Raw genomic sequence first — 922,746 nt, 5'->3', positions numbered from 1 at the left:
CCTTCGGCCAGCCGTAGTGCCCGGCCTTGGCGAAGAGGTTCATGATGTGGGCCGGGGTCAGCTTGATGCAGCCCAGTGAGTAGTAGTCCCGGACGCCGTCCCAGCGGTAGGGGTTGTCCCGGCCGGGCTTGTGGGCACCCTGTGTGCCGTTGACGTTCATCTCGCTGTGCACGAACAGCTCGGTGCGCTTGGTCCTGCCGTTCTTGCAGACCTTGTCCTGGACGTGGATCGCATAGCCGTTGATGCCCCGGGACCCGCCGTTGTGGCGCTTGGTGTGGTCCAGCACCCGGTAGCTGCCGTTGGGCAGCCAGCCCTGCATGCTCGCGCACTCGTTCTTGGCGTTGCGGCCGCCGTTGCCGGAGCCCGCGCGGTACTTGGCGAGCACCTTGTCCTTGGCGTTCGGGATGCTCTTCATCAGGTAGAGCCGCGAGTTGCTCGGGTTGCTCTGGTTCTTGTTGAAGTAGAGGTACGTATCGCCCGCGGCGGCCGGCCGGGCGGACGGTCCGGACGCCGGGTGGGCGGCGAGCGCGGGGGCGGCTTCGGTGGCGGCGAGGCCGCCGGTGAGCGCCAGTGCGGCGGCGAGCGGAACGATCCGGTGACGGATTCCCATCGGAGTATCTCCCGTTGTGTGGTGGCTCGTTGGTGTGCGGTGCGGTGCCGGCCGGGCAGGACAAGACCCTGCTGGGGCCGCGGCTGTCCGGCAAGGGGAATCGGCCGGCCCGGACAGACGGGGGACGTCCGGGCAGGTCGGACGGGGCGCGGCGGCGTTGTCCGGAGGGGCGAAGGGCGCTGTCCGGGGTGACGTGCACGGTGTTGTGGCCACGGCCCGGCGGCGGTTCAATGGCCCGCATGAGAAGCACGGGGGGATCCGGCGGCTTATGTCCGGCCGCGGCCGGTGACGCGGTCGCACTCGTCGAGCTGATGCAACAGCTCAAGGAACAGTCAGGATTGACGTACCGTCAGCTCGAACAGCGGGCGGCGGAACGGGGTGAGGTGCTCGCCCGCAGCACCCTCGCCGACGTCCTGCGCAGACGGACCCTGCCGCGGGCCGAACTCCTCGCCGTCTTCCTCCGGGCCTGCGGCTGCGCGGAGGACGAGGTCGGCGCGTGGCTCGCGGCGCGGCAGGGCATCGAGGAGCGGGCGGCGGCCGGTGCCGGGGAGCCGTCGGGTGCCGGGGAGCCGCCGGACGCCGGCGCGCGGCCGGATGGCGGGGAGTCGGCCGGTGGCGCTGCCGTACCGGACGCCGCGCGCCGGAGCCCGTACCGCAGCCGGCGGGTGCTGCTGAGCGGCGCCGCCGCGCTGGTGGCGCTGCTGCTCGCCGTCGGCATACCGCTGATGACCGGGGACGCCGCCGCCCCGCCCGAGGCCGCGGCGAAGGCGTCGCTGCCCACGGGCGAGGTCCGCATCCGCCCGCTGAGGACCCCGGGCCTGTGCCTGACGGACGGGCGGGTGCTGCGGGAGCGCCGGTACCGCACGGTCGCCATGCAGCGGCCCTGTGCGGAGGCCGTGCCGCCGCAGACGCATCTGACGGCGGCCGGGGCGGGGCGCCACCGCATCCAGTGGACCCATCGTGACCACGGCAAGGGCTGTCTGGTCCTGCTGCGCGAGTCCGGTCTGGAGGGGCTGCTGGAGCCGTGGGACGACTGCAGGGCGGGCGGTCCTGCCCAGCTGTTCCGGGTGGAACCGGCCGGTGGGCGGACGGGCGCCGGCGGGACGGCGTACCGGCTGCGGCTGAGCGGAGAGGGCGCCGAGCGGTGCGTCACCCTCGGCGGCGACGAGCCCGGCGCCACCGCCCTCGCCCGGCCCTGCACGGGGAAGGACGACCAGAAATTCCTGATCGGCCCGGGGTGAGGCGGCCCGGGCCCGCAGGCGTCAGGCGCCGGCCGCCTCGGCCGCGCCTCCGCTCCGCGGCGGCAACGGGGGCCGCCGCAGGTCCGGCACGTCCGACAGATCCGGAGGCATCGCCGCCGGATGCCGCTCCAGCAGCTCCAGCGCCGTACGGATCGCCACGCCCAGCTGGGGATGCCGGCCCTCGGCCCAGTGCAGCGGGGAGCGCAGCGCCTCGATGTCGACCTCGACGCCGTGGTTCTCCACGCCCCAGCCGTAGAGCCGGAACCACGCGGCGTTCATCGGGACGGTGATCGCGGTGCCGTCGGCGAGCCGGTGCCGCCCGGTCATCCCGACCACCCCGCCCCAGGTGCGCATGCCGACCACCGGGCCGAGGCCCTGGAGCTTGAAGGCCGCGGTGATCATGTCGCCGTCGGACGAGGTCATCTCGTCGGCGACCGCCACGACCGGGCCGCGCGGCGCGTTGCTGGTGTACGAGACGGGCTCGGCGTCACGGGTCAGGTCCCAGCCCATGATGGTGCGGGTCAGCTTCTCGATCACCAGCTCGGAGATGTTGCCGCCCGCGTTGCCCCGTACGTCCACGATCAGGGCGGGCCGGGAGACCTCCATCCGCAGATCGCGGTTGAACTGCGCCCAGCCGGAGCCGCCCATGTCGGGGATGTGCAGATAGCCGCACCGGCCGCTGCTCAACTCCCGTACCACCGCCCGGCGTTTGGCCACCCAGTCCTGGTAACGCAGCGGCCGTTCGTCGATCAGAGGGACCACCGCGACCCGGCGGGCCGGGCCCTCGTCCTCCGGCGGGGAGAAGGTGAGCTCCACGGTGGTGCCGCCGGCCGCGGCCAGCAGCGGATACGGGCCGGCCACCGGGTCCACCGGGCGGCCGTCGACATGGGTGAGCGCCGCGCCCTCGCGGATGCCCGTACCGGCCAGCGGGGAGCGGGCCTTGGAGTCCGAGGACTCACCGGGCAGGATCCGCGTGACCACCCAACGGCCGTCCCGGCAGACGAGGTTGGCGCCGAGAAGGCCCATGGCGCGCTGGTAGTGCGGCGGCCCCTCGTTGCGCCGGGCGCCGGAGACATAGGCGTGCGAGGTGCCCAGTTCGCCCATCACCTCGCGCAGCAGATCGGCGAACTCGTCGGGGGAGGCGACCCGGTCGAGCAGCGGCCGGTACTGCGCCAGCACCGCGTCCCAGTCGATGCCGCACATCCGCGGCTCCCAGAAGTACGCCCGGGTGATCCGGCCCGCCTCCTCGAACGCCTGGTGCCACTCCGCCACCGGATCGACATCGTGCAGGATGCGCCGCAGGTCCAGGAAGACCGTGGAGTCGCTGTCCGGCTGTTCGGTCGCCGGGACCGCGCGCAGCTCGCCCTCGTCGTTGACGACCAGCCGGGAGCCGTCGCCGCTGAGCGCGAACCCGTCCAGGGAGCTGGTGAGTTCGGTGCGCCGCGCCTTGGTCAGATCGAAGTGTTCGAGGGTGGGACGGCCCGAGGTCTCGGCCGGGTTGGCGAAGGTCTCGCCGAGCGCACCGGAGATCGGCCAGCGCAGCCAGACCAGCCCGCCGCCGCTGACCGGCTCCAGGGAGGAGTACTTGGACGCCGCCACCGGGAACGGGGTGACCCGGTTCTCCAGCCCCTCGACCTCGACCAGCAGCGGCCCCTCACCGGCCGGCGGGGGAACCTCGTCCGGGTCCAGGCCGCCCGCCGCGGGCCGGCCCTCCGGGGACAGCGCGAAGGGGGAGGGGGTCGCCGACGACAGCGGGACGAGATAGGGCCGGCAGCCCAGCGGGAACGACAGATCGCCGGTGTGCACGTCGTAGACCGGGTCGAAGCCGCGCCAGGACAGGAACGCCAGATAGCGGCCGTCGCGGGTGAACACCGGCTGCTCGTCCTCGAACCGGCCGTTGGTGACGTCCACGATGTGCCGATCGGCCAGCCGGGCCATCTTGATCTGCCGCAGCGACCGTCCGATGCCGGGGTGCGACCAGGTCAGCCAGCGGGAGTCGGGGGAGAACGCCAGGTCGCGGACCGGGCCGTTGGTGGAGCGGATCAGCTCGGTGACACCGCCGGAGGCGGTCTCCTCGTCGCTCGCCCCCTCCTCCGGCCGGGCCACGTCCACCAGCAGCAGCCGGCCGTCGTTCGCGGCCACCGCCAGCCGTTCGCCGTCCGGGGCGGCGGTCATCTCGTGGACCCGGCCCAGCTCACCGGCGGCCAGCCGGCGCGGCTCGCCCGGCGTGCTGGCCCGCGGCAGATTGGTGATCTCGATCGCGTCCGCGCCCTCGGCGTCGGTGACATAGGCGATCCGCCCGCTGGCGCCCAGCATTTCGGGGAGCCGGACCCGTACGCCCGGGACGTCATGGATCGTCCGGGCCGGGCCGTCGCGGTGGGTGAGCCAGTACAGGCTGCCGCGTACGCCGACCGCGCTGGCCCGCCCGGTCGTGTCCACCGCGAGCGCGGTGACGTGCGAGGCGGCCGGGACCTGGTAGCTGCGCCGGCCGGCCCGCGGACCGCCCAGGCGCACCGCCAGCTTGCGCGGGACCGCGTCCGGGGCGAGGTCGTCGATCAGCCAGAGTTCACCGGCGCACTGGTAGATGATCCGCTCGCCGTCGGTCGAGGCGTGCCGGGCGTAGAAGTCGCCGTGGTCGGAGTGGCGGCGCAGATCGGTGCTGTCGGGCAGACAGGAGTAGACATTGGCGATGCCCTCGTGGTCGGAGAGGAACGCGATCCGGCCGTCGACGAACATCACCGAGTCGAGGTGCCCGCGCAGGTCCGGCAGCAGCCGGGTGCCGTGCAGCCACATCCGGCCCATCGCACCGCCCCGGTAGCGCTTCCAGGAGGCGGGCTCGTGCGGCGGTTTGCCGCTCAGCAGCAGGGTGCGGTGCTCCCCTGCGATGTCCGCGACCGCGATGTCGGAGACCGGCCCCCAGGGCAGCTGGCCGCCGGGGCTGCCGTCGGTGGGCAGGCTGTAGGCCCACGAGTAGTACGAGAACGGCTGGCCGTGCGAGGAGACCGCCAGGATGTGCGAGTGGCCCTCGTGGTCGGGGGGCGTCCAGCCGCAGACCCGGGCGTCGGTGCTGCCCCAGTACGTCAGCCGGCGGGCCGGGCCGCCCTCGACCGGTGCGAGATGGACCTCGGGGTCGAGGCTGCGCCAGGTGGTGAAGGCGATCTGCTGCCCGTCGGGGGAGAAGCGGGGGTGGCCGACGCGGGTGCGGTCCACGGTCAGCCGCCAGGCGCGGCCGGGTTCCTCGCCGTCCGGGGCGATCGGGGCGATCCACAGGTCGTCCTCGGCGGCGAAGCAGAGCAGACCGCCGTGCAGATGCGGAAAGCGCAGATATGAGCCGCCGGGCGGGTCCGGCCGGGCCGGCATCCGGCGCAGCCGCCCACGAGGCTTGGCGGGGTTCGGCTCCGGGCGCGGCCCGACGGCCTCGGGTGCATCGCTCACGCACCCATCGTTTCGGGACGAGCAAGCGGCGGCAACTCGGTCGGGTGACGCAGGCCACTGTCGCGTGGCCCGGCGGCGCTGATTTCCCCTCATTCGCACGCATGTGCCACCACGGGTGGGTGCCCAGATGGGACCCCCTTCCGGGAGCGCCGTGGCCGTTTCGCATCATGGGCGCTCTTGCAACGTATTTGCAGGAGGCACCACCATTGGTGGGTTGCAGAGCCTGAGCGGAGAAGCCGAGATGCACGTACCCGATGGATTCATCAATGCGCCGGTGTCCGCGGCGACCGGAGTGGTCGCCGCGGTCGCGGTGGCGGTCAGCCTGCGCGGCGCCCGGCGTGAGCTGGCGGGTGCGGGGCCGGTAGGTGCGGCGGCCGCCGAGCGGACGGCGCCGCTGGCCGGGCTGGTCGCGGCGTTCATCTTCGCCGTGCAGATGCTGAACTTCCCGGTCGCGGCGGGCACCAGCGGGCATCTGCTGGGCGGTGCGCTGGCCGCGATACTCGTCGGCCCGTACACCGGGGTGCTGTGCGTCTCGGTCGTGCTGCTGATGCAGGGCGTGCTGTTCGCCGACGGCGGGCTGACCGCGCTGGGCGTGAACATCACCGATATGGCGATCGTGACGACCGTGGTCGCCTACGCCCTGTTCCGCGGGCTGGTGAAGGTGCTGCCGCGCAAGCGCCGCTCGATCACCGTGGCCTCGTTCGCCGCCGCGCTGCTCTCGGTGCCGGCGGCCGCGGTCGCCTTCACCGCCCTGTACGCGGTCGGCGGGACCGCGGACGTGCCGATCGGCAAGGTCTTCACCGCCATGGTGGGCGTGCATCTGCTGATCGGGATCGGCGAGGCGGCGATCACCGCCCTGACGGTCGGTGCCGTGATCGCGGTGCGCCCCGACCTCGTGTACGGCGCGCGCGGGCTGACCAAGCCGCTGGAGCTGCGGACCTCGCCGCTCGCCGCCCCGGCCGACGAGCCCGCCCCGGAGGCCGCCCCGGCACCCGTGCCCGCCGCCCCGGCCCCCGCGCGCCGCTCCGTCCGCCGCGTCTGGCTGGCCGGACTCGCCGCCGCCCTGGTGTGCGCGGGCGGCCTCAGCTACTACGCCTCCGCCAACCCCGACGGCCTGGAGAAGGTCGCCCACGACCACGGCATCGACGCCAAGACCGAGGACCACGCCGCCAAGGACTCCCCGCTCGCCGACTACGGCGTCAAGGACATCACCGACCCCCGGCTGTCCGGCGGCCTCGCCGGTGTCATCGGCGTCGGCGCGACGCTGGCCGTGGGCACGGGCGTCTTCGTCGTGGTGCGGCGCCGCCGGAGCGCCGCCACCGCGGAGCGGCCGGACGAGGGCGCCGGACGCCCGTCGGAGAGCGTCTGAGATGGGCGCGGGACACGCGCACAAGCTCTACCGGCACGGGCACTCGCCCGTGCACGCGCTGCCGGCGCACTGCAAGATCGCGGCGGTCTTCTGCTTCGTCCTCGTCGTCGTCTCCACCCCACGCGAGGCCGTCTGGGCGTTCGGGCTGTACGCGCTGCTGATCGCGGCCACCGCCGCGGCCGCGCGGATCCCGGCCGGGTTCCTGCTCAAGCGGCTGCTGATCGAGGTGCCGTTCGTCGCCTTCGCCGTGCTGATGCCGTTCGTCGCCGAGGGGCCGCGGGTCGCCGTCCTCGGGATGAGCCTGAGCGAGTCCGGGCTGTGGGGCGCCTGGAACATCCTCGCCAAGGGCACGCTCGGCGTCGCCGCGTCCGTCCTGCTCGCGTCCACCACCGAGCTGCGCGAACTCCTGCTGGGCCTGCAGCGGCTCCGGATGCCGCCGCTGCTCGTCCAGATCGCGTCCTTCATGATCCGCTACGGCGATGTGATCACCGACGAGATGCGGCGGATGCGGATCGCCCGGCTCTCCCGCGGCTTCGAGGCGCGGGGCATCCGCCACTGGGGCGTGCTCGCCAAGTCCGCCGGGGCGCTGTTCATCCGCTCCTACGAGCGCGGTGAGCGCGTCCACCTCGCGATGGTCAGCCGCGGCTACACCGGCACCATGCCCGTGGTCGACGGCAGCGCCGCCACCCGCACACAATGGACCCGCGCGGCCGCCCTCCCGCTCGCCGCGCTCGCCGTCTGCCTCCTGGGATGGACCCTTTGAGCACCGCCACGCCCGCCCCCTCCCTCGCCGTCTCCGGGCTCGCCTACGCCTACCCCGACGGCCACCAGGCGCTCTTCGGTGTCGACCTGACCGTCGGCCGGGGCGAGCGGGTCGCCCTGCTCGGGCCCAACGGCGCCGGCAAGACCACCCTCGTACTGCACCTCAACGGCATCCTCGAAGCGGGCGCCGGCACCGTCGCGGTCGCCGGGCTCCCGGTCGCCAGGGAGCACCTCGCCGAGATCCGCCGCCGCGTCGGCATCGTCTTCCAGGACCCCGACGACCAGCTGTTCATGCCCACCGTCCGGGAGGACGTCGCCTTCGGGCCGGCCTCCGCGGGGCTGCGCGGCGCCGCACTGGACGAGCGGGTCACCGAGGCGCTCACCCGGGTCGGCATGGAGGAATTCGCGGACCGTCCGCCGCACCACCTCTCGTTCGGGCAGCGCCGCCGGGTCGCCGTCGCCACGGTGCTGGCGATGCGGCCGGAGATCCTGGTCCTCGACGAACCGTCCTCCAACCTCGACCCCGCCTCCCGCCGCGAACTCGCCGACATCCTGCGGTCGTTGGACGTCACCGTCCTGATGGTCACCCACGATCTGCCGTACGCGCTGGAGCTGTGCCCGCGGTCCGTCGTGCTCTCCGGCGGTGTGCTGGTCGCCGACGGGACCACCCAGCAGCTGCTGTGCGACGAGGAACTGATGCGCACCCACCGGCTGGAGCTGCCCTTCGGCTTCGACCCGCGGTCGGTCGACGTCCCGCTGTGACCCACCGCTGACACCCTCCCGGGCCCCCGGCCGCAGTGTGCGCATGTGACGAACGCCACGGGCCGCGGTCCTGGTCATCAGCACCGATCCGCACGTTGCACCATGGATGGGGTCACGACAGCGGCGGATGAATGGGAAGCGGGAATCAGTGGTGGACGTCCAGGGCACGGTCGAGGACGGCTTCGAGCCGGTCCGGGACGCCTTCGTGGCCAACTTCGCGCGGCGCGGTGAGCGGGGCGCGGCGGTCGCCGTCTACCGGCACGGACGCAAGGTCGTGGACCTGTGGGGCGGCACGAGGGACGGAGACGCCGGCAGGCACGCGGCGGACGCGGCGCCCTGGGAGGCCGGCACCGCCCAGGTGATCCGCTCCGCGACCAAGGGCATCGCCGCCGTCGTCCCCCTGCTGCTGCACCAGCGCGGGCAGCTCGACCTCGATGCGCCGGTCGGCACGTACTGGCCCGAGTTCAAGGCCGCCGGCAAGGAACGCGTACTCGTCCGCCATCTGCTCTCGCACCGCGCCGGACTCCCCGTCCTGGACACCCCGCTCACCCCCGACCAGGCCATCGACGGGGTCAGCGGCCCCGCCGCCCTCGCCGCCCAGGCACCCGCCTGGGAACCCGGCACGGACCACGGCTACCACGCGCAGACCTACAGCTGGCTGCTCGGCGAGCTGGTGCTGAGGGCCACCGGCCGCACCATCGGCAGCTGGGTCGCCGACGAGATAGCCGGGCCGCTCGGCCTCGACCTGTGGATCGGCCTCCCCGCGGAGGCGCAGTCCCGGGTCGGGCGGCTCGCCGCCGTCGAGCCCCCGGCGCCGCCCGCCGCGTCGGGGCTCCGGGTCCGACCGAAGCAGTCCGTGGCCGACGCGTACGCCGATCCCGGCTCGCTCACCAGCCGCGCCTTCGCCGCGATCTCGCCCGCCCCCGACGAGAACGCACCGGAGTACCGGGCCGCCGAGCTGCCCGCCTCGGCGGGCGTCGCCACCGCCCGTTCGCTGGCCCGCTGCTACGCCGCGCTCATCGGGCCCGTGGACGGCCGCGCCCGGCTCTTCGCGCCCGCGACGCTCACCCTCGCCCGGACCGAGGAGTCCGCGGGGCTCGACCGCACCCTCCTGGTCGCTACGCGGTTCGGCCTGGGCTTCATGCTCCATGGGCCGTCCTCCCCGCTCCTCGCGCCCGGCGCGTTCGGCCACCCCGGGCGCGGGGGCGCGCTCGCCTGCGCCGATCCGGAGAGCGGGCTGGCATTCGGGTATGTCACCAATGGGATGCAGCGGAATGTTACGGCGGATGCGCGTGCGCAAGCGCTGTTGCGGGCGGTTTCCCACGTTGCCGGGTGACCCGTCGTGTCTCTTCTGTGGGGTTGAGCCCCGCCTTCGGCGGGAGCGGGGGAGGTTTGTGGGCTGACCCCGCCTTTTGTGGGTGGTGGGTGCCGGGTGCGGGGCCTCCGGGGTGGTGTTGTGGACTGCTTCGCTTTACGTCCTCAACACCACCCCGGAGGCCCCGCACCCTTCCGTTTGTGGACGGGGCCGGCCCGGTGGGGGGTGGTGAATGGTTGGGTTTCCGTGGTGAGTTGGGTGCGGGGGACTGTTACGTCGGCATCATCCGGCCATGGAAAGGCCGTCATGCGGGGGCGTGAGGGTGTGCGGCATGAATGGTTCGGGATTCTTCTCCCGGCCCGGGGACGGGTCGGTCGAGAGTGCGAAAGTCCGGGTGCGTTTGTCGCGTAGAGGTGTGGGCCTCACGGCTTCGGCGGGGGTGGTGGCGCTGGCCGGGTCGCTGCTCGTGCCGTCGAGTGCGGGGGCGAGTCCGGGGGCCGGTAAGGCCCCGGTGCGGTCGATCCAGTGGTCCGCCTGCCCCAAGGCCGAGCCGCCCTTTCCCGCTCCGAGCAAGCGGACCCGGTGCGGGACGCTGGAGGTGCCGGTCGACTGGGCGAAGCCGGACGGGCCGACGATGAAGATCGCGGTGGCCCGCCAGAAGGCCACCGACCCGAAGAAGCGCCTCGGGGTCCTGCTCTCGAACCCGGGCGGGCCGGGCAGCACCGGCCTGGACGACGCCTACTTCGCCGACAACCCGGTCGAGGGCTACCGGGACAGCATCAGGAGCCGCTTCGACATCATCGGCTTCGACCCGCGCGGTATCGGCCGCAGCGGACAGCTCCGGTGCGACGACAAGCTCGCCGCGAAGATTCCCCACCGCCCGAAGAGCGCGGCCGAGTTCCAGCGGATGCGCACGCTCAACCAGCGGCTCGCCGAGAGCTGCCGGGCGGGCAGCGGCGCGGTCGTCGACCACATGGACAGTGTCAGCGTCGCCCGCGACATGGACGCGATCCGCGCCGCCCTCGGTGAGAAGAAGATCAACTTCCTGGGGCACTCGTACGGCACGCTCATCGGCCGCCAATACGCCCGCCTCTTCCCGCAGAAGCTCCGGGCGCTGGCCCTCGACAGCGCGATGGACCCGTCCCGGCCGGACGCCGAGCGCTTTCTCAGGGACGGTTCCCGCGCCGTCGACGACGCGGTGCGGCAGCTCGCGGACTGGTGCGCGAAGGACAAGTCCTGCGCCCTGAAGGGCCGGGACGTGCCGGCCCTCGTCCGGGGGCTCTTCGCGCGCGCCGACGCGGACCGGCTGTTCGAACCGGGGCGGCACGGCCCCACGCGGAAGAAGGTCACCGCCGACCAGCTGACCGACTTCCTCACCTCCTACCTGATGAAGTGGAACCCGCAGACCACCGCTGAGCAGCTGAATGCCCTGAACAGCGGCCGGGGCGAGGTCTCCTGGACCGCCGGCTCCGCGAACATCGCCTGGCGCAGCGTGATGTGCCGGGACTACGACTTCCGGCTCCGCGGCTGGGACCAGTACCGCGAGCTGCGGCAGCGGGCCCGGTCCGACGCGCCGATCGCCCGCTACAACTCCCAGGCCCTGGACATGATCCTCGGCTGCCAGGGCTGGCCGGCCGCGCCCGAGCCGGAGCCGGCCCGGGCCAAGGGCCCGCTGCCGCCGGTCCTTGTCGTGAACGCCGGGCACGACCTGGCGACCCCGCTGGCGGGTGCCCGGCGCATGGCGCGGGAGTTCCCGCAGGGGCGGCTCGCCGTCCTCGACGCGGTGGACCACTGGCTCTACCGCAAGTGCCAGTCGCCGCTCCCGGCACGGGCCGTCGACACCTATCTCCGTACGCTGAAGACGCCGCCCGACGGCACGGTCTACCCGCGTCGTTGACGGGACCACGGGCTGCGGCGTCTGTTGTTGCCGGGTGTGGCGCCGCCACACCCGGCAACAACGGCCCGTGGCCGCGGTCCGGTGCATCGTGAGGGAGCCTGATGAAGATAGTGATACCCGGCGGGACAGGTCAGGTGGGCGGAATCCTGAACCGTGCCCTGACCGCCGCGGGCCACGAGGTCGTGGTCCTGACCAGACGCCCGGTCCGTGCGCGGGAAGTGGCCTGGGACGGTGTGACGCCCGGCCCCTGGGTGGCGGCGGTCGACGGCAGTGACGTCGTGATCAACCTGGCCGGACGCAGCGTCAGTTGCCGCTACACCCCGGCCAACCTCCAGGAGATGATGCGCTCGCGGGTGGACTCCGCCCGGGTCGTGGGCGAAGCGATCGCGGCGGCCGCCCGGCCGCCCCGTGTCTGGCTGCAGATGAGCACCGCCACCATTTACACCCACCGCTTCGACGCGCCCCACGACGAGGCGTCCGGTGAGATCGGCGGCTCGGAGCCCGGCGTCCCGGACTACTGGGCGTTCAGCGTCGAGATCGCCAAGGAGTGGGAGCGGGCCCAGGAGCAGGCCGCCACCCCGGACACCCGCAAGGTCGCGCTGCGTTCGGCCATGGTGATGAGCCCGGATCGCGGCGGGGTGTTCGATGTGCTGCTGCGGCTGGCGCGGCTGGGGCTCGGCGGACCGGTCGCGGGCGGCGCCCAGTATGTGTCCTGGATCCATGACCGTGACTTCGTCCGCGCGGTCGAGTTCCTGGTGGACCGGAGCGACCTTGCCGGGCCGGTGAACCTCGCCGCGCCCGGTCCGCTGCCGCAGCGGGACTTCATGCGCGCGCTGAGGGCCGCCTGGGGCGTCCCGGTGGGGCTGCCGGCCACGAAGTGGATGGCCGAGCTGGGCGCGTTCGCGCTGCGTTCCGACACCGAACTCCTGCTCAAGAGCCGCCGGGTGGTGCCCGGCCGGCTGCTCGAAGCGGGTTTCGCCTTCGAGAACGAGGCATGGCCGAAGGCCGCGGAGGACCTGGTGCGGCGCGTCCGTGGCGCACGGGCCGCAGGCTGAGCCGTCCGCGCGGCGTGCCTCAGCCGGTGTGCAGCATCAGGCCGATCCCGATGACCATCAGGCCCGCCGCGGCGATCCGGGGGGCGCCGAAGCGCTCCTTGAAGAAGACGGCGCCGATGGCGGCGCCCACGATGATCGAGGACTCGCGCAGCGCGGCGATCGGCGCGAGGGGGGCGCGGGTCTGGGCCCACAGGACCAGGCCGTAGGCGAAGACGGAGAGCACCCCGCCGGCCAGCCCGCGCAGCGCGAAGGGGCGGAGTTCGGTGAGGAGTCGGCGGCGGCGGGTGGCGAGCGCGTAGGCGGGGATCGCGATGCCTTCGAGGAGCATCAGCCAGGCGATATAGCCGAGGGAGCTGCCGGAGGCGCGTACGCCCAGGCCGTCGACGGTCGTGTACGAGGCGATGGCGAGGCCGGTGGCGAGGGCGGCGAGGAGGGCCGGCCAGTGCGGCTTGGTGCCGGAACCGCGGATGCCCCAGAGGGCGACGCCCACCAGCCCGGCGGAGGCCAGGGCGACACCGGCCAGTGCCCAGCCGTCGGGGATCTCGTGGACGAAGACGGCGGCCAGGACGGTGACGACCAGGGGCGCGGTGCCGCGGGCGATGGGGTACATCTGCCCGAAGTCGCCCAGGCGGAACGACTGCATCAGCAGGGCCTGGTAGACGATGTGGAGTACGGCGGAGGCCAGGAGGAACGGCCAGGCGCCGGCGGCGGGGAGCGGGGTGACGGCGGCCAGGGCGAGGCCGCAGACCGCACCGCCGCCACCGACCAGGGTGAAGGCCAGGAGCTGGTCACGGATGCCGTGGGCGATGGCGTTCCAGCTGGCGTGGGTGACGGCGGCCATCAGGACCGCGGCGACGACGAGCGGGGTCACGAGGTGCGCTCGCGCGCGTCCGGTATGCCGCCGGGGGTGGTGCGTACGCCCGCCGGGAGCGCCGCGGCGCAGCGGGGGTGGGCCGGGGGGCCGGTGGTTTCCGGGCGGGTGCCGGACGCGGAATCGCTCATGGCCCGCACGCTAGCGAAAGCTGTACGGGCCATGCGAGTCACTTCCGGTCGCTGAGACGGGGCGCCGCGTGGGCGCCCCGCGCGCGTCAGCCGGCGGTGAGGAGGGCGCGGACCACCGGGCCCGCGTTGGAGCCGCCGTGGCCGCTGGCCGGGACGACGGCCGCCGCGGCGAGGTCGTCGCGGTAGGCGGTGAACCAGGCGTTGGGCTTCTTCTGGCCGTCGACCTCGGCGGAACCGGTCTTGGCGCCGACGTCACCGCTGACCCCGGACATCGCCTCGGCGGCCGTACCGGACGTCGCGGTCAGCTTCATCAGCGACCGCAGACCGCTGAGGGTGGACGGCTTCATCGTGCGGGGGGCCTTGGCGAGCGTCCGGTGGTCCAGCGACGGGGAGACGATGTACGGCTGGTGGAAGGAGCCGGCCCGGACCGTCGCGGAGAGCGTGGCGACATTGAGCGGGTTCATCCGCACCCCGCCCTGGCCGATCAGCGAGGCCGCCATCTGGGCGTCGCTCTGCACCGGCACCGCGCCGTCGAAGGTGGGGATGCCGGTCTGCCAGTTCAGGCCGATGCCGAAGACGTCCCGGGCCTCCTTGGTCAGATCGTCGTCGCTGAGGTCCTTGGCCTGCGAGATGAAGGCGTTGTTGCAGGAAGCGGCGAAGCTCTGCGCGAAGGTGCCGTTCTTGATCTCGCTCTTGTTGAGGTTCTGGAACTTCCAGCCGCCGACCGTCACGTACTTGGGGCACGGGTGGGACTTGCCCGGCGAGGTCATGCCCTTGTCCATCAGCATCGCCGCGGTCACGACCTTCATCGTCGAGCCGGGCGCGAGCGACCCCTGGGTGGCCAGGTTGAAGCCCTTCTCCGGGGAGTTGGCGAGCGCCAGGATCTCGCCGGTGCTGGGCTTGACCGCCGCCACGGAGGCGGACTTCTTGCCCTTGACCGCCCGCTCGGCCGCCGACTGCATTCCGGCGTCCAGGGTGGTCTTGAGCGTGCCCGGCGTCCCCTTGGAGAGCACCTTCAGGGTCTTGTCGGGCAGCTGGTCGGCGGGCTTGGCGCTCTTGGCGCGGTGGATGAACAGCTCCACGCCCGGCTTGCCGTCGGTCTTGTCGCCGTACTTGTCGCGCAGGCTGTCCAGCACCCCGGCCAGCGCCGGATGCGCCTCGGGGGTCAGCGCGGCGCCCTTGCGGTCGACGGCCTTGATCGGCGGCGCCTCGGCCTCGCCCGTACGCAGCTGATCGCCCTTGGCCAGGCCCGGGTGCATCATCGTCGGCTGCCAGGCGATCTGCGGCTTTCCGGTGGCCTTGTCGCGCTCCACGGTCGCGGAGGTGCGGTAGGAGTAGGCGGACTTGGCGCCCTTGTAGTCGATCTGCGCGGCGACGGTGTACGGCACCTTGCCACCCGTCGGCGCGCCCGGCGTGAGCGTCACCTTCGAGAACCGCGCCTGCTTGGCGAGGCCCTCCAGGGCGCTCTTGCACTTCGCCGGGTCGTCCGTCAGCCCGGCCGCCTTTGCCGCGTCACCGGACTGCCACGCGGTCAGGAACTCCCGCGACGTCGTCTGCACTTCCTTGGCCGACAACGGGCCGGTTGCCACCTTGGTCCCGTTCTCGCCCGACTTGGCATCCGCCGACCTGACCTCCTGCGGCGACTCGTCCGAGCCGCCGAACAGCGTGAAGCCGCCCACGACTCCCGCCACCAGGGCCACCGATCCGCCGATCAGCCCGTACTTCACCTCACGGCGCATGCCACCGATTCCCTCCCAGAGCGTCGTCCCTGAATACGCACACAAGAACGTGCCTCGCACTCTAAGGGACACGGGAGGGCCCTGAGTCTCGATACGGGCACGGTCCGGTGACGCGCTGTTGTACAGCTGTTACGGAACTGTCGAATGGCCGTCGCTCACACCCAGGTGTCGAACCACATCCGGTGGTGCCAGGCCGACTTGGGGATCGGCATCCCCGTATAGAGGGGGTAGAAGTAGATGAAATTCCATGCGATCAGGAGAACCAGGACACCGGCGCCGACCGCGCCGATCGTGCGGCGGCGCTCCGTCGAGCCCGGCGGCCCGATGATCGCGCCGATCATCATCGCCAGCGCCAGACACAGGAACGGGACGAACACCACCGCGTAGAAGAGGAAGATGGTCCGCTCCTGGTAGAGGAACCACGGCAGATAGCCGGCCGCGACGGCGCACAGGATCGCCCCGGCCCGCCAGTCCCGCTGGAACAGCCAGCGGTAGAGGACATAGAGGAGGGCGAAGCAGGCCGCCCACCACAGCAGGGGGGTGCCCAGCGCCAGCACCTCGCGGGCGCAGCCCTCGGCCACCGTGCAGCCGTCCTGGCCGGCCTTGGGGTCCTCGTAGAAGTACGAGACCGGACGGCCCAGCACCAGCCAGCTCCACGGGTTGGACTGGTAGGTGTGCGGGGTCGTCAGTCCGGTGTGGAAGGAGTAGACCTCGGTCTGGTAGTGCCACAGGCTGCGCAGCCAGTCCGGCACCCAGACCCAGGCCCCCGTACGGCCCTCCGGTGTGGTCGCCCAGTCGCGGTAGTAGCCTCCCTTGGTGGCGATCCAGCCCGACCACGACGCGAGATAGGTGGCGACGGCGACGACGACGGTGGCGCCGAAGGCGGGCAGGACGTCGCGGCGCAGGGCCGAGCGGAAGGGGCGCCGGGCGCCGGCCGTACGGCGTGCCGCGACATCCCACAGCACCGCCATCAGGGCGAAGGCCGCGAGGTAGTAGAGGCCGTTCCACTTCGTCGCCGCGGACAGGCCCAGGCACAGCCCCGCCGCGATCCGCCAGGGGCGCCACCCGAGCCGCAGCCGGTCGCCGACGCTCTCGTCCGGGCGGGCCAAGCCGTCCGGGCCGACCGGCAGCGCCGCCGCCAGCCGGGCCCTGGTGCGGTCCCGGTCCACCAGCAGACAGCCGAACGCGGCCACCACCCAGAACATCACGATCAGATCGAGCAGCGCGGTCCGGCTCATCACGAAGTGCAGACCGTCCACCGCGAGCAGGGTGCCCGCCAGGCAGCCCAGCGCCGTCGAGCGCAGCAGCCGGCGGCCGATACGGCAGATCAGCAGCACCGAGAGGGTGCCGAGCAGCGCCACCATGAACCGCCAGCCGAAGGGGTTCATCCCGAACACGCCCTCGCCGAGCGCGATCAGCCACTTGCCCATCGGCGGGTGGACGACATACGAGTGCTCCGGCGAGAGCAGCAGCTCCGGCGGATGCCCGACCAGCGCGTCATTGGCGTTCTTGGCCCAGGTGCCCTCATAGCCGTACTGCAGCAGCGACCAGGCGTCCTTGGGGTAGTACGTCTCGTCGAATATCACCTTCCGCGGGCTGCCCAGGTTCCAGAACCGCAGCACCCCGGCGAACAGCGCCACCAGCAGCGGACCGGCCCAGGCCGACCAGCGCGTCAGCCGGGCCGCGGCCTCCGGGCCCGCGCCGAACACGGCCCACAGACGACCGCTCGGCTCGGGGAAGGCGGGCACCAGCCGCGTGCGGACATCGGTCTGCGGGCGGACGGGAAGCCCGAAGCGGCGCAGTCGCCGCTGCCACACGGGGGGCGCTCCGGGCGGCTCCGGGGCGTGCTGCGCGGCGGCGTCGGTCGCGGTGGTGTCACTCGTCACCCGGCCCATCGTAGGGAAGCCGCCTGTGGACCGGCGTGGAGCACACCGGGGGACACCGACCGGCCGGGGCACGGCGGCGCCCTGGGAGGATGGGAAGGTGACTGGAACGCTGGTACTTGCAGGGACGCCCATCGGAGAGATCGCGGACGCGCCGCCGCGGCTCGCCACCGAGCTGGCCGCCGCCGATGTGATCGCCGCCGAGGACACCCGGCGGCTGCGCCGGCTGACCCAGGCGCTGGAGGTCCAGCCGTCCGGGCGGATCGTGTCGTACTTCGAGGGCAACGAAGCGGCCCGGACGCCCGAGCTGGCCGAGGCGCTGGCCGGCGGGGCGCGGGTGCTGCTGGTCACCGACGCGGGGATGCCCTCGGTCTCCGACCCCGGCTACCGGCTGGTCGCCGCGGCCGTCGAACGCGACATCAAGGTCACCGCCGTACCGGGCCCCAGCGCGGTGCTCACCGCCCTGGCCGTCTCCGGGCTGCCGGTGGACCGCTTCTGCTTCGAGGGGTTCCTGCCCCGCAAGGGCGGCGAGCGGCGCACCCGGCTGCGCGAGGTCGAAGGCGAGCGGCGCACCCTCGTCTACTTCGAGGCGCCGCACCGGCTGGACGACACCCTCGCCGCGATGGCCGAGATCTTCGGCGCCGACCGGCGCGCCGCGGTCTGCCGGGAGCTGACCAAGACCTACGAGGAGGTCAAGCGCGGGCGGCTGGAGGACCTCGTGCCCTGGGCGGCCGAGGGCGTACGCGGTGAGATCACCATCGTCGTCGAGGGCGCCCCGGACACCGGGCCGCAGGACCTGGGCGCCGAGGAGCTGGTGCGCCGGGTGCGGGTCCGCGAGGAGGCCGGGGAGCGCCGCAAGGAAGCCATCGCCGCGGTCGCCGCGGACGCCGGGCTGCCCAAGCGCGAGGTCTTCGACGCGGTGGTCGCGGCGAAGAACGCAGAGAAAACCGACCCATCAGAAGGTAAATGACTGGCCTGAAAAGTAAAGCGCAGACCGGGATGGCGGGGAGTTTTCCCTGCCCCCGGCCAAATCTGGGCCAATACGGTCGGCGATCAGCTGCTTTGTGACCGGGAAAGGCGTCCACTGGTCGTGGGACGAACGGTTCCCGGACACCTTGTCCAGCGGACAAGAGGAGCGCAGCACATGAACGATTTCGCGAAGCCCACCGGCGTTTCCACGACCACCACCAGCGGAGATCACCCCGCCCCCCGGCCCGACGCCGCCGCGCACGAGGCGTACTCCTTCGCCTGTATGCGGTGCGGCTACGGCTGGGAACAGGCCTACGAGATAGTCCACCAGGTCGACGGCAAGGGGGAGCCGCATGTCGTCTACTACGCCGACGGTGTGCGCGTCCCGTCGCCGCTGACCTGCCCCACCTGCCTGAACTGCGGCGCCGACGTCGTCCGCATCATGCGCTCCGGGCAGGTCTCGATGGTCTCCGCCGCGATGGCGAGCATGCACCAGCGCCGGCCCGGCAGCGAGAAGCCCGGCGGCGAGAAGAAGAAGGAAACCCCAGCGGCGGACCCGGACCCGGACCCCGCCGCCGGCACCGCCGGGGACAAGGACGCCGGACGCCACCACTGGCACCTCTCCGACCTGCTGCACCCCTTCCAGCACCACCGCAGGTGAGCTCCGCGCCGCGCCCCTCGTAGGATCGCGGCCATGGCACCGCAGGACAAGAACACCCCGCCGCCGCTGCCCGAACCCCTTCGGGTGGCGGTCGCGGATTCGCACACCCACCTGGACATGCAGGAGAGCACCGTCGAGGAGGCGCTCACCAAGGCCGCCTCCGTCGGGGTCACCACCGTGGTCCAGGTGGGCTGCGACCTGGCCGGTTCGCGGTGGGCCGCCGAGACCGCCGCGGCCCACGACAGCGTGCACGCCACCGTTGCCCTGCACCCCAACGAGGCGCCCCGCATCGTCCTGGGCGACCCCGACGGCTGGTCCCGGCAGGGAGCCCGGGAGCCCGGCGGTGACAGTGCCCTGGACGCCGCACTCGCCGAGATCGACAAGCTGGCCGCCCTCCCGCAGGTCCGCGGCGTCGGCGAGACCGGCCTGGACTACTTCCGTACCGGCCCCGACGGCATGGCCGCCCAGGAGGCGTCCTTCCGGGCGCACATCGAGATCGCCAAGCGGCACGGCAAGGCCCTGGTCATCCACGACCGCGAGGCGCACGACGATGTGCTGCGGATCCTGCGCGAGGAGGGCGCACCCGACCGGGTCGTCTTCCACTGCTACTCCGGCGACGCCGAGATGGCCAAGATCTGCGCCGCGGCGGGCTACTTCATGTCCTTCGCCGGCAATGTCACCTTCAAGAACGCCCAGCCGCTGCGCGACGCACTCTCCGTCGCCCCGCCCGAACTGGTCCTCGTCGAGACCGACGCCCCCTTCCTCACGCCCGCCCCGTACCGCGGACGGGCCAACGCCCCGTACCTCATTCCGGTCACGCTGCGGGCGATGGCCGAGGTCACGGCGATGACGGAGGACGCACTGGCCACCGCCATCGCGGCGAACACGGCGCGGGCCTTCGGTTACTGACGGTTCGCGACCGACTCCCACCGGCCGCCGAAGGACCCGTACGCCCCACCGCGACGCCCTCCCGCATCCCCCGATCCGGTCACTTTCCGTATCGACCCGACTTGGGAGAGTGACGCCGACTCCGCTACATTCCCGCAGTCAACCGCAGCCGGGGCATGTGGAGCGCGCCGTGAGTCATTCGCAGAGCAGCCACCGCGCCGCGCGCGGCCGTCGCAGACGCCGTGCCGAACACCCCGACGCGCTGCGCCTGCTGCTGCCCCGGGCCCTGGTCGTGGCCTTCCTCGCGGGCGGCACCACCGCCTTCATCGCGCACGACAAGGCGGTCCGGCTCACCGTCGACGGCGCCCCGCGCACCCTGCACACCTTCGCTGCCGACGTCGACGATCTGCTGGCCCACGAGCGCCTCGACATCGGCGCCCACGACATCGTCGCCCCCGCCCCCGGCACCGCCCTCCGCAGCGGCGACGAGGTCGTCGTCCGGCACGGCCGCCCGGTCGTGCTGACCATCGACGGGCAGCGCCGCACGGTGTGGACCACCGCGGACACCGTCGCCGGCGCACTCGACCAGCTCGGTGTCCGCGCCGACGGCGCCTACCTGTCGGCCTCCCGCTCCCGGCGCATCGCCCAGCGGGGCATGGAGCTGGCGGTCCGTACCGAACGCTCGGTGGTGATCGTCGCCGACGGCCGCGAACACCGGGTCCGCACCAACGCGGCCACCGTCCGCGAGGCCCTCGCGGAGGCCGGCCTCGCCCTGCGCGGCCAGGACACCACCTCGGCGCCGCCGGAGAGCTTCCCGTACGACGGCCAGACCATCTCGGTGCTGCGGATCACCGGCTCCAAGGAGGTCCGCGAGAAACCCATCCCCTTCCGTACGGTCCACCGGACCGACCCCCGCCTGGCCCGCGGCACCGTGGCGGTCGTCCAGCAGGGGCGGCCCGGTGTGCGACGGATCACCTACAGGGTGCGCACCGTCAACGGCGTCAGGCAGAAACCGAAGCGGCTGCACAGCGAGGTCGTGCGCGCCCCGCGCCCGCAGATCGTGCACCTCGGCATCCGGGACCTGCCCACCTCCGTGCGCGGCGCCGACCACCTCGCCTGGCACGCGCTGGCCCAGTGCGAGGCGGGCGGCCGACCCCACGCCGTCGACTCCTCCGGCACCTACGGCGGGCTCTACCAGTTCGATGTCGCCACCTGGCGGGCCCTCGGCGGCCGCGGCCGGCCACAGGACGCACCCGCCAGCGAGCAGACCTACCGGGCCAAGAAGCTCTACATCAGCCGGGGGGCGAGCCCGTGGCCGGTCTGCGGCCGTAAGCTTCACGGGTGAACGAGCGCAACGAGGCTGTGGCATGAGCAAGAGCACCACCGACGATCCCGGGCCCCTGCTGGGCGCCGCCGACATCCGCGAGCTGGCTGCCGCGCTGGGCGTCCGCCCCACCAAGCAGCGCGGCCAGAACTTCGTCATCGACGCCAACACCGTCCGCCGGATCGTGCGGACCGCCGGTGTCCGGCCCGACGATGTCGTCGTGGAGATCGGCCCCGGCCTCGGCTCGCTGACCCTGGGCCTGCTGGAGGCCGCCGACCGGGTCATCGCCATCGAGATCGACGAGGTGCTGGCCGCGGCGCTGCCGTCCACCGTCGAGGCCCGGCTGCCCGGCCGCGCCGACCGCTTCGCGCTGGTCCACAGCGACGCGATGCACGTCACCGAGCTGCCTGGCCCCGCGCCCACCGCGCTGGTCGCCAACCTCCCCTACAACGTCGCCGTGCCGGTGCTGCTGCACATGCTCGCGACCTTCCCCACCATCGACCGCACCCTGGTCATGGTGCAGTCCGAGGTCGCCGACCGGCTGGCCGCCCGCCCCGGCAACAAGGTCTACGGCGTGCCGTCCGTGAAGGCCAACTGGTACGCCGAGGTCAAGCGGGCCGGCGCCATCGGCCGCAACGTCTTCTGGCCCGCCCCCAACGTCGACTCCGGCCTGGTCTCCCTCGTCCGCCGCGAGAAGCCGATCGAGACCTCGGCGAGCCGCGACGAGGTCTTCGCCGTCGTCGACGCGGCCTTCGCCCAGCGCCGCAAGACACTGCGCGCCGCGCTCTCGGGATGGGCCGGATCGGCCGCCGCCGCGGAGGCCGCCCTGGTCGCCGCGGGCATCTCCCCGCAGGCCCGCGGGGAGGCACTGACCGTGGAGGAGTTCGCGCGGATCGCCGAACACAAGGGACCGGGCGGAGCGCCCGGCATCCGGCAGTCGGGGGGAGCACACACATCAGGGGGAGAGCAGGCATGACCGACACGACCAACACGACCGCCGCCTCGGTCACCGTCCGCGTACCGGCCAAGGTCAACGTCCAGCTGGCCGTGGGCGCCGCCCGCGCGGACGGCTTCCACGACCTGGCGAACGTCTTCCTCGCCGTCGGCCTCCACGACGAGGTCACCGCCACCCCCTCGGACACCCTGCGCATCACCGCCGAGGGCCACGACGTCGACCAGATCCCCCTGGACCGCACGAACCTGGCGGCCCGCGCCGCCGAACTCCTCGCCGCCCGCCACGGCATCGAACCGAAGGTCCACCTCCACATCCGCAAGGACATCCCCGTAGCGGGCGGCATGGCGGGCGGCAGCGCGGACGCCGCCGGCGCCCTCCTGGCCTGCGACACCCTCTGGTCCACCGGGGCTTCGCGGGACGAACTCCTCTCCATCTGCGCCGAGTTGGGAAGCGACGTCCCGTTCAGCCTGGTCGGCGGCGCGGCACTGGGGCGCGGCCGCGGCGAACTGCTGACCCCCCTGCCCGTCGGCGGCACCTTCCACTGGGTCTTCGCGGTCGCCGACGGCGGCCTGTCCACCCCCGCCGTCTACGGCGAGTTCGACCGCCTGACGGCAGGGACGGACGTGCCGGAGCCGGAGGCGGCCCCTGAGTTGCTGACCGCCCTGGAGTCCGGCGACGCCACCGCCCTCGCCTCGGCCCTGTCCAACGACCTCCAGCCCGCGGCGCTTTCCCTGCGCCCGTCACTGACCGCGACCCTGGAGGCGGGCACCGCAGCCGGCGCCCTGGCCGCCCTGGTCTCCGGCTCCGGCCCGACCACCGCCTTCCTCGTCAAGGACGCGGAGGCGGCAGGCGAGGTGGCGTCGGCGCTGATGGCGTCGGGGACGTGCCGCCAGGTGCGGGTGGCGGATTCTCCGGCGGTGGGGGCGAGGGTTCTTTAGGGCGGGGGCGGTTCTCGAAACTGTCGGGGCGGCGATGGCGCTGCGGGGCCAAATCCTCCGGGTACATCGCTCGTAGACTCCGAGACCTGTGCGACGAGTTCGGCCCCCTGAGCCGCGACCACCGCGTGGCTGAGCTGGGGGCGGAGATCGCCACGCTGAGCACGCCGTGACAAGAGGGGATGACATGTCGCAGACCGAGGGTGCACGACTGTTCCGGGAAACCTGGATTGCGGGAGTGCACCAGCACTTCCCCGGGGAGCCGAAGGCCGGCTACGTCACTCCGTGGGCCGACACCCCGCAGTGAGAGCGCGAGGCCGCCGGGTCCGTCTACGAGCAGGTGCGCCACTTCATCGAGATCAGCGACGGGCACACGTCCAGGCTGTCCCGGGAGCAGAAAGGCCGCTTCGTCGCGACCTGCTGGACGGCCCAGATGTTCAAGCACTTCGACGACCCGAAGCCGGGCTACGTCGCGGACTGGCCCGACCTTCCGGCCTGGCAGCAGGAGACCGACGCCGACATCTTCGAGGCGATTGAGAAAGCGCTGAACTGACCACGCAGAAGCGTGCCTTGGTAGCCAGCGGCTGGAAGCGTTCAAGCACCCGGGAGAGTTCAGACGCTCGGGAGGTCGGTGTCCTTGACGGCGGAGATGAAGGACGTCCAAGCGGCGGCCGGGAAGACGATCGCGGGGCCGTGTGGGTCCTTGGAGTCGCGGACGGGGACGATGCCGGGGAGGTCGTCGACGACCTCGACGCAGTTGCCGCCGTCGCCGTTGCTGTACGTGCTCTTGCGCCAGCGGGCGGCCCCGGGGAAGCCCTCGGCGACCTCGAGACAGTTCCCGCCGTCGCCGTTGGTGTAGCTGCTCTTGCGCCAGACGGCGGTTCTCAAGTCAACGTGGCTGTTTGCCATTTCGGTCATCCCCTGCCGCTGCTTCGACCCCCGCAACGGAAGCCTGCCCGCCCCGCGGGGCCACAACGCGGCGGGGCGGCATTCTCGCGGTCTCGCCCCGCGCCCTCGGGTGTTCGGGTGAACTCAGATGCCCGGAAGGTTGGTGTTCTTGACGGCAGAGACGAAGGATGACCAGGCGTTGGCCGGGAAGACGATCGTGGGGCCGTGTGGGTCCTTGGAGTCGCGGACGGGGATGATGCCGGGGAGGTCGTCGACCACCTCGACACAGTCCCCGCCGTCGCCGTTGCTGTAGCTGCTTTTGCGCCAGGCGGCCGTGCTCAAGTCAATGTGGCTGTTTGCCATTTCGATAATCCTCAGCCGCTTTCTCGATCATGGCGAGGGACGCCTTCGGCGGCAGCGCGGCGGCCCTGAGCCAATCGTATGCCTTGCGGTACTTCTGCACGAGGGCCGGATCATCGATCGTGTCACCGCTGTACTGCGATTCCAGGTAGGCCAGTGGCGGAGCATCCGTAAAGGTCATGATCTTGGTCAAGCCCACCACCATGAGGGGATGCGGTCCGCAGTTCCACGGAAGGATCTGTGGAACGATCCGGCGGCTCCGTGCCAGGGCTGAGATGTGGTCTAGCTGGTCGGCCGCAGCGTCCGGCGGAATGATCGGGTGGCGCAGCAGCGACTCGTGCAGGATCGCCCAATACTCTGGAGTCTTCTGGTCGCCCTCGAACAGACAGGCACGGGCCATGGAGGCTTGGACCTTCTCGTCCACCTCTGCGTCGGACGCCAGCGGATGCGCCGCCTGCGCCACTGCTCGTGTGTACGGCTCGGTCCGCAACAAACCAGGAATGACGGTAGGGGACCACTCCTCGATGCTTGCCGCGTACTTCTCCGCCTCCAATACGCGCTCGAAGTACTCGGCATGGCCTGTCCGCCTCGCCTTCCGCACGTCCTCGCAGCGCCGTCGGAAGAAGCCATCGGTCTTCAGCGTCTTGTCCACGTGCTCGGCCAGCTCCGCCGGCATCCGTCGTTCGCCGCGCTCGATCTCGCTGAGGTGGCTGGGGCCGTAGAAGCTTCCCTCAACCAGCTGCTGGAGCGTGAGGCCGGCCAACTCCCGCTGGTAGCGCAGCTCCTTGCCGTAGAAGGTCGGAACTCCCGCCGACCCGTCGATGTCCTTGCGTCGTGCCACGGTTCACCGCCGTACGTGTAGCTGATTCACAGTGATTGCGGACGGGCCCCGGCGGTTCCCACATTTCCACCACGTCACACCGCGCATTCCCCGGACCGCGCCCGGGAGCCCAAACCCCTTTCACGCTACGCCGCGTCACCTCACTCTGTAAGCGGTTCATTGCTATGCGTACAGAAAGGCGGGGTCCATGCCCCTCGATCGCTCCCTCCCCGACGACGTACACGAAAGCGCAGAAGAGCTGCGCACCGCGCTGAAGGACCACGGCATCACGCTGCCGTCGCTCGGCGTCGATCTGCCGGGCTTCGCGGGCGTCTACGGCGTCTCGCTGGTGGCCCTCGGTAACTGCAATGCGGCGACCGCACGCCGCCTCGCCGAGGTCCTCCGCAAGGCGGCCGCCCGTTGAACGGACTGCCGGGCCTCGCCCGAACAACCCTCGGAATGCTGCTGAGTTGGTTACTTCCGGGGCGGGGCGGCCATCGGGCGAGCAGTAGTACCGGTGCCCTCTCGCCCATGGCCTGGTTGCCGGAGGCTCCGGCGCGGCGGCGCCTCGTACGTGTCCGGCGACTGCCGCCCGAACTGCTCCCGCTGTGCGACGAGGATGGTCGCCTCGTCCGGCCGTACGTCTGCCCTGCGGAGGCGGCACGGCATCCCGTGGATCAGGACGCCCGGCGCCGGGAGCTGGAGGAGGCTGTACGGAGGCTCAACTCCTGGTCGTCCGGCGGGGGCGGCCGCCGTTGACACACCACGAGGGGCCGAAGCGTTACGCCGCGCCCCCGCCCCCGGCAGCCTCGGTCAGCACCTCGGCCACCGCCCGCCCCGCCCGTACCGCATGCTCGGCAGTCGTAGGGACGCAGCGGTCCGTCGCCGGGTCGTACGCGGTCATGATCACGCCCGCGTGGTCGGTGTCCGGCTCCTGGAGGGTGAACGTCCGGCCTGCGGCGCGCAGCGCCTCGGCGAGGTCGCGGGAGTACCGGGCCTCCACAACGGGGTCGCGGCTGCCGTGGACGAGGTGAACCGGTACGCCAGGCTCCCGGCCCGCGGCGAGGTCGGTCAGCGGCGCGGCCCCGGTGGTCCGCGCCGGCAGGTCGTAGCGGCCCGCCACACCCACCACGGCCCTCGGCCGCCACCCCTCCGCGATCTCGGGCCGCAGCGCGACGCCGAGCGCGGCCCCAGCTCCCGCCGACCAGCCCGCCAGCACGCACGACTCCCCGTCGCCGCCCAGCCCGCCCGCTTCCTTGCGGGCGAAGGCCAGGGACTCCAGCAGGTGTGCCCGGCCGCCGTCCGCGGCGTCCGAGCGCCAGTCCGGTACGAGCACCAGCAGCCCGTGCGCCGCCGCCGTCCGGGCCAGAGGCTCCAGGACGTCCCGCTCGTCGGGGCCGATGCCGTGCCAGAGCAGTACGGTGGGCGCCGCCCCGGATGCCTCGGCCGGACGGTAGACGTCCAGCTGCTTGCCGCTCGGGCCGTAGACCAGCCCGCGTTCCGTCTGCACTGTCGTGCCCATGTCCGGTGCCATGACGGCACGTTACATCGCGGGCGCGCGGCGCCTCAGGCGCCCGCGATGCCCAGCGACACCACCCAGGACACGACCAGCACACACGGCGCCGCCAGCAGGCAGCCCCAGCCGGCCGCGCTCCTGCTGCCCATGCCTACCACCGCAAGGAGGGCGGCCACGAAGGCGGCGGCGACCGGCAGGCCGCCGACGATCTGCTGGGCGCCCGCAGAGCAGATCATGCGGGTGTCGCCCTCGTTGCAGCTGTCGCTCGCCATCACCAGCAGCGGCGCGAACAGCCCAGTCACCCCGGCGAACGCCAGTATCAGCAGGCCGATGAAGATGCGGCCTACGACGGAACCCCTCACCGACTGTGCCTCGTCGCGCACGGGAAGGGCGGTAGGCGCCTCGTCGTTGATCATGCGGCCCACGCTAGGCCCGCCGTCCGCCCCTGCCATCAGTACGGCTACTCATCTCCCGGTACTCATCTCCCCGCACTTATCCACAGGTATTTGTCTCCCGGCGGACCTCCGCCGCACGCCGACTAGGCTGGGGAGATCGATCGATCTGGAGTGCAGGTCGGAAGCGCAGGTCTGAAGTGCAGGAGTGAGATGGCCGTCAACCTCGTCAATCTGGAAGCCGTCGGCAAGGTCTACGGGACCCGTGCCCTGCTCGACGGTGTCTCGCTCGGCGTCAACGAGGGGGACCGGATCGGCGTCGTCGGGCGCAACGGGGACGGCAAGACCACCCTGATCCGGATCCTCGCCAAGCTGGAGGACGCGGACAACGGCCGGGTCACCCACAACGGCGGGCTGCGCCTCGGCGTCCTCACCCAGCACGACTCCCTCGACCCGGCCGCCACCATCCGGCACGAGGTCATCGGCGATCTCGCCGACCACGAGTGGGCCGGCAACGCCAAGATCCGCGACGTCCTGACCGGCCTCTTCGGCGATCTGCACCTGCCGGGCTTCACCCAGGGCCTGGACACCGTCATCGGCCCGCTGTCCGGTGGTGAGCGCCGCCGTATCGCGCTGGCCAAGCTGCTGATCGCCGAGCAGGACCTGATCGTTCTCGACGAGCCCACCAACCACCTCGACGTCGAGGGCATCTCCTGGCTGGCCGGGCACCTGCGGGCCCGCCGCTCCGCGCTCGTCGTCGTCACCCACGACCGCTGGTTCCTCGACCAGGTCTGTACGCGGATGTGGGACGTCCAGCGCGGCGATGTCCACGAGTACGAGGGCGGCTACAGCGACTACGTCTTCGCCCGGGCCGAGCGGGAGCGGATCGCCGCCACCGAAGAGGCCAAGCGGCAGAACCTGATGCGCAAGGAGCTGGCGTGGCTGCGGCGCGGCGCCCCGGCCCGTACGAGCAAGCCCCGCTTCCGCATCGAGGCCGCCAACGAACTGATCGCGGACGTCCCCCCGCCCCGCGACAACGCCGAACTGATGAAGTTCGCCAGCTCACGCCTCGGCAAGACCGTCTTCGAGCTGGAGGACGTCAGCGTCCAGGCCGGGCCGAAGATCCTCCTCAAGCACCTGACCTGGCAGCTGGGCCCCGGTGACCGGATCGGCCTGGTGGGCGTCAACGGCGCCGGCAAGACCTCGCTGCTGCGGGCGCTGGCCGACGCTACCCGCACCCAGGGCGAGGCACAGCCGGTGGCCGGCCGGATCGTGGTCGGCAAGACCGTCAAGCTGGCCTACCTCTCCCAGGAGGTCGGCGAACTCCCCCCGACGCTGCGGGTGCTGGAGGCCGTCCAGCAGGTCCGCGAGCGGGTCGACCTGGGCAAGGGCCGGGAGATGACCGCCGGCCAGCTCTGCGAGAAGTTCGGCTTCACCAAGGAGAAGCAGTGGACGCCGGTCGGCGACCTCTCCGGCGGTGAACGCCGCCGCCTCCAGATCCTCCGCCTCCTCATGGACGAGCCCAACGTCCTCTTCCTCGACGAGCCCACCAACGACCTCGACATCGAGACCCTGACCCAGCTCGAAGACCTCCTCGACGGCTGGCCCGGCTCCCTCATCGTCATCAGCCACGACCGCTACTTCATCGAGCGCACCACCGACCGCGTCCACGCCCTGCTCGGCGACGCCACGCTGCGGATGCTGCCGCGCGGTCTGGACGAGTACCTGGACCGCCGCCGCCAGGTCATCGAGGCCGCCACCCCGGCCCCGGCCCCGCAGACCTCGGCCCCCAAGAAGGCCGCCGCCGTCAACCGCGCCGCCCAGAAGGAACTCCAGAAGATCGAGCGCCAGCTGGACAAGCTCGGCGACAAGGAGACCAAGCTCCACGCTCAGATCGCCGAAAATGCCACCGACTTCGAAAAGGTCGCCGGCCTCGACGCCCAGCTCCGCGAACTGAGCGCGGAGAAGGATGAGTTGGAGATGCGGTGGTTGGAGTTGGCTGAGGAGGCGTAGGTCCTCTAGGCCCTGGCGGTCCCGTAGGTCCTGCTGTCCGGGGCGGCCGACGCACGGCTCCTGGAGCGACGCCGCCCACCGCGGGAGATCGACCTGGTACCACGGTGACCGGCGGAACTTCAGGGGCTGTGCGTCGCCCGCCTCCGGGCGGGAGGCCTCAGCCCACCGGCTTCCTGACCTCGCTGCGAATCTTGGCCGCCTTGTCCGCGAATTCCTGGAGGTCGACGGACCGCGGATCCTTCGACAGCTCCGAGGCGTCGGTTTCGGCGACATTCGCGCTCGCACTGGAATCGGCCCAGATGCAGAACGGCAGCGTGACCTTCTGCCCCATCTCCGTCCGCACATCCACACCACAGGTGAGCGGATCACCGCCCCCACTGGGCGTGAACTCCTTGTCCGCCACGGCAACTTCCGTCTTACCGTCACGCGTCATGCCGTTGATGCTGTGCTCAATGGCCGTCTCGGGATCGTCGATGACGCCGTAGAGCCCCAGCATCACCAGCGACTTGGTCCCGGACGAGTACTGGCCGCCCGCCGCCTTGATGTTGTGCTCATTGGCCCCGTCGTGCGGCACCGCCTCGCTGGCCTGCTGGGATATGTCCTTGGCGAGCTTGTACTCCCCGCCCGCCAGCGTCTGCGGCACCGTGATCCGGTACTTCGGCCCGCCGTCGGACCCGCCCGACGAACTCCCTCCACCACGGATCCCCGTGGCCGACACCACCGTCCCGATCACCACCATTCCGGCCACGGCGCCGAGAATTCCCCAGACCTTCCCGGCCTTCCGCTTCGGCGGTATGGGGGGCATCCCCGGCCCGCCGCCGTACCCGAACGGGGGCGCCTGCTGCGGCATTCCGTAGGGGCTGGGCTGCCCGTAGGGCGCAGGGCCGGCGGGGTGGGGCTGCTGTCCGTACGGGGCCGGCCCACCGGGGGCGGCCCCCGCCGGATACCCGGCTTGCGGCGGCCCAGGCTGCGGCATTCCTTGAGACGCCCCGTAACCCGGCGTCTGCCCGTAACCACCTGGTGGCTGTTGCGGAGTAGTCATCTACGTCTTTCTCTTTCGAGGCGCGAGCGGAAGCCCGAGAAAGGCTTCTTGATCACGCGAGGTCTCATCCCGATGTCCGGCTCCTCCAACAGCACGTCGAGTACGTCGGACGACTGGTGGTCATCCTGAGCCTTTGCACGGAGAAGGAGTCGGCATCACATCACTGCGATGGCGACGCACCCGGAAATGCAGCGCACGAGTCCACTTTCCACTGCCGATGCGGGCAGAGATTCAGACCGCTCTGGAACCCGCCGTCTAGGTCGGCGAAGACGTTGGGAGTGGGCAGCTGCAGTGGTAGGAGAAGAATTCGGGAACCTACTCTGCCGCCTTGCGCTTGGCTTGCGAATGAATGATAGATGCACTACCTGCAGTGAATTTGACAAATTCGTCGTGGCCCGTGATTGAGACATGAATTGCCCCGTCCGGATGATATTTGAGTACCTCGGTTCTCTTGTTGGCGTAGTTTTGCCACCCGTCGAACTCTAGATTTTTAACACCGAGGAATGTCAAATGGAATTCGACGACATTGTAGACTGTCGGATTCCCATCTTCGCGAGGTGGCGTGAAGGGCTCATCGGCCTCAAGGCACATCGTTAGGCTCTGACCTCGTTCATCCATGTGGAGATAGATCAGATTGCATGAGCTCAATTCAGGGCCGAATTCATAGAACCTCTCAATTCCTCCCGAATCCTCTAGTAGCCTCCTCCAGTTAGATGCTGTCATAGAATGTCCTTTGGTGAAGACTTGGCGTCGAGTCGAAGAGCTTGGCGTCGATCTTCCGTACGTAGTAGTGCCTGCCGGAGTCAGAGCCGTCGTTGGAAGCTTTGAACGCGCCGATGTGGCCGACGAGCGTAAACGGGAGGCAGGTGAATGCGGCCGACAATCCGGGCCCCTCGATCTCTACCGTAGCCGTTCCTTCACTGATGGAGAATGTGATGTCGGCCATGGTCGGCAGGGCCGAATTCCTCATTCGGAAACTACTCACATTGACGAATTCAACTTGACATTGAACGGTGTCACAGTCGAACTCTTTCCATTCTGCGGGAGCGGCATCCGGATATGTTGGCAAATCTATGCGCAATTTAGCCATAGGTCCGAGCCTGCTCAGGTGAATCGACCGAATCTTGACAGTGTCAAGACTCGGTACTCTGCCGTATAGGCTGATGAGCTCCTGTGGGTTCTCTACCGAATCAGCCAAGGTTTGGGTTGTAGTAATAGTGCTTCTCGCATCCTGGCACCTGTCCGTTTCTTTCCTCGCCGTATGGACGGACGTGGACATGTGCCGGTTGATGTCCAGGTGTTCCGGGCTTTTGATGGCCAAACCAATGATCCTGGTAAACGATGATTTCGCCGTCGGCTCGTTCGAACCACTCTTGGCGATAGAATATTGGTCGACCGTTTTCGTCGAGCAGCATACCTCCGCCCTCATATTCTGGCTTGGTTGCCTTGATGTAATCATTACTGTCGAATGGTACCGCATCGTCAGGTATTCCTGCGTCACGTAGGGCGTCGCTCCTGGCCTCTGCTCGGCTCACCTTGCAGTCAAAAAGGCCGAGCGGATCTATCCGCGTATGAGGATTGTGCACATACGTGATCGGGTTTGGGCTTGGTGCTAGCCCGAGCGGATCGGGAGTGAGGTAACGGCCGACAGCAGGGTCGTAGTAGCGATGGTAGTTATAGTGCAGCTGTGTTTCCGGATCGAAATATTGACCCGAAAACCGCAGAGGTGTGAAGGCCGTATCGACGCGGCTCCACGCAGTTCCTCCCCAGAGTGTGCCCCGGGCTTGCCATGCGAGCCCGCCGTCCACTGACGAGAGATTCGTTGGCGTGCCTATCAGGTCTGTGACTATCGCGAAGAATCGCTTGTCAATAATACATTGAGGAGATTGTGAGAGATCTGGCGCTGAGGATTTACGCTCAAGCTGTGTTAGGGGAATCGTGCCCTTGTAGTCCCAGGCGAGGGTGATGAACTTCGAGGCCCCCACCACCTGGGTGGTTTGTTCGGTGAGGGTAGAGCCTTCCCAGGTGAATTCAGTTTGCTCAGCAACCGTTTGGCCGTCGGTAGCGAGGCGTTGTTTGGCACTGCGTCGGCCGAATGGGTCGTAGAGATAACGCCAAGTAGTGCCGTCCGGGGTTATGACGGTGGTGAGGCGGCCCTCGGTGTTCCAGGTGTAGTGCCAGGTGTCGGGTTTGCGGGAGAGGCGGGTTTTTTGGCGGAGAGTAACTCGGCCGAGCTCGTCATGTTCGTAGCGGATGGCGCCGGCTTTGGTGATGTTGGTGCCGGTGTAGGTGCGGTTGCCTCTGGCTGAGGGGTCGGCATGGCGGTCGGGCCAGGTGGCGTGGGTTTGGTTGCCCGCTCCGTCGTAGGCGTAGGTCTCGGTCCAATCGGTGGCGCGGACGGCGGTGACGCGGTCGGCGCGGTCGAGATCGAAGGTGCGGCGGCCGGTGTGGGAGTCGTCGATCGCGGTCAGGTTGCCGTCGGGGCGGTAGGTGTAGGCGCGGTGGAGGACCCGTTGGGCTTCGGCGGCAGCATTTTGTGCTGGGGTGGTCCCGGCGGGGGAGTGGAGACTGCCGGTGGCTGCTGTGGTGAGGGATTGGGAGGTGAGGCGGCCGGTGGGGTCCCAGGTGTGGGTGAGCTGGAGGTGGTCGTCGACAGTCCGGGTGAGTTCTTGGCCAGCTGCGTCATGGTCGAAGGCCAGGACATGGCCGGCGACGTCCATAGCGGTGCGGTTGCCGGCGGCGTCGTAGGCGTAAGTGGTGGTGTGGCCGGTGGGGGTGGTGCGGGAGGTGCGGCGGCCCAGGGCGTCGTAGGTGAACATCATGGTGCGGCCGTTGACGGTTTCGGCGGTGACGCGGCCCAGGATGTCGCGGGTGTAGGTGACGGTGGCGTCCGGGTTGGCCGCTTGTTGCAGGTCGCCGCTGGTGTCGTGGACGTAGGTGGTGACGAGACCGGCGGCATCCTTGTGTGTGATGCGGCCGAAGGTGTCGCGGGTGTAGGTCGTGACCTCGCCCAAGGTGTTGGTGCGGGTTACGAGTTGGCCTGCGGCGTCGTGGGCGTAAGTGAGGACGCGGTCGTCGAAGTCGGTCTCGGATATGAGGCGGCCGGCACCGTCGTAGGCGTAGTTCCAGGTCAGCCCTTGGGGATTGGTGACTTGGATGAGGCGGAGTTCGGTGTCATGAGTGAACTCGTAGCGGACGCCGTCGGGGTCGGTGCGGGCCGTGAGCAGGTCGAAGTGGCTGTATTCGAAGCGGGTGGTCTGGCCGATCGCGTCGGTGTGGGTGAGGCGGTTGCCCTCACCGTCGTAGGTCCATTCCTCGGTGGCGCCGGTCGCGTCGATGCGAGCTGCCAGCTTGCCTTCGACGGTCCAGATCATGTGTGCCGTCTCACCGAGCGGGTCGGTGACCGAGGTGGTGCGGCCGAAGGCATCTCGGCGGTAGTGGGTGGTGGCGCCCAGTGGGTCGGTGACGGTCAGGGGCAGACCGGCCTCGTTGCAGTAGAGGCGGGTGGTGTTGCCGAGGGCGTCGGTGACCGCGGAGACGTGGCCTCGGGCGTCATGGGTATAGGTGGTGGTGGCCCCAGTGGGGTCGGTGGTGGCCGTCCGGTTGCCGTCGGCGTCGTAGGTGTGGGTCCAGGTGGTGCCGTCCGGACCGGTGGTGGTCAGGGGCAGGCCGAGGTCGTTGTAGGTAGTGGTGGAGCGGCTGCCGTCCGGGAGGACGACGCTCACCGGGCGGCCCTCGTCGTCGTAGTCGATGTGGGTGGTGCGGCCCAGGGGGTCGATTGTCGACAGGACGCGGTGCTTGGCGTCGCGGACCGTGCGGGTGGTGGCGCCGGTGGGGTCGGTCTCCGCGACGATCTGGTGGCGTTCGTTGACCTCGTAGCGGGTGACGCCGCCCTGGGAGTTGTGGAGCAGGTTGGTGCGCAGGCCCGTTACGGGATCCGGGTCGCCCCACGTGAACTGGGCGCGGAGGTGGCCCGCAATGCCGCCCTGCGAGGTGCAGCGGTCATCGTCGTCGTAGACGTAGGTGTAGCTGCTGTTGTTGGTGTCCGTCCAGGACGTGATCCGGCCGTGGTCGTCGTAGGTGAAGCGGAGGGGGAGGCCGGAGGAGTTGGTGGTGGTGATGAGGTTGCCGGCGGTGTCGTAGCCGTACGTCATCAGCAGTTGGTCGGAGCCGTCGGGGGCCGCGCCTGCGAGGTGGAGGGCCGTGATGCGGCCCTCTTCGGTGGTGAGCAGGAGGCGGTAGCCGGCGCTGTGGGTGATGGCGGTGGGGGTGCCGTCTTCGGTGTAGTCGAAGGTGTGGTGGTTGCCGCGCCGGTCGGATATCTCGTCGAGGACGGCGAGGTCTTCGGTGTAGGTGGTGAAGTAGCGGCGGATGCCGGTGACCGGGTCGGTGAGGAGGTAGTCGCCGTCCGGGGTGCGCTCCAGGGGGTGGCCGTCGCCCTCGGTGGGGAGGGTGGGCACGCCTACGGCCGGGTGCGGGTAGAGGAGGAAGTTGCCCTCCTCGCCTATGAGGATGACGCCCTCGGCGTCGATCTCCAGCCGCTGGTCGACGGTGCTCATCCACGTCGGGCCGAACCAGCGGCCGGTGCGGTAGGACGACTCGAAGGTGCGGGTGAAGGAGAGCGGGAGGCTGCCGGGGAGGGTGATGTCGGTCTGCGGCAGGATCATCCGGCCGGTGGCCATGTCGATGGGGTCGTTGCCGAAGATCTTGCACCAGGCGGTACGGGCCCGGTCCATGATGGTGCGCTTGCCGCCTTGCTCGACGGCTGTCCGCGCGGCCCCCTTGACCGCGTCCTTCGCCCCCGCCTTCATCACGCCCTTGCCGACGGCGCCGACGCCCTTGGCGCCGATGAGATTGCCGATGACGCCGCCAAGCGCATCCCCGGGGTCGCTGCCCCAGCCTTCGCCGAGCATCCCCTTGGCCAGGCGCCCGGGGTGGGCGGCCGTGCTGGCCAGGCCTAGCGTGATCTTGGAGACGTTGGCCATGTACAGATGGGGGTGGGCGAGGTTGTACGGCTCCAGCGGGTTCACCATGCGGCCCAGGTTGACCGTTTCGACCAGGGCCTTGCCCACACCGCCGACGACGTGCATCAAGTTCATGCCGCCGGCTGCGATGCCGTCAGCGGCGTCGAGAGCCGTCTCAGTGGTGAACTTGGGTGCTTGCGGGGCGTGTTCCAGTGCTTTCTTGAGGGCGTGCTGTGCTTTCTCCGCGGCCTCGTTGCGCTGGGTGCGGGCGTTTTTGAGGATGTCCTGCGCCGCCTCGCGATCCTGGTCAGCGGGGTCGTGGAAGTCGCCGGGCTTGTCGGGCTTGGGTCCCGGGTCGGAGCCCTCGTCCCGTGCGGCGTTATATGCGTCTGCCTTGGCGTTGTACGTGTCGACCGCGTGGCTGTACGCCTTGAACGCCTTCATGGTCTTCTTCTCGGCCGCGCGCCATGCGTCGATGGCCGCCTGAGCCTTCTTCTGCGCCCAGGAGACCGTATCCGCGTAGGAGTCGAGGGCCTTCCACGCCGCCTCACAGGCGTCCGCGGTGCGCATCCACTGTTTGGGGTGTACGTCGAACTTCTCGTGGAAGCTGTCGGCGGCCTTTCCCTTCCACGATCCGGCGTCCAGTTTGCGGATTCCCTGGCCGACGCGTTCGAAGGCGGCGTAGAAGTCCTTCAGGTGCGCGGCGGATTCATTGATCTTCGCGACGTCGCCATGGATCAGCTCCTTGGGGTCGTCGCTCTCACCCAGCTGCCGCTCAGCGACCTGCGCGCCCAGCGCATCGGCGACGTCGTCACCGGCCGAGCGGACGGTCTTGGCCGCGCCGTCCGCACCGACGTAGTCGAGTGCATCGGCGGTCATGTCCGTGGCGGAGTCGACGGCCTCGCCGGCCGCCTCCTTGACGCCATCGACGGCGTTGCCGGCCTTCTCGGCCGCGGAATTGATGAGGTCGCCGAGGCCCATCAGTTATTAACCCCCAGTGGTGCTGTGCAGCAGTGGATGTGCGGTGGTGCGGTGCAACGGCGTGTCAGGACCCGTTGTGGTCGTTGGCCTGCGCCGGGGCGTCACGGTCGTCTTGAAATGGCCGCAGAGCCCAGTTGTGGTCCTTGTCGCCCGCCCACTTGGACGTCGCGAAGTCCTCGCCCGTCTGCTGTGCAGCCTGGTCGACTTCCTGAAAGGCCTTGCGGGATCTGGCGGAGTTGGGGTCCCAGTCCGCGTCGTCGAACTGGGTGATTGCGTTGTCGTCGCGGACTTGCTTCCACGTCCGGTGCTTGAGCTGTTCCTCCGTCATGGTCGGGTCGCCCATCAGCAGCGCATTCGCCCCGACCTTGAGCGTGGTCGAAACATACTGCTCCTGCTCGTGATAAAGCCCGGCCGTCAAATCAAGACGGCGCGCGAATTCGTTGGCTTCATGGATGAGCAGGCGAACGCCCCAGCCCCAGCGTTCACAGAAGTCATCGAATACGGAACTCATGCCGGCGTGCCCGCTCTCCATGCCGGAGAGGGCCAGCTTGTCGAATCCCTGGCCGAGCTGGGCGTTGGTGTCGAAGCCCAGCTCCTTCAGTTCCGCGATCGAGTCGTGGATGCCCTTGGTGACCTGCTTCAGGGCCGTCGGATCGAGTTCGTAACCCTCGGCGGACGTCATGCCGCACCCCCGGCCACGGGTGCACCAGGTCCGCTGTCGGCCTGGCCCGGCTCGATGAGGTCGATCGCCGCTGAGTCCGGCACGATGCCACTGACCGGCGGAAACACCATCCCCTGCTCACTTCCCGCGTCGAGCACCACGCCCGCCGGCCCCTCGATGGCGGGGATGACGACGTCCAGGAGACGCGCGCCGACCGCGCGGGCGTAGGACAGCTCGGTCTCGGGAGCGGCGCCGCGGGACGCCGCGAAGCGAGCCAGTTCCTGTTCGTCGGAGAAGGCGTACAACCAGCGGATACCGGAAAACTCGGCCGACATGAGGGAGTCGTTGATGAGCGGTATCAATACCGGTGTCCGGCGGAACTCACCCACCAGTGCGGCCGGATTCGGATTCCCTGCGTGTGCTGCCGCTACTTCGTCGGCCAATGACATGACGGCCGGCTCCCTCCCCGACTTCAGCTCAACTGTCGAACCCACTTTCGCATACGGCACTGACAATGCAGGCAATGACGCTCCGCCGGAAAACCGGCCACTGGTTTCTTTTGAGTTCAACCAACTTGGGGTGGGGCGGAGTTCGAAGAACGGCAATGGCGGGTGATGCGCTCGATGCGGCGGCCCGGGGCTGCTTGTCATGGGTGGCGCCTCAGGGCGGACCGTCTCAACTCTGCGCGGGAGACGGTGGGTTACGCCGTTACGCCCTCTGCGCCCCGTGCGTCGGCAGAGCCCCGGCAGCGCGAGCCCTCGCCCCCACCCCCTCGAGAGCGCGCCAACCAGCCCCGAATGGCCGGGATTCCAGCATTCCGGGGGGCTTCTTCCCGGTAGGGGGCGCGGTATCGCAGCCGAGCGTGTAGCTTCCCGGGGACAAGCGGCCCGGCCGGGGGCTGCGCCGGGGCCCGCCGGAGCGGGGGAGGTTGCTCGATGGGCGTGCGGCTCATGGTGGTCGACGATCATCGTCTGCTCGCGGAGGCGCTCGCCTCGGCGCTGAAACTGCGCGGGCACCGGGTGCTGGCGGCGGCCGCGCCGAGTGCGGGGGCCGCGGAGCTGGTGGTGAGCCGGGCGCCCGAGGTGTGCCTGCTGGGTACCGCCGCGCCCGCCCGGCCGGGGGCCTTCGACCCGGTCGTACGGATCAAGAAGGAGCGGCCGCAGGTTGCGGTGGTGGTGCTGGGGCCGGTTCCCAGCCCGCGCGGGATCGCCGCCGCTTTCGCCGCCGGGGCTTCCGGTTACGTCCGTAATGACGAGCGGATCGAAGGTGTCGAGCGCGCCATGATGAAGGCGCGGGCGGGGGAGTCGGCGGTGTCGCCGCAGTTGTTGCAGCAGGCCTTCGAGGAGTTGCTGCACCCCGCGGCGCAGCCGGACGACGAGGGGGCGCGGCTGCTGGAGCTGCTCACCCCGCGGGAGGTCGAGGTGCTGATGCGGGTCGCGGACGGTGAGGACACCCGCCTGATTGCGGCGGGGATGGACATCGCGCCGAGTACGGCGCGTACACATGTGCAGCGGGTGCTGATGAAGCTGGAGGTGGGCTCCCGGCTTGAGGCCGCCGCGCTGGCGGCGCGTACGGGGCTGCTGGACCGGGCGGGCGGCCGTGGCGCGCGCGGGGCGGCGGGGCCGGACGAGCCGGTGCCTCCGCCGCGTTAGTCGCGCCCAGTCCTGTGCGGTGGCGGGACCGACCGGATGAGCTGGCGCCGCCCTCGCGTTAGCCGTGCTCAGCCCTGCGCGATGGCGGTACGGGACGAGCCGCCCCCGCGGTAGCCCGGCCCAGCTCAGCCCCGCGCGGCGACAGAACCGGACAAGCCGCCCCCGCCCCGCCCCCGCGACACCCCCCTCAGCCCATCACGCCCCCGCACTCACCCCTCCCCACCCCCACTCCCGTCCGCCAACTCCTCAGCCGTAGGCGGAACCGCCGGTCGTAGCTTCATCCAAACCAGGAAGAACAGGCCGAGGGCGAGCATGCCCAGGCCCGTCCACAGGTTGATGTTGATGTTCTGGGCCTTTTTGAGGTCGGCGTCGGTCGCCATTACGCCGGCGATGGTGACGATCACGCCGTAGACGACGAACAGGCCGCCGATGATGCGCCGTACGTCGAAGAGCCGCGCGGCGGTCGCCGATTCGCGCTCCAGCTCCGCGACCTCGTGCTGGTAGTCACTCATGGTGCGTCAACTCCGCTGGTTCAGGCAGGTTCAGAGGGAGAACGGGATGTAGCAGAGGGCGGCGAGGACGATCGCGCCCCAGCCCAGCAGGGCCGGCTTGCGGTACCAGGCGTCGTCGCCCTCGGCGGGCAGCTCCTCCATGCCGGGGGAGCGGGTGCCGTAGACCAGGCCGGCCAGGGATTCGACGGGCTTGGGCTTGGTGACCATCGTGACGACGAACATCACGAGCGCGCCGACGACGAAGGCGACGATGGAGGAGACGAAGTTCGCGCCCTGGTCGGAGGGGATCGCGATGATGCCCTGCTTGTAGAGCCAGAAGTAGTTGACCATCGCGGCCACGGTGCCGGAGAGCAGCCCCCAGAAGCCGGCCGCGGCGCTGGTCCGCTTCCAGAACATGCCGATGATGAAGACGACGAACAGCGGGACGTTGAAGAACGAGAACAGCGTCTGGAGGTAGTTCATGATGTTGCTGAAGCTGGCGGCGATGAACGCCGTGCCCATGCCGGTCAGCACGCCGACCGCGGTGACCACCCGGCCCGTCTTCAGGTAGTAGGCGTCCTCCCGGCCCTTCTTGAGGTATGCCGCCCAGATGTCGTTGGTGAAGACGGTGTTGAAGGACGAGACGTTGGCGGCCATGCCGGCCATGAAGGCGGCGAGCAGACCGGTCACCGCGATGCCCAGTACGCCGTTGGGCAGCAGGTCCCGCATCAGCACCGGGATCGCGTCGTTGTACTGCAGCCCGTCCTTGGACTTGCCCAGCGTCGGCTCCATGACCAGCGCGATCAGACCGGGGACGACCACCACCAGCGGGATGAAGATCTTGGGGAAGGCGGCGATCAGCGGCGTCCGCTTGGCGGCGGAGAGGTTCTTCGCGGACAGGGCGCGCTGCACCTCGGCGAAGTTGGTGGTCCAGTAGCCGAAGCTCATCACGAAGCCGAGGCCGAGGACGATGGTGAGCCAGTTCGCGCCGAGCGGGTTGCCCTCGCCGATGCCGGTGCCCTTCCAGGCGGTGAGGAAGGCGTCCCCGTGCGAGGACGTGAGCGAGTCGGTCAGTCCGTCCCAGCCCCCGACGCGCTTGAGGCCGACGACGGTCAGCGGTATCAGCGCCGCCAGGATGACGAAGAACTGCAGCACCTCGTTGTAGATCGCCGAGGAGAGACCGCCGATGGTGATGTACGCGAGGACGAAGAAGCCCGCGACGACGATCGCGACCCACTGCGGCCAGCCGAGCAGCGCCTGCAGCACGATCGCCATCGCGTACAGGTTCACGCCCGCGATCAGTACGGACGAGACGGCGAAGATGACCGAACTGAGCAGGTGCGAGGAGGGGCCGAAGCGGTGCAGCAGGAATTCCGGCACCGAGCGGACCTTGGAGCCGTAGTAGAACGGCATCATCACCAGGCCGAGGAAGACCATCGCCGGGATGGCGCCGATCCAGTACCAGTGGACGGTGTAGGCCCCGTACTGCGCGCCATTGGCGGCCATACCGAGGATCTCGGTGGCGCCGAGGTTGGCGGCGACGAACGCGAGACCGGTGACCCAGGCAGGCAGTGACCGCCCGGAGAGGAAGAAGTCCAGGCTCGTCTTCACGCTGCGTTTGGCCGCGAATCCGATGCCGAGGACGACGACGAAGTAGAGGGCCAGGATCGTGTAATCCAGCCCGTTGGTAGGGAGCCGTAGCCCCTCGGCCAGGGTGATCATGGTGGGTACTCGCTTCTTTGCGCGACCGGAACGCACAGAAAGCTACGCCCGGGCCCTCAGAAGCTGAATACTTTTGTTTGGTTGAGTTGTTGATCTGTGATCGGGCCTGTCGATATGTCGTATATGCCCCTGGGGTATCCCGTGCTGTGCCCAGCGTTGACGCCGCTGTTGAGTTGTGCTTCATTGTGTTTGTTTGTGTTTGGTGGGCGTGTGAGGAGCTCCGTGAAGAAGACGACGACCCGGCTGGCTGACGGCCGGGAGCTCATCTACTACGACCTGCGCGACGACGCCGTACGCGACGAGCGGGACCACCGCCCCCTCGACCCCGTCGCCACCGCCTCCGAGATCAGGCACGACCGGCTCCTCGGCGACTCGGTCGCCATCGCCTCACACCGCCAGGCCCGCACCTACCACCCCCCGGCCGACGAATGCCCGCTGTGCCCCTCCCGTGACGGCCGGCTCTCCGAGATCCCCGCCCCCGACTACGACGTCGCCGTCTTCGAGAACCGCTTCCCCTCCCTCGCCGGCGACAGCGGCCGCTGCGAGGTCGTCTGCTTCACCCCCGACCACGACGCCTCCTTCGCCGACCTCAGCGAGGAGCAGGCCGCCCTGGTCCTGGAGGCCTGGACCGACCGCACCGCGGAACTGTCCCAACTCCCCGGTGTGGAGCAGGTCTTCTGCTTCGAGAACCGCGGCGCGGAGATCGGCGTCACCCTCGGCCACCCGCACGGCCAGATCTACGCGTACCCCTTCATCACCCCGCGCACCGAGCGGATGCTCACCTCGCTCGCCGCGCACCGCGAGGCCACCGGCGGCAACCTCTTCGACGACACGGTCGCCGACGAACTGGCCGACGGCCGCCGGATCGTCCTGGAGGGCGAGCACTGGGTGGTCTTCGTCCCGTACGCCGCCCACTGGCCCTACGAGGTGCACCTCTACCCCAAGCGCCGGGTCCCCGACCTGCTCGCCCTCGACGAGGCCGCGCGCACAGAATTCCCACAGATCTATCTGGAAGTCTTGCGGCGCTTCGACCGGATCTTCGTCGGGCGGGACGGTGGGAAAGAGGAGGGGGCGAGCCGGGGGGTCCGTGCGGCCGGCGCCGCGCGCACGCCGTACATCGCCGCCTGGCACCAGGCGCCGCTGCGCGCCGGGCGCCGTGAGGACTTCGCACTCCACCTTGAGCTTTTCACCATCCGCCGAACTTCCGGCAAGCTGAAGTTTCTCGCGGGTTCCGAATCCGGCATGAACGTGTTCATCAATGATGTGCCGCCGGAGGCCGCGGCCGAGCGACTGCGAGAGGTAGCGAGCGAGTGAGCAAGAAGTACCTGGTCACCGGTGGTGCGGGATACGTCGGCAGCGTCGTTGCGGCACATCTGCTGCAGGCCGGCCACGAGGTCACCGTGCTGGACGACCTGTCCACCGGCCACCGCGAGGGCATCCCCGCCGGAGCCCACTTCATCGAGGGCCGCATCCAGGACGCGGCGAAGTGGCTCGACCCCTCCTACGACGCGGTGCTGCACTTCGCCGCCTTCTCCCAGGTCGGCGAGTCCGTCGTGGACCCCGAGAAGTACTGGCGCAACAACGTCGGCGGCACCATGGACCTGCTCGCCGCGATGCGCGACGCCGGTGTCCGCACCCTCGTCTTCTCCTCCACCGCCGCCACCTACGGCGAGCCGGCGTCCACCCCGATCACCGAGTCCGCCGAGACCGCGCCCACCAGCCCGTACGGCGCCAGCAAGCTCGCCGTCGACCACATGATCAGCGGCGAGGCCGCCGCCCACGGCCTGGCCGCCGTCTCACTGCGCTACTTCAATGTCGCCGGCGCCTACGGCAGCTGCGGCGAGCGCCACGACCCCGAGTCGCACCTGATCCCGCTCGTCCTCCAGGTCGCCCAGGGCAAGCGCGCGGCGATCTCCGTCTACGGCGAGGACTACCCCACCCCCGACGGCACCTGCGTCCGCGACTACATCCACGTCGCCGACCTCGCCGAGGCCCACCTCCTCGCCCTCGACGCCGCCACCGCCGGTGAGCATCTGATCTGCAACCTCGGCAACGGCAACGGCTTCTCCGTCCGCGAGGTCATCGAGACCGTACGCAAGGTCACCGGGCACCCCGTCCCGGAGGTGGCCGCCCCGCGCCGCGGCGGCGACCCCGCCGTGCTGGTGGCCTCCGCCCAGACCGCCGTCGACCGCCTCGGCTGGCGGCCCGCCCGCGCCGACCTCGCCGGCATCGTCGCCGACGCCTGGGAGTTCGCGCAGCACCTCGAACGGACGAAGGAGTCCTGATGACCGCACACGGAACCGCGGCCCCGGCCACCGGGCGCGTCCGGCACACCGCCGGGCAGTTCGCCGCGGTGTACGGCGCCGCCCCCACGGGCACCTGGGCGGCGCCCGGCCGGGTCAACCTGATCGGTGAACACACCGATTACAACGACGGTTTCGTGATGCCGCTCGCCCTGCCGCACACCACCCTCGCCGCCGCCTCGGCCCGCACCGACGGGGTGCTGCGGCTGCACTCCGGCGGCGCCGACGGCGGCATCGTCGCACTGCGCCTCGACGAGCTGCGGCCATGGCCCGAGACGGCCTCAGAGTCGCTGGAGACGAGCCGGGGCGGCGCCCAACGCAGCGGCGGATGGGCCGCCTACCCCGCCGGCGTCGTCTGGGCGATGCGGGAGGCCGGCCTGCCCGTCGGCGGCGCGGATCTGCACTTCGAGAGCACGGTGCCCACCGGCGCCGGACTCTCCTCCTCCGCCGCCCTGGAGGTCGTCACCGCGCTCGCCCTCAACGACCTGTACGCGCTCGGCCAGGAGCCGCAGCGGCTGGCGCAGCTCGCCCAGCGGGCCGAGAACGCCTTCGTCGGGGTGCCCTGCGGGATCATGGACCAGACCGCAGCGGCCTGCTGCACCGAGGGCCACGCCCTGTTCCTGGACACCCGCGACCTCACCCGGCGCCAGGTCCCGTTCGACCTGGCGGGGGAGGGGCTGCGGCTCCTCGTGGTCGACACCCGGGTGAAGCACGAGCTGGGGGACGGCGCATACGCGGAGCGGCGCGCCGGCTGCGAGCGTGGCGCGCGGGCGCTCGGGGTGCCTGCCCTGCGCGACGTGCCCTACGCGCAACTGCCCGAGGCGCTGTCAGGGCTGGCCGGAGACCCCGTCGTCCAGGCCCTCGTCCGGCACATCGTCACCGAGAACCACCGCGTCGAAGAGGTCATCACCCACCTCGACGCGGGCCGCACCCGCGCCATTGGCCCGCTGCTCACGGCCGGCCACGCCTCGCTCCGCGACGACTTCAAGATCTCCTGTCCCGAGCTCGACCTCGCCGTCGACTCCGCGCTGGCGGCGGGCGCCCTCGGGGCCCGGATGACCGGCGGCGGTTTCGGCGGCTCGGCGATCGTGCTCGTCGAGGAGGCGGACGCCACGGCCGTGAGCGCGGCGGTCACCGAGGCGTTCGCGGCGGCCGGCCATGCCGCCCCGCGGATCTTCGAGGCGGTCGCGAGCGCGGGGGCGCACCGCGTCGAGTAGGGCGCGCCGGACGGCGTGAAGCCACCGGACAGGCGCCGAACAGCCCGGCGGGGGAAGCAGTTTCGCCAATCACCTTCCCTCGCCGCACCCCGTCCGTACGCTGGGAGCCTGCACCGGTGGGGGCCGGTGCCGATCAGGGGGCGAGACCGTTCGGGTACGGCGCCCGGGGTGGGGTAGCAATGTTGGCACGGCGGCGGCCGTGCGGCTGAGGCGATCTTCAACTCGGGCGCCGTGCCCGCTATGGTCCGTTCACCGAGACAGGGGGTCTCTGTGCAACGCATCCGGGTTCTGGTGGTCGACGACCACCGCATCTTCGCCGAATCCCTGGCGGCCGCGCTCGCCGCGGAACAGGACGTGGACGTCGCGGCCGCGGGCAGCGCCCCCGCTGCCCTGCGCAATCTGGACCGGGCGGCCACCGACGGCCACCGCTTCGACGTGCTGCTCGCCGACGCCGACCTCGCCGCGCCGCTGCTCGCGGTGCCCGCACAGGGAGCCGCCCGCGACACCGTGCCGCGCGCCGTGCCGCGGGACGGCATCGCGCTGGTCTCCGGCCTGCGCACCAGCCATCCGTATCTGCGCACCGTCGTCCTCGCCGACCGCGACGATCCGCGCCGCGCGGCCGCCGCCCTGCAGGCCGGTGCCTCCGGCTGGGTCGCCAAGGACTGCTCGCTCTCCCGGCTGCTCGCCGTCATCCGCGGTGTGCTCCGCGACGAGACGCATCTGCCGCCCGCGCTGCTGACCGGTGTGCTGCGGGAGCTGACGGCCGCCCGCAAGCACCGTTCGGAGAGTGAGCGGCTGGTGGAGTCGCTGACCCCGCGCGAGCGTGAGGTGCTGCGGTGCATGGTGGCGGGCCTGGGCCGCAAGGCGGTCGCCGAGCGGCTGTTCCTCTCGCCGCACACGGTCCGTACCCATATGCAGAACGTGCTCGGCAAGCTCGGGGTGCACTCCACCCTCGCGGCGGTGGCACTGGCCCGCCGGGCCGGCGTCGGCCCGGTCGAGCTGGAGGCGGCGGCCGCGGCGGCCTCGGTGCCGGTGCCGTGAGCGGCCCGGTTCCGTGAGCGGCCCGGGGCTCGTGGGACGGCTGGGGGCCTGAGCCCGCCACGGGCTCCTGGCGCCGGTCCGGCGGATCGGGGCAGGACCCCGGCAGGCCCTCCGGCTCCGCCACAGCACGGCCACGCCCCCGGCGCGCTCTACGGCTCCGTCAGCACGGCCCCGCACCCGCCACGCCCTATGGCCTCGTCAGCACCGCCACGCCCCGTGCCCCCAGCGTGATCCGGTCGACGGCCCCGGCCCCGGCCCCGGCCGTGCCGCGCGCCGCGAGCGCATCCCGCAGCGGCGCCGGCAGCCCGACCTCGGCCGCCTCCGCCCCGTGGTTGAGGAGGAAGAGGTAGCGTCCGCCGGCGCCCTCGCGGACGGTGGCCTGGACGCCCGCGGGCAGCCCCGGCAGTACGGGCTCCACACCGGCCGCCGCGCGGACCTCGTCCAGCAGCGCCCGCATCAGCGCCGGTTCGAGCCGGGTGGCGACGTACCAGACCGTGCCCCGCCCGTAGGAGTGCCGGGTCACCGCGGGCCGGCCGGCCAGCTCCCCGTCCGTGAAGTGGGCGAGCGCCTCGGCCCCTTCGAGGTCCAGGGCCTCCGACCACAGGTCCGCCTGCCCCGCGTAATCTCCGTCGACAGCCACCGACCGGCCCGCCTCCAGCGGCCAGAACTCCGCCACCCGCAGCCCCAGCAGCGCCCGCAGCGGCGCCGGGTAGCCGCCGGGGTGCACCCGGTCGTGCGCGTCGACGATCCCGGAGAAGAACGACACCAGCAGCTGCCCGCCGTCGCGTACATAGGCGGCCAGCCGCTCGGCATCCCGCGTGGTGAGCAGATACAGGTTGGGCGCCACGACCAGCCGGTAGCCGGACAGGTCGCGCTGCGGCGGCAGCACATCGCAGGCCACACCCGCCTCGAACAGCGGCCGGTAGTGATCCAGCGCGATACGGGAGTGGTCCAGCGCGGTCGACGGCTTGGAGTCCAGCTCGAGCGCCCACCAGCTGTGCCAGTCCGCGAGCAGCGCCACCCCGGCCCGCGACCGGGTCCCCTCGATGCCCGGCACTGACGCCAACTCCCGCCCCAGCATCGACACTTCACGGAAGACGCGGGTGTCGGTCCCGCCGTGCGGCAGCATCGCCGAGTGGAACTTCTCCGCGCCGCCCAGCGACTGCCGCCACTGGAAGAACAACACCGCGTCCGCGCCCTGGGCGACGGCCTGCCAGCTCCACAGCCGCATCGCACCGGGCGGCTTGGGACCGTTGCGGGGCCGCCAGTTGACCGCGCCCGGCGCCTGTTCCAGCAGCATCCAGGGCTGCCCGGAGCGCGCCGAGCGCATCAGGTCGAAGACATATCCGGCCCGGACGTGATCGTCGGGCACATGCGGATCCTGGTAGAAGTCCAGCGCCATCGCGTCCATATGGGACGACCAGGCGAAGGCATCGACCGGCTTGTGCTGCGGCATCAGATTGGTGGTGGCCGGAATTCCCGGGGTGACACGTTCCAGCACCGCCTTTTCGGCCAAGTAGCAGGCGCGCAGTGCCTCGTCACCGAAGCGCAGATAGTCCAGCTGCTGTGCGGGGTTGGGGAAGGTGGGCGCGGTGCGGGGCGGCAGCACCTCGTCGAAGTCGCCGTACGCCTGTGACCAGAAGGCCGTCGACCAGGCGGCGTTGAGCGCGTCGACGCTCCCGTACCGCTCGCGCAGCCAGCGCCGGAAGTCGTCGGCCGACACCTCGCAGTAGCAGTGGCGGGTGTGGCAGCCGTATTCGTTGCCGATGTGCCACATGGCGAGCGCGGGGTGGCCGGCGTAGCGGGTGGCGAGCTGTTCGACGAGGCGTACGGCGTGGGCGCGGTAGACGGGGCTGGAGGGGCAGTAGTGCTGCCGGGCGCCGGGCCAGCGCCGCCGGCCGTCGGCGTCCTCGGGCAGGATCTCGGGGTGCGCGCGGGAGAGCCACGGTGGTGGTGAGGCGGTCATCGTCGCCAGACAGACGGCGATACCGGCGCCCGCCAGCCCGTCCATGACCCGGTCGAACCAGCCGAAGTCCCAGGCCCCGGGCCGGGGTTCGACCTTGGCCCAGGAGAAGATCCCGGCGGTGACCAGGGTGACACGGGCCGCCTTCATCAGCTTCAGATCCTCGGCCCACACCTCCTCGGGCCACTGCTCGGGGTTGTAGTCGCCGCCGAAATGGATGCCCATGGATCCCCCTACGGATCGAGGCCCGGGCGGGGCGCCGCGGCCCCGCCGTCAGCAGAACCGGCTCACGAGGAGTTCTTGTACACGCTCCAGCCGCCGTCGACGACGAGGCTCGCCCCGGTGACGAAGGATGCCTCGGGGGAGAGCAGAAAGGCGATGGCCGCGGCGATCTCCTCGGGCCGCCCCAGCCGCCGCGCCGCCGTCTCCGCGGCGCTGGCCTGCCGTTCCTCCTCGCCGATCCCGTCCCATGCAGCCGTCAGCACGGGGCCCGGCAGCACGCTGTTGACCCGCACCTCCGGCCCGTATTCGACGGCCAGTTGACGGCCCAGACCGGTCAGTCCGGCCTTCGCCGCGGCGTAGGCAGGCCGTCCCGGCAGCCCGACCAGGGCATGCACGGACGAGGTCAGCACCACCGCGCCGCCGCGCGCCCGCAGATCCGCCAGGGCGGCGCGTACGCCCAGGAACGAACCGGTGAGATTGACCGCGAGCTGCCGGTCCCAGTCCGCCAGCGGGGTGCGGTCGGCGGCCGCCACAGACGGCACAAAGGCGTTGCTGACCAGCCCGTCCACCGGGCCGTAGCGCTGCCGCGCCGCCTCGACGGCCCGCCGCCAGTCGTCCTCGCCCGCCACATCGCAGTGCTCGTACGAGGCCCGGCCGCCGGCCGCCCGGATGCGCCGCGCGGTGTGTTCGCCGCGCGCGTCGTCGATGTCCAGCAGCACCCCGGCGCCCTCGGCCGCCAGCCGGTCGGCGGTGGCCGCCCCGATCCCGGCGGCGGCCCCGGTCACCAGGACCGTACGGCCCTCGAACCGCCTGCCGTACGGGCCGTTCGCCGGATGCGGTGCGCGCTGCTGGCTCATGGCGCGATCCAAGCCCACGGGGCGAGCGGCGGGCAAGGGGACAGGGACGGCGAGGGGCGCACGCGAATTCAGGGGGCGCGCGCCACCTTCTTGCGCGCCGCCAAATGCGGTGCGCCAACCGGTCGCACGCCGGTGCAGAACTGCCTTCGCGACGCGCCTGGGCTTCCCTGGGCGGCTATCCGGGAGTGTTGTCGAACGGCCCGGTCAACTGCCGCAGCAGTCCGGCCAGTTCACTGCGCTGCTGTCGGGACAGCTCGGCGAGAATGGCACGCTCCTGGTAGAGCAGTCCGGCCAGCGACCGGTCGGCCTTGTCGCGGCCCTCCGCGGTCAGTCTGACCAGCACTCCGCGCCGGTCGCTGGGGTCGGGCAGCCGCTCGACGAGGTTCTTCTTGGCCAGCCGGTCGATGCGGTTGGTCATCGTCCCCGAGGTGACCAGTGTCTGCGTCAGCAGCGCCCCGGGGGAGAGCTGGTACGGCGCCCCGGCGCGCCGCAGCGCGGTGAGCACATCGAACTCCCACGGCTCCAGGCCCACCTCGGAAAAGGCGATACGGCGGGCCCGGTCAAGGTGTCTGGCCAGCCTGGAGACGCGGCTGAGGACCTCAAGCGGCTCCACGTCGAGGTCCGGGCGCTCGCGGCGCCATGCTGCGACCAGTCGGTCGACCTCGTCCTCCATGACGATCAGTGTAGAGGGTCTGTCGACATGAAGTCTCTTGACGTCGAGATATATTTCGCTGGACTATGGGCATCGTCGGCGGGGGCTCGGTTTCCAGCCGAGACGGCCCGAACCAGACCGTGCCAGCCTTGTGTCAGCCCTGCATCGGCAAAGGGGTTTCGAACATGCACGACGCACCAACCTGGGATCCGCAGCAATATCTCCGCCACTCCGGGCACCGTACCCGTCCGTTCCACGACCTGCTCAACCGGATACCCGACCTGCCCCGGCAGGACCGCACCGCCCGCATCGCCGACCTCGGCTGCGGCCCCGGCAACGTCACCGCCCAGCTCACCACCCGCTGGCCGGACGCGCACATCACCGGATTCGACAACTCCCCGGACATGCTCAAAGAGGCCGAGACCTACGCCGGCCCCACCCCGGGCGGCGGCCACCTCGACTTCGCCCCCGCCGACGCCGCCGACTGGACGCCCGAGGAGACCTACGACCTGATCGTCTCCAACGCGGCCCTGCAGTGGGTCCCCAACCACCCGGACTCCTTCGCCCGCTGGATCGAGGCCCTCGCCCCCGGCGGCACCTTCGCCTTCCAGGTCCCCGGCAACTTCACCTCACCCAGCCACGCCCTCCTCGGCGAGCTGTGCGACGCCCCTCAGTGGCGCGAGCGGCTCAACACCCACGGCCGCCGCTTCATCCACATCCTCGAACCGGCCGCCTACCTGGAGCGCCTCACCGACCTCGGCTGCGCCGCCGACGTCTGGGAAACCACCTACGTCCAGCTCCTGGAGGGCGACGACCCGGTCCTCGACTGGGTCAAGGGCACCGCCCTGCGCCCCGTCCTCACCGCCTTGGAGAACGACCCGGCCGCCCGCGAAGCCTTCCTCGCCGAATACCGCGAAGCCCTCCGCAAGGCCTACCCCACGGGCCGCCACGGCACGGTCTTCCCCTTCCGCCGCATCTTCGCCGTCGCCCAGAAGCCCACGGCACACTGACGCCCCCCGCCCACCGCCGGCCGCCACCCCCGCGGCCGCGCCCCGACTCTCCCCCTCCGAGGTGACCCGCGCCGTGATCACCGGCCTCGACCACATCCAGCTCGCCGCGCGCGGCGACTACCGGTCCGAGGCCGGCACGGGCCGGCTCCAGCTGGGCGTCCAGGGGATTTGCGGGCCTTTGAGCTACGGGATTTCGAGCTACGGGATGGGGTCGCGTTTGCCGAGGGTGTGCGGGAAGAACTTCGCGCATTCCTCCGTGTCGGGACCGAACAGCGTCCCCCACGAGCCGTCGGAGAAACCGAGCTGCACATCGTGGTCATGGGCGCCGGTCAGCCGCGTCCAGGACAGGCAGTCCCGACGGAAACTCGGACCCAGTTCGATCGCCTCGTCCAGTTTCCCGTTCCAGCGGTTGTACTGCGCGTACACGAAGTGGAAGTTTCTCTCGGTGAGCGCGACCGCGACCACGACGCCCACCTTGGCCCGCGGCTGAGCTGCCGCCAGCCACTGGCCGGCCAGACTGTCCCAGCCGCCGAAGAACGTCTTCTTCCTCTTCTGCGCCTTGGCCCTCTTGGCGGGATCGGTCACCTTGTCGAACTGACTGGGCGACGAAAAGTCGGCGGTCAGGAAACGGAAGACGAATTCCCCGAACTTTCCCAGGAAATCCCCGGAACTGGACCGGCCGTCGGCCAGCACCCGGGGCCGTCGCTTGTCCGGCACGTCGCAGCCACCCGTACCGGTGGCATAGGGCGAGCGCGACGTGGTGAACCCGCCCAGATAGACCTCGCCTGCGGGCAGTACCGCGGGGATTTTCTGCTCCAGATCGGCCCGCAATGTTCTCAGCTCCTCTTAGCCGAACAGGGAATCATCCGCGGCAGCGGCACGGGTACACGGTGCGGTCACCTCAGCGGTGAATGTGCCGGCTTCGCCGTCCACAGACGCGCTGAACGCATAACCCGCCGATTGCTCAGGCGCCTCGTCCCCGGCGCATACGCGGACGCGATTCCCGGCGCTTTCCGTCTCCGCCTGCCATCCTCGCGAGGTGAACGAGGCGACGGCCCTCGGCAGTGCGTGCGGGAGATCGTCCCCCACCACGCTGCTGATGTACCAGCCGTGCCGTGCCGAGCAGGCGGACCGCAGGCCCTTGGCCCAGCATGTCTCGCACGTGATGGATTCGACCTGTTGCCCTCCGTGTACCTGACCGCGCAGTGCGGCGGCGTCCATCAGGCGGCTGGAGTACCAGAACAGGGCCTGTGCCACTGCCGGGTCCGGGTCAGGCAGGGGCGGCGGCGACTGAGGCAGCGCCATGGGACCGTCGGCGGAGCTGTGTTCGCCCGCCGGCATATCGGTTTGCCGCCCCGTCACCTCGATCGTGTTGACGATATTGAAGAACAACTCGGAATACAGGTTCCAGTCGTCCAAGCACGGGGTGCTGAGCTCGAACAGCCCGACTTCGCCATGATCAGGCACCGGAAAGAAGACCGAGATTTTCCCCAGGGTCAGCGTCTCGGGCCGGCCGGAGTCGGTGATCTCGCCGGGCAGTCTCCGGACCTCCGGAGCGAGCCGGACGGCCGCCTCGCCGGCGGCCAGGGTGATCACTTCGACCTCGCTGTCCGGGGATCCCGTGGCGAGGTGGTCAGCCAGGTCCTGGGCCGTCATCGTTTTTACCTGCGGCATGTCGTCGACGAACGTTGCGGTGACTGTTGCCGTGCTCCGCTGCCCTTCGACGTTCAGCAAACAGAAACCGGCGTAACTCATCCCCGCCTCCACCATCTCGGAGACCAGGGGGATGTTCATCATCACGAACCTGAGCCAGAGCTCGTCGTCGCCCTCCGGGTACACCTCCGCCGCAAGGTCAGCGAGGTCTTCCACGAGGGCCTCGGGATCGGCGGTCAGGGGGTATTCGAAGAAGGCGGGAGGGACCCGAAAGGTGACGGGCGGGTCCTCATCAGCTCCGCGGGCCACTTCGGCGACTGCTTCCGTCATGTTCCCTATGCCCCCGCCGCCTGCAGGAACGCCTTGCCGATCGGCTTGTCATCGGGCCAGTTCGCCTCGAGGCGATGGCCGAGGCCAATGCCCTTGACGCCCATCTGAGTGCCGCGGGCACCCCAGTGCGCGACGTCCACCCCCATGCCTTCCGCCTTGGGGAACACCTTCTGGATGCCCTTGTGCATGACACCGTCCGCCATGCCTCGGGCCATGTTCTCCGACGTCTTCAGGCTCTGGGCATTCTTGAACGTGTTGGCGATCTTGCCACCCTGAGCGGCGATTTTCTCGCCCTTTGCCAGAGCCCCGGCGGCTTTGAGTCCCTTCACGGCGCCGATTCCCGGGAGCACTCCCAGTCCTGCGCCGACCCAGTCCATGACACCCACTTTGCCGCCCCGCGACGCCTTGATCCCGTATCCGGCAAGAGCGAGCGCGCTGGCACCGATGGCCAGGCCGCCCAGAATCGCCCCGACCGGTGGGATGGCCATCGTTGCGAGGGAGGCGATGGACAACACCGCACTGATGTTGGACAGCAGATCGGCGTGCTCGGCCAGCCAGTCCTTGAACGCTCGCCAGCCGGCCTTGAGCCCGTCCATCGCCTTGCTCCACCAGTGGAGGTCCGGCGGGTGGTTCTCCGAGGCCTTCAGGATCGCGCGTTCGGCCTCGCCGGCCCGGTCCTTCCACTGCGCGTAGATCCGCTCGGCCTCGCGGATGAGGTCCTCGAGTTTGTCCTTGGAGTGGTCGGCCTTCTCCTTGGCCGCGTCCATCTCGTTGTCCATCCGCTTGGCAGCCGCCGGCTCCATCGGCTGCCCGAAGTACGGCGCGTACTTTTGGTACACGTCGTTGTAGTGATCGAGGTCCGACTCCGCCTGCTTACGGGCCGACGCCGCCTCCGCCTCGATCTTCCCGGCCTTTTCCTGGAATCCCTGCAGATGGCCGTGCCAGCCGCGCAGCGCCTTGGCGCAGTCGTGCATGGACTCGCTGCCCTGCTTGAGGTACTTGGGGAGTTCGCCGAGCTTCTTGGCGAAGTTCCGGGCCGCCTCGCCCTCCCAGGCGCCGTCACTCTTGCCGACCGCCTTGAGCAGATGGTCCAGCTCATCCAGCTCGTCGCCCACGGACTTCACGTCCGAGGAGAGTGCCTGGATGGCGTGGAGATCCCCCTTGGCCGGATTGAATCCGACCCCGGGCCAGGCCGAGTCGTCGTCGATGAACATGCTGCGCCAGGACATGCGTTTCCCCCTGTTGTCAGTCGCTTCTCGGGCCGAGCCGGTGATTACTTCTTGCCGAGCATCTTGGCGTTTTCCTCTTCGCCCGCTTTATAGGCGTCCAGAGTCATCTTGAGCTTCTCGTGAATATCCTTCGCGGCATCCGCGATGCGCTTGATGCCGTCGCCCCACTGGCCCTGGAATTCATCACAGGCATCATCGAGGCCGTCGGTTCCCAGCGTCTTCGGGCCCACCTTGTTCAGGCGCTGCTGGGCGTCCCGCATACGATCGTCGGCGTTTGCGAGTTTATTGAGCATCCCCTGTACGCGCTCGACGTCGATTTTGAAGTCTGCCGCCATGGCGTGATTCCCCCGTCGCTCGGCGATTTCTTGGATGCGGCGATCCCGAATCGACGCATCCGCTCACCGTATCGTGATCACCTGGCGGGGTGAAAACGCGGAGGTAAAAGGTGGGTAATGTGAAGTGAGGGTGTGGGGCAAAGATGGATTAAAGAAAGGGGAAAGCGGGTGTGGGGTGTGCCGGAAATGTCGCCAAACGATCGAACATTCGCATGATGTCTGTACGGAGGTGCTCCGCGGAAAAGGGAGCGGCGTCCGGCCCGTTGCTACGCGCCGTACAGTGCGGCCTGCGCATAGATGAGGTTCGCATCCAGTAGTCCGGTATCCGCGCGGTATCGGCCGGACTTGAAGTCGAGGGCGGGCTTCCGCGGCCCGTCGCCGGCTCGCGTGCGCCAGTGGGCGCGGCGGGGCTTGCCCCAAAGCCACCAGCTCGAATGCGTATCGCCGTTGAGCAGATTCAGCAACGCAAGAAGGGCCCAGAAGGGCGAGAATGCCCAATATGCGATCCAGCCGCGGATATTCCCCTTATAGGCGGTCATGCTGCGCTGCCCGCCCGCGTCCTCTATGCGCCACGCCTGACGCATTCCTCGGGGGGAACGTTCGTGGGTCACCTGACCGATGAATCGGCCGTATCCGTCATGCACTGCATAGACGGTCTGCTGGGCAGCGGCGCCGGCCTGAGGGGCGATGGTGCACAGGGTGTGTGCGGGCTCTGCAGCGGTCGTAAGCGTGAAGGCCGGCTGTTGCTCGGAACTGGTGATGTGGTGATGAACCCGGGCCAGCGCCGGGCCGGGGGCAATCTTCCCGGTCCGTCCCGGGTGCAGGATCCCCCATGCCTCACACCCCGGCAACGCGGAGAACTCCTTCGCAGCGTCGTTCCGTGTGATGCCGAACGTGACCTCGGACATTTCTCGCTCCGTAATTCCTGCTTCGATTCGGTGCTCTATCGGCGCTACGCGCCGTACAGCACGGCCTGCGCATGGATGAGGTTCATGTCCAGCTGCCCGCTGCCCGCCCGGTAGCGGCCGGTGTTGAAATCGAGGGCAGCCTTCCTGGGGCCGCCGCCGGCCCGCATGCGCCAGCGGGCGCGGTGGGGCTTGCTCCACAGTGAACCGCCGGGACGCACATCGCCATTGAGGAGGAAGATCAGGGCCATGATGGCCCAGAACGGCGAGATCGCCCAATAGGCGATCCAGCCGCGGATAGTCCCCTTATAGGCGACCGCGCTGTACTGCTTGGCCGCGTCCTCGATGCGCCACGCCTGGCGGATTCCCAGTGGGGAACGCTCGTGGATGATCCGGCCGATGAAGCGGCCGGATCCGTCATGCACCGTATATGCGGTATGCGACTCGGCGGCGCCGGCCTGAGGGACGACGGTGCACAGGGCATGGGTCGGCTCTGCGGCCGTGAGGGCGAAGGCCGGCTCGTGGTCGTCACTACCGCCGAGGCGATGAATGCGGGCCAGTGGTGATTCGGCGGCGATCCGCCCATTTCCCGTTTGCAGGGCTCCCCATGCCTCGTGCTCGGGCAGTGCGGTGAATTGCTGAGCAAACTCTTCCCGGGAAAGGCAGAACGTTATCTCGGTCATTCGGTTTTACTGCTCCTGGTCCGGCTCGCCTCGTTCCGCAAAGGTCTCCACCCTCGCGTACCCGGATGACCGTCTCGTGGCTCCTGGTGAGGCGCGGTGATGGCGGCGGCCGACCAGTGTGTCAGACGATGATCAACAGGCGGATCGCCATGTGAGGCACTGCCGTTGAGGCATCACCGGGGAGTCGTCATCGCTGAGGCGTTGCCGTCGGGATGCCATGGCAGACGCCCGGCACTCGACCCGCAGGCGCCTGCCCCGCCGGCCCGCCGCCCCGAGGAGCCCCGCCCCTCCCGCACCCTCAATTCTTCCGATGCCCTATCAACCGAGGCTTCGCCTCCAAGTTGCCCAGGCCGTGCCAGGCGAGATTGACCAGGTGGGCCGCGACCTCGGCCTTTTTCGGCTTGCGGGTGTCGACCCACCACTGGCCGGTCAGGGCGACCATGCCGACCAGGGCCTGAGCGTAGAGCGGGGCGAGTTTCGGATCGAAGCCGCGGGCCTTGAATTCCAGGCCCAGGATGTCCTCGACCTGGGTGGCGATATCGCTGATGAGAGAGGCGAAGGTGCCCGTCGACTGGGCCACGGGGGAATCGCGGACCAGGATGCGGAAACCGTCGGTGAAGGTCTCGATGTAGTCGAGCAGCGCGAAAGCCGCCTGTTCGAGGAGTTCGCGGGGATGGCCGGCGGTCAGCGCGCCCGTCACCATGTCCAGCAGCTGCCGCATCTCGCGGTCCACGACGACCGCGTACAGGCCCTCCTTGCCGCCGAAGTGCTCGTAGACCACCGGCTTGGACACCCCGGCCTTCGCCGCGATCTCCTCCACCGACGTGCCCTCGTAGCCCCGCTCGGCAAAGAGCGTGCGACCGATGTCCAGCAGCTGCTCCCGGCGCTCCGCACCGGTCATCCGGACCCTGCGGGCCCGCCGCGTCCCCGCGGAGGAAGACTTGCTTTTGCTGCCGCTGGTACTGCTGTCGTCGATCGCCACCCGTCAATCATGCCTTCCCGGCTACCGCCGGGAGGCACCCCCGGCGGCCTTCTCCGCGCGTCGGGCATCGAGACGGGACGCATCCGGCCACCGGACGTCATACGCCCAGCCCGCCTTCTCGAACCAGCGGATCAAGCGGGCGCTGGAGTCCAGCTGCCCCTTCATCACCCCGTGCCGCGCACAGGTCGGGTCCGCGTGGTGCAGGTTGTGCCAGGACTCACCGCACGAGAGGACGGCCAGCCACCAGACGTTCCCCGAACGGTCCCGGGACTTGAAGGGGCGCTTGCCGACCGCGTGGCAGATGGAGTTGATCGACCACGTCACGTGATGCAGCAGCGCGACACGGACCAGGGAACCCCAGAAGAACGCGCTCAGCGCACCCTGCCAGGACCAGGTAACCAGGCCGCCCACCAGCGGCGGGATCAGCAGCGACACCGCCGTCCACAGCACGAACTGGCGGGAGATCGTACGGATCGCACTGTCCTTGATCAGGTCCGGTGCGTACTTCTGCTGCGGCGTCTGCTCCTCGTCGAACATCCAGCCGATGTGCGCCCACCACAGGCCCTTCATCAGGGCGGGCACCGTCTCGCCGAAGCGCCACGGAGAGTGCGGGTCGCCCTCGGCGTCGGAGAACTTGTGGTGCTTGCGGTGGTCGGCCACCCAGCGCACCAGCGGCCCCTCCACGGCCAGCGACCCCATGATCGCGAGCGCGATCCGCAGCGGCCGCTTCGCCTTGAAGGCGCCATGCGTGAAGTAGCGGTGGAAGCCGATCGTGATGCCGTGGCAGCCGATGTAGTACATCGCCACCATCAGCCCCAGATCGAGCCAGCTCACCCCCCAGCCCCAGGCCAGTGGCACCGCGGCCACCAGGGCCACGAACGGGACGGTGATGAACAGCAGGAGCGTGATCTGTTCGAGCGACCTGCGCTGCTCGCCGCCCAGCGTCGCGGACGGGGTACCGGCGGACGGACCGACGGCGGAATCGGCAGGAATCGGTGGATCTTCTACGGCTTCAGGACCAGCGGTCATGGTGTCCCTCGTCGGGGGCTCGGGGGCACGGCTACGGCTACGGGACCGTAACCTACGGTCTCGTAAGTATGGCAGTGCCGCCGCCACGGGCAAGGCCGTGACAGGCGCCACACCCTCCCACCTGTGACGCAGTGCCCACACAGCGGACGGTGTGATCTGCCGAAGCTGGGCAGACCTATCCTGGGGACGTCGGACAGCGCGGTCCGCAACCCGCCCGCATCAGACCTGCCCACCCCGTCGCCCGTCCCGACCCCTCCCACGGGTCGCGGTGCGACGTCCCTGATCGCTGCAAGGAGCCGCACCTGTGAGCAGTGCCGACAACACTCCGGCCGAGATCGTGTCCATCGAAGGCCCCGAAGCCGGCCCGAGCGACAACGTCGCCCTGCGTGCCGACATCCGCCGCCTCGGTGATCTCCTCGGCGAGACCCTCGTCCGACAAGAGGGACAGGAACTGCTCGACCTGGTCGAGCGGGTACGCGCCCTGACCCGGTCCGACGGCGAAGCCGCGGCCCGGCTCCTGGGCGACACCGACCTGGCCACCGCCGCCAAGCTGGTGCGCGCCTTCTCCACGTACTTCCACCTCGCGAACGTCACCGAGCAGGTCCACCGCGGCCGGGAGCTGGGCGCCAGGCGCGCCGCCGAGGGCAGCATCCTCGCCCGCACCGCCGACATGCTCAAGGACGCCGACCCCGAGCACCTCCGCGAGACCGCCCGCAACCTCGGCGTACGCCCCGTCTTCACCGCGCACCCCACCGAGGCCGCCCGGCGCTCCGTCCTCACCAAGCTCCGCAAGGTCGCCGAACTGCTCGACAGCCCCGACGGCGAGCGCCGCCGCGCCGACCTGCGCCTGGCCGAGAACATCGACCTCATCTGGCAGACGGACGAGCTGCGCGTCGCCCGCCCCGAGCCCACCGACGAGGCCCGCAACGCCATCTACTACCTCGACGAGCTGGGCCGGGGCGCGGTCGGCGACGTCCTCGAAGACCTCGCCGCCGAGCTGGAGCGGGCCGGCACCGAGCTGCCCGCCGGCACCCGCCCGCTCACCTTCGGCACCTGGATCGGCGGCGACCGCGACGGCAACCCCAACGTCACCCCCCAGGTCACCTGGGACGTCCTGCTTCTCCAGCACGAGCACGGCATCACCGACGCCCTGGAGCACGTCGACGAGCTGCGCGGCGCGCTGTCCAACTCCATCCGCAACTGCGGCGCCACCGACGAGCTGCTGGCCTCCCTCCAGCGCGACCTCGACCTCCTCCCCGAGATCAGCCCCCGCTACAAGCGGCTGAACAGCGAGGAGCCCTACCGCCTCAAGGCGACCTGCATCCGGCAGAAGCTCGTCAACACCCGCGAACGCCTCGCCGGCGATACCCCCCACGTCCCCGGCCGTGACTACCTCGGCACCGTGGAGCTCCTCGACGACCTCGCCCTGATCCAGACCTCGCTGCGCGCACACCGCGGCGGACTGGTCGCCGACGGCCGCCTGGAGCGCACCCTGCGCACCATCGCCGCCTTCGGCCTGCAGCTCGCCACCATGGACGTCCGCGAGCACGCCGACGCGCACCACCACGCCCTCGGCCAGCTCTTCGACCGCCTCGGCGAAGAATCCTGGCGCTACGTGGACATGCCGCGCGACTACCGCCGCAAGCTCCTCGCCAAGGAACTGCGCTCCCGCCGCCCGCTGGCCCCCACCCCGGCACCGCTCGACGAGGCCGGCGCCAAGACGCTCGGTGTCTTCCGCACCATCCTCAAGGCCAAGGACACCTTCGGCCCCGAGGTCGTCGAGTCCTACATCATCTCGATGTGCCAGGGCTCCGACGACGTCTTCGCCGCCACCGTCCTCGCCCGCGAAGCCGGCCTGATCGACCTGCACGCCGGCTGGGCCAAGATCGGCATCGTCCCGCTCCTGGAGACCACCGACGAGCTGAAGATCGCCGACCAGCTGCTCGACGAGATGCTCGCCGACCCCTCCTACCGGCGCCTGGTCGCCCTGCGCGGCGACGTCCAGGAGGTCATGCTCGGCTACTCCGACTCCTCCAAGTTCGGCGGCATCACCACCTCCCAGTGGGAGATCCACCGCGCCCAGCGCCTGCTGCGCGACGTCGCCCACCGGCACGGCGTACGGCTGCGCCTCTTCCACGGCCGCGGCGGCACCGTCGGCCGCGGCGGCGGCCCCTCCCACGACGCGATCCTCGCCCAGCCCTACGGAACCCTCGAAGGCGAGATCAAGGTCACCGAACAGGGCGAGGTCATCTCCGACAAGTACCTCGTCCCGTCCCTGGCGCGGGAAAACCTGGAACTGACGGTCGCCGCCACCCTCCAGGCCTCCGCCCTGCACACCGCCCCCCGGCAGTCCGACGAGGCCCTGGCCCGCTGGGACGCCGCCATGGAAACCGTCTCCGACGCCGCCCACGGCGCCTACCGCCGCCTCGTCGAAGACCCGGACCTGCCCGCGTACTTCTTCGCCTCCACCCCCGTCGACCAGCTCGCCGAACTCCACCTCGGCTCGCGGCCCTCCCGCCGCCCCGACTCCGGCGCCGGACTCGACGGACTGCGCGCCATCCCGTGGGTCTTCGGCTGGACCCAGTCCCGCCAGATCGTCCCCGGCTGGTTCGGCGTCGGCACCGGCCTCAAGGCCGCCCGCGAAGCCGGACTCGACAGCGTCCTGGACGAAATGCACGAGTACTGGCACTTCTTCCGCAACTTCCTGTCCAACGTCACCATGACGCTGGCCAAGACCGACCTGCGGATCGCCCAGCACTACGTCGACACCCTCGTCCCCGACAAGCTCAAGCACGTCTTCGACGTCATCAAGGCCGAGCACGAACTCACCGTCGCCGAGGTCCTGCGCGTCACCGGGGAGAAGGAACTCCTCGACTCCAACGACGTCCTCAAGCAGACCTTCCACATCCGCGACGCCTACCTGGACCCGATCTCCTACCTCCAGGTCTCGCTGCTGGACCGCCAGCGCAGCGCCGCCGAACGCGGCGAGGAGCCCGACCCGGTCCTCGCCCGTGCGCTCCTGCTCACCGTCAACGGCGTCGCCGCCGGACTGCGCAACACCGGCTGACCCACCCCCGCACCACACCACGGCGGCGGCCCGCCCTCCCACCAAGGAGGACGGGCCGCCGCCGTCTTCAGCTCTACAGCGCCGTGAACGCCGCGCCCAACAACACCGCCCCCAACAACCCCATCACCCACGCCGTACGACGCAGCCGCATCCCCCCGGCCACCACCAGCGCCGCCAGCAACAACGACCCCGCGAACGGCACCCACGCATGCAGAATCCCGGCCGCCCCGGTCCGCACCGCATGCGTCGTCCCCGGCTTGACCGTCACCTCGACCCGCGCACCCTTGTCCGGCGCCGCCGCCTCCGCAATCGACACCTTCGCCAGCCGCCGGCCCTCACCCGCCGACGGAACATACGGGCCCGTGCACCGCTCACCCGCACACGCCGACACCGTCATCATCCCGCGCTCCCGCGCCTTGACGAGCATCGCGTACTGCGCCGTGTGCCACGACGTCCACACCCCCGCCACCAGCAGGAGCAACGCCAGCAGACCCATCAACCCGGTCCTGGCGACAAGGAGCGCCCCATAGGCGCTCTCACCGGCACGCCGGAAACGACTACGTCTGACCGGACGGGTACGCGTACTGCTTCTGGGCATGGCGGCGATCCTTGGCCATCCACCCACACCCGTCAACCTCGGACAACGGTTCGTCAGAGACTGACCCCCACTGTCCCATTCACGAGTTGTACGTGGTCTGCGCCCGTTCCAGACCATCGACAATCAGCGTCTCCACCGCATCCGCCGCACGGTCCACGAAATAATCCAGCTCGCGCCGCTCCGCCGCCGAAAAATCCTTCAGCACAAAATCCGCCACCTGCATACGGCCCGGCGGACGCCCGATCCCGAACCGCACCCGGTGATACTCCGCCCCCAACGACTTCGTGATCGACTTCAAACCGTTGTGACCGTTGTCACCGCCGCCCAGCTTCAGCCGCAGCGCACCGTAATCAATATCCAGCTCATCGTGAATCGCCACGATGTTGCCCACCGGCACCTTGTAGAAATCCCGCAACGCCGTCGTCGGACCACCCGACAGATTCATGAACGACAACGGCTTCGCCACCACCACACGGCGACCCGACGGGCCCGGCGCACCACAACGCCCCTCCACCACCTGCGCCCGCGCCTTGTGCGCCTTGAAACGGCCCCCCATCCGTTCCGCCAGCAAATCCGCCACCATGAAACCCACATTGTGGCGATTACGCGCATACTCCGGGCCCGGATTACCCAGCCCCACCACCAGCCACGGATCAGCGTCCGCCATCTCAGTCACTCCCACATCCGCCGGCCACACCCGCCGGCCCCGACCGCAACTGCCCATGAAACAGCCCAACCGCCACCCCACGCCCAAAGGCGCGCGGCAGCGGCTGGACAAAGCGCTGAGAACCCGCCTCAGCGAAAAAGACTCAGGCCTCGGCGCCCTCAGCGCCCTCACCCTCGGCGGCCTCCTCGGCCGGCGCCTCCGCCTGCGCCGCGACGACCTGCAGCACCACGGCGTCGTCCTCAACGGCCAGCGACACACCGGCCGGCAGCGCGATGTCCTTGGCCTGCACCGAGTGACCGGCGTCCAGACCCGCGATGGAGACGGTGACCGACTCCGGGATGTGGGTGGCCTCGGCCTCGACCGGCAGGGTGTTCAGCGAGTACTCGAGCAGGTTGCCGCCCGGGGCCAGCTCGCCCTCGGTGTGGATCGGCAGCTCGACGTTGACCTTCTCGCCCTTCTTCACGGCCAGGAAGTCCGCGTGCACCAGGAAGCCACGGATCGCCTCACGCTGCACGGCCTTGGGGATGACCAGCTCGTTCTTGCCGTCGAACTCCAGACGCAGCAGGGCGTTCGGCGTCTTCAGGGCCATCATCAGCGCGTGGTTGTTGATCGCGACGTGCTGCGGCTCGGCACCGTGACCGTAAATGACCGCGGGAACCAGGTCGGCGCGGCGGGCGCGACGGGCGGCACCCTTACCGAAGTCGGTACGAACCTGGGCGGTGAGCTTGACCTCGGCCATGACTGCACTCCTCGTATCTCAGAAACATCTGGTGGGCGTCACCCGGCCCACGACAGACCTGCTACGAAGAGCGCGTCGATAACGGACAACCACCAAAAAAGGCGGCCTCCCTCGCCGAGCAACTCCACGAGTCTACCCGGCCGGAAGGCCGCCCCAAAGTCGATCAGCGCCGGACTACCTCACAGGCCCGCCCGACGCCCCGCACTCACTGCTCCTCGAAGAGGCTCGTCACCGAACCGTCCTCGAACACCTCACGCAGCGCACGGGCAATCGTCGGCGCCATCGACAGCACCGTGATCTTGTCCAGCTCCAGTTCCGAAGGCGTCGGCAGCGTATTCGTGAACACGAACTCGCTCACCTTCGAATTCTTCAGCCGGTCCGCCGCCGGACCCGACAGCACACCGTGCGTCGCCGTCACGATCACATCCGACGCACCATTCGCGAACAGCGCATCCGCCGCCGCACAAATCGTGCCGCCCGTGTCGATCATGTCGTCGACCAGGACACACACCCGGTCCTTCACATCACCGACGACCTCGTGCACCGTGACCTGATTCGCCACGTCCTTGTCACGCCGCTTGTGCACAATCGCCAGCGGCGCACCCAGACGGTCACACCAGCGGTCCGCCACCCGCACCCGGCCCGCGTCCGGCGAAACCACCGTCAGCTTCTCCCGGTCCACCTTCGCGCCCACATAGTCCGCAAGAACCGGCAGCGCAAAAAGATGATCCACCGGGCCGTCGAAGAAGCCCATGATCTGGTCGGTGTGCAGATCAACCGTCACCACACGGTCCGCACCCGCCGTCTTCATCAAATCCGCGATCAGCCGTGCCGAAATCGGCTCACGGCCACGGTGCTTCTTGTCCTGACGCGCATAACCGTAGAACGGCACGACCACGGTGATGCTCCGGGCCGAGGCCCGCTTCAGCGCATCAATCATGATCAGCTGTTCCATGATCCACTTATTGATCGGAGCCGTGTGGCTCTGAATCAAAAAGCAATCCGCGCCACGCGCCGACTCCTGATAGCGGACATAGATCTCACCGTTGGCGAAGTCGAAAGCCTTCGTCGGGACCAGGCCCACACCCAGCTGATGCGCGACCTCCTCCGCCAGCTCGGGGTGGGCGCGGCCGGAGAAGAGCATCAGCTTCTTCTCGCCGGTCGTCTTGATCCCGGTCACAGCAAATCTCCTCGAATCACAGTTTGCGTGCGTTCATCACGGTACGCCCCGCACGGCGCACCCCTTGCACGATCACCGCTCGCCCTCGGACTCCTGGCGAGCAGCCGAAGCCGCCTGCGCGGCGGCGCTTCCAGGCCGCTTACGCGCGACCCAACCCTCGATATTCCGCTGCTGGCCACGCGCGACCGCCAGCGAACCCGGGGGCACATCCTTGGTGATAACAGAGCCGGCCGCCGTATAAGCGCCGTCCCCGACCGTGACAGGAGCCACAAACATGTTGTCCGACCCCGTCTTGCAATGCGAACCGACCGTGGTGTGGTGCTTCGCCTCACCGTCGTAGTTCACAAAGACACTCGCCGCGCCGATATTGGTGAACTCACCAATCGTCGCATCCCCCACATACGAAAGATGCGGCACCTTCGTGCCCTCACCGATCGACGCGTTCTTCATCTCCACGTACGTACCGGCCTTCGACTTCGGACCAAGATCGGTCCCCGGACGCAGATACGCGTACGGACCGACATTCGCCCCCTCACCAATACGCGCACCCTCGGCCACCGTGAACGACGCCACCGCGCCCGCACCCACCGACGTATCCGACAACCGCGAATGCGGACCCACCTCGGCACCCGTCGCGATATGCGTCGCACCCAGAAGCTCCGTACCCGGGTGAACCGTCGCGTCCGGCTCGAACGTCACCGACACATCCACCCACGTCGACGCCGGATCCACCACCGTCACACCGGCCAGCATCGCCCGCTCCAGCAGCCGGTCGTTCAGCAGCCGCCGCGCCTGCGCCAGCTGCACCCGGTTGTTGATCCCCAGAATCTCCCGGTGATCACCGGCCACCGCCGCACCGACCCGGTGCCCGGCCTCCCGCACGATCCCCAGCACATCGGTCAGGTACTCCTCGCCCTGACTGTTGTCCGTCCGCACCTTGCCGAGCGCATCGACCAGCAGCCGCCCGTCAAAAGCGAACACCCCGGAATTGATCTCCCGGATCGCCCGCTGCGCCACACTCGCGTCCTTGTGCTCGACGATCGCGGTCACCGCGCCCGAGCTCTCGTCGCGCACGATACGCCCGTAACCCGTCGCGTCCGGGACCTCGGCCGACAGCACCGTGACGGCATTGCCGTCCGCGGCGTGCGTGTCACCCAGCAGCCGCAGCGTCTCGCCGGTCAGCAGCGGGGTGTCACCACAGACGACGATCACCGTGCCGTCGACGGCCACACCGCTCTGGCTCAGCTCCTCCAGAGCAGTACGGACCGCGTGACCGGTGCCGTTCTGCTCGTGCTGCACCGCGGTGCGCACGGCGGGGTCGACCGCGGAGAGATGCGCCTGCACCTGCTCGCGGGCGTGGCCGACGACCACGACGAGATGCTCGGGGTCCAGCTCACGGGAGGCGGCGACGACATGGCCGACGAGGGAGCGGCCGCAGAGGGTGTGCAGGACCTTTGGGGTGGCCGACTTCATGCGGGTGCCCTCACCCGCTGCGAGAACGACGACGGCTGCCGGGCGGTTGGCGCTCACGGGGATGCCCTTCGGCTTCTTGGCTACTTCGGGTGGTGGTCATCCGAAGGATACCGGTGCGTATTGCAGCCGAAACGCGGGCGGGTCCTGACGTCGTGGTCAGGACCCGGAAAATCGCCTGTTGTGCGTGTGCTCCCCTGCCAGGACTCGAACCCGGACATAAGGCACCAAAAGCCTCAGTGCTGCCAATTACACCACAGGGGATAGTAAGGCGGCCCAAACCGGACATCTCGTCAGTCTGGCCGCTTGGCACCCAACACTATGCCGTACCACCAGCCTTCGATGCGACGGTATAGCTCTGCACTTTGTAGCACCCGGACCACCAGGCAGCCGCGGTAGCCCTCCCCGACGTTTTTGCGCGTGGTCTTGGGGTTGTGCTTCTTGATCGTGGTCTTCTGGAGCGCGGCGACGTCCACGCCGACGAGTTCGGCCCAGTAGCGCTCGGCCGCCTCCACGTCGGCAGTCATGTGGATCATGACCCGGTAGGCAATCCGGCACGGCTCCACGCCGAGCAGGCGCAGCCAGGCCAGGAAGACCTCGATGACGCCGGGGTCGCTGTTGACGAACTGGACGTGTTCTCGCCGCTTGTACGGCTTGTCCTTGGCGCCCTCGGCCCAGTAGAGGGCGGCTCCGGCGAAGAGGAGCTCCCGGTCCGACAGATCACCGACCTCCTGGGTTGCTGCGCTCTTCGTTTCCCGGCGTTCCCTGTCCCGTACCGCCAGCTCGTGCTCCCACCGTTTTTCGCGGGCGATCCGGGCCTGCTCTGCCGGGGTGCGGAGCGGCTTCGGCTTCGGCAGATCCCGCACCCAAAGTGAGATCGAGCTCTTGGAGCAGCCCAGCTCGACCTGGATCCGGTCGTAGGTGAGGCCCTGTTTGCGGAGCTCGCGGGCTCGTGCGCGGAGGTCGTCCTTGGAGTTGGGGCGGCGGGTCCAGTCGGGGGCGGGGACGCCTTCGAGGAGGCGGTTGAGGATGTCGTTGTTGTGGACGTGGAGGCGGTCGCGGATCTGGCGGCGGCTGAGGCCGGCCCGGCGCAGGGCGACGGCCTGGGGGCGTAAGGACTCGTAGTCGGGGTGTTCCCGATGGGGGTTCGGCATGGGAACAGGGTGGCGCGTGCAGGCGTGTGACAGGGTCGAAAATGTGGGCGATTCAATAGTTCGGGTGAAAACCGGCGGTAAGGGCTGGTAATGGGCCAGGACAGGGGCCGGTAATGGGTCGGGGGAACGGGGGCGGGCGCCCGTAGGCTGGACGGTATGACCGCGACGGGGGCAAGTGAAGGTGTGGGCGCGCGGGGTGCGCCGGTGAGCGGGCCGTGGTGGTGGGCCCGCCGGCGGAGTGCCGTGCTGGATGTGTTTCTGGCGGCGGCTTCCACGGTGGAGTGTGCGTTCGAGGGGGCGCGGTTCGCCGAGGGGGCGCAGCTGCCCGAGCTGCTCGGGATACTGCTCGGCCTGCTGGCGGGGCCGGTGCTGTTGTTGCGCCGCCGCTGGCCGGTGGTGGTGGTGCTGGTCTCGATAGCGGTGATCCCGGCGGAGATGGGCGGGCTGCTGAGCACGGTGGGGCTGTACACGCTCGCCGCGTCGGAGGTGCCGCGCCGGATCACGGCGTTGCTGGCGGGGATGACGGTGACGGGGACGTTGGTGACGACGTTCCTCAGCCTGCGGCAGGACGTGGCGGCGCAGGAGGACTTCCAGCCGCCGATGTGGCTGATCCCGGCGATGTCGCTCGCGCTGGGGCTGGTGCTGACGGCGCCGCCGGTGTTGTGGGGGCTGTATGTGGGTGCCCGTCGGCGGCTCGTGGAGAGTCTGCGGGAGCGGGCGGACGGTCTGGAGCGCGAGCTGTCGTTGCTGGCGGACCGGGCCGAGGAGCGGGCGGAGTGGGCCCGTAATGAGGAGCGGACGCGGATCGCGCGGGAGATGCACGATGTGGTCGCGCACCGGGTGAGTCTGATGGTGGTGCATGCGGCGGCGCTGCAGGCGGTGGCGCTGAAGGACCCGGAGAAGGCGTCGAAGAACGCGGGTCTGGTCGGCGACATGGGGCGGCAGGCGCTGACGGAGCTGCGGGAGATGCTGGGGGTGTTGCGTACGGCCGACGGGGCGGCGGTGCGGGGTGCCGCGGTGTCGGATGCGCCGGAGCGGCTGGCGGCGGTGGCTTCCCGGGCGGGTGCGACGGTGCAGGCGCGGTCCCCGGAGCCGTCCATGGCCGGGGCCGCGGCGGAGTCCTCGGAGGACGGCGGTCCGACGGGCGGGGCTTCGGCGCCGGCGCCGGCCGCCGTGGATACGGACGCCGAGGGGCCGCATCTGGCGGAGCTGGCGGATCTGGTGGGTCAGTCCCGGGCGGCCGGGATGGTCGTCGAGCTGACCGTGGACGGGGTGGCCGAGGGGGAGCCGGCTGCTTCTGACGGGCGGCAGTATGCGCCGCGGGTGGAGCGGACCGTCTATCGCGTGGTGCAGGAGGCGCTCACGAATGTGCACAAGCATGCGCCCGGGGCACGCGCGCGGGTGCGGCTGGCGCACCGCGACGGTGAGCTGGCGGTCCAGGTGGAGAACGGCCCCAGCGAGGGCGGCGCGGCCGACGCGGGCCTGCCGAGCGGCGGCAACGGCCTGGTAGGCATGCGGGAGCGGGTAAACGCTCTGGGCGGCGTCTTCGTATCGGGCCCGACGGACTCCGGCGGCTTCCGCGTATCGGCAGTGCTACCCGCCTCCATCACGACGGCCGCCTGATCGCGCTCCGTCACCGGCGCCGTACCGGGCCTGGCCGCACAACGACGCGGCCGAGCCACTGGTCTTTAAAAACCCTCACCCCCACCGGACGGGGGTCGCCATTCCGGACGGGAGGGGGCGGGCCTCCGGGGCCTGTGTTGTGGACGTAAAGCGAAGCAGTCCACAACACAGGCCCCGGAGGCCCGAACCCGGCACCACCACAGACAACAAGCGGCCCCCGCCCAAACACCCCCACCCCGCCGAAGGCGGAAAGAAACCACAGAAGAACTACGGCGCCTCAGTCAACAACGTGCGCCGCCACCCCCAGCCGCACAGGCCGCCTCCCCAACACCAACACCCCCAACGCACTGTCGATGTCCGGCCCCAGATACCAGTCACCGGTGTGATCGAGGCTGTAGACGCGGCCCTCGGTGTCGATGGCGAGGGCCGCCTGGCTGTAGGTGTCGCCGTCGCGGGTGGTGAGTTCTTCGCGGCCGAGGGGGGCCACATCGGTTTCCAGGGCGCGGCCGAGGTCGCCGAGGGTGCGGGCGAGGTGGAGGCCGTGCAGGGGGTCGATGGCGAAGGGGGCGGGGGCGATGTGGCGCCCGGGGCCGGGCCCGGTGATGTGCAGTCCGCCGAATTCGGCCCAGGCTTCGACGGCGGCGGGGAAGACGGTGTGGCGGTGGCCGGCGGGGGAGGTGTGGGCGCGGAGGGTGTCGGCCCAGTGTTCCGCCTGTTCTATGTCCCAGCGGCCGGGCTGCCAGCCGGCTTCGTGGAGGGCGACGTCGACGGCGGCGGGGAAGCGGGTCGAGTCGGTCCGGTCGTGGGCCGGGGTGCGGGGTCCGGGGGTGGTGGGCGGCATGGTGGCGGTCAGCTTCCTGTGGGCGCGGTGCCGCTGATGGGCATGACGCCGAAGTGGGCGAGGAGGGCGTCGCAGGAGCGGCAGGGCGGGGCGTAGCTGCCGTGCTGGGGGTCGCCGTCCTCGCGGATGTGGCGTGCGGTGATTTTGGAGTGTTTGAGGGAGCGGCGGGCTTCGCCGTTGGTGAGGGGTTTGCGGGAGGCGCGTTTGCCGCGGTTGCCCTCGACGGCGGTGAGGTGCCGGGAGAGGAGGACCGCTTCGGGGCAGCGTCCGGTGAAGCGTTCGCGTTGTGCGGTGGCGAGGGTGTCGAGGAAGTCCTGGACGAGGGGGTGCAGGGCGGGGGGCTGTTCGGCCTTGCTCGCGGTGCAGGTGAGGGTTTGTCCGCGTACGGACAAGGCAGCGCCGATGGTGGGGAGGATGCCGTCGCGGCGGTGGTGGAGGGCGGGGGCGCGTTCGGCGTCCGCGGGGCCGCTCCAGCCGATGCGGGGGTCGCCTGCGGCTGCGTTGTGGTGGCGTGCAGTGGTGCTCATGGTGGTGCTTTCCCTCCCCGAATCCCCGTGTAGCTGGGGGTCCCCCCGCCGTAGGCGGGAGAGGTCAGCCTGCCAAATGTGCTGGGTGTTGCGGTAGTCGGGCGGGCTGTCGATGATCTCACGGCGGGCTGACGGGGCGTCGGTCGCGGGGCAACGGGGCTGGTGGGCGGGGTGGTGCGCGGGGGGCTCGGGGGTGGTGGGGCGGTGGGTGACGTCGGTGTGTCGCGGGGCTGACGAGCGGGGGCGGGGGAGGGGGGACGGCGTAGCGGTACGGCTTAGGCTGTGCTCCAAAGCCAGCTTCAGCCAGGGGGCAAGCGCGATGACGACAGGTCGGCAAGGGCTGGGGGCACACCCCGGCCCCCGGGCGGCGGGACATGCCGCGCCACCGAATTCGGCCTATGCCGGGCAGGTCGTGCATTTTCCGGATCCGGTCCGTGCGGCACGGTACCCCGCCGGTGTGCGGATGGACGAACGGGGTTTCCCGGAGTTCTCGCCGTATGCGCGCGCGGCGGCGGAGATCGCCGAGCCGCCGGAGGGTTTCGGCGTCGACGAACTGCGGCTGACGGACTATGTGTCGGCGAACGCGGCCCTGCACGCGCAGGGGCACGAGCTGTGGATAGATGTGCCGGCCGTGGCGACACCGCACGGCTGGACCTGGCATCACGTGGCCGGTACCCGGCGGATGGAGCTGGTTCCGGTGGAGGTGAAGGCGCTGTTGCGGCATCACGGCGGGCTGGCGACGGCCGCCGTGGCGCACGACAAGCGCGGTACCCGGCCGTTGCAGGAGACGCGGCCGGCGCACTTCGGGCTGCCGCACCGTGATCTGTCGGTGGGCGAGGAGCAGTTGGCGCAGGCCGAGGAGGCGCTGGGCTATCGGCTGCCGGGCGCGTACCGGTCGTTCCTGAAGGCGGCGGGCGGCTGTGCGCCGGTGGGGGCGGCGCTGGACGCGGAGTTGGGGCTGCTGGTCGACCAGCCGTTCTTCACGGTGCGCGATGACGCGGCGGTCAATGATCTGCTCTATGTGAACAAGTGTCTGCGGGATCACTTCACCAAGGACTATCTGGGCGTGGCGTTCGTGCAGGGCGGTGTGGTCGCGGTGAAGGTGCGCGGCGAGGCGCTCGGTTCGGTGTGGTTCTGCCCGTACGACGATGCGCGGGACCAGGACGGGTGGACGGTGCAGGAGCGGGTCGAGCGGCTGTTGTTGCCGTGCGGCGCGGATTTCGATGACTTCCTGCAGCGGCTGGCGGGCAATCCGCCGGAGCTGGAGACGGTGGCGGATCTGATGGTCGACGGTGGTTTCGCGTACGCGGTCGCGGTGGGGGGTTGAGTGCGGTGGTGACGTTCGCGCAGGCGCAGGAGCGCGCGGAGCGGTGGGTGAACGGCGAGGTGCCGTCGGCGCTCCATCGTGAGGTGCGGGTGCGGGAGTTCGATCTGGGCTTCGTGGCCTGGGCGGAGGACCGCGAGGGCGGTCCGGCGACGGATGGCGGCCGGGCCCGGCTGGTGATCGCGCGGGACAGCGGGGAGACGACGCTGTGGCCGGGGCTGCCGGTGGGTGAGGTGATCCGGCGTTACGAGGAGGAGTACGGCGCTGCCGCGGACGGTGGGTACGGCGTTGCCGAGGCGCCGCCGCAGCGGATCGACCTGGAGGCCACCTCGTTTCTGCTGACGCCGCCGGAGTGGCTGCAGGAGGCGGCGGACGCGAGGGGCGTGGCCGAGCGGCGGGGCGCGGAGGAGGCGCCGGCGGCTGCCGCGCCGTCCGTTCCCGCTCCTGCTCCCGCGCCTGCCCCTGCGCCCGCGGCCGCGTCGTCGGCGTCGGATGCCTGGGCCGAGGTGAGCGTCAACGGTACGGACGGCGGGGCCGCGCAGAGCGGTGCGCAGGCGGCGGAGACGGGTGCGGGCGCCGGTCCCGCCGGTGTGCCGACGCCGTGGGCCGAGGCGGACACGACCGCCGGAGGCGGCGAGGACCGTTCGGTGGGGTTGCCCGCGACGGTGTTCGCGCCGCCGCTGGCCGGTTTCGACGAGGAGGAGGACGCTCCGTCGGCGCCGCGGGCCCGGCCGGAGGCCAAGACCGAACTGCTGCAGGGCGGCAGTCAGTTGCCGCGTACGCAGGTCGCGCCCGCGCTGGATTCGCCGGACGGGGCCCGGCCCGGCGGCGGTGCGCTGCCGCCGCCGATGCCGTCCGCTCCGCCGGCCGCCGGGGGGCTGCCGGATCTGCCGCCGCCGTCGGGTCCGCCGGTCACCGATGTGCCGCCCCCGCCGGGTGCCGGTACGCCCGCCGCGGCCGGGCCGGGGCTGCCGCCTCCCGCCGCGCCGCCCGCGGGCGGCGGAGTACATGCCGCGGCGACGATGCTGGCCGACGGCTCGTCGCTGCCCGGTAACGCCGCCGCGGGCCCGCCCCCGCCGCCCGCCGCGCCCGGTCCCCCCGGTGCGGGCCGGGACGGTGCGCAGCAGGACCCGGCGCAGGCCGCGGAGGCCGGTACGGGCGGGGACGGGGTGCGCCCGCCCGGTGGGCCCGCGGCGTCCGGCCCCGGTGCTCCCGGTGCGCCGGCCGGTGGCTATGTGCCGACGCAGCTGGTCTCGCAGCTGGACGCGGCGGAGCTGGATCTGAGCGCGGTGGACGGACCGGGCGGGCCGGAGGCGTCGGGTGGGTCCGACGGGTCCGGTGCTTCCGGTTCCGGCGGGGCGGGTGCCCCGGCGGCCGGTGGTCCCGGTCCCGGCGGGGTGCATGCCGCCGCGACGATGCTCGCCGACGGCGCGTCCGTGCAGGCAGCCGGCCTCGGGGGTGCGGGCGGGCCGGGCGGTGCCGCCGGTGGCCCCGGGGTGCCGCCGCCGCCCGCGCCGCCCGGTGTGCCGGGCGCGCCCAAGCCTCCCGGCCCGCCCGGTAAGCCCGGGGTTCCCGCGGACGGCCGGAGCTCCGGCGGCCAGGGCGGTCCGCCCCCGCCGCCGCCCGCCCCGCCCGCCGCGGGCGGCACCGGTGGCGGCGGGGTGCATGCCGCGGCCACGATGCTGGCGGGCGGCGCGGCGCTGCCCGGCGGTGCGGGTGGTCCCGGCGGCGCCGGTGGGCCGGGTGCTCCCGGTGTGCCGCCGTCGGCCGGTCCCACGCCCCCGCACGCGGCGCCGCCCGGACCTCCGCAGGGGCCGCCCGGTGCGCCGGGCCCCGGCGGTAGCGGTGCGTACGGCTATCCGCAGGCGCCCAGTGGTCAGCCGACGGTCGGTCCGGGCTACATGGCCGTGCTGAGCTATCGCGCGCCGGACGGGTCCGAGCAGAAGATCGTGCGGCGTTCGGCGCCCGGCACACCGCATCCGGAGTGGCAGCTGCTGCACGAGCTGCGCCAGATGAACGTGCCGCCGCAGCAGGTGCTGGAGCTGCACACCGAGCTGGAGTGCTGTGATCTGCCGGGTGGCTACTGCGCCCGGATGATCCGGGACAACTGGCCGCAGGTGCGGATCAGCCACACCGCCGCGTACGGCAGGGACCATGCCTCGCGCCAGCAGGGCGTACGGCATCTCGTCGAGCATCAGGGCGAGTTGCACCAGGTCGCGGACGGTCCGGCGCGGCCGGCGCCGGTGCGGGTGCCGTTGCCGCATCCGTCGCAGGTGCAGCCGGTGCCGCCGGTGCCCCCGCAGGTGATCGGGCAGGAGCTGGAGCAGGCGTTCGGCCCGCAGGCCCTCTTCCGTTTCGACCAGCGGGCGGTCTCCCGGCAGGGGGTGCCCGATGTGGTGGCGCAGATGCTGGTGTGGGCCGGGCTGCCGGTCGACTTCGGGCCGTTCTTCTGGGCGCAGGCGCAGCCGCACCGTCCGGTGCCGACGCTGGCGGAGCTGGCGGCGGAGCGGATGGTGCAGCCGGCCGCGGATGCCGGGTCGTATCTGGTGATGGGCAATGACTTCGGCCGTCAGCTGTGTGTGCAGTACGGGACCGCGCACATCGTGGCGGTGCCGATGGAGGCCGGTCCTGGCGGGCAGCCGGCGACGCCGCAGTTCGTGAACTCGGGGCTGCCGGAGTTCACGCGCTGTCTGGCGATGCTGGGGCGGATGTGGCGGCTGCGGTACGGGCTGACGCCCGAGCAGGCGGGCCGGTGGACCGTCGACTTCCAGGCGCAGCTGGTCGCGCTGGATCCGCCCGCGCTGGGGTCGCCGGAGACCTGGTGGTCGGTGCTGCTGGAACAGATGTGGGACGGGCTGCTGTAGCGGCGCGTCAATGGGCCGGCGGCAGACGCCGCCGCCGGGCACGGTCAGGGCGCTCGACCTGCGGGATGGGTCGGGCGCCCTGACCATGCGTATATGGGCCGTCCGATATCCCCGCTGTCACAGGCGTCGTCGACGACGCCGTACCGGACGGCGCGCCCGCGCTGGTGGCACCGTGGGCGGAGGACGGGCGGGCCGCCGCTTCGGCCGCGGCCGCGCCGGAGCCGTTGGGCGTGGTTCACCTGGACCCTGGTGACGCTGCTGGTGCTGGTCGCCCTGGTGTGTGCGGGCGGGGCCTGGCTGTATGTGTCGTCGGGGCGGCAGTTGCAGCATGTCGATGCGCTGGGCGAGTACGCCGGGCGGCCGGCCGCGGGAAAGGGCACCAACTGGCTGCTGGTCGGCACGGACAGCCGTACCGCGCTGACCCCGCAGCAGCGCGAGGAGCTGCATGTCGGCAACAACGAGGTGCAGAACACCGACACGATCATGGTGTTGCACTCCGGTGAGCACGGTCCCACGCTGGTCAGCCTGCCGCGCGACAGCTACGTCCCGATACCCGGCCATGGCAGCCGGAAGATCAACGAGGCGTATGCGGACGGCGGTCCGAAGCTGCTCACCCGAACGGTGGAGCAGGCGACCGGGCTGCGGATCGACCGCTATGCCGAGGTGAACTTCCTGGGGTTCGTGCAGGTGGTGGACGCGCTGGACGGGGTGCGGCTGTGTCTGGACGCCCCGCTGAAGGACGAGAAGTCGGGCGCGGACTTCCCGGCCGGCTGCCGGCGGATGAGCGGCGCCGAGGCGCTGGCGTTCGTACGGGCCCGGTATGCCGACCCAGAGGGTGACCTCGGACGGGTGAAGCGCCAGCGGCAGTTGCTCGGTGCGGTGGCGGACGAAATGGCCGCCCCGTCGGTGCTTCTCGATCCGGACCGGCTGACGCGGGTGAGGGACGCCTCGCTGGCGGCGCTGCTCGTGGACGAGGGCGCTGATCTGGCACGGCTGCTGGATATGGGCTGGTCGATGAAGCAGATCGCCGGGGGCGGCGGGACGGCGACGACGGTTCCGGTGCACCGGCCCGGGGTGATGGTCAGTGGCGTCGGGTCGGTGCTGCCGTGGGACGAGAACGGGGCGAGGGAGTTGTTCGAGGCGCTGCGCCACGATGACCGGATTCCGACTTCTGGCACCAAATGACGCATCCTGGTGGGGTGGATGGGGTGAAGTGCCGCGAGGGCGCGATGTCGCACCGATCTCCAGGGAAGGCGCGTAACGGCACAGTGCTGCACACAACCATGCGAAATGGCGCGGAAGGCTGCGGGTCGCACGACTGCTGCGCGCGGCGGAGAGGGGCTTGAGGGATGAGTGCATCGGTTTCGCCTCACGGGTTCGAGACCGTACGAGGGCGTGGCTACCGGCCGGAGGATGTCGACCGCCGGGTCGAGGGACTCTCGGTCGACCGCGACTCCTGCTGGGAGCGCGCCGCGCGGCTCACGGTCCTGTCCAACGAGATGGAGGCCGAACTCACGGAACTGCGGGCCCATGTGGCGCAGTTGCCACCGCAGACGTATGCCTCGCTCGGCCGTGAGGCCCGGCTGATCCTGACGACCGCGGAGTCCGAGGCGGCGCGGCTGCGGACCGAGGCGCAGCAGGCGGACGAGCAGATCCGGGAGGAGGCCGCGGTCCATGCGGACGAGGTCCGGGAGGCGGCCGACAAGGACGCGTACGCCCGGCGCGGCGAGGCGGAGACGCGGGCCCGGCGCACGGGGGAGGCGGCGCGGGGCGAGGCCGCGGAGCTGGTGACCGTGGCGACCGAGGAGGCCGGGAAGCTGCGGGAGGAGGCGGCCGAAGAGCTGGCGGAGGTGCAGCGGCGCACCGCGCAGCTGCTGCGCGACCAGGAGAAGCGGCAGGCCGAGGAGTGGGACGCGGCCGGCCGGCAATTCGCGCAGATGGAGGCGGAGATGGACCAGCTCGTCGCGGAGCTGGACGCCCGGGGGAAGGCCGCCCGCGCCGACGGCGAGCGGCTGTACGCGGAGGCCGAGGAGGCCGCCCGGCACCGTCAGGAGGACGCCGAGGACCGTGGCGCCGGGCTGCTGTCCCAGGCGCGGGCCGAGGTGGAGCGCATCGAGCGCACCACGGAGCGGATCCTGCGGGAGCACGACGCGGAGCGCGAAGAGGTCCGCACCCATATGACCCATGTACGCAACAGCCTGGCCGCGCTCACCGGGAAGGCACCGGCACCGGACGTGGACGACGGGACGGAGCCGCGGGGCGGCGGGCGGGACGCCGGCACCGCCCCGGACGCCGGTCCCGATGAGGAAGACACCCTGGAGACGCAGTTGCCGCGCGCGGGCGGCGGCGCGGGCGCCTGACCGTACGGCCGCCCCGCCGTCGCCCCGGGGCCGGTCTCCCGGTCAGGTCCCGCCCGGCTCGCCCTCGTTCGTGCCCGTGCCCGTGCCCCCGGTGTCCGTGTGCATCGGGAAGCGCCGCGGTGCCAGCAGCAGGGCGAGCAGTGCGAGCCCGGCGGCCGCGGCGGCGCCGAGGTAGACGTGGTCGACCGTGGTGTCGACGGCGCGGCGGAGGTAGTCGGTGGCCTGCGCGGTGAGGTCGCCGGGGTGTTCCAGCGCGCGCGAGACCGCGTCGAGGTCGTCGGGCAGGCCGGGGCGGATGCCCGAAGGGGCGTGGGCGAGGCGGTCGTTGAGGGTGGCGTTGGCGAGGGCGCCGAAGAGCGCGGCGCCGAGGGACTGGCCGACCTGGCGGCAGAAGAGTATGGACGCGGTGGCGGTGCCGCGCTCGGTGTAGCCGACGGAGGACTGGACGCCGATGATCAGCGGGAGCTGGAAGAGGCCGAGGGTCGCGCCGAGCGCCAGCATGATCAGCGCGGGCTGCCAGGCCGCGCCGGGGTAGGGCAGCAGCGGGAAGGCGAGCAGGACCAGTCCGGCCGCGCCGATGCCGAGCATCGCGCAGGTGCGGATGCCCAGGCGGTTGTAGACGTGGCTGCTGAGGGCGGCCGAGACCGGCCAGCTCAGGGTCATCACGGACAGCACGAAACCGGCGGCGGTCGGGCTCAGGCCCAGCACCGACTGTGCGTAGGTGGGCAGGAACACCGTCGGGGCGACCATCAGCAGGCCCAGGGCGCCCAGGGCGAGGTTGACGGCGGAGATGGTGCGGCGGCGCCAGACCCAGCCGGGGATGATCGGCTCCGCGGCCCGGCGCTCGATGAGGACGGTCAGCGCCGCGCACGCCGCGCTCCCGGCGAACAGCAGCAGCGACGGGGTGGAGAGCCAGGCCCAGGCCACCCCGCCCTGCACCAGGGCGGTCAGCAGCAGCCCGCCGCAGGCGAAGATCGCCAGCGCGCCGGGCCAGTCCACCCGGGGGCCGGCGCCGGGGGCCGTCCGGCTCCGCTCCGCCTCGGAGAAGTGCCGCACGATCAGCCAGAGCGCGACCGCGCCCACCGGCACATTGACCAGGAAGATCCATCGCCAGTCGGCATAGGCCGCGAGCAGTCCGCCCAGCGCGGGCCCGGCGACCGCCGAGGTGGCCCAGACGCTGGAGAGCCTGGCCTGGATCTTGGGGCGTTCCTTCATCGGGTAGAGGTCGGCGGCGATGGTCTGGACGGTGCCCTGGAGGGCGCCGCCGCCCAGGCCCTGCACCACGCGGAAGGCGATCAGCGAGGCCATGTTCCAGGCCCCGGCGCAGGCCAGCGAGCCGACGAGGAAGAGCACGATGCCGGTGATCAGGACGGTCTTGCGGCCGAAGGTGTCGGAGAGCTTGCCGTAGACCGGCAGGGTGACGGTGACGGCCAGCAGATAGCCGGAGAACAGCCAGGAGAAGACCGCGAAGCCGCCGAGGTCGCCGACGATCTGGGGGATGGCGGTGGCCAGGATCGTCGAGTCGAGTGCGGCCAGTGCCATCCCGAGCATCAGGGCGGCGACGACGGGACGGCGTGGCGGGCCCGCGGGCGGCGGGCCCGGCGCCCGCAGAGTGCCGCTGTCTCCGGTACGTCGTGTGCTTCCGCTCACCGTTCCCCCTCCGGATGTCCTTGTAGGGTGCACCCTTCCATGGGGGCCGCGGGGTGCGGAACCACGGCTCCCGTGGTGTCCCGATGCGCCGTACGGGGGCGCGGGCGTTCCGGGCTCCGGGCCCGGCCTGTCAGTGGGCGGGCGTACGCTTGGCAACCCCGGCCCGTGAGACGTGTCGGGCTGCTGCGTTGTTCGCCTCGCTGGGACGGAACCTTCTCATGAGCCTGACTGGTCTGCTCGACGTCGTCGTACGGGACCCGGCGCTCGCCGAAGCGGTGCAGGCCGCGGCCGACGGCCACCGCCCGCAGGTGGATCTGGTGGGGCCGCCGGCCGCCCGCCCCTTCGCGATCGCCGCGCTCGCCCGGCAGGCCGGGCGTCCGGTGCTCGCGGTGACCGCCACCGGCCGGGAGGCCGAGGACCTCGCCGCCGCGCTGCGCAGCCTGATGCCGGCCGGCGAGGACAACTCCGTCGTGGAGTTCCCGGCCTGGGAGACGCTGCCGCACGAGCGGCTCTCGCCGCGCTCGGACACCGTCGGCCGCCGCCTCGCCGTGCTGCGCCGGCTCGCCCACCCGCGCCAGGACGACCCCACCGCCGGCCCCGTCTCCGTCGTCGTCGCCCCCATCCGTTCGGTGCTCCAGCCGCAGGTCAAGGGCCTGGGCGACCTGGAGCCGGTCAGTCTGCGCACGGGCGAGACCGCCGACCTCGAAGAGATCGTCGACGGTCTGGCGGCGGCCGCGTACGCGCGGGTGGAGCTGGTCGAGAAGCGCGGCGAGTTCGCGGTCCGCGGCGGGATCCTGGACGTCTTCCCGCCGACCGAGGAGCACCCCCTCCGCGTCGAGTTCTGGGGCGACGACGTCGAGGAGATCCGCTACTTCAAGGTCGCCGACCAGCGGTCCCTGGAGGTCGCCGAGCACGGTCTGTGGGCGCCGCCGTGCCGGGAGCTGCTGCTGACCGACCAGGTGCGGGAGCGGGCAGCGGCGCTCGCCGAGCAGCACCCCGAGCTGGGCGAACTCCTCGGCAAGATCGCCGAGGGGATCGCGGTCGAGGGCATGGAGTCGCTCGCTCCGGTCCTGGTGGACGACATGGAGCTGCTGCTGGACGTGCTGCCGAAGGGCTCGATGGCCGTGGTGTGCGACCCGGAGCGGGTGCGCACCCGGGCCGCCGATCTGGTGGCGACCAGCCAGGAGTTCCTCCAGGCGTCCTGGGCGGCCAGCGCGGGCGGGGGAGCGGCCCCGATCGATGTGGGCGCGGCCTCCCTGTGGGGCATCGCGGACGTCCGGGACCGGGCGCGCGAGCTGGGGATGATGTGGTGGTCGGTCAGTCCCTTCGCGGCCGACGAGGACCTGGAGACCGACGGCGACACCCTCAAGCTGGGCATGCACGCCCCCGACACCTACCGGGGGGACACCCAGCGGGCGCTGGCCGACACCAAGCAGTGGCTCGCGGACGGCTGGCGCACGGTGTTCCTCACCGAGGCGCACGGCCCGGCGGCCCGCACGGTCGAGGTCCTCGGCGGCGAGGGCATCCCCGCCCGCCTGGACGCCGACCTCGCCGAGATCTCCCCGTCCCTCGTCCATGTCTCCTGCGGCTCCCTCGACAACGGCTTCCTCGACCCGTCGCTGCGGCTCGCCGTCCTCACCGAGACCGACCTCTCCGGCCAGAAGGCGGCCGGCAAGGACGGTGCCCGGATGCCGGCCCGCCGCCGCAAGACCATCGACCCGCTCACCCTGGAAGTGGGCGACTTCATCGTCCACGAGCAGCACGGTGTGGGCCGCTACATCGAGATGGTGCAGCGCACGGTCCAGGGCGCCACCCGCGAATACCTCCTCGTCGAATACGCGCCGGCCAAGCGCGGCCAGCCCGGCGACCGCCTCTACATCCCCACCGACCAGCTGGAGCAGGTCACCAAGTACGTCGGTGGCGAGGCCCCGACGCTGCACCGCCTGGGCGGCGCCGACTGGACCAAGACCAAGGCGCGCGCCAAGAAGGCCGTCAAGGAGATCGCCGCCGACCTGATCAAGCTCTACTCCGCGCGGATGGCGGCGCCCGGCCACACCTTCGGCCCGGACACCCCCTGGCAGCGCGAGCTGGAGGACGCCTTCCCGTACGCGGAGACGCCCGACCAGCTCACCACCATCGCCGAGGTCAAGGAGGACATGGAGAAGTCGGTCCCCATGGACCGTCTGATCTGCGGCGATGTCGGCTACGGCAAGACCGAGATCGCGGTCCGCGCCGCCTTCAAGGCCGTCCAGGACGGCAAGCAGGTCGCCGTCCTGGTCCCGACCACCCTGCTCGTCCAGCAGCACCACGGCACCTTCACCGAGCGCTACGGCCAGTTCCCGGTCAACGTCAAGGCGCTGTCCCGCTTCCAGACCGACGCCGAGGCCAAGGGCGTCCTCGAAGGGCTGCGGGAGGGCTCCGTCGACCTCGTCATCGGCACCCACCGCCTCTTCTCCTCCGAGACCAAGTTCAAGGACCTGGGCCTGGTCATCGTCGACGAGGAGCAGCGGTTCGGCGTCGAGCACAAGGAGCAGCTGAAGAAGCTCCGCGCCAACGTCGACGTCCTGACCATGTCCGCCACCCCCATTCCCCGCACCCTGGAGATGGCGGTCACGGGCATCCGCGAGATGTCGACGATCACCACGCCCCCCGAGGAGCGCCACCCGGTCCTCACCTTCGTCGGCCCCTACGAGCAGAAGCAGATCGGCGCCGCCATCCGCCGTGAACTGCTGCGCGAGGGCCAGGTCTTCTACATCCACAACCGGGTCGAGTCCATCGACAAGGCCGCCGCCCGGCTCCGCGAGATCGTCCCCGAGGCCCGGATCCAGACCGCCCACGGCCAGATGGGCGAGTCGCAGCTGGAGCAGGTCGTCGTCGACTTCTGGGAGAAGAAGTTCGACGTCCTGGTCTCCACCACCATCGTCGAGTCCGGCATCGACATCTCCAACGCCAACACCCTGATCGTCGAGCGCGGCGACAACTTCGGCCTCTCCCAGCTCCACCAGCTGCGCGGCCGGGTGGGCCGCGGCCGGGAACGCGGCTACGCCTACTTCCTCTATCCGCCGGAGAAGCCGCTCACCGAGACCGCCCACGAGCGGCTGGCGACCATCGCCCAGCACACCGAGATGGGCGCGGGCATGTACGTCGCCATGAAGGACCTGGAGATCCGCGGCGCGGGCAACCTCCTCGGCGGCGAACAGTCCGGCCATATCGCCGGCGTCGGCTTCGACCTCTACGTCCGTATGGTCGGCGAGGCGGTCGCCGACTACCGCGCCTCCCTCGAAGGCGGCGTCGAGGAGGAGCCCCCGCTCGAAGTCAAGATCGAACTCCCGGTGGACGCGCACGTCCCGCACGACTACGCGCCCGGCGAGCGGCTGCGCCTCCAGGCCTACCGCGCCATCGCCTCCGCCTCCTCGGAGGAGGACATCGCGGCCGTCCGCGAGGAACTCACCGACCGCTACGGCAAGCTGCCCGAGCCCGTCGAGAACCTGCTCCTGGTCGCCGGTCTGCGCATGCTTGCCCGCGCGTGCGGCGTCGCCGACATCACGCTCCAGGGCGCCAACATCCGCTTCGGCCCCGTGGAGTTGCGCGAGTCCCAGGAGCTGCGCCTCAAGCGGCTCTACCCCCGTACGGTCCTCAAGCCGGCCACCCAGCAAATTCTTGTACCGCGGCCGACGACGGCAAAGATCGGCGGCAAGCCGGTGGTTGGGCGCGAGCTGCTCGCGTGGACAGGAGAGTTCCTCTCCACCGTTTTGGGCTCTTAGCCCCGCTTCCCACGTTGTCGGGTGGCGCCGCCGTGCCTCTTCTGTTTTCGCCTGTCGGCGGGGGTGGGGGTGTTTGGGCGGGGGTCGCTTGTTGTTGGTGGTAGAGGGAGGTGGGTTTTCTGGGGCGGGTTTCCGACTGCTTCGCTTACGTCCGGAAACCCGCCCGCCCCCTCCCGTCCGGATGGCGGCCTCGTCCGGTGGGGGGGGGTAGGAGCGAAGAGCCAGTAGCTCGGCCGCGCCACGATGCGGCCGAGCTACTGGTCTTTGTTTTCTTCACCACCGGGGTGGGGTCCCCACCGCGTACGGGAGGTGGTAAGGCGTGTTGTCGGCAGCGAAGCAGTCCGACAACACACCCCGGAGCCCCCGCCACCGGCACCCACCACACACCAGGGGCCCCACCCCATACACACCTCCCCGCCGACAGGCGGGACAGGCACGGCGGGGCCACCCGACAACGTGCGGCTACTTGGAAGACGTTCGGTGGAACACCAGAAGGTCGGCCGTGGCCCCGAGCACGACGTACGTGGACTTGGGGTGGCGGCCCGCCGCGTCCGCCAGGACTTGTCGCGGGGTGCGGTCAGCACGTAGCTGCAGGGCGATGTAGTCGGGCGACAGCCCACCCGTATCGCCGGTCCAGAAGACCTGCGTGCGGTGGATGAGGCGGCTCAGCGGCCGGACATCGGACTCGACGGTCGCGCCGTCGGGTATGCGGTCGAGCAGCTTCTCGTCGGCGGTGACGTTCGGCGGGGTGCGGTAGGTGTCGGCCTCGGTGAGGCGGGCCAGCGGGAGCGTGGTCGTCAGCGCGAGGGCCGCGGCCAGGACGGCGGCCGGCAGATGGTGGGCGTAGGAGCGGAGCCAGGGGCGGGCCGATACCCGTATGCGCGGCAGGGCGTCGATCAGTGCGAGGAAGACGACGGGCATCAGGACGGCGTTGTAGTGCCAGTCGATGCCCCAGTAGTGGGGCTCGTGGGAGAGGAAGCGCCATCCCAGGGTGGGCAGCGCGACCAGGAGAAGAGGGGAGCGCAGGGCGAGCAGGCCGGTGGTGGGGAGCAGGACCCACAGGGTGGTGCGGAGGGCGGTGTCGAGGGGGATGGCGGCCCCGCCGCCGTCGGCGCCGAACTTGGTCCAGTAGTCGTAGGAGCCGGAGCCGTTGAAGCCGGGTATGAGCACGCCGAGGGTGACGGCGGTGGCGGTGATGCCGAAGGCGACCAGGCCGATGGCCAGGGGGCTGGCCCGCCGGGTGCGTATCAGGGCGAGCGCGCCGATGGTGGCCGCGGTCACCCCGAGGTCTTCCTTGACCAGCACCAGGGGCGCGGCCCAGCACACCGCCGCGGTCCACCGTCCGCGCAGCACCGCTTCCAGCGCGAAGGCGATCAGCGGCAGGGCGAAGGCGATCTCGTGGAAGTCGAAGTCGACGGCCTTCTGCACGCCCCAGGACAGGCCGTAGGCGAAGCCGAGGGCCAGGCCCGGGACGCGGCCCAGGTAGCGGGCGGCGGCGCGGGCGACCGGCAGCACGGACAGTGCGAACAGCGCGGCCTGCGCGGTCAGCAGGGTCAGGGGGGAGGGGAACACCCGGTAGAAGGGGGCGAGCACGACCAGTACGGGGCTGAAGTGGTCGCCGAGGATGTTGGTGCCGGGGCCCTTGAGGTCGACTATCGGGGCCTGGAAGTGGGCGTAGCCCCGTACGGCCTGTTCGAAGATGCCCAGGTCCCACGAGGAGATGGACATGGTGCGGAACCGGCAGACGGTCAGCAGCGTGAACGCGACGAAGAAGAACCCGGCGGTCCAGTACGGGTCGAGGTGCGGGGCGCGCAGGGGCGCGGTCCGGGTGCGCAGTCGGTGGACGGTGCGCCGCAGCCGGCCGGTCCTGGCCGGTGGTGCGTCGGTGGTCGCGGTTGCGGGGGCGGCCGGTTCGGCGGCCCGGGGCGGCGGCACACTGCCGCTGTCCGCTCCCAGAATCCGTCCGGGGGCGCCCCCAGCCGTTGTTGCGGCCGTGTCCATGCGGATCCTCACTCTCCCCTGCCCGAAAAGATACTCGAATCGGCTGACCGGACCGTCCGGCGGGCGCTGAGCTGCGATGTGCCGGGTTGGCAGTGGGTCAGACGCGGGCGTGGGCCGGTCCGTTCCCGGAGCGGACGGCGGCCGGCCCGGCACCGCGGGGTCGCGGGGCCGGGCCGGGGGCCGGAGCGGGGGGGGAGGGGAGCCGGTGGCTCAGAGGGCCAGCTTCCAGCTGGAGGCGTCGAGCAGCAGGTCCGGAGTGACCTCGACGTCGAGCTGCTTGGCGCTCGGCGGCGCGTCGAAGACCATCTCGACGCTGGCGGTCTCGCCGGGGCCGATCTCGTTGCCGTAGTCGTGGTGCAGGATGCCGTGCTTGTCGTCGTCGACCTCCTCGGCCTCCTTGCCGTTGACCCGGGCCTTGGTCTGGACGAGGGGCTTGTCGAACGGCTTGCTGCCGGTGTTCTTGATCGTGACGGTGAGCTTGTAGGCCTTGTTGCCGTTGGTGTGGCCGCTGACGACGGTGCTCGGGTCGACGGTGTACGGGGACGTCTTCGAGACGGTGACCTGGACGCCGTTGTTGTACTTCGCCGTGTCACCGGGGCCGAGGTCCTTGGCGCTCTGGCCCGAGCCGTTCTTCGGCTGGCCGGAGCTCTGCTCCACCTGCTTGTTCACCTCGTCGACGGCCTTGTTGACCGCCAGCACGGTGACGATGATGCCGACGATCGCCAGGACGATCGCGAGGGCGCCCAGGATCGTGCCGGTCACCGCCACGCCCTTGTTCGTGGCCTGGCCCTTCTTGGCGCGGCTGAGGCCCACCAGCCCGAAGATCAGGGCGAGGACGCCGAGCGGTCCGGCGAGCCAGAACAGGATCATCGGGATGCCGCTGAGCGCGCCGATGATGCCGAGGATCAGGGCGGCGATGCCGAGCCCGTTGCGGGCCGCCTGGGGAGCCGGAGCGCCGGCGGGTCCCTGTGGTGCGGGCTGGTAGTGCATCTGCTGAGACATGCGAAGGGGCCCCTTCCGGGCGCTCGAATCAAGTGCTGCCGAAGCGATGGGTCAATAACAGCAGAGCGTGTGAACCGAGTCAACATGAATGAATGAAATTGAGTAGTTCACGCTGTGAAGGGGCAGGTGTATGGCTGCTGGGTATGCTTGCCGACACAGCGTCGGGGGCCACGGATGGGAGTCAGCCAGGTGCCGGACAACGCATCACCGGACAACGCGACGGTCGGCACGGCCGAGGTGACCGCCGCCGGGATCGCCCGGCTCGCCGGTGTCGGCCGGGCCGCGGTCAGCAACTGGCGGCGCCGGCACGCGGACTTCCCCAAACCGGTCGGCGGCACCGAGACCAGTCCCGCCTTCGCCCTCCACGACATCGAGCAATGGCTGCGCGACCAGGGCAAACTCGCCGAGGTCCCGCTCCGTGAACGGGTCTGGCAGCAGCTCGTCGGGCATCCGGCCGGCACCGCGGCCGCGCTGCGCCAGGCCGGCGCCGTGCTGCTGCTGGTCCATGAGCGGCCCGCGGTCTGGCAGCAGCTGCGCACCGCCGCCGACGACACCGAACTCACCGGCGTGCTCCCCGCGATGCTCGACGCCGTCCTCGCCGCCCGGCTCGGCCCGGAGCACCCCGTCCGCGGACTGACCCGCGAGGCGCTCGCCCCGTCCGCCGCGCTGGTGCGGGCCGCCGGTGATCTCGCGGCCGCGGACGGCGCCGCGGAGGCGTACGCCTTCCTGCTCGGCCGTCATCTGGACGCCAACCCCCGGCAGTACACCCTCACCCCGCCGGGACCGGCCGCCCTGATGGCCGAACTAGCCGCGTCGGCAGGCCCGTTGCGTACCGTCCTCGACCCGGCCTGCGGCGCCGGCGGCCTGCTGACCGCCGCCCAGGAGCGCGCCGGGCAGGAGACCGGTGAGGGGACGGACAGTGACGGGGCGGACGGTGACGGGGCGGACGGGGCGGAGGACGCCGTATCGCAGGCAGACGCACCCGATGCCCCCGAAGGGCCCGTCACCCTGCACGGCCAGGAGGCCGACCCCGACCTCGCCGCGCTGACCGCGCTCCGCCTCGCCCTGCGCACCCCCGGTGTCCGGGTCCGCGCCGCCGACACCCTGCGCGCCGATGCCTTCCCGGACCTCGCCGCCGACGCCGTCCTGGTGCACCCGCCGTTCAACGAACGCAACTGGGGCCATGACGAACTCGCCTACGACCCCCGGTGGGAGTACGGCTTCCCGGCCCGCACCGAATCCGAACTGGCCTGGGTCCAGCACGCGCTGGCCCGGCTCCGGCCGGGCGGCACGGCCGTCCTGCTCATGCCGCCCGCCGCCGCCTCCCGCCGCTCCGGCCGCCGGATCCGCGCCGACCTGCTGCGCCGCGGCGCACTGCGCGCCGTCATCGCGCTGCCCGCCGGTGCCGCCCCGCCCAACGGCGTCCCGCTGCATCTGTGGGTGCTGCGCAAGCCCGGCGGCGGCCGGCCGCCCGTCCCCCAGCTCCTCGTCGTCGACACCGCCGACCTCGCCACCGGCACCCCCGCCGGCCGTGACAAGCCCGACTGGCAGAGCGTCCACGACACCGCCGTCGAGGCCTGGCAGACCTTCGACCGCGAGGGCGGCATCGAGGAACGGCCCGGTGTGCGCCGGTCGCTGGCCGCCATCGACCTCCTCGACGACGATGTCGACCTCGCCCCGGCCCGGCACCTCCCGCCGCCCGCGGCGGCCGGCGGCCCCGCCGAACTCGCCCGGGTCCGCGACCGGCTGACCGCCACCCTCGCCCGGACGACGGAGCTCACCCCGCGGCCCGCGGCAGGCGACACCGTCCCCGAACCCGCCGCCGCCCGCTGGCCGCTGACCACCGTCGGCGAACTCGCCCGCTCCGGCGCCCTGGTGCTGCGCGCGGGCGGCGCCGGCACCGCGTCGTCCGAGCTCGGGGACGTGCCCGCGGTGCTCACCGACCACGATGTGATCGGCGGCGGCGCCCCGTCCGGCGCCCTCCCCGAAGCGCCCGCTTCCGGGCCCGCCGAGGAGCCGGTCCTGGTCCACGAGGGCGATGTCGTCGTCCCGGTCCTCGGCGGCGGCGCCATCGCCCGGGTCGTCGACGAGGCCACCGCCGGGGCCGCCCTCGGCCGCAACCTCACCCTGCTGCGGCCCGACCCGGCCGCCCTCGACCCGTGGTTCCTCGCGGGCTTCCTGCGGGGCACCGCCAACACCCGGCAGGCCAGCAGCTATGCCTCCACCGCCACCCGGCTCGACGTCCGCCGGCTGCAACTGCCCCGCCTGGCGCTCGCCGAGCAGCGCCGCTACGGGCAGCGGTTCCGCGATCTGGCCGCCTTCGAAGAGGCGTTGCGGCTGGCGTCCCGGCTCGGCGAGCAGCTCGTCCAGGGCCTGCACGACGGGCTGACGGACGGTTCGGTGGCGCCGGACTGACCCGGCGGACCCCCGGCGGGCCCCCGGCGGAGGGGCGGCCGGGCGGTGCCGCCCCGGGACCGGCAGATCGGATCGTCCAATCCGTACAACCCCGCACGCGCGGTCGGCGTCGTATATACGCTCGCAGGCAGGTGCTCAATATTCCCGCGCGCCCGCGCGCGAGGCCGCCGTGGCAGCACGGCCCCACCGGCCATGAACCGATCCGTCAGGAGCAGTAATGCACGGCCCCGTCCCGGCCCTCCCGCCGCACCGTCCCCCGGCGCGGTCGACGGTCATCCTGCTGCGGGTGGTCTTCGTGGCCGTCGCGGTGCTCAGCCTGGGCTTTCTGGCCTGGGCCGCGCTGCTGCGGGCCGCGCTCGTCCAGCGCAAGCCGCTGGGATGGTGGCTCTTCGGCGCCGATCTGGTCCTGCTCACCGGCACCATCGTGTGGTCGGGGGGCTACCCCGAGACGGACTGGCACACGGACGTCGCGGTCGCCGTGATCCTGCTGCAGATGGCCGGCGCCGTGGCCTACTACCTCGTGGCCGACCTGCGGGCGGCGCGGACGGCCGGGCAGCCGTACGGCCCGCCCGCCGGGCAGTTGCCGGGATACGGCTCCGCCTACGCCGCCGTCCCGACGGGATACCCGGCCGCCGGGCCGCCGCCGCACCCCTACGGCCCGGCCCGGCCCCCGGTCCCGCACCACGCCCAGGAGACCCAGCCGTACGGGGCACCGGGCGGCGCCGCCCCCGTCAACCCGTACGCCATGACCGAGACCCGGCTGCCGCCGCCCGGAGGACCGGGCGCACCACCCCGCCCCTCACCGCCGCCCGCCGGCCCGTACGCTCCGCCCCCGGACCGGCCCCAGCCCCCGCAGCGCATCGACCGGGTGCGGGCCGAGCTCGATGAGCTCAGCGACTACCTCCGCAAGGAGGAGGGCCGGTGAACGGCCGGGTCATCGGGGAGCGTTACGAACTCTCCGCGCTGCTCGGCCAGGGCGGGATGGGCCAGGTCTGGATCGGCTACGACCGCCGCCTGGACCGCCGGGTCGGCGTCAAACTGCTGCGCCCCGACCGGGTGGCCGGCACCCCGGACGGCGAGGAGATGCGCCGCCGCTTCGTCCGCGAATGCCGGGTCACCGCACAGGTCGACCACCCCGGGCTGGTCACCGTCCATGACGCCGGCAGCGACGACGAGGACCTCTACCTGGTCATGCAGTACGTCGAGGGCGCCGACCTCTCCGACCACCTCGCCGAGCACGACCCCTACCCCTGGCCCTGGGCGGTCTCCGTCGCGGCCCAGCTCTGCGCCGTCTTGGCCTCCGTCCACGCCGTCCCGATCGTCCACCGTGACCTCAAGCCCCGCAATGTCATGATCCGGCCGGACGGCTCCGTGGTCATCCTCGACCTGGGCATCGCCTCCGCCCTGGACACCGACACCACCCGCCTCACCCACACCGGCTCCCCCATCGGCAGCCCCGCCTACATGGCGCCCGAACAGGCCATGGGCGGCGCGGTAGGCCCGCACACCGACCTCTACGCCCTCGGGGTCCTCCTCCACGAACTCCTCAGCGGCGAGGTCCCGTTCGCCGGCTCGACGGCCCTGGGCGTGCTCCACCGCCACCTCCACGAGGAGCCGGTCCCGGTACGCACTCTGCGCCCCGACGTCCCCGAGGCCCTCGAAGCCCTCGTCCTCCGCCTCCTGCGCAAGGACCCCCAGGCCCGTCCCGCCGACGCCCAGGAGGTCTACCAGTCCCTGGCCCCCCTCCTCCCCACAGCCACCATCGGCCCCCAGGCCGCCCAGTCCCCACCCACCCCTCTCGCCCCCATGGACCCCACCCGTCCCTTCCGCCAGCCACACGCCCCCTGGCCGGCACGCTCCTCCGGGACACTGGCCCCCACACCCACCGCCCTCTCCACACCCCAGGTACCGGAGCCCCTGGTCCCCGCCGGGGCGGCCGCTGCCTACCCAGGGACGGGCCCCGCCGCGTCCTCCGCCCCTGCCGGCGCCGCCTCCGCCTCCCGCCCGGCCGCCGACCCCCGCACCTCCGCCGCCCCCGCCGCGGCCCGCACCTCCCGCCCCGGCGCCTGGACCTCCGCCTCCGACCCCCGCACCTCCTCCGCCTCCCCTTCTCCTTCGCCTTCCCCTTCCGCCTCCGGACCGGACGTCGCGGCCGCCGTAGACGAGGTCAAGAGCCTGCTCGACCAGGGCCGGATCACCCACGCCGTGGACATCCTCGGCGGCATCCTGCCCGCCGCCGCCGAACGGCACGGCGCCCACTCCCCGGTCGTCCGCACCCTGCGCAAGCAGTACGCCGCCACCCTCATGGACGACGGCCAGTACCGCCGCGCCCTGCCCGAACTCCGGCTGCTGGCCGAGGAGTTCGCCAAGGAATCCGGCGCCGGCGCCACCCGCCAGGCCCTCCAGTTCCACTACGAGGCCGCCCAGTGCCTCGAACAACTCGGCGAGGTCGCCCAGGCCCTGGAGGAGTACCGCGCCCTCCTCCCCTACTTCGAGCACTACGCCGACGACCCCGTACGCCCCCTCGAAATCCGCCGCTCCATAGGCCACTTGCTCCTCGCCCAGGGCGAACGCGGCGCCGCCCAGGAAGCCCTCACCCGCCTCCTCTACGACGCGGAACGCCTGCACGGCCCCCACCACCCGTTCCCGGAGGAGCTGCGGCGGACGTTGTATTGGCTGGGGAGGGTGCAGGGGTGAATCGGGGGCGGGCGATGCCCCCGGGCAGCGGCGGGGTGGCCTCCGGGCCGGCGGCATCCAGGCCTCGTGGCGATCAAGCGGCTGTCGCGGCGGAACCGTCCTTACCCGAGATCGTTGGCCGAAGCAGTGGCCTGGGCCACGCCGACTCCATAGCATCGATCAATCAAGGTCGAGACTCCGTCGCACGATCTGCCGGGAGGCCAAGTGTTCCGCCGAAGGACAGCGCTCTCCGTATCCGCCACCGCCGCCCTGCTGGCCGCGACCCCGTTGCTCGCCGCGTGCGGCAGTGACGCCCACCCCGGTGCCGCGGCCATCGTGGACGGGAAGCGGATCACCGTTTCGCAGCTGCAGGCGAAGGTGAAGGACGTACGCGCCGCCCAGGCCAAGTCCCCGCAGGGCGGTCAGCTCATCATGAACACCGGGCGGCTGAGCCTGGCCACCCTCAACGGCATGATCTTCGACGAGGTGCTGGAGCGCGGTGCGCAGGACGCCGGGGTGACGGTCAGCCGCGGCGACATCCAGAAGTGGCGGGCCCGGGCCGAGAAGCAGGCCGGCGGCGGCGAGCGGCTGAAGGCGATGTGGCTCCAGCAGGGCGTCGCCCCCGACGAGATCGACGCCATGGTCCGCAATCAGCTGCTGCTCGACGGTGTCGCCGAGCATCTGCACGCGGACCGCCGGGCGCCGGAGGGCCAGCAGAAGCTCGCCCGTGCGCTGGCCAAGACCTCCCGGTCCATGGGGATCGACGTCAATCCGCGGTTCGGCAAGTGGGACGACCAGCAGGTCATCCTCGGGGAGACCAAGGATCCGTGGATCACGGGGGAGCCCGCGAAGCAGCAGGCCTGACAGCGGCGCACCGGGCCGGGAGCCGGTAAGCGGCGGCCGGCGGCGGTGGCTGTACGGGGCGGTCCGCCCGGCGGCGGGCGGCGTCCCCCGCCCGGAGGCGGGCCGCGCCGCCCGTGCGGTCCGGGGGAGCGCCGACCGGCGCCGGGCGGTGTCGGTGCGGTGCGTTACGTTCGAGGCGTGAACGCTGACGCCTCCGCCGCCGAAACCGGCGCCGAAGCCCGCCCCGAGGGCACCGGCACCGGACGCCTGGTCCTGCTCACCACCAGCCACCGGGTCGCCCCCGGGCTCCTGTCCTGGCCCGCATGGCAGATCCTGCGCGCGGCCGACCGCGTGCTGAGCGCCGATCCGGACCACCCGCAGCTGCCCTATCTGCGGGAGGCCGGCATCGAGGTGGAGACGGCCGCCCCCACCGCCCGCGAACTGGTCGACTACTGCGTCCCCCAGGACCGTACGGCCGTCGTGCTGACCTCGGCGGACGGTGAGAGCGCGCTGACCGACGGCCTGGCCCGGCTGGCCGGCTCCGGCCGCGAGACCATGCCGGACCTGGAGCTGCTGCCCGGCTCCTACGACCTCCCCGGTGCCCGGCTGCTCGACCTCGTCCAGGTCATGGACCAGATCCGCGCCGAGTGCCCCTGGAGCAGCATCCGTACGCACCGCGACCTCGCCAAGTACGGCATCGAGGAGGCGTATGAGCTGGTGGAGGCCATTGAGGAGGGGGATCGCGCGGAGCTGAGGGAGGAGCTCGGCGATGTGCTTCTCCAGGTGGTCTTCCACGCCCGGATCGCTCAGGACGATCCGGACGAGCCGTTCTCCATCGACGACGTGGCGGGCACGATCGTGGAGAAGCTGCTCCACCGCCACCCCCATGTCTTCGGGGAGGCGGACGCGGCCACTCCGGAAGAGGTCAGGGCCCAGTGGCTGCGGACGAAGGCGGAGGAGAAGCAGCGGGAGTCGGTGACCGAGGGCGTGCCGCTGGCGCAGCCGGGGCTGGCGCTCGCGGCGAAGCTGGCGTCGCGGGTGCGGTCGGCCGGACTGGACGTGGCCCCGCCCACGGGCGACGGGATCGGCTATGAGCTGCTGGCGATGGCCATACGGGCCGAGGCGGAGGGCGTCGACCCGGAGGCCGCGCTGCGGGCGGCGGCGCGGGCCTACCGGGACGCGGTGCTGGCGGTGGAGGGCGGCGCCGGCCAGGACACGTCCGATGGGTCTGCGTGACGTCTGAGAGTCCTGACCGTTCCGGCCGGCCGTGGGGCGGGGCCGCCGGTGGCCATGACCTTGGGCGGGCGGATGCCGCTGGTTCCGGCAAGCAGCTCCGTGATTCCCAACCAGTCGTCCGCGCCCGGTCTTTCGGATTCTCCTTGGCGTCCTTCCGCTGCCCACACCCGTGTTAGCCGGACGTTAGTGCTGCGACAGTGGCTCAGACCAGAGTGGGTGACGTACCGAGGAAAGCACGTCACCGACTGTCCTGGGGGGACCCGAAATGAGCTCCAGCACCACTGTCCGCACCGCTCGCCGCCGCACCCTGCGCATGGCCGCCCTGGCCCTGACCGCAGCCGCCGGCCTGACGCTGACCGCCTGCTCCGGGTCGGACGCCGCCGGCACGAAGCCCGCGGGCCACTCGGACACGGGTGCTGCCGTCGAGTCCAGCGGCGCGGGTTCCTCCGCGGGGGCGCAGGGCTCCGCTGCCCCGGCGAGCCCCGGTGCCAAGGCCGACGCCAAGTCCGGCGCGGCGGGCAAGCAGTCGGGCGGCGCGCACGCCACCAATGGTGGCAAGGCGGCATCCCCGGCCCGCACCCAGCGCCTGGCGGACGGCGTCAGCACGGCCGAGATCTCCAAGGTCGGCGACCAGCACTACCGCGCCAAGATCGTCGCCCGCGGTTCGGTCCTGGCCACGCTGGAGGCGAAGGGGCAGGACGCCGGGCTCGACGCCAATGACATGTTCCTCGTGCTCACGTCGGACGGCCAGGTCCGTTCCTGGACGGGCGGCGGACACCAGGGGCCGGGCACCTTCAAGATCGCGGGCGGCTGGACGGTCAAGGTCTCGAAGGTCGGCGAACTCCACTACCGCGCGGAGTTCCTCAGCCCGAGCGGGGACGCGGATGACACGGTGGAAGCGAACCAGCACGACATCGGGTTCGTCGCCAACGGCGTGAACGTCGTGCTCAGCGCCGGCGGTGTGATCAGCGCCCACAGCTGAACGCACGCCTTACTGTGGCGACAGCTGAACGCCCCGACTCACCGCGGCGGGGGGGCCCCCCGGCCCGGGGGCCCCCCCCCCGCGGCCGGCGTGGGCAGCAGCCACCGCCCGTCAGGACGTGAACGACGGCGCCGGAGCCTCGGCGGCGGCCGCCTGCCCCGGCCCCGTCCGGCCCCCGCCGGAGGCGCGCCGCCGCATGCGGTCCGCCACCCACAGGGCCACTACGACCAGAGCCAGACCCGCTCCCAGCACGCACACCCCGCCCCAGCCCGCCGCGCCCCAGACCGCCGAGGTGAGCGCCGAGCCCACAGCGCCGCCCACGAAGTAGCTGGTCATGTACGCGGAGTTGAGGCGGTTACGGGCCTCGGGGCGGACCGCGTAGACCAGGTTCTGGTTGCTGACGTGCACCGCCTGCGCGGCCAGGTCCAGGACGATCACTCCGGCGAGCAGCGCGGCCAGGGACCAGCTGCCGCCCGATCCGCCGAGGGCCAGCAGGCCCCAGGAACCCAGGAGCAGGAACGCGGCCGCGCCGGTGACCCGGTGTGCCAGGCCGCGGTCCGCCAGCCGTCCGCCCACCGAGGCGGCCAGTGAACCGGCCGCGCCCACCAGCCCCAGCAGCCCGATGGCCGACTCCTGCCAGCCGTAGGACGGTCCGGACATCAGGAACGCCAGCGCCGTCCACAGCACGCTGAAGCCCGCGAAGGTCAGCGCGCCCAGCGCACCCCGCCACCGCAGCACCGGCTCCTGGCCGAACAGCGCCAGCGTGGAGCGCAGCAGCGCCGGATAGCGCAGCCCGGCCGTGGTGCGCAGGGCCGGCAGCCGGAGCCGCAGCAGCACCGCCATCAGCAGCATCAGCGCCGCGTTGACCCAGTACACGGTGCGCCAGCCGCCCAGCTCGGCGAGGAGCCCGGCGGCCGTACGGGCCAGCAGGATGCCGAGCAGCAGCCCGGTCATGACGGTGCCGACGGTCCGGCCGCGCTGGGCGGGTGCCGCGAGGGTCGCCGCGTAGGGCACCACGACCTGGGCGGCGACCGAGGTGAGGCCGGTCAGGGCGGTGCCGGTGAGCAGGAGGGCGGCGTGGGGCGCGCTCGCCGTGACGGTGAGGAAGACCGCGGTCGCCGCGGTCAGGGTGACGGCCAGCCGGCGCCGCTCCAGCAGATCGCCGAGCGGGACGAGCAGCAGCAGGCCGAGTCCGTAGCCGACCTGGGCCACGGTGACGACCAGTGCGGCGGTGGACGCGGAAAGGTGCAGATCGCGGCCGATGAGGTCCAGCAGGGGCTGGGCGAAGTAGTTGCCGGCGACGGAGAGTCCGGCGGCGACCGACATCAGCAGCAGGGTGCCGCGGCCCAGGCCCGGCCGCGTCCCCGGTGCCTCCCCGGCGGGCGGCTCCGGTATGTGCTCGGTCTCCATGACCTGACCTCCCCTGTACGCCCACGGCCACCGTGGCGGCGGGCACGTCCCAGCCTGGGGTCCGCAGATCAATGAGTCCAACACATCGTTTTCATCGCATCCATCGTGAATCGTGATCAATGCTGGCTAGGGTGCGGGATATGGAGCTTCAGCAGATGCGGTATGTGGTCGCGGTGGCCGAGGCCGGTGGGTTCACCCGGGCCGCCGAGCGCTGCCATGTGGTGCAGTCCGCGCTCAGCCATCAGATCGCCCGGCTGGAGAAGGAGCTCGGTGCCCGGCTCTTCGACCGGACCAGCCGCAGTGTCCGGCTGACCGCCGCCGGCGAGGCCTTCGTCCCGGTCGCCCGGCAGGCGCTGGAGGCTGCCGAGCGGGCCCGCGCCGAGGTGGCGGCGGCGACCGGGGAGGTGCGCGGCCGGCTCGCGGTCGGCGCGATCTCCACCGTCGCGGCCGTGGATCTCGCCCGGGAGCTGGGGGCCTTCCGTACGCGGTGCCCGCAGGTGCGGATCAGTCTGCAGACCGCGATGAGCGACCAGCTCCTCGAACAGGTGCGGCAGGGCGTGCTGGACGTGGCGTTCGTCGGGCTGGTGCCCGCTGCGCGCACCGTCGGCGTACGGGAGAAGGAGCTGGCGCGCGGTGAGCTGGTCGCCGTCGTGCCGCCGGGGCATCCGCTGGCGGGGCGGGAGTGGACCACGCTGTCGCGGATCGCGCGGGAGACGTTTGTCGACTTCACGGCGGGGTCCGCGGCCCGCCGGCAGCGCGAGGACGCGTTCCGTGCGGCGGGGCTGACCTCGGAGGTGGCGTACGAGGTGACCACGGTCGAGTTCCTGGCGAAGCTGGTCCGGGCGGGACTGGGCGTCGGCATGGTGCCGGAGGCCATCGCCTCCGAGCTGGCCGGGCTGGACATCGTGCGGGTGCGGCCGGCGCCCGAGCGGACCGAGCGGGTGGTGTGGAGCGGTCTCGGCCCGTCGCCGGCGGCCGTGGCGTTCCTGAGCGGCCTGGGGGTGGATCCGAATGACAGGCCCTAAGGGCCCTGCCCGGTGCGCGGGCGCGCCGTTGTGCGCCCAGCGGTTACGGTCGGAAGGTGCACGACAAGCCCCACACCACCGCCGCCGACGCCCCCGCGGGCTGCCCCGCCGCCGGGCCCGCCCCCGCGCTGTTCACCTGGGAGTTCGCCTCCGACCCGTACCCCGCGTACGCCTGGCTGCGCGAGCATGCGCCGGTGCACCGGACCGAGCTGCCCAGCGGTGTCGAGGCCTGGCTGGTGACGCGGTACACGGAGGCGCGGCAGGCGCTCGCCGACGCCCGGCTGTCCAAGAACCCGGTCCACCACAGCGAGGCCGCGCACGGCAAGGGCAAGGTCGGCATCCCGGGCGAGCGCAGCGCCAACCTCATGACGCATCTGCTCAACATCGACCCCCCGGACCACACCCGGCTGCGCCGCCTGGTCTCGAAGGCGTTCACCCCGCGCCGGGTCGCCGCCTTCGCCCCGCGGGTCCAGGAGCTGACCGACCACCTCATCGACCAGTTCGCGGCGAAGGGCGAGGCCGACCTCATCCATGAGTTCGCCTTTCCGCTCCCGATCTACGCGATCTGCGATCTGCTGGGCGTACCGCGCGAGGACCAGGACGACTTCCGGGACTGGGCGGGCATGATGATCCGGCACGGCGGAGGGCCGCGCGGCGGCGTCGCCCGCTCCGTGAAGAAGATGCGCGGCTATCTCGCCGAGCTGATCCACCGCAAGCGCGAGTCCCTGGGCGAGACCGCCGAGGCGGACGAGGATCTGATCTCCGCCCTGATCAGGGCCTCCGATCACGGTGAGCACCTGACCGAGAACGAGGCCGCCGCGATGGCCTTCATCCTGCTCTTCGCGGGCTTCGAGACCACCGTCAACCTCATCGGCAACGGCACCTATGCGCTGCTGCGCCACCCCGCCCAGCGTGAGCTGCTGCAGAAGTCGATCGCGGCGGGCGACACCGACCTGCTCACCACCGGCATCGAGGAACTGCTCCGTTACGACGGACCCGTGGAGCTGGCGACCTGGCGGTTCGCGACCCAGGAGCTGACGCTCGGCGGGCAGCGGATCGCCGAGGGGGACCCGGTCCTGGTGGTGCTGGCCGCCGCCGACCGCGACCCGGAGCGCTTCGAGGAGCCGGATGTGCTCGATCTGACCCGGCGTGACAATCAGCATCTGGGATACGGGCACGGCATCCACTACTGCCTGGGTGCGCCGCTCGCCCGCCTCGAAGGGCAGAGCGCGCTGGCGACCCTGCTGACCCGGCTCCCCGACATCCGTCTTGCCGCGGAACCTGACGATTTGCGCTGGCGTGGCGGGCTCATCATGCGCGGACTGCGTTCACTTCCGGTGGAGTTCACTCCGGAGCGGCCCTGACCAGCGGTAAAGCGCAATGTGACACAGAGTCAACTGCGTGACCTTTACGTGATCCGCACTACACCGACTTGTGACTACTCCTGACCCCGGCTACCTTTCGACCCGACGATCGACAGGCTTCACTCGATCGGTCGAAGCGGTGATGTGGGGGACCGGTGTAACGGTGCCGCTCGCGTGCGTCGGCCGGCCGGAAGCCCCGTCGAGCAGCTCGAAGAGCTCGTCGAAAAACTCAACCGCCGCGCGAAAGGCATCCGCATGCGTTCCGGGAACGGCCGACATCGTCGACCCCGTCAGGCACCGGCCATCTTTGTCACGGCGGGAGTGACCGGCGCAGGCCTCGCCCTGCCGCTGTTCGCCGCGAGCGGTGCACAGGCCGCCGACACCTCGACCTGGGACAAGGTCGCCCAGTGCGAGAGCGGCGGCGTGTGGAGCGCGGCGTCGGGCAACGGCTACTACGGCGGCCTGCAGCTCACCCAGGAGATGTGGGACAACTACGGCGGCTCGTCCTATGCGTCGCGCCCCGACCTCGCCAGCCGCTCCCAGCAGATCGCGGTCGCCGAGTCGATCCTCGACGACCGCGGGCCGGACGCCTGGCCGAGCTGTGCGGTGAACGCCGGGCTGACCGACGACGGCCGGGCACCGGAGGTCGACCCGGGCAGCACCAGCACCCCGGCGCCCGACCCCTCGGACTCCGAGGGCTCCCTCGACCCCTGGGACACCCCCGGTTCGTCCGACTCCCACGACCGTGCGGACTCCGACGGCAGGAACGACGGGCCGAGCGACGAGCCCAGCGACGAGTCGAGCGGTCTGCCGTCCGACGTGACGCCCTCGCCCGACGCCTCGAAGTCCGACGGGCCCGGCGACTCGTCCGCGAGCCCGGAGCCGTCCGACCCGGCGACGCCCGGCGACAGGGGCGACGACCGGGGCGGCGACCGGGACGAGGGCCCGTCGCAGTCCGCCGACCCGTCCGACGAGCCCTCCGCGGACCCGTCCGACGGTGGCAGCCGCACGGACAGCAGCGGCACCCCGCGCGAGGTGCCCGGCAAGGGCAAGCACCGCGGTGAGGCGGGCGACGGGGACGCCGGTGACGGTGACGACGACGGCCGGTCCGCCGGCGGACGGCACGCCTCGCGCGGCGATGACGCGCACCGCACGGGCCCGGCGGCCGACGGCGACTACACGGTGCGCCCGGGTGACAGCCTGTCAGCCATCGCCACGGCCCACCGGCTGCCCGGCGGATGGGCCGAGCTCTACGACCGCAACGAGGGCGTCATCGGCTCCGACGCGGACCTGATCCAGCCCGGTCAGCAGCTCGATCTCGGGCGGAACGCAGGGTAGTTCGGCACCCTTCGCCCTCTTTTGGGAAAGTGAGACAAGGGTCTCGTTGACTGTGGTGGGGTCCGGGCTGCTCAACCCCGGCATACCGGGCCTCACCTGCGAATATGTAACCAACCCGTGATCAAAAACGGTCAACTTGGTTCAGATGGTGGGGTTTGAACCCCAAGGGGATTACTGCTTAACGTCAGGACCGCTCGCCAAAGCGGGCCCTTCGATCACACGCCGAATCCTGCCGGTGGTCGAAGGCACTTGACGCGCAAGCGCCGAAGGCAGGAGCGGGGGACCCAGGATTTGTGCCGGCCCCGCCCGTGAAAACGGGTCAACCGGCTTGGGGTGAAGCCACGTGCGTCCTGCGCACACGGCCGGGCGACTCATCAGTCCGAACCCGACAGCTCACCTCGTAGGCGTCGGTGAGGAAACGAACGAACCATGCTGATCTTCAAGGGCAAGCACCGTCGTCCCTCCAAGGCCGTCCGCGTCGCCACCCTCGCCGGTGTCGCCGGTGCCGCCGTGGCCGTGCCGCTGATGGGCGCCACCTCCGCCTCCGCCGCCTCCGTCGCCACCTGGGACAAGGTCGCCCAGTGCGAGTCCGGCGGCAACTGGTCGATCAACACCGGTAACGGCTACTACGGTGGCCTGCAGTTCTCCAACTCCAGCTGGGCCGCCGCCGGTGGCACCCAGTACGCGCCGCGCGCCGACCTGGCCACCAAGTCCCAGCAGATCGCCGCCGCCGAGAAGCTCCTCGCCATCCAGGGCCCGGGTGCCTGGTCCTGCGCCGGTGCGGGCAACCTGACCTCCGGTGGCCCGGCCGCCGACGTCGACACCTCCGCGCAGACCAAGTCCGCGCCGAAGCAGGAGTCCGCCAAGCCCGAGGCCAAGAAGGCCCCGTCCGCCTCCGAGGACCGTGCCTCGCGGTCCGCCGAGCGCAAGTCCACGGGCGACGGCAACTACACCGTCAAGGCGGGCGACACCCTCGCCAAGATCGCCAAGGCCCACGGCACCGACTGGAAGTCCGTCTACAAGGCGAACAAGTCGGTCATCGGCGGCAACCCGAACCTGATCATCCCCGGTCAGCAGCTCACCGTCTGAGCCGCTTTCTCACCGGGGCACCGGCGGGCTCGAGCGGCGGGCCCCCTTCCTCCGTGAGACCGCCCCGCCACGGCGCGCCCTTCCCCCCCGGCGCGTCGTGGCGGGGCTTCTCGCATCCCGGGCCACGGGCCCGAGGCGCCCCGGCCGGCGGCAGGCCGCTGACCGGCGCTGTTCAGCAACTTTTCCCGTTCAGTGAACAATGTGCCCAAACGTCCCGTGAACTGGGCCTTTGGGCCTGTTTTCGTCCCACGGAGCGGGCCAAGGGCAGGCGGACGCGCCCGGGGCCGTTAGGCTCATGCGCAGAACGCCAGACACCCACGAAGGAGACAACGTGCCGTCGATCGACGTCGTCGTAGCCCGCGAAATTCTCGACTCGCGAGGTAATCCCACGGTCGAGGTCGAGGTCGGCCTCGACGACGGCAGCACCGGCCGTGCCGCCGTCCCGTCCGGCGCCTCCACCGGCGCCTTCGAGGCCATCGAGCTCCGCGACGGCGACCCGAACCGCTACCTGGGCAAGGGTGTGGAGAAGGCCGTCCTGGCCGTCATCGAGCAGATCGGCCCGGAGCTCGTCGGCTACGACGCGACCGAGCAGCGGCTGATCGACCAGGCCATGTTCGACCTGGACGCCACCGACAACAAGGGCTCGCTCGGCGCCAACGCCATCCTCGGCGTCTCCCTCGCCGTGGCGCACGCCGCCTCCGAGGCCAGCGACCTCCCGCTGTTCCGCTACCTCGGCGGCCCGAACGCGCACGTGCTGCCCGTCCCGATGATGAACATCCTGAACGGCGGCTCGCACGCCGACTCCAACGTGGACATCCAGGAGTTCATGATCGCCCCGATCGGCGCGGAGTCCTTCTCCGAGGCGCTGCGCTGGGGCGCCGAGGTCTACCACACCCTCAAGAAGGTCCTGAAGGAGCGCGGCCTGTCCACCGGTCTCGGTGACGAGGGTGGCTTCGCCCCGAACCTGGGTTCCAACCGTGAGGCCCTCGACCTCATCCTGGAGGCCATCAAGCAGGCCGGTTACGCCCCCGGCCAGGACATCGCGCTCGCGCTGGACGTCGCCGCCTCCGAGTTCTACAAGGACGGCAAGTACCAGTTCGAGGGCAAGGACCGCTCGGCCGCCGAGATGACCGAGTACTACGAGGAGCTCGTGGCGGCCTACCCGCTCGTCTCCATCGAGGACCCGCTGTTCGAGGACGACTGGGCCGGCTGGAAGGTCATCACCGACAAGCTCGGCGCCAAGGTCCAGCTCGTCGGCGACGACCTGTTCGTCACCAACCCCGAGCGCCTCGCCCGCGGCATCGAGGAGGGCTCCGCCAACGCGCTGCTGGTGAAGGTCAACCAGATCGGCTCGCTGACCGAGACCCTGGACGCCGTCGAGCTGGCCCAGCGCAACGGCTTCAAGTGCATGATGTCGCACCGCTCCGGTGAGACCGAGGACGTCACCATCGCCGACCTCGCCGTCGCCACCAACTGCGGCCAGATCAAGACCGGCGCCCCGGCCCGCTCCGAGCGCGTCGCCAAGTACAACCAGCTGCTGCGCATCGAGGAGATCCTCGACGACGCCGCGGTCTACGCCGGCCGCTCCGCCTTCCCGCGCTTCCGCCACAGCAGCTGACGAAGGCGGCCCGCTGCCGGGCCGGACAAGGCAGCAGGGGCTGAACGGGCGAGGCAATCGCCCGGCACCCCGTACGTCCCCGGCGACGGTCCCGTACCGTTGCCGGGGACGTACCTGCTTGAAGCAGTCAGGCGTCCGTCAGTGAAGGGGAGACGACGTGCCCGCGGACCGGTTCTCGACCGCGACCCGACTCAAGGCGCTCGGCGAGCAGGCCGCCGCCCGCGTCTACCGCGCCCGCCCGCCCCGCCGCAACCGCCTCACCGGCCGTGCCGCACTGCTGGCCCTGGTGATGTGCTCCCTGGTCGTCGCCCTCGCGTATCCCATAAGGCAGTACGTCTCCCAGCGCTCGGACATCGCCGACCAGCGCCGCAAGGCCCAGGAGGCCGGTGCCGCCCTGGACCGGCTGCGCGAGCAGAAGGCCCGCTGGCAGGACCCGGCGTTCGTACGCCAGCAGGCCCGCCGGCATCTGCACTACGTCATGCCGGGCGAGGCCGGGTACATCGTCCCGGACGGCTCCGGCACCGGCTCCGCGCCCAAGGGGGCGCAAGCGGCGCAGCGTCCCTGGTACGAGAATCTGTGGGACGCCGTCGACGCGGCCGACAAGCGGTAGCGCCGGCCCGTACCGCCGGCGGACGCCGACCCGTACTGTCGACAGCGTGCGGCCCGCCGCACCGCCCCTCCACACCACTCACCTCACCGAAAGCGCACATGGACACCCCCCCGCCCCAGACCGAGCCCACCGAGCCCACCGCCGCGGACATCGCCGCCTTCAAGGAGCAGCTCGGCCGCCCGCCCCGCGGGCTGCGCGCCATCGCGCACCGCTGCCCCTGCGGGCAGCCGGACGTCGTCGAGACGGCGCCGCGCCTGGAGGACGGCACGCCCTTCCCCACGCTCTACTACCTCACCTGCCCGCGCGCGGCCTCCGCGATCGGCACGCTGGAGGCCAACGGCGTGATGAAGGAGATGAGCGAACGGCTCGCGGCCGACCCCGAGCTGGCCGCCGCCTACCGGGCGGCCCACGAGGACTACATCCGGCGGCGGGACGCCATCGAGGTGCTGCAGGGCTTCCCGAGCGCGGGCGGTATGCCCGACCGGGTCAAGTGCCTGCATGTCCTCGTCGGCCATTCGCTGGCGGCCGGGCCGGGCGTCAATCCGCTCGGTGACGAGGCCCTCGCGATGCTGCCGGAGTGGTGGAAGAAGGGGCCGTGCGTGACCCCGTGCCAGGACGCCGCCCAGGGCCCGGACGCTCCCGGGACCCAGGACGCTCCCGAAGGAGACGCCAAGTGAAGCGGGTCGCCGCCATCGACTGCGGTACGAACTCCATCCGGCTGCTGGTCGCGGACGCCGACCCGGCGACGGGTGAGCTGAAGGACCTCGACCGCCGGATGCAGATCGTCCGGCTGGGCCAGGGCGTGGACCGCACCGGGCGGCTGGCGCCCGAGGCGCTGGAGCGCACCTTCGCGGCCTGCCGGGAGTACGCCGCGGTGATCAAGGGCCTGGGCGCCGAGCAGGTCCGTTTCGTCGCCACCTCCGCCTCCCGGGACGCGGAGAACCGCGATGACTTCGTCCGCGGCGTGGTGGACATCCTCGGGGTGGAGCCCGAGGTGATCACCGGCGACCAGGAGGCCGAGTTCTCCTTCAACGGCGCCACCAAGGAGCTCACCGGCCGCGCCGATCTGGAGCGGCCGTTCCTGGTGGTGGACATCGGCGGCGGCTCGACCGAATTCGTCCTCGGAGACGCCCACCCGTCGCCCACCGCCACCCTCCCTGGAGACGCTACGCGTCGTACCTCTTATCGCGCCGCCCGCTCGGTCGATGTCGGCTGCGTACGGATGACCGAGCGGCATCTGGTGCACGAGGGCGAGATCAGCGACCCGCCGTCCCCGGGCCAGATCGCCGCCATAAAGGCCGATGTGGCCGCGGCGCTGGACCGCGCCGAGGAGACCGTCCCGCTGCGCGAGGCGGCCACTCTCGTGGGCCTGGCCGGCTCGGTGACCACGGTCGCCGCGATCGCGCTGGACCTGAACCAGTACGACTCCGAGGCCATTCACCACTCCCGGATCCCCCTGGCGAAGGTCCGCGAGATCACCGACCGTCTGGTGTCCTCCACCCACGCCGAGCGCGCGGCCATCCCCGTCATGCACCCGGGCCGGGTCGATGTGATCGCCGCGGGCGCGCTCGTGCTGCTGTCGATCATGGAGCGGGTGGGCGCCGGGGAGGTCGTCGTCAGCGAGCACGACATCCTCGACGGCATCGCCTGGAGCCTCGCGGGCTGAGGTGGCAAGCGGTGCGGCAGGGGCCGGCAACGGCCTCTGCCGACCGGCTTTTTGAGCGGGCGGGATGCCCGTCCGAGCGGCTTTCAGGGGGCTTCGGCGGGCCTCGGGGACGGGTCCGCGAAGAAAGTTCGTGAAATCCTTCACATGAAAAAGCCTCGCGTTGGACGAACAATCTGATCGTCCGACCCTCATTCGAAGGTCCTAGGACCTCTCCACCCGGAGAATGCGCGGTTGCCGACGCGGCGGTGGTGCGCTCACGGAAGCGGTGGTTCAGCCGCTCGAAGGGCGACAATCCCTGATCAACGGGGGTCTCCAACGCCTTGCGCCACACGGTGGTTCCGGATTGGACTATGGCGTCGGTCACGAAGCCGGCGGAGTGTAGCAGATGCCCCCCGAGTGCTTGTGAAGGGGCTCACGAGCGACCCCCCATGTGGGGGTGGATACTCGATTGCATGAGCACCACGGAGCGTCCCAGGATCCTCGTTGTAGGCGGTGGGTACGTAGGCCTGTACGCGGCACGCCGCATCCTCAAGCAGATGCGGTACGGCGAGGCGACCGTCACGGTCGTCGACCCGCGCTCGTACATGACGTACCAGCCCTTCCTTCCCGAAGCTGCAGCCGGCAGCATCTCCCCCCGCCACGTCGTGGTTCCGCTACGACGCGTGCTCCCCAAGGCGGAGGTTCTCACCGGCCGGGTCACCACCATCGATCAGGACCGCAAGGTCGCCACGATCGCCCCGCTGGTCGGCGAGGCGTACGAGCTGCCCTTCGACTACCTGGTCATCGCGATGGGCGCGGTCTCCCGTACCTTCCCGATTCCCGGCCTGGCCGAGAACGGCATCGGCATGAAGGGCGTGGAAGAGGCCATCGGCCTGCGCAACCACGTGCTGGAGCAGCTGGACAAGGCCGACTCCACGACTGACGAGGACGTCCGCCGCAAGGCGCTCACCTTCGTCTTCGTCGGCGGTGGCTTCGCGGGTGCGGAGACCATCGGTGAGGTCGAGGACATGGCCCGCGACGCCGCGAAGTACTACAACAACGTGAAGCGCGAGGACATGCGCTTCCTGCTGGTCGACGTCGCCGACAAGATCCTCCCCGAGGTCGGCCCGAAGCTCGGTGCCTACGGCAAGGAGCACCTCGAGGGCCGCGGTGTCGAGGTCTACCTCAAGACCGGCATGGACTCCTGCGTCGACGGCCACGTGAAGCTCAACAACGGCCTCGAGGTCGACTCCAACACCATCGTGTGGACCGCGGGCGTCAAGCCGAACCCGGCGCTGGCCCGCTTCGGTCTGCCGCTCGGCCCGCGCGGCCATGTCGACACCGGCGCCACCCTGCAGGTGCAGGGCACCGACTACATCTGGGCCGCCGGCGACAACGCCCAGGTCCCGGACATGGTCGGCCGCAAGAACGGCAACGAGAACGCCTGGTGCCCGCCGAACGCGCAGCACGCGCTGCGGCAGGCCAAGGTCCTCGGCGACAACGTGCTCTCCGGTATGCGGGGCTTCCCGCAGAAGGAGTACAGCCACGCCAACAAGGGTGCGGTCGCCGGTCTGGGCCTGCACAAGGGCGTCGCGATGATCGTCATGGGCAAGATGAAGATCAAGCTCAAGGGCCGTCTCGCCTGGTACATGCACCGCGCGTACCACGGCATGGCGATGCCGACGTTCAACCGCAAGATCCGGGTCTTCGCCGACTGGACGCTGGCGATGTTCCTCAAGCGCGAGGTCGTCTCGCTCGGCGCCATGGAGAACCCCCGCGAGGAGTTCTACGAGGCCGCCAAGCCGGCGCCGGCCCCGCCGACCGCCGCCGAGGCCGGGGACAAGACCAAGGCCAAGGCTTCCTGAATTCCCGGTCGGCTACTCCGACCAGCCCGAAGGGCGTCCGCCATCCGTGGGGCGGGCGCCCTTTGGCGTGTCCGCTCTGGCGAAAACCGGGCGGTGTGCGGTTCTCTTACGTGTGAACGGGACTAACTGGGCGCCCCATTGGCGTTTACGTGGTGGGTGAAGCTTCTTTGCCCGACTCGTCAACACGGAGGTGTGCGACATGGCCGACGCCGCTGGACGGCTCACCAAGCTCGCCGAGGAGGTGCTGGGAGCACCGCTTCCGGTGCGCATCCGCGCCTGGGACCGCAGCGAGTCCGGCCCGCCGGGGGCACCCACACTCGTCATCCGCCATCGCCGGGCGCTGCGCCGGCTGCTGTTCAAGCCGGGCGAACTCGGCCTGGCCCGCGCCTGGGTCGCCGGCGACCTCGACATCGAGGGCGATCTCTACGAAGCGCTCGACCAGCTCGCGGGGCTGATCTGGGAGCGCGACGACGCCCCCAAGCCGCAGCGCGCCGCCGTGCTCCGCGCCCTGGCCCGCCCGGAGATCCGCGCCGCCGCCCGGGAACTGCTGAGTCTGGCCGGCGCCCCGGTCCCGCCGACCCCGCCCGCGGAAGAGGTCAGACGCCGCCGCGGTCCGCTGCACACCCTGCGCCGCGACAAGGAAGCCATCAGCCACCACTACGACGTCGGCAACGACTTCTACGCCCTGGTGCTCGGCCCGTCCATGGTCTACTCCTGCGCCTACTGGGAGAGCCCCGAGGCCACCCTGGAGGACGCCCAGCGCGACAAGCTCGACCTGATCTGCCGCAAGCTCGGCCTCCAGGAGGGCCGGCGGCTGCTCGACGTGGGCTGCGGCTGGGGCTCGATGGTGCTGCACGCCGCCCGCGAGTACGGCGTACGGGCGGTCGGCATCACCCTCTCCGAGGAGCAGGCCACCTTCGCCCGCAAGCGCATCGCCGAGGCCGGGCTCGCCGACCGGATCGAGATCCGGGTGCAGGACTACCGCGAGATCAAGGACGAGCCGTTCGACGCGATCTCCTCGATCGGGATGGCCGAGCATGTCGGCCGGACGCAGTACGCGGAGTACGCCGACGCCCTCTACTCCCTCCTGAAGCCCGGCGGGCGGCTGCTCAACCACCAGATCGCCCGGCGGCCGCTCGCGGACGAGGAGGCGTACCACGTCGATGAGTTCATCGACCGGTATGTCTTCCCGGACGGTGAGCTGGCGCCGATCGGCCGGACCGTCGGCCAGCTGGAGGACGCCGGGTTCGAGGTGCGGGACGTGGAGGCGATCCGGGAGCACTACGCGCTGACGCTGCGGAGCTGGGTCACCAATCTGGAGCGCCACTGGGACGAGGCGGCGCGCCTGACCTCCGCGGGCCGGGCCCGGGTGTGGCGGCTCTACATGGCCGCGTCGGCGCTGTCCTTCGAGCGCAACCGGATAGGAGTCAACCAGGTGCTGGCGGTCCGGACACCGGAGGGCGGGGCATCCGGGGTGTCGCTGCGGGAGCGGACCTGGACCGGCTGACACGGCGGTGCGCCGGACCCGTCCGGGCCCGGCGCACCCACCGCGTGCTACTCCGCCTTGATGGCGGTCAGCATGTTCAGCCGCGCCGCCCGGCGGGCCGGCCACAGGGCCGCCAGTACGCCGATCAGCGCCGCCGCCGCGAAGAAGAGGCCGAGCCGTCCCCAGGGCAGCACCAGCGCGTACGTCGGCATGTCGCTGCTGATCAACGGACCGGCCGCCCAGCCGAAGAAGACGCCCAGGCCGATGCCGAGCACCCCGCCGAAGAGCGAGATCACCAGGGACTCCAGCCGCACCATCCGCTTGATACCGGGGCGGTCCAGTCCGATGGCGCGCAGCATGCCGATCTCCTGCGAGCGTTCGAAGACCGACATCGCCAGGGTGTTGATGACGCCGAGCACCGCGACGATCACGGCCATGGCGAGCAGTGCGTACAGCATGTTCAGCATCAGGGAGACCATGCCGGCGATCGCTTCGGTGACCTCCTGCTTGTCGGCGACGGAGAGCGCCGGGTTCTTGCCGAGCGCCGTGATCAGCGCGTCCTTGGTGGCATCGGTGGCGCCGTCCTTGGTCTTCACCAGCACCCGTGAATCGTCGGCCGTCTTCTCATGCGGGGCCAGTGTGGCGTTGTCCAGGATGACGCCGTTGATGAGGTCGTTGCCCTCGTAGACACCCGAGACGGTGAGCGTGCTCTTCTTGCCGTCCGCGAAGGTCACCGGGAAGCGGGAGCCGGGGTGCAGCCCCTTCTCCTCGGCGGTTTTGCTGTCCACGACCACCTGGTTTCCCTGGATCGTGCCCAGTGAGCCCTGGGTGAAGTCGAGCCGGGCGACCTTGTCGAAGTCCTTGCCGGTGACGCCGGTCAGCATCGTGTGGTCCGCGAAGGACTGGCGCAGCGGGCTGACGGCGGTGACCTCGTCCAGGGTGCGGAGCTTCTTCGCCACGTCGGGGGAGAGCGGCACGGGGCCGGCCATGGAGACCACGTAGTCGGACTTGAGCGAGGCGACGGCCTGCTTCTCGATGGCGGTCTGCACACTGGTCGCGACCACCGTCAGGCCGGTGATCAGGGTCAGTCCGACCATCAGCGCGGAGGCGGTGGCCGCCGTACGGCGCGGATTGCGGACCGAGTTCTGCCGGGCGAGGGTGCCGGCGACCCCGAAGATCCGCAGGACGGGCGCTGCCAGTGCGATCAGCGGGCGGGACAGCAGCGGCGTCAGGACGAACACGCCGATCATCAGCAGCGTCGCACCGCCTGCCAGTACCAGGTTGACGTTCTTGCCGGCGGATCCGCCGGTGCCGTAGAGCACCACGGCGACACCGGCGCCGGCGAAGAGCGCACCGATGGTGTTGCGCAGCACCAGCGATTTGGTGGTGGCGGTGGCATGCACGCTGTTCATCGCGGCGATCGGCGGGATCTTCGAGGCGCGCCGGCCCGGCAGCCAGGCGGCCAGGACGGTGACGAGGGTGCCGACAAGCAGCGAGGTCAGCACGGCCGACATGGGCACCACCAGGGGGCCTTCGGGAACGTTGCCGCTCATGCTGCCCATCAGGGCGCGCAGCCCGGCGCCGACGCCGATGCCGGCGGCAAAGCCGACGACGGAGGCGATCGCGCCGACGACGAATGCCTCGGTCAGCACCGAGCGGGTGACCTGGCGGCGGCTGGCGCCGACCGCGCGCAGCAGCGCCAGTTCCCTGGTGCGCTGGGCGACCAGCATGGTGAAGGTGTTGGCGATCAGGAAGATGCCGACGAAGAGCGCGATACCGGCGAAGACCAGCAGGTAGGTCTGCATGTCGCTGGCCCGCTTGGCGTTCATCTTGCCGAGGTCGTCGGCGAGTTGCTTGCCGGTGGTGGCCTCGACGCTGCCCTTGGGCAGCGCGGACTCGACCGCGGACTTCAGGGCGGTCTGGGAGGTGCCCGGGTCGGCCTTGATCCGGATCTGCTGGAACCCGCCGGGGGCACCCAGCAGCTTCTGGGCGGTCGGGGTGTCGAACAGGGCGAGGCTGCCGCCGGCCGCGACCCCACCGTCGTCGGTGGTGAAGATGCCGGTCAGCTTCTGCTCGTGGACCGGTCCGTTGGCGGACAGCCGTACGGTGTCGCCGACTTTGTAGCCGGCCTTGTCCGCTGTGCTGGCGTCCAGTGCGAACTCGTGCGGGCCGTGCGGGGCCGCGCCGTCGCGCATCGGGTAGCGGGCGTCCTTGCCGTCGGCGCCGGGGAAGTAGTTGCCGCCGTTGCTGGAGTTGGGGTTGCCGATCAGCGCGCCGTTCTTGTCGGCGATGCCGGTGAAGCCGGAGATGAGGCCGGTGGCGGAGGCCGCGCCGGGTACCCGGGCGGACTTGTCGAGCAGCTTCTGGTCGATGACGGGCGCCCCGGAGCCGTTGCCGGACGGCGCGTGGAGAGCCACGTCGACGTCACGGAGGTCCTGGCGGGACTGGGCCTGGGATGCCTGGGAGACGGTCTCGGTGAAGACCAGGGTGCCGGAGACGAAGGCCACGCCGAGCATCACGGCGAGGACGGTCATCAGCAGCCGGGCCTTGTGCGCAAGCACGTTGCGCAAGGCGGTTTTGAACATGAGGGGTCCTGGGGGAGAGGTCAGGTCGTACGGGGCGGCTGCTGTTGATCAGCTCGTGCGGGCCTTGGCGTCGAAGCCCTTCATGCGCTCCAGCACCGTGTCGGCGGTCGGGCCGGCCATGTCGTCGACGATCCGGCCGTCGGCGAGGAAGACCACGCGGTCCGCGTAGGAGGCGGCGACCGGGTCGTGGGTCACCATCACCACGGTCTGGCCCAGTTCGCGCACGGAGTTGCGCAGAAAGCCGAGGACCTCGGCGCCGGAGCGCGAGTCCAGGTTGCCGGTGGGCTCGTCGGCGAAGATGATCTCGGGCCGGGAGGCGAGCGCGCGGGCGACCGCGACGCGCTGCTGCTGGCCGCCGGAGAGCTGGCTGGGGCGGTGCTTGAGGCGGTCGGCCAGGCCCACGGTCTTCACCACGCGGTCCAGCCAGGCGCGGTCGGGCTTACGGCCCGCGATGTCCATGGGCAGGGTGATGTTCTCCAGGGCGGTCAGGGTCGGCAGCAGGTTGAACGCCTGGAAGATGAAACCGATCTTGTCGCGCCGGAGTTGGGTGAGCTTCTTGTCCTTCAGCCCGGTCAGCTCGATGTCGCCGATCCGGGCGGAGCCGCCGGAGATCGAGTCCAGTCCGGCCATGCAGTGCATCAGCGTCGACTTGCCGGATCCCGAGGGGCCCATGATCGCGGTGAACTGGGCCTGCCGGAACTCGACGGAGACCGCGTCCAGGGCGACCACCTGGGTCTCGCCCTGTCCGTAGACCTTGGTGAGGTCCGTGGCGCGGGCGGCCGCCGCGGTGGTGCGGGTGGCGGTGGCGACGCCGGAGTGGTTGGTGGTCACGGGAGGGTGCTCCTGTCGTACGAGGGCCATCAGTTCCGCCGCGACCCCGGGGATGCGGGCGGCGAACGGAAGGCGGACCTCTCCATCGTGGGTCAGGGCACGGGGCGAGGACGTCAACCCCTGTGACCGTCCTGGACCACCCCTGGGGCGTAGCGGGGGCGTGTGTGTCATCCCTGCGGAGGAGACGGCTCCAGATCCTGTTGCCGCGTCGGCGGCGGCCGGAAGGGCGGCCCGGCGGGGGTGAGGGTCACGCTGACGAGGCGTCGAGTTTCCGTCAATTCGGGCATGAAAATGCGCCGGGGGGCTTCCCGGCGAAGGAGGGCTTCAGGCATGTGCCGAAGGCCTGTACCGGGCGCTGATGCTCACTCAGTTGCCAATAAAATAAGACAACCTCGGGAAGAGCGGCCGATCTGCGTCGTGCGCTGCGGGCTACGCTCGTGCTGCCCTCTTTGAGGTGGCATGGGGGATCCCAGGCCCGGATGGTGGAATGCAGACACGGCGAGCTTAAACCTCGCTGGCCTACGGGCCGTGCCGGTTCAAGTCCGGCTCCGGGCACTCCGCACACAGCGGAGCTTAACTGAATTTTCAACGAGAAGGGCCGCCGGGAAAGCCGGCGGCCCTTCTCGCATTGTGAGTTGCCGGCTCAGCGCTCCACGAGCGCGAACAAGCTCTCCCAGCGGCCGACAATCTCCTCCGTGGAGAACCGCTGGATGTTCTCCCGGGCCGCTTCGCCCATCGTGTCCCGGAGCTCCTTGTCGGACATCAGGGCGTCGAGATGCCGGGCGAATTCGGTGATATTGCCCGGCGGGGCGAGGAATCCGTCCACGCCGTCGGTGATGATCTCGTGGACGCCCGGCGCCACATCGAACGCCACACACGGCACAGCGGTCGCCATCGCCTCCATGGGCGCCAGCGGGAAGCCCTCACCGCGCGAACTGAGCGCGAATACCGCGCTCTCCCGCAGCGCGCCGGGCACATCAGAGGTCCGGCCCATCCACGCGACCGTGGCGGTGATGCCCAGCTCAGCGGCCTGCTTGCGCAGCGCCTCCTCTTCCTCGCCGGAGCCGTAGACCCGCAGCGTCCAGTCGGGGTGCCGCGGGGAGACCTTGGCCCAGGCCTCCAACAGCAGGTCCACGCCCTTCTCTTCGTGCAGCCGGCCGATGCTGGCCACGTAGGAGCGGGAGCGGTCCGAGGGCACCTCGGGGAAGAAGGGCAGCGGGTTCGGCATGAAGCCGACGTTGTCCATCCGCTGCCGGATCCAGCGGTCCGCGTCCTCCCGGGTGAGCGTCAGCATCCGGTCGACGTCCCGGTAAAACCGCTTGACCCGGGCGAACCGGGAGGACTTGCGGCAGGTGTCGAAGGATTCATGGCTCATACCGATCACCGTCAGACCCGCGGTGTCGGCCAGCGCGACCCACTCCATGGCCCATACCTGAGTGACGATCACCACACCGCCCGGCTTCGCCGCCCGGAACAGTGCGCTCAACTTGGCCGCCTGCTCGCGCATCCCGGCCTCCCGGGCCGCCCGGCGGCGCTGCTCGACGAGGTTGAGCTTGTCCTTGAGGCCGCGCACGGGGGCGATGGACGGCGGGTGTTCGGCGTACAGCGTGGTGGTCCCGAACGGCGCGTCGGGGGCCAGCTCCTGGACCCGCCCCTCGGGAGGCGGCACCACGCCGACGAGGTGCACCCGGTGGCCCCGCTCGCTGAACAGCCGCGCCATCTGGTGCGACCAACTGGTGATGCCACCCAGCTCGTTGACGCTGTTGGACACGAAGAAGATGTCCCGCGGCTCGGCTGCGTTCGACTTGGTCATCAACGGCTCCACTGCGCAAAAAACTGATCGACGATGCTCCGGGCGGCGTCGCCCCGGTCGTATTCGCCGAACTTGGCGACGAATTCCTTGCGGCGCTGTGCGTATTCCAGCGTCTGCGACTCGAACGACTTGATCGTCTCGTGGAAATCGTCCTCGTTACGGACCACCGGGCCCGGTGCATGCTCCAGCAGATCGAAGTAGGTGCCGCGGCCCTCGTGCACATACGCGTCGTAGTCGTAGGTGAAGAACACCAGCGGACGGTCGAGCAGCGCATAGTCGAACATCACTGACGAATAGTCGGTGATCAGCCCGTCGGCCAGCTCCAGCAGGGGCGTCACATCGTGGCGCGCCGATACGTCGATGACCCGGCCCTGCACGGTCGGTGGCAGCACCACATGATTGAGGTAGTGCGAACGCACCAGGAGGACATAGCGGTCGCCGAACTGATCGGCGAAACGCTCCACGTCGAAGGGCAATTCGAAGCGCCCGTGCCGGCCGCCCGCCTTGCGGAACGTCGGTGCGTAAAGCAGCACGGTCCGGTCCTCGGGAATGCCCAACTCCGCGGCAAGCGGCCCGCGTTCACGCACTCCGCGCTCGGCCTCCCGCTGCCGGGCGCGCACCAGCGCGTCATTGCGCGGGTAGCCCACCCGCAGCAGCGTCTTCTCCTGGAGCCGGAAAGCCTTGGCCAGAGTGCGCACATCGTGCTCGGAGCGGACCAGGAAACGGTCGAAGCGGTCCAGCGAACGCTGCTGTTCCGCCTGCTGCTGCCGGGTCTGCGCCTTCAGCGCCGGCTGGTCGAAGCCCATGTTCTTCAGCGCCGAGCCGTGCCAGGTCTGGAGGTAGGTGGTCTCCGGGCGCTTGGTGAGCTTGAGCGGGTAGCTCTGGTTGTCCACCCAGAACTCCGCCTGCGCCAGCGCCTTGAGGTAGGGCAGCGACCAGCGCCGTACGAGGGTGACGTCCTTCGGGAAGTCCTTCGGGGACCCGGAGTACGACCAGATCGCCTCGAAGTCCAGGCCCTGCCGGCGCATCTCCTCGTAGAGGGCGCGGGGACTGTCGCTGTACTGCTTGCCCAGGTGGCTTTCGAAGACCACCGTGCGCTTCTTGACCGGCAGCCGGCAGAACACCTCGTGGTAGGCGCGGAGTTTGTTGTCGCCGGAGGTGACCTTCTTGCGCAGCGCCTTCGCCTTGCGGTAGCCGGTCTTGGCCAGCGTCCCCGGCTTGCCGCGCACTCCGCGGGTGATCAGCTCCTGTACGCGCTCGGCGCTGTGGCCCTCGCTGACCAGGCGGAACGCCAGATGGCCCTTGGCCGAGACATGCGGTTCGAGATGGTCGGCGACCATCCGCGTCAGCCGCGGGCGCACCGGCAGCGGCTCGGACAGGCCGGTGTCGGCGACGGTGAGCCGGGTCGTGGTGCGCACCCCGTCCACATCCAGGCGCAGCCGTACGTCCCAGATGGTGTCGACGATGCCCAGCGGGCGCAGCTTCGCGGTGAGGTCCGCGGCGGCCTCCCAGTGGAGGGTGTCGCCGTCGTGGCGCAGCTCGTGCACCGGGAAGCGGAAGGACTGCAGACTGCGCCGGCGGGCACTGAACTCCAGCTCGCCCTTGAGGCGGGCGCCGGGCGGGACGACGCCGAGCGGATTGGTGATGCGGCCGGCCAGCGAGACCGTCCTGCCGGACGAGCGGAAGCCGGTGAGCTGATTGCGCAGGAACAGCTGGTTGACCGGCTTCTCGTGGTAGCCGATGTCGGTCACGTCCAGCAGCTCGCGCCCGAACGGATCGTCGAAATGGCCGTCGCACCAGTAGATCCGGCCGTCGTGCTCGGCGAGCGGTGAGGAGACCTTGTCGCGGTTGATGAGGGTGTCGACCGCCGGGATCAGGTTGTCCCAGTCACCCTGCTGGAGCAGGTAGGCGCAGATGGCCTGTATCGGCTGGACCCGGTCGTACGCCTCGGGGGCGATGCTTTCGAGATATTCCCGGGAGAGTTCGGAGAACTCCTGGCGATAGGAATCGTCGCGGAACGGCAGGTCCCGCAGATGCAGCACCAGATCGTGCTTGAGGAATTTCACGTCCTTGGCGAGCTTCAGCTCGTCCAGCCCGCGCTCCGCCAGCAATGCGTCGATGCGGCGGTGGATCTCCAGCCGGTGCGTATAGTTGGTCATTTCGTGGCGCCGGTTCGTCACCGACTTCACGGCGGCCCGTTCATATACGTGCCAGAAATAGACCTGATTGGGGATCAGGGTGATGCGCTCCGCCGCGAGATAGGCATCGGCGATAAACATCAGGTCCTCGTAGAACATCCCCTTGGGGAATCGGAGATTGTTCTCGATGAGGAAATCGCGGCGATAGCACTTGTTGGTGGACAGGGTGTCCCAGACGAACAGGTCCGGCAATTCCGTGACGGATTCCAGAGTGCGGGTCGTGGAATACAGCCAGGAGTACCACTCGTCGCGCTTCTGGTTGCGGGTGTCCTTGTGCAGCCGGACGCACAGACCGGAAACGATATCCGATCCGGATTCCTCGGCGGCTTCCAGCATATTGCGGCACGCATTGATTTCCAGGACGTCATCGCTGTCCAGGAACATGACGTAGCGGCCCTCGGTGTGCTGGATGCCGACGTTCCGCGGCTCGCCTCCCGCACCGCTGTTCTCCGGCAGCTGGAAGGCTCTGACCCGCCCGGGGTGGTCGGCCGCGAGCCGCTGCGCCACTTCGAAAGAACGGTCGGTGCTGCAGTCGTCGACGATCACCACCTCGACGTCCCGGAGCGTTTGATCCAGCACGGACTGGACCGCGGTCGGCAACCGGTCGGCGTCGTTGTAGACGATGACGACTACTGAGACGTCAGGCACAGGCACCTCAACCCTCTTTCGCTGCTGTTTCCCGCCAGAATAGCCCTATCTGTACCCTCGGATTACAACCGATCGCGCCCATAGCGCTACGGACGGTGAGCCACGGGAGCATCGAGATGGGGCACTCCGGGGTTCGGATCTTGACCATGCGTCAGCCCTGCAGATCCACCCACCAGGGCAAGCTCCGGCCGGCAGGGAAGACGGACCCTCCCGCGAATCGGTTGCCTGCCGCGTCCGGTGACGTCCGTTGCGATCAGACATTTATCGGATTCCGTCCGGGCGGCAGCGGGAAGGAGCCCCGGGCGGAGCAGAAGGAAAATCCCGGTTCGAGTACGACGGCACCGCCCGTCGACCACGGACGACGACAACGGACGATGACAAGAGGGCGGCAAGAAGGCGGCAAGACGGTGCCAAGAGATCGAATACCCAAAATGCCCGGGACCGGGCGGCGGGACGGTGTGGCAACGGAAGGGCGGGTCGGCGGCGCAACGCGGTCCCGTCCCCGCTCCGGGCACGTCTCCGGCGTCCCGTACGTCCTCCTCATGGCGGATGTGCCGTCCCGGGTTCAGGGAAAGATCCTGCTCAAGAACTAGCGACGCGCCTTTGCCAAGCCATTACGCTTGCCGTCAAGGCCGCGCAGGGCGGCCATGGAGGAGTGAGATGAGGAGCAGCAACCCGGTCTTCTCACGACGGGGGTTCAGCCGCGACACCGGCTACGCGGGCTTCAACGCGCCGCCGCAGGCCGGGGGCCCCGCCGCGAACCCGTACGCCGGAGCGAACCCTTACGCGCAGGGCGGCAACCCCTACGCGCAGGACGCGACCAACCCGTACGCCCAGGGCCAGCAGGACGTCACCCAGGCACCGCCGCAGTACACGCCGCAGACCCGCCCGATGACGATGGACGATGTCGTCGCGCGTACGGGCATGACGCTGGGCACGGTCATCGCGGGTGCCACCGTCGGCTGGCTGTTCCTGACCCAGAGCCTCGGCTTCGCCATCGGGGCCGGTCTGGTCGCGATGGTGCTGGCGCTGGTCCAGTCCTTCAAGCGGAAGCCGTCGCCCGCGCTGATCCTGGCGTACGCGGCGCTCGAGGGCCTCTTCCTCGGCGCGCTGAGCGGCTTCATCAACGACCTGCCGAAGATGAACGGCGCCCCCATGCAGGCGGTGCTGGGCACGATGGCGGTGTTCGTCGCCATGCTGGTCGCCTACAAGACGCGGATCGTGCGGGTCACCGCCCGCTTCACCCGCTTCGTGATGATCGCGGCAATGGGCTTCGTCCTGCTGTCACTGGTCAATGTGCTGTTCATGGTGTTCGGCGGCGGTGAGGGCCTCGGCTTCCGCAGCGGCGGTCTGGGCATCGTCTTCGGCATCGTCGGCGTGGTCCTCGGCGCGCTCTTCCTGGCGCTGGACTTCAAGCAGGTCGAGGACGGCATCGCCTACGGCGCTCCGCGTGAGGAGTCCTGGCTGGCGGCGTTCGGTCTGACGCTGACCCTGGTGTGGATCTACATGGAGATGCTGCGGCTGATCTCGATCCTCCGGGGCGACTGACCCCCCCGGTGCCGGGCGCCTCGTGTGCCGGGCACCACCGTCGAAGGGCCCGCGGGCGAACTGCCCGCGGGCCCTTCGGCGTGAGTGGTGTCGGATGAGGTGAGTGTTCCGATCCGGACCGGCTGCCGAGCCCGGCGCCGTGGATCAGAACTTGCGCGCGGCGCGCCTGAGGTCGTATTCGTGGACGATGGCCTTGGCGTGGCCGTAGGCGAGGTTGTGCTCGCCGCGGAGCCAGCTGACTTTCTCATCGAAACGGAAGAGGGCGGGGCCCTCGTCAACGGCGCGCAGCCAGTCGGAGATTTCCCGGCCGGTGCACTGCGGGATACGGGAGAGCATGTTCCGGTGGGTCTCTTCGGAGAAGAGCTGAGACATCGGCGCCTCCGGACGCGGTCGATGCTGGTTCTTCAGCCCACCGTGCCTGAGCGTTCGGGCGTTGGCAACCACCCGGGAGTGGCGCATAGGCTCACGGCGTGCTTGACGTGACCCCCTTGCAGACCGCCGTGGACGCCCTCGCCGACCGCCTCCGCGCGCTGCCCCAGAGTCGGCTCGACCGCGGCGTAGCGGCCGAAGGGCTCGCACTGGCGCGGCAGTTGGCGACCCGGGCGCAGCTGATCGAGCGGCCGGGAGAGCCCCCGTACGAGCTGCCGGACGCCGGGACGTTCGCGGTCGGCGACCAGCTGGCGGTGGCCGGCCATGACCTTGTCGAGGCGCTGCGGGCCGCGGCGGCGCGGATGGCCGACGGGACGGCGGACTCTGACGCGAAAGTGGCCCCCGCCGACGAACTGGCGGAGGCCGTACGAGGCGTTCGGGCGGTGGCGGACCGCTGCTGAAGGGTGCCGGGCCCGCCGCGCCGCGGTCAGAGTGAGGCGATGACGCGGTCCGCGAGGATGTAGACGCTCTCCTCGCGGGTCTCGCCCCAGGAGAAGGTCAGCGCGTACGCCCCGGAGATACCGGAGCCGCCCAGCAGGACGGGGGTGCGCCCCGCGTGCAGTGCGCCGGCCACGCGCTCCGCGGTCTCGCGCTGCCCGGGGGTCAGGCAGAGCGTGGTGCCGTCGGCGAAGACATAGACGTCCAGGGTGCCCAGCGGGCCGGGGCGGACGTCCGCGAGCGGGGTGGCGTCCTGCGCCAGTTCCTCCAGACGCGCCACGGTGCGCTCATGATCACTGATCGCCGGGGACGGGGAGAAGTCCGGGTGCGAGGGGTGGCGCCGGCGCGCGGCGGCCAGCTCGGCGGACTCGGTCTCCTCGACCGGCTCCAACTCCGGCGCGTCCAGGGCTTCCAGCGCCTCCATGGACTCCAGGGACTCCATCGCCTCCAGTGCGTCCGGGCCCAGCAGCGGCTCCAGGCCGCCCAGATCCGCCTGGCGGGGCAGGAACGGCTGGGTGTCGAGCCGGTCGGACTCCGGGCGCTCGGACAGCTCGCGCTGGTCCAGCAGGCCCTCGTCACCGAGGCCGACGAGTCCGCCGAGCAGGGACGGGGCGTCGGCGGCATCCCGGGCCTCCTGCGCGGCCCAGAAGGCGCGGGCCTCGGCCAGTTCGCGCTCCCGCTCCTCGGCCAGGGCGTCCGCGACGGCGGCGCGTATGTCCGCCAGCGGGGTCTCGGCGGCCGGGACGGTGCGGGCGGCCGGGATGGCCGCGGTGGCCGGGTGCGCCGCCGTGGCGTCGGCCGGGGTGTCCTGACGGGCGGCGAGGAGCTCGGCGTGCAGCTCGGCGATCTGGTGGCGCAGGCCGCGGGCGGTGCGCAGGGCGGCGGCGCCCAGCGCCACGGCGGTGGCCGCGGCCGTCAGCAGGAAGAGGGTGGTGACGCTCATGCCGAATCCTCGCTTCGCTCGGCCCCGCATGCGCGAGGCGCGCCCCCCTCAATGGTTCGCTCGCAGAGCTCGCTCACGCCGAATCCTCGCTTCGCTCGGCCCCGCATGCGCGAGGCGCGCCCCCTTCAATGGTTCGCTCGCTGCGCTCGCTCACGCCGAAACCTCTCTCCGTTCGGTCCCGCATGCGCGAGACGCGCACCTCTCGATTCGATCGGGGCACTCGCTCATGCGTCCTCCCCACGTCGCTCGGCGGCCCTGGTCCCACGGGCCGCGCATCGGTACACGGACTGTCCCCGGCCCGGTCGGACGGGGACCCCCTTGACGCGCTCGCTCGGGATCACGCCTGGTAGCGGCTCGGTCACCGGCGTACTCCCGTTAGCAGATTGTTCTCCGACTTCCTACATCAGGCTGCCGGTGGTCGGCGACCGCACCTCGTGCCGTATGTCCCGAAATGGAGAGGAGTCAGGGGCTCGTGAGTACGGCTGCCCCCGTGCTGACCTGCAAGAACACTGCTCCCCCAGGGCGTTGGTCACAATCCTGGGGGAGATTGGGTCGCGATCTCGTTACCGAGTGGCGCAGGTCACGCCGTGTCGCCGCCCGTGTTCATTCGAGCGCGAAGGGTGTGCGCGGGGCGGAAGTTGGTCCGTTTTGCCGCGCACACCCGTGGGGTGGGGCCGGGAGGCCGGCCCTCACTCCCCGTTGCGGGTCAGCTCAGCCGCTCGATGACCATCGCCATGCCCTGGCCGCCGCCCACGCACATCGTCTCCAGGCCGAACTGCTTGTCGTGCCACTGAAGGGAGTTGATCAGGGTGGTGGTGATACGGGCACCGGTCATGCCGAAGGGGTGGCCAACGGCGATCGCGCCGCCGTTGACGTTCAGCCGGTCCAGGTCGATGCCCAAGTCCCGGTAGGAGGGGATCACCTGGGCGGCGAACGCCTCGTTGATCTCGACCAGGTCGATGTCGGAGACCGAGAGGCCGGCGCGGCGCAGGGCCTGCTTGCTGGCCTCGACCGGGCCGTAGCCCATGATCTCGGGGGAGAGGCCGGAGACGCCGGTGGAGACGATCCGGGCCAGCGGGGTCAGGCCCAGCTCGCGCGCCTTGGTGTCGGACATGATGACCAGCGCCGCGGCACCGTCGTTCAGCGGGCAGCAGTTGCCGGCGGTCACCAGGCCGTCGGGGCGGAAGACCGGCTTGAGGCCGGAGACGCCCTCGACGGTGACCCCGGCGCGCGGGCCGTCGTCCTTGGAGACGACCGTGCCGTCGGGCAGCGTGACCGGGGTGATCTCCCGCTCCCAGAAACCGTCGTTGATCGCCTTCTCGGCGAGGTTCTGGGACCGGACGCCGAACTCGTCCATGTCCTGGCGGGTGACGCCCTTGAGGCGGGCGAGGTTCTCCGCGGTCTGGCCCATGGCGATGTAGGCGTCCGGGATCAGGCCGTCCTCGCGCGGGTCGTGCCAGTCGGCGCCCTCCTGCTCGGCGCGCGCCGCGGTGCGGGCCTCGGCGTCGGCGAAGAGCGGGTTGTGGGTGTCCGGCAGGCCGTCGGAGGAGCCCTTGACGCTGCGCGAGACCGTCTCGACACCGGCCGAGATGAAGACATCGCCCTCACCGGCCTTGATGGCGTGCAGCGCCATGCGGGTCGTCTGGAGCGAGGAGGAACAGTAACGGGTGATGGTGCACCCCGGGAGGTGGTCCATCCCCATCTGGACGGCCACGATGCGGCCGAGGTTGTGGCCCTGCTCGCCGCCGGGGAGGCCGCAGCCGAGCATCAGGTCGTCGATGTCGGTGGGGTCCAGCTCGGGGACCTTGGCGAGCGCGGTTTCGATGATCTTCGCGGTCAGGTCGTCCGGCCGCAGATCCTTCAGCGAGCCCTTGAAGGCGCGGCCGATCGGGGAGCGGGCGGCTGAGACGATCACGGCTTCGGGCATCACACGGCTCCAGGTGCGCGGGAAAAGGGCGGACTGTGAGGGAAGTTACCTGCACGTACTGCTGAGGTCACGGGGTGCGTGCTGTGATGCGGGCCTCTTTTCTAAGCGGGCGCTTATGGGAACGGGGCGGGGCCGCCGGGTATTCCCGTAGGGCCCCGCCCGTTCCCGTGCGCGTCGCTCACCGCCGGGCCGCCGCCCGGTCCCTCACGGGGTGACGGACGAGGGATCCGTCGTCTCCGCCGCCGGCAGCTGACGGCGCCTGCGGTGCTTGAGCAGCGCCCAGGGGGCCCGGGAGGCGGTGACCTCCGTGCCGCCCTCGGAAGCCGCCTCGGCGGCCGCCTGCTCGACCGGCAGGATGCCCTCGCCCCGGGCGGGCTCCGGACGCTCCTCCTCCGGCCACAGGCCGAGCGAGGCGCACAGCGTCGGCAGCACGGCCATCGCGGCGGTGGCGTAGCCCTCGGCCGAGGGGTGGTAGTTGTCCGGCCCGAACAGCTCCCGTGGACGCGCCTCGAACTCGGGGCCGAGCAGATCGCCGAGGGAGACCGTACGGCCGCCGCTCTCGATCACGCCGATGGTCTGGGCGGCGGCCAGCTGCCGGGAGAGCCGCCGGGCCACCCAGCGCAGCGGCTGGTAGACCGGCTCGACGCTGCCCAGATCAGGGCAGGTGCCGACGACCACCTCGCAGCCTGCCGCGCGCAGTCTGCGCACCGCCTCGGAGAGATGGCGTACGGACTGCGCGGGCGGCATCCGGTGGGTGACGTCGTTGGCGCCGATCATGATGACGCAGACGTCCGGGACCTCGGTGCCCGCCGCCAGCATCAGCTCCACCTGGCGCTCCAGGTCGTCGGACTGCGCACCGGGCAGCGCCACGTTGCGGAAGTCGACGGGCAGCTCGGAGAGCGCGGCGAGGCCGGAGGCGAGCAGGGCGCCCGGTGTCTGGGAGGCGCGGTGCACCCCCTGGCCCGCGGCGGTGGAGTCGCCGAGGAAGCCCAGGCGCAGGGGCGGGCGGTCGGTGCGGTGGCCGAAGGCGGCGCCGTAGCGGCCGTCGGCGCACGGTGGGATGTCGCTGGAGCCGCCGACCGTACGGCGGGCCAGTCGGACCTCGGTCAGCAGCACCCCGACGGTGGCGACGCCGAGCAGCCCGACCCCGCCGCCGCCGAACGCGGCGGCGGTGGCGATCCGCCGGGCCACTCTCGCCCTGGACATCGTCATCGGCATGGGCCGGGCACCTCCCCGTGCAGCGCGGGCGCGCCACGGCCCCGCGGGCCGGACGCGCGCTTGAATCGGCAAGAACTCCTACAACAGGGTGTTGCCCGTTCCTGCACGGAACGCAACGCACCCCTCCTCTAACGGACCCGGGCAATAGGCTGGCCGCACGGGCGCAGGAGAGCGTGCCCCCGACCGCGGAGACCACCGTGCAGTTTTACGATTCGATGATTGAGCTAGTCGGCAACACCCCGCTCGTGCGGCTCAACAACGTCACTCGAGGTATCCAGGCCACCGTCCTGGCGAAGATCGAGTACTTCAACCCGGGCGGGTCGGTCAAGGACCGGATCGCCGTGCGGATGATCGAGGCCGCCGAGCAGTCGGGTGAGCTTCAGCCGGGCGGCACGATTGTCGAGCCCACCTCCGGCAACACCGGTGTGGGCCTGGCGATCGTCGCCCAGAAAAAGGGTTACAAGTGCATCTTCGTCTGCCCGGACAAGGTGTCCACGGACAAGATCAATGTGCTGCGGGCCTACGGTGCCGAGGTGGTGGTCTGCCCGACCGCCGTGGACCCCGAGCACCCGGACTCGTACTACAACGTCTCGGACCGGCTGGTGCGTGAGACGCCCGGTGCCTGGAAGCCCGACCAGTACAGCAACCCGAACAATCCGCGCTCCCACTACGAGACGACCGGTCCCGAGCTGTGGGCGCAGACGGACGGGCGGATCACCCACTTCGTGGCGGGTGTCGGCACCGGCGGCACGATCAGCGGCACCGGCCGCTATTTGAAGGACGCCAGCGACGGCAAGGTCAAGGTCATCGGCGCCGACCCGGAGGGCTCCGTCTACAGCGGCGGCTCCGGGCGCCCGTACCTGATCGAGGGCGTCGGTGAGGACTTCTGGCCGACGGCGTACGACCGTACGGTCGCGGACGAGATCGTGGCGGTCTCGGACAAGGACGCCTTCCAGATGACCCGGCGGCTGGCCAAGGAGGAGGGCCTGCTGGTCGGCGGCTCCTGCGGGATGGCCGTGGTGGGTGCGCTGGAGGTCGCCGCGAAGCTCGGCCCGGACGATGTGGTGGTCGTGCTGCTGCCGGACAGCGGCCGCGGCTATCTGTCCAAGATCTTCAACGATGAGTGGATGGCCGACTACGGCTTCCTGGAGGAGGGCGGCGCCGCCGCCCGGGTCGGCGAGGTGCTGCAGCACAAGGAGGGCGCGCTGCCCTCGCTGGTGCACATGCACCCGGAGGAGACCGTCGGCGAGGCGATCGAGGTGCTGCGCGAGTATGGCGTCTCGCAGATGCCGATCGTCAAGCCGGGCGCCGGGCACCCCGATGTGATGGCCGCCGAGGTCGTCGGCTCGGTCGTCGAGCGCGAGCTGCTGGACGCGCTGTTCACCCAGCGCGCCTCGCTGACCGACCCGCTGGAGAAGCACATGTGCCCGCCGCTGCCGCAGGTCGGCTCGGGCGAGCCGGTCGCCGATCTGATGGCGGTTCTGGAGACGGCGGACGCCGCGATCGTCCTCGTCGAGGGCAAGCCGAAGGGCGTGGTGAGCCGGCAGGACCTGCTGGCCTATCTGGCGCGCGAGGCCGGCAAGTAGCAGTGGTGCCCGGCGGCCGTCCCCCGTGGCGGCCGCCGGGTGTCGCGGCCCCGGCCCGTTCCCGTCACGGCGTCAAGTGGCCGTCAGGAAACGGGCGGTCGCCGCAAGGTGTACGTATGCGTCATGTGCCGGCAGCACGGGCTTAACACGCGTCGGGCACATTGGTCGTACGGCGACAAGGACCTCCGGAGCGGCTCCCGGACCTCCACCGTCGCCGCCCGGATGCGACGACCGGCCCTGACCCGGGCGCGCGTCCCTTGCGGGGACCGCCGTCGTCCCGCCCCCGGCTCCGGCCGGGGTGCGGCGGTCCCCGCAACATCTCCCCGCACCCTCCCCGCACCGCTCCCGATGGAGTCTCAGTCCGCCGCGCCGTCGCGGCGGTCCGTACGCGGGCGCAGCGGATTCCACCGGACCGTGCCGTGCGCGGCGTTGACGCCGACGATCCCGGCCCAAGTCACGAGCAGGCCCGGCAGCCCGGTGTGGACCGCCGCGACCGTGGACAGCGGGATGGCCAGCAGCAGCGAGAGGGCGGCGACCCCGAACCGTTCCCAGAACTCCCTGCCGTGGCCCGTGCGGCGGGGCGGCAGGGTGCCGCGCGCCACCTGGATCTGCTGCTCGGCGAGTTGCCGCCGCACCCGCCGGTCGACGTTGGCGTCCAGCTTCTCCAGGAAGGACTCCAGGAGCTCCGACTCGTACTCCGGCCCCAGCTCCTTGCGCGTCTGGAGGGTCGCGTCGAGTTCTTTGCGCAGATCGGGGTCGTGTGTCGCCATGCTGCAAGAGATTACGGACGGCGGGCGGGCCGCGCGCTGGGGCTAACCCCCCAATTGGGCGGGGGAGCGCTCCCCGTCGGGCGTGCCGGGCCCGGCCGTGCGGGCGGTGTCGTTTCGGGCGGCGAACCAGTACAGGACGGCCGGTACGGCGAGTCCGACGAGCCAGGAGATGTCGGCGCCGCCGAGCGGTGCCACCAGCGGGCCGGTGTAGAAGTGCGTGACCAGGAACGGGAGCTGGGCGAGCACACCGAGGACATAGACCGTCAGCGCCCGGACGTTCCAGGCGCCGTAGCGGCCGGCCGGGTCGCTGAGCGCCGGGATGTCGTAACGCTCCTTGGAGATCAGGTAGTAGTCGACGAGGTTGATCGCCGACCAGGGCGTGAAGAAGGTCAGCAGGAAGAGCAGGAAGTCCTTGAAGGACGTCAGGAACGAGTCCTTGCCCAGGAGGGCGACGGCGGTGCCGGCCACCATGATCCCGGCGATGTAGGCCGAGCGGCCGCGGGGCGACAGGGTGCGTTGCCCCCGGAAGCCGCTGACGCTGGTGACCAGCGACATGAAGCCGCCGTAGGTGTTGAGGATGTTGATGGTGAGCTTGCCGAGGGCGATGGCGAAGTAGAGGAACGAGGCGATCAGTCCGGCGCCGCCCAGGCCGACGATGTAGCTGACCTCGTGGCCCACGAACGCGGCCGGCGCCGCGGCGGCCGCCAGCGCGCCGAACGTCATCGACCACTGCGAGCCGAGCACCGAGCCGGACAGCGTCCACCAGAACGTGGCGCGCGCCGAGGTGTGCCGCGGGAGGTAGCGCGAGTAGTCGGCGACGTACGGGCCGAACGCCAGCTGCCAGGAGGCCGACAGCGAGACGGCGAGCAGGAAGACCGGCAGTGCGAAGTGGTGGTCGGCGAGGAGGGCGCCCAGGTCGGCGCGCTGCACCAGCCGGATGCCGAGGTAGACGAAGGCCAGCGCGCAGACCAGGCCGGCGATCTTGCCGAGGGTGTGGATGAGGCGGTAGCCGACGGCCGCGGCGACGGCGGTGACCGCGGCGAAGAGCACGATCCCCGGCGTTTCGCCGAGGTGGGTCAGCTCGCCGACCGCCTGCCCGGCCAGCACGCTGCCGCTGGCGAAGAACCCGATGTACATCACGATGACCAGCGCCAGCGGGACCACCGCACCGCGCACCCCGAACTGGGCCCGGGAGGTGATCATCTGCGGCAGTCCGAGCCGCGGCCCCTGCGCGGAGTGCAGTGCCATCACCGCCCCGCCCAGGAGGTTGCCGAGCAGCAGCCCGATCAGCGACCAGAAGGCGTTCGCCCCGAAGACGACGGCCAGGGCGCCGGTGATGACGGCGGTGATCTGGAGGTTGGCGCCCAGCCAGAGGGTGAACTGGCTGACCGCGCTGCCGTGCCGTTCGTCGTCGGGGACGACGTCGATCGAGCGCTGTTCGACCACACCTGCCATGAGTCCGCCTCGGGTCGCGCCTGTATGGATTCATGCAGGATCGATGGCGGTGAATGGAAGGTCAATAGGTGGGATCGATTACCGCGGTTAATTACTGGTAACGGCCGGCTCAGGCGGCCGTCGTCGCGTCCATCGGCCGCAGCTCGTCCGCGTACGAGACCGAGACCCGCCGCATCAGCCCGTCCTCGGTGATGTCGTACTGGCCCAGGCGCCACAGCGGCGGCGAGTAGGCGTGCACCGACACCGCGTCGTCGGTCGCGCCGGTGAGCCGGTGGATGTGGTCCGGCCCGAAGCAGAACGAGGAGCCCGCGCCGACCGCGGTGGCCAGGTGCTCGCCGCCGATCCGGGGATTGGACTCGGTCAGGACGCCCTGGACGACGCGCACCGCCCCCGAGGAGAGGTCGTGGTCGTGCCAGCCGGTGTCGTTCTGCCGGGTCCAGCACAGCAGCCAGACGTCGACGAACTCGTCGCGGTACAGCGAGGCGTAGTGCCGCTCGGTGTCGGAGAACGCGACCTGCTCGCGCCACAGGTCAGGGCGCGCGGCGAGCTGGTCGACCAGGGCCTGCAGCTCACGCTTGCCGAGGTTGCGCTCGGGCAGTGCGGTGAACGGCTGCTCGCCGTCGGGGACCTCACGGGCGGTGTCGGCCTGGGAGGCGGTGTCCGTCATGGGCGGGCTCCTTTCGTCGGGCCCAGCAGGCGGGCCGGGTTGGCATGGCGCAGGGCGTGGACGGCGGCGTCCGCGCCGAGGTCGGGGAGGACGGGGGCGGCATACGGGCGGTCGCTGCCGCTGACGACCACATCGATGCCGACGGCCCGTACGAGGGCGTCCACCGCACGGGTTCCGTAGGAGGACGTCTCGTAGAAGGCACGGCAGTCCACCCGGCCGCGGTCCCGGCCGCCGCCGCGGGCGACCAGCCGCTCACCGTGCAGCGGCGCCAGGCCGGCCAGCGCCGCGAAGCAGACCCGCAGGTCCGGGTGGCACGGCCGGCCGAAGGCGCGGAAGGCGAACCAGGAGGCGTGCAGCTGCTGGACGTACGGGACCAGGGCCGGCCACCAGGCGGGCGCGGCGGATTCGGCGGCCGGGGCCGCGCCGGGGTGGACGAACAGCGGTTTGCCCTGCTCGGCGGCGACCTCCAGCAGCGGTGCGCAGCGGGCCCAGCCCGCGGCGTCGAGCAGGGCGGTGGCCGGGAGCTGGAGGCCCACGCAGCCGCGCGCCAGCTCGCGCCGCAGCGCCGCGGTGTCCGGCTCGGGGGCGGAGAGGCAGGCCGAGGCCCAGACGCCGAAGGGTGCGGGCAGGTCCAGCGCGCCGTCATGGAACGCGGTGAGCAGGGGGCCGGCCTCCGCGGGCGGCAGATGTTCGATGCCGAGCGGGCTGGAGAGCGACACCAGGGCGAGGTCCAGGCCGTCGGCGCGGGCGAGCCGGGCGCGGGCCGCGATGTCGTGGTCGGCGGGGTCGACGGCGTACGGCGGCTCACCGGGCAGGTGCAGCGTCCAGCCGTCGAGCCGGGGCGGCGCGGTGCGGGACCGCAGCAGGGCGAGGAACTCGGGCGGCCAGAGGTGCTGGTGGACGTCGGTGGGCACGGGCCTCCCTCCGGGGCGGCGCGGTCGGACGGACGGGGTACACGGGAGGTTCCGCCGTCCTGAAACGCTTCACTTAACCGATTAACTGATACGTTTAAGTGAAACGGTTAACAGCAGCCGCTGTCAAGGCCGCAGCCGATTCGCCGGGCCGTGGTCGCCCCCGGGACGTCGCATCGTGGAGTCGTATCGCGGCCGGGTGCGGCGCCCTCCTTGGGTAGGCTTCCGGACATGGCCAGGCCCAATAAGCGCACCACCCTCCGCGAGGTGGCCGAGGCCACCGGACTCTCCACCGCCGCCGTCTCCTACGCGCTGCGCGGCAAGCATGTCTCCAAGGAGACCGAGGAGCGGGTGCGCAAGGCGGCCGCCGAGCTCGGCTACGAGGCCGACCCGATCGCCCGGGCGCTCGCCAGCGGCCGTACGAGCACGGTCGGGGTGCTCGCCGGCGACTTGCAGGACCTGTGGCAGCAGCAGCTGATGGCGGCCATAGGGCGCGAGCTGCTGGCCGGTGACCGCTATGCGCTGATCCTCGACGCGGGCGGCGACCCGGAACGCGAACTGACCCTCGCCAAACAGCTCCGTGACCAGCGGGTGGACGGCCTGCTGGTGTCGCCCGTCGATCCGTCGGCCGAGGGCTGGTCGAAGATCGCCGACGCCGTGCCGGTGGTCTCCATCGGCGATGCGCTGAGCCGGGCCCGTACGGCGGGCGAGGTGCTCTTCGACAACCGGGCGGGCATCGACGCCGTCCTCGACTACCTGCGCGGGCTGGGCCACCGCCGGGTCACCGTGCTGACCCCCACCGGCCCCTCCACCCCCGACCGCCCCGCCGACGTCTATGTCCGCGAGGCCGCCGACCGTCTCGGGATCGAGGTCGAAGTCCTGCCCTGCCCCCAGGAGTTGGACGCGGCGACCGCGATGGCCCGCCGGGTCCTGGCCAACAGCCCGGACGGCCGCCGGCCGGCCGGTGCGCTCGCCCCGCCCACCGCCGTCTTCTGCTTCTCCGACTCCATCGCCTACGGCGTCTACGCGGCCGCCGCCGAGGCCTCCCTCACCGTCGGCCGCGACCTCTCCGTCGTCGGCTTCGACGACCACCCCGTCTCCCGGGTCCTCACCCCGCCCCTGACCACCGTCGACTGGGGCCTGACCGAGATCGCCAAGGAAGCCGCCCGCCTCGCGGTCGCCGCCATCGAGGGCCGCCGGGTCCGCCGCAAACGCATCCTGTGCGCCCCGCGCCTTTCGGAGCGCGGGTCGGCGGTGGAGCTCCGGCGGGAGTGACGCCGCGGGGCGAGTCCCGGAAGGCCGCCGCGCCCGCTCTCCGGCTGCACGGCGCAGGGCCGGGGAGCAGACTGGTGCCGGGCGCTCCGGTACGGTCGGGCGTGTGTACCGGTCGGCCGACGGGCGGATGGGCAGGTCCTCGATGAAACGGTCCTCGATGAGCGAAGCCACGGCGCAAAGCAGAGCCGCGACGGCGGACGGTGCCGGGCCGGGCGCGTCGCAAGGGGAGCCGGCGGACCGGCTGGAGGAGCACCGTACGGAGCTGACCGGCTACTGCTACCGGATGCTGGGATCGGCGTTCGAGGCCGAGGACGCCGTGCAGGAGACCATGGTGCGGGCCTGGCGCAGCTACGACCGGTTCGAGGGCCGCTCCTCGCTGCGGTCCTGGCTCTACCGGATCGCCACGAACGTCTGCCTGGATCTGCTCAAGGGCAGCCAGCGCCGGGCCCGGCCGATGGATCTCGCCTCCCCGTCCAGCGTGGACAGCCCGATCGGCACGGGGCTGCCCGAAACGACCTGGATCGGGCCCGTGCCGGACCAGCGGGTGCTGGCGTCGGCGGGGGACCCGGCGGAGACCGCCGTCGCCCGGGAGTCGGTCCGGCTCGCCTTCATTTCCGCGCTGCAGCGGCTGGCGCCCCGGCAGCGGGCGGTGCTGATCCTGCGGGAGGTGCTCAGCTGGTCGGCGAGCGAGGTCGCCGAACTGCTGGGCAGCTCGGTCGCCTCGGTCAACAGCGCGCTGCAGCGGGCCCGTGCCACCCTCGCCGCGTCCGGTGACACCACCGCCGACGCCTCGCCACAGCCCCTGGACGACGCCCAGCAGGCGCTGCTCCGGCGCTATGTCGACGCCTTCGAACGGTTCGACATGGACGCGCTCACGGCCGTGCTGCACGAGGACTCCACGCTGTCCATGCCGCCGTACGCGCTGTGGCTGCGCGGCCGCGCAGACATCCTGAAGTGGCTGCTGGGACCGGGCTGCGGCTGCGAGGGGTCGCATCTGGTGCCGGTCAGGGCGAACGGCCGGGCGGCGTTCGGGCAGTACCGCGCGGACGGCACGCCCTGGGCGATCCAGGTCATCGAGGCGGCGGACGGCCGGGTCACCGCACTGCAGTGCTTCCTGGACACCGAGCGGCTGTTCCCGCTCTTCGGACTGCCGCTCCGCTACGACGGCACCGGGGTCAGCCCAGCTTCTGCTTCTTGAGCCAGGCCTCGGCCACCCGGTCCGGGTCGCGCTTCTCCTTGTCGACGAGGCGGTTGAGCTCGGTGAGCTGTGGGGTGGTGAGGGTGTTGCCGAGGCGGGCGAGGGCCTTGCGGACCTTGGAGTCGGCCTTGCGGGAGGCGATCAGCGGGACGATGTGCTGGGCGGGGATCAGGTTCTTGGGGTCGCCGAGCAGGACCCAGCCGTTCTCCGCGGTGTCGACATCGGTGGTGAAGACATTGGCGATATCGATGTCGCCCTTCTTCAGCGCGCCCTTGACCAGCGGACCGGAGGAGTCCAGCGCCTTGAACTCCTTGAACTCCACGCCGTACTGCTCCTTGAGGCCGACGACGCCGACGACCCGCTTCTTCATCTCGGCGGCGGCGCCGAACACCAGCTTGCCGTTGACCTTGCGCAGATCGGCGAGCGTCTTGAGCCCGTAGCGGTCGGCGGTCTCCCGGGTCACCGCGAAGCTGTCGCGGTCCTCGGCGGCGGCGTACGGGAGGACTTCCAGGCCGTTCGGCAACACCGTGGCCAGCGCGTTCTGCATCGCCCCCGCCTCGGTCTCGGTGGCCTTCTTGTCGAGGTAGAGCAGCAGACTGCCCTGGTACTCGGGGAGCAGATCGATATCGCCGGAGCGCAGTGCGGGGACCACGATCTCGCGGGAGCCGAGGTTGGGCTTGACGGTGGTCTTGACCCCGGCGGCGTTCAGCACGCCCGCGTAGAGGTAGCCGAGTATCTGGTTCTCGGTGAAGTTGGCGGTGCCGATGGTCAGTCCGCCGCTGCTGCTGCCGCTGTCGCCCCCGACGCCGTCCCCCTTGAGGGAGGTGATGCCGGAGGAACAGGCGGCCAGCAGCGGGGCCGAGGCGCCGGCGAGGAGCGTGGTCAGGACGGTACGACGGTTCATGGGCGGGACTCCTCGGGACGTACGGAGGGGGCGGGGGCGGCGGACGCTCAGCGGGCGGTGGCCGGACGGCCGCGGAACAGCAGCCGCGTCAGACCGCCCAGCGCCAGGTCGGCGACGACGGCGAGCACGGCGACCAGGGCCGCACCGCCGAGGACCTGCACCAGGTCGCGCTGCGCCAGGCCGTCGAAGACATAGCGGCCCAGCCCGCCGAAGCTGACGTAGGCGGCGATGGTGGCGGTGGCGACGACCTGCACGGTCGCCAGCCGTACGCCCGTCATGATCAGCGGGAGCGCGAGCGGGAGTTCGACCTGCCAGAGGACCTGGCGGCCGCGCAGCCCCACGCCCTTGGCGGCGTCCTTGACCTCGGGGTCGACGGCGGCCATGCCCGCGTACGTATTGGTGATGATCACGGGCACGGCGAGCGCGACCAGGGACACATACACCGGCCAGACGCTCAGCCCGCCCGCCAGGAACACGAGGGTGACCAGGCCGACGGTGGGCAGCGCCCGGCCGAAGGAGGAGAGGTTGACGGCGAGGAAGGCGCCGCGGCCGGTGTGCCCGATGAGCAGGCCGACCGGCAGCGCGATCACGGCCGCGGCGAGGGTGGCGAGCACCGAGTACTCCAGGTGCTCCAGGATGCGGGCGGCGATGCCCTCGGGGCCGGACCACTGGGCCGGACTGGTCAGCCAGGAGGCGAGGTTCTTCAGGAGTTCGAGCATCGGCGCGTCACGCTGCCTTCCGCCACAGAGAGGTGCGCTGCCGGGAGGTGCCGCGCCGCCAGGGGGTGCACAGCCACTGGACGGTCACCAGCAGCGCGTCGGCGACCAGGGCGAGCAGCAGGGTCAGGGCCACCCCGGCGATGACCGGGGTCGGGTAGTTGCGCTGGAAGCCGTCGGTGAAGAGCTGGCCGAGGCCGCCGTAGCCGATGTAACTGGCCACGCTGACCAGGGAGATCGACATGACGGTGGCGACCCGTACGCCCGCCATGATCACCGGGAGGGCGAGCGGCAGCTCGACGGTGAGCAGAGTGCGCAGCGGCCCGGTCCCCATCGCCGTCGACGCCTCACGGACCTTGACCGGGACCGCGTCCAGCCCCTCGACGGTGTTCCGTACGAGCACGACCAGGGTGTACGCGGTCAGACCGACGATCGCGGTGGTGCGGGTCAGCCCGGTGACCGGCAGCAGCAGGACGAAGAAGGCCAGGGAGGGGATGGTGTAGAGGATGTTGGACGCACCCAGGACGAAGCCGCGCAGCGGCCGTACACGGTGCGCGAGGACCGCCAGCGGCAGCGCGATCAGCAGGCCGAGGAGGACCGCGGGGACGGCGGTGGCGAGATGGTCCGCGGTGAGCTCGGCCATCTCGTCGGCGTGGTCGGGGAACCAGCCCCACTCGATGGTCATGCGGAGGGCTCCGGGGCGGAGGCAGTCTTGAGGGACGCGGCGTCGTCGGCGTCCTTGCCGTTCTTGCCGTCCTCGGCGTCCTCGGCGACGGGCGGCTCGGGGGCGGGCTCCGGGGCGGGCTCCGTGGTGGCTGCCGCCCGGCCCGCCTCCGCGTGGCTGCGGCCTGCCCGGTCGTGGATGGCGTCGCGGGAGGTGAGGCCGGTCAGCACACCGTCGGCGGTGACCCGGGCGACCGCGGCGGCCGGGGAGGAGACGGCCTCGTTGAGTGCGGAGAGGAGCGAGTCGGTGTCGCGCAGCGGGCGGACGGCCTCCAGGGGCGCCTCGCCGGCCGTGCCGCCGGCGGGCAGCGCGTCGGTGTCCAGCCAGCCCAGCGGTTCGCCGCGCGGGGAGGTCACCAGGCGCCAGCGGTCGCCGTCGCGGGATATCGCGCCGACCGGCTCGTCCGCGCGTATCTCCCGGCCGGGCGCGTAGGGGACATCCGCGAGGGTGGTGAGCGAGAGCAGCTTCAGCCCGCGCTCGGCGCCCAGGAAGTCGGCGACGAAGTCATCGGCCGGACGGGCCAGCAGCTCGGCGGGCGGCGCGCACTGGACGAGCCGGCCGCCGGTGCGGAAGACCGCGATCCGGTCGCCCAGCCGGACCGCCTCGTCGATGTCGTGGGTGACGAAGACGACCGTCTTGCGCAGCTCCTCCTGGAGCCGCAGCAGTTCGTTCTGCAGCTGGGTGCGGACGACCGGGTCGACCGCGCCGAACGGCTCGTCCATCAGCAGGACCGGCGGATCGGCAGCGAGCGCACGGGCGACGCCGACGCGCTGCTGCTGGCCGCCGGAGAGCTGGTGCGGATAGCGCTTGCCGGCGTCGGCGGGCAGGCCGACCAGCTCCAGCAGCTCGGCGGCGCGGGCGCGGGCCTTGCGCCGGCCCCAGCCCAGCAGCAGCGGGACCGTCGCGATGTTGTCCAGGATCGTACGGTGAGGGAAGAGACCGGACTGCTGGATGACATAGCCGATGCCGCGGCGCAGCTCGGCGGCGTCCGCCTCCAGAATGTCGCGGCCGCCGACGCTGATCGTGCCGGAGGTCGGCTCGACCATGCGGTTGACCATCCGCAGGGTGGTCGTCTTCCCGCATCCCGACGAGCCGACGAGGACGGTGACCCCGCCCTCAGGGAGATCCAGGGACAGGTCGTCCACGGCGGTGGTGCCATTCGGGTATCGCTTGCTGACTGCGTCGAACTTGATCATCCGCTGCCCCTTGCCCGGCCTGCATAGTGTCATGCAGAGTCTTAGGCGCGTGAATAGAAGTCAATAGGCGGAAGGGAATCGCCTGTTACCCCGCCTGTTACTTCGGCTCACCGTACGGAACGAGGTGTCGGACTTCCGTCCACAAAGCGCGTTATAAGAGGGAGTTGAGCCCCTTGGTTTCTCACATGCTGGACAACGGCCGACGAGCCGGCCGGCCCATCACACTCGACGGCAGCGCTTTGCACCCCACCGATATCGCCGCCCTCGCCGAGCGCACCGCGTACCCCGCGGCGCCCGACCCCAAGGCCTTCGCCCGCGCCGAGGAATCCTGGGAAACCGCCCGCCGCCTCGCCGCCACCGGCCGGGTCTACGGGCGCAGTACCGGCGTCGGCGCCAACCGCACGGAGGACGTCGGGGCCGCCGACGCCGACCACGGGCTGCGGCTGCTGCGCAGCCACGCCGGCGCGATCGGCGACCCGCTGCCCGCCCGCGAGGTCCGGGCCATGCTCGCCGTACGCGCCAACCAGCTGCTGGCCGGCGGCGCGGGCCTGAACCCCGCCGTCATCACCTCCCTCCTCGACGCCCTGGACGTCGGCGCCCACCCCGTCGTCAACGAACACGGCGCCGTCGGCACCGGCGACCTGGCCGCGCTCGCCCAGACCGGTCTCGCGCTGGCCGGTGAACACCCCTGGCACTGCGCGCCCGGCGGCCGGGCCCCCGCCCCCATCGCCCTCGACAACAATGACGCCCTCGCCCTGATCAGCAGCAACGCCCTCACCCTCGGCCAGTCCGCGCTCGCCCTCGACGAACTGCGCCGGCTGCTGGCCGCCTCGCTCCCGGTCGCCGCGCTCTCCCTCCTCGCGGTCGGCGGCTCCTGGGAACCCTTCGCCGAGCCGGTCCTGCTCGCCCGCCCGCACCCCGGCTCCGCGGCCGCCGCCACCCGGCTGCGCACCCTCTCCGGCATCCCGCCCCGCCCCACCCCGCCGCTCGGCCGCATCCAGGACCCGTACGGTTTCCGCTGCATCCCGCAGATACACGGCCCCGCGCTGGACGCCGCCGACACCCTGGACGGGGTGCTGACCATCGAGGTGAACGCCGCCGCCGAGAACCCGCTGATCAGCATCGAGGACCAGGCCGCCTACCACCACGGCAACTTCTACGCCGCACATGCCGCGCTCGCCCTGGACACCTTCCGGCTGGCCGTCCTGCAGACCGCCCGGCTGTCCACCGCCCGTCTCGCCGCGCTCTCCGAGCCCGACTTCACCCGGCTGCGGCCGTTCCTGGGCGACGCGGCGCCCGCCAGCTCCGGCGTGATGATCCTCGAATACGCGGCCGGCGCGGCGCTCGGCGAGATGCGCGCGGTCTCCCACCCGGCCTCGCTCGGCCACGCCGTCCTCTCCCGCGGCGTCGAGGAACAGGCCAGCTTCGCCTCCCTCGGCGCCCGCCAGACCCTGCGCGCCTGTACCTACTACCGCCAGATCCTCGCCTGCGAACTGGTCGCCGCCGTACGGGCCCTGCGCATGCGCTCCCTGGAACCCGACCCCGGCCTCCCCCTCGCCACCGCCTTCACCCTCGCCGCCGACGCCCTCGACCCGCGAATGGAGGACCGCCCGCTGACCGATGACGTGGCGGTGGCCTCGGGGTTGCTGGATGGGATGGCGGGGTTGTGAGGGGTATTGGGGGCGGGGCGGGCGGGCTGGCGGGTGCGCTCTCGTACGGCAGCCGGGTGGCCCGGTGACAGGGGCGGGCGCCGGTGGCCGGGGTGATGCCGTACGGCCGGATCGCGTGCGTACCCGGGACCGGAGCGGGCCAGGAATTCCGTACAGTCGGTCGACACAGGACAAGGCCCCCGACCGGGCCGGGAAGAAGAGGCGATGAGCGGGGACGGGGACAACGGCGGCGGCATCGGCAGTGGCATCGGCGGCGCGGCCGGCGACGGGCCGCGGGACAGGGCCGGTATGACGCAGGGCGCGCGGGCCACCGGGGGGCCGGACACCGGGACGGACACCGGGGCGCGTGCCGGGGCGGGCTCCGGCGTGGACGCCGGTGCGGACACCGGCACCGCCGCCCGGCTGCAGAAGCTCTTCGAGGGCCACCGGCTGACGCCCACCCAGCGCCGGATCGCCCACTGCATGGTGCGCCGGGCCGCCGACGCGCCCTTCCTCTCCAGCGTCGAACTGGCCGAACTCGCCGGTGTCAGCCAGCCGTCCGTCACCCGCTTCGCCGTAGCCCTCGGCTTCGACGGCTACCCGGCGCTCCGCCGCCATCTGCGCGAGGTCGCCCCCACGGAGAAGCCCGGCGACACCGGCTCCTACAACGAGTACCAGCAGGCCGTGCAGGCGGAGATCGACAACCTCCGCCATCTCGCCGCCGCCCTCGCCGACCCTTCGCCGGTCATCGAGGCCGGCCGCCTCTTCGCCGCCTCCCGCCCGCTCCCCGTCCTCGGCCTGCGCGCGGCCACCGCCCAGGCCGCCGGCTTCAGCTACTTCGCCCGCAAGGTCCACCCCGACGTCCGTCTGCTGGATGAGGGCGGCACCATGCTCACCGACCGCATCGACGCCGCCGTACGCGCCGGGGCGAGCGCCCTCCTGTGCTTCGCCCTGCCGCGCCACCCCCGCGAGGTCGTCGACGCGCTGGAGTACGCCCGCACGGCCGGTCTGACCGTCGTCACCGTCGCCGACAGCGCCTTCGCCCCCGTCGCCCACCACACCGACCTGCTCCTCCCGGCCGCCGTCGGCACAGGCCTGGCCTTCGACACGGCCTGTGCCCCCATGCTCCTGGGCCGCGTCCTCCTGGAAGCGATGTGCGACGCCCTCCCGGACGCCCAGGCCCGCCTGGAGGAATTCGACGCGCGGGCGGCGGCGCGGGGGCTGTTCGTGGAGTGAGCGGGCGGGGCGGGCCTCACCCGTTCCGGTGGCGCCCCCGCGGGTCACGGCGCTCTCCCGGCCCCCCGGACCACCGCCGCCACCCGGCGGCCGACGTTCGCTCCCCTCCCCGCTCCCCTCCCCGCTCCCCTCCCCGCGCCCTCTCCGCACCGTCTCAGGGAATCCTCATCCGGGCTGGTTACGATCCGCCGCCTGCACAGGTGTGCCGGACAGGTAGGGCGTAGCGGTCTCGGGGCGAGGAGGTCTGTCGTGGGGCGTGGGGCGTATGCGCTGGCGCGGGTGGCGGTGGTGGTGCGGGCACCGGCCGGCTGGCTGTGGTGGCCGGGGCTGCTGGCCGCGGGGATCGGGGCGCTGGTGCCGGGGCTGACCGGGCGGACAGCCGGGGTGGCGGCCGGGGCGGCGCTGTTCGTGGGCGCGGCGCTCGTGGTGTTCACGGTGCGGCGCGGACGGTACGCGGCGCTGGCGCGCGGTGCGTCGCGCGCCGGGAAGGCCGTCATCCTGCAGGACCGGTCCGTCACCCTCCGGACCTGGCGGCGGGCGCACCGCTGGTGGCTGCTGCTCGCCTTCCTGGCGGCGGTCGCCTCGTCGGGTGTAGCGCCCGCGGCCGGTGGGCTGCTGATGGCCGGTGCCGCGCTCGGGCTGTGGGGCAAGGCGTGGTGGCTGGGCCGCTGGGAGCGGGAGCACGAGGCGCTGCTGTGGCTGCGTACGGAGTCCGCCCGGCGAGGCGGCGCGGCGGGCAAGGAGGTCCGCGGCTATGTGCTGACCGGAACGGCTGCCGGGGACGCGCGGCCTGGTGGGGCACGGGCCGGGGACGCGCGGTCAGGTGGTGCGCGCGCAGGGACGCGGGCCGGGGGGCCGCGGGCCGGCCGCTGAGGAGCGGCGGGCGGGGGTCCGGCCGGCGCGGGCCCCGCCGGTGTGGTGCGGGTGGGGCTCGGCCGTGGGAGGTGTGGCGCCGGGCGGGCTCGGTGGTGGACGGATCGGCTACGGCCGGCCGAGGTCGTTGAGCGCTGCCGCGTGTGCCGCGCCGCTCTCCGCGGTGAGGTCCTCCAGGGTCTGCGGGGTGCGGATGGTCGCGAAGCGGACGGTGCCGTCCGAGTCCGGCGCATAGCCGTAAACCCCGGGGCGGGGGAGGGAGTTGTAGGCGAAGTGGGTGGAGAAGTAGTACGCGCCGGTGTCCAGGAGGGCGGCGTGATCGCCGGCGTCCAGGAGGGGGAGCGGACGGTTCTCGGCGACCAGGTCACCCGCGAAGCAGCACGGCCCCGCGACGTCCTGGGCGACCGGAGCGCCCGTCTTGGGGCGGCCTTCGGCGTCGTAGGCGGCGACCCGGATCGGCCAGGCCTCGGGGACGAAGACCGTACGGGTCGCGACCTGGGCGCCGGCGTGGGTGACCGCGATCGGCCGGCCGCCGGCCGACTTCGCGTACTCGACGCGGGCCAGGACCGTGCCGTGCTTGGCCAGCAGTGAGCGGCCGAACTCGGTGACGAGGCCGTAGCGTCCGGACAGCAGACCGGGGACGGCCGAGTGGAGCAGCGCGGCGTACTCGCGGTAGGTCGGGGTGTGGGCGTCCGAGGAGAAGTTCACCGGCAGGCCGCCGCCGATGTCGAGGGTGTCGATCTGACGCCGGCCGGCCTGCTCGTTGATCTCCTCGGCCAGCAGGAACAGGGCCCGTACGCCCGCGACCATCAGCTCCAGCGGCATGCCCTGGGAGCCGACGTGGGCGTGCAGCCGGGTCAGCCACGGGCGGGCGAGGAAGGCGCGTACGACCCACTCGCGAGCGCCCTCGTCACGCAGCGCGACACCGAACTTGGAGGTGTCGGTGGCGGTGCTCATCGCCCCGATGGTGCCGCCGCCGATCTGCGGATTGACCCGCAGGCCGATGGGGGCGCTGCTCGGCGCGGAGGCCATCAGCGCGTCGATCCGCGCCAGTTCCTCGGGGTTGTCGGCGTTGACGGCGATCCCGAGGGCCAGCGCCTCACGCAGCTCGGCGAGGGTCTTCGCGGGGGAGTCCAGGACGGTCCGTGCGACCGGCACCTTGGCGGCACGGGCCAGTGCCAGCTCGCCTGGACTGGCCACCTCGCAGCCGAGCCCTTCCTGCGCGAGCAGCCGCAGTACGGGGACGAGCGAGGCGGCCTTCACCGCGAAGGCGTGCAGGACCGGGGTGCCGGGAGCGGTGAACTCCTCGAAGGCGGCGCGGAGTTCACCTGCCGAACGCCGGATCCCGGCAATGTCCAGCAGCCCGGCCACGGGCTCGCCGGGACCCACCAGCCCCTGCGCAACGGCTGCCTCTACGGCTCGGTCTCGATCCGTGAACGTCATAGGACAACTCCATCATTGGCCGGGGGTGTGACGCCAACGGGTACGGGGGGCGGGGGAGGGGCGGAGGGGAAGGTGCTGGTCAGAGCGCGTCTGAGGCTGAGGCCTGTGACGGGCCTGCTCTGGATTTGGGCCGGCGCCGGCTTCGGGGCCGTTCTGGCGTCGGTCCCGCTGGCCTGGGGCCGTTTTGGCGTCGGTCCCGCTGATCTGGGGCCGTTACCGCGTCCGGCCCGCTGACCTGGGCCCGCCCTGGCCCCGGTCCTCCGGCCGTCCGCGCTCCGGGGCCGGTTCTGCTTTCGGCGCCGAGAGGCGCCGGTCATGCGTCTGTGTCTGCGGCTGCGTCGTGGCTGGTCGCGCAGTTCCCCGCGCCCCTGACGGGGCGCACCGAACCGCACCGGACCTCATTCAGCGAGACCGCTCAGCCCTCCGGACACCTGGTCTCCGGGCCCTCAGATCCCGGCCTTCAGATCCCGGCCTTCAGATCCCGGGCCGCAGATCCCGGGCCGCAGATCCCGGCCCTCAGATCCCGAGCCGAGACCCCCGCCTCCGGCACTGGGCTTCCGGACGTCGACCCCTTCGCCTCCGGCCGGACCCGTCCCGGACCCCGCTTCCGCCCCGGGCCCCGCTCCCGTCCCGGACCCCGCTCCCGCCCCGGGCCGGCCTGGCGCTGCTGGGCTCGTCTGCCCCCCCGTGCAGACGAGCCCATGCCACTAAGGCCGCCCGTCGCCCTGACCGCCGCCCGCCCGGCCGCAGCAGGCGACCCGCCCCCTCGGGCCAGCCCGCCCGGACCGGTCCAGCTCGCCTGTCCTCGGCCGGCCGCCTGCCTGGCCCAGGCAAGCTCGCCCGGGCCCGCGCATCGCCCAGGCAGGCCGCCCGGCCCAGTCCAGCCGCTCCCCCCAGCCCGGGCTCCCCCCAGCCCAGGCAACCGGCCTCTTCCTCTTCCTCAGGCCGACCGGTTCCTCTTCCTCAGGCCGACCGGCCTCCGCTCAGTCCTGCCTTGCGGTGGCGTTCGGTGAGGCGGGAGCCGGACTCGCGGCGGGCGGCGCGGCGGAGGAGGGGGACGGCGAGGAGGAAGCCGAGGATGGCCCAGGCGGTGAGTATCAGGGCCACTGTCGGCAGCTCCCAGGAGCCGGCCGGTTCCGCGGCGCGGGCGGCGTCCGGGAGGAGGGCCGAGCGCAGGCCCTGCGCCATCCACTTGAGCGGGAAGACGGAGGCGATCTTCTGGACCACCGCGGGCAGCGAGGCGAGCGGGAACATCGCCCCCGAGGTGATCAGCAGCGCCATGACGGGCAGCATGATCAGCGCAAGTGCCTCACGCGGGTTCGGTAGCACGGCGCCGATGGCCGCTCCCAGCGGTACGACGGCGAGCAGTCCCAGCGCACTGACCCACAGCAGCGTCAGCCAGCCAGCCGGCCCGTGCGGCAGCGGCCCGTCGACCAGCAGCGCGGCCGTTCCCAAGAGCAGGACCAGCGTGCCCAACGCCATCGCGACCACCAGCAGCGACTTGGCGACGAGATAGGCCGGTATGCCGCCGGGGGTGGCGCGCAGCCGCAGAAGCGCGCCCTCCTCGCGCTCGGTCACCAGGATCTGCGGGAGATTGACCAGCCCGATCTGGAACAGCAGATAGGCGGCGAAGCCCGAGAGCGTCAGATGGGCCATCGGGACCTGGGTGCCGGGCACCTTGTCGTTGAGGTAGCCGGCGAGCAGCAGCGCCACGACGACATTGACCAGATGGCCGCTCAACTCCTTGGGATTGCGCAGGAGATGACGCAGCTCGATTCCGCCGCGCAGGACTCCGGCGCGCCAGTAGCGGCGGCGGGGGTGCGGTGCGGCGGTCTCCCGTGTCGCCGCACCGGTGGTGCCCGTCGTGTGCGTCGTGTCCGTGGTGACGGCCCCCTCGGCCGTGTCCGTCGCCGCTGTCGCTGTGGTCACGCCGGTCACTTCGGTCCCCCTCATGCGGCTCGCTTCTCCCCGTCCGAGGACCCGGCCTCGTTCGCGTCCGTGGTCCCGGCGTCGGCGCCGTCCCCGGTGTCCCGGTGGACCATGTGCAGATAGGTGTCCTCCAGCGTCGGCCGCCGGACCTCCAGGTCGGCGACCGGTCCCCCCGTCTCCTGGTGGAGCCCCCAGACCAGCTGGGACGGGTCCTCGGTGCGTTCGCGCCGGGGTGTACCGTCGGGTGCCGTCCAGCGGACCTCGGCCTGGGCGGCGGCCCTCCGGGCCAGCTCCGACGGGGTGCCGTGGGCCCGGATCCGGCCGTTGACCAGCATCGCTATGCGGTCGGCCAGCCGCTCGGCCTCGGCCAGGTCGTGGGTCGTGAGCAGGATCGTGACGCCCTCGTCGCGGGCGAGCCGTTCGACCAGGTCGTGGAAGTCGCGCCGGGCCTCGGGGTCGAAGCCGGTGGTCGGCTCGTCCAGGAAGAGGAGTTCGGGGCGGCCGACGATGGCGAGTGCGACGTCCAGACGGCGGCGCTGGCCACCGGACAGCCGGTCGACCTGCTGGCCGGCCTGCTCGGTGAGGCCCACCAGGGCGAGGAGTTCGGCCGGGTCGCGCGGTCGCGGGTAGTAGGTGGCGAAGTGCGTCAGCAGCTCGGCGACCCGCCAGCGGCGGTGGTCGCGCCAGGACTGCAGGACCAGGCCGATCCGTGCGCGCCAGGCGTCGCCGCCGCGCGCCGGGTCCGTGCCCAGGACGACGGCCTCGCCCGCGGAGCGCTGCCGGAATCCCTCCAGGATCTCGACGGTGGTGGTCTTCCCGGCGCCGTTGGGGCCGAGCAGCGCGAAGATCTCGCCGCGGTGGATGTCCAGGTCGATGCCGTGCAGGACGTGTGCGCTGCCGTATGACATCCGCAAGTCGCGTACCCGGATGACGGGTTGGCGGGGTGTGGGAGAGGCCGTGGGGGCCGGAGCTGTAGTGGCCGGGTCTGCGGGCTGGTGGTCGGTCGTCGTCATCGGCCCGCCTTCGCGTGGTGTTGCCGCTGCTGGGTGTCTGATGCCGTCTCTGCGGCGGCCTCCGGCGCGGATGCGGGTGCCGCGGCGGGTCCCGCGCCCTCGACGATGGCCCGGAGCGCGGCCACATGCCCCTCGAAGGCGGTCCGGCCGCGGTCCGTCAGCCGTACCTTGGTGCGGCGTTTGCGGCCGCCGCCCTCCTTGCGGATCTCCAGATACTCGGCCTCTTCCAAGGTGTGCAGCTGCTTGGAGAGCGCGGAGTCGCTGAGCGAGAGGCTGTCGCGGATGAAGGGGAAGTCGGCCCATTCCGTGGCGGCGAGCAGCGCCACCACGGACAGCCGGGTGGAGGGGTGGATCAGTTCGTCGAAGCCGCTCGGGGTGCTCATCGGGCCGTCCTTCCGTCGGTGGCTCTTCCGCCCCGGTCGCGGAGCGTGCTGATCGCCCAGCGGTTCGCCGGGCCGACGAAGAGCACGAAGGTGCCCGCCGAGACGGTGGCCTGGATCAGGCTGCCGAACGGCAGCGCCAGCCAGTCGACCAGACGGCCGGAGAGCACGATGGCCACGAGGGTCACCGCGGCGCCCCCGATGAAGGTCGCGAACGACCGCCAGCTGTGGCGCGAGCGGTGCAGCCGCATGCGCGTCCGGCGGTTGTGGACCACACCCAGCGTGCCCAGCACGGTGACGTAGGCGGTCAGTGACAGCCAGAAGGCCCACCTGGGCAGATCCAGGCCGGAGACGGCGAGGAACGTCCACATGAGGGCGGCGGTGGTGTACGTCGCCCCTGCGTCGTCATGGGCGGTTCTCTCGATCTCGTCGTAGACCCGCTCCTGCGGGACCCGGATGCGCTGCAGATCCTGCCAGGCCTGTTCGGCATCGACAGTCGTGGTCATGGTCATCGCCTCCCCAAGGCGGTCGAGCTGTTCCCCGTTGACTTGCCCACTTGGAAAGTTAGCGCAGACTTTCCCAGTGGGCAAGTCAAAAATCCCGGCCGGATTGGCCGGTTCGTGCGGTGCGTCGTGCGTGGCTCACCGCGCCCTGTTGACTAGCGCTATTCATCAACCCCAATATGTGAATAGCTCAATCCATTCGACGTCAGGGAGGCACGGCCCATGTCGGGACCGCGACCCGTGCGGGCACCGCGCGGAACGGAGCTGAGTGCTCGGGGATGGCAGCAGGAAGCCGCGCTGCGCATGCTGCAGAACAACCTCGATCCGGAGGTGGCCGAACATCCGGACCAGCTCGTCGTCTACGGCGGTACGGGCAAGGCCGCACGTGACTGGCGCTCCTTCGACGCGATGGTGCGCACGCTCACCACGCTCAAGCAGGACGAGACGATGCTCGTCCAGTCCGGCCGGCCGGTCGGCGTGATGCAGACGCACGAATGGGCACCGCGGGTGCTCATCGCCAACTCCAACCTCGTCGGCGACTGGGCCAACTGGGAGGAGTTCCGCCGTCTGGAGGCCCTCGGCCTGACCATGTACGGGCAGATGACCGCCGGTTCGTGGATCTACATCGGCACCCAGGGCATCCTCCAGGGCACCTACGAGACCTTCGCGGCCGTCGCGGCGAAGAAGTTCCACGGCACGCTCGCCGGGACCATCACGCTCACCGCCGGCCTCGGCGGCATGGGCGGCGCCCAGCCGCTCGCCGTCACCATGAACGACGGCGTCGCCATCTGCATCGACGTCGACCCTCGGGCCATCGAGCGCCGGATCGAGCACCGCTACCTCGATGTGAAGGCCGACAGCCTCCAGCACGCGCTCCAGCTCGCCGTCGAGGCCCGTGACCAGCGCAAGCCGCTCTCCATCGGTCTGCTCGGCAACGCCGCCGAGCTGCTGCCCCAGATGCTCGCCGAGGGCGCGCCGATCGACATCGTCACCGACCAGACCAGCGCCCACGACCCGCTGGCCTACCTGCCCGTCGGTATCGACTTCGACGACATGGCCGCCTACGCCGCCGAGAAGCCCGCCGACTTCACCCAGCGGGCCCGTGAGTCGATGGCCCGGCACGTCGAGGCCATGGTCGGCTTCATGGACGCCGGCGCCGAGGTCTTCGACTACGGCAACTCGATCCGCGGCGAGGCCCAACTCGCCGGATACGAGCGGGCCTTCGCCTTCCCCGGCTTCGTCCCCGCCTATATCCGGCCACTGTTCGCCGAGGGCAAGGGCCCGTTCCGCTGGGCCGCGCTGTCCGGCGACGCCCGGGACATCGCCGCGACCGACAAGGCGATCCTGGACCTCTTCCCCGAGAACGAGTCGCTGGCCCGCTGGATCAAGCTGGCCGGTGAGCGGGTCCACTTCCAGGGCCTGCCCGCCCGCATCTGCTGGCTCGGCTACGGCGAGCGCGACAAGGCCGGTGAGCGCTTCAACGAGATGGTCGCCGACGGCACCCTGCGCGCCCCGCTGGCCATCGGCCGGGACCACCTCGACTGCGGCTCTGTCGCCTCGCCCTACCGCGAGACCGAGGCCATGAAGGACGGCTCGGACGCGATCGCCGACTGGCCGCTGCTCAACGCCATGGTCAATGTCGCCTCCGGCGCCTCCTGGGTCTCGCTGCACCACGGCGGCGGCGTCGGCATGGGCCGCTCGATTCACGCCGGACAGGTCACCGTCGCCGACGGCACCCCGCTGGCCGGCGAGAAGATCCGCCGGGTGCTCACCAACGACCCCGGCATGGGCGTCATCCGGCATGTCGACGCGGGCTACGAGCGCGCCGACGAGGTGGCCGCCGAGCGCGGTGTCCGCATCCCGATGCGCGAGGGCGAAGGCGGGGACGCGTGACCGCCTCGTTCCACGAGATGTGGGAGGAGTTGCGGCCGCTCGGCCGCGACTCCTCCTCCGGGGGCTACCGCCGCTACGCCTGGACCGGCGCCGACACCGACTGCCGTGCGTGGTTCCGGGCCCAGGCCGAGGCCCGTGGACTCACCTACGAACTGGACCGCAACGGCAACCAGTGGGCCTGGCTCGGCGCCACCGGCTACCAGGATGTGGCCCCCGGCGACGCCGTCGTCACCGGCTCCCACCTGGACTCCGTACCGGACGGCGGCGCCTTCGACGGCCCGCTGGGTGTGGTCTCCTCCTTCGCCGCGCTGGACGAACTCCGCCGGAGGGGAGCGGAGTTCGACAAGCCGCTGGCGATCGTCAACTTCGGCGACGAGGAAGGCGCCCGCTTCGGCCTGGCCTGCGTCGGCTCCCGGCTCGCCGCCGGGGCGCTGACCACCGAGGCCGCGCACCGGCTGCGCGACGGCGACGGCATCACCCTCCCGCAGGCCATGGAACGCGCCGGATACGACCCCGAGGCCATCGGCCCGGACCCCGAACGGCTCGCCCGGATCGGCGCGTTCGTCGAACTCCACGTCGAGCAGGGCCGCGCCCTGGACCTGTCCGGCGACCCGGTCGGCATCGCCTCCGCCATCTGGCCGCACGGCCGCTGGCGGTTCGACTTCCACGGCGAGGCCAACCACGCCGGCACCACCCGGCTCGACGACCGCCGGGACCCGATGCTCAGCTACGCGGCGACCGTGCTCGCCGCCCGCGAGCAGGCCCGGCTGGCCGGGGCCCTGGCCACCTTCGGGAAGATCAGCGTGGAGCCGAACGGCGTCAACGCCATTCCCTCGCTGGTCCGCGGCTGGCTGGACTCCCGCGCCGCCGACCAGGACACCCTCGACACCGTGATCACCGGGATCGAGCGGGCCGCCGCCGAGCGCGCCGCCCGCGACGGGGTGGACCTGACCGTCGTCCGCGAATCCTTCACCCCCGTCGTGGAGTTCCAGCACGCCCTGCGGGACGAGCTGAGCGCGATCCTCGGCAAGACAGGGGAGCGGGCCGTGCCCGTCCTGGGCACCGGAGCCGGGCACGACGCCGGTATTTTGTCCGGAACCGTCCCCACCGCGATGCTGTTCGTCCGCAACCCCACCGGCGTCTCGCACTCACCCGCCGAAGCGGCGGACGAGGACGACTGCGTCGCCGGGGTCACCGCACTCGCCGACGTACTGGAGGGGCTGGCGTGCCGCTGACGCCGCAGGCAACACCGACGACGTACTGGCTCGAACACGCCTGGCTCGGCACCCATGTCGAGCCGGGCGTGGCCGTGGACACCGCGGACGGGCGGATCACCGCCGTCCGTACCGGGGCGGACACCCCGCCGCCCGGCGCCACCGCGCTGCGCGGCCTGACCCTCCCCGGCCTCGCCAACGCCCACTCGCACGCCTTCCACCGCGCCCTGCGCGCCACCGTCCAGGTCGGCACCGGCACCTTCTGGACCTGGCGCGAGATCATGTACAGCGTCGCCGGCCGGCTGACCCCCGACACCTATTACGCCCTCGCCCGCGCCGCCTACGCCGAGATGGCGCTGGCCGGCATCACCTGTGTCGGCGAATTCCACTACCTGCACCACGCGCCCGGCGGCACCCGCTACAGCGACCCCAACGCCATGGGCGAGGCGCTGCTCTCCGCCGCCGCCGAGGCCGGTATCCGCATCACCCTCCTCGACACGGCCTATCTCTCGGCCGGCTTCGGCGCCCCGCCCAACCACCACCAGCTGCGCTTCTCCGACGGCACCGCCGACCGCTGGGCCGAGCGCGCCGACGCCCTCAAGGAGCGCGCGCACGCCCGCATCGGCGCCGCCATCCACTCCGTACGCGCCGTCCCCGCCGACCAGCTCGGCGCCGTCGCGGACTGGGCCCGCGCACGGCAGGCCCCCCTGCACGTCCACCTCTCGGAGCAGACCGCCGAGAACGACGCCTGCCGGGACGCCCACGGCGTCACCCCCACGCGACTGTTGGCCGACCGCGGAGTGCTGGGCCCGCGCACCACCGCCGTGCACGCCACCCACCTCACCGATGAGGACATCACGCTCCTCGGCGACTCCCACACGGGCGTGTGCATGTGCCCCACCACCGAACGCGACCTCGCCGACGGCATCGGCCCGGCCGCTCAGCTCCAGGGCCGCGGCAGCCCGCTCTCCCTCGGCAGCGACAGCCACGCCGTCATCGACCTGCTCGAAGAGGCCCGCGCCATGGAGCTCGACGAACGGCTGCGCACCCGCACCCGCGGGCACTGGACGGCCGCCGCCCTGCTGCGCGCCGCGTCCGCCGACGGACACGCCGCCCTGGGCTGGGACGACGCCGGAACCCTCGAAGCCGGGGCGCTCGCCGACCTCACCACGATCGCACTGGACTCCGTACGCACCGCCGGACCACTGCCCCGGCTGGCCGCCGAAACGGCCGTATTCGCCGCCTCCGCGGCGGACGTACGACACACCATCGTCGGCGGCCGGCAGATCGTCCGGGACGGTGTGCACACTCTTGTCCCCGACGTACCCACCGCCCTCGCCGCATCCATCGCCGCGGTACGCGGCTGAAGGAGAACACCCCCGCGATGACGACGACCTCAGCGCCGACCACCGCCATCACCCACATCGCCCAGCTCGTCACCAACGACCCCTCCCTCGGCGAAGGCCCCCTCGGCCTGATCCAGGACGCGGCGGTCGTCATCGACGGCGACCGCATCGCCTGGGTCGGTCCCTCCAGCAAAGCACCCGCCACCGACAACGCCGTCGACGCCGGCGGCCGCGCCGCCATCCCCGGCTTCGTCGACTCCCACTCCCACCTGGTCTTCGCCGGTGACCGTACCGCGGAGTTCAACGCCCGGATGTCCGGCCGCCCTTACTCCGCCGGCGGCATCCGCACCACCGTCGCCGCCACCCGCGCCGCCACCGACGAGGCCCTGCACGCCAACATCGCCCGCTACCTCGCCGAGGCGCTCCGCCAGGGCACCACCACCCAGGAGACCAAGTCCGGCTACGGGCTGACCGTCGAGGACGAGGCCCGCGCGCTGCGCATCGCCGCCGAGCACACCGACGAGGTCACCTTCCTCGGCGCGCACATCGTCTCGCCCGACTACGCCGACGACCCGGCCGGCTACGTCGACCTCGTCACCGGCCCGATGCTGGACGCCTGCGCCCCGCACGCCCGTTGGGTCGACGTCTTCTGCGAGAAGGGCGCCTTCGACGGCGACCAGGCCCGCGCCGTCCTCACCGCGGGCAAGGCCAAGGGCCTGGTGCCCCGGGTGCACGCCAACCAGCTCGGCCACGGCCCCGGCGTCCAGCTCGCCGTCGAACTCGGCGCCGCCTCCGCCGACCACTGCACCCACCTCAGCCCGGCCGACATCGACGCCCTCGCACAGTCCGACACCGTCGCCACCCTGCTCCCGGGCGCCGAGTTCTCCACCCGCGCCCGGTGGCCCGACGCCCGTCCGCTGCTCGACGCCGGCGCCACCGTCGCCCTGTCCACGGACTGCAACCCCGGCTCGTCCTTCACGAGTTCGATGCCGTTCTGCATCGCGCTGGCCGTCCGCGACATGGGAATGACGCCCGACGAGGCCGTGTGGGCAGCCACCGCGGGCGGCGCCCGCGCACTGCGCCGCACGGACGTCGGCCGGATCACCCCCGGCGCCCGCGCCGACCTCGCCCTCCTGGACGCGCCCTCGCACGTCCACCTCGCCTACCGGCCGGGCGTCCCGCTCGTCTCCGCGGTGTGGCACAAGGGCGTTCTCGTCTGACGACGGTCACCGGGCGGTCCGCGCGCCCCGGTTGCCGGACCCTGCTGCGAGCATGGGGTCATGAGCAACGGGGTGAGGGGGCCGTCCGACGCCGTGACGGACGATCCTGCGCGGTGGGCGGCCGTCGACCGGCCGGCGGTGCGCGCGCACTTCGATGCCACGGCCGGGGCGCACAGCGTCTGGCGTGAGGTGTTCGAGCAGGCCGAGGCGATCTTCGGGGGCGCGGAGGTGCCGCCTGCCGAGTTCGCGTCCTGGCTGCATTTCGCGGCGACGGTGCTGGGACACGACGCGTACGCCGCGCGGATCGCGGCCGCCGAGCCGGGCATGCCGTGGCGGACGGTGTGGGCATGGTGGCGGCCGGCGGGACGGTGCGTGGCGCAGCCCGAGCGGCTGACCGAGTACGAGGCGGCGTTCTACGAGTGCGGCGGCCGGACGCTGCTGCACGTCGAGACCGCGGACGACTCCGGGCTCCTGCTGGATCTGGAGACCGGCATACGGGTCCCGGCGCCGTCCGCCGCAGACGTCAGTCCTTCGGCGCCGCCCCGCCGTTGTGGGGGCGACGGCGAGGCTCTCGGCGACTTCCGGCTGTCCGCACCCGAGGCCTGGGCCTACGCCGACCCGCTCCCCGCCCCGGACGGCAGGACATGGCATCTGGTCCAGCACGATGCCCATGGGCTCGCGCTCCTGGAAACGGACCCGGTGGTGCTGCGTGACTGGCCGCGCGGCGGGATCGACCACACCTCGGCCGAGGAGGGCATGCCGGGGCGGGTGCCGTTTCTCCCGCCGTCCGCGGAGCCGCTGACCGCCTCGCGGGTCGACGCGGCCTTCGCGCCGGCCCCGGTGGTCCGGTTCCCCGAGGAGGCGCTGCCCGCCGGTCTCCGCGATTCCGCCGCCCGCGCCTTTCTGCGCGAGGTCGGTCTGCCGAGGCAATGGCGCTCCTACAAGGCCGACTTCGTGCTGCGCCCGGACGACGAGCCGGCCGAGGTGGACGAGAGCGCGGTGGCCGGGGTGCGGCTGCCGGACGGGACGGTGGCGGCGGATCTGTTGGCCTCGGCCGCTCCGTCCACGGTGCGCTGTATCTGCACCGCCATGACGGGACGGTGCACATCGCCGCGTCGTCGGCGGAGCTCGGCGAACCGGGCCCGGTCTTGGTGGAGTTGGCGCCCGGCCTGGAGGTCTTCACCGTTGTCTGGAGGCCGTGCGCCGGTATCTGAGCGCCGTGTCGGCCCCCTATCCGGGGGAGCCGGACATGACCGAGGTGTTCGCCGCGGAGATGGACGCGCTCGCGCCGGGACTGCTCGACCCGGAGACTCCCCGGGGGGTGCTGTGGAGCCACTTCACCTGGGCCCTCACCGAGTGGGACGGTGACCTCTTCTGGCTGCCGTAGCGGGGCCCGGCAAAACGGCCCGGCCACAGCGGAGGAGGGCCCGTCCCGAGCGATCCCGGGGCAGGCCCTCCTCCGCGCGGGCGGCTGCCGGCCGTGGCCGGCAGGGACCGCGGGGTCCTCACTCCTCGATCATGAGCCCCTTGCGGAGCCGCACGAGGGTGCGGGAGAGCAGACGGGAGACATGCATCTGGGAGATGCCCAGCTCCTCGCCGATCTCGGACTGCGTCATATTGGCGACGAAGCGCAGCGAGAGGATCTTGCGGTCACGCGGCGGGAGTTCGGCGATCAGCGGCTTGAGGGACTCCACGTACTCGATGCCTTCGAGACCGTGGTCCTCGTAGCCGATGCGGTCCGCCAGCGCGCCTTCGCTGTCGTCCTCCTCGGGCTGGGCGTCCAGCGAGCTCGCGGTGTACGCGTTGCTCGCGGCCATCCCCTCGACGACCTCGTCACGGCTGATGTCGAGCCGCGCGGCGAGTTCGTGCACCGTGGGGGCGCGGTCCAGCTTCTGCGCGAGTTCGTCGCCCGCCTTGGCGAGGTCCAGACGCAGTTCCTGCAGACGCCTCGGGACCCGCACCGACCAGCTGGTGTCACGGAAGAAGCGCTTGATCTCGCCGACGATGGTCGGCATGGCGAACGTCGGGAACTCCACGCCACGGCTGAGTTCGAAGCGGTCGATCGCCTTGATCAGGCCGATCGTGCCGACCTGGACGATGTCCTCCATGGGCTCACTGCGCGAGCGGAACCGGGAGGCCGCGAACTTCACCAGAGCGAGATTGAGCTCGACCAGGGTGTTGCGGACGTACGCGAATTCGTGCGTGCCTTCCTCGAGCGTTTCGAGCCGCTCGAAGAGGGTCTTGGACAGAGCCCTCGCGTCCACCGGGCCCACCTCGTCGAACGGCGGGATCTCGGGCAGATCGTCGACCTCAGTCATCTCTGCCAGATCTGATTCGACAGGCAGTGACTGGGCAGGGATCTGTCCGGTCGGGTCGGACGGGGGTGTCGACGATGCGGACTGCCGGGTGTCGTCGGTGCGCAGTTCGTCGAGCCGGGGTGACATGGTCTCCTCCATCGTTCTCGGCATATGGCTGCCGATGCCTCTACGTGAAGCTGCGGTGTGCGGCGCCTCCAAAGCCGGCCGTTTCGGATGTGTGCTTCTACGCCTACCTGGCTTTGCCTGAAGATGGCAAGTGCGTGTTGTCCATATATTGGGCAATATGCGGATTGTTCAGCTACCGACAGACGACAGGAAGGCGTAGGGTTCGACCAGCGCAGTCGTAAGCAAACAGTCGTCTAGACAGCAAGAGGGGTGCGCGCGCATGGACCGCGGGACGGTCGGCAGTGCAAGCCGGGGCCGGCTTCACGTCGAGATCCGCCATCACGGCGCCAGCGCGGTGGTGACGGTCTCCGGTGAGCTGGATCACCACACGGCGGATCTGTTGCGTGAGTCACTGGAAGGCTGTGTGGACGACGGCTATGCACGCCTGGTGGTGGACTGCTCACCCCTTGAGTTCATGGACTCCACCGGTCTCAATGTTCTGCTCGGCGCGCGCCTGAAGGCGGAGGCCGAGGGGGGCGGGGTGCACTTGGCGGGGATGCAGCCGGTGGTTGCCCGGGTCTTCGAGATCACGGGCGCCGAGGCGGTCTTCACCGTGCATGACTCTCTCGACGCGGCCCTGGCCGACTGACGTGACAGCGGTGTCCGGAACGTTGCATTCCGGGCACGTAGTACGTGTCACAACTTCCGTACCCAAGAAGTGGGTGTTCTCACGGTCCGGTCGGGCAGGAGACATCTGAATCCGTTGAATCAGTCAGTATCTGTTTTCCGTGAACAGGCGAATCGGTGAGGTGAAGCGCTGATGAGCACCACCCGGCCGTACCCGCCGGGCGATCTCGGCCCGGAGTCGGGCGGCGCCGGTGCTTCCGCCGCCGCCCCGGCTGCCGCCATCCCGGCCGGCCAGATCCGCCGGCTGCGCCTGGCGGGCACCCGAGGGGCCGTGGCCCGTGGCCGTGACTTCGCCCGGCAGGCCCTGCACGACTGGGGCTGGCTGCCGGCGGCCGGCGCGGACCAGCGGGCCGCGGCGGAGGATGTGCTGCTCGTCGTCTCGGAGCTGGTCACCAACGCCTGTCTGCACGCCGAGGGGCCGGAGGAGCTGCGACTGCGCTGTACCGGCAAAGTGCTGCGCCTGGAGGTCAGCGACCTCGGTACGGGCTCACCGGCGCCGCGCAGCCCGCACCGTCCGGGGCGCCCCGGCGGTCACGGCATGTTCATCGTGCAGCGGCTGTGCCTGGACTGGGGCGTGGTGCGCAACGCCGACGGCACGGGCAAGACCGTATGGGCGGAGCTCGCCGCTCCGTCCTGAGAAGGCGGCTTCGTCGGAGAAGAGTTGAGCGCGGGCCGGTGGGCCCGCGCTTCGTCGTTTCCGGAATCTGCCCTTCGGCGCATCCGGAACCCCGTGCTCCCGGCCGGAATTCCGCGCCGCCCCGGGCCCGGAGCGATCGGGGCTGTGCTGTGCCTTCCCTCGGCAAGGTCCCCGGCGTACCTTGACGGCCAATCTGATGTGCCGTCAGAACATCCGGCGGTGCGCTCCCGGGAGAAGGGGAACCGAGGTGGCCCGCTTCTACGAACAGCACGGCAGGCGCCCGAGCCGGGCGGCCGGCCTCGCCGTGGCCGTGGCGATGGCGGCGGGGTCCGCGGTGATGCTCACCGCGCCGGCCGCCCATGCCGAGGTCATCGACGTCAACTACCAGTGCAAAACGCCGATCGGCAACAAGGGCGCGGTCTCGCCCATCGACATCAAGAGCACCCCCAGCGGCGGCGCGTACAAGCTCGTCATGTCCTTCCAGAAGGGGGTCTCCTCCAGCCCCGTCGAGCTGGGCAAGGGCGCCATGAAGCCGAGCGCGCTGATCCAGCTGGGCGGCGCGGAGAGCGGTACGGTGCCGGTCGCCGGGCCGCCCAACGACCAGGCGATTCCGGCCAACACCCCCATCAAGATCAGTGACTTGAGCGGCACCTACACGCCCAAGGGCAGCGGCAAGGTCACCTTCACGGCCTCCACCCTCACGATCAAGGCGCTGGGCACCACCACCACCTGCACACCCAGCAACCATCCGAAGCCCTCGCTGTCCCTGGACGTGAAGGGTTCCGGCGGCGCCTCGGGAAGCACCGGAGGTTCCGCCACGGGTGGCGCCTCCGCCGGCGGGCAGCTGCCGCAGACCGGGCCCGCGGACTCCGTCGTCGCGCTGGGCACCCTCGGCGGCACGGTGCTGCTGGCCGGTGCGGCCGGTGCACTCTGGCTGACCCGCCGTCACCAGCGGGTGTGACCCGCCGCGCGGGAGGCCAGGACCCGCGCGGTGCCCCGCCGTTCCCCGTACGTCCCGCTTCCCCGGCCGGCACGGGGAGGCGCCCCCTCGCACCAGGAGCCGCCGATGCCGTTCCGTCCCCGCACAGCGGTCAGCGGTGCGATCCTCGCGACCGCCGCCGTGCTGCTGTGCCCCGCCGCGGCCGCGGCCCGGCCGGCCGCCGCACCGGCGCCGCCGGGCTGGTCCGCCGCGCCCGCGCCCGGTGACGGCGCCACACCGAGCGCCCAGGACCGCCCCTACTTCTACCTGGAGGGCGCGCCGGGCACCGTCATGAACGACCGGCTGTCCCTGCGCAACCCCACCGGCCGGGCCGTCACGGTCCGGCTGCGCGGCTCCGGCGCATGGATCGCGTTCGCCGCCAAGGCGGTCACGGTCCCGCCGCGTACCCGGGCGGCCGTCCCGTTCACGGTGACCGTGCCGCGCGACGCTGCCCCCGGCGACCACCCCGCCACGCTCGTCGCGACCACGGCGGGCTCGGGGCGCGGCGCGGGCGGGCGGGACACCGTACCGGTGCATCTGCGGGTGTCCGGGCCGGTGTTGGCCGCGCTGACCGTAGAGAACGTGTCGGTGCGCGGCCGGGGCGAGGCGGCGGTCATCCGGTACACGCTGGTCAACCGCGGCAACACGGTGCTGACCCCGCGGCTCGCGGTGCGCGCCGACGGGCTCTTCGGCCCGGTGCTGCGGCGGGGCGTCCGCACCCTGCCGGGCCGGCTGTCCCCCGGTCAGAGCGCCGAGCTGACGGAGCCCTGGGCCGATCCGCCCGGCCTGGACGCGGTGGAGGTGCGGCTCACGGTGACCGCGGACGGCGGTGCGCACGGGTCCGCCACCGCCTCGTACACCGCGCTGCCCTGGGGCGTCGTCGCCGGGCCGGCGTTCCTCCTGGCGGCCGGCGCGGGCGGCCTGGTGATCGTCCGTCGGCGACGCCGTGCCCAGGGGCCGGGCGGCCTACGGGGCGGCGGGCCCGTGGGGAGCGCGGACGGCGGCAAGCGGCCGTCCGGGAGACAAGCGGCGGACCCGGCAGTGGAATTGGCGAGTACCGGATCAGGAGCGCGATCGTGAACGGCGAGACGGGTACGGGCAGGTCGACGGCCGGCGGCACGGCCCGTGCGCTCCGGGCGGCGCGCACCGGGGAGCATGCCGTAGCACGGAGGCGACGGCGGGCCGCGGCCGTGCTCGTGCTGTGCCTGGCCCTGGCGCCCGCCCTGCTGCCGTCCGCGGCCGCGCAGGCCGCCCCGGATATCACCGCCGCCTCCGCCCCGTACGCCACCGCCGCCGACGCCACCCCCACCGTCCGGCTCTCCGCCAAGGAAGCGGGCAAGGGCGGCACCGTGACCGTGACCGGCCGCGGCTGGCGGCCCAAGGCGCTGCTCACGCTGCTGATCTGCGGACAGAACATGATCGGCGGCACCAACTCCTGCGCCAACGGGGACGGGCGGGCCGTCACCACCGATACGCACGGCACGTTCCGCCGGAAGCTCCCGGTCGCCGAGCCGCCCAAGCCCTGCCCCTGTGTGGTGCATGTGGCGACCGTGACCGGTGCGGCGGCCGACGCGGAGGCGGCGTTCAAGGTGGCGGGCCACCCGGTGGCGCCGCTGCCCAAGGAGCGCCCCGGCGGCCGGCTGGCGGTCCTCGCCCAGCCGCGGCTGACGGGCAGCAGCGGCCTGCTGACCTGGTTCGGCGCCCCGGCACAGCGCGAGTTGCGGGTCACGGTCGGCAATCTCGGCTCGGCGCCGGCCAAGGACCCGGTCTTCCAGGTCGGCACCTCCCACGGGGTCTTCGCGCCCGAGTGGGCGGAGCAGCAGTGGCGGGGGACCGTCCCCGCCGGGAAGAAGGCCGAGGTCAGACTGCCGGTCGAGCTGCCGGCCGGCGCGCACGGGGACTATCTGGTCTCCCTCAAATACGGCGGCAAGGTCCTGGTCGAGCAGCCCTGGGGGGTCGGCAGGCCATGGGGCGTGACGCTCTTCTGGGTGCTGCTCTGCATCGTGGTCCCGACGGCGGTCTTCCGTATCGGGATGGCCCTCGTGGACCGGGTCCGCCCGCATGGGCCGGGCCGGGGGCGCTCCGAGGGACGGACGCACCCGCCCGCACGTGGCCACGCCGCCGGCCGGCGGCGTGGCGCGGCCGGCACCGGACAACGCATCAGGAACCGAACCCCGCGTGCGCGCGACACGGCCGGCCCCGGTACGCCGGGCGACGGTGCCGCGCTGCCGTGGTTCACCCCGGACACCGCACCGTCCACCACCACATCAACCGAACGACCGACGTCGAAAGGTTCTGCGTGATGAGGCAACGGAGGAGAGCCGCGGTGGCCTCGATGGCCGCGCTGATGCTCGCGGGCGCGGGCATCATGACCGCGGCCGGGACCGCCCAGGCAGCTGAGGTGTCGTACAAGACGGAGTGTCTGCCGCCGCCGATATCCGGGCTGCCGCCGATCCAGGGCACCACCAAGGTGGCGGTCAGCGCGCCGGGGACGGCGAAGGTCGGCGAGGAGATCGAGGTGGTCTGGAAGACCATCGAGGGCGCCTCCAAGAACCCCGACATCCTCGACCTGGGGGAGAACACCGTCCAGCCGACCGGCACGATCAAGGTCGCCGGGGCACAGACCGGCGATCTCGCGATGCAGGGGCCGCGGGAGAATCCGCCGATCCCCAAGGGCGGCGCGATGAAGCTGTCCGACATGAAGGGCAAGCTCAAGCTGACGAAGCCGGGGGAGGTCACCCTGACGCCCGGCTTCTACAACATCAACGTCAACCGGCCGATCTCGACGGACACCAAGTGTTCGCCCAAGGAGACGGTGCAGCCCGGGGTCACCATCAAGGTGACCGACGGCGGAGGCGGTTCCGGCGGCACGACGGGCGGGTCCACGACGGGCACTACGGGCGGGACCACGACGGGCGGCACCACGACCGGGACGACCGGTGGCACCACCGGCGGCTCCGCCGGTACGGCCTCCGGTGGCGGCACCGACGGCGGTACGACCTCCGGCTCCTCGGGCGGTACGGCCTCCGGCGGAACCGGCGGCTCCGGCGGTGACCCCGACGGCACCGCGTACAAGGGCAAGGAGGTCAACGTCCCCTACGCCTGCAAGACGCCGATCGGGGACAAGAAGGCGACCTCGCCGGTCCAGATCAACGCCGTGAAGAAGGGCGGCAGTTACGACCTGACGGTGAAGTTCCGCAAGTCCGTCATGGACAGCCCGGCGGACATCCCCAAGGACTCGGTCAAGCCGTCGATGGACGTCAAGGTCGGCGGTGCGGACAAGGGGTCGGTGAAGGTCGAGGGGCCGACCAACGCCGGGCCCATCAAGTCGGGCCAGCCGATCGAGATCCCCGACCTGAAGGGCACCTACAAGCCGGGTGCCACCGGCAAGGCCACGCTGACCCCGGGCGTGCTCACCGTCAACGCCCTCGGGACGACCACCACCTGCACCCCGGAGAAGGACCCCGGGGTCTCGCTCGCCCTGGACACCTCGGCGCAGCAGGGCGGTACGTCCGGTGGTGCGACGGGCGGTGACTCCGGCGGCGCTGCGGCCTCCGGCGGCAGCGCGGCGGGACCGGCCAGTGTCTCGGGCGGCAGCAGCGGCGGCCTCGCCGAGACCGGGGCGGGCGACCACGGCGCGCTGACCGCGCTCGGCCTCGTCGCCGGCACCGTCATCCTGCTGGGCGGCGCGGTGTTCACGTTCCTGCCGCGGCGCCGGGCGCGGGTCCGCTGACGCGGCAGGCCCGCGGGACGCACGAAGGGGGCGTCGCACCGGCGGTGCGACGCCCCCTTCCGTGATCCGGGGCCGGCAGGCGTCAGTTGACGCCGCCCATCAGCTCCTTGATCCGCTTGCGGGACATCCAGATGCCGAGGCCGGCGACGACCGCGAAGGCGGCCTCGACGGCGACCGCGCTCCCGGTGTTCAGGTCGACGTTCAGCTGCGGCGACGTCAGCAGGCCTGACACGGAGTCACCCGCGGTGACCGCGAGGAACCAGACACCCATCATCTGGGAGTTGTACTTGGCGGGCGCCATCTTCGTGGTGACCGACAGGCCGACCGGGGAGAGGCACAGCTCACTGACCGTCTGGATGAAGTAGATCGCCACCAGCCACATCGGGCTGACCTTGCCGCCGTTGGCGGCGGTGTCGATCAGCGGGATGAGGAAGACCGCGAACGAGATGCCGATCAGCGCGAGGCTGGACGCGAACTTGACGGCGGTGCTGGGCTCCTTGTCCCGCTTGTTCAGCCACAGCCAGGCCGAGGCGACCACCGGGGCGAGCGCCATGACGAAGATCGGGTTCAGCGACTGGTACCAGGACGTCGGGAAGTCGAAGCCCAGCAGGTTGTTCGTCGTGGAGTGCTCGCCGAAGATCGACAGGGTCGAGCCGTTCTGGTCGTAGATCATCCAGAAGACGGCGGCGACCACGAAGAACCAGATGTAGCCCGAGAGCTTGGACTGCTCCAGCTCCGTGAGCTCCTTGTCGCGCTTCATGCGGACCAGGACCGCGATCGGGATGACCAGACCGGCGATGGTGATCGGCATCAGCGCCCAGTCGGCGAAGTTACCCGTCACACCGAGCAGGGTGTAGAACACGGCCGCGACGATCAGCCAGATCAGGCCCTTGCGCAGCGCGGACGACTTCTCCTGCGGCGTCGCCGGCTGGGCGACGACGCTGCTCTCCGGGCTCAGATGGCGGGTGCCGAGCATGAACTGGGCGAGGCCGAGCGCCATGCCGACGGCGGCGAGCGTGAAGCCGAGGTGCCAGTTGACGCTCTCGCCGACGGTGCCGATGCTCAGCGGGGCCAGGAAGGCACCGATGTTGATGCCGATGTAGAAGAGCGTGAAGCCACCGTCACGGCGCGGGTCCTCCGGGCCGTTGTAGAGGTGGCCGACCATCGTGGAGATGTTCGCCTTCAGCAGGCCGGAGCCGAGCGCGACCAGTACGAGACCGGCGAAGAAGCTCGCCGCGGTGGGCAGGGCGAGCGTGATGTGGCCCGCGATGACGACGGAGGCGCCGATGGCGACCGTCTTGCGCGGTCCCCAGAAACGGTCCGCCACCCAGCCGCCCGGCATGGCGAGCAGATAGACCATCGCCATGTACACGGAGTAGATCGCCGTGGCCGTGGTGGCCTGCATGTGCATGCCGCCGGGCGCGATCAGGTACAGCGGGAGAAGTGCTTTCATGCCGTAGAAGCTGTAGCGCTCCCACATCTCGGTCATGAAGAGAGTGGCCAGGCCACGCGGGTGGCCGAAGAAGGTCTTGCCGCCGTCCGCAGGGTTCCCCTGCTGGGCCGCGTCCTTCGTCAGGCTGGACGCCATGGATGCTTCCTTGCTGCTACGGGACGCGTTCACAGGCCGATACGCGCCCGGGTGGGGGTGACCGGCTCCGGCGTATTCCCGCCCACCCCCACGTCCGGGAGGTCCGGTACCCACGAGGGGCCCGCAAGGACGGTCGTACCCCCGGATTCCGCGCCCCGTCGTGCAAGCGCGCCGGTCCCGGTCGGCAGGTCGATCACTGTGCATCCGGGCCGTTGGTACCGGCCCGGCACACAACGAGGGACCGATGACGTCAGTTGAGCGTCAAAGGCCCCGAAGGCTGTGCGATGTACGTCGAACCACCATACGGCTGGTTCCGCCGCCGATGAGCTGCGTGAGACAACGCTCACACCGTAACGGGGAACCATACGCGCCCCTTGGGGGATCGCGCGCCCTCGCGCGCGCCCGAGGCTTGTGCAGCTCAGGGCGGTGTCGGTGCAGGAACGGTCCGTCGTCGGCCATCCGCGCTGGTCCGCCCCTCGGCGCCGATACATCGGACTACCATCGGGCCATGACCCGTGTACTGCTCGCCGAGGATGACGCGTCCATCTCGGAGCCGCTCGCCCGCGCACTGCGCCGCGAGGGTTACGACGTCGAGGTGCGCGAGGACGGCCCGACCGCGCTCGACGCCGGTCTCCAGGGGAACATCGACCTCGTCGTCCTGGACCTGGGGCTGCCCGGGATGGACGGCCTGGAGGTCGCCCGCCGACTGCGCAACGAAGGCCACTCCTTCCCCATCCTGGTGCTGACCGCCCGCGCCGACGAGGTGGACACCGTGGTGGGCCTGGACGCCGGCGCCGACGACTATGTCACCAAGCCCTTCCGGCTCGCCGAACTCCTCGCCCGCGTACGGGCCCTGCTGCGCCGCGGCTCCACCGCCGAGCCCCAGCAGCCGCCGGCCACCCACGGCGTACGGATCGACGTCGAGTCGCACCGCGCCTGGATGGGGGAGGAGGAACTCCAGCTCACGGCGAAGGAGTTCGACCTGCTGCGGGTCCTGGTGCGCGACGCCGGCCGGGTCGTCACCCGCGACCAGCTGATGCGCGAGGTCTGGGACACCACCTGGTGGTCCTCCACCAAGACGCTCGACATGCACATCTCCTGGCTGCGCAAGAAGCTCGGCGACGACGCCGCCAACCCCCGCTACATCGCCACCGTCCGCGGTGTCGGCTTCCGATTCGAAAAAAGCTGAAAGAGCCAGGAGCCTGTGCGCCGCCGCCTGATCAACTCCACGCTCGCCGTGGTGCTCGTCGTGATCGCCGTCTTCGGCGTCTCGCTCGTCATCGTCGAGACCCGCACCATCCAGGCCGGTGCGCAGGAGAGCGTGGTGTCCGAGGCGGTCCGGCTCGTCGGGATAGTGGAGAGCCGGCTGGGCAGCGGCGAGAAGATCACCCCGGACATCCTCTCCGAGCAGATCACCGCCAAGAGGTACGCGCGGATCACGGTGCCCGGCAAGGAGCCGATCGAGATCGGGAAGCGGCCCTCGGGCGATGTCATCGAGTCCAAGGTGCGCGGTGACCGCGGCGAGTCCGTCACGGTCCAGGAATCCCGCTCCATGGTCAGTGCGGAGATCGGCCGGACGCTGCTGGTCATCCTGGCCGTGGCGCTGCTGGCGATCATCGCGGCCGTGATCCTGGCCGTCCGCCAGGGCCGTCGGCTGACCGCGCCGCTCACCGATCTCGCGGAGACCGCCGAGCGGCTGGGCTCCGGTGACCCCCGCCCGCGCCACCGCCGCTACGGCGTGCAGGAGCTGGACCGGGTCGCCGATGTGCTGGACGCCAGCGCGGAGCGGATCGCGCGGATGCTGACCGCCGAGCGGCGGCTCGCCGCGGACGCCTCCCACCAGCTGCGGACACCGCTGACCGCGCTGTCCATGCGGCTGGAGGAGATCACCGTCACCGACGATCCGGACACCGTGAAGGAAGAGGCCACCATCGCGCTGGCGCAGGTGGAGCGGCTGACGGATGTCGTCCAGCGGCTGCTGACCAACTCACGGGACCCGCGCAGCGGCTCCGCGGTCGCCTTCGACCTGGACGAGGTGGTCAAGCAGCAGATCGAGGAGTGGCGGCCGGCCTACCGCAGCGCGGGACGGGCGATCGTGCGCTCCGGCAAGAAGAAACTGCGGGCCGTCGGTACCCCCGGCGCCGTCGCCCAGGTGCTGGCCACCCTGATCGAGAACTCCCTGATGCACGGCGACGGGACGGTCGCGCTGCGCACCCGGGTCACCGGCAATCAGGTGGTCGTCGAGGTCACCGACGCCGGGCCCGGGGTGTCGGCGGACCTCGGCTCGCGGGTCTTCGAGCGGACCGTGTCCGGCCGTAATTCCACCGGCCTCGGGCTGGCCGTCGCCCGGGATCTGGCGGAGGCGGACGGCGGACGGCTGGAGCTGCTCCAGCAGCATCCACCGGTCTTCGCGCTGTTCCTGGCCCGGGAGGCGGAGCCCGCCGAGGAGTGAGCGGCGCCCCGGGCTACTTCCGGGAGGCGCTGCGCGGGCGGCGGGAGCCGTCCGCGAGGAAGGACTCGGCCGTCTCTATGGCCTCCCGCGCGGGCAGCGTGCGGAAGACCCAGGTGCGGTAGGACCAGAAGCGGAAGAGCGTGGCGACGCCGATGCCGAAGAACTTGAAGACGTTGCTCTGCAGCGGGCTGTCCCAGTGGAAGCCGTAGGTCGCGACGTAGAGCAGGCCGTTCTCGATCACCAGGCCGAGCGCGCTGAACAGCAGGAAGAGCGTCAGCTCCTTGGTGCGGCCCCGCTTGTCGCGGTCGCGGTAGGTGAAGTAGCGGTAGCCGAGGTAGTTGGTGCCGGTCGCCACGACCGTCGCGATGATGCTTGCCCGGACGACGGGCACCTCGGTCAGCTGCCGTACGAGGTTGAACACCGCGAAGTTGACCACGACGCCCGCGCCGCCGACCGCGCCGAACTTCACCACTTCACGAGTGAGCGCCTCCAGCCGGGACCGCAGTGCGCTCCGTTCACTCATGGTGGTCGTTCAGCTCCCCGTTGTGGGCGGTGTCCGCGGGCCGTCAACCCTGGTCCGCTCCCTCATGCTAACCACGCCCCGATGGGGGCGCTTGCCACGTGGCGAGGCCGCGCGCAAGCCCTGGCGGCCGTACGGGTCAGCGGACCGTGACGCGGAAGTTGAGGCTCCGGGAGCCCGCTTCGTCGGCCGCGCCGGGGCCGCAGCGCCGGCAGCGCAGCAGCCGTAAGTCCGTACGGCCCGGTCGGACGGCCTCGAAGGAGAGGTGGCGGGCGGACCCGGCCGGCGGGCCGCCGGTGGTCACGCGCCCGCCGGCCGCCTTGAGGACCGCCGGGTCGGGGCGGGGTTCGGCGATGATCCAGTGATAGCCGCCGGCGGGGCTGTCGGGGACCCGCACGCTGAAGCGGTCACCGGGGGAGACCGCGATCTCGGTGTCGTCCGCGTCATAGACCTCCGGCGCGGACAACTGGCTGAAAATCGAGTGCAGGGCGATCAGCAGCGTGGTGATCGCGACGACGATCACCAGCGTCCTGAGGCCCCTCGATATGCCGCTGTTCTCCATCCGGCCTCCCCTTTTGCCGGGCCCGCTCCGGGCACCGGTCCCGCACCCCGGCCCGTGCGCACGGGCCGGTGTCGATCTTCTGTCGATGATCTTCGAACGTGCGAACTCGGAGGATCATCCAAGCCGGTATCGGGGCAGCGAAGCCGTGCGGATACCCTGGGGGGCGTGACGTTCCCGGTAGTCGGCATGGTCGGCGGCGGTCAGCTCGCCCGTATGACCCACGAGGCGGGTATCCCCCTCGGCATCAAATTCAAGCTCCTCAGCGACACTCCGCAGGATTCCGCGGCTCAGGTGGTCGGTGATGTCGTCATCGGCGACTACCGCGACCTGGACACGCTGCGCGCCTTCGCCCGTGGCTGTGACGTGATCACCTTCGATCATGAGCACGTTCCCACCGAGCATTTGCGGGCACTGGAGGCCGACGGCATCCCCGTACGGCCCGGTCCCGACGCGCTGGTGCACGCCCAGGACAAGGGGGTGATGCGGGCGAAGCTGGACGCGATCGGCGTGCCCTGCCCACGGCACCGCATCGTCTCCGACCCCGAGGACGTGGAGCGCTTCGCGGCCGAGGGGGACGGCTTTCCCGTGATCCTTAAGACGGTCCGCGGCGGCTATGACGGCAAGGGGGTCTGGGTCGTGCGATCCTCCAAGGAGGCCGCCGAGCCGTTCCGTGCCGGGGTGCCCGTCCTTGCGGAGGAAAAGGTCGATTTCACCCGCGAGCTGGCGGCCAACATCGTCCGCTCCCCGCACGGCCAGGCCGTCGCCTACCCGGTCGTGGAGTCCATCCAGGTCGACGGCGTCTGCGACACCGTGATCGCTCCGGCGCCCGGCCTCGACTCCGAGCTGGCCGGCCAGGCCCAGGAGCTGGCGCTGCGCATCGCCCAGGAGCTGGGGGTCGTCGGTCATCTGGCCGTCGAGCTCTTCGAGACCTCTGACGGCCGGATCCTCGTCAACGAGCTCGCCATGCGCCCTCACAATTCCGGCCACTGGACCCAGGACGGCGCGATCACCTCGCAGTTCGCCAACCACGTCCGTGCCGTGCTCGACCTCCCGCTCGGCGACCCGCGCCCGCGCGCCCGCTGGACGGTGATGGCCAACGTCCTCGGCGGCGACTACCCCGACATGTATTACGCGTACCTCCATTGCATGGCGCGGGACCCGCAGTTGAAGATCCATATGTACGGCAAGGACGTGAAGCCCGGCCGTAAGGTCGGACACGTCAACACCTACGGCGACGACCTGGCCGACGTGCGCGAGCGCGCCGCTCATGCCGCCGGTTATCTGCGAGGAACGATCACCGAATGACGTCCAGCCTGTCGTCCGAACTCCGCCCCTCCGACGCGTCCCCCGTGGTCGGCATCGTCATGGGCTCCGACTCCGACTGGCCCGTCATGGAGGCCGCCGCCCAGGCCCTCGCCGAGTTCGAGATCCCCTACGAGGTCGATGTCGTCTCGGCGCACCGCATGCCGCGCGAGATGATCGCGTACGGCGAGGAGGCGGCGGAGCGCGGTCTGAAGGCGATCATCGCGGGCGCCGGGGGCGCGGCCCACCTCCCCGGGATGCTCGCCTCGGTCACCCCGCTGCCGGTCATCGGCGTCCCCGTCCCGCTGAAGTACCTGGACGGCATGGACTCCCTGCTGTCCATCGTGCAGATGCCGGCCGGTGTGCCGGTCGCCACCGTCTCCGTCGGCGGCGCCCGCAACGCCGGGCTGCTGGCCGCCCGCATCCTCGCCACCCAGGACCCTGAACTCCTCGCCCGGATGCGGGAGTTCCAGCAGGAGCTGAACGACCAGGCCACCGAGAAGGGCAAGCGACTGCGCAACAAGGTCGCCACCCCGAACGGCTTCGGCTTCGGCGGCGCCAAGTGAGCTCCTCCCAGGGGGCGGCGCAGGACCTGCTCGCCCGCTGGCCCGTCGTCGACGGTCACAACGACCTGCCCTGGGCGCTGCGTGAGCAGGTCCGCTACGACCTCGACCGGCGCGATATCGCCGCCGACCAGTCCGCGCACCTGCACACCGACCTGCCGCGGCTGCGGGCCGGTGGCGTCGGCGCCCAGTTCTGGTCGGTGTATGTGCGCGCCGACTACGCGGGCGACAAGGCCGTCAGCGCCACCCTCGAACAGATCGACGTGGTCCGGGAGCTGGTCGCCCGCTACCCCGGCGAGCTGCGTCTGGCACTCACCGCCGACGACATGGAGGCGGCTCGCGCGCAGGGCCGGATCGCGTCCCTGATGGGCGCCGAGGGCGGCCACTCCATCAACAACTCGCTGGCCACCCTGCGCGCGCTGCACCAGCTGGGCGTGCGCTACATGACGCTCACCCACAACGACACCATCGACTGGGCGGACTCCGCGACCGACGAGCCGCGCCACAACGGCCTGTCGGCCTTCGGCGAGGAGGTCGTCCGTGAGATGAACCGCTGCGGGATGCTGGTCGACCTCTCCCATGTCTCGGCCGACACCATGCGGGACGCGCTGCGTGTCAGCACCGCGCCGGTGATCTTCTCGCACTCCTCCGCCCGTGCCGTCTGCGACCATCCGCGCAACATCCCCGACGATGTGCTGGAGCGGCTGTCCGCCAACGGCGGGGTCGCGATGGCCACCTTCGTGCCGAAGTTCGTGCTGCCGGCCGCCGTCGCGTGGACACAGCGCGCCGACGAGAACATGCGCGCGCACGGGCTGCACCACCTCGACACGACCGAGGCGGGCATGACGGTCCAGCGGGCCTTCGAGGCGGCCAACCCGCGGCCGAAGGCCACCGCGGCCACGGTCGCCGACCACCTCGACCACATGCGCGAGGTCGCCGGCGTCGACCACATCGGTATCGGCGGTGACTTCGACGGCACCGCCTTCACGCCCGACGGCCTGGCCGATGTCGCGGGCTACCCGAATCTGATCGCCGAACTCCTGGACCGCAAGTGGTCCGAGGGCGACTTGGCGAAGCTGACGTGGCGCAATGCGGTGCGGGTTTTGCGGGCGGCGGAGGATGTGGCTCGCGCCGAGCGAGCGGTACGTGGGCCGTCCCACGTGACGCTTGGGTGACCTCTTCCCGCGTTTTCGGCTTTCCCGCCGTGGTTGTTGCTCGCCGTTGCGCCTGCGGCGGGCTGGGTGGGTGTCGGGTGCGGTGACGGGCCTCCGGGGCCTGGTGTGTGGACTGCTTCGCTTTACGTCCACACACCAGGCCCCTCCGGCCCGTCCCCTCCCGTTGGGGGAGTAGTGGCGGTGGGTGGGGGCGGGCGTCCGTAGGCGGTTCACTGCGCTCGACGAGCCGCACCGGACCACTGGCGTGACCCCCACCAGCGTTTTTCCCACCCCTCCACGGGAGGGGACGGGCCGGAGCGGGTGGGTGTCCGGACGTAAAGCGAAGCAGTCCGGACACCCACCCGCGGAGGTCCGTCACCGCACCCCGACAGCCCCGCGCAGCGGACCCGGCCCGCCGCCAGGCGCAACGGCGAGCAACAACCACGGCGGGACAGCCAAAAACGTGGGGCTACTTAAGGCAAGCGTTTACTTGAGGCACAGGCAAAACGGGTGCCCCGCCGGATCCAGGTACACCCGCCAGTCGCGAAGCTTCTCGTCGCTCTGGACGAGCTTCGCCCCGAGGGCGAGCACCTTGCGTTCCGCCTCGTCGATGTCCGCGCGCGCCACGTCGAAGTCGAGATGCATTTGCTGCGGTACGTCCTGGCCCGGCCACTGCGGCGGGCGGTAGTCCGCTACCTGCTGGAAGGCGAGGATGCGGCCGGTCGGGCCGGCGACCTCGATCCAGTCTTCGTCGCCTCCCGTCACCTGCCAGTCGAGCATCTCGGCGTAGAAGTTGGCGAGCGCCCGGTGGTCGGGACAGTCCAGTGCGATGACGCCGAACTTGATCGCGCTCATGGCGTTACCTCCTCATTGCTCCAACCGGTAACTTCGTTACTGCATGATGCCAGGTATCGGTAACATCGCAAGAGTGGCATCCCGAACGGCTCCGGATTCCCTGCGGCTGGTGCAGGACCTGGTGAACACCCTCGATATCGAGACCGGCGAGGACGCGCTGACCGACGACGGCGGCCTCGGCGCCTTTCTGCGTGACCACGAGGTGCCCGCCGGACGGGGCGGGGTGACGGCGCCCGGGGAGCAGCGGGAGGCGCTCGGGGAGCTGCGGGAGCTGCGTGAGGCGCTCCGGGAGGTGTGTCTGGCGCACACCGCCGGTGCCGCCGTGCCCGAGCCGGCCGCCCGGACGCTGGAGCGGCTGTTCGCCGCGGCCCCGCTCGTCCTGGACGTACGGCCCGACGGTGGCGCCGCACTGCGCCCGGCCGCCGGGCTCGGTGGTGTCGCGTACCTCACTGCCCTGGTCGCCGCGGGCATCGCGGCCGCGGTCGCCGACCGCACCTGGAGCCGGCTCAAGGCCTGTGAGGCCCATGACTGCCGCTGGGTCTTCTACGACAAGAGCCCGGCCGGCCGCAGCCGCTGGTGCACCATGGCGGTCTGCGGCAGCCGGGCGAAGATGCGGACCTACCGCGCCCGACGCGCGGAGTCCGAGTAGAGGGCAGGCAATTACGCCTGGGGGCGGCCCAGGGCGCGGTACGTCCAGCCGGCCTTGCGCCACAGCGCCGGGTCCAGGGCGTTGCGGCCGTCCAGGATGCGGCGCTCGGCGACGACCTCGCCCAGGGCCGCCGGGTCCAGCTCACGGAACTCGCGCCACTCCGTCAGATGCAGCACCACATCCGCGCCGCGCACCGCCTCCAGCGCGGTGTCCGCGTACGCCAGCGTCGGGAAGAGCCGCCGGGCGTTCTCCATGCCCTTCGGGTCGTACACCGTGACCTGGCCGCCCTGGAGGTGGATCTGGCCGGCGACATTGAGCGCGGGGGAGTCGCGGACATCGTCCGAGTCCGGCTTGAAGGTCGCGCCCAGGACGGCGACCCGCTTGCCGAGGAAGCCGCCGCCGACCGCGTCCCGGGTCAGCTCGACCATGTGGCCGCGGCGTCGCATGTTGATCGAGTCGATCTCGCGGAGGAAGGTCAGGGCCTGGTCGGCGCCCAGTTCACCGGCGCGTGCCATGAAGGCCCGCAGGTCCTTGGGGAGGCAGCCGCCGCCGAAGCCGATACCGGCCCGGAGGAACTTCTTGCCGATCCGGTCGTCGTGCCCGATGGCCTCGGCCAGCTTCACCACATCGCCGTCGGCCGCCTCGCAGACCTCCGCCATCGCGTTGATGAAGGAGATCTTGGTCGCCAGGAAGGAGTTGGCGGAGGTCTTCACCAGCTCGGACGTCGGGTAGTCCATGACGATGAACGGCGAGCCCTCGGCGATCGGGGTGGCATACACCTCACGCAGCAGCTCCTCGGCCCGCGCGCCGGCCACTCCGGCGACGATCCGGTCGGGGTGCAGGGTGTCCTTGACGGCGAAGCCCTCGCGCAGGAACTCCGGGTTCCAGGCCAGCTCGGCGGCCTCACCGGCGGGGGCGGCCGCGGCCAGCCGCCGGGCGAGCCGGGCCGCGCTGCCCACCGGCACCGTCGACTTGCCGACCACCAGCGTGGGCCGGGTCAGATGCGGCGCCAGCGCGTCGAAGGCGCTCTCCACGTAACTCATGTCGCACGCGTACTCACCGTGCTTCTGCGGGGTGTTCACGCAGACGAAGTGCACATCGCCGAAGGCGCCGGCCTCCTCGTAGGAGGTGGTGAAGCGCAGCCGGCCGGTCGCCCCCTCGATCCCGGCGACATGGCGGCGCAGCAGGTCCTCCAGACCGGGCTCGTACATCGGGACCTCGCCCCGCTGCAGCATCTCGATCTTCTCGGGGACCACGTCGAGCCCCAGCACCTCGAAGCCCAGCTCGGCCATGGCCGCGGCGTGGGTGGCGCCGAGGTAGCCGGTGCCGATCACGGTGATCTTGAGGGGCATGGACGCTCCAAACAGGCGGGTGCGGCGCGAAGCGCGGCGTTGAGGGGCGGTGGTCGGGTGACGGGTGGGCTGAGGAAAACGGCGCTGACCGAGCATAGTCGGGCAGGGAACGGCCCACTCCGGCCCCGCGGGCGGTGCTTGTGTAACTGTCGGCAACCTCACGTATCCGCAGCCGGGATCGGCGCCTAGAATCCGGAGACGTATCGGGTTACTTAACGGTAGTTAGCACTGGCATTCAGCTCACAGGGGAGTGAGAAACCTTGGCGGGAACCGCTGATTTCGATCTGTACCGGCCGTCCGAGGAGCACGACATGCTCCGAGAGTCGGTGCGCTCGCTCGCCGAGGCGAAGATCGCGCCGTTCGCCGCCGCGGTGGACGAGGAGGCCCGCTTCCCGCAGGAGGCGCTCGACGCGCTGGTCGCCAACGACCTGCACGCCGTCCACGTACCGGAGGCCTACGGCGGTGCCGGCGCCGACGCGCTGGCGACCGTCATCGTCATCGAGGAGGTCGCCCGCGTCTGTGCGTCGTCCTCCCTCATCCCGGCCGTCAACAAGCTCGGCTCGCTGCCGGTGATCCTGTCCGGCTCCGAGGAGCTGAAGGCGAAGTACCTGGGCCCGCTGGCCAAGGGCGACGCGATGTTCTCGTACTGCCTGAGCGAGCCGGACGCCGGTTCGGACGCGGCCGGTATGAAGACCAAGGCCGTCCGCGACGGCGACCACTACATCCTCAACGGTGTCAAGCGCTGGATCACCAACGCCGGCGTCAGCGAGTACTACACGGTGATGGCCGTCACCGACCCCGAGAAGCGCTCCAAGGGCATCTCGGCGTTCGTCGTCGAGAAGGGCGACGAGGGCGTCTCCTTCGGCGCCCCGGAGAAGAAGCTCGGCATCAAGGGCTCCCCGACCCGCGAGGTCTACCTCGACAACGTCCGGATCCCCGCCGACCGCATGATCGGCGCGGAGGGCACCGGCTTCGCCACCGCCATGAAGACCCTGGACCACACCCGCATCACCATCGCGGCCCAGGCGCTCGGCATCGCCCAGGGCGCCCTGGACTACGCCAAGGGCTATGTCCAGGAGCGCAAGCAGTTCGGCAAGCCGATCGGTGACTTCCAGGGCGTGCAGTTCATGCTCGCCGACATGGCCATGAAGGTGGAGGCGGCCCGTCAGCTCACCTACGCCGCGGCCGCCCGCTCCGAGCGGATATCGGCCGGCGGCAAGGGCGAGGACCTGACCTTCTTCGGCGCCGCGGCCAAGTGCTACGCCTCCGACGCTGCCATGGAGATCACCACGGACGCCGTCCAGCTGCTCGGCGGCTACGGCTACACCCGTGACTACCCGGTCGAGCGGATGATGCGGGACGCCAAGATCACCCAGATCTACGAGGGCACCAACCAGGTGCAGCGGATCGTGATGGCGCGCAACCTGCCGCAGTAAGCCCGTAAGAACGGCTAAGGGCCCCGGACCGCAGCGGCGGTCCGGGGCCCTTTCGTGTCTGCGGTCAGTTGCTGCTGACCGTGACCTTCTCGTCGTTGTTGAGCTGCTGCACCAGCTGCGCGAGCTTGGTCTTGTCCCAGACCAGGTTGCCGCCGTTGCTGCCGGAGACCGGCATGTTCATGGACTTGCCCTCACCGCCGGTGACGCCCTTCATCGCGAAGAACATCTCGCCCAGGCTCCACAGGCTCATGTCCTTGTCGACGACGAGCGTGTCCAGGCCGGCGCTCATCGTCGGGTAGAGCTTGAAGGGGTTGAGGACCGTGGCGGGGGTGGCGGTCTGGCTCGCCAGCGTCGCCAGGAACTTCTGCTGGTTCTTCGTACGGTCCAGGTCCTGCTGGGCGAAGGCGTGCCGGGTGCGGACGTAGGCGAGCGCCTGCTGGCCGTTGAGGGTCTGCTTGCCGGCCGGGAAGTCGGCGCCGGAGTCCCTGTCCTTGATCGCCTTGGGGAGGTCCATCTCGACCCCGCCGATGGCGTCCACGATGTTGGCGAAGCCGGCGAAGCCGATCTCGACGTAGTGGTCGATGTGCAGCTTGGTGTTGTACTCGACGGTGCGCACCAGCAGCTCGGGGCCGTCCTCGGCGTAGGCCGCGTTGAGCTTGGTGTGCCGCCCCGTCCCCTGGTACTTCTTGCCGGAGTCCGAGCCGACGAACGTGGGTATCTCCACGTCCGAGTCGCGCGGCAGGGATATCAGCGTCGGGCCGTTGCTGCCGTCGTGCAGGATCATCATCGAGTCGGTGCGCTTGCCCTCGGCGGAGCCGGTGTGCAGCTTGCGCTTCTGCGCGGCGGTCATGCCCTCGCGGCTGTCCGAGCCGACGATCAGGTAGTTCGTGCCGTCGCCGGTCTCCGGGCGGTCGATGACCTTGCTCAGGTCGACCTTGCGGCGGAGCTTGCCGTCGGCCCAGAAGTACGTGGCGACCGAGGTGACCGCCAGTACCGCGACCAGGGTGATGACCGTCCACTTGATGCGCTTGCCCCAGCGGGGGCGCGGCCGGCCGGCACGGCCGTCGCCGTAGCCGTCGTCGTAACCGCCACCGCCGCCGCGGCCACCGCCGTAGACCTGGCCGGTGTTGTACCCGTCGTATGCGTCGTCGTAGCCCTGGGACTGCTGCGGAGGTACGGCCGCGCCCCCGCGCGGGGACATCGACGGCGGCAGCGGAGGCTCACTCCGCTGATAGCCGGGGCCTGCGTCGCGCCGCACCTGGCGCATGGCACGCGCACCCTCCGGCTCGGCACTGCCGCTGCCGTGTCCGTACCGGTTGCCGCTCTGGTCGCCGGACCACCCATTGGGCCACTCATTCATACGGGGAAGTGTGCACGCCGCAGAGGGGGTCTCCATAGGGCGGGTGCCGGATCGGGCCAGTGCTGTTGCAGAGCTGATGCAAAGCTACGGCGGCCTTCCGTGGCATACCGCAAAGGGACATGACCATTCCGACCTGCACGAATGGAAGCAACCATTCCGGATGGTTTCCGGCGGAGACGGTGAGACCTGGGTCACGGACCTGCGGAAACGGCGAGACCAGTCTCACGATCGGTGTGGAGTGGTGCCGTACGGGCGCCGCTTAGGCTGGCTGCATGACCGAACTCGTCACCGACAACCCCGAGGACGAGGTGGTGGGCAAGCCCACTTCCGTGTCCCGCATCACGCTCAGCCACATCATGACGGCCGGCGACACGAACCTCCTGGGAACGGTGCACGGCGGCGTGATCATGAAGCTCGTCGACGACGCGGCGGGCGCGGTGGCCGGGCGCCACTCCGGTGGACCGGCCGTGACCGCCTCCATGGACGAGATGGCCTTCCTCGAACCTGTCCGGATCGGCGACCTCGTCCATGTGCGCGCCCAGGTCAACTGGACCGGGCGCTCCTCGATGGAGGTCGGCGTACGGGTCCTCGCCGAGCGCTGGAACGAATCCAGCCCCGCCCAGCAGGTCGGCTCCGCCTACCTCGTCTTCGCCGCAGTCGACGAGCAGGGCAAGCCGCGCCGGGTGCCGCCGGTGCTCCCCGAGACCGAGCGTGACCAGCGCCGCTATCAGGAGGCGCAGATCCGCCGGACGCACCGCCTCGCCCGGCGGCGCGCGATCATGGAGCTGCGCGAACGGCGCGCCGCGGAAGGCCTCGACGACGCATAACGGCGACCCCGTGCTGCGCGGCCAGCGCCAGCCCCGTGCCGATGACGGTGCCGGCCGCCGCGCAGATCACATCGTCGATATCGGCGATCCGCCCGGCCCTCATCAGCAGCTGCGCCGTCTCGATGACCAGGCACAGCCCCACGCCCAGCAGGAAGGTCGCGGCGGCCGGCGCGCGCGGCACCGCGAACCGCAGCAGCAGCGGTGCGGGCACGAACAGCGCGGCATTGGCGATCTGCCGCCGCACCAGCATCTCCAGCTCCCCGGGCTCCAACTGGGCGCCCAGGTCGAACAGCCCCTCACCGGGCCGCCACCACACCGTCGCGTCCCCGGAGCCGACCGGCTGGCTGGGCGCGAGCGTCGCCAGCAGGAGCAGCAGCAGCCAGCCGGCCAGCAGCAGCCGGGCCGTGGTGCGCGGTGTGCCGCTGTCGGGCACGAGCGCCGTCCACAGGGCGAGCGCGACCGCCGCCGCCAGCGCCAAGAACAGGAAGAGCGTCACCGTGGTGGGGGTGATGCCCAGCACAACCTGCCACACAGTACGCCCCTTTCAGGACATCTCGAACATCACGAACATTCCGGATGTCTCGGACATCAACTGCAGCTCCATTTGGTGACGTAGAACGTCTCCCCGCGCTCCATGACACCCCGGATGCACTCATCCGCGAGCATCTCCACCCGGCCGCTCAGCCCGACGGCGCCGCCCTGGGTCCGCCGGGTGCCGAACCAGCCGGGGAAGGCGGTGATCCGGTCGTTCTTGCGCTGGTAACCGAGCCGCACGATGATCTCGTCGGGGCCGGCCGCCGACCCGTGCCGCCGGTAGGTCGCGGTGTACATCCCGTCGGCCCCCACCGGCCCCCGCAGACACAGCTGGCCGCGCACCAGCTCCCCGCAGCCGGTCGGTGCGGGAGGCGCCGGCGGCGCCGCGGCGGCAGTGGCCGCGACCAGGCCCAGCGCGGCGAGGGCCACCGTGACCCGGCGCGCCCGGCAGCGGGCGTCCGGCCGGCGCACGGGCGGCCCGGGCAGGGTGCGGCGGGGCGCGGGGACACTCATGGGCACACTGCCTCGTCCCCGGTGATCGCCGCGATCCGGCCCGGCTTCTGCGGCGGCTCCTCGGCCCGTACCCGCTGCACCGCCGTCCGGCCCTGGCCGACCGTCACCTGCAGCACCGGACCCCGCCCGGCCACCGGCCGCAGCTCGGCGCCGGGCAGCGCGGCGGCCAGCGAGCGGGCCGAGCGGTCCCAGCGCGGGTCGTAGACGATCACCGTCCGGGGCACCTTGCCGAGGGCGGAGTCGCCGGGGACGCCGGTCGTGGCGAAGCCGGTGGCGCGCAGTTCCCGGGCCACCGTGGCGGCCGACCCGGTCCGGTCGCTGCCGTTGTCGACGTGCACCTGGACCTGGCCCGGCGGGATGTCCACCACCCTGGCCCGCGGCTCCTTCCGGTCCCGGGGCACCGTGATCGGCTGGTCCTCGCGGATCGCCCGGAAGAGCTTCGGCGCCTGCACCGGATCCCAGCGCACGGTCGAGCCGACGCCCGGCACCGGCTGGGCCACATCACCCAGCGGCACGGACGTGAACTCCGAGGACGACGGGGTGAACCCGCGCATCGCCTGCCCGAGGTCGACCAGGTCGTTGGCCCCGAAGCCCGAATCGGCCCGTACGGACCGGAGCATCGTGTCGGCGACGTCCCTGAAGCGGATGGGGTTCATCAGCACTCCGGAGGAGGTGATCTTGTGGATGAGAGCGGCCAGAAAGCGCTGCTGGCGCTGCATCCGGCCGAGATCGGCGGAGCCGTCGAGATGCCGCGAGCGCACGTACTGCAGCGCCTGGCCGCCGTTGAGCCGCGATTTGCCGACCGGCAGATCCAGCCCCGTGAAGCTGTCGCGCAGCGGCCGTACGGTGCAGATCTCCACCCCGCCGACCGCGTCCACGCTGCGCATGAAGCTGGTGAAGTCGACCTCCAGGTAGTGGTCGATATGCACCCCCGTCATGTGCTCGACGGTCCGCACGGTGAGGCTGGGGCCGCCCTCGGCGTAGGCCGCGTTCAGCTTGATGGCGTGCTGGGCGCGCTGCCGGCCCGTGACGGCGTCCGTGTGCGCGGGGACCTCGGCGTAGGAGTCGCGGGGCAGGCTGATCACGCTGGCGCGGTCCCGGTCGGCGGAGAGGTGGACCAGCATGAGGGTGTCGGTGCAGTGACAGGGCGCACCGCCCAGGTGGTACTTCTGCTTCTCCGCCGCGGTGAGCCGGTCGCGCCCGTCCGTGCCGACGACCAGGAAGTTCAGGCCGTCGCCGCCCCCGGGCCGGTTGCTCATGCCCTTGAAGGCGTCCACCCGGCCGATGCCGCTCTCCACGCCGGTGACCACGGCGTGCCCGACGCCGCTCACGGCCAGCACCAGCACCGACACGACCGCGCCGATCCGCAGCCCCCAGCGCGGGCCCGACGGGCGCCGGCGCGCACAGGGCCGGGCGGCCCGGCGCCGGGCCGGACGGGGGGAGCGGAACGGCGCGGTCACGGGGGACACCTCCGCGGCTGGGCGGGCGGGAGCGGGGCCCGGCGGGGAGCGGGCGGAACGGCAAGCGCGGACACATGCTGATCAATCAGACGAGGACACCGTAGGTCCATATGATCAGTGGCAAAGCACCACACGCCGGGCATCCGGCGCCGGGCCACCCGGCTGCGTCCGAGGGTGTCCACCATTCGCGGTAACGTGAGGCGCGATTCTGCAGTCTCCCGGCGGGCGCTGCCGTCGCTGGCGGCTCCGCCGCGGGCCGTACCCCTGAGGAAACATGCCGCAGCAGCAGCCCCCGGCCGTCTCCGTGATCATGCCGGTGCTCAATGAGGAACGTCACCTGCGCAATTCGGTCCGGCACATCCTGGAGCAGGAGTACGCCGGTGAGATGGAGGTGGTGATCGCCCTCGGCCCGTCCACGGACCGTACGGACGAGATCGCCGCCGAGCTCGTCGCCGAGGACGCCCGGGTGCACACCGTGCCCAACCCCACCGGCCGCACCCCTGCCGCGCTGAACGCCGCGATCAAGGCGTCCCGGCACCCGGTCGTGGTGCGCGTCGACGGCCACGGCATGCTCTCGCAGAATTACATCGCCACCGCCGTGCGCCTCTTGGAGGAGACCGGCGCGGCGAACGTCGGCGGCATCATGCACGCCGAGGGCGAGAACGCCTGGGAGGACGCGGTCGCCGCCGCCATGACCTCCAAGATCGGTGTGGGCAATGCCGCCTTCCACACGGGCGGGCAGGCCGGTCCCGCCGAGACCGTCTATCTCGGGGTGTTCCGGCGCGAGGCGCTGGAGCAGCAGGGCGGCTACAACGAGGAGTTCATCCGCGCCCAGGACTGGGAGCTGAACTTCCGGATCCGTGAGGCCGGCGGGCAGGTCTGGTTCTCGCCCGAGCTGAAGGTGCAGTACCGCCCGCGGCCGAGCATCAAGGCGCTGGCCAAGCAGTACAAGGACTACGGCAAGTGGCGCCATGTCGTGGCCCGCTACCACGCCGGTTCGATCAATCTGCGCTATCTCGCGCCGCCGACCGCGGTGTGCGCCATCGCGGCGGGCCTGGTGGTCGGTGCGGCCGTCACCCCCTGGGGCCTGGTCGTCCCGGCCGGCTACCTCGCGGCCATCACCGCGGGCTCGGTGCCGGCCGGCAAGGGGCTGTCGCTGAAGGCCCGACTCCAGATCCCGGTCGCCCTGGCAACCATGCACATGGCCTGGGGCACGGGCTTCCTGACCAGCCCCCGCGCGCTCGCCAGGAAGGTCATCGCCAGCCGCCGCCCGGCGGTCATGGCCCCGGCGGCGGACGCGGAGTAGACGGCCCTCCTATACCCGCCCACCCCCCGAAGGGGGGTGGGCGGCGGGGGAAAAACCTAGGGCAGCGGAAGAAGCTAGGGCAGCAGGGAAACCGAGGCCGTCAGGGAACCCCAGGCCGGCGGGGAACCCCAGGCCGACAGGGAACCCCAGGCCGGCAGGGCAACCCTAGAAGGTGTAATCCGGATTCACCTTCATGCAGGCCTTGGTGTCCTCACCGTTGAGCGCGTCCGCGCTGTCCGGGGCCTTGCCCGCGCCCTTCTCGTCGCCCGGCTTCTTCGGGTACGCCGAGCCGGTGCGCCAGTCGTTGCCGACCACCAGCCGCATCCCGGTGGCCGAACTCGACTCCCGTACCGCTTCCTTGGGCAGGCCGAGCGCCTTCGCCAGCGCCAGGGCGTCGCCCCTCTGGCCCTTGTCCCGGTAGGTGATCGTGGTGTCGGCCTGTGTGGTGAGCGCGGAGTCGGTGCCGGCCGCGGTGTAGCCCAGGCCGGACAGCTGCTGCTGGATGACCGACGCGCGGCCGGAAACCGGGCCGTTGACCGTGCTGTTGGTGCCGTTCTGCACCACAACTTTCAGCTGGTCCTTGGGCGTTGACGGCTTGGGGGCCGGCGTGGCCTTCTTCTTCTTGTCCTTGCCGTCCAGCGCGGTGTCGTTGCGCAGCAGCGCGAAGGTCTCCTCCGCGTCGCCGGGCTTGGGCATGACGTACGACTCGTCGGCGCTGTACTGCCAGGGCATGGTGACCATCGTGATGCGCTTGGTCGGCACCCGGCTGAGATCGCCGCCCAGGACGTAGAGCTTCTTGACGGTGTCCAGGCCGTCGTCGACGGTCAGCGCGTTGGTCGCGGCCTCCGCCAGATCGCGCAGCTCCCCGGGGTTGGTGAGCTTGGCGTCCTTCTTCAGCTGACGGACCATCGAGTTCATGTACATGTGCTGGGCCTTGGCCCGGCCGATGTCGGTGTTGTCCTCGAAGCCGTAGCGGGTGCGCAGCCACTGCAGGGCCTGGACGCCCTTGACGGAGTGGGTGCCCTTGGTGAGCTTCAGCCCGCTGCCGTGGCCCTTGCGGTCGTGCGAGTAGACGTTGTTGTCGACACAGACCGGGACGCCGCCGATGGCGTCCGCCATGTCCACCACACCGGCGAAGTCGACCATCATGAAGTGGTCGATGTAGATGCCGGTCAGCTCCTGCCAGGTGGCGAGCGTACAGCCCGGACCGCCGTGCTGGAGCGACTGGTTGATGGCCCCCGAGGTCTGCGGATAGACCTTGCGGGTCTTCGGGTCGGTGCACTCGGGGATGGTCACCCGGGTGTCCCGCGGGATGGAGATCACCGACATGTTGCTGCGGTCCGCCGAGACGTGCAGCAGCATCTGCACATCGGCGAGCGGCTTGCGGTCCGCGTCCTGCCGGGCGCCGCCGAGCTCGATGTTCTTGGCGCTGTTCCGGCCGTCGGAGCCCAGCAGCAGGATGTTCAGCGGGCTCTGCCCGAAGGCGTTGGGGTCCGGCTTCTGCAGACCGCCCCCGCCCAGGGACCTCGGCGCCTTGCGGAGGTTGGCATTGAGGTGCTCGTAATACCAGTACCCGGCACCCGCGCCGCCCACTATCAGGACGGCGAGGGTGAGGGCGGTCCAGCGCAGCACCTTGCGGCCCTTGCGGGGCGGCCGCCCCCCTTTGCGGTGCCCGCCGCCCTCGGCGGGCACGTTCCCGTCCCCGTCCGCGGAGGCCGCGGCGCCGCCTTCGGGAGGCGTCCAGCCGGGCGCGTCCGGAGGCAGCCCCTTGTCCTCGTAGACGCCGTCGTCCCGGACCGGCTCCTCAGCTTCCGGCCGGCGTCTCCGACGCGACCGGTCACCCCGCACACTGCTCTGCCCCATTCGGCCCTCTCCCCGTTGTCAGTCCGGTGGTGCGCTCGGCGCCTCGGCGGGGCGGCCGGATCCCGCTCAATTCACTTTGCGCAGATGTTCTTGTCATCTGCATTGACGTTCTGCACCCCGTCCGGGGTTTCGGTCGGCGCCTCGATCGGTGAACCCGGTGCCTTGAAGTCCTTGCCGAGGACGAGCTTCATCGGCTCGCGGTCGCCCGCGTTCTGCGAGGACTTCTTCAGCGCGCTCTTGGGCAGGCCCATCCAGTCGGCGAGCGCGGCGGCCTGGTCGGCCTGGTTGGGTCCGTATTCGAGGCGGGTGGCGGCCAGCTTCGACGGCGCGTTGCCGGCGTTGGTGGAGAGCTTGGCGCCCTTGCTGTTCTGCAGCCAGTCCACGGTCTCCTGGGCCGAGCCGATCGGCCCGCCGCCGTTGGAGACATCGACCCGTACGCGCTCGGGCGGCGCCTTCTTGACCGGCGCGGACTTCTTGCCCTTGCCCTTCTTGCCCTTGGCCAGGGTGTGGTCCGCCCGCACCATCGCGAACAGCGGATCCGCCTTCGCCTTGTCGAGGATGACGGTCGCCGGGTCGTCGGGGTTGTCCAGCACCGGCACGGTGGCGAAGGTGACCTTGTCGATGTCGACCTTCTTGAGGTCGGTGCCGAAGTCCAGCAGCTTGCTCGCGGTGCCGATACCGGTGTCGACGGTGAGCGCCTTGGTCGCCGCCTGGCTGACGTCGTAGAGCTTGCCGGGGCTGCTGAAGGCGCTGGACTTCAGCTTGCGGATCAGCGAGCTGAGGAACTGCTGCTGCAGCTCGATACGGCTCAGGTCACTGCCGAAGCCGACGGTGTGCCGGGTACGGACGAACGCCAGCGCCTGCTCGCCCTTGACGACGTGCCGGCCGGCCTTCAACTTCAGGTGCGACTTGGGGTCGTTGATGTCCTTGGCCGCGCACACCTCGACACCGTCCACCGCGTTGGACAGCTCCTTGACCGCGTTGAAGTCGGCCATCATGAAGTGGTTGATCTTCAGCCCGGTCATCTTCTCGACGGTGCGCCAGGTGCAGCCGGGGTCCCGGCCCTCCTGGCCCAGGCTCGTGTTGAAGCGCACCCCCTGCTCACCGGGGATGTTCTTCGTCGAGCCGTCCTTCTGCTTCGTCGGGCAGCTGGGGACGTCGGCGATCATGTCGCGCGGGATGCTCATCGCCGTCGCGTTCGTCCGGTCCTTGGAGATGTGCATCAGGATCGTGGTGTCCGCGTGCCCCACGCTGCCGGCGTCGCCATAGCCCCCGTTGCCCTTGCCGGAGCGGGAGTCGGTCCCGATGATCAGCAGGTTCACCGGGCCGTCGGACACGGCGTCGTTCTCCACGCCGACATCGACCTTGGAGATGTTGCCGTCCAGCTGCTGGTAGATGAAGTACCCGGCGCCGCAGCCGGCGACGAGCACGAAGCCCACCACACCGGCGGTCCAGTGCAGCGCCCGCTTCTTCCCCGACTTCTTCGGCTTGCGCTTACGGCGGCTCGCCGGGCCCGCCTCCGCCGCCGTCGCGGTCGCCGTGCGGTTGGCGGCCGCACGGCGCGCCGCCCGCCCGCCGGCGGGGCGCTCGTCGTCCCCGTCCGCAGTGCCCTCGCCCTGCCGGCCGCGCTGGGTCGGCAGCGGACGGGTGTCGGTGTCGCCGACACCGGCGTCCCGCTTCCGGGCGGCGCGTCTGCCGGCCGCATTGCGGTCGGAGGGCCGAGCGGCGGCTTGACCGGCAGGGTCAAGCCGCAGTTCGTAGTTGCCGGTGTCCGGATCGAACACCCACTGATCGGCGGGATCGACATTGTTGTCGCCCGCCCGCCCACGGCCTTGCGCGTCCACGGTGCCTTGAGTCCTCCGTCGGTGCCACGCGGCGCCATCCCCTCAAGGCGCTCGGTCGGTCGATCGTGCATTGGTAGGTCATCGGTCAGCTTGGTCGTGCGACCGGATCGCTCACACTATCCGCCCAGTTCAGCGCCCCGCGACGCTCGTGACAAATTCCACTTACCTACAACTGGGCAATCCGCCCAATCCATTCGAGTCGTCGGCTTGTTTTGCGGCATCTTTATTCGCAGATCCCGTGTTCCGCCGTCGTCCCGGGAAAGGTCGGGCCCGAACTCGGCGAGGGCGCGGGCGGTTCGCCCGGCCGGTCGTCCGAAGATCCGTTTCCGGTGCGGACCCGTTCCTCCCCGTCGTCGCGCGGGGGCGTCACGGTCACCGGAAGATCCCTGTGCAGCTGCCCGAAGAGCCGTGCGGCGTCCGGCTGCACCAGCTCATCGCGATTGGGGTCCAAGCGGTACTCCCGTCGCGGCACGGTCATGAACTGGATCCGGTCGGTGGGAATGCGGCGGGCGCTGCGCACCAATTCGTACAGGCCCTTCAGGGAAGCCAGCGCGGTGTCCGTGGTCAGTGAACTCGTCGCGGCATCCAGCACCGGATACAGCCGGGTCGGATTGAGCAGGACACCATTGCTCTGCACTTTCTTCACGAGTGCGCCAAGAAATCGCTGTTGCCTCTCCATGCGCTGGGTATCGCTGCCGTTTCCCAGACTCTTTCGTGCCCGTACGTAACCGAGCGCTTCCTCACCGTGCAGGGTCTGCCGGCCGGCGGGCAGCGCGAGATGCGCCTCGGGATCGTGCACCGGCCGGGGCAGACAGACCTCGACGCCGTCCACCGCGTCCACCATCTTCGTGAAGCCGACGAAGTCGATGATCAAGTAGTGGTCGACGCGGATCCCCGTCATCTTCTCGACCGTCCGGATCGTGCAGGCCGGGCCGCCCGCCGCGAACGCCCCGTTGAACTGGGCCGCCCGCGGTGCGGTCTCCGTGCCGTCCGGACGCTTGCAGTGCGGCACCTCGACCATCAGATCGCGCGGGATGCTCACCGCGGTGGCGCTCTTCCGGTCCGCCGCGAGGTGCAGCAGCATCGTGGTGTCCGAGCGCTGGCCGCGGCTGTGGCCGTATCTGCCGTTGCCGCCGTTACGGCTGTCGGAGCCGATCAGCAGCACGTTCGCGGCGTTCGGCGGGCCCGCCGGCGGCCGCTCGGACTCCCACTTCCGCAGCTCCCGCTCGGTGGCGCTGTCGGTGCGGATATTGCTGTTGAGCTTGGCGTACACCGCCCAGCCGGTACCGGCCCCGGCCAGCACGACACCGGTGATCCCGACGGCGGCCAAGCGACGCAGGTGCCGGCGGTGCGGGGGAGTGCCCCCCGGCCCCGGGCCGCCCGCTCCCGGCCCCCCGGCCGGGCGCGCGGCCCAGCCGGCGAACCTGCTGGGCTCGGGGCTCTCGGTCACCTGTGCGTCCATCCCTCACGGAGTCGGCGTCGCGCCCGCGCGCAGGGCCCGGACGGAACAAGAGACGGACAAAACCCGCGCATGGTTGTACGTACTCAAGATCCTGGACCGAAAAGGACGTACCGGCCCGCCCTGGGGGCGTCCGGTCCGCCGGACGGGGGAGCGCCGTTTCTCAGTGCGGCAGCGGCGCCCGGAACGTGATCTTCTCGCTGTGCTCGCGGTCGGCCGCGGCCTCGGCGCCCAGCCGGTCCAGGTGGCGGCACAGCACCACGGAGCCGCCGGTCACCAGCGGTGCGTACAGCCCGTACGACAGGCCCTGCCAGGTGTCGTACCCCAGCCCCGACAGCACCCGGGGGGCCTCCGGCAGCCCGGCCCCGCCCGCGTCGGCCAGCGCACGGGCCACGATGCCCGCCCCGGTCAGCTCCTCGCCGCCGACGACCAGCGCCGCGGCACCCGGGTCCACCGGTGCGAACGGCGCGAACCGGTCACCCTGGCCCGGCACCTCGACGGCATAGTCCGCGAAGCCCGCCGGCGGCTGCGGGAAGCGGCCGCCCAGCGGGCGCAGCGCCAGCGCCACCCGCTCCCCGGAGCAGGCGAGCCCCGCGTCGAGCCGGTCGGGCCCGGCGACGACGAGATCGGCGGCGGCCGGATCGCCGTCCACCTCCGCCACCACGCCCACGGACGCGCAGGCCAGCAGCCAGACGGCGGTCTGCCAGTGCGCGGGCAGCAGCAGCGCGAGCCGGTCGCCGGGTTCGGCGGCCAGATCGCCCTGGAGGTAGTTGGCGGTCTTGGCCACCCAATTGGCGAAGGTCGCGACGGACAGTTCCACGCGTTCGCCGGTGGCGTCGTCGTAGAAGGTCACCAGCGGGCGGGCCGGGTCCGCGGCGAGCGCGGAACTCAGCAGGTCGGCGGGGGTGCGATCGGTGGCGTTCATCGCGGCCAGGGTACGCGCGGCGGCGGCTGACGGCGGGTCGGGCCCGGCGGGCCCGCGCCACCGGATCGGCCGATGCCCCGTCAGACCACCGTTGGCGCGTTCGCTCCGCCCATGTCCAGGATTTTGTCCATGCGCCCCTTCCTCGCGATCTGTCTCGGCGCCGTGTGCACCGCCGCCCTCGCCCTGCCCCTCGACCCGACGGCCGGTGCGAGCGCCGCCCCCGCCGCCGCGCCGCGGCCCGCACCCTCCGGTGAGCTGCCCGGCAGCACCCAGTCCCTGCCGGTGGCGGCGCTCGGCGCACCCGCCCCGCACTCCGACGCCCGTGACGCCACCCCGGAGCCCGCCCCCCAGTCACTCGGCCTGCCGGCCCGCACCGTACGGCCGTTCTCCCTCCTCGGGGTCGTCTGGGACGACGCCGCCGCCGAGCTGGGCGGCCGGGTCCAGGTCCGCACCCGCGCCACCGGCAGCGGCGACTGGTCCGGCTGGCAGGACGTCCAGGTTCACAACGACGACGCGCCCGACCTCGGTTCCGCCGAGCGGCGCGACAGCGAGGTACGCGGCAGCACCGCGCCGCTGTGGGTCGGCGACTCCGACGCCGTCCAACTGCGCATCACCCCCGAATCCCGCCACCGCGCACGGGCCGCCCTCCCGGGCGGACTCCGGCTGGAACTCGTCGACCCCGGCAGGGCACCACGGGCCGTCCGCCGCGCACACGCCGACCCCCCGGCCCCGCTCACCCCCGAGGCCACCGAGGCCTCCGCCGCCAACGCCGGGCTCGCCCCGCTCGGCGCCACCGAGATCCCGGCCCTCGACCAGGCCGCCTCCAAGGCCGACCTCCCCGCCGAGGACGGGGCGCCGCCCGCCCACTCCTACGTCGGACCGCGCCCGCGGATCGTCACCCGGGCCGGCTGGGGCGCCGACGAGAAGCTGCGCGAGAAGGCCTTCACCTATACCCGTACCGTCCGCGCCGCCTTCGTCCACCACAGCGGCTCGGGCAACAACTACGACTGCGCCGAGGCCCCTTCGCTGATCCGCGCCATGTACCGCTTCCACGTCAAGAGCAACCACTGGCGGGACATCGGCTACAACTTCCTCATCGACAAGTGCGGAACGGTCTACGAGGGCCGCGCGGGCGGCGTCGCCAAGGCCGTCATGGGCGCCCACACCCTCGGGTTCAACTCCGACAGCACCGGAATCGCCGTCCTCGGCACCTTCACCGATGACGAGCCGCCGCAGCCCGCCGTCGACGCCATCGCCCGTCTGACGGCGTGGAAGCTGGGCCTCTACAGCGTCGATCCGCGCGCCACCACCCAGCTGCTGTCCGGCGGCGGAAACCGCTTCCCCAAGGGCACCAAGGTCCCGCTGCACGTCATTTCCGGCCACCGGGACGGCTTCACCACCGACTGCCCCGGCGTCCACCTCTACGACAAGCTCGCCGGCACCCGCACCGCCGCGGCCGCCCTGCAGGGCCGCTGATCCGCTGCCGGCCGGGCACGACGGCACCTCCCGGGTGTGCGTGGGTCCGTCACGGTGCAGGCTGCAGGGTGCAGGAACCACTCAACCGTTCCTGCCGCCGGCACGTCTTAGCCGCCACGACGTCCGCCCCCCCAGGGCCCGCGCTCCTCCCGTGGCCGGAACGGCACGGGGGGCGCCCCACCACCGAGGGCGCCCGGGGCCCCGTCTGCCTACACTGGTCGGCCGATCGGCCGACCCCAGCAGGAAGCAGAGACGACAAGGTGACTGAAGCGATCCTCCTGGTCGGCGGCAAGGGCACCCGGCTGCGCCCGCTGACGGTGCACACGCCCAAGCCCATGGTCCCGGCGGCGGGTGTGCCGTTCCTCACCCACCAGCTGGCCCGCGCCCGGGCCGCCGGCGTCGAGCACATCGTTCTCGCCACCTCGTACCTCGCCGAGGTCTTCGAGCCGTATTTCGGCGACGGATCGGCGCTCGGCCTGCACCTGGAGTACGTCACCGAGGAGGAGCCGCTGGGCACCGGCGGCGCCATCCGCAATGTCGCCTCGCGGCTGCACTCCGCGCCCGACGACCCGGTACTGATCTTCAACGGTGACATCCTCACCGGCCTGGACATCGCCGCCCTCGTCGGCACCCACCGCACCTCCGGCGCCGATGTCTCCCTGCACCTGACCCGGGTCGAGGACCCGCGCGCCTTCGGCCTGGTGCCCACGGACGACACCGGCCGGGTCACCGCCTTCCTGGAGAAGCCGCAGACCCCCGAGGAGATCGTCACCGACCAGATCAACGCCGGTGCCTATGTCTTCAACCGGTCGGTCATCGACACCATCCCCGCCGGCCGCCCGGTCTCCGTCGAACGCGAGACCTTCCCCGGCCTGCTCGCCGACGGCGCCCACCTCCAGGGCATGGTCGACTCCACCTACTGGCTCGACCTCGGCACCCCGCAGGCCTTCGTCCGCGGCTCCGCCGACCTGGTCCTCGGCCGCGCCCCGTCCCCGGCGGTGCCCGGCCGCTGCGGGGACCGCCTGGTCCTGGAGACCGCCGAGGTCGCCGCCGACGCCAAGCTCACCGGCGGCACCGTCGTCGGCGCGCGCACCGTGATCGGCGCCGGCGCCGAGATCGACGGCAGCGCCGTCCTCGAAGGCGCGGTCATCGAGCCGGGCGCCCGGATCCGTGACGCGCTGATCGGCGCCGGGGCGCACATCGGGGCCCGTACGGTCCTGGACGGTGCGGTCATCGGCGACGGCGCGCGGATCGGCGCCGACAACGAGCTGCGCGGCGGCATCCGCATCTGGTGCGACGCCGACATCCCCGCCGGCTCGGTGCGCTTCTCGTCCGACCAGTAGCGGACAGCGCCCCGCCGCTCCTTTGGTGCCCCGCTCCTGTGATGCCCCGCTCCTTTGGCGCCCGCTCCCGTGGCGCACCGGCGGAGCGGCGCACTTCATAGGAGCGGCGCACCACGGGAATGCCGCCCTGCAGCACCACGTTGTGGCCCCGAGGGGGCGCTCGCCACCCCTACGGGATGTGTTCGCCCACCCCCTACGGCCCACCCCGCTGCCTCCCCCCATCCACGGCCCGCCCCGCTGTCACCCCCATCGCCTAACCTGGCCGCATGCCCGCCCGCACCTGGGAGCCGCCCGGCCCGTTCGACCTGCACCGCACGCTGGGTGTGCTGCAGCGCGGCCCCGGCGACCCCGCGTTCGCGGTGCGTGACGGCGAACTGTGGCGCGCGTGCCGTACGCCCGAGGGACCCGGCACGCTCCGTATCGCGGCCCGTCCGGCCGCCGGCCAGGTCGAGGCCGAGGCCTGGGGGCCGGGTGCCGACTGGCTGCTGGAGCGCCTGCCCGAGCTGCTGGGGGAGTCCGACGACCCGGCGCAGCTGACCGCCCGGCACCGCATCGTCCATGAGGCCTGCCGCCGCCACCCCGGCGTCCGGCTCGCGCGCACCGGCCTGGTGCTGGAGTCGCTGATCCCCTCGATCCTGGAGCAGAAGGTCACCAGCGACGAGGCCTACCGCGCCTGGCGGCTGCTGCTGCAGCGGCACGGCGAGCCCGCCCCAGGACCCTGGGCGCGGATGCGGGTGATGCCGGAGCCGCGCGGCTGGGCGCTGATCCCCTCCTGGGAGTGGCACCGCGCGGGCGTCGACGCCAAGCGCTCCTCCGCGATCCTGCGCGCCGTGCGGGCCGCCCGCCGGATGGAGGAGGCCGCGCGGATGGACCTCGCGGACGCCACCCGGCGCCTCATGGCACTGCCCGGCATCGGCCCCTGGACCGCCGCGGAGACGCTGCAGCGCACCCTCGGCGCCCCGGACGCGATCACGGTCGGCGATCTGCATCTGCCGAAGATCATCGGCTATGCCCTCACCGGCCGCCGCGGCACCACGGACGAGGAGATGCTCGAACTCCTCGCGCCCTACGAGGGCCAGCGGCACCGCGCCGCCCGGCTGATCCTGCTGTCCGGCCGCGTCCCGCCGCGCCGCGCCCCACGCTTCCCCGTAGGGGGCATAGCCCGGCTGTGACCGGCGCGGGCGCGGGCCCGGCGCACCACGACGGAGTCGTCGTCCCGGTCAGCGCACCACGACGAAGTCCTCGGCGTTCCGTGCCGGGCGCGCGGCCGGTGCCGCCGCCGGACGTCCGAGGGCCACCGCCCCCATCGGCTCCCAGTCCTCCGGCAGCCCCAGTACGTCCCGGACCACGTCCCGGCAGAACATCGTCGACGACACCCAGGCGGAGCCGAGGCCTTCGCCCGCCAGCGCGACCAGGAAGTTCTGGATCCCCGCGCCGTGGGCCACGAGGAACATCTCGCGCTCCGCCGTGCTGCGCCGCGCGTCGGGGTAGGGGTGCGAGCCGTCCGTCACCATGCACGGCACCGCCAGATACGGCGCGGCACGCAGCACATCGCCGCGCCGTATCCGCTTGGCGATGGACTCCTCCGACTTCCCGTCTCGGCGCAGATCCGCGACCCAGGCGTCCCGCATCGCGTCCAGGAGCCGCACCCGCGCCTGAGGCGACTCCAGGAGCACGAACCGCCACGGCGTGGTGTGGTGCGGCGCCGGGGCCGTGACCGCCGCCGCCACCGCGCGCCGGACCGCCCCGGGATCGACCGGTTCGCCGGTGAAGGCGCGGACCGTACGCCGTGCCGTGACCGCTTCCCGTACGGCCTCCGAGGTGCCCAGCCGGAACATGTCGTCCTCGGGGCTGCGCACCATGGCGCGCGCCCCGTCCGCCTCGCCGGTCTCCCCGACGACATGGGCAAGACCCCGTACCACCGCGACCGGCAGCCCGTCGGCCTTGCCCTTCACCAGGTCGCCCGCGGCGGCCAGTTCATCGGCGGTGGCCACCACCGTCGCGCTGAGCGGATTGCCGTACGCGTCCGTGCCGCCGCGCAGATCGTCCAGCACCCGCACCCCGGCCGCGCCGATGGCGACATCGGTGAGCCCGTTGCGCCACGGCCGGCCGAAGGTGTCGCTGATGACGACGCCGACGTCGACGCCGAGCGCGGTACGCAGGCCCGCGCGCAGGGCACGCGCCGAGGCGTCCGGATCCTCCGGCAGCAACAGCACGGTCCCCGCAGGGGTGTTGGAGGCGTCGACACCGGCCGCGGCCATCACCAGCCCCTGCCGGTTCTGCACGATCCGCAGGGTGCCGCGGCGCGCCACCACCCGCACGGTTTCCTGGTCGATCGCCGCCTCGCGGTCGGCGGCCTCGACCACCCGGCCCTCGGCCTTGCTGACGATCTTCGAGGTCACCAACAGCACGTCACCGTCGGCGAGTTGGGGCATCCCCTCGGCGGTCGCGGCCGCCGCGATCAGCTTGACGAGGTCGTCGCCGGGCTGCACCTCGGGCATTCCGGGTAGCGCCCACACCCGGTAAGCGGGCACCTCGGAGGCGTCCTTCACGCCCGGACCTCCGCGGCCAGCTCCAGCGCCTCACGGACCATCGCGGTCGTGGCGTCCAGATCCGTCATCATCAGCGGTACGGCCCGGCAGCGGATACCGGCCGCCTCGACCTCGTCGACCGCACCGGCGTCGACGGAGTCGACCAGCCAGCCGTCCAGCAGTCCGGACCCGTAGTGGCGGGCGACGGCCGCGGCGGTCGCCTCCACCCCCACGGCCGCCAGCACCTTGTCGGCCATTCCGCGGACGGGGGCGTCGCCGACGATCGGCGAGAGTCCGATCACCGGCACCCCGGCGTCCGCGATGGCCTCCCGGATGCCGGGCACCGCCAGGATCGTCCCGATACTGACCACCGGATTGGACGGCGGGAACAGCACCACGTCCGCCGCCGCGATGGCCTCCAGCACGCCCGGCGCGGGCTTGGCCTGGTCGGCGCCGACCGGCACCACGGCATGTGCGGGCACCGAGGCGCGCAGCCGCACCCAGTACTCCTGGAAGTGGACCGCCTTGCGCTCGCCCTCTTCGTCGACGGCCACATGGGTCTCGACCCGGTCGTCGGACATCGGCAGCAGCCGCACTCCGGGCTTCCAGCGCGCGCACAGCGCTTCGGTGACGGCGCTGAGCGGATATCCGGCGCTCAGCATCTGGGTCCGCACGATGTGGGTGGCGAAGTCCCGGTCACCGAGCCCGAACCACTCGGGGCCGACGCCGTAGGCGGCCAACTCGTCCTTCACCCGGAAGGTTTCGTCGGCGCGGCCCCAGCCCTGCTCCTCGTTGATGCCACCGCCGAGCGTGTACATCACGGTGTCGAGGTCGGGGCACACCTTGAGCCCGAACAGATGGATGTCGTCGCCGGTGTTCCCGATGACGGTGATGTCCGCGTCCGGAGCCGCTGCCTTCAGTCCCCGCAGAAAGCGGGCGCCGCCGATACCGCCGGCCAGAACCACGATTCGCATAGAGACAGTGTGTCAGCCGAAGGCTGAGTCGATGAGGGGCGGTGGCCGGGCGACGGGTGGGCAGTGTGTCAGCCGAAGGCTGAGTCGATGAGGGGCGGTGGCCGGGCGACGGGTGGGAATGTCAGGGCGGACGGGACGGTGTCAGGGGGCCGGTATCCCGGGAGGGGTGGTGACGGCCCCGGAGTCCGTGGCCTGGCTGGGGTGCATCGGCATATTGGTCAGTCCGGGGAAGTACACGTGCAGGCTGACGGCCGGCGTCAGGGCGTCGTTGACGACTTCGTGGACGTAGCCGGGGGCGAACACCCGCTGGGCGCCGGCCGTGAGGGTGCGCGGCCCGTCCTCGGCGTGTTCGGTCAACTCCCCTTCCAGGACGGTCAGCACACCGGAGGACGCCCCGTGGTCGTGCCGGCCGCTGCCCTGCCCCGGCACCCAGCTCAGCAGCCACACCTCGTAACCCGGGCCCGTGCGCAGCCGGTGGTACCAGCGGGTGGTGGCGTCGTAGCGGACCAGTGGGGCCCAGGCGGCGCGGTCGGCGGCGATCGAGCGGGCCAGCCCCGCGAAGCCGGCGACGGTGGCCGGGTGTGCGGGAACGGGCGGCAGCAGGTGGGGGATGGCGAGCGGGTCGCCGGCGATCTGGACGTCGCTGTTCATGGGGTTTCGGTTCCTCGGCGGAAGTGCTGGGGTGACGCGAACTGGCTGCGGCGCGGTGCGGGCTCTCCCTGTAGGGGGCGCGGCGCGGCGACGCGGAGCAGGGGCGCTGCGGGGTGGTGCGAGCGAAAAGGCTGGAGCTCAGTGGCTTCAACAGCTGGAACAGCGACAGCGGGACTGCGCAGCGCAGAGCGACCCGTAGGCACGGGTCAGTCGGAGCGCGGGAGTCGCTGGCATGGGGTCAAGGAGACCGGGTTCGCGACGCGATGTCAACTTGATGTCGGGTTTGCCGTAAATCTTTCACCTCATCCGGTTACTCCGCCCGGCGAAAGGTTTGTGCAGCTACGGACACGGAGACATCGACCGGCAACCGCGCTTTCAAACGCCGTTGCGGACCCGTGATCGGTCTGTGATCTCCCCCGCTTCGGCGCGTGGGGTGCAACGTGAACGCCGCCTGGTCGCGTCTTGGTGAGTGAAGAGGACGTGCCGAGTGGCACGCCCGGGAAAGTGTCCTGGTTTTTACTGATTTGAACACTTTCCGCATCCGCTTGGTTCCGCCGAGTGAATAAGAGGCTCAATAGCAGATCTCGGCTTGACTGGCCCGGATCACCACACTTGTAATTTCACTCGTGTCGTTCAGCCGAAATCGATCACGGCTTGATCACGGGGACGTAAAGACAGACGAGGGGCGCACATGACCGAGCTGTTCCAGGAATTGCTGGTCGAGGAGGCGGACGAGGAGCTCGGCTGGCAGGAGCGCGCACTGTGCGCCCAGACCGACCCCGAGTCCTTCTTCCCGGAGAAGGGTGGCTCCACCCGCGAGGCCAAGAAGGTCTGTCTCGCCTGCGAAGTCCGGTCCGAATGCCTTGAGTACGCGCTCGCCAACGACGAGCGCTTCGGTATTTGGGGCGGTCTGTCCGAGCGCGAGCGCCGCCGGCTCAAGAAGGCCGCCGTCTGACGATGACAGCGCAGCCGGCCGGACCGACGGCGCGCGGCCTCGTGGACCACGCCGCCGCACCCCCTCAACTCCCCATATCCCCCTATAGCGAACTCTCCGCCTCCAGCGACCTGCTCGCCGGAGGCGGACTGCTGTGTACGGACCCGGTCGGGGCACCGACGCGAACCATTAGTGTGGGGCACCGTCCGAGATGCGCCGCCGCCCCACGGGATGCGCGCGTCGCCTCGTAGTCCGTCGCAGTGTCTTCCGGGGGCGGTGGCCCAGCGCGACTTCGCCGCGGGCCTTCGAACTCCCGGGTCCGGAGGGCCCGTACCTCGATGTCCGTGCACAGCCAGTCGGCGGCCCAGGCCGCCTCACATGCAGCCGCCACCCCAGAGTTCCCGCGGCACGTCGTCACCGCCGTGATCGTCTCCCATGACGGTGCCCGCTGGCTGCCCGACGCGCTCACCGGCCTGCTCGGCCAGGAGCGCCCGGTGCAGAACGTCATCGGCGCCGACACCGGCAGCGCGGACAACTCCGCCCAGCTGCTCGCCGAGGCCATCGGGGACCAGCGGGTGCTGCACCTCGCCCGCCGCTCCGGATTCGGCACCGCCGTCGACGAAGCCGTCCGCACGGCCCCCGTGCTCACCCCCGACGATCTGCCGTATCTGCGCCGGCCCAGCGGCTGGGACCCGGTCACCCGCACCTGGCGCGACGAGGCCTACGAGATGCCGGAGTTGCCGCACGGCGATCCGGTCCAGTGGCTGTGGCTGCTGCACGACGACTGCGCGCCCGAGCCGGACGCGCTCGCCGAGCTGCTGCGGGTCGCCGACGCCAGCCCCTCCACCGTCATCGTCGGCGCCAAGCTGCGCAGCTGGTACGACCGCCGGCAGCTGCTCGAAGCCGGGGTCAGCATCGCCCGCAGCGGCCGCCGTTGGACCGGCCTGGACCGCCGCGAACAGGACCAGGGCCAGCACGACCAGGTCCGTCCGGTGCTGTCCGTCTCCACCGCCGGCATGCTCATCCGCCGTGACGTCTACGAGGAGTTGGGCGGCTTCGACCGCCGGCTGCCCCTGATGCGCGACGACGTCGACCTGTGCTGGCGCGCCCAGGCCGCCGGGCACCAGGTCCTGATCGCGCCGGAAGCCATCCTGCGGCACGCCGAGGCCTCCGCCCGCGAACGCCGCCCCATCGACTGCGTCGGCCGCTCGGTCGCCAACCCGCACCGCGTCGACAAGGCCGGCGCCGTCTACACCCTGCTCACCAACACCCGCGGCGCGACCCTTCCGTACGTCCTGCTGCGGCTGCTGATCGGCACCTTCCTGCGGGTGCTCGCCTACCTCGTCGGCAAGGTCCCGGGCCAGGCGCTGGACGAACTCGCCGGACTCTTCGGCACGCTGCTGCGGCCCGGCAAGATCCTCGCCGCGCGGAAACGGAGAGGCCGGCCCGCGGTCGACGCGAGCGAGCTGCGGCCGCTCTTCCCGCCCCCCGGCGCCACCGTCCGGGCCACCGTCGAGCAGGTCGCCGGCAACCTCGCCGGGCGGGCCGCACCGGATGTGGCCTCGGCCGGCCGGCACGGCGCGGTCGAGTCCGGGCCCGGCGGCGACGACGCCGAATTCCTGGAGATCGAGCAGTTCGCCCGGCTCAAGCGGATCGCCCGCAAACCGGCCCCGGTGCTCTTCCTCCTCCTGCTGCTGGTCTCACTGGTCGCCTGCCGCGGACTGCTCGGCTCCGGCGCGCTGACCGGCGGTGCGATGCTGCCCGCGCCCGGCAGCGTGTCCGACCTGTGGTCGGCCTACCTCGACAGCTGGCATGCGGTCGGCGTCGGCGGCAGCGCCTCCGCGCCGCCCTACCTGGCGATCGTCGCCCTGGTGTCGAGCATCTTCTTCGGCAGCACCGGCTTCGCCGTCACCCTGCTGCTGGTCTGCTCCGTCCCGCTGGCCGGACTCACCGCCTACTTCGCCTCCCGCCCGCTGGTCGCCTCCCGGCTGCTGCGCGCCTGGGGGAGCATCGCGTACGCCTTCCTGCCCGCGGCCGCCGGCGCACTGGCGGGCGGCCGGCTGGGCACCGCGGTGCTCGCCGTCCTGCTGCCCCTGATGGCACGGGCCGCGATCGCCGCCGCCGGACTGCGGCTGCCGGCCGGCACCCGGCCCAGCTGGCGCGCCACCTGGGCGTACACCCTGCTGATCACCTTCACCATGGCCTTCACCCCGGTCGTCTGGCCGATCGCGGTGCTGCTCGGCATCGGTCTGCTGGTGCTGCGCTTCCTGGATGGCAGCCGCGACCAGATGCTCGCCTACGGGCTGCGCTTCCTGGTCGTGGCCGTGGTGCCGTTCGTGGTGCTCGCGCCCTGGTCGCTGACGTTGCTGAGCCGGCCCTCCGCCTTCTTCCAGGAGGCCGGGCTCGACTACGGCGCCGGTTCCGCCTCCGTGCTCGACCTCATCGGGCTCAGCCCCGGCGGGCCCAAGGCCGCCGGCGGGGTGCTGCTCTTCGGCATCGTGCTGGCCGCGCTCGGCGCGACGCTGCGCGACGAGCGGCAGCGCGCGATCCGCACCGCGTGGGTGGTGGCGCTGGCCGGGCTGCTGCTCGCCGCGCTGGGCAACGGCTCCGGCTGGACCGGGCCCGCGATGCTGGTCTACGGCCTGGCGCTGCTGTGTGCCGCGGCGATCGGCGCCGAGGGCATCCGCACCCGGATGGCCACCCTCGGCTTCGGCTGGAAGCAGCCGGTCGCCGTGCTGATCGCGCTGGCGTCCGTGCTCGCCCCGCTCTACGCCGCGGCCAGCTGGATGATCACCGGCGCGGCCGGTCCGCTGGAGCGGCGCAACCCGGAGCAGGTCCCGGCGTTCGTCGCCGAGGAGTCCGGCACCGCCGACCGGGCCCGCACCCTGGTCCTCGACGGCTCGCCCGGCCATGTCGACTACACCCTCGTCCGCGGCTCCGGCGCCCGGCTCGGTGACGCCGACCTGGCCGCCTCGGCGGGCGAGGACAAGCGGCTCGCCGGCATCGTCGCCCACCTCGTGGCCGGCTCCGGCGCCGACCAGACCAACCAGCTCGGCGGCTATGCGGTCCGCTACGTCCTGGTCAGGGACGGGGCACCGCGCGAAATGGGCCGGGTGCTGGACGCGACCCCGGGCCTGACCCGGCTCAGCCAGGACGACGGCAGCGCCCTGTGGCGCGTCGACCGGCGGGTCTCGCGGGTCTCGATCGTCCCGGGCGAGGCCAAGGACGGCACCAGCGCGGGCGAGGCCGCCGCACCCGTCGCCGTCCCGTCCGGCCCCGTCGAGGCGCACACCAAGGTGACCGGCGGCGACTCCGGCCGGGTGCTGCGCCTCGCGGACGCCGCCGACGAGGGCTGGCAGGCCACCCTCAACGGCACCCCGCTCAAGCCGGTGACCGTCGACGGCTGGGCCCAGGGCTTCGCGCTCCCCGCGGAGGGCGGCACGCTCGACCTCACCCATGAGAACCCCCTCGGCCACACCCTCTGGCTGTGGGCGCAGGGCCTGCTCGCGGTCACCCTGGTGGTGCTGGCGCTGCCGGGCCGCCGCCGGGAGATCGACGACGACCTGCCGGAGGACGCGGCCGCCGCGCAGGCCGCCGCGGTGTCCGGCGACGGCCGCCGGGCGCGCCGCCTGCGGGCCCAGGCCGAGGCGGCCGGAGCCCCCGAGGGCGCCGGGTCCGGTATCCCCGCGGCGCGAGGGGGCGAGCAGCCGGCCGACCCGGCAGCCGACCCGATGTCCGCACCGGCACCCGCCCCGGACGCGGTCCAGGGGGGCGCCCCCACCGCTCCGGGCGACCCGTATGCCGCGGTGCCGCAACAGCCGTCCTACGAGGAGTGGCAGGCCGCCCAGCAGGCCGCCCCGGACGGGACCGTGCCGCCGGGCCACCCCGCCGGACAGCAGCCCTACGCACCCGCCGACCCGTACCAGGCGGGCCAGTACGGCCAGCCGTACCCGCCGGCCGATCCCTACCAGGCCACCGACCCGTACGCGGATCCCTACCAGGCGGGCGCCTACGACCCGTACGGCTACGGGCAGCAGCAGTACGGCGACGGCGGGCCGCAGCACCAGCAGCCCTACGACGACGGCACCGAGTACCCGGGGTACTCCGGCTCCTATCCCGAGCCGCGCCGTGACGGGAGCGACCAGCAGTGAAGCGCACCATGATGTCCCTGATCGGCGTGGCCGTCGCGCTGGCCGCGGTCACCGGCGTCGCCGCCGTGGCCGCCCCGGACACCGGCGACCCGGACGCCCCCCGCGGCAGCAGCCGGCTGCCCGTCCAGCGCTCCGCGCTGCTCTGCCCGGCCCCGACCTCCTCCGAGGTCGGCGAGACCGCCTACACCGCCTTCGCCCCCAAGGGCGCCGCGGCCGGCGCGGACGGCAAGAAGGGCACCGCCGAGCTGCGGCCCGCCGGGACCGTGCGGGACGCCGGCGGCGGTGCCGGCGGCAAGGGCAAGAAGGGCAAGGACAAGGGCGCTGCGGACTCCGCCGCCGGGCAGACCGTCGCCCCCCGCGACACCAAGCCCGTCGTGCCCCTCCAGGAGGCCGGCAAGCCGGTCACCGCGACCACCGACAGCCCCGACGCCCCCGCCCTCGTGGGCGCCGCCGACGGCACGCTCGCGCCCGGCTGGACCGTGCAGCAGACCACCTCCGTCGCCGCCGGTGCGGGCCGCGGCCTTCTCGGGCTGAGCTGCACCACCCCCGACACCACGTTCTGGTTCCCCGGTGTCAGCACCGCCACGGACCGCCAGGACTATGTCCACCTCACCAACCCCGACGCGACCCCGGCCGTCGTCGATCTCGAACTCCGCGGCAAGGACGGGTCGTTGGCGGGTTCGGTGGGCGAGGACATCTCCGTACCGCCGCACGCCACGGTCCCGGTGCTGCTCTCCACCCTGACCAGCAGCCCGACCACCAACGCCTCGCTGCATGTCGTCGCGCGCGAGGGCCGGGTCGGCGCCGCCGTCCAGGCGAGCGACAGCAAGCTCGGCAGCGACTGGCTGCCGCCCGCGGCCGATCCGTCGTCGAGCGTGGTGCTGCCCGGCATCCCGAAGGACGCCACCTCGGTGCGGCTGGTCGCCCTCGCCCCCGGTGAGTCCGACGCCGATCTGAAGGTCCAACTGGCCACCCCGACCGGGCTGATCACGCCCGCCGGGCTGGAGACCCTGCACCTCAAGAGCGGGATGACCACCGCCGTGGATCTCAAGGACCTCACCAAGGGCGAGGCCGGCTCGCTGGTGCTCACGCCCTCCGACAAGGACTCCAAGGCCCCGGTCACGGCCGCGCTGCGGGTCACCCGCGGCAAGGGCGCCAAGCAGGAGATGGCGTTCATCCCCGCGACCCGGCCGGTCGAGAAGCGCGCCACCGCCGCCGACAACCGCGACCGGGGCAGCACCCTCTCGCTGGTCGCGCCCGAGAAGGGCAAGGACGCCAAGGTGAAGGTCACCGCGTCGGCCGGCAGCGGCGGCGGCACCCCGGTCACCAAGACGTACACGGTCAAGGGCGGCACCAGCCTCGACGCCGAGCCGCCCCGCCCGTCGGGCCTGAAGGGGACCTACGCCCTGACGGTGGAGCCGGAGCCCGGCAGTGGTCCCGTCTACGCGGCCCGTATGCTCGCCCGCCCCCAGGGAGGGCTGCCCGCGTTCACCGTCCAGCCGCTGCCCGACGACCGCGGCTCGGTCCTCGTCCCGACCGCGGGGCAGGATCTGTCGGTCCTCACGAACTGACCGCGGACCCGCGCACGGACCCGCGCGGCGGCCTCACTCCTGGCCGTAGCGCGGGTCCACCGACTCCGGGGCCAGCCCCAGGAGTTCGGCGACCTGCTCGACGACCACCTCGTGGACCAGCATCGCCCGCTCGTCGCGGCCCTTGGTACGGATCTCCACCGGCCGCCGGTAGATCACGATCCGGTCGCGATATCCCCCCGCGGCCGGCAGCATCCGCCCCAGCGGCACGGTCTCCGCGTCCTCGGTCGCGTCCGGCCCGTCGTCCGGGCCAAAACCGGGCACCTCCAGAACCAGGAAGTCGACCTGGGAGAGCTGCGGCCAGCGCCGCTCCAGCCGGTCCCGGGAGTCATACACGAGATCCACGAAAGCCTCGGCGCGGGTCACCGACAGCGGCACCTGCGGCGGCGCGATCGGGCCGCGCATGCCGCGGCCGTGGCGGTCGCGGCGGCGGAGCCGCGGCTCCGGCGGTCGGGGAGGTACAGGCCTGTCCATCAGCATCGAGCGTAGCCGTCAGGGACCCCCGGACACCGGGGAGCGCGACAAGACGTGGCATGTCGCCGGCTGACCGTACCTGTCCGCGTTGTGTTCGTTTGCATCCCTGTATGAGATCGCAGATCGACGCCGGAATGGCAGGAAATGCATCGAGTCGTGACGGGATTCCGCGCCGCACGCGGTCCGTCCCGGCCCGGCCGGTCCAGGTCAGGTCGAGCGGGTGCAGGTCAGACGCATCGGACGAAGCGGGACGACACGGTTGGGTGAGCCGGGGGAGAGTCGTCGCGGCCCGCTCAAGAGTGCGGTACCGTCCAACGTCGTGAGCCCTGTACGTCGCTGTTCGCGCACTGCGTGCGGCCGCCCCGCCGTCGCAACGCTGACGTACGTCTATGCGGATTCGACCGCCGTGCTCGGACCGCTCGCCACCTACGCCGAACCGCACTGCTACGACCTGTGCGCCGAGCACTCCGAGCGGCTGACCGCGCCCCGCGGCTGGGAGGTCGTCCGCCTCGCCCTCGACTCCGGCCCGCCCCGCCCCAGCGGCGACGACCTCGAAGCCCTGGCGAACGCCGTACGCGAGGCGGCCCGCCCCCAGGAACGCGCCGCCGGCGGCACGCACGCCCCCGGCGACCGCGACACCCACCCCATGGAGGTCGCCCGCCGCGGCCATCTCCGGGTACTGCGCTCACCCGATTCCTGAACGGCGCGGGCCGACTCCCGGCCGCCCGTCACCGCACCCGCCCGCCGTATCGGAGCCACGGTGCCCCCGCGCGGGGATACCCGGCCACCGCACAGGGCCGCCCGGTAGGTTGGGAGTTACATAGAGACTCTCCAGGAGGGCTGGCTGTGACTGATCTGTCGCAGATCGTGAAGGCGTATGACGTACGCGGCGTGGTCCCCACCCAGTGGGACGAACCCCTGGCCGAGTTGTTCGGGGCGGCCTTCGCCGAGGTCACCGCCGCGGACGCGATCGTGATCGGACACGACATGCGGCCCTCCTCGCCCGGCCTGTCCGGCGCCTTCGCGCGCGGCGCGGCGGCCCGCGGCGCGGACGTCACGGAGATCGGTCTCTGCTCGACCGACGAGCTGTACTTCGCCAGCGGCTCCCTGGGCCTGCCCGGCGCCATGTTCACCGCCTCGCACAACCCGGCCCAGTACAACGGCATCAAGATGTGCCGGGCCGGCGCCGCCCCGGTCGGCCAGGACACCGGCCTCGCCGACATCCGCGCGCTGGTCGAGCGGTGGTCGGACGAGGGCGCCCCCGAACCGGTCGCCGAACCCGGCACCGTCACGCGGCGCGACGTCCTGGGCGACTACGCCGCCCACCTGCGCGGCCTGGTGGACCTCAGCGGCATCCGCCCGCTGAAGGTCGTGGTGGACGCGGGCAACGGCATGGGCGGCCACACCGTCCCGACCGTCTTCGAGGGACTGCCGCTCGAACTGGACGCGATGTACTTCGAGTTGGACGGCTCGTTCCCGAACCACGAGGCCAACCCGCTGGATCCCAAGAACATCGTCGACCTCCAGGCACGGGTACGCGAGACCGGCGCGGACCTCGGCCTCGCCTTCGACGGCGACGCCGACCGCTGCTTCGTCGTCGACGAGAACGGCGACCCGGTCTCCCCGTCCGCGATCACCGCACTGGTCGCCGCCCGCGAACTGGCCAAGCACCCCGGCGGCACCGTCATCCACAACCTGATCACCTCCTGGTCGGTGCCGGAGGTCGTCAGGGAGAACGGCGGCAACCCCGTCCGCACCCGCGTCGGGCACTCCTTCATCAAGGAGGAGATGGCCACCACCGGCGCCATCTTCGGCGGCGAGCACTCCGCGCACTACTACTTCCGCGACTTCTGGAACGCCGACACCGGCATGCTCGCCGCGATGCACGTCCTGGCGGCCCTCGGCGGCCAGCAGGGCCCGCTCTCCCAGCTGGTCGCGCAGTACGACCGGTACGCGGCCTCCGGCGAGATCAACAGCACCGTCGACGACCAGACCGGCCGGCTCGCCGCGATCAAGGCCGCCTACGAGAGCCGCGACGGCGTCACCCTCGACGAGCTGGACGGACTGACCGTCACCGCCGACAACTGGTGGTTCAACGTCCGCGCCTCCAACACCGAGCCGCTGCTCCGGCTCAACGTCGAGGCCCGCGACACCGCCACCGCCGACCGGGTCCGCGACGAGGCCCTGGCGATCATCCGCGGCTGAGTCCCGGCACCCCGCCGCGCCAGCACCGTGCGGGAAACCGGAGCACGTCGCCGGGGGGCGGGCGGCAGCGGCATCCCTGCCGCCCGCACCCCCGTGCACCACCCCGAAACCCCGCCGAGCAAGCCCCCGCACCCCGTCCGGCGGTACGCTGGCCAAGCCGCAACCGCCCCGAAGGAGCAGCCTCCATGCCGGTCGAAGCCAGCTTGATCCAGATCCTTGCCTGCCCGGCGTGCCATGCCCCGCTCCAGGACCGGACCGGAGACTCCTCGGGTCCCGCTTCCGACCCCGAGCTGCTCTGCACCTCCGGCGACTGCGGCCTCGCCTACCCCGTCCGGGACGGCATCCCCGTACTCCTCGTCGACGAGGCTCGCCGCCCCGCCTGACCGGGCTCCGCCGGGTCCGCCCGGCACCGCCTGGCACACCCCCGCCCGTCCCGGCGATTCGGAGGCCGCGCCCACCATGCTCGACGAGTCACTCCTCGACACCCCTGACGCGCTGGCCGGAGCCGACCGCTTCGGCCTGCTGCGCGGCGTCGCCGAATCCGGCGCCCGGGTCCGTACCGCGGCCCGCAGCGCCGCCGAGTCCGGCATCCCCGAGCTGACCCCCGACGGGCGGCCGCGCGCCGTACTCGTCGCCGGCCCCGGCCCCGCCGCGGCCGGAGTGGCCGACCTCCTCAGGGCGCTCGGCGGCGGCAGCTGCCCCGTCACCCACCTCCAGCCCACCGGCGTCGCCCCGCTGCCCGGCGCCCTGCGCTGGGCACTTCCCGGCTGGGCCGGCCCCCTGGACCTGCTGCTGCTCCCCGGCCCGGACGCCGCCGACCCCGGCCTCGCCGAGCTGGTCGAGCAGGCCTCCCGCCGCGGCTGCGCCGTCGTCGCCGTCACCCCGGCCGGCGGCCCGCTCGCCGACGCCGTCACCCAGGCCCGCGGCCTCGCCGTCCCGCTGGCGACCACCCCCTACGACGCCGAATTCGACGTCGAGGGCGCCCCGCCCGCCGCCCCCGGCACCCTCTGGTCGGTGCTCATCCCGCTGCTGTCGCTCGCCGACCGGATCGGCCTGCTCAGCGCCCCGCCGGAGGCCCTGGGCAAGCTCGCCGACCGCCTCGACCAGCTCGCCGAACGCTGCGGCCCGGCCATCCCGACGTACACCAACCCCGGCAAGACACTGGCCGCCGACCTCGCCGACGCGCTCCCGCTGATCTGGACCGAAGGCACCATCGCCGGCGCCGTCGGCCGGCACTTCGCCACCGAGCTGGCCGGGCTGGCCGGCCGCCCCGCGCTCGCCGCCGAGCTGCCCGAGGCGCTCGCCACCCACCGCACCCTGCTGGCCGGCGCCCTGGCCGCCGGCGCCGACCCGGACGACTTCTTCCGCGACCGGGTCGAGCAGCCCGCCGCGCTGCACGCCAGGGTCGTGCTGCTGCGCGAGGAGGAGCCGGGCCCGCTGTCCGCCACCCGCGCCGCCCAGGCGCTCGCCGAGGAGCGCGACACCGCCCTCAGCGAGCTGGAAGCCGACACCGGCAGCGATCTGGAGAAGGCCGCTGAGCTACTCGCCATCGTGGATTTCGCCGCCGTTTACCTGGCGCTCGCCGGGACCGAGTGATCTTTGACGGCCGGCCCGCACCCGCAGGCCCGTAGCAGCACCCCGCAGCACGTACCACTGTCAGGAAGCAGCCGCCCCATGGACCGCCTCGCCAATACCGTGCGCCCCTACGCGTGGGGCTCGACCACCGCCCTCCCGGAGCTCCTGGGCACCACGCCCACCGGCGAACCCCAGGCCGAGATGTGGATGGGCGCCCACCCCGGCGCCCCCTCCCGCATCGACCGCGGCGCCGGCCCCGTCTCCCTGGCCGAGGTGATCGACGCCGCCCCCGAGGCCGAACTGGGCGCCGATGCCGTACGCGCCTTCGGCCCCCGGCTGCCCTTCCTGCTCAAGCTGCTCGCGGCCGGCTCGCCGCTCTCCCTCCAGGTCCACCCCGACCGGGCGCAGGCCGAGGAGGGCTTCGCCGACGAGGAGCGGCGCGGCGTCCCGATCGACGCCGGCCACCGCAACTACAAGGACGCCAACCACAAGCCCGAGCTGATCGTCGCGCTCACCCCCTTCGACGGTCTGTGCGGCTTCCGGCACCCGGACCGGGCCGCAGACCTCCTGGAGGGCCTGGGCGTCGACGACCTCAAGCCCTACGTCGACATCCTGCGCGCCACCCCCGAGGAGGACGCGCTGCGCGAGGTGCTCACCGCCGTACTGAGCGCCGAACACCACGCGATCGCCGGGACCGTCGAGCGCACCGCCGTCGCCGCCGACCAGCTGGCGGCCAAGGGCGGACCGCACGCCGACGCCTACGCCGCCTACGCGGTCCTCGCCCACCACTACCCGGGCGACCCCGGCGTCCTCGCCGCCATGCTGCTCAACCACGTCCGGCTCCAGCCCGGCGAGGCGCTGTTCCTCGGCGCCGGCATCCCGCACGCCTACCTCAGCGGGCTCGGTGTCGAGCTGATGGCCAACTCCGACAATGTGCTGCGCTGCGGTCTGACCCCCAAGCACGTGGACGTACCGGAGCTGCTGAAGGTGGTCCGCTTCGAGGCCGGTGACGCGGGCGTGCTGCGCCCCGAGGACGTCGACGGCGAGGAGGTCTACGAGACCCCCATCGACGAGTTCCGGCTCTCCCGCTTCGCGCTCGCCCCCGGCGCCGCCCCGCACCCGCTCGCCTCCCGTACGCCGCAGATCCTGCTGTGCACGGCGGGCACCGTCCAGCTGCGGGACGCCGATGACGAGTCCGAGGCCGGGCTGACCCTGGCCCCCGGTGAGTCCGTGTTCGTCCCGGCCGGCGAACGGATCGCCCTCTCCGGAGACGGCACGCTGTTCCGCGCGACAGTCGTGGCATAGCCCCCGGCGCTGCACGTCCGGCGGCACGCACGGAACCCGGGAGGCCCGCGTCGGCGGCGCAGGCGGAGCCCGGGAGACCTGCGTCGGCGGCGCAGGCGGAACCCGGGAGGCCCGCGTCGGCGGCCGGAAAACCGTCCGCCAGGTGGCCTCCTGGCGCCGGCCCGGGACCGGGCTGCAACAATGACCGCCGCACAGCATTAAAGGGGCGGTAAAGCCCGGACGACGGAAGGGATATGCGGCACCTATGAGCGCATCAGGCGGGACAAAGGCGATCGTTGCGGCGCTGGGCGCCAACCTGGCGATTGCCGCAGCGAAGTTCGTGGCCTTCGCCTTCAGCGGCTCGTCCTCGATGCTGGCGGAAGGCGTGCACTCCATCGCGGACTCCGGCAACCAGGGCCTGCTGCTCCTCGGCGGCAAGAAGGCCAAGCGCGCGGCCACCGCCGAGCACCCCTTCGGCTACGGCCGCGAGCGCTACATCTACGGCTTCCTGGTCTCCATCGTCCTGTTCACCATTGGCGGCGTCTTCGCCCTCTACGAGGGCTACGAGAAGATCCACGACCCGCACGAGCTGGACAACTGGTACTGGCCGGTCGGCGTCCTGGTCTTCGCGATCATCGCCGAGAGCTTCTCCTTCCGTACGGCCATCAAGGAGTCCAACGAGCTGCGCGGCAAGCAGACCTGGGCCCAGTTCGTCCGCCGCGCCAAGGCCCCCGAGCTGCCGGTCGTGCTGCTGGAGGACTTCGGCGCACTGGTCGGACTGGTCCTCGCGCTGGGCGGCGTCGGCCTGACCATCGCCACCGGCGACGGCATCTGGGACGGCATCGGCACCATGTGCATCGGCGCGCTGCTGGTGCTGATCGCCCTGGTCCTGGCCGCGGAGACCAAGTCGCTGCTGCTGGGCGAGGCGGCCGGTCCCGAGCAGATCGCCAAGATCCGCGCCGCGGTCGTCGACGGTCAGGTCGTCACCCGCGTCATCCACATGCGCACGCTCCACCTCGGCCCCGACGAGCTGCTGGTCGCCGCCAAGATCGCGGTCCAGCACGACGGCACCGCCACCGAGATCGCGGACGCCATCAACGCCGCCGAGGCCCGCATCCGCGAGGCCGTACCGATCGCCCGCGTCATCTACCTGGAGCCGGACATCTACGACGAGAAGGCGGCCGCCGCCGGCACCGACCCGTCGAAGACACCGGGCGGGGAGTGAACCGGGGCGACTGACGGGGGCGGCAGACGCGGGCGGCTGACGGGCTGAGCCCCGCAGGCCCCCGGCCCCAGAACGCGGCAAGGCCCCCGCACTCCTCAGGAGCGCGGGGGCCTTGCCACGTACGACGCCAATCCTCTTGGCCCACCCCAGCCCGTCGATCACACTGCGAGCCACGGGGATGCTGCCCCGGTCACGGGACTGCCGCCCCGGCCGTGGCAATACCGCCCGGGCTGCGGGAATGCAGCCCGGCTGCGGGAAGACGGCCCCGCCGTGGGAGTCCTCCCTGGCCGTGGGGGTGAGCCTCCGGCCGTGGGAGTCCGGCTCCGGCCGTGGGGGTCGTCCCTGGCCGTGGGGGTCCGCCTCCGGCCGTGGGGGTCGTCCCCGGCCGTGGGGGTCCGCCTCCGGCCGTGGGGGTCGTCCCCGGCCGTGGGGGTCCGCCTCCGGCCGTGGGGGTCGTCCCCGGCCGTGGGGGTCCGCCTCCGGCCATGGGAGCCCGTCCCCGGCCGTGGGAGCCCTCCCCAGCCACGGGAGTCGTCCCCGGCCGTGGGGGTCCGCCTCCGGCCATGGGAGCCCGTCCCCGGCCGTGGGAGCCCTCCCCAGCCACGGGAGTCGTCCCCGGCCGTGGGGGTCCGCCTCCGGCCATGGAAGCCCGCCCCAGCCATGCGAATCCTCCCTGGCCACGGGAGTCGGCCCCCGGCCATCGGAGTCCGTCCCTGGCCATGGGAATACCTCCCCGGCCCCACCACGTTGTGGCTCCGCAGGGGGCCCGCGCCTCCCCTACGGGATGCGTTCGCCCCCGCCCTACTGGATCTCCCCGAGAACGCGCAGAACCGCCGCCTCGTCCTCCGCGCCCTGCAACCGCGCCCGGAAGTCCGCGTCCATCAGCTTCCGCGACAGCAGCGCCAGGATCCGCAGATGCTCATCACCGGCCGCCGCCTCCGGCACCGAGATCAGGAAGACCAGCCTGGCGCGTGTGCCGTCGAGCGAACCCCAGTCGATACCGTCCGCCGACCGTGCGAAGCCGACGACCGGAGCCGTCACCGCGTCCGTCTTGGCGTGCGGAATGGCGATCTCCTCACCGAGCCCGGTCGTGCCCTGCGCTTCACGGGCCAGCGCCACCCGGACCAGCTCGTCGACGTCCGCCACCTTGCCGGTGCCGGCCACCAGCTCGGCCATCTCGCGGATCGCCGCCTCCTTCTCGTCGGCGACGAGCTGCGTCTTGATGGTGCGCTCGGTGAGGTAGCCGGAGAGCACCTCGACGTCGGGAACGTCATCGCGTTCGGTGCCGTCGCTGCTGACATCGTTGCCACCGGTGACCGCGGTGTCAGCGGCCGAGCCATCCGCCTCATGAGCCGAAGCGGAGGCGTGCGCGGGAACGGAACCCGCCCCTGACGTAACGGAACCGGCCACTGCCGGAACGGAACCCTCCGCCGACGTAACGGAACCCGCCGCCGGAGGAACGGACACCGCCTCCGCGGCCGTACGGGACGCCACGCCGCCACCACCAACGGCTCCCGCGCCCACGCCCACGCCGACCCCAGCCACCATCGGCTCCGCACCAGCGGCAGCCGGCGAGCCCCCGGCGGCGACATCAGCACCCGCATCAGCCCCCACATCGGCACCAGCAGCCGCCGGCACCCCGCCGCCCTTCCGCCGCTCCGCCACATCCACCAGCATCACCGTCGTCAGCGCCGTGACCACCGAGCCGGCCACTACGGCGAGGAAGAACGCCGGCACCCCGCCGACCGCGCCCAGCACCGCCACGATCGGCCCGCCGTGCGGCACCGCGTCCGTCACCCCGGTCATCCCCGCGAGGGCGCCGGCCACCGCGCCACCGAGCATGTTCGCCGGTATGACCTGCGCGGGCCGTGCCGCGGCGAACGGAATCGCGCCCTCCGAGATCCCGAAGAGCCCCATGAACAGCGCCGCCATGCCCGTCTCCCGCTCCTGCTCGGAGTACAGGCGGCGACGGACCAGCGTGGCCAGCCCCTGGCCGAGCGGCATCACCGGGATCGCCGCGGCACACATGCCCATCAGGGTCTGGTTGCCGGACGCGATCAGTCCCGCACCGAACAGGAACGCGGTCTTGTTGACCGGACCGCCCATATCGAACGCGATCATGAGACCGAGGAGGGCGCCGAGCAGAATCGCGCTGGACCCGGTCATCCCGCCGAGCCAGCCGGTGAGATGGGTGAACACCCAGGAGATGGGCCGGCCGATCACGTAGATGAAGAACAGCCCGAGCGCCGTCGTCGCCACGATCGGGATCACGATGATCGGCATGATCGGCCGGGCGAACTTGGGAACTTCGACCTTCTTGATCCACTGCACCAGATACCCGGCCAGGAAACCGGTGATGATCGCACCGATGAAGCCCGCACCGGCCTTGGAGTCGTACAGCGAGCCGGTGTTGGCGATCCAGCCGCCGATCATGCCCGGCACCAGCGCGGGCCGGTCGCCGATCGCATACGCGATATAGCCGGACAGGATCGGCACCATCAGCGTGAAGCCGATGACGCCGATGTCATTGACGTGCTTCCAGAACGAACCGTCGGGAATCACCAGGCCGCCGTCGGCCTGCGGATGCCCGCCCAGCGCCAGCGAGATCGCGATCAGCAGCCCGCCGACCACCACGAACGGAATCATGTAGCTGACGCCGTTCATCAGCGCCTTGTACCCGACGCTGCGCTCCTTGCCGCCCCCGGCACCCCCGGAAGCCGGAGCCGCGCCGGCCCCCGTACCGGCCCCGGCCCCTGCATTGGCACCTTCCGCGCCCCCGTACACCGGCGCGCTCCGCACCCGCTCTATCAGCTGCTCGGGGTGGCGAATGCCCTCGGCTACCCCGACCGCCAGGACCCTCTTGCCGACGAACCGACTGCGGTCGACGTCCTTGTCCGCGGCGATGATGACGGCGTCCGCGTCCCTGACATCGTTGTCAGACAGTAGATTCTCAGCCCCGATGGAGCCCTGCGTCTCCACCTTGATCTCGTGCCCGAGGGACCGGGCCGCCTGGGCCAGCTTCTCCGCGGCCATGTACGTGTGGGCGATACCGGTCGGGCAGGCGGTCACTGCGAGCAGCTTCAGCCCTTGCCCGCTCGTCCCCGCGCCCTTGAGGGGCTCAGCTGGACTGGTGGTCACGTGGCTCTCCTTATGAACGTGCGCGCGGTCGTGCAAGTGTTCCGCGCTCCAGGCATCCTGCATGACGGCACAGCGCCCGCAAACCCCTCCGACGCCACGGCCCGCGGCAGCCGGGACGCCGGTCGTCGGCGCACCCGGACCCGGGAATCACGGGCCGTACCCGAGCCCCTGCTTGGCCGGGACCACACCGGACCGGACCCTCCGGGCTGGGGTTCACTGGGCCGATCGGTGTAGATTCGTGACCAGTGCCAGACGTCGCTGCTGATGGCGGTCGGGCGGCCCGCACCGCGGACCGGCCGAGGGAGAGAGGGCCTCCGACGGACTGCGCTGTGGCCAGGGGGAGAGGTGCGTCCGCTTCCGCGTACGCTCGAACTCCCCCAGTGGTAGCTGGGGGGACCCCAGCCCGCGCCGCAGACTGCCCGCCCATCCACCTCGACGCTCGAGGAGCAGCCCGCATGACGACAGCAGCCACCGGCCAGGACTTCAAGGTCGCCGACCTGTCCCTCGCCGCTTTCGGCCGCAAGGAGATCACCCTCGCCGAGCATGAGATGCCCGGTCTGATGGCGATCCGCAAGGAGTACGCCGCCGCCCAGCCGCTGGCCGGTGCCCGCATCACCGGTTCTCTGCACATGACCGTGCAGACCGCGGTCCTGATCGAGACCCTGGCCGCTCTGGGCGCCGAGGTCCGCTGGGCGTCCTGCAACATCTTCTCCACGCAGGACCACGCCGCCGCGGCCATCGCGGTGGGCCCGAACGGCACGCCCGACGCGCCGCAGGGCATCCCGGTCTTCGCCTGGAAGGGCGAGTCCCTGGAGGAGTACTGGTGGTGCACGGAGCAGGCGCTGACCTGGCCCAACTCGCCCACCGGCGGCCCGAACATGATCCTCGACGACGGTGGCGACGCCACCCTCCTGGTCCACAAGGGCGTCGAGTACGAGAAGGCCGGCAAGGTCCCCGCGATCGAGACCGCGGAGAGCGATGAGCACCGCGCGGTCCTGGAGCTCCTGACCCGCACGCTGGCGGAGTCCCCGCAGAAGTGGACGAACCTGTCCTCCGAGATCCGCGGTGTGACCGAGGAGACCACCACCGGCGTGCACCGTCTCTACGAGATGCACCGCGACGGTGACCTGCTCTTCCCGGCGATCAACGTGAACGACGCCGTCACCAAGTCGAAGTTCGACAACAAGTACGGCTGCCGCCACTCCCTGATCGACGGCATCAACCGCGCCACCGACGTCCTCATCGGCGGCAAGACCGCCGTGGTCTGCGGCTACGGCGACGTCGGCAAGGGCTGTGCGGAGTCGCTGCGCGGCCAGGGCGCCCGGGTCATCATCACCGAGATCGACCCGATCTGCGCGCTGCAGGCGGCGATGGACGGCTACCAGGTCACCACCCTGGAAGAGGTCGTCGAGACCGCCGACATCTTCGTCACCACGACGGGCAACAAGGACATCATCATGGCGTCGCACATGGCGCGGATGAAGCACCAGGCGATCGTCGGCAACATCGGTCACTTCGACAACGAGATCGACATGGCCGGTCTCGCGAAGATCGATGGCATCGTCAAGGACGAGGTCAAGCCGCAGGTGCACACCTGGACCCACCCGGACGGCAAGGTCCTGATCGTGCTGTCCGAGGGCCGCCTGCTCAACCTGGGCAACGCCACCGGTCACCCCTCCTTCGTGATGTCCAACTCGTTCGCGGACCAGACGCTGGCCCAGATCGAGCTGTTCACCAAGCCCGAGGAGTACCCGACCGACGTCTACGTGCTGCCCAAGCACCTCGACGAGAAGGTCGCCCGGCTCCACCTCGACGCGCTCGGCGTCAAGCTCACCGAGCTGCGTCCCGAGCAGGCCGCCTACATCGGCGTCCAGGTCGAGGGCCCGTACAAGCCCGACCACTACCGCTACTGATCCAGCGGCGATCACCGGCCGGTCAGCCCGCCTGACCAGCTGGTGCGCGCCCACAGCAGCCGGTGACACCAGGCCCTCGCCCTCCATGGCGGGGGCCTGGCCCATAAGGTCCCCATACAGACCCGCCCTCCCCGACTCACCGGCCCGTCGCCGGCCGAAGGACTGCACCTCATGCCCCGCGGCCACTACTCCCTCCACGACCCGCACGATCACACCCCCCTGGGTGAAGAGCACTTCCACTGCGCCACCGGCCCCTCCGGCTGGCGCTATGTCTCCCAGATCGTCAACCCCTCCGGCGACCACATCGGCTCCGTCGACCTCACCCTCGACGAACTCGGCCGCCCCATCCGCCTCGAACTGCACGCCTCCGCCTGGCAGGTCCGCGGCGCCGCCCTGGAAGGCGTGACCTGGGTACGCACCGACCCGACCGGTGAACACGCCACCGAAGGCAACGTCCCGGCCCACGCCTTCACCGGCGCGTCCCCCGCGTTCCTCATCGCCACCGCCCGCTTGCTGCGCCCCGCCCTCGGCGCCGGCGCCGTCCGCACCCGCCTCGTCGCCTTCACACCCCCCGTCCTCGCCCCCCGCACGCTCGACCAGTCCTGGGCCCTGCTGAAAAGCACACCACACGCCACTGACAACGCCCCGCTCATCGCGGACGAATACCAGGTCAACGACCTGGAAACCGGCGAACAGCACACCGTCCACATCGCGGGCGACGTGGTCCTCTCCGCCCCCGGCATCGAACTCGAATCCCTCGAATCCCCACCGTCGACCTTCCCCTGACCCACCCGCTCCGCCGGTCTCACCTCGCACTCGCAGCGCCGAGACCGCCCACCCTCTTGGCGGCTGGCCCCGACTCACGGCACGCAGCGGCGAATACCGGGGGATCCCGCCGCCCCCGGCCGCCCATCACGACACCCGGCAGCCGGCTGCGGGCACGACCCGGCCACCTCGAGCCCGTACGTACGCAACCGCCGCCCAGCGCCTGAACCGGATCAGCTCACCGGCCTCCACCGGGCGCCAGTCCGGACGTGCCGCACTCCTGGAACCCGCAGGCGTCGGCACCGCCTCACACCCGACGCATCGCCCCGCTGCCGGGCCCCCAACTGCCGCCTGTCAGATGCGGCCACGGCCAGCGCGGCTGCCGAATACAGACACGCTCAACCCGGCGGCCTACTCTCGCTGCAATTACTGCCACAGGCTTCCGCGGAGGTCCCACGACGGCCACACCACCCGGTGGGGCGCCCGCTCCCGTCCCGCCTCGCCGCATCCAGCTGCACTGACGCCTGCGCGCTGCGCCCTCACCGCACGCCACGGGGGCCAGGACACCGTCCTCCCCGCCGACCTCATCGCCCCCCGAGGCCAGGACACCGTCCCCTTCGCGCTCACCGCCAACACGGGGCGAAGTCGGATGGACCCGCCGCCCCGAGCCCAGCACACCCCGCCCTGTCCCGCCCGTCACCGGCCTCCTCACACCGGCGGCGCAAACCCCGTACGCGGCGGCCGCCCTCCTCCGCCGCCCCCCTGATCACCCGCACGCTCCCGCACCGGCGTCCCCGTAGGCGCGGCACCGTCACCACGCATCACCCCGTCACTGGCCACAGCCTCAGGAGCCCCCGCTACCACTCCACCCCCAGGCAAAGCCCACGCCCCGCCCGCCACCGACGCCACATCCCCGTCCCCACCCCCGGACGGCACGGCTTCCCCCGCCCTCTCCATGGGCCCGACCGACGACCACGACTCACCGGCCCGAGCCTCGCCACCCCCAGCACCAGGCCACCCACCGGGAGCACCCTCTCCCCACCCCACAGACGCCGCCCCGGCAACCGCCGCCGACGGCCCGGCGGCCCCCGACGCCCCGAACGCCCGCTGCGACTCCCGCGCCTGCCGTTCCCCGGCCACCGCCGCCAGATACGCGGCCGGATGCACCCCCGCGGGCCCCGGAACCCCGGTGAACCCCCGCAAGTCCTCCGCCAGCCGCCCCGCCATCGCCCCGCCGACCTGTGGATCCAGCTGTCCCATCCGCGCCAGGTACTGCCGCACCGTCAGCCACCACGCATCAGGTACCCGCGAAAGGTCCAGCGCCCCGACCTCCGCAACCAACCACGGAGGCGGTGCCGGCAGCGCCGTCCCGGTCTCCGCCACGGGCATCCGCTCCCGTATGACCAGCGTTCCGGCGAACACATCACCCACCCGACGCCCTCGCGCCGACACCAACGACGCGATGGCCGCCACCACCCCCATCGTCATCACGATCTCGATGGCGCCCATCGCCCCGCGCACCAACGCATGCCGGAAACGGATCGGTCCGCCGTCCTCCCGTACGACCCGCAGTCCGCAGATCACCTTTCCCAGCGACCGGCCCTGGCTCAGCGTCTCGACGACGATCGGGATCCCGACCTGCACCAGCACGAACGACGCCACCGACACGGCCGCCACCGCCGCACTGTCCATCGACGAGGTCGCGCTCACCAGCATCAGCGAGATGCCGATGTAGATCACCCAGGCCACGGCCACATCGACCGCCACCGCCAGCCCCCGGCTCGGCAGCCTGGCCGGCCGCAGCCCGAGCACCACCGCTTCACCCGTGACGAGTTCCTTCACGCCGCGCCCCACTCCCTCTCGATCCCCGAAGTCCCGCCCACCCCACGCGGGACACGGCCAGTCTGCCAAGCTGACCCGGCACTCACCCACGGCGCTGCGAGGAGCGACACCCTATGGACCTCGATGTCTTCGTCACGGCCCACGGCGCCGCATGGGACCGCCTCGAAACACTGCTGCGCCGCAAACGCCACCTCACAGGAGCCGAGGCCGACGAACTGGTCGCCCTCTACCAACGCACCACCACCCACCTCTCCCTCCTCCTCTCCAGCGCCCCCGACCCCGCGCTGACCAGCCGCCTCACGTCCCTCGTGGCCCGCGCCCGCAGTACGGTCACCGGTGCCCGCAAGGCCTCCTGGCGCGACACCGCCCGCTTCTTCACCACGGCCTTCCCGGCAGCCGTCTACCGTCTGCGCCACTGGTGGATCCCCACCGCGATCCTCTCCACCGCGGTCGCCGCCCTCATCGGCTGGTGGATAGCCGCACACCCCGAGGTTCAGGCAGCCATCGGCGCTCCCGAGGACCTCCGCGACATGACCCGCCCCGGTGGCCAGTACGAGACCTACTACTCCAGCCACCCCGCCGCCTCCTTCGCCGCCCAGGTATGGACGAACAACGCCCAGGCCGTCGCCCTGTGTCTCGTCCTCGGCGCCTTCGCCGGCCTCCCCGTTCTGTGGATCCTCTTCCAGAACATGCTCAACCTGGGCGTCGGCATCGGCCTGATGTCCTCGGCGGGCCGCCTCGACACCTTCCTCGGCCTGATCCTTCCGCACGGCCTCCTCGAACTGACCGCCGTCTTCGTCGCCGCCGGCATCGGCCTCCGCCTGGGCTGGACCCTCATCGACCCAGGCCCGCGCACCCGCCGTACGGCCCTAGCCGAGGAAGGCCGCTCCGCCCTCGGAGTCGCCATCGGACTCGCCGCCGTCCTCTTCATATCCGGCGCCCTAGAAGGCTTCGTCACCCCTTCAGACCTCCCCACCTGGGCCCGCATCGGCATCGGCATAGCCGCCGAACTGGCCTTCCTCCTGTACGTCCACGTCCTGGGCGGCCGCGCCGTACGCGCCGGAGCCACCGGCGACGTCGACCTCTCCGACCGCGAAGCCGCGCTGCCGACCGCCGCGTGATGTGCATCGAGCCCTGCTGACCTGCTAATCTCCTCTTCTCCCCAGAAACCCGTTGACACGGGCGGCAGGGGGAGGTAGATTCGAACGGTTGCAGCGAACTGGACAAGTTCATCCGCAACGGTTAGTCTCTTCTCCGCTTCGGCCGGAATTTTCATTCGGCGAGGCGCAACCGACCACTTACCGGAAGCCCCGGCCGAATCAATTCGGCGGAATCTCTTCTGATAAAGTCGGAAAAGCCAAAAGGCAAACCCCTCCGACGGGGATTCGGAAACGAATTCGGACCGGCAACGGACCGAAACGGATCTGATAGAGTCGGAAAGGCCGAAAAGCGAAAGCGAAGCGGCCGACCCCGCTCCAACAGGGGGCCAGAGACGGAAACGGCTCTGGTACGGTTGGAAACGCGAAGAAGCCGAAAGGCGGAAACGCACCGGCGAAAATCGGGCCCGCAAGGATCTGATAGAGTCGGAAACGCAAGACCGAAGGGAAGCGCCCGGAGAGCCTGATGAAACAGGCACAAAGGAAGCGTCCGTTCCTTGAGAACTCAACAGCGTGCCAAAAGTCAACGCCAGATATGTTGATACCCCGTCCACCGGAAACACTCCGGAGGATGAGGTTCCTTTGAAAGCCCACCACGGCCCATGCGGTCGGGGTGGCACACACAGCGAGGACGCTGTGAACGAGAGGGCTTATTCCGCCCACTCGTTCCGCTCTCGTGTGTGTTGACCCGATTACGGGTAAACATTCACGGAGAGTTTGATCCTGGCTCAGGACGAACGCTGGCGGCGTGCTTAACACATGCAAGTCGAACGATGAACCTCCTTCGGGAGGGGATTAGTGGCGAACGGGTGAGTAACACGTGGGCAATCTGCCCTTCACTCTGGGACAAGCCCTGGAAACGGGGTCTAATACCGGATACGACTACCGACCGCATGGTCTGGTGGTGGAAAGCTCCGGCGGTGAAGGATGAGCCCGCGGCCTATCAGCTTGTTGGTGGGGTGATGGCCTACCAAGGCGACGACGGGTAGCCGGCCTGAGAGGGCGACCGGCCACACTGGGACTGAGACACGGCCCAGACTCCTACGGGAGGCAGCAGTGGGGAATATTGCACAATGGGCGAAAGCCTGATGCAGCGACGCCGCGTGAGGGATGACGGCCTTCGGGTTGTAAACCTCTTTCAGCAGGGAAGAAGCGAAAGTGACGGTACCTGCAGAAGAAGCGCCGGCTAACTACGTGCCAGCAGCCGCGGTAATACGTAGGGCGCAAGCGTTGTCCGGAATTATTGGGCGTAAAGAGCTCGTAGGCGGCTTGTCACGTCGGATGTGAAAGCCCGGGGCTTAACCCCGGGTCTGCATTCGATACGGGCAGGCTAGAGTTCGGTAGGGGAGATCGGAATTCCTGGTGTAGCGGTGAAATGCGCAGATATCAGGAGGAACACCGGTGGCGAAGGCGGATCTCTGGGCCGATACTGACGCTGAGGAGCGAAAGCGTGGGGAGCGAACAGGATTAGATACCCTGGTAGTCCACGCCGTAAACGTTGGGAACTAGGTGTGGGCGACATTCCACGTCGTCCGTGCCGCAGCTAACGCATTAAGTTCCCCGCCTGGGGAGTACGGCCGCAAGGCTAAAACTCAAAGGAATTGACGGGGGCCCGCACAAGCAGCGGAGCATGTGGCTTAATTCGACGCAACGCGAAGAACCTTACCAAGGCTTGACATACACCGGAAAACCCTGGAGACAGGGTCCCCCTTGTGGTCGGTGTACAGGTGGTGCATGGCTGTCGTCAGCTCGTGTCGTGAGATGTTGGGTTAAGTCCCGCAACGAGCGCAACCCTTGTTCTGTGTTGCCAGCATGCCCTTCGGGGTGATGGGGACTCACAGGAGACTGCCGGGGTCAACTCGGAGGAAGGTGGGGACGACGTCAAGTCATCATGCCCCTTATGTCTTGGGCTGCACACGTGCTACAATGGCCGGTACAATGAGCTGCGATACCGCGAGGTGGAGCGAATCTCAAAAAGCCGGTCTCAGTTCGGATTGGGGTCTGCAACTCGACCCCATGAAGTCGGAGTTGCTAGTAATCGCAGATCAGCATTGCTGCGGTGAATACGTTCCCGGGCCTTGTACACACCGCCCGTCACGTCACGAAAGTCGGTAACACCCGAAGCCGGTGGCCCAACCCCTTGTGGGAGGGAATCGTCGAAGGTGGGACTGGCGATTGGGACGAAGTCGTAACAAGGTAGCCGTACCGGAAGGTGCGGCTGGATCACCTCCTTTCTAAGGAGCATCTAGATCTCGCAAGAGATCCAGAGCCACTACGTCGGCAAATGTTCGACGGTGGTTAGCTCATGGGTGGAACGTTGACTATTCGGCGCACTTGATTGGTTGTCACTAGTACTGCTTCGGCGTGGAACGTGGGGATTGATGGAGTGGGCCGGGCGCGCTGTTGGGTATCTGAGGGTACGGACTGTGAGTCTGGACCTTCGCGATGCCGGCCCCAGTGAACTCAGCCTTCGGGTTGGGGTGGTGGGTGGCTGGTCGTTGCTTGAGAACTGCACAGTGGACGCGAGCATCTGTGGCCAAGTTTTTAAGGGCGCACGGTGGATGCCTTGGCACCAGGAACCGATGAAGGACGTGGGAGGCCACGATAGGCCCCGGGGAGCTGTCAACCGAGCTTTGATCCGGGGGTGTCCGAATGGGGAAACCCGGCAGTCGTCATGGGCTGTCACCCGCTGCTGAACACATAGGCAGTGTGGAGGGAACGCGGGGAAGTGAAACATCTCAGTACCCGCAGGAAGAGAAAACAACCGTGATTCCGGGAGTAGTGGCGAGCGAAACCGGATGAGGCCAAACCAGTCACGTGTGATACCCGGCAGGGGTTGCGTGGTTGGGGTTGTGGGAGTTCTCTTTTGCAGTCTGCCGGCTGTGAGGCAAGTCAGAAACCGTTGGTGTAGGCGAAGGACATGCGAAAGGTCCGGCGTAGAGGGTAAGACCCCCGTAGCTGAAACATCAACGGCTTGCTTGAGAACCACCCAAGTAGCACGGGGCCCGAGAAATCCCGTGTGAATCTGGCGGGACCACCCGTTAAGCCTAAATATTCCCTGGTGACCGATAGCGGATAGTACCGTGAGGGAATGGTGAAAAGTACCGCGGGAGCGGAGTGAAATAGTACCTGAAACCGTGTGCCTACAAGCCGTGGGAGCGTCGCGCAGAGACTTGTCTCTGCGTCGTGACTGCGTGCCTTTTGAAGAATGAGCCTGCGAGTTTGCGGTATGTTGCGAGGTTAACCCGTGTGGGGAAGCCGTAGCGAAAGCGAGTCCGAATAGGGCGTTGAGTAGCGTGCCCAAGACCCGAAGCGGAGTGATCTAGCCATGGGCAGGTTGAAGCGGAGGTAAGACTTCGTGGAGGACCGAACCCACCAGGGTTGAAAACCTGGGGGATGACCTGTGGTTAGGGGTGAAAGGCCAATCAAACTCCGTGATAGCTGGTTCTCCCCGAAATGCATTTAGGTGCAGCGTCGTGTGTTTCTTGCCGGAGGTAGAGCACTGGATAGGCGATGGGCCCTACCGGGTTACTGACCTTAGCCAAACTCCGAATGCCGGTAAGTGAGAGCGCGGCAGTGAGACTGTGGGGGATAAGCTCCATGGTCGAGAGGGAAACAGCCCAGAGCATCGACTAAGGCCCCTAAGCGTGTGCTAAGTGGGAAAGGATGTGGAGTCGCAGAGACAACCAGGAGGTTGGCTTAGAAGCAGCCATCCTTGAAAGAGTGCGTAATAGCTCACTGGTCAAGTGATTCCGCGCCGACAATGTAGCGGGGCTCAAGCACACCGCCGAAGTCGTGTCATTGCAGTAATACTCTAACGGAGGCTGTGATGGGTAGGGGAGCGTCGTGTGCCGGGTGAAGCAGCCGTGGAAACGAGTTGTGGACGGTTCACGAGTGAGAATGCAGGCATGAGTAGCGATACACACGTGGGAAACGTGTGCGCCGATTGACTAAGGGTTCCTGGGTCAAGCTGATCTGCCCAGGGTAAGTCGGGACCTAAGGCGAGGCCGACAGGCGTAGTCGATGGACAACCGGTTGATATTCCGGTACCCGCTTTGAAACGCCCAATATCGAATCCATTAATGCTAAGGCCGTGAAGCCGGCCTGGAGTCTTCGGACAAAGGGACGTGGTGGAGCCGCCGATCCAAGGTGGTAGTAGGTAAGCGATGGGGTGACGCAGGAAGGTAGTCCAGCCCGGGCGGTGGTTGTCCCGGGGTAAGGGTGTAGCCCGTCATCTAGGCAAATCCGGATGACTTGAGGGTGAGACCTGATGCCGAGCCGATTGTGGTGAAGTGGATGATCCTATGCTGTCGAGAAAAGCCTCTAGCGAGTTTCATGGCGGCCCGTACCCTAAACCGACTCAGGTGGTCAGGTAGAGAATACCGAGGCGTTCGGGTGAACTATGGTTAAGGAACTCGGCAAAATGCCCCCGTAACTTCGGGAGAAGGGGGGCCATTGCTGGTGATGAGTCTTGCACTCTGAGCTGGTGGTGGCCGCAGAGACCAGCGAGAAGCGACTGTTTACTAAAAACACAGGTCCGTGCGAAGCCGTAAGGCGATGTATACGGACTGACGCCTGCCCGGTGCTGGAACGTTAAGGGGACCGGTTAGTCAACTTTCGGGTTGGCGAAGCTGAGAACTTAAGCGCCAGTAAACGGCGGTGGTAACTATAACCATCCTAAGGTAGCGAAATTCCTTGTCGGGTAAGTTCCGACCTGCACGAATGGCGTAACGACTTCTCGACTGTCTCAACCATAGGCCCGGTGAAATTGCATTACGAGTAAAGATGCTCGTTTCGCGCAGCAGGACGGAAAGACCCCGGGACCTTTACTATAGCTTGATATTGGTGTTCGGTTCGGCTTGTGTAGGATAGGTGGGAGACTTTGAAGCGGCCACGCCAGTGGTTGTGGAGTCATTGTTGAAATACCACTCTGGTCGTGCTGGATGTCTAACCTGGGTCCGTGATCCGGATCAGGGACAGTGTCTGGTGGGTAGTTTAACTGGGGCGGTTGCCTCCTAAAGAGTAACGGAGGCGCCCAAAGGTTCCCTCAGCCTGGTTGGCAATCAGGTGTTGAGTGTAAGTGCACAAGGGAGCTTGACTGTGAGACTGACGGGTCGAGCAGGTACGAAAGTAGGGACTAGTGATCCGGCGGTGGCTTGTGGAAGCGCCGTCGCTCAACGGATAAAAGGTACCCCGGGGATAACAGGCTGATCTTCCCCAAGAGTCCATATCGACGGGATGGTTTGGCACCTCGATGTCGGCTCGTCGCATCCTGGGGCTGGAGTCGGTCCCAAGGGTTGGGCTGTTCGCCCATTAAAGCGGTACGCGAGCTGGGTTTAGAACGTCGTGAGACAGTTCGGTCCCTATCCGCTGTGCGCGTAGGAGTCTTGAGAAGGGCTGTCCCTAGTACGAGAGGACCGGGACGGACGAACCTCTGGTGTGCCAGTTGTCCTGCCAAGGGCATGGCTGGTTGGCTACGTTCGGAAAGGATAACCGCTGAAAGCATCTAAGCGGGAAGCCTGCTTCGAGATGAGGACTCCCACCCCCTTTGAGGGGTTAAGGCTCCCAGTAGACGACTGGGTTGATAGGCCAGATATGGAAGCCCGGTAACGGGTGGAGTTGACTGGTACTAATAGGCCGAGGGCTTGTCCTCAGTTGCTCGCGTCCACTGTGTAGGTTCTGAAGTAACGACCTGTGATTGTGCCGGGTTGGTTAACTTCATAGTGTTTCGGTGGTCATTGCGTTAGGGAAACGCCCGGTTACATTCCGAACCCGGAAGCTAAGCCTTTCAGCGCCGATGGTACTGCAGGGGGGACCCTGTGGGAGAGTAGGACGCCGCCGAACAAATTTTGATAATGCCTCGTTCTCCGAGTTTCGACTCGGGGAACGAGGCATTTTTGCGTTGTGGGAGGAATGGGGAAGCCCTCCGGTCGAAGGGCCGGCACCGAGGCGGAGGTGCCTTGTGGGTTGCTTGTGGGTTGGGCTGACCTGGCTTGGTACGTGGAAGAGTGCCGGGCGAGCCTAGCGGGAGCCTTTACCGGTGGCCTTGCTTTCCCTCACGGGTGTGCTTGCCAGCGTCTGCACGGGGCTTTGAGGTGTTGGAGGCCCCATTAGCGTCGTCTCCCCAGCCGTGTGAGGACCTCCCTTGTATGCCACGTGTCCGCGGAGGTGTCTGCAGGCGCTGGCTGGGTGAGGGGTGAGGACGCAGGCGGTTTTACAGGCGACCAGCGGACTTGAGGGTGAGGTAGGCGTCGGCCAGGTCGGGGGCCAGGCGGGCAGGGGTGGAGTCGATGACGGTGATGCCGTGGTGGCGGAGGCGGTCTGCGGTGCGGCGGCGGGCGGCGCGGGTCTGTTCCGCGGCGGCGGCTGCGTAGACGGCCTGGGGCGTGTGGCGGCCGGCGGCCATTTCCTCGATGCGGGGGTCGGCCACGGCCGCGACGATGAGCTCGTTGCGTTGGGTGAGGCCAGGGAGGACGGGCAGGAGGGCTTCCTCCACGGGGGCCGCGTCCAGGCCGGTGAAGAGGACGATCAGGGACCGGCGCGGGGTGCGGCGGTGGATGGTGGCGGCCAGGCCGCGGGCGTCCGCTTCGACCAATTGGGATTCGAGGGGGGTCAGGGCTTCGGTCAGAGCTGGGAGGAGATCGCGGGCTGTGCGGCCTTGGACTGAGGCTCGTACGCGGCGGTCGTAGGCGAGCAGATCCACACGGTCACCGGCGCGGGCGGCAAGGGCGCCGAGCAGCAGGGCGGCGTCCATGGAGGCGTCGAGGCGGGGGATGTCGCCGACACGGCCGGCCGAGGTACGGCCGGTCTCCAGGACGAGCAGGATGCGGCGGTCGCGTTCTGGGCGCCAGGTGCGGACTGCGAGGTTCTGCCGGCGGGCGGTGGCGCGCCAGTCGATGGAGCGGGTGTCGTCACCGGGGGTGTAGTCGCGGAGGCTGTCGAACTCCGTGCCCTCGCCGCGGGTCAGGATGCTGGTGCGGCCGTCGAGTTCGCGGAGCCGGGCGAGCTTGGCGGGCAGGTGTTTGCGGCTGGTGAAGGGCGGAAGGACGCGTAGCGTCCATGGGACGTGATGGCTTCCTTGCCGGGCTGCCAGGCCGAGCGGGCCGTAGGAGCGCACGGTGACGCGGACCGCGTGGTGGTCACCGCGGCGGGTGGGGTGGAGCGTGGTGGTGAGGCGGCGGCGTTCGGCGGCCGGGACGCGCACGGTGTGGCGGGATGCGGGGATGTCCGAACCGGGCTGGAAGGTGCTCGGAGGCCAGGCGTCACGGATCTGGGCGCGCAGGGTGCGGCGGCTCGGATTGGTGAGGGTGAGGTGCGTGTGGGCTTCGCCTGTTAGTCGAACGGTTGTATCACCGGTTCGGGTGAAATGGAGCTTTCGCACTGGCGCGGCGAGTGCGAGGTCGCACAAAATTGCTATCAGCAGGGCGAGTTGAACGGCGAGGATGCCGAGCCAGCTGGGCAGCACGAAGCCGACGAAGACGGCTCCGGATGCGGAGATGAGGGCGGTGCGTCCGGTGAGGGCCACGGTGTCGTCTCAGCGGGGGACGGGGAGATGAGCGAGTACGGCGTTGATCACGGAGTCTGCGGTGACTCCCTCCATCTCCGCTTCGGGGCGGAGCTGGACACGATGTCGGAGCGTAGGAAGAGCAAGGGCCTTGACGTCGTCGGGGGTGACATAGTCGCGGCCGGTGAGCCAGGCCCAGGCTCGTGACGTGGAGAGCAGAGCGGTGGCGCCTCGGGGGGAGACGCCGAGAGAGAGCGAGGGGGATTCGCGGGTGGCACGGCAGATATCGACGATATAGCCGGTGACTTCGGGGGAGACGGCGGTCTTGGCGACCGCGGCTCGCGCAGCGTCGAGGTCAGCGGTGGAGGCGACAGGGCGCAGCCCTGCGGCACTGAGGTCGTGGGGGCTGAAGCCGGCCGCGTGCCGGGTGAGGATGTCTATCTCATCGTGGCGGGCGGGGAGCGGCACCGTCAGCTTCAGCAGGAACCGGTCGAGCTGGGCCTCGGGGAGCGGGTAAGTGCCCTCGTACTCCACGGGGTTCTGTGTGGCGGCTACCAGGAACGGCTCGGGGAGGGGACGAGCTGTGCCGTCGACGGTCACCTGACGCTCTTCCATCGCTTCGAGCAGCGACGCCTGGGTTTTGGGTGGCGTGCGGTTGATCTCGTCGGCGAGCAGGAGGTTGGTGAAGACGGGGCCCGGCTGGAAGGAGAACTCGGCGCTGCGGGCGTCGTAGACCAGCGAGCCGGTGACATCGCTCGGCATCAGGTCAGGGGTGAACTGGACGCGCTTGGTGTCGAGTTCGAGAGCGGCCGACAGGGCGCGAACGAGCAGGGTTTTGGCGACGCCGGGGGCGCCTTCGAGGAGCACATGACCGCGACAGAGCAGTGCGACGACCAAGCCGGTGACGGCGGGGTCCTGGCCTACAACGGCCTTGGCTATCTCGGTGCGCAGGTCCTCCAGGGAGGCTCGGGCGCTGTCAGCGGTCGGGGTGCTCACGGGGGGCGTGCCTCTCTTGGGAAACGATCGAGGATTCGAGTTCGTCGAGTTGGTCGGCCAGGTGGACCAAGGCCTTGTCGTCCGCGGGGGCCGGGCCGAAGAGCAGGACACGGAGGCCTGCATCGACGCCGGGGGCGGTGGTCAAGTGGGCGTGAAGGGCCGGGAGAAGGATGTCGGGGGTGTGGGCGTGGGCCGGGGATACGCCGATGAGGGGGGCGAGTCGTGTGCGGGTCGCGGAGCGCAGCACGGAGGAAGCACGGTCGCGGGCGTTGGCCTGCTCGTACAGGCGGGCGTGCCCCTCGGTGGTTTCGGCGGCCGGGACGGTGACAGGGAGCTTTTCCGGCACCAGTGGGCCGAGGCGACGGGCGCGCCACAGGGCCGCGAGGGCGGCGGCAAAGGTGAGTTGGAGCAGGGCCCAGTACCAGCCGGAAGGGACGAGATCGAGGAAGCCGCGCTGGTCGTCCTGAGCGGAGGACGGGTCGCTCATGGAGGGGAGGTACCAGACCAGATGCTTGTGCGTACCGAGGAGTTGAAGGGCCAGCGAGGCGTTGCCGTGCTCGGCGAGGTGGTGGTTGTAGAGGAAATCGGGGGAGCCGAGGAGCACGGTGTCGCGGCCGGTGCGGGGGGCCGGCAGGCGCAGCAGGGTGGGACGGTCGCCGCTGAGGTAGCAACGATCGGTTCCGCTGGCGGAAGTTGTGTAACTGAGGCCGCCCAGGAGGGCGTTCCCGGCGCGTCGGGCCTCCGGAAGGGAACAGGCGGGCCTGCGGGCCGAGATGTCGGCCGGGGAATCCGTCCCGACGCCGGGGGCGAAGGTTTCGAGGGCCGAGGAGTCGGGGGCAAGGAGGACAGTGCGGCCGGGAGTGTGGGCGGTCGCGGTGTGCAGGCCCGTCAGCTGATCTTGCGTCAGCATCTCGGGGTTGGTGACGAGGAGTGTGGTGTGCGGCCCGGCCGCGGCGGCGGCTTCCTCGGAGGTGGTCACGACCTGGGTGGAGACGTCGTGAGAGGCCAGGAGTTGGGCGATGGCCCGGCTTCCGGTCCGGTCGTAGGACCGGGGGTCGAGCCGCCCGTGCTGTTCGCCGGACTGCAGAGCCGCGATCGCCACACCGCTGATGACGAGCAGGAGGAGCGCGAGCAGCGGTCCGCGGGACCGGTTCCACAGGCTGCGAACGGTGGGAGGGAGTGCGGAGGTGTCCGGGGCGGCCGTGGTCATCCGCGGCTCCTGGTCGGGGTCGTGGCCAGGTCGGGCTTGGCGTGTTGCAGGTCGGTGTCGAGGCCGGTCACGAGGGTGTACGCCTGTTCCGTGCCGGGGCGGCCGCCGTATGTGACGTCGTCGAAGGTGCGTGCCGCGGTACGCAGCCGGTCGGCGTACGCGGGGAGTGCCCAACCCGCTTCGGTGGCCGCCTCATCGGCGGTGCGGCCGGGGCCAGGGGTGAGCAGTGTCCGTTCCTCGAGGGCGAGGACGACCGCGCGCATGCGGTCTTGGATCGCCTGGTTCCAGCGGCCCTCTACGGCGTGCCGGTCGGCGGCGGCGCGGTGTTCGGCGGCGGTGCGGGGGGTGTCGGAGAAGAGCGCACCGCTCGTGGTCGGAGTGCGGCGCACCGCGCCGAGCCGCAGCCGGAGTGCGACCACGAGCAGCAGGACGAATGCGGCGATGGCGAGAAGCCCGATCCAGCCACCCGGTGTGGCGCCCGCGGCCGCGTGGAAGAGGTCGTTGACGCGTTCCCAGAGCCAATCGAGGGCACGCTGGATCGGGTTGGGGTCGTGCTGGTGGTACCGAGGGTCGGACAGTTCGCGCTCGGCCGCCTCTTGGGCGGGGACGCGTGGAGTCCGCACCGGTATGTCGTCGTCGGGGCGCGCGATGAGTCGTATGAGCGCGGCCCCGTTCCCCCCTGTGGTCACCGCATCAGCTTCCCGGTGTGGCGTTGCCGGGGTGCTGCCCGGGGCCGTCGGCGGGGGTGGACTTGGCCGGGGCTTCCGGGGCGGCCGTGGGCGCGGCGCCTGGGTCGGTGGCGTCGGCGTTGGTGCCGCCCGTCTTGGGGCCGTCTGCCTCGGTGTTGTCCGTGGCGTGGCTGTCGGCCGGCGTCCCGTCTGCAGGCGTGCCGGCAGCGGCCGGTGCGGCCGCTGTTGTTGGGGCGTGGCCCTGGACCGGGCCCGTGGCTGCGGGAGCGGAGGGCGCCGAGTGCGCGGTGGGGGCGTCGGCGCCGTAGCCGGGGAGGCCTGCGGCGCGGGCGAGTTCGAGGTCGAGTGCCTCGCGGCGGATGCGCTGGTCCATGTACAGGAGCGCGGTGACGCTGGCGCTGATCGGGAAGGTGATGGTGGAGCTGATGACGGCTCCGACGCCCAGCACGATCAGGAACGACCAGCCGGTGGAGCTGCTGGTGCCGTTCGCCCAGTCCATGAGGTTCTCGCCACCGATGAGGAAGGCGACGAGGGTGGCAGGGATCTGGATGATGAACTCGACGATGCCGATCAGGAGGTAGGTGAGGAGCTGTGCGCCCAGCACTCGCCACCAGGCGCCCCGTACGAGCTTCGCGGAGCGGCGCATCGCGGCGATGACGCCCTGCTTCTCCAGCATCAGCGCGGGGGAGGCGAGGCTGTAGCGGACCCACAGCCAGATGGTCACGACGGTGGTGGCCATCCCGCCGAACAGGGTGAGGAGCAGTCCGGCCTTCGGCATGCCCGTGGCGACGAGGATGATGCCGGGCCCCACACCGACCGCGACGATGGCCGTGATGAGCAGGGGGAGCAGTACCAGCAGGCCGAGCAGGCGCGGGAGCTGGGGACGCGCATCGCGCCAGGCTTCCCCGGCTGTCACCGAGCGGCCCAGGACGGCCCGGCTCACGACCATGGTGAGCAGCCCCGTGGCGATGATGGTGGCGAGCAGCCCGATCACGGAGGTGATGCCGGTGGCGGCGAGCGAATTGCCCACCTCACGCATGGTCTCGCGGAGCGGCGGGATGTTTTCGCTCGACAGCGAGGGGGCGCGGTCGGCGCCCTGGAACCACAGACCGGTGACTACGGTGATGGCGGTCTGCGAGATCACCGCGACGATCAGCGAGATGCCGAGGACGGTGCGCCAATGGGCGCGCATGGTGGTGACCGCGCCGTCGAGTATCTCGCCGACGGCGAGGGGGCGCAGCGGGATGACGCCGGGCTTGGCGGCCTGTGGCGTCGGGGCCCAGGCGCCGCCCCAGGGGGGCTGATTGCCGGGGCCCGGAGCACCGCCCCAGCCGGGTCCGCCGTAGCCGGGCGATGTGGCACGGGTGCGGTCGCCGGCCGTGCTCTGGTCAGGCCCGCCATGCGGGCCGCGGCTCTGACCGGGGATACCGGCGGGGGCCGACCACTGGCCGGCGGGTGGCTGTTCCTTGGACCAGTTCGGTGGGGACGACTGCCCGGCGGGGCCGGTCTGGTCTGCCTGGGTGGGCTGCTCCTGGGTGCCGCGGGCCGGCTCGTCGGAGGGAGTGGATCCGGGCGAGGCCCAGCCCGGAGAGTTGTTCATCGTCGCTCCTTCTTGCTGCCCGTCCGCCGGGGCGGCGGGGGTCCGGGGTCCGCGGTGGCAGTCATCGTGTCATGGCCACCGGCGTTGTGTACCGGTGCCCGGAGGACGAGGGGACCTTCTGTTCGAGGGCCGGTCGGCGGCAGACTGAAGGAATGGGCGATCAGTACGAGGTATCTGAGGTGGGCGCCGGGGCGCTCACGATTCCGTCGTTGCGCTGGGAGGAGCCGCCCGAGGGGCCCGTATTGGTCCTCCTTGATCAGACGCGGCTGCCCGCGGAGGAGGTCGAGCTGGTCTGCACGGACGTTCCGGCGCTGGTGCAGGCGATCCGGACACTGGCCGTGCGCGGGGCGCCGCTGCTGGGCATCGCGGGCGCGTACGGCGTCGCGCTGGCCGCGGCACGCGGCTTTGACGTGGAGGAGGCGGTGGAGGCGCTGGCACAGGCCCGGCCGACCGCGGTCAATCTGGGGTACGGGGTACAGCGGGCGGCTGTCGCGTACCGCGCGGCGTTCGGCGAGGACGGTGCTCAGGCCGCCGCCGCTGCGGCGCTGGCCGAGGCGCGGGCCGTGCACGCCGAGGACATCGAGGCCAGTGCCCGGATGGCGGAGCACGGGCTGGCGCTGCTGGGCGAGCTGCTGCCGGGTGGCGGTCACCGGATACTCACGCACTGCAATACGGGTGCCCTGGTGTCCGGGGGCGAGGGCACCGCCCTGGCGGTGGCGCTGGCGGCGCACCGGGCCGGTGAGCTGCGCCGGCTGTGGGTGGACGAGACGCGGCCGCTGTTGCAGGGGGCGCGACTGACCGCCTACGAGGCGGCGCGGGCGGGTATGGCGTACACGGTGCTCTCGGACGGGGCGGCGGGATCGCTGTTCGCCGGGGGCGAGGTGGATGCGGTGCTGATCGGCGCTGACCGGATCGCGGCGGACGGGTCGGTGGCCAACAAGGTCGGCAGCTATCCGCTGGCGGTGCTGGCGCGCTACCACCACGTTCCGTTCGTGGTGGTGGCACCGACCAGCACGGTGGATCTGGAGACCGAGGAGGGGGCGGATATCGAAGTGGAGCAGCGTCCGGGCCAGGAAGTGACGGAGTTCTCGTTGCCGTTTGCGCAGGGGCCCGGGGCGGAGGCCGGCACCGGCATACCAGTGGCGCCGCTGGGCGCACAGGCCTACAACCCGGCCTTCGACGTCACTCCGCCGGAGCTGGTGACGGCGATCGTCACGGAGGCCGGAGTGGTGTCTCCGGTGACCCGGGACGGGCTGGCAGAGGTGTGTTCCACGTCACGATGGAGTAAGTCACGATCAGGTAATGGGATGATGGCCGAATGAAGGGACGCGTCCTGGTCGTCGACGACGACACCGCACTGGCAGAGATGCTCGGCATCGTGCTGCGTGGCGAAGGTTTTGAACCGTCGTTCGTGTCGGACGGTGACAAGGCCCTTGCCGCCTTCCGCGAGACGAAGCCCGATCTTGTGCTGCTCGACCTGATGCTGCCCGGACGGGACGGCATCGAGGTCTGCCGGCTGATCCGGGCCGAGTCCGGGGTGCCGATCGTCATGCTGACCGCCAAGAGCGACACGGTGGATGTGGTGGTCGGGCTCGAGTCGGGCGCGGACGACTACATCGTCAAGCCGTTCAAGCCCAAGGAGCTGGTGGCACGGATCCGGGCGCGGCTGCGGCGTTCGGAGGAGCCCACGCCCGAGCAGCTGGCGATCGGTGACCTGGTCATCGATGTGGCGGGCCACTCGGTGAAGCGGGACGGGCAGTCGATCGCGCTGACCCCGCTGGAGTTCGATCTGCTGGTGGCGCTGGCGCGCAAGCCGTGGCAGGTGTTCACGCGTGAGGTGCTGCTCGAGCAGGTCTGGGGCTATCGGCACGCCGCCGACACCCGGCTGGTCAATGTCCATGTGCAGCGGCTGCGCTCCAAGGTCGAGAGGGACCCTGAGCGGCCGGAGATCGTGGTGACCGTGCGCGGGGTCGGCTACAAGGCCGGGCCCAGCTGAGATGATCCGGGACGGTTCGGCCCCGGAGGGAAAGCGGGGGCGCACCGTCGGCCCGGCGGGTGATATGTCCTTTTCGGGCAGGTTGTCTGCTTGGTTGCTGCGTGGCGGGCAGCTGCTGCCCGACGGCGCGGTGAGCGGACCGGTCCACCCCCTACTGCGGCTCTTCAGCCGCTGGGTGCGGCGGCCGCTGCTGCCCGCCCTGCGGCTGTGGCGGCGCAATATCCAGCTGCGCGTGGTGGCGACCACGCTGCTGATGTCGCTCGCCGTGGTGCTGCTGCTCGGTGTCGTGGTCGTCGGGCAGGTCCGTAACGGCCTGCTCACGGCCAAGGCCCAGGCCGCGCAGAGTCAGGCCGTGGGCGGCTTCAGCGTCGCTCAGAAGATGGCTGACGGCGCCGACGACACCCGGCCCGATGAAGGCGCCCGCACAGGAAACCGCGGCACCCAGGACTCCGCGACCTGGCTGACCGGCCTGGTGGAACAGCTCGCCAGTGGTGGCCAGGGCGTCTTCTCCGTCGTGGCGCTCAGTTCCGACTCGGACGAACCGTTCGGCGACTCCAGTCCCGGCACCCGCGGGCCGCGCGCCTCGGGCGATGTCGATCCCGAGCGGAGCGTGCCCGCCGATCTGCGGCGGAAGCTGGACACCAAATCCGGGACGTTCCGCCAGTACACCCAGATCAAGCGCATCGGGTCGGACGACGGCGTGTCGGCGCTCATCATCGGCAAGCGTCTCAACGATGCAAACAGCAACCAGTACCAGCTCTACTACCTCTTCCCGTTCACCCAGGAAGAGGAGTCGCTCAAGCTGGTGACGGGGACCCTCGCGACCGCGGGGGTGTTCGTCGTGATCCTGCTCGGCGCGATCGCCTGGCTGGTGGTCCGGCAGGTCGTCACGCCCGTACGGATGGCCGCGGGGATCTCCGAGCGGCTGGCCGCCGGCCTGCTCCAGGAGCGGATGAAGGTCACCGGCGAGGACGACATCGCCCGGCTCGGTGAGTCCTTCAACAAGATGGCGCAGAACCTCCAGGTCAAGATCCAGCAGCTGGAGGAGCTGTCCCGGATGCAGCGCCGCTTCGTCTCCGACGTCTCGCACGAGCTGCGTACGCCGCTGACGACCGTACGGATGGCTGCCGATGTCATCCATGACGCGCGGGACGAGTTCGATCCCGCCACCGCGCGCTCCGCCGAGCTGCTGCGCGGCCAGCTCGACCGCTTCGAATCACTGCTCGCTGAGCTGCTGGAGATCAGCCGGTTCGACGCCGGCGCCGCCGCGCTGGAGGCCGAGCCGGTCGACCTGCGCGACGTGGTGCACCGCGTCATCGAGGGGGCCGAGCCGCTCGCCGACCGCAAGGGCACCCGGATCGTGGTGCGCGGCGCCGAGCAGCCCGTCATCGCCGAGGCCGACCCCCGCCGGGTGGAGCGGGTGCTGCGCAATCTCGTCGTCAACGCCGTCGAGCACGGTGAGGGCCGCGATGTCGTGGTGCGGCTGGCATCCGCGGGCGGCCGCAGCGGCGGCGCGGTGGCCGTCGCGGTGCGTGACTACGGCGTCGGCCTCAAGCCCGGCGAGGCCACCCGGGTCTTCAACCGTTTCTGGCGCGCGGACCCGGCCCGGGCCCGTACGACCGGCGGTACCGGACTCGGCCTGTCCATCGCCGTCGAGGACGCCCGGCTGCACGGCGGCTGGCTGCAGGCCTGGGGCGAGCCGGGCGGCGGCTCGCAGTTCCGGCTGACGCTGCCGCGTACGGCCGGTGAGACCCTGCGTGGGTCCCCGATACCCCTGGAGCCGGAGGACTCGCGGCGCCACCGCGGACTGGACGAGACGGGACAGCCGCGTACCGGATCGGGCCACAAGGCGTCCACGATCCCGGTGCAGACGCGCGCCGCACAGGCGGGCGACTCGGCCTCCCCCGTACCGGAGCCGAAGGTGGCCCGTCCGGAGGCCGATCCGACGGCGCTGCCCGGCAGCGGCGCCCGTGTGGTGCCGCAGAGTGGGGGCGCACGGAGCGAAGCGGCGGCGCGCGGCGAAAGCGCGCGCATCGACGAGCCGGTCCACGAGGGCGGGGCCGAGCAGGAAGCCGGACAGGGCGTGGAGCGGGAAGGCGGGCTGCGTGGACACTGAGCGCGGAGGCGAGCACGGGGAGAGGGCCGGGTCCCGTCCCCGCGCCCGCAGGGGAGCCGGGCCGGCGCGGAAGTTTCTGCTGCTCGGTTGTGCGGCGGCGCTGCTGGCGGGCTGCGCGTCGATGCCGGACGGCGGGGAGGTCACCTCGGTCGACCAGTCGCCGCGCTCCGAAGGCGAGTCGCAGGTGCGGGTCTACGGCGTACCGCCGCAGGACGGTGCGCAGCCCATCAACATCGTGCGCAGCTTCCTCGACGCGACGACCAGCGACGAGGCGGATTTCCGTACGGCCACCCAGTATCTGGCCAAGTCGGCGAAGCGGACCTGGCGGCCGTTCCAGGCCACCAATGTGCTCCAGGAGCGCCCGAAGGCCGAGCCGAAGCTGCAGCCCAACCGTGAGGACGCCAACGCCCTCACGGTCACGCTCTCCGGCAGCCAGGTGGCAACGGTGGACGACAGTCACGCCTACACCCCGGAGGAGAAGCCGTACCACCGGACGATCCACCTCATCAAGGAGGGGGGACAGTGGCGTATCGACCGGCTGCCCAACGGGCTGGTGCTCGGGCTGTCCGACTTCCAGCGCATCTACCGCTCGGTCAACAAGTACTACTTCGCGTCCTACAACTCGGAGTCGCAGGAGCCCAAGGCGAACCGGAACGCGCTCGTCGCGGACCCGGTCTATCTGCGGCAGCGGATAAAGCCGATCACCGCCAGTGTGGAGGCGTTGCTGTCCGGGCCCACCGACTGGCTTAACCAGGTGACGACTTCGGCGTTCCCGTCCGGCACCCGGCTCGCCGCGAGTGATCTGGCGCTGGACGACTCCAACGCGCTGCACGTCAGGCTCAGCAAGCAGGCGGTGAGTACGGACACCGCGCAGTGCAAGCGGATGGCGGCTCAGCTCTTCTTCACCGTCCAGGACATGACACGGGCTTCGAAGGTCAGCGAGGTCGAGCTCCAGGACGACAGCGACAACTCGCTGTGTGCGCTGTCCCAGGAGCAGGCCGAGCGCGACTTCGCCCCGTCCCCGGGCACCGGGCGCGCCGCCGATGAGTACTTCATCGACGCCGACCACAAGGTCGTCGCCATGTCGGACTCCGCGACCGAACCGACGCCGGTCCGCGGGCCGTTCGGAACGGGCCATACCCCGCTGCGTTCGATCGCCATCTCGCGCGGGGAGGACACCGCGGCCGGGGTGTCGGGCGACGGCCGGTCGCTGTATGTGGCCGCCATGGAGGACGACATCAAACGTGGCGAGCCGCTGCTGACCAGCAACGGCCCGGCCAAGGGTGCCGACAGCGGGCTGACCGCGCCGAGCTGGGACGGCCTGGGCGATCTGTGGATCGCGGACCGCGATGCGCACAGCTCGCGGCTGCTGCGGATGCGCGAGGGCAAGGGCGACCCCGAAGAGGTGTCGGTGCCCGGCCTCAACGGGCGGCGGATCAAGGCGATCAAGGTCGCCGCGGACGGGATCCGGATCGCGATCCTGGTGGAGGACAAGGGGCGTACGACGCTCCAGCTCGGCCGGGTCGAGCGGGGCGGAAGTTCGGCGCACCCGGTGCTGTCGGTGCAGGAACTGCGGCCGATCGCCCCGCAGTTGGAGGATGTGGTGGCTGCGTCCTGGGCGGGCGGCAGCCGGCTGGTGGTGGTCGGACGGGAGTCCGGCGGTGTGCAGCAGATGCAGTTCATGGAGACCGACGGTTCGGCGTCCAATGCGCAGACGCTGCCCGGCGTCAACGGCGTCAAGGCGGTGGCCGCCTCGGAGGACGAGACCAGGCCGCTGATCGCCGACGCCACGGAGGGCATCGTGCGGCTGCCACTGGACTCGAACTGGAAGACCGTGGCGAAGGACGGGACGGCGCCGGTCTATCCCGGGTGACGGGTGAGAGGTGACGCGGTGGCGGCGCGGGCACCGGCACGAGGCTGACGACGCCCGCCGCCCCGTCCGGGGCCGGGGAGGCGGCGGGCCCCGCCGCCTGCCGCGATGTCCCGTGCGGCTGATCCGTCTGTCCGCGGCCGCGGTTATCCACAGGGGTGGTGGCCGGGCGGGAACGGCGGGACAGTGGAGTCATGCAGGGGGTGTGGCGCGAACTGGCCGGTCTTGTGCTGCCGGTCGACTGTGCGGGGTGTGGTCGGCCGCGTACGGAGCTGTGTGCCGGATGCCGTCGGGTGCTCGCGCGGGACGGGCGCGGGGCGCGGCGGGTGCGGCCGTGGCCGGAACCTGGGGGGCTGCCCCGGGTGTGGGCGGGGGCGCCGTATGCCGACGAGGTGCGGGCGGTGCTGCTGGCCCACAAGGAGCGGGGTGCCCTGCGGCTGGCCGGGCCGCTGGGGGCGGTGCTGGCCGGGGCCGTGCGGGGGCTGCGGGCCGGCGGCGGGCCGCTGCTGCTGGTGCCCGTGCCGTCGGCACGAAGATCGGTGGCGGGGCGCGGGCATGATCCGGTGCGCAGGATCGCGCTGGCGGCGGCCGGGGAGCTGCGGCGGACGGGGACGGGTGCCCGGGTGCTCACGGTGCTGCGGCAGCGGCGTGTGGTGGCCGACCAGGCGGGGCTGAGCGCCCGGCAGCGGCTGGCGAACGTCACCGGTGCACTGGAGGTGCGGGCCGGGGCCGGGAGGCTGCTGACGGGCCGGGCAGCGGTACTGGTGGACGATCTGGTGACGACGGGAGCCACACTGGCCGAGGCGGCCCGGGCGGTCACGGCGGCCGGCGGGCGGGTGGCCGGAGCCGCGGTGGTGGCGGCGCCTAGCAGTGCTTTCGAGAGCGACGGCGCACGAATAGAGGCATTACCACGTGGCAAGTAGTTGAGGAGGAAAAGTCACCCAAATGGAGCCGACGGCTCCGAGGGGGTGCCGACATCCGTCCGGGAGAGCTATGTTCGGTTGTGAGGACTTGGCGGGTGTTTTGCCTCGAATGTCGCGATGCGTGCGATCAGGGGTGTTTGCAGCGACCCTGAAAACGGGGGAGTGGAGAGCTGGTCGTCGGGGGAGGAGGAGGTGAAAGTCGCCAAGTCCGAGGCTTCGGCAACCACCGGAGCCTGGTGCAAGAAGGAATTGCTCCGCTTGATGAGCGGAGCGATCCGGGAACGGAGTTCTGCGTGGACATCGTCGTCAAGGGCCGCAAGACCGAGGTGCCCGAGCGGTTCCGCAAGCACGTGGCCGAGAAGCTGAAGCTGGACAAAGTCCAGAAGCTCGACGCCAAGGTGATCAGCCTGGACGTCGAGGTGTCCAAGGAGCCCAACCCGCGGCAGGCCGACCGTTCCGACCGAGTGGAGATCACCCTCCGCTCCCGTGGCCCGGTGGTCCGGGCCGAGGCGGCCGCAGCCGACCCGTACGCCGCGCTGGATCTGGCAACCGCCAAGCTCGAGGCGCGTCTGCGGAAGCAGCACGACAAGCGCTACTCGCGTCGCGGCAACGGCCGCATTCCGGCGAGTGAAGTCGCTGTCACCGTGCCCGACGCCGCAAGCCTGAACACCAACGGCGAACTCGCCGCCGAGGCCGAGCAGAAGGTGCCGACCACCAGGATGGGGTCGATCGACGTCCAGGGTGAGGGACCCCTGATCGTCCGCGAGAAGACCCACTCGGCCGCGCCGATGCTGCTCGACCAGGCGCTCAACGAGATGGAGTTGGTGGGACACGACTTCTATCTCTTCGTCGACGCCGACACCAAGCTTCCGAGTGTCGTCTACCGGCGGCACGCATACGACTACGGAGTCATCCACTTGAACCCCGACTTGTTCGGGGAGGAGGAGCCCGGCGGCGCAGGCGGCGCGCTGGGCGGCTGAACCCCACCCGCTCGGTGCCCCCGGCGTACGCCGGGGGCACCATCGTGCCCGGAGAGAGCAGGAGTTGAAGCCGTATAGTGTTTGTGCCGGCCAGGGAGTATGTGGACACGAATCGGCGACGAGCCGGGGAGACGGTCGTATGACATTGATCGGGCCGGCAGCAGAGGGCTGTTGTCAACCAGCCTTATATCCAAGCTCTGGCCTCTCGGCCGAGTAGTTGACGGGGAGGATCCATGGGGGACAGTTTCGGGCCCGTGCACGACGACGCGGATGATGACCACAGCGGTGCCGGGAGTGATGACGGGGCCGGCCGGGCCGTAAGCGTGCCGCGCAAGGAGCCGATCCGGGTCCTGGTCGTGGATGATCACGCGCTCTTCCGGCGGGGCCTGGAGATCGTTCTGGCCCAGGAGGAGGACATCCAGGTCGTCGGCGAGGCGGGGGACGGCGCGGAGGCGGTCGACAAGGCCGCGGATCTGCTGCCCGACATCGTGCTGATGGACGTACGGATGCCCAAGCGCGGCGGAATCGAGGCGTGTACCTCCATCAAGGAGGTGGCCCCCAGCGCAAAGATCATCATGCTCACGATCAGCGACGAAGAGGCCGATCTCTACGACGCGATCAAGGCCGGCGCCACCGGTTACCTCCTCAAGGAGATCTCCACCGACGAGGTGGCGACCGCGATCCGCGCCGTGGCCGACGGCCAGTCGCAGATCAGCCCGTCGATGGCGTCCAAGCTCCTGACGGAGTTCAAGTCGATGATCCAGCGCACCGACGAGCGCAGGCTGGTGCCCGCGCCCCGGCTCACCGACCGTGAGCTGGAGGTCCTCAAGCTGGTCGCCACGGGCATGAACAACCGCGATATCGCCAAGGAACTCTTCATCTCCGAGAACACGGTGAAGAACCACGTCCGCAACATCCTGGAGAAGCTGCAGCTGCACTCCCGGATGGAGGCGGTGGTGTACGCGATGCGGGAGAAGATCCTCGAGATCCGGTGAGCGGGCCGGCCGGGGTGAGCGATCCGGCGCCGGTGGCCGGCCTTCCGGTGTGCCGGGTGGCCGGGGGCGGTGTGCGCCCCCGGAGCCGTCGGCCAATGGGTTCTAGTCACTCATGTGGGTGAGTTCCGAGCGCAGGGCGTCGGCCAGTTTCCGGTCGTCACAGCGTTCGACGCGTACGGAGTCGCAGCCGACCCAGGTCGCGGCTTCCCGGAGGGCCTGGGCCATGGGGGCCACAGCCTTGGGGCCCTGCATCGAGACCTGGCGGGCGACGAGGGTGGTGCCCTCGCGGGCCGGGTCCACCCGGCCCACCAGGCGGCCGCCCGCCAGCAGAGGCATCGCGAAATAGCCGTGTATCCGCTTGGGGCGCGGGACGTACGCCTCCAGGCGGTGGGTGAATCCGAAGATCCGTTCCGTGCGCGGCCGGTCCCAGATCAGGGAGTCGAAGGGCGAGAGCAGGGTCGTACGGTGCCGGCCGCGGGGCGGGGCGGCCAGTGCGGCGGGGTCGGCCCAGGCGGGCTTTCCCCAGCCCTCGACCTCGACCGGGACCAGCCCGGAGTCCGCGACGACGGCGTCGACCTGCTCGGCCTTGAGGCGGTGGTAGTCCGCCAGGTCGGCACGGGTGGCGACGCCCATGGCGGCCCCGGCCTGGGCGACCAGACGGCGGAGGCACTCGGCGTCGTCCAGGTCGTCATGGAGCAGGGCATCCGGGACGGCGCGCTCGGCGAGGTCGTAGACGCGCTTCCAGGCGCGGCGTTGTGTACAGACCACCTGGCCGGTGTCGAGCAGCCACTCCACCGCGATCTTGGTCTCGGACCAGTCCCACCACTCCCCGCCTTTCCGGCCGCCGCCCAGGTCGGAGGTGGTCAGCGGGCCGTCGGCCGTGAGCCGGTCCAGGACGGCGGCGCAGGAGCGCTCGGAGTCCTCCATGACATGCCAGCGGTGGCCCCTGGCCCGCCAGGCGCGGCGGCGGAAGGCGAAGTGCGGCCACTCCTCGATGGGCAGGATGCAGGCGGCGTGCGACCAGTACTCGAAGCTGTGGGGCCGGGCCGCGGGCGCGCCGGAAGGAGCCGTGGCCCAGTAGGCGGCCTCGACGGCGGGGCGGCCGACGGCGCCGAGACGGGCGTACGGCACCAGCTCATGGGAGCGGGCCAGCACCGAGATCGTGTCGAGCTGCACCGCGCCCAGATGCCGCAGCACGCCGCGCACCCCCGCCCGGCGGTCCGGGGCGCCGAGCAGGCCCTGGGCCCGCAGCGCGATACGCCGGGCATCGTCGCGGGACAGGCCGGTCACGGGTGGTGGGAGAGCTGTTGGCTGCGTCACGGCGGTCATGCGGGAAAGCGTAGGGGCGGGCACTGACAATGCCCCCGGGCCCGTAATCACCGCTGGTGGGAACGGTGGCCGGGTCCAGCCGGACCGGGAGCGGCGGGGGCGCGGCACGTCCGTGCGGCACCGCCTGTGCGGCACCGCCTGTGCGGCACCGCCTGTGCGGCGCGGCCTGTGCGGCACCGCCCGTGCGGCCGGAGCGGCGGGTACTCACCCGGGTACGTGCGGCGGGTACTCACCCCGGGTACGTACGACGGTACTCACCCGGGGTACGGCAGATACGGCGTCGCGTCGGGCGCGGCCGGGCCGTCGGAGCCGGACGGGCCGGGCTCCTCGGGCAGGTCGGACGGGAGCAGGGAGCCGATCCAGATGTCCCGGCGGGTGCCCTCGCGCACCAGCTTGGCGCGCAGGGTGCCCTCCATCCGGAAGCCGAGTTTGCGGGCGACGGCCCGGGAGCCCTCGTTGCCGGCCTCCGCGTGCCACTCCATGCGCTCCACGCCCAGATCGCGGAACGCCCAGCCCAGCACCGCGCGGGCCGCCTCGACGGTGTATCCCCGGCCGCGCTGCTCCTTGGCGGCCCAGTAGCCCAGCTCGGCCTGCCGCTCGGGCGTGTGCAGCCGGGCCAGACTTACCAGACCCATCGCGCCGGCAAGGGCGCCGTCCGCCCGGGTGACGACGGCGAAGTGGTACGCGGTGTCATTGCGCCAGCTCTCGGGAACGGCCGTGCCGACGAACTGCTCCGCGTCCGCTACCCCGTAGGGTGAGGGGACGTTCGTCCAGCGCGGGATATCGGGCTCCTGGCACGCGGCGTGCACCGCGGGCGCGTCGGAGGGTTCGAAAGGACGCAGCACGAGGCGCTCGGTGGTGAGGGTGACGGGCTTCATGACGTGAGTCTGCAAGCTCGCGCACACCACGGCGAAGGGTTTTCGGCGTGATTCCGGTGCCTGCCCGGCACCTTCTCGTGGCGTCGTGCGTTCACGTGAGGAGGGGACAGCGGGGTTCGCTGCGGCGTACCTCCCGGCCCGGCGGCGTCCTCCTTTACGATGGCCGTTGCGGCGGGGCCTGCCCCCTTGGAAAAATGCCGCGCCCGCGCACTCGACCGTGCAGGCCCGACCGGCAAGGAGACCAGCCCAAGTGTCCGTCTTGACGAAGATCATGCGTGCAGGCGAAGGAAAAATCCTGCGCAGACTGCACCGCATCGCGGGCCAGGTCAACTCCATCGAGGAGGATTTCGCGGCCCTCTCCGACGCTGAGCTGCGGGCGCTCACCGACGAGTACAAGCAGCGCTACGCCGACGGTGAGAGCCTCGACGACCTGCTGCCCGAGGCGTTCGCGACCGTCCGTGAGGCCGCCAAGCGCGTGCTCGGCCAGCGGCACTACGACGTCCAGCTGATGGGTGGCGCGGCCCTTCACATGGGCTACGTCGCCGAGATGAAGACCGGTGAGGGCAAGACCCTGGTCGGTACCCTCCCGACGTATCTGAACGCGCTGTCCGGCAAGGGCGTCCATCTGATCACGGTCAACGACTACCTGGCCGAGCGCGACTCCGAGATGATGGGCCGGGTCCACAAGTTCCTGGGCCTGACCGTCGGTTGCATCCTCGCCGACATGACGCCGGCCCAGCGCCGCGAGCAGTACAACTGCGACATCACCTACGGCACGAACAACGAGTTCGGCTTCGACTACCTGCGTGACAACATGGCCTGGTCGCAGGACGAACTCGTCCAGCGGGGCCACAACTTCGCGGTCGTCGACGAGGTCGACTCGATCCTCGTCGACGAGGCCCGTACGCCGCTGATCATCTCCGGCCCGGCGGACTCGGCCACCAAGTGGTACGGCGACTTCGCCAAGTTGGTGCAGCGCCTGAAGCGGGGCGAGGCCGCCAATCCGCAGCGCGGCATCGAGGAGACCGGCGACTACGACGTCGACGAGAAGAAGCGCACCGTCGGCATCCATGAGTCCGGTGTCAGCAAGGTCGAGGACTGGCTGGGCATCGACAACCTGTACGAGTCGGTGAACACCCCGCTCGTCGGTTACCTCAACAACGCGATCAAGGCCAAGGAGCTCTTCAAGAACGACAAGGACTACGTCGTCATCGACGGCGAAGTCATGATCGTTGACGAGCACACCGGCCGTATCCTCGCCGGCCGCCGCTACAACGAGGGCATGCACCAGGCCATCGAGGCGAAGGAAGGGGTGGAGATCAAGGACGAGAACCAGACGCTTGCCACGATCACCCTGCAGAACTTCTTCCGTCTCTACGACAAGCTCTCCGGCATGACCGGTACGGCCATGACCGAGGCCGCCGAGTTCCACCAGATCTACAAGCTCGGTGTCGTCCCGATCCCGACCAACCGCCCGATGGTCCGGGTGGACCAGGCGGACCTGATCTACCGCACCGAGCCCGCGAAGTTCGACGCGGTCGTCGAGGACATCGTCGAGAAGCACGGCAAGGGCCAGCCGATCCTGGTCGGCACGACCTCCGTGGAGAAGTCCGAGTACCTCTCCCAGCAGCTCAACAAGCGCGGTGTGCCGCACGAGGTCCTCAACGCCAAGCAGCACGACCGGGAAGCGCCGATCATCGCCCAGGCCGGCCGCAAGGGCGCCGTCACCGTCGCCACGAACATGGCCGGCCGTGGTACGGACATCAAGCTCGGCGGCAACCCCGACGACCTCGCCGAGGCGGAGCTGCGCCAGCGCGGGCTGGACCCGGTCGAGCACGTCGAGGAGTGGGCGGCCGCGCTGCCCGCCGCTCTGGAGCGCGCCGAGGCCGCGGTCAAGACGGAGTTCGAGGAGGTCAAGGACCTCGGCGGGCTCTACGTCCTGGGCACCGAGCGGCATGAGTCGCGGCGGATCGACAACCAGCTGCGCGGCCGCTCCGGCCGTCAGGGTGACCCCGGCGAGTCGCGGTTCTACCTGTCCCTCGGTGACGACCTGATGCGGCTGTTCAAGGCGCAGATGGTGGAGCGGGTCATGGCGATGGCCAATGTCCCCGACGACGTCCCGATCGAGAACAAGATGGTGACCCGGGCGATCGCCTCCGCCCAGTCGCAGGTCGAGCAGCAGAACTTCGAGACGCGTAAGAACGTCCTGAAGTACGACGAGGTGCTCAACCGCCAGCGCGAGGTCATCTACGGCGAGCGCCGCCGCGTCCTGAAGGGCGAGGATCTGCAGGAGCAGATCAAGCACTTCATGGACGACACCATCGACGCCTACATCCACGCGGAGACCGTCGAGGGCTTCGCCGAGGAGTGGGACCTGGACCGCCTGTGGGGTGCGTTCAAGCAGCTCTACCCGGTCAAGGTGACCATCGAGGAGCTGGAGGACGAGGCCGGCGACCGCGCGGGCATCACCGCCGACTTCATCGCCGAGGCCGTCAAGGACGACATCCACGAGCAGTACGCCGCCCGTGAGGAGCAGCTCAGCTCGGATGTGATGCGTGAGCTGGAGCGCCGGGTCGTGCTGTCCGTCCTGGACCGCAAGTGGCGTGAGCACCTCTACGAGATGGACTACCTCCAGGAGGGCATCGGCCTGCGGGCGATGGCCCAGAAGGACCCGCTGGTCGAGTACCAGCGCGAGGGCTTCGACATGTTCACCGCGATGATGGAGGGCATCAAGGAGGAGTCCGTCGGCTACCTGTTCAACCTGGAGGTCCAGGTCGAGCAGCAGGTCGAGGAGGTCCCGGTGCAGGAAGCGGTGGAGCCGGCCTCGCTGGACAAGGGCGTCGCCGAGGGCGTGCCCGCCGCCGCGGTGCGCCCGGAGATCCACGCCAAGGGCCTGGAGGCGCCGCAGCGTCCGGACCGGCTGCACTTCACCGCCCCCAAGGTGGACGGCGACGGCAGCGTCATCGAGGGCGACTTCATCAGCGACGAGGAGGCCGGGCCGGCCCGTTCCGAGGCGGACGGTCTGACCCGTGCCGAGCGGCGCAAGGCCCAGAAGAGCGCCGGGCGCCGCCGCAAGAAGTGAGGGAACGCTGACGCGGCTCGGGCACGGGATGCCGGAGCCGCGGCGCGGAGGGCGCCCCGGCCGGACAGCGGCCGGGGCGCCCTTGTGTGTGCCGGTCATGAGGCCGGGCACCGGAGGGCCGGGGCCGGACCGATGTCGAGGGCGGCGCACCGCCAGCGGGAGTCGGCGCCCAGCTCCAGCCGGAAGGCCAGGGCTCGCAGCCGTTCCCCCGCCGTGATCCTGGCGAAGGCCTCGATGACGCCGCGGCACGGACGGCACAGCCCGCAGTCGCGCACGGTGGGGGCCGGGCCGCGCCGTCCGGGGCCCGTGACGGGCCGCAGCGGCGCCTGCGGGGCGAGCTCCGCCAGCCGGTCGTAGGCGGCGGGCAGCGCATGCCCCAGCAGGGCGTGTACGGGGCGCTGCCCGCTGAGCGCGAGCACCAGCTGCTGCGCGAACCAGTGATGCGGCCGGCTCTCGTGGGCCCGGCGCCGCGCCTCGACGGTCGGCAAGGGGGCACCGGCCGGGCTGACGGGGGTGCCGGTGCGGATCCTGCGGCTCTCGGCGGCGGCGGCCGCGGCGGGGCGGGCCAGGCGTGGAGCGGTCCGGGCGGTGCCGCGGCCGGGAGAGCCGGGGCCCCGGCCGCCGGAGCCGGGACCACGGTTGCCCGGGCCGCTCCGGCCAGACGACCCGGGGCCGCTGCCGGCCGGGCCGAGCGGGCGGCGGTCGGCGGGGGACCGTCGCGGCCGGGGCATGGCCGGGGCCGCCGGGACCGGGGCGCCGGCGGGGCGGCTGCGCGGGCCGCGGCCCGCCCCGGTGTCGTCGGGTGCCTCGGGTACAGCAGGCGCGGCGGGTCGTGTGGTGCGCCCGGTGGCGGTGGGTGTGGTGGGTGCCGTGCTGTGGTCGGTGCCGGTCATGCTGGTGATCGCCCCCGTGGTGCTGGGCCCGTGAATTACTGGGCGGTAGCTTTTTGTGGTGGGGATCTTCTATCGGCGGGATCGGGACGGCAGCAAGGCGCGAATGGACCGGAACCGGGGGTGCGAAGAGTTCACCCGTCCGTGTCGCGGGCCCGGGACGAGGCCTCGGGAGCGGGGTGGCGGAGCAGGCCCGGGCGGGCGGCGCGGGGGACTCCGGGGCGGCACGATGGGGGACGCCCGCCCGTATGCTGGCGGGACAATCGTCGAGTCGAGTGAATCGAGCGGAAGCGGCTGCCATGCGCGTCTATGTTCCCCTGACCCTTTCCGGTCTCGCAGAGGCGCACAAGAACGGTGAGCTGGGCCCCGGCCCCCTCGGCGCGTACGCCGTCACGCCGGCGCTGCGCGAGTGGTACGTCTCGGACGACATCGAGGAGCTGGAGTACGCGGCACTCGGCCGCGCCGCCCAGGCGTCCCTGCGGCTGCTCGCCGGGCACCCCGAGGCCGCGCGGCGGCGGGTCGTGGTGGCCGTGGACGTGCCCGACGGCGCCGCGGTGGCCGACCCGGACCGCGGGCTGGACCAGTCGGCGCTGGGCGAGGTGCGGGTCGCCGGGCCCGTGCTGCTGTCGAAGGCGGCGGCGGTGCATGTGGACGCCGCGGACGCGGAGGCGGACATCGCGGCGGCCGCGGCGGCGCTCGGCGCGGCGGACCAGGGCGATGACGACGCGCAGTTCACCGTGGACGGCGCGGAGGACCACGATCTGATGTGGTTCGGGGTGCAGGAGATCCCGCAGCTGATCGGCTGAGCGGCGGGGCGCCCGTCCGGCCGCGTTGTCGGTGGGGGCGGGTACTTTTTCTTCATGGGGAAGCGCACGGGCACCGATCTGGGGGACCGCATGGGGAAGCACGCGACACACATCGTCTGGGACTGGAACGGCACGCTGTTCCATGACATCGACGCCGTCATCGGGGCGACGAACTCCGCCTTCGCGGAGATCGGGCTGGAGCCGATCACCCTGGAGACGTACCGGGAGCTGTACTGCGTGCCCGTGCCGCGGTTCTACGAGCGGCTGATGGGGCGGATGCCGACGGAGGCGGAGTGGCTGGTGATGGACGAGGCGTTCCACCGCCACTACAGCACGCACCGTCTGGGCTGTGAGCTCGCCGAGGGTGTGCATGCGCTGCTGGAGGGGTGGCAGTCGGCCGGGCGCAGTCAGTCGATCCTGAGCATGTACGGCCACGACGAGCTGATACCGATCGTGCGCGACTTCGGGATCGAGTCGCGGTTCGTGCGGGTGGACGGCAGGACCGGGCCGTCCGGGGGCACCAAGAGCGCGCACATGGTGCGGCACCTGGCGGCGATGGAGAGCGTGGATCCGGCCCGTACGGTCGTGATCGGTGACGCCGTGGACGATGCGGTGGCGGCGCAGGACGCGGGTGCGTATGCGGTGCTCTACACCGGCGGATCGCACAGCCGCGGGAGCCTGGAGACCGCCGGGGTGCCGGTGGTGGACACGCTCGCCGAGGCGGTCGGGCTGGCGGGAGAGATCACCTTCTAGGCGGATCTGCCCCGGGGCCGTTCCGCGCCTCCTGGGCACGGGTGTCCCACGCGCCGCACCTGCGCCGGTCCGCCGGGCATCCGGCCGCCGTGGCGGCAGGCACACGCCACCCCGGCGTTTCGTTGTCCAGAAGGTCTAAGTTCGGGCCGAGGTTTTGTTCCCCCACGGCCCATGACGGCACCCATGTGGGGAGCGATAGCCTTGCACCGTGATCAGCGCGATAACCCGCGGGGGCATCGAGGCCCCTGCCGTGCGCCCGGGGCACCACCGTGACCGGGCGGTCGCTGGTCTTTGCGGCCACCCATCCATGTCGGCATTGTCAAAGATTGTCGATAACGGCACGGCCTTCTCTCATCGCGGCATAGCGTCGACAGCGACAGGACACCCCGCGTCGCGGCGTTGTGCGGCTTCCATCACGTTCTTCCACAACGTCACGCAACGGCGCGCGACAGGAGCCAGAGGACATGCAGACCAAGCTGGACGAAGCCAAGACCGAGCTGCTCGCCAGGGCCGCCCGGGTCGTTGAAAGCAGCCCGGCCGGGGGCAAGCACCCGGTACGCGGCCTCGACCCGGACACCCTTTCGGGATACCTCCAGCGCTACTACCTGCACACCGCCCCCGAGGACCTCACCGATCGTGACCCGGTCGATGTCGTCGGCGCCGCGCTCTCGCACTACCGCCTCGCGGAAATGCGTCCTCAGGGCACCGCGAACGTACGGGTGCACACCCCGACCGTCGAGGAGAACGGCTGGACCTGCAGCCACTCCGTCGTCGAGGTCGTCACCGACGACATGCCGTTCCTGGTCGACTCGGTCACCAATGAGCTCTCCCGGCAGGGGCGCGGCATCCATGTCGTGATCCACCCGCAGGTGATCGTCCGCCGTGATGTCACCGGCAAGCTCATCGAGGTCTTCGACTCCAACTGCGACGCGCACGGCAAGACCGGCAAGGGCAAGGGCACGAAGCTGCCGCACGACGCGGTGACCGAGTCCTGGATCCATGTCGAGATGGACCGCGAGACCGACCGCGAGGACCTCCATCAGATCACCGCCGATCTGCTGCGGGTACTCTCCGACGTCCGCGAGGCCGTCGAGGACTGGGAGAAGATGCGTGCCGCCGCCGGCCGCATCGCCGACGAGCTGCCCGCCGAGCCGGTCGCCGACGACCTGGGCGACCAGGAGATCGAGGAGGCCCAGGAGCTGCTGCGGTGGCTGTCCGCGGACCACTTCACCTTCCTCGGCTACCGCGAGTACGAGCTGACCACCGCGCCCTGCGAGGGCGGCGCCGACGAGGATGTGCTGACCGCCGTGCCCGGCACCGGCCTGGGCATACTGCGCGCCGACCCGACGCACCGCGAGACCGCCGACGGCCACCCCGTCTCGCCGTCCTTCAACCGGCTGCCCGCCGACGCCCGCGCCAAGGCCCGTGAGCACAAGCTGCTCATCCTGACCAAGGCCAACAGCCGCGCCACCGTCCACCGCCCCTCCTACCTCGACTACGTCGGCGTCAAGAAGTTCGACGCCGAGGGCAATGTCGTCGGTGAGCGGCGCTTCCTGGGCCTGTTCTCCTCGGCCGCGTACACCGAGTCCGTGCGCCGGGTGCCGGTCATCCGCCGCAAGGTCGCCGAGGTCCTCGAAGGCGCGGGCTTCAGCCCCGACAGCCATGACGGGCGCGACCTGCTGCAGATCCTGGAGACGTACCCGCGCGACGAGCTGTTCCAGACGCCGGTCGACGAGCTGCGGTCCATCGCCACCAGCGTCCTCTACCTGCAAGAGCGCCGCCGGCTGCGCCTCTACCTCCGCCAGGACGAGTACGGCCGCTACTACTCCGCGCTGGTCTACCTCCCGCGTGACCGCTACACCACCGGTGTGCGGCTGCGCCTGATCGACATCCTCAAGGAGGAACTGGGCGGCACCAGCGTCGACTTCACCGCCTGGAACACCGAGTCGATCCTCTCCCGGCTGCACTTCGTCATCCGGGTCGAGCCCGGCGCCAGCCTGCCGGAGCTCACCGACGCCGACGCGGACCGCCTCGAAAGCCGGCTGGTCGAGGCCGCCCGCTCCTGGGCCGACGGCTTCTCCGAGGCGCTGAACGCCGAGGTCGGCGAGGAGCGCGCCGCCGAGCTGCTGCGCCGCTACGGCCACGCCTTCCCCGAGGGGTACAAGGCCGACAACAGCCCGCGCAGCGCCGTCGCCGACGTCCAGCACCTCGAGAAGCTCACCGGCGAGCCGGGCCGCGACTTCTCGGTCAGCCTCTACGAGCCGGTCGACGCCGGCCCCGGCGAGCGCCGCTTCAAGATCTACCGCAGGGGCGAGCCGGTCTCGCTGTCCCGGGTGCTGCCCGGCCTGAACCGCCTGGGCGTCGAGGTCGTCGACGAGCGCCCGCACGAGCTGCGCTGCGCCGACTCCACCATCGCCTGGGTCTACGACTTCGGGCTGCGGATGCCCGAACACATCAAGGGCGACGACGCCCGTGAGCGCTTCCAGGACGCGTTCACCGCGGTGTGGACCAGCGCGGCCGAGAGCGACGGCTTCAACACGCTGGTGCTGCGGGCCGGCCTCAACTGGCGCCAGGCGATGGTGCTGCGGGCCTACGCCAAGTACCTGCGGCAGGCCGGTTCGACCTTCAGCCAGACGTACATGGAGGACACCCTCTCCAACAACGTCCACACCACCCGGCTGCTGGTCTCCCTCTTCGAGGCACGGATGTCCCCCGACCGGCAGCGGGCCGGCACGGAGCTGACGGACGGGCTGCTGGAGGAGCTGGACGGCGCGCTCGACCAGGTCGCCTCCCTGGACGAGGACCGGATCCTGCGGTCCTTCCTCACGGTCATCAAGGCCACCCTGCGCACCAACCACTACCAGAAGGACAGCCAGGGCAGGCCGCACAGCTACCTGTCCATCAAGCTGGACCCGCAGGCCATCCCCGACCTGCCGGCGCCCCGCCCGGCGTACGAGATCTGGGTGTACTCGCCCAAGGTCGAGGGCGTCCATCTGCGGTTCGGCAAGGTCGCGCGCGGTGGTCTGCGCTGGTCGGACCGCCGGGAGGACTTCCGTACGGAGATCCTCGGCCTGGTCAAGGCGCAGATGGTCAAGAACACCGTCATCGTGCCCGTCGGCGCCAAGGGCGGCTTCGTCGGCAAGCAGCTGCCGGACCCGTCGCAGGACCGCGACGCCTGGCTGGCCGAGGGCATCGCCTGCTACCGGACCTTCATCTCCGGTCTGCTGGACATCACCGACAACCTGGTCGGCGGAGAGGTCGAGCACCCCAAGGACGTCGTACGGCACGACGAGGACGACACCTACCTCGTCGTCGCCGCCGACAAGGGCACCGCGACCTTCTCCGACATCGCCAACGAGGTGGCCGAGTCGTACGGCTTCTGGCTGGGCGACGCCTTCGCCTCCGGCGGCAGCGCCGGCTACGACCACAAGGGCATGGGCATCACCGCCCGCGGCGCCTGGGAGTCGGTCAAGCGGCACTTCCGTGAGCTGGGCGTGGACACCCAGTCCGAGGACTTCACCGTCGTCGGCGTCGGCGACATGTCCGGTGACGTCTTCGGCAACGGCATGCTGCTCAGCGAGCACATCCGGCTGGTCGCCGCCTTCGACCACCGGCACATCTTCCTCGACCCGAACCCGGACGCGGCGACCTCGTACGCCGAGCGCCGCCGGCTCTTCGAGCTGCCCCGTTCCTCCTGGGCGGACTACAACACCGAGCTGCTCTCGCAGGGCGGCGGCATCCACCCGCGCTCGGCCAAGTCCATCCAGATCAACGCGCAGGTGCGGGCCGCCCTCGGCATCGAGGCCGGGGTGAAGAAGATGACGCCCGCCGATCTGATGCAGGCCATCCTCAAGGCGCCGGTCGACCTGCTGTGGAACGGCGGCATCGGGACGTATGTGAAGTCCTCGGCGGAGTCCAACGCCGATGTGGGCGACAAGTCCAACGACGCCATCCGGGTCAACGGCGAGGACCTGCGGGTCAAGGTCGTCGGCGAGGGCGGCAACCTGGGCCTGACCCAGCTGGGCCGGATCGAGTTCGCCATGGCCGGCGGGAAGATCAACAACGACGCGATCGACAACAGCGCCGGTGTGGACACCTCCGACCACGAGGTGAACATCAAGATCCTGCTCAACTCCGTGGTCGCGGACGGCGATATGACGGTCAAGCAGCGCAACAAGCTGCTGGCCGAGATGACCGACGAGGTCGGCGCGCTGGTGCTGCGCAACAACTACGCGCAGAACACCGCGCTGGCGCTGGCCCTCGCCCAGTCCTCCAGCATGCTCAACGCCCAGCAGCGCTTCATGCGCCGTCTGGTGCGCGACGGTGATCTCGACCGGGCGCTGGAGTTCCTGCCCACCGACCGGCAGATCCGGGAGCGGCTGAACGCCGGGCGCGGGCTGACCCAGCCCGAGACCGCGGTGCTCCTGGCCTACACCAAGATCACGGTCGCCGAGGCGCTGATCCAGACGGGGCTGCCGGACGACCCCTACCTCCAGCGGCTGCTGCACGCCTACTTCCCCTCGGCGCTGCACGACCGTTTCCCCGAGCAGGTCGACGGGCATGCGCTGCGCCGCGAGATCGTCACGACGGTGCTGGTCAACGACACCGTCAACACCGGCGGTACGAGCTTCCTGCACCGCATGCGGGAGGAGACCGGCGCCTCCCTCGAAGAGGTCGTCCGGGCGCACACCGCGGCCCGCGCCATCTTCCGGCTGGGCCAGGTCTGGGACGACGTCGAGGCGCTCGACAATGTCGTCGCGGCCGATGTCCAGACCCGGATCCGGCTCCACTCCCGCCGGCTGGTCGAGCGCGGCACCCGCTGGCTGCTCAACAACCGCCCGCAGCCGCTGGAGCTGTCGGAGACCATCGGCTTCTTCGCGGACCGGGTCTCCCAGGTGTGGTCGGAGCTGCCGAAGCTGCTGCAGGGCGGCGACCTGGAATGGTTCCAGGCGATCCTGGAGGAGCTGACCGACGCGGGCGTGCCCGAGCAGCTGGCCGTCCAGGTGTCCGGCTTCTCCTCGGTCTTCCCGGCGCTGGACATCGTCGCCGTCGCGGACCGGCTGGACAAGGAACCGCTGGATGTCGCCGAGGTCTACTACGACCTGGGCGACCGGCTGCGGATCAACCAGCTCCTCGACCGCATCCTGGAGCTGCCGCGCAACGACCGCTGGCAGTCGATGGCCCGCGCCTCGATCCGCGAGGACCTCTTCGCGGCCCATGCGGCGCTGACCTCCGACGTGCTGTCGGTGGGCAACGGCTCCTCGACTCCGGAGCAGCGGTTCAAGGCCTGGGAGCAGGCCAATGCGGCGATCCTCAGCCGCGCCCGCGCGACGCTGGAGGAGATCCACGGTTCGGAGGGCTTCGATCTGGCGAACCTGTCCGTGGCCATGCGGACGATGCGTACGCTGCTGCGCACGCGTAGCTGACGGAGCCGGGCCGCCGCATGGCCCGGACTCCGGTACGGCAGAGGGGCGCACCCGTCGTGGGTGCGCCCCTCTGTCATGTCCGTCTGCGGCGCAGCTTTGTCGTGTCCGTGTCCGTGTCCGTCCGCGCCCGTGTCCGTCTCCGGCGCAGCGTCAGCGATGCGCCTCGTACGCCTTGATGACGTCGTCCGTCGGGCCGTCCATCAGCAGTTCGCCGTGCTCCAGCCACAGGACGCGGTCGCAGGTGTCGCGGATCGACTTGTTGTTGTGGCTGACGAGGAAGACCGTGCCGGCTTCCTTGCGCAGTTCGCGGATGCGGGCCTCGGAGCGCTTCTGGAAGCTGCGGTCACCGGTGGCCAGCGCCTCGTCGATCATCAGCACATCGTGGTCCTTGGCTGCGGCGATGGAGAACCGCAGCCGGGCCGCCATACCGGAGGAGTAGGTGCGCATCGGCAGCGAGATGAAGTCGCCCTTCTCGTTGATACCGGAGAAGTCGACGATGCCGTCGTAGCGCTCACGGACCTGCTCGCGGCTCATGCCCATCGCCAGACCGCCGAGGATCACGTTCCGCTCGCCGGTCAGATCGTTCATCAGGGCCGCGTTGACGCCCAGCAGCGAGGGCTGGCCGTGCGTGTAGACCTTGCCGCGCTCCGCGGGCAGCAGCCCGGCGACCGCCTTGAGCAGTGTCGACTTGCCCGAGCCGTTGGAGCCGATCAGGCCGATCGACTCGCCCCGGTAGGCGGTGAAGGAGACGCCCTTGACCGCATGCACCTCTCGCACCCCGGAGCTGGGCTTGCGGCGCACGATGCGGTTGAGTGCCGCGGTGGCGGTGCCCTTGCCCGCGCCCGTGCCGTAGACGCGGTAGACGATGTGCAGATCGTCCGCGATCACGGTCGGGATCCGTGCCCCGGTCGCCTGGCTGCCGTTCTGTTCCGTCCTGACCTCAGCCACGTCCGTACCGCTCCTCGGCCTTCCAGAAGTACACAAAGCCCACGACGCCCATCAGCAGCGCCCAGCCCCCGGCGAGCGCCCACACATGGTGCGGCAGCTTTTCGTGCGTGAAGCTGTCGATCAGCGCGAAGCGCATCAGGTCGATGTAGACGGCGGCCGGGTTGGCGTTGAGCAGCCACTCCACGAACGCGGGGACCTGCTTGTCCTTGAGGATCAGGTCGATGCTGAACATCACGCCGGACGCATACATCCACGTCCGCATGATGAACGGCATCAGCTGCGCCAGGTCCGGGGTCTTGGAACCCAGCCGGGCCATCACCATCGCCAGGCCCGTGTTGAACATGAACTGCAGCGTCAGCGCCGGGATGACCAGCAGCCACGACCAGGTCGGCAGCTGCCCGAAGCCCAGCAGGATGAGGACCAGCACACCCATCGAGAAGAGCAGCTGCTGCAGCTGCATCAGGCAGAACGAGATCGGCAGGCAGGCCCGCGGGAAGTGCAGCGCCCGCACCAGGCCCAGGTTGCCCGAGATCGCCCGCGTACCGGCCATCACCGAGCTCTGGGTGAAGGTGAAGATGAAGACGCCGGTCACCAGGAACGGCACGAAGTCGGGGACGCCCTTCTTCGTGCCGATCAGCAGACCGAAGATCAAGTAGTAGACGAGCGCGTTCAGCAGGGGCGTCGCCACCTGCCACACCTGGCCCAGCTTGGCCTGGCTGTACTGCGCCGTCATCTTGGCGCTGGCGAAGGCGGAGATGAAGTGCCGCCGGTGCCACAGCTGCCGGACGTACTCGGGCAGTGAGGGGCGGGCGCCGCTCACCGTGAGGCCATGGCGCTCGGCCAGTGCGCGCAGCTCGGGGTCGCCGGATGCGCCGGGGGCGGACGCCCCGGCGGGCGACGGGGCAGGGGGAGCAAGGGTCTGGGGCATGGGGCCGCTTTCGCTTGCGTACGGGGGAAGCGGAACGGAGCGCAACGACGGGACGGGTCCGTATCGTCGCGACGTTGACACTAAAGGGAGCTCGCGTCGAAACGCAACCGTAGCGTCGTGACGGTAGGCTCACGCCATGGCAAAAGACGGCAGCGGGAGCGAACCCGTGGCGGCGCGCCGGGCCCCGGCAGGCGCCGCCGTACTGCGCGAGGACAAGACCGAGGCGATCCGTGCCGCGGTCTTCGAGGAGCTGGCCGCGGCGGGCTTCGCCCGGATGTCGATCGAGGGCATCGCGCGGCGGGCGGGCGTCGGCAAGACCGCCGTCTACCGGCGGTGGCGCTCCAAGCTGCACCTCGTCCTGGACGTGGTCTCCGCGGTGGCCGTGGCGGGTATGCCGACGCCGGACACCGGGTCGCTGTCCGGCGACGTACGGATGCTGCTGGAGGTCGCGGCCCGTGCGCTGCGGCACCCGATGGCCTCGCAGATCATCCCGGACCTGCTGGCGGAGGCGGCCCGCAGCCCCGAGCTGGCGCAGGCGCTGAAGGCGGCGCTGCACGACAGCCAGGAGAGCGTGGCGGCCGCGGTGGTGGCGCGGGCGGTGGAGCGCGGCGAGCTGCCGCAGGACGTGGATGCCCGCCTGGCGCTGGACCTGCTGACCGGGCCGCTGTACTGGCGGCTGCTGGTCGTCCGCGACGAGCTGCCCAAGGGGTACCTCGACGCGCTGTCGGGCTCGGTGGTGGCGGCGCTCGGGGCGGCACTCGGGCCGGAGTGAGGGCGGTCACCTAGGGCGGGGGCGAACGGATCCCGTAGGGGGTGCGGGAGCCCCCTGCGGGTCCACAACGAGGAGGGGTGGGGCGGGTATTCCCGCGCGAGAAGGCCTTCCGTGCGAGAAGGCCTCCGCGCGAGAAGGCCTTCCGTGCGGGATGGATTCCCGCCACAGGACTGCCCCCGGCCGGGCCCGCGACTGCCTCCGGCCGGGCCTCCGGCCGGATCCCGCCCGGATCCCGGCCGGAGGCAGTCGCGTAAGCGTGAGCGCCGGAACCGTGCGTCAGCCCGCCATCTCGACGTCCGAGGTGCCCGAGGTGCCCGAGGTGCCCGACGTGCCCGAGGGGGGCACGTCGTCATGTGCCGCGGTTCGTGGGGCCGGCAGTTTGAGGAGGCCGGTTGCCGCGGCTGCGGCGCGCGGGGACGGGGCGATGGTGCGCTCGTCCTGCGGCAGCGGCTCCGGGGTGGCCTCCTGGCCGAGGAAGACCCGGCGTACCACGCGCTCGGCGGCGTGCCCGTCGTCCCACGGGCAGAACCGCGCGCGGAACGCGGCGCGCAGCCCGGTGGCCGCCTCGTCGTCCCAGCGGCCGCTGCGGAACGCCTCGATCAGCTCGTCCTCGGTGGTGGCGATCACGCCCGGGGTGTCGCCCGGCAGGCCCGAGAGCAGATCGAAGGTGACACCGCGGGAGCGGACGTAGGTGTCCCAGTCGTCGGCGTAGGTGATGATCGGCCGGTCGAGGTTGGCGTAGTCGAACATGATCGACGAATAGTCGGTGACCAGGGCGTCGGCGGCCAGGCACAGCTCCTCGACGACCGGGTGGCCGGACACGTCGATCAGTGCTCCGCGCTCCTGGAGCTTCTGGAGGCCGGGGTCCCGGTCGTAGAAGTAGTGGGTGCGCACCAGCAGGACGAAGGTGTCGCCCAGTTCGCGGGAGAGCTTCTCCAGGTCGAGCCGCGGGACATAGCCGACCTGGTAGTCGCGCATCGTCGGCGCGTACAGGACGGCCGTCCGGCCGGGGGCGATGCCGAGGCGCTCGCGGATGTCGAGGACGTCCTGGGCGGTGGCCCGGTAGTAGACGTCGTTACGGGGGTAACCGGCGTCCACCGACGCGAAGTCGCAGGGGTAGACGCGCTCCCACTGCTCAGTGGTGTGCCGGTTGGCGGAGAGCGAGAAGTCCCAGCGGTCGGCGCGGGCCAGCAGCTTGCGGAAGCTCATGCCCTTGGCGGCGGCCGGGTAGCGCTTCTGGTCGGTGCCCATCGACTTCAGCGGGGTGCCGTGGTGGGTCTGGAGGTGGATCTGGCCCTCGCGCTTGACCACGTTGTCGGCGAAGTTGACGTTGTTGACGAGGTACTTGGCGCGGGCCACCACCTCCCAGTAGCGCGGGGAGTTCAGCACGACATGGTCGATGCCGGCCGGTACCGAGTCGGCGAGCTGCTTCTTGACGACCCAGACGCCGTGCACGTCCGGAGCCAGCTCCTTGGCCTTCTCGTAGACCGCCAGCGGGTTGCAGGACGGCAGCCGGTTCCAGTACGCGGAGTAGACCGCGAGATTCTCGTCCAGCGGCTGCCGCAGCAGCGCCTGGTAACGCAGGTCCATGGCCTTGCGCTTGGCCTGCCGGACCCGCTTGCCGGCGTGCTTGCGCACCGTGCGCTGCACCTTGCCGGCGACCTTCAGACCGGCCAGCGCCGGGTAGGCGTCCCTGGCGAGCAGCGCGTACTTGCCGCCGGCCACACCGGAGGGGCGGACGAAGCCGGCCGGCAGCCGCAGGCGGTAGTCGCGGGCGGCGCGGTGGAAGAACTCGGCCTGGGCGTGCTGCGGCAGCCGGCCGGGCTTGTCCAGCACGGTCAGATAGTGGTCGACCATCTTGCGGAACATGTGCGGGCGCCAGCGCGACAGTTCGGGGTGCGCGTCGAGGTAGTCGAAGACCCGGGCGTACTGGTCGAAGACGTCGAAGTGCTTGCGGCTGGTGGTGCGCAGGATGTTGCCGCCCTGCCGGCGCTGGCGGTAGTGCAGGCAGACCCGGTCGAGGACCGCGATCCGCTGTGCGGTGATCAGCGTGCAGAACGTCCAGGGCGCGTCCTCGTAGTAGCCCTCCGGGAAGGCGAAACCGTGCTCTTCGACGAAGTCGCGGCGGTAGGCCTTGTTCCAGACGATCTGCAGCAGATCGAGGAGCCGGGGCCGCTCGGCGAGCGGGAAGGAGGGCGCGCCGGACTCGTCGAGCAGCGCGGAGAGGGCATTGCGCCGGGTGGAGCCGTCCCAGTACGTCCGGGCGTAGTCGAAGATCAGGATCTCGGGGGTCCCGGTGGCGGCCAGCCGTTCGGCGAGGGCGCCGAGCGCGCCGGGCACGAGGGTGTCGTCGCTGTCGAGGAAGAGGAGGTAGTCACCGCGGGCCCGCGCCAGGCCGGCGTTGCGGGTGGGGCCCAGTCCGGCGTTCTCCGGGAGGTGCAGGACCCGGACGCGGTCGTCGTGCGCGGCGTACTCGTCGAGGATGGCGCCGCTGCGGTCGGGCGAGCAGTCGTCGATGGCGATGAGCTCGAAGTCGGTGAACTCCTGCGTCAGCACCGAGTCCATGCACTCGCGCAGGAAGCCCTGCACTCTGAACACGGGCACGATGATGCTGAAGCGGGGGCCGGCGTCGACGCCTGTCTCGGACATGCGGTGCTACTCCTCGTGGCGAGCTGAGTACAGAACACAAAAAAGACCCAAAGGGGTCTCTTGTGGTGTCAGCCTTCTGACTACTGTTCACCCGAAAAGGTTGTTGTCCGTAACCTGAAAGTTCTGTGCTGCTCATCACGAATCTCGTTAAGTGGTGATATGTCGGACGGTGGGATGGCTCGGGCTCCGCCGGTGCTGAGGGTGTGTCGGCTCCGTGCCCGCCCCGTGGCTGCCGCTGACGGCTGCTTCAGGCCACCGGCGGGGCCGTGCTCGCGGCGATGGCGGGCACGGGTGAAGGGGGCGGGCAACCTCCAGGGGTCGGACCGCCTCTTGGGGGGTGGCGGGTGTCGGAGCCACCGGCGGCCCTCCGCGATCGGCGAACGTTCACCTCGCGTTATATGTCTTGATGGTCCCCTTCGCCCTGCTGGGACGCCGGGTATTCCGGGGGACTGCCGAAAGAACGGAGGGCACGGTGTCCGTCCCTGACGACCTCGCGGCCGCGGCTCCCACCGGAACGGACGCCCCGGCGCCGACCGTCTCCGTGATCGTGCCGGTGCACAACACCCGGCGCTACCTCGACCGCAGCCTCGGCTCGGTCTTCGCCCAGACACTGGACCGCCGCCACATCGAGGTGATCGCGGTCGACGACGGCTCGACCGACGGCAGCGCCGAGTGGCTGGCAGAACAGGCCCGCCGCCACCCCCAGCTGACGGTGCTGCGCCAGGAGGCCTCCGGCGGGCCGGGCAAGCCGCGCAACGCCGGGCTCGCCCACGCCACCGGCGACTACGTCTTCTTCCTCGACTCCGACGACCGCCTCGACCCCCAGGCGCTGTTCTGGCTCACCCGGACGGCCCAGCGGTACGGCTCGGACATCGTCTACGGCCGGATCGCCGGCGCCGACGGCCGCGCCGCCCCCGTCGACCTGCGCACCACCAGCGCACACGTCTCGGTCTTCGACTCCCCGGTCTACTGGTCCCTGGCCGCCTACAAGCTCTTCCGCCGCTCCTTCCTCACACGCCACCAACTGCGCTTCGTCGAGGGCCGATTGCTGGGCGAGGACCTGCCGTTCGGCAGCACCGCCCTGCTGCGCGCCGACGTCGTCTCCGTCTTCGCCGAACGCACCTGCTACTACCTGCACGGACGCGACGACAACAGCAACGCCAGCCGCCAGGAGACCGACTGGTGCGAGTACCTCGGCTACATCGGCACCGTCCTCGACCCGGTCGCGGCCGCCGTCCCGCCCGGCGCGAACCGCGACAAACTGATGGTCCGGCACTTCCACGGCGAGATACTCATGCCCTTCGGGGCCCCCTACCTCGCCCGCGACCCGGCCGGCCGCACAGCGATGGCGGCCGCCGCCCGCCCCCTCGTGGAGCGCTACCTCACCGACCGGGTACTGGCCGCCCTGCCGCCCCGGCTCCGGCTGCGCGCCCACTGCATACGCGCCGGGCTCGACGACGAACTGACCGCCGTCGTCCGCGCCGACACCGAGAACCGCCCGGACCCGCCGCACCTCGACGACGACGGCCGGGTCTACGCCGGCTACCCGTACTTCCGCGACCCGCGGCGCGCCCTCCCCGACACCTGCTACGACCTCACCGACCGCGTGGTGCTGCGCCAGCGGCTGATCCGGCAGCGCTGGGCGGGCGGCGTACTGCACCTGCGGGGCACCGCCGCCCTCCCCTGGCTCGGCGGCGACACCGTCGAGATCCTGCTGCGCCGCGGCGGTACCACCCACCGGATCCCGGCCCGCGCCGCGGACGGAGCCTGGCGGGCCGCCGTCGACCCCGCGACCGCGGCGGACGGCGCGCCACTGGCCGACGGCGTCTGGGGCCTCAAGATCGCGGTCACCGCGCACGGCCCGGGCGGCGCCACCGGGCCCGCCGTCCGCCGCGAGGCCTGGCTGGTCCCCGAGGACGAGAGGGACGACGAGGACGACACCGGCTTCGCGCCGCGGATCGTCGGCCGCGGCCCGGCCGGCCCCGCCGTCGCCGCGCTCTTCCGCTCCCGCCCGCACGGCCACCTCCACCTCGACCTGGACCGGGACGGAGTACGCCGCCCGCTCGGCGGCGATCTGCGCGGCACGGCCGACTGCACCCGCTCCGGGCGGGCCACCCTCACCGCCCGGCTCACCCTGCCCGGCTGCCCCGTGGACGCCGAACTGCGGCTGATCCTCTACGACGCGACCCGCACGGTGGCACTGCGCACCACCGTCGAACGGGCCGCCGGCGACCGCTACACCGTGCGCTCCCTGCTGCGCAGCGGCCCCCCGGGCACCTGGCGGGTCGCCCTGCGGGTGACCGCCGGCCCGCTCCGCCGCGAGCTGCCGGTCCGGACGGCCGGCCGCGGCGCCGACGGGCGGACACCGCTGACCCTCACCGTGCCGGGCGGCTCCCCGGCGGGCCTGCTGCGCCGGGCGCGCCGCTGACCCCGTCTGTGCGCCCCCGGGCCCCGGCCCCGCCCGGGGGCCCGCGGCGCCCGGCCCGGCGAGCCCCTTTCGGCAATAGCCGAATGCCGTTGCCCGGCCCGCCCCCGCTGAATCAGGCTGACCCACAGTCAGGCACCGGCAGCGGTGCACCCGCGGGAGAGGACCCCGCGGGCCGTATGACAGGGGGAACACACATGTCCGTACTGAAGCGAGTCGGCATGACGGCCATGGCCGTCGCGGCGCTGGTCGTCCCGGCAGGCGTGGTCGTCGGGACCGCCGGACCCGCCGCGGCGAAGGCCGCCACCACTCAGGGATGCCCTTACGGCGCGGTCTGCATCTACCCGCAGAACGCCGGCTGGAACGGCGGCCACCCGTCGCACTTCTACTACAGCTACGGGGCCCACAACCTCAGCAACATGGTCGGGGTGCACCGCATCTACAACAACCAGTCCGGGGGCGCGACCATGCGGACCTGCACCGGTTACAACGGCACGGGCTGCCAGGGCTACCTGCCGGCCAACAACTACATCGACAAGGACATGACGCCGATCAACTCGATCACCCTCCAGCGGTAGCCGCGCGGCACCGCCGAGAGCGCCGGGGCCGGGCCTCCTGACGGGAGGCCCGGCCCCCGCACATCGTGCGGCGGACGGCAAGCGGGCGCACCCTGGTAGCAGCGGCTCCGGAGGTGATTGCCATGTTGCAGACCGCTGTCGGATGGCATGTCGAGCTGGAATTCGAGGAGGACAACCACCGCACTCGCGCCGCCGCCCTCGTACGGCTCCCCGACGGGACCGAGGTGCGGTCCCACGGATACGCCAGCCGCCACCCCGTCGACTCCAACCAGCCGAGGGTCGGCGAAGAGGTGGCGGGAGCCAGAGCGCTCAACGAACTGGCGATGAAGTTGCTGACCAAGGCACACGACGAGATCGACGAGGCGTCCGGCCGGACATCGCACCCGCTGACCTGACCGGCGCCCCCGCTCCCCACAACCGGCCCCGGCGGCCGCGGAGTAGGGTCGGCGCCCATGACCGAACCGGACTTCCTGCGGACCACCCGGACGTTCTACGACGCCGTGGCCGACGACTACGCCGAGCACTTCCGCGACGCCCTCGCCGCGAGGCCGTTGGACCGGGCGGTACTCGCCGGGTTCGCCGAACTCGTACGGGACGCGGACGCCGGCCCGGTGGCCGACCTCGGATGCGGGCCCGGCAAAGTGACGGCCCACCTGGCCGGCCTGGGGCTGCCCGTCTTCGGCGTCGATCTGTCCCCGCAGATGGTGGCGCTGGCCCGGCGGACGCACCCGGAAGTCCGCTACGAGGTCGGGGCGATGACGGACCTGGACCTGCCGGACGGGGCCCTCGGCGGCATCGTGGCCTATTACTCGATCATCCACACCCCGCAGGAGCGGCTGCCGGAGCTGTTCACCGAGTTCCACCGGCTGCTGGCCCCGGGCGGCCACGCGCTGGTCGCCTTCCAGGTCGGGGACGAGCCCCTGCACGTGGCGGAGCCGTTCGGGCACCCCGTGTCGCTCGACTTCCGGCGGCGCCGGCCGGACCGCGTCGCCGGCCTGCTGGCCGGGGCCGGCCTGGAGGTGCGCACCCGGCTGCTCCACGAGCCGGACGAGGGGCTGGGGGAGTCGACCCGGCAGGCCTGCCTCATCGCCCGCAAACCCGCCGGGACCGCCGACCGTCACGTCTGACGGCACCCGTACCGCGTACGGCCGCCGGGCACCGCTGAACACGGTGCCCGGCGGCCGTAGGCGCGAGGTGCGGCCCGAGGTCAGCCCTGCGGGTGGTGGTGCTGCCAGCCCGCCCAGGCCGAGGTGATCATGTCGCGGACGTCGTGGCGGGCCTTCCAGCCCAGCTCGTCGGTGATCCGGTCGGCGGCCGCGACCACCCGGGCCGGGTCGCCCGCCCGGCGCGGGGTGACCTCGGCGGTGACGCCCTGATGCCCGGTGATCCCGGTGATCAGATCGATCATCTCGCGCACCGACACCCCCTCACCGCGCCCGATGTTCAGCGTCAGATCGCGCACCGGACCCGGCCCGGCGAGCTTGCGGGCGGCCGCCACATGGGCCTCGGCGAGGTCGGCGACATGGATGTAGTCGCGGATGCAGGTGCCGTCCGGGGTGTCGTAGTCATCACCGAAGATGCGCGGTGCGGCGCCCGCCGTGAGCCGCTCGAAGACCATCGGGACGATGTTGAAGACACCGGTGTCGGCCAGCTCCGGGGTGGCCGTCCCGGCGACGTTGAAGTAGCGCAGACAGGCGGTGCTGATGCCGTGCGCCCGGCCGGCCGCACGGACCATCCACTCGCCGACGAGCTTGGTCTCGCCGTACGGGTTGATCGGGGTGCAGGGGGTGTCCTCGGTGACCAGATCCACGTCCGGCATGCCGTAGACCGCGGCCGACGAGGAGAACACCAGCCGGCCGACCCCGCCCGCCGCCATCGCCTCCAGCAGCGTCTGGAGACCGTGCACATTCTCCCGGTAGTACAGCAGCGGCATCTCGACGGACTCGCCGACCTGCTTCTTCGCCGCCAGGTGGATGACATCGGTGATGCCGTGCTCGGCGAAGGTGGTGTCGAGCAGCGCGCGGTTCAGCGTGGAGCCGACGACCAGCGGGACGTCCTCGGGGACCCGGGCGGCCACGCCCGTCGTCAGGTCGTCGAGCACGACGACCGTCTCGCCCGCCTGGCGCAGCGCCCGTACGACATGGGCACCGATGTAGCCGGCACCACCCGTGATCAAGTAAGACATGGCGTCAATCCTAGGCTCGGGGACGAAGAGTGCTGAGGAGTGGTCCGTGGGCGTCAGCGGCGCAGCCGCCGGGCACCGATCCGCCATACGCTGCGCAGCCCCGACGCGACCCGCAGTGACAGGGCCCCGCCGGTCGTCGCATACGGCTGCACCAGCAGCAGCAGATGCCGGCGGCTGGGCAGCACCCGGCGGCGCAGCCCCGGCCCGATGGCCCGCAGCGCGGCCCGGAAACCGGCCCCGTCCGCGCAGCTGACCTGCGCCATCAGATCCCAGGGCTCGGGGTCGGCACGGTGTGGGCCGCCCCGTTCGACCAGCGCCCCGAGATCCAGCACGACCTCGGCGGTCCAGCAGGCCTCCGAACCGCCGGCGGCCGGGGCCGGGGTCAGGGCGGCGGTGTGCACCGGGCCGCGCCGGTCGTCCCGGCGCCGCCGCAGCTCGATATCGATGCTCTCCGGCCCGGCCGCGGCCAGCCGCCCGTACAGGTCGTGCACCCGCAGCCGCAGCACACCGGGACTGCTGAGGGCCGGTTCCGCGTCTATGGTCACCGGCAGCCGGTGCATCGGCTTGGTGCCGATCGCGTCCAGCTCCACCTCGGGCAGGTCCTGGGACCACACCGCGCGGCCCCCGGCCTCCGCGTACGGCGGCAGCAGCCGGCCGGGCCGGGCCGCCAGCTGGGTCAGCCGCCCCAGGTCCCGCGGCGCCGGCGAGGCCAGCACCACCCGGGCCAGCCAGCGGGCCGGGGCCCGGGCCGCCCGCAGATCCGCCTCGTCGAAACCGGCCAGATAGTCACGGGTCAGCCGCCACCACTCGCCGCGGTAGTCGGCACCGCGGGTGTGCAGCTCACGGACGTACATCCGCAGATCGTGATCGAGGAACTTGGTGCTCGCGGCATGCGCCAGCGCCTTGTGCCCGGCCTCCTGGAAGATCTGCACGCTGGCCCGGTGCGCCGCGATCCGCGCCTGCCAGTTGGCGACGTCCTTGCGGTCCAGCGAGATCGACTGCCGGGCGGCCGAGCGGCGCACATGCCAGACGTAGACGTGGTCGGGAATGGTGGCGACCCGCGGGGCGGCGGCCAGCACCCGCGCGGTGAAGACGAAGTCCTCATAGGTGAAGCGGCCCTCGGGGAAGGTGATGGCGTGCTTGTCGAGGAACGCCCGCTCGTAGAGCTTGTTGACGCACAGGGTGTCCCGGACCAGCTGGGGGCTGGCATCGGGGGAGTCGTGGACCGCCGGCTCGCGGTAGAGGCCCGGCTGCCAGGGGACATCGCGGTGCGCGGGCAGCTCACGGCGGACACAGGCGCCGGCCACGACCGGGGCGTCATGCTCCAGAGCGGCGGCCAGCAGCGCCCGGGCCGCACCCGGGGGCAGCACATCGTCGCTGTCGAGGAACATCACGAACCGCCCGGTGGCGGCGCGCAGCCCTTCATTGCGCGGAGTGCCGCAGCCACCGCTGTTCGTGTCGCGGTGGATGACCCGCAGCCGCGGTTCGTCGTGGGCGAGGGCGTCCAGGGCGGCGCCGGTGCCGTCGGTGGAGGCGTCATTCACCGCGATCACTTCGGTGACCGTTTCGCCGGGGGCCCCCTGCGCGAGCGCCGAGCGCACCGCGTCGCCGACGTGGCCGGCGTCGTTGAAGGCGATCACGACGATGCTGACCTGCGCGGATGGCGTGATGGTGGGCCCCGGCAGTGGCTCAAGGGCTTCTTTCACAGTCACTGAAATCTACATTTCGTGTCGACAGCATCTCTTGGCGCGAGCGGGAATTCCGAACCCATTTCCGATGATTCAGAGGGTGAAATCCGTCGCGCGGTTGCACCCGCCGCTCCGCTTTTCCGCCCTCTTGCCGTCTTCGTGCCGGGCGGGAGCCGGGCTTGGGGTGTGCCGGGCCCGTGAGGACACCTGCACATGCTGTAACGACGCGAACGCCGCAGGATGCCGATCCGCACACCATCATCTTGCGGCGGACCGGCTCCGGTCACCGCTCCATCAGATCCGCGACCCGTCCCGCCGCGCCGCCGTCGTCCCGGTGGCAGAACGTCTCCCGGAAATCCGCGTACGCCTCCGCCCCCGCCGCGGCGATCGCCGTCAAGTCCCCCAGCGCGTCGACCAGTTCACCGGTCGAGCTGAGCAGCGGCCCCGGCACCCGGGCCTCGAAGTCGAGGGTGAAGCCCCGCAGGGTGTCGCGGTAGTGCGGCAGATCGGGGGTCAGAAAGAGCATCGGGCGGCCCGTGTTGGCGAAGTCGGCGGCCAGCGACGAGTAGTCGGTGACCAGCACATCCGCCGCCAGCAGCAGCTCCGTCGCGTCCGGGTGGGCGGACACATCGAGCGCGAACGGCGCATGGTGGGCCGGCAGCCGGTCGGCCACCATCGGATGGCCGCGGACCAGCAGCACATGATCCTCGGCCAGCTCCCGCCGCGCCAGCTCCAGATCGAGCGGCAGATGCAGCCGGTGGTGGCCCGCGTCGTAGGCCAGATCGTCGCGCGGTGTCGGCGCGTACAGCACGACCTTCCTGCCCGGCTCGATCCCCAGGCGCTCCCGTACCGCCGCCGCCGTCAGCTCACGGTCGGGGGCGAACAGGGCGTCGGTGCGCGGCAGTCCCGTCTCCAGCAGCTGCCCCGAGTAGCCCAGCGCGGAGCGCAGCACCGGTGTGCTGTGCGCATTGGGCGACAGCAGCACGCTCCACTGCCGGCTGACCCGCGGCCGCGGCGCCAGATGCGCCAGGCCCGCGCACAGCGTGCCGGCCAGATCGGCGCCGATCCGCTTGAGCGGGGTGCCGTGCCAGGTCTGGATGATCCGCTGGCCGCCGCGGCGGGTGAACCACCGGGGCAGATGCGTGTTGGTGACCACCCAGCGGCTGTGCGCCAGCGCGCCGTGCCACTCGGCGCTGCCCACCAGCACCGCCCGGGCCGTCTCCGGCACCGCGGTCTGCGCGTCGCGCACCGCCCACAGATGCTCCACCTCCATGCCGCGGCGGACCAGCTCCTCGTGCACCGCGCGCGGGGAATCCCCGTACGCGCGGCCGCCGAAGCTGCTGTAGAGCACGGTGTCGCGCAGCGGCCGGGAACGGTGCAGCGAGTAGTGCTGTTCGCGCAGCATCCGGCGGCGGTAGGGGCCGCGGTCGGTGGCGGGCAGCGCGGGCCCCGCCACCACCAGCGCCTCGTCCTGCCGGTGCCGGTCGAGGGCGAGCGGCTTGCCGCGGACCGTACGGGAGGCCGGCAGCCCGTCGAGCACGGACGGCGCACAGCGGACCGGGGCGTCCAACGGGGAGCCCACCGCGCCCCGTTCCCGCAGATGCAGCGTCCAGCGGCCCTCACGCAGCGGCAGCGTCCCGGCCAGCGAGGGCAGCGCGCCCAGCGGCAGTGTGCCGTGGAACCGGCCCTCGTCGTGCGTGGTGGGGAAGGCCAGCTCGGCGGCGTGCGCCCCGTGCTTGAGGACCAGTTCGGTGGCGTGCGGGGCGGCGGCCGGCAGCCCGCCCGACAGGAGCAGCGTGCCGTCCGTGCGCCACAACAGCCGGTCCAGATACGGCTGCGGGATGCGGTCGTCCAGCACGAGATGCCCCGCCGGAGTGGCGGCCACGACCAGCTCACGGCCGTGCGGCAGCGGATACGGGACCGGCGTCAGCCCGGGGGCGCAGGCGACCGGGTCGGTGCCGCCGCCGGGCAGTACCAGTTCCGCCGCCCAGCTCACGGTGTGCGCGGGCGGGATGGCCCGCGGCGCGCCGTCCCGGGTGGGGCGCGCCGCGGCGAGCGCGTCGAGCCGGATGCGGAAGGTGTGCGTCGACGACGGGGCGCCGTACGCGCCCCCGGACACCTCGCCCGCCTCCCCGGGGCCCGCCTCCCCGGGGCCCGCCTCCCCGGGCTCCGGCTCCTCGGGCGGCGCCGTCTCCACCGGGAACGACACCACCGTGCCGGTCCCCTGGTGGGTCAGCCGCAGCGCGGCGGGCGGCGGACCGGGCACGGTGACGGTCAGGTCCAGATCACCGGCGGCCGCGGCACGGTGGCCGGCCAGCCGCCGGGTGCGGCGGTGCACCGACAGCCGCAGCCGCCCGCCCGCGTACCAGGGCGTGATCCGCACCCCGTCGTCCGCGCCGCCGCCGGCCACGTCGTGGGCGCGCGGCGCGGCGCCCGAGCCGGTGTCCGGTGCCTGCAGCGCCCCGGACCCCACCACGCCCGCCGACGCCAGCAGCACCCCGACGGTCCAGTCGCCCTCCTCCCAGTGCCCGCCCCTGCGCAGCCGGGCCGGATCGAGCCGCATCTCGAAGCCCGACCAGTCGTAACAGTGCAGCTCCTGACCGGACTCGGCGGTCGCCTCCGGCATCGCCACCGCGCGCAGCGGCAGCAGGATGCGCCGCCGCCCGCACGACAGCACCGCCGTCCTGAGGTAGCGGTGCCGGGCCGCGGCGTCCAGATTGCGGAGATAGGCGTAGCCGCGCAGCACCAGCACCCCGTCCCGCCACACCGCTTCCCTCACCCGGGCCACGACGGGGAAGTCCGCACGGTCCAGCCGGGTCACGCCCGGCGGCAGCTCCAGCGGCGGCGTCAGCGGCAGCACCGCCCGCTTGCGCAGTGGCGGCCCGGCGACGGTGAACCCGGCCGGATTGCGGGCCTCGTGGGTCAGCAGCGCCAGCAGATCCGCCAGCCGCCCGGCGCGGATCAGATACCAGCGCATCCGCAGCTCCACGGGGAGCGTGGGGAACAGCCGCGGATCCACCCCGGACAGGAAGTCGCGGGCACAGTCCAGGAACGCCGTCCGGCACTCCGGCGCCGCCCCCGGCAGCGACTCGACCAGGTCGAGCAGCCCCTCGGTGAGCTGCGCGCGGTCGTAGTCGCGCCGGTGGCCGCTCAGCCGGTCGCGGGCCGGATCGGCGAGGAAGCGCCGGATACCGGCCACCGCCGCGAACCGGTCCCGTACGCCCCGGGCATCCAGCCGCCGGTGCCGGTCCGGCCCCTCCGGCAGCCGCCGGTAACAGACGTGCTCGTGCAGCACATCGACCGCCTCGGCGAGGAAGAACGCGGGCAGCGTCACCGCCGCGTCATGGCACCACTCGCCCTCCGGGAAGGCGAAGCCGTGCCGGTCCCAGAAGCTCCGGCGGAACACCTTGTTCCGGGCCACATGGTCGGACAGCAGCGTGAGGTCGTCGCCGACGCGGGTGCGCAGCACGGTCTCACGGCCGGCCGGATGGTGGGCGGACTGGCTGCGGCCGGCCGCCCCGAGCCGGTAGACGTTGCCGGTCGCGAGGTCCGACCCGGACCGGTCCAGCAGCCCGACGAGATCCTCGTACGCACGCGGCAGCAGCACATCCTCGCCCGCGTCGAGGAACGCGAGGTAGTCGGTGTGCGGATAGGCATGCCGGGCCCCGGTGTTGCGGACCGCGCCACAGCCGGGGGCCGGACCGTCCCCGGAGTGGTGGACGGTCCGGAACCGCGGATCGCGGGCGGCGAAACGCCGGGCGAGGGCGGCGGGGGCGGACTCCGCGGCGCCGGCGTCATCGCGCCCCGCCGCGGGTGGGCCGTCCACCAGCACCACATCCAGCTCGGTCAGCGTCTGGGCCGCGACCGACTCCAGGCACTCCTCCACATTCCGCTCGGACCCCTCGATGCGATGGACCGGGACGACGACGGTGAGCCGTGGCTTCATACGCGGACCAAGCCTTTCCGGACTGGCGATGCACAAGACCGGTCCGTTCAACTCGCCCACGGCGGCACGGTCACCGGATCTGCGCTGAAAGGGTGAGGCGCATCGTCGACAGTGCGTGGTCAGCTCATTACGCTCGGTGTACGAAATCGGCGCGCCGTAGCGCCGGGCCGCGTCCGATGCCGTAGACCCGTTGCACAGCTTTACGGCGCCCCGCGCGCCGTGTTTCCCCCAGGGAAGGTGACCGCGTCCCGATGCCCGGCCGAACCGACAGCTCCGCCGCCACCGACAGCCCCGACGCCGGACCGCCCGGCAGCGACGTCCGGACCGCCCGGCCCGCGCCCGCCGCGGGCACCGCCCCGTCCGCCTCCACCGCGCGGCTGCCGGCCGAGCGGCGGCGCGGCGGCCCGGCGCGGCTGCTGCCCGCCCGGTCCCCGTTCCGCAGTCAGCTGCGGCGGATCGGCACCGGGCGGGTGCTGGAGATCGGCTGCGGCACCGGCGACACCCTCGCCGACTGCGCGCCCGGCAGCGTCGGGGTCGACCACGACCCGCAGTCCGTGGCGCACTGCCGGCAGCGCGGACTGACCGCCTACACGGCCGACACCTTCCTTGCGAGCCCGCACGCCCGTCCTGGCGCCTTCGACGCGCTGCTGACCGCGCACGTCCTGGAACACCTGGACGACGAGCAGGTTGAGGGCCTGCTGCGGGCGTACGTTCCGTACGTACGGCCCGGCGGTGGCGTCCTGCTGATCACCGCGCAGGAGGCCGGACACCGGGCCGGCCCCGCCCCGGTGCGCTTCACCGACTTCCCGCTGCTGCGCGCCTTCGCCGAATCAGCCGGGCTGACGGTACGGCGGACGTACTCCCATCCGCTGCCGCGCCCGGCCGGGATGCTGCTGCGCTCCAATGTGTTCGTCCTGGTGGGGCAGGTGCCGCGGTAGACCCGCCGGGGCCCGGGGCCGGTGCCCGGACCCTGCCCGGGGCCGGTGCCCGGACCCTGCCCGGATCCGGTGCTCGGGACCCGGTGCCCGAGGCCGCGGCGGACCCCGGCCGCCCGGCCCCGCGCGGTGCGGTCAGCGGGTACGGGCGCGCCGACGGGCGTTCACGACCGCCCGGGTGACCACCGGCGGCAGCACGTCCAGGGCGACCCGGCGCAGGGTGCTGCGGGCCGGGAGCGGCGCGCGCGGGCCCGGACGGGCCGCGGAGGCCTTCGGCGCCCGGGCCGAAGGCCGCGACAGGGAACGGCCGCCCCCGGACGTGTACCGGGACACCGGATGGGCGGGCTCCTTGGCGCCCTTGGCGCTCAGCCGGACCAGCGGGGCGTCGTTGACGTACTGCACCTCGTGCCAGATGTCGCCACGGGCCTTGATCCAGTCCACCAGCGCCTGCTGGAGCGGCTCCGGATCGCCCCAGGTCCCGTAGAACTTGGTGCCGGTGATGCAGATGGGGCGCAGCCCCTCGTTCGCGACGGCCTGCCAGGTCGCGGCGGCCACCCCCGGGCAGTGCTCGGCGCGGTAGTCGTCCATCACCACGACACCGTGGGAGGTGAGCAGCTCGCGCACCGCGAGGATGTCGCCGTGCACATGCTCGTACAGATGCGAGGCGTCGATATGGGCGAAACGCACCGAGCCCTCCTCGACGTGGTCGGTGACGATCGAGCTGAGACCCTGCACGATGGTCGGCAACTCCTCGTGGAACGCAAGGTAGTTCGCCTCGAACGCGCGGCGCGTCAGGGTCGCATAGGACTTCTTCATCTCCTGGGAGTTGGAGGAGTCCTCGGCGGGGGAGTCGAAGAGATCGCAGACCGTGAAGCGCTCGCCGGCCCGCCGCCGCGCACCGAGGAAGATGGCGCTCTTGCCCATGTACGCACCCAGTTCGAGCAGATCACCCGGCTCCGAACGCTCCTGCTGGCGCTTCAGGAACCAGTCGAAGAGCAGCTGGTCCGCGGTGAAGAACCAGCCCTTGACCTCGGAAAGCCGGGTGGGGCGCGGGAGTTGTTCGGCACTCTGGTCTGCGATGGGGGCAGTCATGTGCGGTCCGTCTCCAGACGGTCGGGAACGTAAGGGCGTATGACGACACGTGCGTGGGGGGAGGAAGGTGCGGTATGTACCGGCGCTGTCTGCCGTGGATATGCGGGGAATACGGGGAATGCAGAGAACCCGGGGAATCCATGGACTCCGTGGACGCACGGACCCCATCGACTCCGTAAGGATTTCTGCTGTCTGCTGTCTGCTGTTGTGCATCTCTGCAGTTATGGGCGCCCGCCCGGTGCCACGACCGCTGCGCAGGGGCGGCCCGGCAGGGGCCAGGGCGCCACGCCTCGCTCCACGAGACATGCGGGCGCCGCTCAGGCGGTCCCCATGGCGGTCCCCATGAAGGAGCCCTGTCGGACCCTGCGCGGCACGGCACCGACGGCATCGTAGGCGGAGGAAAGTGAACGGGAGATGGCGCGCAGCCCGGCGGCAGCGGGCCCCCGCGCGCAGATCACTTCACCGCACCGGCCATCACGCCCGAGACGAACTGGCGCTGGAAGGCGAAGAAGACGATCAACGGCACCACCATCGACAGAAAGGCGCCGGGCGCCAGCACATCGATGTTGTTGCCGAACTGCCGCACCTCCTGCTGCAGGGCGACCGTGACCGGCGGATTGCCGCTGTCCGCGAAGATCAGCGCGATCAGCATGTCGTTCCACACCCACAGGAACTGGAAGATCCCCAGCGAGGCGATCGCCGGACCGCCCAGCGGCAGCACGACCCGGGTGAACAGCCGCAGCTCACCCGCCCCGTCCAGCCGGGCTGCCTCCAGCAGCTCGCGCGGGATCTCGGCGAAGAAGTTCCGCAGCAGGAACACCGCGAACGGCAGCCCGAAGGCCGTATGGAACAGGACCACCCCGGCCGTCGTCTCGAACAGCCCCACCGCCCCGAACAGCTTGGCCACCGGGATCAGCGCCACCTGTACGGGCACCACCAGCAGCCCCACCACGGCCAGGAACCACCCGTCCCGGCCGGGGAAGTCCATCCAGGCGAACGCATAGCCGGCCAGCGAGCCGATGACGACGACCAGCACCGTCGCCGGCACCGTGATCGCCGCCGTGGTCAGCAGCGAGCCCATCACCTTGTCGTTGGACAGCAGCTGGCTGTAGTTGTCCCAGGTGATCTGGGCCGGCTCACTGAAGACCTGCCACCAGCCGGACTCGGCGATCTGCTGCGGACCGCGCAGCGAGGACAGCAGCAGCCCCACCGACGGCATCAGCCAGAACAGCGCGACGAGGACGAGGAAGACCCGCACCGCGCCGCCGCCGGTCCGCGCCGCGATCCGCGCGGCCGGCGACCGCCGGGCCCGTACGCCGCCGGCGGCACCGGGGCGCCCGGCCGGTGCGACACCCTCCACGGTCGTCATCGGCGACGCTCCTTCCGTAGACGCCGGAGATTGACGTACATCACCGGCAGCACGAGCAGCAGCAGGAAGACGGCGATCGCGCTGCCCAGGCCCTCGTCGACATCCGTGCCGAACGACGACTGGAAGAGCTGGAGCGCCAGCACATTCGCGGACCGGATGCTGGAGCCCGGCGCGATGATGTAGACCAGATCGAAGATCTTCAGCACATTGATCATGAGGGTGACCAGCACGACCACCAGCACCGGCGCCAGCAGCGGCACCGTGATCCGGCGGAAGACCTGCCACTCGCCCGCACCGTCCACCCGCGCGGCCTCCAGCAGCTCCCGGGGCACGGCCGCCAGACCCGCCGCGATCAGCACCATCGCGAAACCCGCCCACATCCAGACGTACGAGCCGATGATGGCCGGGGTGACCAGCGCCGGGCCGAGCCAGTCGACCCCGCGATAGGCCTCCGCGAAGTTCCCCGCGGGCAGCCGCAGCCGGGCACCCTCGGCCTTGCCGGCGGGCAGCGCAAAGGTGCCGTCGGCCGCCGTCGTGGCCGAGGCGACCACCCTGCCGCCCCGGACCGCCTCGACGCGCAGACCGGCCAGCGCCTTCTCACTGCCGTCGACAGCATTGGGCCGGCCGCCGCCGCCCCGGGTGAAGTCCAGCCACGCGGTGCCGGTGATCCTGCCCGGCTGCGGCCGGGCGGCTGCGGCCGACCGCGCCCCGCGCAGATCGCCCGGCTGGACGGCGACCAGCGGCAGCAGCACGGGCGACCCCGACCGGACCGCCGACCCGGTGGTGAAGGCGCCACCCCCCGACGGCTTCAGATCGGCACGCGGCCGCGGCTTGGCGCCGGGGAACGGCGCCGGGTCGGCGAAGGTGTCGTGGACGCCGACCCACACCGCGTTGGCGACCCCGCGCTCCGGCGCCTGGTCGTAGACCAGCCGGAAGATGATCCCGGCCGCCAGCATCGAGATCGCCATCGGCATGAACACGATCAGCTTGAAGGCGGTGCCCCAGCGGATCCGCTCGGTCAGCACCGCGAAGATCAGCCCCAGCGCGGTCGAGACCGTCGGCGCCACCACCACCCAGACGACGTTGTTCCGCAGCGCCGTGCGGATGCCCTCGTCCGAGAACATCGCGCCGTAGTTGTCCAGCCCCACGAAACCGTCACCGGACGCGTCGAACAGACTGCGGTGGACGGAGAACACGATCGGATAGACGACCAGCGCACCGAGCAGCAGCAGCGCCGGCAGCAGAAACACCGCGGCGAGCCACGGACGGGCACCCAGAACACGCCCACGGCCCGCACCGCGCCCTCCGGCCCTCCTGCGGCCCGCGCCGCTGCCTCCGGTCCTCCCGCGGTCCGGGCCGCTGTATCCGGTCCTCCTGCGGTCCGGGCCGCTGCCTCCTGCCCTCCCGAGGCCCGCGCCTCCGCCTCCGCCCCTCCTGCGGCCCCGCTCGCCCGCCCTGCTGACCTCTTCGTCGCTCATGGTGACGGTCCCCCGGTCCCGGTCGAGGCGGTCGGCGTCAGTGCCCGAACGACGCGGCGGCGTCCTTCTCCAACTGCGCCTGCGTACCCGCGATGTCCTTGGGGTTCTTCAGGAAGTCCTGCAGGTCCTTCCACTCGCCCTGGCCCGGCTTGCCGCCGAACGAGGCGGGCGCCTGGTCGGACATGTCGAAGCGGAAGTCGTCGCCCGCCGCGACCAGCGCCTTGGCGATCTCGCGCATCACCGCATCGGCGTACGCCGCCTGGTCGAGCTCCTTGTTGGGCGAGATGAACCCGCCCGCCTGCGCCCAGATCTTGGCGGCGTCCGTCGACGCCAGGAACGCCAGCAGCGCCTGCGCGGCCTTGGTGTCCTTGAGGGCCACCGCCACATCGCCGCCGGTCACCACCGGGGACTTCGCGCCCACCGCCGGGAACGGGAACACCTTGGCGTCCGTACCGACCTTGGCCTTGGTCTGGGTGATGTTGGCGGCGGCGAAGTCGGCCGAGGAGACCATCGCGGCCTTGGGGGCGTCACCGCCGCTGAAGGTCTGGGTCACCGACGTCGGGAAGTCCGTCTGCAGCGCACCGGAGTTGCCGCCCGCCAGCAGATCCTTACGGCCGAAGAGCTGCCCGAGCGTGGTCAGCGCCCGCTTGACCGTCGGGTCGGTCCACTTGATCTTGTGCTGCGCCAGCTGGTCGTACTTCTCCGGGCCCGCCTGCGAGAGATAGATGTTCTCGAACCAGTCCGTCAGCGTCCAGCCGTCCGAACCCCCCACCGAGACCGGCTCCACGCCCGACTCGGCGATGACCTCCGCCGCCTTGACGAAGTCCGGCCAGGTCTTCGGCTCATGGGCACCCGCGTTGTCGAACGCCTGGGCGTTGTACCAGACCAACGACTTGTTACTGGCCTTGAAGTACACGCCGTACGGGGTGCCCTTGTGAGCGCCGAGATCCCGCCAGCCCTTCGCATAGTTCTTGGCGAGCTGCGCCTTGGCGCTCGCACCCAGCGGCTTGAGCCACCCCTTCCGGGCGAACTCATTCAGCACACCGACCTGTTGGAGCATCGCAATGTCCGGCGGACCGCCACCGGCGACCTTGGACCCGATGAAGCCCGCCATGTCGTCACCACTGGGCACGAAGTCGACCGTGGCGCCGGTGCGCTTCTCGAACTCGTCCAGCACCTTGCCGAAGTTCTCCCGCTCGGGCCCCGTCCACACCGCGGTGACCTGCAACTTCTGGCCCTTGAGCGAGGGCAGCTGCACCGTGGGGGCGGTACTGCCGCCCTTGCCACCGCCGCTCCCCTCCTCCTTCGTGCCACCGCCGCTGCCGCCCCCGCAGGCGGCCAGCGCCAGCCCGAGTACCGCGGTCGCCGCCACCACGGTCGTGGCGCGTCCAGCCGTCCGGTCGAGTCGTCTGCGCATCCCCGTAACCCCTTATCGCTGCGCCTGCCATACCGGGTGCAAAGAAATCCACCTCACGCCCTACCGCGACGTCCCTGCCGTGCAGTTCGTGTGTGCCGTGCCGTTCGTGCGGTGCGGAGGTGCGGTGGTGCGGTGCGGTGGTGCTGAGCGGTCCGAGCGGTGGTGCCGAGCGGTGGTGCGGGTGCGGTGGTGCCGAGCGGTGGCGCGGTGGTGCCGCGCGCTGGGCTGCGCGCGCCGCGCCCTGCTTCCGCGCCGAGCGGCGCCGTCGCAGCGCACTGCCGCAGCGTCGCGCGGCGCGGGTGCGTCCCGTGGTGCGCGTGCGTCGCGCGGCGCGGATGCGCCACACGGTGCGGGTACTACGTCGCGCTGCAGCCGCGTCGCGCGCTGTGCTGCATCGCGCGGTGCGGGACCGGTGCGGCCGTCGTGCGCGGTGTTCCGGTGCGGGTGCGGGTGCGGTGCGTCTGTCGTGTCCGGTGCGTCTGTCGTGTCGGTGTGAGGTATCCGGTGCGCTGCGTCCTGCAGCGCGGTGTGCGACAGTCCTACGCCCTGGCCACGGGGTCCGCAATACCGCCTTCCGCGTCAACCGGCCTTTCGTGACAGGGCTGTTATGGGCGACATGACGTGACGGGGCTGGGTACCGGTGGCGTGACGGAGCTGGTCACGGGTGGGCGCCCGCGCTTCACAGCAGCGGCGGGGCGGCCGACGCCCCCGAGGACTGTGCGGCCCGTTGCAGTGCGCTGGCGAGCAGGGCCAGGTCCGTCGGGCCGTTGCCCAGCTCGCGCAGCGGGCGCCGGGCCGGCGGGTCGCCCATCCGCTGCCACTCCAGCGGGACGACCGTCGGCCGGAGGGTGGACGTCCGGGGTATCCGGCCCGTGACGCGGCCGGCCTGGAACGGTGTCGAGGAGCCGTCCGCCGCGCGGTGGAGTCGTCCGCGGCCTGTGGGTACCGGCTCGGACGGATCGGTGGTGGCGCCCAACTGGACGCGCAGACCGGCCCGTTCGCTGGTCGCGGTCTCCGCCGTACGGTCCGGATGGCCGGTCGCGGCTATCAGGTGCACCCCGAGCTCCGCCCCGTCCCGGGCCACTGCCTCCAGGGCGCGCACCACGGACCCGGCGGCCGGGCGGCCCGTGCTGCCCAGCGCCGGCGCCACGAGTGCGTCGAAGTCGTCGACCAGGACGAACAGTCGCGGCATGGGCGCCGCGGGCTGCTGTGCGGTGTCCTCGGCGGGGGCTCCGCTGCGGGTGCGGAGGCGTAGGGTGCCGGTCGTTGACGGGTCTGCCGGGGTGGCGCCTCCTTCCTCCTTGTTCCGGCAACGATTACGGAGAGTAATTGGTTCCTGCTCTCCGTCACCGCCCTCGGTCGAGCGTCGTGGTGCGGCGATCCGCGGTGCCGGCAGATGCTTGCTGCGCCACTCGGCGAACGGGGTGCCGGCGAGTATCTCCGCCCGGCGCTTCAGCTCCGAGGACAGCGCCTGGGCGAACTCCCGCATCCGGACCGGGTCCGAGGCGGCGAGATACGTCGTGACATGCGGCAGGTCGGTGCACACCCGCAGTCCCTCGCCTCGCTCGCTGCCGCCGCCGTCGACCAGCACCAGCGACAGCAGGTCCGGGCGGTCGGCGGCGGCGAGCGAGGCGGCCAGTGAACGCAGCAGCTCGGTCTTGCCGGTGGCCGCGGCGCCCTCCAGGAGGAGATGCGAGCCGTCGGCGGCGAGGTCGGCGCACAGCGGGCCGTGCGGTCCGGCGCCGAGGACCGCGGCGGCGCCGGGCCGGTCGGTGTCCAGGGCGGCGGCCCAACGGGCCATCAGGGACGCCGGGGTGGCGCGGGCCAGCCCCAACTCGTCCAGCAGCCGCGCCGTATCGGGCAGCGGGACGGCCGCCCGCATCGCCGCGCCACCGCCGGCCGTGGCCGTCGGGTCGGTCTCGCGCAGCGGCGCCAGTGCCCGGGCGAACCGCTCGGCCCAGGCGCCGGAGACCGCGTCCACCGTCGCGACCGTGCCGTTGGGGCCCGAGCCCGGCTGGACGACGCGCAGCGCCGTGGCGACATCGCCGCTGAGCACCGCGACCGCCCCGCACTCCCCGAAGGCGGGCGAGGCCTTCCGGGCCGCTTCGTAGGTCGCGGCCAGCGGGAAGGCGGGGGAGGCGGCCGGGGTCTCGGCCAGGCACAGCAGATGGATACCGGCCGCCGGACCGGCCGCGGCCAGCCGGGCGGTGGTCTCGCGCAGCGCGGAGGTGCCGGGGTCGCCGTCCACGATCACGAGGGTGTACGGGCCCTGGTGGCGGGCCGCGGCGGCGGCGATCTCCGCGCGCTCGGCCTCGGCCCAGCCGGGGCCCAGCGGGCCGTCGTCGAGCCGGCGTACCAGCTCGGTCGCCCGCGCCTGGGCCTGATCCGTGTCGTAGGCGAGCAGCAGCCGGCAGTCCTGGCCGCGGTCCGGGCGGACCTGCGGCAGCCAGCCGAGCCAGGACCAGTCCGCCACCCGCTCCTCGGCCGGGCGCGCCCGGTCCGTGCTGATCAGCACGAGGTCGAGGGTGGCGGGGGAGTGCAGGGCGGCGAGCTGGGCGAGGGCGCAGCGGGCCAGCCCGGTCAGCCGCGCCCGCGGCCCGGCGAGGCCGAGGGAGCCCGCCCGGCGCAGTTCGACGGTGACCGGCACCGCGGCGCGGCCGCCGCTGCGGGCGGCGGTCCCCAGCCGGACGGTCAGCGCGTCGGGGTGCTCCGGGCCGCGCTCCCAGAGCCGCGGCCCCGGGCCCAGCGCGGTGAGCAGGATCGCGGCGGCATCCGGCCATCGTTCCTCGGCGGCGGGCCCGGAGGGCCCTTCCGCGCTCCGGGCGCCGCCGGGGGCGTTCGCGCGGGCCGCCGCGGGGTCACCGGCCGGTGCGTACTCGGCCGCGAAGGCCTCGTCCGGCCGCTCCACGGCGGGCCGGCCGCCCGCCAGCCGCCGCGCCCAGGCCCCGATACCGCCCCGCCGCCCGCCCTTACGGGGCACCTCGTCGGCCGGGGCCAGCGCCTGCTGCCCGCCGTGTGTCCGCTGCTGTGCGGCGTCCGCGAAGCCGCCGGCCGGTTCCCGGACGCCGGGCCCCCAGCCGGCCGACGGGGTGCCGTCGTCGGTGGTGCGGTCGTAGACATGGCCGGTGGAGGCGTCCGGGAAGGGCGTACCGGCGGCGCGCGGCGAGCCGGGGCCGGGGGCCGGTGCGCCGGAGGCCGTTGCTCCGTATCCGGTCGGGGTGCCGCGCAGGGGGGTGTCCCGCCGTCCGGGCGCGGCCGGGGCCTGCGCGGGCGGGGGAGCCGTCATGGGAGCGGACGCGCCGCCGGCCACCTGGGCGTACGCACCGGCTCCGGCATAGGCCCCGGCGGTGGCGACGGTGGCCCCGTGCGGGCCCGCCGCCCCGTCTGTCCGGTACTCCTCGGCCCGTCCCGCCGCGGCGCTGTCCGCGGTGCCCGGGGTGATCCGCAGATGCCCCTCGCCGTCCGGTGCGGTCGCCAGGGCGGGGTCCGGGGCGCCGGGCGCGGACTGCAGGCGCAGGGCGGACTCGCCGATACGGAGAAGGGTGCCGGGCCGCAGGGGTGCGGGCCGTTCGTCGAGGTCGGTGCCGTCCACGGCGGTGCCGTTCGTGGAGTGCAGGTCGGCGACGGACACCGAGCCGTCCGGTTCGACCGTCACGGCGCAGTGCAGCCGTGAGACATCGGGGTCGTCGAGGGGGACGTCCGCGTCGGCGGAGCGGCCGATGCGGATCTGTCCGCCGTGCAGCAGATGCACCCCGCCGGCATCGGGCCCGGAGATGATGCGGAGCCGCGCGGAGCCGTGCGGCAGACCGTGGGCCGGAGCGGGTCCCGGGCTCTGGAGGGAGAGCACCGCGCCGTCGATCAGCGGGGGCTCGCCGATCGCCGCGCGCTGTGGATCGAGCCGCTCGGACCCGGCATACAGGACGACGGGGCCGCTGCCGCCGCCCGCACCGCCGACATCCGCACCCGAGCCCGCCACGGAGGCGGCGAGCGAGCCGGCCACCGCCGCCAGCGCGGTCCCGGCAGGGGCCGTCACCAGCACATCGCAGGCCCGTGTGGTGTGGCCGCTGCGCGGCCCGAGGACGGTCAGCCGGATCTGCATCGCCGTCAACGGTCCCTTCTGCCGGGATCCGGCAGGGGGCCCGCTCGCTCCCCCCACCACACCCGAGCACGTCGGCACGTACAAGTCCCAAGTGCACGTCGCGACAAGGACCGTGCGCCCCACCGCATCGTGCTGGGTGCATCCTCGCACCTGCCACTGACAACGCGCCCGCCGACCGCCGTTCAGTGATCTTGATTGGTCTTCTAAGGGCGAAAAAGTGCCTGCTTGCGCGCCGTGCCCGGCCGGATTTCGACCGCCGTGGTCAGCTCGGAAGGTCTCCGGACCGGACCGCGCGGGCCCCGTCCGCACCGTCCGGGCTCCGGCAGGCAACCATCCGCCCCGAACCCGCGTCTTTTCCACAAGCCCGCACTGGGCCGCCGGACCGAAAAGATTGTGCGACGGCACTACAGTGGGTCGGACGGTCCGCGCGGAGTTGATCAGCTGACCAGCGGGCCGGGCAAGAGATCCACCACGACCAGGGAGCGCATGACGTGCGGCCGGTAGGCAGCAAGTACCTGCTCGAGGAGCCGCTGGGACGCGGTGCCACGGGCACCGTCTGGCGTGCCCGCCAGCGGGAGACGGCGGGCGCCGAGGCCGCCGTGGCCGGAGAGCCCGGTGAGACGGTCGCGATCAAGGTCCTCAAGGAGGAGCTGGCGCACGACGCGGACGTGGTGATGCGGTTCCTGCGGGAGCGCTCCGTCCTGTTGCGGCTCACCCACCCGAACATCGTCCGTACCCGCGACCTCGTCGTCGAGGGCGATCTGCTCGCCCTGGTCATGGACCTGGTCGACGGCCCCGACCTGCACCGCTATCTGCGCGACAGCGGCCCCTTCAGCCCGGTGGCCGCCGCGCTGCTCACGGCGCAGATCGCCGACGCGCTGGCCGCCAGCCATGCCGACGGTGTGGTCCACCGCGACCTCAAGCCCGCCAACGTCCTGCTCGCGGGGGCGGACGGCAGCAGCGAGATGCACCCGATGCTGACCGACTTCGGCATCGCCCGGCTGGCCGACTCCCCGGGCCTGACCCGCACCCACGAGTTCGTCGGCACTCCCGCCTATGTGGCGCCGGAGTCCGCCGAGGGCCGTCCGCAGACCTCCGCCGTGGACATCTACGGCGCCGGCATCCTGCTGTACGAGCTGGTCACAGGCCGTCCGCCGTTCGCCGGGTCGACCGCCCTGGAGGTGCTGCACCGGCACCTCAGCGAGGAGCCGCAGCGCCCCAGCACGCTGCCCGAGCCGCTGTGGACGGTCATAGAGCGCTGTCTGCGCAAGCGGCCCGAGGAGCGGCCCGGCGCCGAGAGCCTCGCCCGTGCGCTGCGCACCGTCGCGGCCGGGATCGGGGTGCACGCCCGTCCCGCCGAGGCCGAGGCCGCGCTCGGTGTCGCCGCGCTGCTCGCCCCCGACCCAGCGCCCGCCACGGTTCCCGGTACGGGTGCCGACGGCGGCCAGGCCGCCGGAGGCGACGCCGACCCCACCCAGGTGCTTCCGTCGGGCGCCGGTTCGTACGACCCGGGCGCGGCGACCAGCGTGCTGCCCTCCACGGGCGGACCGGGCGGCCCGAACGGCCCCGCCGGGCAGGGCGATCCGACGCGGGCCATGCCGCCGATGCCCATGGGCGCACCGGCCGGAGGCCCGCAGGGGCCCGACGGTCCGCACCCGTGGGAGTCCCAGATGCGGGCCGCCCGCGACCGCAACGAGCAGACCCAGGTGCAGTACCTGGACCCCAGCGAGGACCCGCTGCGCCGCCGTCCGCAGCGCCAGGCCCCCCAGCAGCCGCCGCAGCGCCCGCAGCAGCAGTACCGCCAGCAGCCCGCTCCGGTGCCGTACGCCCAGCAGCAGCCGCCGCAACAGCAGCGGCAGCCGCAGGCGCCCCAGCGGCGCCAGGAGCCGCCGCCGCAGCGCTACGAGCCGCAGCGGCCGCCCGCCCCGGAGCCCCGGCCCCGGCGCGAGCCCCGTCAGCGCAGCGCCAACCCGATGAAGATCCCCGGCCTGGGCTGCCTCAAGGGCTGTCTGTTCACGCTGATACTCCTGTTCGTGGCCGCCTGGCTGATCTGGGAGCTGACCCCGCTCCAGGAGTGGATCGGCACGACGAGGGGCTTCTTCGCGCAGATCGGGGAGGTTTACCACAGCGTGGAGAGCTTCGTGCGGGGCCTCAGCAGGTGACGTCGGCCGTCCGCGCGCTCCGTGCAGCCGCGGGCGGCCCCCCCGGGCCTGTCCGGCCGTCATCCGCCGGACGGGCCCTAAGACCCACTCAGTGGATTTGTCGACTTCCGGCGGAGAATTTCGCTCACAGAAGTGAAGGTTGCCACCGTCCGGGGCATTGAACCCCCTGGCACCCGCGTAGCTTTGACGCCAACCTCAGCCCCCGCAGGACGCTCGGGGGCCCGACACGTCGGAGCAGTCTTGGCACGGAAGATCGGCAGCCGGTACACCGCCCACCAGATCCTGGGACGCGGCAGTGCCGGCACGGTATGGCTGGGCGAGGGTCCCGAAGGGGCCGTGGCCATCAAGCTGTTGCGTGAGGAGCTCGCGTCCGACCAGGAGCTCGTCGGCCGCTTCGTACAGGAGCGGGCGGCCCTGCTGGGTCTGGACCATCCCCATGTCGTCGGCGTCCGCGATCTCGTCGTCGACGGCAATGACCTGGCGCTGGTCATGGAGCTCGTACGGGGCACCGACCTGCGTACCCGTCTGGAGCGGGAGCGCCGGCTGGCCCCGGAGGCCGCGGTCGCGATCGCCGCCGATGTGGCCGACGGGCTCGCCGCCGCGCACGCCGCCCGGATCGTGCACCGCGACGTCAAGCCCGAGAACGTCCTGCTGGACATGCAGGGCCCGCTCGGCCCCGGTGGCGCGCACCCCGCGCTGCTCACCGACTTCGGTATCGCCCGGCTCGTCGACTCCCCGCGCCGCACCAGGGCGACCAAGGTCATCGGCACCCCCGACTACCTCGCCCCGGAGATCATCGAGGGGCTGCCGCCGCGCGCCTCCGTGGACGTCTATGCGCTGGCGACCGTCCTGTACGAGCTGCTCGCCGGCTTCACGCCCTTCGGGGGCGGACACCCCGGGGCGGTGCTGCGCCGCCATGTGACGGAGAGCGTGGCGCCGCTGCCCGGTATCCCCGACGAGCTGTGGCAGCTGCTGCTGCAGTGCCTGGCCAAGGCGCCGGCCTCCCGGCTGCGCGCCCCGGAGCTCGCCGCCCGGCTGCGGGAGCTGCTGCCCGGCCTGGCGGGCATCCCGCCGCTGGACATCGACGAGCCGGACGACGAGGACCCGGAGGGCGAGCAGGAGGGCGCCGCCGGCTCCCGCGAGGAGGCGTTCTACCCGTCGGCGGCGCCGGCCGAGGCCACTCCGCCGCGCGGCGCGGTCCCGCTGGTCCAGGGCGCGGTCCCCGACTCCAACCGGGAGACGCACACCAGCATGCGCGTCCCGGGCCCGGACGAGCTGGCGGGCGGCGCCCACGGCACCGCCCGGGCCCCGCGCGCCGCCGGTGAGCGCCGGGCGGGCTCGGCCCGGCACCGTGCGTCCCCGGAGGCGGTGCGCCGCCGCCGCATCAAGCTGGGGGCGGCCGCCGCCGCGGCGCTCGTGGCGGCCGGCCTGGGCGGCTGGCTGGCCTCGGGCGACGACGAGCAGGGCGACGCCACACCGGGCGTCCATCAGTCGGAACCGGACACGCCGTGACGCTCCCCGGGCGCGCGCTGGCCGCGCGCCGGGCCCGGCGATGACCGGCGCGGTGACCGGTGTACGGGCCGCCGTGGACCGGTCGCGCACGGCTCCCGGCGGGTCCGGCCTGCCGGGGCCGGGTCACGCTGACGGTGGCAGCCGTTAGGCTGGGTGCGTGGCAGTCGTCGATGTATCCGAAGAGCTGAAGTCCCTCTCCTCGACCATGGGGTCGATCGAGGCCGTCCTGGACCTCGACAAGATGAGGGCCGATGTCGCCGTGCTCGAGGAGCAGGCCGCGGCGCCGTCCCTGTGGGACGACCCGGAGAACGCACAGAAGATCACCAGTCGGCTGTCCTACCTCCAGGGCCAGCTGCGCAAGGCCGAGGACCTGCGTGGCCGGGTCGACGACCTCGAGGTGCTCTTCGAGCTCGCCGAGGCCGAGGACGACGAGGACGCCAGGGCGGAGGCCGAGGACGAGCTGTCCGCCGTCCGCAAGGCGGTCGACGAGCTGGAGGTCCGCACCCTCCTGTCCGGCGAGTACGACTCCCGTGAGGCGGTCGTCAACATCCGCGCCGAGGCCGGTGGCGTCGACGCCGCCGACTTCGCCGAGAAGCTGCAGCGCATGTATCTGCGCTGGGCCGAGCGGCACGGCTACAAGACCGAGCTCTACGAGACCTCGTACGCGGAAGAGGCCGGCATCAAGTCGACCACCTTCGCCGTGCAGGTGCCGTACGCCTACGGCACCCTCTCCGTCGAGCAGGGCACGCACCGCCTGGTGCGCATCTCGCCGTTCGACAACCAGGGCCGCCGCCAGACCTCGTTCGCGGGTGTCGAGGTGCTGCCCGTCGTCGAGCAGACCGACCACATCGAGATCGACGAGTCCGAGCTGCGGGTGGACGTCTACCGTTCGTCCGGCCCCGGCGGCCAGGGCGTCAACACCACCGACTCCGCGGTCCGGCTGACGCACATCCCCACCGGCATCGTGGTCTCCTGCCAGAACGAGCGCTCGCAGATCCAGAACAAGGCGACCGCGATGAACGTCCTCCAGGCCAAGCTCCTTGAGCGCCGCCGCCAGGAGGAGCAGGCCAAGATGGACGCGCTCAAGGGCGACGGCGGCAATTCCTGGGGCAACCAGATGCGTTCGTACGTCCTGCACCCGTACCAGATGGTCAAGGACCTGCGGACCGAGTTCGAGGTCGGCAACCCGACCGGTGTTCTGGACGGCGACATCGACGGCTTCCTGGAGGCCGGAATCCGCTGGCGCAAGCAGCAGGAGAAGTAACGGGCCGGTCCCGTCCGAAGGTGAAACAACTGCCTCCCTCGCGGAGGCAGTTGTTTTTGCTGTGGGGGTTTGGTCACAGTCGTATGTCCATGTACCGCGCAACTCTTGGTAATTCGGGCATCCAGCCTTTAATCGACCTTGACGATAGTGGCGGAACTGGGAAGGCTGAGCGCGGCATGCGTATGTCTGGGGCGCGTGCAGTAACGGGGAATTGAGCGGCCTGGCCGCTGTGCGGAGCTGAGGCTCGCGTACCCCGGCACCGGCTCGTCGCCCCGCACAGCGGTGCTCCCATGACGAGTTCAGCTACTGGGGGTAGCAGTACATGACGAAGAAGACGCGGCTGCGCGTAGCGCGCATTGCGGCCGGTGCGGTGATTGCGGCCGGTGCGTCGCTCACCGCCGCCGGCGCTGCTTCCGCGGCCAGCCCGGGTGAGACCCCGGGCCAGGACGGCGGGATCATCGGCGGCATCATCGGCGGGATCATCGGCGGCGGCGACTCCGGTGGCACCGGCGGTGACGAGACCACCGGTGGTACCGGCGGCGACGACAGCACCGGTGGCGAGATCGGCGGTGAGGACACCGGCGGCATCGGTGGCGAGGAGATCGGCGGTAACGAGACCACTGGTGGCAATGAGACCACCGGCGGTAACGAGACCACTGGTGGTAACGAGACCACTGGTGGCAATGAGACCACCGGCGGTAACGAGACCACTGGTGGTAACGAGACCACTGGTGGCAATGAGACCACTGGTGGTAACGAGACCACTGGTGGCAATGAGACCACTGGTGGTAACGAGACCACCGGCGGTAACGAGACCACTGGTGGCAACGAGACCACCGGCGGTAACGAGACCTCCGGCAGTGGCAGCTCCATCGGCGACACCGACGGCACCGGCCCCGACAACGAGGGCTCCAAGCCGATCGAGCAGCCCGGCAAGGGCAAGGAGCAGATCGCTGACACCCCCGGCCAGGCCAAGCAGCAGGCCAAGGGCGGCGAGCTGGCGGAGACCGGTTCCTCCGGTACCACCTTCCTGCTCATCGGTGCGGCGACGATGATCGCGGGCGGTGTGGGCTTCCGTATGCTGCCCCGCCTGATCAACAAGAACGGCGGCGGCGCCGCGGCGGCCTGACGCCGACGTGCCACAGCTGGAGGGGCCCGGGACGCGACTGCGTTCCGGGCCCCTCGGCGTCCGCGCTCCCGCGACCGCCGAGGAAGCCTCGTACCAGGGTCAGACGGCCTGGTGGAGGAGCAGACCCAGCGCGATCAGCAGGATCATCAGCGCCACCAGCATGGCGGGGCTGAGCTGGGCGAAGATACCGCCCGCTTGCTGCTGAAGCCGTTCTCTGCTTGCCCGGCACACGGGGCAGCGGCCCTCGTTCACAGGGGCCGCGCAGTTGGCGCACACCAGTCGGTCGTACGTCATGCGACCTCCTTCTCCACTGCACCAACGCACCGGAAGGCGCATTGGTTCCCTCCTCCACTGTGCCAGCTCCTCGCCGGAACGGCGCGCCCCGCGAGATTGTGCGCCTTTTGTCCCGTAGGTGCCGTGAATAAACGCACCAACCGCCTACGGCGACTGCGCCGTCCTGCGAGGTTCGCGTATGGTCACGCACACCGACGGGAGCCGCAACTCGGCAACCCGTGCCCCTATCCAGGTCGACCGTGGTGCATCAGTGATCCGATTCGACAACGTCTCCAAGACCTACCCGAAGCAGAACCGCCCTGCACTCAGGGATGTCTCCCTCGAGATCGAGCGCGGCGAGTTCGTCTTCCTGGTGGGCTCCTCGGGCTCCGGCAAGTCCACCTTCCTGCGGCTGCTGCTGCGCGAGGAGCGGGCGAGCCATGGCCACGTGCACGTTCTGGGCAAGGACCTCGGCAAGCTCTCCAACTGGAAGGTTCCGCAGATGCGGCGCCAGGTGGGGACGGTCTTCCAGGACTTCCGGCTGCTCCCCAACAAGACCGTGGGGGAGAACGTCGCCTTCGCCCTGGAGGTCATCGGCAAGCCGCGGGGCCAGATCCGCAAGACGGTTCCCGAGGTCCTCGAACTCGTCGGCCTCGGCGGCAAAGAGGACCGTATGCCGGGTGAACTCTCCGGTGGTGAGCAGCAGCGCGTCGCCATCGCGCGGGCGTTCGTCAACCGCCCGATGCTGCTCATCGCGGACGAGCCCACCGGCAACCTCGACCCGCAGACCTCGGTCGGCATCATGAAGCTGCTGGACCGGATCAACCGGACCGGTACGACGGTGGTCATGGCCACCCACGACCAGCAGATCGTCGACCAGATGCGCAAGCGGGTCATGGAACTAGAGAAGGGCCGGCTCGTACGCGACCAGTCGCGCGGCGTGTACGGCTACCAGCACTAAGCGTGTACGGCCCCCAGTACTGAAAGGACGCCATGCGCGCCCAGTTCGTCCTGTCGGAGATCGGCGTCGGTCTCCGCCGAAACCTCACGATGACATTCGCCGTCATCGTCTCCGTAGCCCTTTCGCTCGGCCTGTTCGGCGCCTCGCTGCTAATGCGCGACCAGGTCAGCACCATGAAGGGCTACTGGTACGACAAGGTCAACGTCTCCATCTTCTTCTGCAACAAGAACGACGCCGAAAGCGGTGCCAACTGCGCCAAGGGCGCGGCCACCCAGCAGCAGAAGAACGACATCAAGGCGGAGCTGGACCGGCTGCCGATCGTGCAGAAGGTGACGTACGAGTCCAGCGACCAGGCCTACAAGCACTACAAGGAGCAGTTCGGTGACACGCCCGTCGCCGGGCTGGTGACTCCCGACCAGCTTCCGGAGTCCTACCGCGTCAAGCTCAAGGACCCCACGAAGTTCACGGTCATCAAGTCGGCGTTCTCCGAGCGGCCCGGCGTCATGGAGGTACAGGACCAACGGGACACCGTTGAGCCGCTGTTCAACCTCCTCAACGGCATGAACATCGCCGCGCTGGTCGTGATGGGGCTGATGCTGGTCGTTGCGCTGATGCTGATCGTCAACACCGTGCGGGTGTCGGCGTTCAGCAGGCGGCGGGAGACCGGGATCATGCGGCTGGTGGGAGCGTCCAGCTTCTACATCCAGATGCCGTTCATCCTCGAAGCCGCCATCGCGGGCCTGCTCGGCGCCGCCTTCGCCTGTGTGCTGATCGTCGGCGGCAAGTACATCCTCGTCAACAACTGGCTGGCGGAGCGGATCCAGGTGATCAACTTCATCGGCTGGGACTCGGTGGTCGCGGTCCTCCCGCTGGTCCTCCTGATCGGGCTGCTGATGCCCGCGCTCGCCGCGTTCTTCGCGTTGCGCAAGTACCTCAAGGTGTGAGCTTTGCCAAGGGGCGCCGTACGGTCAACTTGCCGTACGGCGCCCTTTTGTCCCCTAGACTCACCGGCATGTCGGGCCCGTGTTCGTACGACCGGCCCCGCCGCATTCGCCGCGGGGCGGCCCTGACGTTGTTCCTCGCGAGCGTGCTCGCCACCGGCGTGGTGACCGGCACCTGGAGCGATGAGGCGGAGGGTGCCGCGGGGCGCACCGCCCCGGAGCACAGATCCTCCGGAGCGCACACCCGCGCGTCCCTCGCGGACCGCGCCGCCGTCGAGCGGGCCGCTTCCGAGGCCGTCGAGGACGGCAAGTCCGGTGCGCAGGCCGCCGCCGAGGTCGTCAGCCGCAGCGGCGACCGCTGGTCGACGATCTACACACCGGGCGAGTACGAGGATTTCCAGGAGCAGTTGGGCGGCGGCTATGTCGGCGTCGGGCTCTGGGTGCGGCAAGCGGCCGGCGGCCGGATCGTGGTGTCCCGGGTCCAGCCCGGCGGCCCCGCCGAACGAGCCGGTATCGCGGTGGGCGACCGGCTGCGCGCCGTAGACGGCCGCACCACCCGGGGCGCCCCGGTCACCGATGTCGTCGCCCGGCTGCGCGGTAACGCCCCCGACGGCTCCCGTGGCCCCGCCGCCGCGGCCGGCACTCCCGTGACCCTGGATCTCCAGCGCGGCGACCGCCGCTGGACCGAGACCCTGCACCGCGCCCGGGTGAAGGCCCGGAACGTCGTCGTCGACCGGCCGGCCGGTGACCGCGGCCCGACCCGCGTCAAGATCACCGCGTTCACCAAGGGCACCGGCGACGCGGTCCGCCGCGCGGTGCGCCAGGCCTCCCCCGACGAGGGCATGCTGCTCGACCTGCGGGGCAACACCGGCGGTCTGGTCACCGAGGCCGTCGCCACCGCCTCCGCCTTCCTGGACGGCGGCCTGGTCGCGACGTACGACGTCCGCGGCAGTCAGCGCGCCCTGTATGCCGAGCGCGGCGGGAATACGCATGTCCCGCTGGTCGTCCTTGTCGACGGGGGCACGATGAGCGCCGCCGAGCTGCTGGCCGGTGCGCTCCAGGACCGTGGCCGGGCGGTGGTGGTGGGCTCCCCGACCTTCGGCAAGGGCGCGGTGCAGATGCCCAGCGAGCTGCCGGACGGCTCGGTCGCCGAGCTGACCGTCGGCCACTACCGCACCCCCTCCGGCCGGACCGTCGACGACACCGGCCTCACCCCCGACCTGGTGGTGGGCAACGGTGCCGAGAAACGGGCCCGCACGGTATTGAGTGGCCTCGGGGGCGGGTCTTAGTGCGAAAATGGCCGCACTATGGCTAAGGACAAGGGCAAGGACAAGGATCCCGGGCGCAAGCTCGTGGCGCAGCACAAGAAGGCGCGGCACGACTACCACATTCTGGACACCTATGAGTGTGGTCTGGTGCTGTCCGGCACCGAGGTGAAGTCGCTGCGGCAGGGCCGGGCGTCGCTGGTGGACGGTTTCGTCCAGATCGACAACAACGAGGCCTGGCTGCACAACGTACATATTCCGGAATACGCCCAGGGCACCTGGACGAATCACAGCGCGCGGCGCAAGCGGAAGCTGCTGATGCACCGGGCCGAGATCGACAAGCTGGAGTCCAAGAGCCAGGAGTCGGGCCACACGATCGTGCCGCTGGCCCTCTATTTCAAGGACGGCCGGGCCAAGGTCGAGATCGCGCTGGCCAAGGGCAAGAAGGAGTACGACAAGCGGCAGACGCTCCGCGAGCAGCAGGACCGCCGTGAGACGGACCGGGCGATCTCGGCGGCCCGGCGCCGGCAGCGGGCCTGATCAGGCCCGACGGAGCCCGGTCCGGCCGGGCTCCCGGGAATACGCTGGCAACCGCGGGCGTTGTTCCCGTACGATGGCTCCACACCCCACGAGGGGCGTAGGTACCACCTTGATAAATCAACATGGGGATGATCGGTTTCGACAGCGGATGTCGAAGCAGGGGAAGCGAGTCGAGGAAGCGGCAATGATCTCGTTAACCATATGTCGCAACCAATAATCGCCAACACCAAGCGCGATTCCTTCGCCCTCGCTGCCTAAGTAGCGACTTGCGAAGTGTCAGCCCGGGGCTGTTCCCGACCCGGATCCTGGCATCAGCTAGGGAACTAAACTTCTAGACCCGGTCACGGGGTTTAGAAGGAAATCAAACAGTGACTGGGCCCGTCGGAGACTTGTTCGCGTGATCTCCGGGGCCGAGAAAATCGCAGCGAACTGCACTCGGAGAAGCCCTGATTCCGCACCGTTGGACGCGGGTTCGATTCCCGCCATCTCCACGACACGGAGAGCTGGGGGCAAGGCCCCCCAGACCCCGTCATCCCATGTAAGGCCCAGGCCCCGCATGTCCGAGAGGACAGCGGGGCCTGAGTCGTTTTGCGGGGCGGGGAGGGGCGAGGAAGGGCAGCGGGGCGCTGGTTCAGGGGTTTGACGAGCCCGTCGCGCGAGGTGTGGCATTGCTCGGCGCAGCGGCGGCAAAGGGGGAGCGATGGGGGCCTTCGGGTGAAGATCAGTGAGGTCGGGGACGCGCTCTGGGCCGGGGTGAAGGGCTGGCTTTCCGGCCCGGACCGGCAGGCGGTGGCCCGTGCGGCCAAGGAGCGGGCGGCGGCCGTGCTGCCGCCGGGGGAGCGGGTCGTCGCCAGTCATCCGGTCGAGGCGGGGGAACGGCTTCCCGAGCCGCCCCGGCGGTTCCGGCAGGAGGCGTTCTCGGCACAGCGCACCGCTGGTGACCGGCTCATTGACGGTATGGGGCGGGCCGAGGAGGGACTGCACCGCCTCAATCCGGTCAATGCCGTGGTGGACGGGTGGGGTGACCGCCGCGACGCCCCTCAGCTGTCGGGCGGCTGGGAGAGTCTGGCCGGGCAGCTGGCGGCCGCGCTGCGGCCGCGCTGTTCGTTCCGGTATGTGGCGGTGCTGCTGGTGACCGAGCACCATCTCCATGTGGTGCGGGTGCGGCTGGCCGGCAACCGGCGGGAGCCGATGGCCGGTGCGGAGGCGGTGGAGTACGCGTGGCGGGTGGAGCGGCGGCAGGTCGCCTGGGTGCGGAACCGTACCGATGTGCGGCACGGCACGCATGAGGTCGGCTTCGTGGACGGTTCCTGGGTGACCTTCGCCTTCACGGTCGGGGGGTACGGCCCCGTCGTGGAGACCTTCCCACGGCGGTTGCGGTACACGGACCCCCTCAGCTGACCGGCGCCGCCGGGTGTCGGCGGGAGGTGAGCAGGGTGACGGTCAGTGCGAGGGCGGCGGCCGCGACGGGTACGCCGTAGGCCGCGCCTCCCGGGGCCAGGTGGTCGACGGCCCAGCCGCCGCTCGCCGAACCGGCCGCGATACCGCCTAGCAGCGCGGTCACGGCGAGCGTCATGCCCTCGTTCAGTTGGCCGGGCGGCGTCCGCGACTGGACGAGGCCCATGCCGGTGACCATGGTCGGTGCGGTCGCCATACCGGCCAGGAGCAGGGCGGCGGCCAGCGTCACCGGGCTCCCCGTCCCGGCCGCGAGCAGCGGGAGCAGCATCAGGGCCGCCATCGCCGCGGTGCAGCCGAGGAAGCGGCGGCCGGGATGGCCCGACGGCCGCAGCAGGCCGTAGAGCAGTCCCGCCGCGCAGGAGCCCGCCGCCTGGAGGGCCAGCATGCCGCCTCCGGCGGAGCGGATGCCCTGGGCGTCGGCGTGGGCGAGGGTGACCACCTCCAGCGAGCCGAAGATCGCGCCGGTGCAGAGGAAGGTGAGGAGGAGGGGCGGGAGGCCGGGGAGGCGCAGCGGGGAGCGGGCAGGGGGACGGTCCGGGGTGCGGGCGGCGATAGGGGGTTCGGTGCGGCGCTGGGCCGCGAAGAGCAGTACCCCGGTCAGCAGCAGCGTCGCGCCCACCGCCGTACCCGCCTCCGGGAAGAGGGCGGTGCACAGCAGCGTGGCGAGCACCGGTCCGAGCATGAAGCACAGCTCGTCCGCGGCCTGTTCGAAGGAGTTGGCGGTGTGCCGGGCGGCCGGATCGTCGCGGAACAGGTGCGCCCAGCGGGCGCGGGACATCCCGCCGGTGTTCGGGGTGGTCGCGGTGGCGGCGTACGAGGCGAAGAGCGTCCAGGAGGGTGCGTGGTAGTGGACGCAGAGCAGGAGTGAGAGCGAGCCGAGGGTGGCGAGCGCGGTGGCGGGGACGGCGGTACGGGCCTGGCCGTAGCGGTCGACCAGCCGGGCGGTCCAGGGCCCGGCCAGCGCCGTTGCCGCCAGCCCGGTCGCGGTGACCGCCCCGGCCAGCGCATAGGAGCCGCGCGAGCCGGCGATCATCAGGACCGCGCTGATGCTGAGCATCCCCATGGGCAGCCGGGCCAGCAGATTGGCGGCCGTGAAGGCGCGGGTGCCCGGGACGGCGAAGATCCGCCGGTAGGGCGCGAACGGGCGGAAGCGTGCGCGGCGGCGGCGCGGGGCCGGGCGTACGGGAGGGGCAGTGACCGGCCGGGCGGCGAGGAAGAGGATCATGGCTTCTACGGTCGTGGCCGGGCCCCTCGCCCGTCCAACACCTGCTCGGCGCCCATTTACGCGGCTGGGTTGTCAATGGGGCGAGGGCTGCCGTCGCGCGGTTGCTGCCAGGATGGCCCGATGCCGTACGACATCGATCCGCGACTGCTGCGGGCGTTCACCGCCGTCGCCGAGGAGCTGCACTTCACCCGGGCCGCCGCCCGGCTGTACGTCGCCCAGCAGGCGCTGAGCCGCGATATCCGGCGGCTGGAGCGGGAGTTGGGCGCCACGCTGTTCGTACGGAGCACCCGCCGGGTCGCGCTGACGGCGGACGGGGAGCGGCTGCTGCCGTACGCACAGCGGGTGTTGGCCGCGCAGGACGAGCTGGCCGCCGCCTTCCGGGCCGCGCCGGAGCGGCCGCTGCTGGTCGATGTGAGCGTCCCGATCGGCACCGCCCACGCGGTGCTGGAGGCGGCCCGGGACCGGGTGCCGGACAGCTGTGAGCTGGTCGCCCGCTTCCACAGCGGGCTGACCGGTGCGGCGGCCGAGATGGCGGCCGGACGGCTCGATGTCTCCTTCGGCCGCATCGCGGCGCTGCCGCCCGACGTACGCGCCGGTCTCGACCATCAGCCGGTCCGTCTGGAGCCGATGGCGGTCCTGCTGCGCGACGATCATCCGCTGGCCGCACGGCCCGCCGTCCCGCTCGCGGACCTGGCCGGCGAGACGCTCTACGCGGCCGCCGGCAATCCGCAGACCGTGGAGTGGACGGACCTGGCCGAGCGGCTCTTCGCGGGCCGCGGGATCGCGACGGCCGAGCCGTTCCCGGAGATCGAGGGCTCGCAGGAGTTCATACGGGTGGTGCGCAAGCGGGGGTGGTCCGTATTGGCCAGCGTGGAGTTCATGGACGTACCGGGGATGGTGCTGCGGCCGCTCGTCGACCCCGTACCGCTCTCGCCGGTGTCCCTGGTGTGGCGGCGCGGACTGCGGCATCCGGGGCTGGACGCCTTGCGGGCCGCCGCACGGGAACGGGCCGATCGGCACGACTGGCTGGCGCCGCCCGGGAGCGCATGGTGGCTCCCGGAGGCGGATGCGCGGGCGATGGGCGTGCACGGGTGACGGCCCGGTGCCGCGCGACGCACGCAGAAAGTAGCCCCGCACAGGCAACCACGGGCGCGTGAAAACCTTTCCTTAACGGCAGGGAATCTTATGTGGAACGAACAGGGAGAGCTGTGCAACGGCGTGCACTTCTCGCGGCCGCGGCGGCCGCGCTGACCTTGACCGTCACGGCGTGCCTGGCCCTGACCGGCTGCGGCTCCCCGCGGATGGCGGCGCTGCACGCCAGCTGCACGACCAAGGGTCTGGGGTGGAAGCTCACCGTCCTGAAGAAGAAGCCGCGCACGCAGCACCGCGAAGCCCGGCTGTCCGTCGTCAACAAGGGTTCGGACCCGTGTGTGTTCCGCGGCTTCCCGACCGTTGCGGTGCATCTCGGCAAGGGGCCCCAGTCCGATGCCCAAGGGCATGGCCGGGCCCTGCCGATAGACCTGCGGCGCGGCGCCACGGTCACCGCCGGCCTGCGCTACCGGGACTGCCCCAAGGACGCGCTGTTGAGCGAACCCATAGCCGTCACCAACGACATCGCCGTGGTGTCCGCGCCGCGCGACTCCACGGACGGGCACGCGGTCGTGGCCCGGGACGAGAAGGGCAAGCGCCTGCAGATGAACATCTGCGCGGACACGATCTGGATGGGCCCGCCGCGGGAAGCCGCCGAGTAGCCCCGCTTACGGCGCCGTTGGGGCGGCGGCGCCGCTACGTGCGGCGAACGAGGTGAACGCGGCCCAGGCACGCGGCGAGACGTCGAGGTGCGGGCCCTGGGGGTCCTTGGAGTCCCGGACGTGGACGGTGGCGGGGTGGGCGGCCACCTCGACGCAGGCACCGCCCTCGTCGCCGCTGTGGCTGGACTTGTGCCAGTCGTAGGCGACTTCGAGGCAGTTGCCGCCTTCGTCGCTGCTGTAGCTGGACTTGTGCCAGACGTAAGCCACTTCGAGGCAAGCGCCGCCCTCGCTGCCGCTGTAGCTCGACTTGAACCATGTCAGGTGGGTCATCGCTCTCCTAGCAGCCGCTCCAGCAGACCCACGGTCTCTTCGGCGTTGAGGGCCTGCATTCGCAGCATTCCATACTTCTGAGCGAGGATGCTGACCTCATCCGGGTCCGAAATCAGCTCACTGCTGCGCTGCGCCTCGGTGTAGGCCAGGTGCTGATGATCTGCGGTTTCCAGCACCACGAACTGACCGTCGAGACCGGCGTGGTGCTCGCGGCTCAGCGGCAGGACCTGAATGGAGACGCCATTGAGGTCCGCGCAGCTCCGCAGGTGGGAAAGCTGGGCCCGCATGACCTCCCGGCCCCCGAGATTGCCGGCCACGATGGCCTCCGAGATGACGAAGCTCGCGATGAGGGGCTTGTCCCTGTGGAGGATCTGCTGGCGCTCCAGCCGCCCCGCGACCCGCCGCTCCACTGTCTCCTCGTCGAGGAGCGGGATCTTGCTGCGGAAGGTGGCACGGGCGTAGTCCTCGGTCTGGAGCAGGCCGGGGAGTACCCCGTACTCGAACCAGGAGAGCGCGAGGGCCTGCTGCTCATAGGCGATGAAGTCCTCCGCCCAGATCGGATATTTGTCCTTCGGTGGCAGCTTCCCCACCCCCGTCGCCAACGCACCGCCCGTACGCAGGAGTTGGTCGAACTCGGACGCCAGATGCGGCATCAGGGCCCGCCTGCCCTGTTCGATGGAGGCGATGGTCTCCTCGGAGGCGGTGGTGCGTTCCCCGAGGGCGCGTTGGGTGAGTCCGGCGTTGATGCGGAACATCGCCAGTTGGGCGCCGATGACTTCCATGGCTGCGGAGTGCCGGTTCCTGGGCTTCTTTCGCGGCTGCATGGCCTTCCACTCCCCGTAGTTGGGCGTCGGTGACCGTGTGTGCGCCCGTACTCACCAGGAGTACGGGTCGCCTGGCGCGGCAGCATAGTTACGCAACGCGACCGTCGCCGCGGAAGTGTGCAGATCGCACCCGCACGGGCGTCCGGGCCGCCTCACCACCCGTCGCCACACCCCGTGAGTGCAAGGTTTCGTCCGTGTCACCGGGCGGCACGGTATGGAAACCCGCCATCCCTAGCGTCAGTGAGCAGGACCTGAACCCTGGGAGGCGCGATGACGGCCGCGGCAGCAGAGACCCGTAGCGAGAGCCCTGACGAGACCCCCGCCGGCAGTCGTGGCGAGGGCCGGCCGAGGAGGGGCGGCCGGTGGATCGAGCACTGGGACCCGGAGGACGAGGGCTTCTGGCGGGAGTCGGGGGAGCGGGTCGCGCGGCGGAACCTGGTGTTCTCCGTGCTCTCCGAGCACATCGGGTTCTCCATCTGGAGCCTGTGGTCGGTGATGGTGCTGTTCATGGGGCCCGAGTACGGGATCGATCCGGCCAGCAAGTTCTTCCTGGTGGCGATGCCGACGGTGGTGGGCGCGGTGCTGCGGGTGCCGTACACCTTCGCGGTGGCGCGGTTCGGCGGGCGCAACTGGACGGTGATCAGCGCCGCGATGCTGCTGGTGCCGACCGCGGCGGCGGCGGTGGTGATGGAGCCGGGCACCTCGTACACGACGTTCATGCTGGTCGCGGCGCTGGCGGGGGTCGGCGGCGGGAACTTCGCCTCGTCGATGACCAACATCAACTCCTTCTATCCGCTGCGGAAGAAGGGGTGGGCGCTGGGGATGAACGCCGGTGGCGGGAACATCGGGGTGCCGGTGATCCAGCTGCTGGGGCTGCTGGTGATCGGGACCGCGGGGGCCGCGCATCCGCGGATCGTGCTGGCCGTCTATGTGCCGCTGATCGTGGTCGCGGCGGTGTGTGCGGCGCTGTTCATGGACAACCTCGCGCCGGTGACGAACGACACCGGGGCGGCCCTCGACGCCGCTCGGGAGCCGCACACCTGGGTGATGTCGCTGCTGTACATCGGCACCTTCGGGTCGTTCATCGGCTACAGCTTCGCCTTCGGGCTGGTGCTGCAGAACCAGTTCGCGCGCACGCCCCTCCAGGCGGCGTCGCTGACCTTCATCGGGCCGCTGCTGGGGTCGCTGATCCGGCCGGTCGGGGGGCGGCTGGCGGACCGGTTCGGGGGTGCCCGGATCACCCTGGGCAACTTCGGGGCGATGGGGCTGGCCACCGGGGTCGTCATCTATGCCTCGGCGGAGCGGTCGCTGCCGGTGTTCCTCGTCGGGTTCATCGCGCTGTTCGTGCTGACGGGGCTGGGCAACGGCTCCACGTACAAGATGATCCCGGGGATCTTCCAGGCCCAGGCGCTGCGGCGGGGGCTGGCGGGGGAGGAGGCCGCGGCCTACGGGCGGCGGCTGTCCGGGGCGGCGATGGGGCTGATCGGGGCGGTGGGCGCGCTCGGCGGGCTGGCCATCAACCTCGCCTTTCGCCAGTCGTTCCTGGTGGCGGGGTCGGGCACGCCGGCCTTCGTGTCGTTCCTCGGCTGCTACGTGGTGTGCGGCGCGGTGACCTGGACCGTATACCTGCGCCCGGCGGCCCGTGCGCGGCGTACGGCGGAGGCGGCGGAGGCCGAGCCGGCGGACGAGGGGCGGCGCCCGGTGTACGCGGAGGTGTGAGCGGGACGGCGCAGGCGGCGGCCGCTTCCGGGCCGCCGTAGCCGCCCCCCGCACCCGGCCGGTCGTACGGGGCGGCGTGCGGAGCGTCGTAACCACGGGGAAATATGGGAGGACCGGGGTTGTCACGTGCCGTTGGCACGCTGGCGACTTGGCACTCCGTGCCGCCCGAGCCGCGGCGGTACGGAAGCACAGGGCACCACACCACTCTGGGCGGAGCGGGACGACCATGCACGAACAACAGCAGGAGCACAGCGAGCAGGAGCGGACGGCATCCGAGCGGGGACCGGACACGGGGCCGGACCCGAAGCCGGACCCGAGGCCGGCCGTCCGGCCGCTGGAGGGGTTCACCGTCGGGGTGACCGCGGCCCGGCGGGCGGAGGAGCTGGGCGCGCTGCTGGAACGGCGCGGCGCCCAGGTGCTGCATGCCCCCGCCCTGCGCATCGTTCCGCTGCCGGACGACACCGAGCTGCTCGCGGTGACCCGGGACCTGATCGAGCACGCCCCGGACATTGTCGTGGCCACCACCGCGATCGGCTTCCGCGGCTGGATCGAGGCCGCGGAGGGCTGGGGCCTGGGCGAGGCGCTGCTGGACCGGCTGACCGGGGTGGAGCTGCTGGCGCGCGGGCCCAAGGTGCGGGGTGCCATCCGGGCCGCCGGGCTGACCGAGAAGTGGTCACCGGCCTCCGAGTCGATGGCCGAGGTGCTGGACCGGCTGCTGGCGGAGGGCGTCGCCGGGCGGCGGGTGGCCCTCCAGCTGCACGGGGAGCCGCTGCCGGGGTTCGTCGAGGCGCTGCGGGCCGACGGTGCGGAGGTCGTCGGCGTCCCGGTGTACCGCTGGATGCCGCCGGAGGACATCGGTCCGGTCGACCGGCTGCTGGACGCGGTGACCGGGCGCGGGCTGGACGCGGTGACCTTCACCAGCGCGCCGGCCGCGGCGTCGCTGCTGCGCCGGGCCGGGGAGCGCGGTATCCGCGAGGAGGTGCTGGCGGCGTTGCGGCAGGACGTGCTGCCGGTGTGCGTGGGGCCGGTGACCGCGCTGCCGCTGCAGGCGGAGGACGTGCCCACGCTCCAGCCGGAGCGCTTCCGGCTCGGGCCGCTGGTGCAGCTGCTGTGCCGTGAACTGCCGGGCCGGGTGGAGATGTTGCCGGTGGCCGGGCGGCGGCTGGAGATCCGTGGGCACGCCGTCGTGCTGGACGGGGCGCTGCGGCCGGTGCCGCCGGCCGGGATGGCGCTGCTGCGCGCCCTGGCCCGCCGTCCCGGCTGGGTGGTCTCCCGTGCGGATCTGCTGCGCGCCCTGCCCGGCGCGGGCCGGGACGAGCATGCGGTGGAGACCGCGATGGCCCGGCTGCGGGTGGCGCTGGGCGCACCCAAGCTGATCCAGACGGTCGTCAAGCGCGGCTACCGGCTGTCGTTGGACCCGCATGCGGACACGGACAAGTACGGCGGGGAATAGCGGGGCCGGGGCGGGCCGGGGCGGGGCGGGGCGGGGCCGGGCCCGTTTACCGGGGTCCCCAAGACGCGCCCTACTGCGGGTTGTTGACGCGGATCTTCGACTGGCCGTGCTTGCGCGTCTCCCAGTCGTCCATGAAGCGCGCCTCCAGGCCGTGCTTGCGGGCCAGCTGGAGCAGGGTCTCGGTCCGGTAGTAGAAGTCCTCGCGCAGCACCTGGTGTTCGGCGCCCTCGGTGCGGTCGAAGGTGAAGTCGAAGAAGCCGCCGGGGGCCAGGATCCGGCCGACATGGGCGAGGCACTCGTCGATGACGTCGAGCGGTGAGTGCGAGAAGACGCTGTGCGCGTGGACGACATCGAAGTGGGCGGACGGCAGGAAGTCCAGCTTCAGGTCCTGCGTGATCGTCAAGTGCGGCAGTTTGTCCTGGAGTTCGTAGGTGGTCAGGGTCTGCTTCGCGGAGATCAGGATGTCCGGTGAGATGTCGATGCCGTAGTAGTTGCCGGTGTCCAGGTAGGCGATGAAGCGCCAGCCGGCGCGCAGATTGCCGCAGCCGATGTCCAGCATCCGGTGGCTGGGCTTCAGACCGTGGTCGGCCAGGTAGTCGAACTGCATCTCGCCCAGTGCCAGCCAGCGCTCATGGCTGCGGCTGCCGACCGCGGCCTCCGGATTGCGGCCGGTGTCGGAGGCCATCACCGCCCGGTAGTAGGCCACATGGCCGGGGTGCTTGAGGCGCAGCCAGGTGTCGCGGGCGGTGCGCCTGACGTACGGAGTGATCCGGTCCGGGTGGCGGAGCGCGTAGCCGATCTTGTGGGTGAGGCTGGCGCGGTTCGTGAGCAAAGACTTGCGCGACATGGAGACCTTCGTCCTGGAGGGGCTGAGGCGCTCGGGGGCTGTCCGGCGGACCGGGACACGCTCCAAGCATGCGGCGGACCGGTGCGGAAGGCCCGTGGAGCGCCGCGCGCCGGACTATACATCAGATGTATACGCGCAGCGTCTACTCGCAGTGTTTGCGTGGCCTGGGAGTGCGTGTCCCCATGGTGTGGGTGCGCGGAGTGGCCGCCTCCGGAGGGTTCCGGCCGGACCGCGGGCCGGGCACTCTGGGAGCACACACGTTTGGTCCCTAAGGAGTGACAGGCACATGTCGGCGCCTTGTGAGCTGCGGTTCGACTGCGGGCGGATCTGCCTGGACCTGGCGGCCACCGCGGACGGCGCCGCCGCCGAACGCCTCGCCGGCCCGGACCAGTTGCGGGCCTGGCTGACCGGCGCGGGCCTGGTGCCGCACGGCACCCCGCTGGACGGCGTCGACGGGCGCTGGGTCGGCCGCTTCCGCGGGCTGCGGGAGCTGCTGCTCCGGGTCGTGCACGACGAGCTGCGGGGCGGGGCGGCCGAGGCCGATCTGGCCCTGCTCAACTCCGCGGCCGCCGCCGGGCAGCCGCCCGCCGTCCGCGCCGTACGGGCCCCGGACGGCACCCTGGCCCGGGCCCTCCCCGGCCCGCCCGAATGCGCCGGACTGCTGGCCGCGGTCGCCCGGGACGCGATCGGGCTGCTGACCGACGCGGCGGCGCGCGCCCAGCTGCGGCAGTGCGAGGGCGAGAGCTGCACCCTGGTCTACCTGGACACCTCGCGGGGCCGCCGCCGTCGTTGGTGCTCCAGCGAAGTGTGCGGCAACCGGGAGCGGGTGGCGCGGCACCGGAGGCGGACGACGGTGCGCCGGGAGCAGTCCGGCGGCCCCGTCGCGGACCCCGTCACCAGGGCGGAAAACTTTTCCGCCGGACGCTGAACGCCCCGTCCGTCCCGTCCGTACTCCTCACCGCAAGTCCGATTCATGGCAGGGTCCCCGTCGATCTTGGGCGATCTGGGCTATCGACCCGGGAGTTGGAGTGCGTAAGGATGCCGTCGTGGCAGACAGGACGACACCTGAAGAGGAGCTCATGCGAGCCCTCTACGACGATCATGCGGGCCCGCTTCTCGCCTTCGTCCTGCGATTGGTGGCGGGCGACCGGCATCGCGCGGAGGACGTGGTGCAGGAGACGCTGGTGCGCGCCTGGCGCAACGCCGACCAGTTGCAACGGGCGACCGGCTCGATCCGGCCCTGGCTGGTTACGGTTGCCCGGCGGATCGTGATCGACGGGCACCGCAGCCGAAAGGCCCGGCCCCAAGAGGTCGACGCGACCCCGCTGGAGACCATGCCCGCCGCCGATGTGATCGACCGGGCGCTGCGCCTGATGACGATCTCCGAGGCGCTGAGCGACCTGAGCCAGGCCCACCGAGAGGCCCTCGTCGAGACGTACTTCAAGGAACGTACGGTCAGCGAGGCAGCGGAGGTGCTGCGCGTGCCGGCCGGAACCGTGCGGTCCCGGGTGTTCTACGCGCTGCGCTCCCTGAAGCTCTCACTCGAGGAACGAGGAGTGACGGAGTGATCCCGCCCACGCAGCCGGACCGGCACAGCGACGTCGGCGCCTATGCGCTGGGCGTCCTGGACGCCGCCGACACGGAACGGTTCGAGGCGCATCTCGTCGGCTGTGACCGGTGTGCGGCCGAACTCGAGGAGCTGATGGCGCTGACGCCGGTGCTCGCCGAGTTCAAACAGTCCGCGCCCACCCCGCAGACGATCACGGCCGTCCCCGGGCCCCGGGTGCTGGACGGACTGCTCGACGAGGTCCACGCCACCCGCCGCGGCCGCGGCCGGCGCCGGCTGTTCCTGGTCGCCGCGGCCGTCGTGCTGATCGTCGGCGGGCCGCTCGCCACCTTCTCCCTCAAGGGGGAGGGGGGCGAGGCGCCGACGCCGCCGCTGGCGAACGCCGTCCGGGCCCAGTACGCCGCGGGCGAGAAGGTGACCTCCACCGACCCGGACACCAAGGTCTCGGCGGGCGTCTCCATGGCCGCCCGGCCCTGGGGCACCCAGGTCGTCCTCGAACTCGCCAACGTCAAGGGGCCGCTGAGCTGCGACCTGGTCGCCGTCGGCAAGGACGGCAAGCGGCAGACCGTCACCACCTGGGCGGTCCCCAAGGGCGGCTACGGCATCCCGGGCAGCGCCGCGAAGTGGAACCGCGAGCCCCTCTACGCGACGGGCGGAGCGGCCCTCAACCGCGGCGACATCGACCACTTCGAGATCAACACGCTGGACGGCAAGCGGCTGGCCACGGTGAAGGCCTGAGCATCCGGGGTGCCAGGACCGGCGCCCCGGCCCCACACGGTGCGGGCGCCGGTCAAGGACCGCCATGCCTTTCCGACCGGCACAACCCCGACCGGGCACACCCGACGTAGCGCCCAGAATCGACATCCGTCCAAACTCGCCCGTCTTTGTCCCTTTCACCAGGTGCGCGCGGTGCCTGGTTCGCGTACGGTTGACGGCTGCCCTACGCACAGCAGAAGGGGGCCTGGGTGGCCGCGCACAACGCCACGCACGCACCGGATCACGCTTCGGATTCCGTACGCGACCGCGAGATCGAGGCCGAGCAGACGCATCTGGACCGTGTCTACCGGCGCCTTGAGGAGAAGATCCACGAGGCAGAGTTCCTGATGGACGACGCCGCCAAGCGCGGCCAGGTCGGCACGCCCGGCGCACTCGCCGAGCGTGACGCCCAGGTCTTCCAGGCCGGCGTCCATCTCCACCGCCTGAATTCCGAGTACGAGGACTTCCTCTTCGGCCGGATCGACCTGCTCCTCGGCAAGGACGGCAAGAAGGGCCCGGACGGCGCCTTCACCTCCGTCGAACCCGCCGACGGCGCGATCGAGGACGGCCGCGCCACGATCGCCGAGACGCTGCACATCGGGCGTCTCGGCGTCCTCGACGCGGACTACTCCCCGCTGGTCATCGACTGGCGGGCGCCGGCCGCCGCCCCCTTCTACCGGGCCACCCCGGTCGCCCCCGGCCGGGTCGTCCGCCGGCGGGTGATCCGCTCCAAGGGCCGTAAGGTCCTCGGCGTCGAGGACGATCTGATGCGTCCGGAGGTCACCGCGACGCTGGACGGCGAGGAGCTGCCGGCGATCGGTGACGGCGCGCTGATGGCCGCGCTGGGCCGGGCCCGCAGCCACACCATGCGGGACATCGTCGCCTCCATCCAGGCCGAGCAGGACAAGGTGATCCGGGCGCCCGCCGCCTCCGTCACCGAGGTCGAGGGCGGGCCCGGCACGGGCAAGACCGCGGTCGCCCTGCACCGCGCCGCCTACCTCCTCTACCAGGACCGCCGCCGCTACGCGGGCGGCATCCTGATCGTCTCCCCGACCCCGCTGCTGGTCGCGTACACCGAAGGCGTGCTGCCGTCGTTGGGCGAGGAGGGCCAGGTCGCCATCCGGGCACTCGGCTCGCTCGTGGACGGCGCCGAGGCGACCGCCTACGACCCGCCGGCGGTGTCCCGTATCAAGGGCTCGTCGCGGATGCAGAAGCTGCTGCGCAAGGCGGCCCGCGGCGCGCTGGAGCTGGCCGCGCCGGGCGCACCGCACACCGGCCGGGAGGCCGCCACGGCCGCGGCGAACGGGTCGAACGGGGGAGGGGCCCCCGACGGGGACGCCCAGCTGTCCCTGGAGGACCTCTTCGAGGCGTCCGGGGACGACAGCGAACGGGACGCGGCCGCCAACGGGAGCCGCAGGAGACGCCACAGAGCCCCGCGTCCCGCCCAGCCCGCCGCGGGCCCGCCCGCCCATCTGCGGGTCGTCGCGTTCGGCGGCCGGATCGAGCTGGACGCCGACGAGCTGCGTGCCATCCGGCAGTCCGCGCTCGGCGGCACCGCACCGGTCAACCTGCTGCGCCCGCGGGCCCGCCGGCTGATCCTGGACGCCCTGTGGACCAAGTCGGGCGCCGCGCGCCGCTACACCGACCCCGAACTCGCCGCCGAGGCCCGCGAGGGCTTCGACGAGGACATCACCACCGAGCCCGACTTCCAGGAGTTCCTGGACGCCTGGTGGCCCGAGCTGACCCCGCGCGGGGTGCTGGCCGCCATGGCCGACGAGCGTCTGCTCGGCCGCTGGGCACGCCGTCTCCTCAACCCGCGCGAGGTACGCCAACTGGCCCGCTCGCTGCAGCGGCTGGACCGCGGCGGCCACGGCCCGCTGTCGGTGCACGATGTCGCGCTGCTGGACGAGCTCCAGATGGTCCTGGGTGCCCCGATGCGTCCGCCCCGCCCGCGCGAGGCCGATCCGCTGGACCACCTGACCGGCCTGGAGGAGCTGACCACCCACGCGGACCGCATGGGCGGCGGCCGCAGCCGGCGCGAACGGCTGGAGGAGGAGCGCACCGACTACGCCCATGTCATCGTCGACGAGGCGCAGGACCTGACGCCCATGCAGTGGCGGATGGTCGGCCGCCGCGGCCGGCACGCGACCTGGACGGTCGTCGGCGACCCCGCGCAGTCCTCCTGGTCCGACCCGGACGAGGCCGCCGTCGCCCGCGACGAGGCGCTCGGCACCCGCCCGCGCCGCCGCTTCACCCTCACCGTGAACTACCGCAACCCCGCGGAGATCGCCGAACTGGCCGCCCGGGTGCTGGCGCTGGCGATGCCCGGTATGGCGTCCCCGAAGGCGGTCCGCTCCACGGGTTTGGAGCCCCGCTTCGCGCTCGTCGCGGACGGGAACGGGACCGGGAACGGGACCGGGAACGGGCGGGCCCGGTCCGGCGACGACACGGCGCTGGCGCAGGCCACGGTGGCCGAGGCGGAGCGGCTGCTGGGCGAGGTGGACGGCACGGTCGGCGTCGTGGTGGCCATGAACCGCCGTGCGCAGGCCCGCCGTTGGCTGGCACAGCTCGGCGACCGGGTGGTGGCGCTGGGCTCACTGGAGGCCAAGGGGCTGGAGTACGACGCGACGCTGGTGGTCTCACCGGCCGAGATCGCCGACGAGTCCCCGGCCGGCCTGCGGGTCCTGTACGTGGCGCTGACCCGGGCCACCCAGCAGCTGACCGTGCTCTCGGCCGAACGGGACGAGCCGGACGCGGCCGGAGTGCCCGACCTGCTGCGGGACTGAACCGTCCCGCAGGCCGTGCCGACACCCGGACGGCGGCCCGCGCCGGGCGTGCGCGCCGCCGTCCGAGGGGTCTTGAAATCGGCCCCCCGGGACGGGATTCGCTTCCGGGGATGGTTTGTTAGCCTGGGTGACGGCACCGGCTCGATCCAAGCCCCCGGGCCCAACCATCGTCGCTACGAGCGACCACTTGCCGCGAGGCGAGCATGGCGGGTCGGTGCCGCTGAACGCAGGAGAGGCCCACGTCACCCGGTGACGTGGGCCTCTTTGCTGTTGGTCTTTTACTGTGGCCGCAATATCTCGTATGGTGGAAGTCGTTTTCCGAAGTAGCCGCCGCCCGCGAACAAAACGTTCTCAATGCCGGGCGGCTACCGCGTACTCCGCGGTAGGTGCGACGATCGGACGGCAAATTCAGCCACACGGTGAAAGCAGAGGAAGTCGGCCATGGCAACGGCGCCCAGCGTCTCCTACTCGATGACGGTCCGGCTGGAGGTGCCCGCGAGCGGAACCGCGGTCTCCCAGCTCACCACGGCCGTCGAGTCCCACGGAGGCTCGGTGACCGGCCTCGACGTCACTGCGTCCGGACACGAAAAGCTCCGCATCGACGTCACCATCGCGGCGACCTCCACGGCCCACGCCGACGAGATCGTCCAGCAGCTGCGCACCATCGAGGGCGTCTCGCTCGGCAAGGTCTCCGACCGTACGTTCCTGATGCACCTCGGCGGCAAGATCGAGATGTCGTCGAAGCACCCCATCCGCAACCGTGACGACCTGTCGATGATCTACACCCCGGGCGTCGCCCGTGTGTGCCAGGCCATCGCCGACAACCCCGAGGACGCCCGCCGGCTGACCATCAAACGCAACAGCGTCGCGGTCGTCACCGACGGCTCCGCCGTCCTCGGCCTCGGCAACATCGGTCCCAAGGCCGCGCTGCCCGTCATGGAGGGCAAGGCGGCCCTCTTCAAGCGCTTCGCCGGCATCGACGCCTGGCCGCTGTGCCTGGACACCCAGGACACCGACGCGATCGTGGAGATCGTCAAGGCCATCGCCCCCGGCTTCGCCGGCATCAACCTGGAGGACATCTCCGCCCCCCGCTGCTTCGAGATCGAGGCACGGCTGCGCGAGGCCCTGGACATCCCGGTCTTCCACGACGACCAGCACGGCACCGCCATCGTGGTGCTCGCCGCGCTCACCAACGCGCTGCGTGTCGTCGGCAAGAAGATCGACGACGTCCGGGTCGTGATGTCCGGCGCCGGCGCGGCCGGCACCGCCATCCTCAAGCTGCTGATCGCCGCCGGTGTCCGGCACGCCGTCGTCGCCGACATCCACGGTGTGGTGCACGCCGGCCGCACCGACCTGGTCGACGCCGACCCGGACTCGCCGCTGCGCTGGATCGCCGACAACACCAACCCCGAGGGCGTCACCGGCACCCTCAAGGAGGCCGTGGTCGGCGCGGACGTCTTCATCGGCGTCTCCGCCCCCAACGTCCTGGACGGCGACGATGTCGCGAGGATGGCCGAAGGCGCGATCGTGTTCGCACTCGCCAACCCCGACCCGGAGGTCGACCCGGCCCTCGCCCGGCAGACCGCCGCCGTCGTGGCCACCGGCCGCTCCGACTTCCCGAACCAGATCAACAACGTCCTGGTCTTCCCCGGAGTCTTCCGAGGGCTCCTGGACGCCCACTCCCGTACGGTGAACACCGAGATGATGCTGGCCGCGGCCGGAGCCCTCGCGGACGTCGTCCTGGAGGACGAGGTCAACCCGAACTACATCATCCCCAGCGTCTTCAACGAGAAGGTCGCGGGCGCGGTGGCCGGTGCCGTCCGGGAGGCCGCGAAGAGCGGCGACCCGGCTGTGACAGCCACCACGGCGGTCTGAGTACGGCGCGTCGCTGGACACGCCGTCGTTGGGGCCCCCATAGGGTGGCGGGCAGCAAGCGACCGCCGCCCTGTGGGGCCGGCCCGGAGCGGGAATAATACGGAGCGTCACCACTAACGAGGCAGTGGCGCTTTTCGTGTGACCCTCCTGGGTGCCGGATTGGCTTTACCGCCGCAGGTGGGGGCAGGATGCGTAATCGGGCGCGAGGGTCTGGCACCAGACCCGGGTCCGGGGACTGTCCGAGGACCCTGGCAGCATCGGCTTCGATCTCACGCCTCATTGGCAAGAAGAACACGGGAGTACAAACATGAACCGCAGTGAGCTGGTGGCCGCTCTGGCCGATCGCGCCGAGGTGACCCGCAAGGACGCCGACGCCGTTCTGGCCGCCCTCGCCGAGGTGACCGGCGAGGTCGTCGCCAAGGGCGACGAGAAGGTCACCATCCCCGGCTTCCTGACCTTCGAGCGCACCCACCGTGCCGCTCGCACCGCGCGCAACCCGCAGACCGGCGACCCGATCCAGATCCCGGCCGGCTACAGCGTGAAGGTCTCCGCGGGCTCCAAGCTCAAGGAAGCCGCCAAGGGTAAGTAACACCCTCAGCACGGCATGACAGGGCGGCCATCCCTTCCAGGGGTGGCCGCCTTTTTGCGTTCGGAGGGGGAGCGCGGGAGCCGTGCGGCCCGGGCCTGAGCCCCCGTTGGCCTTCCGGTGCCCGTGAGGCGGCCTGTGCCCGCCCGGGATCAGCGGCCCGGGTGAACGGGGGGTCCGCCGGGTCCACGTCCGCCAAAGGGGCCGTCACGGCCGTCCTGCGCGGCGCACAGGGCGTGGTCGGCCAGGTCGGTGACGCCCCGGATCTGGCGCACGGCCGTGTCGTTGTCCCCGGGGCGGCTGTGCGTGGAGACGGTGAGGGTGGTCCGCCCGTCCGGGGTCACGGCGGGCCACATCACGTAGCCGAACCCGGTGCCGGCGTGCCCCCAGTACCCGCCGGTGTCCGCCGCCGTACTGATCATCGATCCGTCGGCGACCTCCCGCTCCCAGGAGCGGCCCGTGACCGCCTTGATGACCATGCCGGCGAGCAGGTAGTTGGTGTTGGAGTACTCCCAGCGTGTACCGGGAGGGGAAGCGGGCGGGTGCCGCAGGGCCAGGGCGACGCGCTGCCCGGGGGTGTAGGTGGTCCAGCGGTGGTGGCGGTATCCCGCCGCGCCCGGCTCCGGGACGACGTCCTTGAGGTAGTCGGGCAGTCCGCTGGTGTGCCGGAGGAGCTGCCGCAGGGTGATCCGGCGGCCGTCGTTGGACGGTGCGTAACCCGTGGGGTGTTTCCAGTCTGGCCGACAAGCCGGTGACGCCGGCGTCCCGCAGTGCGTCGGCGTCCTGTTGGAGACGGGAGGGCCGTACGGCGGCCGACGCTGCGGTGCCCGCGGGGAGAAGCGTGGTGAGGAGCGCGACGGAAAGGGCGGCCGCTGTCCGGCGTGCCCTCCGGAGTGGGGTGATCGACATGCGGCAACCGGAGCGGGCAGGTGCGGAGACCATCCGGCCTGCCCTCGGCTTCGCCGTCGGGTTCTCCACCGGCCCGTGCCCGTACGCCTGTTGACGGCACGCGGCCCCGGCGGCCCGGGGGAGCCGGCGCGGTCATGGCCGGCTCCGGGGCCGTCGGCCCCGGAGCCTGAAAGCCGCCCTGTCCGCGCTCAGTTGGGCAGTGCGCCGTTCGGCAGCTCGACATCGGCGCCGAGTTCCACGAGCTTCTCCATGAAGTTCTCGTAGCCGCGGTTGATCAGGTCGATGCCGTGCACCCGGGAGGTGCCCTGCGCCGCCAGTGCCGCGATCAGGTACGAGAAGCCGCCGCGCAGGTCGGGGATGACCAGGTCGGAGCCCTGCAGCTTGGTGGGCCCGGAGACGACCGCGGAGTGCAGGAAGTTGCGCTGGCCGAAGCGGCAGGCGGAACCGCCCAGGCACTCGCGGTAGAGCTGGATGTGCGCGCCCATCTGGTTGAGCGCGGAGGTGAAGCCCAGCCGGGACTCGTAGACCGTCTCGTGCACGATCGACAGGCCCGACGCCTGGGTCAGCGCGACGACCAGCGGCTGCTGCCAGTCCGTCTGGAAGCCGGGGTGGACGTCGGTCTCCAGGGCGATGGCGTTGAGCAGGCCGCCCGGGTGCCAGAAGCGGATGCCCTCGTCCTCGATCTCGAAGGCGCCGCCGACCTTGCGGAAGGTGTTGAGGAAGGTCATCATCGACCGCTGCTGCGCGCCGCGGACGTAGATGTTGCCCTCGGTGGCCAGCGCCGCGGACGCCCAGGAGGCCGCCTCCAGGCGGTCCGGGAGGGCGCGGTGGGTGTAGCCGTCGAGTTTGTCGACACCGGTGATCCGGATCGTCCGGTCGGTGTCCATGGAGATGATCGCGCCCATCTTCTGCAGCACGCAGATGAGGTCCTCGATCTCCGGTTCCACGGCGGCGTTCGACAGCTCGGTGACGCCCTCGGCCAGGACGGCCGTCAGCAGCACCTGCTCGGTCGAGCCGACCGACGGGTAGGGCAGCCGGATCTTGGTGCCGCGCAGCCGCTGCGGGGCTTCCAGGTACTGCCCGTCGGCGCGCTTCTCGATCGTCGCGCCGAACTGGCGCAGCACGTCGAAGTGGAAGTCCACGGGCCGGCCGCCGATGTCGCAGCCGCCCAGACCGGGGATGAAGGCGTGGCCGAGGCGGTGCAGCAGCGGGCCGCAGAACAGGATCGGGATCCGGGAGGAGCCCGCGTGGGCGTCGATGTCCGCGACGTTGGCGCTCTCCACGTGGGACGGGTCGAGGACCAGCTCGCCCGGCTCGTCGCCCGGGCGCACCGTGACGCCGTGCAGCTGCAGCAGCCCGCGCACCACGCGTACGTCGCGGATATCGGGCACGTTGCGCAGTCGGCTGGGGCCGCTCCCGAGGAGGGCGGCGACCATGGCCTTGGGCACAAGGTTCTTCGCGCCGCGAACCCGGATCTCGCCCTCGAGCGGGGTGCCGCCGTGGACAAGCAGTACGTCGTCAGTAGAGACGGTCATGGATCTCGCGTTCCTGGAGACGGGCAGGGGCCAAGCCAAAATGGTAAGGGCGGCGGAGGGTGTACCCGTAGGCCCGTGCGTGCTTTGACCATGTAATGGCTTTGTCACAACACGCTCCGCTACGATCAGTCTTTGCTCTGTAATCGCCCTTTGGGGGAATTGCCGGGGAATGTCCCCAATGGGCTGTCCGGCGCCGAGGGTGTGCGCCGGTGCTGCCGCCGTACGCCCTGCCCTGCTCTCGCACGGGTCCGGGCGTTGACTCCCCGCTCCGGGCAGAAGTGCGGGATCATGTGGCCATGACCGAGGTGTCCTCGCTCACAGGCCGGCTTCTTGTCGCGACCCCCGCGCTCGCCGATCCGAACTTCGACCGCGCGGTGGTGCTGCTCCTCGACCACGACGAGGAGGGCTCCCTCGGCGTGGTCCTGAACCGTCCCACCCCCGTCGGCGTCGCGGACATCCTCGCGCCCTGGGCCTCGCTGGCCGGTGAGCCGGGAGTGGTCTTCCAGGGCGGACCGGTGTCGCTGGATTCGGCGCTCGGGGTGGCCGTGGTGCCGGGCGGGCTGTCCGGTGAGGGCGGGGTCCCGTCGGTGGACAGCGGCGCCCGGCCCCAGGACGACGGCGCGGAGATGGCCGGTGTGCCGGCCGCGGACCGGGCGGACGTGCAGTCGGGTGACGAGCCGCTGGGCTGGCGCAGGGTGCACGGAGCGATCGGTCTGGTCGATCTGGAGGCCCCTCCGGAGCTGCTCGCGGCGGTGCTGGGCAGTCTGCGGATCTTCGCCGGGTACGCGGGCTGGGGGCCGGGCCAGCTGGAGGACGAACTGGTCGAGGGTGCCTGGTACGTGGTCGAGTCCGAACCCGGCGATGTCTCCTCGCCCGACCCGGAGCAGCTGTGGCGCGCGGTACTGCGCCGCCAGCGCAACGAGCTGGCGATGGTGGCCACCTATCCGGATGATCCGTCGCTGAACTGAATCCGGGTGGCGCTGTGCGGCGCGGCCGGTGCGGGGGCCTGGGTCACGGGCCGGATTTTGTTGACGACTTGATTATTGTGACGGCTTCGTCATGGGGAAATGTCAGTGCCCGTCGCTATGGTGCGGGATGACAGGGGACGGTGCGCGGCCGCGTCGGCGGGGCCGTGCTGGACAAACGGGGAGAGGCCATGCACAGGCCGAGCGTGCCCGAGGATCTGGACCACCCGGAGCGCCTGTGGGCGCGCGCCGCGACGCTGGCGGTAGTGGCGGCCGCCGTGGACGACGGGGACGAATTCTCCTGGAGCGACCAGGGATTGCAGTGCTGGAACGTCGGCGGCAGCTACTGGTGGCGGCTGAAGATGTTCGAGGACGGCCGGGCCCTGCTGTGCGGCCAGGACTCCGACGGCAGTCACACGCACAGCGGAGGCCGGCAGATCGACTTCCTGGACGGCGGCCCCGAGTGGCTGCCCTGGGAAGAGCTGCGGGAGGACGCCGCCGGCAATCTCTTCGGCTTCGTCTACTGGTGGCAGGACGGCGCCTGGGCCCGCGCGCCGTACCCCGAGAAGATGCCGGACGACGGCCTGGAGACGGCCATGAGCTGGGTCGCGCCCGGTGACGACGCGATCCGGGAGATCGCCGAGGACCTGGCGGCCCGCACGGAGACCGAGGTCGACGCCATGACGGCGGTGCGCGCCTTCCTCGCCGCCGCCGAGGCCCGCACGGTCGGCGCACAGGACATCGCCACCCTGCTCGACACGGTCTGCGGCCAGGACACCTGGTACGAGGTCCGGCCGGACGCCGCCCTGGCCTTCGCCACCGAGCTGGGGCTGACGGCCGGGGACCGGGGCGGGATGGCGGTGGCCTCCTGATGGCGGTCGCCTCCTGGTGACGGTGGCTTCCTGGTGACGGTGGCTTCCCGGCGGCGCCGGGGTGTGGCCGGTCACCGGCCACCGGGTGCGTCCGCGGCGCTGCCCGGCGCTCGGGGCGGGGCTGGCGCCGTACGCGCTGCCCTGGGCGCCCGCCGGGGTGGCGGCGGCGGGTCTGGCGCTCCACCTGGCGGTGGACCGAGGCTCCCGGGTTGCGGCGCGCGTGAGTACCCTTGGCTGTTATGAGCACTCTTGAGCCCGAGCGCGGGGCAGGTACGGGGACCCTCGTAGAGCCGACACCACAGGTGTCGCACGGCGACGGCGACCACGAGCGCTTCGCCCACTATGTCCAGAAAGACAAGATCATGGCGAGCGCGCTCGACGGCACCCCCGTCGTGGCGCTGTGCGGCAAGGTCTGGGTCCCGGGTCGTGACCCGAAGAAGTACCCGGTCTGCCCCATGTGCAAGGAGATCTTCGAGTCCATGGGCGCCGGTGGCGACAAGGACAAGGGCGGCAAGGACGGCGGCAAGAAGTAACCGCCGGCAGGACCGTCCCGCCCGGCCGGTCCTGCCCGTCCGTCAGCGCACGGCCGCACGCGCTCTGTCGCACGAGCGCAGCCGCACAAGTACAGCCGCACCGGCACAGCCGTATGAGCCCAGCGCAGCCGCATGAGCTCAGCAGAGCCGAAGAGCCGCAGGACACAGCCGTCGTCCTGCGGTGACGGCACCCCGCCTCGGGTACGGGCCCGGATCCTTCGTGGACCGGGCCCGTCTCCGTGCCTGCCTGCGTTCCCGTCCGGGGCGCTCCGCCTCCCGCACCGGCGCCACCCGCGCACTCCACCCGGCAACGGCGCGGGCGGTCTTCCGCACGCCGGACGGGACGAACGGCGCGGGAACGTGGCAGCATCGCCGTGACGACCACCCCCGTGCCGGTCGTCGCTTCCGCGCACCCGCATCCGTATCTGCGCGCTCGTAACTGCGTAGGCGTATCTGCGTACTCGTACAGGCCGGACGGTCCTGGGCCGTCCGCCGCGGTGAAGGACGGACGGCATGCCCGAGACGGACCCCACCCCCACGGCACCGGGCGGCGGCCTGGTCCCGGCGCCGCTGAGCATCGACGGGCCCTACCGCAGCGCCGTCCGCCTGGGCGAGGACACCGTGTTGGCGGCCGAACCCGGCACCGAGGACACCGCGCGCTGGCTGCGCGCCACCCTGGGCGCGGCCTTCGGCCTGCCGCTGCCGCCCGGCTCCGGCAAGGCGACGGACGCCCTCGCCCTGGCCCTCGACCCTTCCCTGCCCCTGGAGGGCTACCGGCTGGCGGCCGACGCCCGTTGGGGCGTACGGATCACCGGCGGCGGCCCGGCCGGAGTCTTCTGGGGAGCGCAGACGCTGCGGCAGCTGCTCGGCCCGCAGGCCTTCCGCCGGGCGCCGCTCGCACCGGAGCGCGCGGCCGTCCTGCCGCAGCAGACCATCGACGACGGCCCCCGCTTCGCCTGGCGCGGCATGCTGCTCGACGTCGCCCGGCACTTCCTGCCCAAGGACGGAGTGCTGCGCTACCTCGATCTGCTCGCCGCCCACAAGCTCAACGTCCTGCACCTCCACCTCACCGACGACCAGGGCTGGCGGATCGAGATCAGGCGCTACCCGAAGCTGACCGAGGTCGGCGCCTGGCGGGAGCGCACCAAACTCGGCCACCGGGCCTCCCCGTTGTGGGACGAGCGCCCGCACGGCGGCTACTACACCCAGGACGACATCCGCGAGATCGTCTCCTACGCCGCCCAGCGGCATATCACCGTCGTGCCCGAGATCGACATCCCCGGACACTCGCAGGCCGCCATCGCCGCGTACCCCGAACTCGGCAACACCGACGTCATCGACACCACCTCCCTGAAGGTCTGGGACACCTGGGGCGTCAACCCCAACGTACTGGCGCCCACTGACAACACCCTGCGGTTCTACGAGCACGTCCTGGAGGAGGTCCTCGGCCTCTTCCCCTCGACGTTCGTGCACATCGGCGGCGACGAGTGCCCCAAGGACCAGTGGCGGGCCTCCGCCACCGCCCAGGCGCGGATCGCCGAACTGTCGCCGGCCGGCGAGGACGAACTGCAGAGCTGGTTCATCCGGCACTTCGACCGCTGGCTCGCCGACCGCGGCCGCCGGCTGATCGGCTGGGACGAAATCCTGGAGGGCGGACTGGCCGAGGGAGCCGCCGTCTCCTCCTGGCGCGGCTACGCGGGCGGTATCGCAGCCGCGAAATCCGGCCATGACGTCGTCATGTGCCCCGAACAGCAGGTGTATTTGGACCACCGTCAAGACCCCTCCCCGGACGAGCCGGTGCCGATCGGCTTCGTACGGACCCTGGAGGACGTCTACCGCTTCGAGCCGGTACCACCGGAGCTCACGGCCGATCAGGCCGCGCATGTCCTGGGCGCCCAGGCCAACGTCTGGACCGAGGCCATGGACAGTCAGCAGCGCCTCGACTACCAGGTCTTTCCGCGGCTGGCCGCCTTCGCCGAGGTCGCCTGGTCACGGCTGCCCGCCCCGGCCGACCGCGACTACCAGGACTTCACCCGGCGCATGGCTGCCCACTACACCCGCCTCGACGCCCTCGGCGTCGATTACCGCCCGCCCGGCGGCCCCCTCCCTTGGCAGAAACGCCCCGGGGTGCTCGGACGCCCGATCGACGGGGCGCCCCCAAACGTGTGAGCCCTGGTGCAAGGAGGGCGCTCGTACGGCCGGTCCCTGGGACGGTGGTGCGGTACGGCGGTTCCTCCCCCGTACCGCCGTACCGACCGCCGGCGCAACGACGGTCTGCGCCCCGCCGGACGCCCTCCGCCGACGCACCGCACCGCAGTTCCGCACCGCGGCGGCGGACGAAACCGGACCAGCAGCCTGTTCGGGGACGGATCGTTCCTTCGTGGACCCTCGCGCCGAGGGTCCGGGAAGATGTGCCAGAGTTGCCACGTCCGGGCTGCGAGCACGTACCGTACGGCGGAGCGGAACTGCCGGGACACCGGGGAAGGGGCAGCTGGCTTGACCACGCACGCACCGCACGCGTCGCACACGGTGACGTTGCCGGCCTCGCTCGACGAGGCGGTGGCGGCGCTGACGGCCATGCCTGCCGCCGTGCCCGTCGCGGGCGGCACCGATCTCATGGCGGCGGTCAACGCCGGACTCCTCAGACCCGCGGCCCTGGTGGGCCTCGGCCGCATCAGCGAGATCCGCGGCTGGCAGTACCTGGACGGCCATGCGCTGCTCGGTGCCGGCCTCACCCTCGCCCGTATGGGACGCCCCGACTTCGCCGCCCTGATCCCCGGACTGGCCGCCGCCGCCCGCGCGGCCGGTCCGCCGCAGGTCCGCAACGCCGGCACCCTCGGCGGCAACATCGTGACCTCCGCCCCCACGGGCGACACCCTCCCGGTGCTCGCCGCCCTGGAAGCCACGGTGATCATCGCCGGCCCCGGGGGCAGCCGCCGCGAGATCCCGGTCAGCCACCTCCTGGCCGGCCGGGAGATGCTGAGCCCCGGCGAACTCGTCGGCTTCGTACGGGTGCCGCTGCTGCACGCCCCGCAGACTTTCCTGAAGGCGACCGGCCGCACCGGCCCCGGCCGTGCCACCGCCTCGGTGGCGCTCGTCCTGGACCCGGCCAGGCGCGGTGTGCGCTGCGCGGTGGGCGCGGTCGCCGCCATGCCGCTGCGCCCCCTGGAGGCCGAGGAGTGGGTGGCCTCGCTCATCGACTGGGACGGCGAACGCGGCCTGGTGCCCGAGGCGCTGACGGCCTTCGGTGACTATGTCGCGGCCGCCTGCATCCCGGACCCGGCACCGCCCGAGGACGGTTCGGAACCGGCCACCCTGCCGCCGGCCGCACTGCACCTGCGCCGTACGGTGGCAGCGTTGGCCCGCCGCGCACTTGGGAGGGCGCTCTCATGAGCGACGCAGACAACCGCCATCCGTACCAGCCGCACCCCGACCAGGGCTGGCAGCCGCTGCCCCAGGGCGGCGAGTACGAGTCGGAGGCGACGGCCTTCGTGCAGCTCCCGGAGGGCTTCACCACCGGGGTCTACGGCGGTGGATCCCCCCGGTACAACACCCCGGGCCCCGAACCTCTCGCCGCACCCGGCCACGGCTACACCCCGCCGGCCTCCTTCAGTTCGCACACCGCCCCGCAGGTCGCGGACGCGGGCACCGACCCGTCGTCCACCGGCCAGTGGACGATGCCCTTCGCGGACCCCTCGGCCGGTTACGCGGACCCGACCGCCGGATACCCGGCCCATACGGAGCACGCTCCCCACCACGACCCCTCCGCGGGCTACCAGGGTGGCGCGCCCGAGGCGGCCCAGCCGTGGGGCGGCGACACCGTGGAGTGGCCCGTGGCGGGCAGCCCCGAGGCGGGTGGCACCGGAGCCTGGTCGGTCCCCGCGGCGGCGGACGACGGCCTGGAGGAATCCGGCGAGTACCTGGTCGGCGACGACGGCCTGACGGGTCATACGGGACTTACGGGCGGCCACCCGGGCCTCCCCGGCCATTCGGGTCATCCGGGGCATCCAGGGCATGGTGTCGCCGCGGGCTACCACGGCGGCGGATACCCGGGCTCCGGCGCGTACGGCGACGCCGGGAGCGCGGCGGACACCGGCGAGGCCGCCGGGACCGGGCACTGGAACTTCACCGCCGGGCTGAGCGCCACGAGCGCGCCGGAGACGCACCACGCGGAGCCGCAGGAGACCGGGCACGGCGGAGCGGTCCACGACCCCTTCGGCGGCCCTGCGGGCGACCCGTACGCGCACGAGCGCGGTCTGCCGGGCCACGGCACCCAGCCGGGCGGCGAACGGCCCGGAGACGGCGGTCCGTCGGCCGGCGACCCGTATGCCACGGGCGTGGGCGGCCGGAACGCCGCGGCGGGCGACGCGACCGGGCACTGGTCGCTGCCGGCCGATGCGCTCGCCCAGTGGCCGCCGGTCGCGGAGACGGCGCAGCCGTCGCACGACGGGGCGCAGCACCAGCGGGAGGCGCAGCGCCAGCGGGAGGCGGCGCACCAGCAAGAGGCGGCGCACCAGCAGGAGGCGGCGGACCGTCCCGACCGGGCGGCGGATGCGCCCGGCGCGAGCGGCTGGTCGATCCCGGTGGCCGAGGGCGAACAGCAGGAGCACTCCGGCGAGTTCGCGCTCGCCGACGCGGCCGGGCACCTGACGCCCGCCCCGCCCACCGCGCCGGAGGCCGACGGAGCGACGGACGCTCCTATGGAGACCGCGGAGAGCACGGAGACGGCGGGGACCGCGGAGCTCGGTGCGCACACGGAGTCCCGCGAGTCCGGCGAGCCCGTGGGCCTCACCGGCCCTGCCGACCCCGTGGCCACCACGGACGAGGGCACCGCGCCGCACGACACTGCCGACGCCGCCGGTTCCCCCGGCGACGCCGAGCACACCGGTGCCGGGGACCCGGCCGCTGCCGAGGAACGCACGGGGGCCGGGGAACGCACCGGGACCGGGGAGCCCACGGGCGCCGACGCGGGTACCGGGGAGTCCACCGGCCTCGTCGACGGGCTCGCCGCCGCACACCCCTCCGACCTGGCGGCCGATCCCGGCTTCGACGACCACGACGAACACCCCGCCGCCTCCTACGTCCTGCGGGTGAACGGCATCGACCGGCCGGTCACCGACGCCTGGATCGGCGAGTCACTGCTCTACGTGCTGCGCGAGCGCCTCGGTCTGGCCGGCGCCAAGGACGGCTGCTCGCAGGGCGAGTGCGGGGCCTGTTCCGTCCAGGTGGACGGCCGGCTGGTGGCGTCCTGCCTGGTGCCCGCCGCCACCACGGCGGGCAGCGAGGTCCGTACCGTCGAGGGGCTCGCGGAGAACGGTGTGCCCTCCGACGTGCAGTGCGCGCTCGCCGCGTCCGGTGCCGTGCAGTGCGGCTTCTGCGTACCGGGGATGGCGATGACCGTCCATGACCTCCTGGAGGGCAACCACGCCCCCAGCGAGCTGGAGACCCGCAAGGCGCTGTGCGGCAACCTGTGCCGCTGCTCCGGCTACCGGGGTGTGCTGGACGCCGTCGACGAGGTCGTCAAGGCCCGTGCGGAGGCCGCCGAGGCCGCCTACGCGCCCGCGGACGAACCCGACGGGGCGGCGCCCGCGGACACCGCCCGTATTCCCCACCAGGCGGGCCCCGCCGACGAAACGGGCCACGCCCCGCACGACCAGGATCCGCACCCGGGAGGCTCCGCATGAACGAGCGCAGCATGGGGGTCCCCCCGGCCGGAGGCTGGGCGAGAACGATGAAGAGGTGCGCGCTGAGCGAATGCGAGGCCGAGCGAAGCGAGGTTGCGGCATGAGCGGTACGTCCGACGGCGCAGGTGCCGTTACCGCGACCCCCGCGGCGGGCGTCCAGATCCCCGAGGAGCCGCCGCCGCACGGCCTGGGCGTCTCGCTGCCGCCCGCCGACGCGCCGGCGAAGACCGAGGGCACCTTCCCGTACGCCGCCGACCTGTGGGCCGAAGGGTTGCTGTGGGCCGCGGTGCTGCGCTCGCCGCATCCGCGCGCGCGGATCCTGTCCATCGACACCAAGCACGCGGTGGAGATGCCGGGTGTACGCGTCGTCGTCACGCACGAGGACGTGCCCGGTGACGCGGGGCACGGCCGGGGCACCGCCGACCGCCCGGTGTTCGCCAAGGACGAGGTCCGCCACCACGGTGAGCCGATCGCCGCGGTGGCCGCCGAGCACCCCGACACGGCACGGCTGGCCGCCGCCGCCATCGCCGTCGAGTACGAGGTCCTGGACGCGGTCACCGACCCCCAACTGGCCTTCGAGGCCGAGCCGCTGCACCCGGACGGCAACCTCATCCGGCACATCCCGCTCCGCTTCGGCGACGCCGAGGCCATGGGCGAGGTGATGGTCGAGGGGCTCTACCGGATCGGCCGGCAGGACCCGGCGCCCATCGGGGCCGAGGCCGGGCTCGCGGTGCCGCGCCCCGACGGCGGCGTGGAGATCTACACCGCCTCCACGGACCCGCACACCGACCGCGATCTGGCCGCCGCCTCCTTCGGCCTCGAACCGGAGCAGGTCAAGGTCGTGGTGACCGGTGTCCCCGGCGCCACCGCCGACCGCGAGGACCCCGGCATCCAGCTCTCGCTCGGCCTGCTGGCGCTGCGTACGGGCTGCCCCGTCAAGCTCGCCGCCACCCGGGAGGAGTCCTTCCTCTCGCACGCCCACCGCCACCCCACGCTGCTGCGCTACCGCCACCACGCGGACGCCGACGGCAAGCTGGTCAAGGTGGAGGCACAGATCCTCATGGACGCCGGCGCCTACGCCGACACCTCGGCCGATGCGCTCGCCGCCGCCGTCTCCTTCTCCTGCGGCCCGTACGTCGTCCCGCACGCCGTTGTGGACGGCTGGGCGGTGCGCACCAACAACCCGCCGTCCGGCCATGTGCGCGGCGAGGGCGCGATGCAGGTCTGTGCCGCCTATGAGGGCCAGATGGACAAGCTGGCCGCCCGGCTGGGCCTGGAGCCCGACGAGATCCGGCTGCGCAACGTCATGGCCACCGGCGATCTGCTCCCCACGGGACAGACCGTGACCTGCCCCGCCCCGGTCGCCGAACTCCTGCACGCCGTCAAGGAAGCGCCGCTTCCCGAGCTGCCCAAGGATGCGCCCGAAGCGGAGTGGCTGCTGCCGGGCGGGCCCGAAGGGGCGGGCGAGCCGGGCGCGGTACGCCGCGGCGTCGGCTATGGCCTGGGCATGGTGCACATGCTGGGCGCGGAGGGCGCCGACGAGGTCTCCACCGCGACCGTCAAGGTCAGCGGCTCGGTCGCCACCGTCATCTGCGCCGCCGTCGAGACCGGCTCCGGGTTCTCCACGCTGGCGCGGCAGATCGTGCAGGAGACGCTCGGCATCGAGGAAGTGCATGTCGCGGGCGTCGACACCGACCAGCCGCCGGCCGGACCGGCCTGCCACGGGCGGCACACCTGGGTCTCCGGCGGCGCCGTCGAGCGGGCCGCCAAGATGGTCCGTACCCAGCTGCTGCAGCCGCTGGCCCACAAGTTCGGGATGTCCACCGAGCTGCTGCAGATCAACGACGGCAAGATCACCTCTTACGACGGAGTGCTCAGCACCACCGTTTCCGAGGCGCTGGACGGCAAGGAACTCTGGGCCACCGCCCAGTGCCGGCCGCATCCGACGGAGCCGCTGGACGAGGGCGGACAGGGCGATGCGTTCGTGGGGCTCGCCTTCTGCGCGATCCGCTGTGTCGCCGATGTCGACATCGAGCTCGGCACCATCCGGGTCGTGGAGATGACCGTCGCCCAGGACGTGGGCCGGGTGCTCAACCCCCGCCAGCTGCGGGCCCGTATCGAGGCCGGGGTCACCCAGGGCATGGGCGCCGCCCTGATGGAGAACCTGCGCACCACCCGCGGCCAGGTCCGCCATCCGGACCTGACGGGCTATGCGCTGCCGACCGCCCTGGACGCTCCGGAGATCCGCATCGTCAAGCTCGTCGAGGAGCGCGATGTGGTCGCCCCCTTCGGCGCCAAGCCCGCCAGCGCGGTCCCGGTCGTCACGGCACCGGCCGCCGTGGCCTCCGCGGTCCGCGCCGCCACCGGCCGCCCCATCGGCCGCCTCCCGATCCGCCCGCAGGCGGCGGTGGCGCAGGTGGTGCAGCAGTAGGGCTCACGGGGCTGGGGTGACCGGGGGGCTGCGCGCCTTTTGGGGGTTGCCGGTTGGTCGCGTGCCTTTGGGGGGCGGCAGTTGGCTGTCGGCTGCGGTCCTTCTGGGGTTGGTTGTCGGCTGGGTGGCTCCTTGGGGGGACTGTCGACCGCGTGCCTTTGGGACTTGGCCGTCGGCTGCGTCCCCGTGGGACTTGGTCGCCGGTAGCCCGCCTCTTGGGTTGCTTCGCTGCCTACCTGCTGCTCTGGGTTCTTCGCTGCCTGCCCCTTGGGTTTTTCCCCGCCGCCCACCCGCTGCGTTTGGTTTTTCCCCGCCGCCCACCCCCCTTCGGGGGGTGGGCGGGTGTATGTGGGTCGGTTTGCGGTGAGTGGCGTGTGCGCGGGGGCGTGGCGTGGGGCGGGACGGGGCGGCGTGGGGCGGCATCGTGCCCTGGTTCGGAGGGGCAGCGGCTCGGCGGGGGCGGTGTCGGCGCAGCGGTTCGGCGTTGCGCGTGGCTGGGTCGCCGGTCGGTGTGAGTGAGCGGCTGCGCATCGGTTCAGGGCCGGGGGGGGGTGCCTCGTGCGCGTGTGCCTCGTGCGTGTTGCTTCGGGGAGCGGTCGATGACCTGCGCTTTCACTGTCCGTCACGGCGTTTGTCAGTGGTGTCACTTAGAGTGATTTCCGGTGGGTGAGATGGGGGTGCGTGAGGGGAGGAAAACGGTCTGGTGGGGTCAAAGTGCTTGCAAGGGACGGGAATTGGAGGATCCTGGGGCGGCCGGAGTGAGCGCCGGCCGGTCGTGGGGATCGCGGGGATCACAGGGATTCGCGAGGTCGAGGGGGAGCGGGGATGCCGCAGGAATGGGCGGGGGAGTCCGGGCGGGACCGGGCTGTGGAGCGGTACGTCCAGGAGTTGTTGGTGCGCAGGCCGGGCAGCCGGCCCGAGTTGCCTGCCACCTTGTTGCTGGGGCCGCGTGGCAGCGGTAAGACGACGGTGCTGCGCCATCTGGCGGACTGGGCCCGGCGGGCCCCGGTGGCCCGCCTCGATCTGGCGGCGCTGGGCCAGGAGGGCCGTAAACCGATCGATGTGCTGGCCGCGTTGGTCTTCCAGCTCAACGAGTCGAAGCGGGATTTCGCCCGGCTGAGCTTCCCGGCGTTCGGGCTGCTGACCATCGCGGTCGCGGCGCGGATGGACGCGGCCGACCGGGACGCCGCCGTACGGCAGATGGAAGAGGCGCTGGTCGGGCCGCCGGGCAGCCGCTCGGAGGTGATCAACCAGCTGGCCGCGTACGCCGCGACGGTTCTGGGCGCCCCCACCGCGGTGACCGCCGCGCTGCCGCTGCTGCCGGAGTGGCGGCGCCACTGGGTGCGGCTGCGGGTGCGCTGGCGGCTGGCGCGTATCCGGCGCCGCAGCCGTGGCGGCGGTTCCGTCGACGGCTTTCTGATCGACCTCAACCAGCGCTACGGCGACCGCGAGGCGGCCGAGCGGCAGCGGGCCGAGGCGGTGCTCTTCGACGCCTTCCTGGACGATCTGGGGCGGGCGTACGGCTCGCGTGGCGGTGACAAGCGGCGTACGACGCAGTGCCTGGTGCTGCTGGACAACGTCGACAGTCCGCTGGGCAACGACTTCCTCAAAGCGCTGCTGGACGCCCGGCGGAAGGCCGGGGCGCCCGATCCGCTGCTGGTGCTCGCCACCGCGGGGAGCTATCCGGCGGCGCTGGAGGGGTTTGCGTTCGGCGGGCCGCGGCGGCCCGGTGTGCTGCCCGGCCGGTGGCCCGCGCAGGAGGAGAGGTTCGTTCCGGAGCAGGTCGTGAAGGGGCTCGTGGTGGGCCGGCTGCGCGATCTGGTCCGTCATGAGGTCGAGCAGCAGGCAAAGGAGGCGCTGCGGTCGGCCGGCCCCCGGGTGCCGGTGCCGGCTGCCGACAACGGGGTGCAATGGCTGGGCTGGGTGGTGTACGAGCTCACCCGGGGGCATCCGGCAGGCACCGCACAGCTGTTGGAGGCCCTGCTGGAGTGCCCGGCGGACGAGGGCTGGGAGGCGCGGCTGCGGCAGGTCCTGCAGCCCTCCTCGGACCTCGTCGACGCCCTGCTGGAGCGGCTGCTGCCGATGGACGCCAGCGGCGAGCTGATGCAGGCGCTGGCCCGCGGCTCGGCCGCCGTCGACCTGGCGCAGGCGCAGGCGGGCCGGGTGCTGTGGGACGAGTCGAGCGCCCGCGTCCAGGAGGAGTTCAACGACTTCTGTACGGACGTGCTGCGCACCATGCATCTCGACGGGGGCGACGAGGAGTCCGACGGCCGGACGGAAACCCCCCACCCCTTGCTGCGTCTGCTGTTGCTGCGCCGGCTCGCCGCGGTCCCCGAGCCCGACACCGCGGCAGGCGGAGCGGCCGGGAGCGTTGACGGGGCGGCCGGTATCCGGGGGCGGCGGGCGGTGCATGCCGCGCTGCGGGACCGGGCGGCCGCCGCGGGGGAGGAGGCCACCGCGGCCTATCACGCGCTGGCGGGCGGCGATCTCGCCGCGGCGGCCGCCTATCTGGACGACGCGTTCGACCGGGTCACCCCGGAGGAGTGGTGTGCGGAGCTGTGCCGGCTGCGGCGCGCGCCGCTAGCCGAGGCCGGGCCGGCCCTCGATCAGCCGCTGTGGGAGCGCTACGAGCGGCTGGTGGAGCACCTGGGCGAGGGCGCCGTGGAGCAGCGGCTGCGGACCATCACCCGGCTCCTCGCGGCGGTCTGGATCGGCCCCGAGCCGCCGGACGACCCCCGTACGGACCGGGTCGGCGATCCGTACCGCGATCCGCTCGGCGACCCCGGGGCCGAGCTGTACGGCGAGATCCAGGCCCGCTTCCACACCCTCGCGGTGCATGCCGACAGCGTGCCCTGGACCTCGGCGCTGCTGCGGAAGGCGAAGCAGTACGGAAAGGAGCCGTGGCTGTGAGCACCCGTCTCTTCGAACCGCCCCGGCCCCCGCGGCGCTGGGGGCTGTGGATCATCTCGGTGCTGGTGGCGGCGGCGGTCGTGGTCGCCGCCGTGGTGCAGATCGTCGAGACGAACGGACGCTGCGGGGAGGGCGTCCGCGAGGTGGCCGACGGTGAGTGCGTGGGCGTCACGGACGGCGCGTACGCCTTCGGGAACATGAAGTCGCTGAGCGACAGGATCCGCGCCGAGAACGACGAGGTCGTCAAGTCCGGGGAACGGTCGGTCGCCATCGCCTATCTCGAGGCCATGGCGGGCGGCTCTGCGGACCGTGGGCCGGAGGCCACCCGGCAGGCCATCAGCGGCGCCTACCTCGCCCAGCGCGCCCTGAACGCCGAGCGCTCGACGCTCCCCAAGATCCGCCTGCTGCTCGCCAACACCGGCCGTGGCGACCGCCATTGGCGCCAGGTCGTCGACCAGCTCATCGCGATGAAGGACAAGGAACGGCTGGTCGCGGTGGCGGGCTTCGGGCAGAGCAACGACCGTACGATGCGCGCCGTGCAGCGGCTGCGCGCCGCCGGGCTGCCGATGGTCGGTGCGACCGTGGCGGCGGACGGGCTGAGTTCCCGTACGGCCGGGTTCTACCGGGTCTCCTTCCCCAACCGCGACCAGACCGCGGCCGCCGCGGGCTACCTCAAGGAGCAGCAGCGCAAGCACCCCGGCTACCGCGTGCAGGTGATCAGGGACGGCAACGAGAAGGACAACTACAACACCTCGCTCTACGAGGACTTCTCACGGGCGGCGCGGCGCGCGGGCCTCGACGTGGACGACGAAATCATCCCGTTCCGCTCCGGGGAGGACGAGGCGGCGACCGCGGGCAATGCGCTGTCCCTCGTCGCCGACAAGGTCTGCGGTGACCCGAAGCCGCCGGACGCGGTGTATTTCGCGGGCCGGGGCCGGGAGCTGCGCCGGTTCATCGAGGCGGCCGGGGAAGGCGGCCGGCACTGCCGTACGACGGTGCTCTCCGGCTCCAGTGCGCTGGGCATCTACTTCGACACCGGGGGCGACCGACACCGTGCCGAGCTCGCCACCCTCGCCGAGCGCTGGAAGGACAGCCAACTGACCGTCTACTACACCGCCTTCACCCACCCCGCGATATCCAAGGAGGTCTACGACGGCGCCGGGAACGGCCCGTTCGCCGACTTCGAGCGCGCCTACCGCACAGCGGTCGGCGGCCCCACCACCGACCTCGCCAGCGGCCAGGCGATGCTCGGCCATGACGCCACGTACACCATAGGGAAGGCGGCCCGGAACGCCGTCGGCGTCTACGGCACCCGCCAGGTCACCGCCCGTATGGTCCTGGCCATGCTGGAGCAGACCAACGGTAGGTCCCGGGTCCGTGGCATCAGTGGCTACATAGCCTTCGACCCGGACACCGGCGAGCCGGTGGACCGTCCGCTGGCGCTGGTGGAGCTGCGCCGCCCGACGGACACCGGCGAGGCCGGAGACATCTACCGCTTCGTGACCGGGCTGTCCGCCGGCCGCTAGGGGCGGGGCGCGGCGGCACGGCCGGTGGGGAGCCGGAAGGCGTGGAAGCAGGAGAGGGGGCCCGGGGGCCCGGGGCCACGACTGCGCGCTCAGCCGGCGGCGGCGCCGAACCACTGGGGCAGACGGCCGAGCAGATCCTGCTGATCTTCACCGGCCCACGCCACGTGACCGTCCGGCCGCAGCAGCACCGCGGGCACGTCCAGTTCCTCGCTGACGTCCACGACATGGTCGACCCGGTCCTCCCAGCCCGCCACCGAGAGCCGGCCGGTCTGGTCGAGTAGCAGTCCGCGGCCGCCGTGCATCAGCTCGTAGAGGCGGCCCCGCTTCAACTCCACGTCCCGCATCCGCCGGCCGAGCAGTTCGTGGCCCTCGCCGAAGTCGTAGCGGACCCCGATCGCGGTGATCATCCCGGTCACATACCGGTTCACCTCCTCGAAGTCCATCAGCTTCGAGAACAGCTCCCGCAGCGCGGTCGCACCCGGATCGGCCCCCAGCAGCGTGATCTGCGCGCGGGTGTTGTCCAGTACGGCGGCGCCCACCGGGTGCCGTTCGGCGTGGTAGCTGTCCAGCAGGCCCTCCGGTGCCCAGCCGCTGACCGCGGCGGCCAGCTTCCAGCCGAGGTTGAACGCGTCCTGCACACCGAGGTTGAGCCCCTGCCCGCCGGTCGGCGGGTGGATGTGCGCCGCGTCGCCGGCCAGCAGCACCCGGCCGACCCGGTAGCGCTCGGCCTGCCGGGTGGCGTCGCCGAACCGGGACAGCCAGCGTGGCGAGTGCACGCCGAAGTCGGTGCCGGCGAACGCCCGCAGCTGCTGCTTGAACTCGTCGAGGGTCGGCGCGGTCGCACGGTCCTCGGCCACCCCGTCGGCGGGCACGACCACGCGGCACACCCCGTCCTCGGCGGGGCCGACGCCGAACCGCAGGTGCGTCTTGCGGACCTCCTCGACAACAGCGGCAATCGTCGACGGATCCTCGGTCACCTCCATTTCACCCAGCAGCGTCTCGACCTTGGCGGGCTCACCGGGAAAACCGACGCCGACCAGCTTGCGCACCGCACTGCGGCCGCCGTCGCACCCGACGAGATAGCGCGAGCGCAGCCGTGCCCCGTCCGCCAGCTCGACGGTCACCCCCTCCTCGTCCTGGCTCAGCCCGACCACTTCGCAGCCGCGCCGGATCTCGGTACCGAGTTCGAGCGCGCGCTCGTTGAGCAGCCGCTCGGTGAGCGGCTGCGGGGTGGCGACGCCGAACGGGTGCGCCGTGTCCAACTGATCCGGCCACGGCTTCATGATGCCGCCGAAGAGACCGCCGACCTGGAACTTCTCACTGACCGCGAGGAACCGGTCCAGCAGGCCGCGCTGGTCCATCATCTCGACGCTGCGCGCGTGCAGGCCCTGCCCACGGGACTGCGCGGTCGGCTCCGCAAGCTTCTCCAGCACGACCGCCTGCACACCCTGCAGCCGCAGCTCGCTCGCCAGCATCAACCCGGTCGGTCCACCACCGACAACGATCACATCGATCATCACAACGCCCATTTCCGCAGAATTCTTGGTCAGGCCGAGGATTCTGCGGCACGACCCGGGCCTTGCCGCAAGCCCCCCGGTGCGCTATAAGTTGAGAGTGGCAAGGAGTGGTTGACCTCCTTGCCTTTGTCTTTTGCCGGCCACATTTGTCGGCCACGTTTGTCGGCCGCCATGGAAAAAGGGCGACATCCCTGGAGGGATGCCGCCCTTTCGTTTCCTCGGAAAGAGAGGCCGTGGCGGGATTCGAACCCGCGTAACTCGCTTTGCAGGCGAGCCCCTGAACCACTCGGGCACACGGCCGGGTTGTTGCTGTTGTCCCGACTGTAGGCCGCGGGGCACCCCGCCCGGCAAGGGTGCGGGGCGGGGCGCCATGAGGCTGCAACGCGGGGAAATGCAAGGTAATGCGGGGAAACCGCGCAGCAACCGCGCAGCAACACGGGGTTCATGAAGCGCGGCCCGGTCATGGAGGGTGTCGATGGTCCGGCTCCCCGCCGAGCCGTCCTCACACCGCGTGCAGGAATTCCTCCACCACCGGTCCGAACAGCGACGGTTCGTCCACCCAGGGATAGTGGCCCACGCCGTGCAGGGGGTGCACCCGTGCGTCCGGGAATGATGCGGCCACCCATTCGCCCGCCCGCATTCCGGTCACCGCGTCCCGGTCCCCGGTCACCACCAGGACCGGGCAGGTCACCTCGTGCAGCCCGGCGAGCAGGGCCGCGCGCAGCTGCTCGTCCACGCCCTGCCAGAACCCGGCCCGCGGCACCGGCCCCAACTGCGCGCCCTCCGTGGCGGCATGGGCCCGTTGCGGCTCGTCCCACCGCCCGTAGGCGAGCGGTGCCGCGGCGAACAGCAGCTCCCGCACCTCGCTCAGATCGGCCGCCTCGGCCAGCTGCCGCAGCGCCGCCGAGGCCTGCGGCCACCACTCCTCGTGGCGGCGCGACTCGAAGATCTCCTGTGCGTCGTCGGGGAGTTCGCCCTGCAGCCGGGAGCCGGGGCAGACCAGCACCAGCCGGGTCAGCCGCTGCGGATACCCCACCGCGTACGCCTGCGCGACCGCGGCTCCCGCGTCGTGCGCCAGCAGCGCGAACCGCTCCAGGCCCAGATGCGCGCGGAGCGCCTCCAGATCCTCCGCGAGCTGCGGGAAGGCATAGCGGGACGGGTCGGCGGCGGCAGGGGAGGCGCCGGTGCCGCGGCTGTCGGGAAGGATCAGCTGCCGGTGTGCGGACAGGCCGCCGAGGTCGCCCAGATATGCGGCGTCCCGCCCGGGCCCGCCGGCCAGGCACACCAGGGGCGGCAGGGCCGAGTCGTCCGGCCCGAGCACGCGGTAGTGGAGCTCGGCATCGTCGTACGTACGGAAGTGCGGCATACGGACAGCTTGCCCGACATGTGGCGGCAAGGGCCGGGCGGAGGCGGTCCGGGCGGGCCGGCGGCGTAGGACCGACGACCGACCCGATCCCCGCCCTCCGCCAGGGGCACTGCCGCCGTACGGCCCTTACGCTGGCCCGATGACCGCTGACCGCCCCCACGACCTCGGCACCGGCACCGGCACCGGCCGCGACCTCGGCATCGGCACCGACGAGGGCGCCGACACCGCACCCGGCGCGGAGACCGCCGCCACCCCCGGCCACCCCGCCCGGTCCGCGGACGGCCACTCCGCCCGGTCCGCGGACGGCAGTGGCGGCGGGCCGGACGGCGGCATCCTCGGCCGGGCCCATCGCGCGCTCACCCTCGGCATCATCTCCGTCGTCTCGCTCGTCGCCTTCGAGGCGAGCGCCGTGAACACCGCGATGCCGGTCGCCGCCCGCGCCCTGGACGGCATCGGGCTGTACGCCTTCGGCTTCTCCGCGTTCTTCACGGCGAGTCTGTTCGCGATGGCGCTCGCGGGGGAGTGGAGCGACCGGCGCGGCCCGCTCGGGCCGCTGTTCACCGGGATCGCCGCGTTCGGGGCGGGGCTGCTGGTCGCGGGCCTCGCGCGCAGCATGGGCATGTTCATCGTGGGCCGCGGGGTGCAGGGCATCGGCGGCGGGCTGGTGGTGGTCTCGCTCTACGTGGTCGTCGGCCGCGCCTATCCCGAGCGGCTGCGCCCGTCGATCATGGCGTCGTTCTCCGCGGCCTGGGTGGTGCCGGTGATCGTCGGCCCGCTGGTCGCCGGGACCGTCACCGAACACCTCGGCTGGCGCTGGGTCTTCCTCGCCATCCCCGTCCTGATACTGCTGCCGCTCGTCGTGATGTTGCCCGCGCTGCGCACCCTGCCGCGGACCCGGCCGGGCGCGCGGGGCGGTGCGCGGCAGGTGCTGGGCAGCCGGCGCTGTCTGCTCGCGCTGGCCGTCGCCGTGGGCGCCTGCCTCCTCCAGTACGCGGGCCAGCATCCGTCCTGGCTCGCGCTGCTGCCCGCGGCCGCCGGACTGGCCCTGCTGGTGCCGGGCATTGTGCGGCTGCTGCCCCGCGGTACGTTCCGGGCGGCGCGCGGCCTGCCGTCCGTGGTGCTGATGCGCGGACTGGCCGCCGGGGCGATGGTCGCCGCCGAGAGCTTCATTCCGCTGATGCTGGTCACCCAGCGCGGACTGTCCGCCACCCTCGCCGGGCTCTCCCTCACCGGCGGCGGGCTGACCTGGGCGCTCGGTTCCTATGTGCAGAGCCGGCCGCGCCTGGAGCCGTACCGGGAGCGGCTGATGGGCCTGGGCATGGTGCTCCTGGCGGTGGCCATCGCGATGGTGCCGCTGGCCCTGATCGACGGGGTGCCGGCCGCGATCGTCGCGGTGGCCTGGACGATCGGCGGCTTCGGCATGGGCCTGAACATCTCCAGCGGTGGCGTACTGCTGCTGAAGCTGTCCCGCCCCGAGGAGGCCGGCAGCAACTCCGCGTCCCTGCAGATGTCGGACGCGCTGGGCAATGTGACGTTCGTCGGGGTCGGCGGTGTGCTCTTCGTCGCCTTCGGCGGCGCTTCGATCGCGTCCCACGGCCCCGCGGCCGCCGCGACCGGCGCGGCGAGTCATCCGGCGGCGTTCGTGGCCGTGTTCGCGACGATGGCGCTCGTCGCGCTGCTGGGCGGGGCCGTGGCGAGGCGTCTCAGTTAGCTCCCCGCGTTTTCGGCTGTCCCGCCGTGGGTGTTGCTCGCCGTTGCGGGTCCGCTGCGCGGGGCTTGGGTGCGGGTGATTCTTGCGGGTGCCTCGCCGTTGCGCCTGCGGCGGGCGGGGTCCGCTGCGCGGGGCTGTGGGTGCGGTGCCGGGCCTCCGGGGCCGGTGTGTGGGACTGCTTCGCTTTACGTCCCACACACCGGCCCCTCCGGCCCGTCCCCTCCCGGGGGAGGAGTGAGTACAGGTGAGTGGGGGCGGGCGTTCGGGTGCGGAGATGGTCCGGGTTCCGTTCGCGGGCGGGCTACGTGTGTCGGACAAGGCGCACCGGACCACCGGCAACCACCCCCACCAAGGTTTCTTCCCTCCCCCCAACGGGAGGGGACGGGCCGGAGCGGGTGGGTGTCCGGACGTAAAGCGAAGCAGTCCGGACACCCACCCGCGGAGGTCCGTCACCGCACCCCGACAGCCCCGCGCAGCGGACCGGCCCGCCGCCAGGCGCAACGGCGGGGAACCCGAAAGCATCACCCGAGCCCACGCCCCGCGCAGCGGACCCGCAACGGCGAGCAACCCCCACGGCGGGACGGCCGACAACGTGGGCCGAAGGCAAAGCGCAGCGGAACGCAGCGGTAGGGTGGCGCGGTTGCCGATCCCCGAGTCCAGCCGACGGAGACCGTGACTACCACCACCAGCGCCACCAATAACCATCACCTGTCCCCGGCCTTCCCGGGACGGGCCCCTTGGGGTACCGCGAACAAGCTGCGTGCCTGGCAGCAGGCGGCCATGGACCGCTACATCCAGACCCAGCCGAGAGACTTCCTCGCCGTCGCGACGCCGGGCGCCGGCAAGACGACCTTCGCGCTCACGCTCGCGTCGTGGCTGCTGCACCACCATGTCGTGCAGCAGGTGACGGTCGTCGCACCGACCGAGCATCTGAAGAAGCAGTGGGCGGAGGCGGCGGCCCGGATAGGTATCAAGCTCGACCCGGAGTACAGCGCGGGGCCGCTGGGCCGCGAGTACCACGGTGTGGCGATCACCTATGCCGGTGTGGGCGTCCGGCCGATGCTGCACCGCAACCGGATCGAGCAGCGCAAGACGCTGGTGATCCTCGACGAGATCCACCACGCCGGTGACTCGAAGTCGTGGGGCGAGGCGTGTCTGGAGGCGTTCGAGCCCGCCACCCGGCGGCTGGCGCTGACGGGTACGCCCTTCCGGTCCGACACCAACCCGATTCCGTTCGTGACGTACGAGGAGGGGAACGACGGCATCCGGCGTTCCTCCGCCGACTACACCTACGGCTACGGGAACGCGCTGGGCGACGGCGTCGTCCGGCCGGTCATCTTCCTCTCCTACAGCGGCAATATGCGCTGGCGGACGAAGGCGGGCGACGAGATCGCGGCCCGGCTCGGCGAGCCGATGACCAAGGACGCGGTCTCGCAGGCCTGGCGTACCGCGCTGGATCCGCGCGGCGAGTGGATGCCGAATGTGCTGCGCGCCGCCGACCAGCGGCTGAGCGAGGTCCGTAAGTCGATCCCGGACGCCGGCGCGCTGGTGATCGCTTCCGACCAGGAGCAGGCGCGGGCGTACGCCAAGCTGATCCGGGAGATCACCGGGGAGGGCGCCACCCTCGTGCTGTCCGACGACTCCGGGGCCTCCCAGCGGATCGATGACTTCTCGTACTCCCAGGACCGCTGGATGGTCGCGGTCCGGATGGTGTCCGAGGGGGTGGACGTGCCGCGGCTGGCGGTCGGGGTGTACGCCACCACGATCTCGACGCCGCTGTTCTTCGCCCAGGCCGTGGGGCGCTTCGTGCGTTCCCGTAAGCGCGGCGAGACCGCCTCCGTCTTCCTGCCCACCGTCCCGATGCTGCTCGGCTTCGCCAACGAGATGGAGGTCGAGCGCGACCACGTCCTCGACAAGCCGAAGAAGGACGGGGAGGAGGACCCGTACGCCGAATCCGAGAAGGAGATGGAGGAGGCGAACAAGGAGCAGGACGAGGACACCGGCGAGCAGGAGCAGTTCTCGTTCGAGGCGCTGGAGTCGGAGGCGGTCTTCGACCGGGTGCTCTACGACGGTGCCGAGTTCGGTATGCAGGCGCACGCGGGCAGCGAGGAGGAGCAGGACTACCTCGGCATCCCCGGGCTGCTGGAGCCCGACCAGGTGCAGATGCTGCTGCAGAAGCGGCAGGCCCGGCAGATCGCGCACAGCAAGAAGCGGCCGGACGCGGAGGCGGATCTGCTGGAGCTGCCGGCCGAGCGGCGTCCCGTGGTCACGCACAAGGAGCTGCTGGAGCTCAGGAAGCAGCTGAACACGCTGGTGGGGGCGTATGTCCATCAGAGCGGGAAGCCGCACGGTGTGATCCACACCGAGCTGCGGCGGGTGTGCGGCGGGCCGCCGAGCGCGGAGGCCACCGCCGGGCAGCTGGGTGAGCGGATCAAGAAGGTACGGGAGTGGGCGACGCGGATGCGGTGAGCCCGTCCGGGGCCTGTGGGGCGGTGTGCCGTGGGACGGTGCGCCGCCCTCGTTCTTACCCGCCCCGGCCGGGACCCTCCGCCTCGTCCGGGAGACCCTCCGCCTCGCCCGTGATCCGTCCGTCCCGTAACACCCGGATAACGCCGTAGCCCTCCTTGAAACACCACACGGAGCACAACAGGCCGCTCTGGGTGGACCTACTGGGATATTTCGGGCACGGGAGACCGGATTCTGGACGGACTCTTCCGCTGACCGAACCGGCTCGCTACTGTCCCGGTCACGCACACGCCCCGTGGCAGCGCCGCCGCGGAGCGCAGCCGGTGCCATGCGGCCGGCGGCCTCTAGCGCGCGCTGCTCCGGGACCCGCAGCGCGTCGCGCCCGATGCCGCCACTCACCCAGGAGGGGCGTCGTGACCGCAGAGACCTCCCAGACACTCGACCGAGGGCTGCGCGTCCTCAAACTTCTCGCCGACACCGATCACGGGCTGACCGTCACCGAGCTGTCCAACAAGCTCGGCGTCAACCGCACGGTCGTCTACCGCCTCCTGGCCACGCTGGAGCAGCACGCCCTGGTGCGCCGCGACATCGGCGGCCGGGCCCGGGTCGGCCTGGGCGTCCTGCGCCTGGGCCGTCAGGTGCATCCGCTGGTCAGGGAGGCCGCCCTGCCCGCGCTGCGGTCGCTCGCCGAGGACGTGGGGGCCACCGCGCATCTCACCCTCGTCGACGGCACGGAGGCGCTGGCGGTCGCCGTGGTGGAGCCGACCTGGACCGACTACCACGTGGCCTACCGGGCCGGTTTCCGTCATCCGCTGGACCGGGGAGCCGCCGGGCGGGCGATCCTCAAGGCCCGGCAGGGCCGGACCCAGGACGCCGGACTCGCCCTGACGCACGGGGAGTTGGAGGCCGGTGCGAGTGGTGCGGCGGCCCCGCTGCTCGGGGTGAGCGGCATCGAGGGGAGCGTGGGCGTGGTGATGCTCACCGACACCGTCTCCGAGCGGGTCGGACCGCGGGTGGTCGACGCGGCCCGGGAGGTGTCCGAGGCGCTGCGCTGAGGCCCTGGAGGCTGCCGAGGCCGTGGGGTGTGAAGGGGCGGTGGCCGTGTCGTGAGGCGGCGGCGCCTTGAGGCCCTGGTGAGGCGGGGGTCAATTAGGGTGGCGGGGTGTCTGCACGCACCCGCGCCCTGGCGGTCTGCACCGCCCTCGTTCTCGCCCTTCTCGTCATCGCGGTCTTCGCCCCGCTGCCGTATTCGCTCGCCTATCCGGGCATGACGGCGAATGTCCTCGGTGACGACAAGGGCAAGCCGGTGATCACCATCACCGGCGCCGAGACCCGGAAGACGAGCGGGCAGCTGCGCATGACGTCGATCGTGGCCACCGGCCCGGAGGCCGACGTCCATCTGCCGGACCTCGTCAAGGGCTGGTTCCGTACGGACGAGGCCGTGATGCCGCGGGAGGCGGTCTACCCGGTGGGCGAGAACACCGAGGAGATCGCCGAGCACAATGCGCAGCAGATGCGGAAGTCCCAGGACACGGCCACCAGCGCCGCGCTCGGGCAGCTCGGCAGGTCCACCAAGGACATCGAGGTCAAGCTGAGCCTCGCGGACGTCGGCGGGCCGAGCGCCGGGCTGATGTTCGCCCTGGGCATCGTCGACAAGCTGGACGGCGACGGCGCGGGCCATGATCTGACCGGCGGGCGCACCATCGCCGGCACCGGGACCATCACGGCCGGCGGCAAGGTCGGCGCGGTGGGCGGCGTCCCGCTGAAGACGCAGGCCGCGCGGCGGGACGGGGCCACGGTCTTCCTGGTCCCGCGCAAGGAGTGCGCGGACGCGCGGGCGGAGCTGCCGAAGGGGATGCGGCTGATCCCGGTCAGCACGCTCGACGGCGCGGTGGACGCCCTGAAGGCGTTGCGGACCGGGGACAAGGTCCCCAGCTGCTGAGGCGGCGGGCCCCCGGACCAGCGAGCCCCGGCCCGAGCGGATCCCGGCCCGGTGCACCCTGGCCAGGCGGAGCCCGGCCCGGCGCCCGGTGGCGGCCCCGGCCCCTCACGCCTCCTTGATGAATCCCTCCTGGATCAGCCAGTTCTTGGCGACCTCGTGCGGGTCCTCGCCGTCCACGTCGACCTTGCGGTTCAGCTCCTGGGCAACGGTGTTGTTGAGGGCCTTGGTGACCGGGGCCAGCACCTCGGCGATCGTCGGGTACTTCTTCAGGGCCTTGGCGTTGATCTCGGGAGCGACGTTGTAGTTGGGGAAGAAGTGCTTGTCATCGGCCAGGACGTGCAGATGCATCGCCTTGATCCGGCCGTCGGTGGTGAAGACCTCGCCGAACGCACAGGTGCCCTTCTCCGTCTCGGTGTAGACGACGCCGCCGGTCATCTTGCGGACATTGGCGGACGGCACCTTCATGCCGTACGCCCGCGCCATGCCCGGCAGACCGTCGTTGCGGGTGGCGAACTCGTTCTCCACGCACATCGTCACGGCGCCCGGCTTCCTGCGGGACAGCGCCGCGACGTCCGAGAGGTCGCGCACCGCCAGCTTCTTGAAGTTCGCGGAGTTCAGCGCCAGCGCGTAGGTGTTGTTCAGCGTCGAGGCCGGCAGCCAGACGATGCCGTTCTTCGCGTCCTCGTCGCGGACCGCCTTCCACTGCTCGTGGGGGTCGACGATCGGCTTGGTGTGGCCGAGGTAGGTGATCCAGCCGGTGCCGGTGTACTCGTACGCGGCGTCCGCCGTGCCGGACTTGACGGCCTCCCGCGCGCCGATCGACCCCTGGATGCTGGTCTTGTCGATGACCTTGGCGCCGGCCGCCTCGAAGACGATGCCCATCATCTGGCCGAGGACGATCTGCTCGGTGAACTCCTTCGAGGTCACGGTGAGCTGCGCCCCGGAGAGCGGGCGGCCCGGATAGCCCGCCTTCGGGCCCGGCCGCACGTTGTCGGTCATCGCACTGCCGCTGACCAGGCCACACCCGCCGAGGGTGAGGGCGGCGAGCAGGGCGACGGCGAGGTGGGCGGCCCGGGCGCGTCCGAAGCGGTGGTGCCCGGTCGGGTGCTGGTGCCCGCTCATGCCGTCGCCTCCAGGCCGCGCGGGCGGAGCAGTAGTTCGGCCAGCGAGGCCAGCCACTCCACCAGCAGGGCGAGCGCCACGGTCAGCACGGAACCGAGGATCAGTACGGGCATCCGCTGGGTGACGATCCCCGCCGAGATCAGGTCGCCGAGACCGCCGCCACCGCCGAAGGTCGCCAGCGTCGCGGTGCCGACGTTCAGCACCAGCGCGGTACGGACACCGGCCAGGATCAGCGGTACGGCCAGCGGCAGCTCGACCTTGGTCAGCACGCCCATCGGGGACATGCCGATGCCACGGGCCGCCTCGGTCAGCGTCGGATCGATACCGCGCAGTCCGGCGATGGTGTTGGCGAGCACCGGCAGCACGGCGTAGATGACCATGCCGACGATCGCCGACCGGGCGCCGATGCCCAGCCAGATCACCAGCAGGATCAGCAGACCCAGGGCCGGCACCGCCTGCCCGAGGTTGGCGAAGGCCATCGCGAGCGGGGTGGCCCGGCGCAGCTTGGACCGGGTCAGTGCGATGCCCAGCGGGATCGCGATGATCAGTACGAAGAAGGTGGAGATCGCGGTGAGCTGGATGTGCTGCCGCAGCGCGATCCACACCTTGCCGTTGTCCACCGCCTGGTGGGCGATGGAGTCCAGCCGGGCGCCGCGGAACCACAGCCAGGTGGCGAGCAGCGCGGCCACCAGGAAGACCGGCATGAAGGTCCACTTCTGCCAGCTGATCCGGCGCGCGGCGGACGGCGCGGGCGCGACGGGCGCCTCACCGGCCGCCTGTTCGCGCTGCGCCATCTCGACCTCGTCCTTGAAGGCCAGCGCCTCGTGATCGCTCGGGTGCCGCCCGTCCCGGCGCGGGCTGCCGTTGCCGTCGCGGGGGCTCATACCGCCCCTCCCGGACCGCCCTCGGTGCCGCCCGCGCCGGCCAGGCCCTCCTGCTCCATCTGGGTCTGGCGGGCGCGCCGCTCCTGGAGCTGGTGCTGATGCTCGATCGCTTCGAGGCGGTCCGCCTCCAGCAGCTCATGGACGTTGTTCATCAGCGTCTCCATGTCGACCACGCCGATGTACTCGCCGCGCCGGCCGGTGACCGCGACCCGGCCCGCGCTGTCGGTGAGCACCGCCTCCAGCGCGTCGCGCAGCGTCGCGTCCCGGGACACGGTGTGCTGCACCAGGGTCCCGGCCCGTGCCAGTGATTCCCTGGCCAGGGCCAGATCGCCGCGGCGCAGCCATTTGTACGGGCGGCGGTTGCGGTCCAGCAGCAGCAGTTCGTTGTGGGAGCCGGAGCGCAGCCGGTCGAAGATGGACTCCAGGGGGTCGTCGAGGCCGGCGGTGGGGAAGTCGACCACGCCCACGTCCCGTACGCGGGTCAGATTCAGCCGCTTGAGTGCCGCCCCGGCGCCCACGAAACCGGAGACGAAATCGTCCGTCGGGTTGGTGAGGATGGCTTCGGGGGTGTCGAACTGGGCGATGTGCGAGTGCTCGCGGAGCACCGCGATGCGGTCGCCGAGCTTGATGGCCTCGTCGAAGTCGTGGGTGACGAAGCAGATGGTCTTGTGGAGCTCGTGCTGGAGCCGGATCAGCTCGTCCTGGAGGTGGTCGCGGGTGATCGGGTCGACGGCGCCGAACGGCTCGTCCATCAGCAGGACGGGCGGGTCGGCGGCGAGGGCGCGGGCCACCCCGACGCGCTGCTGCTGGCCGCCGGAGAGCTGGCGCGGATAGCGGCCGTGGAATTCGCGCGGGTCCAGTCCGACCAGGTCGAGCATCTCCTCGACCCGGCCCGTCACCTTGCTCTTGGACCAGCCGATCATCTTCGGGACCAGGGCGATGTTCTGGGCGACCGTCATGTGCGGGAAGAGGCCGGACGCCTGGATGGCGTAGCCCACCTTGCGGCGCAGCTTGACGGGATCCATGTCGGTGACGTCCTCGTCGCCGATCCGGATCCGCCCGTGGGTCGGCTCGATCAGCCGGTTGATCATCTTCAGACAGGTGGACTTGCCGCAGCCCGAGGGGCCCACGAAGATCACGATCTCGCCGGCCTTGACCTCCAGGTTGACGTTGTCCACCGCGGGGCTGGGGTTCCCCGGATAGATCTTCGTCAGGTTCTCCAGATGGATCCTGGCCCCGGAGGCCGGTTCGGTCTCTGTCGTCTCAGGCACGGATCCCCCTGGAGATGGTCAGCCGTCCGATCAGGACGTATGCGGCGTCGAAGAGAAGAGCGAGGATGGCGATCCCGAGGGTGCCGGAGAGCACCTGGTTGAGGGAGTTGGCGCTGCCCAGCGAGGCGATCCCGCGGAAGATCTCGTTGCCCAGGCCGGGTCCGGAGGCGAAGGCGGCGATGGCGGCGATGCCCATCAGCATCTGGGTGGCGACCCGGATGCCGGTGAGGATGGGCGGCCAGGCCAGCGGCAGTTCGACGCGGACGAGCTGGGCGGTGCGCGACATCCCGATGCCCCGGGCCGCGTCGATCAGATCCGGGTCCACCCCGCGCAGCCCGACGATGGCGTTGCGGACCACCGGCAGCAGCCCGTACAGGGTCAGGGCGATCACCGTCGGGGGGACGCCGAGGCCGACGATCGGGATCAGCAGACCGATCAGGGCCAGGGAGGGGATGGTCAGGATGGTGGCGGTGGAGGTGGTGGCGAGATTGCCCGCCCACACGCTGCGATAGGTCACCACGGCGATGAGGACCCCCAGCAAGGTGGCGAGCACCATGCACTGGAAGACCGCGCTGGCGTGCTGATACGTATCCGTCAGCAGCTGGGCGTGCCGGGTGCCGACGTACTCCCAGAAGCTCACTCGGTCTCCTCGGTTCAGTCTCCCGATGCCTGTTTCACCAGCGGGATGATCCGCAACGGAACCGGATTTTCCATCACGATTGCCGTTGAGGCCCGCACAATCCCATCAAAGCCCACAACCCGGTCGATCACCCGCTGCAGATCGGCGTTGGAACGGGCGACAAGCCTGCAGAGCATGTCCCCATGTCCCGTCGTTGTATGCAGCTCCAACACCTCGGGAACGGTCGTCAAGTGAGCACGTACGTCATTCCCTTGGCCTTGTTTGATCTCAAGCGTCGCGAATGCGGTCACGGGGTAGCCGAGCGCCGCGGGGTCCACGTCCGGCCCGAAGCCCCGGATCACTCCATTCGACTGAAGCCGGTCGAGCCGGGCCTGGACCGTGCCGCGCGCCACCCCCAGCCGCCGGGACGCCTCCAGGACGCCGATCCGCGGCTCCTCGGCGAGCAGCTCCAGCAGCGCCCCGTCCAAATGATCGATCGCCATCGGTCGCCCCTTCCTTTTCGATGGTCATCATGTACAGATAGCCCGGCGATGCCGCCCTTTTGCTAGTCATAATGCCCAGAGGATTCGCGAACTATTGCGCACCTTGTGGATCGGAGAGACTCTGCGGCCATGGCAGACACCACGATGCACACTCAGCCCACCACCCCCAGCTCGGCCCGGCAGGCGGACCCCTTCCCGGTCAAGGGGATGGACGCGGTCGTCTTCGCCGTCGGGAACGCCAAGCAGGCCGCGCACTACTACTCGACCGCCTTCGGCATGAAGCGCGTCGCCTACTCCGGTCCGGAGAACGGCAGCCGTGAGACCGCGAGTTATGTGCTCGAATCCGGCGGCGCCCGGTTCGTGTTCACCTCCGTCATCAAGCCCACCACCGACTGGGGCCACTTCCTCGCCGAGCATGTCGCCGCACACGGCGACGGCGTCATCGACCTCGCCATCGAGGTCCCGGACGCCCGCGCCGCCTACGAGCACGCCGTCGCCCAGGGCGCCACCGGCCTCGTCGAGCCCCACGACCTCAAGGACGAGCACGGCACCGTCGTCCTCGCGGCCATCGCCACCTACGGCAAGACCCGGCACACCCTCGTCGAGCGCTCCGGCTACGACGGCCCCTACCTGCCCGGCTTCACCGCCGTCGAGCCGCTGGTGGAGACCGGACCGCGGCGTTTCCAGGCCATCGACCACTGCGTCGGCAACGTCGAACTCGGCAAGATGAACGAGTGGGTGGCCTTCTACAACAAGGTCATGGGCTTCACCAACATGAAGGAGTTCGTGGGCGACGACATCGCCACCGAATACAGCGCGCTGATGTCGAAGGTCGTCGCCGACGGCACCCTCAAGGTCAAGTTCCCGATCAACGAGCCCGCGATCGCGAAGAAGAAGTCGCAGATCGACGAGTACCTGGAGTTCTTCGGCGGCCCCGGCGTCCAGCACATCGCGCTGGCCACCAATGACATCGTCGCCAGCGTCCGGGCGATGCGCGCCTCCGGTGTGGAGTTCCTGGACACCCCCGACTCCTACTACGACACCCTCGGCGAGTGGGCCGGCGAGACCCGGGTGCCCGTGGAGACGCTCCGCGAGCTGAAGATCCTGGTCGACCGCGACGAGGACGGCTATCTGCTGCAGATCTTCACCAAGCCGGTCCAGGACCGGCCGACCGTGTTCTTCGAGATGATCGAGCGGCACGGCTCCATGGGCTTCGGCAAGGGCAACTTCAAGGCCCTCTTCGAGGCCATCGAGCGGGAGCAGGAGCGCCGCGGCAATCTCTGAGCCTCAGGGGCCGCCACGGGCCGTACACGATCTTCCGTGTACGGCCCACGGATGCGAGGCTGAGGGTATGGACCTCATCGCACGGCTGCGCGCCGGACTCCCGGGGGAAGCGATCCTCACCGACCCCGACGTCACCGGCTCCTACGCCAATGACATGGCGAGCTTCTGCGAGGCCGGGACGCCCGCCGTGGTCGTGCTGCCGCGCACCGTCGAGCAGGTCCAGCACATCATGCGGACGGCCACCGAGCTGCGGGTCCCGGTCGTCCCGCAGGGGGCGCGTACGGGGCTGTCGGGCGCCGCCAACGCCTCCGACGGCTGCATCGTGCTCTCGCTGGTCAAGATGGACCGGATCATCGAGATCAACCCCGTCGACCGGATCGCGGTGGTCGAACCCGGTGTCATCAACGCCGTGCTGTCCCGCGCGGTGAACGAGCACGGGCTCTACTACCCGCCGGACCCCTCCAGTTGGGAGGAGTGCTCCATCGGCGGGAACATCGGCACCGCCTCCGGCGGCCTGTGCTGCGTCAAATACGGCGTCACCGCCGAGTACGTCCTCGGCCTGGACGTCGTTCTCGCCGACGGGCGGCTGCTGACCTGCGGCCGGCGCACCGCCAAGGGCGTCGCGGGCTATGACCTCACCCGGCTGTTCGTCGGCTCCGAGGGAAGCCTGGGCATCGTCGTCCGCGCGGTGCTCGCGCTGAAGCCGGAGCCGCCCGGGCAGCTCGCGCTGGCAGCGGAGTTCCCCTCCACCGCCGCCGCCTGCGAGGCGGTCTGCGAGATCATGGCCCGCGGCCACGCCCCCTCGCTGCTGGAGCTGATGGACCGTACGAGCATCCGCGCGGTCAACGACATGGCCCAGATGGGCCTCCCGGACAGCACCGAGGCGCTGCTGCTGGCCGCCTTCGACACCCCCGAGCCGGCCGCCGACCTCGCCGCCGTCGGCGCGCTGTGCACCGCGGCGGGCGCCACCGAGGTCGTGCCCGCCGAGACCGCCGCCGAGTCCGATCTGCTGCTGCAGGCCCGCCGGCTGACCCTGACCGCGCTGGAACGGGTCAAATCCGCCACGATGATCGACGATGTGTGCGTACCGCGCTCCCGCCTCGCCGAGATGCTCGACGGCACGGCCGCCATCGCCGAGAAGTACGACCTCACCATCGGCGTCTGCGCCCACGCCGGGGACGGCAACACCCACCCCACGGTCTGCTTCGACGCCGCCGACCCGGACGAGTCCCGCCGGGCCCGGGAGTCCTTCGACGACATCATGGCGCTCGGCCTGCAGCTGGGCGGCACCATCACCGGTGAGCACGGCGTCGGGGTCCTGAAGAAGGAGTGGCTGGCACGCGAACTGGGGCCGGTGGGTGTGGAATTGCAGCGCGGTATCAAGGAGGTCTTCGACCCGCTGGGCATCCTCAACCCCGGAAAGCTTTTCTGAGCCACGGGCCCTGGAAATACCCTGGCCGTGCGGCGGCGCATTTTACTGCTGGCCGCGCGCACCCGCAGAGAGCGCGCATTCCCGCCGCATCCCTGGCGTGGCGAGCCCGGCCCCTTCTGCCTATCCTGAACAAGAATATCTGCGCCCGCCGGTCCTTCCCTGAGCAATTCGACCGCAGCGGCCACACAAGGATTCCGCCGCTTGAGGCCGCGTCGTTCCCCGCGCACACGATGTTCGTCGTGAGGGAGACCCGTTCCCATGGACCTCAACACCGTCACCGAAGTCGTCCGGCGGCCGTCCGACCGGCCAGGCGCGGACTGGCGCGCGGGGGATGCCTGGCTCGCCGGCGGCACCTGGCTGTTCTCCGTGGAACAGCCGGACCTGCGCCGCCTGGTCGACCTGACGGCGTTGGGGTGGGAGTCCCTCGTCCCGGGCGACGCGGGCCTCGGCATCGGCGCGACCTGCACCATCCGCGACCTGTACGCCTGTGCGCTGCCGGACGAGTGGAGCGCGGGCGGCATCGTCGCGACGAGCTGCGAGGCCTTCCTGTCCTCGTTCAAGGTCTGGAACTCGGCGACCGTCGGCGGCAATATCTGTATGTCCTTGCCGGCCGGCCCCATGATCACGCTGACGGTCGCGCTGGAGGCACAGTACGAGCTGTGGGCTCCCGACGGGTCCGCGCGCACCGTCGATGCCCTCGCCTTCGTCACCGGCAACAATGAGAATGTGCTCGCCCCCGGGGAAATCCTGCGGCGCATCGACATTCCGGCGCACGCCCTGAAGAAACGCACCGCGCACCGCCGCTTCTCCCTGACCCACCTCGGCCGTTCGACGGTATTCCTCATCGGTACGCAAACGCCGGGCACGAACGACCTGCTGCTCACCCTCACCGCCGGCACCACACGGCCGGTGCGCATCGCCTTCGACTCCATGCCCGACGCCCGGACCCTGCAGCAGAGCATCGACGTCATTCCCTCCGATGTCTGGTTCGACGATCCCAATGGGACCCCCGACCACCGCCGCCACCTCACACGGCATTTCGCCGAAGAGATACGTCATGAACTCATGGCTGGGGGACCGGTATGACCTACCTCGTGAACGGCAGGAGCTTCGACGAAGAACCGGAGCCCGGCCAGTGTCTGCGCACCTTCCTCAGGGCACTCGGCCATTACGGCGTCAAAAAGGGCTGTGACGCGGGCGATTGCGGCGCCTGCACGGTGTGGCTGGACGGCGAGCCCGTCCACAGCTGCATCACCCCCGCCTTCCGCGCGGACGGCCGTGAGGTGACGACGATCGAAGGAATCGGATCACCCGGCCATCTGCATCCGGTGCAGCGGCAGTTCCGCGACGCCCCGGGATTCCAGTGCGGTTTCTGCACCGCAGGGATGATCATGACGTCGGCGACCTTCACCGAGGCCCAGAAAGCGGACCTGCCACGGGCGTTGAAGGGCAACCTCTGCCGCTGCACCGGCTATCGAGGAATCGAGGATGCCGTGAAAGGCGTCGCCGGCGTGGCGGAGGCCGCGCCGGGAAAGGCCGTCGGGACGAGCGTCAATGCGCCGGCCGCCGAGGATGTCGTCACCGGGCGCGCGGAATTCACGATGGACACCCATATCGACGGCATGCTGCACCTGAAGGTGCTGCACTCACCCCACGCACACGCCCGGATCGTCTCGATCGACAAGACCGACGCACTCGCGGTCCCCGGCGTACACCGGGTCTACACCTGGGAAGACGTGCCGCGCCGGCGCTTCACCACCGCGATCCACACCGACCATCTGGTGGATCCGGACGACACCCACATCCTCGACCGCACGGTCCGCTTCGCCGGGCAGCGCGTGGTCGCGGTCCTGGCCGACTCGGTCCGGGCGGCGGAAGAGGGCTGCCGGCGGGTCGCCGTGGAATACGAGGTGCTGCCGGCGGTATTCGACCCCGAAGAGGCCATGGCCGACGGGGCGCCACAACTGCACGAGGCGGTCGATCCGTTCGTCCTGGACCCCGTCCACAACACCCTGGTCGAGATCCATTCACAGATCGGCGATATCGACGCGGGATTCGCCGAGGCGGACGTGATTCATGAGGGCACGTACTTCTCCCCGCGCGTGCAGCACGCGCATCTGGAGACCCATGGCTCGATCGCCTGGATGGAGAACGGCCGGCTGAACGTCCGCACCAGTTCACAGTCGCCGTCGATCGCGAAGGTCAAACTGGCCCATCTGTTCGCGCTGCGCCCGGACCGGCTCCGGGTGTTCTGCGCACGCGTGGGCGGCGGATTCGGCGGCAAACAGGAAGTGATCTCGGAGGATCTGGCCGCGCTCGCCACCCTGGACACCGGGCGCCCGGTCTCCTTCGAATACACCCGGGAGGAGGAGTTCACCACCGCCTCGCCACGGCATCCGATGACCTTGACGGTCAAGCTCGGCGCGAAGGCGGACGGCACGCTCACGGCGTTCCAGGTCCGCAATGTGTCGAACACCGGCGCCTACGGCAATCACGCCGGCGAAACGCTGTACGCGGGCGGCGCCGCCGTCATGATCTACCGCTGCCCCCACAAGAAGTACGACGCGTTCTCCGTCTACACCAACACCGTGCCGAGCGGGGCACTGCGCGGTTACGGAATGACGCAGCCGGCGTTCGCCGTGGAATCGGCGATGGACGAACTCGCCCGCGCGCTGCACATGGATCCGCTCGCACTGCGACGGCGCAATATCGTGCGGCCCGGCGATCCGCTTCTCGCCCTGCACGAGGGCCCCGACGACGTGGTGTTCACCGAGGACGGACTCGGGAAATGCCTCGACCTGGTGGGCGAGGCCATGGCCCGTACCGCCGGGGAGCCGTCCCCCGGCCCCGGGTGGCTGGTCGGGTCCGGTGTCGCGAGTTCCCTGCACGAGACCGCGCCGCCGACCGAGCACCTCTCCGAGGCCTGGGTCACGCTGGGCGACGACCTCATGTACGAACTGGCCGTCGGCACCGTCGAATTCGGCGAGGGCACGTCGACCGCGCATGTCCAGATCGCCGCCAACCAGCTGGGCACGACGCCGACGCGGATTCGCCTGGTGCAGTCCGACACCGACCGCACGGGATTCGACACCGGAGCATTTGCCAGTGCGGGGCTCTTCGTGGCGGGCAACGCCGTCCTGCGGGCGGCCAACGCCGTGCGCGACCGCATTCTGGAAAGTGCCGCCGCGTACACAGGGACCCATGTCGTGATGTGCTCGATGGACGACGACGGGGTCCTCTGCGGTGACCGGCGGGTCTCGCTGGCCGAACTCGTCGCGGCGGCCCGCGCGCGCGGAATCCGCTTCACCGCCGCCCGCAAGGCCTATGGCTCGCCCCGCAGCGTCACCTCCAATGCGCAGGGCTTCCGTATCGCCGTTCACCGGGTGACGGGGGAGATCCGCATCCTTTACAGCGTCCAGGCGACCGACGCGGCCGTCATCATCAACCCCGCGCAGGTCCGCGGACAGGTGGAAGGCGGTGTCGCCCAGGGAATCGGCTTCGCCCTGACCGAGAATCACCAGGTCGACGCGGACGGTGTCATGGTCAACCCGAATTTCCGCAATTACCGCATCCCCGCCTACGCCGACATCCCCCGCACCGAGGTGCTCCTGGTGGACTCGGCGGATTCCGTCGGGCCCCTGCGGTCGAAGGGGATAGCGGAATGCTGTATCAACCCGGTGGCCCCCGCGTTGGCGAACGCGCTCCACGACGCCACGGGCGTCCGCTACCGGGCACTGCCCCTGACCCCGGAACGCATTTACCGACAACTGAGCGAAAGCGCGGCAGTGACGACGGGGCTGAGCACATGACCACCGAAAAGCCCCAGGGCACCGAGGCGACCGTCATCATCGGCCAGAAGATCCGGCACGGACTGGAGCCGGAATTCCACGCATGGCAGGAGGAGCTCAATGCCGCGGCCGCCGGCTACGCCGGATTCCTCGGCGCCGAGATCTCCCCGCCGACACCCCTCCAGCCCGACTGGGTGGTCGTCTACCGGTTCGACTCGATAGCCCACCTGCAGGCGTGGATCAACAGCGCCACCCGGCAGCGCTTTCTCGACAGCGGCAGCAAATATCTGGACGGCCCCGCGACCCAGCAGGTGGTCAGCGGCGGCACCCAGCAACCGGACCCGCTGGTGACCGTGGTGGTCACCCACCGCGTCCACCCGGACCACGTCGACGCCTTTCTCGCCTGGCAGCGCCATATGACCGAGCAGGAGAGCACCTTCGAAGGATTTCGCGGAACGGAGCTCTTCCGCCCCGTCGAAGGACTCCAGGACGAATGGACCACGCTGTACCGGTTCGACAGCGCCGAGCACCTCGACGCCTGGCTGACCTCGGCCGAACGGAAGGAAGTCCTCGCCGAGGGCGAGAAGTTCCACGACTTCCGCATGCGCACCATCGACAACTCGTTCGGCAGCTGGTTCGCCTTCGAGGAGAACGGCAAGGAAGCGCCGCCGCCCTCGGAGACCAAGACCTCCGTCGCGGTCTGGGTCGGCCTCTACCCGACCGTGGTGCTGCTGACGCTCGCCCTGTCACCGCTGCACCTGCCGCTCTGGCTCGGACTGCTCATCGGCAACCTGCTGTCGAGCTTCATCATGAGCTTCCTGACCATGCCCTTCTACGTGAACCCACTGCTCAGGCGGTGGCTGCGGCCCCGCCCGGAGGCACCGCCGGCACGGACGAACCTCGTCGGACTCGGCCTCGTCACCGCGGTGATGGTGTTCTGGGCGGTGGTCTTCTTCCTCGTCACCACCCAGATCTGGCATCTGCCCTGACCAAACGCCCCTCCCGGCCCGTGACCCGGATGTACACGGCAGGGGAAGGACGGTTGACTGCCCCCATGACGATCCACGATCCGCACAGACCCGGCGAGGGAATGGTCACCTTCCGGGTGACCGGCCAGGGCGTCGACGACATCACCTACGCCGTCCAGGCGCTGGGGGACTCCGGCAGTGAAGAGCAGGTGACCCGGCCGGAGTTGCCGTGGTTCGTGGTGACCGACGCGCGCGGGGTGGGCGCCATGCCGATGCTCACCCTCACCCTCGACGGGCCGGACGCCTACGCCGAGTGCGAGATCCTGACGGACGGAGCGCCGGCCGTCCGCGGCACCGTGCACGGCCCGGCCGCGACTGCCGTGTTCATGGCACGCGCGGCCGCCTCATAGGGTGATCGCCATGGACTCCGTACTGCCCGTCGTCATCGCTCTTCTCGTGCTGGCCGCCATCATGCTGGTCTCGGCCACCGACCGCCGCTCCAGGTCGCTGGAGCGCCGGCTCCGGCAGCTGGAGGGCAAGGTGGACCTGCTGCTGGCGCACGCCGGCATCCAAGAGCCGCAGGACGCCCGAATGGCCGAGATCGACCAGCTGCTGACGCAGGGCAAGAAGATCCAGGCGATCAAGGTGCACCGCGAGGCGACGGGCTCCGGACTCGCCGAGGCCAAGGAAGCGGTCGAACGCCGGATGCGCTGACCGCGCGTTGGGCCGAGGATGGCCAGAAGGACCCGCCCCGCGGGCCACCTCATGCCCACGCAGGAAGCGAGAGCCGATGGCAGCGACCGAAGCCACCAAAGCCGCTGATGAGGCGTATGACGTCATTGTGCTGGGAGCGGGGCCGACCGGTGAGAACCTCGCCGACCGGGCGCATGCCGCCGGGCTGAGCGCCGTGGTCGTGGAGAGCGAACTGGTCGGCGGCGAATGCTCCTACTGGGCGTGCATGCCCAGCAAGGCCCTGCTTCGCCCGGTCACCGCCCGCTCCGAGGCCCGCCGGGTGCCCGGCCTCAAGGACGCCGCGGACGTGGCTCTGGATGCGCCCGCCGTACTCGCCCATCGGGACGCCTTCACCTCCTACTGGAAGGACGACGGGCAGGTCCGCTGGCTGGACTCGCTCGGCATCGACCTGGTGCGCGGCCAGGGGCGCCTCGCCGGGCCCCGCAGAGTGGTCGTCGACGGCGGCCGGGTGCTCACCGCACGGCATGCGGTCGCGGTCTGCACCGGCAGCCGCGCGGTGCTGCCCGGCGTCCCCGGGCTCGCCGAGGCCAGGCCCTGGACCAGCCGTGACGCGACCAGCGCCAAGAGCGTGCCGGGCCGGCTGGTGGTGGTCGGCGGCGGTGTGGTCGGCGTCGAGATGGCCACCGCCTGGCGGGCCCTGGGCGCGTCCGTGACGCTGCTGGTCCGCGGCGACGGGCTGCTGCCCCGGATGGAGCCGTTCGCCGGCCACCTCGTCGCGGAGTCGCTCGCCGAGGCGGGCGTCTTCCTGCGGACCGGCGTCGAGGTGCGTGAGGTACGCCGGGAGGCCCCCGGCGGCCCGGTCACCGTCCTGCTGGACTCCGGCGACGAGATCGTCGCCGATGAGCTCCTGATCGCCACCGGCCGGGCCCCACGCACCGAGGACATCGGCCTGGACACGGTCGGCCTGGCGCCCGGCTCCTGGCTGGACGTCGACGACAGCTGCCGGGTGACGGGGGTGACCGGCGGCTGGCTCTACGGCGTCGGCGACGTCAACCACCGCGCGCTCCTCACCCACCAGGGCAAGTACCAGGCCAGGATCGCCGGTGCCGCCATCGCCGCACGCGCCCGGGGCGTCCCGATCCTGGAGTCCGACCGCTGGGGCGCGCACGCCGCCACCGCGGACACCCTCGCCGTCCCGCAGGTCGTCTTCAGCGACCCGGAAGCCGCCTCGGTGGGCCTGACCGCCGCCGCGGCCGAGAAGGCCGGATACCGCACCCGGGTGGTCGACCAGGACCTGGCGTCCGTGGCCGGGGCGTCCCTGTACGCGGACGGCTACCGCGGCCGGGCCCGGATGGTCGTCGACCTGGACCGTGAGGTGCTGCTCGGCGCCACCTTCGTCGGTGCCGGCGTCGGCGAGCTGCTGCACTCCGCGACGGTCGCGGTGGCCGGTGAGGTCCCCATCGAGCGGCTGTGGCACGCGGTGCCCTCCTACCCCACGATCAGCGAGGTGTGGCTGCGGCTGCTGGAGGCGTACCGGGGCTGAGGCGGCGCCGTGCCGTACGGCGTCGGGCACCGGCCGCCTCGTCACGCCCCGTCCCCCGGAGGCCCGGCCCGTCACCCTTACGCCCCTGGCTCCGGGGACTCGTCCGCGGGCCAGGGGCCGCCCGGCCGCAGCTCGTCCCCGGACGCCATCGCGAACAGGTCGCTCAGCCCTTTGTCGAGGCCCAGATGCCTCTGCTCCGACCCCGGCGGGACCACCCGCAGGGTGCGCTCCAGCCACCCCGAGACCGCCGCGGCCGGCGCCTCCAACAGGGCCCGCCCGTCCGGCGAGTCCAGCGCTATGCAGACCAGGCTGCGGCCGTCCAGCTTCGTCGGCCACACCCGCACATCGCCGTCGCCGCACGGCCGGAACACGCCCTCGACGAGCAGTTCGCGGGCGAACGTCCAGCTGACGGGGGAGTCCGAACCGATGTGAAAGGTGACATGGACGGCGTACGGGTCATCCGTCCGGTACCTCAGCCGGGCCGGCACCGGAATGCTGCGCTCCGGCGACAGGACCAGGCCCAGCTCCAGCTCTCGTTCCACCACGGTGTGCATGGCGTCCGCCTCTCTTCGCTTCCTGCGGGCCCCCGATACCGGGCCCGCACGGAGAGAGAGCGGCCAACCGCCGAACCCTTACACGACTTCGTACAACTTTTTTCCCGCGCCTCTTCCAGGTGGTCGTCGGCGGGCACGGCCACCGCGGGAACCCGGGGTCTGATAGATGTGGACGCCGCGTTGCGGCAGACTGCACCCCACACCCACCAGGCCGAGTACAGATACGGGACTACGGATATGAGCGCTCCCACCTCAGGATCCGCCGGCGGCAGCCCCACGCCAGGCTTCTACCCGGACCCGTCCATCCCCGGCTACATCCGGTACTGGAACGGTGCCGCGTGGGTGCCGGGCACCAGCCGGCCGGCCCCCGCCGAGGGCGAGGCGATGCCCGCCCCACCGCCCGGTGCGGCCCCGTCGCCCGCCCCCGCCGTCGAGGAGACCGGCCCGGTCTTCTTCGACGAGGAGGAGGCGGCCGGCGGCTCCGCGGTGCCCGCCGTACGCCAGAGCGGTGAGGTCGCCGACCGGCCCGTGAGCTGGGACGACCCGGCCCGGCTGCACGGCAACAGCCCCGAGTCGGCCGCCGCCTGGCAGGCCGATGCCTCCCGGCAGAGCGGATTCGGCGGCGAGCCCGACCGCCGGATCTCCTGGGGTTCGCCGGACCAGGCCCCCGCCGGTACTCCGTCGGGCGCCGCCTCCTGGGGCGCGGTGCCGCCGCAGCGTGAGGAGCGGGGCGCCGACGCCGGAGCGGGTGAGGTGCCCGGCACCTCCTCGTCCGCCTCGCGGGGACCGGGCGTCCCCTCCGACGGGACGGTCGCCATCCGCGCCGTGAACCCGGCCGCCCGCCGCGGCGGGAACTCCGGCGACCAGGGCACCACCGCGATCCGCGCGGTCCGGCCCGGCGGCGGCAAGCCCGCCAAGGGCCCCGAGACGATGGCGATCCGCGTCGCGGGCGGCGGCCGTACCCCGTCCGAGGCGCCCGAGGACGGCTCCCCGCAGTCGCTGCCGGCCGGCGGCGACCGGCAGCACAGCCGCCCCGCCCCGCAGAGCCAGGCCCCGCAGCAGGCCCCGGCTCCGCAGCAGGCTCCGGCCCCGCAGACCGCGGCCCCGCAGACCCCGGCGCCCCAGAGCCCGGCCCCGCAGCGTCCCGCCCCGCAGGCCCCGGTGCAGCAGCAGCCCGCCCCGCAGACGTCCGCCCCCGCGGCCGGTCTGCCGCCGCAGGGCGGTGCCGCACCGGCCCGGCCCGGTCCGCAGGGCGCCGACGCCGACGGGGTCATCCCCTGGAAGCCGCCGGCCGCCGCCGACCCCTTCTCGGCGCTGGCGCAGGCCGCGCAGGGCCATCCGGCCGGCCTCGGCCGCAGGTTGGCGGCCCGGCTGATCGACACCCTGGTGCTGGGCGCGCTCACCGCCGCGGTCGCCGTCCCCATGTGGGGCACGGTCACCGACCACCTCGACGCCAAGGTGGAGGCCGCCAAGCAGTCCGGCCGCCAGGTGACGGTCTATCTGATCGACGGCACGACCACCCCGGTCTTCGCCACCATCCTGGCCGTCCTGCTGATCGGCGGGGCGCTCTACGAGGCGCTGCCGACCCTCAAGTGGGGCCGCACCCTGGGCAAGAAGCTGTGCGGCGTACGGGTCCTGGACATCGAGAGCCACGACACCCCGGCCCTCGGCGCCGCGCTCAAGCGCTGGTTCCTCTACAGCGTGCTCGGCATCCTCGTCGTCGGTGTGCTCAACGTCGTCTGGTGCCTGTTCGACCGGCCGTGGCGCCAGTGCTGGCACGACAAGCTGGCACGGACCTTCGTCGCGGCCGGCTGACCGCCGCCGGGCCGCCGCCGCGGCCGCATCCGTTCCCCCGAACGGACCTCGCCGGATGCGGCGGGCCGCGACAAGGGGTCGACTCGGGCCATGAGTACCGACCAGCCCCGGCCCGGCCCCGGTGAGCCGCCGGAGAACGACCCGTTCCTGAAGAAGCCGCAGGAGCCCCCGGGAGGCGGCGCTCCCCGCAACAGCTCTCCCCGGGAGAACGGCTCGCCCCGTAACCACGCTCCGCACGGTGGCGGTACGGGGGGCAGCGGTACGGGTGGCGGTGAAGGCGGTGCACCACCCCCGGGGGGACCGCCGCCCGGGGGCACCCCGCCCCCCGCAGGGGGCCCGTACGGCGGTGGCCCCTACGGCGGCGGCCCGTATGCCGGCGATCCCTACGGCGGGCAGTACGGAGTGGCCGATCCGCTGGCCGGGATGCCGCCGCTGGCGAACCGCGGCCGCAGGCTCGTGGCGCGCATCATCGACGCGGTGATCATCGGGGTGCCGGTCTGGCTGATCATGACCGCGATCGTCGGCGGGGTGGACTTCTTCACCACCGACGGCGAGATGGCCGGCCGGCAGTCGACGGTCTCGGGCGTCACCCTTCTGGTGTACCTGGTCTACGAGGGGCTGATGCTCAGCAGCCGCGGCCAGACCGTCGGCAAGATGGCGATGAAGATCCGGGTGGCGATGCTCGCGGACGGTTCGGTCCCGCACGGCCAGCCCGGCTGGGTCCGGGCCGCGGTCTATTCGCTCCCGGAGATCATCCCGTGCTGCGGTTTCATCTTCTGGCTGATCAACGTCCTGTGGTGTACCTGGGACAAGCCGTATCAGCAGTGTCTGCACGACAAGGCGGCGAAGACCGTGGTGGTGTCCACGGAGACGGAGCCGCCTGCCGGCTCAGCGTGAGTGTTCGCCGATCCGGGCCTCACCCGCGCCCGCGGTGACGCCGCCCCAGGCGGTGCGCCGCGGCGCGCCCGCGGGCCCAGGGCGCCCGGACGGCGTCGGAACGGCCTGCAACGGGGCGGGCGCGGCGGGCGACCCGTTCCGTACGACATGCCGGCGGACCACCCGTGACACCCCGGGCATCGGCACCGTCATGGCGACCAGCAGCCCGAGCCCGAGCCCGGCGATGGCGATGACCGCGACCCCGATCCCGGTCTGCGTCTGCGACAGCAGCAGCATCGCGAGGGTGGAGAAGAAGACGGTGGCCGAACCGTAGGCGAGCTGTGCGGCGGTCGGACGAGGCATGGCGGAATCCGTCCTCGGAGGGTCGGCAGGGGGGTCGGTCAGGGCGCGCCGGAAAAGGAGCCTACGGTCGTCATTGCCCGAGCGGAACGCCGAGTAAGCGTGACCTAACCCACGGCTCGGGGCACAGGGGGCGCACAACGCCGCCGCGGCTGTGCCGGCGGCGGGACGTCATGGCTGCTGGGGGCGGGGGCGCATGCCCAGCAGGCATATACACCCGGCCCCTGCCCGGTGATCCGGCGTCCGGCGCGATGCCGTCGCCCGATGTCCGATAGCCGCAACTCGCGGACCGAGTAACGTACTTCGCTGACGTGCCCAAGTCAAGATCTGTCTTTTTCATCGTACTTCCGGTCGAATGCCCTCGAACAGTGACCGGTTCGATGGGGAGGACAGCGCCAAGTGAGAGACAGCAGAAGGGTGTTCAGATCGGCCGCCCTGGCCACGGCAATTGCCGCGATCGGGGCGGCCGCTTTGTCTACGGGGGTGGCGACGGCCGACGCGCAGGGGCCGTCGCCGGTCGCCAAGCGTCAGGACCCGGCTCCCGAGCGGGCCGTGGACCACGACCTCAAGGGCCCGTTCAGCGAACGGCAGGCCGCCGAGCGCAAGGAAGCGCTGCAGCAGGTCATCGCCGGCGACGCCAAGGCGACCGAGCGCAACGGCTCCCAGGTCGTCAAGCTCGGCAAGAGCAAGTACGTCGAGCTGGCCCGGCAGAAGACCGACCGGATCTTCACCGTCCTCGTGGACTTCGGCGACAAGGTCGACGACACCACGATGTTCGACCCGGACGGCGACGGCCCCAAGCCCCCGGTGAAGAAGTACGGCGGCGACCCCGGCCCGGCGCACAACCAGATAGCCAAGCCGGACCGTGCGAAGGACAACAGCACGGCCTGGCAGAAGGACTACAACCAGAAGCACTTCCAGGACCTCTACTTCTCGCACGACAAGAAGAAGCAGTCGCTGGCCAAGTACTACGAGAAGCAGTCCTCGGGCCGCTACTCCGTCGAGGGCGAGGTCTCCGACTGGGTCAAGGTCGACTACAACGAGGCCCGTTACGGCTCCAACTACTGCGGCCAGACCAACTGCGCCAGCGCCTGGGACCTGATCCGCGACGGCGTCAACCAGTGGGCCAAGAACCAGAAGGCGGCCGGCCGCACCGACGCGCAGATCAAGACGGACCTCGCCAAGTACGACCGGTGGGACCGCTACGACCACGACGGCGACGGCAACTTCAACGAGCCCGACGGCTACATCGACCACTTCCAGATCGTGCACGCCGGTGAGGACGAGTCCGCGGGCGGCGGGGTCCAGAAGACCAACGCCATCTGGGCGCACCGCTGGTACGCGTACGGCACCGACGCCGGCAAGACCGGTCCCGGTGCGAACAAGGCGGGCGGCGCCCAGATCGGCGACACCGGGATCTGGGTCGGCGACTACACCATGCAGCCGGAGAACGGCGGACTCGGCGTCTTCGCCCACGAGTACGGTCACGACCTGGGCCTGCCGGACGAGTACGACACCAGCGGCACCGGTGAGTCCTCCGTGGACTTCTGGTCGCTGATGTCGGGCGGCTCCTGGCTCGGCACCGGCAAGGACTCCATCGGCGACCTGCCCGGCGACATGAGCGCCTGGGACAAGCTGCAGCTGGGCTGGCTCAACTACGGCAAGGCGAAGGCCGCGAAGAAGTCCACCCACAAGCTGGGCGTCGCCGAGTACAACACCAAGAACAAGCAGGCGGTGGTCGTCGAGCTGCCGGCCAAGGCGGTCAAGACCGACATCGTCCAGCCCGCGGAAGGCTCCAAGCAGTGGTGGAGCGGTATGGGCGACAACCTCAAGAACACCCTGTCCCGGCCGGTGGACCTCACCGGTAAGGCCAAGGCGTCGCTGACGCTCAAGGGCTGGTGGGACATCGAGAAGGACTACGACTACCTCTACGCCGAGGTCTCCACCGACGGCGGCAGCGACTGGACGGCCCTGGACGGCACCGCGGGCGGCAAGGCCATCCCGCGCGACGGCAGCGACAAGCCCGCCCTGACCGGCACCGTGGGCGCCTACCAGGACCTCGTCTACCCGCTGGACGCCTACGCGGGCAAGAAGATCGACCTGCGCTTCCGCTACCAGACCGACGGCGGCGCGGCCCAGAAGGGCTTCGCGGCCGACACCGTCAGCGTCGTCGCCGACGGCAAGCCGCTGTTCAGCGACAACGCCGAGGGCGGCGACAACGGCTGGACCGGCAAGGGCTTCTCGCGCATCGGCGCGTCCTTCACCAAGGACTACCCGCAGTACTACATCGCCGAGAACCGCCAGTACGTGTCGTACGACAAGACCCTCAAGGTCGGCCCGTACAACTTCGGCTGGACCACCGCGAAGCCGGGCTGGGTGGAGCACTTCCCGTACCAGAACGGTGTGCTGATCTGGCTGTGGGACACCTCGCAGGCGGACAACAACGTCGGTCTGCACCCGGGCCACGGGCAGATCCTCCCGGTCGACGCGCACCCCAAGGCCGAGCGCTGGGCGGACGGCAAGCTGATGCGCAACCGCTTCCAGTCCTACGACTCGACCTTCACCCGCTTCCGGACCGACGCCCTCACGCTGCACCGTGACGGCAAGCCGGTGAAGATCACCTCGAAGAAGGGCGTGACGCTCTTCGACGACCACCGCGGCGTCTACTACGACAAGGCGAACCCGACCGGCGGTGTGATCGTTCCTGACACCCACACCCAGATCAAGATCACCAAGGAGGCCCGTGACGGCTCCACGGTGACGCTGAAGGTCGGCTCTGCCGGTAAGTAAAACGTAAAACCGCAGGTCAGATGCTGTTCGGCCGTCGCCCCCTAGCGGGCGACGGCCGATTAGCGTTTAGATGCGTTCTACAGTTCCTTGTTGACGCGAAGTCTCACGGGGGAGATATGACGATGTCCGGTGGTGGATTCATCAGGCTTCCAGGCGGAAGCGTGGTGGTCGCCCTCTCACTGCCCAGGCCGCCGCACGGCGCGCGGTCGGGCCTGTACGACTGCGGTTGCCGGGTGCGGGTCCTGGTCCATGCCGTCAACCGCCAGCGCGCCCTGACCAGGCTGCGCAACCTCGGTCTGCGGTCCGTCTACCTGCGCGGCAATACCGAGCCGCCCACACCCGACGAGGTCACGGCCGTGCTGCACCATCCTGACGGCCTGGTCTGGCGCGAGGCCCCGGAGGACGACACCGAGTCGTGGCATCCGATACGGGCGCTGCTGCGGCCCCAGCCGGCCCGCCCGGCGGCGGCCGAGCCGGCCGGAGGGAACGAACGTCCGGCCGCCTGACGGGCCCGTCAGGCGTCGATGAGGACCGGCTTGCCGGTCAGCTCGGCGCCCGCCGCGCGCAGCTCCTCCAGCGCCCGCTCGGTGCTGTGCGCGGCCACCCCGGCGGTCAGGTCCAGCAGGACATGGGTACGCAGCCCGGCGCCGAGCGCGTCCAGGGCGGTGGCGCGGACACAGTGGTCGGTGGCGATACCGACCACATCGACCTCGCTGACGGAGTGGGCGCGCAGCCAGTCCGCGAGCGGGGTGCCGTTCTCGTCCACGCCCTCGAAACCGCTGTACGCGGAGGTGTGGGCGCCCTTGTCGAAGACCGCGTCGACGGCGCCGGAGGCGAGCGCCGGGGCGAAATTGGGGTGGAACCCGCTGCCCTCCGTGCCGGCCACACAGTGCACCGGCCAGGAGCGCTCGTAATCCGGGGTGGTGGAGAAGTGATCGCCGGGGTCGATGTGGTAGTCCCGGGAGGCCACGACATAGCGGTAGCAGCTGCCGGCCGCCTGGCCCACCAGATCGGTGATGGCCGCCGCGACATCCGCACCTCCCGCCACCGCGAGGCTGCCGCCCTCGCAGAAGTCGTTCTGCACATCAACGACGATCAATGCCCGGTGCATGGTGCGTGCCTTCCGGCTGGGAATCGGGGAGGGGCGCGAGTGGTGGTGTGACCGAGGGTAGCCACTGGAGGGGGATTGCGGGAGTGGTGCGGAGCCCGGCGGGACGGCGGATACCGGGCGCGGCGTACGGCGGCCGCCGCCCGGCACCGGGCGCCCCCTCAGCGGCGCCCGGTCACACGTACTCGGTGGGCAGCACGGGCTCACCGCGGGAGAGCTGGGTCGCCGACAGCGGCAGCGTGGCGCGGGCCGCGATGTGCCGGTCGCGGGCGGCGTCCAGCGGTTCGCGGGCCACCACCTTGCCGGCGCTCACCAGCGGCACCAGCAGCTGCCGGTCGGCCAGCTCGGCGGGGACCGGGCCGGTGCCGATGACCTCGGCCTCGGCGACACCCTCCGCGTCCACCCGGCGCGCGGCCCACTTGCGGCCGCCGATCGAGGTCTTGGCACCCATCGACTTCTTCGCGACCGGCCGCAGTGGCGCGCCGGGCTCCTCGCTGTCGGCGCGGGCGACCAGCTTGTAGACCATCGAGCAGGTCGGGTGCCCGCTGCCGGTCACCAGCTGGGTGCCGACGCCGTACGCGTCCACCGGGGCGGCGGCCAGCGAGGCGATGGCGTACTCGTCCAGATCGCTGGTGACCACGATCCTGGTCCGCCCGGCGCCCAGCTCGTCCAGCTGCTGGCGCACCCGGTGGGCGATCAGCAGCAGATCGCCGGAGTCGATCCGTACGGCACCGAGCCCCGGGCCGGCCACCTCCACGGCGGTGCGCACCGCCTCGGTGACGTCGAAGGTGTCCACGAGCAGGGTGGTGCCGCTGCCGAGGGTGTCGACCTGGGCGGTGAAGGCGTCCCGCTCGGTGTCGTGCAGCAGCGTGAAGGCGTGGGCGCTGGTGCCGACCGTGGGGATGTTGTAGCGGAAGCCGGCGGCCAGGTCGGAGGTGGTGTGGAAGCCGCCGACGTACGCGGCGCGGGACGCGGCCACCGCCGCCAGCTCATGGGTGCGGCGGGCGCCCATCTCCATCAGCGGGCGGTCGCCGGCCGCCACCGACATCCGGGAGGCCGCGGCGGCCACCGCGGAGTCGTGGTTGAGGATCGAGAGGATCACCGTCTCCAGGAGGACCGCCTCGGCGAAGGTGCCCTCGACCCGCATCACGGGGGAGCCGGGGAAGTAGACCTCGCCCTCCGGGTAGCCCCAGATGTCGCCGCGGAAGCGGTAGTCGGCCAGCCACTCCAGGGTCGGCTCGTCGAGGATGCCGCGCTCGCGCAGGAAGCCGAGGATGGTCTCGTCGAAGCGGAAGTTCTCCACCGCGTCCAGGACCCGGCCGGTGCCGCCGACCACGCCGTAGCGGCGGCCCTCGGGGAGACGGCGGGTGAAGACCTCGAAGACCGAGCGCCGGTCCGCGGTGCCGGACCGCAACGCGGCCTGCAGCATGGTGAGTTCGTACTGGTCGGTGAAGAGCGCAGTCGACGGCACGGCCACCGGCAGCCCCAGGTCTGCTGTGTTCATGGGGGAGATGCTACCCCCATTACTCGTCACTCTGACGATAGTGCTCCGGTAGCGACAAAAGGCCGCCCGCGAGCGCGGTGTGCGGCTCGCCGACGCGGCCCGCGCGAGGGGCATTTGTGCGTCGTCCGCCCCCGGGTGGCAGCATGGGGCCTGTGAGCGCCCACCCGTCACCCACGACCACGCTCCGGCCGCATCGCTGCACGCTCAGTGTCCCGGTCGAGATCGAACGTCCCGAGTCGAGCGAGGCTCCCTTCGAGGTCCCCGAACCCGACGTCCCGTGGGTCACGATCGTCCACAATGACCCCGTCAATCTCATGAGCTACGTCTCGTACGTCTTCCAGTCGTACTTCGGCTACTCCAAGGACAAGGCGCACCAGTTGATGCTCGACGTCCATCACAAGGGCCGCGCGGTGGTCTCCAGCGGCAGCCGCGAGGAAATGGAGCGCGACGTGCAGGCGATGCACGGCTACGGCCTGTGGGCGACCCTTCAGCAGGACCGCCGATGAGCGGGCACTTCGAGCCGCTGCCCGACGGCGGCGCCGCCGTTTTGCTCGACGAGGTCGAGATCTCCATCCTGCGCAGCCTCGCGGTCCAGCTGATGGAGCTGATCGGTCCGGGCGAGGAGGCCGGGGAGAGCGAGAGCGACGATCTGCTCGCATCGGTCTTCAACGACGGGCCCAGCGAGCCGCCCGCCGACCCGGTCCTGGCCCGTTTCTTCCCCGACGCCTACGGCGGGCCCGACCTCGTCCCCGATGACGACGTCCGCGCCGCCTCCGCCGAATTCCGCCGCTACACCGAGAACGATCTGCGCTCCCGCAAGCGTGAGGACGCCCTCGCGCTGATCCGCGCGCTGGACACCCTGGCGCCCGAGGGCGGCAGCGCGGAGCTGCGGCTGAAGCCCGACGAGTGTCGGCAGTGGCTGGGGGCGCTCAATGACCTCAGGCTGGCCATCGGTACGCGGCTTGAAGTCACCGACGAGGAGGACGGCGGCGAGCTGCTGCGGCTGCCGGACAGCGATCCCCGCAAGCCGATGGTGATGGCATACCTCTGGCTCGGCGGGCTTCAGGAGACTCTCGTCGAGTCACTGATGGGCTGAAATCCGGGCGTACCGCCCCTGGAATTCGCCGAGTGTTCGCTCAGCGGATGCTCAAATCCGGATAACGATCGCATCACTGCGGTGGTGCGGCTTGCCGTTGTTCGCGCAACTTGTCCTGTTTTCCTTGTGGTTCGGTTCACGCCATCTCTAGTCGATCTTCAGTGGCGCGTGTTAAATGTTCACGACCTGCCGTGAGCGACGCCACCCCTGTCGCTGCGGGAGCGCTTGAGCCGGCCGACCGTCGGCGTGCAGGAACTCCATCCGGGGGGATCGGGACCCGATCCGGACAGACCGGGTCGGAATGGAGAAAGGCGCACCACTCATGACCTCTGTGCAGGTCGACAAGCAGCACGACGGCAGCGAGGCACCTGGACAAGCCCCGGAAGAGGGCTACCAGCGGGGGCTGGGAAACCGTCAGATCCAGATGATCGCCATTGGCGGCGCCATCGGTACCGGCCTCTTTCTCGGGGCCGGCAAGGCGATCTCGATGGCCGGGCCGAGCATCATCCTCGCCTACGCCATCGTCGGGCTGGTCATCTTCTTCATCATGCGGGCCCTGGGCGAACTGCTCATGTACCGGCCCGTCTCCGGCTCCTTCTCGGAGTACGGACGCGAATTCCTCGGCCCGTTCATCGGCTTTGTGACCGGCTGGACGTACTGGCTGTTCTGGGTCGTCACCGGCATCACCGAAGTGACCGCCGCCGCCACGTATGTGCAGCACTGGAACAAGGGCATCCCGCAATGGGCCTCGGCACTCGTCTTCACGTGTGCGCTCTTCGGTATCAACCTGATCTCCGTGAAGATCTTCGGTGAGCTGGAATTCTGGTTCTCGATGGTCAAGGTCACCGCGATCATCGGCATGATCCTGATCGGCCTCGGCGTGATCACCCTCGGCTTCTCCGACGCCGGTGACACCGCCTCCTTCAGCCTCCTGTGGTCCGACGGCGGGTTCTTCCCCAAGGGCATCGGCGGCACGCTGATGACGCTGCAGATCGTGATGTTCGCCTTCCTCGCCGTCGAACTCGTCGGCGTCACCGCGGGCGAGGCGACCGACCCCAAGAAGGTCCTGCCCAAGGCGATCAACACCGTGCCGTGGCGGATCGGCCTCTTCTACATCGGTGCGCTGATCATCATCCTGTCCGTCGTCAGCTGGACGGCGTTCGAGCCGGGCGTCAGCCCCTTCGTCGCCGCCTTCCAGCAGATCGGCCTGCCGGCCGGTGCCGGCATCGTCAACTTCGTCGTGCTGACCGCCGCGCTCTCCTCGGCGAACTCGGGCATGTACTCCACCGGCCGGATGCTGCGTGACCTCGCGCTCAACGGCCAGGGACCGAAGTTCTTCACCAAGCTCAGCAAGAACGGCCTGCCCACCTGGGGCACCGGCGTCTCGGTCGCGATGATGCTGTTCGGCGTCTACATCAACTACAAGTGGCCCGGTGAGGCGTTCAACTACGTCGTCTCCTTCGCCACCATCTCCGGTATGTGGGCGTGGATCGTCATCCTGGCCTCGCAGCTGCGCTACCGCGCCAAGGCGAACCGCGGTGAGCTGCCGCAGTCCGATTTCAAGGCCCCCGGCAGCCCCTTCACCTCGGTCTTCGCGCTGGCCTTCATCGGCATGGTGATCGTGATGATGGGTGTCGACAAGGACGCCCGGGCCGCGCTCTACGCGGCGCCCGTGTGGGCGCTCGTCCTGGCCGTCGGCTACCTCTGCATCAAGCGGCGGGACGCGGCGGCCCTGGCGGCCGGCGGGGCACCGAAGGAAGCCGCCGCCAAGGACACCAAGAGCTGAGGCAGCACCCCGGACGGTCGGCGGAGCCGCCCGACTGTCCAGCATGCGGGCCCGTAAGTACCACTCTTCGGTACGTACGGGCCCGCTGGCTATTCTTGGCGCCATGCTGACCCTCACCAAGGCCCTCTTCGACCAGATCGTCGAGCACTCCCGCCAGGACCACCCCGACGAGGCCTGTGGCGTGGTCGCGGGCCCGGCAGGCAGCGGCCGCCCCGAGCGGTTCATCCCGATGCTGAACGCCGCCCGCTCGCCCACCTTCTATGAATTCGACTCCTCCGACCTGCTCAAGCTCTACCGCGAGATGGACGACCGGGACGAGGAGCCGGTGATCATCTATCACTCGCACACCGCCACCGAGGCCTACCCCTCGCGCACCGACATCTCCTACGCGAACGAGCCCGATGCCCACTATGTCCTGGTATCCACCGCCGACACCGACGACGCCGGGCCCTTCCAGTTCCGCTCGTTCAGGATCGTGAACGGCGAGGTCACGGAGGAAGAAGTCGAGGTCGTGGCGGCGTACTCCTGAGCGCGTCCCACCTGGTGTACACCGATCGTCCGCATCATGGGACGAGGTTCCAATACCCGGACCGGGAATCGATACGATGACCGCATGGTTGACCACGACGTGAGCGAGAAGAGGCCGGGCATGCTGCTGCTCGCTCCGCTCGTCACGCGTCGCTCCGCATCCGCCCTGCTGGGCGCGTTCGGCTGCGGAGCCGCACGGCTGCACGTGGATCTGTGCCGCCTTTCCAGCGCCATCTGTCCGCGCTGCGCCGGCGCCTGACCGGCCCCTTCGGGCGCGCGGCGCGCGCCACCCGCACTTCTCGCGTCACCCGACGCCCTCCCGGCCTGCCGACCGCAGTGCACCGGGACGCACAGCATCCGCCACCGCACTCCGACAGGAGCACTCCCATGGCCATCGAGGTCCGAATCCCGACCATCCTGCGCACCTACACCGACGGCCAGAAGGCCGTCGAGGGCAGCGGAGAGACCCTCGCCGACCTCTTCACCGACCTGGACAGCCGGCACACCGGCATCCGCGAGCGCCTTGTCGAGGGCGAGCAGCTGCGCCGCTTTGTGAACGTCTACCTCAACGACGAGGACGTCCGCTTCCTGGAGGGCATCTCCACCAAGCTCGCCGACGGCGACAACGTGACGATCCTCCCGGCCGTGGCCGGCGGCATGCGCTGATGCGTTACGACTCCCCGCTGGCGGCGGTCGGGAACACCCCTCTCGTCCGCCTCCCGCGCCTCTCACCCTCTGACGACGTCCGTATCTGGGCGAAGCTGGAGGACCGCAACCCCACGGGCTCGGTCAAGGACCGTCCCGCGCTGCACATGATCGAACAGGCCGAGAAGGACGGCCGGCTCACCCCCGGCTGCACCATCCTCGAACCGACCAGCGGCAACACCGGCATCTCGCTCGCCATGGCGGCCAAGCTCAAGGGCTACCGCATCGTGTGCGTCATGCCGGAGAACACCTCGTCCGAGCGGCGCGAGCTGCTCGCCATGTGGGGTGCCGAGATCATCTCCTCGCCCGCGGCCGGCGGCTCCAACACCGCCGTCCGGGTGGCCAAGGAGCTGTCCGCCGAGCACCCCGACTGGGTGATGCTCTACCAGTACGGCAACCCCGACAACGCCGGTGCGCACTACGCCACCACCGGCCCCGAGATCCTCGCCGACCTCCCCTCCGTCACCCACTTCGTGGCCGGTCTGGGCACCACCGGCACGCTCATGGGCGTCGGCCGCTATCTGCGCGAGCAGGTCCCGGGCATCCAGATCGTCGCCGCCGAACCGCGCTACGACGACGTCGTCTACGGTCTGCGCAACCTCGACGAGGGCTTCATCCCCGAGCTCTACGACGAGTCCGTGCTCACCACCCGCTTCTCGGTCGGCTCCGAGGACGCGGTCCGCCGCACCCGCGAACTCCTCGCCGAGGAAGGCATCTTCGCGGGCATCTCCACCGGCGCGGCGCTGCACGCCGCGATCGGTGTCGCCAAGAAGGCGGTCAAGGCGGGCCAGAGCGCCGACATCGTCTTCGTCGTCGCCGACGGCGGCTGGAAGTACCTCTCCACCGGCGTCTACACCGCCGAGTCGACCGAGGCGGCCATCGCCACGCTGCAGGGCCAGCTCTGGGCCTAGGGCAGTGCCCCCGGCGCCGAAGGCCGGGGGCACTCCGCGGACGGCGGGGGACAGGCGCCATTCCGCGGCGGTAGCGGTCCTGCGTACGGGCGTACGGGGCGACAGCCCAGACTGGTGATTCCGCCCACAGCTCGCCCCGCTGGAGGAGCCACAGGACCTTTTGCGGCTTACGCTCGTGGGCACCGCACAGACCGCCAAGGACCCGGCAACACCCCGGCAGGGCCCCGCCGGGAATCCCCGCATGGAAAAGCCGGCCGCCGCCCCCGCCCACGGAGGTTCACGCCCGTATGAAGCTCACTGTCGTCGGATGCTCGGGGTCGTTCCCTTCCATGGAATCGGCCTGCTCGAGCTACCTCCTGGAGGCCGACGGCTTCAGGCTGCTCCTCGACATGGGCAACGGCGCCCTGGGCGAGCTGCAGCGCCACTCCGGCCTCTATGACCTGGATGCCGTACTCCTGTCGCATCTGCATGCGGACCACTGCATCGATCTGTGCGGCTATTTCGTCGTCCGCTATTACCGCCCGGACGGCGGGCGTTGTGCGCCGATGCCGGTCTATGGGCCGGCCGGCACCGAGCGGCGGCTGACCGTCGCCCACGCCGATGTGCCGCACGACGGCGCGATGAGCGAGGTCTTCGAATTCCGCACCCTGACCCCCGGCACCTTCACCATCGGGCCGTTCACGATCCGTACGGAACGCGTCAGCCACCCGGTGGAGGCCTTCGGCTTCCGTATCGAGCACGGCGGCCGGACCCTGACGTACTCCGGGGACACCGGACCCTGCGAGCCGCTGGAGTCGCTCGCCGAGGGCGCCGACTTCTTCCTGTGCGAGGCGTCCTTCACGTACGGCAAGGAAGACATCCCGGATCTGCACCTCAACGGCCGGGAGGCCGGCGAGAGCGCCCGGCGGGCCGGCGTGGGGCGGCTGGTGCTGACCCACATCCCGCCGTGGACCGACGCCGACATCAGCATCCGCGACGCACAGAAGGTCTATGACGGCCCGGTCGAGGCCGCCAAGGCGGGCGCGGTCTACGAGATCTGAGGCCGGGCGGCGCGCCCGGGCGCAACGGCGAAGGGCCCCGGAACCGTGGTGCGGTTCCGGGGCCCTTGTGCGTGCCGTGGCCGGCGCGGCTACGCCTTCGTCAGGTCCTCGACCTCTTCCTCGGGCTCCCGGCCCGGGGTGGTGAGGTTGAACTTGGTGATCGCGAAGCGGAACAGCGCGTAGTAGACGACCGCGAAGACCAGGCCGATCGGGATGATCATCCAGGGCTTGGTGGCCAGGCTCCAGTTCAGCGCGTAGTCGATGAAGCCGGCGGAGAAGGTGAAGCCGTCGTGCACGCCGAGCGCCCAGGTGAGGGCCATCGAGAGGGCGGTCAGCACCGCGTGGATCGCGTAGAGCACCGGCGCGATGAACATGAACGAGAACTCGATCGGCTCGGTGATACCGCAGACGAAGGAGGTCAGCGCGAGCGAGATCATCATGCCCAGGACGGCCTTGCGGCGCTCGGGGCGGGCGGTGTGCGCGATGGCGAGGGCGGCGGCCGGCAGGCCGAACATCATGATCGGGAAGAAGCCGGACATGAACTGGCCGGCGGACGGGTCACCCGCGAAGAAGCGGCCGATGTCGCCGTGCGCGACCTTGCCCGCGGCGTCGGTGAAGTCACCGAGCTGGAACCACGAGACGGTGTTGACGAACTGGTGCATGCCGATTGGCAGCAGCGCGCGGTTGATCAGGCCGAAGAGACCGGCGCCGCCGGCACCCAGGCCGGTCATCCACTCGCCGAAGGCGGAGATCCCGTCGCCGATGGGCTCCCAGATCAGCAGGAAGAGCACGCCGACGGCGGTGCCCACGAAGGCCATGATGATCGGGACCAGCCGGCGGCCGTTGAAGAAGCCCAGCCAGTCCACCAGCTTCTTGCGGTGGTAGCGCTGCCACAGGACCGCGGAGAGCAGGCCCATGATGATGCCGCCGAGGACGCCGGGGTTGTTGAGGACCGGCTCGACCCACTCGCCCTTCTCGATGTGGCCTTCCGTGACCGGGAACGCCTTGAGGACATTGCTGTAGACCAGGAAGCCGACCAGCGCGGCGAGCGCCGTCGAGCCATCGGACTTCTTCGCGAAGCCGATGGCGACGCCTATGCAGAAGAGCAGCGGCAGATTGTCGAAGACCGCGCCACCGGCAGCGGCGAAGACCTTGCTGACGTCGATCCAGCCCAGGCCCTTCTCGCCGAACACGTCCGGCTGGCCGAGGCGGTTGAGGATGCCCGCGGCGGGCAGGACGGCGATCGGCAGCTGGAGGCTGCGGCCGATCTTCTGCAGGCCCTGGAACAGGCCGGAGCCCCGCTTCTTCGCGGGAGCCGCCTTCGTGGCGGTGGCCGAACTCATCGGATTCCTCCTGGTGAGGCGGGCACTCGAAGGGGGGACGGCCCGCGCTTGGTCTACACCTTGGTCTACACCACTAGTGGTTTAGACCATTCTTAGCACGTAGTCCCGACATAAAGGAATCCATTCTTCCAAGTGGTGTGGACCACATGGCGACCGGCCCCTGGTCAGTGGACTCAGGGGCCGGCAAAAGCGTCCCGGAAGGCCGGGCGGCGGCCTGTGCGGCCGCTCCCGGCGGGTGTTCCGGGCCGGGTCCTACTTCACGTTCTCCCGCTCCATCGCGTCCCCCACCTCATCCGGCTCGCGGCCGGGCGTCGACAGATTGAATTTCGTGATCACGAAACGGAAGAGGGCGTAATACACCGCCGCGAAACACAGACCGATGGGAATGATCAGCCAGGGTTTGGTCGCCAGCCCCCAGTTGATGACGTAGTCGATCAGCCCCGCCGAGAAGCTGAAGCTGTCGTGCACCCCCAGCGCCCAGCTCAACGCCATCGACACACCCGTCAGCACCGCATGGATCGCGTACAGCACCGGCGCGACGAACATGAATGAATACTCGATCGGCTCGGTCACACCCGTCACGAACGACGTCAGACCGACCGACAGCATCATGCCCGCGATCTCCTTGCGGCGATGCGGCTTGGCGCAGTGCGCGATCGCCAGCGCCGCCGCCGGCAGCGCGAACATCATGATCGGGAAGAACCCGGTGGTGAACTGCCCCGCATCCGGATCGCCCGCCAGGAACCGGTTGATGTCACCGTGGACGACCGTGCCGTCCGGCTTGGTGAAACTGCCGAACTGGAACCAGACGAAGGTGTTCAGGAACTGGTGCAGGCCGATCACCAGCAGCGCACGGTTGGCGACACCGAAAATCCCCGAGCCCCATTCCCCCAGCCCCGACAGCCATTCACTGAAGCTCGTCAGCGCATCGCCGATCGGCTGCCACACGAACAGACACAGCACCGCGAAGACCAGGCCGACGAAGGCCATGATGATCGGGACCAGCCGGCGGCCGTTGAAGAACCCCAGCCAGTCCACCAGCTTCACCCGGTGAAAGCGCTGCCAGAGCCACGCGGACAGAAATCCCATGACGATGCCGCCGAACACCCCCGGATTCTGGAACTCCGCCTGCGTGACCGTATCCGTCCTGTCCAGGCACACACCGGTCCACAGGCCGGCCTGGGTGTACGTCTGGCCCGCGCCACAACCGGACGGGAACGCGTGCAGCACCGAGAAGTAGACGAGAAAACCGGTCACCGCCGCCAGCGCCGTCGACCCGTCCGACTTCTTGGCCATACCGATCGCCACACCGATACAGAACAGCAGCGGCAGACCGAGCCCCGAATCCAGCAGCGCACCGCCCGCGGCCGCGAACACCTTGCCGACGGCGTCCCAGCCCAGGCCCTTCTCGCCGAACACGTCCGGCTGGCCAAGACGGTTGAGAATCCCCGCGGCGGGCAGGACGGCAATCGGCAACTGCAGACTGCGCCCCATCTTCTGCAGGCCCTGGTAGAGGTGCGCCCCCCAGCTCTTCCTCGGTGCCGCCGCCGCGTTCGCGCTCATTCCCGTCCTCCCGGCGGTCGGCCCGTCGACAACCGCCCTGGTGCTTGCCTCATACTGGTGGTGTAGACCACTCAGGGGTGCGCGCCGCAGCCGTTTTTCCGGCTGTCCGGCGCGCACTCCGGTGATCGCCATCCTTCGTCAGACAGCGGACAAACGCCCACATAGTTGGGCTGAACGTGCGTTACGGTGTGAAAACCGCACGGCGGGACCGCCGGCGGCCGAGACAAGCAGGAGTGGACATGGCCAGCAAGGCTGAGAAGATCGTCGCCGGGCTCGGCGGACTCGACAACATCGAAGAGGTCGAGGGCTGCATCACCCGCCTCCGCACCGAGGTCGTCGACTCCTCCCTCGTCGACGAGGCCGCCCTCAAGGCCGCCGGCGCCCACGGCGTCGTCAAGATGGGCACCGCGATCCAGGTCGTCATCGGCACCGACGCCGACCCCATCGCCGCCGAGATCGAAGACATGATGTGAGCTGACCCCAGGTCACTCCCGAAGGCCCCGCACCGGACGTCCACCGCCCCGGAGTGGGGCCCTCGCCGTTCCCGATAGGGTCTACGCCATGTCTCGCATCGACGGCCGCACCCCCGAACAGCTCCGCCCGGTCACCATCGAACGCGGCTGGAGCAAGCACGCCGAAGGCTCCGTCCTCATCTCCTTCGGCGACACCAAAGTCTTCTGCACCGCCTCCGTCACCGAAGGCGTCCCGCGCTGGCGCAAGGGCACCGGCGAAGGCTGGGTCACCGCCGAATACTCGATGCTGCCCCGCTCCACCAACACCCGCGGCGACCGCGAATCCGTACGCGGCAAGATCGGCGGCCGCACCCACGAGATCAGCCGCCTCATCGGCCGCTCCCTGCGCGCCGTCATCGACTACAAGGCCCTCGGCGAAAACACCATCGTCCTGGACTGCGACGTCCTCCAGGCCGACGGCGGCACCCGCACCGCCGCCATCACCGGCGCCTACGTCGCCCTCGCCGACGCCATCACCTGGGCCCAGGGCAAGAAGCTCATCCGGCACGGCCGCAAGCCCCTCACCGGAACCGTCTCCGCCGTCAGCGTCGGCATCGTCGACGGGACCCCCCTCCTCGACCTCTGCTACGAAGAGGACGTCCGCGCCGAGACCGACATGAACGTCGTCTGCACCGGCGACGGCCGCTTCGTCGAGGTCCAGGGCACCGCCGAGGCCGAACCCTTCGCCCGCGACGAACTCAACGCCCTCCTCGACCTCGCCGTCGCCGGCTGCGCCGAACTCGACGGCGCCCAGCGGGCGGCACTGGCCCGCACGCTCTGAGCACCCGGCGCGGCACACCGGCCCGCGCCCCGGACACCCGGAGCGCACCGCCGCCCACCGCATGAAGCCACCCACCACAGGGGGAGGACCCGCAAACCTCCCCCTGTGACCCTTTTCTCATGGCGCCCCCCGCTCTGGAAAAGCCACCACGGCACCCGCACTGTGGACCCATGTCCACGACCGCTGCCACCGCTGCCACCGCGCCCCGCACCCGCGCCCGCACCGGCGGGCCCGGAGACGACTCCCGGCTCCTGGAGAACATCCTCGGCTGGACCCTCGTCGTCGCCCTCGCCATGCTGCTCACCCAGACCGGCCTCATCTGACGGACCCGGCCTCATCCGACGGACGGGGCGCGGCTCACGGTGGGGTTCGGGGGTGCGGACGGTCGGCGTACTCGCGCAACCAAAACAACCCCGCCCCGCGTTTCTTCCTTTACCCGAACACCCCCAAGGGAAGGAACCCCGCGCCATGGCCCACCGCACGCGCCCGCAGCGTCGCCCCGCCACCACCGCACTCGCCGCGCTCGCCGCCGCCACCCTCGCGATACCGCTGCTCTCCGCCTGCGGAGCGGTCCAGAAGGCCATGGACTGCGCCAACACCGCCTCCTCCGTCGTCAGCGCCGTCGACAAGCTCCAGCAGGCCGCGGACAACGCCGTCAGCGACCCGCAGAAGACCCAGCAGGCCCTCGACGACATCGACGCGAAGCTGCGCAAGCTCAGCAAGGACGCGAGCGACCCGGACCTGTCCAAGGCCATCGACAAGACGAACGACGGCATCAAGGCCGCCCGCAAGGACCTCGACAACAACAAGGCCCCCGACATCCAGCCGATCGTCGACGGGACCGGCGAAATGACCAAGATCTGCACCCCGGGATAGCCGGGATAATCGGGTCCCATGCAGACTCACACCGGCGGACCCTCCGCTCACCCCCGCCGCCTCATCCTCGCCACCCGCAACGCCGGCAAGGTCAGTGAACTCCGCGCCATCCTCGACGCGGCCGACCTCGGCATCGAACTCGTCGGTGCCGATGCCTACCCCCACATCCCCGACGTCAAGGAAACCGGCGTCACCTTCGCCGAGAACGCCCTCCTCAAGGCCCACGCCCTCGCCCAGGCCACCGGCTGCCCCGCCGTCGCCGACGACTCCGGCCTCTGTGTCGACGTCCTCGGCGGCGCGCCCGGCATCTTCTCCGCGCGCTGGGCCGGCACCCACGGCGACGACCGGGCCAACCTGGACCTGCTCCTGGCCCAGCTCGGCGACATCGCCGACGAGCACCGCGGCGCCCACTTCGCCTGCGCCGCCGCCCTCGCCCTGCCCGACGGCACCGAACGCGTCGTCGAGGGCACCCTCAAGGGCACCCTCCGCCACACCCCCTCCGGCACCGGCGGCTTCGGCTACGACCCCATCCTCCAGCCCCTCGGCGACACCCGTACCTGCGCCGAACTGACCCCCACCGAAAAGAACGCCATCAGCCACCGCGGCCAGGCCTTCCGGGCGTTGGCACCGGTGGTGCGGGAGTTGTTGGGCTGACCCGGCCCGTACAGGAGTGGCGAAGGCCCGGCCCCGCGCTTCGGCGGGGCCGGGCCTTCGAATCCGAGGTGTGCGGCCGGAGGGACTCGAACCCTCACGGGTGTTACCCCACTGGCACCTAAAGCCAGCATGACTGCCAATTCCATCACGGCCGCTTGCCACGGCCATGGTACTTGTTGGCCGGACGCAGCGTGAGGTCTACCGCTGGTGTCGGCCGCCCCGGCACCAAGTGTCGGTGACCGCGTGGCAGTTGGGGCAGAGAAACCGCAAATTCTCCTGACGGTCGTCACGCCAGTCACCGTTGATGTGGTCGATCTCCAGAGTTATGGGCTTGCCACACCATGCGGGGCCTGTCCCGCACTCGGCGCATCCCTCCGGCACGCCGACCTGCCGCAGGGCTCGCCGTAGCAGCACGGTTCTTGTCCGGCGCTTCCCGCAGTGCTTCACGAGTATCTGCTCGGGACCCTTGACCGGCGTGGTTCCCGGCCTCCCGCGCATATGTGCCTGTCCCAGGAAGTGACTCGTGTCGATGCCGTGGTCGGATACCCACTGATGGAACAGCGCGCGACCGCGAGAGTTATCGGGCCTCTCCAGATACCGCAGGGCAGCGGCGATGGAAGAAGAGGCGCTGACGGCCTTCTGGAGGTCGTCCCTGCTGGGGCGGCGAAGGTGAGTGGCGCGCCGTGCGACGGGCTTGAAATGCGATACATCGATTCCGAAGTGCTCGAAGCGCCTGAACAGATGCCGCCGCAGCTGATGGTAGGAGCGGCCGCCGCAGAACGCGATGACTTCGTCGATGTTCGTGCAACGCCTTGCGGCCTCGGTCAACAGCGCCCGGGTGTAGCGGATGCCGCCGCTCATGGCGACGCTCCGGTGTCCCGGGGGCAGATGCCCTTGTTGCGCCCCCGGTAGGTGTCCGTGGCCGAGTGGCAATTGGGGCACAGAAACCGCAGATTCTCCCGACAGTTGTTACGCCAGTTTCCGTCGATGTGATCGACCTCCAGCGGCAGCGGGCGATTGCGCCAGACGGGCCCGGTACGGCAGACGGCGCACCGCTCGTCCGCCCCGAGCGCGAGCAGGGCAGCTTTGAGCCGGTGGCTCGGCATTCGCCGACCGGGGTTTTCTTCGTGCACGAGCAGCTCCCCGGGGCTGTACCGCCGACGAGCCGTGGTTTTCCTCCGGCCGACCGGAGAAAAGTGCGAAGTGTCGATCCCCAGGCTCTGGATGCGCCGGCTGATGTGGGTGTGCTGACCGCCTACGGGGTCGAGACCGAGCCGCCGTAATACCTCGCACATGTTCGTCGACAGCGCCACGGCATCCTCGAGGACCTCCTTGGTCCAGCGGGTCCCTTCACGCTCGAAGTGCGAAGTATCTACGCCCATTGACCTCATTCGGTCATGGAGGTACCGCCGCGATGTCCCCTTCGGATCCACCCCGAGTTTGCGTAACGCCTCCGACAGCGTCCGCGACGAGGCGGCCGCCTCCTCCAGCCGCTCACGGGTGTACGGACTGACCGGCATGATTCCCCCTCGTTCCGCGCACCGGGCCCCCGTGCGCTCGTCGAACGGAACAACGATCGAACGCAAGGTCGGTTACGGCATGTGGTGCGCAGAGGCGAGGGGCCCCGGGGACGGATTCCCCGGGGCCCCTCGGTGCCGTGTCGCGCAGGTCAGAAGCGCGGTTCGGGGGATTGGGCCTCGATGAGTTCGACGGCTTCTTCCTTGGTGGCTACGGAGGGTGGGGAGCCTTCGAGGGGCTGTTGGGCGGTTTCCTTCATGCAGGCGACGGCGATGACGCCTACCAGGGCGGCGCCCATTGTGTAGTAGGCGGGGACCATCACGTTCTTGTCGAAGACGTCCATGAGGGCGGTGATCACCAGGGGGGTGGTGCCGCCGAAGAGGGAGACGGCCAGGTTGTAGCCGATGGACAGGGAGCCGTAGCGGACGTTGGTGGGGAAGAGGGCGGGCAGGGCGGCGGACATGGTGCCCAGGAGGCAGACCAGGGAGAGGCCGAGGAGGGCCATGCCGCCGCAGACCGCGGGGACGCTGCCCTGCTTGACGAGGAGGAAGGCCGGGATCGCGAGGACGAAGAAGCCGAGCATGCCGGTCATCAGCAGGGGCTTGCGGCCGTAGCGGTCGCTGAGTTTGCCGACGGTGCTGAGGACGCACATCAGGACGGCCATGGTGCCGAGGAGGATCAGCAGGCCGTGGGACTCCTCGTAGTGGAGGGTGTCCGTCAGGTAGGTCGGCATGTACGACAGCAGCATGTAGTCGGTGATGTTGTACGCGCCGACCAGGGCGATGCAGAGGATGAGGGTGGGCCACTGCTGGGTGAAGATCTCGCCGATCTTCTTCTTGGGGGCGTTCTCGGAGAGGTGGGAGAACTCCGCCTCGGTCTCGACGGCCGAGTTGCCGCCGCCGTGGGTCTGGGCGGCCTCGAACTTCTGGAAGGCGGGGGTCTCGTCGAGCTTGACCCGCAGGTAGAGACCGACCAGGCCGAGCGGTCCGGCGATCAGGAACGGCAGGCGCCAGCCCCAGCTGACCATGGCCTCGTCGCCGAGGGTGGTGTTGAGCAGCAGCACGATGCCGGCGGCGCCGGTGTAGCCGATGAGGGTGCCCATCTCCAGGAAGCTGCCGAAGAAACCGCGCTTCTTGTCGGGGGCGTACTCGGCGATGAAGGTGGAGGCGCCGCCGTACTCACCGCCGGTGGAGAAGCCCTGGACGAGGCGGAAGAGGATGAGCAGGACGGGCGACCAGAAGCCGATGGCGGCGTAGGACGGGATCAGCCCGATGCAGAGGGTGCCCAGCGCCATCATGATCATGGTGAGGGCGAGGACCTTCTTGCGGCCGATGCGGTCGCCGAGGGGGCCGAAGTAGGCGCCGCCGAGGGGCCGTACGAGGAAGGCCACGGCGAAGGTCGCGAAGGACGACAGCAGGCTGGCGGTGTCGCTGCCGCCGGGGAAGAAGACCTTGCCGATGGTGACCGCGAGATAGCTGTAGATCCCGAAGTCGAACCATTCCATGGCGTTGCCGAGCGCGGCGGCTTTCACGGCGCGCTTGACGACGCGTTCGTCGGTGACGGTGATGTCGGTGCGCCGCAGTTTGGGGTTCTTGCGCCGGGCGACGGCACGGAAGAGCACCCGGTGGCGCTTGAGCGCTTCCCGGTCCTGTTCGGGAGCGGGGTCGGCTTCGGTGCTGCCGGTCGGCACGAGGCGGTCCTCTCGGGTCGGTCAGCGCGTGGTGCGCGGTGGGATACGACAGGTGCGCCTGCGCAGCGGAGCGTGGATCCAAACCACTCCGGCCGGATGAATTGAGGTATGTCACGTGCGGCCGGTCCGTCCGGAGTGCCGGGGCGGGGTGGTGACAGGGCCGTGGCGGGGGTGCGCCAGAGGTGCGGCAGGCCTTGTTACAGGACTGGTACACAGCCGAGTGGTCACTGCAGTGTTCAAGCAATCAGCCTGTGTCGCGGGGACGGGAGAGTGTCAGCGCGGGGGGCGGCATTCGTGTTTGCTGTGGGGGTACGGGGCGTCGTCCCCGGGAGGAGAGCGTGATGACGGACCGCGAAGGGGCCCGCTGGGTTCGGGGGCGTACCGCGCTGGCGGCCTTTGTCGTGGTGACGGCGCTGGCGGCCGGCGGGGTGTGGTTCGGGCAGTCGTCGGACCGTGCGTCGGCGGTGGACGCCGCGCCGAAGACCTCGGCGGTGCAGGACGTGAAGGACGACGGCAAGCAGTCCGGGGGGCTGCCGGGGGTCCGGGACTGCGGGCGCGGGAAGCCGGAGACCAAACCGCATGTGATTACGCTGACCTGCGAGGATGCGGAGATGGTGGCGACCGCGATCTCGTGGAAGTACTACGGGGAGCGGGAGGCGCTGGGGGTGGGTGTGGTGCAGGTGGAGAGGACGGATTCCGGCGTGGGCACGGATGCCGGTTTCCCGGCCACCTTCCGCCTCCGTGATCCGGAGCGGATCGGCGGGGCGCTGGCCTTCACCGGTCTTGAGGTGACGTACGAGGGCTCGACGCCGCTCGGTGACACGACGGAGATGTACAACCTCGCGTGATGGGCATTCGAGGCCGGATCGCCCTGGCCATTTCCTGTATGACCGCGCTGGCCGTGGTGGTGCTCGGGTTTGCCGTGCACCACATAGCGGATGCGGAGCGGGAGCGGTCGGCGCGGGCGTATCAGGACGACCGGTTGAGTTCGGCGCTGCAGATCTACGAGCGGGACGGCACGCTCGCGCTGGGGGCGCAGCTGGACGATGCGACCTTGCCGGTGCCGTTGCGGGACGCGGTGTTCCAGAACCAGTCGGGGACGTATGTCAGCGGTGGTGAGGATCCGCGGGTGTGGGCGGCGACCGGGGTCGGGGGCGGCGACGGGAGAGCGCCGACGCGGTCGCTGTCGGTGTCGGCGGCGTATCCGGATGACGATCCGGCGCAGGTGACGCTGGACCGGGCGCTGCTGATCGCGGGGTGCGGCACGGTCACGCTGATGGCGGGGGTGTCGTGGTTCGTGGCGCAGCGGCTGTCGCGGCGGCTGCGGATGAGCGCGGCGGCGGCGCGGCGGATCGCGGCGGGCGCGGCACCGGACGCGGACGCGCTGGCGAGCAACGGCCGTGACGAGGTGGCCGAGTTGGGCCGCAGTGTGCATCACATGGCGACGTCGCTGGCGGCGCGGGTGGAGGCGGAGCGGGAGTTCACCGCGGATGTGGCGCATGAGCTGCGGACGCCGGTGGCCGGGCTGGTGGCGGCGGCGGAGCTGTTGCCGCAGCCGCGGGCGGTGGAGCTGGTGCGCGACCGGGCGCAGGCGATGCGGCGGCTGGTGGAGGATCTGCTGGAGGTGTCGCGGCTGGACGCGGGGGTGGAACGGGCGGATGTGGACGCCTGTGAGCTGCCGTCGCTGGTGCGCGGGATCGTGCAGCGGGCGGCGCGGCAGCGCGGGGTCGACGAGGCCGACGAGGTGTCGGTGACCGTGGAGGGGGAGCCGCGGATCGTGGAGACGGACCGGCGGCGGGTGGAGCGGGTGCTGGTGAATCTGCTGGCGAACGCGGCCAAGCACGGCAAGCCGCCGATCGAGGTGGTGGTGGCCGGTTCGCGGATCGTGGTGCGCGATCACGGTCCGGGCTATCCGGCGGAGTTGTGTGCCGAGGGGCCGCGGCGGTTCCGTACGGCCGCGCCGGAGCGGGGCACCGGGCACGGGCTGGGGCTGACGATCGCGGCCGGCCAGGCGGAGGTGCTGGGTGCGCGGCTGGACTTCGGCGCCGCCGCGGAGGGCGGCGCCGAGGCCGTGCTGGAGCTGCCGGACCGGGCGGTGCCCGACCTCGCGGTTACAGCCCCAGGTCCTTGATGATCTTGGCGACGTGGCCGGTGGCCTTGACGTTGTAGAGGGCGCGCTCGACCTTGCCGTCCTCGTCGAGGATGACGGTGGAGCGGATGACGCCGGTGACGGTCTTGCCGTAGAGCTTCTTCTCGCCGAAGGCGCCGTAGGCCTCCAGGACCGCCTTGTCGGGGTCGCCGAGCAGGGTGACCTTGAGCTCTTCCTTCTCGCGGAACTTGGCGAGCTTCTCCGGCTTGTCGGGGGAGATGCCGATGACGTCGTAGCCGTGGCCGGCGAGGAAGTCGAGGTTGTCGGTGAAGTCGCAGGCCTGCTTGGTGCAGCCGGGGGTCAGGGCGGCCGGGTAGAAGTAGACGATGACCTTGCGGCCCTTGTGGTCGGCGAGCGAGACCTGCTTGCCGTCCGCGTCGGGCAGGGTGAAGGCGGGGGCGGTGTCGCCGGGCTGCAGTCGCGCGCTCATGGCTCTCCTTAGGGTGGATCCGTACGCCCCGACATTAGCCAGCCGGGGTGCCAAGTGGTGCCGGGGGCACCTCGGGTGCGCGAAACGGGGGTGCTGTGGGGCGCGTGGGGGTGTGAGCTGACAGACTGTCCATCACGAATCGGCAGTCAGTGGTGTGGCCGGTTCCGTACGGGGCCCCGTGCCCGGCCCCCGTACGCAGCGGCGCGAGACGACGGAGGCAGCGCGGTGGCGGAAGCCAGGACCCCGGCGCAGATCGAGGCGGACATCATCCGCAGGCGGCAGGAGCTCGCCGTCACGCTCGACGAGATCGGTGTGCGGCTGCACCCGAAGACGATCATGGATGACGCCAAGGCGAGGGCGGCTGCCGTCGTGGACCGTACGGCGGGGCGGGCCTATGTGGCCGCCAATCGCGCGGTGACGGATGTGCGGGCGCAGCTGGTGTCGGAGGACGGGGCGCCGCGGCTGGAGCGGATCGTTCCGGTGGCGCTGATCGGTGTGGCCGTGGTGGGCCTGCTGACGCTGCGCGCCAGGCGGCGCGGCTAGGCGGTCTGCGCCGCCCCGGGCCCGGGGCGGCCCGCGGTGCGTGCCGGGCGGCGCCGGGCAGGTACCGTCATGCCGTGAGCCCGAATAACGCCAAGGACACCCACGACAAGCTGCCGATCCGGATGCTGCACGACCGTGTGCTGGTCCGGACGGACATCCCCGAGGGCGAGCGCCGCTCGACCGGGGGCATCGTCATTCCCGCGACCGCGGCGGTCGGCCGTCGCCTGGCCTGGGCCGAGGTGGTCGCGGTCGGGCAGAACGTGCGGACCGTGGAGGTCGGGGACCGGGTGCTGTACGACCCGGAGGACCGGGCCGAGGTCGAGGTGCGCGGCGTGGCGTATGTGCTGATGCGTGAGCGCGATCTGCATGCGGTGGCCGCGGAGCGGCTGGAGGGCGCGGAGGACTCGACCGGGCTGTACCTGTAGCCCCCGGAACACCGGGCGGTAGCTGTCGCCCACGGAACACCGGGCGGTATCTGTAGCCCCAGGAAGCGGGCGGTGACCGGGGTCACCGCCCGTTCTGCTGCCTTTTGCTAGCCTCGGAGACACCCGACGAGACGCGCCGTACCGGGTCAGGACAAGACGACGCACCCCTGTTGAAGCTCTTTCGCGGAGGTGCCGTCATGGCCTGGATCCTGATCGTGGTCGCCGGTCTGCTGGAGGTCGGCTGGTCGATCGGTATGAAGTACACCGACGGCTTCACCCGGCTGTGGCCCAGTGTGTTCACCGGCGCGGGCATCGTCGCCAGCATGCTGCTGCTCTCGTACGCGGCCCGGACCCTGCCGATCGGTACCGCCTATGGCGTGTGGGTCGGCATCGGGGCGGCCGGTGCGGCGGTGGTCGGCATGATGGTGCTCGGCGAGCCGGCCACGGCGGCCCGGATCTTCTTCATCTGTCTGCTGCTCGTGGCGGTGGTCGGGCTCAAGGCGACGTCGGGGCACTGACGCCCGCCCGGCGGACGCGCGGCGCGCTCCCGTGGGAAAGCACGGGCGCGCGCCGCTATCCGTCCCACCTCCACTGCATCTGCCGCTCCAGCTCGTCGCTCTGCGGCTGCACCGTGGGGAAGTCGTTCGTGGGCGGTGTGGTCGGCCCGGGCTCGGTGGGGAGCGTCGGGGTGGGGGGTTCGACGGTCGGCCGGGTGGGGGCGACGGTGGGCGGGACGGGGTCGGTGGGCGATTCGGTCGAGCCGGGCGTCGGGGTGCCCGAGGCGCCGGGTGACAGCGAATCGCTGCCGGACGGCTCGGGCGAGGACGGTTCGGCTCCCGCTTCCAGTCGCAGGTCGAAGTCGCGGACCGGGCGTCCGTTCAGCGCGGCCGCGGTGTAGTCGGCCCAGATCTGGGCGGGGTAGTCGCCGCCGTTGACCCGCGACAGGCCTCCCGCGCCGTACAGGGGCTCCTGTGCGGCGCTCTCCGGGTTCTGGCCCAGCACGGCGACGACGGTGGCGAGTTCGGGCGTGTAGCCCGCGAACCAGGCAGCCTTGTCCTCCTCGGCGGTGCCGGTCTTGCCGGCCGCGGGCCGCCCGGCGCCCTGGGCCGCGGTGCCGGTGCCGCCGTCGACGACGCCGCGCAGGATGGCCGTGGTGGTGTCGGCGGCGGTCCGCGGGACGGCGGCGGTCTCCTCGCGCTCGGGCAGCTCGATCTCCTCGTCGCTCTTGGTGACCTTGTCGACCAGGGTGTACGGCCGGTGGGTGCCGTGGTCGGCGAGGGTGGCGTAGGCCTGCGCCATGTGCAGGACGCTGGGGGTGGCGGTGCCCAGCGAGACGGCGCCCTGGGAGGAGGCGAGGCTGGGGGTGTCGGCGGGGATGCCCAGGGCGACGGCGGTGGCCTTGACCTTGGCGGGGCCGACGTCGATGCCCATCTGGGCGTAGACGGCGTTGACGGACTTGTCGGTGGCCTCGGTGACGGTGATCGGGCCGTAGGAGCGGTCGTCCTCGTTGGCGGGCGCGAAGCCGGTGGCGCGGCCGTGACTGACCGTCATCCGCTTGTTGGTGCCGTCGTAGACGGTGTTCGGGGTGATCCGGGTGCCGTCCTGGGTGGTGGAGCGGTGCTGTACGGCGGAGGCGAAGACGATCGGCTTGAACGTGGAGCCGACCTGGTAGTCGTTGCGGGTGGCGCCGTTGACGTACTGCTTGGCGTAGTCGATCCCGCCGTAGAGGGCGACGACCCGGCCGCTCGCGGGGTCGATGGAGGCGCCGCCGGCCCGGACGTAGCGGTCGACCTTCCGGGAGTCGTCGAGCCGGTCCATCACCCGGGTGTTGACCGCCTTGACGAAGGCGTTCTGGCGTTTCTTGCTGATGGTGGTGGTGATCCGGTAGCCGCCGCCGCGCAGGGTGTCCTCGTCGAGGATGTGGTGGCCGGTGAGGTAGTTCTTGACCGCTTCGACGAGGTAGCCGCGCTGACCGGAGAGTCCGGGGGAAGGTTTGGCGGGCTTCGTCGTGGGGAACTCCAGCGCGGCCCGCTCGGCGGGGGCGAGCCACTTCTTCGTCACCATGCCGTCCAGGACGTAGTTCCAGCGCGACAGCACCCGCTGCCGGTTCTCGGGGTGCGCGGTGAGGTCGTAGGCGCTGGGGGCGTTGAGGAGGGACGCGAGATAGGCGCCCTGGGCGGTGGTCAGCGCTTCCGCGTCGCGGCCGTAGTAGGTCCGGGCGGCGGCCTGGATGCCGTAGGCGTTGCGGCCGTAGTAGCTGGAGTTGAGGTAGCCCTCCAGGATGTTGTCCTTGCTCACCTCGCGGTCCAGCTTGATGGCGATGAAGAACTCCTTGGCCTTGCGGGTGAGGGTCTGCTCCTGGCCGAGGTAGTAGTTCTTCACGTACTGCTGGGTGATGGTGGAGCCGGACTGCTTGCCCTTGCCGGTCAGGGTGTTCCAGGCGGCCCGGACCATCGCGGCGGGGTCGACCGCGGACTCGGAGTAGAAGTCCCGGTCCTCGGCGGCGAGTACGGCCTGCTGGACGGGCCGGGGGATCTGGCTGAGGGTGACGTTCTGCCGGTTGATCTCGCCGTCGTGGGCCAGCTCGGAGCCGTCGGAGTAGAGGTAGATGTTGCTCTGGGCCTTGGCGGCGCTGTTGGCCGGCGGGATGCCGACGAGCAGATAGCCGGCGATCATCCCGCCGACGACGAGCAGCAGGAACAGCAGCCCGGTGCCCAGCACCGTGCGCCAGGTGGGGATGACACGGCGCCAGCCTGTGCGTTGTCCGCTCATGTCGGTATGGACTCCTCGGCCGCCGCCGAAGGTTGTACTGCGGCGGACGGTGTCGTGTCGGGGGACTGCGCGCGGTACGCCGGAAGAGCAACTGCCGCCCGCTGGGAAACTCTCGCATCATGCGTCCCGGTCAGCGGGGGTGGCGCGCACCGGAGTCCGCCACCTGACCGGCTGAATGGCGCCCACGGCTCACCCGAAGCGGTGATAATTCGATGGTGCCCGCCGTGCCCGCGACTTAGGCTCCGGTGCTTTGCGCGTCCGACGAGAACGGGGCTGGGGGGAGGGCGGCGTGGTGTACGCGGCGGTGGCGGCCGGCAGCTTCCGGCGGTACGCCACCTATCGGATCGCCACCGCGGCGGGGGTGTTCACCAACACCGTCTTCGGCTTCATCGTCGCCTACACGTACATCGCGCTGTGGGACGAGCGGCCGCATCTGGGCGGCTACGACCAGGCGCAGGCGCTGACCTTCGTATGGACCGGGCAGGCGCTGCTGGCCACCGCGGCGCTGATGGGCGGCGGCGGGCTGGACGAGATGCAGGAGCGGATCCGCACCGGCGATATCGCGGTGGACCTCTACCGGCCCGCGGATCTCCAGCTGTGGTGGCTGGCCACGGATCTGGGGCGGGCCGGGCTGCAGCTGATCGGCCGCGGGGTGGCGCCGATGGCGGTGGGCGCCCTGGCCTTCCCGTTGGCGCTGCCCGGCGATGCGCTGACCTGGGGCTGGTTTCTGCTGTCGGTGCTGCTCGGGGTGCTGGTGAGCTTCGCGCTGCGGTATCTCGTCGCGCTGGCGTCCTTCTGGCTCCTCGACGGCTCGGGTCTGGCCATGATCAGTGGGCTGGCCTGCATGTTCTTCACGGGGATGGTGCTGCCGCTGCGGGTCTTCCCCGGCGGTTTCGGGGAGGTCGTCCAGCTGCTGCCGTGGGCGGCCATCCTGCAGGTGCCGGCGGATGTGCTGATGGGCGTCCGGAGCGGCGACGCGCTGGTGCGGGGGCTGCTGTTCCAGGCGGTGTGGGCGGTGGCGCTGCTGGCGCTGGGGCGGCTGGTGCAGTCGGCGGCGACCCGCAAGGTGGTGGTGCACGGTGGCTAGCGGGCAGGCGCCGGAGCGGGCCGGGCGCGGCCGGGCGGCGGCGGTGGCGCAGGGGCTGTCCGCGTACGGGCTGATCGTGCGGATGTGGGTGCGCGCCGCCCTCGCCTATCGGACCTCGTTCGTGATGATGACGATCGGCAGCTTCGCGGCCAACGGTCTGGACTTCGTCGCGATCATGATGATGTTCTCGCAGATCGAGGCCCTCGGCGGCTTCACGTTGCCCGAAGTGGCCTTCCTGTACGGGACGTCCGGCATCGCGCTGGGCCTGGCGGATCTGCTGCTGGGCAGCATCGAGGGGCTGGGCCGGCGGATCAGGGACGGCACCCTCGACACGCTGCTGCTGCGCCCCGTACCGGTCTTCGCGCAGATCGCGGCGGACCGCTTCGCGCTGCGCCGGGTGGGCCGGGTCACCCAGGCGCTGCTGGTGCTCGGCTGGGCGCTGCCCCGTATCGAGGTGGACTGGACGCTGGGCCGGGTGCTGATGGTGCCGCTGATGGCGGTGTGCGGCACGGCCATCTTCGCGGCGGTCTTCACCGCCGGGGCCGCCTTCCAGTTCTGGGCGCAGGACGCGGCCCAGGTGCAGAACTCCTTCACCTACGGCGGCAATGCGCTGCTGCAGTACCCGCCGACGGTGTTCGCCAAGGAGCTGGTGCGCGGGGTCACCTACCTCGTTCCGCTGGCCTTTGTGAACTGGCTGCCCGCGCTGCGGCTGCTGGGCCACCCCGACCCGCTGGGGCTGCCGGGCTGGGTGGACTTCCTGGGGCCGGTGGTGGCGGCGCTGATGTGTACGGGGGCCGGGCTGGCGTGGCGGGTGGGGCTGCGGGGGTACCGCAGCACCGGCAGCTGAGGGCGCGTCATGGCGCGGGCCGCGAACGGGACGACGGAGGAGTGGGTGTGGTGAGCGGTGCCGGCGCTGCGGAGCAGCTGATCGAGGCCGACGGTGTCGAGAAGGTCTTCTCGGTACGGCGCAGGGCGGGCCGGCTGCGGCGGGTGCGGCAGGAGGTCCGGGCCGTCGACGGCATCTCCTTCCGGGTGCCGCGCGGCGAGATGGTCGGCTACATCGGGCCGAACGGCGCCGGGAAGTCCACCACCATCAAGATGCTGACGGGCATCCTCGTCCCCAGCGGCGGCCGGCTGCGGGTCGCCGGCATCGACCCGGCGCGGGAGCGGACCCGGCTCGCCCGCCGGATCGGGGTGGTCTTCGGGCAGCGCACCACGCTGTGGTGGGATCTGCCGCTGAAGGACTCCTACGAGCTGGTGCGGCGGATGTACCGGATCCCGGACTCCGTCTACCGCGCCAACCTGGAGCGCTGTGTCGGACTGCTGGACCTGGGCCCGCTGCTGACCGTGCCCGTGCGGCAGTTGTCGCTGGGACAGCGGATGCGCGGCGATATCGCGGCGGCGCTGCTGCACGACCCCGAGGTGCTGTATCTGGACGAGCCGACCATCGGCCTCGATGTGATCAGCAAGGCGAAGGTGCGCGAATTCCTGCGCGAGGTGAACGCCGAGCGGGGCACCACGGTCCTGCTGACCACCCATGACCTCACCGATATCGAGCAGCTGTGCCGCCGGGTGATGGTCATCGACCACGGTCATCTGGTCTACGACGGCGGGCTCGACGGGCTGCGGGCGGCCGGCGAGGGCGAGCGGACGCTGGTGGTGGACCTGGCGCGGGAACTGCCGCCCATCGAGGGCGTACCGGGCGCCCGTACGGTCCGGGTGGACGGGCCCCGGCAGTGGCTGGCGTTCCCGGCGTCGCAGAGCGCGGCACCGCTGGTCGCGGCGGTCGCAGAGCGCTATCCACTGGTGGACCTGTCGGTGCGGGAGCCGGACATCGAGACCCTGATCGCCGAGCTGTACGCGGGCGGCGGGAAGCGGCGGGATGTCGTGGAGAACGGGGGCATGGCGGGCGACGCGCTCTAATGTGTCCGTATGACTGAAGACCTCCCGGAATTGCGCGCTTCCGACACCGACCGTGAGCGGGTCGCCGAGATCCTGCGGGACGCCCTCGCGGAGGGGCGGCTGGCGATGGAGGAGTTCGACGAGCGGCTCGACGCGACGTACAAGGCCCGCACCTACGGGGAGTTGGAGCCGCTCACCGCCGATCTGCCGGTGGCCGCGGCGGGCGGCCCGGCGCCGCTGTCGCTGCGCAAGGAGAGCGGTGCGCCGACCCGGTGGGCGGAGCGGATCGTCAGCGGCACGCAGGGGTCCGCGGTCGGCCTCTCCTTCATGGGCGGCTTCCAGCGCAAGGGCCGTTGGACGATCGGGCGGCGCTTCACGGCGGCCTGCCTCATGGGCGGCGGCCAGATCGATCTGCGCGAGGCGCAATTCGCCGGACCCGAGGTCGTCATCGACTGCTGGGTGCTCATGGGCGGGGTGAACATCGTGGTGCCGCCGGGCGTCGAGGTCGATGTGCGCGGGCTCGGCATCATGGGCGGCTTCGACGCGCGGGAGGACGGGACACCGGGCGAGCCCGGCGCGCCCCGGGTGGTCGTCAGGGGCCTGGCCCTGATGGGCGGCGTCAGCGTGGAGCGCAAGCTGCCCAGGGCCGAGCGGCGCCGCCTGAAGGAGGAGCGGCGCCGCCTCAAGGACGACGGGCGCAAGGAGCTGGACTAGGGCTTGTCCGCGGGGCGTGTCCGCAGGGTTTGTCCGAACCGGGGCGGCGCGCCTGCTCCGTTGGGGTTACAGCGCGGCGGGAGCCGCCTGCCTGAGGTGGGCGAGGTTCACGGCGTTCGCCATGGCGCGGAAGCCCTCGTCGCTGGGGTGGAGATGGTCGCCGGAGTCGTAGGCGGGGCGCAGCCGCACCGGCGCGGACGGGTCGCGCAGCGCCTTGTCGAAGTCCACGACCTCGTCGTAGACGGTGCCGGAGCGGATGATGCGGTTGACCTGTTCGCGGACCGAGTTCAGCTGGTTGGAGTAACCGCGGTGCCCCCCGAACGGCGTAAGGGTGCTGCCGGTGACGCGCAGCCCGCGGGCGTGCGCCTCCCGGACGATCTCCCGCATTCCCGCGACGATCTTCTCCGGGTCCAGCTGCCGTGGGGACTTGAACAGGTCGTTCAGCCCGATCTCGACGATCACGGCCTTCACACCGGTACGGGACAGCGCGTCGCGCTCCAGGCGGGACAGCACACTGGGCCCGTTGTTCGGCGAGAAGCGGCTGCCGTTGACCAGCAGCCGGTTGCCGCTGATGCCCTGGTTGAGGACGCCGTAGCGGGGCGCGCCGGGCTCGTTGCGCAGCCGCGCCGCGAGGAAGTCCGTCCAGCGGTGGTTGGCACCGGGGGTGGAGGTGATGCCGTCGGTGATCGAGTCGCCGATCGCGACGACCGCGCCGCGGGCCTCGGTGCTCCACACGTCCACACCGGTCAGATACCGCCAGTACGGGCTCTGCTCGGTGTAGGCGGCGCCGGTGGCGTCCTCGGCACGGTCGCCGCGCGCCAGGTAGGAGGTCTGCCGGGCGTACGGGTGGTAGGTGGCGGGGCCCGAGGGGGAGGGCGAGTAGGTGGTGACCAGCAGGTCCGCGTCGCCGGGCACCTTCAGCCGGGTCGGGTCGCTGGTGACCGCGCCGCCCGCCGGGATGGTCACCGCGGGCTTGCCGCCGAACGCCAGCCGCCGCATGGTGCCGGTCGCGGCGGTGGGGTTGCTGGGGGCGGCGGCCAGCGCCAGCGAGGCGTGGCTGACCACCAGCGGCCGGGTGCCGTAGAGGTTGGAGAGCTGGATGCGGACGCCGGAGCCGCCGACGCTGGTGTGCACGACATTGCGTATCGACATGCCCGCGTAGCCGTTCAGGGTGCCGGGCTCGGCCGCCGCGGCGGCCGCCGACCAGGTGCCGACCCACTGTCCGGAGACCGCGGGGGCCGCGGGGTCGCGCGGCTTGTGCGAGGAACTGCCCGGGCCGCCGCTCTCGCCGCCGAAGCCGACGAATATCGCGGTCGAGATCAGCACCACCACTGCCGCCAGACCGGCGAGCAGGGAGTAACCCACACTTTTCTTCATGCGGGAGAGGTCTCCTGGGTAAAGCGGAGCAGCACGCTCCGGGCGGGCAAGGGCAGCGGATGATCAGCGGCACCGTTGCGGTCCGATCGGTCCCTCATGATCCCACGGACCGCGGGGGAGCCGCCCGGCACCCCGCTCGATGCCTCCACGGCATGGACGCGGGGAACTCGTGGTTCGTTCCAGGAGTAGGTCACAGTGGGATGACGGCCGGAACGTGGCCGTCGTGCGGAGCAGGATAGGGCGTACGGACGGCGGGGGCACGGTGGGAGCGGTGGAGCGGATGGAACGCACAGGAGCGGATGCGGCGCCCCGGGCGGAGCGGGTGCCGGCGGCGGGCACGGCGCCCGGCGGCGGTTTCGTCTTCGGCGTCGCCGACGAGGAGCGCCGGCGCGGAGTGCGCCGGATGAAGACGCTGGCCACGGGCCTGCTGCTGGCCGTCGCCGTGGTCTATGTGCTGGCGAAATGGGCCGGATCCGCCGGGGCGGGCGGCTGGACCGGGTTTGTCGCGGCGGCCGCCGAGGCCGGGATGGTCGGTGCGCTGGCCGACTGGTTCGCGGTCACCGCGCTGTTCAAGCGGCCGATGGGGCTGCCCATTCCGCACACCGCGATCATTCCCACCAAAAAGGACCAACTGGGTCAGAGTCTGGGCGATTTCGTCGGGGAGAACTTTCTCTCCGCCGAGGTCGTCCGGCGCCGGCTGCGCTCCGTCGGCATCGGCCGCCGGCTCGGCGGCTGGCTCGCCGAACCCAGGAACGCCGACCGGGTCACCGAGGAGCTGTCCACCGCGCTGCGCGGCGCGCTGACCGTACTGCGCGACTCCGATGTGCAGGCGGTGGTCGGCGAGGCGATCACCCGCCGGGCGGACGCCGTGGAGATCGCGCCCGGTGTCGGCACCATGCTGGAGAAGATCGTCGCGGAGGGCGGCCACCGGCGGGTGGTGGACCTGGTCATCGCCCGCGCCCACGACTGGCTGGTCGAGCACGGAGACTCCGTCATGAGCGCGGTCTCCGGCGGCGCACCGGGGTGGACCCCGCGGTTCGTCGACCGCAAGGTGGGTGACCGGGTCTACAAGGAACTGCTGCGCTTCGTCACCGAGATGCGGGACATGCCCGAGCATCCGGCGCGCGGGGCGATCGACCGCTTCCTGCGGGACTTCGCGGAGGACCTGCAGTCCGACCCGGGGACCCGGGCCAAGGTCGAGCGGCTGAAGTCCGAGGTGCTGGGGCGCGGCGAGGTGCAGGATCTGATCGCCTCGGCCTGGGGCTCGGTCCGCGCGATGATCGTCGCCGCCGCCGAGGACGAGCGCAGCGAACTGCGGCTGCGGGTACGGGCGGCGCTGCTGTCCCTGGGCCGGCGGCTGGCCGGCGAGGAGCGGCTGCAGGACAAGGTGGACAACTGGCTGGAGGGTGCGGCCGTCTATGTGGTGACGACCTATCAGGGCGAGATCACCTCCCTGATCACCGACACCGTCGCCGGCTGGGACGCCGAGCACACCTCGAAGAAGATCGAGGCGCACATCGGCCGGGACCTGCAGTTCATCCGCATCAACGGCACCGTCGTCGGCGCGCTGGCCGGGCTGTGCATCTACACCGTCTCGCAGGCCTTCGGCGGCTGACCGCGTCCGCCGGCCGGACCGTGCGCGCCTCTGGTGACCTGTGCCCGCAGGGCTTACCGTGCCCGCGTGCGGGAGCGGATACCGGTAGTCGTACAGGGGCGGCGCACCCGTCGCTCCCGTGCCGCGCGGGCGCTGTGGACGGCGGCGGAGCTGGCGGTGACGCTCGGCGCCGTCCTGCTGCTGCTCGTCGTCCACCAGCTGTGGTGGACCAACCGTCAGGCGCAGTACGCGGCACGGGACCAGGTGGGCCGGCTGGAGCGGCAGTGGGACGCCCGGCCGCCGGCACCCGGCCCGGCCCCCGCGCCCGGGGACGACGGTCCGGGCGCGCGCACCGCACCGAGCGCCCCGCCGTCCGGCCCGCCCGCCCACCGCACCGGGAACCGGACGACGGCGCCTCCCGAGGACCGGGCGTACGCCGTCCTGCGCATCCCCCGGATCGGGCTCACCGCCCCCATCGCCCAGGGCGTCGGCAAGGCCGCGGTCCTCAACAGGGGCTACGTCGGCCACTATCCGCACAGTGCGCAGCCCGGCCGGGCCGGCAACGCCGCGCTGGCCGGGCACCGCAACACCCACGGTGAGCCGTTCCGCCGTCTCGACCGGCTGCGCCCGGGCGACACCGTCCTCGTCGACACCGCCGAGGCCCGCTACACCTACGCCGTGCGGCGCACCCTGCCGCGGACCACCCCCGGCGACGGCACGGTCCTCGCCGCGGTCCCGTACAGCAGCGTGCACCCCGCCTACCGCTTCACCGCGCCGGGCGCCTATCTGACCCTGACGACCTGTACGCCGGAGTACACCTCCACCTACCGGCTGGTGGTCTGGGCCGTGTTGCGGTCGACACAGTCCAGGTGACCGCGGGCCGGTGTCCCCTAGGCTCTCGGGTCGTGCGAAAGCGAAACCAGACCTCCGGCGGCCCGCCCCCGGGTTCGAGAAGGCGTCCCGCGCTGCTGTGGCTGCTGCTGCCGTATGTGCTGTTCCTGGCGGTGCTGCCGCTGGTGAACCATGTGACCCCGACCGTGCTCGGTCTGCCGTTCCTGTTCTTCTGGATGCTGCTGGCGACGCTGGCCACCCCGCTCGCGGTGTGGCTGGCCCGGCGCGGTGACCGGGCCCGGGGGCGGATATGAACGCCGCGGTCTCGACCGCCGTCTTCGGCGGCTTCATGGTCCTCACCGTCGCCCTCGGTCTGCTCGCGGTGCGGGGGAAGGGCGCGGGCGGGGGGCTCACCGGGTGGTCGGTGGGCGGCCGGAGCATGGGCACGGTCTTCATCTGGGTGCTGATGGCCGGCGAGAGCTATACGAGCTTCAGCTACCTCGGCGCGGCCGGCTGGGGCTACAACTCCGGTGCCCCGGTGCTCTATGTGCTGGCCTACATGTCCTGCGGCTACGCCCTGGGGTACGTCGTCGGGCCGATGCTGTGGGCCTACGCCCGCCGGCACGGCCTGGTCGGGATCACCGACATGATCGCGCACCGCTACCGCGCGCCCTGGCTCGGCGCCGCCGCCGCCCTCCTCGCCACGGTCTGTCTGCTGCCGTACATCCAGCTGCAGATCACCGGCATGGGCGTGGTCGTCTCCACGATTTCCTACGGTGCCATCAGCATCGACTGGGCCTACTTCCTGGCCTTCGCGGTCACCACCGGCTTCGTGGTGATCAGCGGGCTGCGCGGCAGCGCCTGGGTCTCGGTGCTCAAGGACGTCCTCGTCATCGGCACCCTTGGCTTCCTCGCCATCTATGTGCCGCTGCACTACTTCGACGGCTACGGGCCCTTCCTGGAACGGCTCGTCCACGAGAAGCCGCAGTGGCTGACGTTCCCGGGGCACGCCTCGGGCGGACTGGGCCAGGTCTGGTTCGTCACCACCACCCTCGTCAACTCCCTGACCGTGGTGATCTTCCCGACGACCGTGGCCGGCTATCTCGGTGCCCGCAACGCCGAGGCGCTGCGCAGCAACGCCCTCTACCTCCCGTTCTACAACGTGCTGTTGTTCGTGCCGATGCTGCTGGGTATGGCGGCGCTGTTCGTGGTGCCCGGCCTGACCGGCGCGGACTCCAACCTCGCGCTGTTCAAGATGGTGGTGGACTCCCTTCCGGCCTGGGCCGTGGGGCTGGTCGGGGCGGCCGCCGCCCTCTCCTCCATCGTGCCGATGGCCGTGTTCATGCTAGTCATCGGCACGATGTGGGGGAGGAGCGTGCTGGGCGCGATCCCTCGTCTCCACAAGGGGGCGGCCGGGGCGGCTTCCGGGGACGGCGGGGGAGAGGCGACGGGCGGGCGTCAGAAGCTGTGGTCGCAGCTGGTCGTGGTGGTGGCCGGGGCGCTGGCACTGCTGCTGACCTACACCGCCCCCGACACCCTCGTCCGGCTGTCCCTGATTTCGTACGAGGGCATGGCGCAGCTCGTGCCGATGCTGCTGCTGGGGCTGGTGTGGCGGCGGCTGACGCTGCACGCCGCGGTGAGCGGCCTGGTGGCGGGCTTCACGCTGGTCTGTGTCCTGGTGTTCGGGGGACACGACCCGGTGTGGGGGATGAACGCGGGGATCGTCGGGCTCGCCGTGAATGTGGCGGTGGCGCTGGCGGTCACCTGGCTGGGGCCGCGCGCCACGGACGAGAGGCCGGACGCCGAGGTGCTGGCGCTGGACGACGAGTTCCCGCGGGACGGAGTGCCGTCGCAGGACGGGCGGGTCAGCCCTCCGGCGTCGTCGTGATCTTCTTGCCCTGCTTGGAGACCGCGAACCACAGGCCCATCTTGCCCTGGCCGTTGATGTCGCCGGGCTGCTCGTCGCCGGTGAACCAGTAGACCGGCCAGCAGTCGACGGCCAGCTGGCGGGTGCCGTCGGGGCGGGTGACGGTGGAGATGAGCTTGGGGGCGATGCCCTTGAGCTTGGAGCGGTCGGCGGGCTTGGCGGGCTTCCAGGTGTCCAGGCAGGCGTCGTTGCAGCCGAACTTCATCGGCCAGGCGCTGTCCTTGTTGAAGCGGTAGAGGGTGCGGCCCTTGCCGTCGACGAGGATGCCGCCGAGGTCGGGGTGGTTGAACACCGAGACGTCGCTGGGCTCCTGGGCGCCGGCCTTCTTGCCGTCGGGGGCCAGCGCGTTCCACGTGCCGCCGACGCCCTGGCCCTTGGTGTCACCGGCCTTGGTGTCCTTGATGTAGCGGTAGGCGGGCCAGCCGGCGATGGTGAGCTGCTTGACGCCGTCGGCGCGGGTGACCGAGCCCAGCTTGCTCTCGTCGATGCCGGCCGGGGCGGTGGCGCCGTCGGCGGGGACCGGCGGCCAGGTGGTGGCGCAGGACCCGTTGCAGTTGGACTTGGCGGGGTCCGGGGTGTCCTTGTCGAAGCGGTAGAGGGTCATGCCCTTGGAGTCGGCGACGACCGTGCCGAGCTTGGCGTCCTGGTGCAGTGCCAGCTTCCCGGCGCTGGGCGCGGCCTTCGGGGCCTTGCCGCTGCCGCTGGCGCCGCCCGCCTGGCCGCCGTAGCCGTCCGCGCCGACGCCGCCGGAGGAGCCGTAGTCGCTGGTGCCCTGGCCGGCGGGCTGGACGTTGTCGGTGGTGGTGGTGCCGGCGCTCTGGGTGCCGCTGCTGCCGCAGGCCGTGGTCAGCGCCAGGGTGGCGACCGCCGCGGCCGCGAATGCCGCACGACGTCGATTGATCATGATGTCTCCTCTGCCGGTGGGTGGTTCCGTCGCTTGCTGAGGTGGTGACTGTGTTGCTCGTCCGGTCGCCCGTTCAGTTCCCGTCCGGGCGACGGCGGGGTGCCGTCGCCCGGGGAATACGCGCTACGGGGTGCCGGGCGTTCAACGGCGCCGAAGAATTTTCTCCGGGCGCAAAAAGCCTGTACGGCACGTCAGTTGCCGCCCTGCACCCGCATGGCCAGCGCCGGGCAGCGGCGCACCGCGAGCTGGGCGCGGCGCCGCATCCGGGCCGGCAGCGGCATGCTGGCGGACTGCGGATAGCCGTCCGCGCCGAGCTTCACGACGCCGGGCACGACATCGGCGCACAGGCCGTGGCCGCGGCACAGCGTCCAGTCGACCAGCAGCCGTTCCTGCGGCGGCGCGGACACCCGCGCCGGGGCGGGGGCGGGGGCGGTGACCGCCAGCGGCGGGTTCCCCGTGACCGGCAGGGCACCGGTCACCGGGCGGCCGCAGCCGAACCCCTTCGCATGCCGCTCGAACTCCTCGGGGAAGGACCGCAGGGCCGAGGCGACGAAGCGTGAGGTGCCGTCCGGGTGGCTGCAGGCGCCGCGCTTCTCCACGGCCCGCATCCGGGTCTGTACGGCTTCCAGGGCGCTCTCCCCGCCGCCCCGTACGGCGCGGTCGAGCTGGTCGGCGAGCGCGGGCAGGCCCAGCACACAGGGGCCGCACTGGCCGGCCGACTCGGCGGCCATCCACTGGGCGACGCGTACCGTCTCGCCCGCGGGACAGGTGTCGTACGGGATCGGCAGCACCGCCCCGGCGCCGAGCACCGCGTTGTACTCGGCCAGCGACTCCTTCGACAGGTTCGCGGTCAGCGCGTCCGCCGGGGAGATGAAGGTGCCGTGGTAGCCGCCGATCAGCACGCCCTGCCCCTGGTCCATGCCGCACAGCGCCAGGACCCGGGCCAGCGAGACGCCGTAGGGGACCTCCACCACCCGGCTGCCGGCGACCGTCAGCAGCAGCGTGCCGGGCTCGGTGGGCAGGCCCGCGGTGCGGTAGCCGAGCGCCCCGAGGCGGGCCGCCACGGCGAGCTGGGCGTAGGTCTCGGTGTTCGACAGCAGGGTCGGCACACCGTTGAGTCCGCGCTCGCTGGAGCGGATCTTGCGGCCCGAGGGCAGCCCGGGGCCGCCGCCCAGCCCGTTCGTCATGGCGGAGCCCTCGCCGGTGACGAACCGTTCGGTGAGCAGGGTGACCCGTAAAGCCGGCCGGACCGGGCCGCGTTCGTCGATGGCGCGCTGCACGGAGGTCAGGACGTCGGTGCGGGTCACCCCGAGGGCGACCTCCTGCGCGCCGAGCGCGTCGGCGGCCAGCAGCGCGCCGTCGAGCACCAGATGCGGGGCGTGCAGCAGCATCGCGGTGTCCTTGAGGCAACTGGGCTCACCCTCGCTGCCGTTGACGACCACCGCGCCCTTGCCGTCCGCGCGCTTCATCCCGTCGATGACGGCCGTCAGCTTGCGGGCGAAGGGGAAGCCCGCGCCGCCGCGGCCGCGCAGATCGATGTCCTCGGCCAGCGCCACCAGCTCCTGAGGGGTGAGCTGGGGGAGACTGCCGTGCCGGGACAGATGGGCCACCCGGTCCATGCGGGGTATCTCGTCGAGGCCGGCCAGCAGACGCGGCGGTCCGAAGGACGCCAGCGTCGGTACGGGCTCGGCCTCGGCGAGAACCGGCAGCAGTTGGGTGGGGGCGGGGGCGGTCATGGGAGTTCTCCTGTGTTCCTGCGTGCGTCGCGCAGCCGCAGGGCGAGTCGTACGGCCACCGCCGTGAGACAGATGGCATAGCCGGCGACGGCCCAGCCGGCCGCCGCACGGCCGGACTTGAGGCCGTGCACCAGGGCGAGGCCCCAGGCGAGGTAGGCGCACATGTGCAGCGCCCGCCACCAGCGGGCGCCGGTCAGGCCGGTGAAGGCGCCGCGTACCGCGCCGGTCACGGCGACGGCGATGAACGTGTAGGCGGCGAGGGTGCCGAGGCCGATGAGGCCCGGCCGGGCGCCGTCGGTGAACGGCACGGCGGCGGCCGCGGCGCCGGTGTGGCCCTCGGCGATCTTCACCCAGATGTGCAGGCCGAGGAAGCCGAGGCCGGCGACCGCGGTGCCGCGGTGCACGGCCTGGGCGAGCAGCCGGTGGCCGGAGTGCAGCACCATCCGGTCGGTGGCGGCCAGGCCCCACAGCACGGTGACCGACAGCGAGACCAGCGCGAGGACTCCGGCGCCGAAGTCCAGGAAGCGCATGAGGGTGTCCGCCGCACCCGAGTGCAGGGTGACGGCGATGAAGAGCAGCAGGGCCGCGGGAAGCGCCGGACGGAGCACGGCAGTTCCGGCGAAGCCGCCGCCGGGAGCCCGCCGGTCCGGCGGGCCGGGTTCGTGAGGAGGGCGCCGGGGGCGGGGCACGGTGGGCGAGGGCCGGGCGCGGTGTGAAGCGCGGCGGCTCTGCCGGCTCTGCAAACGCGGTGCGGACATCGGACCTCCCGGTGTCAGGGCACGGGTGCGGGATGCGAATTTCTATGAAATCTCCCGGGGGCGGTATTTGCCCGGGGCTTTTGTTCGGGTGACCACCGGTAACACTAAACATTCTGTAACCGGGTGGATACGCAGGGCCGTAATCCGGATGTGCAAAAGCATCTCCGAACGTGTTCAGGCTTTCGTAAGGTTTATCGCGCTGTGACAAATTCCTGCACTGGCATCGCGGTCGCGCGGGGGGACTCCGGATGATGCCGACTCAGGCGCACGGGGGGGCGCCAATCCCCTGTACCAACCGCATCCCCGCCAGGATCGAGGTAGCGATGTGTGATCTCCTGAACCGCATCTGGTCGCGTCCCCGCGGCGAGTGGAACCGGGTAGTGAGAAATGAACTCCCGGATCTCGCCGAGAAGTTGGTCGCGGAGTTGCAACGCGGATTTCCCGCATTGTCCGCACTTCTCGGGGATACTCCCGTAGAAGACGCACATTGGGCGCTTGAACAGGCCTTGCTGACAGTTCTGGGGTACCAAAAAGAGTCGGAAAGTAAACCTCCGGCAGTGCCCTCAGTTGTCACGCCGATGCCGGTGGCCCGGGCCCGACAGGACCTGTTCGACGTGCTCGCCGGCCAACGAGAAGTACCCGAGGAGGGGTTGCACGAGCTGGCCCGCGCCGCGGGCTGGCCGGTGCCCGACACCCTCCAGGCCGTCGTCCTCGCCACCCCCGCCGAGGCACCCCAACTCGCCGCGGCGCTGGGCCATGCCCTCATCGGCAACGTCGAGGGCTACACCTGTCTGTTCGTGCCCGACCCGGCCACCCAGACCCGGGCCCGCCTGGAGGCGGCGCTCAAGGGCCGTCCGGCGGCGGTCGGGCACGTGGTGCCGGCCACCGACACCGCGTCCTCGCTGCGTTGGGCGCGGTATCTGCTCACGCTGGCCCCGAGCCGGGTCGGCCCGGAGTCGCGGCCGGCGTTCGTCGACGACCATCTCTCGGCGCTGCTCCTGCTCCAGGACGAGTCGCTGGCGGACGCCCTGACCTCCCGCTGGCTCGGCCCGCTGGAGGAGCTGACGCCCCGGCAGAGCGAACGGCTCGAAGTCACGCTGCTGGCGTGGCTGGAAGGAGGAGGTGCCCCCGAGGCGGCCAAACTCTTGCATGTGCACCCGCAGACGGTCCGGTACCGCCTGCGCCAGATCGAGAAGCTCTTCGGTCCGGTCCTGCGTGACCCGCGTACCCGCTTCGAGCTGGAGATGGCGCTGCGCAGCCGGCGTCTGATGGCACACGTCCGCAGCTACCGTGCACGGGCCGGCCGCCGCGCCCGCGCCGTCGCGTCCTCCATACGTCCCCTTGGCATGGCCCGTGAGGCCCGCGTCAACGGCCTTTGAAGTACCGACGGATGAACCACCGCGCCCCTTGAGCTGACGGCCGGCCGGTCCGACGGCGTACCACCGGCACCACGACAGCACCTCGGCGCAGCACAGTGGCCCCGCCCCGGGAATCCGGGACGGGGCCACTGCGTTGTCGGGTCCAGGGGGCCCACAGGCCCCTTAGGGGACGTCTCCCCTAGGGGGCCTGCGGCCAAGGGCCCTGAGGCCAGGGACCCTGCGGCCAAGGGCCCTGAGGCCCGTAAGCCTCAGGGCCACCGGTCCGTCAGTTGCATTCCTGGCCGTTGTTGATGCAGTCGACCGCCTCGCGCATCAGGTTCTCCGGCATCACGTTGATGAAGTCACCGTGGTCGGTCACCGGTTTGTGCAGCTGTTCGGGGAAGCTGTCCACCGCGAAGCTGTTGCCCTGCGGGACGTCGTAGGTGATCCGCTGGACGAGCTGCGGGACCGCCTGGAAGCCTTGCGGGCAGTTGCCGTTCTGGTCGGAGAACGCCATGTGGTCGCGGTGGTTGCCGCTGTCGATGTCCCGGCCGTTCCAGCAGTTCTGGAAGGCGAAGGTCCGCACGACCTGCGAGCCCTGCGGGCACAGCGGGTACTTGTCCTTCAGCTGCCGGTCCTCGAAGCCGGTGCAGCTCCAGGAGGCGTTGGCGTTCTTCGTGCCGTTGGTGAACGCCTTGGCGTCGCCGGTGATGATCTTCAGGAAGCGCGGCATCTCCCGGACCTCGCCCGACTGGCTGCCCCGGAAGGTCAGGGTCACCGTCGCCGGGGTCAGCGTCGTGCCGACGTTGGCGTCCTGCGCGGCGCCCGGCTTCTGCTCGGCGTTGCCGTCGAGCTTGCGCAGCACCGGCCAGTAGTGGGTGGACTGGTCGCCGTTGTTGCAGGTGGTGTCGGAGGCGGCGAGCTTGTTGTCGTCGGAGAAGGCGTCGGTGGCCTTGTTGCCGACGTAGTCGTGGGTGTGGTGGGCGCCGTTGCTGACGCCCGGCGTCACGATGACGTTGTCGGAGTTGAAGTGGCCGTCCTCATTGCGGCCGCACTCGGTGGTGAAGGTGCCGGTCGAGGCGTTGCCTCCCTGGGGGGCGGCGAACGGCGGGGCGTCCGCATTCGGCTGGACGTTGTTGATGTCGACGAAGTCGTCGGGGGAGGGGCCGCCGGGCTGGCCCTGCTGCTGCCCGCCGTTCTGTTCCTGGCCCGGGTCCTGGCCCTGCACCTGACCGGCGTCCTGGCCCTGTACCTGACCGGTCTCCTGGCCCTGGGTCTGGTTCTGCGTCTGTCCCTGGTACCAGCCGTCCTGCACGGACTTCGTGGAGTCGTTGCCGCCCTCGCCCGCGCCCTCGTTGACGGGCTTCATGGTGCAGCCGCTCATCTTGAGCAGGTAGCCGGGCCGTTTGGCGTCCTTGGCGATCGCGGTGACCATCATCTTGATGGTCGTCTGCCGCTTCGTCTTCAGCCCGTTGAGGACGCTGTCGCCGCTGCTGCCGCTGCCGCTCGTCATCATCTTGTGGTAGGCGTCGTGCACCTGCTTGTCGAGCGCCGACAGCCCCTTGGAGACCGGGAGCTTGGCGCTGCGGGGTACCTGGCGCAGCCGTTCGCCCACATCGGGGCAGGAGAGCGTGAAGGCGCTCGCGGTGTGCTGGGAATGGCCGGCCGCCGCGTCCGGGGTGTTGTTGCCGGCCAGCGCCGTGGTGGCGTAGGCGGCCAGACCGCCGCCGCCCAGCAGCAGGGCGGTGGCGCCGATCAGCATTCTGTTCGTCAAACGCGAGCGTTTATGGGCCTGTTGCCGTTGCCTCATGAGATCACTTCGCTTCGTCCGATGTGAGGGGTGTCGGTTGGGTGCGGGTGTCGTTTCTTCCGGTTCGCGGGTGGTGGAGGGCGGGGTGCGTCCCCCGCCGTGGGCGAGGGGGTCCGCCGTCGTCCCGGCCGGCGTCCGCGCCGCCGTGGCATGCCAGGGCTCCGTGCCCTAGCTGCTGTGCAGGGTGTTGAAGTCGACGCTTCCGGTCTTCTCCAGCACCGTGATGTGCTGCAGGACGACGTCGTTGGCCCGGTTCGCCAGGGCGCGCACCATGGAGTTCTTGGTCTGGTCGCGGACCATGGCCACCAGGCCGAAAACCTTGCCGTGGGCCCGCCGCAGCAGCTCGGCGAACGTCGGGGCGAACTCGTCGCCCTGGGCGGCGTTCATCTGCGCGAGCCAGCCCTGCTGATCGGCGTTGGGCTGGTTGGGCAGCGAGATGCCCAGGGCCCGGCCGGCCTCGATCGACCGCCGGTCCAGTTCGGTGTGCCCGGCGACGAGGGTGGCGCCAGCGGTGCGGACCGCCGCGGTCTGCCCGCGTTCCTGCGCCTGGCGGCCCGCGGGCAGTTCCCACAGGCCGGCCAGTCTGACCTTCCGTACGAAGTCCCGGTCCATGGCGGTCAGCGGACCGTAGCGGGTGTTCACCGTGCCGCCGCCGTCATCGTCGTAGGTCACGGTGTTCGTCGCCGCCGACGCGGTCTCACCGAAGAGCTGGACGGGCAGCAGCAGTGCCGCGAGCGTGGCCACGAGCGCGGCTACCACCAGTCCGGTGGCGATGGTCCGCCCGGATGTTGCGGAATTGCTGAGGATCGACCGCACACGGCCTCCCGGATCGTCCGTACGTGAATGCCACCGGACGCTAAGTGCCCTGACGGGCCTGCGGTCGTGGGTCCTCACCCCTGGACAAATAAAGGCCGGGCCCGCCGCGGCACTGCTACGGTGCCGCGGGCGGGCCCGGCCGGATACGGGTGACGTGCGCCGGATGCCGTATGCCCGGCCGGGCCCGTCCAGAGGCGGTCCGCCCTGCGCTCTCAGCGCGCGTACAGGCCCGCCGCGGCCCATCTGCGCCGGTCCTGCCGGGTCTCGGGCTCCTCACGCTGTCCCTGGGCGTACAGGGCGTCGATCTCGGCCGCGTACCGCCGTACGATCGCCGCCCGCCGCAGCTTCAGCGACGGCGTCACCAGCCCGGACTCCTGGCTGAACTCGCCCGGCAGCACCCGGAACGCGCGGATGGACTCGGCCCGGGACACCGAGGCGTTCGCCCGCGCCACCGCCCGCCGTACCTCCGCCTGCAGCTGCTCCTCCGGCGTCGGTGCGCCGGAGTCCGTGCCGGGCGCCTCCCGCAGCTTGTGCCAGTGGTCCAGGGCCTCCGGGTCCAGTGTGATCAGCGCCGTCACATACGGCCGGTTGTCGCCGACCACCACACACTGCGAGATCAGCGGATGGGCGCACAGCCGCTGCTCCAGCCCCTGCGGGGCCACGCTCTTGCCGTTGCTGGTGATGATGATGTCCTTCTTGCGGCCGGTGATGACGAGGTAGCCGTCCTCGTCCAGATGCCCCAGGTCGCCGGTCGCCAGCCAGCCGTCGTACAGCCCGCTGCCCGGTGCGTCTTCGTCCTCGTCGAGATAGCCGGCGAACACCACCGCACCGCGCACCCACACCTCGCCGTCCAGCGCCAGGTGCACCGCACTGCCCGGCAGCGGCAGGCCCACCGTCCCGAACCGCACCCGGCCGGGCGGCTGTACGGTGATGGCGCCGCTGGTCTCCGTCAGGCCGTAGCCGTCGTAGACGGTGATACCGGCGCCGGCGAAGAGCAGCCCCAGCTCCCGGAAGAGCGGTGAGCCGCCGGAGACCGCGGTCCGCACCCGGCCGCCGAGCAGCTCCCGGATGCGGGAGTACACCAGCCGGTCGTAGAGCGCGTGCCGGGCCCGCAGGAACGGGTCGGGGCCGCGCCCGGTGCCCTGCGCCTCCGCCGCGAGGGCCTCCGCGTAGCGCACCGCCACCGTCATCGCCGCGTCGAACGTCCGCCGCCGGCCCGCCTCTTCCGCGGCCTGCCGGGCACGGGCGCAGATCTTCTCGAAGACGTACGGCACCGCGAACAGGAACGTCGGACGGAACGAGGCGAGCGCCGGCAGCAGTTCGTCCGAGGTGACATCGGGCTGATGGGCGAGCTTCACCCCGCCGCGCAGACACGCCACCTGCACCATCAGCCCGTAGATGTGCGCGAACGGCAGGAAGGCCAGCAGCGACGGGCGTTCGCCGGGCGCGGCCAGCAGCCCGCCCCAGCCCGCGTAGAGGGTGTCGCACCCCGCGGCGAGATTGGCGTGGGTGATCACACAGCCGCGCGGGCGTCCGGTGGTCCCCGAGGTGTACACGATCGCCGCGACGGTGTCCGGGGTGACCGCGTGCCGCAGCCGGTGCACATCGGCCTCGGTCAGCCGGGTGCCCTCCTCCGTCAGCCGCCGGACGCAGTCCAGGTCCAGCTGCCACAGCCGGCGCAGCCTGGCCCGTTCGTCGCAGGCCTCGGCCACGGTCATGGCCTGCGCCTCGTTCTCCACGACGATCGCGGTGACCTTCGCCCCGGCGAGGATGCAGCGCAGCTGCTCGGCCGAGGCGGTCGGATAGACCGGGACGAGCTGCCCGCCGATCGCCCACAGCGCATAACTGAACAGGGTCCACTCGTAGCGCGTACGGGACATCAGCGCGACCCGGGTGCCGGGCCGTATCCCGTCCGCCAGCAGCCCCCTGGCCAGGGCCATGACCTCGTCGCGGAATTCCGCCGCCGACACCTCCTGCCAGCTGCCCGGTGTCCGGTCGTCGCGGCGGGCGAGCTGAGCGAAATCCGGCTGGTGGGCGGCGGTGTCGAAGACCGAGTCGGCCAGGCCGCCGGTCCGCAGCACAGCCGCCAGGGCCGGAACGCTGATGTCGCGCACAGCACCTCCTAGGTGTTCCCCCTTGATTTCCCCCTGCTCCCCGCCGTCCCCGACGGCAGGGAGGGCGCAAGCTACCGGCCGGTCTCCCGGCTGCCCAGATGTGTGGCTACTCTTGAGCGGAAGACGACAAGTCTTGACGACCGGACAACCTGAGGAGGGCGCTGGATGTACCGCATCGTCGACGCCTGGCGTCTGTACACCTCAGCGCTGTTCTTCGTCCTGGCCGGATTCCTGCTCACGCAGACCGGTCTCACCACGGCCCTGACCGCCGCCGCGACCACCACCGCGCTGATGCTCCTGTGCCGCGCCTTCCTGATCGCGGCCTGCGCCCGGCCCGTGCCACCGGGCCGGATCCGTACGGCCATCCGCGACCGCGAGCGGCGTACGGCCTTCCTGCCACAACGTGATCCCGACGCGGCCGGCCGCCCGCGTCCCCGGGCACCGGGCCGTCCCCTCCCGACGGCCGCGTAGGCGCACGGTCCGGTCCCCGTACCGCTTTCCGCGTCCGCGCGGCTCGTCACGCCGAATCCACATCCCGGCACGACGAGACCCGTGGAGGGCTCACCCATGTCCATGTTCGGCTTCCTCGGCGAGGCGCTGGCGCACGGCGCCCAGGCGATCGCCCCGCTCTTCGGCACCGCGGCCATGGCCGCCGCCATCGTTCTGTTCACCCTGGGGGTCCGCGCCGCGCTGCACCCCCTCGCCCGCGCCGCGGCCCGCGGCGAGAAGGCCCGTACGGCGCTCGCCCCGCAGCTCGCCGAACTCCAGCGCAAGCACAAGGGCAACCCCGAGCGGCTGCAGAAGGCGACGGCCGACCTGTACGCCAAGACCGGCTCCTCGCCGCTCGCCGGCTGTCTGCCGACCCTGCTGCAACTGCCCGTCTTCTTCGTGATGTACCACCTGTTCTCGACCGGGAGCGGGGGCCTGCTGGACCACACGCTGCTGGGTGCGCCGCTCGGCGGGCACTGGACCGGGGCGCTCGCCGACGGCGGGCTCTTCGGGCCGCAGGGGCTGGTCTACCTCGGGCTCTTCGCGCTGATCGCGGCGGTCGCCACCTGGAACTTCCGGCGCGCCCGGGCCACGATGGCCAAGGCCCCGCAGCCGGCCGCGGGCAACGCCGCACTGCCCGGTATGGCCTCGATGGCCAAGGTGATGCCGCTGCTGTCCTTCGGCACGCTGATCACGGTGGCGGTGGTGCCGCTGGCCGCCGGCCTCTACATGGTCACGACGACGACCTGGACGGCGTGCGAGCGGGCGCTGCTGCACCGGGACCGCGCAGCGCGCGGCGCACAGGAGACGGGCATCGAGGGGGCTGTGGCGGCGAAGGGGAAGACCGCCTCGGCCAAGGGGAAGGTGACTCCGGCCCCCAAGGGGAAGGCCGCGCCCGCCGGGGAGCAGACGTCCCCGGCCGGTGCGCCGGCGGCCGCGGCGGCTGACGGGGCGTCGGGTGGGCGCGCACCGCGGCAGGGCCCGGCACAGCAGCGGGCGGGCCGGCGCACGCCGAAGAGCCGCGCGGCCCGGCAGCGGGCGGCCCGCGCCAGGGCCAACTCGCAGGCCAACTCGCAGGGCAGCGCCCACGCCAGGGTGGCGGCGCCGGTCGGCTCCCGGGCCAACTCCCGTACCGAGGCCGACTCCCGGAACGGCTCCCGCCCGGCCGGCGAGGCGGGTTCGCAGTCCGGCGGCGGGGCTCCCGGGCACATCGTTACTACCCCTCAGTAACGGTCCAGTCCGTGAACGGGGTCTTGCGGACTGGACCCCGTTCTTGGAGGATCAGCCAAATCGCTCGATGGCCGTCCCCCATCGGCCGGCCGGGGAGACCCCTTCCCGGCCGACCTTCGACCACGGGAGTTGAACCGATGAAGCTGCTGCGTGTCGGAACGGTGGGGGCCGAACGCCCGGCGCTGCTCGACGGGACCGGGACTCTGCGGGACCTGTCGGGCCTGGTGCCGGACATCGACGGAGCGCTCCTCGCCGACGAGGCGAAACTGGCGCAGCTCCGTACCGCCGCCGCCTCCGGTGAGCTGCCGAGGCTCGATCCGGCCGGGCTGCGCACCGGCCCGCCGGTGGCCCGGATCGGCAAGATCGTGTGCATCGGGCTGAACTACCACGACCACGCCCGGGAGACGGGCGCCGCGACCCCCGCGGAGCCGATCCTCTTCATGAAGGCCCCGGACACGGTCGTCGGCCCCGACGACACCGTGCTGGTCCCGCGGGACAGCGTGAAGACCGACTGGGAGGTGGAGCTGGCCGTCGTCATCGGACGGACCGCCCGCTACCTGGAGAGCGACGCGCAGGCGCTGGCGGCGGTGGCCGGCTACGCGGTGGCGCACGATGTCTCCGAGCGCGCCTTCCAGATCGAGCGTGGCGGCCAGTGGGACAAGGGCAAGAACTGCGAGACGTTCAACCCGCTGGGCCCCTGGCTGGTGACCGCCGACGAGGTGCCCGACCCGCAGAACCTCGGCCTGCGACTGTGGGTCAACGGCGAGCTGAAGCAGGACGGCACCACCGCCGAGCAGATCTTCCCGGTGGCCGAAGTGGTCCGCTACGTGAGCCGGTTCATGACCCTCTACCCGGGCGACGTCATCAACACCGGCACCCCGGCCGGCGTCGCCATGGGCCACCCGGAGCCCAAGCCGTATCTGCGGTCCGGCGACGTCGTGGAGCTGGAGATCGACGGGCTGGGACGGCAGCGGCAGGAACTCAAGGACGCCTGAGGGGGCGGGGGCCGGGGGCGGGTTCGGGGGCGGTCGTCGGTCCCGGGGGCGTCTCCCCGAGCGGCGTACCGCGTCTCCGCTCCCGTGCCTCCGCTTCCCCGCCTCCGCTTCCCCGCCTCCGTTCCCGCGTCTTCGCTTCCCTGCCTTCGCTTCCCCGTCAGCCCGTTGCCAGGTACCGCTCCAGTGCCTCGACCACCAGCGCATGGTCGTCGGCCTGGGGCAGGCCGGAGACCGCTACCACCCCGACGACGCCCGTGCCGCGCAGCCGGAGGGGGAAGGCGCCGCCGTGGGCGGCGTAGCGGTCCGGGTCCAGGCGGGAGGAGTCCTCGAAGGTGCGGCCCTTGGCGCGGAAGCGGGCGCCGACCAGGTACGAGGACTCGGCGTAGCGTTCGACGACGGCGGATTTGCGGGCGATCCAGGCGTCGTTGTCGGCGGAGGTGCCGGGGAGCGCGCAGTGGAACAGCTGCTGGGCGCCGCGCCGGATGCCGATCGTCACCGCGGCGCCGCGCTCCTGCGCCAGCCCCACCAGCAGCGAGCCCAGCTGCCAGGCGTCGTCGTTGCTGAAGGTGTCGAGGACCAGCCGCTCCTCCTGTGCGGCCAGTTCGCGGATCTCGTCGTCGTCCGCCGGGCGCGGACCGGCCGGGCTCATGCGCGCGCCTCGATCCGGACCGTACGGCCTTCGGCGGCGGAGAGCTTGGCGGCTTCCAGGACGCGCAGTGCGGCCGCGGCCTCGGTGGCGGTGACCGGCGGCCGGCCGCCCTCACGGAGTGCCCGGGCGATCGCGGCGTAATACGCGGGGTAGTCGCCCGGCAGGGTCGGTACGGGCTCGCCGCCGCCGGTCTGCGGGGACGAACCGGCGCCGAGCCGACCCCGGCACGACTCCGGTTCGACGCCCCACTCGACGCCCTCGGTGCCGGGCCGCAGCCCCTCGCGCAGCGCGGCCTCCTGCGGGTCCAGACCGTGCTTCACATAGCCCGCCCGGCTGCCCAGCACCCGGAAGCGCGGGCCGAGCATGGCGGTGGTGGCGCTCACCCACAGATGGGAGCGGACGCCGTTCGCGTGGGTGAGGGCGAGGAAGGTGTCGTCGTCGGCCTCCGCGCCCGGACGCCGGATGTCGGACTCGGCGTAGACCGAGACGACCGGGCCGAACAGGGTCAGCGCCTGGTCGACGAGGTGGCTGCCGAGGTCGTAGAGCAGCCCGCCGATCTCCGCCGGGTCGCCGGACTCGCGCCAGCCGCCCTTGGGCTGCGGGCGCCAGCGCTCGAAGCGGGACTCGAAGCGCTGGATGTCGCCGAGCGCGCCCTCCTCGATCAGCTTGCGGACGGTGCGGAAGTCGTTGTCCCAGCGGCGGTTCTGGAAGACGGAGAGCAGCAGGCCGCGGTCGTCGGCGAGCGCGGCGAGCTTCTCGGCCTCGGCGGCGGTCGCGGCCAGCGGCTTGTCGACGACCACCGGCAGACCGGCCTCCAACGCGGCGGTGGCGAGCGGCACATGGGTCTTGTTGGGCGACGCCAGCACGATCAGATCGAGGTCCGCGGCGTGGTCGAGCACGGCCTGGGGGCTGTCGACCGTGCGGACCTGGGGATGCTCGGCGCGGGCCTGCGCCTGCCGTTCCGGATCGGAGGTCGAGACGATGTCGAGCCGCAGGCCGTCGGTGGCCGCGATCAGGGGGGCGTGGAAGACCGAACCGGCCAGTCCGTAGCCGATGAGGCCGACGCGGAGCGGGCCATCGGGGGCAGCGGTGCCGGTGGGGTCGCTGATCTCGCTCATCTCGCTCATGGCTCCCACTTAAGCAACGCTGTTGCCAAAGTGCAAGCGATGCGGACAATGGGTGGGTGAGCAGCGATGACATCTCCCAGGGCCGGGCCGGGGCGGCGGGTACCGACGGGGCGCCGGGCGCAGGTGGCGGCACTCCGGCCGCCGCCGGGAATCCTGGCGCCAGGGGAAAACCGGGGGCCATGGGGAAACCGGGGGCCACGGGAAGTACTGGCGCCATGGGCGGTACTGGCGCCACGGGAAATCCCGGCGTCAACCTCCCCGCGCTGCGTGGTCACAATGCCGCGCTGGTGCTCGGGCTGCTCCGTGCGGCCGGTGAGCAGGGGGTGAGCCGGCTGGAGCTCGCCGCGCACACCGGGCTGACCCCGCAGGCCGTCAGCAAGATCACCGCACGGCTGCGGACCGAGGGCCTGGCCGCCGAGGCGGGCCGCCGGGCCTCCACGGGCGGCAAGCCCGCCACCGTCCTGCGGCTGGTCCCCGGCGCGCGGCACGCGGTCGGGCTGCACCTGGACCGCGATGAGCTGATCGCCGTACTCGCCGATCTCACCGGCGCCCCGGTGGCCGAACGCCGCGCCCCGCTCGCCTTCGAGGCGGGCGCCGGGCAGGTGCTCGACACCGCCGGACGGGAGGTCGCGGCGCTGCGCGCGGAGGCCGGCGGGCCGCCGGTGCTGGGTGCCGGGGTGGCCTGCCCGGGCCCGCTGGACCACACCGCCGGCGTCCTGCACCGGGTCACCGGCGCGCCCCAGTGGGACGGCTTCCCCCTGCGGGACGCGCTCACCGAACGCCTCGGCCTGCCCGTCGTCCTCGACAAGGACACCAACGCGGCGGCGCTCGGCCTGGCCCAGGGGATGCCGTCCGGCGCCGGCTCGTTCGGGTATCTGCATCTGGGCACCGGCCTGGGCGCCGGACTCGTCCTGGGCGGCAGCCTCTACCGGGGCCCGCGTACCGGCGCCGGGGAGTTCGGGCACCAGACCGTGCAGTGGGACGGGCCGCTGTGCAGCTGCGGACGGCGCGGCTGCATCGAGGCGCTGTGCCTGGCGGCGGTGGCCCGCGGCGATCTCACGGGCGCGGCACAGGTGTTGGGGACCGGCGCCGCCAACCTCGTCGAACTGCTGGACATCGACCGGGTGCTGCTGGGCGGGCGCACCGTACTGGAGAACCCGGACGGGTTCCGTACCGGTGTGGCCGCGGCCCTCCATGCCCAGGCCCGCGCCCGCGGCAGGACCGCGGTCCCGGTGGCGCTCGCCGGGGGCGGCGCACGGGTGGTCGCGGACGGCGCGGCGGAGCTGGTACTCGCGCCGCTGTTCGGGACGCGGCAGCCGGCTCTGGTGGCCTGAGGGGGTGGTGCGGGCCTCCGGAGGGGCGGCCTTCCGGCGCCGCGGCCCGCGGCCCGCGGCCCGCGGGCTGCCGGGGGGCCTGCGGCCGGCGGCCGACGGGATCCTGGTTGGCCCGGCCCGGCCCGCCGCCCCCGGCCCGGCCCGCCGCCCGCCGCTGCCGCCCGGCCGGGCCCGGGATGCGAGGATCACGCCGTGGAGTTCCCGTACGGCCAGGATCCTGGCGCACCCATCCGGTCCGGCGTCCCCGAGCACGGACGCATTCCCAAGTACTACGCGGCCAAGGTCGAAATCGCCGCGCTGCTGGCGGAGTTGGGCGAGGGCGAGGTGCTGCCCACCGAGCGCGAACTGGCGCTGCGCTTCGAGGTCTCCCGTGAGACGCTGCGGCAGGCGCTGCGCGAGCTGATCCTGGAGGGACGGCTGCGCCGGCTGGGGCGCGGCACGGTCGTCGCGGGCCCCAAGCTGGAGCAGCCGCTGTCCCTCGCCAGCTACACCGAGGGCGTACGCGGCCAGGGCCGCAAGCCAGGACGGCACCTCGTCAGCCTGGACCGCTTCCCGTGCCCGCCCGCGCTCGCCGGTGACCTGGGGCTCGAAGTGGGCGACGCCGTATGGCACATGGAGCGGGTGCTGCTCGCCGACGACGAGCGGGTCGGGCTGGAGAGCACCTATGTCGCGGTCGAGCGGGCCCCGGACCTGGCCACCGGCTTCGAACCGGACTCGTCCTTCTACGCCTACCTCCATGAGCGGCTCGGCATCGGCTTCGGCGACGCGGACGAGCGGCTGGAGACCGTACTGGCCACACCGCGCGAGGCGCTGCTGATCGGCACCCCGGGCGCCCTGCCGATGCTGCTGATCCACCGGGTGTCGCGGGACACCGAGGGCCGCCCCCTGGAGCGGGTGCGCTCCCTCTACAGGGGCGACCGGTTCTCCTTCACCACCCACCTGGGGACCGCGGCACCGCGCTGAGGCGGCCCCGGCCGCCGCCCTTCCCGGCACCCTGAACCCACCCCGAAAGGTCACGAGAAGATAACGGGTCTAGGCCAGGTTTGCCGCCCTGTTCACCCCCGCGTCGCCGGACCACCCCCTACGGGCCACCCACCGCCGCGACCGTCTGGGGCATGCGAGTCATAGTCGTCGGAGCCGGTGTGCTGGGAACCATGCACGCCTGGCACGCAGTCGAGCGGGGCCATCAGGTCCTGCACATCGAGCGGGAGGCCGAGGCCCGCGGCGCCTCGGTCCGTAACTTCGGGCAGATCTGGGTCAGCGGCCGGGCGGGCGGCGAGGAGCTGCACACCGCGCTGCGGGCCCGGGAGCTGTGGGAGGGCATCGGGGAGCGCGTCCCCGGCCTCGGCTTCCGGGCCATCGGCTCGCTGACCATCGTCAAGAACGCCGCCGAGCGGGCGGTCGCCGAGGCCGCGGCCCGCCGCCCGGACGCCGCCGCCCGCGGCTACCGGCTGCTGGACGCCGAGGAGGCCCGCACCCTCAACCCCGCCCTGCGCGGCGAGTTCACCGGCGCGCTGTGGTGCGAACGGGACGCCGCCGTCGAACCACGGATCGCCCAACGCGCCCTGAAGGCGGCGCTGCTGGAGTCCGGCCGCTACCGCTACCTCGGAGGCCGGGAGGTCCGCGAGGTCGTCGGCGAGCGCGCCGTACGCGACGATCACGGCGAGGTCCACCACGGTGACGCCGTCCTCCTGTGCACCGGCGCCTGGCTCGGCGGCCTGGTGCGCGAGCTGTTCCCCGAGCTGCCGGTGCGCCGGGTGCGGCTGCAGATGATGCAGACCGACCCGCTCGGCGAGCCGCTGACCACCTCCGTCGCCGACGCCGACAGCTTCCGCTACTACCCGGCCTACCGGAGCGACGCCCTGGACGCGCTCAACGCCGGCCAGGCCCAGGCGCCGACCGCCGCCGCACACAAGATGCAGCTGCTGATGGTCCAGCGCGCCGACGGCGGACTGACCATCGGTGACACCCACGAATACGAGGCGCCCTTCGCCTTCGACACCGTCGAGGAGCCGTACGAGCATCTGACCGGTGTCGTCGAGTCCGTCCTGGGCCGCCCGCTGCCCCGGATCCGCCACCGCTGGGCCGGGGTCTACGCCCAGTGCACCGACACCACCCGTGTCGTGCACCGGCAGCAGGCCCGCGACGGCGTCTGGCTGGTCACCGGGCCCGGCGGCCGCGGGATGACCTGCGCCCCGGCCATCGCCGAAACCACCGCGAACGAACTGGGCTGGTGAGGAAGTTGACACACCCCGACATGACATCCGACCCGCGCGACAGGGACCTGATACCCGACTCCCACCACAGCGACGCGGCACCCGACTCCCAGCACAGCGACGCGGCCCCCGACCCCCGCGACAGCCAACTCATCGTCCTCGACATGGCCGGCACCACCGTCGCCGACGGCGGCCTGGTCGAGCAGGCCTTCGATGTCGCCGCCCGCCACCTGGGCGTCGAACCGGGCAGCGCCGACCACGCCGAGAAGCTCGCCTACGTACGGGCCACCATGGGCGAGTCCAAGATCTCCGTGTTCCGCCACCTCTTCGGCGACGAGGCCGCCGCCCGGCGCGCCAACACCGCCTTCGAGACGGCCTACGGGGAGCTGGTCGACGGCGGCCGGATCGCGCCGGTCCCCGGTGCCCGCGAGGCGATCGAGGCGCTGCAGGCCGCCGGACGCACCGTCGTGCTCAGCACCGGCTTCGCCCGGGTCACCCAGGACGCCCTTCTCGACGCGCTCGGCTGGCAGGACCTGGTCCCGCTCACCCTCTGCCCGGCCGACGCCGGCGGCCGCGGCCGCCCGTACCCCGACATGGTCCTCACCGCGCTGCTGCGCACCGGGGCCACCGACTCCGTCCGGCGGATCGCGGTGGCCGGCGACACCTCGTACGACATGCTCTCCGGGCGGCGGGCCGGCGCCTCGGTCGTCGCGGGCGTGCTGACCGGCGCGCACGACCGGGCGCAGCTGGAGTCGGCCGGGGCCACCCATGTCCTCGGCTCGGTCGCCGAACTGCCCGCGCTGCTGGGAGTGGTGTGAGATGTCCGCCTCAGCCGCCACGGCACCCGCCCGGACCGCCGGCCGGTCCGCGGCCCCGGCCCCGGCCGCGTCGGGCATCCGCTTCGACCAGGTGTCCGTGGCCTACGGGAAGCACGGCGAGCACACCGTCCTGGACTCCTTCGACCTGACCGTCGAACCGGGCGAGGTGATGGCCCTGCTCGGTCCGTCCGGCTCCGGCAAGACCACCGCGCTGCGGGCGGTCGCCGGATTCGTCCGGCCGGTCTCCGGGCGGGTGCTGATCGGCGGCCGGGACGTGACCGCGCTGCCGCCCCACAAGCGAGGCATCGGCATGGTCGTCCAGCAGTACGCGCTGTTCCCGCACATGAAGGTCGCCGAGAACGTCGCCTTCGGCCTCAAGGCGCAGAAGACACCGCGCGCCGAGATCCCCGGCCGGGTCGCCGAGGCGCTGGAGATGACCGGGATGGCCGCCTACGCCGGCCGGCATCCGCGGGAGCTGTCCGGCGGGCAGCAACAGCGCGTCGCGATCGCGCGGGCGCTCGCCATCCGCCCCGGGGTGCTGCTGCTGGACGAACCGCTGTCCGCGCTCGACGCCCAGCTGCGCTCCGGCATGCTCGCCGAACTCGCCCGGCTGCACCGCGAGCTGCCCGACGTCTCGATCCTCTATGTCACCCACGACCAGATCGAGGCGCTGACCCTCGCCGACCGGATCGCGGTGCTGGACCGGGCCCGGCTGCAGGACTGCGGCACCCCGCAGCAGCTCTACCGGCGCCCGCGCACCGAGTTCACCGCCTCCTTCGTCGGCACCGCCAATCTGCTGCCGGTGACGGTCCGCGGCCACGGCGTCGACTTCGCCGGCCGGCCGCTGACCGTGCCCGTAGGCGACGAGGTGGCCGACGGCGCCACCGCGACCCTCTGCGTGCGCCCGCACCTCATCGGCCTGGGGGAGGGCCCGCAGACCGCCGGCCCCCGGAACACACTGCGCGGCACACTCACGGACGTGCAGTGGCGCGGTGCGACGCACCGTCTGTGCGTGACGGTCGACGGCCACCGCGTCCTGGCCGACGTCCGTGAACTGCGCACGGCACCGGCACCGGGCGACGAGGTGACGCTGCACTTCGCGCCCGAGGACGCGGTCATCGTCCCGGCGGGACTCGCCGAGGGCGGTGCGCCCGATGCCTAGGACGGATACGGCGGCGGCCGCCGCGACGACCGCACCGGCCCGGGCCGCGGCGCCCGCCCGCCCGCGGGCCCGTCCCCGCCGGACCGGGGCCGCCCTCCGGGCCCTGCCCCCCGTCGCCGCCCTCGGCCTGGTCTTCCTCTATCCGCTGGCCCTGGTGGTGTGGCAGTCCTTCACCCCGGAGGACGGCGGCCACTCCACCGCCCCCTACGCCGAGGTCCTCGCCGAGGCGTCCTTCCGCACGGCGCTGACGAACACCGTGCTGATCGCCGTCGGCGCCACCGCCGGCGCGCTGCTCCTCGGACTGGCGCTCTCCCTCGTGATCGCCTTCGTCCCGTTCCCCGGAGGCCGGGCGCTCAGCCGCTTCATCGACCTCTTCCTCGCCTTCCCCTCCTTCCTGATCACCCTCGCCCTGCTGTTCCTCTACGGCACCGTCGGCATGGCCAACGGCCTGTGGACGGATCTGACCGGCGCCGCCCATGGACCGCTGGACTTCCTCCACACCCCCTGGGGCGTCCTGCTGGCCGAGGTCACCTACTTCACCCCGTTCGTGATGCGGCCGCTGCTCGCCGCCTTCTCCCAGCTGGAGACCGGTCAGCTGGAGGCCGCCGCCTCACTGGGCGCCCGGCCGTGGCGGATCGTACGGACGGTGATCCTGCCGGAGGCGCTGCCCTCGCTCGCGGCGGGCGGCGCACTGGTCCTCGTGCTGTGCCTCAACGAGTTCGGCATCGTCCTCTTCACCGGCGCCAAGGACGTCGTCACCCTCCCGGTGCTCGTCTACACCAAGGCCATGCTCGACGGTGACTACACCGGAGCCTGCGTCGTCGCCGTCGTCAACATCGTGCTGTCCGTCGCGCTCTACGCCCTCTACCGGACCGTGATGTCCCGTACGGGCGGCGGCGCCGGGCCGCGCCCAGGAGGTGTGCCCCACCGTGCTGGTGCATAGCAGGCCCGCCCGCCGGGCCCTTCACATCCTCTTCCTCGTCCTCTTCCTGCCCGTCTTCGCGCTGCCGCTGCTGGTGATCGTCGCCGCGTCCTTCGCGAGCAGCTGGAGCGGCACCCTGCCCTCCGGCGCGACCCTGAAGCACTATCAGGACATCGCGCACGGCGAGGCGCTGCACGCCCTGCTCACCAGCGTCCTGACCGCACTGGCCGCGAGCCTCGCCGCGCTCACCGCCGGCACCTGGGCCGCGCTGGCCGCCGAAAAGCTGGGCCGCCGCACCCGCCGCCTCCTCGACGCCCTCTTCCTGCTCCCCGTCGCCGTCCCCTCGGTGGTCGTCGGCCTCTCCCTCCTCGTGGCCTTCTCCCGGCCCCCGTTCCTGCTCAACGGCACCCCGCAGATCGTGATCCTCGCCCACACCGTGCTGGTCACCGCCTTCGCCTACCAGTCCGTGACCGCCGCCCTGACCCGCCTCGACCCGGCCTACGAGCAGAGCGCGGCCGGCCTCGGCGCCCGCCCCGCCTACGTCCTGTGGCGGGTCAAACTGCCCCTGCTGCTGCCGTCCCTCACCGCGGCCGCGGGGCTGTGCTTCGCCCTGTCCATGGGCGAGCTGAGCGCCACGATGATGCTCTATCCCCCCGACTGGCTGCCGCTGCCGGTGCAGGTCTTCGCCGCCACCGACCGCGGCGCCCTCTTCGCCGGCGCCGCCCTGGCGGTGACCCTGATGGCCGCCACCCTGCTCGTCCTCCTCGGCGTCTCCCGTATCCGCACCAAGGCCTCCTACCGCTGAGACCCGCGCCCGCCGCACCCCACCGGACACCCCGACCCTCCCCCCCCCAACACCCACACCCACCTGAGGAGTTACCTCGCCATGCCCCGCTCCCGCCCCCGCCCCTTCCGCAAGCCGCTCGCCGCCTGCTGCGGCGCGCTCACCCTCGGCCTCCCGCTCACCGCCTGCGGCGGCGCCTCCACCGCCGACCCCCACGCCAAGGAGGTCACCGTCTACAGTGCCGACGGCCTCAAGAGCGAGCAGGGCGACGGCTTCTACGACACGGTCTTCAAGGACTTCGAGAAGAAGACCGGCATCAAGGTCAACTACGTCGAGAGCGGCTCCGGCGCCGCCGTCCAGCGACTGGCCCGCGAACGGGCCAACACCAAGGCGGATGTGCTCGTCACCCTCCCGCCGTTCATCCAGCAGGCCGACGGCAAGGGCCTCCTGGACACCTACCGCCCCAAGGGCTCCGACCAGGTCGCCGCCGCGGACAAGTCCCCCTCCGGCAACTGGACCTCCATCGTCAACAACTACTTCTGCTTCATCTACAACAAGAAGGAACTGAAGCGGGCCCCCGCCACCTGGCAGGACCTGCTGGACGCCAAGTTCAAGAACAAGCTCCAGTACTCCACACCGGGCGTCGCCGGTGACGGCACCGCCGTCCTGATCAAGGCCCTGCACGACTTCGGCGGCCAGCGCCCCGCCATGGACTTCCTCAAGAAGCTCCAGGCCAACAACGTCGGCCCGTCCTCCTCCACCGGCCAGCTCGCCCCCAAGACGGACAAGGGCGAACTCCTGGTGGCCAACGGCGATGTCCAGATGAACTACGCCAACATGAAGTCCATGCCCAACCAGGGCATCTTCTTCCCCGCCCCCCGGCCCGGCGCCAGGCCCACCACCTTCGCCCTCCCGTACGCGGCCGGCCTGGTCAAGAACGCCCCCCACAACGCCAACGCCAAGAAGCTCCTCGACCACCTGCTCTCCGCCCCCGTCCAGCGCCAGGTCTCCTCGGTGGGCGGCGGCTTCACCTCCCGCAAGGACATCAAGGCCACCGACCCCCACGCCACCGAACTCGCCAAGATCATGAAGAACGTCGACATCTTCCGCCCGGACTGGAACGACATCGACAAGAACCTGGACGAGCGGGTGGAGGCGTGGCGGGAGGCTACGGGGGGCTGATCACGCCCCCTGCCCGTGCCCACTCGCCTGCTTGGGTGGGCGCGGGCCTCACTCGCCCGTGAACTCGTACTGCAGCTCGTAGAGATGGCCCGCCTTGACCATCACCGTGACCTCGATGGGGAGGTCGCCGTCGCCGCGGACGACACGGAGGGTCCGGAGCACGGGCAGATCACCCGGCAGCCGCAGCGCGGTGAACTGCTCCTGGCTGGGCACCCGCGCCGAGACGCGGTCCACGCTGAGCCGGGGCGGATACCCCAGCTCGGCAAGGAGGGCCGGCGTCCCGCCCTTGATCTTCAGGCGCTTGGCGATGGCCGTGCCACGGGCGATCTCCAGCGGGTAGTAGGAGCTGACCAGTTCGACCGGTTCGTCGTCGATCAGCAGCAGTTGGTGCCGGAGCAGTGCCGTACCGCCCTCCGGGAGGCCGAGCACCGCGGACACATCGGCGGGCGGCGCCGCCTCCGCGACCCGGAGCAGCTTGCTCCGCGCCTGCGATCCGAGTTTCTCCGCCTCGGTGAGCCAGCGGTACCGGTCGCCGCTGTCCGCCGGGGCCATGTAGGCGGCCGGACGCATCGTCCGCTGCCGGTGTTCGCGTACGGTGACGGCTGATCCGGCGCGCCCGACGACCAGGCGCTCCTGCTTGAGCAGCCCCAGCGCCTTCTGCACGGTGGCGTTCGAGGCCGCGAACCGCTCCTTGAGCCGGGCCGTGGACGGCAGCTTGGCGCCCGGTGCGAGGTCACCGTTCATGATCTCGTCACGCAGGTCGGCGGCGATACGCTCGTGCAGCGGGCGGTTGTCGAAGGTGTCGGCGCTGTCACCGGTCACGTCGGTCATCCGATCCTCACGTCGTAGCGCAGCCGCTGGAGCCGCGCGGGCATCACCATTCTGTCCGCCTGGACGGGCCGGTCCCGCGCGTCGAGGGTGAGCCGGAGCAACTGGAGTACCGGCTGGGACGGTTCAGCTTCCAGGGCCGTGGCCTCCTCGTCGCTCGGCAGCCGCGCGGAGACGTCCTCACGGGCCCGCACGCCGACGTGGCCGAGCTCGGCGAGGAGCGTGACCGCCCCGCCGGCGATCTTCGCCGTCCCGGCGAGCCGGGTGCCCCGGGCGATGCCCAGTGGGTAGTAGGTGTCCGTCAACTCGCAGGGCCGCCCGTCGAGATACATGACGCGCCGCCGCACGACGACGAGACCGCCCGGCTCCACCCCCAGCAGCTCCGCGATCTCGCCGGGCGCGGCCACTTCCCCCGCCTGCACGATGCGCTGGCTGCCCCGGCGGCCCCTGGCCGCGGTCTCGGCGCTCCAGGCGTCGCGCTGCCCCGGTTCCCGCGGGGCCAGATACGGCACGGACGTGGTGACCCACTCGGCGCTGTTCACGGCATCCTCCGGCACGGTCGATTGTCCTCCGACCGGACAACTGTGCTGCCTTACGGAACAAGTGACAAGCCTGAGTGCGGTAATCCTGGCTGCTATTCGCGAATAGCGATACCTTCTGGCGAGTCAGCACCCCGAAGTGAGGCGGTGGTCCACCATGTATTTCTCTCACCGGCAACAGGCCCGATTGCTTCCGTGGTCCGACCCTGGGGGCAAGTCCTGCTACCTCATAGGAGACGGGAACGGTCCCGTATCGCGCCTCGCTGACGAGGTGGAAGCGGTGCAGCTCGCGATGGGGGCCGCGTTACTCGGTCACGCGAGGGCCCTGCTCGACGACCGCCGCGTCTCGAACCGTGAGCTGCGCTTTCTGGCCGAACGGCTGGCCGAGGCGCTGCGCGACGTTCTGCGGGTTGCCGAGAGCCGGGGCATCGGCGCTGTCCCGCCGGTGGAAGGCCGGGGCGACGGCCCGGGTCAGGTGCCCGGCGGCTGACTTAGGGTGGGGGCGTCGGCCGTACGCACGGCGCGCGGGTCCGTTCGCGCGGTCCACGGCGCGTGCGGGAGGCGGTCGGCGCCCCTGGTCCTCACGCACGGCAGGAGTCCGGCAGTGGCAGAGCGCAAGCCGATCGAGTCATGGCTCACCGACATGGACGGCGTCCTGATGCACGAGGGCATTCCGGTTCCCGGCGCGGACGCCTTCATCAAGCGGCTGCGCGAATCGGGCAAGCCCTTTCTCGTGCTGACCAACAACTCCATCTACACCCCGCGTGACCTGCACGCCCGGCTGAACCGCATCGGCCTGGACGTGCCGTGGGAGTCGATCTGGACCTCCGCGCTGGCCACCGCCCAGTTCCTGGACGACCAGCGCCCCTGCGGCACCGCCTACTGCATCGGCGAGGCGGGCCTGACCACCGCCCTGCACGACATCGGCTACGTCCTGACCGACCACTCCCCGGATTACGTGGTCCTCGGGGAGACCCGCACCTACAGCTTCGAGGCCCTGACGAAGGCGATCCGGCTGATCAACGACGGGGCCCGGTTCATCGCCACCAACCCCGACGAGACCGGCCCCTCGCCGCAGGGCGCGCTGCCCGCGACCGGCTCGGTGGCCGCACTGATCACCAAGGCGACCGGCGTCGACCCGTACTTCGTCGGCAAGCCCAACCCGCTGATGATGCGGCACGGACTGAACGTCATCGGCGCCCATTCGGAGACCTCGGCGATGATCGGTGACCGGATGGACACCGATGTGCTGGCCGGCCTGGAGGCGGGCATGGAGACCTTCCTCGTGCTGACGGGTCTCACCCGCCCCGAGGAGATCGAACGGCACCCGTTCCGGCCCTCCCGCGTGGTGGACTCGATCGCGGATCTCATTGACCTGGTGTGAGGGGGCTGGGCCCGGTGTGAGCACCGGGCCCATCGTCTCGGCGTCGCTCGTGGGGGAGCCGGTCTGACCGCCGGCGGGCTGTTCCGGCCCGACGGCCCGCCGTTCCGCCGCCCCGCCGCCCCCGACGGCCCGACGGCTGGCCTGCGGGCCGGGTTCGCTGCCCGGTCCGCGGCCCGCTCCGGCCGTGGACGGCCGGTGGCCCGTGGGCCCCACCCGAACGGCGCAGCCTCGGACCGCACCGGATGCGGCCGGGCTCGCGTGGGCGGACCTTCGGAGTTATCGGAGGTTCACCATGCGCTCACGGCAACTTGCTCTCTGTGCCGCGGTCGCGGCGTGCGCGGTGACGACGGCGCCCGCGTACGGCGGGGACGAACGCGCCACCGGGGCCGCAACCGGAACCGCAACGGTCCTGGCCCATCCCGCCCCGGCCACCCCACGCGGCACGGTCACCTTGCGGGGCACCGGCTGCGCCGCCGGGCGGGCCACCGTCCGCTCTGCGGCCTTCCACGACGCGGCGCCGCTCACCCGGGCCGCCGCGGGCATGACCGCAGGCACCGGCCGCATCCGTTCCGGCTCGGTATCCCTCTCACATCCGCGCACCGCCGCCTGCCCGAGCGGCACCGGCCGGACCTCGCTCGCTGCGCGAACGGTGCAGGCCGGAGCGGTGGCCGGAGCGGTGGCCGGTCACGCTGCGCGGACGGTGCAGGCCGATGCGGCAGCGGTCCACCCTTCCCACCTTTCCCACCCTTCGCGGGCCATGCCGGCCGACGCGGCGGCCGTACACCCTGCCCGGTCCCTGCCCCAGCCCGCCAAAGCCACCAAGGCAGCCAAGGCAGCCAAAGCCGCATCGAGCGACGAGCTGAGCAGCACCTCGGCCGTGGGCCTGGTCCTGGCCGGCGGCGCCATCCTGGTCATCGCGGGGCAGCTGCTCCGGCTCCGGCTGAGACTGCGCCGCGAGCGCCGGGGCGACGCCGATGAGCGCTGACGAAGACGGGCGGGCGGGCGCGGTCGGGGTGACTGCCAGACCTGGCGTATCCGGCCCAGGCGGCGGCGACGTACACGGCACGAGCGCCGTACCCGGGGTATCCAGAGGGCCGGGCGCATCCTGCCCGCCCGGCACCCATGGCACCCGCGGCACCCATAAGACGCTCCACACCTTTGCCCTACTCGGCACTCATGTCTCCCCCGCTCCCGATGCGGCTACCAGCCCCGCCCCCGCTCCCAGTAGGGGAACCGGCCCCGCCCGCCACCCCGCCCCCGATACCGCCGCTGACCCCGACCCTGCCCCCCACCGCACCCCTGCCTCTGGCTCTCGCCCTGGCCCCGCCCCCGCCCCCGTCCACCGTCCCGCCCCCGTCCACCGTTCCGGCCCCGCCCACCGCCCCGGGCAGCTGCTCGCCGGTGTGGCCTGGGCGGTGTTGCTGTTGGGGCTGTGGCTGTGGGGCCGCGATCTGATGGATGGGGTCGCCGCGCAGCTCGCCACGACCGGTGATGTCGCCGCCGCCGGGCGCCCGTTGGGCCGACAGGCACCGCCGCATGCGCACGCCCCGGTAACGGCCGCCACAACCGCACGGCCCGTCCGGATCACCATCGATGCGCTCGGTGTACGGGGTGCCGCTATCACCGGACGAGGCCTCGACGGGGACGGCATGCTCACCCCGCCCCCGTACACCTCCCCGGAGCCCGTCGGCTGGTACGCCGAAGGGCCGCAACCGGGCGAGGCGGGCGCGGCGCTGCTCGTGGCCCGTGCCGGCGCCGACCGCGCCCCTGACGCCCAGCCGGCCGTCTTCCACCGTCTGCCCCGCCTCAAGCCGGGGGACAGGGTGGACATCCAGCGCGCCGACGGCAGCACCGCACGCTTCACCGTCGAAGACATCCAGCTCTACGACCGTCACCGCTTCGACCCGCGCAAGGCATACGCCGCCCACGACCGGAGCCGCTCCGAACTCCGCCTGATCACCGACGACGGCAGCCGCGACCGTGACCCCGGACGGCATGGCGGCAACGCCGCAACCGTCACCGTGGTTTCGGCCTACCTGACGTCCTACCAGCAACCCCCGCACGCCGGGGCACACTGAGCCGCCACAGCCACAACCACAGCCGCCCCAACCACCACAGCCACCACAACTGCCACCCGGGCCGGCGCCAACAGCGGCCTGTGGACGATCGGTAGTCAGGCTGTCCACAGGCCGACCCGGGCAAGTCGGGCGTGTGCCACGATGGATGCGGCCGGTGGTCCCCTGCCGACCATGTTCCGTGTTCATGCTCCGAGGGGGGAGTGGATGTACGGCAATCTGCGACGGATGGCCGGGGTCGGTCCGACGGGCGGGTCCCGCGACGGCCGGCGGCGCTCCGCGCATGCCGGTGTGGCATCGGCGAGGGCGGCGGTGGGTGCGCTGGCCCTGTTGCTGGTCGCCGGCTGCTCCTCGTCCGGCGGCGACGGTGACGGCAGCGTGCCGGGCAAACCGGGCCAACGCCCCAAGGCCGTCACCCCGTTCTGGGTCAACCCGGACAGCAAGGCGGCCCGTCAGGTGTCCGCGTACGGCAAGGACGGCAAATCCGGCGACGCCCGTCTGGTCAACAAGATCGCGACGCAGCCGGTCGCCGAATGGATAGGCATCGACGACCCTCAAGGCGAGGCCCGTGGCTTCACCGAGGCGGCCGCCAAGGCCGACCGCGAGGCGCTGCTGGTGCTCTACAACATCCCGCACCGCGACTGCGGCAGCTACTCCAAGGGCGGCGCCGCCGACGGCAACGCGTACCGCTCCTGGCTGGACGGGGTGCTCAAGGGCATCGGCGACCGCGCCACCACCGTGATCCTGGAGCCCGACGCCCTGCCGCACATCGCGGACAAGTGCACCCCGCAGCAGTTCCACGAGGAGCGCTACGCCCTGCTGACGGAGGCGGTCGGCAAGCTCAAGGCGCTGCCGCACACCAAGGTCTATCTGGACGCCGGCAACCCCCACTGGATCAAGGACGCGGGCCGGATGGTCGAACCGCTCAAGCGGGCCGGCATCGACCGAGCCGACGGCTTCGCGCTGAACATCTCCAACTACCAGACCACCGCGGAGAACACGAAGTACGGCAAGAAGCTGTCCGCCATGGTCGGCGGCAAGCCCTTCGTCATCGACACCAGCCGCAACGGCAACGGCCCGGCCCCCGGCGGCGACGACCCGGAAAACTGGTGCAACCCACCCGGCCGCGCCCTGGGCACCCCGCCCACCACCAAGACCGGCGACCCGCAGATAGCCGCCTACCTGTGGATCAAGCGCCCCGGCGAGTCGGACGGCACCTGCAAGGGCGGCCCCAAGGCGGGCGCCTGGTGGCCCAAGTACGCCCTCGGCCTGGCCGACAGCGCGAAGTAGGCCCCGCGTCCTGCCGTGACGGCGACCAACGCCCGGCCGCCGTCACGGCACGACACCACATCCCGCCACCGCGACAAGCCCCACCCCGCCGCAGGGCAGACCCACCTCCCCGGCAACGACGAGGGCCCGGCGGAAGAATTCCACCGGGCCACAACGCGGGCGGGACCTACGTCCCCTGGGGACCGATCTTCACCCACACCGCCTTCGACGGCGTCCCTTCGCCGTCCACCGCATGGAGCATGTACCACCCGGGCGGCACCAGCGAGGGGTCCTTGGGCAGGGTGACCGTCACGCCCTTCCCGTCCTTCGCCACCGTGAAGTCCAGTGCGATGGAGCGCTGTTCGATGTTGGTGACATGGGTGAAGGAGCCGGGTCGCATGAGCCGCATCTTCTTGATGCCGGTGGCGTGCGGGGAGCCGTAGGTCGCGCGGTCGCCGAGCGAGAGCGTCTTCGTCCCCCCGCCCGTCAGCTCCGGGCGCGACTTCCGGTAGAGGTACGGCGGGGTGTAGAGGTCGATCTGCTGCTGGAAGACGCCCGGCTTGGTGTTGTCCTTGTCGGCGAAGAGGGAGTCGGACCCGAAGGTCATCACCCGGCCGTCGGGCAGCAGCAGCGCACCGGAGTGGTAGTTGCGGCCCACCAGCGGATCGGCCACCTGCCGGGCGGTGTTGGCCGCCGGGTCGTACAGCTCCGCCTTGAGGACGTTGGAGTCGCTGCGCCCGCGGTAGTCACCGGAGCCGTTAGTGGTCAGCACGGTGTCGTCCGGCATGATCACGCTGCTGGGGTAGCGGGCCTTCGCATACAGCGGCGGCCCGTCCTTGAAGCGCGGCGACGGCGCGTGCAGATCCACGATCCGGGTCTTGTCCGTGGCCTTCGGGTCCTCGCCGACCCCGCCTCCGCCCAGCACCATGTACCGCTGTTCCTGGGCCGGCGGCAGCAGCACCGACATCGACGTCTCCAGGATGTTCGGGTCGCTCATCCCGGGCACGTACTGGAACTTGTTGGTCTTCAGGTCCCAGATGCCGGGCTTGCGGCCGATGTTGTCCGGGCCGTAGCCGGCGTTGGAGCCGGTGTAGAAGATCCGGCCCTGGTCGGTGAGGAAGAGCGCCGGGTAGGTCGGGAAGAAGCGCCGCTTGGGCAGGTAACGCCACTTCTTCGTCTTCGGGTCGTAGATCTCCTGCTTGCCGGGGACCACCTGCCCGATCTCGTCCAGTCCGGAGACGGAGAGGACCTTGCCGTCCTGCAGGGTGGTGAGCGTCGGGTACCAGCGGGCCTCGTTCATCGGGTCGACGGGTATGTAGCGCTCGGCCACCGGGTCGAACTCGAAGCTGTCCTTGATCCCCTGGAAGTCCTTCTTGTCGAAGGACAGCTTCTGCGCGATGCCGTAGAAGTTACGGGCATCCGCACCGGTCAGACCGTGGATGCGGTAGTTGTCCTGGGTGCCCGTGGAGTGCGACGGACCGTCCTTGAGGGCCTCGACATACACCCGGGCCTCGCTGTGCACGACGGTGACCTTGCCGGTCGCCGGGTCGGTCTTCTTCTTCGCCCGGGGCACCACGACCGGGTCCTTGGAGGCGAAGGTCTTGCCGTTCTTCTTGCCGGTGAAGAGCGTGCCGGCCGGGAACGTCTTCGGGCCGTCCGGATTCTCGTTGTAGAGGATCATGAGGCCGCCGGCCTTCTTCACATCGCCGTTCAGCTTCTCGTAGCGCTGGGTGCCGCCGGCCACCAGGAGCTTGCCGTCCGGGAGCTGGGTGTGCCCGGAGCAGAAGAGGTCCTTGGGGGTGGGGATGTTCTTGAAGGTGTTCTTCTCCGGATCCCACAGGACCGTACGGAACGACTTGGCCTTGAAATTCGCCGCGTTGTTCCCGGAGCCCGCGACCAGCAGCACCTTGCCGGTGTGCAGCAGGGCCGCGTGGATGGTGTTGATGCGGTACTTCTCCGGGACGTCGACGACATCCCAGTGGCCGTTCTCCGCCTTGTACTCGGGCCTGTTGATCTTGTACTGGTGGTACTGCTCGGAGGCGAAGCCGTAGATTGCCGGCCCGTTCATCCCGGCCAGCGCGAGCACCACCGCCGTTGCTATCGCCACTCTGCGGGTGCGACGGCTCGGACGGTACTTCATGTGTGACGTCCCCCAAGGGCGATCTGCATGGTCTGTTCGGTGGTGGCGGCCGGGTTACCGGCCGGGTCACCGGCCCGGTCACCGGCCCGGTCACCGGCCCGGTCACCGGCCCGGTCACCGGCCCGGTCACCGGCCCGGTCACCGGCCCGGTCACCGGCCGGAGCGGCGGCCTCGTCGGCGCCCGTCGCGGGCGGGTCCCCGCCGTCGGCCGGCTCCGGTGGACTCCCGCCGTCGGCCGCACTGCTGCCCGTGGCATCGGAGGTGGCGGCGGCCGCACTCCGCTTCTGCTTCTCGTCGCGTACGGTCAGCCGCCAGGCGACGATCGGTGCGGCGGTGATCAGCATCGCGAGGACGGCCCAGATGACCATCGCCGGATGGCTGTGCCCGAGCACGAACGAGGCGATCAGCGAGCCCCCGAAGACGAGCAGGAAGAACAGATGCACCCGGAAGGTCCCGAAGAGCGTGTCCGGGCTGGACGAGTCGCCCTTCGGCGTGACCACGAACTTGCTCTTGCGGCGCAGCGCCGCATCGAACAGCGACCGGGCGTAGATCGGCGCGGACAGCGCGGACATCACCATGCCGGCGACACCGCCGGAGCCCTCCGGCTCGTGCGGGGAGACATTGTGCCGCCGGTTCCAGATGTACAGGCCGATCTGCAGCGCCGAGGCGTTGCCGTACAGCATCATCCACACCGCCGGGTCGATCTCCACACCCGAGGCGCCCATACCCAGGAACAGCGCACAACTCAGCGCCGCCAGAATCCAGTTCAGCGCCGACATCGGGTAGAAGATCACCATCATGGTGTAGTTGACCAGCCGGCCGAAGGGCAGGGTGAACGGCGCCTTCCAGAACTGCTTGAGGATCGTCTCGTACGTCCCGCGTGACCAGCGCAGCTGCTGGGTGAAGAAGTCCGTCCAGGCCGTGGGCCCCTCACCGACCGCGAGCACATCCGGCGTGTAGACCGAGCGCCACTTCTTCCCGGTCTGCGGATTGCGGTGCCGGTGTATCTCGAACCCGGTCGCCATGTCCTCGGTGATCGAGTCGTACAGCCCGCCGATCTGCTTGAGCGCGCTGATGCGTACGGCGTTGGAGGTGCCGACGAACATCGGCGCGCCGTAGCGGTTGCCGGCCCGCTGGATCAGCGCGTGGAAGAGGAACTGCTGCGACTCGGCGGCCTTGGTGACGAAGGTGTCGTAATTGCCGTACACCTGGGGGCCGATGACGAAGCCCACGTCCGGGTCGCGGAAGAAGCCGAGCATCCGCTCCAGGTAGTTGGGCAGCGGGACATGGTCGGTGTCGACCGAGGCGAAGTAGTCGTAGTCGTCGCCGTGTTCCGCCAGCCAGGCGTTGTAGTTGCCGTGCTTGGTCTTGGCGCGGTGCGGCCCCTTGGGCCGGTTCCACTCCGGGATGCCCTTACGGGTGAAGTGGTGCACGCCCAGACGCCGGCAGACCTCTTTGACCTCGGGGTCGTCACCCTCGTCCAGAAGCCATATGTGCAGCAGCCCGCGGTGGCGTATCTTCACCGCCGCCTCCAGCGTCTTCGTCACCATCTCGAGGGGCTCCTTGCCCGGCACGAAGGAGGTGAGGAAGGCGACGCGGGTGCCGCTCTCGGGTATGACCGGTATGGGGTCGCGGGCGACGAAGGTGGCATGCGCGTTGGACAGCACATTCATGCACCGGAAGAACTCGATCAGCCCGATCGCGACCAGCATGACGGTGTCCAGCACCGGCAGGAACTCGTAGGCGGGGTAGTCGCGTTCGGTCCAGTTGCTTGGCTGCATCAGCCAGATCAGCAGCCCGAACGAGAGCAGCGGCGCGGCACCGAGCAGCAGGGCGGCCCGGATGCGGTGCGGCTCGTCGGCGAGCAGCGAGCGATAGCGGACCTTGTACGGCTTGTCCGGGTCGGGCTGGGTGAGCGGCCCGGCCAGTCTGCTGTAGTGCTCGTAGTCGTAGCGCGGCAGCGGCTTGCGCTGAGCGCGCCGCTGCCGTTGCTGGCGTGGCAGACGCAGGCGCGCGGTGGCGGACGAATCGTACGAGTGCTGCGGTCGGGCACCCTCAGGTGGCGACGTCATGGGTCCATCCCCCCGCACGCAACGGGCTGCGTGCCGTGTGCTGATAGCCCGATTACTCGGTCCCCTCGACCGACTCGGGCTCACTGGTCTCGGCCGTCCGCACTGTCAGACGGTGACGGCCATGTTCCGGTGGTATGAGGAACGCCCCGTAATCCTGCCAAGCAGCGGGTTCCCCGCGTTCACATCACGCCAACCGGGCGTATCTCTTTCTGCCCACTCCTGCGAACCCCGCCGCATTTCGACCGAGTTCCCTGGTCAGAGTGCCGAACGGCCCTGCCGATTGCAAGACGCATCACAAGGTATGAGGTCCGGAAGAGGCAATATCCGGACGCCAAATGGCGCCGTGCGCAGGGCTTTGACCTGGAACGGCAGCTGATTTCCGGCTTGTTGACAGTTAGTGTCGGGATAACTGGAATGGCATACTCCGTGAACGCAGAGTTACCCTTCCCGGCAAAGGGAACGCCCCTCGTTCGCAAAGTCCGTCGGCAACTGGCAATGCAATAAGGAGAGTCGGCGGAATCGGGCGCGCGGGGCGCCACGATTTGCGCTTCGAGGCGCCGCGATCGAACGGGCCGGCCGGAACCTTTGTAGCCGTGCGTGCGATTTGGAGCGGTATCTGAAGGAATTCACCCGCAAAATGGGGGATGGGCAGATCCATGGCGGATTCGGCACGAACCGCCGAGTCCCCGTAAGTGACTGGCGAGTACACCGAATTGGCTGAACGTCAGGCCCAGCGGCCGGGAGCCTGCATCGCCCCCTCGGCAGTGCCGCCGGCCGGGGTGGCACCGTCTCGGTCCCCGACCGGGTCGCCGACGACAACGGGGGCATCCGTCCCCGGCTCTCCGCCCCGCCCCTCATCGCGGCAGGCGGCAGGCGGCAGGCGGCAGGCGGCAGGCGGCGGGCGGCAGGCAACATGCGGCATCAGTGCATCGCGGCATCAGCGCATCGGGGAGTCATGCCGCCATGGAGTCATGCCGCCATGGGGTCATGCCGCCACGGGGGCGCGGCCTCGCGCAAACGTTCCATCCCGCGGCCGTCCGGGCGGGGGATGCTCCTCCCGGGTGACCGCCACCCGCGTGTCCCGGCGGCCCTGACGGCGGCGGGTGATCTTGCGCCCCGCCCGGCCCCGGCCGGACATACGACTGAGGCCCCTCGCATGGCGAGGGGCCTCAGTGTGTCGTGCGCCGCCAGGGACTCGAACCCCGGACCCGCTGATTAAGAGTCAGCTGCTCTAACCAACTGAGCTAGCGGCGCGTGCTGACCTGAAGAACTTTACACGAACTCGGAGGGTGCTCCGTACCCTCGCCCGCACCGCTCACGCCCTCAGGTCATGTGATCCCTGCCACTCACGCCGGCCCCCTCGCCCGTACGCCCATCGCAGGGCAGATTTCGCGCATACGAGACAAAAGCTACCCAGCCTCAGAGGTACCGATCGGCGCCCTGCCCGAAATATCACGGGCGAGCCATTTTCACCCTATACACCCCAATAGTCACCAGTTGCCCCGTCAACATGCGATATCTCCTGCCGGTTGAGAGGCTGAGGCGAGCGCCGAGACGCAAGAACTGAACATTGTCCAGAGGGTGCCGGCCATGGCGTCCGTCACTCCTCTTGCACCAGTTGCAACCCCACCCTCCACAGCAGCGTCTGCCAGGACGCGCGCCCCGGACCGGGTCCCCGGGACTCGCCCCTCCGTCGGAAAGGTTGATCGTCGTGGTGTCGACAGCCAAGCGCACCCTTGAGATGCGGCTCCTCCTCGGGCCGGACGAAGCAGTTCCGGTGGCCGGCCGGTTCAGCTACCGCAGCGACCGTCCGTACGAGGTCGAGGTCGCCTTCATCAGCCGCGGCCAGACGGTCGCCACCTGGCTGTTCGCCCGCGACCTCCTGCTGGCCGGGCTGCATGACGAAGCAGGGGAGGGGGACGTCCGGGTGTGGCCCTTCCGCCGGCCGGGCGAACCGCGCCGCGTCCATATCGAGCTGTCCACCGACGACAGCGTCTGCGAGCTGTCGGTACGCGCGCCGGAGCTGACCGCCTGGCTGGAGCAGACCGCGGCGATCGTGCCGCCCGGCGACGAGGGCGGCTACCTCGACATGGACACACACCTGGCCCGGCTGTTCGCTGGGAAGTGCTGATGGGGGACACGGCGATCATGAAGATGACCATGGCCGAGCCGGTGAACGCGGCCGGGCCGACGAGCGACGGCATACCGTCCGCCGCCCACGCCACCCCCCTGCCGGCCCCGCGCCGCGCCACGGGCTGGGACCGGGCGGAAACGGGCGCGGAGCCGGTCGGCCCGGAGAATAAGGGGCAGTCGGCCGCCGCTCGGCCGGGGCGTGCCGACGGGGAGGCGGACGGTTCCGCCGACGCCGCCACGGTCGCCCCGCACGACCCCTGTGCGCACGGCTTTCTGCCCGAGCGGCCGCCCGTCCGTTCCCTGATCGGAACCTGGACCCGGCTGGACGCCATGGCGCGCGCGGCGGCGATCGCGCCCGACCGGGCGGCCGCCGTCGCACTCGTGGAACGGGCCCACCGCGCCGATGAGTTGGCCGCCCTGCGGCAACGCGTCTCCCGGCTCTCGCTGCGCAACGCGGAGGCCGCCGCCATGCGGATCGCGGTCATCGCGGTGTCCTGTGGCTGGTGCGGGCTCGACCCCCAGGCCCCGGCCGCGCGCGAGGTCGCCGACGAGGCGTTCCTCGACCTCTGGGCGGCGATCGCGCACCGTATCGACCATGACCAGTTCGTCGCGCTGCCCACCCTCGCGCTCCACAACTGGGCCCCGGAACGCAAACCGCGCCGCCATATCCCCATCGACCAGCTGGCCCGCACCGAAGCGCTGGTGCCGATAGTCCGCTGGGCCCCGGAAGGCCAACCGCTCAGCCGGCTGGACCGGTTGATGCTGGCCGCGACCCGCCTGGAGGCGCATGGGATCTGGCTCTTCCGGCTCGCCGAAACCCTCGCGGGACGGTCACCCGACGACTCCTCCACCCCGACGGCGCTGCGCCGTCTGGTCCGGGTCCAGCACGCGCTGCGCGCCCAGCTCCTCGCCGAGGCGGCGGAACTGTCGGCCGCACCGGCCACTCCGCAGCAGCGCGCGGTGCTCGGCGCGCTCGCCGGACAGGGCGCCCTGGAGCCTCCGGTGCTGCAGGCCGCCGACGCGGTACTGGGTATCGGCGCCCGGCGTATGCGGGAGGGCCGGCGCCAGCTGCTGCGGAGGCATCTGCCGGCGCAGCACCGTGCCTGGCTCAGCGCGATGGACCGCCACTGTGCCCCCGTGCGTACCCTCGCCCACCGCGGTGGCCCCGATGCCGCCGTCTATCGCGAGGCCCAGGAGTCCCTGATCGCCCTCCGCCGCACCTATACGGCACTGGTCCAGGCCGCCGCCCGCCCCACGGCGGCTCCGCTCACGAAGGCGGCCTGACCCGCGGCGGCCCCCCCCGTTCGCGCCCCCGCGGCGTGCATTCAGTCGTCCTTGGTGCGGCCCCAGGCGGGCAGCCCTCGGGCCGACATTGGTCCGTACCTTGGTATGGACATGCCCAGCGCCCGCTGATTAGTCTGCCATTTGGTCTAGACCGCACTGCCTCTCCCTCTCGGCTCATGGAACTCCCCCCACGTTCTTCAGGAGCGAAGCATGCGCAAAAAGATCAGTGCTGCCGTGATCGGCCTCGGCGTCCTCGGTGTCTCCCTCCTCTCGACGGGCAGCGCCGCCAGCCACGGCTACAGCGACGCGCCCCCCAGCCGGCAGGCACTCTGCGCCAACGGCACCGTCAAGGACTGCGGCGCGATCCAGTACGAACCGCAGAGCGTGGAGGCCCCCAAGGGCTTCCCGGCCGGTGGCCCGGCGGACGGCAAGATCTGCTCCGGCGGCCATGAGAACTTCGCCGAACTCGACGATCCGCGCGGCGGCGCCTGGCCCGGCACCAAGCTCTCCCCGGGGCAGGGCTACACCTTCACCTGGCGGCTGACGGCACGTCATGCCACCACGGATTTCCAGTACTTCATCACCAAGGACGGCTACGACCCGGGCAAGCCGCTCACCCGCGCCGACCTCGAACCCGCGCCATTCATGACGGTCCCCATGGGCGGTGCGCAGCCGGATGCGACCGTCCAGCACCAGGGCACCGTCCCCACCCAGAAGTCCGGCCGCCACCTCATCCTCGGTGTCTGGAACATCGCCGACACGGGCAATGCGTTCTACGCCTGCTCGGACGTCGACCTCTCCTGACGCCCCCGCCGGCGCCATCGGCCCCCGGCCCCGCCGCGGTCCCGGACACAACGAAGTGGGCGTTCCCGGAGAACCGGGAACGCCCACTCGATACGTGCGCCGCCAGGGACTCGAACCCCGGACCCGCTGATTAAGAGTCAGCTGCTCTAACCAACTGAGCTAGCGGCGCGCGCTGACGAAAGAAATACTACCTGGTCGAGAGGGGTGCTCAGGACCACGGCCGCACAGCGGTGCGGTCCGGCCCCGTCGCCCCGCCCGCGCCCCGGCTCAGATCGCCAGCGAGAGCAGGACCGGGGCGGCCTGACGGTTGAGGGTGTCGGCGGCCTGGCGCAGCCGGTGCGCGTGCTCGAGTGGCATGGACAGGGCGAGGCAGCCGACCGTCGCACCGGCGGTGATCGGGACGGCCGCGCAGACCGTGCCCACGGCGTACTCCTGGAGATCGAGAACGGGGACCGTGGGCGGCTGGCTGTCGAGCTTGTGGAACAGGACCTTCTCGTTGGTGATCGTCCGCGAGGTGAGCCGGGCGGTCTTGTGCCGTGAGAGGTGGTCCTTGCGGCCGTCATGGTCGAGCTGCGCGAGCAGGCACTTGCCGATCGCGCTGGCGTGCGCCGTGCGGTGGAATTCGGCCCACTCGTTGACCTTGGGGGCCAGCGGTCCGTCGGCGTAGTGGAGGATCTTCACCTCGCCGTCGATGTACCGGCTGATGTAGACCGCCGCGCCGACCGAGTCGCGCAACTGGTCGAGGGTGAGCTGGAGCTTGTCGCGCAGGGCCTGGTCGCGGTCGCCGCCCGAGCCCAGGAGCAGGAGCGATTCGCCGATGACATACGCCCCGTCGGTGACCTGCTCGACATAGCCCTCGCGCCGGAGCATCGCCAGCATGTGTCCGAGCTGGACCGGGGGCAGGCCGGTCTCGCGGGCGATCTGCGCATCGGTCACGCCCTCGGCGCGCCTGGAGATCGTTTCGAGCACGCGAAGGGCGTACTGCACCGAATGGAACGGCGCGGTCGGCTCGGGCTTCAGCGCCACGGTGTCCCCCTAGCAGGTTGTTACCGCTTGCGTCGTGACCGTCGTTGGTGGTCACGGCCGGGCTTGCGCGGCCGATCCCGGACAACGGGGCTTCCCTCACGATAGCGGCCAACGGCCCTCGGGGGAGGGGGTCTTGACTGAAAAGAAGCGCGCCCCGGTCATCTGTACTGGGGCGAGAGACCTTGGCATATGCCAAGGTCACAGTGCCGGACCGCCGGCGGCTTTGCGTCGTACGGACCCCGGCCCCCCGGCGTCGAGCCGTATGGACTTCGATGTGGCCTTCGTCTTCTGGCCGTACACGGTCTTCCGGGGTGATGTTCCGTAATTCGTCGGCCATGGCCCCGGTGTGCGGAAATGAGAAAGGGTGGTGTGCCCCCTCGGCGGGGGCCCACCACCCGAACTCACTTCCTGTTGAGTGACGTTCAGAGCACCGCGCTCAGGAATTCCCGGGTGCGCTCGTGCTCCGGCTCCGTGAAGATCTTCTCCGGGGAGCCGGATTCGATGACCCGCCCGGCGTCGAACATCAGGACATCATCGGAGATGTCCCGGGCGAAGTTCATCTCATGGGTGACGCAGAGCATGGTGATGTCCGTGGTGTGCGCGATGTCCCGCAGGACGTCCAGCACCCCGGCCACCAGCTCGGGGTCGAGCGCCGAGGTCACCTCGTCCAGCAGCAGCACCTGCGGGCGCATCGCCAGTGCGCGGGCGATGGCGACCCGCTGCTGCTGGCCGCCGGAGAGCTGGGTCGGGTACTTGTCGAGGTGCTCGGTCAGGCCCACCAGATCGAGGAGTTCGCGGGCCCGCTCCTCGGCGGCGTCCTTTTCCATCCCCAGGACGTGCACCGGCGCCTCGGTGATGTTCCGCAGCACCTTCATGTTGGGGAAGAGGTTGAACTGCTGGAACACCATGCCGATGTTCTTGCGGACCTCGCGGATGTGCTTCTCGCCGGCCGGTACGAGCTTGCCGCCCTTTTCCTCGTGCGTCAGATATTCGCCGCCGACCTTGATGGTGCCCTCGTCGGGCTTCAGCAGCGTCATCAGCAGCCGCAGAATCGTGGTCTTGCCGGAACCGGACGGGCCGATGAGGGTGACGTGCTTGCCCGAGGAGACGGTGAAGTCCAGGGAATCCAGGACGGTGTTGGTCCCGAACCGCTTGGTGACGTGGTCGAACCGGATCAGCTCGGTGCCGTCCACCGCCGGGTTGGCCGTTTCTCCGGCGTGGTCTTTCGGGTGATTGCTGTCAGCGGACAAGACGACGCTCCAGGGCTCGCAGGAGGAGAGAAGTGGGGTAGGAGATGACCACGAAGAGGATGCCGACGACGGTGATCGGCTCCAGGTAGTCGAAGGTGGTGGCGCTGATGCTGTTCGCCTGGAAGAGCATGTCGGCGACGGTGATACCGGCCAGCAGCGGCGTGTCCTTGAACATCGCGATCACGTAGTTGCCGAGCGCGGGCACCACCCGGCGGAACGCCTGCGGCAGGATCACCGCCGTCCAGGTGCGCCGGCGCGGCAGGTTCAGCGCCGTGGCGGCCTCCCACTGGCCGGGCGGCACCCCGTCGATACCGGCGCGGTAGACCTCGGAGGTGTACGTCGAGTAGTGCAGGCCCAGCCCGATGACGCCCGTGGTGAGCGGCGCGAAGGTGAGCCCCCAGCCCGGCAGCACGAAGAACAGGAAGAACAGCTGCACCAGCAGCGGGGTGTTGCGGATGAACTCGACGAAGACGCTGACCGGCCAGGTCACCCAGCGGCTCCGCGAGCGCAGGGCCATCGCCCACACCAGCCCGAGCGCGAAGGACACCAGCGAGCCGTAGAACGTCGCCTGGATGGTGATCCACAGCCCTTTGAGGATCTCGGGCATGATCTCCCCGATGTAGCTCCATGACCAGTTGTTCACGGCTTTCCTCCGGTGGCCAGCGCCTCGGGGCCCTGCTTCTCGACGGGCAGTTTGCGGGAGAACCAGCCCTCACCCTTGGGTACCGCCCGGCCGACCGAGGCCTTGGCGCGGCGCTCCAGCACCCGCATGATCCGGGTCATCACGAACGCGACCGCGAAGTACAGGACGAGGATGATTCCGTAGATCTCGGCGCTCTGGCCCGTCGACAGCCGGGCCAGCTTGGCCTGGAAGGTGAGTTCGCCGATGGACAGCAGCGACGCCAGCGCGGTGCCCTTGAGCAGCTCGATCAGCAGGTTGTTGAACGGCGGCATCATCTCGGGGACAGCCTGCGGCAGGATCACCTTCCGCAGCCGCTGCCCGGGCGTGAAGCTCAGCGCGATGGCCGCCTCACGCTGGGCGGGGGCCACCGCCTGCAGCGCACCGCGGACGACCTCGGAGCCGTACGCGCCGTACGACAGTCCCAGCGCCAGGGTGCCCGCCCAGATGCCGACCAGCTGCCAGCCCAGCAGCGGCAGCGCGAAGAACAGCCAGAACATCAGCACCAGTGCCGAGGTGCCGCGGAAGAACTCCACATAGACACCCGACAGGAAGCGGACGGTCCGGAACCGCGAGGTGCGTGCCAGGCCGATGCCGAAGGCGACAGCGGCAGCCAGAGCGGCGCTGTAGACCATCAGCTGGACGGTGATCCACAGCCCTTCGAAGAAAAGTTCCCACAGCGCGCCGGTCACTTTTTACAGAGCTCCTTCGCCGTGAGGTCGGTCATGAACTCCTTGGTGAAGCCGTACGGCTCGGCGATACGCAGGAGTTCGCCGCTCTTCTTCATCTTCTGCAGCTCGGCGTTGAAGGCGTCCCGCAGCTTGGTCTCACCGAGCCGGAAGCCGTAGCCGCCGCCGTCGCGCTGGGGCTTCCCGTCGACCTCCGGCGTGAACGGCTTGGTCATCTCCACCTTGGGGTGGGCACCGGTCTTCAGCGCCTCGATCATGGTCAGCGCGGTGCCGGCGAAGACGTCGATACGGCCCGCTTCCAGGGCCTCCATCCCGGCGATCTGGTCACCGTAGGTCTGGATGGTGTCCTTCTTGACGCCGTTGCCGACCGCGTAGTCGATCTCGGCATAGCCGATACCGGAACCCATCCGGTATTTCCCCTTGGCGATATCCGCATAGGAATGGATGTTGTCCGGGTTCCCCTTGCGTACGAGGAAGGAGTCCTTGCTCTCGTAGTCCGGGTCGGAGAAAAGGACGGCCGCACACCGGGCCTTGTTGATGAACATTCCCGCGACGATCACGTCGTACTGGAAGGAATGCAGACCGGGCACCAGTGCCTGGAACTCGACCGGCACCGGCTCAAAATTCTTGATTCCCAGCCGCCGGAAGATCGTCTTGGCGACGGCCGGGGCCTCGCCGGTGAGTTCGCCCTTGCTGTTGATGGACGCATAGGGCGGTTCGCTGGCGATTCCCATGCGGACGGTGCCCTTTTTCCGCAGATCTTCGAGCAGATGTCCGCCGCCGGTCGCGCCCGAGACATCGACCCGGGAGCAGCCCGAGGCCGCTCCCACTGCACCCGCTGCGCCGAGCGCCGCTACCCCCGCGAGCAGCGAGCGGCGGCGGATGCCGCTTGCCAATTTTCTCTTGATCATTTTGGTGTTCTCCTGTGGTGGAGCCATGGGCGCGCGGCTACCCGAACGCCTCACACATATGCCAATCGTTTCCAGCCCTTGATGGAAGCGCCGCGGACTTGTTCCGTACGCCGGTATTGCCCACCTACGATCGGGGCATGACCGATCGCTTCATCGAAGTCTCCCTGGACAAGCGCGGCGTGAGCTGCACGGCCAAGTTGCTCGACGACCGCGCGCCGATCACCTGCAATGCCGTATGGGACGCCCTCCCACTCGGCGGCGACGTCTACCACGCCAAGTACGCCCGCAATGAGATCTACGCCCTGCTGGCGCCGTTCGCTCCCGAGGAGCCGCCGCTGGAGAATCCGACGATCACCCCGATCCCCGGCGATCTGTGTTACTTCACCTTCACCGACACCCAACTGGGCACCAAGTCCTACGGCTACGAGACACAGGCGGCGCACCAAGGCCGCGCCACCGTCGTCGATCTTGCGCTGTTCTACGAGCGCAACAATCTACTGATCAACGGTGACGCGGGCTGGGTGCCGGGCATCGTGTGGGGCAGTGTCGTCGACGGTCTGGACCGGATGGCCGATGCCTGTCAGGACCTGTGGCGGGCCGGTGCCCTGGGCGAGAGCCTCAACTTCCGGCGGGCCTAGGGGCTAGGGCCTGAGCGCAGGCGGCGCGGGGATCTCCGCGGTCCCCGCCTCGTAGAGGGCATGCGCGGCGCGCAGCACGAGCGCGTCCGCGTGCCGCGCGCCGACCAGCTGGACGCCGATCGGCAGCCCGTCCGCGTCCACCCCGCAGGGCAGTGTCGCGGCCGGCTGCTGGGTGAGGTTGAAGGGGTAGGTGAACGGCGTCCAGCCCGTCCAGCGGGTGTGACCGGAACCGGCCGGGACCTCGGCGCCCGCCTCGAAGGCGGTGAGCGGCACGGTCGGCGTCACCAGCAGGTCGTAGGCGCTGTGGAAGCGGCCCATGGCCTGACCGAGCGCCATCCGCGTATCGACCGCGGCCAGATAGTCCAGCGCGCTGTAGCGGGCACCCTGCTCGCAGATCTCCCGCAGCCCCGGATCGAGCAGCGCCCGGTCCGCGTCGTCCAGATGCTGCACCACCCGCGCCGCACCGCTGAACCACAGCGTGTGGAAGGCCTCCACCGGGTCGGTGATGCCCGGGTCGATCTCCTCGACGACCGCGCCGAGCCCGGCCAGCGTGTCGACGGCCGCCCTGACCGCCGCCGCGATCTCCGGAGCCACCGGCACGTCCCAGCCGAGCGACGGGCTGAAGGCCACCCGCAGCCCGGAGACCGGACCGGCCAGCGCCTGACGGAACGAGCCGGGGGCCGGGCCGAGCTGGGACCAGTCCCGCCAGTCCGCCCCGCAGATCACCTCCATCATCAGCGCCGCGTCCGCCGCGTCCCGGGTCATCGGCCCGACATGCGCCAGGGTCCCGAAGGGGCTCGCCGGATAGAGCGGCACCCGCCCGTAGGTCGCCTTGAGCGCGAAGATCCCGCAGAACGACCCCGGGATACGCACCGAGCCCCCGCCGTCCGTGCCCAGGCTCAACGGGCCCGCGCCCAGCGCGACCGCGGCCGCGCTGCCGCCGCTGGAGCCGCCCGCGGTGCGCGCCGGGTCGTACGGATTGCCCGTCACCCCGTGCCGCGGACTGTCGGTGACGCCCTTCCAGCCGAACTCCGGAGTGGTGGTCTTGCCGACGAACACCGCGCCGGACTCCCGCAGCCGGGCGACCGACGGGGCGTCCTCCTCCCACGGACCCTCGGCCCGCACCGTGCGCGAACCGCGCAGCGTCGGGACGCCCCGGGTGAGGATCAGATCCTTGACGGTGACCGGCACCCCGTCCACCGGCCCGGCCGGTTCGCCGGCCCGCCAGCGCTCCGCCGACTCCTTGGCGCCGGACAGCGCCTCGTCCGCGTCGATCAGGGTGAAGCAGTTCGTCGCGGCCTGGGCGGCCTCGGCGCGTTCCAGTACCGCCCGGACCGCCTCGACGGGGGAGAACTCGCCGGCCGCGTACCCGGCCGTGAGACGGGTGGCGGAGAGGTCGGCGAGGTGGGTCGGTTCGGTGGTCATGCGTCCTCCGAGCGTCGGCCGCCCCGGGCGGGACGGCGGTGGGGGGAGCGCGGCTGCCGCGCCGGGGCCCGGCAGCCGGCCCCGTCACTGCACCGGCACGTACCCGAGCCGTTTGTCGACGAGGTTGTCCAGCGGCTCGCCCGCCGACCACCGCTCGAAGTTGTCCTGGAACTGCTCGGCGAGGGCGTCCCGCCAGCCCAGGGTGTCGCCGCTCATGTGGGGCGACACGATCAGATGGGGGACGTCCCACAGCGGGCTGTCCGCGGTGAGCGGCTCCTCCTCGAAGACGTCCAGCGCCGCCGCCGCGATCCGCCACTCGCGCAGCGCCGCGACCAGAGCGTCCTCGACCACCAGCGGCCCGCGCCCGACGTTGATGAACCGGGCCCGCGGCGCCATCCTGGCGAACGCGTCCTTGCCGAACAGGCCGCGGGTGGCCTCGGTCAGGGGCGCCGCGCAGATCACCCAATCCGCCTGGGGCAGCAGGCCGTTCAGCGCGTCACTCGCGTGCACGAGGCCGAATTGCGGATCGTCCGGGCGCTCCCGGCGGCCGACCAGATCGACCTTGACACCCAGTGCCAGGAGGGTGCTGCCGATGGCCCGGCCGATCGGTCCGGAGCCCACCACGACGGCCCGGCTGCCGGCCAGCCGCAGGGTCTCGCGATGCTGCCAGCGCCGCTGCCGCTGCAGCTCCCAACTTCCGTAGAAGTCCTTGGCCATGGCGATCACCAGCCCGGCCACATATTCTGCGATCGGCTGCTCGAAGACGCCCCGGGCGTTGGTCACCAGGGTGTCGTCGGCGACCAGCGCCGGGCACAGCAGCTGGTCCACACCCGCGCTGGCGGTGTGCACCCAGCGCGGCCTGGGCCCCTCCACCGGCCAGGCTCTGCGGATCGCGTCGGAGGTGAAGTCCCAGGCCAACAGCACGTCGGCGGTGGGCAGTCGGTCGGCGAGCGAGTCCTCGTCGGTGAAGATCACCCGAGCCCGGCCGGTGAGGCGGTCCAGCTTCGGCGGCGGGTCGGAACCGAGGACGAGGACGGTGCTTTCGGACATAGCCAGAAACCGTTCTGAAACGTGAGCCCCTTTCCATGGAAAGGGGCGCCGACAGATGCCTGAGATGCGAGGATTGACCACGCTAGGAAGTCGTATCTACCGTGTCAACAACGGCTCTGTCCCGACGTCCCGGCTTGATCCGGCTGCACCTCATCCCCGGCCACTGGCCTGGCCTTCCAGCCCTTCGTTTCTTCTAGGGGCCTTCATGGACGTCTCTTTTCTGGGTGGCCCACAGCCGCAGCTCGGCGTGGGTGTCGTCGCTCCCTTCGACTTCGCGCTCGACCGAGAGCTCTGGCGCTGGGTTCCCGACGACGTGTCCCTCCACCTCACCCGCACCCCTTTTGTGCCCGTCGAGGTCAGCCTCGATCTGGCCCGTCTGGTCAGCGAGCACGAAACGCTGGACGCTGCCGTCCAGGCGCTGTGTGCGGTATCACCGCAGGTCATCTCCTATGCCTGCACTTCGGGCAGCTTCGTCGGCGGGGTCGCGGGCGAGCGGGCCATGTGCGCCGCCATGGTCCAGGCGGGGGAGGTTCCCTCCCTCACGACCTCGGGCGCACTGATCGAAGCGCTGCGCGAGATCGGCGCCCGGCGCATCGCCGTGGTCACGCCCTATACGAAATCGGTCACCGACTCCCTGGAGGACTATCTCGGTGAGGCCGGCATCACCGTCACCGGCCGCGCCTACCTCGGGCTGACCCGGCACATCTGGAAGGTGCCGTACCGCGATGTCGTCGACATGGCCCGCGCGGCCGTGGTCGGCGCCACCGATGCCCTCTTCATCAGCTGTACGAACCTGCCGACCTACGACGTCATCCCGCAGCTGGAGGCCGAGCTGCGGATGCCGGTGCTGTCCGCCAATCAGGTCACGATGTGGGCCGCGCTGCGCGCCATCGGCGTCCAGGCGGTGGGCCCGTACCAGGCGCTGCTCGATCCGGTGGCGCGGCGCGGCCCGGCCGCGATGACCGCGACGGCGGAAGGGCCGGAAGAAGGAGTGCCGCGGGTGACCCCCGAGGCGGCCTTCGCCGGACCCCCCGCCCCACCGGAGGGGGAGCCCCTCGACGGCCTTGAACCGCCGCCGTATCCGCCCGATGACACGGGAGGCCTGCCCCCGGTCTGAGGCCGGTCCGAACCCGGCCTCCACCAAGGAGTGCTGCCGGCGTCGTTCCTCTCGCCGGCAGCACTCCTTCCCGGACCCACCGCACCACCCGTGAGCGCACCCGCACCCACGAACGCCCCTGCACCCGCAGCCGTACACGCAAGGGAGACCTGCATGGCATCGGTCGGCTTCCTCTACCCCGGGTACTCCGCGGAGGACGACTACCCCCGGCTCGAAGCGCTCCTGGGCGGCGGGATCCGCCTGCCGCTCGTGCACACCGATATCGGCGAGGACGCCCATCGCGTCGACGCCCTGCTGGAGATGGGCTCCGCCGGGCGGCTGGCGGCCGGCGTCGACGAGCTCAAGGAACGCGGCGCCGAGGCCGTCGTCTGGGCCTGTACGAGCGCCAGCTTCGTCTTCGGCTGGGAGGGCGCCCACGAACAGGTCAGGGAGCTGTCCGCCACCGCCGGCCTGCCCGCCTCCAGTACGTCCTTCGCCTTCGCCCATGCCGTCCAGGCGCTCGGTGCCCGGCGGGTCGCGATCGCCGCCACCTACCCCGACGACGTGGCCGAGCGCTTCCACGCCTTCCTGAAGTCCGCGGGTGCGGAGGTCGTCTCGACCCGCGGCAGCGGCATCATCACCGCCGCCGAGGTCGGCACCTGGGGCAGCGAGGAAGTGCTGGCGCTCGCCCGCGCCGGTGACCATCCGGACGCCGAGGTGGTGCTGCTGCCCGACACCGCGCTGCACACCGCGGAACATCTGCCGGCCCTCGAAGCGGAGCTGCGCAAGCCGGTGCTCACCGCCAATCAGGTGACGGTCTGGGAAGGGCTCCGGCTGCTCGACCGCACGATCAGCTGTCCCGCGCTCGGCACCCTCTTCTCGCGGACCGCGCACGCCTAGGGGGCGTCTGAGGGGCCTCGGCCGAAGGGAGGTCCGGCGGCCCCGCCGACCGCGGTGCCGCGCCGGGGATCTGACCCGGGAATAAGTGGAGATCCTCTCCGGTTGTCCTCCTCGCAGACCACCGACGCGAGGAGGACCCGCACCGTGAGCGGCGAAGACGAGGAGATCCGGGGCAGCGGCGAGACGGCCGGCGACGGGATACGGGGCACGGCCCCGGGCACCGCACCCGTCCCGCTGTCGGTGCTCGACCTGGTGACGGTCGGCGCCGGCAGCACCGCCTCGGCCGCGGTGCGCACGGCCGTCGACATCGCCCGTACGGCCGAACGCCGGGGCTTTCACCGCTACTGGGTCGCCGAGCACCACTCCATGCCCGGCGTCGCCTCGTCCTCGCCCGCGGTGCTGCTCGCCCACCTCGCCGCCCACACCACCCGCATCCGCCTCGGCTCCGGCGGCGTGATGCTGCCCAACCACGCCCCGCTCGTCATCGCCGAGCAGTTCGGCACCCTGGAGGCGATGGCCCCCGGCCGGGTCGACCTGGGCCTGGGCCGCGCGCCGGGCACCGACGGGGCCACCGCCGCCGCGCTGCGCAGGACCGAGAGGCTGCACGAAGGCGCGGACGAATTCCCGCAGCAGCTGGCCGAGTTGACCCGCTTCCTGGACGACTCCTTCCCCGACGGCCACCCGTACGCCAAGATCCATGCCGTCCCCGGCCCGGTCCAGGCGACCTCACCGGGCGGCGTCCAGGACCCGCACCGCCCGCCCCTGTGGCTGCTGGGCTCCTCCGGCTTCAGCGCCCGGCTCGCCGGCTCCCTCGGCCTGCCGTTCGCCTTCGCGCACCACTTCTCCGCGGCCAACACCCTCCCCGCGCTGGACCTCTACCGCGCGTCCTTCCGCCCCTCCGAGGTGCTGTCGGAGCCGTACGCCCTGATCGGGGTCGCGGCGCTGGCCGCCGAGTCGGAGCAGGAGGCCCGCCGTCAGGTCATGACCGGCGCGCTGTCCATGGTCCGGCTGCGCACCGGACGCCCCGGCCTGGTCCCCAGCCCGGAGGAGGCCGAGGCGTACCGCTTCAACGAGTTGGAGCGGGGCTTCGTCGACAGCTGGCTCGGCAATGTCGTCCACGGCACCCCGGACGCCGTCCGCCAGGGCCTGGACGACCTCGCCAAGCGCACCGGCGCCGACGAGCTGATGATCACCGCCAACGCCCATGGCGGCGCGGCCCGGCTGCGCTCGTACGAGCTGATCGCGGATGAGTACGGCCTGCCGGCCTGAGGGCGTCGTGCGGGGTGGTGGCGGCCGGTGCTGATTCCGCCGGACCCTGCCGCGGGGGTGGCGCGCCGTTGTGGCGGGATTCTTTTTCGGTGCGGGCGGAACGTCGTTCCGCCCGCACCGGCGCACTGCATACCTGCGGCCCTCAGGCCCCCGTGTGGCGGCCCGCGTCGAGCAGGGCCGCCACCCGGTCGGGGGCGACGGGGCGGGAGTAGAGCCAGCCCTGGCCGGTGTCGCAGCCGATCCGGCGGAGCCGCTCGGCCTGTTCGGCGCTCTCCACGCACTCGGCGGTGACCGTGAGGCCGAGCCGGTGCGCCAGCGCCACCAGCGCCTCCACGATCATCTCGTCCGCCGGGTTCGGATGCTCCTGCGAGCGGAAGCCGCGGACGAAGGACCCGTCCAGCTTCAGTACGGAGACCGGGAGGCGGCTGAGGTAGGCGAGGTTGGAGTAGCCGGTGCCGAAGTCGTCGATGGCGATCCGTACGCCCATGTCGCTGAGCGCCTGCAGGGCCTGGAGCGGGCGGCCGGCCGAGCCCATCACCGCGGACTCGGTCAGCTCCAGCTGCAACAGCTCCGGCGGCAGCCCGGTCTCGGCGAGAATCCCCGCGACATCCGCCACCAGGTCGGAGTCCCACACCTGACGTACGGCCACATTGACGCTGACGAACAGCGGCTCGCCGGGGTGCGCCAGCTGCCAGGCGCGTGCTTGGTGGCAGGCCCGCTCCAGCACCCAGCGGCCCAGCTCGACGATCGCGCCGTTCTCCTCCGCCAGGGCGATGAACCGATTCGGCGACAGCGTCCCGAACTGCGGATGGCGCCAGCGCACCAGCGCCTCCACGCCCTGTGCCCGGCCGTCCCCCAGCCCGACCAGCGGCTGGTACTCCAGGGTGAATTCGCCGCGGTCCACGGCCGGGCGCAGGGTGCTGGAGAGCGCCTGCCGGGTCATCCGGTGGGCATTGCGCTCCGGGTCGAAGAGCGTCCAGCGGGCCTTGCCGTCCTCCTTGGCCCAGTACAGCGTGGTGTCCGCGGCCTGCATCAGACCGGTCGCGGTGGTGCCGGTGGCGGCCCGCTCCACGACGCCGATGCTCGCCGACACCGACAGCCGCTGCCCGGCCAGGTCGAACGGGCGCTGCAGCGCGTCCAGGACGCACTGGGCCAGTTCGGCGAGCTGGTCGGTGCCGGTGGAGTCCTCCACCAAAAGAGCGAACTCGTCACCGCCGAGCCGGGCGACCAGATGCCCGCCCCGGCCCGCCCCGCGGTCCGCGGCGCTCTCCGCGCAGCGCGTCAGACGCTGTGCCACCGCGCTCAGCAGCCGGTCGCCGACGCGGTGCCCGAGGGTGTCGTTGACGGCCTTGAAGCCGTCCAGGTCGAGGTAGCACAGCCCGATGCGGCCGGTGCCGGACGGTTCGAAGGAGGCGGTCTCCAGGGCGGAGGAGAGCCGCTCGAAGAACAGCGCCCGGTTGGGCAGCCGGGTCACCGGGTCGTGCATCTGCAGATGCCGCAGCCGGGCCAGCAGATCGTGCCGGTCGCTGATGTCCGCGACCGACAGCAGCATCCGCTCCTCGCCGCTGAGCGGCTCCGGCGTCAGCGGCTCGACGGTCACCTCCACCCAGACGGAGTGCCCTTCGGGGTGTTTGAGGCGGCGGGTGCAGCGCAGCCGGTCGCTGCGGCCGCACAGCACCTCGCGGTAGGCGGTCCACACCCGTGGGTCGGCGCCGAGGTCGGTGAGGTCCGCCGCGGTGGCGGCCACCAGCTCGGCCGGGTCGGCGCCGACCAGCTCACCGAAGGCCGGGTTGGCGGCGAGGACCAGGCCGTCGCGGTTGAGGACGGCCATCGCCACCCGCGCCGCGTGGAACGTGGCGCGGTAGTCGCCGAGCGAGGCCGCGGTGTCGTCGCAGCGCCCGCCGGTGGCCGGCCGGGCCTCGGCGGATTCTTTGGTCGTTTCATCACGCTCCGTCACTGAGGGGAGCGTCGCTCCGGGCGTGCGGCCCGGGCTGTCGGGGTGTCCGCTCACTGCTCGCTCCCGCGTGGCGCTGTCTCGTGATGGAGGGGGGATCTCGCGCTGGAAAGTGTGGCGATCATAGAGGCTGGCACGACGGCCGATCCAGCGACGCAGCCGTGATCGTCCGCGCGCATGACGGAACTTCAGCCATTTCTGCCCGGCTCTGTTCGTACGGATTGCCCCGTTGGCCGTTTGTGACTTTCCGTTACGGGACGGCCAAGACGCGCCGGTCACTCGTCCGGGCCTTCAAAACAGGACGAATAGCATTAAATCGCCACAGGGTAGATGAGGTCTCCGAATCCGTCCCTGGAGGTATGTGTGCCGCGCGCCCAGACACCCGACGGGGCGGATCGCCGCAGCCTGCGGCGCGTCGCGGCCGTCGCCACCTCCCTGAGCGCGCTCATCGCGACCTCGATCGTCGCCGGACCCGCCACCGCCTCCGAGGCCGTGCTCCCGTGCGCCCTGGGACGCACCGACGCGCACCACTCCGAGGGCGTCGACAGCTGGAACGGGTCCTATCCGCGCCCGGACCGCACGCTCAACGCCGTCATGATCTTCCTGTCCTTCCCGGACTCCCGGCCCCTCTCGGCGCCTCAGGACCTGTCCCACGACTACTTCCCCGCCACCTCCGGCTTCTTCGACCGCGCCTCGTACGGGAAGTTCCGGCTGCGCCCGCACATCCACCGCCGCTGGGTGCAGATGCCGCGCTCGTCCGTCTCCTACGGAATACAGCGCGACTGGGACGCCGGCCGGCGCTCGTCCTACCTGCGCGACGCGGTCACCGCCGCCGATCCCTCCGTGGACTTCAGCAGGTACGACGTGGTCTATTTCGTCGCCGACCCGGACGCCCCCGGTGTCGATTCGGACGCTACCAAGGTCGTCAACCTCGACCGGCCGCTGCACGCCGACGACCATGATCTGCACCGGTTCGTCACCGTCTTCGAGCAGAGCCCGCCGGACCGCAATGTCCTCGCGCACGAGACCGGGCACGTCTTCGACCTGCCGGACCTCTATCACCGGCCGGAGGACGGCAAGGGCGACTGGGACACCTACGTCGGCGACTGGGACCTCATGGGCAGCCAGTTCGGACTGGCGCCCGACCCTTTCGCCTGGCACAAGTGGAAGCTCGGCTGGATCGCCGACAGCCAGGTCGACTGCCTCGATCTGACCGGACGCGCCCTGCACTCCCTGCGCACCCTGTCCGCCCCCGAGGAACCCCGGGCCCAGCGCCGGCCGCGGCTCCTGGTCGTCCGTACGGGCCCCGACAGCGCGCTCGCCATCGAGGCACGCGGTGCCATGGGCAACGACCGCTCCCTGTGCACCGAGGGCGTTCTGGTCTACCGCGTGCACAGCCGGACGGCCTCCGGGGCGGGCCCCGTGCAGGTGCTCGACGGGCATCCGGCCACCTCCGCCTGCTGGGGCACCTCCGTCTACCCGCCCCTCGCGGACGCTCCGCTGGGCGTGGGGGAGAGCATGGACGACGCCGAGGACGGGGTACGCATCCAGGTCGAGGGCCGGACGGCCGACGGGGACTGGGCGGTGAAGGTGAACCGCGGCTGACCGCGCCGCACCGACCGCACCGCACCGACCGCGGCGTATTGACCGCGTCGTACAGCCGGGAACGACGAAGGCCCCCACCGGAGTGGAGGCCTTCGACCGTCTGTGCGCCGCCAGGGACTCGAACCCCGGACCCGCTGATTAAGAGTCAGCTGCTCTAACCAACTGAGCTAGCGGCGCCTGCTGACGGGGAAAACATTAGCATCCTGGTCGGGGAGGACAAAAATCGGTTTGTCTCAGCCCGCGGTCAGCATGGAAACGGGGTGCTGAGCTGCGGCTTCGTGCACCGGGCCGGCCATCGAGCGGGCCGCGCGGACACAGGCCCAGAGCAGTACGTCGGGGCCGGGCAGCCAGGGGTTGCGGACATCCGGTGCCACCAGCCAGCGGGAGACGGACGGGGCGGCCGGGTCCTCGTCGGCCGGGGCGCCGGCGCCCGCGGTCCGGTCCGCGGCGGGGCTCTGGCGGGGGTGCAGCGGCGGGACGGTCACCGCGTCCCCGCTGCCGTGGCACAGCAGCGGCGGGACGGCCGTGGCCCACTCCTCCCAGACGAGCAGCGCCGGCAGCCGCTGGGCCGTGCCCGGGGCGGCGAACAGCAGGATCCGGCCGCGGTGCGCCGCCACCGGCCCCGAGCCGGGGCCGTCGGACCATAAGCGGTCCACCATCCGCCGCCCGAAGAGCGCCGGGGCGTTGATCACGTCGAAGGCGGTGCCGCAGGGCAGCACGCTGGGCGCGGCCGGCCGGGTGGCCCACACGGTGTGCATCTCGTCCGGATGGGGGCTGGCGGAGGCGAGCCAGTCGGCGCCCGCGAGGGTGACATATGCCGCGGTCGGAAAGGCCAGGGTGCGGGGGGTCTCAGGCAGCCAGTCGCTCATGGGGACAGGTCTACCCAGCCGGCACGCGGGACTTGGCTGATTGGCGGAAAACGGGACGGGGCGGTGGGGGAGCCGGTATCTTTCCCCCCTTGCATATGCCAGCGGCCCATGATCATGGACCATGAGCCGTGGTGGGGCGCGTCGGTGGGCGGGGTTCCTGGGGGCCGGTGGGCGGGGCCGGGGCGGTCAGTCCATGTCGCCCGGCAGGGTGCTGCCGCTCCGCATCAGGCTGCGGCCGAACTCGATCATTTTCTGTGCGTAGTCCTCGGTCCACTCCGCCTGCTCCGCGAGCGTGGCCAGCGGCAGCCGGTCGAACCGGCTGGGGTCGGACAGCTGGGCGGCCGCCAGCGCCTGGAACTCCGTGGCGCGGTCGGCCGCGGCGCGGAAGGCCAGGGTCAGCTCCGTGGCGCGGCCGAGAAGCTCGCGCGGGTCCTCCATCGACTCCAGGCCGAAGAAGTGCTCGGGGTCGGCGACGGCCTCGGGCGGCTCGAAGAGCAGCTGCGCGGGCTTCATCCGCCGTGGTCCGGGCGCCGTACCACGCGGGTCGGGAGCCGGTCGCGGCTCGGACATGTACCTACCTCCAGATCGTGTGCCGCATTCCATTGTCCCGCTGCGCGCAAGTGGGCCCCGGGGGAGAGGCCGTACGCCCTGGCGGGCCGCCGTCGGACAGGCTCCCTAAGGACGCCACGCCACCCGGTGTTCCGCGAGATGGGCGAGGACGGCGTGGTTGGCCTCCCAGCCGTCCGGGAACTTGACCGTGACGCCGAGACGGACCGGCTCGGTCGAGGGGTGCTCGTCCAGCAGATCGGCGACGCCGGCCCGGCAGACCACGATGCAGGCGTGCCGGTGGCGGGAGGCGAGTACACACAGCCGGCCGGTCTCCAGGTGGAAGGCGGTGGCGTCGGGCCGGCCGGACAGCGGATGCAGGACGACCGTGACATCGAACTCGCGGCCCTGGAGACGGTTGGCGGTGTCCACCGCGACGCCGCTCACCCCCAGGTCGGCGAGCGCGGCGCGGACGGCCGCCGCCTGGTCGCGATGGGCGGTGCCGACCGCGATCCGGCCGGCCGTGAGCGGTGCCGGGGCGGGCGCGGCCCCCTCCGGAGCCCCGTGGGCCTCGCTGGTCGTGGCGCCGCCGCGGTCCAGGAGCCGGCGCACGACCTGGGCCACCGCGCGGACCGCCTCCGGGTCCGTGCGCGGGGTGTGGCGGGCGGGGAGTTCCAGCAGGCCCCAGCCGGACTCGGCGGCCTCGTCCAGGACGCGGTCCACGCCCGAGCCGTCGCCCGGCACCCCGAACGCCAGCCGGCGGTCGCCGTGGCCGGTGCCGCTGCGGAACGGGGTGTACGGATAGAACGCGGCGGAGACCAGGGGCGCCGCCGAGGCGGGCAGCCGCCAGGAGACCGGCAGCCGGTGCTGCGGCAGATCGGGGTTGTGCGCCAGGAGGGTGGACACCGCGCTCGACGACGGGTCGTAGGCCAGCCCCGCCCACTGCTCCGCGCCGACCACGCTGAAGGGGTCCAGCTGGCCCGGGTCGCCGACGAACAGCGCCCGCTCGAAGAGCCCGGCGACGCTCAGCAGCGCATCGGAGCGCATCTGATAGGCCTCGTCCACGATGGCGTGCCGCCAGGGCTCGTCGACCTTGGTGTACGCCCATTTCGCTGCCGTCGAGACCACGATGTCCATCCCGGCCAGATCGGCGGCCTTCGCGGACGTACGGACCGCGGGCAGCTCGGCCAGCGCCGGGTCGAAGGCGCCGGGCTCACTGCTGTGCAGCCGCCCGACCGGCAGCTGCGGATCCTTCTCGGCGAGCCGCAGCACGAGATCGTCGACCTGGGCGTTGGTCTGCGCGACCACCATCAACGGGCGCCCGGCGGCGGCGAGTTCGCGGGCCGCCCGCACCACGAGGGTGGACTTTCCGGCGCCGGGCGGGGAGTCCACGACCACGCCGCGCCGGGTGCCGTGCAGCGTGTCCCGCAGGATCGCGTCGGTCGCCGCGGCGGCCGCGGCGGCGGGGTCGAAGGGACCGGCGGTGGTGGGTTCCTGAGTGGCCGTCATACGGGAGTGTGCTCCAGGGCGGTCGAGGGCCGGGCGCGGGTCACAGGAAGTCCTCCGCGGTCACGGGGTCGGGGGCGGGGTGCGGCGCGTCCGCGGCAGCGGACGGCGGGCCGCCGTGGGTCCACGGGGTGTCCTCGGGGTCCGGGAGCTCCGGGCCGCCGCGCGGGGCGTGCTCGAACAGCGTCCAGCACACCGTGTCGTCCGGCTCCGGCACCGAACCGGGCTCCGGCGTCTTCCCGCGCCCCATCCCGCCCGTCAGCCGCACCACCAGAATTCCCGGCTCCTCGGTCACATACGCAACGAATTCGGCGGTCTGGGTCTTGCCGTCCGCCACCGAGCGGTAGAGCTTGCCGCCCTCCGACAGCTGCGGCCGGTCGGCCGTCCGCAGGGTGACCAGCGGGCGCGGCATCGGCCGCCGCCCCTCGGAGAAGGCCATCTCGACGCCGGTGACCGTGCCCTGGAACGCCTCGCCCGCCAGCCGGCGCCCCGCCATCACCAACGGGTCGTCCAGGGCTTCCTGGGCGTCCAGTTGGGCCTGTGCGGTCTCCCGTGCGGACAGCTTCTGCGCGGCGGTGACCGCGTCGTCCTGCTTGGGCTGCGGGGGCTCCCCGGCGCGGATCCGGTCCCGGTGCGCGGTGTACGACCAGCGGTCGCGCTTCCAGCGGTCGGGGACCCGGGCGCCCGCGGGGAGCTCCCGCAGCAGGTCGATGCCGTGCCAGACGGCGTCCCAGGCCGGTCGCAGCTGTCCCTCGACGAGGGTGCGCAGCGCGTCCTCGGCGCCCGGCAGCCCGGCGTCGTAGCGGGCCATCGCGGGGGCGAGCAGCCGGTTGTCGAACGCCGGGTCGGTGGCCGGGCCGGCCGGCGGGCACAGCAACTGGCCGTCCGCGTCCCGCGCCGACTCCGCGCGCTCGGCCGCCTCCCGGCCGGACAGCCCCGGCGGCGGGTCGATCCAGGAGAGCAGCGCGCCCAGGTGCTGGTCCTCCAGCACGCTCTGGCCCGTCGCCCAATGGCGGGTCAGCAGGCCGGTCATGGACAGCAGCAGGCTCGCGCCCGGGACCCGCGCCCGCTCGCCGAAGTGGGTCAGCCAGCGGCCCAGCAGCGGGACGTGCGGCGGCGCGGGATACGGGGTCTCCGGCTCCTGCTCGGCCGTCCGCCGGAAGCGCATGGAGCGGCCCAGCAGCCGGACGAACTCGATGCCGGCGGCGCTCGGCACGATCAACTGCGGTGCGTCCGCGCACAGTTCGACCTGCACCGGGACCTTCTTGCCGGTCTCGGGGTCGGTCTCCTTGCGCTCCTCCCACTCGATGGCGTCCGCGAAGCCGTCCACATAGGGCAGCACCGACTCCGCCAGCTCGGCGAGGAACGCGAACCGCAGATCGCGGTCGCGGGGCTGCGGGACGGCCAGCAGCACCGGCTTCTCGCGGTCCGTGCCGACCAGCGCCCCCAGCGGGGCACCGGCCTCGCCCGCGGTCGTCAACGGGACGAACACCAAAGGGCGTTCGGACAGATGGCGGTGGCGGACCGTGCACCGTGGCCGGGCGCGGCCCGCCGCCACCGCCTCCATCCTGGCCAGCGTCTCGATCAGCGGCATCCCGGCTCCTCCGCTCGCGGTCCCGGCACGGTGGGGCGGGCCAGCGCCTCGGCCCGCAGCGCGGCGGCCCGGCGCAGCGCGACGACGGCCGGGTCGTCCGGCCCGTCGTCGGGGGCCTCGGGGGACTCCGGGCCGTCGGGGACCGCCGCCGCCAGCACCTCCTCGATGGTGTGCAGCCCGCCCAACTCGCCCCGGACGCCGCGCCCGAGCGCCTCCACCGCGCCGTCCTCACGGGACCGCTTACGGCAGTGGAAGGCCAGCTCGCACGCGGCCAGGCACTCGGGGGCGTAGGCCGCGTCGACCGCCTCGACGGCCTCGGCCAGCTCCTCGGGCCGACGGGTCGGGGTCTTCCCGTCGTCCGCCAGCCGGAGGTCGAAGGTGGTCCCGTCGGGGAGCGCGGCGGCGATCTCCTCGACCCGGGTGAGGCGCGCCAGCTGCCGCCGGGTCGTGGCCAGCTGCTTGCGGACGTCGACGGCCGCGGCGGTCGGGAGGTTGGAGAAGTCCTTCGGGCACACCAGCAGCACCCGGTCGCGGACCCGGACCGGGCGGCCGGTGTGCGCGCCGGTATGACCGGCGACCGGCTCCAGGGCCAGCACGTACACCGCCGCCTGCCGCGCGGCGGCGCCCACCTTCGCGGCGTCCGCCGAACCGTCGATCATCGGGAAGGACTTGATCTCGACGACCGTCCAGCTGCCGTCCGGATGCACCACCACCGCGTCCGGCTCCACATAGGCGGGCGAGCCGGCCACCTCGACGACCAGCATCGGATGGTCGAGCAGCGCCCAGCCGCCGGCCGCGGTCGCCTCGCGCAGCGCCAGCGCCGTACGGGCCGCCCGGCCCTCGGGCCCGGCCGCGGACAGATCGGGGGTGGCGACCTCCTCCGGCGCGGGCGGCGGGGTGCCGGGCGCCAGCCGCTCGTGCAGCAGCCGCAGCAGCTCCGTGCCGCCGTCGGCCTTCACCCGGGATTCGAAGGCATTGCCGCGGACGATCGCGAACTGCGACTGGCCGTACGCCGCGGGCGAGCCCAGCGCCTGGGCCAGCGCGCCCTTGTCGATGCCCGCGCCGTCCAGCAGCGCGCGGCGCCGGCAGCCGGGGTTGGCGGCCAGCGCGGCGAGCGCACGGGCGTCGAGGGAGCGGGGGCGGACACCGGGGCCGCGCAGCTCGGTGAGTCTCCCCCGGCGCACGCCGGGAGCAAGATCCCCCGGCGGCGGGCTCGGCGTCGCCGTCGGCCGCCCCGCCGAAGGGGCGGCCGACGCGGGTCGGCTGTCGCGGAAAGCGTTCACCCGCGGAAGTCTCGCATCCGGCACCGACATACGGGGCGACCGCCCGCCGCCGGATGCCCCATACGCCGTGGGCGCGACCGCCCCGGGCGCCGGGTCCCGGGCGGGACCGCCTCCCCGGTCAGGGACAAATCGACCCGATGCGCGATGATGGAAAGCCCGCGGTCAACGCCGCCCGCACCGAGAACGAGCAGCCGAGCGATCGGCGAGAGGTACGACCATGGCACCGCGCATATTCCTGGCCAGGCACGGGCAGACCGAGTGGTCCCTGTCCGGCCGGCACACCGGCCGTACGGACGTCCCGCTGTTGGACGAGGGCCGGCGCGGCGCCAAGCTGCTGGGCGAGCGGCTGCACCGCGCCCCCTGGGAGGGACTGCCGGGTGTCGAGGTCCGCACCAGCCCCCTGGTGCGTGCCAAGGAAACCTGTGAGCTGGCCGGATTCGGCGAGCGGGCGCAGCCGTGGGACGCGCTGATGGAGATCGACTACGGCGCGTACGAGGGCCTGACACCGGCCGAGATCAAGTCCGGGCGGCCGGACTGGCTCATCTGGCGCGACGGGGTGCCGGAGGGGGAGACGCTCGCCGAGGTCACCGCGCGGGCGGACGAGGTCATCGACTGGGCCCGGTCCGCCGACCGCGATGTGCTGGTCTTCGCGCACGGCCACATCCTGCGCGCCCTCGGCGCCCGCTGGCTGGGTCTGGGCATCTCCTTCGGCGCCCGGATCCGGCTGGAGCCGACGTCCCTGTCGGTGCTCGGCTGGGCCTACGGGGAACCGGCGATCGAGCGCTGGAACGACACCGGGCACCTCGGCTGAACGACGGCCGCCCGGCCACCACGGTCCGGCCGGAGGCGCGGGCACCGCAGGCCGCCTGACGGGGCGTCGGCCCGCCGCTCCGCGGGCCGTCAGCCCGCGGAGCCCGGGGCCGGCGTCCCGCCGCCGGATGCGGCCGAGGCCGCGTGCCGCTCCAGGAAGCCGGAGACCGCGCCGCCGCCGTGGTACGCCCGCAGCGTCCGGGCCGTGCCGTCGAGCATCGTCCGGATACGGGCCGAACGGACCTGCTCCAGCAGCGCCAGCACCCGGGCCCCGGCCGCGGCGGCCTCCTCGGGCTCCCCGCTGTCCGCGAGATCGCCCGCGAGCTCCGCGGTGAACAGGGCGATATTGCGGGTGAAGTGGGAATCCTGCAGCGCCACCGCCCGGCGTGCCTGCTCCACCGCGCGGCCCGCGTCACCCAGGGCCGACCAGCACTGCGCCTCCAGGCCCGCCAGTTCGGCCTCGCCGTAGAACGTCATCCACTCCGGGTCGCCGTCCCGCGGCCCGCCCGCGAACAGCCGCTCGGCCCGCGCCAGCGCCTGCTCACAGCCGGCGCGGTCGGCCAGCCCCGCCCAGCCGCCCGCCTCCCGCAGCGCCAGCAGCGACAGCAGCCGCGGCGAGGCCAGATGCTTCGCGGCCTGCTGCGCGGCCTGCGCGGCCCGCACCGCCTCCCGCGGCCGGCCGGCGTCGCGGGCGAGGAAGGCCGTATTGCAGAAGGCGTGCGCCTCCAGGGCGGCATCACCGCAGACCCGGGCGGTGGCCAGGGCTTCCGCGTAGTGCGAGCGGGCATCCTCGAAACGGCCCGAGTCATGCGCCAGCCAGCCCACGGTGATGGCGAGTTCACCCGCCCCGGCGTGCAGCCGGTCGGACACCGAGCGACGCTGGACGCCCGCGTCCAGCAGTTCGTAGGCGGCGCGCAGCGGCTGGGCGGCGCGGCGGTAGATGCCCTCCGCGCCGTGCCGGTCGTCCAGCAGCCGGATATGACGGACGGCCTCCTCGACCGCGGCGGCCTCGGCCGTCCCGGGACGGCCGGAGGTGCGCGGGCCCGGCACATGGGCGGACGCGGCGGCGGCAGCGGCCTCGATGGGATGCAGGGCGGCGAAGCCCAGGGCTGCTGCCGGGCCGCCGGTGATGAACGCGCGACGCAGCACGTCGCTCTCCTCGCAGATCTGGATACGGGTATCGCGGTGGTCGGGGTCGGTTGCCAGGGGCGCGGCGCTGACCGCCGCCGTACGCGCCCCCCGTCCGCGTACCGCCTCGCGCGGCGCGAACCCCATGTCGGGCAGCGTCAGCCCGGGGAACATGTGCCGGAACACCCGCTCGTAGGCGTAGTTCGGACACCGGATCTCCCCGGACTCGACGCGGCCCACATAGCGGGCGTCGCACGAGACCTGTTCGCCGATCTCACGGGCGGACCGTCGGACCGCCGCCGCGAACTCGCCCGGTGACAGCCGGCCGCGCAGCTGTCGGAAGGCGAGGTTCGGGCGGGCGGGTACGGTGCGGGACGACGCTGAACTAGCTGCTGGCGACGCCATGGCGGACCCTCTCCGTGCCCTCTCCGTGCCATCAGGTGGCGTTGCCGCCTCCTGGCGGTGCGGCGGGATGACCGTACCGGCTGTGATGGCTCCGATACGCACAGTTTGGCTACAAATCGGATATCTCGCGCGCGATCTGCCATGAACTGCCATCCTTTGCAGCGTTACGCCGCCGTAGCTGTTGACACGTCCGGCCGTTGAAGTCGGTGTAAAGGGTCGGGTACGTGCAGGAGGAGGGGTTCTCCGTGTGGGAGACCGGCGTGAGCAGGGGCGGCAACGGGTCCGCGGGCCAGGCCGGCGGTGGGCGGGGACCGGCCGTCGCGGCCGGGGGACCGGCCGTACCGGCCCAGGCGTGTGACCTCGTCACGGTGCCGGCCCGGCAGGGCCTGGAAGCCGTCGACATCCTCCGGCTGCGGGACGGGGTCGGCCCCGTCCTCCATGACGGCGCCTGCGACACCCTCGGCTTTCTGGTGCCCGCGGGCACGGCGGACGGCTGGGACGTGCCGGGCAGTGCCTGTACCCAGACCTCCGGGCGGGGGATCGCACTGGGCGCACTGTGCGAGGAAGGGGCCCCGGAGGAGCCGCCGGTGACCGGCACCGGCTGGCTGGTGCCGCCGGAGGGCGCGGGCGCCGCCGCCACCGATCCGGCCGTCCTGCGGGCGGCGCTCGGCGAGGCGGCCCGCACGATCGAGGCCGTCGACCGCTGCCAGTGACACCGGCCGGACCGTACGCGAAAGGGGCCGCCCGGCCGATGCCGGACGGCCCCTTCGGGCGGGTGGCCCCTTATGGTGCCCCCTAGTGGGCGGCCGGTGTGCTGTCCCGCGCCGGGCGGGGGATGGTGGTGGCGCCGCGGCGGTCGCCGAGCCGGCGCTGTACGCCGCGCAGCATCCGCGCCGCGGTGAAGGCCGCGCCGTACACGAAGCGCATCGACGGGCCGAACGACGGCGCGGTCAGCAGCCCCGCGAAGAACAGCCCGGGCCAGGACGATTCGAAGCCGGAGCTCAGCTCGGGCGCCCGGCTGCCGCCCACCGTCCGCAGGGTGGTGCGCACTTGGGGAGCGAGCAGCCGCAGCCGCCCGAGGTCCGGGGTGAAGCCGGTGGCCGCCACCACGTGCTGGGTGTCGAGGGTCTCGGTGCGGCCGTCCGTATGGGTGAGGTGGAGCCGCACCCCGTCATCCTGGGGAGCCGCCGCCCGGACCCGGTGGCCCAGCAGCACCGGCACCGCCGGCTCGAAGCGCTCCCGCAGCCACCAGGCGCCCGCCGGGCCCAGCGCGTTCTCCGCGATGTGCACCCGGGTTCCCGGGGGCAGCCGGCGTACCGCCCCGGGCATCTGCGACCACAGCCAGTTCGGCCAGCCGGTGCCGAGCCCGGAGTGCGGGTCGCGCAGCGCGCGCAGCCGGCCGCGCGCCAGCGGCTGTGGCGGGGCGTTCCAGCGCAGGTGGTCGGCACGGGCCACGAGGCGGGGCCGGGCGCCCTGTTCGGCCAGCAGGGTCGCGGTCTCCAGCGCGGACTGCCCGGAGCCGAGCACGGTGACGTCCTGGCCGGCGAAGCGGCGCAGATCGCGGTGGTCGCTGCTGTGCGAGGCGAGCTCCGGGGGCAGTTCGAGCAGCGGCCACGGGCGGTTGACGAAGGGCATCACCCCGACGGCGAGCGCCACGGTCCGGGCCGGGATCTGCTCGCCGGTGTCCGTCTCGACGTGGAAGCCGTCGCCGTCAGGGCGTACGGAGGTGACGGTGACCTCCTCGACCTGCGGTACCGCCCGTTCGCCGAACCACCTGCCGTACGCGGCGAAGGTGTCGAGGGGCAGCGGGACGCCGTGCTCGGCGGTCAGATCGTGGGCGGCGCAGTAGTCGGCCAGGGTGTGGCCGCCGGCCGGGTCGGAGAGATCGGTGGACCAGGGCTCGGACTTGAGGAGCATGCCGTCGGGCATGTGAGCGCGCCACGAGGCCATCGGCCGGCCCAGGACCCGCAGCCGCAGTCCGGCCGCCGCCGCATGCGCGGCGATCGAGAGTCCGTAGGGGCCGGCGCCCACCACGACGAGGTCGTACATGGAAGTTCCCTGCTCTTTCTTTTGTGCGGTGCGGGTTGGTGCGCGGTGCGGTGCGCGCGATGCGGCTCCGCCCTTCCCTTCGGTGGACCGTGTGGGGGACGGAGGGCGGTCAGGGGCTGTCGGGGAGGGGCCGGGGCGCGCCGTACGGGTCATCTCCCGGAGGGCGTCAGGGGATTGCCGACGCGGCGGGCGTGCGGACGGACGGACGCCGTTCCACAGCACCGGCCCGTCGGCCCGGGCGTCGGGGGCGGCGGCAGGCCCTTGCCGTCCGGCGCCCTTCCGCACCGGAGGCGCCTGCCGGAACCGGCACCGGAACCGGCACGGGCAGCAACCGCGGCAGCGGACGGTACGTCAGCATCAGCGGTGTCGCCGCGACCGGCCGCCCGCCCTCCCGTCGGCGCGCACGCTCCCGTCGGTGCGCGCCTTCCCGTCGTACGCCGACCCGGTCTCATCTCTCACGGCCTCGGCCATGGCGCTGCCTACCTGTTCGGGAGCGGGGACGGGTCGGGCGACCGGGACGGGTCCGGCAGCGACACGCTCGCCGCGGGGAGCACGGCGGCCCGGCCCTGCGGCGGCGGCACGACCGCCGGGGTCCTGCGCCGTGCCGAGGTCACGGCCACGGCCTGCTCGTACACGGACATCAGCGCCTCGGCGCTGCGGCTGATGTCATAGCGCCGCACCACCGGCGGGACCGGCAGCCGGCCCGGGCCCTGACGCCGCAGGTCCCGCAGGGCGGTGCCCAGTTCATGGACGTTGAGGCCGAAGTGGCGGGCGCCGGGGGCCCGGTCGGCGGGCAGTTCGTCGACCGCCGGGCAGCTGCCGTAGAGCACATGCAGCCCGGACGCGAGCGCCTCCAGGACGGCCAGCCCGAACGCCTCGTCCGGGGAGGGCGAGACAAAGACGTCGATGGCGGAGAGCAGGCCGGGGATATCGGGCCCGGCGGCCCCTCGGCCGGCGGCCGCCGTGTCGACCGCGCCGTCGCGCTCGCCCAGCAGATGGATCCGGTCGCCCGAGCCGAACTGCTCCGCCATCCGCCGCAGCATCTCCCGCTCCGGCCCCGCACCCGCCAACAGCAGGTGCACACCGGGCAGCTGGGTCACCGCGCGGACCAGCACATCGAACCGCTTGCCGGGCACCAGCCGTCCGGCGCCACCGACCACGAAGGCATCCAGCGGCAGGCCCAGCCGGGTACGCACCAGCGCCCGCGCCGCCGGGTCGAAGCCGAACCGGTGCGCCTCGATCCCGTTGGGGACCACGTGGATCCGCTGCTCCGGTACGCCCCAGCGGCGCAGCCGGGCGGCGACGGTGTCCGAGACGGCGACCGTGGCCGTCCCCAGCCGTTCGGTGGCCCGGTAGAGGGTGCGGACGCCACGGGTCAGCCGGCGGCCCTCGATGACCGCGTCGCCCAGGGAGTGTTCGGTGGCGACCACGGCCCGTACGCCGGCCAGCCGGGCGGCGACCCGGCCGTAGACGCAGGCCCGGTAGAGGTGGGTGTGCACCAGGTCGTAGCCGCCGTCGCGGATCAGCCCGGCGAGACGGGGGAGCGCGGTCAGGTCGCGGTTGCCGGTCATGCCGAGGTGGCGGACGGGGGTGCCGTCGGCCTCGATGCCCTCGGCGACCGGGCCCGGACCGGTCAGGGTGAGGACCTCGCAGTGCGCGGGGAGCCGGCGCAGCAGCAGCCGCAGCTGCTGTTCGGCGCCGCCCACGTCGAGGTCTGTGATCACATGCAGAACCTTCACCGGATGCCTCCAGAGGTAGCGGCCGGGGTGGTGGTCCGGTCGGGGGGCAGGGCACGGCGCCGCAGCGGGTGCAGGGCGCGGTTACGGGGGTCCGGCGGATCCCAGGCGTGGTCGCCCCCGGGCCTGCCGGGCGGGACGGGCACCGCGGCGGTGCGGCCGGGGCGGCGCAGCGGCGGGGCGCCCGCGCTCATCTGCCCTCCAGCCGCACCACCGAGGCCACGGTGCGCAGCAGGATCAGCAGGTCCTGCCGCAGTGACCAGCTGTCGATGTAGAGGTTGTCGAAGCGGACCCGGTCCTCGACGGAGGTGTCGCCGCGCAGCCCGTGCACCTGCGCCAGGCCGGTCATACCCGCCGGCATCCGGAGCCGGGCGCCGTAGTCGGGGCAGGTCCCGAGGAACCGCTCGACGAAGAAGGGACGTTCCGGGCGCGGCCCGACCAGGCTCATCTCGCCGCGCAGTACGTTCCACAGCTGCGGCAGCTCATCGAGCGAGGTGCGCCGCAGCAGCCGGCCGACCCGGCTCATCCGGCTCTCGTCCGCCAGGCTCCACCGCGTCGCCGCCTCGTGCTCGTCGCACGGCTGCCAGGTGCGGAACTTCAGCAGGGTGAAACTGCGGCCCCCTCGGCCGATGCGTTCCTGCCGGAAGAGCACACCGGGCCCGACGGCGAGCCGCACCGCGAGGGCGCAGCCCAGCAGTACCGGGGCGGTGACCACCAGCCCCGACGCGGCCAGCGTGAGGTCCAGCAGCCGCTTGCTCCCACCGCCGTGCCGCGGCGGGGCGGTGTCCAGGAGCCGGCAGGCGAAGCCCCTCAGGTGGTCGGTGTCCGCATGCGGCGTCCGGCCCTCGCGGGCGGCCGCGGCGCCGGCCAGCCAGACGGCCGAGCCCTGGGCGATGAAGCGGCGCAGCAGTGCGGTGGTGTGCGGATCGCCGTACGGCGGCAGGGTGAACACCACGTCCCGCACGGTGTGCTGGATGACGGCGCGGGTGATGTCCTGCGCGGAGCCGAGCCGCGGCAGCGGCGGTCCGGCGGTGCCCGGGGGCGTGCCGGATCCGGAGGTGCCCGTTGCGTCGGATCCGGCGGGCGGCAGCGACGGCGGGGTGACCACGCCCACCGGACGCATCCCGTACTCGGGGTGGGTGTGCAGGACGGCGGCGAGCTGCCGGGCCGCCGGGCCGGTGCCGACGATCAGCGTGGCGCGGGGCCGGCGGCGGGCGGCGGCTCGGCGGGCCCGGTGGACCGCGGCCCGGCCGCCGCAGCCCAGCGCGGTGTGCACCGCCACCGCACCCACCAGCAGGGCCGGCGGCAGCGCCTGCCCGGGGCGTACGGCGGCGAGCACCGCGGCCGCCGCGCACCAGCAGACGGCGGACCGGCCCAGCAGCGTCGGCAGATCATTCAGCGTGCGCGGGGCGGGGCCGGGACGGTAGAGACCGGCGTGGGAGTGGAGCAGCAGCAGCCCCGCCAGGAGGAGGCCGAGTGCGGTCGGCGCCGTTCCGGTGCCGAGGACGAGCAGCGCGGTGGCCGCGGTGGCCAGAGCGTCGACGGCGAGCAGCGGGGCGACGGTCCGCCGCCGTACACCGCGGCCGGGCCGGGGCGGGGGAAGGGTTTCCCGCCCCGGCCCGCGCGGCGGACGGACCGCGGCCGCCGGGCGGGGGACCGCCGACGGGGGCGGGACCCGGGCGGAGCGGTGCGCGTCCGCGCTCTCCGTCGTCATCGGCTGATCCGCATCGGCTGATCCGCTCTCTGCTCTCCGGAATTCCCGGGGCGCGTCGCTCAGCGCCTGGTATCGGTCTGGACGAAGAGCGCGCCGAGCAGATATCCGGGATTGCGAGTGGTGGTGAAGCGGAAAGTGAGCCGGTCGCCGCCGGACCGCAGCGCGGGCGTGATGTCGAATACGTCGGAATCAAATCCGAGCGTGTTCCGGTAAGCGGGCCACCGCATCGTCGGGCGGCCGAGATCGGTGACCGTCGAATTCATCACATCATTCGCCGGATTGGCGGTGTCCCGCACCGTGTGCGCGCGGTGCTGTCCGGCCCGGACGGTGAGCGTGTCATTTCCGTGGCCCCGGTCGCCGTCGTATGCCACCACGCCCGCGCGGCCGTGTGAATTCGCCGGGATACGCAGTCCGGGCAGTCGCACCGAAAGCTCCCGGCGGTCCGCGCCCAGCGACTGGAAGCCGTCCCACAGCGCGATTCTGCGCAGCGGCTGCTTTTTGTTCTCGTATGCGGCCACCAATGTCCAGCCGCCCCAGACACCGGCCGTGGAATGGCCCGTCGCCATATTGATCTGCGCCACCGTGTAGGCGCCGCCGCCGCTGTTCCGCACCAGTTCGGTGACCTCCGCCGAGGCCTGGAATCCCTCGGTCGCGGAGTGCGGGCGGTGCCCGGTCATGGTGTCGGCGCGCACCTGTCGGTACCGGCCGCCGGGCTCGGCGAGCAGCACCCGGCCGTTGTCCTTGGCGGCCTTCTGCCCGCTGCCCCGCAGGCTGCCGCCCCAGTACAGCCGGGCGTAGCTCACCCGGGAGCCGGCCGGGATCCGCAGGGTGGCGCTGCTGGAGTTGGCGGTACGGGCGTCGGAGTCGACGTCGATGTACGCCATCCGGTAGCGGCCGTTCGCGCCGGCGCCGCCCTGCTGGACCGCCGCACACGGGGTGGCGGTGCGGCCGGCCGCCGTTTTGCAGGTGACGGAGGAGTTGGCGGCGCGCGCGATACCGCCGTGCTGGGTGGCGTGATAGCGCTCGGTGAACGGAATTCGTGCGGATTCCATGGGAGCCGGCGCGGCCACCGCCGAAGACAAGGCGGCCGACAATGCCAAGGACGCCAGCGCGCATACGACGCCGCGCCCGGTGCGGTCCATCGACTTCCGCATGTCTTCCTCTCCGACTTCAATCAGTCAAACAGGAGAGCACTCTGACAGAAATCATGTTGGAAACCGCGGCAGGCACGCCGGACCCCGGTCGGGGGCGGCCATTCGGCGGAATGCCGGACTTCGTACCGCCCGGCCATTACTGCCAGAAGGCCTAACGATTTCCCGGAAGAGGGAATGCCCGCATCCCTGACTCATTCCGCTCGTTGTGACCGGTTGCCCCATTCGCGAACTGAAAGGAGAATGGGATGAAGCGGTTTGTTACGACCGCCGCGATGACTGCGGCCAGCTGTGCCATGGTTCTGGGTGGCGCAGGCATCGCATCTGCAAGCGGGGACCACGGCCGTGGTCACCACGACCATCACGACAGCTACCGTCACGACCACCGCGGTTTGTACAACCACCGCAGTGGCGCCAATGCGGCGGGCTTTGCCGCGGGTTCCCCGGGCATTCTCAGTGGCAACAATGTCCAGGTCCCGATCAACATCCCGATCAACATCTGCGGCAACAGCCTCAACCTTGTCGCGGCGTTGAACCCGGCGTTCGGGAACGCATGCGTCAATAGGTGATCCGCCCGCCGGTCCGGATGGACATCGGGCCGGCACGGGTCATGATGTGCAGTTGGCGGATCACCCGTGACCTCGGTCGTGGGTGGTTCGCCACTCTGCTCCGCACGCCCGGCCCCTTGGCCTCCGGGCGCCGCTATCGCGCTGACCAGCGGATACGGCATCCCGGGCACAGGCCATACTGGAGGGCATGGCGAAGAGCAGACGAGGGCGCGGCGGCCCGGAGCCCGTCACCGAAACGGTGGACGGCGGGCTTGCCGAGCTACGTCCCGACCGGGACCGGCCGCGCGGCTGGACACTGCTGATCGACGGTGCTCCGCAGTCCCATGTGGACCTCGACGACCCCGCATATCTGGAATTCCCCTATCAGCGGCGGCTCGGCCACCTCGCCGATCTGGCCGGACCGGCCGGCAAACCGCTGCGCGTCGTCCACCTCGGCGGCGGCGCCCTGACCCTGGCCCGCTATGTCGCGGCGACCCGGCCGCGGTCCACCCAGCAGGTCGTGGAGATCGACGCGGCGCTGGTCCCTCTCATACGCCGGCAGCTGCCGTTGGACAGCGGCTGGCGGATACGGGTGCGCGGCGGCGACGCCCGCGCCGGTCTGGCGAAGGTCCCGGACGGCTGGGCGGATCTGATCATCGCCGATGTCTTCGCCGGTGCCCGCACGCCCGCGCATCTGACCAGTACCGAATTCGTGGCGGAGGTGCACCGGGCGCTGCGGCCCGGCGGGTTCTACGCGGCGAATCTCGCCGACGGGCCGCCGCTGCGGTTTCTGCGCGCCCAGATCGCCACGGTCCGTACGGTCTTCCCCGAGCTGTGCCTGACCGCCGACCCGGCCGTACTGCGCGGCCGGCGCTTCGGCAACGCCGTGCTGCTGGCCGCCGACGGGGAGCTGCCGGTCGCCGAACTGACCCGGCGGGCGGCGACCGACCCCCAGTCCGGCCGGGTCGAACACGGCCGCGCGCTGCTGGACTTCACCGGCGGCGCGGCCCCGGTCACCGACGCCACCGCCCTCCCCTCACCCGCCCCGCCGGCCGACGCCTTCGACTGACGGGCGGCGCGCGGCCGTTCTACGTCGCGTGGTCGCTGGTCTCCACCGTCGGCGGATGGCCGTTCCAGGTGCAGATCACGGACGTATGGGCGCCGCCGCCGGTGAAGTCGACCCGCAGCCACCCCACCTGCTTCCACACCTGCATCTCCCAGCCCGGGTTCGGGGTCGCCGACACCAGCTCGGCGGACCGGTTGTCCATGTCGATGACCACCCGGCCGCCCGCCGTGGAGTAGCTCTTGACCCGGCCGTCGGAGGCCGGGGCGGAGCCGCCCGGCCGGCCGGTGCCCGGGTACCCCGACCGGGGGGAGCCGGTGTGCGACGGGGTGGGCGGCCGCGAGGGTTCGTGGTCGCCGGGCGCCTTGCTGCGGCCCGCCGAGGGGGACGGCTTGGGGCGGTGCGTGGAGGAGGCCCGCGGTGTGGCGCCGTCGTCCGACTGCCGCCCCGAGGAGGTCACTTGGTCGGTCAGGGGCAGGGCACGCGGCGCGTCGTACGCCGTGCCGGACAGCACGGTGTGCACGCCGAACCACGACAGGGTGACCGCGGCGCCGGTCGCCAGCGTCCAGGCCGCCGCGTGAACCAGTCCTCGTTGCATCCGGGTCATACTGCACCACCGCCCTGTCCCCGTGCAGCCCGTCCGGTACCGCGGACCGCACCCCCCGCTGTCAACCTCGGGCAGGTAACCCCGCCCGAATGGCGTACGGTGCCGCCCATGGCAAGTGTGCTCGTGGTCGAGGACGACCAGTTCGTACGCTCGGCCCTCATCCGGCATCTGACCGAGGCCGCCCACACGGTACGCAGTGTCGGTACCGCCCTGGAAGCGCTCCGCGAGGTGGCACACGTCGGTTTCGACGTCGTCATCCTCGACCTCGGTCTGCCCGATCTGGACGGGGGCGAGGCGCTCAAGATGCTTCGCGGAATCACCGATGTCCCAGTGATCATCGCCACAGCCCGGGACGACGAGGCCGATATCGTCCGGCTGTTGAACGACGGCGCCGACGACTACCTCATCAAGCCGTTCTCCGTCGAGCACCTCTCGGCACGGATGGCGGCCGTACTCCGCCGCTCCCGGTCCGCGGCGGCCGGCGCGGAACCGCCCTCACGAGTGATCCGGGTGGGCGGCCTGTCCATCGACCCGCTGCGCCGGCAGGCCGAACTGGACGGCGTCACACTCGATTTGACCCGCCGGGAGTTCGATCTGCTGGCCTTCCTCGCCGGCCGTCCCGGTGTCGTCGTCCCCCGCAGGGAACTCCTCGCCGAGGTCTGGCAGCAGTCCTACGGCGACGACCAGACCATCGACGTCCATCTGTCCTGGCTGCGCCGCAAACTGGGCGAAACCGCGGCGAAACCACGGTACTTGCACACTCTGCGGGGTGTCGGGGTGAAGCTGGAGCCACCACGGTGAGATGGGCCCTGGTCAAGGTGGCGCTGGCGGTCACCGCCATGGTCGTGGTCGCCTTCGCCGTCCCCCTCGGACTGGTCGTCAAGGAGCTGGCCCGCGACCGCGCCTACGGAAGCGCCGAACGGCAGGCCGCCACCATCGGCCCGGTCCTCGCCATCACCACCGACCGCACACAGCTGGAGCGCGCCGTCGCCAGCGCCGAGACCGGCTCCGGCGGCCGGATCGGCGTCCATGTCCCGGCGAGCGGCAGGAACGGCAGATCCGCCGAGATCGGCACCCGGCGCGCCCCGGAGGCCGACGTGGCGGCGGCCGTCAAGCTGGGCCGGGCCTCCATCTCACCGGTCCCCGGCGGCTCCTCGCTCCTCCAGCCGACCGCGGTCGCCTCCGGTATCGCCGTCGTCGAGGTGTTCGTCCCCGACGCGGCGCTCACCAACGGCGTCACCACCTCCTGGCTGGTGCTGGCCGGTGTCGGTCTCGCGCTGGTCATCGGCTCGGTCGCGGTCGCCGACCGGCTCGGTACCCGCATGGTCCGGCCCGCCGAACGCCTCGCCGGCGCCGCCCATGACCTCGGCAAGGGTGAGCTCGGCGTACGTGTCCCGGAGGACGGCCCCAAGGAACTGCGCCTGGCGGCCAGCGCGTTCAACTCCATGGCCGACCAGGTCGTCCAACTGCTGGCCAACGAACGGGAACTGGCCGCCGACCTCTCGCACCGGCTGCGCACCCCGCTGACCGTGCTCCGGCTCAACACCGCCTCCCTCGGCGACACCCCGGCCGCCGAGCAGACCCGGGCCGCCGTCGAGCAACTGGAGCGCGAGGTCGACCAGATCATCCGTACCGCCCGCGAGCAGAAGGCCCAGACCCAGCAGGCGGCCGCCGCGGTCGGCTGTGACGCCGCCGAGGTGATCCGCGAGCGGATGGCGTTCTGGTCGGCGCTCGCCGAGGACGAGGGCCGCACCGTACGCGTCGCCGGCGCGGACCGCCCCGTACGCATCCCCGTCGCCCGCCCCGAACTCGCCGCCGCCCTGGACGCGATGCTCGGCAACGTCTTCCGGCACACCCCCGAGGGGACCGCCTTCGCGGTCGATGTCCACAACGCGGAAGAGGCGGTGATCGTGCTGGTCTCGGACGCCGGGCCGGGCATCGCCGACCCGGCGGCCGCACTGCGCCGCGGCCACGGCGGCGGTGGGGAAGGCTCCACCGGCCTCGGTCTGGACATCGTGCGCCGGCTGGCCGAGTCCACCGGCGGCGATGTGCGCATCGGCCGCTCGGTGCTCGGCGGCACCGAGGTACGCATCTGGCTGGCGCTGGACGGCCGGCGCGCCCCGCACGGCGGACGACGCGGCCACCGGCTGCGCCGCACGCTCCGTACCCGGTGGCGGCGGGCGGCCCGCACCGGCACCTGAACGGGGCACATGCCGGGGGCTCTTAACCACCCCCTTCCGCTGCCTTAAGGCCGCCATAAGTCCGCCAACTGCCGTGCCATTCCCGGCATTTGTCCGTTTCGCTGCCGCTAGCGTGCGGGACGCACCACGGTGCACCCCACCCCCCTCATGTGACGACAGGCAGGCACGCGATGACTTCCTCGGTACACCGCCGGCGCAAGAGCCGCACCACCAAGCTGATCGTGACCGGCGCGGCCGCCGCGGTCGCCGCCGGCGGCGCCTTCGCCATCGCCGGTTCCGCCATGGCCACCAAGGCCCCGCGGCCCGCGCCCGCCGCCGCGAAGGCGGCGGCCGGCTTCGCCCCGTACGTCGACACCTCGCTCAGCCCCGCCTACGACCTGGCCGACACCGCCAAGAAGACCGGGGTGAAGAACTTCCACCTCGCCTTCGTCACCTCCGGCGGCGGCTGTGTGCCCAAGTGGGGCGGCTCGGGCGAGCTGGGCGACAACCCGGTGGCCCGGCAGATCCCCGCACTGCGCGCGGCCGGCGGCGACGTCCGGGTCTCCTTCGGCGGCGCCAACGGCTCCGAACTCGGCCTGGCCTGCGGCTCCACGGGCGAACTGGCCGCCGCCTACGGCAAGGTCATCGACCGGTTCGAGCTCACCAAGGTCGACTTCGACATCGAGGGCGGCGCACTGCCGGACACCGCCGCCAACACCCGCCGCGCCCAGGCCGTCACTCAGCTCCAGAAGAAGCACCCCGGCCTCGACGTCTCCTTCACCCTGCCGGTCATGCCCGAGGGCCTGACCCAGGACGGGGTGAACCTGGTCGCCGACGCCAAGAAGAACGGCGTCAAGATCTCCGCCGTCAACATCATGGCGATGGACTACGGACCCGCCTACAGCGGCGACATGGGCACCTACGCCACCCAGGCCGCCACCGCCACCCAGGGCCAGCTCAAGAAGGCCCTCGGCCTGAGCGACAAGGCCGCCTGGAAGACCGTGGCCGTGACCCCGATGATCGGCGTCAACGACGTCCAGTCCGAGATCTTCCGCCGTGACGACGCCACCCAGCTGGTGAAGTTCGCCAAGGCCAAGCACCTGGCCTGGCTGTCGATGTGGTCCTCGACCCGCGACAAGGCCTGCCCGGGCGGCACAGGCAACTCCGCGCAGCCGACCTGCAGTTCCATCGAGCAGGGCCCGCTGGACTTCACCAAGGCCTTCGGCGCGTACAAGGGCTGACCCCCACCGGCGGTCCGTCCCCCCCCGGACCGCTCGCCCCCGAGGCGGGGCGCAGCGGGCTTCCCCCAACCGCTGCGCCCCGCCCCTCCTCCGTGCGCGGCACGTCCTCAGCCCGCACCGCCCCGTACGGCCATCCGGAAGGCGATCGGGGTGGTGCCCGTCTGCCGCTGGAAGAACTTGCTGAAGTTGGTGGCGTCGGCGAAGCCCAGCCGGTCCGCGATCCGGGCCGCGGACTGATCGCCGTGCGCCAGCAGCCGCTTGGCCTCCAGCACCACCCGCCGGTCGATGAACTCCTTCGCCCCCACCCCGGCGGCGGCCTCGGTGGCCCGGGAGAGGGTGCGCGGCGCATAGCCCAGCGAGCGGGCGTAGTCGGCGACCCGGCGGCTGCGGGTGAAGCCCCGCTCCACCGCGTCCCGGAAACGCAGATATGTCGCGCTCGCCGCACAGGCCCCGTCGCGCTCCCCGCCCGCCGCACCACCCGGGTGCGCGGCCCGCAGCACCAGCACGGCCAGCAGGTGCCGCAGCACATCGAGGTGGATCTCCAGCGGCAGCCCGCCCAGCGCCCCGAACTCGGTGTGCAGCTGCCGCAGCGCCTCGGCCACGCCCCGCGCCGTCGCGCCCTCGGGATGCCGTACGGGCGGCCCGTACCAGTCCTCGATCCGGGCCGCGGCCGCGGTCGCCGGGTCCAGGAAGCCCGCCTCGAAGAGCACCAGCCGCCCCTCCGCACCCGTCAGATCGCCGAAGTGCTGGACCTGCCCGGGGCGCGACCACAGCAGATCGCCCGGGGCCATGAGGTGCTCCCGGAAGTCGACGCTGTGCACCAGCCGGCCGCGGTCCAGGAGCAGCAGATGGTGGAAGCCGGGGCGGTGCGGGGTGGCCAGTTGGCAGGCGTCCGCCCGCGCCCGCAGCTCCGCGAGCGTCAGCACCTCCACCCCGGCCGGCCGCCCGGCCGGCGCGGAGAACGCCACCTCCCGGATCTCCGGAACGGGCTCCCCGCCCTCCTGTCGCTTTCTGACCATCGCTGGTCCCCTCGCTACCCCGAAACGTCCTGCTCGTGCCCCTAGCGTAAAGACGTCAGCACATCAGCTGACGGAAAACGGAAGTCCCGACCGGGACCACGGAACAGCTGGGAGACCCACCATGTCCACGATCGCTCTCTTCGGGGCCAACGGCACCATCGGAAGCCGCATCCTTAACGAGGCCCTCCGGCGCGGTCACCGGGTCACCGCGGTCGTCCGCGACCCCGCGAAGATCACCACGACCCATGAGCACCTGACCGTGACCACCGGCGACATCCTCGACCCGGCCTCCGTCGCCGCCGCGGCCAAGGGCCGGGACGTCCTGGTGAGCGCGGTCGGCGGCGGCGACGGCCCGGGCCACATCGCCACGATCAAGCCCGCCGCCGAGTCCCTCGTCGCCGGTCTGCGCACCCTCGGCGACGCGGCACCCCGGCTGCTCACCGTCGGCGGCGCCGGTTCGCTGCGCACCCCGGACGGCAAGCAGGTCTGGGACGCGGAGGGCCTCCCCGAATTCCTGCTGCAGATCATGCACGCCCACGGCGACGCGCTGGACTTCTACCGCTCCGTCTCCGATGTGCGCTGGACCAACCTCAGCCCGGCGGCCACCATCGAGCCCGGCGAGCGCACCGGCAGCTACCGCACCGCCACCGACGATCTCGTCACCGACGCCGGGGGCCACAGCCGGATATCCACCGAGGACTACGCCGTCGCCGTCCTCGACGAGATCGAGCGGCCCCGCCACCCCGGCGAGCGCTTCACCGTCGGCTACTGAACCGGCACCCCCTCCGGAAGCCGACTCCCCACATCCGGCCCCCCATATCCGGCTCCCTATATATGGCGGCATATAAGGGGAGCCGGTACGCCGACAAACGCCAAGGCCCCCGACCTGAGGTCGGGGGCCTTGAAGTGGGGTGAGTAACGGGACTTGAACCCGCGACATCCTGGACCACAACCAGGTGCTCTACCAGCTGAGCTATACCCACCATGACCGGTGCTGTGTGGTTCTTTTTCCCCACCGGCTGAGAAAAAGTGTACAGGGTCCGGAGGGGTGCTCGCGCCCAGGTTTCGTGTCCCGGGACCGAGGGCGTGTCGCGCGGGTCACGGGCGGACCCGGGCACCGCGCGACACGCGCCCTCCGGCTCACTACGGTGTGGACTGCTGCTCGGCCGGCAAGACGTGCTTGGCGGCGATGGCCTTCGCGGTGTCCGAGTCGGGGCCGGGCTGCGGCACGAAGACCGCCTCCCGGTAGTAGCGCAGTTCCGCGATGGATTCGCGGATGTCCGCCAGCGCCCGGTGGTTGCCGTTCTTGTCCGGACTGTTGAAGTAGGCCCGCGGGAACCAGCGCCGGGCCAGTTCCTTCACGGACGAGACATCGACGATCCGGTAGTGGAGGTAGCTCTCCAGCGTCGGCATGTCGCGCAGCAGGAAGCCACGGTCGGTGCCGACGGAATTGCCGCACAGCGGCGCCTTCCCCGGCTCCGGCACATGCTGCTTGATGTACGCAAGCACCTGTGCCTCCGCCGCCTCCAGCGTCGTCCCGCTGTCCAGCTCCTCCAGCAGCCCGGAGGCGGTGTGCATCTGGCGCACCACCTCCGGCATGGTGCCGAGCGACTCGGCCGGAGGGCGGATCACCACATCCACCCCGTCGCCCAGCACATTCAGCTCCGAGTCGGTGACCAGTGCGGCCACCTCGATGAGCGCGTCATTCGCCAGCGAGAGTCCGGTCATCTCGCAGTCGATCCACACCATGCGATCGTTCATACATCTCACCCTACGGGGCGCTCCCGCTGTCCGGGCAGCACGGGGCGGCCCGCTCCCCGGCCGACCGGGGATTCCGGCAGGCGGGAGGCGTAGGCGTCCGACTGCGGTTTGCCCGCTTCGGCCGCTTCGGCGGTCGCCAGTCCGTGGCCGGCCAGCGCGGCGGCCGCATACCGGTCCCCGCTGCCCGCCCCCAGCGCCGCCCGCTCGCGCTCCGGCCGCTCGGCACGCTCCGCCCGCTCCGGTCTCAGCGCGGGTTCGGACCCCCCGTTCTGCGGCCGGCGCGCGCGGTAGGCCGCACGGTAGGCCGCGGGCGAGGCGCCCAGCTGCCGTCGGAAGTGGCCGCGCAGGGCGACCGGCGAGCGGAATCCGCAGCGCCCGGCGACCTCGTCCACCGAATAGTCGGAGGTCTCCAGCAGCCGCTGGGCCTGCAGCACCCGCTGGGTGATCAGCCACTGCAGCGGAGCGCTCCCGGTCAGGGAACGGAAGCGCCGGTCGAAGGTGCGCCTGCTCATGTAGGCGCGCGCGGCCAGCGTCTCCACGTCGAACTGCTCGTGGAGATGCTCCAGCGCCCAGGCGACGACCTCGGCGAGCGGGTCGGCGCCGATCTCTTCAGGTAATGACCTGTCCAGGTAGCGCTGGTGCCCCATATCGGACGCGGTGCGGCGGGGCGGCACGACGAGCCGGCGGGCCAGCGCGTTCGCGGCGTCCGCGCCGTGGTCGGTGCGCACGATGTGCAGACACAGGTCGATGCCGGCCGCCGTCCCCGCGGACGTGAGCACATCGCCGTCGTCGACGAAGAGCTCGCGGGGGTCCACATGGACGGACGGATAACGCTTGGCGAGCGTCGGCGCGTACATCCAATGGGTCGTGGCCGGGCGGCCGTCGAGCAGTCCGGCCGCGGCGAGGACGAACGCCCCCGTGCACAACCCGACGATTCTGGCCCCTTCTTCATGCGCGCGGCGCAGCGCGTCGAGCGCGGCGGGCGGCGGGGCCTGGGTGATGGAACGCCAGGCCGGTACGACGACCGTCCCGGCACGGGAGATCGCCTCCAGCCCGTAGGGGGCGGAAAGTTCGAGCCCCCCGGTCGTGCGCAAAGGCGCATCTTCGCCCGCGCACACAAGCAGCCGGTACCGCGGGACGCCTGCGTCCTGGCGGTCGATGCCGAAGACCGAGAGCGGAATGGAGCTCTCGAAAATGGGGCCGCCGCTGAAGAGGAGCACCGCGACTATTTCGCGGCGTCGTCGGGCGGCGAGCTTGCGTGCGGCATCTGGTACGGCAGCGGAGTCCTGGCTCATGGCACTTAAGCCCCCCTCGGTCGTCTCGCCCTCTCGGTCCTGCACAGTTCCCCCGCCATTGCTACCAAGATCGAATCTACTGTGTTCCGTGAGGATGGAGTGCCAAGTTCACCACCCGCTGGTATGTCGATATGGCAACTTGGCGCGAAGCATTCGATCACGAAGCGTTCCACTCGTCGGGCCTACATGGGAAGTACGCGTCTCGGCTCTGCCCGTTCGCAGTAGGGCACAACCATGCCCAGCGGTCCTTTCCTCCCTGCTCACACCAGGGTTGAGGGGTGCCGCGGACAAGGTGTGGACCTCGGCCGGAAGTTGGCTGAAAACGGTCGCGCGCAGACTTGCAGGCGCCCTCAATCGACCGGCGTACGCCCTTCGGAATGCCGGCCGCCCCCGTGCGCCGCCGCCCCCGAACGTCCGCTTCTGTCCCGGTGTCTTCCGACCTCACGCACGCGGACCCGCGCGGCGGTCCGTTCGGAATGCCGCAACAGTGCGCGACAGGCGCAGGTCACAGCCGCCAGACCGGCGGCGGCGCCGGTCGCACCGGCCCAGGAAGCACCGCTGAAGATCAGTACGAGGGGTACCAGGGCACAGCTGAACGCGCCCCAGCGCACCACATCGCTCACTGGGTCGGGTGATCTGTCGGACGGCAACGGCACCGCGCACTCCCCTCGGACGGGCTGTTACTACAACGCCGACGACGATCATGGGTCACCGCGAGGGGTACGTACGGGGGCAGGCCGGGGCATTGCCATCCGCGCCACGCTCCGGCATGCTCCGGGGAACGTTCGAGGCCCCACCCACCTCGCGCGGGCGCCCCGCGTCCGTTGCGGGCTCTGGGCAGCGGGGGAGTGGCGCCGTACTCTTGGGGTATCGGGTTGGGAAGATGATTCCCAGTCGTATCGTTCCTCTTTGAACTATGGCTCCCGCACCTCGGGCGCGCCAGCTCAGTCAACTGCCGGATCAAGTCAATCGCCGTTCCCCGTTCGCCCCTCCGCAAGAGGACGTCCTCGCCGAGACACCAATGGCCGGTCACGAAATCCCCGAACCCGCGGACCGCAAGCAGGTCGCCGATCCCATGGCGGACCTCGAAGCGGCGGAAAAGACGCGCCACTCCTGCGACCCCGCGTTCCGGCACGGCGTCGTGGTCGGCTTCGACGGCTCCATGTCGAGCGAGCGAGCGTTGGCGTATGCAATCGGTATGGCCCGGCGCCTCGGCTCGGGTCTGATCATCGTCCATGTGGCCAACCGGCTGCCGACGACCGTCTGGGCGGGCTGTGAGCCCCCGGTCTTCGTGGATGTGCCGGATCACCGCACCGAAGTGCTCGGCCTGGAGCTGGCCTGTGCGGACCATCTCACCGAGGTGCCCTGGATCCTCGTCGAGCGCGGCGGTGACATCTGCCACGAGCTGGAGGAGGTCGGCCGGGAGTACGAGGCCGACGCGATCGTGGTCGGCTCCACACACGGCATCGTCGGCCGGATCTTCGGCTCGGTGGCCGGCCGGCTGGCCCGCCGGGCGCAGCGCCCGGTCATCGTGATTCCCTGACGCGTCGCCGGCGCGGACCAACTCGCCTTTGCGCCTGAGCCGGCGCCGCTTTCGCGGAGGTGGTTGGGCGCCGTGGGGGGTGCTCAATTGTCGCTTCGGTGGGGTGGATTGGGGTGAGGTGGGGGGAGCGCTCCACCGGGCTCCCCCCTCCCGGTTGCTACTCGACCGTGACGGACTTCGCCAGGTTGCGGGGCTTGTCGATGTCGCGGCCGAGGGCCAACGCCGTGTGGTAGGCGAGCAGTTGGAGCGGGATGCCCATGAGGATCGGGTCCAGCTCGGGCTCGTTCTTCGGGACGACGATGGTGTGGTCGGCCTTCTCCTGCTCCTGGTGCGCGACGGCCAGGATGCGGCCGCTGCGGGCCTTGATCTCCTCCAGCGCGGCGCGGTTCTTCTCCAGCAGGTCATCGTCGGGGACGATCGCGACGGTCGGCATCGCGGGCTCGATGAGGGCCAGCGGGCCGTGCTTGAGCTCCGACGCCGGGTAGGCCTCCGCGTGGATGTAGGAGACCTCCTTGAGCTTCAGGGAGGCCTCGCGGGCCACCGGGTAGCCGCGCACCCGGCCGATGAACATCATCGACTTGGCGTCCGCGTAGGCGGCCGACAGCTTCTTGATGTCCTCCTCGCCCTTGAGGATCTCGTCGATCTGCGCGGGCAGCTTGCGCAGACCCTCGATGATCCGCTTGCCGTCCGCGACGGACAGATCACGGATCCGGCCGAGGTGCAGGGCGAGCAGCGCGAAGGAGACCACCATGTTGGTGAAGCACTTGGTGGAGACCACGCAGACCTCGGGGCCGGCGTGGACGTAGATGCCGCCGTCGGTCTCCCGGGCGATCGCCGAGCCGACCACGTTCACCAGGCCCAGCACCCGTGCGCCCTTGCGCTTGAGCTCCTGGACGGCCGCCAGCACGTCGTAGGTCTCACCGGACTGGGAGACGGCCACGTACAGCGTGTCGGGGTCCACGACCGGGTTGCGGTAGCGGAACTCGGAGGCCGGCTCGGCGTCCGAGGGGATCCGGGCCAGCTCCTCGATCATCTGCGCGCCGATCTGGCCCGCGTGGTACGAGGTGCCGCAGCCCAGGATCTTCACCCGGCGCACCCCGCGCGCCTCGCGGGCGTCGAGGTTCAGGCCGCCGAGGTGCACGGTGGAGAAGCGGTCGTCGATCCGCCCGCGCAGCGCGCGGTCCACCGCGTCCGCCTGCTCGGAGATCTCCTTGTGCATGTAGGTGTCGTGGCCGCCCAAGTCGTAGGACTCGGCCGCGTACTCGACGGTCTCCGGGGCGGACGTGGTGCGCGAGCCCTCGGTGGTGTACGTGCGGTAGTCGTCGGCCTTGAGGGTGGCCATCTCGCCGTCGTCGAGGGTGACGACCTGACGGGTGTGCGAGACCAGCGCGGCGACGTCCGAGGAGACGAACATCTCGTGCTCGCCGATGCCCAGGACGACCGGGGAGCCGTTGCGGGCCACCACGATGCGGTCGGGGAAGTCGGCGTGCAGCACGGCGATGCCGTACGTGCCCTCGATGTGCCGCAGCGCCTCGCGGACCTTCTCCTCCAGCTTCTCGGCCGGGGAGCGGGCGATCAGGTGGGCCAGCACCTCGGTGTCGGTCTCGGAGGCGAAGACGATGCCGTCGGCGGTGAGCTTGGCGCGCACGTCCGCGGCGTTGTCGATGATGCCGTTGTGGACGACCGCGACCTTGCCCTCGGTGTCCTGGTGCGGGTGGGCGTTCTCGTCGGTCGGCGCGCCGTGGGTGGCCCAACGGGTGTGCGCGATGCCGGTGGAGCCCGCGAAGCGCTTGGGCAGCCGGGACTCCAGCTCGCGGACCCGGCCCTTGGCCTTGGCGGTCTTCAGGCCGCCCGTGGCCTTGCCGGTGCCCTTGGCGTGGATGGCGATGCCCGCGGAGTCGTAGCCCCGGTACTCCAGGCGCTGCAGACCCTCAAGGAGCAGCGGGGCGACATCACGCTTGCCGATATATCCAACGATCCCGCACATGCAGTGACCCTCCCAGAAAAGCGTTGTGGCAATGGTTCGTGCTGCCCGGCGTCCCGGGCGCGGCCGTCAGCCGTAGACGAGGCGGCGCAGCTGGCGGGCCGAGAGATCGGGCGGGGCCACGGCGCGGTGCGGCATCTCGTGGCGGATCCGTTCGAAGATCTCCTCGTTGCGCAGTCCCTGGGACTGCAGCTCCCGATGGCGGCGGCGGACGAACTCCTCCGTGGTCTCGTCGAAGTACGCCAGCACGTCCAGCACCACCCGGGCGGCCTCACCGCGCTGTAGCGGTGTGCTGCGCACCAGGTGGTCCACCAGGTCTTCGTGCGGCGCTTCAGCGCGGTGACGGCGTTCGAGCACCCGTTGATACTGCGGGGCGGCGCGAAGATTCGCAAGAAATCTGCCCGCTATCGGGCACATCCCCGATTTGGGGGCCGGAAACTGGTCTGAACCTTGACCGGATTGGAGGCTCACGGTACGCATGGTCACCGTTCGGTCGCTCCATGCCATGCACCATGCCATGCACGAGGTTCGCCGAAGGGACCGTCGATGAGACGACGCAGACTGCTGTTCTCGCTGCTGCTGGTCGCGGCGGCGGGGCTGGGAACCGCCGCCGTACCGCCGCAGGGCGCCGCCGGTGCCGCCCCCCGGGCCGCCACTCCACTGGACCGGGTGATCCCCGCGCCCGCGTCCGTACGCGGCGGCGGGGACGCGTACACCCTCGGTGACCGCACCCGGATCCGGGTGCCCGGCGGCTCCGGTGAGGCCAAGCGGATCGCCGGCTATCTGGCGGGGCTGCTGCGGCCCGCCACCGGGTTCGCCCTCCCCGTGACCACCAAGGACGGCCGGGACGGCATCGTCCTCCGGCTCGGCGGCAGCGGCACCGGGGGGCTGGGCGACGAGGGCTACCGGCTGACCTCCGACGGCCGTGCGGTCACCCTCAGTGCCGCGCGCCCCGCGGGCCTCTTCCACGGCGTCCAGACCCTGCGCCAGCTGCTGCCCGCCGACGTGGAGCGGCAGGACGCCCGGCGCGGGCCCTGGCGGATCGCCGGGGGCACCATCGCCGACTCCCCGCGCTACGGCTACCGCGGCGCGATGCTCGACGTCTCCCGGCACTTCTTCACCGTGGCGCAGGTCAAGCGGTACATCGACCAGCTCGCCATGTACAAGATCAACAAACTGCATCTGCACCTCTCGGACGACCAGGGCTGGCGGATCGCGATCAAGTCCTGGCCGCGGCTGGCGACCTACGGCGGCTCCACCCAGGTCGGCGGCGGCGCCGGCGGCTACTACACCAAGGACGACTACCGTGAGATCGTCCGCTATGCCGCGTCCCGCTATCTGACCGTCGTCCCCGAGATCGACATGCCGGGCCACACCAACGCCGCGCTGGCCTCGTACGCCCCGCTCAACTGCAACGGCCAGGCACCGCCGCTCTACACCGGCACCGAGGTCGGCTTCAGCTCCCTGTGCGTGCCGAAGAAGGAGACGTACGACTTCATCGACGACGTCATCCGTGAGGTCGCGGCCCTGACGCCCGGCCGGTACCTCCACATCGGCGGCGACGAGGCGCACTCCACCAGCCATGCGGACTACGTGACCTTCATGGACAAGGTCCAGCCGGTGGTCGCCAAATACGGCAAGACCGTGGTCGGCTGGCACCAGCTGACCGGGGCGCACCCGGCGAAGGGCGCCGTCGCGCAGTACTGGGGCTACGACAAGACGAGCGCCGCGGAGCGTCAGCAGGTCGCCGACGCCGCCCGGAACGGCACCCGGCTGGTCCTCTCGCCCGCCGACCGCGCCTACCTCGACATGAAGTACGACAAGAACACGCCGCTGGGCCTGTCCTGGGCCGGCTATGTCGACACCAGGCGCTCCTACGACTGGGACCCGGGCAGCTACCTCCAGGGCGCGCCCGCGGACTCCCTCCTCGGCGTCGAGGCGCCCCTGTGGTCCGAGACGCTCTCCACCTCCGCGCACATCGAGTACATGGCCTTCCCGCGGCTGCCCGGCATCGCGGAGCTGGGCTGGTCCCCGGCGAGCACCCACGACTGGGACGACTACAAGGTGCGGCTGGCCGCCCAGGGGCCGCGCTGGGACGCCCTGGGCATGAACTACTACCGCGCACCGGAGGTGCCCTGGCCCGCGCGGTGAGACGGCCGTGCCGGGCGTCGTCGGACGCCCGGCACGGTCTCCCGAGTCCTCAGACCCGCTCGGCGGCGATCAGCAGGTACTGGAAGCTGCCGTTGCGGTACGCGGTCAGGAAGGTGTCCTCGATCCCCGTGACCAGGTGGTCGGCCTCCCGGCGCAACTCCCAGTACGGCAGCGCGGCCTCCGTCAGATCCTCGACGTGCACGGGGACGAGCCGGTTGCGGGCCATGGCGCGGAAGTACTCCGAACGCGGGTGGATGTCGCAGATGTAGTGGGCGTTGATGAGGGACACCTCGCGGGAGGCGCGCCCGTAGGCGTCGTTGTAGCAGCCGGTGATCGTGACGTAGCGCCCGCCGCGCCGCAGCAGCCGCGCATGCTCGGCGAAGAGCAGGTCCAGCTCGACGTACATGGTCGACTCGTTGTTCCAGGACGCCGCGTACGCGCCGGGGGTGAAGCCGGTGTCGAGCATGTTGCGGTGGTGGTAGCGCACCTTGTCGTCGATACCGCGCTTGCGGGCCTGCCCGTTGGCGAAGTCGGCCTGCTTGGCGGAGATCGTGGCCCCGTCGGCGTGGCAGCCGTAGCGCAGATGCGCGACCACGCTGCCGCCGCCGCGGCCGCACCCGGCGTCGAAGACGCGGTCGGTGGGGGAGAGGTCACCGAGGTGGGAGGCGAGGAGTTCGGCCTGGGCGTGCTCCAGCCGGTGGAGTTCGCCGGTGACGCGGTCGCGGCGCCGGCCGGGGTCCGGCTCGTTCAGCACCGACCGGTCGGCCTCCCCGATGCCGTAGTGGTGGTGGTAGAGGTCGTCGATCTTGCCCAGTTCGAGGTTGACCGGGTTTTCCTCGGCGTTCCAGTAGTCCGCGACCCGGGACTGGTACGTGGACTGGGTCGGCACCGGTGTGCGGGTGGTGTCGGCGTGAGTGATGGTCAACGGTGACTCCTTGCTGTGGTGCGCGGATCGGACTACCAGTAGTTGGGCAGCTGGTAGCGGTCGGTGTTGGTGGCGTGCCACTCGTGGTTGCCGGACACCCAGTCGGCCAGGCCGCGGACGTACCGTTCGAGGAGGGGTGAGAGGGCGGACAGCGGAGCCGACTCCGTCTCGAACGCCTCCATGATCTGGTTGTGGATCTCGACGCTCTTCAAGTAGGCGACCTTCAGGCCGCGTTGGTCGTTGGCGGCCACCACCTGGGGCAGGTTCAGATGGTCCGGGTCACTCGCCAGCTCCCTGGTGAAGGAGTACAGGTCGTTGACGATGGTCGTGGCGTTGCAGGCCAGCGCGGTGACCCGCTGGACCTCGGGGCGGGCGTAGAGCGCCTCGGGCAGTTCGTAGCCGTCCACGGCGTCGACGATGGACAGACAGGGGCGGAAATTGTTGAACTGCCGCATGACCAGGTACTCCCAGACCCTCGGCGCATGCCGTGTCTCCGCCCAGGCGGCCTCGGCGAGATAGCCGAGGTGCAGCCGGGCGATGTCCTGGACGAACCGGTCGGTCTGGCTGGGGGTGGCGAGGGCCGCGTAGTCCTTCAGGGCCCAGTGGTAGGAGCGCAGCGGTCCGTCGGCCTGCACACCGTGGCGCCACTCCTCCTCCAGCTCGGGGGTGCCGTGGAGCGGGTCGAGGGCCGACTGGGCCATGATCAGCCGGCCGCCGAGGCCACGGTGGGCGCCGCCCTTGCCCTCGTCCTCCTCGCAGTAGCAGTTGTCGACGATGTTCTCGGCCAGCAGCAGCTTGCCCGCGACGGTGAGGCGTTCGAGGTCGGCCGCGCCGGGATGCTGGAGGACGACGGCCCGGCCGAACTGGAACTGGGTGAAGTCCCCGGTCCACTGCGCGGGGAACAGGTCCAGTTGGCGGGCCCAGGCCTCCAGCCTGCGGTCGATCTCCTCGGCCTTCTCGGGGTCGGCGGGTGCGGCGGGCCGGTACCTCAGCCCGGGGACGGCTCCGCCGGGGGGACGGGTCCGCAGGGTGCGGGCGAGGTTCGGCGGGCCGGGCAGCGAGAACGCGGCGGCGGTGTTCGGGGGCGTGCTCATGGTTCGGGACTCCACCTGATCAGTCGGCGCTCCGGCCGATCTGGACGTTCTCCAGGACTCCGACGGCGTCGGGCACGAGGATGGCCACCGAGTAGTAGGCGGTGACGAGGTAGTTGATGACGGCGGACGGGTCGATGCCCATGAACCGGACGTTCAGGCCCGGCTGGTACTCCTCGGGGATGCCGGTCTGGTGCAGACCGACGACTCCCTGGTCCGCCTCACCGGTGCGCAGCGCGAGGATGCTGCTGGTGTGCGTGTCGCTGACCGGGATCTTGCCGCACGGGAAGATCGGGACGCCGCGCCAGGCGGGCACCTCGTGGCCGTCGACATTCGCCGTGCCCGGCACCAGACCGCGCTTGTTGCACTGCCGGAAGAAGGCGGCGATCGCCTTCGGATGGGCCAGGAACAGCCGTGTCTTGCGGCGCATGGACAACAGCTCGTCCATGTCGTCCGGGGTGGGCGGGCCGGTGTAGGTGCTGATGCGCTGGCCGTAGTCGGCGTTGTGCAGCAGCCCGAACTCCCGGTTGTTGAGCAGCTCCCACTCCTGGCGCTCGCGGATCTCCTCGACGGTGAGCCGGAGTTGCTGCTGGGTCTGGTCCATCGGGTCGTTGTAGAGATCGGCGACCCGGCTGTGGACCCGCAGCACGGTCTGGGTCAGGGAGAGCTCGTACTCGCGCGGGGCGAGGTCGTAGTCGACGAAGCCGCCGGACAGCGTCGGCTCGCCGACGTGCCCCGCCCGCACCGGTACCTCCGCCTCTCCCTTGCGGTTCATGGGGCGCTGCTGCCGCTCCGCGTACGCCGTCAGGTGTGCGGCCAGGGACGGCACCCGGTCGGTGAACTCCCGGACCACGTCCCAGGGCAGCGTCATCAGGACGCCCGCCGTTTCGGCCCGGACCGAGCTCAGCCACCGGGGGTCGGGCCGGCCGATCGCCTCGTCCCCCATCTGGTCGCCGTCCGTGACGACCCCGGTGACCTCCTCCTCGCCGTACTTGCCGACCGTGTAGCGGGCGAACCGGCCGTGGACGACGAGGTACGCCTCGGTGGTGGGCTGACCGGCCTCGAAGAGGACCTGGCCGGCCCGGACCTCCCGGACCCGGAAGCGGCTGGCGAGCTCCTTGAGGACCTCGGTGTCGGAGTAGCCGCGCAGGGCGGGCAGCTCGGTGAGCGTCTGCGGGATCACCCGGATGTCGTCCGCGCCGTTGTGCTCGAACTGGACCCGGCCCCGGCCGACGCGGAGCTGCAGACGCCGGTTGACCCGGTAGGAGCCGCCCTTGACGTCCACCCAGGGCAGCGTCTTCAGCAGCCATCGCGAGGTGATGGCCTGCATCTGGGGCTCGGACTTGGTGGTGGTCGCCAGTTGGCGCGCGGCCTGGGTGCTGAGGCTGGTGCGCGCGCTGTCTGCGGGTGGTGCGAGAGCGGGCTCTTCGGCAGCGGAACCGGTGACGTCCGGTACGGACACATTCCCTCCCGGGACATGAACAGAAGTGAGCAAAACGGCCTGGGGTGACCAAAGTGGCCGTGTTCAGGAGCAAGCCAAACAGGAGGGAGCGCGCGCCGGTACGGCGTGAAAGGGGGCGAACTCGCATCCGCGAGTCATAAACCCCGAAGCGATGCAGACGGATCATGGTGGTGCGCCCGCGCGCCCTCCGGCCGCCGCATGCTCCCGACGCACCGGGGTACAGGCGCGGACGCGCACAGGGGCGCGCGATGTCCGGGACGTCGGCAGCGCGACACCGTCGAAGGCTCCGTCAACGTGCACAGGAAGCGCGCACAGGAAGCGCGCAGAGAAAGCGCGCACAAAAGCGGCGGCCCGGTCACCGAAGCGACCGGACCGCCTTCCTTCACCGCACCGGGCCACGCCCGGGACGACGCCCTAGACGACGCCCTAGACGACGCCCAACTCCCGGGCGATCAGCATCCGCTGGACCTCGCTGGTGCCCTCGCCGATCTCCAGGATCTTGGCGTCCCGCCACATCCGGGCGACCGGGTACTCGTTCATGAAGCCGTAGCCGCCGTGGATCTGGGTGGCCTCGCGGGCGTTGTCCACCGCGATCTCGGACGAGTAGAGCTTGGCGAGCGCGGCCTCCTTCTTGAAGGGCTCGCCGTGCACCAGCCGGGACGCGGCGTCGCGCCAGGCCAGCCGGGAGGTGTGCGCCCGCATCTCCATGTCGGCGAGCTTGAACTGGATCGCCTGGTTGCTGCCGATCGCGCGGCCGAAGGCCTTCCGCTCCTTGGCGTAGCGCACCGACTCGTCCACACAGCCCTGCGCCAGGCCCGTGGCCAGCGCCGCGATGGCGATCCGGCCCTCGTCGAGGATCCGCAGGAACTGGGCGTAGCCGCGGCCCTCCTCGCCCAGGAGGTTGCCGACCGGGACCCGGACGTCGGAGAAGGCCAGCTCGCGGGTGTCGGAGGCGCTCCAGCCGACCTTGGAGTACGGGGCGCCGACCGTGAAGCCCGGGATGCCGGACGGCACGATGATCGAGGAGATCAGCGGGCTGCCGTCGTCCTTGCGGCCGGTGACGGCGGTGACCGTGACCAGACCGGTGATGTCCGTACCGGAGTTGGTGATGAAGCACTTGCTGCCGTTGATCACCCAGTCCCCGCCGTCGCGCACCGCGGTCGTCCGCGTCGCGCCGGCGTCCGAGCCGCCGTCGGGCTCGGTGAGGCCGAAGGCGCCGAGCATCTCACCGCTGCACAGCTTGGGCAGCCACTCGCGCTTCTGCTCCTCCGTTCCGAAGTGGTAGACCGGCATGGCGCCCAGGGAGACGCCCGCCTCCAGGGTGATGGCCACCGAGGAGTCGACCCGGGCCAGCTCCTCCAGGGCGATGCCGAGGGCGAGGTAGTCGCCGCCCATCCCGCCGTACTCCTCGGGGAAGGGCAGCCCGAACAGGCCCATCCGGCCCATTTCCTGCACGATCTCGTACGGGAACGCATGCTGCTCGTAGTACTCGCCGATCTTCGGGGCGACGACGTCGTGCGCGAACGCCTCGACCGTACGCCGGAGTTCTTCCAGCTCGGCGGGCAGACGGTGGTCAAGGGACATGAGGGTTCACTCCTGGTGGGAGAGGGCACGGAGGGTACGCGAGGGGCTCGGCCGGCCCAGGACCCCGGCCATCCACACGCTGGTGGCGGTCAGGCGGTCCAGGTCGACCCCGGTCTCGATGCCGAGGCCGTGCAGCATCCACACGAGGTCTTCGGTGGCGAGGTTGCCGGTGGCGCTCTTGGCGTACGGGCAGCCGCCGAGGCCGCCCGCCGAGGCGTCGATGGTGGTGATGCCGTGCTGCAGCGCGGCGAAGGTGTTGGCGAGGGCCTGCCCGTAGGTGTCGTGGAAGTGCACCCCGATACGGGAGGCGGGGACCTGGGCCTCGCCGAGGGCGGCCAGCAGGGCCTGCACATGGCCGGGGGTGGCCACCCCGATGGTGTCGCCCAGGCTCAGCTCGTCGCAGCCCAGGTCGAGCAGCGCCCGGCAGACCCGGACGGTCTGCGCGACGGGCACCGGGCCCTCCCAGGGGTCGCCGAAGCACATCGAGAGATAGCCGCGGACGTGCACCCCGGCGTCCTTGGCCCGTGCGACGACCGGGGCGAACATCGCCAGCGCCTCGTCGACCGTCCGGTTGAGGTTGGCCTTGGCGAACGACTCGGTGGCGCTGCCGAACACCGCGATCCGGCGGGCGCCCAGGGCGAGCGCCCGGTCCAGCCCGCGCTCGTTGGGGACCAGCACGGGCAGCCGCTGCGGATCGAGATCGTCCAGCAGCGGGAACAGCTGCTCGGCGTCGGCGAGTTGGGGCACCCACTTGGGGTGGACGAAGCTGGTGGCCTCGACGGTTGGCAGGCCCGCGGCGGCGAGGCGGTGGATGAACTCCGCCTTGATCTCCGTGGGCACCACGGTCTGCTCGTTCTGCAGCCCGTCGCGCGCGCCGACCTCATGGATCCGTACGCGGGTGGGCAGCCCGTCCGCGCGGATCTCCATCGGCAGTCCGGCCGCGGTCATGAGGCGCTCTCCTGCCCGCCCTCGGGGCCGCCCGCGGACGCGGCGGACTCCTCGGGGCTCTCGTGCGGGGCGACCACGGCCAGGATCTGGTCCATGGCGACGGTCGAGCCCGCGGTGACATCGAGTTCGGTGACGGTCCCGGCGTGCGGTGCGGAGATGACGTGCTCCATCTTCATCGCCTCCACCACCAGCAGGCCCTGGCCCGCGGCCACCTCGTCGCCGACGGCGACCTTGACGACGGTGACGGTGCCGGGCATCGGGGCTGCGAGGGTGTCCGCACCGTGCGCCCCGGCGGCCCCGCGCAGCGCCGCGGCCACCGGGTCGTGGGTGGTCACCTGCCAGGAGTCGCCGTCCCGCCCGAGCCAGTCGCCGCGGTGGTGGAAGCTGTGCACCACCCCGTCGACGGTGACGCGTACGCGGCCCGGCTCCAGCTGCCCGGCCGGGGAGCCGGGACGTACGTCGTGCGGCACCGGGTCGTGCCCCGGCACCCGCAGCCAGTGGCGTACGGGGGCGGGCTCGCCGCCGAGCCGGAAGCCGTTCGGCGCGGCGAACGGGTCGCGCCAGCCGCCGTCCTCCACCGCCGGCTCCAGGGCGGCCTGCCGCACCGCCGCGGCCGCCGCGTACACCTCGTCCGGCACCGTGCCGTCGACCAGACCGGCCGCCTCCCGCTCCACCAGGCCGGTGTCCAGCTCGCCGGAGACCACGTCCGGGTGGGCCAGCAGCCGCCGCAGGAATCCGGCGTTGGTGGTGACGCCGAGGGTGACCGTCCCGGCCAGCGCGGCCCGGAGACGGCGCAGCGCGCTCGCCCGGTCCGGCCCGTGGGCGATCACCTTGGACAGCATCGGGTCGTAGCGGCTGCCGACCTCCCCGCCCTCGGAGAGCCCGGAGTCCGTGCGCACCCCGCCGCCCTGCGGCTCGTGCAGCGCGAGCACCGTGCCGCCGGTCGGCAGGAAGTCGCGCGCCGGGTCCTCGGCGCAGATCCGCGCCTCGATGGCGTGCCCGGTGAGGGTGATGTCCTCCTGGGCGTACGGGAGATGCTCGCCGGCCGCGACCCGCAGCTGCCACTCGACCAGGTCGATGCCGGTGACCATTTCGGTGACCGGGTGCTCGACCTGGAGGCGGGTGTTCATCTCCATGAAGTAGTAGGAGGACGGGTCCTTGCCCGGGACGATGAACTCGACGGTGCCGGCGCCGCGGTAGCCGCAGGAGCGGGCCGCCTGCACGGCCGCCTCACCCATCGCGGCGCGGGTAGCCTCGTCCAGCAGCACCGAGGGAGCCTCCTCGATGACCTTCTGGTGGCGGCGCTGCAGGGAGCACTCGCGCTCGCCGAGGTGGATGACGTTGCCGTGGCCGTCCGCCAGCACCTGGATCTCGATGTGCCGTGGCCGGTCGATCCAGCGCTCGACGAGCAGGGTGTCGTCGCCGAAGGAGGAGCGGGCCTCGCGGCGGGCGGACGCGATCTCGTCGGCCAGCAGCGCCTCGTCGCGGACCAGCCGCATGCCCTTGCCGCCGCCGCCCGCGGACGGCTTGAGCAGCACCGGGACGCCGATCTCCCGTGCCGCGGCGGCCAGTTGCTCATCGGTCAGCCCGCTGCCCGAGGAGCCGGGCACGACCGGGACGCCGGCCTCCCGCACCGTCTCCTTGGCGCGGATCTTGTCGCCCATCAGCTCGATGGCCTCGGCGGACGGGCCGATGAAGACCAGCCCGGCGTCCGCGCAGGCACGGGCGAAGGCGGCGTTCTCGGCGAGGAAGCCATAGCCCGGGTGGACCGCCTGGGCGCCTGTCCGGGCGGCCGCGTCCAGCAGCCGCTCCACGGACAGATAGCTCTCGGCGGCCGGCGCCGGGCCGATGCGTACGGCGGTGTCGGCCTCGCGGACATGGCGGGCGTCGGCGTCCGCGTCGCTGAAGACGGCGACCGAGCGGATGCCGAGGGCGCGCAGTGTGCGGATCACACGGACCGCGATCTCGCCGCGGTTGGCGATGAGCACGGTGTCGAAGTTGGTGGCCATTCCTGTGGACATCCCTCTCACATCCGGAAGACGCCGTAGCCGGGCGCGGTGCTGTCCTTCTGGGGAAGCGGCGCGTTGGCGCAGGCGGTCAGCGCCAGCCCCAGCACCTGCCGGGTCTCCAGCGGGTCGATCACTCCGTCGTCCCACAGCCGCGCGGTGGCGTAGTAGGCGTTGCCCTGGGTCTCGTACTGCTCGCGGACCGGCGCCTTGAAGGCGGCCTCCTCCTCGGCGCTCCACTCGTCGCCGTGCGCCTCCAGCTGGTCGCGCTTGACGGTCGCGAGGACGGAGGCGGCCTGTTCGCCGCCCATCACCGAGATCTTGGCGTTCGGCCACATCCACAGGAAGCGCGGCGAATAGGCCCGTCCGCACATGGAGTAGTTGCCCGCCCCGTAGGAGCCGCCGATGACGACCGTCAGCTTGGGCACGCGAGTGCAGGCCACCGCCGTCACCATCTTCGCGCCGTGCTTGGCGATCCCGCCGGCCTCGTACGAACGCCCCACCATGAAGCCGGAGATGTTCTGCAGGAACAGCAGCGGGATACCGCGCTGGTCGCACAGCTCGATGAAGTGGGCGCCCTTCTGGGCGGATTCGGAGAACAGGATGCCGTTGTTGGCGACGATGCCGACCGGGTGGCCGTGGATATGGGCGAAGCCGGTGACCAGCGTCGTGCCGTACTCCGCCTTGAACTCCGCGAAGCGCGAGCCGTCCACGAGTCGCGCGATCACCTCCCGGACGTCATAGGGCGTACGGGAGTCCGCGGGCACCGCCCCGTACAGACCGGCCGGGTCGACCTTGGGCTCCTCGACGGTCCGCACGGTCCACGGCAGCGGCTCGCGCTCCCCGAGGGTGCCGACGATGGTGCGCACCAGGCGCAGGGCGTGGGCGTCGTCCTCGGCGAGATGGTCGGTGACCCCGGACGTCTTGGCGTGCACCTCGCCGCCGCCCAGCTCCTCGGCGGTGACCACCTCGCCGGTGGCGGCCTTCACCAGCGGCGGCCCGCCCAGGAAGATCGTGCCCTGGTTGCGGACGATCACGGCCTCGTCGCTCATCGCCGGGACATACGCGCCGCCCGCCGTGCAGGAGCCGAGCACCGCGGCGATCTGCGGAATCCCCGCCCCCGACATCCGCGCCTGGTTGTAGAAGATCCGCCCGAAGTGCTCCCGGTCGGGGAAGACCTCGTCCTGCATCGGCAGGAAGGCGCCGCCGGAGTCGACGAGGTAGAGACAGGGGAGGCGGTTCTCCAGGGCGATCTCCTGCGCCCGCAGATGCTTCTTGACCGTCATCGGGTAGTAGGTGCCGCCCTTGACCGTGGCGTCATTGGCGACGATCACCGTCTCGCGGCCGGAGACCCGGCCGATGCCGGCGATCACCCCGGCGGCCGGTGCGGCCCCGCCGTACATCCCCTCCGCGGCCAGCGGCGCCAGCTCCAGGAACGGCGAGCCGGGGTCCAGCAGGGCGTCCACCCGGTCGCGGGGCAGCAGCTTGCCGCGGGCGGTGTGCCGCGCCCTGGCCTTCTCGCCGCCGCCCAGCCGGGCCGCCGCGAGCTTCTCGCGCAGCTCCGCGGCCAGCTCGCGGTGCGCGGCCTCATTGGCCCGCCAGGAGTCGGACGCCGGATCGGCGGTACTCCCCAGCACCGGTGCCTGCTCCATCAGTACGAGCCCCCTTGCTCGGTCTGCTGTCCCGGGCCGCGGTCCGCGGCTGCCGGGCCATCCGGGTTAATGGGCGTTAACCTCATTGCCTTCAGGTTAACGAGCACTAACCCGGCTGTCTACAATCGACGGCATGAGTAATGCGCAGTCCTCCGCCCCGACCAGCCGCCGCGAGCAGATCCTCAAGGAGGCCGCCCGGCTCTTCGCGGAGCGCGGCTTCCACGGCGTCGGCGTGGACGAGATAGGGGCGGCCGTGGGTATCTCCGGCCCCGGCCTCTACCGGCACTTCGCCGGCAAGGACGCGATGCTCGCCGAGCTGCTGGTCGGGATCAGCGAGCGGCTGCTCGCGGGGGGCCGGATGCGGGTCGCGGAGGGCGGCGGGAGCCCTGAGGCGGTGCTGGACGCGCTGATCGACGGCCATATCGACTTCGCGCTGGACGACCGGCCGCTGATCACCCTGCACGACCGCGAGCTGGACCGGCTGCGGGAGGCCGACCGCAAGCGGGTCCGCCAGCTGCAGCGGCAGTACGTGGAGCTGTGGGTGGAGGTCGTCCGCCGGGTCCACCCGGGCCCCTCCGAGTCACAGGCCCGTGCCGCCGTGCATGCCGTCTTCGGCCTGCTCAACTCCACCCCGCACCTCGGCCGCCCGGGCGCCCTCCCGGGCCGCACGGAGATGGCGGAACTGCTGCACCGGCTGGCGCTGGGCGCGTTCGGCGCGGTGGCGGGCGAGCCGGAGGTCGGGGAGCCGATGGCGGCGTCGGTGCCGGGCGCCTAGGGGCGGGCCCACCGGCTCGCACGGATTTTCGTTGACCTCTGGACAGCCTAGGTAACCGGCCGGTAGCTTTCGCTGAGCAAGCGCTTAGACATGCGCTTGGACCGGCGACCTGGAGGAGGCGACGTAGCAATGCGCCGTACGGTGTTCAACGAGGATCACGAGGCGTTCCGCGAGACGATACGCGCCTTCATCGAGGCCGAGGTCGTGCCCGTGCACGACGAGTGGCTGGCCGCCGGCCAGGCCCCGCGCGACTTCTACTACAAGCTCGGTGACCTGGGCGTCTTCGGTATCCGCGTCCCGGAGGAGTTCGGCGGCGCCGGTATCGACTCGCACAAGTTCGAGGCCGTGATGTACGAGGAGACCGCCCGCGCGGGCGTCACCTTCGGCGGCTCCGGCGTGCACGTCCTGCTCGGACTGCCGTACATCCAGATGCTCGCCACCGACGAGCAGAAGAAGCGCTTCCTGCCGAAGTTCGTCAGCGGCGAGGAGATGTGGGCGCTCGCGATGACCGAGCCCGGCACCGGCTCCGACCTCGCGGGCATGAAGTCCACCGCGAAGCTGTCGGACGACGGCACGCACTACGTCCTCAACGGCGCCAAGACCTTCATCACCGGCGGTGTGCACGCCGACCGCGTCATCGTCTGCGCCCGCACCGCCGCCCCCCGCGAGGACGACCGCCGCTTCGGCATCTCGCTCTTCGCCGTGGACGCCAAGTCCGCCGGCTACTCCGTCGGCCGCAAGCTGGACAAGCTCGGCCTGAAGGTCTCCGACACCGCCGAGCTGGCCTTCGTCGACGTCAAGGTCCCGGTCGAGGACCTGCTGGGCGAGGAGAACAAGGGCTTCTCCTACCTGGGCCTGAACCTCGCCTCCGAGCGCTGGGGCATCGCCTTCGGCGCCTACGCCCAGGCCAAGGCCGCCGTCCGGTTCGCCAAGGAGTACGTGCAGGAGCGCACGATCTTCGGCAAGACGGTCGCCTCCTTCCAGAACACCAAGTTCGAACTGGCCGCCTGCCAGGCCGAGGTGGACGCCGCCGAGGCCGTCGCCGACCGCGCGCTCGAAGCCCTGGACGCCGGCGAGCTGACCCCGGCCGAGGCCGCCTCCGCCAAGCTGTTCTGCACCGAGGTCGCGCACCGCGTGATCGACCGCTGCCTCCAGCTGCATGGCGGCTACGGCTTCATGAACGAGTACCCCATCGCCCGCCTCTACGCCGACAACCGCGTCAACCGCATCTACGGCGGCACCAGCGAGGTCATGAAGTCCATCATCGCCAAGTCCATGGGCCTCTAGGCCGTAAGGGCACCGCGCACGTGAACGACGCACTCCGGTCCCTGCTCGGTCTGCTCGCACTGGAGCGGATCGAGCAGGACATCTTCCGGGGCGAGAGCCGCGCCTCGGTCGTGCCCCGGGTCTTCGGCGGCCAGGTCGCCGCCCAGGCCCTGGTCGCGGCCGGGCGCACGGTCCCCGCCGACCGGCCGCCGCACTCCCTGCACGCGTACTTCCTGCGCCCGGGCGACCCCGGCGCCCCCATCGTCTACACCGTCGACCGCATCCGCGACGGCCGCTCCTTCACCACCCGCCGGGTCGTCGCCGTCCAGCACGGCCAGCCGATCTTCCACCTCTCCGCCTCCTTCCAGGCGGCCGAGGAGGGGCTGGAGCACCAGGAGCCGATGCCGCCGGCACCGGACCCGCTGGAGCTGCCTACCGCCGCCGAGATGCTGCCCCGCCACGCCGAACGGTTCCTCGCCCCCGGCGTCGCCGAGCGTCTCCTGGAGGCCCGCGCCGCGATCGACCTGCGGTACGTGGACGAGCCGCCCTACGTCACCGTCGGCGAGCCCCGCGACCCCCGGTCCCAGGTCTGGTTCCGCACCCAGGGCAAGCTCGACGACGACGGCGAGATCCCCCGCCCCCTGCTGGACATCTGCCTGGTCACCTACGTCTCCGACATGACCCTGCTCGACTCGATCCTGCTCGCGCACGGCCGCGGCGGCTGGGCGGTAGGCGACGTGGTCGGCGCCAGCCTGGACCACGCCATGTGGTTCCACCGCCCCCTGCGCGCCGACGAGTGGCTCCTGTACGACCAGGAATCCCCCACCGCCCAGAGCGGCCGCGGCCTCGGCAAGGGCCGCATCTTCACGGCCGACGGCCAGCTCGCGGTGTCGGTGATCCAGGAGGGCGTCATCCGGGTACCGCGCGATTAGGCGCCGCGCACCCCAGGTCGGCCGGTGGGCCGGACTCCCCGATATTCCGTGGCTCGGGGGGACCGGCCCACCGGCTTTTGCCGTGCTCGTGAGGCCGGTTGCCGGGGCGGGCCGAGGCGTCACTGCCCGGGACGCTGTTTACGGGGTGCTGCTCTCGGGTTTGTCGATGCCGTACAGGGGCCACCCATCACGGGTGCCGCTGTAGGTGAACCTGTTCTTTTGCAAGACCCGGCCGGAGGCGGTGTTGTCGGGGTGGTGCCGAGCACTGATCCGCGTAATCCGGGTGGCGCTGAAGCCATGGCGCAGCATGCCGGCGACGGCTTGAGTGGCGTATCCGCGGCCCCATGAGTCCTCGCGCAGGAGGTAGCTGATGGTGGCGTGTCGCTCGGTGCGGCATCGCAGCCGGACCATCCCGAGCAGGTCGTCGTCGGCTGCGATGCCGAACGCCCACCGGTCATGTGGCTCGGCGCGGGCGCAGGCGAGCGTGTCCGCCACCAGGTCGACGGCCTCGTCGATGCTGAGTGCCCGGCGCTCGATGTACTTCAAAGACGCGCCGCTGTAGATCCGTTGGAGAGCGGGAGCGTCAGCCATGGTGAGTTCCCGTAGCTCGATCACGTGGCCACCGTCGTCAGGGTTTCGGAGAGTTCGGCGGCCGTTGGCCGGTCACTCGCCCTTCCGAGGAGGACCGGACGCAGGATGTCCTGGAACGTCGGCCAGGGGGCTGCGGTGTCGAGTGAGATGCGACGGCTGGCGATGTGGGTGCGGATTTCTGCGGGGGTGAGCTGGGAGGGGTCGATCCCGGCCGCGGCGTAGTCCAGTGGCCAGCGGCCGGTGGAGCAGGTCCACAGCGAGCCGGCGAGGGCGTACACGTCGGCGGCGGCACTTGGGGTGACCGGCTGGATGCCGACATTGATGGACGCGGCCAGTTCCGGCGCTACCAGGTGGGTGATGCCGCCGCGAAAATCGCTGGTCGGTTCCAGACCGTGGCGCCAGGACCAGGAACAGTCGATCAGCCGTACGCCGTGGTCGGTGTGGATGCCATGAGAGGGCTGGAGGTCGGCGTGAACCCAGCCGGAGGAATGGAGCTCTGCCACAGCACGGCACAGGTCCACAGAGGCTGACAGGACGCCCGCTTTCCCGTCCGTGCCACACCGCACAGGCGCGAACGCATGCCAGGTCGAAAGCCCCTTGAACCAGCGGGTCACCAACCACGCAACGCCTTCATCCTCACCGGAGGCCAGCAGGTAGTCGGGCCGGCCCATCGCATCGAGGACCGCTGCCTCCCGCTGAGTGACGGCCGCCCCCTTGCCCTTGCCGGCCTTGACCGCCACCGCCCCATCCGGACCGGTCGCCTTCCACACCGCCGCTCCACGCCGGTCGGAGATCTCCTTCAGCTCGATCGGGGTGCCGCAGACCGCTTCGGTAGTGGCACCGGCCGCTGTGGGGAAAGGAGGGAACTCGCCCATTTCTTCACTGCCTTCCACTCGTACGGGAGACCCTGAAACACATTGCGTCCGTCGTCCACAGCTGTCGACAGCGACTGAGCAAGGTCCGGGGTGTCGGTAAGGAACCGGGGGTCGACAGGGCGGATGGCGCTGCGGGCAGTGAGGAACGAGAACGGCGGGGGCGGAATGCGATGCCCCTGTCGGTCGGTGCCCTCCTCGTCCGTCCAGAACTTGCCGAACATCAGCCCCACCGGCCCGTAGAGGTGCTTCAGTGCCCAGTGCGGCCACGCCATCAGCTCGCGATGGGCTGGGGCGTCGCCTCCCAGAAGCACGATGTTCTCGCACACGAGCGTGCCATGCCGCCGAGTCGTCAACGGCCGTATCCACTCCGCGGCCTGCACGCCTGCGTGGAACACCTCAGCCTCGGCTGCCCCGGTGTCCCCGGCGATCTCGTACACCGTCCAGCCCGTCAGCCCCCGTGCCACCGACGGCATGAGGAAAGGGCAGTGGGAGGCCACCGCACGGACGTAGCCGCTGACGTCCGCCGTCTCAGGTTCGCTGGTTCGGCCCTCGACGAGGCGGAGCGCCCCGGCTCTGGGCCGGAACGCTCCGCCGATGTGCGTGGTGATCACCGGGAGGTGCCCTTTTTCCGCTTCGGAGCGGTTTCGGGGTCTCCCGGTACGGGCGAGCAGTTCCACTCGGCCCACACCTCGCCGGTTGCCCGATAGCGGTCCGCGGCCTCCCGGTCGACCGTGCCGTCTGTGTCTGCGAACCAGATGTCAGGCAGCGGGCCGAACACTTCCTCGTATGCGCAGATCCAGGAAACCCGTCCCGTTCCGTAGCTGCCTACGTGCGCGAAGACCTGCCCCGCGTGCTGACTGCTGAACGCGGCGTACTGGGGAGTGCCAAGTAGCCGGTGCCATTCGGCATCGATGGCGGTGGAGAACATCTCCGGAGCGGTATTGCCTGCCTCGAATTCCCGGGCGCTGATCTCAAAGAACTTTCCCAGCTCTACCCGCTCCGGGGTTTGTGTGGGACTCATGCTGTGCTCCTCTCGATGGGTACGGATGATGCGGTGGGCCGGATGCCCTGCATCGTGGGCGTCGTTGAAACGGGGCGTCGGGGCACCCACCTGGGGACTCCCGACCTCATCGGAAGTCGTCGGCCGCGATCCGCTCGACCCGCGTCCGCTGCACCGTCAACGTGGTCGGGTCCTGCACCGGCCACTCCTTGATCCCTGAACTCCGCAGGTAGGGGACGCCCTTGCGGATGTCGGTCACGACAGCCAGTCGTCCAGGGGCGTACTCGACCTCATCGCCGACCTCCGGCAGCTTCCGGGCATTCATCGTGCGACCTCCGCTCCCGTGGAGACGCCGAGCAGGACGGTGCAGGGCCGGCATGTGTGCCGATCGTCCGGACCGGTGACCTTCTCCCGTGCCAGGCTGTAGTTGCAGTGGCAGCACGGGCACGCCTGGCCCGTGATCTCGTGGACCGTCCATGTCTTCAGGGCGGGAACTGCATCCCACCCCGTGCTCATGACGCGCCTCCGAGACCGAGGTAGGCGGCCCATTCGCCGGAGTCCCAGCCGATGGGGTCGCCGTGTCGGCGGCGGAACGCGCGAGCTTCGGGTGGCAGGCGTTTTGTGCCGGTCGGTACGGAGGGCGCCGACCCGAGGCGCGGGGCGGCATCGGCGCGGGCGTGGTGAGTGGTTGATGCAGTCGGCATCTTGGTCAGTCCTCCAGTTCGCTGCGGACGCGGGCCGACCGCGACGGGAGTGCGGGGCCCGCAGAGCCGTCGCGTCGCCACGGAATCCCGAGCGATGTGCCACGGCCACTCAGGCATCGGAGCGTCGTAGTCGGCTCATGACCAGCTAACGCGGTGCCAAGGCAAGGTGATTAGGGAGATCGGGCGATCTCTTCTCCACAGTCCATAGGGCGATTTGGCCACCTCTTTAGCTGACGATGCGGTGCGCGCGGGGCTACCTTCCGTACATGGCCACCTTGCGGAATGCGGCGCTTGAGGCATGGATGAAAGAGCACGGCTACAGCTCGAATTCGCTGGCTGACGCGGTGAATTCGGCAGTCGGTGACCTCACCGGGAGAGTCGGAGGACTGGATGGCTCATCGGTCCGGGACTGGAAAGCGGGCCGGGTGCGGTGGCCGAAGTCGGCGACGCGGGTTGCGCTGGAGAAAGTCACCGGGCTGCCTGCCGTCGCCTTAGGGTTCGTACCGCGGGGCCGGGCCCCGTCGTCCGCCCCCGCACCACCGCCGGAGGACCCCGTGGAACGCCGTCGCTTCCTCACCGCCGGGACGGCCTTGGCCGCTGTCGCGGCCGCACCTGCGCCCGCCTCCAACCGCCGGGTCGGGACAAGCGACGTCGTCCGACTCCAGCAACGTTTCACCGAGATCATCGCGAGCGACCACCGCCACGGCGGTCGACTCGGCATTGAGCAGAAAGCCGCAGCGCTCGCCGACGAGGCCCTGGCTCTGCAGAATTCCGGGAGCGCCAGTCAGCGAGTGCGTGCCTACGTATACGCATGCGCGGCGGCATTCCGGTCCTCGGCGATGTGGGCCGCAATCGACGGACGGCGTTACGAAGACGCGATGGTCCATATGCGGGAAGCGCAAGCACTCGCCGAATTGGCAGCCGAGCCGGCCATCAAATTCCGTATTTGGTCACACGCCGGGACGCTGTACCGGCACATGGGACGCCCCATGGAAGCAATGGCTGCGAATGATGTGGCCCGAGGTCTCTCCATCACGCGTCACGATCCACTGTTCGCATCCCTCGGTCTTGCCAGACAGGCTGCCGTTCACGGCGTTGCCGGAAATGTCACGGCTGCCCGGCGCAGCTTCGATCAGGCCCAGGATGCGATGGACCGCGCCGATCCGGGCGCCAACCGTCCCGTGTGGATGACCTCGTTCTACGACCAGGCGGAATTGGATTCCCTCGCGCTTACCGGATACCTCGCACTCGGCGACTACGAGACGGCCGAAGCGCATGCGCACCGATGCTTGGCCGCCCTCCGGCCCCACATGCAACGGTCGAAAGCCATCGCCACTACTCGGCTGGCGTGCGCTCAACTCGGCCAGGGGGACGTGGGGCCCGCGGTCGCCACCGCTATGTCGGTCCCCGCCGATGCTGCTGCATATCACCCACGGGTCGCCCGGATGCTCCGCGGCTTCCACAACAAGATCCGCACCATGGCGCCGAACAGTCCGACCACCCGCATGTGGAATCAGTACGCACACACCACCTGGAAGGAATCGGTATGACGCCCAGCGTCGATCTGCGCACGTTCCACTCGCTCAAACCGGCCCGGCAACACCTCCTGGACGTGTACACCGATGTCCGTGCAGACCTCTTGCACCTTCCGAACTATGCGGTCACTGCCTTCGCTGAGCGCCTCGACCGTCATTTCAAGGAACCAGGTTGGGTAGCGGTCCTTGCCTATGAGCAGGACGAGCCCATCGGCTATGCGTACGCCAACACCGTTGATTCCGAGGACCGTTGGTGGAAACGCATCTCACCCGCTCCGTCGGCTGAATACACCGACCGGCACGCCGTAGCCCTCAAAGAAATCGGCGTTCGCATCCCATGGCGCGGCACCGGCATCGCCCGGCGCATCCACGACACCCTCCTTGCCGACCGTAACGAGCCGTACGTCACCCTTATGGTCAACCCGCTCGCCGGAGACGGAAAGGTGCACCGCCTCTACGAGTCCTGGGGATACGAAGACATCGGCCAGAGCCAGCCCTCGGCAGCCTCGCCGGTCCTGACGGCGATGATCAGGTCCGTTCGCTGAGTACGGCGCTACCGAGGCTGCCCACCGCCGCCGACATGCTGCCCCGCCACGCTGAACGGCCCGCGACCCCCGGTCCAGGTCTGGCTCCGCACCCAGGAGGACCCACCGCAAGTGAGCCTCAACCCTCAGCAGGAGCACCGCGCCAGTGACGAGCTGGCGCGGTCCCTCATCGAAGCGGGAGCCCTGACGCCCGATTGGGCGGAGACGTTCAGAGCCGTTCCACGAGCGCTGTTCCTGCCGGACCTCGTCTGGGCGCACGACATGGCGACCGGCCGCAGCGTGTCCGTCTCCCGGAGCGACGACCCCGCAGAGTGGCAGCGGACCGCGTACGTGAACGTCCCGCTCGTCACTCAGTGGGACGACGGACAGCACACGGGTAGCGAGCCAGGGACCGTGCCGACCAGTTCGGCGAGCATGCCGTCAGTCGTGGCTGCGATGCTGCGCGACCTGGACGTGAGCGAGGGCATGCGGGTGCTCGAAGTCGGCACCGGCACGGGGTGGAACGCCGGACTCCTCGCTCACCGGCTGGGGGGCGGGAACGTGGTCAGCGTCGAGATCGACGAGGCGGTCGCCGATCAAGCCCGGGGAGCGTTGCTGCGCGCCGGGCTCCACCCCGAGACGGTCCACGGGGACGGAGGGGGCGGGTGGCCGGACGGGGCGCCGTATGACCGGGTGATGGTCACGGCGGGGGTGCGAGCCGTTTCGCCGCGCTGGTTGGAGCAGTCACGGCCGGGCGGGGTCATCCTTGCCCCCTGGGGCACTCATTACAGCGACCAGGACGCACTTGTCCGGTTGACCGTGCGGGAGGACGGTTCCGCGTCGGGGCCGTTCCTGCGCATGGTCGAGTTCATGAAGCTGCGGGAACAGCGCTTGGACTGGAACCGGTTCAGGGAGCACGTTCCGGATTTCCCGGGCGATGCCGGGGTCTCCCGTACGACGGTCGCTTTGACGGACCTGGGGGAACGCTACGAGCCCGCACGGTTCGTCATGGGGCTGTGTGTGCCCGACTGCGCCCATGTCATCAACAGGTCGGACGGGGGGAGTGCGAAGGCGTGGTTCTTCGATCTGAGGAGCCGGTCGTGGGCCGCCGCCGTGTTCCGCAGTGGCGAACCGGACGCCACGGTCTACCAGTCGGGCCCGCGTCGCCTGTGGGACGAAGTAGAGGCGGCCCACCGATGGTGGGCCGGCCGGGGCGAGCCGGACCACACCCGGTTCGGTCTCACCGTCACCGCGGAAGGGCAGCGGGTGTGGCTGGATGACCCGGCCGACTCCTGGGCCGTGTGACGAAGGAAACCGGCCCCGTCCGCGCGTGGCACGGGGCTCAGCGAACAGTCATGGACCCCACGGGATGTGTTCGCCTCCGCTTGGGGTGCGCCCGTCCCGGCGCACCCAGGGGGTCCGCCGTCATCTGCCGGCCCTGCCGGCCGAGTCCGGCGGTTCGGTCTCGGCCAACACGGTACGGTCGCCGATTCGACGACCACGTGGGCCAAGCGAAGGAAGCACTCGGAAAGTGACGACGCCCACCCACCCTCGAAGCCCACGTGGCGGACTGCGCATCGGCACAGTTTTGGGGGCATGCCTACTGCCCACGATCGAGGCGCCGCTGGCTTTCGTCACACTGGTCCAGCTCATGCCCCGCGGCGACGGCGCCGTCGAGTTCGACGCTGCTCAGGAGTTCGCGCTCCTCAGCAACCTCGGCATGGGCTGGGCCATGCTCTGCCTCGTCCTCACCCTTCCCTTCGTCAGAACGAGAACGCTGCGGCCCTGGTGGTACGCGCCGCCCCTCGCCATGCTCCTGGCGCTGGCCGCGCGGCTGCTCTTCTTCCCGCCCTACGGCAGCTGACCTCATCTGAGCCGTGCCGGTGCGCGCACAGCGGGCGGCCGGACGGCCCTGCGGTGAGCGCGGCGACCACCAGGGCGCGGCCCTCCTCGATCATGGTGCGGTCCCGGCGGCCGCGGTCCTGATCGTCGAACAGCACGAGTTCGCCGTGCGGCCCGGTCCGGGCGAACGGCCCTGTCAGCGCGGCTCGGCGGCTTCGCCAGGGGCGTTGTGGTGCCGCTCGGCCAGGGCGGTGATTCCTGCTGTGGCGGCGGTGGCGAGGTCGGTGACCATGGCGTCGTCGACGGGCAGGTTGAGGAGGTAGAGGGCGGACGCCAGGGAGCCGAGCAGCAGCAGGTGGGCCATTGCGGGGGCGACGGGTCCGGCCAACTCGCCGCGGGCCACGGCCTGTTCGATGATGCCGGCGAAGGCGGCCTGTTCGGCGGCCAGGAAGGTGTCCTGGAACCGGGTGTCCAGTTCGGGGTTTCCGGCGAGTTCGCTGATCAGGGCCGGTGCCAGCTGTCGGGCCGCCGGGGTGGCCATGCGGGCGTGGAACGTGCGGACCAGTGTCAGTAGGTCCCCGTGCAGGGAGCCGGTGTCGGCCGGCGGGGGCAGCTGCTGCTCGTGCACGGTGGCGACGAACGCCATCTCGGCCTTGGAGGCGTAGCGGCGGTAGATCGCCGCCTTGCCCACCCCGGCGCGCGTCGCGACCTGGTCGACGGTCAGGGCCGGGTAGCCGACTTCGTCGATCAGCTCACGGGTGGTCTGCAGGATTTTGTGATCCACACGACTGTCTCGGGGGCGCCCGCCCCGTTGCCTTCTCGCTGTCATGGCTGCATGATACGGAACGCGAGTATCGGAACTGGAGTTTCGGAACTGTGGTTTCGGAGATTGCTGGCTCCCCGCTGGGCACGGACAACCGCGATGAAGTCGCACGGCGTGGCTTCGCGACGAGAACGGAGAACTCAGATGATCAAGTGGGCTGGCTGGATCATCACGTTATGCGGCACCGGACACACGGTCGGCGCCCTGACGCTGGAGAAAGCCGGGCGCTACGCCGGGACTTGGTTCAGCGGCGGACTGTGGAGCGAGGACTTCGCCGACATGAGCCCGGCGGGCAGCGCCTACTGGCTGAGCCTCGCAAGCTTCGGCATACCGCTCATCCTGGTCGGCCTGACGGTGCTGTGGCTGGACCGCCGCGGCATCACCCCGCCGGCATTCATCGGCTGGACGCTGGCGGGCTGGACCGTCGTCGACGCCGTGGTCCTGCCGTTCACGCCCTGGCCGATCTTCGTGGTCGCGTGCGCCCTGCTGCTGATCGGAATCCACCGCGCCAACCGCGCCAACCGCGCCCACCGCGCCCGCCGCGACAGCCCCGCGCCCAAGGCCGGGCTTCCACGAGCGTGAGCAGAGTGACGGACTGAGCAGAGTGACCGACGGAACCGGCCCCGTCCGTGCGCTGCACTCTGTGGCGTGGCGGACGGGGCCCTCCGCACTCTCTGACCCGCCGCCGCTGTGCTCCGTGGAGGCGCCGGGCCGGGAGGCGAGCCGCGGGGGCGTTCGGCCCAGGGCTGCCTCAGGCCAGTCCCGCCGCGTCCAGCAGGTACGCGGTCAGCGGGTCGTAGTGGCGGGGGCTGAGGACGTGGTCGTCCAGGGGGATCGTCACCTGGAGGGTGCCTTCGGCCTCGGCGAGGAAGAGGGCCGGGTCGTTGCAGTCCGCGAAACCCACCGCGTCGATGCCGCGCTGGCCCGCGCAGCCCGCCCAGCCGTGGTCGGCCATCACCAGGTCCGGCAGCGGGCGGCCCGCCTGCTCCAGGCCGTCCAGGATCGCGGCCATCGGCTCGGGGGAGTGGGTGTGCCAGAGCGTCGCACCGCGCTCCAGCATCGCCACGTCGCCGAACTGGAAGACCATGCCGTCGTCCGCGCGCAGCCCGTCCGGGATGACGACGATCTCGCAGCCCGCCGCGCGCAGTGCCTCGGCGGTCGCCCGGTGGACGTCGAGCAGGCCGCCCGGGTGGCCGGTCGCGAACAGCACCCGGTGCTGACCGGCGGCCGCCTTGCGCAGCACCGCGGCCGTCCGGTCCAGCGCGTCGACCGTCAGTTCCGGGTCGATGGTGTCCTGTCCCTGCCGGTGGTGCGGATCGTCGATGACCCCGCAGCGCTCCGCCATCACGGCCAGCACATCCTGCTCGTCCACCCACCGTTCGCCGAACTCCAGGCCGAACCAGTAGTGGCGGTCGCCGTTGGCGAGCCTGCGGTAGTGGGAGAGGTTGTTCTCGCGGGGGGTGGCGACGTCACCGGCGATCCGGGTCCGTACGAGATGATCGACGAGTTCGGCGCGCGAGGGGGCGGTGGCTGCGGAGGCTATCGGCATAGCGCCCATTGTGCCCGTACACCTGTTCCGGGGCGGGGGAGTTCCGCAGCGCGGACACCGGGGTGCGGATGCCGGAGCCGCGGCACCGCGCTGCGGACACCCCGTATTGCCTGGTCACCGCCCTAGCGTGAGCCCTGGCCAAAATGTCGAACGGTCCTGGCCCCGGGTGCGCAAATGTCCATGGGCCCGGCGCCCGGCGCTCCCTAACCTCACCGTCATGACCACCGCAGCCAGCGCATCCAACGGGCCCGTGGGCCCCGTCGACTCCTCCCGCGTCCCGCGCTATGCCGGGCCCGCGACCTTCGCCCGCCTGCCCCGCCTGGACGAGGTCGGCGGCCGGGCCGATGTGGCCGTCGTCGGTGTCCCCTTCGACACCGGCGTCTCCTACCGTCCCGGAGCCCGCTTCGGCGGCAACGCCATCCGTGAGGCGTCCCGGCTGCTGCGTCCGTACAACCCGGCCCAGGACGCGTCCCCGTTCGCGCTCGCGCAGGTCGCCGACGCCGGTGACATCGCCGCGAACCCCTTCAACATCAACGAGGCCGTGGAGACGGTCGAGGCCGCGGCCGACGACCTGCTCGCCGGCGGCGCCCGGATGATGACCCTCGGCGGTGACCACACCATCGCCCTGCCCCTGCTGCGCTCCGTCGCCAAGAAGCACGGCCCGGTCGCGCTGCTGCACTTCGACGCCCACCTGGACACCTGGGACACCTACTTCGGCGCCGAATACACCCACGGCACCCCGTTCCGCCGCGCCGTCGAGGAAGGCATCCTCGACACCTCCGCGCTCTCCCACGTCGGCACCCGCGGCCCCCTCTACGGCAAGAAGGACCTCGACGACGACGAGAAGATGGGCTTCGGCATCGTCACCTCGGCGGATGTCATGCGCCGCGGCGTCGACGAGGTCGCCGACCAGCTCCGCCAGCGCATCGGTGACCGTCCGCTGTACATCTCCATCGACATCGACGTGCTCGACCCGGCCCACGCCCCGGGCACCGGCACCCCGGAGGCGGGCGGGATGACCTCCCGCGAGCTCCTGGAGATCCTGCGCGGGCTCGCGTCCTGCAACCTGGTCTCGGCGGATGTCGTCGAGGTCGCGCCGGCGTACGACCACGCGGAGATCACCGCCGTCGCCGCCTCGCACACCGCGTACGAGCTGACGACGATCATGTCGCGGCAGATCGCGGCCTCCCGCCAGGGGGAGTAGGGGGGCAGGCGTGGCAGGGGCGGCGGCGTCCCGCGCAGGTGGAGCCCGGCGGGACCATTCCCGGACTTCCGTACGGCGCTGCCCCGCTCCCGCCGTGGGGGCCGGTGTCCTGCACGGCACACGGCCCCCCGTTCCGGCTCAGGCCAGCATGCCGCCGTCGACCCGGAGGACCGTGCCGGTGACGTAGGAGGAGCGGTCGCTCAGGAGCCAGGCGGCGGCCTGGGCGATCTCGTCCGGATCGGCGGCGCGGCCCAGCGGGGTCCGGGCGTTGAGCTGCTCGATCGTGCCGGGGGACTCCGCATCCCACGCGTACAGCATCTCGGTGAGCGTGGTGCCGGGCGCGATGGCGTTGACGCGGATCCCCTCCGGGCCGTACGTGGCGGCTGCCGACGCGGTAAGGCTGTTGACCGCCCGCTTCGCCGCGCCGTACGCGGGCAGCGCGGGGTTGGCCATCAGGCTGCCGACGCTGGAGGTGTTGACGAGGGCTCCACGCCGCGCGGTGGCACGGATGGCGGCGATCTCGGCGGTCATGGCCAGCCACGGGCCCTTGAGGTTGACGGCGCAGACATGGTCGAAGTCGGCCTCCGACAGCTCATCCATCGGGCCGGGCGGCTGGCCCGTCGCGCCGTTGTTGAAGGCCACGTCCAGCCGGCCGTACAGCTCCACGGACCGGTTGACGGCGGATCGGACGCCGGCCGGGTCGGTCAGGTCGCACACCACGTAGTCCGCGGTACCGCCGGCCGCCCGGATCTCCTCGGTCACCGCCTTGAGCTGCGACTCCGTGCGGGCCGCGAGGAGTACCCGGGCGCCCTCCCGGGCGAAGAGCCGCGCTGCTGCCGCGCCGATGCCGCGACCGGCACCGGTGATGAAGGCGACCTTGCCGGCGAGCAGGCCCGGGGCCGTGGTGGACATGATCGGTGTCTGGTTCATGGCGACGAGCCTGTTCCCGGCAGCCCGGCGCATCCAGGCACCGACAGTGCCTGGCTGGGCACCTCGGCGCCGCACACACTGGGGAGATGGATCGACGAGAGCTGGCCGGCTTCCTGCGCAGCAGACGCGAGCGCATCACCCCCGCCGACGTGGGGCTGCCCGCCGGGCCGCGCCGCCGCACCCCGGGACTGCGTCGCGAGGAGGTGGCGCAGCTGGCGTTCATCTCGACCGAGTACTACAGCCGCCTGGAACAGGCCCGCGCTCCCCACCCCTCCCGTGAGGTGCTGGCCCAACTCGCCCGCGCACTGCGCCTGTCGGACGCCGAGCGCGACCATCTCCACCACCTCGCCGGCGCCCCGCCCGGACCGCCGCCCGGGCCCTCGCGGGAAATACGGCAGAGCATCGTCGACCTGCTGCGCCGGCTGCCGGAGGCCGCGGCGCTCGTGCTGTCGGCGACGTACGAGGTCATCGCCTGGAACGACCTGGCCGCTGCCCTGATGGAGGATTTCTCCGTCCTGTCGCGCCGGGACCGGAACCTCATCCGACGTGCCTTCCTCGGCCCGTACCGGAACGACCGGCGGCTGTACGGCGTCTCGGACGCGGACGAGTTCGCCCGGACCTCGACCCAGCACCTGCGCGCAGCAGCGGCCCGCTACCCCAACGACCCGGAGGTGACCGGCCTGGTCGCGGAACTCCTGGACGGCAGTGCGGAGTTCGCTCGGCTCTGGGCCGCCCACGACGTGACCGACCGGCCCACCCTCTGCAAGACCTTCGAGCACCCCCTCGTCGGTCCCGTGTCCGTCAACTGCGACGTCCTGGACATCGCCGACCGGGACCAGCGAGTCGTCCTCTACACCGCCGCCCCCGGCTCACCGTCGGAAGAGGCACTGCGGCTGCTGTCCGTCGTCGGCACACAGCGCATGGGCGTGCCCGGCTGATCCGTCCGCGCCGGCGCGAAGGGAGCCCTGGGGCCGGTCCGGACGTCACCGCCCGCCCGTAACTCCCTGCCCGCCCCCGCCCCGTCAGTCATTCTCGAAGATGTACATCCAGGCGTCGGACTGCGAGCCGGCGTCGTCGAGCATCCAGAGTTCTCCGCTGACGTGCTGGCGCAGCGCGTACTGTTCGTCGCTGTTGTCGACCGTCCGGGAGATGCGCAGGCCGGTCAGCCACTGGGCGGTCATGGCGAGGAAGTTCTCCAGGGAGGACGCCACCAGCGCGCCGTCGACCGGGTCGTCCTCGTCGCCCGGGACCCGGAAGACCTCGCCGCCGGTTCCGTCCAGGACCACGTCACCGCCCATCCAGCGGCCGAGGAGGAAGAACGGCCCGTCGCTTTCGGGGTCTTCGGCCGCGTCGTCCGGCCAGGTGTATTCGGTCAGGAAGGCGTCGTCGTCCGGGGCGAGGCGCAGGCCGCTCTCGTCGAACGCGGGGACGCCGATGCCGGTCAGCACCTCGCGGGCGCCGTCCTCCTCCAGGCCGGCCGGCAGTTGGTCCCCCTTGAGGGGGCGGAAGACGTCCTCGCCCACGACGGCGCGCAGGTCCGCCGCTCCGGGGGGCGTGGCGTGCCGCGGGGTGGTCGGGCCCGCCGCCGCGTACGGCCCGGAGAGCGGGGCGCGGCAGGGGGTGCCGGCCGTCTCCTCCCAGCCCTTCGCGGGGGCCAGGGCGAACAGGCCGCCGGGGCCGCCCAGAATCGCCAGTTCGCCCACGGTCAGCACCGGAGCGGAGAGCAGGCTCGGATGTGCCGCGTCGGTGCCCGGGACGGCGGCTTCGAGCGCGTCGAGCGTGGTGATCGTGTCACCGGTGCCCGACCCGTCCGGCCAGGTGAGGGCGGTGTGGGCGTCCTCCGGGACGACGGAGTCCTCCGGCCAGGGGCCGGCCAGCGGTTCGCCGGTTCGCGCGTCCCAGATGCTGACGTCCACCTCAGGTGTGCCGAGCGCGGCCACGGCGGGCCGGCCGTGCCAGCGGACCTCGGCCGTCTCGCCGACCACGCCCGGCGCCAGGAACGAGGCGTGGAAACCGCCCGGCGGACGCCAGCGGGTCCACACCGCCTTCCACGGGAGGCGGATCCCCGAGGCGAGGAGCCCGGCCACGAAGTCCTCGTCGCCCCGGGCGGTCGCCATCAGGTGCAGCCAGGCGGCCCAGGCGGTCTGCGTGGCCGGGACCACTCCGTAGTCCCAGAGGTACGCGGCGTCCGCCGCGGCGCTGTTGCTGCCGATGCCGCCGTAGTGTGCGCAGCGCGCGGCATCGAGCAGGGCCGTCTGCGGCAGATGGGCCACCAGCTCGCCCCGGGCGACCAGTTCGTCGAGGGTCTGCGTGGTCCACTTCTGCTCGTGGTCGGCCTGTGCCGCGTGCATGGCCAGCCCCGCGGCCGCGTACGTGCCGAGCGCTCCGCCCGCCGCCCAGCCGTCGGGGTGGGCGAGCTCCGGGGCGAGCGTCCGCAGCCAGGCCGTCATATGGCGGTTCACCCGGGTGACGGTTTCCGGGGCGGTCTCGCGCCGCAGTGACTCGGCCACCGCCTCGTCGACGAAGCCGACACCGTCCTCGCGCCGCTCCAGCCACCGGTCGTGCTCGGCCAGCACGGTCTGGAGCGCGTCCTCGGTGACCGGGCGGCCGTCGTCCGCGCGCAGGCCCGCCACGAGTGCCGCCCAGGCGCGCGGCGGCACCGTACGGGGCTCGGCGAGCGCCAGGGCCCGCACCTCGTCCGGCCAGGCCGGCGGGGTGGGCGCCGGGTCCGCTCCGGCCGGCTCCAGCCGGAGGCCGGCGTCGCCGGAGCGCAGCAGACCGGGCGCGTCCACCTGCGCGATCACCTGGAGTCCGGTGCGCGCGCACAGCGCCTTCAGGGTTCCGGTCAGCAGCCGCTCCGCCTCGTACGAACGGCGGGTACGGCCCATCCGGTGCACGTGCGTGAGCAGCACCAGCCGCCGTTCCGGGAGGGCACGTACCTCGGAGATCCACCTGAGGCCGCCGTACCGCCGGGACTCCAGCCCCAGCGCCGCCAGCACCTCGCCCAGCAACTCCTCCGCGGTGCGCTCCGTGGCATCGACCAGGACGCTCGACGCGACCTGTGCGCCCACCTCCCGCAGCACCTGCCCGCCGTCGGCCGCGCCCTCGCCGACCAGGCTCAGCCAGCCCCCCGGCGCCAGCGGATCGGAGGTGTCCTGCCACCACCGCAGGAGCCGTCCGGCCGCCGCCCGCGCGGAAATGGTCTCCAGCACCGGGGTGTTACTGCTCATCGCTGCTCTCCTCGACTACGGCTTCGGCAGCATATGCATGCGGGTGGTTGCCCACAGATGGCCCATCTTCCGCAGGTGATTGTCCATCTCCTCGTCCATGATCTGCTCGTTGGGCTGCCGGTGGGCCTTCACCCGTTCATCGATCTTGGAGTCGGACAGCTCCGCCTTGCGCAGGGCCGCCTTCTGGGCGGCCTCCGACTGGCCCTCCATGCTCGCCAGGAGGTCCCTGCGCTCCTGCTGGAGGCGGGCACGTTCCTCGTCACGGGCCGGCTGGCCATCCGGATCGGTCCGGTAGGTCGTGCTGTAGTAGACCGGGAAGGGCGGGCGCTTCTGGATCTCCGTGGTGCAGTGGGCGTGCCCCAGCCCCTCACCGCACGGCTCGCGTTCGGTGTACAGACCGGCGATGTCGTACGTGCCCTGGCCGCTGGCCGTCTGGCTCTTGTTGAGCCGCTCCACCCACTCCAGCAGGTGCCGTTCGGAGTGCCGCGGGGTGTAACCCGAGTTTCCGGCCGGAATGGAGGAGTCGACGACGTAGGTGCTGTTCCCTTCGCTGTCGACGACCTCGATCACGGCGTAGTTCTTGCCCGTGAAGTCGGGCCGGGTGGAACCCGCCTGGCGCAGCAGCTGGTTGACGTGCGCGGTGGTCAGCTCGCGGCCGGCCAGATTGGGGCGGCGCGCGTCGCGGAGATCGGTCAGCGCCTGGTGCTCCGGCGTGCCGGGCTGCCGGTACGTCTCCGGCCACGACCCCGCGGGCTTCGCCTGCTCACGGGAGTGGGCACCGGCGGAGACCTCGTTCTGCTCGATGGGGTCGGGCTTCCCGTCCTTCTTGCGGGGCGGGGCGCCGTGGTACGGGTTCTCGCCGTCGGTGGCCCGCTGAGGGCTCTGGCCCACGCCGTTGTCCTCGTGGAACGCCTGGCTCATCCGGGCGAGCGTAGCCACGACGGCACCCCGCTGGCCGTCGTTCATCTCGGCGAAGTCCTTGCCGAGCACCTCGCGCAGTTCCCGCTCGGTGAAGGCCGTCGGCGGAATGTCGACGGGGTCGTTGCCGTCCTGCTTGTTGTTCGCCCGGGCGGCGTCGGCGGCTGCCTTGCGGTCGGCGGCCCGCTGAAGCAGATCGGCGAGGCTTCCGTCGTTCGCCCAGTGCTGCATGCGGTCATGGACCGGGTCGAGCCCGATGCGGTAAACGGGGTGCGGATGGGGCGCGTCGGGATGGTCCGGGTCGACCCGGATTCCCTGCTGCTCCGAGTCCGGAGGCAGGGAAGCGTGATGGTCCGTGGTCCGCTCGGGCTCGGGCAGGTCGGAGTTGCGCTCTTCCCGGGTGTTCTCCGCCGAATGGGGGTCCGAACCGGTCTGCTGCTCCGGGCTGTCGATGTCCATCGGGGACGGCGAAGGGTGGCCGTCGCCGTGCGCGCCCTCGGGCTCCGGGCCGTCGGTCTCAGTGTCCGTACGCGGATGCTTGGAGTCGCCCTGCTCGATCTCGTCCTCGGCCGGCCGCTTGGTGCCCGACGGGTCGGACGGTGGCTGGGGGGTGTCTTGGCCGGACGGGTTCTCCGGAGGCCGGCGGTCCGCGGCCGGCGGGTTGTCGGTGGTGTGCTGGGTGGTGTGTTGGGCGGGGGGCTGGTGGTCCGGGGTTCCGTTGTGCGGGGTTCCGTTGTCCGGGGTCCGGTGGGAGGGCGGCGGATCGCCCGGGGAGTGGTGATCCGGGCGGCCGGAGGAGGCGTCGGACGTGGTGCCGTCCTCCGCGGTGCCGTCCCTGGGGGTACCGGCGGGGTGTGGGCCGGGGGCGTTCTGTGGGGGATGTTGTGGGTTCTGGGGTTGGGGTTGGCTCTGGGGTTGGCCCTGGTGCTGCCCCTGGCCCTGGCCTTGGTGTTGTCCCTGACCCTGGCCTTGGCCGTGACCCTGGCCCTGCTGCTGGTTGGCCGCGGGGTCGAAGGGCTTGCGGTCGGCGTCCAGGGTCAGGTGCCAGACGCCGTCGGCGTGGGTGTGGATGGGCTGTTGGCTGATCTGGCCGGTCTGGCTGTCGACCCAGACGACCCGGCCGTTGTGGTTCACGGCGTTGAAGACATGGGCGCCGCCGCCGGAGCCGTCGGGGTTCCTGGGCCAAGTGACGAGAACGGCGGCCGCCGAGCCGTGGCCGGACTGACGGAGTTCGTCGGCGATGCGCTGGTAGCTGTCCTGGGCGTTCTGGCCGGAGTGGCGGAAGTTGGTCCCGGCCCAGTTCTGGATGTTGTTGGTGCCGTCGCGCTCACCGCTGACCCGGTCCAGGCCGCCGTGGCCGTCGTTGTCGTAGGTCCGGGGTGCCGAGACCTGCGGGTTGCCGTACCAGGACTCCATGAACGAGCGGGTGCAGTCGGCGCAGTTGTTGGAGCGGCCCGGAACGGTCGGGCCGCCGTCGTTCTGGAGCTGGGACCAGGGCTGGAAGGGGTCCGCGTGACGCTGCGGGCTGCCGTCCGGATCGCGCGGGAAGTTGTTCTCCAGCGCCTGCTGGTCGTGCGGGAACGGTGAATACAGGCCGCTGGGCTGGTGGTTGAGGCTCGCCCGGACGTCGTTGAGGCTCGGCCGCGGGGGGTGGTTGGGCGCTGTCGGCTGCTGCTGTTGGTGCGGAGGCTGTGGCTGGTGGTGTTGGGGTTGTTGGTTCTGGTTTTGATTCTGGGGCTGGTTGTGGGGCTGGGGCGGGGCCTGGTGCTGTGACTGCTGGTTGGGTTGTTGCTGCTGGGTTTGGGGCTGGTTCTGGTGCTGCGGTTGCTGGTGGTTCGTCGGCTGTGACTGTGACTGCGGCTGTGGCTGGTGGCTCTGGAGCGTCGGCTGCTGACGGGGGTCCGGGCGGTTCGGCTGGTTCGTCGGCTGGTGCTCGGGCTGCTGCTGACGCGGATCCGCACGATGGGGCTGCTGCTGTGGCTGCTGTTGCGGACGTTGCTGGTTGGGGTCGTGCGGTTGCTGCTGCGGAGGACGCTGGGCGTCGGGGCGGGGCGTATCCGGGCGCGGCTGGGCCTGGTCGGGACGCTGCTGGCGGGGGTCGGGCTGCCCGTTCTGGGGGGTGCGCGGGTCGTCCGGGCGGGTGGCATCCGGGCGAGGGGCGTCGGGACGTGGCTGGTCCGGGCGGGTGGCGTCGGGGCGCGGTGTGTCCGGCCGGGTGGTGTCCGGGCGCTGGTTTTGGGGGTGTTGCTGGTCTGGGCGTACGGGCTGGGTCTGGTCCGGGCGCGGTGGAGCCTGGTCGGGACGTACCGGCTGAGTCTGGTCCGGGCGTACCGGCTGGGTTTGGTCGGGGCGCGGGCCCTGTTGGTTCGGCTGGTTCGGCTGGTTCGTTTGGGGTGCCGGGTTCTGGCCGTGGGGTGGCTGGCTGCCCTGCGGGTGTTGCTGGTTCTGCCGGTCCTGGTCTGGGCGGGGGCCGTCCAGACGGGGGTTGTACGGGGGCGGCTCGGGGCGGCGTTGCTGGGTGGCGTCGTGGATGGCCTGGGAGCCGTCGGGGCGGCGGTTCGGGCCCGGTGAGGTGGTGGTGGGGCGGGGGCCGTCCAGACGGGGGTTGTACGGGGGCGGCTCGGGGCGGCGCTGTTGGGTGGCGTCGTGGATCGCTTGGGAGCCGTCGGGGCGGCGGTTGGAGGGGGCGGACGCGTTTCCGGTGGACGGTGTGCTGCCGCGCGTCGGGGCGGAGTGGGGCGTGGCCGGGCCGCCTTGCGGGGGCATGGCGGTGGGCGGGCCCGTCATCGGGCCGGGGTTCTGCGGGGTGTTCTGCGGTGACTGCTGCGGGGTGGAGGGCGTAGCGGTGCTGGGGTCCGCCGTGTGCGGGGTCGGCGGCGGTGCCGTCATGGTGCCGGCGGACTGGGTGGTGACGGTGGTGTCCTCGTCGCGCACATGCGGCATGGGGTCGCCGGGCGAGGGATCACGCTGTCCGATGGGCGGGCCGGACGAGGAGTGCTGCACCGGGGCGCCCTGGGACGGCACGCCCACATGCGGGGTGGAGGGACGTCCGCCCGCGCCGGATGCGGAGTTGTCCCCGTTGTTCTGGGAGCCGCTCTGACCGCTGTTGCTGTCGCCCTGGGGGGAGTTGTCGGTATTGGTGGGAGGGTTGCCGGCCACCGGGTCAGGGGAGGGCGAAGCCTGCTGTGGCTGCTGGGACGCGTCCGGGTGGGAAGGCCCGTCGGGGGTGGGGGAGTTGGACGGCCCGGCGGAGGAGTGGTCCGGGGCCGGGGCGGCGTCGGGGGTCGTCGTCCCGGAGTCGGGGGCCGGTGCGCCGTCGGGGTGCACGGACGGGCCCGGGGCCGGTTGTGTGCTGAGGGAGTCGGGGTCCGGGCGGGCCGAGTCCGGGGTGTGGTCGGGCGCCGGCTGGGTGCTGATGGCGTCCGGGCGGGCGGAGTCGGGGGTGTTGTCCGGTGCCGGCTGGGTGCTGACGGCGTCCGGGCGCGCGGCGTCCGGGGTGGTGTCCGGGGTGGGCCGGGTGCTCACGGAGTCCGAGTCCGGGCGGGCGGCGTCCGGGGTGGGGCCGCCGGAGTCGGGGGTGGTGCCCGAGTCAGGGCCGGGGCCGCCGGAGTTGGGGGTGGTGCTGCCCGAGTCCGGGCCGGGCGTGGAGCCCCCGTACGGGTTGTGGTTGTTGCCGCCCGTGTACCCCTCGTCGAACGCGGTGCGCTGGTCCGGAGGCGGCAGGGGCTGGGCCTGGGGCGTGTTGCGGTTGCCGTCCGGGCCGGGAGTGGAGCTGTCGCCCGTGGCGGAGGGGCCGCTGCCGGAGCCGGAGCCGGAGCCGGAGCCGGAGCCGGAGCCGGAGTCCGTGCCCGTACCGGAATCGCCGGCGCGCGGGGCATGCGACGGGCCGCCGGAGCTGTTGCCGCCGCCCGAGCCGTTCCCACTGCCACTCGACTCACCGGACCCGGCCCCCGACCCCGACCCGGAGCCGGTTCCCGACCCGGCCCCCGACCCGCTGTCGGTGCCCGCCCCGCCACCGTCGGCCCCACTCCCCGACCCACTCCCCGACCCACTGCCGGACCCACTGCCGGAACCCGAACCGCTGCCGGAACCGCTCCCGGCCCCCGACCCGCTCCCCGAGCCCGCACCGTCTCCGCCGCCGCTTCCACTCCCGGAGTTGCTCCCGGCCCCGGAGTTGCTTCCGCTCCCGGAGTTGCTCCCGGTCCCGGAGCCACTGGACTCGCTCGTGCCCCCGCCGTCTCCGCCGCTGTCCTCGCTCCCGCCCCGGCCGGCGGCGTGCTCCAGCCCGTCGCGGGCATGGTGGCCCGCCCGGCCGCCCGCGCCGTCGCGCAGGGACTCGGCGAAGGTCTGGCCGGAGTTCTTGAGCGCCTCCACGCCCGCCTCCGCGCCGGTCTTGGCGCTACGGCCGACGTCGAAGCCCTGCTGGGCCCCGAAGTGCATGTTCATGCCCTGCGCGATGGCGTCGGAGACCATCGCCTCCAGCGCGGAGACGGCCGGCTCCTTCACCGTCTCGACGATCGCCTCGACCAGCGCCTCGCGGGCTTCCTTGAGGATGCGGCGCACGATCAGACGGGTGGCCTGGGTGGCGGCGGCGGCGCCGATCTCGGACAGGCCGAGGGTGAAGGGCGCGGCCGCCTGAGCCGCGATGATCTCCGCCGCGAGGATCGCCAACTGGGCGATCACCGCGACTTTCATCCCGATGATGACCACGGAGCCGGAGTCCAGCGCGAACGCGATCAGCTCGGCGGCGCTACGGGCGTCGTCGAGGTAACCGGAGCCGTTGCCGGAGTACTTCTCCCAGGTCTTGCTGAAGCCGTCGATGCTGTCGCCGGAGTTGGCCGACAGCACGTTGCCGGCGGCGGAGACACCTTCGGACTGCAGCTGCTCGACGGCGCTCGCGAACGTCCGCCAGTGGTCGGCGGACTCGTTCATCTTGTCCTCGTCGCCCGTCGGCCAGTCGTAGCCGAGCATCTCAAGGACCCACTCGAGCCAGTCCGGAAGCATGAGCGACATGGCGGCAATCCCCCGTTGAACCGTGAAGCGACGGTGACGATGGTGGAGCTGTCGAGCGGGCTGGGCCTCAGGTGTGCGGCGACTTGAGGGCGATGATCTTCTGGCCCTCCGCCTCGGCGTTGGCGACGTGCTGCTTCATCAGCGACTCGTTGAAGTCCTCGTCGGCCTGGTGGTTGTCGGCCATGGTGTTCAGGGCGCCGCCGATCTCCTGGAGCTTGGCGGCCAGATGCCCCATCGACTCGTACATGCCGTCGCGCAGGCCCTCGTAGACCACGCCGAACTTCTCGCCGATCTCGTCATCACCCCATGGAGGGGTGTCCTTGCCCTCCAGACCGGTGAGCGCGTTCTTCAGCTTCTCCACCGCGGACTGGTAGCGCTGTCCGACGCCGGTGAAATCCCGGCCACCTGACTTCAGTGACGGAATGTCTGCCTGCAGGCCATCTCCTGCCACAGCGTCCCCCGCTCTCCGCTCGTCACCGTGTACCGCAGAACGTTCAACTAAGTTTAGTGGCGTACGCCCTTATAGGCTCAAGAAGTTGACTGTCACAAGGGTGTTACCGAGTCCGGCATATGTCCGCCCCGGATTCCTGCGTGACGGAGCGTCGGGCATGCGGTGCCCGGAAACGCCCCGGCCCCAGCCCCGGCCCCAGCCCCGGCCTCTTCACCCCGCGACTTAGCCACCACGTCACCGCGTCACCGCCTCACCGCGTCAGGACGGCGTGGCGTCCCGGTCGAGCGAGCGGAGGGCGAACCACAGCTCCATCCGGACGTCGGGGTCGTCCAGGTCGGTGTCGAGGAGGCCGGTGATACGGGTGATGCGCTGGCGCACGGTGTTGCGGTGGATGCCGAGGGCGGTCGCGGTGCGGTCCCAACTGCCGTGCAGGGCGAGCCAGTTGTGCAGGGTGACGAGGAGGTGCGGGGAGTCGGTCAGCGGGGCGAGCAGGGCCTGGGCGTGCCGGCGGGCGTCCGTGGGGGCGACGAGGGAAGTGACGCTGTGGGGGCCGGGGGTGCGGTGGCGTACCAGGGCGGTGCGGCCGGCGAGGGCGCGGCGCAGGGCGGAGGCGGCATGCCGGTCGGCGGCCGGCAGCTCGGCGACCGGGGCGGGTTCGCTGACACCGAGCGTCCAGCCGGGGTGTGCGGTGATCTCGCGGTCGGCGGGGATCAGGGCGCGCAGGGCGGGGGTGGCGCCGGGGGTGGTGGTCACCTCGGCGCCGGCCTCGGTGGGAGCCGTCGCCTCGGAGCCGGGGCGACGCGTCCCAGGGGCCTCGGAGCCGGGGTGCGTCCCAGGGGCGGCGGGCGGTTCGGCGGCCGTACCCGGGGCGACCAGGGAGGTGCCCAGAGCGGCAGCCAGGGAGGCCGCCGACTCGGTGGTGTCGCGGCGGCGTTCGGCGTGCACGACGGTCCAGAGGGACGGGCCGAGGAGCGGGGCGACATCGGCCGGGCGGGCTCCGAGGAGCAGCCGGACCAGGGCCGCGGAGTGCTCGGCGGTGGCCGGGCCGTGGGCGGTGGCCGGGCCGGTGATCAGGGAGAGGAGTACGGCGGCGACGCCCGCGATGGCATGCGCGGGCGGGTCGTGCGGGTCCGCGGCGACGACCAGGGCGAGCGCCTGACGGTCGCGGCCGCGGCCCGTCAGGGCGTACGCGGACAGGGAGGTGCCGGGGAGGGTGTCGGTGGCCGAGGACGGGCCGCCGGCGCCGATCACCTGGGCGAGACGGGCGGCCGCGGTCCGTACGGCGGTGGCGGGGCGGGGGCCGGCGGAGCCGTGTTGCGCGCCGTCCGGGGCGAGCAGCGCGGTCCAGCCGTGCACATGGCGGGCGAGGGTGCGCAGCACGGCGGAGGCCGGGTCGGGGCGGGCTGCGGCCGCGGCCAGGGCGCGCTGTGCCTCGCTGAGCCGGGTCAGCTCGCGGTGTCTGGCCTCCGTCACGGCCTGCCATACGGCGCTCTCCACGGCGGTGAACGGGGTGCCCGCCGGGACCTCGACGAGCGGCAGTCCGTGCCGGTCGCAGGCCGCCACCAGGGCGGCGGGCACGGTGTCGTGCACCGGCGCGATCCCGAAGCCGAGGGCAGCGGCACCGGCGGCGACGGTACGGGCGGCGTAGCCGTCCAGATAGGCATCGAGGGCACCCGGCGTGCGTGCCGCGTCCGCCGTGCCCGGTTCCGCCGGACGCGCCCGACCCGCCCCCTCCGTACCCCCCATCACCTCCGCCAGATGCACCCCCGCCGTCAGCAGCATCTCGCCGCCCAGGAGGTAGGGCACCGGGTCGGCCATCTCGGAGGTGTGCACCCAGTGGATGGCGACGCCCTGGCGCGGGCCGGCGATCTGGCGCAGGCCCAGATCCGTACGGGCGAGGAGGTCCGCCAGCGGCACCGGCGGGGTGGACGGCGGAGGCATCGGGTGCGGCATGTGCGGACCATCCACATCGGAGGGTGACGAGTGGAGGAAACGTACACTTCAGCGTCGTCCTGCCGCCTCCTAGGGTCAACCCCCGGGACGCGGCGCTTGGACGGGACCCCCGCTCGCCAAGCGCCCGTCGTCCCCCTGTCACACCCCCACCCCCCATTGCACTTCTCGCTTCTCCCTCTCCCCCTCTCCCCCTCGGCGCAGCTGGAAGGGATGGCCCATGGCTGTCGACTATGCGGTGATCGTGCTCTATTTGGCCGGAATGCTCGTCATGGGCTGGTGGGGGATGCGGCGCGCCAAATCGAAGAGCGAGTTCCTGGTCGCGGGCCGCCGCCTCGGCCCCGCGATGTACTCGGGAACGATGGCGGCGATCGTGCTCGGCGGCGCCTCCACCATCGGCGGCGTGGGGCTCGGCTACCAGTACGGCCTCTCCGGCGCCTGGATGGTCTTCACCATCGGCCTCGGGCTGCTCGCGCTGAGCGTCTTCTTCTCGGCCCGGATCGCCCGGCTGAAGGTCTACACGGTCTCCGAGATGCTCGACCTGCGCTACGGCGGCGCCGCCGGGATCATCTCCGGTGTCGTCATGTGGGCGTACACCCTGATGCTGGCGGTGACCTCGACCATCGCCTACGCGACCATCTTCGATGTGCTCTTCGGCATGGACCGGTCCCTCTCGATCATCCTCGGCGGGGCGATCGTCGTCGCGTACTCGACGCTCGGCGGGATGTGGTCGATCACCCTCACCGACATGGTCCAGTTCGTCGTCAAGACGATCGGTGTGCTGCTGCTCCTGCTGCCCATCGCCGTCATCAAGGCGGGCGGCTTCGCCGAGATGAAGGCCCAACTGCCGGACGACTACTTCGCGCCCCTGGGAATCGGCGGGCAGACGGTCTTCACCTATGTGCTGATCTACTCCTTCGGCATGCTGATCGGGCAGGACATCTGGCAGCGGGTGTTCACCGCGCGCAGCGACAAGGTGGCGCGCCTGGGCGGCACCGCTGCCGGTACCTACTGTCTGGCCTACGCCCTGGCCGGTGCGGTCATCGGCACCGCGGCCAAGGTGCTCTACCCGCATCTGGGCAGCCCGGACGACGCCTTCGCCACGATCGTCAAGGACGCGCTGCCGGTGGGCGTGCGCGGACTGGTGCTGGCGGCGGCGCTGTCCGCGGTGATGTCCACGTCCTCGGGCGCGCTGATCGCCTGCGCCACGGTCGCCAACAACGACATCTGGTCCCGGGTGAAGGGCGTCGCCGCGAAGCGGCGGCGGCCGGCCGAGGGAGGGTCCAGCGACGACGGCACCCCGTCGCGGACGGACGCCGGGGACGGGGCCGAGGCGCATGACGAGGTGCGCGGCAACCGCCTCTTCATCCTCCTCATGGGCCTCGCGGTGATCGTCATCGCGCTCGCGCTCAACAATGTCGTCGAGGCGCTCACCCTCGCCTACAACGTCCTCGTCGGCGGGCTGCTGGTACCCATCCTCGGCGGGCTGCTGTGGAAGCGGGGCACCGCCGCCGGTGCGCTGGCCTCGGTCGCGGTCGGCGGGCTGACCGTCGTCGGGCTGATGGTCTGGCTCGGTGTCCTCGCCAACGAGCCGATCTATTACGGGCTGATCGCCTCGCTCGTGGCCTATGTGGCGGTCAGCCTGGCCACCCCGCCCACGGACGCCGCGGTACTGGCCGCCTGGCGGGCGAGGCTGGCCGGCCACTCGGACGGCGATCCGGACGGCGATCCGGAGGACGAGCCGGAAGGCGATACGGCCGGGGCGGTGGCGCTGGCGCTGCAGCCTCCCTCCACCGCCGGACGGGCCTGACGCCGGCGCACACCGTCCCCGCGCCGTCCCCGCGTCCCGGGGGACTCCTGCCCCGGGGGCCCCTGGCCCGGGCCCCAGCGCCCGGCCACCCCTCCACATCCGCCCGTCCCCCTCCACATCCACCCGGCCACCCTCCACGTCCGCCCGCCCGTCCCCACGTCCGCCCCCGCAAGGAAGGCAGCACGCATCCATGAGCACCACCCACCCCACGGCAACCGAGCACCGGCGCACCGGCGGTGACCTGGTCGTCGAGTCGCTGGCCGCACTCGGCGCGCGCACCGTCTTCGGGCTGCCGGGGCAGCATGCGCTCGGGGTGTTCGACGCGCTGCGCCGCTCCACCCTGCGCTATGTGGGGCTGCGGGTGGAGAACAACGCGGGCTTCGCCGCCGACGCGTACGCCCGGGCCACGCACGGGGTCGCGCCGCTGCTGGTCTCCACCGGGCCCGGTGCGCTGATGACGCTGGCCGCGCTCCAGGAGGCGGCGGCCGGGTCGGCCGCCGTACTGGCCATCGGCAGTCAGGTGCCGCTGGCCGGGATCGGCGGCGGGCGCCACGGCTATCTGCATGAACTCACCGACCAGAGCGCCTCGTTCCGCGGTGTGGTCAAGTCCGTCCACACGGCGCGTACCGCCTCACAGATCCCCTCGGCGGTGGCCGCCGCCTGGGAGTCGGCGCTGAGCGCCCCGCACGGGCCGGTGTGGCTGGAGATCCCGCAGGATGTGCTGCTGGCGGAGGCCGGCATCCCGCCGGTGGGTGAACTGGACGCCACCCCGCGGGAGTTGCTGCCGCGGCCCGAGCTGATCGCGGCGGCGGCGGACCGGCTGACCGGGGCCCGGCGGCCGGTGATCCTGGCAGGCGGCGGAGTCGTCCGGGCCGGGGCGGAGGAGGAGCTGCTGGCGCTCGCCGAGCAGCTGGGGGCACCGGTGGCCACCACCTTCGGCGGCAAGGGCGCCTTCCCGTGGGAGCATCCGCTCTCCCTCCAGTCCTGGCTGGAGGACCGCTACACCACGACCTTCCTGGAGGACGCGGACACGCTGCTGGTCGTCGGCTCGGGGCTGGGCGAACTCTCCTCGAACTACCACACGTTCCGGCCGCTGGGGCAGGTCGTGCAGATCGAGGCGGACCTCGGCAAGCTGGAGTCCAACCATGCCGCGCTGGGCATCCACGCGGACGCCCGGGCGGCGCTGGCCGCGCTGGTCAAGGAGGTCGGGGAGCGCGGGCCCCGTCACACCGGCGCCGCCGAAGAGGCCGAAGAGCACGCGGGGGCCGGGGGTGCCGGAGTGGCCGGGGGTGCCGGAGCGCTCGCCCCCGAGGCCGCCGTGTCCGACCTCCTGGCGCGGGTCCGCGACCGGATCGCGGGGCAGCAGCTCGACCTGGAGCAGCAGGTCCTGGCCTCGGTGCGGGAGGCGCTGCCCGACGGCGCGGTCAGCTGCTGGGACATGACGATCCTCGCCTACTGGGCGTGGTCCGCCTTCGACCCGCGGCGGACCAACGCGCTGCATTCGGCGCAGGGCGCCGGCGGGCTGGGCTACGGCTTCCCGGCGGCGCTGGGCGTGGCCGTCGCCGATCCGGCGCGGCCGGTGCTGGCGGTCTCCGGCGACGGCGGCGCGATGTACTCGATCGCCGAGCTGGCCACCGCCCGGCAGTACGACCTGCCGGTGACCTGGCTGATCGTGGACGACGGCGGCTACGGCATCCTGCGCGAGTACATGACCGACGCGTTCGGCGAGGCCACCGCCACCGAACTCACCCGGCCGGACTTCGTGGCCCTGGCCGAGTCGTTCGGGGTCCCCGCGGTCCGGACGAGCCCGGAGCGGCTCCGTACGGACCTGGCGGCGGCGCTGGCGGCCCCCGGCCCGTCGGCCGTCGTCCTCCCGGCCCGGCTTCGGATGTTCGCGCCCACCCACCTGGACTCCTGAGGGCGGGCCGCCGAACTACACCTCGGACCGGACCGGGTCGCCGCCCGCCCCCACCCGCCCCTGCAACAGCCGCGACAGCGCCGCGTGGACGTCCTCGACCGAGCGGTCCGGCTGGAAGGACTGCCAGTCCAGGGCGGCCACCAGGACCATGCCGAGGAGGGCGGAGGCGGTGAGGGGGATGTCGAGCTCGTCGGAGAGTTCCCCGTTCCGTACGGCGTCCCGGAGGACGTCCTCGACGACGGCCTGGGCCCGGCCGCGCACGGAGGTGAGGGTGGCACGCCAGGTGCGGTTGGTGCGCCAGAGTTCGGCGACGTAGAGCTGGATGAGGGCGGGGGAGCAGGCGATGAAGTCCAGGCCGGCCCGGATCATCGCGTCCAGGGCGTCGACCCGGGTGCCGCCGCGCTCCGCCGTGGCATCGGCGGCCCGGCGCAGGGAGTCGGCGAGCAGATCGATGCCGTCCCGCAGCAGCTCCTCGTAGAGGACGTTCTTGCTCGCGAAGTTGTAGTAGACGGTGCCCTTGGCGACGCCGGCGCGGTCGGCGATCTCGTCGACGGTGGTGGCGGAGAAGCCCTGTTCCGCGATGAGGATGACGGCGGCGTCGAAGATCCGGCGGCGCGTCGAGCTGCGCCGGGGGCCGGGGGCGGTCCCCGGGGCGGTGCCGTCGCCGGCACCGCCCCGTCGGACCGTGGGGACGCTCACAGGCTGAGTTCCGGATGCAGGTCCTTCATCCGGACGACCTGCCGGCTGCGCGCCGCGAGGGCGGTCAGGGCCAGCGCGCCCAGGGTGAAGACGACCAGGACCACACAGCCCTGCTGCACGATGGCGAGGTCACCGCCGGTGATCAGCCGGCGCAGGCCGTCGACCACGTAACTCATCGGCAGGAAGGGGTGGATGGCGGCGAAGAACCCGGGGCTGGTCTGCACCGGGTAGGTGCCGCCCGCCGAGGTCAGCTGGAGCATCAGGACGACCAGGGTCAGCACCCGGCCGGCCGGTCCGAAGAACGCGCCCAGCAGCTGGATGATGGCGGTGAAGCAGGCCGTGGCCAGCAGCAGGAAGCCGACGGTGCCGGCCGTGCGGGCCATCTCCAGGCCGAGTCCCCAGTGGAGCACGGCCATCAGCGCCAGCACCTGCACGACGCCGATGGCGTAGGCCGGCAGCCACGAGCCGAGGGCGATCCGCCAGCCCGGGGCGCCCGCGGCCAGTGCGCGCTTGCCCAGCGGCTGGAGCAGCATGAAGGCGACCATCGCGCCGACCCAGAGGGAGAGCGGGATGAAGTACGGCGCCAGGCCGGTGCCGTAGTTGGGCGCCTTGTGCAGCGACTTGGCGGCCAGCTCGACCGGGTCGGCCATCACCTCGGTGCGGGTGTCCCGGTCCTTCTTGTTGTAGTCGGGGATCTTGGAGACGCCGCTGTGCAGCCCGTCGGCCAGCTGGTTGCTGCCGTCCTTGAGCTTGAACAGGCCGCCGGTGAGCTTGTCGGCACCGTCCTTGGCGACGCCCAGGCCGTCGTGGAGCTTGCCGGCGCCGTCGGCGAGCGTGCCGATGCCGTCGGCGAACAGCCCGGCGCCCTGGGAGACCTTGTGGGCGCCCGCGTTGAGCTGGTTGATCTGGCCGATCGCCTTGTCGGCCCGGTTCGCGATGCCCGGCGCCTCCTCGGCGACCATCGCGGCACCGTTGTGCAGCTCCCGCACCTTGGTGCGCAGCTGCCCGAAGTCCGTGTGGGCGACGGTGTCGTTGACCTTCTCCGCCGTGTCGGCGGCGAGGGCGGTGCCGTCCGCGATCGCCTTCAGCTTGGGGCAGTCGGGGTCGGTGTCGACGAGGCCGTTGCAGCGTTCCCGGTAGAGGTCAGCGGCGTTGTCGGCGTTCTTCCGTGCCTGTTGGGCGGCCCTGGCGGAGTCCCCGGGCAGCTTGCCGAGGTCCTCGTCGAGCTGCTCGGTGAGGTCGGCGACGATCTGTGCCTTGCGGCCGATGTCCTTGCCGTGCTCGCGGAGGTAGGGCAGGTCCTTCCTGGCGATGCCGTGGACCTTGTCGGCGAGCTGCTGGGTACCGTCCGAGACCTTGCGCGCGCCCAGGCTCAGCTGCCTGGCCTTCGTGGCGGCCTCCGCCGCGCCCTTGCTGATCCGGCCCGCGCCCTTGTCCAACTCGCCGAGGCCGTCGGCCAGTTTGCCGGTCTTGTCCTTGGCGGTGCCGAGGCCGTCATCGAGCTTCCCGGCCCCGTCCGCCGCCTCGGCCGTCTTGTCGTGCAGATCGGAGAACGAGATGAAGATCTTGTCGAGCATGGCCCGCGACGAGGTGGCCGAGGTCTTGGCCCGGACCTCGGAGAAGACCGTCTTGGAGATCGAGCCGACGACGTAGTTGTTGGCGTCGTTCGTCCGGACCTGGAGCGCGCCCGTCTGCGGGGTGTCACCCGAGCTGGAGGCGATCCGCTTGCTGAAGTCCTTGGGGACGGTCAGCGAGAGGTAGTACGTGCCGTTCTCGACGCCCTTGGCGGCGTCGGCGGAGCTGACGTCCTCCCAGTGGAACTTCTTGCTGTCCTTGAGGTTCTCGGACAGGTTGTCGCCCGCGTGGATCTCCTTGCCGCCGGTGGTGGCACCCCGGTCCTCGTTGACGAGGGCCACCGGGATCTTGTCCAGACGGCTGTACGGGTCCCAGAAGGAGCACAGGTAAAGGGCTCCGTAGAGCAGGGGGATCAGCGTCAGGGCCACCAGGCCCAGCCGGGGCAGCTTGCCCCTGCCGAACCGCCTGAGCTCAAGCGCGGCCAGTCTTGGCGAACGCATGCGCTGCTTCCTCCTCGGGGGTGTGGGTGTCGTCCTGGACGGGGGTGGGGGTGGGGTCGGCGGCTTCGGAATCCGTCCGCGCGGTGCTGACGGTCAGCGCGTCCGCCGGTGCGCCGTCGCCGGCGGCCACGACGGTGAGGCCCTCGCGCGTGAGGTCCAGCAAGAGCTGCCAGGCCTCGGTGCGTTCGGCGTCGGAGAGCTTGAGGTCCACATCGTCGACGGCCAGCAGCTGCGGGCCGTGCATCAGCCCGAGCGCGACGGAGAGCCGCAGCGCCTCGATCCGCTCCAGATCGCGTACGGCCGTCCGCAGGTCCTTGGGCAGGGTGCCGGGGTCGAGCCGGGCGGCCGCGAGGGCGGCGTCGATCCGGGCCCGGGTGGCCTCCTTGTGGCGCTTGCCCCAGGGGAGCGAGGCGCTCAGGGAGCCCTTGACGCGGTGGCCCAGCAGGGCCTGTTCCTTGAGGTGTTCGCCGACGGTGAGGGCGGGTTCGAGGTCGGCGACGCCCGGTACGTGCGCCAGCGCCGTACGGCTGCGCACCGTCCCCATCCGCTTGGGCAGGGGGAGTCCGGAGACCGTCGCCTCGCCCTCGGTGATCCGCATCCGGCCGGTGAGGGCCAGCAGCAGACAGGTGCGGCCGGAGCCGGAGGGGCCCTGGACCGCGATCAGCGTTCCCGGCTCCGCGGTGATGCCGATCCCTCTGAAGGCCCATCCCCGTGGGCCCTCCACTCCGATTCCGCTGGCGTTGACCGCCGCCCCCTGGCGGGTGGTGTTCACCGACACCCCTCCCCTTTTGATCTGACTGGTCAGTCTAAAAGTGTGCCGTATCGAGGGCCTTGTTGACCAATCGGGGTGCCCCGGCGGCAACGGACCGAAGTCGGCCGCGTCGATCCCGTGACCCGGACGGGGGAATCGCCCTAGGGTGCCGTGCAGGCGGGGGCCTGATGATGTCCATGGTGAGTCCGTGCCGCGGCAAGCGGCGCGGACCGCGTACAGACGACGGAGAACCATGCACCCTTCGGCTCAGCACCCCGTGGACCGGCCGCCGCAGCAAGCGGCCGGTCCGGCCGCGCCACGCTCCCGCAAGCTGGTCGCCCCCCTGCTCGCCACCGCCCTGATAGCGGTCCTCGCCCCCGTATCGGCCTCCGCCGCGGCGCCCACTCCGGCGCCCGAATCGGCCGGCTCCGCCAAGGGGCCCTGTCTGAAGGGCGACGGCGACGACGGCTGGACCGCCACCGCCACCAAGATCGACCCCAAGGACAGCCACCACGCCTACGTCGGCAACGGCTACCTCGGACAGCGGGTACCACCCAACGGCACCGGCTACGCGGCACCCGGCGGTGCGACCGGCTGGCCGCTGAAGACCCCCGAATACGACGGCTCGTTCGTCTCCGGGCTGTACGCCAAGGGGCCCAAGGACCTCAAGGGCCGGCAGGCCATCGCCGCGATCCCCACCTGGACCACCCTCGACGTCGCCACCGGCGGCGCGCACCCCGACACCTTCTCCTCCGCCACCGCGCCCGGCCGGATCTCGCACTACCGCCAGACCCTCTCCCTGCGCTGCGGATTCGTCCGTACGTCGCTGACCTGGACCGCCGCCGACGGCCGGGCCACCGACCTGGTCTACGACGTGCTCGCCGACCGCACCGACGCCCACACCGGCGCCGTACGCCTGCGGATGACGCCCCATTGGAGCGGCTCGGCCACGGTCACCGACGGCCTCGACGGCCGCGGCGCCCGCCGGATGACGGCGTCGTCCGAGGGCGGCTCCGCCACCGGGGGCAAGGAGGCCGGGGGCAAGGACACCGGCCGCACCATGGACGTCGGGTTCCGCACGGACGGGACGAAGACCGAGGGCGCGGTGGCCTCCACCCTGCGCACCGGGCCCGGCGTACGCGCCGAGCAGCCCGGCCCGGCGGCCCGGCAGGACAAGCTGAGCAACCGGCAGCGGGTGTCCTTCCCGGTCCGCAGCGGCCGCTCGTACGAGCTGACCAAGTACGTCGGCGTGGACACCGCGCTCACCTCCCGCTCCCCCCGCGCCGCCGCCGACGCCGCCTCGCGCCGGGCCGCCGAGCGCGGCTGGGACGCCCTGTTCGCCCGGCACAGCGCCGCCTGGCAGCGGCTGTGGCGCAGCGACATCGAGGTCAAGGGCCGCCGCGACCTGCAGTCCTGGGTCCGCTCGGCGCAGTACGGACTGCTGGCCAACACCCGCGCCGGCAACCGCAACAGCATCGGCCCCACCGGCCTGACCAGCGACAACTACGCCGGTGAGATCTTCTGGGACGCCGAGACCTGGATGTACCCGGGCCTGCTCGCCGCCCACCCCGCACTCGCCAAATCGATCGTCGACTACCGCTACAAGACCCGGGCCGGGGCCGCCGCGAATGCCCGGAAGCTCGGCTACGACGGGCTGTTCTACTCCTGGACCAGCGGCAGCAAGGGCGATCTGTGGAACGAGTGCCACAGCTGGGACCCGCCGCACTGCAAGACCCAGAACCACCTGATGGGCGACATCTCCCTAGCCACCTGGCAGTACTACCTCGCCACCAAGGACACCGCCTGGCTCAGGTCCCGCGGCTGGCCCGTCCTCAAGGGCATCGCCGAATTCTGGGCCTCACGGGCCACCCGTAACACCGACGGCAGCTACTCCGTCAAGAACGTCGCCGGGCCCGACGAGTACAGCAACGGCGTCAACGACGCGGTGTTCACCAACGCCGGGGCCGCCACCGCACTGCGGCACGCCGGCCGGGTCGCCGAGATCCTCGGTGAGAAGGCACCGGCCTCCTGGAAGACCATCGCCGACAAGCTGCGCATCCCCTACGACAGCAAGAAGAAGGTCTTCGAGCAGTACGCCGGGTACAAGGGCACGACCATCAAGCAGGCCGACACCGTGCTGCTGATGTACCCGCTGGAATGGCCGATGTCGCAGACACAGGCGGCCCGCACGCTGGACTTCTACGCCGGGCACACCGACCCGGACGGCCCGGCCATGACGGACTCGGTGCACGCCATCGACGCCGCCGGGATCGGTGAGGCCGGCTGCTCCACGTACACCTATCTGGAGCGGTCCATCAAGCCGTTCGTCCGCGGGCCGTTCGACCAGTTCTCCGAGGCGCGCGGCGAGAAGGCCGGGGCCGAGGACCCGCACGCCGGCAAGCCCGCCCAGGACTTCCTCACCGGCAAGGGCGGCTTCCTGCAGACCTTCACCCACGGGCTGACGGGGCTGCGGCTGCGCGAGGACCGGGTCCGTCTCGACCCGATGCTGCCGCCGCAGCTGTCCGAGGGCGTCACCCTGCGCGCTCTGCACTGGCAGGGGCGGACCTACGACATCGCGATCGGCGCGCACCAGACCACCGTGCGGCTGACCGCCGGGGCGCCGATGCGGATCGAGTCGCCGGAGGGCGAGAAGATCGTCAGCCGGGGCGCGCCCGCCGTCCTCAAGACCCGCCGCCCGGATCTGGCGGCGACCTCGAACGCGGCCCGGTGCACCTCGGCCACGGCGACCTCGGAGGAGCCCGGTCTCTACGCCGGCGCCGCCGTGGACGGCAACAGCACCACGGCCTGGGTGCCCAACGCCGCCACCGGCACCCTCACCGTCGACCTCGGCCGGACCACCCGCGTCGGCCAGATCACCCCGCACTGGAACAAGACCCGGCCCAAGTCCTACAACGTCCAGGTCTCCCAGGACGGAAAGCACTGGTCGGGGACGGGATACTCGGGCCGCACCCCGGCCCGGTACGTCCGGGTCACGGTGACCGGTGACCGGACCCCGGCGGCCGACGGGAAGCCCAAGCCGCATCCGGGCATCTCGGAGCTGACCGTGGAGCGGGTGAAGGACGCCCCGACGGGGGAGCGGGGGAAGTAGCCCGCCGCACCCCGCCGCCTGAGCGACGGCCCCGTCCCGGACCACCCGGGGCGGGGCCGTCCGCCGTGCGGGCACGGGGCCGTCCACCGTGCCGTGCCGGGGCCGTACCGCCGTGCGGGGCCGGGGCCGTTCCGTCGCGCCGGGGCGGGATTCGCACAGAAGTTTGTAACGGCGGGATGAAATCCGCCCTGTGCGGTGTTGGTGCCCTCGACAAGTGTCGATGGGCGGGAGGCTCCGGGTGGCGGGGACGGACACGGAACGAGCGGGCTGGGCGCGGCGGCTGACCCGCGACTGCTGGCAGTACCGGAAGGATGTGCTGCTGGCCCTCGGCTCCTCGCTCGCGGGGATGGCCGTGCTGGCCCTGGTCCCGCTCGTACCGAAGCTGATCATCGACGAGGTCATCGTCCGGCACGAGCGTGCCCTGGGCCCCTGGGCAGCTCTGCTGGTCGCGGCCGCGGTCGTGGTCTACGTCCTCACCTACATCCGCCGCTTCTACGGCGGCCGGCTCGCCCTGGACGTCCAGCACGATCTGCGGACCCGGATGTTCGGCGCGATCGCCCGCCTCGACGGCCGGCGGCAGGACGAGCTGAGCACCGGCCAGGTCGTCGGCCGTGCCACCAGCGACCTCCAGCTGATCCAGAGCCTGCTGTTCATGCTCCCGATGATGATCGGGAACGTCCTGCTGTTCGTGATCTCGCTGGTGGTGATGGCGGTGCTGTCGCCGCTGCTCACCGTCGTGGCGCTGGCCGCCGCCCCCGCCCTGTGGTTCATCGCCCAGCGCAGCCGCGCCCGCCTCTTCCCCGCCACCTGGTACGCCCAGGGACAGGCGGCCGCCGTGGCCGGTGTCGTGGACGGCGCGGTCTCCGGGGTGCGGGTGGTCAAGGGCTTCGGGCAGGAGGAGCAGGAGACCGGCAAGCTGCGCGAGGTCAGCCGGCGGCTGTTCGCCGGGCGGCTGCGCACGGTCCGGCTCAACGCCCGCTACACCCCCGCGCTGCAGGCCGTACCCGCGCTCGGCCAGGTCGCGATGCTGGCCCTCGGCGGCTGGATGGCCACCCAGGGGCAGGTCACCCTCGGCACCTTCGTCGCCTTCTCCACCTATCTGGCGCAGCTGGTCGGACCGGTCCGGATGCTGGCGATGATGCTGACCGTCGGCCAGCAGGCACGGGCCGGTGTGGAGCGGGTCTACGAGCTGATCGACACCGAGCCCTCGATCGCCGAGCGGCCGGACGCACACGAGCTGCCCGCCGACGCCCCGGCCACCGTCGAATTCAACCGGGTGACGTTCGGGTACGCACCGCTGCACGAAGGCGCGGACGAGGACGCGGACGAGGACGCGGACGAGGACGCCGGGCCCGCCCGGGAGGCCCCGCCCGCCGTCCGCCCCGTCCTGGAGGACTTCTCGCTGCGCATCGAGGCCGGTGAGACCGTCGCCGTGGTCGGCACGTCCGGCAGCGGCAAGTCCACGGTCTCGCTGCTGCTGCCGCGCTTCTACGACGTCTCCGCCGGCCGGGTCCTGGTCGGCGGCCACGATGTGCGCGAGCTGACCCTGGAGTCGCTGCGGGCCGCCATCGGCCTGGTCCCCGAGAGCAGCTTCCTGTTCTCCGACTCCGTCCGCGACAACATCGCCTACGGCCATCCGGACGCCACCGACGCGCAGGTGCGCGCCGCGGCCCGCGCCGCGCAGGCCGACGGCTTCATCTCCGAGCTTCCCGAGGGCTATGACACCAAGGTCGGCGAGCAGGGGCTGACCCTGTCCGGCGGCCAGCGCCAGCGCGTCGCCCTGGCCCGCGCCATCCTCACCGACCCCCGGCTGCTGGTGCTGGACGATGCGACCTCGGCGGTCGACGCCCGCGTCGAGCACGAGATACACGAGGCGCTGCGCGGCGTCATGGCGGGCCGGACGACCCTGCTCATCGCCCACCGCGCCTCCACCCTGGCGCTCGCCGACCGGGTCGCCGTCCTCGACGGCGGGCGGCTGGTCGACCTCGGCACCCAGGAGGAGCTCGAAGAGCGCTGTCCGCTCTACCGCAGGCTGCTGACCGACCCGGAGGAGCTGGGCGGCGTCGAGCGGGACCCGGCCGGTGCGCTGGCCGGCGCCTTCGACGGCGAGTTCGCCGCCGGCGGGCTGCTGGAACGGGACCCGGCGGCGGACACCGACGGGCCCGACGGGGTACGGGACGACGCGGCGGCCCGGACCGGGGCGGACGGCACGATCACCCCCGAGCTGTGGGTCCGCCGTGAGCAGGAGGCCGAGGCGGGCGGAGCCGGGATGGCGGCCCGCGCGGCCGTCGCGGCCGGGCCCGGCATGGGCGCCGCGATGGCCGGACTGCCCGCGACCCCCGAACTCCTCGCCCAGGTCGCCGCGCTGCCGCCCGCGACCGACAACCCGGACGTCGACGAGGACCAGGCCGTGCGCCCCGAGCGCTCCTACGGCCTGCGCCGGCTGCTGCACGGCTTCGGCGGGCCGCTGGCCTTCGCCCTGGCGCTGGTCGCCGTGGACGCCCTCGCCGGGCTGCTGCTGCCGGTCCTGATCCGGCAGGGCATCGACGAGGGCGTCCGCCGTGGTGCGCTGATCGGTGTCTGGACGGCCGCCGCCATCGCCCTGGTCGTGGTCCTGGCCCAGTGGGCCGCGCAGATCGGCGGCAACCGCATGACCGGACGCATCGGTGAGCGGGTCCTCTACTCCCTCCGCCTCAAGATCTTCGCGCAGCTCCAGCGCCTCGGGCTCGACTACTACGAGCGGGAACTGACCGGCAAGATCATGACCAGGATGACGACGGACGTGGACGCCCTGTCCACGTTCCTGCAGACCGGCCTGGTCACCGCCCTCGTCTCGATGCTGACCTTCTTCGGCATACTCGTCGCGCTGCTGGCCATCGACCTCCAGCTGGCCCTGGTCGTCTTCGCCACCCTCCCGCCGCTGATCGTCGGCACGTACTTCTTCCGCAAGCAGAGCGTGAAGGCCTACGAGCTGGCCCGCGAGCGGATCAGCGTCGTCAACGGCGACCTCCAGGAGAGCGTGTCCGGACTGCGGATCGTCCAGGCGTTCCGGCGCGAGCGGCAGGGCGCGGAGCGGTTCGCCGCCCGCAGCGACGACTACCGCCGGGCCCGGGTCCGCGGCCAGTTCCTGATATCCGTCTACTTCCCCTTCGTCCAGCTGCTGTCGTCCGTGGCGGCGGCGCTGGTGCTGATCGTCGGCGCCGGGCGGGTCGGCTCCGAGACCCTCACCGCCGGTGCGCTGGTCGCCTACCTGCTCTACATCGATCTGTTCTTCGCCCCCGTCCAGCAGCTCTCCCAGGTCTTCGACGGTTACCAGCAGGCGTCCGTCTCCCTCGGCCGCATCCAGGAGCTGCTGCGTGAGCCGACGACCACCCCGGCCGTCGAGCGGCCCCGCGAGGTGCCCGCGCTACGGGGCGACATCACCTTCGACGATGTGCACTTCCACTACGGCGAGGACGAGGACCCGGCGCTGGCCGGTATCGCGCTGACCATCCCGGCCGGCCAGACCGTGGCCTTCGTCGGCGAGACCGGCGCCGGCAAGTCCACCCTGGTCAAGCTGGTCGCGCGGTACTACGACCCGTCCTCGGGCGCCGTCCGGGTCGACGGTGCCGATCTGCGCGAGCTGGACCTGACCGGCTACCGCCGGCGCCTCGGAGTGGTCCCCCAGGAGTCCTACCTCTTCACCGGCACGGTCCGCGACGCCATCGCCTACGGCCGGCCGGACGCCACCGACGCCGAAGTGGAGGCCGCCGCCCGGGCCGTCGGCGCCCACGCGATGATCGCCACCCTCGACGGCGGCTACCTCCACGAGGTCGCCGAGCGCGGCCGCAACCTCTCGGCCGGCCAGCGCCAGCTGCTGGCCCTGGCCCGTGCCGAACTCGTCGATCCGGACGTGCTGTTGCTCGACGAGGCCACCGCGTCCCTGGACCTGGCCACCGAAGCGGTCGTCAACCAGGCCACCGACCGGCTCGTCGGGCGCCGTACGACCCTCGTCGTCGCCCACCGGCTGACCACCGCGGCCCGCGCCGACCGGGTGGTGGTGCTCGACCGCGGCCGGATCGTCGAGGACGGCAGCCATGCCCAGCTCCTCGCCCGCGAGGGCCGCTATGCGGAGCTGTGGCGCACGTTCACGGGCGAGGAGGAGGAACTCGCGGCCTGAGTGCTGAGACCCGAGGCCCCGGGCCCGGTCCACGACCGGTCTGGGGCCATTCTGGACCGTTCCGGGGCTGTTCCGGACCGTTCCGAGACCGGTCCCCGGCCGTTCCGGGACCGGTCCGCGGCCGTTCCAGGAACTTCCGGAGCGGGGGAGACCGATCCTCCGAACGGCGCCAAGGGCTGGTGGCACCCCCGTCGCGCCGATAGGTTCAGCCCGACCTTTGCTATCCCAAGGGGAGGGTGCATGCGCAAGGCCACCAGATGGCTGCTGTCTCTCGCGGTGCTCATAGGCACGGTGGGAGCCGGCAGCGTGCCGGCCGGGGCGGCTACCGCCGCAGGGCCGGAGACCGAGGACATCAAGGACCGGATCCTCGCGATCCCGGGAATGAGCCTCGTCGAGGAGAAGCCGGTCGACGGCTACCGCTACTTCGTTTTGAACTACACCCAGCCGGTTGACCACCGGCACCCCTCGAAGGGGACCTTCCAGCAGCGGCTGACCCTGCTGCACAAGTCGGTGGACCGGCCGACGGTGTTCTTCACCTCCGGGTACAACGTGAACACCACACCGTCCCGCAGCGAGCCCACCAAGATCATCGACGGCAATCAAGTCTCGATGGAATACCGGTACTTCACCCCGTCGCGGCCCACGCCCACCGACTGGAAGAAGCTGGACATCCGGCAGGCCGCCAACGACCAGCACCGTATCTTCCGGGCGCTGAACCGGATCTACGACAAGAACTGGATCGACACCGGCGGCAGCAAGGGCGGGATGACCGCCACGTACTACCGCCGCTTCTTCCCGGACGACATGAACGGCACCGTCGCCTATGTCGCGCCCAACGACGTACGCAACGACTCGGACGCGGCGTACGACCGGTTCTTCCGGACCGTCGGGACCGCGGAGTGCCGCACCGCCCTGACCGCCATCGAGCGCGAGGCGCTGCTGCGCCGCGGGGAGATGGTCAAGCGCTTCCAGGACTGGGCCGACAAGGAGAAGCAGACCTTCACCAAGGTCGGCAACGCCGACCGGGCCTATGAAGTCATGGTCACGGACCTGGTGTTCGGCTTCTGGCAGTACCAGCCGGCCGAGACCGCCTGCGCCGAGGTCCCCGAGCCGACCGTCTCCACGGACGAGCTGTGGAAGTGGATGGACAAGGTCGGCGGCTTCGACAGCTACACCGACCAGGGCATGGAGCCCTACACGCCGTACTACTACCAGGCGGGAACCCAGCTCGGTGAGCCCGGCTACCGCTACCCGCAGCTGGCCGGCCTGCTGAAGTACCCCGGCATCAACAACTCCCGGTCGTTCGTGCCGAAGGACATCCCGATGCGCTTCGACAAGCGCGCGATGCCCGACATCGACCGCTGGGTGCGGCACCGTGCGCACCGGATGATGTTCGTCAACGGCCAGTACGACCCGTGGAGTTCGGAGCACTTCGAGGTCGGCAAGAACGGCGCACGGGACTCCTACGTCTTCACCGTGCCCGGCGGCAACCACGGCTCGAACATCGCGAAGCTGAAGGAGGCCGACCGCACCAAGGCCACCGCCGAGCTTCTCGACTGGGCCGGGGGCCAGGCCCCGGAGGGCAAGCCCACCCCGCTGGCCCCGGACGACAAGAAGCTGGACAAGCAGGAGTTCCGGCGGATGCCGCTGCTGCGGCCCTGAGTCCGCGGGGTGCCGTGGGCCGCAGTGCCCCGCGCCCGCAGTGAGGTGACGGCACGGAACCGGCGCGCTCCCCGAGACCGGGGGAGCGCGCCGGGTCCGTGACCGGGGGGACGCGCCGGGTCCGTCTCCGGCCCCGGCTCAGTACGTCAGCCCGTGGCCGATCTGGTAGAGCGCCCGGGTCGGGGCGTCGGCACGCATTATCGGGACGGGCAGTCTGCCCGCCGGATCCCGCTGACCGGCGATCACCCGGGCCGCCGCCCGCAGCTCCACATCCGTCCACGAGTAGCTCGCCAGCGCCGCCCGGACACCGCCCAACTGGGCGATGTCATAAGGGTTGCGGACCGCCAGCTGCACCACCGGCTTGCCCGTGGCGAGCAGCGCGTCGACCAGCTTCCGCTGGCCCGAGGCCGCAGTCACGTTGTAGGTGGCCACCACCACCGCGTCCCGCTCGCCGAGCGCCGCCACCGCCTCGTCGATCCGCTGCTGGGTCGGCGTCTGGCCCGTGGACAGGGCGGTGGCCGTGAAGCCCAGCTCGGTGAGGGCCCTCGCCAGCACCGTGGTGGGCGGACCGCCGGTCCCGGACGGCGCGGCCACGTCGACGCCCGCCACCAGCACCCTGCGCTCCCGGAGCCGGGACAGCGGCAGGATGCCGGTGTCGTTGCGCAGCAGTGTGGTGGTGCGCTCCGCGATCCGGTCGGCGGCGGCGAGGTGACCGCGGGTGCCGACCGCCCGGTCCACGGCCTGGTGGGTGGTGTACGGGTCCTTGAAGAGCCCGCGCCGCTCCTTGAGCAGCAGGATGCGCATCAGCTTCGTGTCGAGGTCCCGCTCGGTCAGCTCGCCCTCCCTGAGCGCGGTGAGGACGGCACCGTGCGCGACGGAGAGGTCCGGAGGGTTCAGCAGCTGGTCGACACCGGCCTTCAGGGCGAGCACCGGCACCCGGGCGTCGCCGTACTTCACCCGGACGCCCTCCATCCCTAGGGAGTCCGTCACCACCACCCCGTCGTAGCCGAGGCGTTCGCGCAGGATGCCGGTGAGGATGGGGCGGGAGAGGGTGGCCGGGTCCTCGCTCGGGTCGAAGGCGGGCACGACGATATGCGCCGTCATGATCGAATCGATTCCGGCGGCGATCGCGGCCCGGAAGGGCGGCGCGTCCAGCCGCTCCCACTCCTCGGCGCTGTGGTGGATGTACGGCAGCCCGACATGGCTGTCGGTGTCGGTGTCGCCGTGACCGGGGAAGTGCTTGGCGCAGGAGGCGATCCCGGCGCCCTGATAGCCCTTCACCTCGGCGGCGACCATACGGGCCACGGCCTGCGGGTCCGCGCCGAAGGAGCGCACGCCGATGACCGGGTTGGCGGGGTTGACATTGACATCGGCGTCCGGCGCGTAGTCCTGCCGGATGCCCATCGCGAACAGTTCCTCGCCCGCGATCCGGGCCGCCGTACGGGCGTCGTCGCGGGAGCCGCCCGCGCCGAGCGCCATCGCCCCCGGGAAGAGCGTGGCGGGCGCGCCGACGCGGGCCACTATGCCGTGTTCCTGGTCCGTGGAGATCAGCACCGGGACGGGGAGGCGCTGGGCGGCGGCGGCCTTCTGGATGCCGTTGGAGAGGTCGGCGATCTGGTGCGGCTCACGGGTGTTGTGCGCCCAGCCGAAGTAGATGATGCCGCCGACGTGGTACTTGGCGATCAGCTCGGCGGCGTTGGCGACGCCGATCTCCTTCTGGTTCGCGGCGGCATCGGCCGGGTCGGGGTCGGTGGCGGAGTGCCCGTAGACCCGCATGACGAAGAGCTGGCCGACCTTTTCCTCCGGAGTCATACGGGAGATGAGGCGGCGCAGCCGGGCCCGGGTGGCGGCGGACGGGGCGGGGGCGGCGGGCCGGAGTCCGATGGCGGGCGCCGTGCCGTGGGCCGTGCCGTGCGCGGGACCGGCACCCGCGCCCGTGGCAGCGGCGGCCGCGGCGGCCGCGGTGGTCAGGACGGTACGTCGGGAGTGCATCTGCGCTCCTTCCGGAGGGCTTCCTCGGCTCTGTGAAGGAAACTTCCAAGGAGACACGGATAGCCGGAAAACTATTGTCGGTCAATGACTCGATCCGTGGTGGCGCCCAGCTATTGCGCGGCGGCCGGGGATGTGTGATGGGGCGTCGGGCGCTGCCTCGGATGCCGCCTTGGCCGCCGCCTCGGACTCCGCTCCGGGGCCGGGCCGTCGGCCATGTCCGGAGTGGAGTCGGGCCGTCGGCTATGTCCGGAGTCGGGCCGACGGCCGCCCTCCGGGGCCGGGCCGGGCCGACGGCCACGCCCGGAGTCGGGTCGGCGCCACGCCCGGAGTCAGGCCGACGGCCATATCCCGGGTCGGGCCGACGGCGGCCCGCTCAGGAGTCGGCCGGCCCGTCCAGAAGCCGCTGGAGGTGGATGCGGCCCGGGGCCAGCAGGTCGGGGAGCCCGGCCGCCTCCGGATACCAGCGCTTCTCGTACTCCCAGCACAGCCAGCCGCCCGCGCCCTGGTCATAGGTGCCCTCGGGGGCGGGCACGGGGCCGTGGGCGCCCGCGGGGTCCTGGCTCAGGGTGTCCAGGACGGCCGCCAGCGGGACCGCGCCGGCACCGAGCGGGAGCGGTGTACGGTCCTCGGCCGAGGCGACGTCCTTGACCTGGACATAGCCCAGATGCGGGGCGAGCGCGGCATGGGTGTCGGCCGGCTCCTCACCGCCGAGCCAGCTGTGCAGCACATCCCACAGCGCCCCGATCTGACGGTGTCCCACGGGGCCCAGCACACGGGCGGCATCCGCGCCCGTACGGTGCGAGTCATGGGTCTCCAGCAGCACCCGGACGCCCCGTTCGGCCGCGAGCGGCGCCACCGCGGCGAGCCGCCGGGCGGCATCCGCGTCCGCCTCGGCCGCCGGCCGCTCCCCGCCGCCGGGGAAGACCCGCACATACGGCGCCCCCAGATCGGCGGCGAGCCACACCAGCTCGCTCAGCTCCTGTGCCAGCTCCTCCTCGCCCGCCATATCCCGATCAGCGGCGACCTGCGCGTATCCGGCGACGGCCAGGATCTCGACCCCGGCGTCCGCGAACTGCTGGCGCACCGCGGCCCGTTCCCGCATCCCGAGCAGCGGATGCACCGGCTCCTCCGGATGGGCCCGCAGCTCCACGCCCTGATACCCGGTATCGGTGGCCAGCCGCAGGACGTCGGCCACCGGCATCCCGGGCACACCGAGGGTGGAGAACGCGAAGCGCATCGCGGGGGTGGTGCCGTGCGTGTTGCCCGTGCTGACCATGCCTGGGCTCCTCCTCGTCGGTCATGTCATCGTCGTCCGTCCCCTCCACCCTGCCCGCAATGCGCGCGGCATCACAGCACCAGCCGCCAGTCCTGGCCGACCAGGTCCTGCCCGAAGCTGTGGTGCGCCGACTCGGTGACCAGCTCGAACCCGGCCCGCTGATAGATGCTGCGGGCCGCGCCGAGGACGGAGTTGGTCCACAGCACCATCTCGCCGTACCCGGCCTCCCGGGCGAACTCCACACAGGAATCGACGAGTTGACGGCCCACCCCGTGGCCGCGGGCGTCCGGCTCCACCAGCAGCAGCCGCAGCCGGGCGACCCCGGGCCTGCCGTCCCGGACACACATCACCGCGCCCGCTCTGCGCCCGTCCAGCTCCGCTATCCAGGTGCGGTCCCACCGCGGGTCGAAGGCCTCGGCGTACTCCGCGACGATCCGGGCCACCAGCGCCTCATAGCTCAGATCGAAGCCGTACTCGGCGGAGTAGAGCGCGGCGTTGCGCTCCACCATCCAGCCCAGGTCCCCGGGGCGGGCCGTGCGCAGCGTCACCGCGGGCCCCCGGTCCCCGGGCGGCTGCTCCGCGCCCTCGCCGAGCAGGGCGCGGATGGTCCGCATCGAGTCCACCAGCCGGGCCCGGTCCCCGGCCGGGAGCCGCTCCAGCAGCGACCCGGCGGCGTCCTGCGAGCGCTCCTCCAGCAGGCCGGCCGCCTCCCGGCCGCCCTCGGTCAGCGTGATGCGCTGCCGGCGGGGGTCCTGCTCGGACCTGCCGCGGGTGATCAGCTCGCGGTCCTCGAACTTGCCGAGCAGCCTGCTCAGATAGCCGGCGTCCAGCGACAGCGAGGCCCGCAGATCCGCGGCGTCCACCCGCTCGTGGTGGGCGACCTCGTAGAGCACCCGGGCCTCGGTGAGCGTGAACGGGGTGTAGAGATGCCGCCCGTAGTCGAGGGCGCCGATCAGGTTCGTATAGAAGCGGTTGAATCTGCGCAGCTCACGGACGTCGGGCGTGGCGTCGCACGCCGCGCCGGAAGTCGTGTCGGATGCCGTCCCGGTTGTCATCGTCGACCCCTCACCCTTGACTGAGTCAAGGATAAGCGACCGGAGCCGCTCCGCGCAGCAGAATTTTCGCGCCCTGTCGGCGCCCGCCCGCGCGGGCTAGCGTCCTCACGGGAGAACGCCCCCGCATGACGATCCTCATCTGCCGCGAGCGAGAGAGGCCGGGCCGTGACACACACGACCGTACGTATCGCCATGAACGGCGTGACCGGGCGCATGGGACACCGCCAGCACCTGGTCCGCTCCGTCCTCGCCCTGCGCGACCAGGGCGGCCTCGCACTCGCCGACGGGACACGGATCCGGCCGGAGCCCGTCCTCGTCGGCCGCTCCGCGCACAAACTGCGGGCGCTGGCCGAACGCCACGGCGTGGAGCACTGGAGCTGCGACCTCGACGCCGTACTGGGCGACGGCACCATCGGCATCTACTTCGACGCACAGATCACCGCCGCCCGCGAGGAAGCGGTGCGGAAGGCCATCGCCGCCGGAAAGCACCTGTACGTCGAGAAGCCCACCGCGGGCAGTCTCGACGGCGCCCTGGAGCTGGCCCGGCTGGCCCAAGAGGCGGGCGTCAAGAACGGTGTCGTCCAGGACAAGCTCTTCCTGCCCGGCCTCCGCAAGCTCCGTCGCCTCGTCGAGAGCGGCTTCTTCGGCCGCATCCTGTCCGTACGGGGCGAGTTCGGCTACTGGGTCTTCGAAGGTGACCTCCAGCAGGCGCAGCGCCCCTCCTGGAACTACCGCGCCGAGGACGGCGGCGGCATCGCGGCCGATATGTTCCCGCACTGGGAGTACGTCCTGCACGAACTGTTCGGGCCGGTCAGAAGCGTCCAGGCACACCTCACCACCCACATCCCGCGCCGCTGGGACGAGTCGGGCACCCCGTACGACGCCACCGCCGACGACGCCGCCTACGGCATCTTCGAACTGGCCGGCGGCATCGTCGCGCAGATCAACTCCTCCTGGGCGGTCCGGGTGCACCGCGACGAACTCGTGGAGTTCCAGGTGGACGGCACCGAAGGATCGGCCGTCGCCGGGCTGCGCCACTGCCGCATCCAGCACCGCGCCGGCACCCCCCGGCCCGTCTGGAACCCGGACGTCCCGGCGTCCGAGCCGTTCCGCGCGCAGTGGCAGGAGGTCCCCGACAACGCCGCCTTCGACAACGGGTTCAAGGCACAGTGGGAGCTGTTCCTGCGGCATGTCGTACGCGACGAGCCCTGGCGCTGGGACCTGGCGGCGGGCGCCCGCGGCGTCCAGCTCGCCGAACTGGCGCGCCGGTCCTCCGCGGAGGGCCGCCGCCTGGATGTGCCGGAGCCGATCCGGTGAACACCCCGGCGCACGCGTCCCCGTCCGCGCCGGGCCCCGTTTCCCGGTCCGCTCCCGTGCCGCCCCCCTTGCGCTCCCGCACGGTCCTCGCCGCCGCCCATGTGGTCGCCGATCCGCACGCCGACACCACCCCGGACGGTCCGGCCGCCGTCGACTGGGACGCCACCCTCGCCTTCCGGCACCACCTGTGGTCGCACGGCCTGGGCGTGGCCGAGGCGATGGACACCGCGCAGCGCGGTGCGGGCCTGGACTGGGGCGCCGCCGCCGAGCTGATCCGGCGCTCCGCCGCCGAGGCACGGGCGGTCGGCGGGCTGCTCGCCTGCGGCGCCGGAACGGACCAACTCCCCGCACACGGCGCCTCCTTGGCCGACGTCCGGAACGCCTACGAGGAACAGCTCACCGCCGTTGAGGCGGCCGGTGCCCGACCCGTCCTGATGACGTCCCGCCAGCTCGCCGCGGCCGCCACCGGCCCGGACGACTACCGGGAGCTCTACGGCCACCTGCTGCGCCAGACCACCCGGCCGGTGATCCTGCACTGGCTCGGCGAGATGTTCGACCCGGCACTGGCGGGCTACTGGGGCAGCACGGAACCCGACACCGCCACCGGAACGCTCCTCGCCCTCGTAGCCGACCACCCCGCCAAGGTGGACGGCATCAAAATCTCCCTCCTGGACCCCGGCCGGGAGGTACGGCTGCGCCGCCAACTGCCACCGGCCGTACGGTGCTACACCGGCGACGACTTCCACTACCCGGAGCTGATCGCCGGCGACGGGCACGGCTACAGCGATGCCCTGCTGGGCGTCTTCGACCCGCTGGCCCCCTTGGCCGCGGTCGCCGTACGCCGCCTCGACTCCGGGGACACCACCGGCTTCCGGGCCGCCCTGGACCCGACCGTCGCGCTCGCCCGGCACCTCTTCGCGGCACCCACCCGCCACTACAAGACCGGCGTGGTCCTGCTCGCCTGGCTGGCGGGCCACCAGTCGCACTTCACCATGGTCGGCGGCCTCCAGTCGGCCCGTTCGCTGCCGCATCTGCGGCGCGCCCACGAACTGGCCGACGCGCTCGGCCTGTTCCCGGACCCGGAACGCGCCGCCCACCGGATGCGCACCCTGCTCACGGTCTACGGAGCGGACGACGCATGAGCCACAACACCCCCTCGCTCCTCGACCGTCTCAGCCTCAACCAGGAGACCGTCCGCCAGTGGTCGCTGCCCGAACTGGCCGACGGCTGCGCACGCGCGGGCGTACGGGGCGTGGGCCTGTGGCGCGCGCCCGTGCAGCAATTCGGGGTGGCCGCGGCCGCCCGGCTGATCCGGGACGCCGGGCTGCGGGTCACCAGCCTGTGCCGGGGCGGGTTCTTCACCGCCGCGGACCCGGGCGCGCGGGCCGCGGCCCTGGACGACAACCGGGCCGCCCTCGACGAGGCGGCCGCCCTCGGGACCGACACCCTGGTGCTGGTCTCCGGCGGACTGCCGCCCGGCAGCCGGGATCTGCCCGGCGCCCGGGAGCGTGTCGCGGACGCGCTGGGCGAGTTGGCGCCGTACGCCGCGGAGCGGGGCGTACGGCTGGCGCTGGAACCGCTGCACCCGATGTACGCGGCGGACCGGTGTGTGGTCTCGACGCTCGCGCAGGCCCTCGACCTCGCCGAGCGGTTCCCCGCCGACCGGGTCGGGGTGGTCGTGGACACCTACCACCTGTGGTGGGACGACACGGTCGGCGCCCAGATCGGGCGCGCGGGCGGCACCGGCGGCGCCGGTTCACGGCTCGCCGCCTTCCAGCTCGCCGACTGGGTCACCCCGTTGCCCGAAGGCGTCCTGCTGGGACGTGGGCAGCTCGGGGACGGCTCGGTGGATCTGCGCTGGTTCCGGGAGCGGGTCGAGACGGCCGGCTACCGGGGGCCGGTCGAGGTGGAGATCTTCAACCCGGCGCTGTGGGCACGGGACGGCGCCGAGGTACTGGCCGAGATCGTGCGGCGCGTCCGTACCCACGTCGTATGACCGCCGCACGACCTCCGGCTGACCAGGGGACCCGCACCTCGGCCGGCCGGAAAATAACTCCACGGAGGTGTGCAACCGTTGGCCGTCCACAAAGGTCATAGCTGACGTTGGTCCCGAAAAGGGGAGGGATCCGGGGGGATCCGGGACCGGCATGGAGGGGGAATCGAGGGGCCCGACCATCGGACGGGCCCCTCGATGGGAACGCGGCATCCCGGCCCCGGCGCGACGGCGGACCTCACGCGAGGGCAGACCCCCACGCGGTGTCAGACCCCGGCGGTACGGTCGGTGCATGGTCAACGCAGCCGTCGTCGAAGGGGTCCTGGAGCGGATCACCTACGCCAACGAGGAGAACGGCTATACGGTCGCGCGGGTCGACACGGGCCGCGGCTCGGGCGATCTGCTGACCGTCGTCGGCGCGCTGCTCGGGGCGCAGCCGGGGGAGTCGCTGCGCATGGAGGGCCGCTGGGGCTCCCACCCCCAGTACGGCAAGCAGTTCACGGTCGAGAACTACACCACCGTCCTGCCCGCCACCATCCAGGGCATCCGCCGCTATCTGGGCTCCGGACTCATCAAGGGCATCGGCCCGCGGATCGCGGACCGCATCGTCGAGCACTTCGGCACGGACACCCTCGACATCATCGAGCGCGAGCCCGCCCGCCTCGTCGAGGTACCGGGCCTGGGCCCCAAGCGGACGAAGCTGATCGGCGCGGCCTGGGAGGAGCAGAAGGCCATCAAGGAGGTCATGGTCTTCCTCCAGGGCGTCGGGGTGTCCACCTCCATCGCGGTGCGGATCTACAAGAAGTACGGTGACGCCGCCATCTCCGTCACCCGCAACGAGCCCTACCGCCTGGCCGCCGACGTCTGGGGCATCGGCTTCCTGACCGCCGACCGCATCGCGCAGTCCGTGGGCATTCCGCACGACAGCCCGGACCGGGTCAAGGCGGGCCTGCAGTACGCCCTGTCGCAGTCCACCGACCAGGGCCACTGCTTCCTCCCCGAGGAGCAACTGATCGCCGACGCGGTGAAGTTGCTCCAGGTCGACACCGGACTGGTCATCGACTGCCTGGGTGAGCTGGCCGCCGACCCGGAGGGCGTGGTCCGCGAGCAGGTACCCGGCGGCGCGGACGGCGAGCCGCCGGTCACCGCGGTCTATCTGGTGCCGTTCCACCGTGCCGAGATCTCCCTGTCCGGCCGGCTGACCCGGCTGCTGCGGACGGACGAGGACCGGATGCCGGCGTTCCGGGACGTCGACTGGGACAAGGCGCTGGCGTGGCTGGCGCGGCGGACCGGCGCTGAGCTGGCCCCCGAGCAGCAGCAGGCGGTGCGGCTGGCGCTGACGCAGAAGGTCGCGGTGCTCACCGGCGGGCCGGGCTGCGGCAAGTCCTTCACGGTCCGGTCCGTCGTCGAGCTGGCCCGCGCCAAGAAGGCCACGGTGGTGCTGGCGGCGCCCACGGGCCGGGCGGCCAAGCGGCTCTCGGAGCTGACCGGGGCGGAGGCCTCCACGGTCCACCGCCTCCTGGAGCTCAAGCCGGGCGGGGACGCCGCCTATGACGCGGACCGGCCGCTGGACGCCGATCTGGTGGTCGTCGACGAGGCGTCGATGCTGGATCTGCTGCTCGCCAACAAGCTGGTCAAGGCGGTGCCGCCGGGCGCCCATCTGCTGCTGGTCGGGGATGTCGACCAGCTGCCGTCGGTGGGCGCGGGCGAGGTGCTGCGAGATCTGCTCGACGGGTCCGGCCCCGTGCCGGCGGTCCGGCTGACCAGGATCTTCCGCCAGGCCCAGCAGTCCGGGGTGGTCACCAACGCCCACCGCATCAACTCCGGTGTGCCGCCCCTGACGTCCGGAATGATGGACTTCTTCCTGTTCGCCGAGGAGGACGCCGAAGAGGCCGGGCGGCTGACCGTGGATGTCGTGGCCCGCCGCATCCCGGCGAAGTTCGGTCTCGACCCGCGCCGGGACGTCCAGGTGCTCACCCCCATGCACCGCGGTCCGGCCGGCGCGGGAGCCCTGAACGGCCTGCTCCAGCAGGCCGTCACCCCGGCCCGCCCCGATCTGCCCGAGCGCCGCTTCGGCGGCCGGGTCTTCCGTGTCGGCGACAAGGTCACTCAGATCAGGAACAATTATGAAAAGGGCCGTAATGGCGTCTTCAACGGCACGGTCGGCGTGGTCACCGCACTGGACGGCGACGAGCAGCGACTGACCGTGCGCACGGACGAGGACGAGGAGGTTCCCTACGACTTCGACGAACTCGATGAACTCGCCCATGCCTATGCCGTGACGATCCACCGCTCGCAGGGTAGTGAGTATCCAGCGGTGGTGATTCCGGTCACCACCAGTGCCTGGATGATGCTGCAGCGCAATCTGCTGTATACCGCCGTGACCCGGGCAAAGCGTTTGGTGGTGCTGGTCGGCTCCCGGAAAGCCCTGGGACAGGCCGTACGCACGGTATCCGCCGGTCGGCGGTGTACGGCGCTGGATCACCGGCTCGCCGGTGCGATGTGATGTCACCCCTCTTTCCTATTCAGGGCGAAGAGGGGCAGGATGGGCACCCAGACGGCACTGAGTGCCGCAGACAGGCCCTATGGCCGACCCCGAGTGCACATCCAAGGCCCAAATGGGGGAAGGTATAGGCAGTCAGGGCACCTCGAAGAAGAGGCACAACGTCGGTGAGGGATGACGTGAGCGACAACTCTGTAGTACTGCGTTACGGGGACGGCGAATACAGCTACCCGGTCGTCGAGAGCACCGTCGGCGACGAGGGCTTCGATATCTCGAAGCTGCGCGCCCAGACCGGTCTGGTGACCCTGGATTCCGGTTACGGCAACACCGCGGCGTATAAATCCGCGATCACCTATCTCGACGGTGAGAACGGGATTCTTCGTTACCGCGGGTACCCGATCGAGCAGCTTGCAGAGCGCAGCACGTTCGTCGAGACCGCGTACCTCCTCATCAACGGCGAGCTGCCCACCGTCGATGAGCTGGCGAACTTCAAGCAGGACATCACCTACCACACCCTGCTGCACGAGGACGTCAAGCGCTTCTACGACGGCTTCCCCCGGGACGCCCACCCGATGGCGATGCTGTCCTCGGTCGTCAGCGCGCTGTCGACGTTCTACCAGGACAGCCACAACCCGTTCGACGAGCAGCAGCGCCACATCTCCACGATCCGGCTGCTGGCCAAGCTCCCGACGATCGCGGCCTACGCGTTCAAGAAGTCGGTCGGCCACCCGGTCGTCTACCCGAGCAACGACCTCGGGTACGTCGAGAACTTCCTGCGTATGACCTTCTCGGTGCCGGCCGCGGACTACGACCTCGACCCGGTCGTGGTCAGCGCCCTCGACAAGCTGCTGATCCTGCACGCCGACCACGAGCAGAACTGCTCCACCTCCACGGTCCGCCTGGTCGGCTCCTCGCAGGCGAACCTCTTCGCCTCGATCTCGGCCGGTATCAACGCCCTGTGGGGCCCCCTGCACGGCGGCGCCAACCAGTCCGTGCTGGAGATGCTGGAGGGCATCCAGCGCGACGGCGGCGACGTCGACTCCTTCATCCGCAAGGTGAAGAACAAGGAAGACGGCGTGAAGCTCATGGGCTTCGGGCACCGCGTCTACAAGAACTTCGACCCCCGGGCGAAGATCATCAAGGCGGCGGCGCACGATGTCCTCTCCGCGCTCGGCAAGTCCGACGAGCTGCTGGACATCGCCCTGAAGCTGGAGGAGCACGCGCTCTCCGACGACTACTTCGTCGAGCGCAAGCTCTACCCGAACGTCGACTTCTACACCGGTCTGATCTACCGGGCCATGGGCTTCCCGACCGAGATGTTCACCGTGCTCTTCGCGCTCGGCCGGCTGCCCGGCTGGATCGCCCAGTGGCACGAGATGATCAAGGAGCCCGGCTCCCGCATCGGCCGTCCGCGGCAGATCTACACCGGTGTCGTCGAGCGCGACTTCGTGCCGGTCGAGGAGCGCTGACGGCCGCCCTGTCAGGGTGCCCCCGCGGTCTTTAGCAGAAAGCGCCCCGCCTCCGGATCCCCCCACGGGTCCAGAGCGCGGGGCGCTTCCCTTGTCCCGGTTGGATTCCCCCCACGGGATCCGTCCGGGCGTTCCGGGTTGCACCGCGATCTGCCGGGACGCGCACGTTCGGGAGGGCCGCTCAAAGCTCCCCGGGCACGTCGCCCCGGCCACGCGTAGCCGGGCACGATCCCCCAAGATCAGCACGGCTGTTGCAGTGCAAGCCCCGCCGGGGTGCCTGCACTGCCCGGTTAGACTCACGACCCCCCTCAATGGTTACGTTCCGATGAGTGTGATCTGGGTCTCTTGCCATATGGGGGCGAATGCGGTCAAGGGCCTCCATCTGAAGATCGGGGCCCTCCGGTATGGGTGTTGTGTCAGTTGTAAGGGCTGTGTGAAATTTCGCGGCCGCCAGCTGTTGGTGATCACAAAGGCCGACGGAAGCCATCGGGGTCCCGGCCCCCTCGGTGAGGGTGCGGCCCGGTGCGAGGGGGCCGGACGCCGGGATCAGGCCGCCTGCCCCACGAGCTCGTAGCCGGCCTCGTCCACGGCCGCGCGGACGGCTTCCTCGTCCAGCGGGGCCTGGGACGTGACGGTCACCAGGCCAGTGGCCGCCACCGCCTGCACCGCGCTGACCCCGGCGATCTCACCGATCTCGGCCGACACCGCACCCTCGCAGTGGCCGCAGGTCATACCGGTGACCTTGTAGGTGGTGGTCACCGCGCCGACCTGGACGTCGGTGCCGCCGGAGTGGCAGGAGCCTTCCGGGGTGCAGCAGGAGCTGTTCTCAGCCATGGGGGACTCTCCTTGTGGTGCCGATGTGTTCCGTGTGGTGCAAGTGCCGGAGTGTCGCAGCGTGCCACGCGAGGCTCAGGCGACCGCCGGTTCCCCCGACCTTACGCACTGTATACCCCTGGGGGGTATCAATCCAAGCCATGGACACCCACACCGCGTTGCCGTGCGCCCCACCACGCGTCAGCCTTGGGATAACGGGCTCGGGGCGGATCCGAGGAGGCGGCCGGATGGACGTACTCGCCTTCTACGGCCTGCTGGTGCTCACCACGCTGCCGCCACTGGTCCCCAACTCCGCACTGCTCGTCTCCGCCGGTGTGCTCGCCTCCCGGGGAGAGCTGTTCCTCCCGCTGATCCTGCTGACCGTCGCCGGCAGCGCCCTGACCGGAGACCTGCTGATGTACCTGGCCGCGCGGCGGTTCGGCGGACCCGTCCGGGCCTGGATGCGGCGCAAACCCCGCCGCCGGGCACTACTGGAGTGGACCTCGGGCCGGATCCAGCGCTACGGCCTGCCCTTCGTGATCGCCGTACGCTTCCTGCCCAGCGGGCGGATCGCCGGCGCACTGGCCTCCGGCGTGCTCCGCTACCCGCTGCGCAAGTACGTCCTCGGCGCCGGTATCGCCGAAGCCACCTGGGCGACCTACTCCGTCGGCCTCGGCTACCTCGGCAGCGCCACCACCGGCCGCCCGCTCCACGCCGCCGCCATCGGCTTCGGCGTCTCCTGCGCGGTTGCCACGATCGGCGCCGCGATCCAATGGGCCGCCCGCCGCCGCGCCCTGCGCGAACCCTCGGAGGGCGGCGGTGAGGGCGAGAGCGGCGGCCCCCGCAAAGGAGACGGCGAGGATCCCGGCGGTCGCGCCTCCTTTGTGGCGGCGACGTGACCGGGAGGGCGGGCGCCGGCGCCGATGCCCCGCCCCGAGCGCCCTCAGGCGCCCGGAACCGCACCCCCGGCCGACGCCCGGACGTCCGCGACGGCCACCGGCTGACCGGTGCGGCGCGAGCGCTCGCACGCCTCGGCCACATAGAGCGCCTCCAGCGCCTCCGCCGGTGAACAGGGGCTCGGCCTACGGCCTGCCGCGACCTCGGTGAAGACGCCCAGCTCGGTGACGTAGGCGTCGTGGAAGCGCTCCATGAACGTGGCATACGGATCGGCCGCCCGCCGCCACGACAGCTCCGCCTCGGCGGACGGCAGCGGCGCCCGGTCGTCGAGCCCGACGAAGCGGGCGCCCTCGGAGCCGCACACCTCCAGCCGGACGTCATGGCCCGCGCCGTTGTAGCGGGTCGCCGTCACGGTGGCCAGGGTGTCGTCGTCAAAGCGCAGCAGCGCCGCGCAGGTGTCGACATCGTCGCCGTCCGCGAAGAAGGACGCCCCGCGATTGCTGCCCTGCGCATAGACCGAGACCACCTCGCGGCCGGTCAGCCAGCGCAGGATGTCGAAGTCATGGATGCTGCAGTCCCGGAACAGCCCGCCGGAGGTGGGGATGTAGCCGGCCGGCGGCGGGGTCCGGTCGCTGGTGCAGGCGCGCAGTGTGTGCAGCCAACCCAGCGCACCGGAGTGCAGCGCCTCGCGGGCGGCGCGGTAGCCCGCGTCGAAGCGGCGCTGGAAACCGATCTGTACGGGCACGGTGCCGGCCCGTGCCCGCTCCACCACCCCGACCGTGCCGGGCACGTCCAGGGCGACCGGCTTCTCGCAGAACACCGGCACCCCCGCGTCCAGGGCCTGGTGGATCAGCGTGGCGTGGGCGCTGGTCGCGGCGGTGATTACCACACCGTCCAGGCCGTCCGCGTACATCTCCTCGATGCCCGGGGCGGCGTGTACGCCGAGAGTGTCCGCCAGTGCGGCGGCCCGCGCGGGGTCCAGGTCCGCGACCACGAGGCCGGTGACGCCCGGGACGCTCCGGAGGGTGGTGGCGTGGAACGCACCGATGCGCCCGGTGCCGATCAGCCCGATCTTCATGCCTCGGTTCCTTTCGGGGGAGGGGGAGGGGGAGGTGGCGGGGAGGGTCTTGAGGGCGGCAGAGGGGGAGGGGCGCGGACAGGGGGAGGGATGGGGCGGAGGGGGAGCGGGGGGAGGAGAGATGTGTGGACGGGTAGACGGGTGGACGGGCGGTGAATTGGAACGGTCCAAACCTCGCGGGTATCGGCACCCTGCATGTCCTGATGTCCGCATGTCAACCACCCTGCAGGCAGACAAGGTTGCGCATTGACGCCGACCTGCACCGATGGAAGGATTTCCGTTCATGGAACGGTCCAACGAGCGAGCCGACGGGCGGACGGACGGCCGGGCCGACGGACGGAACGGCACACGTACCGGTACGCGTACCGGCACACGTACCAGCACACCGCCGGGCGCGGACCGGCCACCGACGATCCGCGGAGTCGCCGAGCGCGCGGGCGTCTCCAAATCACTGGTCTCGCTGGTGCTGCAGGGCTCCCCGCGGGTCAGCGACAGCAAGCGGCAGGCCGTGCTGGACGCCATTGAGGAGCTCGGCTACCGGCCGAACGCCGCCGCCCGCAGCCTGGTGGCCCGCCGTACGCACACCGTCGGGGTGCTGCTGAACGATATGCGCAACCCCTGGTTCGTCGAGGTGCTCGACGGCCTGAACTCCCTGCTGCAGGCGCACGGTCTGCGGATGCTGATGGCCGACGGGCGGCTGGACCGACGTGCCGGCCAGGACTTCGCCCGCACCTTCCAGGAGCTGCGGGTCGACGGTCTCGTCGTCGTCGGCACCCTCCCGGACACCGACGGCCTCGCCGAGGTCGCCGCACGGCTGCCGACCGTCATCGCGGGCAACCACGAACCCCGGCTGCCGCACACCGACCTCGTCGCCAACGACGACGAGCGCGGCGCCCGGCTCGCCACCGAACACCTCATCGGCCTCGGCCACCGGCGGATCGCCCACATCGCCGGACAGGGCCTGGTAGGCGAACTGCGCCGGCGCGGCTTCGAGGCCGCGATGCGCGCCCACGGCCTGGCCGAGAACGCCGTAGTGGCGAGCGGCGACGGGACCGAGGAAGGTGGCTACCGCGCCGCCGTCCGGCTCCTCACCCCGCCACCCGTCACCTCACGCCCCGGTGACGGGCCTGCGGCCGCCCAACGCCCCACCGCCGTCTTCGCGTTCAACGACATCTCCGGTGTCGGCGCGCTGTCCGCGGCCCAGGAGCTGGGCCTGCGCACGCCCGCCGATCTCTCCCTCGTCGGCTACGACAACACCTACCTCGCCCGCATCCGCCACCTCTGGCTGAACTCGGTGAACAACGCCAGCCACGAGGTCGGCCGGCGCGCGGCGCGCTGCCTCCTGGACCGTATGGAGCGCCCGGACGCCCCGGCCGGACAGCAACTCGTGGCGCCGGAGCTGGAGATCAGGGGGTCGACGGCACCACCCCGGCCCGACTGACCGCGCCGGGGGACGTACCACTCATGGCGCCCGGGAACACTTGGCGGGCGATGCCGCCCGAGCACCCCGGGGCCGGTCCGGTGGCTCTCAGCGCCGGCCGCGTTGGCCCGGTCGCTGCGCCACCCACCTTCTGACCGTATCGGCGAACCAGTACGGTTTTCCGCCCTCCACCAGATCCGGTTCGGGCAGCAACCCGTGCTTCCGGTAGGAGCGCACGGTGTCCGGCTGTACCTGGATGTGCGCGGCGATCTCCTTGTACGACCAGAGCTTGCGGTCGGTCATCTCTGCCACCTCCTGAGCGCCGTACGCAGGGTCGGCCCGGAGAGCCGGCAGGGGGCTGCGTACGGCCTGGTGATCACTCACCCTGTGCCTGGACAACGACACCGAGTAACCATGGGGGAGGGGCTGTTGAACGGCTGTGACGTAAGGCGCGCGTAACGGTGACAGCTGTGACGGGGGGCGGACGGCTGTGACGGGGGCGGGACGGACCGGAGGGGGCGGGGCGGGTCGAGAAGGGGGATGAGCCGGAAGGGGGCGGGCCGGTCTGCGCGGCCACGGTGCCGCGGGCGCACAGACGTGTGGCGGGCCGGTCCCCGGCTGGGGAACCGGCCCGCCACAGGCGTGCCGTAGGCGGCCGGACGTGGATCAGGCGTATCAGGCGTGGTACAGCGCGTACCAGGTCTTCTTGCCGACCTTGCCGTCAGCGGTCAGATGGTGCCGGGACTGGAACTTCTTCACCGCGGCCCGGGTCTTGGGGCCGAAGTACCCCGTCACATCTCCCCAGGGGAGATAGCGGCGGTTCGCCAGCAGGCACTGCACCTGCCGGACACGGTCGCCGCTCTGACCGTAGACGGTGAGGGCGTTGCCGTTGTAGTACGCGCAGGCGGCCCGCGTGTCGGCCCGCCCGCCGGCCGGACTGTCGGCGGACGCCGGGCCGGTGAGCAGACCCGCGGTCAGCAGACCCGCGGTCGCGGTCAGGACGGCCGTGCGCTTGACGGCATGGCTGAGTGCGTTGGTTTTCACGAATTCCACCGTTTCCCCCGTTGGATGTGATTCCACTCACAGTGACGCCGGGAACGCGGTCCGTGGTTCCCGCGATCGGCAACCTGCCGACGCCCCGTCAGGCCGCGGCCGGTGCGGCCCCCGTCGCCTTCCGCAGCTCGTCCTCCAGATCCTCCAGCGCCAGCCCCTTCGTCTCCGGCGCGTACCGCTTGCAGAACACCAGGGACAGGACGCACATCGCGCCGAAGAACCAGAAGGTGGTGCCGGCGCCGACCGCGTCGAGCAGCAGCGGAAAGACCAGCGCGACCCCGAAGTTGACCAGCCACATCACGAACACCGCGGCGCCCATGGCCAGTCCGCGGACCTTCAGCGGGAACATCTCGGCCAGCAGCAGCCACACCCCCGTATTGAGAGTGCCCTGCATGAAGGCCATGTAGAGGACCATCAGGCCCAGCACCAGGGTGCTGACGCCGGGGGAGTGCGGGAGGTGGAAGGAGGCGCCGAGCAGGGCGAGCGAGACGGTCATCCCGGCCAGGCCGGTGAGCAGCATGGGCCGTCGGCCGACCCGGTCGATCAGGGACATCCCCAGCGCGGTGGCGAGCACCGAGATCACACCGATCGCGATGGTGGCGGTGATCGAGGCACCGGTGCCCAGACCGGTCGACGCCAGGATCTTGGGCGCGAAGTACACCACGGCGTTCACACCGGTGATCTGCTGGACGGCCGCCAGACCGATCCCGACCAGCAACAGCCGCCGTATCCACGGCGTGCGCAGCTGCTGCCAGCCGCCTCGCCGGGCATCGGCCTCCAGGCTGCGGGCGTGATCGATCCGGGCCAGCTCGGCGGGGACCTCGTCGGCGGGCAGCGTACGGCGCAGCACCCGGGCCGCCTCGTCCTGCCGCCCCTTGCTGATGTACCAGCGCGGGGTGTCGGGCAGGAAGAACAGCCCGACGAACAGCGCCACGGCCGGCAGCGCCGCCAGGCCCAGCATCCAGCGCCAGGCCGCCCACTGGGCCAGGAAGGCATTGATGAGGTAGGCGAGCAACTGGCCGCTGACGATCATCAGCGAGTTGAAGGAGACCAGCCGGCCGCGGATGTGCGGGGGCGCGACCTCGGAGAGATAGAGCGGGGTGATGACCGAGGCGCTGCCGACGGCGAGGCCGAGGACGAAGCGCGCCACGGTCATGAACGGGACGTCGGGGGCGAGCGCGACGGCCAGCGCACCGCCGATGAACACGGCGCCCGCCCACAGCAGGGAGTTGCGCCGGCCCAGCGCATCGGACATCCGGCCGCCGATCAGCGAGCCGAAGGCCGCGCCGATCAGCAGCGCGCTGGTGATGATGCCCTCGTCCAGGGAGGTGAGGCCGAAGTGGCCCTCCATGAAGGGGAGCGCGCCGGAGATCACTCCGGTGTCGTAGCCGAAGAGGGCGCCGCCGAGGGCGGCAATGGCAGCGATGCCGACGATGAAGCGCCTGGCGTTCCGGTCCCGCGCACCCTCGCGCGGGCCGACGGACGCCATCTGACCGGTCGGAGCCGCCATCAGCAGCTCCGGCCCGCCCACGCCCGGCCGGTCAACCCGGCGTCGGGAGCGGGGCGTTGGTGCGGGGGCAGGTGGCCGTGCGGGCCGGCGTCGGGAGCGACGTACATGGTGCGGGGCCTTTCGGTGGACCAGGTGCGGGCGCAGGCGCGGCGGCGGCCTGGGGGAGCGGGCGGCGCGCTGCGGCGGTACGGGGTGTGTGGGTGGAAGGGGTCAAGGGGGGCGGGGGGTGCGGGCGCGGCGGGTGCCCGGGCGTACGGGCGTACGGGCGTACGGGCGGAGAGGGCCTCTGTGGCTGGGCGGCGCAGCGTGGGGCGGACGGCCGGCGTGGGCCTAGGGGGCAGGGGAACGGAGCCTCGGCGGCTGGGCGGCTCGGCGGCGCTGCGCGGGGCGGGCGCCTCACGACAGGCCGCCGCCGGCGGCGGACCGCCTCCGTGCTGCGCCGCCTCAGCGGTACGGCACGGCGACGGGCCGCCTCACCCGTAGAGCGCGGCGACGGGCCGCCTCACCTGTACGGCACGGTGACGGGCCGCCTCACCCGTACAGCGCGGCGACGGGCCGCCTCACCCGTAGAGCGCGGCGACGGGCCGCCTCACCCGTACAGCGCGGCGACGGGCCGCCTCACCCGTACAGCGCGGGCCGTTGGATCAGCTCGACGGCGGTACGGCGTGCACCGGCGGCGGGGCGCTCAAGCGGCGGGGGCCCGGGGACGGGGGCTCGGCGACGGGGCGCCTCATCCGTACAGCGCGGGCCGCTCGATCAGTTCGACCGCCACCCGCTCGCCGGTCGTCTGGGCGCGCACACCCGCCTCGCAGACGGCGGCCGCGGCATAGCCGTCCCAGCAGCTGGGGCCCTCGATCTCGCCGCGCCGGGTGGCGTTCACCCAGCGCTGCACCTGCCGGTCGTAGGCCTCCTCGAAGCGCTCCACGAAACCGGGGGTGATCGCACCGCCCCAACGGCCCGCGGTGTTGCTGAACACTCCGTGGTCGTCACCGATCCTGGCCGTGCCGCCTTCGCAGACCGCCTCACAGCTGACCTGGTACCCGAAGCCGCAGTTGACGAAGATCTCGGTGTCCACGACCTGGCCGCCCGCGGTCTCGAAGAGGATCAGCTGGGGGTCGCTGAGGCCCTCCGGAGCGTTGCCGGTGGGGGCCGGGCGCAGCGCCCGCACCGCGGTGATCTCCTCCCCCAGCAGCCAGCGCGTCACATCGATCTCATGCACCACCGAGTCGTTGATCATCATCGCGTTGGTGAAGCCGGGCGTGCTGCCGGCGTTGCGGTGCTTGTTGTGCAGCATCAGCGGCCGGCCGTAAGTGCCCTGGTCCAGAAGGGACTTGAGGGCGCGGTAGTCGGCGTCGTAACGGCGCATGAAACCGACCTGGACCCGGCGGTGCCCCAGCGCCTGCTCGGCCTCCAGCACCCGCAGCGCGGAGGCGGCGTCCGGCGTCAGCGGCTTCTCGCACAGCACGGGCAGATCCCGCGCGAAGGCGTCCAGCAGCGTCGCCTCGTGCGCGGGTCCCGGCGAGGCGATCAGTACGGCGTCCACCCCGGGGTCGTCCATGGCGGCGGCCGGGTCGGTGTAGGGGGTGCACCCTTCGATGCCGTCGGCGAGGTGCTTGACCCGCGCCGCGTCGATGTCGACCACGGCCGCCACCCGGGCGCCACTGATCACCTCGTTGATCCGGCGTACGTGGTCGGCGCCCATCCGGCCGGTGCCGATGACCGCCACGCCCAGCGTTTCGTGCGAAGTCATGTCGTCCACAAGTCCTTACGTGCTACGGAGTGTGAGGGATACCCTGAGAACGGAACTGGTTACGCTCCGTAATCGTTGCCGGGGTAAGAGGAGGAGGCGTCGCGCGGCGGGCGCGCACGACGTGCAGGTGTACGGGGAGGGTAGGTGCGAGGCGTAGGCGCGCGAGGCGGATGCACACGCGCCGTAGGTGTACGAGGCGGTCACGCACGAGCTGTAGACGTACGAGGCGGCCGCGTGCAAGGCGCAGGCGTACGGGGTGGGCACGCGCGCGCACGAGGTGCAGGCGTACCCGACGCAGGCGTCCGAGATGTGCGCTACGGCATCCGCGTACGGCATCGCGTACGACATCGCGTGCGAGTCCTACCGCCGCACCCGCAGGAGGTGCGGGCGGCTCATGCCCCGCACGACCGCAGGAAGCGGCGGGTCCGCTCGGCGATGGGGAAGGGCTGGTCGGGCGGGCAGGGGTACATGTCCTGCTCGACGATGGCGAAGAGGTCGACGTTCAGTTCCTGGGCGGCCTCCAGGACGGGCGGCAGTGCCGGTACGCCGAGCGGCGGCTCGCACATCACGCCCTGCTTGACGGCGGGGCCGAACGGCGTGCCCTTGGCGACGACCTCGCCGAGGATGTCCGGGTCGACCTGCTTGAGGTGGAGGTAGCCGATCCGCTCGCCGTAGGTGCGGATCAGCTTGACGCTGTCGCCGCCGCAGTAGGCGTAGTGGCCGGTGTCCAGGCAGAGGTTGACGAGGCCGGAGTCGGTGGCGTCCAGGAACCGCTCGACATGCTCTTCGGTGTCGATGTGGGTGTCCGCGTGCGGGTGGACGACGATGTCCAGCCCGAACTCGTCCCGCACCCGCTTGCCCAGCCGCTCCATGCCGGTGGTCAGATGCTTCCACTGCTCCACGGTCAGCTCGCGCGGTTCGAGTTCCTCGGCGGTCTTGTCGTCGCGCCAGAAGGACGGGATGACGACGAGGTGCCCCGCGCCCATCGCCTGGGTGAGGGTGGCGACCTCGGAGACGTGCGCCCAGGTCTTGTCCCATACGGACGGGCCGTGGTGCAGCGAGGTGAAGATCGTGCCGGCCGAGACCTGCAGGCTGCGGCGGGTGATCTCCTCGCGCAGGACGGCGGGGTCGGTGGGGAGGTAGCCGTACGGGCCGAGTTCGATCCACTCGTACCCCGCCTCGGCGACCTCGTCCAGGAAGCGTTGCCAGGGGACCTGCTGGTCGTCGTCGGGGAACCAGACTCCCCACGAGTCGGGTGCGGAACCGACGCGGATGCGGTCCAGGACGGGCTGGGCGGCATGGGGAACGGGCATGCTGCGGCTCTCCTCTCACCGGTCGGCGGTGACCGGGAGGCGCTGGGGTGGGGTTGTGGGGCACAGCCTCTCTGCCGCCCCGGGGAGTGTCAAGACTTCGTCCTGACATAAGGACTTAAGGACTTTGTCACTCGGGGTGTGTCGGGAGGGTAGGTCGGGCGCCGGGCGCCGGGGGCGCGCGGGCCCTTTCCCTGGGTGCGCGGGCGCCCCTTCCGGAGTCGCGTGGGAGTCGCGTGGGTCCCTTCCGGAGTCGCACGGGCCCTTCGCTCCGGCTTCCCCCGCGCCTTCGCCCCGGCCTCCCTCGTCACCTTCGCCCCGGCCTCCCTCGCGCCAATCCCGGCTCCCCTCGCGTCGATCTCAGCTCCCCTCGCATCGATCCCAGCTCCCTCTCGTCGTGCACTCATTGTTCTCCCTGACGTCAGTATGTAAGGACAAAGTATTGACAGGGTCTGGCTCTCCCCGTTAGACCTTTCCTCGGAGCCGAACCTGCCGAACCCGCCGCGCCGGCCGACCCGAAGGGGCGCACATGACCCAGCCGTACGACCTGATCACCATGGGCCGCATCGGAGTCGACATCTACCCGCTGCAGACCGGTGTGCCGCTGGCCCAGGTCGAGACGTTCGGGAAGTTCCTCGGCGGCTCCGCCACCAATGTCGCGGTGGCCGCCGCCCGGCTCGGCCGCCGCAGCGCGGTCATCAGCCGCACCGGCCGTGACCCGTTCGGCGACTACGTCCACCAGGCGCTGCGCGACTTCGGCGTGGACGACCGCTGGGTGACCTCCGTCGACGCCTACCCGACACCGGTCACGTTCTGCGAGATCTTCCCGCCGGACGACTTCCCGCTCTACTTCTACCGCCGCCCCAAGGCGCCGGACCTGGTCATCCGTCCCGAAGAACTCGACCAGGAGGCCCTCGCGGCCGCCCGGATCTTCTGGATCACCGGCACGGGGCTCTGTGAGGAGCCCAGCCGCAGCGCCACCCTCGCCGCACTGGAGGCCCGCGCCAAGGCGGGTCCCACCGTCTTCGACCTCGACTGGCGGCCGATGTTCTGGGGCGGCGAGGGCGGCGCCTCCGGGGACGGTGGGGCTACCGGCGCCGCGGCGATGGCCACCGCCCGCCCGTATTACGAGGCCGCCCTGCGGCACGCCACCGTCGCGGTCGGCAATGTCGACGAGGCCGAGGTCGCCACCGGACTGCGCGACCCCAAGGCCTGCGCCCACGCGCTGTTGGAGAGGGGCGTTGAGCTTGCCGTCATCAAGCAGGGCCCCAAGGGCGTGCTCGCCGTCCACCGTGACGGCCGTACCGCCGAGGTCCCGCCCACTCCCGTCGAGGTCGTCAACGGCCTGGGCGCCGGCGACGCCTTCGGCGGGGCGCTGTGCCACGGCCTGCTCGCCGGCTGGGAGCTGGAGCCGATGATGCGGTACGCCAACGCCGCGGGCGCCATCGTCGCCTCCCGCCTCGCCTGTTCCTCGGCGATGCCCACGGCCGGCGAGGTCGACGCGTTCCTCGCCGACCGGTGACCCCCAGGCCCGGCCCGTCCGGTGGCCGCACCCCCTCCACCTGTGCACTCAAGAAGGTGAGTTGAGCCTTGACCCCTCGGATCAGTGACCTCGCGACGCTGCGGGCCCGGCACCCCGAAGCCGTCGCGGAGGCCGCCGCCCGCCGCACCCGTCGCCCGCTCCTCGGCGACAGCGGCCGGCTGATGATCGTCGCCGCCGATCACCCGGCCCGTGGCGCGCTGGCCGTCGGTGACCGGCAGCTCGCCATGGCCAACCGCCTCGACCTGCTCGAACGCCTGGTCCTGGCGCTGTCGCGGCCCGGTGTGGACGGGGTGCTCGCCACCGCCGACATCCTGGAGGACCTGCTGCTGATCGGCGCCCTCGAAGGCAAGGTCGTGATGGGCTCCATGAACCGCGGCGGTCTGGCCGGCGCCTCCTTCGAGATGGACGACCGGTTCACCGGCCACCGCCCCGAGGACCTCGCCCGGCTCCGCTTCGACGCCGGCAAACTGCTGCTGCGCATCGACTACCGCGACCCCGGCTCGCTGACCACCCTGGAGGCCACCGCCCGCTCCATCGACGCGATGGCCGAGCGGCGGCTCCCCATCTTCGTCGAGCCGTTCCTCTCCTCCCGGGCGGACGGCACGGTCCGCAACGACCTCAGCGCCGCGGCCGTCACCCGCTCGGTGGCCATCGCCTCCGGACTCGGCGGCACCTCTGCCTACACCTGGCTCAAACTGCCGGTCACCGACGACCCCGACGCCATGGCCCGGGTCTGCGAGACCACCACCCTGCCGACCGTGCTGCTCGGCGGCGACATCGGCAGCACCGTCCAGGACCAGGAAGCCGCCTACGAGAAGTGGCGCAAGGCGCTGCGGCTGCCGACCGTGCAGGGCCTGGTCGTCGGCCGCTCCCTGCTCTACCCGGCCGACGGGGATGTCGCGGCCGCCGTGGACACCGCCGTGGGCCTGCTGTGAACGCCGCGATTTCCGCAGGAGACTCGACTTATGAGCACTGAATTCCATCTGGGGGCCGGGGCCGCGGCAGCGGGCCCGTACGCCCTGGACATCGACCCGAAGCGGGCCGGCTGGGACCACTCCTCGCTGCGCGTCCTGGACCTGCCGCCCGGTGCCCACCACGCCTTCGCCACCGGCGACAGCGAATGGATCGTGCTGCCGCTGTCCGGCGGCTGCACGGTGCTGACCGATGACGGCGAGAGCTTCGAACTGACCGGCCGGGAGAGCGTGTTCAGCGGGGTCACGGACTTCGCCTACGTACCGCGCGACGCCCACGTCCAGATCGCCACCGCGGCCGGCGGCCGCTTCGCGCTCACCGGCGCCCGCTGCGAGAACCGCCTGCCCGCCCGCTACGGGGCCGCGTCCGACGTCCCCGTGGAGCTGCGCGGCACCGGCAACTGCTCCCGCCAGGTCAACAACTTCGGCGCGGCGGACACCTTCGAGTGCGACCGGCTGATCGCGGTGGAGGTGCTCACGCCCGGCGGCAACTGGTCCTCCTACCCGCCGCACAAGCACGACGAGTGCCGCCCCGGCGAGGAGTCCGAACTGGAGGAGATCTACTACTTCGAGATCGCCTCCGCGCGCGGTACGGACGGGGTCGGCTACCAGCGGGTGACCCCCTCGGGGCGCGGCCGCGGCACCGACGTGCTGGCCGAGGTCCGCAGCGGGGACGCCGTCCTCATCCCCGACGGCTGGCACGGCCCGTCCATCGCCGCGCCCGGCCACACCATGTACTACCTGAACGTGATGGCCGGTCCCGGCGCCCGCGAGTGGCTGATCTGCGACCACCCCGACCACGGCTGGATCCGCTCCACCTGGCCCGGCCAGCCGGTCGACCCCCGCCTCCCCCTCTACGAAGCGCCCGCAGGAGACGCCCGATGAACGCTCCGACGACGCGCCGCCTCACGGTCGCGCAGGCCCTGGTCGAGTTCCTCGCCCACCAGTACACCGAGCGGGACGGCCGCCGGCACCGCCTGATCAACGCCTGCTGGGGCATCTTCGGCCACGGCAATGTCGCCGGCCTCGGCCAGGCCCTGCTGGAGTCAGGGGACGCGCTCCCGTACCTCCAGGGCCGCAACGAGCAGGCCATGGTGCATGCCGCCGTCGGCTACGCCCGGCAGTGCGACCGGCTCTCCGCCCAGGCCGTCACCACCTCCATCGGCCCCGGCGCCACCAACCTCGTCACCGGTGCCGCGCTCGCCACCGTCAACCGCCTCCCGGTGCTGCTGCTGCCCGGAGACACCTTCGCCACCCGGACGGCAGACCCCGTCCTGCAGCAGCTGGAGGTCCCGCAGGCGGGCGACGTGTCGGTCAATGACGCGCTGCGCCCGGTCTCCCGCTACTTCGACCGGGTCACCCGGCCCGAAGCGCTGATCCCCGCCGCCCTCCAGGCCATGCGGGTGCTCGCCGACCCCGTCGACACCGGCGCCGTCACCCTCGCGCTGCCGCAGGACGTCCAGGCCGAGGCGTACGACTGGCCGGAGGAGTTCTTCGCCGACCGGGTCTGGCGGGTCACCCGGCCCCTTCCCGACGCCGATGCCCTGGCGGATGCCGTGCGCGCGGTCCGCGGCGCCTGCCGGCCGCTGCTGATCGCGGGCGGCGGTGTGCACCACTCCGAGGCCGAGGACGCGCTGTGCGCCTTCGCCGACGCCACCGGCATCCCGGTCGCCTCCACCCAGGCAGGCAAGGGCTCGCTGCGCCACGACCACCCCGCCGATGTCGGCGGTATCGGCCACACCGGCACCGCCACCGCCGACGCGCTCGCCCGCGAGGCCGACCTGGTCATCGGCGTCGGCACCCGCTACACCGACTTCACCACCGCCTCCGCGACCCTCTTCGCCGAGCCCGGTGTGCGCTTCCTGAACCTCAACATCGCCCCCTTCGACTCCCACAAGCTCGGCGCCGCCTCCCTCGTCGCCGACGCCCGCGCCGGACTCGAAGCGCTCACCAAGGAGCTGTCCGGACACCGCGTCGACGCGGAGTACGAAGCCGCCTACGGGGTGGCGAAGGCGGACTGGGAGCGCCGGGTGGACGCCGCGTTCGGTGCCCGGGACGCCTCCGTACGGCCCTCCCAGACCCAGGTCCTCGGCGCGCTGGACGCCCTGGTCGACGACACCGACATCCTCGTCAACGCGGCCGGGTCCCTCCCCGGTGACCTGCACAAACTCTGGCGTGCCCGGTCCCGCAGGCAGTACCACCTCGAATACGGCTACTCCTGCATGGGCTATGAGATCCCCGCCGCGATCGGTGTGCGGATGGCCGCCCCCGGCCGGCCGGTGTGGGCGCTGGTCGGCGACGGTACGTATCTGATGAACCCCACCGAGATCGTCACCGCGGTCCAGGAGGGCATCCACATCAACATCGTCCTCATCCAGAACCACGGCTACGCCTCGATCGGCGGGCTCTCCCAGGCGACCGGCGGCGAACGGTTCGGCACCGACTACCGCTTCCGCGCCGCGGACGGCACATACACCGGCGCTCCGCTGCCCGTCGATCTCGCGGCCAACGCCGCCTCGCTCGGGATGCACGTCCTGCGGGCGGCCACGGTCGGTGAGCTGCGCGCGGCGCTCGCCGAGGCGCGTGGCGCGAACCGGCCCACATGTGTCTATGTCGAGACCGAAACGGCTGACACTGTGCCGGGCGCGCCGGAGGCTCAGGCCTGGTGGGATGTTCCTGTTGCCGAGACCGCGACACGTCCGGCGGCGGTGGCCGCCCGCGAGGCGTACGACCGGCACACCGCCGGGCGCCGCCGCCACCTGTGACCCCTGCCCGAAGCCGTCAGCCCAGAAAGGCCCCCCGCATGAAGACCATCAGCCACTGGATCGGCGGAAAGCCCGTCGAGGGCGTCTCCGGCAACTTCGGCCCGGTCTACAACCCGGCCACCGGCGCCCAGGACAAGCAGGTCGCCTTCGCCTCGGTCGACGAGGTCGACGCGGCCGTCCGCGCGGCCAAGGAAGCCTTCAAGTCCTGGGGCACCAGCTCCCTGGCCAAGCGCACCTCGGTGCTGTTCAAGTACCGCGAGCTGCTCGACGCGCACCGCGAGGAGATCGCGCGGCTGATCACCGCCGAGCACGGCAAGGTGCACTCCGACGCGCTCGGCGAGGTCGCCCGCGGTCTGGAGATCGTCGAGCTGGCCTGCGGTATCCCCGAGAAGCTCAAGGGTGAGCTGTCCACCCAGGTCTCCACCCGCGTCGATGTGGCGGCGATCCGCCAGTCGCTCGGTGTGGTCGCCGGCATCACGCCGTTCAACTTCCCGGCGATGGTTCCGATGTGGATGTTCCCGCTCGCCATCGCCTGCGGTAACACCTTCGTCCTCAAGCCGAGCGAGAAGGTTCCCAGCGCCGCCTTCAAGCTGGCCGAGCTGGCCGCCGAGGCGGGGCTGCCCGACGGTGTGCTGAACGTCGTCAACGGCGACAAGGTGGCCGTCGACGCCATCCTGGAGCACCCGGACATCGCCGCGGTCTCCTTCGTCGGCTCCACCCCCATCGCCCGCTACATCCACACCACCGGCACCGCCAACGGCAAGCGGGTCCAGGCGCTGGGCGGCGCCAAGAACCACATGCTGGTCCTGCCGGACGCCGACCTCGACCTGGCCGCGGACTCCGCGATCAACGCCGCGTACGGCTCGGCCGGTGAGCGCTGCATGGCGATCTCGGTCGTCGTGGCCGTCGGGGAGACCGCCGACCCGCTGATCGGCAAGATCAAGGAGCGCGCCGACAAGCTGCGGATCGGCCCCGGCGACGACCCGGCCTCCGAGATGGGCCCGCTGATCACCAAGGTCCACCGCGACAAGGTCGCCTCGTACGTCGAGGGCGCCGCGGCCCAGGGCGCCGATGTCGTCATCGACGGCACCGGCTACACCGTCGAGGGCTACGAGGACGGGCACTGGATCGGTGTCTCCCTCCTGGACAACGTCACGCCCGAGATGGACGCCTACCGCGACGAGATCTTCGGCCCGGTGCTGTCCGTGGTCCGCGTCGAGACCTACGACGAGGCCATCGCGCTGATGAACAACTCGCCGTGGGGCAACGGCACCGCGATCTTCACCCGCGACGGCGGCGCGGCCCGCCGCTTCCAGATGGAGGTCGAGGCCGGCATGGTCGGCGTGAACGTGCCGATCCCGGTGCCGGTCGGCTACCACTCCTTCGGTGGCTGGAAGGACTCGCTCTTCGGCGACCACCACATCTACGGCAACGACGGCGTGCACTTCTACACCCGCGGCAAGGTCGTCACCACCCGCTGGCCGGACCCGTCCGACGGCGGCATCAACCTGGGCTTCCCCAGCAACCACTGAGGGCGTCCTGAGGACCCCCGGCCGGACCCCCGCCGGCCGGGGGTCCGGCATGTCCGGGCCGTGGCGGTGCCGGGGCACCGTGCGCAGGAACCGTGAAGAACTGCAGGTCCAGGGGCAGACCGCGGACCGGCGCATTGCTACCGTGCTCCCTCGCCACGCACTGACACAACCGGGGGACGAAATGCACCAATCCATGGCGCTCGCCAAGGGCGCCCGTATCACCGGCGGGGCATTCTGCCTGCTGTTCTTCCTTTTCACCGTCACCTGGCTGGTCGTCGACCTCAGTGAGTTCGGCATCGACGGGGTCTGGGAATCCTGGACCTTCCAGAACTCCGGCGGCCTCAACCAGGTCACCAGCGTGTTCCATTTCGGCCTCGCCCTGGTCCAGCTGGCGGCGGTGTTCGCGGCGTTCGCGGGGCAGCGGGTGGCCGGCGGACTGCTGGCCGTCGCCACCACCCTGACCTTCGCCACCGCGCTGCAGGCCATCATCAGCGTCGGCTTCCACACCAGCGACAACCGCTGGTTCCGGCACGCCGAAACGGACACCGACACCTTCGACAACGTCTTCCTCAGCAGCCTGGGGCTGTTCCTGCTGTCCCTGATCGCGGGCGTCGTGCTGCTCGCCGGGATGCGTTCCTGGCCGCGTCGGACGCCCAGCGACCCGCCGATGCGCCCGGCCAGGACGGCCGGTGTGGTGGCCGGTCTGGTGCTCGGCGCGATGGTGCTGGTCAACCTGGTCTGGCAGGTCTACATGCTGGTGCAGGGCGGCAGCAACGCCTTCACCATCTTCTACCTCGGCAAGGGCTCCCTCGGCGCGCTGCTGGGCCTGTCCTCCGGGTGGTCCGCCCTGGCCTTCCTCGCGCTGACCGTGCCTGCCGCGCTCAACAGCCTGATGCGCGGCGCCGCGGCCCGCGGGCTGGCCATCGGGCTGGCGGTGGTGTCGCTGCCCGGCGCCCTGCTGTCGTTGATCGGGATGGCCATGAACGGCACCCTGTTCGACCTGTCCGGCGCCATGCCGGGCATGAGCATCATCGGCCACCTCCAGCTGGCGCTGGACCTGTTCGGGTCGGTGGTGCTGCTGGCCATGATGGGCCGCGGTGAGCCGGTCGCCCCCGCCTGGTACCCGCCGGCGCAGGCACCGCAGTTCGCCGCCCCCGGCTTCGTCCCGCCGCCCGGCCCGCAGGCCCCGCCGGTCTGGCAGCCGCCCGCCGGACCGGTGCCCCCGGTCAGCGGTCCGCCGATGCCGCCGGCCGGTGCCCCGCCGATGCCGCCCGGCACCCCGCCGCCCCCGCAGGGCGGCTTCGGACCGCCGCAGTACTGACGCGGCGCCGGGGCCGGTGCGCGGAGGGCGGCGCCCGCCCCGCGTGACCGGCTCCGGCCGGCCGCCGCGGAAAACAACTGGGGGCGGCAGCCCACCGGTTGGTACGGTGCAACGGCGCGCGCCCCGAGCGCGACCGCTGCTGGACGAGGGAGGTTGATGAATATGGCCCGCCGGCCGCTTCCTCAGCATGCCCTTGTCCGGGCCGCCGCCTGAGCGGGACGTCTGAGCGCCTGATGTCCTGAGCGCCCGATGTCCTGAGCGCGGCCCGGTCGTCGACAACGACCAGGAGTGACGCGTGTCTTCCTCTTTTTCCTCTTCTTCCCCTCTCTCCCCGGATTCTCCGGATGCGGGCCTTTCGTCGAGCGGTGCGGATCTGCTCACCGCGCGGCTGCTGCTGCGGCCGTGGTCCGACGGTGAGCTCGCCGCCGTGCTCGACGGGACACCGCAGCCGCACTGGGCGGCGGACTTCCCCGCCGACGGTGACCGGGTCATCGCCGGTTTCACCGCCGAGAACCCCGACGCGCGTGGCGTCCACGGCCAGCGGCAGATCCTCGAACGGGACGGCGGCCGGGTGGTCGGTGCCATCGGGCTGTTCTGGCCGCCGAGTGACGGCTCGCTGGAGATCGGCTACGGCATCGTGCCGTCCCGGCGGGGCCGCGGCTACGCCTCCGAGGCCGCCCGCGCCCTGGTGGCGTTCGCCTTCACGGCACCGGGCGTGCACACGGTATGCGCGGACGTGGAGCTGTCGAACCCGGCGTCGGGCCGCGTCCTGGAGAAGGCCGGGCTGGTGCGCTGGAGCAGCGACGACCGGCTCGCACGGTTCCGGCTGACGGCACCGGAACCGGCCGCCGGCTAGTCCGTATCGGCCTGCCTGCCGGGGCCCTGGTGCGGGGCCCCGGCAGGCGAGTCCGGCGAACGACGGGCAGATACGGGCGGGGGCCGTGGGCCGGGAGGTGAGCCGTTGCTTACTGCCGGTTTATGACCCCTTTGTGCAGGATGGACGGTGCCTTGCAACTCTCCTGTGCCTTAAGGCACCTGAGGAAGGATCAGTCGTGCGTACACCTCCTGCCCCGGTATCAGTAGCAGTGCCCGCTTCGTCGGCTCCTCGGGGCTGAGGGTCATGGCACCCGCTTCCCGGGCTCCCGCGCCGGCCGCCCTGCCTCCGATGCCCACCGCGCGCCCCGGCCCGCCGCGCCGCCCGGCGCCCTGGCTGCGGCCGACCATCCGGATACGGCTGACGCTGCTGTACGGCGGTATGTTCCTGATGGCCGGGGTCGTCCTGCTCACGCTCATCTACATCCTGGCGGCCCAGACCCTCAAGGAAGGCACCCCGGAGTTCCGGGTCTTCGGCACCAACGTCAGGGTGGGCAACATCAGTTGTCCCGACCTGCCGTCGGTCGGCACGGTCGCCGAGATCAACTCGGCCATCAGCGACTGCCTCCACAACCAGCGCGAACTCGCGCTGCACACCTTCCTGAACCGCTCCCTGGCGGCGCTGGTGGGTCTGACGGTGGTGGCGTTCGCTTTCGGTTATGCGATGGCGGGGCGGGTGTTGTCGCCGTTGGGGCGGATCACGCGGACGGCGCAGCGGGTGGCGGGTTCGGATCTTCATCGGCGGATCGAGTTGGGGGGTCCGGATGATGAGTTGAAGGAGTTGGCGGACACGTTCGATCAGATGCTGGACCGGTTGGACCGGGCTTTTGAGTCGCAGCGGCGGTTCGTGGCGAATGCGTCGCATGAGCTGCGGACGCCGTTGGCGATCAATCGGACGTTGCTGGAGGTGCAGCTGGCCGATCCGGGGGCGTCGCCGGAGCTGGCGCAGCTGGGCAAGACGCTGCTGGCGACCAATGAGCGCAGTGAGCAGCTGGTGGAGGGGCTGTTGTTGCTGGCGCGCAGTGAGAACAAGGTGGTGGACAAGAAGCCGGTCGATCTGTCGGAGGTCGCGGCGCAGGCGGTGGACCAGACGCGGGAGGAGGCGCACGCCAAGGGGGTGGAGCTGCGGGGGGTGCGTCATCAGGTGCTGGTGCAGGGCAACGGTGTGCTGCTGGAGCGGATCGCGTTGAATCTGGTGCAGAACGCGGTGCGCTACAACGTGCCGGAGGAGGGCTGGGTCGAGGTGGTGACCGAGCCGCAGCCGGGGTGTGCGGTGCTGGTGGTCGCCAATACGGGGCCGGTGGTTCCCGCGTACGAGGTGGAGAATCTCTTCGAGCCCTTCCGGCGGCTGCGGACCGAGCGCACCGGCAGCGACAAGGGCGTCGGTCTGGGCCTGTCCATCGTCCGGTCGGTCGTCCGCGCCCACGACGGCACCATCACCGCCCGGCCCCGGGAGGGCGGCGGAATGGTGATGCGGGTCGTCCTGCCCCAGTAGGCGAGACCCGTCCTCCGCGGCCGCGCACCCCGGACCGGCCGCTTCGGACGGCGGGCCCTGGCCCCCCGGCCCGTACCGCGTCCGTGGTACGGGAGCGCGCACCCTACTCCCCAGGGAGGCTGCCGGGTTCAGCCCGGGGTACCGGCCGCCCTGATCGGCTCCTCCCTAGGATTCACGGTATGGCTCTCCGAGGTATCCGACTGAGCGGCCGGCGCTGGTACGCCGCCGCGGGCGCGCTGGCCGTCCTCATAGGAGGCGGCACCTGGGCGGCCGCCTCCTCGGACGCCGCGCCCGCCGTCCACCGCACGGACCGGCTGATGACGATGCCGGAGAAGCCCGGCAGCAAGAAGGAGGTGCGGATCGACACCTCCTTCTTCACCGCCGGGGGCGACTCCGGCGGGCGGCGGCCCGCGGTCCTGCTCGCCCACGGCTTCGGCGCCAGCAAGAAGGACCTCCGCCCCCAGGCCGAGCGGCTGGCCCGGGACGGATACGCCGTACTGACCTGGTCGGCGCGCGGCTTCGGGAAGTCCACCGGCAGCATCGGGCTGAACGACCCGGACGGTGAGGTCGCCGACGTCCGCCGGCTGATCGACTGGCTGGCCGAGCGGCCCGAGGTGCAGCTCGACAAGGACGGTGACCCCCGGGTGGGGATGGCCGGCGGCTCCTACGGCGGGGCGATCTCGCTGCTGGCGGCCGGCAACGACCGGCGCGTCGACGCGATCGCCCCGCAGATCACCTACTGGAACCTCGCCGACGCCCTCTTCCCCCACGGCGTGTTCAAGAAGCTGTGGGCCGGGATCTTCTTCACCACCGGCTCGGCGGGCGCCCCCACCGGCTCCGCGGGTCCCGCGCCCACCACGTCCGGGGGCTGCGGGCGCTTCGAGCCCGCGCTGTGCCGGATGTACGAGCGGGTCGCCGTCAGCGGCAAGCCGGACGCCGCGGCCCGTGCCCTCCTGGCGGAGCGCAGCCCGTCCGCCGTCGGCGACCGCATCAAGGTGCCGACCCTGATCATGCAGGGCCAGACCGACTCGCTGTTCCCGCTCGACCAGTCCGACGCCCTCTACAAGAAGCTCCGCAAGAACGGTGCGCCGGTCGGCGTCGACTGGATCGCCGGCGGGCACGACGGCGGGGACCGGGAGACCGCCCGCCTGGAGGGGCGGACGAACGCCTGGTTCGACCGCTACCTCAAGGGCGACAAGCACGCCGGGACCGGGCCCGGGTTCCGGATCAGCCGCAGCGGGGGAGTGGACTCCACCAACGGCTCGGTGCGGCTGCGCGGCGCGCACGCGGACCGCTACACCGGACTGGACAACGATCCGCGGCGCATCCGGCTGACCGGCCGCCCCCAGACCTTCAGCAACCCGCCCGGCGCCGGACCGCCGGCGATCTCCGCGGTGCCCGGGGTCGGCGCGCTCGGCAACCTCTCCTCGCTCGGCGCCGGCGGACTGTCCCTGGACTTCGCCGGCCAGTACGCCCGCTTCGAATCGGCGCCGCTGGACACCCCCGTCCATCTCACCGGCAGCCCCACCGCCACCGTCCATGTGCGGTCCGACACCCCGGACGCGGTGTTCTTCGCCAAGGTCTACGACGTCGCCCCGGACGGCCGCCGCCAGGTGCTGCCGTCCCAGCTCGTCACGCCGTACCGGATCAAGGACGCCGACGACGGCCGGACCGTACAGCTCCGGATGCCCGCCGTCGACCATGACTTCGCGGCCGGCCACCGGCTGCGGCTGGTGCTCTCCGCCACCGACCTCGGCTATGCCTCACCCGCCGAACCCGCCACCTACACCGTCTCCCTGAAGGACGGCGCCCTCAGCGTGCCCACCGCGCCCCGGGTGCGCAGCGCCGCCGCCCCGCTGCCCGCCTGGACCTGGGCGCTGCCCGCCGCGGCCGCCGCCGTCGCCGCGCTGCTGCTGCTCACCGCCCGCCGCCGGACCGCGGCGCCCGCGCCCGACCCGGCGCTCGCCGAGGTCCCGCTGCAGATCAGCGACCTGAGCAAGCGGTACGCCAAGTCCACCGACCGGTATGCCGTAAAAGAGTTGTCCTTCCGCGTCGAGAAGGGGCAGGTGCTGGGCCTGCTGGGGCCCAACGGCGCCGGCAAGACCACCACCCTGCGGATGCTGATGGGGCTGATCACACCCGACGAGGGCGAGATCAGGATCTTCGGGCAGGCCGTCCGGCCGGGCGCCCCGGTGCTGTCGCGGGTCGGCGCGTTCGTGGAGGGCCCCGGCTTCCTGCCGCATCTGTCGGGCCGCGCCAACCTCGATCTGTACTGGCAGGCCACCGGCCGGCCCGCCGCCGACGCGCACCTCGACGAGGCACTGGAGATCGCCGGTCTCGGCGACGCCCTGGAACGCGCCGTACGCACCTACTCCCAGGGCATGCGCCAGCGCCTCGCCCTGGCCCAGGCCATGCTCGGCCTGCCGGATCTGCTGATCCTCGACGAGCCGACGAACGGGCTCGACCCGCCGCAGATCCGGGAGATGCGGGACGTGATGATCCGCTACGCCGAAGCCGGACGCACCGTCATCGTCTCCAGCCATCTGCTGTCCGAGGTCGAACAGAGCTGTACACACCTGGTCGTCATGGACCGCGGCCGGCTGGTGCGGGCCGGTCCGGTCGCCGAGATCACCGGCTCCGGCGACACCCTGCTGGTCGGGGTCGCGGAGGAGATCGGCGACGCCGTCGTGGAGAAGGTGGCCGCACTGCCGGGCGTCGCCTCGGCCGTACGCGCCGAGGGCGGCCTGCTCGTACGGCTGGACGGCCTGGGCACGCCCCAACTGCTGGCCGAACTCCTGCGGATGGAGGTCCCGGTGGACCGCGTCGGCCCGCACCGACGCCTGGAGGACGCCTTCCTCACCCTGATCGGAGGGGACCGATGACCGCGACCCCCACGGCGCGGGCGCCGGGCTACCGCCCGCGCCGCACCCTCCCGCTGCGCGTCGAGGCCCGGCGCCAGCTGCGCCGCCGCCGCACGCTGGTGATCGCCGCCATCCTGACGCTGCTGCCGTTCGTGCTGGTGGCGGCGTTCGCGATCGGCGGCGACCCGGACAGCCGCAGCAACGGCCGGATCACCCTGATGGACAGTGCCACCGCGTCCGGCGGCAACTTCGCGGCCACCGCGCTGTTCGTCTCCGCGGGTTTTCTGCTGGTGGTGCCGGTGGCACTGTTCTGCGGAGACACGGTCGCGTCGGAGGCGAGCTGGTCCTCGCTGCGCTATCTGCTCGCCGCGCCGGTCCCGCGGGCCCGGCTGCTGCTGAGCAAGCTCACCGTCGGGCTGGCGTTCAGCGCCGCCGCGATGCTGCTGCTGCCGCTGGTCGCGCTGGGCGTGGGCAGCGCCGCGTACGGCTGGGGCCCGCTGCAACTGCCCACCGGCGGCGCGCTGTCCGCGGGCGAGGCGGTGCCGCGGCTGGCGGTGGTGGTCGGCTATGTCTTCGTCAGCCAGCTGGTCACCGCGGCCCTGGCGTTCTGGCTGTCGACGGTGACCGACGCACCGCTGGGCGCGGTCGGCGGCGCCGTCGGGCTGACCATCGTCGGCAATGTCCTCGACCAGGTCACCGCCCTCGGCACCTGGCGCGATGTGCTGCCGGCGCACTGGCAGTACTCCTGGGTGGACGCCCTGCAGCCCCGGTTGGAGTGGTCCGGGATGATCCAGGGATCGGCGGTCTCGGTGGCGTACGCGCTGGTGCTGTGCGCGCTGGCGTTCCGGGGGTTCGCGCGCAAGGACGTGGTGTCGTGACGGCGGGGCGGTCGTGACGGCGGGGCGCCGGGGCGGGCCGTGCGCCGTGGCACACGCCTGACGGGGCCGGTCCCGTCAGGCGGTCGGCCCCTGCATGTGCGCACTGACCCAGCGCATCGTGCCCTCGCCCAGGCCCCGCACATAGGTCGCCGCGCTGTGGGTGCCGCCCGGCACGATCTGCAGCCGGGTGTGCACCGGGCCGTGCCCGTATTGGGCGCGGAACTTGTGCACCTTCGGCAGCACCGTGTGCTCTTGGGAGCCGTCCTGGAAGGCGAGGTAGACGTCCGGTCCGCCGCGTGCCATCAGCCGGCGGGCCAGCACCTCCGGGTTGTTGTCCCGCTTCGCCCCGGCGTGGCCCTTCCACAGAGGTGAGTCGGGCACGATGTCCGGCCCGTTGGGTATCGCCACCTTGAACGTGTCCGGGTGCTGGAGCACGTTCTTCAGCGCCGCGAACCCGCCCGAGGAGGAGCCCATGATCGCCCAGGCGTCGCGGGTCCTGAGGGTGCGGAAGTTCTGCCGGACGAGGTCGGGCACGTCCTGGCTGAGCCAGGTGCCGATCTTCGGGCGGCCCGGTATGTCACTGCCGTCGTAGTACTGCTTGTCATCGGGGTTGAGCACCGGCATGACGACGATGAACGGCAGACTGCTGCCGTTCTTCGACCACCGGGCGAGGTTCTCCTGCAGTTTGAGACCGGCGCCGATCCAGTAGTTGACGGGGTAGCCGTACGCGCCGGGCAGCGCCTCCATCACGGGGAAGCCCTTGTGCGCGTTCCGCTTCTCGTAGTACTCCGGCGGCGCCCAGACCCAGACCTTCCCGGTGAAGCCCGACTTCGGGCCGTGCAGGGTGGTCACGCCGATCGGGGTGTTCTCACCGGCCCCGCCGACCCGGCTCTCCACGTCGAAGCTGATCGGCTTCGTGGGCCACTGCACCAGCGAGCCCTTCCCCGACGGTCCGGGCCGGAGCGCGGTGTCCGCCTGGTTGCTGCCGAAGCGTATGGGGGAGGAGGCCTGGGAGGCGCCGGTGCCGCAGCCGGCCGTGGTGGCGAGGACGGTCAGGGCGATCAGCGCGATCACCGGGCGGAACAGGGCTCTGTGCACGGGTCTTTCTCCTTGCCGGACATCCGGGACTCGTCCCGGCTGCGGAGCAAGAGGGGAGGGAGGCGGCCCGCGGTTTCCCCGCCGGAGTGTCGGCTTCCTCGCACCGCCCGCCCGGAATCCGGTCATCCCCTTGGTGACCTGGGATGTTGTGCGCGCGGCGGAAGGCGGCTTTACCGGGATTTTCCTGGCGTGAAGGGGGGAACGCGGGCACACGGAGCCCGTTCCGGCCATAACGGAACCCTCGCCTCCGGCCCGTATCCTCTCGCTATGACCTGGTCGCGTGCGCTCAAGGAAGCCGCCCGCTCGGGGCTGACCATCGAGCGGACCAAGCTCACCCCACTGATCGCCATCCGCGGCTCGGTCGGCGTCGCCATCGTCATCGGGCTGTGCCTGTGGCTCGGTGACCCGGCGCTGGCGGTCTCCTCCGCGTTCGGCGCGTTCTCCTCCGGCATCGTCACCTTCCAGCGCAGCATGCGGCCGCGCCCGGTGCTCGCACTCGCCGTCGCCGGGGCGCTGGCCGTCTCCACCTTCCTCGGCTATCTGGCCGCCGCCCATGTCGTCGCCTTCGTCCTGCTCCTGGCCGGCTGGACGTTCCTGGCGGGCATGGCCTGGGCGATCGGCCCGGTCTCCGGGCTGGCCGGCACCCAGACCGTGGCGATCATGCTGGTCACCGTCACCCTGCCGACCTCCGTCCTCGGCGCGGCGGAACACGCCGCACTGATCTTCTTCGGCGGCGTCGTCCAGGCGACCCTCATCGTGGTCTTCCCGGTCCGCCCCTGGGGCGTCCAGCGCGATGCGCTCGCCGACGCCCTGGCCGCCGAGGCCGACTACGCCCGGCGGCTGCGGCACGACCCGGTCGCCCCGTTCGACCCGGCGCCCCTGATGGACGCCCGGCTCGCCTCCGCCGTGACCGCGCGTCAGGCCCGGCGCCGCCCCGTACAGCTGCACGGCCCCCGCGGCCTCGCCGAACGCGTCCGGCCGGTCCTCGCCTCCCTCGCCGACCCGGTCGTCGGCCCCCCGCTGGAAGGGCCCGAACGCGACCGGGCCCGCGACCTGCTGAGCGCCGCCGCCACCGTCCTGGACGCCGTCGCCCACGCCGTACGGCACGCCAGCCCGGTCCGGCTGCCCCCCGAGGCGATGGCCACCCTCGAAGTCCCCGCGACCGGCCCGATGCTCCACGGGGCCGCCCGCCGCTCCGCCTACCGCCTGATCTCCCTGCTCGCCGACGCCGTCGAACTCACCGATGAGCCCGTCGAGGCCACCCGCCCCACCACCGACGCCGAACGCGGCCATCTGCTGCGCCCCAGCGTCCCCAGACTGGTCCCGGGCGCCCTGCGCGCCCTGCACCGCGAGGCCCGCTGGTCCTCGCACATCCTCCGGCACGCCCTCCGCGTCGCCGCGGTCGCCGCCGCCGGCTATCTGCTGGGCACCGCCCTCCCGTTCGGCCACGGCTACTGGGCGCCGCTCGCCTCCGTCATGGTGATGCGCCCCGACTTCGCCCAGACCTACTCCCGCGGCGTCGCCCGCTTCAGCGGCACCCTCGTCGGCGTCGGCATCGCGGGGGCGCTGATGGCCGTGGCGCATCCGAGCATGTATGTCAGCGCCGCACTGGCCGTGGTCTGTGTCGCCCTGATGTATCTGCTGATGCGCACCGGCTTCTCGGTGACCTCGGCGTGTGTGGCCGCCTATGTCGTCTTCCTGCTCGGCATCGCCGGCGCCGGCTGGGAACAGACCGTCCAGGAACGCGTCGTGCTCACCCTCCTCGGCGGACTGCTCGCGATGCTCTCGTACGCGCTGTTCCCCGCCTGGGAGACCCCCAAGCTCCGCGACCGCCTCGCCGCCTGGCTGGCGGCCAACGGGCAGTACGCACTGGCCGTGTTCGACCTCTACGCCACGCCCGCCGAACGCCGCCCCCGGCAGGTCCGCGACGCCCTCCTGGACTCCCGCGCCGCCCGCGCCGCCTGGGAGGAGAGCGAGGCCCGCGCCGAGAAGGAACCCGTACGCCACCGCGGCCTCTCCCTCGCCTCGGCGAAGGCGGCCAGCACCGCCCTCGCCACCATGGGCCGGGTCACGATGATCCTGGAGGTCCACCTCCCCGAACGGGATGCCGCGTCCTCACCGGGCGCCACCGCGTTCGCCTTCGAGCTGCGCGCCTCCCTGGAGGAGGCCACCCTGGCCGTCCGGGAACGGGGCGAACTGAACTGGAGCGAGCTGCGCGCCGTATGGGAGAGGTGGGACGCGGAGGACGCGAACCGCGGTGTCGCCCTGCGCGTCGCGGATCTGCTCCTCGACGCCCTCGACGACCTGGCCGAGGCGCTGTCCAGGGAGCCGGAAACGGACAGCGGGACGGTGCCCGGGACGGAGGAGGACAGCAGCCGGTGAAATGGAGAGGAGCGGTACGGAGGGGAACCATTCCGCGTCCCCAGTAGTCTTAACAATTGCCCGCAAAGATCACCATTGGTAGCCCATGGGGTTGTCTGCAGCGCAATGCCCCAGGCCCACCTCGTCGCGAGAGAGCACACGAACTCCCCATGGCGTCCAGCACTTCGTCCGGTACGTACGACATAGGCATCGACCTCGGCACCGCCAACACCCTGGTGTACGCCCGCGGCAAGGGCGTGGTGCTGAACGAGCCGTCCGTCGTCGCGGTCAACGCCGCCGGTGACGTGATCGCCGTGGGCGTGGAGGCCAAGCGGACCATCGGGCGCACCCCGTCCGGGATCACCGCGATGCGCCCCCTGCGCGAAGGGGTCATCGCCGACTTCGACGCCGCCGAGCAGATGCTCCGCGCCCTGATGAAGAAGGCCCTGCCCAGCCGGCGCTTCTCCCGGCCGCGGGTGGTCATCTGCGTCCCCTCCGGCATCACCGGTGTCGAACGGCGCGCGGTCATCGATTCCGCCCGCGGCGCCGGCGCCCGCGAAGTGCACCTCATCGAAGAGCCGATGGCCGCCGCGATCGGCGCCGGCCTCCCGGTCGACGAGCCGGTCGGCTGCATGGTGGTGGACATCGGCGGCGGCACCACCGAGGTCGCCGTCGTCTCCATGGGCGGCCTGGTCACCGCCCAGTCCGTACGGGTCGCCGGTGACGCCCTGGACGCCGCCGTCAGCGCCTACATCAAGAAGAAGCACTCCCTGGACATCGGCGAACGCACCGCCGAGGACATCAAGATCGCGATCGGTTCGGCGGTCTGGACCCCGGTCGACGTCGACGAGGACGGCGAGCCCGAGCGCCCGTCCACCTACACGGTCCGCGGCCGCGACCACGTCAACGGCCTGCCCCGCATCCAGGAGATCACCGAGGAGGAGATCCGCGAGGCACTGGCCGAGCCGGTCGAGGCGATCGTCCGCGCCGTCCACCGCACCCTCGACGACTGCCCCCCGGAGCTCTCCGGCGACGTCGTCGAGCACGGTATCGCCCTCACCGGCGGCGGCGCCCTGCTCCGCGGCCTCGACCGACGGCTGCGCCAGGAGATGGGCGTCCCGGTCCGGGTCGCCGACGACCCCCTGGACTGTGTGGTCAACGGCACCGCCAAGTGCGTCGACGAATTCGCCAGCCTGCACGGCCTGTTGACGGGCGCGAAGGAACAGCCGAGGCGGACGGTGCGGCTGTAGGGGCCGCGGCCCGGCGGGCCTTTGCCATTCCGGCAAGAAGGGTCGCGCCCGCCGCAGGGGCAGCGCCATGATCGAGGCGGAACGGGCGGGAACGGAATCGGCCGGAACGGAACCGGCCGGAACGCGCCGGACGACGCCGGGCCATGACGACCCGTCGTCCCGCTCCTTCCACCGCCTGCCGCCCGCCGCCCACCGCCCTCATGAGCGCCGCCGTACTCGCCCCAGGAGGAAGCATGCCGCAGTCCGCCAAGACGACGCCCACACCCGCCCCGGCCCCGGGAGACCGGGCCCCGGCAGCGGGCCGGCCCTCCGCCGCGCTGCCGGCGGCGGTCCACCGCACGGTGGAGGCCCCCGCCGGCCGTATCCACCTGGTGGAGCAGGGCACCGGACCGCTCGTCCTGATGGTCCACGGATTTCCCGAGTCCTGGTACTCGTGGCGCCACCAGCTCCCCGCGCTCGCCGCGGCGGGCTACCGGGCGGTCGCCCTCGACGTCCGCGGCTACGGGCGCTCGTCGAAGCCGCGCGAGGTGGCGGCCTACCGGATGCTGGCCCATGTCGCCGACAACGTCGCCGTGGTGCGCGCCCTCGGCGAGGAGACCGCCGTCATCGCGGGCCACGACTGGGGCTCACCCATCGCCGCCAACTCGGCGCTGCTGCGGCCCGATGTCTTCACCGCCGTGGCCCTGCTGAGCGTGCCGTACGCACCCCGCGGCGCGATCCGGCCCACCGAGGCGTTCGCGCAGCTCGGCGGCGACGAGGAGTTCTACATCAACTACTTCCAGGAGCCGGGCCGGGCGGAGGCGGAGATCGAACCCGATGTCCGCAGCTGGCTCGCCGGGTTCTACGCCGGGCTCTCGGGCGATGCCGAGCCCTCGGCCGACCCGGCCGGCGCCGGCCTCTTCTCCGTGCCCCCGGGCGGAAAGCTGTCCGACCGCTTCCCCGCCGGCCCGCCCCCGCACTCCTGGCTCACCGAGGCCGATCTCGACTTCTACGCGGGCGAGTTCGAGCGGACCGGTCTGACCGGCCCGCTCAACCGCTACCGCAATGTCGACCGGGACTGGGAGGACCTCGCCGCCTGGGACGGGGCCAAGCTCGCCCAGCCCGCCCTCTTCATCGGCGGTGAACACGACGCCCCCGCCCAGTGGATGGCCGACGCCATCAAGGCGTTCCCCCACACCCTCCCCGGCCTGTCCGCCGCACACCTCCTCGACGGCTGCGGCCACTGGATCCAGCAGGAACGCCCCGAGGAGGTCAACGGGCTCCTTCTCGACTGGCTGCGCTCACTCCCCGCCACCTCCGTACGGACGGCGTCCTAGGCGACGCCCCGCGCCCGGCTCATATAGGCCGCCAGCCCGTCCAGGATCCGCTCCAGGCCGAACTCCCCGGCCTGGTCACGGGAGGCGCTGTCGGCCTCGGTGGCGGCGACGGCCGCGGCGACCGCGGGAAAGCGGTCGGCGCGGCCGGCGAGCAGTTCGTTCAGCGCCGCGCTCATGACCTGTTCGGGCTCCCTGGCCCGGGTACTGCCCAGCCCCATCGAGGACGCGACCTGGGCGATGGCCCGGATGTGGCCGCTCACCACGACCACGGCGTCGAGCTGCTCGGCGCCGGTCAGGCCGGTGTCCGTGAGCGCGGCGAGGGCGCGTTCGGTCCAGCCGAGTTCGTTGGGGCCCATGACCCGGGGGCCGACGGCCGCGCCCAGTAGCCAGGGGTGCCGGCGGTGGACCGCCGCCAGCGCGTGCGCCCAGGCCCGCAGCGCGACCCGCCACGGCTCGCCGTCGCCCCGGCCTGCGGCGTCCGGCGAGGGTGGGCTCGGCGGTTCCCCCATCGCCCGGTCGATCATCAGCGCGACCAGCTCACTCTTCCCCGGCACATAGCGGTACAAGGACATCTTGGTGAAGTCCAGCTCCGCCGCGACCCGTTGCATGGAGACCGCCCCGAGCCCGCCGGTGTCGGCGAGGCCGATGGCCGTAAGCGTGATCCGCTCCAGGTTCAGCGCCGGCTTGGGGCCCCGGCTGGGCCGCTCGCCTCCGCCCCACAGCAACGCGACGCTGCCCGCCTGATCCCCGAACACACTGCGCTTCTCGTCGTCTCCAGCCATCCCCGCATCCTAAAACTGTGTCCGGGGTACACAGAACAGTGTCCATCGGATACAGTTTCCTGTGTCAGTGCGACCGATCGACGCGGGGGAGCGTGTGATGACGTACGGAACGACAACGGGGCACCCGGGCGCAGGCGGGCCGGGCAGGGCGCGGGGGAAGCGGACGGCGCCACCGCACCCGACAGTTCTGATCTCCGGCGCCAGCGTGGCCGGCCCGGCCCTGGCCTACTGGCTGGCCCGCTACGGCTACCGGACCACCGTGGTCGAGGTGGCCCCCGCCCTGCGCGGCGGCGGCTTCGCGGTCGACTTCCGCGGCGCGGCGCATCGGACGGTCCTGGAGCGCATGGGCGTCCTGGACGACATCGGACGGCACCGCACCGGCCCCGGCACCCCCATGAGCTTCATCGACGGGCAGGGCCGCGACCTCGCCACCCTCCCGCCCGAGTTCGCCGCCGGCGAGGTCGAGATACTCCGCTCGGACCTCTCCCGTCTCCTCCACGCACACAGCCTGACCCCGCCCGACGGCGACGACGCCGTCCCGGGCACCACCCCCGAGTACGTCTTCGGCGACTCCCTCACCTCGCTCACCGAGTCCACCGACGGCGTCCATGCCACCTTCGAACGGGGCGCGCCCCGCACCTTCGACCTCGTGATCGGTGCCGACGGTCTGCACTCCACCGTGCGCCGGCTCGCCTTCGGCCCCGAGGAGCAGTTCGTCAGCCACCTCGGCTACTACTTCGCCGCATGGGACCTGCCCGCAGACGCCGGAGACCTCGGCGCCCGCCCGGTCGGCCACGGCGAACCCGGCCGGCTGGCCACGGTCGGCCGTCTGCCCCGCCGCTCCGGAGAGCCGGGCTACACCGGCGAAACCTTCTGCGTCTTCGCCTCCGAGGAGCAACTCCCCTACGACCGGCGGGACATCTTGTCCCAGAAGAAGGTGATAGCCCACGCCTACGAAGGGGCCGGCTGGCGCACACCGGAACTGATCGACACCCTGTGGGCGGCCGACGACCTCTACTTCGACTCCATCAGCCGCGCCGATGTGCCGACGTGGTCCACGGGCCGCACCGCGCTCCTCGGAGACGCCGCACACGGCGCCACCCTCGGCGGCATGGGCACCGGCGCGGCAATCGTCGGCGCCTATGTCCTCGCCGGCGAACTGGCCCTCGCCCAAGGCGACCACCGCACGGCCTTCGCCCGCTACGAACAGAAGCTGCGCCCCTATGTCACCCGCTGCCAGCAAGGCGGCCGCGCCGCCGGCGAGTTCTTCGCCCCCACCACCCAGCAGGCGATAGACGCCCGCAACACCGCCCTGAACACCCCGTCCACCGTCACCGCCATGCTGAAACAGGGCCACGACATCTCCGCGGCGATCACGTTGGACGACTATCCGGCACTGGTCGCGGAGGGGTAGGGGAAGAGGAGGGGAGGGGGAGGGGGAGGGGGTACCCCTGTGGCGAAGGCCCCCGAAGTCGTAGTGAATCCCCCGCAGTTCACGCTGGGCCGATCGGGTGCTTCGGGGTCAACGTGATTGCCCGGTGTCAACTCTTCTGGGTTACTGGTGGGGCCTGTCGGTGGGCCGTCCATCCCCCTCGGGCTTCGGTAGTCGGCCCGCCCACCAGTCCTCTTCGCTGCAGGGCTGTGAGGGACGGCCAGGAGCGCGACGGCCCCCCGCACCGCCCAGGTGTGAGCCGGCCGCTGTGCGCCCGTCTGCGTCGTCCTCCTGTACGGCCGGCTGCTGTCAGTGCTCGGGCCCGGCGTGTGCGCCATGTCTGCCACGAGCGGGCCGAGCAACGAGCTCACACAGCAGGAGGACCTTCATGACCACACCCACACTTCAATCGGCACTGCCGGCCTTGCCGTTGGCGATCGGGCCGGTGCTGCTCGGCGTGGTGCCGGCCACGGGGCCGACCGCGGGCGGCAACACCGTGCAGCTGGTCGGCCTCGGCCTGGGCGGCGCCACCAGCGTCCTCTTCGGGGGCACGTCGGCGACGATCGTCGGGCAGGACCCGCTGGGGCTGACCGTCACGGTCCTGGCCCCGGCGCACGCCGCGGGCACGGTGCAGGTCACCGTCACCAATGCCGCCGGTACCAGCAACCCGGCGTCGTACACCTATGCCGCGACGGGTGCGCCGGTGGCCGCGGCCATCAGCCCCAACGCGGGGCCGACCGCGGGCGGTACGCCGTTCGCCATCATCGGTTCGAACCTGCAGGGCGGCAGCGTCACCATCGGCGGCAACGCGGCGACCGTGCTGGGTACGGACCCCACCGGAACAGTCCTGTTCGGTGTCACTCCGGCCGGGCCTCCCGCCGGAGGCAATGTCCCGGTGGTGGTGACCACTCCGGGCGGCAGCGCGTCCGTCCCGGGCGGTTACACCTACCTGCCGCTGCCCCCGACGGTCACCGGAACGGTGACGCCGTCCTCCGGTTCCGCGGGAGCCGCCTTCACCATCGTCGGCACCAACCTCTTCGGGGCGAGCGTGCTCTTCGGGGCCACACCCGCCACCGGCGTGACGGTGAATGTGGGCGGCACCACCGTGACCGGCACGGTGCCGCCGGGCACCAGCGGGACGACGGTGCAGGTGACCGTCGTCACCCCGGCCGGCAGCGTCAACGCCGGTTCCTTCACCTACCTGTGAGGGTCCGCACCCCTGGACGACGGTCCGGGTCCCGGCGCCTGAGGTCCACCGGTCGCACCGTCCCCGGCCGGACCTAGCCGGGCAGCCCGGCACCGTCACTCCGTAGGGGGGTGCGGGAAAACGGTTCGGCCCCCGCCCGACGTACGGGCGGGGGCCGAACTCGCCGGTGGCTCCCCATGGCTCTCCGCGGAGAGGCGATGCCCGTCAGGGGGCAGATAGCGCCGGGTGTCCCCCGGGGGCCGCCCGGCGGCACCGCACAGCAGCGGCAGCGGGAGTCCGGCGTCCGCCATCCACGTCAGGCCCGTGTGGCGCAGGTCCTGGCGCCGGAGGTACTCATGACCGAGCTCGTCCACCACGTCGTCCCAGTGGGTCGCGTCCCGCAGCACCGCGGCGGTGAACCGGCTCCGGTGCGGGCCGGTGAACAGCCGGGCCGGCGGAGTGTGCCGCGCCCTCTCCAGCCGCCCGGCGGCCAGCTCCCGCGCGGCGGGGCGCAGCGGCACCACCCGGTGATGCCTGCCTCTGCACGGGCGGTCGTGCAGGCCCTCCGGCTCGGACACGGTGAAGTGCTGGACCTGCCAGGTCCAGGTGCTCGCATCGATGTCCTGGGCCTGCAGGGCGGACACCTCGCTGAAGCGGGTACCGGTCCAGGCGGCGAAGCGGACGATGTCGCCCCACCCCGCGTAGCCGTCGGAGGACCGTTGGACGAGCGCGGCCGCCAGCCGTTCCAGGGCGTCCGCGTCGGGCAGCGCCAGCGACCGCGGAGCGGTGCGTTCGGCCTGTGCGCGCTGGTACTCCTGCTGCCAGCCGGCCACCCGCGCCGGGTTGGCGTCCAGCACCCCGTCCCGGACGGCCTGTTCCAGGACGCGGACGAGGACGGCAAGGCTGTTCTTCACCGTCGACAGGCCGCATTCGTCGGCGATCCAGCAGTGCAGCGCGCGGTTGACGACCCGGCGGGTGACCTTGCGCACGAGGACGTGCCCGATGCTGGGCACGACCCGCAACCGCCACCCGGCCTGGTAGGGGGACATGGTCAGGGTTTCCAGGCCGTGCATCGCTGCCTCCCACCTCCGTTCCCCGTAGGCGGCGAGTGACATCGTGTGTGTGTCGTTCCCGGACGGAATCCGGCACACGGCGTTATCGTTCATTATCGAATCACCCTTGTCTGCTGGGAAGTTATTCGGCCGACGGAGCCGAGGGCGCGATGTGCTCGTGAGCGTGAAACCGAAGTCGAGGAATCGTGACCACATCGTGCCGTGGTCGGTGCGGTGAACTGCCGGCCCGACGGAGAGCGCATTGCAGCGCCGCTGCTGCGGAAGGGGAACGACAGCCGGCCGAGGTCGTCAATAGGCCGGGCTCCACAGCACGGACGGTCCGCGCCGACGGCCCTCCCGCGGATCACTCACCGGTACCGGAGAATTGTGGACGCACCTCCAACTCGCTTATGTGCAACGGAAGATGCGGAAACGGCGTAGGCTTTGCCGATGCCGAAGTGACTTCCATTGTCACCATCAGCGGTGGCCGGCGGCGGTCGGCTATTGACAGCGCGTCGGTTCCCGCTGTGTTCCACATACAAGAATGACAAGCGGCGAGCTTGCTGCTGCACACGGTTCTACATCGCGATCAAGCGGGAGCAGTGAGCAATCAAACGCTTCATCAGTCATGAGTGGAATAAAGGCATCTTCTAAGGCCATTGCGCAAGTTGGTACGGGTTTCCTCTTTTCGCGCTGCTCCGAACGGGTGGCCTTATCGGTTGACTGTTGTAGCCCGCCGAGCCGCATGGATAACTAGTCGCATCCAACCGGTGGGCCGCCCATCCTCTCCGGGGAGCGGCACCTGGCCTACCCGTTGGCCCGGCCCAGCGCCTGGTTGCGGTCAGACCGAGATGCCGTATGGGCGTCCCCGGTAGAGGGTTTTGGATCCGTCAGCCGGTGCCGGCACCTCGGCACCGGCTGATCGGCCCCCACATTCGGATCAGGGGGCTTCATGCGAACCATTTCCACTCTTCGCTGGGTCAACGGCGCAGGTGCCTTGATCCCGGCCCTCACCGCGACCGCACCGGAACCCGACCGGTCCGGCGGTGACCTGAATCTCCCGATTCCGATCCCGATCCCGATGCCGGGTGACGAAGCCGCGCTCGTGACCGCGGCCGGTCCGGCCCCCGCGTCCGGCACCACCACGCCGCCGCCGGCACCGCACCGTACCCACCCGTCCCACGCTCCGTACGGGAACGGCAACGGCAACGCGGACGCCGCGCTCCGGCGCACCACCGCTGCGGATTCCCCGGCGGGACGGTCCCCCCTCCCCGTCCGCGGGGAATCCGCCCGGTATTTCCGCACCGGCGGAACGGCTGGACAGGTGGGAACGGCCGGAGCGGTCCCCGCCCCCGCCCCCGGCGCCGGCCGGCGACCCGTACCGGCCGGAACCCGCTTTCGCGGTATCCGGACCGAATTCCCTTGTGCCGACGGCGATATCACCGAAACCGCTGGTGTGGAGTCCCCCATCTCCCGCTCGTGGAACGGGAATTGCGTTCTGCGCGGCGCGGGCCGCTCCCTCGACAACGGAAGCGCGACGATGACCGCCGCCCGCTTCACCGGCACCCGTCCTGCCGCGTTTATCGCGGCGGAATTCAGTAACAAGGCCTGAGCGGGCCCTCACCCCGCAGCCTGCCCCGGGCGCCGCCGGGACCGTCACGGTCACCGTTTACGCCGCGCCTTCCCCGCCGCCGACGACCTCCACGGCGCCGCCGCTCCATCCCTCATGGCCGGTACGGCAGTTGTCGCCCCGCCGTATCCGGTCCCGCAGTGATCTGCACCCGGGTCCCCCCACCTCACTCCGAAGCCTGCCCCCCACATAACCCACTGCGACAGAACACCGGAGAACAGTATGGCGAAAAGAAGAATGGTGATCCTCGTCGACGGGCCGGAGGGAAATGCCCTGCCGCAGCACCTGCACGACGATGCGGGCGATCCGATAAGGATCCTCCGGGGCAACGGGTACGAACGTTTCGAATTCTACGGCGAGTACGCGGACCTGGGCGGACAACAGGTCCCGGTCTACCGCTGGTGTTACCGCACACGAATCGCCGAGTAGGCGTTGTGCGTCCCGCAGAAGAAAGCGATGTGCAGAGGAGAACGAACATGTTGAACCTCGTGAGGGATGGAGTTCTGTCATGAACCAGCAGTCCGGGAACTCCGGAGAACGAAACAAGAGCCGCGATGTGGTGGTGACGGGTGTCGGATTCTGTCTGCCCGGCCGGACGGAGCCGGTCTTCACTGCCGACGACATGTGGGCCGTGATCTCCAACGGCCAGTCCTGCCTGAAGCGTGACGAGGTCTACTACGGATCGGTCGAGCTCACCCAGGAGATGTTCGACGAACGCCTCCCGGACGTGCCGCCGTTCTTCTCCCGCCACTACACCTCGGCGCACCGCTTCGGCCTGGTGTCGATGGCGGAAGCCACCACCGATGCCGGGCTGACGTTCTACGGCGGTGCCCTGAGCGAGGCCGCGATCCTGGTCGGGCGCGGCGGTGTCGACGCGAACATCGACAGCTATCTCTCGGTGCTGAGCGCGGACCCGGGCAAGACCAGCGCACCGGACGCCATGGAGCTGTTCGTCGCGGCCGAACAAGCCGTGACACCCTCCGACGTCGCCCTGGTCCAGGCGGCGCTGACCCAGTCCAACGGCCCCTGCTACACCGTCTCGTGCGGCTGCGCCTCGTCCGCCGTGCAGATCGGCAACGCCCGGCGGATGATCGCCCAGGGCGAGGTCGATGTCGCGGTGGTGACCGGGGTCGACGTCTTCAACGTCCACCTCATCCAGAACATCCAGCGGCTGCTGAGCGGCGCGCAGCAGACCTACGACGACCTCCGCACCACCGGAATGCCGGAGCTGCTGCCGTCCTTCAGCTCCCTCATGCGGCCCTACGACCGGCGGGCGGACTGCATCAACCACGGTGAGGGCGCCGCCACGGTGATCCTGGAAAGCCGTGAGCACGCCGCCCGGCGCGGTGCGCACATGTACGGCCAGGTGCTGGCCACCGCCATGACCCGGGACGGACTGGCCAACCCCCTCGCGTCCGACGAGACCGGCGCGGAGCTCGTCGCCGCCGTCCGCCGCTGCCTCGGCGACCGGTGGCGGATCGACGAGGTGCCGTATGTCCACGGCGGCAGCGACGGCAACATCGTCGTCACCGCCTTCGAGGCGGCCGCCATCCGGGAGCTGTACGGGCCCGACAGCGATGTGCTGATGACGTCCCAGGAAGGCTGCTTCGGTCACAACGGCGCACCGGCCGGCTGCCTGGGCGTCGCCATGACGCTGATGATGATGGAGCGGGGGCAGGTCTGCCCCACCGCCAACTGCGAGCAGCCGGCCGACGGGCTGCCCTTCGACCCCGTCCCCGGTGTGCGGCCCCGCCCGCTCGACTTCGACTACGCGCTGAGCTTCAACTACCAGGTCGGCGGCGTGAAGAACGCCATCCTCCTCGGCAGTCCGGAAGCCGTGTGACCACGGGCAGATCACCTCCCACATACGGAGACCCGATGAGCAACGACATGCACGGCTCGCCATCCGAGTCACGACCCACCCACGAGACAGAGCCCGTCGCCGTGATCGGCATGGGCTGCCGGCTTCCCGGCGACACCGATTCGCCCGCGGCGCTGTGGCGGCTGCTGGTCGACGCGCGCGACGCCGTCGGCGAGCTGCCCGCGGAGCGCCGGCGTCTGGTTCCCGAGGCCCCCGGTCCGGGGAGCCGGGCACCGACGCCCCGTCAGGGCGGCTATCTACGCGAGGTGACCGGCTTCGACGCGGCCTTCTTCGGGGTCGCGGGCGGGGAGGCCGATGTCCTGGACCCCCAGCACCGCCTGCTGCTGGAGGTCACCTGGGAGGCCCTGGAACACGCCGGCCTCCCGCCGGACCGGATGAACGGCACCCAGACGGGCGTCTTCGCCGGGATCAGCTACAGCGACTACATGGACCAACTGGCCGGTCAGCCACAAGAGTTGGAGGGGTCGATCCTGACCAACGGGCACTGTGTGGCGGCCGGCCGGATCTCGTACCTGCTCGGTCTGCAGGGGCCCTGTGTGGCGCTGGACACCGCCTGCTCCTCCTCCCTGGTGGCCGTGCACATGGCACGCCGCTCACTGGGCGCCGGTGAGTGCGATGTCGCGCTCGCCGGCGGCGTCACCCTGAGCTTCCAGCCGCGCATCACCCGCTCCTTCGCCCGTATGGGCATGCTGTCGGCCGGCGGACGCTGCCGGACCTTCGACGCCGACGCCGACGGGTTCGTGCGCGGTGAAGGCTGCGGCGTCGTGGTGCTCAAGCGCCTGACCGACGCGGTACGGGACGGCGACCGGGTGCTGGCGGTGCTGCGCGGCTCGGCCACGAACCAGGACGGCTCGTCCGAAGGCCTGGCCGCGCCGTCGGTGACCGCCCAGCGGGCCCTGTATCTGGACGCCCTCGGACAGGCCGGTGTCGACCCACGGGACGTGGGCATGGTGGAGACCCACGGCACCGGTACCCCCGTGGGGGACCCGATCGAGTTCGCCAGCCTCGCCGAGGTCTACGGCTACGGGCCGGGGAGGTGCGCCCTGACGTCGGTGAAGACCAACGTGGGGCATCTGGAACCGGCCGCCGGAGTCACCGGGCTGATCAAGAGCGTGCTGTGCCTGCAGCGCGGCACCATCCCGGCGAATCTGCACTTCCGGCGCTGGAACCCGGCCATCACCCCCGGGGGCACCCGCTTCTTCGTCCCCACCGAACTGACCGCATGGCCGCTGCGCACGGCCACACGGCTGGCCGCCGTGTCCTCCTTCGGCTTCTCGGGGACCAACGCCCATGTCGTGCTCGAACAGGCACCGGAACCGCGGCCCGCCCGCAGCCAGGAGCTCGGCCGCCCGACCCGGACGGCCTCCGATGTCTTCCTGGTGTCGGCCGGATCCCCCGACGTCCTGCCGGCCGCGGCCACCCGGCTCGCGGACTGGATGGAGGGCGACGGCGCCAACGTCCCGCTCCGCGACATCGCGCACACCCTGGCCCTGCGGCGCTGCGCGGGCCGCGGACGGATGGGCGTGGTGACCTCCGCGCGCCGCGAACTCATCGGCTCGCTGCGGGCGTTCGCGTCCGGGGAGCGGCACCCGGCGGTGGTGACCGGCGCCGTGGGCGCCGCGGTCGAGCGGCAGCCGGTGTGGGTGTTCTCCGGCCAGGGCTCCCAGTGGCCCGGCATGGGACGCGGACTGCTGAAGACCGAACCGGCCTTCCTCGACGCGCTGACCGAGCTCGACGAGCTCATCAAGGCGCAGAGCGACGTGTCCGTGCTCGATGTGGTGCGCCAGGGCAGACCCGTCCAGGGCTGCGGCACGGTGCAGCCGGTGCTGTTCGCCCTCCAGGTCGCCCTCGCCGCCACCTGGCGCTCGTACGGCGTCGAACCCGCCGCGGTGATCGGCCACTCCATGGGCGAGGTCGCGGCGGCGGTGGTGGCCGGGGCGCTGACCCTGGCCGACGGGGTCCGGGTGATCTGCCGGCGCTCCGGACTGCTGAGCGATATCGCCGGCAGCGGCAGCATGCTCAGCGTCGGCCTGGACGCCGCCACGGTCCGCGAGGAACTCGCCGGCAGCGCCGCCGACACCGTGTCGGTCGCCGTCCTCTCCGCGCCCGACTCCACCGTCGTGGCCGGACGGACCACGGAGGTGAGCCGGCTGGCCGCCGCCTGGGAGGCCCGGAAGATCCCGGTGTTCCCGATCGCGGTGGACGTCGCCTCGCACTGTCCGCTGGTGGACCCGGTGCTGCCGGCGCTGCGTTCGGCGCTGGCCTCTCTCGCTCCGCGGCAGCCCAAGGTGCCGTTCTACTCGACGGTCGTCGACCCCGGGGAGACGCCGTCCTTCGACGCCGACTACTGGTGCGACAACCTGCGCCGCCCGGTGCGGTTCGCCGAGGCGGTGGCCGCCGCGGCCGCCGACCGGCACGTGGTCTACGTCGAGATCTCCCCGCACCCCGTGGTCACCCACTCCGTCGACAGCAGTCTGGCCGGTCTCGTCACCGACCCCGTCGTCCTGCCGACGCTGCGCCGCGACGAGGACGACCAGTCCACGCTGCGGACCCAGCTCGCCGCGCTGCACTGCGCCGGGGTGCCGGTCAACTGGCGGCACCTCTACGCCGAGGGCGCGCTGGTGGACGTGCCCACCGTCACCTTCGACCGCCGCCACCACTGGGCCGACGCCCCGCAGCCCACGGCTCTCGCCGAGGCCCCCCGCGCCCAGCTGCCCGGCCACCACACCGAATTCCCCGGCGAGCCCGTGCGGCACTGCTGGCGCGCCGACGCCGGTACCGACGCACTGCCCTGGCTCGCCGACCACCGGGTGCACGGCAACGCGGTCTTCCCCGGAGCGGCCCACTGCGGTCTGGCCCTCTCGGTGGCCTGCGAGGTCTTCGGCGCGGCACCGCACGAAGTGGAGGTCACCGACGTCCACTTCAAGCAACTGCTGCGGCTGGAGGCGGACACCGAGGTCTCCACCGTCGTCACGATGACCGCACCGGACCGGGCCCAGTGCCAGATCCTCGCCCGCAACGAGAACGGCGACTGGGAGCCGCAGGCGGACGCGGTGCTGCACCGGCTGAGCGTGCGGCCCGAGCTCCGGCCCAGATCCGTCGACGAGATGGCCCTGCGCCACCCGCTGTCCGTCGACCCGGCCGATCTCTACGCCGGTCTGCGCCGGCGCGGCCTGGAACACGGCCCGGCCTTCACCGGTGTCCGCCGGCTGAACGCCGGCCGCCACAACGACAGTTTCTGGGCCGAGGTCGCGGTACCGCGCCAGGCCAGCAGTCCGCCTCCCGGGCTGCCGGTCCACCCCGTCCTCCTCGATGTCTGCGCCCAGCTCGCCGTGGCGCCGCTGATCAACGAGGAGGACCAGGCGCTGGTGCTGCCGGTGGGCATGCAGGCGCTGCGCCTCATCGGTGACCCCGCGACCGCCGTGTACTGCCACGCACACGTCAGCGAGATCACGCCGGAAGCCATCGTGGCGAACGTGCGCCTCCTGGACGACAGCGGCGCCGTGGTGCTCGTCGTCAACGGTCTGCGCTTCGCGCGGCGCGCGGCCGCCCGCGGCACCCCGGCGGTCGACGACTGGCTGCTGGAGATCGGCTGGCGCTCCACGCCCCGCGCGGCCCCGGACGGCGGCCACGCACCGGGCAGCTGGGTCATCGTGGGCGAGGCGGACGGCTCGGCCCAGGCGCTGGCCGCCGCGCTGCGCACCCGCTGCGCCCGCACGGTCGTCTGGGACCGGCCGCTCGACGACGCCTCCCTCGACACCTTCCGCGACGCGCTCACCGGGCGGCTGGCCGCCACCCTCGAAACCCCGCGCGGTGTGGTGCTGGTGTGCGGCCCCGCGGACGGCGGGGAGCCCACCGAGCAGTCCTTGCGGCGCACCCGCAGACTCCTCGGCGCCCTGCAGGCCATCACCGCCACCACGGAAACGCCCCGGCTGTACGTCGTCACGCGCGGGGCCCGCGCCGTGGTGCCGGGCGACGAGGTCGACCTCGGCCAGACCGCGCTGCGCGGACTGCTGCGGGTCGGCGCCCTGGAACACCCCGAGCTCCGGCCGGTGCTGGTGGACGCCGACCCGCACGACGCCGATCCCGAGGAGGTGTCCCTGGAACTGCTGGCGGACGCGGACGACGACGAGGTCGCCCTGCGCGCCGACGGCCGGTACGTCGCCCGCCTGGAGCACGCCGCGCCGAGCGGCGGGCAGGACGAGACGGCCACCGCCTGCACCGTGCGCTACGGGGTGGACGGATTCCGGCTGCGCGCCGGACACCTGGGCGATCTGTCGAGCCTGGAGTACGCCGTCACCGAACGGCGTGCGCCCCGGCCCGGCGAGGTCGAGGTACGGGTCACCGCCGCCGGCCTGAATTTCCGCGATGTGCTCACGGCCATGGGCCTGCTCCCCGGCGAGACGGACGTCCGCTACCGCATCGGCTTCGAATGCGCGGGTGTGGTGAGCGCGGTCGGCGACGGGGTGGAACGCCCGCAGGTCGGCGACGAGGTGATCGCGGTCGATCTGCGGGGCGGCGCGTTCGGGTCGTTCCTGACCGTGCCCGCCGACGCGGTGGCCCCCGTCCCGTTCGGCATCGAACCGGTCGTCGCGGCCGGGCTGCCGATCGCCTTCCTCACCGCCTGGTACGCGCTGCGCTCGGTCGCCCGGCTCACCGCCGGGGAGCGGGTGCTGATCCACTCCGCCACCGGCGGCACCGGTATGGCGGCGATCGCGGTGGCCCGGCTGCTGGGCGCCGAGGTGCTGGCCACGGCCGGCAGCGAGGACAAGCGCCGCTATCTGCGGGGCATGGGCATCCGCCACGTCATGGACTCCCGCACGCTGGAATTCGGCGAACGCACCCGCGAGGCGACCCACGGCGAGGGCGTGGACGTGGTCCTCAACTCGCTGTCCGGAGCGGCCATCCGGACGGGCCTGGAGACCCTGCGCCCGTTCGGCCGCTTCGTGGAGCTGGGGGTCCGCGACATCCTGGCGGACGCCCCGCTGGGCATGCTGCCGCTGCGGCACAACGTCACCCTGAGCACCGTCGACCTGATCGAGCTGCGGCGCAACCGCCCCGACACCTTCGCCACGGTGTGGCGGGAGGTCCTCGAAGCGTTCGAGGAGGGCCGGCTCAAGCCCCTGCACTGCACGGAGTATCCGCTGTCGGAGGCCACCACGGCCTTCCGCACCATGGCGGCCGCCGACCATGTCGGCAAGCTGGTGCTGACCGTGCCCGACAGCGGGGAGGCCCCCGCGGTGCTGCCCGACATGGATCTGCCCGTACAGGAGGGCGGCGCCTATATCGTCACCGGCGGGCTGCGCGGCCTGGGGCTGGCCACGGCGAAATGGCTCGCGGGCCACGGCGCCGGCCATCTCGTGCTCAACGGCCGCTCCGCCCCGTCCCCCGAAGCCGCGCAGACGCTCGCCACGGTGATCGGCAAGACCACCAAGGTGTCGGTGGTCCTCGGCGACATCGCCGAGCCGGACGTCGCCGGCCGGCTGGTGTCCACGGCGGTGGCCGACGGGTTCCGGCTGCACGGTGTGGTGCACTGCGCCATGGTGCTGGACGACGCCGTGATCGCCAACGTCGCCGAGGACCAGCTGGAGCGGGTCTGGATGCCGAAGGTCACCGGCGCGTGGCAGCTCCACCGGGCCACGGAGGGGCATCCGCTGGACTGGTTCGCGGCGTTCTCCTCGATGGCCTCGCTGCTGGGCAACCCCGGCCAGGGCTCCTACGCCGCGGCGAACTCCTGGCTCGACGGGTTCGCGGCCTGGCGCTCCGCACAGGGGATGCCGACACTGGCCGTCAACTGGGGCCCGTGGGGCGAGATCGGGGTCGCCACGGACTTCAGCGCCCGCGGCTACCGCACCATTCCCACGGACCAGGGCCTGGCGGCACTGCAGACGCTGCTGGCGCACCGGCGGGTGCAGACCGGGGTACTCCCCGGCCCGCCGGACACCTGGCTGCCGCCCGCGGGCCGGCATCTCCCCTTCTTCAGCGGGTTGTCCGGCGACGCACCGGCGGAGCAGGCCCCGGCACCGGACGACACCACCGAGGACATGCGGGCCAAGCTCACCGCCCTGCCGGCCGGTCTGGCCCGGAGGGCGGCGCTGGAGGAGCATCTGGCGGGCCATGTCCGCGATGTGCTGCGGCTGGGCAAGAGCTCTCTCGACCCGCAGACCCCGCTGAAATCCCTGGGGTTCGACTCGTTGCTGGCCATGGAGCTACGGGCCCGCATCGACCGCTCCTTCGGCCTCAGCCTCCCGCGGAACTTCGTCTGGGAGCACCCCACGCTCGCCGCCCTCGCCGCCGGTATCGCCGAGCAGCTGGGCCTGGAATTGACGGCACCATAGCCCCTTGGTTCATCGGGGCACACGACGCCCGGCGGGTCGCTCGGACCCGCCGGGCGTCGGCCTGTTCAGGTCCCCGCCGAAGCGGTAGCATTTCTTCCGCATTCTCCCGGAATTAATTTCCGGCACGGTCTCCGCGCATGCTCATCAATGGCATTACCGATAATGCGCAACCGTTTTCTTATGGTGATAGTATTTCGCGTCGGCAATATCCCCGACTGCTCCCATTGCTGCACACTGCGCCTTCCCGGGCGGGCTCTCGCGCTGCTTGAATTAATGCGGGAAAGAGGTCGGAAGCGGTCCGGTGCACACCGGAGGCGCGGCGAACTCCGAAGGCCGCCAGGACAGATCGAGCGATGGCGCTGGCAGTGCTTCATGAGGCGAAAGCGACATCGGAGTCCATGAGGCATGTACGAAAGGGGTAGTCATGTTACCCACCACAATGCATTCGGCCGAAGTCATGGTGACCGCCCGGCATATCGCCGGCTGGCCCGAGGAAAGAAACTCACTGGTCCCCGCCGACTGCTGGGGTTCCGGGCAGCAAGTGGTACTTCGACTGCCCGCGTTGAAGCGGGCCGTACCTGTCTGCCGCAGCCTGGCGCGCTCCTGGCTCGACGGACAACGCATACACGACGAGGACACCCGCTATCTGGTGCTGCTCGTCCTGTCGGAACTGTTCACCAACGCCATCCAGTATTCCGCCGGCACCCGTATCACCTGCCGGATAGGGAGAGCGGAGAACCAGCTGCACATCGAGGTGCACGACCGCGGGGGAACGCCGTCGGTGCCACGGATGCGCCACCCGGGCCAGGAACAGGAGCACGGCCGCGGCCTGGAACTGGTCGCCAAGTCCTCCTCGCAATGGGGCCGCAGGGTCGAGGCGGACAGCGGCTGCACCGTGTGGGCGGCGGTGCCGCTGGCAGCCGGCGTACGGCACGGCGTGGCGCCGTAACGCCTCCACAAGGGCCGGTCCCGGCGTTCAGGCCGGCGGGCCTCGCACGACGGAACACACCGAGCGGCGGGCCGGATCGCCACCGGCGACCGGTACCCCTCTGCCGCTGCACCCCTCGCGGGTGGCTCTCTACCGCCGACGGCCGGCCGGGCTCCGGCTCCGCACCCCCTCCCCGCGGGACGGTACGGGCCCACTGGCCGTCGGTGCCCCCAGGGCCGGCTGCCCCGCCCGCCGGTCCGCCCCACGCCGGGGCGTCACTTGGGCACCCGTACACCGCTCTCCTGCACCAGGGTCTCGAATTCGCGCACCGCCGTCGTGTCGGCGAAGGGCCGCAATTCGTCCCTGAACTGCTGCAAGTACCGTTCCCCGAGCGCCGTCTTCATCCTGCCGAGCAGCGCCACCGCCTGTACGGCGGCCTGGCACCCCTCCTCGACGTCACCGGCCTGCACTAAGACGGTGGCCAGCAACAGCAGATCGATGGCCCGGCGCCGTACCCGGGTCCGCGGATGCCGGGCGAGGGCCTCCTCGGCCCGCCGGGCGGCCGGCCGCGGCTGCTTCAGGTCCCGGTAGCAGTGGGCCAACTCGTCGGCCAGATAGGCGCGGTCGAACTGCGCGATCCACTCGGGACTGTCCCCCGGAACGACATGCGCCATCGCCTCGGTGGCCTTGTCCGCCAGTATTTTGCACATCCGCGCGTCCCCGAGCATGGCGTAACCGCGGGCCTCGGTCGCATAGAACATGGCCTGCGCGGCCAGCGGGGCCCGCCCCCGGGTGCCTTCCTGTGCGGCGCGGGCGAGCTGGACCGCCTCCCGGGAGCAGCCGGCGCCGACGGCGAGATGACTCAGTCCGGCCGCCAGCACATAGCCGCCGTAGCACCGGTCGTCCGCGGCCTGCGCGAGCCGCAGGGCCTGGATGTAGTACCGCTGCGCCAGGCCCGGCTGCCCGATGTCCAGGGCCGTGTACCCGGCGAGCTCCGTCAACCGGGCGGCCGCGGCGAACAGTTGCTGTCCGGTGGCCTCGGCGTAACTCCCGTCCATCAGACCGGACAGCACACTGCTGAGACAGGAGACGATGACCGGCCGGACATATCCGCTGCCGACACGGTGATCGAGTTCGGCCAGCGCCTGGGTCGTCGCCCGCACCAGCTCCACATCGGTCGCCCCCACCCGCGGCCCCAGCCGCCAGCTGCGTGCCACCTGCGGATCCGGGGAACTGATCAGCCAGTCCCTGCTGGGCTCGACCAACGCCGAGGCGGTCATGGCGGAACGCGACAAAAGCCCCCTGGACTCGGCGTCCATATGCCATAGTTCACGGACCTGTTCCAGCGCGTCCTCCACCGTGGCCGCGAAGTGGAGACCGACCCCGCAGGTCACGCTGTTGCCGTTGGCCATACCGATCTCTTCCGTCGAGACCGTGCGGCCGAGTTTGCCGCTCAGTGCCTCGGCGATGATCGCCGGCACCCGGCCGCGTGGCCGCTGACCACTCAGCCACCGGCTCACGGAGGTCTTGTCGTACCGCAGATCCAGACCCTGCGCCTCTCCCAGGACGTTCACCTGGCGGGCCAGCGCGGAGTTGGACAATGAGGCTTCCTGGATGAGCGACCGCAGCCGCTGGTTGGTCTGACGCGCGACGAGTGGTCGGGCGGCCATGGTGCGCCTCCAAGCACATGCCGCCAACGATTCACGTTGGCATATACAGAGAGAACGGGACAGGAAGGTCAATACCCAACAAGCGGGGCTGAATCGCCATGACCAAAGTCAAGTCGTCGCCTGGGCGTTGCGCCCAGTAGCAAAGGGGCATGAGGGGGCTCCAGAAGCCCTTCCCCTGCACCCGCCCGCTCTGCGCGCCCCTGCCGTCCCCTCCGGCGCCCACCGCTCCCCACCGCGCACAACCACCACCACCCGAGCGCGGCCCACGCACCCGGGTGAGCCGTACGCGTACGTATCGGGGTGGGCCGTACGTGTACGCATCGAGGTGAGCCGTACGCGTATGTGTCGGGGTGAGTTGCACATGTACGCATCGAGGTGAGCCGTACGCGTATGTGTCGGGGTGAGTCGTACGTGTACGCGTCGGGGTGAGCCGTACGCATCGGGGTCCGCGCCCCGTGGCGTCACGGGCGTCAACGGGCGTCACGCCACCAGCGGCCGGTCCGTCGGGGCGATGGGGGAGGGAAGTTCGGTGGAGCCGGTGAGAAAGCGGTCCGCGGCCGCCGCGGCAGCCCGGCCTTCCGCGATGGCCCACACCACCAGCGACTGCCCCCGCCCCGCGTCGCCCGCCACGAAGACGCCGTCCACTGCCCCGGTCCCGGCCCCGGCTGCTGCCCCGGCCCCGTCCACCGCCGCGGCCCCGTCCGGCCCCGCCCCGCCCGTCCGCTCGCCCCGCGCGGCCGCGAAACCGGCGTCCCGGGCGAAATTCCCCCGGACGTCCAGCGTGAGCCCGAGCTGCGTCATCAGCCCGGTGCCCCGCTCCGGACCGGAGAAGCCGAGGGCGATCAGCACCAGCTCCGCCGGGAGTACCCGCTCGGTGTCCGGCAGCGGCCTCCTGGCCGTCGGCTCCACCTCCGTCAGATGCAGCGCGCGCACCCGCCCGGCCGCGTCCCCCTCGAACCGGAGGGTGGCGGAGGAGAAGAACCGCGGATCCGTGCCCGCCCGGCCCCGGGCCTCTTCATGGGCGTGGGAGATCCGGTAGACCTTCGGATAGACCGGCCAGGGCTCGGCGTCCGCCCGGGCGTCGCCCGGCTCCGGGTTGATGTCCAGCTGCACCACGGACGCCGCGCCCTGCCGCAGGACGGTGCCCAGACAGTCCGAACCGGTGTCCCCGCCACCGACGATCACCACATGCCTGCCCTCGGCGGTGACCGGCGGCGCGGCGTAGTCACCCTCGGCGACCCGGTTGGCGAGGGTCAGATACTCCATGGCCTGGTGGATGCCGGACAGCTCACGCCCGGGGACGGGGAGCTCCCGCCGTTCCATGGCGCCGACGGCCACCACCATCGCGTCGTGCCGCCTGCGGAGCTCGGTGACATCGGCCGCGCCGCCGACGTCCACCCCCGTGCGGAACTTGGTGCCCTCCGCCCGCATCTGCGCAATACGGCGGTCCAGATGCCGCTTCTCCAGCTTGAACGCGGGGATGCCGTAGCGCAGCAGCCCGCCGATGCGGTCGGCGCGCTCGTAGACGGCGACGGTGTGCCCGATACGGGTCAGCTGCTGCGCCGCCGCCAGCCCCGCGGGCCCGGAGCCGATCACGGCGACGCTCTTCCCGCTGAGCCGCTCCGGCGGATGCGGGACCGTGAACCCCTGCTCCCAGCTCTGGTCGGCGATGGCCTGCTCGACGTTCTTGATCGTCACCGGATCGGCATTGATGGCCAGCACACAGGCGTCCTCGCACGGCGCCGGGCACAGCCGCCCGGTGAACTCGGGAAAGTTGTTCGTCGCATGCAGCCGCTCGGCCGCCGCCCGCCAGTTGCCCCGCGTCGCATACGCATTCCACTCGGGGATGAGGTTCCCCAGCGGACACCCGCTGTGGCAGAACGGTATGCCGCAGTCCATACAGCGCCCCGCCTGCTCAGCCACCAAGGGCAGCAGCGCCTGCCCCGCGTAGACCTCGTCCCAGTCACTCAGCCGCTCCTCGACGGGGCGAGCCGGAACGGGCCGACGGGGGACCTTGAGAAAGCCGCGTGGGTCGGTCATCCACCGCCTCCATCGCTCACTCACGGCGCAATAAGGCGTTCTGCCAGCCTACGCCTGGTTTGTACGGCTTTCATGAGCCGGCGACGTGGGGCGGGGTGGGGCGGCGTTGGCTGGACAGGGTCTAGATCTCGCCACCGGCGACGCCGTTCCGCCCTCCCGTCCGCCCTCCCGGTCGACGGCTTCCGCTTCCACGCGCCCCTCGCGCTGCGTCCCCTCGCCGCCCCCCATGAGCGATCTTCGCCACCCAAATATCCGACAAATTTCGTGTACTGACTGCCACGAAGGATCGGCAATGCGTGGGCGCGTTCCCGACGCGCCGCTCGGACCGCGTATCGATTAGGTCACAGCGGCCGATGATTTGCCCAGCCTGGAGCGCTTTGGGCGATCTGCTCCGTGATCTGCATCACGCTGGCTGAAATTCGCCCGTGGTACATCTTCACGACCGCCTGACGGACGTCACCCATGTCCGCGTAGGGGGCGCTTGAGCCGGCCGATCGCCGGCATGCAACTCCATCAGCATCCGGGGGGATCGAAACCCGATCCGTCGCCAAGCGAGGCGCGGGTCGGCATGGAGCGGAAGGGCGCACCACACATGACCTCAACGCAGGTCGGCACGAACCCCGGCGACGGCAACGAAGCCTCGGGCGCGGCACCGGAAGAGGGCTACGAGCGCGGTCTCGGCAGCCGTCAGGTCCAGATGATCGCCATCGGCGGCGCCATCGGCGTCGGTCTCTTCCTGGGCGCGGGCGCGAACATCGCGAAGGCCGGGCCCAGCCTCATCCTCATGTACGCCCTCGCCGGCGTGATCGTCTTCTTCATCATGCGAGCGCTCGGTGAGCTGCTTCTGTATCGCCCGGTGTCGGGTTCCTTCTCGGAGTACGCCCGCGAGTTCCTCGGCCCCTTCTTCGGGTTCGTAACGGGCTGGACGTACTGGCTCATGTGGGTCGTCACCGGCATGGCCGAGCTGACGGCCGCCGCGATCTACGTGCACTTCTGGTTCCCACAAATCCCTCAATGGGTCACCGCGCTGGTCTTCCTGGTCGTGCTGTTCGTGGCCAACCTGATCTCGGTGAAGATCTTCGGTGAGATCGAGTTCTGGTTCTCGATGGTCAAGGTCACCGCGCTCGTCGGCATGATCGTGATCGGTCTCGGCGTCGTCACCTTCGGCTTCAGCCAGGCGGGAGACGCCGCTGCGGTCTCCAACATCTGGGCCCACGACGGGATCTTCCCCAACGGCATCGGCTCCAGCCTCATGACCCTCCAGGGCGTCATGTTCGCCTACCTCGCCGTCGAGCTGGTCGGTGTCACCGCGGGCGAGTCCGAGGACCCGGAGAAGACCCTGCCGAAGGCCATCAACACGCTGCCGTGGCGCATCATCGTCTTCTACGTCGGTGCGCTCAGCGTGATCCTGATGGTCGTCAAGTGGACGGAGTTCGAGCCCGGCGTCAGCCCGTTCGTGGCCGCCTTCGCGAAGATCGGCATCCCGGCCGGTGCGGCGATCATCAACTTCGTCGTCCTGACCGCCGCGCTGTCGTCCTGCAACTCGGGTATGTACTCCACCGGGCGCATGCTCCGCGACCTCGCCGCCAACTCCGAGGCACCGAAGGTCCTCGGCAAGCTGAGCTCCACCAAGACCCCGGCCCTGGGCATCACCCTCTCCGCCGCCCTCATGGGCATCGGCGTGATCCTCAACTACATCGTCCCGGAGAAGGCGTTCGGCTACGTCACCTCGGTGGCCACCGCGGCCGGCATCTGGACCTGGCTGATGATCCTCATCAGCCACATCCTCTACCGCCGAGCGGTCGTCGCCGGCCGCCTGCCCGCCTCGTCCTTCCCGGCGCCGGGCGGCACGGTCTGCAGCTGGATCGCGGTGGCGTTCCTCCTCCTGGTGACCGTCCTGATCGCGATCGACCCGGACAGCCGCATCTCGCTGTACGTGGGCGCCGGCTGGGCCGTCTGCCTGGCGATCGGCTGGGCCGTCCTCAAGTCCCGCAACCCGCACATCGCGGCGAAGTCGAAGACCCAGGACAAGCAGCTGGAGACCACCGGCCGGCCCCGCGGCTAACCGGAGAGGCCCCAGACAGACGGTCCTCGACTCCACCACACCCCCTGACGGGGCGCCCAGGCACAACCGGCCTGGGCGCCCCGTCGGCATTGCACACGGCGACTTTGAGAGGGAGCCGCTCCAGCCTGGCCGAAGCCACCGAGCGGCACTCGCCAATCCGCCCCCGACCAGCAAAAAGCCCTCCACAAGGGAGGGCTGAACACCGTACGGGCGAAAGCGCCCCGGCAGGACTCGGGCAAGTCTGGTCTCCGCACGGCTGTCACCGGCGTGCTAGCCGCTACGATCTTGGCCAGCGTGATAGTGGCAACCTGGGCATGGGCAGGGCCGTTGTGGCGTGCGCTGGTGCCGATGGCCCGGCCAAGCTGGTCCACCTCACCAAGGCTGTGCTGACCGAAGCGACTCTTGCCTGTGCCAATCTTCGCGAAGCGGATCTCACCAAGGCCAAGCTGATCGATGCGACGCTCACAAGCGTTAACCTGAACCGAGCGACGCTCACCCAGGCTGACCTGGAAGAGGCGACACTTACTAATTCTCTCCTCAACGGCGCCGAATTGGGCGGAGCGGTGCTCGCTGACGCGCGCGGCCTCTCCAAACGACAAATCGAAGCGGCAGTAATCGACTCATACACCGCTCTTCCCCCGTACGTCACCGCAAGCCTGCCACCTCAGGCTGGCCCAGGCCGCTCCGACAACTACGGCTGAGACCCAACCTGTTGTCAGAGGTGGAAGCTGCGAGCCCGTTCAGTGAAATCGCGGAACTTCGCGGCCCGCCGGATGCCGTCCGTGAAGCGCCCCTGGAACTCTGTCAGGGTCGGCTCCGCCAACGGGCTGCAACACCCCGGGGGCGTTGCAACCGCCTTGTGCGCGGGACGGACAGGCGGGGTGTATGTATTGAGAGCCGTTCTCACCGAATTGAAGGAAGTTTGCGCGCTCCCAGGAATGTGCAATGAAAGTAGGGAGGGTCGCTCTCATATCCAACCTCGATGTAAACGTCTTGCACTGTCTCCCGGTTATTCCCGAATGCATCTTGGTGAGTTATTCGCACCTCTCCCTTTATGGACCGAAGTTGGGATTCAAGGTCGAGGTGTACAAATGCCAGGATGCGGGTCAGGCTTGCAGAAGCGCCCGGGAGTTAGATGTGAGGGCGTCGCGGGTATGGTATCGCCCTGGCGCAGCGTGCGACGCTCAAGCCCCACGACGGACGCGGATGGCGGGGGCCCGAGTGTTGCAATAGCCCAGCCCTCCAAACCAGTGCGTAGCTCCGCTATGCACTGCACAGTCTCCGGGCGTCGGCGTGCTTGGGACACCAGCGGTAGTAGCTGTCGTCGAGGTTGCGGCTGGGGACTGCCCGACCGCGCTGGGCCCGCCATCCGCTCCAGTACCGCGTGTTGCAGCGATTGCACAGCGGTGCGCGCACAAACCCATGCGTGTGGCAGTGGTCCCACACGCTGGCCCGCAGGCTCATGCAGCCCGCGCACATGAATTGCGCAGCTGCCGGCCAGCCCCTGCGGCCGGCGCGATCTACGCGGTAGTGCTGGCCGGCTAGTTCGCCGTCATACACCCCAGCGTCCGCATCGCTGCCTCTCGCGCCGTAGACGACCGCGGTGCGAGTGCACTCGCCGAGGTCGGCCACCACGGCGTCCCCGACACGCTCGAACCAGCCTTCAGAATCCTGTCCGTGGTGCGCCCCCAGACACGAACAGTCGCATTCGGCGCCCGTGGCCTCCAAACAGGCCCTTGTGCACCGCGACAATTTCGACATGTCTCGCCAGAGCACAATGAGCCCGTACCTGTCGACCGCCGCGGTCACCAGCTGCACCAGGCAGCTCCGTGGGAGGCTCCATCGGTCACCGTTCAACTGCGGGGAACGGACGCGCACTGTCTCGTGTAGCCAACGACGGTTGCCCTTCTGAGCCGGGATCTTGGCAATGACTTGTCCGTGCAGCGGTAGCCACACCATCGCCACCGGGCCTGTTCTGGGTCCTTTGACTACGCGTCCGTTTACGATGCGAACCTCTAACTGGTCCGTCATGTCCCCACGGTGGCATGCGTACGGCAGTCGCGGAACCCCGCCTCCATGCAGCGGAGCGACCCCGCGGTTCGGCACGCGTATTTCTACATCGCTTCGCAGGGACACGCCCCTGCGGTAGAACGGGGGAGCGTGAAAGGGAGCTGCAACACGTGCCCCGGGGTGTTGCGGCCGTCTTGTATGCGGGCCGGACAGGTGGGACAGCTCCGATCAGCGCTGTCCGGCTGGTTTCCGCAGTTCACAGCTCCAACCGGACAGTCGGACAGCTGGGACACGCCCCGGATCCAGGAAGATCGGCTATGACTGTGCACCTACCCCAGAACGTCATCCTCCCGGCCGGGCCAAGCCAGTTCGATCCCGACGCGCTCACACAGTCGGAGCCATCGAGCGTCAGTCGGCTCGTGCTCCACCCACAGCACTGCTCGCACACGAGCCGCCCTTCCGCGAAGCCTGTCGTGGTAATCGAGAAGCTGTCCAATGCCGGCGCGTAGCTGGCGTGTCTCATTGACCCGCGTTAGAGACTTGACCTCGCAGACAGTGAGATCCTCATCGTGGCGGCGCCACGCAAGGTCAAAGTCCGGGTCGGCGGCGCTGGGTGAGAGGACGGTCAAGCCCTGTGCAGAAGCGGCCGCTGCCAAGTCGTTCTGAAGCCGGCGATGAGTCCTCAGGTTTCTTCCCGTGAGATCCGAGTCTGGAGTGCTGGGCTGCGCGGCAGCCGGCTCGACCGATTCGTCAGCCACTCGATAGCCGCTGCCGACTGGGACGGTAGTCGGCTGAGACTCCGCACCCACAGGAACGAGATGGAAGCGAATGACCTGACGTGTAGCGCCGCCTCCAGTCTCTGGGGCACGGCTATAGCTGTACGACGTCACGGGATCGACAGCGAACTCACCGACGTAGCGGATAGTCCCGCGGGAGCCTTCGAAGAGCCGCAGAGCAAGGCCAGTTCGTACGTGATCGCGAATGGCTGCGTTGCCCACGCTCGTGAAGTCTTGATCGCCCTTCTGGCCATCGCCCGTGTAGTGGAAGGTGCCGTCCTCCGCCCACTCGTCGAAGTACCCATGCTGATGACCGGTGCGGGGGTCGGTGAAGACGAGTACGTTCGAAGACTTCTTGCACTTGCTGATGTCGCCTTGCCGGCTACCGCCGTAGCGATCGTGAAGCTTCTTACGCAGTACGGTGTCGCCAGGCTGCAGGTCCCACTCAGGCTCGCCATCAGCCGAGGATCCCCCGAAGGCGTCACTGAAGGCTTGCCACTGTGCGTCGTTGAGGCGATGGGGATTACCCGCGAAGAGCGTACGTAGCGTTGTGGTTTCAGCGAAACGTGGGTCTGCAGTGAAGTGGCTGCGTGGGACTGGCCGCTCAAGCCACTCATCCATGGCGAGTGGGGCGTACCAACGAGTGCCTGGATCCTCACGCCAGTACTTGTCCGGTGACGATGCCTGTTGCGTGGGGGAGCCCGTCAAGCGGCCACGCCCGATGAGTCCTCCCTTAGGCCCCGTCAGCCACATGACGAAGCGATCTCCTTCGGCCATCTGGTTCCTGTAGCGCACGACGCTCCAAGACTGGAGTTCCTGGCCGTCCCGACGGAACGAGCCCAAGTCGAACACGTCTGCGTTGCAGGCAAGCAGCCAAGCGTTCACGCAAGCCCCCCCGGCTAGTGATCGGTAAGTCCCAGAAAGGGAGGCTACGGCAAGCCTCTGACACTCCCGTGAGCGACAGAGCAGGCCGTTGGCTTCGCGCTCGCTACCGACGCAGGTGCAGGCATGGAGCGTCCCGTGATGCGGCGACTCTTCTGCTTCCGCTGAAGGAGGTGTGGGGACTGTAACACCTCTGATAAAACGTCAACATGCTGCTAGATGAGGCCCAGTTGCTCGCCGATCTCGACCGCCACAGGCGTTCTGTTGACACCGACTACTTTGACCTGTCACTGCGCGAGCTCGTACGCATGGTGGTCGAGGAAGAGATCAAGATCGCACCGGCCTACCAGCGACAGTTCAGGTGGGATGACGAAACTCAGTCAGCATTGATCGAGTCGTTCCTGCTGGGATTGCCCGTTCCTGCGATCTTTGTTGCCACGAATCGTGATGCGACGTGGGACGTGGTCGACGGATTGCAGCGCATCTGTACCATTTTGCGTTTCATGGCAGTCGATGCGCCAGAATCTGATAACTTCCGATTTAGTGTGACTCCCTTGCGGCTAAAGAAGCTAAAGACGCTTGGAAGCTTCGCGGAACTCTCCTATGAGGAGCTCCCGCGCCCTATTCGCATGACCCTTGATAGGCGATTCTTGCGCGTCCAGGTTCTAAGTGATAAATCGGAACCGGAAGTGCGCTATGAGCTTTTCCGTCGCCTAAATGCAGGTGCCGTCGCCCTTACGGCGCAAGAGATCCGCAGCTGCATCTTCCGTGGGCCCTTCCATGAGCTGCTCGAAGAATTGGCGCAAGATGAGGCGTTTAATTCTCTGCTTAAACTGCAGCGGTTGAATCAGAACAATGGAACACCCGAAGAGCTCGTGTTGAAGTTCTTTGCCTACATGGATCGGTCTGCTTCATTCGATGGGAAAGTGGCTGAATTCCTCAACTCCTACATGAAAGATAGATCGCAAGACAGTGACCTAGATTCGGACCGGCAGATTTTTAAACAAGCTACTGGGTATCTCGCGTCTGTGCTTAAGGGTCCATTCCTGCGGCAAGGTGTTTCAATTACTCCGATGAACCAATTCGAAGCCGTGCTTGTCGCTGTCGGCAATTTGTTGCGGAAGGGGAAGAGTTTGCGCACTCCGCCCAATGGGTGGCTCAATGATGAAGTACTTGTTAACTTCAGTACCCGCGGGACCAATACGCGCGCCATGCTGCTGGGAAGGGTGTCGCGCGCAGAAGAGCTTATGTCGTGACGGCTTACGGCGCCGTCGAACGGGTCTTCTCGGAGGCGGTCGAGCGGTTGGCTCGCGAGCGTCGCCGGCTTGAGGTTCTTTCCGCACAAGTGGAGCCGCAGGGCTTCGATCGTGATGGCTTCCTTGCAATGGGGAGAGCGCTCTCCTATGTGGTGATGGGAGGAGTGCTCGAGTGCTTCATGCGAGATCTCCCAAGGGCCCTTGCGACGGATGTTGCTGCCCTAAAGATTCCCCGAAGTAGTTTGCCTCTCGGCCTTGTTGCGGCACTTGAGGCTGCTGCGTTTCGAAGGTGTGGAGATGGAACCATAGGGGCCCTCCTCGCTCGAACGGCAATTCTTCAAGGTGCCGTGCTGCACGCGTCAGACGTGCGACTTGTAGAAGACTTTAGCGAGTCACTAAAGCTGGCTGATGGATCAACGATTGGGCAGAAGAATTTCGAGGTGCTTTGGGCGCTCCTTAATCTCCCTGGTGAATGGAGGAATGCACCTAATGACGTATTCCTCTTGCGGGAGATTAAAGATAAACGAAATGATGTTGCCCATTGGGAAGCGGACCCCGTTGATATTGGGCGTAGTAAACGGCCCTCGTCTCTCATTGAGATGGTCGATCAATTGATTGCTCTTCTTGATCACGTCTTGTTGAATATTTGCTATTGGTTTGAGGAGCGCATACCAGTTAGTTCGTGAGTGCCCCGGTGGTTCAGGGCTCACAGCAGAACAGTCGGACGGCTGCGACACACGAGGGGCCGTTGCGGGAACCGGTTGGCCGAGGTGCCGCTGCGTAACGGCCCATGCGGTCGGCGGCAAGTGGTCAATTGGAGTGTTCGATCTTTTTGCCATGCTCCAGATAGACCGTTCGCCCCTCGGCCCGAGCATCGGCAGCTGCCTGGATCCGTCGAGCGAGTCGAGGGATGGTGAGGTCAGGTATGGCGGAGACAGCATGGAAGCTGTAAGCCCTGAAAACTTCCCAACGGGAGCTTGCGCATCCGCCGCAGTGACCTGGAGAACTGGCTCACCGACTGCGAGGGCAGCGCGTGACAAACCGGTCCGTCAAGGTCCGCTTCTACAAGACGGAGGTCTACAAGGGGGAACGTGGCACGACCTACACCGTGCGCTGGTCGGTGAACGGGAGGCGGCGCAGCGAGGCGTTCAAGACTGCCGCCTCGGCCGATTCCTTCCGCGCCGTCCTCCTCGTCGCCGCCAACAACGGAGAACCGTTCGACCAGGACACCGGTAGGCCGGCGTCGCACGCGGTACCGGCGGCCGAGGTCACCTGGTACGACTTCGACCTGCGCTACGTGGACGTGAAGTGGTCCCGCATCTCGGCCAACAACCGCATCAGCACAGGCAAGGCCCTGGCCAAGGCCACGCTCGCGCTCCTACGAGCCGAACCGACCCAGTACGACCCTGTCGAGGTCCGCAAGGCCCTGCGCGAGTACGCCTTCAACAAGAACCGCCGGGACGAGGCCCCCTCCGAGCTACGAGCCATCCTCGTCTGGATTCGGCGTAACTCGCTGCCGATGAGCGCCTGGGAGGACACCAAGCACGTCGACGCCGTGCTCCACGCCCTCGACACCCGACTCGACGGCACGCCCGCTGCCGCAAGCTCCGCCAAACGCTATCGCCGTGTCCTGAACGTCGTCCTGCGCTATGCCATCCGCCAGAACGTCCTGGCGGAGAACCCGTTGCCCAAGGGGAGGGACGAGAACCCCGCCCCAAAGACCTCCGGCGCAGTCGACAAGCGCTCCCTCCTGAACCCTGGGCAGGTGGCTGCCCTGCTCGTCTGGATTGCTTCCCGCCCGCGCACCGGTCAGCGGCTCACGGCGTTCTTCGCGACGCTCTACTACGCCGGACTCCGCCCTGAGGAGGCGGTCGCACTCCGTGTCGAGGACGGCGTTCTCCCTTCCACCGGTTGGGGTGAACTCCGGGTCCACACCGCAGCGCCCGAGGTCGGCAAGCAGTGAACGGACGACGGCGAGGTCCACGAGACCCGGGATCTGAAGGGGCGGGCGTCAGGGGACACCCGCACCGGGCCCGTGCATCCCGCCCTCGCATCGATCCTCCACACCCTCGTCGTCCAGGACCAGTTGACAGCGGGAGATCTCTTCTTCCCCGGCGAGAAGGGCGGCCTGCTCGCTGGCTCCGTCTACCGGCGAGCCTGGGACAAGGCCCGCATGGCAGTCCTGACGGAGCGCGAGTACAGCTCGCCCGTTGGCAAGCGGGTGTACGACCTCCGCCACACCTGCCTGACGACCTGGCTCAACCACGGCATCCCGCCGGCACAGGTCGCCGAATGGGCAGGCAACAGCGTCCCGGTGCTGCTTTCCACCTACGCGCGCTGCATCACCGGACAGACCGTTGAACTACAGCAGCGCATCGAGGGGCCCCAGAAGCTCCCTGGCGTGCCGCTGGCCCCAGGCCCCGGGGGCTCGCTCTCTCCGCCTCTTCCGAGGGCGCCGGGCCGTGCCCGCTGATTGCGACGGCGACAGGGCACACACGGTAGGGCCCGGCTTCGGCCGGGCTCTCTGCCTACGCCCGTATGCCGAGCCGGTGAGGAGGCAAGGGAGGTAGCCGAGACGTGCTCCGCATCCGATGTCTCGTGGCATGGAGGGCTGCTCTGGCCCCGGAAGGCCGGGCACCCCACGCCACCGGGCACGCCGAAACTTCGGGAAGTTTTCGGGAAGAACAGCCGCCGAAACCCGCCCCGGACCGGTTCCAGCCGGACGGATCCGCCTTCTCTGCCCCCGGCGTCCGACAGCCCGCCGAAGCCACAAAGCACCCTCTGACCAGCAAAAAGACCCTCCCAGTGGAAGGGTCTTGGAGAGCGCCCCCGGCAGGACTCGAACCTGCGGCCAAGTGCTTAGAAGGCACCTGCTCTATCCACTGAGCTACGGGGGCCGGGTGTGGACGTGGATCACGGACCGCGGACAAGGATAGAGGTCCGGGTGCCTCGTCCCGGTTGCTTCACCTCCGTGGCACGTTGTGGAGGTTCGGTGAAGCGGTCCCGATAATCGCAGGCAGGTACGAATCCTGCACCGCTTTTGGCGCCTCGTGCGGCGGGTGTTGTGCACTCGTTATGCCTGCGCCTCACGTGTCGCGAACGTCTCGCGCGTCACTTATCCCGATCTGTGGGGGTTCTTGCGGCGCGCACGAGGGGTTATACGCTTCAAAAACCCAACGAAATTGGGCATTCTGCACATGTGGCGACCTTGGACGTACGACCCCGGCTGATCGACGCACTGTCCGTTCTGCGTAACCGCGTCGACGCCGCACGCTTTCCACTGCCACTCCGGGGCGCTGCCCGCGCCCGGCGCAACCGGGCCGAGCTGCTCGCCCAGCTCGACGACTATGTGATTCCCCGGCTGCGCTCTCCTCAGGCCCCGCTGCTCGCAGTGATCGGCGGATCGACCGGTGCGGGCAAGTCCACGCTGGTCAATTCGCTGGTGGGGCGGCGGGTCTCGGAGGCCGGGGTGCTGCGTCCGACGACGCGTACGCCGGTGCTGGTCTGCCACCCCGACGATCTCCACTGGTTCGCCGGACCGCGCGTCCTGCCGCAGCTCGCCCGCGTGTGGGTGCCTGAGCAGGATGACGGGGGCGAGGGGGAGTATGCGGCGGGTGGTGGCCTGGGCCGGGGGGATTACGGGGTCGGGGTCCATGGTGTGGGCGGGCCGGCGGCCGGCGGTGGGCGCGCGGTGGTCGGCGGGCAGGGCGCCCGCATGGCGCACGGGGCCTGTGCGGAGCGTGGGTCTCACGGGGGACATGAGGGGCATGGGGTGCATGGGGGAGAGCGGGGCCACCGTGAGTCCGATGGGGGGCATGGGCTGGGGGCGTGTCAGGAGGGGCAGGGCGGCGCGCACGGGGTGGTTGGTGCTCATGGGGTGGGAGCGGCTGGGTGCGAGGCGTCTGGGGCTTCTGAGGGGTCCCAGGTGTATCGAGAGCGGGAGCGGGAGGCGGAGGGGGCTGCGGAGGGGTATGGGTGTGGCTCTGCGGTGGGTGGGGGTGGTGCGGCTGGTGATGGTTATGGGGCGTACGGCGGTGTGGGTGGGGGGAGTGGCGTAGGCCTCGGGAGGGACGGGAGTGCGGCCGCGGTGGGGGGCGGGGCCGAGGCGGGGATGCTGACGGTGCGGATCGAGACGGATCCGGCGTTGCCGAGCGGGCTGGCGTTGTTGGACGCACCGGACATTGATTCGCTGGTCGCGCGGAACCGGGAGCTGGCCGCCGAACTGATCTGCGCGGCGGATGTGTGGGTGCTGGTCACCACGGCCGCCCGGTACGCGGATGCGGTGCCCTGGCATCTGCTGCGTACGGCCAAGGAGTACGACGTCACGCTGGTGACCGTGCTGGACCGGGTGCCGCATCAGATCGCCACCGACATCTCCGGGCGGTACGCCGAACTTCTCCAGCGGGCCGGTCTCGGCCATGTCCCCCGGTTCACCATTCCCGAGCTGCCCGAGTCCGCCGGCGGGGGGAGCGGGCTGTTGCCCGCCACGGCCGTCGCGGCGCTGCGCGGCTGGCTGGAGCGGCATGCCCAGGATCCTGTCGCCCGCGCCGCCGCGGCGGAGCGCACGGCAGCCGGGGTGATCGCCTCGTTGCGCAGCCGGCTGCCCGCGCTGGCCGGGGCCGCCGCCGCCCAGCACGCCGCGGCCCTGCGGCTGGCCGGCCGGGTCGAGGAGGCGTACGAGCGGGCCGCGGAGCGGGTACGGCAGGAGGTCGCGGCCGGTGAGGTGCTGTCCGGGGACGCGCGTGCCCACTGGCGTGACCATGGGCTCGACGGCCGGTCGGACGAGCTGCTCGACGCGCTGACCGACGGGCTCACCTCGCTGCTGACCTGCGCCGTGGACGAGGCCGATGAGCGGGCGGCGGATGCCTGGCGGCGGGATCCCGCGGCGGCCGAGGTCTCGCTGACGGCCGCCGCGGGCGCCTCGGGTGCGGGTGGCCGGCTCGGTGTGATCGTCCGGCGCTGGCGGCGCTGTCTGGAGGAGCTGGCCGAGGAGGAGACCCGTGAGGCGCGCGCCGGACAGGCCGGGGAGCGTGCGGGGTCGGTGGAGCCGGAGGAGTCGGCCGCGCTGTTGGCCACCGCTCTGCTCGGCGGCCGTCGCGCCCGTACGGCGGGCGAGAACCTCGCCGACCTGTTGGGCGCCCAGACCGCGCTGCGGCTCTGTGAGCGGGGCGGACGGCTTCTGGCCATCTACCTGGAGCGCGCGCTGGACGGTGAGCGCGAGCGACGGCTGGCACCGCTGGACCAGCTGACCGTGCCACTGGACCAGCAGGCGGAGCTGATCGCCGCGCTGTCCGTAGTGCAGAAGGAGAAGCAGAAGGAGATGGAGAAGCCGGAGGGGATGGAGAAGGAAAGGCCGCGGGAGCAGCGGCAGGCGGAGGAGCGGGCGAGGGCGATGGAGAAGGAGGAGGTGTCGGGGTGAGCAATTCCGAGGTGGCTGGTTCCGGGGAGGGCTCGGGGGGCAACGGGCGGGGGACGGGGGAGGGGGAGGCCGGTGAGGTGGCGGGGGCGGACGTGACGCAGGTTGAGGGTGGTGTGGCGTCGAGGAGGGATGTGGCGTCGGGGAGGGACGTGATGTCGGGGAGGGGCGTGACGTCGGGGGGAGGGAGGGCTCCGGGGGACGGTGGAGCGTTGGTGGAGGGCGGGGTGTCTGGGGGAGGCGGGAGGCCGGGGGAGTCGGTGGTGGCGATGGCGTCTGCCGTGGAGGGGGAGCCTGGGGTGGGTGCCGCGTCTGTGGCGCCCGTGGTGACTGTGACTTCTGGGGAGGATGTGGGGGCGGCGGAGGCTCGGGAGGCTCACGGGGCTGCGGTGTCGGTGGCGGAGGAGGAACCGGGAGCGGCTGGGGGGTCGGCTGTACCAGGGGTGGGCGTGGGCGGGGCGTGGGATGACGGGTTGATTGCGCGGCGGGCGCGGGATGCGGGGGTGCCCAGGCCGACGACGCGGGTGGGGCCGCCTGTTGGGGCGCCTGTTGGGGCGGGCGTTGCGGCAGGGGTTGGCGTGCCGGTCGGGGCCCGGGGCGAGTCAGGTGTGCGGGCGGGAGGTGGGGCCTCGGCGGAGGGGGCTGGTGCCAGGGGAACCCACCCTGCGGAATCCCGGACTGCGGAAGCCCGTGGCGCGGATTTCCGTGGCGCGGAAGGGCGCGGTGCGGATTTCCGTGGCGCGGAAGGGCATGGTGCGGATTTCCGTGGCGCGGAAGGGCATGGTGCGGAAGCCCGTATGGAGAGGGCCCGTAGTGGCGGAGCACGTAGCGCGTCACGTGCCGACTGGCGTATGGAGGCGATGGTGCAGCCGCGTTCGCCTGCCGACGTGGAGAGCGGTGGTGGAGGCGCGTACCGGTGGGCCGCGGACGGGGGGCGGCGGGCCGTGGGGGGCGGGCTACGCGGGCGGTTGGATGCGTTGCGGGAGTTGATCGCGCTGTCCCGGACCCGGCTGGACGGGCGGACGCTGGAGGGCGCGGGCCGGGTACTGGAGACGGCGGACGAGCGGTACCGGCTGTCGGGTGAGCACACCGTCGTCGCCATCGCGGGGGCGACCGGCAGCGGTAAGTCATCGCTGTTCAACGCGCTGGCCGGAGCGAACCGTTCGCAGGTCGGGCCGCGGCGGCCGACGACCGCGGAGCCGGTGGCCTGCGTCTGGCCGGGTAGTCGGCCGGGCGCGGACGGGTTGTTGCACCGGCTGGGCGTGCCCACCCACCGCCGGCACGTCCCGGCGGACGGCAGCTCCGAGCTGCGCGGACTCATCCTGATCGACCTGCCCGACCACGACTCCTCGGCCACCGAGCACCGCGCGCAGGTGGACCGGATGCTGGAGCTCGTGGACGCGGTGATCTGGGTGGTGGACCCGGAGAAGTACGCGGACGCGGTGCTGCACGAGCGGTATTTGCGGCCGTTGGCGGGCTACGCCGAGGTCATGTTCGTCGTCCTCAACCAGGTGGACCGGCTTCCCGGGGACGCCGCCGACCAGGTGGTGGACGATCTGCGCCGGCTGCTGGACGAGGACGGGCTGGCGCTCGGCGAGCACGGGGAGCCCGGGGCGGCGGTGCTCGCGCTCTCCGCCGCGACCGGCAGGGGCGTGGGGGAACTGCGGGAGGCGCTCGGCCAGTTCGTCGCGGAACGGGGTGCGGCGGACCGGCGGCTGGCGGCGGATGTGGATGCGGCGACCGAGCGGTTGCGGTCGGTGTATGTGGCGCAGAGCCGGGTCGGGCTGACCGAACGGTCCCGCGCGGAGTTCGATGACCGTTTGGCGGAGGCGGTGGGGGCGGTGGCCACCGGGCGGGCGGCGGAACGCGATTGGCTGCGGTATGCGGAGCGTGCCTGTGGGTCTCCGTGGTCGCGGATGCGGATGCGGATGCGGATGCGGGGGAGGCGGGGGAGCCGGGGGGCCCTTGGCTTCGGGGTGGGGGGCGACCGATGTGGGGATGACGGGAGCGGGGCTGGCGGGAGTGGGGACGGCGGGGGCTGGGACGACGGGGGCTGGGACGACGGGGGTGGGGGCTTCTCGGGGAGGGCGTACGGGTGCTGGGGCGGCGGACGTCGGGCGGACCGATGTGGGGTGGGGCGGTGCGGCGCGGGGACGTCTAATCGGGCGGGCGGGAGTGGGGCGGAGCCAGGACGGGCGGGGTGCCGCGGGGCAGGCCCGCGCGGGGCTGAGCCGTACCGGGTGGAACGGCGACGGGGCCGAGGAACTGACCGCCGGCGGGCGGACCGGTATCCAGCAGGGCCCGGTGGGGCGGCAGTCTGCGGCCGGGCATCGGCGCGCTGATGGGGCTGCTGCGGCCGGTCCCGGGGACGCGTCGGTGGTGGACGGCCGGGCGGCGGCCCGGCCAGTGGTGGAACATGCCGTCCGCACGGTGGCCGCCGAGGCGGCGCACGGGTTGCCGGCGCCCTGGGCCCACGCGGTGCGGGACGCGGCGGACCGCGGTGCCTACGGTCTGCCCGAGGCACTGGACAAGGTGGCGGCGGAGGCCGAGGAGTCGCTACGGGGCGGGCCGGCCGTGAAGCCGCGGTGGTGGACGGTTGCCGCCTCGCTCCAGGGGATGTTGTCCGTACTCCAAGTCGTCGGTGTCCTGTGGCTGCTGGGTGCGGTCACGGGCGTGGGCGAGGCGACGGCCTGGATCTCCGGGCTGCTGCCCGCGGTGCTCGGGTCGGTGGGCGGGCCGGCGCTGGCGTGGATGTGCCGGGTGGTGGCGCGCGGCCCGGCCCGGCGTTACGGGCAGGACGCCGAGCGGCGGCTGCGGAGTGCGGCGGCGGCGTGCGGGCGGGCGCGGGTGCTGGAGCCGGTCGCCGCCGAGCTGTTGCGCTACCGCGAGGTGCGGGAGCAGTACGCGGTGGCATCGGGCGTGTGACGGCGCAAGGAAGCAATGGGTGGGCGGGGGCGGGAGTTGGTGACCGGCGGGGGCGGTGGGACGGCCGGGCAGCGGGGCGGCGGACGGCCGTGACGTCCGGGAGCGAGCCGTGGCGCCCGGGGAGGGAGAGGAACGCCCGACGGTTGCCGGCAGGCGGCGGGGAGGGAGGACGGTGACCGGCGGGCTGTGAACAGCCCGCCGTGATCCCTCTTCCGGGTGGCCGAGTTGTCCACAGCCGGCCACCTGTCCACACGCCGCCGCGGCGCTCGCCGAACCCGTGCAGCATGAGATCAACGCAGCGCGAGCAGCACGTGACGAGAGCGTCACGCAGCACGTGACCAGAGCGGCAAGTGACGAGAGCGAGCGCAGGACACGGGGGAGGCGTAGCAGGTGAACGACACGATGGTGACGCTGGTGGGAAACGCCGCGACGGCGGTGGAGCACCGGCTGACGGCGGCGGGCGTGACGGTCGCGAGGTTCCGGCTGGCGGCGACGTCCCGGAGGTGGGACAAGGCGCAGGAACGCTGGACCGACGGGGAGACGAGTTTCTATACGGTCCGGTCGTGGCGTGGGCTCGCCGACAATGTGGCGGCGTCCGTGGCAGTGGGCGAACCACTCATCGTCCAGGGACGGTTACGGCTGCGGGAGGGGGAACAGCCACCTGAGAAGGGCGGGCAGCGCTGGTTCTCGGCGGAGGTTGATGCCGTGGCGATCGGCCACGATCTCACGCGCGGCACCGCCGCATTCCGGAGAGTCCTCCGGGCGCTGCGTACGGGAGCGGATGGGCCACCGGCCCCGGCTCAGCAGTCGACGCCGGCTCCGGAACCTTCCCCGGCGCAGCGACCAACCCCGGCGCCGCAATCGGCCCCGGCACCGGACTCGTCAGCACCACCGCAACGGCATCCCTCGCAATCGCCCCCGTCCCCGTCCTCGCCCCTGCCCCCGTCTCCGCAGCCATCGCCACCATCGCGCCCCTCTCCACCATTGCAACAAGATTTATGGGAAGGCGCGTTGCCGGAAGAACGCAGCCGGACGACCGCCAACGCACCGACGGAGGCCGACACATCAGAGGCTGCCGTCAAGGCAAAGACGGCCGCCACGGCACCGCCGGCCTCCAGAGGAAAGCCGGCCGCCAAAGCACCGTCAGCCGCCAGAACACGGAGAGGCGCCAGAGCTCCGGCAGTTCTCAAGGGGCAGACGGCCGAGAAGGCCTCCACGGTCGCCGAAACGCCTACGACCAGCGGGATTGCAGCCGTCGCTGAGTCTCCACGGGGCTCCTCCGGACCACCTTCAGCCGTGACCCATTCGCCCGAGACGTTGACTGTGCCCTGAAAAGTCCAGGCGATTTGTCGATAATGCCAAGTCAGGGTGCCCGTTGTCGGTAACGATTACGAGTCGGATCGCTTATGGGATGCCATTACTGGGGACCCTGGTGCACCTGCTCCTTAAGATCCGACAAGTACTCACGGGGGCTGACGTGTTCGGCTGTTGAGTTCTTTGGGATCTTTCCGGCGAGGCAACCTCTCCCACTCGACCGCCTCGCCCAGAGGGGAATTTCATGCTTTCGATAAAGAGGCGGGGCGCAGCCCGCCTTGCCGCCGCGGTCGTGGCCTCCGGCCTGGTCGCGGCGGGTGCGATAGCCACCGCGGGGCCTGCCGCGGCGGACGAGACGACCCCCTCCCACGGGGGTGCCACCGCCACACTCGGTGGTCTGAAGACCTTCGACCAGGCGGTCGTGCACAACGACGGAGGGGACCAGCGCGTAGGCGCCGGGCTCTTCGAGATGGCGGTCGACAACGGCGGCACGCTCCAGACGTACTGCATCGACATCCACAACCCGACGCAGCAGCAGGCGAAGTACCAGGAAGTGCCCTGGAGCGCCTCGTCGCTGCACAACAACGGGGACGCGGGCAAGATCCGCTGGATTCTGCAGAACTCGTACCCGCAGGTGAACGACCTGGCCGCGCTCGCCGCCAAGGCCGGTGCCGGGAACCTCACCGAGAAGACCGCCGCGGCCGGCACCCAGGTCGCGATCTGGCGCTTCTCCGACCACGCCAAGGTGGACGCGGTCGACCCGGCGGCCGAGAAGCTCGCCGACTACCTCGAGAAGAGCGCGCAGAACGTCGCCGAGCCCAAGGCCTCGCTGACGCTCGACCCGCCGGCCGTCTCCGGCAAGTCCGGCAGCAAGCTCGGCCCGGTCACCGTGCACACCAACGCCGACAGCGTCACGATCTCCCCGGCCGCCGGTGTGCCTGCCGGTGCCAAGGTCGTCGGCAAGGACGGCAAGCCGGTCACCAGCGCGACCGACGGCACCCAGCTGTTCTTCGACGTGCCCGCGGGCGCCGCGGACGGCAGCAGCTCGCTGACCGCGCAGGCCGCCACCAAGGTCCCGGTCGGCCGTGCCTTCACCGGCATCGGTGAGCACGCCAAGAGCCAGACCCAGATCCTGGCCGGCTCCAGCGAGTCCACGGTCTCCGCGGCCGCCACGTTCTCCTGGAAGAAGCAGGGCGCCATCCCGGCGATCACCGCCGAGAAGAACTGCGCCAAGGGTGGCGTGGACGTCACGGCGAGCAACAAGGGCGATGAGGCGTTCCGCTTCCAGCTCTCCGGCAAGGACTACGAGATCGCTCCGGGCAAGTCGCAGACCGTGACCGTTCCGGTGGCCGAGGACCAGCCGTACGACATCACGATCAAGGGTGAGGGCGGCTTCAAGAAGTCGTTCTCCGGCGTCCTGGACTGCAAGACCGCCGGCAGCGGCGGCGGCAAGCCCTCCAGCCAGCCCAGCCCGGCCTCGGTCGGCGGCAGCACCGGTGGGGACACCGGTGGGGACAAGGGCGGCGACCTCGCCGAGACCGGCTCCAGCAACGCCACCCCGATGATCGCGGGCATCGCGGTCGTCCTCGTCGTGGTCGGCGGCGCAGCGGTGTTCTTCCTCCGTAAGAAGAAGGCCGGCACCCCCGCCCAGTGACACCCGGCGGCCGGTGACCCCCGGTGTCCGGCCGTACGTGGCGACCACTCGGTGACCCGAGGGTGACTCGATGACCCGAGGGTGAGTGGGTGGTCGCCGGTGAGGTACCCCAGGGCCCCGGAGCGCAGCAGCGCTCCGGGGCCTTCGGCGTTCCCGGCCTTCAGTGTTCCCGGCCTTCGGTGTTTCCGGTCTTCGGCGTTTCCCGCCTCCGGCGTGGGCGGGCAGACGTGGGACAGCGCGGATGGCAGATATGCAGATAGCAGATGGCAGATATGCGGCGGCCGGCGTCTGATGGCGAACGTACGGCAAAGGCCCGAGCCCGAGTGATCAACGCTGACAGACGGCAATCAAGCGGACACCGAGTCGTGGCAGGTCGGTGCTGAGCAGGGGTGTGCTGACCTACTCGTTTCCGCCTGAGCGCAGGCGTACGGCAAGATGGGGTGTATCTGCCCTCCCACGGTCGCCAGGCACGATGGCCCCGGGGCGGTGCCGCACAGACCCTGATCGATCCAATCTGCCGGACGGTTTCTCTTGGCTGAGTACATCTACACGATGCGCAAGGCGCGCAAGGCGCACGGCGACAAGGTCATCCTCGATGACGTGACGCTGAGCTTCCTGCCGGGCGCAAAGATCGGTGTCGTGGGTCCCAACGGCGCCGGTAAGTCCACGGTGCTCAAGATCATGGCCGGGCTCGAGCAGCCGTCGAACGGTGACGCGTTCATCTCCCCGGGCTACACCGTCGGCATGCTCCTGCAGGAGCCGCCGCTGGACGAGTCGAAGACCGTGCTGCAGAACGTGCAGGACGGCGCTGCCGAGATCATGGGCAAGCTCCACCGCTTCAACGAGGTCGCCGAGCTGATGGCGACCGACTACTCCGACGAGCTCATGGAGGAGATGGGCAAGCTCCAGGAGGACCTCGACCACGCCAACGCGTGGGACCTGGACACTCAGCTGGAGCAGGCCATGGACGCCCTCGGCTGCCCGCCCGGCGACTGGCCCGTCACCAACCTCTCCGGTGGTGAGCGCCGCCGTGTCGCGCTGTGCAAGCTGCTGCTGGAGGCCCCCGACCTGCTGCTCCTCGACGAGCCCACCAACCACCTGGACGCCGAGTCCGTGCAGTGGCTGGAGCAGCACCTGGCGAAGTACCCCGGCACCGTCGTCGCCGTCACCCACGACCGGTACTTCCTCGACCACGTCGCCCAGTGGATCTGCGAGGTCGACCGCGGCCGCCTGCACGGCTACGAGGGCAACTACTCCAAGTACCTGGAGACCAAGCAGACCCGTCTCAAGGTCGAGGGCCAGAAGGACGCCAAGCGTGCGAAGCGTCTGAAGGAAGAGCTGGAGTGGGTCCGCTCCAACGCCAAGGGGCGGCAGGCCAAGTCCAAGTCGCGACTGGCCCGTTACGAGGAAATGGCCGCCGAGGCCGACAAGATGCGGAAGCTGGACTTCGAGGAGATCCAGATCCCGCCGGGCCCGCGTCTGGGCAATGTCGTCGTCGAGGTCGACAAGCTCAACAAGGCCTTCGGCGAGAAGGTCCTGATCGAGGACCTGAGCTTCACCCTGCCGCGCAACGGCATCGTCGGCATCATCGGCCCGAACGGCGCCGGCAAGACCACGCTGTTCAAGATGCTGCAGGGCCTGGAGACCCCGGACTCCGGCGACATCAAGGTCGGCGAGACCGTCAAGATCTCCTACGTCGACCAGAGCCGCGAGAACATCGACCCCAAGAAGACCCTGTGGGCCGTGGTCTCCGACGAGCTGGACTACATCAACGTCGGCCAGGTCGAGATGCCCTCGCGGGCGTATGTCTCCGCGTTCGGCTTCAAGGGCCCGGACCAGCAGAAGCCGGCCGGTGTGCTCTCCGGTGGTGAGCGCAACCGCCTCAACCTGGCGCTCACCCTCAAGCAGGGCGGCAACCTGCTGCTCCTCGACGAGCCGACCAACGACCTCGACGTCGAGACCCTGTCGTCGCTGGAGAACGCGCTCCTGGAATTCCCGGGCTGCGCCGTGGTCGTCTCCCACGACCGCTGGTTCCTCGACCGCGTCGCCACGCACATCCTGGCGTACGAGGGCGACTCCCGGTGGTTCTGGTTCGAGGGCAACTTCGAGTCCTACGAGAAGAACAAGATCGAGCGCCTCGGTGCGGACGCGGCCCGCCCGCACCGCGCCACGTACAAGAAGCTCACCCGGGGCTGACCGGCGTGCGACACCTCTACTCCTGCCCCCTGCGCTGGTCGGACATGGACGCGTTCGGCCATGTCAACAACGCGGTGTTCGTCCGCTACCTCGAAGAGGCGCGGATCGACTTCATGCACCGGCTGGCGCCGGGGGGCGGCAGCCCGTCGTTCACGGGCGGCTCGGTCGTCGCCCGGCACGAGATCGACTATGTGCGGCCGCTGGTCCACCGGCACGCCCCGGTGACCGTCGAGTTGTGGGTGACGAAGATCAGCGCCGCGTCGATGACGGTCGGCTACGAGGTCAAGGACGAGGACACCCTCTACCTGCGGGCCTCGACCGTCGTCGTCCCGTTCGACTTCACCGAGGAGCGTCCCCGCCGCCTCACCGCGGAGGAGAAGGCGATCCTCAAGGAGTATCTGGACGACGCCGCGCACCAGGAGGGATCCGCCGCGGTATGACGGCGCTGCACCTGGCCGATGCGGGGGAGGCGGCGGATCTCGCCGCCTTCCTCGCCCGCCTGATCCACTACGACCGCGCCGCCGCGGTACGGCTCCAGGCCGGCGGCGGGGTGCTCGCCGTCTTCGGCCGCCCGCCGTCCTTCGAGGTACTGGCGATCCGCACCGCCCGGCTCGCCGACGACACCGGCCTGGACCGGACGGTCTCCGCCGGTGAACTCCTCGAAGGCGTGGACGGGGCGGCTGACGTGCTGACCGTGCCCGCCGCCGTCACCGGTCCGCCGTGGACCGGGATGCTGCCGCCGCGCGGCGGCTGGCAGCGGGTGCCGGGGCTGCCCACGCCCGAGGCCCTGGTGCGGGCGGTGGCCGCCGCGGTCACCGAATTCCGCGCCCGTGACGAGGCGTTGCCGCCGCAGCACCGCACCCGCACCGAACGGGACCGCATCGGCCGGGAGATCTGGTCGCGCACCCTCGGCGACACCCATCTCCCGCTGCGCGCCGCCCATGCCGCGCAGTCGCTGGGCTTTCTGCGGCCGGCGCGGACCGGCGCGCTCGCGGGCGGCACCTCTCCCGGCGCCCGGCCCGCGCAGTCCGGCCCTCAGCCGCTGAGTCTGCTGTCCGCGGGCGGCTGGCTGCGGCTGAGCACCCCGTACGGGTCGATCGCCGTACGGACCGGCGGCCCGAGCGGGCTGACCGGGCTGTCGGGCCTCACGGTGACACCGGTCTGACGGGAACGGCCGGCGGGGAGGCAGGCAGTTGCCCGGTGAGGCGGTTGCCGAGGAGTCAGCTGCCCGGTGAGGCGGTTGCCGGTGAGTCAGTTGCCGGTGAGGGCCGCTCGGCGCGCCGATCACCCCGGCGACGGCCCCGCATCGAGGCCGGTCAGCCACCCCCGTCCGAGCTCCCGCGCTCGTCCGCGCCTCCGCGCTCAGCCGCGCCCCTGCGCTCGTCCGTGCCTCCGCGCTCGTCCGTGCCTCCGCGCTCGTCCACGCCCCCGCGCTCACCCGCGCCCCCGCCCTCGTCCGCCCCCTCGCTGACGCCCTCGGCCCCGCCCCCGCCCTCGGCCCCGCCCCCGCCCCGCGCCGCCCCGTCCGCCGTGTGGTCCGGCCACACCCCGATGTGGTCGCTCTCCAGCTCCAGCAGGACGCGGTGTGCCATGCCCAGGCTGCTGGTGTAGTCGGCCGGCAGTTGGAGGCGGCCCGCCCGGTCGAGCATCGCGTACTCGCGTGCCACCAGGGACTCCTGGCCGGTTGCGGCGTCCCGTTCGGTACGCCGCAGCACCTCCGAGGACGTACGGCCGTCGCGGATCGCGACCGTGCGCCGTACCTCGCTCGCCACCGCCTGGTCATGGGTGACGATCACGATGGTGGTGCCGAGCTCCTCGTTGGCGGTGCGGAAGGCCGTGAAGACCTGCTCGGCGGTGTGCGAGTCGAGCTCGCCGGTCGGCTCGTCGGCCAGCAGGACGGACGGGGTGTTGGCCAGCGCCACCGCGATGGCGGTGCGCTGCTGTTCGCCGCCGGAGAGCTGGTGCGGACGCCGGTCCCCGCAGTGGTCGAGCGAGAGCATCGACAGCAGCTCCTCGGCCGCTTTCGCACGGGCCGCCCGCCGCCGGCCGCCCCGCAGCTGCATCGGCAGCATCACGTTCTGCTGGGCCGTCAGATAGGGCAGCAGATTGCGGGCGGTCTGCTGCCAGACGAAGCCGACCACCTCGCGGCGGTAGCCGAGCCGCGCCTTGGCGTCCATCGTCAGCAGATCGCGGCCGGCGACCGTGGCGGCACCCGCGGTCGGCACGTCCAGACCGGCCAGGATGTTCATCAGGGTTGACTTGCCGCTGCCGGACGCCCCGACCAGCGCCATCAACTCGCCCTCCGCGACCAGCAGATCGAGCCCTTGGAGGGCCTGCACCTCCACCCCGTCGGTGGAGAAGACCCGCACCAGGCGGTCGCAGGCGATCAGTGCGTCATGCCCGTAGGCGGGCTGCCCGCGCCGGGAGGCCGCGCGCCGCTCCAGCTCGGCCAGGCTGGTGGCGGCGGGCCGGGGCGCGGAGGCCGGGGCCGCCCCGGGGACGGGTGTGTCCGGTGGTGTGCCGTCGGGCCGTGTGGTCATCGGGTGTCCCCCGCTCTCAACTCGGTGCTCTCGCGTCGCCGTCCGCTCAGCCAGGCCTGGGCCAGGGCGACCGCCAGGGCCAGGGCGACCACGCCCGCCGACGGCAGCAGCAGGGACGCGGGATCGGTGTGCAGTCGTACGACGCTGCCCGGTGCGCCGCCGCCCGAGGTGCCGGGGAGGGCGAGCGTGGTGAGGTCCGTACCGGGGCCCAGCAGCCGGATCGTGGCGGTGCCGGCCAGGGCGCCGCCGAGCGCCGCGAGGACTGCCTGCGGCAGTGCCTCCAGAACCAGCAGCCGCCGCCCCTGGGCCCGGGGCAGCCCCATCGTGCGCAGCCTGGCCAGGAGTTGGGTGCGCTCCGGGGCGGACTGGAGGAGGGACAGGAACAGGGCGAGCAGGGCGAAGCCGGCGCCGGCCGCGACCGCGGCGGTGTAGAGGCGTACCGCGCCCTGCTGGAGGGGCGAGTCGGCGAACTCGGCGCGTACGGCGGAGCGCAGCGCCAGCCGGACGGACAGCGACGCCGGGGCGTGGGCGCGCACGGCGGAGCGCAGCGCCCCGGTGTCCAGGGAGCGGCCGGACAGCAGGAGGGTGGAGGGCCCGGTGGCGGGGTCGCGGTAGGTGTCCGGGTGGCGGCGGGCGACGCTCCCGGCGTCGATGACGACGAAGTCGCCGCCGGGCTGCGCGGGGGTGTCGGCGCGTACGGTCTTCGGGCGGATGACGAGCTGGCCGAACTCCGGCTGCAGGGCCATCGGCGCGTGCCCGAAGCGGGTGAGGAAACGGGGGGACACCAGCGCGGGCAGCGGCCGGTCGCCGCCGGGGTCGGCCAGGTCCCGCGCGGCGAACGCGCCCAGGCCGGTGGCCCGCGCGAGCCGGGAGTACGCCTCGGCGTCGGCGATGACCAGGTAGAGGGGCGGCCCGTTGTCGTCGGCGGCCTGGACGTCGATGCGCAGCGGTACCGCGTCCACGACGCCCGGCACCTTGCCGACCGCCCGCCGCAGCTCCTCGGGGAGCGGTTTGCCGGCCGAGATCCGGGCCTCGGCGCCGACCGCGGTCAGCGCCGCACGGTCCCGTGCCGCGGCGACCCCGGCCAGCACCGAGCCGCCGAAGGACGCCGTGGTCAGCGCCACCACCAGGGCCAGCAGCGGCAGTCCGGCGGTGCCCGGGGCGCGGCCCGCGCGGGCCAGCGACAGAAAACCGGTCAGCCCGGCGGTGCGGGCGGCGGGGCGGGCCGCCAGCCGCAGCGGGAGCGGATAGAGGCGCATCAGGACCAGCGCGGCGATCACGCCGATCAGCACCGGGGCGGCGCTGACCAGGGCGTCCACCCCGCCCGTCGCCGTGCTGCGGCCCCGCAGGGCGAGCACCGCCCCCACCGCCAGTATCAGCACGGTCAGTTCGGCGACCATACGGCGCCGGGAGGGACGGGCGCCCGCCGCGTCGGCGCGCTCCACGGGACGCGGACGACGGTGCGCGACGACCGCCCGCAACGGCAGCGCGAGCGTCCCCAGCAGCCCGGCCCCGGCCGCCGTCAGGAGTGAGGGCAGCACCCCCTCCCCGGGCACCAGCAGCAGCGCCAGACCGGCCCCGGCCGCCGCCGCGGGCAGTGCCACCGCCCCGGTCTCCGCCGCCATCCGCCCGGCCAGCCCGGCCAGTGACGCACCACGGGCCCGCAGCAGGGCGAGTTCGGCATGCCGGCGCGCCGCGGTGAGCCCGGCGGTCATCAGCAGCACCACCCCCGCGACGGTGCCGATGCCGTACGCGGCCACCGCGATGACCGGCGCGACCGCCGTCCGCGTCCGCACGAAAGCGTCCAGCAGTCCGTCCACCGCGCTGTCGGCCAGCGCACCGCCGCCCGCCACCGCACGCAACCGGGCGAGCGCGGCGCCGTGTTCGAGGGAGACCAGCCGGTCCCGCAGCAGCGGGGCGTCCCGGGCGGTCAGCGCGCGGGTGTCGAGCGGGTAGCGCCAGAACTTCTCCGGCTCGCCCCCGGTGGACAGCAGCGCCGGGCCGTCCTGCGGCGACAGCAGCAGCCCGGCACGCCAGAACTGGTGCGGCGGAAGGCCCGGCGTGGTGTCCTGGCGCGCGGCCGCCATCAGGGGGTCCACGGACCAGTACGCGCTGTCCGGGGCGCGTGGGGTGAGCAGCCCGGAGATCCGTACGGTCAGGCCCTCCAGGTGGAGTTCGCTGCCGACGTGCAGGGCGAGGGCGCGTGCGGTGGCGACGGTGACCGCCGCTTCCAGGGTGTGCTTCCCGGGGGGCGCGCCGTGCGGCAGCCGGCCCTCGGCGAGGGTGGCATGGGCGGCGAGCCCGGCGGCCGCGTACAGCGAGAGGCCGGGAGCGACGCCGTCGGGCCGGGGCAGCCAGGCGTCCTGTGCGGACAACGGCTTGGTGGTGCGTACGCCGTGCTGCGACTCGCCCCCGGCGATCCGCAGCGGGGCGCGGAACTGGCCCCGGATCGCCCGGTCCTGGCGGGTCAGCTCTCCCGCGGCACAGGCGGCCGCGGGGTCGCCGCCGGTCATGTCCGTACGCGAGACGGTGATCTCCACCGTCCGCTGGCCGGCCGGCACCGAGCCGAGCGCATGGCGCACTCCCCGCGTCTCGTACGCCTCCACCCCTCGCGGGAACGCCGCCGCGAGAAACGCGGTGACCAGCACCAGCGCGCCCAGGGCCAGTGCCGCCGCGCGCGCCGGACGCGGCCGGCTCCGCCCGTTCCGTGCCGTCACCGGCGCTCACCCCGCCGGACCGTCCCCACGGCATGCCTTGTCATCTCACTGCACTCCTTGGCTGCGCAGGGCCCGCACCGGATCGCCGCGGCGCAGCCCGATGGCCGCGACGACCAGCAGCGGCACCGCCGCGACCGCCGCGAGCAGCGCGGCCACCGGCCCCGGCGGCAGCTCCACCAGCACCGGCGGCACCGGGCGGCCCGCCTGCTCGGTCAGCACGATCAGCGGGACGACCGCCCGGGTCAGCACCGTCCCCAGCGCCGCACCGACACCCAGCGCCAGCGCGATCAGGACGCCCTGCTCGGCGACGATCATCCGGGCCAGCTGCGGGCGCGGCGCCCCCAGGGCCCGCAACACGGCGAATTCCCGGGCCCGTTCGCGGACCGAACCGGCGGCACTGACGGCGAAGCCGACCGCCGCCAGGGCCACCGCGACCGCGGCCGCCGCGGTCAGCGCGGTCTGCGGGCCGAGCCCCAGCGGATCGTCGTGCAGCTGCCCGGCGATCTCGTCCCGGACCAGCACCTGGCCCGGGTCGGTGTCGGGGCGGTCCCGCAGCGCCTCGACGACCTCGGCCGACGCGCCCGGCCGAGGGTGCAGCCACCACTCGGTGGCGGTCAACGGCAGCGCGCCGCGGTCGGACAGCGCCTCGTTGACGGCACCGAGGTCGACCAGCAGTCCGCCCGTGTCCGGCGCGTCCGCCGGACCCGGCAGCGCCCGCACCGCCCGGATGATCCGGGCCTTCAGCGGACTGCCGTTGACCGGCACCTCGACGAGGGAGCCGGTCCGCGATCCGCTGTCGCGCAGATACGCCTCGGTGGCGACGGCGGCGAGCGGCGGACGCGCGGGGTGCGCGGCGGTGATCCGCACCGTGGTCACCGCGGCCCCCCAGTCGTCCAGCCTGGCGCCGGTGTCGTACGTCTGGGACAGCAGCCCGCCGTCGGGGACCTGGGACCGGCCCGCCCTGGGCCCGGACGGCTCGCCCACGGAGCTGCTCTCGTCGGTGATCCGCGCCTTCCAGGCGAGGGCGGCGGGCGCGGCGAGGGACCGGGCCGGGCCGTGGCCGGTGGCGGCCTCCACGGCGGTGACGGTGAGCCGCTGACGGTGCGAGACCGGCGACTGGTCCGTGTCGACGAGCAGACCGGTCAGCCGCAGTGGACCCGCCGGGCGGCCCGCCGGGGCGCCGGCCGCGGCGCCGAGGTCCGCGCTCAGGGTGTGCGGTGCGCCGTCGGCCGCGAGCGGGCCGAGCGGCACGGTGTACGGGATGCCGTGGCGGTCGGTGACGAGGACGGAGAGGCTCGCCGGCACCGGCCCGGTGTCGCGCCCGGCGGCCTGCTGCCCGGGGGACTGCTGCCCGGGGCCGGGCGGCAGCGCCCGCAGCGAGCGCAGCGCGGCGGTCAGCCGTAACCTGTCGCTGCCCGGCGGAAGTTGCACCCCCGCCGGGGCACCGTGGTCCGGCGCCACCGCGCGCAGCACACCGTCCGCCGCCCGGCCCCTCGGGCCGTCCGCGCCGCCGCCCACGAGATCGCCGCGCAGCAGCAGGGCCCCCGCCGACCGCCGGGCGTCCAGCGCGAGCAGCGAGGAGGACCGGCCGTCCGACAGCTCCAGACCGGACTGCCCGACGGGCAGCGCCGCGGCCACCCCCGGCACCGCCGCATACGCACCGCCCTGGCCCAACGGCGGTGTCCGGCCCGCGAGTACGCGCACCGCAGCGCCCGCGCGGAAGTCGGCCTGGTCGTCCTGCGAACGGTCCCAGGACGCGCCCTGGCCGATCGCCAGCATCCCCAGGGCGGTGGCCAGCACCAGCAGCAGCACGGGACCGGCGCCGCGCAGGGGGCGGCGGCTGATCTGCCAGCCGGCCAGCGCCGCCGCCAGCCCCCGGCCGCCGGCCGCGCCCCGCTCGGCGATCCGGGCGGCGAGCGGCAGCAGCCGCAGCGTCAGCACCGTACCGGCGAGCAGCGCCAGCGCCGGGGCGGCCACCAGCACCGGATCGATGCCCAGTTGGCCGGCAAAGTCCCCGGTCAGCACCCCGCTGCCGGTGCCCTCGCCGCCCGCCGTCTGCCGCTGGAGCTGCCAGTAGGCGACCCCGGCGATCACCAGCAGCCCGAGGTCGGCCCCGGTCCTTCCCCAGGTCTTCAGCCCCGTTCGAGGAGAAGAGAGCCCCGTGCCACCGGGCAGCGTCCGCGCCCGCCGTCGCCGCGGGCCGTCCGCTCCGGTCCGCAGCAGTGCGGGCGCGGCCACCGCGAGGGCGCAGCCCAGCGCCACGCCGAGGCCGGTCAGCCAGACCGGCGCGGTCAGCCCGGTGTCCAGCGGCAGCCCGATACGGGCCAGGGCGCCCTGGCCGGCCAGCAGTTGCCTCAGCGGTCCGGCCAGCAGCGGCGCGCCGACCGCGGCCGGGGCCGCCAGCAGCAGCGACTCGGCCAGAGCCAGCCCCGCGATCCGCCGCCGGGACGCGCCGCGGGCCCGCAGCAGCGCCGTCTCGCCGGTCCGCTCGGCGCTCAGCATCCGGGCGACCAGCAGCAGCGCATAGCCCGCCAGCAGGATCAGCTGCAGCGCGACGATCAGGATCGTCGAACGGTTCACCAGCAACGCCCGCTGCAACTGTCCCAGCGCGGCGGGCAGATCGGTGGTGACGGTGGCCCGGCCCGCGAACGCCGGGTCGGCCATCAGCGCCTTGGGCGCCGGACCGGCAGCGGCGGCCAGCTCGGCCAGCCGGTCCGCGGTCAGGGAGCGGAAGTCGGCGGTGGCGAGCCAGCCCACCGAGTCCTGGGCCGGCGACCCGCCGCGGAACGCCGCCGGATCGGTGAGCAGCGGCCCGTACGTGGTGAAGCCGGCGGTGCGCACCCCGCGCCCGCCGAGGTCGTCGAGCTTCCAATACGGGTCGGCGCGGTCCTTGGGCCGGTAGACGCCGGTGACCTCGACCGCCAGACGGGCGGGGCCGGACAGCCGGTTGTCGAGGGTGAACCGGCGGCCGGGCGCGACCCCCAGCCGGGCCGCCGCGGCCTCCGGCAGCGCGACCGGCAGCCGTCCGTGCGCGGCCGGGCCGGGCCAGTGGCCGGCGGTGAGGGTCAGACGGGAGCGGTCCAGGGCCGCGAGGTGGGTGAGATCCGGCTCACCCTTGCGGGTGTCCGGCGCCCGCAGCGTGCGGGGCAGCGCATACGGCCCGGAGCGGACCAGTGTGTGCACCGTGAACGGCAGCCCGTCGAAGGCCCGCCGGGCGCCCCGGGCGACCGCCCGGTCGGCCGCGTCCCGTGCCCCGGGCGGGAGTTGGGCCTTCACCTGTAACGCGGCGGCCGCCGCGGCGCGGGTCCGCAGCGCCTGCCGCAGCCCCGCGTCCCCGACCGCGCCGGAGAAGGCCGCGAGCGTCGTCAGTACGGTCGTGGTGAGCAGCACCGAGAGCAGGGCAGCGGCCAGCAGCAGACGGTGCGCGCGCACCCGCAGAAAGACAAAGCCGGACACGGATCCCCCTTACCGCGTTCAGCACCACACAGATGAACGAATGGTGTCAGACGAGCGGCGCGGGCGGAGGGGGCTGTGGATAACCCTGGCCGGATCATGAGGGCGAAGGCGCGGGGCGGTGTGAGGCGTTCCTCAGTCCGCGGCGTTGACCATCGAGGCGGCGGCGTAGGTGAGGTAGTTCCACAGCTGCGTCTCGTGCTTCTCGGACAGGCCGAGGGAGTCCACCGCGTCCCGCATGTGCCGCAGCCAGGCGTCGTGGGCGGCCCGGTCGACGGTGAACGAGGCGTGCCGCATCCGCAGCCGGGGGTGACCGCGGCCGTCGCTGTACGTGCGGGGGCCGCCCCAGTACTGCATGAGGAAGAGCGCAAGCCGCTCCTCGGCCGGACCCAGGTCCTCCTCCGGGTACATCGGCCGCAGCAGCGGGTCCTCGGCGACTCCCTGGTAGAAGCGGTGCACCAGGCGCCGGAAGGTCTCCTCGCCTCCGACCTGTTCGTAGAAGGTCTGCTCCTCGAGCGTGCCGCGTGGAATCTTGTTCACCCGTCCATGGTGGCAGACGTCCCGGCGGAGGACTTCGGTCGTAGGCCGTGGCCGGAAATGACCCCGGGGCGTGATCAGTTGATCACGCCCCGGGGTCGTGCACGACCGGCGGCTGCTCAGCCGCGGCGGACGGTCAGCGTCGTCCAGGCGCCGACATGCACCCGGTCGCCCTCATGGAGCGGCACCGGCACATATGGCTGGATCGGGTCCTCGGCGAGGTTGATCGTCGTGCCGTTGGTGGAGTTCTGGTCCACCACCGCCCAGCTGCCGTCCTGCTGCTGCACCAGCAGCGCGTGCTGGTGCGAGACGCCCGGGTCCTCCGGCGCACTGCCCAGGTCGATGTCCGGGGACTCGCCGGTGCTGTTGCGGCGGCGGCCGACCGCGATCTGGCCGTTCAGCGGGAGCACCTGCTCGGGGGAGTACGAGGGCAGGTTGAGCCCCGCCGCCTCCGGGCCGCTGCGGCCCATCATCGCCATGAAGTACTCACGGTCCGGCGCGACCGCCACCACCCAGCCGGCGCCGACGACCGGCGGCGGGCCCTGCGGCGGTGCCGCGGGACCCTGGCCGGGTCCGCCGTTCCACTGCTGGTCCGGGCCGGGCTGCTGCTGCGGCGGCATCTGCTGCTGCTCGTACGGGCCGGGCTGCTGCTCGTACGGGGGCTGCTGTTGCTGCTCGAACGGAGGCTGCTGCTCGTACGGTCCCGGCTGCTGCGGCGGGAACGGCGCGGGCGGCTGCTGCTGCTCGTACGGGGCCTGCGGACCGGGGCCGGGCGGCGCGGGCGCCATCGGCGGGGGAGCGGCCTGGGCGCTCGGCGGGTTCAGCGTCCAGTCGTCGCCGCCCTGCTGCGGCGGCGGGCCGCCCTGCGGGCCGGGTCCGGGCATGCCGGGGGGCGGGCCGGGCGGGAATCCGCCGGGTCCGGGCTGGTCGGGGAATCCGCCGGGTCCGGGCTGGTCCGGGAATCCGCCAGGTCCGGGCTGGTCGGGGAACCCGCCAGGGCCGGGGCCGCCGGGGGGCATGCCCTGCTGCTGCGGGGGCTGGGGCTGCTGGGGCTGCGGCGGCGGGAAGCCGTAACCGCCCTGGCCACCCTGCTGAGGACCGCCCTGCGGACCGGGTGCGGGCGGCGGGAAGCCGTATCCGCCCTGGCCGCCCTGCGTGCCGGGACCGGGGGCACCGGGCGGCGGGCCCGGCTGCTGGCCGGGCGGCGGGGCGTAGGACGTCGGGGAGTTGGTGAGGAAGTTGTAGCGGCAGCCCTCACAGAACGGTGCCATCGCCTCACGCGGCGTACCGCACTGCGGGCAGGTCTCGGGCTGTCCGGACGGGCCGGGGCCGCCCTGCGGAGGCTGGGGCTGCTGGGGCTGCGGAGGCGGGAAGCCGTATCCACCCTGGCCGCCCTGGGAGTCAGGGCCGGGCTGCGGCGGCGGGAACCCGTATCCGCCCTGGCCGCCCTGGGTACCGGGGCCGGGCGCGCCGGGGCCGGGCTGCTGCGGAGGCGGGAAGCCATAGCCGCCCTGGCCGCCCTGGGAGTCGGGGCCACCGGGGCCACCGAAGCCGGGACCGGGACCACCGGGGGGCGGACCGGGCTGTCCGGGAGGCGGGCCGGGCTGGCCCTGCGGAGGGCCGGGCTGGCCGGTGGGCTGTCCGGGCGGCGGTGTGTTCAGGAATCCTGCAGGCAAGGAGGGCGGCGGGGGGACAGCGCCCGCCATCCGCTGGCCGCACACCTCGCACCAGTCTTCGGCCACCGACTGGTGGCCGCTCGGGCAGGTCGGCATGTCGGTTCTTCCCCCTCCGTACCGATTTCTTTCGGTCGTGCTGCTCGGTACTGATCGTGGCTATTTCTTCACGCGAACGGTTTTCGTCGAGCGCGTTTCGAGAGTCATCTCGTCCGCCTCGGCGACCTTCGCCTTCAGTCGCACAGTACCGGTCGCCGTATCGACGACGTCCACCACCTTCGCAAGGAGTTTCGCAGTCTCCTCGTTCCCCGAGGCTCCGGCCAGTTGTACCGCGCGGCCCAGTTTCTCCGTGGCACCGTCGATATCACCCGACTTGCGGGCATCGAGCCCCTGTTGAATGGCTTGCGCCAGTTCGGCCTGGCCCGTGTAGTGCGCCACCTGGGGGTTGATCGCGGTGGAAGCGGCCACATCGTCCGTCCACAAGGCCCGTACGAGGCCCTGCGACAGGGGCCGCGGCGGGCTCTGCGCGGGATCGCCGTCCGGGGCGGAGAAGATCAACGAGACCCGGCTGGCCAGCATTTCCTGCCCGATCCCGGCGGCCGGGACCCGCAGGCACAGGTGGTAGTCGCGGGACTCGTCGCCCCAGGACCCGGTCGGATAGTCCGCCGACCGCGGACCGGACTCCCGGCGCCGGCCGGTCAAGTCCTCCACGGTGGGCGCCACTTGCTTGACGAAGACGGTCTCGGCGCCCAGCGGCGTCCACAGCCGCAGGCCGACATCGGCGACCTCCTTGCGCATCGCCGTCTCCATCATGCGCGTGAAGTCGGCGGTCAGACCGGCCGGATCGGCGACGATGTCGGCGGTGCCCAGCAGCGCCGAGGCGATGGCGGTGACCTCCTTGATCTCCCAGTCCGTGCCGACACCGCGGGCATCGCAGGTGAACGACCCGGAGCAGGCGTCCAGGGCGTCCCGCAGCTCGCGCGGGGACTCGTGCTCGTTGCGGCCGTCGGTGAGCAGGATGGCGTGCCGGATGCCGGCCCCGGCGGACGACAGCAGCCGGCCGGTCAGCCGCAGCCAGCTTCCGATGGCGGTGCCGCCCCCTGCGGTCAGCGTGCGCAGCGCCTCCTTGGCCTGCGCACGGGTGGCCGCGCCGGCCGCCGCCAGCCGGCCGTCGCCGGGGTAGACCTCGACGGCCCGGTGGGTACCGGCCACCACCGCGAAGCCGACACCGTCGCGCAGGGTGTCGAGGGCGGCGGCCGTCGCCTCCCGGGCGCCGCGCAGCTTCGCCGGCGGATGGTCCATCGACCCGGAGCAGTCCACCATGATCACCACGCCGGCGTCCGGCTCGCCGGTACCCGCCCTCGGCACCGGCCGGCCCCCGGTCGTGCCGCCGCCGGTCGCGGTGACCGTGACGATGGCGTGGACCTCCCGCCCGCCCTCGGGGAGATAGGGGTTCTGGTACACCTCGGCGGAGAAACGCGGCACCCGGGACTTGGCGAAGTTGGCCATCCGTTCCGCTCCTTGAGACGACGTAACCGGTTGGTCGGTACACGTGGTGCGTCGTACATGGCGCATGGCGCGTGAGGGGGCGTACGGGCGGGGGTGCGCCGTGCCGCGCACCCCCGCTCACGCTCTTCGGTGGTGAGCCCGTCAGGCCGGTGGGGTCTGCCCCGCCGGTGCGGGGAACGGCACCAGTGCCACGGTGACGTTGTCGTGCCCGCCGCCGTCGAGGGCGTGGGTGACCAGGGTGCGGGCGCCGTTCAGCGGCCTGGCGGGGGCGTCGTACGGCAGCACCGCGGCCATCTGCTCCGCGCTCTCGGCGTAGTTCCACAGCCCGTCGGTGCACACCACCACGACCCCGGGCCCGTCCGGCTTGAACGTCGCGGTGTGCGGCTCGACCTCGTACGCGTCCGCGCCGAGCCAGCCCGTGATGGCGTGCGCCCGCTCATCGGCGTTCGCCTCGGCCTCGGACATCAGGTTGTTGGCGACCATCTGTGCGGCCCAGGAGTCGTCCTCGGTGAGCCGGGCGGGCGGCGCCGTACGGTCGTTGGGGATCCAGTAGGCGCGGCTGTCGCCGACCCAGCCGACGGTCAGCAGCCCGCCGCCGACCACCGCACCGACGAAGGTGCAGGCCGGGGCGTTCTGCTGACGGTGCTCGTCATGGACCAGGGACGGGTCGGAGGCGAGGGCGTCGACCGCCGAGGAGGCCGCCAGGATGGCGTCGTGCATGGCCTGCGCGGGGTGGGTACCGCGCGGCAGGGACGCCCGCAGCGCCTCCCCGGCGGCCTCGGACGCCGCCGAGGACGCCTCGTCCGGGCGGGTCGCCGAGGAGACACCGTCGCAGACCACGGCGACCACGGCGGGGGTGCCGTCCGGCAGCGCGGCGGCACGCAGCGCGAAGAAGTCCTCGTTGCGGTGGTGCCGGTGGCCCCGGTCGCTGACCGCCGCGATGCCCCCCACCTCGCATTCCATGTGGTCGCGGGGGCGGGGCCGGGCGTGACCGCAGTGCGCGCAGTAGCCCTCGGCGTCCACGGCCCCGGAGCGGCACGCGGCGCAGACGGCGGTGCCCCGGGCGGGCGTGCCGTCGGTGACGGCGGTGCCGGACGGGCCTTCCGCCGCGGCGGGCGCCGCGGGCTCGGCGGCGGGCACGGAGGGTTCCGGGACGGGCTCCGGGGCGGGCGCCACGGGTTCCGCGTCCGGCGCCACGGTCTCCGAGGCGGGCACACCGGAGGGCGCGCCGGTCCCGGCGGCGGCCGCGGCCCCGGCGGCGGCCGCGTCGGCGACCGCCTCGTATCCGGCGACGCGCGGATCGGCGGGCGGCGGGGTGTCGGCCACCGCCTGGCCGGGCACCGGCGGGGCATGGCCCGGCATCGGCGGCGCACCGGCGTCCCCGTACGGGAGCCGGGCCTGCGGGTCCGGGGGCGGCGGCCCGGCCGGAGCCGTCCGGCCGGCCGGTGCGGGCACCGGCGGCGGACCGGGAGGCATCGGCGGCGGGGGCGGCACGGCGGAAGCGCCGGGCGCGGCCGGGGCGCCGTGCGCCGGCGGTGCGGCAGGCGGCAGGAGATCGGCGCCGCACCGCCCGCAGAAATTGTCCTTCGCGTCGAGCGGTTCATCACAGCCCGGACACCGGGACGGCCCAGTCACACCCATGTCACACCCACGTCCTGGGGCGGAAGCGGTTGGCCCGTTCCACCAGTTCGATCCTTTTCTCACCACGCTGTGCCAGCCGCGCCAGCAGACGGTACGACTGCTCCAGCCCGAAGCGCAGACCGCGCTCGTCCAGCGGGCTTCCGAGCAGCGCCGGCCGCTCGGAAGCGGGCGCTGCGCCGTCCGGCCCGGCACCGTGGCTACCGGAGAGTACCCAGTCCAGGGCGCTGCCCAGTACCTCGGTGGCGAGTTGTTCCCGGCGCTCGGTGTCCAGACCGAAGTCCGCGAGCGCCTCGACCTGTTCGGCGGCCGCCCGCAGATCCGCCAGCAGCGGATCGCGGGGCGGCCGCTCCCGCAGCCGGGCGCGGACCGCCGCGCTCCGCGCCGCGATGTAGTGGATGGACGACTCCGGCACGGACTCCAGCACCTCGACCGCGCCGCCGCGGTCGCCCGTCGCCAGCCGCACCCGGGCCAGCCCGAACGCGGCGCCGACATAGCTGCGGTCGGTCGCCCACACCAGGCGGTAGTACTCCATCGCGTTGTCCCACTGGCCCAGCAGCTCCGCGCAGATGCCCAGCGCCAGCTTCGGCGCCGGTTCACCGGGGAAGGCGTCGTAGACCGCGTCGAAGGCCAGCGCGGCGCTCTCGCGGTCGTCGGCCGTCAGCGACACCAGGCCGCGATGCCACACCACCCGCCAGTCCGCGCCCCACGTGGCGGGTTCGCCGCCGCCGTGCCCCGCGGCGGGCCACGGCCCGGCGGGCTCCGCCGCGATCGCCTCCAGCACCTCCCGGGCCGCCGCGCCGTCCCCTGCCTCCAGACGGGCGCGCAGCTCCCGCAGCCGGAGCTCCAGGGAGTCGGCGGGCGCGGAGCGCAGCGCACCCAGCAACTCCGCGGGCCCGGCGGCCGGCAGCCCGGCCAGCAGCCCGGCGTTGGGGTCACCCGGGTCCACCCGCGGCACCGGCAGCGCGAGGGCGGCGCCCGCGACGTCCAGGGGGCGCAGCAGCGGACCGCCGGACACGCGCTCCGCCGCGCGGGCCGGGACCGCCCCCCGCGCGCCCAGCAGCGAACTGTCGCCGTCCACCGGCGGCATCAACTCCGTGTCGGTCACCCGGAGTTCGGGCCCGAAGAGGGTCGACAGCGCGGGCCGCGGCTCCCCCGACTGGAGTGCCACCACCTCCCGCAGCACCCCCGTCAGCTGCTCGGCCATCTCCTCCGCGGAGGCGAACCGGCGCGCCCGGTCCGGGTCCGTGGCCCGCACCAGCAGCCGGTAGAACGACTCGTAGGTGCGGAACACCTCGATGTTGTCCGGATCGGGCAGCGAGTCCGCGAAGATGTTCGTATAGCCCTGGAAGTCGAAGGTGAGGACGGCGAGGGTGCGCGCGACCGTGTAGAGGTCGGAGGAGACCGACGGGCCCACAGCGGCGATCTCGGGCGCCTGGTAGCCGATCGTGCCGTAGATCGGGCTCACATGGTCGTCCATCCGGCGCACCGCGCCCATGTCGATCAGCTTGAGCTGGTCGTGCTGCTGGATGGCGTTGTCGACCTTGAAATCGCAGTAGAGGTAGCCGCGGCTGTGCAGATGGCCGAGCGCCTCCAGCGCCTCGATGCCGTACGCGCAGGCCTGCTCGACGGGCAGCGGATCGCGCCGGCCCTGCGGGGTGCGCCGGTCGTTGGCGAGGTCCTTGAGGGACTTGCCGCCGACGTACTCCATGACGATGTAGCCGTCGAGGCTGCCCGTCGTCCGGTCGAGATGCTCCACGAAGTTGTAGATCCGCACGATGTTGGCGTGCTCGATCTCGGCGAGGAAGCGCCGCTCGGACACCGCCACCGCCAGCGCCTCCTCGTCGCCGGTGTCCAGCAGCCCCTTGAGCACCACCCACCGGTCGGAGACCGCATGGTCGGTCGCCAGATAGATCCAGCCGAGCCCGCCGTGCGCCAGACACCCCACGACCTCGTACTGGCCGTGCACCATGTCACCGGGCCGCAGCTTGGGAACGAAGCTGTACGGATGGCCGCACTTGGTGCAGAACCCTTCCGTACGGTCCGGCTTTTCACCACGCGCCCGGCCCACCGGTGCCCCGCAGTCCGCACGGCTGCAGAACCGCTTGCGCTCCGGGACCTCCGGATGCTCCAGCACCGCCGTCCGCGGATCGGGCCGCGGCACCTCCGGCACCGCCACCAGCCCCGCGCCCAGCCGCCCGCGCGACGGCCCGGAGGACGCACCGCTGCCCGAGCCGTGCACCGACACCGCCGGCACCCCGCGCGTCCGGACCCCGCCGGAGCCCGCGCGCGAGAGCCGCCCGGACACCGACCGCCGCGACGGCGACGAACGGCCCGACGGCCCGCTGCCGCCGGAACCGGGACCGGACGGCGCGCTGCCGCCCGAACCCGGGGCGGGGGAGGGCACCGTCAGCAGCGCCCCGGCCGCCTCCCGCGCGGCCGTCACGCCCGCCGAAGCCCGGCCCGTCAGGCCCGTGGGCGGCGACGACAGCAGACCGCCCGGCGAGACCACCGGCGCCAGACCGCACAGGTCGCAGTACCGCTCACCGCCGCCGACATCCTCGTAACTGCCCGCACAGTCCCGCCGCTGGCAGCGCTCGTCGGCCTGCTCCGTCACGACTCCCCCCGCCCCTCCGGCGGCGGCTCCAACGCCTCCGCCGCCGCCTGCTGATAACGCCACACCGCCTGCTCGGCCGCCCGCAGATCGCACGGCGCGCTCCACAGCATCCGGCGCGCCAGGTCGTACCGCTCCGTCAGCAGCGGGTCCTCCGCCAGACCGTGGCGCGCGACCTTCGCCCGGTACGCGTCCAGCCTGCCCCGCAGCTCGGCGCGCACCGCGAGCGGCGCGGTCACCGCCGTCAACGATTCGCGGGCCCGGTGGAGTTCGTCCTCCGCCCGCTCCTCCAGACTGTCCAGCAGCGGCGAGAGCCGGTGCCACTGAGCCCGCCTGCGGTAATCGGCCGCCGCCGCCAACTGCTCGTGCAGCGCCGTCGACGGGCCGCTGACCGCCGGCACCTCCGACGCCGCGATCTTCGCCAGCACCTCGCCCCGGGCCTGCCGCGCCTCGGTCAGCGTGCGGTCCGCCCGCGACAGCACGTCCCGCAGCTGCATCAGCCGCCGCTCCGCGTCCTGCCGCACATCCAGCACCGCCGCCACCTCCCGCCGGATCTCCTCCAGCGCACGCGCCGCACGGTCATAGCGCCCGGTGTCCGGCCGGCCCCCGCCCGGCGCCGAACTCCCCGTCGACGACGACACCCAGAACGCCAGCGGATCCGCGATCACCCGCTCCCGCAGCCGCAGCAGCTCCTTTGTGATCCGCTCCAGATCGTCACCCGCCGGATGCTCCCCGGGCCGCACCCCCACCGAATGCGCCAGCGAACGCGTCCGCTGCAACTCGGCCGACAGCAGATCTATCCGGGCCGGCAGCGCCGACCAGACCGCATCGGCTGCCACGATCACATCCAGCGACCGCGCGTACAGCCCGTTCATCCGCTCGACGAGCCCCTCCAGACTGAACCGCTCGCCCAGCCCGGCCGGGCCGCCCTCCGGACCACCGTCCGCCGCGGCCGCACCCGGGACCGTCACCCCCTCGCCGTGCAGCAGCTCCGTCAGCTCCGCCAGATCCTCCGCGGACGGCCAGCGGCGCCGCTCCCGCAGCTCACGCGCCTCCTCCAGCGCGGCCGTGTACGTATCGAACAGCGACCACAGCACCGTGATCGACCGCTCCGCGGCGGCCCAGCGTTCCTTGGTGGTACCGGACAGCTCGGCGCCCTCCAGCAGCCGGCGCCCCGCGTGATCCTGCAACGCGAGCAGGGATGTCTCGATCGCCTCGTACTCGGCACCGAGCCGCTCCAGCGCGCGATCCACCTCCTCCCGGTCCAGCACCGGGGCATCGGGCCTCCCCGGAGAACCGGGGAAGGGTCCAGGGACCCCCATCGATCACCTCTCCAATACGCGTACGATGCACGGCGGTTGCGGCGACCCCGTAGCCGCTGCGGTCTGCTCCTCCCGCTTCCTCCTCCATAGTGACCTCATCCGGCCCTTCCATGGGGCGATCAGCCGCGCACACCGCTCCTTGGGGCGATCAGTCGCTGTACTCCGGCGACGGCGGCCCCGATATGCCCGGCAGGTCGTCCTCCAGCCAGGTGCGGTACGCCCGCATCCAGCGGCTGTCCGCGCCCCCGTCGCCCCGGTAGTCGTCCAGGACCTTGTTGACCCGCCGCACCAGATCCGTGTCGCCCTTGTTCATCGCCACGCCGTACGGCTCGTCCGTGAACGGCTTGCCCTTCAGCTCCACCGCCGGATCCTGCGCCGCCTGCGCCGCGGCCAGCGCATTGTCCGTGACCACCGCATCCGCCTCACCCAGCTGCAGCCGCACCAGACAGTCGAGTTGATTGGGCACCGTCAGCACCTTCGCGCCGTGCCGCCGCGCCGACAGCTCGCTCTCACCCGTCGAACCCGCCGCCGTGCACACCCGCTTGCCGCGCAGCGAATCGTCGAACGCCGTGACCTTCGACGCCTTCGGGGCCAGCACCTGCTGCCCCGCCTGGAAATACGCCGTGGAGAACGCCACCTGTTCCTTCCGCGCACAGTTGATCGTCATCGTCCGCACCACCAGGTCGACCGTGCGCCGCTGCAGCGCCGGAATCCGCTGACTGGTCGGCACCGCCTTGAAGACCACCTTGGGGTGCGGCCCCAGGATGTCCTCGGCGACCGCCCGCGCCAGCTCGATGTCGAAGCCCTCCAGCTCGCCGGTCGCCGGATTGCGGTACCCCCACCGGTAGGTGTTCTGGTCGACGCCGACGACCAACTGGCCCTTCTCCTTGATCCGTGACACCGCCGCACCGTCGTCCGGCGACGGCCGCAGACTCTCCGCGGCGTTCCGCGCCGTGCACTTCGCGACGGCCGGCCGCCCGGCCCCCGGCCCGTACGCCCGGTGCGTCACCGCCGGCGCGGCCGCACCACCACGACCGGGCCCTTCCTCCCCGGCGCCACCGCCCAGCGACGGCACCAGCACCGCCGCAGCCGCCGCCATCACACACATCCCCGCCGCGACCGGCGCCAGGACGGCACGCAGATTCACCAGCCCTCGCGCGCGCATCCTCATGTCCCCCTCACCCGGCTCCCTCACCGGTACTCCGCCAGCCTGCGCCCGATCCCCAGCACCGCGCCCACCGCCGCCAGCCCCGCCAGCACCCCGGCCCCCACCGGCAGCCCGCCCAGCGCCGCACGCCCCCCGTCCGCCGCCGACCGGAACTCCGCCTGCTCATGCACCAGCGCCCGCTGCAGCCCGGAAGCCACCCGGTCGAAGGACTCCCCGGTGGACCCCTTCGCACCGATCACCCCGTCCAGCGCCCGGTCGTAATCCCCCTTGTCGTCCGCCGCCCGCGCCTGCGCATGCCGCGCCTGCCACTGCCGGACCTGCGTCAGCGCATCCCGCACCGGACGCCGCCCCGCCTCGTCGTCCGCCAGCGCCAGCGCCGCCCCCAGCCTGCTCGTCGCCGGCGCCGCACCGCGCTCACCCGCACCCGCCAGATCCGTTATCCCCGAGCGGAAACCGGCCTCGTAGAAATCCTGCTGCCCGTCGGTCAGCACCGCACCCCGCGCCACCAGCGTCAGATTCTCGTTCCCCCGCGCCCGCAGCGCATCGATCCGCGCCTCGTTGAGCACCCGCAGCGACCGCGCCCCGTGCTCATACGACCCGGTCAGCCCCCCTCGCGCCACCGCATGCCCCGCCACCAGCCACATCAGCACCATCACGGACGCGGCCGTCGCGGCCAACAGGCCCCGGTTGAACACCCGGTTGGTCCGCCGGTAGTGCCGCCGCTGCGCCCACCCCAGCGCACCGAGCGCCACCACCCCGGACGCCAGCGCCCACCACGGCCACGCCTTGGCCGTGGAGTAGTCCGCTGCCAGCCGGTCCGTCTCCGCGTCGTACAACGCCCGTGCGGCCGGGAGGAGTTCCGTCCGCATCTGCTCATGCGCATAGCGCAGATACGCACCGCCCAGCGGCAGCCCCTGCCGGTTGTTGGCCCGCGCCGTCTCCACCAGCCCCGTATAGCGCGGCAGCCCGCCGTTGAGCTTCGCGATCTGCGCGCCCGCCCCCTCCGAACCCGCGCTGTTCGCCGACGCCTTGACCAGCAAGGAGGACGCCGTCGCGATATCGGCGGCATACCGGTCACGCGTCGCCCTGCTCTCCTCGCCACCGGCCAGGAAGCCCGCCGCGGCGGTCGTATCGGCATCCGCCAGCGAACGGTAGATGCTCGCCGCGTCCGCCGTCAGCGGCTGGCTGTGCTCCACCACATCGTCCGCGGCCGCCGCCCGGCCCGACACCTGCCAGGCCGTGACCGCACCGAACAGCACGATCAGCAGGGCCAGTACGGCACCGATCACCCGCAGCCGGCCCGGCTCGGTCGTCGCCGCGGCACGCAGCTCGTCCAGCCCCTCGGCCCAGGCCGTCCGGCGCTCCGCGGCAGGCGGCGACACGCTGCTGGTCGACACGGAACCTCCCCCTGGGGCGCTGACGGCGGGACCGGCCCCCGCGCACAGCGCCCGGGAGCGCTCACGAAAGGGACCGGTGCATGGGCAGCAGTATGTCCGCAGCCGCTGACACCCACACCGCGAATGCCCCGATCTTGTTCGGATCGCGACCCACGGACGGGCCCGCCGCACCACTGTGCCCCGCATTACAGTGGGCACAGAGTCATCAGACATCAGGTGATACCGGGCCCCGGATGTCGCGCCGAAGGGGGAGTGATCTCGTGCAGTCGGTCCGCAAGGGCAGGGTGTCGCTCGTGGAGACCGCGACCGACGAGATCCGCGGCCAGATCGTGAACGGCACCTGGCCGGTGGGCAGCCGCATCCCGCCCGAGAGCGCCCTCTCCGAAACCCTCGGGGTCAGCCGCGCCTCGGTCCGCGAAGCCGTCCGCTCCCTGGTGCACTCCGGCCTCCTGGAGCCCCGGCAGGGCGACGGCACGTTCGTGATCTCCGACGACGACAGCGCGGTCGCCCTCCGCCGCCGCCTCGAACGCGCCGAACTCAGCCATGTCACCCAGGTCCGCCAGGGCCTCGACGTGGTCGCCGCCCGCCAGGCCGCCACCCACCGTACGGACGCCCAACTCGCGGGCATCGAAGCCGCACTGGCCCGCCGCAAGGCCGCCCTCGCCGCGCACGACAGCGAGGCCTTCACCGCCGCCGACGCCGAGTTCCACGTCCTGGTCGCCGAGGCGAGCGACAACCCCGTCCTCGCCGACATCTACCGCTCCCTCAGCGCCGCCCTGCGCGAGGAACTCCGCCGCGCCGCCTGCCTGGACACCGCCACCGCGGCCCCCGCCGACCCGCACTCCCGCCTCACCGACGCCATCCGCGCCCAGGACCCCCAGGCCGCCGTGGACGCCGCCGTCCTCCTCCTGGCCGGCCACGTACGGGACCTCGCCCTCCCGCTCGACGACTGACCGGCCCCGCCGACCGCGCGCGCCCCACCTCCCCACGCCCCCCACTTCACTCCCACGCGCCGCTGCCCCACCCACCCACCTCCGACTACGCTGAGTGACGAAGCCGGGCCCTGCCTCACCCGATGAGCACGGGTCCACCGCGCCTGACGAATCGGAGGCAACGCCATGCGCCGGATCAGAAAACTCCTCGGCCCCCTCGCAGCCGCCAGGACGGGCGGCGGTCCCCCCACCTCGGACAACACCCCGTCGGTCAGAGGCTTTCTGACCATCGGCGGCACGACCTATATCGACCCCCACGGCAGCTACCCCCTCGACCACTGCCTGGACGGCTCCGCCACACTCATCGGCAACGACACCGACCACTACATCACCGTCATTACGGAGCGCGACTGTGGTGGCCCGCCTGGACCGGAGGCCCGCCACACCGAAGCACCGGGCGACGCCCCCGGCCGGGACCTCGTCCTGGCCCCGGGCGAGCGCGCGGAGACATGGCGGGGGGACAGCGTGCGGGTGGGGTGAGGTGGGGCGGGGGCGGGGGCGAGCAGGGGCTGGGGAAGAACGGGGTGAGAGGCTTAAGAGGAGGCGGGAGGCACAGAACCCAGCGGCGGAGGCTCAGCCCCCAGCTCCCTCAGCGCCCCCCCCCCCCCCCCAAACCCCCGCACCCGCCCATAAGCCCCCGCCTCCGCTCCTGCCCGGTCCAAGGTGTCGAGGGCCGCGCCCAGTACCGGCGGGGCGGTGACCACATGCGGGACCGCCTTGGGGGCGCGGTCCGCGAGGAGTTGGGTGAGCTGGTCATGGAGGAGGGGGTGCCGGGAGGCAAGGACGCCGCCGCCCAGGATGACGGGGGTGGGTTCGCCGAGGAGGCCGAGGCGCTCCAGGGCGACGCCGGCCAGGAGGGCGATCTCCTCCGCCTGGCGGGTCACGAGGGCGCGGGCGATCCGGTCGCCGGAGGCGGCGACGGCGAAGAGCACCGGGGGCAGTTCATGGCGGCGGTGGCCGGGGATGTCGTGCAGATGGAGTGCCTCGATCAGTTCCCGCATGGTGGTCAGGCCGAAATGGGCGGGCAGCGCGCGGGCCAGCTCGGTCGCCGCGCCGCGGCCGTCCTCGGCGCGGGCCGCGCACCACAGCGCCTCGTCGGCGAGGCATGAACCGCCGCCCCAGTCACCGGAGATCCGGCCGAGGGCCGGGAAGCGCGCGGTGGCACCGTCGCGTCCGAGCCCGGCGCAGTTGATGCCGGCCCCGCACACCACGGCGACGCCCACCGGCTCCCCGTCGTCCGGCAGCCCGGCCCGCAGCAGGGCGAAGGTGTCATTGCGCACGGTCACCGTGCGCGCCCACCCCCGTCCCGCGATCTCGGCGTTCAGCCGCGCCTCCTCGACGGGGAGGTCGGCGTTGGCGAGAAAGGCGGAGAGATGGCCGACGGGGCCGGCCGGCGCTCCGGCCCGCGCCAGGACGGATGCCACCAGCGGCGCCAGGACGTCGACCGCCCGCCCGGCGCCCACCACCGGCGGCCGGAAACCGCCGCCCCGCGCCGTCGCGAGCACGTTGCCGTCCACGGCCACCAGCGCCACATCGGTCTTGCTGTTGCCCGCGTCGACGGCCAGCGCCGTGCAGGTCAGGCCCACGGGAGGTGCTCCCGGTTGTGCGCGATCAGCTCGTCGGTGAGCCGGTCCGCCTGGTCGAGCTGGCCGATGAGGGGGTGGGCGAGGAGGGCGGAGAAGACGGCGTTGCGCCCGTCGGCCCGGCCGGTGGTACGGCCGTGGCGGCCCAGCAGCGCCGCTTCCAGGGCGAGTTGTTCGTAGGCGGTGACATGGGCGATCAGTCCGGCGTAGCGCGGTTCCAGGGGGCGTACGGGGAGGGGCGCGGCGCCCGTCGAGTCCACCGTTGCGGGGACCTCGATCACCGCGTCGTCGGGGAGGAAGGGGAGGGTGCCGTCGTTGCGGGCGTTGACGATCTGGACGTCTCCGGTGTCGCCCAGCAACGACGAGGTCAGCGCCACCGCCGCCTCCGAGTAGAAGGCCCCGCCGCGCCGGGACAGAAGCTCCGGCTTCTCGTCGAGCGCCGGATCGCCGTAGAGGGTGAGCAGCTGCCGCTCCAGGGCGGCGACCTCCGCGGCGCGGGACGGTTTGCCGCGCAACTCCCGTACGACGGCGTCGTGTTGGTAGTAGTAGCGCAGATAGTAGGAGGGGATGGCGCCGAGGTGGTCGAGGAGGGCGCGGGGCATCCGGACCTTGCCGGCGAGGGTCTCGCCGTGTGCCGCCAGCAGCTCCGGGAGCACGTCCTTGCCCGCGACGCGTACGGACCGTTCCCAGGTGAGGTGGTTGAGGCCGATGTGCTCCAGCTCGACCTGCTCGGGGGTGACGCCCAGCAGGGTGGCGAAGGTGCGCTGGAAGCCGATGGCGACATTGCACAGTCCGACGGCCCTGTGGCCGTGGGTGAGCAGGGCCCGGGTGACGATGCCGACGGGGTTGGTGAAGTCGACGATCCAGGCCGCGGGGTTACGGCGGCGTACCCGTTCGGCGATGTCGAGGACGACGGGGACGGTGCGCAGCGCCTTGGCGAGGCCGCCGGCGCCGGTGGTTTCCTGGCCGACGCAGCCGCACTCCAGCGGCCAGGTCTCGTCCTGGTTGCGGGCGGCCTGGCCGCCGATGCGCAGTTGCAGCAGCACGGCGTCGGCGCCGTCGGTACCGGCGTCCAGGTCGCCGGTCCAGGAGATCCGGCCCGGGTGCCCCTGCCGGGCGAAGATGCGCCGCGCCAGTCCGCCCACCAGCTCCAGCCGCTCCGTGTCCGGGTCGACGAGGACGAGTTCCTCCAGCGGCAGCAGATCACGCAGCCGGGCGAAACCGTCGATGAGTTCGGGGGTGTAGGTGGAGCCGCCGCCGACCACGGCGAGCTTGATACGAGGGCGGGGGGTGAGCCCCTGGGGAGACGTCATACAGGATCAGCCCTTCACTCCGGTGAGCGCGACGCCTTCGAAGAAGGCCTTCGGGACGAGCAGCCCGGCGCCGGCCGGGGCCACGGAGAGCCGGACAGGTCTACCCACGAGCGGCATGGCGGACTTCCTTCACGGCAGGGGGAGTTGGGGAAGTGGCGCTGTTCTTCCTTGACGCGGTCGGCGGTCGGCGGTCGGCGGTCGGCGGTCGGTGGCCGCTGGACGGTGGTGATCGGCGCCTCTGGCCGTTGGCGGGGGCGGGTGATGGATGGTGGGTGATCGTCGTCTCGGTGGTGGGGGGCTGGTGGGGCCGGGGCGCCGTGCCCGATGGCGTCCGTCAGCCGGTGGGGAACACCGCGTCGCGCGTAGCGGCGAGCGCCGTCCGCAGTGCGCCGAGGAGGATCGGATTGCCTTCTGTGCGGCTGAGGCGCAGGACGGGGCGGGGGAGCGCGAGCCCGGTGAATTCCTCCTCGACCAGGGCGCGTAGCTCCTCCCCGCCGGCCTGGGCGACCTCGCCGGACAGCACGATCAGCTGGGGGTCGACGACCGCCACCACGGCGGTGAGCCCGGTCGCCAGCCGCCGCGCGACCTCGGCGCGCACCGCGTCGTGCGCCAGCGCCCCGGCGACCGTACGGACGTCGGGTGCCCCGTACTCCCGGGCCAGTTCGATGATGCTCGGCGCGCCGACGAGCCGCTGGAAGCCGCCCCCGGCGTCCGCCCGGGCGGCGCTGCGTTCGCCGCCCCGGGACAGCGGGGCGCCGGGCAGCGGCATATAGCCGATCTCGCCCGCGCCTCCGGTGGCGCCGCGCAGCAGCCGACCGCCCAGCACGAGGGCGGCGCCGACCCCTTCGTCCGCCCAGACCAGGACGAAGTCGTCGACGTCCTGTGCGGCCCCGTCGTGCTGCTCGGCGACCGCCGCCAGATTCACATCGTTCTCCAGGGTGACCGGCATGCCCAGCGCCTCGGCCAGCTCTTCCTCCAGTGCCCGCGAGTGCCAGTCCGGCAGATGGGGCGCGTAGCGCAGCCGCCCGGTCCGCGGGTCCAGCGCGCCCGGTGTGCCGATCACCGCCCCGTGCAGCTGCCCGCGCCCCAGCCCGGCCTTGGCCAGCGCCCCGTCGACGGCCTGCGCGACCAGCTGCGCGGTCCGGTTCGGTGCGTCCTCGGCGACCGCGTCGGTGCCGACCCGTTCCTCGCCGAGCACCTGCCCGGTGATGTCGGCGACCGCGGCGGTGATCCCCTGCTGATCGACGGCGAGCGCGGCGACGTGCGCGGCCGTCGGATTGATCTCGTAGAGCTGGGCGTTGGGCCCCGGCCGTCCGGTCACATTGCCGGTGGTCCGCACCAGGCCCGCGGCCTCCAGCCGGGCCAGCAGCTGTGAGGCGGTGGGCTTCGACAGTCCGGTCAGTTCCCCGATCCGGGTACGGGTCAACGGGCCCTGCGACACCAGCAGATCGAGCGCGGCACGGTCGTTCATGGCCCGCAACACCCGCGGTGTCCCGGGGAGGCGCCGCACCGACTGTCCACCGGCCATGACCGTCACCCCGTTCACCGGCGGCCGGGACGACCGCGAGTCTCTGTGAAAACGTCTCTGTTAGGAAACTTTCCCATCGGTGTCTGGACGGTAGGCCGTGCTCCGGAGCGGCGTCAATGGGCCGAGCGGGGGAGCGGCTCAAGGAAGGGGAAGCCGGGCGCTCCGGCCGGCGAAAGGGGAAGGGAAGAGGGGCGCACCGACACCCGGTCGGTACGCCCCTCCCTTGTTACGGGAGCCCTCAGGCCGCTTCCCTTGTCACGGGAGCCCTCAGGCCGTTGCCACCCGCCTACTTCCCCAGCTTGGACGGCGACGCGATCGGGTTCGTCGCCAGGGACTGGGGGGACAGCGGGTTGTTGAGGGCCGAGGGGGCGGCCATACCGGCGGCGGGGTCGTTGGCCTCCGCCACCTCGTCCTCGGGGAGCGGGCGGGGGGCCAGGTGGACGCCGGCGGCGTCCAGGGCGTGCTTGATGCGCCAGCGCAGTTCGCGCTCCACGCCGAGGGCCTTGCCGGGCATGGTCTTGGCGGAGACGCTGATGGTGACCGTCTCCAGGTGCACCTCGCTCAGGCCGAGGACCTCCACCGGCTCCCACAGCTGCTCGTTCCAGGGCTCGGCCTTGGACATCTCCTGGCCGGCGGTGGTGATGGTGTCGCGGGCCCGCTCCAGGTCCTGGTTGGCGGCGATCACCACGTCGACGGCGGCCGTGGACCAGCCCTGGCTGAGGTTGCCGATCCGCTTGACCTCGCCGTTGCGGATGTACCAGATCGCGCCGTTGGGGCCGCGCAGCTTGGTGACGCGCAGGCCGACCTCGATGACCGTACCGGTGGCGACCCCGGCGTCGATCTCGTCGCCGACGCCGTACTGGTCCTCCAGGATCATGAAGACGCCGGAGAGGAAGTCGGTGACGAGGTTGCGGGCGCCGAAACCGATGGCGACACCGGCCACACCGGCGCTCGCCAGCAGCGGCGCAAGGTTGATCTTCAGGACGGAGAGCACCGTCAGGGCGGCCGTGCCCATGATCACGAAGGAGGCGACGCTGCGCAGCACCGAGCCGATGGCCTCGGAGCGCTGCCGGCGTCTCTCGGCGTTGACGAGCAGTCCGCCCAGCGCGGTGCCCTGGGCGGCGGCCGCGGTGCGGTTCATCCGCTCGATGAGCTTGGTGATGGTGCGGCGGATCACATGCCGCAGCACCACGGCGATCACGAGGATCAGCAAGATCTGCAGGCCGGACGTGAGCCACGTCCCCCAGTTCTCCTGCACCCATCCGGCGGCGTTGGTGGCCTTCTCCGTGGCGTCGTCGAGGGACGCCGGGCCGGATGAGCCGGGTGTGGCGGCGCTCAGGTGCGCGGCAGCGACCGGCGAAGCGGACCAGAACACAGTCGAACCTTCCGTGTGGGACAGCAGACCCGGGCCTCGGTGGGACCCCAGGGACCGGGCAGACCAACCACACTAACGGGGCAATGAGAACGGTCCGCGCTCTTGTTCGAACAGGCAGGTTTTACGCGGGCGGGAAAGAGCGGGATCCGGACAGCGGTGCGCGGGGTGTGGTGGAAAACACCTCCGGCCCGTTACTCGGTCATGGTGGCGCTCCGACCAGGCAGCGGGGGACACTGTGGGGAGATCGTCCCGGCGCGAGCCACGCGCCGCCGGCGTACAAGGAGGCACCCGTGCCGCATGTCCTGGTCCTCAACGCGTCGTACGAGCCGCTCGGCGTCGTACCGCTCCGCCGCGCGCTCATCCTCGTACTCAATGAGAAGGCAGTCAGCCTCGAGGAGTCCGGCGCCCTGATGCACAGCGCGACCCGAGTCATCCCTGCTCCGAGCGTGGTCCGCTTGAAGAGGTTCGTGCGGGTGCCCTTTCGCGGCCCCGTGCCACTGACCCGCCGGGCGCTGTTCGCCCGTGACGGCGGGCGCTGTATGTACTGCGGTGGCGTCGCAACCAGCGTCGACCACGTCATCCCGCGCAGCCGCGGAGGTCAGCACACCTGGGAGAACGTCGTCGCCGCCTGCCGGCGCTGCAATCACGTCAAGGCCGACCGCCATGTCGCCGAGATCGGCTGGCGGCTGCGGCATCAGCCCGCCCCGCCGTCAGGACTGGCGTGGCGGATCATCGGTACGGGCCATCGCGACCCGCGCTGGCTGCCGTATTTGCAGCCGTACGGCGCGGATGACGCCCTGGCCCGGATCGACGCCGTATCGGCGTAGGTCCGGGTTTTTCCGTCCGGGGGCCGTGGGGGGCGCGCTGTGTGCGCGGCTCCCGACGGCCCTCGGACGTCGTTCAGCGCTTGCCTCCGCCGGCCGGCTGGTCCTTGTCTCCCGACCCGTCCTCGCCGCCAGGCTTGCCCTCGCCGCCCGGCCTGTCCTGCCCGCCCGGCTCCGTGACCGCGTAGGCCTCCACCGACCACAGTGAGTAGCCGAAGCGGGTGGCCCGCTTGTCGCCCTGGATGCGGACGAACCGGGCGTCCCTGGCGTCCATCCGGACGGACTCCCGGCCGCCCTTGCCGTCCCGGACCGTGGCCGCCGTACGCCAGGTGCGGCCGTCCGGGGAGACCTGGACGCGGTAGCCGGAGGCGTAGGCGTCCTGCCAGTTCAGGACGAGCCGGCCCAGGCGGGTCGGATGGGCCAGGGCGAACTGCAGCCAGGCACCGTCCTCGGCTGTGGACGACCAGCGGGTTCTGGGATCGCCGTCGGTGGCCGCCGAGGCCGGGAAATCGGGCGTCTCGTCGCCGGAGGAGGTGGCGACGGTGCCGCGTGCCAGGTCCTTGCCGCCGGTGGGCGGGTAGGTCCGCACCGTCAGCGTCTGCTCCGCGCCGCCGAAGTCCACCGGGATCTCGTACGTCCCGGAGCGGGCGTCCTCGGGGACATCGACCGTGATGCGGACCGTGGCGGTGCCGCCCCGTGGTGCGGTGACCTCCTTCGGGGCGTGCACGGTGAAGCCCTTGGGCGCCTTGACCGTCAGCTTCTCGTGGATGTCGCCGGGGCGGCGGGAGTAGATCAGGGCGTCCACCGTCGCACTGCCGCCGTTCTGGGCGTCCGCCTCCTTGCGGGACAGTTCGAGCCCGGCCGGCGGGGTGTCCTCGAACCAGGGGGTCAGCGCCTTCACGGACGGCGCCTTCGTGCCGTTCGCCCAGGTCAGCCGTACCGCGTCGGCGCGCAGCCGCGGGGTGCGCGACTCCGTCCAGCCGGTGACGGAGAGCCGGCCGAGGCGGCGCCAGCCCTCGCCGGGGACATGCGCCTCCAGGGACACGGCGCCCGCGGCGGGGCCCGGCTCGGTCAGGGCGGTGACCGCGGCCAGCCGGCGGGCCCGCTCGAAGGGCACGGTCAGCGACGTCGGGCCGTCGTCCTTCCCGTCGGGCCGGGGGGTCTCGTGGCGGGCGCCGGTCCAGGCGTCGGCCTCGGTCATCGCCCGCTCCAGGAACGGTGCGAGCACCCCCTTGCCGACCGTCGCCGGGCTGCGCCCGATCTCCTTGCGCAGCCGCTGCGCCGTGCGCTGCGCGGACCAGGCGGTGTCGCCGTCGTCGTGGGCCTGCGCCATCAGCGTGTCCACGGCGTGCACACCGGCGCTGCCGTAGCGGGCCAGCTGCTCGGCCCAGGGGCGGACCTCGGCGGCCAGATCCGCATGCAGGTCGTCGGGGGCGCTGCTCATGGTCCGGAACGCGTTCCGCAGCGCCCGGGCCGCCTTGGCGAGGTCCGCGTCCCGGCCGGGCCGGCCGTGGTTGGTCGCCGCCTCGCGGGCCGCCCAGAAGCGGTTGATCAGCACCCGCAGATACTTCGACTCGCTCCGGTCCAGCACCGAGGAGGAGTCGTTGCCGGCCAGCGCCCGCAGCGCGGCACGGGCCCGCGGATCGCCGCCCGCCAGATCGTCGACGGCCGCCTCCCAGGACTCCGCGGGGCGGTAGTTGCGGGGGTTCCACGCGTAGTCGGCGGCCGTGAACAGCGGGATACGGGAGGCGAGCGGCTGCTCCATGGCGTTGGCGAACAGCGCCGAGGAGCCGGTGGCGACGGCCGGCTCACGGCCCCGGTAGGGGCCGAGGAAGATCCGGTCCGGGGCGTAGTCGTTGACCGGGTAGTTGTCCATGGTCACCAGCGGGTGGCCGAACGCCTGGCGGGCGGTGGACAGTTCCCCGCCGGTGATGGTGCGCGGGACCACACCGACACCGGTCCAGGCCACCTCGACCCGGTCGCCGAGCTCATCGGACAGTGCGCTGCGGTACGCCGTCGAGCCGTCCTGGTAGTACTCGGTCGGCATCAGCGACAGCGGCGGGGCCTGCGGATGGCGCTCCGCGAGGTGCGCGGCGAGGGCGTTGGCGACGCGGGCCTGTGCCTTGGCCGCGGCCCGCGGGCCGGCGCCGAAGGTGTCCTGGTCGTCGTCGCAGTGCCATTCGCTGTAGCTGACGTCCTGGAACTGCAGCTGGAAGGACCGCACCCCCAGCGCCCACATCGCGTCCACCTTGCGCCGCAGCGCCCGCAGGTCCTCCTCGGAGGAGAAGCACAGCGCCTGGCCGGGGGCGAGGGCCCAGCCCAGCGTGACGTGGTTGGCGCGGGCCCGCTCGGCCAGCGCCCGGAAGTCGGCGCGCTGCTCGGCCGGGTAGGGGTCGCGCCAGCGGGCCTGCCGGTACGGGTCGTCGCCGGGCGCGTACAGATAGTGGTTCTGCTTGGTGCGCCCCATGAAGTCCAGCTGGGCGAGCCGCTGCGGACGGCTCCACGGCTGCCCGAAGAACCCCTCGGTGGTGCCGCGCACGGCCGTACCGGGCCAGTCCCGCACGGTCACCGAGGCCAGCTGCCGTCCCCCGCCCACCCGTCGCCCGCCACCACCCCGGCCGGAATCGCTGCGCGATGCTTCCCCTTGATCGCGGTCCGTGACCAGCTGCCGCAGCGTCTGCGCGGCGTGGAAGAGGCCGTCCGGGCCGACGCCGTCCAGGGCGACCGTGTCCCGGCCCGCGACCTGGCCCACGGCCAGCCGGTAGCCGCCGGAGGGCAGATCCCCGCGGGCCGGTGCCCGCAGCGCCCGCAGCGCGTCCGCGGCCTGCTCGCCGCCTACCCGGATCACCGGCCCGGCCGCGGGCAGCCGGTCGCCGGGCGCCAGAGTCCGGACGGTGTGCACCCCGGCGTCGCGCAGCAGCCCGCGCAGCACGTCCAGCGCGTACGGATCGGTGTCCGGCGCCGCCACCAGTGCCGCCTCGCCGGAGAGGGGCACGGCGGCGCCGAGCTCCTGCATCGACTGGGGGCGCGGCCAGACGGCGGGCGTTCGCCCCGCCCCGGCCGGCCGGTCCGGCTGCTCGGGCGTGCCGATGGCGGGGTCCGCGGGCGCGGCCTGGGCGCCCGGCGCCCCGCCGAGCAGACCCCCGATGACCGCGGCGGCCAGTGCGGTGGTCCCCGCCACCCGCGCGCGGGCACCCGCGCCGCTTCCCCTGCCGCCCCTACCGATTTTTCCGACGCTCCATACGCCCCGGCCTCGCACGGCTGCTCCTCGTCCCCGTCCATCGCTTACCGGTCTGCACCGGCGCCCCGTTTTCCCCGCCGATGCCCGTTCGGACAGACCTTCGGCCGTGAGCCCACCATTGTGGCGGTGAGGGTGTCAACCAGGCCATGGCGGGGTCCTGGACGGGGGTGTACGGACGGGTACGTACGGTGTTGCAGGAGGGGTGCACGGGGGGCCGCCGGTCCGCAGAACTTTCGTCGCGGGGCCCGCTTTCTGCGCGTTCTCTGCGCCTGTCGGTGTCCGCCGCAGTGAAATCGCCTGCGTGGGGGATAATGAGACGTGGGTCACGTTTCGTGAGCAGATACGTCTGCGAACGTGTCGAGTGGGTAGGGCCCACGTGTCCCACTACCGATGAACGGGAGGCCCTCGTGGCCGCATCCGCTCAACTGCTCCTCGACGCCCTGTCCTCCAAACCGGGAGGTGCGACGATGGAGCCCGACATCTTCGACGGGGTGTCCGACCCCGATTCCGGCCTCGACGGCTCCGGCTCCTACAGCTTCGTCGAGCCGCCCCTGACCAGCGAGCCCCCGCTCGCCGACGCCGCGCCACTGACCAGCGAGGTCCCGATCGCCGCCGAGCTGCCGCTGACCAGCGAGCCGACGGCCGCGGGCATGGGTACGGAGTCCATGGAGGTCTGAGGACCCATGGGCCGCGCGCGGCTCGCCCGGTTGCACGGCGTCGCCACGTCGTACGCACCCTCGCCGGGCAAGAGCGTCCAGACCGCCGACGACACCCTCGTCGCCGTACTCGCCGCACTCGGGGTCGACGCCTCGACCCCGCACGCCGTACGCACCGCCCTGGCCGCGTACGAGGACGGCGCGGGCCGTGCCCTGCTTCCCCGCACCGTCGTCGCCCGCCCTGACCGGCCACCCGACCTCACGGGTCTCCCCGAAGGCACCGTCCTCCGGGTCGAGACCGAAGGCGGGGGGACGGCGGACCTGGGGGCGCCCGATCCGGCGGCGCTCACCCGGCTGCCCCTGGGCATCCATGTGCTGGAGGCCCAAACCCCCGGCGGCCGGACCGCCCGCGCCCCATTGATCGTCGCGCCCGACCGGGTGCCCGCACCGCCCGGCCGCAGCCACGGCTTTCTGGTGCAGCTCTACTCGCTGCTGTCCCGGCGGTCCTGGGGCATGGGCGACCTCGGGGACCTCGCCGATCTCGCGGCCTGGTCCGGGCGCGCCCTGGGCACCGGCTTCGTCCAGCTCAACCCGCTGCATGCGGCCGTCCCCGGCCCGCCCACCGACCCGTCGCCCTACCGGCCCTCCTCGCGCCGCTTCCCCGACCCGGTCCATCTGCGGATCGAACACATCCCGGAGTACGCCGACCTCGCCGGCACCGCGCGCTTACGGGCCGACGAGCTGGCCGCCCGCGCCCATACGCTCCGTTCCGAGGTGCTCGAAGGGGGCGCGCTGATCGACCGGGACGCCGTCTGGGCGCTCAAGCGGGAGGCGCTGGAGCTGCTGTGGGCGGTCCCGCTCAGCCCGGGCCGGCGGGCCGCGTACTGCGACTTCCTCGCCGAGCAGGGCCAGGCGCTGGAGGACCACGCCACCTGGTGCGCGATCGCCGAGCGGCACGGGCCGGACTGGCGCGGCTGGCCCGACGGGCTGCGCGATCCACGGTCCCCGGGCACCGCCCGGCTGCGGCACCGGCTGCTGGACCGGATCGACTTCCACTGCCGGCTGGCCTGGCTCACCGACCAGCAGCTGGCCGCCGCCCAACGGGCCGCGCGGGACGCCGGGATGGCCATCGGGCTGGTGCACGACCTCGCCGTCGGTGTCCATCCCTCCGGCGCCGACACCTGGGCGCAGCAGGACGCCTTCGCCGCCGGGATGTCCATCGGGGCACCACCGGACGCCTTCAACGCCCGCGGCCAGGACTGGGGCCTGCCGCCCTGGCGCCCCGACGCGCTGGCTGCCGCGGGCTACGCCCCCTACCGGGAGCTGCTGCGCGGACTGCTGCGGCACGCCGGTGCGCTGCGGATCGACCATGTGATGGGGCTGTTCCGGCTGTGGTGGGTCCCGGAGGGCCGGCCGCCGACGGAGGGCGCCTACGTCCGCTACGACGGTGAGGCGATGCTCTCCGTGCTGGCCCTGGAGGCGCAGCGGGCCGGTGCCGCGGTGATCGGCGAGGACCTGGGCACGGTCGAGCCGGGCGTCCGCGATGCGCTCGCCGCCCGGGGTGTGCTGGGGACGTCGGTGCTGTGGTTCGAACGGGACTACGGGGGCGGGGAGCGGGATGCGGCGCCGCGGGCCGAGGCGGCGGAAGCGTCGGAAGCGGCGGACGGCCCCGGCGCGGCCAGGGCGCCGGAGGCCGTGCCCGACGGGTCCGGCAGGGGCCCGGCGGGCGAGGACGTCGCGGCCCGGGAAGCCGCCCCCGGGCCCGGCGCCGCCGCCCGCATCCTGGCGCCCGGCGAATGGCGCAGCGGCTGTCTCGCCACCGTCACCACCCACGATCTGCCGACCACCGCGGCCCGGCTGACCGGTGCGGATGTCGCGCTGCGCGAACGGCTCGGGCTGCTCGCCGGCCCGCCGGAGCGGGAGCGGTCCCGGGCGACCTATGAACTCGCCGAGTGGATGGGGGAGTTGGTGCGGCGCGGACTGCTGCCCGAGGGGCAGGGTGACGAGGAGGCGGCGGTCAAGGCCGTGCACCGCTTCCTGCTGCGCACCCCGGCGCGGATGGTCGGCGTCTGGCTGCCCGACGCGGTGGGGGACCGGCGCCCGCAGAACCTCCCCGGGACATGGGATGAATACCCCAACTGGCGCCTGCCGATCGCCGGCCCCGACGGCCGTCCGCACACCCTGGAAGAGCTGGCCGCCTCACCGCGACTGCACGCCCTGATGCGGGAGTTGTCGGACGGTTACCGCTAGGCGCACCCCCGGCACCGCTCGACGCACACCCCCTTCCGGTACCTCGCACCGTCCGGCACCATGCCGTGGACACCATCCAGACATCCGACCATTGGCCCAGCGTGGTCGGCGAGTTGGAGGGAACCATGGCACTTCGCAGCACCCGGCGGACGCTGTGCGCGCTCGCGCTCACCGCGGCCGCCGCGCTCGCCCCCGTCCAGAGCTCCCTGGCCCGGTCGCCGTCGAGCGCCCCCGCCGGCCCCTGCGACCGGCCCGTGCGCCCCGCCTCCCAGATGGCCGTCGAACCCTGTGACACCCCGGCCCGGATCATCGACAAGGCCGCCCGCATCGTTCCCACCAAGGGTCAACTCTCCTGGCAGCAACGGGAGGTCACCGCCTTCACGCACTTCGGGATGAACACCTTCACGGACCGCGAATGGGGCTCCGGCGCCGAGGACGAGAAGCTGTTCAGGCCCTCCCGTATCGACGCCGGCCAGTGGATGCGCGCGTACAAGGCGGCCGGCGCCGAGCAGGTGATGCTGACCGCCAAGCACCACGACGGCTTCGTGCTCTACCCGAGCCGCTACACCCCGCACTCCGTCGCCGCCAGTCCCGGCAGCCCGGATGTCGTGGGCGCGTACGTCAAGGCCGCCCGCCGCGCCGGGCTGAAGGTCGGCATCTACCTCTCGCCCTCCGACGGCGCCGAACTCCCGCACGCCTGGCACGCACGGTGGGTCGCGGAGATCCGCAAGAAGCAGCAGGAGGGCATCCCGCTCAGCCTGCCCGAGCGGGTCGCCCTGGAGGACGGTGACCGGGCGCCCCGCGGCCTGGGCCGCTTCGGCAACGGCAGCGAGGTCACCGAGCGCACCATCCCCACCCTCGTCCCCGGCGACGACCGCGCCGCCGCGGTCCGCAGCGGCGCGCTGCCCGCCTTCCGGGTCCGGGCGGACGACTACGACGCCTACTACCTCAACCAGGTCTACGAACTCTTCACCCGCTACGGCCCGCTCGACGAACTGTGGCTGGACGGCGCGAACCCCTGGTCGGACGCCGGGATCACGCAGAAGTACCACGTCGCCGAGTGGTTCCGGATGATCCACCGGCTCTCCCCGGACACCGTCGTCTTCGCCGGGCCGCAGGGCGCCCGCTGGGTCGGCAACGAGAACGGCATCGCCCGCGAGACGGAGTGGAGCGTCACCCCGTCCGCCGACGATCCCTGGACCGTGATGGCCGGCGGACTGCCGAACGACTCCACCGACCCCGACATCGGCTCCCGCGCCAAGCTCCTCGCGCCCACCACCAAGTACCTCCAGTGGTACCCGGCCGAGGCCGATGTCTCGTTGCGCCCCGGCTGGTTCCACCACCCCGGCGAACGCCCCAAGACGCCGGCGCAGCTGATGGACCTGTACGAGAAGAGCGTGGGCCGCAACGCCTCGCTGCTGCTGAACGTCCCGCCCGCCAGGGACGGCCGGATCGCCGCCGAGGACGTCGCCTCGCTCACCGCCTTCGGGACCGCCGTGCGTGAGACCTACGGCACGGATCTGCGCACGGCCGGGCCCGGGCCCTGGACCTTCGACCGGATCGGGATCGCCGAGGACATCCGGCACGGCCAGCGGGTCGAGCGGTTCACCGTCCGGGCGCGGACCGGCGGCACCTGGACGACGCTCGCGCACGGCACCACCATCGGGCACCGGCGGATTCTCGCGCTCCCACGGCCGGTGACCGCGGACGCCGTACGGGTCGTCGTCGAGGAGTCCCGCGGGCCGGGCCGGGTGGCACCGGTCACGCTGCACCGCAGCCGGGCCGCCGGCGGCTGAGCCCGCGGGGCCGCCGGTTGTGCCACCCCGGGCGCGCGCGGCGCAGAGGCGTCCGATACGTTGACTTCGTGAGCAACAAGGTCAATAAGAATGTCCTGCGCGCCGGAACCATCACCGCCGGCACCGCGCTGATGCTGCTGATGTCGTCCCCCGCGTTTGCGCTCACCCGCGACGATGGTGACGACCCGGGTCCGGGTCTGAGCGTGATCGAGACGCTCGGCCTCTTCGTCGCTTTGCCCATCGTTCTCTTCCTGGTCATCGCCGGGCTGGTCATGGTGGGCGACAAGTCCCCCAAGAAGGCCGGCTCCAAGGCCTGACACCGGGCACCAGTGACGCCTCAAGGGCGCCCATCGGTTACAAGAACCGATGGGCGCCCTTTGTCGTACCCGGATATTTCCGCAGGTGGAAAAGGTGTTGCGAGGCGGCTATCGCGCGATTTTCGGCCGGTTTGCGCGAGGGCTGTGTTTAACCGGCCCTAACCTACGATGACGTAACCTACGCAGCCGTAGGTCAAACCTACGGACCCGTAGGTCATCGTCCCCAGGAGTTCCCCCGTGACCATCGCCCCTGCCCGCCATAACGGAGAGCTCGGCCAGGCCGCCTGGAGCGACGCCCAGCTGCTCTACGCGCTCGAAGAGGTCGTCGAGAAGGAACTCAACCGCCATCTGAAGATCGCCAAGGAGTGGATGCCCCACGAGTACGTACCGTGGAGCGACGGGCGCAACTTCCCCGGACCGCTGGACGGCGAGGCCTGGGAGCCCGAGCAGTCCAAGGTCAGCGACATCGGCCGGATCGCCCTGGTGGTGAACCTCCTCACCGAGGACAACCTCCCCAGCTACCACCACGAGATCGCCACCCTCTTCGGCCGCGACGGCGCCTGGGGCACCTGGGTGCACCGCTGGACCGCCGAGGAGGGCCGCCACGGCATCGTGATGCGCGACTACCTGCTCACCAGCCGGGCCGTCGACCCGGACGAGCTGGAGCGGTTCCGCATGGCCCACATGTCGGAGGGCTTCGAGTCCGACAACTCGCACAGCATGCTGCACTCGGTGGCGTACGTCGCCTTCCAGGAGCTGGCCACCCGCATCTCGCACCGCAACACCGGCCACCACTCCGGTGACCCGGTCTGCGACCGGATGCTGGCCCGGATCGCCACCGACGAGAACCTCCACATGGTCTTCTACCGCAACCTCCTCGGTGCGGCCTTCGAGATGGCGCCCGACCAGACGATGTGCGCGGTGCGCGATGTCGTCACCGGCTTCCGGATGCCCGGCCACGGGATGCCCGGCTTCGAGCGGTCCGCCGCCCGGATGGCCATCGGCGGGATCTACAACCTGCGGATCCACCACGACGATGTGCTGCAGCCGGTGCTGCGCTACCTGAAGGTGCTGGAGATCGGCGGACTGGGTCCGGCCGGGCTGGCGGCGCAGGAGGAGCTGGGCCTGTTCATGGACGGCCTGGACGGCCAGGCGCGGAAGTTCGACGAGCGCCAGGCCGCCATCCTCGCCCGCCGCGAGGCCAACCGCCGGGCCTGACCCGGACGGCTCCCCGCTGCCGTGGTCAGCGGTGACCGCGGCGGCGGGTGCGTACGCTTCGCGCATGGCCGACTGGGACCTCAAGAAGCTGCGCATCCTGCGCACCCTCCACGAGCTGGGCACGGTCACCGCGACCGCCGAGGCGCTGCACATGACGCCCTCGGCGGTCTCCCAGCAGCTGACCGGGCTGGCCAAGGCGCTCGGGGTGACGCTGCTGGAGGCCCACGGCCGGCGGGTGCGGCTGACCGACGCCGCCCAGCTGGTGCTGCGGCACGCCGAGGCGGTCTTCGCCCAGCTGGAGCGCGCCGACGCGGAGCTGCTCGGCTACCTCCAGGGCGAGGCCGGCCAGGTGCGGGTCGGGGCGTTCTCCACCGCCATTCCCGCGCTGGTGGTCCCCGCCGTACAGGAGCTGCGCCGCAGCCACCCGGGGCTGTCGGTCGCCGTACGGGAGGCCGAGGCGGAGGCCGCGTACGAGCTGCTGGCGGAGGGCAGCGTCGATCTGGCGCTGTCGCTGGCCGCGCACGCCCCCACCCCGCGCGACCCCAAGTTCAGCCGGGTCGCGCTGCTCGCCGACCCGCTGGACGTGGCGCTGCCGGCCGGTCATCCGCTGGCCGCCGAACCGGGGCTGCGGCTGGCCGATCTGGCGGGCGAGCCCTGGATCTTCGGCAGCAGCGGACCCTGGTCGCAGATCACCACCGCCGCCTGTGAGAACGCCGGGTTCGTGCCCGAGCAGGCGCATGCCGCCGCCGACTGGAGCGCGATCTGGGCGATGGTCGCGGCGGGGATGGGGGTGGCGCTGGTGCCCCGGATGGCCATGGCGGGCGGCGTCGGCGCGGGCCGCGGCGTGCGGGAGCGCGGCAGTGACGGGGTCGCGCTGCGGGTGCTGCACGCGGACCAGCCGCGCCGTCATGTGATCGCAGCCGCCCGGCGCGGCTCCGAGGGGGCGCCGGGGCTGGCCCGGGTGCTGGCCGCGCTGCGGCAGGCGGCCGCCGCGCAGCCGCCGGGAGAGGAAACCGTTCAGTCCAGCTGAACGTATTCCTCAAAAACTTTCGATGGACCTGTGGGGTGGTCCGCTGCGACCGTGAAGCGGTCCGCACCTCCCCACCATCGAAGGGCAACGATGACCGCCAACCCGGCCGCCGACACCACTGATCCGCACGCCAACGACGCCAACCCGTACGGCGGCGGAGACCCCTACGCCGACTACCGCGGCGGGGACTTCCCCTTCACCTCGCTCGTCGACCTCGCCGACCGCCGCCTCGGTGCCGGTGTGATCGCCGCGAACGACGAGTTCTTCGCCGAGCGCGAGAATCTGCTGAAGCCGGCTCCGGCGGTCTTCGACCCCGAGCACTTCGGCCACAAGGGCAAGATCATGGACGGCTGGGAGACCCGGCGCCGCCGCGGCACCGACGGCGACCACCCCTTCCCCACCGACGACGACCACGACTGGGCGCTGATCCGGCTCGCCGCCCCTGGCGTGATCCGCGGCATCGTCGTCGACACCGCCCACTTCCGCGGCAACTACCCCCAGCAGGTCTCCGTCGAGGCCACCTCGCTGCCCGGCAGCCCCGGCCCCGAGGAGCTGCTCGCCGACGAGGTGAAGTGGGAGGAGCTGGTCCCGCGCACCCCCGTCCGCGGCCACGCCGCCAACGGCTTCGAGGTCACCGTCGAGCGCCGATTCACGCATCTGCGGCTCAAGCAGCACCCCGACGGGGGCATAGCCCGCCTCCGGGTCCACGGCGAGGTCGTGCCGGACCCGGCGTGGCTCGATGTGCTCGGCACCCTCGACCTGGCCTCCGTGCTGCACGGCGGCACCGTCGAGGACGCCTCCGACCGCTTCTACTCCTCGCCCGCCCAGATCATCCGGCCCGATCTCTCCCGCAAGATGGACGACGGCTGGGAGAACCGCCGCCGCCGGGTCAAGGGCACCCACGACTGGGTGCGCTTCCGTCTCGCCGCGCAGGGCGAGATCCGGGCGGTGGAGATCGACACCGCCTACCTCAAGGGCAACTCCGCGGGCTGGGCCGCCCTGTCCGGGTGCAACGGCGACCCGGCCGACGAGGCCTCCTGGTTCGAGATCCTGCCGAAGACGAAGCTCCAGCCCGACACCCCGCACCGCTTCGCCCTGCCGGCGGCCGTCACCGCCACCCACGTACGGCTGGACGTCTTCCCCGACGGCGGCCTCGCCCGGATGCGGCTGCACGGCGACCTCACCGAGGCCGGCCGCGCCGCACTCGGCCGCCGCTTCGACGCGCTGGGCGGCTGAGCCGCACCCCCGTTTTCCGCCGGACCCCGCCGGAGGGGGACGGGGCCCGGCGGCCCCCGGCCCGCCCGGCGGACGGAGCGCACCGGGCGCCCGTCCGCCGGGCGGCACCACCCCGGCAGTGCCGGGAGGCGGACCGGTCAGGCCGCCGCGTCGGCCCGCTGCGCCTTCAGCGCCCGCTCGATCCCCGCCCGCGACTCGGTCATCAGCCGGCGCAGCGCCGGGCTCGGGTCGGCCGAGGCCAGCCAGGCGTCCGTGGTGTCCAGGGTCTCCTGCGAGACCTGCAGCGCCGGGTAGAGACCCACCACGATCTGCTGCGCCATCTCATGGCTGCGGGAGTTCCAGATGTCCTTCACCGCGGCGAAGTACTTCGCGGTGTACGGCGCCAGCAGCTCCCGCTGGTCCGGCTGGACGAAGCCGCCGATGACGGCCTCCTGCAGGGAGTTGGGGAGCTTGTCCGACTCCACGACCGAGGCCCAGGCCTCGGCCTTCGCCTCCGCGGTGGGACGCGCCGCGCGCGCGGTCGCGGCGTGCCGCTCGCCCGCGGAGGTCTTGTCCCGGTCCAGCTCCGCCGCGATGGCCTTCTCGTCCGCCCTGCCGGTGGCCGCCAGCCGCTGCAGCAGCGCCCAGCGCAGCTCGGTGTCCACGGCCAGCCCGGAGATCTCCTCCGTACCGTCCAGCAGGCCCTGCAGCAGGTCCAGTTGCGCGTCCGTACGGGCCGAGGCGGCGAACGCACGGGCCCACGCCAGCTGGTGGTCGCTGCCCGGCTCGGCCGCCCGCAGCTGCTCCAGGGCCGCCGCGGTCCACGTCGCCAGACCCGTCTCGCGCCACTCCGGAGCCGCGTACAGGTCCAGCGCCAGCTTCACCTGGCGGTGCAGCGACTGGACGACGCCGATGTCCGACTCCTTGCCGATGCCCGACAGCACCAGCGACAGATAGTCGCGGGCGGGGAGTTCGGCGTCCCGCGTCATGTCCCAGGCCGACGCCCACGACAGGGCGCGCGGCAGCGACTCGGTGAAGTCGCCGAGGTGTTCGGTGACGGCCTTCAGCGACTCCTCGTCCAGCCGGACCTTGGCGTACGACAGATCGTCGTCGTTGAGGAGGATGACGGCCGGCCGCGCCTTGCCCACCAGCTGGGGCACGGCGGTCAGTTCACCGTCCACGTCCAGCTCGATGCGCTCGGTCCGCACCAGCTTGCCGTCCCGCAGCTCGTAGGCGCCGACCGCGATCCGGTGCGGCCGCAGCACCGGCTCGCCCTTGGCGCCGGCCGGCAGCGCCGGAGCCTCCTGCTTCACCGCGAAGGAGGTGATGACGCCGGCGCCGTCCACCTCGATCTCCGGCCGCAGGATGTTGATCCCGGCGGTCTCCAGCCACTTCTTCGACCAGGTCTTCAGGTCACGGCCGGAGGTCTCCTCCAGCGCGCCGAGCAGATCCGAGAGCCGGGTGTTGCCGTAGGCGTGCGCCTTGAAATAGGCCTGCACGCCCTGGAAGAACTCGTCCATGCCGACATAGGCCACCAGCTGCTTGAGGACGCTGGCGCCCTTGGCGTAGGTGATGCCGTCGAAGTTGACCAGCACATCGTCGAGGTCATTGATCTCGGCCATGATCGGGTGCGTGGACGGCAGCTGGTCCTGCCGGTAGGCCCAGGTCTTCATGGAGTTGGCGAACGTCGTCCACGAGTGCGGCCACTTCGAGCCCGGGGCGTAGGCCTGGCAGGCGATCGAGGTGTAGGTGGCGAACGACTCGTTCAGCCACAGGTCGTTCCACCACTCCATGGTGACCAGGTCGCCGAACCACATGTGCGCCAGCTCGTGCAGGATCGTCTCCGCGCGCACCTCGTACGCCGCGTCCGTCACCTTGGACCGGAAGACGTACTGGTCACGGATGGTCACCGCGCCCGCGTTCTCCATCGCGCCGGCGTTGAACTCCGGCACGAAGAGCTGGTCGTACTTCGCGAACGGGTAGTCGTAGTCGAACTTCTCCTGGAACCACTCGAAGCCCTGCCGGGTGACCGCGAAGATCTCGTCGGCGTCCAGGTGCTCGGCCAGCGACGGCCGGCAGTAGATGCCCAGCGGCACCGTCCGCCCGTCCTTCTCGTACGAGCTGTGCACGCTGTGGTACGGGCCGGCGATCAGCGCGGTGATGTAGGTCGAGATCCGCGGGGTCGGCTCGAAGCGCCAGACGTTGTCGCTCGGCTCCGGCGTCGGCGAATTGGAGATCACCGTCCAGCCCTCCGGGGCCTTCACGGTGAACTGGAAGGTCGCCTTCAGATCCGGCTGCTCGAAGGAAGCGAACACCCGACGGGCGTCCGGCACCTCGAACTGTGTGTACAGATAGGCCTGTTGGTCGACCGGGTCGACGAAACGGTGCAGCCCCTCACCGGTGTTGGTGTAGGCGCAGTCCGCCACGACCGTCAGATCGTTGCGGCCGGCCCGCAGCCCCGTCAGCGCGATCCGCGAGTCCTTGAACACCTCGCCCGGATCCAGCGCCTCGCCGTTGAGCACCACTTCGCGCACGGCCGGCGCCACCAGATCGATGAAGGAGTCCGCGCCCGCCTCGGCGACGTCGAACCGCACCGTCGTCACGGACCGGTACGTGCCTCCTGCGCTCCCGTCCTCGGCCGACCCGGGGGCGCCCCCCTCCTGCGCGGCGGAGAGGTCGAGATCGATCTCATACGCGTCCACGGTCAGCAGGCGCGCCCGCTCCTGCGCCTCGTCGCGGGTCAGATTTGTGCCAGGCACCCGGCCATCTCCTTCGCATGCGTCATCACATCGGACTCTTCGGCCATCCTTCCACGTGGTCCGGCCTCCGCGGGGTGGTGATCGAAGGAGTGGAGAGCACCCGCGCCGGGCCGGCTTCCGGCACTCCGGAGCGCGCGCCGATCACGGCGTCCGATTCCCGCCAGCGCGCGCGGCCCGCGCGCACGAGGCTGGGCCCATGACGACCTACACCGCACTTCCTCTCCCGGCGACCGCCCACAAGGAGCTCTGCGCAACCGACGACGCCGGGCGGCCCGCCGCGCCGTTCACCGCCCGCGAGGACGGGGTGCCGCTGGACGCCGTCGGCAGTCCGCTGCGCTGCTGTCTGCGCGACGTCCGCGCCGGCGAGCGGGTCGCGCTGGTCTCGTACGCGCCGCTGCGCCGCTGGGCGGACGCGACCGGGGCGCAGCCCGGGGCCTACGACGAGCAGGGCCCGGTGTTCGTCCACGCCGAGCCGTGCGGCGGCCCGGACGCCGCGGCCGGCCGCTATCCGGCCGTGCGGGCGGGCGCCCTGCGGGTGCTGCGCCGCTACAACGCCCGGGGCGAGATCGTCGGCGGCCGGCTCCTGGAGGTCCCGGGGGACGCCCCGGCGGCGTTCGACGCGGCCCTCGGGGAGGCGTTCGCGGACCCGGAGGTGGCGCTGGTGCACGTCCGGGCCGTGGAGTACGGCTGCTTCCACTTCGAGGTCCGGCGGCCCTGACCGTGAAAACGGCGGGTGCCCGTACGGAGACTCCGTACGGGCACCCGCCGTTTTGCGCCGGGGGCGGTCAGCCGCGCAGCTCCGCGGCGACCAGCTCCGCGATCTGGACGGCGTTCAGCGCCGCGCCCTTGCGGAGGTTGTCGTTGGAGACGAACAGCGCCAGGCCGTTCTCGGCGGTCTCGTCCTCACGGATGCGGCCCACGAAGGACGCGTCCTGGCCGGCGGCCTGGAGCGGGGTGGGCACGTCGGAGAGGGTGACGCCGGGGGCGCCGGCCAGCAGCTCCTGGGCCCGGGCGGGGCTGAGCGGACGCGCGAAGCGGGCGTTGACCTGCAGCGAGTGACCGGTGAAGACCGGGACGCGGACACAGGTGCCGGACACCTTCAGGTCCGGGATCTCCAGGATCTTGCGGCTCTCGTGGCGGAGCTTCTGCTCCTCGTCGGTCTCGTTCAGCCCGTCGTCGACGATCGAGCCGGCCATCGGCAGCACATTGAAGGCGATCGGGGCGACGTACTTGTCGGGCTCCGGGAACTCCACCGCGCCACCGTCGTGCGTCAGCTTGGTGGCGTCCTGCTCGATGACCTTGCGGACCTGGCCCTCCAGCTCCTCCACACCGGCCAGACCGCTGCCGGAGACCGCCTGGTAGGTGGCGACGACCAGCGAGACCAGACCGGCCTCGTCGTGCAGCGGACGCAGCACCGGCATGGCGGCCATGGTCGTGCAGTTCGGGTTGGCGATGATGCCCTTGGGCCGGTCCGTGATGGCCTGCGGGTTGACCTCGGAGACGACCAGCGGGACCTGGGGGTCACGGCGCCAGGCCGAGGAGTTGTCGATCACGACCGGTCCGGCGTCGGCGACCTTCTCCGCCAGTGCCTTGGACGTGGCGCCGCCGGCCGAGAAGATCACGATGTCCAGCGCCGAGTAGTCGGCGGTGGCCGCGTCCTCGACGGTGATCTCGGTGTCCTGCCACGGAAGGGTGCGTCCGGCGGACCGGGCCGAAGCGAACAGCCGCAGCTGCTCGACCGGGAAGTTCCGCTCGGCGAGGATGCCCCGCACCACGCCGCCGACCTGTCCGGTGGCTCCGACGATTCCGATCCTCATGGGACTCCTTCTTTCTGGCCTGACATGGGTGTCTGCTCGGAACACCTGCTCAGTAGTGCCTCCATCATGTGTGTGATACCCGTCGCGTTGTCCAATCCGTTCCATTCCGTGGAGCGTGGACGGCGCCGGAATCCACCTTTCAAGGATGCGGCACCGGGGGCGGAAGCAGCGCCTCCAGCGCGCGGTCGAGGGCGCACAGCAGCGCGTCCCGGTCGTCGGGCGCGTACAGCAGCCGCAGCGCCAGCCCGTCGGACAGCGCGAGTACGGCATCCGCGAGGGCCAGGCAGTCGGCGGCCGGATCCGGGCCGCGGCCGTGCCCGGCGGACGCCAGCCAGCCGCCGAGGGCCTCCCGGACCCCCTGGTCGACCTGCCGGCGGATCGCGCCGAGCCCGGGATGGTGGGCCGCGCGGGTGGCGAAGGCCAGCTGGGCCGCGGCCTCGGCCCGGCGTTCGGCGTCCACGGGGAGGGTGGCGAGGACGAGTGCCCGCAGCGCCTCACGCGGTGGCAGACCGCGCTCGACGGCGGCCATCCGCTCCTCGACGCGTTCACCGGCCAGCTCGGCGGCGAAGGCCAGCAGCTCGTCCTTGGTGCGGAAGTACTTCTGTACGGCACCCGGTGAGCGGCCGGCCGCGGCGGCCACGGTGCGCACGCTGACCTCGTCCAGGCCCTGCTCCGCGGCGAGGCGCAGAACCGCCGCACCGATCTGCCGGCGCTGCTGCGCACGGTCCACGGTTCTGGGCACGGTGTGCTCCTCCTCACTCCCGCCGTCGGGCGGTCTCCGCCGGCGCGTCCCCGTCAGGATACGGGTGTATTCTTTTTGAGATACGGTCGTATTCTCAAAATGGAGTGCGGCTTCAAAGGCGTGCTGACGCGAAGGGGGACAGGGATGGCGGAGCGACGTGATCCTGCCGAGCGGATCTCGGACCGGGAGCGGGACCGCAGGGACCTGCGGGCATGGATCGAGGAGTGGCGCTACTGGCTCGGCGGCGCCGTGATCATGTCGGCGGTCTGGGGTGTGCACTGCTTCCACAAGGGTGAGCTGGAGTTCTACTGGCCGCTGCTGCCGCTGGGCGTCTGGGCCGCCGTGCTGGTCGCCCTCGCCGTGTGGCCGCGCGGCGGGGAGGCCGGTGGCGCATAGCGGGCCGGGCGGGGGCGGAGTGCGGCTGACCGGACGGCCGTGCCGCCCCCGCTGCCCCGCCGGGTGAACGGCCGGTGACCGGCGTCCGCCGACGGCAACAGGGGCCGGTGACCGGCCGATGACACGGAGATCCCTGTGCGGTGATGGGTTCTCCGCGTTGCGGTGGCGTTCACGTCCAGGTCACCCCCGCTGCCAACCATCCAAGGTGACAGGGCAGTTGTGCTGCCCGGCCGCCTTTGCGTTCGCACCCGGGGAGCCCGCGTATGTCCCGTATACGGTCCGCCGCCGCCACTCTCGACCGCCGTACGTTCCTCGCCGCCACCGGAGCCGTCGGCGCCGCCACCGGACTCGGGCTCGCCTTCGGCCCCGACCGGACGGCGCAGGCCGCCACCGTCAGCCCCGGCCCGGCCCCGGCGGCGCCCGTACCGGTCGAGGCCCCCGCCGTCCCCCGCGTCCCCTACACCCGGGGCACCACCCTCGGCGGTGTGTCCGCCCCGCGCGGCAGCGGCGGCTTCCGCCGGCTCGGCGACGGCCCCGCCTGGGACCGGGTGGTACGCACCGAGCTGGGCACCGCACACGGCGGACGGGACGGGCGGCGTACCGCGCTGGCCTCGTTCGTGCAGTTCACCGATCTGCACCTGGTCGACGTACAGAGCCCGCTGCGCTACGAGTACCTGCGCGCCGAGACCGCCAGCGCCTGGCGGCCGCAGGAGGCGCTGTCCGTGGCCGGGGTCGTCTCGCTGATCGAGCGGGTCAACGCGCTGCCCGGCGGGCCCGCCACCGGCGCCCCGCTGTCCTTCGTGATGACCACCGGCGACAACACCGACAACAACTCCAAGCTGGAGCTGGAGTGGTACCTGACCGCCATGAGCGGCGGCCGGATCACCCCGAATTCCGGCGACCCGCGCCGCTACGAAGGCGTCCAGGACAGCGGGCTGAAGCTGTACTGGCAGCCGGACAGCGCGGTGCGCGACGCCGACAAGGCGCTGGGCTTCCCCCGGCTGGACGGGTTCCTGGACGCGGCGATCCGGACCGTCCACAGCCCCGGCCTGCGGATGCCCTGGTACTCGACGGTCGGCAACCACGACTCGCTGCCCGGCGGCTGCTATGCGCCCGGTGACCCGTTCTGGACCGAGGTCGCCACCGGCGAGCACAAGCTGGAGACGCTGCCCTCCGCCGAGGCCGCGAAGGTGTGGCAGGCGGTCAAGGACGGCCTCGACCCCAAGGGGGAGGACTTCAAGCGGCTGCTGAAGTCGCACGCCAAGCAGTCCAGGAGGGTCACCCCCGACGAGCGGCGCGCCCCCTTCACCCGGGCCGAGTATCTGCGCGCCCACCTGGACCCGGCGCACACCGGCCCCGGCCCGCACGGCCACGGCTACACCGCCGCGCACCTCGACGGGACCCGCCTCTACTACAGCTTCCGGATCTCCGACGACGTCCTCGGCATCAGCCTGGACACCACCGACCCCGGCGGCCACTACACCGGCTCGGTCGGCGACGCCCAACTGCGCTGGCTGGAGCGGACCCTGAAGGAGAACGGGAAGGGCGAGAAGGCCCATGTGCTGGTCTTCAGCCACCACACCAGCAAGACGATGAACAACACCCGCCCCGACCCGGCCCGGCCGCACGAGAAGCGGCACGGCGGCCCGGAGCTGGTCGAGGTGCTGGCCGCGCACCCCGCGGTCGTCGGCTGGATCAACGGCCACAGCCACAAGAACGAGATCATGGCGCACGGCGGCTTCTGGGAGATCTCCACCGCCTCGCACATCGACTTCCCGCAACTGGCCCGGGTCATCGAGCTGGTGGACAACCACGACGGCACGCTGTCGCTGTTCACCACCCTGGTCGAGTCGGCCGCCCCGCACCGCACGGACTTCACCGACCTCTCGCAGACCGGGCTGGCCGCCCTCTACCGCGAGCTGTCCTTCAACGCGCCCCAGTCCCGTACGGACCTCGCGGGCACGGCCCGGGACCGCAACGTCGAGCTGCTGCTCAAGCGGCGCTGACCGGCCCGGGGCCGCACTACCGCGGCAGGACCACCACATACGCACCCGGCTCCCGGTCCCCGGCGGCCATCAGGGCCGTACGGACCACCGCGGCCTGCTGCTCCGGGGACTGGCGCAGGGTGCGGGGCAGACAGCGGACGACGGTGATGCCCAGGCGCTCCAGATGCTCGCGCTTGTGGAAGAACGGCGAGTGCAGCGGGTCCTCCTCGGCGCGCGGTGCCCGGGTGTCGATCTCCAGGGCCACCGAGTGCTCCGGCCAGAAGGCGTCCACACCGCCCAGGTGCGGCCCGCCCGGCAGCCGCAGATCGACGTTCCACAGCGGGTCCGGCAGCCCGTGCTCCCGCACCATGGCGTACAACTGCTGCTCCGCCAGCGCCCGGCCCTCGGCCAGCAGGGTGTCCACCGCGTCCACCACGTGCGGCCGGGTCAGCAGCCGGGCCCGGCTCAGCTCCCGTACCACCGCACTCGCCTCGCAGTGGCCGCCGCGGACCGCCTCGGTCAGCAGCCGGCGCACCGCCGAGGCGTCGGTGAGCGTGCCGATCGCGTCCGCCAGCGCACGCGGCACCGGCGCGGCCGGCACCCCCGTGACGTCCTGCGGGACGGGCAGTTCCACCGCCCGCAGGATCCGCGCGAAGCCGGTGGAGCGCAGCCGCCGGGTGCGGGAGACCAGCACCTCGATGCGGTCCAGGGCGAGCAGCGGGGGCGCCTCGGTGAAGCCGTGCAGGGCGAGCGCCGCCAGGCCCGTGATCATCGCCTCCGGGGCGTCCCCCGAGGGACTGCCCTGCCGGGGGACGGTCGGCCCCCGGTGACTGGCGTACAGCAGGACCGCATGCAGCCGCTCCTCGCTGGTGGGCGGCCCCGCATGGAGCAGGTAGATGCCCGGGAGCACTTGTTGCCAGCTGCCGCCGGGGCGGCAGCGTTCGGTGGTCTCCGCCGCCGCGATGCCGTGCTCGCGCAGCTGACGGGTGGTCATCACCCGGCACCGGGAGGCGGTCAGGTGCTGGAGGGGGAGGGGGGAGAGCGGGGTGTCGTGGTTCATGCCGGGTCGATTCCCGCCCCCGCTCCGCCCCTTAACCGCTGTTACACGCCCGTACCACAAACCGGACAACCCTGTACTAAAGTACGGGCGTTCGACTGCCGAAAAAGGCTGGTCGTCACGGGGGTTACGGCCGTGCCCCGGCCGCCTCGTCACAAGCCTGTGCCCGCAGCGCACGGGCCAGATCGTCCCGCTCCTCCAGCACCATCCGGCGCAGCGCCGGGGCCGCCTGGCCGTGCCCGTCCAGCCAGCGGTCCGCGGCGTCCAGCGTGGCCTGCTCCACCTGCCAGGACGGGAACAGCCCGCGCACCACATCCATCGCGATCTCGATGGACCGCTCCCGCCACACCCGCTCGATCTCCGCGAAGTAGCGCGGGGCGTACGGGGCCAGCAGCTCCCGCTGCCCGGGCTGCGCGAACCCGGCGATCGTCGCCTCCACCAGCGCGTTGGAGAGCGCATCGGACTCCACGACGTCCGCCCACGCCTGCGCCTTCACCGCGGCCGAGGGGCGGGCGGCCAGACAGCGCACCTGGTGGCGCTTGCCGGACGCGGTGTCGTCACGGGCCAGCTCGGCGGCGAGCACCGCCTCGTCCGCGACACCGTGGGCGGCCAGCGGCTCCAGCAGGGTCCAGCGCAGCTCCTGGTCCACGTCCAGGCCGTCGATCTTCGCCGTACCGTCCAGCAGGCCCTTGAGCAGCTGGAGATCGGCGGGCGTGGTGGCGAGCGCGGCGAAGTGCCGGGCCCAGGTGAGCTGATGGCCGCTGCCGGGCGCGGCCAGCCGCAGCTCGTGCAGCGCGCCCTCGGCCAGGTCCCGCGCCGCGGGCTCCCGGCGGTCCGGCGCGGAGTAGTACTCCAGCGCCGTCTGCGCCTGCCCGTGCAGCGACTGCAGCACACCGATGTCGGTCTCCTGGCCCGCGAACCGCCGCACCAGGCCGAGGTAGTCGCGGGCCGGCATCAGCCCGTCCCGGGTCAGACCCCACAGCGCGGCCCAGCACAGCGCCCGCGCCATCGGGTCGGCCAGATCGCCGAGCCGGGCCCGCAGGGTGGCCAGCGACCCCTCGTCGAAACGGACCTTGCAGTACGTCAGATCGTCGTCGTTGACCAGGACCAGCTCGGGCCGCTCGGCACCGGCCAGCTCCGGGACGACCGTCCGCGGCCCGGAGACGTCCACCTCCGCACGGGCGTAGCGCACCAGCGCCGGGTCCGCGCCCTGGCGCCGGTAGAGGCCCACCGCGACCCGGTGCGGCCGCAGCTCGGGCTGCTCGGGTGCCGCCTCCTGGAGGATGCTCAGCTCGGTGATCCGGTCCTTGGCGTCATAGGTCACCTGCGGGGTCAGGGAGTTGACGCCCGCGGTCTCCAGCCAGGCACGCGACCAGCTCGCCAGGTCCCGGCCGGACGTCTCCTCCAGCACCGTCAGCAGGTCCGTCAGCCGGGTGTTGCCGTAGGCGTGCCGCTTGAAGTAGCGCCGGGCGCCCTCCAGGAACGCCTCCTGCCCCACATACGCCACCAGCTGCTTGAGGACCGCGGCGCCCTTGGCGTAGGTGATGCCGTCGAAGTTGAGCTTGGCGTCCTCCAGGTCACGGATGTCGGCGGTGACCGGGTGGGTGGAGGGCAGCTGGTCGGCGCGGTAGGCCCAGGACTTGCGGCGGTTGGCGAAGGTGATCCAGCCGCCCCGGAAGCGGGTCGCCTCCACCAGCGCGAAGGCCCCCATGAAGTCCGCGTAGGACTCCTTGAGCCACAGGTCGTCCCACCACTGCATGGTGACCAGATCGCCGAACCACATGTGCGCCATCTCGTGCAGGATGACGTTGGCCCGGCGCTCGTAGGACGCCTCGGTCACCTTCCCGCGGAAGATGAACTCCTCGCGGAAGGTGACACAGCCGGGGTTCTCCATCGCCCCGAGGTTGTACTCCGGGACGAAGGCGGTGTCGTACTTCCCGAACGGGTACGGGAAGTCGAAGTGGTCGTGGAAGAAGTCCAGGCCCTGCTTGGTGACGGTGAAGACGTCGTCCGCGTCGAAGTGCTTCGCCAGGCCCTTGCGGCACAGCGCGCCCAGCGGGATCTCCAGCTCCGTCCCGTCCTCGAAGGTGCGCCGGTAGGTGTCGGAGACGAAGTGGTACGGGCCGGCGACCACGGCCGTGATGTACGTCGAGATCGGCTTCGTCGTCGCGAAACGGTGCCGGCCGCCCTCGGCCCCGCCCTCCTGCGCGCCGTTGCTGACCACCAGCCAGCCCTCGGGGGCGGTCACCTCGAAGGTGAACGGGGCCTTCAGGTCGGGCTGTTCGAAGTTCGCGAAGACCCGGCGGGAGTCGGCCGGTTCGTACTGCGTGTAGAGGTAGACCTCGCCGTCCTCGGGGTCCACGAAGCGGTGCAGGCCCTCACCGGTCCGGCTGTAGGCGCACTGCGCGTCGACGACGAGGGTGTTCTCGGCGGCCAGCCCGCCCAGCGCGATCCGGGTGCCGTCGAACACCGCCCCGGGGTCCAGCTCCCGGCCGTTGAGGGTGACCGAGGTGACCGACGGTGCCAGCAGGTCCACGAAGGTCGAGGCGCCGGGCTCGGCGCAGCGGAAGCGGAGGGTGGTCAGGGAGCGGAAGGTCTCGGCCGACGCGTCACGGGCGACCGCTGAGCGGACGTCCAGCGCCACGTCGTAGGCGTCGACGCTCAGCAGCCGGCCCCGCTCACGTGCTTCGTCCCGGGAAAGATTCTCACCTGGCACGCCGTGACTCCCTCGTCCTCGTCTCGAATATCGAACACGGGGAATCATGGCACGCCCACCGGCGGTTGAACCTTCCAGGAACTGCACCGTTGACCTACGCGCACAGCCGTGAAGAGGAGACCCCGTGTCCGAGACCGCGAAGACCCCCGCAGACTTCTGGTTCGACCCGCTGTGCCCCTGGGCCTGGATGACCTCCCGCTGGATGCTGGAGGTGGAGAAGGTCCGCCCGGTCGAGGTGCGCTGGCATGTGATGAGCCTGGCGGTGCTGAACGAGGACCGGCTCGACGAGCTGCCCGAGGAGTACCGCGAACTGCTCAAGACCGCCTGGGGCCCGGTGCGGGTGTGCATCGCCGCCGAGCAGCAGCACGGCAGCGAGGTGCTCGGCCCGCTCTACACCGCGCTCGGCACCCGCTTCCACAACCGCGGTCTGGAGCGCACCCGCGAGACGATCGTGGACGCCCTCGCGGAGGCCGGCCTGCCCGCCGAGCTGGCCGACGCCGCGGACTCCGACGCCTACGACGCGGAGCTGCGCGCCTCCCACAAGGAAGGCATCGACCTGGTCGGCCAGGAAGTCGGCACTCCCGTCATCGCCGTCCCGGGTCACGACGGCGACCAGATCGCCTTCTTCGGCCCGGTCGTCACCCCGGCCCCCAAGGGCGAGGAGGCCGCCAAGCTGTGGGACGGCACGCTGATGGTCGCGTCCATCCCGGGCTTCTACGAGATCAAGCGGACCCGGACGCAGGGCCCGATTTTCGACTGAGACCCGGGCTGTGGGCAGTCGTTCCGCTGGGCGGAACGGGTGGGCACAGACCGACCACCGGCCCGTGGACGAACACGGGCGAGGCCCCACGAGTCACGTCCTCGTGGGGCCTCGCCGTTCTTCCGCCCGCCAAGCGAAAGGTGAGAAGACGATCACGAGGCGGGACGTCTGTAACGCCGTTACGGAGCCAGCAGCAGGTTGTTCGCCCGCTCCTGAGCGGAGCGGTACCGCTTGGCGACGTCCTGCCAGTTCACGACCTGCCACATGGCCTCGATGAAGTCCACCTTCTGGTTCTTGTACTGCAGGTAGAAGGCGTGCTCCCAGGCGTCGAAGACCAGGATCGGGACCGAGCCCTGGCCGACGTTGCCCTGGTGGTCGTAGATCTGCTCGACGATCAGCCGGCCGGTGACCGGCTCGTAGGCGAGGACGCCCCAGCCGGAGCCCTGGGTGGTGGCGGAGGCCTTGGTCAGCTGGGCCTTGAACTTCGCGAACGAGCCGAAGGACTCGGCGATCGCGTCGGCCAGCTCGCCCACACCGTCCTTCTCCAGCGGCTCGCCGCCGCCCTCACCGGTCATGTTGTGCCAGTAGATGCTGTGCAGGATGTGGCCGGAGAGGTGGAACGCGAGGTTCTTCTCCAGGCCGTTGATGCTGCCCCACTGGTCCTTGTCGCGCGCCTCGGCGAGCTGCTCCAGGGTGTCGTTCGCACCCTTCACATACGCCGCGTGGTGCTTGTCGTGGTGCAGCTCGATGATCTCGGGGCTGATGACCGGGGCCAGCGCCGCGTAGTCGTAGGGGAGTTCCGGAAGTGTGTAGGTCGCCATGCCGATCCCGCCTCCAAGCTGCTTACATGCAGTAGTTGCAAACAATGTGCAAGAGCACGCTATCAGCAGCAGTGATCACCGGCCGGTTGTGGTGACCGGCCTGGTCCCAAAGACGGAGGCGGGGGGGGACCTCGGAATGAGGTCCCGCCCCGCCTGATGGGGAGTGGGGGAGCGCTACTCCTTGGACAGGCCCGCGCCCCGGCCCAGCGCCCGCTGCCGGATCAGTCCGATCACCGTCAGCACCACCCCGAAGCCACCGGTGAACAGCAGCTGGATGCGCTGGTTCTCATCGCGCAGCATCAGCAGCAGCACGGCGGTGATACCCGCCAGCGCCACCCAGGTCAGCACCGGGAAGGCCCACATCTTCACCACGAGCTTCTCGGGTGCCTCGCGCTCCAGCATCCGGCGCATCCGCAGCTGGGCGACGGCGATGAAGCCCCACACCACCAGGACGGCCGCGCCGACCATGTTCAGCAGCCACTGGAAGAGCGTGTCGGGCCACAGGAAGCTCAGCACGACCGCGAAGAAGCCGAAGGCGGCGCACAGCAGGACGGCGCGGCGCGGGACGCCGCCGCTGACCTTGCCGAGGAAGGCCGGGCCCTGGCCGCGGGAGATGAGCGAGTACGCCATCCGCGAGGCGCCGTAGAGGTTGGCGTTCACCGCGGAGAGCAGGGCGACCAGGATGACGACGTTCATGACCTGGCCGGCCGCCGGGATCTCCAGGTAGTCCAGGACCGCCACGTACGGACCGCTCTTGGCGATGGAGGGGGCGCTCCAGGGGATGACCGTGACGATGACGGCCATCGAGCCGACGTAGAAGAGGGCGATCCGCCACATCGCGGTACGCACCGCGCGGGCGACGCCGCGGACCGGGTCCTTGGACTCGGCGGCCGCGATGGTCACCGTCTCCAGGCCGCCGTAGGCGAACACCGAGGCCAGCAGGCCGATCATCAGGCCGTCGACGCCCTTGGGGAGGAAGCCGCCGTCACCGGTGAGGTGCGTGGTGCCCGGAGCGGAGGTGCCGGGCAGCAGACCGAAGATGGCCAGCAGCCCCAGGACCAGGAAGATGGCGATCGCCGCGACCTTCAGGGCGGCGAACCAGAACTCGAACTCACCGAAGTTGCTGACCGCGGCCAGGTTGGTACCGGTGAAGATCACCATGAACAGCAGGACCCACATCCAGGGCTCGGAGCCCGGGAACCACTGGACCATGATGTCCGCGGCGCCCATCGCCTCGGCGGCCACCGCCACACACAGCAGCGCGGTGAACATCCAGCCGACCGTGAATCCGGCCCACGAGCCTATGGAGCGCTCGGCGTGCACGGAGAAGGAGCCGGAGGCCGGATTGGCCGCGGCCATCTCGCCGAGCATGCGCATGATCAGCATGACCAGGGCGCCGGACACGGCGTAGGCGAGCACGATCGAGGGGCCGGCCGCCGCGATGCCCTCGCGCGAGCCGACGAACAGGCCCGCGCCGATCACCCCGCCCAGGGCGATCATCGAGAGGTGGCGCTGCTTGAGGCCGTTGGACAGCGTGGATCCGCTGTCGGGGCCCGCGCCCTGAACCGCGTCGCTCTGCTCGCGCGCGGCGGCGGCGGACGAGGGTGTCCGATTCATGTCGTACCTGTCCCAGTAGGTGAGAGCGGAGCAAGGCGTTACTGCGTTCTCCCGGGGCCGCGACCGGCGCGACGGTGCTGCCGGGCCCCCTGGACCCCCGCCGGGGCAGCAGGTCGCGAAGGGCCTGCCGACGGCACAACTCCGGGTCCTCGGCAAAGCGGGCTCAGTTTGAGCGCCGGTGTCCGCTCAGGGCAACACTTGTGCAGCGAATGTTCGGTATTCAGACGTGATCGTCACTATGTGTGCCTGATTCCTCGTCGAATACGACGCGGTGTGACCTTCGACGCAGGGCGGATCAGCGCCGGGCGCGCCGCCCGCGGAGTTCGCGGAGGCCCGCGACGAGCAGCACCGCGCCCGTCGCCCCGGCCGACCACAGCAGCTGCGGACGGGCCGTGTCGTCGGTCAGCATCAGCACCAGCACGCCGCCCATGGCCACCAGCGCCGCCCAGGTCAGATACGGGAACGCCCACATCCGCAGGGTCAGCTTCCTGGGTGTCTCGCGTTCGATGCGCGGACGCAGCCGCAGCTGGGAGACGGCGACCAGTCCCCACACGAACAACAGCACCGCGCCGACCGCGTTGAGCATGTACAGGAAGACCGAATCCGGCCATTTCAGATTCAGCAGCACGGAGACGAACCCGAAGGCCACCGACGCGAGCACGGCCCGGCGCGGCACCCCTCCGGAGACCTTCAGCAGCGCCCGCGGCGCCTCGCCGCGCTCGGCGAGTGAGAACACCATCCGCGACGAGCCGTAGAGGTTGGCGTTCAGCGCGGAGAGCAGCGCCACGAACACCACGATGTTCATGATCTGGCCGGCGCCCGGCACCCCGATGCTGTCCAGCACCGCGACGTAGGGGCTCTTGCCCGGCTGCATCGACGACCAGGGCAGCAGCGTCACGATCACCAGCATCGAGCCGACGTAGAAGAACAGGATCCGCCACACGGCGCTGCGCACCGCCCGGCCCACCGCACGCGCCGGATCGTCCGACTCGGCCGCGGCGATGGTGACGACCTCCAGGCCGCCGAACGCGAACACCACCGCGAGGACACCGGAGATCACCCCGGCCCAGCCGTGGGGAAGGAAGCCGCCGTGCCCGGTGAGGTTCGCCAGGCCGACCGGCTCGGTGTCCGGCAGCACCCCGAAGACCGCCAGCAGGCTCAGAGCGAGGAAGAGCACGATCGCGGTGACCTTCAGTGCCGCGAACCAGAACTCGAACTCGCCGAAGTTCTTCACCGCGGCCAGGTTGGCGACGGTGAAGACGATCATGAAGATCAGCACCCAGCCCCACTGCGGCACCGCCGGCACCCAGCCGTTGGCGATCTGCGCCGCACCGGTGGCCTCCACGGCGAGCACCACGACCAGCAGGAACCAGTAGAGCCAGCCCACACTGAACCCGGCCCAGCGGCCCAGCGCCCGCTCGGCGTGCACCGAGAACGCACCGGACGCCGGCATCGCCGCAGACATCTCGCCGAGCATCCGCATGACCAGCATCGCCAGCGCGCCCGCGATCAGATACGACAGCACGATCCCCGGGCCGGCCACCGCGATCCCCGCGCCGGAGCCCACGAAGAGGCCCGCGCCGATCACCCCGCCCAGGCCCAGCATCGTCAGATGGCGCTGCTTGAGCCCCGCGGACAGCGGCTCTTTCTCACCGGTCCCCGCGCCGAGGGCGGGCTCACCGGCTTGGGTCGTTGCGTCGTGCATGGACTCGTACTCTCGCAAGGGCCGGGGCGGCGGGGGCCGCCGGCGGGTTTGGGGGAACTCCACAGCTCACCGCGGGGCGGACACAGTGTCGCCGCACCCCGCGCGCTACCACAAAACCGGCGCCGGAAGACGGCCCCGGCCGTGATGAGCATCACGTGACCTGCAAAGACGCCACGCACCCCGTCAGGGCCGGGCAAGGTGGCGGTTGTTCGGAACTCTCCAAGCGGGCCGGTACGGCTTTGTCGCCGCCACACGATGATCGCCGGCGGCTCCCTGGACTAACGTCATCGCGTCCCGTCCCATATCCGAAACTCACATCCGCGGAGTCCTGATGAGCACTGCAGCTCTCACCCGTCCTGGCACGGTCCTCGCCGATCTGCTGCCGGCCGCCACCGCCTCCCGCGCCCGCGTCCGTGACGCCGCGCTGGTGCTCGGTGGAGCCGCGCTCACCGGTATCGCGGCCCAGATCGCCGTCCCGGTCCCCGGCTCCCCGGTCCCGGTCACCGGCCAGACCTTCGCCGCCCTGCTGGTCGGCGCCTCGCTCGGGGCGGGCCGCGGTCTGCTGTCGCTGGCGCTGTACGCCCTGGCGGGGCTCGCGGGCATGCCGTGGTTCGCCGGCGGTGCCTCGGGCGCCGGCGGGGCCACCTTCGGCTACATCGTGGGCATGCTGCTGGCCGCCACCGCCGTGGGCGCGCTGGCCCGCCGCGGCGGCGACCGCGGGGTGCTGCGCACCGCCGCCACCATGGCCGCCGGCATGGCCCTGATCTACGCCGTCGGCGTCCCCTACCTGGCCCTGAGCACCGGGATGTCCCTCGGCGAGGCGGTCGCCGTCGGCATGGTCCCGTTCCTCATCGGCGACGCCCTCAAGGCCGTGCTGGCGATGGGCGCGCTGCCCACGGCCTGGAAGCTGGCCGGGCGCCGCTGATTTTGCGGCTCAACCTCCCCCAGCTACCGCTGGGAGGTGCCCCCAGCCGCTCTCGCGGAGGTGGTTGATCGCCGTGGGGGTTCCTCAATCGATGGTTGAGGTGCCCGATACGAAGAGGGCGGGGCCCGCACCAACCGGTGCGGGCCCCGCCCTCTTCGTGCCGTCGTATCGCGCTACGCGCCCTCGACCGCGTCCCGCTCCCGCGGGCGGCGGCGGTCCAGGATCAGCCCGACCGCCAGCACCACCACGGCCGCGACGACCGAAAGGATCATCTGCTCGCGCCCGTCCGGGTCGTAGAACATGTAGCCGATGACGAAGACGATCAGCCCGATCGTCGCGTACGTCAGCCACGGGTACAGCCACATCCGCACCGTCAGCCGCTCCGGCGTCTCCCGTTCGATGATCCGGCGCATCCGCAGCTGCGAGAGACAGATGACCAGCCAGACGAACAGCGCCACCGCACCCGACGAGTTCAGCAGGAACTGGAAGATGGTGTCCTTCGAGGTGTAGCTGAAGATCGTCGCGATGAAGCCGAAGGCGACCGACGCGTAGATCGCGACCGCCGGGACACCGCCCTTGTTGACGGTGGCGAACGACTTCGGAGCGTCGCCGCGCTGACCGAGCGAGAACGCCATCCGGGAGGCGGTGTAGAGCCCGGAGTTCAGACAGGACAGCACCGCGGTCAGCACCACGACGTCCATCACGGTGCCCGCGTACGGGATCTCCAGCGACTTCAGCACGGCCACGTACGGGCTCTTCGCCACCGCCGGGTCGTCCCACGGCAGCAGCGTCACGATCACCGTGATCGAGCCGATGTAGAAGAGCGCGATCCGCCAGATGACGCTGTTGACGGCCTTGCGGACGGCCTGCACCGGGTTGGGCGACTCGCTCGCCGCCAGCGTGACGATCTCGCTGCCCATGAAGGAGAAGACCACCAGCAGCATGCCGGAGAGGATCGCGCCGGGACCGTTCGGCAGGAACCCGCCGTCCCCGGTCAGATGCGACACCCCGACGGGGTCACCGCCCGGCGGCAGCCCGAATATCGCCATCGCGCCGACCACGATGAAGATGACGATCGCCACGACCTTGATCCCGGCGAACCAGAACTCGAACTCGCCGAACGACCCGACCGAGACCAGATTCGTACCGGTCAGCACGATCATCACCAGCAGCGCCCAGGCCCACTGCGGGACGGCCGGGACCCACCCGGTGAGGATCGCGGCGGCCGCGGTCGCCTCGACGGCCAGCACGACCGACCAGAAGAACCAGTACAGCCAGCCGATCGTGAAACCGGCCCAGCGGCCCAGCGCCCGGTCCGCGTAGGCGGAGAACGACCCCGAGGTGGGAGAGGCCGCGGCCATCTCACCCAGCATCCGCATCACGAGCACGACCAGCAGGCCGGTCAGCGCGTACGAGAGCAGGATGCCCGGTCCGGCGGCCGCGATCCCGGCGCCGGAACCGACGAACAGGCCCGCGCCGATGACCCCGCCGATGGCGATCATCGACAGGTGGCGGTTCTTGAGTCCTGCCTGCAGTCCGTCCTGCGACTGCCCCCCGGTCACACCGCTGCCGGGGTCACCGGCAGTGGGGACCACTTTGGTGGTAGGCGGGTGCGCGCCCATGTGCACCGTCCTTCGTGGTTCTCGGATGGATCCCCCGCATTAGATCTTCGTTCACCGTGGATTGGAAGGTCTGCAGCCGGATTGTTGTGTGAAACCCTGGACGGTTACGCGATGCGCTTGCGTACAGAAGGCGGGGGGTAGCTTTCCGTGCAGGAGCCCCGGGCAGACCCAGCCGCGCCTACCCGACGGCGCCCGTGTCACACTCATCGCATGCGCGTGTACCTCGGCTCCGACCATGCCGGTTTTGACCTCAAGAACCACCTCGTCGAGTGGCTCAAGGCCCATGGCCACGAGCCCGTCGACTGCGGACCCCACATCTACGACGCCCAGGACGACTACCCGCCGTTCTGCCTGCGCGCCGCGGAGAAGACCGCCGCCGACCCGGACAGCCTCGGCATCGTGATCGGCGGCTCCGGCAACGGCGAGCAGATCGCCGCCAACAAGGTCAAGGGCGTGCGGGCCGCGCTGGCCTGGAGCGAGGAGACCGCCAAGCTCGGCCGCGAGCACAACAACGCCAACGTCATCTCCGTGGGCGGCCGGATGCACACCGAGGAAGAGGCGACCAAGTTCATCGAGGTCTTCCTCAGCACCCCCTACTCGGGTGAGGAGCGCCACACCCGCCGCATCGAGATGCTCTCGGCCTACGAGACCACCGGCGAGCTGCCCGCCATCCCGGCCCACCACCCGCAGGGCTGACCACCGTTCATCCCGTCGCCCGCCCGCCCCGGCCGCCGGGGCGGGCGGGCGCGCCCACTGGAGGACCTCCGTGCCCGAGGGGCATACGATCCACCGCCTCGCCCTGGACCACCGCTCCCGCTTCGAGGGCGAACGGGTCCGGGTGAGCAGTCCGCAGGGCAAGTTCACCGGCGGTGCGGCCCTCATCGACGGCCAGGTGATGACCGGCGCCGAGGCGCACGGCAAACACCTCTTCCTGGGCTTCGGCCCGGACCGCTGGGTCCATGTCCACCTCGGCCTGTTCGGCAAGCTCGGCTTCGGCGCGGCCCCGGCCCCGCCGCCCACCGACACGGTGCGCCTCCGTCTCGCGAACCCCTCCGCGTACGCCGACCTCCGCGGCCCCACCACCTGCGCACTGATCACCGACGCCGAGAAGCACGCGATACACGACCGGCTCGGCCCCGATCCGCTGCGCCCGGGGGACGACGGCACCCGCGCCTGGCAGCGGATCTCCCGCAGCCGTACGACCATCGCGGCGCTGCTGCTCGACCAGAAGGTCATCGCCGGCGTCGGCAACGTCTACCGCGCCGAGGTCCTCTTCCGCCACCACATCGACCCCTACCGCGCGGGCCGCGACCTCACCCGCGCCGAATGGGACGCCCTCTGGGCCGATCTGGTCTTCCTGATGGCCGAGGGCGTCCGGCACAACCGGATCGACACCGTCCGCCCGGAGCATCTGCCGGAGGCCATGGGCCGCCCGCCCCGGGTCGACGACCACGGCGGCGAGGTCTACGTCTACCGCCGCGCCCACATGGGCTGCCACATCTGCGGCAGCGAGATCCGCACCGCCGGCCTCGCCGCCCGCAACCTCTTCTGGTGCCCGGGCTGCCAGCCGGGCACGGGCGGCGGCTGACGGGCGGGATGCCGCCCGGAACCGCCGCGGAACGCCCGTTCCGCGGACCCGGCAGCGGGGGAGGCCCTCAGAACCCGTGCGGCAGCCAGGGCGCCACATCCGACCCGAACGCCACCGAAGCCGCCGCCAGCGCACCGGGCCGCAGCTCCCGCACCCGTCCCGCCGCCGCCAGCGCCGTCAGGGAGAAACCGCCCAGATACGCCGACCCCAGCTCCCGCACGGACAGCGCCAGCCCGGCCGGGTCCGTGGTCCGCGCACAGGACGCACCCGTCCCGTCGCCGGTCAGCCACCAGCGCCCCTCGTTCCACGGGCAGAACGGGTCGGTGACTTCCAGCACCACATCCACCGGCGTCCGGTACGTCCGCGCCGCCAGCGCCGCGCCCACCTCCACCGGCCGCACGAACAGCGACTCCCGCAGCACGGGTACGCAGCGCCGCATGTCCCCGACGAGATGCGGCAGCGGATCGTCCACCGGCCGGGTGCGCACCGACACCGACGACGTCAGATCGATCCCGAACAGAAAGCGCCACAGCGCCGCGTACACCACCGGGTCCAGTGCCTCGATGTGCCGCACCCGCACCACACCCGCCGGCCCGGCGTCGTCCCAGACCGGTTTGACCGCATAGCGCACATAGCCCCGGACCTCGCCGTCCACCTCGGCCACCACACACTGCAGTTCCCCGGCCCCCTCCCGCTCGCCCGGAGGGTCCAGCACCGCCATCCGCGCCCAGCCGGGCCGCCGCGCCAGCATCCCGGGCCGGGCAGGCACCAGTTGGGCGTAGACCCGCTCGCAGTCGGCCAGCGCGGACGCCGGGTCCACCAGCCGCAGCCGTACCTCGTCCACACCGGGCAGCTCGGGGGCGGCCAGCCGCAGGGTGTCCACGGTCAGCTGCATGTCCTGGGCCGCCGCCCCGTAGCCGAACCGGCCGTAGATCGCCGGCTCCGAGGCGGTCAGCACCGCCAGCGGCTCCCCGCGCTCCCGGACGTCCGCCAACTGGTGCCGCATCATCGCCCGCAGCAGCCCGCGGCGGCGGTGCGTCGGCTGCACACTGACCATCGTGACCCCGGCCGTCGGCACTTCGGCGCCGCCCGGCACGGTGAGCCCGAAGGAGAACGCCCCCGCCGTGGCGACACAGTCCGCGCCGTCCCAGACGCCGAACGAGCGGCCGGTCTCGGTGACCTCACGCCGGACGGCCCGCTGCTCCGGGGTCGGGGGCGGCTCGCCGAACGCCCGGTTCAGCGTGTCCGACCAGGAGTCCCACTCGACGTCCCGCAGCATCCGTAATTCCGTCGCCATGCCTCATCCCTAGCAGCACGCTCCACGGCGGCGCGACCGCATTTCGAACGGGGTTTCCCGGGAATTTTCCGGCCTGACGTGCGGCGAATCGACGCACCGCCGAACGGGTGGATAAGGTCCCAGAGCAATGACAAGCGGCCAGGGAACGGAAACCCTGACGGCCCGGATGCACAAACGTCTGCACCGGGCCCGCATCGGCGTGCGCAAGGCCGGTGTCGACTACTTCCGCGGTGAGGGCTCCGACCGGTTCGCGCTGGCCGCCCTGCTCATCGCCATACCCGCCATCGCCGCGGGCACACTCTGGTGGCCGGAATGGATCGCCCCGACGGCGCTGGTCCTCCCGGTCATCGCCGGCGGACTGCTGTTGCGGCCGGCCAACCTCCTCGTCCTGTACGGCGCTTCCGCGACCGCGCTGGTCGTCGAGTCCGCGCTGTTCGGCCCGTACGACGAAGGGCCGGAACGGATCACTCCGGGCACGGTCCTGGTCGTCGCCGCGGTCGGGCTCTTCGGGCTGCTGATCGCCCAGTTCCGCAGCCGGGTCGGGGTGCCCTGGCGACGCGGCGGCACCATGCTCTTCGACCTGCGCGAACGCATCCGCGTCCAGAGCACGCTCCCCAAGCTGCCCCCGGCCTGGCACCACGAGATGGCGCTGCGCCCGGCCGGCGGACAGTCCTTCTCCGGCGACTTCGTGGTGGCCTCCCGCACCCACGGCGGCACCATCCTCGAAGTGGTGCTGACCGATGTCTCCGGCAAGGGCATGGACGCGGCCTCCCGCGCACTGCTGCTCTCCGGCGCCTTCGGCGGTCTGCTCGGCTCGCTGCCGCCGCACGGCTTCCTGCCCGCCGCCAACGGCTATCTGCTGCGCCAGGACTGGGACGAAGGGTTCGCGACCTCCATCCACCTCGTCCTCGACCTGGAATCCGGCGACTACGAACTCTTCTCCGCGGGCCATCTGCCGGCGTTGCAGCTCAGCGCCGGCACCGGCCGCTGGGAGGAGAAGTCGGGGGACGGGCCGCTGCTCGGCGTCTATGACGGCGCCCAGTTCGACCCGGTCAAGGGCACGCTGCGGACGGGCGACGTGCTGATGCTGTTCACCGACGGCCTGGTCGAGGCCGCCGACCGCGATATCGCCGAGGGCATCGACCGGCTGACCGGCGAGGCCGACCGCTATGTCGCCGGCGGCTTCGCCGGCGCCGCCTGGCATCTGATCGAGGCCGTCGCCAAGGACGTCAACGACGACCGGGCGCTGCTGCTGATCTGCCGGGACGCGTAACGGGGCCGGACGGCAACGCCGGAGGCGGACGCGTCCCCGCCGGATGCCCTCCCGAGAGGGACGTGGGGGGACGTTCTTCAGCCTTTTCCGCGGCCGTTCTCAGGGGCGCCGCGGGCCCGGGACGCCGGTCATGACATGGCGTGAACCGACCACAGCATCCGTCCGGCCCGGGCGCACGGCCCCTCAGGCGCTGACGCGCGCCCGCGCCGTATCGGCCGGGTCCTTGCGGAACGCCCAGGCCATCGTCGGCTCCATGGCGAAGCGGAACACCCTGCGGACCGGCGGGGTGCACAGCGCCGTCACGATGCCGCCCGCGAGCAAGGTGACCACGATCTCACCGAGCGGGGTGTGCAGCCAGGCGTAGTCGTCGAACCAGCCCCAGAACCGCGAGCCCTTGGCCAGGAAGCCGTGCAGCAGATAGCCGTAGAGCGTCCCCGCGCCCAGCACCGTGAACCACGTCTGCCGCGTCGGCACCCAGGCGAAGAAGCAGGCCACCAGCACGATCGAGCAGCCGAAGAGCGCCGGGGTCATCACCGCGCCGACCCACCAGGTGGTGCCCAATTCCTGGGCGCTGTCCCGGTGGTAGAACCACGCCGAGGACATCCTGGGCGCCGCCCAGTAGGCCATCACCAGCGCCGCGGCGAAGATCGGCAGCGACGCGATCCGCACCGCCCGCCGCTGCACCAGCTTGAAGTGCTCCGGCCGCAGCATCAGCCCCAGGACGAAGAACGGCAGGAACTGCAGCACCCGCTGGAGGTCCAGATCGTCCCCGATGTCCGGTGAGACGGAGGCGAGTACGGCGATGGCCACCGCGAGCGGAATCGGCCAGCGCACGACCTGCCACAGCGGGGTGGTCAGCCGCCAGATGAACAGGGCCACCAGGAACCACGTCAGGAACCACGGGTCGAGCAGGCTGATGGGGTGCCCGGGATCGTCGTCCGCCCAGCGCTTGAAGAAGGCATAGGCGGTCTCGAAGAGGACGTAGGGGACCGCGACCCCGGTGACCAGCCGCTGCAGCCGGTCCTTGCGCATGTCGAAGCTGCGCGAGAAGTAACCGGAAATGATGATGAAGGCCGGCATGTGGAAGGTGTAGACGGTCATGTAGAACGCCTCGGCCGCCCGGCTGCCGTCGGTCAGCGGCTCCCATGCGTGCCCCATCGCCACCAGCACGATGGCCAGGTACTTCGCATTGTCGAAGAACGGGTTACGGCCACCGGTCTTCGGCGCGGGCGCCGCCGCGCCCTCCGCGGCGCCGGACGGCTGAGCCGTGGGCCCGGTCCGGTCCGTACCCGCCGCCTTCCGGGCAGGGGGCATCGCGCGTCGGGGTGTCGAGGCAGCGGGAAACATTTGAGGCACGATAGCGGCGGTCGGCAGGCGCGTAAAACCGTCTGCGGGCCCTTCGTTATTTCCCTGGGTGCCGCTCGGGAGAGCGCCCGGATAAAATCCGCAATCGCCAGGGGTGTGGCCTCTCAGCGCTGCCCGATTCGCCCCTTGTTATCCCCCCAAATCGGACCGTATCCCCCGCAAACGACTCTGGGGGAATGTCCCATTCCTTAGTCTTATGTCCGAATGCTAATAAGCCTTTGAAGCGCCCCGTAAGGCAGTGACGGATGCCACGAATTTGAAATTCCCCGTGGCCGGTTAATGATCAGAATGCGGCGGGAAAATGATTGCCGCGAATTACCGACGCGGCGTCAGGCGGGGAAATTTTCCCGCCTTGGGCCCGACTCGACCCGTCCCCCGTCCCCGCCCCGCGCGGCCCCCGTGCCGTCGCCCGCTCGTCGTCCGTACGCCACCCCGCCGTGGCCCCTCGTTCACGGGCGGCCGGAATCGGGCAAAGCGTTGGCCGATGATTCGTCACCGGCCTGCAGTGGGCATGGAGTTGGTGGCACGATGGGTGCAGGGGGGTGTGCGCGGCATGCCCCCGGGCCGGTGAGGCGTTCCGACCGAGGGTGTGATCAGTGTGGCTCTTTCGCTGTCAGTGGTGCTGCTGTTGGGGATCATCATGATCGTGCTGATCAGAGGGAAGTCCCTCAAGGGAGGCCCGGCGCTCGTCGCCATACTGTTCGGCTTCTTCCTCGCCTCCACGGGCGTGGCGCCGTCCATCAACAAATTCCTCAACTCCCTGGCGGACACCATCAACCACATCACCTTCTAGGTGGTCCGCCGGCCCTCCGCCAGGCGCCGCACAAGGTCCCGCCCTACGAGGTCTCGCCCCCGGTCCGCGCCACTGCCTCGCGTACGGCTTCCTCGCTGCGTCCCACCAGCGCCGAGCCGTCGTCCGCGGTGATGATCGGCCGCTGGATCAGCCGGGGGTGCGCCGCCAGCGCCGCGATCCACCGCTCACGCGCGGCGTCGGTGCGCTCCCAGCCCCCGAGGCCCAGCTCCTTGGCCTCGGCCTCCTGGGTCCGGGTGATGTCCCAGGGCTCCAGGCCCAGCCGCGTCAGCACGTCCCGCAGGTCGTCGGCGCTCGGCGGGTCCTCCAGGTACTTGCGCACGGTGTACCGGGCGCCTTCCTCGTCGAGGATCTCCACGGCGGAACGGCACTTGGAACACGCGGGATTGAGCCAGATCTCCATGCAGGCCACCTTATTGATCCGCGACCGCGGAGCGAAGAGGCGTGCAGGAACCCGGCTACCCGTTCCGTACAGCGGAAAACCCCAGGCCGACCGGCCTGGGGCTTCCTCCTGCGAGCGGGCGACGGGAATCGAACCCGCGTAGCCAGTTTGGAAGACTGGGGCTCTACCATTGAGCTACGCCCGCAAGCGCCACAGGTCGCACGGACCTCGGCACGCAGTGCATCCTAGCGGGTCGCGGCGGTGCACCGCACATCCCTTCCCGAGGCCGGTGCGCCTCGCCGCGTACGACCCCATCTCCCGCCACCGGGCGCCCCGATAACTGGCAGCCGTAGCGTCGACGGCCATGTACCCTACGTGTCGCACCGACGGGGTGTGGCGCAGCTTGGTAGCGCGTCCGCTTTGGGAGCGGAAGGTCGTCGGTTCGAATCCGGCCACCCCGACCAGTAGCAGGTCAGCCCGATGACAGCAGTCGGGCACGGCCTCGGCCCACCGTGGCGGCACCGCATGACCGGCCGCTGTTCAAGATCGCGTTGTGGGCGTCATCCTCCTTGCGGTTACTATGCAAGCTGCGTGCCCGTGTGTCTGTGTACCGGGCGTGATCGGCCGGTACCGGAACAGCCGGATACGGGAAGATCTCAAGCAGAACCCCAGAAGTCAGCCCCAAGGAGACCGAACCGTGAAGAGCGCCGTGGAGACCCTGAACCCGACTCGGGTTCGGCTCACTGTCGAGGTGCCCTTCGAGGAGCTCAAGCCCAGCCTCGACGCGGCGTACAAGAAGATCAACCAGCAGGTCACGGTGAAGGGCTTCCGCCAGGGCAAGATCCCGGCGCGCGTCATCGACCAGCGGTTCGGCCGCGGTGCCGTGCTGGAGGAGGCCGTCAACGACGCGCTCCCGAAGTTCTACACCGAGGCGGTCAACGAGGGTGAGCTCAACGTCCTCGGCCAGCCCGAGGTCGACATCACCGAGCTGAAGGACGGCGAGCTGCTGGCCTTCACCGCCGAGGTCGACATCCGTCCCGCCCTCGAGATCCCGGACTACTCCGGCATCGAGGTCGAGGTCGACGCCGTCGAGGTGTCGGACGAGGACATCGACAAGTCCGTCGAGCAGCTGCGTGAGCGTTTCGCCACGACCTCCCCGGTCGAGCGTGCCGCCCAGGACGGCGACGTCCTGACGCTGAACCTCGAGGCCAAGGTGGACGGCGAGGTCCTGGAGGACGGCGTCGCCGAGGGCGTCACCTACACCGTCGGCTCCGGTGAGCTCCTCGACGGCATCGACGAGGCCGTCAAGGGCGTCGAGGCCGGCAACTCCGCCACCTTCACCTCCGAGCTCAAGGGCGGTTCCGCCGAGGGCAAGGAGGCCGAGGTCAAGGTCGAGGTCACCGAGGTCAAGTCCCGCGAACTGCCCGAGCTGGACGACGACTTCGCGCAGCTCGCGAGCGAGTTCGACACCTTCGAGGAGCTGCGCGCGGACAGCCGCAAGCGCCTCGAGCAGATGAAGAAGTACGACCAGGCCACCCAGGCGCAGGAGAAGGTCCTGGACGAGCTGCTCAAGCTCGTCGAGGTGCCGATCCCCGAGAAGCTGCTCGCGGACGAGATCGAGACCCGCAAGCACAACCTGGTCAACCACCAGCTCGGCCAGATGGGCCTCGACCTCGCGAAGTACCTGGAGATCCAGGGCAAGACCGAGGAAGAGTTCGACGCCGAGACCAAGGAGCAGGCCGAGAAGGGCATCAAGACCCAGTTCATCCTGGACGAGCTGGTCAACAAGGAGAAGCTGAACGTCAGCCAGGAGGAGCTCACCGAGCACCTCATGCGCCGCGCGCAGTCCTCCGGTATGTCCCCCGACCAGTTCGCCCAGGCCGTCGTCGAGGGCGGCCAGGTGCCGATGCTCGTCGGTGAGGTCGCCCGCGGCAAGGCCCTCGCGGTCGTCGTCGAGGCCGCCACGGTCAAGGACAGCAACGGCGAGGTCATCGACCTCGACGACGAGGACGAGACCGCCGAGACCGTCGAGGCCGAGGGCACCGACGCCGAGGCCGCCGACGAGAAGCCCGAGGCCTGAGCCACGGTCGCCTCGCGGCGTCACGAAGACCGCTGATTACGGGCCCGAACACGCACGTCCGCGTGTTCGGGCCCGTACTCGTACCGGACCGGTGAGCCTGCGCTCACAGCGAACAGTTATCGATGCGGGATGGCGTTGTCCGACCTGCGCGTTAGGGTCCGTAGATACGAGGGCAGGGGAGTCCCTGAAACCGCGCCGGGGCGACACACGGCGCCGATCCCCGCGCCCCAGAAGACGACGCTGAGACGGCCTGGAGCCGTCCGACAACGAGCAGGTGGACACGTGACGATCCCGATGCCTTCCGCCGCCGCTGAGCCGACCTTCGGTGGCCTCGGCGACCAGGTCTACAACCGGCTGCTCGGCGAGCGGATCATCTTCCTCGGCCAGCCGGTCGACGACGACATCGCCAACAAGATCACCGCGCAGCTGCTTCTCCTCGCCGCGGACCCGGACAAGGACATCTTCCTCTACATCAACTCCCCGGGCGGCTCGATCTCGGCCGGGTTGGCGATCTACGACACCATGCAGTACATCAAGAACGACGTGGTGACGATCGCGATGGGCCTCGCCGCCTCCATGGGACAGTTCCTGCTGAGCGCCGGCACCCCGGGCAAGCGCTTCGCGCTGCCGAATGCCGAGATCCTCATCCACCAGCCCTCCGCGGGCCTGGCGGGTTCCGCGTCGGACATCAAGATCCACGCCGAGCGGCTGCTGCACACCAAGAAGCGGATGGCGGAGCTGACTGCCTTCCACACCGGTCAGACCGTCGAGCGGATCACCCAGGACTCCGACCGCGACCGCTGGTTCTCCGCCGATGAGGCCAAGGAATACGGCCTGATCGACGATGTCATGACCTCCGCCGCCGGCGTTCCGGGCGGGGGCGGCACGGGCGCCTGAGGCCCCGTACCACTCGCCCTTCAGCCCCCAGCCCACTTGATCGCCACCAGGACGGTGAACACCACGATGAACAACTTCCCCGGCAGCGGCCTCTCGCAGGGCGCCGAGTCCGAGTTTTCCGGCCCGCGCGCCGAGTCCCGCTACATCGTCCCGCGCTTCGTCGAGCGCACGTCGCAGGGTGTGCGCGAGTACGACCCGTACGCGAAGCTGTTCGAGGAGCGCGTGATCTTCCTCGGCGTGCAGATCGACGACGCCTCGGCCAACGACGTCATGGCGCAGCTGCTGTGCCTGGAGTCGATGGACCCGGACCGGGACATCTCGATCTACATCAACTCCCCGGGCGGTTCCTTCACGGCGCTCACCGCCATCTACGACACGATGCAGTTCGTGAAGCCCGACATCCAGACGGTCTGCATGGGCCAGGCGGCCTCCGCCGCGGCCGTGCTGCTCGCCGCCGGCACCCCCGGCAAGCGGATGGCGCTGCCGAACGCCCGGGTGCTGATCCACCAGCCGTACAGCGAGACCGGCCGCGGTCAGGTCTCCGACCTGGAGATCGCCGCCAACGAGATCCTGCGGATGCGTTCGCAGCTGGAGGAGCTGCTGGCCAAGCACTCCACCACCCCGATCGAGAAGATCCGGGACGATATCGAGCGTGACAAGATTCTGACGGCCGAGGAGTCCCTGGCGTACGGTCTGGTCGACCAGATCGTCTCGACGCGGAAGTCGTCGGTCTCGATCGGCTAGCGGTCTTCGCACAATGAGCCGGAGCGTTGCCCCCTTGGACCGGGTTCGGACCGAGTGAACCGAGTCCGTCCAAGGGGGGCCCGTACGGGGGGCCCGGCAAGGTACCGTCGATAGGCAAGCACCCGGGTCCGTGGAGCAATACGGATCCCAGGCGAAGGGGAAGCACCTCGTGGCACGCATCGGTGACGGCGGCGACCTGCTCAAGTGCTCATTCTGCGGGAAGAGCCAGAAGCAGGTGAAGAAGCTCATCGCGGGACCTGGTGTGTACATCTGCGACGAGTGCATCGACCTCTGCAACGAAATCATCGAGGAGGAGCTCGCCGAGACCTCCGAGGTGCGGTGGGAGGAACTCCCCAAGCCGCGGGAGATCTACGAGTTCCTGAACGGCTATGTCGTCGGCCAGGATCCCGCCAAGAAGGCGCTCTCGGTGGCCGTCTACAACCACTACAAGCGGGTGCAGGCGGGCGAGAACGGCCCCGGCCGCGGCGAGGAGGGCATCGAGCTCGCCAAGTCCAACATCCTGCTGCTCGGCCCCACCGGCTCCGGCAAGACCCTGCTCGCGCAGACCCTCGCCCGGATGCTCAACGTCCCCTTCGCGTTCGCCGACGCCACGGCGCTGACGGAGGCCGGCTATGTCGGCGAGGACGTCGAGAACATCCTCCTCAAGCTGATCCAGGCCGCGGACTTCGACATCAAGAAGGCCGAGACCGGCATCATCTACATCGACGAGATCGACAAGGTCGCCCGGAAGAGCGAAAACCCGTCGATCACCCGCGATGTCTCCGGCGAGGGCGTCCAGCAGGCGCTGCTGAAGATCCTGGAAGGCACCACCGCTTCCGTCCCGCCCCAGGGCGGCCGCAAGCACCCGCACCAGGAATTCATCCAGATCGACACCACCAACGTCCTCTTCATCGTCGGCGGTGCCTTCGCCGGCCTGGAGAAGATCATCGAGGCCCGGTCCGGCGCCAAGGGCATCGGCTTCGGCGCCACGATCCGCTCCAAGCGCGAGATCGAGTCCAAGGACCAGCTCCAGGACGTCATGCCGGAGGACATGGTGAAGTTCGGGATGATCCCGGAGTTCATCGGCCGCCTCCCCGTCCTCACCTCGGTCCACAACCTCGACCGCGAGGCCCTGCTGCAGATCCTGGTCGAGCCGCGCAACGCGCTCGTCAAGCAGTACAAGCGCCTCTTCGAACTCGACGGCGTCGAGCTCGACTTCGACCGCCCGGCCCTGGAGGCCATCGCCGACCAGGCCATCCTCCGCGGCACCGGCGCCCGCGGTCTGCGCGCCATCATGGAGGAGGTCCTCCAGGCGGTGATGTACGAGATCCCGTCCCGCAAGGACGTGGCCCGTGTCGTCATCACCGAGGACGTCGTCCACTCGAACGTGAACCCGACCCTGGTCCCGCGCAACCGCGGCGACTCGGGGGAGCCGCAGGAGAAGAGCGCGTAGGGCGCACCCATCGTTGTACGAGAGCCGCCCGGCAGCATCCAAGCTGCCGGGCGGCTCTCGTGTTCCGGGGCGACGCGGGGCCGCTACTTCTCCTTGCGGACCTCGTTGCGGATCTTGGCGGTCTTCTCGGAGAGCTCCTCGGCGCTGGGCGTCGAGGCGGTGGCGGGCCCGGAGGGGGTCGGGGCGGCCACCATCTGAACGAGGCCGAGGGCGCTGTTGTCGCCCCAGATGCAGGTGGAGGCGGTGATGGGCACGGTCACACCGCCCTGGGAGACCGTGATCTTCTGCGTCCGGCACTTCATCACCGTGCCGTCGAAGTCACTCGGCGAGTACTCGGTCGTCGGAGTGACGTCCTCGATCTTGGCGCTGCGCATGGTCTTCTTCTGGTTCTCGTCGGCCTTCGCGAGCATCTGGCTCACGGCGCCCTCGGGGTCGGCGACGTTTCCGTACAGACCGGTCACGGTCGCCGACAGCCCGCCGTCAGCCGTGTACTTGCCCTGGACGCCCTTGCTGTTGGTGATGCCGAGGGCCTTGGCCTCCTTGTCGTTCGAGAAGTCCTCGGCCCCCCCTCCCGTGGGGCTCTTCATCTTGGAGAACTCCGCGTTCAGCAGCTTCTCCGGCAACGAGATCGTGTACGGCTTCACTTCCCCGCCCGAGCCGAAGGCGAAGTACGCGCCCACGCCGATCGCCGCGACGACCGCGACCGCGCCGATGATCAGGCCGACCTTCTTGCCGTTGCCGCCGCTCTCCTCCGGGCCCTGCGGGATCATGCCGTAGGGCGTCTGCTGGCCGCCGTACGGGGCCTGCTGGCCGTAGCCGGGCTGGGCGCCCTGCTGGGGGTAGCCGTAGCCCTGCTGCGGGGGCGCCTGGCCGGCCTGCTGGGGGTAGCCGTAGCCCTGCTGCGGAGGCACCGGGCCGCCTTGCTGCGGGTAGCCGTAACCGGGCTGGGGGGCCGGCGGCTGCTGCGGCTGGCCGTACGGGCCCGGCTGCGGGGGCTGCTGTCCGTACGGGCCGGGAGGCGGCTGGTTGAAGCTCATGGAGCGGTTCCCCTCGTGACAACTGAATCCAGTTGAAGTTCTGCGTGTGAAGTTCTGCGATGTTTATGCGCTGCCGACATCCTGTACGACGCCGCTGACAACCGTTGCCCCGGGGGCGAAACCGATTCGAAGCTGCTACATCCGCGCCCGTACACTGTCCGTCGTGACCGAGAACACTCAGCAGAGCAACCACAGCGCCCCCGAACTGCCGACTCAGTACACGCCGGCCGATGTAGAGGGGCCGCTGTACGAGCGCTGGGTAGAGCGGGGCTACTTCGAGGCGGACGAGAAGAGCGACAAGCCGCCGTACACCATCGTCATCCCGCCGCCGAACGTCACCGGGTCCCTGCACCTGGGGCACGCCTTCGAGCACACCCTCATCGACGCGCTCACCCGCCGTAAGCGCATGCAGGGCTACGAGACCCTCTGGCAGCCCGGCATGGACCACGCCGGTATCGCCACCCAGAACGTCGTCGAGCGCGAGCTCGCCAAGGAGGGCGTCTCCCGGCACGACCTGGGCCGTGAGGCGTTCGTCGAGCGGGTCTGGCAGTGGAAGAACGAGTCCGGCGGCCAGATCTCGGGCCAGATGCGACGGCTGGGCGACGGTGTCGCCTGGTCGCGTGAGCGGTTCACGATGGACGAGGGCCTCTCCAAGGCCGTCCAGACGATCTTCAAGCGGCTGCACGACGACGAGCTGATCTACCGCGCCGAGCGCATCATCAACTGGTGCCCGCGCTGTCTGACCGCCATCTCGGACATCGAGGTGGAGTACCAGGACGACGACGGCGAGCTCGTCTCCATCCGGTACGGCGAGGGTGATGCCTCGATCGTCGTCGCCACCACGCGTGCCGAGACGATGCTGGGTGACACCGCGGTCGCCGTCCACCCGGAGGACGAGCGGTACGCCCATCTCGTCGGTACCGAGATCGAGTTGCCGCTGACCGGCCGCCGGATCCCGGTCGTCGCCGATGAGCATGTCGACCCGGAGTTCGGCACGGGTGCGGTCAAGGTCACTCCGGCCCACGACCCGAACGACTTCGAGATCGGCCGCCGGCACGGGCTGCCCAACCTCGCCGTGCTCGACGAGCGCGGTGTCATCACGGCGCACGGCCCCTTCCAGGGCCTGGACCGCTTCGAGGCCCGTTCCGCGATCGTCGGTGCGCTGCGCGCGGACGGCCGGATCGTCGCCGAGAAGCGTCCGTACACGCACTCCGTCGGGCACTGCTCGCGCTGCAAGACCACCGTCGAGCCGCGGCTGTCGATGCAGTGGTGGGTCAAGGTCGGCCCGCTGGCGAAGGCCGCGGGGGACGCGGTCCGCGAGGGCAAGGTCAAGATCCACCCCAAGGAGATGGAGTCCCGCTACTTCGGCTGGGTCGACAACCTCCACGACTGGTGCATCTCGCGCCAGCTGTGGTGGGGCCACCGGATTCCGGTCTGGTACGGGCCGGAGGGCGAGGTCGTCTGCGTCGGACCGGACGAGGAGCCGCCGAGCGGCGAGGGCTGGCACCAGGACACCGACGTCCTCGACACCTGGTTCTCCTCCGGGCTGTGGCCGTTCTCCACGCTCGGCTGGCCCGAGCAGACCCCGAGCGTCGAGAAGTTCTATCCGAACTCCGTCCTGGTCACCGGCTACGACATCCTCTTCTTCTGGGTCGCCCGGATGATGATGTTCGGGCTGTACGCGATGGACGGCACCCCGCCGTTCCACACCATCGCGCTGCACGGCATGGTCCGCGACCAGTTCGGCAAGAAGATGTCCAAGTCCTTCGGGAACGCGGTCAATCCGCTGGACTGGATGGACGAGTACGGTTCGGACGCCGTCCGGTTCACGCTCGCCCGTGGCGCCAACCCCGGTGTCGACGTCCCGATCGGCGAGGCCTGGGTCCAGGGGTCCCGCAACTTCGCCAACAAGATCTGGAACGCCACGCGGTTCGCGCTGATGAACGGTGCGACGGTGGAGGGCGAACTCCCGCCCGCCGAGCAGCTGTCGGCGACCGACCGGTGGATCCTGTCCCGGCTGAACTCGGTCGTCGCCGAGGTCGACGCGTACTACGACGACTACCAGTTCGCGAAGCTGTCGGACACCCTCTTCCACTTCGCCTGGGACGAGGTCTTCGACTGGTACGTCGAGCTGTCCAAGACCACCTTCATGGCGGGCGGCCCGGCCGCCGACGCCTCGCGCCGGGTGCTGGGCGAGGTCCTGGACGTCACCCTGCGGCTGCTGCACCCGATCGTGCCGTTCGTCACCGAGACCCTGTGGACGGCGCTGACCGGCGGTGAGTCGGTCGTGATCGCCGACTGGCCGAAGGACTCCGGCTTCCGGGACGCGGCGGCGGAGCGGGAGATCGAGACCGTTCAGCAGGTCGTGACCGAGGTCCGCCGGTTCCGCTCCGACCAGGGGCTGCAGCCGGGCCAGAAGGTCCCCGCGCGGCTGGACCTGTCCGGTACGGCGCTGGCCGCGCACGAGGCCGCGATGCGCTCGCTGCTGCGGCTGCAGCCGGCCGGTGACGGCTTCAGCGCCACCGCCTCGCTGCCCGTCGCGGGTGCCACGGTGGCCCTGGACCTGTCCGGCACCATCGATGTCGAGGCGGAGCGCAAGCGCCTGACGAAGGACCTGGGCGCGGCCGAGAAGGAGAAGGCGCAGGCCACCGCCAAGCTCGGCAACGAGGCGTTCCTGGCCAAGGCGCCGGAGAAGGTCGTGGACAAGATCCGCGGCCGGCTGGAGGCCGCGGAGGCGGACATCGTCCGGATCACCGCGCAGCTGGCTTCCCTGCCCCAGGCGTAACGGCGGCAGACACCGCGGGCCCCTCGTCCTCACGGGCGGGGGGCCCGCGCCGTTCCCGGGGAGCCGTCCGCCCGCGGGAGGGGTGCCGTCCGGGGGGCCGCCGGGCCTGTCCGGGCCCCGGCGGGCGGGGCCCCGGCGGCGGTCGGGCCGTTCTCATCGCGCTCTCATCTGGCCGAGGCACGGTGGACCGGAATGCCGTGGTGACGGCAGCACCGCACGCCCCGTACCGAGGAGCCGCGCCCCATGAACAAACCGCTGCGACGGGCCGCGGTCTTCTGTCTGGCCCTGATCGTCGCGCTGATGGGCTGGACCACCTGGCTCCAGGGCGCGAAGGCCAGTGACTACAAGGAGGACCCGCACAATCCGCGGGTGACGATCGGCAAGTACGCGGCGCCGCTGGGCAACATCCTCGTCGACGGGCAGCCGGTCACCGGCTCCGCCGCCACCTCCTCCTCGCTGAAGTACAAGCGGACCTACAAGGACGGCCCGCTGTACGCGCCGGTCACCGGCTTCACCTCGCAGATCTTCGGCAGCAACCAGCTGGAGAGCCTGAACGGCGATCTCCTGGACGGCTCCGACAGCCGGCTGCAGAGCCCCGCCGACGCGCTGACCCGTAAGCGGGCCAAGGGCGGCGATGTGGCCACCACCATCGACTCCAAGGTGCAGAAGGCCGGCTACCGGGCGCTGGGCGGCAAGAAGGGCGCCGCCGTCGCCATGGACCCGGCCACCGGCCGGATCCTGGGCATGGTGAGCACTCCGTCGTACGACCCGGGGACGTTCGCCGGGTCCGCCGCCACCGACCAGAAGGCGTGGCGGAAGATGTCCGGCGACGCGGACCACCCGGAGGTCAACCGGGCGCTGCGGCAGCCGCTGCCGCCCGGCTCCACCTTCAAGCTGGTGGTCGCCGCGGCCGCGCTGGAGAACGGCCTGTACCCCTCGGTGGACGAGCCCACCGACAGCCCCGACCCGTACACCCTCCCGCACACCCGCACCAAGCTCACCAACGAGAACAAGGCCGCGCCCTGCAAGAACGCGGACATCCGCACCGCGCTCCAGTACTCCTGCAACACCGTCTTCGCGAAGATGGCCGTCGACCTGGGCAAGGACAAAGTGAAGGCGCAGGCCGAGAAGTTCGGCTTCAACGACGGCGAGGTGGACACCCCGGTGCGGGCCGGCAAGAGCGTCTACCCCGGGAACATGGACGACGCGCAGACCGCGCTGTCCGGGATCGGCCAGTTCGACGACCAGGCGACCCCGCTGCAGATGGCGATGGTCACCTCGGCCCTCGCGAACGGCGGCGAGCTGAAGACCCCGCAGCTGGTCGACAAGCTCACCGACGGCGGCGGCAACACCATCGAGGAGAACGGCCCGAAGACCTACGGCGACGGCAAGGCCCTGTCGGCGCGCTCGGCCCGGCAGCTGCAGTCGGCGATGCAGACGGTCGTGGACAAGGGCACCGGCTCCGGCGCGAAGATCGGCGGACTGACCGTCGGCGGCAAGACCGGCACCGCCCAGCACGGTGTCGACAACAGCGGTACGCCCTACGCCTGGTTCGTCTCGAACGCCGAGGACGGCAAGGGGCACCGGGTGGCGGTGGCCGTGATGGTCGAGGACGGGCACGCCGCCCGCAACGAGGTCTCCGGCAACGGGCTGGCGGCCCCGATCGCGCGGGCCATGATGAAGGCGGCGCTGCCGTAGGCGCCGGCCGGCCCCCGGCGTAGGGGCGCACGCCGGGGCGCGGACCGGGCCGGCCGCCCCGGCCGCGGCGCGGTACCGGCGGAGGGCAACGCAGCGCACCGCTGTCACACGTGCCTCGTAGACTGGTCGGCGTGAGCGAGCGCCCCCAGAACGACGACCCCGACCCGAACGATGCCTTCGACGAACTGGTCGAGGCGGAGACCGACCGTGACCCCGATCTCGCGGTGATCGAGGCCGGCAGCCGGACCCTGCGCGCGCAGGCCGGCCCGCCGCAGGGGGACGGGATCCCCGCCCGGCCGGCCGATCCCGAGGTCGACCGTGCGCTGCGCGCCGTCGAGGAGGAGCTGGCGGGCCGCTGGGGTGAGACCAAGCTCGACCCGTCGGTGCAGCGCATCGCGGCGCTGCTGGACATTCTCGGCTCGCCGCAGCGGGCCTACCCGTCCATCCACATCACCGGCACCAACGGCAAGACCAGCACCGCCCGCATGATCGAGGCCCTGCTGGCAGCCTTCGACCTGCGCACCGGCCGCTACACGAGCCCGCACGTCCAGTCCATCACCGAGCGGATCAGCCTGGACGCCGCCCCGATCCCCGCCGAGCGCTTCATCGAGACGTACCGCGACATCGCCCCGTATGTGGAGATGGTCGACGCCCAGCAGGAGTACCGCCTGTCGTTCTTCGAGGTGCTGACGGCGATGGCGTACGCCGCCTTCGCGGACAGCCCCGTGGACGTCGCGGTCGTCGAGGTCGGCATGGGCGGCACCTGGGACGCGACGAACGTCATCGACGGCGATGTCGCCGTGATCACCCCGATCTCGCTGGACCACACCGACCGGCTGGGGGAGACCCCCGAGCAGATCGCCGGTGAGAAGTCCGGGATCATCAAGAAGGACGCCACGGTCGTGCTGGCCCAGCAGCCGGTGGACGCGGCGTCGGTGATGCTCAAGCGCGCGGTCGAGGTGGATGCCACGGTCGCCCGTGAGGGCATGGAGTTCGGGGTGCTCTCCCGTGAGGTGGCCGTCGGCGGGCAGATGCTGACGCTGCGCGGGCTGGGCGGCGAATATCCCGAGATCTTCCTCCCGCTGTACGGCGCCCATCAGGCGCACAACGCCGCGGTGGCCCTCGCCGCCGTCGAGGCGTTCTTCGGCGTCGGCTCGGAGCACGCCCGCACGCTGGACATCGACACCCTCCGTTCCGCGTTCGCCGCCGTCACCTCGCCCGGCCGGATGGAGGTCGTGCGCCGCAGCCCGACGGTCGTGCTGGACGCGGCCCACAACCCGGCGGGTGCGCGGGCGGCGGCCGAGGCCGTCACCGAGGCGTTCGGGTTCAGCCGGCTGGTCGGCGTGGTCGGCGCCAGCGGGGACAAGGACGTACGGGGCTTCCTGGAGGCATTCGAGCCGATCTTCGCCGAGATCGTGGTGACGCGTAATTCCAGCCATCGTGCGATGGATCCGGATGAGCTGGCGGCCATCGCCGTCGAGGTCTTCGGCGCCGAGCGGGTCCAGGTGGAGCCGCGGCTCGACGACGCCCTGGAGGCGGCGATCACCCTGGCCGAGGAAGAGGGCGAGTTCTCCGGTGCTGGTGTGCTGGTGACCGGCTCGGTGATCACGGTCGGCGAGGCCCGGCTGCTCATGGGGAGGAGCTGACCATGCGCACGCTGTGTGCGGGCACTCTGATAGGCGAATTCTTCGTGATCGGCTTCGCCGGCCTGGTCGCGATGCAGATGACCGAGCTGTCCACGGCCACGGTCTGGACGGTCAGCGGGATCGCGATGCTGCTGAGCCTGCTGCTGTGCGGGATGCTGACCCGTCCGGGGGGTGTCCAGCTCGGCTGGGCGCTGCAGATCGCCCTGATCGCCAGCGGCTTCGTGGTCCCGACGATGTTCTTCCTGGGTGTGGTCTTCGCCGCCCTGTGGTGGGCGTCGGTCCATTACGGCCGCAAGATCGATGAGGCGAAGGCCCGTTGGGCGGAATCGCCTACGGCGGGTTGATTCCCACGTTCTCGGGTGCGGCGCCGTCGCGCCTGCGGCGGGCGTGATCCGCTGCGCGGGGCTGTCGGGTGCGGTGACGGACCTCCGGCCGGCTTCCAGGACTGCTTCGCTTTACGTCCTGGAAGCCGGCCCCTCCGGCCCGTCCCCTCCCGTGGGTGGGTGGGTAAAGGCAGATGGGCCCTCCCCTGTAGCCTCAAGGCACCCGCTGACCGTTGTTCATATCCAGGGAGTCCCTCCGTGAGCCAGCGCACCCTCGTCCTCCTCAAGCCTGACGCCGTCTCGCGCGGTCTGATCGGCGAGATCATCGGCCGTATCGAGAAGAAGGCCGGCTGGACGATCAGCGCGCTGGAGCTGCGCAGCCTGGACCGCGGGATCCTGGAGCAGCACTACGCGGAGCATGTCGGCAAGCCGTTCTACGAGCCCCTGGTCGCGTTCATGTCCTCCGGTCCGGTGGTCTCGATGGTCGTCGAGGGCGAGCGGGTGATCGAGGGCGTGCGTGCGCTGGCCGGTCCGACTGACCCGATTGCCGCGCCGAGTGGGTCCATTCGTGGGGACTTCGGAACGATCACCCGGGAGAATCTGATCCATGCCTCGGATTCCGAAGAGTCCGCGGAGCGTGAGATCAAGATTTTCTTCCCGGGCATTTCCTGACACTTCATCAGCTGCACACCCCCCGTGACCTGGGGCGACCGAAGAAATCATCGGTCGCCCCTTGGTGTATCCGACACGATCGGGGGAACGCATCTCCGCGACACGACGTCACCATTGAGGGGGGCGGGTGCGTGTACGGCTGACAATGGCGGAACAGCCTCCCGACGTGTTCGAGTGGGCGCACTACGAACTACGATGGAGGCTTCCGCGCCTCACAGCGCATCACCTCCTGCCGACCTCCAGTAAGCATTCGCTCCAGTTGGGAAGGCCAGACGTATCCTCATGGGGAACAACATGTCGTTCATCGGCCGTGACATGGCTGTCGACCTCGGGACCGCCAACACGCTGGTGTACGTCAGGGGCCGCGGAATCGTCCTCAACGAGCCGTCGGTCGTGGCCATCAACACCAACACCGGCGGGATTCTCGCGGTGGGTGCTGAGGCGAAGAAGATGATCGGGCGCACGCCCGGCAACATCGTCGCCGTACGGCCCCTGAAAGACGGCGTGATCGCCGATTTCGAGATCACCGAGCGGATGCTCCGCTACTTCATCCTGAAGATCCACAAGCGCCGCTATCTGGCCCGTCCGCGGGTCGTCGTGTGCGTCCCCTCCGGTATCACCGGGGTGGAGCGCCGCGCGGTGATCGAGGCCTCGACCCAGGCCGGCGCGCGCCAGGTCCACATCATCGAGGAGCCGATGGCCGCCGCGATCGGGTCCGGTCTGCCGGTCCACGAGGCCACCGGCAACATGGTCGTGGACATCGGCGGCGGTACCACCGAGGTCGCGGTCATCTCGCTCGGCGGCATCGTCACCGCCCAGTCCATCCGGGTGGCCGGCGACGAGCTCGACAACGCGATCATCCAGCACATCAAGAAGGAGTACAGCCTTCTGCTGGGCGAGCGCACCGCCGAGAGCATCAAGATCACCATCGGTTCGGCGTACGACCTCGAGCAGGACGAGCACACCGAGATCCGCGGCCGTGACCTGGTCTCCGGCCTCCCGAAGACCGTGGTCATCTCGGCCGCCGAGGTGCGCAAGGCCATCGAGGAGCCGGTCAACTCCATCGTCGACGCGGTCAAGACGACCCTCGACAAGTGCCCGCCGGAGCTGTCCGGTGACGTCATGGACCGCGGCATCGTGCTCACCGGAGGCGGCGCCCTGCTGCGCGGCCTCGACGAGCGGCTGCGCCGCGAGACCGGTATGCCCATCCACATCGCCGAGGACCCGCTCGACTCCGTCGCGCTCGGTTCCGGCAAGTGCGTCGAGGAGTTCGAGGCGCTCCAGCAGGTCCTCGACTCCCAGCCGCGCAGGTAGCAAGGGCCGGGGAACCGACCGCGCCGCGCCGCCGAGCGGCGGCCGCGGCGGTCGGGCACCCCGGCGACAGCGGCCGGTCCGTCCGCCGGACCGGCCGGCATACGGGCGCAACCTCCCGACAGACACGGTGCACTGACGCTTCACCGTCCGGCACCGTCACACAGGCACAACGCTCAACTCCCGAACGAGACCGGCGGGGCCCGCAGCCGGCCGGTCCTACGAGGAAGGACACGGCCGCCGCACGTGAGGGACACACGAGAGAGCCGGCTGCTGCTGGTGCTGCTGGTCGCGATCGCGTTCGCGCTGATCACGGTCGATATCCGCGGCGGCGAACAGTCCCCGCTCGATGGTGCCCGGCAAGCCGCCGCCTCCGCCTTCGGCCCGGTCGAGAGCGGCGTCGCCCGCGTCGTCGATCCGGTAGGCAACGCGGTCGGTGCCGTACGGGACTCCGGCCGGCGGCACGACCGGATCAGCAAGCTGGAGCACGAGAACGAGGCCCTGAAGGCCAAGCTCGGCTCCTCCGACCGGAACCGCAGCCGCGCCGCCGAGCTCGACAAGATCCTCAAGACCGCCGGCACCGGCCAGTACGCCATCAAGGGCGCCCAGGTCATCGCCATCGGCTCGGCCCAGGGCTTCTCCTGGACCGTCACCATCGACGCCGGCAGCCGCGACGGCATCCGCCGCGACATGACCGTGCTCAACGGCGACGGTCTGGTCGGCCGGGTCACCACCGTCGGCGCCGGCACCTCCACCGTCCTGCTGGCCGCCGACCCCGACTTCACCGTCGGCACCCGCATGGAGAAGACCAACGAGATCGGCTTCGCCAACGGGCAGGGCGTCCGCTCGCTGCGCGTCCAGCTCCTCAACGGCCGGGCCAACATCAAGAAGGGCGACCGTCTGGTCACCTTCGGCTCCAGCAAGGACAAGCCGTTCGTGCCCGGGGTGCCCGTCGGCAAGGTCGTCAGGGTCGAGCCGTTCAACGGCGATCTGACCCGCACCCTCCAGGTCCGGCCCTTCGTCGCCTTCTCCCAGCTCGACATCGTCGGCGTCGTCGTCCAGCCGCCCCGTGAGGACCCGCGCGACACCGTGCTGCCGCCCCAGCCGGCCAAGCCCAAGCCGACGCCGACGGTCACCGTCACGGCCACCCCCTCCGCGAGCGTTCCTCCCAGGAGCTGACCGATGCGCATCAACCGGATTCTGCTCTCGGCCCCGCTGGTGGTCGTCGCCCTCGTCATCCAGGTCACCATCCTCGCCAGACTCCAACTGCCCGGCGCCGTACCGGACCTGCTGCTGCTCGTGGTGGTCGGCCTGGCGCTGGTCTACGGCCATGTCGGCGGCGCCCTCCTCGGCTTCTTCGCCGGGCTGCTGGCCGACCTCGCCCCGCCGTCCGACCACGCCATCGGCCGCTATGCGCTGGTGCTTTGCGTCATCGGCTACGCGGCGGGCCTGACCAAGCCGGAGTCCGGCCGGCACCGCTCGGCGACGGTGCCGCTGATGGTCGTCATCGGCGCCGCGATCGGCTCGACGCTGATGTACGCGGGCGTCGGCGCGCTGGTCGGCGACACCGCCGCCCGACACGTCGGCATCGTCGGACTGCTGCTCAGCGCCACCCTCTACGACCTGCTGCTGGCCCCCTTCGTGGTGCCGCTGGTGATGGCCGCGGCGCGCAGAACCGAGGGCGATCCGCTGACCGGCGACGGCACGAGCGGCGCGAGTGGCTCCGGCGGCACCTCCGGCTACGGCTGGCTCACCACCGGCACCGGCCTCAAGGCCAGCCGCGGTGCCATGAAGTCCGTGCGCTCGGGCGCCCGGATCGGCAGCCAGCGCGGCGGTCTGCTCGGCAAGTCGGCCCGCGACAAGGTGGGCCGTATCAAGGGGGTCAAGCGGCTGTGACGCTCTTCCGTCCTTCGACCACGACCCCTCATGGAGGCGCTGCGCGCCATGAGTAATCTCCCGGAAACCCGGACCTCCCGGGTCAGCGTCCGGCTCATCGCGATCCAGATCCTGGTCTTCTCGCTGCTGCTCACCCTCGGCGGCCGGCTCTGGTATCTGCAGATCCGCAACGGCACGGAGTACGCCACCGAGGCGAGAAACAACCACGTCCAGCAGGTCATCGAGCCCGCCACCCGCGGCTCCATCCTCGACGCGCGCGGGGTGCCGCTGGCCGACAACCAGACCCGTCTGGTGGTGTCGGCCAGCCGTACCGAGCTGCTGAAGATGAAGGACGACGGCAAGGCCGTGCTCGGCCGGCTGGCCAAGGTGCTCGGCATGTCCGAGAAGGAGATCCGCAACAAGGTCCGGCTCTGCGACTCCAAGACGCCGCAGCCCTGCTGGAACGGCTCGCCCTACCAGCCGATCCCGATCACCGACGAGGCCACCACCCAGCAGGCCCTCCAGATCCGCGAGCGCTCCGAGGACTTCCCCGGCATCAGCGCCGAACCGACCGCCGTCCGCCGCTACGCCGCCCCGGGCAACGCCAACACCGCCCAGGTCCTCGGCTATCTCTCGCCGGTCACCGACGAGGAGATCAAGAAGGCCGAGCACAGCCGTTCGCCGCTGCTGCGCTCCGACCAGATCGGCCGGTCCGGCCTGGAGCGGACGTACAACGACGCGCTGCGCGGCAAGGCCGCCGTCACCCGCTACGAGGTCGACAACCTCGGCCGGGTCATCGGCCAGGCGAAGAGCGAGAAGGGCAAGGCCGGCGCCAGCGTCGTCACCAGCATCGACGCCCGGGTGCAGGGGCTGGCGGAGAAGCAGCTGGACCAGGCCATGAAGGACGCCCGTAAGCAGCACGACAAGAACACGGGCACCAACTACAAGGCCGACTCGGGCGCCGTCGTCGTCATGGAGGCGAAGACCGGCCGGGTGGTGGCGATGGCCTCCAACCCCACCTACGACCCCAACTCCTGGGTCGGCGGGATCTCGGGCAAGGACTACGCCCGCCTCACCGGCAAGGACTCCAACTACCCGCTGCTGAACCGCGCCATCCAGGGACAGGCCGCCCCCGGCTCGATCTTCAAGGTCATCTCGACCGCGGCCGCGGTCAACGCGGGCTACGACTTCAACGGCCACTACCCCTGCACCAGCTCGTACAGCATCGGCGGACAGGTCTTCAAGAACTTCGAGTCGCAGAGCCATGGCGCGATCAGCCTCGGCCGGGCACTGGAGGTCTCCTGCGACACCGTCTTCTACAAGCTCTCGCACGACGAGTGGAGGAAGGACGGCGGGGACAAGCCGAAGAAGGGCGCCAAGAACTGGTTCTACAAGACGGCCCACCAGTTCGGCCTCGGCAAGGAGACCGGTATCGACCTCCCCAACGAGGTCACCGGCCGGGTCCCCGACCGCAAGTGGAAGAACGACTTCTGGAAGGCCAACAAGGCCGGCTGGTGCGAACAGGCCAAGGCCTGGCCGAAGAAGAAGGACTTCGGCACCAAGCTCGCCCGGGAGGGCTGCCTGGAGGGCATGAAGCTGCACGCCTATGACTCGATCAACTACGCGATCGGGCAGGGCGACACCCTCGTCACCCCGATCCAGATGGCGACCATCTACGGCGCGATCAGCAACGGCGGCACGCTCTACGACCCGACCGTCGGCAAGGCCGTCGTCAGCCCCGACGGCAAGCACATCCAGCGGATCAAGCCCCGCTCGCACGGCAGGCTCCCGGTGTCGCACAAGACCCTCGGGCAGATGGACGGCGCCCTCGCCGGTGTCGCCACCCGCGGTACCGCCGCCTGGCGGTTCGGGGGCTGGCCGCAGGACAAGATCCCGATGCACGCCAAGACCGGTACGGCCGAGGTCTACGGCAAGCAGACGACCTCGTGGTTCGCGACGTACACCAAGGACTACACGATCGTCATGACCATCTCCCAGGGTGGTACGGGCTCCGGCGCCTCCGGCCCCGCCGTGCGCAACATCTACAACGCCCTGTACGGAGTCGACGAAAAGGGCGGCATCGACCCGAAGGCCGCGCTGCTCCCGAAGCCGGAGGCCAAGCTGCCCAAGATCGAAACCGATGGCAGCATCCGGTCCCAGCCCATCAAGCCGTATGTCCCGCCGTCGCCGTCGCCGTCCGCATCGGAGAGCCCACAGTGACGACCAGCCACACCTCCCGGGCGTTCTCGATCCGGCGCTACACCCCCGAGCTCGGCACCTGGGGCAAGCTGACGGCGCGTGATTCGGTGCTGCGCAAGCTGGACTGGATACTGCTGTCGTCCTGTCTGGTGCTGTCGCTGATGGGCTCGCTGCTGGTCTTCTCCGCCACCCGCAACCGCACCGAGCTCAACCACGGCGACGAGTACTACTACTTCCTGCACCACCTGCTGAACCTCGGTATCGGCCTGGCGCTGGCCGGCGGCACGATCTGGCTCGGCCACCGCACGCTGCGCGGCGCCGTCCCGGTCCTCTACGCCCTCTCGGTCGTGCTGGCCCTGCTGGTGCTGACCCCGCTGGGTGCCACCATCAACGGCTCACGCTCCTGGCTGGCGATCCCCGGCGGCTTCTCCCTCCAGCCCGCCGAGTTCGCCAAGATCACCATCACGCTGGGCATGGCGATGCTGCTGGCGTCCCGGGTCGACGCGGGGGACCGCCCGCACCCCGACCACCGCACCGTCGTCCAGGCCCTGGGCCTGGCCGCCGTGCCCGTGGTCGTCATCATGCTGATGCCCGACCTCGGCTCGGTGATGGTGCTCGGCGCCGTCATCCTCGGCGTACTGCTCGCCTCCGGCGCCTCCAACCGCTGGATCCTCGGACTGGTCGGCACCGGTGTCGTCGGCTGTGTCGCCGTCTGGCAGCTCGGACTGCTCGACGACTACCAGATCGCCCGCTTCGCCGCCTTCGCCAACCCGAGCCTCGACCCGGCCGGCGTCGGCTACAACACCAACCAGGCCCGGATCGCGATCGGCGGCGGCGGACTGACCGGATCCGGTCTCTTCCACGGCAGCCAGACCACCGGCCAGTTCGTCCCCGAACAGCAGACGGACTTCATCTTCACCGTCGCCGGTGAGGAACTCGGCTTCCTGGGCGCGGGCCTGATCATCGTCCTGCTCGGTGTGGTCCTGTGGCGCGCCTGCCGGATCGCCCGCGAGTCCACCGAGCTCTACGGCACGGTCGTGGCCGCCGGCATCATCGCGTGGTTCGCCTTCCAGTCCTTCGAGAACATCGGCATGACCCTCGGGATCATGCCCGTCACCGGCCTCCCGCTGCCGTTCGTCTCCTACGGCGGCACCTCCATGTTCGCGGTCTGGATCGCGATCGGGCTGCTCCAGTCGATCCGGGTGCAGCGCCCGCTGTCGGCGTCCCGCTGACGCGGGTCAGTGCTTGAGGTGCAGCTCGAACCAGAACGAGGTGGACCGCGGCAGCCCCCCGAACGGGGTCGTGCCCCAGTCGTCGGCGAGATGGCCGGTCAGCAGCAGCCCGTGATCGGCCTCCTGCTCACCGGCCACCGCGGCCGGCCGCGGAATCCGCACCGGCGCCTCGTCGTGCACGCTGATCCGCAGTCCGTGCCCGGTGGTCAGCATCCGCAGCAGGATGTCCGCGGACCGTGGTGTGCGCAGATGGGAGCTGGTCACCGCCTCCGAGGTGAGCAGCAGGGCGGTGTCGAGAAGCGGGGCGAGGGGGCTGCGGCGCAGTACCGCGCGGACGAAGTCGCGGGCGGTCTTCGGGGCGAGGGGGGTGCTCGGTGCGGTCAGGAGGTGCGGGCGGGCGCCTGCCGCGACGCGGATGGACGGCCGGGTGACGGGTGCGGTCTGGGGGTGCACGGGTGTCTCCCTCCCCGAAGGGGTCGAGTGAGCGCCCATTACCACTCTGCGTGGCGGGCTCGTTACGTACCGTAAGTCACGCTGTGCGGCGAGTGCCACCCGCTCCGGCGGATTCCGGCCCCGTGGCCGCTCCCCGCTCCGGCGGGTGGTCCCGGCCGGAGTGGGTGACTAGATTCGATGCATGGCGGACACCGTGCGGGAAATCGAGCGGAAGTACGAAGCCGACAACGACACCCAGCTGCCCGACCTGGCCGGGATCGGCCCGGTCGCCGCCGTGGCGGAGGCGGGCACCGAGGATCTTGACGCCCTCTACTACGACACCACCGGTCTGAGCCTCGCCGCCGACGGCATCACGCTGCGCCGGCGCACCGGCGGCAGGGACGCCGGCTGGCATCTGAAACTGCCGGTCGCGCCGGGGGTGCGGGACGAGGTGCGGGCGCCGCTGTCCGATGTGCCGCCCCCGGAGCTGACCGCGCTCGTCCGGTCGCGGGCGCTGGACCAGGAGCTGGTCCCCGTCGTACGGCTGCGGACGCGGCGCACGGTCCGGGTGCTGCGGGACGCCGCGGGCACTCCGCTCGCGGAGGTGGCGGAGGACGCGGTCCACGCGTGGCCGGCGGCCGGGGCCGTCGGCGCCGGGGAGTCCGGAGCGGGGCGTGCCGGGGCCCGCTGGCGCGAGATCGAGGTGGAGCTGCTCGGGGAGGGCGATACCGGGCTGCTGGACGAGATCGGCCGGGCGCTGGCCGCGGCCGGGGTGCGTCCCGCCTCCGCGGCGTCGAAGCTGGCGCGGGCGCTGGCCGAGACGGGCCAGGGCCGCGGCGGGGCCGCCGCACCGCACACCGCCGGGCCGGACGGGCGGCGCGCCGACGGCTCCGGCAAGGCCGCGGCCAAGGCGAAGTCCAGGGCGAAGTCCAAGGGCAAGGGCAAAGCCGCGGCCAAGGGCAAGGGCAAAGCCGCGGGCGCCGGGAAGAAGGGGCCGACCGCCGGGGACGTCGTGCTGCGCTATGCCCACGAGCAGGTGCGGGCGATCATCGAGCTGGAACCCGCGGTGCGGCGGGACCTGCCCGACTCGGTGCACCAGATGCGGGTCGCCACCCGCCGGCTGCGCAGCGCCTTCCGCTCGTACACCAAGGTGCTCGACCGCGCCGTCACCCGGCCCATCGGCGTCGAACTCAAGTGGCTGGCAGCGGAGTTGGGGGTGGAGCGGGACCGCGAGGTGCTGACCGGGCGGCTCCAGGAGGCGCTGGCCGGGGTGCCCGGGACGCTACGGCTCGGCCCGGTCGACGCCCGGCTGCGCATCTGGTCCGAACGGCGGCGGGCCGGCGCACGGGACCAGCTGCTCGCCGTCCTGGACGGGCCGCGCCATCTTTCGCTGCTGAAGAGCCTGCACGCCTTCCTGGAGGAGCCGCCGCTGCGCAAGGCCGCCGGCCGCCCGGCGCCCGAGGTGGTGGCCGGGGCGGTGCTGAAGGACTACCGGCGGCTGGCCCGCCGTACGGAGGCCGCGCTGGCGGCACCGGCCGGGCGGGAGCGGGACGAGGCGCTGCACGGCGCCCGTAAGGCGGCCAAGCGCACCCGGTACGCGGCGGAGGCGGCCCGCCCGGCGCTCGGCCGGCCGGCGAAGAAGTTCGCCAAGCGGACCAAGCGGGTGCAGCAGCTGCTGGGGGACCACCAGGACAGCGTGGTGGCGCGTGCCACACTGCGGGAGCTGGCGACCCAGGCGCAGCGGGCCGGTGAGGGCGGCTTCACCTTCGGTCTGCTGTACGGGCGCGAGGAGGCCCTGGCCGCGGACCGGGAGCGGGCGCTGCCGGACCTGTGGCGGAAGGTCTCGCGCCGCAAGCACCGGGCCGCGCTCCGGCCGTGACCTGCCGGGTGCACGAGGATTGTTCGGTGCACGACAGCCCCGCCGGCGCCGGTCCGCCGGGGGGCAGGCACAAAGCGCGCGGCCCCTGTGCTGCCCGCCACCGCGGGGGTGTCCGGCCGCCGTGCGAAGGGGGTGGTTGCGAGCAGTTACGCTTGAGAGTCGCCCCCCGCCAGCTCACGAAGGTTCGAGATGTCTGCCGAGTCGGTCTTCCCACAGCTCGAGGCCCTGCTCCCGCATGTGCAGAAGCCCATTCAGTACGTCGGCGGTGAGCTGAACTCCACCGTCAAGGACTGGGACTCCTGTGATGTGCGGTGGGCGCTCATGTACCCCGACGCCTACGAGGTCGGTCTGCCCAACCAGGGCGTCATGATCCTCTACGAGGTCCTCAACGAGCGCGAGGGCGTGCTGGCCGAGCGCACGTACAGCGTGTGGCCGGACCTCGAAGCGCTGATGCGTGAGCACCGCGTCCCGCAGTTCACGGTCGACGCGCACCGCCCCGTCGGCGCCTTCGACGTGCTCGGTGTCTCCTTCTCGACCGAGCTGGGGTACACCAACCTCCTCACGGCCCTGGACCTGGCCGGTATCCCCATGGAGGCCAAGGACCGTACGGAGGACCACCCGATCGTCCTCGCCGGCGGCCACGCGGCGTTCAACCCCGAGCCGATCGCGGACTTCCTGGACTGCGCCGTCGTGGGTGACGGCGAGCAGGCGGTGCTGGAGATCACCGAGATCATCCGCGCCTGGAAGGCCGAGGACCGGCCCGGCGGCCGCGACGAGCTGCTGTTCCGCCTCGCGAAGACCGGCAGCGTCTACGTCCCCAAGTTCTACGACGTCGAGTACCTGGCCGACGGGCGGATCTCGCGCGTCGTGCCGAACCGCTCCGGCGTCCCGTGGCGAGTGTCCAAGCACACCGTCATGGACCTCGACGAGTGGCCCTACCCCAAGCAGCCGCTCGTCCCCCTGGCCGAGACCGTCCATGAGCGGATGTCGGTCGAGATCTTCCGTGGCTGCACCCGCGGCTGTCGTTTCTGCCAGGCCGGCATGATCACGCGTCCCGTACGGGAGCGAAGCATCACCGGCATCGGCGACATGGTGGACAAGGGTCTGAAGGCCACGGGATTCGAGGAGGTCGGCCTGCTGTCGCTGTCCTCCGCGGACCACACCGAGATCGGCGATATCGCGAAGGGGCTCGCCGACCGGTACGAGGAAGACAAGATCGGCCTGTCGCTCCCGTCGACCCGGGTCGACGCGTTCAACGTCGATCTTGCCAACGAGCTGACGCGCAACGGCCGTCGCTCGGGTCTGACCTTCGCGCCCGAGGGCGGCTCGGAGCGGATGCGCAAGGTCATCAACAAGATGGTCTCCGAAGAAGACCTGATCAGGACCGTCTCCACGGCCTACGGCAACGGCTGGCGGCAGGTGAAGCTCTACTTCATGTGCGGTCTGCCGACCGAGACCGATGAGGACGTGCTCCAGATCGGCGACATGGCCGTCAAGGTCATCGCCGAGGGCCGCAAGGCCTCCGGGCAGAACGACATCCGCTGCACGGTCTCCATCGGCGGCTTCGTCCCCAAGCCGCACACGCCCTTCCAGTGGGCGCCGCAGCTGTCGGCGGAGGAGACGGACGCCCGTCTCGAAAAGCTCCGGGACAAGATCCGCGGCGACAAGAAGTACGGCCGCTCCATCGGCTTCCGCTACCACGACGGCAAGCCCGGCATCGTCGAGGGCCTGCTCTCGCGCGGCGACCGCCGCGTCGGCTCGGTCATCCGCGCCGTCTACGAGGGCGGCGGCCGCTTCGACGGCTGGCGTGAGCACTTCTCCTACGACCGCTGGATGAAGGCCGCCGAGGAGACGCTGCCCGCCCTCGGCGTCGACGTCGCCTGGTACACCACCCGTGAGCGGGAGTACGAGGAGGTCCTGCCCTGGGACCACCTGGACTCCGGTCTCGACAAGGACTGGCTCTGGGAGGACTGGCAGGACGCGCTCGACGAGACCGAGGTCGAGGACTGCCGCTGGACCCCGTGCTTCGACTGCGGCGTCTGCCCCCAGATGGACACCGAGATCCAGATCGGCCCGACGGGCAAGAAGCTCCTTCCGCTGATGGTGAAGTGACCTAGGCGGAGCGGACGGTCGTTCCCCGCGGACGCGGGGGTGATCCGCTGCTTCCGCCGACGTCGTCAAGTAGCGCTCTCCGTACGCCTCTTCGGCCCGGCCCCCGCACCGTGCGGGTGGCCGGGCCGTGGCGTACTCCCGCACAATGAGGCGATGTCGGCACAACTCATCGCTCCCACCGTTGCCGTCCACGCTTCCTTCCTCGCCGCGATGGACGAGTTCCTGGCCGAGGGCGCGGACTCCGTCCAGGGCTCCAGCATGGCCCACGAGCTGCGGACCTGGCGGGGCCGCTGGGCGACCGCGGACGGCTTCGCGGAGTACGTCGGCACGGTCGGCGGGGTCATGGACCACGAACGCCCCGACGGTGTGGTCCCCTTGAGCACCCGCTGGTGGGTGGACGGCGACACCTACCTGGGGCGCATCGCCTTCCGCCACCGGCTCACCCCGTCCCTCCTCACCTGGGGCGGCCACATCGGCTACGGCGTGCGCCCCGGTGCCCGCCGCCGCGGCCACGCCACCGCGATGCTGCGCGCCGCACTGCCGGTCGCCCATCACGAGCTCGGCATCGACCCGGTGCTGGTCACCTGCGACGACACCAACACCGCCTCGCGTAAGGTCATCGAGGCCTGCGGCGGGATCTTCGAGGACCAGCGGGACGCCAAGCTGCGCTACTGGATCCCCGCGGCCGCGGCCACCGCCGGGCAGCAGCCGCAGCGGCACATCTGACGTACCGAAGCACAAGGGGGAGGGCCGCATGGAGCCCACCGACAACGACCGGCGGGTGCCGGACCGTTACGAACCGGGCGAGGGCTGTCTGACCACCGCGGTCCGGCTTCCGGTACGGATCGTGGTGCTGGTGCTCGTGGTGCCGGTGCGCCTGGTGTGGGACGCGCTGGCCGCCCTCGGCCGGGCCTTCCACCGGACCGCGCTGCGCCCCCTCGGCCGCGGTTTCGCCTGGCTGTGGCGCACCCTCGTGGTGATACCCGTGACATGGACCTGGCGCACTCTCGTGGTGGCCCCGCTGTCGTGGCTCTGGCGCACGCTGGCCGTCGCTCCGGCGGTCTGGCTGTGGCGGTACGCGCTCACACCCCTCGGGCGGGGAATCGCCTGGCTGGTGCGTGGACTGGGTGTGGCGCTGGTGTGGTTGGGCAAGGCGTTGTTCGTGTGGCCGTGGGTGGCCCTGTGGCGGTATGTGCTGGCGCCGGTGGGCCGCGGGATCGCCGTGGTGGTGGCGTGGTTGGTGCGGTATCTGGTGGTGGTGCCCGCCCAGTGGCTGTACGCCGCTGTGCTGACGCCCGTCGGACGGGGGATCGCCTGGCTGGTGCGTGGACTGGGTGTGGCGCTGGTGTGGTTGGGCAAGGCGTTGTTCGTGTGGCCGTGGGTGGCGTTGTGGCGGTATGTGCTGGCGCCCGTCGGCCGGGGGATCGCCGTGGCGGTGGCGTGGTTGGTGCGCTATCTGGTGGTGGTGCCCGCCCAGTGGCTGTACACGTCCGTGCTGACGCCCGTCGGGCGCGGTATCGCCTGGCTGGTGCGCGGGCTCGGCACCGTTCTCGCCACCCTCGTCCGGTGGATCGTGGTCGTGCCGCTGGTCGCCCTGTGGCGGTATGTGCTGCTGCCGGCCGGGCGGGCGCTGGCCGCCGTGGTGACGGTGGTCGTCCGCGAGGCCGGGGCGGCCTTCGGGCACTGCTGGCGGGTCGCCGGGATCATCTCCCGGGCCATCGGCCGGTTCCTCGGCACGCTGCTGCGGTGGGTCTTCGTCGAGCCGGTGCGCTGGGTGTACCGCACCGTGCTCACCCCGCTCGGCCACGGCATCCGTGACGGCATCTGGAAGCCGGTCCGGCAGGCGCTGCGCACCGCCCGCGAGACCGTGCGGCAGACCCGCCAGGAGCTCCGGCGCGCCCTGTTCGGTGCCCCCAGGGAGCCCCGGCGCGCGGCCGCCGTTCCGCCCCGACGGGAACCGTGAGCCCCCGGGACACGTACTCTTGGTAGCAGTACGACCGCACTCACGAAGGACTGAACGACACTGGGCAAGCGACAGCCCGAAGGCCCGCCGCCCGCACCGGCGGTGCAGCGCATCCGACTGCGCTACACCAAGCGCGGCCGCCTCCGGTTCACCAGCCACCGCGACTTCCAGCGCGCTTTCGAGCGGGCGCTGCGCCGCGCCGAGGTCCCCATGGCCTATTCGGCGGGCTTCACCCCGCACCCCAAGGTGTCGTACGCCAACGCCGCCCCGACCGGTACGGGCAGTGAGGCCGAGTACCTGGAGATCCAGCTCGCCGAGCGCCGCGATCCGGACAAGCTTCGCGAACTCCTCGACGAGTCGCTGCCGGACGGGCTCGATGTGATCGACGCCGTCGAGGCGCGCACCAGTGGCCTGGCCGACCGCCTCCAGGCCTCGGTGTGGGAGATGCGGCTCGACGGGGTCGAGCCGGAGGCGGCCGGGCGCGCCGTCGAGGCGTTCCTCGCCGCGGAAGAGGTGCAGGTCGAGCGCCGGACGAAAAACGGCATGCGGGCCTTTGACGCACGGGCCGCGGTGGCGCGTCTGGAGGCCGCCGGTCGCGAGGGCGATAGGCCCGACGGCAATGCCTGTGCGATACTGCGGCTGGTTGTTCGGCATCTGACACCTGCCGTTCGACCCGACGACGTCCTGTCCGGCCTCCGAGCTACGGCCGACCTGGCGCCGCCGGTCCCCGCAGCGGTGACCAGGCTGGCGCAGGGGCTGCTCGATGAGGAGACCGGCGCGGTGACTGACCCGCTAGCGCCCGACCGCGACGCTGCCACGGCCGCCCCACCCACGGCCGCCGGGCTGAGTGCCGCGAAGGCGACGAGTGGGGCCTCCCCGGCAGCCGGGGAAGGTACTGCGTAGGAGCGCCGTCGTCGCGTCGCCGATCAACCAGGGAGCCACCCCGGTCCGGCAGACGCACTGACCAGGAGACTTTCGCCGGTCCCGCCCTACGGGGGCCGACGAGCGAGACGACAGCTCCCGTGCGGCGCCCACGCCCCGGACAGCGGGACCGCGCTCATCACGCGGACCGCGACCGGAATCAGGCGCGGCGCCCGGGAGCGTGACGGGAGAACCGCCCGCATGCTCGAGCCCATTGAGCCCACCCGATCCACGAATTCCCAGGATCGCGGTGCTGACGACAACCACTCACCCAGTGACACGCTGCCGCCGCGCCGACGGCGCCGCGCGGCATCCCGGCCGGCCGGTCCGCCGGCGGCCGGTGCCGCCGCCGAAGCCGCGGTGGTGAGCACCGAGGCCACCGCCGCGTCCGCGGCCGATCCGGCCCTCGACGAGGAGACCACCGCATCCGCGGTGACCACCGGCGAGGAGGCCAAGCCGGCCCGTACCCGCCGCCGGGCGACCCGCAAGGTCACCTCTCCGGCCGGCGCCCCGCAGCGGGCTGCCGACGAGCCGGACACGACACCGGCCGCCGAGGCCGAGACCGCCGAGGCCGAGACCGACCAGGCCCCGGCCGCCGCCGTCGAGACGCCCGCCGAGGCGCCGCAGGAGGAGGAGGCGGCACCGCGCCGCACCCGCCGCCGTGCGACCCGCAAGGTGACCGCCCCCGCCGGCGCCCCGCAGTCCGAGGCCGCCCCGGAGCCCGTGGTCGCCGAGGCGCCCGCGCCCCTCGCGCAGCCCGTCGAGGCCGCCGCGGACGTCGCTCCGGCCACCGCCGAGGAGAGCGAGGAGGCGGCACCGCGCCGCACCCGCCGCCGGGCCACCCGTAAGGTCACCGCTCCGGCCGGCGCCCCGCAGGCGAGCGCCGCCGACGAGGCCGCCCCGGCCGAGAGCGCCCCGGCCGCCCCTGTCGCCGAGGAAGCGGCCCCCGCGCCCGCCGAGGACGCCAAGCCCGCCCGGACGCGTCGCCGCGCCACCCGTAAGACCACCGCCCCCTCGGACGCGCCGCAGGCCGCCGAGGAGGCCGAGGAGCCCGCGGCAGCGGAGCCCCAGGAGGCACCGGTCGCCGAGGCACCGGCCGCCGAGGACCGGACCGCCGAGGCGCCCCGCCGCCGGGCGCGCCGCCGTGGCGAGCGTGCCGCGGAGCCGGCCGCCGAGGCGCCCCGCACCGAGGAGGAGCCCGCCACGGAGGCGCCGCAGCGCGGCCGTCGCCGTGCGCAGCGGCCCCCGACCGCCGTCTTCCAGGCGCCGGTCTTCACCGAGCCGATGTTCCAGACGCCGGAGACCGCGGCCGCCGCCGCTGCCGCGGCCCGCCAGGAGGAGACCGTCGTCACCGAGCCGGTCGCGGAGGAGCAGCCCGCCGCGGGTTCGCGCCGCCGTCGCCGTCGCGGTGCCCCGGCCGAGCCCGAGCAGGTGTCCGCGGCCCCGGCCGAGGAGCCGGCGGCCGAAGAAGCCGCGGCAGCGGCCGAGCCGGAGACCGAGCAGGCCGAGAGCGGCCACGGTGAGGACGAGTCCGCCGACCGTCCCTCGCGCCGCCGCCGCCGTGGTGGCCGTCGCCGTCGTCGCGGTGAGTCCGCCGAGGGCGCCGACGAGCAGGCCGCCGACGAGCGGGAGGCCCCGGAGGCGGAGGCCGAGGAGACCGAGGAGCAGGGGCAGCCGGAGGCACACGAGGACGAGGAGCCGTCGGGCGGCGGGTCCAGCAGCAGCCGCCGTCGCCGTCGCCGCCGCCGTCGTACCGGTGAGCCCGCCGAGGTCGAGGCCGGCAGCGCCGACGACCCGGAGCGCACGGTCGTCAAGGTCCGTGAGCCCCGCAAGAAGGACGAGAGCACCAGCGCCGACGAGGTGCAGTCGATCAAGGGGTCGACGCGTCTGGAGGCCAAGAAGCAGCGCCGCCGTGAGGGCCGCGAGCAGGGCCGCCGCCGGGTGCCGATCATCACCGAGGCGGAGTTCCTGGCCCGCCGCGAGGCCGTCGAGCGGGTGATGGTCGTCCGCCAGAGCGGCGAGCGCACCCAGATCGGCGTTCTTGAGGACAACGTGCTCGTCGAGCACTTCGTCAACAAGGAGCAGGCGACCTCGTACGTCGGCAATGTCTACCTCGGCAAGGTGCAGAACGTCCTGCCGTCGATGGAGGCCGCGTTCGTCGACATCGGCAAGGGCCGTAACGCCGTGCTGTACGCCGGTGAGGTCAACTTCGAGGCGCTGGGCATGGCCAACGGCCCGCGCCGGATCGAGACCGCGCTGAAGTCCGGCCAGTCCGTGCTGGTGCAGGTCACCAAGGATCCGATCGGCCACAAGGGCGCCCGGCTCACCAGCCAGGTCTCGCTCCCCGGCCGCTACCTGGTCTACGTGCCCGAGGGCTCGATGACCGGTATCAGCCGCAAGCTCCCCGACACCGAGCGGGCGCGGCTGAAGCAGATCCTCAAGAAGATCGTCCCCGAGGACGCGGGCGTCATCGTGCGCACCGCGGCGGAGGGTGCGAGCGAGGAGGAGCTGGCGCGCGACGTCCAGCGCCTGCAGGCCCAGTGGGAAGAGATCCAGAAGAAGGCCAAGAGCAGCAGCTCCAGCGCGCCGACCCTGCTCTACGGTGAGCCGGACATGACCGTCCGGGTCGTCCGCGACATCTTCAACGAGGACTTCTCCAAGGTCATCGTCAGCGGTGACGACGCCTGGGAGACCATTCACGGCTATGTCGCGCATGTCGCCCCGGACCTCGTCGACCGGCTCCAGAAGTGGACCTCGGACGTCGATGTCTTCGCGACGTACCGCATCGACGAGCAGCTGATGAAGGCGCTGGACCGCAAGGTCTGGCTGCCCAGCGGCGGTTCGCTGGTGATCGACCGGACCGAGGCGATGATCGTCGTCGACGTCAACACCGGCAAGTTCACCGGCCAGGGCGGCAACCTGGAGGAGACGGTCACCAGGAACAACCTGGAGGCGGCCGAGGAGATCGTGCGCCAGCTGCGGCTGCGCGACCTCGGCGGCATCATCGTGATCGACTTCATCGACATGGTGCTGGAGTCCAACCGGGACCTGGTGCTGCGGCGCCTGCTGGAGTGCCTGGGCCGGGACCGGACCAAGCACCAGGTCGCCGAGGTCACCTCGCTCGGCCTGGTCCAGATGACCCGTAAGCGGGTCGGCCAGGGCCTGCTGGAGTCCTTCTCCGAGTCGTGTGTGCACTGCAACGGCCGTGGCGTCATCGTCCACATGGACCAGCCGGCGGCGGTCGGCGGCGGTGGCAAGCGCAAGAAGAAGGGCAAGGGCGCCCAGCCCGAGCCGCATGTCCACGAGGCCGAGGCCGTCGAGCCGACCCCGGACGGCGCCGAGCCGGAGCTGGAGCCCGTCCCCGTGACGGAGGCCGAGCTGCAGCCCGCGGTTGCCGAGGCCGAGGAGTGGTTCAGCAGCCCGGCCGAGGCCGAGGCGGCCGCCGGGCGTGGCCGTGGCCGCCGCCGGGTGAGCCGGAAGGTGTCCGCTCCGGCGGGCGCCCCCAAGGCGGCCACGGAGGCCACCGAGATCGTCGTGCCGGCCGAGCCGGTGGCGGCGCCCGAGCCGGAGCCCGCTCCGGAGCCGGTCGCCGAGGCGCCGGCCGCGGAGCCCGCGCCGGCCCGTCCGCGCCGTCGGGCGACCCGTAAGGTGACCGCCCCGGCGGGCGCCCCCAAGGCCGCCGAGGAAGCCGCCGAGATCGTCGTGCCGGCCGAGCCGGCGCCGGCGGCGGAGCCGGTCACCGAGCCGGCGTCGGCCGAGTCCGCGGAGCCCGTCGAGGGCGCCGGGGCGGAGGCGGAGCCCGCGGCCAAGAAGACCGCGAAGAAGGCGACGACGAAGAAGGCGGCGGCCAAGAAGACCACCGCGAAGAAGACCACGGCCAAGAAGACGGCGGCGAAGAAGACCACCACCGCCAAGAAGGCCACGGCGAAGAAGACCACCGCGAAGAAGACGACGACGAAGAAGGCGGCGGCCAAGAAGACCGCTGCCGCCGAGCAGCCCTCGGTGGCGTCGGTGTCCGCTTCCGCGGAGGACTGAGCACGTACGGCCGTGCCCCGGACCAGCAGGTGGTCCGGGGCCGGTTTGACCCCCTGGTCAAGGCCCCGTAATCTTGACCGTCGGTGTCTGTGACACCAAACCCCTGAGCAAACACCTCTCGGTCCGCCGAGGGAGGCCGCTCGTCCACTCGGATTCCACGGGCCCTATCCCGAGCCCGTGTGAGCGGCTGGCATCAGAGGATCCGTTCCTAGCGAAAGAGAGTTCCGCGTGTACGCGATCGTGCGCACCGGCGGACGCCAGCAGAAGGTTGCTGTTGGCGACGTCATCGAGGTTGACCGCATTTCCACCAGCAAGGTCGGCGACACCGTCGAGCTCTCCACGCTGCTGGTTGTCGACGGCGACTCGGTCACCAGCGACCCGTGGGTCCTGGCCGGCGTGAAGGTCCAGGGCGAGGTCGTCGACCACCACAAGGGCGACAAGATCCGGATCCAGAAGTACAAGAACAAGACCGGTTACAAGAAGCGGATCGGCCACCGCCAGCTCCACACGGCGCTGAAGATCACCGGCATCGACGCTCCGGCGAAGTAAGGGACTGAGGAGACATGGCACACAAGAAGGGCGCATCGTCCACTCGGAACGGTCGCGATTCCAATGCTCAGCGGCTCGGCGTGAAGCGCTTCGGCGGTCAGGCCGTCCTCGCCGGTGAGATCCTGGTCCGCCAGCGTGGCACCCACTTCCACCCGGGCACGGGCGTCGGCCGCGGCGGCGACGACACCCTGTTCGCCCTTGCTGCCGGTGCGGTGCAGTTCGGCACCCACCGTGGCCGCAAGGTCGTGAACATCGTTCCGGTCGCCGAGTAATCACGGCCTGACCGGGCGATAGCTCAGCATCAGCATCACTCAGGGGCGGACCGCCTTTTCCCGCGAGAGCGGGAAGGCCGGTCCGCCCTTGCGTGTTAGTACAGAGACATTCGCAGTACAGCGACATACCCGTAGTTATCTGGAGGCACCCCCACCATGACCACCTTCGTGGACCGCGTCGAGCTGCACGTCGCCGCGGGTAACGGAGGCCACGGCGTGGCCTCCGTGATGCGGGAGAAGTTCAAGCCGCTGGGCGGCCCGGACGGCGGCAACGGCGGCCGCGGCGGTGATGTGATCCTGGTCGTCGACCAGGACGTCACCACGCTTCTCGAATACCACCACCACCCGCACCGCAAGGCCACCAACGGCCAGCCGGGCGCGGGCGACAACCGCTCCGGCAAGAACGGCCAGGACCTGGTCCTGCCGGTCCCCGACGGCACGGTCATCCTGGACCGCCAGGGCAATGTGCTCGCCGACCTCGTCGGCCAGGGCACCACCTTCGTCGCCGGCCAGGGCGGCCGCGGCGGCCTCGGCAACGCCGCGCTGGCCTCCGCCCGCCGCAAGGCCCCCGGTTTCGCGCTGCTCGGCGAGCCCGGCGAGGCCCGCGACATCGTGCTGGAGCTCAAGACCGTCGCGGACGTCGCGCTGGTCGGCTACCCGAGCGCCGGCAAGTCCTCGCTGATCTCGGTGCTCTCCGCAGCCAAGCCCAAGATCGCCGACTACCCCTTCACCACCCTGGTGCCCAACCTCGGTGTGGTGACGGCCGGTTCGACGGTCTACACGATCGCGGACGTCCCCGGCCTGATCCCCGGCGCGAGCCAGGGCAAGGGCCTGGGCCTGGAGTTCCTGCGGCACGTCGAGCGCTGCGAGGTGCTCGTCCACGTCCTGGACACCGCGACCCTGGAGGCCGACCGTGACCCGGTCTCCGACCTCGACATGATCGAGGAAGAGCTCAAGCAGTACGGCGGCCTGGACAACCGGCCCCGGATGGTCGTCCTCAACAAGATCGACGTCCCGGACGGCAAGGACCTCGCCGACATCATCCGCCCCGACCTGGAAGAGCGCGGCTACCGCGTGTTCGAGGTCTCCGCGGTCGCCCACATGGGCCTGAAGGAGCTGTCCTTCGCGCTCGCCGACGTCGTCTCCAAGGCACGCGCCGCCAAGCCCGTGCAGGAAGCCACCCGTATCGTCATCCGGCCCCAGGCCGTGGACGACGCCGGCTTCACGATCACGGAGGAGGGCGAGAACTTCTTCCGCGTGCGCGGCGAGAAGCCCGAACGCTGGGTCCGCCAGACCGACTTCAACAACGACGAGGCCGTCGGCTACCTCGCCGACCGTCTCAACCGTCTCGGTGTCGAGGACGCGCTGCGCAAGGCGGGCGCGCACGCGGGCGACGGCATCGCCATCGGCCCCGAGGACAACGCCGTCGTCTTCGACTGGGAGCCGATGATGGCGGCCGGCGCGGAGATGCTGGGCCGGCGTGGCGAGGACCACCGCCTGGAGGCGCCCCGTCCGGCCGCGCAGCGCCGCAGGGACCGGGACGTGGCGCGGGACGAGGCCGACCAGGAGTACGAGGGCTTCAAGCCCTTCTGACGGCCCGCCCGGCGGACCGCGGCACCCAAGAACGCGGCGGCGGAGAACGCGGCACCGGAGAACGCAGCACCGAAGAACGGGGAAGGCCCCCGGGAGGAGATCCTCCCGGGGGCCTTCCCCGTGCTCGTCGCCGCTGTCGAGGCCGTGAACGGCCCGCTGCGGGCTAGACGGCGGCCGCGGCGTCCGAGGCGCCGTTGGCCTTGTCCTCGGCCGTCTCGGAGGCGTCCATGTCCTCCTGCGAGCGCTGGCCGGGGATGCCGGACAGCCGGTTCTCCATCCGGACGCGCCGCTCGTCGGCCTTGGCGGCCAGCGCCAGCGCGGCCTGGTTGAAGCGGACCGACGACGGCGGGTCCGACGGGCCCAGCAGATGCTCCTTGAGCTCGGCCCGCTCCCCGGCCAGGGTGTCCTTCTCCGGATTGCGGACCGCGTCGAGGAGACCCGCCACACCCTCCGCCTCCGGCGTGAGGATCGTCGCCGCCCGCACGGTCGGGAAGTTCACCCGGAAGTCGTCCTCGCTCATGCCCGAGGTGTTGGCGACCGCGTAGGGCTTCTCGCTGGTCAGGTAGTCGGAGACGACGCTGGAGACATCGCTGATCAGCACATCGGCCTGGTTGAAGCAGCTGAAGATGCCGGGGCGGGCGGTGGTGATGATGCGGTGCTCCCACTCGGGGAAGGAGTTCCAGTACGCCTCCTCCCAGGCGGTGACGGCCGCCGCGACGGCGGCGGCGCGGCCCTCCTCCGGGGTGCCCTGCAGCCGCATCCGCTCCAGCTCGTCCGCGCTCTTGCGGAACGCGGAGGTGGTCAGCGCGTTCAGCGCGTCGGTGCACCGGGCCAGCTCGGCGGCGGCCTCCGGGCCGGGCTGCGCCCCGCTGCGCCGGGCGTTCGCCTCCGTGATCATCGCCTGGATGCGGGTGTTGGCGGCGCCCGCACGCGGGTCCACGGAACCGGTCATCGGGTGCGGCTTGTACAGCAGCCGCACGTTCTCGTCGGCGAGCAGCTCGCGGACGATGTTCTCGCCCGCCAGGATCACCGAGGTGTTGCCCGGGTTGCCGTCCCAGCCCTCCCAGGTCGGGGCGTACAGCACGGTCGTCAGACGGCCGGCCGGGGCGCCCGCGTACGGCTGGATCGGCGCCAGCTGGGGGCGGCCGACCTCGATGACGTCCTTGTCCTCGACGCCGATGTCGGCGAGCTGGTAGCGGTCACGGGCCGCCGGGCCCGCCACCCATACCTCGTCGTACGCCTTCGCGTACGGGTTGCAGGAGGACAGCTTGTCGCTCTCGCCGTGGTTGGTGAAGGCGTGCTTGATGGACGGGATGCGCAGGATCTGCGAGGTCTTGCCGGAGTTCGCCGGGTGCAGCAGCACCTTGAGCGTGGAGTGCTCCAGCCGCATCAGGTTGGCGACCTTGGGGATGCAGACGATCGGCACGTCCGTGGCCTCGATCTTCTGCACCATGAAGCGCTCACGGAGCACGATGATCGGGTTGCCGTCCAGGGAGGCGAGGGTGCTCAGCCACATGTTGGCCTGGTAGGCGGAGGAGGAGCCGCCGGAGAAGTACATACCGACCGTCGGCCGGTACTCCGCCAGCCAGTTGTCCAGCCACTCCAGCGCCTGCTTCTCGCTGGCCACGCGGTGCTTGGGCAGCAGCCAGGTGCCCAGGTAGAGCGTGCCGCCGGCGGACAGGGCCAGGGAGACGGCCAGGCCGATGCCGCCCCAGTACGCGTCGGTGGTGATCGCGGTGAGCATCATGCCGGTCGTGGTGGGCACCGAGAAGCGCAGCAGGCGCCGGCCCGTCTGGCGGGAGAGGATGCGCGGCGGGGCGTCGCACAGCCGCAGCGCGCTCGCGTCGATGTTGCGGGTGACGAACGGCATGCTGCGGGTCCGGCGGACCAGCACCGCGACCGCCTGGCACACGAAGTGGGTGCCGTAGAAGAGGAGCAGCGTGATGGTGAGCGGCGCCTGCTCCTCGAGCGGGTTGATGCCGTCGATGTGCAGCAGGCCGACCAGTATCAGCATGTCGCGCAGCAACTGGCGCACCGTGACATCGAACCGGATCCGGCCGAGCACCGCGAGCAGGCCGGGCTGCTTGTGCTGGAGGACCAGGTCGAGACCCAGGTTGACCACGGATGCGGCGATGAACAGCGGGATGACGGGCAGCAGCGCACCGAGGAGCTGCGCGGTGAAGGCGACCATCATCGCGAAGAGGGCCGCGAGCTGTACGGCTCGGCGGGGGACGATTCCGGCGGAAGGCACGGGGGAGGGCTCCTGGCAGCACGAAAGGTCAGGGGGAGGCCGAGGGGGGCGGCCGGGTCCCGCGCTGCGACGCCGCCGGAGCGGCGAAACGGGACCGATGGACACCCGACCGTATGACCTTGTTGGCCTTGGTGACAATCTGCTGTGGCTCTCATCACCGCGAAAGCGGACCAATCGAACGCAACCTGTTGGCCTCGGCTTCCCTCTTAAGGAAAACCTCGTGAGGTAGCGGGCGAACGGGATGCGCGGCCCCTATTCTGCGCGATTCCTCCGCGCGCCGTGACCGGCCGGACGTATCTCACACGGCGTCCGCCAGGCGATATCACGAAGCGCCCGTGGCCCGCCCTGCCGTAGATTGCGCCCGTAGGGCCGTGGTGCGGGTCGAGCAGTGATCCCCGTACGGCGGTGGGATCGGCGAGCACAGGGGTACGCAGGTGGCAGGCGCAAGGCAGGACGTGAAGGACGCCCGCCGGATCGTGGTGAAGGTCGGCTCGTCGTCGCTGACCACGGCGGCGGGGGGACTGGACGCGGACCGCGTCGACGCGCTGGTGGATGTGCTGGCCAAGCACCAGGACAAGGAGATCGTGCTGGTCTCCTCCGGCGCCATCGCGGCCGGCCTGGCGCCCCTGGGGCTCGCCAAGCGGCCCCGCGACCTGGCCCGGCAGCAGGCCGCCGCCAGCGTCGGCCAGGGCCTGCTGGTCGCCCGCTACACCGCCTCCTTCGCCCGCTACGGCCGCCGCGTCGGCCAGGTCCTGCTGACCTCCGACGACACCAGCCGCCGGGCCCACTACCGCAACGCCTACCGGACCCTCGACCAGCTGCTGGCCATGGGCGCCGTACCGATCGTCAACGAGAACGACACCGTCGCCACCGACGAGATCCGGTTCGGCGACAACGACCGGCTGGCGGCCCTGGTCGCCCATCTCGTCCGCGCCGACCTGCTGATCCTGCTCTCGGACGTGGACGGCCTCTACGACGGCGATCCGGCCACCCCCGGCACCTCCCGGATAGCCGAGGTCCACGGGCCCAAGGACCTGGAGGGCATCTCCATCGGCAGCGCGGGCAAGGCCGGCGTCGGCACCGGCGGCATGGTCACCAAGGTCGAGGCGGCCCGGATCGCGGCCGCGGCAGGCATCCCGGTCGTCCTGACCTCCGCCGTGCACGCCGCGGAGGCCCTGGCCGGCGGCTCGACCGGCACCCACTTCCTGCGCACCGGCCGCCGCTCCGCCAACCGGCTGCTGTGGCTCGCGCACGCCTCCACCCCGTGCGGGGCGCTCGTCCTGGACGACGGGGCGGTGCGGGCCGTCGTCGAGCGCCGCTCCTCGCTGCTGCCGGCCGGCATCGCCTCGGTGGAGGGCGATTTCTCCGCCGGCGACCCGGTCGAGCTGCGGGACGGCGAGGGCCGCGCGGTCGCCCGTGGCGTCGTCAATTTCGATGCCCGGGAAATCCCCCGTTTGATTGGCCGTTCGACCCGCGATCTCGCCCGCGAGCTGGGCCCCGCCTATGAGCGGGAGGTCGTGCACCGCGACGATCTGGTGCTGCTGCACCGCTGAGGGCCCGCCCCCGGGCCGACGTCCCTCCGCGGCCGAAAACCGCCCCTCCGGCCTGGTGTGAAGACCGGCCTTTCCATGGAGACCTTGGGGAAAACGCCCCCGCGACGGGCCGCGGGCTGGTCAACTTTGTTGCGGGGGCGCCGTAGGGGAGCGGCGCCCGCAGCGCGCACGCGCACCCGCCGACGTACGACGGCTCCGCACCCCCGAGGGCGGAGCGATTCGCATCACAGGAGGCCGCCGGTGAGACGAGGGCGCCCAGGGGCACCGCCCCGAGGGTCGGCGGAGCGCACCCTGACCAGCGTCGGGACCGGCGAGGACGCCGCCCGGCCGGACGACCGCGGTACGGAGCGTGACGGGGCGGCGCAGCACGCACCGGAGGGCGGGCGCCGGGAGGCGTCCCGGCTGTGGCACATCACGCTCAGCGTCTCGGGCGCCGAGGCCCCGCTGAAGGAGGTCCGGCGGGCCCTGGAGCAGCTCGCCCACGACCATCCGTTCCTGCTGACCAGCCGCTACGCCAACGATCACGCCGAGATCCGCTACTGGGAGGAGGCGCGGGACCTGCACGACGCCGCGGCGGTCGCCCTGCGGCTGTGGGGCGAGCACCGCTCGACGGCCAAGCTGCCGCCGTGGGAGATCGTCGGCCTGGAAGTCATCGACCGCGAGACCTACCACCAGCGCCTCGCGGAGGGGTACGGCCCACCGCCGGCCTCCCCGGTCGGCGTCCACCCGTTCTGATCCTCGGCCGTCCGCGTCCCGCGCTGTGAGATACGGCGTGGCCGCGGCCTGCCGCCCCGCTAGGCTGCGGCCATGACCAGCAGCGCATCGCACTCCTCGCCCGTCCTCGAGACCGCCCGCCGCGCGCGGGAGGCAGCCGCCGTCCTGGCGCCACTGCCGCGTACGGCCCGTGACGCAGCGCTGCTCGCCATCGCCGACGCCCTGGTGGAGCGGACCGACGCGATCGTCACCGCCAACGCCCAGGACATCGCCAAGGCCCGGGCGGCGGGCACCGCCGAGTCGATCGTGGACCGGCTCACCCTCACCCCCGAGCGGATCGCGGCCATCGCCGCCGACGTCCGCCAGGTCGTGGCGCTGCCCGACCCGGTGGGCGAGGTGGTGCGCGGCTCGACCCTGCCCAACGGTCTCGACCTGCGGCAGGTCCGGGTCCCGCTCGGCGTGATCGGGATCATCTACGAGGCCCGGCCCAATGTGACGGTCGATGCCGCGGCCCTGTGCCTGAAGTCCGGCAACGCCGTGCTGCTGCGCGGCTCGTCCTCCGCGTACGCCTCCAACAGCGCCCTGGTGGAGGTGCTGCGCGACGCCGTCCAGAGCGCCGGACTGCCCGCCGACGCGGTGCAGCTGGTGCCCGGCGAGAGCCGTGACTCGGTGCGGGAGCTGATGCGCGCCCGCGGCCTGGTCGATGTGCTGATCCCGCGCGGCGGCGCGTCCCTGATCCGTACGGTCGTCGAGGAGTCCACCGTCCCGGTGATCGAGACCGGCACCGGCAACTGCCACGTCTACGTCGACGAGGCCGCCGACCTCGACATGGCCGTCGACATCCTGATCAATTCCAAGGCACAGCGGCCCAGCGTCTGCAACGCCGCGGAGACGGTGCTGGTGCACGCCGGGATCGCCGAGAAGTTCCTGCCGCGCGCCCTGGAGGCGCTGACCCAGGCCGGGGTCATCGTGCACGGTGACGCCGCCTGGCAGCAGGCCGGCCCCGGACTGGTGGCCCCCGCCACCGACGAGGACTGGGCGACGGAGTACCTCTCGTACGACATCGCGGCCGCCGTGGTGCCCGACCTGGACGCGGCGGTGGCGCACATCCGGCGCTGGACCTCCGGTCACACCGAGGCCATCGTCACCACCTCGCAGGCCGCCGCCCGCCGCTTCACCCAGTTGGTGGACTCCACCACCGTCGCGGTCAACGCCTCCACCCGGTTCACCGACGGCGGTGAGTTCGGCTTCGGCGCGGAGATCGGCATCTCGACGCAGAAGCTGCACGCCCGCGGCCCCATGGGACTGCCGGAACTGACGTCCACGAAGTACATCGTCACGGGCGACGGCCACACCCGCTGAACGTCCCCCGGATTCCCCGTTCTCCCTGCCCAAAATGACCGGCCGGGGCTAACCTGGACGGGTGCCGGACGACGTGGGGGGCAAGCCGTTCCCGGACGGTGAAGAGCCCGACGAGCACCACCACGGGAGCCACGGAAAAGCGGACGAAGAATTCGCCTCCGTGGTCTTCGACGAGGAATTCGTCCGGTCGGCCCGGATTCATGAACCCTCGGCGGTCGAGCGGATGCTGGCCGCCGCCGAGGCGCGCGCCGAGGCCGAGGCGGCCCGCTCCGGGCCCGGTTTCGGACCCGACGGCGACGACCCGGACGAGACCGGCCCCCGCAGACGCCGGCGCGGCCGGGAAACCGACGACTACGACGGCTACGCCGATTACGGAGAGTACGACGACGGGGAGTACGGCGACTATCCGCCACATGACCCGTACGGCCCCTACGGCGGTGCGCTGCGTCCCTACCGCGGCAGCACCCGCTGGCACCGGCCGGTCGCCTGGGTGCTGGCCGTGGTGATGGGGATCGGGCTGGTCGCGCTGGCCTTCAGCGCCGTCTACCGGGGCTCCGCCGGGCGGACCCAGACCCCGGCTCCGGCGCCCACCTCCAGCGGGGTGGATTCCCCGGTCACGGGCGGCACGGACAGCGTCCGTACGGCCCGCCCCGGCCTGCCGTCGCCGCCCTCGGCCGAACCCCTGCGCCCGTCGTTCTCGGCGGTGCCCAGGCCGCACTGACGGCGTGGCACACTTCCCGCAAATCGGACGCCTGAAACCGCATCGTCCGGCGAAGTTGCCCGGCGTCCCCGCGTTTACGATCGCCCCGCCCGACCTACTCTTGTTGTATGACCGGGCCTGGTGACCCTCCGGAAGGGACGCCCAACGGCGCCCCGGGAGGCGGTGAGGACGAGTACCGATCCGTCGTCTTCGACGAATCGTTCGTTCGGGCTGCGCGGCTGCAGGAATTCTCCGCGGACGAGCGGCTGGGCGAGCACCACTCCCCGGCCGTCAAGACCCGGCACGCGTGGATGCGGATGGGCGGCTCCCGGCAGGCCATCCTGCTGGTGCTGCTGATCGTGCTCGCCTTCGGCACCGCCGTCTACATGGGTGTACGGCACCCCTACAAGGCCCCGGAGACGGTCCGTGCGCAGCCGCTGCGCTCCGCGGTCGTGCCGCTGGCGCCGATCGGGACGGTACCCGGCGCGACCCCTGAGGACCTCTTCGCGCACAGCCCGGCGGCGAATTACCGGATCGGCGCCGCGGGCGTCAATCTGCCCCCCGTCGCCCGCACCGAGCACTTCTCCGACGGCCAGATCGTCTCCGCGCTGACCGTGGCGAAGGACTACATCGTCCGCTCCTCGCTGGACCCGGACACCCTCACCGGAGGATCCGTACGGCCGGTGCGGCTGCTGCTCGACACCCGCCAACTCGACCAGTTCGACCGGAGCCTGGCGCACCCCGACGACAACGGCCACGATGCCGCGACCGGCTGGCTGGTCCGCTTCGACCCGCGGCAGACCCGGCTCGCCGACCGGGACGTACGGGTGAACGGCACGCTGTCCGCCTCGGAGTTGAGCCCGGACGCCCTCGATGTGACCGCCGACTACACCTTCGTCTACGCCGTCCGGCCCGCCCCCGGCGCACCGGGCGGGGCATCGGCCAAGGACACCGGCAAGCCCACGCCGGGCGCCGCCTCGCTGGTCACCGTCCGCCGTGAGGTGCACTTCCGGCTGACCCGCGACAACCTCAGCGACCACCGCCTGGAGGTGCTGCAGAGCAGTCTGCAGGCAGGGCCGCTGGCCTGCTCCTCGAAGCCGGCCGACGCGCTGCGCCCGCTGTTCGCGGGACAGCACGCCGGCAACGACCGGCCCACGGGCACCGACCCGTACGCCAGGGACCGCGCCAACCCCTCCCTCTGCGGTGAGCTGGCGCCCTCCGCCCAGCCGAAGCCGAGCCATCCGATGCGCTAGGAGCCGTCCGAGGCTCCACCGCTTCCGTTGGCGCCGCCCGGGCCGTCGGGGCGCGGCCCGCCACGGAAGACCGTGTCGCGCAGCTTGCCGCCCAAGTCGCCCGCACCGCCCGCGATGTCGCGCACCAGGCCCATCAGCGGGTCCTTGCTGTTGCGCATCGAGTCGGCGTAGTGGGCGGCGGAGTCCCGGAACGAGTCGGAGACCGAGGTGTCCTTGTCCTCGTCACGGCGCGGGTAGTGGCCGTCCATGATCCGCTGGTAGTCGCGGCTGGCCGCCCACTTCTTGAGCTCGGCCGCCCGCACGGTGGTGAACGGGTGGCTGCGCGGCAGCAGGTTGAGGATCTTCAGCACGGAGTCGCGCAGATCGCCGCCGGACTCGTACTCGTCCGCCTGCTTGAGGAAGGCGTCGACATTCATCTCGTGCAGATGATTGCCGCCGGCCAGCTTCATCAGGCCGCGCATCGAGGCCTGCAGGTCCTGTCCGACCAGCAGCCCGGCACGGTCGGCCGACAGCTCCGACTTGCGGAACCACTCGCGCAGTGCCGTCACGATCGCCATGATCGCGACATTGCCCAGCGGGATCCAGGCGACCTTCATCGCCAGATTCGTCAGGAACAGCAGAATCGTGCGGTAAACGGCGTGCCCGGACAGTGCGTGTCCGACCTCGTGGCCGACGACCGCCCGCATCTCCTCCTCGTCCAGCAGCTCGACCAGACCGGTCGTCACCACGATGATCGGCTCGTCGAGACCGATACACATGGCATTGGGCTGCGGGTCCTGGTTCACGTACATCGGCGGGACCTTCTCCAGGTCCAGGATGTAGCAGGCATCGCGCAGCATGTCGTTGAGGTGCGCGAACTGCTGGTCGCTCACCCGCACCGAGTCCGACAGGAACAGCAGCCGCAGGCTGCGCTCCGGCAACAAGCCGCTGAGCGTCTTGAAGACGGTGTCGAACCCGCTCAGCTTGCGCAACGCCACCAGCGCCGAGCGGTCCGCCGGGTGCTCGTACGACCGCGACGAGATTCCGGGGAATCGCCGCCGGTCCCGGCTCGGTACGTTCGCGCTGCCGTCTGGGCTCTCCGTCATTGGGGCCTCCCCCTGTTCGACTGCGTGTGTTCAGACTAGAGGACGCCACCGACAGGCGAATGGATGCTCGGGCGTACGCTGGCGATCGCACCAATACCCGCACAGGCTCGTACACATGACGACACGGGCCGCCCGTACCTGAGGGAGTGCACCGTCGTGCCGTATCAGAGCGTGCTGCTCGCCGCAGCCCAGGAGACCGCCAAGGATGCCGGGCCCGGTTGGATCCTGCGCACCGTGATCATCGGCGGCGTCGTGGGTGCCGTCCTGCTCGCCTGGTTCCTGCTGCGCGGCTACGGCCAGGACTGACCTCCGACGGCGTCCCGGGGCGCTTCCGGGCGGAGTCGCCGTGGGCCCGCAGTGGGCCGACGCTTACGATGTGGTGGAAGTCTCTGCCCGACCCCAGCCCGGATTGGTCCTGCCGACGATGAGCCTGCACACCACCGCACAGTCCCTGGCCACCCTCGCCGCCGAACCCGGACACGAGGGCGGTCACGCCAGCCTCAGCCCCTTCGTGACCGGCGGCGGCGCCCTTTTTATCCTGCTCCTCCTGCTCTGGATCACGACCCGTTTCAACCGGGACCGCTGAGCCCCGGCACCCGGCCCCCGGCATCGCGCGCCGCCCAGTAGGGTCTGCACGCATGGGAGAGCACACAGGGCCCGTGAAGCGGCGACTCGGAGTGATGGGCGGGACGTTCGACCCGATCCACCACGGACACCTGGTCGCCGCCAGCGAGGTGGCCAGCCAGTTCCACCTCGATGAGGTCATCTTCGTGCCGACGGGACAGCCGTGGCAGAAGAGCCACAAGACGGTGTCCCCGGCAGAGGACCGGTATCTGATGACGGTCATCGCGACCGCGTCGAATCCGCAGTTCTCCGTCAGCCGTATCGACATCGACCGCGGCGGCAAGACGTACACGATAGACACGCTGCGTGATCTGCGTGAGGAACACCGTGACGCGGATCTGTTCTTCATCACCGGCGCCGACGCGCTCAGCCAGATTCTGACCTGGCACGATGCCGCGGAGCTGGTCTCGCTCGCCCACTTCATCGGGGTGACCAGGCCCGGACATGTCCTCGCGGACCCCGGGCTGCCCGAGGGAGCGGTGTCTCTGGTCGAGGTGCCGGCGCTGGCCATCTCCTCGACCGACTGCCGGGCGCGCGTCGCCCAGGGGGATCCGGTCTGGTACCTGGTGCCGGACGGTGTGGTGCGCTACATCGACAAAAAAGAGCTGTACCGCAACGACCGCTGACGGGGCTGACGGAAAGGGGCACCGGTGAGCGACCGACAGGATCCGTACGGGCCGCAGGACCCGTATGCCCACGACCCGTATGCCCAGGAGCAGCAGGGGCAGCCGGGCTACACCTATGACGCCTACGGGCAGCCGGTGTACCACGACGCCGCACAGCCGTCGTACGAGCAGCACTACGACACGTACGGGCAGCAGACCGCCCCGTCCGCCTACGAGGGCTATGACCCGTACGGCGGCCAACAGGGCGGCGGCCAGGCCGCACAGGGTTACCAGGGCGGCCACCAGCCGTACCAGGCGCAGCAGGAGTACGGCTACGACGCCTACGGCGGCCGGCAGGTGCAGGCCCAGCCCGGCTATCCGCAGCAGTACGACCCGTACGGCAGCCCCGAGCAGCCGTCGCACCAGCAGCAGGAGTGGATCCCGCAGCAGGCCCAGCAGTCCCCGTACGAGCAGGTCCCCTACGGGGAGCAGCCCCGCTACGAGGAGCCCGCCCCGCAGCGCCAGGACGGCCCGCCCCGGCCGCCGGCGCAGCGCCGCGCCCCGGACGACACCGCCGGGCCGGACACCGCGAGCGGCCCCGCCGGGCCCTCCGCCGACGATCCCGAGTACGGCACCGAGCAGTTCTCCTTCATCGAGGAGCCGGACGAGGACTCCGAAGACGTCATCGACTGGCTGAAGTTCACCGAGAGCCGCACCGAGCGGCGCGAGGAGGCCAAGCGGCGCGGCCGCAGCCGGATCGTCGCGCTGTCCGTCGTGCTGGCCCTGCTGGTCGCTGGCGGTGTCGGCTATCTGTGGTGGGCGGGCAAGCTGCCGGGCGTGGCCGGGCCGGACGCCGGTGCGGCGGCCGCGGGCGCCGGGCAGAAGCGCGATGTCCTCGTCGTCCATCTGCGGGACACCAAGACGGGGAACAGCTCGACGGCGCTGCTGGTGGACAACGAGACCACCCACAAGGGCACCACCGTCCTCCTGCCCAACAGCCTCCTCGTCTCCAAGGACGACGGCACGACCACGACGCTCGCCAAGTCGGTCAAGGACGAGGGCACCGAGCCGACCCGGGACTCCCTCAACAACCTCCTGGGCGCCGACCTCAAGGCCAGCTGGCGGCTGGACACCCCCTACCTGGAGAACCTCGTCGAGACGGTCGGCGGGATCACCCTCGACACCGACGCCACCGTCCCGGGCGCCAAGAAGGGCGCCTCCCCGGTCGTCAAGCAGGGCAGCGCCCAGGACCTCAACGGCCAGGCCGCCGTCGCCTACGCCACCCACCTGGCGCCGGGTGAGCCCCAGACCAAGCAGCTGCAGCGGTTCGGCCAGGTCATGCAGGCGACCCTGAAGAAGGTCTCCAGCGACGCCGACGGCGCCACCACCACCGTGAAGACGCTGCTCCAGGTCCTCGATCCGCCGCTCACCGAGGCCCAGCTGGGCAGCTCGCTGGCGCAGCGGGCCGAGCTGGCGAAGACCGGCGCGTACCGCACCACCCTGCTGCCCGTGCAGGCGAACGGGACGCTCAGCCAGACCACCTCGGCAAGCGTGGTCAAGGACGTGCTCGGCGGCACGGTCAAGAAGACCGCGCCCGACGCGGCCGCCCGGGTCGCGGTCCGTAACGCCACCGGAACCGCGGCCGCCACCAACAAGGCGAAGGTCGCGCTGCTCAACGGCGGCTACAGCTTCGTCGACGACGGCACCGCCGGCGCGGCCGCCTCCGCGTCCCGGATCACCTACGCGGACGCCGCCCAGAAGGCCAAGGCCGCGGAGGTCGCCAAGACACTGGGGCTGCCGGCGGGCGCGGTCAGGCAGGGCAAGGGCGCCTCGAACGCCGACATCACCGTGGTGCTGGGGCGGGACTACAAGGGCTGACGGGCCGGACGCGCCCGGCCCCTCCGGTGGTGACCGGCGGGGCCCGGCAGCCCCGGCCCCGGCGCTGACCAGCCCGGACACCGGAACTGACCGGTGGGTTCGAAAACACAGCCGGGAGTGTCGGTGGTCCGTGAGACCCTTGGGGAGTACCTGACCGCCGATCCGGTTGCCCATGGGGACTGCGGCGCGCGCCGCGGCTCCGCAGCGAGCCAGCGCCCCTGCCCGGCCGGAGAGGCTGCCCTCGAACCGGAAAGCCGCTTGTGACCGCCACGGACCGCTCCATCGAGCTCATCAACGCCGCCGCCCAGGCCGCGGCCGACAAGCTCGCGCACGACATCATCGCGTACGACGTCAGTGACGTCCTCTCGATCACCGACGCCTTCCTGCTGGCCTCGGCGCCCAGCGACCGCCAGGTCAAGTCGATCGTCGACGAGATCGAGGAACGGCTCAACAAGGACCTCGGTGCCAAGCCGGTCCGCCGCGAGGGCGACCGCGAGGCCCGCTGGGTGCTGCTCGACTACGTCGACATCGTGGTGCACATCCAGCACAGCGAGGAGCGTGTCTTCTACGCGCTCGAGCGCCTGTGGAAGGACTGCCCCGAGATCGACCTCCCCGAGGAGGCGAAGGCCACCCGCGGCAAGGCCGCTGAGCACGCCGACGCCACGGCGGGCGAACAGGACGGTGAGCTGCTCTGAACGCCACCAAGAGCGGCCAGGGTCGCCGCATCGTCCTCTGGCGTCACGGCCAGACCGCCTGGAATCTGGAGCGCCGCTTCCAGGGGTCGACGGACATCGAGCTGACCGAGGCGGGCGTCGGCCAGGCACGGCGCGCCGCCCGGCTGCTCGCCGCCCTCGGGCCGGACGCCATCATCGCCTCCGACCTGCAGCGGGCCTCGGCGACGGCGCGCGAGCTGGCCGAGCTGACCCGGCTCGACGTGACGCATGACGCGGCCCTGCGGGAGACCTACGCGGGCTCCTGGCAGGGGCTCACGCACGACGAGATCCTCGCGCAGTACGGCGAGCAGTACACCGCCTGGAAGCGCGGTGAGCCGGTGCGCCGCGGCGGCGGCGAGCTGGAGACCGAGGTGGCCGACCGGGCCGCCCCCGTCGTCCTCAACCACGCGGACAAGCTTCCCGGGAACGGCACCCTGGTCGTGGTCAGCCACGGCGGCACGATCCGCACCACCATCGGGCGGCTGCTCGGCCTGGAGGCCCACCACTGGGAGGGCCTGGGCGGTCTGTCGAACTGCTGCTGGTCCGTGCTGGGCGAGGGCGCGCGCGGCTGGCGCCTGATGGAACACAACGCCGGCACCCTGCCGGAGCCGGTGCTCGGCGACGACGACTGAGCCCGCAGGGCGGCCCCGGCCGACCGGATTTCACATCTGGGCAGGTCGCAGGCTAAAGTTCTTCTTGTTCGCGGCGCCGCCGGGGGGAAACCCGGGGGAGCGGAACAAGATCCGGGGCTATAGCTCAGTTGGTAGAGCGCCTGCATGGCATGCAGGAGGTCAGGAGTTCAATTCTCCTTAGCTCCACAACCCGGATGATCCCGTCTCCTCATGGAGGCGGGATCTCTGCGTTGTGCGGGGCCACGGTGCGGTCGGGGCGTGTTTCGTATGTGGTGCCGCCGCCGGCCCCTGGTTACCTCACCGCTCGGGGCGTGGCCGGGCCCCATGACCGGCGGTGCGGCCGGCCGGGGTGGCGCGAAGGCGGGCCTGACCCGGCCCGCGGTCCGTGGCAGAATCGGACGGCGCCGGCAGGGGAGGAGAGATCGCGATGCCCACGAGCATCCTCGAGGAGGTCAATGACCTGCTCGAAGTGGCCGGGGCGCAAGGCTATGACTGGCTGCCGGAATACGCGCTCCGTTTCACCTGCCCCGTTGACGGCCCCGCCTCCGTGGGCAGCAGCGACGACACGGCCCTGCAGTGCCCGTCGTGCGGCTCCTCCCATGTCGCACAGGTGCTGGGCGACAACGGCGGCATTTCCTTCGTTTGTACGGCCTGCGGCCACAGTTGGAGCTGATGGATGGGCGCCCACAGCAGGAAATGTGACTGGTGCGGCAGCGGTACGCCGATCGTCCGGGACATGGAACCCGTCAACGCGGACTACCAGTACTGGTGCGAGGAATGCGCCCGCGCCCTGGTCATAAAAGGCGACCCCATCGAGACCTACCGGGAGCTCGACGGGGAGCCGATCTACGGGCGGCTGCTGGACGAGCACTGCACGCTGAAGCGCTTCTACTCGTTCGCCACGGCCTGAGCGGACCGCCGCCCCAAGGGGCCGCTGAGTGAGCGTGCCCCCTCCTTGACGCCGTCTCAGGCAGTTCCGGGCAGTTCCGGACGGTTCCGGTCAGGCGGAACTGCCGTCGTGGTCGGGGGCGTTGTGGCGGATATGAGACGCGCACCGCGCAATTCCGCAGTGCGGGCGCACGGTTCAGCTGCTGCTGCCGCTACCGGCCTCGGCGAATGGGCGTGCGTCGCTCTGCCCCGCCCGCCCCCTGAGCCGCCACAGCCGGGCCCCGGTCAGTGCCAGCAGCGCGAGACCGGCGAGCGGATAGCCGCCGGAGAGCAGCATCTGCACGCCGTTCTGGTGCAGTTCCTCGTGGTGGTGCCAGCGGTGCGGCACCCACCACAGCGCGAACGAGCAGAAGAGCAGCCCCAGCGCGCCGGTCATCGCCCACCAGCGGCGGGCCGCGGTGCCCGTCCGGCGCAGCGCCTCGGAGCCGAGCAGGATCAGCATCGGTACACACCACACCCAGTGGTGGGACCAGGAGATCGGGCTGACCAGGAGTGCGGTCGCCGCGCAGGCGACGGCCGCCCAGGCGCGCTGCCCGCGCAGCAGCGCCCCGACCGCCAGCGTGAGACCGAGGGCCGCGGTCAGACCCGCGACCACGAGCCAGGCGGCGCCCGGGTCGTGGGTGTGCAGCAGCCGGGCGAGGGCGCCGCGCAGCGACTGGTTCGCGGTGATCTCCACCTCACCGACCCGGTCGGTGGCGTACACGATCTCGGTCCAGAAGCGGTACGAGTCGCGTGGCAGCGCGAGCGCGGAGAGGAGCGCGGTGGCCAGGAAGGTGGCGGTGGCGACGAGGGCCTGCCGCAGCCAGGGGTTCCAGGCGGCGCGGGCCCCCGCCCCGGAGCGGAGCAGCTGCCCGGCACGGACGGCGCCGGCCAGCGCGAGGAACACCGCGAACAGCGCCGGGGTCAGTTTGAGGCCGGCCGCGATGCCGATGCCGATGCCCGCGAGCCGCTGGTGGTCCCTGCGGGTCAGGTCCCACAGCACCAGCACGGCGATCAGCAGATTGATCTGGCCGTAGCGCAGCGTCGTCCAGACCGGCTCGCACCACACCAGCAGCGCGGAGACGGCGAACGTCGCGGCGGGCCGGGGGAGCCGCCGGGGCAGGCCGGCCAGCCGTAGCGAGAGGTGGACGACGCCGATGAGCAGCAGCAGGTTCCCGGCGGTGGCGCAGGCGCGCATCTCCGGAACCCCGAGCAGGGTGAGCGGGGTGAACAGCAGGGCAGCGAAGGGCGGGTAGGTGTTGGGCAGGTGCGCCGAGGTCGCCACCATGTCGTAGAGAGACTCGCCGTTGCGGACGGTGAAGCCCTCGGCCCGGTAGACCATCAGGTCGATCATCGTCACGTTCAGCAGGCGCTGCACGGTCCAGAAGACCGCGAAGGAGACCAGACAGCCGAGGGCCGCCGCGAGGGTCGGGTGCCGGCGGACGAGGCCGTTGCCGGGGTGGGTGCCGCCGGCTTCGGTGGGCTGCTCCAGCTCCAGCGCGGTCACGGCGTACGGCTCCCCAGGACGTATCGGGCACAGATCGCCGACAGTACCGCGCGTCGCGCCGAAGGACCCCTGGCAGAACGATTTGGCAGAAGCCGGGGAGGTCCGTGTAATGTAGGCGATGCCGCAGCGGGGAACCGGGCGGAAACAGAATACGGGGCTATAGCTCAGTTGGTAGAGCGCCTGCATGGCATGCAGGAGGTCAGGAGTTCAATTCTCCTTAGCTCCACAATGAACGAAGCAGGTCGTCCGATAGGACGGCCTGCTTCGTCGTGCGTATGCGGACCGAGCGTTGCCCTAGGGCCGTAACCGGCGGGAGTTCCTCCGTGGTTGTGCCGCTGTCCGGTCAGTGACGCGTCCGCCAGGGTGAGTTGGCCGTTCGCTCCCTGTTCCTTCCTGACCGGCCCTTGTCGTTCCTTGGGCGCATCTTGGCGATCGCATGTCCCTGACATGAACGGTTCACCGAAAGAGTGGCGCATCGCGTGAGCGTCACCCCTCACGCCTTCACCGCTCGTGCGGTGCCGCACACCGGCACACCGGCGCAGTGCGGCACCCCGCAGCGCCACACAGGGGGTTCCATGAGATCAAGCCGCACCAGATCACCGCGCGCCCGCGCCGGTCTGGCCTGGGCAGCGACGCTGCCGCTGGTCGCCGGTGCGCTCGCGCTCGGCGCGCCCGCCGCCGACGCCGCGGGCCACGACGGCGGTCGCCATGCGCTGCAGGGCACCAAGCCCCTGTGGGCCACCCGGCAGGCCGACCAGGGCGCCACCTCCGCCTCCGCGGCCGTCACCGCCCGCGTCTATCTGGCCGGCCGCGACGCCAAGGGCCTCGCGGACCGCGCGCGGGCCGTGTCCGACCCGCACTCCGCCGCGTACGGGAAGTACCTGAGCCCCGCCCAGGTGCGCGCCCGCTACGGCGCCACGCACGACCAGATAGCCAAGGTGACCGACTGGCTGAAGACGTCCGGCCTGACGGTCACCGGCACCACCAACCGCTATCTGGCGGTCAAGGGCGACGTGGCCGCAGCTGAGCGCGCCTTCGCCACCGACCTGCACAACTACCGCAAAAACGGGCATGTTTACCACGCCCCGTCGACCACCGCCTCCGCGCCCGCCTCCCTGGCCGACGCGGTGCTGACGGTCACCGGCCTGAACAACGCGCCGCGGCCGGCCAGGCACCACTCCGGCGAACTGCCGCCGCCGGAAGGTGTCTTCCGTAACTCCGGCCCGTTCTCCTCGTACTACGGCTCCAGGACCGACAAGGCGCTGCCGTCCGCCTACGGGAGCAAGGCGCCGTACGCGATCAAGGGCTACACCGGCAAGCAGCTCCGTGCCGCCTACGGGGCGAAGAAGTGGACCGGCAAGAACGTCACCGTCGCGATCACCGACGCCTACGCCTCGCCGACCATCGCCCGGGACGCGGACACGTACGCAGCCCGCCACGGCGACCCCCGCTACCGCCGGGGCCAGCTCTCCCAGGTGCTTCCGGAGGGCTACACGCACATCAAGGAGTGCGGCGCGGCCGGCTGGTACGGCGAGGAGACCCTCGACGTCGAGGCCGTCCACGCCGTCGCCCCCGACGCCGACATCGTCTACGTCGGCGGCGCCTCCTGTATGGACGACGATCTGCTGGACTCGCTGGGCAAGATCGTCGACGGGCACCTCGCCGACCTCGTCTCCAACTCCTGGGGCGACATCGAGGCGAACGAGACACCGGACGTGGCCGCCGCCTACGACCAGATCTTCCAGCAGGGCGCGGTGCAGGGCATCGGCTTCTACTTCTCCTCCGGCGACAACGGTGACGAGGTCGCCAATACGGGCACCAAGCAGGTCGACACCCCGGCGAACTCCGCCTGGGTGACCGCGGTCGGCGGCACCTCTCTGGCCGTCGGCAAGCACGACTCCTACCAGTGGGAGACCGGCTGGGGCACCCGGAAGGCGGTGCTCTCCAAGGACGGCAACGACTGGACCGGCTTCCCCGGCACCTTCAACGGCGGCGCCGGCGGCGGCACCAGCAAGACCGTCGCGCAGCCCTTCTACCAGCGCGGAGTCGTCCCGGACGGGCTCGCGAAGGCGAACGGCGGCGGTGCGATGCGCACCGTCCCGGACATCGCCGCGGTCGCCGACCCCAACACCGGCTTCCTGGTCGGCCAGACCCAGACCCTGCCGGACGGCAAGCTCGGCTACGACGAGTACCGCATCGGCGGCACCTCGCTGGCCGCGCCGGTGATCGCGGGCGTCCAGGCGCTCGCCCAGCAGGCCCGGCACGGCGTCGCCCTCGGCTTCGCCAACCCCGGCATCTACCAGCGCTACGGCACCGCCGCCTACCACGACGTCACCGATCACCCGCTGGGTGCCGGGCGAGACCTGGCGGTGGTCCGCGTCGACTACGTCAACGGCACCGACGCGAGCAAGGGCACCACGACCTCGCTGCGCAGCCTGGGCCAGGACAGCTCCCTGCGCGCGGTGGTCGGCTATGACGACGTCACGGGCGTGGGTACGCCGGGCGCCGGCTATGTGAGCTCCTACCGCCCCTGACGCCGGGGCGCGGCACCGCCTCCCCGCGCCGGCCGTGACCCCGGCGACGCGGCGGTAGGAGGACGGGGTGACAGGGGGGCGGGGCCCACGTTGGGGTAATCCTCAGCGCGGGCCCCGTACGCCCTGCGGTACCCTGACGCCATGCGTGCCGTACGCCTTCTGCTTAGCGGGCCGCGCTGATCAGTACCGACGGATGACAGACCCCGTCGGAATCGGCGCGGCTTCCCCTCCTGTGCGAGGGGTCTTTTTGTTTCCGGCGTGCCGGGGATCTGGCGCGTTTCCGCTGGCAGAGACGATCGATGGAGCTTTGAGCATGAGCGAGACGACCAACTCCCCCGTTGTCGAGAGCGCGGGAGGTGCCTCCGCCGAGACGGCGGCGCCGCACCGCTATACGGCCGCGCTGGCCGCCGACATCGAGGCACGCTGGCAGGACTTCTGGGAGGCGAACGGGACCTACGAGGCCCCGAACCCGAAGGGGGACCTGGCCGGCGACGCCGAGCCGGTGGCCCGCCCCAAGAAGTTCATCATGGACATGTTCCCCTACCCGTCGGGTGCCGGCCTGCACGTCGGACACCCGCTGGGCTTCATCGCCACCGACGTCTACGCCCGCCACCAGCGCATGACGGGCCACAACGTCCTGCACACCCTGGGCTTCGACGCCTTCGGCCTGCCCGCCGAGCAGTACGCGGTGCAGACCGGCACCCACCCGCGGGTCTCCACCGAGGCCAACATCGTGAACATGCGGCGCCAGCTGCGCCGCCTGGGCCTGGGCCACGACCAGCGCCGCTCGGTCGAGACGATCGACCCGGCGTACTACAAGTGGACCCAGTGGATCTTCCTGCAGATCTTCAACTCCTGGTACGACCCCGAGGCGGACGCCGCCCGGCCGATCGACACCCTGGTCGCCCAGTTCGAGGCCGGCACCCGCCCGACCCCCGACGGCCGGGCCTGGAGCGAGCTGAGCCCCATCGAGCGGGCCAACATCCTGGGCGAGTACCGCCTGGCGTACGCCTCGGACGCACCGGTCAACTGGTGTCCCGGCCTGGGCACGGTGCTGGCCAACGAGGAGGTCACCGCCGACGGCCGCTCCGAGCGCGGCAACTACCCGGTCTTCAAGGCCAAGCTGCGCCAGTGGAACATGCGCATCACCGCCTACGCCGACCGGCTGCTGAACGACCTGGACGCGCTGGACTGGCCCGAGGCCATCAAGCTGCAGCAGCGCAACTGGATCGGCCGCTCCGAGGGCGCCCGGGTCGACTTCCCGGTGGGCGATGACAAGATCACCGTCTTCACCACCCGCCAGGACACCCTGTTCGGCGCGACGTACATGGTGCTGGCCCCTGAGCACCCGCTGGTCGCCGGCTCCGACAACGGCAACGGCACGGGTTCCATCGTCCCGGACGCCTGGCCCGAGGGCACCCACGACGTGTGGACCGGCGGCCACGCCACCCCCGGCGACGCCGTCGCCGCCTACCGCAAGCAGGCCGCCTCCAAGTCGGACGTCGAGCGGCAGGCCGAGGCCAAGGACAAGACCGGCGTCTTCACCGGCGCCTTCGCGACCAACCCGATCAGCGGCGACCAGGTCCCGGTCTTCATCGCCGACTACGTCCTGATGGGCTACGGCACCGGCGCGATCATGGCCGTCCCCGCCCACGACAGCCGCGACTTCGCCTTCGCCCGCGCCTTCGAGCTGCCGATGCGCTGTGTCGTCGAGCCGTCGGACGGCCGCGGCACCGACCCCTCGGCCTGGGACGACGCCTTCGCCTCGTACGACGCCAAGATCGTGAACTCGTCCAGTGAGGCGGTCTCGCTGGACGGCCTGGGCGTCACGGAGGCCAAGGCGAAGATCACCGAGTGGCTGGCCGACCAGGGCATCGGCGAGGGCACCGTCAACTTCCGGCTGCGCGACTGGCTGTTCAGCCGGCAGCGCTACTGGGGCGAGCCGTTCCCGATCGTCTACGACGAGGACGGTGTGGCGCACGCGCTGCCCGAGTCGATGCTGCCGCTGGAGCTGCCCGAGGTCGAGGACTACTCCCCGCGGACCTTCGACCCGGACGACGCCGACACCCAGCCGGAGACCCCGCTGTCCCGCAACGAGGACTGGGTCCATGTCGACCTGGACCTGGGCGACGGCATCAAGCGCTACCGCCGCGAGACCAACACCATGCCCAACTGGGCGGGTTCGTGCTGGTACGAGATGCGCTACCTGGACCCCCACAACAGTGAGGCGCTGGTCGACCCGGAGATCGAGCAGTACTGGATGGGCCCGCGTGAGGGCCAGCCGGCCGGTGGCGTCGACCTGTACGTGGGCGGCGCGGAGCACGCCGTACTGCACCTGCTGTACGCCCGCTTCTGGTCCAAGGTGCTGCACGACCTGGGACATGTCTCGTCCTCCGAGCCGTTCCACAAGCTGTACAACCAGGGCATGATCCAGGCCTTCGTCTACCGGGACAGCCGCGGTATCGCCGTCCCGGCCGCCGAGGTCGAGGAGCGCGACGGCGGCTACTACTACCAGGGCGAGAAGGTCAGCCGCGTCCTGGGCAAGATGGGCAAGTCCCTGAAGAACGCCGTCACTCCCGACGAGATCTGCGCCGAGTACGGCGCGGACACCCTGCGCCTGTACGAGATGGCGATGGGCCCGCTGGACGTGTCGCGCCCGTGGGACACCCGGGCCGTCGTCGGCCAGTACCGGCTGCTGCAGCGCCTGTGGCGCAACGTCGTCGACGAGGCGACCGGCGAGGTCACCGTCGTCGACACCGAGCCGGACGAGGCCACCCTGCGTGCCCTGCACAAGGCGATCGACGGTGTCACCCAGGACATGGCGAACCTGCGCTTCAACACCGCCATCGCCAAGGTGACCGAGCTGAACAACCACCTGACCAAGGCGGGGGCCCCCGTCCCGCGCACGGTCGCGGAGCGGCTGGTGCTGCTGATCGCCCCGCTGGCGCCGCACATCGCCGAGGAGCTGTGGCGCAAGCTGGGCCGCACCGACTCCGTCGTGCACGCGGACTTCCCGGTGGCCGACCCGGCGTACGTCGTGGACGAGACCGTGACCTGCGTCGTGCAGATCAAGGGCAAGGTCAAGGCCCGCCTGGAGGTCGCCCCGTCGATCTCCGACGCGGACCTGGAGGCGGCGGCCCTGGCCGAGCCGGCCGTGGTCACGGCGCTGAACGGCGCGGGCATCCGGAAGGTCATCGTCCGGGCGCCGAAGCTGGTGAACATCGTTCCGGCGTAGACCGTCGGCGGGCGCCCGGGGCCGCGCCAGGCGCGCCCGCGCCGGCACGCGGTGCCGCTGGGTAGCGCCCGCCGCACGGCCCCGGGCGCCCGGCAGCGGGCCCTCGGGGACGGACGCCGCTGGTGCCCCACCGGGGCCGGTCGCGAGGCGGCCCCGGCCCGCACGGCCGGTGCTCCGTGAGCGCCATGGGGGGCTTCCCCTACGGGCAGGTTGGGGGTTCTTCCGGAACCCGCAGCCTGCCCGAGCCGTTTACCGTGGAGGTACAGGGCGCGGGCCGGAAACCGGCGCCGCCGACACATCTGGGGAGAGCCCATGGAAGCCGCTGCCGCCATCATCGGACTGCTCTTCGTGCTGTTCGTACTGGCCGGGGTCTTCGTGACGGTCAAGGCGGTCAAGGCAGCCAAGCGCGGAGTGGACCGCACGGTCGCCCACGCCCGCAGGACCGTCGAGGACACCACCCTCCGGGCCCGGCAGCTCGCCCAGCCCGGCGTGGTCGGCGAACTCGCGCAGCTCAGGCTCTCCCTGCGCACCTCCATGCGCGCCACCCAGGAGGTGCTCTACGCGGGCTCGGCGGACGACGCCTCCCTCAGCGAGGCGATCGGCCTCTTCGAGCGCCTGAGCGCCCACGGCCATGAACTCGACGACGAGCTCAAGCGGCTCGAACGCGAACCGGACCGCGCCACCATCGGCAACCGCCTCCCGGACCTCCGGGAGCGCCTGGAGCAGATCACGCACTCCGCGGAGTCGCTGCGCTGGGCCGCGCGCGACCGCGCACGCAAGTTCGCGGACGACGACCTGGCCTCGCTGAGCGACCAGATCGATGTGGAGACAGGGGCGCTGCGGCACTGGACCCGGGTCGAGGACACTGCGGACCCGCTGCGGGAGCCCGTACCGGGCCGCCCGGAGAGCGCGGGACCGGGAGAGACGAAGGCCCCCACGGGAGGCCGGCCGACGGAGGGGCAGGCACGGGCCGGTGCCACCGGCGGTCCCTCGGACGCCGCCCGCTCCTGGGGCCCGACGCCCGAGGACCCGCCGGCGATCACCGCCCGGGACCCGCGCACCCAGCCGTCCTACCCGTGGCAGAAGGCACCGCGGACGGAGGACACCACGACGTGAGGCCATAGGGAGCAGCAGACGGGGCGAGGGGGTGGGGTGGGGGCGGGGCGGGGCCCCCGGGGGAGACGGGAGACGGGGGCGAAGACGGCGGTGAAGGACCGTGGCTCCTGCTCCCGGGGAACATCGAGGACGTGTGGGACGCCATGAGGCGTTGTCGCGGTCGCCCGGAGCGTCGGAGGCGTTGACTGTGCCCTTCGGCGGGCTCTTGGCAGAGCTTTGGGTAAACCTGGAAGATCTTGGGAAGGAGCCCGCACTGTGCGGCGTCCGGATCCCCGGATAACCTCCTTTTCATGTCCCGCCATGTCGCGATCGTCACCGATTCCACGGCCTACTTGCCGCGGGCGGCTCTCGAGCGTCACCACATCACGGCCGTGCCACTGACCGTCGTCCTGGGGGACCAGGCCCTGGAAGAGGGCACCGAAATCTCCGCGAGATCCCTGGCCCAGGCGCTGCAGAAGCGCCGTCCCGTGACGACCTCCCGGCCCAGCCCCTCGACGTTCGCGGAGACCTACCGGAAGGTCGCGGCGGGCGGCGCGAGCGGCATCGTCTCGCTCCACCTCTCCTCGGAATTCTCCGGCACTTACGACGCGGCGGTGCTGGCGGCCAAGGAAGCTCCGATTCCCGTACGCGTCGTGGACACCGGGATGGTCGCGATGGCTCTCGGGTTCTGCGCCCTCGCGGCCGCGGAGACGGCGGAGGCCGGCGGGGACGTGGAGGAAGCGGTCGCCGCCGCGGAGAAGCGCGCAGCGGGTACCTCCGCCTACTTCTACGTCGACACCCTCGACTATCTGCGCCGCGGTGGCCGGATCGGCGCGGCCCAGGCACTGCTCGGTTCCGCGCTCGCCGTCAAACCGCTCCTTCAACTGGCCGACGGGCGGATCGAGCTGCTGGAGAAGGTCCGTACGGCGTCCAAGGCCATCGGGCGGCTCGAGGAGATCGCCGCGGAGCGGGCGGGTGAGGGGCAGGTCGATATCGCGGTCCACCATCTTGCCGCGGCGGAGCGCGCGGAGGCCCTTGCCCAGCGGCTCCGGGAGCGAGTGCCCGGGCTCAATGAGCTGCATGTGAGCGAGGTGGGCGCGGTGATCGGCGCGCATACGGGTCCCGGGCTGTTGGGGGTTGTGGTTTCCCCGCGGTGAGAGGGACGGCGGGGTGCCCTGTGGGTGACGGAGTTATCCACAACTGGGGTTCCATCCACCGGATTTGAGGCTGCTCGGCGAGATCTGCGCGGGGTGCTTAGCGTCGGTCGGTATGAACTTGTCTCGATCTGCGTCATGGGGATTTCCGGGCTCGGCGGGGGCTTTGGGGGTGGGGGCGGGGGCAGGGTCGGCTTCGGTGTCGGTCCCGGCTTCGGCCTCGGCTTCGGCTCCTGCGGTCCCCTCGGCATCCTCCGGCCCTGCGGTTCCCCCGTCGGCTTCCTCCGACTCTTCGGCGGCGTCGGATCCTTCCGTCGGTTCCTCGTCTGCTCCGGCTTTCGCCGTTCCCGCTGGGGCCGCTGTTCCATCCGGCGGGGCGGAGCGGCGGGAGTGGGAGCGCGAGAGGGTGCGGGCCCGAGCCGCGGCGATCTTCGGCGACGCGGGGGTCGCTGCCGAGGCCGGTCCGCTGCCTCCTGGGCATGATCCGCCGGGCTCACGCCGTAGGGAGCGGATGTGGTGTGCCGTGCGCGAACGGCTCCCGCTATGGGTGCAGTTACGGTGTGGCACCGACCCGAAAGCGCTCGCCGCCCTGGTCCTGGTGCTCGTGGTGGCCGTGGGCTTCGCCGTGCAGCACTTCTGGGCGGGCCGTCCCGAGCCGGTACGGGCACCGGCGGTCGAACGGGCCGGAGGGACATCTGGCCCCGACCCGCGAGCACCGTCGCTGCCGTCCGCGTCATCGACCGCCACTGCGGTGGCGAATGGCCCGCCGGGTACTGCGGGGCGACAGCTGGTCGTCGATGTCACGGGCAAGGTCCGGCATCCCGGAATTCAGCGGATGCCACGGGGATCGCGGGTGGTCGATGCCCTGCGGGCCGCGGGCGGTGTGTTGCGCGGGGCGAATATCCAGGGGCTGAACCGGGCACGGCTGCTGACCGATGGTGAGCAGATCGTTGTCGGTGCGGCTGGTGCGGCTGGTGCGGCTGGTGCGGCTGGTGCGGCTGGTGGCGGGGGCGGGACCGGGAGCGGGGGCGGTGGCGGTCCCGCTGACGTGGGGGCCGGTGGGCCGGGGAGTGGGCTGCCGAGCGGCGGGGGTGGTCCGGGTGGCCCCGTCAGTCTCAGCACGGCGACCGAGCAGCAGCTCGACTCCCTCCCCGGAGTGGGGCCTGTCCTGGCCCGGCACATCGTCGAATTCCGCACCCAGCACGGGGGGTTCACCTCGGTGGACCAGCTCCGCCAGGTGACCGGTATCGGTGACCGTCGTTTCGCCGATCTGCGCCCCCTGGTGGTGCCATGACCAGCCCTCGCGCCACCGTGCACGCCACCGCGGCGTCGCCGCACGGTGCCTCGGACCCGCATCAGGAGGGCCCGGCCGATCTGCGCCTCGTCGCACCCGCGTTGGCGGCCTGGGCGGCCGCGGCGATCGGCCTGGGCGCCCCCGGCGGGGGAGTGGCGGTGGCCTGTGGCGTGGCCGTGGCACTCGCAGTCGTCGCGTTACGGGTGGCCGTGGTCCGGCGCAGAGCCCAGCGTGAACCAGGGGCGGAGGAGCAGCCCGGTGTCGCTCCTCGGGCCGACGCCGGGCGGCTAGGAGCGGATTCGCCCGGCCGCCGCTCTCCCCGCCTCCGGTCGGCCGGCGCGTTTGTGGCCCTGGCCGCCGTGTTGCTGTGTGCCGCGGCGGGGGCTGCCTCCGCGGCACTGCATGCCTCGGACCTGCGGCGTGGGCCGCTTCCGGCCCTGGCCGAGCAGTATGCGCGGGTCACGGTGGAACTGGAGGTGACCGGCGATCCACGGCTGACCCGCCCCAAGGTGCGGGGCTCCCAACGGACGCCCCCGGTTCTGGTGTTCACGGCTGATGCCGTCCGCGTCACGGCCCCGGATGGCGAGGTCACCGCTGTCCGCACGCCGACCCTGGTGGTTGTACAGCAGCCCGGAGGAGGGCGCGGCGCGGGTGGCGGGCACGATCGAGCTGAGGGCAGTGGCGGCCCGCAGAAGGCGGGCGCCGGTTCGCGGATCTCGGCTGGCCTCCCTCAGAACCGGGGGGCCGCAGGACAGGAGCCGTCCGCCGCCCCGCCGGGGCCGCCTGGCGTCCCGCCGCGGCCGGCCGCCGCTCCACCGGGGGCGACCGGCATCCCGCCCGCTCCGGGCGCTGCTCCGGTGGCTTCGGTATCTGTCGCGCACGGTTCGCCCGCTGCCCTGCAGCCCGCGGTGGCCGGTCCGCGCGGCTCGCTTGCTGGGCCGATGTTTTCGCTGACCGCCCGTTCAGCAACCGCCCTGCCGAATGCGGTGACCAGCCCATACGGCTCGTCCGCGGCCCCGCTGAATGCGGTGACCAGCCCGTATGGCTCGTCCGCGGTCCTGCTGAATGCGGTGACTGGTTCGCATGTCCCGGTTGCCGCTCCGCAGGCCTCCGTAACCGCTGGCTCGCCCGCCGCCCCGCCGTACGCGGTGACCGGCCCGCAGGGTTGGTCCGCCGCCCCGCAGATCGCCGCCGCCACCCCGCGAAGCTCAGTCGCCGGCCCGCCCCCGTCGGGAGCAGAGGGCCGCGCCGACGCCCGTGGGGGCATCGCGTCGGCGTGGCGGGGGTTATTGCCGTCTACTCGGATCCGGGTGGCGGCGCGGGCTGTGCCGCCGCTGGCGTCTGGCGATCAGGTGGCTGCCGTGCTGCGGGTCACCGCCGAGGCGCCGCCGGTCAAGGTGGGTGCGCCGGACGCGTTGCAGCGGCTGGCGGGGAGTCTGCGTGCCGGGCTTCGTGAGGCCAGCGACGGGCTGCGTCCCGATGCCCGAGCGCTGTTGCCGGGACTCGTGGTGGGGGACACCTCGCGTGTGCCGCCGGATCTGGATGACGCTTTTCGTGCCACCGATCTGACGCATCTGCTCGCCGTGTCCGGCAGCAATCTGACGATTGTGCTCGCGCTGCTGATCGGCCCGCCGCATCTTGCGTCACGCGCCGAGCGTCGTGGGCTGGCGCCGCGCCTGGGGCTGTCGCTGCGCGGCACGGCGGTCATCGGGGGAGCGCTCGCCCTCGCCTTCGTCGTGGTGTGCCGCCCGGACCCGAGTGTGCTGCGGGCCGCCGCCTGCGGTCTGATCACGTTGCTCGCGATCGGCACCGGCCGTCGCCGCTCGCTGCTCCCCGCACTCGCCGCCGCGGTCCTGCTGCTGGTTCTCTACGATCCCTGGCTCGCCCGCAGCTACGGCTTTCTGCTTTCCGTCCTGGCGACCGGCGCGCTGCTGCTGCTCGCGCCGCGTTGGAGCGCCGCACTTCAACGGCGCCGGGTGCCGCCCCGCCTCGCCGAGGTGATTGCCGCCGCGGCCGCCGCCCAGGCGGTCTGTGCACCCGTCGTCGCCGTGCTGGCGGCCCGGGTGGGACTGGTCGCCGTGCCCTGCAACCTGCTGGCCGAACTGGCCGTGGCCCCCGCGACGGTCCTCGGCTTCGCGGCCCTCGCCGCCGTTGCGGTCGTGCCGCCGGTCGCCCAGGCGCTGGCATGGTGTGCGGGCTGGCCCGCCGAGTGGATCGCCGGTGTCGCCCGTACGGGAGCGGCCCTGCCGGGGGCGGAGTTCGCCTGGCCGGGCGGCTGGGCCGGTGGGCTGGTGCTGGCGGCCGCCATGGTGGTCCTCGTGCCTGTCGGCCGTAGGGTGCTGCGCCGTCCCTGGTTGTGTGTGCTCTGCGCGTTGGCGGTGATCCTGGCCGTGTGCCGCCCAGCGCCGTTCACCCGTGTCCTCACCGGCTGGCCGCCGCCGGGTTGGCGAGCCGTGGTCTGTGACGTGGGGCAGGGCGACGGCCTGGTACTGGCAGCCGGGGACGGTACGGCACTGGTGGTGGATACCGGGCCCGAGCCCCACGCCATGGACCGCTGCCTGACCGACCTGGGCATCCGCCGCATCCCCCTCCTCGTCCTGACGCACTTCCACGCCGACCATGTGGACGGGCTCCCGGGAGCGCTCCGCGGGCGCTCGGTCGGTGCGATCGAGACGACGACCCTGCAAGAGCCGCCAGGGCAGGCACAGTTCGTGCGCAATACGGCTGCCGCGGCCCGGGTACCGATCGTCCGTGCCACACCGGGGGAGCGCCGCCACCTGGGGCCACTGACCTGGGAGGTCCTCTGGCCGCCCGCCCCGCCGGCCCTTCCCGGCCCCAGTGATCCCATTGGGCCTCGCGACTCGACCAATCCAACTGAGCCTCACGGCTCAACCAAGGCCACCGACCTTCGTGGCTCAGCCAGCGCCACCGAGCCTCGCGGCTCAACCGACCTTTACGACCCCACCGGTTTCGCCTACCCCCACCGTCAGGAACCCGGTCCCGGCGGCCCCTACGACCCCGGCAACTCCGGCAGCCCTGGCAGCTCCGGCAGCCCTGGCAGTCCCTCCGGCACCGACCCCCTCGACGGCCCCAACGACGCCAGCGTCACCCTGCTCGTCCGTACGGGAGGGCTGACCATCCTGCTGCTCGGTGACCTCGAACCGCCCGCACAGCGCGGGCTGTTCGCGGCGCACCCCGAGCTCGGCGGCGTCGATGTCCTGAAGGTGGCACACCATGGCTCCGCCTATCAGGACCCGCCGTTGATACACCGGCTGGCGCCGCGCCTGGCGCTGATCTCCTGCGGCGCCGATAACCCGTACGGCCATCCGGCGCCCCGCACCATCGCGGCACTCCGGGCCCAGGGCGCCCGGGTGCTGCGTACGGACACCGACGGGGCCATCGCGATCCTCGGCACCGAGGCCGGGCTTTCCGCCACGGTCACCGGTCATCGGGTCAAGGTCCGCCTGGCCGGTGGTCCGAGAACCCGGGCCCGTACGCATCCTGGCGCGCGTCGAGCCGAAGTGCGTACAGCAGGCAACCGCCGCTCAAGGAGCCGCACCCGTCCCGTCGACAACCGCCAACCGAGATGCCGACCGAGACGCCAACCGAGATGCCGACCGAGACGTCAACTGGGACACCGGCGGAGACGCCGAATGACCCGCAGTATGCGACGGTGCCTGAGCCGCCCCGTTGCTGCCCGCCCGGCGGACGCCGGAGTGGCAGCAACGGCCGGACAGAAGGAGGAGAGCCGCTGAACCAGGACCTGTAGACTCCAGATTATGAGGATGAGTGAGGGCGTCGAGTGGGGCCTGCACTGCTGTGTGACGCTGGCCTGGCTCGAAGGGGACGGACCCGTGTCCACCGCTCGGCTGGCGGCTTCCTTCGAGTTGCCCGCGGCCTACCTGAACAAGCGGCTGCAGGCGCTGGTGCGGGCCGGGATTCTGAGCTCCACCCCCGGCGCGCGGGGTGGCTTCCAGTTGGCGCGGCCGCCGGAGCGGATCACCCTCATGGATGTCGTTGCGGCGATCGAGGGCACCGACGATGTATTCCGGTGTACCGAGATCCGTCGGAAAGGGGCCGGCGCGGTGGCGTCCGGCAGGGAGTTCGGCCGGCCGTGTGGCATCTCCACGGCGATGCGCAAGGCCGAGCTGGCCTGGCGGCGTGAGCTGGCCGCACAGACCCTTGCCGAGGTGATGGCCGGTACGCCCGCCTCGGCGGCGGAACGGACCCGCCGCTGGTTCGCTGCGGAGAGGACGCACACCTGATGGACACCGCTGCCACTGACGCCTATCTGGACCGGATCGGCGCCGGCCGTCCCGACTCCCCCGATGCCGACGCGCTGCGTGCACTGCACCTCAGTCATCTGCGCACCGTGCCCTTCGAGAACCTCTCCATCCACCTCGGTGAGGAGATCGTGCTCGAGGAGCAGCCGGTGCTCGACAAGATCGTCGGTGCCCGGCGCGGTGGCTTCTGCTACGAGCTCAACGGCGCGTTCGCCATGCTGCTGGGCGCGCTCGGCTATGAGGTCGAGCTGTTGTCCGCCCGGGTGTTCGGCGCCGAGGGGAGGCTCGGGATTCCGTATGACCACCTCGCGCTGCGCGTGCAGACACCGGACGGGCCGTGGCTTGCGGACGTCGGCTTCGGCAGGCACAGCCACCTCCCGCTGCGCTGGGACAGCCGCGCCGAGCAGACCGATCCCGGCGGGGTGTTCCGGATCGAGGAGACCGAGACGGGCGATCTCGATGTCCTGAGGGACGGCTCCCCGCAGTACCGCCTGGAGCAACGCCCGCGTGCGTACGCGGACTTCGAGGTCGGCTGCTGGTGGAACCAGACCTCGCCCACGTCGCACTTCACCCAGTCCCTGGTGTGCTCACGGCTGACGGAGAACGGTCGCATCACGCTCTCCGGCCGCACGCTCGTGACCACCGCAGTGGACGGCGCACGCGAGGAACGCCAGGTAGGTGCGGACGAGGTCCTCGCCGCCTACCGGGAGCACTTCGGGATCGCGCTGGACCGGGAGCCCGTGGTGGGCGAGGTGCCGCCGCCCGCTGTAGGAGCCAAGGGGCGTCCGTAGCCTCGTCATCCGCACGTAGGGCGGGGCGCGCGGCCTGTCGTTACTCGGCCTCGCGCCAGCCCTCGTACTCCGCCGCGAGGTCGTGCAGCCGCGCGGGATCGTGAGCGGCGTCCGGGTCCTCGACGACGACCAGCCACTGTGCGTCCTCGGCGTCGTCCTCACCGGCCAGCGCGTCCCGTACGAGCTGGGGCTCCTCGGTGACACCGAAGCGTTCGGTCAGGGCTTCGGCCACCTCTTCCGCCGCGTCGCGGTCGGGCAGCACCAGGACGTGGCGCACATGTCGTACATCGGGGTGGTGTGGGGCAGCATCATTCACCGGGCCATTGTCCGACAGACCGGGCCATTGTCCGACAGCGGGAGGACGGTCCTGTCCGGCAGGGGCCGGAGAGCGTCCGGGCCGGGTTGTCAGTGGCACGTGGGATGCTGGACCGCGATGGCCAGGAAGACAGCTCACGATGACCCGCTCGCCCCCGTCACGATCGCGGTGGGCCAGGAAGACCTGCTGCTGGACCGCGCGGTGCAGCAGGTGGTGGCGGCTGCCCGGGCGGCCGATGCGGACACCGATGTGCGCGACCTCACCCCCGACCAGCTGCAGCCCGGCACCCTCGCCGAGCTGACCAGCCCCTCGCTCTTCGCCGAGCGCAAGGTCGTCGTGGTGCGGGCCGCCCAGGATCTGTCCGCGGACACCATCAAGGACGTCAAGGCGTATCTCGGCTCGCCCGCCGAGGAGATCACGCTGGTGCTGCTGCACGCCGGCGGCGCCAAGGGGAAGGGCCTGCTGGACGCCGCCCGTAAGGCCGGGGCGCGGGAAGTGGCCTGTCCCAAGATGACCAAGCCCGCCGACCGGCTGGGCTTCGTACGGGGCGAGTTCCGTGCGACGGGGCGGTCGGCGACGCCCGAGGCCTGCCAGTCGCTGGTCGATGCGATCGGCAGCGATCTGCGTGAGCTGGCATCGGCCTGTGCACAGCTGGCCGCCGACGTCGAGGGAACGATCGACGAGGCCGTCGTCGCCCGCTACTACACGGGCCGGGCCGAGGCATCGAGCTTCACCGTCGCGGACCGGGCCGTCGAGGGCCGGGCCGCCGAGGCGCTGGAGGCACTGCGCTGGTCGCTCGCCACCGGCGTCGCTCCCGTCATGATCACCAGCGCGCTGGCCCAAGGTGTCCGCGCCATCGGCAAGCTGGCCTCCGCCCCGCGCGGCGCCCGTCCCGGCGACCTCGCCCGCGACCTGGGCATGCCGCCCTGGAAGATCGACCGGGTACGGCAGCAGATGCGCGGCTGGTCGGCGGACGGGGTGGCTACGGCGCTGCGCGCGGTGGCGGCGGCCGATGCGGGAGTGAAGGGCGGCGGTGACGATCCCGCGTACGCCCTGGAGAAGGCCGTCGTGGCGATCGCCCGGGCGGCCCGGTCGCGGTGAAGCGGCAGCCGCGGGCGGCGGTCGCCTTCGGCCCGTCGCGGTGGACGCGGCGGCAGCCGTCTGTCCCGTCATGCTGAGGTAGCGGCTACGCGTCCAGTACCTGCGCGCAGTGGCTGTGGGCCCCGTCCGGCGAAGCGGATCCCCGGTACGGCGACCTCCCCTGCCCCGTGTCCACCGCCCCGTGTTCCGCCGCCCCACGTCCCGCCGCCCGACGTCCGCCGCCCCGCGCGATCCACCCTCACCGAGCCCGCGAACTCCTACCGAGCCCGCGAGCCCGTCACCAAGACGGCGAGTCCCTCAGCGGGACCGTGACCCCTCACCGAGCCCGCGAGCCCCTCACCGGGACCGTGAGTTCTGCAGCCGCTTGAGCGTCTCCGTGGCGCTGGTCTTCAGCATCGTCGCGACCTCGTCGGCGGTCGGCGGCTTGGTGGAGCTGCGGCTCGACGCATAGCTCGACCATGTCGACTGGTATGTCATCCAGCCGTCCCGGACGCCGAGGATCACATACGACCCGGAGTTCGTGCTGCCGTCGTCCTTGCGGGTCACCAGAAAGGCCTCGTCGCCGAGGCCCGGCACGGCCTCGACCCGGTAGCCGACGGAGGCGTCCTGCTTCTCGTAGGAGCGGTAGCCGTCGGCGAACTCGGGCGCGGGGTCGGTCTTCTTGTGCAGCGTGGCGGTGTTGTAGAGCCAGGTCGAGGAGTAGTCCGAGCTGCTTGCGTTCTCCTTCTCCAGCGAGACGTTGCACCACATGGTGTCCAGCGAGGCCTGTTGGGCGCCGCTGTGCTGCGGGTTGGTGTTCTTGGAAGCCGTGCCGGTGTTGGCCTTGGTCTTGAAGTCGGCGTTCTCGAACGGAGTCATCGAGGTCTCCGCACACAGATCACTGGTGTAGCCGTAGCCCGCGAGGTCGGGGCTCGGCTCGGAGGAGAAGCCGCCGGTGGCGAACAACACGGAGCCCCAGATCGCGGACGCGGCGACGGCCCCGCCGATCGCCCAGAGCCAGCCGGACATACCGCGGCCCGCCCCGTCAGGAGCGCCGGGCGCCCCTAGGGGTGCGGCAGGCACGCCGGATGCGGGATAGCCGTATCCGCCGGCCGGCCCCTGCGGCGGAGCCTGGTGTGCGTAGGGATTCTGCTGCGCGGGCACCGGATTCTGTGGCGCGGGAACCTGGCCGTAGGGATGGGGCTGCGGCTGGTTGTACGGATTGTTCTGATCCCCCGATATGGACATGGCCGCAGCGTAGCGGAACTGGCCGAAAGCGAACCCGGCCCGGTGCTCCGAATTCCCTCTACGGTGAGCAGATCGCGCCTCTTGTTACGGGGTTTTCCTTGCGGGCTTTATTGTGAATTGTGCTGTGGGATTTGTTGCTGATGCCCTTGTTGCTGTGGTTTTGCTACGGGGCTCGGCTTCCGGGCATCTGCTGAGCGGCATTTGTGGTGAGGGGGCTGTCGAGAGGCCCTTGTTGTGGTGGCTTTGAGACAGGGCTGTCGTTGTGGGGCCGTTGTTACCCCAGGCAAACGCCACCGGCGAAAGCCCACCCGGCGAAAGCCCACCCGGCGGAAGCCCGCTCCCGGCGGAAGCCCGCTCCCGGCGGAAGCCCGCTCCCGGCGGAAGCCCGCCCCCGACGAAAGCCCGCCCCCGACGAAAGCCCGCCCGCCCAAAGCCCACCCAGCGAAAGCTCACCCGCCCAAAGCCCACCCGCCAAACAACCGACAAAAGCCGGCAGCGTCCTGATGCCCCCCCGCTGCGACAGCTGCCCCCCACCACGACAAAAGGCCCCGCCTCACCCCTGGGGAAGGGGAAAGGCGGGGCCTTCGTATCAAGCTCTTGCGGCTTCGTCGGCGGTGGTGACCGCCGGGTGAGCCGGGTGCGCCGCACCCGCGTGGCGAACGCAGGCCGTGTGCGGCGCGGTGGTGCACCGGTCAGGGAGCGGAGAGAGGGGCCGCTGGGTCCCTGTCGGCAGGGTTACTGCTCGGGTATTGCGGGGGACGGAGATCAGGCCTGGACAGGCCGGGAACCTTCGTCCGTCGGAAGGTCAGCCCTTGAGGGACGCGACCTTCTTCGCCAGCGCCGACTTCTTGTTGGCGGCGGCGTTCTTGTGGATGACACCCTTGCTGACGGCCTTGTCGAGCGTCTTGGCAGCGGCGGCCTGGGCGGTGGTGGCCTTCTGCAGGTCACCGGCCTCGACGGCCTCGCGGGTGCGACGGATCGCGGTCTTCAGAGTGGACTTGACAGCCTTGTTGCGCTGACGAGCCTTCTCGTTGGTCTTGATCCGCTTCATCTGGGACTTGATGTTCGCCACGAAAGAGCCTTTTCAGGTTCGTTGGAGTTTCGAGTGGCGCCTCGTACGAGAGAGGGCACGAAGCGCAGTGGACCAGGCTACCAGCAGGGTCTACGGCCTCCCAAACCGGACCGGACCCACCACCTGACCGCCGCCGCGGCGGCCTGGCGCCGCCCGTCGCCCGCCGCCCGTCGCCCTGCCCGTTCCCACTCCCCGAGCCCCTCAGCCCCCGACTCCGAGCCCACGCGTCCCCGCCCCCGACCCCTCCACCCCCCGCCCCGCATACCTCCCGGACCGTGTGGTGCTGACCGTGGCCGACGACGCCGCCCAAACCGGACCGGGCCCCTCGCTCATGGGACGATGGGGGAGACGTCACATACCCGAGTCCCGCCTACCCGCGTTCACTGAATGGACCCTGCGTGCCCGCGACCCCTACGAACGTGCCGGAGCCGAGCCGTACCGATCCGGCCCTCCTCCGTAACTTCTGCATCATCGCGCACATCGACCACGGCAAGTCGACGCTCGCCGACCGGATGCTCCAGCTCACCGGTGTCGTCGACCAGCGGCAGATGCGCGCGCAGTACCTCGACCGCATGGACATCGAGCGCGAGCGTGGCATCACGATCAAGTCTCAGGCGGTCCGGCTGCCCTGGGACCCCTCCGAGGGTGAAGAGGGAAGTGGCACGACCCACATCCTCAACATGATCGACACCCCGGGCCACGTCGACTTCACCTACGAGGTCTCCCGCTCGCTCGCCGCGTGCGAGGGCTGCATCCTCCTCGTCGACGCCGCCCAGGGCATCGAGGCCCAGACCCTCGCCAACCTGTACCTGGCGATGGAGCACGACCTCACGATCATTCCCGTCCTCAACAAGATCGACCTGCCGGCCGCGCAGCCCGAGAAGTTCGCCGCCGAGCTGGCCAATCTGGTCGGCTGCGAGCCCGAGGACGTGCTGAGGGTCTCCGCCAAGACCGGCGTCGGCGTGGCCGAGCTGCTGGACAAGGTCGTCCGCGAGGTGCCGGCCCCGGTCGGCGTCAAGGACGCCCCCGCCCGCGCGATGATCTTCGACTCGGTCTACGACGCCTACCGCGGTGTCGTGACCTACGTGAAGGTCGTCGACGGCACGCTCAGCAAGCGCGAGCGCATCAGGATGATGTCGACCGGCGCCGCGCACGAGCTGCTGGAAATCGGCACGAACTCCCCGGAGATGAAGGCCGCCGACGGTCTGTCCGTCGGTGAGGTCGGCTATCTGATCACCGGTGTGAAGGACGTCCGGCAGTCCAAGGTGGGTGACACGATCACCCAGCTCAGCAAGGGGGCCCAGGAGCCGCTCGGCGGCTACAAGGACCCCAAGCCGATGGTGTTCTCGGGCCTGTACCCCCTGGACGGCTCGGACTACCCGGAGCTGCGTGACGCGCTGGACAAGCTGCAGCTCAACGACGCCGCGCTGGTCTACGAACCGGAGACCTCCGCAGCCCTGGGCTTCGGCTTCCGCGTCGGCTTCCTGGGTCTGCTGCACCTGGAGGTCATCCGCGAGCGCCTGGAGCGCGAGTTCGGCCTCGATCTGATCGCCACCGCGCCGAACGTGGTCTACCGCGTCGACATGGAGGACGGGGCCGAGCACGAGGTCACCAACCCGAGCGAGTTCCCGACGGGCAAGATCGACAAGGTGCACGAGCCGGTCGTCCGGGCCACGATCCTGGCGCCCAGCGAGTTCATCGGCGCGATCATGGAGCTGTGCCAGAACCGCCGCGGCAACCTCCTCGGCATGGACTACCTCTCCGAGGACCGCGTCGAGATCCGCTACACGCTGCCGCTCGCCGAGGTCGTCTTCGACTTCTTCGACCAGCTCAAGTCCAAGACCCGCGGCTATGCCTCGCTGGACTACGAGCCCACCGGTGAGCAGGTGGCCGACCTGGTGAAGGTCGACATCCTGCTGCACGGTGACAAGGTCGACGCGTTCTCCGCGATCTGCCACAAGGACAAGGCGTACGCATACGGCGTGCGGCTGGTGGCCAAGCTGCGGGAGCTGATCCCCCGGCAGAGCTTCGAGGTGCCGATCCAGGCCGCCATCGGCAGCCGGGTCATCGCCCGTGAGACGGTCCGCGCCATCCGCAAGGACGTCCTCGCCAAGTGCTACGGCGGTGACATCTCCCGTAAGCGGAAGCTGCTGGAGAAGCAGAAGGAAGGCAAGAAGCGGATGAAGATGGTCGGCAGCGTGGAGGTCCCGCAGGAGGCCTTCATCGCGGTGCTGTCCTCGGACTCCGACGGTGACGCGAAGAAGAAGTAGCGCGTAGCCGGTGACGGTGGCGACAGGGCGCCGGTCCCCAGGGGCCGGCGCCCTGTCGGCTTCCCGGCCGCGCATCGGGATGAATGCGCCGCACGGCGCCGGGGGTGGCGTGATCCGGCCCGCCGGGTGTGGTCTGGTGTGGAGGAGCGGCGCGGCGCACTATCGGGCATTGTGTGTGCTACGTACACCTATCGCACTGGTCACATCGTGAACCAGTAGGTCGCAGCCCCTTACGCGTCGGCGCATCGCGCTCTAGTCTGATCACTGCTCAAAGGTTACTCGCGAGTCACCAGCAACGAAGCGGGCCCCGGAGGACGCCGTGACGGACACCCACACGCTGATCGAAAACCGGCCGCCTTCGGTGGCACACCTCTTCCTGGAGCGGGTCGCGGCCACGCCCGATATCGAGGCCTATCGCTATCCGGTCCCGCCTTCGACGGGGAAGGGCCCGGACGACTGGAAGGCGATCAGCTGGTCCCAGGCCGCGGAGCGGGTCTACGCCGTGGCCGCCGGGCTCATCGCGCTCGGCGTACACCCCGAGGAGCGGGTGGCGCTGGCCGCCAACACCCGCGTCGAGTGGATCCTCGCCGACCTCGGCGTGCTCTGCTCCGGCGCCGCCACCACCACGGTCTACCCCAGCACCAACGCCGAGGAGACCGCCTACATCCTGGCCGACTCCGGCAGCCGGGTGCTGATCGCGGAGGACGCCGGACAGCTCGCCAAGGCCCGCGCGCAGCGCGCTGAGCTGCCCGAGCTGGCGCATGTCGTCGTCATCGACGAGGCGGGCGCGGAGCCCGCCGAGGGCGATCCGGAGGGCTGGGTGCTCACCCTCGCCGAGCTGGAGAAGCGCGGCACCGCCTATCTGGAGGAGCACCCGGAGTGCGTCAAGGAGCGGGTCGCCGCGCTGCGCGCCGACCAGCTGGCCACGCTCATCTACACCTCCGGTACCACCGGCCGCCCCAAGGGCGTCCGGCTGCCGCACGACTGCTGGTCGTACATGGCCCGCGCGATTCAGTCGACGGGCCTGGTGCATGAGGACGATGTGCAGTACCTCTGGCTGCCGCTGGCCCATGTCTTCGGCAAGGTGCTCACCGCCGGGCAGATCGCCACCGGCCAGGTGATCGCCGTGGACGGCCGGGTCGACAAGATCATCGAGAATCTGCCGGTCGTCCGCCCCACGTACATGGCGGCCGTCCCGCGGATCTTCGAGAAGGTCTACAACGGGGTCGCGGCCAAGGCCCGGGCGGGCGGCGCCGCCCGGTACAAGATCTTCCAGTGGGCGGCCGAGGTGGCCCGCGAGTACGCCAAGGTCTCGCAGGACAACTTCCGCCGCACCGGCAGCGCCTCGGTGCCGTTCGCGCTCGGCGTCAAGCACAAGGTCGCCGACACCGTCGTCTACACCAAGCTGCGGGAGGCGTTCGGCGGCCGGCTGCGCGCCGCGGTCTCCGGCTCGGCCGCGCTCTCGCCGGAGATCGGCTACTTCTTCTCCGGCGCCGGTATCCACATCCTGGAGGGCTACGGCCTCACGGAGTCCAGCGCCGCCAGCTTCGTCAACCCCGGCGAGGCCTACCGCACCGGAACGGTCGGCAAGCCGCTGCCCGGCACCGAGGTGCGGATCGCCGACGACGGCGAGATCCTGCTGCGCGGCCCCGGCATCATGCAGGGCTACCACGGCCTGCCCGACAAGACCGCCGAGGTCCTGGAGGAGGACGGCTGGTTCCACACCGGCGACATCGGCGAGCTCTCCCCGGACGGCTATCTGCGGATCACCGACCGCAAGAAGGACCTGATCAAGACCTCGGGCGGCAAGTACATCGCACCGGCCGAGGTGGAGGGCCAGTTCAAGGCGGTCTGTCCGTTCGTCTCCAATGTGCTGGTGCACGGCGCCAACCGGAACTTCTGCACCGCGCTGATCGCCCTCGACGAGCCGACGATCCTGACCTGGGCCAAGGAGCACGGCCTGGGCGGCAAGAGCTACGCCGAGGTCGTCGCCACCGACCAGGCCCGGGAGCTGATCGACGGCTATGTCGAGCGGGTCAACGAGGGGCTGCAGCGCTGGCAGCAGATCCGCAAGTTCCGGCTGCTGCCGCGTGACCTGGACATCGAGCACGGCGAGGTGACCCCCAGCCTCAAGATCAAGCGGCCCGTGGTGGAGCGGACGTTCAAGGATCTGCTCGACGAGATGTACGCGGGGGCGCGCGAGGCGTAGCCGTACGGCACGGCGGTGCGGGGCGGGCCCGGTCGGCCCCGCCCCGTACCGCCGCGCCCGTACGGGTGAGATGCGGCTGCCGCGGGAACCACCGCGGCAGCCCGTAGACCGTCCCTGCCGGTTCCCCGGGCCCGTCCTTCCCGCGTCGGCCAACTCCCTCGGCGCGTCAGCCGAATTGGTGTCTGCGGCCACCCACTTCTGTGACTCAGTGCTTATGTCTGCGCTCGTTCTGTCACTCTGTCGTTGGCGCATCCGGCGCTGTAGCGGAGCTGCTCGGGAGTTGCTCAATGAGGACGACCACTTCGTCTCCACGGGACGACGACGTCACGGCGGCGCGCACGACGAGGGCGGACGGGTTCCCCGGCGGACCCGCGGCCGGACCTGCCGACGGTCCCGCCGTCCGTTCCCGTCGGGCCAGCCTGCCCGGTGATCCGCAGGCCGCTGCCGCCGCCCGGCGCTTCGTCCGGGCCACCTTCGCCGACTGGGCCGGCCGGCAGCTGACCGGCGCGGAGGGCCTGACCGACCGGCTCGCGGACGAAGCGGAGCTGCTGGTCAGCGAGTTGGTCACGAACGCGGTCGTGCACGCGGGCACCACCGTCGAACTCCGCTGCCGGCTGGATCCGGAGGCCGGGCGGGACGGCGGCGGGGCGGAGCCGTACCGGGGCCGCAACGGGGAGCCGTACGAGGCGCCGCACCGGGAAGCGGCGGCTGCCCCGGGAGCCGGCGCCGACGGCGCATCCGGTCCCGGCATCGTCATCGAGGTCTCCGACCACCACCCCACCCAGCCGGTCCGCGCCCGTGCGGAGAGCGCCGCCTCGGAGAACGGCGGGCACGGGCTCCAGCTGATCAGCGCGGTCGCCGAATCCTGGGGCGTCACCTACCGCCGGGCCATGAAGACCGTGTGGTTCCGGCTGCCCGTGGGGGGCGCGGACGGCGCCGGGTGGCCCGAGCCGGAGTTCACCCTCGACCACCAGCTGCTGCAGTGCGAGCTGCGGGCCGCCGAGCTCCTCGCCCCGGCGCCGCGCCGGGCCGCCCGGCCGGAACCCGGCACCGGCCGGATCGACAACGGCGCCCTCTCCTTCCTCGCCGAGGCCTCCGATCTGCTCTCCGCCCAGCTCGACGCCGACCAAGTCGCCGCGCTCGCCGCCCAGTTGATCGTGCCCCGGCTCGCCGAATGGTGCGCGGTGTGGCTGTACGACGGCGACAGCGGCGCACCCGGCCGGGGGATCGCCCAGGCCGGCGACGAGCAGCGGCTCGCCGGCGTCTGGCACACCAGCGAGAGCCGGATCGACGCGCTGCGCACCGCGCTGGAGAAGCAGCCGCCGGAACTCCCGGGCGGTGGCGCGTCCGGCAGCGCGCCGGGCGTCGTTCCCTGGCCCTGGCCGTACGAACCGGGCGGCTACGGCCCCGGCGGCGCCGCACTGGCCTGCCCCCTGGTCGCCGGCGGCCGGCGGCTCGGCACCCTGCTGCTCGGCCGGGGCGGACTGCCGCACTTCCCCGACGAGGCGGTCGGGCTGATCGAGGACCTGTGCCGCCGGGTCGCCCGCGCGGTCGCCACCGCCCGCGCCTACAGCCGCCAGGAGCGCATCAGCCAGGTCCTGCAGCGCCGGCTGCTGCCCCGGGGGCGGGCGCAGGTGCCCGGCGTGGAGTCGGCGGTGGTCTACGAGCCGCGCGAGGGCGCCTGGGCGGGCGGCGACTTCTGGGACCTCTTCGACGCCGGGGACGGCCGCTGGTGCTTCGCGCTCGGCGATGTCTGCGGCAGCGGCCCCGAGGCGGCCGCGGTGACCGGGCTGGCCCGGCCGGTGCTGCGGCTGCTGGCCCGCGACGGCTTCGGTGTCGCGGCGGTGCTCGACCGGCTCAACAAGACCATGGCGCGCGAGGCCGCGGACTCGGTCGCGGCGGTCGCGGCGGCGGTCGCGGCGGCCGGTGCCGGGGCGGAGGCACCGGTCGAGATCCGCGAGGAGGGCGAACAGGCCCGCTTCCTGTCCCTGCTCTACGGCGAGATCGTCCCCTACCCCGGCGGCTCCGGCGGCGCCCGCTGCACCCTCGCCAGCGCCGGCCACCCGCTGCCGCTGGTCCTGGGCACGGACGGCGCGGTCCGGGTCGTGGCGGCGCCGCAGATGCTGCTGGGGGTGGTCGAGGACGCCGCGTACGTCAGCGAATCGTTCGACCTCTGCCCGGGGGAAACGCTTCTGTGCGTCACCGACGGGGTGACCGAGCGGCGCTCGGGGCGGCGGCTCTTCGACGACGAGGACGGACTGGCCACCGCCCTCGCCGCGGGCGCCGGCCTGGGCGCCACCGCCCTCGCGGACCACATCCGCAGCACCGTCCACGCCTTCGGCCCCACCCCGCCCGACGACGACCTGGCCCTGCTGGTCCTCCAGGCGTCGGGGCCCGGGGTGTCCTGAGGCACAGCGGCACCGGACCGGCACCGCCCCGCCATGACGGACAATGGTTCCCATGCCTTCCGCACTGCCTGATGGTGAGCCGATGCCCGAGGACGGGGCGCTGCCCGGTCATACGCCGGCCGATGCCGCCGGACGCCCCCTCGGCTTCTATCTGCATGTGCCCTACTGCGCGACCCGCTGCGGCTACTGCGACTTCAACACCTACACCGCGAGCGAGCTGCGCGGTTCCGGCGGCGCACTGGCCTCGCGGGACAACTACGCCGACACCGTCGTGGAGGAGATCCGGCTCGCCCGCAAGGTGCTGGGCGACGACCCGCGCCCGGTCGAGACGGTCTTCGTCGGCGGCGGCACCCCGACCCTGCTGCCCGCCGCCGACCTCGGCAAGATGCTGGCCGCGATCCGCGAGGAATTCGGCCTCGCGCCGGGCGCGGAGATCACCACCGAGGCCAACCCGGAGTCCGTCGACCCCCGCTACCTCGACGAGCTGCTGGCGGGCGGCTTCAACCGCGTCTCCTTCGGCATGCAGAGCGCCCGGCAGCACGTCCTGAAGATCCTCGACCGTACGCACACCCCGGGCCGCCCCGAGGCCTGTGTTGCCGAGGCCCGCGCGGCCGGCTTCGAGCACGTCAACCTCGATCTGATCTACGGCACCCCGGGCGAGACCGACGACGACTGGCGCGCCTCCCTCGACGCCGTGGTCGGCGCCGGCCCCGACCATGTCTCCGCCTACGCCCTGATCGTCGAGGAGGGCACCCAGCTGGCCCGCCGGATCCGCCGCGGCGAGGTCCCGATGACCGACGACGACGTCCACGCCGACCGCTACCTCATCGCCGACGAACGCCTCGCCGCGGCAGGTTTCACCTGGTACGAGGTCTCCAACTGGGCCACCACCGACGCCGCCCGCTGCCGCCACAACGAGCTCTACTGGACCGGCGCCGACTGGTGGGGCGCCGGCCCCGGCGCCCACAGCCACGTCGGCGGCGTCCGCTGGTGGAACGTCAAGCACCCCGGCGCCTACGCCCAGGCCCTCGGCGAGGGCCGCTCCCCGGGCGCCGGCCGGGAGATCCTGTCGGACGAGGACCGCCGGGTCGAACGCATCCTCCTGGAGCTGCGGCTGGCCGACGGCTGCCCGCTGGACATCCTCGCCCCGGCGGGGGCGCGGGCGGCGTCCCGCGCGCTGGCCGACGGGCTGCTGGAGCCCGGTCCGTACGAGGCGGGCCGCGCCGTCCTGACCCTCCGCGGACGGCTGCTGGCGGACGCGGTGGTGCGGGATCTGGTGGACTGATCACTCGGCTGAGGGATCTCACCCCGAGACCCTGCCCACCGGCCCACGCCGTCCCTAGGCTGCAGGCAGTACCCCGGCAGGCAAGGACAGTTGGGCGGTTGGCCGCAGCGCACGATCAGCACATCGAGGAGTACTTCGCGGCGTTCGAGCCGCCAGAGGGTTTCCGGGCGGAGCTCCTGCGCCGGGAGATTCTGCTGAGCAGCGGGACGGATATCGTCCACAACAGGATCGTCAGCGAGGTGACGGGCCAGATTCCGCGCGACGGCCGGCACAGGTTCGCGACGCTGCACCTCTCGCTTCCGGGGGAGCTCAGCAAGCCACAGCCCGACCTCGTGGTGCTGGAGCGCGGAAGGGGCGAGGGTTCCGGATGGCTCGTACCCGCTTCGGACGTGACGCTGTTGCTCGAGGTGGTTTCCCTGCGCAGCGCCGACCGCGACTACGGCCTGAAGCGCTCCATCTATGCCGCCGGGAGCGTCCCCGCGTATTTGATCATCGACCCGTATGACGCCCGCTGCGTACTGCTGACGGAACCGGACGGCGCGGGAGAGGACGCCGACTACGAGGTGCAGCGCACCGTCCCGTTCGGTGTTCCCCTCCGCATCGACGCCCTCGGCACCACGCTGGAGACCTCGCGGTTCGGCACTCTTCCTGCCGTCACCCGCCACCGCCGGCCGTGACGAAGTCGATCAGCTCCTCCACCCGTCCCAGCAGCGCCGGCTCCAGGTCCTTGTACGAGCGCACACAGGACAGGATCCGCTGCCAGGCGGCCCCCGTGTTCTCCGGCCAGCCCAGCGCCCGGCACACCCCCGTCTTCCAGTCCTGCCCGTGCGGGACGGACGGCCAGGCCGCGATGCCGACCGAGGACGGCTTCACCGCCTCCCAGACATCGATGTAGGGGTGGCCCACCACCAGCGCATGGTCCCCGGTCACCTCGGCCGCGATACGGGACTCCTTCGAGCCGGGCACGAGATGGTCGACGAGGACGCCGAGGCGGGCGTCCGGGCCGGGCGAGAAGCCGCGGACGATCGCGGGCAGGTCGTCGATGCCCTCCAGGTACTCCACGACGACGCCCTCGATGCGCAGGTCGTCGCCCCACACCCGCTCCACCAGCTCGGCGTCGTGCCGGCCTTCCACATAGATGCGCCCGGCGCGGGCGACCCGTGCGCGGGCGCCGGGCACGGCGAGTGATCCCGATGCCGTACGCGCCGGAGCGGTGGCCGCCGGCCTGTCCTGGGGGCGTACGAGCGTGACCACCTTGCCCTCCAGGAGGAAGCCACGCGGCTCCATGGGAAAGACGCGGTGCTTGCCGAAGCGGTCCTCAAGGGTGACCGTCGGGCCCTGCGCCGTCTTCTCGCAGCGGATCACGGCGCCGCAGAAGCCCGAGGTGACCTCCTCGACGACCAGATCGGGCTCGGCGGGCACCTCGGGTGCGGGCCGCTGCTTCTTCCAGGGCGGGGTGAGGTCAGGGCTGTAGCGCTTGCTCTGCATGGGGGCCTGTCCGTGATTGAGCGGGCGGTGGTCAGGAGTGGTCAGGAGGGGGCGACGCCGAAGCGGGCGGCGAGGGCGTCCCGTTGGGCGCGGACGAAGGAGGCGTCCACCACAGCGCCGTGGCCGGGTACATACCGTGCGTCCTCGCCGCCGAGGGACAGCAGCCGGTCCAGTGCGCCGGGCCACCGCTGCGGCAGCGCGTCCGGGCCCGCCTGGGGTTCGCCGGACTCCTCGACCAGATCGCCGCAGAAGACGATCTCCGGGGACCCGCCCCGGCCCGGTACCAGGACCGCCAGATCGTGGGCCGTGTGACCGGGGCCGACGTTGGCGAGCAGCACCTGCCGGTCGCCGAGCTCCACGGTCAGCTGGTCGTGGACGTGGTGGTGCGGGGCGACCAGCAGATCGGCGGCCTCGGCGGCGGCGTCCCGGCCGACGCCGTGCCGCATCGCGTCGTGCCGCAGTCCGTCCTTGCCGCGGCGCAGCAGCTCGCCCAGCCCGGCCGCGCCGAAGACCTCGACGCCGGCGAAGGCGGCGGTGCCCAGCACATGATCGAAATGCGGGTGGGTGAGCGCGACATGCGTCACTTCGCGGCCCAGCACGCCGCGGATCGCGCGCCGCAGATCCGCGCCGTCGCGCAGGGTCGCGCCGGTGTCGACGATCATGACGCCGGTGGTCCCCGCGATCACCCCGATCGTCTCGTCCCACCTCGGCATACGGCGTCTGGCGACACCGTCACCGAGCTGTTCCCAACCGGCCTCTTCCCAAGCAGTGTGCATACCGAGACGCTAGCGCCATCGCGATAGCGTTGCCCGACAGATCGACCGAACACGGTCATCGGGCGGGTGCCGTGCGCGGCTGCCCTTGCCGTGTGCGTGCTACTCGGCCGTACACTGGCTCCGGGTCTGGCACTCGGCCCGTGTGAGTGCCAGGAGAGTCGAGACGGCGGACGGCCGGACTGGAGGTGCGCGGGATGCTCAGTGAACGCAGGCTCGAAGTGCTGCGCGCCATCGTCCAGGACTATGTGGGGACGGAGGAGCCGGTCGGCTCCAAGGCCCTCACCGAACGCCATCAGCTCGGTGTCTCCCCGGCCACCGTCCGCAACGACATGGCGGTCCTGGAGGACGAGGGCTTCATCGCCCAGCCGCACACGAGTGCCGGGCGGATCCCGACCGACAAGGGCTACCGCCTGTTCGTCGACAAGCTGGCCGGTGTGAAGCCGCTGTCCAGCCCGGAGCGGCGGGCGATCCAGAATTTCCTGGACGGCGCCGTCGACCTCGACGACGTGGTGGGCCGCACGGTCCGGCTGCTGGCGCAGCTGACCCGGCAGGTCGCGGTCGTGCAGTACCCGTCCCTGACCCGGTCCACGGTCCGGCACGTCGAGCTGCTGGCGCTGGCCCCGGCCCGGCTGATGCTGGTGCTGATCACGGACACCGGGCGGGTCGAGCAGCGGCTCATCGACTGCCAGGCACCGTTCGGCGAGACCTCGCTGGCGGATCTGCGGGCCCGGCTCAACAGCCGGGTCGTGGGGCGCCGGTTCGCGGATGTGCCGCAGTTGGTGCAGGATCTCCCGGAGTCCTTCGAGCAGGACGACCGCGGCACGGTCTCGACAGTGCTGTCGGTGTTGCTGGAGACTTTGGTGGAGGAAACCGAAGAGCGGCTGATGATCGGCGGTACCGCCAATCTCACGCGATTCGGGCACGATTTCCCGCTGACCATCCGGCCGGTGCTGGAGGCCCTTGAGGAGCATGTGGTGATGCTCAAGCTGCTCGGCGAGGCCAAGGACTCGGGCATGACCGTACGTATCGGGCATGAGAATGCCCATGAAGGCCTGGCGTCCACATCGGTCGTCACGGTCGGCTACGGTTCGGGCGACGAGGCAGTCGCCAAACTCGGCGTGGTCGGACCGACCCGCATGGACTACCCCGGAACGATGGGAGCGGTACGCGCAGTGGCACGTTACGTCGGACAAATCCTCGCGGAGTCGTAAGTGGCCACGGATTACTACTCGGTCCTCGGCATCGGCCGTGACGCCTCGCAGGACCAGATCAAGAAGGCCTTCCGTCGGCTGGCGCGCGAGCTGCACCCGGATGTGAACCCGGATCCCAAGACCCAGGAGCGGTTCAAGGAGATCAACGCCGCTTACGAGGTCCTCTCGGATCCGCAGAAGAAGCAGGTCTACGACCTCGGCGGCGACCCCCTCTCGCAGGCGGGCGGCGGCCAGGGCGCGGGCGGCTTCGGCGCGGGCTTCGGAAACTTCTCCGACATCATGGACGCGTTCTTCGGCACCGCGTCGCAGCGCGGGCCGCGCTCGCGCACCCGCCGTGGCCAGGACGCCATGATCCGGCTCGATGTCGAGCTGAACGAAGCGGCCTTCGGCACCACCAAGGACATCCAGGTCGACACCGCCGTCGTCTGTACGACGTGCAGCGGTGAGGGCGCGGCGCCGGGCACCTCGGCGCAGACCTGTGACATGTGCCGCGGCCGCGGTGAGGTCTCGCAGGTCACCCGGTCGTTCCTGGGCCAGGTCATGACCTCGCGGCCCTGCCCGCAGTGCCAGGGCTTCGGCACGGTCGTCCCGACGCCGTGCCACGAGTGCGCGGGCGACGGACGTATCCGCTCCCGCCGCACGCTGACCGTCAAGATCCCGGCCGGTGTCGACAACGGCACCCGCATCCAGCTCGCGGGCGAGGGCGAGGTCGGCCCCGGCGGCGGCCCCGCCGGCGATCTCTACGTGGAGATCCACGAGCTGCCGCACGCGGTCTTCCAGCGGCGCGGCGACGATCTGCACTGCACGGTCACCATCCCGATGACAGCGGCGGCGCTGGGCACGAAGTGCCCGCTGGAGACGCTGGACGGGGTGGAGGAGATCGATGTCCGGCCCGGTACCCAGTCCGGCCAGTCGATCCCGCTGCACCAGCGCGGTGTGACCCATCTGCGCGGCGGTGGCCGCGGCGACCTCATCGTCCATGTCGAGGTGCAGACGCCCTCCAAGCTCGACCCCGAGCAGGAGGAGGTGCTGCGGCGGCTGGCGAAGCTCCGCGGTGAGGAGCGGCCCACGGGGCAGTTCCAGCCGGGGCAGCAGGGGTTGTTCTCGCGTCTGAAGGATGCGTTCAACGGGCGATAGCCCAGGTCGGCCCGGGGTCCGCGGAGATTCCGCGGACCCGTGCGGCAGCCGCCTCCCCGGTTCGGGGCGAGGGGGTGGGCGTGACACGATGTGCTCATGCCCACTGCACTGACCGATCTCTGCCGCTACCCGATCGTGCAGGCCCCGATGGCGGGAGGCGGCTCCGGACCCGAGCTGGCCGCCGCTGTCTGCGGCGCCGGCGGTCTCGGCTTCCTCGCCGCCGGCTACAAAACCGCCGACGGCATGTACCAGGAGATCAAACAGCTGCGGTCGCTGACCGACCGGCCCTTCGGCGTCAACCTCTTCATGCCGCAGCCCTCGCTGGCCGACGGCTCCGTCGTCGAGGTCTACCGCGAACAGCTCGCCGGCGAGGTCACCTGGTACGAGACCGATCTCGGCGACACCGACGGGCCCATCGACGACGGCTACGAGGCCAAGCTCGCGATACTGCGGGAGGACCCGGTGCCGGTGGTGTCCTTCACCTTCGGCTGTCCCTCGCGCGCCGTCCTGGACGCGTTCGCCAAGGTCGGTACGTACACCGTCGTCACGGTCACCACCGCTGCCGAGGCACAGGCCGCGCAGTGGTCGGGCGCGGACGCGGTGTGTGTGCAGGGCGTGGAGGCCGGCGGCCACCAGGGCACCCACCGGGACGATCCGCACGCGGACGGGACCGGCGCGGGGCTGGGGCTGCTGGCGGCGCTCGGCCAGGTCCGGGAGGCCGTGCAGATTCCGATGATCGCCGCGGGCGGGCTGATGCGCGGGACGCAGATCGCGGCGGTGCTGGCCGCCGGGGCGAGCATGGCGCAGCTGGGCACCGCCTTCCTCGCCACCCCCGAGTCGGGCGCCAACCCGCTGCACAAGCAGGCCCTGACCAACCCCCTGTTCACGCATACGGAGTTGACCCGGGCGTTCTCCGGGCGGCCGGCCCGCGGGCTGGTGAACCGCTTCATGCGCGAGCACGGCCCGTACGCACCGGCCGCCTACCCGGCCGTCCACTACCTCACCTCCACCGTGCGCAAGGCCGCGGCCAAGGCAGGCGACGCCCAGGGCATGAACCTGTGGGCGGGGCAGGGACACCGGCTGGCGCGGGAGCTGCCCGCCCGGCAGCTGGTGGAGGTGCTGGCGGCCGAACTGGACGCGGCACGCGCCGCGTTGAACTTCCCCGCCACCGGAAGCGCCTCATGACCGCGCCGGTCTTCCTCGTCGAGTCCCTCGCGGGTGTACGGGCCGGCGGCACGCTGACCCTGGACGGCCCCGAGGGCCGGCACGCGGTCTCGGTGCGCCGGCTGCGGGCCGGCGAGGAGGTCGTCCTGACGGACGGGCACGGCACCGGCGCGTACGGCACCGTCGCCGCCGTCGAGGGCAAGGACCGGCTCACCGTCGCGGTCACGGAGCTGCGCACCGAGGACCCGCCCCGCCCCACGATCACCGTCGTCCAGGCGCTCCCCAAGGGCGACCGCGGCGAGCTGGCCGTCGAGACGATGACCGAGACCGGGGTGGACGCCATCGTGCCCTGGCCCGCGGCGCGTTGCGTCACCCAGTGGAAGGGCGAGCGGGCCGCCAAGGCGCTGGGCAAATGGCGCGCCACCGCCCGCGAGGCGGGCAAGCAGTCGCGCCGGCTGACCTTCCCCGAGGTCGCGGACCCGCTGACGACCAAGCAGGTGGCCGCGCTGCTCGCCGACGCCGACTTCGCGGCCGTCCTCCACGAGGAGGGCAGCACGCCGCTCGCCACCGCCGAACTCCCCGCCGAGGGCCGGATCGTGCTGGTCGTCGGCCCGGAAGGCGGTGTCTCCCCGGAGGAGCTCACCACCTTCGCCGAGGCCGGCGCCAAGCCGTACCGCCTGGGGACGACCGTCCTGCGCACCTCCACGGCAGGCACCGCGGCCACCGCGCTGCTGCTGGGGCGCACGGGGCGTTGGAGCTGAGCGGGTCCGCTGCGCTTTGCCTTCGGGCCCACGTTTTTGGCTTTGCCGCCGTGGGGGTTGCTCGGCGTTTGTGGCCCGCTGCGCGGTGCGCCCGCCGTGCGCTGCGCTTTGCCTTCGGTCCGCGTTGTTGGCTTTCTCGCCGTTGCGCCTGGCGGCGGGCCGGTCCGCTGCGCGGGGCTGTTGGGGTGCGGTGACGGGCCTCCGGGGTAGGGGTGTGGGACTGCTTCGCTTTACGTCCCACACCCCTACCCCTCCGGCCCGTCACCTCCCGTTGGGGGGTGGGAAAACCTTGGTGGGGGTGGTCGTCGGTGGTCCGCTGGGCCTTGCGGGGGCGCGGAGAAACGGGCTGCTGTCCCTGGCGCTCAGGCCGGCGGTCGTACGATCGCGGCCGCCGTCGCGAACAGTTCCGTGAGGGTGCCGGCGAAGGTCGGCAGCAGCTGGAGACAGACGGCCCAGGCCTCGGGGTCGCTGCCCAGATGTTCCGCGGTCAGCGCGGCCGCCCGCGTCCGCAGCTCCTGCCGGTCCACCTGCCGGGCCGCCCGCTGGTTCGCCTGCCGGTCCGAGGAGTTGAGCAGGCGGAGGAGGTGGGCCAGGCCCTGGCGCGCGGGGGCGGCGCGGTTCAGGACATCCTCGGGCGTGAGCGTGCCGCGCCGGAGGGCGAGCTGGGGCCACGAGAGGTTGGAGCGGCCGAGCTCCGGAGTGCTCGACAGCAGCTCCAGCAGCAGCTCGCGTGGGCAGTCCGCGAGCTCCGCGAGGTCCTTGGCCGCACTGGGGGCCAGCGTGCCGGAGCGGTGCGCCGCGACCAGATCGGGCCAGGGGAGGGGTATGCCGTCGCCGGTGAGCTTGGACGCCTGGTCACCGTCGTAGCCCGGTGCCTTGTTGAGGAACGCCAGCAGCTTCGCCGGGTCCTCCTCCGCGGCCAGGCGGGCGCGCAGCCGGTCCAGCCCGTCGGGGACGTCGAGGAGCTTCTCGGTCTGCCGGCGGAGGGTGAGCGGGAGGCGGTCCATCGCCAGGATCTCGCGCACCGCGTCCGGGCCGCCGCGCTCCCACACGGCCACCAGCAGCCGCAGCCGGGCCGCCGGTACCCGGAGCTTCAGCCGCCCGACGATCGTGCGGGCCACGCCCAGATCGCCGGAGTCCAGACCGGCGATGAGCCAGTGGCGGTGGTGGCTGAGGTGGGCCTCCCGCAGGACGTTGAGCAGCTCCTCGGGGACGGTACGGGTACCGCCGCCGCGCAGCCGCCCGGCGAGCATCCGCTCCCGCTCCCGCTGGTCGATACCGCGGTGGAAGAACAGGTTGGCGTCCACCTGCGGTTCGTCGAGGTCGAGGAGGTACGCCAGCTTTTCGGGGGAGAGGGCCGTGGTGGCGGCCTGCGCGGCCTGCGCGGACACCCCGTGGGCCGCGACCACCGCGTCCCGGACGGCCGGCGCCGGATCGCCGTACACCAGGAGATGCTGCACGGCCCGCGGGTCGAAATGCGGTACGACGGCGATCTGCGCCTCCTCGGAGGCGCACTGGAACAGGCTCAGGAACGCGGCCCGGGACGCCTCGGGGGGAGTGGCGGGGAGCACTGCCTCCAAGGGGCGCGGCCAGGTGGTGCTGCGCTTCTTGGCGGAGCCGGCCGAGGCGGCGTCGTCGATCAGCTCGGCGACGCTGCCCCGGGCCCGGCCCATCCGGGCGTAGCACGTCAGCCAGTGGACCGGGTCCGTGCCGAGCCGGTCGAGGAGTCCGGCGAGGGCCTTGCGGGTCGGCTCGTGGTCGTACGGCAGCGCGTTCAGCACCTCCGTCGCCGGGCCCACTTCCGCCAGCACGCGCTCCACCGGCAGCCGGCCCGTACGGATGCTGCGCCCCAGGACCTCGCCGAAGGGCACCTTGCCTGCCGCCGCCTCGGGCCCCACCAGCGCCTCGAAGGGCAGCTCGGCGGCGCCCCGCGAGGTCCTCCAGGGATCGGCGCGGAAGCACTCCATGACGAGGTCGTCAGGGCAGCCTTCCCACCGGGTGAGCTGCGACAGGCGGTTGCCGCTCTGCCGGCCGCCCGTCCGACCGGTCTCGAAGGGCAGACGGGCGTGCTCGCGCCGGACGAGGTCCCAGTCCAGGGCGGCGGGCTTCGCGCCCGCGTCGGCGCCGTTACGGACCATCAGCAGGGCCCGCAGCGCGGCGGGGTCCGTCCACTCACCGGCCGGGCGCCGCTCCCGCAGGAACGCCTCCGGGTCGGCGTCGGCCGCGGCCGCCCGCATCACCTCCAGCAGCTCCGGGCGCCCGAGATCGAAGTCCGGGGCCCGCTCGACCCCGTCGGCGAACGCCAGCAGCCCTTCAGCACCGGCGAGTTGGACCAGGGCGACACAGGCGTCGAGGGCGGCAGGCAGCGGGAGGAACGGGGCCAGCCGGACCAGCGCGAAGGAGAGAAGCTGAGGGAACGGGCCGGTCAGGGCGGGAAGGAGCTCGAAGCCGGAGGCCTCATCCTGGAGCAGCGGGACGAGGCCGTCCTCGTCCTCCCAGCGCGGGTCCGTGGGGTCGGCGGCGCGCAGAATCGCCGGCAGCAGATCCGGCAGGTCCCTTGCGCGCCGGCTCTGTTGCGGGGCGGGGCGGTACCGCGCCTTCCACAGCGCGCGGGCGATCACCGGATCGCCGGTCTCCGCCGCCCGTATCAGAAACGCCTCGGGACCGGCGTCCAGGGCGGCACGCAGCGCCGCGCCGCCCGGCCCGGTCACGGCCTCCACCATCTCCTCCGGCAGCCCGAACCTGTTGGACAGCGCGGCCAGCAGGTCCGGACGCAGCCGCTCGGCGAGCGCATCGGCGGTGTCCGGAGCGGCGAGCCGCAGCGCCAGGCGGAGCGCGGCGGGGGAGCTGTGGGTCACGGGCGGGAATCCCTTCGCGGGGCGGGCGTGCGGCGGTCCACGGAACGGCACCGGGCCGTTCCGCAGTACAAAGATCGTGGCACAGCCCACTGACAACGCGGCGGTGCGCCGGACGCGCCCTCAGGGCCCGCCCGGCGCACCGCCGTTCACGTGAAGGGGAACCGGCCAGGCCGGCCGTCCCGTCAGACCAGCTCCGCCGCCAGCGTGATGTTCTTGACGCCCGCCAGCGCCTGGCTCACCGGGCAGTTGGCCTTGGCGTCCTGGGCCGCGGCCTGGAAGTCCTCCTCGGACAGGCCGGGGACGCGGGCCTTGACGGTCAGCGCGATGGCGGTGATGCCCTCACCGGGCTGGAAGGTGACATCGGCCTGGGTGTCCAGGGCCTCGACGGTGTACCCCTTGCCCGCCAGGCCGTGCGAGAAGGCCATGGAGTAGCAGGAGGAGTGGGCCGCCGCGATCAGCTCCTCGGGGCTGGTGACGCCGTTGGGCTGCTCCGCGCGGGCGGGCCAGTTCACGTCGTACGTACCGACCTTGGAGGACTCCAGGGCGACGGTGCCCTTGCCCTCCAGGAGGTTGCCTTCCCAGTGGGTCTTGGCGGTGCGCGTGGTTGCCATGGTGCAGAACTCCCGGTTGTGGGCGAAAGCGGTCTGCGCGCCAGCTTAGTGATCCAGGGGGCCGCGCCGGGCCGGTCCGCGCCGGGACGGGCCGGTCCGCGCCGGGCCGGTCCGCAGTGGGCGGCCGGTGCGCCGCGGGGCGGGGCGGGTCGGGACGGCCCGGCGGGGCCGGACGGACCCCGGCCGCCCCCGGTCGCTGCAATCCCCCGTGGGTGCCGCCCGGTAGCATCCGAAGGCCGTACGCACCGGGTGTACGGCGGTGACCGGGAGGAGCCACCCGTGGCGGGAGAACCGCAGGCCGACTGCCTGTTCTGCAAGATCGTGGCGAGGGAGGTGCCGGCGACCATCGTCCGGGAGACGGAGACCACCGTCGCGTTCCGCGACATCAACCCCCAGGCGCCGACGCACGTCCTGATCATCCCCAAGGTGCACTACCAGGACGCCGCGGCCCTCGCCGCCGCCGAACCGCAGATCATCGCCGACATACTGCGTGAGTCCCGTGAGGTCGCCGCCGAGGAGAAGGTGGAAGACCGGGGCTACCGGGTCGTCTTCAACACCGGTGCGGGCGCGGGCCAGACCGTCTTCCACGCACATCTGCACGTGCTCGGCGGCCGCGGCCTCCAGTGGCCTCCCGGATAGCCGACCGTGTCCGTACGCGAACTGGTCGTCCTCGGCACCGCAAGTCAGGTCCCCACCCGTCACCGCAACCACAACGGCTATCTGCTGCGGTGGGACGGCCAGGGGCTGCTCTTCGACCCCGGTGAGGGCACCCAGCGGCAGATGCTGCGGGCCGGGGTCGCCGCCCATGACCTGAACCGGATCTGTGTCACGCACTTCCACGGTGACCACTCGCTGGGCCTGGCGGGGGTGATCCAGCGGATCAACCTGGACCGGGTGCCGCATCCGGTCACCGCCCACTACCCGGCCAGTGGCCAGCGCTTCTTCGACCGGCTGCGCTATGCCACCGCCTACCGCGAGACCGTCCGGCTGATCGAGCGGCCGGTCGACGCCGACGGAGAGCTGGACCGCGCGGAGTCGTACGTCCTGGAGGCGCGACGGCTCTGGCACCCCGTCGAATCGTACGGCTACCGCCTCGTGGAGCCGGACACCCGCCGGATGCTGCCGGAGCGGCTGGCGGAGCACGGCATCGCCGGGCCGGACATCGGACGGCTCAAGCAGCTCGGCGAGCTGAACGGCGTCACCCTCGACGAGGTCAGCGAGCAGAGACGGGGCCAGCGGTTCGCGTTCGTCATGGACACCCGGCTGTGCGAGGGCGTGCATGCGCTCGCGGAGGGGGCGGACATGCTGGTCATCGAGTCGACGTTCCTGGACGAGGACATCCAGCTCGCCGTGGACCACGGTCATCTGACCGCCGGGCAGGCCGCGGAAGTGGCCATGCGGGCCGGGGTGCGGCATCTCGTGCTGACGCACTTCTCGCAGCGCTACGCCGACCCCACGGAGTTCGAGCGGCAGGCCCGCACGGCGGGGTACACCGGCGAACTGACCATCGCCCAGGACCTGTCGCGGGTGCCGCTGCCCAAACGGCACTGACCGTCACGGCGCTGACGGCCACGGCGCTGACCGCCGCGGCACCGGATGTGGCGGGCGCCGGACGTGGCGCCCGCCCGGTCCCTCCCCCCCCGCGGACCGGACGGGCCGGCGGTGCGCCTCGCCTACGGCAGGTAGTACATCGGGTTCGGCATCTTGAACGTCCGGTCCCCGGCGCCGCCGCGCAGATCGCTGTACTGATCCCCGAAGTTGGCGACGATGTTGTAGCCGAGGGACTCTATGTACTTGCGGGTGCCCGACTTGTACTCGATGGTCGTGCAGGTGGCGCCGCAGGGCAGGTAGGCCGGCGGGTGCTCCTTGTCCTTCAGGTAGACGTGCCGGCGGTCCAGGGGCACGCCATAGCCGACGTTCTTGAGGTTGCGGGTGCTCCAGGCGCGCTGTGCCTCTTTGCGGCCGGTGAGGAAGAAGACCTCGGCGCCCTTGTCGTGCGCCCAGTTGACCAGCCGTTCCATGCCGAAGACCGGGTCCATGTCGGTGTGGGCCAGGTACTTGTCCTGGCTCTCCTCGGTGTAGTGGAAGCCGACCTGGAGCTCGTAGTTGTAGGTGAGCAGGGTCGTGTCGTCGATGTCGAGCACGATGGCCGGCTTGGTCTGCTTGCCCGTGCGGCCGTGCTGTGCCAGGGCCTTGGACAGATACGTGCGGGCCTTGGCCTCGATGCCGCGGACCTGGTGTGCGTAGTTGCTGCGCGGGGAGGCGTAGTGCTCGCCGTCCGCCGTCACCGTGTCGCCGTAGTACGCCTTGATCTTGTCCTGCACCTGCGTGAGGTTGGGGATCTCCTTGTCGGTGCGCGGTACGGAGTGTTCGGCGGTGGCCTGGCCGATGCCGAAGACGGCGGTGCCGGCGACGAGGGTGGCGACCGTGGCGGCGCCGAGGCGGGCCCTCCGGGAGAGGGCGGGGCGGAAACGGGCGGGACGGGGCATGCGCGGCTCCTCCGGGAGACATGAGCGGACCCAGTAGGTCTAACAGAGCCTCACATCGGTATCTACGCGCGCAGATTCAACCCTTGGTAAAAGCTCGCCGCGGTGCGGGGTATTGACGGTCACCGTGCGGGCTCCCTAACCTCCAACTCCATATGTAGACGTCATCTACATATGAAAACAGCCCTCGGCCTCGTAGGAGCTTCTGGATGACCGACGCCCGGCATGGCCTCACCATCTCCGAGGTCCGGCTCACCCCCGTCCTCGTGGCCGACCCGCCGCTGCTGAACACGCAGGGTGTGCACCAGCCGTACACTCCCCGGCTGATCATCGAGGTGATCACCGAGGGCGGCGTCACCGGGCTCGGCGAGACCTACGGGGACAGCAAGTACCTGGAGCTCGCCCAGCCGCTGGCGACGGCACTGATCGGCCGGTCGGTCACGGATCTGAACGAACTGCCCGCGCTGGCCGCCGAGGTGTGCGGAGACCCGCCGGCCGCGACCGGCGCCGACGCCGTGGACGTCGGCGGGCTCCGCGGCGTCCAGACCGCCGGCAAACTACGGCTCTCCGTCCTCTCCGGATTCGAGGTCGCCTGCCTGGACGCCTGGGGACAGGCCGCCGGACTGCCCGTGCACGCCCTGCTCGGCGGCAAGGTCCGCGACCGGGTGGAGTACAGCGCCTACCTCTTCTACCGCTGGGCCGGGCACCCGGGCGGCCGCGGTGAGCGCGACGACTGGGGCGCGGCGCTCGACCCCGCCGGTGTCGTCGCCCAGGCCCGCCGGTTCGCCGACACCTACGGCTTCACCTCCTTCAAGCTCAAGGGCGGCGTCTTCCCGCCCGACGAGGAGATCGCGGCGGTCCGGGCGCTGGCCGCCGAGTTCCCCGGCCGGCCGCTGCGCCTCGACCCCAACGGCGCCTGGAGCGTGAAGACTTCCTGCCGGGTCGCGGACGAGCTGGGCGACGTCCTGGAGTATCTGGAGGACCCGACGAGCGGCACGGCAGGGATGGCGGAGGTGGCCGCCGCGGTGCGCGGGGCGGGGCGACGCCCCTCCGGACGGGCGGGCCTCCCGCTGGCCACGAACATGTGCGTGACCACCTTCGACGAGATCGCCGGGGCGTTCGCCCGGGACGCCGTACAGGTCGTGCTCGCCGACCACCACTACTGGGGCGGGCTGCGCGCCACCCGGGAACTCGCCGCCGTCTGCCGCACCTTCGGCGTCGGCCTGTCCATGCACTCCAACACCCACCTGGGCATCAGCCTCGCCGCGATGACCCAGGTAGCGGCCACCGTGCCCCACCTCGGCCACGCCTGTGACAGCCACTACCCCTGGCAGACCGAGGACGTCCTCACCGAGCGGCTCACCTTCCGCGACGGCCGGGTGGACGTCAGCGACACCCCCGGCCTCGGCGTCACCCTCGACCGTGACCGGCTCGCCGTGCTGCACCGCCGCTGGCTCGCCGACGACGGCGGTCTGCGCGACCGCGATGACGCCGCCGCCATGCGGCTCGCGGACCCCGGCTGGGTGACCCCCGCCCTCCCGCGCTGGTGACCCCGGCGGCCCGCCCCCTGCTCCCCAGCCGCCCCAGGGCGGTCAGACGACAACGGAGTCGCATGTGAGCACCGCCCCGGACCGCCCCGCTCCTCAGGAGCCCCCCGACCCGCAGCTGCGGAGCGCCGTGCGGAAGATCTTCCGACGCGTCGTCCCGCTGTTCTTCGTGATGTTCGTCGCCAACTACGTCGACCGCGTCAACATCGGCTTCGCCCAGGACCAGTTGCGCGCCGACGCCGGGATCTCCGCGGCCGCCTTCGGCTTCGGCGCCGGTCTGTTCTTCGTCGCGTATGCGCGAAGCAGACGGCCCGTACCGCCGCCCGTGGCACCGTCAGGGTCTCCCGCCGGCAGCTGCTCACCGACCCGCAGCTGCTGCTGTTCTGCTGGATCTACTTCGCCATCTCGGTCGCCCTCCACGCGGTCACCTTCTGGCTGCCGAGCATCGTCGGCGACATCGCCGGGCTCTCCGGGTTCCAGGTGGGGCTGCTGGTCGCGGTGCCGTGGTTGTGTGCGCTCGCCGCGGTGTACGTCACGGGGCGGGCCTCGGACCGTACGGGCCGGCGGCGGCCCTTCCTGGCGGGCGCGCTGCTGGCCGGCTCGGCCGGCACCCTGCTGGCCACCCTGGTGTCCCCCTGGCTCGGCCTGGCCGCCCGGTGTCTCGCGGCGATGGGCTTCAAGACGTCCTCCCCGGTCTTCTGGACGATTCCGCAGAGCTATCTGGACGCCCGGATCGCGGCGCCCGCCATCGCGCTGGTCAACTCGCTGGGAAACCTCGGCGGGTTCGTCTCGCCGACCGCCTTCGGGATCCTCCAGGACGCCACCGGCTCGACCCGTGGCGGGCTGATCGGGCTGTCGGTGGTGGGCGTCCTGGCGGCGCTCAGCGTGGCGCTGGTCCGCGGCGGCGGGCACCGCGAGCGGACCCGCGGCCGGCGGCCCCGGGCCGGAGATCACGGACCCGGCCGTGGTCCTGTGCGCGGTGGCCCGGCACGCGTACGGTGAGGCACGGCTCAGTGGCGGTGCGCCACAGTGGTCCCGTAAGTGATCTTTGAAAGGGGCTGTCCCGATGGCACAGGAAGTGCGCGGCGTGATTGCGCCGGGGAAGAACGAACCGGTCCGGCTGGAGACCATCCTGGTGCCGGACCCGGGTCCCGGCGAGGCCGTGGTGAAGATCCAGGCGTGCGGGGTGTGCCACACCGATCTGCACTACAAGCAGGGCGGCATCAATGACGACTTCCCGTTCCTGCTCGGGCACGAGGCGTCCGGCGTGGTGGAGTCGGTCGGCTCCGGTGTCACCGAGGTGGCGCCCGGCGATTTCGTCGTCCTCAACTGGCGGGCGGTGTGCGGCCAGTGCCGGGCCTGTCTGCGCGGGCGCCCCCAGTACTGCTTCGACACCCACAACGCCCGGCAGAAGATGACGCTGAAGGACGGCACGGAGCTGAGCCCGGCGCTGGGCATCGGCGCCTTCGCCGAGAAGACGCTGGTCGCCGCCGGACAGTGCACCAAGGTCAACCCGGAGATCGCGCCCGCCGCGGCCGGTCTGCTGGGCTGCGGGGTGATGGCGGGCATGGGCGCCGCCCTCAACACCGGGGGCGTCGCACGCGGCGACTCGGTCGCGGTCATCGGCTGCGGCGGCGTCGGCGGCGCGGCCGTGATGGGGTCCCGGCTGGCCGGCGCGGCCAAGATCATTGCGGTGGACATCGACGACCGCAAACTGGAGACCGCGCGCTCCATGGGCGCCACCCATACGGTCAACTCCCGCTCCACCGACCCCGTCGAGGCGGTCCGCGAACTGACCGGCGGCTTCGGCGCGGACGTCGTCATCGACGCGGTCGGCCGCCCGGAGACCTACCGGCAGGCGTTCTACGCCCGCGACCTGGCCGGGACCGTCGTCCTGGTCGGCGTCCCCACCCCGGACATGACCCTGGAACTCCCCCTCCTGGACGTCTTCGGCCGCGGCGGCGCCCTCAAGTCCTCCTGGTACGGCGACTGTCTGCCCTCCCGCGACTTCCCGATGCTGGTCGATCTGCATCTGCAGGGCCGGATCGACCTGGGGGCGTTCGTCACCGAGACCATCGGCATCGAGGACGTGGAGCAGGCCTTCGAGCGGATGCACGCGGGCGATGTGCTGCGTTCGGTGGTGATGCTCTGATGGCGGTCCGCATCGACCACCTGGTCACGTCCGGCACCTTCTCCCTCGACGGCGGCACCTGGGACGTCGACAACAACGTCTGGATCGTCGGCGACGACGACGAGGCGATCGTCATCGACGCCGCCCATGACGCCGACGCCATCGTCGCGGCCCTCGCCGGCCGGACGCTGCGCGCGATCATCTGCACCCATGGGCACAACGACCACATCGACGCGGCCCCGGCGCTGGCCTCCCGCACCGGCGCCCGTATCCATCTGCACCCCGCCGACCTGCCGTTGTGGAAGATGACCCACCCGGGCACCCCACCGGACGCGGAGCTGGCGGACGGTCAGGTGCTGACCATCGCCGGGACGGACCTGATCGTGCTGCACACCCCGGGGCACGCCCCCGGCGCGGTCTGCCTCCACGCGCCCGAGCTGCGCACCGTCTTCACCGGAGACACCCTCTTCCAGGGCGGCCCCGGCGCCACCGGCCGGTCCTTCTCGGACTTCCCGACGATCGTCGACTCGATCCGGGACCGGCTGCTGACCCTGCCGCCGGAGACGGAGGTCCGCACCGGACACGGTGATCCGACGACGATCGGGACGGAGGCCCCGCACCTGGAGGAGTGGATCAAGCGCGGGCACTAGGGCGAGCGTGGGCACCGGGGCAAGCGGCCGCTAGGGCAAGCGCGGGGCACTGGGGCAAGCGCGGGCACTAGGGAAGGTGCGGCCACTAGGGCAGGTGCGGCCACTAAGGCGCGGTCGCACACATCCCGTAGGGGTGGCAGGCGCCCCCTGCGGGGCCACAACGCGGCGGGGGCGGAGGGTATTTCCGTGACCTCACGCCCCGTGACCTAGCGCCCCCGCAACCTCACGCCTCCTTGGCCGCCCGCTCCAGAATGCGGGCGGCCACCGCGGGGGAGTCCACCAGTGGATGCAGTGCCAGCGCCCGTAGCGCGGCGCCCCGGTCCTTGAACAGCGCGGCTTCCACGGTTGCCCGCTCCACCGCCTTGACCTGCAACATCAGCCCCAGCTGGTCCTCCCGCAGCGGCGCACAGGGCAGCGGCCGGGCGCCCTGCGCGCCCACCTCGCACACCGTCTCCACGATCGCGTCGGGCGCCAGCTGCGGCACCGTCGTCCCGTTGCGGACATTGAGGATCAGCCGGGTGCCGCTGTTGCCCAGGATGGCGTGCATCAGCGCCAGCGCCACCCGGTCGTAGCCGCCGCCCTCCAGATCATGGCTGTCGCGCTGCCAGCCGCCACTGGCCTCCCGGCTGTGCGCCATATACGTCTCCTCGCGCTCCAGCCGGGTCCGCTCCCACAGCGCATACACCGCGTCCGGGCCGCCGGCCGCCGCGGCCCGCTCGAAGAAGCCGCCCTGCTGCTGGTCGAGGAATTCGCCGCGGGTCTCCCGGGTGTCCCGTACGGAGTCGAGGGTCTCGCGGCGGAAGTAGTAGTAGTGCAGATACTCGTTCGGCAGCGCGCCCAGGGTCCGCAGCCAGTCCCCGCCGAACAGCCGGCCCTCCTCGAAGGACCCCAGCGCGGCGTCGTCGGCGAGCAGCCCCGGCAGCAGCTCGGTGCCGTCCAGCGTCAACGACCGCAGCCAGCCGAGGTGGTTGAGCCCCACATAGTCGTAACCGGCCCGGTCCGGGTCCGCCAGGGCCGCCGGGTCCGCGCCGGCCGCCCGTGCCGCCCGGCGCACCAGCCCCACCGGCGAATCACAGATCCCGATGACGCGGTCGCCGAGCACCTGGGACATCGCCTCGGTGACCATGCCCGCGGGGTTGGTGAAGTTGATGACCCAGGCCTCCGGGGCGAGCGCCGCGGCCCGTTCGGCGATGTGCAGCGCCACCGGGATCGTCCGCAGGCCGTAGAGGACACCGCCCGCGCCGACCGTCTCCTGGCCGAGCACGCCCTCGGACAGCGGGATCCGTTCGTCGCGGATCCGGCCCGCCGTGCCGCCCACCCGGATCGCCGAGAAGACGAAGCCCGCTCCCTCCAGCGCGTCGTCCAGACCGTCCGCGACCCGTACGGGCACCGGCGCCGGATGCCCCTGGGCCAGCCGCGCCAGGACCTCGGCGATCACCGCCACCCGGCGCGGATCGGTGTCGTGCAGCACCACCTCGGAGACGGCGCGGCCCGGGTCGTCCAGCAGGGCGCGGTAGACCAGCGGCACCCGGAAACCGCCCCCGCCCAGAATCGTGAGCCTCATGGGGCGGAACGTACCGCAGCATCAGGCACACTGGCGGCACGTGCCGATACGAGAGGAGCGAGCACGGTGAGCAGCCGACGCGAAGACCCTCCGCCCGCCGGCCCGGCCGTGGTGCCGGCCGCCCTCGATCCGCTGGCCGGGGTGCGCGCCGACGGCGATCCGCCCACCGACGTCTATCTCACCGGCACGGTCTTCCTGGACATCATCTTCACCGGCCTGGATTCCGCACCCGTCCGCGGCACCGAGTCCTGGGCCCGCGGTATGGGCTCCAGCCCCGGCGGCGTCGCCAACATGGCCACCGCGCTGGCCCGGCTCGGGCTGCGCACCTCGCTGGCCGCGGCGTTCGGCGACGACCACTACGGCGAGTACTGCTGGGAGGCGCTCGAACAGGGCGAGGGCATCGACCTGGCACTGTCCCGCACCGTCCCCGGCTGGCACTCCCCGGTCACCGTCTCCATGGCCTACGAGGGCGAGCGCACGATGGTCTCGCACGGCCACGAGGCGCCCCCGCCCGATTTCGCCTTCGACGGCAAGCACGCCCCCGGCTGCCCGCCGCCGTCCCGCGCCTGCATCGCCTCGCTGGTCCCCGGCCGGCGGGAGGGCTGGCTGGGCTGCGCGGCGGGCCGCGGCAGCCGCATCTTCGCGGACGTGGGCTGGGACGACAGCGGCCGCTGGGACCCGGCCGACCTCGCCGACCTGGAGCACTGCGAGGCCTTCCTGCCCAACGCGGAGGAGGCGATGCGCTACACCCGGACGGACTGCCCGCGCGCCGCGGCCCGCAAGCTCGCCGACCTGGTGCCGCTCGCGGTGGTCACGCTGGGTTCGGAGGGCGCCTACGCGGTGGACGGGCGGACCGGCGAGAGCGCCGAGGTGCCCGCGATCGCCGTGGAGGCCCTGGACCCGACCGGCGCCGGCGATGTCTTCGTCGCCGGATTCGTCACCGGCACCCTGGCCGACTGGCCGCTGGCCGACCGGCTCGCCTTCGCGGGGCTGTGCGCCGCGCTGTCCGTGCAGGAATTCGGCGGTTCGCTGTCGGCGCCGGGCTGGGCCGAGATCGCCGCCTGGTGGCAGCAGGTGCGGGCCTGTGAGGCGGGCGCACCGGGTGTGCTGCGCCGCCAGTACGCCTTTCTGGACGAGGTGCTCCCCGCGGCCTACCGGCCCGCCCCGCTGGCCCGCGCCGTCCCCACGATCGGCTTCCGCCGCCCGGCCTGAGCCGCCGCGGAGCCGGGCCCGGCGCGTCCGGGCGGTCCCGCCCCAGGGTCCGGCCGGCGCGCCCCCGGCGCCCCTGCCCCAGCGGGAAAAGCCCTCGGGCTTGTCAGTGCTCCGTCGTACTCTGGTATCCCAAGGAGTCGAGTGCAGGCAGGCACTTCTTATGAGCAAAGGATGGGGTTGAGCAGGCCACCGAGCCGCCCTATGACTCAGACACCCACGCAACCGCAGGCGCGCGCCCAGTTCACCGTCCCGGCCAAGCACCCGATGGTGACGGTCCTGGGATCCGGTGATTCCCTACTGCGCGTGATCGAAAAAGCCTTTCCGGCGACCGATATCCACGTCCGGGGCAACGAGGTCAGCGCTGTCGGTGACGCCCGGGAAGTGGCCCTCATCCAGCGCCTTTTCGACGAGATGATGCTGGTGCTCCGCACCGGACAACCGATGACGGAGGACGCAGTGGAACGGTCCATCGCCATGCTGCGCGCGGCGGAGGACGGCGAGGGCGCGGAGAGTGAGACACCCGCCGAGGTGCTCACCCAGAACATCCTCTCCAACCGTGGTCGTACGATCCGGCCCAAGACCCTCAACCAGAAGCGCTATGTCGACGCCATCGACCAGCACACCGTCGTCTTCGGCATCGGCCCGGCCGGCACCGGCAAGACCTACCTCGCCATGGCGAAGGCCGTGCAGGCGCTGCAGGCCAAGCAGGTCAACCGCATCATCCTGACCCGCCCCGCGGTCGAGGCCGGTGAGCGGCTCGGCTTCCTGCCCGGCACGCTCTACGAGAAGATCGACCCCTATCTGCGCCCGCTCTACGACGCGCTGCACGACATGCTCGACCCCGACTCCATCCCGCGCCTGATGGCCGCCGGGACGATCGAGGTCGCGCCGCTGGCGTACATGCGCGGCCGGACGCTCAATGACGCGTTCATCATTCTCGACGAGGCGCAGAACACGAACCCCGAGCAGATGAAGATGTTCCTCACCCGCCTCGGATTCGACTCGAAGATCGTCATCACCGGCGATGTCACCCAGGTCGACCTCCCGGGCGGGACGAAGAGCGGTCTGCGCCAGGTCCGGGAGATCCTGGACGGCGTCGACGATGTGCATTTCTCCCTGCTCACCAGCCAGGACGTGGTCCGGCACAAGCTCGTCGGCCGTATCGTCGACGCCTACGAGAAGTACGACAGCCGCAACGGCTCGTGAGCCCCGCCGGCCGGCCGCCCCGGCCGGCGGGCGCACGGACCCGCGGTCCCAGCAACCATCGGGCCGGGCCCGAGAAGCGAGAAGCAACGCCCCCATGTCCATCGACGTCAACAACGAGTCCGGCACGGAGATCGACGAGCAGGCCATCCTGGATGTCGCCCGCTACTCCGTCGCCCGGATGCGCATCCACCCGCTCTCCGAGCTGTCCGTGATCGTCGTGGACGCCGAGGCCATGGAGCAGCTCCACCTCCAGTGGATGGACCTGCCGGGACCGACCGATGTCATGTCCTTCCCGATGGACGAGCTGCGTCCGCCGGCCAAGGACGACGAGGAGCCCCCGCAGGGCCTGCTCGGTGACATCGTGCTCTGCCCCGAGGTCGCCAAGAAGCAGGGCGAGGAGGCGCCGACCGGGCACAGCATGGACGAGGAGCTGCAGCTGCTCACCGTCCACGGCGTGCTCCACCTCCTCGGCTACGACCACGAGGAGCCGGACGAGAAGGCCGAGATGTTCGGTCTGCAGGCGGCGATCATCGACGGCTGGCGCGCCGAGCGGGGCCTGACCGGCCCCTCTCCGGCCCCCACCGTGACCTGACGGGACAGCCCGATGACCACCCAGCTGATCGCGGTCGCGGTCCTGCTCGTCGTGATCGCCTGGCTCGCCGCCTGCGCGGAGGCCGGCCTGGCCCGGACGACCAGCTTCCGGGCCGAGGAAGCCGTCCGCTCCGGCCGCCGCGGCAGCGCCAAGCTCGCCGCCGTCGCCGCCGACCCCACCCGCTACCTCAATGTCGCCCTGCTGGTGCGGGTCGGCTGCGAGATGGCCGCCGGGGTCCTGGTGACCTACGCCTGTCTGCGCTCCTTCGACGAGACCTGGGAGGCGCTGACCGTCGCCATCGCCGTGATGGTGCTGGTCTCCTATGTCGCCGTCGGGGTCTCACCGCGGACGATCGGCCGTCAGCACCCGCTGAACACCGCCACCGCCGCGGCCTATGTCCTGCTGCCGCTGGCCCGGATCATGGGCCCCATCCCGCAGCTGCTGATCCTCCTCGGCAACGCCCTCACCCCCGGCAAGGGCTTCCGCAAGGGCCCGTTCGCCTCCGAGGCCGAGCTGCGCTCCCTGGTGGACCTGGCGGAGAAGGAGTCGCTGATCGAGGACGAGGAGCGCCGGATGGTGCACTCCGTCTTCCAGCTCGGCGACACCCTCGTCCGCGAGGTGATGGTGCCGCGCACGGATCTGGTCGCCGTCGAGCGGTTCAAGACCATCCGCCAGGCGCTGACCCTCGCCCTGCGCTCCGGCTTCTCCCGTATTCCGGTGACCGGCGAGAACGAGGACGACATCGTCGGCGTCGTCTACCTCAAGGATCTGGCCCGCAAGGTCCACATCAGCCGCGACGCCGAGACCGAGCTGGTCTCCACTGCCATGCGCCCCGCCGTTTTCGTGCCCGACACCAAGAATGCCGGTGATCTGCTGCGCGAAATGCAGCAGGACCGCAATCATGTCGCGGTGGTGATCGATGAATACGGCGGCACGGCCGGCATTGTCACGATCGAGGACATTCTGGAAGAGATCGTCGGCGAGATCACCGACGAATACGACCGGGAACTGCCACCTGTCGAGGAACTCGGCGACGGCCGCTATCGCGTCACCTCCCGGCTGGACATCGGCGACCTCGGCGAGCTGTACGGCCTGGCCGAGCTGGACGACGAGGACGTCGAAACGGTCGGCGGACTGCTCGCCAAGCTCCTCGGCCGGGTCCCGATCGCCGGGGCCACCGCCGAGGTCGATCTCTCCGACGACGCCTCCGACCCGGGCCTGAAGGCGCTGCGGCTGACCGCGGAGTCGCCGGCCGGCCGCCGCAACAAGATCATTACGGTGCTGTGCGAGCCGGTACGTCCGGCGGGCGCGAGCGCCGCCGAGGAGCCGTCAGCGGGCGGTCGCTCCGCCGGCTGAACATCCGGGGAATTCGGCGCGTAATTCCTGGTGATTCCGGGAATATTTCCCGCTGTCGCGCTCCGGGCGGCTACTTATCTCCAGTGCAGCAGAAATGTTCTGCAAGCCATATCCGGGGGAGCTGGATTCCACGGTGGGCGCCATGGAAGGATCTTCAAGCGGTCGCAAACGCGTGGCCGCAATGCGTGAGAGAAATCCTGTAGCGCAGGTTGCCCCGGGGCGGGGGACCGGGGCAACCACCTTCTTCCTCAGCGGCGGCGCGTCGTCCGCAGCCCGGCCGCCACCAGCAGCGCGACCACCGCGACCAGCGCCGCGTCCAGGCCCAGTCCCAGCTTGATGCCACCGAGAGTGGCCTCGGCGAAGCCGCTGCCGTCCGCCCGCAGCGCGGCGATATGCGCCGAGGCGACGGCGCTCAGCAGCGGAATGCCGACGGTGAGGCCCACCTGCTGCGAGCTGGTGACCAGCCCGGTGGCCAGGCCCTGCTCGGCGTCCGGCACCCCGGAGGTGGCGGTCACGCCGTAGGCGATGATCGCCCACAGATGGCCGAGGCTGGCGAGGGTCACCCCGGTCAGGGCCAGCCACATCCCCGTGCCGGTGCCCAGCCCCAGCAGCGCGGCCGTGAAACCGGCCTGCAGCAGCAGCCCGGACAGCAGGGTGCGGCGGGCGCCGAGCCGGCCGATGACCTTCGGCGCGACGAGGCCGGCGCCCGCCGACACCACACCCTGCACACCGAAGACCAGACCGGTGTGGAAGGCGGACAGCCGCAGCACTTCCTGGAGGTAGAGGGTCAGCAGGAAGATGACGGCGCTCATCATCGCGAAGGTCATCAGGCCCGCCAGATTGCCCCACGCGACGGTCCGGCGGCGCAGCATCGGCAGCGACACCAGCGGCTGCTCGGCCCGCGACTCCACCCGCACGAACGCGGCCAGCAGCCCCGCCCCCACGATCAGCGTCACCAGCACGTCCGGGCGGCCGAAGCCCTGCTCGGCCGCGGTCGACAGGGCGTAGATCAGCGACAGCAGCCCGCCGGTGACGGTGACCGCGCCGGGCACATCGATCCGCGGCCGCTCCGGGGGCCGGGACTCGGTCAGCAGCAGCGGCGCCGCCGCGAGGACGGCCACCCCGGCCACGGACAGCAGGCCCATGGTGGAGCGCCAGCCCAGCGCATCGGTCATCACCCCTCCCAGCACCATGCCGATGGTGAAGCCCATCGAGAGCACGGTGCCGCTGATGCCCAGCGCGCGCTCGCGCTGCGGGCCCTCGGCGAAGGTGGTGGTGAGCAGCGACATTCCGGTGGGCACGATGACCGCCGCGCCCAGGCCCTGCAGCGCCCGCCCGGCCAGGAAGGCCGCCGGGGACCAGGCCAGCGCGGTCAGCACCGAGGCCGCGGTGAACAGCCCGAGCCCGATGAGGAACAGCCGGCGCCGCCCGTAGAGATCGGCGATCCGGCCGGACAGCAGCAGGAATCCGCCGGAGGGCAGGGCGAACGCGGTGACCGCCCACTGCAGATCGGCCTGGCCCATCCCCAGATCCCTGCCGAGCACGGGAAGCGCCACATTCAGGATGGAGAAGTCCAGCGCGATGATGAACTGCGCGCCGCACAGGAGCAGCAGGATGAGCTTGGCGCGCGGGGTCATCCGTGCGCCGGCGGGGGAGACGGCCGGTGCGGTGGCGGCGGCCGTCGGTGTATCGGGGGCAACAGCGGTGTCGGTGATCGGCATGGGAAGAGACTGCGGCCCCGGAATACGCAGTGGGGAGCGGGAACTTATCGTGGTGTCCGCACCACCAGCCACGGCACACAGGGGGAGAAACGTGGCCTCGCATACAGCCACCCGGGACACCGCGCGCCGCCGCCAGGATCTGCGCGACTTCCTCCGGAGCCGTCGCGCCCGGGTCACCCCGGCCGAGGCGGGTCTGCCGGACGGCGGCCGCCGCCGCACCCCGGGCCTGCGCCGCGAGGAGGTCGCCGTCCTCGCAGGGGTCGGCGCGTCCTGGTACCAGTGGCTGGAGCAGGGCCGCGACATCACCGTCTCGCCGCAGGTGCTGGACGCGGTCGCCCGGGTCCTGCGGCTCAGTGGCGCCGAGCGCCGGCATCTGTACGTCCTGGCGGGCCTGAACCCGCCCCTGCGGCAGGACGCCGAGGAGCTGGGACTCACCGATGTCTGCGCGGGCCTGCAGCGGCTGATCGACGCCTGGATGCCGTACCCGGCGCACATCATGGACCCGTACTGGAACACCGTCGCCCACAACGACGCGGCGCATCTGGTGCTCGGCCACGGCCGCCCCGGTGTCTCGTCGAACTGTCTGATCGCGTTCTTCACCGACCCCGTCTACCGTGCGCGGGCGGCGAGTTGGGAGGCGAACGCCCCCTCGATCGTGGCGCAGTACCGTGCCGCATGGTCGGCGCGGCCCGGTGACGAGGGCTTCGACGAGGTGGTCCGCGAGGCCTCCGCGCTCAGCGAGGAGTTCACCGAGCTGTGGGGGCGCGGCGATGTGCAGGACGGCGGCCAGCTCCACAAGGAGATGGACCATCCGCTCGTCGGCGCCCTGCTGTTCGAGGCCACCCAGCTGCGGGTCCCGGTCCGTCCCGATCTCAACATCGTGCTGCACCACCCGCGCCCGGAGACGGACACCGCGGCCAAGCTGGAGTGGCTCACCTCTCCGGAGGGCCGGCGCGGCGGGATGTCCTCGGTCGCGGGCTGACGGCCCGGGCAGGGACCGGCCCGCCGCCCCTTGCCGCCGTCCTCCTCCGCCCCTTGCCGCCGTCCTCCGCCGCCCCGCATATGCTCGCCCGTATGAGCGAAGCCGCACCGCTGGACCCCGAAGACCGCAAGATCATCACGCTCGCGCGCTCGGCGCGGGCCCGTAACGGCGTGCCCGAGGGCGCCGCCGTCCGCGACGAGACCGGCCGCACCTATGTCGCCGGCACCGTCGCCCTGGAATCGCTGCAGCTCAGCGCACTGCAGACGGCCGTCGCCATGGCCGTCGCCAGCGGGGCGACGTCCCTGGAGGCCGCGGCCGTGGTCACCGACGCCGAGCGCGCCACCGACGCCGACCGCGCGGCCGTACGGGACCTCGGCGGCCCCGAGACGCCGGTGCTGGTCGCGGGCCTCGACGGCACCCTGCGCAGCGCCGTCCCGGCGGGCGGGACCCCGGCCTGAGCCGGCAGGCCGTACGACGGCGCACGGGGCGGCCCGCCGGCACCGGAGGGCCGCCCCGGGCCGTCCGCTCCCACCCACCGCCGCCTCCGGGCCGGGGTGGTCGGAGACGCGCCCGGGATCGGGGAGAATGGGCGCCATGAGCGTTCGTACCGAGTCCTCCGCCGCGCACCGCGCGGGCTTCGCCTGCTTCGTCGGCCGCCCCAACGCGGGCAAGTCGACCCTGACGAACGCGCTCGTCGGCACGAAGGTGGCCATCACCTCCAACCGCCCGCAGACCACCCGCCACACGGTCCGCGGCATCGTGCACCGCCCCGAGGCCCAGCTGGTCCTCGTCGACACCCCTGGTCTGCACAAACCGCGCACACTGCTGGGTGAGCGGCTGAACGATGTCGTCCGCACCACCTGGTCCGAGGTCGATGTGATCGGCTTCTGTCTGCCCGCCGACCAGAAGATCGGCCCCGGCGACCGCTACATCGCGGGCGAGCTGGCCGACATCAAGAAGACCCCCAAGGTCGCCATCGTCACCAAGACCGACCTGGTCGACTCCAAGGCACTGGCCGCCCAGCTCATCGCCATCGACCAGCTCGGCAAGGAGCTGGGCATCGAGTGGGCCGAGATCATCCCGGTCTCCGCGGTCGGCGACACCCAGGTCTCTCTCCTCGCGGACCTGCTGGTCCCGATGCTCCCCGAGAGCCCGCCGCTCTACCCCGAGGGCGACCTCACCGACGAGCCCGAGCAGGTCATGGTCGCCGAGCTGATCCGCGAGGCCGCGCTGGAGGGCGTCCGCGACGAGCTGCCGCACTCCATCGCGGTGGTCGTCGAGGAGATGCTCCCGCGCGAGGACCGCCCCGCCGACAAGCCGCTCCTGGACATCCACGCCAACGTCTACATCGAGCGCCCCAGCCAGAAGGGCATCATCATCGGCCCCAAGGGCAAGCGCCTGAAGGAGGTCGGCATGAAGTCCCGCAAGCACATCGAGGCTCTGCTGGGCACGCCCGTCTTCCTGGACCTGCACGTCAAGGTCGCCAAGGACTGGCAGCGCGACCCGAAGCAGCTGCGCAAGCTGGGCTTCTGAGCCTGCCGTTCCACTCTCCTGCTCAGCGGCGGGTCTGTCGGAGCCCGCAATGGACGAGGGTGCGCAACAGCCGTCTGTTGCGCACCCTTCAGGAGCCGTCTGAATTCGCGGGCCCTACTGCTGCTTGAGGCACCCCCGGAAGACCCAGCGCCCGATATCAGCCTGGATCCACTGGTTGCTCTGGGTGCCGCACCGCTTCTTCTTGAGGAACGGGCCACCCCAGAAGTGCAGGTCCGTGCAGAACACCTGCCCCTTCCTGATCGACCCGATCGCCTTGGCGTGCACGGAGTGGTTGATGCGGATCGCGGTCTTGGTCTTTGCCTTCCAGCAGCCCGCAAAGAGGGCCCGGGCGGGCGCCGGTGCGGTGCTCAGCTGAGGAGCGCGGTGCGAGGACGGCCCGGCCCCGGCTGCCACGGCCGAGGAGGGCGCGAGAGTGGTGGTGGCGAGTACCGCCGCGGCAGCAATCCCCGTTAAGTGGGCCCTGTCCACCATGTTTCCCCCAAGGTGTGCCTGATGCGTCATCGGTTGATGAGCGCCGCACAGTATGCACGCCGCGATGCAGCGGGGGAATCTGGATTTTGAGGTCGTGGACGCCGGGTCCGGCTGTCACGCTCCTCTGGCGCCGCCCCCCCGGGCCCCGCGGGCGGGTGCCGCCCTTACGCCACGCCCCGGATCCTGCGCACCAGCAGCGCCCCCAGCAGCCCGACGGCCGCCGCGACGCAGTACAGCGCCCGGTAGCCGCCGAGGTGCTGCACGATCGGGGCGGCCAGTGCCGGGGCGGCCACCTGCGGCAGCGCGTTGGCGATATTGATCAGGCCCATGTCCTTGCCGCGGTGTGCGGCGGCCGGCAGCACCTCCGTCATCAGGGCGAAGTCGACGGAGGTGAAGACGCCGAAGCCGACCCCGAGCAGCGCCGCGGCGCACAGCGCGCCCGGCCAGGTCTGCCACCCGGCCAGCAGCCCGGTCGCGGCCGTCATGATCGCCCCCGCCCCCAGCACGAACGGCTGCCGGCGCCCGACCCGGTCCGACCACAGGCCTCCGACGACGACCGTGCCGAGCAGGGTCACGGCGTTGACGGCGGTCAGCACCAGCACCCCGCCGTCCGGGTCCGGGCGGTGCAGCACATCCCGCAGGTAGTACAGCAGGTACAGCAGGGCCAGCGCGTTGCCGAGGTTGATCAGGAACCGGGTCAGCCAGGCCCACCCCAGATCGGGGTGGCGGCGCGGGCTGATCCAGAACCCGGCGAGCACGGCCCGCCAGGTCAGCGCCGGACGGCGCGCGGCCGGCAGCGCCGGGTCCCGGTGCGCCAGCACATACGGGAGGGCGCCCAGCACGACGAATCCGGCACAGGCGAGATAGCCCGCGACCACGCCGCCCGCGACCGTCGCCAGCCCCGTCCCGGCCACCACCCCGAGAATCTGCGCGGCCCCAACCCAGCCGCCGACCGCCCCGCGCTGCCGTTGCGGCACCCGGTCGGGCACCGCCGCCGTGATCGCCGCGAACGCCGCGTTGAGGGTGAGCTGCACCAGACACCACCCCAGTGCCATCGCCGGCACCGTGCCCGCCCCGGCCAGCAGCACCAGCGCCCCGGCCCCGCCCAGCACCCCCGCGAGTACCCACGGGGCGCGCCGCCCGAACCGCGAGGCCGTACGGTCCGACAGCGCCCCGAACAGCGGGTTGGCCACCATCGAGACGGCGGCCCCCGCGCCCGTCACCCACGCCAGCACCGACTCCTTCGCCGTGCCCGGCGGGGCGAGCTCCGCGGCCTGCAGGGCGAGCAGGATCTGCAGCGGTCCGTACCACCCCACCCAGATCGCCCCGTTGGCCAGCGACAGCGAGGCGGTCCACCCGCGTCCGGCCCGCTCCGCGAGCGCCTCCGGAGCCGCTGGCCGGCTCATCCCCGGGCCTGCTCCCGGAGGGCGTCACGCAGCCAGCGGAACGAGGCCTTGGGCGTCCGCTCCAGCGTCTCGTAGTCCACATGCACCAGCCCGAACCGCCGGGCGTACCCCTCCGCCCATTCGAAGTTGTCCATCAGCGACCAGACGAAGTACCCCCGCACCTCCACCCCGGCCGCCATGGCCGCGTGCAGCGCCCGCAGATGCCCGTCCAGGAAGGCGATCCGCTCCGCGTCCTCGATCCCCTCGTACGAGCACCCGTTCTCGGTGATCACGACGGGCGGCAGCCGGTCGCCGTACCGCTCCTGGAACGACACCAGCAGCTCGGTGAGCGCCTCCGGCACCACCGGCCAGCCGAAGTCCGTCCGCGGATAACCTTCGATCTCCTGGGGCGCAAAGGGCAGTTCGGGCGGCAGCCGGATCCCGCCGAAGTCGGCCGCCCCCGTCCCCTCGGCTCCCGGGGCGCCCACCAGCGTCGGCTGGTAGTAGTTGATCCCGTACCAGTCCAGCGGCTGCGAGATCACCTTCAGATCCTCGGCGACCGGCCCCGGCAGCAGGGCCGCCAGCTCCTCGTCCGGATAGCGCCCCAGCAGCACCGGCTCCGCGAACAGCCGGTTGAGCAGCAGGTCGTAGAGACCGGCCGCCGCGGTGTCCGCCTCCGACGCGCTCGCCGTCCAGGTCGGCCCGTGCGAATTGGCGATCCCGATGCTCGCCGCCCCGCGGGCCCGCAGCGCCTGGACGGCCAGACCGTGCCCCAGCAGCTGATGGTGTGCCGCCGGCAGCGCCTCGAACAGCAACTGGCGCCCCGGTGCGTGCTGTCCCAGTCCGTAGCCCAGCAAGGTCAGTTCGGCCGGCTCATTGAGCGTGATCCACCGCTCCACCCGGTCCCCGAGCCGCTCCGCCACCACGTCCGCGTACGCCGCGAACTTCTCGGCCGTGTCCCGGACGAGCCATCCGCCGCCCTCCTCCAGCGCCTGCGGCGTGTCCCAGTGGAACAGTGTCGGCACCGGGGCGACTCCCGCCGCCAGCAGCGCGTCCACCAGCCGGTCGTAGAAGTCCAGCCCGGCCTTGTTGACCGCCCCGCTCCCGTCCGGCACCACCCGGGGCCAGGCCACCGAGAACCGGTACGCCCCGACCCCGAGCTCCTTCAGCAGCCCCACGTCCTCGCGGTAGCGGTGGTAGTGGCCGGTCGCCACCCGCGGATCCGACCCGTCCTTGATCCGCCCCGCCTCCGCCGCGAACACATCCCACGCGGACCGCCCCCGCCCGTCCTCCGCCACCGCCCCCTCGATCTGCGCGGCGGAGGTGGACACCCCCCACACGAAGTCACGGGGGAAGCGGGGCAGGGCGGAGGGCACCGGTTCGCTCGTCATGTGCCGGATCTTTGTAACCGGCGGTAACGGTGTCAAGGGGGCGGTGCGGTACGGGAGTTGAGGTGCAGGTCAGCCCGCCTCGGGGATATCCGGCACCTCGGTCGGCAGGCCCACCCACCCGCTCGAGAGGTAGTTGATCTGCTCACTGCTGAGCGCGCCCCGGAATGCCCACACGTCGTCGATCGCCCCCGACCAGTGGTCCCCGAAGGTGCCACGGCTCTTGGCCCGTCCGACCTGGAGGGACCGCTGTGCCGTGAAGGAGCGCGCATGGTCGGCCCACGGCACCGCCGGGACGCACTGCGGATCATCGGCCGCTCCGTCCCTGTCGTCGTCGAAGCAAGGGGCGGTGCCGAGTTGGCCGTTGACGTAGAGGTGGAGCTGCTGGGCCGGTGCGTCGTAGACCACCGCGAGGTGGTTCCAGTCCGTCCCGCTGTTCCAGCCACCCGCGTTGACCGCCGAGACGGTCTTGCTGCCGGCCGTGTCGGTCCGCGCCATGGTTGCTTCCCATGCCGCCCCGCCGGCCCGATGCGCGCGGGCGGGGACGAAGTCCACCCGGAAGCTGCTGGTGGTGTTCCCCGCGGCGCTGACCAGCGTCATACGGCGGGTGGATTCCACGGAGGTCTGCACCCACGCGGTCACCGTGAAACTGGTGCCGGTGTCGACGGGCACCGTACTGGACGCATAACCCCGCTTGCCGTCCAGGAGGAGGCCTCCCTCGCCCAGGAACCCGGCGCCCGGCACCAGCTTCGCGCCACCGCCGAGCGTCATGGCCGGGCCGCCCGGCACGGAGTTGGCGCCCGCCTCGGCCTCCCGGTCGAATTCCCAGCGGGCGGTGACCTCCCGTGGGACGGCGTCCCCGGCGGGGGCCTGCCCTGTAACGGTGGTCGTGACGGCCGTGGGTGTACGGGGCGTCGCCCACGCCGAGGTCCCGAGGAGCCCGGGAAGGGCCCCCACCAGAAGCCCGCCCAACCCCGCCACCCGGATCAGATGGAAGCGCCTTCGACGCGACGCCGCAGTGCTCCTTGCCAAGTCCCCCACCTCACTGACGAAAAGGCATGCACGTGCATGCCGCGAACGTGCTGTGGGCGGGAACTTAAGCCCAGCCGGGGCGGGTTGAATAGCTCCATAAAGCACCATTGAAGGGGTGGAGCGGGCATTCCGGGGTGTGGGCGCCGGTGATGCCGGTCACCACGCGCTGAGGTTGTACGACTTCAGGACGTGACAGCGGCGAGAACGCGCCAACGCGTCAAGGCGTCGGGCCCTCACTGGATGGCCCGGGCTCCGCGAGGCCCTCGGAGGCGCCTACGCGCCCTCCTTCATCACCTTCGTGATCAGTGACCGCTGTTCCTTCGTGAGGCGCGGGTCGGAGCAGTAGACCGTCCGGCCGTCGACCGTGATCTGGTAGCTGAAGCCGTCCGGCACTCCGACGGGGGGTTCGGTGCGGGCGGTGGCGACGGCCTCTTTGGCCAGGTCCTGCCAGTCGTCGGCATCGGGGCGGCCCGAGGTGTCGATCTCGGCGCGGCGGTCGACGCCCGCGAAGCCTCCGGTGCGGTGGACGTGAATGCGCATAACGGACTCCTCCGACGTCTTCGACGGACTCCTACCCCGTACAGCCACGGTAATCGTGCGCGGGGCGGAAGGCGCTGCCGAATCCTCCCGCTCCGCGCACCGTCGCGCCGCTACTTCGTGGTGACGCCGACCTGTGTCCAGGCCTTGATCGTCGCCTCGTGCTCGTCACCGGCGCCGAAGCGGGCCTGGGCGGCCTTGACGGTGAGGGTGGCGAAGTCGGTGAACGTGGCGTTCTGGGTGAGCTCGCCGCCGGTCAGCACGTCGTACCAGATCTGCCCGGCGCGCTCCCAGGCCTTGCCGCCGAGGGCGGTGGCGGCCAGGTAGAAGGCGTGGTTGGGGATACCGGAGTTGATGTGCACGCCGCCGTTGTCGTCGGTCGTCTGGACGTAGTCCTTCATGGCGGCGGGCTGCGGGTCCTTGCCGAGGACGTCGTCGTCGTAGGCGGTGCCCGGGGCCTTCATCGAGCGCAGGGCGGTGCCGGTGACGTTCGGGCCGAGCAGGTCGGCGCCGATCAGCCAGTCGGCCTGGTCGGCGGTCTGGCCGAGGGCGTACTGCTTGATCAGCACGCCGAAGACATCGGAGACCGACTCGTTGAGGGCGCCGGACTGGCCCTGGTAGTCGAGGTTGGCGGTGTACTGGGTGACCCCGTGGGTGAGCTCGTGGCCGATCACGTCGACCGAGATCGTGAAGTCCTTGAACAGGTCGTTGTCGCCGTCGCCGAAGACCATCCGCTCGCCGTCCCAGAAGGCGTTGTCGTACCGCCGCCCGTAGTGGACGGTCGCGTTGAGCGGCAGTCCGGCGCCGTCGATGGACTTACGGCCATAGATCTTGAGGTAGAGCTCGAAGGTGGCGCCCAGGCCGGCGTGTGCGCGGTTGACGGAGGCGTCCTTGGACGGGCCGTCGGATTCGCTGCGCACCTTCTTGCCGGGCAGGTCCTCGCGGTGGCGGGCGTCGTAGATGGTGCGGTTCGGCTTGTCGGCGCCGGCTCCGGGCTCGCCGGGGGTGAGGCCGCCGCGGGCGGCGATCGCGCGGCGCTCGGTGCGCCGTACGTGGTCGTGCTCCAGGGTGCGGCGGGCGGGCTCGTGCCGGTCCGGGTCGTCGGACTGGGCCAGGTTGTCGAGGATGTGCGGCGGGATGATCGTGCAGAAGACGGGCGTGTGGCAGGTGGCGGGATCTGGCTGCGCGTCGTTGAGGTCCATGCACAAACGGTGGCACTCTGTAATGCCGCTGTCACTGCCCGCGTCCAAGATTCCCGTAAAAGTGTGGTTGGTCGCATTTAGGCCGTAACGTCCGTCCGGTCCCGCATACTGATACGCGACCGCCAGACAGGGCGTACCTCAGCTAGGGTGCTGTGCATCATGCGTTTCGGGCTGCTTCTCCTTAGCTGCCGCGGCGAGGGCCTGTAGTCGTAGGCCGACCCCCTCCCCGCGGAGTTCGGTGTTGCGATCTATCGCCCCGTCGGCCTCTCCCTGGCTCTTGTGGAGCAGGGGGACCCCCAGCGGACATACGAGGAGCCCTACGCACCATGACGAATCCGTCGAGCCCCGCAGGTCATGCCGTCGGCCGGCCCACCCCGGTCACCAACGCGACGCAGCTGCAGCGGCCCTCCGGGATGCCGGTCCACAAGTACGGCCGCTACGAAGCGGTCGACATCCCCGACCGCACCTGGCCCGACAACCGCATCACCGTCGCGCCCCGCTGGCTCTCCACCGACCTGCGGGACGGCAACCAGGCGCTGATCGACCCGATGTCGCCCGCCCGTAAGCGCGAGATGTTCGATCTGCTGGTGCGCATGGGCTACAAGGAGATCGAGGTCGGCTTCCCCTCCTCCGGGGAGACGGACTTCGCGTTCGTCCGCTCGATCATCGAAGAGGGCGCGATCCCCGAGGACGTGACGATCTCCGTCCTGACGCAGGCCCGCGAGGAGCTGATCGAGCGCACCGTCGAGTCGCTGCGCGGCGCCCACCGCGCCACGGTGCACCTGTACAACGCCACCGCCCCCACCTTCCGCCGGGTCGTCTTCCGCGGCTCGAAGGAGCAGGTCAAGCAGATCGCCGTGGACGGCACCCGGCTGGTCATGGAGTACGCCGACAAGATCCTCGGCGACGAGACGATCTTCGGCTACCAGTACAGCCCGGAGATCTTCACCGACACCGAGCTGGACTTCGCGCTGGAGGTCTGCGAGGCGGTCTGTGACGTCTGGCAGCCCGAAGAGGGCCGCGAGATCATCCTGAACCTGCCCGCCACCGTCGAGCGCTCCACGCCGTCCACCCACGCCGACCGCTTCGAGTGGATGTCGCGCAACCTGTCCCGGCGCGAGCACGTATGCCTGTCCGTACACCCGCACAACGACCGGGGCACCGCGGTCGCCGCCGCCGAGCTGGCGATCATGGCGGGTGCCGACCGCATCGAGGGCTGTCTGTTCGGGCAGGGCGAGCGCACCGGAAATGTCGACCTGGTGACGCTGGGCATGAACCTGTTCTCCCAGGGCGTCGACCCGCAGATCGACTTCTCGCAGATCGACGAGATCCGTCGTACGAGCGAGTACTGCAACCAGATGGAGATCCACCCGCGCCACCCCTACGCGGGCGATCTGGTCTACACCGCCTTCTCCGGCTCCCACCAGGACGCCATCAAGAAGGGCTTCGACGCCATGGAGGCCGAGGCCACCGCCGCCGGCAAGACCGTGGACGACATCGAGTGGGCGGTCCCGTACCTGCCCATCGACCCCAAGGACGTCGGCCGCTCCTACGAGGCCGTCATCCGCGTCAACTCGCAGTCCGGCAAGGGCGGTATCGCCTACGTCCTGAAGAACGACCACAAGCTGGAACTGCCGCGCCGGATGCAGATCGAGTTCTCCCGGATCATCCAGGAGAAGACCGACACCGAGGGCGGCGAGGTCACGCCGACCGCCATCTGGTCGGCCTTCCAGGACGAGTACCTGCCCAACCCCGAGAACCCGTGGGGCCGCATCCAGGTCAAGAACGGCCAGACCACCACCGACAAGGACGGCATCGACACCCTCACCGTCGAGGCCGAGGTGGACGGTGCGGAGACGGTGCTGGTCGGTACCGGCAACGGCCCGATCTCCGCGTTCTTCGACGCGCTGCAGAGCATCGACGTGGACGCGCGGCTGCTGGACTACCAGGAGCACACCATGAGCGAGGGTGCCTCCTCGCTGGCCGCCTCGTACATCGAGTGCGCGATCGGTGACAAGGTCCTGTGGGGCATCGGTATCGACGCCAACACCACGCGCGCCTCGCTGAAGGCCGTCGTCTCCGCCGTGAACCGCGCGGGCCGCTGACCCGGCACGAGCACCTCCTCTCGCGCCCCCGTGGCTCTCACCGAGCCGCGGGGGCGCCGTTGTGCGACCCCGCCACCTGAAGGTGGGGTTTGGACTCCGCGCCTGTCACGGTGAGTAAGTGATTCAGTACGTTTGGTGATCAGCGCCCGTCGGACAGGCCGCGGCGCGGACACCAAGGACGTGCAGATGAGCAGATATGGCATGCCCGCACTCTCCCGGCTGGCCGTCGCGGCGGTTGCCTCGCTCGCCGTGGTGGCCTCCGCATTCGCCCCGGCGGCATCCGGAGCCCCGGCCCGGGACGCGGACCGCCCGGAGTATGTGGCGCTCGGCGACTCGTACAGCGCCGGGGTGTTCGTCCGCCCCTGGGAGGAGGACGACGGCTGCGGCCGCTCCGGGCGCAACTACCCGCATCAGGTGGCCGGTCAGCTCGGATTCGAGCTGACGGATGTGACCTGCGGGGCCGCCGAGGTGGTCGACGGGGTCCTGGCACCCCAGCCGGCCTCCAAGATCTACGGGCCGCCGACCATCCCGCCCCCGGGCGGCTGGTCCGATCTGCCCGCGCAGGTCGACGCGCTGTCCCAGGACACCGACTACGTGACCGTCGGCATCGGCGGCAACTCCCTCGGCTTCGGGTCCATCGTGAAAAAGTGCCTCGAACTGGGCGTCACCAAGCCCCTGCAGCTCAGGCCCTGTACCAACCACTACAGCAACGGTGGTGCGGGTGAGGACTGGCTGGAGGAGCGGTTCACTCAGCTGGACACCGACCTCGCCCGCATGATGACGGTGATCCACCGGCGCGCACCGCACGCCCGGGTCGCCGTCGTGGGCTATCCGGCCATCGTCCCCGACAACACCGGCTGCAATTTCTGGCACTGGAACCAGCTCGGCAGCGTCAAGAAGGGCGATATGCCCTGGCTCGACGGCCTCGAACTGCGCCTGAACGCACTGCTGGAGAAGCACGCCGCTTACCACGCCGCGAGCTACGTCGACACCTACGGGCCGAGTGCGGCGCACGGGGTGTGCGAGAGCGGCGACGCCAAGTGGATGTACGGCATCAAGGACAACCTCACCGGTGAGGGCGGCCAGACCGACCCGCCGAACGAGCAGTGCCGCTCCCTCCCCGGTGCCGGCGAGGCCTGCACCTTCGTCCACCCCAACGCCCGCGGTCTGGACAACCAGACACGGCAGGTGAGCCGGGCGCTGATGACCTCGTAAGGCTGACGCCGGTCCCGGCGCGGCCTGCCGTACCCCCACCGGTTTTGGCCAAGCCGGGCCCCGTCAGGAGCGGCCCCCTCAGCCGCCCCACCCGTCGCCCGCCTCCTCATGGCCATGCTCTTCACGGCGTCCATAGGCCCCGCCCCCTACCTTCCGGAGGGGCGGGGTCCTTCGTCATCCGGCCAGTTGTCCGGTACGGGGTGCTGACGCCGCATCACGTATGTGGCTAACATCACGTCCCATACGACGAGGGGGCCGTCGGGGTGCCTCCCGTGTCCGGAGGGCCACGGGTGAGTTACGGAGGGCTGACGTGATGCACAAGATGTGTGTGATGGGCGTGCGCACGTCCTGGCGGACCGTCGCCGATGGCGAGTTCTTCTGCCCGGACTGCGGCGGGGACCGCAACTACCTCCGCCGGACCGGCCGTCGCCGGCTCACCCTCCTCGGCCTCCCGCTCCTCTCCCGCGGCGCCGCCGGACCGGTCCTGGAGTGCTCCGCCTGCCACGGCCACTTCGGCCCGGACGCCCTGGACCACCCCACCACCCTCCGCTTCTCGGCGATGCTCAGGGACGCCGTCCACACCGTCACCCTCGCGCTGCTGGCCGCCGGCGGCACCTCCTCCCGCGCGGTCCGCGACACCGCCGTCGACACGGTCCGTGCGGCCGGCTTCGCGGACTGCTCCGAGGACGAGCTGCTGACCCTGCTCGCCGCCCTCGCCGCCGACACCGGCCGGCTGACCGGCACCTACGACGCGGTGACCGGCGGCCACTGCGGCCACCAGGGCCTGGACCCGTGCGGCACCGCCCTGGCCATAGAGCTCCATGAGGCGCTGGAACCGCTCGCCCCGCATCTCGCCCCCGCGGGCCGGGAATCCCTCCTCCTCCAGGCCGCCCGCATCGCCCTCGCCGACGGCTCCTACACCCCCGCGGAACGCGAGGTGCTGAGCACGGTCGGCAGCGCCCTCATGCTGCGCCCCGCCGAGACGAACCGCCTGCTGGCGACGGCGCGTACGCCGTCCTGAGAGGCACTGGGCCCCTCCCGCCCGGCTCCTGCCGCCCTCGTCCGGCGCAGGGCTCACCGGCTCTGTTACGCGGTCATCAGCTGAGCAGTTCCTCCTCGTCGCGCATCCGGGACATCCGCTGGCCGGTCGCGCGGTGACCCCGGCCGACCTGGAGCGGCAGCATTTCCTGTTCCGGGAGGAGGGCTCGGCGACGCGCCGGGCCCAGGACGACGCGCCGGCCCGCTGGAAGCTGTCGCCCGCGCGCTGTCCGCAGATCAGCGGGAACGAGACGCTCAAGCCCGCGGTGCTGGCCGGCCTCGGCATCGCGGTGCTCCCGCGGCGCTGTGTGGCCCGGGAGTTGCTGGAGGAGCGGCTGGCCCTCCTCCGGCCCGACCCCGAGCTGCCCGCCTGCGCGATCGTGCTGGCGACCTCCCGTGAGACGTCGTTCTCCCCGGCCGAGCGGGAGTTCATCGGCCTGCTCCGCGCCGTGGATGACGCGCGGGCCGTGGGCGGGGGCGGCCCTCTTCCGGACGGGGAGGTCCCCGTCGGGGGCCCCGGCGTCCCCGGGCCCCTGGCGGCCCCGGCCGGGATGGCCGACGACCCCGCCACCCGGATGGGGTGACGGGGCCGGGTGCCGGAGCGTCGGGCCGCTTCAGGCCGGGTTCACGCCGGGGTCAGACGGACCGGCAGGCTGCGCAGACCGCTCGAGATGAAGCCGCTGGTGGGTTCCAACTCCTCGTCGGCGGTGGCCAGTTGAAGGTCGGGGAAGCGGGCGAAGAGGGCCGGGAGGGCGATCCGGGCCTCCATACGGGCCAGCGGGGCGCCGAGGCAGTGGTGGACGCCGTGGCCGAACGCGAGGTGCTCCTGGCGGGTCCGCCGGATGTCGAAGTCGGCCGCCGTGTCGCCGTGGAACGCGGCGTCCCGGCCGGCCGCCGCGTACGCCGGGAGGATCGCCTCGCCCTTGCGGATGGTCGGGCCGTCCGGGATGTCGATGTCCTCCACCGCGAAGCGGAGCGGGAGGGCGGCGATGCTGGGGGCCCAGCGGAGGGTCTCCTCGATGGCGTCGGCCCAGGGGACCTGGCCCGAGCGCACCAGCTCGAGCTGCTCGGGGTGGGTCAGCAGGGCGTGCACGGCGTTGCCGAGGAGGTCGACGGTGGTCTCGTGACCGGCGCCGATGACGAGCAGGAGGGTGTCCAGCAGCTCCTGCTCGGTCATCTTCTGGCCCTCGTCGTCCCGCGCGGAGACCAGGAGGCTGGTGAGGTCGTCGGCCGGGTTCTCCCGCTTGCTGCCGACCAGTTCGGACAGCAGCGCATGGACGCCTGCCGCGGTGGCGGCGGCCTGCTCCGGGGTGGCCGTGGTGTCCATGATGGCCTCGACGAGGCGGGCGAGTTCGGCGCGCTGCTCGCCCTCCGGGAAGCCGAACAGCTCACAGATGACCTGCATGGGCAGCGGGTGGTTGAAGCGCGCCCGCAGGTCCAGGGGCTCGCCCGCGGGGTGCGCGGCGAGGTCGTCCAGCAGCGCCATGGTGATGCTCTCCACGCGCGGCAGGATCGCGTCGGTGCGGCGGGCCGTGAACGCCGGGGCGATCAGCTTGCGCAGCCGGCGGTGATCGGCGCCGTACGCGGTGAACATGTTGGTGACGCCGATCCAGGACTGCAGCCAGCTGCTGCGGATCTCCTCGCGCTGCCAGGCCGGCCAGTGGTCCCGGGGGTTCTTGGAGACCCGGTCGTCGGTCAGCAGCTGCTTGAGGAGGGTGTGGCTGGTGACCGACCAGGCCTCGATACCGCCGGGCAGCTCGGTCCGCGCCACCGGACCTAGCGCGCGGAGGCGGGCTGCCTCCCCGTGGATGTCGCTTCCGACCGGGTCGATGACGAAGGGCTGCTGTCCCTGTTGTGCCATGGAGTGGCTCCTGCCTGGTCGGGGGTGATCGGGGTGAAGCGGGCCGGGAGCCCGACGAGAGCCCGGTGGAACGCGCCGTTGCGCCACTGCAACTCGCTTGCGTCCACGGCCAGTTCGATGTCGGAGAGCCAGGCCGTGAGCCGCTCGATCGCGGTGGTGGCGATCAGCAGCGCATGCCGCTTCACGGGACAGGCGTGCGGACCCGCCGCCCAGGACAGGTGTGAGCCGCCGCCCGAACCGGGCGTCCCCAGCGACGTGGTGTCGAACTGGCTGTTGGCGGCCGCGTACGACACCATCACCAGCTGCCCCTTGCGCACCCAGGTGCCGTGGAAGAAGACGTCACGGACCGGGAAGTGGGCGGAGTAGTTCGTCAGCGGCGGGTCGTTCCACAGCACCTCGTTGATGGCGTCGTGCGCGGTCAGCGCGCCACCGGACAGGGTGTTGTAGTAACGGTCGTCGGAGAGCATCCGCGACAGCGCGTTGCCGATGAGGTTGGCCAGCGGTTCGTTGCCCGCGCCCATCGTGAGGATGATGTTGTGGATCAGTTCCTCGTCGTTGAGCGCGTTGGGATGGTCCATGAACCAGGACGTCAGGTCCGGACCGCGCTCGGCCTTCTTGGAGCCGACCAGCTCCATGATGTAGTTCGTGTACGCCTCGTTGGCGGCCGCCGCCTCCTCGGGGGAGGTGCCGTCCAGCATCCCCGCGATGGCCTCGATGAGCCGGTCGCTGTAGGAGTCGGGCATCCCGAAGAGGTTGTTGAACATCAGCAGCGGGATCAGCCGCGCGTAGTCGGCGATCAGATCGACCTCGCCGTGCGCCCCGAAGCGCTGGATCAGGGTGTCCGCGGCGTGGTGGACGCGGGCCCGCAGCTCATGCGGCTCGACCAGCTTGAAGCTGTCGACGACGACGTCCCGGTAGCGGACGTGCGCCGGCCCGTCGGCGTAGAAGATGTTCGGGCGCCACATCAGCATCGGCATGACCGGCGAGTCCGCGGGGACGGTCGTCATCCACTCACGGGAGTCCTTGGACCAGGTGCTGTCGTCGTGCAGCAGGTCGAGGGCCGCCCGGTAGTCGGTGACCAGCATCGCGGTCACCTCCGGCGCGATCTCGACCGGCGCCAGCGCCCCGTACTGCCGCAGCTGTGCGTAGATGCGGTGCGGGTCGGCGGCGAAGTCCGGTCCGTAGAGCTTCACCGGCGTATGGGCGTCGGGCTGTGCCGGTGCCTGCTGGTACGGGGCGGCGTGCGCCGGGCAGCCCGGTGGCGGTGCGGCTCCCGGCTGGTGCGGGGAAGTCACGGGTTCGGGTTCTCCTCGGGGGTGTGGGCCAGGACGTGCCCGACGAGCGCGATCAGCGCGTCGACGGACTGCTCCTGGTCGCGGGCGTCGCACATCACCAGCGGCGTCTCGGGGTGCAGATCGAGCGCCTCGCGGAGCTTCTCGACGCTGTACTCGGGCGCGTCGGGGAAGGTGTTGACCGCGACCGCGTAGCGCAGCCCGGCCTCCTCGACGATGTCCATCACCTCGAAGGAGTCCGCCAGCCGGCGGGTGTCCGCGAGGACGAGGGCGCCCAGTGCGCCGCGGGCGATGTCCTGCCACAGGGGACGGAAGCGCTTCTGTCCGGGCGTGCCGAACAGGTACAGCACCAGGTCCCCGGGCAGGGTCAGCCGCCCGAAGTCGATGGCGACGGTGGTGGTGGTCTTCTCCCGTACTCCGGCGAGATCGTCGACGGCGGCGCCGGTCTGGGTCATGACCTCTTCGGTGTGCAGCGGCGGGGTTTCCGACAGCGCACGGATGAGGGTGGTCTTGCCGACCCCGAACGGTCCCGCGATCAGCAGTTTGACCAGTGTCTGGTTCTCGCCGGAGAGGTACATGCTGCCGGTGCTCGCGCCGGTGCCGGGGCTAGGACTTGAGAGAGCGGAGTCCATCGAGAACCCTCTCCAGGATGTGTCGGTCGAATTGCTCGGCTTCGGGGATGGGGGCACGGGCGTGCAGTCGCCCGGCGTCGACGAGATCGGCCACCAGCACCTTCACCACGCTCACGGGCAGGTGAAGGTGGGCGGCGACCTCGGCCAGAGACAGCGCCCCGGGCTGCAGCAGCTCCAGGATGCGGTGCTCCTCCGGGCGTACCTCACTGGTGATCGGCATCCCCACGCTGTGCAGCAGGGTGAGCCGGTCCAAGGTGTTGCGGCTGGGCTGGGCGCGTCCGCCGGTCGCCAGATAGGCCGGTACGAGGCGCCTGCCGCTGCTCTGGCGCGGGGTCATGCCGGGTTACCGAGGTCCCGTGCCCGGCTGTTCATGACCTTGTTGCCCAGGGTCGTGACCTGGACCTGCATATGGTGCGCGACCACACCCATGTTCACCTCCGGGCCGGCGAAGACGGCCAGGCAGGTGTTCTCGCCGGCCGGTATCGCGAAGACGAAGCCTTCATCGGACTCGATCACGGTCTGCCGCAGCCGGGTGTCGTCCTTCTCGGCGAACGCCGCGGTGACGGCACGGCCCGCACCCTGCAGCGCGGACATCATCGCGGCGACGCCCTCGGCGGAGTCCCGCTTCAGGCCGGGCGAGGAGCCCTCGATGAATCCGTCGCCGGAGATGACGGCTGCGTGAATCACATGCGGCAACTCCAAAAGGGGCTCCAGCACCCAGGACTTGTCCTCGGCGACACGGCGGCGGGTGGGGCTGTTCATGACTGAGCGTTCCCTTCGGGACTGCGAGGGGGTTCTGACTGGGCGGCTGCCCGGCCGGATTCGGTGCCGCGCTGGAGCGCGGCCCAGCGGGTTCCGGTCTCTTCCGGGGAGCGCTCGGGAGCCGACTCGGTGCGCGCGGCACTCTCGTCGAGTTCGGACACGGGCTTCCGGCGCCGCCGGCGCGGGAGTTCCCCTTCGGCCTGCTGGGCGGGTGCCTCGTAGGAAGGGGCGGGCGCGGGCTGCGCGGCGGGTGCGGGCTGCGCGGCGGGCGCGGCGGCGGCCTGCGGCGGCGTCGCGGAACCGGTGGGCAGCACGGAGGAGGAACGATCCGGCACCGCGGAACGGTGCGGCAGAGGAGCCATCACGGACATCGGCTGGGCGCTCTCGTCGAGGACGGTGAGGAGGGGGTCACCCGGGATGTACACGACCGCACGCACCCCGCCGTACGGCGAGGGCTCGACATGCACGCCGAAGCCGTACTGACGCACCAGCTGACCGGCCGCCGCGAACCCGGACCGCGGCGGGTCACCGAGCTGGGTCAGCAGCAGGTCCTCGTCACCCGACAGCAGCTCCATCGCCGCCTTGATCTCGTCGTCGTGCATCCCGACGCCGTAGTCGTCGACGATGACCGAGGCGCCGCGGTTGCCCTGCTGGAGGGTGATGGTGACGGGCAGTTCACGGTGCGAGTGGTGCAGCGCGTTGGCCAGCAGCTCGGTCACCACGATCGCGATCGGCTCCACGGCCCGCGCGACCACCGCGACCGGGTCGCGCAGCTGATTGCTGATGTTCACACGCTCGTAGCCGCGCAGCCGGGAGGTGGCGCCGACGACCAGCTCGGCGAGGTAGGAGTCCTCGCGGGTCAGGCCCGGCCAGGCGCCGCAGACGACGCCGGTGGCCTGGATGCGCCGCAGCGCCTGCTCGTTGAGGAAGTCGGCGTTCAGCAGGTCCTGGGCGACGTTCGGGTCGTCGTAGCGGTGCTGCATCTCCTGCAGCGACGTCTGGAGCTGGTAGAGCAGCGCCTGGATGGTGGTGGTCGCCCCGCGGAGGGTGGACTGGGCGGCGGCGTCCACGCGCGCCCGCTCCTTGGTGATCGCGTCGCTGACCTGCTCCAGTACGGCGTTCAGCGCCTGCTCGGTCTCCGACCCGGTGAACCGCGCGTCCAGCAGCCCCGGTACGGGCACATGGGGGTGGGCCAGCGCCAGCGTCAGGTCGGGGAGCCGGCTACCGGCCAGATGCCGGATCTCGGCCTCGGTGGCGCGCAGCCGGGCCGTCAGCTCCGTATTGCTGTGGAGCGTGGCGCTGCTCTGTTCCTCAGCGGTGGACAGGCGCCTTCTCAGGTCCGCGCGCTGCTTGCCCGCACGGATCGAGAGCGCCGCCAGGACCACGGCGGCGGCCGTACCTGCGCTGAGGCACCACAACAGCGCCTCCGGTATGGATGTCATCGAGATCCTCAATTGGGGTACTGACTGGATCGGCCGGCCTTCACGGCGATGTGCTGCCGAACATCACCGGATGCTACCGGGCAGTTGACGAGCCGTGAGGGCCACTTCCACGGGGCGACTGAGAAGTACGGAAGGTCGTCTTCCGCCCGCGATGACCCGGACCATAACGTGATGTGGCCCCGTCATCCAGTGGGATGGCGGGGCCTTTGTGTCCCTGTTGTGTACGCCCGGTGAAAGCTGGTCAGGCGCCCGGGAAATGCCCGTCTTTGACGGCACCGGCGAACGCGGCCCAGGCGGTCGCGGGGAAGGCGGGCGCGGGGTCGTGGGGGGGGAGCGGTGCGTCGGCCATGGCTTCCTCCTTTCCCTGCAAGGCAGTTGTAGGGCTCACCTCGTTGCGCAGCGCAATTCCACAGCGCAATTCCACAGCGTCACGCTCTGCATGCGAACAGTGAGGCCGTTTACGGAAGGTGGACGTGATGAAGCGGATCAAGGAAATGGGGAGCGCGACGACCGCCGCCCGTCGACCGGCCGATGCCCGGCGGGCAACGCCGTGTACCAGGCGCGCGCCGCCAGCGGCGCCCGGCCCGGACGCCGCAGCAGGCCGGGCGACCGCGGCCCGGCCGCCATGCGCGAGAATGGCGCCATGAGTCTGTTCCGCGACGACGGCATCGTGCTGCGCACCCAGAAGCTGGGTGAGGCGGACCGGATCATCACGCTGCTCACCCGGGGCCACGGCAGGGTCCGTGCGGTGGCCCGTGGGGTGCGGCGGACGAAGTCGAAGTTCGGGGCGCGGCTGGAGCCGTTCTCGCACGTCGATGTGCAGTTCCATGCGCGCGGCAGCGAGCTGATCGGGCGCGGGCTGCCGCTGTGTACGCAGAGCGAGACGATCGCGGCGTACGGCGGCGGGATCGTCACGGACTACGCCCGCTACACGGCCGGCACGGCCATGCTGGAGACCGCCGAGCGGTTCACCGACCACGAGGGCGAGCCCGCCGTGCAGCAGTACCTGCTGCTGGTCGGCGGGCTGCGGACGCTGGCCCGCGGGGAGCACGAGCCGCATCTCGTGCTGGACGCGTTCCTGCTGCGCTCGCTCGCCGTCAACGGCTACGCGCCGAGCTTCGACAGCTGCGCACGGTGCGGGCTGCCCGGTCCCAACCGGTTCTTTTCGGTCGCGTCGGGCGGGGTGACCTGCGGCGACTGCCGGGTGCCGGGGAGCGTCGTACCCTCCTCTGAGGCCATTGGGCTCCTGAGCGCGCTGCTGACCGGCGACTGGGAGACCGCGGACGCCTGTGAGGCCCGTCATGCCCGGGAGGGCAGTGGGCTCGTCACGGCGTATCTGCACTGGCATCTGGAGCGGGGCCTGCGCTCTCTCCGGTACGTAGAGAAATAGCGAAACCACCCTCAAGACACATACGCCCCTCAAGGCAAAACGCCCTCAAGACACATAGGAGACGTGGGCCGCATGGCACGACGCGGGATTCTGGGCCGTAATCGACGTGAGTACGTGACGCCCGAGCCGCACCCTTCCGGTGCGCGGCCGCCGAAGATCCCCGGTGAGCTCGTCCCGAACCATGTGGCGGTCGTCATGGACGGCAACGGCCGGTGGGCCAAGGAGCGCGGGCTGCCGCGCACCGAGGGCCACAAGGTCGGCGAGGGCGTCGTCATGGACGTCCTCAAGGGCTGCATCGAAATGGGTGTGAAGAACCTTTCGCTGTACGCCTTCTCGACGGAGAACTGGAAACGGTCGCCCGACGAGGTGAAGTTCCTGATGAACTTCAACCGCGATGTCATCCGGCGGCGCCGTGACGAGATGGACGCGCTGGGTATCCGTATCCGCTGGGTCGGGCGGATGCCGAAGCTGTGGAAGTCGGTCGTGCAGGAGCTCCAGATCGCTCAGGAGCAGACCAAGAACAATGACGCGATGACGCTGTATTTCTGCGTGAATTACGGCGGCCGGGCCGAGATCGCGGACGCGGCGGCGGCCATCGCGGCGGATGTGCGGGCCGGAAAGCTGGACCCGTCGAAGGTCAACGAGAAGACCGTCGCGAAGTACATGTACTACCCGGACATGCCGGATGTGGACCTCTTCGTGCGGCCGTCGGGTGAGCAGCGGACCTCGAACTACCTGATCTGGCAGAGCGCGTACGCCGAGATGGTCTTCCAGGACATTCTGTGGCCGGACTTCGACCGGCGGAACCTGTGGGAGGCGTGCCTGGAGTACGCCAAGCGGGACCGCAGGTTCGGCGGCGCGCAGCTGGCGGACGGCGAGTCCGCGACGTAAGGGCCGCGGGCAGACGCGTAACGGGCCGCCTCCGGTCATCGGAGGCGGCCCGTACGCATTGCTGTCCTTGCCGTCGGCTACTGCTTCTCGGCGGTCCGGGCGGCGCACTCGCCGCAGGTCCCGAAGATCTCGATGGTGTGCGCGACGTCCTGGAAGCCGTGCTCCCGGGCGATCTGGTCGGCCCACTTCTCCACCGCGGGGCCCTCGACCTCGACGGCCTTGCCGCAGGCCCGGCACACCAGGTGGTGGTGGTGATCGTCGGTGCTGCACCGGCGGTAGACCGCCTCGCCTTCGCTGGTGCGCAGCACATCGACCTCACCGGCGTCGGCGAGGGACTGCAGCGTCCGGTAGACGGTGGTCAGCCCGACCGAGTCGCCCTTGTGCTTGAGCATGTCGTGCAGCTCCTGCGCACTGCGGAACTCGTCGACCTCGTCGAGTGCGGCCGACACCGCGGTCCGCTGCCGCGTCGACCGGCCGCGTACCGGAGATCCCGCGCTCGTCGCCACCGTTGCCTCCCTAGGACGTCAGGACTTCCCCCTGCCGTGCGTCCCGCCATTGTGCCAGGTGATGACCGGCTCCCCGGTGAGACGCTTACCCGTACACGCATCTGTCTGCCGACGGTGGTGCGCCGGCTCCTCTTTGCCCGTGCTCACCCGGACACACTCACATCGTCGGTGACGGTGCGGTCGCCGGGTACCTCCAGAGTGCACCCCTTCGAGGCCTCTGCGGCAGCCCTTGCACGCTTTTTCGCGAGCGGCGCGGCGAGCCCGGTGAAGAGCACGAACACCCCGATGGCGAACAGCACGATCGTCGCGCCGGACGGGACGTCCACGTAGTACGAGGTGGTGGTGCCCGTCAGGGTGACCGCGACACCGATCGCCACCGCCACCGAGAAGGTCACCGCGAAGCTGCGGCTGATCTGCTGGGCGGCCGCGACCGGGATCACCATCAGGGCGCTGACCAGCAGCAGTCCGACGACGCGCATGGCGACGGTGACGGTGACCGCGGCGGTGACGGCGACCAGCAGATTGAGCAGCCGCACCGGCAGGCCCGTCACCCGGGCGAACTCCTCGTCCTGGCACACCGCGAACAGCTGGCGGCGCAGGCCGATCGTGATCGCCAGCACCAGGGCGGCCAGCACATAGATCGTCGTCATGTCCTGCGGCGAGACGGTGGTGATCGAGCCGAAGAGGTAGGTCCCGAGGTTGGCGTTGGAGCCCGCGTCGGACAGGTTCATCAGCATCACGCCGCCCGCCATACCGCCGTAGAACAGCATGGCCAGGGCGAGATCGCCGCGGGTCTTGCCGTACCAGCGGATCAGCTCCATGACGACGGAGCCGGCGATGGCGACGGCGGTGGCGACCCAGATGGGGCTGGTGTTCAGCAGGAAGCCGAGGCCGACGCCGGTCAGCGCGACATGGCCGATGCCGTCGCCCATCAGGGCCTGGCGGCGCTGGACGAGGTAGATGCCGATGGCGGGGGCGGTGACGCCGACGATCAGGGCGGCGATCAGGGCCCGCTGCATGAAGGCGTAGTTGAGGATCTCCATCAGCTCAGCAGCCCCGTCCGGATCGGTTCCGCGGCCGCGTCGGCGTGCGGGTGGACATGGTCATGGCCGGGCAGCGCATGCTGGCCCACGGCCTCGGGCGGCGGGCCGTCGTGGACGACGCAGCCGTCCCGCAGCACCACCGCGCGGTCGATCAGCGGCTCCAGCGGGCCCAGCTCGTGCAGCACCAGCAGGACCGTGGCGCCGCGGCCGACCTGTTCGCGCAGGGCGCCGGCGAGCACCTCCTGGCTGGCCAGGTCGACGCCGGCCATCGGCTCGTCCATGATCAGCAGTTCCGGTTCACCGGCCAGCGCACGGGCGATCAGCACCCGCTGATGCTGGCCGCCGGACAGCGCGTTGACGGAGTCCTTGGCGCGGTCGGCCATGCCGACCAGCTCCAGCGCCCGGTGCACCGCGGCCCGGTCGGCCTTGCGCAGGATGCCCAGCTTCGTACGGGCCAGCCGGCCGGCCGTGACGACCTCGCGGACCGTGGCGGGCACACCGCCGGCCGCGGTGGTGCGCTGCGGGACATAGCCGATCCGGGCCCAGTCCCTGAACCGCCGGAACTCCGTGCCGAAGAGCGCCAGCTCACCGCCGGTGAGCGGGACCTGGCCGATCACGGAGCGTACGGCGGTGGACTTGCCGGAGCCGTTGGCGCCGAGCAGCGCGACGACCTCACCGGACCGCACGGTGAGGTCGACGCCGCGCAGCACGGGACGGGCGCCCAGCGAGGCGGTCGCCCCGCGCAGGTCGATCACCGGCTGGGTGGGCGGCTGGTTCATGGTGACCTCCGTCACGTGCGGTGCGGTGTCCGTCACTTGCTGCCGAGCGCCTTCTGCAGCGCGGCGAGGTTGGCCCGCTGGACGCCGAAGTAGTCCTTGCCGCGGGACTTGGCGTTGATCCCCTCCAGCGGGTCGAGGACATCGGTCTTCAGATGGAGATCGCCGGCCAGGGCCTTGGCGGTGGCCGGGTTGGCGATCGTCTCGAAGAAGACCGTGGAGACGTGGTGGTCCTTGGCGAGGGTGTGCAGGTCCCTGATGCGCTTGGCGCTGGGCTCGGACTCCGGGTCGAGTCCGCTGATGGCCTCCTCGGTGAGGCCGTAGCGCTCGGCGAGGTAGCCGAAGGCCGCGTGGGTGGTGAGGAAGGTGTCGGACTTCCGCTTCTTCAGCCCGTCCTTGAACTCGGTGTTCAGCCCGTCCAGCTTCTCCACCAGGGCGTCGGTGTTCTTCTGGTAGTCGGCCTTGTGCTTCGGGTCGGCCTTGGCGAGGGTCTTGTTGACGCCCTTGGCGACCTCGGCGTACTTCACCGGGTCGAGCCAGATGTGCGGGTCCTTGCCGCCCTCGGACTCCGAGTGCGAGTGGTTGTCGCCGGTGGTGTGGTGGTGGCCGTCGACCTCGGTGCCGTGCTCCTCAAGGCTGGTGAGGGAGGCCGCGTCGGCGACGTTCTTGGCGCCGGACTGCTCCACGGCGTCGTCCACGGCGGGCTGCAGGCCCTTGAGGTAGACGATCGCGCCGGACTCGCCGAGCTGGGCGGTCTGCTTCGGGGAGAGCTCCAGGTCGTGCGGCTCGACCCCCGGCTTGGTGAGGTCGGTCACCTCGACGTGCTTCCCGCCGACCTGCCGGGCGAGGAATTCCATGGGGTAGAAGGACGCTGTCACCTTCAGCTTGCCGTCCTCGGTGCGGGCGCCACCCGAGGGGGAGCAGGCGGAGAGGGCCAGCAGGCCGAGCACCGAGACTCCGGCGAGGGTCGCGGTGGATATGGGACGGCGTATGTTCATGACACTCATTTTCAACAAAGTTGGAAACGATTGTCAACAACGGATGGGCCGGTGTGAGCGGGGCGACAGTGGGCCGGAACCGATTTGATCCAGGGGGTACGGCCGCCGGTACCCTGAACTATTCGCCCGGCCGTCTTTTGACCAGCACCCCTCATGGAGACGCTAGGGCGCCGCCCATCCATCGTTCGTCGTCGTAATGAAGAGAGCACCGTGGCCGCCGACAAGATCGATACCATCGTCAGCCTGAGCAAGCGCCGTGGCTTCGTCTATCCGTGCAGTGAGATCTACGGCGGCTCCCGCGCTGCCTGGGACTACGGTCCGCTGGGCGTCGAGCTCAAGGAGAACATCAAGCGTCAGTGGTGGCGCGCCATGGTCACCTCGCGCGAAGACGTCGTCGGTCTCGACTCGTCGGTGATCCTGGCCCCCGAGGTCTGGCAGGCGTCCGGCCACGTCGCCACCTTCACCGACCCGCTCACCGAGTGCACCTCCTGCCACAAGCGCTTCCGCGCGGACCACCTGGAGGAGGCGTACGAGGCCAAGCACGGACGGCTCCCCGAGAACGGCCTCGCCGACGTCAACTGCCCCCACTGCGGCAACAAGGGCGGCTTCACCGAGCCCAAGCAGTTCTCCGGCCTGCTCTCCACCCACCTCGGCCCCTCGCAGGACACCGCCTCGGTCGCCTACCTGCGCCCCGAGACCGCGCAGGGCATCTTCACCAACTTCGCCCAGGTGCAGCAGACTTCCCGCAAGAAGCCGCCGTTCGGCATCGCGCAGATGGGCAAGTCCTTCCGCAACGAGATCACGCCCGGCAACTTCATCTTCCGGACCCGTGAGTTCGAGCAGATGGAGATGGAGTTCTTCGTCAAGCCGGGCGAGGACGAGAAGTGGCAGGAATACTGGATGGCCGAGCGGTGGAACTGGTACCGCGACCTCGGCATCCGCGAGGAGAACATCCGCTGGTACGAGCACCCGGCCGAGAAGCTCTCGCACTACTCCAAGCGCACCGCTGACATCGAGTACCGCTTCAACTTCGGCGGCACCGAGTTCTCCGAGCTGGAGGGCGTGGCCAACCGCACCGACTACGACCTGTCGGCGCACGCCAAGGCGTCCGGCCAGGACCTCTCCTACTTCGACCAGGAGGCCGGCGAGCGCTGGACTCCGTACGTCATCGAGCCGGCGGCCGGTGTGAACCGCGCGATGCTCGCCTTCATGCTCGACGCGTACATCGAGGACGAGGCGCCCAACGCCAAGGGCAAGATGGAGAAGCGGACCGTCATGCGGCTCGACCCGCGCCTGGCGCCGGTCAAGGTCGCGGTGCTGCCGCTGTCCCGCAACCCGCAGCTGTCGCCGAAGGCGAAGGGTCTGGCCACGGACCTGCGCAAGAACTGGAACATCGAGTTCGACGACGCGGGCGCGATCGGCCGCCGCTACCGCCGCCAGGACGAGATCGGCACCCCGTTCTGCGTCACCGTCGACTTCGACACCCTCGACGACAACGCGGTGACCGTGCGTGAGCGCGACACCATGAAGCAGGAGCGGGTCAGCCTGGACCAGATCCAGGCCTACCTGGGCGCACGACTGCTGGGCTGCTAGTCCCGCGCGGGGCGGCGCCGGTCCCTTGCGGGGCGGCGCCCCACCTGTGACCTGTGACCTCAAGCGCCGGTCGGGCTCGGAATTCCGGGCCGGGCCGGCGCTTTTGTGTGGGTGGGCGGTGGGTGGTGGGTGGAGTGGCGGGCGGGGTTGCCGTGGGGGTGGGACCGCCGAGGGGTGGCGTGGGGGCGGATCGCCGTGGGGCTGATCGTTGCGGTGGCTGATCGCAGTGGGGGCGGATCGCAGTGGGGGCGGATCGCGATGGGGGCAGATCGCGATGGGGGCGGATCGCGATGGCGTCGGGGCGTCGGGGCGACGGTGCGGGGTCGCGGGAATGTCTCCCGGCGTCCGCACGTTGTGGCCCGCGAGGGGGCCGCACCACCCCTACGGGTTCTGTTCGCCCGTGCCCTAGGTTCTCCGCGGCCGGTTCCCTAGCTCTTCCGCGTCGGGCGCGTGGCGAGCACCGCGCACAGGCCCGCCAGGGGCAGTTCGGCTCCGGCTGCCATGGCGACGGCGGTGGCCAGTTCCGTGCCGGGGGCGGCGGTGGCCAGGTCGAGGCAGGCGTCGGCGAGGAGGAGGACGGCCGCGGCGGCCGCGGGGGCGCGGTGCCGGGAGTCGCCGCGCAGCAGCCGGGTGCCGGTGACGAGCAGCGCGACGGCCTCCAGGGCGTCGAGGGCGACCCAGGCGACGGCCTCGGCGGGCGGGAGGGTGCCGGCGAGGTAGCCGAGCCAGGGGAGAAGGATGAGGCCCGCGCCGGTGAGAATCCTGCCCTGCCGCCGGCGTCGTCCGGCGTCGGTCCGCACCAGGCCGCCGGAGATGCCGCGACGAGGGTAATTGCCGTGTTTGACAGGAGAGTTGAGGGCGATGAGGGCCATGGAAAGGTTCTCTTTCGGAGTCGCGAACCCGGCCGTCGGGCTCGTGATCAACACTCCGGTTTTCGGTGCCCGCCGTCAGTAACCCCGCTGTCCGACTTGGGGTGGCACCAGCTACACCCCCGGAACGGACACTGCTGTCATGGCCGCCCCAGAACCGGCCCCATACGGTTGGATCATGACCGTCCCGCCCCGGCTCCGCCGGGCCCTCATCCGTATGCGGCGCGACCTCGCCTTCGTCGCCGCCGGGGTGCCGCTGCACCTCGTCCCGGCGCTGCTGTTCTGGTGGGCCATCTCCCTGCTGACCGACACGGTGAACGGGGTCTCTTCCGAGGCTCCCGTGGAGCTGATCGCCCCGCTGACCCTGCTGGTCATCGCCGGATACGGGTTCACTGAGGCGCAGCGCTGGCGGTTCCGGGCGATTTGCGGGGTGGAGCTGCCGCGGCTGCGGTTCACCGAGGGCAAGCGGCAGCTGGGCTACAACTGGCTGGTCGGCCCGCTGCTCGGAGTACTGGAACTCCTGTTGCTGGCACTGCTGTTGACGGCGCTGGTCGCGGCGCTGGTGCTGGTGTGGGTGTGGCTCGTTCCGCCGCAGTGGCGTCGCGGGCACCCCGGCTACACCGTCCCCGGTGCCTATCTCACCGTGCTGGGGCTGGTGGCACTCGCCGCGGTACCGGGTCTGGCCGCGGGGCTCGTCCGGCTGGAGATCCTGGTCGGGCGGGCGGTGCTGGGCGTGAGCCGGTCCGAGGAGCTGGCGCGGCGGGTCGAGGACCTCACCGAGAGCCGGGCCGGTGCGGTGGACGCCGCCGACGCCGAACGGCGGCGTATCGAGCGGGATCTGCACGACGGCGCACAGCAGCGGCTGGTGTCCCTCGCGCTGAACCTCGGGCTCGCCAAGGCCACCCTCACGGACCTGCCGCCGGAGGCACGGGAGGTCATTGATGCCGCGCACCGCGAGGCGAAGGACGCGATCGAGGAACTCAACCATCTGGTGCGGGGGCTGCATCCGGCCGTTCTGGACGAACTGGGGCTGGATGCCGCCCTGTCGGGGCTCGCGGCCCGCGCACCGCTGCCCGTACGGCTGCGGGTGGATCTGCCGGCGGAACTTCCGCAGCGGACCGCGCCGGCCGTCGAGGCGGTCGCCTACTTCGTCGTCTCCGAGGCGCTGACGAATGTCGCCAAGCACGCGCGGGAGGCGACCCGGGCGGAGGTGACGGTCACCCGGCTCGGCGAGATACTTCGGGTGGTGATCGCCGATGACGGTATGGGCGGCGCCGATCCGGCCAAGGGGAGCGGCTTGAAGGGGCTCGCCCAGCGCGTGCGCTCCGTGGACGGAACGTTCCGGATGAGCAGCCCCGTGGGGGGCCCGACCATGATGAGCGTGGAGCTGCCGTGCCCGATGTGAGGCGTGCCGTGATCGCCGAGGACTCCGTTCTGCTGCGGATCGGGCTGGTCAAGGTGGTGGAGATGGCCGGGTTCGAGGTGGCGGCCGAGGCGGGGGACGCGCAGGGGCTGCTGGCGGCGGTCGAGGAGCACCGGCCGGACCTCGCGGTGGTGGATGTCCGGATGCCGCCCGGCTTCACGGACGAGGGCGTGCGCGCGGCGCTGGCGATCCGGCAGAAGTGGCCCGGCACGGCGGTGTTGATGCTCTCCCAGTACGTCGAGGAGCGGTACGCGGCCGATCTGCTGGCGACGAACACCAGCGGGGTGGGCTATCTGCTCAAACAACGGGTCGCGGATGTCGAGGAGTTCATCGAGGCGCTGCGGAGGGTGGCGGCCGGCGGCACCGCGCTCGACCCGCAGGTCGTCGCCCAGCTGCTGGTGCGCCGGGCGAGCGATCCACTGGAGCGGCTGACGGCCCGCGAACGGGAGGTTCTCGCCCTGATGGCCGAGGGCCGCTCCAACGCGGGTATCGCCGCACAACTGGTGGTGAGCGAGAGCGCGGTCGCCAAGCACATCAACAACATCCTCGCCAAGCTGGACCTGCCGAAGGCGGACGCCGACCACCGCCGGGTGCTGGCGGTGCTGCATTTCCTGGGGGTGGGGGGTTAGGGCTCGTCCGGGGCCTGGTTGGTGGTTGCTGGTTGGTGGGTGGTGGTTGGTTGGGGTGCTGGTCGGTGGGGTGGGCGCTGGTCGAGTGGCGGGCTCTGGCCTGGGGAGGGGCGGGCCCTTGCCTGGGGAGGGCGGGCCCGGTCGTCGGTGGGGTGAGGCCCCGGAGCTGCCGGACCGGGCGCCCGTCCTGCGGTCGCTGACCGTATGCGCTCATGGAGCGCATCCGAACCACCCGGCTGGGTGCGGGCGGCGGGCCGCCAGTGTCAGTGCCATGGGCTATAGGTGGTGACCATGACCTCAACTCCTGTGCACTGGAAGCTCGTCGTCGACGCTCATGACCCGCACGCCCAGGCCGACTTCTGGGCGGCAGCGCTCCACTACGAGGTCGAGGATCACAGCGCCCTGATCGCCAAGCTCCTCGACCTCGGCGCCATCCCGTCCGAGATCCTCCTCGACCACCACGACCGGCGCGCCTGGCGGGACGCGGCGGCGGTACGTCATCCCGACGACCCGTACGACGCGGAGAGCGGCGCGGGACTGGGGCGTCGGCTGCTCTTCAACCGGGTGCCTCCGTCGGAGAAGAAGACGGGCAAGAATCGCCTGCATATCGACCTGCACGGTCCCGCGGGCCAGCGGGACACAGAGGTTGAGCGCCTCCGTGCCCTCGGCGCCAGCACCCAGCGCCACGTCGCGGAACAGGGCGGCGAGTGGGTGGTCATGACGGACCCGGAAGGCAACGAGTTCTGCGTGCACTAGCCTTCCAGGGCCGCCGGGTACGCCCTCGAAGTGCGCCCGCTGTGCTCTTCCAGGGACCGCCGGCCACATTCGCCGGCTGAGCACATCGGAACTGCTCCTCTAGTCTTCCGGGAGCCCAGTCACCAGAAGGCCAGAAGGCCAGAAGGCCAGAAGGCCCGAAGGCCCGAAGGTCCGCAGGAGGAACCGCCCATGGCAACGCCGACACCGGGGCAGCCCGTCCGTGGCTCGGCCAAGGGGCGGCCGCTCATGGCCGCGCTCGATCTGTTCGGCCGGCGGTGGAGTCTGCGCATCGTGTGGGAGCTGAAGGAAGGCGCCCTGGGCTTCCGCTCCCTCCAGCAACGGTGCGACAACATGTCCTCCAGCGTGCTGCGCCAACGCCTTCTGGAACTGGTCGAGGCGTGCCTGGTGGAGCAGAACCCCGAGGGCCAGTACGTCCTCACCGCTCTCGGCGAGGACGCCCACCGGGCCCTTCGCCCCCTCGCCTGCTGGTCGGAGGGGTGGGCCGCTGAGCTGTCCGAGCGCTCCCGTGCGGCCGGCCAGGAATCACCCTGAGCGTCCCGGTGCCGCACGGCACCGGAGGCCGGCCCGGCGCGTATATCCGTTGGGCCCGATCCGCGGCGTACGGACGTTGGGCCCGATCCGCGGCGTACGGACGTTGGGCCCGATCTGCGGCGTACGGCGGTGGGGCTCGCTCCGCGGCGTACGGACGTTGAGCCCGGCCCGCGGCGTACGGTCGTCAGCCCGGTCCGCGGTGTCCGGCTGCGCCGGGCGGCTCGTTCGCCGGAAGCGTGGGGGTCGCTCTCGGTAGGGTCGGCCCACATTTCGGATTCGGAGGAGCCATGAGAGTCCTGCAGACCGTCACGCTCCTGGTGGCGACGCTCGGTACGGGCCTGATGGCCGGCCTGTTCGCCGCCTTTGCCTATGCGGTGATGCCCGGACTCGCCCGCTCCGCCGACCGCACCTTCGTCCAGGCCATGCAGAACATCAACCGAGCCATCATCAACGGCTGGTTCCTGCTCCCCTTCCTGCTGCCGATCCCGCTGCTCCTCCTCGCCACCGTCCTGGCCTGGAACGGACACGGGCGGGTGGCCCTGCCCTGGATCCTTGCCGCGCTGGTGCTCTACCTGGCGGGCTTCTTCGTCACCAGCGGGGTCAACGTCCCGCTCAACAACGCCCTCGACAAGGCCGATACGGGAGACGACGACCGGACCGAGGCCGCAAGGGCCGCCTTCGAGGTCCGCTGGGTCACCTGGAACCGCGTCCGCGCCTTCCTCCACACCGCTGCCTTCGGTGTCCTCGCCTGGGCCCTCTTTCTGCACGGCACGGCAGCAGGCACGACGTAGCGGCCGGTGGTGTGCTGTTGAAGCCGCCGTGCTGAGAGCGCTGGGCTCGGGCCGCCACCGTGCTCGGGCCGACGTGCTCGGGTCTCCGTGTTCAGGTCTGCGTGCGCAGGCCCCGCAGGACCAGGTCGCGGACGGCCTCGAAGTCGGCGGTGATCTCGGGGCGGGACCACTCGGGGGCGTAACACGGGTCGTGGAAACGGCCGGTGGCGTCGAAGACGGCGCGGGCGGTGGTGCTGGGGGAGGGGGTGTGGAAGTCGCCCTGGCTGACGCCGGCTTCGATGATGGAGGTGAGCTGGGCTTCGAGGTCGGTGATGTGACGGTCGACCACGCCGCCGCTCTCTCCGATCAGCGTCATATAGGTGGCGAACAGTTCGGGATCGTCGCCGGCCTTGTGCCGCTTGGCCTCGAAAAGGGCGGTCAGCCAGCGGTCCAGCCGCTCCGGAGCTGGTCCTTCCGCCGTGACGATGACCGACAGCTCCTTGCTCGTACGGTCCAGCCAGCGCTCCGTGACCGCCTCCCGCAGCGCCGTCTTCGTACGGAAGTGGCGGTAGACGCTGCCATGGCTGACGCCCAGGGCCCGCGCCACATCCACGACCGTGGCCTTGGCCGGCCCGTAGCGGCGCAGCACCTCCTCGGTGGCTTCGAGGATGCGCTCTGGGGTCAACGTCTCGGGCGGCATGGGGCGGGTCGGCCTTTCTGGAAAGCGGGTGGTCACGGGTCGGGAGGGCGTGGGGGACGGTGGTACGTACGGACGGTACCTGGCCGTGCCCCACAACCGCTCCGGTGGCCCGGTGGCGGCCCGGCGGCCCGGAGGCGGCCCGGTGGTCCGATGGCGGCGTGGCCCCGTGGCCCCGTGGCGACACTGCCCCGTGGCCGCTTTGGCTGGTGGACGCCGCCCGCGGTCACCCGGGCGGTGGCGGCGCGCCGCCCCGCAGTGATGCTTCCCCAGTGCTCCGCCTCCCCGGTGGTCAGTGCTCGCTGTCCAGGTGGGCCATCTGTGCGCTGGGGTAGCGGTCGCCGGCGGCGGCACCGGCCGGGATGGCCTGCTCTATCGCGGTGAGGTCGTCGGCGTCCAGAGTGACGTCCAGGGCGCCGAGGGCCTCGGTCAGCCGGTCGCGGCGGCGGGCGCCGATCAGCGGGACGATGTCCTCGCCGCGGGAGAGCACCCAGGCGATGGCGGTCTGCGCGACCGAGACGCCCTTCTGTTCGGCGATCTTGCGCAGCGCCTCCACCAGGTCGAGGTTGCGGTCGAGGTTCTCGCCCTGGAAGCGCGGGCTCATGCCCCGGAAGTCATTCGCGGCGAGCTTGCGGTCGCGGGTGAAGTGGCCGCTGATCAGGCCGCGGGACAGGACCCCATAGGCGGTGATGCCGATGCCCAGTTCGCGGGCGGTCGGCAGGATCGCCTCCTCGATGCCGCGGGAGATGAGGGAGTACTCGATCTGGAGGTCGGCGATCGGGGCCACGGCGGCGGCCCGGCGCAGGGTCTGCGCGCCCACCTCGGACAGGCCGATGTGGCGGACATGTCCGGCCTCGACCAGCTCGGCGATGGCGCCGACGGTCTCCTCGATCGGGACGTCCGGATCCACCCGGGCGATCCGGTAGATGTCGATGTGGTCGGTGCCCAGGCGCTGGAGGGAGTACGCGGCGAAGTTCTTCACCGCGTTCGGCCGGCCGTCATAGCCGGTGAAGTGGCCCTCGATGGTGCGCAGAGCGCCGAACTTCACGCTGATCTGCGCCTTTTCGCGAGCCGCCGCGGGGGCGGTGCGCAGACCTTCGTTGATCAGCAGTTCGTTGTGGCCCATGCCGTAGAAGTCGCCGGTGTCGAGCAGGGTGATGCCCGCGTCGAGGGCGGCGTGGAGGGTGGCGAGGGATTCGCTGCGGTCGCTGTCTCCGTAGAGGGCGGACATGCCCATGCAGCCGAGGCCGAGGGCGGAGGTCTGCGGGCCGGTGGTGCCCAGGGTGCGGGTCTGCACTGCGTGCTCCTAGAGGTGAGGGGAGGGAGGGGCGCTGAGGGGACGGGGAACGGCTGCCGTGTATTCACCATGACATGACGGCTGACAGATTTCAATATCTGTCAGCCGTCATGTGGATCCGGAATTGAGCGTCGGGAGTCGAGCGTCGGCCGTCGGCGTCGGACGTCGATCGTCTGCTGTCGCCTGTCCCCCGCCTATCGCCGCCCCCCGCCGCCCGTCCTCGCCCGTGAGCCCTCCCCGTTTTCTCGCTCCTCGCCGGTCAGCGCAGGGTCAGCCCAGGATCAGCCCAGGTCAGGGCACATCAACGCACGGTGCGTGGCAGGCGCAGGGCGAGCAGTGTCGTGCCGGCGACGATGGCCAGTTGCGTCAGCAGTGCGGTGAGCAGGGCGTCGCGGATGCCGACGGACGGCAGCAGCGAGAGGAAGAGGGTGCCGAGGGTGGCCACGCCCAGGGCGAGGCCGGACTGCTGGGTGGTGACCATGGCGCCGCCGCCCACGCCCGCCTGCGTCATTGGCAGTTCGCTCAGCACGATGCGCATCAGCACCGGCATCACCATGCCCTGTCCGATGCCCAGTACGGCCATGCTCGGCGCGAGGCCGGCCACCGATATCCCGGGCCAGCCCGCGTGCACGGTCAGTGCGAGCAGGGCCAGCCCGGCGCCCTGGATCAGTGAACCGGCGATCACCACCCGCCGCCCGAACCGCAGCACCAGCCGCGGACCGGCGAGCGAGGCGAGGAAGAAGGCGGCGCACAGCGGCACCAGGGACAGCCCGGCCGCGAACGGGCCGAAGTGCAGGCCGCTTTGGAGGGCGACCGCCACGACGAACATGAAGCCGCCGAAGCCAAGTGTGAACGGAACGAGCATGAGAAGTCCGCTGTTCACGGAGGGGATGCGCAGCAGCGAGGGCGGGACCAGCGGCGTACGGCCGAGGCGCTCGGCCCGGCGCTCGACCAGAACGAACGCGGTGGCGGCAAAGGGGAAGGTGGCCAGCAGGACCCAGGACCACAGGGGCCAGCCGGCCGCCCGGCCCTCGGTCAGCGGCAGCAGCAGGGCGATCAGGGCGGCGGCGAGCAGTGCGGTGCCGGGGCCGTCCACCCGGGCGGGGTGCGGGGAGCGGGTCTCGGGGACCGTACGGGCGGCCAGCAGCCAGGCCGCGGCGGCCATCGGGACGTTCACCAGGAAGACCGCGCGCCAGCCGGTGCCCGCGAGGTCGACGGAGACCAGCAGCCCGCCGAGCACCTGGCCGACGGCGCTGGACACCCCGGCCGTGCCGCCGTAGAGGCTGACGGCCTTGGCGCGCCGCTTGCCTGTGGTCGTCGCCTGGATGGTGGCCAGCACCTGCGGCAGCAGCAGTGCGGCCGCGCCGCCCTGGGCGACCCGGGCGGCCACCAGCGTCCAGGCGTCCGGCGCCAGTCCGCAGGCCAGCGAGGTCAGGCCGAAGGCGGCCAGGCCCCACAGGAACAGCCGGCGGCGGCCGATCATGTCGCCGAGCCGCCCGCCGAGGACCAGCAGCATCGCGTAGGCGACGCCGTAACCGGCCACCACCATCTCCAGCATCGCCGGGCCCGCGTGCAGATCGTGGTCGATGGTGGGCAGGGCGACATTGACGATAAAGAAGTCGATCATGGGGAGGGCCGCGCCCAGCAGTACGGTCAGCAGGCCGAGCGGGGTCAGCACGGTCGGACGCTGCTGCTGTGGGGCGGGGCCGGGTGCGGCCGGTGCCTCCGGGGTCGCCGGGGCGTCCGGGAACGCGGCCTCCGGGGCGGTGGCCGGGGCTCCCAGGGGCACGGCCGGGGCTTCCGGAGTGGTCGTCTGTGCTCGGATATCGCTCACGGGTTCGACGATCGTCGACCCGCTCACCCGGGTACCAGAGTGTTCTTATCCTGGTACCAGTGCTACCTGGCAACCGGCTCGGGCCTGCGGCACGCTGGACCCATGACCCTGGACCCGTCCCCGCCGCAGCCTGCCACAGGCCCCGGTGGCGCCGCCGCCCCGCCGTACGGCACCGCTCCGCGCGATGACGCCGCCCGCCGGGCCGAGCTGGCCGCCTTCCTGCGCAGCCGACGGGAGCGGATCACACCCGAGCAGGTCGGGCTGCCGAGGGGCGCCCGCCGGAGGACCCCCGGTCTGCGCCGCGAGGAGGTCGCGCACCTGGGTGCGGTCGGGGTCACCTGGTACACCTGGCTCGAACAGGCCCGGGACATCCATGTATCGCCGCAGGTCCTGGACGCGGTGGCCCGTGCCCTGATGCTCGACCGCGCCGAGCGCAGCCATCTGTTCGCGCTGGCGGGGGCGGTCGATCCGATGCCCGGCAGGGAGTGCACGGGCGTGACGCGGGAGCTGCGGCAGCTCCTGGAACAGCTCACCTCGTTCCCCGCGGTCGTCCAGAACAGCCGCTTCGACATCCTCGCCTACAACCGCACGTACGGCCGCCTGCTGTGCGATCTCGATGCGCTGCCCCAAGAGGACCGCAACTGCATGTGGCTGGCGTTCACCCACCCCGAATGGCGGGCGAGCATGGGCGATCTGGAGGGCGCGATGCGGGTGATGGCCGCCAAGTTCCGGGCGTCGATGGCCGAGCATGTCGCGGAGCCGGCCTGGAAGGCGCTGGTCGCGCGGCTGACGGAGGCCTCGCCGGAGTTCCGGGAGATCTGGGCGCAGCACGAGGTCGTCCGCCCGGTCAGCTCCGTCAAGCTCTTCCGGCATCCGCGGGTGGGCGCGCTCGAACTGACCGCCACGAGCCTGTGGACGGGGCCCAACCCCGGTCCCAAGCTGCTCTTCTACACGCCCGTGGACGAGACGTCACGGGAGCGGCTGGAGCAGCTGGCGGCGGAGCCGGCGGCACTCGCCGCGGTGTGACCGTACGGCCGGACGTCTGAGGGGGCGCGGGCTCGCCGGGCCGGAAGGAAGCCCCCTCCTAAGGCCGCGCATCCGCCGGCCGGTACCCCGGGGCCTCGTCCTCGAACAGCGCCGCCGTGCGGTCGGCCGTCGCCCTCGCCCACCGGCCCGTGGTCAGAGCGCCGAGCAGCAGGACGGCCGCGCCGCAGCCGGCGATGATCCACCACGCCGGGCGGCCGGCCGCGAGGAAGGCGTCCGCGGTGGCGGCGGCATGCGCCCCGCTCGCCAGTACGGCGCCGATCACCGCGACGCCGAGCGACTGCCCGACCTGCCGGCTGGTGGAGGCGACAGCGGCGGCCACCCCGGCCTGGGCGCGGGGCATCCCGGACACCGCGGTGTTGGTGATCGGGGCGTTGACCAGGCCGAACCCGATGCCGAACAGGACATAGCCGGTGAACAGCAGCGGGTTCGTCGACTGGGCGTCGAAGGCCGCGAAGAGCAGCCCGCTCGCCCCCATCGCCGTACCGGCCAGGAGCAGTGACAGCCGGGGCCCGCGGCTGCCCACCAGCCGTCCCGACACCGGCGCGAAGATCAGCGTCACCCCGGCCATGGGGAGCATGTAGAGCCCGGCGTCCAGAGCGGACAGACCGCGGATGTTCTGCAAATACAGCGTGTTGATGAAGAGGAAGCCGGCCAGCGCGGCGAAGGCGCAGACCGCCACGACCGTGGCCCCGCTGAACGGTGCGCTGTGGAAGAACCGCAGATCGATCAGGGGTTCCCGGCGGCGCCGCTCATAGCCGATCAGACCGGCCAGAGAGGCCAGCGCGAGCAGCACGAACGCCAGGATCTCCGGGGACGTCCAGCCGGCGTCCGGGGCCTCGATGATCGCGTACGTCAGCGAGCCCAGCAGCCCGATCACCAGCAGCTGGCCGACCGGGTCGACACGGCGCGGCTTGGGGGCGCGCGATTCGGGGACGTAGCGCAGGGTCAGGAAGAGCGCGAGGGCGCCGATCGGGACGTTGATCCAGAAGATCGAGCGCCAGCCGACGCTCTGCACCAGCAGCCCGCCGATCACCGGACCGGCGGCCATGCTGATGCCGACGACCCCGCCCCACGCCCCGATCGCCCGGGCCCGTTCCCGCGGTTCGGTGAAGGTGTTGGTGATGATCGACATTGCGACGGGGTTGAGCATCGAGCCGCCGACCGCCTGCACCATCCGGAAGACCACCAGCCACTCCAGGCTCGGCGCCAGGCTGCACAGCAGCGAGCCGGCCGCGAAGACCACCAGCCCGATCAGGAAGATCCGGCGCCGTCCGAGCCGGTCGGCGGTGGAGCCGGCCAGCATCAGCAGCGCCGCCAGCACCAGGGTGTAGGCGTCGATGGTCCACTGCATGCCGGCGACCGAGGCGTGCAGGTCACGCTGGATGGACGGCAGGGCGACATTGAGGATGGTGTTGTCGAGGCTGACGATCAGCAGGCTCATACAGCAGATCGCCAGCACCAGAAGACGCCGTCGACGGCTGAGCTCAGGCATTCTTGAACGCTACAACGATCCGCCGTCCCAGGCCCTGGCGGGGCCACTCGCGCGGTGCGGGACAATGGGAGGTCGCAGCGGCCGGTACCCCGTACGGCCGCGGCCCGCCCGCCCCGCCAACGGAAGCCGAAGAAAGCCGAAGGTATCGCCGCCATGACTCTGCTGCAGATCGGTCCGCACGCGGTGCAGCCACCCGTGGTCCTCGCGCCGATGGCCGGGATCACCAATGCCCCGTTCCGGACGCTGTGCCGGGAGTTCAGCGGCGGCAAGGGCCTGTTCGTCAGCGAGATGATCACGACGCGGGCGCTGGTCGAGCGCAACGAGAAGACCATGCAGCTGATCCACTTCGACGAGACCGAGAAGCCGCGCTCGATCCAGCTGTACGGCGTCGACCCGGACACCGTCGGCAAGGCCGCCCGCATGATCGCGGAGGAGGACCTCGCCGACCACATCGATCTCAACTTCGGCTGCCCGGTCCCGAAGGTGACCCGCAAGGGCGGCGGCTCGGCGCTGCCGTACAAGCGGAACCTGCTGCGCTCGATCCTGCGGGAGGCGGTGGCGAACGCGGGCGGCCTGCCGGTGACGATGAAGATGCGCAAGGGCATCGACGACGACCACCTCACCTACCTCGACGCGGGGCGGACCGCGGCCGAGGAGGGCATCACGGCGATCGCGCTGCACGGGCGCACCGCGGCCCAGCACTACGGCGGCACCGCCGACTGGGACGCCATCGCGCGCCTCAAGGAGCATGTCCCGGAGATCCCGGTGCTCGGCAACGGCGACATCTGGTCGGCCGAGGACGCCCAGCGGATGATGCGGGAGACCGGCTGCGACGGAGTGGTCGTGGGGCGCGGCTGCCTCGGGCGGCCGTGGCTCTTCGGGGATCTGGTCGCCGCCTTCGAGGGCACCGGCACCTACGCGCAGCCGACGCTCAAGGAGGTCGCCGCCGTCATGCTGCGGCACGCCACCCTCCTCGGCGAGTGGATCGGCGACGAGGCGCGCGGCGTGATCGACTTCCGCAAGCATGTCGCCTGGTACACCAAGGGCTTCTCGATCGGCTCCGAGATGCGCCGCGGTCTCGCGGTGACCTCCTCCCTCGACGAGCTGGACGGGCTGCTGTCGGAGCTCGACCTGGACCAGCCGTGGCCGGCGGGCGCGGACGGCCCGCGCGGCCGTACCTCGGGCCGCAACCGGGTCGTCCTGCCGGACGGCTGGCTGGACGACCCCTACGACTGCGCGGGCGTGGACGCGGGCGCGGAACTGGACACCTCGGGCGGCTGAGCCGGGCCGGGAACGGCGGTGCCGCGAAGCCCCCACCCCTACGGCACCCGTGTACCTCCATGGCGTGTCAGCGCGCAGGCGCGGGCCGCCGAGGCCGTGTCGCCCTACCGTTTGCGCCCGTACGGGAGGTGCCCGGCAGCCCGTACTGCCGCCCCCGGAACCCGGCAGGAACGGGTGGCGGGACCGAGGCCGAGGCCGAAGGAGTCGCTGTGGTGAGCGGGCACCGTTCCATCGGGGACACGGAGAAGGCCGTCCAGGCCAAGCTCGGTGACACCCCCGTCCGCCACGAGCGGATGGCCGCGGTCGCGAATCTCTACCGCGCCGCGGCCGCCGTACGGCAGCACTTCGAGAACTCCGTACTGCGCGGCGTCGAGCTGACCTGGACCTCCTTCGTCGTGCTGTGGGTGGTGTGGATCGGGGGCGAGCGGGAGACCCGCCTGGTCGCCGAGGAAGCCGGTATCTCCAAGGGCACGCTCACCGGCGTCGCCCGCACTCTCCAGAGCCGCGGCCTGCTGGAGCGCAAGGACCATCCGACCGACGGACGGCTCGCCCTGCTCGCGCTCACGCCCGAGGGCGAGCGGCTGATCGCCCGGGTCTTCCCGGAGTTCAACGCCGAAGAGGTCTTTGTCACCGAGGGGTTGAGCGACGATGAGGCGCTGGACCTGGCGGATCTGCTGCGCCGGATCGTGGACCAGGTCGAGACCCGGGGCGAGGACCGGCGGCTGGAGCTGCTGGACGGCCATGAGCCGCGCCCGCGGCGGAGCGGACGCCGGGCCAAGAGGTAGGGGAGTGGGGCCGGGCCGTGGCTCCCCGGCTCACCACCCCGCGCCGCCCGCACGACCGCTGCCTCACGCCGCGCCGCCCGTACGACCGCCGCCTCTTACCGGCCGCCGTACCGGTCAGCTTTCCGGGCCGCCGCCCGCGCCGGCGGCCACCAGCCCGGCGGCGCCGATCTCCCGGTAGCGGACGAGGAGTTCACCGAGTACCCGGACCGCCTCCTCGTCGGCCGGTGTGTAGATCCACATCTTGGCGTCCGGGACGGCGGTCGTGGTGAATCCGGTCGCCGTGATGGTGACCTCGCGGCCGTCGGCCGTCCGGAATCTCTTGCGGTGGGTGACCGGTGCGGTGACTTCGTGCCGGGCCCACATTTCCGCGAAGAGCGGGCTCGCCCCGGAGAGTTTCCGGATATACGCCTGCCAGTGCGGGTCATGGGGGCGGCGGCCGAATTCGGCCCGCAATTGGCCCACCATGAAGGAGACTTCACGCTCCCAGTCGACGAGCGGCTGGCTTTCCTCGTCCGCCGTGAAAAGGCGCCACAGCACATTACGGTCGGCCGGTGGCAGCAGCACGATACGGGGGTCGAGTGCCGCATAGGCGTCGTTGAACGCCAGTACGTCGTAACCGGCGGACACCAGGCCCGTCGGCAAGGGATTCAGCGCATCCAGAATGGTCTGCGCCTCGGACGGCAGCGGCTGCCGCGCCGGGGTGCAGGACGCGGCGCCGGGGACCCCGGCGAGCCGGTGCAGATGCTCGCGTTCGGCCGGGCCGAGCAGCAGCGCGCGGGCGATGGCATCGAGCACCTGCACACTCGGGTTGATGGCCCGGCCCTGTTCGAGCCAGGTGTACCAGGCCACTCCGACCCCGGCGCGCTGGGCGACCTCCTCGCGGCGCAGCCCCGGGGTGCGCCGCCGTGGACCGCCGGGCAGTCCGACGTCGGCCGGTGTGATGCGCTCCCGGCGGAGCCGCAGAAAAGCGGCGAGTTCACCGCGCCGGGAGGCCGCGGCGGCTGCGGAACGGGTGTGGGTGCTGGACACCGCACCATCATGCGGGACGCCGTGACCCCGTGCCAGATACCGCCGGTACCAGGATCACTGGATATCTGGTACCCGAATACCCCGGCCGTGATCATCGCTGTCATGAGCGAGCTGACACAGGACCGCATCCCCGAACCCGGCCGGATATCCGCCGTGGAATCCGCGGACGGCGTCACGAGGGATGCGCCGCCCGCCGCCCCGAAAGGAAAACGACCGCAGCACACCGGAATCCTTCTTGTCGTCCTCGGCGCGGTGTTCATGGCGCTGCTGGATGCCACCGTGGTGAATGTCGCCACCCCGACCATGCGGACCGACCTCGACACCACCGGTTCCGCACTCCAGTTGATCGTCTCCGGCTATACGATTTCCTATGCGGCGCTGCTGATCACCGGCGCCAGACTCGGTGCCCGGCACGGCTTCCGGACCGTCTTCCTGACCGGTCTCGCCACCTTCACCCTCGCCTCGCTCGCCTGTGGCCTGGCGCCCTCGGCGGGGGTGCTGATCGCCGCCCGTGTGGTGCAGGGCCTCGGCGCGGGGCTGATGGTCCCGCAGATCTACAGCCTGATCCAGCTGACCTTCGAAGGGCCCGCCAGGGCACGGGCATTGAGCCTGTACGCCACGGTGATCGCGGTCGCCGTGGTGGTCGGCCAGGTCGCCGGCGGACTGCTGGTCAGTGCGGATCTGTTCGGCACGGGCTGGCGTCCGGCCTTCCTGATCAATGTGCCCGTCGGGCTGGCGCTGCTGGTCGCCGCGGTACGGCTGCTGCCCGTCGGGACGCCCCGGTCGGCCAAGGGCCTTGACCTGCCCGGTCTGGTCACGCTGACGGCCGCGCTGCTGTTGCTGGTCATACCGCTGGTCCTGGGCCATGAGCAGCACTGGCCGCTGTGGACGACGCTCTGTCTGGCCGCCGCGGCCCCGATGTTCGGGGTGTTCGTGCTGGTCGAGCGGGGGGTCGCACGGCGCGGCGGGGCTCCGCTGGTGCCCGGCCGGGTGCTGCGCTCACCGGACCTGGTGTGCGGTGCGGCCGCGCTGTTCTTCGGCATGGCCGGGTACGCGGGCTTCCTCTTCTCCTTCTCCCAGCATCTGCAGTCGGGGCTCGGCGAGTCCGCGACCCGCGCCGGTCTGGCCTTCGCCCCGCTGGCCCTCGGCGTCGCCACCGGCAGCCTCACCTGGCAGAAGCTGCCCGCCCGGTGGCATCTGCCGATGATCGCCTCCGCCTCCGCCCTGGCGGCGGCCGGATATCTGGGCATCGGGTACACCCTGCGCGCGGGCGGCCAGGGAGGTCTCGTCCTGCCGGCGCTGCAGCTCCTCTGGGGGCTCGGCCTCGGGTACACCACCAGCCCGCTGCTCACCCTCGCGCTGTCCCGGATCGACCCCGCGGACGCCTCGGATGCCAGCGGGGTGCTCACCACCGTCCCGCAGCTCGCGCAGGTGGTCGGTGTCGCGGTGTACGGCAGCGTCTTCCTGGCCCTCGCGGACCGGCCCGGGACCGCCGGAGCCGCCGCGCCGTCGGCCGTCGCCTCGGCGCAGGCCCTGTACGCGACCGCGCTGCCGGTGGCGGCCGGCACCCTGCTCGGCGCGCTGGCGATCCTCCCGCTGCTGCGCAAACGGCGCTGAGCCGGGGACGGCCGCTCGTCCGGCGGCCGTCCCGCGCGCGGGGAACGACGGGCGGGGGCCATCGTTCACGACCCTCTGTCCGCCCCGCGCCATATGGGCGAGCGGCCGGCCGAACGGGGCCGTGAGCGGGAGGAGCTGCTCGTCGTGCCGGCCGGACGGTATACGAACCCGGACGTCGACGTGGCGTTCCCGGCACCCGAGGACTATGGCCTGATCCTGACGCTCCGTACTCCGTGGTCGGTGGCGCGAAGGTGTGCCTGGATCGAGGCGGAACTTGCCCTTCTGTGCTCGGCGCACGAAGTGCGGGCGGACGCTTTCCTTGATCAGGTAGCTGGAACGGGGTCCAAATGATGGAACCCCGTCACACATGAGCGCGTGATTCTCGCCACCCCTGATAGGGGGTGCGCTCAGATGAGCACATAGAGCGGGGCTCCACCTCTCCAATGATGGCACCGGGTGCCACGCTTCATGTGTTCGATTGATTAAGCCATTCGTTGCAGTGCGTAGCACAGATCCATTTTTTAGCCACGTTGCGCAGTGATGCATTCAGGTAATGAAGTCTGCTCCAAACGCATGATCACTTTCGATCTGGTGGCGGACGACTGGTTACGCAGGTATGTCGACCAAGTGGACGTACCCATACGCCTTCGATCTGGGTATGTTCCTCGCCGTCAGGGCAGCCCGTCGGCGAGGAGTCAGTGCCGTGCCGGAAACACAAGATCCCCACGTAACCCAGCCTTCGTCCGCGAAGTTCGTCTACGACTTCACCGAGGGCAACAAGGACCTCAAGGACCTGCTAGGCGGCAAGGGTGCGAACCTCGCCGAGATGACCAACCTGGGACTTCCCGTCCCTCCCGGCTTCGTCATCACCACCGAAGCCTGCAAGGTCTACCTGGACAGCGGCACCGAGCCCGCGGCACTGCGTGCCGAGGTCTCGGAGCACCTCGACGCCCTTGAGCAGAAGATGGGGAAGAAGCTCGGCCAGGCCGATGACCCGCTGCTCGTATCGGTGCGTTCCGGGGCGAAGTTCTCCATGCCCGGCATGATGGACACCGTCCTCAACATCGGCCTCTCCGATGCGTCGGTTTCCGGCCTCGCCGCGCAGGCCGGTGACGAGCGCTTCGCGTGGGACTCGTACCGCCGCCTCATCCAGATGTTCGGCAAGACCGTGCTGGGCGTCGACGGCGAGCTCTTCGAGGAGGCGCTGGAGGAGGCCAAGCAGGCCAAGGGCATCCGCGTCGACATCGAGCTGGACGCCGCCGACCTCAAGAGCCTGGTCGCGCACTTCAAGGACATCGTGGCCAAGGAGACCGGCCGCGACTTCCCGCAGGAGCCGCGCGAGCAGATGGACCTCGCCGTGCGCGCGGTCTTCGACTCGTGGAACACCGACCGCGCCAAGCTCTACCGCCGCCAGGAGCGCATCCCCGGCGACCTCGGCACCGCGGTCAACGTCTGCTCCATGGTCTTCGGCAACCTCGGCCCGGACTCCGGCACCGGCGTCGCCTTCACCCGCGACCCCGCCAGCGGCCACCAGGGCGTCTACGGCGACTACCTGCAGAACGCGCAGGGCGAGGACGTCGTCGCCGGTATCCGCAACACGGTCCCGCTCGCGGACCTGGAGCAGATCGACAAGGCGTCGTACGACGAGCTGATGCAGATCATGGAGACGCTCGAAACGCACTACAAGGACCTGTGCGACATCGAGTTCACCATCGAGCGCGGCAAGCTGTGGATGCTGCAGACACGGGTCGGCAAGCGCACCGCCGGTGCCGCCTTCCGGATCGCCACCCAGCTCGTCGACCAGGGTCTGATCGACGAGGCCGAGGCCCTCCAGCGGGTCAACGGCGCGCAGCTGGCGCAGCTGATGTTCCCCCGCTTCGACCTCGGCGCGAAGTCCGAGACGATCGGCCGCGGTATCGCCGCCTCCCCGGGCGCGGCGGTCGGCAAGGCCGTCTTCGACTCGTACACCGCCGTCAAGTGGTCGCGCTCCGGCGAGAAGGTCATCCTGATCCGCCGGGAGACCAACCCGGACGACCTCAACGGCATGATCGCCGCCGAGGGCATCCTCACCTCCCGCGGCGGCAAGACCTCGCACGCCGCCGTCGTCGCCCGTGGCATGGGCAAGACCTGTGTCTGCGGCGCCGAGGAGCTGGAGGTCGACACCAAGTCCCGCAAGATGACGACCCAGGACGGGACCGTCATCGAAGAGGGCGACGTCGTCTCCATCGACGGCTCCACCGGCAAGGTCTACGCCGGTGAGGTGCCGGTCGTGCCGTCCCCGGTCGTGGAGTACTTCGAGGGCCGGATGCACGCCGGCGCCGAGGACGCCGACGAGCTGGTCAAGGCCGTCCACCGGATCATGGCGTACGCGGACCGGGTGCGCCGGCTGCGCGTACGGGCCAACGCCGACAACGCCGAGGACGCCGCCCGCGCCCGCCGCTTCGGCGCCCAGGGCATCGGCCTGTGCCGCACCGAGCACATGTTCCTCGGTGAGCGCCGCGAGATGGTCGAGCACCTCATCCTGGCCGACAACGAGAGCGACCGGGACGCGGCGCTCAGCCAGCTGCTGCCGCTCCAGAAGGCCGACTTCATCGAGCTGTTCGAGTCGATGGACGGGCTGCCGGTGACCGTACGGCTGCTGGACCCGCCGCTGCACGAGTTCCTGCCCGACATCACCGAGCTGTCGGTGCGGGTCGCGCTCGCCGAGGCCCGCAAGGACGCCAACGAGAACGATCTGCGGCTCCTCCAGGCCGTGCACAAGCTGCACGAGCAGAACCCGATGCTGGGTCTGCGCGGTGTGCGCCTGGGCCTGGTCATCCCCGGTCTGTTCGCGATGCAGGTGCGCGCGATCGCCGAGGCGGCCGCCGAGCGCAAGAACGCCAAGGGCGACCCGCGTGCGGAGATCATGATTCCGCTGGTGGGCACCGTCCAGGAGCTGGAGATCGTCCGCGAGGAGGCCGAGCAGGTCATCGCCGAGGTCGAGAAGGCCCACGGCGTCAGCCTCAGGCTCACCCTCGGCACGATGATCGAGCTGCCCCGCGCCGCCCTCACGGCCGGTCAGATCGCCGAGTCGGCCGACTTCTTCTCCTTCGGTACGAACGACCTCACGCAGACGGTCTGGGGCTTCAGCCGCGACGACGTCGAGGCCAGCTTCTTCACCGCGTACCTGGAGAAGGGCATCTTCGGCGTCAGCCCGTTCGAGACCATCGACAAGGACGGTGTGGGCTCCCTGGTCCGCAACGCCGTCGCGGCCGGCCGTGCCACCCGCCCCGACCTCAAGCTCGGGGTCTGCGGTGAGCACGGCGGTGACCCGGAGTCCGTCCACTTCTTCCACGAGGCCGGACTGGACTACGTCTCCTGCTCGCCGTTCCGCATCCCGGTCGCACGGCTGGAGGCGGGCCGCGCGGCCGCCGAGTCCAAGGGCAGCGACAGCCGCTGACCCCACCGGGGCACCGCGGGCGCCAGGCGCGTCCGCGGCCCCCGGACAGCCCACCGGAGCCGGCGCCACGGCACCTCACCCTCAGCCGCCTGTGGCTGTCGGCTCCGGCACCCCGACGAGGGCGGCACCTGTGCGGAGGTGCCGCCCTCGCTCCGGTTCCGGGGCCCTCCGGCTCCCGTGTCGTCGAGGCGCGGCCCGGTACCGGCGGTCCGGGGCACGGTTCACACGGGGCCGTCACATCCAGACGTTGTGGCCGCCGCCCCGCCACTCGATCAAGTCGTGGTCGTCGAGCGACACCACGTCCGTGTCCAGACCGGCACGGCGCAGAAACTCCAGAAGGTCGACGCTGCTGTACGCGAGGCCGAGGATCTCGCCCTCGATCGTGACGCGCCGGCCACCGGTCGGGGACGGCGGATGCACGATGACGGGCGGGTGCTCGGCCATGCCTCCAGCCTGCCCCCGTGTCCCCGAGGGTGCATCCGGTGGAGAGGGGCTGCCGGGCGACGCCCGCTTGCGCGGGAGCTGTCCGACGAGAGCGGCACCTGTGCGGAGGTGCCGCCCTCGCTTTCTCCGGACTCCCCCCTCGGGAGCTGCCGCCACCCCGGTCGGCGCGGGAAGGCGGCCTTCAACGGGGCTGGCGAGCGGCCGGTTCCTTGCCCATCACCCCCCACGGGATCGAGCAACCCGGGCCGTTCGCGCCGCCGTTGAATTGAGTACAGCATTCCTTCCGGCCGCCCGGTGGCGCGACTACTTTCAAGTCTGGCCAAAAGGGCATGGTGACCGCACGTGTTGGCGTGCATACTCAGGCGTGCCGGGGGCCGACTGAGGAAACCAGGGGTGGGGGTTCGGTGTTACGCGTCCATTTCAGTGGACTCGATCTGGCCCGTGTGCGCATTGCGGCACGCCCGGACGCACTGTGGGAGACCGTCTTAAGCTTTCATCGGCTACGTGACAGACGGGACGATTCGGCGTTCGGCAAATGGCGATCGGAAACACGTGGAAGGTTGAATGGCGAAGCGCGGCTGCTGGCGCCGCTGGTGCCCACGCGCGGCTATTTTCCCGATTTCCTGACGCCCGCCGAAGGGCTCCTCGGGATGACCGACGCGCTCGCCGCCCTGCGGGAGACGCCCGCCGCCCGGCTGGGCGCCGAGCTCGCCCGGCTCTCCACGGCCGCCCGCCCGTTCCCGTCATGGATACGGGCGATGGCCGACGGCGACACCCGGGCCCTCGGCCGGCTCGCCGGGATACTCCAGCGCTATTACGAGGCGGCCGTCGCCCCGTACTGGCCGCGCGTCCAGGGCCGCATAGAGGCCGACCGGGCGGCCCGTGGCCGGGCGCTGCTCGACGGCGGCGCGGACCAGCTGCTCGCCTCGCTCTCGCCGATGATGCGCTGGCGCCCGCCGGTCCTGGAGGCCGACTATCCCGTGGACCGGGATCTCCACCTCAACGGCCGGGGGCTGTTGCTGCTGCCGTCGTACTTCTGCCGCCGCACCCCCGTCACCTTCCACAACCCGGAGCTGACGCCCGTCCTGGTCTATCCCGTGGAGCACCCCGCGCCCCGGCTCACGCCCCAGGTGCCGCCGGAGCGCTCGCTGGGCCGGCTGGTCGGCCAGACCCGCTCGGCGATACTCCAGCGGATCGGCGTCGGCTGCACCACCAGCGAACTCGCCCGTCGCGCCGATGTCTCGCTGGCCTCCGCCAGCCAGCACGCGACGGTGCTCCGCGACGCCGGACTGCTGCTCACCCTGCGGCAGGGCAACGCGGTGCTGCACACGCTCACCCCGCTGGGCGCGGCCCTGCTGCGCGGCGCGCGCCCGGCGGAGGAGGCGGCGTACGAGCGGCTCCGGTGAGCAGCGCCGCGGGCGCCGGCGGGCGCGCCGGAGACGCCGTGCCGGGCGCCGGGTGCGCCCGGCCGCCCGCCGCAGGTGCGTGGGGCGTCCGGACTCCCGTCGGCGGCGCCGGGCCCGCGGTCAGTAGGGGCGGTCGCCCGCGATGGCGACCCGTTCGGCGACCCGGCGGTGCGTCCCGTAGTCGTTCACCGCATAGTGCTGGGTGGCGCGGTTGTCCCAGAACGCGAGGTCCCCCGCCTGCCAGCGCCAGCGCACCTGGAACTCCGGCACCTGCGCCTGCTGGAACAGCAGCCGCAGCAGCCGGTCGCTCTCCTCCTGGGCGAGACCCACGATGTGGGTGGTGAAGGACGCGTTGACGAACAGCACCCGCCGCCCCGTCTCCGGGTGCCGGCGCACCACCGGGTGCTCGACCGGAGGGAACTCCTCCTGAAATGGCGCCAGTTGAGCGGGGGAGTAGAAGCGCGCGAAGCCCGGGAGATAGTCGTGCACCGCCCGCGCCCCATTGATCCGTGTCCGGATTTCCGGCGGCAAATTGTCGTATGCCGCGGCCATATCGGCCCACATCGTGTCCCCGCCCGCGGGCGGCACCTCACGCAGCTGCAACACCGCGCCCATCGCCGGGCGTTCCCGGAACGTCACATCCGTGTGCCATACATTCTCGAACGTCGCGACCCCGCCGGCCGCCTTGTCGAACCGCACCACGTCCTTCGAATCGCCCCGTGCCAGCAGCGGATTGGACTCCAGCTCGCCCCAATTCTTGGCGAATTCCCGCTGCTCCCGGGAGCTCAGCCGCTGCCCGCGGAAGAACAGCACCTTCCACTCCAGCAGCGCCCGGTTCAGCTCCGCACGCAGCTCCCCGGACAGTGGCCGGGACAGGTCCAGCCCACGGATTTCGGCCCCGATGGTGGCCGCCTGCGGTACGGCCTCGAAGCGCTCGTAGGGCCGGACGTCCGCCCCGTCGGGGGTCCGGCGCAGGATGCGGGGCCCTTCGTACAGCCCGTCGGCGGGAATGCGGTGGGGTCGCAGGGCGGGGGTGCGGGGAGCCGCGGAATCGGCAAGGGTCGTCAACTGGTCCTCCTGGAGGGCGAGAAGGGGAGGCATGGGGGAGCCGTGAGGGGGAGGGCGGGAACCGCCGGGGCGGCCGGGGCGGCCGGGGCCGACGCGGCCGTGGGGGTGGGGCCACGTCCGCCGGGCGTCAGCGCGCGGAGCCGTCAGGACACGCGCGCGGAGCGGTCAGACAGACCCGCGGAGCCGTCAGGGCAGGCGCACGGAGCGGTCAGGACTGACAGGAACGGGAACAGGAACAGCCGGCCGGGGGCGATCCCACCCGGCCGCGGCGGCGCAGAAAGCTCATGCCGCGGGGCGCGCACTCGCCGTGGGGGCCGCGGTAGCGCGGCTCCGCCTCACGGACGTCCAGGTGCGTGCTCATGCCACGCACCGTACCCCCTCGTGTCGATGTCCTCAATGCCTCAGTCATCGATCCCGCTGCGCTCCACCCCCGCGACGATGTACCGCTGCAGCAGCAGGAACACCACCACCAGCGGGGCGATCGAGACCGCCGCGGCCACGAACAGCTCGTGCAGATTGAGGTTCTGCGCGGTGGTGAACGTCGACAGCGCCACCTGCACCGTCCAGGCCTCCTGGTCCTGCCCGATCACCAGCGGCCACAGGAACGCGTTCCAGGCGCCGATGAAGACGATCGTGCCGACGGCCGCGAAGACCGGCCGGGCGTTGGGCACCACGATGCGCCAGTACGTCCGCCAGTAACCGAGCCCGTCGACCCGCGCCGCGTCCTCCAGCTCCCGGGGGAAGCCCAGGAAGTACTGCCGGAAGATGAAGCAGGCGAACGCGCTGAACAGCGTCGGAATGACCAGCCCGCGCAGGGTGGAGATCCACCCGAGCGAGGACACCAGCACAAAGCTCGGCACGAACGTCACGGCCGCCGGGACCATCAGCGTCCCCAGGATCGCGTAGAAGACGATGTTGGCGTGCCGGTACGGAATCCGGGCCAGGCCGTACCCCGCGAGCGAGGCGAGCAGCACCGTACCGGCCGTCGTCGACACCGCGATCAGCGTGGAGTTGAGCAGCGCCCGCCCCAGCGGCAGGTTCGGGTCCTGGAAGACCTCGGTGAGGTTCGACCACTGGAGCACCCGCGGGAAGAACGTCCAGTCGGGCGCGGTGATGTCCTGCTCGGTCGCCAGCCCGTTCCGCACCAGCAGGAAGAACGGCACCAGGAACAGCAGCGCCAGCGCGACCAGCAGCACCACCCGCAGCGCCCGCCCGACCCTGGTCAGTGCGTCGTCCATCCCGCTCACTCCTCCTTGCGGCCGAGGCCGAACCAGCGGGCCTGCACCACCGTCGCCACCGCGATGATCAGCGCCAGGATCACCGCGCCCGCACTGCCCAGCCCGAGGTTCTGATCCCGGCCGAGCGCCGTGTAGTAGAGATAGACCAACGGCGGCCGGGCGTACGGCGGATAGCCCCGCGCATCGCTCAGCAGGTTGTAGAACTCGTCGAACGCCTGGAACGCATTGATCACCAGCAGCAGCACCACCGCCACCGACGTGGCGCGCAACTGCGGAAAGGTGATGTGGCGGAAGACCTGCCAGCCGGGACGCGCACCGTCCACCGCCGCCGCCTCGTACAGCTGCGGCGAGATCCGCTGCAGCCCGGCCAGGAAGAGGATCATGTAGAACCCGGCCTGCAGCCACAGCCGTACGGTCACGATGACCAGCCAGTACCAGGGCGGATCGGTCGTCGACAGCCAGGCGGTCTGGTCCGCCCCGAACCACCCCAGCACGGTGTTGGCCAGCCCGAACCGCACCCCGTTGAAGATCGACAGCTTCCAGATCACCGCGGCGACGACATACGAGCAGGCCGTCGGCAGGAAGAACACCGACCGGAAGAATGCCTGGGCGAAGCGCAGCCGGTTGACCATCAGCGCCAGCGCCAGCGAGAGGGCGTAGGTGGCCGGCACGATGAAGACGGTGAACAGCGCGAAGGTGCCGAGGCTGCCGAGGAACGCCTCGTTGGTCACCATCGCCGTGTAGTTGCCCAGCCCGACGAAATCCGCGCCGGACGGACTCACCGTGTTGTGCGCGTCGAAGAAGCTCAGGTAGACGCTCCACGCCAACGGCACATAGGTGAACAGCCCCAGCCCGACGGCGAACGGCCCGACAAAGGCCCAGAACCACAGATTCCGCCGCTGCGGCCCGAGCAGCCGGGCACCGAGCGAGGGACGCTCGGGGGCGGGCGGCGCCGCGGCCGCGGGCCCCCGTACGTCATCGGCCACTCCCTGGGTCACGTCTTCCTGACCTTCTTCTTGACCCGCTGCAGCTCGGCGTTGACCTTGCGCACCACGGTCTTCAGCTCACTCTCCGGGTTGGCGCCGTCCTTGATGATCCGGCTCAGCGCGTCCTGGTAGGCGGTACGGTCCGCGGTCGTCCACAACAGCGGTTCGGCATAGCCGTGATCGGTCGCGAACCGGACCGCGTCCGCCGCCGGCCCCTCCCGCAGCTGCTCGGCCTTCTTCGCCAGCGAGATCCGTGCCGGGATGTGGAAGCCGTACGACAGCGCGAAGTCCTGCTGGAAGTCGGTGCGGTCCACCCACAGCCACTTCGCGAAGGCCGTGGCCGCCGCCTTGCGCCTGCTCCGCGCACTGACCGCGGAGCCATAAGCGCCCACCGGAACGGTAGGCTTTCCGCCGCTTCCGTCCTTCGGGAACGGCAGCACCCCGAAGTCGTCCCCGAGCGCCTTCTTGATCTGCGGCAGCGCCCACAGCCCCGACCACTGCATCGCGGTCAGCCCCTGGACGAACGCGGCCGGATCGGACCAGTCCGTGGGCGCCCCCAGCAGCAACGACTTGTCCGCGTACAGCTGCCGGATCTTCCCGAGCGCCCGCGCCGCGGCCGGATCGTCGAACCCGACCTTGCCGTCCTCACTGATCAGACTCAGCCCGGCGGCGAACAGCGGCGTCCCGCCGAGCACCCCGACCCCGCCGTCATTCCCCAGGAACAGCCCCTTGGTCTTCCTGTCGCTGAGCTTCTTCGCCCCGTCCACCAGCTCATCGAGAGTCTCCGGCGGCCGGACCCCGGCCTCCTTGAGCAGGCTCTTGCGGTAATAGAGCACCTGCGTGTCCACGACCTGCGGGATGCCCCAGATCTTGTCCTGCCAGATCTTCGGCGCCAGCACGGCCTGGTTGAAGTCGTCCTTGACCGGCTCCACGACCTCCGTCAGATCGGCCACCTGCCCGCCCTGGATCTGGTCCAGCAGCGGCCCGTTGACCTCGAAGACATCCGGCCCCGAGTCGGTGAGCAGCGCCGCCGCCGTCTGCCGGTCGTAATCACCCGGCCGCCACTGCACCGCGACGTTCGCCTTCCGGTACGCGGCGGCATACCGCTTCACGGCCCGCTCGGTCCCCGGCTCCCCGTACTGGTGGTACCACTGGCTGATCTCCGGCCCCGAACCACCCCCGCCCCGCCCGGAGTTGGAACCACACGCCGTCGCCAGCCCCGCCGCGAGGGCAACCCCGCCACCGGCCGCCAGCAGCCGCCGCCTGTCGATCTCCGCCATGGCACATCGCCCCCTGCGCTCGTCACGTCCCGATGATGGTCGATCACCGACGGTGCGACCGTCCATGCTGCCGTATGGGCGTGACGGGTGCATTGCGTCTCTGCGAAACGGGGGCCGGGGTGGGTGGCTGGGTGGTTGGGCGGCTGCCCCACTGCCCGCGGCCGCACCCCGGTTCGGCCCTCTGGGCACCTGCTCCTGCATACGGCCGCACCCATCTTGACCGCACCTTTTGACCGAATGCGGACTACGGTCGCCTGCCCGAACCTGCCCGCGCAGGACAATGCGTAGATGTACTCGGACAGCGGCGACGACCGACAACAGCAACCGGGCGGTGAAGTGGGGGAACTGCACGGGGCGGCGGTTGTACTGCGGCCGACGACAGCTACGGACATCACCACCCTCGACCGCATCGTCCGGGAACCGGAGGTCGCGGCGTGGTGGTCGGCGCCCGACGACTACCGGGACATGCTCGCCATCCTCTGCCACGACGAGGTCATCGGGGCGATCCAGTTCTCCGAGGAAACCGACCCCGAATTCCGGCACGCGAGCATCGACATCTTCCTCACGGCGCGCCGGCACGGCCAGGGCCTCGGCACGGACGCCGTCCGCACACTCGCCCATTGGCTGATCCACGAACGCGGCCACCACCGCCTGACCATCGACCCGGCCGCCGCCAACACCGCCGCCATCCGCAGCTACCGCAAGGTCGGCTTCCAACCCGTCGGAATCATGCGGGCCTACGGACGCGACCACCGGACGGGCGGCTGGGCGGACGGGCTGCTGATGGATCTGCTGGCGGACGAGCTGACCTGAGGAGATGCGGGGCCGGCAGCCGTCAGGGGTTGGGGTGGTGGCGCCTGCGGTAGAGGGCGATCGCGGACTCCGGCGGGAAGTTGGGAACGAAGGTCAGTGCCCCGTCAACTTTGGACACGACAAGGTGGCTGCCACCGAACGAACGAGGCTCGGTGGGCGGGAACGTGGCGTAGATCAGGTAGCCGAGGTCGAATTCCCGGACGTGCAGGGAGGCAGGGGAGCCGTCGCGACAGCGGGGGTGAAAGTGGGGGCGGGCTATGGTCAGCGCTTCTTCTGGGGTTGTCGGCGCGGTGCTCTCCGGCTCAGGCACGTGATCCCTCCTCATCTTCCGGGCTCGTCGTGAGCCGGCTGTCATCATGTCGCCATGAACCGCACAGAATTACTGCTTATTGGCGGCAGGGCAGGTGTTGGCAAGTCCACGGTCGGCTGGGAGGTTTCGGATCAGTTGCGGGCCGCGTCCGTTCCGCACGCCATCATCGAGGGCGATTTCATGGGCCAGGTGCATCCGGCCCCGGACGGAGACCCGCACCGCTCTCAGATCACCGAACGCAACCTCAGCGCGATATGGGCTAATTACCACCAACTCGGCTATCGCCGCCTCATCTACACCAACACCGTGTCTGTGCTTCCTGAGAGCGCCGGCCTCTTCGAGCGAGCCATAGGGGCAGACACCCGGACCGTACGGGTCCTCCTCAGCGCCTCCGACTCCACCACCCACGAGCGGCTGGCGGCCCGTGAGATCGGATCGGAGCTCGAACGGGAACGCAAGAGCAGTGCGTACAAGGCCCGGCTCTTGGATGAAAGGGTCTCCGACGACACCATTCGGGTAGCCACCGACGGCCGATCCGTCAGGGACATCGCCGCGGAGGTCCTGAGGGCAACCGGCTGGTGTTTCTTTCAAGGGTGCTGAGGCCGGGCGGCCGTCAATATGAGCCGAGGTTGTCCAATTTGCCTTCGAAGACCTCGTCCCAGTGATCCCCGGTTTCCGTGGCGTCGTCGATTTCCTCCGCCCATTCCCTGAGGCTCCACCGGGCGTCCGCGGCTTCAGCGAGGGTGGGCAGCCAACTGGTGCGGTACTCGCAGTAGAGCCGTAGCACCGTGGCGAATTGCGGAAGGCTGCTGGCCAAGAGGACTGTGGAGTAACCGCTCTCCGTGTCCTGGAGGACTGCTCCGCTCGATCCGTCCAGTACCACGGCTCCTCCCATCCACGAGCCGATCCGATAGAAGGGGCCATCCGCCTCTGGGTCCGGGGCATCTTCTGGCCATTCGAAATCCGGGAGGCCCTGTTCGTCCAGGGGGAGTGAGGAGAAGAAGGGGGTCTGTCCGTTCAGGTACGGCAGACCGGTCGTGCTCAAGAACTCCCGGGCCGTGGGATTGCGGAGGCCGTCGGGTAGTTCGGTGGCACTCATGGTCCGGCAACTTCCGGTACCGAAAGCCCTCTCCAGCCATGCTTGAGAAGGGGCATCATCGGTAAGCGCCTCTTCGGGACACTGCCATGTGGCCGCCTTTGTGACAGGTCCGAGGTAGGGGCCGCCACCCCATACTCCTGCGTTTCCACCGGCCGAGGCCGCTACGTCCACCGCGTACAGCCCGCCTTGTCCGCCGATTACCCAGCGGCCTGGTCCGGCAGACCTGATGCTTCTGTTGGCGTCGGGAGTCCTGGGCGCCGGTAGCGCTGTGTCCTCCTGGAACTCCGCCGGCCTGGGGGTGTCCTGGGTGTGCGGAATCCGTACGACCCTTTCCGTGCCCACTTCCGTGCCGTCATCGAGAGCGAAGACACGCTCCACGTATTCCTCGTCCAACGGCCCGCCCATGTCGTCGTACTGGACGACCCGCCTCATGACAGCTACCGGCACCTCCTCCCTGCGCTCCACGCGCACCTGGTCGACGCGTCCCACTTCCCCTTCCACCGGACCGAATACGCCGTACGGCCGCTGATGGGACCAGAGTGTCTGCCAGGGCAAATCGATGCCGGCGTTCGCGAGTCCGTCTGCGACATCGCGCCGCCCACGGTTCACTGCCGCCCAGTGCAACCAGGAAACCCACTCGCCGGTCGATACGGGATCAACTCGCTGTGTTTCCAGATAGTGAATATCCATCGCGACAGTGCCTTGTGGCACACCCGCCGGCCAGGCCGCGGCCAGTCCCTGCAGCAGCCCGTAGCGTTCCGTCCGGGCAAGCATCTCCCCATTGCCCAGCAGTTCCTCAAGGCAACCGCCGAGCGCCGCGTGCACGGGGAGGGCCTGAGCGGCATACCGAGCCAGCTCGGGTGGGCCCGCGTGTGCGGAGAGGTAATGGAAAAGGTCCTGCTGATCCATGGGGGAGAGGGCGCTTGTCTCGCGAGCAATTGACCGCACCGCCGGTGTGGTGAAAGAAACGCTCTCGGTGCCGTCATCGGCGGCGTCTACCGCCAGCTGGTCCGGGTATTGGGCGACGAGCGAGCGCAGCTCCTCCTCTTCTGTGTGGTGACCCAAAGCCTCACAGAGCGCTGACCACACAGGAAAGGCAACCCCGGGTGCCTCGGCCGCAGCGAGGCGCTGAACGGCACGGTGCTGAGACACAGCAATGGCCTCTTGATGAGTTCCCGCATGAGTTCCCGCGCCGGCCGACTCGTCGCCGTCACTTATCAAGACTTCCTGCACGTGCCGGCGATGGGGGATACGTGCACGCTCGGCATCCCCTTCCACCACGATGCGCAGACACCGGCGGTCATCGCGCCCGAAGCGTTCCGCGACCAGACGGAGCACCCGCCCGGGCTCTGTCGAGGTGACCGTGGGCCCGGCCCATTGGGCGTTGGCCAGCAGCACGACCGCATCGCGGTTGATGAGCCCTTGCGCACTCCAGAGACTCGCTCGCCGTTCGTGAGCGGCCTCCGGATTCACCCCTAGGCCGAGCAGTACGTGAAGAGCCACTTCCTCGGCACTCAGATGGAGACAATCGACGAAAACGGCGTCGGGCACACGTCGACGGACGTCGTCGAGTACCGGCCCGGCACCGGAATCGCCGGCACCGCGCAATACGAGCACGCCGCCTTTGCGTCGAGGCTCACCGAGCCAAGCTTCGAGCTCCGCAAGGGCAGTTGGAGATGACTCCACGAACGTGCACTCCCATCGACGTCAGGGGGTTATCTGGGGCGGCGCCACACCGGCGTCCTTGGCTCGTGCTGCCCGGGGGCCGTGTCGACTGTGCAGGGGTTACTGCGCCCTGTGCGGCAGTACGGCACGAACGCGGCCACCACCGCCTGACTATCGACCCGGCGGCCGCCAACACCGCCGCCATCCGCAGCTATCGCAAGGTCGGCTTCCAACCGGTGGGAATCGTGCGGGCGTACGGCCGTGACCACCGGACGGATTGTGCCTGCCTACGCGGGGCACTGACGCTGCTGCCGGTAATGGGCGATGACTGTCTCCGTGGGGAGGTTGGGCACGGTGACGCTTTCGCCGGTGTCCTTGGTCACGAGGATGTGCGACCCGGCAGGCCTAGAGCGTGTCCGGCCGGTAGAACTTGCGATACAACGCAATGGCGTCCGACGGTGGCCGCAGGGAGACGCTGCTGACTTCACCGGTGTCCTTGGAGACCACGACGCAGGTTCCGCCGGGGTTCCTTGGGCGCCGTCTCTCCCCCGTCGACGTCGTCCGAGGATGGGGCGGGAGCTTCGGATAGACGAGGTATCCGATGTCGAACTCGAGGACCTTGAGGGGAGCCGGGGTCCCATCCGGCCAGACCGGGGAGTATGTCATGCGGGCGATTTCCAGGGCATCCTCGGCGCTTGTCGGCAGCGGTCGATCGGGCGTCGAAGAACTCGGATCTGTCATGTATTTTCCTCGCTGTATTCAGCTCGTGCCATGCTGGGGAAGCCAACGCCAGGCATGACGGGGAGACCTACGGCTCGATTTCCGGGTCGTTGAGCAAAGTTTCCCAGACCTCTCCGGGGGCAGTCGCAGGGTCAATCTCGAGGATCCATGACTGCAGCTCGGCAGCCGCCTCGAGCTTGTCTACGGTGAGTGACTCGGAGAGCAATAGGTGATATCGCCCCACCAGATGGAACATGGCCACGAATTGCCGCAGGCTGCTGCCCGACAGCTGATCTTCCACGGCACCGGATGTGCACAGCACCTGCCCGGTTCCACCGTCCAGGATCAAGTCGCCGCCGAGGAGATCTCCCAACGCGAAGTAGGGCCCGGTGCGCCGGTGTGAAGGAACCTCTAGCTCGTCGGGCGGTGGAACCTCTCGAAGCCCCTGGGTGCGCAGACCGCGTGTGTTCAGGGTAAGGAGCTCCACGATGGGCAGGCCGTGCTCGATGAGCCACTGAGCCGCTTCCGTGCCGTGCAGGCTTTCGGGGATTTCTGACTCGGTCGGCCGGAACACCGAATCATTCCCGAACACCTCGGACAGTTCCGTCGCTGACGGGTCCCGGAAGGCTTCGGGGAGCGGACGCGTGGCGACTTCGCGCTCGTACGCATCCAGCAAGGGTGCGCCATGCCAGGGCGACACTTCGTGCTCTGGTTCCTTTTCGAGGATTTCTACGGCGAACACTCCGCGGTCTCCACCCAGCACGGCAATGTCCCCGATCCGTACTGCCGCGCGAATGTCCCTGGGGCAGCGGGGAATGAACGCACCCTGGGGTTCGCCAGGGGCCGGGCGCCAGCCACGTGACGTATTGACCATGCGTCGTGCTTCCAGTGCTTGGGCACTCGTATCGGCCGATTCGTGTGGCCGACCTGAGCGAAGCCCCCACGCCCACGAGGTTCCGAGCAATTCGTTGGTCGCGGTAACTGTGTGTTCGGTGGCGCTGAGGCTGGTGATACCGGTCGGGTGGTGCGTGAGTCCCTCCCCGAGGAAGGCACCGGTCGGACGCAGGTCAGACCACAATGTCTGCCATTCCAGGGCCACTTCGGAGGCCAGTACCGCGTCTGCGGCCTCCTGATCTCCATGGGTGACGGCGAAATGGTGCAGCCAGGCCGCCCACTCGCCTTGGCGCATGGGTTCCATGCCGGACAGCTCCCCATAGCGCAGGCTCGCAGCCATGGTGTCCGGCGGGATATCCCGGCCGAAGGCGGCACGATACGCCTCCATGACCGAACTCGGATCCAGGAGAGCAAGTACCCTGCGGTCCTCCAGCACTTCTTGCAGACTGCCGGATGCTGCGGCATGTCCCAGCAGGCCGTGAGCTGCGTAACGAGCCAATGGGCCGCCGTCCGCCCAGCCGTGCGGATGCGTGTGCACTATGAGCCGATCGCTCAGCAACTCCCGGACCATCGCGTGCGCTTCGCCGGCATCCGGGTGCTGGGAGAGGCGCAATGCGTGTGCAAGCCCTTCGTGGGTGAAAGCCACACCAGGACCGGCAATCGCGTCATTCGGCACCCACTTCAGCAGATCGGGATATAGATCCGGGAATTCCTGAAGGTCTGCGGGCGCGGTGGTCAGGCCCATGCTTTCACACAGGATGCTCCATGCCTGGACGGGTACCACGGGGTATTCCGCCAAGGCCAGGGCCTGGATCTCGGGAGCCAGTCCTTCAGGGGCACTGAAGAGGTTTCCGGATCCCAGGCGGATGAGCTGGGGCGGCTCATCGGCCTGCCCCGGCTGCGGCTCGGCGGTCTCCAGCGCCAAGCGGATGCGAGACCGCTTCGCCCTGCCCATCCGGAAAGCCGCGCGCCTGATGCGTCCTGGTTCATCAGTGGTACGCAGGGTGCCTGCCCATTGCACGTTCGTCAGCAGGACGGTGTGATCGCCGCGGATGCCCTTCACCAGCGCATCAAGGTTCTCTTTGGCGACTGAATGCGGACGCTGAACCCCGCACACGTCCAATACCTGAAGGATCACTTCATCGGCGCGCAGCCCGACGCAATCGATAAGTGCTGCTTCGGGCATGCGCCGACGGACCAGCTCCAGTGTGCGACTCTTCCCGGCAGCAGGAGGGCCGGCCACGAAGAAGACGTCACCGGCGCGGCCCGATGCCGTCAAACCATTCAGAAGTCGACTGGCGGAGGCATGGAGTTCCGCATCGCGTGCATCGGTCATGGACATACCCTACTAGACGGGAATTTGCGTGTCATTGGAGCCAGGGTCAGTGAATCTGCCTATCAGTCGTCCGCGCCTGTTCCGTTCTTTCGCTGGGCGTCGCGCAACGAAAGCCAGATTTCGCCGACTTCGTTGAGGTGATCCTGGAACTCGGCGTCAACCATTGTCTTGATCTGAGCCTTGGTCCGGGTCTGGATTCCGTTCGGATCCGGATCCGCCACCCACGGGCCACTTCGATATGTCGTGGCGTAGTGCACGGTAGTCCCCTCGGAGTGCTGGACCAGGTAGGGGGAGCACTCGGCATGGCCCGCTCCCTTCACCGTTCCGCAAGGTTCTCGCTCCGTGAACATGGCGCGTATCTGTATGTGTTGACTGGTGTCGGTGCCCCGTGCCTCATTCAGTCGCTTCACGTAGCCAACCAGATGAGGTTCGGAGTGCGCGGTGCTGACGCCCTTTTCACCGGGGGGAATGGAGCTGTCAACGATGTAATTCGTCTTCTGCGAATTCGGGTCGTACACCTCAATCACCGCATAATTGCGGCCACTGAAGTCCGGTCGAGTGTTGCCGGCGCCGTCACCTTCGGATGCGTTCTTGAGGTCTGATGCCGGTCGGCCGGCATCCACGAGCTCCGCGAGAAGATGCTTGCGTACATTTCCGGCGAAGTCTTTTGCCTCCATGAAGTTGGCCTTGCGGTGCTGCTTCACGCCGCGGGAGTCTTCTTCTTCCCCGGATTTCGCGTCGTTGGTCTGGCGCCGCACATCGCGTCGCAGTGGAGCCGGGCGATTCGGGTCCTCTTTCCATTTGTACGGCCGTTCGACGGGGTACGGGGAAACGCCGACCGCATGGCTTTCATGAAAGGAGAGACTCAAACGGGCGATGATCGACACCACCGCTCCGCGCTGCCCGGCGTCCATGTCCGCAAAGCCGTCGAGCCTTTGCCCGAGCTCCTCTGACGTCAGAGTGAACCTCGGAGGCTTCTCCGGGCCGGCTTCGGTGGCTCCGTCCTCCGGGGTGGAGTCACCCTCCTCCGGGGGCGATTCGGCCTCATCGGGGGTCAGGTGCTGGATGAGAGCTTCGATGCTTCCGTCATCGACCCAGTCGCGCACGCTGTCGTAGACAGCCTGCATATCTGTCTCGTAGACGTCGAGGTTGTCCCGCAGCAGTTGCTGGCCCTCATCGGGCAGCACCCGGACATTCTCCGGCAGGTGATTGACCGGTTGCCCGTCCGGCATGCCGGGTTCTCGGTACTTGCTCTTGGGCTGGGTCTGTCCGTCCTGCTCGGTTGATTCATCAACGGTGCCGGCAGGATTCTCCGACGGGCGGCGCCCCGCTTGGGCCGGAGAGGCACTTTGCCGGTCGTGCTGTGCACTGGTGCCGGCAGAGGGGACAACCTGAATGGGCTTGCGGTTGCTGTCCAAGGGGACTGCGAATACGCCGTGCTCGCCGCTGTGAAGCGGCTTGTCGCTGCGGCGGCCCGTTTGGGCATCGATATAGGTGATTCTGCCGTTGTGGTTGACCACGTTCCAGGCGTGAGCACGGCCGTCGGAGTGCTGGGTCACGATAACGGCCTGGGAGCCGTGCCCGGACTGGCGAAGAGCGTTCTCGATGCCGTTGAAGGCCTGGCGGCCGTTGCCGAAGTCCGTGAAGCGGGCTCCGAGGGCGTTCTCCATGCGGTCGCGGCCGCCCGTTTCACCGCGATCGGACGCGACGCCATCAGCAGTGAGGTCAGGTGTGCGAGCTCCGGCCGCGGTCGGTGCGCCTGCATATGTGTCAGCTGCGGACAGGGCCACGTCGACACAGTTGTTGCTGCGCCCCGGGGCATCGGAACCAGGCTGGTTGATGAAGTCCGTCCAGTCCCCCTCGTTCGGGTCCGGATGGCGCTGGGCGGTGCCTTCTGGGGTCCGGGGGATCCTGTTCTCAAGATCCCTTTGGTGCTCCGGGTCGGGATCGACGATTCCGCCGGGCTCCGTCCGGGGACGCGACTCCGAGGCCGAATGCGAGGGTTCGGGTTGGTCGTCCGGCGCCGCGGCCGACACAGCATGTGAGGGGTCGGCATCGTGGTTGTCCGACGGGGCCGGCTGATCCTGTCGGTGGCCCCCGGGATCTGGGTAGGACGCGGCATCGTCCCTCTCGGCGGGCGCGGCGCCCGGCTCCGAAGCATCCGACTCCGAGTCGCTCGGGGGATAGAGCGGCTGTGCCTCCGCGTCCAGGGGGAGGTGCCAGACCTCGCCCACATCCGCTGTGTTGATCGGCCGGTTCATTACCTCGCGCGACTGGGTGTCCACCCAGACGACAGAGCCGTGGTAGTTGACCGCGTTGAAGAGGTGGGACGAGTAAGGGTCTCCGTCGTCGTCGACGTACCCGACCCAGACGATGGCTGCGGCTCCGTGCCCGGCGTTACGCAGGTCCTCCGCGACCCGCGAGTACGCCAGGGCATCGTCGCCCGCGTGCTGAAATTCTGCACCGAGCCAGCGCTGGATGTTGTCCTCGCCGTCCCTCTCACCGAAGTCGCCGTCTTGCATGCGGGGCGCGGATACCTGCGGGTTTCCGTACCAGGTTTCCAGGTACGAGCGGCTGCAGTCGGCGCAGTTGTCGTCGCGGCCCGGTACGGACTGGCCGCCGTCGTTCTGGAGATCTGCCCAGTCACCGTAGGGGTCGGGGAACCGCTGGAAATAGCCGTCCTCGTCGCGTGGTACGGCATCCTCGAGCGCTTGCTGGTCGTGGGAATCGGGCAGGACGAGCCCGCCCTCGCCCTCCAGGAGCTCGTTGCGGATGTCCTCGAAGCTCGGTTGGTGGTAATCCCCGGCGTCGGCAGGCGGCTGTCCGGAGGGCGGGGTGTCGGTGTCGTTGTGCTCTTCCGAATCGGGGGAAGAGGCATCGGCGTTCTGGTCCTGAGAGGTGTACTCAGGCCGAGAGGAGTGGTCGGCGTCACCGTCGACACCGTGATCGCCGGAAGCACCTGGCTCTGCCGGTACCTGGGGGTCGGAGTCCGGGGTTTGGGCGGGCCGGCGTGACTCCGTGCCAGGTCGCAGGGCGGTGTCGCCCGCGTCCGGCTGGGTGCGGTCGTGGGGCTGCACGGAGTCCGGTGAGCCGCTGACGGTCTCCGGTGCTGCTGCCGGGTGCGTTGGGTGTTGCGGATTCTGCGGATTCTGCGGGGACGGCTGCAGGTACGGGTTGTGGTTCTGGGGCTGCTGGTGCGGTGGCTGGGTGTACGGATGGGGCTGCTGCTGTGCGTGGGGACCTGGCTGCTGCTGGGCGTACGGGTTCGGCTGAGGCTGAGCGTAGGGGTTGGCCTGTTGCGCGTACGGGCTCTGCTGCTGGTACGGCTGTGTGTGCGGGCCGGGCTGTTGCTGGTACGGGTTGGGCTGCTGGGTGGACGGGCTCTGCTGTTGGTGGGGCTGCGGGTTGTAGGGACCCGGCTGGTACTGCTGGTGGGGCTGCTGCTGTGGGGTCGGCTGCTGGTACGGGTTGGGCTGCTGCGGGCCCGGCTGCTGTGCGTACGGGGCCTGCTGCTGCGCTTGCGCCTGCTGTGCCTGGGCCTGTGCTTGCTGCTGTTGGTTTTGGGGCTGGGGTTGGGGGGTTTGTTGCTGTGGGGTCTGGGTTTGGGCTGTGGCGGGGTCGAAGGGCTTGCGGTCGGCGTCGAGGACGAGGTGCCAGACGTTCTCGGCGCTGGTGTTGATCGGTTGTTCGCTGACCGTGCCGGTCTGGCTGTCGACCCAAATGACCCGGCCGTTGTGGTTGACGGCGTTGAAGACGTGCGCGCCGCCGGGATCGCCGTTGGGCTTCTTCGGCCAGGTGACCAGCACCGCTGCCGCTGCGCCATGGCCGGCCTGGCGGAGCTCGTCGGCTATTCGGGCGTAGCCGTCCTTGGAGTTCGGTCCGGAATTACGGAACTCGGTGCCCGCGTACTGCTGGATGTTGGCGGTGCCGTTTCGTTCACCGGAATTGCGGTCGATGCCGCCCTTGCCGTCCGGGTCGTAGGTGCGTGGCGCGGACACCTGTGGGTTGCCGTACCAGGACTCCATGAAGGAGCGGGTGCAGTCGGCGCAGTTGTTGGACCGGCCGACCACGGTGTGGCCACCGTCGTTCTGGAGCTGGGCCCAGGGCTGGAACGGGTCGTTGAACGGCCGCGGGGTGCCGTCCGGGTTCCGCGGGAAGCTCGCCGCCAGCGCCTGCTGGTCGTGGGGGAACGGTGAATACAGGCCGCCCGGCTGGACGTTGAGGCCGATCCGGACATCGGTGTGACTCTGCAGGTTCGCGGGCTGTGGGACCGGCGCCTGCTGCTGAGGCTGCTGGTCCGGGGTGGGCTGGGTCTGGTGGGGGGCCTGGTCCTGGTTGGGGTTCTGGTGGTGCGGCGCCGGCTGCTGCTGCGGCGGCTGGTGCTGGGGGTGTGGCTGCTGGGGTGCCTGCTGCTGTGGGTGCTGCTGCGAGTGCTGCTGAGGCGGTGTGTGGCTCTGCAGCGTGGGTTGTTGCTGGTGGCTTTGCTGAGGGTGTTGCAGGGGTTGTTGCTGGGGGGTCTGCTGTTGTGAGTACGGCTGCTGCTGCTGCTGAATTGGCGGCTGCTGGTGCGGGTGGGGGGAGTTGGGGTTTGGTGCGCCGGGGTTCTGGGCGTCCGGGTGTGCCGGGGTCTGGGGGCCCTCGGGCTGAGGTCGGTCCGTGCGGGGAGAGTCGGATTGCTGCGCCGCGTCCGGATGAGTGGTGGCTCCGCTCGGGTCGGCGGGGGCCTGCTGGTGGTTGTCGTTCTGGTGGGGCGTGGCGGCGTCCGGCCGGGGGGTGTTGTTCTGGTCGGGGCCGGGCTCGGTGTCGCGGGCGGGACCGTCGAGGCGGGGGTTGTGCGGGGGGCGCTCGGGGCTCGGCTGCTGGGTGTGGTCCTGGATGATCTGTGAGCCGTCCGGGCGTCGGTTGTCGCCGGGCGGTGTGGAGGGGGCGTCGCGACGGGGGCCGTCCAGCCGCGGGTTGTAGGGCCGGGACGTCTCTTCCCGGCGCGGCCCGTCGAGGCGGGGGTTGTAGGCGGGGCGGTCCGGTGTGGGCTGCTGGCTGGCGTCGTGGATCGCCTGGGAGCCGTCGGGGCGACGGTTGGAGCGAGCGGAAGCGTTGCCGTTTCCGTTTCCGTTTCCGTTGCCGTTGGTGTGGGGCGGGGTGCCGCCGCGGGGGGTGGTGGTCGTACCGGTCCCGGCCCCCTGGGGTGGCATGGGGCCCATCGTCATCGGGCCGTTGGCCTGGGGGGTGTTCTGCTGCGCCGCCTGTGGCGGGGTGGGGGTGGCGGGGGCGCCGGTGTCGGCGGTGTGCTGGGTGGGCGGGGGGAGCGTTGCGGTGCCCGCGGACTGGGTGGTGACGGCGGTGTCGTCGGGGCCGTCCACCGTGGGCATGGGGTCGCCGGGAGCGGGGTCACGCTGCTGGATGGGCTGGCCGGACGACGGGGTGTGCTGTACGGGGGCGCCCTGCGATGGTGTGCCGACGTGCGGCATCGAGGCGCGGCCGCTGCCGGTGGCGGAGTTGTCCCCGTTGGAGGTGCCGTTGCTGCCCGCGTCGGACGAGTTGTCGCCGTACGAGGGCGGGTTGCCGGCTACGGGGTCCGGGCTCGGCGAGGGAGTCGGTGCCGACTGGGGTGCGTCGGGGTGTGAAGGGCCGCCCTGTTGGGGGGACTGGTCCGGTGCCGGCTGGGTGCTGACGGAGTCCGGGGCGGGGGCGGGGCGTGCCGCGTCCGGGGTGTTGTCGTGGGCCGGCTGGGTGCTGATCGAGTCCGTGTCCGGGCGGGCGGCGTCGGGGGTGTTGTCCGGTGCGGGCTGGGTGCTGATCGAGTCCGCGTCAGGGCGTACCGCGTCCGGGGTGTTGTCGGGCGCCGGCTGGGTGCTGATCGAGTCCGTGTCCGGGCGGGCGGCGTCGGGGGTGTTGTCCGGTGCGGGCTGGGTGCTGATCGAGTCCGCGTCAGGGCGTACCGCGTCCGGGGTGTTGTCGGGCGCCGGTTGGGTGCTGATCGAGTCAGGGTCGGGACGGGCGGCGTCGGGGGTGTTGTCGGGGGTGGGCTGGGTGCTGATCGAGTCGGGGTCCGGGCGGGAGGTGTCCGGGGTGGGCCCCGATTCGGGAGTGTGTCCGGAGTCGGGGGTGGGCCCCGAGTCGGGGGTGGGGGACGTCCCGTACGGGCTGTCGTTGCTGCCGGAGTAGCCCTCGTCGAAGGGGGAGCGCTGGTCCGGCGGCGGGAGGGGCTGTGCCTCGGGGACGCTGCGCGAGGGGTCCGAGCCGTGGGAAGAACCGTCGGCGGAGGAGCTCGGGTTGGTGCCCGTGCCCGTCCCCGAGTTTGTGCCCGAGTTCGTCCCCGAGTTTGTGCCCGAGTCCGTGTTAGAGGCCCTGCCGGCGTCCGTGCTGCCGGCGCCCGTGTTGTCCGAGGCGCGGGGGGTGTGGCTGGTGGAGCCACCGGAGTCCGAGCCGCCGCGGTTGCCGTTGCCCGTGCTGCTGCCGCCGCCGGAGTCACCGGAGGTGCTGCCGGAACCGCCCCCGTCGGAGCCGCCGTCCGAGCCGGCCCCCGCGTCCGTCCCCGAGCCGGTGCCTGAGGTGTTTCCGGAGCTGCCCCCGTCGGAACCGCTTCCGGAACCGCCGCCATCGGACCCGCTGCCGGAGCCAGTGCCTGACCCCGACCCGCTACCGGACCCACTCCCGGACCTGCTCCCCGACCCGCTCTCCGACCCGCTGGAGCCCCCGTCGCTGCCGCTGTCCGTGGAGTCGCTGCCGTCGCTGCCGTGCCCCGCCGCGCTGTCCAGGCCGTTGCGGGCGTGGCGTCCGGCGCGGCCGCCTGCGCCGTCGCGGAGGCTTTCGCCGAGGGATTCGCCGGTGTTCTTGAGGGCGTCGGTGGCGGCCTTCTGGCCCTCCTTGGCGGTGCGGCCGAGGTTGTAGCCGTTCTGGGCGCCGAAGTTCTGGTTGACGGTCTGGGCGATGAGGTCGGACGCCATGGCCTCCAGCGCGGAGATCACCGGCTCCTTGGCGGCCTCCATGATCGCGTCAAGCAGCTGCTTGGCGACCTCCTTGAGGATCCTGCGGACCATTTCACGCGTGGCCAGCGTGGCGGCCGCGCCGGCTATTTCGGACAGTCCGAGGGTGAAGGGGGCCGCGACCTGCGCCGCGATGATTTCCGCGGCCAGAATCGCCAACTGGACAATCACGGCCACCTTCATGCCGATGACCAGCACGGCGGCGGCCTCGAACGTGAAGGCAATGACCTCGGCCGCCTGCGCCGCGTCGTTCAGATACCCCGAACCGCCGGAGAACTTCTCCCACGCCTTGCTGAAGCCCTCGATGGCATCGCCGGAGTTCTCCGCGAGCACATTGCCTGCATAACTGGCGCCCCGGGCCTGGTGCCCCTGTACCTCCGCCGCGAAATTGCGCCAGACCTGCGCACATTCCATCAACTTGTCTTCGTCCGCATGCGGCCAGTTGAAGCCGAGCATGTCCAGGACCCACTCAAGAGGATCCGGCAGCATGACAGACAAGATGGAGCTCCCCCGTGAAAAGTGCTTCTAGACGTGTTGCAGGCGCGGGCCGCGCGGAAGGCCGCTGCGGAAGGCCCGCTGTGTGGAAATCCCCGGAACCGGCCGGTGGCCTCAGTGCTTCGCGGGCGTGATGGACGTGCGGACCGTGTCGTCGACGGTCGGGTCCCGCCACGCCTGCTTGTTCTCGACGTGCTGCTTGATCAGCGAGTCGTTGAACTCCTCGTTCTCCGCATGGTTCTTGGACATCGAGGTCAGCGCCTTGCCGATTTTCTGGAGCTGGGCGGAGAGATGGCCCATCGACTCGTTCATGCCGTCGCGCACGCCTTCGTAGACGACACCGAACTTCTCGCCGATCTCGTCATCGCCCCACGGCGGAGCCCCGTCCTTGCTGGCGAACGTCGTCAGACCGCTCATGAACTGCTCGCCGAACGACTTCTCCGGCGGAGCCTTCTCCTGCCCGTTGCTGGGCGGCCCCGCCCCCAGCGCATGCAGGCCGTCCATCAGCCGCGCCACCGAGGAATAGAAGTCCTCACCGAGCTTGACGAAGTTCGTGCCCTCAGCCTTGAGGCTCTCCACGTCGGTCTGGAATCCACCGGCGCCAGCCATGACATCCCCCGCGTTCTACTCGTTACCCAACGAGATATTCAAGCCAAAGCTTAACCGCCGAGGTTGACAACCCACCAGGTGCTACTGGTGAGACTCTGGCTCCGCGTGGGGCGAAGGAGATGCGGCCCGGAGGCCTCAGGAAGTCCGCCCGCCGCGGAGGCGGTGGTAGAGCTCGACCGCTTCCTCCGGGGGGAAGTTGGGCAGGAACGACACCTCGCCGTCGGCTTTGGAGATCACGACGTTGCTTCCTCCGGGATTCGCGGGAGGGGCGGTGGGGTCCTCGGCGGGCGGCCAGCTCGCGTGGATCAGGTAGCCGATGTCGAATTCATGGACGAACAGGCCGGAAGGGCCGCCGGGTGAGCCGACCTCGGGGTAGTGCTCCCGGCCGATCTCCAGCGCCTCGTCCGCGTTCGCCGGAACGGTCTGCGGTCCGGTCTGCGGGGGGAGCGGGGGCGGGGTGGGAGGCAGGCCCGGGACGCTGCCCGACTGATCGGAATCGGTCATGTTCTGACTCCTTGATGCTGGACACGCGGATGACGGTCAACCTAACTCACGCCGTGGCGGCCCGGTCGGTTCACGTCAAGGAAGCCAGGAGCCAAGGAAGCCAGGAGGCCAGGAGCCCAGGAAGCCAGGAAGCCAGGAGGCTGGCCCCGCACCGGACGCACCCCCTCCGCCGCATCGCCCCTTCACCGCCCCCGCCCCTCCGCAAGCGCTCACCCGAACAGCACCCGCGACAGCCAGAATTCCAGCAGTTCCGCGTCGCCGGTGATGTCGTAGGACCCGTTGTCGCTGGGGGCGCGGCCGTAGATGAGGAGCAAGAGGTCTGTCAGGGGTGCGCGGACGGAGACGGCGGCCGGTTCCTGGGTGCGGCGCCAGGCGAGGGTGGTGCCGGTGAGGTCGACGAGCCAGTCGGCGGCCGCTTCCGGTGGGGTGTCCGTGGCGTGGAAGTGGAGGGTGCGGCCGGGGCCGAGGAGATCGCGCCGGTCGGGGTGGTAGTCGAACATCTCGGGCAGGGAGCCGAGTTCCATCCACTCGTCGAGGCAGTCGAGGGCGACCCGCTGGTCGACGGTGAAGTCCGTGCCGAGGGTCAGAGTGGCGTCGGCCCGGTGCATGACCGTCTCGTGGGCCATACGGCGGGCGAAGAAGCGTGGGGAGCCGGAGGGGAGCGGGGTCCAGATACGGGCGCCGGGGCCCGCGTTGCGGAGGGTGCCGGCGAGGAGCCGGGCGCCCTCGGTCAGCCAGGCGGCGAGCGCGGCCGGGGTCTCGGTGGTGTCGCGGGGGAGGTGCCGGAGCGCGGTGTCGGGCGGGGGTTCGGTCGCCCGGGTCCGGACGAGCTCCTCGACCCAGCGGTGGGCCTCGCCCAGATGCCGGAGCAGCTGGGCGAGGTTCCAGTCGGGGCAGGAGGGCACGGAGGCCGTCAGCCGGGTGCCCTCGTCGAGGCCGGTGCTCAGCAGGTCGGCCTGGTGGACGATTTCGGCGCAATGGTCGTCGAAATCCATATCCGTGGTGATGGCGTCCATGTCGTCACGGTAGAGGCCCCCACCGCCAACTGGCCGTCACCACATGCGAGCGGGCGGCGTCAGGCGGAACCGCAGTCGGCAGATCACCGCGTCGGTGTCCCGGCGGACCGCGTGCGCGACGACCGCCCCGCGCTGGTTCTGGAGCAGGCGCTGCCAGAGGTGCGCGGGTTCGGCCTCCGGGATCAGCACGGTGATGCGGGTGCCGGGACGGCGGGCGGTCAGGCCGGTGACGTAGGCGGCAATGGGGCGGCCGAGGGAGCGGGTGGCCGAGGGCAGTTCGAGGAGCTCGACGCCGGGGCTCCAGAGTTCCCAGTCGCGGCGGAGTGCCTCGGTGGCCGGGCGGTCCTCGGGGGTGTCGTGGGTGACGGTGACCGCGACCACCTCGTCGCCGAGGGACACCGCCGCGTTCAGCGCCTCGGCGGTGAGCCGGGACAGGTGCGAGACGGGGACGACGACCAGGGAGGGGGCGCGACGCGGCGGTTCGGGGAGGCGGCCCAGGCCCAGGCGTGTGCCGATCCGGGCGTAGGCGCGGTGGACCGCCTCGAAGGTGAGGACGAGGAGGGGCAGGGCGACGAGGATCAGCCAGGCGCCCTCACTGAATTTGGTGGCGGTGACGACGACCGCCGAGACGCCGGTGAGCAGGGCACCGAAGCCGTTCAGCAGGGCCTTGCCGCGCCACCTCGGGGAGCGTTCACGCCGCCAGTGCCGGACCATGCCGATCTGGCAGACGGTGAAGCCGACGAAGACACCGAGGGCGAACAGCGGGACGAGGGTGTTCATGTCGCCGCCGGAGAAGATGAGCAGCGCGGCGGCGACGGCGGCCAGCGCCAGTACACCGTGGCGGTGCACCTGACGGTCCGCCTTCAGGCCGAAGACGTGCGGGAGGTAGTTGTCCCGGGCCAGCAGGCCCATCAGGACGGGCAGACCGCCGAAGGAGGTGTTCGCGGCGAGGGCCAGCAGCACCATGGTGGCGAACTGGACGACGTAGAACGCCGCGTGGTGGCCGAACGAGGCGTCCGCGAGCTGGGCGAGGACGGTGACGCCCTCGACCGGCTGGAGGTGGAAGCGGCCGATGAGGACGGACAGCCCGATCAGCATCATGCCCAGCAGGACGCCGAGCGCGACCTCGGTGCGCTGGGCGCGCCGGGCCGCCGGGGCGCGGAAGGACGGCACCGCGTTGGCGACCGCCTCGACCCCGGTCAGCGCCGAGCAGCCGGCCGCGAACGCCTTGAGCAGCAGCAGGGCGCCGACCGTGGTGGCGTTGTCGGCGAGGACGGAGGCGTGTCCGTCGGCGGTGACGGTGGCGGCGGGCGCGGCGCGGAAGAGCCCGACGGCGACCATCGCCAGGATGGCGCCGACGAAGACGGCGGTGGGGACGAGGAAGGCCTTTGCCGAGTCGACGATGCCGCGCAGGTTGAGGGCGGTGATGAGGGCGAGGACCGCCAGGCAGATCCCCACCCGGTCGTCGTAGAGGGCGGGGAAGGCCGAGGTCAGGGCCGCGACGCCGGCCGTCACCGAGACGGCGACGTTCAGGACGTAGTCGAGGAGGAGGGAGGCGGCGGCGAACAGGGCGGTGCGCCGGCCGAGGTGGGTCCTGGCCACCGCGTAGGAGCCGCCGCCGTTGGGGAAGGCCGCGATCACCTGACGGTAGGAGGCGACCAGGACGGCGAGCAGGACCGCGATGGCGAGGGTGACGGGGAGCGTGAAGCCGAGGCCGTGGCTGCCCGCCGCGGCCAGGACCAGCACGATCGACTCGGGGCCGTAGGCCACGGACGCCATGGCGTCGAGCGAGAGGGCGGCCAGGCCCTGGAGGGCGGTGAGCCGGTGCCGGGCGTCGGGCTCGGCGGCCGGGGAGTCGGGTTCGGCGACCGGGGCGCCGGCGGGGCCGGTGGCGGTGGTGGTGGCGCTGGGGGCAGTGGTGGTGACGGTGGCGGGGGCGGTATCCGGCGGTTCCTCCGGCCGACCGTCGGGCTGGGAAACCTTCGCCATCGTTCGTCGTACCTCCGTGCGCACCGTGCGGGACCAGGCCAGCGTGCGGGGTGCGACGGCCGCCGTCCGCGGCCTTGGCGGCACCTTGGCGGGCAACGGGTCGTTCTTCACGGGTTCTTGACGCGTACGCATACCGGCCCGCCGCCGCACCACCACCCGCTCGGCGGAGGTGCCCCGGTGACCGCCCGTTCAGCGGAGGGGGCCGGTGACCGCCCGCTCAGCGGAGAGGCGCCCCGGTGACCGCCCGCAGATCGCGGTAGCTGACCAGACGGAGCCCGCAGAAGTCCTCGGGGTCGTCCTCCAGGTCGAAGCAGGCGGCGATGATCCAGATCACCAGGAAGAAGTAGCCCCCGAGCCAGCGGCGGAACAGCCGGGGCAGCCGCGGGCGGGTGGCGTCCGTTTCGCGGATGACGCGGGTACGGACGGCGAACTTGCCGAGGCTCGCCCCGGCGATCCGGGTCAGCAGGACATGGTTGAGGAACGACAGTCCGAAGCCCGCGCCGGCGACGGCGTAGAAGACCTGCAGGGCGGGCAGACCGGCGTGGCCGGCGGAACGCAGGGCGATGTAGGCGGCGGTCAGCGCCAGCAGCCCGTCCAGGAATATCGCGCCGAGCCGGCGCATCGGGTTCGCCTCGTTGGGGATGCGCGGAGCCGCGGCGGGCGGAGCGTACGGGGAATGCGGAGCCGACTGCGGTGCATACGGGTGCGCAGGGCCCTGGGGCGGCTGCTGTGGCCCCTGGTACGGGTGCTGCGCGCCCTGGTACGGGTGTGGCCGGCCCTGGGAGGGGTGCTGTTGCCCCTGGTACGGCTGCTGCTGGCCGTATGGGTGCGGCGGGTTCGGATAGGGAGGCGGCGGGCCCTGCGGAGAGGACTGCTGCGGAGGGTATGGAGAAGGCTGCTGCGGGGGGTGCGGAGAAGGCTGCTGGGGAGGGAAAGGTCGCTCGTACACGGGTCCGGATCTTTCCATGCCGTGCGGGTTCAGAACGCCGCAGCGGGCCGTGAGAAGTCGTAGCGGACACCGGTGAGTTGTTCCGAGGCGGCCCACAGGCGCTCGCCGTTCGCGTCCTTCTTGGTCCAGGGGGCGCGGAAGGACTGGGCGGGGGCGCCGCGCAGTCCGCTGCGCGGGCCGATGAAGGAGTCCGGCCGCATGTGCGGGGCGGTGGCCGCGCAGAGGGTGCCCAGGGCGCCGCCGTCCGGGGACTGGGCGATGAGGCGGTTGCCCAGCTCGATGGCCCGCTCGGCGGAGGTGCGGCCCTCCATCCGGACGCCCGTGGTCTGCAGATTGGTGGACGCGTATCCGGGGTGCGCGGCGGCCGCGACGACCTGCGAACCGGCCGCGGCCAGCCGCCGGGTCAGCTCGTGGACGAAGAGGAGGTTGGCGCTCTTGGAGCGGGCGTAGGCGATCCAGCGGCGGTAGGAGTGCTCGCTGTTGAGGTCGCTGTAGTCGAGGTCGGCGAGGGCGTGCAGCATGCTGGAGACGGTGACGACCCGGGCGCCGGGGGTGGCGAGGAGCTTGGGCAGCAGCAGCCCGGTCAGCGCGAAGTGGCCGAGGTGGTTGGTGCCGAACTGCATCTCGAAGCCGTCGGCGGTGGTGCGGTGCGGCAGGGCCATCACGCCCGCGTTGTTGATGAGCAGGTCGAGGCGGTCGCCGTCGAAGTCGTCGAGGGCGGCGGCGAAGTCCCGTACGGAGGACAGATCGGCCAGGTCGAGCGGCCGGAACTCGGCCTCGGCGGTGGGGACTTCGGAGCGCAGCCGGTCCAGGGCGGCGATCCCGCGCGTCTCATTGCGGCAGGCCAGCAGTACGCGGGCGCCCTGACGGGCCAGTTCGCGGGCGGTGACATAGCCGATGCCGCTGTTCGCGCCCGTGACGACCGCCGAGCGGCCCGTCTGGTCGGGGATGTGGCTGGTGTTCCACCTGGTCACGCCTGCACTCCTCCGTAGGGGGCAACCAGGTTACGCCGCGTGGTGGGGCGGATGGGGCCGGAGGGGCGGGGGTGAAGGCGGGCGCGGCGCGCATGGACACCGTCCGCCACCGCGTCGCACCGGCCGTGGCCACTCCCCTTCGGCGAGGCGAGTGGCCACTCCCCTTCGGCGAAGCGAGTGGTCACTCCCTTTGGCGAAGCGAGCGGTCACTCCCCTTCGGCGAGGCGCTTGATCGCCGAGAGGCGGGTGTCCCATGCGGCGGCCACCCGGTCCATCCACCGGGCGGTGACCCCCAGCCGTTCCGGTATGACCCGGTAACGGGCCTCCCTGCCCTCCCGGTGACCGGCGACCAGACCGGCTCGGTCCAGGACACCCAGATGTTTGACGATCGCTTGGCGGCTGACCGGCAGTTCCGCCGCCAGGACGGTGGCGGTCGCCTCGCCGTGTGCGGCGAGGGCGTCGAGTATCCGGCGCCGGGTCGGGTCCGCCAGCGCGGCGAACACCTCGGCCACGGCGTCCGCGCCCGCGCCCGAGCCGGCGTCCGCGCCCGAGCCGGGGCCCGGGCCCGGATCTCTTCCGGCGCCCGCGCCCTTGCCCGCCCCAGCTCCCGCCCCTGCGCCCGGCCGCTCCGCTCCTGGCCGTTCCGCTCCCGGCCGTTCCGCTCCCGGCCCCGCATCCCTCGTCATGCCGCGAGCTGCTCCGTGTACCGCCGGATGTTCTCCACCTGGCCGGACCAGCCCTCGGAGTGGCTCTCGTACCCGGCGGTCTTCCGCCGGTCCTCGGGGATGGTGAGCGCGGCGAATCCGGTCTCCACGACGCGCAGCCGGGTGCCGTCGCCCTCCGGGGTGAGGGTGAACTCGACGAGGGTGGAGTTGCCCTCGGTCGCCACCTCGCCCGGGAAGGCGCTGGCCCAGCGGTACGAGAAGTAACGCGGCGGGTCCACGGTCACGATGGTGGTCGGGAACTGCCCGTACTCGCCGTGGTCGAGCTGCATGATGCCGCCCGGCCGCAGGTCGACCGGCGTCGGCCGGCCCTGCCCGAACCACGAGCCGACATGCTCCGGTTCGGTGAGCACGGCCCAGACCCGCTCCACGGGCGCGGCGATGCTGATCTCCCGCTCGATGCGGTCCTTGCTGTCGCCGCCCGCGTCGCTGTCAGTGCTCTGGTTGCCGTCGGTGCTCATGGCGTGCACCTCCTGCCGTTCTCGGATCGGCTGATGCCTTACGTGCTACCCAATGGTTGCACGTAAGCCAAAGGAGGTGCAACCAAGCGGTTGCGTGTCCTTCTTCGTCACCGGCCATCGACTACCGGCTCTCCACTACCGGTCACCAGCCGCCACGTGCTCCACACTCCTCACGCGATACGCCGCGACCGAGACCGACGGATCGTCCAGGCAGCTCCCCGACGCCAGGTCGAAACGCTGCTTGAGCAGGGGCGATGCCACGAACGGGCGGCCGTCGGTCGAGCCGGTCAGGCCGCGGGAGAGGACCTGGGCGCCGGTGAACGGGTCGCGGTTGGCGATCGCATAGGCCTGCCCGGCGCGGTCGATGAAGAGCGCGGCCTGGGTGCCGTCCGGGAGGAGCGCGGCGACCCCGCGCCCCGGGATGAGGTCGTCCAGCGTGCAGACCGCGACCCAGCCCTGGGGGCAGCGGATCTCGACCGTGGCGGCCGTAGTGGCGGCCTCGATGTCTTCCTCGGTACGGGTGAGCGTGGCGGTGGCGGTGGTCATCAGACGGAGGTCCCTTCCAGGGTGCGTACGGGCAGGGTCGGGCCGGCCAGCAGCGTCAGGTCCGGCTTGACCTGGTCGCGCTCCGGCACGAAGCGGACGGACGGGTCGGGCGCGTCGGGCGCGTTGACGAAGGAGACGAAGCGGGCCAGTCGCTCGGGGTCGGCGAGGGTCTCGGCCCATTCGTCGCGGTAGTGGGTGACATGGGCGGCCATCAGGGCCTCCAGCTCGTCGCACAGCCCCAGGGAGTCATGGACGACGACGTCCCGGACGTGGTCGAGGCCGCCCTCGATCCGCTCCAGCCAGGCGGAGGTGCGCTCCAGCCGGTCCGCGGTGCGGATGTAGAACATCAGGAACCGGTCGATCAGCCGGATCAGTTCGGCGTCGCTCAGGTCCTGGGCGAGCAGATCGGCGTGGCGCGGATCGGCGCCGCCGTTGCCGCCCACGTACAGGTTCCAGCCGTTGGAGGTGGCGATGACACCGAAGTCCTTGCCGCGGGCCTCCGCGCACTCCCGGGCGCAGCCGGAGACCGCGGACTTGAGCTTGTGCGGGGAGCGCAGCCCCCGGTAGCGCAGCTCCAGTTCGATGGCCATACGGACCGAGTCCTGCACGCCGTAGCGGCACCAGGTCTGCCCCACACACGACTTCACGGTGCGCAGCGCCTTGCCGTACGCGTGCCCCGACTCGAAGCCGGCGTCCACCAGCCGGGCCCACACCTGGGGGAGCTGGTCGACCCGGGCGCCGAAGAGGTCGATCCGCTGGCCACCGGTGATCTTGGTGTAGAGGCCGAAGTCGCGGGCCACCTCGCCGATCACGATCAGTTTGTCCGGAGTGATCTCCCCGCCGGGGATGCGCGGCACGATCGAGTACGAGCCGTTGCGCTGCAGGTTGGCGAGGAAGTGGTCGTTGGTGTCCTGGAGGGCGGCCTGTTCGCCGTCGAGGACATAGCCGTCGGCGCCGACGGAGGGCGCGAGGGAGGCGATGATCGAGCCGACGGTGGGCTTGCAGATCTCGCAGCCGTCGCCGTTCCTGGCCTCCGGGCGGCCGTGCGAGTCCAGCAGCTCGGCGAAGGTCGTCAGCCGCAGGGTGCGGACGATCTCGTAGAGCTCGGCGCGGGTGTGCGGGAAGCAGCCGCACAGCCCGGTGTCGATGGTGGCGCCGTTCGCGGCCAGCTCGTCGTTCATCACGGCGGTCAGCGACTTGACGCAACTGCCGCAGCCGGTACCGGCCTTGGTGCACTTCTTGATCTCGGGGAGGGTGCCGCAGGAGTGCTCGGTGACCGCCGCCCGGACCGTCCCCTTGGTCACGTTGTGGCAGTTGCACAGCACCGCACTGTCCGGCAGCGCGGACGGGCCGAGCGCGGCGGCCCCGCCCTCGGCTCCGGCGGGCAGCACCAGCTGCTCGGGCGGCACCGGCGGCACGCTGCCGGTCAGCGGCCGCAGCATGCCGTAGGCCTCGGCGTCGCCGACCAGCACCCCGCCCAGCAGCTCGCCCGCGGCGCCGATCACCAGCTTCTTGTAGACACCGCTGCGGGCGTCGGAGTAGACCACGTCCAGACAGCCGTCGGTGGCGCCGTGTGCGTCACCGAAGGACGCGACGTCCACCCCGAGCAGCTTGAGCTTGGTGGACAGGTCCGCGCCGGTGAAGCCGTCGGCCGCTCCGGTGCCGGCGCCGAGTGCCTCGGCGATGGTGCCGGCGGCCGTGCGGGCCATGTCGTAGCCCGGCGCGACCAGTCCGTAGACCCGGCCGTCGGAGGCCAGGGCGCACTCGCCGATCGCGTACACGGCGGGGTCGGTGGTGCGGCACTGCTCGTCGACGACGATGCCGCCGCGTTCGCCGACCGGCAGCCCGCAGTCCCGGGCGAGCTGGTCACGGGGCCGGACACCGGCCGAGAAGACGACCAGATCGGTCTCGATACGGGAGTCGTCCGACAGGCCCATGGCGGTCACCGCACCGGCCGCGTCCGCGACGATCTCCTTTCCGCCGACGCCGGTGTGCACCTCCAGGCCCATCTCCTCGACGGTACGGCGCAGTGCGCGGCCGCCGCCCTCGTCGACCTGGAGCGCCATCAGCCGTGGCGCGAACTCCACGATGTGGGTGCGCAGCCCCAGCCCGTTCAGCGCCCCGGCCGCCTCCAGACCGAGCAGCCCGCCGCCGACCACCACACCGGTGCGGGCGTTCTTGGCGTACTCCTCGATGGCGAGCAGGTCCTCGATGGTGCGGTAGACGAAACAGCCCGCACTGTCCTTGCCGGGCACCGGCGGGACGAACGGGTAGGAGCCGGTGGCCAGCACCAGGGTGTCGTAGCGGACGGTCAGGCCGGAGCGGGCGGTGACCGTGCGGGCCGTGCGGTCGACGGCGGTGGCGGGGTCGCCGAGGTGCAGTTCGATGCCGTGGCGGGCCATGAAGTCCGGATCGACCAGGCTCAGGTCTTCCGGGCTGCGGCCGGCGAAGTACGACGTCAGCTGGACGCGGTCGTAGGCCGGGCGGGGCTCCTCGCACAGCACGACCACCCGGTTCCGCTCGGTGACGCCGCGGTCGGCCAGCTCCTCCAGGAAGCGCTGGCCGACCATGCCGTGGCCGATGAGGACAAGGGTGGGGGTGGTGCCAGGCGCGGCGGCTGGCGTGGCTTCCGGGTGCGGCGGCATCGAGGTCATGTTCCTCAGCCTGCGGTGCGGCTGTTACCCGCCCGCATCTGCTCTGTTTCCCGGGCGGAACGCTGCCCTCAGTGGCGGGCGGGGCGCCGTGTGAGGGCGGGGAAGCCCTGCGGGAACGGCGAAGCCGTGCGGGGGCGGGGAAGCCGTGCGGGGGCGGGCCGCTCGGGCCCGCCCCTTGCCCCTAGGGGACCGACTGGCCGCCGGTCAGCCGTTCAGCTGCGCCGGGCACAGCCGCCGCGGCTGCTTGTCGGTGCGCAGCTTGGCGTCGACACAGCCGCCCGCCAGACCGTCGTGGGCCCGGCTGCCGAAGTTGGCGGTGACGGTCAGCGCGCCGTCGCCGAAGACCGTGCGCTGCACGCTGCGGTCACCGGTCAGCCACCGGAACGAGGTCAGCTGCTCGGTACCGGCCGCGCGGTGCAGCGGCGAGAAGTACTTCTGCAGCGCGGCGAGCTCGGATCCCTTCTTCTCCAGCGTCGGGCCGTCGAGGACATAGTTGAGCGGGGTGTTGTAGAGCATCGCCAGCAGCGCCCGGGTGGTCTTGTGCGCCGGCAGCTTCTCGTACGACAGCTCCCAGCGCTCGGCGTTGACCAGCGAGCCGTGCAGTGCGGTCTCGTAGAGGGGGATGCGGTACTTGGGGTCGTACATGGCCGTGGCCACCTCGGCGGGCAGCTTCACCGGCTTGAAGAAGGCGCCCGGGGCCTTCTCCGGGAAGTAGCCGCCCCAGGTCTTCTTGTCGCGCTCCAGCTTCCACAGGCCGTCGGCGGTCGGGGTGCCCGAGCCGTGGTCGTAGGCCAGCACCTGGTTGGCCCAGGGCTGGGCGGACTCCGAGCCGAGGACGAGGTTCTTGGACAGCCGCCGCATCCGCGCGAGCCGCATCTCACGGTCACCGGCCTTGGTCATCTCATGGCCCTTGCCGTGGTCGCGGAACACCTCACCGGTCGCGTCCACATCGAGGAAGTAGCTGTCCGCGCCGTTGGCGACCATCGAGCGGGTGCGGTCGGCGAGGTAGTGCTTGCGCGGTTCGGCCTTCTCGAAGGCGCGGGAGCTGAGATAGCAGCCGCGGTTCCCGAACCCGGTCTCCGGGGTGCCGTCCGCCTTCCGTATACAGAAGTCGGGGTAGACCCGGTCCGGCCAGGCCGAGGTGGGGCTGTCGGCGGTCTTGGGGTCCTGCCCGTTGGCGAAGGTGTCGTACGGGCCGACGAGATAGCCCGCCTTCTTGGCGGCCCGCACCGCCGCGGCGTTCATCGGGCCCGGGCCGGCGTCATAACCGAGCCACATCCGGTCCACGCCCAGCTGCTTCAGCTTCCCGATCCCGGAGGCGGTCCGGGTGTCGCCCCACACATAGGCGTGGAACGCGCCGAGCAGCTTGCCGTTGGCCGGATTCTGCCGGATCTTCTTGCGCAGACCGCCGAGCTGTCCGCGCTGGGAGAGGTAGGAGCGGTAGTCGGCGGCGGGGGCCACCGGGTTGCCGTCGGTCAGGGCGAAGGAGACCTCGTAGTCACGGGTGCCCTCACCGGCGTCGAAGGCGTGCGCGGCGGTGGCCCGCAGCCTGCCTCCGGTGGAGGCGAAGCGCAGCGAGGTGCCGATGTCGGTGGGGGTGAGATAGCTGACCCCGGCCCCGCCGGAGCCGCCCGTACCGCGGCCCATGGAGTAGCCCCACAACGGGAGCGCCAGGCCCTCGCCCATGTCGACGGTGCTGCCCGCCAGCCCGCCCTTCTCCACGCTCGCGTTCCAGAACGCGTCCCGCACCGGCACATCCAGGCCCTCGCCGCGCGGCAGTTGCAGGGCGGACGCGGCCCGGTCGGTACCGGTCACCGGCCAGCTGACCGACCCGTCGCGGTCCGCCCGCAGCTTGATCCGCAGCCGCCCGCGCTCCGAACTCGCCGTGACCGTCAGCCCCTTGGCGGGGTAGCTCCAGCTCGCCCCGTCGCCCGTCCGCGTCACCGGCCCCGGCTTCCCGAGCCCGCCGCCGCCCGCCGGACCGGACAGCACCAGCTCCCGCCCGCCCGCGGTGCGCGCGTTCACCGCCAGCGAGGCGGTGTCGACAACGGCCGTACCGCCGCGGACGGGAAGTTCGAGCCGGCTGCCCTCCAGCGTGCCCGCGGCGGCACTGTCACATCCGGCCACCCCGAACGTGGTCGCGGTGAGGGCAAGAGAGGCGGCGAGGACGCGGGTGGCGGTGGTCCGGCTACGGCCGGTGCGGTGGGGGGAGTGGGAAGCATCGGATGTCATAGGGACTGGATAGTCCCGGGTTTTAAGAGGGTTCTAAGAAGCGCCTCATGCGGCGGGTCCGTGGCAGGAGATGAGGAGCCCCGCGCCGGGCAGCGGAGGCGGTATACGCAGCAGGCTCCCGGGACTTGGTCCCGGGAGCCTGCTCTTCGCCGCCCTCCTGGCCGAGGCCGGAGCGCGCCGGCGTCACGTCAGCGGTGAAGCCGATCAGCGCTTCTTACGCCAGGTCGCAGGCCGTGCTTGCGTGGGGATCCTTGACTCCGAGGTCCCAGAGCTCCGACCGACATGCGCTGTCGCCCACCGGGCCCCCGGGGGAGGACCCGACAGCGCATGCCTTCCGCACTCCCGCGCCGACCGTGTAGCCCTTATCGCGCAGGTAACTCGTGCAATCTCCCGCCGACGCCGAGGCCGGCGTCGCGAGGGCCACAGGCACAGCCGCCGCGATCAGGGTCAAAGACGCGGCGGCAGCAGTACGACGCAGCGCTCCGCCCCGGTGGTTCGTACGAACCTTGTCACGCATGGAACTTCCCCTTTTTTCGTGCATGGAGCTTCCCCCAGTTGCCTCTTCTTGGCGCGGCCTTCCTCACCGAGTGCGCGCCGGTCATGCGCGCACTCGGCAACGTTGGCTGAGGAGCACCGGGATACGAGAGCACTCACCGGAATACGCGCCGCATCGGCGATACGGAGGTCCCGCGCATGGCGGTTCAGGGCTCTCGCGCCGCGCTGTCCTGACAACGTGCGCCAATCGAACAGATGTTCATGCTACCAGTGCGTCTTCCACGCCGCCCGGACTTTTTGGAAGCCTCGCCCGGGCCACTGCGGCCCCTGTCATCCCTCCAACTCCCCACTAGTAGCGGAGCGATGGGAACCATTCGCCTCGGCCCCCGGGCGTGAGGTCGAGCAGGTGCCACACCGGAGTGAGCAGATCGATACCGCGCTGGTCGATGTCCTCGGCCATCCGGGGATGTACCGAGTAGACGTGGCGCACCGCCCCGGCGTCGTCGCGGGTGAACACCGACACCGTCGAGTCCTGGCTGCCGTCGGCGTCCTCGCTGCCCAGGTCGTACTTGAAGGTGCTCGCCCCGGCGCTGAGCAGCCGCAGGTTCGTCCACTTCCGGTCGCGGGCGTAGGCGCGCAGCACCGGCAGCTCGGCCGCGGCGACGACGGCGAAGTCGACGTTCTGCGTGACGTGGTCGACGACCCCGTTGAAGCCGTCGATCCACATCGTGCACATGGGGCAGGCCTGCTTCTGCTCCTTGCCGAACATGAAGTGGTAGACGATCAGGTCGCGTCCCGGCTCGCTGAACAACTCGCTGAGCCGCACCGATCGCGCCGGTTCGTCCCCGGCTTCCAGATCCGCGGGCCCTTCCTCGAAGACGTAGTCGTCGACGGCGGGTCCCGGCGGCAGCCCCCGGCGCATGGTGGCGACCCGTTCGCGTTGGCGCATCAGCTCGATCTCGGCCTGCCGCAGCTCCTCGCGGGCGTCGCCGTACTCGGCCGACTCCCCACTGAGACGGGTGTGCCGCATCGCCACCTCCAGGATCGCTGCCGGCGCACGTCCGCCGCCGCCCACCATTCTTGGCCGGGGTACAGCGGCTCGCCAGGCGGAACGGCCGCGGCGGGACCGTGCGGGGCGCAAGAGAGTGCAATGAGGGTGCGCGGGGTGCAAGAGGGAGCTAAGAACCGGCTCCCGGCGCAGGCGGCGCATCGCTGTCCCGCAGCTCCTCCAGGCGGGTGAGGCTGTCGCGGGCCGACTCCCGCTCCTCGGCGGTGAGCGGGATCGCGGCGGCCTCGGCGAGCGCGGTCGCCGCGGTGGCGGCGTCGCCCAGGCGCCCGGCGACATCCGCACGCAGCACGAGGAGGCCGAGGCGCTGTACGGGTGTGGGCCGCTCATCGAGGTTCAGCGCCCGGTCGATGATCTTGGCGGCCGCGGGCAGGTCCTCCTTCGAGTCCGCCTGGAGCGACGCGTGGTGCAGGGCGCGCGCGAAGGTTTCCTTGGGGGCGGGCCGGTGGTGCAGGTCCTCGCTCGTCCGCTGCCCGATGCGGAGGCAGTTGCCGCCCGGATCGGTCATGAGGAACTGCCGCATGCCGTACGACGTGTCCTTCAGCGGCCCGATCCGGGGAAGCCCACGGGTCGGGACCTTCCCGTAGGCCGCCTTGAGCCCGGCCCGGAAGGCGTCGTGCAGTCCGTCGACGTCATCGGTCACGACATAGCAGGTGCTCAACGAGTCGGCCGGCTCGTACTGCTTCACCCCGAAGAACTGGAGCTCAATGCCGCCCCGCTGCACAACGGCGAACGGGTTGGGGCTCTTCTGCTGGAAGGTCACCTCGAACCCGAGGGCCGTGTAGAAGTCGAGAACGGGCTGGATCGTCGGGCACGGCAGGATCGGAATGGTTGTCTCAGCCATGCCCGTGACTCTAGTCAAAGTTGAATAGAGGGGGAACGGGTTTTCCGGCTGAACGGGCTTTCCGGCTCTTCGTGGAGGCGATCAGGCGACCGTCCTGGCGACGGGATGGCGACGCGATGGCGACGGGGTCGTGCCACGCACCGCGCGCGGGCGAGTCCGAACGCGACCGTCAGCGGCTCCGGCGGGCGTTGAGCCGGGCGGCCTGGCGCGTCAGGTGGTCGCGCTCGGCGAGGTCGGGTGCCTTCCGGGCCGCCTCGGCGTACAGCCGTGCCGCCGTCGTCAGGTCGCCGTCGCGCTCGTGGAGGTAGGCCGCCACCGCGGTGTGGCGGGGCAGTGCGTCGTCCAGTGCCGCGAGGGCCGCCAGCCCGGCGGGCGGTCCATCGGCCTCGCCGACGGCCACCGCCCGGTTGAGCCGGACGACCGGGCTGTCGGTCAGACGCGCGAGCTCGTCGTACCACTCGACGATCTGCACCCAGTCCGTCTCCTCGGCGGTCGGTGCGTCGGCGTGGAGTGCCGCGATGGCGGCCTGGGCCTGGAACTCGCCCAGCCGGTCGCGGGCGAGGGCCGCCTGCAGGATCGCGACGCCCTCGGCGATCGACCCGGTCTCCCACCGGCCGCGGTCCTGCTCGGCGAGCGGCACCAGGCTGCCGTCCGGCGCGGTCCTGGCGGCACGCCGGGCGTGGTGGAGCAGCATGAGGGCGAGCAGCCCCGCCACCTCGGGGTGGTCGACCTGGGCCGCGAGCTGCCGGGTGAGCCGGATGGCCTCGGCGGCGAGGTCGACGTCGCCGGAGTAGCCCTCGTTGAAGACCAGGTAGAGGACGCGCAGCACGGTGGCGACGTCGCCGGGCCGGTCGAACCGGACACCGGAGACGGTGCGCTTGGCCCGGCTGATGCGCTGCGCCATGGTCGCCTCGGGCACCAGGTAGGCCTGGGCGATCTGGCGGGTGGTCAGCCCGCCGACGGCGCGCAGCGTGAGCGCGACCGCGGACGACGGCGTCAGCGACGGGTGGGCGCACAGGAAGTAGAGCTGGAGCGTGTCGTCCACCGCGGGCGCGGGCCCGGGCGCCGGCTCCTCGTCGACGAGGCCCTCACGCCGGCGGCGGGCGGTGTCCGCCCGGGCCCCGTCGAGGAACTTGCGCCAGGCCACGGTGACCAGCCAGCCCTTCGGGTCCCGCGGCTGCTCGGCCGGCCAGACGCGGACCGCCTCGACCAGCGCCTCCTGCACGGCGTCCTCGGCCGCCGCGAAGTCGGCTCCGCGGCGGACGAGGATGGCGAGCACGCTCGGTGTGAGGCTCCGGAGCAGGGCTTCGTCCATCGATGAGGTCACTCCGTGATGCAGGGCGCCGCGCCCAGGAACGGGCGCACCTCAAGCCACTCGTGGATCGGCTTCCCGCCCGCCCCGGGGGCCGCCGACAGCTCCCCGGCCAGCTCGACGGCGCGCTCGTAGCTGTCGACGTCGATCACCATCCAGCCGGCGATGAGGTCCTTGGTCTCGGCGAACGGACCGTCGGTGACCGGCGGGCGCCCCTCGCCGTCGTACCGGACCCATGCCCCCTCGGGGGCGAGCGCCTGACCGTCGACGAACTCCCCGGTCCCCTCCAGCCGGTCCGCGAAGTCCTGCATGTACTGCATGTGGGCCGAGATCTCCTCCGGCTTCCACTGGTCCATGGGTACGTCGTTCACCGCTGCCGGGGCGCCGCGGTAGTGCTTGAGCAGCAGGTACTTGGCCATGATGGTTCTCCTCGGTGCTGGTGCGACCCATTGTGGTCGCGTTCACCCCGGGGACGGAGCCAGCCACGGGATCTCGACATCGCGGGCAGAATTTATTTTTCTGGGCCCGGAACGCCTCTCAGGCGGAGAGCTGCCCGCGCTTGATCGCCGAGACGAACGAGGACCAGTCGCCCGCTGCGAATATGAGCGCCGGACCGTCCGGGTCCTTGCTGTCACGGACGGGGACGAGGCCGTGGGGCTCGGTGAGGGCACGGGAGAATTCGAGGCACTGGCCGCCGTTGGCGTCGCTGTGGGATGACTTGGTCCAGGTGAAGTCGCGCGTGAACTCGACGCAGTTCCCGCCACTGGCATCGCTGTAGGACGACCTGACCCATTCGGCGGCGGCTAGATCCAAGTCGGGGCTCATGCGCGGTACTCCTTCAGCAGAGTCTTGATCAGGGCTACTGATCGATCCGGGGACAACGCGTGTGCCCTCAGCAGATCGTAGTCATCCAGGGCGGCGTCGACCGTTTGTGCGGAGTCGTGCATCCTGCCTCCTACCCGCGTCTCCGTGTAGAGCACCGTGCGGGCGTCCGTGAAGCGGAGCACAGTGAAGGGCCTCGTGGATGCGGCCGGAGCGCCTGCCGAAAAGGGCATGACCTGCAGCGTGATCTGCGGTGACGTGGCGGCCGTCAGCAAATACTCAAGCTGTCCGGCCATGACCCCGGCGCCGCCGACGACCGTCCGTAGGCACGCCTCATGCGGGATGGCCCACAGGAGCGGAGGAGAGGCCCCCTCGAAGACTTCGCGCCTCCGCAGCCGTGCCGCGACCTTGCCCTCGATCACATCGGCTTCTTCCCGGGAGAAGTACGCCTGGAAAACGGCCTGTGCGTACTCCTCGGTCTGAAGGATCCCCATCACGAGGTCAGTTGAGTAATCCAGTATCCGAGCAGCCTTCCGCTCCAGATTCAGGTACGGGAAGAACCAACTCGGATGATCCCCTTCCTCGATCCTCCGCAGCAACCCCGCGAACAACTCCCCCGTCCCGAAGGTGAGATCGCACCCCTTGGTGAACTTCTCGCTGGGACGGGGCAGCAGTGTGCCGGATTCGACCTTGCTGACGTAGCCCTCGGAGTAGCCCGTGGCCTTGCCGAGCTGCTTCTGGGTGAGCTTGCGGGCCAGCCGTACCTGTTTGATGTCGCGACCGAAGCGCTGCAGCGGATTCAAGTGCTCGGGCGGGGTTGTCTCGTCCAACGCCATGACCTCTCGGCATATGGGTGCGTGCCGGTATCGCGGCAGGTCGCAGACTTGCGCACGGCCGCTTCAAGCACCCCGATTCTATTGCCCGTTGCGTTGTCACGGTGACCAATTGACTACACCCGGTATGCATCCGGGGTGGCCGCAACCACGGAGTGACGGAGCGACGGAGTGGGCGACATGGATGACATGGACGGCACGGGTGACATGGGCGACAGCAAGGCGCGGCTGCTGCCGTGGTCGAGTCCGGAGGGCAAGCCGTGCTTCGTCCTGGGCGACGGCAGCGGGTACGTGTCCCGCCTCGCCGACGAGATCGAGGCGGCGCAACTCGGTCTGGCCGCCGAGCGGATCGCGGAGGCGCGGCGCGTGCTGGAGGGGCGGCGGTGGACCCCCGGGGAACTGCACCTGCTGGCCGTTGAGTTGACCGAGGCGCTCATCGAGGTGCTCAGGGTCGCGGAGAGCCGCGGCGCGCGCCTGGCCGTTGCCGGCGGTGACGGTCCGCGGCTTCCGGCGGAGGCGTTCGGATAGTGTTCGCGCCGCTCCCGGAGGCCGTGGGACGGGGTGTGCGCCCACCCCGGAGGTGCGCTGCGGAACCTGCGGTTCTTAACCCCCGGTCAGCAGATCCTCAAGGCCGCCTTAAGGATCTGCGAAGAGGGCCTGACCTGCTGTTTCCGGTGTCCGGGCGGCCGTATTTTCGACGCCGTGACGATCCAGGCCGACCTCAGCGACGGGTACGCAGCGGGCGGCGCGCCCGGTCCTGGTGCCCCGCCTCCGGGCCCCGCCGAACCGCCCGCCACCCATCCGTTGTACTCACGGCTCAACCCCCGGTACGTGCCGCCCCGGCCGGCCTACGCGCCGCGCAGGGCACCGGTGCCCGTGCCTCCGCTGCGCCTCTCGCCGATGGCATTGCTGCGGGTGCTGGGCCTCGGCGCGGTGGTGATCGTGGCCCTGTGGCTGGCGCAGGCCGAGCCCTCGGTGCGGCTCGATGCGCTGTTCGCCACCCTGGCCCACCTCACCGGACTGCTCGCGGGCTACGGAATCCTGGTGATGCTGCTGCTGATGGCCCGGGTCCCGGCCATCGAGCACGGCGTCGGCGCCGACCGGCTGGCCCGCTGGCACGCCCTCGGCGGCCGCCACGTCCTGACCCTGTGCCTCGCCCACACCGCCTTCGCGCTGTGCGGCTACGCCGCCCACACCGGCACCGACGTCCTCGGCGCCACCGTCGACCTGATGGGCTACCCGGGCCTGGCCGCGGCCGCCGTCGGCACCGCGCTGCTCGTCGCCGTCGGCGTCACCTCGGCCCGTACGGCCCGCCGCCGGGTACGCCATGAGACCTGGCGCGCCGTACATCTGCTGACCTACGTGGGCGCCGCCCTCGCCTTCGCCCATCAGCTCGCCGGGCCGGATCTGGCCGGCGGCCCGTTCGCCGTCTGGCTGTGGACGCTGCTGCACACCACCGTCGGCACTCTGCTGGTCTGGTACCGCCTGGTCGTCCCCGCGCGCCAGGCGCTGCGGCACGGCCTGCGGGTGACCGAGGTGCGGGTCGAGGGGCCGGACGTGGTCTCGGTCGTCATGCAGGGCCTGGGGCTGGACGCACTGCGGGCCGAGCCGGGGCAGTTCTTCCGCTGGCGGTTCCTGTCCCGGCGGTTGTGGCGGACCGCCCTGCCCTTCTCGCTCTCCGCGCCCGTGCGCGACGACACCCTCCGGATCACCGTGAAGGCGTGCGGCGACCACACCCGCCGCATCCGCCGGCTGCGGCCGGGCGTACGGGTGCTGGCCACCGGCCCGTTCGGCGCGATGACCGCACACCGGCGGACCCGGCGCAAGGTGCTGCTGGTCGCCGGCGGCGTCGGGATCACGCCGATGCGTGCGCTCTTCGAGACCCTGCCGGGTGAGCCCGGGGATCTCACGCTCCTCTACCGGGCGGGCAACGCCGCCCAGTTGGTGCTGCGGGAGGAGCTGGAGGGGATCGCCGCGGCCCGTGGCGCCGCGCTGCACTACCTCCTCGGCCCGTCCGACGGCCCCTTCGACCCGCTGGCACCCCAAGCCCTGCGCAACCTCGTCCCGGACCTGGCGCAACACGATGTCTATCTGTGCGGCCCGCCCGGCATGTCCACGGCCGCGACCGCCGCCCTGGAACGGGCCGGGGTGCCGGCAGACCGCATCCACTCCGAGCAGTTCACCTTCTGAGGGCCTTCGTTCGGCCCCCCCGGGGCCCCGGGGCTCGCCCCGGACTCGCCCCGCTCGACCCGCCGTCCCCGACCGCCGACCCGACCCGATCCGACCCGCCCAGACCCGCAAGGAAGTCACCCCATGGCCCGACACCGTAAACCGCACACCGTCCCGGCCGTCACCGTGTGGGCCCGCCGTCAGCTCGCCGCCTGCCTGGTGGGGGCGAGCGCGCTCACCGCCACTCTGGTGTCCCGGACGATCACCCCGGCCGCCCCGGTCTCTCCTGACCGGGCACCGGCCGGGTACAACCTCCCCGAGCAGTCGAGCGGCTCCGTAACGCTGGTCAGCACGGAGTCGGCACCGGTCGGTACGGAGTCGGCACCGGTCGGCACGGCGCCGTGAAGGCCGCAGTCGAGCCCGTCCCGGCGTGCCCTACGCCAGCGCGTCCAGCTGCGCCAAGTCCCCCTCCGTGAGGCTGATGTGCGCCGCGGCCAGGTTCTCGTCGAGGTGGTCCGGGGAGCCCATACCCGGGGTCGGGAGCAGGACGGGGGAGTGGTGCAGGAGCCAGGCGAGGGCGATCTGGCCGGGGGTGGCGTCGTGCCGGGCGGCGACCGCGGCGAGGGTGGTGCCCGCGTCGCCGGTGAGGGTGCCGTTTCCCAGCGGGAACCACGGCAGAAAGGCCGTGCCCTGCTTCTCGCACAGCTCCAGGACGTTCTCGGCGGCGCGGTCCAGCAGGTTGTAGCGGTTCTGCACCGACGCGATGGGGGCGATCTCCCGGGCCCGGGTCAGCTCGTCCGCGTCGATGGAGTCCAGGCCGATGTGCCGGATCTTTCCCTCCCGTTGGAGGTCCAGCGGACCGGCAGATCCCCACCGACCGGGAAGTCGGCCGACACCGTTTCAGCATCCATGCGTTCGGAGTCTAGGACGACGGATGGTTCATAAGATCAGCCGGTGCCTCCTGACATATCGCTGTTCACTCTGACCCTGCTCTGCCTGGCCGCGCTCGCGGCGGGCTGGATCGACGCCGTGGTGGGCGGTGGCGGACTGCTGCTGCTCCCCGCCCTGCTCGTCGGCCTGCCGCACACCCCGGTCGCGTACGTCCTGGGGACCAACAAGTCCACCGCCATCGTGGGCACCACCGCGGCCGCGGTCACCTACGTCCGCAAGGCTCCGATCGATGTGCGCACCGCGCTGCGCATCGGCCTCGCCGCGGTCGCCGGTTCGCTGGTCGGGGCGTTCTTCGCGGCCGGTATCAACAGCGCCGTGCTGCGACCGCTGATCATGGCCGTCCTGCTGGCGGTGCTGGTGTTCGTCCTGGTGCGGCCGGCCTTCGGGACCGCCGTCGCTCCCTCCGGACCGGTCTCCCGCAAGCGCATCGCGGCGGCGATCCTCATCGCGGGCCTGGGCATCGGCTTCTACGACGGGCTGATCGGGCCCGGGACCGGTGCGTTCCTGGTCGTCGCGCTCGCCGCGGTGCTGCACATGGACCTGGTCACCGCCTCCGCCACCTCCAAGGTCGTCAATGTCTGCACCAACCTCGGATCGCTGACGATGTTCGCGATCCAGGGCACCGTGCTGTGGCAACTCGGCGCCCTGCTCGCGCTGTTCAACTTCGCCGGCGGCATGGTGGGCGCCCGGATGGCCCTCAAGCGGGGTGCCGGATTCGTCCGCGGGGTGCTGGTGGTCGTGGTCGTCGCGCTGCTGTGCAAGCTGGGTTACGACGAGTGGCTGGCGGTTTGACGGTGGCGGACGGGCAGACGGGCAGACGGGCGGGCCGACGGTGGCGGACGGGCCGGCAGAGGCCGTTAGCCCGGCGTCGGCCGGTGGCCCGCCCCGGTTCGGGGCCCACCCCCGTGGGGCCCCTCTGCCAGTTCGGCCCCGAAGGCCCGGCCGGCCCCGTCCGCCCCCTCCGCCCCGCCCGCCCCGCCCCCGCTCAGAACCGGCAGCGGTACATCCGCGCCATGTCCCGCACCGCGGGCAGCTTCGCCGACATCCGCGCCGCCAGCCGGCTGCCCGCCGACAGCTTTTCGATTCCCGGGATCTCCATGGCGCTGAAGTTCTCGACGATCTCCAGCTTCGGGCTCAGCGCCGCGATCCACGCGGTGTCCGTGCCCCAGTGGAGCCGCGCACCGGCCTTCACCACGGCGCGGTTGAGCCACTGGACGCGGATCGCGAACCTGCTGAAGGCGTCGAAGGCCAGCTCCCCGCTCGGCACCCGGTCCATCAGCCGCCGCAGCAGCGCCGTGCCGTCCTCCTCGGTCAGATACATCAGCAGCCCCTCGGCCACGATCACCGTCGGCCGGTCCGGGGGAATCTGTGCCACCCACGCCGGGTCGGTCACGGACGACGGGACGGTCGCGTAGCCCGCGCGCTCCGGGTAGAGCTGCCGCCGCAGGGCGATGACCTCGGGGTAGTCGACGTCGAACCACCGCACCCCGGGGCCCGGGTCCAGGCGGTGGACGCGGCTGTCGAGACCGCAGCCCAGATGCACCACCGTCGCTTCCTCGTGCCGGGCGAGGAAACCCGCGGTCCAGACGTCCAACTGCCGGGCGCGCAGCGCCACTCCGGCGGCATTGCCGCGGCTCAGCCGCATCTTCCTGAAGTCGTAGTCGAGCCGCTGCACGGTGTCGGCGGCCAGGGTGTCGCCGAGGATCGGCCGCTTGGCGCGGCTGTCGACCGCGCGCCCGTAGAGCGTGGCGAGGAGGGTCTCCTTCTCCTCGGTCAGACGCACCTTGGGACGCGGGTCGGGACGCGGGTTGGTACGCGGACTGGTCATGAAGTAGAGACTACTTAAGATTCAGAAAAATGTGAAGACTCAGAATTCTCGCCGACCGGGCGCCATGGGGGAGTGTGGGGCGGTTCTACCTCCGGTCCGCCTCTGCGAGTGCCGAGGGGCGCGCCCCGGCCGGGATCTCCGTGACGGCTGTCAGCAGTACCGCCGAGTCCTCCACGGCCAGCAGGCCGTGCCGCTCGCGCGGCGTCATGGTGACCTGACCCGCCGTCAGTTCCTGGCCGCCGCCCGCCCCGGTCAGCCGGACCCGCCCGCGCAGGACCTGCAGGCTCGCCGCCGGGGGCGCGTTGTGTTCGTCCAGCGCGGCGCCCGCGACCAGTGCGATCACGGTCTGCCGCAGCCGGTCGTCGTGCAGGAAGAGACGGGCGCTGCGGCCGTGCGCGGAGGCCCTGGCGTCGTCGAGTTGCTGGCGGGCGAGCGCATCGAGATCGTCCATGATGCTGGCCTTTCGCGTACGGACCGGCGGCTGGGCTGCCCTTTCCATCGTTGCCGGTGCGCGGGGGGACGCAACCGGGGGAGCCCGCCCAAGGACCGCGGGGCCCGGCGGACGGGGCGGGACGGCGTCCGGGTGCATACCGCAGCGGGGCGGGCCCGGCTCTTACGGGATGATCATCACGGTCCGTACGATGCGAGGCGGTCCCGTGCCGTCGGCCGAGCCCGCTCGTCCGGCGCGGTCCACCGTCCCGTCCGTACCCTCCCGTCCCCCACCGCGAAGGATGCGCACCCGTGGCCGACCCGACTGCCCTGAACGACCCGCCCGACCCCACCGGGCGGCAGGCAGGATTTCTGACCGTCATGACGACCATCGACAGCGAGACCAAGGCCAGGAAGCTGGCGCGCGGGGCGATCGAGGGCCGGCTCGCCGCCTGTGCGCAGATCAGCGCGCCGGTGACCTCGGTGTTCCGCTGGGACGACGCGGTCGAGGCCAGCCAGGAGTGGCAGGTGCTGTTCAAGACGACCCAGGCGCGTTACGAGGCGCTGGAGGCCTACCTCCTCGACGCGCACGACTACGACACCCCCGAGATCATCGCCACCCCCATCACCCGCGGTGGCACCGGCTATCTGTCCTGGGTCGCAGAGGAGACGAGCTGAACATGGAGCGCGACACCACAAAGCGCGGCGCCACGAAACGAGTTCACCGGGCGCGGCCCACCCGGAAGCGCTGGATCACGGCCGCGACGGCCGTGGCCGGAGTGACGGTGTGCCTGGCCACCGCCACCGTCGGCCACGCCGTCAACGAGGCCCGGAGCGCGGCACCGAGCACCGGCAAGCCCAGCCCCGCCCCCGACGACCCCTGGACCAGCCGGGACGCCGCCGCCTATTGGACGGCCGACCGGATGGCGGGCGCCGCACCGGCCGGCAGTGACACCCCGGCCCGGCCCACGGCCCCGACCCCGCCCACCGCGACGACCCGGTCCGCCGCGCCGAAGGGGACCGCCGCCGCCGCCCGCGCCGGCCGTACCGCCCGGCATTTCAACGGCGTTCCGTCCGTCGGTGTGCTGTTCTCCGTCGACGGGGACGCCAAGGCACACCACTGCACCGCGAGCGTGGTGCACAGCCCGCACGGCAATCTGATCCTCACCGCCGGGCACTGCAATCCGGGAACCCGTGCCGCTTTTGTCCCGCAGTATCGTTCCGGCGCGGTCACCCAGCCGTACGGGGTGTGGGCGATCGAGCGGACCTTCGCCTACCCCGGCCGCGGCACCACCGGCGCCGGGGCGGACCTCGACTTCGCCTTCGCCACCGTCGCCCCCGGCGAGGACGGCGACACCATCGAGGAGGTCACCGGAGGCAACACCCTTTCCCCGACGCCCGGTTACACCAACGACGTCACCGTCATCGGCTACCCGAACGTCCGCAACGACCCGGAGGACCGGGCCGTGCGCTGCGCGACCCGCACCGGCCGGCTGTCCGGCACCCACGAACTGCGCATGGAGTGCAACGGGTTCTACGGCGGCACCTCCGGCAGCCCCTGGCTGAGCGACTTCGACGAGGAGAGCCGGACCGGCCGGGTCATCGGGGTGATCGGCGGTCTCAACGGCGGCGGTCCGAAGGGCCCGGACGCCGACCGGATCTCCTACAGCCCGTACTTCGGGTCGAAGGTCCTCAACCTCTACGCCCGCGCGGCCCAGAAGTGACCGCGGGGTGACGGAGGCGCCTACCGGCTGTCCGCTGCCAGCGCCTCCGTCACCCCCTTCTCGCGCGGTCCGAGGAACTGCGGATCGGGCCGCAGCAGGGCGTCCGCCGCCGCCTTCCCGGCCGCGAAGATCTCCCGTACACCGCCGTACGCCCAGGTCACATCGTGCTTCGCCGCCACCGCGACGCCATCGGAGTCGACACCGGCCGCGCTGCACAGCGCCAGTGCGCGCCGGATGTGGAAGCCCTGGCTGACCAGCACGGCCCGGTTCACACCGAAGATCCGGTGGGCACGGCTGCAGGAGTCCCAGGTGTCGAAGCCCGCGTAGTCACTGACGATCTTGTGCCCGGGGACCCCGTGCCGCAGCAGATAGCTGCGCATGGCGTCCGGCTCGTCGTAGTCGTGCCGGCTGTTGTCGCCGGTGACCAGGACCGCCCGGACGGTGCCCCGTTCGTACAGCGCGGCGGCCGCGTCCAGCCGGTGGGCGAGGTACGGCGACGGCGCGCCGTTCCACAGGCCCGCGCCGAAGACGATGGCGACCGGCGCGGCCGGCGCGTCCGCGACACCGTGCACCCGGGGGCCGGCCGTCGCGTTCATCCAGGTCGCGGGCGCCAGCGCCAGCACCGTCACCGCCACCACGGCCTGGAAGGCACGGCGCCGGCCGCGCCGGGTCCGCGGCAGCCGCAGGGCGGGTCCCACGCGGCGCACCCCGCTCCGTATCCGCCCCGCCAGCCCCGCTACCGGCCCTCGCATCCCGCCCCCGTCCCTGACCGCGTCCGCTCGCGGTCGATCTCGCAGGCTGCGACGCCGGGGGGACCGGGATGGTTGCAGCGGCGGGCTGGCATCGTGGCAGAGGGAGCACCCGCCGTCCGGAGAGGAACGCACCACCATGACCCGCGAGCCCGAGCGGCTGCCCTTCTTCGTCTACGGGACGCTGCGGCCCGGCGAGGCCAACTACGGCCGGACCCTGCGCGGCCGGACCGCGGCCGAGGAACCGGCCCACATCGGCGGCGCGCTGCTGTACGACGGCCCCGGATACCCCTACGCGACGGCCGGGCCCGCCGACGCGGTGGTGCACGGCGCCCTGGTCCGGCCCCGCGACCCCGACTACGACGAGGTGTGCGCGGTCCTGGACCGGCTGGAGGGCTACACCCCCGGCGACCCGCACAACCTCTACGAGCGGGTGGCCACCGAGGCCGTGTGCCCGGACGGCAGGACCGTACGCGCCTGGGTCTACCTGGCGGCCGCGCCGCTCGCCGCGCGGCTGCGCGCCACCGGCACCCCCATCGAGGGCGGCGACTGGCCGGCCTCGCGCGCCGCGGCCGGCTGACCGGCTCCTTCGCGGACCGCGAACGGCACCCCTCCGCCCCGGGCGCCGCCGCGGCGGCCGACCCCGCCACGGCTAACCTGGACGACTCCTCGCGTACCGGGGCTCCCACCCGTACCGAGGATCCTTTCCGTACCGCAGAACAGGTGTGACCGCGTGGCTTCCTCCCCGTCCTCCCCCTCCGCCGCAACCGCCCACGAGCCGCTGCCCAAGGCGGAGCTGCATCTGCACATCGAGGGCACTCTGGAGCCCGAGCTGGCCTTCGCGCTCGCCGCGCGCAACGGCGTCGAGCTGCCGTACGCCACCGAGGACGAGCTGCGCCGCGCCTACTCCTTCGCCGATCTGCAGTCCTTCCTGAACCTCTACTACGCGCTGATGGCCGTGCTGCGCACCGAGGACGACTTCGCCGACCTCGCCCACGCCTATCTCGCCCGCGCCAAGGAGCAGGGCGTACGGCACGCCGAGATCTTCTTCGACCCGCAGGCGCACACCGCGCGCGGCGTCCCGATCGGCACCGTCATCAACGGGCTGGCCCGCGCCCTGGACAGCGCCCCGGAGACCTACGGCATCAGCACCCGCCTGATCATGTGCTTCCTGCGCGACGAGAGCGCCGGGTCCGCCCTGACGACCTTCGAGGCGGCCCGCCCCTACTTCGACCGGATCACCGCCGTCGGCCTGGACTCGGCCGAGGTCGGCCACCCGCCGTCGAAGTTCAAGGAGGTCTTCGCGCTGGCGCGGGAGGCCGGGCTCAAGTGTGTGGCGCACGCGGGGGAGGAGGGGCCCCCGGCCTATGTGTGGGAGGCCCTGGACGTGCTCGGCGTGGACCGGATCGACCACGGGGTGCGCTCCCTGGAGGACGAGCGGCTGGTGGCCCGCCTGGTGGCGGACCAGGTGCCGCTCACCGTCTGCCCGCTGTCCAACGTCCGGCTGCGGGTCATCGACGACCTCGCCGACCACCCGCTGCCCGCGATGCTGGACGCCGGGCTGCTGGTGACCGTCAACTCCGACGACCCGGCCTACTTCGGCGGCTACGCGGACGACAACTTCACCGCCGTACGCGACGCCCTCGGCCTGGACCCGGACACCCTGCGCACCCTCGCCCGGAACTCCTTCCGCGCCTCCTTCCTCGATGAGGCGACCCGCGCGCGGTACCTCCGGGAAGTGGACGCGCACCAGGTGTAGGGCGTGCCACGGGCGGCAGCGGCGCGTGAGATGTCCGCTGCCGCCCGGCCTGCTCCCGGGGCGGAGCGGAGGGCAGCCGGACGGAACACGGAGTTCCCCGCGGGGAAACGAAGCGGCAACGCCCGGCTGCCACGCTCAGGCCATGACGGCGCCGATACCGCACCTGCCCTCCGCCCCCCTCGGCACGGGAGACCTCGCCGCCGAGATCACCGCACAGCTCAGCACCCAGCTCTGCCGCGTCCGGCTGCGGGGCTTCCCCCCTCCGGAAACGCCGGGCCCCACCCTCGTCGCCGTCGCCCACGGCAGCCGCGACCCCCGCGCCCTGCCCACCGTCCGGGCGCTGCTCGACCGGGTCCGTGCGCTGCGCCCCGGCCTGGCCGTCAGGCTCGGGCACATCGAGCTGAACCGGCCGCTGCTCGCCGACACCCTCGCCGAGCTGCGCGGCGAAGCCGTCCTCGTACCGCTGCTGTTCGGCCACGGCCACCACGTCACCCATGACCTGCCCGCCGCGCTGGCGGGCGCACCGCAGCTGGCCGGCCGCGTCGCCGCGCCCCTCGGGCCGCACCCGCTCCTCGCCGAGGCGCTGCACGGCCGCCTGCTGGAGGCCGGCTTCCCCGGGGCCCCGTCCCCGCGCACCGCCGTGGTCCTGGCCGCCGCCGGCTCCCGGGCCCCGCGGTCCGCCCGGGACACCGAGCGCACCGCACAGCTGCTCTCGGCCCGGCTCGGTGGCACCCCCGTCCTGCCCGCCTACGCCTCCGCCGCCGCCCCCACCGTCGCGGAAGCGGTCCGTACGCTGACCGCCCGAGGCCACGACCGGATCGCCGTCGCGGGCTGCTTCACCGCACCCGGCCGCTTCGCCACCCAGTGCGCCGACGCCGCCCCCGGGACCGCCGCCGCGCCCCTGGGCGACCACCCCGCACTGGCCCGTCTCGTACTGCACCGCTACGACCAGGCGCTCCTCGCACGGACCGGATCCGACCCCGCGAGCGTCAGGGCGGCTACCGTCGCGGTATGACGGGCACACCACCGACCACCCCCGGTTACACCGCGGCCGACCTCGAACGCTGGGTCCCCGAGCCCGACAAACGGCCGGGACGCACCGCCTTCCAGCGCGACCGCGCCCGGGTGCTGCACTCCGCCGCGCTGCGCCGGCTGGCCGGCAAGACCCAGGTCGTCACCCCGGGCGCGCACACCCCCGCCTGGGACGCCAGCCCCCGCACCCGCCTGACCCACTCCCTGGAATGCGCCCAGGTCGGCCGGGAGCTCGGCGCGGCCCTCGGTTGTGACCCGGACCTGGTCGAGACCGCCTGTCTGGCGCACGATCTGGGCCACCCGCCCTTCGGGCACAACGGCGAGCAGACGCTCAACGAAGTCGCCGCGCCCTGCGGCGGATTCGAGGGCAACGCCCAGTCGCTGCGGCTGCTGGCCCGTCTGGAGCCCAAGCGGTTCGTGCCCGCCGAAGACGGTTCGACGGTCAGCGTCGGGCTCAACCTCAGCCGCGCCGCCCTCGACGCGGCCACCAAGTACCCGTGGCCGCGCGGCGGACACCCCACCGACCCCGCGTCCCCGAAGTTCGGGGTCTACGAGGACGACGCACCGGTCTACGCGTGGTTCCGGCAGGGCGCCCCCGACGGGGCGCAGAGCTTCGAGGCGCAGGTCATGGACTGGTCCGACGATGTCGCGTACTCGGTGCACGACGTCGAGGACGGGCTGCACGCCGGACACCTCGACCCCAACCTCCTGCTCGCCGACGCCGAACGCGCCGAGATCTTCGCGGTCGCCGGTGCACGCTACGCGCCCGGCGCAGGCCCCGAGGAGCTGGCCGCGGCGCTGGACCGCCTCCTGGAGCAGGAGTGGTGGCCGCACGGTTACGACGGCTCCGCGCTCGCCCAGGCCCGCCTCAAGGACGCCACCAGCCAGCTGATCGGCCGCTTCTGTCTCGCGGCCGAGGGCGCGACCCGGGCCCGCTGGGGGACCGGACGGCTCACCCGCTACGGAGCGGAGCTGGTGGTTCCGGCCGAAACCCGGCTGGAATGCGCCGTTTTGAAAGCCGTCGCCGACCGCTACGTCATGCAGCGCCCCGACCAGGAAGCACTCCGCGCCGACCAGCGCGTCGTCATCGCCGAACTGGCCGAGGCGTTGCTCGCCCGAGCCCCCGACGGCCTTGATCCACAGTTCCGTTCACTGTTCGACACGGCACCCGACGACACCGCACGGATGCGCGCCGTCATCGACCAGATCGCGGCCCTGACCGACACCTCGGCCCGCTCGCTGCACGCCCGTCTCACCCGGCGCCCCGGTCACCGCGGGGCGAACCAGGGGTGACCCTGGGGGAAAGCCCCTCTTCCCCCCTCACGCTCCGTGCGGGAGGCTCGAACCCGACCGTTTTCGAACGGAGCACCCTGACAACAGCGAACAGCGAGCCCTGACGACAGCGCACGGGGAAGCACCCGGCGGCCGGCAGCGAACGGAACCCCGATCGGCAGTGATCGGGAACCCCGGCGCCGCCGGCCACATCAACGGGGGAGAGCACACGGGGGGACATGGGGGCGTTCACGGACGCGCACGCGGACGTACGGCACCGCAACGAGGAGGAAGCAAGTGGTCGACGCACACCAGACGTTCGTCATCGTCGGGGGTGGCCTGGCCGGCGCAAAGGCCGCGGAGACGCTCCGCGCGGAAGGCTTCACCGGCCGGGTGATCCTCATCTGTGACGAGCGCGACCACCCGTACGAGCGCCCCCCGCTCTCCAAGGGGTACCTGCTCGGCAAGGAAGAGCGCGACAGTGTCTTCGTCCATGAACCCGCCTGGTACGCCCAGGCACAGATCGAGCTGCACCTGGGCCAGCCCGCCGTCCACCTGGACCCCGGCGCCAGGACCGTCCGCCTCGGCGACGGCACCCTGATCGTCTACGACAAGCTGCTGCTGGCCACCGGCGCCGAGCCGCGCCGCCTGGACATCCCCGGTACCGGCCTGGCCGGTGTGCACCACCTGCGCCGCCTCGCCCACGCCGAACGGCTGCGCGGCGTCCTGGCCTCTCTGGGCCGGGACAACGGCCACCTCGTCATCGCCGGGGCCGGCTGGATCGGCCTGGAGGTGGCCGCCGCCGCCCGCTCCTACGGCGCCGAGGTCACCGTCGTCGAGGCCGCCCCCACACCGCTGCACGGCATCCTGGGCCCCGAACTCGGCGGTCTGTTCACCGATCTGCACCGCGAACACGGCGTCCGCTTCCACTTCGGCGCCCGCTTCACCGAGATCGTCGGCCAGGACGGCATGGTGCTCGCCGTGCGCACCGACGACGGCGAGGAACACCCCGCCCATGACGTGCTCGCCGCGATCGGCGCCGCCCCGCGCACCGCACTCGCCGAACAGGCCGGACTGGACCTCGTCGACCGGGAGGCCGGCGGCGGTATCGCGGTCGACGCGGCGCTGCGCACCTCCGACCCGTACATCTACGCCGCCGGCGACGTCGCCGCCGCCGACCACCCCCTCCTGGACAGCCGCCTGCGCGTCGAACACTGGGCCAACGCCCTCAACGGCGGCCCGGCCGCCGCGCGCGCCATGCTCGGCCAGAACGTCAGCTACGACCGCGTCCCGTACTTCTTCTCCGACCAGTACGACGTCGGCATGGAGTACTCCGGCTACGCCCCGCCCGGCTCGTACACGCAGGTCGTCTGCCGCGGCGACGTCGCCAAGCGGGAGTTCATCGCCTTCTGGCTCGGGGCGGACGGCCGGCTGCTCGCGGGGATGAACGTCAACGTCTGGGACGTCGCCGAGTCCATCCAGCAACTCATCCGCTCCGGGGCGTCGTTGGCGCCCGAGGCGCTGGCCGATCCGGAGGTTCCGCTGGCCTCGCTGCTCCCGTAGCGTGCCCGTATGACGCCAAGCCCCACCGGTCCCACCGGCCCCGGCAGCACCGACGTCCCGGACGTCGTCACCTTCGACGACGTCCGGGACGCGGCCCGGCGGCTGGCGGGTGTGGCACACCGCACGCCCGTCCTGCGCTCCCGCACCCTCGACGCCCTGGCCGGCGCCGAGGTCCACCTCAAGTGCGAGAACTTCCAGCGGGTCGGCGCCTTCAAGTTCCGCGGTGCCTACAACGCCCTCTCCCGGCTGTCCCCGGAACAGCTGGCCCGTGGGGTCGTCGCCTACTCCTCCGGCAACCACGCCCAGGCCGTCGCGCTGGCCGCCCGGGAGCTGGGCAGCCACGCCGTCATCGTGATGCCCGAGGACTCCCCGCAGTCCAAGACGGACGCCACCGCCGGGTACGGCGCCGAGATCGTCCGCTACGACCGCTACACCGGCGACCGCGTCGCCCTCGGCCGGCAGCTCGCCGAGGAGCGCGGCCTCGCGCTGATCCCGCCGTACGAGCATCCGCACATCATCGCCGGCCAGGGCACCGCCGCCCTGGAGCTGATCGAGGAGACCGGCCCGCTCGACGCGCTGCTGGCCCCGGTCGGCGGCGGCGGCCTGATGGCCGGCTCCGCCACCGCCGCCACCGCCCTGGTCCCCGGTATCCGCATGATCGGCGTGGAGCCGGAGGCCGGCGACGACACCCTCCGCTCCCTGGCCGCCGGCCACCCCGTCACCATCCCCGTCCCGCACACCATCGCCGACGGCCAGGCCATCGCCACCCCCGGCGAGCTGACCTTCGCCGTCAACCGGCGCCTGCTCGACTCGGTCGTCCTGGTCAGCGACGACGAGATCCGCGCGGCCATGAAGTTCGCCTTCGAACGCCTCAAGATCGTCACCGAGCCCAGCGGCGCCAGCGCCCTGGCCGCCCTGCTCGCCGGCCGCGTCACCCCTCTGCCGCCCCGCATCGGCGTGATCATCTCGGGCGGCAACGTGGGGCTGGAGCGCTTCCTGGAACTGCTGGGGTGAGGGGGAGCACGCGGCGCTCGCGCCGACGCGCGGCCGGGGCTGTCCGAGCCCGGCCGTAGAATTCACGCGTGGCTGGCAGGATCAACGATGACGATGTGAAGGCGGTACGGGACGCGGTCCCGATCGACGCCGTCGTGTCCGAATATCTCCAGCTCCGCAACGCCGGCGGCGGCAATCTCAAGGGCCTGTGCCCCTTCCACGACGAGAAGTCCCCGTCCTTCCACGTCAGCCCGGCCAAGGGGCTCTACCACTGCTTCGGCTGCCAGGAGGGCGGCGACACCGTCGACTTCGTCATGAAGATCGACCACCTCTCCTTCGCCGAGACCATCGAGCGCCTCGCCTCCCAGGCCGGTATCACCCTGCGCTACGAGGAGGGCGGCTACACCCCCGGCCGCCAGCAGGGCGAGCGCACCCGCCTGGTGGAGGCCCACAAGGCCGCCGCCCAGTTCTACGTCGAGCAGCTCGACAGCCCCGAGGCCGAGATCGCCCGCAAGTTCCTCGCCGAGCGCGGCTTCGACCAGTCCGCCGCCCAGCATTTCGGCGTCGGTTACAGCCCGGCCGGCTGGGACCACCTCACCCGCTTCCTGCGCGGCCGCCGCTTCAGCGACCAGGAGCTGGTCCTCTCCGGCCTCTCCCAGGAGGGCCGCCGCGGCCCCATCGACCGCTTCCGCGGCCGGCTGATGTGGCCGATCCGCGATATCGCCGGCGAGGTCGTCGGCTTCGGCGCCCGCAAGCTCCGCGACGACGACAACGGCCCCAAGTACCTCAACACCCCCGAAACCCCCATCTACCGCAAGTCCCAGGTCCTCTACGGCATCGACCTCGCCAAGAAGGAGATCGCCAAGACCAACCGCGCGGTCGTGGTCGAGGGCTACACCGACGTCATGGCCTGCCATCTGGCCGGGGTCACCACCGCCATCGCCACCTCCGGCACGGCCTTCGGCGAGGGCCACATCAAGATCCTCCGCCGCCTCCTGATGGACAACTCCGGCTCCGAGGTCGTCTTCACCTTCGACGGCGACGCCGCGGGCCAGAAGGCCGCCCTGCGCGCCTTCGAGGACGACCAGAAGTTCGCCGCCGAGACCTCCATCGCCATTACCCCGGGCGGTATGGACCCGTGCGATCTGCGGCTCGCCAAGGGTGATCAGGCCGTCGCCGATCTCGTCGAGGCCCGCACCCCGCTCTTCGAGTTCGCGCTGCGCCATGTCGTCTCCCGGCACAACCTCGACACCACCGTCGGCCGCGCCGCCGCCCTCGACGAGGCCGCCCCCATCGTCGCCCACATCAAGAACAGCTCCATCCAGCACGAGTCCGCCGTCCAGCTCGCCGGCATGCTCGGCATCCTGGACACCCAGTTCGTGGTCAAGCGCGTCGCCCAGCTCGCCCGCTGGGCCCGCGAGCGCGGCCGTGACGGCGGCCCCGCCCAGGGCCGTCAGCAGCAGCGGCACGGTCAGTCCCCGGCCGCCGAGCAGGCCCGCCCCGCGCCCGGCCCGCGCGGCCCGGCGCTCAACCTCCGCAGCCCCGCCCACCGCGTCGAGCGGGAGCTGCTCAAGCTGGCGCTGCAGCGCCCCGACCTGGTCTCCCCGGCCTTCGACGCCTACGGGGCCGACGAGTTCACCGCCCCGCCCTACGCCGTGGTCCGCCAGTGCATCGAGGACGCCGGCGGTGCCGCGGCCGGCGCCGCCGACCAGGGCTTCGTCCCCCGGGTGCGGGAGGCGGCCCCCGACGACACCGTCCGTGCCATGGTCACCGAGCTCGCCGTCGAACCGCTGCACACCCGCCGGGATCCCGACGAGGCCTACGCCGGCGTCCAGTTGGTCGCCGTCCGCCTCGCCGCCGTCAATCAGCGCGTCACCGAGATCCGCGGCACCCTCCAGCGCCTCGGCCCCCGCGCCGACCCCGAGCACCTCGCGGCCGTGCAGAACGAACTGTGGGTCCTCCAGCAGTACGGCCAGTCGCTGCGCGAACGCGGATACGCGGCCCTATAGGCCCCCGGGGAGGCCCGCGGAGCCCCCGCGCCAGCCGCCCGGCAACACCCCGCGGTAGCCGTCCGGTCACGGACCGGACTCAAAAAGTGCCCGCACGCCCCTCGTGGCAGGCGTGTGTCGTACTCCACACTGAGGAGCGTTGCCTGAGTCCTCGGTGCGCGGCGGGTCCGGTCGTACCGCACCGGAATCCCCCGCGGAACCACTCGTGACGTACGGGACGGACGGCGGCTCGGCCGCCACCGTGCCCGACCTTTCTGCCGCTTCAGCAGCGATCACCCTGGAGGTCGCCCCCGTGCAGACCCAGACCCTCGCCGATGCGCCGGCCGCCACGGAACCTGACACGGAGCCGGACGCGGAGGCGGCCGCGGAGCCGCTCACCGTGCCGCAGCAGGCCGAACCACCCGCCGCCGAGATGATCGTCGAGGAGATCGTCCCGGAGCCGGTACCGCGCCCCGAGACGGGCAGCCCGTCCTCCGACCTCTTCCGCCAGTACCTCCGCGAGATCGGCCGGATCCCGCTGCTCACCGCCGCCGAGGAGGTCGAGCTCGCCCGCCGCGTCGAGGCCGGTCTCTTCGCCGAGGAGAAGCTCACCCACGCCACCGACCTCTCCTCCCAACTCGCCTTCGACCTCGACAAGTTGGTCGTCCTGGGCCGGATGGCCAAGCGCCGCCTCATCGAGGCCAACCTGCGTCTGGTGGTCTCCGTCGCCAAGCGCTACGTCGGCCGCGGGCTGACCATGCTCGACCTTGTCCAGGAGGGGAACCTCGGACTGATCCGCGCCGTCGAGAAGTTCGACTACGCCCGCGGCTACAAGTTCTCCACCTACGCCACCTGGTGGATCCGCCAGGCGATGTCCCGCGCCCTCGCCGACCAGGCCCGCACCATCCGGGTCCCGGTCCATGTCGTCGAGCTGATCAACCGCGTGGTGCGGGTCCAGCGCAGAATGCTCCAGGAGCGCGGCTGCGAACCGACGCCCGAGGAGGTCGCCGCGCACCTCGACCTGACCGGGGAACGCGTCAGCGAGGTGCTGCGGCTGGCCCAGGAGCCGGTCTCGCTGCACGCCCCCGTCGGCGAGGAGGAGGACGTCGCCCTCGGCGATCTCATCGAGGACGGCGACGCCGCCTCACCCGTCGAATCCGCCGCGTTCCTGCTGCTCCGCGAGCACCTCGACGCGGTGCTGTCGACCCTCGGCGAACGCGAACGCAAGGTCGTCCAGCTCCGCTACGGCCTCGCCGACGGCCGCCCCCGCACGCTGGAGGAGATCGGCCGGATCTTCGGCGTCACCCGCGAACGGATACGGCAGATCGAGTCCAAGACCCTCAACAAGCTCCGCGACCACGCCTTCGCCGACCAGCTCCGCGGCTACCTCGACTGAGACCGCCGGGCCCGGCCCCGTACGCCCGGCCACCCCGGCCCGGTCACGCCTCCCGCTGGAACGCCCCCGGATAGGCCTCGTCGCGCACCGCCGCGTACTGCTGGCGCACGGCCTGGCCGACCGCCAGCTCCTCACCCGGCTCGAAGACCTGGCTCGTGGCGGCCGGCCACTGCGGGGGATCGACCCAGGCGGGCCCGCCGCCCGGTCCGGACTCCGCGCCGCCGGCCGGGGTGAGCGTGCCGTGCGCCACCCCCCACGCCCAGGCCGCCTGCCGGGCCGCGCCCAGCGCCGCGTACTCCGCCGGCTGCGGCACCACGACCGGCACCCCGAACAGCGCTGGTGCCACCGCCTGCACCGCGAACAGCTCCGCGGCCGCGCCCAGCAGGAACACCCGGCGCACCGCCATGCCCCGCCCCCGCAGCACATCCAGCGCGTCCGCGAGCCCGCAGAGCATGCCCTCGACGGCCGCCCGCGCCAGATGCTCCGGCTTCATGCTGTCCCGCCGCATCCCGTGCAACGACCCGGCGGTGTGCGGCAGGTGGGGCGTCTTCTCGCCCTCCAGATACGGCAGCAGCACCATCCCGTACGCACCCGGCGACGAATTCATCGCCAGCTCGGACAGGCCCTCCAGATCCGTCCCCAGCATCTCCGCGGCGCCGCGCAGCACCCGTACCGCGTTGCTGGTGTGCACCACCGGCAGATGCCGGCCGGTGGCGTCCGCGAACGAGGTGATCGTGCCGCTCGGGTCCACCAGCGCCTCGTGATGGATCCCGAACACCGACCCCGAGGCGCCCAGCGACACCACGGCGTCGCCCTCCCCGACGCCGAGCCCGAAGGCGGCGGCCATCGTCTCGCCCGTACCGGCGGAGATCAGCAGCCCCTCCGGGGTGAACCCCGCCGTCCCCGACGGGCTCAGCAGCTCCGGCAGCCGCACCTGATGGCCCAGCGCCAGCTCCACCAGATCCGGCCGGTACGCCCCGGTCGCCGCCGACCAGAAACCCGTCGCCGAGGCCCCGCCGCGGTCCGTCGTACGCCGCGCGGGCCGCCCCAGCAGCTGCCACGCCAGCCAGTCGTGCGGCTGCATGACCTCCGCGATCCGGGCCGCGTGCGCCGGCTCCGTACGCGCCAGCCAGCGCAGCTTCGTCACCGCATGGGTCGCCTGCGGCACCGCTCCGACGGCCTGCGCCCACGCGGTACGCCCGCCGAGCGAGTCGATCAGATCGGCGGCCGCGCTCTGCGCCCGCTTGTCATTGCCGACCAGCGCGGGCCGTACGAGATTGCCCTCGACGTCCAGCGGCAGCAGACCGTGCGGCTGCGCGGAGACACCGATCGCCTGCACCCCTTCGAGCAGCCCGCTGCCGGCCGCCTCGCCGAGCGAGATCAGCCAGGCCTGTGGATCGACCTCGGGCCCCTTCTCGACGGGGTGCGGCGCGTATCCACGCCTGATGACGGCACCCGTGTCCGCATCGCAGACGACGATCCGTGTGCTCTCGGACGAACTGTCCAATCCGGCGACTATCCCCATGGCCTCAGATGATGCCCCATACGACGCATAGGGAGAGAGTCAGGGTTTGCCCGGGAGCGCCACGGCTCAGGTATTGCTCGTGCCCCAGTCGTCCTCGTCGGAGCCGCGCTGCTCGCGCAGCGAGCGGACCCGGTCGGTGACGGAGGTGGGAAGCCGGTCCCCGACCTTGGCCGAGACCGTCCCGAAGGCCTTCGACGCCGCCTCGCGCCCGGTCAGCGCGGCCGACTCGGCGGTGTTCCGGACCGCGGGATTCTGGGAGACCCGCTGGGCGGCCTTGCGGAGCTGCTCGTACCGTTCCCGGCCCGCCCGTGCGCCGAGCACATACCCGGTGGCCAGTCCCGCGATGAACGTGAGCCGGTAGCGCATTGCTCCACCTTTCCTCTCGTCGTCCCGTCCGGTGCCGGTACGCACCGGAGTGCCGGGCTGTGTCACGCGCCTACCCTCCGGGGCCGCGGATCACCCGAGGTGACCTGAGGCGATACCGATTGGCGGAGCACCCCCCTGCTTGCGCTAATGTATGTGTCGCAGCGAGCGCGCGCCGTCCGGAAGACCGGGCAGCGGTGCATTCGAGGCACACAGAGCAATCCCCTGTAGCTCAATTGGCAGAGCAGCCGGCTGTTAACCGGCAGGTTACTGGTTCGAGTCCAGTCGGGGGAGCTCGGTCCCCTGTAGCTCAATTGGCAGAGCATTCGGCTGTTAACCGGAGGGTTACTGGTTCGAGTCCAGTCGGGGGAGCAGAGAGAAGAGGACCCCGCACGGGGTCCTTTTTCTTGTGCCATGGAACCGAACGGCCCGTGATCGAAGTCCTCTTGGGCGTGCGTGGTCGCGCGACGGCAGCCCTCACGGGCAGCAGATCGTATGAGCGGCTATGCTGCGGCAGACGGCGCGCACAAATGTGCGCGACGCGCCGTGGGGGGCGGTAGCTCAGCCGGTTAGAGCAGCGGACTCATAATCCGTCGGCCGTGGGTTCGAGTCCCACCCGCCCCACACACGGTTCTCCCAGGGGAACCTTTTCTACCTGTGGAAACGCAGGAACGGGGGTCACCGCTCCAGGGCGGCGGCCCCCGTTCACGCGTTCAGACCAAGATCCGGCCCGATGGACACCGAGCGGGCGAAACGCGAGCCATGCCCGAAAGGCGCAGTGCGCCCGTGGCTGGGTTGATCGCGACACGGCCGCTGTTGATCTTCCGGCGACCTTCCAGTGATCTTCCGGTGCGCGACGGCGGCTCATCGCGGACCGGACGCTGCCACGCGCCGCGATGCCCGCACCGGACTCCGTACCTTTCAGGCCGGCGGGAGCGGACGGCCACGCCGATCGCGCGGGAGCGTCCGGCGGGGGTGACCGGTAGGTAGGCGGCAGGGCCTGTCCGGCGGGTCTGCCACCGGGGCGTCGAACAGGACCGGGGCCGGAATCGGGGCCGGGGCCGGGATCGAGATCGGGCGGTGGCGTGATCACGTGCGAGCCCAGTTGTTCGAACCTCTGCCGCGGCATCTCCCGCGACGTCGACCAGGGCTGCGGCCTGGGCCCTGTGACCTCCATCCCCCGCCCGCTGCTTACAATTTGACGAACTGTAATCGGGATCCGGGGGGACATATGGGCGGGTACTTCAAGGTCGAAGCCGACGATCTCAGTCGCGAACTCCCGCTGCACCTCCCTGCCGAAGTCCTTGATGCCGCTCTGTGGGAACTGGCCGAGAAGATCTGGCCCGCGGACACCGAGTCCCAGCGTGAGACCACCGCGCTGGTCCCTCTCCACGCCCAGCTTCGCCGAACTCCCCCGCTACGTCGGTTGGTTGCGGAAGATCGGTGAGACCCTCACCTTCCGCCTCGCAGCGCAGGCCGAAGAGGGGTCGCCCACACCCACCGACGTCCGCTCGGTGTTCGGCTAGGAGAAGACCATGAACAGCTCCACGAAGGTTTGGTTCCACGCTCGGAACCCCTCGAAGAGCGAGCCCGGTGAATGCGCCTTCCCTCTCGAATATGTCGTCGCGCCCTTCCGGGGCGAACCATTCGCCTACGCCACCGTGGGCACGCCCCCGAACTGGGCACTGCCTCCCGGCACCGAACCTCGCTACACCCTGTACCGGACCAAGGACACCTCCGAGCCCATCGTCGTCCTCGTGGCACAGGGAGACGTGTTCAGGGTCCTGACGCCCGATTACCAGGTCCTGGCCGAACTCCGCCTGCCACCACCCGAGCAGAGGTGGCGCCCCGTCCGTGAGATCGTGCGGCCGAAGCAGCCCCTTCTGCGGGCCCGCGGGGCCTCCATCAGCTCGATCATCAAGTCGGTGCTCTACCTTCCCTTCATCATTATCGAGTTCCTCCTCTACTTGACCGACGGTGACATCGTCATCGACCCCCCGACCCGCACCGTCTGGAAAACCACCCAAGGATTGTGGAAGCGCACGGCACTCAAGCAAAAGATTGGAGAGCCCTGCTACCGCGTCTACGGCAAACACCTCGACCACCGCATCGCCTACGCCCAGTCAGTGGCGGGCCTCTGGCGACCGGACAGGGGCGACGACGGGTAGGACCCGATGTGCCCGGCCCCCACGGCCCCGCGCCCTCCGGCCGACGGCGTCACGCGAGGGTCACGCCGGTTCAACGCTGCGGTCATGGCTGCGCTCCCACGCTTGAGGCATCTATGAGCTCTCCAGAGAAGAGGAGGCGCAGTGATGACAACCATCCGGAGGCGCCTTTCGCACGTGGTCGGCGCGTCCTTCATAGCGGCCGCGCTCGCCGGAACGATGGGGGCGGTAGGGGTGACGGGCGCTGAACCAGCGGCTGCGAAAGCTCCGGTCCAGTCGACACAGTCGGCGCCGGCAGCACCAGCGGTCCTGTGCATCAGCAAGGTCACCGGCAAGGTCATCGATGTCGCTCCGGGCTCGGTCAGGGCGCTGTGCAGGTCCGGCGGCGGGGGCGGCGGCGGAGGCGGCGGCGGGGGTGGCGGCATCGGCGGGCGCACCGTAACCGGCGCCAGCACCACGACAACCGGTGCCACCACGACGACCGCCGCCAGCACCACCACCGGTGCCACCACGACGACCGCCGCTCAGACCACCACCGGCGCCACGACGACCGGTGCCCAGACCACTACGGGTGGCACGGTGACCGGTGCCCAGACCACCACCGGCGCCAGCACCACCACGGGTGCCAGCACCAGCACGGGTGCCACCACAACCGGCGCAACCACCACGGGCGCCACCACCACCGCCGGAGGCACCACCGGTGCGACCGGCTCCACCGGAGCGACCGGTGCGACCGGCGCGAGCATCGGAGGCGGCACCACAGGCGGTACGGGCGCCGGCGGCTGAGCGAACGGCGTCATCACAGGCGGTCAGGCCCACAACACCCGAGGCGGGGTACGTGCTCGGCAGAGTTCGCGGATCGCGCTGAGGGGCGGGCTCAATTCCGCAATTCCGCAATTCCGCAATCCCTCTGGCGGTTGGTGCCCACTACGGGCCGATTCCGTCAGGGGGGCCGCGCGCGCCGGGCATCACATCGCGCCGGGCATCACATGCGTGAGGTCGCACGGTGCGTCAGACGGTCACGCCCCGGCTCTCGTTCCGGTCGCCCGGACCCTTGTTCCGGCGTAGTGGTGCGGTGATGCGGTCCCGCGCGGCCGCAATCCTCGACCCGCCCCAGCGCAGGAAGTTCGTCGGCAGAAAGACCATGTCAGAGACGATCATCGCCAGCGAGAAGAACGGCAGGCCGCAGATCACCGCGATGGTCGCGTGTTCGGTCATCAAGATCGCAAGCATCACGTTCTTCACCCGTCGGTTCAGGAGCGTGAAGGGAAAGGCGACCTGCGCGACCACGGTGCCGTAGGTGATCAGCGTGACAATGGTGGAGCGGCTGTCGAACACCTGGGACAGACCCGCCCACGGGCTGAAGTAGTCCAGATGAAGCGGGAAGTGCAGGGCGCTTCCGTCCTGCCAGCGGGAGCCCTGGACCTTGTACCAGCCGGCGGTGGCATAGAGCAGGCATACCTGGGCGGCGATCACCAGCATCGCGGCGTTGTGGACGAGGTTGGCGACGACATCGAACAGCGCCCACGTGTCCCGGGAACGACGCCGCCCTGCCCAGAACCACAGGGCCTGGATCAGCCACAGCCCCCAGAGGATCAGTACCCAGCCCTTGGGGAGTTTGGCGAATCCCGTCATCTGCGCGAGGGCGAGGCCCACGCCGGCGAGGATCCACAGCGTCACGCTCACCCGGTCGCAGCCGTCCCGGGGTGGTGTCTCCTGGCGCTCCCGCCGTCGGGCGTCCAGCGACCACACCTGCCCGCACCGGGTGAGCACCAAATAGCTCGCCATCAGGTGGATGAGGGTGTCGCCGCCGTCGCCCAGGAGGACGCTGCGGTTCATCAGGGACAACACCCCGACCATGAACAGGATCGACATCGTGCGGGTGTGCCACCCCAGGAGCAGCAGCACACTCACGACGAGCACCCCGTGGTAGACCAGCTCGAACCACAGCCTGTGGTTCGACCACAGCAGGACCGTGAACGCGTTGTTCGAGGCGATGAGGCGCTGGGCCAGGTCGAATCCCCACGGGTTGGTGGTGCCGTACAGCTCCAGCCGGTGCGGCCACTCGCGCAGGAGGTAGAGCGCGAAGGTCAAGGCGAAGCCGATCCGGACGACCGCGGCCTGGTACGGCGCGAGTGCCGCACTCGTGATCCTGTACAGGAACCTGGCGATCGCCGCGTCGAGCTTGCTGCCCATGCCCTTGAAGGGGGAAGGCGTCCGGGCGATGTCCTTCTCGACGCTCACGGGAACTCCTTTTTGGAGACCGGCCACCATGGAAGCACCTGGTAGGTCTTCTTGGTGCTCCCGTTGTCGCCGCTCCACTTGGGCGGGATGATCGGGGTGTTCGTCGCGTAGATCTGCACCTTGACCACCTGACCGCCGTCGATCCGGTACCCGAGCCGGTGAGCCGCGATCCGGCGTACGAAGGCCTCGGAGAGTTCACCGCGCAGGCCGATCGCCCGCCCCTTGGCATCGTGCGTCCTGTTGTAGAAGTCCCAGGCCTGACGCAGCAGGTTCTGATGCGCGTGACTGGGCACGGGATTGCGCCTGATCTCGCGGATGTCCTGGGCGGTCAGTGCCAGCCAGTTCGTCGTGCGCCGGGAGCCGTCGGGGAACGCGACCTCGGCGCGCGCGTGCACGGCGATGTTGTCCTGGAGCGGATTCGGTGCGAAAAGCTGCCAGTTCTGATCGAACTCCGGATAGACGTAACCCTTGACCAGCCTGTCGTACTTCTTGCTGATGGCGTTCGGCGGCGCGACGAACAGGAACACCAGAAGCAGGTGGAGCGTGACGCCGATCGTCAGCACCACGACGGCCGCCATGATCACGATCCGCGACGGCAGTGACCAGGACCCGCTCGGTGCCGGCGGCAGCCCGCGGACGGCGGCGGACCGTCCGGGCGTCTCGCCTTCGCCGGTGCCGTCCGTGCCGGTCTCGTCCGAGGACCCGCGTGGCTCCACCATGCTCCCCCGATCACGGGTCCCGAACCTTCAACGGATGCGCCGACGGATCACCTGGTCATTCACGTCACCGCCGCCATATCAGAATAAAGAGACTCATTCCGATGCAAACGTGCTGTTGGGCCGAATGGTTGAGGGGGTGGTCCGGTGCGAGGGGGCTGTGTACCTCGAAGCCCGGGGCCGCCGGGGCGCTGTCACCGACCGGGCCACCGTCACCGACCGGGGCGCTGTCACCGACCGGGGTGCGGCCGCAGCAGCCCGTCCATCAGGTGACGCAGCCGCGGTGTGGGGCGGAGGCCGAGCTCGTCGCGGAGGCGGTGCTCGTAGCGTTCGAAGTCGTCCAGCGCCTCGGACAGGTTGCCTTCCGCCAGGTGGGCGCGGATCAGTGACGCCTGACTGCTCTCCCGCAGCGGATTCGCCTGTACGGCCGCGTGGGCGGCCGCCACCGCCCCGGCGAACTGCTTCGTGTCGATGAACTCTCCCGCCAGCGACTCAAGTGCGTGGAGCCGAAGCTGCTGCCAGCGTTCCGCCTCCTGCAGTGCCCAGTCGTCGTACCAGCCGGGCAGCAGGTCGCCGGAGAGCTGGTCTACGGTCGCCGCGCTGAGCTGGAGCTCTCCGGGCGGGACACCGGGGTCGAGTATGCGCTGGGCCAGGGAGCGCGCGTGGTGCAGATCCACGCTGACGTCCCGCCCGAGGCGCACGTCGGTGGGGCTGATCTCCAGGGCTCTCCTGCCGATGCTGCGCAGGCGCGACAACGCCGACCGCAGGTTCGCGTGCGCGCTCTGCTCACATGCTTCGGGCCAAAGACTTCCGGCGACCAGGGACCGGGGGGCAGCGGTAAGGCCGTTGAGCGCGATGAACGCCAGGAGTCGCTTAGAGCCGACGGGGACCACCACCGGCACATCGCCGACCACGAGGTCGAAACCGCCGAGAAGGGCGATACGTACGGCCGGCCAGTGGTTCACATGCGGTCTGGAGATCACGGGCTCATCTGGGCTCATAGCCGTTGATCGCGGAGAGGTCCGTCTGCTCGGCGTACACGCCACCGGGCGCGCTGCCGTCGCCTGAGGTTCGCAACCATCTGTGCACCTCCCACAAATTCATGTTGCTCCGCCCGGGAGGGGTTGTCGAATTGTTTGACTTTGGTAGGAGATGTCGCCTCCGGTGATGCGTCAATCGAGGCGGCTGGGGCTTATCCTCCGCGCCCGAGAGAGTTCCGGAAGCCCGCTGGATGACCGCTCAGACGATCGGCGGGCGCCCCAGCTTCGTCATGCGCCATACCGTGCGCCAGCGCATCGGCCGGCGTCGTCCGCAGGGGGTGCGTACCCCTTCGGCGAAGCCTGCGGCCCAGGCGCGCAGGCCCCCTACCGACGGGCTGCGTACGGCTGTCAGTGCCGCCCATACGCCCAGATAGGCGGGCACCAGGAGCGCGGGCAGATGCCGCTTGGCGAGCCAGACGCGGTTTCTGGCGACCATGCGGTGGTAGACCGCGTGCCGGGTCGGTGAGGTGTACGGGTGCTGGAGCACGAGTTCCGGCACGTAGCGGATGTGCCAGCCGTCGTCCAAGGCCCGCCAGGCCAGGTCGGTTTCCTCGTGCGCGTAGAAGAAGTCGTCGGGCCAGCCGCCGATCCGCTCCAGCATCGGTACGGACAGGGAGTGCCCGCCGCCGAGGAACGTGGTGACCAGGCCGCCGCGCGCCGGGTCGCCGGCCCGCAGGCGGGGGACATGGCGGCGCTGGGTGCGGCCCCGCTCGTCGGCGATGCGGAAGCTCACGATGCCCAACTGCGGGTCGCGCGCGTGCAGTTCCGCCAGCCGGCTGAAGACGTCCGGGCTGATCAGCAGGCCGTCGTCGTCCAGGTCGACCACCACGTCGAGGTCCCCGAGCTTGCGCAGCTCGTCCAGGGCGACATTGCGGCCACCGGAGACTCCCAGGTTGTCGCTCAGCTCGACACCGATGGCGCCGTGCGGCAGAGGCGGGAGCGGTGAGCCGTTCCCGATGACCACGATGTGGGCCGGCCGGAGATCCTGCTTGGCGACCGAGTCCAGCAGCGCCCGCAGCTCGGCGGGACGGTTTCCCATGGTCAAGATGGCGACGCCTACGCGCAGATGACGCACAGAAGTTTGCTCCGTTCTTGGCGGTCTTGTCGGGATGCTAACCGCCGGGTGCGGCGACTGCGTGCCACCGCGCTTCCCCGGCGACATCCGGCCGCTGAACGCTGGGGAACGTGTCTCCCGGCGGGGCGGCCGCCGGGACGCGGTGGCCGGGCGCCCGGTCGCGGCGCACCATGGAAGGACCGGGGGGTATGCACGGATGACCAGGGGGGTGGATGGAGGAAGCCCTCATGATGGAAGTCAAGACGGTCGACAAGCCGGATGAGCGGCGCGACTTTCCCCGGGGCCACCTCGAAGCCCTGCACCTCACCGGACTGGACTTTGCCGTGGCCACCTTCGAGCCCGGCTGGCGCTGGTCGGAGTCGGTGCGCCCGATAGCCGGCACCGACAGCTGCGAGGTCCACCACAACTGCTTCGTGGTCCAGGGCCGGATGCGCATCAGGATGAACGACGGCGCGGAGTCCGAAGTGGGACCCGGCGATGTCTTCGTCTGCCCGCCCGGTCACGACGCCTGGGTCGTCGGTGACGAGCAGTGCATCGTGTACGACTTCGCGGGCGAGATGGCGAAGGACTACGGCAAGGCGAAGAGCTAGGGGAAGACCTCCTGGAGTCAGGGGAAGACCCTCTGGAGCCAGGGGAAGACGCCCTGGGAAGTGACGCACCGAGCGAGGCCGGGGCGCGGCTGCCGGTTGCCGCGTCGGCCGGCCGGGTGGCGTGTAATTTCCCACGTGGATCCGGATGTCTAGGAACGCGATCGGTGGGCAGGGGTGCACGACGGTCCGGCGTGCGGAATACGTCACGGGTTGATCCCGTTACCGCAGCCGGAGACCGACTGGCAATCGTCGACAGACCGGAAGCAGGGAAGCACGCATGAGCACCATTGAGCTCACCAAGGAAAACTTCGACGAAATCGTCTCCGGCAACGATTTCGTTCTGATCGACTTCTGGGCCGAGTGGTGCGGGCCGTGCAAGCAGTTCGGCCCCGTCTTCGAGAAGTCCTCCGAGACGCACGACGACCTGGTCTTCGCCAAGGTCGACACGGAGGCGCAGCCCGAGCTGGCGCAGGCCCTCCAGATCCAGTCCATCCCGACCGTGATGATCGTCCGCGAGAACATCGCCGTCTTCGCCCAGCCGGGCGCGCTGCCCGCGGAGGCCCTGGAGGACGTCATCGGCCAGGCCCGTGCGCTGGACATGGACGAGGTCCGCGCCTCGGTCGTCGAGGCCCAGCAGGGTGAGCAGGCCCAGGCCGAGGCCCAGGCCGAGCAGGGGCAGCAGGCGCAGGGCTCGTGAGCGACCTCCTTCTGGTCCGGCACGGCGAGACCGAGTGGAGCAGGGACGGCCGGCACACCAGCTGGACCGATCTGCCGCTGACCGCCACCGGTGAGGAGCAGGCCCGCGCACTGCGGCCGCTGCTGTCGGACCGGAAGATCGGGCAGGTGTACGCCAGCCCGATGGAGCGGGCGCTGCGCACCGCCGAGCTGGCGGGCCTCGCCCGCCCACAGATCGACGCCGAGCTGCGGGAATGGGACTACGGCGGCTATGAGGGCATCGCCACCGCCGAGATCCACCGCAGCCGGCCCGGCTGGTATCTGTTCTCCGACGGTGTCGCCGCGGGGCCCGAGGAGCATCCGGGCGAGTCGCCCGAGCAGGTCGGGGCGCGCGCCGACCGGGTGCTGGCACGGATCGCGCCGCGGCTCGCCGCCGACGAGGGCGATGTGGCGCTGGTGGCGCATGCGCACTTCCTGCGGGTGCTGGCCGCCCGCCGGCTCGGCCTGCCGCCCGCCGCCGGGGGACTCTTCACCTTCGAGACCGGCGCGGTCGGCGTCCTGGGGACCGAACACGACCGGCCCGCGGTGATCGCCTGGAACGCCCGGAGTCTGTGAATCCGGGGTCTGTGACCCAGGGCCCGTGACTCGCCGCTGAGCCGATGAGGCCGGAGGCCGGAGTCCGGAGTCCGGAGTCCGGGCGGACGCGGGCACCGGAGCGCTACGGGTCCATCGGATCGAGGTGCAGGGGCTGCACCTTGCCCTCGATCATGGCGCCGAGCCCCATGACGGCACAGGTGTCGGGGCGGTCCGCGGTATGCACCGGCATGTTCGTGGCCTGGTGGATCATCGGCTCCAGACCGGGAATCAGCGCGCTGCCGCCCGCGAGCACGATGCCGCGCTCCCCGAGGTCGGCCACCAGATCCGGCGGGCAGCGGCGCAGAACGGCCCCGATGCCGTCGAGGATCGAGGTCAGCGGGGTGGTGATGGCGTCCCGTACCCGCTCGGTGTCGACATGCACGGAGCGCGCCATCCCGCTGACCACATCCCGGCCGTGCACCTCGGTGGAGCCGGGGGTGCTCCCGTCGCCGCCGGAGAGGATCATCTGCAGCGGGCGTACGGCCTGCCCCGCCAGCATCAGCTCGTGGTGCAGCCGCAGATGCTGGATGACCGCGTGGTCGATGGCGTTGCCGCCCACCGGCACGGTCTCCGCGGACACGATCGAGCCGAGGGAGAGCACCGCGACCTGTGTGGTGCCGGCGCCACACACCACGATCATGGTGGCCTCGGGCTGCTCCACCGGGAGCCCGGAACCCACCGCCGCGGCGACCAGGGTGTCGACCAGCTCCACCCGCCGCGCCCCCAGCCCGGTGAGCGTCTCCACCGCCGCCCGCTGGGCCAGCGGCTCACTGCCGTACGGAAGGCAGACCGCGGCCCGCATCGAGGGCCGGCGCCGCCAGGTCCTGCGCAGCTTGTCGCCGACCAGGGTCCGCAGCAGCCGCTGGGCCATGTCGATATCGACGATGGTGCCGTTGGAGACCGGGCGCACCACACGGATGTAGTCGGGGGTACGGCCGTCCATCACCTCGGCCTGGGCGCCGACGGCCAGCAGCGCCCCGCTGCGGGTGTTGATGGCGGCGACGGTCGGTTCGTCCACGACCAGCCCCTGGTGCTTCACATACACCCTGGTCCGGGCCGCGCCGATGTCGATGGCGGCCGAACAGCGCCGCAATTGGGCGAGGCTGATGGTCATGGGTGATTCCTCCCCGATGGGCCGGTATGGACGGAGCGCTCGTGCGGCCGGTTCGCAGGGACCGCTCGTGCGCCATCCTCCGGTCGCGCGGGGGCCGCCGCCTGCTGGAAAGGTCCGCTAGGGGGACGGGGGCGGGGCGGTTGCGGCGAAGGGGTGATGCGGTGGGCAGATGCCGGTGCGGCGGGCCCTCAGCCGGTCAGCCGCTGGTACAGCCCCCAGGTGAATTCGGGGACGATGCGCTGCGGGGTGCCGTCGGGGCCGGGCGCGGTACAGGCCAGCCGCCAGCGGGTGGGGGCGCTGCCCTCCATGGGGCGGGCCGGGGCGAAGGCGCGGGCGACCTCGTCGACCGTGCAGGACCAGGGCCGCAGATCAGCGGTGGTGCGCAGGTCAGGGGCGGTGGCGCCGGGCGCCCGGACGAGCCAGGCGTTCCAGACGGCGCCCCGCGCACCGGTGAGGACCTCGAACCGCAGATCGGGCCAGAGCGGAACCGGCCAGGTCAGTGCCTCGCAGCTCAGATCGCCGATGCGGCGGGCGGTGACGGTCTCGGGGGCGCCGAGCAGCGCACGATACGGCTGGAGACCACCCGGCGCTCGCGGGGCGTGCATCCGTGCCTGCCAGCGGCGGTTGGCCTCGCGCATCCCGGCGCGGGAGACACCCAGGGTGCGCAGCGCGTCCTCGACCAGGCCGGGGTGGTGGTCGGCCATCCGGCGCAGCAGGACGAGCTGGAAGGCGACCGGGCCGGACAGGGCGGAGGGGGTGCCGGGGCCGCCGGGGCCCCCGGGCGGGTCATTGTCCGTGGAGTGGTCCATGGGGGACATGGTGGTGGACGGCGCGGGCCACGGGGCGTCCGGGGCGCTCGCCGTCGGGGAGGAAGAGCACGGAGTTGACGTAGCGGCGGTGCGGGGCGAGGGAGCGGCGCAGCAGCCCGTGCTCGGCGACATGGCAGGTGCGGGACTGGTGGGCGGACAGATCGAAACCGTCCAGCGGCAGCCAGCGGTCGCGCGGCAGGACCCAGCCGCGGTAGCCGTACGCGGCCGTCCAGTCCAGGACGGGGGCGAGCGGCTGGATACGGGTCTCCAACTCGACGAACAGCGCCGGGAGTTGACGCTCCACGGTGTGTGCGGCGCCGCGCAGCACCGCCAGCTCCGCGCCCTCCGCGTCGATCTTGATGAGGGTGACGGCCGCCAGCTCCAGGGCGTCCAGCGGGAGGCAGGGCACCTCGACGGCGGTGGTGTGCAGCTCACGGCGTACGAGCGAGGACACCCCGCGGTCGCCGCGGCCGCCCGGGGGCAGCCAGAGGGTGGCGCATCCCGTGTGATCGGTGGCCGCGGCGGCCACCACCTCGACCTGCGGGGGAGTGACCGAGGCGAGCAGCCGGGCCAGGTGGGGGACCGGTTCGAGGGTGACGACCCGGTCGGCGCGACGGGCCAGCCGCCGGGTCCACGGGCCGTACCACCCGCCGACGTCGACGGCCGTGCCGCCGGGCGGGCAGAAGTCGGCCAGCCGCCGCAGCTCCGGTTCGAACCGCGGATAGAGCCCGGCCGCCAGCGCCGACACCAGCCGGGCCGGCAGCCGGGGTCCCAGCCGCGCGGCGAGCGTCACGACCCCGGTTCCCGGTCCGCGAGGCGGCGCAGCGCGCGCAGATGCTCGGCGTCGGTGAGCGGTTCGCCGGAGGAGGGCAGGAGCTGGGGGATGCCGTCGACGATCGGATAACGGCGGCGCAGCCGGGGGTTGTAGAGGGCGTCGTCGGGGACGAGCAGCGACAGCGGGCCCTTGTCGAGCGGGCAGACCAGGATCTTCAGCAGCGGGTCATCGGGGGTCATGGCTCAACTCCGGTGGTGTGGTCGTGGGTTCGGGGTGGGCGGTTCATGGCGGGGCAGGGCGAGCAGGACCGCCACGGCGACGGCGGTTCCGCCCAGCCGCAGCGCCCGGCGCAGCGGATCGGCGGGCAGCGGCTCACCGAACGCCACGGTGCCGCAGACGACGGTGAACACACAGGTCACGGTGGTGCAGACGGGGACGATCACGGAGGCCCGGCAGCGCTGCAGGGCGGTCTGCGACAGCACCAGACCGGCCGCTCCGGTGACGAGCAGGAGGTACGGGTAGGGCGAGCGGAGCAGCCGCCCGGCGGCGGCCGGGATGTCATGGGTGGTCAGCATGCCGGCGACGCCCTTGATGGCCAGCGAGCTGACGCCGTAGAGCAGGCCGACGGCCACCCCGTAGGGGACACCCGCCGTCGGCAGCCGGTGGCGGCGCCGGGCCCGCCGCTCCGCCGAGCCGTACAGCAGCAGCCCGGCGGCCAGCGACGGCACCGCGATCAGCAGCAGCGTGCCGGGCGGCGCGGTGCGGGCGACGGCCCGTGCGTCCTCGCCCTGGAGGGAGGCGATGACCAGCGCCAGCGCGACCAGGATCGCCACGATGCTCTGCCGCTCCCGGCCGCTGGTCCGCTCGCCCAGCACCACCGAGGACAGCAGCAGCAAGAGCACCAGGCCCGAGACGAACAGGCCCTGGGCGGCGGCGAGCGGCAGGGTGCGGTAGACGGCGAGCTGGGCGGCGAAACCGGCGGCCAGGGCGAGCGAACCGGCCAGCCACAGCGGGCTGGACAGCAGATGGCCGACGACCCGGCCGGGCTGCCGGGTGCTCAGCGCGGGCAGCCCGGCCAGGGCGCGCTTCTCCAGTACGAAGCCGGTGCTGTACAGGACGTTGGCGAGCAGCGCGGACGCCACGCCCCACCACGGCACCGCGCTACCCCCTTCCCCGGCGGGCATGGGCGAGCAGGATGGAGGCCAGCGACGGGACATGGCACGCGGCGCGGTCCAAAGGGCGCAGCGGCCGCGGCACATCGTGATACGGCGCACCGGCGATCCGTACGGCCTCGAAACCGGATGCCGCGAGGAAGCCGCGCAGGGCACGGGCCGTGTAGAGCCGCAGATGGCCGACGACCTGGGTGCCTGGCCGGCCGTGGATACGGCGCATGCTCACCTCCGAGAAGACGGGCTGGACCCCGGCGAGCAGCAGCCCGCGGTTGTACCAGGCGGCGAGGTTGGGGGTGGAGAGCATCAGATGGCCGCCGGGGCGCAGGACCCGGCGCAGCTCGTCCAGGGCGGCATCGGGATCGACGAGATGCTCGATGACCTCGCTGAAGAGGACGGCATCGGCGGAGCCGGAAGCGAACGGCAGCCCCCCGTCGGTGAGTTCGCCGCGTACCGCACAGGGGATCCGGGCCCGGGCGCGGCGCAGGGCGTCCTGCGACCAGTCGACGCCGACCAGGCGGTGTCCGGCGAGCACCTGGGCGGCGGTGGCCGCCGCCGAGCCGTCGCCGCAGCCGATGTCCAGGACGGTGGCGGCCGGGGCACCCTCGCGTACGGGCCCCAGGGCGCGGGCCAGCAGCCGGGCCTGCCGCCGGCTGCGGGCGGCGCCGGAGGCGACCGGGACGGCGGGATTCTCGTAGAAGTCCCGCAGCGCGGCGGGCCCGGTCACCGGGACGCTCCGGCCGCCGGGGGCGCGGTCCAGGCGGTGGCGGCGAGGGACGAGCGGAACAGCGCGCCGAGCCGGGCGCCGGCCGCGTCGTCCAGGAGGGCCGGGGACCAGCGCAGCGCCAGCTGGATCCGGCCGGCCACGGAGACGGTGGTGACGGTGAGCCCGCGCGGCATCCGGGCCGGGGCGGAGAACCACACCGCGGTCGGCCGGCCGGCGTCCCCGAAGTCCAGCGGGTAAGGAATCCGGCCGATGTTGGAGAGGAGGGTGGTGGAGGTCCAGGGCGCGGCGGCGGTGCGCAGCGCCCGGGTCATCGCGCCGCGCAGCCGGACCGGGACGACGGGTGCCGTCAACACCGTTGCGGCGAACCCGAGTTGACGTCCGGGAGGTGCGGCCTTGAGGGCGCGGGTGCGGGCGGCGGTGCGCCGCAGCAGCCGGGCCACCGCGTCCGGGTCGGGCGGATCGGCGGTGAGCGGTCCGGCGTCCAGCCGCTCCTCGGGTCCGAAGCCGACCGACACCAGCCGGGTGCCGTTGCCGAGGGGCATCTCGGCGCCGCGCGGCCGGTCGTCGACGGGCATGGTGATGACGACGGGGGCGGTGGCCGGGGCGGCGGCCGTGCGGTGCGGGCCGGCCGGGGCGTGCAGCCGGTTCCAGCGGGCGACCATCAGCCAGGTGGCGACCAGGAGTTGGTCATTGACGGTGTACGGCGCCGTCGTCCGGCCGGGGGTGCGCGGCGGGCGGGCCGGGATCGGCAGCTCGGCCAGGAGCATGCTGTTGCCGGACCGGCCGCCCTGTGGAGCGCGGCCGGGGTCGGCGGCGATACGGGCCGGCCGGGAGAAGCGCCGCCCGGCCCCCGGCGGGTCATCGGCCTGCGGCCGCTCCGTACCGGGCCCGGTGGCGCGGACGGGCGACGGGCCGGGCGGGTTGTCGGCGCCGCCGTACAGCTCGGCGGCGGTGGCCAGCACCCGCAGACAGGACGGCCCGTCCAGTGCGGTGTGGTGGACGGTGAGGAGCAGCACGGTGCCGCCGCCCGCCTCCTCGATCACCTCCAGCCGTACGGGAGGCGAGGCGTCCAGCGGCGGACAGGTGTCGAGCGCGCGGCGGCGGGCGCGGGCCAGCGCGTCGGGGCCGGGCGGCGGGAAGTCGACCGGGTCCACGTCCGGGGCGGCGGTGAGCTGCCAGATATAGCGGCGGTGCCACCAGCGGACCGGCGCCTGGCGCATCAGGATGCGCGGATGACGGGCGAGCGCCCGGTGGAACGCGGTGCGCAGCCGCGCGGGATCGACCCGGCCGGGGAGGTGCACCTCGATGTGCACGGTCTCCGGCTGGCTTTCGTCCGGACAGTGCCGGGAGATCTCGTCCACGACGGGGAAGGGGACGTGGGCGACGACGATGCCGCGGGTCTGCCTCCCCCCACCCCCGAACCCACCCCCCGGCCCCTCCCCCGAAGGGGGAGAGGGGGAGGGGGCGGGGGAGCGCTCGGCCGGGCCGTCGGACGGTTCGCCCCGCCCGTCGGGCGGTTCGCCCCGCCCGTCGGGCGGTTCGTGCTGCCCGTCGGGCGGTTCGGGCCGGGCCGGTTGCAGTGCGGTCATCGGGTGGTGCCCTCTCCGCTGGTGTCGGTGGGCTGTACGGGGCCGCTGTCGGTCGGGCGTACGGGTCCGCTGTCGGTCGGCCGGTCGGGTCCGCTGCCGGCCGGGCGTACGGGTCCGCTATCCGTCGGCCGGTCGGGCCCGCTGCCGGTCGGCCGGTCGGGCCGGCTCGGCCGGGACCGGTGCCGTTCTGCCCAGTTCGGGCCAGCGCCCGGTGTCCGTCCCCGGGCCACGATCGGACGCCCGGCGACGGCCGGACCGTCGTCACGGTCCCGCACCCGGCGCGGGAGCGGCGGTGGGGCGTTCGGGCCGGGCGGGTCGGATGGGTCAACTGCGGCGGACGGCCCCGACGACCCGAACGCCCCTCTCCCCACCCCGTCCAGACCCGCCCCCGCCCCCTCCCCGGACACCGCCCGCCGCGACGCCCCGCCACCCCGCACGGTGACCACCGCCGCCGCCAGCGCGAGCAGTGCCAGGGCCTGTGCGGTGCCGCTGAATGCGCCCTCGCCGGCGGCATGGTGCTCGCCCGCCCCGAGGGACGCGACGACTCCGGCGCTCACCATCGCCACCAGGGCCAGCGGGACGAGGAGGTGCGGGCGGAAGCGTGCCACCAGTGCCAGGGCCGGCACGATCAGGGCGTAGGGACCGGCGGCCAGGGCCAGCACCGCGGTCAGCGCCAGGGTGCCCAGGACCCAGGACGGGGCGGGTGGGGGCAGTGGCGCGGGCGGCGGGGTGCGGGGGGTGCGGCGGACGAGGGCGGAGACGGTCAGGAGCGCGACCCCGAGGGCACCGCCGGCCAGTCCCAGGTCGTAGGTGACGGCCGGGGCGTAGGAGAGCTCGACGGTCCCGCCGGCCCCGGCCGGGACGAGGAAGGCCTGCTGCCAGCCGTCGATCCGGAGCGGGGTCAGCCGCCGGCCGTTGAGCGTGGCCTGCCAGCCGTCGTTGGCGTTCTCGTACATCTGGAGATAGACGGCCCGGCCGGCGCCGACCGCGACGCTGCGGCGGTCCCCCGACCAGTCCTCGGCGGTGACCTTGCGGACCGGGGCGGCGGACTCCCGTGCCGGTCCGGCGCCCGTGGCACCCGTGTGCGCGGTGGTGCCCCGCCGCAGCGTCACCTCCGTCAGCGCCAGCGGCCCCTGGTCGCCCGCCTCCACCCGGTGGCGTCCGGACGGCAGTTGCAGGCGTCCGTCACGGGCCGGGCCGGCGCACAGCCGCACCTCGACCGGGCGGCGTTCGGTGAGGTCACGGACGTATCCGGCGGCCTCGGTGGCGTGCAGGACACCGTCGACGGCGAGCATCGGGCCCTGCCCGCAGCCGAGCGAGAAGCGGGCGCCGGCGGCGGGCCGCGGGGTGCGGTACGAGTCGAGCGCGGGGACGTGGATCTCGCTGAGTCCGACCGGGAGTTGGAGCGCCTGGCCGGCGACCGGGTTGTGGAGGGTCAGCGGTGCGACCTTGCTGATGGTGATGTCGAGGCGGTCGGTGGTGATCGGGTCGAAGCGGGCCTGGCCGTTCTCGTCGACGCCCGCGGTGGCCGCCCCGTCCGGCGAGTTGACCTGGATCTGCTCCGGCCGGGTGGAGATTCCGCCGGCCGCGGCCAGCACGATCTGGTCGATCTTCTTCCGGCCGGGCCAGCGCAGATGCAGGGTCGGCCGGTCGCCGGCGATCCAGGCGGTGGTCAGATCGCCGTCGACGAGGTTGCGGGGGCTGAGCGACCGGCCGGAGCCGAAGCTGGTGGAGTCGGCGGTGGCGGTGATCCGGTCCCGCTGTTCCGGTGCGACGCTGTCCAGGAGGCGGTCGAGTTCGGGGCCGGGAACCGCCAGCGCCTGACCGGAGATCCGGTAGGGAGCGGCGGCGCCGGTGCGGAACTGGCGGTGCAGCCCGGCCTCCGCGGAGACCGGGGAGAGGCCGCCCGGGTCGCTGCCGCGGTGCAGCGAGAGGATCTCGGCGGGCGCGTCGGACCGCTCGGCGTCGGTGGGGAGTTGCAGCAGCCGGGTGACCTGGACGCCGGGGACGGAGATCTCCCGGAAGCCGGCGCCGGAGAGCCCGGCGCGTGGGGTCTGCGAGCCGAGGATCGTCACCTTCAGCCAGGTCGCGCGTCCGGCCGGGGCCTTGACCCGCTGCGGCGTTCCGTCGGGGCGCAGGGTGTCCTGTGTGCTGCCGCGGTCGGTCTGTACCCGTACGGAGGTCGGGGCGGCGCGCAGTCCGTCGCCGGGCAGCGGGGTGAGGGACAGCGTGGACGGAAGGGTGGTGGGCCGGGTGAAGGCGATCCGGACCCACTGGCCGACGGGCTCCCCGGCGCTGCCTTCCGCCCAGGCGGTGTCCGGGTTGCCGTCGAAGGCGTTGACCGGGTCGTACTGCGGCAGGTGGAAGAGCCAGTTGCCGCTGCTGGAGGCGGTGACCGAGGACGCGCCACGGAGGACGGCGGTGGTCTGGTGGCCGGGTCCGGCGGTCGGCAGGATCTGCCGGGGCGGGCGGCCGGGGTCCTGGACGCTGTCGGGGTGGTTCCGCTCACCGGCGGTGTAGGTGTACGAGGTGTTGCTGTTGACCAGCCCGAAGCGGGTGTCGGCCCGGCGCAGGCCGTCGGCGGTCAGCTGGAGCGGCGGGGTGCCGAGTCCGGGGTGGCGGTCGCCGGTCAGCACGGTGGGGCGGTGGCGCAGGGCGGGGTCGGCGGACAGCTGGAGGAGGGCTTCGGGGCCGCCGCTGAGCTGTGCGGTGTCCGCGACGGCCCGGGTGGTGACCGGGCCGGGCCCGGGGGTGTCCGCGGGCCGGTAGATCTCGACGGCGCGCTGCCGCGGGTAGAGGCCCTGTACCTGGAGGGGCGCCCCGGAGGGGATCCGGCCGCCGGTGGTCAGCGGCCCGAAGGCGGCCGCCTTGCGGTAGCCGGACGCCTGCAGGGTGCGCTTGACGGTCTGCGGCGGGACGTATCCGATCTGGTCCGGGTCGAGATCGTTGCGTACGACCACGTCGTGCAGGCCGGCCCGGCCCAAGTAGTCGCGCAGTCCGGGGACCTGGGCGCCGGTGAGCAGCGCCTGTTCGACGGCGTCCAGGGCGCGGCGGGCGCCCGGGGTGCCGAACGGGACGAAGTCGCGCTGCGCCCAGGGGGAGGTGGCGAGGACGTCGAGCGGCTCGTCGATGGGGGAGCCCCAGGTGTAGAGGCCGTGCGCGGTCGCGGGGACGACCAGCGCGCGGCTGTGCGGGGAGTGCTTCTGGAGCCAGGCCGCGGCCCGTTCCCAGGAGGCGGGCAGCCGGGTGAAGGCGCCGGGCTGGAGGACGGTGCCGGTGAGGAAGGGCAGGGCGAGGGCGGGCAGTACGAGGAGCGCCGTCACCAGCGGGAGACGGCGGCGGGCGGGGATCCGGCGGGTGCCGCGGCGTTCGGTGGCGACCGCGAGCAGATGCGCCAGCCCCAGGGTGAGCGCCAGGGCCAGGCCGGGGGTGAATTTGTAGATGTTGCGGAACGGGCGCAGCCAGCCGTTGAGCCAGTCCTGCCACAGGCCGTGCAGCGGCCCGCCGAGCGCACCGCCGTACCCGGCCAGCGCGATCAGCGCCACGGCCAGCACGGTCAGCAGCAGCCAGCGGCGCTCGGGCAGATCACGGCGGGCCAGCCCGGCCAGGCCGAGCGCCGCGGCCAGCGCCGAACCGAGGACCGCGAACGGCCGGGCCGTCATGGTCCAGCCGGCCGGCAGCCAGGGTTCGCCGAAGTTGAGGTAGCCGACCCAGTTGCCGGCGCCGCGCAGGAGTTCGGTGGCGGACATGGTGCCGGTGGTGGTGTCGGCCTGCTCGATGAACGGCATGAAGTCCTCGCCGTGCAGGCCGAGCAGCAGCAGCGGCACCACCCACCAGGCGGTGGCCAGGACGACACCGGGCAGCCACCAGGCGAGCAGCTTGGTCCGGCGCGGCCCCGTACGGGAGAGCAGATACAGGCCGACGGGCAGCAGCGAGGCCAGTGTCGAGGCCGCGTTGACCCCGCCCATGAAGGGGATCAGCAGCACCGAGCGGGTGGCCGCGATACGCGCACCGGCCTGCGCGTTGGTCAGCGGCAGCAGCACCCAGGGCAGCAGCGCGCCGGGCAGCGCGGCGGCGGAGGTGGAGCCGATGACGAGGGTGAAGGCCGGCCAGAGGGCGTAGCAGGCGGCGGCCAGGAGCCGGGCCGGCGGGGTGCCGACACGGAGGCGCTCGGCCAGCCGCAGCGCACCCCAGAACGCGGCCGTGACGATCAGCGACATCCACAGCCGCTCGGCCAGCCACACCGGCACATGGGCGAGATCGGTCAGGCCGTAGTAGGGGAGGGTGGGGAAGGCATAGCCGATGTACTGGTCGGCGATACCGCCGAAGCCCGCCCGGTCGTGCCACAGCTGCCCGAGGTCGCCGAGGAACCGCCACGGGTCGGTGGTCACACCCAGCTTGGTCTCGAACGTCATCTTCCCCGGCGAGGGCGCGAGGAAGCCGGCCAGGGCGAGCGCCCAGAACGCGAACAGCCAGTGTCTGCGCCGGCGGTGGCCGGGCGGCGGGGCGGGGGCGGGCGTCGGCCGTCCCCCGGCGTCGGGCGATCCGGGGGACGGGAACGGCCTCAGGGTCTGGGTCATGGCAACCGCCGGAGGATGAGGAGGAGGTTCCAGGTGGCGACCTCCCGGACGCCCGGGAGGCGGGGGATGGCCTCGGCGAGGAACGGCGCATAGCGGGAGCGGGCGGTGACCAGGCCGATGTCGTCGCGGGCCCGGACCTGGCGCAGGGTGCGGCCGATGTGCACGGCGAAGAGGTTGACGCCCAGGGTGTGTTTGGCCGCTCTCCCGGTGCGCCGCCGGTAGCGGGCGCGGGCCCGCTCGGCGCCCAAGTAGTGCCAGGGCGCGGTCTCATGGCCGCCCCAGGGGGAGAACCAGTTGGTGAAGGCGACGTAGATCAGCCCGCCGGGGCGGGTGACCCGGATCATCTCGCTCAGGAAGGTCTGCGGGTCGGCGACATGCTCCAGGACGTTGGAGGAGAAGCAGATGTCGACGGCGCCGTCGGCGAGCGGCAGCAGATAGCCGTCGGCGACCACCGCGCCCTCGGGGGGCGGGCCGTGCGCGGTCAGCTCCGCCATATCGGGTTCGAAGAGCCAGCCCAGGGCGCCGCGGCGGCGGAACTCCGCGGTGAAGTAGCCGCTGCCGCCGCCGACATCGGCGACCACCGCGCCTCTCAGGGGTGCATACCGTTCGACCTGGTCGGCGGCGTCCCGGGCGAGCAGCCGGTAGCAGTGCCCGGGGTCGGTCCGCTCCCGCAGGAAGGCGCGGAACAGGGTGTAGGACCTGCGCAGCGAGGGGTCGCGCACCGGGCCTTCACCGCCCGGAGAGCGGGTCGAGGACGGCCTCGGCGGCGACCGCCCGGAAGCTCTGGACCGTATGGCTCCACCGGAAGCGGGCGGCACGCCGTTCGGCGGCGCTGCCCAGGGCGTCGCGGCGCCGGGCGCTGAGGGAGAGGGTGCACCAGTGCGCGGCGAACGCGCTCTCGCCGCGGGCCAGCAGCCCCGTGGTGCCGTCCTCGACGGAGTCCCGCAGGCCCGGGATGTCGAAGCCGACGGCGGGGGTGCGGCGTGCGGCGGCCTCCATCACCACCAGCCCCCAGCCCTCGACGAGCGAGGGGTGCAGCAACAGCCAGGCGGAACACAGCAGTTGATGCTTGCGCTCTTCGGAGACATGGCCGGTGAAGGTGACACCGGGCCCGGCCGCCGCGGCCAGCCGTGCGCGCTCCGGGCCGTCGCCGACGATCACCAGCCGGCCGCCGGTCACCGGCCGGACCCGCTCCCACAGCCGCAGCAGCAGATCGATGCGCTTGTACTCGACGAGCCGCCCCATGGCCAGGAACAGCGGTTCCGGCGCCTTGGGGGCCAGCGGTCCGGGCTCCGCCACGCCGTTGTACACCAGCCGGATGCGGTCCGGGTCGACACCGAGGCCGTGCAGTGCGGACGCGGTCGAGCCGGAGACCGCCACCATCAGATCGCGGCGGTGCGCCCCGGCCAGCGCCCAGTGCTCCAGACGGCGGCCGAGCCGGGCGGCGGGCCCCGGACAGCGCAGCCGCCACAGGTCCGTATGGACATGGTTGACCAGGCACAGTGTCGGACCGCGATGCCACAGCGGCGCCAGGTACGGCATGCCGTTGCAGACCTCGACCAGCAGGTCGCAGTCGCCGACCCGGCGCGCCAACTGGCGGGGCACCCGCAGGAAATGACCGGCGTCGCCGCCCGCGGACACCACCCGGTAGCCGCGGGCGGGGACACCTCCCTGCGGCCCGCCGCACAGCAGGGTGACCTCGTGGCCGTGGGCGGCGAGGCCATCGGCGATCCGGTCCACCAGCAGCTCGGAGCCGCCGGCGGCGGGGTTGCCCAGATCGCGGCGGGCGAGGAAGACGATCCGGCGGGGGAACGGCGGCCCCGCGCCGGGTGGCCCGGAGGCCGAGGGGGCGGGGGCGGGCGCCGCGAGGGGCGGGGACGGGCGCAGGTGCTGGGGCATGTGCGATCCAACTCGTCTCAGGGTGCGGTACCGGCGGTGGGGGACGTACTGCGTACTGAGTCGTGCGGGCCGTGCTGCATCATGCGGTGCCGCGGTCCTGCCGTGCGGCGGGGCGGAGCGGTGCTCGCGGCACTGTGCTGCGGTGAAGCGGACGTGCGCCGACCGAGGACCGGCCGGCTGCGTGTGGGGTGGACAGTTTTCGCCCGCGCCGTTCGCCGCGGCTACTCACCGGGGTGACAAAATCCGCCCCGATTTGGTCTGACGGTTCATCACTTCGCTCAGGACCGGCCGGCCGCCCGCCGCCCGCGCACCACCCACACCGCCCCGGCCGGCGCGAGCAGCCCGCCCGCCGCCGCGGCCGTGACCGGCAGCGTCCGGCCGACCAGCGCCAGCTTGTCGCTGTCCGCCCTCGCCAGCCGCACCTGCGCCCGCTGCGTCGCGGGCGTGAACTGCAACCGCTCGCCGCGCAGCAGTGTGACCGCGGTACGCCGGGCGCCGGGTGCCCGCAGCGTCTTGAGCGGCGAGAGCACGGCCTGCATGATCCGGCCGGTGCGCGGCTCGACGACCAGCTCGATACCGGAGTTGGCGTACCACTCCTCGGCCTGGATCTGGCCCTGGCCCGGCCGTCCGACGAGCCGGCCGGGGACCTGCCGGCTGCCGGTCCTGGTGGGCGGCACGGTCCCGGTGAAGCGGTAGCCCGGGTAGCCCTGGACCCGCTGCGTACCGGCGAAGCGGAGCGGGACGGCGGCGCCCAGGGTGTTGTCCCACCAGCGATAGCCCGTCTTCTGCACATCGAAGGGGAACTTGAGGTAGGCATCGCCGTCGAAACGGGTCGGGGCCTCCTCGCAGCAGTGCACCGGTGCGTTGCTGCGCCGGTCGGTGACCCAGCGCTCGGTGGTCCACTGGAATGCCCTGCGCGGGTCCTTCAGGGGCAGCGTCTGCGGGGTGTCGACCGTCGTGGAGACGTCCCACACGGCCCGGCCGCTCTTCTCGCTCGCCGCGACATCGCCCAGTACGTGCCGGGTGATGGTGATCCGCCGGCGGTCCCTGGTCTTCAGGGCCGCGGTGTCGAAGTAGCTGCCGTTGCCGGTGAAGACGGTGGTGACATCGACGTCGACCGGCGTGACCTTGGCCCGTGGCGTGACGTACCAGGCCAGCAGGGGTGCCAGGACCAGCAGAAAGACGCCGAGACCGAGGACGGCCAGCGACAGGGGCGAGGCGGTGCGGGCGGCGGGGGCCGCGGTGGGGGAGGGGGCGGGCTTGCCGGATACGGGCATACGGGCACTCCTGGAAGCGGTGGGGGAATCACGCTCTGGTGCACGTGCGGCGCCGCGGGGCGCCATGGGCCGGGAACGTAAGCGAACTCTTGACAGGGCGTCAATGCCCTTCCACACTCGGCAGGCACCACGACTCCAGTGGTGCCGCGCTGTGGGACGCGGCACCGGGCCGGCCGCCCAGGACCTGTCGTCAGGACCTGGAATCCGCGCCGTGTGCCGCGCCAACCTCGACGGAGACCGCCCGACGGGCTCCGGCATCGACGAAGGGCTCGCCGCGCCATGCACCGAACGCTCGCCGCCGCACTGACCGCGCTGACCGCCGCCCTCCTCGCCGTCGGCGTCGCGCTCGGCATCGTCGCCGCCCTGGACGCCACCCCCGAGCAGCCGAATGTGCCACTGGTGACCTTCGACCGGAGCGGTGAGTAGCGGGCGGGCCCGGGGAGGCGGGGCGTGCTGAGGAGGTCCGGGTCATGGTGACAGCCGTCCGCTCGGCCTGGCGGGAGGTCCCGCCCTACCAGGTACGGCAGTTCGCCGCCCTGGCACTGGAGGAGGTGCCGGCCCTGGCCCAGGACATCCTCCGGGAGATCCGCCGTGCATACCCTCAACTCCAGCTGGTTCCCGATGAGTTCGGGGAGCCCCGGGCGCTGGTGGGAATCCGCCAGTCGCTGGAGCACTTCGTCGCGCATCTGACCGCCGGCCCGGACCGGCCGCATGTCCACCCCCGGGTCTTCCAGGAGTTCGGCCGCGGCGAGGGCATCCAGGGCCGCAGCCTGGACGTCCTGCAGGCCGTCTACCGGCTCGGCGTCCGGCTGGCCTGGCGGCGGCTCGCCGAGATCGGCCAGCAGGTCGCGATCCCGGCGCCCGCGATGTACGAGCTCGCCGAGTCCGGCTACGAGTATCTGGACGGGCTGGTCGCCGAATCCGTACGCGGCTACGCCGAGGCCGCCGCCCGCCAGGCCGGTGAGCGGCTGCGGCTGCAACGGCGCCTGATGGAGCAGCTGTTCACGGGACCCGGCGGGCGGCGGCGCGGCGCGGGAGCGGCGGACGGGGTGCCGCCGGCCCTCGCCGAGCGCGCCGCCCGGATCGGCTGGCCGCTGCCCGAGCGGGTCGCGGTCGCGGTCCTGCTGCGGCCGGCCCGGGAGGCGGTCGCGCCCGCCGTCGCCCCGGACGTCCTGCTGGACATGGAGAGCGAACGGCCGCGGATGGTGGTGCCCGAGCCGGACGCCCCCGGGCGGCGCGAGCTGCTGGCCCGTGCGGCGGCCGGCTGGTCGGGCGCGATCGGGCCCGCCGTACCGCTGCTGGACGCCGCGAAATCGCTGCGCTGGGCCGGGGCCGCGGTCGATCTGACGGAGCGCGGACTGCTGCCGGCCGGCGAGCTGCTGCAGTGCACCGAGCACACCGAGGCGTTGGTCCTGCTGCCGCCGGAGGAGCTGATCGAGGACCTCACCCGCCGCCGCCTCGCCCCGCTGGACAGCTGCGGCCCGGCCCATGGCCGGCGGCTCGCGGAGACCCTGCTCGCCTGGCTGGAGACCCGCGGCGGCGCCCCCGAGGTGGCCGCCCGGCTCGGCGTCCATCCGCAGACCGTGCGCTACCGGCTGCGCCAGATAAGGGAGTTATGGGGCGCGGAGATCGACGACCCGGACCGCCGCTTCGAACTGGAGCTGGTGTTACGGGCCCGGCGGCTGCGCGGGGAGCTCAGCTGACCCCGCCGGAGTCCGCCGCCCGGCGCTCCACCAGCGCCGCCATCCCGTCCAGCAGCCGGGCCAGCCCGAACTCGAACAGCGACGTCAGCGTCACCACGTCCTCGTCGTGCCCCGCGATCCCCCCGTACATCGGATAGGAGCCCGAGGTGAGGATGCCCTCGAAAACCGGCTCCATGGACGCCATCCACTGGTTCTGGTCCATCCCGGTCTCCTGCTCGGCCTCCAGATCGTCCTCGAAGCCGGCGGCGGTGGCACGCACATAGTTCAGCAGCGTGACGGCCATATGGATCAGCGTCACCGGGTCCAGGCCCGTCACCCGCGCCATGGTCCACTCGATGAGCGCCATCGCCCGCGGCATCGGCTGCGGCCGGGTGATCGACAGATAGTGCGCCAGCCACGGATGCCGCTGGTAGAGCTCCCATTGCAGCCGAGCGCCCGCCTCCATCCGTGCGCGCCAGCCGTCCGGCGCCGGGTCGGGAAGCTCGATGTCGCGGAACGCGGCGTCCGCCATCAGCACCACCAGCTCGTCCTTGTTGGCCACATGGCGGTAGAGCGCCATCGAGGACACCCCGAACTCGGCGGCGACCCGGCGCATCGACAGCGCCCGCAGCCCCTCGGCGTCGGCAATCTTGAGACCGGCCCGTACGACGCTCTCGCGGCTCAGCCCGCTGTCCGTCTCGCGCGGCCGTCGCTCCCGCGGGAGTCCGGAGTGCGCGGCCCGCTGCGGTTGGGGCTGCGACTGCGACTGCGACTGTGGCTGCGGCTCGGCGACCACCGTGCCGACGCCCGGTACGGCGCGGACCAGGCCCTCCTGCCTCAGCGTGGTGAGCACCTTGGTGGCGGTCGCCATCGCCACCCCCCACTCCTGGGTGATCCGCCGGGTCGACGGCACCCGGTCGCCCGGCGTGAGTTCACCGGTGCCGATGCGGCGCCGGATCTCGTCGACGATCCGGCGGTAGGGCGGCGCTGACTGCTCCACGGGGTGACCTCCGTACTAGTGCACCAGGGGAATTTCGCTGGCCGTGAGGGTAGCAATGCCTGGCCTCACCAGGCATTGCACTAGCCAGGTGCACTAGTGTGATGCACCTCTAACTCCCTTGTCAGTCCTGCTGTTTGCACCGTAAGCCCACCCTGCTTACCGTGTCACCCATGTCGTTTACCCCGTACACAACCCCGCCACCGGCCGGCCGTCGGGAGTGGACCGCCCTGGCCGTCCTCCTGCTGCCCTGCCTTCTCGTCTCCATGGACGTCTCGGTGCTCTACTTCGCGGTGCCGTTCCTGACCGCGGAACTGGAGCCCAGCAGCGTCCAGCAACTGTGGATCCTGGACGTCTACGGCTTCGTCCTGGCGGGCCTGCTGATCACCATGGGCGCGCTGGGCGACCGCATCGGCCGCCGCAAGCTGCTGCTGTCCGGCGCCCTCCTCTTCGGCCTAGCCTCCGGGGTCGCCGCCTATGCGCAGAGCGCGGAAATGCTCATCGCCGCCCGGGCGTTGCTCGGCATCGGCGGCGCCACCCTGATGCCGTCCACGCTCGCGCTGATCCGCAACCTCTTCCACGACGCCAAGCAGCGCGGCAAGGCCGTCGCGATCTGGTCGTCGGCGATGATGGGCGGCATCGCGGTCGGCCCGGTGCTCAGCGGGGTGCTGCTGGAGCACTTCTGGTGGGGCTCGGTGTTCCTGATCAACGCCCCGGCGATGGTGCTGCTGCTGGTCTGCGGGCCGCTGCTGCTGCCGGAGTTCAAGAACCCGGCGGCCGGGCGCTTCGATCTGCCCGGCTCGCTGCTGTCGCTGCTCGCGATGCTGCCGATGGTCTACGGGATCAAGGAGATCGCCCGCGACGGCCTGGCGCCGCTGCCCCTCCTCGCCCTCGCCGCCGGTCTGCTGGCCGCCGCGGCCTTCGTGTACCGCCAGCGCACCGCCCGGCATCCGATGCTCGACCTGGAGCTGTTCCGTCACCGCGGGTTCAGTGTCTCGGTGCTGATGAACCTGCTGGCGATGTTCGCGGTGGTCGGCTGCGCGGTCTTCTTCACCCAGTACCTGCAGACCGTACGGGGGATGAGCCCCATGGAGGCGGCGCTGTGGAATCTGCTGCCGACCCTCGCGGTGGGCGGGATGGCACCGGCGGCCGCCGGACTCGCCCAGCGGATGGACCGGGCCTATGTCATCGCCCTGGGATTCGTCATCGCGGCCGGCGGCTTCGTCTGGCTGTCCTGGCTGGAACCGGGCTCGGCCCTGTGGTTCGTCCTGGTGGCCTCCTCGGCCTACGCCTCGGGCCTGGTGATGGTGATGTCACTCGGCAACGAACTGGCCATCGGCCTCGCCCCGCCCGAGCGCGCCGGTTCCGCCTCGGCGCTGCTGGAGTCCGGCACCGAACTGGGCGGCGCGCTGGGCATGGCCATCCTGGGCAGCATCGGGAGCGCGGTCTACCGCGCGGACATGGCCGACGCCCTGCCCGCCGGCCTCCCCGCGGGCGCGGCCGACGCGGCCAGGGAAACGCTGGCCGGCGCCGCCGCGGTGGCCGCCGAACTCCCGGGCCGGGCGGGCGAGGCACTGCTGACCGCGGCCCGGTCCGCCTTCACCGACGGCCTCCAGACGGCCGTCCTGGGCGCCGCGGGCGTGATGGCCTGCGCAGCGGTACTGGCCCTGACGCTGCTGCGGGGGCTGCGGACACCGGGGGCTGAGGGGGAGCCGGACGCCGCCGGGGCGGCCGGTGCACCGCCGTCGGCCGCCGAACCGGCGGGGGTGAAGGCGGCTGGTACGGCGGCGTCTTAGGGGGGCGGGCTGGTGCGGCGGTGTCCTGGGGGGTGACGGGCTGGTGCGGCGGCGCCCCAGGGGACGGGCCGGTGCGACGGCGACCTAGGAAACGCCCGCCGCTGCCACCACCTGCCGGGCGGCTGCCGACGCGCCCTGCGACGCGCCCGCTGACGCGCCCGGCGACGAGCCCGCCCGGCTCACTCGGGGGCGACGCCCAGCATCCGCTGCAGCAGCTCCTTCAGCAGCGTCCGCTCGGCCACCGTCAGCCGGCCGAGGGGTTCGCGCGCGAAGTTCAGGGACGTCCGCAGCGCCGCGGCCGTGTGTGCGCCCTCCTCGGTCGGGGCGGCGAGCTTGACGCGGCGGTCGGCCGGATCGGGGCGGCGCTCGACCAGGCCGCGGGATTCCAGGCGGTCCACGATGCCGGTGATGTTCGACGGCTCGCACTTCAGGCGCTGGGCGACCTTCCGCATGGGCAGCGGCTCCAGTGAGAGCAGGCTGAGCACCCTGGCCTGCGCGCCGGTGAGGGAGTGCTCGGCCGCGGCCTGCTCGTACTCCTCGTAGTAGCGGGCGACGACGGTGCCGATGAGGTCGACGACCTCGACGGTCAGGGAGTCTGCGCGGGGGGTCATGCACACGAGGATACCCATTTACTTGACAACATGAAATATCGAGGAGCATGGTTGTTTCAGCACCTGAAGCATTAGGAGGATCGCGCTTATGTCCGCACTGCCCACGACCAGCCGCGAATGGCACCTCGTCGCCCGCCCCCACGGCTGGCCCACCCCGGAGGACTTCGCGCTGCGCGAGGCCGCGGTGCCCGAGGTCGGCGAGGGCCAGATCCTCGTCCGTACGCAGCACTTCTCCGTCGACCCGTACATGCGCGGCCGGATGAACGATGTGAAGTCCTACGTCCCGCCCTTCCAGCTCGACCAGCCGATGGAGGGCGGCGCGGTCGGCGAGGTCATCGCCTCGCGCGCCGACTCCATCGCCGTCGGTGACCATGTCCTGCACGGCCTCGGCTGGCGTGAGTACGCGGTCCTGGACGCCAAGCGCGCCGCCAAGGTGGACCCGTCGCTGGCTCCGCTCACCGCCTACCTCGGTGTGCTGGGCATGCCCGGCCTGACCGCTTACGCGGGCCTGCTGGAGGTGGCGTCCTTCAAGGAGGGCGACGCCGTCTTCGTGTCCGGCGCGGCCGGTGCGGTGGGCAGCGAGGTCGGCCAGATCGCCAAGCTCAAGGGCGCCTCCCGGGTCATCGGCTCCGCCGGTTCCGACGAGAAGGTCAAGCTCCTGGTAGAGGAGTACGGCTTCGACGCCGCCTTCAACTACAAGAACGGCGACGTCAACAAGCAGCTCAAGGAGGCCGCCCCCGACGGTATCGACGTCTACTTCGACAACGTCGGCGGCGACCACCTCGAAGCGGCCATCAGTTCCCTCAACGTCCATGGCCGTGCCGCCATTTGCGGCATGATCTCGATGTACAACGCCACGGAGCCGAGCCCCGCGCCCCGCAACCTCGCGATGGTGATCGGCAAGCGCCTGCGCCTCCAGGGCCTGCTGGTCAGCGACCACTCCGCCCTGCAGCCGCAGTTCGTCGAGGAGGTCTCCGCCTGGATCCGCTCCGGCGAACTCAAGTACAGCGAGACCAAGATCTCCGGCATCGAAAACGGCGTCGAGGCCTTCCTGGGCCTGCTGCGCGGCGAGAACACCGGAAAGATGATCGTGAGCCTGGAGGGCTGACAGCAGTCCCGAACGGCAACCGGGTTGGGGGAGGGGTGGGGTGGGGGGGGGGAAGCCGGAGGACCGTGTACCTCCCCCCACCCCACCCCACCCCCTTGCCCCTCCCGTTAGGCTCGGCGGCACGCCGTCGTGATCCGTGGGCGCGAGTCGCGGCGAACCACAGGAGGATTCGGTATGTCCATCCAGACCGTCGACGTCGTCTACACCGCCGTCGCCACCGCTGAGAACGGCCGTGACGGCCGCGTCGCCAGCGACGACGGCAAGCTCGATGTGGTCGTCAACCCGCCCAAGGAGCAGGGCGGCAGCGGCGCCGGCACCAACCCCGAGCAGCTCTTCGCGGCCGGTTACAGCGCCTGCTTCCAGGGCGCGCTCAGCGTCGTCGCCCGCCGGGAGAACGCCGATGTCTCCGGCTCCCGGGTGACCGCCAAGGTCGGCATCGGCAAGACCCCGGACGGGGGCTTCGGCCTCACGGTCGAGATCGCCGTCTCGATCCCGCAGGTCGACGCGGCCACCGCCCAGGACCTCGTGGAGAAGGCGCACCAGGTGTGCCCGTACTCCCACGCCACCCGCGGCAACATCGAGGTCAAGCTGACCGTCGTCTGACACGCGGCGTCACCGGCGCCACGGGCCTTTCCGAAGGGGCCGCATCCCGCGACGGGGTGCGGCCCCTGCGCTGTCCGCGGCGCGGTGCTGCCGGCCCTGTGTACGGACTCAACTCGCGCTATTCTGGCGGGGCTTCACCGCGTTCCTCCCCACAGCTCCGTCGGCGGCCGGCCGGCGGGGGCCCTGGTCTCCGGGGCCTGTCCGGAGGAGCGAGGAGGAGCAATGGACGATCAGGACACGGAGCAGGAGAGCGACCGATGGGCGCCGTCTGACAGATGGCAGGTCGTCATCGGGGTGCTCGGTCTGCTGGTGGCGATCGTCGCTTGTGTGGGGCAGTTCGCCCGGTAAGCGCCGGGACCGGCCCCGCTGGGTCCGGACACGGCCGGTGCCCGTCTTCGCGGCGGGACGGTCAACGGGGGAGTGCCCGGGCTCGCCACGCACCGCGCGCCGCATCTTTCGCTCCGCGCCTCTGCGCCTCCCTGCCTCCGTGTCCTTTGCGCGGCACCCCTCATGCCGCACCCTTCGCTCCGCGCCCGAAGCCCTCGCGCCCCGCACCCCACCCTCCGCGCCCCACCCCATGTGACGCAGACAACATTCCCCCCGTCTTGACGCACCCCCCGTGTAATCGATTTCGTAGCCCCCACGCATTCCCCACGGAATCGATTACACGGCGATCACGCCAAGCGAAGCAGCCCCGCACGGGAGGCGACGCACGGTCAGACGGAACAGCAAGCGGAACAGCAAACGGAACGGCAACGGCGCCATGGCGAACATCAAAGATGTGGCAGAGCGGGCAGGGGTGTCCGTCGCCACGGTCTCCCGGGTCCTCAACGGCCACAGTCCGGTGGCCGAGACCCGTGAGCGGGTGCTCGCCGCCGTGCGGGAGCTGGGCTACCGCCCCAACAACGTCGCCCGCGCGCTGCGCACCGCACGGACCGGCGCGCTCGGCCTGATCATCAGCGATCTCACCAACCCCTTCTTCACCGAGCTGGCCGACGCCGTCGAGGACGAGGCCCGCAGCCTCGGCTACAGCCTGGTCATCGGCAATGCCGGCGAGCGCCCCGACCAGCAGGACGACTACATCCGCACCCTGCTCGACCGCCGGATCGACGGTCTGCTGGTCAGCTCGGCGGGCACCGGTTCGGCGATGCTCAGCGAGGTGGTGGCCTCCGGCACCCCGCTGGTGCTGCTGGACCGCACCGTGCCCGGCGTCGACGCCCCCTGCGTGCGCGCCGACGGCCGCACCGCGCTCACCGAGCTCGCCGCCCATCTCGCCGCCCTCGGCCGCCGCCGCCCCGCGATCATCGTCGCCCCGGCCGGCACCCCCACCGGCGACGAGCGCCTCCGCCTCTTCCGTACGGCGCTGGGCGGATACGGCCTCACCCTGCCCGACGAGCGGGTCGGCGCCACCCCCGATCTCCAGCACACCGGCGGCCGGCAGGTGATGAGCGACTTCCTCGACCTCGCCGAGCCGCCGGACGCGGTGCTGGCCACCGACAACCTGATGGCGCTGGGCGCGATGGACGAACTCCGCGCCCGCGGGCTGCGGGTCCCCGACGATGTGGCGCTGGTGGTCTACGACGACGTGCCGTGGTTCGCCCACACCGATCCGCCGCTGACCGCCATCGCCCAGCCCACCCGGGAACTGGGCCGGGCCGCCGTCCACACCCTGCTGGCGCGGATCGAGGACCGGCCCGCCGGCTCGGTGCTGCTGCCGGCCCGGCTGGTCCCCCGCCGCTCCTGCGGCGAGCTGCCCACCACCCCCTGAACAGGCCCGCCCGGCGCCCGGAGGCATTTCGGCCCCGGCTCCCCCGGCCGGGCGGGCCACTCGAGTCGGCCTTCACGGGCCACCCGAAGTCACCACACAAGCCACCCGAGGAAGAGAGGGGCAGCGCATGACCGGCGTCAACGACGACGAACCGGGCGGCCGCGAACTGCTGCGCGTGGAGGGGGTGACGAAGTCGTTCCCGGGCGTCCGCGCGCTCGACGGCGTGGACCTGACCCTGCGCACCGGCGAGGTGCACGTCCTCCTCGGCGAGAACGGTGCGGGCAAGAGCACCCTCATCAAGATGCTCTCCGGCGCCCACCGCCCCGACGAGGGCCGGCTCCTCGTGGACGGCGCCGAGGCCACCATCCGCTCGGCGCAGGACGCCGAACGGCTCGGTATCGCCACCATCTACCAGGAGTTCAACCTCGTCCCCGGGCTGACCGTCGCCGAGAACATCTTCCTGGGCCGGCAGCCGCGCACCAAGCTCGGTCTGGTCGACAGGAAGGCGATGCGGGCCCGGGCCGCCGAGCTGCTGCGGCGCGTACGGCTCGATGTGTCCCCGAACACCCCGGTCGCCGAACTGGGCATCGCCCGCCTCCAGATGGTCGAGATCGCCAAGGCGCTCAGCCTGGACGCCCGGGTCCTGATCATGGACGAGCCGACCGCGGTGCTGACCTCCGAGGAGGTCGAGACCCTCTTCGAGATCGTCCGCGAACTGCGCGACACCGGCGTCGGCATCATCTTCATCACCCACCACCTGGAGGAGATCGGCGCCCTCGGCGACCGGGTCACCGTCCTGCGGGACGGCCGCTCCGTCGCACAGGTGCCGGCCTCGACGGACGAGGACGAGCTGATCCGCCTCATGGTGGGCCGGGACATCGCCGAGCAGTACCCGCGCCGGCGCCCCGATGAGCCGGGCGCGCCTCTGCTGCGCGTCCGCGGGCTGAGCCGCAACGGCACCGCGGCCGGGCCGGTCTTCGAGGGCATCGACTTCGAGGTGCGGGCCGGTGAGGTCGTGGGCCTCGCCGGACTGGTCGGCGCGGGCCGCACCGAGGTCGTCCGGGCGATCTTCGGCGTCGACCGCTATGACGCCGGCACGGTCGAGATCGACGGCAAGGAGCTGGCCCGCGGCGACGTCCGGGCCGCGATGCGCGCCGGGCTCGGCCTCGTACCGGAGGACCGCAAGGGCCAGGGCCTGGTGCTGGACGCCTCCCTCCAGGACAACCTCACCCTCGCCCGGCTCGACCGCGACACCCGCGGCGGGCTGGTGGACCGGGGCGCGCAGCGGCGCGAAGCGGCCACCGTCGCCGCGCAGTTGAAGGTCCGGATGAGCGGTCTGGGCCAGAGCGCCCGCACCCTCTCCGGCGGCAACCAGCAGAAGATCGTCATCGGCAAGTGGCTGCTGACGGACACCAGGCTGCTGATCCTCGACGAGCCGACGCGCGGTATCGACGTCGGCGCCAAGGTCGAGATCTACCAGCTGATCAACGAGCTGACGGCGTCCGGCCGCGCGGTCCTGATGATCTCCAGCGATCTGCCCGAGGTACTCGGGATGAGCGACCGGGTGCTGGTGATGTCGCAGGGCCGGCTGGCCGGTGAGCTGCCGGCCGAAGAGGCCACCCAGGACGCCGTGATGGAGCTGGCGCTCCAGTCCCCCGGCGGCACCCCCGAGAACACGAAGCACGACGAGAGCGCGATGGAGGGCTCCGATGTCCACTGAGCTGAAGAAGGGAGCCGCCGCCGAGGCGGTGGGACGGGCCCCGGACCGGGACGGCGCGGGAGCGTGGTTCTCCCGGGCGGTCCTCAGAAACGGGCCGCTCGGCGGGCTGATCGCCCTGGTCGTGGTGATGGCGGTGCTGTCCAGGGACTTCCTCAACGGGCAGAACCTCCTCAACGTCGGCGTCCAGGCGTCGGTCACCGCGATCCTCGCCTTCGGCGTCACCTTCGTGATCGTCTCGGCCGGTATCGATCTGTCGGTCGGCTCGGTCGCCGCGCTCTCCGCCACCGTCGTGGCCTGGGCGGCCACCGGTGACGGCCTGCCCGTCTGGATGGCGGTGCTGCTCGGCCTGGCCGTCGGCGCGGGGGCCGGTCTGGTCTCCGGCGCGCTGGTCGCCTACGGCAAACTGCCCGCCTTCATCGCCACGCTGGCGATGCTCTCGGTCGGCCGCGGCCTGGCCCTGGTGATCTCCGGCGGCGCCCCGATCCCCTTCCCCGGCTCGGTCAGCGCGCTCGGCGACACCCTCGGCGGCTGGCTGCCGGTCCCCGTCCTCGTCATGATCGCGATGGGGCTGATCGCCGCGCTGGTGCTGGCCCGTACGTACGCCGGCCGGGCGATGTTCGCGATCGGCGGCAACGAGGAGGCGGCCCGGCTCTCCGGTATCAACGTCAAGCGCCGCAAGCTCGCGATCTACGCACTGTCCGGTCTGTTCGCCGCGGTCGCCGGCATCGTGCTCGCCGCCCGGCTCACCTCCGCCCAGCCGCAGGCCGCCACCGGCTACGAGCTGGACGCCATCGCCGCCGTCGTCATCGGCGGGGCCAGCCTCTCCGGCGGCTCCGGCAAGGCCTCCGGCACCCTCATCGGCGCGCTGATCCTCGCGGTCCTGCGCAACGGTCTCAACCTGCTGAGCGTCTCCGCCTTCTGGCAGCAGGTCGCCACCGGACTGGTCATCGCGCTGGCGGTGCTCCTGGACACGCTGCGCCGCCGGAGCTCGCGATGAGCGCCCGGCGGACCACCCGGATCAAGGCGTCGCTGGCGGCCGGGCTGGCCGCGACCCTCTCCCTGGGCCTGGCCGGCTGCGACCGCGGCGGCAACACCGACCTGGGGCTCGCGCTGTCCACGATGAACAACCCGTTCTTCGTCGGCATCAAGGAAGGCGCCCAGGCCGAGGCGGACGCCCGCGGACTGCACCTCAACATCACCGACGCGCAGAACGACCCCACCCAGCAGATCAATCAGATGGAGACGTTCACCAGCCAGAACGTCAAGGCGGCCATCATCAACCCGGTCGACTCGGACGCCGCGGTCCCGGCCGTCGGCGTCGCCAACCGGGCGAAGGTGCCGGTCATCTCCATCGACCGGGGCGTCAACGGCGGCACGGTCGGCTCGACCATCGCCTCCGACAATGCCGCGGGCGGCCGGCTCGCCGCGAAGACCCTGGCCGAATCGCTCGGCGGCAAGGGCAAGGTGGCCTTCCTGGAGGGCCAGCCCGGTACCTCCGCCGCCCGCGAGCGCGGCAAGGGCTTCGAAGAGGGCATCAAGAAGTACCCCGGCATCCAGGTCGTCGCCCGGCAGCCCGCGGACTTCGACCGCGCCAAGGGCATGGACGTGATGACCAACATGCTCCAGGCGCACCGCGACATCGGCGGGGTGTTCGCCGCCAACGACGAGATGGCGCTGGGCGCGTCCAAGGCGCTGGGCGGCCGTTCCGGCAAGAACGTCAAGGTGGTGGCGTTCGACGGCACCCCGGACGGGGTCAAGGCGGTCCGCGGCGGCACCCTGACCGCCACGGTTGCCCAGCAGCCCGAACTCCTCGGCAAGCAGGCCGTGGACTGGGCGATGAAGGCCTCCCGCGGTGAGAAGCTGCCGAAGTCGGTCAGGGTGCCGGTGGTGCTGGTGACCGCCGAGAACGCCGCGAAATTCGATGGCTGAGAGCGCGGCCCGGCACGTCCGGCGGGCCGCCGGGCAAAGACAGGTGAGAAGAAGTGGGAGAGCGGTGCATGTATGACGTCCTGGTGGTCGGCTCGGCCAACGCGGATCTGACGGTACGGGTCGACCGGCGCCCCGGCGCGGGCGAGACCGTGCTCGGCACGGACCTGGTCGAATCGGCCGGCGGAAAGGGCGCCAACCAGGCGGCCGCCGCGGCCCGGATCGGCGGGCGCACCGCGCTGCTGGCGCGGGTCGGCGGTGACGCGTACGGCGAGCTGCTGCTCGGCGCCCAGCGCGCGGCGGGCACCGATGTCACCCCGGTCATCGTGGACGGGACGGCCCGCACCGGCACCGCGATGATCATCGTCGACCCGGACGGCGACAACAGCATCGTGGTCTCGCCCGGCGCCAACGCCGCGCTCACCCCGCAGGACGTGGCCGCCGCGAAGGACACCATCGCCGCCTCCGCCGTGGTCTCCCTCCAGCTGGAGATCCCCATGGCGTCCGTACGTGCCGCCGCCTCGGCCGCCGAGCAGGCCGGTACCCGCGTCGTCCTCAACCCCTCCCCGGCCCCCACGGCGGATCTGGCCCCCGAACTCCTCTCGGTGGCCGACCCGTTGGTGGTCAACGAGCACGAGGCGCGGCAGCTCTCCGGGCTGACCAACGGCACCCCCGCCCAGTGGGCGCAGGCACTGTGCGACCGGGGCGCCCGCTCCGTCGTGGTCACCCTCGGCGGCGACGGCGCGCTGGTCCTGGACGCCGACGGAGCCGAGAACGTCCCGGGTGTCCGCGTCAAGGCCGTGGACACCACCGGCGCCGGTGACGCCTTCACCGGCGCCCTCGCCACCCGCCTGGCCCGCGGTGACGCACTGCCCGAGGCGGCGCGCTTCGCCGTACGGGTCGGCGCCGCAGCCGTCACCAAGCCGGGCGCCCAGCCGTCCTACCCGACCCGGGCGGAGCTGGAGGTGCTGGCGCCGGAGCAGCCGCAGGGCTGAGGCCGGACCGGCGCCGTCCGGCCGGACCGGCGCCGCCACCGCGGCCTGCGCGTCCGGCCGGGCCGCGCGCGGCAGCCGGCATCACTGCCCGTCCCGCTCCTTCGGCCCGTACAGCGCGTGCTCCGCACCGGTCGCCAGCGCCCAGTAGCGGTCGCCGTAGGACCAGTGCCACCACTCCGTCGGGTAGTTGACCAGACCGGCAGCGGTCAGCGCGGCGTTCAGCACCCGGCGGTGGGCGCGGGCGGCGGGCGTCAGATCCGGCGCGGCCGTGTAGCAGGCACCGTCGCTCTCCTCCGGGGAGGCATTGATCGGTGTCCCCATGTCGACCTCGTCCCCCTCGGCGGTGACGAGGGTGAGGTCCACCGCCCCGCCGGCGCTGTGCGGGGCGATCTCGGGCGGCGACACATAGCGGCTGGCGGCCCGGTGGAGGCGGGCGGCGTCCCAGTCGGGGTGGGCGGCGCGCAGTTCGTCCGCGTACTCCTCGAAGTAGCGGCGCTGCAGCCCCGGCGGCCGGTAGCCCTCGACGAACTGCAGCCGCAGCCCGTCCGGCAGTGACTCCTGCGCCGCCAGCAGCCGTTGGAGCACGCCCTCCCGCAGAAAGGCGAAGTTGCCCAGCGCGTCGTGCCGGTTCTCGGCCACCCGCAGTGCGGGCGCCGCGGTCCGTACGTCCACCAGCGGCTCACCGCACTCCTCGACGGGGATCGCGGCCACCGCCGGGTCCGCCATCAGCGTGATCCGGTCGCGGACATCGGTGAGCACCAGCTCCGCACCGTCCCCCGGCCCCGTCCCGGTCCACTCGGCGGCCGCCGCCACCCGCTCTCCGGACGGCAGCCAGGCGCCGCTGAGGCCGCACCCGGCAGGGGCGTTCCCGGTACCCAGGCCATTGGCGAGCAGCACATGCAGCCCGTGGTCCCGCGCCTGCTGCGCATACCGCGCCACGCGCTCCGCCGCGCCATGGAAGGAGCTGGCGAGATACACCCGGCAGCCGTCCGCCGCGGCCCGCGCCGGCACCTCGGGGAAGCTGTTGTCGAAGCAGGTGGCGAGCGCGAACCGGATGCCGCCCAGGGTGAAGCGGCCCTCGGTGGTGCCCGGCGCGAAGAGCGCCTTCTCGTCCCCGAACAGGTGGATCTTGTCGTAGCGGGTGACCAGGGCGCCGTCCGGGCCGATGACGAAGGACGAGATGGCCGGGCGGGGCCCGTCACCGCAGGCGCGGCCCGCCGCGTTCACGACCGCCGCGACCCCGGTCGCCCGGCATGCGTCCCGTACGGGTGCCAGCCGGGCGTCGTCCTCGGTGACTGTCATGCCCAGGGGATCGGCGGCTATCAGGTCCAGGTCGTAGTGCGTCAGCGCGAGTTCGGGGAAGACCACCAGCCCCGCGCCGCGCCCGGCGGCCTCGGTGACGAGCCCGGCCATCCGGGCGGCGTTGGCCTCGATGTCGCCCGGTACCGGGAGGAATTGTGCGGCAGCAATGATCATTCGCCCATGATGCCGCGCGGCACGGGCGGGCCGGCGGGCTTTCCTCCGCCGGTATCCGCCCACGGGCCGCTACCGGCGGGCCGCCGTCCGCGCGGCCGCCTCCGACGCCGCCACCGTCACGACCGCCCGCACCTGCCTGGTGATCGCGATCCGGTTCCGTACGAAGTCAGGGTCGGTGACCTGCCCGTTCGCCGGGTCCGTGTTGCCGGGGCCGAACTCCAGCACCGGAGTGTGCAGATGCCCGCCCGGGATCGCGGGCCGCACCGCGTCCCGCAGCAGCGTCGCCCGGTAGGCGATCTCGTTGGACAGATAGTCCCCGCCGCCCCCGGCACGGGCCGTGGAGCCCGGGGTCGGGCCGTCCGGCCGGTCGACCGGTGCGCCGCCGCCCGCCGGGATCTCGGTGACGGCGGTGTGGTCGACCACCGGATACGGTCCGGTGCCGGCCGCCACGATCCGCGCGTACGGCAGGCTGGTGGTCGTCCACTGCGGCTGTGGCCGCACGGTCGGCACCCCCGCGGGAATCGGTACGACGTCCGTACGGGACTCCCGGGCATTGTCCGGATATCCGCCCCGCCAGGCCCCGTTGGTCCGCTCGACATCGAACCGTCCGGGCCGCCCCTGGCTGACCGTCGTGAACAGATCGGCCTGCCGCGGCCCGCTCCGGAAGTGCGGCAGCAGGGTGCGCTCCACCGTGCCGGCCGCGAAGTCGGCCCACCGTACGGGGAAGACCGCGGTCTCGATGCGGGCCTGCTTCCCGGAGGCGGTACGCACCGTCGTCCCGTCCAGCGCGAGCGCCGCCGCGCCCGAAGGGTTGCTCCGCCGGGCATCGGCGTCCAGCTGGAACGGGTCGAAGCCGGTCACCACGATCCGCAGGACCTCCTTCCCGGCGGGCAGCGCGATCGAGTCCTGCCCGCGCGAACCCCGCTCCAGCGACCCGAGCAGGGCATCGCGCCGGGCCTCGGTCAGCCCGAACTCCGGCCGCCACTGCCGTAGTTCCTTCGTCATCCCGAGCCGCGCCCAGTACAGCGGCCGGTCGTCGTCCCGGCTCAGATCGCCCCCGTCGGACCCGCGGCCCTGCGCCCGGTCCACGGCCCGCCGCCACAGCGCCCGCCCCTCGTCCGCGACATAGCGCTGGGCCTGCGGATAGCTCGTCACCCGCGCCAGCCCGCGCGCGAACTCCCGCTCCCACGCGTCGAATCCACTGCGCCGCAGGATCTCCTGCGGCGCCGCCTGCGTCAGCCGCCCCTCCTCCACGGTGGTGTCCGCCGCGGGCGCCGCGGTGGCCGGAGCCGTCAGGGACAGCGGGACAACGGCGATCAGCGCGACACCGAGCGCGACCGTCCTGGTACGTATGCGTCTCATGGGGCGAGTAAAGCGGTGTGCGCGTGGGGGCGGTAGAGGTGCCGCCCTCACCGCTGTCCTGTTCCGGCCCCTCGGTCCGGTTCCTTGGTCCGGCCCTCGACCCGGCCCGTGGGCGCCGGGTGACCGCGGATAGGGTGCCTGATCCGGCCCGGTCCGCCGCCGCGTCCGGCGCTTTCCACGAGACTCAGGGGGATCTCCGTGGCCAACCCGCCACCACCGCACGGCCCGTACCCGTATGCCCCACCGTACGGGCAACAGCCCCCGGGGCCCTCCCCGCAGCGGCCCGCGGGCACCTCCCCGCAGCCGCCCGTCGGCCCGTACGACCCGCAGCCGGGACAGCCGGCCCCGCACCCGTACGACCGGCAGCCGCACCCGCATCCATACCCGCACCCATTCCCGCACCCGCAGCCGTACGCCGCCGACCCGGGCTGCCAGTTCTGCGGCGCCCGGCCCGCCGTGCAGGCCACCGTGCGCGGGCACCAGGGCCTCCTCGTCCTGATGCGGTTCCTCAGCCGCCGCGGAATGTTCTGCCGTTCCTGCGGACTGGCCACCTACCGGGAGATGTCCGCGAAGACGCTGTGGCAGGGCTGGTGGAGCCCGCTGTCCGTGGCCGTCACCCCGATCACCCTGCTGATGAACCTCGGTCCCCGTGGCCGCTTCCGCAAACTGGCCGCCCCCGCAGGCGGTTTCGGGCCCTCGCTCGACCCGGGCAGGTCACTGCTGCGCCGGCCGGTGGCGCTGCTGTTCCTGGTGCCGATGGCCCTGGTGGTCCTGGCGGTTCCCACCTTGTTCGTGCTCGGCGCGTTCGTCGAAGGGGCCGGCATCGGGAAGGCGCCCACCCTCGCCGTCGGGGACTGCGTACGCAACGAGGGCGACTGGCAGGACCAGGACCTGGAGATCGTGGACTGCGGTGCGGCCGACGCGGAGTACAAGGTGACCCGCAGGCTCAACACCTCACAGGACGCGTGCGTCGGCGGTGAGATGCTCGCCGACGCCGAGTACAGCCCGGACAGGATGACGATTTCCTGCCTCGCCCCCGCCCGGTAGCGGCACGGGGGACCACCGGGTCTACGGGGGGCCGGGGGACAGGCGGTCAGCCCTCGCCGGGCCCCTCGCCGACTATGTCGCCCGGCCCGTCGCCGGGTACTTCGCCGGACCCGTCGGCCCGCCCCTCCCCGCACCCGAGCAGCGTCAGGAAGTCCCGGAAGGCCGCCGGCATCTCCACGTCCTCCGGGTCCAGCAGCCACTGCAGCTGCAGCCCGTCCATCACGGCGACCATCAGGGGCGCCGCCTGCTCCGGGGTCAGCCCGCAGGGCAGGGTGTCACCGCATTCCGCCCGCAGCACCTCGGCCATCGCGGCGCGTACGGCACGGAAGCGGGACTCGAAGAAGGCGCGGGCGGGGTGGTCCTCGGTGACGCTGTCGGCGGACAGCACCGTGTAGGTCTGGACGAGGCCGGGGCGGGTGGCGTTGTAGTCGACGAGCTGGGCGAGGGTGTCGGTGTGCCGGGCGCCGGCCGCCGCGGCGGCCGAGGCCAGGTCCCAGCGGTCGCGCGTCTCCAGCACCCCCACCAGCAGCAGCTCCTTGGTGGGGAAGTGGTGCAGCAGGCCCTGCTGGGTCAGTCCGGCGCGTTCGGCGACGGCGGCGAGCGAGGTACGGCGGTAGCCGCGCTCGGCGATCAGCTCCATGGCGGCCTCCAGGATGGCCGCGCGCCGCTCCGCGCGCTGGGTCTCGCGCCCGCCGCCGGTCCGCCGCGCGCCCGGCCCGCCGCCGCGGGCTCCGTCCTGGTCTCGTGCAGTCACCGGCCGAGCGTAACCCTCCCGTGGAGATCCCGTACGACTGATGTAACGGAAAAGTAACGGCGCCTACCGATTGACAGGTGGGACGGTAAGAATCCGGACAGGGGGTCCGCACGTCCATTCAGGGAACACCGGAGAGCCGCATGACCGACCACCATCCTCACGGCCCCGCCGCTGACGCCGCCCACCATCATGCCGGTAGCCGCGCGCACGAGCACACCGCGGCCGTCGAGCGGGCACTCGCCGCGCTCGACCTCGACACCAAGGTCCGGCTGCTGTCCGGCCAGGACATGTGGACCCTGCCGGCCGTGCCCGCGATCGGGCTGCGGTCACTGGTGATGTCGGACGGTCCGGTCGGGGTGCGGGGCCAGGAGTGGAACGCCGGGGACCCCTCGGTCGCGCTGCCCAGCCCCACGGCGCTGGCCGCCACCTGGGACCCCGAGCTGGCCCGCCGGGCCGGTCACCTCCTCGCCCAGGAGGCCCGCCGCAAGGGCGTACATGTCCTGCTGGCGCCGACCGTCAATCTGCACCGCTCACCGCTGGGCGGCCGCCACTTCGAGTGCTATGCGGAAGACCCGCTGCTCACCGGCGTGATCGGCGCCGGATATGTCCGCGGGGTGCAGGAGGGCGGCGTGGGGGCGACCGTCAAGCACTTCGTGGGCAACGACGCCGAGACCGACCGGCTCACCGTCGACAACCGCATCGCCCCCCGCCCGCTGCGCGAGCTCTATCTCGCGCCCTTCGAGCACATCGTCGAAAACGCCCGCCCCTGGGCGGTGATGACCGCCTACAACCAGGTCAACGGCTCGACGATGACCGAACACCGGGCTCTCGTCCAGGACGTCCTCCGCGGCGAATGGGGCTTCGACGGCTGCAACGTCTCCGACTGGACGGCCGCCCGCAACACCGTGCGCGCACTGCGCGGCGGCCTGGACGTGGCGATGCCGGGGCCCCGTACGGTCTACGGCGCGCCGCTCGCCGAGGTCGTCCGTACGGGTGAGGTCACCGAGGCGGAGGTGGACGCCGCGGTGCGCCGGGTGCTGCTGCTCGCCGCCCGCACGGGGTGTCTGGACGGGGTGCCGGCCGCGGTCGGCCCGGCCGAGCTCCCGCGGGGGACCGACGGCCGGGCGGTGGCCCGTGAGGTCGCCCGGCGGGCCTGTGTCCTGCTGCGCAACGAGCCGGTGGGCGCGCGGCGGGCACTGCCGCTGGATGCCGCCACGGTCCGCAGGGTCGCCGTCATCGGGACGGCCGCACGCGAGGCACGGGTGCTCGGCGGCGGGTCCGCGACCGTCTTTCCCGACGCGGTCGTCTCCCCGCTGGAGGGGCTGCGCGCCGCACTCCCCGATGACGTCGAGGTCACCTACGCGGCCGGCGCCGATCCGCGCTCGCGCGTCGCGCACGCCCGTGAGGGCTTCACCCTGCGCGCCCGCTACCTGGCCGCGGACGGCCGGCTGCTCGCCGAGACCGCGCAATCCGACGGCAAGGTGCAGATGATGGGCCGCTTCCCCGAGGGCGTCACCCGGCAGAACCTGGGCGCCGTCGAACTGACCGGCAGCTTCACCCCGCAGGACACCGGCCACCACACCCTCGCCGTCTCCGGCACCGGTGAGCTGCGGCTGACCGTCGGAGGCGCGGCGCTCTTCGACGGCCGGTGCGCGCCGGCGGGCGGCGACCCCTTCGAGGCGTTCCTGAACCCCACCGAACGGCGGGTGACGGCGCAGCTGACGGCGGGCGAGCGCGTCGAGGTCACCCTGCGGTTCGTGCCGGACGGTACGGACCGTGGCGAGGGGCCGGCCGCGCTGACGTTCGCCCTCGGCCACCGGGCGCCGCAGGCCGATGCGGACGCGGAGCTCGCCGAGGCGGCCCGCGCCGCGGCCGCCGCCGATGTGGCCATCGTCGTCGTCGCCACCACCGAAGAGACCGAGTCCGAGGGCTTCGACCGCGGTGATCTGCGGCTGCCCGGCCGCCAGGACGAGCTGGTCCGCCGGGTCGCCGCCGCCAACCCGCACACCGTGGTGGTCGTCAACTCCGGCTCCCCGGTGGAGCTTCCGTGGCGCGAGCAGGTCCCCGCCGTGCTGCTGAGCTGGTTCCCCGGCCAGGAGGCGGGGGCGGCGCTGGCGGACGTCCTGCTCGGCGCCCATGAGCCGGGCGGCCGGCTGCCCACCACCTGGCCGGCCCGCCTCGACGACGCCCCGGTCACCACCGTCACCCCGGACGACGGCCAACTCGACTACGCCGAGGGCGTGTTCATCGGGTACCGCGCCTGGCAGCGGTCCGCTGCCGCGCCCGCCTACCCCTTCGGACACGGCCTCGGCTACACCGACTGGGAGTACGAGTCGCTGGACACCACCCCGGACTCGGTGCGGGTGCGGATCCGCAACGCCGGTGACCGGCCCGGCCGCGAGGTCGTCCAGATCTATCTGGCGCCCACCGCGGACGCCGCTCCCGATGCTCCGGAGCGCCCGGCGCGCTGGCTGGCCGGTTTCGCCGTCGTCGAGGCCGGTCCCGGTGAGAGCGCCGAGGCCGAGATCCCGCTGCCGGACCGCGCGTTCGCGGTCTGGGACGCGGAGGACGGCGGCTGGCACCGGGTCAAGGGCGTCTATCTCGTCGAGGCGGCGCACAGCGTCGACGACCGCAGGCTGACGGCGGAGGTCACCGTCGGCTGACGGGGCCGGAGGCGGGGGCGCTCCTCCCCAGGGACGCCCCCGCCGGTCCCGTCGGCCCCTCATGAGGGCACCACCGACACATCACCGCCGCTCGTGCGTGCCGTGACCTTGTGCGCGGAGTTCTTGTCCTTCGGTACGGAGACCTTGCTGTTGCCGCCGCTGGTCGTGGCCTCGACGTCGTAGGAGCCCTTCGGCAGCCGGATGGTGACATCGCCTCCGCTGGTGCGCCCCGACACCTCGTCCGGGGCCGTGGACAGCGCGAGATCCACATTGCCGCCGCTGGTCCGCGCCGTCGCCGTGCGGGCCGTGGAGTCCTTGACGGTGATGTCGCCGCCGCTGGTCTCCGCGTCGATGCCGCCCGTGGCGCCGCGGACGGTGATGTCCCCGCCGCTGGTCCGCAGATGGACCGAGGCGTTGCGCGGCAGCAGCACCCGGTAGGCCACCTCGCACCGGCGCCCCATACCGCAGTCCTCGGCCTCGAGCGTCAGCCGGCCGTTCTTGACCCCGTGCTCGGGGCTCGGCTTCTGCTCGTTGTAGACGTACTTCTCCGTCACCTTGACCGGGCCGCCGCCGTCGACCGGGACGACCTCGATGTTCCCGCCGTGCGTGGTCGCCGACAGCGCGGTGACCTTGCCCTGCACGGTGTACGTACGCTCCGCCTCCTTGGTCGGGCCGGAACCCATCAGCGAGCAGCCGGTCGTGAAGACGGCCAACGCCGCACAGGACAGCACGAGATGAGGGGTACGCAGGCGGGCCATGGCGAGAGGTCTCCCGGGGCAGACAACGAACGGAAACGGAAACGGCAACGGAAACGAAACGGACCGGACAACCGGTCACTGCCATCGTTCCGCCCCGCCCCGCCCCGTGGCGTCGCCGCACAGGATGACCTTCGCCCCGCCGTGCCCTTAGGGGTTTCCCGCACTCCGCGGCCGCACCGAGAAGCCGTACACGGTCTCCGAGCGATAGGTCCCGCCGGGCCGCAGCACCGTACTGGGGAAGTCCGGGCGGTTGGGGGAGTCCGGGAAGTGCTGAGTTTCCAGGGCCAGTCCGGCCGCCGGACCGTAGGGGACGCCCGACGTACCGGTCAGGGTGCCGTCGAGATGACCGGCGGTGTAGAGCTGCAGACCGGGCTCGGTGGTGGCCAGTTCCAGCGCGCGTCCGGAGCGCGGGTCGTACAACTCCGCGACCGTGCGCGGCGCGTGACGCACTCCGCCGTCCAGCGCGAAGTTGTGGTCGAAGGCACCGCCCACCGCGCGCGCCGCCCGGAAGTCGAAGCGGGTGCCGGTGACCTCGGCGGGCGCGCCGGGCACCGGAATGCCGCTGTCGTCACACGGCGTGTACCGGGACGCCGCCAGCCGCAGCTCGTGCCCGGCGGCGCTGCCGCTGCCGTCACCGCCCAGATTGAGGTACGTGTGGTTGGTGAGGTTGACGACGGTCGGTGCGTCGGTCCGCGCCCAGAAGACGATGCGCAGCGCGCCGCCAGGGGAGAGGGTGTACGTCACGCGCACGTCCAGCGCGCCGGGGAAGCCCTCCTCACCGTCCGGGCTGACCCGGTGGAGCTGCACACCGCCGTCGACCTCCCGGGCGTCCCACACCACCCGGGAGAAGTTCCGCGACCCGCCGTGCAGGCTGTTGCGCCCGTCGTTCGGTGTCAGCGCCCAGGTCCTGCCGTCGAGCCGGAACGACGCCCCGGCGATCCGGTTCGCATACCGCCCGACCACCGCGCCGAAGTACGACCCGCCGTGCGCGACGTACGAGCCGAGGTCCGCGAAGCCCAGCGCCAGTTGCCCCCGCGTCCCGTCCCGGTCGGGGGCCTCCACCGTCTGGATGATCCCGCCGTAGGTCAGCACCCGGACCCGTACCCCGCCGGGGCCCGACTCCAGGGTCCAGCGGTCGACCCGCGTACCGTCCTCCAGCGTGCCGAAGGGTTCCCGGCCGACCTGCGTCTTCATGGCTGCGAGCCTATGCCCGCCGGTCCCCGCGCGGTGCCCGGGGAGCGCGCTCAGGTGCTGCGGCCGGGCCGGGTGATCGTGCGGAACGCCAGCTCCGCCAGCTCCTTCTGGCCGCCGGTGCCGGGGTGGAACCAGTCCCAGGTGCTCAACTGCCGCCCCGTGAAGCGGTAGTCGAAGACCGCCTTGTCGAACCGGCACAGCGGGTCCTTGCCGCACACCTCCGCCAGCGCCGTGTTGTACGCCATCACCCGGTCCCGGACCTTCGCCCGGCGGTCGTGCGCCGCCTGCGTCAGATCGTCCGGATCGCGCAGCATGGACCCGCAGATGCCCAGCTTCCACACCTGCTTGCCGAGCGGGTTCTTGCGCCCTTCCGACCACAGCCGCAGCAGGTCCGGCACCGCCGCGACATAGACCTGGGTGTGCGGCAGGGCGCGCCGCAGATACTTCATGGACCGCGCGAAGTCGGTGCGGAAGGCGTCCGTCGGGGTCATCGTCCGGACGTCCCGCCGGCAGGCGTCGTTGGCGCCGATCAGGACCGTGACCAGCTCGGGCCTGCGGTCGGCGGCCGCGGTGACCTGGTCGGGCAGGTCGCTCATCAGCGCACCGGTCCTGGCGAGGTTCCAGCTGTGGGTGGAGGGGTGTTTGACCAGCCGTCGGGCGAGGCTGTCGACCTTGGGGTCGGTGCCGGTGGCCCAGGAGACCTGCGGGCAGTCGGAGAGGACCGTGCAGGCGTCGAAGCCGACGGTGATGGAGTCGCCGAGAGCGGCGATGGAGCGGGGGGCGGTGCGCCAGACGGGCGCCTTCGCGGACTTCCGTTTGCCCCCGGCGCCGGACTCCGGAGCGGAGCCGTCACCACTACAGCCGGTGAGGGCGATCACCAGTGCGGAACCGATGGCGACGGTGCGTGAGGAACGGAGGCGGAAGCGGCGGCGCCGGGGACGAAAGGGCCGATCGATCCGCGTCATCCCCTGTCCCCCTCCGGCGTGCGAGTGATATCTCTTCGGGTACCGACGGTACGTCACCCCTTCGACCGGCACCGCGCGATAGCTTTGCCCCGTGCTTGCCGGGCGGTGACCCAAAGTGGCGAGTGCAGTCGGCACAGACAAATTACATCACGTCATTTCCTGTCCCTTTTGCGGCAAATTCCGCCTAATGGTGTTTACTGTAGGTCACCAGCATGCTGGTGCCGAAGTGACCACTGGGGCAGAATGACCACTGTCCCGGCCGCAACCGGAACGGGCACGAGGCCGCTGGGGAAGGCGAACCTCGAACCGCACTGGAGGTCCCGGTGACGACACGTGGAGTTCTGTACGTCCACTCCGCTCCGCGCGCGCTGTGCCCGCACGTCGAATGGGCCGTCGCGGGCGTCCTCGGTGTGCGCGTCAACCTCGACTGGATCCGCCAGCCGGCGTCCCCGGGCACCTGGAGAGCCGAGTTCTCCTGGCAGGGCGAGGCCGGCACGGCCTCCAAGCTGGCCTCCGCGCTGCGCGGCTGGCATCTGCTGCGCTTCGAGGTGACCGCGGAACCCTGCTCCACCGCGGAGGGCGAGCGCTACAGCTCCACCCCCGATCTGGGGATCTTTCACGCCGTCACGGGCATCCACGGCGACATCCTCATCCCCGAGGACCGGCTGCGCGCCGCGGTCGCCCGCTCGGCACGCGGCGAGACCGAACTGGCCGCCGAGGTCGCCAAGCTCCTCGGCAAACCGTGGGACGACGAACTGGAGCCCTTCCGGTACGCGGGCGAGGGCGCCCCGGTGCGCTGGCTGCACCAAGTCGTATGAGGAGTCAGGCGCCGGTCCGCTGCCTCCACCAGGTCGTCTAGGCAACGGCGCGCTCCGACACGCGGCGACGGTTGCCTTCGAGTCCGCTCGACGTCCTAGCGTGCCGTCATGGCCGACAACACGTCATCCGACACTCTGTCCGTAGCGGTGCTCGGCACCGGAATCATGGGCGCGGCGATGGCCCGCAATCTCGCCCGGGCCGGTCTGGACGTCCGCGCCTGGAACCGGACCCGCGCCAGGGCCGAGCCCCTGGCTGCCGACGGCGTCCGCGTCACCGGCACGCCCGCCGAGGCGGTGGACGGCGCCGAGGTGGTCCTCACGATGCTGCTCGACGGCCCGGCCGTCCTCGACGCGCTGCGACAGGCCGCCGCCGCGCTGACGCCCGGCGCCCTCTGGCTCCAGATGAGCACGGTCGGGACCGACGGGCTCGCCCCGCTCGCCCGCTTCGCCGACGAGCACCGCCTGCGATTCGTGGACGCCCCCGTACTGGGCACCAAGGCGCCTGCGGAGAAGGGCGAGTTGACGGTCCTGGCGGCCGGGCCGCAGGACGTACGGGAGCGCGCCGGGCGGGTCTTCGACGTCATCGGAAGCACCACCCGGTGGGTCGGCGAGGACGGTGCGAGCGGGCCTGCCAGCCGCCTCAAGCTCGTCATCAACAGCTGGGTGCTGACGGTCATCAACGGCACCGGCGAGGCCCTCGCGCTCGCCGAGGGGCTCGGGGTGGACCCGCGCGACTTCCTCGCCGCGGTCGCCGGCGGCTCGCTCGACCTGCCCTATCTGCGGCTGAAATCCGCGCTGATCCTGGCCGATAACTACCCGGCGAGCTTCACGGTGTCCGCGGCCCGCAAGGACGCCCGGCTCATCACGGAGGCCGCCCAGGGGGCCGGGGTGCGGATGGATCTGGTGGCGGCGGACGCGGAACGCTTCCGACGGGCCGAGGAGCAGGGCCACGGCCAAAAGGACGCCGTGGCGGCGTACTTCGCGAGCTTCGACGGCTGAGACGGCCGAGGGCCCGCCCGGTGGTCACCGGACGGGCCCTCAGGGGGTGCTGAGCGCGCCTCAGACCGTACGGAAGGCGAGGACCACGTTGTGGCCGCCGAAGCCGAACGAGTCGTTCAGGGCCGCGATCCGGCCCTCGGCCGGCAGCGCGCGGGGCTCGCCGCGGACGATGTCGGCGTCGACCTCCGGGTCGAGCTGGTCGATGTTGATCGTCGGCGGGGCGGTGCGGTTCTTGAGCGCGAGGACCGTGGCCACCGTCTCGACGCCGCCCGCGCCACCCAGGAGGTGGCCGGTCATCGACTTCGTGCTGGTGATGGCCATGTGGTCGACGTCGTCGCCGAACGCCTTGCGCAGTGCCCTGAGCTCACCGACGTCACCGGCCGGCGTCGAGGTCGCATGCGCGTTGACATGCACGATCTCGGCGGGGTCGAGCCCTGTGTTGTCGAGCAGGTTCTGCAGCGCCGCCGCGATGCCGTTGCCGGACGGCTCGGGCTGCGTGATGTGGTGGGCGTCGGCCGAGATGCCCTGGCCGACGGCCTCCGCGTAGATCGTGGCGCCGCGGGCCTTGGCGTGCTCCTCGGACTCCAGGATGATCACGCCCGCGCCCTCACCGAGCACGAAGCCGTTGCGGTCGACGTCCCAGGGGCGGGAGGCGCCCTGTGGGTCGTCGTTGTTCTTGGACATCGCCATCATGTTGCCGAACGCCACGATCGGCAGCGGGTGGATGGCCGCCTCCGTGCCACCCGCGACGACGACGTCGGCGCGGCCGGAGCGGATCATCTCGATCGCGTAGCCGATGGCCTCGGCGCCCGACGCGCACGCCGAGACCGGTGTGTGCACACCGGCGCGGGCGTTGAACTCGATGCCGACGTTGGCGGACGGCGAGTTCGGCATCAGCATCGGCACGGTGTGCGGGGAGACGCGGCGTACGCCCTTCTCCTTGAGCACGTCGTACTGGTCGAGCAGGGTCGTCACACCACCGATACCGGAGGCGATGACGGCGCCCAGACGGTCGGGGTTGACCGCCGTGTCCTCGCCCGCCTTGGCGGTGAAGCCCGCGTCCTTCCAGGCCTCCTGGGCCGCGACGAGCGCGAACTGCGCCGAGCGGTCCAGCTTGCGTGCCTGCGGACGCGGAATGATCTCGGACGGTTCAACGGCGATCTGACCGGCGATACGGACCGGCAGATCGGTGGCCCAGTCCTGTTCGAGGGTGCTGACACCGGAGCGTCCGGCGAGCAGGGCCTGCCAGGTCGAAGCGCTGTCGCCACCCAGCGGTGTGGTTGCGCCGATACCGGTGACGACCACGGTGCGATTGGTCGCGTTCACGGGAATTCTTACTCCACGGGTAGAGGGGTCTGAATCGACGGCGCCACCGCGGGGTGGCGACATGCGCAGGGGCTGGATCAGCCCTGGTGCTTGAGGATGTACTCGGTCGCGTCGCCGACCGTCTTGAGGTTCTTGACGTCGTCGTCCGGGATCTTCACGTCGAAGCGCTCTTCGGCGGCGACGACGACCTCGACCATGGACAGCGAGTCAACGTCCAGGTCGTCGGTGAAGGACTTGTCCACCTGGACGTCCTCGGTGGGGATCCCGGCGATCTCGTTCACGATCTCGGCGAGACCGGCGACGATCTCTTCCTGAGTGGCGGCCATGATGGCGCTCCTTCGGTCATTTTAAGGGGAAACTACGTTACTTGCGGTGAAGATCCGTGCGACGGCCGAAACGTCCGATGACGTACGGCGCTGCGCAGATCTTGCCTAGGGGAGGGTAACGACCGTCGCGGCGTAGACGAGACCCGCCCCGAAGCCGATGACCAGCGCGGTGTCGCCGCTCTTGGCCTGTCCGGTCGCCAACAGCCGCTCCATGGCGAGCGGAATGGAGGCGGCCGAGGTGTTGCCGGTGGTCTCCACGTCACGGGCGACCGTCACGCTCTCCGGCAGCTTCAGAGTCTTCACCATCGAGTCGATGATCCGCATGTTGGCCTGGTGCGGAATGAAGACGTCCAGGTCGTCCGGGCTGACCCCGGCCGCGTCCAGCGCCTGCTGGGCGACCTTCGCCATCTCGAACACCGCCCACCGGAAGACCGCCTGGCCCTCCTGGGTGATGGCGGGGTAGCGGATCTCCTCCGGAGCGGGACGCCCCTCGGGAGCGTCTCCCCCGGGGACCGGCGTGGGGCGGTAGACGTCCCAGCCCAGCGTCTGCTTGATGGTCTCGGCCTTGTCGCCCTCCGAACCCCAGACCGTGGGGCCGATCGCGGGCTCGTTGGCCGGGCCGACGATCACCGCGCCGGCCCCGTCACCGAAGAGGAAGGCCGTCGCGCGGTCCTCCAGGTCGGTCAGGTCCGAGAGCCGCTCCACGCCGAGGACCAGCACATACTCCGCCGAGCCCTCGGTCACCAGACCCTTCGCCAGGGTCAGGCCGTAGCCGAAGCCCGCACAGCCCGCCGAGATGTCGAACGCGGCCGGCTTGCCGGCACCGATACGGTGCGCGATCTCGGTCGCGATCGCCGGGGTCTGCTTGAAGTGCGAAACGGTGGAGACGATCACGGCGCCGATCTGCTCGGGCGTGATGCCGGCGTCGGCGATGGCCTTGCCGGACGCCTCGACCGACATGGTCGCGACGGTCTCCTCGGGGCCCGCCCAGTGGCGGGTCGCGATACCGGACCGCGAGCGGATCCACTCGTCGGACGAGTCGATGTGCTTGAGGATCTCCTCGTTCGGCACGACACGGGTTGGGCGGTAGCCGCCGACGCCCATGATCCGCGCGTACGGGGCGCCCTTCGAGGGCTTGATCTTCGAGGTCATGCGCTTCGGACTCCTATTCGGCCGGTGCGGATTGCTCGGCGATCAGCGTGCGGGCCGCGTCGAGGTCGTCGGGCGTCTTGAGGGCGAGGGTCCGCACGCCGGGCAGCGCGCGCTTGGCCAGGCCGGTGAGCGTGCCGCCGGGAGCCGCCTCGATGAGCGTGGTGACCCCGAGCTCCTTCAAGGTCTCCATGCACAGGTCCCAGCGCACGGGGTTGGCCACCTGGCCCACCAGCCGCTGCACCAGTTCCTGGCCGGAGGAGACCTGCGCTCCGTCCTTGTTGGAGACGTAACGGGTGCGCGGATCGGCGACCGCCAGCTGGGCGGTCGCGGATTCCAGGGCCGAAACGGCGGGTGCCATGTGGTGAGTATGGAACGCGCCGGCCACCTTCAGCGGTACGACCCGGCGAGTGCCTTCCGGCTTGTTCTCGACCAGTGCGGCGATCTGCTCGGCGGTGCCCGCGGCGACGATCTGGCCGGCGCCGTTCACATTCGCCGGGGTCAGGCCCAGCTGCTCCAGATGCGGGATGACCACGGCCTCGTCGCCGCCCAGCAGCGCGGCCATACCGGTCTCGGTGACGGCGGCGGCCTCGGCCATCGCCTGGCCGCGCCGGCGCACCAGCGTCATCGCGGCCTCGTCGGTCAGCGTGCCGGCCAGCGCGGCGGCGGCCAGCTCACCGACGCTGTGGCCGGCCACCGCGCCGGTCTGCGCGGCGACGTCGTCGGCCGTGGCGAACAGCTGCCGGGCGGAGAGCAGGGCGGAGGCCACCAGCAGCGGCTGTGCCACCGCGGTGTCACGGATCTCCTCCTCGTCCGCCTTCGTGCCGTAGTGGACCAGGTCCAGGTCGATGGCGGCCGACCACGCACGGAGACGGTCCTCGACACCGGGAAGGTCGAGCCAGGGAGTCAGGAAGCCGGGCGTCTGAGCGCCTTGGCCGGGAGCGACGAGTACGAGCACCCTCACACTCTCTCTTGTGGGTGGTTCCGCCCGCCCGTGGGGACAAGGACGAAGAACCATCGGGGGAATTGTTGGTGTCCGACAAAAGTCTAGGGTTGGGCCTCACCGTCAGCCAGACGCCCCAGAATCAGCGCGATACGGAGGGTGAACGCCGAGCGCACATCGGAGGGTGACCAGCCGGTGACGTCTGTCACACGTCGCAGCCGATAGCGCACGGTGTTGGGGTGCACGAACAGCATCCTGGCGGCCCCCTCCAGACTGCTCGCCTGCTCCAGATAAACGCTCAGCGTCTCCAGAAGTGCCGACCCGGCTTCCTCCAGCGGTCTGTAGATCTCCTCCACCAACTGCTCGCGCGCGACCGGGTCCGAGGCCATCGCGCGCTCCGGCAGCAGATCGTCCGCGAGCACCGGCCGCGGGGCGTCCGGCCAGGCGGCACAGGCCCGCAGTCCGGCGGCGGCGGCCTGCGCCGAACGGGTCGCGGCCAGCAGATCGGAGACGACCGGGCCGGCCACCACGGGACCGGCGGCATACGGGCCGATCAGTGCCTTCGCGGCCTTCAGCGGATTGTCCGAACCGCCCGCGATCACCACCAGGCGGGAGCCCAGCACACCGGTCAGGACCTGGAGCTTGGCGTGCCGCGCGGCGCGCCGGATCGCCTCCACGGTCAGCTCGCTGTCCCCGTCCGGCGCGGTGCCCAGCACCACGCACACATGCTCGGGGGAGTTCCAGCCCAGCGCCGCCGCACGGGAGACCGCGCCCTCGTCGGCTTCCCCCGACAGGACCGCGTTGACCACCAGCGACTCCAGCCGGGCGTCCCAGGCGCCGCGGGCCTCGGCCGCCTGGGCGTAGACCTGCGCGGTGGCGAAGGCGATCTCCCGGGCGTAGACCAGCAGCGCCTCGCGCAGCACGGACTCATCGCCCGGGGCCGCGACCTCGTCGATCGCGGACTCCATGACCTCGATGGTCGTACGGACCATCTCCACGGTCTGCCGCAGCGTGATCGCCCGGGTCAGTTCGCGCGGCGCCGTGCCGAAGACATCGGTGCTGATCGCCTGGGGGGTCTCCGGATGCCGGAACCATTCGGTGAACGCGGCGATTCCGGCCTGGGCGACCAGGCCGATCCAGGAACGATTCTCCGGGGGCATCGCGCGGTACCACGGCAGCGTGGCGTCCATGCGGGCGATGGCGGCGGCCGCCAGCTTGCCGGACGAATTCTCCAGGCGCCGGAGGGTCGCGGAGTGCGGGTGCGCGTCGCGCGATGCGGGTTCAGACACGGGACAAGCCTGCACTATCGGGGCGGGGAGGTGAGGGGGCGGGGCTACCGTGGGCCCATGATTCAGGTGCGGAGAGGCCATGAACGGTATCCGGGCGGGGACGCGGAGGCCGGGATCGAGTCGCTGCACGCGTTCTCCTTCGGGCCGCATTTCGACCCGGAGAATCTGCGCTTCGGCGTGCTGATCGCCTGCAACGAGGAGCGGCTGGCGGCGGGCGCCGGATTCGACGAGCACCCCCACCGCGACACGGAGATCGTGACCTGGGTGGTCGAGGGGGAACTGACCCACCGCGACTCGGCCGGCCACGAGACCACCGTACGCCCGGGTGATCTCCAGCGGCTCAGCTCGGCGGGCGGCGTCCGGCATGTGGAGCGCAACGACGGTGACGGGCCGCTGCGCTTCGTCCAGATGTGGCTGGCGCCGCACGAGGTCGGCGGGGAGCCGTCGTACGAGGTGGTGCGCGGGATCGCCGACGGCACCCCGTACGCGGTCCCGCGGGCCGGCGCCCTGCTGCATGTGCGCCGCCTCGCCGACGGTGAGCGCACCGCGGTCCCGGATGCCGCACGGGCCTATGTGCAGGTGGTGCGCGGCGCCGTACGACTCGGCAACGCCTGTCTGGAGGCCGGTGACGCGGCGCGGATCACCGACGGGGAGGGGCTGGAGCTGCGGGGGCTGGCGGCGGCGGAGTGCCTGGTGTGGGAGATGGGCCCGGAGCCGTCGTACGGGTGAGCCGGTGCGGTCCGGGCGGCCGGTGCCGCTCGGACCGCACGTCAGGTCAGGCAGTCTGTGCCAGCTCGGCCAGCACCGCGTCCGTCAGCGGCGGCCAGGCCTCGATCGCCCACGGCCCGAAGGCCCGGTCGGCCAGCGCCACACACGCCACGCGGGCGTCCGGGTCCACCCACAGGAACGTCCCGGACTGTCCGAAGTGCCCGAAGGTGCGGGGCGAGGACGACGCGCCCGTCCAGTGCGGTGACTTGCCGTCCCGGATCTCGAAGCCCAGGCCCCAGTCGTTGGGCTTCTGGTGCCCGTAGCCCGGCAGCACCCCCGACAGACCGGGGAAGACGACCTGGGTCGCCGCCGCGAGGGTCTGCGGGGCGAGCAGCCGGGGCGCCTGCAGCTCGGCCGCGAAGTGGATCAGGTCGGCGACCGTGGAGACGCCGTCCTTGGCGGGCGAGCCGGGCAGCTCCGTCGAGGTCATCCCGAGGGGGGCGAGCACCGCCTCGTGCAGATACTGCGGGAAGGGGATGTCGGTCGCCTTGGCGATGTGGTCGCCCAGCGCCTCGAAACCGGCGTTGGAGTAGATCCTGCGGGTGCCCGGCTCGGCCATGGCGCGCGGCTCGTCGAAGGCCAGCCCCGAGGTGTGGGCGAGGAGATGACGCACCGTGGAACCCTCGGGCCCGGCCGGCTCGTCCAGCTCGACGGCGCCCTCCTCGACGGCCAGCAGTGCGGCGTACGCGGCCAGCGGCTTGGTCACGGACGCCAGCGGGAAGCGATGCTCCAGGGGGCCGTACGCTCCGGCCACCGATCCATCGGCTCGTACGACGGCGGCCGCAGCGGTGGGCACCGGCCAGTTCTCGATCATCCGCAGGCTCTGCATGCCCACGAGCTTAGGGGCCGGTCCGGCGTCCCCAAATTCCGGTCAAGTCTGCCCGTGATCGGCGCTTGCCTGGAGTGCGCTCGAAGTCTCTAGCGTTGAAGACGTCGAGAGGCACCCGGCGAAACCGCCGGGGGACGTCCGGCGCGACAGGGGAGACGGGGCATGACGGTAACGCAGAGCGAACCGGCGGCGAGCGGCGCGACCACGACCAGGAGGCCGCCGGCGAAGGCGCGTGACTGCGGCACCGCGCGCCCGCATCCGCGGCCCGCCGGCCGCGACCAGTACACGATCAGCGAGGTGGCGCAGCACACCGGGCTCAGCGCCCACACCCTGCGCTGGTACGAGCGCATCGGCCTGATGCCGCACGTGGACCGCACCCACACCGGGCAGCGGCGCTTCACCAACCGCGATCTGGACTGGCTGAGCCTGGTGACCAAGCTGCGGCTGACCGGTATGCCGGTCGCGGACATGGTCCGCTACGCCGAGCTGGTGCGGGCCGGTGAGTGCACCTTCGCCGAGCGGGAGCAGCTGCTGACCGCGCACCGCGAGGACGTACGGCAGCGCATAGCCGAGCTGCAGAGCACGCTGGACGTACTCGACTACAAGATCGACATCTATGCCGACGCCCGGCGGGCGTCCGAGAGGTTCTGAGGTCTCCATGGGTAGCGAGAAGATCGAGACGGTCGAGCTGGGCACCGGCGGACCGCGGGTCGGGGTGCAGGGCCTCGGCTGTATGGGCATGAGCTTCGCCTACGGCCCGACGGACACCGACGAGGCGCGGGCCACGCTGGAGCGCGCACGGGAACTGGGCGTGACGCTCTTCGACACCGCCGATATGTACGGCATGGGGGAGAACGAGAAGTTCATCGCCCCCTTCATCCGGGCACACCGCGACGAGGTCGTGCTGGCCACCAAGTTCGCGATATCCCTCGACCCGGACGACCCGGCCAAGCGCATCATCCGCAACGACCGGGCCTATATCCGCCAGGCCGTCGAGGGCAGCCTCCGGCGCCTGGGCGTGGACGAGATCGACCTGTACTACATGCACCGTCGCGATGTGAACGTCCCGATCGAGGAATCGGTCGGCGCCATGGCCGAACTCGTCGCCGAGGGCAAGGTCAAGCACCTGGGGCTGAGCGAGGTGACCGGCAGCGAACTGCGCGCGGCCCAGGCCGTGCACCCGATCGCCGCGCTGCAGTCCGAATGGTCGCTGTTCAGCCGGGACATCGAGGAGGGGGTGGTGCAGGCGGCGGCCGAGCTCGGCGTCGGTGTCGTGCCCTACTCCCCGCTCGGCCGGGGCTTCCTGACCGGTGCCTTCGTGCACGCCGACAAGGAGCTGGGCGCGGACGACTTCCGCCGCCAGCAGCCCCGCTTCACCGGCGACAACGCGGCCGCCAACGCCGCGCTGCTGGAGCCGGTCCGCGCGGTCGCCGACGCCCATGGCGCCACGCCCGGCCAGATCGCGCTGGCCTGGGTGCAGCAGCAGGCCACGGCACGCGGCCTGGCCGTCGTCCCGATCCCCGGCACCCGTAAGCGCAGCCGGATCGAGGAGAACACCGGGGCGACCCGGATCCGGCTGACCGAACAGGACCTGGCGCGGCTGGAGCCGATCGCCGGGCAGGTCGCGGGGCCGCGGTACGCGGACATGTCGTTCACCTCGGCGGGACGGGAGTAGCAGGTCCGGCGGGGCGGGGCCGAGGGCGCCCCGCTCCTTCCCGGGCCCGGTGAGCCCCGCCGCGGACGGGTCCTACGCCAGCCCCAGCGCGAAGGCCCCGAACCCGGCGGCCAGAAGCGCCGTGGCGGCCCGGCGGATCCCGTCGACACCCGTCCAGGGCGCCTCGAAGCGGCGGGTGGTGCGGCCGATGAGGAGCAGTGCTGCGGCGAAGACCGGCAGCCAGGCGAGCCGGGCCAGGACCCAGCCGAGGGTGTCGGGCGCCACCGTCAGTCCGGGGACCTGCCCCAGGAAGGACGCCGGTACGGCCAGCGAGAGCATCGCCGTCTGGTGCCAGCACAGGATCGTCAGCGCGGAGAGGTTGACGATCGCCACGGGCGCCCACAGGGCAGACCGGCGCAGCAGCCGGGCGAGCCGCTCACGGAGCAGCACCGCGGCGCCGGACTGGGCGGCGGCCAGCGCCAGGACCAGCAACGACGGCGGGTGGGAGTTCGTACGGTCCTGCCCGGGAACGCCGACCATGCTCGCCGGGTAGTGGAAGAACAGCAGCAGCGCGGCGAACACCGCGGCGCCGCCGAGCAGCAGCGACCAGGCGGCGCGTCCGCCCAGCCGCCGCTCACCCCAGGACACCCCGAGCTGATAGGCGAACATCCAGCCGGGCAGCAGGTTGAGCAGGCTCAGCCACGGCGGCATGGCATCGGCGTACGGCCCGTAGCGCAGGAAGTCCACCGCGGCGACGGCCGCCGCCAGCGGTGCCGCGGCCCAGGCGCCCATCCACCGGGCGGCGCGCAGACAGCAGGGCGTCAGCGCGGTGATCACCGCGTACACGCCGACGAACCACAGTGGCTGGATCACCAGCGTCGCCCCCGTCCGCAGGGTCGCCTCCGGTACGCCCAGTCCGTACAGCAGGGGCAGCAGCACCGCCCATACGGCCGTCACCCCGAGCACCGGACGGCCCAGCCGGACGAGCCGGCCGCGCAGCCAGGTCCAGGTGGACTCGCCCCGCCCGGTGGCGCGCCGGAAGGACAGCACCGACGCATGCCCGCCGACCAGGAAGAAGATGCCGAGCAGCTGAAGGACCCAACTGGCCGGTGCGAGCCCGCCGACGGCGGTCAGCAGGCTGGCGTTGTGCAGCGCGCCCCCGGTGTCGAGGGTGAAGCCGCCGATCAGCCAGTGGCCGGTGGGGACGGCGAGCAGCGCCAGCGCCCGCAGACCGTCGAGCGCACGGTCACGGTGCGCCGGCGTGCGCTCGGCCACGGCCACCGCGGCCCCGATGAGCGTGCGTCTGCCGCGCCGGGCGGTGGTGAGCAGCCTGGACATGGTGGTGTCTCCCTCTCCCGTGGGTGTGACGGAGGGAAACGTAGGGAGCGGGTGTATGACGCGGCGTCACACCGCGGAGCCGACTCCCGGGTACTACGGGGGTAGGGGTGCCCGGCCGCGCTCGTCCTCAGGAAGGAGAGACGCGCACGCGGGACGGGCGCTACCGCTCACCGGGCGAGACCAGCCCCGATTCATACGCGAAGATCACGGCCTGGGCGCGGTCCCGTAGGTCCAACTTGGCGAGCACCCGGCTGACATGGGTCTTCACGGTCTGCTCGGCCACGATCAGCGCATCGGCGATCTCCTGGTTCGACAGCCCGCGGGCGATCAGCTCCAGGACCTCCGTCTCGCGCGGAGTGAGGCCGTTCAGCCGCAGCGAGGGCCGGCCCTTCCGGGTCACCGGCCCCGAGCGGGCGAAATCGGCGATCAGCCGCCGGGTCACGGACGGCGCGAGCAGCGCCTCACCGGCCGCCACGACCCGGACCGCGGAGATCAGATCGGCCGGCGGCGCGTCCTTGAGGAGAAAGCCGGACGCCCCGGCGCGCAGCGCCTCGTAGACATAGTCGTCGACGTCGAACGTGGTCAGCATCAGCACCTTCGGGCGATGGATGACGCCGACGGGCGGATCGAGCAGCTGACGGGCCGCCGCCAGACCGTCCATCTCCGGCATCCGCACATCCATCAGCACCACATCGGGGTGCGTCCGGCGGCTCAGGGCGACGCCCTGCACCCCGTCCGGGGCATCGCCCACCACATCGATGTCGCTCTGCGCGGCGAGCAGTGCGGCAAAGCCCGCACGCACCATGGCCTGGTCGTCGACGATGATCACGCGGGTGGTCATGCGGGGTGGGAATCCTTTGCGGAGAGGGACGATGCCGGGTATGGCAGCGGTGGAAGGGGGAGCTGGGCGGCGACGCGGAAGCCGCCATCGGGCAGCGGCCCGGTGTCGAGCGAACCGTCCACCAGCCGGACCCGCTCCCGCATCCCGATGAGGCCATGACCGGTGCCGGTGGTCTCCAGCGGCGTGGACGGTGCGGACGGCGCGGAGTTGACGACCAGCACGGTCAGCCGTGCGCCGTCCGCGGCCGGCGTCACCGAGACCCGGGTCGGCGCCCCCGGGGCATGCCGCACCACATTGGCCAGCGCCTCCTGAACGATGCGGTACGCCGACAGATCCACCGCCGGTTCGAGTGCCACCGGCTCCTCCGGCAGCGCCAACTCGACCGGCACACCCGCCCGTACGGTCCCCTCGACCAGCTTCGGCAGCATGGCGATCCCGGGCTGCGGGGTCTTCTCCGGGCCGTCGTGCCGCACCGCCTCCTCGCTGCGCAGCACCCCGAGCAGTCGGCGCATCTCCGCCAGCGACTCCCGGGCGGTCGCCGCGATCGAGCCGAACTCCTCCTCGGCCTCCCGGGGAATCCCGCTGATGCGGTACGGGGCACTGGCCGCCTGGACCGTGATCACCGACATGTGGTGCGCGACGACATCGTGCAGTTCACGGGCGATCCGGGCGCGCTCCTCCAGCAGCGTCCGACGGGCGCGCTCGGCCTCGCTGATGGTCTCCTGCTCGATCAACTTGCGCTGGGCATCGCCGCGTTCGCGCAGTGTGGCGCCCATCATCAGCACCACACCGGTGAGGACGAACATCAGCACCCAGGTGCTGTTGCTGCCCTCGGGGGTGAACACCTCCGAGAGCAGGCCCGCCACACCGGTCGTCAGCCAGACGGCGGTCAGGGTGCGACGGCGCTCGCGCAGGGACAGCGCGAGCATCAGGGCGAGATAGCCGACGATCTCCATGGGCGGCCAGGGCCAGGCGCGACCCACGACACCGTCCTCGCCGGCGAGCGCCAGGGCACCGATGACATCCGCCGCGAAGATCACCCACCAGGCCTGCAGCGGCCGGGTCACCGCGAGCAGCAGCGGCACGGTCTGCGCGGTGGCGAGCGCGCCGGACATCCCGCCGTCCAGGCCGTAGTCGTGACTGAGGACGGTGATGGTCGTCGGCAGCAAGGACACCGCGAACGCGAACGCGACGACATAGGGGACGCGGCGCAGCCAGGGACTCCGGACGCTGTCCAGCAGCGGAGTGCCGGGCTCGGTCGGGGTGCCGAGCTCCACGGCCAGGACACGCAGCGCCTGCCGTGCGGCGCGCAGCGCCCGTTGATGGGCCGGCTCACGCACGGGGCCGTGAGCCGGCTCGGGTTCAGGGGTGGAAGATCGTCCGGTCATCGCGCCTCCATCTAAGCGGAGCGCGGCGGCCGTGGCGTCATACCAGGGGGCGGACTTTCGCCCCGTACCACGGTATGAGTCCCTGCCCGCTCAACGGGCCCCCGGTCCAACCACGTTCCGAAAGGAGGCTCCGGGCGACGACAGGGCCTACGGGGAGGCACTCCCCTAGAGCTCCGCCAGCAGCTCGGCCTTCTTCGTGCTGAACTCGTCGTCGGTCAGCAGTCCGGCGCCGTGCAGTTCTCCGAGGTGCCGTATCCGGTCCGCGATGTCCGCCGGATCGCGGCGCGTCTCCCCGGTCCGGTGGCGCACCGGCGCGCCGTCCGCTGTCTCCTGGGCCGGCTCGGCGGCGCGTACGGCCTGCAGCACCGAGGCCGCGAACGGCAGCGACTCGTGCACGGGGCCGTACCCCAGCCCGAACACCACGGCGGCCGGATCCTGGTCCGCCTCGCCCGCCCCCGGCTCGTGGGCCCCGCGCTCCAGCAGCCGCAGATAGCCGTTGAGGATCTCCGGCGACCGCCATTCGATGCCGGCCAACTCGCCGACGGGGAAGGTCTGGTCGCCGCACTTCCACTTCGCCGAGGACGCGCCCGTCCAGAACCACCGGAAGGCGACCGCCCGTCCGTCGAAGGACGCCTTGCCGTCATACGCCTTGAAGTGCAGCGGGGGCTCCGGCGCGGCCACCAGATGGCGGTCGGCGGGCTCCTTCGCATCGGGGCCGAGCGCCGTGCGCAGCTCGTCGGCGTAGTACTCGGCCAGCGTCTCGCGGTCGGCCGGCAGCACCAGCCGATAGGGATCGGCGTCCTCCTTGAGCTGCCCGTTCGCCGCTTCCATCAGGGGGTCGGCGCCGTGCCGGGGCACGGCGTGCAGCACCACCGTGCCACGTCTGCCCTCGGTCACCTCGACGGAGCTCAGCGCCTCGTACGGAATGCGTCGCTCACCGAGCGCCTGGAACAGCTTCGGCCTGCGGATCCCCCGTTCGAAGCGGATGAGTACGGAGTCCGTGTCGAACTCCCAGACGGCGTGAAAACCGGCCAGCACATCACCCATGCGGCTCATCGTATGCGGGCGGTTGCTCACCCGTCCCCCTTCCGGACACCTCGGGGGCGCCTGCAGAAGCGGCGCGTGTCACTCCGTTCACCCGCGCGGTCCCTCGCCTCGTGGACGTCTCCACCGCCGGGCGCGGTTCCCGCAGGCACGGCCCGGCGCCCGGGGACGGGCCGTGCCTGCGGGAGCCGGGCTGCGGTCCCGCGGTCCTCAGACCAGACCGGTGGTGCACTGCGGGTCGTCGGACGCGCAGTCGACGGTGTCGGCCGCGCCGACCCCGACGAGTGCGAAATTGCGCAGACTGCGGGTGCCTGGCGCGAAGTAACCGGCGTGCCCGACGGCGCCGTCGGCCGACAGGATCCGGGAGCCGAAGGACGGGTCGACCGGGTCGGCGCCGTGACCGAGCCCGCCGACCTCCAGGTTGGGGATGTCCTGGATCCAGTCGTCGGAGTCCCGCATCGCCCAGACCCGGGCCGTGGTGCCCAGCCCGGAGCGGCTCGGGGCCCGCATACCGGGGCTGCCGGCCACCGCGATGTCCTCGACGTTGGACGGCAGGTCCCGGGCCGCGACACCGCACACCACGGAGCCGTAGCTGTGGCAGAAGAGCGAGACGGCGTCGGAGGAGGGCAGCGAGTCCACCAGGGCGCGCAGCCGGACCGCACCGGCCGCGGCGAGCTGCCCGGTGGCGGCCTCGACGCCGACACCGGAGGGCGTGGTGTAGTCGGCCCAGGCGATCACGGCCGTACGGGCGCTGGGCCGGGCCTCCCGCTCGGCGCCGTAGAGGGCGCGTGCCATCCCGACCGGGGCGGTGTTCGCCCGCGCGGTGCGCTCGAAGGTCGACAGATTGATGTCCAC

742 protein-coding genes, 16 tRNA genes, 3 rRNA genes, 1 other RNA gene, 7 pseudogenes and 2 riboswitches (2 of these 771 cut by a window edge) are annotated in these 922,746 nt (G+C 71.5%); of the genes and pseudogenes, 423 read left to right on the top strand and 346 right to left on the bottom strand.

Annotation, left to right across the window (positions count from 1 at the left end; genetic code table 11):
* Positions 1-610, bottom strand: partial view of a hypothetical protein gene (locus NUT86_RS17310; protein ID WP_274736196.1) — the 5' portion only. It extends 20 nt beyond the left edge of the window; only the first 610 of its 630 coding nucleotides appear in the window; the start codon lies at positions 608-610; its stop codon lies off the left edge, out of view.
* Between the two features lie 239 nt (positions 611-849).
* Here NUT86_RS17310 and NUT86_RS17305 point away from each other — a divergent pair, with 239 nt between their 5' ends.
* The gene (locus NUT86_RS17305) at positions 850-1,851 is read left to right on the top strand and encodes a helix-turn-helix domain-containing protein (protein WP_274736194.1); all 1,002 of its coding nucleotides are present in this window, start codon (positions 850-852) and stop codon (positions 1,849-1,851) included.
* Positions 1,852-1,872: 21 nt separating this feature from the next.
* Here the strand turns inward: NUT86_RS17305 and NUT86_RS17300 are convergent, their stop codons facing one another.
* A complete protein-coding gene (locus NUT86_RS17300; RefSeq protein WP_274740517.1) occupies positions 1,873-5,211 on the bottom strand; it encodes a S41 family peptidase in 3,339 nt (1,112 codons plus the stop codon).
* A gap of 316 nt (positions 5,212-5,527) precedes the next feature.
* Here NUT86_RS17300 and NUT86_RS17295 point away from each other — a divergent pair, with 316 nt between their 5' ends.
* The 6 genes from NUT86_RS17295 to NUT86_RS17270 all read left to right on the top strand — a co-directional run bounded on the left by NUT86_RS17295 (position 5,528) and on the right by NUT86_RS17270 (position 12,446).
* Positions 5,528-6,655 (top strand): energy-coupling factor ABC transporter permease, encoded by a 1,128-nt coding sequence (locus NUT86_RS17295; RefSeq protein WP_018091110.1) that lies wholly within the window; start codon positions 5,528-5,530, stop codon positions 6,653-6,655.
* A gap of 1 nt (position 6,656) precedes the next feature.
* A complete protein-coding gene (cbiQ, locus tag NUT86_RS17290; RefSeq protein ID WP_109890329.1) occupies positions 6,657-7,418 on the top strand; it encodes a cobalt ECF transporter T component CbiQ in 762 nt (253 codons plus the stop codon).
* Positions 7,415-8,179, top strand: a complete 765-nt coding sequence (locus tag NUT86_RS17285) for an energy-coupling factor ABC transporter ATP-binding protein (protein ID WP_018091108.1) — start codon at positions 7,415-7,417, stop codon at positions 8,177-8,179. Before cbiQ ends, NUT86_RS17285 begins: the two co-directional genes overlap by 4 nt.
* 127 nt (positions 8,180-8,306) lie before the next feature.
* Entirely contained in the window at positions 8,307-9,515 is a 1,209-nt protein-coding gene (locus tag NUT86_RS17280; protein WP_229838347.1) for a serine hydrolase domain-containing protein, read from the top strand.
* A 394-nt stretch (positions 9,516-9,909) separates the two neighbouring features.
* Complete coding sequence (locus NUT86_RS17275; RefSeq protein WP_274736190.1) at positions 9,910-11,391, top strand: alpha/beta hydrolase; 1,482 nt, start codon at positions 9,910-9,912, stop codon at positions 11,389-11,391.
* A gap of 101 nt (positions 11,392-11,492) precedes the next feature.
* Positions 11,493-12,446, top strand: a complete 954-nt coding sequence (locus NUT86_RS17270; protein WP_274736188.1) for a TIGR01777 family oxidoreductase — start codon at positions 11,493-11,495, stop codon at positions 12,444-12,446.
* A 19-nt stretch (positions 12,447-12,465) separates the two neighbouring features.
* Here NUT86_RS17270 and NUT86_RS17265 read toward each other — a convergent pair whose 3' ends face one another.
* The 4 genes from NUT86_RS17265 to NUT86_RS17250 form a co-directional block, all read right to left on the bottom strand.
* Positions 12,466-13,317: an EamA family transporter gene (locus NUT86_RS17265; protein ID WP_274736186.1), complete on the bottom strand. Its 852-nt coding sequence runs from the start codon at positions 13,315-13,317 to the stop codon at positions 12,466-12,468.
* Positions 13,314-13,448: a hypothetical protein gene (locus NUT86_RS17260; RefSeq protein ID WP_266450017.1), complete on the bottom strand. Its 135-nt coding sequence runs from the start codon at positions 13,446-13,448 to the stop codon at positions 13,314-13,316. Before NUT86_RS17260 ends, NUT86_RS17265 begins: the two co-directional genes overlap by 4 nt.
* Positions 13,449-13,534: 86 nt before the next feature.
* The gene (locus tag NUT86_RS17255) at positions 13,535-15,187 is read right to left on the bottom strand and encodes a penicillin-binding transpeptidase domain-containing protein (RefSeq protein ID WP_018091101.1); all 1,653 of its coding nucleotides are present in this window, start codon (positions 15,185-15,187) and stop codon (positions 13,535-13,537) included.
* Between the two features lie 155 nt (positions 15,188-15,342).
* The gene (locus NUT86_RS17250) at positions 15,343-17,082 is read right to left on the bottom strand and encodes a dolichyl-phosphate-mannose--protein mannosyltransferase (protein ID WP_159488002.1); all 1,740 of its coding nucleotides are present in this window, start codon (positions 17,080-17,082) and stop codon (positions 15,343-15,345) included.
* A gap of 88 nt (positions 17,083-17,170) precedes the next feature.
* Here NUT86_RS17250 and rsmI point away from each other — a divergent pair, with 88 nt between their 5' ends.
* From rsmI to NUT86_RS17215, 7 genes and pseudogenes are all read left to right on the top strand, one after another.
* A complete protein-coding gene (rsmI, locus tag NUT86_RS17245) occupies positions 17,171-18,040 on the top strand; it encodes a 16S rRNA (cytidine(1402)-2'-O)-methyltransferase (protein ID WP_018091099.1) in 870 nt (289 codons plus the stop codon).
* 174 nt (positions 18,041-18,214) lie between these two features.
* Positions 18,215-18,700, top strand: a complete 486-nt coding sequence (locus tag NUT86_RS17240) for a hypothetical protein (RefSeq protein WP_274736182.1) — start codon at positions 18,215-18,217, stop codon at positions 18,698-18,700.
* 33 nt (positions 18,701-18,733) lie between these two features.
* Positions 18,734-19,609, top strand: a complete 876-nt coding sequence (locus NUT86_RS17235) for a TatD family hydrolase (RefSeq protein WP_274736180.1) — start codon at positions 18,734-18,736, stop codon at positions 19,607-19,609.
* A 169-nt stretch (positions 19,610-19,778) separates the two neighbouring features.
* Positions 19,779-20,933, top strand: coding sequence for a resuscitation-promoting factor (locus NUT86_RS17230; RefSeq protein WP_274736178.1), 1,155 nt, complete (start codon positions 19,779-19,781; stop codon positions 20,931-20,933).
* 22 nt (positions 20,934-20,955) lie between these two features.
* On the top strand, positions 20,956-21,888 hold the full coding sequence (gene rsmA, locus NUT86_RS17225) for a 16S rRNA (adenine(1518)-N(6)/adenine(1519)-N(6))-dimethyltransferase RsmA (protein ID WP_274736176.1): 933 nt from the start codon (positions 20,956-20,958) through the stop codon (positions 21,886-21,888).
* Positions 21,885-22,805: a 4-(cytidine 5'-diphospho)-2-C-methyl-D-erythritol kinase gene (locus NUT86_RS17220; protein ID WP_274736174.1), complete on the top strand. Its 921-nt coding sequence runs from the start codon at positions 21,885-21,887 to the stop codon at positions 22,803-22,805. The genes rsmA and NUT86_RS17220 overlap by 4 nt, the downstream gene beginning before the upstream one ends.
* A 184-nt stretch (positions 22,806-22,989) precedes the next feature.
* Positions 22,990-23,355, top strand: a pseudogene (locus tag NUT86_RS17215) (hypothetical protein).
* A gap of 59 nt (positions 23,356-23,414) precedes the next feature.
* Here the strand turns inward: NUT86_RS17215 and NUT86_RS17210 are convergent.
* The 3 genes from NUT86_RS17210 to NUT86_RS17200 form a co-directional block, all read right to left on the bottom strand.
* Complete coding sequence (locus tag NUT86_RS17210) at positions 23,415-23,711, bottom strand: DUF397 domain-containing protein (RefSeq protein ID WP_381283291.1); 297 nt, start codon at positions 23,709-23,711, stop codon at positions 23,415-23,417.
* Between the two features lie 123 nt (positions 23,712-23,834).
* Positions 23,835-24,053: a DUF397 domain-containing protein gene (locus tag NUT86_RS17205; protein WP_093636704.1), complete on the bottom strand. Its 219-nt coding sequence runs from the start codon at positions 24,051-24,053 to the stop codon at positions 23,835-23,837.
* Positions 24,034-24,891 carry a helix-turn-helix domain-containing protein gene (locus NUT86_RS17200; RefSeq protein WP_018091090.1) on the bottom strand — a complete coding sequence of 286 codons (858 nt, stop codon included), beginning with the start codon at positions 24,889-24,891 and terminating at the stop codon, positions 24,034-24,036. The genes NUT86_RS17205 and NUT86_RS17200 overlap by 20 nt, the downstream gene beginning before the upstream one ends.
* Before the next feature lie 187 nt (positions 24,892-25,078).
* Between NUT86_RS17200 and NUT86_RS17195 the strand changes: the two genes are divergently transcribed.
* Both NUT86_RS17195 and NUT86_RS17190 read left to right on the top strand, forming a co-directional pair.
* The gene (locus NUT86_RS17195) at positions 25,079-25,294 is read left to right on the top strand and encodes a hypothetical protein (protein WP_109890301.1); all 216 of its coding nucleotides are present in this window, start codon (positions 25,079-25,081) and stop codon (positions 25,292-25,294) included.
* Positions 25,295-25,401: 107 nt separating this feature from the next.
* Positions 25,402-25,629: a hypothetical protein gene (locus NUT86_RS17190; RefSeq protein ID WP_018091088.1), complete on the top strand. Its 228-nt coding sequence runs from the start codon at positions 25,402-25,404 to the stop codon at positions 25,627-25,629.
* A gap of 22 nt (positions 25,630-25,651) precedes the next feature.
* Here the strand turns inward: NUT86_RS17190 and NUT86_RS17185 are convergent, their stop codons facing one another.
* Positions 25,652-26,404, bottom strand: a complete 753-nt coding sequence (locus NUT86_RS17185; protein ID WP_274736170.1) for an alpha/beta hydrolase — start codon at positions 26,402-26,404, stop codon at positions 25,652-25,654.
* Positions 26,405-26,436: 32 nt separating this feature from the next.
* Positions 26,437-26,802, bottom strand: a complete 366-nt coding sequence (locus tag NUT86_RS17180; RefSeq protein WP_274736168.1) for a hypothetical protein — start codon at positions 26,800-26,802, stop codon at positions 26,437-26,439.
* 189 nt (positions 26,803-26,991) lie between these two features.
* Between NUT86_RS17180 and NUT86_RS17175 the strand changes: the two genes are divergently transcribed.
* On the top strand, positions 26,992-28,791 hold the full coding sequence (locus NUT86_RS17175; protein ID WP_274736165.1) for an ABC-F family ATP-binding cassette domain-containing protein: 1,800 nt from the start codon (positions 26,992-26,994) through the stop codon (positions 28,789-28,791).
* Between the two features lie 157 nt (positions 28,792-28,948).
* Here the strand turns inward: NUT86_RS17175 and NUT86_RS17170 are convergent, their stop codons facing one another.
* From NUT86_RS17170 to NUT86_RS17145, 6 genes are all read right to left on the bottom strand, one after another.
* A complete protein-coding gene (locus NUT86_RS17170; RefSeq protein ID WP_274736163.1) occupies positions 28,949-29,539 on the bottom strand; it encodes a hypothetical protein in 591 nt (196 codons plus the stop codon).
* 609 nt (positions 29,540-30,148) lie between these two features.
* Complete coding sequence (locus tag NUT86_RS17165) at positions 30,149-30,556, bottom strand: Imm50 family immunity protein (RefSeq protein ID WP_274736161.1); 408 nt, start codon at positions 30,554-30,556, stop codon at positions 30,149-30,151.
* Positions 30,543-31,112 (bottom strand): Imm50 family immunity protein, encoded by a 570-nt coding sequence (locus NUT86_RS17160; protein WP_274736160.1) that lies wholly within the window; start codon positions 31,110-31,112, stop codon positions 30,543-30,545. The genes NUT86_RS17165 and NUT86_RS17160 overlap by 14 nt, the downstream gene beginning before the upstream one ends.
* Positions 31,024-35,778: a putative T7SS-secreted protein gene (locus tag NUT86_RS17155; RefSeq protein ID WP_274736159.1), complete on the bottom strand. Its 4,755-nt coding sequence runs from the start codon at positions 35,776-35,778 to the stop codon at positions 31,024-31,026. Before NUT86_RS17155 ends, NUT86_RS17160 begins: the two co-directional genes overlap by 89 nt.
* A 64-nt stretch (positions 35,779-35,842) precedes the next feature.
* On the bottom strand, positions 35,843-36,460 hold the full coding sequence (locus NUT86_RS17150; protein WP_109890287.1) for a hypothetical protein: 618 nt from the start codon (positions 36,458-36,460) through the stop codon (positions 35,843-35,845).
* Positions 36,457-37,089: an SseB family protein gene (locus NUT86_RS17145; protein WP_274736157.1), complete on the bottom strand. Its 633-nt coding sequence runs from the start codon at positions 37,087-37,089 to the stop codon at positions 36,457-36,459. The genes NUT86_RS17150 and NUT86_RS17145 overlap by 4 nt, the downstream gene beginning before the upstream one ends.
* A 285-nt stretch (positions 37,090-37,374) precedes the next feature.
* Between NUT86_RS17145 and NUT86_RS17140 the strand changes: the two genes are divergently transcribed.
* Entirely contained in the window at positions 37,375-38,091 is a 717-nt protein-coding gene (locus NUT86_RS17140) for a response regulator transcription factor (protein WP_274736155.1), read from the top strand.
* Positions 38,092-38,300: 209 nt separating this feature from the next.
* On the opposite strand, the gene NUT86_RS17135 is transcribed toward NUT86_RS17140, so the two are convergent.
* Both NUT86_RS17135 and NUT86_RS17130 read right to left on the bottom strand, forming a co-directional pair.
* Entirely contained in the window at positions 38,301-38,603 is a 303-nt protein-coding gene (locus tag NUT86_RS17135) for a hypothetical protein (protein ID WP_266449985.1), read from the bottom strand.
* Positions 38,604-38,633: 30 nt separating this feature from the next.
* Positions 38,634-40,304: a sodium:solute symporter family protein gene (locus tag NUT86_RS17130; protein ID WP_018091078.1), complete on the bottom strand. Its 1,671-nt coding sequence runs from the start codon at positions 40,302-40,304 to the stop codon at positions 38,634-38,636.
* Between the two features lie 222 nt (positions 40,305-40,526).
* Here NUT86_RS17130 and galT point away from each other — a divergent pair, with 222 nt between their 5' ends.
* The 4 genes from galT to NUT86_RS17110 all read left to right on the top strand — a co-directional run bounded on the left by galT (position 40,527) and on the right by NUT86_RS17110 (position 44,865).
* Positions 40,527-41,618 carry a galactose-1-phosphate uridylyltransferase gene (gene galT, locus NUT86_RS17125; protein ID WP_274736152.1) on the top strand — a complete coding sequence of 364 codons (1,092 nt, stop codon included), beginning with the start codon at positions 40,527-40,529 and terminating at the stop codon, positions 41,616-41,618.
* On the top strand, positions 41,615-42,589 hold the full coding sequence (gene galE / locus NUT86_RS17120; RefSeq protein WP_018091076.1) for a UDP-glucose 4-epimerase GalE: 975 nt from the start codon (positions 41,615-41,617) through the stop codon (positions 42,587-42,589). Before galT ends, galE (NUT86_RS17120) begins: the two co-directional genes overlap by 4 nt.
* A complete protein-coding gene (gene galK / locus NUT86_RS17115) occupies positions 42,589-43,824 on the top strand; it encodes a galactokinase (protein ID WP_274736149.1) in 1,236 nt (411 codons plus the stop codon). Before galE (NUT86_RS17120) ends, galK begins: the two co-directional genes overlap by 1 nt.
* 270 nt (positions 43,825-44,094) lie before the next feature.
* Positions 44,095-44,865 carry a response regulator transcription factor gene (locus NUT86_RS17110; RefSeq protein WP_109890274.1) on the top strand — a complete coding sequence of 257 codons (771 nt, stop codon included), beginning with the start codon at positions 44,095-44,097 and terminating at the stop codon, positions 44,863-44,865.
* A gap of 187 nt (positions 44,866-45,052) precedes the next feature.
* On the opposite strand, the gene NUT86_RS17105 is transcribed toward NUT86_RS17110, so the two are convergent.
* From NUT86_RS17105 to NUT86_RS17095, 3 genes are all read right to left on the bottom strand, one after another.
* Positions 45,053-47,053, bottom strand: a complete 2,001-nt coding sequence (locus NUT86_RS17105) for a beta-galactosidase (protein WP_274736146.1) — start codon at positions 47,051-47,053, stop codon at positions 45,053-45,055.
* A gap of 62 nt (positions 47,054-47,115) precedes the next feature.
* Positions 47,116-47,907, bottom strand: coding sequence for an SDR family NAD(P)-dependent oxidoreductase (locus NUT86_RS17100; RefSeq protein WP_274736144.1), 792 nt, complete (start codon positions 47,905-47,907; stop codon positions 47,116-47,118).
* A 175-nt stretch (positions 47,908-48,082) separates the two neighbouring features.
* Positions 48,083-48,580: a MarR family winged helix-turn-helix transcriptional regulator gene (locus NUT86_RS17095; protein ID WP_018091071.1), complete on the bottom strand. Its 498-nt coding sequence runs from the start codon at positions 48,578-48,580 to the stop codon at positions 48,083-48,085.
* Between the two features lie 164 nt (positions 48,581-48,744).
* On the opposite strand from NUT86_RS17095, the gene NUT86_RS17090 reads away from it, so the two are divergent.
* Positions 48,745-49,569, top strand: coding sequence for a trans-aconitate 2-methyltransferase (locus tag NUT86_RS17090; RefSeq protein ID WP_159488024.1), 825 nt, complete (start codon positions 48,745-48,747; stop codon positions 49,567-49,569).
* Positions 49,570-49,767: 198 nt separating this feature from the next.
* On the opposite strand, the gene NUT86_RS17085 is transcribed toward NUT86_RS17090, so the two are convergent.
* From NUT86_RS17085 to NUT86_RS17050, 8 genes are all read right to left on the bottom strand, one after another.
* The gene (locus NUT86_RS17085) at positions 49,768-50,400 is read right to left on the bottom strand and encodes a hypothetical protein (RefSeq protein WP_159488025.1); all 633 of its coding nucleotides are present in this window, start codon (positions 50,398-50,400) and stop codon (positions 49,768-49,770) included.
* Positions 50,401-50,415: 15 nt separating this feature from the next.
* On the bottom strand, positions 50,416-51,552 hold the full coding sequence (locus tag NUT86_RS17080; protein WP_274736140.1) for a hypothetical protein: 1,137 nt from the start codon (positions 51,550-51,552) through the stop codon (positions 50,416-50,418).
* A gap of 5 nt (positions 51,553-51,557) precedes the next feature.
* Complete coding sequence (locus NUT86_RS17075) at positions 51,558-52,781, bottom strand: putative T7SS-secreted protein (RefSeq protein WP_274736138.1); 1,224 nt, start codon at positions 52,779-52,781, stop codon at positions 51,558-51,560.
* Positions 52,782-52,825: 44 nt separating this feature from the next.
* Entirely contained in the window at positions 52,826-53,116 is a 291-nt protein-coding gene (locus NUT86_RS17070) for a WXG100 family type VII secretion target (protein ID WP_018091066.1), read from the bottom strand.
* Positions 53,117-53,382: 266 nt separating this feature from the next.
* Complete coding sequence (locus NUT86_RS17065; RefSeq protein ID WP_109890264.1) at positions 53,383-54,024, bottom strand: hypothetical protein; 642 nt, start codon at positions 54,022-54,024, stop codon at positions 53,383-53,385.
* 44 nt (positions 54,025-54,068) lie between these two features.
* Positions 54,069-54,704, bottom strand: a complete 636-nt coding sequence (locus NUT86_RS17060; RefSeq protein WP_274736136.1) for a hypothetical protein — start codon at positions 54,702-54,704, stop codon at positions 54,069-54,071.
* Between the two features lie 298 nt (positions 54,705-55,002).
* Entirely contained in the window at positions 55,003-55,686 is a 684-nt protein-coding gene (locus NUT86_RS17055) for a TetR/AcrR family transcriptional regulator (protein WP_018091063.1), read from the bottom strand.
* A gap of 21 nt (positions 55,687-55,707) precedes the next feature.
* On the bottom strand, positions 55,708-56,715 hold the full coding sequence (locus tag NUT86_RS17050) for an acyl-CoA desaturase (protein WP_274736133.1): 1,008 nt from the start codon (positions 56,713-56,715) through the stop codon (positions 55,708-55,710).
* A 304-nt stretch (positions 56,716-57,019) separates the two neighbouring features.
* Between NUT86_RS17050 and ppc the strand changes: the two genes are divergently transcribed.
* Entirely contained in the window at positions 57,020-59,782 is a 2,763-nt protein-coding gene (gene ppc / locus NUT86_RS17045; protein ID WP_018091061.1) for a phosphoenolpyruvate carboxylase, read from the top strand.
* 73 nt (positions 59,783-59,855) lie between these two features.
* Here the strand turns inward: ppc and NUT86_RS17040 are convergent, their stop codons facing one another.
* The 7 genes from NUT86_RS17040 to NUT86_RS17010 form a co-directional block, all read right to left on the bottom strand.
* Entirely contained in the window at positions 59,856-60,380 is a 525-nt protein-coding gene (locus NUT86_RS17040; protein ID WP_109890260.1) for a hypothetical protein, read from the bottom strand.
* 79 nt (positions 60,381-60,459) lie between these two features.
* Positions 60,460-61,047, bottom strand: coding sequence for an aminoacyl-tRNA hydrolase (pth, locus tag NUT86_RS17035; protein ID WP_159488029.1), 588 nt, complete (start codon positions 61,045-61,047; stop codon positions 60,460-60,462).
* 142 nt (positions 61,048-61,189) lie between these two features.
* Positions 61,190-61,786 (bottom strand): 50S ribosomal protein L25/general stress protein Ctc, encoded by a 597-nt coding sequence (locus tag NUT86_RS17030; protein WP_018091058.1) that lies wholly within the window; start codon positions 61,784-61,786, stop codon positions 61,190-61,192.
* A 205-nt stretch (positions 61,787-61,991) separates the two neighbouring features.
* On the bottom strand, positions 61,992-62,966 hold the full coding sequence (locus tag NUT86_RS17025; protein WP_018091057.1) for a ribose-phosphate diphosphokinase: 975 nt from the start codon (positions 62,964-62,966) through the stop codon (positions 61,992-61,994).
* Between the two features lie 72 nt (positions 62,967-63,038).
* Positions 63,039-64,496 carry a bifunctional UDP-N-acetylglucosamine diphosphorylase/glucosamine-1-phosphate N-acetyltransferase GlmU gene (gene glmU / locus NUT86_RS17020; protein WP_078518695.1) on the bottom strand — a complete coding sequence of 486 codons (1,458 nt, stop codon included), beginning with the start codon at positions 64,494-64,496 and terminating at the stop codon, positions 63,039-63,041.
* Positions 64,497-64,628: 132 nt separating this feature from the next.
* Positions 64,629-64,700 (bottom strand) — tRNA-Gln (locus tag NUT86_RS17015).
* Positions 64,701-64,729: 29 nt separating this feature from the next.
* Entirely contained in the window at positions 64,730-65,590 is an 861-nt protein-coding gene (locus tag NUT86_RS17010) for a hypothetical protein (RefSeq protein ID WP_274736128.1), read from the bottom strand.
* Between the two features lie 156 nt (positions 65,591-65,746).
* On the opposite strand from NUT86_RS17010, the gene NUT86_RS17005 reads away from it, so the two are divergent.
* Positions 65,747-67,213 (top strand): sensor histidine kinase, encoded by a 1,467-nt coding sequence (locus NUT86_RS17005; protein WP_274736126.1) that lies wholly within the window; start codon positions 65,747-65,749, stop codon positions 67,211-67,213.
* Between the two features lie 277 nt (positions 67,214-67,490).
* Here NUT86_RS17005 and NUT86_RS17000 read toward each other — a convergent pair whose 3' ends face one another.
* Together NUT86_RS17000 and NUT86_RS16995 are read right to left on the bottom strand one after the other, a co-directional pair.
* Complete coding sequence (locus NUT86_RS17000; RefSeq protein ID WP_274736124.1) at positions 67,491-68,054, bottom strand: SUKH-3 domain-containing protein; 564 nt, start codon at positions 68,052-68,054, stop codon at positions 67,491-67,493.
* Positions 68,055-68,062: 8 nt separating this feature from the next.
* Positions 68,063-68,581, bottom strand: a complete 519-nt coding sequence (locus NUT86_RS16995; protein WP_018091052.1) for a YwqJ-related putative deaminase — start codon at positions 68,579-68,581, stop codon at positions 68,063-68,065.
* A 319-nt stretch (positions 68,582-68,900) separates the two neighbouring features.
* On the opposite strand from NUT86_RS16995, the gene NUT86_RS16990 reads away from it, so the two are divergent.
* The 4 genes from NUT86_RS16990 (at position 68,901) to NUT86_RS16975 (ending at position 75,129) form a co-directional block, all read left to right on the top strand.
* Positions 68,901-69,908: an SMI1/KNR4 family protein gene (locus NUT86_RS16990; RefSeq protein WP_037742320.1), complete on the top strand. Its 1,008-nt coding sequence runs from the start codon at positions 68,901-68,903 to the stop codon at positions 69,906-69,908.
* Between the two features lie 5 nt (positions 69,909-69,913).
* Positions 69,914-72,769 (top strand): SUKH-4 family immunity protein, encoded by a 2,856-nt coding sequence (locus NUT86_RS16985; RefSeq protein WP_274736119.1) that lies wholly within the window; start codon positions 69,914-69,916, stop codon positions 72,767-72,769.
* A 249-nt stretch (positions 72,770-73,018) separates the two neighbouring features.
* A complete protein-coding gene (locus NUT86_RS16980; protein ID WP_018091049.1) occupies positions 73,019-73,954 on the top strand; it encodes an LCP family protein in 936 nt (311 codons plus the stop codon).
* Positions 73,955-74,118: 164 nt separating this feature from the next.
* Positions 74,119-75,129, top strand: a complete 1,011-nt coding sequence (locus NUT86_RS16975; RefSeq protein WP_274736116.1) for a cellulose-binding protein — start codon at positions 74,119-74,121, stop codon at positions 75,127-75,129.
* A 42-nt stretch (positions 75,130-75,171) separates the two neighbouring features.
* Here NUT86_RS16975 and NUT86_RS16970 read toward each other — a convergent pair whose 3' ends face one another.
* Positions 75,172-76,680, bottom strand: coding sequence for an MFS transporter (locus NUT86_RS16970; RefSeq protein ID WP_274740515.1), 1,509 nt, complete (start codon positions 76,678-76,680; stop codon positions 75,172-75,174).
* Between the two features lie 317 nt (positions 76,681-76,997).
* On the opposite strand from NUT86_RS16970, the gene mfd reads away from it, so the two are divergent.
* Complete coding sequence (gene mfd / locus NUT86_RS16965) at positions 76,998-80,543, top strand: transcription-repair coupling factor (RefSeq protein ID WP_274736115.1); 3,546 nt, start codon at positions 76,998-77,000, stop codon at positions 80,541-80,543.
* 462 nt (positions 80,544-81,005) lie between these two features.
* Here mfd and NUT86_RS16960 read toward each other — a convergent pair whose 3' ends face one another.
* Entirely contained in the window at positions 81,006-82,544 is a 1,539-nt protein-coding gene (locus NUT86_RS16960; protein ID WP_274736113.1) for a DUF2079 domain-containing protein, read from the bottom strand.
* A gap of 210 nt (positions 82,545-82,754) precedes the next feature.
* Positions 82,755-83,546 (bottom strand): DUF4190 domain-containing protein, encoded by a 792-nt coding sequence (locus tag NUT86_RS16955; RefSeq protein ID WP_159488037.1) that lies wholly within the window; start codon positions 83,544-83,546, stop codon positions 82,755-82,757.
* Positions 83,547-83,720: 174 nt separating this feature from the next.
* Between NUT86_RS16955 and NUT86_RS16950 the strand changes: the two genes are divergently transcribed.
* The 6 genes from NUT86_RS16950 (at position 83,721) to NUT86_RS16925 (ending at position 91,698) form a co-directional block, all read left to right on the top strand.
* The gene (locus NUT86_RS16950; RefSeq protein WP_446750768.1) at positions 83,721-85,961 is read left to right on the top strand and encodes an N-6 DNA methylase; all 2,241 of its coding nucleotides are present in this window, start codon (positions 83,721-83,723) and stop codon (positions 85,959-85,961) included.
* Between the two features lie 217 nt (positions 85,962-86,178).
* Positions 86,179-86,886 carry a hypothetical protein gene (locus NUT86_RS16945; RefSeq protein ID WP_274736108.1) on the top strand — a complete coding sequence of 236 codons (708 nt, stop codon included), beginning with the start codon at positions 86,179-86,181 and terminating at the stop codon, positions 86,884-86,886.
* Entirely contained in the window at positions 86,883-88,658 is a 1,776-nt protein-coding gene (locus NUT86_RS16940) for a serine/threonine-protein kinase (RefSeq protein WP_274736107.1), read from the top strand. The genes NUT86_RS16945 and NUT86_RS16940 overlap by 4 nt, the downstream gene beginning before the upstream one ends.
* 204 nt (positions 88,659-88,862) lie before the next feature.
* The gene (locus NUT86_RS16935) at positions 88,863-89,501 is read left to right on the top strand and encodes a SurA N-terminal domain-containing protein (RefSeq protein ID WP_274736105.1); all 639 of its coding nucleotides are present in this window, start codon (positions 88,863-88,865) and stop codon (positions 89,499-89,501) included.
* A 177-nt stretch (positions 89,502-89,678) separates the two neighbouring features.
* On the top strand, positions 89,679-90,716 hold the full coding sequence (locus tag NUT86_RS16930; protein WP_018093104.1) for a nucleoside triphosphate pyrophosphohydrolase: 1,038 nt from the start codon (positions 89,679-89,681) through the stop codon (positions 90,714-90,716).
* A gap of 265 nt (positions 90,717-90,981) precedes the next feature.
* Positions 90,982-91,698, top strand: a complete 717-nt coding sequence (locus NUT86_RS16925) for a hypothetical protein (protein WP_274736102.1) — start codon at positions 90,982-90,984, stop codon at positions 91,696-91,698.
* A gap of 111 nt (positions 91,699-91,809) precedes the next feature.
* Here NUT86_RS16925 and NUT86_RS16920 read toward each other — a convergent pair whose 3' ends face one another.
* On the bottom strand, positions 91,810-93,108 hold the full coding sequence (locus NUT86_RS16920) for an MFS transporter (protein ID WP_159488041.1): 1,299 nt from the start codon (positions 93,106-93,108) through the stop codon (positions 91,810-91,812).
* 140 nt (positions 93,109-93,248) lie between these two features.
* Between NUT86_RS16920 and NUT86_RS16915 the strand changes: the two genes are divergently transcribed.
* From NUT86_RS16915 to NUT86_RS16870, 10 genes are all read left to right on the top strand, one after another.
* Positions 93,249-94,133 carry a LysR family transcriptional regulator gene (locus NUT86_RS16915; RefSeq protein WP_274736100.1) on the top strand — a complete coding sequence of 295 codons (885 nt, stop codon included), beginning with the start codon at positions 93,249-93,251 and terminating at the stop codon, positions 94,131-94,133.
* Positions 94,134-94,189: 56 nt separating this feature from the next.
* The gene (locus NUT86_RS16910) at positions 94,190-95,497 is read left to right on the top strand and encodes a cytochrome P450 family protein (RefSeq protein ID WP_274736098.1); all 1,308 of its coding nucleotides are present in this window, start codon (positions 94,190-94,192) and stop codon (positions 95,495-95,497) included.
* 321 nt (positions 95,498-95,818) lie between these two features.
* Positions 95,819-96,835 carry a LysM peptidoglycan-binding domain-containing protein gene (locus NUT86_RS16905; protein WP_274736096.1) on the top strand — a complete coding sequence of 339 codons (1,017 nt, stop codon included), beginning with the start codon at positions 95,819-95,821 and terminating at the stop codon, positions 96,833-96,835.
* A gap of 251 nt (positions 96,836-97,086) precedes the next feature.
* A riboswitch (cyclic di-AMP (ydaO/yuaA leader) is annotated at positions 97,087-97,257 on the top strand.
* 7 nt (positions 97,258-97,264) lie between these two features.
* On the top strand, positions 97,265-97,924 hold the full coding sequence (locus tag NUT86_RS16900) for a LysM peptidoglycan-binding domain-containing protein (protein WP_159488045.1): 660 nt from the start codon (positions 97,265-97,267) through the stop codon (positions 97,922-97,924).
* Between the two features lie 331 nt (positions 97,925-98,255).
* Positions 98,256-99,542 (top strand): phosphopyruvate hydratase, encoded by a 1,287-nt coding sequence (eno, locus tag NUT86_RS16895; protein WP_018093111.1) that lies wholly within the window; start codon positions 98,256-98,258, stop codon positions 99,540-99,542.
* A gap of 157 nt (positions 99,543-99,699) precedes the next feature.
* Complete coding sequence (locus NUT86_RS16890; RefSeq protein WP_018093112.1) at positions 99,700-100,152, top strand: FtsB family cell division protein; 453 nt, start codon at positions 99,700-99,702, stop codon at positions 100,150-100,152.
* 98 nt (positions 100,153-100,250) lie between these two features.
* Complete coding sequence (locus tag NUT86_RS16885) at positions 100,251-100,829, top strand: DUF501 domain-containing protein (RefSeq protein WP_159488046.1); 579 nt, start codon at positions 100,251-100,253, stop codon at positions 100,827-100,829.
* On the top strand, positions 100,826-101,818 hold the full coding sequence (locus NUT86_RS16880; RefSeq protein WP_266447419.1) for a Ppx/GppA phosphatase family protein: 993 nt from the start codon (positions 100,826-100,828) through the stop codon (positions 101,816-101,818). Before NUT86_RS16885 ends, NUT86_RS16880 begins: the two co-directional genes overlap by 4 nt.
* A 452-nt stretch (positions 101,819-102,270) precedes the next feature.
* Positions 102,271-103,662, top strand: a complete 1,392-nt coding sequence (locus NUT86_RS16875; protein WP_018093115.1) for an NAD(P)/FAD-dependent oxidoreductase — start codon at positions 102,271-102,273, stop codon at positions 103,660-103,662.
* 199 nt (positions 103,663-103,861) lie between these two features.
* Positions 103,862-105,169 carry an SAM-dependent methyltransferase gene (locus tag NUT86_RS16870; protein ID WP_274736091.1) on the top strand — a complete coding sequence of 436 codons (1,308 nt, stop codon included), beginning with the start codon at positions 103,862-103,864 and terminating at the stop codon, positions 105,167-105,169.
* Between the two features lie 47 nt (positions 105,170-105,216).
* Here the strand turns inward: NUT86_RS16870 and NUT86_RS16865 are convergent, their stop codons facing one another.
* Positions 105,217-107,733, bottom strand: a complete 2,517-nt coding sequence (locus NUT86_RS16865) for an ABC transporter permease (RefSeq protein ID WP_159488049.1) — start codon at positions 107,731-107,733, stop codon at positions 105,217-105,219.
* 48 nt (positions 107,734-107,781) lie between these two features.
* On the bottom strand, positions 107,782-108,564 hold the full coding sequence (locus NUT86_RS16860) for an ABC transporter ATP-binding protein (RefSeq protein ID WP_026170262.1): 783 nt from the start codon (positions 108,562-108,564) through the stop codon (positions 107,782-107,784).
* A 473-nt stretch (positions 108,565-109,037) separates the two neighbouring features.
* On the opposite strand from NUT86_RS16860, the gene NUT86_RS16855 reads away from it, so the two are divergent.
* A tRNA-Leu gene (locus NUT86_RS16855) sits at positions 109,038-109,119 on the top strand.
* Between the two features lie 88 nt (positions 109,120-109,207).
* Here the strand turns inward: NUT86_RS16855 and NUT86_RS16850 are convergent.
* Positions 109,208-110,377: a glycosyltransferase gene (locus tag NUT86_RS16850; protein ID WP_159488050.1), complete on the bottom strand. Its 1,170-nt coding sequence runs from the start codon at positions 110,375-110,377 to the stop codon at positions 109,208-109,210.
* Positions 110,377-113,223, bottom strand: coding sequence for a bifunctional glycosyltransferase/CDP-glycerol:glycerophosphate glycerophosphotransferase (locus tag NUT86_RS16845; protein WP_159489358.1), 2,847 nt, complete (start codon positions 113,221-113,223; stop codon positions 110,377-110,379). Before NUT86_RS16845 ends, NUT86_RS16850 begins: the two co-directional genes overlap by 1 nt.
* A 660-nt stretch (positions 113,224-113,883) precedes the next feature.
* Between NUT86_RS16845 and NUT86_RS16840 the strand changes: the two genes are divergently transcribed.
* Entirely contained in the window at positions 113,884-114,771 is an 888-nt protein-coding gene (locus NUT86_RS16840; RefSeq protein ID WP_018093121.1) for a Bax inhibitor-1/YccA family protein, read from the top strand.
* Positions 114,772-114,915: 144 nt separating this feature from the next.
* Here NUT86_RS16840 and NUT86_RS16835 read toward each other — a convergent pair whose 3' ends face one another.
* On the bottom strand, positions 114,916-115,143 hold the full coding sequence (locus NUT86_RS16835) for a DUF4287 domain-containing protein (RefSeq protein ID WP_018093122.1): 228 nt from the start codon (positions 115,141-115,143) through the stop codon (positions 114,916-114,918).
* 98 nt (positions 115,144-115,241) lie between these two features.
* On the opposite strand from NUT86_RS16835, the gene NUT86_RS16830 reads away from it, so the two are divergent.
* The gene (locus NUT86_RS16830; protein ID WP_274736086.1) at positions 115,242-115,601 is read left to right on the top strand and encodes a hypothetical protein; all 360 of its coding nucleotides are present in this window, start codon (positions 115,242-115,244) and stop codon (positions 115,599-115,601) included.
* Positions 115,602-115,627: 26 nt separating this feature from the next.
* On the opposite strand, the gene NUT86_RS16825 is transcribed toward NUT86_RS16830, so the two are convergent.
* The 3 genes from NUT86_RS16825 to NUT86_RS16815 all read right to left on the bottom strand — a co-directional run bounded on the left by NUT86_RS16825 (position 115,628) and on the right by NUT86_RS16815 (position 119,726).
* Positions 115,628-116,581: a hypothetical protein gene (locus tag NUT86_RS16825; RefSeq protein ID WP_159488052.1), complete on the bottom strand. Its 954-nt coding sequence runs from the start codon at positions 116,579-116,581 to the stop codon at positions 115,628-115,630.
* A 706-nt stretch (positions 116,582-117,287) separates the two neighbouring features.
* On the bottom strand, positions 117,288-118,508 hold the full coding sequence (locus tag NUT86_RS16820; protein ID WP_018093125.1) for an acetyl-CoA C-acetyltransferase: 1,221 nt from the start codon (positions 118,506-118,508) through the stop codon (positions 117,288-117,290).
* 204 nt (positions 118,509-118,712) lie between these two features.
* Positions 118,713-119,726, bottom strand: a complete 1,014-nt coding sequence (locus tag NUT86_RS16815) for an SGNH/GDSL hydrolase family protein (protein WP_109890219.1) — start codon at positions 119,724-119,726, stop codon at positions 118,713-118,715.
* A 197-nt stretch (positions 119,727-119,923) separates the two neighbouring features.
* On the opposite strand from NUT86_RS16815, the gene NUT86_RS16810 reads away from it, so the two are divergent.
* Positions 119,924-121,312 carry a cystathionine beta-synthase gene (locus NUT86_RS16810; protein WP_026170264.1) on the top strand — a complete coding sequence of 463 codons (1,389 nt, stop codon included), beginning with the start codon at positions 119,924-119,926 and terminating at the stop codon, positions 121,310-121,312.
* Positions 121,313-121,668: 356 nt separating this feature from the next.
* Here NUT86_RS16810 and NUT86_RS16805 read toward each other — a convergent pair whose 3' ends face one another.
* The 4 genes from NUT86_RS16805 to NUT86_RS16790 form a co-directional block, all read right to left on the bottom strand.
* Positions 121,669-122,082, bottom strand: a complete 414-nt coding sequence (locus NUT86_RS16805; protein ID WP_018093128.1) for a hypothetical protein — start codon at positions 122,080-122,082, stop codon at positions 121,669-121,671.
* A 42-nt stretch (positions 122,083-122,124) separates the two neighbouring features.
* On the bottom strand, positions 122,125-123,537 hold the full coding sequence (locus tag NUT86_RS16800; protein WP_159488054.1) for a purine-cytosine permease family protein: 1,413 nt from the start codon (positions 123,535-123,537) through the stop codon (positions 122,125-122,127).
* A 109-nt stretch (positions 123,538-123,646) separates the two neighbouring features.
* Positions 123,647-124,204, bottom strand: a complete 558-nt coding sequence (locus NUT86_RS16795) for a cysteine dioxygenase (protein ID WP_018093130.1) — start codon at positions 124,202-124,204, stop codon at positions 123,647-123,649.
* Positions 124,201-125,118, bottom strand: coding sequence for an amidohydrolase family protein (locus tag NUT86_RS16790; protein ID WP_274736080.1), 918 nt, complete (start codon positions 125,116-125,118; stop codon positions 124,201-124,203). The genes NUT86_RS16795 and NUT86_RS16790 overlap by 4 nt, the downstream gene beginning before the upstream one ends.
* A 228-nt stretch (positions 125,119-125,346) precedes the next feature.
* On the opposite strand from NUT86_RS16790, the gene NUT86_RS16785 reads away from it, so the two are divergent.
* Positions 125,347-126,390 carry a LacI family DNA-binding transcriptional regulator gene (locus NUT86_RS16785; protein WP_018093132.1) on the top strand — a complete coding sequence of 348 codons (1,044 nt, stop codon included), beginning with the start codon at positions 125,347-125,349 and terminating at the stop codon, positions 126,388-126,390.
* Positions 126,391-126,547: 157 nt separating this feature from the next.
* Positions 126,548-127,588 (top strand): sigma-70 family RNA polymerase sigma factor, encoded by a 1,041-nt coding sequence (locus NUT86_RS16780; RefSeq protein ID WP_266447447.1) that lies wholly within the window; start codon positions 126,548-126,550, stop codon positions 127,586-127,588.
* Here the strand turns inward: NUT86_RS16780 and NUT86_RS16775 are convergent.
* Genes NUT86_RS16775 through NUT86_RS16760 form a run of 4 tightly spaced genes read right to left on the bottom strand, consistent with a single transcriptional unit; the run spans position 127,566 to position 131,128 of the window.
* Entirely contained in the window at positions 127,566-128,492 is a 927-nt protein-coding gene (locus NUT86_RS16775) for an ABC transporter substrate-binding protein (RefSeq protein ID WP_148592585.1), read from the bottom strand. The two genes, NUT86_RS16780 and NUT86_RS16775, sit on opposite strands and share 23 nt — an antisense overlap.
* Positions 128,493-128,539: 47 nt before the next feature.
* The gene (locus NUT86_RS16770) at positions 128,540-129,211 is read right to left on the bottom strand and encodes an ABC transporter permease (RefSeq protein ID WP_018093135.1); all 672 of its coding nucleotides are present in this window, start codon (positions 129,209-129,211) and stop codon (positions 128,540-128,542) included.
* A gap of 7 nt (positions 129,212-129,218) precedes the next feature.
* Positions 129,219-129,893, bottom strand: coding sequence for an ABC transporter permease (locus NUT86_RS16765; protein ID WP_018093136.1), 675 nt, complete (start codon positions 129,891-129,893; stop codon positions 129,219-129,221).
* Positions 129,890-131,128 carry an ABC transporter ATP-binding protein gene (locus tag NUT86_RS16760; protein WP_274736075.1) on the bottom strand — a complete coding sequence of 413 codons (1,239 nt, stop codon included), beginning with the start codon at positions 131,126-131,128 and terminating at the stop codon, positions 129,890-129,892. The genes NUT86_RS16765 and NUT86_RS16760 overlap by 4 nt, the downstream gene beginning before the upstream one ends.
* A gap of 185 nt (positions 131,129-131,313) precedes the next feature.
* On the opposite strand from NUT86_RS16760, the gene NUT86_RS16755 reads away from it, so the two are divergent.
* From NUT86_RS16755 to NUT86_RS16745, 3 genes are all read left to right on the top strand, one after another.
* Positions 131,314-132,798, top strand: a complete 1,485-nt coding sequence (locus NUT86_RS16755; RefSeq protein ID WP_266447536.1) for an aromatic amino acid ammonia-lyase — start codon at positions 131,314-131,316, stop codon at positions 132,796-132,798.
* A gap of 204 nt (positions 132,799-133,002) precedes the next feature.
* Complete coding sequence (locus NUT86_RS16750; RefSeq protein ID WP_274736072.1) at positions 133,003-134,013, top strand: MurR/RpiR family transcriptional regulator; 1,011 nt, start codon at positions 133,003-133,005, stop codon at positions 134,011-134,013.
* A gap of 249 nt (positions 134,014-134,262) precedes the next feature.
* Positions 134,263-134,886: a hypothetical protein gene (locus NUT86_RS16745; protein ID WP_274736071.1), complete on the top strand. Its 624-nt coding sequence runs from the start codon at positions 134,263-134,265 to the stop codon at positions 134,884-134,886.
* Between the two features lie 108 nt (positions 134,887-134,994).
* Here the strand turns inward: NUT86_RS16745 and NUT86_RS16740 are convergent, their stop codons facing one another.
* The 5 genes from NUT86_RS16740 to NUT86_RS16720 all read right to left on the bottom strand — a co-directional run bounded on the left by NUT86_RS16740 (position 134,995) and on the right by NUT86_RS16720 (position 140,163).
* Positions 134,995-136,329 (bottom strand): diaminopimelate decarboxylase, encoded by a 1,335-nt coding sequence (locus tag NUT86_RS16740; protein WP_159488061.1) that lies wholly within the window; start codon positions 136,327-136,329, stop codon positions 134,995-134,997.
* Between the two features lie 963 nt (positions 136,330-137,292).
* Positions 137,293-138,267, bottom strand: coding sequence for an ABC transporter permease (locus NUT86_RS16735; protein ID WP_274740513.1), 975 nt, complete (start codon positions 138,265-138,267; stop codon positions 137,293-137,295).
* A gap of 11 nt (positions 138,268-138,278) precedes the next feature.
* Positions 138,279-139,271, bottom strand: coding sequence for an ABC transporter ATP-binding protein (locus NUT86_RS16730; protein ID WP_342456246.1), 993 nt, complete (start codon positions 139,269-139,271; stop codon positions 138,279-138,281).
* Positions 139,268-139,654, bottom strand: a complete 387-nt coding sequence (locus NUT86_RS16725) for a transcriptional regulator (RefSeq protein ID WP_159488062.1) — start codon at positions 139,652-139,654, stop codon at positions 139,268-139,270. The genes NUT86_RS16730 and NUT86_RS16725 overlap by 4 nt, the downstream gene beginning before the upstream one ends.
* Positions 139,651-140,163 carry a hypothetical protein gene (locus NUT86_RS16720; protein ID WP_148589384.1) on the bottom strand — a complete coding sequence of 171 codons (513 nt, stop codon included), beginning with the start codon at positions 140,161-140,163 and terminating at the stop codon, positions 139,651-139,653. The genes NUT86_RS16725 and NUT86_RS16720 overlap by 4 nt, the downstream gene beginning before the upstream one ends.
* A gap of 213 nt (positions 140,164-140,376) precedes the next feature.
* Between NUT86_RS16720 and hutU the strand changes: the two genes are divergently transcribed.
* The 5 genes from hutU to NUT86_RS16695 are packed head-to-tail and all read left to right on the top strand — an operon-like array spanning position 140,377 to position 147,195.
* Positions 140,377-142,047, top strand: a complete 1,671-nt coding sequence (gene hutU / locus NUT86_RS16715) for a urocanate hydratase (protein WP_159488064.1) — start codon at positions 140,377-140,379, stop codon at positions 142,045-142,047.
* 17 nt (positions 142,048-142,064) lie between these two features.
* On the top strand, positions 142,065-143,282 hold the full coding sequence (locus NUT86_RS16710; RefSeq protein WP_202466690.1) for an allantoate amidohydrolase: 1,218 nt from the start codon (positions 142,065-142,067) through the stop codon (positions 143,280-143,282).
* Positions 143,273-144,628 (top strand): formimidoylglutamate deiminase, encoded by a 1,356-nt coding sequence (locus NUT86_RS16705; protein ID WP_274736068.1) that lies wholly within the window; start codon positions 143,273-143,275, stop codon positions 144,626-144,628. The genes NUT86_RS16710 and NUT86_RS16705 overlap by 10 nt, the downstream gene beginning before the upstream one ends.
* Positions 144,629-144,645: 17 nt before the next feature.
* Positions 144,646-145,827, top strand: coding sequence for an imidazolonepropionase (hutI, locus tag NUT86_RS16700; protein WP_018093149.1), 1,182 nt, complete (start codon positions 144,646-144,648; stop codon positions 145,825-145,827).
* A 60-nt stretch (positions 145,828-145,887) separates the two neighbouring features.
* Entirely contained in the window at positions 145,888-147,195 is a 1,308-nt protein-coding gene (locus NUT86_RS16695) for an SUKH-4 family immunity protein (protein ID WP_274736066.1), read from the top strand.
* Between the two features lie 137 nt (positions 147,196-147,332).
* On the opposite strand, the gene NUT86_RS16690 is transcribed toward NUT86_RS16695, so the two are convergent.
* Positions 147,333-148,271 (bottom strand): RNA polymerase sigma factor SigF, encoded by a 939-nt coding sequence (locus NUT86_RS16690; RefSeq protein ID WP_093643785.1) that lies wholly within the window; start codon positions 148,269-148,271, stop codon positions 147,333-147,335.
* A 259-nt stretch (positions 148,272-148,530) separates the two neighbouring features.
* On the opposite strand from NUT86_RS16690, the gene NUT86_RS16685 reads away from it, so the two are divergent.
* The 6 genes from NUT86_RS16685 to NUT86_RS16660 all read left to right on the top strand — a co-directional run bounded on the left by NUT86_RS16685 (position 148,531) and on the right by NUT86_RS16660 (position 154,286).
* Complete coding sequence (locus NUT86_RS16685) at positions 148,531-148,899, top strand: STAS domain-containing protein (protein ID WP_018093152.1); 369 nt, start codon at positions 148,531-148,533, stop codon at positions 148,897-148,899.
* 171 nt (positions 148,900-149,070) lie between these two features.
* A complete protein-coding gene (locus tag NUT86_RS16680; protein ID WP_018093153.1) occupies positions 149,071-149,574 on the top strand; it encodes an ATP-binding protein in 504 nt (167 codons plus the stop codon).
* A gap of 247 nt (positions 149,575-149,821) precedes the next feature.
* The gene (locus NUT86_RS16675; protein ID WP_148589389.1) at positions 149,822-150,535 is read left to right on the top strand and encodes an LPXTG cell wall anchor domain-containing protein; all 714 of its coding nucleotides are present in this window, start codon (positions 149,822-149,824) and stop codon (positions 150,533-150,535) included.
* 105 nt (positions 150,536-150,640) lie between these two features.
* Positions 150,641-151,633, top strand: a complete 993-nt coding sequence (locus NUT86_RS16670) for a COG1470 family protein (RefSeq protein ID WP_274736061.1) — start codon at positions 150,641-150,643, stop codon at positions 151,631-151,633.
* Positions 151,630-152,856 carry a hypothetical protein gene (locus tag NUT86_RS16665; protein WP_446750767.1) on the top strand — a complete coding sequence of 409 codons (1,227 nt, stop codon included), beginning with the start codon at positions 151,630-151,632 and terminating at the stop codon, positions 152,854-152,856. The genes NUT86_RS16670 and NUT86_RS16665 overlap by 4 nt, the downstream gene beginning before the upstream one ends.
* Before the next feature lie 32 nt (positions 152,857-152,888).
* Positions 152,889-154,286: a hypothetical protein gene (locus NUT86_RS16660; RefSeq protein WP_229838361.1), complete on the top strand. Its 1,398-nt coding sequence runs from the start codon at positions 152,889-152,891 to the stop codon at positions 154,284-154,286.
* Positions 154,287-154,368: 82 nt separating this feature from the next.
* On the opposite strand, the gene NUT86_RS16655 is transcribed toward NUT86_RS16660, so the two are convergent.
* Positions 154,369-155,874 (bottom strand): peptide MFS transporter, encoded by a 1,506-nt coding sequence (locus NUT86_RS16655; protein WP_159488070.1) that lies wholly within the window; start codon positions 155,872-155,874, stop codon positions 154,369-154,371.
* Between the two features lie 508 nt (positions 155,875-156,382).
* Here NUT86_RS16655 and NUT86_RS16650 point away from each other — a divergent pair.
* Both NUT86_RS16650 and NUT86_RS16645 read left to right on the top strand, forming a co-directional pair.
* Positions 156,383-157,063 carry a response regulator transcription factor gene (locus tag NUT86_RS16650; protein ID WP_018093159.1) on the top strand — a complete coding sequence of 227 codons (681 nt, stop codon included), beginning with the start codon at positions 156,383-156,385 and terminating at the stop codon, positions 157,061-157,063.
* Between the two features lie 15 nt (positions 157,064-157,078).
* Positions 157,079-158,326, top strand: a complete 1,248-nt coding sequence (locus NUT86_RS16645; protein ID WP_018093160.1) for an ATP-binding protein — start codon at positions 157,079-157,081, stop codon at positions 158,324-158,326.
* Positions 158,327-158,339: 13 nt separating this feature from the next.
* Here the strand turns inward: NUT86_RS16645 and NUT86_RS16640 are convergent, their stop codons facing one another.
* Complete coding sequence (locus NUT86_RS16640) at positions 158,340-158,849, bottom strand: GtrA family protein (protein WP_159488071.1); 510 nt, start codon at positions 158,847-158,849, stop codon at positions 158,340-158,342.
* A 136-nt stretch (positions 158,850-158,985) separates the two neighbouring features.
* On the bottom strand, positions 158,986-159,408 hold the full coding sequence (locus NUT86_RS16635; protein ID WP_274736058.1) for a protease inhibitor I42 family protein: 423 nt from the start codon (positions 159,406-159,408) through the stop codon (positions 158,986-158,988).
* Between the two features lie 165 nt (positions 159,409-159,573).
* Here NUT86_RS16635 and NUT86_RS16630 point away from each other — a divergent pair, with 165 nt between their 5' ends.
* The 3 genes from NUT86_RS16630 to NUT86_RS16620 are packed head-to-tail and all read left to right on the top strand — an operon-like array spanning position 159,574 to position 162,448.
* Positions 159,574-160,713: a 5-(carboxyamino)imidazole ribonucleotide synthase gene (locus NUT86_RS16630; RefSeq protein ID WP_159488072.1), complete on the top strand. Its 1,140-nt coding sequence runs from the start codon at positions 159,574-159,576 to the stop codon at positions 160,711-160,713.
* Positions 160,710-161,276, top strand: coding sequence for a 5-(carboxyamino)imidazole ribonucleotide mutase (gene purE / locus NUT86_RS16625; RefSeq protein ID WP_018093164.1), 567 nt, complete (start codon positions 160,710-160,712; stop codon positions 161,274-161,276). The genes NUT86_RS16630 and purE overlap by 4 nt, the downstream gene beginning before the upstream one ends.
* The gene (locus NUT86_RS16620; RefSeq protein WP_093643765.1) at positions 161,273-162,448 is read left to right on the top strand and encodes a dipeptidase; all 1,176 of its coding nucleotides are present in this window, start codon (positions 161,273-161,275) and stop codon (positions 162,446-162,448) included. Before purE ends, NUT86_RS16620 begins: the two co-directional genes overlap by 4 nt.
* A 465-nt stretch (positions 162,449-162,913) precedes the next feature.
* Here NUT86_RS16620 and NUT86_RS16615 read toward each other — a convergent pair whose 3' ends face one another.
* Positions 162,914-163,282, bottom strand: coding sequence for a VOC family protein (locus NUT86_RS16615; RefSeq protein WP_018087092.1), 369 nt, complete (start codon positions 163,280-163,282; stop codon positions 162,914-162,916).
* Positions 163,283-163,355: 73 nt separating this feature from the next.
* Between NUT86_RS16615 and NUT86_RS16610 the strand changes: the two genes are divergently transcribed.
* Positions 163,356-163,931 (top strand): CGNR zinc finger domain-containing protein, encoded by a 576-nt coding sequence (locus tag NUT86_RS16610; protein WP_274736053.1) that lies wholly within the window; start codon positions 163,356-163,358, stop codon positions 163,929-163,931.
* A gap of 11 nt (positions 163,932-163,942) precedes the next feature.
* On the opposite strand, the gene NUT86_RS16605 is transcribed toward NUT86_RS16610, so the two are convergent.
* Positions 163,943-165,283: a UDP-glucose dehydrogenase family protein gene (locus NUT86_RS16605; protein ID WP_159488075.1), complete on the bottom strand. Its 1,341-nt coding sequence runs from the start codon at positions 165,281-165,283 to the stop codon at positions 163,943-163,945.
* A gap of 260 nt (positions 165,284-165,543) precedes the next feature.
* Here NUT86_RS16605 and NUT86_RS16600 point away from each other — a divergent pair, with 260 nt between their 5' ends.
* Positions 165,544-166,719: an acyl-CoA dehydrogenase family protein gene (locus tag NUT86_RS16600; protein WP_018087089.1), complete on the top strand. Its 1,176-nt coding sequence runs from the start codon at positions 165,544-165,546 to the stop codon at positions 166,717-166,719.
* 64 nt (positions 166,720-166,783) lie between these two features.
* Here NUT86_RS16600 and NUT86_RS16595 read toward each other — a convergent pair whose 3' ends face one another.
* A complete protein-coding gene (locus NUT86_RS16595) occupies positions 166,784-168,079 on the bottom strand; it encodes an LCP family protein (protein ID WP_159488076.1) in 1,296 nt (431 codons plus the stop codon).
* A gap of 272 nt (positions 168,080-168,351) precedes the next feature.
* Between NUT86_RS16595 and NUT86_RS16590 the strand changes: the two genes are divergently transcribed.
* Positions 168,352-168,906: an acyl-CoA thioesterase gene (locus NUT86_RS16590; RefSeq protein ID WP_018087087.1), complete on the top strand. Its 555-nt coding sequence runs from the start codon at positions 168,352-168,354 to the stop codon at positions 168,904-168,906.
* On the opposite strand, the gene NUT86_RS16585 is transcribed toward NUT86_RS16590, so the two are convergent.
* From NUT86_RS16585 to NUT86_RS16575, 3 genes are read right to left on the bottom strand one after another with little or no spacing between them, the layout of a single operon-like run.
* Complete coding sequence (locus NUT86_RS16585; RefSeq protein ID WP_020397687.1) at positions 168,857-169,438, bottom strand: VanZ family protein; 582 nt, start codon at positions 169,436-169,438, stop codon at positions 168,857-168,859. The genes NUT86_RS16590 and NUT86_RS16585 overlap by 50 nt on opposite strands.
* Positions 169,439-169,494: 56 nt before the next feature.
* The gene (locus tag NUT86_RS16580; protein ID WP_109890178.1) at positions 169,495-169,953 is read right to left on the bottom strand and encodes a hypothetical protein; all 459 of its coding nucleotides are present in this window, start codon (positions 169,951-169,953) and stop codon (positions 169,495-169,497) included.
* Complete coding sequence (locus tag NUT86_RS16575; protein WP_274736046.1) at positions 169,950-171,413, bottom strand: LCP family protein; 1,464 nt, start codon at positions 171,411-171,413, stop codon at positions 169,950-169,952. Before NUT86_RS16575 ends, NUT86_RS16580 begins: the two co-directional genes overlap by 4 nt.
* Before the next feature lie 274 nt (positions 171,414-171,687).
* Here NUT86_RS16575 and NUT86_RS16570 point away from each other — a divergent pair, with 274 nt between their 5' ends.
* Entirely contained in the window at positions 171,688-172,719 is a 1,032-nt protein-coding gene (locus tag NUT86_RS16570) for a glycosyltransferase family 2 protein (protein ID WP_018087083.1), read from the top strand.
* Positions 172,720-172,884: 165 nt separating this feature from the next.
* Here the strand turns inward: NUT86_RS16570 and NUT86_RS16565 are convergent, their stop codons facing one another.
* The 4 genes from NUT86_RS16565 to NUT86_RS16550 all read right to left on the bottom strand — a co-directional run bounded on the left by NUT86_RS16565 (position 172,885) and on the right by NUT86_RS16550 (position 178,810).
* Positions 172,885-174,582, bottom strand: a complete 1,698-nt coding sequence (locus NUT86_RS16565; RefSeq protein ID WP_274736044.1) for an LCP family protein — start codon at positions 174,580-174,582, stop codon at positions 172,885-172,887.
* A gap of 71 nt (positions 174,583-174,653) precedes the next feature.
* On the bottom strand, positions 174,654-176,426 hold the full coding sequence (locus NUT86_RS16560) for an LCP family protein (RefSeq protein ID WP_274736042.1): 1,773 nt from the start codon (positions 176,424-176,426) through the stop codon (positions 174,654-174,656).
* Positions 176,427-176,649: 223 nt separating this feature from the next.
* Entirely contained in the window at positions 176,650-177,888 is a 1,239-nt protein-coding gene (locus NUT86_RS16555; protein ID WP_266447501.1) for an LCP family protein, read from the bottom strand.
* A 160-nt stretch (positions 177,889-178,048) separates the two neighbouring features.
* On the bottom strand, positions 178,049-178,810 hold the full coding sequence (locus NUT86_RS16550) for a TIGR03089 family protein (protein ID WP_274736039.1): 762 nt from the start codon (positions 178,808-178,810) through the stop codon (positions 178,049-178,051).
* A 111-nt stretch (positions 178,811-178,921) separates the two neighbouring features.
* Between NUT86_RS16550 and NUT86_RS16545 the strand changes: the two genes are divergently transcribed.
* From NUT86_RS16545 to NUT86_RS16535, 3 genes are all read left to right on the top strand, one after another.
* Positions 178,922-180,286 (top strand): peptidoglycan recognition protein family protein, encoded by a 1,365-nt coding sequence (locus NUT86_RS16545; protein ID WP_229838353.1) that lies wholly within the window; start codon positions 178,922-178,924, stop codon positions 180,284-180,286.
* Between the two features lie 260 nt (positions 180,287-180,546).
* Positions 180,547-181,629 (top strand): nucleotidyltransferase family protein, encoded by a 1,083-nt coding sequence (locus NUT86_RS16540; RefSeq protein WP_274736037.1) that lies wholly within the window; start codon positions 180,547-180,549, stop codon positions 181,627-181,629.
* 266 nt (positions 181,630-181,895) lie between these two features.
* Entirely contained in the window at positions 181,896-182,801 is a 906-nt protein-coding gene (locus tag NUT86_RS16535; RefSeq protein WP_274736035.1) for a DNA-3-methyladenine glycosylase family protein, read from the top strand.
* Between the two features lie 48 nt (positions 182,802-182,849).
* On the opposite strand, the gene NUT86_RS16530 is transcribed toward NUT86_RS16535, so the two are convergent.
* The 3 genes from NUT86_RS16530 to NUT86_RS16520 form a co-directional block, all read right to left on the bottom strand.
* Positions 182,850-184,181, bottom strand: coding sequence for a coenzyme F420-0:L-glutamate ligase (locus NUT86_RS16530; RefSeq protein ID WP_274736034.1), 1,332 nt, complete (start codon positions 184,179-184,181; stop codon positions 182,850-182,852).
* Positions 184,178-185,134: a 2-phospho-L-lactate transferase gene (cofD, locus tag NUT86_RS16525; protein WP_109890160.1), complete on the bottom strand. Its 957-nt coding sequence runs from the start codon at positions 185,132-185,134 to the stop codon at positions 184,178-184,180. Before cofD ends, NUT86_RS16530 begins: the two co-directional genes overlap by 4 nt.
* Positions 185,135-185,275: 141 nt before the next feature.
* The gene (locus NUT86_RS16520; protein WP_274736032.1) at positions 185,276-185,785 is read right to left on the bottom strand and encodes a cysteine dioxygenase; all 510 of its coding nucleotides are present in this window, start codon (positions 185,783-185,785) and stop codon (positions 185,276-185,278) included.
* 691 nt (positions 185,786-186,476) lie between these two features.
* Between NUT86_RS16520 and NUT86_RS16515 the strand changes: the two genes are divergently transcribed.
* The 3 genes from NUT86_RS16515 (at position 186,477) to NUT86_RS16505 (ending at position 192,441) form a co-directional block, all read left to right on the top strand.
* Positions 186,477-186,740 carry a WhiB family transcriptional regulator gene (locus NUT86_RS16515; protein ID WP_003983763.1) on the top strand — a complete coding sequence of 88 codons (264 nt, stop codon included), beginning with the start codon at positions 186,477-186,479 and terminating at the stop codon, positions 186,738-186,740.
* A 317-nt stretch (positions 186,741-187,057) separates the two neighbouring features.
* Complete coding sequence (locus NUT86_RS16510; protein ID WP_274736013.1) at positions 187,058-190,870, top strand: glycosyltransferase; 3,813 nt, start codon at positions 187,058-187,060, stop codon at positions 190,868-190,870.
* Complete coding sequence (locus NUT86_RS16505) at positions 190,867-192,441, top strand: DUF5719 family protein (protein WP_274736012.1); 1,575 nt, start codon at positions 190,867-190,869, stop codon at positions 192,439-192,441. The genes NUT86_RS16510 and NUT86_RS16505 overlap by 4 nt, the downstream gene beginning before the upstream one ends.
* 33 nt (positions 192,442-192,474) lie before the next feature.
* On the opposite strand, the gene NUT86_RS16500 is transcribed toward NUT86_RS16505, so the two are convergent.
* Positions 192,475-192,933, bottom strand: a complete 459-nt coding sequence (locus NUT86_RS16500; protein WP_174857644.1) for a metallopeptidase family protein — start codon at positions 192,931-192,933, stop codon at positions 192,475-192,477.
* 259 nt (positions 192,934-193,192) lie between these two features.
* Here NUT86_RS16500 and NUT86_RS16495 point away from each other — a divergent pair, with 259 nt between their 5' ends.
* The 6 genes from NUT86_RS16495 (at position 193,193) to NUT86_RS16470 (ending at position 199,222) form a co-directional block, all read left to right on the top strand.
* The gene (locus NUT86_RS16495) at positions 193,193-193,633 is read left to right on the top strand and encodes a DUF3499 domain-containing protein (protein ID WP_078518461.1); all 441 of its coding nucleotides are present in this window, start codon (positions 193,193-193,195) and stop codon (positions 193,631-193,633) included.
* 146 nt (positions 193,634-193,779) lie between these two features.
* Positions 193,780-195,138 carry a phosphomannomutase/phosphoglucomutase gene (locus NUT86_RS16490; RefSeq protein ID WP_018087068.1) on the top strand — a complete coding sequence of 453 codons (1,359 nt, stop codon included), beginning with the start codon at positions 193,780-193,782 and terminating at the stop codon, positions 195,136-195,138.
* A gap of 185 nt (positions 195,139-195,323) precedes the next feature.
* Positions 195,324-195,521: a Trm112 family protein gene (locus tag NUT86_RS16485; protein WP_018087067.1), complete on the top strand. Its 198-nt coding sequence runs from the start codon at positions 195,324-195,326 to the stop codon at positions 195,519-195,521.
* A gap of 76 nt (positions 195,522-195,597) precedes the next feature.
* A complete protein-coding gene (locus NUT86_RS16480) occupies positions 195,598-196,734 on the top strand; it encodes an SIS domain-containing protein (RefSeq protein ID WP_093646198.1) in 1,137 nt (378 codons plus the stop codon).
* 78 nt (positions 196,735-196,812) lie between these two features.
* Complete coding sequence (manA, locus tag NUT86_RS16475) at positions 196,813-198,018, top strand: mannose-6-phosphate isomerase, class I (protein ID WP_274736006.1); 1,206 nt, start codon at positions 196,813-196,815, stop codon at positions 198,016-198,018.
* Between the two features lie 244 nt (positions 198,019-198,262).
* Entirely contained in the window at positions 198,263-199,222 is a 960-nt protein-coding gene (locus NUT86_RS16470) for a cation diffusion facilitator family transporter (RefSeq protein WP_018087064.1), read from the top strand.
* An 801-nt stretch (positions 199,223-200,023) separates the two neighbouring features.
* Here NUT86_RS16470 and NUT86_RS16465 read toward each other — a convergent pair.
* Positions 200,024-202,291 (bottom strand): fructose-specific PTS transporter subunit EIIC, encoded by a 2,268-nt coding sequence (locus tag NUT86_RS16465; RefSeq protein WP_446750824.1) that lies wholly within the window; start codon positions 202,289-202,291, stop codon positions 200,024-200,026.
* Positions 202,292-202,815: 524 nt separating this feature from the next.
* Here NUT86_RS16465 and ahcY point away from each other — a divergent pair.
* Together ahcY and NUT86_RS16455 are read left to right on the top strand one after the other, a co-directional pair.
* Entirely contained in the window at positions 202,816-204,273 is a 1,458-nt protein-coding gene (gene ahcY, locus NUT86_RS16460; protein WP_018087062.1) for an adenosylhomocysteinase, read from the top strand.
* A 171-nt stretch (positions 204,274-204,444) separates the two neighbouring features.
* Positions 204,445-205,059, top strand: a complete 615-nt coding sequence (locus tag NUT86_RS16455) for a hypothetical protein (protein WP_018087061.1) — start codon at positions 204,445-204,447, stop codon at positions 205,057-205,059.
* Positions 205,060-205,746: 687 nt separating this feature from the next.
* Here NUT86_RS16455 and NUT86_RS16450 read toward each other — a convergent pair.
* On the bottom strand, positions 205,747-206,880 hold the full coding sequence (locus NUT86_RS16450) for an RDD family protein (protein WP_274736000.1): 1,134 nt from the start codon (positions 206,878-206,880) through the stop codon (positions 205,747-205,749).
* 113 nt (positions 206,881-206,993) lie between these two features.
* Here NUT86_RS16450 and NUT86_RS16445 point away from each other — a divergent pair, with 113 nt between their 5' ends.
* The 4 genes from NUT86_RS16445 to rrf all read left to right on the top strand — a co-directional run bounded on the left by NUT86_RS16445 (position 206,994) and on the right by rrf (position 213,881).
* A complete protein-coding gene (locus NUT86_RS16445) occupies positions 206,994-208,001 on the top strand; it encodes a stage II sporulation protein M (protein ID WP_274735998.1) in 1,008 nt (335 codons plus the stop codon).
* A 741-nt stretch (positions 208,002-208,742) separates the two neighbouring features.
* A 16S ribosomal RNA gene (locus tag NUT86_RS16440) occupies positions 208,743-210,271 on the top strand.
* Between the two features lie 300 nt (positions 210,272-210,571).
* A 23S ribosomal RNA gene (locus tag NUT86_RS16435) occupies positions 210,572-213,690 on the top strand.
* Between the two features lie 74 nt (positions 213,691-213,764).
* A 5S ribosomal RNA gene (rrf, locus tag NUT86_RS16430) occupies positions 213,765-213,881 on the top strand.
* Together the 16S, 23S and 5S rRNA genes form the textbook arrangement of a ribosomal RNA operon.
* Before the next feature lie 370 nt (positions 213,882-214,251).
* Here rrf and NUT86_RS16425 read toward each other — a convergent pair.
* Genes NUT86_RS16425 through NUT86_RS16405 form a run of 5 tightly spaced genes read right to left on the bottom strand, consistent with a single transcriptional unit; the run spans position 214,252 to position 220,036 of the window.
* Positions 214,252-215,562 carry a DUF58 domain-containing protein gene (locus NUT86_RS16425; protein WP_274735995.1) on the bottom strand — a complete coding sequence of 437 codons (1,311 nt, stop codon included), beginning with the start codon at positions 215,560-215,562 and terminating at the stop codon, positions 214,252-214,254.
* 9 nt (positions 215,563-215,571) lie between these two features.
* Entirely contained in the window at positions 215,572-216,537 is a 966-nt protein-coding gene (locus tag NUT86_RS16420) for an AAA family ATPase (protein ID WP_274735994.1), read from the bottom strand.
* The gene (locus NUT86_RS16415; protein WP_274735993.1) at positions 216,518-217,747 is read right to left on the bottom strand and encodes a DUF4350 domain-containing protein; all 1,230 of its coding nucleotides are present in this window, start codon (positions 217,745-217,747) and stop codon (positions 216,518-216,520) included. Before NUT86_RS16415 ends, NUT86_RS16420 begins: the two co-directional genes overlap by 20 nt.
* Positions 217,744-218,436, bottom strand: a complete 693-nt coding sequence (locus NUT86_RS16410; RefSeq protein WP_274735991.1) for a DUF4129 domain-containing protein — start codon at positions 218,434-218,436, stop codon at positions 217,744-217,746. The genes NUT86_RS16415 and NUT86_RS16410 overlap by 4 nt, the downstream gene beginning before the upstream one ends.
* A 4-nt stretch (positions 218,437-218,440) precedes the next feature.
* Positions 218,441-220,036 (bottom strand): DUF7544 domain-containing protein, encoded by a 1,596-nt coding sequence (locus tag NUT86_RS16405; protein ID WP_274735989.1) that lies wholly within the window; start codon positions 220,034-220,036, stop codon positions 218,441-218,443.
* A gap of 152 nt (positions 220,037-220,188) precedes the next feature.
* Between NUT86_RS16405 and mtnA the strand changes: the two genes are divergently transcribed.
* From mtnA to NUT86_RS16370, 7 genes are all read left to right on the top strand, one after another.
* Positions 220,189-221,358, top strand: a complete 1,170-nt coding sequence (gene mtnA, locus NUT86_RS16400) for an S-methyl-5-thioribose-1-phosphate isomerase (RefSeq protein ID WP_274735987.1) — start codon at positions 220,189-220,191, stop codon at positions 221,356-221,358.
* Positions 221,355-222,032 carry a two-component system response regulator MtrA gene (mtrA, locus tag NUT86_RS16395; RefSeq protein ID WP_006605255.1) on the top strand — a complete coding sequence of 226 codons (678 nt, stop codon included), beginning with the start codon at positions 221,355-221,357 and terminating at the stop codon, positions 222,030-222,032. Before mtnA ends, mtrA begins: the two co-directional genes overlap by 4 nt.
* Positions 222,033-222,096: 64 nt before the next feature.
* Positions 222,097-224,148, top strand: a complete 2,052-nt coding sequence (mtrB, locus tag NUT86_RS16390; RefSeq protein WP_229838176.1) for an MtrAB system histidine kinase MtrB — start codon at positions 222,097-222,099, stop codon at positions 224,146-224,148.
* Positions 224,138-226,021 carry an LpqB family beta-propeller domain-containing protein gene (locus NUT86_RS16385; RefSeq protein ID WP_274735983.1) on the top strand — a complete coding sequence of 628 codons (1,884 nt, stop codon included), beginning with the start codon at positions 224,138-224,140 and terminating at the stop codon, positions 226,019-226,021. The genes mtrB and NUT86_RS16385 overlap by 11 nt, the downstream gene beginning before the upstream one ends.
* A gap of 191 nt (positions 226,022-226,212) precedes the next feature.
* Positions 226,213-226,941: a ComF family protein gene (locus NUT86_RS16380; RefSeq protein WP_274735981.1), complete on the top strand. Its 729-nt coding sequence runs from the start codon at positions 226,213-226,215 to the stop codon at positions 226,939-226,941.
* Between the two features lie 293 nt (positions 226,942-227,234).
* The gene (gene hpf / locus NUT86_RS16375) at positions 227,235-227,921 is read left to right on the top strand and encodes a ribosome hibernation-promoting factor, HPF/YfiA family (protein WP_018093531.1); all 687 of its coding nucleotides are present in this window, start codon (positions 227,235-227,237) and stop codon (positions 227,919-227,921) included.
* A 233-nt stretch (positions 227,922-228,154) separates the two neighbouring features.
* The gene (locus NUT86_RS16370; RefSeq protein ID WP_018093532.1) at positions 228,155-228,916 is read left to right on the top strand and encodes a response regulator; all 762 of its coding nucleotides are present in this window, start codon (positions 228,155-228,157) and stop codon (positions 228,914-228,916) included.
* A gap of 102 nt (positions 228,917-229,018) precedes the next feature.
* Here NUT86_RS16370 and NUT86_RS16365 read toward each other — a convergent pair whose 3' ends face one another.
* Positions 229,019-230,245, bottom strand: a complete 1,227-nt coding sequence (locus NUT86_RS16365; RefSeq protein ID WP_026170346.1) for a winged helix-turn-helix domain-containing protein — start codon at positions 230,243-230,245, stop codon at positions 229,019-229,021.
* Between the two features lie 254 nt (positions 230,246-230,499).
* On the bottom strand, positions 230,500-231,123 hold the full coding sequence (locus NUT86_RS16360; protein WP_274735978.1) for a GNAT family N-acetyltransferase: 624 nt from the start codon (positions 231,121-231,123) through the stop codon (positions 230,500-230,502).
* 250 nt (positions 231,124-231,373) lie between these two features.
* Between NUT86_RS16360 and secA the strand changes: the two genes are divergently transcribed.
* Positions 231,374-234,205 (top strand): preprotein translocase subunit SecA, encoded by a 2,832-nt coding sequence (gene secA, locus NUT86_RS16355; RefSeq protein ID WP_018093535.1) that lies wholly within the window; start codon positions 231,374-231,376, stop codon positions 234,203-234,205.
* Positions 234,206-234,300: 95 nt separating this feature from the next.
* On the opposite strand, the gene NUT86_RS16350 is transcribed toward secA, so the two are convergent.
* Positions 234,301-235,098 (bottom strand): Rv3235 family protein, encoded by a 798-nt coding sequence (locus NUT86_RS16350; protein WP_274735976.1) that lies wholly within the window; start codon positions 235,096-235,098, stop codon positions 234,301-234,303.
* Positions 235,099-235,394: 296 nt separating this feature from the next.
* Between NUT86_RS16350 and NUT86_RS16345 the strand changes: the two genes are divergently transcribed.
* The 3 genes from NUT86_RS16345 (at position 235,395) to NUT86_RS16335 (ending at position 242,080) form a co-directional block, all read left to right on the top strand.
* The gene (locus tag NUT86_RS16345; protein ID WP_127151206.1) at positions 235,395-235,901 is read left to right on the top strand and encodes a DUF6912 family protein; all 507 of its coding nucleotides are present in this window, start codon (positions 235,395-235,397) and stop codon (positions 235,899-235,901) included.
* Positions 235,902-235,991: 90 nt separating this feature from the next.
* Positions 235,992-236,654, top strand: coding sequence for an HAD family hydrolase (locus NUT86_RS16340; protein ID WP_026170347.1), 663 nt, complete (start codon positions 235,992-235,994; stop codon positions 236,652-236,654).
* A 464-nt stretch (positions 236,655-237,118) separates the two neighbouring features.
* Positions 237,119-242,080 carry an NAD-glutamate dehydrogenase gene (locus NUT86_RS16335; RefSeq protein ID WP_159488102.1) on the top strand — a complete coding sequence of 1,654 codons (4,962 nt, stop codon included), beginning with the start codon at positions 237,119-237,121 and terminating at the stop codon, positions 242,078-242,080.
* 150 nt (positions 242,081-242,230) lie between these two features.
* On the opposite strand, the gene NUT86_RS16330 is transcribed toward NUT86_RS16335, so the two are convergent.
* Both NUT86_RS16330 and NUT86_RS16325 read right to left on the bottom strand, forming a co-directional pair.
* A complete protein-coding gene (locus NUT86_RS16330; protein ID WP_148591946.1) occupies positions 242,231-243,028 on the bottom strand; it encodes an ABC transporter ATP-binding protein in 798 nt (265 codons plus the stop codon).
* Positions 243,021-243,956: an ABC transporter permease gene (locus NUT86_RS16325; RefSeq protein ID WP_274735971.1), complete on the bottom strand. Its 936-nt coding sequence runs from the start codon at positions 243,954-243,956 to the stop codon at positions 243,021-243,023. The genes NUT86_RS16330 and NUT86_RS16325 overlap by 8 nt, the downstream gene beginning before the upstream one ends.
* 136 nt (positions 243,957-244,092) lie before the next feature.
* Here NUT86_RS16325 and NUT86_RS16320 point away from each other — a divergent pair, with 136 nt between their 5' ends.
* The gene (locus tag NUT86_RS16320) at positions 244,093-244,728 is read left to right on the top strand and encodes a TetR/AcrR family transcriptional regulator (RefSeq protein WP_051104194.1); all 636 of its coding nucleotides are present in this window, start codon (positions 244,093-244,095) and stop codon (positions 244,726-244,728) included.
* A 276-nt stretch (positions 244,729-245,004) separates the two neighbouring features.
* On the opposite strand, the gene NUT86_RS16315 is transcribed toward NUT86_RS16320, so the two are convergent.
* Entirely contained in the window at positions 245,005-247,377 is a 2,373-nt protein-coding gene (locus tag NUT86_RS16315; RefSeq protein WP_274735969.1) for a bifunctional glycosyltransferase/CDP-glycerol:glycerophosphate glycerophosphotransferase, read from the bottom strand.
* Between the two features lie 472 nt (positions 247,378-247,849).
* Between NUT86_RS16315 and NUT86_RS16310 the strand changes: the two genes are divergently transcribed.
* The 4 genes from NUT86_RS16310 (at position 247,850) to NUT86_RS16295 (ending at position 251,507) form a co-directional block, all read left to right on the top strand.
* A complete protein-coding gene (locus NUT86_RS16310) occupies positions 247,850-249,805 on the top strand; it encodes a glycosyltransferase family 2 protein (RefSeq protein ID WP_274735968.1) in 1,956 nt (651 codons plus the stop codon).
* 194 nt (positions 249,806-249,999) lie between these two features.
* Positions 250,000-250,380 carry a hypothetical protein gene (locus NUT86_RS16305; protein WP_018091224.1) on the top strand — a complete coding sequence of 127 codons (381 nt, stop codon included), beginning with the start codon at positions 250,000-250,002 and terminating at the stop codon, positions 250,378-250,380.
* Between the two features lie 122 nt (positions 250,381-250,502).
* Positions 250,503-250,775: a DUF1876 domain-containing protein gene (locus NUT86_RS16300; RefSeq protein ID WP_018091225.1), complete on the top strand. Its 273-nt coding sequence runs from the start codon at positions 250,503-250,505 to the stop codon at positions 250,773-250,775.
* A 57-nt stretch (positions 250,776-250,832) separates the two neighbouring features.
* Entirely contained in the window at positions 250,833-251,507 is a 675-nt protein-coding gene (locus tag NUT86_RS16295; RefSeq protein WP_018091226.1) for a class I SAM-dependent DNA methyltransferase, read from the top strand.
* Positions 251,508-251,587: 80 nt separating this feature from the next.
* On the opposite strand, the gene galE (NUT86_RS16290) is transcribed toward NUT86_RS16295, so the two are convergent.
* The 3 genes from galE (NUT86_RS16290) to NUT86_RS16280 form a co-directional block, all read right to left on the bottom strand.
* Positions 251,588-252,565: a UDP-glucose 4-epimerase GalE gene (gene galE, locus NUT86_RS16290; RefSeq protein WP_266449652.1), complete on the bottom strand. Its 978-nt coding sequence runs from the start codon at positions 252,563-252,565 to the stop codon at positions 251,588-251,590.
* 53 nt (positions 252,566-252,618) lie between these two features.
* Positions 252,619-254,271 carry a glycosyltransferase family 2 protein gene (locus NUT86_RS16285; RefSeq protein ID WP_159488107.1) on the bottom strand — a complete coding sequence of 551 codons (1,653 nt, stop codon included), beginning with the start codon at positions 254,269-254,271 and terminating at the stop codon, positions 252,619-252,621.
* A gap of 265 nt (positions 254,272-254,536) precedes the next feature.
* Positions 254,537-258,199, bottom strand: a complete 3,663-nt coding sequence (locus tag NUT86_RS16280) for a bifunctional glycosyltransferase/CDP-glycerol:glycerophosphate glycerophosphotransferase (RefSeq protein WP_274735964.1) — start codon at positions 258,197-258,199, stop codon at positions 254,537-254,539.
* Between the two features lie 251 nt (positions 258,200-258,450).
* Here NUT86_RS16280 and NUT86_RS16275 point away from each other — a divergent pair, with 251 nt between their 5' ends.
* On the top strand, positions 258,451-259,137 hold the full coding sequence (locus tag NUT86_RS16275) for a class I SAM-dependent methyltransferase (RefSeq protein ID WP_018091231.1): 687 nt from the start codon (positions 258,451-258,453) through the stop codon (positions 259,135-259,137).
* 132 nt (positions 259,138-259,269) lie between these two features.
* On the opposite strand, the gene NUT86_RS16270 is transcribed toward NUT86_RS16275, so the two are convergent.
* The 5 genes from NUT86_RS16270 to NUT86_RS16250 all read right to left on the bottom strand — a co-directional run bounded on the left by NUT86_RS16270 (position 259,270) and on the right by NUT86_RS16250 (position 268,589).
* Positions 259,270-260,226 carry a class I SAM-dependent methyltransferase gene (locus tag NUT86_RS16270; protein WP_274735961.1) on the bottom strand — a complete coding sequence of 319 codons (957 nt, stop codon included), beginning with the start codon at positions 260,224-260,226 and terminating at the stop codon, positions 259,270-259,272.
* A 454-nt stretch (positions 260,227-260,680) separates the two neighbouring features.
* Positions 260,681-261,595, bottom strand: coding sequence for a carbohydrate ABC transporter permease (locus tag NUT86_RS16265; protein WP_109890105.1), 915 nt, complete (start codon positions 261,593-261,595; stop codon positions 260,681-260,683).
* Entirely contained in the window at positions 261,592-262,845 is a 1,254-nt protein-coding gene (locus NUT86_RS16260) for a carbohydrate ABC transporter permease (RefSeq protein ID WP_381679301.1), read from the bottom strand. The genes NUT86_RS16265 and NUT86_RS16260 overlap by 4 nt, the downstream gene beginning before the upstream one ends.
* Positions 262,846-263,110: 265 nt before the next feature.
* Positions 263,111-264,490, bottom strand: coding sequence for an ABC transporter substrate-binding protein (locus tag NUT86_RS16255; RefSeq protein WP_274735958.1), 1,380 nt, complete (start codon positions 264,488-264,490; stop codon positions 263,111-263,113).
* Positions 264,491-265,169: 679 nt separating this feature from the next.
* Positions 265,170-268,589: an FtsK/SpoIIIE domain-containing protein gene (locus NUT86_RS16250; protein WP_274740502.1), complete on the bottom strand. Its 3,420-nt coding sequence runs from the start codon at positions 268,587-268,589 to the stop codon at positions 265,170-265,172.
* A 491-nt stretch (positions 268,590-269,080) separates the two neighbouring features.
* On the opposite strand from NUT86_RS16250, the gene NUT86_RS16245 reads away from it, so the two are divergent.
* The 4 genes from NUT86_RS16245 (at position 269,081) to NUT86_RS16230 (ending at position 274,656) form a co-directional block, all read left to right on the top strand.
* Positions 269,081-270,751 carry a serine/threonine-protein kinase gene (locus tag NUT86_RS16245; RefSeq protein WP_274735956.1) on the top strand — a complete coding sequence of 557 codons (1,671 nt, stop codon included), beginning with the start codon at positions 269,081-269,083 and terminating at the stop codon, positions 270,749-270,751.
* Positions 270,752-270,991: 240 nt separating this feature from the next.
* A complete protein-coding gene (locus tag NUT86_RS16240) occupies positions 270,992-272,263 on the top strand; it encodes a serine/threonine-protein kinase (protein ID WP_093646573.1) in 1,272 nt (423 codons plus the stop codon).
* Between the two features lie 157 nt (positions 272,264-272,420).
* Positions 272,421-273,527 (top strand): peptide chain release factor 2, encoded by a 1,107-nt coding sequence (gene prfB / locus NUT86_RS16235; RefSeq protein ID WP_018091239.1) that lies wholly within the window; start codon positions 272,421-272,423, stop codon positions 273,525-273,527.
* 322 nt (positions 273,528-273,849) lie between these two features.
* Positions 273,850-274,656 (top strand): hypothetical protein, encoded by an 807-nt coding sequence (locus NUT86_RS16230; RefSeq protein ID WP_274735953.1) that lies wholly within the window; start codon positions 273,850-273,852, stop codon positions 274,654-274,656.
* 99 nt (positions 274,657-274,755) lie between these two features.
* Here the strand turns inward: NUT86_RS16230 and NUT86_RS16225 are convergent, their stop codons facing one another.
* Positions 274,756-274,950, bottom strand: a complete 195-nt coding sequence (locus NUT86_RS16225) for a hypothetical protein (RefSeq protein ID WP_093646569.1) — start codon at positions 274,948-274,950, stop codon at positions 274,756-274,758.
* A gap of 250 nt (positions 274,951-275,200) precedes the next feature.
* Between NUT86_RS16225 and ftsE the strand changes: the two genes are divergently transcribed.
* From ftsE to NUT86_RS16195, 6 genes are all read left to right on the top strand, one after another.
* Positions 275,201-275,890 carry a cell division ATP-binding protein FtsE gene (ftsE, locus tag NUT86_RS16220; RefSeq protein WP_018091242.1) on the top strand — a complete coding sequence of 230 codons (690 nt, stop codon included), beginning with the start codon at positions 275,201-275,203 and terminating at the stop codon, positions 275,888-275,890.
* A gap of 32 nt (positions 275,891-275,922) precedes the next feature.
* Positions 275,923-276,834 (top strand): permease-like cell division protein FtsX, encoded by a 912-nt coding sequence (ftsX, locus tag NUT86_RS16215; RefSeq protein ID WP_018091243.1) that lies wholly within the window; start codon positions 275,923-275,925, stop codon positions 276,832-276,834.
* Positions 276,835-276,902: 68 nt separating this feature from the next.
* Positions 276,903-278,120 (top strand): S41 family peptidase, encoded by a 1,218-nt coding sequence (locus tag NUT86_RS16210; RefSeq protein ID WP_274735948.1) that lies wholly within the window; start codon positions 276,903-276,905, stop codon positions 278,118-278,120.
* A gap of 18 nt (positions 278,121-278,138) precedes the next feature.
* Positions 278,139-278,636, top strand: a complete 498-nt coding sequence (gene smpB, locus NUT86_RS16205; protein WP_018091245.1) for an SsrA-binding protein SmpB — start codon at positions 278,139-278,141, stop codon at positions 278,634-278,636.
* 124 nt (positions 278,637-278,760) lie between these two features.
* Positions 278,761-279,130, top strand: a transfer-messenger RNA (tmRNA) gene (ssrA, locus tag NUT86_RS16200).
* A 220-nt stretch (positions 279,131-279,350) separates the two neighbouring features.
* Positions 279,351-280,037 (top strand): hypothetical protein, encoded by a 687-nt coding sequence (locus NUT86_RS16195; protein WP_274735945.1) that lies wholly within the window; start codon positions 279,351-279,353, stop codon positions 280,035-280,037.
* Here the strand turns inward: NUT86_RS16195 and NUT86_RS16190 are convergent.
* A complete protein-coding gene (locus NUT86_RS16190; RefSeq protein ID WP_274735943.1) occupies positions 280,030-281,319 on the bottom strand; it encodes an MFS transporter in 1,290 nt (429 codons plus the stop codon). The genes NUT86_RS16195 and NUT86_RS16190 overlap by 8 nt on opposite strands.
* 120 nt (positions 281,320-281,439) lie before the next feature.
* Here NUT86_RS16190 and NUT86_RS16185 point away from each other — a divergent pair, with 120 nt between their 5' ends.
* Both NUT86_RS16185 and NUT86_RS16180 read left to right on the top strand, forming a co-directional pair.
* Positions 281,440-282,414 (top strand): LysR family transcriptional regulator, encoded by a 975-nt coding sequence (locus NUT86_RS16185; protein ID WP_274735941.1) that lies wholly within the window; start codon positions 281,440-281,442, stop codon positions 282,412-282,414.
* Positions 282,415-282,527: 113 nt separating this feature from the next.
* Positions 282,528-283,070, top strand: a complete 543-nt coding sequence (locus NUT86_RS16180; RefSeq protein ID WP_109890087.1) for a DUF4232 domain-containing protein — start codon at positions 282,528-282,530, stop codon at positions 283,068-283,070.
* Between the two features lie 6 nt (positions 283,071-283,076).
* Here the strand turns inward: NUT86_RS16180 and NUT86_RS16175 are convergent, their stop codons facing one another.
* A complete protein-coding gene (locus NUT86_RS16175; protein WP_274735938.1) occupies positions 283,077-283,400 on the bottom strand; it encodes a DUF397 domain-containing protein in 324 nt (107 codons plus the stop codon).
* Complete coding sequence (locus tag NUT86_RS16170) at positions 283,397-284,224, bottom strand: helix-turn-helix domain-containing protein (RefSeq protein ID WP_274735936.1); 828 nt, start codon at positions 284,222-284,224, stop codon at positions 283,397-283,399. Before NUT86_RS16170 ends, NUT86_RS16175 begins: the two co-directional genes overlap by 4 nt.
* A gap of 270 nt (positions 284,225-284,494) precedes the next feature.
* Between NUT86_RS16170 and NUT86_RS16165 the strand changes: the two genes are divergently transcribed.
* On the top strand, positions 284,495-285,943 hold the full coding sequence (locus tag NUT86_RS16165; protein ID WP_266449706.1) for a nitrate/nitrite transporter: 1,449 nt from the start codon (positions 284,495-284,497) through the stop codon (positions 285,941-285,943).
* Between the two features lie 226 nt (positions 285,944-286,169).
* Positions 286,170-287,396, top strand: a complete 1,227-nt coding sequence (locus NUT86_RS16160; RefSeq protein ID WP_274735934.1) for a uroporphyrinogen-III synthase — start codon at positions 286,170-286,172, stop codon at positions 287,394-287,396.
* A gap of 70 nt (positions 287,397-287,466) precedes the next feature.
* Here the strand turns inward: NUT86_RS16160 and NUT86_RS16155 are convergent, their stop codons facing one another.
* Positions 287,467-288,243 carry a class I SAM-dependent methyltransferase gene (locus NUT86_RS16155; RefSeq protein WP_274735932.1) on the bottom strand — a complete coding sequence of 259 codons (777 nt, stop codon included), beginning with the start codon at positions 288,241-288,243 and terminating at the stop codon, positions 287,467-287,469.
* 286 nt (positions 288,244-288,529) lie between these two features.
* On the opposite strand from NUT86_RS16155, the gene NUT86_RS16150 reads away from it, so the two are divergent.
* The 6 genes from NUT86_RS16150 (at position 288,530) to NUT86_RS16125 (ending at position 295,816) form a co-directional block, all read left to right on the top strand.
* Positions 288,530-289,171 carry a CGNR zinc finger domain-containing protein gene (locus tag NUT86_RS16150; RefSeq protein ID WP_274735930.1) on the top strand — a complete coding sequence of 214 codons (642 nt, stop codon included), beginning with the start codon at positions 288,530-288,532 and terminating at the stop codon, positions 289,169-289,171.
* A gap of 100 nt (positions 289,172-289,271) precedes the next feature.
* On the top strand, positions 289,272-289,811 hold the full coding sequence (locus NUT86_RS16145; RefSeq protein ID WP_093646547.1) for a sigma-70 family RNA polymerase sigma factor: 540 nt from the start codon (positions 289,272-289,274) through the stop codon (positions 289,809-289,811).
* A complete protein-coding gene (locus NUT86_RS16140; RefSeq protein ID WP_274735928.1) occupies positions 289,808-290,548 on the top strand; it encodes an anti-sigma factor family protein in 741 nt (246 codons plus the stop codon). The genes NUT86_RS16145 and NUT86_RS16140 overlap by 4 nt, the downstream gene beginning before the upstream one ends.
* Positions 290,549-290,775: 227 nt before the next feature.
* Entirely contained in the window at positions 290,776-293,352 is a 2,577-nt protein-coding gene (locus NUT86_RS16135; protein WP_274735926.1) for a HelD family protein, read from the top strand.
* Between the two features lie 441 nt (positions 293,353-293,793).
* On the top strand, positions 293,794-295,227 hold the full coding sequence (locus NUT86_RS16130) for an NAD-dependent malic enzyme (RefSeq protein WP_018091259.1): 1,434 nt from the start codon (positions 293,794-293,796) through the stop codon (positions 295,225-295,227).
* 307 nt (positions 295,228-295,534) lie between these two features.
* Positions 295,535-295,816: an HU family DNA-binding protein gene (locus NUT86_RS16125; RefSeq protein WP_006605312.1), complete on the top strand. Its 282-nt coding sequence runs from the start codon at positions 295,535-295,537 to the stop codon at positions 295,814-295,816.
* 149 nt (positions 295,817-295,965) lie between these two features.
* Here NUT86_RS16125 and NUT86_RS16120 read toward each other — a convergent pair whose 3' ends face one another.
* The 3 genes and pseudogenes from NUT86_RS16120 to murA form a co-directional block, all read right to left on the bottom strand.
* Positions 295,966-296,292 carry a hypothetical protein gene (locus tag NUT86_RS16120; RefSeq protein ID WP_274735919.1) on the bottom strand — a complete coding sequence of 109 codons (327 nt, stop codon included), beginning with the start codon at positions 296,290-296,292 and terminating at the stop codon, positions 295,966-295,968.
* A 12-nt stretch (positions 296,293-296,304) separates the two neighbouring features.
* Positions 296,305-296,466 (bottom strand): annotated as a pseudogene (locus tag NUT86_RS16115) (serine hydrolase); the annotation flags it as partial.
* Positions 296,467-296,910: 444 nt separating this feature from the next.
* The gene (murA, locus tag NUT86_RS16110; RefSeq protein WP_018091261.1) at positions 296,911-298,257 is read right to left on the bottom strand and encodes a UDP-N-acetylglucosamine 1-carboxyvinyltransferase; all 1,347 of its coding nucleotides are present in this window, start codon (positions 298,255-298,257) and stop codon (positions 296,911-296,913) included.
* Between the two features lie 296 nt (positions 298,258-298,553).
* On the opposite strand from murA, the gene NUT86_RS16105 reads away from it, so the two are divergent.
* The 9 genes from NUT86_RS16105 to NUT86_RS16065 all read left to right on the top strand — a co-directional run bounded on the left by NUT86_RS16105 (position 298,554) and on the right by NUT86_RS16065 (position 313,178).
* The gene (locus tag NUT86_RS16105; RefSeq protein ID WP_109890073.1) at positions 298,554-299,225 is read left to right on the top strand and encodes a YqgE/AlgH family protein; all 672 of its coding nucleotides are present in this window, start codon (positions 298,554-298,556) and stop codon (positions 299,223-299,225) included.
* A gap of 188 nt (positions 299,226-299,413) precedes the next feature.
* Complete coding sequence (locus NUT86_RS16100) at positions 299,414-300,094, top strand: hypothetical protein (RefSeq protein WP_026169909.1); 681 nt, start codon at positions 299,414-299,416, stop codon at positions 300,092-300,094.
* 239 nt (positions 300,095-300,333) lie between these two features.
* Positions 300,334-300,627, top strand: a complete 294-nt coding sequence (locus NUT86_RS16095; RefSeq protein ID WP_026169910.1) for a DUF3039 domain-containing protein — start codon at positions 300,334-300,336, stop codon at positions 300,625-300,627.
* Positions 300,628-301,140: 513 nt separating this feature from the next.
* Positions 301,141-302,796, top strand: coding sequence for a beta-N-acetylhexosaminidase (locus NUT86_RS16090; RefSeq protein WP_274735911.1), 1,656 nt, complete (start codon positions 301,141-301,143; stop codon positions 302,794-302,796).
* Between the two features lie 327 nt (positions 302,797-303,123).
* Positions 303,124-304,020 (top strand): FAD binding domain-containing protein, encoded by an 897-nt coding sequence (locus tag NUT86_RS16085; protein WP_018091265.1) that lies wholly within the window; start codon positions 303,124-303,126, stop codon positions 304,018-304,020.
* Positions 304,017-306,311, top strand: coding sequence for a 2Fe-2S iron-sulfur cluster-binding protein (locus NUT86_RS16080; RefSeq protein WP_274735908.1), 2,295 nt, complete (start codon positions 304,017-304,019; stop codon positions 306,309-306,311). Before NUT86_RS16085 ends, NUT86_RS16080 begins: the two co-directional genes overlap by 4 nt.
* 100 nt (positions 306,312-306,411) lie before the next feature.
* Complete coding sequence (locus NUT86_RS16075) at positions 306,412-308,742, top strand: xanthine dehydrogenase family protein molybdopterin-binding subunit (protein ID WP_093646535.1); 2,331 nt, start codon at positions 306,412-306,414, stop codon at positions 308,740-308,742.
* A gap of 825 nt (positions 308,743-309,567) precedes the next feature.
* Complete coding sequence (locus NUT86_RS16070; protein ID WP_274735905.1) at positions 309,568-311,652, top strand: ATP-binding protein; 2,085 nt, start codon at positions 309,568-309,570, stop codon at positions 311,650-311,652.
* Positions 311,649-313,178 carry an ABC transporter substrate-binding protein gene (locus NUT86_RS16065; protein WP_274735903.1) on the top strand — a complete coding sequence of 510 codons (1,530 nt, stop codon included), beginning with the start codon at positions 311,649-311,651 and terminating at the stop codon, positions 313,176-313,178. The genes NUT86_RS16070 and NUT86_RS16065 overlap by 4 nt, the downstream gene beginning before the upstream one ends.
* Before the next feature lie 89 nt (positions 313,179-313,267).
* Here the strand turns inward: NUT86_RS16065 and rox are convergent, their stop codons facing one another.
* The 3 genes from rox to NUT86_RS16050 all read right to left on the bottom strand — a co-directional run bounded on the left by rox (position 313,268) and on the right by NUT86_RS16050 (position 316,061).
* The gene (gene rox, locus NUT86_RS16060; RefSeq protein WP_274740500.1) at positions 313,268-314,695 is read right to left on the bottom strand and encodes a rifampin monooxygenase; all 1,428 of its coding nucleotides are present in this window, start codon (positions 314,693-314,695) and stop codon (positions 313,268-313,270) included.
* Between the two features lie 228 nt (positions 314,696-314,923).
* Positions 314,924-314,995, bottom strand: a tRNA-Cys gene (locus tag NUT86_RS16055).
* 202 nt (positions 314,996-315,197) lie between these two features.
* Positions 315,198-316,061 carry an alpha/beta fold hydrolase gene (locus NUT86_RS16050; protein WP_274735901.1) on the bottom strand — a complete coding sequence of 288 codons (864 nt, stop codon included), beginning with the start codon at positions 316,059-316,061 and terminating at the stop codon, positions 315,198-315,200.
* A 139-nt stretch (positions 316,062-316,200) separates the two neighbouring features.
* Here NUT86_RS16050 and NUT86_RS16045 point away from each other — a divergent pair, with 139 nt between their 5' ends.
* The 4 genes from NUT86_RS16045 (at position 316,201) to NUT86_RS16030 (ending at position 322,180) form a co-directional block, all read left to right on the top strand.
* Complete coding sequence (locus tag NUT86_RS16045) at positions 316,201-317,772, top strand: MFS transporter (RefSeq protein ID WP_274735899.1); 1,572 nt, start codon at positions 316,201-316,203, stop codon at positions 317,770-317,772.
* A gap of 672 nt (positions 317,773-318,444) precedes the next feature.
* Positions 318,445-320,241 (top strand): DEAD/DEAH box helicase, encoded by a 1,797-nt coding sequence (locus NUT86_RS16040; RefSeq protein ID WP_018091273.1) that lies wholly within the window; start codon positions 318,445-318,447, stop codon positions 320,239-320,241.
* Between the two features lie 410 nt (positions 320,242-320,651).
* Entirely contained in the window at positions 320,652-321,293 is a 642-nt protein-coding gene (locus NUT86_RS16035; RefSeq protein ID WP_018091274.1) for an IclR family transcriptional regulator, read from the top strand.
* Between the two features lie 107 nt (positions 321,294-321,400).
* Positions 321,401-322,180: a S16 family serine protease gene (locus NUT86_RS16030; RefSeq protein WP_159488129.1), complete on the top strand. Its 780-nt coding sequence runs from the start codon at positions 321,401-321,403 to the stop codon at positions 322,178-322,180.
* 105 nt (positions 322,181-322,285) lie between these two features.
* Here NUT86_RS16030 and NUT86_RS16025 read toward each other — a convergent pair whose 3' ends face one another.
* Genes NUT86_RS16025 through NUT86_RS16005 form a run of 5 tightly spaced genes read right to left on the bottom strand, consistent with a single transcriptional unit; the run spans position 322,286 to position 326,579 of the window.
* Positions 322,286-323,302, bottom strand: coding sequence for a glycine betaine ABC transporter substrate-binding protein (locus NUT86_RS16025; RefSeq protein WP_274735895.1), 1,017 nt, complete (start codon positions 323,300-323,302; stop codon positions 322,286-322,288).
* The gene (locus NUT86_RS16020; protein WP_159488130.1) at positions 323,299-324,186 is read right to left on the bottom strand and encodes an ABC transporter permease; all 888 of its coding nucleotides are present in this window, start codon (positions 324,184-324,186) and stop codon (positions 323,299-323,301) included. Before NUT86_RS16020 ends, NUT86_RS16025 begins: the two co-directional genes overlap by 4 nt.
* Positions 324,183-325,457 (bottom strand): betaine/proline/choline family ABC transporter ATP-binding protein, encoded by a 1,275-nt coding sequence (locus tag NUT86_RS16015; protein ID WP_274735892.1) that lies wholly within the window; start codon positions 325,455-325,457, stop codon positions 324,183-324,185. The genes NUT86_RS16020 and NUT86_RS16015 overlap by 4 nt, the downstream gene beginning before the upstream one ends.
* Positions 325,450-326,097, bottom strand: coding sequence for an ABC transporter permease (locus NUT86_RS16010; RefSeq protein WP_159488132.1), 648 nt, complete (start codon positions 326,095-326,097; stop codon positions 325,450-325,452). The genes NUT86_RS16015 and NUT86_RS16010 overlap by 8 nt, the downstream gene beginning before the upstream one ends.
* A 14-nt stretch (positions 326,098-326,111) precedes the next feature.
* Positions 326,112-326,579, bottom strand: coding sequence for an Lrp/AsnC family transcriptional regulator (locus tag NUT86_RS16005; RefSeq protein ID WP_069567503.1), 468 nt, complete (start codon positions 326,577-326,579; stop codon positions 326,112-326,114).
* Between the two features lie 129 nt (positions 326,580-326,708).
* Here NUT86_RS16005 and hppD point away from each other — a divergent pair, with 129 nt between their 5' ends.
* The 8 genes from hppD (at position 326,709) to NUT86_RS15965 (ending at position 336,287) form a co-directional block, all read left to right on the top strand.
* Positions 326,709-327,863 carry a 4-hydroxyphenylpyruvate dioxygenase gene (hppD, locus tag NUT86_RS16000; RefSeq protein ID WP_018091281.1) on the top strand — a complete coding sequence of 385 codons (1,155 nt, stop codon included), beginning with the start codon at positions 326,709-326,711 and terminating at the stop codon, positions 327,861-327,863.
* 67 nt (positions 327,864-327,930) lie between these two features.
* Entirely contained in the window at positions 327,931-329,295 is a 1,365-nt protein-coding gene (locus tag NUT86_RS15995) for an FAD-binding oxidoreductase (protein ID WP_018091282.1), read from the top strand.
* Between the two features lie 258 nt (positions 329,296-329,553).
* Positions 329,554-330,381 carry an FAD binding domain-containing protein gene (locus NUT86_RS15990; RefSeq protein ID WP_274735886.1) on the top strand — a complete coding sequence of 276 codons (828 nt, stop codon included), beginning with the start codon at positions 329,554-329,556 and terminating at the stop codon, positions 330,379-330,381.
* Complete coding sequence (locus NUT86_RS15985; protein ID WP_274735884.1) at positions 330,378-333,104, top strand: molybdopterin-dependent oxidoreductase; 2,727 nt, start codon at positions 330,378-330,380, stop codon at positions 333,102-333,104. The genes NUT86_RS15990 and NUT86_RS15985 overlap by 4 nt, the downstream gene beginning before the upstream one ends.
* The gene (locus tag NUT86_RS15980) at positions 333,101-334,072 is read left to right on the top strand and encodes an antibiotic biosynthesis monooxygenase (RefSeq protein WP_018091285.1); all 972 of its coding nucleotides are present in this window, start codon (positions 333,101-333,103) and stop codon (positions 334,070-334,072) included. The genes NUT86_RS15985 and NUT86_RS15980 overlap by 4 nt, the downstream gene beginning before the upstream one ends.
* 65 nt (positions 334,073-334,137) lie before the next feature.
* On the top strand, positions 334,138-334,461 hold the full coding sequence (locus NUT86_RS15975; RefSeq protein WP_093646489.1) for a hypothetical protein: 324 nt from the start codon (positions 334,138-334,140) through the stop codon (positions 334,459-334,461).
* Between the two features lie 10 nt (positions 334,462-334,471).
* The gene (locus NUT86_RS15970) at positions 334,472-334,765 is read left to right on the top strand and encodes a ribosomal protein L7/L12 (RefSeq protein WP_018091287.1); all 294 of its coding nucleotides are present in this window, start codon (positions 334,472-334,474) and stop codon (positions 334,763-334,765) included.
* A gap of 76 nt (positions 334,766-334,841) precedes the next feature.
* Positions 334,842-336,287, top strand: a complete 1,446-nt coding sequence (locus tag NUT86_RS15965) for a dihydrolipoyl dehydrogenase family protein (protein ID WP_018091288.1) — start codon at positions 334,842-334,844, stop codon at positions 336,285-336,287.
* A 77-nt stretch (positions 336,288-336,364) separates the two neighbouring features.
* Here the strand turns inward: NUT86_RS15965 and NUT86_RS15960 are convergent, their stop codons facing one another.
* Positions 336,365-336,841, bottom strand: a complete 477-nt coding sequence (locus NUT86_RS15960) for an SsgA family sporulation/cell division regulator (protein WP_018091289.1) — start codon at positions 336,839-336,841, stop codon at positions 336,365-336,367.
* Positions 336,842-337,078: 237 nt separating this feature from the next.
* On the opposite strand from NUT86_RS15960, the gene NUT86_RS15955 reads away from it, so the two are divergent.
* Entirely contained in the window at positions 337,079-338,656 is a 1,578-nt protein-coding gene (locus NUT86_RS15955) for an RDD family protein (protein ID WP_274735879.1), read from the top strand.
* 90 nt (positions 338,657-338,746) lie between these two features.
* Complete coding sequence (locus NUT86_RS15950; protein WP_026169913.1) at positions 338,747-339,553, top strand: RDD family protein; 807 nt, start codon at positions 338,747-338,749, stop codon at positions 339,551-339,553.
* Here the strand turns inward: NUT86_RS15950 and NUT86_RS15945 are convergent.
* Entirely contained in the window at positions 339,545-339,895 is a 351-nt protein-coding gene (locus NUT86_RS15945; RefSeq protein ID WP_018091292.1) for a hypothetical protein, read from the bottom strand. The two genes, NUT86_RS15950 and NUT86_RS15945, sit on opposite strands and share 9 nt — an antisense overlap.
* 396 nt (positions 339,896-340,291) lie before the next feature.
* On the opposite strand from NUT86_RS15945, the gene NUT86_RS15940 reads away from it, so the two are divergent.
* Positions 340,292-342,682 (top strand): immune inhibitor A domain-containing protein, encoded by a 2,391-nt coding sequence (locus NUT86_RS15940; protein WP_026169914.1) that lies wholly within the window; start codon positions 340,292-340,294, stop codon positions 342,680-342,682.
* 122 nt (positions 342,683-342,804) lie between these two features.
* Entirely contained in the window at positions 342,805-343,188 is a 384-nt protein-coding gene (locus tag NUT86_RS15935; RefSeq protein WP_051104197.1) for a hypothetical protein, read from the top strand.
* Positions 343,189-343,196: 8 nt separating this feature from the next.
* Here NUT86_RS15935 and NUT86_RS15930 read toward each other — a convergent pair whose 3' ends face one another.
* Positions 343,197-343,793, bottom strand: coding sequence for an isochorismatase family protein (locus tag NUT86_RS15930; RefSeq protein WP_018091295.1), 597 nt, complete (start codon positions 343,791-343,793; stop codon positions 343,197-343,199).
* Between the two features lie 172 nt (positions 343,794-343,965).
* Positions 343,966-345,294 (bottom strand): nicotinate phosphoribosyltransferase, encoded by a 1,329-nt coding sequence (locus NUT86_RS15925; RefSeq protein WP_109890034.1) that lies wholly within the window; start codon positions 345,292-345,294, stop codon positions 343,966-343,968.
* A 152-nt stretch (positions 345,295-345,446) separates the two neighbouring features.
* Here NUT86_RS15925 and clpS point away from each other — a divergent pair, with 152 nt between their 5' ends.
* The 8 genes from clpS to NUT86_RS15885 all read left to right on the top strand — a co-directional run bounded on the left by clpS (position 345,447) and on the right by NUT86_RS15885 (position 351,360).
* Positions 345,447-345,800 carry an ATP-dependent Clp protease adapter ClpS gene (gene clpS, locus NUT86_RS15920; RefSeq protein ID WP_018091297.1) on the top strand — a complete coding sequence of 118 codons (354 nt, stop codon included), beginning with the start codon at positions 345,447-345,449 and terminating at the stop codon, positions 345,798-345,800.
* Positions 345,797-346,390, top strand: a complete 594-nt coding sequence (locus tag NUT86_RS15915) for a DUF2017 domain-containing protein (RefSeq protein ID WP_018091298.1) — start codon at positions 345,797-345,799, stop codon at positions 346,388-346,390. Before clpS ends, NUT86_RS15915 begins: the two co-directional genes overlap by 4 nt.
* 322 nt (positions 346,391-346,712) lie before the next feature.
* Positions 346,713-348,176, top strand: a complete 1,464-nt coding sequence (locus NUT86_RS15910) for an amino acid permease (protein WP_159488139.1) — start codon at positions 346,713-346,715, stop codon at positions 348,174-348,176.
* Positions 348,177-348,279: 103 nt separating this feature from the next.
* Positions 348,280-348,705 carry a Mov34/MPN/PAD-1 family protein gene (locus NUT86_RS15905; protein WP_159488140.1) on the top strand — a complete coding sequence of 142 codons (426 nt, stop codon included), beginning with the start codon at positions 348,280-348,282 and terminating at the stop codon, positions 348,703-348,705.
* 84 nt (positions 348,706-348,789) lie between these two features.
* Positions 348,790-348,963 (top strand): putative leader peptide, encoded by a 174-nt coding sequence (locus NUT86_RS15900; protein WP_342456245.1) that lies wholly within the window; start codon positions 348,790-348,792, stop codon positions 348,961-348,963.
* 128 nt (positions 348,964-349,091) lie between these two features.
* Complete coding sequence (locus tag NUT86_RS15895) at positions 349,092-349,370, top strand: MoaD/ThiS family protein (protein ID WP_109890030.1); 279 nt, start codon at positions 349,092-349,094, stop codon at positions 349,368-349,370.
* On the top strand, positions 349,370-350,320 hold the full coding sequence (locus NUT86_RS15890) for a PLP-dependent cysteine synthase family protein (RefSeq protein ID WP_026169916.1): 951 nt from the start codon (positions 349,370-349,372) through the stop codon (positions 350,318-350,320). The genes NUT86_RS15895 and NUT86_RS15890 overlap by 1 nt, the downstream gene beginning before the upstream one ends.
* A 287-nt stretch (positions 350,321-350,607) precedes the next feature.
* A complete protein-coding gene (locus tag NUT86_RS15885) occupies positions 350,608-351,360 on the top strand; it encodes an MBL fold metallo-hydrolase (RefSeq protein ID WP_018091304.1) in 753 nt (250 codons plus the stop codon).
* Positions 351,361-351,449: 89 nt separating this feature from the next.
* On the opposite strand, the gene NUT86_RS15880 is transcribed toward NUT86_RS15885, so the two are convergent.
* Together NUT86_RS15880 and NUT86_RS15875 are read right to left on the bottom strand one after the other, a co-directional pair.
* On the bottom strand, positions 351,450-352,703 hold the full coding sequence (locus NUT86_RS15880) for a PTS transporter subunit EIIC (RefSeq protein WP_018091305.1): 1,254 nt from the start codon (positions 352,701-352,703) through the stop codon (positions 351,450-351,452).
* A 252-nt stretch (positions 352,704-352,955) separates the two neighbouring features.
* Positions 352,956-354,266 (bottom strand): PTS transporter subunit EIIC, encoded by a 1,311-nt coding sequence (locus NUT86_RS15875; protein ID WP_159489383.1) that lies wholly within the window; start codon positions 354,264-354,266, stop codon positions 352,956-352,958.
* Between the two features lie 233 nt (positions 354,267-354,499).
* Here NUT86_RS15875 and NUT86_RS15870 point away from each other — a divergent pair, with 233 nt between their 5' ends.
* The 5 genes from NUT86_RS15870 (at position 354,500) to rdgB (ending at position 357,089) form a co-directional block, all read left to right on the top strand.
* Positions 354,500-354,739 (top strand): glucose PTS transporter subunit EIIB, encoded by a 240-nt coding sequence (locus NUT86_RS15870; protein ID WP_208683897.1) that lies wholly within the window; start codon positions 354,500-354,502, stop codon positions 354,737-354,739.
* A gap of 88 nt (positions 354,740-354,827) precedes the next feature.
* Positions 354,828-355,559 carry a ribonuclease PH gene (gene rph / locus NUT86_RS15865; protein WP_018091308.1) on the top strand — a complete coding sequence of 244 codons (732 nt, stop codon included), beginning with the start codon at positions 354,828-354,830 and terminating at the stop codon, positions 355,557-355,559.
* 170 nt (positions 355,560-355,729) lie between these two features.
* A complete protein-coding gene (locus tag NUT86_RS15860) occupies positions 355,730-355,882 on the top strand; it encodes an SCO1431 family membrane protein (RefSeq protein ID WP_266442984.1) in 153 nt (50 codons plus the stop codon).
* A gap of 145 nt (positions 355,883-356,027) precedes the next feature.
* Positions 356,028-356,435, top strand: coding sequence for a hypothetical protein (locus NUT86_RS15855; protein WP_266442987.1), 408 nt, complete (start codon positions 356,028-356,030; stop codon positions 356,433-356,435).
* Between the two features lie 18 nt (positions 356,436-356,453).
* Positions 356,454-357,089: an RdgB/HAM1 family non-canonical purine NTP pyrophosphatase gene (gene rdgB / locus NUT86_RS15850; protein WP_093646470.1), complete on the top strand. Its 636-nt coding sequence runs from the start codon at positions 356,454-356,456 to the stop codon at positions 357,087-357,089.
* A 71-nt stretch (positions 357,090-357,160) separates the two neighbouring features.
* Here rdgB and NUT86_RS15845 read toward each other — a convergent pair.
* The 4 genes from NUT86_RS15845 to NUT86_RS15830 form a co-directional block, all read right to left on the bottom strand.
* Positions 357,161-357,244, bottom strand: a tRNA-Leu gene (locus tag NUT86_RS15845).
* Positions 357,245-357,287: 43 nt separating this feature from the next.
* Positions 357,288-357,950 carry an HNH endonuclease gene (locus tag NUT86_RS15840; protein WP_159488142.1) on the bottom strand — a complete coding sequence of 221 codons (663 nt, stop codon included), beginning with the start codon at positions 357,948-357,950 and terminating at the stop codon, positions 357,288-357,290.
* Positions 357,947-358,609: an HNH endonuclease signature motif containing protein gene (locus NUT86_RS15835; RefSeq protein ID WP_159488143.1), complete on the bottom strand. Its 663-nt coding sequence runs from the start codon at positions 358,607-358,609 to the stop codon at positions 357,947-357,949. The genes NUT86_RS15840 and NUT86_RS15835 overlap by 4 nt, the downstream gene beginning before the upstream one ends.
* 149 nt (positions 358,610-358,758) lie before the next feature.
* Complete coding sequence (locus NUT86_RS15830; protein WP_093646465.1) at positions 358,759-360,297, bottom strand: MFS transporter; 1,539 nt, start codon at positions 360,295-360,297, stop codon at positions 358,759-358,761.
* Between the two features lie 341 nt (positions 360,298-360,638).
* Between NUT86_RS15830 and NUT86_RS15825 the strand changes: the two genes are divergently transcribed.
* Both NUT86_RS15825 and NUT86_RS15820 read left to right on the top strand, forming a co-directional pair.
* On the top strand, positions 360,639-361,145 hold the full coding sequence (locus NUT86_RS15825) for a hypothetical protein (RefSeq protein WP_018091315.1): 507 nt from the start codon (positions 360,639-360,641) through the stop codon (positions 361,143-361,145).
* The gene (locus tag NUT86_RS15820) at positions 361,145-362,428 is read left to right on the top strand and encodes a sensor histidine kinase (protein ID WP_266442997.1); all 1,284 of its coding nucleotides are present in this window, start codon (positions 361,145-361,147) and stop codon (positions 362,426-362,428) included. The genes NUT86_RS15825 and NUT86_RS15820 overlap by 1 nt, the downstream gene beginning before the upstream one ends.
* Here NUT86_RS15820 and bcp read toward each other — a convergent pair.
* Entirely contained in the window at positions 362,409-362,876 is a 468-nt protein-coding gene (bcp, locus tag NUT86_RS15815; RefSeq protein WP_018091317.1) for a thioredoxin-dependent thiol peroxidase, read from the bottom strand. The two genes, NUT86_RS15820 and bcp, sit on opposite strands and share 20 nt — an antisense overlap.
* 225 nt (positions 362,877-363,101) lie before the next feature.
* On the opposite strand from bcp, the gene NUT86_RS15810 reads away from it, so the two are divergent.
* The 3 genes from NUT86_RS15810 (at position 363,102) to NUT86_RS15800 (ending at position 364,362) form a co-directional block, all read left to right on the top strand.
* Positions 363,102-363,419: a DUF3618 domain-containing protein gene (locus tag NUT86_RS15810; RefSeq protein WP_266443000.1), complete on the top strand. Its 318-nt coding sequence runs from the start codon at positions 363,102-363,104 to the stop codon at positions 363,417-363,419.
* 122 nt (positions 363,420-363,541) lie between these two features.
* Positions 363,542-363,844, top strand: coding sequence for a GroES family chaperonin (locus NUT86_RS15805; protein WP_042155576.1), 303 nt, complete (start codon positions 363,542-363,544; stop codon positions 363,842-363,844).
* A gap of 105 nt (positions 363,845-363,949) precedes the next feature.
* Positions 363,950-364,010, top strand: a riboswitch (guanidine-III (ykkC-III) riboswitch).
* Positions 364,011-364,041: 31 nt separating this feature from the next.
* Positions 364,042-364,362 (top strand): DMT family transporter, encoded by a 321-nt coding sequence (locus NUT86_RS15800; RefSeq protein WP_018091320.1) that lies wholly within the window; start codon positions 364,042-364,044, stop codon positions 364,360-364,362.
* A 55-nt stretch (positions 364,363-364,417) separates the two neighbouring features.
* Here the strand turns inward: NUT86_RS15800 and NUT86_RS15795 are convergent, their stop codons facing one another.
* A complete protein-coding gene (locus NUT86_RS15795; RefSeq protein ID WP_159488144.1) occupies positions 364,418-366,616 on the bottom strand; it encodes a transglycosylase domain-containing protein in 2,199 nt (732 codons plus the stop codon).
* A 289-nt stretch (positions 366,617-366,905) separates the two neighbouring features.
* On the opposite strand from NUT86_RS15795, the gene NUT86_RS15790 reads away from it, so the two are divergent.
* The 4 genes from NUT86_RS15790 (at position 366,906) to NUT86_RS15775 (ending at position 370,319) form a co-directional block, all read left to right on the top strand.
* Positions 366,906-367,703 (top strand): ABC transporter permease, encoded by a 798-nt coding sequence (locus NUT86_RS15790; protein WP_018091321.1) that lies wholly within the window; start codon positions 366,906-366,908, stop codon positions 367,701-367,703.
* Positions 367,704-367,785: 82 nt separating this feature from the next.
* Positions 367,786-368,550 carry an ABC transporter permease gene (locus tag NUT86_RS15785; RefSeq protein ID WP_274740496.1) on the top strand — a complete coding sequence of 255 codons (765 nt, stop codon included), beginning with the start codon at positions 367,786-367,788 and terminating at the stop codon, positions 368,548-368,550.
* A gap of 47 nt (positions 368,551-368,597) precedes the next feature.
* Positions 368,598-369,626, top strand: coding sequence for an ABC transporter ATP-binding protein (locus NUT86_RS15780; RefSeq protein ID WP_159488145.1), 1,029 nt, complete (start codon positions 368,598-368,600; stop codon positions 369,624-369,626).
* Positions 369,627-369,635: 9 nt separating this feature from the next.
* Complete coding sequence (locus NUT86_RS15775) at positions 369,636-370,319, top strand: DUF1707 SHOCT-like domain-containing protein (protein ID WP_018091324.1); 684 nt, start codon at positions 369,636-369,638, stop codon at positions 370,317-370,319.
* A 66-nt stretch (positions 370,320-370,385) separates the two neighbouring features.
* Here NUT86_RS15775 and NUT86_RS15770 read toward each other — a convergent pair whose 3' ends face one another.
* Entirely contained in the window at positions 370,386-371,696 is a 1,311-nt protein-coding gene (locus tag NUT86_RS15770; protein WP_018091325.1) for an SGNH/GDSL hydrolase family protein, read from the bottom strand.
* 280 nt (positions 371,697-371,976) lie between these two features.
* Here NUT86_RS15770 and NUT86_RS15765 point away from each other — a divergent pair, with 280 nt between their 5' ends.
* The 4 genes from NUT86_RS15765 (at position 371,977) to NUT86_RS15750 (ending at position 376,009) form a co-directional block, all read left to right on the top strand.
* Entirely contained in the window at positions 371,977-373,311 is a 1,335-nt protein-coding gene (locus NUT86_RS15765) for a DUF445 domain-containing protein (RefSeq protein ID WP_266443294.1), read from the top strand.
* 66 nt (positions 373,312-373,377) lie between these two features.
* Positions 373,378-374,163, top strand: a complete 786-nt coding sequence (locus NUT86_RS15760; RefSeq protein ID WP_391877961.1) for a class E sortase — start codon at positions 373,378-373,380, stop codon at positions 374,161-374,163.
* Between the two features lie 32 nt (positions 374,164-374,195).
* Positions 374,196-374,435, top strand: coding sequence for a DUF3311 domain-containing protein (locus NUT86_RS15755; protein ID WP_018091328.1), 240 nt, complete (start codon positions 374,196-374,198; stop codon positions 374,433-374,435).
* Positions 374,432-376,009, top strand: a complete 1,578-nt coding sequence (locus NUT86_RS15750) for a sodium:solute symporter family protein (RefSeq protein WP_274735858.1) — start codon at positions 374,432-374,434, stop codon at positions 376,007-376,009. The genes NUT86_RS15755 and NUT86_RS15750 overlap by 4 nt, the downstream gene beginning before the upstream one ends.
* On the opposite strand, the gene NUT86_RS15745 is transcribed toward NUT86_RS15750, so the two are convergent.
* From NUT86_RS15745 to NUT86_RS15735, 3 genes are all read right to left on the bottom strand, one after another.
* The gene (locus NUT86_RS15745) at positions 375,987-376,952 is read right to left on the bottom strand and encodes an SCO0930 family lipoprotein (RefSeq protein WP_159488147.1); all 966 of its coding nucleotides are present in this window, start codon (positions 376,950-376,952) and stop codon (positions 375,987-375,989) included. The two genes, NUT86_RS15750 and NUT86_RS15745, sit on opposite strands and share 23 nt — an antisense overlap.
* Before the next feature lie 191 nt (positions 376,953-377,143).
* On the bottom strand, positions 377,144-378,688 hold the full coding sequence (locus tag NUT86_RS15740) for an NADH-quinone oxidoreductase subunit NuoF family protein (protein WP_018091331.1): 1,545 nt from the start codon (positions 378,686-378,688) through the stop codon (positions 377,144-377,146).
* Positions 378,685-379,296 (bottom strand): hypothetical protein, encoded by a 612-nt coding sequence (locus tag NUT86_RS15735; protein ID WP_018091332.1) that lies wholly within the window; start codon positions 379,294-379,296, stop codon positions 378,685-378,687. The genes NUT86_RS15740 and NUT86_RS15735 overlap by 4 nt, the downstream gene beginning before the upstream one ends.
* Positions 379,297-380,003: 707 nt before the next feature.
* Here NUT86_RS15735 and NUT86_RS15730 point away from each other — a divergent pair.
* Positions 380,004-380,825, top strand: coding sequence for a PucR family transcriptional regulator (locus NUT86_RS15730; protein WP_229838178.1), 822 nt, complete (start codon positions 380,004-380,006; stop codon positions 380,823-380,825).
* Between the two features lie 265 nt (positions 380,826-381,090).
* Here NUT86_RS15730 and NUT86_RS15725 read toward each other — a convergent pair whose 3' ends face one another.
* From NUT86_RS15725 to NUT86_RS15715, 3 genes are all read right to left on the bottom strand, one after another.
* Positions 381,091-382,566 (bottom strand): DUF1996 domain-containing protein, encoded by a 1,476-nt coding sequence (locus NUT86_RS15725; protein ID WP_266443297.1) that lies wholly within the window; start codon positions 382,564-382,566, stop codon positions 381,091-381,093.
* A gap of 216 nt (positions 382,567-382,782) precedes the next feature.
* Entirely contained in the window at positions 382,783-383,430 is a 648-nt protein-coding gene (locus NUT86_RS15720) for a DUF4142 domain-containing protein (RefSeq protein ID WP_018091335.1), read from the bottom strand.
* Positions 383,431-383,642: 212 nt separating this feature from the next.
* The gene (locus tag NUT86_RS15715; protein WP_148590886.1) at positions 383,643-385,544 is read right to left on the bottom strand and encodes an AMP-dependent synthetase/ligase; all 1,902 of its coding nucleotides are present in this window, start codon (positions 385,542-385,544) and stop codon (positions 383,643-383,645) included.
* Between the two features lie 165 nt (positions 385,545-385,709).
* Between NUT86_RS15715 and NUT86_RS15710 the strand changes: the two genes are divergently transcribed.
* The 3 genes from NUT86_RS15710 to NUT86_RS15700 all read left to right on the top strand — a co-directional run bounded on the left by NUT86_RS15710 (position 385,710) and on the right by NUT86_RS15700 (position 388,258).
* Positions 385,710-386,015 carry a DUF6412 domain-containing protein gene (locus NUT86_RS15710; protein ID WP_159488150.1) on the top strand — a complete coding sequence of 102 codons (306 nt, stop codon included), beginning with the start codon at positions 385,710-385,712 and terminating at the stop codon, positions 386,013-386,015.
* A gap of 96 nt (positions 386,016-386,111) precedes the next feature.
* Positions 386,112-387,263, top strand: a complete 1,152-nt coding sequence (locus tag NUT86_RS15705) for a YidC/Oxa1 family membrane protein insertase (protein ID WP_274735851.1) — start codon at positions 386,112-386,114, stop codon at positions 387,261-387,263.
* A 137-nt stretch (positions 387,264-387,400) separates the two neighbouring features.
* Complete coding sequence (locus tag NUT86_RS15700; protein ID WP_159488152.1) at positions 387,401-388,258, top strand: fumarylacetoacetate hydrolase family protein; 858 nt, start codon at positions 387,401-387,403, stop codon at positions 388,256-388,258.
* A 157-nt stretch (positions 388,259-388,415) separates the two neighbouring features.
* Here the strand turns inward: NUT86_RS15700 and NUT86_RS15695 are convergent, their stop codons facing one another.
* Complete coding sequence (locus tag NUT86_RS15695; RefSeq protein ID WP_018091340.1) at positions 388,416-388,907, bottom strand: heme-degrading domain-containing protein; 492 nt, start codon at positions 388,905-388,907, stop codon at positions 388,416-388,418.
* Positions 388,904-390,025 (bottom strand): Gfo/Idh/MocA family oxidoreductase, encoded by a 1,122-nt coding sequence (locus NUT86_RS15690; RefSeq protein ID WP_018091341.1) that lies wholly within the window; start codon positions 390,023-390,025, stop codon positions 388,904-388,906. Before NUT86_RS15690 ends, NUT86_RS15695 begins: the two co-directional genes overlap by 4 nt.
* A 224-nt stretch (positions 390,026-390,249) precedes the next feature.
* On the opposite strand from NUT86_RS15690, the gene NUT86_RS15685 reads away from it, so the two are divergent.
* The 8 genes from NUT86_RS15685 to NUT86_RS15650 all read left to right on the top strand — a co-directional run bounded on the left by NUT86_RS15685 (position 390,250) and on the right by NUT86_RS15650 (position 398,452).
* Positions 390,250-391,368: an ROK family transcriptional regulator gene (locus NUT86_RS15685; protein ID WP_274735847.1), complete on the top strand. Its 1,119-nt coding sequence runs from the start codon at positions 390,250-390,252 to the stop codon at positions 391,366-391,368.
* A gap of 192 nt (positions 391,369-391,560) precedes the next feature.
* Positions 391,561-392,331, top strand: a complete 771-nt coding sequence (locus NUT86_RS15680; protein ID WP_274735845.1) for a GntR family transcriptional regulator — start codon at positions 391,561-391,563, stop codon at positions 392,329-392,331.
* 152 nt (positions 392,332-392,483) lie between these two features.
* A complete protein-coding gene (locus tag NUT86_RS15675) occupies positions 392,484-393,605 on the top strand; it encodes a TIGR03364 family FAD-dependent oxidoreductase (protein ID WP_159488155.1) in 1,122 nt (373 codons plus the stop codon).
* Positions 393,606-393,625: 20 nt separating this feature from the next.
* On the top strand, positions 393,626-394,402 hold the full coding sequence (locus NUT86_RS15670; RefSeq protein ID WP_274735843.1) for a phosphonatase-like hydrolase: 777 nt from the start codon (positions 393,626-393,628) through the stop codon (positions 394,400-394,402).
* 1 nt (position 394,403) lies between these two features.
* Positions 394,404-395,564, top strand: coding sequence for an ABC transporter ATP-binding protein (locus tag NUT86_RS15665; RefSeq protein WP_266443032.1), 1,161 nt, complete (start codon positions 394,404-394,406; stop codon positions 395,562-395,564).
* Positions 395,557-396,507, top strand: a complete 951-nt coding sequence (locus tag NUT86_RS15660) for a 2-aminoethylphosphonate ABC transporter permease subunit (protein ID WP_274735841.1) — start codon at positions 395,557-395,559, stop codon at positions 396,505-396,507. Before NUT86_RS15665 ends, NUT86_RS15660 begins: the two co-directional genes overlap by 8 nt.
* Positions 396,494-397,291 carry an ABC transporter permease gene (locus tag NUT86_RS15655; protein ID WP_274735839.1) on the top strand — a complete coding sequence of 266 codons (798 nt, stop codon included), beginning with the start codon at positions 396,494-396,496 and terminating at the stop codon, positions 397,289-397,291. The genes NUT86_RS15660 and NUT86_RS15655 overlap by 14 nt, the downstream gene beginning before the upstream one ends.
* A gap of 81 nt (positions 397,292-397,372) precedes the next feature.
* On the top strand, positions 397,373-398,452 hold the full coding sequence (locus NUT86_RS15650) for a 2-aminoethylphosphonate ABC transporter substrate-binding protein (protein ID WP_159488159.1): 1,080 nt from the start codon (positions 397,373-397,375) through the stop codon (positions 398,450-398,452).
* Positions 398,453-398,500: 48 nt separating this feature from the next.
* Here NUT86_RS15650 and NUT86_RS15645 read toward each other — a convergent pair whose 3' ends face one another.
* Positions 398,501-399,283: a GntR family transcriptional regulator gene (locus NUT86_RS15645; protein ID WP_159488160.1), complete on the bottom strand. Its 783-nt coding sequence runs from the start codon at positions 399,281-399,283 to the stop codon at positions 398,501-398,503.
* Positions 399,280-399,837 carry a GntR family transcriptional regulator gene (locus NUT86_RS15640; protein WP_371874879.1) on the bottom strand — a complete coding sequence of 186 codons (558 nt, stop codon included), beginning with the start codon at positions 399,835-399,837 and terminating at the stop codon, positions 399,280-399,282. Before NUT86_RS15640 ends, NUT86_RS15645 begins: the two co-directional genes overlap by 4 nt.
* A 262-nt stretch (positions 399,838-400,099) precedes the next feature.
* Between NUT86_RS15640 and NUT86_RS40655 the strand changes: the two genes are divergently transcribed.
* The 5 genes from NUT86_RS40655 to NUT86_RS15615 all read left to right on the top strand — a co-directional run bounded on the left by NUT86_RS40655 (position 400,100) and on the right by NUT86_RS15615 (position 404,568).
* A complete protein-coding gene (locus tag NUT86_RS40655; protein ID WP_371874880.1) occupies positions 400,100-400,309 on the top strand; it encodes a hypothetical protein in 210 nt (69 codons plus the stop codon).
* Positions 400,310-400,423: 114 nt separating this feature from the next.
* On the top strand, positions 400,424-401,203 hold the full coding sequence (locus NUT86_RS15630; protein WP_018091353.1) for an HAD-IIA family hydrolase: 780 nt from the start codon (positions 400,424-400,426) through the stop codon (positions 401,201-401,203).
* Between the two features lie 292 nt (positions 401,204-401,495).
* Positions 401,496-402,188, top strand: a complete 693-nt coding sequence (locus NUT86_RS15625) for a hypothetical protein (protein ID WP_274735835.1) — start codon at positions 401,496-401,498, stop codon at positions 402,186-402,188.
* Between the two features lie 418 nt (positions 402,189-402,606).
* A complete protein-coding gene (locus NUT86_RS15620) occupies positions 402,607-403,281 on the top strand; it encodes a sortase domain-containing protein (RefSeq protein ID WP_274735833.1) in 675 nt (224 codons plus the stop codon).
* A 204-nt stretch (positions 403,282-403,485) separates the two neighbouring features.
* Positions 403,486-404,568 carry a glycoside hydrolase family 6 protein gene (locus NUT86_RS15615; RefSeq protein WP_274740491.1) on the top strand — a complete coding sequence of 361 codons (1,083 nt, stop codon included), beginning with the start codon at positions 403,486-403,488 and terminating at the stop codon, positions 404,566-404,568.
* A 166-nt stretch (positions 404,569-404,734) separates the two neighbouring features.
* Here NUT86_RS15615 and NUT86_RS15610 read toward each other — a convergent pair whose 3' ends face one another.
* The 3 genes from NUT86_RS15610 to NUT86_RS15600 all read right to left on the bottom strand — a co-directional run bounded on the left by NUT86_RS15610 (position 404,735) and on the right by NUT86_RS15600 (position 410,013).
* Positions 404,735-406,687, bottom strand: coding sequence for a kelch motif-containing protein (locus NUT86_RS15610; RefSeq protein ID WP_274735832.1), 1,953 nt, complete (start codon positions 406,685-406,687; stop codon positions 404,735-404,737).
* Positions 406,684-408,759: a glycosyltransferase family 2 protein gene (locus NUT86_RS15605; protein ID WP_274735831.1), complete on the bottom strand. Its 2,076-nt coding sequence runs from the start codon at positions 408,757-408,759 to the stop codon at positions 406,684-406,686. The genes NUT86_RS15610 and NUT86_RS15605 overlap by 4 nt, the downstream gene beginning before the upstream one ends.
* Before the next feature lie 1,180 nt (positions 408,760-409,939).
* Positions 409,940-410,013 (bottom strand) — tRNA-Lys (locus NUT86_RS15600).
* 457 nt (positions 410,014-410,470) lie between these two features.
* Between NUT86_RS15600 and NUT86_RS15595 the strand changes: the two genes are divergently transcribed.
* From NUT86_RS15595 to NUT86_RS15585, 3 genes are all read left to right on the top strand, one after another.
* On the top strand, positions 410,471-410,890 hold the full coding sequence (locus NUT86_RS15595; RefSeq protein WP_018091359.1) for an SsgA family sporulation/cell division regulator: 420 nt from the start codon (positions 410,471-410,473) through the stop codon (positions 410,888-410,890).
* Positions 410,890-412,176 (top strand): hypothetical protein, encoded by a 1,287-nt coding sequence (locus NUT86_RS15590; RefSeq protein ID WP_274735828.1) that lies wholly within the window; start codon positions 410,890-410,892, stop codon positions 412,174-412,176. The genes NUT86_RS15595 and NUT86_RS15590 overlap by 1 nt, the downstream gene beginning before the upstream one ends.
* 210 nt (positions 412,177-412,386) lie before the next feature.
* Positions 412,387-412,980 carry a lytic polysaccharide monooxygenase auxiliary activity family 9 protein gene (locus NUT86_RS15585; RefSeq protein WP_274735826.1) on the top strand — a complete coding sequence of 198 codons (594 nt, stop codon included), beginning with the start codon at positions 412,387-412,389 and terminating at the stop codon, positions 412,978-412,980.
* A 95-nt stretch (positions 412,981-413,075) separates the two neighbouring features.
* Here NUT86_RS15585 and NUT86_RS15580 read toward each other — a convergent pair.
* From NUT86_RS15580 to ehuB, 6 genes are all read right to left on the bottom strand, one after another.
* Positions 413,076-413,149 (bottom strand) — tRNA-Lys (locus NUT86_RS15580).
* Between the two features lie 98 nt (positions 413,150-413,247).
* On the bottom strand, positions 413,248-414,006 hold the full coding sequence (locus NUT86_RS15575; protein WP_093646416.1) for an IclR family transcriptional regulator: 759 nt from the start codon (positions 414,004-414,006) through the stop codon (positions 413,248-413,250).
* A gap of 422 nt (positions 414,007-414,428) precedes the next feature.
* Positions 414,429-415,199, bottom strand: a complete 771-nt coding sequence (gene ehuA, locus NUT86_RS15570; RefSeq protein WP_018091363.1) for an ectoine/hydroxyectoine ABC transporter ATP-binding protein EhuA — start codon at positions 415,197-415,199, stop codon at positions 414,429-414,431.
* 46 nt (positions 415,200-415,245) lie between these two features.
* On the bottom strand, positions 415,246-415,863 hold the full coding sequence (ehuD, locus tag NUT86_RS15565) for an ectoine/hydroxyectoine ABC transporter permease subunit EhuD (RefSeq protein WP_037742479.1): 618 nt from the start codon (positions 415,861-415,863) through the stop codon (positions 415,246-415,248).
* Positions 415,864-415,895: 32 nt separating this feature from the next.
* Positions 415,896-416,627 (bottom strand): ectoine/hydroxyectoine ABC transporter permease subunit EhuC, encoded by a 732-nt coding sequence (ehuC, locus tag NUT86_RS15560; RefSeq protein ID WP_018091365.1) that lies wholly within the window; start codon positions 416,625-416,627, stop codon positions 415,896-415,898.
* Positions 416,624-417,562, bottom strand: a complete 939-nt coding sequence (ehuB, locus tag NUT86_RS15555; RefSeq protein WP_446750766.1) for an ectoine/hydroxyectoine ABC transporter substrate-binding protein EhuB — start codon at positions 417,560-417,562, stop codon at positions 416,624-416,626. The genes ehuC and ehuB overlap by 4 nt, the downstream gene beginning before the upstream one ends.
* A 110-nt stretch (positions 417,563-417,672) precedes the next feature.
* On the opposite strand from ehuB, the gene NUT86_RS15550 reads away from it, so the two are divergent.
* Positions 417,673-418,173, top strand: coding sequence for a DUF3830 family protein (locus tag NUT86_RS15550; RefSeq protein ID WP_020397751.1), 501 nt, complete (start codon positions 417,673-417,675; stop codon positions 418,171-418,173).
* A 3-nt stretch (positions 418,174-418,176) separates the two neighbouring features.
* Here the strand turns inward: NUT86_RS15550 and NUT86_RS15545 are convergent, their stop codons facing one another.
* Together NUT86_RS15545 and NUT86_RS15540 are read right to left on the bottom strand one after the other, a co-directional pair.
* Entirely contained in the window at positions 418,177-419,598 is a 1,422-nt protein-coding gene (locus tag NUT86_RS15545) for an amidase (RefSeq protein WP_274735820.1), read from the bottom strand.
* A gap of 84 nt (positions 419,599-419,682) precedes the next feature.
* Positions 419,683-420,648 (bottom strand): D-2-hydroxyacid dehydrogenase, encoded by a 966-nt coding sequence (locus NUT86_RS15540; protein WP_109889965.1) that lies wholly within the window; start codon positions 420,646-420,648, stop codon positions 419,683-419,685.
* Positions 420,649-420,853: 205 nt separating this feature from the next.
* Between NUT86_RS15540 and NUT86_RS15535 the strand changes: the two genes are divergently transcribed.
* The 3 genes from NUT86_RS15535 to NUT86_RS15525 all read left to right on the top strand — a co-directional run bounded on the left by NUT86_RS15535 (position 420,854) and on the right by NUT86_RS15525 (position 423,913).
* Positions 420,854-421,765 carry a maleate cis-trans isomerase family protein gene (locus tag NUT86_RS15535; protein WP_026169931.1) on the top strand — a complete coding sequence of 304 codons (912 nt, stop codon included), beginning with the start codon at positions 420,854-420,856 and terminating at the stop codon, positions 421,763-421,765.
* A gap of 153 nt (positions 421,766-421,918) precedes the next feature.
* On the top strand, positions 421,919-422,644 hold the full coding sequence (locus tag NUT86_RS15530; protein ID WP_018091371.1) for a maleate cis-trans isomerase family protein: 726 nt from the start codon (positions 421,919-421,921) through the stop codon (positions 422,642-422,644).
* Positions 422,645-422,788: 144 nt separating this feature from the next.
* Positions 422,789-423,913 carry an LLM class flavin-dependent oxidoreductase gene (locus tag NUT86_RS15525; RefSeq protein ID WP_266443074.1) on the top strand — a complete coding sequence of 375 codons (1,125 nt, stop codon included), beginning with the start codon at positions 422,789-422,791 and terminating at the stop codon, positions 423,911-423,913.
* A 142-nt stretch (positions 423,914-424,055) separates the two neighbouring features.
* Here the strand turns inward: NUT86_RS15525 and NUT86_RS15520 are convergent, their stop codons facing one another.
* The gene (locus NUT86_RS15520) at positions 424,056-425,870 is read right to left on the bottom strand and encodes a putative bifunctional diguanylate cyclase/phosphodiesterase (protein ID WP_274735816.1); all 1,815 of its coding nucleotides are present in this window, start codon (positions 425,868-425,870) and stop codon (positions 424,056-424,058) included.
* A gap of 360 nt (positions 425,871-426,230) precedes the next feature.
* Here NUT86_RS15520 and NUT86_RS15515 point away from each other — a divergent pair, with 360 nt between their 5' ends.
* A complete protein-coding gene (locus NUT86_RS15515; protein WP_159488170.1) occupies positions 426,231-427,472 on the top strand; it encodes a M6 family metalloprotease domain-containing protein in 1,242 nt (413 codons plus the stop codon).
* A 103-nt stretch (positions 427,473-427,575) separates the two neighbouring features.
* Here NUT86_RS15515 and NUT86_RS15510 read toward each other — a convergent pair.
* From NUT86_RS15510 to NUT86_RS15485, 6 genes are all read right to left on the bottom strand, one after another.
* Positions 427,576-427,649: transfer RNA gene (locus NUT86_RS15510), tRNA-Lys, on the bottom strand.
* A gap of 56 nt (positions 427,650-427,705) precedes the next feature.
* Positions 427,706-428,341, bottom strand: a complete 636-nt coding sequence (locus NUT86_RS15505; protein WP_093646404.1) for a bifunctional DNA primase/polymerase — start codon at positions 428,339-428,341, stop codon at positions 427,706-427,708.
* A 186-nt stretch (positions 428,342-428,527) separates the two neighbouring features.
* Positions 428,528-428,911: a hypothetical protein gene (locus NUT86_RS15500; protein WP_026169932.1), complete on the bottom strand. Its 384-nt coding sequence runs from the start codon at positions 428,909-428,911 to the stop codon at positions 428,528-428,530.
* A gap of 105 nt (positions 428,912-429,016) precedes the next feature.
* Positions 429,017-430,396 (bottom strand): AAA domain-containing protein, encoded by a 1,380-nt coding sequence (locus tag NUT86_RS15495; RefSeq protein ID WP_018091377.1) that lies wholly within the window; start codon positions 430,394-430,396, stop codon positions 429,017-429,019.
* A gap of 40 nt (positions 430,397-430,436) precedes the next feature.
* Positions 430,437-431,987, bottom strand: coding sequence for a hypothetical protein (locus tag NUT86_RS15490; protein WP_274735812.1), 1,551 nt, complete (start codon positions 431,985-431,987; stop codon positions 430,437-430,439).
* Positions 431,978-433,300 carry a hypothetical protein gene (locus NUT86_RS15485; RefSeq protein ID WP_229838181.1) on the bottom strand — a complete coding sequence of 441 codons (1,323 nt, stop codon included), beginning with the start codon at positions 433,298-433,300 and terminating at the stop codon, positions 431,978-431,980. Before NUT86_RS15485 ends, NUT86_RS15490 begins: the two co-directional genes overlap by 10 nt.
* A 187-nt stretch (positions 433,301-433,487) precedes the next feature.
* Here NUT86_RS15485 and NUT86_RS15480 point away from each other — a divergent pair, with 187 nt between their 5' ends.
* Positions 433,488-434,081, top strand: a complete 594-nt coding sequence (locus tag NUT86_RS15480) for a histidine phosphatase family protein (protein ID WP_274735809.1) — start codon at positions 433,488-433,490, stop codon at positions 434,079-434,081.
* 89 nt (positions 434,082-434,170) lie between these two features.
* Here the strand turns inward: NUT86_RS15480 and NUT86_RS15475 are convergent, their stop codons facing one another.
* Complete coding sequence (locus NUT86_RS15475) at positions 434,171-435,613, bottom strand: tetratricopeptide repeat protein (protein ID WP_266443088.1); 1,443 nt, start codon at positions 435,611-435,613, stop codon at positions 434,171-434,173.
* 245 nt (positions 435,614-435,858) lie between these two features.
* Between NUT86_RS15475 and NUT86_RS15470 the strand changes: the two genes are divergently transcribed.
* Positions 435,859-436,326, top strand: coding sequence for a hypothetical protein (locus NUT86_RS15470; protein WP_266443091.1), 468 nt, complete (start codon positions 435,859-435,861; stop codon positions 436,324-436,326).
* An 82-nt stretch (positions 436,327-436,408) separates the two neighbouring features.
* On the opposite strand, the gene NUT86_RS15465 is transcribed toward NUT86_RS15470, so the two are convergent.
* The 5 genes from NUT86_RS15465 to NUT86_RS15445 all read right to left on the bottom strand — a co-directional run bounded on the left by NUT86_RS15465 (position 436,409) and on the right by NUT86_RS15445 (position 442,266).
* The gene (locus NUT86_RS15465) at positions 436,409-437,662 is read right to left on the bottom strand and encodes an NAD(P)-binding domain-containing protein (protein ID WP_109889946.1); all 1,254 of its coding nucleotides are present in this window, start codon (positions 437,660-437,662) and stop codon (positions 436,409-436,411) included.
* A 479-nt stretch (positions 437,663-438,141) separates the two neighbouring features.
* Positions 438,142-439,401 (bottom strand): glycosyltransferase, encoded by a 1,260-nt coding sequence (locus NUT86_RS15460; protein ID WP_018091385.1) that lies wholly within the window; start codon positions 439,399-439,401, stop codon positions 438,142-438,144.
* On the bottom strand, positions 439,398-439,592 hold the full coding sequence (locus tag NUT86_RS15455; protein ID WP_148591315.1) for a hypothetical protein: 195 nt from the start codon (positions 439,590-439,592) through the stop codon (positions 439,398-439,400). Before NUT86_RS15455 ends, NUT86_RS15460 begins: the two co-directional genes overlap by 4 nt.
* On the bottom strand, positions 439,589-441,112 hold the full coding sequence (locus tag NUT86_RS15450) for a sugar transferase (protein ID WP_274735803.1): 1,524 nt from the start codon (positions 441,110-441,112) through the stop codon (positions 439,589-439,591). Before NUT86_RS15450 ends, NUT86_RS15455 begins: the two co-directional genes overlap by 4 nt.
* A 59-nt stretch (positions 441,113-441,171) precedes the next feature.
* A complete protein-coding gene (locus NUT86_RS15445) occupies positions 441,172-442,266 on the bottom strand; it encodes a hypothetical protein (RefSeq protein WP_446750765.1) in 1,095 nt (364 codons plus the stop codon).
* Between the two features lie 245 nt (positions 442,267-442,511).
* Between NUT86_RS15445 and NUT86_RS15440 the strand changes: the two genes are divergently transcribed.
* Both NUT86_RS15440 and NUT86_RS15435 read left to right on the top strand, forming a co-directional pair.
* On the top strand, positions 442,512-442,832 hold the full coding sequence (locus NUT86_RS15440; RefSeq protein ID WP_078518717.1) for a chaplin: 321 nt from the start codon (positions 442,512-442,514) through the stop codon (positions 442,830-442,832).
* 187 nt (positions 442,833-443,019) lie between these two features.
* Complete coding sequence (locus tag NUT86_RS15435; RefSeq protein WP_018091389.1) at positions 443,020-443,880, top strand: spermidine synthase; 861 nt, start codon at positions 443,020-443,022, stop codon at positions 443,878-443,880.
* Positions 443,881-443,899: 19 nt separating this feature from the next.
* On the opposite strand, the gene NUT86_RS15430 is transcribed toward NUT86_RS15435, so the two are convergent.
* Positions 443,900-444,481 carry a hypothetical protein gene (locus NUT86_RS15430; RefSeq protein ID WP_274735797.1) on the bottom strand — a complete coding sequence of 194 codons (582 nt, stop codon included), beginning with the start codon at positions 444,479-444,481 and terminating at the stop codon, positions 443,900-443,902.
* A 108-nt stretch (positions 444,482-444,589) separates the two neighbouring features.
* Here NUT86_RS15430 and NUT86_RS15425 point away from each other — a divergent pair, with 108 nt between their 5' ends.
* From NUT86_RS15425 to NUT86_RS15415, 3 genes and pseudogenes are all read left to right on the top strand, one after another.
* Positions 444,590-445,282: a response regulator transcription factor gene (locus NUT86_RS15425; RefSeq protein WP_018091391.1), complete on the top strand. Its 693-nt coding sequence runs from the start codon at positions 444,590-444,592 to the stop codon at positions 445,280-445,282.
* Positions 445,279-446,682 (top strand): sensor histidine kinase, encoded by a 1,404-nt coding sequence (locus tag NUT86_RS15420; protein WP_018091392.1) that lies wholly within the window; start codon positions 445,279-445,281, stop codon positions 446,680-446,682. Before NUT86_RS15425 ends, NUT86_RS15420 begins: the two co-directional genes overlap by 4 nt.
* 243 nt (positions 446,683-446,925) lie before the next feature.
* A pseudogene (locus NUT86_RS15415) lies at positions 446,926-447,902 on the top strand (chitinase); the annotation flags it as partial.
* A 107-nt stretch (positions 447,903-448,009) separates the two neighbouring features.
* On the opposite strand, the gene NUT86_RS15410 reads toward NUT86_RS15415, so the two are convergent.
* Positions 448,010-448,921: a helix-turn-helix domain-containing protein gene (locus NUT86_RS15410; protein WP_274735793.1), complete on the bottom strand. Its 912-nt coding sequence runs from the start codon at positions 448,919-448,921 to the stop codon at positions 448,010-448,012.
* A gap of 121 nt (positions 448,922-449,042) precedes the next feature.
* Between NUT86_RS15410 and NUT86_RS15405 the strand changes: the two genes are divergently transcribed.
* Positions 449,043-449,693: an NAD(P)-dependent oxidoreductase gene (locus NUT86_RS15405; RefSeq protein WP_266443116.1), complete on the top strand. Its 651-nt coding sequence runs from the start codon at positions 449,043-449,045 to the stop codon at positions 449,691-449,693.
* A 135-nt stretch (positions 449,694-449,828) separates the two neighbouring features.
* Here NUT86_RS15405 and NUT86_RS15400 read toward each other — a convergent pair.
* The 3 genes from NUT86_RS15400 to NUT86_RS15390 all read right to left on the bottom strand — a co-directional run bounded on the left by NUT86_RS15400 (position 449,829) and on the right by NUT86_RS15390 (position 451,977).
* Positions 449,829-449,904: transfer RNA gene (locus tag NUT86_RS15400), tRNA-His, on the bottom strand.
* A gap of 160 nt (positions 449,905-450,064) precedes the next feature.
* Positions 450,065-450,682 carry an oligoribonuclease gene (gene orn, locus NUT86_RS15395; protein WP_026169936.1) on the bottom strand — a complete coding sequence of 206 codons (618 nt, stop codon included), beginning with the start codon at positions 450,680-450,682 and terminating at the stop codon, positions 450,065-450,067.
* A 5-nt stretch (positions 450,683-450,687) separates the two neighbouring features.
* A complete protein-coding gene (locus NUT86_RS15390) occupies positions 450,688-451,977 on the bottom strand; it encodes a GlxA family transcriptional regulator (RefSeq protein ID WP_026169937.1) in 1,290 nt (429 codons plus the stop codon).
* A gap of 1,021 nt (positions 451,978-452,998) precedes the next feature.
* On the opposite strand from NUT86_RS15390, the gene NUT86_RS15380 reads away from it, so the two are divergent.
* Positions 452,999-453,520 carry a universal stress protein gene (locus NUT86_RS15380; RefSeq protein WP_018093093.1) on the top strand — a complete coding sequence of 174 codons (522 nt, stop codon included), beginning with the start codon at positions 452,999-453,001 and terminating at the stop codon, positions 453,518-453,520.
* A gap of 157 nt (positions 453,521-453,677) precedes the next feature.
* Here the strand turns inward: NUT86_RS15380 and glmS are convergent, their stop codons facing one another.
* Together glmS and NUT86_RS15370 are read right to left on the bottom strand one after the other, a co-directional pair.
* Positions 453,678-455,507: a glutamine--fructose-6-phosphate transaminase (isomerizing) gene (gene glmS / locus NUT86_RS15375; RefSeq protein WP_018093092.1), complete on the bottom strand. Its 1,830-nt coding sequence runs from the start codon at positions 455,505-455,507 to the stop codon at positions 453,678-453,680.
* Positions 455,508-455,573: 66 nt separating this feature from the next.
* Positions 455,574-455,861 (bottom strand): hypothetical protein, encoded by a 288-nt coding sequence (locus tag NUT86_RS15370; RefSeq protein ID WP_026170258.1) that lies wholly within the window; start codon positions 455,859-455,861, stop codon positions 455,574-455,576.
* Positions 455,862-456,050: 189 nt separating this feature from the next.
* Between NUT86_RS15370 and NUT86_RS15365 the strand changes: the two genes are divergently transcribed.
* Positions 456,051-457,655 carry a beta-N-acetylhexosaminidase gene (locus tag NUT86_RS15365; protein WP_159488184.1) on the top strand — a complete coding sequence of 535 codons (1,605 nt, stop codon included), beginning with the start codon at positions 456,051-456,053 and terminating at the stop codon, positions 457,653-457,655.
* A gap of 49 nt (positions 457,656-457,704) precedes the next feature.
* Here the strand turns inward: NUT86_RS15365 and NUT86_RS15360 are convergent, their stop codons facing one another.
* The 7 genes from NUT86_RS15360 to NUT86_RS15330 all read right to left on the bottom strand — a co-directional run bounded on the left by NUT86_RS15360 (position 457,705) and on the right by NUT86_RS15330 (position 467,323).
* Positions 457,705-458,580 (bottom strand): geranyl diphosphate 2-C-methyltransferase, encoded by an 876-nt coding sequence (locus NUT86_RS15360; protein ID WP_266443125.1) that lies wholly within the window; start codon positions 458,578-458,580, stop codon positions 457,705-457,707.
* 32 nt (positions 458,581-458,612) lie between these two features.
* Positions 458,613-459,674, bottom strand: a complete 1,062-nt coding sequence (locus NUT86_RS15355) for a family 2 encapsulin nanocompartment cargo protein terpene cyclase (RefSeq protein ID WP_266443128.1) — start codon at positions 459,672-459,674, stop codon at positions 458,613-458,615.
* A 19-nt stretch (positions 459,675-459,693) separates the two neighbouring features.
* Complete coding sequence (locus NUT86_RS15350) at positions 459,694-461,133, bottom strand: family 2B encapsulin nanocompartment shell protein (protein WP_266443131.1); 1,440 nt, start codon at positions 461,131-461,133, stop codon at positions 459,694-459,696.
* A 426-nt stretch (positions 461,134-461,559) separates the two neighbouring features.
* On the bottom strand, positions 461,560-462,717 hold the full coding sequence (locus NUT86_RS15345; protein ID WP_274735782.1) for an acyl-CoA dehydrogenase family protein: 1,158 nt from the start codon (positions 462,715-462,717) through the stop codon (positions 461,560-461,562).
* A 6-nt stretch (positions 462,718-462,723) separates the two neighbouring features.
* Positions 462,724-463,665, bottom strand: coding sequence for a hydroxymethylglutaryl-CoA lyase (locus NUT86_RS15340; RefSeq protein WP_274735780.1), 942 nt, complete (start codon positions 463,663-463,665; stop codon positions 462,724-462,726).
* Positions 463,662-465,674, bottom strand: coding sequence for an acetyl-CoA carboxylase biotin carboxylase subunit (locus NUT86_RS15335; protein WP_018093082.1), 2,013 nt, complete (start codon positions 465,672-465,674; stop codon positions 463,662-463,664). Before NUT86_RS15335 ends, NUT86_RS15340 begins: the two co-directional genes overlap by 4 nt.
* A 17-nt stretch (positions 465,675-465,691) precedes the next feature.
* The gene (locus NUT86_RS15330; RefSeq protein ID WP_274735778.1) at positions 465,692-467,323 is read right to left on the bottom strand and encodes a carboxyl transferase domain-containing protein; all 1,632 of its coding nucleotides are present in this window, start codon (positions 467,321-467,323) and stop codon (positions 465,692-465,694) included.
* Positions 467,324-467,456: 133 nt separating this feature from the next.
* On the opposite strand from NUT86_RS15330, the gene NUT86_RS15325 reads away from it, so the two are divergent.
* From NUT86_RS15325 to NUT86_RS15315, 3 genes are all read left to right on the top strand, one after another.
* On the top strand, positions 467,457-468,098 hold the full coding sequence (locus NUT86_RS15325) for an SACE_7040 family transcriptional regulator (protein ID WP_274735776.1): 642 nt from the start codon (positions 467,457-467,459) through the stop codon (positions 468,096-468,098).
* 129 nt (positions 468,099-468,227) lie between these two features.
* Positions 468,228-469,385 (top strand): acyl-CoA dehydrogenase family protein, encoded by a 1,158-nt coding sequence (locus tag NUT86_RS15320; protein ID WP_018093079.1) that lies wholly within the window; start codon positions 468,228-468,230, stop codon positions 469,383-469,385.
* 20 nt (positions 469,386-469,405) lie between these two features.
* A complete protein-coding gene (locus NUT86_RS15315) occupies positions 469,406-470,296 on the top strand; it encodes an acyl-CoA thioesterase (RefSeq protein WP_109889920.1) in 891 nt (296 codons plus the stop codon).
* A gap of 138 nt (positions 470,297-470,434) precedes the next feature.
* Here NUT86_RS15315 and NUT86_RS15310 read toward each other — a convergent pair whose 3' ends face one another.
* From NUT86_RS15310 to NUT86_RS15290, 5 genes are all read right to left on the bottom strand, one after another.
* Entirely contained in the window at positions 470,435-470,911 is a 477-nt protein-coding gene (locus tag NUT86_RS15310) for a GNAT family N-acetyltransferase (protein ID WP_274735773.1), read from the bottom strand.
* Positions 470,908-471,627, bottom strand: coding sequence for a serine/threonine-protein kinase (locus tag NUT86_RS15305; RefSeq protein ID WP_274735771.1), 720 nt, complete (start codon positions 471,625-471,627; stop codon positions 470,908-470,910). The genes NUT86_RS15310 and NUT86_RS15305 overlap by 4 nt, the downstream gene beginning before the upstream one ends.
* Positions 471,628-471,686: 59 nt before the next feature.
* A complete protein-coding gene (locus tag NUT86_RS15300) occupies positions 471,687-472,373 on the bottom strand; it encodes a hypothetical protein (RefSeq protein ID WP_274735769.1) in 687 nt (228 codons plus the stop codon).
* The gene (locus NUT86_RS15295; protein ID WP_274735767.1) at positions 472,370-472,783 is read right to left on the bottom strand and encodes a hypothetical protein; all 414 of its coding nucleotides are present in this window, start codon (positions 472,781-472,783) and stop codon (positions 472,370-472,372) included. The genes NUT86_RS15300 and NUT86_RS15295 overlap by 4 nt, the downstream gene beginning before the upstream one ends.
* A 106-nt stretch (positions 472,784-472,889) precedes the next feature.
* Positions 472,890-473,087: a hypothetical protein gene (locus tag NUT86_RS15290; protein ID WP_274735766.1), complete on the bottom strand. Its 198-nt coding sequence runs from the start codon at positions 473,085-473,087 to the stop codon at positions 472,890-472,892.
* 645 nt (positions 473,088-473,732) lie between these two features.
* Here NUT86_RS15290 and NUT86_RS15285 point away from each other — a divergent pair.
* The 4 genes from NUT86_RS15285 to NUT86_RS15270 all read left to right on the top strand — a co-directional run bounded on the left by NUT86_RS15285 (position 473,733) and on the right by NUT86_RS15270 (position 477,389).
* Positions 473,733-475,016, top strand: coding sequence for an XRE family transcriptional regulator (locus tag NUT86_RS15285; RefSeq protein WP_274735764.1), 1,284 nt, complete (start codon positions 473,733-473,735; stop codon positions 475,014-475,016).
* On the top strand, positions 475,013-475,546 hold the full coding sequence (locus tag NUT86_RS15280; RefSeq protein ID WP_446750764.1) for a GNAT family N-acetyltransferase: 534 nt from the start codon (positions 475,013-475,015) through the stop codon (positions 475,544-475,546). Before NUT86_RS15285 ends, NUT86_RS15280 begins: the two co-directional genes overlap by 4 nt.
* A 111-nt stretch (positions 475,547-475,657) precedes the next feature.
* Positions 475,658-476,830 carry a methyltransferase domain-containing protein gene (locus NUT86_RS15275; RefSeq protein ID WP_274735763.1) on the top strand — a complete coding sequence of 391 codons (1,173 nt, stop codon included), beginning with the start codon at positions 475,658-475,660 and terminating at the stop codon, positions 476,828-476,830.
* A 226-nt stretch (positions 476,831-477,056) separates the two neighbouring features.
* Complete coding sequence (locus tag NUT86_RS15270) at positions 477,057-477,389, top strand: hypothetical protein (RefSeq protein ID WP_266443155.1); 333 nt, start codon at positions 477,057-477,059, stop codon at positions 477,387-477,389.
* A gap of 174 nt (positions 477,390-477,563) precedes the next feature.
* Here the strand turns inward: NUT86_RS15270 and NUT86_RS15260 are convergent, their stop codons facing one another.
* Positions 477,564-478,151, bottom strand: coding sequence for a TetR/AcrR family transcriptional regulator (locus NUT86_RS15260; protein ID WP_274735760.1), 588 nt, complete (start codon positions 478,149-478,151; stop codon positions 477,564-477,566).
* A gap of 183 nt (positions 478,152-478,334) precedes the next feature.
* Between NUT86_RS15260 and NUT86_RS15255 the strand changes: the two genes are divergently transcribed.
* A complete protein-coding gene (locus NUT86_RS15255) occupies positions 478,335-478,772 on the top strand; it encodes a DUF6463 family protein (protein WP_159488190.1) in 438 nt (145 codons plus the stop codon).
* A 169-nt stretch (positions 478,773-478,941) separates the two neighbouring features.
* Here NUT86_RS15255 and NUT86_RS15250 read toward each other — a convergent pair whose 3' ends face one another.
* Complete coding sequence (locus NUT86_RS15250; protein ID WP_018093068.1) at positions 478,942-479,739, bottom strand: phosphatase; 798 nt, start codon at positions 479,737-479,739, stop codon at positions 478,942-478,944.
* Positions 479,740-479,956: 217 nt separating this feature from the next.
* Between NUT86_RS15250 and speB the strand changes: the two genes are divergently transcribed.
* A complete protein-coding gene (gene speB / locus NUT86_RS15245; protein WP_042154989.1) occupies positions 479,957-480,943 on the top strand; it encodes an agmatinase in 987 nt (328 codons plus the stop codon).
* Positions 480,944-481,081: 138 nt separating this feature from the next.
* Here the strand turns inward: speB and NUT86_RS15240 are convergent, their stop codons facing one another.
* Positions 481,082-481,873 carry an SDR family NAD(P)-dependent oxidoreductase gene (locus NUT86_RS15240; RefSeq protein ID WP_266443169.1) on the bottom strand — a complete coding sequence of 264 codons (792 nt, stop codon included), beginning with the start codon at positions 481,871-481,873 and terminating at the stop codon, positions 481,082-481,084.
* An 86-nt stretch (positions 481,874-481,959) separates the two neighbouring features.
* Between NUT86_RS15240 and NUT86_RS15235 the strand changes: the two genes are divergently transcribed.
* Complete coding sequence (locus NUT86_RS15235; protein WP_109889900.1) at positions 481,960-482,811, top strand: helix-turn-helix transcriptional regulator; 852 nt, start codon at positions 481,960-481,962, stop codon at positions 482,809-482,811.
* A gap of 84 nt (positions 482,812-482,895) precedes the next feature.
* Here the strand turns inward: NUT86_RS15235 and NUT86_RS15230 are convergent, their stop codons facing one another.
* From NUT86_RS15230 to NUT86_RS15215, 4 genes are all read right to left on the bottom strand, one after another.
* Positions 482,896-485,103 carry an SUKH-4 family immunity protein gene (locus tag NUT86_RS15230; RefSeq protein ID WP_274735754.1) on the bottom strand — a complete coding sequence of 736 codons (2,208 nt, stop codon included), beginning with the start codon at positions 485,101-485,103 and terminating at the stop codon, positions 482,896-482,898.
* Between the two features lie 15 nt (positions 485,104-485,118).
* Positions 485,119-491,034 (bottom strand): toxin glutamine deamidase domain-containing protein, encoded by a 5,916-nt coding sequence (locus NUT86_RS15225; protein WP_274735752.1) that lies wholly within the window; start codon positions 491,032-491,034, stop codon positions 485,119-485,121.
* Positions 491,035-491,101: 67 nt separating this feature from the next.
* Positions 491,102-491,485, bottom strand: a complete 384-nt coding sequence (locus NUT86_RS15220) for a WXG100 family type VII secretion target (protein ID WP_020397772.1) — start codon at positions 491,483-491,485, stop codon at positions 491,102-491,104.
* A gap of 258 nt (positions 491,486-491,743) precedes the next feature.
* On the bottom strand, positions 491,744-493,438 hold the full coding sequence (locus NUT86_RS15215) for a PucR family transcriptional regulator (RefSeq protein ID WP_274735750.1): 1,695 nt from the start codon (positions 493,436-493,438) through the stop codon (positions 491,744-491,746).
* A 217-nt stretch (positions 493,439-493,655) separates the two neighbouring features.
* On the opposite strand from NUT86_RS15215, the gene NUT86_RS15210 reads away from it, so the two are divergent.
* The gene (locus NUT86_RS15210) at positions 493,656-495,245 is read left to right on the top strand and encodes a sodium:solute symporter (RefSeq protein WP_274735749.1); all 1,590 of its coding nucleotides are present in this window, start codon (positions 493,656-493,658) and stop codon (positions 495,243-495,245) included.
* A 190-nt stretch (positions 495,246-495,435) separates the two neighbouring features.
* Entirely contained in the window at positions 495,436-497,163 is a 1,728-nt protein-coding gene (locus tag NUT86_RS15205) for a thiamine pyrophosphate-binding protein (protein ID WP_274735748.1), read from the top strand.
* A 15-nt stretch (positions 497,164-497,178) separates the two neighbouring features.
* Here the strand turns inward: NUT86_RS15205 and NUT86_RS15200 are convergent, their stop codons facing one another.
* Genes NUT86_RS15200 through NUT86_RS15190 form a run of 3 tightly spaced genes read right to left on the bottom strand, consistent with a single transcriptional unit; the run spans position 497,179 to position 500,709 of the window.
* Entirely contained in the window at positions 497,179-497,862 is a 684-nt protein-coding gene (locus tag NUT86_RS15200) for a TetR/AcrR family transcriptional regulator (RefSeq protein ID WP_109889879.1), read from the bottom strand.
* Positions 497,859-499,937 (bottom strand): YhgE/Pip family protein, encoded by a 2,079-nt coding sequence (locus NUT86_RS15195; RefSeq protein WP_274735745.1) that lies wholly within the window; start codon positions 499,935-499,937, stop codon positions 497,859-497,861. The genes NUT86_RS15200 and NUT86_RS15195 overlap by 4 nt, the downstream gene beginning before the upstream one ends.
* A complete protein-coding gene (locus NUT86_RS15190; RefSeq protein WP_274735743.1) occupies positions 499,909-500,709 on the bottom strand; it encodes an ATP-binding cassette domain-containing protein in 801 nt (266 codons plus the stop codon). Before NUT86_RS15190 ends, NUT86_RS15195 begins: the two co-directional genes overlap by 29 nt.
* Positions 500,710-500,941: 232 nt before the next feature.
* Here NUT86_RS15190 and NUT86_RS15185 point away from each other — a divergent pair, with 232 nt between their 5' ends.
* From NUT86_RS15185 to NUT86_RS15175, 3 genes are all read left to right on the top strand, one after another.
* Entirely contained in the window at positions 500,942-503,797 is a 2,856-nt protein-coding gene (locus NUT86_RS15185; RefSeq protein WP_274735742.1) for a discoidin domain-containing protein, read from the top strand.
* A gap of 238 nt (positions 503,798-504,035) precedes the next feature.
* Positions 504,036-507,956, top strand: a complete 3,921-nt coding sequence (locus NUT86_RS15180; RefSeq protein ID WP_274735740.1) for an ABC transporter ATP-binding protein — start codon at positions 504,036-504,038, stop codon at positions 507,954-507,956.
* Between the two features lie 240 nt (positions 507,957-508,196).
* Positions 508,197-509,618, top strand: a complete 1,422-nt coding sequence (locus NUT86_RS15175) for a S28 family serine protease (protein ID WP_274735739.1) — start codon at positions 508,197-508,199, stop codon at positions 509,616-509,618.
* 138 nt (positions 509,619-509,756) lie between these two features.
* On the opposite strand, the gene NUT86_RS15170 is transcribed toward NUT86_RS15175, so the two are convergent.
* From NUT86_RS15170 to NUT86_RS15160, 3 genes are all read right to left on the bottom strand, one after another.
* Complete coding sequence (locus NUT86_RS15170) at positions 509,757-511,610, bottom strand: glycoside hydrolase family 3 protein (RefSeq protein ID WP_018093053.1); 1,854 nt, start codon at positions 511,608-511,610, stop codon at positions 509,757-509,759.
* 373 nt (positions 511,611-511,983) lie between these two features.
* On the bottom strand, positions 511,984-512,847 hold the full coding sequence (locus tag NUT86_RS15165; protein WP_274740481.1) for a sugar phosphate isomerase/epimerase family protein: 864 nt from the start codon (positions 512,845-512,847) through the stop codon (positions 511,984-511,986).
* Between the two features lie 110 nt (positions 512,848-512,957).
* Complete coding sequence (locus NUT86_RS15160) at positions 512,958-513,941, bottom strand: bifunctional helix-turn-helix transcriptional regulator/GNAT family N-acetyltransferase (RefSeq protein ID WP_274735737.1); 984 nt, start codon at positions 513,939-513,941, stop codon at positions 512,958-512,960.
* Positions 513,942-514,106: 165 nt separating this feature from the next.
* Between NUT86_RS15160 and NUT86_RS15155 the strand changes: the two genes are divergently transcribed.
* The 5 genes from NUT86_RS15155 to NUT86_RS15135 all read left to right on the top strand — a co-directional run bounded on the left by NUT86_RS15155 (position 514,107) and on the right by NUT86_RS15135 (position 521,223).
* Positions 514,107-515,258 carry a Gfo/Idh/MocA family protein gene (locus NUT86_RS15155; protein ID WP_159488206.1) on the top strand — a complete coding sequence of 384 codons (1,152 nt, stop codon included), beginning with the start codon at positions 514,107-514,109 and terminating at the stop codon, positions 515,256-515,258.
* 68 nt (positions 515,259-515,326) lie between these two features.
* Positions 515,327-516,400, top strand: a complete 1,074-nt coding sequence (locus NUT86_RS15150; protein WP_274735733.1) for a dihydrodipicolinate synthase family protein — start codon at positions 515,327-515,329, stop codon at positions 516,398-516,400.
* Positions 516,397-517,254: a sugar phosphate isomerase/epimerase family protein gene (locus NUT86_RS15145; protein ID WP_274735732.1), complete on the top strand. Its 858-nt coding sequence runs from the start codon at positions 516,397-516,399 to the stop codon at positions 517,252-517,254. Before NUT86_RS15150 ends, NUT86_RS15145 begins: the two co-directional genes overlap by 4 nt.
* A gap of 289 nt (positions 517,255-517,543) precedes the next feature.
* Positions 517,544-519,757 carry an SF1B family DNA helicase RecD2 gene (recD2, locus tag NUT86_RS15140; RefSeq protein WP_274735730.1) on the top strand — a complete coding sequence of 738 codons (2,214 nt, stop codon included), beginning with the start codon at positions 517,544-517,546 and terminating at the stop codon, positions 519,755-519,757.
* A 176-nt stretch (positions 519,758-519,933) separates the two neighbouring features.
* Entirely contained in the window at positions 519,934-521,223 is a 1,290-nt protein-coding gene (locus tag NUT86_RS15135; RefSeq protein WP_109889859.1) for a citrate synthase, read from the top strand.
* 546 nt (positions 521,224-521,769) lie between these two features.
* On the opposite strand, the gene NUT86_RS15130 is transcribed toward NUT86_RS15135, so the two are convergent.
* Positions 521,770-522,057, bottom strand: coding sequence for a heavy-metal-associated domain-containing protein (locus NUT86_RS15130; RefSeq protein ID WP_018093045.1), 288 nt, complete (start codon positions 522,055-522,057; stop codon positions 521,770-521,772).
* Positions 522,058-522,284: 227 nt separating this feature from the next.
* Here NUT86_RS15130 and NUT86_RS15125 point away from each other — a divergent pair, with 227 nt between their 5' ends.
* Complete coding sequence (locus NUT86_RS15125) at positions 522,285-522,935, top strand: DedA family protein (protein WP_274735727.1); 651 nt, start codon at positions 522,285-522,287, stop codon at positions 522,933-522,935.
* A gap of 44 nt (positions 522,936-522,979) precedes the next feature.
* On the opposite strand, the gene NUT86_RS15120 is transcribed toward NUT86_RS15125, so the two are convergent.
* Complete coding sequence (locus NUT86_RS15120; protein ID WP_266443219.1) at positions 522,980-524,011, bottom strand: Gfo/Idh/MocA family protein; 1,032 nt, start codon at positions 524,009-524,011, stop codon at positions 522,980-522,982.
* A 283-nt stretch (positions 524,012-524,294) separates the two neighbouring features.
* Between NUT86_RS15120 and NUT86_RS15115 the strand changes: the two genes are divergently transcribed.
* The gene (locus tag NUT86_RS15115) at positions 524,295-525,452 is read left to right on the top strand and encodes a LacI family DNA-binding transcriptional regulator (RefSeq protein ID WP_274735725.1); all 1,158 of its coding nucleotides are present in this window, start codon (positions 524,295-524,297) and stop codon (positions 525,450-525,452) included.
* An 87-nt stretch (positions 525,453-525,539) separates the two neighbouring features.
* Here NUT86_RS15115 and NUT86_RS15110 read toward each other — a convergent pair whose 3' ends face one another.
* The 5 genes from NUT86_RS15110 to NUT86_RS15090 form a co-directional block, all read right to left on the bottom strand.
* A complete protein-coding gene (locus NUT86_RS15110) occupies positions 525,540-525,734 on the bottom strand; it encodes a helix-turn-helix transcriptional regulator (RefSeq protein WP_018093041.1) in 195 nt (64 codons plus the stop codon).
* Positions 525,735-526,106: 372 nt separating this feature from the next.
* Positions 526,107-526,475, bottom strand: a complete 369-nt coding sequence (locus tag NUT86_RS15105; RefSeq protein WP_274735721.1) for a peptidoglycan-binding domain-containing protein — start codon at positions 526,473-526,475, stop codon at positions 526,107-526,109.
* A gap of 97 nt (positions 526,476-526,572) precedes the next feature.
* On the bottom strand, positions 526,573-527,994 hold the full coding sequence (locus tag NUT86_RS15100; RefSeq protein ID WP_274735719.1) for a sugar porter family MFS transporter: 1,422 nt from the start codon (positions 527,992-527,994) through the stop codon (positions 526,573-526,575).
* Between the two features lie 730 nt (positions 527,995-528,724).
* The gene (locus NUT86_RS15095) at positions 528,725-529,744 is read right to left on the bottom strand and encodes a Gfo/Idh/MocA family protein (RefSeq protein ID WP_026170247.1); all 1,020 of its coding nucleotides are present in this window, start codon (positions 529,742-529,744) and stop codon (positions 528,725-528,727) included.
* Positions 529,745-530,136: 392 nt separating this feature from the next.
* A complete protein-coding gene (locus NUT86_RS15090; RefSeq protein WP_266443231.1) occupies positions 530,137-531,057 on the bottom strand; it encodes a sugar phosphate isomerase/epimerase family protein in 921 nt (306 codons plus the stop codon).
* Positions 531,058-531,583: 526 nt separating this feature from the next.
* On the opposite strand from NUT86_RS15090, the gene iolC reads away from it, so the two are divergent.
* The 10 genes from iolC to NUT86_RS15040 all read left to right on the top strand — a co-directional run bounded on the left by iolC (position 531,584) and on the right by NUT86_RS15040 (position 545,293).
* Positions 531,584-532,576 carry a 5-dehydro-2-deoxygluconokinase gene (iolC, locus tag NUT86_RS15085; protein WP_266443234.1) on the top strand — a complete coding sequence of 331 codons (993 nt, stop codon included), beginning with the start codon at positions 531,584-531,586 and terminating at the stop codon, positions 532,574-532,576.
* Between the two features lie 68 nt (positions 532,577-532,644).
* A complete protein-coding gene (locus NUT86_RS15080) occupies positions 532,645-533,532 on the top strand; it encodes a Cgl0159 family (beta/alpha)8-fold protein (RefSeq protein ID WP_159488217.1) in 888 nt (295 codons plus the stop codon).
* Between the two features lie 30 nt (positions 533,533-533,562).
* The gene (gene iolB / locus NUT86_RS15075; RefSeq protein ID WP_262038315.1) at positions 533,563-534,453 is read left to right on the top strand and encodes a 5-deoxy-glucuronate isomerase; all 891 of its coding nucleotides are present in this window, start codon (positions 533,563-533,565) and stop codon (positions 534,451-534,453) included.
* Positions 534,450-536,333, top strand: coding sequence for a 3D-(3,5/4)-trihydroxycyclohexane-1,2-dione acylhydrolase (decyclizing) (iolD, locus tag NUT86_RS15070; protein ID WP_274735712.1), 1,884 nt, complete (start codon positions 534,450-534,452; stop codon positions 536,331-536,333). Before iolB ends, iolD begins: the two co-directional genes overlap by 4 nt.
* 38 nt (positions 536,334-536,371) lie before the next feature.
* Entirely contained in the window at positions 536,372-537,865 is a 1,494-nt protein-coding gene (locus NUT86_RS15065; RefSeq protein ID WP_274735710.1) for a CoA-acylating methylmalonate-semialdehyde dehydrogenase, read from the top strand.
* Positions 537,866-538,046: 181 nt separating this feature from the next.
* Positions 538,047-539,186 (top strand): hypothetical protein, encoded by a 1,140-nt coding sequence (locus NUT86_RS15060; RefSeq protein ID WP_274735708.1) that lies wholly within the window; start codon positions 538,047-538,049, stop codon positions 539,184-539,186.
* A gap of 295 nt (positions 539,187-539,481) precedes the next feature.
* On the top strand, positions 539,482-540,042 hold the full coding sequence (locus NUT86_RS15055; protein ID WP_446750763.1) for a GNAT family N-acetyltransferase: 561 nt from the start codon (positions 539,482-539,484) through the stop codon (positions 540,040-540,042).
* A 264-nt stretch (positions 540,043-540,306) separates the two neighbouring features.
* On the top strand, positions 540,307-541,554 hold the full coding sequence (locus NUT86_RS15050) for a sensor histidine kinase (RefSeq protein ID WP_381281649.1): 1,248 nt from the start codon (positions 540,307-540,309) through the stop codon (positions 541,552-541,554).
* Positions 541,555-541,733: 179 nt separating this feature from the next.
* Positions 541,734-544,436, top strand: a complete 2,703-nt coding sequence (locus NUT86_RS15045; RefSeq protein ID WP_274735704.1) for an alpha/beta fold hydrolase — start codon at positions 541,734-541,736, stop codon at positions 544,434-544,436.
* Complete coding sequence (locus NUT86_RS15040; protein WP_093644573.1) at positions 544,433-545,293, top strand: ABC transporter permease; 861 nt, start codon at positions 544,433-544,435, stop codon at positions 545,291-545,293. Before NUT86_RS15045 ends, NUT86_RS15040 begins: the two co-directional genes overlap by 4 nt.
* 75 nt (positions 545,294-545,368) lie before the next feature.
* Here the strand turns inward: NUT86_RS15040 and NUT86_RS15035 are convergent, their stop codons facing one another.
* A complete protein-coding gene (locus tag NUT86_RS15035) occupies positions 545,369-546,391 on the bottom strand; it encodes an alpha/beta hydrolase (protein WP_274735701.1) in 1,023 nt (340 codons plus the stop codon).
* A gap of 267 nt (positions 546,392-546,658) precedes the next feature.
* Between NUT86_RS15035 and NUT86_RS15030 the strand changes: the two genes are divergently transcribed.
* The 3 genes from NUT86_RS15030 to NUT86_RS15020 all read left to right on the top strand — a co-directional run bounded on the left by NUT86_RS15030 (position 546,659) and on the right by NUT86_RS15020 (position 551,318).
* Complete coding sequence (locus NUT86_RS15030; RefSeq protein ID WP_274735699.1) at positions 546,659-548,773, top strand: FUSC family protein; 2,115 nt, start codon at positions 546,659-546,661, stop codon at positions 548,771-548,773.
* A 149-nt stretch (positions 548,774-548,922) separates the two neighbouring features.
* Positions 548,923-550,002 (top strand): rod shape-determining protein, encoded by a 1,080-nt coding sequence (gene mreB / locus NUT86_RS15025; RefSeq protein ID WP_274735697.1) that lies wholly within the window; start codon positions 548,923-548,925, stop codon positions 550,000-550,002.
* A 233-nt stretch (positions 550,003-550,235) separates the two neighbouring features.
* Positions 550,236-551,318, top strand: a complete 1,083-nt coding sequence (locus NUT86_RS15020) for an alpha/beta fold hydrolase (protein WP_159488224.1) — start codon at positions 550,236-550,238, stop codon at positions 551,316-551,318.
* Here NUT86_RS15020 and NUT86_RS15015 read toward each other — a convergent pair.
* Positions 551,315-552,100: a TetR/AcrR family transcriptional regulator gene (locus tag NUT86_RS15015; RefSeq protein ID WP_274735694.1), complete on the bottom strand. Its 786-nt coding sequence runs from the start codon at positions 552,098-552,100 to the stop codon at positions 551,315-551,317. The genes NUT86_RS15020 and NUT86_RS15015 overlap by 4 nt on opposite strands.
* A gap of 97 nt (positions 552,101-552,197) precedes the next feature.
* Between NUT86_RS15015 and NUT86_RS15010 the strand changes: the two genes are divergently transcribed.
* Positions 552,198-553,514 (top strand): FAD-dependent monooxygenase, encoded by a 1,317-nt coding sequence (locus NUT86_RS15010; RefSeq protein ID WP_446750762.1) that lies wholly within the window; start codon positions 552,198-552,200, stop codon positions 553,512-553,514.
* Between the two features lie 406 nt (positions 553,515-553,920).
* Positions 553,921-554,739 (top strand): IPT/TIG domain-containing protein, encoded by an 819-nt coding sequence (locus tag NUT86_RS15005; protein WP_266443273.1) that lies wholly within the window; start codon positions 553,921-553,923, stop codon positions 554,737-554,739.
* Positions 554,740-554,834: 95 nt separating this feature from the next.
* On the opposite strand, the gene NUT86_RS15000 is transcribed toward NUT86_RS15005, so the two are convergent.
* Positions 554,835-555,791 (bottom strand): tyrosine-type recombinase/integrase, encoded by a 957-nt coding sequence (locus NUT86_RS15000; RefSeq protein ID WP_159488226.1) that lies wholly within the window; start codon positions 555,789-555,791, stop codon positions 554,835-554,837.
* A 931-nt stretch (positions 555,792-556,722) separates the two neighbouring features.
* Between NUT86_RS15000 and NUT86_RS14995 the strand changes: the two genes are divergently transcribed.
* From NUT86_RS14995 to NUT86_RS14975, 5 genes are all read left to right on the top strand, one after another.
* Positions 556,723-557,382 (top strand): hypothetical protein, encoded by a 660-nt coding sequence (locus NUT86_RS14995; protein WP_274735690.1) that lies wholly within the window; start codon positions 556,723-556,725, stop codon positions 557,380-557,382.
* A 240-nt stretch (positions 557,383-557,622) separates the two neighbouring features.
* Positions 557,623-557,829, top strand: coding sequence for a DUF5988 family protein (locus tag NUT86_RS14990; protein WP_026169412.1), 207 nt, complete (start codon positions 557,623-557,625; stop codon positions 557,827-557,829).
* 79 nt (positions 557,830-557,908) lie between these two features.
* Positions 557,909-559,243 (top strand): beta-ketoacyl synthase N-terminal-like domain-containing protein, encoded by a 1,335-nt coding sequence (locus NUT86_RS14985; protein ID WP_109889821.1) that lies wholly within the window; start codon positions 557,909-557,911, stop codon positions 559,241-559,243.
* Positions 559,244-559,278: 35 nt separating this feature from the next.
* The gene (locus NUT86_RS14980; RefSeq protein WP_274735686.1) at positions 559,279-565,620 is read left to right on the top strand and encodes a type I polyketide synthase; all 6,342 of its coding nucleotides are present in this window, start codon (positions 559,279-559,281) and stop codon (positions 565,618-565,620) included.
* 424 nt (positions 565,621-566,044) lie between these two features.
* Positions 566,045-566,569 carry an ATP-binding protein gene (locus tag NUT86_RS14975; protein WP_229838187.1) on the top strand — a complete coding sequence of 175 codons (525 nt, stop codon included), beginning with the start codon at positions 566,045-566,047 and terminating at the stop codon, positions 566,567-566,569.
* 254 nt (positions 566,570-566,823) lie between these two features.
* Here the strand turns inward: NUT86_RS14975 and NUT86_RS14970 are convergent, their stop codons facing one another.
* Both NUT86_RS14970 and NUT86_RS14965 read right to left on the bottom strand, forming a co-directional pair.
* Complete coding sequence (locus tag NUT86_RS14970; protein WP_274735684.1) at positions 566,824-568,218, bottom strand: transcriptional regulator; 1,395 nt, start codon at positions 568,216-568,218, stop codon at positions 566,824-566,826.
* Positions 568,219-568,698: 480 nt separating this feature from the next.
* Entirely contained in the window at positions 568,699-570,258 is a 1,560-nt protein-coding gene (locus NUT86_RS14965) for a glutamate synthase subunit beta (protein WP_274735682.1), read from the bottom strand.
* Positions 570,259-570,850: 592 nt separating this feature from the next.
* On the opposite strand from NUT86_RS14965, the gene NUT86_RS14960 reads away from it, so the two are divergent.
* Both NUT86_RS14960 and NUT86_RS14955 read left to right on the top strand, forming a co-directional pair.
* On the top strand, positions 570,851-572,323 hold the full coding sequence (locus NUT86_RS14960; protein WP_018088354.1) for an amino acid permease: 1,473 nt from the start codon (positions 570,851-570,853) through the stop codon (positions 572,321-572,323).
* Positions 572,324-572,637: 314 nt separating this feature from the next.
* Positions 572,638-573,024 (top strand): pentapeptide repeat-containing protein, encoded by a 387-nt coding sequence (locus tag NUT86_RS14955; RefSeq protein ID WP_274735680.1) that lies wholly within the window; start codon positions 572,638-572,640, stop codon positions 573,022-573,024.
* 562 nt (positions 573,025-573,586) lie between these two features.
* Here the strand turns inward: NUT86_RS14955 and NUT86_RS14950 are convergent.
* Entirely contained in the window at positions 573,587-574,084 is a 498-nt protein-coding gene (locus NUT86_RS14950) for an endonuclease domain-containing protein (protein ID WP_268251371.1), read from the bottom strand.
* Positions 574,085-574,662: 578 nt separating this feature from the next.
* Positions 574,663-575,994: a hypothetical protein gene (locus NUT86_RS14945; RefSeq protein WP_274735678.1), complete on the bottom strand. Its 1,332-nt coding sequence runs from the start codon at positions 575,992-575,994 to the stop codon at positions 574,663-574,665.
* 206 nt (positions 575,995-576,200) lie between these two features.
* On the opposite strand from NUT86_RS14945, the gene NUT86_RS14940 reads away from it, so the two are divergent.
* The 4 genes from NUT86_RS14940 to NUT86_RS14925 all read left to right on the top strand — a co-directional run bounded on the left by NUT86_RS14940 (position 576,201) and on the right by NUT86_RS14925 (position 579,720).
* Positions 576,201-577,247, top strand: coding sequence for a DUF262 domain-containing protein (locus NUT86_RS14940; RefSeq protein WP_159488233.1), 1,047 nt, complete (start codon positions 576,201-576,203; stop codon positions 577,245-577,247).
* Positions 577,244-577,933: a hypothetical protein gene (locus tag NUT86_RS14935; protein ID WP_274735675.1), complete on the top strand. Its 690-nt coding sequence runs from the start codon at positions 577,244-577,246 to the stop codon at positions 577,931-577,933. Before NUT86_RS14940 ends, NUT86_RS14935 begins: the two co-directional genes overlap by 4 nt.
* 347 nt (positions 577,934-578,280) lie before the next feature.
* Positions 578,281-579,210, top strand: coding sequence for a hypothetical protein (locus NUT86_RS14930; protein ID WP_274735673.1), 930 nt, complete (start codon positions 578,281-578,283; stop codon positions 579,208-579,210).
* 72 nt (positions 579,211-579,282) lie between these two features.
* Positions 579,283-579,720 (top strand): hypothetical protein, encoded by a 438-nt coding sequence (locus NUT86_RS14925; RefSeq protein WP_274735672.1) that lies wholly within the window; start codon positions 579,283-579,285, stop codon positions 579,718-579,720.
* Between the two features lie 351 nt (positions 579,721-580,071).
* Here NUT86_RS14925 and NUT86_RS14920 read toward each other — a convergent pair.
* A tRNA-Arg gene (locus NUT86_RS14920) sits at positions 580,072-580,144 on the bottom strand.
* A 302-nt stretch (positions 580,145-580,446) separates the two neighbouring features.
* On the opposite strand from NUT86_RS14920, the gene NUT86_RS40650 reads away from it, so the two are divergent.
* The 9 genes and pseudogenes from NUT86_RS40650 to NUT86_RS14880 all read left to right on the top strand — a co-directional run bounded on the left by NUT86_RS40650 (position 580,447) and on the right by NUT86_RS14880 (position 591,917).
* Positions 580,447-582,666 carry an ATP-binding protein gene (locus tag NUT86_RS40650; protein ID WP_381684409.1) on the top strand — a complete coding sequence of 740 codons (2,220 nt, stop codon included), beginning with the start codon at positions 580,447-580,449 and terminating at the stop codon, positions 582,664-582,666.
* Between the two features lie 152 nt (positions 582,667-582,818).
* A pseudogene (locus tag NUT86_RS40455) lies at positions 582,819-583,397 on the top strand (hypothetical protein); the annotation flags it as partial.
* Between the two features lie 126 nt (positions 583,398-583,523).
* Entirely contained in the window at positions 583,524-585,005 is a 1,482-nt protein-coding gene (locus NUT86_RS40450) for a YfjP family GTPase (protein ID WP_342456282.1), read from the top strand.
* A gap of 40 nt (positions 585,006-585,045) precedes the next feature.
* A pseudogene (locus NUT86_RS40445) lies at positions 585,046-585,588 on the top strand (ATP-binding protein); the annotation flags it as partial.
* Between the two features lie 402 nt (positions 585,589-585,990).
* The gene (locus NUT86_RS40645; protein ID WP_381684411.1) at positions 585,991-586,920 is read left to right on the top strand and encodes a single-stranded DNA-binding protein; all 930 of its coding nucleotides are present in this window, start codon (positions 585,991-585,993) and stop codon (positions 586,918-586,920) included.
* A gap of 226 nt (positions 586,921-587,146) precedes the next feature.
* Positions 587,147-588,556 (top strand): LAETG motif-containing sortase-dependent surface protein, encoded by a 1,410-nt coding sequence (locus tag NUT86_RS14895; RefSeq protein ID WP_148592418.1) that lies wholly within the window; start codon positions 587,147-587,149, stop codon positions 588,554-588,556.
* A 531-nt stretch (positions 588,557-589,087) separates the two neighbouring features.
* Positions 589,088-590,752 carry an energy-dependent translational throttle protein EttA gene (ettA, locus tag NUT86_RS14890; protein ID WP_127150879.1) on the top strand — a complete coding sequence of 555 codons (1,665 nt, stop codon included), beginning with the start codon at positions 589,088-589,090 and terminating at the stop codon, positions 590,750-590,752.
* A 5-nt stretch (positions 590,753-590,757) separates the two neighbouring features.
* Positions 590,758-591,192, top strand: coding sequence for an acyl-CoA thioesterase (locus NUT86_RS14885; RefSeq protein WP_093643990.1), 435 nt, complete (start codon positions 590,758-590,760; stop codon positions 591,190-591,192).
* Positions 591,189-591,917, top strand: a complete 729-nt coding sequence (locus NUT86_RS14880) for a hypothetical protein (protein WP_274735667.1) — start codon at positions 591,189-591,191, stop codon at positions 591,915-591,917. The genes NUT86_RS14885 and NUT86_RS14880 overlap by 4 nt, the downstream gene beginning before the upstream one ends.
* Positions 591,918-592,068: 151 nt before the next feature.
* On the opposite strand, the gene NUT86_RS14875 is transcribed toward NUT86_RS14880, so the two are convergent.
* The 11 genes from NUT86_RS14875 to NUT86_RS14825 all read right to left on the bottom strand — a co-directional run bounded on the left by NUT86_RS14875 (position 592,069) and on the right by NUT86_RS14825 (position 611,320).
* Positions 592,069-593,292 (bottom strand): ABC transporter ATP-binding protein, encoded by a 1,224-nt coding sequence (locus NUT86_RS14875; protein ID WP_274735665.1) that lies wholly within the window; start codon positions 593,290-593,292, stop codon positions 592,069-592,071.
* The gene (locus NUT86_RS14870) at positions 593,289-596,009 is read right to left on the bottom strand and encodes an FtsX-like permease family protein (protein ID WP_274735663.1); all 2,721 of its coding nucleotides are present in this window, start codon (positions 596,007-596,009) and stop codon (positions 593,289-593,291) included. The genes NUT86_RS14875 and NUT86_RS14870 overlap by 4 nt, the downstream gene beginning before the upstream one ends.
* A gap of 45 nt (positions 596,010-596,054) precedes the next feature.
* Entirely contained in the window at positions 596,055-599,465 is a 3,411-nt protein-coding gene (locus NUT86_RS14865) for an FtsX-like permease family protein (RefSeq protein WP_274735660.1), read from the bottom strand.
* A 132-nt stretch (positions 599,466-599,597) separates the two neighbouring features.
* The gene (locus tag NUT86_RS14860; protein WP_274735658.1) at positions 599,598-600,002 is read right to left on the bottom strand and encodes a globin; all 405 of its coding nucleotides are present in this window, start codon (positions 600,000-600,002) and stop codon (positions 599,598-599,600) included.
* 116 nt (positions 600,003-600,118) lie between these two features.
* The gene (locus tag NUT86_RS14855; protein WP_274735656.1) at positions 600,119-601,771 is read right to left on the bottom strand and encodes an FHA domain-containing protein; all 1,653 of its coding nucleotides are present in this window, start codon (positions 601,769-601,771) and stop codon (positions 600,119-600,121) included.
* Positions 601,772-601,831: 60 nt separating this feature from the next.
* The gene (locus tag NUT86_RS14850) at positions 601,832-603,181 is read right to left on the bottom strand and encodes a vWA domain-containing protein (protein WP_274735654.1); all 1,350 of its coding nucleotides are present in this window, start codon (positions 603,179-603,181) and stop codon (positions 601,832-601,834) included.
* 141 nt (positions 603,182-603,322) lie between these two features.
* On the bottom strand, positions 603,323-604,822 hold the full coding sequence (locus NUT86_RS14845; RefSeq protein ID WP_274735653.1) for a PP2C family serine/threonine-protein phosphatase: 1,500 nt from the start codon (positions 604,820-604,822) through the stop codon (positions 603,323-603,325).
* Between the two features lies 1 nt (position 604,823).
* A complete protein-coding gene (locus NUT86_RS14840) occupies positions 604,824-607,436 on the bottom strand; it encodes a serine/threonine-protein kinase (protein WP_274735651.1) in 2,613 nt (870 codons plus the stop codon).
* The gene (locus tag NUT86_RS14835; RefSeq protein ID WP_159488241.1) at positions 607,433-608,755 is read right to left on the bottom strand and encodes a hypothetical protein; all 1,323 of its coding nucleotides are present in this window, start codon (positions 608,753-608,755) and stop codon (positions 607,433-607,435) included. Before NUT86_RS14835 ends, NUT86_RS14840 begins: the two co-directional genes overlap by 4 nt.
* Before the next feature lie 148 nt (positions 608,756-608,903).
* On the bottom strand, positions 608,904-609,920 hold the full coding sequence (locus tag NUT86_RS14830; RefSeq protein ID WP_266442101.1) for a glutamate ABC transporter substrate-binding protein: 1,017 nt from the start codon (positions 609,918-609,920) through the stop codon (positions 608,904-608,906).
* 26 nt (positions 609,921-609,946) lie between these two features.
* Positions 609,947-611,320 (bottom strand): hypothetical protein, encoded by a 1,374-nt coding sequence (locus NUT86_RS14825; RefSeq protein WP_274735647.1) that lies wholly within the window; start codon positions 611,318-611,320, stop codon positions 609,947-609,949.
* 260 nt (positions 611,321-611,580) lie between these two features.
* Between NUT86_RS14825 and NUT86_RS14820 the strand changes: the two genes are divergently transcribed.
* Positions 611,581-612,273 (top strand): FadR/GntR family transcriptional regulator, encoded by a 693-nt coding sequence (locus tag NUT86_RS14820; RefSeq protein ID WP_018088303.1) that lies wholly within the window; start codon positions 611,581-611,583, stop codon positions 612,271-612,273.
* A 165-nt stretch (positions 612,274-612,438) separates the two neighbouring features.
* Positions 612,439-612,792, top strand: a complete 354-nt coding sequence (locus NUT86_RS14815) for a hypothetical protein (RefSeq protein WP_274735645.1) — start codon at positions 612,439-612,441, stop codon at positions 612,790-612,792.
* 53 nt (positions 612,793-612,845) lie between these two features.
* On the opposite strand, the gene NUT86_RS14810 is transcribed toward NUT86_RS14815, so the two are convergent.
* From NUT86_RS14810 to NUT86_RS14795, 4 genes are all read right to left on the bottom strand, one after another.
* On the bottom strand, positions 612,846-613,898 hold the full coding sequence (locus NUT86_RS14810) for an N-acetylglucosamine kinase (RefSeq protein ID WP_274735643.1): 1,053 nt from the start codon (positions 613,896-613,898) through the stop codon (positions 612,846-612,848).
* Entirely contained in the window at positions 613,889-615,172 is a 1,284-nt protein-coding gene (locus NUT86_RS14805; RefSeq protein ID WP_446750823.1) for a 6-phospho-beta-glucosidase, read from the bottom strand. Before NUT86_RS14805 ends, NUT86_RS14810 begins: the two co-directional genes overlap by 10 nt.
* Positions 615,173-615,542: 370 nt before the next feature.
* The gene (locus NUT86_RS14800; RefSeq protein WP_159489411.1) at positions 615,543-616,679 is read right to left on the bottom strand and encodes an ROK family transcriptional regulator; all 1,137 of its coding nucleotides are present in this window, start codon (positions 616,677-616,679) and stop codon (positions 615,543-615,545) included.
* 343 nt (positions 616,680-617,022) lie between these two features.
* Positions 617,023-618,111: a mechanosensitive ion channel family protein gene (locus NUT86_RS14795; RefSeq protein ID WP_174876392.1), complete on the bottom strand. Its 1,089-nt coding sequence runs from the start codon at positions 618,109-618,111 to the stop codon at positions 617,023-617,025.
* A gap of 290 nt (positions 618,112-618,401) precedes the next feature.
* Here NUT86_RS14795 and NUT86_RS14790 point away from each other — a divergent pair, with 290 nt between their 5' ends.
* Positions 618,402-618,938: an HNH endonuclease gene (locus NUT86_RS14790; RefSeq protein WP_018088296.1), complete on the top strand. Its 537-nt coding sequence runs from the start codon at positions 618,402-618,404 to the stop codon at positions 618,936-618,938.
* Between the two features lie 73 nt (positions 618,939-619,011).
* Here NUT86_RS14790 and NUT86_RS14785 read toward each other — a convergent pair whose 3' ends face one another.
* A complete protein-coding gene (locus NUT86_RS14785) occupies positions 619,012-622,116 on the bottom strand; it encodes a beta-N-acetylglucosaminidase domain-containing protein (RefSeq protein ID WP_274735631.1) in 3,105 nt (1,034 codons plus the stop codon).
* A 467-nt stretch (positions 622,117-622,583) separates the two neighbouring features.
* On the opposite strand from NUT86_RS14785, the gene NUT86_RS14780 reads away from it, so the two are divergent.
* The 7 genes from NUT86_RS14780 to alc all read left to right on the top strand — a co-directional run bounded on the left by NUT86_RS14780 (position 622,584) and on the right by alc (position 630,679).
* Positions 622,584-622,853, top strand: coding sequence for a hypothetical protein (locus NUT86_RS14780; RefSeq protein WP_026169402.1), 270 nt, complete (start codon positions 622,584-622,586; stop codon positions 622,851-622,853).
* Between the two features lie 6 nt (positions 622,854-622,859).
* Positions 622,860-625,082: a 4-alpha-glucanotransferase gene (gene malQ / locus NUT86_RS14775; protein WP_274735630.1), complete on the top strand. Its 2,223-nt coding sequence runs from the start codon at positions 622,860-622,862 to the stop codon at positions 625,080-625,082.
* A gap of 125 nt (positions 625,083-625,207) precedes the next feature.
* On the top strand, positions 625,208-626,878 hold the full coding sequence (locus tag NUT86_RS14770; protein WP_274735629.1) for an alpha-L-fucosidase: 1,671 nt from the start codon (positions 625,208-625,210) through the stop codon (positions 626,876-626,878).
* A 68-nt stretch (positions 626,879-626,946) separates the two neighbouring features.
* Positions 626,947-627,195 (top strand): hypothetical protein, encoded by a 249-nt coding sequence (locus tag NUT86_RS14765; protein ID WP_026169401.1) that lies wholly within the window; start codon positions 626,947-626,949, stop codon positions 627,193-627,195.
* A 237-nt stretch (positions 627,196-627,432) separates the two neighbouring features.
* Positions 627,433-628,413 (top strand): acyl-ACP desaturase, encoded by a 981-nt coding sequence (locus tag NUT86_RS14760; protein WP_018088292.1) that lies wholly within the window; start codon positions 627,433-627,435, stop codon positions 628,411-628,413.
* Between the two features lie 64 nt (positions 628,414-628,477).
* Positions 628,478-629,443: a LysR family transcriptional regulator gene (locus tag NUT86_RS14755; RefSeq protein WP_159488250.1), complete on the top strand. Its 966-nt coding sequence runs from the start codon at positions 628,478-628,480 to the stop codon at positions 629,441-629,443.
* Positions 629,444-629,533: 90 nt separating this feature from the next.
* Positions 629,534-630,679 (top strand): allantoicase, encoded by a 1,146-nt coding sequence (alc, locus tag NUT86_RS14750; RefSeq protein WP_159488251.1) that lies wholly within the window; start codon positions 629,534-629,536, stop codon positions 630,677-630,679.
* A 137-nt stretch (positions 630,680-630,816) separates the two neighbouring features.
* Here the strand turns inward: alc and pepN (NUT86_RS14745) are convergent, their stop codons facing one another.
* Positions 630,817-633,417: an aminopeptidase N gene (gene pepN, locus NUT86_RS14745; protein WP_159488252.1), complete on the bottom strand. Its 2,601-nt coding sequence runs from the start codon at positions 633,415-633,417 to the stop codon at positions 630,817-630,819.
* Positions 633,418-633,613: 196 nt separating this feature from the next.
* Between pepN (NUT86_RS14745) and NUT86_RS14740 the strand changes: the two genes are divergently transcribed.
* A complete protein-coding gene (locus NUT86_RS14740; RefSeq protein WP_159488253.1) occupies positions 633,614-634,135 on the top strand; it encodes a DUF1203 domain-containing protein in 522 nt (173 codons plus the stop codon).
* A 67-nt stretch (positions 634,136-634,202) separates the two neighbouring features.
* Here NUT86_RS14740 and NUT86_RS14735 read toward each other — a convergent pair whose 3' ends face one another.
* Both NUT86_RS14735 and NUT86_RS14730 read right to left on the bottom strand, forming a co-directional pair.
* Entirely contained in the window at positions 634,203-635,234 is a 1,032-nt protein-coding gene (locus NUT86_RS14735) for an aspartate-semialdehyde dehydrogenase (protein WP_018088287.1), read from the bottom strand.
* 139 nt (positions 635,235-635,373) lie between these two features.
* Positions 635,374-635,976 (bottom strand): TetR/AcrR family transcriptional regulator, encoded by a 603-nt coding sequence (locus NUT86_RS14730; RefSeq protein ID WP_229838193.1) that lies wholly within the window; start codon positions 635,974-635,976, stop codon positions 635,374-635,376.
* A gap of 144 nt (positions 635,977-636,120) precedes the next feature.
* On the opposite strand from NUT86_RS14730, the gene NUT86_RS14725 reads away from it, so the two are divergent.
* Entirely contained in the window at positions 636,121-636,372 is a 252-nt protein-coding gene (locus tag NUT86_RS14725) for a hypothetical protein (RefSeq protein WP_018088285.1), read from the top strand.
* Positions 636,373-636,635: 263 nt separating this feature from the next.
* Positions 636,636-638,378, top strand: a complete 1,743-nt coding sequence (locus NUT86_RS14720; protein ID WP_274735624.1) for a TIGR03767 family metallophosphoesterase — start codon at positions 636,636-636,638, stop codon at positions 638,376-638,378.
* A gap of 16 nt (positions 638,379-638,394) precedes the next feature.
* Here NUT86_RS14720 and NUT86_RS14715 read toward each other — a convergent pair whose 3' ends face one another.
* Positions 638,395-639,417, bottom strand: a complete 1,023-nt coding sequence (locus tag NUT86_RS14715) for a hypothetical protein (protein ID WP_018088283.1) — start codon at positions 639,415-639,417, stop codon at positions 638,395-638,397.
* Between the two features lie 124 nt (positions 639,418-639,541).
* Positions 639,542-642,130 carry an aminopeptidase N gene (gene pepN / locus NUT86_RS14710; protein ID WP_274735621.1) on the bottom strand — a complete coding sequence of 863 codons (2,589 nt, stop codon included), beginning with the start codon at positions 642,128-642,130 and terminating at the stop codon, positions 639,542-639,544.
* Positions 642,131-642,254: 124 nt separating this feature from the next.
* On the opposite strand from pepN (NUT86_RS14710), the gene NUT86_RS14705 reads away from it, so the two are divergent.
* Complete coding sequence (locus NUT86_RS14705) at positions 642,255-642,890, top strand: mycothiol-dependent nitroreductase Rv2466c family protein (RefSeq protein ID WP_018088281.1); 636 nt, start codon at positions 642,255-642,257, stop codon at positions 642,888-642,890.
* Between the two features lie 179 nt (positions 642,891-643,069).
* Here NUT86_RS14705 and NUT86_RS14700 read toward each other — a convergent pair whose 3' ends face one another.
* From NUT86_RS14700 to NUT86_RS14690, 3 genes are all read right to left on the bottom strand, one after another.
* Positions 643,070-643,711: a superoxide dismutase gene (locus NUT86_RS14700; RefSeq protein WP_018088280.1), complete on the bottom strand. Its 642-nt coding sequence runs from the start codon at positions 643,709-643,711 to the stop codon at positions 643,070-643,072.
* A gap of 174 nt (positions 643,712-643,885) precedes the next feature.
* Positions 643,886-645,328, bottom strand: coding sequence for an amino acid permease (locus tag NUT86_RS14695; protein WP_018088279.1), 1,443 nt, complete (start codon positions 645,326-645,328; stop codon positions 643,886-643,888).
* 295 nt (positions 645,329-645,623) lie between these two features.
* Positions 645,624-647,033 (bottom strand): amino acid permease, encoded by a 1,410-nt coding sequence (locus tag NUT86_RS14690; protein WP_274735618.1) that lies wholly within the window; start codon positions 647,031-647,033, stop codon positions 645,624-645,626.
* Positions 647,034-647,364: 331 nt separating this feature from the next.
* Between NUT86_RS14690 and NUT86_RS14685 the strand changes: the two genes are divergently transcribed.
* Positions 647,365-647,958, top strand: a complete 594-nt coding sequence (locus tag NUT86_RS14685; RefSeq protein WP_274735616.1) for a biotin transporter BioY — start codon at positions 647,365-647,367, stop codon at positions 647,956-647,958.
* A gap of 173 nt (positions 647,959-648,131) precedes the next feature.
* Here the strand turns inward: NUT86_RS14685 and NUT86_RS14680 are convergent, their stop codons facing one another.
* Positions 648,132-649,580, bottom strand: a complete 1,449-nt coding sequence (locus NUT86_RS14680; protein ID WP_018088276.1) for an amino acid permease — start codon at positions 649,578-649,580, stop codon at positions 648,132-648,134.
* 210 nt (positions 649,581-649,790) lie between these two features.
* Between NUT86_RS14680 and NUT86_RS14675 the strand changes: the two genes are divergently transcribed.
* On the top strand, positions 649,791-650,276 hold the full coding sequence (locus NUT86_RS14675) for a ribose-5-phosphate isomerase (RefSeq protein ID WP_018088275.1): 486 nt from the start codon (positions 649,791-649,793) through the stop codon (positions 650,274-650,276).
* 70 nt (positions 650,277-650,346) lie between these two features.
* The gene (locus NUT86_RS14670) at positions 650,347-651,168 is read left to right on the top strand and encodes an Fpg/Nei family DNA glycosylase (RefSeq protein WP_018088274.1); all 822 of its coding nucleotides are present in this window, start codon (positions 650,347-650,349) and stop codon (positions 651,166-651,168) included.
* A gap of 67 nt (positions 651,169-651,235) precedes the next feature.
* Here the strand turns inward: NUT86_RS14670 and NUT86_RS14665 are convergent, their stop codons facing one another.
* The gene (locus NUT86_RS14665) at positions 651,236-652,465 is read right to left on the bottom strand and encodes a GNAT family N-acetyltransferase (RefSeq protein ID WP_274735613.1); all 1,230 of its coding nucleotides are present in this window, start codon (positions 652,463-652,465) and stop codon (positions 651,236-651,238) included.
* 127 nt (positions 652,466-652,592) lie between these two features.
* On the opposite strand from NUT86_RS14665, the gene NUT86_RS14660 reads away from it, so the two are divergent.
* Positions 652,593-653,738 carry a PP2C family protein-serine/threonine phosphatase gene (locus NUT86_RS14660; protein ID WP_026169397.1) on the top strand — a complete coding sequence of 382 codons (1,146 nt, stop codon included), beginning with the start codon at positions 652,593-652,595 and terminating at the stop codon, positions 653,736-653,738.
* Positions 653,739-653,921: 183 nt separating this feature from the next.
* Here the strand turns inward: NUT86_RS14660 and NUT86_RS14655 are convergent, their stop codons facing one another.
* A complete protein-coding gene (locus NUT86_RS14655) occupies positions 653,922-655,052 on the bottom strand; it encodes an acyltransferase family protein (RefSeq protein ID WP_018088271.1) in 1,131 nt (376 codons plus the stop codon).
* Positions 655,053-655,701: 649 nt separating this feature from the next.
* Between NUT86_RS14655 and NUT86_RS14650 the strand changes: the two genes are divergently transcribed.
* Positions 655,702-655,896 (top strand): hypothetical protein, encoded by a 195-nt coding sequence (locus tag NUT86_RS14650; protein WP_026169395.1) that lies wholly within the window; start codon positions 655,702-655,704, stop codon positions 655,894-655,896.
* A gap of 43 nt (positions 655,897-655,939) precedes the next feature.
* Here the strand turns inward: NUT86_RS14650 and NUT86_RS14645 are convergent, their stop codons facing one another.
* Together NUT86_RS14645 and NUT86_RS14640 are read right to left on the bottom strand one after the other, a co-directional pair.
* A complete protein-coding gene (locus tag NUT86_RS14645) occupies positions 655,940-656,317 on the bottom strand; it encodes an arsenate reductase family protein (protein ID WP_018088269.1) in 378 nt (125 codons plus the stop codon).
* A gap of 113 nt (positions 656,318-656,430) precedes the next feature.
* A tRNA-Gly gene (locus tag NUT86_RS14640) sits at positions 656,431-656,501 on the bottom strand.
* A 182-nt stretch (positions 656,502-656,683) separates the two neighbouring features.
* On the opposite strand from NUT86_RS14640, the gene NUT86_RS14635 reads away from it, so the two are divergent.
* The 5 genes from NUT86_RS14635 (at position 656,684) to clpX (ending at position 661,470) form a co-directional block, all read left to right on the top strand.
* Positions 656,684-656,760: transfer RNA gene (locus tag NUT86_RS14635), tRNA-Pro, on the top strand.
* Positions 656,761-656,993: 233 nt separating this feature from the next.
* Positions 656,994-658,376: a trigger factor gene (gene tig, locus NUT86_RS14630; RefSeq protein WP_018088268.1), complete on the top strand. Its 1,383-nt coding sequence runs from the start codon at positions 656,994-656,996 to the stop codon at positions 658,374-658,376.
* 294 nt (positions 658,377-658,670) lie between these two features.
* Positions 658,671-659,273 carry an ATP-dependent Clp protease proteolytic subunit gene (locus tag NUT86_RS14625; RefSeq protein WP_030283915.1) on the top strand — a complete coding sequence of 201 codons (603 nt, stop codon included), beginning with the start codon at positions 658,671-658,673 and terminating at the stop codon, positions 659,271-659,273.
* Between the two features lie 66 nt (positions 659,274-659,339).
* Positions 659,340-660,017, top strand: coding sequence for an ATP-dependent Clp protease proteolytic subunit (locus NUT86_RS14620; RefSeq protein ID WP_026169394.1), 678 nt, complete (start codon positions 659,340-659,342; stop codon positions 660,015-660,017).
* A 169-nt stretch (positions 660,018-660,186) separates the two neighbouring features.
* Positions 660,187-661,470, top strand: coding sequence for an ATP-dependent Clp protease ATP-binding subunit ClpX (clpX, locus tag NUT86_RS14615; RefSeq protein WP_020397704.1), 1,284 nt, complete (start codon positions 660,187-660,189; stop codon positions 661,468-661,470).
* 83 nt (positions 661,471-661,553) lie between these two features.
* Here the strand turns inward: clpX and NUT86_RS14610 are convergent, their stop codons facing one another.
* Entirely contained in the window at positions 661,554-662,507 is a 954-nt protein-coding gene (locus NUT86_RS14610; RefSeq protein WP_274735607.1) for a hypothetical protein, read from the bottom strand.
* Positions 662,508-662,670: 163 nt separating this feature from the next.
* On the opposite strand from NUT86_RS14610, the gene NUT86_RS14605 reads away from it, so the two are divergent.
* The 10 genes from NUT86_RS14605 (at position 662,671) to rodA (ending at position 676,248) form a co-directional block, all read left to right on the top strand.
* On the top strand, positions 662,671-665,292 hold the full coding sequence (locus tag NUT86_RS14605; RefSeq protein ID WP_274735605.1) for a valine--tRNA ligase: 2,622 nt from the start codon (positions 662,671-662,673) through the stop codon (positions 665,290-665,292).
* Positions 665,293-665,535: 243 nt separating this feature from the next.
* Positions 665,536-666,990, top strand: coding sequence for a peptidoglycan D,D-transpeptidase FtsI family protein (locus NUT86_RS14600; RefSeq protein WP_274735603.1), 1,455 nt, complete (start codon positions 665,536-665,538; stop codon positions 666,988-666,990).
* A 131-nt stretch (positions 666,991-667,121) separates the two neighbouring features.
* On the top strand, positions 667,122-668,636 hold the full coding sequence (gene folC / locus NUT86_RS14595; RefSeq protein ID WP_018088262.1) for a bifunctional tetrahydrofolate synthase/dihydrofolate synthase: 1,515 nt from the start codon (positions 667,122-667,124) through the stop codon (positions 668,634-668,636).
* A 2-nt stretch (positions 668,637-668,638) separates the two neighbouring features.
* Entirely contained in the window at positions 668,639-668,980 is a 342-nt protein-coding gene (locus NUT86_RS14590; RefSeq protein WP_159488263.1) for a DUF4233 domain-containing protein, read from the top strand.
* A 237-nt stretch (positions 668,981-669,217) separates the two neighbouring features.
* Complete coding sequence (ndk, locus tag NUT86_RS14585; protein ID WP_093644061.1) at positions 669,218-669,631, top strand: nucleoside-diphosphate kinase; 414 nt, start codon at positions 669,218-669,220, stop codon at positions 669,629-669,631.
* Between the two features lie 294 nt (positions 669,632-669,925).
* Positions 669,926-670,945 (top strand): rod shape-determining protein, encoded by a 1,020-nt coding sequence (locus NUT86_RS14580; RefSeq protein ID WP_003985182.1) that lies wholly within the window; start codon positions 669,926-669,928, stop codon positions 670,943-670,945.
* Positions 670,946-671,188: 243 nt separating this feature from the next.
* Positions 671,189-672,121 carry a rod shape-determining protein MreC gene (mreC, locus tag NUT86_RS14575; protein WP_018088259.1) on the top strand — a complete coding sequence of 311 codons (933 nt, stop codon included), beginning with the start codon at positions 671,189-671,191 and terminating at the stop codon, positions 672,119-672,121.
* A 3-nt stretch (positions 672,122-672,124) separates the two neighbouring features.
* A complete protein-coding gene (gene mreD / locus NUT86_RS14570; RefSeq protein WP_159488264.1) occupies positions 672,125-672,838 on the top strand; it encodes a rod shape-determining protein MreD in 714 nt (237 codons plus the stop codon).
* A gap of 48 nt (positions 672,839-672,886) precedes the next feature.
* On the top strand, positions 672,887-675,037 hold the full coding sequence (gene mrdA / locus NUT86_RS14565) for a penicillin-binding protein 2 (protein WP_026169393.1): 2,151 nt from the start codon (positions 672,887-672,889) through the stop codon (positions 675,035-675,037).
* Between the two features lie 29 nt (positions 675,038-675,066).
* Complete coding sequence (gene rodA, locus NUT86_RS14560) at positions 675,067-676,248, top strand: rod shape-determining protein RodA (protein WP_229838225.1); 1,182 nt, start codon at positions 675,067-675,069, stop codon at positions 676,246-676,248.
* Positions 676,249-676,254: 6 nt separating this feature from the next.
* Here the strand turns inward: rodA and NUT86_RS14555 are convergent, their stop codons facing one another.
* Positions 676,255-676,701, bottom strand: coding sequence for an ATP-binding protein (locus NUT86_RS14555; RefSeq protein WP_266442187.1), 447 nt, complete (start codon positions 676,699-676,701; stop codon positions 676,255-676,257).
* Positions 676,702-676,882: 181 nt separating this feature from the next.
* On the opposite strand from NUT86_RS14555, the gene NUT86_RS14550 reads away from it, so the two are divergent.
* The 9 genes from NUT86_RS14550 to obgE all read left to right on the top strand — a co-directional run bounded on the left by NUT86_RS14550 (position 676,883) and on the right by obgE (position 690,004).
* The gene (locus NUT86_RS14550; RefSeq protein ID WP_274735598.1) at positions 676,883-678,559 is read left to right on the top strand and encodes a CYTH and CHAD domain-containing protein; all 1,677 of its coding nucleotides are present in this window, start codon (positions 676,883-676,885) and stop codon (positions 678,557-678,559) included.
* A gap of 189 nt (positions 678,560-678,748) precedes the next feature.
* Positions 678,749-680,671: a TIGR03960 family B12-binding radical SAM protein gene (locus NUT86_RS14545; RefSeq protein ID WP_159488266.1), complete on the top strand. Its 1,923-nt coding sequence runs from the start codon at positions 678,749-678,751 to the stop codon at positions 680,669-680,671.
* A gap of 153 nt (positions 680,672-680,824) precedes the next feature.
* Positions 680,825-681,397: a GNAT family N-acetyltransferase gene (locus NUT86_RS14540; RefSeq protein ID WP_266442193.1), complete on the top strand. Its 573-nt coding sequence runs from the start codon at positions 680,825-680,827 to the stop codon at positions 681,395-681,397.
* Positions 681,398-681,425: 28 nt separating this feature from the next.
* On the top strand, positions 681,426-682,634 hold the full coding sequence (locus NUT86_RS14535; protein ID WP_274735596.1) for a hypothetical protein: 1,209 nt from the start codon (positions 681,426-681,428) through the stop codon (positions 682,632-682,634).
* 102 nt (positions 682,635-682,736) lie between these two features.
* Entirely contained in the window at positions 682,737-683,537 is an 801-nt protein-coding gene (locus NUT86_RS14530) for a TIGR03936 family radical SAM-associated protein (RefSeq protein ID WP_018088250.1), read from the top strand.
* Between the two features lie 219 nt (positions 683,538-683,756).
* Positions 683,757-687,590, top strand: coding sequence for an Rne/Rng family ribonuclease (locus NUT86_RS14525; protein ID WP_274735594.1), 3,834 nt, complete (start codon positions 683,757-683,759; stop codon positions 687,588-687,590).
* 228 nt (positions 687,591-687,818) lie between these two features.
* Positions 687,819-688,139: a 50S ribosomal protein L21 gene (rplU, locus tag NUT86_RS14520; RefSeq protein WP_006605648.1), complete on the top strand. Its 321-nt coding sequence runs from the start codon at positions 687,819-687,821 to the stop codon at positions 688,137-688,139.
* Positions 688,140-688,153: 14 nt separating this feature from the next.
* Entirely contained in the window at positions 688,154-688,411 is a 258-nt protein-coding gene (rpmA, locus tag NUT86_RS14515; RefSeq protein ID WP_018088248.1) for a 50S ribosomal protein L27, read from the top strand.
* A 156-nt stretch (positions 688,412-688,567) separates the two neighbouring features.
* Positions 688,568-690,004: a GTPase ObgE gene (obgE, locus tag NUT86_RS14510; protein WP_018088247.1), complete on the top strand. Its 1,437-nt coding sequence runs from the start codon at positions 688,568-688,570 to the stop codon at positions 690,002-690,004.
* Between the two features lie 163 nt (positions 690,005-690,167).
* Here obgE and NUT86_RS14505 read toward each other — a convergent pair whose 3' ends face one another.
* Positions 690,168-692,255 (bottom strand): hypothetical protein, encoded by a 2,088-nt coding sequence (locus tag NUT86_RS14505; protein WP_274735590.1) that lies wholly within the window; start codon positions 692,253-692,255, stop codon positions 690,168-690,170.
* Between the two features lie 434 nt (positions 692,256-692,689).
* Between NUT86_RS14505 and proB the strand changes: the two genes are divergently transcribed.
* The 5 genes from proB (at position 692,690) to NUT86_RS14480 (ending at position 697,837) form a co-directional block, all read left to right on the top strand.
* Positions 692,690-693,808, top strand: coding sequence for a glutamate 5-kinase (gene proB, locus NUT86_RS14500; protein WP_086021795.1), 1,119 nt, complete (start codon positions 692,690-692,692; stop codon positions 693,806-693,808).
* Positions 693,809-694,048: 240 nt separating this feature from the next.
* Positions 694,049-694,543, top strand: coding sequence for a hypothetical protein (locus NUT86_RS14495; protein WP_018088244.1), 495 nt, complete (start codon positions 694,049-694,051; stop codon positions 694,541-694,543).
* A gap of 72 nt (positions 694,544-694,615) precedes the next feature.
* The gene (locus NUT86_RS14490) at positions 694,616-695,884 is read left to right on the top strand and encodes a glutamate-5-semialdehyde dehydrogenase (protein WP_018088243.1); all 1,269 of its coding nucleotides are present in this window, start codon (positions 694,616-694,618) and stop codon (positions 695,882-695,884) included.
* A gap of 61 nt (positions 695,885-695,945) precedes the next feature.
* On the top strand, positions 695,946-696,605 hold the full coding sequence (locus tag NUT86_RS14485; protein ID WP_018088242.1) for an SCO2584 family spore wall biosynthesis protein: 660 nt from the start codon (positions 695,946-695,948) through the stop codon (positions 696,603-696,605).
* 107 nt (positions 696,606-696,712) lie between these two features.
* Entirely contained in the window at positions 696,713-697,837 is a 1,125-nt protein-coding gene (locus NUT86_RS14480; RefSeq protein ID WP_274735586.1) for an SCO2583 family membrane protein, read from the top strand.
* Here NUT86_RS14480 and NUT86_RS14475 read toward each other — a convergent pair.
* The gene (locus NUT86_RS14475; RefSeq protein ID WP_018088240.1) at positions 697,834-698,922 is read right to left on the bottom strand and encodes a M48 family metallopeptidase; all 1,089 of its coding nucleotides are present in this window, start codon (positions 698,920-698,922) and stop codon (positions 697,834-697,836) included. The genes NUT86_RS14480 and NUT86_RS14475 overlap by 4 nt on opposite strands.
* A 156-nt stretch (positions 698,923-699,078) precedes the next feature.
* Between NUT86_RS14475 and NUT86_RS14470 the strand changes: the two genes are divergently transcribed.
* The 9 genes from NUT86_RS14470 (at position 699,079) to NUT86_RS14430 (ending at position 704,284) form a co-directional block, all read left to right on the top strand.
* Positions 699,079-699,228, top strand: a complete 150-nt coding sequence (locus tag NUT86_RS14470) for a hypothetical protein (protein ID WP_018088239.1) — start codon at positions 699,079-699,081, stop codon at positions 699,226-699,228.
* Positions 699,229-699,346: 118 nt separating this feature from the next.
* A complete protein-coding gene (locus NUT86_RS14465; protein WP_018088238.1) occupies positions 699,347-699,508 on the top strand; it encodes a hypothetical protein in 162 nt (53 codons plus the stop codon).
* Positions 699,509-699,560: 52 nt separating this feature from the next.
* The gene (gene nadD, locus NUT86_RS14460) at positions 699,561-700,172 is read left to right on the top strand and encodes a nicotinate-nucleotide adenylyltransferase (protein ID WP_051104039.1); all 612 of its coding nucleotides are present in this window, start codon (positions 699,561-699,563) and stop codon (positions 700,170-700,172) included.
* A 24-nt stretch (positions 700,173-700,196) separates the two neighbouring features.
* Complete coding sequence (locus NUT86_RS14455) at positions 700,197-702,029, top strand: LytR C-terminal domain-containing protein (protein WP_274735581.1); 1,833 nt, start codon at positions 700,197-700,199, stop codon at positions 702,027-702,029.
* A 260-nt stretch (positions 702,030-702,289) separates the two neighbouring features.
* Positions 702,290-702,724 carry a ribosome silencing factor gene (gene rsfS / locus NUT86_RS14450; protein WP_018088235.1) on the top strand — a complete coding sequence of 145 codons (435 nt, stop codon included), beginning with the start codon at positions 702,290-702,292 and terminating at the stop codon, positions 702,722-702,724.
* Positions 702,721-703,374 carry a histidine phosphatase family protein gene (locus tag NUT86_RS14445; RefSeq protein WP_026169391.1) on the top strand — a complete coding sequence of 218 codons (654 nt, stop codon included), beginning with the start codon at positions 702,721-702,723 and terminating at the stop codon, positions 703,372-703,374. The genes rsfS and NUT86_RS14445 overlap by 4 nt, the downstream gene beginning before the upstream one ends.
* Before the next feature lie 113 nt (positions 703,375-703,487).
* Positions 703,488-703,560, top strand: a tRNA-Ala gene (locus tag NUT86_RS14440).
* Between the two features lie 241 nt (positions 703,561-703,801).
* A complete protein-coding gene (locus NUT86_RS14435) occupies positions 703,802-704,047 on the top strand; it encodes a hypothetical protein (RefSeq protein WP_018088233.1) in 246 nt (81 codons plus the stop codon).
* Positions 704,048-704,050: 3 nt separating this feature from the next.
* Entirely contained in the window at positions 704,051-704,284 is a 234-nt protein-coding gene (locus NUT86_RS14430; protein ID WP_004571982.1) for a hypothetical protein, read from the top strand.
* Positions 704,285-704,458: 174 nt separating this feature from the next.
* Here NUT86_RS14430 and NUT86_RS14425 read toward each other — a convergent pair whose 3' ends face one another.
* Positions 704,459-705,808 (bottom strand): glycosyltransferase 87 family protein, encoded by a 1,350-nt coding sequence (locus NUT86_RS14425; protein ID WP_274735568.1) that lies wholly within the window; start codon positions 705,806-705,808, stop codon positions 704,459-704,461.
* A gap of 153 nt (positions 705,809-705,961) precedes the next feature.
* Here NUT86_RS14425 and NUT86_RS14420 point away from each other — a divergent pair.
* From NUT86_RS14420 to NUT86_RS14380, 9 genes are all read left to right on the top strand, one after another.
* A tRNA-Ala gene (locus NUT86_RS14420) sits at positions 705,962-706,034 on the top strand.
* A gap of 349 nt (positions 706,035-706,383) precedes the next feature.
* Complete coding sequence (locus tag NUT86_RS14415) at positions 706,384-708,342, top strand: S53 family peptidase (RefSeq protein ID WP_159488273.1); 1,959 nt, start codon at positions 706,384-706,386, stop codon at positions 708,340-708,342.
* A gap of 313 nt (positions 708,343-708,655) precedes the next feature.
* On the top strand, positions 708,656-711,577 hold the full coding sequence (locus NUT86_RS14410; RefSeq protein ID WP_159488274.1) for a leucine--tRNA ligase: 2,922 nt from the start codon (positions 708,656-708,658) through the stop codon (positions 711,575-711,577).
* Between the two features lie 312 nt (positions 711,578-711,889).
* Entirely contained in the window at positions 711,890-712,693 is an 804-nt protein-coding gene (locus NUT86_RS14405; protein WP_274735565.1) for a hypothetical protein, read from the top strand.
* A 290-nt stretch (positions 712,694-712,983) separates the two neighbouring features.
* Positions 712,984-713,829, top strand: a complete 846-nt coding sequence (locus NUT86_RS14400) for a DegV family protein (RefSeq protein WP_274735563.1) — start codon at positions 712,984-712,986, stop codon at positions 713,827-713,829.
* 520 nt (positions 713,830-714,349) lie between these two features.
* The gene (locus NUT86_RS14395; RefSeq protein ID WP_342456244.1) at positions 714,350-715,120 is read left to right on the top strand and encodes a helix-hairpin-helix domain-containing protein; all 771 of its coding nucleotides are present in this window, start codon (positions 714,350-714,352) and stop codon (positions 715,118-715,120) included.
* Positions 715,121-716,061: 941 nt separating this feature from the next.
* Positions 716,062-718,875, top strand: a complete 2,814-nt coding sequence (locus tag NUT86_RS14390; protein ID WP_274740476.1) for a ComEC/Rec2 family competence protein — start codon at positions 716,062-716,064, stop codon at positions 718,873-718,875.
* 24 nt (positions 718,876-718,899) lie between these two features.
* Entirely contained in the window at positions 718,900-719,385 is a 486-nt protein-coding gene (locus tag NUT86_RS14385) for an RrF2 family transcriptional regulator (protein WP_109889716.1), read from the top strand.
* A complete protein-coding gene (locus tag NUT86_RS14380) occupies positions 719,385-720,194 on the top strand; it encodes an arylamine N-acetyltransferase family protein (RefSeq protein WP_274735560.1) in 810 nt (269 codons plus the stop codon). Before NUT86_RS14385 ends, NUT86_RS14380 begins: the two co-directional genes overlap by 1 nt.
* A gap of 40 nt (positions 720,195-720,234) precedes the next feature.
* Here the strand turns inward: NUT86_RS14380 and NUT86_RS14375 are convergent, their stop codons facing one another.
* Positions 720,235-720,510 (bottom strand): hypothetical protein, encoded by a 276-nt coding sequence (locus NUT86_RS14375; RefSeq protein WP_229838196.1) that lies wholly within the window; start codon positions 720,508-720,510, stop codon positions 720,235-720,237.
* A gap of 117 nt (positions 720,511-720,627) precedes the next feature.
* Here NUT86_RS14375 and holA point away from each other — a divergent pair, with 117 nt between their 5' ends.
* On the top strand, positions 720,628-721,611 hold the full coding sequence (gene holA / locus NUT86_RS14370) for a DNA polymerase III subunit delta (RefSeq protein ID WP_018088221.1): 984 nt from the start codon (positions 720,628-720,630) through the stop codon (positions 721,609-721,611).
* Between the two features lie 336 nt (positions 721,612-721,947).
* Here the strand turns inward: holA and NUT86_RS14365 are convergent, their stop codons facing one another.
* Both NUT86_RS14365 and rpsT read right to left on the bottom strand, forming a co-directional pair.
* Positions 721,948-722,838: a hypothetical protein gene (locus tag NUT86_RS14365; protein ID WP_266442252.1), complete on the bottom strand. Its 891-nt coding sequence runs from the start codon at positions 722,836-722,838 to the stop codon at positions 721,948-721,950.
* Positions 722,839-723,643: 805 nt separating this feature from the next.
* On the bottom strand, positions 723,644-723,910 hold the full coding sequence (rpsT, locus tag NUT86_RS14360; protein WP_018088219.1) for a 30S ribosomal protein S20: 267 nt from the start codon (positions 723,908-723,910) through the stop codon (positions 723,644-723,646).
* A gap of 398 nt (positions 723,911-724,308) precedes the next feature.
* Between rpsT and lepA the strand changes: the two genes are divergently transcribed.
* From lepA to NUT86_RS14335, 5 genes are all read left to right on the top strand, one after another.
* Positions 724,309-726,180, top strand: a complete 1,872-nt coding sequence (lepA, locus tag NUT86_RS14355) for a translation elongation factor 4 (RefSeq protein ID WP_159488280.1) — start codon at positions 724,309-724,311, stop codon at positions 726,178-726,180.
* Positions 726,181-726,499: 319 nt separating this feature from the next.
* A complete protein-coding gene (locus NUT86_RS14350; RefSeq protein WP_018088217.1) occupies positions 726,500-728,389 on the top strand; it encodes an AMP-dependent synthetase/ligase in 1,890 nt (629 codons plus the stop codon).
* A 287-nt stretch (positions 728,390-728,676) separates the two neighbouring features.
* Positions 728,677-730,797, top strand: coding sequence for an ATP-binding SpoIIE family protein phosphatase (locus tag NUT86_RS14345; protein ID WP_274735553.1), 2,121 nt, complete (start codon positions 728,677-728,679; stop codon positions 730,795-730,797).
* Positions 730,798-730,849: 52 nt separating this feature from the next.
* Positions 730,850-732,082, top strand: a complete 1,233-nt coding sequence (gene hemW / locus NUT86_RS14340; protein WP_266442264.1) for a radical SAM family heme chaperone HemW — start codon at positions 730,850-730,852, stop codon at positions 732,080-732,082.
* A gap of 98 nt (positions 732,083-732,180) precedes the next feature.
* Positions 732,181-732,759, top strand: coding sequence for a Uma2 family endonuclease (locus NUT86_RS14335; protein WP_159488284.1), 579 nt, complete (start codon positions 732,181-732,183; stop codon positions 732,757-732,759).
* Here NUT86_RS14335 and NUT86_RS14330 read toward each other — a convergent pair.
* Together NUT86_RS14330 and NUT86_RS14325 are read right to left on the bottom strand one after the other, a co-directional pair.
* Complete coding sequence (locus tag NUT86_RS14330; protein WP_274735550.1) at positions 732,737-733,570, bottom strand: DUF3097 domain-containing protein; 834 nt, start codon at positions 733,568-733,570, stop codon at positions 732,737-732,739. The two genes, NUT86_RS14335 and NUT86_RS14330, sit on opposite strands and share 23 nt — an antisense overlap.
* Positions 733,571-733,611: 41 nt before the next feature.
* Positions 733,612-734,346, bottom strand: a complete 735-nt coding sequence (locus NUT86_RS14325; RefSeq protein ID WP_026169387.1) for an MBL fold metallo-hydrolase — start codon at positions 734,344-734,346, stop codon at positions 733,612-733,614.
* A 194-nt stretch (positions 734,347-734,540) separates the two neighbouring features.
* Between NUT86_RS14325 and hrcA the strand changes: the two genes are divergently transcribed.
* The 4 genes from hrcA to NUT86_RS14305 all read left to right on the top strand — a co-directional run bounded on the left by hrcA (position 734,541) and on the right by NUT86_RS14305 (position 738,619).
* On the top strand, positions 734,541-735,557 hold the full coding sequence (gene hrcA / locus NUT86_RS14320) for a heat-inducible transcriptional repressor HrcA (protein ID WP_018088211.1): 1,017 nt from the start codon (positions 734,541-734,543) through the stop codon (positions 735,555-735,557).
* Complete coding sequence (dnaJ, locus tag NUT86_RS14315) at positions 735,558-736,694, top strand: molecular chaperone DnaJ (protein WP_018088210.1); 1,137 nt, start codon at positions 735,558-735,560, stop codon at positions 736,692-736,694.
* Positions 736,695-736,790: 96 nt separating this feature from the next.
* Positions 736,791-737,879 (top strand): nitronate monooxygenase, encoded by a 1,089-nt coding sequence (locus tag NUT86_RS14310; protein WP_159488287.1) that lies wholly within the window; start codon positions 736,791-736,793, stop codon positions 737,877-737,879.
* Entirely contained in the window at positions 737,876-738,619 is a 744-nt protein-coding gene (locus NUT86_RS14305; protein WP_018088208.1) for a 16S rRNA (uracil(1498)-N(3))-methyltransferase, read from the top strand. The genes NUT86_RS14310 and NUT86_RS14305 overlap by 4 nt, the downstream gene beginning before the upstream one ends.
* Positions 738,620-738,981: 362 nt before the next feature.
* On the opposite strand, the gene NUT86_RS14300 is transcribed toward NUT86_RS14305, so the two are convergent.
* A complete protein-coding gene (locus NUT86_RS14300) occupies positions 738,982-741,477 on the bottom strand; it encodes a hypothetical protein (RefSeq protein WP_274735545.1) in 2,496 nt (831 codons plus the stop codon).
* Between the two features lie 182 nt (positions 741,478-741,659).
* On the bottom strand, positions 741,660-742,088 hold the full coding sequence (locus NUT86_RS14295) for an OsmC family protein (protein WP_018088206.1): 429 nt from the start codon (positions 742,086-742,088) through the stop codon (positions 741,660-741,662).
* Positions 742,089-742,367: 279 nt separating this feature from the next.
* Between NUT86_RS14295 and NUT86_RS14290 the strand changes: the two genes are divergently transcribed.
* Both NUT86_RS14290 and NUT86_RS14285 read left to right on the top strand, forming a co-directional pair.
* Positions 742,368-742,727 carry a histidine triad nucleotide-binding protein gene (locus NUT86_RS14290; protein WP_018088205.1) on the top strand — a complete coding sequence of 120 codons (360 nt, stop codon included), beginning with the start codon at positions 742,368-742,370 and terminating at the stop codon, positions 742,725-742,727.
* Between the two features lie 6 nt (positions 742,728-742,733).
* Positions 742,734-743,639: a ribonuclease Z gene (locus NUT86_RS14285; RefSeq protein ID WP_159488289.1), complete on the top strand. Its 906-nt coding sequence runs from the start codon at positions 742,734-742,736 to the stop codon at positions 743,637-743,639.
* A gap of 122 nt (positions 743,640-743,761) precedes the next feature.
* On the opposite strand, the gene NUT86_RS14280 is transcribed toward NUT86_RS14285, so the two are convergent.
* Entirely contained in the window at positions 743,762-744,577 is an 816-nt protein-coding gene (locus NUT86_RS14280) for an HAD family acid phosphatase (RefSeq protein WP_109889690.1), read from the bottom strand.
* A gap of 206 nt (positions 744,578-744,783) precedes the next feature.
* Between NUT86_RS14280 and NUT86_RS14275 the strand changes: the two genes are divergently transcribed.
* From NUT86_RS14275 to NUT86_RS14260, 4 genes are all read left to right on the top strand, one after another.
* Positions 744,784-746,124 (top strand): glucarate dehydratase family protein, encoded by a 1,341-nt coding sequence (locus tag NUT86_RS14275; RefSeq protein WP_266442289.1) that lies wholly within the window; start codon positions 744,784-744,786, stop codon positions 746,122-746,124.
* A gap of 351 nt (positions 746,125-746,475) precedes the next feature.
* Positions 746,476-747,123, top strand: coding sequence for an MFS transporter (locus NUT86_RS14270; RefSeq protein ID WP_381282724.1), 648 nt, complete (start codon positions 746,476-746,478; stop codon positions 747,121-747,123).
* Between the two features lie 64 nt (positions 747,124-747,187).
* Positions 747,188-748,273, top strand: coding sequence for an S-(hydroxymethyl)mycothiol dehydrogenase (locus tag NUT86_RS14265; RefSeq protein ID WP_266442292.1), 1,086 nt, complete (start codon positions 747,188-747,190; stop codon positions 748,271-748,273).
* On the top strand, positions 748,273-748,902 hold the full coding sequence (locus NUT86_RS14260) for an MBL fold metallo-hydrolase (RefSeq protein ID WP_093644135.1): 630 nt from the start codon (positions 748,273-748,275) through the stop codon (positions 748,900-748,902). The genes NUT86_RS14265 and NUT86_RS14260 overlap by 1 nt, the downstream gene beginning before the upstream one ends.
* Before the next feature lie 223 nt (positions 748,903-749,125).
* Here the strand turns inward: NUT86_RS14260 and NUT86_RS14255 are convergent, their stop codons facing one another.
* On the bottom strand, positions 749,126-750,466 hold the full coding sequence (locus NUT86_RS14255; protein ID WP_159488292.1) for a 6-phospho-beta-glucosidase: 1,341 nt from the start codon (positions 750,464-750,466) through the stop codon (positions 749,126-749,128).
* 66 nt (positions 750,467-750,532) lie between these two features.
* On the opposite strand from NUT86_RS14255, the gene NUT86_RS14250 reads away from it, so the two are divergent.
* The 4 genes from NUT86_RS14250 to NUT86_RS14235 all read left to right on the top strand — a co-directional run bounded on the left by NUT86_RS14250 (position 750,533) and on the right by NUT86_RS14235 (position 754,832).
* Positions 750,533-751,678: a carbohydrate kinase family protein gene (locus NUT86_RS14250; protein ID WP_159488293.1), complete on the top strand. Its 1,146-nt coding sequence runs from the start codon at positions 750,533-750,535 to the stop codon at positions 751,676-751,678.
* Positions 751,679-751,879: 201 nt separating this feature from the next.
* The gene (locus tag NUT86_RS14245; RefSeq protein ID WP_018088196.1) at positions 751,880-752,884 is read left to right on the top strand and encodes a PhoH family protein; all 1,005 of its coding nucleotides are present in this window, start codon (positions 751,880-751,882) and stop codon (positions 752,882-752,884) included.
* A 94-nt stretch (positions 752,885-752,978) separates the two neighbouring features.
* A complete protein-coding gene (gene ybeY / locus NUT86_RS14240; protein ID WP_018088195.1) occupies positions 752,979-753,476 on the top strand; it encodes an rRNA maturation RNase YbeY in 498 nt (165 codons plus the stop codon).
* A gap of 12 nt (positions 753,477-753,488) precedes the next feature.
* Positions 753,489-754,832 (top strand): hemolysin family protein, encoded by a 1,344-nt coding sequence (locus NUT86_RS14235; protein ID WP_127150790.1) that lies wholly within the window; start codon positions 753,489-753,491, stop codon positions 754,830-754,832.
* Positions 754,833-755,080: 248 nt separating this feature from the next.
* Here NUT86_RS14235 and NUT86_RS14230 read toward each other — a convergent pair whose 3' ends face one another.
* Complete coding sequence (locus NUT86_RS14230; RefSeq protein ID WP_274735534.1) at positions 755,081-756,553, bottom strand: MFS transporter; 1,473 nt, start codon at positions 756,551-756,553, stop codon at positions 755,081-755,083.
* A gap of 91 nt (positions 756,554-756,644) precedes the next feature.
* Between NUT86_RS14230 and NUT86_RS14225 the strand changes: the two genes are divergently transcribed.
* The 3 genes from NUT86_RS14225 (at position 756,645) to era (ending at position 759,068) form a co-directional block, all read left to right on the top strand.
* Entirely contained in the window at positions 756,645-757,535 is an 891-nt protein-coding gene (locus tag NUT86_RS14225) for a helix-turn-helix transcriptional regulator (protein WP_093644143.1), read from the top strand.
* Positions 757,536-757,627: 92 nt separating this feature from the next.
* Positions 757,628-757,993, top strand: a complete 366-nt coding sequence (locus tag NUT86_RS14220) for a cytidine deaminase (RefSeq protein ID WP_266442308.1) — start codon at positions 757,628-757,630, stop codon at positions 757,991-757,993.
* A gap of 127 nt (positions 757,994-758,120) precedes the next feature.
* A complete protein-coding gene (era, locus tag NUT86_RS14215; RefSeq protein WP_018088190.1) occupies positions 758,121-759,068 on the top strand; it encodes a GTPase Era in 948 nt (315 codons plus the stop codon).
* Positions 759,069-759,182: 114 nt separating this feature from the next.
* On the opposite strand, the gene NUT86_RS14210 is transcribed toward era, so the two are convergent.
* From NUT86_RS14210 to NUT86_RS14185, 6 genes are all read right to left on the bottom strand, one after another.
* On the bottom strand, positions 759,183-759,560 hold the full coding sequence (locus tag NUT86_RS14210) for a hypothetical protein (protein WP_266442314.1): 378 nt from the start codon (positions 759,558-759,560) through the stop codon (positions 759,183-759,185).
* A 164-nt stretch (positions 759,561-759,724) separates the two neighbouring features.
* Positions 759,725-760,966 (bottom strand): MFS transporter, encoded by a 1,242-nt coding sequence (locus NUT86_RS14205; protein ID WP_274735528.1) that lies wholly within the window; start codon positions 760,964-760,966, stop codon positions 759,725-759,727.
* On the bottom strand, positions 760,963-762,336 hold the full coding sequence (locus NUT86_RS14200; protein WP_266442318.1) for a GH1 family beta-glucosidase: 1,374 nt from the start codon (positions 762,334-762,336) through the stop codon (positions 760,963-760,965). The genes NUT86_RS14205 and NUT86_RS14200 overlap by 4 nt, the downstream gene beginning before the upstream one ends.
* A gap of 69 nt (positions 762,337-762,405) precedes the next feature.
* The gene (locus NUT86_RS14195) at positions 762,406-763,365 is read right to left on the bottom strand and encodes a LamG-like jellyroll fold domain-containing protein (RefSeq protein ID WP_274735524.1); all 960 of its coding nucleotides are present in this window, start codon (positions 763,363-763,365) and stop codon (positions 762,406-762,408) included.
* 273 nt (positions 763,366-763,638) lie between these two features.
* Positions 763,639-763,905: a protealysin inhibitor emfourin gene (locus NUT86_RS14190; RefSeq protein ID WP_018088185.1), complete on the bottom strand. Its 267-nt coding sequence runs from the start codon at positions 763,903-763,905 to the stop codon at positions 763,639-763,641.
* A 110-nt stretch (positions 763,906-764,015) separates the two neighbouring features.
* Positions 764,016-765,104 (bottom strand): M4 family metallopeptidase, encoded by a 1,089-nt coding sequence (locus NUT86_RS14185; protein ID WP_018088184.1) that lies wholly within the window; start codon positions 765,102-765,104, stop codon positions 764,016-764,018.
* 326 nt (positions 765,105-765,430) lie between these two features.
* Here NUT86_RS14185 and leuA point away from each other — a divergent pair, with 326 nt between their 5' ends.
* The 4 genes from leuA to NUT86_RS14165 all read left to right on the top strand — a co-directional run bounded on the left by leuA (position 765,431) and on the right by NUT86_RS14165 (position 770,046).
* Positions 765,431-767,209, top strand: coding sequence for a 2-isopropylmalate synthase (gene leuA, locus NUT86_RS14180; protein WP_274735522.1), 1,779 nt, complete (start codon positions 765,431-765,433; stop codon positions 767,207-767,209).
* A 186-nt stretch (positions 767,210-767,395) separates the two neighbouring features.
* A complete protein-coding gene (locus NUT86_RS14175) occupies positions 767,396-768,424 on the top strand; it encodes an SGNH/GDSL hydrolase family protein (RefSeq protein ID WP_274735520.1) in 1,029 nt (342 codons plus the stop codon).
* A gap of 313 nt (positions 768,425-768,737) precedes the next feature.
* Positions 768,738-769,445, top strand: coding sequence for a TerB family tellurite resistance protein (locus NUT86_RS14170; protein ID WP_018088181.1), 708 nt, complete (start codon positions 768,738-768,740; stop codon positions 769,443-769,445).
* A gap of 28 nt (positions 769,446-769,473) precedes the next feature.
* Positions 769,474-770,046, top strand: a complete 573-nt coding sequence (locus NUT86_RS14165; RefSeq protein WP_274740475.1) for a LysR substrate-binding domain-containing protein — start codon at positions 769,474-769,476, stop codon at positions 770,044-770,046.
* Between the two features lie 41 nt (positions 770,047-770,087).
* On the opposite strand, the gene NUT86_RS14160 is transcribed toward NUT86_RS14165, so the two are convergent.
* From NUT86_RS14160 to NUT86_RS14135, 6 genes are read right to left on the bottom strand one after another with little or no spacing between them, the layout of a single operon-like run.
* A complete protein-coding gene (locus NUT86_RS14160) occupies positions 770,088-771,323 on the bottom strand; it encodes a cytochrome P450 family protein (protein WP_274735518.1) in 1,236 nt (411 codons plus the stop codon).
* Positions 771,239-772,618, bottom strand: a complete 1,380-nt coding sequence (locus tag NUT86_RS14155) for a cytochrome P450 (protein ID WP_018088178.1) — start codon at positions 772,616-772,618, stop codon at positions 771,239-771,241. The genes NUT86_RS14160 and NUT86_RS14155 overlap by 85 nt, the downstream gene beginning before the upstream one ends.
* Positions 772,615-773,193, bottom strand: coding sequence for a GTP-binding protein (locus NUT86_RS14150; RefSeq protein WP_018088177.1), 579 nt, complete (start codon positions 773,191-773,193; stop codon positions 772,615-772,617). The genes NUT86_RS14155 and NUT86_RS14150 overlap by 4 nt, the downstream gene beginning before the upstream one ends.
* Before the next feature lie 28 nt (positions 773,194-773,221).
* Positions 773,222-773,584 carry a DUF742 domain-containing protein gene (locus NUT86_RS14145; protein ID WP_085927072.1) on the bottom strand — a complete coding sequence of 121 codons (363 nt, stop codon included), beginning with the start codon at positions 773,582-773,584 and terminating at the stop codon, positions 773,222-773,224.
* Positions 773,581-774,009: a roadblock/LC7 domain-containing protein gene (locus tag NUT86_RS14140; RefSeq protein WP_018088175.1), complete on the bottom strand. Its 429-nt coding sequence runs from the start codon at positions 774,007-774,009 to the stop codon at positions 773,581-773,583. The genes NUT86_RS14145 and NUT86_RS14140 overlap by 4 nt, the downstream gene beginning before the upstream one ends.
* Positions 774,006-775,451, bottom strand: a complete 1,446-nt coding sequence (locus tag NUT86_RS14135; RefSeq protein ID WP_018088174.1) for an ATP-binding protein — start codon at positions 775,449-775,451, stop codon at positions 774,006-774,008. The genes NUT86_RS14140 and NUT86_RS14135 overlap by 4 nt, the downstream gene beginning before the upstream one ends.
* Before the next feature lie 643 nt (positions 775,452-776,094).
* Between NUT86_RS14135 and recO the strand changes: the two genes are divergently transcribed.
* The gene (gene recO, locus NUT86_RS14130; RefSeq protein WP_026169380.1) at positions 776,095-776,841 is read left to right on the top strand and encodes a DNA repair protein RecO; all 747 of its coding nucleotides are present in this window, start codon (positions 776,095-776,097) and stop codon (positions 776,839-776,841) included.
* A gap of 72 nt (positions 776,842-776,913) precedes the next feature.
* On the top strand, positions 776,914-777,732 hold the full coding sequence (locus NUT86_RS14125; RefSeq protein ID WP_026169379.1) for an isoprenyl transferase: 819 nt from the start codon (positions 776,914-776,916) through the stop codon (positions 777,730-777,732).
* Positions 777,733-777,809: 77 nt separating this feature from the next.
* Here NUT86_RS14125 and NUT86_RS14120 read toward each other — a convergent pair whose 3' ends face one another.
* From NUT86_RS14120 to NUT86_RS14105, 4 genes are all read right to left on the bottom strand, one after another.
* Positions 777,810-778,238: a Fur family transcriptional regulator gene (locus tag NUT86_RS14120; RefSeq protein WP_026169378.1), complete on the bottom strand. Its 429-nt coding sequence runs from the start codon at positions 778,236-778,238 to the stop codon at positions 777,810-777,812.
* Positions 778,239-778,381: 143 nt separating this feature from the next.
* Entirely contained in the window at positions 778,382-779,281 is a 900-nt protein-coding gene (locus NUT86_RS14115; protein ID WP_018088170.1) for a metal ABC transporter permease, read from the bottom strand.
* Positions 779,281-780,060: a metal ABC transporter ATP-binding protein gene (locus tag NUT86_RS14110; protein WP_159488303.1), complete on the bottom strand. Its 780-nt coding sequence runs from the start codon at positions 780,058-780,060 to the stop codon at positions 779,281-779,283. Before NUT86_RS14110 ends, NUT86_RS14115 begins: the two co-directional genes overlap by 1 nt.
* 32 nt (positions 780,061-780,092) lie before the next feature.
* Positions 780,093-781,055 carry a metal ABC transporter substrate-binding protein gene (locus NUT86_RS14105; RefSeq protein WP_274735513.1) on the bottom strand — a complete coding sequence of 321 codons (963 nt, stop codon included), beginning with the start codon at positions 781,053-781,055 and terminating at the stop codon, positions 780,093-780,095.
* Positions 781,056-781,265: 210 nt separating this feature from the next.
* Between NUT86_RS14105 and NUT86_RS14100 the strand changes: the two genes are divergently transcribed.
* Positions 781,266-782,648, top strand: coding sequence for a glycine--tRNA ligase (locus NUT86_RS14100; protein WP_018088167.1), 1,383 nt, complete (start codon positions 781,266-781,268; stop codon positions 782,646-782,648).
* Between the two features lie 428 nt (positions 782,649-783,076).
* On the opposite strand, the gene NUT86_RS14095 is transcribed toward NUT86_RS14100, so the two are convergent.
* Complete coding sequence (locus NUT86_RS14095; RefSeq protein ID WP_018088166.1) at positions 783,077-783,520, bottom strand: hypothetical protein; 444 nt, start codon at positions 783,518-783,520, stop codon at positions 783,077-783,079.
* A 175-nt stretch (positions 783,521-783,695) separates the two neighbouring features.
* Between NUT86_RS14095 and NUT86_RS14090 the strand changes: the two genes are divergently transcribed.
* From NUT86_RS14090 to NUT86_RS14070, 5 genes are all read left to right on the top strand, one after another.
* Positions 783,696-784,922 (top strand): sensor histidine kinase, encoded by a 1,227-nt coding sequence (locus NUT86_RS14090; RefSeq protein ID WP_148593260.1) that lies wholly within the window; start codon positions 783,696-783,698, stop codon positions 784,920-784,922.
* Positions 784,923-784,930: 8 nt separating this feature from the next.
* On the top strand, positions 784,931-785,569 hold the full coding sequence (locus NUT86_RS14085; protein WP_148593262.1) for a response regulator: 639 nt from the start codon (positions 784,931-784,933) through the stop codon (positions 785,567-785,569).
* 291 nt (positions 785,570-785,860) lie between these two features.
* Positions 785,861-786,325: a VOC family protein gene (locus NUT86_RS14080; RefSeq protein ID WP_274735512.1), complete on the top strand. Its 465-nt coding sequence runs from the start codon at positions 785,861-785,863 to the stop codon at positions 786,323-786,325.
* A 189-nt stretch (positions 786,326-786,514) separates the two neighbouring features.
* Complete coding sequence (locus NUT86_RS14075) at positions 786,515-786,877, top strand: winged helix-turn-helix transcriptional regulator (protein ID WP_018088162.1); 363 nt, start codon at positions 786,515-786,517, stop codon at positions 786,875-786,877.
* Positions 786,878-787,164: 287 nt separating this feature from the next.
* On the top strand, positions 787,165-787,668 hold the full coding sequence (locus NUT86_RS14070) for an anthrone oxygenase family protein (protein WP_159488308.1): 504 nt from the start codon (positions 787,165-787,167) through the stop codon (positions 787,666-787,668).
* 91 nt (positions 787,669-787,759) lie between these two features.
* Here the strand turns inward: NUT86_RS14070 and NUT86_RS14065 are convergent, their stop codons facing one another.
* The 3 genes from NUT86_RS14065 to NUT86_RS14055 all read right to left on the bottom strand — a co-directional run bounded on the left by NUT86_RS14065 (position 787,760) and on the right by NUT86_RS14055 (position 791,430).
* Positions 787,760-788,347, bottom strand: coding sequence for a TetR family transcriptional regulator (locus NUT86_RS14065; protein ID WP_018088160.1), 588 nt, complete (start codon positions 788,345-788,347; stop codon positions 787,760-787,762).
* Between the two features lie 289 nt (positions 788,348-788,636).
* Entirely contained in the window at positions 788,637-789,641 is a 1,005-nt protein-coding gene (locus NUT86_RS14060; RefSeq protein ID WP_274735511.1) for an aldo/keto reductase, read from the bottom strand.
* Between the two features lie 301 nt (positions 789,642-789,942).
* Complete coding sequence (locus NUT86_RS14055) at positions 789,943-791,430, bottom strand: MFS transporter (RefSeq protein ID WP_446750822.1); 1,488 nt, start codon at positions 791,428-791,430, stop codon at positions 789,943-789,945.
* A gap of 147 nt (positions 791,431-791,577) precedes the next feature.
* On the opposite strand from NUT86_RS14055, the gene NUT86_RS14050 reads away from it, so the two are divergent.
* On the top strand, positions 791,578-792,501 hold the full coding sequence (locus NUT86_RS14050; protein ID WP_274735509.1) for a helix-turn-helix transcriptional regulator: 924 nt from the start codon (positions 791,578-791,580) through the stop codon (positions 792,499-792,501).
* Positions 792,502-792,559: 58 nt separating this feature from the next.
* On the opposite strand, the gene NUT86_RS14045 is transcribed toward NUT86_RS14050, so the two are convergent.
* Entirely contained in the window at positions 792,560-794,014 is a 1,455-nt protein-coding gene (locus NUT86_RS14045) for an MFS transporter (protein ID WP_274735508.1), read from the bottom strand.
* 153 nt (positions 794,015-794,167) lie between these two features.
* On the opposite strand from NUT86_RS14045, the gene dusB reads away from it, so the two are divergent.
* Positions 794,168-795,295, top strand: coding sequence for a tRNA dihydrouridine synthase DusB (gene dusB, locus NUT86_RS14040; RefSeq protein WP_093644177.1), 1,128 nt, complete (start codon positions 794,168-794,170; stop codon positions 795,293-795,295).
* A gap of 212 nt (positions 795,296-795,507) precedes the next feature.
* The gene (locus NUT86_RS14035; protein WP_026169372.1) at positions 795,508-796,080 is read left to right on the top strand and encodes a MarR family winged helix-turn-helix transcriptional regulator; all 573 of its coding nucleotides are present in this window, start codon (positions 795,508-795,510) and stop codon (positions 796,078-796,080) included.
* Between the two features lie 114 nt (positions 796,081-796,194).
* On the opposite strand, the gene NUT86_RS14030 is transcribed toward NUT86_RS14035, so the two are convergent.
* On the bottom strand, positions 796,195-797,109 hold the full coding sequence (locus tag NUT86_RS14030; protein WP_159488309.1) for a helix-turn-helix transcriptional regulator: 915 nt from the start codon (positions 797,107-797,109) through the stop codon (positions 796,195-796,197).
* Between the two features lie 102 nt (positions 797,110-797,211).
* Here NUT86_RS14030 and NUT86_RS14025 point away from each other — a divergent pair, with 102 nt between their 5' ends.
* Both NUT86_RS14025 and ppdK read left to right on the top strand, forming a co-directional pair.
* Positions 797,212-798,726, top strand: a complete 1,515-nt coding sequence (locus NUT86_RS14025) for an MFS transporter (RefSeq protein ID WP_274735507.1) — start codon at positions 797,212-797,214, stop codon at positions 798,724-798,726.
* A 658-nt stretch (positions 798,727-799,384) separates the two neighbouring features.
* Entirely contained in the window at positions 799,385-802,165 is a 2,781-nt protein-coding gene (gene ppdK / locus NUT86_RS14020) for a pyruvate, phosphate dikinase (RefSeq protein WP_371874924.1), read from the top strand.
* 234 nt (positions 802,166-802,399) lie between these two features.
* On the opposite strand, the gene NUT86_RS14015 is transcribed toward ppdK, so the two are convergent.
* Positions 802,400-802,609 carry a hypothetical protein gene (locus tag NUT86_RS14015; protein WP_018088149.1) on the bottom strand — a complete coding sequence of 70 codons (210 nt, stop codon included), beginning with the start codon at positions 802,607-802,609 and terminating at the stop codon, positions 802,400-802,402.
* 560 nt (positions 802,610-803,169) lie between these two features.
* Here NUT86_RS14015 and NUT86_RS14010 point away from each other — a divergent pair.
* On the top strand, positions 803,170-804,015 hold the full coding sequence (locus NUT86_RS14010; RefSeq protein ID WP_018088148.1) for an ArsR/SmtB family transcription factor: 846 nt from the start codon (positions 803,170-803,172) through the stop codon (positions 804,013-804,015).
* Positions 804,016-804,135: 120 nt separating this feature from the next.
* On the opposite strand, the gene NUT86_RS14005 is transcribed toward NUT86_RS14010, so the two are convergent.
* From NUT86_RS14005 to NUT86_RS13985, 5 genes are all read right to left on the bottom strand, one after another.
* Positions 804,136-805,116 carry a TauD/TfdA dioxygenase family protein gene (locus NUT86_RS14005; protein ID WP_274735506.1) on the bottom strand — a complete coding sequence of 327 codons (981 nt, stop codon included), beginning with the start codon at positions 805,114-805,116 and terminating at the stop codon, positions 804,136-804,138.
* A 175-nt stretch (positions 805,117-805,291) separates the two neighbouring features.
* Positions 805,292-805,444, bottom strand: a complete 153-nt coding sequence (locus tag NUT86_RS14000) for a hypothetical protein (RefSeq protein ID WP_161299288.1) — start codon at positions 805,442-805,444, stop codon at positions 805,292-805,294.
* A 40-nt stretch (positions 805,445-805,484) separates the two neighbouring features.
* Complete coding sequence (locus NUT86_RS13995; RefSeq protein WP_109889628.1) at positions 805,485-806,321, bottom strand: carbohydrate ABC transporter permease; 837 nt, start codon at positions 806,319-806,321, stop codon at positions 805,485-805,487.
* Positions 806,322-806,326: 5 nt separating this feature from the next.
* Positions 806,327-807,319, bottom strand: coding sequence for a carbohydrate ABC transporter permease (locus NUT86_RS13990; RefSeq protein WP_018088145.1), 993 nt, complete (start codon positions 807,317-807,319; stop codon positions 806,327-806,329).
* A complete protein-coding gene (locus NUT86_RS13985) occupies positions 807,316-808,587 on the bottom strand; it encodes an ABC transporter substrate-binding protein (protein WP_274735498.1) in 1,272 nt (423 codons plus the stop codon). Before NUT86_RS13985 ends, NUT86_RS13990 begins: the two co-directional genes overlap by 4 nt.
* 288 nt (positions 808,588-808,875) lie before the next feature.
* Here NUT86_RS13985 and aac(6') point away from each other — a divergent pair, with 288 nt between their 5' ends.
* Positions 808,876-809,400 (top strand): aminoglycoside 6'-N-acetyltransferase, encoded by a 525-nt coding sequence (gene aac(6') / locus NUT86_RS13980; protein ID WP_274735497.1) that lies wholly within the window; start codon positions 808,876-808,878, stop codon positions 809,398-809,400.
* Positions 809,401-809,422: 22 nt separating this feature from the next.
* Here aac(6') and NUT86_RS13975 read toward each other — a convergent pair whose 3' ends face one another.
* Positions 809,423-809,710 (bottom strand): hypothetical protein, encoded by a 288-nt coding sequence (locus NUT86_RS13975; RefSeq protein WP_274735495.1) that lies wholly within the window; start codon positions 809,708-809,710, stop codon positions 809,423-809,425.
* A gap of 54 nt (positions 809,711-809,764) precedes the next feature.
* Between NUT86_RS13975 and NUT86_RS13970 the strand changes: the two genes are divergently transcribed.
* Positions 809,765-810,310, top strand: coding sequence for a hypothetical protein (locus NUT86_RS13970; protein ID WP_274735493.1), 546 nt, complete (start codon positions 809,765-809,767; stop codon positions 810,308-810,310).
* Positions 810,311-810,323: 13 nt separating this feature from the next.
* On the opposite strand, the gene NUT86_RS13965 is transcribed toward NUT86_RS13970, so the two are convergent.
* Positions 810,324-812,426, bottom strand: a complete 2,103-nt coding sequence (locus NUT86_RS13965) for an SUKH-4 family immunity protein (RefSeq protein ID WP_274735491.1) — start codon at positions 812,424-812,426, stop codon at positions 810,324-810,326.
* 197 nt (positions 812,427-812,623) lie between these two features.
* On the opposite strand from NUT86_RS13965, the pseudogene NUT86_RS13960 reads away from it, so the two are divergent.
* Positions 812,624-812,749: pseudogene (locus tag NUT86_RS13960) on the top strand (aminoglycoside 6'-N-acetyltransferase); the annotation flags it as partial.
* A gap of 533 nt (positions 812,750-813,282) precedes the next feature.
* Here NUT86_RS13960 and NUT86_RS13955 read toward each other — a convergent pair.
* The 19 genes from NUT86_RS13955 to NUT86_RS13865 form a co-directional block, all read right to left on the bottom strand.
* A complete protein-coding gene (locus NUT86_RS13955; protein ID WP_274735490.1) occupies positions 813,283-815,424 on the bottom strand; it encodes an SUKH-4 family immunity protein in 2,142 nt (713 codons plus the stop codon).
* Positions 815,425-815,486: 62 nt separating this feature from the next.
* Complete coding sequence (locus NUT86_RS13950; RefSeq protein ID WP_274735488.1) at positions 815,487-822,899, bottom strand: toxin glutamine deamidase domain-containing protein; 7,413 nt, start codon at positions 822,897-822,899, stop codon at positions 815,487-815,489.
* Positions 822,900-823,019: 120 nt separating this feature from the next.
* Complete coding sequence (locus NUT86_RS13945; RefSeq protein WP_018088137.1) at positions 823,020-823,514, bottom strand: hypothetical protein; 495 nt, start codon at positions 823,512-823,514, stop codon at positions 823,020-823,022.
* Between the two features lie 135 nt (positions 823,515-823,649).
* A complete protein-coding gene (locus NUT86_RS13940; RefSeq protein ID WP_018088136.1) occupies positions 823,650-824,018 on the bottom strand; it encodes a hypothetical protein in 369 nt (122 codons plus the stop codon).
* A 209-nt stretch (positions 824,019-824,227) separates the two neighbouring features.
* Positions 824,228-825,034: a maleylpyruvate isomerase family mycothiol-dependent enzyme gene (locus NUT86_RS13935; protein ID WP_274735485.1), complete on the bottom strand. Its 807-nt coding sequence runs from the start codon at positions 825,032-825,034 to the stop codon at positions 824,228-824,230.
* Between the two features lie 36 nt (positions 825,035-825,070).
* The gene (locus tag NUT86_RS13930; RefSeq protein ID WP_274735483.1) at positions 825,071-827,023 is read right to left on the bottom strand and encodes an APC family permease; all 1,953 of its coding nucleotides are present in this window, start codon (positions 827,021-827,023) and stop codon (positions 825,071-825,073) included.
* Between the two features lie 217 nt (positions 827,024-827,240).
* Complete coding sequence (locus tag NUT86_RS13925; protein WP_148593255.1) at positions 827,241-827,645, bottom strand: RDD family protein; 405 nt, start codon at positions 827,643-827,645, stop codon at positions 827,241-827,243.
* Positions 827,646-828,001: 356 nt separating this feature from the next.
* The gene (locus NUT86_RS13920; RefSeq protein WP_274735479.1) at positions 828,002-828,946 is read right to left on the bottom strand and encodes an oxidoreductase; all 945 of its coding nucleotides are present in this window, start codon (positions 828,944-828,946) and stop codon (positions 828,002-828,004) included.
* 206 nt (positions 828,947-829,152) lie between these two features.
* The gene (locus NUT86_RS13915) at positions 829,153-829,458 is read right to left on the bottom strand and encodes an ArsR/SmtB family transcription factor (RefSeq protein ID WP_018088131.1); all 306 of its coding nucleotides are present in this window, start codon (positions 829,456-829,458) and stop codon (positions 829,153-829,155) included.
* 170 nt (positions 829,459-829,628) lie between these two features.
* Entirely contained in the window at positions 829,629-830,129 is a 501-nt protein-coding gene (locus NUT86_RS13910; protein WP_274735477.1) for an SRPBCC family protein, read from the bottom strand.
* 135 nt (positions 830,130-830,264) lie between these two features.
* The gene (gene nirD / locus NUT86_RS13905; RefSeq protein WP_274735476.1) at positions 830,265-830,675 is read right to left on the bottom strand and encodes a nitrite reductase small subunit NirD; all 411 of its coding nucleotides are present in this window, start codon (positions 830,673-830,675) and stop codon (positions 830,265-830,267) included.
* On the bottom strand, positions 830,675-833,329 hold the full coding sequence (nirB, locus tag NUT86_RS13900) for a nitrite reductase large subunit NirB (RefSeq protein WP_274735475.1): 2,655 nt from the start codon (positions 833,327-833,329) through the stop codon (positions 830,675-830,677). The genes nirD and nirB overlap by 1 nt, the downstream gene beginning before the upstream one ends.
* A gap of 204 nt (positions 833,330-833,533) precedes the next feature.
* The gene (locus NUT86_RS13895; protein ID WP_274735474.1) at positions 833,534-835,561 is read right to left on the bottom strand and encodes a glycoside hydrolase; all 2,028 of its coding nucleotides are present in this window, start codon (positions 835,559-835,561) and stop codon (positions 833,534-833,536) included.
* Between the two features lie 844 nt (positions 835,562-836,405).
* Complete coding sequence (locus tag NUT86_RS13890; protein ID WP_159488324.1) at positions 836,406-837,086, bottom strand: DUF899 family protein; 681 nt, start codon at positions 837,084-837,086, stop codon at positions 836,406-836,408.
* Positions 837,087-837,234: 148 nt separating this feature from the next.
* Positions 837,235-837,966 carry a bleomycin resistance protein gene (locus NUT86_RS13885; protein ID WP_274735471.1) on the bottom strand — a complete coding sequence of 244 codons (732 nt, stop codon included), beginning with the start codon at positions 837,964-837,966 and terminating at the stop codon, positions 837,235-837,237.
* 169 nt (positions 837,967-838,135) lie between these two features.
* Positions 838,136-839,281, bottom strand: coding sequence for an RNA polymerase sigma factor (locus NUT86_RS13880; protein WP_159488326.1), 1,146 nt, complete (start codon positions 839,279-839,281; stop codon positions 838,136-838,138).
* 8 nt (positions 839,282-839,289) lie between these two features.
* Positions 839,290-839,697 carry a YciI family protein gene (locus NUT86_RS13875; RefSeq protein ID WP_018088122.1) on the bottom strand — a complete coding sequence of 136 codons (408 nt, stop codon included), beginning with the start codon at positions 839,695-839,697 and terminating at the stop codon, positions 839,290-839,292.
* Between the two features lie 118 nt (positions 839,698-839,815).
* The gene (locus tag NUT86_RS13870) at positions 839,816-840,103 is read right to left on the bottom strand and encodes a DUF397 domain-containing protein (protein ID WP_274735467.1); all 288 of its coding nucleotides are present in this window, start codon (positions 840,101-840,103) and stop codon (positions 839,816-839,818) included.
* On the bottom strand, positions 840,100-840,936 hold the full coding sequence (locus NUT86_RS13865; protein WP_274735465.1) for a helix-turn-helix domain-containing protein: 837 nt from the start codon (positions 840,934-840,936) through the stop codon (positions 840,100-840,102). The genes NUT86_RS13870 and NUT86_RS13865 overlap by 4 nt, the downstream gene beginning before the upstream one ends.
* A gap of 177 nt (positions 840,937-841,113) precedes the next feature.
* Here NUT86_RS13865 and NUT86_RS13860 point away from each other — a divergent pair, with 177 nt between their 5' ends.
* The 3 genes from NUT86_RS13860 to NUT86_RS13850 all read left to right on the top strand — a co-directional run bounded on the left by NUT86_RS13860 (position 841,114) and on the right by NUT86_RS13850 (position 843,507).
* Complete coding sequence (locus NUT86_RS13860) at positions 841,114-841,461, top strand: hypothetical protein (RefSeq protein ID WP_274735463.1); 348 nt, start codon at positions 841,114-841,116, stop codon at positions 841,459-841,461.
* A 387-nt stretch (positions 841,462-841,848) separates the two neighbouring features.
* Entirely contained in the window at positions 841,849-843,123 is a 1,275-nt protein-coding gene (locus NUT86_RS13855; protein ID WP_159489437.1) for a ferredoxin reductase family protein, read from the top strand.
* A 123-nt stretch (positions 843,124-843,246) separates the two neighbouring features.
* Positions 843,247-843,507, top strand: a complete 261-nt coding sequence (locus tag NUT86_RS13850) for a hypothetical protein (RefSeq protein ID WP_274735461.1) — start codon at positions 843,247-843,249, stop codon at positions 843,505-843,507.
* Between the two features lie 30 nt (positions 843,508-843,537).
* On the opposite strand, the gene NUT86_RS13845 is transcribed toward NUT86_RS13850, so the two are convergent.
* Complete coding sequence (locus NUT86_RS13845) at positions 843,538-843,957, bottom strand: aldo/keto reductase (RefSeq protein WP_159489439.1); 420 nt, start codon at positions 843,955-843,957, stop codon at positions 843,538-843,540.
* A gap of 99 nt (positions 843,958-844,056) precedes the next feature.
* Here NUT86_RS13845 and NUT86_RS13840 point away from each other — a divergent pair, with 99 nt between their 5' ends.
* On the top strand, positions 844,057-844,845 hold the full coding sequence (locus tag NUT86_RS13840; protein WP_018088116.1) for a sulfite exporter TauE/SafE family protein: 789 nt from the start codon (positions 844,057-844,059) through the stop codon (positions 844,843-844,845).
* Positions 844,846-845,038: 193 nt separating this feature from the next.
* Here NUT86_RS13840 and NUT86_RS13835 read toward each other — a convergent pair whose 3' ends face one another.
* Positions 845,039-845,881, bottom strand: a complete 843-nt coding sequence (locus tag NUT86_RS13835; RefSeq protein ID WP_274735459.1) for a class I SAM-dependent methyltransferase — start codon at positions 845,879-845,881, stop codon at positions 845,039-845,041.
* Positions 845,882-845,966: 85 nt separating this feature from the next.
* Positions 845,967-846,332, bottom strand: coding sequence for a hypothetical protein (locus NUT86_RS13830; RefSeq protein WP_018088114.1), 366 nt, complete (start codon positions 846,330-846,332; stop codon positions 845,967-845,969).
* Positions 846,333-846,622: 290 nt separating this feature from the next.
* On the opposite strand from NUT86_RS13830, the gene cutA reads away from it, so the two are divergent.
* The gene (cutA, locus tag NUT86_RS13825) at positions 846,623-846,988 is read left to right on the top strand and encodes a divalent-cation tolerance protein CutA (protein WP_018088113.1); all 366 of its coding nucleotides are present in this window, start codon (positions 846,623-846,625) and stop codon (positions 846,986-846,988) included.
* Between the two features lie 2 nt (positions 846,989-846,990).
* On the top strand, positions 846,991-848,034 hold the full coding sequence (locus tag NUT86_RS13820) for a trypsin-like serine peptidase (RefSeq protein ID WP_274735457.1): 1,044 nt from the start codon (positions 846,991-846,993) through the stop codon (positions 848,032-848,034).
* 20 nt (positions 848,035-848,054) lie between these two features.
* Here the strand turns inward: NUT86_RS13820 and NUT86_RS13815 are convergent, their stop codons facing one another.
* Complete coding sequence (locus NUT86_RS13815; RefSeq protein ID WP_037740789.1) at positions 848,055-848,786, bottom strand: SanA/YdcF family protein; 732 nt, start codon at positions 848,784-848,786, stop codon at positions 848,055-848,057.
* A 136-nt stretch (positions 848,787-848,922) separates the two neighbouring features.
* Here NUT86_RS13815 and NUT86_RS13810 point away from each other — a divergent pair, with 136 nt between their 5' ends.
* The 8 genes from NUT86_RS13810 to NUT86_RS13775 all read left to right on the top strand — a co-directional run bounded on the left by NUT86_RS13810 (position 848,923) and on the right by NUT86_RS13775 (position 858,786).
* Complete coding sequence (locus NUT86_RS13810) at positions 848,923-849,363, top strand: gamma-glutamylcyclotransferase family protein (protein WP_109889574.1); 441 nt, start codon at positions 848,923-848,925, stop codon at positions 849,361-849,363.
* 153 nt (positions 849,364-849,516) lie between these two features.
* Positions 849,517-850,542 (top strand): adenosine deaminase, encoded by a 1,026-nt coding sequence (locus NUT86_RS13805; RefSeq protein ID WP_274735455.1) that lies wholly within the window; start codon positions 849,517-849,519, stop codon positions 850,540-850,542.
* 142 nt (positions 850,543-850,684) lie between these two features.
* Positions 850,685-851,557 carry a sirohydrochlorin chelatase gene (locus NUT86_RS13800; protein WP_274735453.1) on the top strand — a complete coding sequence of 291 codons (873 nt, stop codon included), beginning with the start codon at positions 850,685-850,687 and terminating at the stop codon, positions 851,555-851,557.
* Positions 851,554-852,867, top strand: coding sequence for a deoxyguanosinetriphosphate triphosphohydrolase (locus NUT86_RS13795; RefSeq protein ID WP_274735451.1), 1,314 nt, complete (start codon positions 851,554-851,556; stop codon positions 852,865-852,867). The genes NUT86_RS13800 and NUT86_RS13795 overlap by 4 nt, the downstream gene beginning before the upstream one ends.
* 276 nt (positions 852,868-853,143) lie before the next feature.
* Positions 853,144-854,409 carry an NAD(P)/FAD-dependent oxidoreductase gene (locus tag NUT86_RS13790; RefSeq protein ID WP_159488334.1) on the top strand — a complete coding sequence of 422 codons (1,266 nt, stop codon included), beginning with the start codon at positions 853,144-853,146 and terminating at the stop codon, positions 854,407-854,409.
* A 9-nt stretch (positions 854,410-854,418) separates the two neighbouring features.
* Positions 854,419-855,423 carry a threo-3-hydroxy-L-aspartate ammonia-lyase gene (locus tag NUT86_RS13785; protein ID WP_159488335.1) on the top strand — a complete coding sequence of 335 codons (1,005 nt, stop codon included), beginning with the start codon at positions 854,419-854,421 and terminating at the stop codon, positions 855,421-855,423.
* Between the two features lie 68 nt (positions 855,424-855,491).
* Positions 855,492-857,411, top strand: coding sequence for a DNA primase (gene dnaG / locus NUT86_RS13780; protein ID WP_159488336.1), 1,920 nt, complete (start codon positions 855,492-855,494; stop codon positions 857,409-857,411).
* 139 nt (positions 857,412-857,550) lie between these two features.
* Entirely contained in the window at positions 857,551-858,786 is a 1,236-nt protein-coding gene (locus NUT86_RS13775; protein WP_026169364.1) for an RNA polymerase sigma factor, read from the top strand.
* 43 nt (positions 858,787-858,829) lie between these two features.
* On the opposite strand, the gene NUT86_RS13770 is transcribed toward NUT86_RS13775, so the two are convergent.
* Together NUT86_RS13770 and NUT86_RS13765 are read right to left on the bottom strand one after the other, a co-directional pair.
* Complete coding sequence (locus NUT86_RS13770; protein WP_274735446.1) at positions 858,830-860,311, bottom strand: FGGY family carbohydrate kinase; 1,482 nt, start codon at positions 860,309-860,311, stop codon at positions 858,830-858,832.
* Between the two features lie 66 nt (positions 860,312-860,377).
* Complete coding sequence (locus NUT86_RS13765) at positions 860,378-860,677, bottom strand: YtxH domain-containing protein (RefSeq protein WP_159488338.1); 300 nt, start codon at positions 860,675-860,677, stop codon at positions 860,378-860,380.
* Between the two features lie 218 nt (positions 860,678-860,895).
* Between NUT86_RS13765 and NUT86_RS13760 the strand changes: the two genes are divergently transcribed.
* The 6 genes from NUT86_RS13760 (at position 860,896) to NUT86_RS13735 (ending at position 863,625) form a co-directional block, all read left to right on the top strand.
* A tRNA-Asn gene (locus NUT86_RS13760) sits at positions 860,896-860,968 on the top strand.
* Positions 860,969-860,973: 5 nt separating this feature from the next.
* Positions 860,974-861,046, top strand: a tRNA-Asn gene (locus NUT86_RS13755).
* A 178-nt stretch (positions 861,047-861,224) separates the two neighbouring features.
* Positions 861,225-861,298: transfer RNA gene (locus tag NUT86_RS13750), tRNA-Ile, on the top strand.
* 740 nt (positions 861,299-862,038) lie between these two features.
* Complete coding sequence (locus NUT86_RS13745; RefSeq protein ID WP_274735445.1) at positions 862,039-862,200, top strand: hypothetical protein; 162 nt, start codon at positions 862,039-862,041, stop codon at positions 862,198-862,200.
* A 9-nt stretch (positions 862,201-862,209) separates the two neighbouring features.
* Positions 862,210-862,842 (top strand): hypothetical protein, encoded by a 633-nt coding sequence (locus tag NUT86_RS13740; RefSeq protein WP_274735444.1) that lies wholly within the window; start codon positions 862,210-862,212, stop codon positions 862,840-862,842.
* Between the two features lie 144 nt (positions 862,843-862,986).
* The gene (locus NUT86_RS13735; protein WP_158686000.1) at positions 862,987-863,625 is read left to right on the top strand and encodes a hypothetical protein; all 639 of its coding nucleotides are present in this window, start codon (positions 862,987-862,989) and stop codon (positions 863,623-863,625) included.
* A gap of 225 nt (positions 863,626-863,850) precedes the next feature.
* On the opposite strand, the gene NUT86_RS13730 is transcribed toward NUT86_RS13735, so the two are convergent.
* From NUT86_RS13730 to NUT86_RS13715, 4 genes are all read right to left on the bottom strand, one after another.
* Positions 863,851-865,083 (bottom strand): HTTM domain-containing protein, encoded by a 1,233-nt coding sequence (locus NUT86_RS13730; protein ID WP_159488343.1) that lies wholly within the window; start codon positions 865,081-865,083, stop codon positions 863,851-863,853.
* The gene (locus tag NUT86_RS13725) at positions 865,080-865,802 is read right to left on the bottom strand and encodes a DUF5819 family protein (RefSeq protein WP_159488344.1); all 723 of its coding nucleotides are present in this window, start codon (positions 865,800-865,802) and stop codon (positions 865,080-865,082) included. Before NUT86_RS13725 ends, NUT86_RS13730 begins: the two co-directional genes overlap by 4 nt.
* Before the next feature lie 227 nt (positions 865,803-866,029).
* On the bottom strand, positions 866,030-866,782 hold the full coding sequence (locus NUT86_RS13720) for an AfsR/SARP family transcriptional regulator (RefSeq protein WP_229838206.1): 753 nt from the start codon (positions 866,780-866,782) through the stop codon (positions 866,030-866,032).
* A 256-nt stretch (positions 866,783-867,038) separates the two neighbouring features.
* Entirely contained in the window at positions 867,039-867,914 is an 876-nt protein-coding gene (locus tag NUT86_RS13715) for a glycosyltransferase family 2 protein (RefSeq protein WP_159488345.1), read from the bottom strand.
* Between the two features lie 227 nt (positions 867,915-868,141).
* On the opposite strand from NUT86_RS13715, the gene NUT86_RS13710 reads away from it, so the two are divergent.
* The 3 genes from NUT86_RS13710 to NUT86_RS13700 all read left to right on the top strand — a co-directional run bounded on the left by NUT86_RS13710 (position 868,142) and on the right by NUT86_RS13700 (position 869,794).
* Positions 868,142-868,504, top strand: coding sequence for a cupin domain-containing protein (locus NUT86_RS13710; protein ID WP_026169361.1), 363 nt, complete (start codon positions 868,142-868,144; stop codon positions 868,502-868,504).
* Between the two features lie 277 nt (positions 868,505-868,781).
* Complete coding sequence (gene trxA, locus NUT86_RS13705; protein WP_266446574.1) at positions 868,782-869,201, top strand: thioredoxin; 420 nt, start codon at positions 868,782-868,784, stop codon at positions 869,199-869,201.
* A complete protein-coding gene (locus NUT86_RS13700) occupies positions 869,198-869,794 on the top strand; it encodes a histidine phosphatase family protein (protein ID WP_018088091.1) in 597 nt (198 codons plus the stop codon). Before trxA ends, NUT86_RS13700 begins: the two co-directional genes overlap by 4 nt.
* 103 nt (positions 869,795-869,897) lie before the next feature.
* Here the strand turns inward: NUT86_RS13700 and mreB (NUT86_RS13695) are convergent, their stop codons facing one another.
* The 11 genes from mreB (NUT86_RS13695) to NUT86_RS13645 form a co-directional block, all read right to left on the bottom strand.
* On the bottom strand, positions 869,898-870,929 hold the full coding sequence (gene mreB, locus NUT86_RS13695) for a rod shape-determining protein (RefSeq protein WP_159488347.1): 1,032 nt from the start codon (positions 870,927-870,929) through the stop codon (positions 869,898-869,900).
* A gap of 188 nt (positions 870,930-871,117) precedes the next feature.
* On the bottom strand, positions 871,118-871,738 hold the full coding sequence (locus NUT86_RS13690) for a hypothetical protein (protein WP_274735441.1): 621 nt from the start codon (positions 871,736-871,738) through the stop codon (positions 871,118-871,120).
* Entirely contained in the window at positions 871,716-872,531 is an 816-nt protein-coding gene (locus NUT86_RS13685; protein WP_159488349.1) for an FkbM family methyltransferase, read from the bottom strand. Before NUT86_RS13685 ends, NUT86_RS13690 begins: the two co-directional genes overlap by 23 nt.
* Positions 872,528-872,752, bottom strand: coding sequence for a Trm112 family protein (locus tag NUT86_RS13680; protein ID WP_159488350.1), 225 nt, complete (start codon positions 872,750-872,752; stop codon positions 872,528-872,530). Before NUT86_RS13680 ends, NUT86_RS13685 begins: the two co-directional genes overlap by 4 nt.
* Before the next feature lie 3 nt (positions 872,753-872,755).
* The gene (locus NUT86_RS13675) at positions 872,756-873,697 is read right to left on the bottom strand and encodes a DMT family transporter (RefSeq protein ID WP_159488351.1); all 942 of its coding nucleotides are present in this window, start codon (positions 873,695-873,697) and stop codon (positions 872,756-872,758) included.
* Positions 873,675-874,409, bottom strand: a complete 735-nt coding sequence (locus NUT86_RS13670; protein ID WP_159488352.1) for a class I SAM-dependent methyltransferase — start codon at positions 874,407-874,409, stop codon at positions 873,675-873,677. Before NUT86_RS13670 ends, NUT86_RS13675 begins: the two co-directional genes overlap by 23 nt.
* Positions 874,406-875,998 carry a condensation protein gene (locus NUT86_RS13665; RefSeq protein WP_274735437.1) on the bottom strand — a complete coding sequence of 531 codons (1,593 nt, stop codon included), beginning with the start codon at positions 875,996-875,998 and terminating at the stop codon, positions 874,406-874,408. Before NUT86_RS13665 ends, NUT86_RS13670 begins: the two co-directional genes overlap by 4 nt.
* Complete coding sequence (locus NUT86_RS13660; RefSeq protein WP_274735435.1) at positions 875,995-880,578, bottom strand: alpha-(1->3)-arabinofuranosyltransferase domain-containing protein; 4,584 nt, start codon at positions 880,576-880,578, stop codon at positions 875,995-875,997. The genes NUT86_RS13665 and NUT86_RS13660 overlap by 4 nt, the downstream gene beginning before the upstream one ends.
* Positions 880,575-881,300 (bottom strand): class I SAM-dependent methyltransferase, encoded by a 726-nt coding sequence (locus NUT86_RS13655; protein ID WP_266446595.1) that lies wholly within the window; start codon positions 881,298-881,300, stop codon positions 880,575-880,577. Before NUT86_RS13655 ends, NUT86_RS13660 begins: the two co-directional genes overlap by 4 nt.
* A 7-nt stretch (positions 881,301-881,307) precedes the next feature.
* Positions 881,308-882,477: a glycosyltransferase family 4 protein gene (locus NUT86_RS13650; protein ID WP_274735432.1), complete on the bottom strand. Its 1,170-nt coding sequence runs from the start codon at positions 882,475-882,477 to the stop codon at positions 881,308-881,310.
* Between the two features lie 278 nt (positions 882,478-882,755).
* Complete coding sequence (locus NUT86_RS13645) at positions 882,756-883,754, bottom strand: DUF3068 domain-containing protein (RefSeq protein ID WP_274735430.1); 999 nt, start codon at positions 883,752-883,754, stop codon at positions 882,756-882,758.
* Positions 883,755-884,033: 279 nt separating this feature from the next.
* Here NUT86_RS13645 and NUT86_RS13640 point away from each other — a divergent pair, with 279 nt between their 5' ends.
* On the top strand, positions 884,034-884,180 hold the full coding sequence (locus tag NUT86_RS13640) for a hypothetical protein (RefSeq protein ID WP_018088079.1): 147 nt from the start codon (positions 884,034-884,036) through the stop codon (positions 884,178-884,180).
* 44 nt (positions 884,181-884,224) lie between these two features.
* Entirely contained in the window at positions 884,225-885,457 is a 1,233-nt protein-coding gene (locus NUT86_RS13635) for a PucR family transcriptional regulator (RefSeq protein ID WP_109889524.1), read from the top strand.
* Here the strand turns inward: NUT86_RS13635 and NUT86_RS13630 are convergent.
* Positions 885,450-886,436, bottom strand: coding sequence for a TetR/AcrR family transcriptional regulator C-terminal domain-containing protein (locus NUT86_RS13630; RefSeq protein WP_109889521.1), 987 nt, complete (start codon positions 886,434-886,436; stop codon positions 885,450-885,452). The two genes, NUT86_RS13635 and NUT86_RS13630, sit on opposite strands and share 8 nt — an antisense overlap.
* Before the next feature lie 170 nt (positions 886,437-886,606).
* Between NUT86_RS13630 and NUT86_RS13625 the strand changes: the two genes are divergently transcribed.
* On the top strand, positions 886,607-888,229 hold the full coding sequence (locus NUT86_RS13625; RefSeq protein ID WP_274735424.1) for an MFS transporter: 1,623 nt from the start codon (positions 886,607-886,609) through the stop codon (positions 888,227-888,229).
* 179 nt (positions 888,230-888,408) lie between these two features.
* Here NUT86_RS13625 and NUT86_RS13620 read toward each other — a convergent pair whose 3' ends face one another.
* Positions 888,409-888,840, bottom strand: a complete 432-nt coding sequence (locus NUT86_RS13620) for a MarR family winged helix-turn-helix transcriptional regulator (protein WP_274735422.1) — start codon at positions 888,838-888,840, stop codon at positions 888,409-888,411.
* An 88-nt stretch (positions 888,841-888,928) separates the two neighbouring features.
* Here NUT86_RS13620 and NUT86_RS13615 point away from each other — a divergent pair, with 88 nt between their 5' ends.
* The 7 genes and pseudogenes from NUT86_RS13615 (at position 888,929) to NUT86_RS13585 (ending at position 896,960) form a co-directional block, all read left to right on the top strand.
* The gene (locus NUT86_RS13615; protein WP_018088074.1) at positions 888,929-889,948 is read left to right on the top strand and encodes an NADP-dependent oxidoreductase; all 1,020 of its coding nucleotides are present in this window, start codon (positions 888,929-888,931) and stop codon (positions 889,946-889,948) included.
* Positions 889,949-890,122: 174 nt separating this feature from the next.
* Positions 890,123-890,551: an organic hydroperoxide resistance protein gene (locus NUT86_RS13610; RefSeq protein WP_018088073.1), complete on the top strand. Its 429-nt coding sequence runs from the start codon at positions 890,123-890,125 to the stop codon at positions 890,549-890,551.
* Positions 890,552-890,773: 222 nt separating this feature from the next.
* The gene (locus NUT86_RS13605; RefSeq protein WP_018088072.1) at positions 890,774-890,899 is read left to right on the top strand and encodes a hypothetical protein; all 126 of its coding nucleotides are present in this window, start codon (positions 890,774-890,776) and stop codon (positions 890,897-890,899) included.
* Between the two features lie 415 nt (positions 890,900-891,314).
* Positions 891,315-892,319 carry a LacI family DNA-binding transcriptional regulator gene (locus tag NUT86_RS13600; protein ID WP_026169356.1) on the top strand — a complete coding sequence of 335 codons (1,005 nt, stop codon included), beginning with the start codon at positions 891,315-891,317 and terminating at the stop codon, positions 892,317-892,319.
* Positions 892,320-892,446: 127 nt separating this feature from the next.
* Positions 892,447-894,039 carry a sugar ABC transporter ATP-binding protein gene (locus NUT86_RS13595; RefSeq protein WP_148588487.1) on the top strand — a complete coding sequence of 531 codons (1,593 nt, stop codon included), beginning with the start codon at positions 892,447-892,449 and terminating at the stop codon, positions 894,037-894,039.
* Positions 894,029-895,968, top strand: a pseudogene (locus NUT86_RS13590) (ABC transporter permease/substrate-binding protein). Before NUT86_RS13595 ends, NUT86_RS13590 begins: the two are co-directional and overlap by 11 nt.
* Positions 895,969-896,036: 68 nt before the next feature.
* The gene (locus NUT86_RS13585) at positions 896,037-896,960 is read left to right on the top strand and encodes a ribokinase (RefSeq protein WP_274735416.1); all 924 of its coding nucleotides are present in this window, start codon (positions 896,037-896,039) and stop codon (positions 896,958-896,960) included.
* Between the two features lie 81 nt (positions 896,961-897,041).
* Here NUT86_RS13585 and NUT86_RS13580 read toward each other — a convergent pair whose 3' ends face one another.
* On the bottom strand, positions 897,042-898,436 hold the full coding sequence (locus NUT86_RS13580; RefSeq protein ID WP_274735414.1) for a nitrilase-related carbon-nitrogen hydrolase: 1,395 nt from the start codon (positions 898,434-898,436) through the stop codon (positions 897,042-897,044).
* Between the two features lie 69 nt (positions 898,437-898,505).
* Positions 898,506-899,798, bottom strand: coding sequence for a pyroglutamyl peptidase (locus tag NUT86_RS13575; protein WP_274735412.1), 1,293 nt, complete (start codon positions 899,796-899,798; stop codon positions 898,506-898,508).
* 198 nt (positions 899,799-899,996) lie between these two features.
* Here NUT86_RS13575 and NUT86_RS13570 point away from each other — a divergent pair, with 198 nt between their 5' ends.
* On the top strand, positions 899,997-900,845 hold the full coding sequence (locus NUT86_RS13570; RefSeq protein ID WP_159488364.1) for an LppU/SCO3897 family protein: 849 nt from the start codon (positions 899,997-899,999) through the stop codon (positions 900,843-900,845).
* Between the two features lie 46 nt (positions 900,846-900,891).
* Here the strand turns inward: NUT86_RS13570 and NUT86_RS13565 are convergent, their stop codons facing one another.
* A complete protein-coding gene (locus NUT86_RS13565) occupies positions 900,892-901,599 on the bottom strand; it encodes a TetR/AcrR family transcriptional regulator (protein WP_266446626.1) in 708 nt (235 codons plus the stop codon).
* 140 nt (positions 901,600-901,739) lie between these two features.
* On the opposite strand from NUT86_RS13565, the gene NUT86_RS13560 reads away from it, so the two are divergent.
* A complete protein-coding gene (locus NUT86_RS13560) occupies positions 901,740-904,262 on the top strand; it encodes a beta-glucosidase family protein (RefSeq protein ID WP_274735408.1) in 2,523 nt (840 codons plus the stop codon).
* A 59-nt stretch (positions 904,263-904,321) separates the two neighbouring features.
* Here the strand turns inward: NUT86_RS13560 and NUT86_RS13555 are convergent, their stop codons facing one another.
* The 3 genes from NUT86_RS13555 to NUT86_RS13545 all read right to left on the bottom strand — a co-directional run bounded on the left by NUT86_RS13555 (position 904,322) and on the right by NUT86_RS13545 (position 907,179).
* Entirely contained in the window at positions 904,322-905,020 is a 699-nt protein-coding gene (locus tag NUT86_RS13555; protein WP_274735406.1) for a DUF4097 family beta strand repeat-containing protein, read from the bottom strand.
* 147 nt (positions 905,021-905,167) lie between these two features.
* Positions 905,168-906,214, bottom strand: coding sequence for an aldose epimerase family protein (locus NUT86_RS13550; protein WP_274735404.1), 1,047 nt, complete (start codon positions 906,212-906,214; stop codon positions 905,168-905,170).
* A gap of 50 nt (positions 906,215-906,264) precedes the next feature.
* Positions 906,265-907,179: an SGNH/GDSL hydrolase family protein gene (locus NUT86_RS13545; protein WP_093644323.1), complete on the bottom strand. Its 915-nt coding sequence runs from the start codon at positions 907,177-907,179 to the stop codon at positions 906,265-906,267.
* A gap of 323 nt (positions 907,180-907,502) precedes the next feature.
* Here NUT86_RS13545 and NUT86_RS13540 point away from each other — a divergent pair, with 323 nt between their 5' ends.
* Positions 907,503-907,997, top strand: a complete 495-nt coding sequence (locus tag NUT86_RS13540; protein WP_018088059.1) for a DUF3145 domain-containing protein — start codon at positions 907,503-907,505, stop codon at positions 907,995-907,997.
* 108 nt (positions 907,998-908,105) lie between these two features.
* On the top strand, positions 908,106-908,996 hold the full coding sequence (locus NUT86_RS13535; protein ID WP_159488368.1) for an NAD(P)-dependent oxidoreductase: 891 nt from the start codon (positions 908,106-908,108) through the stop codon (positions 908,994-908,996).
* A 60-nt stretch (positions 908,997-909,056) separates the two neighbouring features.
* Here NUT86_RS13535 and fabF read toward each other — a convergent pair whose 3' ends face one another.
* The 5 genes from fabF to NUT86_RS13510 all read right to left on the bottom strand — a co-directional run bounded on the left by fabF (position 909,057) and on the right by NUT86_RS13510 (position 914,029).
* Entirely contained in the window at positions 909,057-910,322 is a 1,266-nt protein-coding gene (fabF, locus tag NUT86_RS13530; RefSeq protein ID WP_018088057.1) for a beta-ketoacyl-ACP synthase II, read from the bottom strand.
* Between the two features lie 77 nt (positions 910,323-910,399).
* Positions 910,400-910,648 carry an acyl carrier protein gene (locus NUT86_RS13525; protein ID WP_018088056.1) on the bottom strand — a complete coding sequence of 83 codons (249 nt, stop codon included), beginning with the start codon at positions 910,646-910,648 and terminating at the stop codon, positions 910,400-910,402.
* 105 nt (positions 910,649-910,753) lie between these two features.
* The gene (locus tag NUT86_RS13520) at positions 910,754-911,800 is read right to left on the bottom strand and encodes a ketoacyl-ACP synthase III (RefSeq protein ID WP_018088055.1); all 1,047 of its coding nucleotides are present in this window, start codon (positions 911,798-911,800) and stop codon (positions 910,754-910,756) included.
* Between the two features lie 13 nt (positions 911,801-911,813).
* Positions 911,814-912,755, bottom strand: coding sequence for an ACP S-malonyltransferase (locus tag NUT86_RS13515; RefSeq protein WP_274735394.1), 942 nt, complete (start codon positions 912,753-912,755; stop codon positions 911,814-911,816).
* A gap of 89 nt (positions 912,756-912,844) precedes the next feature.
* The gene (locus NUT86_RS13510) at positions 912,845-914,029 is read right to left on the bottom strand and encodes a PucR family transcriptional regulator (RefSeq protein WP_018088053.1); all 1,185 of its coding nucleotides are present in this window, start codon (positions 914,027-914,029) and stop codon (positions 912,845-912,847) included.
* Between the two features lie 57 nt (positions 914,030-914,086).
* Between NUT86_RS13510 and NUT86_RS13505 the strand changes: the two genes are divergently transcribed.
* On the top strand, positions 914,087-914,758 hold the full coding sequence (locus NUT86_RS13505) for a pirin family protein (protein WP_174876396.1): 672 nt from the start codon (positions 914,087-914,089) through the stop codon (positions 914,756-914,758).
* A gap of 46 nt (positions 914,759-914,804) precedes the next feature.
* On the opposite strand, the gene NUT86_RS13500 is transcribed toward NUT86_RS13505, so the two are convergent.
* The gene (locus NUT86_RS13500) at positions 914,805-915,626 is read right to left on the bottom strand and encodes a serine hydrolase domain-containing protein (protein ID WP_109896120.1); all 822 of its coding nucleotides are present in this window, start codon (positions 915,624-915,626) and stop codon (positions 914,805-914,807) included.
* Positions 915,627-915,788: 162 nt separating this feature from the next.
* Here NUT86_RS13500 and NUT86_RS13495 point away from each other — a divergent pair, with 162 nt between their 5' ends.
* Entirely contained in the window at positions 915,789-916,277 is a 489-nt protein-coding gene (locus NUT86_RS13495; RefSeq protein WP_274735390.1) for a MerR family transcriptional regulator, read from the top strand.
* A 7-nt stretch (positions 916,278-916,284) separates the two neighbouring features.
* Positions 916,285-917,301: an aldo/keto reductase gene (locus tag NUT86_RS13490; protein ID WP_093644330.1), complete on the top strand. Its 1,017-nt coding sequence runs from the start codon at positions 916,285-916,287 to the stop codon at positions 917,299-917,301.
* Between the two features lie 72 nt (positions 917,302-917,373).
* Here NUT86_RS13490 and NUT86_RS13485 read toward each other — a convergent pair whose 3' ends face one another.
* The 5 genes from NUT86_RS13485 to NUT86_RS13465 form a co-directional block, all read right to left on the bottom strand.
* On the bottom strand, positions 917,374-918,618 hold the full coding sequence (locus NUT86_RS13485; protein WP_274735387.1) for an acyltransferase family protein: 1,245 nt from the start codon (positions 918,616-918,618) through the stop codon (positions 917,374-917,376).
* Between the two features lie 160 nt (positions 918,619-918,778).
* Complete coding sequence (locus NUT86_RS13480) at positions 918,779-919,459, bottom strand: response regulator (protein ID WP_093644332.1); 681 nt, start codon at positions 919,457-919,459, stop codon at positions 918,779-918,781.
* Entirely contained in the window at positions 919,456-920,847 is a 1,392-nt protein-coding gene (locus NUT86_RS13475) for a sensor histidine kinase (protein WP_274735385.1), read from the bottom strand. The genes NUT86_RS13480 and NUT86_RS13475 overlap by 4 nt, the downstream gene beginning before the upstream one ends.
* Positions 920,848-921,012: 165 nt before the next feature.
* Positions 921,013-921,894, bottom strand: a complete 882-nt coding sequence (locus tag NUT86_RS13470) for a DUF4429 domain-containing protein (protein WP_018088045.1) — start codon at positions 921,892-921,894, stop codon at positions 921,013-921,015.
* Positions 921,895-922,101: 207 nt separating this feature from the next.
* Positions 922,102-922,746, bottom strand: partial view of an alpha/beta hydrolase gene (locus NUT86_RS13465; protein ID WP_018088044.1) — the 3' portion only. It continues 570 nt past the right edge of the window; only the last 645 of its 1,215 coding nucleotides appear in the window; its start codon lies off the right edge, out of view — the gene reads right to left on this strand; it ends in the stop codon at positions 922,102-922,104.

Origin of the sequence: Streptomyces sp. G7(2002) (genome assembly GCF_028870195.1) — a bacterium.
GTDB classification, from domain to species: Bacteria; Actinomycetota; Actinomycetes; order Streptomycetales; family Streptomycetaceae; genus Streptomyces; species Streptomyces nigrescens.
The sequence above is the reverse complement of the archived record's forward strand: the minus strand, read 5'-3'. Positions and strand labels throughout refer to the sequence as shown.

What these genes read in the sequence shown, in the direction of transcription:
- NUT86_RS16975 (WP_274736116.1), top strand. Translation starts at nt 74,119, where the DNA reads ATGAGTGCATCGGTTTCGCCTCACGGGTTCGAGACCGTACGAGGGCGT.
- NUT86_RS13930 (WP_274735483.1), bottom strand. Translation starts at nt 827,023, where the DNA reads ATGGCGAAGGTTTCCCAGCCCGACGGTCGGCCGGAGGAACCGCCGGAT.
- NUT86_RS14685 (WP_274735616.1), top strand. Translation starts at nt 647,365, where the DNA reads ATGAGCACTGCAGCTCTCACCCGTCCTGGCACGGTCCTCGCCGATCTG.
- NUT86_RS15820 (WP_266442997.1), top strand. Translation starts at nt 361,145, where the DNA reads ATGGGCATTCGAGGCCGGATCGCCCTGGCCATTTCCTGTATGACCGCG.
- NUT86_RS15445 (WP_446750765.1), bottom strand. Translation starts at nt 442,266, where the DNA reads ATGCGGAAGTCGATGGACCGCACCGGGCGCGGCGTCGTATGCGCGCTG.
- NUT86_RS14330 (WP_274735550.1), bottom strand. Translation starts at nt 733,570, where the DNA reads ATGCAGAGCAAGCGCTACAGCCCTGACCTCACCCCGCCCTGGAAGAAG.
- NUT86_RS13625 (WP_274735424.1), top strand. Translation starts at nt 886,607, where the DNA reads ATGTCGTTTACCCCGTACACAACCCCGCCACCGGCCGGCCGTCGGGAG.
- NUT86_RS16005 (WP_069567503.1), bottom strand. Translation starts at nt 326,579, where the DNA reads ATGGCGATCGATCATTTGGACGGGGCGCTGCTGGAGCTGCTCGCCGAG.
- NUT86_RS15240 (WP_266443169.1), bottom strand. Translation starts at nt 481,873, where the DNA reads ATGAACCAGACACCGATCATGTCCACCACGGCCCCGGGCCTGCTCGCC.
- hrcA (WP_018088211.1), top strand. Translation starts at nt 734,541, where the DNA reads ATGCTCAGTGAACGCAGGCTCGAAGTGCTGCGCGCCATCGTCCAGGAC.
- NUT86_RS14675 (WP_018088275.1), top strand. Translation starts at nt 649,791, where the DNA reads ATGCGCGTGTACCTCGGCTCCGACCATGCCGGTTTTGACCTCAAGAAC.
- NUT86_RS14610 (WP_274735607.1), bottom strand. Translation starts at nt 662,507, where the DNA reads ATGAGCTTCAACCAGCCGCCTCCCGGCCCGTACGGACAGCAGCCCCCG.
- speB (WP_042154989.1), top strand. Translation starts at nt 479,957, where the DNA reads ATGACCACCGCAGCCAGCGCATCCAACGGGCCCGTGGGCCCCGTCGAC.
- NUT86_RS16945 (WP_274736108.1), top strand. Translation starts at nt 86,179, where the DNA reads ATGCACGGCCCCGTCCCGGCCCTCCCGCCGCACCGTCCCCCGGCGCGG.
- NUT86_RS13640 (WP_018088079.1), top strand. Translation starts at nt 884,034, where the DNA reads ATGCACCGAACGCTCGCCGCCGCACTGACCGCGCTGACCGCCGCCCTC.
- nadD (WP_051104039.1), top strand. Translation starts at nt 699,561, where the DNA reads ATGGGAGAGCACACAGGGCCCGTGAAGCGGCGACTCGGAGTGATGGGC.
- NUT86_RS13585 (WP_274735416.1), top strand. Translation starts at nt 896,037, where the DNA reads ATGTATGACGTCCTGGTGGTCGGCTCGGCCAACGCGGATCTGACGGTA.
- NUT86_RS17210 (WP_381283291.1), bottom strand. Translation starts at nt 23,711, where the DNA reads ATGGCAAACAGCCACGTTGACTTGAGAACCGCCGTCTGGCGCAAGAGC.
- NUT86_RS15935 (WP_051104197.1), top strand. Translation starts at nt 342,805, where the DNA reads ATGTCCGGTGGTGGATTCATCAGGCTTCCAGGCGGAAGCGTGGTGGTC.
- NUT86_RS13555 (WP_274735406.1), bottom strand. Translation starts at nt 905,020, where the DNA reads ATGGCCCGCCTGCGTACCCCTCATCTCGTGCTGTCCTGTGCGGCGTTG.
- ehuD (WP_037742479.1), bottom strand. Translation starts at nt 415,863, where the DNA reads ATGCCCGAGATCCTCAAAGGGCTGTGGATCACCATCCAGGCGACGTTC.
- NUT86_RS16265 (WP_109890105.1), bottom strand. Translation starts at nt 261,595, where the DNA reads ATGACGACCGTGGAGGGTGTCGCACCGGCCGGGCGCCCCGGTGCCGCC.
- mtrA (WP_006605255.1), top strand. Translation starts at nt 221,355, where the DNA reads ATGAAGGGACGCGTCCTGGTCGTCGACGACGACACCGCACTGGCAGAG.
- NUT86_RS14660 (WP_026169397.1), top strand. Translation starts at nt 652,593, where the DNA reads ATGACAAGCGGCCAGGGAACGGAAACCCTGACGGCCCGGATGCACAAA.
- NUT86_RS17140 (WP_274736155.1), top strand. Translation starts at nt 37,375, where the DNA reads ATGGGCGTGCGGCTCATGGTGGTCGACGATCATCGTCTGCTCGCGGAG.
- NUT86_RS16100 (WP_026169909.1), top strand. Translation starts at nt 299,414, where the DNA reads ATGCACAGGCCGAGCGTGCCCGAGGATCTGGACCACCCGGAGCGCCTG.
- NUT86_RS14800 (WP_159489411.1), bottom strand. Translation starts at nt 616,679, where the DNA reads ATGAACGACCGTGCCGCGCTCGATCTGCTGGTGTCGCAGGGCCCGTTG.
- NUT86_RS14295 (WP_018088206.1), bottom strand. Translation starts at nt 742,088, where the DNA reads ATGGCAACCACGCGCACCGCCAAGACCCACTGGGAAGGCAACCTCCTG.
- NUT86_RS16955 (WP_159488037.1), bottom strand. Translation starts at nt 83,546, where the DNA reads ATGTCTCAGCAGATGCACTACCAGCCCGCACCACAGGGACCCGCCGGC.
- NUT86_RS15095 (WP_026170247.1), bottom strand. Translation starts at nt 529,744, where the DNA reads ATGACTTCGCACGAAACGCTGGGCGTGGCGGTCATCGGCACCGGCCGG.
- NUT86_RS14160 (WP_274735518.1), bottom strand. Translation starts at nt 771,323, where the DNA reads ATGGCACAACAGGGACAGCAGCCCTTCGTCATCGACCCGGTCGGAAGC.
- NUT86_RS14600 (WP_274735603.1), top strand. Translation starts at nt 665,536, where the DNA reads ATGAACAAACCGCTGCGACGGGCCGCGGTCTTCTGTCTGGCCCTGATC.
- NUT86_RS15985 (WP_274735884.1), top strand. Translation starts at nt 330,378, where the DNA reads ATGACCTACCTCGTGAACGGCAGGAGCTTCGACGAAGAACCGGAGCCC.
- NUT86_RS16770 (WP_018093135.1), bottom strand. Translation starts at nt 129,211, where the DNA reads ATGCTCGAACTCCTGAAGAACCTCGCCTCCTGGCTGACCAGTCCGGCC.
- NUT86_RS16720 (WP_148589384.1), bottom strand. Translation starts at nt 140,163, where the DNA reads ATGACCATGACCACGACTGTCGATGCCGAACAGGCCTGGCAGGATCTG.
- NUT86_RS14655 (WP_018088271.1), bottom strand. Translation starts at nt 655,052, where the DNA reads ATGCCCCCTGCCCGGAAGGCGGCGGGTACGGACCGGACCGGGCCCACG.
- NUT86_RS14385 (WP_109889716.1), top strand. Translation starts at nt 718,900, where the DNA reads ATGAGGATGAGTGAGGGCGTCGAGTGGGGCCTGCACTGCTGTGTGACG.
- NUT86_RS13940 (WP_018088136.1), bottom strand. Translation starts at nt 824,018, where the DNA reads ATGACCGATTCCGATCAGTCGGGCAGCGTCCCGGGCCTGCCTCCCACC.
- NUT86_RS16485 (WP_018087067.1), top strand. Translation starts at nt 195,324, where the DNA reads ATGCCGGTCGAAGCCAGCTTGATCCAGATCCTTGCCTGCCCGGCGTGC.
- NUT86_RS13535 (WP_159488368.1), top strand. Translation starts at nt 908,106, where the DNA reads ATGGCCGACAACACGTCATCCGACACTCTGTCCGTAGCGGTGCTCGGC.
- NUT86_RS16455 (WP_018087061.1), top strand. Translation starts at nt 204,445, where the DNA reads ATGCCCCGCGGCCACTACTCCCTCCACGACCCGCACGATCACACCCCC.
- NUT86_RS17150 (WP_109890287.1), bottom strand. Translation starts at nt 36,460, where the DNA reads ATGACGTCCGCCGAGGGTTACGAACTCGATCCGACGGCCCTGAAGCAG.
- NUT86_RS16515 (WP_003983763.1), top strand. Translation starts at nt 186,477, where the DNA reads ATGACCGAGCTGTTCCAGGAATTGCTGGTCGAGGAGGCGGACGAGGAG.
- NUT86_RS15405 (WP_266443116.1), top strand. Translation starts at nt 449,043, where the DNA reads ATGTCCACGATCGCTCTCTTCGGGGCCAACGGCACCATCGGAAGCCGC.
- NUT86_RS15895 (WP_109890030.1), top strand. Translation starts at nt 349,092, where the DNA reads ATGGCCATCGAGGTCCGAATCCCGACCATCCTGCGCACCTACACCGAC.
- NUT86_RS14400 (WP_274735563.1), top strand. Translation starts at nt 712,984, where the DNA reads ATGTCCCGCCATGTCGCGATCGTCACCGATTCCACGGCCTACTTGCCG.
- NUT86_RS15065 (WP_274735710.1), top strand. Translation starts at nt 536,372, where the DNA reads ATGAAGACCATCAGCCACTGGATCGGCGGAAAGCCCGTCGAGGGCGTC.
- NUT86_RS15700 (WP_159488152.1), top strand. Translation starts at nt 387,401, where the DNA reads ATGAAGCTGCTGCGTGTCGGAACGGTGGGGGCCGAACGCCCGGCGCTG.
- NUT86_RS16655 (WP_159488070.1), bottom strand. Translation starts at nt 155,874, where the DNA reads ATGGCGTCCAGCCTGACGAAGGACGCGGCCCAGCAGGGGAACCCTGCG.
- NUT86_RS15590 (WP_274735828.1), top strand. Translation starts at nt 410,890, where the DNA reads ATGGGGGACACGGCGATCATGAAGATGACCATGGCCGAGCCGGTGAAC.
- NUT86_RS16565 (WP_274736044.1), bottom strand. Translation starts at nt 174,582, where the DNA reads ATGGGGCAGAGCAGTGTGCGGGGTGACCGGTCGCGTCGGAGACGCCGG.
- NUT86_RS16995 (WP_018091052.1), bottom strand. Translation starts at nt 68,581, where the DNA reads ATGAGCACCACTGCACGCCACCACAACGCAGCCGCAGGCGACCCCCGC.
- NUT86_RS16815 (WP_109890219.1), bottom strand. Translation starts at nt 119,726, where the DNA reads ATGCCGATGACGATGTCCAGGGCGAGAGTGGCCCGGCGGATCGCCACC.
- manA (WP_274736006.1), top strand. Translation starts at nt 196,813, where the DNA reads ATGGACCGCCTCGCCAATACCGTGCGCCCCTACGCGTGGGGCTCGACC.
- NUT86_RS14430 (WP_004571982.1), top strand. Translation starts at nt 704,051, where the DNA reads ATGGGCGCCCACAGCAGGAAATGTGACTGGTGCGGCAGCGGTACGCCG.
- NUT86_RS14850 (WP_274735654.1), bottom strand. Translation starts at nt 603,181, where the DNA reads ATGGCCAACTTCGCCAAGTCCCGGGTGCCGCGTTTCTCCGCCGAGGTG.
- NUT86_RS15990 (WP_274735886.1), top strand. Translation starts at nt 329,554, where the DNA reads ATGGACCTCAACACCGTCACCGAAGTCGTCCGGCGGCCGTCCGACCGG.
- NUT86_RS17205 (WP_093636704.1), bottom strand. Translation starts at nt 24,053, where the DNA reads ATGGCAAACAGCCACATTGACTTGAGCACGGCCGCCTGGCGCAAAAGC.
- NUT86_RS15675 (WP_159488155.1), top strand. Translation starts at nt 392,484, where the DNA reads ATGCGAGTCATAGTCGTCGGAGCCGGTGTGCTGGGAACCATGCACGCC.
- NUT86_RS14815 (WP_274735645.1), top strand. Translation starts at nt 612,439, where the DNA reads ATGCGCCGGATCAGAAAACTCCTCGGCCCCCTCGCAGCCGCCAGGACG.
- NUT86_RS13650 (WP_274735432.1), bottom strand. Translation starts at nt 882,477, where the DNA reads ATGCCCCAGCACCTGCGCCCGTCCCCGCCCCTCGCGGCGCCCGCCCCC.
- orn (WP_026169936.1), bottom strand. Translation starts at nt 450,682, where the DNA reads ATGAACGATCGCATGGTGTGGATCGACTGCGAGATGACCGGACTCTCG.
- NUT86_RS13870 (WP_274735467.1), bottom strand. Translation starts at nt 840,103, where the DNA reads ATGAGCCCCGACTTGGATCTAGCCGCCGCCGAATGGGTCAGGTCGTCC.
- NUT86_RS15875 (WP_159489383.1), bottom strand. Translation starts at nt 354,266, where the DNA reads ATGAGCGCGAACGCGGCGGCGGCACCGAGGAAGAGCTGGGGGGCGCAC.
- mfd (WP_274736115.1), top strand. Translation starts at nt 76,998, where the DNA reads ATGAGCCTGACTGGTCTGCTCGACGTCGTCGTACGGGACCCGGCGCTC.
- NUT86_RS13485 (WP_274735387.1), bottom strand. Translation starts at nt 918,618, where the DNA reads ATGTCCAGGCTGCTCACCACCGCCCGGCGCGGCAGACGCACGCTCATC.
- NUT86_RS14125 (WP_026169379.1), top strand. Translation starts at nt 776,914, where the DNA reads ATGGCACGACGCGGGATTCTGGGCCGTAATCGACGTGAGTACGTGACG.
- NUT86_RS14000 (WP_161299288.1), bottom strand. Translation starts at nt 805,444, where the DNA reads ATGAGCACGCACCTGGACGTCCGTGAGGCGGAGCCGCGCTACCGCGGC.
- mtrB (WP_229838176.1), top strand. Translation starts at nt 222,097, where the DNA reads ATGTCCTTTTCGGGCAGGTTGTCTGCTTGGTTGCTGCGTGGCGGGCAG.
- NUT86_RS17005 (WP_274736126.1), top strand. Translation starts at nt 65,747, where the DNA reads ATGACCGCGACGGGGGCAAGTGAAGGTGTGGGCGCGCGGGGTGCGCCG.
- NUT86_RS13680 (WP_159488350.1), bottom strand. Translation starts at nt 872,752, where the DNA reads ATGACCCCCGATGACCCGCTGCTGAAGATCCTGGTCTGCCCGCTCGAC.
- NUT86_RS14735 (WP_018088287.1), bottom strand. Translation starts at nt 635,234, where the DNA reads ATGAGGATCGGAATCGTCGGAGCCACCGGACAGGTCGGCGGCGTGGTG.
- NUT86_RS13520 (WP_018088055.1), bottom strand. Translation starts at nt 911,800, where the DNA reads ATGACCTCGAAGATCAAGCCCTCGAAGGGCGCCCCGTACGCGCGGATC.
- NUT86_RS14280 (WP_109889690.1), bottom strand. Translation starts at nt 744,577, where the DNA reads ATGCCCCGTCCCGCCCGTTTCCGCCCCGCCCTCTCCCGGAGGGCCCGC.
- iolC (WP_266443234.1), top strand. Translation starts at nt 531,584, where the DNA reads ATGACCCAGCCGTACGACCTGATCACCATGGGCCGCATCGGAGTCGAC.
- NUT86_RS14770 (WP_274735629.1), top strand. Translation starts at nt 625,208, where the DNA reads ATGGCACTTCGCAGCACCCGGCGGACGCTGTGCGCGCTCGCGCTCACC.
- NUT86_RS14995 (WP_274735690.1), top strand. Translation starts at nt 556,723, where the DNA reads ATGCGAACCATTTCCACTCTTCGCTGGGTCAACGGCGCAGGTGCCTTG.
- NUT86_RS16360 (WP_274735978.1), bottom strand. Translation starts at nt 231,123, where the DNA reads ATGAAGCCCGTCACCCTCACCACCGAGCGCCTCGTGCTGCGTCCTTTC.
- NUT86_RS14980 (WP_274735686.1), top strand. Translation starts at nt 559,279, where the DNA reads ATGAGCAACGACATGCACGGCTCGCCATCCGAGTCACGACCCACCCAC.
- NUT86_RS13820 (WP_274735457.1), top strand. Translation starts at nt 846,991, where the DNA reads ATGGAGCGCGACACCACAAAGCGCGGCGCCACGAAACGAGTTCACCGG.
- NUT86_RS14005 (WP_274735506.1), bottom strand. Translation starts at nt 805,116, where the DNA reads ATGCCTCCCCTTCTCGCCCTCCAGGAGGACCAGTTGACGACCCTTGCC.
- NUT86_RS16105 (WP_109890073.1), top strand. Translation starts at nt 298,554, where the DNA reads ATGACCGAGGTGTCCTCGCTCACAGGCCGGCTTCTTGTCGCGACCCCC.
- NUT86_RS16020 (WP_159488130.1), bottom strand. Translation starts at nt 324,186, where the DNA reads ATGAGCCCCCGCGACGGCAACGGCAGCCCGCGCCGGGACGGGCGGCAC.
- NUT86_RS15320 (WP_018093079.1), top strand. Translation starts at nt 468,228, where the DNA reads ATGCGCCGTACGGTGTTCAACGAGGATCACGAGGCGTTCCGCGAGACG.
- NUT86_RS15765 (WP_266443294.1), top strand. Translation starts at nt 371,977, where the DNA reads ATGGAACGCACAGGAGCGGATGCGGCGCCCCGGGCGGAGCGGGTGCCG.
- NUT86_RS17155 (WP_274736159.1), bottom strand. Translation starts at nt 35,778, where the DNA reads ATGGGCCTCGGCGACCTCATCAATTCCGCGGCCGAGAAGGCCGGCAAC.
- NUT86_RS16275 (WP_018091231.1), top strand. Translation starts at nt 258,451, where the DNA reads ATGCCCGGCCGAACCGACAGCTCCGCCGCCACCGACAGCCCCGACGCC.
- NUT86_RS15455 (WP_148591315.1), bottom strand. Translation starts at nt 439,592, where the DNA reads ATGAGCGCGGGCGCCCCGCCGCTGCGCCGCCCCGGCCGCACCGCCGCG.
- NUT86_RS16695 (WP_274736066.1), top strand. Translation starts at nt 145,888, where the DNA reads ATGAGCAACGGGGTGAGGGGGCCGTCCGACGCCGTGACGGACGATCCT.
- smpB (WP_018091245.1), top strand. Translation starts at nt 278,139, where the DNA reads ATGGCTAAGGACAAGGGCAAGGACAAGGATCCCGGGCGCAAGCTCGTG.
- NUT86_RS15890 (WP_026169916.1), top strand. Translation starts at nt 349,370, where the DNA reads ATGCGTTACGACTCCCCGCTGGCGGCGGTCGGGAACACCCCTCTCGTC.
- NUT86_RS15250 (WP_018093068.1), bottom strand. Translation starts at nt 479,739, where the DNA reads ATGCCGATAGCCTCCGCAGCCACCGCCCCCTCGCGCGCCGAACTCGTC.
- NUT86_RS16340 (WP_026170347.1), top strand. Translation starts at nt 235,992, where the DNA reads ATGGGGAAGCACGCGACACACATCGTCTGGGACTGGAACGGCACGCTG.
- NUT86_RS14115 (WP_018088170.1), bottom strand. Translation starts at nt 779,281, where the DNA reads ATGGAGATCCTCAACTACGCCTTCATGCAGCGGGCCCTGATCGCCGCC.
- NUT86_RS16760 (WP_274736075.1), bottom strand. Translation starts at nt 131,128, where the DNA reads ATGATCAAGTTCGACGCAGTCAGCAAGCGATACCCGAATGGCACCACC.
- NUT86_RS16520 (WP_274736032.1), bottom strand. Translation starts at nt 185,785, where the DNA reads ATGAACAGCGACGTCCAGATCGCCGGCGACCCGCTCGCCATCCCCCAC.
- NUT86_RS16680 (WP_018093153.1), top strand. Translation starts at nt 149,071, where the DNA reads ATGAGCACCACCCGGCCGTACCCGCCGGGCGATCTCGGCCCGGAGTCG.
- NUT86_RS15840 (WP_159488142.1), bottom strand. Translation starts at nt 357,950, where the DNA reads ATGAGCGGCGGCATCCGCTACACCCGGGCGCTGTTGACCGAGGCCGCA.
- NUT86_RS16775 (WP_148592585.1), bottom strand. Translation starts at nt 128,492, where the DNA reads ATGAACCGTCGTACCGTCCTGACCACGCTCCTCGCCGGCGCCTCGGCC.
- NUT86_RS15950 (WP_026169913.1), top strand. Translation starts at nt 338,747, where the DNA reads ATGAGTACCGACCAGCCCCGGCCCGGCCCCGGTGAGCCGCCGGAGAAC.
- NUT86_RS13850 (WP_274735461.1), top strand. Translation starts at nt 843,247, where the DNA reads ATGGCCCGACACCGTAAACCGCACACCGTCCCGGCCGTCACCGTGTGG.
- NUT86_RS13545 (WP_093644323.1), bottom strand. Translation starts at nt 907,179, where the DNA reads ATGACGCGGATCGATCGGCCCTTTCGTCCCCGGCGCCGCCGCTTCCGC.
- NUT86_RS16405 (WP_274735989.1), bottom strand. Translation starts at nt 220,036, where the DNA reads ATGAACAACTCTCCGGGCTGGGCCTCGCCCGGATCCACTCCCTCCGAC.
- NUT86_RS15090 (WP_266443231.1), bottom strand. Translation starts at nt 531,057, where the DNA reads ATGCCCGTTCCCCATGCCGCCCAGCCCGTCCTGGACCGCATCCGCGTC.
- NUT86_RS15770 (WP_018091325.1), bottom strand. Translation starts at nt 371,696, where the DNA reads ATGAAGAAAAGTGTGGGTTACTCCCTGCTCGCCGGTCTGGCGGCAGTG.
- NUT86_RS14050 (WP_274735509.1), top strand. Translation starts at nt 791,578, where the DNA reads ATGACCCTGGACCCGTCCCCGCCGCAGCCTGCCACAGGCCCCGGTGGC.
- NUT86_RS13595 (WP_148588487.1), top strand. Translation starts at nt 892,447, where the DNA reads ATGACCGGCGTCAACGACGACGAACCGGGCGGCCGCGAACTGCTGCGC.
- NUT86_RS15880 (WP_018091305.1), bottom strand. Translation starts at nt 352,703, where the DNA reads ATGAGTTCGGCCACCGCCACGAAGGCGGCTCCCGCGAAGAAGCGGGGC.
- NUT86_RS16535 (WP_274736035.1), top strand. Translation starts at nt 181,896, where the DNA reads ATGCCCGCCCGCACCTGGGAGCCGCCCGGCCCGTTCGACCTGCACCGC.
- NUT86_RS14985 (WP_109889821.1), top strand. Translation starts at nt 557,909, where the DNA reads ATGAACCAGCAGTCCGGGAACTCCGGAGAACGAAACAAGAGCCGCGAT.
- NUT86_RS15805 (WP_042155576.1), top strand. Translation starts at nt 363,542, where the DNA reads ATGCTGCACGACCGTGTGCTGGTCCGGACGGACATCCCCGAGGGCGAG.
- NUT86_RS15285 (WP_274735764.1), top strand. Translation starts at nt 473,733, where the DNA reads ATGGCCACCTTGCGGAATGCGGCGCTTGAGGCATGGATGAAAGAGCAC.
- NUT86_RS16780 (WP_266447447.1), top strand. Translation starts at nt 126,548, where the DNA reads ATGAGCGAAGCCACGGCGCAAAGCAGAGCCGCGACGGCGGACGGTGCC.
- NUT86_RS16415 (WP_274735993.1), bottom strand. Translation starts at nt 217,747, where the DNA reads ATGACCACGGCCGCCCCGGACACCTCCGCACTCCCTCCCACCGTTCGC.
- NUT86_RS14590 (WP_159488263.1), top strand. Translation starts at nt 668,639, where the DNA reads ATGCGCACGCTGTGTGCGGGCACTCTGATAGGCGAATTCTTCGTGATC.
- NUT86_RS15505 (WP_093646404.1), bottom strand. Translation starts at nt 428,341, where the DNA reads ATGAGCGACTGGCTGCCTGAGACCCCCCGCACCCTGGCCTTTCCGACC.
- NUT86_RS16165 (WP_266449706.1), top strand. Translation starts at nt 284,495, where the DNA reads ATGACGGCCGCGGCAGCAGAGACCCGTAGCGAGAGCCCTGACGAGACC.
- NUT86_RS15925 (WP_109890034.1), bottom strand. Translation starts at nt 345,294, where the DNA reads ATGAACACAGCAGACCTGGGGCTGCCGGTGGCCGTGCCGTCGACTGCG.
- NUT86_RS15800 (WP_018091320.1), top strand. Translation starts at nt 364,042, where the DNA reads ATGGCCTGGATCCTGATCGTGGTCGCCGGTCTGCTGGAGGTCGGCTGG.
- NUT86_RS17075 (WP_274736138.1), bottom strand. Translation starts at nt 52,781, where the DNA reads ATGTCCTGGCGCAGCATGTTCATCGACGACGACTCGGCCTGGCCCGGG.
- NUT86_RS15115 (WP_274735725.1), top strand. Translation starts at nt 524,295, where the DNA reads ATGGAACGGTCCAACGAGCGAGCCGACGGGCGGACGGACGGCCGGGCC.
- holA (WP_018088221.1), top strand. Translation starts at nt 720,628, where the DNA reads ATGGCCAGGAAGACAGCTCACGATGACCCGCTCGCCCCCGTCACGATC.
- NUT86_RS16210 (WP_274735948.1), top strand. Translation starts at nt 276,903, where the DNA reads ATGTCGGGCCCGTGTTCGTACGACCGGCCCCGCCGCATTCGCCGCGGG.
- NUT86_RS16250 (WP_274740502.1), bottom strand. Translation starts at nt 268,589, where the DNA reads ATGCAGATCCGGCTGACCGTCCTCGGGCCGCGCAGCGGCCACACCACA.
- murA (WP_018091261.1), bottom strand. Translation starts at nt 298,257, where the DNA reads ATGACCGTCTCTACTGACGACGTACTGCTTGTCCACGGCGGCACCCCG.
- NUT86_RS13660 (WP_274735435.1), bottom strand. Translation starts at nt 880,578, where the DNA reads ATGACCCAGACCCTGAGGCCGTTCCCGTCCCCCGGATCGCCCGACGCC.
- NUT86_RS15255 (WP_159488190.1), top strand. Translation starts at nt 478,335, where the DNA reads ATGATCAAGTGGGCTGGCTGGATCATCACGTTATGCGGCACCGGACAC.
- NUT86_RS16550 (WP_274736039.1), bottom strand. Translation starts at nt 178,810, where the DNA reads ATGAACGCCACCGATCGCACCCCCGCCGACCTGCTGAGTTCCGCGCTC.
- NUT86_RS16750 (WP_274736072.1), top strand. Translation starts at nt 133,003, where the DNA reads ATGAGCGGGGACGGGGACAACGGCGGCGGCATCGGCAGTGGCATCGGC.
- NUT86_RS15145 (WP_274735732.1), top strand. Translation starts at nt 516,397, where the DNA reads ATGAGCCACAACACCCCCTCGCTCCTCGACCGTCTCAGCCTCAACCAG.
- purE (WP_018093164.1), top strand. Translation starts at nt 160,710, where the DNA reads ATGACGTCCAGCCTGTCGTCCGAACTCCGCCCCTCCGACGCGTCCCCC.
- NUT86_RS17180 (WP_274736168.1), bottom strand. Translation starts at nt 26,802, where the DNA reads ATGATCAACGACGAGGCGCCTACCGCCCTTCCCGTGCGCGACGAGGCA.
- NUT86_RS16555 (WP_266447501.1), bottom strand. Translation starts at nt 177,888, where the DNA reads ATGGACGCACAGGTGACCGAGAGCCCCGAGCCCAGCAGGTTCGCCGGC.
- NUT86_RS15965 (WP_018091288.1), top strand. Translation starts at nt 334,842, where the DNA reads ATGGCAGCGACCGAAGCCACCAAAGCCGCTGATGAGGCGTATGACGTC.
- NUT86_RS16175 (WP_274735938.1), bottom strand. Translation starts at nt 283,400, where the DNA reads ATGACCCACCTGACATGGTTCAAGTCGAGCTACAGCGGCAGCGAGGGC.
- NUT86_RS13605 (WP_018088072.1), top strand. Translation starts at nt 890,774, where the DNA reads ATGGACGATCAGGACACGGAGCAGGAGAGCGACCGATGGGCGCCGTCT.
- NUT86_RS16960 (WP_274736113.1), bottom strand. Translation starts at nt 82,544, where the DNA reads ATGGACACGGCCGCAACAACGGCTGGGGGCGCCCCCGGACGGATTCTG.
- NUT86_RS15160 (WP_274735737.1), bottom strand. Translation starts at nt 513,941, where the DNA reads ATGACAACCGGGACGGCATCCGACACGACTTCCGGCGCGGCGTGCGAC.
- NUT86_RS15340 (WP_274735780.1), bottom strand. Translation starts at nt 463,665, where the DNA reads ATGACCGCGGCCGGACTGCCGATGGAGATCCGCGCGGACGGGCTGCCC.
- NUT86_RS13580 (WP_274735414.1), bottom strand. Translation starts at nt 898,436, where the DNA reads ATGATCATTGCTGCCGCACAATTCCTCCCGGTACCGGGCGACATCGAG.
- recD2 (WP_274735730.1), top strand. Translation starts at nt 517,544, where the DNA reads ATGGTCAACGCAGCCGTCGTCGAAGGGGTCCTGGAGCGGATCACCTAC.
- NUT86_RS15750 (WP_274735858.1), top strand. Translation starts at nt 374,432, where the DNA reads ATGAACGCCGCGGTCTCGACCGCCGTCTTCGGCGGCTTCATGGTCCTC.
- NUT86_RS14690 (WP_274735618.1), bottom strand. Translation starts at nt 647,033, where the DNA reads ATGCACGACGCAACGACCCAAGCCGGTGAGCCCGCCCTCGGCGCGGGG.
- NUT86_RS13970 (WP_274735493.1), top strand. Translation starts at nt 809,765, where the DNA reads ATGAACCGCACAGAATTACTGCTTATTGGCGGCAGGGCAGGTGTTGGC.
- NUT86_RS16305 (WP_018091224.1), top strand. Translation starts at nt 250,000, where the DNA reads ATGTCCGTACTGAAGCGAGTCGGCATGACGGCCATGGCCGTCGCGGCG.
- NUT86_RS15295 (WP_274735767.1), bottom strand. Translation starts at nt 472,783, where the DNA reads ATGAGTCCCACACAAACCCCGGAGCGGGTAGAGCTGGGAAAGTTCTTT.
- NUT86_RS15425 (WP_018091391.1), top strand. Translation starts at nt 444,590, where the DNA reads ATGGCAAGTGTGCTCGTGGTCGAGGACGACCAGTTCGTACGCTCGGCC.
- NUT86_RS14845 (WP_274735653.1), bottom strand. Translation starts at nt 604,822, where the DNA reads ATGGGTGTGACTGGGCCGTCCCGGTGTCCGGGCTGTGATGAACCGCTC.
- NUT86_RS14365 (WP_266442252.1), bottom strand. Translation starts at nt 722,838, where the DNA reads ATGTCCATATCGGGGGATCAGAACAATCCGTACAACCAGCCGCAGCCC.
- NUT86_RS14525 (WP_274735594.1), top strand. Translation starts at nt 683,757, where the DNA reads ATGCTCGAGCCCATTGAGCCCACCCGATCCACGAATTCCCAGGATCGC.
- iolD (WP_274735712.1), top strand. Translation starts at nt 534,450, where the DNA reads ATGAACGCTCCGACGACGCGCCGCCTCACGGTCGCGCAGGCCCTGGTC.
- NUT86_RS14190 (WP_018088185.1), bottom strand. Translation starts at nt 763,905, where the DNA reads ATGCGCATTCACGTCCACCGCACCGGAGGCTTCGCGGGCGTCGACCGC.
- NUT86_RS14140 (WP_018088175.1), bottom strand. Translation starts at nt 774,009, where the DNA reads ATGAACAGCCCCACCCGCCGCCGTGTCGCCGAGGACAAGTCCTGGGTG.
- NUT86_RS17145 (WP_274736157.1), bottom strand. Translation starts at nt 37,089, where the DNA reads ATGACAAGCAGCCCCGGGCCGCCGCATCGAGCGCATCACCCGCCATTG.
- NUT86_RS15435 (WP_018091389.1), top strand. Translation starts at nt 443,020, where the DNA reads ATGGCGAAGAGCAGACGAGGGCGCGGCGGCCCGGAGCCCGTCACCGAA.
- obgE (WP_018088247.1), top strand. Translation starts at nt 688,568, where the DNA reads ATGACCACCTTCGTGGACCGCGTCGAGCTGCACGTCGCCGCGGGTAAC.
- NUT86_RS13665 (WP_274735437.1), bottom strand. Translation starts at nt 875,998, where the DNA reads ATGACCGCACTGCAACCGGCCCGGCCCGAACCGCCCGACGGGCAGCAC.
- NUT86_RS13765 (WP_159488338.1), bottom strand. Translation starts at nt 860,677, where the DNA reads ATGCGCTACCGGCTCACGTTCATCGCGGGACTGGCCACCGGGTATGTG.
- NUT86_RS16350 (WP_274735976.1), bottom strand. Translation starts at nt 235,098, where the DNA reads ATGACCGGCACCGACCACAGCACGGCACCCACCACACCCACCGCCACC.
- NUT86_RS14405 (WP_274735565.1), top strand. Translation starts at nt 711,890, where the DNA reads ATGGAAGCCGCTGCCGCCATCATCGGACTGCTCTTCGTGCTGTTCGTA.
- NUT86_RS15685 (WP_274735847.1), top strand. Translation starts at nt 390,250, where the DNA reads ATGGGCGGTACTGGCGCCACGGGAAATCCCGGCGTCAACCTCCCCGCG.
- NUT86_RS15380 (WP_018093093.1), top strand. Translation starts at nt 452,999, where the DNA reads ATGGCCGGTCACGAAATCCCCGAACCCGCGGACCGCAAGCAGGTCGCC.
- NUT86_RS15650 (WP_159488159.1), top strand. Translation starts at nt 397,373, where the DNA reads ATGCCCCGCTCCCGCCCCCGCCCCTTCCGCAAGCCGCTCGCCGCCTGC.
- mreB (WP_159488347.1), bottom strand. Translation starts at nt 870,929, where the DNA reads ATGACCATCAGCCTCGCCCAATTGCGGCGCTGTTCGGCCGCCATCGAC.
- NUT86_RS17095 (WP_018091071.1), bottom strand. Translation starts at nt 48,580, where the DNA reads ATGGAGGACGAGGTCGACCGACTGGTCGCAGCATGGCGCCGCGAGCGC.
- NUT86_RS13560 (WP_274735408.1), top strand. Translation starts at nt 901,740, where the DNA reads ATGACCGACCACCATCCTCACGGCCCCGCCGCTGACGCCGCCCACCAT.
- NUT86_RS17300 (WP_274740517.1), bottom strand. Translation starts at nt 5,211, where the DNA reads ATGCCGGCCCGGCCGGACCCGCCCGGCGGCTCATATCTGCGCTTTCCG.
- NUT86_RS16445 (WP_274735998.1), top strand. Translation starts at nt 206,994, where the DNA reads ATGGACCTCGATGTCTTCGTCACGGCCCACGGCGCCGCATGGGACCGC.
- NUT86_RS13620 (WP_274735422.1), bottom strand. Translation starts at nt 888,840, where the DNA reads ATGACCCCCCGCGCAGACTCCCTGACCGTCGAGGTCGTCGACCTCATC.
- mrdA (WP_026169393.1), top strand. Translation starts at nt 672,887, where the DNA reads ATGAGTAATCTCCCGGAAACCCGGACCTCCCGGGTCAGCGTCCGGCTC.
- NUT86_RS16320 (WP_051104194.1), top strand. Translation starts at nt 244,093, where the DNA reads ATGGCAAAAGACGGCAGCGGGAGCGAACCCGTGGCGGCGCGCCGGGCC.
- NUT86_RS15175 (WP_274735739.1), top strand. Translation starts at nt 508,197, where the DNA reads ATGCGCAAGGCCACCAGATGGCTGCTGTCTCTCGCGGTGCTCATAGGC.
- NUT86_RS15785 (WP_274740496.1), top strand. Translation starts at nt 367,786, where the DNA reads ATGTGGGTGCGCGCCGCCCTCGCCTATCGGACCTCGTTCGTGATGATG.
- NUT86_RS16950 (WP_446750768.1), top strand. Translation starts at nt 83,721, where the DNA reads ATGGGAGTCAGCCAGGTGCCGGACAACGCATCACCGGACAACGCGACG.
- NUT86_RS15745 (WP_159488147.1), bottom strand. Translation starts at nt 376,952, where the DNA reads ATGATCAATCGACGTCGTGCGGCATTCGCGGCCGCGGCGGTCGCCACC.
- NUT86_RS14465 (WP_018088238.1), top strand. Translation starts at nt 699,347, where the DNA reads ATGAGCCTGCACACCACCGCACAGTCCCTGGCCACCCTCGCCGCCGAA.
- NUT86_RS15125 (WP_274735727.1), top strand. Translation starts at nt 522,285, where the DNA reads ATGGACGTACTCGCCTTCTACGGCCTGCTGGTGCTCACCACGCTGCCG.
- NUT86_RS14490 (WP_018088243.1), top strand. Translation starts at nt 694,616, where the DNA reads ATGACCAGCAGCGCATCGCACTCCTCGCCCGTCCTCGAGACCGCCCGC.
- NUT86_RS15390 (WP_026169937.1), bottom strand. Translation starts at nt 451,977, where the DNA reads ATGAGCCAGGACTCCGCTGCCGTACCAGATGCCGCACGCAAGCTCGCC.
- NUT86_RS13475 (WP_274735385.1), bottom strand. Translation starts at nt 920,847, where the DNA reads ATGACCGGACGATCTTCCACCCCTGAACCCGAGCCGGCTCACGGCCCC.
- NUT86_RS16865 (WP_159488049.1), bottom strand. Translation starts at nt 107,733, where the DNA reads ATGTTCAAAACCGCCTTGCGCAACGTGCTTGCGCACAAGGCCCGGCTG.
- NUT86_RS15345 (WP_274735782.1), bottom strand. Translation starts at nt 462,717, where the DNA reads ATGTCCCTTGACCACCGTCTGCCCGCCGAGCTGGAAGAACTCCGGCGT.
- NUT86_RS14755 (WP_159488250.1), top strand. Translation starts at nt 628,478, where the DNA reads ATGGCCGACTGGGACCTCAAGAAGCTGCGCATCCTGCGCACCCTCCAC.
- NUT86_RS16050 (WP_274735901.1), bottom strand. Translation starts at nt 316,061, where the DNA reads ATGCCGCACTTCCGTACGTACGACGATGCCGAGCTCCACTACCGCGTG.
- NUT86_RS15860 (WP_266442984.1), top strand. Translation starts at nt 355,730, where the DNA reads ATGTCCACGACCGCTGCCACCGCTGCCACCGCGCCCCGCACCCGCGCC.
- NUT86_RS14090 (WP_148593260.1), top strand. Translation starts at nt 783,696, where the DNA reads ATGACCGTCCCGCCCCGGCTCCGCCGGGCCCTCATCCGTATGCGGCGC.
- NUT86_RS14740 (WP_159488253.1), top strand. Translation starts at nt 633,614, where the DNA reads ATGACGACCTACACCGCACTTCCTCTCCCGGCGACCGCCCACAAGGAG.
- NUT86_RS17030 (WP_018091058.1), bottom strand. Translation starts at nt 61,786, where the DNA reads ATGGCCGAGGTCAAGCTCACCGCCCAGGTTCGTACCGACTTCGGTAAG.
- NUT86_RS15855 (WP_266442987.1), top strand. Translation starts at nt 356,028, where the DNA reads ATGGCCCACCGCACGCGCCCGCAGCGTCGCCCCGCCACCACCGCACTC.
- NUT86_RS13710 (WP_026169361.1), top strand. Translation starts at nt 868,142, where the DNA reads ATGATGGAAGTCAAGACGGTCGACAAGCCGGATGAGCGGCGCGACTTT.
- NUT86_RS13985 (WP_274735498.1), bottom strand. Translation starts at nt 808,587, where the DNA reads ATGGCGGAGATCGACAGGCGGCGGCTGCTGGCGGCCGGTGGCGGGGTT.
- NUT86_RS15900 (WP_342456245.1), top strand. Translation starts at nt 348,790, where the DNA reads ATGGTTGACCACGACGTGAGCGAGAAGAGGCCGGGCATGCTGCTGCTC.
- NUT86_RS15045 (WP_274735704.1), top strand. Translation starts at nt 541,734, where the DNA reads ATGGCTCTCCGAGGTATCCGACTGAGCGGCCGGCGCTGGTACGCCGCC.
- NUT86_RS15290 (WP_274735766.1), bottom strand. Translation starts at nt 473,087, where the DNA reads ATGAATGCCCGGAAGCTGCCGGAGGTCGGCGATGAGGTCGAGTACGCC.
- cofD (WP_109890160.1), bottom strand. Translation starts at nt 185,134, where the DNA reads ATGCGAATCGTGGTTCTGGCCGGCGGTATCGGCGGCGCCCGCTTTCTG.
- NUT86_RS16670 (WP_274736061.1), top strand. Translation starts at nt 150,641, where the DNA reads ATGCCGTTCCGTCCCCGCACAGCGGTCAGCGGTGCGATCCTCGCGACC.
- NUT86_RS15280 (WP_446750764.1), top strand. Translation starts at nt 475,013, where the DNA reads ATGACGCCCAGCGTCGATCTGCGCACGTTCCACTCGCTCAAACCGGCC.
- NUT86_RS14940 (WP_159488233.1), top strand. Translation starts at nt 576,201, where the DNA reads ATGCTGCTAGATGAGGCCCAGTTGCTCGCCGATCTCGACCGCCACAGG.
- NUT86_RS16470 (WP_018087064.1), top strand. Translation starts at nt 198,263, where the DNA reads ATGAGCGCATCAGGCGGGACAAAGGCGATCGTTGCGGCGCTGGGCGCC.
- NUT86_RS13550 (WP_274735404.1), bottom strand. Translation starts at nt 906,214, where the DNA reads ATGAAGACGCAGGTCGGCCGGGAACCCTTCGGCACGCTGGAGGACGGT.
- NUT86_RS16155 (WP_274735932.1), bottom strand. Translation starts at nt 288,243, where the DNA reads ATGTCGCGCAAGTCTTTGCTCACGAACCGCGCCAGCCTCACCCACAAG.
- NUT86_RS16500 (WP_174857644.1), bottom strand. Translation starts at nt 192,933, where the DNA reads ATGGACAGGCCTGTACCTCCCCGACCGCCGGAGCCGCGGCTCCGCCGC.
- NUT86_RS15535 (WP_026169931.1), top strand. Translation starts at nt 420,854, where the DNA reads ATGGACGTCTCTTTTCTGGGTGGCCCACAGCCGCAGCTCGGCGTGGGT.
- NUT86_RS16755 (WP_266447536.1), top strand. Translation starts at nt 131,314, where the DNA reads ATGCTGGACAACGGCCGACGAGCCGGCCGGCCCATCACACTCGACGGC.
- NUT86_RS13500 (WP_109896120.1), bottom strand. Translation starts at nt 915,626, where the DNA reads ATGCAGAGCCTGCGGATGATCGAGAACTGGCCGGTGCCCACCGCTGCG.
- NUT86_RS14310 (WP_159488287.1), top strand. Translation starts at nt 736,791, where the DNA reads ATGCCCACTGCACTGACCGATCTCTGCCGCTACCCGATCGTGCAGGCC.
- NUT86_RS14110 (WP_159488303.1), bottom strand. Translation starts at nt 780,060, where the DNA reads ATGAACCAGCCGCCCACCCAGCCGGTGATCGACCTGCGCGGGGCGACC.
- NUT86_RS13675 (WP_159488351.1), bottom strand. Translation starts at nt 873,697, where the DNA reads ATGCCCGCCGGGGAAGGGGGTAGCGCGGTGCCGTGGTGGGGCGTGGCG.
- NUT86_RS15710 (WP_159488150.1), top strand. Translation starts at nt 385,710, where the DNA reads ATGTACCGCATCGTCGACGCCTGGCGTCTGTACACCTCAGCGCTGTTC.
- NUT86_RS14325 (WP_026169387.1), bottom strand. Translation starts at nt 734,346, where the DNA reads ATGCACACTGCTTGGGAAGAGGCCGGTTGGGAACAGCTCGGTGACGGT.
- NUT86_RS13950 (WP_274735488.1), bottom strand. Translation starts at nt 822,899, where the DNA reads ATGCTGCCGGATCCTCTTGAGTGGGTCCTGGACATGCTCGGCTTCAAC.
- NUT86_RS15695 (WP_018091340.1), bottom strand. Translation starts at nt 388,907, where the DNA reads ATGAGCCCGGCCGGTCCGCGCCCGGCGGACGACGACGAGATCCGCGAA.
- NUT86_RS17305 (WP_274736194.1), top strand. Translation starts at nt 850, where the DNA reads ATGAGAAGCACGGGGGGATCCGGCGGCTTATGTCCGGCCGCGGCCGGT.
- NUT86_RS14540 (WP_266442193.1), top strand. Translation starts at nt 680,825, where the DNA reads ATGTCGGCACAACTCATCGCTCCCACCGTTGCCGTCCACGCTTCCTTC.
- NUT86_RS13835 (WP_274735459.1), bottom strand. Translation starts at nt 845,881, where the DNA reads ATGACCAGTCCGCGTACCAACCCGCGTCCCGACCCGCGTCCCAAGGTG.
- NUT86_RS15500 (WP_026169932.1), bottom strand. Translation starts at nt 428,911, where the DNA reads ATGTCCGAGCCGCGACCGGCTCCCGACCCGCGTGGTACGGCGCCCGGA.
- NUT86_RS14390 (WP_274740476.1), top strand. Translation starts at nt 716,062, where the DNA reads ATGTTTTCGCTGACCGCCCGTTCAGCAACCGCCCTGCCGAATGCGGTG.
- NUT86_RS17070 (WP_018091066.1), bottom strand. Translation starts at nt 53,116, where the DNA reads ATGGCGGCAGACTTCAAAATCGACGTCGAGCGCGTACAGGGGATGCTC.
- NUT86_RS13955 (WP_274735490.1), bottom strand. Translation starts at nt 815,424, where the DNA reads ATGACCGATGCACGCGATGCGGAACTCCATGCCTCCGCCAGTCGACTT.
- NUT86_RS14095 (WP_018088166.1), bottom strand. Translation starts at nt 783,520, where the DNA reads ATGGCCCTCATCGCCCTCAACTCTCCTGTCAAACACGGCAATTACCCT.
- NUT86_RS15120 (WP_266443219.1), bottom strand. Translation starts at nt 524,011, where the DNA reads ATGAAGATCGGGCTGATCGGCACCGGGCGCATCGGTGCGTTCCACGCC.
- NUT86_RS13480 (WP_093644332.1), bottom strand. Translation starts at nt 919,459, where the DNA reads ATGACCACCCGCGTGATCATCGTCGACGACCAGGCCATGGTGCGTGCG.
- NUT86_RS15885 (WP_018091304.1), top strand. Translation starts at nt 350,608, where the DNA reads ATGAAGCTCACTGTCGTCGGATGCTCGGGGTCGTTCCCTTCCATGGAA.
- NUT86_RS17235 (WP_274736180.1), top strand. Translation starts at nt 18,734, where the DNA reads ATGGCACCGCAGGACAAGAACACCCCGCCGCCGCTGCCCGAACCCCTT.
- NUT86_RS16690 (WP_093643785.1), bottom strand. Translation starts at nt 148,271, where the DNA reads ATGTCACCCCGGCTCGACGAACTGCGCACCGACGACACCCGGCAGTCC.
- NUT86_RS15100 (WP_274735719.1), bottom strand. Translation starts at nt 527,994, where the DNA reads ATGGCGGCTCCGACCGGTCAGATGGCGTCCGTCGGCCCGCGCGAGGGT.
- NUT86_RS16075 (WP_093646535.1), top strand. Translation starts at nt 306,412, where the DNA reads ATGAGCGGTACGTCCGACGGCGCAGGTGCCGTTACCGCGACCCCCGCG.
- NUT86_RS17040 (WP_109890260.1), bottom strand. Translation starts at nt 60,380, where the DNA reads ATGCCCAGAAGCAGTACGCGTACCCGTCCGGTCAGACGTAGTCGTTTC.
- NUT86_RS13615 (WP_018088074.1), top strand. Translation starts at nt 888,929, where the DNA reads ATGTCCGCACTGCCCACGACCAGCCGCGAATGGCACCTCGTCGCCCGC.
- NUT86_RS15480 (WP_274735809.1), top strand. Translation starts at nt 433,488, where the DNA reads ATGGCACCGCGCATATTCCTGGCCAGGCACGGGCAGACCGAGTGGTCC.
- mreB (WP_274735697.1), top strand. Translation starts at nt 548,923, where the DNA reads ATGGCGTCCAGCACTTCGTCCGGTACGTACGACATAGGCATCGACCTC.
- NUT86_RS16795 (WP_018093130.1), bottom strand. Translation starts at nt 124,204, where the DNA reads ATGACGGACACCGCCTCCCAGGCCGACACCGCCCGTGAGGTCCCCGAC.
- NUT86_RS13795 (WP_274735451.1), top strand. Translation starts at nt 851,554, where the DNA reads ATGACGGGCACACCACCGACCACCCCCGGTTACACCGCGGCCGACCTC.
- NUT86_RS16615 (WP_018087092.1), bottom strand. Translation starts at nt 163,282, where the DNA reads ATGAGCGCGATCAAGTTCGGCGTCATCGCACTGGACTGTCCCGACCAC.
- NUT86_RS15585 (WP_274735826.1), top strand. Translation starts at nt 412,387, where the DNA reads ATGCGCAAAAAGATCAGTGCTGCCGTGATCGGCCTCGGCGTCCTCGGT.
- NUT86_RS14535 (WP_274735596.1), top strand. Translation starts at nt 681,426, where the DNA reads ATGGAGCCCACCGACAACGACCGGCGGGTGCCGGACCGTTACGAACCG.
- NUT86_RS16185 (WP_274735941.1), top strand. Translation starts at nt 281,440, where the DNA reads ATGCCGTACGACATCGATCCGCGACTGCTGCGGGCGTTCACCGCCGTC.
- NUT86_RS13505 (WP_174876396.1), top strand. Translation starts at nt 914,087, where the DNA reads ATGATTCAGGTGCGGAGAGGCCATGAACGGTATCCGGGCGGGGACGCG.
- nirD (WP_274735476.1), bottom strand. Translation starts at nt 830,675, where the DNA reads ATGACCACCGCCACCGCCACGCTCACCCGTACCGAGGAAGACATCGAG.
- NUT86_RS15835 (WP_159488143.1), bottom strand. Translation starts at nt 358,609, where the DNA reads ATGCCGGTCAGTCCGTACACCCGTGAGCGGCTGGAGGAGGCGGCCGCC.
- NUT86_RS16785 (WP_018093132.1), top strand. Translation starts at nt 125,347, where the DNA reads ATGGCCAGGCCCAATAAGCGCACCACCCTCCGCGAGGTGGCCGAGGCC.
- nirB (WP_274735475.1), bottom strand. Translation starts at nt 833,329, where the DNA reads ATGACCTCGATGCCGCCGCACCCGGAAGCCACGCCAGCCGCCGCGCCT.
- NUT86_RS13880 (WP_159488326.1), bottom strand. Translation starts at nt 839,281, where the DNA reads ATGGACGAAGCCCTGCTCCGGAGCCTCACACCGAGCGTGCTCGCCATC.
- NUT86_RS16870 (WP_274736091.1), top strand. Translation starts at nt 103,862, where the DNA reads ATGGCCGACGCCGCTGGACGGCTCACCAAGCTCGCCGAGGAGGTGCTG.
- NUT86_RS16970 (WP_274740515.1), bottom strand. Translation starts at nt 76,680, where the DNA reads ATGCTCGGGATGGCACTGGCCGCACTCGACTCGACGATCCTGGCCACC.
- NUT86_RS13740 (WP_274735444.1), top strand. Translation starts at nt 862,210, where the DNA reads ATGAACAGCTCCACGAAGGTTTGGTTCCACGCTCGGAACCCCTCGAAG.
- NUT86_RS16805 (WP_018093128.1), bottom strand. Translation starts at nt 122,082, where the DNA reads ATGGCGACACACGACCCCGATCTGCGCAAAGAACTCGACGCGACCCTC.
- NUT86_RS16095 (WP_026169910.1), top strand. Translation starts at nt 300,334, where the DNA reads ATGAGCACTCTTGAGCCCGAGCGCGGGGCAGGTACGGGGACCCTCGTA.
- NUT86_RS16590 (WP_018087087.1), top strand. Translation starts at nt 168,352, where the DNA reads ATGACCGAACTCGTCACCGACAACCCCGAGGACGAGGTGGTGGGCAAG.
- NUT86_RS13690 (WP_274735441.1), bottom strand. Translation starts at nt 871,738, where the DNA reads ATGGACCACTCCACGGACAATGACCCGCCCGGGGGCCCCGGCGGCCCC.
- NUT86_RS15335 (WP_018093082.1), bottom strand. Translation starts at nt 465,674, where the DNA reads ATGGCCACCAACTTCGACACCGTGCTCATCGCCAACCGCGGCGAGATC.
- NUT86_RS16315 (WP_274735969.1), bottom strand. Translation starts at nt 247,377, where the DNA reads ATGTCCGAGACAGGCGTCGACGCCGGCCCCCGCTTCAGCATCATCGTG.
- NUT86_RS14875 (WP_274735665.1), bottom strand. Translation starts at nt 593,292, where the DNA reads ATGACCACACGGCCCGACGGCACACCACCGGACACACCCGTCCCCGGG.
- cbiQ (WP_109890329.1), top strand. Translation starts at nt 6,657, where the DNA reads ATGGGCGCGGGACACGCGCACAAGCTCTACCGGCACGGGCACTCGCCC.
- NUT86_RS14260 (WP_093644135.1), top strand. Translation starts at nt 748,273, where the DNA reads ATGGCGGTCCGCATCGACCACCTGGTCACGTCCGGCACCTTCTCCCTC.
- NUT86_RS14680 (WP_018088276.1), bottom strand. Translation starts at nt 649,580, where the DNA reads ATGGGCGCGCACCCGCCTACCACCAAAGTGGTCCCCACTGCCGGTGAC.
- NUT86_RS16915 (WP_274736100.1), top strand. Translation starts at nt 93,249, where the DNA reads ATGGAGCTTCAGCAGATGCGGTATGTGGTCGCGGTGGCCGAGGCCGGT.
- NUT86_RS15970 (WP_018091287.1), top strand. Translation starts at nt 334,472, where the DNA reads ATGGACTCCGTACTGCCCGTCGTCATCGCTCTTCTCGTGCTGGCCGCC.
- NUT86_RS14150 (WP_018088177.1), bottom strand. Translation starts at nt 773,193, where the DNA reads ATGTACCTCTCCGGCGAGAACCAGACACTGGTCAAACTGCTGATCGCG.
- NUT86_RS13490 (WP_093644330.1), top strand. Translation starts at nt 916,285, where the DNA reads ATGGGTAGCGAGAAGATCGAGACGGTCGAGCTGGGCACCGGCGGACCG.
- NUT86_RS15210 (WP_274735749.1), top strand. Translation starts at nt 493,656, where the DNA reads ATGGCTGTCGACTATGCGGTGATCGTGCTCTATTTGGCCGGAATGCTC.
- dusB (WP_093644177.1), top strand. Translation starts at nt 794,168, where the DNA reads ATGACTCTGCTGCAGATCGGTCCGCACGCGGTGCAGCCACCCGTGGTC.
- NUT86_RS15975 (WP_093646489.1), top strand. Translation starts at nt 334,138, where the DNA reads ATGACGATCCACGATCCGCACAGACCCGGCGAGGGAATGGTCACCTTC.
- NUT86_RS13875 (WP_018088122.1), bottom strand. Translation starts at nt 839,697, where the DNA reads ATGGCCAAGTACCTGCTGCTCAAGCACTACCGCGGCGCCCCGGCAGCG.
- NUT86_RS14965 (WP_274735682.1), bottom strand. Translation starts at nt 570,258, where the DNA reads ATGACCGACCCACGCGGCTTTCTCAAGGTCCCCCGTCGGCCCGTTCCG.
- NUT86_RS16345 (WP_127151206.1), top strand. Translation starts at nt 235,395, where the DNA reads ATGCGCGTCTATGTTCCCCTGACCCTTTCCGGTCTCGCAGAGGCGCAC.
- hutU (WP_159488064.1), top strand. Translation starts at nt 140,377, where the DNA reads ATGTCGGGACCGCGACCCGTGCGGGCACCGCGCGGAACGGAGCTGAGT.
- NUT86_RS14435 (WP_018088233.1), top strand. Translation starts at nt 703,802, where the DNA reads ATGCCCACGAGCATCCTCGAGGAGGTCAATGACCTGCTCGAAGTGGCC.
- NUT86_RS15660 (WP_274735841.1), top strand. Translation starts at nt 395,557, where the DNA reads ATGCCTAGGACGGATACGGCGGCGGCCGCCGCGACGACCGCACCGGCC.
- NUT86_RS16295 (WP_018091226.1), top strand. Translation starts at nt 250,833, where the DNA reads ATGACCGAACCGGACTTCCTGCGGACCACCCGGACGTTCTACGACGCC.
- NUT86_RS13575 (WP_274735412.1), bottom strand. Translation starts at nt 899,798, where the DNA reads ATGAGACGCATACGTACCAGGACGGTCGCGCTCGGTGTCGCGCTGATC.
- NUT86_RS15215 (WP_274735750.1), bottom strand. Translation starts at nt 493,438, where the DNA reads ATGCCGCACCCGATGCCTCCGCCGTCCACCCCGCCGGTGCCGCTGGCG.
- ahcY (WP_018087062.1), top strand. Translation starts at nt 202,816, where the DNA reads ATGACGACAGCAGCCACCGGCCAGGACTTCAAGGTCGCCGACCTGTCC.
- NUT86_RS14275 (WP_266442289.1), top strand. Translation starts at nt 744,784, where the DNA reads ATGACCGACGCCCGGCATGGCCTCACCATCTCCGAGGTCCGGCTCACC.
- NUT86_RS17270 (WP_274736188.1), top strand. Translation starts at nt 11,493, where the DNA reads ATGAAGATAGTGATACCCGGCGGGACAGGTCAGGTGGGCGGAATCCTG.
- NUT86_RS17080 (WP_274736140.1), bottom strand. Translation starts at nt 51,552, where the DNA reads ATGACGGAAGCAGTCGCCGAAGTGGCCCGCGGAGCTGATGAGGACCCG.
- NUT86_RS14550 (WP_274735598.1), top strand. Translation starts at nt 676,883, where the DNA reads ATGGCGGACACCGTGCGGGAAATCGAGCGGAAGTACGAAGCCGACAAC.
- NUT86_RS13935 (WP_274735485.1), bottom strand. Translation starts at nt 825,034, where the DNA reads ATGGACGCCATCACCACGGATATGGATTTCGACGACCATTGCGCCGAA.
- NUT86_RS14015 (WP_018088149.1), bottom strand. Translation starts at nt 802,609, where the DNA reads ATGGCCGAGCACCCGCCCGTCATCGTGCATCCGCCGTCCCCGACCGGT.
- NUT86_RS15740 (WP_018091331.1), bottom strand. Translation starts at nt 378,688, where the DNA reads ATGACCGCCCCCGCCCCCACCCAACTGCTGCCGGTTCTCGCCGAGGCC.
- NUT86_RS13735 (WP_158686000.1), top strand. Translation starts at nt 862,987, where the DNA reads ATGACAACCATCCGGAGGCGCCTTTCGCACGTGGTCGGCGCGTCCTTC.
- NUT86_RS16270 (WP_274735961.1), bottom strand. Translation starts at nt 260,226, where the DNA reads ATGACTGCCCCCATCGCAGACCAGAGTGCCGAACAACTCCCGCGCCCC.
- NUT86_RS15225 (WP_274735752.1), bottom strand. Translation starts at nt 491,034, where the DNA reads ATGTCGCTCATGCTTCCGGACTGGCTCGAGTGGGTCCTTGAGATGCTC.
- NUT86_RS17135 (WP_266449985.1), bottom strand. Translation starts at nt 38,603, where the DNA reads ATGAGTGACTACCAGCACGAGGTCGCGGAGCTGGAGCGCGAATCGGCG.
- NUT86_RS13995 (WP_109889628.1), bottom strand. Translation starts at nt 806,321, where the DNA reads ATGGACGACGCACTGACCAGGGTCGGGCGGGCGCTGCGGGTGGTGCTG.
- NUT86_RS16640 (WP_159488071.1), bottom strand. Translation starts at nt 158,849, where the DNA reads ATGAGTGAACGGAGCGCACTGCGGTCCCGGCTGGAGGCGCTCACTCGT.
- NUT86_RS13860 (WP_274735463.1), top strand. Translation starts at nt 841,114, where the DNA reads ATGGATGACATGGACGGCACGGGTGACATGGGCGACAGCAAGGCGCGG.
- NUT86_RS14255 (WP_159488292.1), bottom strand. Translation starts at nt 750,466, where the DNA reads ATGAGGCTCACGATTCTGGGCGGGGGCGGTTTCCGGGTGCCGCTGGTC.
- NUT86_RS16740 (WP_159488061.1), bottom strand. Translation starts at nt 136,329, where the DNA reads ATGACGTTCACGGATCGAGACCGAGCCGTAGAGGCAGCCGTTGCGCAG.
- NUT86_RS13885 (WP_274735471.1), bottom strand. Translation starts at nt 837,966, where the DNA reads ATGGCTGAGACAACCATTCCGATCCTGCCGTGCCCGACGATCCAGCCC.
- NUT86_RS16335 (WP_159488102.1), top strand. Translation starts at nt 237,119, where the DNA reads ATGCAGACCAAGCTGGACGAAGCCAAGACCGAGCTGCTCGCCAGGGCC.
- NUT86_RS40450 (WP_342456282.1), top strand. Translation starts at nt 583,524, where the DNA reads ATGGTGCAGCCGCGTTCGCCTGCCGACGTGGAGAGCGGTGGTGGAGGC.
- NUT86_RS15795 (WP_159488144.1), bottom strand. Translation starts at nt 366,616, where the DNA reads ATGAGCGGACAACGCACAGGCTGGCGCCGTGTCATCCCCACCTGGCGC.
- NUT86_RS17100 (WP_274736144.1), bottom strand. Translation starts at nt 47,907, where the DNA reads ATGAGCCAGCAGCGCGCACCGCATCCGGCGAACGGCCCGTACGGCAGG.
- NUT86_RS16875 (WP_018093115.1), top strand. Translation starts at nt 102,271, where the DNA reads ATGAGCACCACGGAGCGTCCCAGGATCCTCGTTGTAGGCGGTGGGTAC.
- rdgB (WP_093646470.1), top strand. Translation starts at nt 356,454, where the DNA reads ATGCAGACTCACACCGGCGGACCCTCCGCTCACCCCCGCCGCCTCATC.
- NUT86_RS15235 (WP_109889900.1), top strand. Translation starts at nt 481,960, where the DNA reads ATGGATCGACGAGAGCTGGCCGGCTTCCTGCGCAGCAGACGCGAGCGC.
- NUT86_RS16280 (WP_274735964.1), bottom strand. Translation starts at nt 258,199, where the DNA reads ATGAAGCCACGGCTCACCGTCGTCGTCCCGGTCCATCGCATCGAGGGG.
- NUT86_RS16765 (WP_018093136.1), bottom strand. Translation starts at nt 129,893, where the DNA reads ATGACCATCGAGTGGGGCTGGTTCCCCGACCACGCCGACGAGATGGCC.
- NUT86_RS17000 (WP_274736124.1), bottom strand. Translation starts at nt 68,054, where the DNA reads ATGCCGCCCACCACCCCCGGACCCCGCACCCCGGCCCACGACCGGACC.
- NUT86_RS14235 (WP_127150790.1), top strand. Translation starts at nt 753,489, where the DNA reads ATGACCACCCAGCTGATCGCGGTCGCGGTCCTGCTCGTCGTGATCGCC.
- NUT86_RS16070 (WP_274735905.1), top strand. Translation starts at nt 309,568, where the DNA reads ATGCCGCAGGAATGGGCGGGGGAGTCCGGGCGGGACCGGGCTGTGGAG.
- NUT86_RS15980 (WP_018091285.1), top strand. Translation starts at nt 333,101, where the DNA reads ATGACCACCGAAAAGCCCCAGGGCACCGAGGCGACCGTCATCATCGGC.
- NUT86_RS15020 (WP_159488224.1), top strand. Translation starts at nt 550,236, where the DNA reads ATGCCGCAGTCCGCCAAGACGACGCCCACACCCGCCCCGGCCCCGGGA.
- NUT86_RS16130 (WP_018091259.1), top strand. Translation starts at nt 293,794, where the DNA reads ATGGCAACGGCGCCCAGCGTCTCCTACTCGATGACGGTCCGGCTGGAG.
- NUT86_RS14345 (WP_274735553.1), top strand. Translation starts at nt 728,677, where the DNA reads ATGAGGACGACCACTTCGTCTCCACGGGACGACGACGTCACGGCGGCG.
- ehuB (WP_446750766.1), bottom strand. Translation starts at nt 417,562, where the DNA reads ATGGCTCCACCACAGGAGAACACCAAAATGATCAAGAGAAAATTGGCA.
- NUT86_RS13495 (WP_274735390.1), top strand. Translation starts at nt 915,789, where the DNA reads ATGACGGTAACGCAGAGCGAACCGGCGGCGAGCGGCGCGACCACGACC.
- NUT86_RS13800 (WP_274735453.1), top strand. Translation starts at nt 850,685, where the DNA reads ATGACGGCGCCGATACCGCACCTGCCCTCCGCCCCCCTCGGCACGGGA.
- NUT86_RS16025 (WP_274735895.1), bottom strand. Translation starts at nt 323,302, where the DNA reads ATGAGCGGGCACCAGCACCCGACCGGGCACCACCGCTTCGGACGCGCC.
- NUT86_RS16800 (WP_159488054.1), bottom strand. Translation starts at nt 123,537, where the DNA reads ATGGCAGGTGTGGTCGAACAGCGCTCGATCGACGTCGTCCCCGACGAC.
- NUT86_RS16225 (WP_093646569.1), bottom strand. Translation starts at nt 274,950, where the DNA reads ATGACGTACGACCGACTGGTGTGCGCCAACTGCGCGGCCCCTGTGAAC.
- NUT86_RS15040 (WP_093644573.1), top strand. Translation starts at nt 544,433, where the DNA reads ATGACCGCGACCCCCACGGCGCGGGCGCCGGGCTACCGCCCGCGCCGC.
- NUT86_RS15915 (WP_018091298.1), top strand. Translation starts at nt 345,797, where the DNA reads ATGAGCGGGCACTTCGAGCCGCTGCCCGACGGCGGCGCCGCCGTTTTG.
- NUT86_RS15410 (WP_274735793.1), bottom strand. Translation starts at nt 448,921, where the DNA reads ATGGTCAGAAAGCGACAGGAGGGCGGGGAGCCCGTTCCGGAGATCCGG.
- NUT86_RS17060 (WP_274736136.1), bottom strand. Translation starts at nt 54,704, where the DNA reads ATGACCGAGATAACGTTCTGCCTTTCCCGGGAAGAGTTTGCTCAGCAA.
- NUT86_RS15475 (WP_266443088.1), bottom strand. Translation starts at nt 435,613, where the DNA reads ATGGCGTCGCCAGCAGCTAGTTCAGCGTCGTCCCGCACCGTACCCGCC.
- NUT86_RS13770 (WP_274735446.1), bottom strand. Translation starts at nt 860,311, where the DNA reads ATGGGGATAGTCGCCGGATTGGACAGTTCGTCCGAGAGCACACGGATC.
- NUT86_RS15060 (WP_274735708.1), top strand. Translation starts at nt 538,047, where the DNA reads ATGCACCAATCCATGGCGCTCGCCAAGGGCGCCCGTATCACCGGCGGG.
- NUT86_RS16090 (WP_274735911.1), top strand. Translation starts at nt 301,141, where the DNA reads ATGCCCGAGACGGACCCCACCCCCACGGCACCGGGCGGCGGCCTGGTC.
- NUT86_RS16125 (WP_006605312.1), top strand. Translation starts at nt 295,535, where the DNA reads ATGAACCGCAGTGAGCTGGTGGCCGCTCTGGCCGATCGCGCCGAGGTG.
- NUT86_RS17010 (WP_274736128.1), bottom strand. Translation starts at nt 65,590, where the DNA reads ATGCCGAACCCCCATCGGGAACACCCCGACTACGAGTCCTTACGCCCC.
- NUT86_RS13830 (WP_018088114.1), bottom strand. Translation starts at nt 846,332, where the DNA reads ATGGACGATCTCGATGCGCTCGCCCGCCAGCAACTCGACGACGCCAGG.
- NUT86_RS13610 (WP_018088073.1), top strand. Translation starts at nt 890,123, where the DNA reads ATGTCCATCCAGACCGTCGACGTCGTCTACACCGCCGTCGCCACCGCT.
- NUT86_RS13470 (WP_018088045.1), bottom strand. Translation starts at nt 921,894, where the DNA reads ATGGGTGATGTGCTGGCCGGTTTTCACGCCGTCTGGGAGTTCGACACG.
- NUT86_RS17160 (WP_274736160.1), bottom strand. Translation starts at nt 31,112, where the DNA reads ATGTCCACGTCCGTCCATACGGCGAGGAAAGAAACGGACAGGTGCCAG.
- NUT86_RS16150 (WP_274735930.1), top strand. Translation starts at nt 288,530, where the DNA reads ATGTCGGCGCCTTGTGAGCTGCGGTTCGACTGCGGGCGGATCTGCCTG.
- NUT86_RS14145 (WP_085927072.1), bottom strand. Translation starts at nt 773,584, where the DNA reads ATGACCCCGCGCCAGAGCAGCGGCAGGCGCCTCGTACCGGCCTATCTG.
- galK (WP_274736149.1), top strand. Translation starts at nt 42,589, where the DNA reads ATGACCGCACACGGAACCGCGGCCCCGGCCACCGGGCGCGTCCGGCAC.
- NUT86_RS15930 (WP_018091295.1), bottom strand. Translation starts at nt 343,793, where the DNA reads ATGCACCGGGCATTGATCGTCGTTGATGTGCAGAACGACTTCTGCGAG.
- NUT86_RS15905 (WP_159488140.1), top strand. Translation starts at nt 348,280, where the DNA reads ATGCTGACCCTCACCAAGGCCCTCTTCGACCAGATCGTCGAGCACTCC.
- NUT86_RS14725 (WP_018088285.1), top strand. Translation starts at nt 636,121, where the DNA reads ATGGCGGAGCGACGTGATCCTGCCGAGCGGATCTCGGACCGGGAGCGG.
- NUT86_RS16190 (WP_274735943.1), bottom strand. Translation starts at nt 281,319, where the DNA reads ATGATCCTCTTCCTCGCCGCCCGGCCGGTCACTGCCCCTCCCGTACGC.
- NUT86_RS16380 (WP_274735981.1), top strand. Translation starts at nt 226,213, where the DNA reads ATGCAGGGGGTGTGGCGCGAACTGGCCGGTCTTGTGCTGCCGGTCGAC.
- NUT86_RS17280 (WP_229838347.1), top strand. Translation starts at nt 8,307, where the DNA reads ATGAATGGGAAGCGGGAATCAGTGGTGGACGTCCAGGGCACGGTCGAG.
- NUT86_RS16605 (WP_159488075.1), bottom strand. Translation starts at nt 165,283, where the DNA reads ATGCCCCTCAAGATCACCGTGATCGGCACCGGCTACCTCGGCGCCACC.
- NUT86_RS16660 (WP_229838361.1), top strand. Translation starts at nt 152,889, where the DNA reads ATGGCCGCGCTGATGCTCGCGGGCGCGGGCATCATGACCGCGGCCGGG.
- hutI (WP_018093149.1), top strand. Translation starts at nt 144,646, where the DNA reads ATGACGACGACCTCAGCGCCGACCACCGCCATCACCCACATCGCCCAG.
- NUT86_RS14410 (WP_159488274.1), top strand. Translation starts at nt 708,656, where the DNA reads ATGAGCGAGACGACCAACTCCCCCGTTGTCGAGAGCGCGGGAGGTGCC.
- NUT86_RS15775 (WP_018091324.1), top strand. Translation starts at nt 369,636, where the DNA reads ATGACTGAAGACCTCCCGGAATTGCGCGCTTCCGACACCGACCGTGAG.
- NUT86_RS14080 (WP_274735512.1), top strand. Translation starts at nt 785,861, where the DNA reads ATGACCTCAACTCCTGTGCACTGGAAGCTCGTCGTCGACGCTCATGAC.
- NUT86_RS15725 (WP_266443297.1), bottom strand. Translation starts at nt 382,566, where the DNA reads ATGCTGATCGGCGCCACCGCCCTGCTGCTGGGCGGCGGCGGTCTGGCC.
- NUT86_RS17175 (WP_274736165.1), top strand. Translation starts at nt 26,992, where the DNA reads ATGGCCGTCAACCTCGTCAATCTGGAAGCCGTCGGCAAGGTCTACGGG.
- NUT86_RS15355 (WP_266443128.1), bottom strand. Translation starts at nt 459,674, where the DNA reads ATGAGCACGCCCCCGAACACCGCCGCCGCGTTCTCGCTGCCCGGCCCG.
- NUT86_RS14070 (WP_159488308.1), top strand. Translation starts at nt 787,165, where the DNA reads ATGAGAGTCCTGCAGACCGTCACGCTCCTGGTGGCGACGCTCGGTACG.
- NUT86_RS15325 (WP_274735776.1), top strand. Translation starts at nt 467,457, where the DNA reads ATGAGTAATGCGCAGTCCTCCGCCCCGACCAGCCGCCGCGAGCAGATC.
- NUT86_RS16825 (WP_159488052.1), bottom strand. Translation starts at nt 116,581, where the DNA reads ATGAGCGTCACCACCCTCTTCCTGCTGACGGCCGCGGCCACCGCCGTG.
- NUT86_RS14835 (WP_159488241.1), bottom strand. Translation starts at nt 608,755, where the DNA reads ATGGGGGTCCCTGGACCCTTCCCCGGTTCTCCGGGGAGGCCCGATGCC.
- NUT86_RS16820 (WP_018093125.1), bottom strand. Translation starts at nt 118,508, where the DNA reads ATGCCCGAAGCCGTGATCGTCTCAGCCGCCCGCTCCCCGATCGGCCGC.
- NUT86_RS16545 (WP_229838353.1), top strand. Translation starts at nt 178,922, where the DNA reads ATGTCCAGGATTTTGTCCATGCGCCCCTTCCTCGCGATCTGTCTCGGC.
- NUT86_RS16925 (WP_274736102.1), top strand. Translation starts at nt 90,982, where the DNA reads ATGAGCTCCAGCACCACTGTCCGCACCGCTCGCCGCCGCACCCTGCGC.
- NUT86_RS16920 (WP_159488041.1), bottom strand. Translation starts at nt 93,108, where the DNA reads ATGGAGACCGAGCACATACCGGAGCCGCCCGCCGGGGAGGCACCGGGG.
- NUT86_RS14855 (WP_274735656.1), bottom strand. Translation starts at nt 601,771, where the DNA reads ATGCCGACCTGCCCGAGCGGCCACCAGTCGGTGGCCGAAGACTGGTGC.
- NUT86_RS14990 (WP_026169412.1), top strand. Translation starts at nt 557,623, where the DNA reads ATGGCGAAAAGAAGAATGGTGATCCTCGTCGACGGGCCGGAGGGAAAT.
- NUT86_RS15495 (WP_018091377.1), bottom strand. Translation starts at nt 430,396, where the DNA reads ATGACGGCCACTCAGGAACCCACCACCGCCGGTCCCTTCGACCCCGCC.
- NUT86_RS14620 (WP_026169394.1), top strand. Translation starts at nt 659,340, where the DNA reads ATGAACAACTTCCCCGGCAGCGGCCTCTCGCAGGGCGCCGAGTCCGAG.
- NUT86_RS16120 (WP_274735919.1), bottom strand. Translation starts at nt 296,292, where the DNA reads ATGGTCATCAAGGCGGTCACGGGCCGCTCCTGGGAGCGGGAGGTCGCC.
- NUT86_RS15110 (WP_018093041.1), bottom strand. Translation starts at nt 525,734, where the DNA reads ATGACCGACCGCAAGCTCTGGTCGTACAAGGAGATCGCCGCGCACATC.
- NUT86_RS13925 (WP_148593255.1), bottom strand. Translation starts at nt 827,645, where the DNA reads ATGCGCCGGCTCGGCGCGATATTCCTGGACGGGCTGCTGGCGCTGACC.
- ftsX (WP_018091243.1), top strand. Translation starts at nt 275,923, where the DNA reads ATGCGCGCCCAGTTCGTCCTGTCGGAGATCGGCGTCGGTCTCCGCCGA.
- NUT86_RS15465 (WP_109889946.1), bottom strand. Translation starts at nt 437,662, where the DNA reads ATGTACGACCTCGTCGTGGTGGGCGCCGGCCCCTACGGACTCTCGATC.
- era (WP_018088190.1), top strand. Translation starts at nt 758,121, where the DNA reads ATGGGCGCCATGAGCGTTCGTACCGAGTCCTCCGCCGCGCACCGCGCG.
- NUT86_RS15995 (WP_018091282.1), top strand. Translation starts at nt 327,931, where the DNA reads ATGGACCTCATCGCACGGCTGCGCGCCGGACTCCCGGGGGAAGCGATC.
- NUT86_RS14045 (WP_274735508.1), bottom strand. Translation starts at nt 794,014, where the DNA reads ATGCCTGAGCTCAGCCGTCGACGGCGTCTTCTGGTGCTGGCGATCTGC.
- mreD (WP_159488264.1), top strand. Translation starts at nt 672,125, where the DNA reads ATGCGCATCAACCGGATTCTGCTCTCGGCCCCGCTGGTGGTCGTCGCC.
- NUT86_RS14960 (WP_018088354.1), top strand. Translation starts at nt 570,851, where the DNA reads ATGACCTCAACGCAGGTCGGCACGAACCCCGGCGACGGCAACGAAGCC.
- NUT86_RS15960 (WP_018091289.1), bottom strand. Translation starts at nt 336,841, where the DNA reads ATGCACACCGTGGTGGAACGAGAGCTGGAGCTGGGCCTGGTCCTGTCG.
- NUT86_RS16480 (WP_093646198.1), top strand. Translation starts at nt 195,598, where the DNA reads ATGCTCGACGAGTCACTCCTCGACACCCCTGACGCGCTGGCCGGAGCC.
- NUT86_RS40645 (WP_381684411.1), top strand. Translation starts at nt 585,991, where the DNA reads ATGGTGACGCTGGTGGGAAACGCCGCGACGGCGGTGGAGCACCGGCTG.
- NUT86_RS14220 (WP_266442308.1), top strand. Translation starts at nt 757,628, where the DNA reads ATGAGCGAAGCCGCACCGCTGGACCCCGAAGACCGCAAGATCATCACG.
- NUT86_RS17050 (WP_274736133.1), bottom strand. Translation starts at nt 56,715, where the DNA reads ATGACCGCTGGTCCTGAAGCCGTAGAAGATCCACCGATTCCTGCCGAT.
- NUT86_RS13600 (WP_026169356.1), top strand. Translation starts at nt 891,315, where the DNA reads ATGGCGAACATCAAAGATGTGGCAGAGCGGGCAGGGGTGTCCGTCGCC.
- NUT86_RS13910 (WP_274735477.1), bottom strand. Translation starts at nt 830,129, where the DNA reads ATGAGCACCGACGGCAACCAGAGCACTGACAGCGACGCGGGCGGCGAC.
- NUT86_RS17185 (WP_274736170.1), bottom strand. Translation starts at nt 26,404, where the DNA reads ATGGCACCGGACATGGGCACGACAGTGCAGACGGAACGCGGGCTGGTC.
- NUT86_RS15945 (WP_018091292.1), bottom strand. Translation starts at nt 339,895, where the DNA reads ATGCCTCGTCCGACCGCCGCACAGCTCGCCTACGGTTCGGCCACCGTC.
- alc (WP_159488251.1), top strand. Translation starts at nt 629,534, where the DNA reads ATGACCGCCAACCCGGCCGCCGACACCACTGATCCGCACGCCAACGAC.
- NUT86_RS14025 (WP_274735507.1), top strand. Translation starts at nt 797,212, where the DNA reads ATGAGCGAGCTGACACAGGACCGCATCCCCGAACCCGGCCGGATATCC.
- NUT86_RS14700 (WP_018088280.1), bottom strand. Translation starts at nt 643,711, where the DNA reads ATGGCGACCTACACACTTCCGGAACTCCCCTACGACTACGCGGCGCTG.
- NUT86_RS16725 (WP_159488062.1), bottom strand. Translation starts at nt 139,654, where the DNA reads ATGAGCACCCCGAGCGGCTTCGACGAACTGATCCACCCCTCCACCCGG.
- NUT86_RS15030 (WP_274735699.1), top strand. Translation starts at nt 546,659, where the DNA reads ATGACCTGGTCGCGTGCGCTCAAGGAAGCCGCCCGCTCGGGGCTGACC.
- NUT86_RS16650 (WP_018093159.1), top strand. Translation starts at nt 156,383, where the DNA reads ATGACCCGTGTACTGCTCGCCGAGGATGACGCGTCCATCTCGGAGCCG.
- NUT86_RS14830 (WP_266442101.1), bottom strand. Translation starts at nt 609,920, where the DNA reads ATGCGCGCGCGAGGGCTGGTGAATCTGCGTGCCGTCCTGGCGCCGGTC.
- NUT86_RS17220 (WP_274736174.1), top strand. Translation starts at nt 21,885, where the DNA reads ATGACCGACACGACCAACACGACCGCCGCCTCGGTCACCGTCCGCGTA.
- NUT86_RS15625 (WP_274735835.1), top strand. Translation starts at nt 401,496, where the DNA reads ATGCGCTCACGGCAACTTGCTCTCTGTGCCGCGGTCGCGGCGTGCGCG.
- NUT86_RS14970 (WP_274735684.1), bottom strand. Translation starts at nt 568,218, where the DNA reads ATGGCCGCCCGACCACTCGTCGCGCGTCAGACCAACCAGCGGCTGCGG.
- NUT86_RS15550 (WP_020397751.1), top strand. Translation starts at nt 417,673, where the DNA reads ATGACCGATCGCTTCATCGAAGTCTCCCTGGACAAGCGCGGCGTGAGC.
- NUT86_RS15910 (WP_159488139.1), top strand. Translation starts at nt 346,713, where the DNA reads ATGACCTCTGTGCAGGTCGACAAGCAGCACGACGGCAGCGAGGCACCT.
- iolB (WP_262038315.1), top strand. Translation starts at nt 533,563, where the DNA reads ATGAGCACTGAATTCCATCTGGGGGCCGGGGCCGCGGCAGCGGGCCCG.
- NUT86_RS17240 (WP_274736182.1), top strand. Translation starts at nt 18,215, where the DNA reads ATGAACGATTTCGCGAAGCCCACCGGCGTTTCCACGACCACCACCAGC.
- NUT86_RS17105 (WP_274736146.1), bottom strand. Translation starts at nt 47,053, where the DNA reads ATGGGCATCCATTTCGGCGGCGACTACAACCCCGAGCAGTGGCCCGAG.
- NUT86_RS14170 (WP_018088181.1), top strand. Translation starts at nt 768,738, where the DNA reads ATGCACAAGATGTGTGTGATGGGCGTGCGCACGTCCTGGCGGACCGTC.
- NUT86_RS14895 (WP_148592418.1), top strand. Translation starts at nt 587,147, where the DNA reads ATGCTTTCGATAAAGAGGCGGGGCGCAGCCCGCCTTGCCGCCGCGGTC.
- NUT86_RS17195 (WP_109890301.1), top strand. Translation starts at nt 25,079, where the DNA reads ATGCCCCTCGATCGCTCCCTCCCCGACGACGTACACGAAAGCGCAGAA.
- NUT86_RS14480 (WP_274735586.1), top strand. Translation starts at nt 696,713, where the DNA reads ATGACCGGGCCTGGTGACCCTCCGGAAGGGACGCCCAACGGCGCCCCG.
- NUT86_RS16370 (WP_018093532.1), top strand. Translation starts at nt 228,155, where the DNA reads ATGGGGGACAGTTTCGGGCCCGTGCACGACGACGCGGATGATGACCAC.
- recO (WP_026169380.1), top strand. Translation starts at nt 776,095, where the DNA reads ATGAGTCTGTTCCGCGACGACGGCATCGTGCTGCGCACCCAGAAGCTG.
- NUT86_RS15205 (WP_274735748.1), top strand. Translation starts at nt 495,436, where the DNA reads ATGAGCACCACCCACCCCACGGCAACCGAGCACCGGCGCACCGGCGGT.
- NUT86_RS15485 (WP_229838181.1), bottom strand. Translation starts at nt 433,300, where the DNA reads ATGTCGGTGCCGGATGCGAGACTTCCGCGGGTGAACGCTTTCCGCGAC.
- NUT86_RS15610 (WP_274735832.1), bottom strand. Translation starts at nt 406,687, where the DNA reads ATGAAGTACCGTCCGAGCCGTCGCACCCGCAGAGTGGCGATAGCAACG.
- NUT86_RS15165 (WP_274740481.1), bottom strand. Translation starts at nt 512,847, where the DNA reads ATGCGCTTCGCGTTCTCCACCCTCGGTGTGCCCGGGATGCCGGTGGCC.
- NUT86_RS16710 (WP_202466690.1), top strand. Translation starts at nt 142,065, where the DNA reads ATGTGGGAGGAGTTGCGGCCGCTCGGCCGCGACTCCTCCTCCGGGGGC.
- NUT86_RS15545 (WP_274735820.1), bottom strand. Translation starts at nt 419,598, where the DNA reads ATGACCACCGAACCGACCCACCTCGCCGACCTCTCCGCCACCCGTCTC.
- NUT86_RS13815 (WP_037740789.1), bottom strand. Translation starts at nt 848,786, where the DNA reads ATGCGAGGGCCGGTAGCGGGGCTGGCGGGGCGGATACGGAGCGGGGTG.
- NUT86_RS17090 (WP_159488024.1), top strand. Translation starts at nt 48,745, where the DNA reads ATGCACGACGCACCAACCTGGGATCCGCAGCAATATCTCCGCCACTCC.
- NUT86_RS14305 (WP_018088208.1), top strand. Translation starts at nt 737,876, where the DNA reads ATGACCGCGCCGGTCTTCCTCGTCGAGTCCCTCGCGGGTGTACGGGCC.
- NUT86_RS14265 (WP_266442292.1), top strand. Translation starts at nt 747,188, where the DNA reads ATGGCACAGGAAGTGCGCGGCGTGATTGCGCCGGGGAAGAACGAACCG.
- leuA (WP_274735522.1), top strand. Translation starts at nt 765,431, where the DNA reads ATGACGAATCCGTCGAGCCCCGCAGGTCATGCCGTCGGCCGGCCCACC.
- NUT86_RS17250 (WP_159488002.1), bottom strand. Translation starts at nt 17,082, where the DNA reads ATGGGCCGGGTGACGAGTGACACCACCGCGACCGACGCCGCCGCGCAG.
- NUT86_RS16570 (WP_018087083.1), top strand. Translation starts at nt 171,688, where the DNA reads ATGCCGCAGCAGCAGCCCCCGGCCGTCTCCGTGATCATGCCGGTGCTC.
- NUT86_RS15955 (WP_274735879.1), top strand. Translation starts at nt 337,079, where the DNA reads ATGAGCGCTCCCACCTCAGGATCCGCCGGCGGCAGCCCCACGCCAGGC.
- NUT86_RS14105 (WP_274735513.1), bottom strand. Translation starts at nt 781,055, where the DNA reads ATGAACATACGCCGTCCCATATCCACCGCGACCCTCGCCGGAGTCTCG.
- NUT86_RS15450 (WP_274735803.1), bottom strand. Translation starts at nt 441,112, where the DNA reads ATGACGACGGAGAGCGCGGACGCGCACCGCTCCGCCCGGGTCCCGCCC.
- NUT86_RS13810 (WP_109889574.1), top strand. Translation starts at nt 848,923, where the DNA reads ATGACCCGCGAGCCCGAGCGGCTGCCCTTCTTCGTCTACGGGACGCTG.
- galE (WP_266449652.1), bottom strand. Translation starts at nt 252,565, where the DNA reads ATGTCTTACTTGATCACGGGTGGTGCCGGCTACATCGGTGCCCATGTC.
- NUT86_RS15185 (WP_274735742.1), top strand. Translation starts at nt 500,942, where the DNA reads ATGCACCCTTCGGCTCAGCACCCCGTGGACCGGCCGCCGCAGCAAGCG.
- NUT86_RS15130 (WP_018093045.1), bottom strand. Translation starts at nt 522,057, where the DNA reads ATGGCTGAGAACAGCTCCTGCTGCACCCCGGAAGGCTCCTGCCACTCC.
- NUT86_RS17165 (WP_274736161.1), bottom strand. Translation starts at nt 30,556, where the DNA reads ATGACAGCATCTAACTGGAGGAGGCTACTAGAGGATTCGGGAGGAATT.
- NUT86_RS15665 (WP_266443032.1), top strand. Translation starts at nt 394,404, where the DNA reads ATGTCCGCCTCAGCCGCCACGGCACCCGCCCGGACCGCCGGCCGGTCC.
- NUT86_RS15050 (WP_381281649.1), top strand. Translation starts at nt 540,307, where the DNA reads ATGGCACCCGCTTCCCGGGCTCCCGCGCCGGCCGCCCTGCCTCCGATG.
- NUT86_RS13865 (WP_274735465.1), bottom strand. Translation starts at nt 840,936, where the DNA reads ATGGCGTTGGACGAGACAACCCCGCCCGAGCACTTGAATCCGCTGCAG.
- NUT86_RS15645 (WP_159488160.1), bottom strand. Translation starts at nt 399,283, where the DNA reads ATGACCGACGTGACCGGTGACAGCGCCGACACCTTCGACAACCGCCCG.
- bcp (WP_018091317.1), bottom strand. Translation starts at nt 362,876, where the DNA reads ATGAGCGCGCGACTGCAGCCCGGCGACACCGCCCCCGCCTTCACCCTG.
- NUT86_RS14065 (WP_018088160.1), bottom strand. Translation starts at nt 788,347, where the DNA reads ATGCCGCCCGAGACGTTGACCCCAGAGCGCATCCTCGAAGCCACCGAG.
- NUT86_RS14545 (WP_159488266.1), top strand. Translation starts at nt 678,749, where the DNA reads ATGTCTGCCGAGTCGGTCTTCCCACAGCTCGAGGCCCTGCTCCCGCAT.
- NUT86_RS15430 (WP_274735797.1), bottom strand. Translation starts at nt 444,481, where the DNA reads ATGACCCGGATGCAACGAGGACTGGTTCACGCGGCGGCCTGGACGCTG.
- hppD (WP_018091281.1), top strand. Translation starts at nt 326,709, where the DNA reads ATGGCAGACACCACGATGCACACTCAGCCCACCACCCCCAGCTCGGCC.
- NUT86_RS15825 (WP_018091315.1), top strand. Translation starts at nt 360,639, where the DNA reads ATGACGGACCGCGAAGGGGCCCGCTGGGTTCGGGGGCGTACCGCGCTG.
- NUT86_RS15490 (WP_274735812.1), bottom strand. Translation starts at nt 431,987, where the DNA reads ATGCCGCTGATCGAGACGCTGGCCAGGATGGAGGCGGTGGCGGCGGGC.
- NUT86_RS15540 (WP_109889965.1), bottom strand. Translation starts at nt 420,648, where the DNA reads ATGTCCGAAAGCACCGTCCTCGTCCTCGGTTCCGACCCGCCGCCGAAG.
- NUT86_RS16365 (WP_026170346.1), bottom strand. Translation starts at nt 230,245, where the DNA reads ATGACCGCCGTGACGCAGCCAACAGCTCTCCCACCACCCGTGACCGGC.
- NUT86_RS14205 (WP_274735528.1), bottom strand. Translation starts at nt 760,966, where the DNA reads ATGAGCCGGCCAGCGGCTCCGGAGGCGCTCGCGGAGCGGGCCGGACGC.
- rox (WP_274740500.1), bottom strand. Translation starts at nt 314,695, where the DNA reads ATGATCGATGTGATCGTTGTCGGTGGTGGACCGACCGGGTTGATGCTG.
- NUT86_RS16850 (WP_159488050.1), bottom strand. Translation starts at nt 110,377, where the DNA reads ATGACCAAGTCGAACGCAGCCGAGCCGCGGGACATCTTCTTCGTGTCC.
- NUT86_RS17190 (WP_018091088.1), top strand. Translation starts at nt 25,402, where the DNA reads ATGGCCTGGTTGCCGGAGGCTCCGGCGCGGCGGCGCCTCGTACGTGTC.
- NUT86_RS14665 (WP_274735613.1), bottom strand. Translation starts at nt 652,465, where the DNA reads ATGGCGACGGAATTACGGATGCTGCGGGACGTCGAGTGGGACTCCTGG.
- glmS (WP_018093092.1), bottom strand. Translation starts at nt 455,507, where the DNA reads ATGTGCGGGATCGTTGGATATATCGGCAAGCGTGATGTCGCCCCGCTG.
- rpmA (WP_018088248.1), top strand. Translation starts at nt 688,154, where the DNA reads ATGGCACACAAGAAGGGCGCATCGTCCACTCGGAACGGTCGCGATTCC.
- NUT86_RS14175 (WP_274735520.1), top strand. Translation starts at nt 767,396, where the DNA reads ATGAGCAGATATGGCATGCCCGCACTCTCCCGGCTGGCCGTCGCGGCG.
- NUT86_RS16045 (WP_274735899.1), top strand. Translation starts at nt 316,201, where the DNA reads ATGACCGCTGACCGCCCCCACGACCTCGGCACCGGCACCGGCACCGGC.
- NUT86_RS15330 (WP_274735778.1), bottom strand. Translation starts at nt 467,323, where the DNA reads ATGGAGCAGGCACCGGTGCTGGGGAGTACCGCCGATCCGGCGTCCGAC.
- NUT86_RS14720 (WP_274735624.1), top strand. Translation starts at nt 636,636, where the DNA reads ATGTCCCGTATACGGTCCGCCGCCGCCACTCTCGACCGCCGTACGTTC.
- NUT86_RS15195 (WP_274735745.1), bottom strand. Translation starts at nt 499,937, where the DNA reads ATGCGTTCGCCAAGACTGGCCGCGCTTGAGCTCAGGCGGTTCGGCAGG.
- NUT86_RS15170 (WP_018093053.1), bottom strand. Translation starts at nt 511,610, where the DNA reads ATGCACTCCCGACGTACCGTCCTGACCACCGCGGCCGCCGCGGCCGCC.
- NUT86_RS14880 (WP_274735667.1), top strand. Translation starts at nt 591,189, where the DNA reads ATGACGGCGCTGCACCTGGCCGATGCGGGGGAGGCGGCGGATCTCGCC.
- NUT86_RS15605 (WP_274735831.1), bottom strand. Translation starts at nt 408,759, where the DNA reads ATGACGTCGCCACCTGAGGGTGCCCGACCGCAGCACTCGTACGATTCG.
- NUT86_RS15010 (WP_446750762.1), top strand. Translation starts at nt 552,198, where the DNA reads ATGACGTACGGAACGACAACGGGGCACCCGGGCGCAGGCGGGCCGGGC.
- NUT86_RS15530 (WP_018091371.1), top strand. Translation starts at nt 421,919, where the DNA reads ATGGCATCGGTCGGCTTCCTCTACCCCGGGTACTCCGCGGAGGACGAC.
- NUT86_RS14380 (WP_274735560.1), top strand. Translation starts at nt 719,385, where the DNA reads ATGGACACCGCTGCCACTGACGCCTATCTGGACCGGATCGGCGCCGGC.
- NUT86_RS13725 (WP_159488344.1), bottom strand. Translation starts at nt 865,802, where the DNA reads ATGGTGGAGCCACGCGGGTCCTCGGACGAGACCGGCACGGACGGCACC.
- NUT86_RS15365 (WP_159488184.1), top strand. Translation starts at nt 456,051, where the DNA reads ATGAGACGACGCAGACTGCTGTTCTCGCTGCTGCTGGTCGCGGCGGCG.
- trxA (WP_266446574.1), top strand. Translation starts at nt 868,782, where the DNA reads ATGAGCACCATTGAGCTCACCAAGGAAAACTTCGACGAAATCGTCTCC.
- NUT86_RS14245 (WP_018088196.1), top strand. Translation starts at nt 751,880, where the DNA reads ATGACTCAGACACCCACGCAACCGCAGGCGCGCGCCCAGTTCACCGTC.
- NUT86_RS14950 (WP_268251371.1), bottom strand. Translation starts at nt 574,084, where the DNA reads ATGTCGAAATTGTCGCGGTGCACAAGGGCCTGTTTGGAGGCCACGGGC.
- NUT86_RS16300 (WP_018091225.1), top strand. Translation starts at nt 250,503, where the DNA reads ATGTTGCAGACCGCTGTCGGATGGCATGTCGAGCTGGAATTCGAGGAG.
- NUT86_RS17260 (WP_266450017.1), bottom strand. Translation starts at nt 13,448, where the DNA reads ATGAGCGATTCCGCGTCCGGCACCCGCCCGGAAACCACCGGCCCCCCG.
- NUT86_RS16595 (WP_159488076.1), bottom strand. Translation starts at nt 168,079, where the DNA reads ATGAATGAGTGGCCCAATGGGTGGTCCGGCGACCAGAGCGGCAACCGG.
- NUT86_RS14415 (WP_159488273.1), top strand. Translation starts at nt 706,384, where the DNA reads ATGAGATCAAGCCGCACCAGATCACCGCGCGCCCGCGCCGGTCTGGCC.
- pth (WP_159488029.1), bottom strand. Translation starts at nt 61,047, where the DNA reads ATGGCGGACGCTGATCCGTGGCTGGTGGTGGGGCTGGGTAATCCGGGC.
- NUT86_RS13635 (WP_109889524.1), top strand. Translation starts at nt 884,225, where the DNA reads ATGGTGACAGCCGTCCGCTCGGCCTGGCGGGAGGTCCCGCCCTACCAG.
- NUT86_RS16900 (WP_159488045.1), top strand. Translation starts at nt 97,265, where the DNA reads ATGCTGATCTTCAAGGGCAAGCACCGTCGTCCCTCCAAGGCCGTCCGC.
- NUT86_RS16840 (WP_018093121.1), top strand. Translation starts at nt 113,884, where the DNA reads ATGAGGAGCAGCAACCCGGTCTTCTCACGACGGGGGTTCAGCCGCGAC.
- NUT86_RS17130 (WP_018091078.1), bottom strand. Translation starts at nt 40,304, where the DNA reads ATGATCACCCTGGCCGAGGGGCTACGGCTCCCTACCAACGGGCTGGAT.
- NUT86_RS16325 (WP_274735971.1), bottom strand. Translation starts at nt 243,956, where the DNA reads ATGCCCCAGACCCTTGCTCCCCCTGCCCCGTCGCCCGCCGGGGCGTCC.
- NUT86_RS16255 (WP_274735958.1), bottom strand. Translation starts at nt 264,490, where the DNA reads ATGCGCAGACGACTCGACCGGACGGCTGGACGCGCCACGACCGTGGTG.
- ybeY (WP_018088195.1), top strand. Translation starts at nt 752,979, where the DNA reads ATGTCCATCGACGTCAACAACGAGTCCGGCACGGAGATCGACGAGCAG.
- malQ (WP_274735630.1), top strand. Translation starts at nt 622,860, where the DNA reads ATGGGCCGCGCGCGGCTCGCCCGGTTGCACGGCGTCGCCACGTCGTAC.
- NUT86_RS16835 (WP_018093122.1), bottom strand. Translation starts at nt 115,143, where the DNA reads ATGTCTCAGCTCTTCTCCGAAGAGACCCACCGGAACATGCTCTCCCGT.
- NUT86_RS13645 (WP_274735430.1), bottom strand. Translation starts at nt 883,754, where the DNA reads ATGCCCGTATCCGGCAAGCCCGCCCCCTCCCCCACCGCGGCCCCCGCC.
- NUT86_RS16885 (WP_159488046.1), top strand. Translation starts at nt 100,251, where the DNA reads ATGGACACCCCCCCGCCCCAGACCGAGCCCACCGAGCCCACCGCCGCG.
- NUT86_RS15005 (WP_266443273.1), top strand. Translation starts at nt 553,921, where the DNA reads ATGACCACACCCACACTTCAATCGGCACTGCCGGCCTTGCCGTTGGCG.
- NUT86_RS14210 (WP_266442314.1), bottom strand. Translation starts at nt 759,560, where the DNA reads ATGGTGGACAGGGCCCACTTAACGGGGATTGCTGCCGCGGCGGTACTC.
- NUT86_RS14075 (WP_018088162.1), top strand. Translation starts at nt 786,515, where the DNA reads ATGGCAACGCCGACACCGGGGCAGCCCGTCCGTGGCTCGGCCAAGGGG.
- NUT86_RS16990 (WP_037742320.1), top strand. Translation starts at nt 68,901, where the DNA reads ATGACGACAGGTCGGCAAGGGCTGGGGGCACACCCCGGCCCCCGGGCG.
- NUT86_RS14230 (WP_274735534.1), bottom strand. Translation starts at nt 756,553, where the DNA reads ATGCCGATCACCGACACCGCTGTTGCCCCCGATACACCGACGGCCGCC.
- NUT86_RS17295 (WP_018091110.1), top strand. Translation starts at nt 5,528, where the DNA reads ATGCACGTACCCGATGGATTCATCAATGCGCCGGTGTCCGCGGCGACC.
- NUT86_RS17065 (WP_109890264.1), bottom strand. Translation starts at nt 54,024, where the DNA reads ATGTCCGAGGTCACGTTCGGCATCACACGGAACGACGCTGCGAAGGAG.
- NUT86_RS14625 (WP_030283915.1), top strand. Translation starts at nt 658,671, where the DNA reads ATGCCTTCCGCCGCCGCTGAGCCGACCTTCGGTGGCCTCGGCGACCAG.
- rsmA (WP_274736176.1), top strand. Translation starts at nt 20,956, where the DNA reads ATGAGCAAGAGCACCACCGACGATCCCGGGCCCCTGCTGGGCGCCGCC.
- NUT86_RS16160 (WP_274735934.1), top strand. Translation starts at nt 286,170, where the DNA reads ATGCACGAACAACAGCAGGAGCACAGCGAGCAGGAGCGGACGGCATCC.
- NUT86_RS14475 (WP_018088240.1), bottom strand. Translation starts at nt 698,922, where the DNA reads ATGACGGAGAGCCCAGACGGCAGCGCGAACGTACCGAGCCGGGACCGG.
- NUT86_RS16080 (WP_274735908.1), top strand. Translation starts at nt 304,017, where the DNA reads ATGAGCGACGCAGACAACCGCCATCCGTACCAGCCGCACCCCGACCAG.
- NUT86_RS15705 (WP_274735851.1), top strand. Translation starts at nt 386,112, where the DNA reads ATGTCCATGTTCGGCTTCCTCGGCGAGGCGCTGGCGCACGGCGCCCAG.
- NUT86_RS16230 (WP_274735953.1), top strand. Translation starts at nt 273,850, where the DNA reads ATGACGAAGAAGACGCGGCTGCGCGTAGCGCGCATTGCGGCCGGTGCG.
- NUT86_RS14715 (WP_018088283.1), bottom strand. Translation starts at nt 639,417, where the DNA reads ATGAACCACGACACCCCGCTCTCCCCCCTCCCCCTCCAGCACCTGACC.
- NUT86_RS15440 (WP_078518717.1), top strand. Translation starts at nt 442,512, where the DNA reads ATGAAGCGGTTTGTTACGACCGCCGCGATGACTGCGGCCAGCTGTGCC.
- NUT86_RS14955 (WP_274735680.1), top strand. Translation starts at nt 572,638, where the DNA reads ATGGGCAGGGCCGTTGTGGCGTGCGCTGGTGCCGATGGCCCGGCCAAG.
- NUT86_RS16635 (WP_274736058.1), bottom strand. Translation starts at nt 159,408, where the DNA reads ATGGAGAACAGCGGCATATCGAGGGGCCTCAGGACGCTGGTGATCGTC.
- NUT86_RS14645 (WP_018088269.1), bottom strand. Translation starts at nt 656,317, where the DNA reads ATGGAGATCTGGCTCAATCCCGCGTGTTCCAAGTGCCGTTCCGCCGTG.
- NUT86_RS13945 (WP_018088137.1), bottom strand. Translation starts at nt 823,514, where the DNA reads ATGGCTGGCGCCGGTGGATTCCAGACCGACGTGGAGAGCCTCAAGGCT.
- NUT86_RS14975 (WP_229838187.1), top strand. Translation starts at nt 566,045, where the DNA reads ATGTTACCCACCACAATGCATTCGGCCGAAGTCATGGTGACCGCCCGG.
- NUT86_RS14135 (WP_018088174.1), bottom strand. Translation starts at nt 775,451, where the DNA reads ATGACATCCATACCGGAGGCGCTGTTGTGGTGCCTCAGCGCAGGTACG.
- rph (WP_018091308.1), top strand. Translation starts at nt 354,828, where the DNA reads ATGTCTCGCATCGACGGCCGCACCCCCGAACAGCTCCGCCCGGTCACC.
- NUT86_RS17255 (WP_018091101.1), bottom strand. Translation starts at nt 15,187, where the DNA reads ATGCGCCGTGAGGTGAAGTACGGGCTGATCGGCGGATCGGTGGCCCTG.
- NUT86_RS15690 (WP_018091341.1), bottom strand. Translation starts at nt 390,025, where the DNA reads ATGAGCGAGATCAGCGACCCCACCGGCACCGCTGCCCCCGATGGCCCG.
- NUT86_RS16580 (WP_109890178.1), bottom strand. Translation starts at nt 169,953, where the DNA reads ATGAGTGTCCCCGCGCCCCGCCGCACCCTGCCCGGGCCGCCCGTGCGC.
- NUT86_RS13525 (WP_018088056.1), bottom strand. Translation starts at nt 910,648, where the DNA reads ATGGCCGCCACTCAGGAAGAGATCGTCGCCGGTCTCGCCGAGATCGTG.
- NUT86_RS14695 (WP_018088279.1), bottom strand. Translation starts at nt 645,328, where the DNA reads ATGAATCGGACACCCTCGTCCGCCGCCGCCGCGCGCGAGCAGAGCGAC.
- NUT86_RS14580 (WP_003985182.1), top strand. Translation starts at nt 669,926, where the DNA reads ATGTCGTTCATCGGCCGTGACATGGCTGTCGACCTCGGGACCGCCAAC.
- NUT86_RS15230 (WP_274735754.1), bottom strand. Translation starts at nt 485,103, where the DNA reads ATGAGCAGTAACACCCCGGTGCTGGAGACCATTTCCGCGCGGGCGGCG.
- NUT86_RS14200 (WP_266442318.1), bottom strand. Translation starts at nt 762,336, where the DNA reads ATGACGAGCGAACCGGTGCCCTCCGCCCTGCCCCGCTTCCCCCGTGAC.
- NUT86_RS13895 (WP_274735474.1), bottom strand. Translation starts at nt 835,561, where the DNA reads ATGACATCCGATGCTTCCCACTCCCCCCACCGCACCGGCCGTAGCCGG.
- mtnA (WP_274735987.1), top strand. Translation starts at nt 220,189, where the DNA reads ATGGGCGATCAGTACGAGGTATCTGAGGTGGGCGCCGGGGCGCTCACG.
- ppdK (WP_371874924.1), top strand. Translation starts at nt 799,385, where the DNA reads ATGTTCCTCGCCGTCAGGGCAGCCCGTCGGCGAGGAGTCAGTGCCGTG.
- NUT86_RS15615 (WP_274740491.1), top strand. Translation starts at nt 403,486, where the DNA reads ATGTACGGCAATCTGCGACGGATGGCCGGGGTCGGTCCGACGGGCGGG.
- NUT86_RS15000 (WP_159488226.1), bottom strand. Translation starts at nt 555,791, where the DNA reads ATGCACGGCCTGGAAACCCTGACCATGTCCCCCTACCAGGCCGGGTGG.
- NUT86_RS16685 (WP_018093152.1), top strand. Translation starts at nt 148,531, where the DNA reads ATGGACCGCGGGACGGTCGGCAGTGCAAGCCGGGGCCGGCTTCACGTC.
- NUT86_RS13785 (WP_159488335.1), top strand. Translation starts at nt 854,419, where the DNA reads ATGACGCCAAGCCCCACCGGTCCCACCGGCCCCGGCAGCACCGACGTC.
- NUT86_RS13890 (WP_159488324.1), bottom strand. Translation starts at nt 837,086, where the DNA reads ATGCGGCACACCCGTCTCAGTGGGGAGTCGGCCGAGTACGGCGACGCC.
- NUT86_RS16170 (WP_274735936.1), bottom strand. Translation starts at nt 284,224, where the DNA reads ATGCAGCCGCGAAAGAAGCCCAGGAACCGGCACTCCGCAGCCATGGAA.
- NUT86_RS16510 (WP_274736013.1), top strand. Translation starts at nt 187,058, where the DNA reads ATGTCCGTGCACAGCCAGTCGGCGGCCCAGGCCGCCTCACATGCAGCC.
- hemW (WP_266442264.1), top strand. Translation starts at nt 730,850, where the DNA reads ATGCCTTCCGCACTGCCTGATGGTGAGCCGATGCCCGAGGACGGGGCG.
- NUT86_RS15670 (WP_274735843.1), top strand. Translation starts at nt 393,626, where the DNA reads ATGACATCCGACCCGCGCGACAGGGACCTGATACCCGACTCCCACCAC.
- NUT86_RS15015 (WP_274735694.1), bottom strand. Translation starts at nt 552,100, where the DNA reads ATGGCTGGAGACGACGAGAAGCGCAGTGTGTTCGGGGATCAGGCGGGC.
- NUT86_RS14185 (WP_018088184.1), bottom strand. Translation starts at nt 765,104, where the DNA reads ATGGACCTCAACGACGCGCAGCCAGATCCCGCCACCTGCCACACGCCC.
- NUT86_RS16730 (WP_342456246.1), bottom strand. Translation starts at nt 139,271, where the DNA reads ATGACGACGACCGACCACCAGCCCGCAGACCCGGCCACTACAGCTCCG.